The organism is Klebsiella sp. LTGPAF-6F, assembly GCF_001753185.1.
GTDB classification, from domain to species: Bacteria; Pseudomonadota; Gammaproteobacteria; order Enterobacterales; family Enterobacteriaceae; genus Klebsiella; species Klebsiella michiganensis.
In genome coordinates this window covers 2,471,824-3,390,927 of sequence record NZ_CP017450.1, presented here as the reverse complement: position 1 = coordinate 3,390,927, position 919,104 = coordinate 2,471,824, and the positions used below count along the sequence as shown (strand labels likewise).

The 919,104-nt window shown below is 56.5% G+C and carries 864 protein-coding genes, 28 pseudogenes, 4 riboswitches and 1 other annotated feature (1 of these 897 only partly in view); of the genes and pseudogenes, 408 read left to right on the top strand and 484 right to left on the bottom strand.

The window, feature by feature from the left end:
• Positions 1–264 precede the first annotated feature (264 nt).
• The gene (mqo, locus tag BJF97_RS15855) at positions 265–1,875 is read left to right on the top strand and encodes a malate dehydrogenase (quinone) (protein ID WP_236945569.1); all 1,611 of its coding nucleotides are present in this window, start codon (positions 265–267) and stop codon (positions 1,873–1,875) included.
• A gap of 214 nt (positions 1,876–2,089) precedes the next feature.
• Complete coding sequence (locus BJF97_RS15850) at positions 2,090–3,016, top strand: LysR family transcriptional regulator (protein WP_004135593.1); 927 nt, start codon at positions 2,090–2,092, stop codon at positions 3,014–3,016.
• Here BJF97_RS15850 and mdcH read toward each other — a convergent pair.
• The 9 genes from mdcH to BJF97_RS15805 form a co-directional block, all read right to left on the bottom strand.
• Entirely contained in the window at positions 3,006–3,908 is a 903-nt protein-coding gene (gene mdcH, locus BJF97_RS15845) for a malonate decarboxylase subunit epsilon (RefSeq protein ID WP_032694463.1), read from the bottom strand. The two genes, BJF97_RS15850 and mdcH, sit on opposite strands and share 11 nt — an antisense overlap.
• Positions 3,905–4,525, bottom strand: coding sequence for a malonate decarboxylase holo-ACP synthase (locus BJF97_RS15840; RefSeq protein WP_014838633.1), 621 nt, complete (start codon positions 4,523–4,525; stop codon positions 3,905–3,907). Before BJF97_RS15840 ends, mdcH begins: the two co-directional genes overlap by 4 nt.
• A gap of 2 nt (positions 4,526–4,527) precedes the next feature.
• On the bottom strand, positions 4,528–5,487 hold the full coding sequence (locus BJF97_RS15835; protein WP_004851304.1) for an AEC family transporter: 960 nt from the start codon (positions 5,485–5,487) through the stop codon (positions 4,528–4,530).
• Positions 5,488–5,616: 129 nt separating this feature from the next.
• Positions 5,617–6,417, bottom strand: coding sequence for a biotin-independent malonate decarboxylase subunit gamma (gene mdcE, locus BJF97_RS15830; RefSeq protein ID WP_014838632.1), 801 nt, complete (start codon positions 6,415–6,417; stop codon positions 5,617–5,619).
• Positions 6,417–7,250: a biotin-independent malonate decarboxylase subunit beta gene (locus tag BJF97_RS15825; protein ID WP_004851300.1), complete on the bottom strand. Its 834-nt coding sequence runs from the start codon at positions 7,248–7,250 to the stop codon at positions 6,417–6,419. Before BJF97_RS15825 ends, mdcE begins: the two co-directional genes overlap by 1 nt.
• Positions 7,243–7,542, bottom strand: a complete 300-nt coding sequence (mdcC, locus tag BJF97_RS15820) for a malonate decarboxylase acyl carrier protein (protein ID WP_014838631.1) — start codon at positions 7,540–7,542, stop codon at positions 7,243–7,245. The genes BJF97_RS15825 and mdcC overlap by 8 nt, the downstream gene beginning before the upstream one ends.
• Before the next feature lie 17 nt (positions 7,543–7,559).
• Positions 7,560–8,402: a triphosphoribosyl-dephospho-CoA synthase gene (locus BJF97_RS15815; RefSeq protein ID WP_014838630.1), complete on the bottom strand. Its 843-nt coding sequence runs from the start codon at positions 8,400–8,402 to the stop codon at positions 7,560–7,562.
• Complete coding sequence (mdcA, locus tag BJF97_RS15810) at positions 8,402–10,057, bottom strand: malonate decarboxylase subunit alpha (protein ID WP_014229541.1); 1,656 nt, start codon at positions 10,055–10,057, stop codon at positions 8,402–8,404. Before mdcA ends, BJF97_RS15815 begins: the two co-directional genes overlap by 1 nt.
• Before the next feature lie 436 nt (positions 10,058–10,493).
• The gene (locus BJF97_RS15805; protein WP_004119683.1) at positions 10,494–11,528 is read right to left on the bottom strand and encodes an AI-2E family transporter; all 1,035 of its coding nucleotides are present in this window, start codon (positions 11,526–11,528) and stop codon (positions 10,494–10,496) included.
• 525 nt (positions 11,529–12,053) lie between these two features.
• Here BJF97_RS15805 and mdtJ point away from each other — a divergent pair.
• From mdtJ to BJF97_RS15790, 3 genes are all read left to right on the top strand, one after another.
• Complete coding sequence (gene mdtJ, locus BJF97_RS15800) at positions 12,054–12,416, top strand: multidrug/spermidine efflux SMR transporter subunit MdtJ (RefSeq protein WP_004851286.1); 363 nt, start codon at positions 12,054–12,056, stop codon at positions 12,414–12,416.
• Positions 12,403–12,732, top strand: a complete 330-nt coding sequence (gene mdtI / locus BJF97_RS15795; protein WP_004851284.1) for a multidrug/spermidine efflux SMR transporter subunit MdtI — start codon at positions 12,403–12,405, stop codon at positions 12,730–12,732. Before mdtJ ends, mdtI begins: the two co-directional genes overlap by 14 nt.
• A gap of 105 nt (positions 12,733–12,837) precedes the next feature.
• The gene (locus BJF97_RS15790; protein WP_014229540.1) at positions 12,838–14,994 is read left to right on the top strand and encodes a putative bifunctional diguanylate cyclase/phosphodiesterase; all 2,157 of its coding nucleotides are present in this window, start codon (positions 12,838–12,840) and stop codon (positions 14,992–14,994) included.
• Between the two features lie 4 nt (positions 14,995–14,998).
• Here the strand turns inward: BJF97_RS15790 and BJF97_RS15785 are convergent, their stop codons facing one another.
• Positions 14,999–15,811, bottom strand: coding sequence for a trypsin-like serine peptidase (locus BJF97_RS15785; RefSeq protein ID WP_032694464.1), 813 nt, complete (start codon positions 15,809–15,811; stop codon positions 14,999–15,001).
• A 763-nt stretch (positions 15,812–16,574) separates the two neighbouring features.
• Here BJF97_RS15785 and BJF97_RS32660 point away from each other — a divergent pair.
• Positions 16,575–16,910 carry a hypothetical protein gene (locus BJF97_RS32660; protein ID WP_223240654.1) on the top strand — a complete coding sequence of 112 codons (336 nt, stop codon included), beginning with the start codon at positions 16,575–16,577 and terminating at the stop codon, positions 16,908–16,910.
• A gap of 112 nt (positions 16,911–17,022) precedes the next feature.
• Here BJF97_RS32660 and asr read toward each other — a convergent pair whose 3' ends face one another.
• A complete protein-coding gene (gene asr / locus BJF97_RS32655) occupies positions 17,023–17,448 on the bottom strand; it encodes an acid resistance repetitive basic protein Asr (RefSeq protein WP_009654716.1) in 426 nt (141 codons plus the stop codon).
• Between the two features lie 174 nt (positions 17,449–17,622).
• Complete coding sequence (locus BJF97_RS15775; RefSeq protein ID WP_032694465.1) at positions 17,623–19,110, bottom strand: carboxypeptidase M32; 1,488 nt, start codon at positions 19,108–19,110, stop codon at positions 17,623–17,625.
• A gap of 301 nt (positions 19,111–19,411) precedes the next feature.
• On the opposite strand from BJF97_RS15775, the gene BJF97_RS34920 reads away from it, so the two are divergent.
• Positions 19,412–19,504: a KPN_01571 family protein gene (locus BJF97_RS34920; RefSeq protein WP_004851273.1), complete on the top strand. Its 93-nt coding sequence runs from the start codon at positions 19,412–19,414 to the stop codon at positions 19,502–19,504.
• A gap of 35 nt (positions 19,505–19,539) precedes the next feature.
• On the opposite strand, the gene BJF97_RS15770 is transcribed toward BJF97_RS34920, so the two are convergent.
• Positions 19,540–20,790 carry an MFS transporter gene (locus BJF97_RS15770; protein ID WP_014229535.1) on the bottom strand — a complete coding sequence of 417 codons (1,251 nt, stop codon included), beginning with the start codon at positions 20,788–20,790 and terminating at the stop codon, positions 19,540–19,542.
• Between the two features lie 118 nt (positions 20,791–20,908).
• Here BJF97_RS15770 and BJF97_RS15765 point away from each other — a divergent pair, with 118 nt between their 5' ends.
• The 3 genes from BJF97_RS15765 to bioD all read left to right on the top strand — a co-directional run bounded on the left by BJF97_RS15765 (position 20,909) and on the right by bioD (position 23,979).
• Positions 20,909–21,802 (top strand): LysR family transcriptional regulator, encoded by an 894-nt coding sequence (locus tag BJF97_RS15765; protein WP_014229534.1) that lies wholly within the window; start codon positions 20,909–20,911, stop codon positions 21,800–21,802.
• Positions 21,803–21,935: 133 nt separating this feature from the next.
• Positions 21,936–23,156, top strand: a complete 1,221-nt coding sequence (gene mlc, locus BJF97_RS15760; RefSeq protein ID WP_014229533.1) for a sugar metabolism global transcriptional regulator Mlc — start codon at positions 21,936–21,938, stop codon at positions 23,154–23,156.
• A gap of 127 nt (positions 23,157–23,283) precedes the next feature.
• Positions 23,284–23,979: a dethiobiotin synthase gene (bioD, locus tag BJF97_RS15755; RefSeq protein WP_004851267.1), complete on the top strand. Its 696-nt coding sequence runs from the start codon at positions 23,284–23,286 to the stop codon at positions 23,977–23,979.
• Here bioD and clcB read toward each other — a convergent pair.
• From clcB to BJF97_RS15725, 6 genes and pseudogenes are all read right to left on the bottom strand, one after another.
• Positions 23,932–25,227, bottom strand: a complete 1,296-nt coding sequence (gene clcB, locus BJF97_RS15750; RefSeq protein ID WP_046876603.1) for a voltage-gated ClC-type chloride channel ClcB — start codon at positions 25,225–25,227, stop codon at positions 23,932–23,934. The genes bioD and clcB overlap by 48 nt on opposite strands.
• Positions 25,228–25,368: 141 nt before the next feature.
• Positions 25,369–25,977 carry a Tat proofreading chaperone DmsD gene (gene dmsD, locus BJF97_RS15745; RefSeq protein WP_014838620.1) on the bottom strand — a complete coding sequence of 203 codons (609 nt, stop codon included), beginning with the start codon at positions 25,975–25,977 and terminating at the stop codon, positions 25,369–25,371.
• Between the two features lie 40 nt (positions 25,978–26,017).
• Entirely contained in the window at positions 26,018–26,875 is an 858-nt protein-coding gene (locus BJF97_RS15740; protein ID WP_014229530.1) for a DmsC/YnfH family molybdoenzyme membrane anchor subunit, read from the bottom strand.
• A gap of 1 nt (position 26,876) precedes the next feature.
• Positions 26,877–27,494 carry a DMSO/selenate family reductase complex B subunit gene (locus BJF97_RS15735; RefSeq protein WP_032694466.1) on the bottom strand — a complete coding sequence of 206 codons (618 nt, stop codon included), beginning with the start codon at positions 27,492–27,494 and terminating at the stop codon, positions 26,877–26,879.
• 10 nt (positions 27,495–27,504) lie between these two features.
• Positions 27,505–29,940, bottom strand: a pseudogene (gene ynfE, locus BJF97_RS15730) (selenate/tellurate reductase subunit YnfE).
• Positions 29,941–30,088: 148 nt separating this feature from the next.
• Positions 30,089–30,340, bottom strand: a complete 252-nt coding sequence (locus tag BJF97_RS15725) for a DUF1161 domain-containing protein (protein ID WP_032694467.1) — start codon at positions 30,338–30,340, stop codon at positions 30,089–30,091.
• Between the two features lie 102 nt (positions 30,341–30,442).
• On the opposite strand from BJF97_RS15725, the gene BJF97_RS15720 reads away from it, so the two are divergent.
• Positions 30,443–31,153: a YnfC family lipoprotein gene (locus BJF97_RS15720; RefSeq protein ID WP_014229527.1), complete on the top strand. Its 711-nt coding sequence runs from the start codon at positions 30,443–30,445 to the stop codon at positions 31,151–31,153.
• Here BJF97_RS15720 and speG read toward each other — a convergent pair.
• Complete coding sequence (gene speG, locus BJF97_RS15715; RefSeq protein ID WP_004102449.1) at positions 31,147–31,707, bottom strand: spermidine N1-acetyltransferase; 561 nt, start codon at positions 31,705–31,707, stop codon at positions 31,147–31,149. The two genes, BJF97_RS15720 and speG, sit on opposite strands and share 7 nt — an antisense overlap.
• A 62-nt stretch (positions 31,708–31,769) precedes the next feature.
• Positions 31,770–32,111 (bottom strand): DUF1283 family protein, encoded by a 342-nt coding sequence (locus tag BJF97_RS15710; protein ID WP_004851259.1) that lies wholly within the window; start codon positions 32,109–32,111, stop codon positions 31,770–31,772.
• Positions 32,112–32,247: 136 nt separating this feature from the next.
• On the opposite strand from BJF97_RS15710, the gene BJF97_RS15705 reads away from it, so the two are divergent.
• The 6 genes from BJF97_RS15705 to BJF97_RS15680 all read left to right on the top strand — a co-directional run bounded on the left by BJF97_RS15705 (position 32,248) and on the right by BJF97_RS15680 (position 38,855).
• A complete protein-coding gene (locus BJF97_RS15705; RefSeq protein ID WP_014229526.1) occupies positions 32,248–32,574 on the top strand; it encodes a YnfA family protein in 327 nt (108 codons plus the stop codon).
• A 205-nt stretch (positions 32,575–32,779) separates the two neighbouring features.
• Positions 32,780–33,994, top strand: coding sequence for a starvation-sensing protein RspA (rspA, locus tag BJF97_RS15700; protein WP_004851257.1), 1,215 nt, complete (start codon positions 32,780–32,782; stop codon positions 33,992–33,994).
• A 14-nt stretch (positions 33,995–34,008) separates the two neighbouring features.
• On the top strand, positions 34,009–35,028 hold the full coding sequence (locus BJF97_RS15695) for a Zn-dependent oxidoreductase (protein WP_014838618.1): 1,020 nt from the start codon (positions 34,009–34,011) through the stop codon (positions 35,026–35,028).
• A gap of 43 nt (positions 35,029–35,071) precedes the next feature.
• On the top strand, positions 35,072–36,448 hold the full coding sequence (locus BJF97_RS15690; protein WP_029946863.1) for an MFS transporter: 1,377 nt from the start codon (positions 35,072–35,074) through the stop codon (positions 36,446–36,448).
• A gap of 234 nt (positions 36,449–36,682) precedes the next feature.
• A complete protein-coding gene (locus tag BJF97_RS15685; RefSeq protein WP_032694481.1) occupies positions 36,683–38,146 on the top strand; it encodes a mannitol dehydrogenase family protein in 1,464 nt (487 codons plus the stop codon).
• Between the two features lie 277 nt (positions 38,147–38,423).
• Positions 38,424–38,855, top strand: coding sequence for a universal stress protein (locus tag BJF97_RS15680; RefSeq protein ID WP_004851249.1), 432 nt, complete (start codon positions 38,424–38,426; stop codon positions 38,853–38,855).
• Between the two features lie 43 nt (positions 38,856–38,898).
• On the opposite strand, the gene BJF97_RS15675 is transcribed toward BJF97_RS15680, so the two are convergent.
• Complete coding sequence (locus BJF97_RS15675; protein WP_014229523.1) at positions 38,899–39,585, bottom strand: GntR family transcriptional regulator; 687 nt, start codon at positions 39,583–39,585, stop codon at positions 38,899–38,901.
• A gap of 90 nt (positions 39,586–39,675) precedes the next feature.
• Positions 39,676–40,425: a bifunctional NADP-dependent 3-hydroxy acid dehydrogenase/3-hydroxypropionate dehydrogenase YdfG gene (gene ydfG / locus BJF97_RS15670; RefSeq protein WP_004851244.1), complete on the bottom strand. Its 750-nt coding sequence runs from the start codon at positions 40,423–40,425 to the stop codon at positions 39,676–39,678.
• A 171-nt stretch (positions 40,426–40,596) separates the two neighbouring features.
• Between ydfG and dcp the strand changes: the two genes are divergently transcribed.
• Positions 40,597–42,639, top strand: coding sequence for a peptidyl-dipeptidase Dcp (gene dcp / locus BJF97_RS15665; protein ID WP_032694468.1), 2,043 nt, complete (start codon positions 40,597–40,599; stop codon positions 42,637–42,639).
• 307 nt (positions 42,640–42,946) lie between these two features.
• Complete coding sequence (locus tag BJF97_RS35680) at positions 42,947–43,138, top strand: small membrane protein (RefSeq protein WP_368856263.1); 192 nt, start codon at positions 42,947–42,949, stop codon at positions 43,136–43,138.
• On the opposite strand, the gene BJF97_RS15660 is transcribed toward BJF97_RS35680, so the two are convergent.
• The gene (locus BJF97_RS15660) at positions 43,131–43,760 is read right to left on the bottom strand and encodes a helix-turn-helix transcriptional regulator (protein WP_218187357.1); all 630 of its coding nucleotides are present in this window, start codon (positions 43,758–43,760) and stop codon (positions 43,131–43,133) included. The genes BJF97_RS35680 and BJF97_RS15660 overlap by 8 nt on opposite strands.
• A 386-nt stretch (positions 43,761–44,146) precedes the next feature.
• Between BJF97_RS15660 and BJF97_RS34195 the strand changes: the two genes are divergently transcribed.
• Complete coding sequence (locus BJF97_RS34195) at positions 44,147–44,446, top strand: hypothetical protein (RefSeq protein ID WP_142395694.1); 300 nt, start codon at positions 44,147–44,149, stop codon at positions 44,444–44,446.
• A 618-nt stretch (positions 44,447–45,064) separates the two neighbouring features.
• Here BJF97_RS34195 and BJF97_RS15650 read toward each other — a convergent pair.
• The 3 genes from BJF97_RS15650 to BJF97_RS15640 form a co-directional block, all read right to left on the bottom strand.
• Entirely contained in the window at positions 45,065–45,685 is a 621-nt protein-coding gene (locus BJF97_RS15650) for a hypothetical protein (RefSeq protein WP_032694469.1), read from the bottom strand.
• 574 nt (positions 45,686–46,259) lie between these two features.
• Positions 46,260–46,736 carry a cold-shock protein gene (locus tag BJF97_RS15645; RefSeq protein WP_004851238.1) on the bottom strand — a complete coding sequence of 159 codons (477 nt, stop codon included), beginning with the start codon at positions 46,734–46,736 and terminating at the stop codon, positions 46,260–46,262.
• Between the two features lie 114 nt (positions 46,737–46,850).
• Positions 46,851–47,390, bottom strand: a complete 540-nt coding sequence (locus BJF97_RS15640) for a DUF2058 domain-containing protein (RefSeq protein ID WP_032694470.1) — start codon at positions 47,388–47,390, stop codon at positions 46,851–46,853.
• A gap of 163 nt (positions 47,391–47,553) precedes the next feature.
• Here BJF97_RS15640 and BJF97_RS15635 point away from each other — a divergent pair, with 163 nt between their 5' ends.
• Entirely contained in the window at positions 47,554–47,865 is a 312-nt protein-coding gene (locus BJF97_RS15635; RefSeq protein WP_014229515.1) for a hypothetical protein, read from the top strand.
• A gap of 62 nt (positions 47,866–47,927) precedes the next feature.
• On the opposite strand, the gene BJF97_RS15630 is transcribed toward BJF97_RS15635, so the two are convergent.
• Entirely contained in the window at positions 47,928–48,200 is a 273-nt protein-coding gene (locus BJF97_RS15630; protein WP_004851233.1) for a DUF883 family protein, read from the bottom strand.
• A 382-nt stretch (positions 48,201–48,582) separates the two neighbouring features.
• Between BJF97_RS15630 and BJF97_RS15625 the strand changes: the two genes are divergently transcribed.
• From BJF97_RS15625 to BJF97_RS15615, 3 genes are all read left to right on the top strand, one after another.
• Complete coding sequence (locus BJF97_RS15625) at positions 48,583–48,837, top strand: hypothetical protein (protein ID WP_032694471.1); 255 nt, start codon at positions 48,583–48,585, stop codon at positions 48,835–48,837.
• Between the two features lie 28 nt (positions 48,838–48,865).
• Positions 48,866–49,126 carry a hypothetical protein gene (locus BJF97_RS15620; protein ID WP_014229513.1) on the top strand — a complete coding sequence of 87 codons (261 nt, stop codon included), beginning with the start codon at positions 48,866–48,868 and terminating at the stop codon, positions 49,124–49,126.
• A 102-nt stretch (positions 49,127–49,228) separates the two neighbouring features.
• Complete coding sequence (locus tag BJF97_RS15615) at positions 49,229–50,317, top strand: AAA family ATPase (protein WP_014838607.1); 1,089 nt, start codon at positions 49,229–49,231, stop codon at positions 50,315–50,317.
• A gap of 73 nt (positions 50,318–50,390) precedes the next feature.
• Here the strand turns inward: BJF97_RS15615 and BJF97_RS15610 are convergent, their stop codons facing one another.
• On the bottom strand, positions 50,391–51,641 hold the full coding sequence (locus tag BJF97_RS15610; protein WP_014229511.1) for an MFS transporter: 1,251 nt from the start codon (positions 51,639–51,641) through the stop codon (positions 50,391–50,393).
• A 55-nt stretch (positions 51,642–51,696) separates the two neighbouring features.
• A complete protein-coding gene (locus BJF97_RS15605; protein ID WP_032694472.1) occupies positions 51,697–54,804 on the bottom strand; it encodes a beta-galactosidase in 3,108 nt (1,035 codons plus the stop codon).
• A gap of 207 nt (positions 54,805–55,011) precedes the next feature.
• Here BJF97_RS15605 and BJF97_RS15600 point away from each other — a divergent pair, with 207 nt between their 5' ends.
• The 3 genes from BJF97_RS15600 (at position 55,012) to BJF97_RS15590 (ending at position 58,349) form a co-directional block, all read left to right on the top strand.
• Positions 55,012–56,082 (top strand): LacI family DNA-binding transcriptional regulator, encoded by a 1,071-nt coding sequence (locus BJF97_RS15600; protein WP_032694473.1) that lies wholly within the window; start codon positions 55,012–55,014, stop codon positions 56,080–56,082.
• Positions 56,083–56,468: 386 nt separating this feature from the next.
• Positions 56,469–56,903 (top strand): GNAT family N-acetyltransferase, encoded by a 435-nt coding sequence (locus tag BJF97_RS15595; protein ID WP_032694474.1) that lies wholly within the window; start codon positions 56,469–56,471, stop codon positions 56,901–56,903.
• Between the two features lie 237 nt (positions 56,904–57,140).
• Positions 57,141–58,349 (top strand): diguanylate phosphodiesterase, encoded by a 1,209-nt coding sequence (locus BJF97_RS15590; protein WP_032694475.1) that lies wholly within the window; start codon positions 57,141–57,143, stop codon positions 58,347–58,349.
• Between the two features lie 188 nt (positions 58,350–58,537).
• Here the strand turns inward: BJF97_RS15590 and iraP are convergent, their stop codons facing one another.
• Positions 58,538–58,849 (bottom strand): anti-adapter protein IraP, encoded by a 312-nt coding sequence (iraP, locus tag BJF97_RS15585; RefSeq protein WP_004851215.1) that lies wholly within the window; start codon positions 58,847–58,849, stop codon positions 58,538–58,540.
• Between the two features lie 591 nt (positions 58,850–59,440).
• Here iraP and BJF97_RS15580 point away from each other — a divergent pair.
• The gene (locus BJF97_RS15580; RefSeq protein ID WP_014229504.1) at positions 59,441–60,418 is read left to right on the top strand and encodes a DUF1852 domain-containing protein; all 978 of its coding nucleotides are present in this window, start codon (positions 59,441–59,443) and stop codon (positions 60,416–60,418) included.
• 27 nt (positions 60,419–60,445) lie between these two features.
• Positions 60,446–61,477 carry a methionine synthase gene (locus BJF97_RS15575; protein ID WP_032694476.1) on the top strand — a complete coding sequence of 344 codons (1,032 nt, stop codon included), beginning with the start codon at positions 60,446–60,448 and terminating at the stop codon, positions 61,475–61,477.
• Between the two features lie 142 nt (positions 61,478–61,619).
• On the opposite strand, the gene BJF97_RS15570 is transcribed toward BJF97_RS15575, so the two are convergent.
• The 3 genes from BJF97_RS15570 to ftrA form a co-directional block, all read right to left on the bottom strand.
• Positions 61,620–61,898, bottom strand: a complete 279-nt coding sequence (locus BJF97_RS15570; protein WP_032694477.1) for a hypothetical protein — start codon at positions 61,896–61,898, stop codon at positions 61,620–61,622.
• 218 nt (positions 61,899–62,116) lie between these two features.
• The gene (gene mgtS / locus BJF97_RS34190; protein ID WP_004102377.1) at positions 62,117–62,212 is read right to left on the bottom strand and encodes a protein MgtS; all 96 of its coding nucleotides are present in this window, start codon (positions 62,210–62,212) and stop codon (positions 62,117–62,119) included.
• Between the two features lie 135 nt (positions 62,213–62,347).
• Entirely contained in the window at positions 62,348–63,358 is a 1,011-nt protein-coding gene (gene ftrA, locus BJF97_RS15565) for a transcriptional regulator FtrA (RefSeq protein ID WP_032694478.1), read from the bottom strand.
• Between the two features lie 67 nt (positions 63,359–63,425).
• Between ftrA and BJF97_RS15560 the strand changes: the two genes are divergently transcribed.
• The 7 genes from BJF97_RS15560 to urtE all read left to right on the top strand — a co-directional run bounded on the left by BJF97_RS15560 (position 63,426) and on the right by urtE (position 70,757).
• Positions 63,426–63,818, top strand: a complete 393-nt coding sequence (locus BJF97_RS15560) for a rhodanese-like domain-containing protein (protein WP_004851202.1) — start codon at positions 63,426–63,428, stop codon at positions 63,816–63,818.
• A 149-nt stretch (positions 63,819–63,967) separates the two neighbouring features.
• Positions 63,968–65,071 (top strand): cobalamin-independent methionine synthase II family protein, encoded by a 1,104-nt coding sequence (locus tag BJF97_RS15555; protein WP_014229500.1) that lies wholly within the window; start codon positions 63,968–63,970, stop codon positions 65,069–65,071.
• A gap of 177 nt (positions 65,072–65,248) precedes the next feature.
• The gene (gene urtA / locus BJF97_RS15550; protein WP_032694479.1) at positions 65,249–66,520 is read left to right on the top strand and encodes an urea ABC transporter substrate-binding protein; all 1,272 of its coding nucleotides are present in this window, start codon (positions 65,249–65,251) and stop codon (positions 66,518–66,520) included.
• Positions 66,521–66,604: 84 nt separating this feature from the next.
• Positions 66,605–68,179: an urea ABC transporter permease subunit UrtB gene (gene urtB, locus BJF97_RS15545; protein WP_014229498.1), complete on the top strand. Its 1,575-nt coding sequence runs from the start codon at positions 66,605–66,607 to the stop codon at positions 68,177–68,179.
• The gene (gene urtC / locus BJF97_RS15540) at positions 68,179–69,252 is read left to right on the top strand and encodes an urea ABC transporter permease subunit UrtC (protein WP_014229497.1); all 1,074 of its coding nucleotides are present in this window, start codon (positions 68,179–68,181) and stop codon (positions 69,250–69,252) included. Before urtB ends, urtC begins: the two co-directional genes overlap by 1 nt.
• Entirely contained in the window at positions 69,252–70,049 is a 798-nt protein-coding gene (gene urtD / locus BJF97_RS15535; RefSeq protein ID WP_014229496.1) for an urea ABC transporter ATP-binding protein UrtD, read from the top strand. Before urtC ends, urtD begins: the two co-directional genes overlap by 1 nt.
• Before the next feature lie 9 nt (positions 70,050–70,058).
• On the top strand, positions 70,059–70,757 hold the full coding sequence (gene urtE, locus BJF97_RS15530) for an urea ABC transporter ATP-binding subunit UrtE (RefSeq protein WP_014229495.1): 699 nt from the start codon (positions 70,059–70,061) through the stop codon (positions 70,755–70,757).
• A gap of 988 nt (positions 70,758–71,745) precedes the next feature.
• Here urtE and BJF97_RS15525 read toward each other — a convergent pair.
• A complete protein-coding gene (locus BJF97_RS15525) occupies positions 71,746–72,216 on the bottom strand; it encodes a helix-turn-helix domain-containing protein (protein WP_009654748.1) in 471 nt (156 codons plus the stop codon).
• Positions 72,217–72,333: 117 nt separating this feature from the next.
• A complete protein-coding gene (gene ydeE / locus BJF97_RS15520) occupies positions 72,334–73,527 on the bottom strand; it encodes an efflux MFS transporter YdeE (protein ID WP_014838593.1) in 1,194 nt (397 codons plus the stop codon).
• A 192-nt stretch (positions 73,528–73,719) separates the two neighbouring features.
• Between ydeE and eamA the strand changes: the two genes are divergently transcribed.
• Complete coding sequence (eamA, locus tag BJF97_RS15515; protein WP_014229493.1) at positions 73,720–74,619, top strand: O-acetylserine/cysteine exporter; 900 nt, start codon at positions 73,720–73,722, stop codon at positions 74,617–74,619.
• A 32-nt stretch (positions 74,620–74,651) separates the two neighbouring features.
• Here eamA and marB read toward each other — a convergent pair whose 3' ends face one another.
• The 3 genes from marB to marR are packed head-to-tail and all read right to left on the bottom strand — an operon-like array spanning position 74,652 to position 75,733.
• The gene (marB, locus tag BJF97_RS15510) at positions 74,652–74,870 is read right to left on the bottom strand and encodes a multiple antibiotic resistance protein MarB (protein WP_004851184.1); all 219 of its coding nucleotides are present in this window, start codon (positions 74,868–74,870) and stop codon (positions 74,652–74,654) included.
• A gap of 30 nt (positions 74,871–74,900) precedes the next feature.
• The gene (gene marA, locus BJF97_RS15505) at positions 74,901–75,281 is read right to left on the bottom strand and encodes an MDR efflux pump AcrAB transcriptional activator MarA (protein WP_004102351.1); all 381 of its coding nucleotides are present in this window, start codon (positions 75,279–75,281) and stop codon (positions 74,901–74,903) included.
• A gap of 17 nt (positions 75,282–75,298) precedes the next feature.
• Complete coding sequence (marR, locus tag BJF97_RS15500) at positions 75,299–75,733, bottom strand: multiple antibiotic resistance transcriptional regulator MarR (protein WP_004102349.1); 435 nt, start codon at positions 75,731–75,733, stop codon at positions 75,299–75,301.
• A gap of 261 nt (positions 75,734–75,994) precedes the next feature.
• Between marR and BJF97_RS15495 the strand changes: the two genes are divergently transcribed.
• Positions 75,995–76,663 (top strand): MarC family NAAT transporter, encoded by a 669-nt coding sequence (locus BJF97_RS15495; RefSeq protein WP_004119839.1) that lies wholly within the window; start codon positions 75,995–75,997, stop codon positions 76,661–76,663.
• Between the two features lie 77 nt (positions 76,664–76,740).
• On the opposite strand, the gene BJF97_RS15490 is transcribed toward BJF97_RS15495, so the two are convergent.
• Positions 76,741–77,940, bottom strand: coding sequence for a sugar transporter (locus BJF97_RS15490; RefSeq protein WP_025105754.1), 1,200 nt, complete (start codon positions 77,938–77,940; stop codon positions 76,741–76,743).
• 205 nt (positions 77,941–78,145) lie between these two features.
• On the opposite strand from BJF97_RS15490, the gene BJF97_RS15485 reads away from it, so the two are divergent.
• Complete coding sequence (locus BJF97_RS15485) at positions 78,146–78,937, top strand: PhzF family phenazine biosynthesis protein (protein ID WP_032694371.1); 792 nt, start codon at positions 78,146–78,148, stop codon at positions 78,935–78,937.
• A 9-nt stretch (positions 78,938–78,946) separates the two neighbouring features.
• A complete protein-coding gene (locus BJF97_RS15480; RefSeq protein WP_014229490.1) occupies positions 78,947–79,735 on the top strand; it encodes a PhzF family phenazine biosynthesis protein in 789 nt (262 codons plus the stop codon).
• Between the two features lie 119 nt (positions 79,736–79,854).
• On the opposite strand, the gene BJF97_RS15475 is transcribed toward BJF97_RS15480, so the two are convergent.
• Positions 79,855–80,799: an L-lactate dehydrogenase gene (locus tag BJF97_RS15475; protein WP_014229489.1), complete on the bottom strand. Its 945-nt coding sequence runs from the start codon at positions 80,797–80,799 to the stop codon at positions 79,855–79,857.
• A gap of 145 nt (positions 80,800–80,944) precedes the next feature.
• Between BJF97_RS15475 and BJF97_RS15470 the strand changes: the two genes are divergently transcribed.
• Complete coding sequence (locus BJF97_RS15470) at positions 80,945–81,427, top strand: GNAT family N-acetyltransferase (RefSeq protein ID WP_014229488.1); 483 nt, start codon at positions 80,945–80,947, stop codon at positions 81,425–81,427.
• Here BJF97_RS15470 and ptrR read toward each other — a convergent pair.
• Positions 81,381–82,259, bottom strand: coding sequence for a putrescine utilization regulator PtrR (gene ptrR / locus BJF97_RS15465; RefSeq protein ID WP_004851166.1), 879 nt, complete (start codon positions 82,257–82,259; stop codon positions 81,381–81,383). The genes BJF97_RS15470 and ptrR overlap by 47 nt on opposite strands.
• Before the next feature lie 105 nt (positions 82,260–82,364).
• On the opposite strand from ptrR, the gene sad reads away from it, so the two are divergent.
• From sad to BJF97_RS15430, 7 genes are all read left to right on the top strand, one after another.
• Positions 82,365–83,750, top strand: coding sequence for a succinate-semialdehyde dehydrogenase (gene sad, locus BJF97_RS15460; RefSeq protein ID WP_032694370.1), 1,386 nt, complete (start codon positions 82,365–82,367; stop codon positions 83,748–83,750).
• Positions 83,751–83,954: 204 nt separating this feature from the next.
• Positions 83,955–84,881, top strand: coding sequence for a glutaminase B (gene glsB, locus BJF97_RS15455; RefSeq protein ID WP_014229486.1), 927 nt, complete (start codon positions 83,955–83,957; stop codon positions 84,879–84,881).
• On the top strand, positions 84,881–85,255 hold the full coding sequence (locus BJF97_RS15450) for a DUF4186 domain-containing protein (RefSeq protein ID WP_032694369.1): 375 nt from the start codon (positions 84,881–84,883) through the stop codon (positions 85,253–85,255). Before glsB ends, BJF97_RS15450 begins: the two co-directional genes overlap by 1 nt.
• Before the next feature lie 107 nt (positions 85,256–85,362).
• Positions 85,363–86,775: a GGDEF domain-containing protein gene (locus BJF97_RS15445; RefSeq protein ID WP_032694368.1), complete on the top strand. Its 1,413-nt coding sequence runs from the start codon at positions 85,363–85,365 to the stop codon at positions 86,773–86,775.
• Between the two features lie 89 nt (positions 86,776–86,864).
• Positions 86,865–87,395 (top strand): GNAT family N-acetyltransferase, encoded by a 531-nt coding sequence (locus tag BJF97_RS15440; protein ID WP_004851153.1) that lies wholly within the window; start codon positions 86,865–86,867, stop codon positions 87,393–87,395.
• Between the two features lie 111 nt (positions 87,396–87,506).
• The gene (locus BJF97_RS15435) at positions 87,507–88,958 is read left to right on the top strand and encodes a tagaturonate reductase (RefSeq protein ID WP_032694367.1); all 1,452 of its coding nucleotides are present in this window, start codon (positions 87,507–87,509) and stop codon (positions 88,956–88,958) included.
• Between the two features lie 329 nt (positions 88,959–89,287).
• Positions 89,288–89,728: a GNAT family N-acetyltransferase gene (locus tag BJF97_RS15430; protein ID WP_032694366.1), complete on the top strand. Its 441-nt coding sequence runs from the start codon at positions 89,288–89,290 to the stop codon at positions 89,726–89,728.
• A gap of 233 nt (positions 89,729–89,961) precedes the next feature.
• Here the strand turns inward: BJF97_RS15430 and tam are convergent, their stop codons facing one another.
• Positions 89,962–90,714 (bottom strand): trans-aconitate 2-methyltransferase, encoded by a 753-nt coding sequence (gene tam, locus BJF97_RS15425; protein ID WP_032694365.1) that lies wholly within the window; start codon positions 90,712–90,714, stop codon positions 89,962–89,964.
• 184 nt (positions 90,715–90,898) lie between these two features.
• Between tam and BJF97_RS15420 the strand changes: the two genes are divergently transcribed.
• From BJF97_RS15420 to BJF97_RS15390, 7 genes are all read left to right on the top strand, one after another.
• On the top strand, positions 90,899–91,699 hold the full coding sequence (locus BJF97_RS15420) for an MBL fold metallo-hydrolase (RefSeq protein WP_032694364.1): 801 nt from the start codon (positions 90,899–90,901) through the stop codon (positions 91,697–91,699).
• A 240-nt stretch (positions 91,700–91,939) separates the two neighbouring features.
• Complete coding sequence (locus BJF97_RS15415) at positions 91,940–92,359, top strand: hypothetical protein (protein WP_032694363.1); 420 nt, start codon at positions 91,940–91,942, stop codon at positions 92,357–92,359.
• A 72-nt stretch (positions 92,360–92,431) separates the two neighbouring features.
• Entirely contained in the window at positions 92,432–92,800 is a 369-nt protein-coding gene (locus BJF97_RS15410; RefSeq protein WP_032694362.1) for a copper-binding protein, read from the top strand.
• 13 nt (positions 92,801–92,813) lie between these two features.
• Positions 92,814–94,019 carry a TolC family protein gene (locus BJF97_RS15405; protein ID WP_070082934.1) on the top strand — a complete coding sequence of 402 codons (1,206 nt, stop codon included), beginning with the start codon at positions 92,814–92,816 and terminating at the stop codon, positions 94,017–94,019.
• Positions 94,019–94,294, top strand: a complete 276-nt coding sequence (locus BJF97_RS15400; protein WP_070082933.1) for a TolC family protein — start codon at positions 94,019–94,021, stop codon at positions 94,292–94,294. The genes BJF97_RS15405 and BJF97_RS15400 overlap by 1 nt, the downstream gene beginning before the upstream one ends.
• A complete protein-coding gene (locus tag BJF97_RS15395) occupies positions 94,294–95,763 on the top strand; it encodes an efflux RND transporter periplasmic adaptor subunit (protein ID WP_032694360.1) in 1,470 nt (489 codons plus the stop codon). Before BJF97_RS15400 ends, BJF97_RS15395 begins: the two co-directional genes overlap by 1 nt.
• Complete coding sequence (locus BJF97_RS15390; protein ID WP_014229476.1) at positions 95,760–98,873, top strand: efflux RND transporter permease subunit; 3,114 nt, start codon at positions 95,760–95,762, stop codon at positions 98,871–98,873. The genes BJF97_RS15395 and BJF97_RS15390 overlap by 4 nt, the downstream gene beginning before the upstream one ends.
• Before the next feature lie 35 nt (positions 98,874–98,908).
• Here the strand turns inward: BJF97_RS15390 and BJF97_RS15385 are convergent, their stop codons facing one another.
• Together BJF97_RS15385 and BJF97_RS15380 are read right to left on the bottom strand one after the other, a co-directional pair.
• The gene (locus BJF97_RS15385; RefSeq protein ID WP_009654750.1) at positions 98,909–99,199 is read right to left on the bottom strand and encodes a hypothetical protein; all 291 of its coding nucleotides are present in this window, start codon (positions 99,197–99,199) and stop codon (positions 98,909–98,911) included.
• Positions 99,200–99,391: 192 nt separating this feature from the next.
• Complete coding sequence (locus tag BJF97_RS15380; RefSeq protein ID WP_032694359.1) at positions 99,392–100,582, bottom strand: MFS transporter; 1,191 nt, start codon at positions 100,580–100,582, stop codon at positions 99,392–99,394.
• A 195-nt stretch (positions 100,583–100,777) separates the two neighbouring features.
• On the opposite strand from BJF97_RS15380, the gene BJF97_RS15375 reads away from it, so the two are divergent.
• Positions 100,778–101,224: a glyoxalase/bleomycin resistance/dioxygenase family protein gene (locus BJF97_RS15375; protein WP_009654757.1), complete on the top strand. Its 447-nt coding sequence runs from the start codon at positions 100,778–100,780 to the stop codon at positions 101,222–101,224.
• Between the two features lie 49 nt (positions 101,225–101,273).
• On the top strand, positions 101,274–101,492 hold the full coding sequence (locus BJF97_RS15370) for a DUF7661 family protein (protein WP_032694358.1): 219 nt from the start codon (positions 101,274–101,276) through the stop codon (positions 101,490–101,492).
• A 3-nt stretch (positions 101,493–101,495) separates the two neighbouring features.
• Here BJF97_RS15370 and BJF97_RS15365 read toward each other — a convergent pair whose 3' ends face one another.
• Positions 101,496–101,885 (bottom strand): VOC family protein, encoded by a 390-nt coding sequence (locus BJF97_RS15365; protein WP_032694357.1) that lies wholly within the window; start codon positions 101,883–101,885, stop codon positions 101,496–101,498.
• A gap of 156 nt (positions 101,886–102,041) precedes the next feature.
• On the opposite strand from BJF97_RS15365, the gene BJF97_RS15360 reads away from it, so the two are divergent.
• Positions 102,042–102,662, top strand: coding sequence for a LysE family translocator (locus BJF97_RS15360; RefSeq protein WP_032694356.1), 621 nt, complete (start codon positions 102,042–102,044; stop codon positions 102,660–102,662).
• Between the two features lie 207 nt (positions 102,663–102,869).
• The gene (locus tag BJF97_RS15355; RefSeq protein ID WP_032694373.1) at positions 102,870–104,057 is read left to right on the top strand and encodes a YbfB/YjiJ family MFS transporter; all 1,188 of its coding nucleotides are present in this window, start codon (positions 102,870–102,872) and stop codon (positions 104,055–104,057) included.
• On the opposite strand, the gene BJF97_RS15350 is transcribed toward BJF97_RS15355, so the two are convergent.
• Positions 104,040–104,876 (bottom strand): LysR family transcriptional regulator, encoded by an 837-nt coding sequence (locus tag BJF97_RS15350; RefSeq protein ID WP_032694355.1) that lies wholly within the window; start codon positions 104,874–104,876, stop codon positions 104,040–104,042. The two genes, BJF97_RS15355 and BJF97_RS15350, sit on opposite strands and share 18 nt — an antisense overlap.
• A 92-nt stretch (positions 104,877–104,968) precedes the next feature.
• Here BJF97_RS15350 and BJF97_RS15345 point away from each other — a divergent pair, with 92 nt between their 5' ends.
• Positions 104,969–106,015, top strand: a complete 1,047-nt coding sequence (locus BJF97_RS15345) for an NAD(P)H-dependent flavin oxidoreductase (protein ID WP_014229469.1) — start codon at positions 104,969–104,971, stop codon at positions 106,013–106,015.
• Between the two features lie 31 nt (positions 106,016–106,046).
• Here the strand turns inward: BJF97_RS15345 and BJF97_RS15340 are convergent, their stop codons facing one another.
• From BJF97_RS15340 to BJF97_RS15325, 4 genes are all read right to left on the bottom strand, one after another.
• The gene (locus BJF97_RS15340) at positions 106,047–106,706 is read right to left on the bottom strand and encodes a methionine ABC transporter permease (protein WP_009654800.1); all 660 of its coding nucleotides are present in this window, start codon (positions 106,704–106,706) and stop codon (positions 106,047–106,049) included.
• On the bottom strand, positions 106,703–107,494 hold the full coding sequence (locus BJF97_RS15335) for a methionine ABC transporter ATP-binding protein (protein WP_014229467.1): 792 nt from the start codon (positions 107,492–107,494) through the stop codon (positions 106,703–106,705). Before BJF97_RS15335 ends, BJF97_RS15340 begins: the two co-directional genes overlap by 4 nt.
• A complete protein-coding gene (locus tag BJF97_RS15330) occupies positions 107,491–108,297 on the bottom strand; it encodes a MetQ/NlpA family ABC transporter substrate-binding protein (protein WP_032694354.1) in 807 nt (268 codons plus the stop codon). The genes BJF97_RS15335 and BJF97_RS15330 overlap by 4 nt, the downstream gene beginning before the upstream one ends.
• Before the next feature lie 153 nt (positions 108,298–108,450).
• Complete coding sequence (locus tag BJF97_RS15325; RefSeq protein ID WP_004851112.1) at positions 108,451–109,479, bottom strand: isopenicillin N synthase family dioxygenase; 1,029 nt, start codon at positions 109,477–109,479, stop codon at positions 108,451–108,453.
• A 271-nt stretch (positions 109,480–109,750) separates the two neighbouring features.
• On the opposite strand from BJF97_RS15325, the gene BJF97_RS15320 reads away from it, so the two are divergent.
• A complete protein-coding gene (locus BJF97_RS15320) occupies positions 109,751–110,026 on the top strand; it encodes a VF530 family DNA-binding protein (RefSeq protein ID WP_014229464.1) in 276 nt (91 codons plus the stop codon).
• Positions 110,027–110,067: 41 nt separating this feature from the next.
• Here BJF97_RS15320 and BJF97_RS15315 read toward each other — a convergent pair whose 3' ends face one another.
• A complete protein-coding gene (locus BJF97_RS15315; RefSeq protein WP_004134116.1) occupies positions 110,068–110,256 on the bottom strand; it encodes a hypothetical protein in 189 nt (62 codons plus the stop codon).
• A gap of 196 nt (positions 110,257–110,452) precedes the next feature.
• Complete coding sequence (locus tag BJF97_RS15310; RefSeq protein ID WP_032694932.1) at positions 110,453–110,662, bottom strand: YdgH/BhsA/McbA-like domain containing protein; 210 nt, start codon at positions 110,660–110,662, stop codon at positions 110,453–110,455.
• A gap of 333 nt (positions 110,663–110,995) precedes the next feature.
• Here BJF97_RS15310 and BJF97_RS15305 point away from each other — a divergent pair, with 333 nt between their 5' ends.
• The 7 genes and pseudogenes from BJF97_RS15305 to BJF97_RS15275 all read left to right on the top strand — a co-directional run bounded on the left by BJF97_RS15305 (position 110,996) and on the right by BJF97_RS15275 (position 116,124).
• Positions 110,996–111,736, top strand: a complete 741-nt coding sequence (locus BJF97_RS15305) for an amino acid ABC transporter ATP-binding protein (RefSeq protein WP_032695038.1) — start codon at positions 110,996–110,998, stop codon at positions 111,734–111,736.
• Between the two features lie 8 nt (positions 111,737–111,744).
• Complete coding sequence (locus BJF97_RS15300) at positions 111,745–112,443, top strand: amino acid ABC transporter permease (protein WP_032695039.1); 699 nt, start codon at positions 111,745–111,747, stop codon at positions 112,441–112,443.
• A 9-nt stretch (positions 112,444–112,452) separates the two neighbouring features.
• Positions 112,453–113,199: pseudogene (locus BJF97_RS34730) on the top strand (amino acid ABC transporter permease); the annotation flags it as partial.
• A 36-nt stretch (positions 113,200–113,235) separates the two neighbouring features.
• Positions 113,236–114,036 (top strand): transporter substrate-binding domain-containing protein, encoded by an 801-nt coding sequence (locus tag BJF97_RS34725; RefSeq protein ID WP_050595160.1) that lies wholly within the window; start codon positions 113,236–113,238, stop codon positions 114,034–114,036.
• A gap of 4 nt (positions 114,037–114,040) precedes the next feature.
• Positions 114,041–114,580 carry an L-2-amino-thiazoline-4-carboxylic acid hydrolase gene (locus tag BJF97_RS15285; RefSeq protein ID WP_032694933.1) on the top strand — a complete coding sequence of 180 codons (540 nt, stop codon included), beginning with the start codon at positions 114,041–114,043 and terminating at the stop codon, positions 114,578–114,580.
• A complete protein-coding gene (locus tag BJF97_RS15280; RefSeq protein ID WP_032694934.1) occupies positions 114,568–115,323 on the top strand; it encodes a VOC family protein in 756 nt (251 codons plus the stop codon). The genes BJF97_RS15285 and BJF97_RS15280 overlap by 13 nt, the downstream gene beginning before the upstream one ends.
• Before the next feature lie 12 nt (positions 115,324–115,335).
• A complete protein-coding gene (locus tag BJF97_RS15275; protein ID WP_032694936.1) occupies positions 115,336–116,124 on the top strand; it encodes a pyrroline-5-carboxylate reductase family protein in 789 nt (262 codons plus the stop codon).
• On the opposite strand, the gene BJF97_RS15270 is transcribed toward BJF97_RS15275, so the two are convergent.
• Positions 116,121–117,077 (bottom strand): AraC family transcriptional regulator, encoded by a 957-nt coding sequence (locus BJF97_RS15270; RefSeq protein WP_004851102.1) that lies wholly within the window; start codon positions 117,075–117,077, stop codon positions 116,121–116,123. The genes BJF97_RS15275 and BJF97_RS15270 overlap by 4 nt on opposite strands.
• 108 nt (positions 117,078–117,185) lie before the next feature.
• Here BJF97_RS15270 and BJF97_RS15265 point away from each other — a divergent pair, with 108 nt between their 5' ends.
• Positions 117,186–118,385, top strand: coding sequence for an MFS transporter (locus tag BJF97_RS15265; RefSeq protein WP_014838552.1), 1,200 nt, complete (start codon positions 117,186–117,188; stop codon positions 118,383–118,385).
• Between the two features lie 659 nt (positions 118,386–119,044).
• Here BJF97_RS15265 and BJF97_RS15260 read toward each other — a convergent pair.
• Genes BJF97_RS15260 through celB form a run of 3 tightly spaced genes read right to left on the bottom strand, consistent with a single transcriptional unit; the run spans position 119,045 to position 122,783 of the window.
• Positions 119,045–120,502 carry a leucyl aminopeptidase family protein gene (locus tag BJF97_RS15260; RefSeq protein ID WP_032694938.1) on the bottom strand — a complete coding sequence of 486 codons (1,458 nt, stop codon included), beginning with the start codon at positions 120,500–120,502 and terminating at the stop codon, positions 119,045–119,047.
• Positions 120,503–120,505: 3 nt separating this feature from the next.
• The gene (locus BJF97_RS15255) at positions 120,506–121,459 is read right to left on the bottom strand and encodes a N(4)-(beta-N-acetylglucosaminyl)-L-asparaginase (protein WP_009652191.1); all 954 of its coding nucleotides are present in this window, start codon (positions 121,457–121,459) and stop codon (positions 120,506–120,508) included.
• A 4-nt stretch (positions 121,460–121,463) separates the two neighbouring features.
• On the bottom strand, positions 121,464–122,783 hold the full coding sequence (gene celB, locus BJF97_RS15250) for a PTS cellobiose transporter subunit IIC (protein ID WP_004851095.1): 1,320 nt from the start codon (positions 122,781–122,783) through the stop codon (positions 121,464–121,466).
• 153 nt (positions 122,784–122,936) lie between these two features.
• Between celB and BJF97_RS15245 the strand changes: the two genes are divergently transcribed.
• Positions 122,937–123,758, top strand: a complete 822-nt coding sequence (locus BJF97_RS15245; protein ID WP_032694939.1) for a homeodomain-like domain protein — start codon at positions 122,937–122,939, stop codon at positions 123,756–123,758.
• A gap of 111 nt (positions 123,759–123,869) precedes the next feature.
• On the opposite strand, the gene BJF97_RS15240 is transcribed toward BJF97_RS15245, so the two are convergent.
• Positions 123,870–124,199, bottom strand: a complete 330-nt coding sequence (locus BJF97_RS15240; RefSeq protein WP_032694941.1) for an NIPSNAP family protein — start codon at positions 124,197–124,199, stop codon at positions 123,870–123,872.
• A 290-nt stretch (positions 124,200–124,489) separates the two neighbouring features.
• Here BJF97_RS15240 and BJF97_RS15235 point away from each other — a divergent pair, with 290 nt between their 5' ends.
• The 6 genes from BJF97_RS15235 to ompC (BJF97_RS15210) all read left to right on the top strand — a co-directional run bounded on the left by BJF97_RS15235 (position 124,490) and on the right by ompC (BJF97_RS15210) (position 130,813).
• Positions 124,490–125,299, top strand: a complete 810-nt coding sequence (locus BJF97_RS15235) for an ABC transporter ATP-binding protein (protein WP_014229450.1) — start codon at positions 124,490–124,492, stop codon at positions 125,297–125,299.
• Between the two features lie 24 nt (positions 125,300–125,323).
• On the top strand, positions 125,324–126,280 hold the full coding sequence (locus tag BJF97_RS15230; protein WP_032694943.1) for an ABC transporter substrate-binding protein: 957 nt from the start codon (positions 125,324–125,326) through the stop codon (positions 126,278–126,280).
• Positions 126,277–127,284 (top strand): FecCD family ABC transporter permease, encoded by a 1,008-nt coding sequence (locus BJF97_RS15225; RefSeq protein ID WP_032694944.1) that lies wholly within the window; start codon positions 126,277–126,279, stop codon positions 127,282–127,284. Before BJF97_RS15230 ends, BJF97_RS15225 begins: the two co-directional genes overlap by 4 nt.
• Before the next feature lie 430 nt (positions 127,285–127,714).
• A complete protein-coding gene (locus BJF97_RS15220) occupies positions 127,715–128,221 on the top strand; it encodes a hypothetical protein (protein ID WP_032694946.1) in 507 nt (168 codons plus the stop codon).
• A 330-nt stretch (positions 128,222–128,551) separates the two neighbouring features.
• Positions 128,552–129,028, top strand: a complete 477-nt coding sequence (locus BJF97_RS15215; protein ID WP_004851079.1) for a WbuC family cupin fold metalloprotein — start codon at positions 128,552–128,554, stop codon at positions 129,026–129,028.
• Positions 129,029–129,727: 699 nt separating this feature from the next.
• Positions 129,728–130,813: a porin OmpC gene (gene ompC, locus BJF97_RS15210; protein ID WP_032694947.1), complete on the top strand. Its 1,086-nt coding sequence runs from the start codon at positions 129,728–129,730 to the stop codon at positions 130,811–130,813.
• A 130-nt stretch (positions 130,814–130,943) separates the two neighbouring features.
• On the opposite strand, the gene BJF97_RS15205 is transcribed toward ompC (BJF97_RS15210), so the two are convergent.
• The 13 genes from BJF97_RS15205 to BJF97_RS15150 form a co-directional block, all read right to left on the bottom strand.
• Positions 130,944–132,206, bottom strand: a complete 1,263-nt coding sequence (locus BJF97_RS15205) for a PTS galactitol transporter subunit IIC (RefSeq protein ID WP_004851075.1) — start codon at positions 132,204–132,206, stop codon at positions 130,944–130,946.
• A gap of 89 nt (positions 132,207–132,295) precedes the next feature.
• A complete protein-coding gene (locus tag BJF97_RS15200; protein ID WP_014838545.1) occupies positions 132,296–133,291 on the bottom strand; it encodes a 2-hydroxyacid dehydrogenase in 996 nt (331 codons plus the stop codon).
• A gap of 16 nt (positions 133,292–133,307) precedes the next feature.
• A complete protein-coding gene (locus tag BJF97_RS15195) occupies positions 133,308–134,069 on the bottom strand; it encodes an SDR family NAD(P)-dependent oxidoreductase (protein WP_014229444.1) in 762 nt (253 codons plus the stop codon).
• A gap of 11 nt (positions 134,070–134,080) precedes the next feature.
• Complete coding sequence (locus BJF97_RS15190) at positions 134,081–135,619, bottom strand: FGGY-family carbohydrate kinase (RefSeq protein WP_032694948.1); 1,539 nt, start codon at positions 135,617–135,619, stop codon at positions 134,081–134,083.
• A 20-nt stretch (positions 135,620–135,639) separates the two neighbouring features.
• On the bottom strand, positions 135,640–136,191 hold the full coding sequence (locus BJF97_RS15185; RefSeq protein ID WP_014838543.1) for a glycerol-3-phosphate responsive antiterminator: 552 nt from the start codon (positions 136,189–136,191) through the stop codon (positions 135,640–135,642).
• A 14-nt stretch (positions 136,192–136,205) separates the two neighbouring features.
• The gene (locus BJF97_RS15180; protein WP_004851066.1) at positions 136,206–136,997 is read right to left on the bottom strand and encodes a class I fructose-bisphosphate aldolase; all 792 of its coding nucleotides are present in this window, start codon (positions 136,995–136,997) and stop codon (positions 136,206–136,208) included.
• A gap of 315 nt (positions 136,998–137,312) precedes the next feature.
• Positions 137,313–137,453 (bottom strand): hypothetical protein, encoded by a 141-nt coding sequence (locus BJF97_RS34720; protein ID WP_004851064.1) that lies wholly within the window; start codon positions 137,451–137,453, stop codon positions 137,313–137,315.
• Positions 137,454–137,692: 239 nt separating this feature from the next.
• Positions 137,693–138,613 carry a carbohydrate kinase family protein gene (locus BJF97_RS15175; RefSeq protein ID WP_032694949.1) on the bottom strand — a complete coding sequence of 307 codons (921 nt, stop codon included), beginning with the start codon at positions 138,611–138,613 and terminating at the stop codon, positions 137,693–137,695.
• Positions 138,610–139,980: a hypothetical protein gene (locus tag BJF97_RS15170; RefSeq protein WP_032694950.1), complete on the bottom strand. Its 1,371-nt coding sequence runs from the start codon at positions 139,978–139,980 to the stop codon at positions 138,610–138,612. The genes BJF97_RS15175 and BJF97_RS15170 overlap by 4 nt, the downstream gene beginning before the upstream one ends.
• A gap of 77 nt (positions 139,981–140,057) precedes the next feature.
• Positions 140,058–141,077 carry an ABC transporter permease subunit gene (locus BJF97_RS15165; protein WP_004851056.1) on the bottom strand — a complete coding sequence of 340 codons (1,020 nt, stop codon included), beginning with the start codon at positions 141,075–141,077 and terminating at the stop codon, positions 140,058–140,060.
• Positions 141,064–142,596 (bottom strand): sugar ABC transporter ATP-binding protein, encoded by a 1,533-nt coding sequence (locus BJF97_RS15160; RefSeq protein WP_032694951.1) that lies wholly within the window; start codon positions 142,594–142,596, stop codon positions 141,064–141,066. Before BJF97_RS15160 ends, BJF97_RS15165 begins: the two co-directional genes overlap by 14 nt.
• A gap of 65 nt (positions 142,597–142,661) precedes the next feature.
• A complete protein-coding gene (locus BJF97_RS15155) occupies positions 142,662–143,615 on the bottom strand; it encodes an ABC transporter substrate-binding protein (RefSeq protein ID WP_014229437.1) in 954 nt (317 codons plus the stop codon).
• A 286-nt stretch (positions 143,616–143,901) separates the two neighbouring features.
• Positions 143,902–144,921 (bottom strand): LacI family DNA-binding transcriptional regulator, encoded by a 1,020-nt coding sequence (locus BJF97_RS15150; protein ID WP_070082932.1) that lies wholly within the window; start codon positions 144,919–144,921, stop codon positions 143,902–143,904.
• A 366-nt stretch (positions 144,922–145,287) separates the two neighbouring features.
• Here BJF97_RS15150 and BJF97_RS15145 point away from each other — a divergent pair, with 366 nt between their 5' ends.
• Positions 145,288–145,914: a DUF1062 domain-containing protein gene (locus tag BJF97_RS15145; protein WP_014229435.1), complete on the top strand. Its 627-nt coding sequence runs from the start codon at positions 145,288–145,290 to the stop codon at positions 145,912–145,914.
• Between the two features lie 189 nt (positions 145,915–146,103).
• Complete coding sequence (locus tag BJF97_RS15140) at positions 146,104–146,712, top strand: DJ-1/PfpI family protein (RefSeq protein WP_014229434.1); 609 nt, start codon at positions 146,104–146,106, stop codon at positions 146,710–146,712.
• A 145-nt stretch (positions 146,713–146,857) separates the two neighbouring features.
• Here BJF97_RS15140 and BJF97_RS15135 read toward each other — a convergent pair whose 3' ends face one another.
• The 3 genes from BJF97_RS15135 to BJF97_RS15125 all read right to left on the bottom strand — a co-directional run bounded on the left by BJF97_RS15135 (position 146,858) and on the right by BJF97_RS15125 (position 148,559).
• Positions 146,858–147,250, bottom strand: coding sequence for a VOC family protein (locus BJF97_RS15135; protein ID WP_032694952.1), 393 nt, complete (start codon positions 147,248–147,250; stop codon positions 146,858–146,860).
• Positions 147,251–147,387: 137 nt separating this feature from the next.
• The gene (locus BJF97_RS15130; protein ID WP_004851043.1) at positions 147,388–147,960 is read right to left on the bottom strand and encodes a DUF1349 domain-containing protein; all 573 of its coding nucleotides are present in this window, start codon (positions 147,958–147,960) and stop codon (positions 147,388–147,390) included.
• Complete coding sequence (locus tag BJF97_RS15125; RefSeq protein WP_032694953.1) at positions 147,960–148,559, bottom strand: dienelactone hydrolase family protein; 600 nt, start codon at positions 148,557–148,559, stop codon at positions 147,960–147,962. Before BJF97_RS15125 ends, BJF97_RS15130 begins: the two co-directional genes overlap by 1 nt.
• A gap of 207 nt (positions 148,560–148,766) precedes the next feature.
• On the opposite strand from BJF97_RS15125, the gene BJF97_RS15120 reads away from it, so the two are divergent.
• The 5 genes from BJF97_RS15120 to BJF97_RS15100 all read left to right on the top strand — a co-directional run bounded on the left by BJF97_RS15120 (position 148,767) and on the right by BJF97_RS15100 (position 152,696).
• Positions 148,767–149,675, top strand: a complete 909-nt coding sequence (locus BJF97_RS15120; protein WP_032694955.1) for a LysR family transcriptional regulator — start codon at positions 148,767–148,769, stop codon at positions 149,673–149,675.
• Positions 149,676–149,773: 98 nt separating this feature from the next.
• Complete coding sequence (locus tag BJF97_RS15115; RefSeq protein ID WP_014229429.1) at positions 149,774–150,370, top strand: NAD(P)H-dependent oxidoreductase; 597 nt, start codon at positions 149,774–149,776, stop codon at positions 150,368–150,370.
• A 21-nt stretch (positions 150,371–150,391) separates the two neighbouring features.
• Positions 150,392–151,192 (top strand): carboxymuconolactone decarboxylase family protein, encoded by an 801-nt coding sequence (locus BJF97_RS15110; protein WP_014229428.1) that lies wholly within the window; start codon positions 150,392–150,394, stop codon positions 151,190–151,192.
• A gap of 4 nt (positions 151,193–151,196) precedes the next feature.
• Complete coding sequence (locus tag BJF97_RS15105) at positions 151,197–151,625, top strand: cyclophilin-like fold protein (protein WP_014229427.1); 429 nt, start codon at positions 151,197–151,199, stop codon at positions 151,623–151,625.
• 234 nt (positions 151,626–151,859) lie between these two features.
• Positions 151,860–152,696, top strand: a complete 837-nt coding sequence (locus tag BJF97_RS15100; protein ID WP_032694956.1) for an alpha/beta fold hydrolase — start codon at positions 151,860–151,862, stop codon at positions 152,694–152,696.
• 41 nt (positions 152,697–152,737) lie between these two features.
• Here the strand turns inward: BJF97_RS15100 and BJF97_RS15095 are convergent, their stop codons facing one another.
• Positions 152,738–152,956, bottom strand: coding sequence for a YdcH family protein (locus tag BJF97_RS15095; RefSeq protein ID WP_004102179.1), 219 nt, complete (start codon positions 152,954–152,956; stop codon positions 152,738–152,740).
• Between the two features lie 146 nt (positions 152,957–153,102).
• Between BJF97_RS15095 and BJF97_RS15090 the strand changes: the two genes are divergently transcribed.
• Positions 153,103–153,996 carry an oxidoreductase gene (locus tag BJF97_RS15090; RefSeq protein ID WP_032694958.1) on the top strand — a complete coding sequence of 298 codons (894 nt, stop codon included), beginning with the start codon at positions 153,103–153,105 and terminating at the stop codon, positions 153,994–153,996.
• A 36-nt stretch (positions 153,997–154,032) separates the two neighbouring features.
• On the opposite strand, the gene BJF97_RS15085 is transcribed toward BJF97_RS15090, so the two are convergent.
• Positions 154,033–154,281: a hypothetical protein gene (locus tag BJF97_RS15085; RefSeq protein ID WP_014229424.1), complete on the bottom strand. Its 249-nt coding sequence runs from the start codon at positions 154,279–154,281 to the stop codon at positions 154,033–154,035.
• 360 nt (positions 154,282–154,641) lie between these two features.
• Between BJF97_RS15085 and BJF97_RS15080 the strand changes: the two genes are divergently transcribed.
• The 7 genes from BJF97_RS15080 to BJF97_RS15050 are packed head-to-tail and all read left to right on the top strand — an operon-like array spanning position 154,642 to position 159,946.
• Positions 154,642–155,613 carry a phosphotriesterase family protein gene (locus BJF97_RS15080; protein WP_032694959.1) on the top strand — a complete coding sequence of 324 codons (972 nt, stop codon included), beginning with the start codon at positions 154,642–154,644 and terminating at the stop codon, positions 155,611–155,613.
• 9 nt (positions 155,614–155,622) lie between these two features.
• Entirely contained in the window at positions 155,623–156,363 is a 741-nt protein-coding gene (locus BJF97_RS15075; RefSeq protein WP_014229419.1) for a creatininase family protein, read from the top strand.
• The gene (locus BJF97_RS15070; protein ID WP_032694960.1) at positions 156,356–156,799 is read left to right on the top strand and encodes a PTS sugar transporter subunit IIA; all 444 of its coding nucleotides are present in this window, start codon (positions 156,356–156,358) and stop codon (positions 156,797–156,799) included. The genes BJF97_RS15075 and BJF97_RS15070 overlap by 8 nt, the downstream gene beginning before the upstream one ends.
• A gap of 25 nt (positions 156,800–156,824) precedes the next feature.
• Positions 156,825–157,112 carry a PTS sugar transporter subunit IIB gene (locus BJF97_RS15065; protein ID WP_004851015.1) on the top strand — a complete coding sequence of 96 codons (288 nt, stop codon included), beginning with the start codon at positions 156,825–156,827 and terminating at the stop codon, positions 157,110–157,112.
• Positions 157,109–158,419, top strand: coding sequence for a PTS ascorbate transporter subunit IIC (locus BJF97_RS15060; RefSeq protein ID WP_004851013.1), 1,311 nt, complete (start codon positions 157,109–157,111; stop codon positions 158,417–158,419). The genes BJF97_RS15065 and BJF97_RS15060 overlap by 4 nt, the downstream gene beginning before the upstream one ends.
• Positions 158,420–158,435: 16 nt before the next feature.
• Complete coding sequence (locus tag BJF97_RS15055) at positions 158,436–159,176, top strand: sugar isomerase domain-containing protein (RefSeq protein ID WP_014229417.1); 741 nt, start codon at positions 158,436–158,438, stop codon at positions 159,174–159,176.
• Positions 159,177–159,190: 14 nt separating this feature from the next.
• A complete protein-coding gene (locus BJF97_RS15050) occupies positions 159,191–159,946 on the top strand; it encodes a GntR family transcriptional regulator (protein WP_004851009.1) in 756 nt (251 codons plus the stop codon).
• Here BJF97_RS15050 and BJF97_RS15045 read toward each other — a convergent pair.
• Both BJF97_RS15045 and BJF97_RS15040 read right to left on the bottom strand, forming a co-directional pair.
• Complete coding sequence (locus tag BJF97_RS15045; RefSeq protein ID WP_032694962.1) at positions 159,943–160,068, bottom strand: helix-turn-helix domain-containing protein; 126 nt, start codon at positions 160,066–160,068, stop codon at positions 159,943–159,945. The two genes, BJF97_RS15050 and BJF97_RS15045, sit on opposite strands and share 4 nt — an antisense overlap.
• A 195-nt stretch (positions 160,069–160,263) precedes the next feature.
• Entirely contained in the window at positions 160,264–161,319 is a 1,056-nt protein-coding gene (locus BJF97_RS15040) for an SDR family oxidoreductase (protein ID WP_032694964.1), read from the bottom strand.
• A 97-nt stretch (positions 161,320–161,416) separates the two neighbouring features.
• Here BJF97_RS15040 and BJF97_RS15035 point away from each other — a divergent pair, with 97 nt between their 5' ends.
• Positions 161,417–162,304 (top strand): LysR family transcriptional regulator, encoded by an 888-nt coding sequence (locus tag BJF97_RS15035; protein ID WP_032694966.1) that lies wholly within the window; start codon positions 161,417–161,419, stop codon positions 162,302–162,304.
• 71 nt (positions 162,305–162,375) lie between these two features.
• Positions 162,376–163,044, top strand: coding sequence for a class I SAM-dependent methyltransferase (locus BJF97_RS15030; protein WP_014229414.1), 669 nt, complete (start codon positions 162,376–162,378; stop codon positions 163,042–163,044).
• Positions 163,045–163,149: 105 nt separating this feature from the next.
• On the opposite strand, the gene BJF97_RS15025 is transcribed toward BJF97_RS15030, so the two are convergent.
• Positions 163,150–163,380, bottom strand: a complete 231-nt coding sequence (locus tag BJF97_RS15025; protein ID WP_014229413.1) for a tautomerase family protein — start codon at positions 163,378–163,380, stop codon at positions 163,150–163,152.
• 61 nt (positions 163,381–163,441) lie between these two features.
• Here BJF97_RS15025 and BJF97_RS15020 point away from each other — a divergent pair, with 61 nt between their 5' ends.
• The 3 genes from BJF97_RS15020 to map all read left to right on the top strand — a co-directional run bounded on the left by BJF97_RS15020 (position 163,442) and on the right by map (position 165,001).
• On the top strand, positions 163,442–163,909 hold the full coding sequence (locus BJF97_RS15020; RefSeq protein ID WP_014229412.1) for a winged helix-turn-helix transcriptional regulator: 468 nt from the start codon (positions 163,442–163,444) through the stop codon (positions 163,907–163,909).
• A 113-nt stretch (positions 163,910–164,022) separates the two neighbouring features.
• Positions 164,023–164,241 (top strand): ParD-like family protein, encoded by a 219-nt coding sequence (locus BJF97_RS15015; protein ID WP_004102160.1) that lies wholly within the window; start codon positions 164,023–164,025, stop codon positions 164,239–164,241.
• The gene (map, locus tag BJF97_RS15010) at positions 164,222–165,001 is read left to right on the top strand and encodes a type I methionyl aminopeptidase (RefSeq protein WP_004850994.1); all 780 of its coding nucleotides are present in this window, start codon (positions 164,222–164,224) and stop codon (positions 164,999–165,001) included. The genes BJF97_RS15015 and map overlap by 20 nt, the downstream gene beginning before the upstream one ends.
• A gap of 49 nt (positions 165,002–165,050) precedes the next feature.
• On the opposite strand, the gene BJF97_RS15005 is transcribed toward map, so the two are convergent.
• The 4 genes from BJF97_RS15005 to ttrB all read right to left on the bottom strand — a co-directional run bounded on the left by BJF97_RS15005 (position 165,051) and on the right by ttrB (position 171,619).
• The gene (locus tag BJF97_RS15005) at positions 165,051–166,373 is read right to left on the bottom strand and encodes an NAD(P)/FAD-dependent oxidoreductase (RefSeq protein ID WP_032694968.1); all 1,323 of its coding nucleotides are present in this window, start codon (positions 166,371–166,373) and stop codon (positions 165,051–165,053) included.
• 436 nt (positions 166,374–166,809) lie between these two features.
• Positions 166,810–169,875: a tetrathionate reductase subunit TtrA gene (gene ttrA / locus BJF97_RS15000; protein WP_032694969.1), complete on the bottom strand. Its 3,066-nt coding sequence runs from the start codon at positions 169,873–169,875 to the stop codon at positions 166,810–166,812.
• Positions 169,868–170,890 carry a tetrathionate reductase subunit TtrC gene (gene ttrC, locus BJF97_RS14995; RefSeq protein WP_014229409.1) on the bottom strand — a complete coding sequence of 341 codons (1,023 nt, stop codon included), beginning with the start codon at positions 170,888–170,890 and terminating at the stop codon, positions 169,868–169,870. The genes ttrA and ttrC overlap by 8 nt, the downstream gene beginning before the upstream one ends.
• Positions 170,891–171,619: a tetrathionate reductase subunit TtrB gene (gene ttrB / locus BJF97_RS14990; RefSeq protein WP_032694970.1), complete on the bottom strand. Its 729-nt coding sequence runs from the start codon at positions 171,617–171,619 to the stop codon at positions 170,891–170,893.
• A gap of 177 nt (positions 171,620–171,796) precedes the next feature.
• Between ttrB and ttrS the strand changes: the two genes are divergently transcribed.
• From ttrS to BJF97_RS14970, 4 genes are all read left to right on the top strand, one after another.
• On the top strand, positions 171,797–173,569 hold the full coding sequence (ttrS, locus tag BJF97_RS14985) for a tetrathionate respiration histidine kinase TtrS (protein ID WP_103449122.1): 1,773 nt from the start codon (positions 171,797–171,799) through the stop codon (positions 173,567–173,569).
• Positions 173,544–174,131 carry a tetrathionate respiration response regulator TtrR gene (ttrR, locus tag BJF97_RS14980; protein WP_032694972.1) on the top strand — a complete coding sequence of 196 codons (588 nt, stop codon included), beginning with the start codon at positions 173,544–173,546 and terminating at the stop codon, positions 174,129–174,131. Before ttrS ends, ttrR begins: the two co-directional genes overlap by 26 nt.
• Positions 174,132–174,301: 170 nt before the next feature.
• The gene (gene yncE, locus BJF97_RS14975; protein ID WP_014838516.1) at positions 174,302–175,360 is read left to right on the top strand and encodes a 7-bladed beta-propeller protein YncE; all 1,059 of its coding nucleotides are present in this window, start codon (positions 174,302–174,304) and stop codon (positions 175,358–175,360) included.
• A gap of 15 nt (positions 175,361–175,375) precedes the next feature.
• The gene (locus tag BJF97_RS14970) at positions 175,376–177,367 is read left to right on the top strand and encodes a TonB-dependent receptor domain-containing protein (RefSeq protein ID WP_032694973.1); all 1,992 of its coding nucleotides are present in this window, start codon (positions 175,376–175,378) and stop codon (positions 177,365–177,367) included.
• 50 nt (positions 177,368–177,417) lie between these two features.
• On the opposite strand, the gene tolA is transcribed toward BJF97_RS14970, so the two are convergent.
• The 7 genes from tolA to BJF97_RS14935 form a co-directional block, all read right to left on the bottom strand.
• On the bottom strand, positions 177,418–177,846 hold the full coding sequence (tolA, locus tag BJF97_RS14965; RefSeq protein ID WP_014838514.1) for a cell envelope integrity protein TolA: 429 nt from the start codon (positions 177,844–177,846) through the stop codon (positions 177,418–177,420).
• Between the two features lie 144 nt (positions 177,847–177,990).
• Positions 177,991–179,103, bottom strand: coding sequence for a M20 family metallopeptidase (locus tag BJF97_RS14960; protein ID WP_032694974.1), 1,113 nt, complete (start codon positions 179,101–179,103; stop codon positions 177,991–177,993).
• Positions 179,103–179,858 (bottom strand): glutamine amidotransferase, encoded by a 756-nt coding sequence (locus BJF97_RS14955; RefSeq protein WP_014838512.1) that lies wholly within the window; start codon positions 179,856–179,858, stop codon positions 179,103–179,105. Before BJF97_RS14955 ends, BJF97_RS14960 begins: the two co-directional genes overlap by 1 nt.
• A 13-nt stretch (positions 179,859–179,871) precedes the next feature.
• Positions 179,872–180,951, bottom strand: coding sequence for a phosphotriesterase family protein (locus BJF97_RS14950; protein WP_014838511.1), 1,080 nt, complete (start codon positions 180,949–180,951; stop codon positions 179,872–179,874).
• 3 nt (positions 180,952–180,954) lie between these two features.
• Positions 180,955–181,956: an ABC transporter permease gene (locus BJF97_RS14945; RefSeq protein ID WP_014229399.1), complete on the bottom strand. Its 1,002-nt coding sequence runs from the start codon at positions 181,954–181,956 to the stop codon at positions 180,955–180,957.
• Positions 181,957–181,974: 18 nt separating this feature from the next.
• The gene (locus tag BJF97_RS14940; protein ID WP_177341168.1) at positions 181,975–182,721 is read right to left on the bottom strand and encodes an ATP-binding cassette domain-containing protein; all 747 of its coding nucleotides are present in this window, start codon (positions 182,719–182,721) and stop codon (positions 181,975–181,977) included.
• Between the two features lie 380 nt (positions 182,722–183,101).
• Positions 183,102–184,124, bottom strand: a complete 1,023-nt coding sequence (locus tag BJF97_RS14935) for a LacI family DNA-binding transcriptional regulator (RefSeq protein ID WP_014229397.1) — start codon at positions 184,122–184,124, stop codon at positions 183,102–183,104.
• Positions 184,125–184,468: 344 nt separating this feature from the next.
• Between BJF97_RS14935 and BJF97_RS14930 the strand changes: the two genes are divergently transcribed.
• Complete coding sequence (locus BJF97_RS14930) at positions 184,469–185,422, top strand: ABC transporter substrate-binding protein (RefSeq protein ID WP_032694977.1); 954 nt, start codon at positions 184,469–184,471, stop codon at positions 185,420–185,422.
• Between the two features lies 1 nt (position 185,423).
• On the opposite strand, the gene BJF97_RS14925 is transcribed toward BJF97_RS14930, so the two are convergent.
• Positions 185,424–186,296: a PfkB family carbohydrate kinase gene (locus tag BJF97_RS14925; protein WP_014229395.1), complete on the bottom strand. Its 873-nt coding sequence runs from the start codon at positions 186,294–186,296 to the stop codon at positions 185,424–185,426.
• 26 nt (positions 186,297–186,322) lie between these two features.
• On the opposite strand from BJF97_RS14925, the gene BJF97_RS14920 reads away from it, so the two are divergent.
• A complete protein-coding gene (locus BJF97_RS14920; protein WP_014229394.1) occupies positions 186,323–187,168 on the top strand; it encodes a BtpA/SgcQ family protein in 846 nt (281 codons plus the stop codon).
• A complete protein-coding gene (locus tag BJF97_RS14915; RefSeq protein WP_014229393.1) occupies positions 187,168–187,812 on the top strand; it encodes a TenA family protein in 645 nt (214 codons plus the stop codon). The genes BJF97_RS14920 and BJF97_RS14915 overlap by 1 nt, the downstream gene beginning before the upstream one ends.
• Before the next feature lie 23 nt (positions 187,813–187,835).
• On the opposite strand, the pseudogene BJF97_RS14910 reads toward BJF97_RS14915, so the two are convergent.
• Positions 187,836–188,509: pseudogene (locus BJF97_RS14910) on the bottom strand (Tn3 family transposase); the annotation flags it as partial.
• Here BJF97_RS14910 and BJF97_RS34715 point away from each other — a divergent pair.
• From BJF97_RS34715 to lysM, 6 genes and pseudogenes are all read left to right on the top strand, one after another.
• Positions 188,508–188,917: pseudogene (locus BJF97_RS34715) on the top strand (recombinase family protein); the annotation flags it as partial. The pseudogenes BJF97_RS14910 and BJF97_RS34715 overlap by 2 nt on opposite strands.
• A 58-nt stretch (positions 188,918–188,975) precedes the next feature.
• A complete protein-coding gene (locus BJF97_RS32640; protein ID WP_071993414.1) occupies positions 188,976–189,497 on the top strand; it encodes a PAAR domain-containing protein in 522 nt (173 codons plus the stop codon).
• A gap of 2 nt (positions 189,498–189,499) precedes the next feature.
• Positions 189,500–190,678, top strand: a complete 1,179-nt coding sequence (locus BJF97_RS14895) for a hypothetical protein (RefSeq protein WP_032694978.1) — start codon at positions 189,500–189,502, stop codon at positions 190,676–190,678.
• 2 nt (positions 190,679–190,680) lie between these two features.
• On the top strand, positions 190,681–191,076 hold the full coding sequence (locus tag BJF97_RS14890) for a hypothetical protein (RefSeq protein ID WP_032694979.1): 396 nt from the start codon (positions 190,681–190,683) through the stop codon (positions 191,074–191,076).
• A 198-nt stretch (positions 191,077–191,274) separates the two neighbouring features.
• Positions 191,275–191,835, top strand: a complete 561-nt coding sequence (locus tag BJF97_RS14885) for a nucleotidyltransferase family protein (protein WP_032694980.1) — start codon at positions 191,275–191,277, stop codon at positions 191,833–191,835.
• A 233-nt stretch (positions 191,836–192,068) separates the two neighbouring features.
• Positions 192,069–192,518 carry a peptidoglycan-binding protein LysM gene (gene lysM, locus BJF97_RS14880; RefSeq protein ID WP_004136991.1) on the top strand — a complete coding sequence of 150 codons (450 nt, stop codon included), beginning with the start codon at positions 192,069–192,071 and terminating at the stop codon, positions 192,516–192,518.
• A gap of 168 nt (positions 192,519–192,686) precedes the next feature.
• On the opposite strand, the gene fyuA is transcribed toward lysM, so the two are convergent.
• The 7 genes from fyuA to ybtA form a co-directional block, all read right to left on the bottom strand.
• Positions 192,687–194,708 carry a siderophore yersiniabactin receptor FyuA gene (gene fyuA / locus BJF97_RS14875; protein WP_032694981.1) on the bottom strand — a complete coding sequence of 674 codons (2,022 nt, stop codon included), beginning with the start codon at positions 194,706–194,708 and terminating at the stop codon, positions 192,687–192,689.
• A gap of 129 nt (positions 194,709–194,837) precedes the next feature.
• Positions 194,838–196,415 (bottom strand): yersiniabactin biosynthesis salycil-AMP ligase YbtE, encoded by a 1,578-nt coding sequence (gene ybtE / locus BJF97_RS14870; RefSeq protein ID WP_032694982.1) that lies wholly within the window; start codon positions 196,413–196,415, stop codon positions 194,838–194,840.
• A gap of 3 nt (positions 196,416–196,418) precedes the next feature.
• Positions 196,419–197,222, bottom strand: coding sequence for a thioesterase II family protein (locus tag BJF97_RS14865; RefSeq protein WP_032694983.1), 804 nt, complete (start codon positions 197,220–197,222; stop codon positions 196,419–196,421).
• The gene (locus BJF97_RS14860; RefSeq protein WP_032694984.1) at positions 197,219–198,316 is read right to left on the bottom strand and encodes a Gfo/Idh/MocA family oxidoreductase; all 1,098 of its coding nucleotides are present in this window, start codon (positions 198,314–198,316) and stop codon (positions 197,219–197,221) included. Before BJF97_RS14860 ends, BJF97_RS14865 begins: the two co-directional genes overlap by 4 nt.
• Entirely contained in the window at positions 198,313–207,774 is a 9,462-nt protein-coding gene (irp1, locus tag BJF97_RS14855; protein WP_070082931.1) for a yersiniabactin polyketide synthase HMWP1, read from the bottom strand. Before irp1 ends, BJF97_RS14860 begins: the two co-directional genes overlap by 4 nt.
• 86 nt (positions 207,775–207,860) lie before the next feature.
• Positions 207,861–213,959: a non-ribosomal peptide synthetase gene (locus BJF97_RS14850; protein ID WP_064388354.1), complete on the bottom strand. Its 6,099-nt coding sequence runs from the start codon at positions 213,957–213,959 to the stop codon at positions 207,861–207,863.
• 183 nt (positions 213,960–214,142) lie between these two features.
• Entirely contained in the window at positions 214,143–215,102 is a 960-nt protein-coding gene (ybtA, locus tag BJF97_RS14845) for a yersiniabactin transcriptional regulator YbtA (protein ID WP_032694987.1), read from the bottom strand.
• A gap of 256 nt (positions 215,103–215,358) precedes the next feature.
• Between ybtA and ybtP the strand changes: the two genes are divergently transcribed.
• The 4 genes from ybtP to BJF97_RS14825 are packed head-to-tail and all read left to right on the top strand — an operon-like array spanning position 215,359 to position 221,471.
• Positions 215,359–217,071 carry a yersiniabactin ABC transporter ATP-binding/permease protein YbtP gene (ybtP, locus tag BJF97_RS14840; protein ID WP_032694988.1) on the top strand — a complete coding sequence of 571 codons (1,713 nt, stop codon included), beginning with the start codon at positions 215,359–215,361 and terminating at the stop codon, positions 217,069–217,071.
• Positions 217,058–218,860, top strand: a complete 1,803-nt coding sequence (gene ybtQ, locus BJF97_RS14835; RefSeq protein ID WP_032694989.1) for a yersiniabactin ABC transporter ATP-binding/permease protein YbtQ — start codon at positions 217,058–217,060, stop codon at positions 218,858–218,860. Before ybtP ends, ybtQ begins: the two co-directional genes overlap by 14 nt.
• Complete coding sequence (gene ybtX, locus BJF97_RS14830; protein ID WP_014229379.1) at positions 218,853–220,133, top strand: yersiniabactin-associated zinc MFS transporter YbtX; 1,281 nt, start codon at positions 218,853–218,855, stop codon at positions 220,131–220,133. Before ybtQ ends, ybtX begins: the two co-directional genes overlap by 8 nt.
• Before the next feature lie 27 nt (positions 220,134–220,160).
• A complete protein-coding gene (locus tag BJF97_RS14825) occupies positions 220,161–221,471 on the top strand; it encodes a salicylate synthase (protein WP_032694990.1) in 1,311 nt (436 codons plus the stop codon).
• A 69-nt stretch (positions 221,472–221,540) separates the two neighbouring features.
• On the opposite strand, the gene pgtP is transcribed toward BJF97_RS14825, so the two are convergent.
• Positions 221,541–222,932 carry a phosphoglycerate transporter PgtP gene (pgtP, locus tag BJF97_RS14820; protein WP_009652152.1) on the bottom strand — a complete coding sequence of 464 codons (1,392 nt, stop codon included), beginning with the start codon at positions 222,930–222,932 and terminating at the stop codon, positions 221,541–221,543.
• 373 nt (positions 222,933–223,305) lie between these two features.
• Between pgtP and pgtC the strand changes: the two genes are divergently transcribed.
• The 5 genes from pgtC (at position 223,306) to BJF97_RS14795 (ending at position 230,840) form a co-directional block, all read left to right on the top strand.
• Positions 223,306–224,529, top strand: a complete 1,224-nt coding sequence (gene pgtC, locus BJF97_RS14815) for a phosphoglycerate transport regulator PgtC (RefSeq protein ID WP_103449120.1) — start codon at positions 223,306–223,308, stop codon at positions 224,527–224,529.
• A complete protein-coding gene (pgtB, locus tag BJF97_RS14810; RefSeq protein ID WP_102802915.1) occupies positions 224,529–226,535 on the top strand; it encodes a two-component system sensor histidine kinase PgtB in 2,007 nt (668 codons plus the stop codon). Before pgtC ends, pgtB begins: the two co-directional genes overlap by 1 nt.
• Complete coding sequence (pgtA, locus tag BJF97_RS14805) at positions 226,525–227,775, top strand: two-component system response regulator PgtA (protein WP_032694992.1); 1,251 nt, start codon at positions 226,525–226,527, stop codon at positions 227,773–227,775. The genes pgtB and pgtA overlap by 11 nt, the downstream gene beginning before the upstream one ends.
• Positions 227,776–228,125: 350 nt before the next feature.
• Complete coding sequence (locus tag BJF97_RS14800) at positions 228,126–229,409, top strand: HAAAP family serine/threonine permease (RefSeq protein ID WP_014229376.1); 1,284 nt, start codon at positions 228,126–228,128, stop codon at positions 229,407–229,409.
• Positions 229,410–229,472: 63 nt separating this feature from the next.
• Positions 229,473–230,840, top strand: coding sequence for an L-serine ammonia-lyase (locus BJF97_RS14795; protein WP_032694993.1), 1,368 nt, complete (start codon positions 229,473–229,475; stop codon positions 230,838–230,840).
• A 73-nt stretch (positions 230,841–230,913) separates the two neighbouring features.
• Here BJF97_RS14795 and BJF97_RS14790 read toward each other — a convergent pair whose 3' ends face one another.
• Entirely contained in the window at positions 230,914–231,354 is a 441-nt protein-coding gene (locus tag BJF97_RS14790) for a helix-turn-helix domain-containing protein (protein WP_014229374.1), read from the bottom strand.
• 337 nt (positions 231,355–231,691) lie between these two features.
• Here BJF97_RS14790 and BJF97_RS14785 point away from each other — a divergent pair, with 337 nt between their 5' ends.
• Positions 231,692–232,021: a carcinine hydrolase/isopenicillin-N N-acyltransferase family protein gene (locus BJF97_RS14785; protein WP_014838492.1), complete on the top strand. Its 330-nt coding sequence runs from the start codon at positions 231,692–231,694 to the stop codon at positions 232,019–232,021.
• 266 nt (positions 232,022–232,287) lie between these two features.
• On the opposite strand, the pseudogene BJF97_RS35675 reads toward BJF97_RS14785, so the two are convergent.
• The 6 genes and pseudogenes from BJF97_RS35675 to BJF97_RS14750 form a co-directional block, all read right to left on the bottom strand.
• A pseudogene (locus tag BJF97_RS35675) lies at positions 232,288–233,209 on the bottom strand (ISNCY family transposase); the annotation flags it as partial.
• A 330-nt stretch (positions 233,210–233,539) separates the two neighbouring features.
• Entirely contained in the window at positions 233,540–234,346 is an 807-nt protein-coding gene (locus tag BJF97_RS32625; RefSeq protein WP_016239971.1) for a hypothetical protein, read from the bottom strand.
• A gap of 123 nt (positions 234,347–234,469) precedes the next feature.
• Positions 234,470–234,802: a hypothetical protein gene (locus tag BJF97_RS14765; protein WP_228706687.1), complete on the bottom strand. Its 333-nt coding sequence runs from the start codon at positions 234,800–234,802 to the stop codon at positions 234,470–234,472.
• A 152-nt stretch (positions 234,803–234,954) separates the two neighbouring features.
• A complete protein-coding gene (locus tag BJF97_RS14760; RefSeq protein WP_070082930.1) occupies positions 234,955–236,316 on the bottom strand; it encodes an FRG domain-containing protein in 1,362 nt (453 codons plus the stop codon).
• A 13-nt stretch (positions 236,317–236,329) separates the two neighbouring features.
• Positions 236,330–237,133: a hypothetical protein gene (locus BJF97_RS14755; RefSeq protein WP_000589340.1), complete on the bottom strand. Its 804-nt coding sequence runs from the start codon at positions 237,131–237,133 to the stop codon at positions 236,330–236,332.
• 58 nt (positions 237,134–237,191) lie between these two features.
• Positions 237,192–238,538, bottom strand: coding sequence for an ISNCY-like element ISLad2 family transposase (locus BJF97_RS14750; RefSeq protein ID WP_076611902.1), 1,347 nt, complete (start codon positions 238,536–238,538; stop codon positions 237,192–237,194).
• A gap of 119 nt (positions 238,539–238,657) precedes the next feature.
• Here BJF97_RS14750 and BJF97_RS32620 point away from each other — a divergent pair.
• Positions 238,658–240,189 (top strand): IS3-like element ISKpn38 family transposase gene (locus BJF97_RS32620; RefSeq protein WP_228706686.1). Its coding sequence is split into 2 segments (ribosomal slippage): positions 238,658–239,171 and positions 239,171–240,189, totalling 1,533 coding nucleotides; the frame shifts between segments, so codons are not numbered across the junction.
• Between the two features lie 271 nt (positions 240,190–240,460).
• On the opposite strand, the gene BJF97_RS14735 is transcribed toward BJF97_RS32620, so the two are convergent.
• Positions 240,461–241,459, bottom strand: coding sequence for a helix-turn-helix transcriptional regulator (locus BJF97_RS14735; protein ID WP_032694994.1), 999 nt, complete (start codon positions 241,457–241,459; stop codon positions 240,461–240,463).
• Positions 241,460–241,859: 400 nt separating this feature from the next.
• On the opposite strand from BJF97_RS14735, the gene BJF97_RS14730 reads away from it, so the two are divergent.
• From BJF97_RS14730 to BJF97_RS14690, 9 genes are all read left to right on the top strand, one after another.
• On the top strand, positions 241,860–242,780 hold the full coding sequence (locus BJF97_RS14730) for a transporter (RefSeq protein WP_064388359.1): 921 nt from the start codon (positions 241,860–241,862) through the stop codon (positions 242,778–242,780).
• The gene (locus BJF97_RS14725; protein WP_223226793.1) at positions 242,781–243,317 is read left to right on the top strand and encodes a group I truncated hemoglobin; all 537 of its coding nucleotides are present in this window, start codon (positions 242,781–242,783) and stop codon (positions 243,315–243,317) included.
• Between the two features lie 134 nt (positions 243,318–243,451).
• Positions 243,452–244,966: an amidase gene (locus BJF97_RS14720; RefSeq protein ID WP_032694996.1), complete on the top strand. Its 1,515-nt coding sequence runs from the start codon at positions 243,452–243,454 to the stop codon at positions 244,964–244,966.
• Between the two features lie 23 nt (positions 244,967–244,989).
• Complete coding sequence (gene nthA / locus BJF97_RS14715; protein ID WP_009652266.1) at positions 244,990–245,598, top strand: nitrile hydratase subunit alpha; 609 nt, start codon at positions 244,990–244,992, stop codon at positions 245,596–245,598.
• A 15-nt stretch (positions 245,599–245,613) separates the two neighbouring features.
• Entirely contained in the window at positions 245,614–246,267 is a 654-nt protein-coding gene (gene nthB, locus BJF97_RS14710; protein ID WP_014229359.1) for a nitrile hydratase subunit beta, read from the top strand.
• Entirely contained in the window at positions 246,264–246,731 is a 468-nt protein-coding gene (locus BJF97_RS14705) for a nitrile hydratase accessory protein (RefSeq protein ID WP_014838481.1), read from the top strand. The genes nthB and BJF97_RS14705 overlap by 4 nt, the downstream gene beginning before the upstream one ends.
• On the top strand, positions 246,728–246,937 hold the full coding sequence (locus BJF97_RS14700) for a CbtB domain-containing protein (RefSeq protein WP_004850884.1): 210 nt from the start codon (positions 246,728–246,730) through the stop codon (positions 246,935–246,937). The genes BJF97_RS14705 and BJF97_RS14700 overlap by 4 nt, the downstream gene beginning before the upstream one ends.
• Before the next feature lie 10 nt (positions 246,938–246,947).
• On the top strand, positions 246,948–247,703 hold the full coding sequence (locus BJF97_RS14695) for a CbtA family protein (protein WP_032694997.1): 756 nt from the start codon (positions 246,948–246,950) through the stop codon (positions 247,701–247,703).
• A gap of 4 nt (positions 247,704–247,707) precedes the next feature.
• The gene (locus BJF97_RS14690) at positions 247,708–248,265 is read left to right on the top strand and encodes a histidine phosphatase family protein (RefSeq protein ID WP_014838479.1); all 558 of its coding nucleotides are present in this window, start codon (positions 247,708–247,710) and stop codon (positions 248,263–248,265) included.
• Between the two features lie 51 nt (positions 248,266–248,316).
• Here BJF97_RS14690 and BJF97_RS14685 read toward each other — a convergent pair whose 3' ends face one another.
• Positions 248,317–251,070 (bottom strand): LuxR C-terminal-related transcriptional regulator, encoded by a 2,754-nt coding sequence (locus BJF97_RS14685; protein WP_032694998.1) that lies wholly within the window; start codon positions 251,068–251,070, stop codon positions 248,317–248,319.
• A 253-nt stretch (positions 251,071–251,323) separates the two neighbouring features.
• Here BJF97_RS14685 and BJF97_RS14680 point away from each other — a divergent pair, with 253 nt between their 5' ends.
• The 4 genes from BJF97_RS14680 to lpdA are packed head-to-tail and all read left to right on the top strand — an operon-like array spanning position 251,324 to position 256,228.
• Positions 251,324–252,283, top strand: a complete 960-nt coding sequence (locus tag BJF97_RS14680) for a thiamine pyrophosphate-dependent dehydrogenase E1 component subunit alpha (RefSeq protein WP_162557587.1) — start codon at positions 251,324–251,326, stop codon at positions 252,281–252,283.
• Between the two features lie 11 nt (positions 252,284–252,294).
• Complete coding sequence (locus tag BJF97_RS14675) at positions 252,295–253,314, top strand: alpha-ketoacid dehydrogenase subunit beta (RefSeq protein WP_014229353.1); 1,020 nt, start codon at positions 252,295–252,297, stop codon at positions 253,312–253,314.
• A gap of 3 nt (positions 253,315–253,317) precedes the next feature.
• On the top strand, positions 253,318–254,847 hold the full coding sequence (locus tag BJF97_RS14670) for a 2-oxo acid dehydrogenase subunit E2 (protein WP_032695000.1): 1,530 nt from the start codon (positions 253,318–253,320) through the stop codon (positions 254,845–254,847).
• Positions 254,831–256,228, top strand: a complete 1,398-nt coding sequence (lpdA, locus tag BJF97_RS14665) for a dihydrolipoyl dehydrogenase (RefSeq protein ID WP_032695001.1) — start codon at positions 254,831–254,833, stop codon at positions 256,226–256,228. The genes BJF97_RS14670 and lpdA overlap by 17 nt, the downstream gene beginning before the upstream one ends.
• Positions 256,229–256,272: 44 nt before the next feature.
• Here lpdA and glgX read toward each other — a convergent pair whose 3' ends face one another.
• The 3 genes from glgX to treZ are packed head-to-tail and all read right to left on the bottom strand — an operon-like array spanning position 256,273 to position 262,675.
• Positions 256,273–258,342 carry a glycogen debranching protein GlgX gene (glgX, locus tag BJF97_RS14660; RefSeq protein WP_032695002.1) on the bottom strand — a complete coding sequence of 690 codons (2,070 nt, stop codon included), beginning with the start codon at positions 258,340–258,342 and terminating at the stop codon, positions 256,273–256,275.
• A 5-nt stretch (positions 258,343–258,347) separates the two neighbouring features.
• Complete coding sequence (gene treY, locus BJF97_RS14655) at positions 258,348–260,891, bottom strand: malto-oligosyltrehalose synthase (protein WP_032695003.1); 2,544 nt, start codon at positions 260,889–260,891, stop codon at positions 258,348–258,350.
• Positions 260,888–262,675, bottom strand: a complete 1,788-nt coding sequence (gene treZ, locus BJF97_RS14650) for a malto-oligosyltrehalose trehalohydrolase (RefSeq protein WP_032695004.1) — start codon at positions 262,673–262,675, stop codon at positions 260,888–260,890. The genes treY and treZ overlap by 4 nt, the downstream gene beginning before the upstream one ends.
• A 144-nt stretch (positions 262,676–262,819) precedes the next feature.
• On the opposite strand from treZ, the gene BJF97_RS14645 reads away from it, so the two are divergent.
• Positions 262,820–263,347, top strand: a complete 528-nt coding sequence (locus tag BJF97_RS14645; RefSeq protein ID WP_032695005.1) for a GNAT family N-acetyltransferase — start codon at positions 262,820–262,822, stop codon at positions 263,345–263,347.
• Positions 263,348–263,463: 116 nt separating this feature from the next.
• Positions 263,464–264,348, top strand: coding sequence for an SDR family oxidoreductase (locus BJF97_RS14640; RefSeq protein ID WP_004850866.1), 885 nt, complete (start codon positions 263,464–263,466; stop codon positions 264,346–264,348).
• Positions 264,349–264,401: 53 nt separating this feature from the next.
• Here BJF97_RS14640 and BJF97_RS14635 read toward each other — a convergent pair whose 3' ends face one another.
• Positions 264,402–264,632: a hypothetical protein gene (locus tag BJF97_RS14635; protein ID WP_032695006.1), complete on the bottom strand. Its 231-nt coding sequence runs from the start codon at positions 264,630–264,632 to the stop codon at positions 264,402–264,404.
• 318 nt (positions 264,633–264,950) lie between these two features.
• On the opposite strand from BJF97_RS14635, the gene BJF97_RS14630 reads away from it, so the two are divergent.
• Together BJF97_RS14630 and ivy are read left to right on the top strand one after the other, a co-directional pair.
• A complete protein-coding gene (locus tag BJF97_RS14630; protein WP_004102047.1) occupies positions 264,951–265,112 on the top strand; it encodes a YqaE/Pmp3 family membrane protein in 162 nt (53 codons plus the stop codon).
• A gap of 57 nt (positions 265,113–265,169) precedes the next feature.
• The gene (ivy, locus tag BJF97_RS14625) at positions 265,170–265,610 is read left to right on the top strand and encodes an Ivy family C-type lysozyme inhibitor (protein ID WP_032695007.1); all 441 of its coding nucleotides are present in this window, start codon (positions 265,170–265,172) and stop codon (positions 265,608–265,610) included.
• Positions 265,611–265,698: 88 nt separating this feature from the next.
• Here ivy and nqrE read toward each other — a convergent pair whose 3' ends face one another.
• On the bottom strand, positions 265,699–266,310 hold the full coding sequence (nqrE, locus tag BJF97_RS14620) for an NADH:ubiquinone reductase (Na(+)-transporting) subunit E (protein WP_009652200.1): 612 nt from the start codon (positions 266,308–266,310) through the stop codon (positions 265,699–265,701).
• A 120-nt stretch (positions 266,311–266,430) separates the two neighbouring features.
• Positions 266,431–267,966 (bottom strand): EAL domain-containing protein, encoded by a 1,536-nt coding sequence (locus BJF97_RS14615; RefSeq protein WP_032695008.1) that lies wholly within the window; start codon positions 267,964–267,966, stop codon positions 266,431–266,433.
• A 269-nt stretch (positions 267,967–268,235) separates the two neighbouring features.
• Here BJF97_RS14615 and BJF97_RS14610 point away from each other — a divergent pair, with 269 nt between their 5' ends.
• From BJF97_RS14610 to BJF97_RS14590, 5 genes are all read left to right on the top strand, one after another.
• Positions 268,236–269,564, top strand: a complete 1,329-nt coding sequence (locus BJF97_RS14610; RefSeq protein ID WP_014838470.1) for a glycoside hydrolase family 10 protein — start codon at positions 268,236–268,238, stop codon at positions 269,562–269,564.
• A gap of 51 nt (positions 269,565–269,615) precedes the next feature.
• Positions 269,616–270,068, top strand: coding sequence for a nuclear transport factor 2 family protein (locus BJF97_RS14605; RefSeq protein ID WP_032695009.1), 453 nt, complete (start codon positions 269,616–269,618; stop codon positions 270,066–270,068).
• 126 nt (positions 270,069–270,194) lie between these two features.
• The gene (locus BJF97_RS14600) at positions 270,195–270,617 is read left to right on the top strand and encodes a hypothetical protein (protein WP_032695010.1); all 423 of its coding nucleotides are present in this window, start codon (positions 270,195–270,197) and stop codon (positions 270,615–270,617) included.
• Between the two features lie 16 nt (positions 270,618–270,633).
• Positions 270,634–273,741, top strand: coding sequence for a multidrug efflux RND transporter permease subunit (locus BJF97_RS14595; RefSeq protein WP_032695011.1), 3,108 nt, complete (start codon positions 270,634–270,636; stop codon positions 273,739–273,741).
• Between the two features lie 11 nt (positions 273,742–273,752).
• Complete coding sequence (locus BJF97_RS14590; protein WP_032695012.1) at positions 273,753–274,370, top strand: TetR/AcrR family transcriptional regulator; 618 nt, start codon at positions 273,753–273,755, stop codon at positions 274,368–274,370.
• A gap of 57 nt (positions 274,371–274,427) precedes the next feature.
• Here BJF97_RS14590 and BJF97_RS14585 read toward each other — a convergent pair whose 3' ends face one another.
• The gene (locus BJF97_RS14585; RefSeq protein ID WP_014229338.1) at positions 274,428–274,988 is read right to left on the bottom strand and encodes an RNA polymerase sigma factor; all 561 of its coding nucleotides are present in this window, start codon (positions 274,986–274,988) and stop codon (positions 274,428–274,430) included.
• Between the two features lie 5 nt (positions 274,989–274,993).
• A complete protein-coding gene (locus tag BJF97_RS14580) occupies positions 274,994–275,419 on the bottom strand; it encodes a hypothetical protein (RefSeq protein ID WP_014229337.1) in 426 nt (141 codons plus the stop codon).
• Between the two features lie 200 nt (positions 275,420–275,619).
• Here BJF97_RS14580 and ykgR point away from each other — a divergent pair, with 200 nt between their 5' ends.
• Positions 275,620–275,721, top strand: a complete 102-nt coding sequence (gene ykgR / locus BJF97_RS35460; protein WP_004137159.1) for a small membrane protein YkgR — start codon at positions 275,620–275,622, stop codon at positions 275,719–275,721.
• Positions 275,722–275,781: 60 nt separating this feature from the next.
• On the opposite strand, the gene BJF97_RS14575 is transcribed toward ykgR, so the two are convergent.
• Positions 275,782–276,924 carry an alpha/beta hydrolase gene (locus BJF97_RS14575; RefSeq protein ID WP_032695013.1) on the bottom strand — a complete coding sequence of 381 codons (1,143 nt, stop codon included), beginning with the start codon at positions 276,922–276,924 and terminating at the stop codon, positions 275,782–275,784.
• Positions 276,925–277,092: 168 nt separating this feature from the next.
• On the opposite strand from BJF97_RS14575, the gene BJF97_RS14570 reads away from it, so the two are divergent.
• From BJF97_RS14570 to BJF97_RS14530, 9 genes are all read left to right on the top strand, one after another.
• Positions 277,093–278,127: a LacI family DNA-binding transcriptional regulator gene (locus tag BJF97_RS14570; protein ID WP_014229335.1), complete on the top strand. Its 1,035-nt coding sequence runs from the start codon at positions 277,093–277,095 to the stop codon at positions 278,125–278,127.
• 184 nt (positions 278,128–278,311) lie between these two features.
• Positions 278,312–279,235, top strand: a complete 924-nt coding sequence (locus BJF97_RS14565; protein ID WP_009652232.1) for a sugar phosphate isomerase/epimerase family protein — start codon at positions 278,312–278,314, stop codon at positions 279,233–279,235.
• A 14-nt stretch (positions 279,236–279,249) separates the two neighbouring features.
• Positions 279,250–280,422: a Gfo/Idh/MocA family protein gene (locus BJF97_RS14560; protein ID WP_014838466.1), complete on the top strand. Its 1,173-nt coding sequence runs from the start codon at positions 279,250–279,252 to the stop codon at positions 280,420–280,422.
• A gap of 152 nt (positions 280,423–280,574) precedes the next feature.
• Positions 280,575–280,676, top strand: a riboswitch (TPP riboswitch).
• 69 nt (positions 280,677–280,745) lie between these two features.
• Positions 280,746–281,441, top strand: a complete 696-nt coding sequence (locus BJF97_RS14555) for a TenA family protein (RefSeq protein ID WP_014838465.1) — start codon at positions 280,746–280,748, stop codon at positions 281,439–281,441.
• Entirely contained in the window at positions 281,438–282,166 is a 729-nt protein-coding gene (locus BJF97_RS14550) for an ABC transporter ATP-binding protein (protein ID WP_032695014.1), read from the top strand. Before BJF97_RS14555 ends, BJF97_RS14550 begins: the two co-directional genes overlap by 4 nt.
• Positions 282,163–282,903: an ABC transporter permease gene (locus tag BJF97_RS14545; RefSeq protein WP_004850829.1), complete on the top strand. Its 741-nt coding sequence runs from the start codon at positions 282,163–282,165 to the stop codon at positions 282,901–282,903. The genes BJF97_RS14550 and BJF97_RS14545 overlap by 4 nt, the downstream gene beginning before the upstream one ends.
• 24 nt (positions 282,904–282,927) lie before the next feature.
• A complete protein-coding gene (locus BJF97_RS14540) occupies positions 282,928–283,863 on the top strand; it encodes an ABC transporter substrate-binding protein (RefSeq protein WP_014838463.1) in 936 nt (311 codons plus the stop codon).
• Between the two features lie 307 nt (positions 283,864–284,170).
• Positions 284,171–285,556 (top strand): diaminobutyrate--2-oxoglutarate transaminase, encoded by a 1,386-nt coding sequence (locus BJF97_RS14535; RefSeq protein ID WP_032695015.1) that lies wholly within the window; start codon positions 284,171–284,173, stop codon positions 285,554–285,556.
• A gap of 9 nt (positions 285,557–285,565) precedes the next feature.
• Positions 285,566–287,047, top strand: a complete 1,482-nt coding sequence (locus BJF97_RS14530) for a pyridoxal phosphate-dependent decarboxylase family protein (RefSeq protein WP_164913907.1) — start codon at positions 285,566–285,568, stop codon at positions 287,045–287,047.
• A gap of 342 nt (positions 287,048–287,389) precedes the next feature.
• On the opposite strand, the gene BJF97_RS14525 is transcribed toward BJF97_RS14530, so the two are convergent.
• Positions 287,390–288,178, bottom strand: coding sequence for an SDR family NAD(P)-dependent oxidoreductase (locus BJF97_RS14525; RefSeq protein ID WP_032695017.1), 789 nt, complete (start codon positions 288,176–288,178; stop codon positions 287,390–287,392).
• A 116-nt stretch (positions 288,179–288,294) separates the two neighbouring features.
• Between BJF97_RS14525 and BJF97_RS14520 the strand changes: the two genes are divergently transcribed.
• The gene (locus BJF97_RS14520; protein WP_014838459.1) at positions 288,295–288,843 is read left to right on the top strand and encodes a TetR/AcrR family transcriptional regulator; all 549 of its coding nucleotides are present in this window, start codon (positions 288,295–288,297) and stop codon (positions 288,841–288,843) included.
• Between the two features lie 2 nt (positions 288,844–288,845).
• Here the strand turns inward: BJF97_RS14520 and BJF97_RS14515 are convergent, their stop codons facing one another.
• From BJF97_RS14515 to BJF97_RS14470, 10 genes are all read right to left on the bottom strand, one after another.
• On the bottom strand, positions 288,846–289,589 hold the full coding sequence (locus BJF97_RS14515; RefSeq protein ID WP_014229326.1) for a glutamine amidotransferase: 744 nt from the start codon (positions 289,587–289,589) through the stop codon (positions 288,846–288,848).
• Between the two features lie 104 nt (positions 289,590–289,693).
• Entirely contained in the window at positions 289,694–291,613 is a 1,920-nt protein-coding gene (mrdA, locus tag BJF97_RS14510) for a penicillin-binding protein 2 (protein ID WP_014838458.1), read from the bottom strand.
• Between the two features lie 185 nt (positions 291,614–291,798).
• Complete coding sequence (atzF, locus tag BJF97_RS14505) at positions 291,799–293,595, bottom strand: allophanate hydrolase (RefSeq protein ID WP_032695018.1); 1,797 nt, start codon at positions 293,593–293,595, stop codon at positions 291,799–291,801.
• On the bottom strand, positions 293,592–297,197 hold the full coding sequence (gene uca, locus BJF97_RS14500) for an urea carboxylase (protein ID WP_032695019.1): 3,606 nt from the start codon (positions 297,195–297,197) through the stop codon (positions 293,592–293,594). Before uca ends, atzF begins: the two co-directional genes overlap by 4 nt.
• A 168-nt stretch (positions 297,198–297,365) precedes the next feature.
• Entirely contained in the window at positions 297,366–298,001 is a 636-nt protein-coding gene (locus tag BJF97_RS14495; RefSeq protein WP_009652130.1) for an urea amidolyase associated protein UAAP2, read from the bottom strand.
• 10 nt (positions 298,002–298,011) lie between these two features.
• Complete coding sequence (locus BJF97_RS14490) at positions 298,012–298,740, bottom strand: urea amidolyase associated protein UAAP1 (RefSeq protein WP_032695020.1); 729 nt, start codon at positions 298,738–298,740, stop codon at positions 298,012–298,014.
• A 4-nt stretch (positions 298,741–298,744) separates the two neighbouring features.
• Positions 298,745–299,521 carry an ABC transporter ATP-binding protein gene (locus BJF97_RS14485; RefSeq protein ID WP_014838454.1) on the bottom strand — a complete coding sequence of 259 codons (777 nt, stop codon included), beginning with the start codon at positions 299,519–299,521 and terminating at the stop codon, positions 298,745–298,747.
• Positions 299,518–300,333 carry an ABC transporter permease gene (locus BJF97_RS14480; RefSeq protein WP_009652192.1) on the bottom strand — a complete coding sequence of 272 codons (816 nt, stop codon included), beginning with the start codon at positions 300,331–300,333 and terminating at the stop codon, positions 299,518–299,520. Before BJF97_RS14480 ends, BJF97_RS14485 begins: the two co-directional genes overlap by 4 nt.
• Positions 300,334–300,357: 24 nt before the next feature.
• Entirely contained in the window at positions 300,358–301,416 is a 1,059-nt protein-coding gene (locus tag BJF97_RS14475; RefSeq protein ID WP_014838452.1) for a putative urea ABC transporter substrate-binding protein, read from the bottom strand.
• Positions 301,417–301,473: 57 nt separating this feature from the next.
• A riboswitch (guanidine-I (ykkC/yxkD leader) is annotated at positions 301,474–301,572 on the bottom strand.
• 212 nt (positions 301,573–301,784) lie between these two features.
• The gene (locus BJF97_RS14470; protein WP_032695021.1) at positions 301,785–302,387 is read right to left on the bottom strand and encodes a helix-turn-helix domain-containing protein; all 603 of its coding nucleotides are present in this window, start codon (positions 302,385–302,387) and stop codon (positions 301,785–301,787) included.
• Between the two features lie 43 nt (positions 302,388–302,430).
• On the opposite strand from BJF97_RS14470, the gene BJF97_RS14465 reads away from it, so the two are divergent.
• The gene (locus BJF97_RS14465) at positions 302,431–303,123 is read left to right on the top strand and encodes a B3/B4 domain-containing protein (protein ID WP_014229318.1); all 693 of its coding nucleotides are present in this window, start codon (positions 302,431–302,433) and stop codon (positions 303,121–303,123) included.
• A 45-nt stretch (positions 303,124–303,168) separates the two neighbouring features.
• Here the strand turns inward: BJF97_RS14465 and BJF97_RS14460 are convergent, their stop codons facing one another.
• The 3 genes from BJF97_RS14460 to BJF97_RS14450 all read right to left on the bottom strand — a co-directional run bounded on the left by BJF97_RS14460 (position 303,169) and on the right by BJF97_RS14450 (position 304,863).
• Positions 303,169–303,801, bottom strand: coding sequence for a LysE family translocator (locus tag BJF97_RS14460; RefSeq protein ID WP_014229317.1), 633 nt, complete (start codon positions 303,799–303,801; stop codon positions 303,169–303,171).
• Positions 303,802–303,821: 20 nt separating this feature from the next.
• Positions 303,822–303,901: riboswitch (ZMP/ZTP riboswitch) on the bottom strand.
• Between the two features lie 50 nt (positions 303,902–303,951).
• On the bottom strand, positions 303,952–304,419 hold the full coding sequence (locus BJF97_RS14455; protein WP_025108281.1) for a DMT family transporter: 468 nt from the start codon (positions 304,417–304,419) through the stop codon (positions 303,952–303,954).
• Positions 304,420–304,428: 9 nt separating this feature from the next.
• Positions 304,429–304,863 carry a DMT family transporter gene (locus tag BJF97_RS14450; protein ID WP_004850792.1) on the bottom strand — a complete coding sequence of 145 codons (435 nt, stop codon included), beginning with the start codon at positions 304,861–304,863 and terminating at the stop codon, positions 304,429–304,431.
• Positions 304,864–304,962: 99 nt separating this feature from the next.
• On the opposite strand from BJF97_RS14450, the gene BJF97_RS14445 reads away from it, so the two are divergent.
• Together BJF97_RS14445 and katG are read left to right on the top strand one after the other, a co-directional pair.
• Positions 304,963–305,895, top strand: coding sequence for a LysR family transcriptional regulator (locus BJF97_RS14445; RefSeq protein ID WP_032695022.1), 933 nt, complete (start codon positions 304,963–304,965; stop codon positions 305,893–305,895).
• Positions 305,896–306,160: 265 nt separating this feature from the next.
• Positions 306,161–308,344, top strand: a complete 2,184-nt coding sequence (gene katG, locus BJF97_RS14440; protein WP_032695023.1) for a catalase/peroxidase HPI — start codon at positions 306,161–306,163, stop codon at positions 308,342–308,344.
• Positions 308,345–308,394: 50 nt separating this feature from the next.
• Here the strand turns inward: katG and mgtU are convergent, their stop codons facing one another.
• The 5 genes from mgtU to BJF97_RS14425 all read right to left on the bottom strand — a co-directional run bounded on the left by mgtU (position 308,395) and on the right by BJF97_RS14425 (position 313,123).
• Positions 308,395–308,481 carry a magnesium transporter protection protein MgtU gene (gene mgtU, locus BJF97_RS35420; RefSeq protein WP_251009858.1) on the bottom strand — a complete coding sequence of 29 codons (87 nt, stop codon included), beginning with the start codon at positions 308,479–308,481 and terminating at the stop codon, positions 308,395–308,397.
• 13 nt (positions 308,482–308,494) lie between these two features.
• Positions 308,495–308,587: a protein MgtR gene (mgtR, locus tag BJF97_RS34170; protein WP_014229313.1), complete on the bottom strand. Its 93-nt coding sequence runs from the start codon at positions 308,585–308,587 to the stop codon at positions 308,495–308,497.
• An 18-nt stretch (positions 308,588–308,605) separates the two neighbouring features.
• Positions 308,606–311,338, bottom strand: a complete 2,733-nt coding sequence (gene mgtA / locus BJF97_RS14435) for a magnesium-translocating P-type ATPase (RefSeq protein ID WP_032695024.1) — start codon at positions 311,336–311,338, stop codon at positions 308,606–308,608.
• 155 nt (positions 311,339–311,493) lie between these two features.
• The gene (locus BJF97_RS14430; protein WP_025108277.1) at positions 311,494–312,189 is read right to left on the bottom strand and encodes an MgtC family protein; all 696 of its coding nucleotides are present in this window, start codon (positions 312,187–312,189) and stop codon (positions 311,494–311,496) included.
• Positions 312,190–312,601: 412 nt separating this feature from the next.
• Positions 312,602–313,123, bottom strand: a complete 522-nt coding sequence (locus BJF97_RS14425) for an anti-virulence regulator CigR family protein (protein ID WP_032695025.1) — start codon at positions 313,121–313,123, stop codon at positions 312,602–312,604.
• Positions 313,124–313,411: 288 nt separating this feature from the next.
• On the opposite strand from BJF97_RS14425, the gene BJF97_RS14420 reads away from it, so the two are divergent.
• The gene (locus BJF97_RS14420; protein ID WP_009652270.1) at positions 313,412–314,821 is read left to right on the top strand and encodes an MFS transporter; all 1,410 of its coding nucleotides are present in this window, start codon (positions 313,412–313,414) and stop codon (positions 314,819–314,821) included.
• A gap of 17 nt (positions 314,822–314,838) precedes the next feature.
• Here BJF97_RS14420 and BJF97_RS14415 read toward each other — a convergent pair whose 3' ends face one another.
• Positions 314,839–316,002, bottom strand: a complete 1,164-nt coding sequence (locus BJF97_RS14415) for an MFS transporter (RefSeq protein WP_032695026.1) — start codon at positions 316,000–316,002, stop codon at positions 314,839–314,841.
• Between the two features lie 104 nt (positions 316,003–316,106).
• On the opposite strand from BJF97_RS14415, the gene BJF97_RS14410 reads away from it, so the two are divergent.
• On the top strand, positions 316,107–317,006 hold the full coding sequence (locus BJF97_RS14410) for a LysR family transcriptional regulator (RefSeq protein ID WP_014229306.1): 900 nt from the start codon (positions 316,107–316,109) through the stop codon (positions 317,004–317,006).
• On the opposite strand, the gene BJF97_RS14405 is transcribed toward BJF97_RS14410, so the two are convergent.
• On the bottom strand, positions 317,003–317,908 hold the full coding sequence (locus BJF97_RS14405; RefSeq protein ID WP_032695027.1) for a LysR family transcriptional regulator: 906 nt from the start codon (positions 317,906–317,908) through the stop codon (positions 317,003–317,005). The genes BJF97_RS14410 and BJF97_RS14405 overlap by 4 nt on opposite strands.
• 156 nt (positions 317,909–318,064) lie before the next feature.
• Between BJF97_RS14405 and BJF97_RS14400 the strand changes: the two genes are divergently transcribed.
• Together BJF97_RS14400 and BJF97_RS14395 are read left to right on the top strand one after the other, a co-directional pair.
• The gene (locus BJF97_RS14400) at positions 318,065–318,865 is read left to right on the top strand and encodes an AraC family transcriptional regulator (RefSeq protein ID WP_032695028.1); all 801 of its coding nucleotides are present in this window, start codon (positions 318,065–318,067) and stop codon (positions 318,863–318,865) included.
• Positions 318,866–318,950: 85 nt separating this feature from the next.
• Positions 318,951–319,568 (top strand): LysE family translocator, encoded by a 618-nt coding sequence (locus BJF97_RS14395; protein WP_014229303.1) that lies wholly within the window; start codon positions 318,951–318,953, stop codon positions 319,566–319,568.
• A gap of 44 nt (positions 319,569–319,612) precedes the next feature.
• On the opposite strand, the gene BJF97_RS14390 is transcribed toward BJF97_RS14395, so the two are convergent.
• The 7 genes from BJF97_RS14390 to BJF97_RS14360 all read right to left on the bottom strand — a co-directional run bounded on the left by BJF97_RS14390 (position 319,613) and on the right by BJF97_RS14360 (position 327,213).
• Positions 319,613–321,913, bottom strand: a complete 2,301-nt coding sequence (locus BJF97_RS14390) for an FdhF/YdeP family oxidoreductase (RefSeq protein ID WP_014838444.1) — start codon at positions 321,911–321,913, stop codon at positions 319,613–319,615.
• Positions 321,914–322,106: 193 nt separating this feature from the next.
• Positions 322,107–323,024, bottom strand: a complete 918-nt coding sequence (locus tag BJF97_RS14385; protein ID WP_032695029.1) for a bestrophin family protein — start codon at positions 323,022–323,024, stop codon at positions 322,107–322,109.
• Positions 323,025–323,227: 203 nt separating this feature from the next.
• Positions 323,228–324,136, bottom strand: coding sequence for a cation diffusion facilitator family transporter (locus BJF97_RS14380; protein ID WP_032695030.1), 909 nt, complete (start codon positions 324,134–324,136; stop codon positions 323,228–323,230).
• A 199-nt stretch (positions 324,137–324,335) separates the two neighbouring features.
• Positions 324,336–325,205, bottom strand: coding sequence for an oxygenase MpaB family protein (locus tag BJF97_RS14375; RefSeq protein ID WP_032695031.1), 870 nt, complete (start codon positions 325,203–325,205; stop codon positions 324,336–324,338).
• Positions 325,206–325,319: 114 nt separating this feature from the next.
• On the bottom strand, positions 325,320–325,751 hold the full coding sequence (locus BJF97_RS14370; protein WP_004138064.1) for an OsmC family protein: 432 nt from the start codon (positions 325,749–325,751) through the stop codon (positions 325,320–325,322).
• Positions 325,752–325,831: 80 nt separating this feature from the next.
• Positions 325,832–326,311, bottom strand: coding sequence for a GNAT family N-acetyltransferase (locus BJF97_RS14365; protein ID WP_032695032.1), 480 nt, complete (start codon positions 326,309–326,311; stop codon positions 325,832–325,834).
• Positions 326,311–327,213 carry a LysR family transcriptional regulator gene (locus BJF97_RS14360; RefSeq protein ID WP_025108266.1) on the bottom strand — a complete coding sequence of 301 codons (903 nt, stop codon included), beginning with the start codon at positions 327,211–327,213 and terminating at the stop codon, positions 326,311–326,313. Before BJF97_RS14360 ends, BJF97_RS14365 begins: the two co-directional genes overlap by 1 nt.
• Before the next feature lie 114 nt (positions 327,214–327,327).
• On the opposite strand from BJF97_RS14360, the gene BJF97_RS14355 reads away from it, so the two are divergent.
• The 4 genes from BJF97_RS14355 to BJF97_RS14340 all read left to right on the top strand — a co-directional run bounded on the left by BJF97_RS14355 (position 327,328) and on the right by BJF97_RS14340 (position 332,472).
• Entirely contained in the window at positions 327,328–328,179 is an 852-nt protein-coding gene (locus tag BJF97_RS14355) for a Vmh family MBL fold metallo-hydrolase (protein ID WP_032695033.1), read from the top strand.
• A 236-nt stretch (positions 328,180–328,415) separates the two neighbouring features.
• A complete protein-coding gene (gene sra / locus BJF97_RS14350; RefSeq protein WP_004101955.1) occupies positions 328,416–328,556 on the top strand; it encodes a stationary-phase-induced ribosome-associated protein in 141 nt (46 codons plus the stop codon).
• 184 nt (positions 328,557–328,740) lie between these two features.
• Positions 328,741–330,438 carry an NAD-dependent malic enzyme gene (locus tag BJF97_RS14345; RefSeq protein ID WP_032695034.1) on the top strand — a complete coding sequence of 566 codons (1,698 nt, stop codon included), beginning with the start codon at positions 328,741–328,743 and terminating at the stop codon, positions 330,436–330,438.
• A gap of 321 nt (positions 330,439–330,759) precedes the next feature.
• Entirely contained in the window at positions 330,760–332,472 is a 1,713-nt protein-coding gene (locus BJF97_RS14340; RefSeq protein ID WP_032695035.1) for an ABC-F family ATP-binding cassette domain-containing protein, read from the top strand.
• A 37-nt stretch (positions 332,473–332,509) separates the two neighbouring features.
• Here BJF97_RS14340 and BJF97_RS14335 read toward each other — a convergent pair.
• From BJF97_RS14335 to BJF97_RS14330, 4 genes and pseudogenes are all read right to left on the bottom strand, one after another.
• Positions 332,510–333,016: pseudogene (locus tag BJF97_RS14335) on the bottom strand (GNAT family N-acetyltransferase); the annotation flags it as partial.
• Positions 333,017–333,157: 141 nt separating this feature from the next.
• The gene (locus BJF97_RS35125) at positions 333,158–333,346 is read right to left on the bottom strand and encodes a hypothetical protein (protein WP_042927132.1); all 189 of its coding nucleotides are present in this window, start codon (positions 333,344–333,346) and stop codon (positions 333,158–333,160) included.
• A gap of 40 nt (positions 333,347–333,386) precedes the next feature.
• Positions 333,387–333,578, bottom strand: a pseudogene (locus BJF97_RS32610) (recombinase family protein); the annotation flags it as partial.
• A gap of 260 nt (positions 333,579–333,838) precedes the next feature.
• Entirely contained in the window at positions 333,839–334,438 is a 600-nt protein-coding gene (locus BJF97_RS14330) for an inorganic diphosphatase (protein ID WP_014229291.1), read from the bottom strand.
• Between the two features lie 256 nt (positions 334,439–334,694).
• Between BJF97_RS14330 and adhP the strand changes: the two genes are divergently transcribed.
• Positions 334,695–335,705: an alcohol dehydrogenase AdhP gene (adhP, locus tag BJF97_RS14325; protein WP_004120604.1), complete on the top strand. Its 1,011-nt coding sequence runs from the start codon at positions 334,695–334,697 to the stop codon at positions 335,703–335,705.
• Between the two features lie 42 nt (positions 335,706–335,747).
• On the opposite strand, the gene BJF97_RS14320 is transcribed toward adhP, so the two are convergent.
• On the bottom strand, positions 335,748–336,317 hold the full coding sequence (locus tag BJF97_RS14320; protein WP_014838433.1) for a hypothetical protein: 570 nt from the start codon (positions 336,315–336,317) through the stop codon (positions 335,748–335,750).
• A gap of 207 nt (positions 336,318–336,524) precedes the next feature.
• On the opposite strand from BJF97_RS14320, the gene BJF97_RS14315 reads away from it, so the two are divergent.
• Genes BJF97_RS14315 through BJF97_RS14290 form a run of 6 tightly spaced genes read left to right on the top strand, consistent with a single transcriptional unit; the run spans position 336,525 to position 343,638 of the window.
• The gene (locus BJF97_RS14315) at positions 336,525–338,147 is read left to right on the top strand and encodes a TIGR04028 family ABC transporter substrate-binding protein (protein WP_014838432.1); all 1,623 of its coding nucleotides are present in this window, start codon (positions 336,525–336,527) and stop codon (positions 338,145–338,147) included.
• A gap of 10 nt (positions 338,148–338,157) precedes the next feature.
• A complete protein-coding gene (locus BJF97_RS14310; RefSeq protein WP_014838431.1) occupies positions 338,158–339,102 on the top strand; it encodes an ABC transporter permease in 945 nt (314 codons plus the stop codon).
• Positions 339,099–339,950, top strand: coding sequence for an ABC transporter permease (locus BJF97_RS14305; RefSeq protein WP_014229287.1), 852 nt, complete (start codon positions 339,099–339,101; stop codon positions 339,948–339,950). Before BJF97_RS14310 ends, BJF97_RS14305 begins: the two co-directional genes overlap by 4 nt.
• Positions 339,947–341,551 carry a dipeptide ABC transporter ATP-binding protein gene (locus tag BJF97_RS14300; protein ID WP_014229286.1) on the top strand — a complete coding sequence of 535 codons (1,605 nt, stop codon included), beginning with the start codon at positions 339,947–339,949 and terminating at the stop codon, positions 341,549–341,551. Before BJF97_RS14305 ends, BJF97_RS14300 begins: the two co-directional genes overlap by 4 nt.
• Positions 341,548–342,537, top strand: a complete 990-nt coding sequence (locus BJF97_RS14295) for a putative FMN-dependent luciferase-like monooxygenase (protein ID WP_032695036.1) — start codon at positions 341,548–341,550, stop codon at positions 342,535–342,537. The genes BJF97_RS14300 and BJF97_RS14295 overlap by 4 nt, the downstream gene beginning before the upstream one ends.
• Positions 342,538–342,546: 9 nt before the next feature.
• Positions 342,547–343,638: an alkylhydroperoxidase domain protein gene (locus BJF97_RS14290; RefSeq protein WP_032695037.1), complete on the top strand. Its 1,092-nt coding sequence runs from the start codon at positions 342,547–342,549 to the stop codon at positions 343,636–343,638.
• A 16-nt stretch (positions 343,639–343,654) separates the two neighbouring features.
• On the opposite strand, the gene araJ is transcribed toward BJF97_RS14290, so the two are convergent.
• A complete protein-coding gene (gene araJ / locus BJF97_RS14285) occupies positions 343,655–344,806 on the bottom strand; it encodes an MFS transporter AraJ (RefSeq protein ID WP_014229283.1) in 1,152 nt (383 codons plus the stop codon).
• 355 nt (positions 344,807–345,161) lie between these two features.
• Here araJ and BJF97_RS14280 point away from each other — a divergent pair, with 355 nt between their 5' ends.
• Together BJF97_RS14280 and BJF97_RS14275 are read left to right on the top strand one after the other, a co-directional pair.
• Positions 345,162–345,350 (top strand): hypothetical protein, encoded by a 189-nt coding sequence (locus BJF97_RS14280; RefSeq protein ID WP_014229282.1) that lies wholly within the window; start codon positions 345,162–345,164, stop codon positions 345,348–345,350.
• Entirely contained in the window at positions 345,350–345,673 is a 324-nt protein-coding gene (locus BJF97_RS14275) for a CcdB family protein (RefSeq protein WP_032693483.1), read from the top strand. The genes BJF97_RS14280 and BJF97_RS14275 overlap by 1 nt, the downstream gene beginning before the upstream one ends.
• A gap of 40 nt (positions 345,674–345,713) precedes the next feature.
• Here BJF97_RS14275 and fdnI read toward each other — a convergent pair whose 3' ends face one another.
• The 3 genes from fdnI to fdnG are packed head-to-tail and all read right to left on the bottom strand — an operon-like array spanning position 345,714 to position 350,306.
• Positions 345,714–346,370: a formate dehydrogenase-N subunit gamma gene (fdnI, locus tag BJF97_RS14270; protein ID WP_004120645.1), complete on the bottom strand. Its 657-nt coding sequence runs from the start codon at positions 346,368–346,370 to the stop codon at positions 345,714–345,716.
• The gene (gene fdxH / locus BJF97_RS14265; RefSeq protein ID WP_014838425.1) at positions 346,363–347,247 is read right to left on the bottom strand and encodes a formate dehydrogenase subunit beta; all 885 of its coding nucleotides are present in this window, start codon (positions 347,245–347,247) and stop codon (positions 346,363–346,365) included. Before fdxH ends, fdnI begins: the two co-directional genes overlap by 8 nt.
• Positions 347,248–347,258: 11 nt before the next feature.
• Positions 347,259–350,306 (bottom strand): formate dehydrogenase-N subunit alpha, encoded by a 3,048-nt coding sequence (gene fdnG, locus BJF97_RS14260; protein ID WP_103787595.1) that lies wholly within the window; start codon positions 350,304–350,306, stop codon positions 347,259–347,261.
• A gap of 226 nt (positions 350,307–350,532) precedes the next feature.
• On the opposite strand from fdnG, the gene yddG reads away from it, so the two are divergent.
• On the top strand, positions 350,533–351,411 hold the full coding sequence (gene yddG / locus BJF97_RS14245; protein ID WP_004850709.1) for an aromatic amino acid DMT transporter YddG: 879 nt from the start codon (positions 350,533–350,535) through the stop codon (positions 351,409–351,411).
• Between the two features lie 120 nt (positions 351,412–351,531).
• Here the strand turns inward: yddG and BJF97_RS14240 are convergent, their stop codons facing one another.
• Positions 351,532–353,022 carry an MFS transporter gene (locus BJF97_RS14240; protein ID WP_004850706.1) on the bottom strand — a complete coding sequence of 497 codons (1,491 nt, stop codon included), beginning with the start codon at positions 353,020–353,022 and terminating at the stop codon, positions 351,532–351,534.
• A gap of 118 nt (positions 353,023–353,140) precedes the next feature.
• Here BJF97_RS14240 and BJF97_RS14235 point away from each other — a divergent pair, with 118 nt between their 5' ends.
• The 6 genes from BJF97_RS14235 (at position 353,141) to narI (ending at position 362,041) form a co-directional block, all read left to right on the top strand.
• Positions 353,141–353,716 (top strand): TetR family transcriptional regulator, encoded by a 576-nt coding sequence (locus tag BJF97_RS14235; RefSeq protein WP_014229277.1) that lies wholly within the window; start codon positions 353,141–353,143, stop codon positions 353,714–353,716.
• Positions 353,717–353,905: 189 nt separating this feature from the next.
• Positions 353,906–355,294 carry a NarK family nitrate/nitrite MFS transporter gene (locus tag BJF97_RS14230; protein WP_025108243.1) on the top strand — a complete coding sequence of 463 codons (1,389 nt, stop codon included), beginning with the start codon at positions 353,906–353,908 and terminating at the stop codon, positions 355,292–355,294.
• 93 nt (positions 355,295–355,387) lie between these two features.
• Positions 355,388–359,128, top strand: a complete 3,741-nt coding sequence (locus BJF97_RS14225; RefSeq protein ID WP_032693481.1) for a nitrate reductase subunit alpha — start codon at positions 355,388–355,390, stop codon at positions 359,126–359,128.
• On the top strand, positions 359,125–360,669 hold the full coding sequence (narH, locus tag BJF97_RS14220) for a nitrate reductase subunit beta (RefSeq protein ID WP_070082929.1): 1,545 nt from the start codon (positions 359,125–359,127) through the stop codon (positions 360,667–360,669). The genes BJF97_RS14225 and narH overlap by 4 nt, the downstream gene beginning before the upstream one ends.
• The gene (gene narW / locus BJF97_RS14215; RefSeq protein ID WP_032693480.1) at positions 360,669–361,364 is read left to right on the top strand and encodes a nitrate reductase molybdenum cofactor assembly chaperone; all 696 of its coding nucleotides are present in this window, start codon (positions 360,669–360,671) and stop codon (positions 361,362–361,364) included. Before narH ends, narW begins: the two co-directional genes overlap by 1 nt.
• The gene (gene narI, locus BJF97_RS14210; protein ID WP_014838419.1) at positions 361,361–362,041 is read left to right on the top strand and encodes a respiratory nitrate reductase subunit gamma; all 681 of its coding nucleotides are present in this window, start codon (positions 361,361–361,363) and stop codon (positions 362,039–362,041) included. The genes narW and narI overlap by 4 nt, the downstream gene beginning before the upstream one ends.
• A gap of 148 nt (positions 362,042–362,189) precedes the next feature.
• Here narI and nhoA read toward each other — a convergent pair whose 3' ends face one another.
• The 4 genes from nhoA to BJF97_RS14190 all read right to left on the bottom strand — a co-directional run bounded on the left by nhoA (position 362,190) and on the right by BJF97_RS14190 (position 366,965).
• Complete coding sequence (gene nhoA, locus BJF97_RS14205; protein ID WP_032693479.1) at positions 362,190–363,035, bottom strand: N-hydroxyarylamine O-acetyltransferase; 846 nt, start codon at positions 363,033–363,035, stop codon at positions 362,190–362,192.
• 76 nt (positions 363,036–363,111) lie between these two features.
• A complete protein-coding gene (locus BJF97_RS14200; RefSeq protein ID WP_032693478.1) occupies positions 363,112–364,767 on the bottom strand; it encodes an ABC transporter permease in 1,656 nt (551 codons plus the stop codon).
• Between the two features lie 528 nt (positions 364,768–365,295).
• On the bottom strand, positions 365,296–366,264 hold the full coding sequence (locus tag BJF97_RS14195) for an ABC transporter substrate-binding protein (RefSeq protein ID WP_032693477.1): 969 nt from the start codon (positions 366,262–366,264) through the stop codon (positions 365,296–365,298).
• Complete coding sequence (locus BJF97_RS14190; protein ID WP_160740895.1) at positions 366,261–366,965, bottom strand: ABC transporter ATP-binding protein; 705 nt, start codon at positions 366,963–366,965, stop codon at positions 366,261–366,263. Before BJF97_RS14190 ends, BJF97_RS14195 begins: the two co-directional genes overlap by 4 nt.
• Before the next feature lie 210 nt (positions 366,966–367,175).
• Here BJF97_RS14190 and BJF97_RS14185 point away from each other — a divergent pair, with 210 nt between their 5' ends.
• A complete protein-coding gene (locus BJF97_RS14185) occupies positions 367,176–367,757 on the top strand; it encodes a flavin reductase family protein (RefSeq protein ID WP_004850682.1) in 582 nt (193 codons plus the stop codon).
• A gap of 146 nt (positions 367,758–367,903) precedes the next feature.
• On the opposite strand, the gene BJF97_RS14180 is transcribed toward BJF97_RS14185, so the two are convergent.
• A complete protein-coding gene (locus BJF97_RS14180; protein ID WP_014229266.1) occupies positions 367,904–368,725 on the bottom strand; it encodes a helix-turn-helix domain-containing protein in 822 nt (273 codons plus the stop codon).
• 203 nt (positions 368,726–368,928) lie between these two features.
• On the opposite strand from BJF97_RS14180, the gene BJF97_RS14175 reads away from it, so the two are divergent.
• The 3 genes from BJF97_RS14175 to BJF97_RS14165 are packed head-to-tail and all read left to right on the top strand — an operon-like array spanning position 368,929 to position 373,558.
• Entirely contained in the window at positions 368,929–370,500 is a 1,572-nt protein-coding gene (locus BJF97_RS14175; RefSeq protein WP_032693476.1) for an alpha-L-rhamnosidase-related protein, read from the top strand.
• Positions 370,501–370,526: 26 nt separating this feature from the next.
• On the top strand, positions 370,527–371,909 hold the full coding sequence (locus BJF97_RS14170; RefSeq protein WP_014229264.1) for a glycoside-pentoside-hexuronide (GPH):cation symporter: 1,383 nt from the start codon (positions 370,527–370,529) through the stop codon (positions 371,907–371,909).
• Between the two features lie 44 nt (positions 371,910–371,953).
• Complete coding sequence (locus tag BJF97_RS14165; RefSeq protein WP_032693475.1) at positions 371,954–373,558, top strand: carbohydrate porin; 1,605 nt, start codon at positions 371,954–371,956, stop codon at positions 373,556–373,558.
• Positions 373,559–373,806: 248 nt separating this feature from the next.
• On the opposite strand, the gene nadS is transcribed toward BJF97_RS14165, so the two are convergent.
• The 5 genes from nadS to BJF97_RS14140 form a co-directional block, all read right to left on the bottom strand.
• Complete coding sequence (nadS, locus tag BJF97_RS14160; RefSeq protein ID WP_004138143.1) at positions 373,807–374,103, bottom strand: NadS family protein; 297 nt, start codon at positions 374,101–374,103, stop codon at positions 373,807–373,809.
• Between the two features lie 75 nt (positions 374,104–374,178).
• Entirely contained in the window at positions 374,179–374,496 is a 318-nt protein-coding gene (locus BJF97_RS14155; protein ID WP_014229262.1) for a type II toxin-antitoxin system RelE/ParE family toxin, read from the bottom strand.
• A gap of 249 nt (positions 374,497–374,745) precedes the next feature.
• Positions 374,746–374,973, bottom strand: a complete 228-nt coding sequence (gene pptA / locus BJF97_RS14150; protein ID WP_032693474.1) for a tautomerase PptA — start codon at positions 374,971–374,973, stop codon at positions 374,746–374,748.
• A 69-nt stretch (positions 374,974–375,042) separates the two neighbouring features.
• On the bottom strand, positions 375,043–375,660 hold the full coding sequence (locus BJF97_RS14145) for a glutathione S-transferase family protein (protein WP_032693473.1): 618 nt from the start codon (positions 375,658–375,660) through the stop codon (positions 375,043–375,045).
• A 125-nt stretch (positions 375,661–375,785) separates the two neighbouring features.
• Entirely contained in the window at positions 375,786–376,790 is a 1,005-nt protein-coding gene (locus BJF97_RS14140) for a LacI family DNA-binding transcriptional regulator (RefSeq protein ID WP_014229260.1), read from the bottom strand.
• Between the two features lie 304 nt (positions 376,791–377,094).
• Here BJF97_RS14140 and BJF97_RS14135 point away from each other — a divergent pair, with 304 nt between their 5' ends.
• Positions 377,095–378,291: an L-talarate/galactarate dehydratase gene (locus BJF97_RS14135; RefSeq protein ID WP_014229259.1), complete on the top strand. Its 1,197-nt coding sequence runs from the start codon at positions 377,095–377,097 to the stop codon at positions 378,289–378,291.
• Positions 378,292–378,416: 125 nt separating this feature from the next.
• Complete coding sequence (locus BJF97_RS14130) at positions 378,417–379,727, top strand: MFS transporter (RefSeq protein WP_032693472.1); 1,311 nt, start codon at positions 378,417–378,419, stop codon at positions 379,725–379,727.
• Between the two features lie 65 nt (positions 379,728–379,792).
• Here the strand turns inward: BJF97_RS14130 and BJF97_RS14125 are convergent, their stop codons facing one another.
• The 8 genes and pseudogenes from BJF97_RS14125 to BJF97_RS14085 all read right to left on the bottom strand — a co-directional run bounded on the left by BJF97_RS14125 (position 379,793) and on the right by BJF97_RS14085 (position 388,428).
• Positions 379,793–380,686: an ABC transporter substrate-binding protein gene (locus BJF97_RS14125; protein WP_029946963.1), complete on the bottom strand. Its 894-nt coding sequence runs from the start codon at positions 380,684–380,686 to the stop codon at positions 379,793–379,795.
• Positions 380,683–381,462 (bottom strand): amino acid ABC transporter ATP-binding protein, encoded by a 780-nt coding sequence (locus BJF97_RS14120; RefSeq protein WP_014229256.1) that lies wholly within the window; start codon positions 381,460–381,462, stop codon positions 380,683–380,685. The genes BJF97_RS14125 and BJF97_RS14120 overlap by 4 nt, the downstream gene beginning before the upstream one ends.
• Entirely contained in the window at positions 381,446–382,372 is a 927-nt protein-coding gene (locus BJF97_RS14115) for an amino acid ABC transporter permease (protein ID WP_014229255.1), read from the bottom strand. Before BJF97_RS14115 ends, BJF97_RS14120 begins: the two co-directional genes overlap by 17 nt.
• 9 nt (positions 382,373–382,381) lie before the next feature.
• Positions 382,382–382,891, bottom strand: a complete 510-nt coding sequence (locus BJF97_RS14110; protein ID WP_004120729.1) for a GNAT family N-acetyltransferase — start codon at positions 382,889–382,891, stop codon at positions 382,382–382,384.
• Positions 382,892–382,902: 11 nt separating this feature from the next.
• Positions 382,903–385,176 (bottom strand): annotated as a pseudogene (locus tag BJF97_RS35120) (NtaA/DmoA family FMN-dependent monooxygenase).
• A 30-nt stretch (positions 385,177–385,206) separates the two neighbouring features.
• A complete protein-coding gene (locus tag BJF97_RS14095) occupies positions 385,207–386,328 on the bottom strand; it encodes an amidohydrolase (protein WP_032693470.1) in 1,122 nt (373 codons plus the stop codon).
• Positions 386,325–387,326, bottom strand: coding sequence for an LLM class flavin-dependent oxidoreductase (locus BJF97_RS14090; RefSeq protein WP_014229251.1), 1,002 nt, complete (start codon positions 387,324–387,326; stop codon positions 386,325–386,327). Before BJF97_RS14090 ends, BJF97_RS14095 begins: the two co-directional genes overlap by 4 nt.
• 562 nt (positions 387,327–387,888) lie before the next feature.
• Positions 387,889–388,428 carry an AAA family ATPase gene (locus tag BJF97_RS14085; RefSeq protein ID WP_004850644.1) on the bottom strand — a complete coding sequence of 180 codons (540 nt, stop codon included), beginning with the start codon at positions 388,426–388,428 and terminating at the stop codon, positions 387,889–387,891.
• A 268-nt stretch (positions 388,429–388,696) separates the two neighbouring features.
• Here BJF97_RS14085 and ansP point away from each other — a divergent pair, with 268 nt between their 5' ends.
• Complete coding sequence (gene ansP / locus BJF97_RS14080; RefSeq protein WP_014229250.1) at positions 388,697–390,157, top strand: L-asparagine permease; 1,461 nt, start codon at positions 388,697–388,699, stop codon at positions 390,155–390,157.
• A 45-nt stretch (positions 390,158–390,202) separates the two neighbouring features.
• Here ansP and BJF97_RS14075 read toward each other — a convergent pair whose 3' ends face one another.
• Positions 390,203–390,424, bottom strand: a complete 222-nt coding sequence (locus BJF97_RS14075; protein ID WP_009652277.1) for a YgdI/YgdR family lipoprotein — start codon at positions 390,422–390,424, stop codon at positions 390,203–390,205.
• 231 nt (positions 390,425–390,655) lie between these two features.
• The gene (yncE, locus tag BJF97_RS14070) at positions 390,656–391,717 is read right to left on the bottom strand and encodes a 7-bladed beta-propeller protein YncE (protein ID WP_014229249.1); all 1,062 of its coding nucleotides are present in this window, start codon (positions 391,715–391,717) and stop codon (positions 390,656–390,658) included.
• 263 nt (positions 391,718–391,980) lie between these two features.
• Here yncE (BJF97_RS14070) and pqqU point away from each other — a divergent pair, with 263 nt between their 5' ends.
• The gene (gene pqqU, locus BJF97_RS14065; RefSeq protein ID WP_014229248.1) at positions 391,981–394,092 is read left to right on the top strand and encodes a TonB-dependent receptor PqqU; all 2,112 of its coding nucleotides are present in this window, start codon (positions 391,981–391,983) and stop codon (positions 394,090–394,092) included.
• Positions 394,093–394,165: 73 nt separating this feature from the next.
• On the opposite strand, the gene BJF97_RS14060 is transcribed toward pqqU, so the two are convergent.
• Positions 394,166–394,465 carry a DUF406 domain-containing protein gene (locus tag BJF97_RS14060; protein ID WP_025107880.1) on the bottom strand — a complete coding sequence of 100 codons (300 nt, stop codon included), beginning with the start codon at positions 394,463–394,465 and terminating at the stop codon, positions 394,166–394,168.
• A 293-nt stretch (positions 394,466–394,758) separates the two neighbouring features.
• Here BJF97_RS14060 and rihA point away from each other — a divergent pair, with 293 nt between their 5' ends.
• Positions 394,759–395,694, top strand: coding sequence for a pyrimidine-specific ribonucleoside hydrolase RihA (gene rihA, locus BJF97_RS14055; protein ID WP_032693469.1), 936 nt, complete (start codon positions 394,759–394,761; stop codon positions 395,692–395,694).
• A gap of 42 nt (positions 395,695–395,736) precedes the next feature.
• Here rihA and BJF97_RS14050 read toward each other — a convergent pair whose 3' ends face one another.
• The 3 genes from BJF97_RS14050 to BJF97_RS14040 all read right to left on the bottom strand — a co-directional run bounded on the left by BJF97_RS14050 (position 395,737) and on the right by BJF97_RS14040 (position 398,872).
• Complete coding sequence (locus tag BJF97_RS14050) at positions 395,737–396,774, bottom strand: NADP-dependent oxidoreductase (protein WP_014229245.1); 1,038 nt, start codon at positions 396,772–396,774, stop codon at positions 395,737–395,739.
• A 65-nt stretch (positions 396,775–396,839) separates the two neighbouring features.
• Positions 396,840–397,415 carry a helix-turn-helix domain-containing protein gene (locus tag BJF97_RS14045; RefSeq protein ID WP_009652267.1) on the bottom strand — a complete coding sequence of 192 codons (576 nt, stop codon included), beginning with the start codon at positions 397,413–397,415 and terminating at the stop codon, positions 396,840–396,842.
• Between the two features lie 161 nt (positions 397,416–397,576).
• Complete coding sequence (locus BJF97_RS14040; protein ID WP_032693468.1) at positions 397,577–398,872, bottom strand: porin; 1,296 nt, start codon at positions 398,870–398,872, stop codon at positions 397,577–397,579.
• A 511-nt stretch (positions 398,873–399,383) separates the two neighbouring features.
• Here BJF97_RS14040 and BJF97_RS14035 point away from each other — a divergent pair.
• Positions 399,384–399,902: a GNAT family N-acetyltransferase gene (locus BJF97_RS14035; RefSeq protein ID WP_014838395.1), complete on the top strand. Its 519-nt coding sequence runs from the start codon at positions 399,384–399,386 to the stop codon at positions 399,900–399,902.
• Positions 399,899–400,348 carry a DMT family transporter gene (locus BJF97_RS14030; RefSeq protein WP_032693467.1) on the top strand — a complete coding sequence of 150 codons (450 nt, stop codon included), beginning with the start codon at positions 399,899–399,901 and terminating at the stop codon, positions 400,346–400,348. The genes BJF97_RS14035 and BJF97_RS14030 overlap by 4 nt, the downstream gene beginning before the upstream one ends.
• A gap of 65 nt (positions 400,349–400,413) precedes the next feature.
• On the opposite strand, the gene BJF97_RS14025 is transcribed toward BJF97_RS14030, so the two are convergent.
• The 8 genes from BJF97_RS14025 to BJF97_RS13990 all read right to left on the bottom strand — a co-directional run bounded on the left by BJF97_RS14025 (position 400,414) and on the right by BJF97_RS13990 (position 406,356).
• Positions 400,414–401,139, bottom strand: a complete 726-nt coding sequence (locus tag BJF97_RS14025; protein ID WP_158657246.1) for a tyrosine-type recombinase/integrase — start codon at positions 401,137–401,139, stop codon at positions 400,414–400,416.
• 226 nt (positions 401,140–401,365) lie between these two features.
• The gene (locus tag BJF97_RS14020) at positions 401,366–401,878 is read right to left on the bottom strand and encodes a hypothetical protein (protein WP_071993368.1); all 513 of its coding nucleotides are present in this window, start codon (positions 401,876–401,878) and stop codon (positions 401,366–401,368) included.
• A gap of 202 nt (positions 401,879–402,080) precedes the next feature.
• The gene (locus BJF97_RS14015) at positions 402,081–402,398 is read right to left on the bottom strand and encodes a hypothetical protein (protein ID WP_142394551.1); all 318 of its coding nucleotides are present in this window, start codon (positions 402,396–402,398) and stop codon (positions 402,081–402,083) included.
• On the bottom strand, positions 402,395–402,700 hold the full coding sequence (locus tag BJF97_RS14010) for a hypothetical protein (RefSeq protein WP_064388369.1): 306 nt from the start codon (positions 402,698–402,700) through the stop codon (positions 402,395–402,397). Before BJF97_RS14010 ends, BJF97_RS14015 begins: the two co-directional genes overlap by 4 nt.
• An 86-nt stretch (positions 402,701–402,786) precedes the next feature.
• Positions 402,787–403,272 carry a hypothetical protein gene (locus BJF97_RS14005; RefSeq protein ID WP_032693463.1) on the bottom strand — a complete coding sequence of 162 codons (486 nt, stop codon included), beginning with the start codon at positions 403,270–403,272 and terminating at the stop codon, positions 402,787–402,789.
• Positions 403,265–403,546 carry a hypothetical protein gene (locus tag BJF97_RS14000; RefSeq protein ID WP_142394552.1) on the bottom strand — a complete coding sequence of 94 codons (282 nt, stop codon included), beginning with the start codon at positions 403,544–403,546 and terminating at the stop codon, positions 403,265–403,267. The genes BJF97_RS14005 and BJF97_RS14000 overlap by 8 nt, the downstream gene beginning before the upstream one ends.
• Positions 403,547–404,507: 961 nt before the next feature.
• Positions 404,508–404,741, bottom strand: coding sequence for a DUF2526 family protein (locus BJF97_RS13995; protein ID WP_014229241.1), 234 nt, complete (start codon positions 404,739–404,741; stop codon positions 404,508–404,510).
• A 16-nt stretch (positions 404,742–404,757) separates the two neighbouring features.
• The gene (locus BJF97_RS13990; RefSeq protein ID WP_032693461.1) at positions 404,758–406,356 is read right to left on the bottom strand and encodes an ABC transporter substrate-binding protein; all 1,599 of its coding nucleotides are present in this window, start codon (positions 406,354–406,356) and stop codon (positions 404,758–404,760) included.
• 269 nt (positions 406,357–406,625) lie between these two features.
• On the opposite strand from BJF97_RS13990, the gene BJF97_RS13985 reads away from it, so the two are divergent.
• Positions 406,626–408,059 (top strand): aldehyde dehydrogenase, encoded by a 1,434-nt coding sequence (locus BJF97_RS13985; RefSeq protein WP_014838391.1) that lies wholly within the window; start codon positions 406,626–406,628, stop codon positions 408,057–408,059.
• A 3-nt stretch (positions 408,060–408,062) separates the two neighbouring features.
• On the opposite strand, the gene BJF97_RS13980 is transcribed toward BJF97_RS13985, so the two are convergent.
• The 3 genes from BJF97_RS13980 to BJF97_RS13970 all read right to left on the bottom strand — a co-directional run bounded on the left by BJF97_RS13980 (position 408,063) and on the right by BJF97_RS13970 (position 410,415).
• A complete protein-coding gene (locus BJF97_RS13980; RefSeq protein ID WP_032693488.1) occupies positions 408,063–409,319 on the bottom strand; it encodes a putative acyl-CoA thioester hydrolase in 1,257 nt (418 codons plus the stop codon).
• A gap of 80 nt (positions 409,320–409,399) precedes the next feature.
• A complete protein-coding gene (locus tag BJF97_RS13975; RefSeq protein ID WP_032693460.1) occupies positions 409,400–410,170 on the bottom strand; it encodes an alpha/beta fold hydrolase in 771 nt (256 codons plus the stop codon).
• Between the two features lie 71 nt (positions 410,171–410,241).
• Positions 410,242–410,415 carry a GhoT/OrtT family toxin gene (locus BJF97_RS13970; RefSeq protein WP_004850604.1) on the bottom strand — a complete coding sequence of 58 codons (174 nt, stop codon included), beginning with the start codon at positions 410,413–410,415 and terminating at the stop codon, positions 410,242–410,244.
• Positions 410,416–410,612: 197 nt separating this feature from the next.
• On the opposite strand from BJF97_RS13970, the gene yncL reads away from it, so the two are divergent.
• The gene (yncL, locus tag BJF97_RS13965; RefSeq protein WP_004101822.1) at positions 410,613–410,705 is read left to right on the top strand and encodes a stress response membrane protein YncL; all 93 of its coding nucleotides are present in this window, start codon (positions 410,613–410,615) and stop codon (positions 410,703–410,705) included.
• Between the two features lie 52 nt (positions 410,706–410,757).
• On the opposite strand, the gene BJF97_RS13960 is transcribed toward yncL, so the two are convergent.
• The gene (locus tag BJF97_RS13960; RefSeq protein WP_014229236.1) at positions 410,758–411,042 is read right to left on the bottom strand and encodes a hypothetical protein; all 285 of its coding nucleotides are present in this window, start codon (positions 411,040–411,042) and stop codon (positions 410,758–410,760) included.
• A gap of 559 nt (positions 411,043–411,601) precedes the next feature.
• On the opposite strand from BJF97_RS13960, the gene BJF97_RS34160 reads away from it, so the two are divergent.
• A complete protein-coding gene (locus BJF97_RS34160; RefSeq protein ID WP_014229235.1) occupies positions 411,602–411,724 on the top strand; it encodes a small membrane protein in 123 nt (40 codons plus the stop codon).
• Positions 411,725–412,080: 356 nt separating this feature from the next.
• Here BJF97_RS34160 and patD read toward each other — a convergent pair whose 3' ends face one another.
• From patD to BJF97_RS13925, 6 genes are all read right to left on the bottom strand, one after another.
• A complete protein-coding gene (gene patD, locus BJF97_RS13955) occupies positions 412,081–413,508 on the bottom strand; it encodes an aminobutyraldehyde dehydrogenase (RefSeq protein WP_032693459.1) in 1,428 nt (475 codons plus the stop codon).
• A 22-nt stretch (positions 413,509–413,530) separates the two neighbouring features.
• Complete coding sequence (locus BJF97_RS13950) at positions 413,531–414,337, bottom strand: ABC transporter permease (protein ID WP_032693458.1); 807 nt, start codon at positions 414,335–414,337, stop codon at positions 413,531–413,533.
• A complete protein-coding gene (locus BJF97_RS13945; RefSeq protein ID WP_042945096.1) occupies positions 414,327–415,256 on the bottom strand; it encodes an ABC transporter permease in 930 nt (309 codons plus the stop codon). Before BJF97_RS13945 ends, BJF97_RS13950 begins: the two co-directional genes overlap by 11 nt.
• Before the next feature lies 1 nt (position 415,257).
• On the bottom strand, positions 415,258–416,268 hold the full coding sequence (locus BJF97_RS13940; RefSeq protein WP_014229231.1) for an ABC transporter ATP-binding protein: 1,011 nt from the start codon (positions 416,266–416,268) through the stop codon (positions 415,258–415,260).
• A gap of 19 nt (positions 416,269–416,287) precedes the next feature.
• A complete protein-coding gene (ydcS, locus tag BJF97_RS13935) occupies positions 416,288–417,433 on the bottom strand; it encodes a putative ABC transporter substrate-binding protein YdcS (RefSeq protein ID WP_014838383.1) in 1,146 nt (381 codons plus the stop codon).
• A gap of 440 nt (positions 417,434–417,873) precedes the next feature.
• A complete protein-coding gene (locus BJF97_RS13925) occupies positions 417,874–419,286 on the bottom strand; it encodes an aminotransferase-like domain-containing protein (protein ID WP_004850592.1) in 1,413 nt (470 codons plus the stop codon).
• Positions 419,287–420,070: 784 nt separating this feature from the next.
• On the opposite strand from BJF97_RS13925, the gene BJF97_RS13920 reads away from it, so the two are divergent.
• The 4 genes from BJF97_RS13920 to BJF97_RS13905 all read left to right on the top strand — a co-directional run bounded on the left by BJF97_RS13920 (position 420,071) and on the right by BJF97_RS13905 (position 423,006).
• On the top strand, positions 420,071–421,468 hold the full coding sequence (locus BJF97_RS13920) for a cytochrome ubiquinol oxidase subunit I (RefSeq protein WP_032693455.1): 1,398 nt from the start codon (positions 420,071–420,073) through the stop codon (positions 421,466–421,468).
• Positions 421,468–422,478, top strand: a complete 1,011-nt coding sequence (gene cydB, locus BJF97_RS13915; protein WP_014229227.1) for a cytochrome d ubiquinol oxidase subunit II — start codon at positions 421,468–421,470, stop codon at positions 422,476–422,478. Before BJF97_RS13920 ends, cydB begins: the two co-directional genes overlap by 1 nt.
• Positions 422,478–422,603: a DUF2474 domain-containing protein gene (locus tag BJF97_RS13910; RefSeq protein ID WP_014229226.1), complete on the top strand. Its 126-nt coding sequence runs from the start codon at positions 422,478–422,480 to the stop codon at positions 422,601–422,603. The genes cydB and BJF97_RS13910 overlap by 1 nt, the downstream gene beginning before the upstream one ends.
• A gap of 169 nt (positions 422,604–422,772) precedes the next feature.
• Positions 422,773–423,006: a DUF2554 family protein gene (locus BJF97_RS13905; RefSeq protein ID WP_014229225.1), complete on the top strand. Its 234-nt coding sequence runs from the start codon at positions 422,773–422,775 to the stop codon at positions 423,004–423,006.
• An 11-nt stretch (positions 423,007–423,017) separates the two neighbouring features.
• Here BJF97_RS13905 and BJF97_RS13900 read toward each other — a convergent pair whose 3' ends face one another.
• Positions 423,018–424,982 carry a peptidase U32 family protein gene (locus BJF97_RS13900; RefSeq protein WP_032693487.1) on the bottom strand — a complete coding sequence of 655 codons (1,965 nt, stop codon included), beginning with the start codon at positions 424,980–424,982 and terminating at the stop codon, positions 423,018–423,020.
• A gap of 166 nt (positions 424,983–425,148) precedes the next feature.
• Positions 425,149–425,761, bottom strand: a pseudogene (locus BJF97_RS13895) (helix-turn-helix domain-containing protein).
• A gap of 179 nt (positions 425,762–425,940) precedes the next feature.
• On the opposite strand from BJF97_RS13895, the gene BJF97_RS13890 reads away from it, so the two are divergent.
• Positions 425,941–427,107, top strand: coding sequence for a benzoate/H(+) symporter BenE family transporter (locus BJF97_RS13890; RefSeq protein WP_014229222.1), 1,167 nt, complete (start codon positions 425,941–425,943; stop codon positions 427,105–427,107).
• Here the strand turns inward: BJF97_RS13890 and BJF97_RS13885 are convergent.
• Positions 427,087–427,953: an AraC family transcriptional regulator gene (locus BJF97_RS13885; RefSeq protein WP_014229221.1), complete on the bottom strand. Its 867-nt coding sequence runs from the start codon at positions 427,951–427,953 to the stop codon at positions 427,087–427,089. The two genes, BJF97_RS13890 and BJF97_RS13885, sit on opposite strands and share 21 nt — an antisense overlap.
• Before the next feature lie 182 nt (positions 427,954–428,135).
• On the opposite strand from BJF97_RS13885, the gene BJF97_RS13880 reads away from it, so the two are divergent.
• The gene (locus tag BJF97_RS13880) at positions 428,136–429,053 is read left to right on the top strand and encodes a DMT family transporter (RefSeq protein WP_014229220.1); all 918 of its coding nucleotides are present in this window, start codon (positions 428,136–428,138) and stop codon (positions 429,051–429,053) included.
• A gap of 75 nt (positions 429,054–429,128) precedes the next feature.
• Here the strand turns inward: BJF97_RS13880 and BJF97_RS13875 are convergent, their stop codons facing one another.
• Both BJF97_RS13875 and BJF97_RS13870 read right to left on the bottom strand, forming a co-directional pair.
• On the bottom strand, positions 429,129–429,797 hold the full coding sequence (locus BJF97_RS13875; protein WP_070082928.1) for a DUF3313 domain-containing protein: 669 nt from the start codon (positions 429,795–429,797) through the stop codon (positions 429,129–429,131).
• A gap of 139 nt (positions 429,798–429,936) precedes the next feature.
• Positions 429,937–431,529 carry an ABC transporter substrate-binding protein gene (locus tag BJF97_RS13870; protein WP_014229218.1) on the bottom strand — a complete coding sequence of 531 codons (1,593 nt, stop codon included), beginning with the start codon at positions 431,527–431,529 and terminating at the stop codon, positions 429,937–429,939.
• A gap of 113 nt (positions 431,530–431,642) precedes the next feature.
• Between BJF97_RS13870 and pepT (BJF97_RS13865) the strand changes: the two genes are divergently transcribed.
• A complete protein-coding gene (gene pepT, locus BJF97_RS13865) occupies positions 431,643–432,872 on the top strand; it encodes a peptidase T (RefSeq protein ID WP_014229217.1) in 1,230 nt (409 codons plus the stop codon).
• Here pepT (BJF97_RS13865) and tehB read toward each other — a convergent pair.
• Positions 432,869–433,465, bottom strand: a complete 597-nt coding sequence (tehB, locus tag BJF97_RS13860; RefSeq protein WP_032693454.1) for a tellurite resistance methyltransferase TehB — start codon at positions 433,463–433,465, stop codon at positions 432,869–432,871. The genes pepT (BJF97_RS13865) and tehB overlap by 4 nt on opposite strands.
• Positions 433,466–433,467: 2 nt before the next feature.
• Entirely contained in the window at positions 433,468–434,466 is a 999-nt protein-coding gene (tehA, locus tag BJF97_RS13855) for a dicarboxylate transporter/tellurite-resistance protein TehA (RefSeq protein ID WP_032693453.1), read from the bottom strand.
• Positions 434,467–434,576: 110 nt separating this feature from the next.
• On the opposite strand from tehA, the gene ydcK reads away from it, so the two are divergent.
• On the top strand, positions 434,577–435,557 hold the full coding sequence (gene ydcK, locus BJF97_RS13850) for a YdcK family protein (protein ID WP_014838369.1): 981 nt from the start codon (positions 434,577–434,579) through the stop codon (positions 435,555–435,557).
• 122 nt (positions 435,558–435,679) lie between these two features.
• On the opposite strand, the gene rimL is transcribed toward ydcK, so the two are convergent.
• From rimL to hglS, 4 genes are all read right to left on the bottom strand, one after another.
• Positions 435,680–436,264 carry a 50S ribosomal protein L7/L12-serine acetyltransferase gene (rimL, locus tag BJF97_RS13845; RefSeq protein ID WP_032693451.1) on the bottom strand — a complete coding sequence of 195 codons (585 nt, stop codon included), beginning with the start codon at positions 436,262–436,264 and terminating at the stop codon, positions 435,680–435,682.
• 75 nt (positions 436,265–436,339) lie between these two features.
• Positions 436,340–437,995: a glucan biosynthesis protein D gene (locus tag BJF97_RS13840; RefSeq protein ID WP_004850560.1), complete on the bottom strand. Its 1,656-nt coding sequence runs from the start codon at positions 437,993–437,995 to the stop codon at positions 436,340–436,342.
• A 332-nt stretch (positions 437,996–438,327) separates the two neighbouring features.
• On the bottom strand, positions 438,328–439,836 hold the full coding sequence (locus BJF97_RS13835; RefSeq protein WP_014229212.1) for a carboxylesterase/lipase family protein: 1,509 nt from the start codon (positions 439,834–439,836) through the stop codon (positions 438,328–438,330).
• Between the two features lie 42 nt (positions 439,837–439,878).
• A complete protein-coding gene (hglS, locus tag BJF97_RS13830; protein WP_004850554.1) occupies positions 439,879–441,222 on the bottom strand; it encodes a 2-oxoadipate dioxygenase/decarboxylase HglS in 1,344 nt (447 codons plus the stop codon).
• Between the two features lie 239 nt (positions 441,223–441,461).
• On the opposite strand from hglS, the gene pcaH reads away from it, so the two are divergent.
• From pcaH to BJF97_RS13805, 5 genes are all read left to right on the top strand, one after another.
• The gene (pcaH, locus tag BJF97_RS13825; RefSeq protein WP_004850552.1) at positions 441,462–442,202 is read left to right on the top strand and encodes a protocatechuate 3,4-dioxygenase subunit beta; all 741 of its coding nucleotides are present in this window, start codon (positions 441,462–441,464) and stop codon (positions 442,200–442,202) included.
• Positions 442,199–442,819 carry a protocatechuate 3,4-dioxygenase subunit alpha gene (gene pcaG, locus BJF97_RS13820; RefSeq protein ID WP_004850549.1) on the top strand — a complete coding sequence of 207 codons (621 nt, stop codon included), beginning with the start codon at positions 442,199–442,201 and terminating at the stop codon, positions 442,817–442,819. The genes pcaH and pcaG overlap by 4 nt, the downstream gene beginning before the upstream one ends.
• A gap of 172 nt (positions 442,820–442,991) precedes the next feature.
• Positions 442,992–443,915 carry a LysR substrate-binding domain-containing protein gene (locus tag BJF97_RS13815; protein ID WP_004850547.1) on the top strand — a complete coding sequence of 308 codons (924 nt, stop codon included), beginning with the start codon at positions 442,992–442,994 and terminating at the stop codon, positions 443,913–443,915.
• A gap of 292 nt (positions 443,916–444,207) precedes the next feature.
• The gene (locus tag BJF97_RS13810; RefSeq protein ID WP_032693450.1) at positions 444,208–446,580 is read left to right on the top strand and encodes a membrane-bound PQQ-dependent dehydrogenase, glucose/quinate/shikimate family; all 2,373 of its coding nucleotides are present in this window, start codon (positions 444,208–444,210) and stop codon (positions 446,578–446,580) included.
• Positions 446,581–446,744: 164 nt separating this feature from the next.
• Complete coding sequence (locus BJF97_RS13805; RefSeq protein WP_014229210.1) at positions 446,745–447,020, top strand: hypothetical protein; 276 nt, start codon at positions 446,745–446,747, stop codon at positions 447,018–447,020.
• Between the two features lie 52 nt (positions 447,021–447,072).
• Here the strand turns inward: BJF97_RS13805 and BJF97_RS13800 are convergent, their stop codons facing one another.
• The 3 genes from BJF97_RS13800 to cybB all read right to left on the bottom strand — a co-directional run bounded on the left by BJF97_RS13800 (position 447,073) and on the right by cybB (position 449,186).
• Positions 447,073–448,191 (bottom strand): S-(hydroxymethyl)glutathione dehydrogenase/class III alcohol dehydrogenase, encoded by a 1,119-nt coding sequence (locus BJF97_RS13800; protein WP_014229209.1) that lies wholly within the window; start codon positions 448,189–448,191, stop codon positions 447,073–447,075.
• Between the two features lie 22 nt (positions 448,192–448,213).
• Positions 448,214–448,489 carry a metal/formaldehyde-sensitive transcriptional repressor gene (locus tag BJF97_RS13795; RefSeq protein ID WP_004101746.1) on the bottom strand — a complete coding sequence of 92 codons (276 nt, stop codon included), beginning with the start codon at positions 448,487–448,489 and terminating at the stop codon, positions 448,214–448,216.
• Positions 448,490–448,658: 169 nt separating this feature from the next.
• Positions 448,659–449,186 (bottom strand): cytochrome b561, encoded by a 528-nt coding sequence (cybB, locus tag BJF97_RS13790; protein ID WP_025107908.1) that lies wholly within the window; start codon positions 449,184–449,186, stop codon positions 448,659–448,661.
• Between the two features lie 225 nt (positions 449,187–449,411).
• Here cybB and BJF97_RS13785 point away from each other — a divergent pair, with 225 nt between their 5' ends.
• Together BJF97_RS13785 and BJF97_RS34710 are read left to right on the top strand one after the other, a co-directional pair.
• Positions 449,412–449,654: a DinI family protein gene (locus tag BJF97_RS13785; RefSeq protein ID WP_004101739.1), complete on the top strand. Its 243-nt coding sequence runs from the start codon at positions 449,412–449,414 to the stop codon at positions 449,652–449,654.
• A 21-nt stretch (positions 449,655–449,675) separates the two neighbouring features.
• Positions 449,676–449,840, top strand: a complete 165-nt coding sequence (locus tag BJF97_RS34710) for a hypothetical protein (protein ID WP_004850538.1) — start codon at positions 449,676–449,678, stop codon at positions 449,838–449,840.
• 120 nt (positions 449,841–449,960) lie between these two features.
• Here the strand turns inward: BJF97_RS34710 and BJF97_RS13780 are convergent, their stop codons facing one another.
• Positions 449,961–450,158 (bottom strand): hypothetical protein, encoded by a 198-nt coding sequence (locus tag BJF97_RS13780; protein WP_014838364.1) that lies wholly within the window; start codon positions 450,156–450,158, stop codon positions 449,961–449,963.
• Positions 450,159–450,450: 292 nt separating this feature from the next.
• Here BJF97_RS13780 and ydfZ point away from each other — a divergent pair, with 292 nt between their 5' ends.
• Positions 450,451–450,654: a putative selenium delivery protein YdfZ gene (gene ydfZ, locus BJF97_RS13775; protein ID WP_004850536.1), complete on the top strand. Its 204-nt coding sequence runs from the start codon at positions 450,451–450,453 to the stop codon at positions 450,652–450,654.
• A gap of 65 nt (positions 450,655–450,719) precedes the next feature.
• Here ydfZ and BJF97_RS13770 read toward each other — a convergent pair whose 3' ends face one another.
• Positions 450,720–451,691 (bottom strand): GGDEF domain-containing protein, encoded by a 972-nt coding sequence (locus BJF97_RS13770; RefSeq protein ID WP_014229205.1) that lies wholly within the window; start codon positions 451,689–451,691, stop codon positions 450,720–450,722.
• A gap of 132 nt (positions 451,692–451,823) precedes the next feature.
• Entirely contained in the window at positions 451,824–452,747 is a 924-nt protein-coding gene (locus BJF97_RS13765) for a LysR family transcriptional regulator (protein WP_162097194.1), read from the bottom strand.
• Between the two features lie 89 nt (positions 452,748–452,836).
• Here BJF97_RS13765 and BJF97_RS13760 point away from each other — a divergent pair, with 89 nt between their 5' ends.
• Both BJF97_RS13760 and gap (BJF97_RS13755) read left to right on the top strand, forming a co-directional pair.
• Positions 452,837–453,331 (top strand): GNAT family N-acetyltransferase, encoded by a 495-nt coding sequence (locus BJF97_RS13760; RefSeq protein WP_032693449.1) that lies wholly within the window; start codon positions 452,837–452,839, stop codon positions 453,329–453,331.
• A gap of 257 nt (positions 453,332–453,588) precedes the next feature.
• A complete protein-coding gene (gap, locus tag BJF97_RS13755) occupies positions 453,589–454,587 on the top strand; it encodes a type I glyceraldehyde-3-phosphate dehydrogenase (RefSeq protein WP_032693448.1) in 999 nt (332 codons plus the stop codon).
• A 168-nt stretch (positions 454,588–454,755) separates the two neighbouring features.
• On the opposite strand, the gene aldA is transcribed toward gap (BJF97_RS13755), so the two are convergent.
• The gene (aldA, locus tag BJF97_RS13750; RefSeq protein WP_032693447.1) at positions 454,756–456,195 is read right to left on the bottom strand and encodes an aldehyde dehydrogenase; all 1,440 of its coding nucleotides are present in this window, start codon (positions 456,193–456,195) and stop codon (positions 454,756–454,758) included.
• A 271-nt stretch (positions 456,196–456,466) separates the two neighbouring features.
• Positions 456,467–457,258 (bottom strand): YdcF family protein, encoded by a 792-nt coding sequence (locus BJF97_RS13745; protein ID WP_032693446.1) that lies wholly within the window; start codon positions 457,256–457,258, stop codon positions 456,467–456,469.
• A gap of 411 nt (positions 457,259–457,669) precedes the next feature.
• Between BJF97_RS13745 and BJF97_RS13740 the strand changes: the two genes are divergently transcribed.
• The 6 genes from BJF97_RS13740 (at position 457,670) to BJF97_RS13715 (ending at position 464,363) form a co-directional block, all read left to right on the top strand.
• Positions 457,670–458,944 carry a Glu/Leu/Phe/Val family dehydrogenase gene (locus BJF97_RS13740; RefSeq protein WP_032693445.1) on the top strand — a complete coding sequence of 425 codons (1,275 nt, stop codon included), beginning with the start codon at positions 457,670–457,672 and terminating at the stop codon, positions 458,942–458,944.
• 176 nt (positions 458,945–459,120) lie between these two features.
• Positions 459,121–459,552 (top strand): MarR family winged helix-turn-helix transcriptional regulator, encoded by a 432-nt coding sequence (locus BJF97_RS13735; protein ID WP_014229199.1) that lies wholly within the window; start codon positions 459,121–459,123, stop codon positions 459,550–459,552.
• The gene (locus BJF97_RS13730) at positions 459,552–461,204 is read left to right on the top strand and encodes an MFS transporter (RefSeq protein WP_014229198.1); all 1,653 of its coding nucleotides are present in this window, start codon (positions 459,552–459,554) and stop codon (positions 461,202–461,204) included. Before BJF97_RS13735 ends, BJF97_RS13730 begins: the two co-directional genes overlap by 1 nt.
• Positions 461,205–461,226: 22 nt before the next feature.
• Positions 461,227–462,312, top strand: a complete 1,086-nt coding sequence (locus BJF97_RS13725; protein WP_032693444.1) for an HlyD family secretion protein — start codon at positions 461,227–461,229, stop codon at positions 462,310–462,312.
• The gene (locus BJF97_RS13720) at positions 462,309–463,688 is read left to right on the top strand and encodes an efflux transporter outer membrane subunit (RefSeq protein ID WP_032693443.1); all 1,380 of its coding nucleotides are present in this window, start codon (positions 462,309–462,311) and stop codon (positions 463,686–463,688) included. Before BJF97_RS13725 ends, BJF97_RS13720 begins: the two co-directional genes overlap by 4 nt.
• A 15-nt stretch (positions 463,689–463,703) precedes the next feature.
• Positions 463,704–464,363: an O-methyltransferase gene (locus BJF97_RS13715; protein WP_014229195.1), complete on the top strand. Its 660-nt coding sequence runs from the start codon at positions 463,704–463,706 to the stop codon at positions 464,361–464,363.
• A 48-nt stretch (positions 464,364–464,411) separates the two neighbouring features.
• Here the strand turns inward: BJF97_RS13715 and hrpA are convergent, their stop codons facing one another.
• Positions 464,412–468,257 carry an ATP-dependent RNA helicase HrpA gene (hrpA, locus tag BJF97_RS13710; RefSeq protein ID WP_232393369.1) on the bottom strand — a complete coding sequence of 1,282 codons (3,846 nt, stop codon included), beginning with the start codon at positions 468,255–468,257 and terminating at the stop codon, positions 464,412–464,414.
• Between the two features lie 261 nt (positions 468,258–468,518).
• Between hrpA and azoR the strand changes: the two genes are divergently transcribed.
• Positions 468,519–469,124, top strand: a complete 606-nt coding sequence (azoR, locus tag BJF97_RS13705) for an FMN-dependent NADH-azoreductase (RefSeq protein WP_014229193.1) — start codon at positions 468,519–468,521, stop codon at positions 469,122–469,124.
• Between the two features lie 37 nt (positions 469,125–469,161).
• On the opposite strand, the gene BJF97_RS13700 is transcribed toward azoR, so the two are convergent.
• The 14 genes from BJF97_RS13700 to paaA all read right to left on the bottom strand — a co-directional run bounded on the left by BJF97_RS13700 (position 469,162) and on the right by paaA (position 481,669).
• Positions 469,162–469,572 (bottom strand): GFA family protein, encoded by a 411-nt coding sequence (locus tag BJF97_RS13700; protein ID WP_086074107.1) that lies wholly within the window; start codon positions 469,570–469,572, stop codon positions 469,162–469,164.
• A 7-nt stretch (positions 469,573–469,579) separates the two neighbouring features.
• Entirely contained in the window at positions 469,580–470,176 is a 597-nt protein-coding gene (paaY, locus tag BJF97_RS13695) for a phenylacetic acid degradation protein PaaY (RefSeq protein WP_014838356.1), read from the bottom strand.
• Positions 470,177–470,185: 9 nt separating this feature from the next.
• Positions 470,186–471,112, bottom strand: coding sequence for a phenylacetic acid degradation operon negative regulatory protein PaaX (gene paaX / locus BJF97_RS13690; protein ID WP_163461950.1), 927 nt, complete (start codon positions 471,110–471,112; stop codon positions 470,186–470,188).
• 1,035 nt (positions 471,113–472,147) lie between these two features.
• Entirely contained in the window at positions 472,148–473,464 is a 1,317-nt protein-coding gene (gene paaK / locus BJF97_RS13685; RefSeq protein WP_004850513.1) for a phenylacetate--CoA ligase PaaK, read from the bottom strand.
• A 28-nt stretch (positions 473,465–473,492) separates the two neighbouring features.
• Complete coding sequence (gene pcaF / locus BJF97_RS13680) at positions 473,493–474,698, bottom strand: 3-oxoadipyl-CoA thiolase (RefSeq protein WP_032693440.1); 1,206 nt, start codon at positions 474,696–474,698, stop codon at positions 473,493–473,495.
• Positions 474,698–475,120, bottom strand: a complete 423-nt coding sequence (paaI, locus tag BJF97_RS13675) for a hydroxyphenylacetyl-CoA thioesterase PaaI (RefSeq protein WP_014229187.1) — start codon at positions 475,118–475,120, stop codon at positions 474,698–474,700. The genes pcaF and paaI overlap by 1 nt, the downstream gene beginning before the upstream one ends.
• Positions 475,110–476,531, bottom strand: a complete 1,422-nt coding sequence (locus BJF97_RS13670; RefSeq protein ID WP_032693439.1) for a 3-hydroxyacyl-CoA dehydrogenase — start codon at positions 476,529–476,531, stop codon at positions 475,110–475,112. The genes paaI and BJF97_RS13670 overlap by 11 nt, the downstream gene beginning before the upstream one ends.
• A gap of 3 nt (positions 476,532–476,534) precedes the next feature.
• On the bottom strand, positions 476,535–477,323 hold the full coding sequence (gene paaG, locus BJF97_RS13665) for a 2-(1,2-epoxy-1,2-dihydrophenyl)acetyl-CoA isomerase PaaG (protein WP_032693438.1): 789 nt from the start codon (positions 477,321–477,323) through the stop codon (positions 476,535–476,537).
• A 2-nt stretch (positions 477,324–477,325) separates the two neighbouring features.
• A complete protein-coding gene (gene paaF / locus BJF97_RS13660; protein WP_032693437.1) occupies positions 477,326–478,093 on the bottom strand; it encodes a 2,3-dehydroadipyl-CoA hydratase PaaF in 768 nt (255 codons plus the stop codon).
• Positions 478,090–479,160 carry a 1,2-phenylacetyl-CoA epoxidase subunit PaaE gene (paaE, locus tag BJF97_RS13655; RefSeq protein ID WP_014838352.1) on the bottom strand — a complete coding sequence of 357 codons (1,071 nt, stop codon included), beginning with the start codon at positions 479,158–479,160 and terminating at the stop codon, positions 478,090–478,092. Before paaE ends, paaF begins: the two co-directional genes overlap by 4 nt.
• A gap of 7 nt (positions 479,161–479,167) precedes the next feature.
• Positions 479,168–479,665 carry a 1,2-phenylacetyl-CoA epoxidase subunit PaaD gene (paaD, locus tag BJF97_RS13650; protein WP_014229182.1) on the bottom strand — a complete coding sequence of 166 codons (498 nt, stop codon included), beginning with the start codon at positions 479,663–479,665 and terminating at the stop codon, positions 479,168–479,170.
• A gap of 12 nt (positions 479,666–479,677) precedes the next feature.
• On the bottom strand, positions 479,678–480,433 hold the full coding sequence (gene paaC / locus BJF97_RS13645; protein WP_032693436.1) for a 1,2-phenylacetyl-CoA epoxidase subunit PaaC: 756 nt from the start codon (positions 480,431–480,433) through the stop codon (positions 479,678–479,680).
• A 7-nt stretch (positions 480,434–480,440) separates the two neighbouring features.
• Positions 480,441–480,728, bottom strand: coding sequence for a 1,2-phenylacetyl-CoA epoxidase subunit PaaB (paaB, locus tag BJF97_RS13640; protein ID WP_004850493.1), 288 nt, complete (start codon positions 480,726–480,728; stop codon positions 480,441–480,443).
• Positions 480,729–480,739: 11 nt separating this feature from the next.
• Entirely contained in the window at positions 480,740–481,669 is a 930-nt protein-coding gene (gene paaA, locus BJF97_RS13635) for a 1,2-phenylacetyl-CoA epoxidase subunit PaaA (RefSeq protein WP_014229180.1), read from the bottom strand.
• A 286-nt stretch (positions 481,670–481,955) separates the two neighbouring features.
• Here paaA and paaZ point away from each other — a divergent pair, with 286 nt between their 5' ends.
• Together paaZ and tynA are read left to right on the top strand one after the other, a co-directional pair.
• Positions 481,956–484,001: a phenylacetic acid degradation bifunctional protein PaaZ gene (paaZ, locus tag BJF97_RS13630; protein WP_032693435.1), complete on the top strand. Its 2,046-nt coding sequence runs from the start codon at positions 481,956–481,958 to the stop codon at positions 483,999–484,001.
• Positions 484,002–484,191: 190 nt separating this feature from the next.
• A complete protein-coding gene (tynA, locus tag BJF97_RS13625; RefSeq protein ID WP_014838349.1) occupies positions 484,192–486,450 on the top strand; it encodes a primary-amine oxidase in 2,259 nt (752 codons plus the stop codon).
• 192 nt (positions 486,451–486,642) lie between these two features.
• On the opposite strand, the gene BJF97_RS32590 is transcribed toward tynA, so the two are convergent.
• Positions 486,643–487,455, bottom strand: a complete 813-nt coding sequence (locus BJF97_RS32590; RefSeq protein ID WP_050595124.1) for a hypothetical protein — start codon at positions 487,453–487,455, stop codon at positions 486,643–486,645.
• 813 nt (positions 487,456–488,268) lie between these two features.
• On the bottom strand, positions 488,269–489,132 hold the full coding sequence (locus BJF97_RS13615; protein WP_032693434.1) for an alpha/beta hydrolase family protein: 864 nt from the start codon (positions 489,130–489,132) through the stop codon (positions 488,269–488,271).
• Positions 489,133–489,440: 308 nt separating this feature from the next.
• Here BJF97_RS13615 and BJF97_RS32585 point away from each other — a divergent pair, with 308 nt between their 5' ends.
• On the top strand, positions 489,441–489,668 hold the full coding sequence (locus tag BJF97_RS32585; RefSeq protein ID WP_071993367.1) for a DUF1272 domain-containing protein: 228 nt from the start codon (positions 489,441–489,443) through the stop codon (positions 489,666–489,668).
• 47 nt (positions 489,669–489,715) lie between these two features.
• Here BJF97_RS32585 and BJF97_RS13610 read toward each other — a convergent pair.
• A pseudogene (locus BJF97_RS13610) lies at positions 489,716–490,099 on the bottom strand (LysR family transcriptional regulator substrate-binding protein); the annotation flags it as partial.
• Positions 490,096–491,085, bottom strand: a complete 990-nt coding sequence (locus BJF97_RS13605) for an NAD-dependent epimerase/dehydratase family protein (protein WP_032693433.1) — start codon at positions 491,083–491,085, stop codon at positions 490,096–490,098. The gene BJF97_RS13605 and the pseudogene BJF97_RS13610, both read right to left, overlap by 4 nt.
• A gap of 96 nt (positions 491,086–491,181) precedes the next feature.
• On the opposite strand from BJF97_RS13605, the gene BJF97_RS13600 reads away from it, so the two are divergent.
• A complete protein-coding gene (locus BJF97_RS13600; protein WP_032693432.1) occupies positions 491,182–492,093 on the top strand; it encodes a LysR family transcriptional regulator in 912 nt (303 codons plus the stop codon).
• Positions 492,094–492,359: 266 nt separating this feature from the next.
• On the opposite strand, the gene BJF97_RS13595 is transcribed toward BJF97_RS13600, so the two are convergent.
• The gene (locus tag BJF97_RS13595; RefSeq protein WP_014229171.1) at positions 492,360–492,812 is read right to left on the bottom strand and encodes a GNAT family N-acetyltransferase; all 453 of its coding nucleotides are present in this window, start codon (positions 492,810–492,812) and stop codon (positions 492,360–492,362) included.
• 310 nt (positions 492,813–493,122) lie between these two features.
• Here BJF97_RS13595 and BJF97_RS13590 point away from each other — a divergent pair, with 310 nt between their 5' ends.
• Together BJF97_RS13590 and gap (BJF97_RS13585) are read left to right on the top strand one after the other, a co-directional pair.
• A complete protein-coding gene (locus BJF97_RS13590; RefSeq protein ID WP_014229170.1) occupies positions 493,123–494,103 on the top strand; it encodes a GlxA family transcriptional regulator in 981 nt (326 codons plus the stop codon).
• A 78-nt stretch (positions 494,104–494,181) separates the two neighbouring features.
• A complete protein-coding gene (gap, locus tag BJF97_RS13585; RefSeq protein WP_032693431.1) occupies positions 494,182–495,192 on the top strand; it encodes a type I glyceraldehyde-3-phosphate dehydrogenase in 1,011 nt (336 codons plus the stop codon).
• A gap of 291 nt (positions 495,193–495,483) precedes the next feature.
• Here gap (BJF97_RS13585) and BJF97_RS13580 read toward each other — a convergent pair whose 3' ends face one another.
• Both BJF97_RS13580 and BJF97_RS13575 read right to left on the bottom strand, forming a co-directional pair.
• Positions 495,484–496,455 carry a hypothetical protein gene (locus BJF97_RS13580; RefSeq protein WP_032693430.1) on the bottom strand — a complete coding sequence of 324 codons (972 nt, stop codon included), beginning with the start codon at positions 496,453–496,455 and terminating at the stop codon, positions 495,484–495,486.
• 620 nt (positions 496,456–497,075) lie between these two features.
• On the bottom strand, positions 497,076–497,843 hold the full coding sequence (locus BJF97_RS13575; protein WP_032693429.1) for an arylamine N-acetyltransferase family protein: 768 nt from the start codon (positions 497,841–497,843) through the stop codon (positions 497,076–497,078).
• Positions 497,844–497,881: 38 nt separating this feature from the next.
• On the opposite strand from BJF97_RS13575, the gene BJF97_RS13570 reads away from it, so the two are divergent.
• Positions 497,882–499,378: an aminotransferase-like domain-containing protein gene (locus tag BJF97_RS13570; protein WP_014229166.1), complete on the top strand. Its 1,497-nt coding sequence runs from the start codon at positions 497,882–497,884 to the stop codon at positions 499,376–499,378.
• A gap of 69 nt (positions 499,379–499,447) precedes the next feature.
• Here the strand turns inward: BJF97_RS13570 and BJF97_RS35115 are convergent.
• From BJF97_RS35115 to BJF97_RS13555, 5 genes and pseudogenes are all read right to left on the bottom strand, one after another.
• Positions 499,448–499,618, bottom strand: a pseudogene (locus tag BJF97_RS35115) (RNA polymerase sigma factor); the annotation flags it as partial.
• A 22-nt stretch (positions 499,619–499,640) separates the two neighbouring features.
• A complete protein-coding gene (locus tag BJF97_RS13565) occupies positions 499,641–500,189 on the bottom strand; it encodes a tetratricopeptide repeat protein (RefSeq protein WP_014229165.1) in 549 nt (182 codons plus the stop codon).
• A gap of 111 nt (positions 500,190–500,300) precedes the next feature.
• A pseudogene (locus tag BJF97_RS35110) lies at positions 500,301–500,447 on the bottom strand (cytochrome b); the annotation flags it as partial.
• A gap of 300 nt (positions 500,448–500,747) precedes the next feature.
• Positions 500,748–501,494, bottom strand: a complete 747-nt coding sequence (locus tag BJF97_RS13560; protein ID WP_014229164.1) for an SDR family NAD(P)-dependent oxidoreductase — start codon at positions 501,492–501,494, stop codon at positions 500,748–500,750.
• Between the two features lie 70 nt (positions 501,495–501,564).
• Positions 501,565–502,254 carry a helix-turn-helix transcriptional regulator gene (locus BJF97_RS13555; protein WP_032693428.1) on the bottom strand — a complete coding sequence of 230 codons (690 nt, stop codon included), beginning with the start codon at positions 502,252–502,254 and terminating at the stop codon, positions 501,565–501,567.
• Between the two features lie 283 nt (positions 502,255–502,537).
• Here BJF97_RS13555 and BJF97_RS13550 point away from each other — a divergent pair, with 283 nt between their 5' ends.
• Together BJF97_RS13550 and BJF97_RS13545 are read left to right on the top strand one after the other, a co-directional pair.
• Positions 502,538–503,158 carry a histidine phosphatase family protein gene (locus tag BJF97_RS13550; RefSeq protein WP_014229161.1) on the top strand — a complete coding sequence of 207 codons (621 nt, stop codon included), beginning with the start codon at positions 502,538–502,540 and terminating at the stop codon, positions 503,156–503,158.
• A gap of 248 nt (positions 503,159–503,406) precedes the next feature.
• On the top strand, positions 503,407–503,886 hold the full coding sequence (locus BJF97_RS13545) for an RrF2 family transcriptional regulator (RefSeq protein ID WP_004121015.1): 480 nt from the start codon (positions 503,407–503,409) through the stop codon (positions 503,884–503,886).
• A 64-nt stretch (positions 503,887–503,950) separates the two neighbouring features.
• Here BJF97_RS13545 and oqxB read toward each other — a convergent pair whose 3' ends face one another.
• Together oqxB and BJF97_RS13535 are read right to left on the bottom strand one after the other, a co-directional pair.
• Complete coding sequence (gene oqxB, locus BJF97_RS13540; RefSeq protein WP_014229160.1) at positions 503,951–507,103, bottom strand: multidrug efflux RND transporter permease subunit OqxB; 3,153 nt, start codon at positions 507,101–507,103, stop codon at positions 503,951–503,953.
• A 24-nt stretch (positions 507,104–507,127) separates the two neighbouring features.
• Positions 507,128–508,303: an efflux RND transporter periplasmic adaptor subunit gene (locus BJF97_RS13535; RefSeq protein ID WP_014229159.1), complete on the bottom strand. Its 1,176-nt coding sequence runs from the start codon at positions 508,301–508,303 to the stop codon at positions 507,128–507,130.
• Between the two features lie 335 nt (positions 508,304–508,638).
• On the opposite strand from BJF97_RS13535, the gene BJF97_RS13530 reads away from it, so the two are divergent.
• On the top strand, positions 508,639–509,013 hold the full coding sequence (locus BJF97_RS13530) for a helix-turn-helix domain-containing protein (protein WP_014229158.1): 375 nt from the start codon (positions 508,639–508,641) through the stop codon (positions 509,011–509,013).
• A gap of 74 nt (positions 509,014–509,087) precedes the next feature.
• Here BJF97_RS13530 and BJF97_RS13525 read toward each other — a convergent pair whose 3' ends face one another.
• Entirely contained in the window at positions 509,088–509,882 is a 795-nt protein-coding gene (locus BJF97_RS13525; RefSeq protein WP_014229157.1) for an AraC family transcriptional regulator, read from the bottom strand.
• Between the two features lie 77 nt (positions 509,883–509,959).
• Here BJF97_RS13525 and BJF97_RS13520 point away from each other — a divergent pair, with 77 nt between their 5' ends.
• From BJF97_RS13520 to BJF97_RS13480, 9 genes are all read left to right on the top strand, one after another.
• Positions 509,960–511,999 (top strand): FUSC family protein, encoded by a 2,040-nt coding sequence (locus BJF97_RS13520; protein ID WP_032693427.1) that lies wholly within the window; start codon positions 509,960–509,962, stop codon positions 511,997–511,999.
• The gene (locus tag BJF97_RS13515; protein WP_014229155.1) at positions 511,989–512,204 is read left to right on the top strand and encodes a DUF1656 domain-containing protein; all 216 of its coding nucleotides are present in this window, start codon (positions 511,989–511,991) and stop codon (positions 512,202–512,204) included. The genes BJF97_RS13520 and BJF97_RS13515 overlap by 11 nt, the downstream gene beginning before the upstream one ends.
• Entirely contained in the window at positions 512,201–513,124 is a 924-nt protein-coding gene (locus tag BJF97_RS13510; protein ID WP_032693426.1) for an efflux RND transporter periplasmic adaptor subunit, read from the top strand. Before BJF97_RS13515 ends, BJF97_RS13510 begins: the two co-directional genes overlap by 4 nt.
• Positions 513,125–513,234: 110 nt before the next feature.
• Positions 513,235–514,035, top strand: coding sequence for a hypothetical protein (locus BJF97_RS13505; RefSeq protein WP_032693425.1), 801 nt, complete (start codon positions 513,235–513,237; stop codon positions 514,033–514,035).
• A gap of 440 nt (positions 514,036–514,475) precedes the next feature.
• Entirely contained in the window at positions 514,476–515,045 is a 570-nt protein-coding gene (locus BJF97_RS13500) for a helix-turn-helix domain-containing protein (protein ID WP_032693424.1), read from the top strand.
• Between the two features lie 441 nt (positions 515,046–515,486).
• Positions 515,487–515,849, top strand: coding sequence for a cupin domain-containing protein (locus BJF97_RS13495; RefSeq protein WP_014229150.1), 363 nt, complete (start codon positions 515,487–515,489; stop codon positions 515,847–515,849).
• A gap of 610 nt (positions 515,850–516,459) precedes the next feature.
• Entirely contained in the window at positions 516,460–517,578 is a 1,119-nt protein-coding gene (asd, locus tag BJF97_RS13490) for an aspartate-semialdehyde dehydrogenase (RefSeq protein ID WP_032693423.1), read from the top strand.
• Between the two features lie 72 nt (positions 517,579–517,650).
• Positions 517,651–518,163 (top strand): dihydrofolate reductase family protein, encoded by a 513-nt coding sequence (locus BJF97_RS13485; protein WP_032693422.1) that lies wholly within the window; start codon positions 517,651–517,653, stop codon positions 518,161–518,163.
• A 106-nt stretch (positions 518,164–518,269) separates the two neighbouring features.
• A complete protein-coding gene (locus BJF97_RS13480) occupies positions 518,270–518,761 on the top strand; it encodes a DinB family protein (RefSeq protein WP_014229147.1) in 492 nt (163 codons plus the stop codon).
• A 124-nt stretch (positions 518,762–518,885) separates the two neighbouring features.
• Here BJF97_RS13480 and BJF97_RS13475 read toward each other — a convergent pair whose 3' ends face one another.
• From BJF97_RS13475 to BJF97_RS13450, 6 genes are all read right to left on the bottom strand, one after another.
• A complete protein-coding gene (locus BJF97_RS13475; RefSeq protein WP_004850413.1) occupies positions 518,886–519,701 on the bottom strand; it encodes a phytanoyl-CoA dioxygenase family protein in 816 nt (271 codons plus the stop codon).
• A gap of 23 nt (positions 519,702–519,724) precedes the next feature.
• A complete protein-coding gene (gene argE, locus BJF97_RS13470) occupies positions 519,725–520,894 on the bottom strand; it encodes an acetylornithine deacetylase (RefSeq protein ID WP_032693421.1) in 1,170 nt (389 codons plus the stop codon).
• A complete protein-coding gene (locus BJF97_RS13465) occupies positions 520,887–521,561 on the bottom strand; it encodes a DUF1028 domain-containing protein (protein WP_032693420.1) in 675 nt (224 codons plus the stop codon). The genes argE and BJF97_RS13465 overlap by 8 nt, the downstream gene beginning before the upstream one ends.
• Positions 521,558–521,992, bottom strand: coding sequence for a RidA family protein (locus BJF97_RS13460; RefSeq protein ID WP_004139129.1), 435 nt, complete (start codon positions 521,990–521,992; stop codon positions 521,558–521,560). The genes BJF97_RS13465 and BJF97_RS13460 overlap by 4 nt, the downstream gene beginning before the upstream one ends.
• Before the next feature lie 23 nt (positions 521,993–522,015).
• On the bottom strand, positions 522,016–523,275 hold the full coding sequence (locus BJF97_RS13455) for a flavin-containing monooxygenase (protein ID WP_014229144.1): 1,260 nt from the start codon (positions 523,273–523,275) through the stop codon (positions 522,016–522,018).
• A gap of 169 nt (positions 523,276–523,444) precedes the next feature.
• Positions 523,445–524,362, bottom strand: coding sequence for a LysR substrate-binding domain-containing protein (locus BJF97_RS13450; RefSeq protein WP_009653045.1), 918 nt, complete (start codon positions 524,360–524,362; stop codon positions 523,445–523,447).
• Positions 524,363–524,849: 487 nt separating this feature from the next.
• On the opposite strand from BJF97_RS13450, the gene BJF97_RS13445 reads away from it, so the two are divergent.
• The 4 genes from BJF97_RS13445 to BJF97_RS13430 are packed head-to-tail and all read left to right on the top strand — an operon-like array spanning position 524,850 to position 528,860.
• Positions 524,850–526,370: an amino acid ABC transporter permease/ATP-binding protein gene (locus BJF97_RS13445; RefSeq protein WP_032693419.1), complete on the top strand. Its 1,521-nt coding sequence runs from the start codon at positions 524,850–524,852 to the stop codon at positions 526,368–526,370.
• 27 nt (positions 526,371–526,397) lie between these two features.
• Positions 526,398–527,270 (top strand): phytanoyl-CoA dioxygenase family protein, encoded by an 873-nt coding sequence (locus BJF97_RS13440; RefSeq protein WP_014229142.1) that lies wholly within the window; start codon positions 526,398–526,400, stop codon positions 527,268–527,270.
• Between the two features lie 23 nt (positions 527,271–527,293).
• The gene (locus tag BJF97_RS13435; protein WP_032693418.1) at positions 527,294–528,124 is read left to right on the top strand and encodes an ABC transporter substrate-binding protein; all 831 of its coding nucleotides are present in this window, start codon (positions 527,294–527,296) and stop codon (positions 528,122–528,124) included.
• A 4-nt stretch (positions 528,125–528,128) separates the two neighbouring features.
• On the top strand, positions 528,129–528,860 hold the full coding sequence (locus BJF97_RS13430; RefSeq protein WP_014838318.1) for a class II aldolase and adducin N-terminal domain-containing protein: 732 nt from the start codon (positions 528,129–528,131) through the stop codon (positions 528,858–528,860).
• 156 nt (positions 528,861–529,016) lie between these two features.
• On the opposite strand, the gene BJF97_RS13425 is transcribed toward BJF97_RS13430, so the two are convergent.
• Positions 529,017–530,516 (bottom strand): aldehyde dehydrogenase family protein, encoded by a 1,500-nt coding sequence (locus tag BJF97_RS13425; RefSeq protein WP_070082927.1) that lies wholly within the window; start codon positions 530,514–530,516, stop codon positions 529,017–529,019.
• 235 nt (positions 530,517–530,751) lie between these two features.
• On the opposite strand from BJF97_RS13425, the gene feaR reads away from it, so the two are divergent.
• Positions 530,752–531,660, top strand: coding sequence for a transcriptional regulator FeaR (gene feaR, locus BJF97_RS13420; protein WP_025107961.1), 909 nt, complete (start codon positions 530,752–530,754; stop codon positions 531,658–531,660).
• On the opposite strand, the gene BJF97_RS13415 is transcribed toward feaR, so the two are convergent.
• Genes BJF97_RS13415 through BJF97_RS13405 form a run of 3 tightly spaced genes read right to left on the bottom strand, consistent with a single transcriptional unit; the run spans position 531,661 to position 534,816 of the window.
• Positions 531,661–531,984 (bottom strand): YdbL family protein, encoded by a 324-nt coding sequence (locus BJF97_RS13415; protein ID WP_014838317.1) that lies wholly within the window; start codon positions 531,982–531,984, stop codon positions 531,661–531,663. It lies immediately after the preceding gene.
• Between the two features lie 7 nt (positions 531,985–531,991).
• Entirely contained in the window at positions 531,992–532,177 is a 186-nt protein-coding gene (locus BJF97_RS13410) for a YnbE family lipoprotein (protein ID WP_004121063.1), read from the bottom strand.
• Positions 532,177–534,816: a YdbH family protein gene (locus BJF97_RS13405; RefSeq protein ID WP_032693415.1), complete on the bottom strand. Its 2,640-nt coding sequence runs from the start codon at positions 534,814–534,816 to the stop codon at positions 532,177–532,179. Before BJF97_RS13405 ends, BJF97_RS13410 begins: the two co-directional genes overlap by 1 nt.
• Positions 534,817–535,011: 195 nt before the next feature.
• On the opposite strand from BJF97_RS13405, the gene BJF97_RS13400 reads away from it, so the two are divergent.
• From BJF97_RS13400 to hslJ, 3 genes are all read left to right on the top strand, one after another.
• Positions 535,012–535,509, top strand: coding sequence for a DedA family protein (locus BJF97_RS13400; RefSeq protein ID WP_032693414.1), 498 nt, complete (start codon positions 535,012–535,014; stop codon positions 535,507–535,509).
• A gap of 149 nt (positions 535,510–535,658) precedes the next feature.
• Positions 535,659–536,648 carry a 2-hydroxyacid dehydrogenase gene (locus BJF97_RS13395; protein ID WP_004112629.1) on the top strand — a complete coding sequence of 330 codons (990 nt, stop codon included), beginning with the start codon at positions 535,659–535,661 and terminating at the stop codon, positions 536,646–536,648.
• Between the two features lie 125 nt (positions 536,649–536,773).
• On the top strand, positions 536,774–537,214 hold the full coding sequence (hslJ, locus tag BJF97_RS13390) for a heat shock protein HslJ (RefSeq protein ID WP_014229134.1): 441 nt from the start codon (positions 536,774–536,776) through the stop codon (positions 537,212–537,214).
• Here hslJ and BJF97_RS13385 read toward each other — a convergent pair.
• The 7 genes from BJF97_RS13385 to BJF97_RS13360 form a co-directional block, all read right to left on the bottom strand.
• Positions 537,211–537,483: a putative hemolysin gene (locus BJF97_RS13385; protein WP_004101621.1), complete on the bottom strand. Its 273-nt coding sequence runs from the start codon at positions 537,481–537,483 to the stop codon at positions 537,211–537,213. The two genes, hslJ and BJF97_RS13385, sit on opposite strands and share 4 nt — an antisense overlap.
• A 327-nt stretch (positions 537,484–537,810) precedes the next feature.
• Positions 537,811–538,176 carry a hypothetical protein gene (locus BJF97_RS13380; protein WP_032693413.1) on the bottom strand — a complete coding sequence of 122 codons (366 nt, stop codon included), beginning with the start codon at positions 538,174–538,176 and terminating at the stop codon, positions 537,811–537,813.
• 226 nt (positions 538,177–538,402) lie between these two features.
• Positions 538,403–538,945 (bottom strand): glycoside hydrolase family 108 protein, encoded by a 543-nt coding sequence (locus BJF97_RS13375; protein WP_032693412.1) that lies wholly within the window; start codon positions 538,943–538,945, stop codon positions 538,403–538,405.
• A 7-nt stretch (positions 538,946–538,952) separates the two neighbouring features.
• A complete protein-coding gene (locus BJF97_RS32575; protein WP_032749344.1) occupies positions 538,953–539,225 on the bottom strand; it encodes a phage holin family protein in 273 nt (90 codons plus the stop codon).
• Positions 539,215–539,607 carry a phage holin family protein gene (locus tag BJF97_RS13370; RefSeq protein ID WP_009653048.1) on the bottom strand — a complete coding sequence of 131 codons (393 nt, stop codon included), beginning with the start codon at positions 539,605–539,607 and terminating at the stop codon, positions 539,215–539,217. Before BJF97_RS13370 ends, BJF97_RS32575 begins: the two co-directional genes overlap by 11 nt.
• Positions 539,608–539,683: 76 nt before the next feature.
• Positions 539,684–540,046 carry a transcriptional antitermination N peptide gene (locus BJF97_RS13365; protein ID WP_032693411.1) on the bottom strand — a complete coding sequence of 121 codons (363 nt, stop codon included), beginning with the start codon at positions 540,044–540,046 and terminating at the stop codon, positions 539,684–539,686.
• A gap of 460 nt (positions 540,047–540,506) precedes the next feature.
• Positions 540,507–541,208: a S24 family peptidase gene (locus BJF97_RS13360; protein WP_046877232.1), complete on the bottom strand. Its 702-nt coding sequence runs from the start codon at positions 541,206–541,208 to the stop codon at positions 540,507–540,509.
• Between the two features lie 469 nt (positions 541,209–541,677).
• Here BJF97_RS13360 and nifJ point away from each other — a divergent pair, with 469 nt between their 5' ends.
• From nifJ to BJF97_RS13335, 5 genes are all read left to right on the top strand, one after another.
• Positions 541,678–545,205 carry a pyruvate:ferredoxin (flavodoxin) oxidoreductase gene (gene nifJ / locus BJF97_RS13355; protein WP_014838312.1) on the top strand — a complete coding sequence of 1,176 codons (3,528 nt, stop codon included), beginning with the start codon at positions 541,678–541,680 and terminating at the stop codon, positions 545,203–545,205.
• Between the two features lie 357 nt (positions 545,206–545,562).
• Positions 545,563–546,669, top strand: a complete 1,107-nt coding sequence (ompC, locus tag BJF97_RS13350) for a porin OmpC (protein ID WP_009652979.1) — start codon at positions 545,563–545,565, stop codon at positions 546,667–546,669.
• A gap of 153 nt (positions 546,670–546,822) precedes the next feature.
• Positions 546,823–547,035 (top strand): KTSC domain-containing protein, encoded by a 213-nt coding sequence (locus tag BJF97_RS13345; protein ID WP_004850325.1) that lies wholly within the window; start codon positions 546,823–546,825, stop codon positions 547,033–547,035.
• Between the two features lie 82 nt (positions 547,036–547,117).
• A complete protein-coding gene (gene uspF / locus BJF97_RS13340) occupies positions 547,118–547,552 on the top strand; it encodes a universal stress protein UspF (protein ID WP_004850323.1) in 435 nt (144 codons plus the stop codon).
• 188 nt (positions 547,553–547,740) lie between these two features.
• A complete protein-coding gene (locus tag BJF97_RS13335; RefSeq protein ID WP_014229121.1) occupies positions 547,741–548,031 on the top strand; it encodes a Bor family protein in 291 nt (96 codons plus the stop codon).
• A gap of 378 nt (positions 548,032–548,409) precedes the next feature.
• On the opposite strand, the gene BJF97_RS13330 is transcribed toward BJF97_RS13335, so the two are convergent.
• On the bottom strand, positions 548,410–549,348 hold the full coding sequence (locus BJF97_RS13330; protein WP_014229119.1) for an omptin family outer membrane protease: 939 nt from the start codon (positions 549,346–549,348) through the stop codon (positions 548,410–548,412).
• Between the two features lie 542 nt (positions 549,349–549,890).
• Here BJF97_RS13330 and BJF97_RS35670 point away from each other — a divergent pair.
• Positions 549,891–550,111 (top strand): annotated as a pseudogene (locus tag BJF97_RS35670) (site-specific integrase); the annotation flags it as partial.
• Between the two features lie 47 nt (positions 550,112–550,158).
• On the top strand, positions 550,159–551,094 hold the full coding sequence (gene ttcA / locus BJF97_RS13325; RefSeq protein ID WP_014838310.1) for a tRNA 2-thiocytidine(32) synthetase TtcA: 936 nt from the start codon (positions 550,159–550,161) through the stop codon (positions 551,092–551,094).
• Positions 551,095–551,138: 44 nt separating this feature from the next.
• On the opposite strand, the gene dbpA is transcribed toward ttcA, so the two are convergent.
• The 4 genes and pseudogenes from dbpA to BJF97_RS13310 form a co-directional block, all read right to left on the bottom strand.
• Positions 551,139–552,512 carry an ATP-dependent RNA helicase DbpA gene (gene dbpA / locus BJF97_RS13320; protein ID WP_070082926.1) on the bottom strand — a complete coding sequence of 458 codons (1,374 nt, stop codon included), beginning with the start codon at positions 552,510–552,512 and terminating at the stop codon, positions 551,139–551,141.
• A 40-nt stretch (positions 552,513–552,552) separates the two neighbouring features.
• A pseudogene (ynaL, locus tag BJF97_RS35450) lies at positions 552,553–552,717 on the bottom strand (proline-rich small protein YnaL); the annotation flags it as partial.
• A 278-nt stretch (positions 552,718–552,995) separates the two neighbouring features.
• Positions 552,996–553,979: a zinc transporter ZntB gene (zntB, locus tag BJF97_RS13315; protein ID WP_032693676.1), complete on the bottom strand. Its 984-nt coding sequence runs from the start codon at positions 553,977–553,979 to the stop codon at positions 552,996–552,998.
• A gap of 342 nt (positions 553,980–554,321) precedes the next feature.
• Positions 554,322–554,942, bottom strand: coding sequence for a helix-turn-helix transcriptional regulator (locus tag BJF97_RS13310; RefSeq protein ID WP_032693675.1), 621 nt, complete (start codon positions 554,940–554,942; stop codon positions 554,322–554,324).
• A 616-nt stretch (positions 554,943–555,558) separates the two neighbouring features.
• Here BJF97_RS13310 and BJF97_RS13305 point away from each other — a divergent pair.
• Positions 555,559–556,302: a DeoR/GlpR family DNA-binding transcription regulator gene (locus tag BJF97_RS13305; protein WP_032693674.1), complete on the top strand. Its 744-nt coding sequence runs from the start codon at positions 555,559–555,561 to the stop codon at positions 556,300–556,302.
• Positions 556,295–557,386: an oxidoreductase gene (locus tag BJF97_RS13300; RefSeq protein ID WP_170912124.1), complete on the top strand. Its 1,092-nt coding sequence runs from the start codon at positions 556,295–556,297 to the stop codon at positions 557,384–557,386. The genes BJF97_RS13305 and BJF97_RS13300 overlap by 8 nt, the downstream gene beginning before the upstream one ends.
• Positions 557,387–557,458: 72 nt before the next feature.
• Here BJF97_RS13300 and umuC read toward each other — a convergent pair whose 3' ends face one another.
• Both umuC and umuD read right to left on the bottom strand, forming a co-directional pair.
• Positions 557,459–558,724 (bottom strand): translesion error-prone DNA polymerase V subunit UmuC, encoded by a 1,266-nt coding sequence (gene umuC / locus BJF97_RS13295; protein WP_014229114.1) that lies wholly within the window; start codon positions 558,722–558,724, stop codon positions 557,459–557,461.
• Complete coding sequence (gene umuD / locus BJF97_RS13290; protein ID WP_004850301.1) at positions 558,724–559,146, bottom strand: translesion error-prone DNA polymerase V autoproteolytic subunit; 423 nt, start codon at positions 559,144–559,146, stop codon at positions 558,724–558,726. The genes umuC and umuD overlap by 1 nt, the downstream gene beginning before the upstream one ends.
• Before the next feature lie 286 nt (positions 559,147–559,432).
• Here umuD and BJF97_RS13285 point away from each other — a divergent pair, with 286 nt between their 5' ends.
• The 3 genes from BJF97_RS13285 to BJF97_RS13275 all read left to right on the top strand — a co-directional run bounded on the left by BJF97_RS13285 (position 559,433) and on the right by BJF97_RS13275 (position 560,467).
• Complete coding sequence (locus BJF97_RS13285) at positions 559,433–559,627, top strand: hypothetical protein (protein ID WP_014229113.1); 195 nt, start codon at positions 559,433–559,435, stop codon at positions 559,625–559,627.
• Between the two features lie 156 nt (positions 559,628–559,783).
• Complete coding sequence (locus BJF97_RS13280; protein ID WP_004850297.1) at positions 559,784–559,975, top strand: hypothetical protein; 192 nt, start codon at positions 559,784–559,786, stop codon at positions 559,973–559,975.
• Between the two features lie 177 nt (positions 559,976–560,152).
• Positions 560,153–560,467: a PTS sugar transporter subunit IIB gene (locus tag BJF97_RS13275; RefSeq protein WP_032693673.1), complete on the top strand. Its 315-nt coding sequence runs from the start codon at positions 560,153–560,155 to the stop codon at positions 560,465–560,467.
• Positions 560,468–560,521: 54 nt separating this feature from the next.
• Here the strand turns inward: BJF97_RS13275 and BJF97_RS13270 are convergent, their stop codons facing one another.
• The 4 genes from BJF97_RS13270 to ymcF form a co-directional block, all read right to left on the bottom strand.
• On the bottom strand, positions 560,522–561,085 hold the full coding sequence (locus tag BJF97_RS13270) for a YagU family protein (RefSeq protein ID WP_004850292.1): 564 nt from the start codon (positions 561,083–561,085) through the stop codon (positions 560,522–560,524).
• Between the two features lie 196 nt (positions 561,086–561,281).
• Positions 561,282–561,863, bottom strand: coding sequence for an outer membrane beta-barrel protein (locus tag BJF97_RS13265; RefSeq protein WP_032693672.1), 582 nt, complete (start codon positions 561,861–561,863; stop codon positions 561,282–561,284).
• Positions 561,864–561,988: 125 nt separating this feature from the next.
• The gene (locus BJF97_RS13260; RefSeq protein ID WP_032693671.1) at positions 561,989–562,618 is read right to left on the bottom strand and encodes a winged helix-turn-helix transcriptional regulator; all 630 of its coding nucleotides are present in this window, start codon (positions 562,616–562,618) and stop codon (positions 561,989–561,991) included.
• 369 nt (positions 562,619–562,987) lie between these two features.
• Complete coding sequence (gene ymcF, locus BJF97_RS32560) at positions 562,988–563,176, bottom strand: cold shock small protein YmcF (protein ID WP_071532263.1); 189 nt, start codon at positions 563,174–563,176, stop codon at positions 562,988–562,990.
• 838 nt (positions 563,177–564,014) lie between these two features.
• Here ymcF and BJF97_RS13250 point away from each other — a divergent pair.
• On the top strand, positions 564,015–565,040 hold the full coding sequence (locus tag BJF97_RS13250) for an AraC family transcriptional regulator (RefSeq protein WP_032693678.1): 1,026 nt from the start codon (positions 564,015–564,017) through the stop codon (positions 565,038–565,040).
• A gap of 194 nt (positions 565,041–565,234) precedes the next feature.
• On the top strand, positions 565,235–566,065 hold the full coding sequence (locus tag BJF97_RS13245; protein WP_032693669.1) for an oxidoreductase: 831 nt from the start codon (positions 565,235–565,237) through the stop codon (positions 566,063–566,065).
• Positions 566,066–566,109: 44 nt separating this feature from the next.
• Here the strand turns inward: BJF97_RS13245 and BJF97_RS13240 are convergent, their stop codons facing one another.
• Positions 566,110–567,090 (bottom strand): NAD(P)H-dependent flavin oxidoreductase, encoded by a 981-nt coding sequence (locus tag BJF97_RS13240; protein ID WP_014838301.1) that lies wholly within the window; start codon positions 567,088–567,090, stop codon positions 566,110–566,112.
• Positions 567,091–567,248: 158 nt separating this feature from the next.
• Between BJF97_RS13240 and BJF97_RS13235 the strand changes: the two genes are divergently transcribed.
• A complete protein-coding gene (locus tag BJF97_RS13235; protein WP_014838300.1) occupies positions 567,249–568,133 on the top strand; it encodes a LysR family transcriptional regulator in 885 nt (294 codons plus the stop codon).
• A 113-nt stretch (positions 568,134–568,246) separates the two neighbouring features.
• Here the strand turns inward: BJF97_RS13235 and BJF97_RS13230 are convergent, their stop codons facing one another.
• Positions 568,247–569,131: a LysR family transcriptional regulator gene (locus BJF97_RS13230; RefSeq protein ID WP_014838299.1), complete on the bottom strand. Its 885-nt coding sequence runs from the start codon at positions 569,129–569,131 to the stop codon at positions 568,247–568,249.
• 171 nt (positions 569,132–569,302) lie between these two features.
• On the opposite strand from BJF97_RS13230, the gene BJF97_RS13225 reads away from it, so the two are divergent.
• From BJF97_RS13225 to BJF97_RS13175, 11 genes and pseudogenes are all read left to right on the top strand, one after another.
• Positions 569,303–570,439, top strand: coding sequence for an alpha/beta hydrolase (locus BJF97_RS13225; protein ID WP_071889103.1), 1,137 nt, complete (start codon positions 569,303–569,305; stop codon positions 570,437–570,439).
• A 142-nt stretch (positions 570,440–570,581) separates the two neighbouring features.
• Entirely contained in the window at positions 570,582–571,769 is a 1,188-nt protein-coding gene (locus tag BJF97_RS13220) for an MFS transporter (RefSeq protein ID WP_162763177.1), read from the top strand.
• Positions 571,770–571,866: 97 nt separating this feature from the next.
• Positions 571,867–572,211 carry a DUF1294 domain-containing protein gene (locus tag BJF97_RS13215; RefSeq protein ID WP_032693677.1) on the top strand — a complete coding sequence of 115 codons (345 nt, stop codon included), beginning with the start codon at positions 571,867–571,869 and terminating at the stop codon, positions 572,209–572,211.
• A gap of 101 nt (positions 572,212–572,312) precedes the next feature.
• A pseudogene (locus BJF97_RS13210) lies at positions 572,313–573,039 on the top strand (MerR family transcriptional regulator).
• A 243-nt stretch (positions 573,040–573,282) separates the two neighbouring features.
• On the top strand, positions 573,283–573,717 hold the full coding sequence (locus BJF97_RS13205) for a nuclear transport factor 2 family protein (RefSeq protein WP_014838295.1): 435 nt from the start codon (positions 573,283–573,285) through the stop codon (positions 573,715–573,717).
• The gene (locus tag BJF97_RS13200) at positions 573,714–574,433 is read left to right on the top strand and encodes an SDR family NAD(P)-dependent oxidoreductase (RefSeq protein WP_004850270.1); all 720 of its coding nucleotides are present in this window, start codon (positions 573,714–573,716) and stop codon (positions 574,431–574,433) included. The genes BJF97_RS13205 and BJF97_RS13200 overlap by 4 nt, the downstream gene beginning before the upstream one ends.
• Positions 574,430–575,689 carry an NAD(P)/FAD-dependent oxidoreductase gene (locus tag BJF97_RS13195; protein WP_032693665.1) on the top strand — a complete coding sequence of 420 codons (1,260 nt, stop codon included), beginning with the start codon at positions 574,430–574,432 and terminating at the stop codon, positions 575,687–575,689. Before BJF97_RS13200 ends, BJF97_RS13195 begins: the two co-directional genes overlap by 4 nt.
• A 1-nt stretch (position 575,690) precedes the next feature.
• A complete protein-coding gene (locus BJF97_RS13190; protein WP_032693664.1) occupies positions 575,691–576,413 on the top strand; it encodes a DUF1365 domain-containing protein in 723 nt (240 codons plus the stop codon).
• Positions 576,410–577,633 (top strand): SAM-dependent methyltransferase, encoded by a 1,224-nt coding sequence (locus BJF97_RS13185; RefSeq protein ID WP_014838292.1) that lies wholly within the window; start codon positions 576,410–576,412, stop codon positions 577,631–577,633. The genes BJF97_RS13190 and BJF97_RS13185 overlap by 4 nt, the downstream gene beginning before the upstream one ends.
• A complete protein-coding gene (locus BJF97_RS13180) occupies positions 577,630–578,163 on the top strand; it encodes a DUF3833 domain-containing protein (protein WP_032693663.1) in 534 nt (177 codons plus the stop codon). Before BJF97_RS13185 ends, BJF97_RS13180 begins: the two co-directional genes overlap by 4 nt.
• 14 nt (positions 578,164–578,177) lie before the next feature.
• Positions 578,178–579,137 (top strand): YbgA family protein, encoded by a 960-nt coding sequence (locus tag BJF97_RS13175; protein ID WP_032693662.1) that lies wholly within the window; start codon positions 578,178–578,180, stop codon positions 579,135–579,137.
• 63 nt (positions 579,138–579,200) lie between these two features.
• Here BJF97_RS13175 and BJF97_RS13170 read toward each other — a convergent pair whose 3' ends face one another.
• On the bottom strand, positions 579,201–580,583 hold the full coding sequence (locus BJF97_RS13170) for a carbohydrate porin (protein WP_014229092.1): 1,383 nt from the start codon (positions 580,581–580,583) through the stop codon (positions 579,201–579,203).
• An 896-nt stretch (positions 580,584–581,479) separates the two neighbouring features.
• Here BJF97_RS13170 and BJF97_RS13165 point away from each other — a divergent pair.
• Together BJF97_RS13165 and BJF97_RS13160 are read left to right on the top strand one after the other, a co-directional pair.
• A complete protein-coding gene (locus tag BJF97_RS13165; protein WP_038423198.1) occupies positions 581,480–582,919 on the top strand; it encodes an MFS transporter in 1,440 nt (479 codons plus the stop codon).
• Positions 582,920–582,973: 54 nt separating this feature from the next.
• Positions 582,974–584,653: a glycoside hydrolase family 43 protein gene (locus BJF97_RS13160; protein WP_014229090.1), complete on the top strand. Its 1,680-nt coding sequence runs from the start codon at positions 582,974–582,976 to the stop codon at positions 584,651–584,653.
• A gap of 161 nt (positions 584,654–584,814) precedes the next feature.
• On the opposite strand, the gene BJF97_RS13155 is transcribed toward BJF97_RS13160, so the two are convergent.
• The 19 genes and pseudogenes from BJF97_RS13155 to BJF97_RS13065 all read right to left on the bottom strand — a co-directional run.
• Positions 584,815–586,149, bottom strand: coding sequence for a VasL domain-containing protein (locus BJF97_RS13155; protein ID WP_032694511.1), 1,335 nt, complete (start codon positions 586,147–586,149; stop codon positions 584,815–584,817).
• Positions 586,150–586,172: 23 nt separating this feature from the next.
• Positions 586,173–586,628 carry a type VI secretion system baseplate subunit TssE gene (gene tssE / locus BJF97_RS13150; protein ID WP_032694510.1) on the bottom strand — a complete coding sequence of 152 codons (456 nt, stop codon included), beginning with the start codon at positions 586,626–586,628 and terminating at the stop codon, positions 586,173–586,175.
• 1 nt (position 586,629) lies between these two features.
• Entirely contained in the window at positions 586,630–587,169 is a 540-nt protein-coding gene (gene tssJ, locus BJF97_RS13145; RefSeq protein ID WP_032694509.1) for a type VI secretion system lipoprotein TssJ, read from the bottom strand.
• The gene (tssG, locus tag BJF97_RS13140; RefSeq protein WP_032694508.1) at positions 587,147–588,232 is read right to left on the bottom strand and encodes a type VI secretion system baseplate subunit TssG; all 1,086 of its coding nucleotides are present in this window, start codon (positions 588,230–588,232) and stop codon (positions 587,147–587,149) included. Before tssG ends, tssJ begins: the two co-directional genes overlap by 23 nt.
• The gene (gene tssF / locus BJF97_RS13135; protein WP_032694507.1) at positions 588,196–589,953 is read right to left on the bottom strand and encodes a type VI secretion system baseplate subunit TssF; all 1,758 of its coding nucleotides are present in this window, start codon (positions 589,951–589,953) and stop codon (positions 588,196–588,198) included. Before tssF ends, tssG begins: the two co-directional genes overlap by 37 nt.
• 18 nt (positions 589,954–589,971) lie before the next feature.
• Positions 589,972–590,244, bottom strand: a pseudogene (locus tag BJF97_RS13130) (PAAR domain-containing protein); the annotation flags it as partial.
• Positions 590,245–590,339: 95 nt separating this feature from the next.
• The gene (locus BJF97_RS13125) at positions 590,340–593,708 is read right to left on the bottom strand and encodes an ImcF-related family protein (RefSeq protein WP_032694506.1); all 3,369 of its coding nucleotides are present in this window, start codon (positions 593,706–593,708) and stop codon (positions 590,340–590,342) included.
• Between the two features lie 6 nt (positions 593,709–593,714).
• A complete protein-coding gene (locus BJF97_RS13120; protein WP_032694505.1) occupies positions 593,715–595,148 on the bottom strand; it encodes a hypothetical protein in 1,434 nt (477 codons plus the stop codon).
• Positions 595,148–595,408 carry a PAAR domain-containing protein gene (locus BJF97_RS13115; protein ID WP_014229081.1) on the bottom strand — a complete coding sequence of 87 codons (261 nt, stop codon included), beginning with the start codon at positions 595,406–595,408 and terminating at the stop codon, positions 595,148–595,150. Before BJF97_RS13115 ends, BJF97_RS13120 begins: the two co-directional genes overlap by 1 nt.
• Position 595,409: 1 nt before the next feature.
• Positions 595,410–597,377 carry a T6SS effector phospholipase Tle3 domain-containing protein gene (locus BJF97_RS13110; protein ID WP_032694504.1) on the bottom strand — a complete coding sequence of 656 codons (1,968 nt, stop codon included), beginning with the start codon at positions 597,375–597,377 and terminating at the stop codon, positions 595,410–595,412.
• 252 nt (positions 597,378–597,629) lie between these two features.
• Positions 597,630–600,125, bottom strand: a complete 2,496-nt coding sequence (locus BJF97_RS13105; protein WP_032694503.1) for a type VI secretion system Vgr family protein — start codon at positions 600,123–600,125, stop codon at positions 597,630–597,632.
• Positions 600,122–602,764: a type VI secretion system ATPase TssH gene (gene tssH, locus BJF97_RS13100; RefSeq protein WP_070082925.1), complete on the bottom strand. Its 2,643-nt coding sequence runs from the start codon at positions 602,762–602,764 to the stop codon at positions 600,122–600,124. The genes BJF97_RS13105 and tssH overlap by 4 nt, the downstream gene beginning before the upstream one ends.
• A 247-nt stretch (positions 602,765–603,011) precedes the next feature.
• On the bottom strand, positions 603,012–603,503 hold the full coding sequence (gene hcp, locus BJF97_RS13095) for a type VI secretion system effector Hcp (protein WP_014229074.1): 492 nt from the start codon (positions 603,501–603,503) through the stop codon (positions 603,012–603,014).
• A gap of 143 nt (positions 603,504–603,646) precedes the next feature.
• Positions 603,647–605,335, bottom strand: a complete 1,689-nt coding sequence (locus BJF97_RS13090) for an OmpA family protein (protein WP_032694501.1) — start codon at positions 605,333–605,335, stop codon at positions 603,647–603,649.
• Positions 605,332–605,997, bottom strand: a complete 666-nt coding sequence (tssL, locus tag BJF97_RS13085; RefSeq protein WP_014229072.1) for a type VI secretion system protein TssL, short form — start codon at positions 605,995–605,997, stop codon at positions 605,332–605,334. The genes BJF97_RS13090 and tssL overlap by 4 nt, the downstream gene beginning before the upstream one ends.
• Positions 605,994–607,337: a type VI secretion system baseplate subunit TssK gene (gene tssK, locus BJF97_RS13080; protein WP_032694500.1), complete on the bottom strand. Its 1,344-nt coding sequence runs from the start codon at positions 607,335–607,337 to the stop codon at positions 605,994–605,996. The genes tssL and tssK overlap by 4 nt, the downstream gene beginning before the upstream one ends.
• A 13-nt stretch (positions 607,338–607,350) precedes the next feature.
• On the bottom strand, positions 607,351–608,886 hold the full coding sequence (gene tssC, locus BJF97_RS13075) for a type VI secretion system contractile sheath large subunit (RefSeq protein WP_025108179.1): 1,536 nt from the start codon (positions 608,884–608,886) through the stop codon (positions 607,351–607,353).
• A gap of 40 nt (positions 608,887–608,926) precedes the next feature.
• A complete protein-coding gene (gene tssB / locus BJF97_RS13070) occupies positions 608,927–609,418 on the bottom strand; it encodes a type VI secretion system contractile sheath small subunit (RefSeq protein ID WP_014229069.1) in 492 nt (163 codons plus the stop codon).
• 611 nt (positions 609,419–610,029) lie between these two features.
• Positions 610,030–610,185, bottom strand: a pseudogene (locus BJF97_RS13065) (NmrA/HSCARG family protein); the annotation flags it as partial.
• A 66-nt stretch (positions 610,186–610,251) separates the two neighbouring features.
• Here BJF97_RS13065 and BJF97_RS13060 point away from each other — a divergent pair.
• On the top strand, positions 610,252–610,815 hold the full coding sequence (locus tag BJF97_RS13060; protein ID WP_070082924.1) for a DJ-1/PfpI family protein: 564 nt from the start codon (positions 610,252–610,254) through the stop codon (positions 610,813–610,815).
• Positions 610,816–611,050: 235 nt separating this feature from the next.
• Complete coding sequence (locus BJF97_RS13055) at positions 611,051–611,596, top strand: chorismate mutase (protein ID WP_170873306.1); 546 nt, start codon at positions 611,051–611,053, stop codon at positions 611,594–611,596.
• 369 nt (positions 611,597–611,965) lie between these two features.
• On the opposite strand, the gene BJF97_RS13050 is transcribed toward BJF97_RS13055, so the two are convergent.
• From BJF97_RS13050 to nac, 6 genes are all read right to left on the bottom strand, one after another.
• Positions 611,966–612,700, bottom strand: a complete 735-nt coding sequence (locus BJF97_RS13050) for an amino acid ABC transporter ATP-binding protein (protein ID WP_032692711.1) — start codon at positions 612,698–612,700, stop codon at positions 611,966–611,968.
• Positions 612,697–613,467 (bottom strand): amino acid ABC transporter permease, encoded by a 771-nt coding sequence (locus BJF97_RS13045; protein WP_032692713.1) that lies wholly within the window; start codon positions 613,465–613,467, stop codon positions 612,697–612,699. Before BJF97_RS13045 ends, BJF97_RS13050 begins: the two co-directional genes overlap by 4 nt.
• Before the next feature lie 5 nt (positions 613,468–613,472).
• Positions 613,473–614,168 carry an amino acid ABC transporter permease gene (locus BJF97_RS13040; protein ID WP_070082923.1) on the bottom strand — a complete coding sequence of 232 codons (696 nt, stop codon included), beginning with the start codon at positions 614,166–614,168 and terminating at the stop codon, positions 613,473–613,475.
• 22 nt (positions 614,169–614,190) lie between these two features.
• On the bottom strand, positions 614,191–614,943 hold the full coding sequence (locus tag BJF97_RS13035) for an SDR family oxidoreductase (RefSeq protein WP_032692715.1): 753 nt from the start codon (positions 614,941–614,943) through the stop codon (positions 614,191–614,193).
• A 122-nt stretch (positions 614,944–615,065) separates the two neighbouring features.
• Positions 615,066–615,527, bottom strand: coding sequence for an acetyl-CoA carboxylase biotin carboxyl carrier protein (locus BJF97_RS13030; protein ID WP_224255744.1), 462 nt, complete (start codon positions 615,525–615,527; stop codon positions 615,066–615,068).
• Positions 615,528–615,590: 63 nt separating this feature from the next.
• Positions 615,591–616,514 (bottom strand): nitrogen assimilation transcriptional regulator NAC, encoded by a 924-nt coding sequence (gene nac, locus BJF97_RS13025; protein ID WP_014838248.1) that lies wholly within the window; start codon positions 616,512–616,514, stop codon positions 615,591–615,593.
• A gap of 337 nt (positions 616,515–616,851) precedes the next feature.
• Between nac and BJF97_RS13020 the strand changes: the two genes are divergently transcribed.
• The gene (locus BJF97_RS13020; RefSeq protein ID WP_014838247.1) at positions 616,852–618,054 is read left to right on the top strand and encodes a pyridoxal phosphate-dependent aminotransferase; all 1,203 of its coding nucleotides are present in this window, start codon (positions 616,852–616,854) and stop codon (positions 618,052–618,054) included.
• A gap of 155 nt (positions 618,055–618,209) precedes the next feature.
• Here BJF97_RS13020 and BJF97_RS13015 read toward each other — a convergent pair whose 3' ends face one another.
• From BJF97_RS13015 to BJF97_RS13000, 4 genes are read right to left on the bottom strand one after another with little or no spacing between them, the layout of a single operon-like run.
• A complete protein-coding gene (locus tag BJF97_RS13015) occupies positions 618,210–618,980 on the bottom strand; it encodes a 5-oxoprolinase subunit PxpA (protein ID WP_032692769.1) in 771 nt (256 codons plus the stop codon).
• 6 nt (positions 618,981–618,986) lie between these two features.
• Positions 618,987–619,973 carry a biotin-dependent carboxyltransferase family protein gene (locus tag BJF97_RS13010; protein WP_032692719.1) on the bottom strand — a complete coding sequence of 329 codons (987 nt, stop codon included), beginning with the start codon at positions 619,971–619,973 and terminating at the stop codon, positions 618,987–618,989.
• Positions 619,970–620,659, bottom strand: a complete 690-nt coding sequence (pxpB, locus tag BJF97_RS13005; protein WP_014838244.1) for a 5-oxoprolinase subunit PxpB — start codon at positions 620,657–620,659, stop codon at positions 619,970–619,972. The genes BJF97_RS13010 and pxpB overlap by 4 nt, the downstream gene beginning before the upstream one ends.
• A 3-nt stretch (positions 620,660–620,662) precedes the next feature.
• A complete protein-coding gene (locus tag BJF97_RS13000) occupies positions 620,663–621,499 on the bottom strand; it encodes an ABC transporter substrate-binding protein (protein ID WP_032692721.1) in 837 nt (278 codons plus the stop codon).
• Positions 621,500–621,794: 295 nt separating this feature from the next.
• Here BJF97_RS13000 and BJF97_RS12995 point away from each other — a divergent pair, with 295 nt between their 5' ends.
• Positions 621,795–622,712 (top strand): DMT family transporter, encoded by a 918-nt coding sequence (locus BJF97_RS12995; RefSeq protein WP_014838242.1) that lies wholly within the window; start codon positions 621,795–621,797, stop codon positions 622,710–622,712.
• Positions 622,713–622,847: 135 nt separating this feature from the next.
• Here BJF97_RS12995 and BJF97_RS12990 read toward each other — a convergent pair whose 3' ends face one another.
• From BJF97_RS12990 to BJF97_RS12975, 4 genes are all read right to left on the bottom strand, one after another.
• Positions 622,848–624,119: a Glu/Leu/Phe/Val family dehydrogenase gene (locus BJF97_RS12990; protein WP_032692722.1), complete on the bottom strand. Its 1,272-nt coding sequence runs from the start codon at positions 624,117–624,119 to the stop codon at positions 622,848–622,850.
• 240 nt (positions 624,120–624,359) lie between these two features.
• Positions 624,360–625,709 (bottom strand): acetyl-CoA carboxylase biotin carboxylase subunit, encoded by a 1,350-nt coding sequence (accC, locus tag BJF97_RS12985; protein WP_032692723.1) that lies wholly within the window; start codon positions 625,707–625,709, stop codon positions 624,360–624,362.
• Positions 625,710–625,719: 10 nt separating this feature from the next.
• Positions 625,720–626,184, bottom strand: coding sequence for an acetyl-CoA carboxylase biotin carboxyl carrier protein (accB, locus tag BJF97_RS12980; protein ID WP_032692724.1), 465 nt, complete (start codon positions 626,182–626,184; stop codon positions 625,720–625,722).
• Between the two features lie 432 nt (positions 626,185–626,616).
• The gene (locus BJF97_RS12975) at positions 626,617–627,333 is read right to left on the bottom strand and encodes a GntR family transcriptional regulator (RefSeq protein ID WP_014838238.1); all 717 of its coding nucleotides are present in this window, start codon (positions 627,331–627,333) and stop codon (positions 626,617–626,619) included.
• A gap of 118 nt (positions 627,334–627,451) precedes the next feature.
• Here BJF97_RS12975 and BJF97_RS12970 point away from each other — a divergent pair, with 118 nt between their 5' ends.
• The 5 genes from BJF97_RS12970 to BJF97_RS35100 are packed head-to-tail and all read left to right on the top strand — an operon-like array spanning position 627,452 to position 632,381.
• Entirely contained in the window at positions 627,452–628,246 is a 795-nt protein-coding gene (locus tag BJF97_RS12970; RefSeq protein WP_050595113.1) for an ABC transporter ATP-binding protein, read from the top strand.
• A 20-nt stretch (positions 628,247–628,266) separates the two neighbouring features.
• Positions 628,267–629,262, top strand: a complete 996-nt coding sequence (locus BJF97_RS12965; protein WP_014229041.1) for an ABC transporter substrate-binding protein — start codon at positions 628,267–628,269, stop codon at positions 629,260–629,262.
• Positions 629,259–630,005: an ABC transporter permease gene (locus BJF97_RS12960; RefSeq protein ID WP_014229040.1), complete on the top strand. Its 747-nt coding sequence runs from the start codon at positions 629,259–629,261 to the stop codon at positions 630,003–630,005. The genes BJF97_RS12965 and BJF97_RS12960 overlap by 4 nt, the downstream gene beginning before the upstream one ends.
• Before the next feature lie 13 nt (positions 630,006–630,018).
• A complete protein-coding gene (locus BJF97_RS35105) occupies positions 630,019–631,044 on the top strand; it encodes a hypothetical protein (RefSeq protein WP_228706704.1) in 1,026 nt (341 codons plus the stop codon).
• Positions 630,933–632,381, top strand: a complete 1,449-nt coding sequence (locus BJF97_RS35100; RefSeq protein ID WP_228706708.1) for a DUF3604 domain-containing protein — start codon at positions 630,933–630,935, stop codon at positions 632,379–632,381. Before BJF97_RS35105 ends, BJF97_RS35100 begins: the two co-directional genes overlap by 112 nt.
• Before the next feature lie 329 nt (positions 632,382–632,710).
• Here the strand turns inward: BJF97_RS35100 and BJF97_RS12950 are convergent, their stop codons facing one another.
• From BJF97_RS12950 to BJF97_RS12920, 7 genes and pseudogenes are all read right to left on the bottom strand, one after another.
• Positions 632,711–633,934 (bottom strand): acyl-CoA dehydrogenase family protein, encoded by a 1,224-nt coding sequence (locus BJF97_RS12950; protein ID WP_014229038.1) that lies wholly within the window; start codon positions 633,932–633,934, stop codon positions 632,711–632,713.
• Positions 633,935–633,944: 10 nt separating this feature from the next.
• The gene (locus BJF97_RS12945; protein ID WP_014229037.1) at positions 633,945–635,366 is read right to left on the bottom strand and encodes an MFS transporter; all 1,422 of its coding nucleotides are present in this window, start codon (positions 635,364–635,366) and stop codon (positions 633,945–633,947) included.
• 175 nt (positions 635,367–635,541) lie between these two features.
• Positions 635,542–636,420, bottom strand: a complete 879-nt coding sequence (locus BJF97_RS12940) for a MetQ/NlpA family ABC transporter substrate-binding protein (protein ID WP_014229036.1) — start codon at positions 636,418–636,420, stop codon at positions 635,542–635,544.
• Positions 636,417–637,115 (bottom strand): methionine ABC transporter permease, encoded by a 699-nt coding sequence (locus BJF97_RS12935; RefSeq protein ID WP_014229035.1) that lies wholly within the window; start codon positions 637,113–637,115, stop codon positions 636,417–636,419. The genes BJF97_RS12940 and BJF97_RS12935 overlap by 4 nt, the downstream gene beginning before the upstream one ends.
• Positions 637,112–638,131 carry a methionine ABC transporter ATP-binding protein gene (locus tag BJF97_RS12930; RefSeq protein ID WP_014229034.1) on the bottom strand — a complete coding sequence of 340 codons (1,020 nt, stop codon included), beginning with the start codon at positions 638,129–638,131 and terminating at the stop codon, positions 637,112–637,114. The genes BJF97_RS12935 and BJF97_RS12930 overlap by 4 nt, the downstream gene beginning before the upstream one ends.
• Positions 638,128–638,613, bottom strand: a pseudogene (locus BJF97_RS12925) (coenzyme F420-dependent N5 N10-methylene tetrahydromethanopterin reductase-like protein); the annotation flags it as partial. The pseudogene BJF97_RS12925 and the gene BJF97_RS12930, both read right to left, overlap by 4 nt.
• A gap of 569 nt (positions 638,614–639,182) precedes the next feature.
• Positions 639,183–640,799 (bottom strand): peptide ABC transporter substrate-binding protein, encoded by a 1,617-nt coding sequence (locus tag BJF97_RS12920; protein ID WP_009653393.1) that lies wholly within the window; start codon positions 640,797–640,799, stop codon positions 639,183–639,185.
• A gap of 189 nt (positions 640,800–640,988) precedes the next feature.
• On the opposite strand from BJF97_RS12920, the gene mpaA reads away from it, so the two are divergent.
• On the top strand, positions 640,989–641,702 hold the full coding sequence (gene mpaA / locus BJF97_RS12915; protein WP_025106996.1) for a murein tripeptide amidase MpaA: 714 nt from the start codon (positions 640,989–640,991) through the stop codon (positions 641,700–641,702).
• On the opposite strand, the gene ycjG is transcribed toward mpaA, so the two are convergent.
• Positions 641,693–642,658, bottom strand: coding sequence for an L-Ala-D/L-Glu epimerase (gene ycjG / locus BJF97_RS12910; RefSeq protein ID WP_032692726.1), 966 nt, complete (start codon positions 642,656–642,658; stop codon positions 641,693–641,695). The genes mpaA and ycjG overlap by 10 nt on opposite strands.
• 101 nt (positions 642,659–642,759) lie before the next feature.
• Between ycjG and tpx the strand changes: the two genes are divergently transcribed.
• Positions 642,760–643,266, top strand: coding sequence for a thiol peroxidase (gene tpx, locus BJF97_RS12905; RefSeq protein ID WP_004850226.1), 507 nt, complete (start codon positions 642,760–642,762; stop codon positions 643,264–643,266).
• A gap of 45 nt (positions 643,267–643,311) precedes the next feature.
• Here tpx and BJF97_RS12900 read toward each other — a convergent pair whose 3' ends face one another.
• The 9 genes from BJF97_RS12900 to pspA form a co-directional block, all read right to left on the bottom strand.
• Positions 643,312–644,367 carry an AbrB family transcriptional regulator gene (locus tag BJF97_RS12900; protein ID WP_032692727.1) on the bottom strand — a complete coding sequence of 352 codons (1,056 nt, stop codon included), beginning with the start codon at positions 644,365–644,367 and terminating at the stop codon, positions 643,312–643,314.
• Between the two features lie 116 nt (positions 644,368–644,483).
• Positions 644,484–646,025: a transcriptional regulator TyrR gene (gene tyrR, locus BJF97_RS12895; protein WP_004850219.1), complete on the bottom strand. Its 1,542-nt coding sequence runs from the start codon at positions 646,023–646,025 to the stop codon at positions 644,484–644,486.
• A 285-nt stretch (positions 646,026–646,310) separates the two neighbouring features.
• On the bottom strand, positions 646,311–647,372 hold the full coding sequence (locus BJF97_RS12890; RefSeq protein ID WP_032692728.1) for a YcjF family protein: 1,062 nt from the start codon (positions 647,370–647,372) through the stop codon (positions 646,311–646,313).
• Entirely contained in the window at positions 647,369–648,766 is a 1,398-nt protein-coding gene (locus BJF97_RS12885; protein ID WP_014229029.1) for a YcjX family protein, read from the bottom strand. The genes BJF97_RS12890 and BJF97_RS12885 overlap by 4 nt, the downstream gene beginning before the upstream one ends.
• A gap of 88 nt (positions 648,767–648,854) precedes the next feature.
• Positions 648,855–649,169 (bottom strand): thiosulfate sulfurtransferase PspE, encoded by a 315-nt coding sequence (pspE, locus tag BJF97_RS12880; protein WP_014229028.1) that lies wholly within the window; start codon positions 649,167–649,169, stop codon positions 648,855–648,857.
• Between the two features lie 33 nt (positions 649,170–649,202).
• Positions 649,203–649,433, bottom strand: coding sequence for a phage shock protein PspD (pspD, locus tag BJF97_RS12875; protein WP_014229027.1), 231 nt, complete (start codon positions 649,431–649,433; stop codon positions 649,203–649,205).
• A gap of 19 nt (positions 649,434–649,452) precedes the next feature.
• Complete coding sequence (gene pspC, locus BJF97_RS12870; RefSeq protein WP_004850207.1) at positions 649,453–649,812, bottom strand: envelope stress response membrane protein PspC; 360 nt, start codon at positions 649,810–649,812, stop codon at positions 649,453–649,455.
• Positions 649,812–650,036 (bottom strand): envelope stress response membrane protein PspB, encoded by a 225-nt coding sequence (gene pspB / locus BJF97_RS12865; RefSeq protein ID WP_004101459.1) that lies wholly within the window; start codon positions 650,034–650,036, stop codon positions 649,812–649,814. Before pspB ends, pspC begins: the two co-directional genes overlap by 1 nt.
• A gap of 50 nt (positions 650,037–650,086) precedes the next feature.
• Positions 650,087–650,755: a phage shock protein PspA gene (gene pspA, locus BJF97_RS12860; protein ID WP_004121203.1), complete on the bottom strand. Its 669-nt coding sequence runs from the start codon at positions 650,753–650,755 to the stop codon at positions 650,087–650,089.
• A 152-nt stretch (positions 650,756–650,907) separates the two neighbouring features.
• On the opposite strand from pspA, the gene pspF reads away from it, so the two are divergent.
• On the top strand, positions 650,908–651,897 hold the full coding sequence (gene pspF, locus BJF97_RS12855) for a phage shock protein operon transcriptional activator (RefSeq protein ID WP_014838225.1): 990 nt from the start codon (positions 650,908–650,910) through the stop codon (positions 651,895–651,897).
• On the opposite strand, the gene BJF97_RS12850 is transcribed toward pspF, so the two are convergent.
• On the bottom strand, positions 651,888–653,279 hold the full coding sequence (locus tag BJF97_RS12850) for an MFS transporter (RefSeq protein ID WP_014229025.1): 1,392 nt from the start codon (positions 653,277–653,279) through the stop codon (positions 651,888–651,890). The two genes, pspF and BJF97_RS12850, sit on opposite strands and share 10 nt — an antisense overlap.
• Positions 653,280–653,304: 25 nt before the next feature.
• Positions 653,305–654,474, bottom strand: a complete 1,170-nt coding sequence (locus BJF97_RS12845) for a M20 aminoacylase family protein (RefSeq protein WP_014229024.1) — start codon at positions 654,472–654,474, stop codon at positions 653,305–653,307.
• Positions 654,475–654,643: 169 nt separating this feature from the next.
• Here BJF97_RS12845 and BJF97_RS12840 point away from each other — a divergent pair, with 169 nt between their 5' ends.
• The 13 genes and pseudogenes from BJF97_RS12840 to osmB all read left to right on the top strand — a co-directional run bounded on the left by BJF97_RS12840 (position 654,644) and on the right by osmB (position 669,133).
• A complete protein-coding gene (locus BJF97_RS12840) occupies positions 654,644–656,950 on the top strand; it encodes a helix-turn-helix domain-containing protein (protein ID WP_032692729.1) in 2,307 nt (768 codons plus the stop codon).
• 170 nt (positions 656,951–657,120) lie between these two features.
• Positions 657,121–657,405, top strand: a complete 285-nt coding sequence (locus BJF97_RS12835) for a hypothetical protein (protein WP_004850195.1) — start codon at positions 657,121–657,123, stop codon at positions 657,403–657,405.
• A gap of 363 nt (positions 657,406–657,768) precedes the next feature.
• Positions 657,769–659,434, top strand: a pseudogene (gene sapA / locus BJF97_RS33885) (ABC transporter substrate-binding protein SapA).
• The gene (sapB, locus tag BJF97_RS33880; protein WP_014229022.1) at positions 659,431–660,396 is read left to right on the top strand and encodes a putrescine export ABC transporter permease SapB; all 966 of its coding nucleotides are present in this window, start codon (positions 659,431–659,433) and stop codon (positions 660,394–660,396) included. Before sapA ends, sapB begins: the two are co-directional and overlap by 4 nt.
• Complete coding sequence (sapC, locus tag BJF97_RS12820; protein WP_004139490.1) at positions 660,383–661,273, top strand: putrescine export ABC transporter permease SapC; 891 nt, start codon at positions 660,383–660,385, stop codon at positions 661,271–661,273. The genes sapB and sapC overlap by 14 nt, the downstream gene beginning before the upstream one ends.
• Entirely contained in the window at positions 661,273–662,265 is a 993-nt protein-coding gene (sapD, locus tag BJF97_RS12815; protein WP_014229021.1) for a putrescine export ABC transporter ATP-binding protein SapD, read from the top strand. Before sapC ends, sapD begins: the two co-directional genes overlap by 1 nt.
• 1 nt (position 662,266) lies before the next feature.
• Positions 662,267–663,076, top strand: a complete 810-nt coding sequence (gene sapF, locus BJF97_RS12810) for a putrescine export ABC transporter ATP-binding protein SapF (RefSeq protein WP_004850180.1) — start codon at positions 662,267–662,269, stop codon at positions 663,074–663,076.
• 237 nt (positions 663,077–663,313) lie between these two features.
• On the top strand, positions 663,314–664,102 hold the full coding sequence (gene fabI / locus BJF97_RS12805; protein ID WP_004121225.1) for an enoyl-ACP reductase FabI: 789 nt from the start codon (positions 663,314–663,316) through the stop codon (positions 664,100–664,102).
• 182 nt (positions 664,103–664,284) lie between these two features.
• Positions 664,285–665,442: a carboxymuconolactone decarboxylase family protein gene (locus BJF97_RS12800; RefSeq protein ID WP_014229020.1), complete on the top strand. Its 1,158-nt coding sequence runs from the start codon at positions 664,285–664,287 to the stop codon at positions 665,440–665,442.
• A gap of 81 nt (positions 665,443–665,523) precedes the next feature.
• Positions 665,524–667,458, top strand: a complete 1,935-nt coding sequence (locus tag BJF97_RS12795; protein ID WP_032692730.1) for an exoribonuclease II — start codon at positions 665,524–665,526, stop codon at positions 667,456–667,458.
• A 176-nt stretch (positions 667,459–667,634) separates the two neighbouring features.
• Positions 667,635–667,817, top strand: a complete 183-nt coding sequence (locus tag BJF97_RS12790) for a YciZ family protein (protein ID WP_004121231.1) — start codon at positions 667,635–667,637, stop codon at positions 667,815–667,817.
• 70 nt (positions 667,818–667,887) lie between these two features.
• Complete coding sequence (gene yciT, locus BJF97_RS12785; RefSeq protein WP_014229018.1) at positions 667,888–668,637, top strand: DNA-binding transcriptional regulator YciT; 750 nt, start codon at positions 667,888–667,890, stop codon at positions 668,635–668,637.
• 277 nt (positions 668,638–668,914) lie between these two features.
• Complete coding sequence (gene osmB / locus BJF97_RS12780; protein ID WP_004139496.1) at positions 668,915–669,133, top strand: osmotically-inducible lipoprotein OsmB; 219 nt, start codon at positions 668,915–668,917, stop codon at positions 669,131–669,133.
• Between the two features lie 97 nt (positions 669,134–669,230).
• Here osmB and yciH read toward each other — a convergent pair whose 3' ends face one another.
• The 5 genes from yciH to pgpB form a co-directional block, all read right to left on the bottom strand.
• On the bottom strand, positions 669,231–669,557 hold the full coding sequence (gene yciH, locus BJF97_RS12775; protein ID WP_014229017.1) for a stress response translation initiation inhibitor YciH: 327 nt from the start codon (positions 669,555–669,557) through the stop codon (positions 669,231–669,233).
• The gene (gene pyrF, locus BJF97_RS12770; RefSeq protein WP_014229016.1) at positions 669,557–670,294 is read right to left on the bottom strand and encodes an orotidine-5'-phosphate decarboxylase; all 738 of its coding nucleotides are present in this window, start codon (positions 670,292–670,294) and stop codon (positions 669,557–669,559) included. The genes yciH and pyrF overlap by 1 nt, the downstream gene beginning before the upstream one ends.
• A gap of 192 nt (positions 670,295–670,486) precedes the next feature.
• Positions 670,487–671,656, bottom strand: a complete 1,170-nt coding sequence (gene lapB, locus BJF97_RS12765) for a lipopolysaccharide assembly protein LapB (protein WP_014229015.1) — start codon at positions 671,654–671,656, stop codon at positions 670,487–670,489.
• A 6-nt stretch (positions 671,657–671,662) separates the two neighbouring features.
• Positions 671,663–671,971, bottom strand: coding sequence for a LapA family protein (locus BJF97_RS12760; RefSeq protein WP_014229014.1), 309 nt, complete (start codon positions 671,969–671,971; stop codon positions 671,663–671,665).
• 135 nt (positions 671,972–672,106) lie between these two features.
• Positions 672,107–672,874 carry a phosphatidylglycerophosphatase B gene (gene pgpB, locus BJF97_RS12755; RefSeq protein WP_014229013.1) on the bottom strand — a complete coding sequence of 256 codons (768 nt, stop codon included), beginning with the start codon at positions 672,872–672,874 and terminating at the stop codon, positions 672,107–672,109.
• 162 nt (positions 672,875–673,036) lie between these two features.
• Between pgpB and ribA the strand changes: the two genes are divergently transcribed.
• A complete protein-coding gene (ribA, locus tag BJF97_RS12750) occupies positions 673,037–673,627 on the top strand; it encodes a GTP cyclohydrolase II (RefSeq protein ID WP_004121245.1) in 591 nt (196 codons plus the stop codon).
• Positions 673,628–673,684: 57 nt separating this feature from the next.
• On the opposite strand, the gene acnA is transcribed toward ribA, so the two are convergent.
• The 4 genes from acnA to topA all read right to left on the bottom strand — a co-directional run bounded on the left by acnA (position 673,685) and on the right by topA (position 681,069).
• Positions 673,685–676,357, bottom strand: a complete 2,673-nt coding sequence (gene acnA, locus BJF97_RS12745) for an aconitate hydratase AcnA (RefSeq protein WP_025106987.1) — start codon at positions 676,355–676,357, stop codon at positions 673,685–673,687.
• 395 nt (positions 676,358–676,752) lie between these two features.
• On the bottom strand, positions 676,753–676,920 hold the full coding sequence (locus BJF97_RS32545; protein ID WP_004121247.1) for a YmiA family putative membrane protein: 168 nt from the start codon (positions 676,918–676,920) through the stop codon (positions 676,753–676,755).
• Positions 676,921–677,165: 245 nt separating this feature from the next.
• Positions 677,166–678,140 carry an HTH-type transcriptional regulator CysB gene (gene cysB, locus BJF97_RS12740; protein ID WP_004121248.1) on the bottom strand — a complete coding sequence of 325 codons (975 nt, stop codon included), beginning with the start codon at positions 678,138–678,140 and terminating at the stop codon, positions 677,166–677,168.
• Between the two features lie 331 nt (positions 678,141–678,471).
• Positions 678,472–681,069 (bottom strand): type I DNA topoisomerase, encoded by a 2,598-nt coding sequence (gene topA / locus BJF97_RS12735; RefSeq protein ID WP_014229012.1) that lies wholly within the window; start codon positions 681,067–681,069, stop codon positions 678,472–678,474.
• Between the two features lie 410 nt (positions 681,070–681,479).
• Here topA and BJF97_RS12730 point away from each other — a divergent pair, with 410 nt between their 5' ends.
• A complete protein-coding gene (locus BJF97_RS12730; protein ID WP_004101388.1) occupies positions 681,480–681,731 on the top strand; it encodes a YciN family protein in 252 nt (83 codons plus the stop codon).
• Between the two features lie 55 nt (positions 681,732–681,786).
• Here the strand turns inward: BJF97_RS12730 and sohB are convergent, their stop codons facing one another.
• Positions 681,787–682,833, bottom strand: coding sequence for a protease SohB (gene sohB / locus BJF97_RS12725; RefSeq protein ID WP_004850151.1), 1,047 nt, complete (start codon positions 682,831–682,833; stop codon positions 681,787–681,789).
• 254 nt (positions 682,834–683,087) lie between these two features.
• Between sohB and BJF97_RS12720 the strand changes: the two genes are divergently transcribed.
• Together BJF97_RS12720 and cobO are read left to right on the top strand one after the other, a co-directional pair.
• Positions 683,088–683,849 carry a YciK family oxidoreductase gene (locus tag BJF97_RS12720; RefSeq protein ID WP_014229011.1) on the top strand — a complete coding sequence of 254 codons (762 nt, stop codon included), beginning with the start codon at positions 683,088–683,090 and terminating at the stop codon, positions 683,847–683,849.
• On the top strand, positions 683,846–684,436 hold the full coding sequence (gene cobO / locus BJF97_RS12715; protein ID WP_004850148.1) for a cob(I)yrinic acid a,c-diamide adenosyltransferase: 591 nt from the start codon (positions 683,846–683,848) through the stop codon (positions 684,434–684,436). The genes BJF97_RS12720 and cobO overlap by 4 nt, the downstream gene beginning before the upstream one ends.
• On the opposite strand, the gene BJF97_RS12710 is transcribed toward cobO, so the two are convergent.
• The 6 genes from BJF97_RS12710 to rnm form a co-directional block, all read right to left on the bottom strand.
• Positions 684,408–685,382, bottom strand: coding sequence for a helix-turn-helix transcriptional regulator (locus tag BJF97_RS12710; RefSeq protein WP_032692731.1), 975 nt, complete (start codon positions 685,380–685,382; stop codon positions 684,408–684,410). The genes cobO and BJF97_RS12710 overlap by 29 nt on opposite strands.
• A 13-nt stretch (positions 685,383–685,395) precedes the next feature.
• Positions 685,396–687,756 carry a beta-glucosidase family protein gene (locus BJF97_RS12705; protein ID WP_032692732.1) on the bottom strand — a complete coding sequence of 787 codons (2,361 nt, stop codon included), beginning with the start codon at positions 687,754–687,756 and terminating at the stop codon, positions 685,396–685,398.
• 18 nt (positions 687,757–687,774) lie between these two features.
• Entirely contained in the window at positions 687,775–689,139 is a 1,365-nt protein-coding gene (locus BJF97_RS12700) for an MFS transporter (protein WP_032692733.1), read from the bottom strand.
• A gap of 165 nt (positions 689,140–689,304) precedes the next feature.
• A complete protein-coding gene (rluB, locus tag BJF97_RS12695; protein WP_004121268.1) occupies positions 689,305–690,192 on the bottom strand; it encodes a 23S rRNA pseudouridine(2605) synthase RluB in 888 nt (295 codons plus the stop codon).
• Positions 690,193–690,602: 410 nt separating this feature from the next.
• Positions 690,603–691,223, bottom strand: coding sequence for an L-threonylcarbamoyladenylate synthase (locus tag BJF97_RS12690; protein ID WP_004850139.1), 621 nt, complete (start codon positions 691,221–691,223; stop codon positions 690,603–690,605).
• 9 nt (positions 691,224–691,232) lie between these two features.
• Positions 691,233–692,102 carry an RNase RNM gene (rnm, locus tag BJF97_RS12685; RefSeq protein WP_014229007.1) on the bottom strand — a complete coding sequence of 290 codons (870 nt, stop codon included), beginning with the start codon at positions 692,100–692,102 and terminating at the stop codon, positions 691,233–691,235.
• A gap of 227 nt (positions 692,103–692,329) precedes the next feature.
• Positions 692,330–692,425 (top strand) — a sequence feature (Trp leader region).
• A 35-nt stretch (positions 692,426–692,460) separates the two neighbouring features.
• Between rnm and BJF97_RS12680 the strand changes: the two genes are divergently transcribed.
• From BJF97_RS12680 to trpA, 5 genes are read left to right on the top strand one after another with little or no spacing between them, the layout of a single operon-like run.
• Positions 692,461–694,023 (top strand): anthranilate synthase component 1, encoded by a 1,563-nt coding sequence (locus BJF97_RS12680; protein ID WP_032692734.1) that lies wholly within the window; start codon positions 692,461–692,463, stop codon positions 694,021–694,023.
• Positions 694,023–695,618 carry a bifunctional anthranilate synthase glutamate amidotransferase component TrpG/anthranilate phosphoribosyltransferase TrpD gene (trpD, locus tag BJF97_RS12675; protein ID WP_004850135.1) on the top strand — a complete coding sequence of 532 codons (1,596 nt, stop codon included), beginning with the start codon at positions 694,023–694,025 and terminating at the stop codon, positions 695,616–695,618. The genes BJF97_RS12680 and trpD overlap by 1 nt, the downstream gene beginning before the upstream one ends.
• Before the next feature lie 3 nt (positions 695,619–695,621).
• Positions 695,622–696,980 (top strand): bifunctional indole-3-glycerol-phosphate synthase TrpC/phosphoribosylanthranilate isomerase TrpF, encoded by a 1,359-nt coding sequence (trpCF, locus tag BJF97_RS12670; protein WP_025106981.1) that lies wholly within the window; start codon positions 695,622–695,624, stop codon positions 696,978–696,980.
• 9 nt (positions 696,981–696,989) lie between these two features.
• A complete protein-coding gene (gene trpB, locus BJF97_RS12665; protein WP_014229004.1) occupies positions 696,990–698,183 on the top strand; it encodes a tryptophan synthase subunit beta in 1,194 nt (397 codons plus the stop codon).
• Positions 698,183–698,992: a tryptophan synthase subunit alpha gene (gene trpA, locus BJF97_RS12660; RefSeq protein WP_014229003.1), complete on the top strand. Its 810-nt coding sequence runs from the start codon at positions 698,183–698,185 to the stop codon at positions 698,990–698,992. Before trpB ends, trpA begins: the two co-directional genes overlap by 1 nt.
• A 31-nt stretch (positions 698,993–699,023) precedes the next feature.
• Here trpA and BJF97_RS12655 read toward each other — a convergent pair whose 3' ends face one another.
• Positions 699,024–699,479 (bottom strand): MarR family winged helix-turn-helix transcriptional regulator, encoded by a 456-nt coding sequence (locus tag BJF97_RS12655; RefSeq protein ID WP_014838208.1) that lies wholly within the window; start codon positions 699,477–699,479, stop codon positions 699,024–699,026.
• Positions 699,480–699,556: 77 nt separating this feature from the next.
• Here BJF97_RS12655 and BJF97_RS12650 point away from each other — a divergent pair, with 77 nt between their 5' ends.
• Positions 699,557–700,504 carry a quinone oxidoreductase family protein gene (locus BJF97_RS12650; protein ID WP_032692735.1) on the top strand — a complete coding sequence of 316 codons (948 nt, stop codon included), beginning with the start codon at positions 699,557–699,559 and terminating at the stop codon, positions 700,502–700,504.
• Positions 700,505–700,658: 154 nt separating this feature from the next.
• Here the strand turns inward: BJF97_RS12650 and BJF97_RS12645 are convergent, their stop codons facing one another.
• Complete coding sequence (locus BJF97_RS12645; protein ID WP_032692736.1) at positions 700,659–701,558, bottom strand: LysR family transcriptional regulator; 900 nt, start codon at positions 701,556–701,558, stop codon at positions 700,659–700,661.
• 121 nt (positions 701,559–701,679) lie between these two features.
• Here BJF97_RS12645 and BJF97_RS12640 point away from each other — a divergent pair, with 121 nt between their 5' ends.
• Together BJF97_RS12640 and BJF97_RS12635 are read left to right on the top strand one after the other, a co-directional pair.
• Entirely contained in the window at positions 701,680–702,384 is a 705-nt protein-coding gene (locus BJF97_RS12640) for an SDR family NAD(P)-dependent oxidoreductase (RefSeq protein ID WP_014228999.1), read from the top strand.
• Positions 702,385–702,598: 214 nt separating this feature from the next.
• The gene (locus BJF97_RS12635) at positions 702,599–702,844 is read left to right on the top strand and encodes a YmjA family protein (RefSeq protein WP_032692737.1); all 246 of its coding nucleotides are present in this window, start codon (positions 702,599–702,601) and stop codon (positions 702,842–702,844) included.
• A gap of 121 nt (positions 702,845–702,965) precedes the next feature.
• Here BJF97_RS12635 and ompW read toward each other — a convergent pair whose 3' ends face one another.
• Complete coding sequence (gene ompW / locus BJF97_RS12630; protein WP_004121296.1) at positions 702,966–703,604, bottom strand: outer membrane protein OmpW; 639 nt, start codon at positions 703,602–703,604, stop codon at positions 702,966–702,968.
• Between the two features lie 313 nt (positions 703,605–703,917).
• On the opposite strand from ompW, the gene BJF97_RS12625 reads away from it, so the two are divergent.
• The 5 genes from BJF97_RS12625 to yciA all read left to right on the top strand — a co-directional run bounded on the left by BJF97_RS12625 (position 703,918) and on the right by yciA (position 709,670).
• Positions 703,918–704,661, top strand: coding sequence for a YciC family protein (locus tag BJF97_RS12625; RefSeq protein WP_004850117.1), 744 nt, complete (start codon positions 703,918–703,920; stop codon positions 704,659–704,661).
• A gap of 52 nt (positions 704,662–704,713) precedes the next feature.
• The gene (locus BJF97_RS12620; RefSeq protein WP_004101360.1) at positions 704,714–705,253 is read left to right on the top strand and encodes a septation protein A; all 540 of its coding nucleotides are present in this window, start codon (positions 704,714–704,716) and stop codon (positions 705,251–705,253) included.
• A 99-nt stretch (positions 705,254–705,352) separates the two neighbouring features.
• Positions 705,353–705,414: riboswitch (Fluoride riboswitch) on the top strand.
• Between the two features lie 79 nt (positions 705,415–705,493).
• Entirely contained in the window at positions 705,494–706,810 is a 1,317-nt protein-coding gene (locus tag BJF97_RS12615) for a voltage-gated chloride channel family protein (protein ID WP_032692738.1), read from the top strand.
• Positions 706,811–706,992: 182 nt separating this feature from the next.
• Entirely contained in the window at positions 706,993–709,173 is a 2,181-nt protein-coding gene (locus BJF97_RS12610; RefSeq protein ID WP_032692739.1) for a TonB-dependent siderophore receptor, read from the top strand.
• A gap of 98 nt (positions 709,174–709,271) precedes the next feature.
• Positions 709,272–709,670, top strand: a complete 399-nt coding sequence (gene yciA, locus BJF97_RS12605) for an acyl-CoA thioester hydrolase YciA (RefSeq protein WP_014228992.1) — start codon at positions 709,272–709,274, stop codon at positions 709,668–709,670.
• Positions 709,671–709,702: 32 nt separating this feature from the next.
• On the opposite strand, the gene BJF97_RS12600 is transcribed toward yciA, so the two are convergent.
• Positions 709,703–710,239, bottom strand: coding sequence for a YniB family protein (locus BJF97_RS12600; RefSeq protein WP_009653426.1), 537 nt, complete (start codon positions 710,237–710,239; stop codon positions 709,703–709,705).
• Positions 710,240–710,368: 129 nt separating this feature from the next.
• On the opposite strand from BJF97_RS12600, the gene hxpB reads away from it, so the two are divergent.
• The 4 genes from hxpB (at position 710,369) to BJF97_RS12580 (ending at position 714,155) form a co-directional block, all read left to right on the top strand.
• Positions 710,369–711,037, top strand: coding sequence for a hexitol phosphatase HxpB (gene hxpB, locus BJF97_RS12595; RefSeq protein WP_032692740.1), 669 nt, complete (start codon positions 710,369–710,371; stop codon positions 711,035–711,037).
• A 148-nt stretch (positions 711,038–711,185) separates the two neighbouring features.
• Positions 711,186–711,947: a 2-dehydro-3-deoxy-D-gluconate 5-dehydrogenase KduD gene (gene kduD, locus BJF97_RS12590; protein WP_014228989.1), complete on the top strand. Its 762-nt coding sequence runs from the start codon at positions 711,186–711,188 to the stop codon at positions 711,945–711,947.
• A 91-nt stretch (positions 711,948–712,038) separates the two neighbouring features.
• Positions 712,039–712,629 carry a metal-dependent hydrolase gene (locus tag BJF97_RS12585; RefSeq protein ID WP_032692741.1) on the top strand — a complete coding sequence of 197 codons (591 nt, stop codon included), beginning with the start codon at positions 712,039–712,041 and terminating at the stop codon, positions 712,627–712,629.
• A gap of 134 nt (positions 712,630–712,763) precedes the next feature.
• Positions 712,764–714,155: an L-cystine transporter gene (locus BJF97_RS12580; RefSeq protein ID WP_014228987.1), complete on the top strand. Its 1,392-nt coding sequence runs from the start codon at positions 712,764–712,766 to the stop codon at positions 714,153–714,155.
• 75 nt (positions 714,156–714,230) lie between these two features.
• On the opposite strand, the gene cedA is transcribed toward BJF97_RS12580, so the two are convergent.
• On the bottom strand, positions 714,231–714,470 hold the full coding sequence (gene cedA / locus BJF97_RS12575; protein WP_009653410.1) for a cell division activator CedA: 240 nt from the start codon (positions 714,468–714,470) through the stop codon (positions 714,231–714,233).
• A 196-nt stretch (positions 714,471–714,666) separates the two neighbouring features.
• On the opposite strand from cedA, the gene katE reads away from it, so the two are divergent.
• Positions 714,667–716,925: a catalase HPII gene (gene katE / locus BJF97_RS12570; RefSeq protein ID WP_014228985.1), complete on the top strand. Its 2,259-nt coding sequence runs from the start codon at positions 714,667–714,669 to the stop codon at positions 716,923–716,925.
• Positions 716,926–716,967: 42 nt separating this feature from the next.
• Here katE and chbG read toward each other — a convergent pair whose 3' ends face one another.
• The 7 genes from chbG to osmE form a co-directional block, all read right to left on the bottom strand.
• The gene (chbG, locus tag BJF97_RS12565) at positions 716,968–717,726 is read right to left on the bottom strand and encodes a chitin disaccharide deacetylase (protein WP_014228984.1); all 759 of its coding nucleotides are present in this window, start codon (positions 717,724–717,726) and stop codon (positions 716,968–716,970) included.
• 12 nt (positions 717,727–717,738) lie between these two features.
• Positions 717,739–719,085, bottom strand: a complete 1,347-nt coding sequence (locus BJF97_RS12560) for a 6-phospho-beta-glucosidase (RefSeq protein WP_032692743.1) — start codon at positions 719,083–719,085, stop codon at positions 717,739–717,741.
• A 102-nt stretch (positions 719,086–719,187) separates the two neighbouring features.
• The gene (chbR, locus tag BJF97_RS12555; protein WP_004121335.1) at positions 719,188–720,012 is read right to left on the bottom strand and encodes a transcriptional regulator ChbR; all 825 of its coding nucleotides are present in this window, start codon (positions 720,010–720,012) and stop codon (positions 719,188–719,190) included.
• Between the two features lie 27 nt (positions 720,013–720,039).
• Positions 720,040–720,387 (bottom strand): PTS N,N'-diacetylchitobiose transporter subunit IIA, encoded by a 348-nt coding sequence (gene chbA / locus BJF97_RS12550; RefSeq protein ID WP_004850090.1) that lies wholly within the window; start codon positions 720,385–720,387, stop codon positions 720,040–720,042.
• A 53-nt stretch (positions 720,388–720,440) separates the two neighbouring features.
• On the bottom strand, positions 720,441–721,799 hold the full coding sequence (gene chbC, locus BJF97_RS12545; protein ID WP_004850089.1) for a PTS N,N'-diacetylchitobiose transporter subunit IIC: 1,359 nt from the start codon (positions 721,797–721,799) through the stop codon (positions 720,441–720,443).
• A 167-nt stretch (positions 721,800–721,966) separates the two neighbouring features.
• Positions 721,967–722,287 (bottom strand): PTS N,N'-diacetylchitobiose transporter subunit IIB, encoded by a 321-nt coding sequence (chbB, locus tag BJF97_RS12540; RefSeq protein ID WP_004101340.1) that lies wholly within the window; start codon positions 722,285–722,287, stop codon positions 721,967–721,969.
• Positions 722,288–722,571: 284 nt separating this feature from the next.
• The gene (osmE, locus tag BJF97_RS12535; protein WP_004850085.1) at positions 722,572–722,910 is read right to left on the bottom strand and encodes an osmotically-inducible lipoprotein OsmE; all 339 of its coding nucleotides are present in this window, start codon (positions 722,908–722,910) and stop codon (positions 722,572–722,574) included.
• A gap of 230 nt (positions 722,911–723,140) precedes the next feature.
• Here osmE and nadE point away from each other — a divergent pair, with 230 nt between their 5' ends.
• Positions 723,141–723,968 carry an ammonia-dependent NAD(+) synthetase gene (gene nadE / locus BJF97_RS12530; protein WP_004850083.1) on the top strand — a complete coding sequence of 276 codons (828 nt, stop codon included), beginning with the start codon at positions 723,141–723,143 and terminating at the stop codon, positions 723,966–723,968.
• A gap of 106 nt (positions 723,969–724,074) precedes the next feature.
• Positions 724,075–724,935: an excinuclease Cho gene (gene cho, locus BJF97_RS12525; RefSeq protein WP_004850082.1), complete on the top strand. Its 861-nt coding sequence runs from the start codon at positions 724,075–724,077 to the stop codon at positions 724,933–724,935.
• 34 nt (positions 724,936–724,969) lie between these two features.
• Here the strand turns inward: cho and BJF97_RS12520 are convergent, their stop codons facing one another.
• The 8 genes from BJF97_RS12520 to astC form a co-directional block, all read right to left on the bottom strand.
• The gene (locus BJF97_RS12520; protein ID WP_032692744.1) at positions 724,970–727,012 is read right to left on the bottom strand and encodes a DUF2207 domain-containing protein; all 2,043 of its coding nucleotides are present in this window, start codon (positions 727,010–727,012) and stop codon (positions 724,970–724,972) included.
• Positions 727,013–727,016: 4 nt separating this feature from the next.
• Positions 727,017–727,559 (bottom strand): LemA family protein, encoded by a 543-nt coding sequence (locus tag BJF97_RS12515; protein ID WP_014228982.1) that lies wholly within the window; start codon positions 727,557–727,559, stop codon positions 727,017–727,019.
• A 191-nt stretch (positions 727,560–727,750) separates the two neighbouring features.
• Positions 727,751–728,233, bottom strand: coding sequence for an ATP-independent periplasmic protein-refolding chaperone Spy (spy, locus tag BJF97_RS12510; RefSeq protein ID WP_014228981.1), 483 nt, complete (start codon positions 728,231–728,233; stop codon positions 727,751–727,753).
• A 349-nt stretch (positions 728,234–728,582) separates the two neighbouring features.
• On the bottom strand, positions 728,583–729,548 hold the full coding sequence (astE, locus tag BJF97_RS12505) for a succinylglutamate desuccinylase (RefSeq protein ID WP_014838199.1): 966 nt from the start codon (positions 729,546–729,548) through the stop codon (positions 728,583–728,585).
• 9 nt (positions 729,549–729,557) lie between these two features.
• Positions 729,558–730,883, bottom strand: a complete 1,326-nt coding sequence (gene astB / locus BJF97_RS12500; protein ID WP_032692745.1) for an N-succinylarginine dihydrolase — start codon at positions 730,881–730,883, stop codon at positions 729,558–729,560.
• A complete protein-coding gene (gene astD / locus BJF97_RS12495; RefSeq protein ID WP_014228979.1) occupies positions 730,880–732,358 on the bottom strand; it encodes a succinylglutamate-semialdehyde dehydrogenase in 1,479 nt (492 codons plus the stop codon). The genes astB and astD overlap by 4 nt, the downstream gene beginning before the upstream one ends.
• The gene (gene astA, locus BJF97_RS12490) at positions 732,355–733,389 is read right to left on the bottom strand and encodes an arginine N-succinyltransferase (protein WP_014228978.1); all 1,035 of its coding nucleotides are present in this window, start codon (positions 733,387–733,389) and stop codon (positions 732,355–732,357) included. The genes astD and astA overlap by 4 nt, the downstream gene beginning before the upstream one ends.
• Positions 733,386–734,606: a succinylornithine/acetylornithine transaminase gene (gene astC, locus BJF97_RS12485; protein WP_032692746.1), complete on the bottom strand. Its 1,221-nt coding sequence runs from the start codon at positions 734,604–734,606 to the stop codon at positions 733,386–733,388. Before astC ends, astA begins: the two co-directional genes overlap by 4 nt.
• A 444-nt stretch (positions 734,607–735,050) precedes the next feature.
• On the opposite strand from astC, the gene xthA reads away from it, so the two are divergent.
• From xthA to BJF97_RS12445, 8 genes are all read left to right on the top strand, one after another.
• A complete protein-coding gene (gene xthA, locus BJF97_RS12480) occupies positions 735,051–735,857 on the top strand; it encodes an exodeoxyribonuclease III (protein WP_032692747.1) in 807 nt (268 codons plus the stop codon).
• A gap of 210 nt (positions 735,858–736,067) precedes the next feature.
• Complete coding sequence (locus tag BJF97_RS12475; protein WP_369815896.1) at positions 736,068–736,703, top strand: TVP38/TMEM64 family protein; 636 nt, start codon at positions 736,068–736,070, stop codon at positions 736,701–736,703.
• Complete coding sequence (locus tag BJF97_RS12470; RefSeq protein WP_025106963.1) at positions 736,693–737,391, top strand: TVP38/TMEM64 family protein; 699 nt, start codon at positions 736,693–736,695, stop codon at positions 737,389–737,391. The genes BJF97_RS12475 and BJF97_RS12470 overlap by 11 nt, the downstream gene beginning before the upstream one ends.
• Positions 737,388–737,939: a carboxymuconolactone decarboxylase family protein gene (locus BJF97_RS12465; protein WP_032692749.1), complete on the top strand. Its 552-nt coding sequence runs from the start codon at positions 737,388–737,390 to the stop codon at positions 737,937–737,939. Before BJF97_RS12470 ends, BJF97_RS12465 begins: the two co-directional genes overlap by 4 nt.
• 9 nt (positions 737,940–737,948) lie before the next feature.
• The gene (locus BJF97_RS12460) at positions 737,949–739,109 is read left to right on the top strand and encodes an ABC transporter substrate-binding protein (RefSeq protein WP_070082922.1); all 1,161 of its coding nucleotides are present in this window, start codon (positions 737,949–737,951) and stop codon (positions 739,107–739,109) included.
• Positions 739,082–740,617, top strand: coding sequence for an ABC transporter permease subunit (locus tag BJF97_RS12455; RefSeq protein WP_032692751.1), 1,536 nt, complete (start codon positions 739,082–739,084; stop codon positions 740,615–740,617). The genes BJF97_RS12460 and BJF97_RS12455 overlap by 28 nt, the downstream gene beginning before the upstream one ends.
• Positions 740,617–741,249: an ATP-binding cassette domain-containing protein gene (locus BJF97_RS12450; protein WP_032692752.1), complete on the top strand. Its 633-nt coding sequence runs from the start codon at positions 740,617–740,619 to the stop codon at positions 741,247–741,249. The genes BJF97_RS12455 and BJF97_RS12450 overlap by 1 nt, the downstream gene beginning before the upstream one ends.
• Before the next feature lie 78 nt (positions 741,250–741,327).
• Positions 741,328–742,632 (top strand): rhodanese-like domain-containing protein, encoded by a 1,305-nt coding sequence (locus BJF97_RS12445; RefSeq protein WP_032692773.1) that lies wholly within the window; start codon positions 741,328–741,330, stop codon positions 742,630–742,632.
• Positions 742,633–742,766: 134 nt separating this feature from the next.
• Here BJF97_RS12445 and BJF97_RS12440 read toward each other — a convergent pair whose 3' ends face one another.
• Positions 742,767–743,384: a CDP-alcohol phosphatidyltransferase family protein gene (locus tag BJF97_RS12440; protein WP_032692753.1), complete on the bottom strand. Its 618-nt coding sequence runs from the start codon at positions 743,382–743,384 to the stop codon at positions 742,767–742,769.
• An 86-nt stretch (positions 743,385–743,470) separates the two neighbouring features.
• Here BJF97_RS12440 and BJF97_RS12435 point away from each other — a divergent pair, with 86 nt between their 5' ends.
• Together BJF97_RS12435 and gdhA are read left to right on the top strand one after the other, a co-directional pair.
• Positions 743,471–743,881 (top strand): pyrimidine (deoxy)nucleoside triphosphate diphosphatase, encoded by a 411-nt coding sequence (locus tag BJF97_RS12435; RefSeq protein ID WP_032692774.1) that lies wholly within the window; start codon positions 743,471–743,473, stop codon positions 743,879–743,881.
• Positions 743,882–744,063: 182 nt separating this feature from the next.
• Positions 744,064–745,407: an NADP-specific glutamate dehydrogenase gene (gene gdhA, locus BJF97_RS12430; RefSeq protein WP_014838187.1), complete on the top strand. Its 1,344-nt coding sequence runs from the start codon at positions 744,064–744,066 to the stop codon at positions 745,405–745,407.
• Between the two features lie 95 nt (positions 745,408–745,502).
• On the opposite strand, the pseudogene BJF97_RS12425 reads toward gdhA, so the two are convergent.
• Positions 745,503–747,435, bottom strand: a pseudogene (locus BJF97_RS12425) (DNA topoisomerase III); the annotation flags it as partial.
• Between the two features lie 4 nt (positions 747,436–747,439).
• Positions 747,440–748,483, bottom strand: a complete 1,044-nt coding sequence (gene selD, locus BJF97_RS12420) for a selenide, water dikinase SelD (RefSeq protein ID WP_014228965.1) — start codon at positions 748,481–748,483, stop codon at positions 747,440–747,442.
• Between the two features lie 227 nt (positions 748,484–748,710).
• On the opposite strand from selD, the gene phoC reads away from it, so the two are divergent.
• The gene (gene phoC / locus BJF97_RS12415) at positions 748,711–749,457 is read left to right on the top strand and encodes an acid phosphatase PhoC (RefSeq protein ID WP_032692754.1); all 747 of its coding nucleotides are present in this window, start codon (positions 748,711–748,713) and stop codon (positions 749,455–749,457) included.
• Between the two features lie 220 nt (positions 749,458–749,677).
• On the opposite strand, the gene BJF97_RS12410 is transcribed toward phoC, so the two are convergent.
• Positions 749,678–750,229, bottom strand: a complete 552-nt coding sequence (locus BJF97_RS12410) for an NAD(P)H nitroreductase (protein WP_014228963.1) — start codon at positions 750,227–750,229, stop codon at positions 749,678–749,680.
• Positions 750,230–750,395: 166 nt separating this feature from the next.
• On the opposite strand from BJF97_RS12410, the gene sppA reads away from it, so the two are divergent.
• The 3 genes from sppA to pncA all read left to right on the top strand — a co-directional run bounded on the left by sppA (position 750,396) and on the right by pncA (position 754,012).
• Positions 750,396–752,249, top strand: a complete 1,854-nt coding sequence (sppA, locus tag BJF97_RS12405) for a signal peptide peptidase SppA (protein ID WP_014228962.1) — start codon at positions 750,396–750,398, stop codon at positions 752,247–752,249.
• Between the two features lie 94 nt (positions 752,250–752,343).
• Positions 752,344–753,360 carry an asparaginase gene (ansA, locus tag BJF97_RS12400; protein WP_004850037.1) on the top strand — a complete coding sequence of 339 codons (1,017 nt, stop codon included), beginning with the start codon at positions 752,344–752,346 and terminating at the stop codon, positions 753,358–753,360.
• 10 nt (positions 753,361–753,370) lie between these two features.
• Complete coding sequence (gene pncA, locus BJF97_RS12395; RefSeq protein ID WP_032692755.1) at positions 753,371–754,012, top strand: bifunctional nicotinamidase/pyrazinamidase; 642 nt, start codon at positions 753,371–753,373, stop codon at positions 754,010–754,012.
• Between the two features lie 37 nt (positions 754,013–754,049).
• Here the strand turns inward: pncA and BJF97_RS35095 are convergent.
• Positions 754,050–754,127 (bottom strand): annotated as a pseudogene (locus BJF97_RS35095) (hypothetical protein); the annotation flags it as partial.
• A gap of 251 nt (positions 754,128–754,378) precedes the next feature.
• On the opposite strand from BJF97_RS35095, the gene BJF97_RS12390 reads away from it, so the two are divergent.
• Both BJF97_RS12390 and yajD read left to right on the top strand, forming a co-directional pair.
• The gene (locus BJF97_RS12390; protein ID WP_032692756.1) at positions 754,379–755,632 is read left to right on the top strand and encodes a glycoside hydrolase family 18 protein; all 1,254 of its coding nucleotides are present in this window, start codon (positions 754,379–754,381) and stop codon (positions 755,630–755,632) included.
• 100 nt (positions 755,633–755,732) lie between these two features.
• A complete protein-coding gene (gene yajD / locus BJF97_RS12385) occupies positions 755,733–756,077 on the top strand; it encodes an HNH nuclease YajD (RefSeq protein WP_004138290.1) in 345 nt (114 codons plus the stop codon).
• A gap of 60 nt (positions 756,078–756,137) precedes the next feature.
• On the opposite strand, the gene BJF97_RS12380 is transcribed toward yajD, so the two are convergent.
• Both BJF97_RS12380 and msrB read right to left on the bottom strand, forming a co-directional pair.
• Entirely contained in the window at positions 756,138–756,413 is a 276-nt protein-coding gene (locus BJF97_RS12380; RefSeq protein WP_004850031.1) for a YeaC family protein, read from the bottom strand.
• 42 nt (positions 756,414–756,455) lie between these two features.
• Positions 756,456–756,869 (bottom strand): peptide-methionine (R)-S-oxide reductase MsrB, encoded by a 414-nt coding sequence (msrB, locus tag BJF97_RS12375; RefSeq protein WP_004121465.1) that lies wholly within the window; start codon positions 756,867–756,869, stop codon positions 756,456–756,458.
• Positions 756,870–757,207: 338 nt separating this feature from the next.
• On the opposite strand from msrB, the gene gapA reads away from it, so the two are divergent.
• Both gapA and BJF97_RS12365 read left to right on the top strand, forming a co-directional pair.
• Positions 757,208–758,203 carry a glyceraldehyde-3-phosphate dehydrogenase gene (gene gapA, locus BJF97_RS12370; RefSeq protein ID WP_004138295.1) on the top strand — a complete coding sequence of 332 codons (996 nt, stop codon included), beginning with the start codon at positions 757,208–757,210 and terminating at the stop codon, positions 758,201–758,203.
• Positions 758,204–758,277: 74 nt separating this feature from the next.
• Complete coding sequence (locus tag BJF97_RS12365; RefSeq protein WP_014838178.1) at positions 758,278–759,162, top strand: D-hexose-6-phosphate mutarotase; 885 nt, start codon at positions 758,278–758,280, stop codon at positions 759,160–759,162.
• 98 nt (positions 759,163–759,260) lie between these two features.
• Here the strand turns inward: BJF97_RS12365 and BJF97_RS12360 are convergent, their stop codons facing one another.
• Positions 759,261–760,115 (bottom strand): aldo/keto reductase, encoded by an 855-nt coding sequence (locus tag BJF97_RS12360; RefSeq protein WP_014228950.1) that lies wholly within the window; start codon positions 760,113–760,115, stop codon positions 759,261–759,263.
• A gap of 92 nt (positions 760,116–760,207) precedes the next feature.
• Positions 760,208–760,954, bottom strand: a complete 747-nt coding sequence (locus BJF97_RS12355; RefSeq protein WP_004850021.1) for a MipA/OmpV family protein — start codon at positions 760,952–760,954, stop codon at positions 760,208–760,210.
• A gap of 427 nt (positions 760,955–761,381) precedes the next feature.
• On the opposite strand from BJF97_RS12355, the gene yeaG reads away from it, so the two are divergent.
• Together yeaG and BJF97_RS12345 are read left to right on the top strand one after the other, a co-directional pair.
• Positions 761,382–763,316: a protein kinase YeaG gene (gene yeaG / locus BJF97_RS12350; RefSeq protein ID WP_004121478.1), complete on the top strand. Its 1,935-nt coding sequence runs from the start codon at positions 761,382–761,384 to the stop codon at positions 763,314–763,316.
• A gap of 131 nt (positions 763,317–763,447) precedes the next feature.
• Positions 763,448–764,731: a YeaH/YhbH family protein gene (locus BJF97_RS12345; protein WP_032692757.1), complete on the top strand. Its 1,284-nt coding sequence runs from the start codon at positions 763,448–763,450 to the stop codon at positions 764,729–764,731.
• A gap of 48 nt (positions 764,732–764,779) precedes the next feature.
• Here BJF97_RS12345 and BJF97_RS12340 read toward each other — a convergent pair whose 3' ends face one another.
• Positions 764,780–765,937 (bottom strand): glycosyltransferase family 9 protein, encoded by a 1,158-nt coding sequence (locus BJF97_RS12340; protein WP_014228948.1) that lies wholly within the window; start codon positions 765,935–765,937, stop codon positions 764,780–764,782.
• A gap of 361 nt (positions 765,938–766,298) precedes the next feature.
• Here BJF97_RS12340 and dgcJ point away from each other — a divergent pair, with 361 nt between their 5' ends.
• The 3 genes from dgcJ (at position 766,299) to BJF97_RS12320 (ending at position 768,939) form a co-directional block, all read left to right on the top strand.
• The gene (gene dgcJ, locus BJF97_RS12330; protein ID WP_014228946.1) at positions 766,299–767,795 is read left to right on the top strand and encodes a diguanylate cyclase DgcJ; all 1,497 of its coding nucleotides are present in this window, start codon (positions 766,299–766,301) and stop codon (positions 767,793–767,795) included.
• 33 nt (positions 767,796–767,828) lie between these two features.
• Positions 767,829–768,329, top strand: coding sequence for a YbaK/prolyl-tRNA synthetase associated domain-containing protein (locus BJF97_RS12325; RefSeq protein WP_004850011.1), 501 nt, complete (start codon positions 767,829–767,831; stop codon positions 768,327–768,329).
• A gap of 163 nt (positions 768,330–768,492) precedes the next feature.
• Complete coding sequence (locus BJF97_RS12320) at positions 768,493–768,939, top strand: DUF441 domain-containing protein (protein WP_004138309.1); 447 nt, start codon at positions 768,493–768,495, stop codon at positions 768,937–768,939.
• On the opposite strand, the gene BJF97_RS12315 is transcribed toward BJF97_RS12320, so the two are convergent.
• Positions 768,923–769,717: an AraC family transcriptional regulator gene (locus BJF97_RS12315; RefSeq protein ID WP_162097192.1), complete on the bottom strand. Its 795-nt coding sequence runs from the start codon at positions 769,715–769,717 to the stop codon at positions 768,923–768,925. The genes BJF97_RS12320 and BJF97_RS12315 overlap by 17 nt on opposite strands.
• A gap of 97 nt (positions 769,718–769,814) precedes the next feature.
• Between BJF97_RS12315 and BJF97_RS12310 the strand changes: the two genes are divergently transcribed.
• Entirely contained in the window at positions 769,815–770,999 is a 1,185-nt protein-coding gene (locus BJF97_RS12310) for a CynX/NimT family MFS transporter (RefSeq protein WP_032692759.1), read from the top strand.
• 37 nt (positions 771,000–771,036) lie between these two features.
• Here the strand turns inward: BJF97_RS12310 and BJF97_RS12305 are convergent, their stop codons facing one another.
• Positions 771,037–771,729 (bottom strand): CTP synthase C-terminal region-related (seleno)protein, encoded by a 693-nt coding sequence (locus BJF97_RS12305; protein WP_014838173.1) that lies wholly within the window; start codon positions 771,727–771,729, stop codon positions 771,037–771,039.
• 162 nt (positions 771,730–771,891) lie between these two features.
• Here BJF97_RS12305 and BJF97_RS12300 point away from each other — a divergent pair, with 162 nt between their 5' ends.
• Entirely contained in the window at positions 771,892–772,401 is a 510-nt protein-coding gene (locus BJF97_RS12300) for a DUF523 domain-containing protein (protein ID WP_014228941.1), read from the top strand.
• The gene (locus BJF97_RS12295; RefSeq protein WP_014228940.1) at positions 772,388–772,732 is read left to right on the top strand and encodes a DUF488 domain-containing protein; all 345 of its coding nucleotides are present in this window, start codon (positions 772,388–772,390) and stop codon (positions 772,730–772,732) included. Before BJF97_RS12300 ends, BJF97_RS12295 begins: the two co-directional genes overlap by 14 nt.
• On the opposite strand, the gene BJF97_RS12290 is transcribed toward BJF97_RS12295, so the two are convergent.
• Entirely contained in the window at positions 772,727–772,966 is a 240-nt protein-coding gene (locus BJF97_RS12290; protein WP_014228939.1) for a putative hemolysin, read from the bottom strand. The genes BJF97_RS12295 and BJF97_RS12290 overlap by 6 nt on opposite strands.
• Before the next feature lie 296 nt (positions 772,967–773,262).
• On the opposite strand from BJF97_RS12290, the gene BJF97_RS12285 reads away from it, so the two are divergent.
• The 4 genes from BJF97_RS12285 to BJF97_RS34135 all read left to right on the top strand — a co-directional run bounded on the left by BJF97_RS12285 (position 773,263) and on the right by BJF97_RS34135 (position 774,775).
• Positions 773,263–774,276: a sensor domain-containing diguanylate cyclase gene (locus BJF97_RS12285; RefSeq protein ID WP_014838172.1), complete on the top strand. Its 1,014-nt coding sequence runs from the start codon at positions 773,263–773,265 to the stop codon at positions 774,274–774,276.
• 57 nt (positions 774,277–774,333) lie between these two features.
• Positions 774,334–774,435, top strand: coding sequence for a YoaK family small membrane protein (locus BJF97_RS34145; protein WP_004101234.1), 102 nt, complete (start codon positions 774,334–774,336; stop codon positions 774,433–774,435).
• A complete protein-coding gene (gene yoaJ, locus BJF97_RS35665) occupies positions 774,435–774,509 on the top strand; it encodes a protein YoaJ (protein WP_100248259.1) in 75 nt (24 codons plus the stop codon). Before BJF97_RS34145 ends, yoaJ begins: the two co-directional genes overlap by 1 nt.
• Positions 774,510–774,649: 140 nt before the next feature.
• On the top strand, positions 774,650–774,775 hold the full coding sequence (locus BJF97_RS34135; RefSeq protein WP_086074258.1) for a hypothetical protein: 126 nt from the start codon (positions 774,650–774,652) through the stop codon (positions 774,773–774,775).
• A gap of 48 nt (positions 774,776–774,823) precedes the next feature.
• Here BJF97_RS34135 and BJF97_RS12280 read toward each other — a convergent pair whose 3' ends face one another.
• From BJF97_RS12280 to BJF97_RS12265, 4 genes are all read right to left on the bottom strand, one after another.
• Positions 774,824–775,087, bottom strand: coding sequence for a DUF2534 family protein (locus BJF97_RS12280; protein WP_004131510.1), 264 nt, complete (start codon positions 775,085–775,087; stop codon positions 774,824–774,826).
• Between the two features lie 129 nt (positions 775,088–775,216).
• On the bottom strand, positions 775,217–775,855 hold the full coding sequence (leuE, locus tag BJF97_RS12275) for a leucine efflux protein LeuE (protein WP_014838171.1): 639 nt from the start codon (positions 775,853–775,855) through the stop codon (positions 775,217–775,219).
• Between the two features lie 90 nt (positions 775,856–775,945).
• The gene (gene lpxP, locus BJF97_RS12270) at positions 775,946–776,860 is read right to left on the bottom strand and encodes a kdo(2)-lipid IV(A) palmitoleoyltransferase (RefSeq protein WP_009653416.1); all 915 of its coding nucleotides are present in this window, start codon (positions 776,858–776,860) and stop codon (positions 775,946–775,948) included.
• A 543-nt stretch (positions 776,861–777,403) separates the two neighbouring features.
• Positions 777,404–778,192, bottom strand: a complete 789-nt coding sequence (locus BJF97_RS12265; protein WP_014228936.1) for a class I SAM-dependent methyltransferase — start codon at positions 778,190–778,192, stop codon at positions 777,404–777,406.
• 259 nt (positions 778,193–778,451) lie between these two features.
• Between BJF97_RS12265 and fecI the strand changes: the two genes are divergently transcribed.
• From fecI to fecE, 7 genes are all read left to right on the top strand, one after another.
• Positions 778,452–778,973 (top strand): ferric citrate uptake sigma factor FecI, encoded by a 522-nt coding sequence (gene fecI, locus BJF97_RS12260; RefSeq protein WP_014228935.1) that lies wholly within the window; start codon positions 778,452–778,454, stop codon positions 778,971–778,973.
• A complete protein-coding gene (fecR, locus tag BJF97_RS12255; RefSeq protein WP_014228934.1) occupies positions 778,970–779,917 on the top strand; it encodes a ferric citrate uptake sigma factor regulator FecR in 948 nt (315 codons plus the stop codon). Before fecI ends, fecR begins: the two co-directional genes overlap by 4 nt.
• Before the next feature lie 98 nt (positions 779,918–780,015).
• A complete protein-coding gene (fecA, locus tag BJF97_RS12250) occupies positions 780,016–782,352 on the top strand; it encodes a TonB-dependent Fe(3+) dicitrate receptor FecA (protein ID WP_032692760.1) in 2,337 nt (778 codons plus the stop codon).
• A gap of 58 nt (positions 782,353–782,410) precedes the next feature.
• Positions 782,411–783,313, top strand: coding sequence for a Fe(3+) dicitrate ABC transporter substrate-binding protein FecB (locus BJF97_RS12245; RefSeq protein ID WP_064388519.1), 903 nt, complete (start codon positions 782,411–782,413; stop codon positions 783,311–783,313).
• A complete protein-coding gene (gene fecC / locus BJF97_RS12240; RefSeq protein ID WP_014228931.1) occupies positions 783,310–784,308 on the top strand; it encodes an iron-dicitrate ABC transporter permease FecC in 999 nt (332 codons plus the stop codon). Before BJF97_RS12245 ends, fecC begins: the two co-directional genes overlap by 4 nt.
• Before the next feature lie 59 nt (positions 784,309–784,367).
• Positions 784,368–785,258, top strand: coding sequence for a Fe(3+) dicitrate ABC transporter permease subunit FecD (gene fecD / locus BJF97_RS12235; protein ID WP_236945197.1), 891 nt, complete (start codon positions 784,368–784,370; stop codon positions 785,256–785,258).
• Entirely contained in the window at positions 785,259–786,026 is a 768-nt protein-coding gene (gene fecE, locus BJF97_RS12230) for a Fe(3+) dicitrate ABC transporter ATP-binding protein FecE (RefSeq protein ID WP_014228929.1), read from the top strand.
• 36 nt (positions 786,027–786,062) lie between these two features.
• Here fecE and fraE read toward each other — a convergent pair.
• Positions 786,063–787,105 (bottom strand): annotated as a pseudogene (gene fraE / locus BJF97_RS12225) (fructose-asparagine asparaginase).
• Positions 787,106–787,384: 279 nt separating this feature from the next.
• Here fraE and BJF97_RS12220 point away from each other — a divergent pair.
• On the top strand, positions 787,385–788,575 hold the full coding sequence (locus BJF97_RS12220) for an HD-GYP domain-containing protein (RefSeq protein WP_014228927.1): 1,191 nt from the start codon (positions 787,385–787,387) through the stop codon (positions 788,573–788,575).
• A gap of 77 nt (positions 788,576–788,652) precedes the next feature.
• The gene (locus tag BJF97_RS12215; protein WP_032693073.1) at positions 788,653–790,437 is read left to right on the top strand and encodes a sensor domain-containing diguanylate cyclase; all 1,785 of its coding nucleotides are present in this window, start codon (positions 788,653–788,655) and stop codon (positions 790,435–790,437) included.
• A gap of 144 nt (positions 790,438–790,581) precedes the next feature.
• Here the strand turns inward: BJF97_RS12215 and BJF97_RS32515 are convergent.
• Positions 790,582–790,755 (bottom strand): annotated as a pseudogene (locus tag BJF97_RS32515) (NADP-dependent isocitrate dehydrogenase); the annotation flags it as partial.
• A 1,056-nt stretch (positions 790,756–791,811) separates the two neighbouring features.
• Here BJF97_RS32515 and BJF97_RS12210 point away from each other — a divergent pair.
• Both BJF97_RS12210 and BJF97_RS12205 read left to right on the top strand, forming a co-directional pair.
• Complete coding sequence (locus tag BJF97_RS12210; protein ID WP_064182859.1) at positions 791,812–792,249, top strand: hypothetical protein; 438 nt, start codon at positions 791,812–791,814, stop codon at positions 792,247–792,249.
• Complete coding sequence (locus tag BJF97_RS12205; RefSeq protein WP_142394557.1) at positions 792,250–792,615, top strand: hypothetical protein; 366 nt, start codon at positions 792,250–792,252, stop codon at positions 792,613–792,615.
• Positions 792,616–793,441: 826 nt separating this feature from the next.
• Here BJF97_RS12205 and BJF97_RS12195 read toward each other — a convergent pair.
• The 3 genes from BJF97_RS12195 to BJF97_RS12185 are packed head-to-tail and all read right to left on the bottom strand — an operon-like array spanning position 793,442 to position 795,557.
• Positions 793,442–793,828: a hypothetical protein gene (locus BJF97_RS12195; protein ID WP_070082919.1), complete on the bottom strand. Its 387-nt coding sequence runs from the start codon at positions 793,826–793,828 to the stop codon at positions 793,442–793,444.
• Positions 793,829–793,870: 42 nt separating this feature from the next.
• Entirely contained in the window at positions 793,871–795,136 is a 1,266-nt protein-coding gene (locus BJF97_RS12190) for a Y-family DNA polymerase (RefSeq protein ID WP_064411096.1), read from the bottom strand.
• A 1-nt stretch (position 795,137) separates the two neighbouring features.
• Positions 795,138–795,557 carry a translesion error-prone DNA polymerase V autoproteolytic subunit gene (locus BJF97_RS12185; RefSeq protein ID WP_064411097.1) on the bottom strand — a complete coding sequence of 140 codons (420 nt, stop codon included), beginning with the start codon at positions 795,555–795,557 and terminating at the stop codon, positions 795,138–795,140.
• A gap of 78 nt (positions 795,558–795,635) precedes the next feature.
• Here BJF97_RS12185 and BJF97_RS12180 point away from each other — a divergent pair, with 78 nt between their 5' ends.
• Both BJF97_RS12180 and BJF97_RS12175 read left to right on the top strand, forming a co-directional pair.
• A complete protein-coding gene (locus BJF97_RS12180) occupies positions 795,636–795,878 on the top strand; it encodes a DinI family protein (protein WP_064411098.1) in 243 nt (80 codons plus the stop codon).
• Positions 795,878–796,120 carry a hypothetical protein gene (locus BJF97_RS12175; RefSeq protein WP_064411099.1) on the top strand — a complete coding sequence of 81 codons (243 nt, stop codon included), beginning with the start codon at positions 795,878–795,880 and terminating at the stop codon, positions 796,118–796,120. Before BJF97_RS12180 ends, BJF97_RS12175 begins: the two co-directional genes overlap by 1 nt.
• A 129-nt stretch (positions 796,121–796,249) precedes the next feature.
• Here BJF97_RS12175 and BJF97_RS12170 read toward each other — a convergent pair.
• The 29 genes and pseudogenes from BJF97_RS12170 to BJF97_RS12040 all read right to left on the bottom strand — a co-directional run.
• A pseudogene (locus BJF97_RS12170) lies at positions 796,250–796,693 on the bottom strand (recombinase family protein); the annotation flags it as partial.
• 102 nt (positions 796,694–796,795) lie between these two features.
• Positions 796,796–800,878, bottom strand: a complete 4,083-nt coding sequence (locus tag BJF97_RS35085; RefSeq protein WP_064411101.1) for a hypothetical protein — start codon at positions 800,876–800,878, stop codon at positions 796,796–796,798.
• A gap of 78 nt (positions 800,879–800,956) precedes the next feature.
• Positions 800,957–804,034, bottom strand: a complete 3,078-nt coding sequence (locus BJF97_RS12160) for a host specificity factor TipJ family phage tail protein (RefSeq protein WP_070082918.1) — start codon at positions 804,032–804,034, stop codon at positions 800,957–800,959.
• Positions 804,031–804,411, bottom strand: coding sequence for a hypothetical protein (locus BJF97_RS12155; protein WP_064411103.1), 381 nt, complete (start codon positions 804,409–804,411; stop codon positions 804,031–804,033). The genes BJF97_RS12160 and BJF97_RS12155 overlap by 4 nt, the downstream gene beginning before the upstream one ends.
• A 15-nt stretch (positions 804,412–804,426) precedes the next feature.
• The gene (locus BJF97_RS12150) at positions 804,427–804,903 is read right to left on the bottom strand and encodes a DUF1833 family protein (protein ID WP_064411104.1); all 477 of its coding nucleotides are present in this window, start codon (positions 804,901–804,903) and stop codon (positions 804,427–804,429) included.
• Positions 804,900–805,364 (bottom strand): hypothetical protein, encoded by a 465-nt coding sequence (locus tag BJF97_RS12145; protein WP_064411105.1) that lies wholly within the window; start codon positions 805,362–805,364, stop codon positions 804,900–804,902. Before BJF97_RS12145 ends, BJF97_RS12150 begins: the two co-directional genes overlap by 4 nt.
• 23 nt (positions 805,365–805,387) lie before the next feature.
• Positions 805,388–808,795 (bottom strand): phage tail tape measure protein, encoded by a 3,408-nt coding sequence (locus BJF97_RS12140; protein WP_064411106.1) that lies wholly within the window; start codon positions 808,793–808,795, stop codon positions 805,388–805,390.
• A gap of 53 nt (positions 808,796–808,848) precedes the next feature.
• Positions 808,849–809,223 carry a hypothetical protein gene (locus BJF97_RS12135; RefSeq protein ID WP_070082917.1) on the bottom strand — a complete coding sequence of 125 codons (375 nt, stop codon included), beginning with the start codon at positions 809,221–809,223 and terminating at the stop codon, positions 808,849–808,851.
• 195 nt (positions 809,224–809,418) lie between these two features.
• Positions 809,419–809,934 (bottom strand): KilA-N domain-containing protein, encoded by a 516-nt coding sequence (locus BJF97_RS12130; RefSeq protein WP_064411107.1) that lies wholly within the window; start codon positions 809,932–809,934, stop codon positions 809,419–809,421.
• 192 nt (positions 809,935–810,126) lie between these two features.
• Positions 810,127–810,432, bottom strand: a complete 306-nt coding sequence (locus BJF97_RS12125) for a phage tail assembly protein T (protein ID WP_064411108.1) — start codon at positions 810,430–810,432, stop codon at positions 810,127–810,129.
• 2 nt (positions 810,433–810,434) lie between these two features.
• A complete protein-coding gene (locus tag BJF97_RS12120; protein ID WP_064411109.1) occupies positions 810,435–810,839 on the bottom strand; it encodes a phage tail assembly chaperone in 405 nt (134 codons plus the stop codon).
• 30 nt (positions 810,840–810,869) lie between these two features.
• Positions 810,870–811,580, bottom strand: a complete 711-nt coding sequence (locus BJF97_RS12115; RefSeq protein WP_015370213.1) for an immunoglobulin domain-containing protein — start codon at positions 811,578–811,580, stop codon at positions 810,870–810,872.
• 56 nt (positions 811,581–811,636) lie between these two features.
• On the bottom strand, positions 811,637–811,984 hold the full coding sequence (locus BJF97_RS12110) for a DUF3168 domain-containing protein (RefSeq protein ID WP_064411110.1): 348 nt from the start codon (positions 811,982–811,984) through the stop codon (positions 811,637–811,639).
• On the bottom strand, positions 811,981–812,430 hold the full coding sequence (locus tag BJF97_RS12105; RefSeq protein WP_014838144.1) for an HK97-gp10 family putative phage morphogenesis protein: 450 nt from the start codon (positions 812,428–812,430) through the stop codon (positions 811,981–811,983). The genes BJF97_RS12110 and BJF97_RS12105 overlap by 4 nt, the downstream gene beginning before the upstream one ends.
• Entirely contained in the window at positions 812,427–812,765 is a 339-nt protein-coding gene (locus BJF97_RS12100; RefSeq protein WP_048258044.1) for a phage head closure protein, read from the bottom strand. The genes BJF97_RS12105 and BJF97_RS12100 overlap by 4 nt, the downstream gene beginning before the upstream one ends.
• A 12-nt stretch (positions 812,766–812,777) precedes the next feature.
• Positions 812,778–813,110 carry a head-tail connector protein gene (locus BJF97_RS12095; RefSeq protein WP_032734570.1) on the bottom strand — a complete coding sequence of 111 codons (333 nt, stop codon included), beginning with the start codon at positions 813,108–813,110 and terminating at the stop codon, positions 812,778–812,780.
• Between the two features lie 5 nt (positions 813,111–813,115).
• Positions 813,116–813,370, bottom strand: coding sequence for a hypothetical protein (locus BJF97_RS12090; RefSeq protein WP_064411111.1), 255 nt, complete (start codon positions 813,368–813,370; stop codon positions 813,116–813,118).
• 45 nt (positions 813,371–813,415) lie between these two features.
• On the bottom strand, positions 813,416–814,135 hold the full coding sequence (locus BJF97_RS35660; RefSeq protein ID WP_442910104.1) for a phage major capsid protein: 720 nt from the start codon (positions 814,133–814,135) through the stop codon (positions 813,416–813,418).
• A gap of 44 nt (positions 814,136–814,179) precedes the next feature.
• Positions 814,180–814,521 carry a hypothetical protein gene (locus tag BJF97_RS35655; RefSeq protein ID WP_442910103.1) on the bottom strand — a complete coding sequence of 114 codons (342 nt, stop codon included), beginning with the start codon at positions 814,519–814,521 and terminating at the stop codon, positions 814,180–814,182.
• Entirely contained in the window at positions 814,488–814,634 is a 147-nt protein-coding gene (locus BJF97_RS35650) for a hypothetical protein (RefSeq protein WP_442910102.1), read from the bottom strand. The genes BJF97_RS35655 and BJF97_RS35650 overlap by 34 nt, the downstream gene beginning before the upstream one ends.
• A 38-nt stretch (positions 814,635–814,672) precedes the next feature.
• The gene (locus BJF97_RS12080) at positions 814,673–815,248 is read right to left on the bottom strand and encodes an HK97 family phage prohead protease (RefSeq protein ID WP_228706703.1); all 576 of its coding nucleotides are present in this window, start codon (positions 815,246–815,248) and stop codon (positions 814,673–814,675) included.
• Between the two features lie 76 nt (positions 815,249–815,324).
• Entirely contained in the window at positions 815,325–816,644 is a 1,320-nt protein-coding gene (locus BJF97_RS12075) for a phage portal protein (RefSeq protein ID WP_064411112.1), read from the bottom strand.
• Between the two features lie 6 nt (positions 816,645–816,650).
• Positions 816,651–818,321 (bottom strand): terminase large subunit, encoded by a 1,671-nt coding sequence (locus tag BJF97_RS12070; RefSeq protein ID WP_014838138.1) that lies wholly within the window; start codon positions 818,319–818,321, stop codon positions 816,651–816,653.
• 19 nt (positions 818,322–818,340) lie between these two features.
• A complete protein-coding gene (locus BJF97_RS12065; protein ID WP_014838137.1) occupies positions 818,341–818,805 on the bottom strand; it encodes a phage terminase small subunit P27 family in 465 nt (154 codons plus the stop codon).
• Between the two features lie 117 nt (positions 818,806–818,922).
• Positions 818,923–819,264, bottom strand: a complete 342-nt coding sequence (locus BJF97_RS12060; RefSeq protein WP_032734579.1) for an HNH endonuclease — start codon at positions 819,262–819,264, stop codon at positions 818,923–818,925.
• Positions 819,265–819,318: 54 nt separating this feature from the next.
• Positions 819,319–819,564 (bottom strand): DUF2560 family protein, encoded by a 246-nt coding sequence (locus BJF97_RS12055; protein ID WP_049106544.1) that lies wholly within the window; start codon positions 819,562–819,564, stop codon positions 819,319–819,321.
• Between the two features lie 64 nt (positions 819,565–819,628).
• Positions 819,629–819,829, bottom strand: a complete 201-nt coding sequence (locus BJF97_RS12050; protein ID WP_064392801.1) for a hypothetical protein — start codon at positions 819,827–819,829, stop codon at positions 819,629–819,631.
• Positions 819,830–819,978: 149 nt separating this feature from the next.
• Positions 819,979–820,173: a hypothetical protein gene (locus tag BJF97_RS12045; RefSeq protein ID WP_220138176.1), complete on the bottom strand. Its 195-nt coding sequence runs from the start codon at positions 820,171–820,173 to the stop codon at positions 819,979–819,981.
• Positions 820,174–820,288: 115 nt separating this feature from the next.
• Positions 820,289–820,582, bottom strand: a complete 294-nt coding sequence (locus tag BJF97_RS12040) for an Acb2/Tad1 domain-containing protein (RefSeq protein ID WP_025108059.1) — start codon at positions 820,580–820,582, stop codon at positions 820,289–820,291.
• A 138-nt stretch (positions 820,583–820,720) separates the two neighbouring features.
• On the opposite strand from BJF97_RS12040, the gene BJF97_RS12035 reads away from it, so the two are divergent.
• Positions 820,721–821,005 carry a hypothetical protein gene (locus BJF97_RS12035; RefSeq protein ID WP_014837907.1) on the top strand — a complete coding sequence of 95 codons (285 nt, stop codon included), beginning with the start codon at positions 820,721–820,723 and terminating at the stop codon, positions 821,003–821,005.
• Between the two features lie 90 nt (positions 821,006–821,095).
• On the opposite strand, the gene BJF97_RS35080 is transcribed toward BJF97_RS12035, so the two are convergent.
• The 5 genes and pseudogenes from BJF97_RS35080 to BJF97_RS12015 all read right to left on the bottom strand — a co-directional run bounded on the left by BJF97_RS35080 (position 821,096) and on the right by BJF97_RS12015 (position 822,806).
• Positions 821,096–821,290 (bottom strand): hypothetical protein, encoded by a 195-nt coding sequence (locus BJF97_RS35080; RefSeq protein WP_031591487.1) that lies wholly within the window; start codon positions 821,288–821,290, stop codon positions 821,096–821,098.
• Positions 821,241–821,516 (bottom strand): hypothetical protein, encoded by a 276-nt coding sequence (locus BJF97_RS12030; RefSeq protein ID WP_064404667.1) that lies wholly within the window; start codon positions 821,514–821,516, stop codon positions 821,241–821,243. Before BJF97_RS12030 ends, BJF97_RS35080 begins: the two co-directional genes overlap by 50 nt.
• 7 nt (positions 821,517–821,523) lie before the next feature.
• Complete coding sequence (locus BJF97_RS12025) at positions 821,524–822,150, bottom strand: glycoside hydrolase family 19 protein (protein WP_025108061.1); 627 nt, start codon at positions 822,148–822,150, stop codon at positions 821,524–821,526.
• Positions 822,150–822,427: pseudogene (locus tag BJF97_RS12020) on the bottom strand (phage holin family protein). The gene BJF97_RS12025 and the pseudogene BJF97_RS12020 overlap by 1 nt, the downstream one beginning before the upstream one ends.
• On the bottom strand, positions 822,417–822,806 hold the full coding sequence (locus tag BJF97_RS12015) for a phage holin family protein (protein WP_004139418.1): 390 nt from the start codon (positions 822,804–822,806) through the stop codon (positions 822,417–822,419). The pseudogene BJF97_RS12020 and the gene BJF97_RS12015 overlap by 11 nt, the downstream one beginning before the upstream one ends.
• Positions 822,807–823,048: 242 nt before the next feature.
• Here BJF97_RS12015 and BJF97_RS12010 point away from each other — a divergent pair, with 242 nt between their 5' ends.
• On the top strand, positions 823,049–823,459 hold the full coding sequence (locus tag BJF97_RS12010; protein ID WP_014228559.1) for a hypothetical protein: 411 nt from the start codon (positions 823,049–823,051) through the stop codon (positions 823,457–823,459).
• A 479-nt stretch (positions 823,460–823,938) separates the two neighbouring features.
• Here the strand turns inward: BJF97_RS12010 and BJF97_RS34130 are convergent, their stop codons facing one another.
• The 18 genes and pseudogenes from BJF97_RS34130 to BJF97_RS11930 form a co-directional block, all read right to left on the bottom strand.
• A complete protein-coding gene (locus tag BJF97_RS34130) occupies positions 823,939–824,094 on the bottom strand; it encodes a DUF3927 family protein (RefSeq protein WP_048258054.1) in 156 nt (51 codons plus the stop codon).
• A complete protein-coding gene (locus BJF97_RS12005) occupies positions 824,091–824,516 on the bottom strand; it encodes a tellurite resistance TerB family protein (RefSeq protein ID WP_015370231.1) in 426 nt (141 codons plus the stop codon). The genes BJF97_RS34130 and BJF97_RS12005 overlap by 4 nt, the downstream gene beginning before the upstream one ends.
• 131 nt (positions 824,517–824,647) lie before the next feature.
• Positions 824,648–825,148: an HNH endonuclease gene (locus tag BJF97_RS12000; protein WP_064411117.1), complete on the bottom strand. Its 501-nt coding sequence runs from the start codon at positions 825,146–825,148 to the stop codon at positions 824,648–824,650.
• Positions 825,149–825,424: 276 nt separating this feature from the next.
• A complete protein-coding gene (locus BJF97_RS11995; RefSeq protein ID WP_070082916.1) occupies positions 825,425–826,504 on the bottom strand; it encodes a DNA-methyltransferase in 1,080 nt (359 codons plus the stop codon).
• A 149-nt stretch (positions 826,505–826,653) separates the two neighbouring features.
• Positions 826,654–826,845, bottom strand: coding sequence for a hypothetical protein (locus tag BJF97_RS11990; protein WP_016809733.1), 192 nt, complete (start codon positions 826,843–826,845; stop codon positions 826,654–826,656).
• Between the two features lie 209 nt (positions 826,846–827,054).
• Positions 827,055–827,885 carry an antitermination protein Q gene (locus BJF97_RS11985; protein ID WP_049071743.1) on the bottom strand — a complete coding sequence of 277 codons (831 nt, stop codon included), beginning with the start codon at positions 827,883–827,885 and terminating at the stop codon, positions 827,055–827,057.
• A gap of 18 nt (positions 827,886–827,903) precedes the next feature.
• The gene (locus BJF97_RS11980) at positions 827,904–828,959 is read right to left on the bottom strand and encodes a DUF968 domain-containing protein (RefSeq protein WP_070082915.1); all 1,056 of its coding nucleotides are present in this window, start codon (positions 828,957–828,959) and stop codon (positions 827,904–827,906) included.
• Entirely contained in the window at positions 828,956–829,810 is an 855-nt protein-coding gene (locus BJF97_RS34915; RefSeq protein WP_222859777.1) for an antA/AntB antirepressor family protein, read from the bottom strand. The genes BJF97_RS11980 and BJF97_RS34915 overlap by 4 nt, the downstream gene beginning before the upstream one ends.
• Positions 829,811–829,899: 89 nt before the next feature.
• Positions 829,900–830,297: pseudogene (locus tag BJF97_RS32485) on the bottom strand (RusA family crossover junction endodeoxyribonuclease).
• Between the two features lie 115 nt (positions 830,298–830,412).
• Positions 830,413–830,769 (bottom strand): SOS-response repressor and protease LexA, encoded by a 357-nt coding sequence (locus BJF97_RS11970; RefSeq protein ID WP_187418273.1) that lies wholly within the window; start codon positions 830,767–830,769, stop codon positions 830,413–830,415.
• Positions 830,766–832,736, bottom strand: coding sequence for a DNA cytosine methyltransferase (locus tag BJF97_RS11965; RefSeq protein WP_070082914.1), 1,971 nt, complete (start codon positions 832,734–832,736; stop codon positions 830,766–830,768). The genes BJF97_RS11970 and BJF97_RS11965 overlap by 4 nt, the downstream gene beginning before the upstream one ends.
• A complete protein-coding gene (locus BJF97_RS11960) occupies positions 832,729–833,658 on the bottom strand; it encodes a phage N-6-adenine-methyltransferase (protein WP_369903810.1) in 930 nt (309 codons plus the stop codon). Before BJF97_RS11960 ends, BJF97_RS11965 begins: the two co-directional genes overlap by 8 nt.
• A gap of 267 nt (positions 833,659–833,925) precedes the next feature.
• Complete coding sequence (locus BJF97_RS11955; RefSeq protein ID WP_228706702.1) at positions 833,926–834,318, bottom strand: hypothetical protein; 393 nt, start codon at positions 834,316–834,318, stop codon at positions 833,926–833,928.
• Positions 834,293–835,225, bottom strand: coding sequence for a conserved phage C-terminal domain-containing protein (locus BJF97_RS11950; protein ID WP_070082912.1), 933 nt, complete (start codon positions 835,223–835,225; stop codon positions 834,293–834,295). Before BJF97_RS11950 ends, BJF97_RS11955 begins: the two co-directional genes overlap by 26 nt.
• Positions 835,215–835,394: a DUF4222 domain-containing protein gene (locus BJF97_RS11945; RefSeq protein ID WP_064349867.1), complete on the bottom strand. Its 180-nt coding sequence runs from the start codon at positions 835,392–835,394 to the stop codon at positions 835,215–835,217. The genes BJF97_RS11950 and BJF97_RS11945 overlap by 11 nt, the downstream gene beginning before the upstream one ends.
• A gap of 172 nt (positions 835,395–835,566) precedes the next feature.
• Positions 835,567–836,115, bottom strand: coding sequence for a YmfL family putative regulatory protein (locus BJF97_RS11940; protein WP_070082911.1), 549 nt, complete (start codon positions 836,113–836,115; stop codon positions 835,567–835,569).
• A gap of 42 nt (positions 836,116–836,157) precedes the next feature.
• On the bottom strand, positions 836,158–836,589 hold the full coding sequence (locus BJF97_RS34115; RefSeq protein WP_148722757.1) for a hypothetical protein: 432 nt from the start codon (positions 836,587–836,589) through the stop codon (positions 836,158–836,160).
• A 49-nt stretch (positions 836,590–836,638) separates the two neighbouring features.
• The gene (locus BJF97_RS11930; RefSeq protein ID WP_064411125.1) at positions 836,639–836,869 is read right to left on the bottom strand and encodes a helix-turn-helix domain-containing protein; all 231 of its coding nucleotides are present in this window, start codon (positions 836,867–836,869) and stop codon (positions 836,639–836,641) included.
• Positions 836,870–836,966: 97 nt separating this feature from the next.
• On the opposite strand from BJF97_RS11930, the gene BJF97_RS11925 reads away from it, so the two are divergent.
• Entirely contained in the window at positions 836,967–837,599 is a 633-nt protein-coding gene (locus BJF97_RS11925; protein WP_064147558.1) for a LexA family protein, read from the top strand.
• A gap of 246 nt (positions 837,600–837,845) precedes the next feature.
• The gene (locus BJF97_RS11920) at positions 837,846–838,079 is read left to right on the top strand and encodes a hypothetical protein (RefSeq protein ID WP_049091349.1); all 234 of its coding nucleotides are present in this window, start codon (positions 837,846–837,848) and stop codon (positions 838,077–838,079) included.
• A 233-nt stretch (positions 838,080–838,312) separates the two neighbouring features.
• Here the strand turns inward: BJF97_RS11920 and BJF97_RS11915 are convergent, their stop codons facing one another.
• Positions 838,313–838,783, bottom strand: coding sequence for a hypothetical protein (locus tag BJF97_RS11915; protein WP_224261741.1), 471 nt, complete (start codon positions 838,781–838,783; stop codon positions 838,313–838,315).
• Between the two features lie 833 nt (positions 838,784–839,616).
• On the opposite strand from BJF97_RS11915, the gene BJF97_RS11910 reads away from it, so the two are divergent.
• From BJF97_RS11910 to BJF97_RS11855, 13 genes are all read left to right on the top strand, one after another.
• Complete coding sequence (locus tag BJF97_RS11910; protein ID WP_004123001.1) at positions 839,617–839,988, top strand: hypothetical protein; 372 nt, start codon at positions 839,617–839,619, stop codon at positions 839,986–839,988.
• 56 nt (positions 839,989–840,044) lie between these two features.
• Positions 840,045–840,872: a YfdQ family protein gene (locus BJF97_RS11905; RefSeq protein WP_064411126.1), complete on the top strand. Its 828-nt coding sequence runs from the start codon at positions 840,045–840,047 to the stop codon at positions 840,870–840,872.
• Positions 840,873–841,004: 132 nt separating this feature from the next.
• Entirely contained in the window at positions 841,005–841,532 is a 528-nt protein-coding gene (locus tag BJF97_RS11900) for a hypothetical protein (protein WP_064411127.1), read from the top strand.
• On the top strand, positions 841,532–841,732 hold the full coding sequence (locus BJF97_RS11895) for a hypothetical protein (protein WP_064411128.1): 201 nt from the start codon (positions 841,532–841,534) through the stop codon (positions 841,730–841,732). The genes BJF97_RS11900 and BJF97_RS11895 overlap by 1 nt, the downstream gene beginning before the upstream one ends.
• On the top strand, positions 841,725–842,510 hold the full coding sequence (locus tag BJF97_RS11890) for a ParB/RepB/Spo0J family partition protein (protein ID WP_070082910.1): 786 nt from the start codon (positions 841,725–841,727) through the stop codon (positions 842,508–842,510). The genes BJF97_RS11895 and BJF97_RS11890 overlap by 8 nt, the downstream gene beginning before the upstream one ends.
• Positions 842,507–842,914, top strand: coding sequence for a hypothetical protein (locus BJF97_RS11885; protein ID WP_064411130.1), 408 nt, complete (start codon positions 842,507–842,509; stop codon positions 842,912–842,914). Before BJF97_RS11890 ends, BJF97_RS11885 begins: the two co-directional genes overlap by 4 nt.
• A 177-nt stretch (positions 842,915–843,091) precedes the next feature.
• Positions 843,092–843,412, top strand: a complete 321-nt coding sequence (locus tag BJF97_RS35490; protein WP_335603975.1) for a hypothetical protein — start codon at positions 843,092–843,094, stop codon at positions 843,410–843,412.
• A 58-nt stretch (positions 843,413–843,470) separates the two neighbouring features.
• Positions 843,471–844,679, top strand: coding sequence for an IS256 family transposase (locus tag BJF97_RS11875; protein ID WP_048213841.1), 1,209 nt, complete (start codon positions 843,471–843,473; stop codon positions 844,677–844,679).
• A gap of 245 nt (positions 844,680–844,924) precedes the next feature.
• The gene (locus tag BJF97_RS11870) at positions 844,925–845,257 is read left to right on the top strand and encodes a hypothetical protein (RefSeq protein WP_064411132.1); all 333 of its coding nucleotides are present in this window, start codon (positions 844,925–844,927) and stop codon (positions 845,255–845,257) included.
• The gene (locus tag BJF97_RS35075; RefSeq protein ID WP_064411133.1) at positions 845,254–845,964 is read left to right on the top strand and encodes a hypothetical protein; all 711 of its coding nucleotides are present in this window, start codon (positions 845,254–845,256) and stop codon (positions 845,962–845,964) included. The genes BJF97_RS11870 and BJF97_RS35075 overlap by 4 nt, the downstream gene beginning before the upstream one ends.
• Positions 845,957–846,190, top strand: a complete 234-nt coding sequence (locus BJF97_RS11860; protein WP_064411134.1) for a hypothetical protein — start codon at positions 845,957–845,959, stop codon at positions 846,188–846,190. Before BJF97_RS35075 ends, BJF97_RS11860 begins: the two co-directional genes overlap by 8 nt.
• 312 nt (positions 846,191–846,502) lie before the next feature.
• Positions 846,503–846,739, top strand: a complete 237-nt coding sequence (locus BJF97_RS32465) for an excisionase (protein ID WP_074192178.1) — start codon at positions 846,503–846,505, stop codon at positions 846,737–846,739.
• Complete coding sequence (locus BJF97_RS11855) at positions 846,729–847,871, top strand: site-specific integrase (protein ID WP_064411135.1); 1,143 nt, start codon at positions 846,729–846,731, stop codon at positions 847,869–847,871. The genes BJF97_RS32465 and BJF97_RS11855 overlap by 11 nt, the downstream gene beginning before the upstream one ends.
• A gap of 113 nt (positions 847,872–847,984) precedes the next feature.
• Here the strand turns inward: BJF97_RS11855 and icd are convergent, their stop codons facing one another.
• Positions 847,985–849,235 carry an NADP-dependent isocitrate dehydrogenase gene (gene icd / locus BJF97_RS11850; protein WP_070082909.1) on the bottom strand — a complete coding sequence of 417 codons (1,251 nt, stop codon included), beginning with the start codon at positions 849,233–849,235 and terminating at the stop codon, positions 847,985–847,987.
• Between the two features lie 236 nt (positions 849,236–849,471).
• Between icd and rluE the strand changes: the two genes are divergently transcribed.
• The 5 genes from rluE to purB are packed head-to-tail and all read left to right on the top strand — an operon-like array spanning position 849,472 to position 853,840.
• A complete protein-coding gene (gene rluE, locus BJF97_RS11845; RefSeq protein WP_032693070.1) occupies positions 849,472–850,134 on the top strand; it encodes a 23S rRNA pseudouridine(2457) synthase RluE in 663 nt (220 codons plus the stop codon).
• Between the two features lie 9 nt (positions 850,135–850,143).
• A complete protein-coding gene (locus BJF97_RS11840) occupies positions 850,144–850,620 on the top strand; it encodes an NUDIX hydrolase (protein ID WP_032693069.1) in 477 nt (158 codons plus the stop codon).
• Positions 850,621–850,658: 38 nt separating this feature from the next.
• Positions 850,659–851,765 carry a tRNA 2-thiouridine(34) synthase MnmA gene (gene mnmA, locus BJF97_RS11835; RefSeq protein ID WP_004849976.1) on the top strand — a complete coding sequence of 369 codons (1,107 nt, stop codon included), beginning with the start codon at positions 850,659–850,661 and terminating at the stop codon, positions 851,763–851,765.
• A gap of 59 nt (positions 851,766–851,824) precedes the next feature.
• Positions 851,825–852,466 (top strand): high frequency lysogenization protein HflD, encoded by a 642-nt coding sequence (gene hflD / locus BJF97_RS11830; RefSeq protein WP_004131471.1) that lies wholly within the window; start codon positions 851,825–851,827, stop codon positions 852,464–852,466.
• Between the two features lie 3 nt (positions 852,467–852,469).
• Positions 852,470–853,840 (top strand): adenylosuccinate lyase, encoded by a 1,371-nt coding sequence (gene purB, locus BJF97_RS11825; protein WP_014228873.1) that lies wholly within the window; start codon positions 852,470–852,472, stop codon positions 853,838–853,840.
• Positions 853,841–853,889: 49 nt separating this feature from the next.
• Here the strand turns inward: purB and BJF97_RS11820 are convergent, their stop codons facing one another.
• Positions 853,890–855,104 (bottom strand): MFS transporter, encoded by a 1,215-nt coding sequence (locus tag BJF97_RS11820; RefSeq protein ID WP_032693068.1) that lies wholly within the window; start codon positions 855,102–855,104, stop codon positions 853,890–853,892.
• A 99-nt stretch (positions 855,105–855,203) separates the two neighbouring features.
• Here BJF97_RS11820 and BJF97_RS11815 point away from each other — a divergent pair, with 99 nt between their 5' ends.
• The 4 genes from BJF97_RS11815 (at position 855,204) to BJF97_RS11800 (ending at position 859,081) form a co-directional block, all read left to right on the top strand.
• Complete coding sequence (locus BJF97_RS11815; RefSeq protein ID WP_032693067.1) at positions 855,204–855,650, top strand: winged helix-turn-helix transcriptional regulator; 447 nt, start codon at positions 855,204–855,206, stop codon at positions 855,648–855,650.
• Between the two features lie 85 nt (positions 855,651–855,735).
• A complete protein-coding gene (phoP, locus tag BJF97_RS11810) occupies positions 855,736–856,410 on the top strand; it encodes a two-component system response regulator PhoP (protein ID WP_004101181.1) in 675 nt (224 codons plus the stop codon).
• Entirely contained in the window at positions 856,407–857,873 is a 1,467-nt protein-coding gene (gene phoQ / locus BJF97_RS11805) for a two-component system sensor histidine kinase PhoQ (protein WP_004849971.1), read from the top strand. Before phoP ends, phoQ begins: the two co-directional genes overlap by 4 nt.
• Positions 857,874–857,959: 86 nt before the next feature.
• On the top strand, positions 857,960–859,081 hold the full coding sequence (locus BJF97_RS11800; protein WP_032693065.1) for a ribosomal protein uL16 3-hydroxylase: 1,122 nt from the start codon (positions 857,960–857,962) through the stop codon (positions 859,079–859,081).
• A gap of 55 nt (positions 859,082–859,136) precedes the next feature.
• On the opposite strand, the gene pepT (BJF97_RS11795) is transcribed toward BJF97_RS11800, so the two are convergent.
• The gene (gene pepT, locus BJF97_RS11795; protein ID WP_014228870.1) at positions 859,137–860,366 is read right to left on the bottom strand and encodes a peptidase T; all 1,230 of its coding nucleotides are present in this window, start codon (positions 860,364–860,366) and stop codon (positions 859,137–859,139) included.
• A 257-nt stretch (positions 860,367–860,623) separates the two neighbouring features.
• Between pepT (BJF97_RS11795) and potA the strand changes: the two genes are divergently transcribed.
• From potA to potD, 4 genes are read left to right on the top strand one after another with little or no spacing between them, the layout of a single operon-like run.
• Complete coding sequence (potA, locus tag BJF97_RS11790) at positions 860,624–861,760, top strand: spermidine/putrescine ABC transporter ATP-binding protein PotA (RefSeq protein WP_014228869.1); 1,137 nt, start codon at positions 860,624–860,626, stop codon at positions 861,758–861,760.
• The gene (gene potB / locus BJF97_RS11785; protein WP_004849963.1) at positions 861,744–862,601 is read left to right on the top strand and encodes a spermidine/putrescine ABC transporter permease PotB; all 858 of its coding nucleotides are present in this window, start codon (positions 861,744–861,746) and stop codon (positions 862,599–862,601) included. Before potA ends, potB begins: the two co-directional genes overlap by 17 nt.
• Positions 862,598–863,383 carry a spermidine/putrescine ABC transporter permease PotC gene (gene potC / locus BJF97_RS11780; RefSeq protein ID WP_004849960.1) on the top strand — a complete coding sequence of 262 codons (786 nt, stop codon included), beginning with the start codon at positions 862,598–862,600 and terminating at the stop codon, positions 863,381–863,383. Before potB ends, potC begins: the two co-directional genes overlap by 4 nt.
• Positions 863,380–864,426, top strand: coding sequence for a spermidine/putrescine ABC transporter substrate-binding protein PotD (gene potD / locus BJF97_RS11775; protein WP_032693064.1), 1,047 nt, complete (start codon positions 863,380–863,382; stop codon positions 864,424–864,426). The genes potC and potD overlap by 4 nt, the downstream gene beginning before the upstream one ends.
• Positions 864,427–864,482: 56 nt before the next feature.
• Here the strand turns inward: potD and BJF97_RS11770 are convergent, their stop codons facing one another.
• From BJF97_RS11770 to pdxA, 8 genes are all read right to left on the bottom strand, one after another.
• Entirely contained in the window at positions 864,483–864,764 is a 282-nt protein-coding gene (locus BJF97_RS11770) for a hypothetical protein (RefSeq protein WP_014228867.1), read from the bottom strand.
• A gap of 254 nt (positions 864,765–865,018) precedes the next feature.
• A complete protein-coding gene (gene tkt / locus BJF97_RS11765) occupies positions 865,019–867,022 on the bottom strand; it encodes a transketolase (RefSeq protein WP_070082908.1) in 2,004 nt (667 codons plus the stop codon).
• An 18-nt stretch (positions 867,023–867,040) separates the two neighbouring features.
• Entirely contained in the window at positions 867,041–867,991 is a 951-nt protein-coding gene (tal, locus tag BJF97_RS11760) for a transaldolase (RefSeq protein ID WP_014228865.1), read from the bottom strand.
• A gap of 30 nt (positions 867,992–868,021) precedes the next feature.
• The gene (rpiB, locus tag BJF97_RS11755) at positions 868,022–868,480 is read right to left on the bottom strand and encodes a ribose 5-phosphate isomerase B (RefSeq protein ID WP_004101165.1); all 459 of its coding nucleotides are present in this window, start codon (positions 868,478–868,480) and stop codon (positions 868,022–868,024) included.
• A 28-nt stretch (positions 868,481–868,508) separates the two neighbouring features.
• Complete coding sequence (locus BJF97_RS11750; protein WP_032693899.1) at positions 868,509–868,883, bottom strand: PTS glucitol/sorbitol transporter subunit IIA; 375 nt, start codon at positions 868,881–868,883, stop codon at positions 868,509–868,511.
• Position 868,884: 1 nt separating this feature from the next.
• Entirely contained in the window at positions 868,885–869,904 is a 1,020-nt protein-coding gene (locus BJF97_RS11745) for a 2-keto-3-deoxygluconate permease (RefSeq protein WP_014228862.1), read from the bottom strand.
• A 92-nt stretch (positions 869,905–869,996) separates the two neighbouring features.
• Positions 869,997–871,715 (bottom strand): four-carbon acid sugar kinase family protein, encoded by a 1,719-nt coding sequence (locus BJF97_RS11740; RefSeq protein WP_032693898.1) that lies wholly within the window; start codon positions 871,713–871,715, stop codon positions 869,997–869,999.
• 35 nt (positions 871,716–871,750) lie between these two features.
• The gene (pdxA, locus tag BJF97_RS11735; protein ID WP_070082907.1) at positions 871,751–872,758 is read right to left on the bottom strand and encodes a 4-hydroxythreonine-4-phosphate dehydrogenase PdxA; all 1,008 of its coding nucleotides are present in this window, start codon (positions 872,756–872,758) and stop codon (positions 871,751–871,753) included.
• Positions 872,759–873,000: 242 nt separating this feature from the next.
• On the opposite strand from pdxA, the gene BJF97_RS11730 reads away from it, so the two are divergent.
• Positions 873,001–873,795 (top strand): triose-phosphate isomerase, encoded by a 795-nt coding sequence (locus tag BJF97_RS11730; protein ID WP_032693897.1) that lies wholly within the window; start codon positions 873,001–873,003, stop codon positions 873,793–873,795.
• Between the two features lie 41 nt (positions 873,796–873,836).
• Positions 873,837–874,799, top strand: coding sequence for a sugar-binding transcriptional regulator (locus tag BJF97_RS11725; protein ID WP_004101147.1), 963 nt, complete (start codon positions 873,837–873,839; stop codon positions 874,797–874,799).
• A 296-nt stretch (positions 874,800–875,095) separates the two neighbouring features.
• On the opposite strand, the gene cobB is transcribed toward BJF97_RS11725, so the two are convergent.
• From cobB to BJF97_RS35645, 6 genes and pseudogenes are all read right to left on the bottom strand, one after another.
• Positions 875,096–875,926, bottom strand: a complete 831-nt coding sequence (gene cobB / locus BJF97_RS11720) for a Sir2 family NAD+-dependent deacetylase (protein WP_032693896.1) — start codon at positions 875,924–875,926, stop codon at positions 875,096–875,098.
• Positions 875,927–875,940: 14 nt separating this feature from the next.
• Positions 875,941–876,852, bottom strand: a complete 912-nt coding sequence (gene nagK / locus BJF97_RS11715; protein ID WP_032693895.1) for an N-acetylglucosamine kinase — start codon at positions 876,850–876,852, stop codon at positions 875,941–875,943.
• 48 nt (positions 876,853–876,900) lie between these two features.
• Positions 876,901–878,145: a lipoprotein-releasing ABC transporter permease subunit LolE gene (gene lolE, locus BJF97_RS11710; protein WP_014228856.1), complete on the bottom strand. Its 1,245-nt coding sequence runs from the start codon at positions 878,143–878,145 to the stop codon at positions 876,901–876,903.
• Positions 878,145–878,846 (bottom strand): lipoprotein-releasing ABC transporter ATP-binding protein LolD, encoded by a 702-nt coding sequence (gene lolD / locus BJF97_RS11705; protein WP_014228855.1) that lies wholly within the window; start codon positions 878,844–878,846, stop codon positions 878,145–878,147. The genes lolE and lolD overlap by 1 nt, the downstream gene beginning before the upstream one ends.
• On the bottom strand, positions 878,839–880,038 hold the full coding sequence (gene lolC / locus BJF97_RS11700; protein ID WP_004849945.1) for a lipoprotein-releasing ABC transporter permease subunit LolC: 1,200 nt from the start codon (positions 880,036–880,038) through the stop codon (positions 878,839–878,841). The genes lolD and lolC overlap by 8 nt, the downstream gene beginning before the upstream one ends.
• A 200-nt stretch (positions 880,039–880,238) precedes the next feature.
• Positions 880,239–880,304: pseudogene (locus BJF97_RS35645) on the bottom strand (hypothetical protein); the annotation flags it as partial.
• Positions 880,305–880,343: 39 nt separating this feature from the next.
• Here BJF97_RS35645 and mfd point away from each other — a divergent pair.
• Complete coding sequence (mfd, locus tag BJF97_RS11695) at positions 880,344–883,790, top strand: transcription-repair coupling factor (RefSeq protein WP_014228854.1); 3,447 nt, start codon at positions 880,344–880,346, stop codon at positions 883,788–883,790.
• Positions 883,791–883,956: 166 nt separating this feature from the next.
• The gene (gene ldtC, locus BJF97_RS11690) at positions 883,957–884,916 is read left to right on the top strand and encodes a L,D-transpeptidase LdtC (protein WP_014838097.1); all 960 of its coding nucleotides are present in this window, start codon (positions 883,957–883,959) and stop codon (positions 884,914–884,916) included.
• 222 nt (positions 884,917–885,138) lie between these two features.
• On the opposite strand, the gene bhsA is transcribed toward ldtC, so the two are convergent.
• Complete coding sequence (gene bhsA / locus BJF97_RS11685) at positions 885,139–885,396, bottom strand: multiple stress resistance protein BhsA (RefSeq protein WP_004131427.1); 258 nt, start codon at positions 885,394–885,396, stop codon at positions 885,139–885,141.
• A gap of 124 nt (positions 885,397–885,520) precedes the next feature.
• Here bhsA and BJF97_RS35070 point away from each other — a divergent pair.
• The 3 genes and pseudogenes from BJF97_RS35070 to BJF97_RS11675 all read left to right on the top strand — a co-directional run.
• A pseudogene (locus tag BJF97_RS35070) lies at positions 885,521–885,583 on the top strand (hypothetical protein); the annotation flags it as partial.
• A 62-nt stretch (positions 885,584–885,645) separates the two neighbouring features.
• On the top strand, positions 885,646–886,281 hold the full coding sequence (locus BJF97_RS11680; RefSeq protein WP_004849937.1) for a TetR/AcrR family transcriptional regulator: 636 nt from the start codon (positions 885,646–885,648) through the stop codon (positions 886,279–886,281).
• 370 nt (positions 886,282–886,651) lie between these two features.
• Positions 886,652–888,829 carry a TonB-dependent siderophore receptor gene (locus BJF97_RS11675; RefSeq protein ID WP_014228851.1) on the top strand — a complete coding sequence of 726 codons (2,178 nt, stop codon included), beginning with the start codon at positions 886,652–886,654 and terminating at the stop codon, positions 888,827–888,829.
• Positions 888,830–888,884: 55 nt separating this feature from the next.
• Here BJF97_RS11675 and BJF97_RS11670 read toward each other — a convergent pair whose 3' ends face one another.
• The 8 genes from BJF97_RS11670 to hinT all read right to left on the bottom strand — a co-directional run bounded on the left by BJF97_RS11670 (position 888,885) and on the right by hinT (position 894,994).
• Entirely contained in the window at positions 888,885–889,424 is a 540-nt protein-coding gene (locus BJF97_RS11670; protein ID WP_004131424.1) for a glycine zipper 2TM domain-containing protein, read from the bottom strand.
• A 225-nt stretch (positions 889,425–889,649) separates the two neighbouring features.
• Complete coding sequence (locus BJF97_RS11665) at positions 889,650–890,954, bottom strand: NAD(P)/FAD-dependent oxidoreductase (protein ID WP_004849932.1); 1,305 nt, start codon at positions 890,952–890,954, stop codon at positions 889,650–889,652.
• Positions 890,955–891,189: 235 nt separating this feature from the next.
• Positions 891,190–891,732 carry an alpha/beta hydrolase YcfP gene (ycfP, locus tag BJF97_RS11660; protein ID WP_004849931.1) on the bottom strand — a complete coding sequence of 181 codons (543 nt, stop codon included), beginning with the start codon at positions 891,730–891,732 and terminating at the stop codon, positions 891,190–891,192.
• 36 nt (positions 891,733–891,768) lie between these two features.
• Entirely contained in the window at positions 891,769–892,779 is a 1,011-nt protein-coding gene (gene nagZ, locus BJF97_RS11655; protein ID WP_029946910.1) for a beta-N-acetylhexosaminidase, read from the bottom strand.
• Between the two features lie 31 nt (positions 892,780–892,810).
• Positions 892,811–893,629: a thiamine kinase gene (gene thiK / locus BJF97_RS11650; protein ID WP_032693894.1), complete on the bottom strand. Its 819-nt coding sequence runs from the start codon at positions 893,627–893,629 to the stop codon at positions 892,811–892,813.
• Positions 893,610–894,245, bottom strand: a complete 636-nt coding sequence (gene lpoB, locus BJF97_RS11645; RefSeq protein ID WP_014228847.1) for a penicillin-binding protein activator LpoB — start codon at positions 894,243–894,245, stop codon at positions 893,610–893,612. Before lpoB ends, thiK begins: the two co-directional genes overlap by 20 nt.
• Before the next feature lie 12 nt (positions 894,246–894,257).
• Complete coding sequence (locus BJF97_RS11640) at positions 894,258–894,632, bottom strand: YcfL family protein (protein WP_014228846.1); 375 nt, start codon at positions 894,630–894,632, stop codon at positions 894,258–894,260.
• 5 nt (positions 894,633–894,637) lie between these two features.
• Complete coding sequence (hinT, locus tag BJF97_RS11635) at positions 894,638–894,994, bottom strand: purine nucleoside phosphoramidase (protein WP_004849924.1); 357 nt, start codon at positions 894,992–894,994, stop codon at positions 894,638–894,640.
• 353 nt (positions 894,995–895,347) lie between these two features.
• On the opposite strand from hinT, the gene fhuE reads away from it, so the two are divergent.
• A complete protein-coding gene (fhuE, locus tag BJF97_RS11630) occupies positions 895,348–897,531 on the top strand; it encodes a ferric-rhodotorulic acid/ferric-coprogen receptor FhuE (protein WP_032693893.1) in 2,184 nt (727 codons plus the stop codon).
• 99 nt (positions 897,532–897,630) lie between these two features.
• Here the strand turns inward: fhuE and ptsG are convergent, their stop codons facing one another.
• From ptsG to yceD, 15 genes are all read right to left on the bottom strand, one after another.
• Positions 897,631–899,064, bottom strand: coding sequence for a PTS glucose transporter subunit IIBC (gene ptsG / locus BJF97_RS11625; RefSeq protein WP_014228844.1), 1,434 nt, complete (start codon positions 899,062–899,064; stop codon positions 897,631–897,633).
• A gap of 297 nt (positions 899,065–899,361) precedes the next feature.
• Entirely contained in the window at positions 899,362–900,156 is a 795-nt protein-coding gene (locus tag BJF97_RS11620) for a metal-dependent hydrolase (RefSeq protein WP_032693892.1), read from the bottom strand.
• A 10-nt stretch (positions 900,157–900,166) separates the two neighbouring features.
• The gene (gene holB / locus BJF97_RS11615; RefSeq protein ID WP_032693891.1) at positions 900,167–901,171 is read right to left on the bottom strand and encodes a DNA polymerase III subunit delta'; all 1,005 of its coding nucleotides are present in this window, start codon (positions 901,169–901,171) and stop codon (positions 900,167–900,169) included.
• Positions 901,168–901,809, bottom strand: a complete 642-nt coding sequence (gene tmk / locus BJF97_RS11610; RefSeq protein WP_004849914.1) for a dTMP kinase — start codon at positions 901,807–901,809, stop codon at positions 901,168–901,170. Before tmk ends, holB begins: the two co-directional genes overlap by 4 nt.
• Positions 901,799–902,821, bottom strand: a complete 1,023-nt coding sequence (gene yceG, locus BJF97_RS11605; RefSeq protein ID WP_032693890.1) for a cell division protein YceG — start codon at positions 902,819–902,821, stop codon at positions 901,799–901,801. The genes tmk and yceG overlap by 11 nt, the downstream gene beginning before the upstream one ends.
• Before the next feature lie 2 nt (positions 902,822–902,823).
• Entirely contained in the window at positions 902,824–903,633 is an 810-nt protein-coding gene (gene pabC / locus BJF97_RS11600) for an aminodeoxychorismate lyase (RefSeq protein ID WP_032693889.1), read from the bottom strand.
• A gap of 146 nt (positions 903,634–903,779) precedes the next feature.
• Positions 903,780–904,214 (bottom strand): IS200/IS605 family transposase, encoded by a 435-nt coding sequence (gene tnpA, locus BJF97_RS11595; protein WP_014228411.1) that lies wholly within the window; start codon positions 904,212–904,214, stop codon positions 903,780–903,782.
• A 194-nt stretch (positions 904,215–904,408) separates the two neighbouring features.
• On the bottom strand, positions 904,409–905,650 hold the full coding sequence (gene fabF, locus BJF97_RS11590; RefSeq protein ID WP_071886325.1) for a beta-ketoacyl-ACP synthase II: 1,242 nt from the start codon (positions 905,648–905,650) through the stop codon (positions 904,409–904,411).
• 89 nt (positions 905,651–905,739) lie between these two features.
• Positions 905,740–905,976 carry an acyl carrier protein gene (acpP, locus tag BJF97_RS11585; protein WP_000103754.1) on the bottom strand — a complete coding sequence of 79 codons (237 nt, stop codon included), beginning with the start codon at positions 905,974–905,976 and terminating at the stop codon, positions 905,740–905,742.
• A gap of 210 nt (positions 905,977–906,186) precedes the next feature.
• Positions 906,187–906,921 carry a 3-oxoacyl-ACP reductase FabG gene (fabG, locus tag BJF97_RS11580; RefSeq protein WP_004131399.1) on the bottom strand — a complete coding sequence of 245 codons (735 nt, stop codon included), beginning with the start codon at positions 906,919–906,921 and terminating at the stop codon, positions 906,187–906,189.
• A gap of 12 nt (positions 906,922–906,933) precedes the next feature.
• Positions 906,934–907,863: an ACP S-malonyltransferase gene (gene fabD / locus BJF97_RS11575; protein ID WP_032692816.1), complete on the bottom strand. Its 930-nt coding sequence runs from the start codon at positions 907,861–907,863 to the stop codon at positions 906,934–906,936.
• A gap of 15 nt (positions 907,864–907,878) precedes the next feature.
• On the bottom strand, positions 907,879–908,832 hold the full coding sequence (locus BJF97_RS11570; protein ID WP_032692817.1) for a beta-ketoacyl-ACP synthase III: 954 nt from the start codon (positions 908,830–908,832) through the stop codon (positions 907,879–907,881).
• A gap of 53 nt (positions 908,833–908,885) precedes the next feature.
• Positions 908,886–909,983 (bottom strand): phosphate acyltransferase PlsX, encoded by a 1,098-nt coding sequence (plsX, locus tag BJF97_RS11565; protein WP_071846169.1) that lies wholly within the window; start codon positions 909,981–909,983, stop codon positions 908,886–908,888.
• 202 nt (positions 909,984–910,185) lie between these two features.
• The gene (gene rpmF / locus BJF97_RS11560) at positions 910,186–910,359 is read right to left on the bottom strand and encodes a 50S ribosomal protein L32 (RefSeq protein ID WP_004101077.1); all 174 of its coding nucleotides are present in this window, start codon (positions 910,357–910,359) and stop codon (positions 910,186–910,188) included.
• 16 nt (positions 910,360–910,375) lie between these two features.
• Positions 910,376–910,897 (bottom strand): 23S rRNA accumulation protein YceD, encoded by a 522-nt coding sequence (gene yceD, locus BJF97_RS11555; protein ID WP_004849895.1) that lies wholly within the window; start codon positions 910,895–910,897, stop codon positions 910,376–910,378.
• A gap of 141 nt (positions 910,898–911,038) precedes the next feature.
• On the opposite strand from yceD, the gene BJF97_RS11550 reads away from it, so the two are divergent.
• A complete protein-coding gene (locus BJF97_RS11550) occupies positions 911,039–911,623 on the top strand; it encodes a Maf family protein (protein WP_032692818.1) in 585 nt (194 codons plus the stop codon).
• A gap of 199 nt (positions 911,624–911,822) precedes the next feature.
• The gene (locus BJF97_RS11545) at positions 911,823–912,968 is read left to right on the top strand and encodes a dienelactone hydrolase family protein (protein WP_032692819.1); all 1,146 of its coding nucleotides are present in this window, start codon (positions 911,823–911,825) and stop codon (positions 912,966–912,968) included.
• Between the two features lie 12 nt (positions 912,969–912,980).
• Here BJF97_RS11545 and rluC read toward each other — a convergent pair whose 3' ends face one another.
• Positions 912,981–913,934: a 23S rRNA pseudouridine(955/2504/2580) synthase RluC gene (gene rluC / locus BJF97_RS11540; RefSeq protein ID WP_014228836.1), complete on the bottom strand. Its 954-nt coding sequence runs from the start codon at positions 913,932–913,934 to the stop codon at positions 912,981–912,983.
• A gap of 697 nt (positions 913,935–914,631) precedes the next feature.
• Here rluC and rne point away from each other — a divergent pair.
• Complete coding sequence (gene rne / locus BJF97_RS11535) at positions 914,632–917,895, top strand: ribonuclease E (RefSeq protein ID WP_032692820.1); 3,264 nt, start codon at positions 914,632–914,634, stop codon at positions 917,893–917,895.
• A 39-nt stretch (positions 917,896–917,934) separates the two neighbouring features.
• Here the strand turns inward: rne and BJF97_RS11530 are convergent, their stop codons facing one another.
• A complete protein-coding gene (locus BJF97_RS11530) occupies positions 917,935–918,870 on the bottom strand; it encodes a LysR family transcriptional regulator (protein WP_004849886.1) in 936 nt (311 codons plus the stop codon).
• Between the two features lie 109 nt (positions 918,871–918,979).
• On the opposite strand from BJF97_RS11530, the gene BJF97_RS11525 reads away from it, so the two are divergent.
• Positions 918,980–919,104: the start of an MFS transporter gene (locus BJF97_RS11525; RefSeq protein WP_014228834.1), read on the top strand. Its footprint extends 1,090 nt past the window's final position; the window shows 125 of its 1,215 coding nt (coding positions 1–125); its start codon is at positions 918,980–918,982; its stop codon lies beyond the right edge, outside the window.

Here is a 919,104-nt window from a genome sequence, read left to right as displayed (position 1 = left end):
TACTCTTCATCCGCTTACCCGGGTTTAATTCCCCGTTTGAAAATGGCCATCGCAAGGCGTATTTATTGCTGCTGGCGAGGCTTTTACTTTTTTAAGTTAAAAAACCAGGTTAACAATAATTAGCTATGTGTGCGGATGTGTAAATGATATTTTAAAATAAAGTAAAAGTGCGTTAATATGCACGCTCTTATTACACTTGTGCTATGTGATATTTCTATTATGCCTGCAATTAAAAATACGATTATATCTATGACCGCATTAGCGATGTTCGTCAGCTCGGCGACCTTCGCAAATGACGATACCTCGAAAAAAACCGATTTCCTGCTGATTGGCGGCGGTATTATGAGCGCGTCGCTGGGGACCTGGCTGCAGGAATTACAGCCGGACTGGAAACAGGTGATGGTTGAGAAGCTGGATGGCGTCGCGCTGGAGTCCTCTAACGGCTGGAACAACGCCGGTACCGGGCACTCCGCGAATATGGAGCTGAACTATACGCCGGAACGCCCGGACGGCACCATCGACGTCAGCAAAGCGCTGGATATTAACGAACAGTTTATGATCTCCCGCCAGTTCTGGACGGCGCAGGTCAAACGCGGCATTTTGCACGATCCGCACTCTTTTATTAACTCCACGCCGCACATGAGTTTCGTCTGGGGAGATAACGTTGATTATCTGCAAAAACGCTACGCCGCGCTGCAGCAAACGACCTTATTCCAGGGGATGAAATTCTCTACCGATCACGCGCAAATAAAACAGTGGGCGCCGCTGGTGATGGAAGGGCGCGATCCGCAGCAGCGCGTTGCGGCAACCTGGACTCCGGTGGGTACCGACGTTAACTATGGGGAAATAACCCGCCAGCTGATCGGTAGCCTGAAGAAAAATAATAACTTCACGCTGCAGACCTCTTCAGAAGTCACCGATTTTAAACGCAATACCGATAATTCCTGGCACGTGACGATTAAAAACGTTAATAGCGGTGAAGAGCAGGCGATCGATGCGAAATACGTATTTATCGGCGCCGGCGGCGGCGCGCTGAAATTACTGCAAAAAACCGGTATTCCGGAAGCGGATAACTATGCGGGTTTCCCGGTAGGCGGCTCTTTCCTGATGACCGAAAACCCGGCGGTGACCAATGCGCACCAGCAAAAAGTTTACGGTCAGGCCTCTGTAGGCGCACCGCCGATGTCGGTCCCGCATCTTGATGCCCGTTTCCTCGACGGCAAGCGCGTGGTGCTGTTTGGGCCATTCGCCACCTTCTCGACGAAATTCCTGAAAAACGGTTCGTTCTTCGACCTGCTGAGCACCACCACCACCGATAACGTCCTGCCGATGACCCACGTAGGTCTGGACAACTTCGATCTGGTGAAATACCTCATCAGCCAGGTGATGCTCAGCGACGACGACCGTTTTGCGGCGCTGAAAGAGTATTACCCTGGCGCGCGTAAAGAGGACTGGAAGCTGATCCAGGCCGGTCAGCGCGTGCAGATCATCAAAAAAGATGCAGAGAAGGGCGGCATACTGAAGCTGGGTACCGAAGTGGTGGTCGATCAGCAGAAAACCCTCTCCGCGCTGCTGGGCGCTTCGCCGGGGGCTTCTACCGCCGCGCCGATTACCCTGAACGTTCTTAAGCAGATGTTCCCTGAGCAGTTCCATTCAGCGGAATGGCAGCGCCGTATTCACGATATCGTCCCGAGCTACGGTCAGAAGCTGAACGGCAACGTCGCGCTGACCCAGCAGGTTTGGGATGACACCGCGGCGGCGCTGCAGCTGACCAAACCGCCGGTGATTGAGATGAACGCCTCCGCGCCGGTGATGACCGCCAAACCGGCGGAGCCGAAGGCGGAAACGTCGCCGCAGCACGATATGGCGCTGTAAGCCCACGTCGTTGACATTGCCCGGTGGCGGCTGACGCCTCACCGGGCCTACTGGCCTCTCTTCGCTGCCCCGGCGAAAACGTGACATTGCTCTAATCTCTCCCTCGCGCTGATATCCCCCTTCCGGCTAATCCTTCATTCATTAATTGTGGTTATACTGTCTTGAAATCACGAAACAAAATGCTAATGAAGACCGAAACGCGGAGCCCAGGGCAATGAAAGACGACATTAATCAGGACATCACTTTCCGCAAGCTGTCGGTATTTATGATGTTTATGGCGAAAGGGAACATCGCCAGAACCGCTGAGGCCATGCAGCTGAGCGGCGTCAGCGTCCACCGGGCGCTGCATACGCTGGAAGAGGGCGTCGGCTGCCCGCTGTTTATTCATAAAGGGCGCAACCTGCTGCCGCTCCCGGCGGCGTGGACGCTGCTGGAGTACTGCCAGGACGTCATGAGCCTGATGACCCGCGGCCTGGAAGCGACGCGTAAAGTAGCCGGCGTCGGGCAGGGCCGGCTGCGCATCGGCACGCTTTACTCCCTGACCCTTGAAACCGTGCCGCGCATTATTATGGGCATGAAGCTGCGTCGGCCGGAGCTGGAGCTGGATCTCACCATGGGCTCCAATCAGATGCTGCTGGATATGCTGGAAGATGACGCGCTTGATGCGATCCTGATCGCCACCAACGAAGGTGAATTTAATAATTCGGCTTTTGATGTGGTCCCGCTGTTTGAGGACGATATCTTCCTCGCCGCCCCGGCGACGGAACAGCTGGATACCACCGCTCCCGCCGAGCTGCGCGATTACGCCAGGCGCAAGTTTGTTTCGCTGGCGGAAGGGTTTGCCACCTATGCCGGATTTCAGGACGCCTTCCAGGTGGCCGGATTCGAGCCTGAAATCGTCACCCGGGTTAACGATATCTTTTCGATGATTAGCCTGGTGCAGGCGGGCGTAGGCTTTGCGCTGCTGCCGGGACGAATGAAAAAGGTGTATGAAAACGACGTACAGCTGCTGAAGCTGGCGGAGCCGTATCAGATGCGCCAGCTGATCTCCATTGTCTACTCACACCATCGTGAGCGCGACGCCGACCTGCTGGCGCTGGCGGCAGAAGGGCGGATGTACGCCCGCAGCCTCAGCCGTTAAGCCGGTTCGCCAGGTGACGGGCAACGTCGATACCGCTGCGCTCCAGCGCAATACACTCCCCCTGCCAGCCCGCCTGGCGGGTGAGACAGGTCAGTACGCCGCCGGGCGGCATCTCGATCGCCAGCCGCGCGTCCCGTTCATCAGCGGCGATCATCGCTTCCTGCCAGCGCACGGTTCGCGCCATATTCCGCGCTAAATCGTCGGCAATGCTTAACGGGTCCCATAAAACGCGCGCCGTGGAGCCGCTCAGATAGGCGCAGCGCGGGCGCTGCAGCGTGACGTCAGTGAATGCCTTTGCCAGCTTAGCCGCCGGTTCATCCAGCAGCGCGCAGTGGGAAGGTACGCTGACCTCCAGCCGCTGTGCTTTACCGGCGCCAGCCGCCAGCGCCAGCCGGGCTACGCGGGCCATCTCGTCGTCGCGTCCGGCAATGACAATCTGCGTTTCCGCGTTCAGGTTGGCAATATAGAGGTCGCTGCCGGCAATCAGCTTTTCCACGCGGTCGAGCGTCAGGCCCATAATCGCCGTCAGCCCGTAACCGTGAGGATACGCCTGCTCCATTAAATCGCCGCGCAGCGCCACCAGCCGCAGGGCGTCGGTGAAATCCAGCGCGCCGGCCATCACCGCCGCCGGGAAAGCCCCTATCGACAGGCCGCTGACCATGTCCGGATTTACTCCCTGACGCTGCAGCTCCCGCGCCCAGGCTGTGCCTGCGATCAGCAGGCACAGCTGCACCGCACGGGTATGTTTTAACGCGGCGGCGGTATCTAAATGGTCTACTTCATCGCCAAGCACGGTTCGCGCTTCAGCGAGGATATTCTGGCGGTCGGGAAGCGCGGCGAGCATATCCGGCCGCTGGTTTCCCTGACCGGGAAAGGTAAAGATAATTTTCATGCTTCCTCCCTGTTCCACGGCGCAGCGGTCAGGCGCGCGCCGCGGGACGTTTTCAGCAGGGCGCGGCCATCGCGCAGCCACTCATTTAGCGCGAAAGCCCCTGCGGGCGTTTCGACCTGGGTATCCGCCCGGCAGGGCAGCTGCGCGACGCGGGACTGCCAGGCGAGCAGCGCTTCGCGAGCGATCGGCTGCGGCGCGCGGATCAGCAGATCGAGATCGCTGGCGGCGTGAAGCACCGGAATCTCGGTGGCCAGCGCGTAGCCGGTGCTGCCGGTAATGCCCCAGCGCCACGGCCAGGGGTGTAAGGTCAGTGATATCGCCGCCTGTACCGGCGGCTGGGAGACAAACGGCGAGCGCAGGAGCTGTTGGCGATCGGCGAGGGTTTCCGGGCTGACGGTACGGACGATATTTTCCCTCTGTACCCAGCCTGCGGCCCGTTGCTCGCGCTTCATACCCCGTACGCCCACCGGAATGCGGGCGTTAGCATCAACGTCGCGTCGTACCACCACCGGCAGGCTAATACGCCAGTACTGTGCGACCCAGGACTCCTCAATCGCCTCCAGCGCGGCGGCATTATTCAACCAGACTAAATCATGAGGACGCGGCGTTGATGACATCGTTAGATTCCTGACGTTAAGGTGATAAACAGCGGCAGCGACAGAATACACAGAACCGAGCTTAACAGCAGCACCGCTTCCGCATCCGGCGACTGCACGCCAAAGCGGTTGCCGAAGACCACGCCAAAGAAACCGGCCGCCAGCGCAATCATCAGAATGGCGGTAATGGCGATAGAGCCGTGCAGCCCCAGCAGCATCACCAGACCCCAGGCGATAAACGGCTGCACCAGCAGTTTGACAATAGTGGAAGTGGCAATCAGCGCATTGAGCTGCAGCTTACGCGCCGACAGAATCACCCCGGTCAGGAACAGCGCGGCGGCGGTCGCCGCCAGGCCCAGCGGTTTGATAGAGGCCAGCAGCAGATCCGGCATTTTGATACCGATGGCCGAAAGCACGACCCCCAGCAGCGGACCCCAGACAATCGGTTTTTTCACCGAACGCCACATCAGAACCGGCAGCATTGCCAGCGTCGAGCCGCTGTTCTCTCCGGCGGCGAGCGCTTTTTCACGTTCCAGAATCAGCAGGCAGAACGGCGTCATCAGTACCGATCCGCAGGCGATGGAAACGGCGACGGAGAGGGAGGTGGAGGCGCCTTCGCCGAGCACGCTGCCCAGAATCGGCAGGCCAAGCGCGGCGTAGTTAGGCAGCGCGACGGTCAGGGTCAGCACGGCGGCATCCTGCGGCGAGCGCTTGAAGACGCGGGTCGCGAGGAAGTAGATGGCCGCATAGGTAATCCACATCGCCCCGGTCAGCACAAGCACCAGCGGCGATTGCGCGACAATACCGCTCCACGGCGTTTGCACCGTGGCGCTGAACAGCGTGGCGGGCAGGGCGAAGTCCATCACGAAGATGTTGAGTAAAGAGACGTTTTTGTTATCGACCATTTTGGCCTTGCCGGCCCAGAAGCCCAGCAGCATGATGACAAAAATCGGCGCGAGGGCATGAATAATCACATAAGTCATAAATCACCTGTAAATGAAAATAGAGTACTGGCGCGATTGTTATAATTTCTAAAAGCGGTTCCTTCCCGGAGCGCGCGATGGCGCCCCGGGCGGCCGCTTCCGGCAGGTTTTCTTCTACTTAGGGACTGACTACCAGCTGGCGCGCATGCGATCGCGCACCTGTTGGGAACTACGGCGGTTCTCCGCGCCAAGGCGGCACTTCAGCGAGACATCCCGGCGGGCGTCAGCGATGGCGTCGCGCAGGGTGTCGGTGACCAGCGTCAGATCGCGGGCGTCCGGCGCGTCAGGATTGCTGATATCCAGCAGGGCGGAGAGCAGGCCGAGCGTTGCGTAGTTGCTGACGTCATAGGCCATCGGCGGAATGGTTGCCGCCAGTTTCTCCAGCGCCTCAACGGTACGTAGCGTGATACGCGCGGCGGACGCTTTGCCCATCGCGTGCACCAGCACGCCGGCGTCGTTAAAGGCGATCAGACGATTGGCCTGGTAGCCGTGGGCGAGAAACGCCCCGGACATCGCTTTGCCGACGATCAGACCAATCACCGGATGTCCGGCAAGCCGCGCCTTCGCGTAGGCGCCCGCGGCGCCCGCCAGCGCCTGATGAATACCGAACGCTTCTTCGCGACGGCCATAGGCCTGGCTGGGGACATCGATAACCGCGATAATCGGGCGCTTCACCGCGTTATCAGCATCGGCGTCGATGGTTTCGTTGACCACTTTGGCCAGCGTCCAGCCTTCGAGCAGGCCGACTTCACCCTGAGCGGCGCGTGGATAATGGTTATTAGCATCCGGCACCACGGCGATAAAACGGGCGGTTTCACCGTTAAAATCGGCGTCGGCAACCTGCACCGATGGGCACAGACCGGTCATTAGCGGGGCGTTCGGCGCCAGCTGGTTTAGCCACAGCGCGGCGCGATTTGTGAACTGGCTCATTATTTCTCCTCCCGGGCGAATAGCTGTTTGATCTGCGCGGTATCCGCCTGCTGGCGGGTATCGAAATGGGTCAAACGGGTCAGGAAATCTTCATATTTGTCGCTGCGATGCTGCGCGGGCACGCCTTTGGCAATGGCTTCGTTCATCGCGCTTTTCACCGCGTTGATGCCATCGCCCACCAGGGCATCCACCAGCCCGCTGGCGTAGCGAATTTCGCCGCCGGTCATGCTCCAGATAAACGGACGGTCGCGGGAGTCGTACTCTTCAATCCCCGCTTCCTGTTCAATCACCTGCGGTCCGTTGAGGCCCAGACGCGCTTCACGGGTGACAATCAGGTAGCTGCACAGCGCCGCGGCGATGGACATCCCGCCGAAGCAGCCGACGGTACCGGCGACAATGCCGATTACCGGGGTGTAGCGGCGCAGGTCGACAATCGCGGCGTGAATATCGGCGATGGCGGCAAGGCCCAGATTGGCTTCCTGCAGGCGCACGCCGCCGGTTTCCAGACACAGCACCGCCTGGGTAGGAATGCCGTTGCGGTTATCTTCCGCCGCCAGCTCAAGGGCGGCGGCCATTTTCGCGCCGGAGACTTCGCCCATGCTGCCGCCCTGGAAGGTACCTTCGATGGCAATGACTACCGCCGGCTGGCCGTTAATGGTGCCTTTTGCGACGACCATACCGTCGTCGGACTGCGGGACGATGCCCTGCGCGCCGAGCCACGGGGACATAATGCCGTCAAAGGGATCCAGCAGTTCGCGATAGCTGCCGTCATCCAGCAGGGTACGGGCGCGTTCACGGGCGCGGAGTTCAATAAAGCTGCGATCGTTACGCATGTGCCACCTCCTCAAAAACCTGTTCAATACGGATCCGCGCGACGCCGGGCGTGGCGCCGAAATCGTGGATGATCAGCTGTCCGCCGGGCAGGCCGTTAATCAGGCTCAGTCGTTCGAACAGCGCGTTCCAGCGCGCCTGGCTGTTGTCCACGGAGGTGGTGATTTCGACGTTGAGCATATCGCTCTGTCCGGCGGTATAGAGCACTTCCATATCGCCGGAGCCGACAACGCCTGCCAGCGCTTTGCCGCTGAGGGCGCGGTTGGCAGGGAATGACAATTTAATCTGTTCCATAACATCCTCTGAATGCGTTAAGCGGAAACCCGGTCGAGAAACAGGGTGGCGGCAAGAAGATCCGCCGCGCCACCCGGCGAGGCGTTCTGCGCCAGCATCTGCACGTCGAGACGCGCCAGCGCGGCGCGCCCCCTGGCTGTCGCACATCCTCCTGCCGCCAGCACCTCGCCTGCGCCTTGCCGCATCGCCTCAAGGCCCGCCATTCCGGCGCGGGAGAGCACGCAGGTATCGCTAAGCGAGGTCATAATCGCCATCAGCGCGTCAAGCCGGGCCTGATCCTCGCTGGCCCCCGCGGCCCGGCTGCGCAATAGCTGCGGCAGCGCCAGGGTGGTGATGTGCGGAAAAGCGCGCTGCGCTTCTTCCCGCGCGCCGGGAACCTGCCAGCGGCGGCTGGCGCGCAGACCTTTACTGAAGGTCTTTGGCGCGCAGGCGTCCGGCAGACGGGCCAGGGCGGCGGCGGTTTCCGTAATTCTCTGTGCCTGACCCTCCCCCCCGAGCATCGCCGTCGCGCTGACCAGCAGGCCCAGCGCCCAGATAGCGCCGCGATGGGTATTGACCCCGGCGGTCGCCTGCATCATCCGCGCTTCGCCTTCGCGGCCAAGCCGGCCAACGGTTTCCCGCAGGGCAACGTCGGCCGGACGCCGCCAGCTCTGCTGAGCCAGCGCGTGAAACGTCGGCTGCAGGCTGTGGGCCGAACGCTCCATCAGGGCCAGGTTCAGGTCCTGATGCGCGCCGTTGCCGCGGCTATCCACCAGGCCCGGCTTGGGGCTGAGTCGCGCTTCGTCAACCAGGCAGGCGCTGGCGGTCTGGGCCAGCCAGCGGGCCCGGGTTTCAGCAACGTGGGGGGAGAGTTTTTTCATTACCAGCTCCGGAATTTTGCCGGTGGGTTGTACAGACCGTCGGACCACTCCACCAGATCGGCTACGCTGCCGGCGGCGAGCAGAGAGCGGGTGGCGTCACTGCGGCGGATACCGATATCTTCCGGATAGACGACTTTGCCGCTTTGGCGCAGTGCGGCCACGCGTTTGGCGTCAACGCCGAGCCCGATATCGGTGATCCCGGCCACGGCCGCCACCATTGCCCGGCGCTCTTCCAGGCTTTCCGCCCGATAGAGATAGGCGATGCCTTCTTCGGTCAGCACGTGGGTGACGTCATCGCCGTAAATCATCACCGGCGCCAGCGGCATTCCGGAGGTTTTGGCGACCTCAACGGCGTCGAGTTTTTCCACGAAGGTCGGTTTCACGCCCGCCTGGAAGGTTTCCACCATCTGAACGACCAGCTTTTTACCGCGCTGCATCGGATCCGGTTCGGTGATCATGTTGAGCCATGCCGGCGTAGCGTGGCGGCGACCGTGCGGGTCGTGGCCCATATTCGGCGCGCCGCCGAAGCCGGAGAGGCGGCCGCGGGTCACCGTCGAGGAGTTGGCGTAGCCGTCAACCTGTAAGGTCGAGCCGATAAACATATCTACCGCATACTGTCCCGCCAGCTGGCAGAACGCGCGGTTGGAGCGCATGGAGCCGTCGGCGCCGGTGAAGAAGATATCCGGACGCGCGCGAATGTACTCTTCCATTCCCAGCTCGCCGCCGAAGCAGTGCACGCTCTCGACCCAACCGCTTTCAATTGCCGGAATAAGGGTGGGGTGCGGGTTCAGCGTCCAGTGTTTACAGATTTTGCCCTTCAGGCCGAGCTGTTCGCCGTAGGTCGGCAGCAGCAGTTCGATGGCGGCGGTGTTAAAGCCGATCCCGTGGTTCAGGGATTGCACCTGATGCTCGGCGTAGATGCCTTTAATCGCCATCATCGCCATCAGGATATGTTCCTGCTTAATCAGGCGCGGATCGCGGGTAAACAGCGGCTCGATAAAGAACGGTTTATCCGCGACGACCACGAAGTCAATCCACGAACCGGGTATATCCACGCGCGGCAGATCGCACTCGTCATCGACCAGTTCGTTAACCTGCGCAATAACGATGCCGTCATGGAACGCGGCGGCTTCCACCAGCGCCGGGGTATCTTCGGTGCTCGGCCCGGTGTACAGGTTGCCCTTGCGGTCGGCTTTGTAACCGGCGATCAGCGCGACGTTTGGCGACAGGTCGACGTACAGGCGAGAGTAAAGTTCGATGTAGGTGTGGATAGCGCCGATTTCCAGCAGGCCATCTTCCAGCAGCTGCGAAATACGCAGGCTTTGGGTACCGGAGAAGGAGAAATCAAGCTTGTGGGCGATACCTTTTTCGAAGAGGTCCAGGTGCTCGCTGCGCCCGACGCTCGGCATAATCATATGCAGGTCGTGAATTTTTTGTGGGTTAACTTCCGCCAGCATCCGCGAGAGGAAATCAGCCTGTTTCTGGTTGTTACCTTCCAGCACCACCCGGTCGCCGGGGGCCAGCAGCTGCTCAAGAACGGCGACCAGCTGGTCGGTGGGGATCACTTTGCCCGAGACCTTCGCCTCGGTCAGTCGCCGCTGTTTTTCCGTACGGCGATGGTTCCAGACGCGTCCCGTCGTTTGTTCGGCACTCATTATTAACCTCCTGATTCGACGAATCGTTTTGATTGTCCTGGTGTGGAAGTAAGTGTGCGTCGCGAGGTGGCGGGCATCAATTAAGGCCGATGGCGAATCGTTAGCGTAAGAGTAATGATTGACGGGGCAGAGATGTGATGACGATCAATAATGATTGCGAATGATTGGTCTACGAGCAGGGGACGTACCGGGTTGAGGTATTGGCGCGGCTTCCCGGCTCGCACTGCGTTTAGCCGGGCTACAGGTTAAGGGCGTCTGCGGGCCGGTAGCCTGGACAGATGCGCCGCATCGCCTCCGGGGAAGTTCATCGGCTCCGCGCTCTGCTCCCGGGGGCGGCGCAAAGCGCCTGCCCGGGCTACAGGTTAAGGGTCGTCTGCGGGCCGGTAGCCCGGACAGATGCGCCAGCATCGCCTCCGGGGAAGCATACGCAATGGCGTTAGTTTTTACTCAAATCACTCAGCAGAAAGGCAATACTTTGCCCGGCCACCGTCTGTTCGAGGGCGATTTTGACGATAATCGTCAACGGTACCGAGAGTAGCATACCCACCGGGCCCAGCAGCCAGCCCCAGAAGATCAATGACAGGAAGACCACCAGCGTCGACAGCCCCAGCCCGCGGCCCATAATGCGCGGTTCAAGAATATTGCCGAACACCAGGTTAATCACCAGATAGCCTGCCAGGACCACCAGCGCTTCGTACAGACCGCCAAACACCAGCACCTGCAGGATCGGCGGGATCGCCGCGAGCACCGAACCAATGTTGGGAATGTAGTTGAGCGCAAAGGCCAGCAGTCCCCACATAAAAGCAAAGCGGACGTCCAGCAGCACCAGCATTCCCCAGACCACCAGGCCGGTCACCAGGCTGATGGCGGTTTTTAACACCAGGTAGTGGGAGACGCTATCCAGCGCGCGCTGAATCGCGCCCATTCCCTCCACCGGCCGCGACATCAGCTGCTGCAGCTTCGCGGGAAGCTGCGGCACTTCCAGCAGCATAAAGACCACCGTCAGCAGCAGCAGGAAGATAGAGGACATCGCGTTGGAAAGCTGGGTGAGCAGGCCGGTCACCAGCGTCATCACCGCGTTGGGGTCAATATACTTATTCAGCTCCACCACCGACACGGTAAAGCCGAAGCGCTGTAGCCAGGGCGCAACGGTCTGCATCGGTTCATAGAGATAATTACGGTACTGCGGCAGGGTGCGCGCAAGCTCGTTAAGCGACGTGCCGAGCGAGGCCAGCAGCACAACGGCCAGCAGGACAATCACGCCGACCAGGAGCGAAATAGCCAGCACCCGCGGTACCCGGCAGCGCACCATGAGCTGAACCAGCGGGTTTATCACCACCGCCAGAAAGATCGCCAGAACAAAAGGAACGATAATATCCGCCGCGAAGCGAATGCCTGTCAGGATGATAACCAGCATGCCGAGCATGATGACTATTTTTAAGCCGTTAAGCGTGATGATGGGTTTGGCCATACCGCTCCCTGCGAGAGAAAAAATGGGGTCTAATGTGAGTCATTGTAGACGTTGGCAAAGTCGGCGTCTCAGCGCGTCGCGTCCGCTAAAATGAAAAAAAACGACCAATTAATCAATAATGGCCGGAACGATATCATAATGGTGATTGCGATCGGAAAAAACTAATCCAAATCAAATACCAGAGGTAAAGAACTGCAAAGACTTTGAGTTAAATGTGGCGTTATGGTACAAATCTGCGTGTGTATAACTACAGAGGACAATTTTGATCCGCAAATGACGAGAAGCAATACCGCGGATAATTGTAATTTTATGGACAATCAGTTCAGGATGTATATTTCTTTTCACCCTGCAGTATCCCTCTCTCACTCCCGCTTTCTCGGCGAGCAGCACTGGCGCTCGGCGCTTTAGTCTTCTTCTCTCTGCCTGAGCTGGCGCGCTGCGCACGGCTAATTTAACGTCAGAATTTTTCCGGTTTACTTCTCTGTAAGCCGCCATGGATTATATTCTCAAGCAGGAGAAGGGATCATGTTTTATTGGATTTTATTAGCTTTAGCTATCGTTGCTGAAATTACCGGCACGTTGTCGATGAAATGGGCAAGCGTAAGCGGCGGCCATACTGGTTTTATTTTAATGCTGGTCATGATCGCGCTTTCTTATATTTTTCTGGCTTTCGCGGTGAAAAAAATCGCCCTCGGCGTGGCCTATGCCCTCTGGGAGGGGATCGGCATTTTACTGATCACTATCTTCAGCGTCCTGCTGTTTGATGAGACGCTGTCGACGATAAAAATCGCCGGCCTGGTGACCCTGGTCGCCGGGATTGTCTTGATTAAATCGGGGACGCAGAAAGCGGTGAAGCCGGGCAAGGAGAAAGCGCATGCAACAGTTTGAGTGGGTCCACGCCGCCTGGCTGGCGCTGGCGATTGCGCTGGAAATTTTGGCCAACGTTTTTCTGAAATTTTCCGACGGCTTTCGACGTAAATTCTACGGCATTATGTCGCTGGCGGCGGTCCTGGGCGCCTTTAGCGCGCTTTCGCAGGCGGTCAAAGGAATTGACCTGTCGGTGGCCTATGCGCTGTGGGGCGGTTTCGGTATCGCGGCGACCATTGCCGCCGGCTGGGTGCTGTTTGGCCAGCGGCTGAATCATAAAGGCTGGGCCGGTCTGCTTCTGCTGGTGGTCGGCATGGTGTTAATTAAACTCGCCTGATATGATGCCGCCTGTGAATGCGGGCGGTAAATTCTGCTCTCTGTATTACGCTTAAAAAAGAGCCAGTTCGGCGTATTTTGCTGCCGGCCGATATGAGGGCAGAACATGATTCATTTGCCAGGCTGGCGCAATATTCCCTCCGCCAGAACGCTGTCCATCATGATTGTCCTCGCCGGGATCGGCTTAATCGTGTCCATTGTTTCGCTCCTTTATCTCACCCAACACCTGATCGGCCTGAAAGCAAACGAAATTGATAAACATCGTTCCGTGCTATCGGTGGACGGGGCGGTGCAGACCTCGGTGAACCGCGTGCTGTCGCTGGTGATGGATAACGCTATCTGGGATGATGCGGTGCATCAGACCTATACCGATAGGCTCGATCCGCAATGGCTCTACAACTCATGGGGATCGGGTTTTAAAATCAATAATCTCTATGACGGCACTTTCGTACTCGACCAGCACTATCGGGTGCTGTGGGGATCGTTTCGCAGTGAGAGCTTTACCGAGCAGGATACCCAATTCCTCGGCAACGGTTTTCGTTCGCTTATCTCGCAGCATGCCGCCGCGCTGCGCAGCGGTAAAAGCGCTTATGCCGGCATCACGCGAACCCGCGCCGGTATTGCGTTTATTGGTATTGGCCTGATTCGCCCGACGGCAGGGCGGCTACAGGTGCATGATGATACGCGTCGCTATCTGGTGATCACCCGCCATATCAACTCGCAAATGCTTGAGCGCCTGGGCGACACGTTTCAGATTCGCAACCTGCACGTCACGCCAGGCGGCGGAGAATACAGTATTCCGCTGCGCACCCAGGCCGGGGAGATCGTGGGTTACCTGAGCTGGCAGCCGGGGCTTCCCGGCGCGGAAGCCGCGCGGGCGGCCTCCGACAGTATGCGGCTGATTGCCGCCGTGGCGGCTGGGCTGATCCTGCTGTTTATTCTCTTCAGCTACCTCGGGCTTTACAAGCTGGCGCGCGGCGAAAAGCTGGCGCGCGACAGTGCCATGACCGACTGGCTGAGCCGCCTGCCAAACCGACGGGCGCTGATCGAACGCCTTAACCAGGTGTGCGATACCTCCCAATACCAAATGCAAAGCGTGGTATTTATCGATCTCGACGGCTTTAAGGATGTTAATGATAACTACGGCCATGACGTTGGCGATGCGCTGATTATTCATATCGCTAAAGAACTTCGGGAGCGCGTTCCGCCTGAAGGGATGCTGGCGCGTATGGGCGGCGATGAGTTCGCGATGACGGTAAGCGGCGAACAGGCGGTAAATCAGGCGCTGGCTTTTGCCTGGGCGGTACTGGAACTGTTAAAAGCGCCCGTTATCCTCAACGAGCGAAAAATTTATATCAGCGCCAGTATCGGTATCGCCAGTGGCCTCCCGGCAAGCTGCTCCAGCACCGAGCTTTTTCGCCGCGCCGATATTGCCATGTACCACTCGAAAAAAACCGGCAAAGGGCGCACGACCTGGTATGACGAAGCGCTCAGCGACGCGCGGCAGTATCAGCTGAATATCGAAAATGGCATTCGTCAGGGACTGGAGAACGAAGAGTTTGATGTCTGGTATCAGCCGATCGTCAACGCCGATACGCTGGTTATGGAAGGCGTGGAAGCGCTGCTGCGCTGGCCTCGGCGTCCTCAGGGGGCGCTGCCGCCGGATGCGTTTATCGGTATCGCCGAAAGTAGCGGTTTGATCTACGCGCTTGGCCAGTTTGTGCTTGAACGCGCCTGTAGCGAACTGCAGCCACTGGACGATCTGCTGCTGTCGGTGAATATCTCCCCGGCGCAGTTCCGCGATCCGGAGTTTGAGTCGCGGGTGGTGCAGGCGCTGGGCCGCTGTCATTTCCCGGCCCGTCGGTTACAGCTCGAAGTCACGGAGAGCTACGTGCTGGAGAATCCCGAGCGGGCGAAGTCGGCCATTGAGAACTTAAGGGCGCTTGGCATCGCGGTGGCGCTCGATGATTTTGGCACCGGCTATTCCAGCATCGGCTATTTACGCAGCTTCAGCTTCGACAGTCTTAAAATCGACAAATCCCTGGCCGGGCTGGTGGATGTGGATACCCAGGCGGCGGAGCTGGTGCGCGGGACCGTCCGTATTGCCGGAGCGTTAGGCATCACGGTGGTGGCGGAGGGCGTTGAGAATCAGCAACAGCTGGCGCTGCTGCGGCGGGCGGGATGTGACAGATTGCAGGGTTTCTTCTTCAGCGAGCCGATGCCCGTCGCGTCGTTATTGCAGCTGCGCCAGCAGCAAGGCTGACCGCTTACTGGGCAGCCAGCGCTTCAAGCTTATCGCGAAAGCCGGTGACGGAGATGGCGCGGTTGTCCGCCCGCCAGCGATCTTTTGGTCCAGGCGCCGAACTCTGCACCGCAATCACCTGCCAGCCGTCGTCGGTTTTCAGCAGCAGCGGCGAGCCGCTATCCCCCGGCAGCGTATCGCACTGATGAGAGAGCACCGATGTCTGCGCCCAGCCGGTGACTACGCAATCCTGGTGGGTATAGAGATTATCCAGATGATCTTCCGGATAGCCAGACTGAGTTACTTTTCGTTCTGCGGTTTTTAGCGCGGCGGTCAGATCGGCTTTGCTGCCGCTAAAAATCGGCACCGGCGTAATGCCGGAAGGGGCGTAGCGCAGCACGATAAGGCCAAAATCCCACGGCGCCGCGGCGCTGGGAACTATCCAGCCATCGCCGTCCGCCTTAAGCCGTTTCCCCAGCGAAGGGTCTACGCGGCCTTCAATACCGTGAATTTCGTACACCCAGCCGCCTTTACGCGAGATAAAACGCAGCGCGACGGGTTTATCCGGTTTGCCTTTGGGCGGCGTGAGCAGGCAGTGCCCGGCGGTGAGCGCCAGATTGGGGGAGATAAGCGTGGCGGTACAGAGATTACCGCTGGCGGTTTCCAGTTGCCCAATCGCATCCCAGGGATCGTCCGTGGGGTTGCTGACCGGTTTTCGGTCGTCGTGACCAAAAAACAGCGTCTTAATATCTTTTGCACTCATGCCATCATCGTCGGCCTGGACCAGCGCTGGAAACAGGTAAATTGAACACAGTAATAACAGGACGTCTCTACGCATATCACTCTCTGGGGAGATAATTATGTATATTGAAAGTAGCAGCAGATTTAAGTTTATGAAAGTTAAGAATAATTTTAATTAAGCCAGGCGGCAGGCGAAATCAGCAAAAAACGCCAGTCGCTTACGGATGAATGGCGAGAATTCAATATGTTAACGCCATTTTCCTGCGGCGTTATTTCCGCAGAAAAGGGCAGCGGAAGCAACATAAATCGTGTATCCGAACGTACAACCGGCGGGGGGCGAATAAAGGATTTTCGGTTCAGCTTTTTCTCAAGGCAGTTAATGGCGAAAACGGCCAATATCACGCAAAAAAAGAGATATCTTCACAGGAAAATCGGACTTCTTTACCTGTTTATCACTTACTTTCAAAGCGAAACATTTTCTCACCGAAAACGTTGCTATTGCTATCACCTTGTTGAGCAAACAGAGATGTTATCCCGGCGATGATATCTGCAATGTCAAACACCCGATATACGGGAGGATTTATGTCTAAACAAGGTATTCGCGCATTGGTTTACGTTTCGCTGGTATCAGCAATGATTTGGGGCGCGACGGGCTATCTGCTGGTGACGGCGGTTCACGTTCTTTAATCCGCGGCCTCATCGTGGCGGAACCAGGCAGGTTTAAGCGGCGGGCTGAGCGCGCTTTGCGGCCAGCGCCGCCCGTTCCGGCGTTTGATTGATAGATAAATCCCCGGACAGGCCGCCGGTGTTCTCGTCAGCAAAATCTCCGTCCCTTACTTTTTCTCTTCCGGGCGCTAACGTTGCCGGCAATATTGCGTGAAGGTGCCGTTGCGCAGCAGGTGGCAACAAAGCGTAGCGGGGTGATAGCAGGTTTGGCGACCGCATTAAGCGACCCCAACGATATTCTCTTTTTTCCGCAGTGTATTCATATCGCCGACGGTATCGGCTGCTGTCTGGGGCTGTTGACGGCGGTGTGGGTGCGTATCGACCGGAGCGTGCTTTCGCTTGATATTCTGGCGGTTCGTCGTTGGCTAACGGCGCGTTACGTCAAACGTTTGACGACGGTCTCGGCGACAACCTGTGGCAGCAATAGGTTTAGTAAAGAAAAAAACGGCTGGCGACCAGCGCGCAGATAATCAGCAGGATCAGGATGAGCTCAAAACGATAGCGCCGCAGCATGGTGCTCTCCAGAAAAAAACGGCGCTGAAGCCAGCGCCGATATCATATCACATCGCTTAACCCGGGAGATTAAGCAGCCGGTTGTGCAGCTGGTTTAGCGGTATGATGTTTGGTGGTTTTGTGGTGTTTTTTCGCTGCCTGTGCTTTCTGAGCTACCGGTTTAGCAGCGGCTTTTTTGTGTTTCTTAGCGGCCTGAGCTTTCTGGGTGGCAGCCGGTTTAGCTTCTGCTTTTTTGTGCTTTTTAGCGGCCTGCGCTTTCTGGGTGGCAGCGGGTTTAGCGGCTGCTTTTTTGTGCTTTTTCGCAGCCTGCGCTTTCTGCTCAGCAGCTGGTTTCGCAGCGGCGGTATGGTGTTTCTTGTGGTGGGTCGCTTTAGCGGTGGTGCTGTGAGTTGCAGCAGCCGGCGCCGGAGTCGTGGTGGTGGCAGCATCGGCAGCGAAAGCAACAGAAGACAGACCCATTGCAGCGGCAACGACCAGAGCTAATACTTTTTTCATTCTGATATCCTCGAAAAGGTTTCTTGTTTCAACCCCACTGCGGGGCCGTTGAAAGAACTATATGCCTGTCTTATCGAGGTTTCCGTGAGTGTTTGGTATCGGCGTGTAACCATATGTACAACGCGCTGCTACAACGATGGGACACGGCGTCGGGCGCGGCCCGACGCCGGTGATTTACAGATAACGCGAGGTAAGGTGCTGGTGGAAATAGTCGCTGTTAAGGTCTTCTCCGGTTGCATTCTGAATCAGCTGCGAGGTGGTAAAACGGCTACCGTGCTGCCAGATATTTTGCCGCAGCCAGTCAAACAGGGCGCTGAAGTTACCGTTGGCGATATCGCTTTCCAGCTGCGGTAGCGCCCGTCTGGCGGAAGCCATCAGCTGAGCGGCGTACATCGCGCCAAGCGTGTAGGAAGGGAAATAGCCAAAACCGCCGTCGGTCCAGTGGATATCCTGCATACAGCCGTCGCGATAGTTGCCGAGGGTGGAAAGTCCCAGCCAGTGCTGCATTTTTTCATCCCACAGCGCCGGAATATCCTCGACCTCAATATCGCCATCAATCAGCGCGCGTTCAATTTCGTAGCGCAGAATAACGTGTGCCGGATAGCTCACTTCGTCAGCGTCGACGCGGATAAAGCCCGGTTTGACGCGCTGGTTCCAGGCGATGAAGTTTTCGCGGCTAAAGGCCGGCTGTTCACCAAAGTACTGGTGTACCGTTGGCAGCAGGCGCTGCAGGAAGGCGTCGCTACGGCCAAGCTGCATCTCGAAAAACAGGCTTTGCGATTCATGGATCGCCGTGGAGCGGGCGAGGGCAATGGGCTGATCGAGCCAGTTGCGCGGCAGGTTTTGTTCATAGCGCGCGTGGCCGGTTTCGTGAATGACGCCAAACAGCGCGCTGAGCAGGTCGTTTTCGTTGTAGCGCGTGGTGATACGGACGTCCTGGGGCACGCCGCCACAGAACGGGTGGGCGCTGATATCCAGGCGTCCGCCGTCAAAATCAAATCCCAGAACGCGCATCGCCTCCAGCCCCAGCTCGCGCTGGTCGGCAATCGGAAACGGCCCTTGAGGTTCGATGAGCGGCGTTTGCGCCTGCTTCTCAACCACCTTCTCCAGCAGCGAAGGAAGCCAGGATTTCAGGTCCGCGAACAGTACGTCAAGACGGGCGCTGGTCATATCGGGTTCAAAAATATCCAGCAGCGCGTCGTAGCGGGAACCGCCTTTTGCCGCAGCCCGAATCTGCGCCTCTTCGCGACTCAGTTTGACGACGTCACGCAGGTTCTCGGCAAAACCCTGCCAGTCGTTCGCCGGACGCTGGCTGCGCCAGGCGTGCTCGCAGCGGCTACCCGCCAGCGATTTCGCTTCCACCAGGCTTTCCGGCAGCAGCGCCGCCTGTTCGTACTGACGGGTCATTTCGCGCAGGTTGGCCTGTTCCACATCATTTAGCTCTTCCTGAAGCGCATTCTGCAGCCATTCACCCACTTTTTTATCGGTCAGGATCTGATGCTGCAAAACGCCAAGCTCGGCCAGCGCTTCGCCGCGGGCCGCGCTGCCGCCGGGGGGCATCATGGCGAACATATCCCAGCCGGCGATGGCGGAAAGATGCGAGAAGCGGGAGAGTCGCTGGAAGGTGCGGGTAAGCTGATGATAATTTTTATTTTCGGTCATGTTTACACTCTGACGGTGGCAAGTGAACAAAAGCTTTTTCGTGGGCCTACACTATCGCGATCCGCCGGTGGGGTCGAGGGATGCGGGCGCTTTCGACATAAATCACCCCGACGTTAATGGGAAATTGCCCACAGCGTCGGCTCGCCCGCTCGACGCAAGCATCAGCATAATGTAGTGATTAATCGATTGCGTATTTTATGTTTGGCTCGAAATAATCCAGATGTGCGTAAAAGTAGCAGACGCTTTCTCTGAACTACGGCTAAACTTAATGCAGGCACGGGCCGCCGATGCGAGGTGGATTATGAATCCGTTTACCTGGCTGTTTATAGCACTGCTTTCCGTCGATGCCGTTAGAGAACTGTTGGGAATGTCGTCGGTACTGGGGATGTGGTGAAGAGCGTGGCCCGTTTCAGGCCACGTTAATCTGCGTTATTTCAGTCGCTTGTGTAAACACGCGCCGGTGAGCAGCGCCGCCAGCAGCATCAGCGCGATAAACCCACCTACGCCGTTCCAGCCGTAGTTATGCCAGAATACGCCGCCTAACGTCCCCGCCATGCTGGAACCCAGATAGTAGCTGAATAAATAGAGCGATGACGCCTGGCCGCGGGCACGACGCGCGCGCGGGCCAATCCAGCTGCTGGCCACCGAGTGGGCCGCGAAGAAACCCGCGGAAAACAGCAGCATGCCGATAAAAATCAGCCACAGCGATGAGAACAGGGTCAGCAGCAGGCCACCGAGCATCACCGCAGTCGAGAACAGCAGCACCGGGCCGCGACCGTAGCGAACGGTCATGGCCCCGGCTTTCGGCGAACTCCAGGTACCGGTCAAATAGGCCACCGATAGCAGGCCAACGACCGCCTGGCTGAGGGACCACGGCGAAAGCATCAGGCGGTAGCCGATATAGTTAAACAGCGTCACGAATGACCCCATTAACAAGAAACCCTCAAGAAACAGCAGCGGCAGCCCGCGATCGCGCCAGTGCAGGCGGAAGTTGATCAGCAGCGATTTTGGCCGCAGCGAGGTTGGACGGAAGTGGCGCGATTCCGGCAGGATGCGCCAGAACATCAGCGCGGCCGCCAGCGCGAAGCCGCTAATGACCGCCAGCGCTATCCGCCAGCCGAAGAAATCGGTAAATACCCCCGTCAGCAGACGGCCGCTCATGCCGCCAATGGAGTTTCCGCTGATATAAAGACCCATTGAGAACGCCACCACGCTGGGGTGAATCTCTTCGCTCAGATAGGTCATGCCGACCGCCGCCACGCCGCTCAGCGACAGGCCGATCAGGGCGCGCATCATCAGGATCCCATGCCAGCTGGACATCATCGTCGACAGCAGTGAGCAGCAGGAGGCCAGCACCAGCGCGGTAACCATCACCTGTTTGCGGCCAATGGCGTCGGACAGCGGACCGGTAAACAGCAGGCCGACCGCCAGCATCGCCGTGGAAATCGACAGCGAGATACTGCTGCTGGCCGGCGAGACGCCGAATTCACTGGAAAGCACCGGGAGGATCGGCTGGACGCAATAAAGCAGCGCGAACGTCGCCAGTCCGGCAGAAAAGAGGGCGAGAGTGACGCGAATAAATTGCGGAGTACCGCGTTTGATAAACTGGTTTGGCTGAGGAGCGATGATGTCGCTGACGTCGTTTGCCGGGGCGGTGTCAACGGTAGTTGTACGACTCACGGAAAAATCCTTGCTGATATACAGAGAGTTAAGTGACCGCAATGGCCACTTATTCAGGGTATGAAAATGTAAATATTCTGTCTAATATATTAATAATCTCAAATAAGACGTTTTAAATATGAATATTGAACTGCGCCATCTGCGCTATTTTATTGCCGTGGCGGAAGAGCTCCATTTTGGCCATGCGGCGGCGCGGTTAAATATCTCTCAGCCGCCGCTTAGCCAGCAGATTCAAATCCTTGAACAGCAAATTGGCGCGCGTCTGTTTGCTCGTACTAATCGCAGCGTCAGCCTGACCGAAGCCGGAAGGCAGTTTCTCGCCGATAGCCGGCAGATCCTCTCGCAGGTCGATGATGCTGCCGCGCGCGCGGCTCGGCTTCACCACGGCGAAACCGGCGAGCTGCGCATTGGCTTTACCTCATCGGCCCCCTTTATCAAGGCGGTTTCCGACACGCTGTCGACCTTTCGCCGCCGCTATCCCGATGTGCATATTCAGACGCGGGAAACCAACACGCGCGAGCAGATTGTGCCGCTGAACGAGGGCGCGCTGGATCTGGGACTGATGCGTAATACCCAGCTGCCGGATACCCTGGCCTGGGAAAGAGTGCTGCGCGAACCGCTGCTGGCGATGGTACCCCGCGATCATCCGCTGGCCAGCCAGCCGCGCGTAAGCCTGCGGGAACTGGCGCGGGAGCCGTTCGTGTTTTTCGATCCCCATGTGGGTACCGGGCTGTATGACGACATTCTGGGCTTGATGCGCCGCTACGACCTGACGCCAGCCATCACCCAGGAGGTGGGGGAGGCAATGACGATTATCGGCCTGGTGGCCGCCGGTCTTGGCGTGTCGATTTTACCGGCGTCCTTCAGGCGGGTCCAGCTGTTGGAAATGTGCTGGCTGCCGATCGAAGAGCAGGACGCGGTGTCGGAAATGTGGCTGGTGTGGTCGAAGCATCACGAACAGGGGCAAGCGGCCCGGCGTTTTCGTGAATCGCTGCTTGCCAGCGCCACATGAGACATTTAGGACAAATAACGGCTAAAAATGTGCGGTAAATCACAAGGCTAAGCAAAAATTTGACGAGTACCGTTGAAGTGCTTCACCATAGCCATCAGTTTATTTCGAAGCGCGAAAATAAAGGGAGTCAACGGTGGTAGCGGACAGTCAGCCAGGCCATATCGATCAAATTAAGCAGACCAACGCGGGCGCGGTTTATCGCCTGATTGATCAGCTTGGCCCGGTGTCGCGCATCGACCTCTCGCGCTTCGCGCAGCTGGCCCCTGCCAGCATCACCAAAATCGTCCGCGAAATGCTGGAAGCGCATCTGGTCCAGGAGACGGAGATCCAGGAGCCAGGGAGCCGGGGAAGGCCTGCCGTTGGCTTGATGGTGGAAACCGAAGCCTGGCACTACCTCTCTATCCGCATCAGCCGCGGCGAGATCCACCTCGCGCTACGGGATTTAAGCAGCGCGCTGGTGGTGGAAGAGCAGCTGGAACTGGCGTTACAGCACGTTCAGCCCTTCGCGAGCCGGCTGCTCGATCAGGTTGACCAGTTCTTTATTCGTCACCAAAAGAAGCTGGAGCGTTTAACCGCCATCGCCGTCACCATGCCGGGGATCATCGATACCGAGCACGGAATCATCCACCGGATGCCGTTTTATGAAGACGTTAAAGACATGCCGCTGGGCGAAATCTTAGCCAATCATACCGGCGTATCGGTTTACATTCAGCACGATATCAGCGCCTGGACCATGGCCGAATCGCTGTTTGGCGCCTCCCGGGGAGCGCGAGATGTGATTCAGGTGGTGATCGACCATAACGTTGGCGCGGGCGTGATCACCGACGGTCGTCTGCTGCACGCGGGCAGCAGCAGTCTGGTCGAAATCGGCCACACCCAGGTCGATCCGTATGGTAAACGCTGCTATTGCGGTAACCATGGCTGTCTGGAAACCATTGCCAGCGTGGAGAGTGTGCTGGAACTGGCGCAGATCCGCATGGCGAAATCGATGAGCTCAATGCTGCATCAGCAGCCGCTGAGCGTTGAATGGCTATGTCAGGCCGCGCTGCAGGGGGATTTACTGGCGCGGGACATTATCAGCGGCGTCGGGAACCACGTTGGACGGATTCTGGCGATTATGGTTAACCTCTTTAACCCGCAGAAAATCCTTATCGGCTCTCCCTTCAATCTCGCCGCGGATATCCTGTTTCCGGCAATATCTGATTGTATTCGACAACAATCGTTACCAGCCTATAGCCGACATATTGCCGTGGAAAGCACCCAGTTTTCTAACCGGGGAACGATGGCTGGCGCGGCCCTGGTAAAGGATGCCCTCTATAACGGATCGCTGCTGATACGACTGTTACAGGGTTAACATTTTTTCATATTCACACCAAAAATTGCGCTATCTCAAGCTGGCTTCCGGCAGCATCGCGTAGACTTTTTCCACAGTTGATTATTTCTCTCCCGTATATTTCATCAACATAACTGTGGGGTTAGTGATGTTTAAGCGTTTCTTCATAACAGGTACTGACACCGCTGTCGGCAAGACGGTGGTTTCCCGTGCGCTGTTGCAGGCACTGGCTGCCAGCGGCAAAAGCGTCGCCGGGTACAAGCCTGTGGCGAAGGGCAGTAAAGAGACGCCGGACGGACTGCGGAACAAAGATGCGCTGGTCTTACAGAGCGTGTCATCGCTGGTGTTACCGTATGAAGCTGTCAATCCCATCGCGTTAAGCGAAGATGAAAGCAGCGTGGCGCACAGTTGCCCGATCAACTACGGACTGCTGTCGGATGGTCTCCAGCGCCTCAGCGGCCAGGTTGAACATGTGGTGGTTGAAGGTACCGGCGGCTGGCGCAGCCTGATGAACGACCTGCGTCCGCTTTCGGAATGGGTGGTGCAGGAACAGCTGCCGGTGTTAATGGTCGTCGGCATTCAGGAAGGCTGTATCAATCATGCTCTGCTGACCGCGCAGGCGATTGCCAACGACGGCCTGCCGCTGATCGGCTGGGTGGCCAACCGGATTAACCCAGGCCTGGCGCATTATGCTGAAATCATCGAGGTGCTGAGCAAAAAGCTGCCGGCGCCGCTGATCGGTGAACTGCCTTACTTACCGCGCGCGGAGCAGCGTGAACTGAGCCAGTATATCGACTTATCGATACTCGGCGAGGTGATGGCGGTAGATAGAATCCCGGCGTAACGTCCGCGACAGCACCGACGCCAGTACGCTGGCAATCAGTAAACCGGGCAGTAAAACGTATTGTCCGGTCATTTCACAAATCATCAGCGTGGACATAATCGGCGCGTGGGTGGTGGCTGCCAGAAACGCCGCCATGCCGGTTAAGCCAACCACTATCGCGATAGCCTGGTAATCAGGTAGCCACAGCCCGGTCAGGCTGGCGAACAGCATGCCGATCCCCAGCCCAACAAACAGCGTTGGGGTAAAAACGCCGCCCGGCGCGCCGGAACCGCTGCTGGCCAGCACGGCGAGCAGCTTGCAGACAAACACCACAATCATGGCGCTGAAGAGCGGCGGCGAAAGAAGATAGCTTTGCACAACGCTATAGCCATTTCCCCAGACGGCCGGCGCGAGCAGCGACAGCAGACCGACGATAAGGCCGCCCAGCGCCAGCTGCCACGGGGGCGACAGGTGCAGCCGGACAAAGCACCGGTGGCTATAGCTCATCAGCCAGATAAACAGCGGCCCGCAAAGCCCGGCCAGCAGCGCCGTCGCCAGCATCAGCGCATAGTGCGTCGCGCTCAGGGTTTCGTGGAATTCAACGTGATACAGCGGAGCCGAATCGCCGTTCAGCAGATTGGTCAGCAGCAGGGCCACCACCGCGGCAATCACCACCGGGCCAAGCGACGCCAGCATCAGGGTACCGAATAAGATCTCGGCGATAAACAGGCTCCCGGCCAGCGGAGCGTGGTAAGCGCTGGCCATCCCGGCGGCGGCGCCGCAGGCTACCCATAGCTTCCACTCTTCTTTTGGCGTAAAGCGGCGGGCGAACAGCGACGCGGCCAGCGCCGCCAGCAGGATCATCGCCCCCTCGCGACCGATGGCGCTGCCGGTCGTCACCACCAGCAGAGAGGCCAGCGATTTTACCAGGCTGGCTGGCGTATCAAACACGCCGTCGCCGGTCTCGAGCGCTTCCATATAGTCGGTTGGCGCACGGGGCCGCGCAAGGGTGCGGCGCTGCCAGAGCCAGAGCAGGGCACCAGCCGCAAGGCCGCCAAGCGCGGGCGTCAGCAACCGACGCCATGGTGGCAACGACTCGGCGGCGTTCACCAGGCTTCCGCTGTCATTGCTCAGAAACAGGCTTTCCAGACCGGTCATCGCATGGCGAAACAGGGCAACCGCGAGCGCGGCGAGGACGCCGACCAGCATGGCGATAACCATGCGGCGAAACATAACCTGAACATCAGGATAAGCGTGAAGACGATGCATCAGCGAATTCGGTTAACGGGAAATGGGGCTTATTTTTACCGGGAATAAGCATAGACGCAAAAGCGATAAGTGCGAAAGAGGCTAAAGGTGACGTTGTCACGAAATGCGTTATGCCCGGCGGGCGGGCATAACGTCAGGGCATTAGCGGTAGAGCGGCTTATCCGCGACCGCGCAGGGCAGCCGCGCCTGCCATCGCGTCAGCGTTTCTTGCGCCAGCTGACCAAGAGCCTGATAAAAAGGGTTTCCCGCCCCGGCAATAAACACGCTCAGAAAACGGCCCGACCACGGGAGAAGATGCCAGGCCAGAAGCTGGTTAAATGCCTCATCCTGACCGGATTCACAAAGCCAGGCCGCCAGCAGCAGCAGCGTACCGAAGTGGTCTTCCGGTTCAGCGCGTTGCTCAGACAAACCGATGCCGTTAGCCCGCATCCACTCGCGCAGCGCCAGCGTAGAGTCGCCAAACAGCACGCTTTCTTTATCCAGCCAGACGGAGCCCCACGGCGGCGCAGGCAGCGCCCACGGGCCGATGAACAGCCGCTGCCAGGCGTCCGCCAGCGGTTCATCGTCTTCGAGAGCGAACTGCGCCGCCAGGCCGTTCGCGACCGGCCAGGGCCACTGACTTTGCCAGCTGCCGTCGCGCAGGGCGGCAACCAGCGGAGTAGCCTGCTCGCTGCCCGGAGCATAAGAGAACAACGCCCCCAGCGTACGGGCGCTGAGTGCGACGGCATCGCGGTCTTGCGATTGCATCATATCTATTCCTTACTGCAGAGGGTACCGCGGCACCCATTCATTAACCGGCAATCGCCGTACCGACGGTCATATGTAGGCCATAAAACAGGCCTCGACCGATAAACTCGCCGAGTAATACCAGTATCAGTCCGAGCAGCAGGCTGGCGATGCGCGGGTTTTTCTTTCTTGCCAGCGGGCAGATCCAGCAGCCAAGGCCCAGCGTCAAAAATGCTAAACGCAGGATTTGTAGCCAGCCGTAGTTTGGCAGCAGGGCGCTGGCCTGCTGCACGGAACTGCGGATCTCCGCCAGTTCGCTGTTCTGCAAAATGACCACGGCCAGGCTTGCCAGCAGCGCGAGGACGCTCATCGACGCGAAGACCGTGCCGTTAAAAGGCACGTTGGCTACCCGCAGCAACAGGGCGGCGAAAAGCGGCCCGCACAGCACCATCGTCAGGAAGAAGGCGGCGGTGGTGTAGGCATTATACCAGGTCGGCACGGTATTAATTTGATAGACCAGGGTCATCTCGAGGACGAACAGGCAGCCGAGCAGCATGGTGAGCAGAAGCCAGGCCTTGGCCAGGATTGCCGGCATTTTGCCGAGAAACGTCAGCAGCCACCAGACTCCTCCGACGGCGAAAAACAGCGCGCCGCTGGCGATTTCATTACTTAACGCCGATGCGCCGACCCGGGTAAGAGAGTTAAATGCCCGCAGCGGCGAGCCGAGGTGGATAATCGACGCCAGAAAGCCAATCCCCATGACCAGCCAGATAAAAAACATGCAGCGCACCAGGCGCTGCCGGGCTTCGGAGTTATTATTCAGCGAAAGCCAGCCGAGCCCGCTGACGATAATCGCCCCTGCGACGCTTTGCCCCAGCACCGTAAACAGCACCAGCGGCCATTCATGCCATCCATTTCCCATTTTACACCTCCTTCGGATTGGCCAGATAGCCGGTGGTATCGCCGCACGGACGCGCGTTGGCGTTCGGTTTGATCGCGATACTCGGCCTGGTGAAGTGCGCAGAAGGCAGCGGGGCGACGGCGGCAAGCTGACCGTGCTTTTCACGCAGTTCTTCGATGGGGCCAAAGTCGAGCGCCCGCAGCGGGCAGGACTCGACGCAAATCGGCTTTTTACCCTCGGCGACCCGGTCATAGCAGCCGTCGCATTTGGTCATATGGCCCTTTGCCGCGTTGTACTGCGGCGCGCCGTACGGGCAGGCCATGTGGCAGTAACGACAGCCGATGCACACCGCTTCATTCACCACCACAAAGCCGTCATCGCGCTTGTGCATGGCGCCGCTGGGGCACACTTTTGTGCAGGCCGGGTCTTCGCAGTGGTTGCAGGCGATGGACAGGTAATAGGCGAAGACGTTTTGCTGCCACACGCCGTTGTCCTCCTGCCAGTCGCCGCCCGCGTATTCGTAGATGCGGCGAAAGCGCACGTCAGGCGTGAGGTTTTTATAATCCTTGCAGGCCAGCTCGCAGGTTTTACAGCCGGTGCAGCGGGCGGAATCGATAAAAAATCCATACTGAGCGCTCATGGTTTACTCCTTAAACCTTCTCGATTTCGACCAGATTGGTGTGCTGCGGATTGCCTTTAGCCAGCGGCGAAGGGCGGTGCGTCGTCAGCGTATTAATACAGGATCCGCGATCGATACGATCGCCATTCATGTTGGCGTCATGCCAGGCGCCCTGGCCCATTGCCGACACGCCGGGCATGATGCGCGGGGTCACCTTAGCCGGAATGCGCAGCTCGCCGCGGGCGTTGAATACGCGCACCATATCGCCGTTCTTAATCCCGCGCTTTTCGGCGTCCAGCGGATTTAGCCACACCTCCTGACGACAGGCCGCCTGCAGGACATCCACATTGCCGTAGCTGGAGTGGGTACGCGCTTTATAGTGGAAGCCGAACATTTGCAGCGGGAATTTCTCGCGCAGAGGATCGTCCCAGCCTTCGAAAGTAGAAGCATATACCGGTAATGGACTGATGGTTTCGTCTTTTTCCAGCTGCCATTTGGCGGCGATATCCGCCAGACGGCTGGAGTAGATCTCGATTTTACCCGACGGGGTTTTTAGCGGGTTGGCGACCGGGTCTTTGCGGAAGTCGCGGTAGGCCACAAAGTGTCCGTTGGGGTCTTTACGCTTGTAAATCCCCATCTTTTTCAGTTCATCGTAGCTCGGGAGCGCCGGGTCTTTCGCCAGCATTTTCGCGTACAAATGCTGCAGCCACTGCTCCTGGGTACGGCCTTCGGTAAACTTCTGGTGGACATCCTCGCCAAGCCGTTTTGCCACTTCGCTGAGGATCCAGTAGATAGGTTTGCGCTCGAATTTAGCGGAGGTGACCGGCTGAATAAAGATGAGATAGCCCATATTGCCGGCGTAGTCGTTGGGAATAATGTCTTCCTGCTCGACGGTCATCAGATCCGGCAGCAGGATATCGGCGTATTTGGCCGAGGAGGTCATAAAGTTTTCGATAACCACGATCGTCTCGCACTTGCTTTCGTCCTGCAGGATCTCGTGGGTCTTATTGATATCGGAGTGCTGGTTAATGATGGTATTGCCGGCGTAGTTCCAGATGAATTTAATCGGTACGTCCAGCTTCTCTTTGCCACGCACGCCGTCGCGGGTGGCGGTCATTTCCGCGCCGCGATCGATGGCGTCGGTCCAGCTAAAGCAGGAGATCTGGGTTTTCACCGGGTTTTCCGGCAGCGGCATGCGTTCGATGGTGATAGTGTAAGTTGACTCGCGAGCGCCGCTGTTGCCGCCGTTGATGCCGACGTTGCCGGTCAAAATAGGCAGCATGGCGATCGCCCGGGAGGTCAGTTCGCCGTTAGCCTGGCGCTGCGGACCCCATCCCTGGCAAATGTAAGCCGGCCTGGTGCTGCCGATTTCCCTGGCCAGCTTGATGATGCGGTCGACGGGAATGCCGGTGATCCGCGAGGCCCATTGCGGCGTTTTCGCCACGCCGTCATCGCCCTGTCCGAGAATATACGCTTTGTAATGCCCGTTCTTCGGGGCATCTGCCGGCAGCGTTTTTTCATCGTAGCCGACGCAGTACGTATCGAGGAACGCCTGATCGACCAGATTTTCATTAATCAGCACCTAGGCGATGCCCGCCACCAGCGCGGCGTCGGTGCCGGGGCGAATCGGGATCCACTCATCCTCCCGCCCGGCGGCGGTGTCCGTGTAGCGCGGGTCTATAACGATCATTCGCGCGTTAGAGCGCTCTCGCGCCTGTTCTAAATAGTAAGTGATCCCGCCGCCGCTCATGCGGGTTTCCGCCGGGTTATTGCCGAACATCACCACCAGCTTGCTGTTTTCGATATCGGAGGTGCTGTTGCCGTCGTTGCTGCCGTAGGTATAGGGCATCGCGCAGGAAATCTGCGCGGTACTGTAGGTACCGTAGTGGCTTAAAAAACCGCCGTAGCAGTTCATCAGACGCGCGACCAGCGAGGCGTAAGGGGAGGAGCGGGTGATATTGCCGCCGACAATCCCGGAGGAGTAGTTAATATAAACCGCTTCGTTGCCATACTCTTTGACGATGCGTTTGAGATTGTCGGCGATCGTATCCAGCGCCTCCTCCCAGCTAATGCGGACAAACTTGCCTTCGCCGCGTTTGCCGACGCGCTTCATGGGATAGTTAAGGCGGTCGGGATGATTAATGCGGCGGCGGATGGATCGGCCGCGCAGGCAGGCGCGCACCTGATGATCGCCATAAATATCCGCGCCGGTATTGTCGGTTTCGACCCAGACGACTTCATCGTCACGCACGTGTGAACGCAGGGCGCAGCGGCTGCCGCAGTTGACCGAACAGGCGCCCCAGACGATACGCTCCTCGCCGTGAGCGGCGTCTTGCACCGCGGCAGCGGCGTGACTCAGGCTGAAAGGCAGCGATAAACCGCCGGCGGCGAGAGCCAGCGAGCCAAGGGCGGTTGATTTGATTAGCGTTCGACGGGTAAGGCCGTCGGTATGTTCCTGGTTAGACATTGCTCACTCCATGATTTTGTTATAATGGCGTAATGCCAACGCCTTCGTAAGGTCGGCGTGGAGAGTGAGGAATGATACTTAAAATGGAGTAGAGAGATCTTATCCCTGGTCAACCGAGGGATAAGACTTCTCCAGACATTCGGCGAGGTTACTGCGCACCGCTGTCGCGGGTATAGATGATTTTAAAGGTGTCGTTGGCGCAGTGGCCGACAACCTGTGCGCCGGGCTGATCGGGCTGGTCGTTCGGGACTATCGTCAGGCTGAAGCCCGATTCCGGGACGCCGTTGTTGATGATTTTTTGCTGAATATCGTTTTTTACCCGCTCGCAGGAATCCGGCGCCGCGAAAGCAGCGGTCGAACCCAGAAGCAGAGCCGCACATAGCCAGGGTGATAGTTTCATCATAAACTCCTTATTAACGTTATCCAGACTTAAGCATAGCAGAAGTGGTGTAAACAATTGTATTTGCTAATATGATTGAACTATGCACAAAAGGAATCGCGCGTGAAAAAACGGTTGTTGCTGTTACTGGCTGTCGGGGCGCTTAGCGCCTGCGATGAAAAGGGCGCGCCGCAGGCCTTCACCCCGGAAATGGCCAGCTTTTCTAACGAATTTGAGTTCGATCCGCTGCGCGGGCCGGTGAAAGCGTTTAGCCAGACGCTGTATGACGAACACGATCAGGTGGTGAAGTGGGTTAAAGGGCGTTTATCCAGCGAAGGGTGTTTTGACCTGCTGGCATTTGAGGATCGGGAGAATAAAACCGGCGCGGCGTTGGTGCTGGACGCTAACTACTACCTGGATGCGCAAAGCCACGAAAAGCGCCTGCGTTTACAAGGCAAATGTCAGCTGGCGGAAATGCCCTCGGCGGGGGTCTCCTGGGAAACCGATGATAACGGGTTTGTCGTCACCGCTCGCGGCAAGGAGAGTACAGCGACGTACCGCTACGATAGAGAAGGCTATCCGCTGGGCAAAACCACCATAGCCAAAGGTGAACAATTTACGGTGGCCTCAACGCCGTCATCCGATCCGCGCAAAAAAATGGACTACACCGCAGTGAGCACCTTCAATGACCGCGCGCTGGGCAACGTAAGCCAGACCTGCGATTACGACAGTCACGACAACCCGGTAAGCTGCGAGCTTAAGGTTGTCGACGACAGCGTGCAGCCTGCGTTAACCCGCCACTACACCATCAAAAGCACTATTGACTATTACTGAGCCGTCGGTTTCAGCAGCGTCTGGCCCTGCGGTTTATGCTCGGCCAGATACTGGTGCTGGAACAGGCACATGCGGATGGTATTGCGGTATTCGCCGTTAATAAAGAATTCATGAATCAGCTCGCCTTCCACCATAAATCCGAGCTTGCGGTAGATGTGGATCGCTTTTTCATTTTCTTTATCGACGATGAGGTAGAGCTTATACAGGTTGAGCACCATAAAGCCGTAGTCCATCGCGAGCTTAGCGGCGCGGGTGGCCAGACCTTTTCCCTGATAATCGGGAGAGATAATGATCTGAAACTCGGCGCGGCGGTGCACGTGGTTGATTTCAACCAGCTCAACCAGTCCGGCCTTTTCGCCGTCGCATTCAATGACAAAGCGGCGTTCGCTCTGATCGTGAATGTGTTTGTCGTACAGGTCGGAAAGCTCAACAAAGGCTTCATAGGGCTCTTCAAACCAGTAGCGCATAACGCTGGCGTTGTTGTCGAGCTGGTGGACAAAGCGAAGATCTTCGCGCTCAAGCGGGCGGAGTTTGACGTGATAAGCGTCAGTCATGGGAGTACCTGTGTGTTATAGCGAAGTTTTGGTGATTGTGGCGCCCGTGCGGGCGCCATTCATTACGGGGTAATGGTGCGACCGGTGCGGCGGTCAAGGCAGCGCAGGGTGTTGGGCTCCCAGTACGCGTTGACGTTCGCGCTCTTCTGGCAGTTGTCCTGGGCGTCAAAAGCCACGTCGGCTTTATCCCACTCTTTTTCGGCGCGCTTGTTGACCTTCTGGCGTAAAGTGCGGGTGTCATTCCACTGCTCTTTTTCCATGGCGGCCTGCTGGCGGCTCTGGGCGCTGTCGCCGGATTCGATGACCAGCTTGTCCGTTTTGGCGAATGACGATGCGGTAAAGACCACCGCGCTCAGCGCCAGCAGGGCAGTCAGGCACCAGCGTTTGTTCAGTGTTGTGTTCATCACGATTTCCTTTAAGCGATTCCCTTGGATTGAGTTTACTACATCTCCTTTCGACGGCATACCCGACAAAACAGAGTAAACGACGGCCATTATTGCGTAGAATGCGTTAACGCTTGTTCAACTTACGACGCTTTGCATGTTAAAAACCACGCTGCTTTTCTTTGCTACCGCCCTGTGCGAAATCATTGGCTGCTATTTACCCTGGCTCTGGTTAAAACGCGGGGCGACGCCCTGGCTGCTGATGCCGACGGCCCTGGCGCTGGCGCTTTTTGTCTGGCTTCTGACGCTGCACCCCGAGGCAAGCGGACGGGTTTATGCCGCTTACGGTGGGGTGTACGTGTGTACTGCGCTGCTGTGGCTGCGCTTTATCGATGGCGTCAGACTCAGCCACTATGATTGGGCTGGCGCGCTGGTTGCGCTGTGCGGCATGCTGATTATTGTGGCCGGCTGGGGACGCGCATAGCCTCTTTTACTGAGTGAGCCGGGCCAGGTGATGCTGTCCCGGCCCATCTCTTCCTGCCTTCTCGCTCGCTTTCTCTGTTCACGCCGCTTTTATCCCCGATGAGATACTGTGATCTGCCGCGTCTTTTTTGATCGTTATACTTGTATGGTAGTAGGTCTGATGGTTTACTTTTACCCACTAACCGCACAGAAGTAAGGAATGAGAAATGAAGATCGTTGCCGCTGAAGTTTTCGTCACCTGTCCGGGGCGCAACTTCGTCACCCTTAAAGTCACCACTGATGACGGGATCGTCGGGTTAGGTGACGCGACGCTAAACGGTCGCGAGCTGTCCGTTGCGTCCTATCTGCGGGATCATCTCTGTCCGCAGCTGATTGGCCGCGACGCGCATCGCATCGAAGATATCTGGCAGTTTTTCTACAAGGGCGCCTACTGGCGTCGTGGTCCGGTCACGATGTCGGCGATTTCCGCTATCGATATGGCGCTCTGGGATATCAAGGCGAAAGCCGCAGGCATGCCGCTCTACCAGCTGCTGGGCGGGGCTTCGCGCGAAGGCGTGATGGTCTACTGCCACACCACGGGTCACTCCATCGATGAAGTGCTGGATGACTACGCGCGCCACAAAGAGATGGGGTTTAAAGCGATTCGCGTGCAGTGCGGCGTGCCGGGGATGAAAACCACCTACGGAATGGCGAAAGGTAAAGGGCAGGCCTACGAGCCGGCAACCAAAGGCCAATGGCCGGAAGAGCAGCTGTGGTCTACCGAGAAGTATCTCGATTTTACGCCACAGCTGTTTGCCGCGGTACGCGAAAAATTTGGCTTTAACGAGCATCTGCTGCACGACATGCATCATCGCCTGACGCCGATTGAAGCGGCGCGTTTTGGTAAGAGTATTGAAGATTACCGCCTGTTCTGGATGGAGGATCCGACCCCGGCGGAGAATCAGGCGTGTTTCCGTTTAATTCGTCAGCATACCGTCACGCCGATTGCCGTCGGAGAAGTCTTCAACAGCATCTGGGATTGTAAACAGCTGATCGAAGAGCAGCTGATTGACTATATCCGCACCACCATTACCCACGCAGGCGGGATTACGGGGATGCGTCGGATCGCCGATTTTGCCTCGCTTTATCAGGTACGCACCGGTTCACACGGGCCGTCCGATCTTTCTCCGGTCTGCATGGCGGCCGCGCTGCACTTCGACCTGTGGGTGCCGAATTTTGGCGTCCAGGAATATATGGGCTATTCCGAACAGATGCTGGAAGTCTTCCCGCACAGCTGGACGTTTGATAACGGCTATATGCATCCGGGTGAAAAACCGGGGCTGGGAATTGAGTTCGATGAAAAACTGGCCGCGAAATACCCCTATGAACCGGCCTATTTGCCTGTAGCGCGTCTGGAAGACGGCACGTTGTGGAACTGGTAAAGAAGGAAGTCAAAATGAAAAGTATCGTGATTCGCCAGCCCAACGAACTGGTGATTGAAGAGCGTCCGATCCCGCAGCCTGCCGCGGGCGAGGTGCGGGTAAAAATTAAGCTGGCGGGGATATGCGGTTCCGATAGCCATATTTATCGCGGCCACAATCCGTTTGCCAAATACCCGCGCGTTATTGGCCATGAATTTTTTGGCGTTATCGACGCCATCGGAGAAGGGGTTACCGACAAAGCCATCGGCCAGCGGGTCAGCGTTGATCCGGTCATCAGCTGCGGCCATTGCTATCCTTGCTCGGTGGGCAAACCAAACGTCTGCACCTCTTTGGTGGTGCTCGGCGTGCATCGGGATGGCGGTTTTAGCGAGTACGCGGTGGTGCCGGCGAAAAATGCCTGGCAGGTTCCGAACAACGTGACGGACAGACATGCGGTGATGATTGAGCCCTTCACTATCGCGGCCAACGTTACCGGGCACGTTTCGCCAACCGACCAGGATATCGCGCTGGTCTACGGCGCCGGGCCAATGGGCCTGACGACCATTCAGGTGCTGAAGCGGGTGTATCGCGTTAAGCAGGTCATCGTGGTCGATCGCATTGATGAACGCCTTGAGATGGCCCAGCGTAACGGCGCGGATTGGGTGATTAATAACAGCGTCGTGCCTCTGGCGGATACGCTGAAGGCGGAGGGGGTACTACCGACGCTGATTATCGATGCGGCCTGTCATCCCTCGATTCTACAAGAGGCGGTCACCCTGGCTTCTCCGGCGGCGAGAATTGTTTTAATGGGATTCTCGACGGAGCCTTCGCAGGTTGCACAGCAGGGTATTACCGGCAAGGAGCTCTCTATTTTCTCGTCGCGTCTTAACGCCAATAAATTCCCGGTGGTCATAAAGTGGCTGGAACAAGGCTTAATTAACCCGGAGGAGCTGATTACTCATCAATTTGCTTATCAACATGTTATCGATGCACTGGAGCTTTTTGAAAATGACAGGAAACGTTGCTGTAAGGTTTTATTAACCTTCAGCCAATAACAACAGGTGCGGACTCTGTATTCTACAATTAGAGATAATCATTATGACTACCGTAAAAAATGAGAGAACCACTTCCGATCTCATTCGTGCAGCCGTATCTGGTTGGTTAGGCACGGCACTGGAGTTTATGGATTTCCAACTCTATTCCCTTGGCGCAGCGCTGGTTTTCCATGAGATTTTTTTCCCGGAGCAATCCGCCGCCATGGCGCTGATTCTGGCAATGGGAACCTACGGCGCGGGCTATATTGCGCGGATCGTCGGCGCCTTTATTTTTGGTAAAATGGGCGACAGTATTGGGCGCAAGAAGGTTCTGTTTATTACCATCACCATGATGGGGATCTGTACCACGCTTATTGGCGTGCTGCCAACCTATGCCCAGGTCGGTATTTTAGCGCCGGTGTTGCTTGTGACTTTACGTATTATTCAGGGGTTGGGTGCCGGGGCCGAAATATCAGGTGCGGGTACCATGCTGGCGGAATATGCGCCGAAAGGTAAGCGTGGAATTATCTCTTCGCTGGTGGCTATGGGCACCAACTGCGGTACGCTAAGCGCCACGGCTATCTGGGCGGTGATGTTCTTCGTGCTGGACCGTGAACAGCTCGTCGCGTGGGGATGGCGTGTGCCGTTCCTGGCAAGCGTAGTGGTGATGATCTTTGCCATCTGGCTGCGTCTCAATCTGAAAGAGAGCCCGGTTTTTGAGAAAGTGAGCGAAGACAGCGTCCTGCAGAAAGAGATAGCGACCCAGGAAGGAACCTTTAGCGCCATGCTGAAAAGTAAGTCCTTCTGGCTGGCGACGGGTCTGCGCTTCGGACAGGCGGGAAATTCAGGATTGTTGCAAACTTTCCTCGCGGGCTATCTGGTTCAAACATTACTGTTTGATAAAGCTATCCCTACCGATGCGTTAATGATTAGCTCTGTTATCGGCTTTATTACTATCCCATTCCTTGGGTGGCTGTCAGATAAAGTAGGGCGTCGCTTACCCTATATTATCATTAATATTTCAGCCATTATTCTGGCGTATCCCATGCTGTCGATTATTGTGGATAAGAGCTATAGCGCGAGCACCATCATGGCGTCACTGATCGTCATTCATAATATCGCGGTATTGGGTCTGTTTGCGCTGGAAAATATCACCATGGCGGAAATGTTCGGCTCACGTAACCGCTTTACCCGCATGGCAATTTCAAAAGAGGCGGGGGGATTAGTCGCCGTAGGCTTTGGCCCGGTGCTGGCCGGTATTTTCTGCAATATGACCGGTTCCTGGATGCCCATTGTTGTGATGCTGGTGTGCTACTCCATCATTGGCTTAATTTCCGCCATTCTGATGCCTGAAGTGCGTGACCGCGATCTGAGCTTGCTGAATGACGCCGCAGACTGCGCGCCGCAGAATAAAGCGGTGGGTAACGGGCAATATATTTAAAAAACACAAACTCCGCACCGAATGATGATCGCCGTAAATAACATTATGCCGGGCCATTAGCCCGGCATTTTCACTCTTTTATTCTCAGAAATACCGAAAGTATAACTCGCCCATCTTCTTGTATGGTAGTTGATAAAAGTCAAAGATATCATACCAATTGCATGAGATGGTTTATTTCACCAGCCGGTACCCACTTACCGTGGGGATCCAGAAATCATAAATATGAGAGCCACCATGGAACATATGCTATTAACAGCGAACGCCACGCTGCCAGCTTACGATCGCAACCGTCTTATTCCACGCATCGTTCATTTGGGCTTTGGCGCATTTCATCGCGCTCACCAGGCGGTATATGCCGATATTCTGGCGACAGAACACGGCAGCGACTGGGGCTATACCGAAGTGAACCTGATCGGTGGCGAGCAGCAAATCGCCGATCTGCAACAGCAGGATTTACTTTACACCGTCGCCGAAATGTCGGCGGATGCCTGGACCGCCCGCATTGTTGGCGTGGTCAAAGAGGCGATGCATGCCCAGGTCGATGGTCTGGAAAGCGTGCTGGCAAAAATGTGCGAGCCTCAGGTCGCTATTGTGTCATTGACCATTACCGAAAAAGGCTACTGCCACTCGCCGGCCAGCGGTGAACTGCAGTTAGAACACCCGTTGATTGTTGCCGATTTGCAAAACCCTCATCAACCGAAATCCGCGCCGGGCGTGGTGGTAGAAGCGCTGGCACGCCGTAAGGCGGCAGGTCTGCCGGCCTTCAGCGTGATGTCCTGCGACAATATGCCGGAAAACGGTCACGTCATGCGTAATGTCGTCTGCGCCTATGCCCGCGCCGTGGATGCCGAATTAGCCGAGTGGATTGCGCGCAGTGTCACTTTCCCTTCTACTATGGTTGACCGCATCGTACCGGCGGTGACTGCCGAAACGCTGGAGAAAATTGAACAGCTCACCGGCGTTCGCGACCCGGCTGGCGTCGCCTGCGAACCGTTTCGTCAGTGGGTCATTGAAGACAACTTTGTCGCCGGTCGTCCGCAGTGGGAAAAAGCCGGCGCTGAGCTGGTGTCGGACGTGCTGCCCTTTGAAGAGATGAAGCTGCGCATGCTGAACGGCAGCCACTCGTTTCTTGCCTGGCTGGGCTATCTGGCGGGATACCAGCATATTAATGACTGTATGCAGGACGAAAACTACCGTCGCGCCGCGCGTGCGCTGATGCTGGAGGAGCAGGCGCCGACGCTGAACGTGCAGGGTGTGGATCTGGCACGCTATGCCGGTCTGCTGATCGAGCGCTATAGCAACCCGGCGCTGAAGCACCGCACCTGGCAGATAGCGATGGACGGCAGTCAGAAACTGCCGCAGCGGATGCTGGATTCGATTCGCTGGCACCTGGCGCATGGCGGCGACTTTACGCTGTTGGCAATGGGCGTCGCGGCCTGGATGCGCTATGTCAGCGGGGTGGATGACCAGGGGCAGGCGATTGAAATCTCCGATCCTTTACTGCCGGTGATTGCGCAAACCGTACAGAATAGCGCAGACGGCGAAGAACGCGTGCGCGCACTGCTGGGTATTGAGGCTATTTTCGGTGCCAGTCTGCCCCAGGAGAGCCGTTTCGTGAACGCGGTGGTTCGCGCTTATTTATCCCTGCAGCAGCACGGCGCAAAAGCGACCGTAGCGGCCTGGGCTCAGGCAAACTAATTTATTTCACCCGCGTGCCGCCGGTCCCGGCGGCATTGCCCTCATGCTGTATCCCTGAACGCTTTTCCCGCCAGAAATATATTTCCCGTCAGGCGCAATCTTTGATCCAGATCGTTGAATATACATAACTTTATCTAACAACAGTTAAGTATAAATAACTGATGTTTATTTTAATGAATTAAATATTTATCTGGATGATTATTCATTCTCCTGGTGAAGTAAATATGGCATGATGAGTTAACTTACTAAGTTTCCTCAGAAAAAAGGAGAACGGACTATGTACAAAAAAATTTTGCTGCCCGTAGACGTTTTTGAAATGGATTTAAGTGACAAAGCGGTTCGCCATGCTGAGTTTTTAGCATCAGCGGATGAAGGGGAGATTACGCTGCTCAACGTTCTGCCGAACAGCAGCAGCTCAATTTTACGCGGTTTTGCGGCCGATATACGTAAGTTTGAGGCCTATATGCGTGAGGAATCTGAGAAAAAGATGAAGACAATATCCCGTCTGTTCTCCATTCCCGCCGGGCGGATTCATTCCCGAGTTGTCTTTGGCAACGTGCGCGATGAAATTCTGGCGGTGAGCGGCAATGAGGATTTTGACGTTATCGTTATTGGTTCCCGCAAGCCGGGTATATCCACTCATCTTCTTGGTTCAAACGCTGAGTCGATTTTACGTCACGCTAAAATACCGGTTCTGGTTGTCAGGTAAGTCAAGCTCTCGCGGCAGATAATCTGTTCTGCCGCAACTCGTTTTATTCCTCGCTGAACCAGTCGCTGTTTTCCTGACGAACAAGCAGCACGGACTCGCTAATTTCTTGCAGATGCAGGCGCATGGCTTTTTCAACCGCATCCGGATTGCGGGCGACCAGCGGCTGGAAAATATCATAGTGCTGACGCAGCATCATATCGGGCGGGGTCACATGATCGAGGCTCATATAGCGCACCCGGTCAATGGTGGCTTTAATATTCTCGACGGTATCCCAGGCGAGCTGGCAGTCGGCGATTTGCGAGAGCTTCTGGTGAAATTCGTCATCCAGCTGGAAAAAATCCGTTAACTGCTGCCGCTCCACCGCCGTACGCTGCTGATTGAGATTTTGCTCAAGCTGGTAGAGCTGTTCATCATTCACCATTCCGGCGGCGCGTCGCACCACGGCGCATTCGATGGCCTGGCGGACAAAACAGCCGTTACGCACCTGCGAGAGCGAGATTTTATTCACATAGCTGCCGCGCTGCGGACGGATCTGAATTAAGCCATTTTCAGCCAGTTTGATAAAAGCTTCGCGTACCGGTTGCCGGGAAACGTCAAAGCGCACGGAGACTTCTTTTTCCGAAAGAGGGGTGCCTGGCGGGATCAGACAATGGACGATATCCCGACGCAGGATACGATAAATTTGCTGATTAACGGGCTGTGTCGGATTCAGGTGTGCTTCTGCGGCCATGGATGATTACTTTTATATGAGGTATTTGCGCTATTTTACGCGTTTTTTGTCTTCCAGCCCAGACCCGGCCCGCGGGCCGGGTTACAGAGCTTAGCCCTGGCGGTGCACGTTCAGTCCGGCAAAACTTTGGCTGACCGGCATGATTTCCAGGGTATTAATGTTGACATGTTTTGGCAGGGTTGCGACCCACCAGACCGCTTCGGTGACGTCTTCCGGAGTCAGGGCCTGAGTATTTTCGTAAGCTTTCTCGGCTTTAGCATCATCACCTTTAAAGCGCACGTTAGAGAATTCGGTGCCGCCGACCAGACCGGGCTCAATATCGGTCACGCGAAGGGCGGTACCGTGAAGGTCGGTACGAAGATTGAGGCTGAACTGACGCACAAACGCTTTGGTCGCGCCGTAGACGTTACCGCCAGCATAAGGCCAGGCGCCGGCGACCGAACCGATATTGATTACGTGGCCGCGATTACGCTCAACCATACCCGGCAGAACGGCGCGGGTCATATACACCAGCCCTTTGTTATTGGTGTCAATCATGTCTTCCCAGTCTTCAATGTTGGCTTTATGCGCGGGCTCCAGTCCCAGCGCCAGCCCGGCATTATTGACGAGAACATCAATCGCCTGCCAGTCTGCCGGCAGTCCGGCAATCAGCTCTTCAATGGCTGCACGGTTGCGCACGTCCAGCTGGGCGGTATAAAGGTTCTCGCCCAGCTCATCTTTAAGCGTTTTCAGGCGTTCTTCGCGACGCCCGGTGGCAATCACTTTGTGACCGTTAGCGATAAAACGGCGAGTAATGCTTTCACCAAAACCCGCTGTTGCTCCGGTAACCAGGATAATCATCTTACTGTTCCTCAACGATTTTTGTGTCTTCATACCATAGCACGCGATCCCGGCGACGGGTAATGGAAATCACCAGACCTTCCCGCCGAACGCGGCGGTGAACAGAGTAATCATTGCGGTCAATCAATGAGTTGCCTAATCTTACAGAATAATCGTGTTCAGGAGATGAAGATGTCGGAGAACAATCCTTTTTTTAGCGTCAGTCTGCTGCCTTATCAGGCGCCGCGTTTCGATTTGATTGACGTGAGTCATTACCGTCCGGCCTTCGACGAGGGCGTTCGTCGCCAGCGCGCAGAGATTGCCGCCATCGTGAATAACCCGCAGCCGGCTGATTTTGCCAACACGCTGGAAGCCCTGGAACAGAGCGGCCAGCTGCTGGCTCGGGTAACCAACGTCTTCTTCGCGATGGCGGGCGCGGAGACCAATCCGGCCATTCAGGCGCTTGATGAGCAGTTTTCCTCTGAGCTGGCGGAACTGGCGAATGATATCTGGCTCAACGATGCCCTTTTTCAGCGCGTGAAGCAGGTGTGGGAGCGGCGAGAGTCGCTCTCCCTTGACGCCGAATCCCGACGTCTGCTGGAGGTGACCTGGCAACGCTTTACCCTTGCGGGAGCCACGCTTGCGGACGATCAAAAAGCGGCGCTTCGCGCGTTGAATACCGAAGCGGCAGCGCTGCAAAGCCAGTTTCAGCAGCGCCTGCTGGCGGCGGTAAAATCTGGCGGTCTGGCGGTGGATTACGCTCATCAGCTCGCGGGGCTTAGCGACGATGAAATAAGCGCAGCGGCAGAAGCCGCGCAGGAGAAGGGATTAGGTGGTCGCTGGCTGCTGCCTTTACTCAATACAACCCAGCAGCCCGCGCTGGTTTCGCTGCAGGACCGGCAGACGCGAGAGAATCTGTTTGCAGCAGGCTGGACGCGAAATCAGAAGGGCGATGCGAATGACACTCGCGAGCTGGTACTGCGGCTAGCGGAGCTCCGCGCGCGCAAAGCGCAGCTGCTGGGCGCTGATGACTTCGCCAGCTGGTCAATGGCCGATCAGATGGCGGGCGATCCGGCAGAGGCGTTTGCCTTTATGCGGCGAATCGCTCCGGCGGCGAAGGCGCGGGCCGAGCAGGAGCTGGCGGATATTCAGCAAGTTATTGATAATGAAGGCGGTGATTTCCGCGCGGCGGCGTGGGACTGGCTCTATTACGCCGAGCAGGTGCGCAGGGCGAAATTTGCCATCGATGAAGCGCAGCTCAAGCCCTATTTTGCCCTCGACCGCGTCCTGCGCGACGGCGTGTTCTGGACGGCGACACAGCTGTTCGGTATTCGCTTTGTCGAGCGATTCGATATTCCGGTTTATCATCCGGACGTGCAGGTATGGGAAATTATCGACGCTAACGGAGAGGGAATTGCGCTGTTCTACGGCGACTACTTCTCGCGGGACAGCAAAAGCGGCGGGGCGTGGATGGGCGTATTTGTTGAACAATCCACCCTGCGTGCGCAGCATCCGGTAATTTATAACGTCTGTAACTACCAGAAACCCAAAGCCGGACATAGCGCGCTGCTTTCCTGGGATGAGGTCATCACCTTATTTCACGAATTTGGGCATACCCTGCACGGCCTGTTTGCCAGCCAGAAGTATGCCAGCCTGTCGGGAACCAATACGCCGCGCGATTTTGTTGAGTTTCCTTCACAGATTTATGAACACTGGGCCAGCGAGCCGCAGGTATTTGCCCACTATGCGCGGCATCATCAAACCGGGGAAATCATGCCGGCCGCGCTGCGCGACAGCATGTTCCGCGCGGCGAAGTTTAATAAAGGCTACGACATGAGCGAACTGCTCGCAGCGGCGCTGCTGGATATGTACTGGCATAGCGTGAGGGAGGATAAACTCCCGGACGATGTCGATGCGTTTGAAGCCGCGTCCCTGCGTGCGGAGAATATGGATCTGGCCGCCGTGCCGCCGCGCTATCGTAGCAGCTACTTTTCGCATATCTTCGGCGGCGGCTACGCGGCAGGCTATTACGCTTACCTGTGGACGCAGATGCTGGCCGATGACGGCTACCAGTGGTTTGTTGAGCAGGGTGGTTTAACCCGTGAAAACGGCCAGCGCTTCCGCGAAGCGATTTTGTCTCGCGGCAATAGCACTGATTTAGCTGAACTTTATCGCCAGTGGCGCGGACACGATCCGCAGATTGAACCGATGCTGGAAAACCGCGGGCTGAGCTAGTCGCGCGTTTTGACGAGTAGAAGAAGACCGGGCGCAGCGCCCGGTTTTTTATCCAATTTTTCCTTCTCCAAAATCTCTGCAAAACGTCTCCGCCCAATTTAGCGCCCTCGGAATGGTTTGTCCTGTTATGGTAATCCCGTGCATCGACGCGCTGGCCACTTTTGCATAAAAACATGAAGCCCGGCATAAAGTGTTTTTTAGCGAAAAATAATATTAATATATTAAATATAGCTTCCTTGTAATATTAAGAGTTTACTTACATTGTTGCATGGATTTCTTAAATTTAATAAGCGAACTTGCTCTGTGAATGTTCTTCACTCTATCATCTGTCTTATCTCTTGCATATCTTTTATTGAACGGATTAAGTATGGCTAATATATTGCTTCTGGTATTCGCGGTTTTTTTATTGCTGGTTTCACTGATTTCTGGATTTTCGTATTTTAAAGACAGAAAAAAGCAAAAGTTGAGTTTTAAAAGCAAGCGTATGAAATTCAATTAAAATAGAGAGATGTTCTTCTCATAACGATGGAAGAGAATCTGATAAGCTCCTGGTTGTTTTCTAACTGGAATTTCTTCATTATTCGCAATTTATGGGAGTATACGGTTCTGTGATCGATGCCCAGGTTTTTTGCTGTTTCATTATTGTTAAGGCCAAGATTTATGGCATTAATGATTTTTAGTTGCGAACGACTCAATGACTGATGCGGGCATTTTAAACAGCGATTCTTCTCTGTCGTTATACGTTTCTTATCGCCCGCGATAAATTCATCAAAGAGAATAGACAGGTTTTTTTTGATTGTTTCAAGGCTGTTTTTATGAAATAAAATGACAGCATTTTGAACGCATAAAGGCAGCAGGCAAGGATTAAACGTTATTTCTTTTTTGGTGAAAATTACCACCGCTGGACACTCTGATTTGTATTTTTTCATTTCCTGGCATAATAAATACTCGCCAACCTCCATCTCAGTAAAAATTATGTCTGGTTTTGTGAGGTGATCTTGTATGTTGTTTCTTTGGAAACAAAGGTCGCTTATGCCTTTGGTGCTGGAAATTTCTTGGGTAAGTTCCTCTATGGCCTTTTCTAAATAAATGTTTTTGGTAATGATGGCGATTTTTAGCATGATTTTCTTATTTTTAAAAAGACGGTGGGAAAAATTTCGACCGCCGTATGATGTTTTATTTAAGTAACGCCTGATGAGATTAGGATATTTCTTATTTAATATAATGGCAATAGGTTTAAAGAAAGAGTGGCTTTACTTTTTAATAAAAATTCGCAGCCAAATCAGTGCCTTGTGTAGGTGATTTGTTTGTTTTTCAGCATTTTTAATCGCACTAAATGCCAAGATTTGTTATGCCACTATTAATTTGCATTCACGGTTTTTATTAATTAATGGCAATCATTCAGAAAATCATTATGAATATAGCATCCAAAGCTAATCTTTAGCGGCGTCCATTGAATCATAGGGCGAGACGCTATTCGTCATTTAACGGCATGCATGCCGTTGATTTGATACTTCCACCGCGTAGCTATCCGGGACGCGTTGAGCAGGGCGGTTTAACCCACGAACAGGGCCAGCGCTTCCGCGAGGCCATTTTGTCTCGCGGCACGGGTTTTGATTTAACTGCGCTTTATTGCCAGTGGCGCGAGCGCGCTGTTAAGAGTGAACTGATGCTGGAAAACCGCGGTGTCAGGGCATGGCTAAAATGCATTCGCATTCGATTTGACCTTAGCGATAAACCTTTCTGTAAGGGACAAGCCTTCGATGATTTCCTTATCGACTACGGTAATTCCGTATTGGGCAATTAACTCCAGCAGTCCGTCATAGGTCTGTATGAGCTCCAGAAGGCTGTAGATTGTTTTGCGATCGGAAACGGAGGGCATCTCAGAGTTTGCTGAAGATTGATTAACAATCCACTCAAGATTGGCTTTGATTTTTTCTATATCAAGGTAACTATACATATTTCATGGGCTTAAATCCTCATTTCAAGATTTTTTTGAGAAAACGCGTTTCTGACTTCACAGGAAAAAGCTATTGAATAACATCCAAAAACTCTGTTCTGAGAGATGTCGATGATCAAGCCGGATGGGGACTAGCTGCAGAAGCGGTCATGTCCAAAAGCGCTGCTACTGGCGTATCCCCTAAAGAAGGGCGCGATGTGCGTAGACTTCATTATGGAACGGATCGCCGATATATCAAGAAATCAGCGGATAAAATGTGAATAAGTAAATTTTACTGCGGATAAGGCTGCTCACCTGCAAACCGTATGCAAGAGCTGCAGGTGAGCAATGTGCTATGGAGGCAGTACCATAGCGGCAAAATTTTAGCCTCGCGCTGTGGGCAAAACCAACAAAGCGTTTACCGCCGGGAACATTTTAGGACTTACCTCACTCATCACCGTGCGCAAGGCAAATGAAAACAGGGTATCAACGGGGCTCAATATGATGTCTGCCCCAGGTTCCGCGAAAATTACGATAATGGCCAAAAGAGGCGGTGAGACAAAGCATATAGCCAAATGATTCGCAGCCTTCTTCGACGACATTTTTTACCACTCTGACATATCCATCATTGAGAATTGCATGCCATAAGCCCTGCATGCCGAAGAGCCGAGAGAAGACCAGAATAGCCAACAGGCCGCTGATTAATACGCCGTACCAGGGTGTACGGGTATATTGCGCCAGCTGTGCCAGGGTTTGACGATAATGGATAAGTGGATAAATTAAGGCTAACAGGGCTGCAGTCAGCGCAAACCACAGCCAACTGCCGTGAGAAATAAGATCAAAAAGGGCGTCCAGCTCACGAATGAGCATGGCAAGGAAAAAGCCGCCAACAAGAATATGACAGTAGCGCATGGCGTTATACTGCTTCGCAAGCCGAAAATGAATAAAAACGATGGCCGTTAAAACCAGCTCCTGTACAATTTCGGTGAGTGATAATTCAGAAATATTATAATCCCAAAAGTGGATATCGACCCAAAGGCACAATACCACGAATGCGCAGGAAGAAGCCGCGCCAAGAAAGAAGAGCAAGCTTTTAAATACAGTCATTAATATCACCCATTTTGTTTACGGCTAACAGGATAAATGACGATGATGTAAATGCTGTTCACTTTGTGCGGTATATACCCGTTATACTTCAAGTTGCCTGTGCGTTGGCTTTGTTACTCGGCCTGCGGCTTCGCCCCTTCGGGGCCAGCGTAAGCGCTGTTCAAGGCACGAGTACCTTGTCCTGCAACTCGAATTATTTAGGGTAATAATAACCTTTTTAACAGCTAATGCGGATTAGCGTATTTTGCGTCATGTTTTACGGGCATAACGCGAGCGCGACTGGAATAAACCGAGAGGCAGGTGGATATTGGCTGAGGGAGGGAAAATTATCTGGTTAATAAAGGACGCAGATCCCGGCGTCCCATTGCGGATAAAGAACAGAACGGCTGGAATTACCCAACGGTGCTTCGCTTGCACGAGTCCAAAGAAATTGCGCGGCAGGTTGTGACTCTGGTATTGGCAGGCCGGGTAAGGCGTCAGTCGCCACCCGGTGAAGATCCGGGGAAGATGTTTAAACAGGTTTGTCATCACTCCCAAACCGGGCGCAGAGCCCGGTTTGTTGAGCCATACGCTTTCACACCTTAAGCAGTTTTACCGTGGCCTCAATGTCTATCTCATCTTCCGAAAAGATGAGGGTGGTTCCCTGGAAGGTGGTAATGGCCAGCTTTTTCACCGAGCGCATTTCGCCAGGCTTAGCGGTGGATTTTGGCCTGATGTTTCCCATCAACAGGCCTACGGAAAGGACCGCATTCTCTTTGTCGATGCGGGCATCGGCGGGCTCTTCCTCGCTGTACACCAGGAAAGATTTGATCGATGTAAGCTTAATCCGCTCGCCTGCAATATAGATATATTTGCTTTCCGGCAGGACTTTTACCGCATAGGCTGACAAACCCTTGTTATTGGTGGTGGGTTCGAAAGTGACTGCTGCATCTTTTTTAATGAGTTCAGGGTTGGCAACCTTAATCACATGAAAATAGCGATTATCGCCGTTTTCATCTTTGATAAATCCAAAACCTTTATCTTTAAACCACGTTGTGATCGTTCCGTTCATCGCCGTTACCGCCTGGTTAATCGTTTATCTACTCAATTTTTGCCGCGCGCAGTGTAAAGCACAACGCCTGCGCAGACCAGGCCTGAATCGCCGGTCTGCGCAGGCCCGCATTGCTTACCACATTAAATCATCGGGAACTTTAAAATCAGCATACGGATCGTCTTCGTCCTGCTCTTCCGCACTTAGCGCGCTGTTTAAGACAATGCTGCTGGCGTCGCGCTGGGCGATTTTATCGGCGACGCTGGCCGGGATAATCGCGTATTTGTTCTCGCCGTCGTTATCGCCGGCCAGACGCGCAATGGCGAGACGGCCGCTAATCAGCTGTGCCTGGGTGGGTTTATCCACGGCGATTTTTTTAATGAAGTTGTTATCCGTGAAGTTAAAATCAATATTGCCTTTTGAAATATCGATTTTATTCATTTCAATAAGCTGCTTAACCTGCGCTTTATACTCTTTCGAGAGCGCCGCCTGCTTTTGCTGCTCGCTAAGCTGCTTATCTCGCTCAAGCTGCGCTTTTTTATTCTCTTCCACTGCTTCTCTGGCTTCGCGAGCCTGAACGCGGGACTTTTTTGCCGTTCTCTGAACTTTGGCCATTTTTTTGCTGGTCACTAACCCGGCTTTAAGCATTTGTTCTTGTAAGGTGAGTTTTGTCATCTTCGTGTCTGAATCCGCTGAATAATGAGTGAGATTATACCTGCAAATGTCCGGGATGTACCAGGCGGTATGATGCGCATAAAGCAATTGCATAAAAAATCACTATTATCGCCATTTTTTTTGCTATAAATGCATCTTTATTGATTTTTTATGAGGTGTAGGGATGATTGTCAGAACCTGGCATGGTTGTGTTCCCGTTGAGTTTGGCGATGCGTTTGCGGTTCATTTGCAGGCGACAGGCGTACAGCATTCCCAGGGCATCAGCGGCAACGCGGGGGCATTTGTCAGACGGGAAACGCAGGGGGAGTGGGAACACTTCTTCCTGGCAACGTACTGGCACAATCTGGATGCGGTCATCGCCTTTGCCGGTGAAGCGTATCATGTCGCAGTGACCTATGCGGATGATGAGCAATTCCACCTGTTGTCCGACCCTTACGTTTTTCAGTTTGACGTAGCTGAAGTCGTGGCGATTTGAGTCAGCGTTAGCATAAGCGCGCCGGAGGCAAAAAATTAAGGCCCGAAGGGCCTTAGAATGGGTTATTTCCGTCCCGCCAGTAAACCAATCACCAGCCCGATAGCGCCGGCCGCCAGCAGCCCGGTCAGCGGATTTTCCCTTACGCGCTCGGAGACCTCTGAAACGGCATCCGACGCCTGAGCGGCGTACTTACGGGCCGCGCCTTTTAGCTGATGTTTAGGCGAATCAACCGCATCACCAAATTGCTGCTGGGCTTCCCCGGCGAATTCATTGACTTTGTTGCTCACTTTGTCCGCCAAATTCTGCGCGTCGTTTTCATACTCTTGTGATGACATGGGAGTCTCCTTTCGTTTGACTTATTTAAGTCTAGTGGCTAACAAGCGAAGTACAAATGCTCAGCCGTCGGCGAGCCTCACTCCAGGAATTTTCCACAACGTCCGGGATATAAACCAGGCTGCAGTTTCTGCCACAAAAGCGCTACACTCTGGCGAAAAAAAAACGTCACCAGAATGGGGGGATTGCCGTCATTTCAATTGATTAAGGTAATTCTTAGATATAAGATCCGTCGGGCGCGGGGGCAGGAAAGGCAGCAATTCATAAATAAGAACTATTGATGTTCACAATTCCTCTTTTTTCCTTCATCATTTGTCAGCTTTTACTCCTAATAATCAGCGCTTAGCTCAGCATAAGAAAGAAATTTTTTTACTCAAGGCCGGTATGAACTATAAGAAAGTACTGAAGAACACGTTGCTGCTTGCTCCCGTGGCGATCCTGAGTCTGCAAACCCCTGTCTGGGGCGCAGAAGCCACGAAAACGGCGACCTGCCAGAAGGCGTCGCCTGCGGTGGACAAAGAAGGCGTGCCGTTACCGCCCGTTGTTGGTAAAGAGGGCGCTCAGCCGGCCTCCGCTAAAGACAAGTCCGGCCACGGCGGCGCAACGGCCAACTGTCAGCCTGCGGCCATCGAAAATTAATCATTGACCTCAACCCGGGAGGGACATGGTGCACCCGTTAATTAAGGTGATGCTGGTTGGAGGGAAGGGCGACGGCCTGATGGTTAGCGTTGCCGATAACGCGACGGAGATTTCCGTGACGCCTGCGCAGTACGGCGCGAAATCCGGCCAGCCGCTGAGCTACAGAATCGTATCGCAGACTATCGACGATGAACGCTATTTTTTCGGCGTTTTCAACGAGAGCCATGAGGATACGGACAAACTCAAAAGAGTCGCGCTGACCCGCGGCATGAAAAAACTCTTCAGCTAAGCCGGAGCCGGGCGGCAAGCTGTCGTCCGGTCCGCGCCTGTTTTGTTTTCCTTTCGCCTCCGATACAGTAGCGCCAAACGCTTTTATCAGTTTCGGGAATCTATGATTAACCATATCCGGATAAAAAATTTCAGATCGGTCAGGGATATTGAGCTGGAACTCGGTGCGCTGAATATCGTTTTTGGCCCCAACGGCTGCGGTAAATCCAATATCTATAAAGCCATCCACCTGTTAACCGCCTGCGCCGACGGGAAGTTTTCCGGCTATATCAGCGATGAGGGCGGGCTGGAAAACATTATGTGGTCCGGGCCAGGCGCGCCGACCGACCGCTTTCCGCGGCGGCTGCAGATTGGCTGTCTGACCGACGAGTTTGACTACCAGCTGCAGGTGGGTTTTCCGGAAAAGCTGCCTTATCCTACCCAGTTTCAGCTGGATCCAATCGTTAAAGAGGAGTCGATCTGGCTGGCGGGATTTTCCCGACGTCCTTCATCGCGCGTGCTGGAACGTAAAAACCAGGCGGCGTTCCTGGTGGATGTGAATGGCGAAAAGAGTACTTTTACCGACGCCATTTACGAGAATGAATCGATTTTTGGCCAACTGGGCGAGCCGCACCGTTTTCCGGAGGTCTCGCGGGTCAGGGAAACCATGCGCCACTGGCGCTTTTATCACGAATTCAATATTGGCAGACTCTCACCGCTGCGACACCCGACGGTAGGCTACCGCTCGCCGGTGCTCGACAGCGATGGGCACAACCTCGCCGCCGCCTTTCAGACCATCGTGGAAATCGGCGCCGAAGAGCTGCTGCATGAGATCCTCGGCGAAGCGTTCCCGGCGTGTACCTTTTATTGTGAAAACGAAAACTCGCGTTTCTCAATGAAGATGCGCCGTAACGGCGTCTGGCGGCCTTTACTGGCGGCGGAAATGTCCGACGGTACGCTGCGCTTCCTGTGCCTGGCGGTGGCGCTATTAAGCCCGCGCCCTCCGGCATTTCTGGCCATTAACGAGCCGGAAAACAGCCTGCATCGCCAGATGTTCCCGGCGCTGGCCCGGCTGATTGTCGAAGCGTCCCGCTATAGCCAAATCTGGTTAACCAGCCACTCCGCCGAGCTGGCTGAGCTGATTTCATCGATGGCGGAAGCGCGCCTTTACGGGCTGGAAAATAGCGACGGGGAAACGCGGATCGCCGGCTAGCGGCAACTGCCTTACCCGGCGTCTTAATGGTGTATTGCCGACGCGCCGCCGGAGGGTTTCCGGCGGCCTGGCGTTATGCTGCCGCCGGGAGCAGGGTTTTGCTGCCTTTCAGGGTAAACAGCGAAATGACGGTAAAGCTCAGGGTAATACAGCCCAGGATCAGATAAGCCTGATGGAAGCCGACGGTATCATACATCCGTCCTACCCACGCCGAGAGCACAACGCCCGACAGCTGTTTCGATAAATTAAAGCCGATCAGGAATAGCGTCGCCGAAAGTTTTGGGTTAAATGCCGACGAGATATATTTAAAGGTGCCAACCAGCAGGAAAGGGATCTCAAACATATGCAGCATTTTTAATATAATCACTTCCACCGCCGAGGTCGCGAAAGAGGAGCCTAAAATTCGGACTGACATAATTACCCCGGCTATTAACAGGGCATTCTTGGCACCAATTCGGTTAATAATTGCCGGCGCGCAGAACATGATCAGCGCATTGAGTAATTCCCCACCGGTGGTCACGAAGCCAAACACTTCGGTGCCGCGCTGCGGGCTGGCGAAGAAGCCTTTAAAAAAGTTGGCGAACTGCTGGTCGAAAACGTCATAGACGCTGGCGACGCCAACGACATAAATAATAAAGCCCCAGAAGCGCGGCATCCGCAAGAGCTCGGCGGCGGTGCGCATGGAGAAAGCCTGACGGTTGGCGCCCAGGGCGTCGATAACCTCGGCGCTATTGCTGCTTTCCGGCTTCGAGACCCACAGCAGCACGCCGAGGATCAGCGCGAAGCCGGAGGCGATCCAGAAGGTAATATTGGGGTCGATACTAAACAGAATGCCGGTGATCGAGGCGCACAGCGCCCAGCCGACGCAGCCGGAGACGCGCACTTTACCGTATTCAAAACGGTTGGCGCGGCTGACGCGTTCAATATAGGCTTCTACCGCCCCGGAGCCGCTGGAGAAGACGATCCCCAGATAGATCCCGCCCACCAGCGCGCCCGCGATGATATTCATCTGCAGCAGCGGAGAGAAAACAAAAATAAAGAACGGGGCAAACAGGATTAATAAAATCGTAATCGTCCACAGCAGATGTTTGCGCAGGCCGAGCTTATCGGAAATCAGGCCAAACACCGGCTGGAAAATTATCGCGAATAGCGAAATGGAGGAGAAGACGATCCCCGTTTCGGTTTTGGTTAAATGGTTTACTTCCGCCAGCCACACTGGGAAAAAGGGGAAGTAGGCTGACATAATGAAATAGTAGAAGAAAAAGAACAGCATGAAATATATAAAATTATGCCGTTCTCGTGGCGCGAGTTCAGAGAGTTTCATTGTGAATATTCCATATTATTATGCCTGTAAGGTTGGGGGCTGGCGCCCCCGATTATTATTGGAAATGAATCGTTAACTGATATTGCCATTGTGTCTCAAGCAGCAGCCATTGCTGTAGTACGCTGGGTGTCCAGGAGTCATCGCCGCCGATGCCCATGTGTTGAGCATCGAGCGCGATCCAGACGCCGTTTTCCGGCTTCATCCTGTGCCAGTGATCGGTCTCCATTAACTGCTCGGTGCTGTAGGGCTGTACGGAGAAGTGGAAATCGCCCGCGACGTGCCAGCGCCCCCAGTCCAGCGCTTTGTTATCGCAGCGCAGGCCGTTTTCCGTCGGGAAAATGTACGGTGTGGTCATCTCTTCCAGCGGCAGCTGCCAGCGGGAGAAACAGGCGCTGGTGCGGCGGTCCGGATAGTTTTCATGCGGGCCGTAGCCGAGCCAGGAAACCGGTTGATGCTGGTCCGGAACCTGGAAATTCAGCCCGATGCGCGGCAGCGGCGGCAGGGTGCCGGCGCGTTCGCCATTGACCGCCAGATGCAGCTTGCCTTCGCCATCAAACGTCATCCGCCAGTGGCTGACAATCACCACTTCGTCGCCGCGCAGATAGTGCCAGCGGCTATCGATAACCACTTCATGGGCCAGGCGCTGGGCGTCGCACTGTACGCAGCGGGCGCTGAGGCCGTAGAGCCCGGCACTCTTCCAGCGTTCAACCCAGGCGTTGGGGTCGATGCGCTCCACTTCGCTGACGCCGATATCGTTATCCAGCGGGGCGCGCACAAACTGGTCGCGCAGCGGCGTCAGCAGCTGTTCCACACCCTCTACCTGCCAGTGGGTCAGCAGGCCGCTCTCCCGGTCGATAGTCCATTGCTGCGAGCCGCTGCGTACGGTCCAGGCCGCGTCGCTGCTCTCCAGCGCTGGCGCCGTGCCGACGGGGGAAGGCCGGCGCAGCGCCAGCGGGGCGGCGAGCGGGAACTGCTGCCAGGCGACGCGATGCCCGGCGTCGGACCAGGCGGTGGCCTGTGGCTGGACAACCTCCAGCGTCAGCCACACCGCTTCGGCGCCCACGGGCAGCGTCAGCGCATCGCACAGCGTCAGCTCGCTCTGGCCTTCAGGGCTCAGCTCAAGCTTCACTTGACCCTCGGCAAAGGTTTCTCCGGCGGCCTGGACCTGCCAGCGCAGCGCTTCGTTATCGGTGGCGCGGAACAGATATTCGCTGCTGATGCTGATACGCAGCGGGGATTGCGCAAGCAGGGTAAACTGGAAGTACTGCTGCGCGTGTTTCGCTTCAATTAATGAAGGGTGCGGGCGGCGGTCGGGGAAGACCAGGCCGTTCATACAGAACTGGCGATCGTTCGGCGTATCGCCAAAATCACCGCCGTAGGCCCAGCCGACGCTGCCGTCGTCGAAGGTTTTGCTGATGGCCTGATCCGCCCAGTCCCAGATAAACCCGCCCTGCAGGCGCGGATAGTCGCGGAAGGCCTGCCAGTAATCAGCAAAGTTGCCGAGGCTGTTGCCCATCGCGTGGGCGTATTCGCAGAGGATCAGCGGGCGCTGCTCGCCCGGCAGACTGATCCACTTTTTGATCCCCCATTTCGGCACCGTCGGAATCCGCTGATCGCGCTCAACGCGGGCGTACATCGGACAGATAATATCGGTGGTGGTGCTGTCGGCGCCTCCGCCCTCGTACTGCACCGGGCGGGAGGGATCGTTGCGCTTCAGCCAGTGATACATCGCTTCATGGTTGCCGCCGCCGCCGGATTCGTTCCCCAGCGACCAGATAATAATCGACGGGTGGTTGCGATTGCTTTGCAACATCCGGCTGACGCGGGCGCTGAAGGCCGGCAGCCAGGCCGGATCGTCGGAAAGACGATTCATCGGCACCATGCCGTGGGTTTCAATATTGGCTTCGTCAACGACGTACAGGCCATAGCGATTGCACAGCTCGTACCAGCGCGGGGTGTTTGGATAATGCGAGCAGCGCACGGCGTTAAAGTTGTTCTGCTTCATCAGCAGGATGTCCTGCACCATATCCTCTTCGGTCACCACCTGGCCGCGCTGGTGATGGTGCTCGTGACGGTTGACGCCGCGGATCAGCAGCGGTTTGCCGTTTAACAGCAGCAGGCCGTTTTTGATTTCAACCCGGCGAAAGCCGATATCCCAGGCTTCAGCCTCGATCGTTTCATCGCCGCGGCACAGGGACACCACCGCCCGATAGCAGTTTGGCGTTTCCGCGCTCCACAGCGCCGGTCGCTCTACCGGCAGACGAATCGCCGCGCGTTCGGCATAGCTTCCGCGCTCATCGATAATCGGCGAACCCGGCGACTGCTGGTGGCTGGCGACCAGACGATCGTCATCCCACAGTTCGATCTTCACCGCCAGCGCCTCCAGCAGCGCGACCGGCGCGGCGACGCTTAAATTCACCAGCAGCTCGGCATCCCGGTAGAGCGCATCAAGCTGCGGCGTAAGCTGAACGTCGCAGAGGTGGAGGGTCGGTTTGTTCAGCAGCCAGACCGAACGGAAGATGCCGCTCATGCGCCACATATCCTGGTCTTCAAGCCAGGTACCCGCGCTCCAGCGCATCACCATCACGCAGATGCGGTTATCGCCCGGCTGAAGGTAGGGCGAGAGATCGAAGGCCGCGGGCAGGCGACTGTCCTGCGAATAACCGACCCATTCGCCGTTGCACCACAGATGAAAAGCCGAATTAACGCCGTCGAAGATAATCTGCGTCTGGCCGTCGGCTCGCCAGCTCTCATCGACGCTGAACGTCAGCGAGTAGCAGCCGGTCGGATTCTCCTTAGGCACGCGCGGCGGCGTAGTGTCGATCGGGTAGCGGACGTTGGTATAGATCGGAGCGTCGTAGCCTTCCATTTGCCAGTTTGACGGCACCGGCGTACTGCGGCTGTCCGGCAGATCGTCTTCCAGCCAGCGGGCATCCACGTCAAACGGGCTGCGGGCCCAGGAGAACTGCCACTGGCCGTCAAGCCGGCGGCGGAACGCCGAGGGCTGGTTTTTCCGCGCCGCGTCGGTATCGCGCCAGCTGGCGAAAGTCGGGTGGGCCGGTAAACGGTTGAGATGGGTAATGGTCTGGTTCTGCCAGTCTTCGCGGGCGAGAATCTGATGGAACGTTGCTGCTGCGGCGGAATGAGAGTCGTGTTGTTGCATACGTATTCCTGACGGATAAGTGATAAAAATGTCATTCGCTAGACAATATAATTTTGTTATCAGTTATTTTCGCTATAGCCGCAATATTGGCGAAAATGAAACCCACTGGCGATCACGAAAAGCTGGAAAAACAGCTGATTTTTGTCGTCTTTTAAACATAAAATGTTAGCGGACGACATTGAGGTTTTAATTCAGAAGGAGTGCACTATGCAGCGTCGCCTGGCAACGCTTGACGATGTGGCCCGCGAGGCCGGCGTGTCTCAGCAGACGGTCTCCCGGGTGCTGAATAATCCGGACGTGGTGTCTGAACGAACCCGCGATAAGGTCATCCGCGCGATGCAGGCGCTGCGCTACGTACCGAACCGTTCCGCTCAGCTGCTGGCGGGGAAATCCGCGCCGTCGATTGGGCTGATCACCGCTTCGCTGACGCTGCACGCGCCTTCACAAATCGCCGCGGCGGTGAAAAGCTACGCCGGTCTGCATCAGCTTGAGGTCTCGATTGCGATGCCGGTGCAGGTCGACTATTCGTCGCTGCAGGCGCGGCTTAATGAGTTTCGCGCCCAGCATATTCGCGGCGCGATTATCAGCCTGCCGCTCGAAAGCAGCCTCGCGGAGCGGCTGGTGGTGGAAAACCCCGATATCGCCTGCATGTTTCTTGATGTTTCGCCGGAGACCGACGTGTGCTGCGTGCGTTTCGATCATCGCGACGGCTGCGGCGCGTGCGTGCGGCATCTCTGGGACGCCGGGCACCGGGAATTCGGCCTGCTGGCCGGGCCGGAGAGCTCGGTCTCCGCGCGCATGCGATTGAGCAGCTGGCGCGAGGCGCTGCATCGGCTGGGCGTCAGTAATGCGGTGACGGTGTTTGGTGACTGGAGCGCCGCCAGCGGCTGGAACAAAACGTTTGAGCTCCTTCATCACCATCCGCGCATTAGCGCCATCGTGGTGGCTAACGATCAGATGGCGCTCGGGGTACTGAGCGCGCTGGCGCAGTTGAATCGCACCGGCAGCCAGGCGATCTCGGTCACCGGTTATGACGATACCGCTGACAGCCTCTACTTCCAGCCGCCGCTGACCACTGTCGCCCAGGATTTTAACGTTCTGGGAAAAAGGGCGGTTGAGCTGCTCATCCAGCTAATGGCTGCCCCGCAGATGAAGATCCGCGAGCTGCTGCCGACGCGCCTGATTATCCGCCAATCCACCTGGCCCTGCGCGGGCGCCAGGCAGGAGGAGCAAGAGAGTCTTGTCGCGCAGATCAAAGCGCTGGTGGAAAAGCTGTAAGCAACGGTCCGTTTAGCTTTCATTGATGTTGCGCGTGATAGCTTATCGGACAAGCGTACTCAGGGGGTTATGCCCTGAACGTAAAAATGCAAAACACAATCTATCCATGCAAGCATTCATTCACCGCCAGTCACATGGCGGTTTTTTTTTGCCCGTTTTCGGTCGTTAGAATATGGCGTTATTTTATTTAATTCTGCCAGCAGGTCGATTACTCGCCGCTGTTAAGCATAAATGCGCTGTTTTCACGCCGCGGTGTCAGAAAATTTCCCCGGCTTATACTTTTTTATCCAGCATAAAATGCTGTTGACCGGGGGCGGCAGGGCGCGCTTTTTTTAGCGCCATTCGGCTATGCTGAAAGCCAAAGCAGGCGAGTGAAAGGCAACGTCATGATGATATTAAAAGATAAAGAGCACGTGGACTCGGTTGACTGGCAGACGGTGGAGGAGATTATCGCCGCCGCAGGTCTCAATCAGCGGGACGTCGCGCTGGTGGAGCGCGCGTTTCGCTATAGTACCTTTTGCTGGTTTGGCTATGAAAACGGGCAGCTTATTGCCGTTGCCCAGGCGATTAGCGACCTGACCTGGTGCAGCTATCTGGCGGATGTCGCGGTGCACCCGCGCTGTCAGGGAAAGGGGTACGGGCAGCAGCTGATGCAATCGGTTAACGATCGGCTGCGGCCGTTCGGCAAAACCTTCATCTACTCGGTGGTGGATAAAGTCGGCTTTTATCGCCGCTTTGGTTTTGAAACGCTGACCACGGGCATGGTCTGCGCCAGCGAAGAGGCGATAGCGCGTATGCGCGAGCAGGGATTTGTTGGCTAGTAAATACCGCTTAAAAAAACGCATTTACCAAACGGTTTAAATGGCTGCTGAATGAATCACTGCCATTACCCGCGCCGCTGAAGATTATTTCGCTGGCCCTTGCCGGTTGCTGCCGTAAATAATCGGATAAACTTAGTCGGCTACAGCCGGTCCAGTTAATTATGACAGATAGCCTGGGTTAAAAGGGTAAACTGTGTTACACAGTTCCATTCTCCTGGCAAACATCTGGATGGGATTATGCTGACAACTCTGATTTACAGAAGTCAGATGCATTTAACACAAGAAACCGATCTCATACTGCTGGTTGAAAAAGCGAATGCTGAGAACGCAGCACGCGGGATTACGGGCATACTTCTTTTAAAAGATAATGTTTACCTTCAGATACTTGAGGGGGATGAGTGCGTGCTTGAGCAGCTATTCAGCACGATCAAGCAAGACGATCGCCACCATCAGGTTGTCGAGCTGATGCGTGATTACGCGCCGCGCCGGCGCTTTGAAAACGTAGGGATGATGTTTTTTGACCTGAATAAACTGCAAAGCGCTGACGTCCTGACAAAGGTTCGCCAGCTTAGCCAACTGAAAGGTTATCTTTCCACCGAAGAGCGCGTCTATAAATTTATCCATACTTTTATCAGTCAAAAAAGCGCTGCCGCGCCGTCACCCTTTTTACGGCCTGACAAATGGTCGCTTCATTCGCGTAAACATGCATTTCATGCGCCGCAAGAATCGTTTTTTGCCGGTCAATGTTGTCAGTTTGCTTTCCAGCCCATTATCGAACCGTTGGCCGGGAATATCACTTCGCTTGAAGCGCTTATTCGTGATAAAGACGGCGGTAGTCCCGCCAATTTCTTTGCCTCGATTCCGCCAGAGCAACGTTATGAAGTTGATCTCAAAGCGAAATCAGTTGCCTTTGCCCTGGCGAAAGAAATCAATATTGGCGACCATAAAATATCCATTAATATCCTTCCGATGTCTCTGGTTGTTATTCCTGATGCCATTGAATACCTGTTGCAGGAAATAAAAAAACAGGGTCTTGAACCCGAACAGGTGATCGTGGAGGTGACGGAAGATGAAATGATCTCCGGTTTTAGCCAGTTCAGCAGCGCGATAAAAAAACTGCGCGTCTCTGGTATGGGGCTGGCAATTGATGACTTTGGCGCCGGTTATGCTGGACTCTCGTTGTTGACAAAAATTCAGCCTGATAAAGTTAAAATCGACCGCGAGATTATTACCGATATCCATCAGAGCGGCCCTAAACAAGCGGTGGTAAGATCGATTATCAACTGCTGCCGTGAACTTGAGATTGCGGTGGTTGCTGAAGGCATAGAGCGGATAGAGGAGTGGTGCTGGCTCGAATCTGCGGGTATTAAACGTTTCCAGGGCTTTTTATTTGCCATGCCGAAAGTCAACGGCGTCGGTGACATACGCTGGCCTGGGGAAAAGTGAAGCCTGATTTGCCTTAATGTACCGAGCGGTTTGCCTCCAACAGCAGCGCAGGCGAGTAGACATTGCGTATTCCGCCTGGAGTATCCCTATTTTTTGAAGCTGAACCGGCCAATAGTTGCTGATGGCCGGTAAGCTCATGACTAACCGCAAGCCCTGCATATTCCCAATCTATAACAGACTGACCCTTGTTAATCATCGAGCCTGTCATGACTGATTTCATCTTCGTGGGTGCTTATCAACTGCGTGAGCGCTATTTGTTCCTGAAACTTGGTCAGAAGCAGTTCTGCGTCCGTCTTCAGAACGTCTTCAGATGATTCCAGTACCGAATTTATCGCTTTCGTTACGCTGCTAACTAATTCCGCGACGCCGCCTTCCTTGCCGATAGCGAGCATCAGCGCGCTAATGAGCAAAGACTGCGCCTCGACCTGGGCAGCAAGCTGCTTACTTTCGGCATCCATGGCGGAAATTTTAGCAATTATGCTGAGAATGACATTATTCATTGTATCCCTCAAATCAATAAGTTAGAGCGGGTTGTTGATGGCTATATTCGCTGTTGATAATCCGAATTAACCATAGAACATAAATATGCCAGAAAAAATATCGGTAGCGTTAGTCAGGTTTTGGACATCACCAAAGTAAAGCATGAAAACGCGCCGGTCCCACTTCCATTTTCCTCCAACGATCGCGCCCGACAGAGCGCAAAGGAGCATGAAGAGAACGGTTGTTGAAAACAAAGACGCCAGGCTTGAGGTCGTGTTTACCCTGGCCGACCTCTGATGTTTCTTGCTTCAGCATCAACTCATACAGGCGAACAGGAAAATGTGTGGATGTTTAACCGGCAGGACAAGCTCGTTGGCAAGAGCGGCTGGATCTGTTCAACGAGATACAGCATGGGCTGATACCAGACCATGAATATGGCTCATGTTGTAATGAAATTAACTCGCTTTCACTCATCTAATGGCTCTGGCATAACATGCTGTATTCGATATAGATAATATGAAGATGAAGACTGCTTATGGAAGCCTGCGCCAGCCTGCAACCATCAGAAAGGACTGCAGTTTTTATCTCAGAACTTAGGATGCACATCTGCAATGAATCAACAATTTACCTTTACTATTAAACGCACTCTCTTTGATGAAAACTATAACCCCTCAGAAAATACGCGTATTACAACCAACTTTGCTAATTTAGCAAGAGGGGAAAATCGCCAGGAGAATCTGCGCAATACCTTAGTCATGATTGACAATCGTTTCAATACGCTGGCGCACTGGGATAACCCCAAAGGCGATCGCTATGCCGTTGTGCTGGAAATTATTTCAGCCGAAATGAATATCAGCGCCACCGGCGATACCTTTCCGGTGATTGAAATATTGCAAACCAGCATTATTGATAAAAAGACCGATGAACGTATTGCGGGTATCGTTGGCAATAATTTCTCTTCGTACGTTCGCGACTACGACTTTAGCGTATTGCTGTTAGACCATAATAAAGGACGCGCAGGTTTTAGCCTTCCGGAAGGATTCGGCGATTTGCACGGCAACATATTTAAACATTTCGTCAATTCAGCGGAGTACAAGGCCAATTTCAAAAAATCACCGGTTATTTGCCTTAGCGTCTCCAGCAAAGACACCTATCACCAGACCGGAAATCAACATCCTGTCCTGGGGCTCGAATACCGCCCAGAGGGTTCATCGTTGACTGAGCAATATTTTGGCAAAATGGGCCTGAAGGTTCGCTACTTTATGCCGAAAAACAGCGTTGCGCCTTTGGCCTTTTATTTCTCAGGGGATTTGCTGAGCGATTACACGAGCCTTGAGCTGATTAGCACCATCAGCACGATGGAGACGTTCCAGAAGATATACCGCCCGGAGATCTACAACGCCAACTCTGCCGCAGGACTCTGCTATCAGCCCGATCTGCATCATCAGGACCATTCATTAACCAAAATTGTTTACGATCGTGAAGAGCGCAGCCAGCTGGCGGTAGAGCAGGGGAAGTTTACCGAAGAGCACTTTATTAAACCGTATAAAAATATTCTGCAGCAATGGTCTGCTCATTACGCTCTTTAAGACATCGCATATATAAGGCTATCGATAATGACAAAATTATTACCCACTTCAACAGCCGGCAGCTTACCGAAACCGTCCTGGCTTGCAGAGCCTGAGAAACTGTGGTCCCCATGGAAACTGCAGAATGAAGAGTTAATTGCCGGGAAAAAAGACGCGCTGAGCCTGTCCTTATTTGACCAACTGCGCGCCGGTATCGACATCGTCAGCGATGGCGAGCAAACCCGTCAGCACTTTGTTACTACGTTTATTGAGCACCTCAGCGGCGTCGATTTTGAAAAACGCGAAGTCGTTAAAATCCGTAATCGCTATGATGCGAGCGTTCCGACCGTCGTGGGCGCCGTCGAGCGTCAAAAACCCGTTTTTGTCGAAGATGCGCGTTTTTTACGTCAGCTCACCAGCCAGCCGATTAAGTGGGCGCTGCCGGGTCCCATGACCATGATTGATACGCTCTATGACAATCACTATAAGAGCCGCGAAAAACTGGCCTGGGAGTTTGCGAAGATACTTAATCAGGAAGCCAGGGAGCTGGAGGCCGCCGGCGTCGACATTATTCAGTTTGATGAGCCAGCCTTTAATGTGTTTTTTGATGAGGTTAATGATTGGGGCATCGCGGCCTTAGAAAGAGCCGTTGAAGGGCTAAAATGCGAAACTGCGGTACATATCTGCTATGGATACGGCATCAAAGCGAATACCGACTGGAAAAAGACCCTGGGAACAGAGTGGCGACAATATGAAGAAGCGTTTCCTAAGCTGCAAACCTCCAGCATCGATATCATCTCGCTGGAATGTCATAACTCACGTGTTCCCATGGATCTGCTTGAACTGATTCGCGGAAAAAAAGTGATGGTTGGAGCCATCGACGTGGCGACCAATGCGATCGAAACGCCGGAGGAAGTCGCCGCGACCTTACGTAAAGCGCTGCAGTTTGTGGATGCCGATAAGCTTTATCCTTCAACCAACTGCGGCATGGCGCCGCTATCGCGTCCAGTGGCGAGCGGCAAGCTCAATGCGCTAAGCGCCGGGGCGGAAATTATCCGCCGGGAGCTGCAGGCTAAATAGAACCCTGGCAAAGGGCTGGAAGCCTCGCCGCAGCTGACGGATGTCCAGCGAACGGTATGTAAGGTATGCGAAATGCTTCTGGCTCAGATTTCATCATTCGCTGACCGGGCATAATCAGTACGTCGTGCCGGGCGCTCGGGCGCTACTTAAAATATTTATCGAGGGGATCGTGATGGCGGTATTTTCGGAAGAAAAACAGCCAGTAGACAAAACCCAGAGTAGCGCCCAGCCCGGCAAACTGCAGATAAAGTATTTTACGTCGGGCAAGCAGGTCCATAAATGAATACGCGCCTTTCCACATATCAATAATGCCACCGTTTATCACCAGGTCTGTAAACAGCGCAAGCCCCGGCAGAGCAACCGCGTACGCCGCCATAAGGTATAAAAGCGCCGCAATCCTCATTTTGGTATTGATGTGCATATTCTGCCTCCTTGCTCATGATGACAAAGCATAACATAGCCTATCAACGATCGGCATCGAGTGGGCTGTTGAGGGATGTTCGGACGGAGTTTCTCCTGGTGACTGATACGATAAATTATCGTGTATAAGGTGGTTCATCGATCGGCAAGCCAAAAGCAGAACGCCCCCTGGTGCATTGGCAGCAGGGGGCGTTTACGGGTGGGGATTATCGTCGTTCATCAGTCATCCCATTTGTGGCTCAGGTATGCGGCAAGAAATCCAAAGAACAGAATGGTTCCCAGAACTGCCATAAATACATGCATATTTCCCAGCATGATTAACCTCCATTAGTTTTGCTATGCGCTATGTTGTCCTCATTGAACGGGTTTACGGTTGTTGGATACATCTTAACCCGACTAATCTAAACAAACGCTTAACAAATTGCCCGGCGTGACTATTATCCATGTGAATCACTCCCCCTTTTTACCCGCCAGCGCGCTTTTCCTGTACTGCAACGGGCTAAGGGCAAACTGCTGGCGGAAGTGATGGCGCAGGGTGCTGGCATTTGAGAAACCGCAAAGCTCGGCAATCTGCTCAACGCTCAGCCGGCTGTGGGTCAAGTGCTGCGTGGCGCGCTGAAGGCGCTCGTCAAGCAGCCAGCGGGCGGGGGTTTTGCCGGTGGCGTCTTCGAAACGGCGTAAAAACGTGCGATGCCCCATGCCGGCTCTTTCCGCCAGCGAGGCCACGGTGTGGCCAGCGGCGAGATTCTGGTGCAGGAAATCAAATAATTGCCCCAGCCTCTGGCTCTCCCGCGCTTTGGCCACCGGGCGAACAATCTGCTGCGCCTGCCCGCCGTCGCGATGGGGGGAAACCACTAACCGTCGGGCGACAAGATTCGCCGCTTCGACGCCGAAGTCCTCGCGCACCAGGTGCAAACATAAATCGATACCCGCGGCGCTGCCTGCGGAGGTCATGACGCCTTCGGCGCCGACGTACAGCACGTCATCGATCACCTCAATGCGCGGAAACCGCGCCCGCAGCTGGTCGGTATAGCGCCAGTGGGTGGTCGCCTGGCGGCCGTTCAGCAGCCCGGCCGCGGCCAGAACGAAAACCCCGGAGCAGATAGAAATTATCCGGCAGCCTCGCGCATGGGCGGCGACCAGCGCCTCGCACAGCGCTGGCGGCACGGGGGAGTCAATACCGCGCCAGCCGGGCACCACGATGGTGTCCGCTTCGCCTAACAGCGCCATACCGCCGTCGGTCATGAGCCGAATTCCGCCGGTTGCCCGCAGCTCACCGTCGTCGACGGCGGCTACGGCAAAGCGATACCATCGTTCGCCCATCTCCGGGCGCGGCAGGCCGAAGATCTCTACGGCGACGCCAAATTCAAAGGTACACAGGCCATCGTAGGCGAGGGCAACAACCCGGTGGCATGACAACGTCACGGATGGGATTGTCAGGATTTCAGCGTTTTCAGTCATGGTTCTCGGCAGATGTCGCGCAGGCGGTTAATTAAAGTAGTGGTATCACAGACAAGGAGAAGATGCCATGAGTGTTGTAACCGCTATTGCCCCCGCCAGTTCTACCGACGCTGCCGCCTGGTTTCGTCATAAGCTAAGCCTCGAGACCGACTGCGCCGATGTCTACAGCGCGATGCGCGAAGGAGAAGTGGATTTTGTTCTGCTGCACGTCGTCGGCAGTGAAGAAACCTTTGCCCGTCGTCATCTCCCGGGCGCCCTGCATTTACCGCACCGACAAATTGATGAAACCAGAATGGCGCAGTGGCCTGATGACACGCTGTTTGTGGTCTACTGCGCCGGGCCGCACTGCAACGGGGCGGACGTCGCCGCCATGAAGCTGGCTCTGCTGGGACGCCCGGTAAAAATGATGCTCGGCGGCCTGACCGGCTGGGAAGATGAAGGGTTGCCTTTCGCAAAATGAATTTATTTCATGTGCCATGAAATATTGTCGTTTGCCGATGAAACCTCTGCATGCCAGTATCTGGACATATAGCCATCCAGAAGTCTATAAATTCAAATAATGAACTATCACGGTGGGTAATTAACTTTGCCCGCCGCTAAGGAGACACCATGCAACGTCATCAGGCCCCGTTCCGCGCAGATATTGTCGGCAGCTTTTTACGTCCGGACGCCATCAAACAGGCCCGTCAGCAGCTGGCCGCCGGCACCATCGACGCGCAGCAGCTGCGGCAGATAGAAAATGAGGCGATTCGCGTTCTGGTGCAGCAGCAGTGCGAGTGCGGGCTGCATGTGGTCACCGACGGTGAGTTCCGCCGCGCGTGGTGGCACTTTGATTTCTTTGACGGACTACAGGGCGTTGAGCGCTACGATTCAGAAAAGGGCATTCAGTTCAACGGGGTACAGACCAAAGCGCACGGCGTTCGCGTCACCGGTAAACTGGCCTTTGGCGATCACCCGATGCTGGAAGATTTTCGCTATCTGAAGAGCATCAGCGGCAGCGCTCAGCCGAAGATGACCATTCCCAGCCCGAGCGTGCTGCACTTCCGCGGCGGCCGGAAAGATATCGACGCGACGGTGTATCCGGATCTCGCCGACTATTTCGATGACCTGGCAACCACCTGGCGCGATGCCATTCGCGCCTTCTACGATGCGGGCTGCCGCTATTTACAGCTTGATGACACCGTCTGGGCCTACCTCTGCTCCGATGAGCAGCGACAGCAGGTGCGCGAGCGCGGCGAAGACCCGGATGAGCTGGCGCGCATTTATGCCCGCGTTCTGAATAAGGCCCTGGAAGGGAAGCCTGAGGATCTGACCGTTGGCCTGCACGTGTGTCGCGGTAACTTCCGCTCGACCTGGATCTCCGAGGGCGGCTACGAGCCGGTTGCGGAAGTGCTGTTCGGCGGCGTTAACATCGACGCGTTCTTCCTCGAATATGACAATGACCGTTCCGGCGACTTCGCGCCGCTGCGGTACATTCGCCCCGGCCATCAGCAGGTGGTACTGGGCCTGATCACCACTAAAAACGGGGAGCTGGAAAACCCGGAAGGGGTGAAGGCTCGTCTGCAGGAGGCGGCGCAGTACGTCCCGCTGGCGCAAATTTGCCTCAGCCCGCAGTGCGGTTTTGCTTCCACCGAAGAGGGTAACTCTCTGACCGAAGCCCAGCAGTGGGATAAAGTCCGCCTGGTCACCGGCATCGCCGCACAGGTCTGGTAATCTCTCCATAGCGCAGCGTTGCACTATTTTAAGGCAACGCTGTGCACCCGCCTTTATTTTCCCCGTATTCTGCCGCGCTTTCAGACGCTTTCACAACCTGGCATCGTTTTTGCCTTATCACTTCCGGTGAGTCGTTAATTCATTTTTTTGATTTTGCGCTATTCAGGAGTGACACACATGCAGCGTCGAACACTATTAAAAGCTTTTGCTCTCTCCGCCTCTGTTATTAGCATGGGCTTCTCCTTACAGGTTTATGCCGCCGACACCATTAAAGTCGGCATTATGCACTCGCTTTCCGGGACGATGGCGATTTCTGAAACCCCGCTGAAAGATGTCGCCCTGATGGCTATCGATGACATCAACGCCAAAGGCGGCGTACTGGGTAAAAAACTGGAACCGGTAGTGGTGGATCCGGCATCAAACTGGCCGCTGTTCGCCGAAAAAGCGCGTCAACTGCTGACGCAGGATAAGGTGGCGGCGGTGTTCGGCTGCTGGACCTCCGTATCGCGCAAATCGGTTCTGCCGGTATTTGAAGAGCTGAACGGTTTGCTCTTCTACCCGGTACAGTATGAAGGCGAAGAGATGTCGCCGAACGTCTTCTACACCGGCGCGGCGCCAAACCAGCAGGCGATTCCGGCGGTGGAATACCTGCTGAGCGAAGACGGCGGCGGGGCGAAACGCTTCTTCCTGCTCGGTACCGACTACGTCTACCCGCGTACCACCAACAAAATTCTCCGCGCTTTCCTGCACGCCAAAGGCATTCAGGATAAAGACATCGAAGAGGTCTATACCCCGTTCGGCTATAGCGACTATCAGACTATCGTCGCCAATATCAAGAAGTTCTCCGCCGGCGGTAAAACCGCGGTGGTCTCTACCATCAACGGTGATTCCAACGTTCCGTTCTATAAAGAGCTGGCTAATCAGGGGCTGAAAGCGACGGACGTGCCGGTGGTGGCCTTTTCCGTGGGCGAGGAGGAGCTGCGCGGGATTGATACTAAACCGCTGGTGGGCAACCTCGCGGCGTGGAACTACTTCGAGTCCGTCGATAACCCAACCAATAAACAGTTTGTTGCCGACTATCGCGCTTACGCCAAAGCCCACAAGCTGCCAAACGCCGATACCGTGGTAACCAATGACCCGATGGAAGCGACCTGGGTTGGCCTGCACATGTGGGCGCAGGCGGTGACGAAAGCAGGATCGACCGATGTCGACAAGGTGCGTGATGCCATGGCCGGCCAAACCATCAAGGCGCCGTCAGGCTTTACCCTGACCATGGATGCCACCAACCATCACCTGCACAAGCCGGTAATGATTGGCGAAATCGAAAGCAACGGCCAGTTTAACGTGGTCTGGCAGACCGAAGAGCCGGTACGCGCCCAGCCGTGGAGCCCGTGGATTGCCGGGAATGATAAAAAGCCGGATCACCCGGTTAAAACCGTCAGCAACTAAGCGTTAGACCCCGGCGCCGCGCCGGGGTGAATGATTCAGTCTTCCGGGCCCGAAGCCCGGATTTCCCCGAAAAGGAGAACGACCATGAACGCATTACGCCTCATGTGTTACTTCGCGCTGCTGATGGTCTTGATACCGTGGCGGGCGCAGGCAGCGGACGCCGACGATTTTGTGGCGGCCAATCGCAGCCAGCAGGCTCAGCTGCTGGAACAGTGGGCCGCCGCGCCCGAAGCGCCGCGTTTACCGCTGCTGCGGGCGCTGAAAAGTGAAACATTGCAATCCGATAGCGGCGGTCATGCGTTCAGCAAACAGGGCGACAGCCTGCTGGCGCTGGGCGCGGTTCCGGCGCCCGTCGGCCCAACAAAACCGGTGCGCCTGACCAATCGCCTGCGTAACCTGGCGGCAGGCGCGCTGGCGACGCATCTCCTGGTTAGTGACAACGTCACGGAAAGGGCCGCGGCGGCGAAAACCCTGCAGCGCGAAGCGACGCCTGAGATGGCGGGGCTGCTACAGCAGCGTCTGACGGCGGAAACCGACGGCGCGGTGAAGTCGCAGCTGGAAATTGCGCTGGCCCGTTTACAGCTTGTCAGTCCTCAGCCCGCACAGCGGCTGGCGGCCATCGAGCTGCTCGGCCACTCCGGTGACCCGGAAACTCAGGCGCTGCTGACGCCGTATACCGATGCCCGGCATGAGCCGGACCCGGCGATTCGCGCGGCGGCCCAGGAGAGCCTGAGTAAAATCCAGCACCGCCTGCTGCTGGGCGATCTTCTCGGCCAGGCTTTTATGGGCCTCTCCCTCGGTTCTGTCCTGCTGCTCGCCGCGCTCGGTCTGGCCATCACCTACGGTCTGCTCGGGGTGATCAATATGGCCCACGGCGAGATGCTGATGATTGGCGCCTACAGCTGCTGGCTGGTTCAGCAGGCGCTGGCGCAGCTGGCGCCGCAGTGGCTGGCCTTCTATCCGCTGATTGCGCTGCCGGTGGCGTTCCTGATCACCGGCGGTATCGGTATGGCGCTGGAACGCACCGTGATCCGTCATCTGTACGGGCGCCCGCTTGAGACGCTGCTCGCCACATGGGGGATCAGCCTGATGCTGATTCAGCTGGTGCGCATGCTGTTTGGCGCGCAGAACGTTGAGGTCGCCAATCCGGCATGGCTCTCCGGCGGCGTGCAGGTTCTGCCGAATCTCATTCTGCCGTGGAACCGTCTGGCGGTACTGGTTTTCGTGCTGCTGGTGCTGCTGTTTACCTGGCTGACGCTGAACAAGACCCGGCTAGGGATGAACGTGCGGGCGGTAACGCAAAACCGCGCGATGGCGGCCTGCTGCGGCGTGCCGACCGGACGGGTCGATATGCTGGCGTTTGGCCTCGGTTCGGGGATCGCGGGGCTGGGCGGCGTCGCGCTGTCGCAGCTCGGTAACGTCGGGCCGGAGCTGGGCCAGGGCTACATTATCGACTCCTTCCTCGTGGTGGTGCTCGGCGGCGTTGGTCAGCTGGCGGGCAGCGTGGCGGCGGCGTTTGGTCTTGGCATCTTTAACAAAATCCTTGAACCGCAGATGGGAGCCGTGCTGGGTAAGATCCTGATTCTGGTCTTGATTATCCTGTTTATCCAGAAACGTCCCCAGGGACTGTTCGCCCTCAAAGGGAGGGTTATTGACTGATGAGCCAACCTATTACCTTAACGCTGGCGCGCAAAGCGCCGCGCCCGCTGCGCTGGTTCGGCGTGCTGCTACTGCTGGGCCTGCTGAGTATGCCGTTTCTGGCGCTGCTGCCCGCCACGCATCCGCTGGCGGTCTCCACCTGGCTGCTGACGCTGACCGGCAAGATCCTCTGCTACGCCATTGTCGCCGTGGCGCTGGATTTGGTCTGGGGCTATGCCGGGATGCTTTCGCTTGGCCATGGGATCTTTTTTGCCCTCGGCGGCTACGCCATGGGCATGTACCTGATGCGCCAGGCGGCGGGCGACGGATTGCCGGCCTTTATGTCGTTTTTGTCGTGGAGCGAGCTGCCGTGGTTCTGGTGGGGCACCCAGCATTTCGCCTGGGCTATGCTACTGGTGGTGCTGGTGCCCGGCCTGCTGGCGCTGGTTTTCGGCTGGTTTGCCTTCCGCTCGAAAATCAAAGGCGTCTATTTTTCGATTATGACCCAGGCGCTCACCTACGCCGGGATGCTGCTGTTTTTCCGTAACGAAACCGGCTTTGGCGGTAACAACGGTTTTACCGGCTTTACCACGCTGCTCGGTTTCTCCGTCACCGCCATCAGCACGCGGGCGGCGCTGTTTATGGCCACGGTACTGCTGCTGTTGCTCACCCTGTGGATTGGCTATTTGCTGGCGCAAAGCAAATTTGGCCGCGTGCTGACGGCGGTGCGCGATGCTGAAAACCGCCTGATGTTCTGCGGCTACGACCCGCGCGGCTTTAAGCTGCTGGTATGGACCCTTTCAGCCGTACTGTGCGGCCTGGCGGGGGCGCTGTACGTGCCGCAGGTCGGGATCATCAACCCCAGCGAAATGTCGCCGACCAACTCTATCGAAGCGGCCATCTGGGTGGCGCTCGGCGGTCGCGGAACCTTAATCGGCCCGGTGCTCGGCGCGGGGCTGGTCAACGGCGCGAAAAGCTACTTTACCGTGGCGATGCCGGAGTACTGGCAGCTCTTTCTGGGGCTGATTTTTATTATCGTGACGCTGTTTTTACCGCGTGGCGTTATCGGCCTGCTGCGTAAAGGAGATCGCTGATGCCATTGGATGAAGAGCTATTTACCCGCCAGCTGCCGACGGACCGCTTTCGCGAGCAGACCGATCCGGTACTGCAGCTGGAAGAGATTAACGTCAACTTTGACGGTTTTCAGGCGTTGACCAACCTGTCGCTGCAGATTGGCGTGGGCGAGCTACGCTGCGTGATTGGGCCGAACGGCGCCGGTAAAACCACCCTGATGGACGTCATCACCGGCAAAACCCGGCCGCAGAGCGGCAGGGCGCTTTACGATCAGTCGGTGGACTTAACAATCCTCGATCCCATCGCCATCGCCCGCCAGGGCATCGGGCGCAAGTTTCAGAAACCGACGGTCTTTGAGGCGCTGACGGTGGCAGAGAATCTCGAACTGGCAATGAAAGGTGATAAATCGGTGTGGGCCAGCCTACGGGCGCGCCTGAACAGCGAGCAGGCCGACCGAATCAGCGAAACCCTCCGCCTGCTGCGGCTGGAGGGCGAACGCTATCGGCCGGCGGGGCTGCTGTCGCACGGGCAAAAGCAGTTTCTGGAAATCGGCATGCTGCTGGTACAGGAGCCGCATCTGCTGCTGCTGGACGAACCCGCCGCCGGGATGACCGATGCGGAGACAGAATATACCGCCGAGCTGTTCCGCACCCTTGCCGGGCAGCATTCGCTGATGGTGGTCGAGCATGATATGGGCTTTGTCGAGACCATCGCCGACAGGGTGACGGTGCTGCATCAGGGACAGGTGCTGGCGGAAGGGTCGCTGCGCGAGGTGCAGGCCAACGAACAGGTGATTGAAGTTTATCTCGGACGCTAAGGAGCGCGGATGTTACAGGTTAATCAACTACATCAATATTATGGCGGCAGCCATATCCTGCGTGGAGTGGATTTTGCCGCTCGCCAGGGCGAGATCACCTGCCTGCTCGGGCGCAACGGGGTGGGAAAAACCACCTTGCTGAAGTGTCTGATGGGGCTGATCCCGGCGCGCAGCGGCGAGGTGCTGTGGCAGGAGAAGAATATCACCCACCGTAAACCGCACCAGCGGGTGCAGTCGGGGATCGCCTACGTGCCCCAGGGGCGGGAGATTTTTCCGCGCCTGACGGTGGAGGAGAATCTGCTGATGGGGCTGTCCCGCTTTCCCGCCCGCGACGCGCGCGCGGTGCCGGAAGAGATTTATCAGCTGTTTCCGGTGCTGAAAACCATGAAGCAGCGGCGCGGGGGCGATCTTTCCGGCGGGCAGCAGCAGCAGCTGGCCATTGGCCGCGCGTTGGCCAGCCGTCCGCAGCTGTTGATTCTTGATGAACCGACGGAGGGCATTCAGCCGTCGGTGATTAAGGAGATTGGCGAGGTGATTCGTCAGCTGGCGAACCGCGGGGATATGGCGATTCTGCTGGTCGAGCAGTTTTATGATTTTGCCGCCGGTCTGGCGGATCGCTATCTGGTGATGTCGCGCGGCGCGATTATCCAGCAGGGCAACGGCGGCGATATGGAAGCCGAAGGCGTCCGCGGGATGGTCACCATTTAACTCGCTCCGGATGGCGGCCTCCCCCCGGCTCGCGCTGCGCTTAGCCGGGCTACAGGTATACAGCAGTCTGCTGGCCCGTAGCCCGGGCAAGGCGCTTGCGCCGCCCCGGGGAGCTCACCACAGGCCGCATTGGATATGGCTCCCGGATGGCGGCTGACGCCTTATCCGGGCTACCGCTCGCAGACGGCGATGAACCCGTAGCCCGGGCAAGGCGCTTTGCGCCGCCCCCGGGGAGTTCGCCACAGGGCGCATTGGATATGATTTCCCGGAGGCGATGCTGCGCATCTGTCCGGGCTACCGCTCGCAGACGGCGATGGACCCGTAGCCCGGGCAAGGCGCTTTGCGCCGCCCCGGGGAGATCGCCATAGTCCGCACTAGATATGGTTTCCCGGAGGCGATGCTGCGCATCTGTCCGGGCTACCGCTCGCAGACGGCGATGGACCCGTAGCCCGGGCAAGGCGCTTTGCGCCGCCCCCGGGGAGATCGCCATAGTCCGCACTAGATATGGTTTCCCGGAGGCGATGCTGCGCATCTGTCCGCGCTACCGCTCGCAGACGGCGATGAACCCGTAGCCCGGGCAAGGCGCTTTGCGCCGCCCCCGGGGAGATCGCCACAGGGCGCATTGGATATGATTTCCCGGAGGCGATGCTGCGCATCTGTCCGGGCTACCGCTCGCAGACGGCGATGAACCCGTAGCCCGGGCAAGGCGCTTTGCGCCGCCCCCGGGGAGATCGCAACAGGCCGCATTGGATATGGCTCCCGGAGGCGATGCTGCGCATCTGTCCGGGCTACCGCTCGCAGACGGCGATGAACCCGTAGCCCGGGCAAGGCGCTTTGCGCCGCCCCAGGGGAGATCGCCACAGGCCGCATTGGATATGGCTCCCGGAGGCGATGCTGCGCATCTGTCCGGGCTACCGCTCGCAGACGGCGATGGGCCCGTAGCCCGGGCAAGGCGCTTGCGCCGCCCCCGGGAAAAGCGCGCAGAGGGCTATTTGCGCAGCAGCCGCTGCAGGCGCGCCTGACGCCAGCGATTGATCCATTCGCCAAAAACAAACAGACGCAACCCTTTAACCACCAGCAGCGCTCCCCAGACGATCGCCACCCATGCGGACCAGTAGCTCTCTGCGCCGCTCAGCCAGTTCAGCAGCGCCAGCAGAACGCAAACGACGACGGCCACCGTCAATGAACGGTAAAAACGGCTCTCGCGTTCGACGCGCGCTTTGGCTTCCTCAATACGTAAATCCAGCGACGCTTCGTGGCCCGCCGGCGATTCGCCGCTAATCTCGGCGACGTTAACTTCAAATACCGCCGCAAGCGCGCTGAGCGTCTCGAGGCCGGGACGGTCGCCGTTCTCGATGCGCTGAATGGTGCGCACGCTGACGCCGGCCAGTTCGGCAAGCTGCTCCTGCGACCAGGCGCGCTGCAAACGTAATTGTTTAACCTGATGACTACTGTTCATTGTTTCTATCTCCGGGTGAAAACCTGAGATGGAGTATCATCGAGCGGGCTGTCGGGCACCACGATCGAAACCCGACAGGGACGCGACAGCAACCTGACAGCCGCACGGCGCCCGGCATCAGGCGCGGGCGACCGCGCTACCGTTCCACGGACGAACGTTCATGCCGCGGAAAATCATCAGCCATGCGGCGATAATCGCCAGCATCAATATCACAAACAGCGACCAGTGCGGCAGATGGGTCAGAATCGTTCCGGTCAGCATCGGGTTAAACGCCGCCCCCAGCCAGCCCAGCGACTGGGCGGAAAAGTAGCTGGCTTTCATGCCCGGCGGCGCAATGTTATCGATCAGCATATATTCCCCCGGCGCGTAGATAACCTCTCCGAGCGTAAAAATGGCGGCGGAGACGCCCCACAGCAGCAGGCTGTTATCGGAAATAACAAAACCGCCCAGCCCGAGCACAAAACAGACCGTTCCAAAGGTCATCAGCGGGCGAATATTGCGGGCGGTAAGGCGACGACCAACCGCATACTGCAGCGCCACCACCACGGCCGCGTTAACCGGCAGTACCACCGCAACCACTTTTTCGGCAAAATCGCTGTCCGCTACCACCAGCACATACTGGGAAATGCAGGAAGCGAAAGAGCCGCCGACAAAGGAGGCCAGCAGGCCGGAAAGGGTAAACCACAGCAGAGCGCGATCGCGCAGCAGCACCGACGGCGACCACTGGACCGCGTTATCCTGAGCAATCGCGGCGCTGGTGCGCTGCACAAACAGCTGAATAAATACCAGCGGAAGGGCGGCGCAGCCGGCCGCCAGCCAGAACGGCAGGTTAATACTGTGCATGACCAGCAGAGTGCCGATAGGCGGCCCAACGGTCCAGCCAATATTGAGAAAGGTGTAGTTAAGGGAAAAAATCTGCGCCTTCTTTTCCGGCGACAGCACGTCGGCAAACCACGCTTTCAGCACGGTAGAGAAGACGGAGTAAGCGCAGTTAATCAGCGCGAAGAAAAACACCACCAGCGCGACGCTATTGACCAGAGGAATAGCGATAAAGCCGCCAATAAACGCCAGCACGGCGAGCGTCATATAGCGCTTTTTGTCGAACTTATCGGCGAGAATGCCAAAACCCATGCTGAACAGCACCCCGACGATCAGCGCGCTCGACAGCGCGTAGCCGATTTTATCCACCTCCAGCTGGTACTGGCGGGTGAGGTAGATCGTCATAAAAGGTAACGTTGCGCCGCGGCCAATGGTTAACAGCAACGACGAAGCCAGCAGCGCTGCGGTTGAGCGCCTGAGAGTCGGTATCATTTTTTCCTTGCCTGATGTGATGTTATTTTTGTTGTCACGATCACAAATAGCACGCTAACCGGGGCTTGTATAGTTCCCGGGGGGGATGAAAAGCACGCCAGCGCCCTACCGAAAATAATGATCTATGCGGCGGACGAATTATTCGGTAGTTTGATTTTGTTCGCAAAAATTCCAATAACAACCGAGGCGGGTATGACGCGTAAAGACGGGCTGCTGGCATTGCTGGTGGTGGTGGTATGGGGGCTGAATTTCGTGGTGATCAAGGTGGGGCTGCATAATATGCCGCCGCTGATGCTCGCCGGACTGCGCTTTTTGCTGGTGGCTTTCCCGGCGCTGCTCTTCGTCGCGCGGCCAAAAATTCCGCTGAGCCTGCTGCTGGGCTACGGCCTGACGATTAGCTTCGGTCAGTTTGCGTTTTTGTTCTGCGCGATTAGCCTCGGCATGCCTGCCGGACTGGCATCGCTGGTGCTGCAGGCGCAGGCCTTTTTCACCATCATTCTCGGGGCGTTTATTTTCGGCGAACGTTTACAGGGGAAACAGCTGGCGGGGATCGCGCTGGCGATTTTCGGCGTACTGGTGCTGGTCGAAGCCAGCCTCGGCGGCCAGCATGTCCCGCTGGTGGGCTTTATGCTGACGCTGGCCGCGGCGCTGAGCTGGGCCTGCGGCAATATCTTCAACAAGAAAATTATGTCGCATGCGAGCCGGCCGCCGATTATGTCTTTGGTGGTATGGAGCGCGCTGATCCCGGTGCTGCCGTTTATGCTGGCGTCGTGGATCCTCGACGGCCCGCAGGTCATGGCGGAAAGCCTGCTGCATATCGACCTGCTGACGATCCTGTCGCTGCTCTATCTGGCGTTTATTGCCACCATCGTCGGCTATGGTATTTGGGGGGCGCTGCTCGGCCGCTATGAAACCTGGCGCGTGGCGCCGCTGTCGCTGCTGGTGCCGGTGGTCGGGATGGCCAGCGCGGCCTTATTGCTCGGCGAGACGCTGAATAGCCTGCAGCTGCTGGGCGCGGTACTGATTATGGCCGGGCTGTATATCAACGTATTTGGCCTGCGGATCGTGCGTCCGGGCATGGCGCGAGGGTAAAAAAAAGCCCCGGTCACGGGGCTAAAGGGATTTTACAGGCTTTGCTGGTTGTAATAGGGCACGCCAAGTTCATCTGATTTATCACTGCCAGAGGCCATGTGATTGAAATCAAAAGGCGAATCATTATGTTCGGAAGGAATAATCATCGCATCCCGGTTGTTGTGGCGAACCGGGGTGCTGGTTTGCTCCGCATAACTTTGGCTCGAGACCAGCGCCAATAGCACGATGGCGGCGGAAGCGAATAGTTTCATGATTTCCTCAATACGTCTTTTTGCAGGCGGTTAACAACAGTTATTTAATGGGAGCAGGTAGCGCGACTCGCCCGGCACGTTGGTAATACGATACTGGTGCGGCGGAACATCGAAATAGTTCTTAAAAGTTCGCGTCAGCGTTTGCTGCGATTCAAAACCATAGCGTTCGGCCAGGTATAAGATAGGCTCGTTGCTCTGCTTCAGCTTCTGCGCGATCTCGGTCAGCTTACGGCTGCGGATATACTGTCCCAGCGAGTGACCGGTCTCTTTCTTGAACATTCTTTGCAGGTGCCACTTGGAGTAACCTGAGCGCTCTGAAACCTTCTCCAGCGACAGGGGCGATTCCAGGTTATCCTCGATCCACGACAAAATACTATGGATAGTGATGGCGTCGTTATTGCGTCTGGACATCATCTTACCTCTTCTTATTACGACAGAACTTTTTTGAGTAAACACTCAAGAGTGGCCACTTCATCCGTCGACAGATTTTTTGTTAGTTCCTGGTGCAATTTCTGACCCACAACCTGATGACATTGCTCACAAAGGGCTGCGCCGTCTGGCGTTAACTGTACCAGCACGCCACGCTTGTCAGTCGGGTTGGGTAACCGTTCAATCCAGCCTTTACAGACCAGGCGGTCGAGCATGCGCGTCATTGCGCCTGGGTCGACCGAAAGCACGGTTTTCAGCTCAACGGGGGTAATACACACTTCGCAACGAATGGAACAGAGCACCCGGAACTGGGTGGAAGTAATATCCATCGGCGAGAGATAGTCGTTGAGCAGGCGATCTTTTTTCTGGTTAACCATCTGGATCAAGCGGCCAAGAGGGATCATTTCGTTAAACAGGTCGCTTGTACTTTTCACAATGGTTGCCCAGGCAATGACTTAGTTGCGGGAGATATTATTGCCTAGGCAAATATAAGTCAACCTGATGAATTATCCGATGCCACGATTTGCTAAAACGAATTGTTGTGAGGCAGGTCACTCTATTTCACGTTGTTATCTTATGATTTGAAGGAAGGGTGAATGCGTCCTGAGGAGAACGGGTACAATCTGGCAACAGACGATATACTCAGCACGCGTCATTTTTTTGATAATCCAATATTGACAGGACCTTAATTCACTATGATGGATCTTTTTAAAGCGATAGGCCTGGGACTGGTAGTGATTCTACCGCTGGCGAACCCGCTGACTACCGTGGCGCTGTTCCTTGGCCTGGCCGGGAATATGAACAACGCCGAGCGTAACCGTCAGTCGCTGATGGCCTCGGTTTATGTGTTCGCCATCCTGATGGTCGCCTGGTATGCCGGCCAGGTGGTGATGAACACCTTCGGAATTTCGATTCCCGGTCTGCGTATTGCCGGCGGCCTTATCGTCGCCTTTATCGGCTTCCGCATGCTCTTTCCCCAGCAAAAAGCCCATGACTCGATGGAAGCTAAGCTGAAATCGGAAGAGCTCGAGGATGAACCGACGGCGAATATCGCCTTCGTTCCGCTGGCGATGCCAAGCACCGCAGGGCCAGGGACAATCGCGATGATTATCAGCTCAGCGTCTACGGTAAAGCACGGGGCGAGCTTCCCGGACTGGGTTGTACTGGTTGCGCCGCCGATTATTTTTGCCCTGGTCGGGATTATCCTGTGGGGCTGTCTCCGCAGCTCCGGGGCAATCATGCGTCTGGTCGGGAAGGGCGGCATTGAGGCGATTTCCCGCCTGATGGGCTTCCTGCTGGTCTGTATGGGCGTGCAGTTTATTATTAACGGCGTGCTGGAGATTATTTCCACTTATCACGCCTGACGGTCATCGCCGTCCTGATACCAGACGTAAAAAAACCTGCCGATCTCACGACCGGCAGGTTTTTTTTAGCAGCACGATCAGGAGTGATGCGGCTGCTGATCTTCCAGCGACACCGGCCAGCGGCGGAAAATCATTACCGCCCACACTAACGCGACGACCGCAGGGATCGCCCCGACATAGCCAATGGACGCCATTGACAGATGGGTACTGACCTGGCTGCCCACCAGCGCGCCCGCGCCGATGCCGATATTAAAGATCCCCGAAAATAACGACATCGCCACGTCGGTCGCGTCCGGCGCCAGCGCCAGCACTTTGACCTGCATACCGAGACCGATAATCATGATCGCCACACCCCAGAAGACGCTCAGCAGCATCAGGTGGTTGGCGTTGTGCGAGGCGGGCAGCAGCAGCAGCAGGCACGCCAGCAGCAGGCCAATCGCCGCGTTAATTAACCCGGACGCATGCAGGTTGCCGAGCTTACCAAAGAGGATGCTGCCGACGATGCCCGCGCCGCCCAGGGTCAACAGCAGCACGGTAGCGAAGTTGCCGCTCAGGCCGGCGACCGTCTGAACAAACGGTTCAATGTAGCTGTAGGCGGTATAGTGCGCGGTCACCACAATCACCGTCAGCAAATAGATGCTCAGCAGCGCAGGGCGACGGAACAGCACCGGCAGGCTTTTCAGCGACCCTGAGTGCTCGCTCGGCAGCTTAGGCAGCAGCTTGATCAGGCAAACCATGGTAACCAGCGCGCCGAGGCCGATGACCAGGAACGTGGTGCGCCAGCCAAAGTATTGCCCGACGATACGGCCAATCGGGATACCGAAGACCATTGCCAGCGCGGTACCGGTGGCAATCAGGCTCAGCGCCTGCGCGCGTTTACCCGCAGGCGCCATTCGTATAGCCAGCGCCGAGGTGATCGACCAGAACACCGCGTGGGCAAAGGCGATACCGATACGGCTGATCACCAGCACGTTGAAGTTCCAGGCCAGGAACGACAGCACGTGGCTGGCGATAAACAGGATAAACAGGCCAACCAGCAGGCGACGGCGCTCCATCTTGCTGGTCAGCAGCATAAAGGGCAGCGACATCAGGGCGACAACCCAGGCGTAGATCGTCAGCATAATCCCAACCTGCGCCGTTTCCATGCCAAAGCTGTCGGCGATATCCGACAGCAGGCCCACGGGCGCAAATTCGGTGGTATTAAAGATAAATGCCGCAATCGCAAGCGTGACTACGCGCAGCCACGCGACCTTGCGTGAAACCGTATTTGTCATCATAAGTTCAGGGCTGGTTACAAAGAGGAAAGAAGTGGGACGATCTTAAAACGATTGCTGCTGAAAATACAATCATTTTGTGATCTACATCTCATTTTCGCTTCAGCCAGATTTTCGGCACTAACGGATTAATTTTTCTATTAAACGTGTGGATTTCTCACGTTTATGTCATGTTATCGATAAGTAAAAAAAATAGAGGGACAGAACAATGCAGGAAATTAGCTTTTATCTGGTGGATGCCTTCAGCGATCGGAGCTTTGGCGGCAACGCGGCGGCCGTTTGTCCGCTGACCGAATGGCTGCCGGACGAAACGCTGTTGAAAATGGCGCAGCAGCACAATCAGTCGGAGACCGCGTTTTTTGTGCGTACGGATGAGGGGTTTGAGCTGCGTTGGTTTACCACGCAGGATGAGATCAACCTCTGCGGCCACGCGACCCTGGCGGCCTCGCACGTCATTTTTGAATATTTTGACCACCCCTCATCGACAATCGTATTTAGTACCCGCTTTGTCGGCGAGCTTCGCGTCACGCGCAGCGGCGACTGGCTGACCCTGGATTTCCCGGCCTGGGCGACAACCTCCGTTGAGCAGCCGCCTGCGGAGCTGCTGGCCGGGCTGGGGCTGAGCGACGCGGTGGAAGTCCGCGTGGCGCGTGATTACCTGGTGGTTTTAGCCGACCGCCAGCAGGTGGAGGCGGTGCGTCCGGATATGCAGCTGCTTGAGCGCCTCGGCAAAATGATCTGTATCAGCGCCCCGGACGAAGAGTATGACTTTGTCAGCCGTTTCTTCTGTCCGGGCGAGTCGGTGGCGGAAGACCCGGTCACCGGCTCGGCGCACAGTATGCTGATTCCCTACTGGGGCGAGAAGCTCGGCAAAACGGACATGCAGGCGCGGCAGGTGTCGGCCCGCGGCGGCGACCTGCGCTGCCAGTGGCGGGGCGACCGGGTTCTGATCGGCGGTCAGGCGACCACCTACTTAATCGGCACGATTACGCTTCGTTAAGGAGGGACGGTGACGGAAATTCCTTTTTATCTGGTGGCGGCGTTCAGCGACCAGCCTTTCGCCGGCAACCCGGCTGCGGTATGCCTGCTTAAAAAGTGGCTGCCGGATGAGCTGCTGCTCAAAATGGCGCAGCAGCACAACCAGTCGGAAACCGCGTTTGTGGTACCTGAGAGCGATGGTTTTGCGCTGCGCTGGTTTACCACCCGCAATGAGGTCAATCTCTGTGGCCACGCCACGCTTGCCAGCGCGCACGTGATATTTCATCACCTGGATTATCCTGACGCGGTCATTCACTTCGCGACCGCTTCCGGTCGGCTGACCGTGAGCCGCGAGGGCGACTGGCTGACCCTGGACTTCCCGGCGGGAGAAACGGAAGAGCGCGAGCCGCCCGCGGAGATGCTCTCCGCGCTGGGGATTGAGCGCTATCTGCATGCCCGCAAGGGGCGCGCATGGCTTATCGAACTGGCCTCCCGTGAGCAGGTCGAAGCCCTGCGGCCGAATATTGCTGCGATGACGCCCGGCGAACATAAAGTGACCGTGACCGCCGCGGGCAGCGGGGAATATGACTTCGTTAGCCGCTTTTTCTCACCCGGTGAAGCGGTGTGGGAAGATCCGGTAACCGGTTCGGCGCATACTATGCTGATCCCCTACTGGAGCGCAAAGCGGGGTAAAACTCAGCTGCTGGCGCGTCAGGTTTCCGCGCGCGGCGGCGATATGCGCTGCGAGCTGAAAGGAAAACGCGTATTGATGAGCGGCCAGGCGGTGACCTATTTAAATGGCGTCATCACGCTACGCTAGCTCGCCCTTCATCATAAAACGGGATCGGCAACAGACCCGCCGATCCCGAATCCGAGTGGGTTACCCGGCAAACTTATCCTGCGCGCTATTCCTGCGTAACCTGCAGGAAAAATAGGCCATCACGGTAGACGGGCGATATTGGCTTTAATCACTTCGATAGAGTGGCGGAATTTCTCCGCTTCATCATCGGCCAGCTGCAGCTCAATAATCTGCTGCACGCCGCTTTGCGTCAGCACCGCGGGAACGCCAGCCGCCGCGCCGGTTACGCCATATTCCCCGTCAAGAATGCACGACACCGCCAGCGCGCGATGGCTGCCGGTGAAAATATTGCGGCAGATTTCGGCGATGGTTCCGGCGACGCCGTACTCCGTGCAGCCTTTGCCGGCGTAAATCTCAAACCCCAGCTTGCGCACCTTTTCGGCAATCAGCTCCCGGTCGAGAGCCTGGCCGGTATGTTTTTGGTAAACATCGGCGATGGCGGAGCCGTAAACCGCCGAGTGTGACCACACCGGAAACTGGGTATCGCCATGCTCGCCAAGAATAAAGGCGTCGATGCTTTGCGCGCCGATATCCAGCGCCTGGGCCAGTACCCGGCGTAAGCGCGTCGTGTCCAGCCAGACGCCGGTACCCAGCACCTGGCCGCGCGGCAGGCCCGAAAGCTGCCACACCTGCCAGGTGATGATGTCGCAGGGGTTGGTGGCAACCAAAAAGATGCCGTTGAAGCCGCCGCGCATCATCTGCGGGACGATGCTTTTGACGATTTTTGCCGTGTTGGTCAGTTCGTCCAGCCGGGTTTGACCCGGCTTGAGCGCGCCGCCGGAAACGGTGATGACCGCGATATCGACATCGGCGCAGTCGCTGGCTTCCCGGGTGGAAATGGTCATCATGCCCGGCATGTAGGCGGCCGCGTCGCTCAGGTCCTGAGCGTGCGCTTCGGCGCGAGAGGTATTGAGATCGACAAGGATCAGCTCCTCGCAAATATTCTGGTTTAACAGGGCGTAGGCCGCTGATGCGCCGACGTTTCCGGCCCCGATAATCATCACCTTGCGCGCTTTGGTATTCATCGTATTTTCCTGATAAAAGAGGTTATGTCGCAAAATTACTGCCTCTAACCGGGGGAGCGCAAGTCGGGTCAGAAGCTATAAGTTAATGCTATGGCGGCTCCGCGGACGCCCCGCGCTACAGTACGCTCAAAAAAGGAGCTTCTTTATGTACACTATCGCCGCGACCCCGCTAAACCACCCGGATCTGACCGCCTTAATTGCCGAGCTGGACGCATACCAGCAGACGCTCTACCCGGCGGAAAGCAATCATCTTATCGACCTGAGCGCGTTACCGGCGGCGTCGGTCATCGCGCTCATTATCCGCGATGGGCAGCACCGGGCCGTCGGCTGTGGGGCCATCGTGCTCGGCGAAGAGGGGATTGGCGAGATGAAAAGGGTGTTTATTCACCCGGCCCATCGCGGCCAGCAGCTGGGGGAAAAACTGCTGGCGGCGCTGGAGAAAGAGGCGATAAATCGCGAATGCCATACCGTACGCCTGGAAACGGGCATCCATCAGCACGCCGCCGTCGCGTTATACACGCGCAATGGCTACCAGACCCGCAGCGCCTTTGCGCCGTATCAGCCGGATCCGTTAAGCATTTTTATGGAGAAGCTGCTGCTTGTCGATCTTCGTTCAGCAGCGCTATAAACGCCTCGAGCTGGCGAGTTTTCGCCCCGCGCCGCCAGACCAGCCAGGTCGTCAGCCAGCGCCACTCTTCGGCCAGCGGCCAGGCGGATACCTGCTGATGGCCCGGCATACTCTCCAGCATGCTGCGCGGCATCAGCGCCAGTCCGGCGCCGGCAATGACGCAGGCCAGCATCCCGTGGTAGGACTCCATCTCATGGATCCGCCCCGGGGTGGCGCGATCGGCGTGGAACCAGCTCTCAAAATGACGGCGATAGGAGCAGTTGGCGCGAAACGCGTAGACGCTGGCGCCGTTCACTTCGCTGGCGCGGGCAATGGGCGGGTGGCCAAAGGGCGCGACGATCATCATCTCTTCCGGGAACACCGGTAACCCTTCCAGCCCCGGGTGCACCAGCGGACCGTCAACGAACGCCGCGCTCAGATTTCCCTCAAGTACGCCGTCGATCATGGTGCCGGAAGGACCGGTGGAGAGGGCCAGGTGAATCTTGGGATAGCGCTGATTAAAGTGCGCCAGGGTAGGGGAAATGCGCACGGCGGCGGTACTCTCCAGCGAGCCGAGCGAAAACAGCCCCTGAGGTTCATCTCCGGCGACCACCATCCTCGCTTCATCAACAAGGGCGAGGATCTGCTGGCTATAGCGTAAAAAGCTGTGCCCGGCGGGGGACAACCGCAGCCGCTGATTTTCGCGAATAAACAGTTCGACGCCGAGATCCGCCTCCAGCTGGCGGATGCGTGTAGTCAGGTTTGACGGCACGCGATGCACCTTCTGCGCGGCCTGGGTAATGCTGCCGGTGCTGGCGACGGCGTTGAACATCTCAAGCTGGGTCAGATCCATAGCGTTCTTCTTTTGTGAATAGGTTGCTTAATATTATTCATTTTTAATGAAAGGAAGGGTAAGCCAGAATAAGGTCACTTCGCAATCAACACAGAGAGAAAAACGATGAATTTATCTGCTACTCATGCGATTTCCGTGAGTCCGATCACCGGTGAAACGCTGTCGTCTCTGCCCTGGGCCAGCGAACAGCAGGTCGATGCGGCCATTGCCCTTGCGGAACAGGGATATCGTCAGTGGCGCAACGTCAGCGTGGCGGAGCGCGCGGCGACGCTGCGTAACGTCGGTAGCGCGATGCGTGCCCGTGGCGAAGCGCTGGCGCAAATGATTAGCCGCGAAATGGGTAAACCGATTGCCCAGGCGCGCGGCGAAGTGGCTAAATCCGCCAATCTTTGTGACTGGTATGCTGAACACGGCCCGGCGATGCTCAATACCGAGGCGACGCTGGTTGAAGACAATAAAGCGGTGATTGAGTACCGCCCGATGGGGGCTATCCTCGCTGTCATGCCGTGGAACTTCCCGGTGTGGCAGGTGCTGCGCGGCGCGGTGCCCATTCTGCTGGCGGGCAACAGCTATCTGCTTAAGCATGCGCCAAACGTGCTGGGCAGCGCGGCGATGATCGGCGAAATTTTTGCCGCTGCGGGCGTGCCGGACGGCGTCTTTGGCTGGGTGAACGCCACCAACGATGGCGTTTCGCAAATGATTAACGATCCGCGCATCGCCGCGGTAACCGTCACCGGCAGCGTGCGCGCCGGGAAGGCCATTGGCGCACAGGCCGGCGCGGCGTTGAAAAAATGCGTGCTGGAGCTGGGCGGCTCCGATCCCTTTATCGTGCTTAAAGATGCCGACCTTGACGAGGCGGTGAAAGCGGCGGTGATAGGTCGCTACCAGAATACCGGTCAGGTCTGCGCCGCGGCGAAGCGTTTTATCGTCGAAGCGGGCATCGCCGAGGCCTTTACGCAGAAATTTGTCGCCGCCGCTGCCGCGCTGAAAATGGGCGACCCGCGCGATGAGCAGAACTATATTGGGCCGATGGCGCGGTTCGATCTGCGCGATGAGCTGCACGAGCAGGTGCGCGCGACCTTAAAAGAGGGGGCGACCCTGCTGCTGGGGGCGGAAAAAATCGAAGGCGCCGGCAACTACTACGCGCCGACGGTGCTCGGAAACGTTACCGCGGAGATGACCGGTTTCCGCGAGGAGCTGTTTGGCCCGGTGGCGACGATTACCGAAGCCCGCGATGCCGATCACGCGCTGGCGCTGGCTAATGATAGCGAATTTGGCCTTTCAGCAACGGTTTACACCACCAGTGAAGCGCAGGCCCAGCGTTTTGCCGATGAGCTGGAGTGCGGCGGAGTGTTTATCAACGGCTACTGTGCCAGCGATGCCCGCGTGGCGTTCGGCGGCGTGAAGAAAAGCGGATTTGGCCGCGAGCTCTCCCATTTTGGTCTGCATGAATTCTGCAACGTGCAGACCGTCTGGAGAGATCGCCGCTAGCCTGCGGAAAAATCCCCGGGTTGCGGCTAACGCCTTTCCCGGGCTACCGATTCGTGCGATTTGCGGGTTTGGTAGCCCGGGCAGGCGCCCCGCTGACGAGCGAACCATCCCCCTGGCGACGCGAGGGCGAGAAAGAGGCTGTTTCTTCGCGTCCCGTGCGCCTATAATTACCGCCCGAATTTTGTTGTTGGCAAGGAGCCGCGCGTGGCGACGGTAATGAATAACGCAATGCTCGATGCCATTTTGGCTGAAGTCAGGCCGCTAATTGGTCGCGGTAAAGTGGCGGACTATATTCCGGCGCTGGCCAGCGTCAGCGGCGATAAGCTCGGCGTGGCTATCTGTACGGTCGACGGTCAGCACTACAGCGCCGGCGACGCGCACGAGCGCTTCTCTATCCAATCTATCTCGAAAGTCCTGAGCCTGGTGGTCGCGATGAACCACTATCAGGAAGAGGAGATCTGGCAGCGGGTGGGTAAAGATCCCTCCGGCCAGCCTTTCAACTCGCTGTTGCAGCTGGAAATTGAACAAGGCAAACCGCGCAACCCGTTTATTAATGCCGGGGCGCTGGTGGTCTGCGATATGCTGCAAAGTCGTCTCAGCGCGCCTCGTCAGCGGATGCTGGAAATCGTGCGTCGTCTGAGCGGTGTGGGCGATATCGCCTATGACCCGGTGGTTGCCCGTTCGGAGTTCGACCACTCGGCGCGCAATGCCGCGATAGCCTGGCTGATGAAATCCTTCGGTAATTTCCATAACGATGTCGCCACGGTGCTGCAAAACTATTTCCACTACTGTTCGCTGGAGATGAGCTGCGTAGAGCTGGCGCGCACCTTTCTGTTTCTTGCCGACCGAGGTATCGCTCCGCACCTTGAGACGCCGGTTATCGCCCCCATTCAGTCGCGGCAGGTCAACGCGCTGATGATGACCAGCGGCATGTATCAGAACGCCGGTGAATTTGCGTGGCGCGTCGGTTTACCGGCGAAATCCGGCGTCGGCGGCGGGATTGTGGCCATCGTTCCGCAGGAGATGGCGATTGCGGTCTGGAGCCCGGAGCTCGATGACGCCGGGAACTCGCTGGCCGGGATCGCTTTACTGGAAAAACTCACTCAAAAACTGGGGAGGTCGGTATTCTGATGGTGCCCATAGAAAACCTGTTTGCCCGCCTGCAGCGCTCCACTTTTCGCTCCCGTTTTCGCCTCGGCGTGAAAGAACGGCAGTATTGTTATGATAAGGGCGCGGAGGTTATCGACCAGCACGCGGCGGACTTTATCGCCAGTCGGCTGGCCCCTGCGCAAATTCCTAACGACGGTAAGCAGACCCCGATGCGCGGACATCCGGTGTTTATCGCCCAGCATGCCACCGCGACCTGCTGTCGCGGCTGTCTGGAAAAGTGGCACGCGATCCCGCGGGGGCGCGGCCTCAGCGACGAAGAGCAGCGCTACGTGGTGCAGGTGATTCACCACTGGCTGGTGATCCAGATGAATTCGCCGGACCGCAGCAGACTGTAATTCATCGGGCGGCGGTATATGCCTGATAATTATTCTCATGATATGATGAACCGCTTACTAATTATTAACATAATAATTGCCTGAAACAATTAGACGGATAATCATGAATGTCTCCACTGTCGATTCGGTCATTCACGCTGTTTCGTGAGGAACAGCCCGTGCGTGATGCGCTGGTGTTGTTCACTTTAACGCTACTACTGCATTTCTTTGGCGCGATGCTGCGTCTGGTACAAGAATTGTCGTTCTTCTGGCCGCTGAACGCGGTAATGGCGGGGATTTTTGCGCGTTATATCTGGCTAAATCGCAGCTATTTTTACGCCGTTTGTTTTGCCGCCATGCTGGTATATGACGGTTTAACATCTCGTTGGGGAATGGGGTTCGCCTCCTTTCTGATCAACTTCTCCAATATCGTTTTTATCGTCACCCTGGCGCAGCTCATTTTGTGGGATAAGCGCCGGGCTGATTCGATGCCGGGACCGATAAATGCGCTAAGCCTGTTTTGCTACTGTCTGCTGGCGGCGCTGCTCTGCGCGGCGGTCGGGGCTCTGGGTTCGGTAGATGTGGAACGCGCCACGTTTATTCCCCAACTGGCGGACTGGTTTAGCGAACAGTTTTCGACTGCCGTGCTGATCCTGCCGTTCATTTTAACCCTCACGCTCCCTTCGGCGTTCGGGCGTTTTCGCCTGCGTCAGCTGTTACCGGCGATTGCGCTGGTGCTGTCGATTGTGCTCGGCGTGGCGGTGGGCGGGGCCGGGAGCATAACCTTCCCGTTACCGGCGCTGATTTGGTGCGCGATTCGCTATCCGCTGCCGTTAACCTGCCTGTTGACCTTTATTACCGGGATTAGCGAAATTCTGCTGGTGGCGAACTCGCTTATCCATCTCTCCCCCGATACCCGGATGCAGCCGTGGCAGCTGTTCTCAACGCGCCTGGGGATTGCTGCGATGCTGATCAGCCCCATCATCGTCGCTTCCAGCGTTGAGGCGATTAATAACCTGGTCAAACAGCTGGCCCTGCGCGCTGATTTCGACTTCCAGACCCGGGTCTATTCTCGCTCCGGGTTAAGCGAAGCGTTGAAACGTCAGCCGATCGCGGAAAACGAGCTGCTCACCGTGATGGTGCTCGACATCGACGGCTTCAAGCAGGTTAACGATCGCTGGGGCCACGAGTGCGGCGATTGTATGCTGGCCCAGTTTGCGCAGCAGGTGCGGCAGCTGGTGGGTGAAGAGGGCATGGTGGCGCGTATTGGTGGGGAAGAGTTTGCCGTCGCGGCGCTGACCTCATCCGCGCGAGACGGAGTGCTGCTGGCGGAAAAAATTCGCCAGGGCATCGAGTCGCAAACCTTCACCTGGGGGCAAAACAGGATCCAGCTGACCATCAGCATGGGGCTGGAGAGCCGGGCGCCGGGTTCAGCCAGAGTAACGGATCTGTTCAACCAGCTGCTCATGGTCGCCGATGATTCTATGATTCGGGCAAAAAAAGCCGGACGCAATCGTATTTTTACGCAAGAAATGGTCTGAATCGTACATAAGAAAATACGATGGTAATTCCGCTTGTGTTAAATATAAGTTAAAAACATAGTGATGTGGTCAATTTCAAGGAGTTACCTATGACCACATCCTTTTCTCTGCGCACGCTGTCGCGTGACGATATTCTTGAACACCTTCCTGAATTAACCGACATCCTCGTCAGCTGCGTCAACGGCGGGGCCTCGGTGAGCTTTATGCTGCCTTTTTCCCCGGAAACCGCGACGGCGTTCTGGCTGCGAATGGCGCAGAGCGTCGCCGCCGGTGAGCGCATTGTTCTCGCCGCAGCGGATGCGCAGCAGCGGCTTGTTGGTACGGTACAGCTGATTACTGACCAGCCGGAAAACCAGCCGCACCGCGCCGATGTCGCCAAACTTCTGGTTCACCAAAATGCGCGGCGTCAGGGGCTGGCGAATGCGCTCATGTCCCGGCTGGAAGCCATCGCGCGCGAGCAGGGTAAGAGCGTTCTGGTGCTGGATACGGCGACGGGCAGCGGAGCAGAAAACTTTTATGTACAGTGTGGTTGGGAAAAAGCCGGGGAAATTCCACGCTATGCGCTGATGCCCGACGGCGAGCTGACGGCAACATCGCTGTTCTATAAATTTCTGTCATAAATTTTATATTGCATACAGCTTTGATCAAAACAGGGTTTCACTTGCGTAAAAACCTGATAACTTATTGGACCAATTACTCAGGTTGTATGACTACTCTATGAGGGAACCCTTGTGAAAACACTAAACCGTCGCGATTTCCCGGGCGCGCAGTACCCTGAACGTATCATTCAGTTTGGCGAAGGTAACTTCCTGCGCGCGTTTATCGACTGGCAGATCGATCTGCTGAACGAGCATACCGACCTGAATGCCGGGGTGGTGATCGTGCGTCCGATTGAGAGCTCATTCCCGCCGTCGCTCAGCACCCAGGATGGCCTCTACACCACGATTATTCGTGGCCTGAACGAGAAAGGGGAAGCGGTCAGCGATGCGCGTCTGATTCGCTCGGTAAACCGCGAAATCAGCGCCTATGCGGATTACGATGAACTGCTGCGGCTGGCGCACAACCCGGATATGCGGTTTGTGTTTTCCAATACCACCGAAGCGGGTATTAGCTACCACGCGGGGGACCGCTTCGAGGATGCGCCTGCGGTGAGCTATCCGGCAAAACTGACCCGCCTGCTGTTTGAACGCTACAGCCATTTCTCCGGCGCGGCGGATAAAGGCTGGGTCATCGTTCCCTGCGAGCTGATTGATTATAACGGTGAAGCGCTGCGGGAACTGGTGCTGCGCTATGCGCAGGAGTGGGCGCTGCCGGAAGCGTTTGTGGCATGGCTGGATGAAGCCAACGCTTTTTGCTCCACCCTGGTAGACCGTATTGTGACCGGCTATCCGCGCGATGAAGCCGCGCAGATTGAAGAGCAGCTGGGGTATAAAGACGGTTTCCTCGATACCGCCGAACATTTCTACCTGTTTGTCATTCAGGGGCCGAAATCCCTGGCCGCCGAGCTGCGCCTCGATAAGCTACCGCTTAATGTGCTGATTGTTGACGATATTAAACCGTACAAAGAGCGTAAAGTGGCCATTCTTAACGGCGCGCACACCGCGCTGGTGCCGGTCGCCTTCCAGGCAGGCCTGGATACGGTGGGCGAAGCGATGAACGATGCGGAAATCTGCTCATTCGTCGAGAAGGCGATTTATCAGGAGATTATTCCGGTTCTCGATCTGCCGCGCGATGAGCTGGCGTCCTTCGCCAGCGCGGTAACCGGTCGTTTCCGTAACCCGTACATCAAGCATCAGCTGCTGTCTATCGCGCTAAACGGCATGACTAAATATCGTACCCGCATTCTGCCGCAGCTGCTGGCGGGCCAGAAGAAAGAGGGGGCTCTCCCGACGCGCCTGACCTTTGCGCTGGCGGCGCTGATCGCCTTTTATCGCGGCGAGCGTAACGGTGAGAACTATCCGGTTCAGGATGATGCCGAATGGATGGAGAGCTATATGGCGCTATGGGCCCAGCATCGGGATGCGCAAATCACTACCGGTGAGCTGGTAAAAGCCGTACTGTCCGTTGAATCCCACTGGGAGCAGGACCTGACGAAAGTGCCGGGTCTGGTTGATCGGGTCACGCAGGATCTGGATGCTATTCTGCGCGACGGCATGCGCGCCGCCGTTAAGCCATTATGCTGATACTCTAAAGCCCGCTGACGGACGACCAGAATAGCATCGATTGTGTCGGCCGGGTAAGGCGTCAGCCGCCGCCCGGCACTCATCCGGGCACATTGCTAAAGCGATGGAGCATCACTCTCAACCCGGCAGTTGCCGGGTTAGTTTGGCATTTGCATTAGTTACAACATACTTCTGTGTTTTTTTATAAACGCAGGTCTGAAAGATTGTGCCCATTTCGTCCGGCAGCGGAAACAGGGGCAATTAAGAGAAAAAGATGAATTGTGCCCCCGGCGGTTGCACTAATTATCTGACTGGAAAATAATGGCTTATCCAAACGAGGGATGAGACCCATGGTTATTGACATTCGTGAAGTGAGCCAGCAGGACAAAGCGCAGTGGCTACAGCTATGGGAAGGCTATACCCGTTTCTACGGTAGCCCGCAGCCGTCCGACGTCACGGAATATACCTGGCAGCGGATGCTTGATTCCGCTTCTCCCATGCTGGGCCGGGTTGCCCTGGCGGATGGCAACATCGCTGGATTTGCGATTTGTGTCCTTCACGAAGGCACCTGGGTAAAGACGCCTGTTTGCTATCTGGAAGATCTGTTTGTTGCCCCGCCGATGCGCGGAAAAGGCATCGCCAGGGCGTTGATGCAGGCGCTGCAAGCGGAAGGGAAAGAGAAAGGGTGGTCGCGGCTGTACTGGCACACTCGTACTGATAATCCGGCCCGGCGTCTGTATGATGAATTTACGCCCGCCGATGACTATGTTCGTTACCGCGTGACGCTCTGAAAATCTGAGATTAAGAAGTTATTAAGATTTCCCCTGTAAAACAGGGGAAACGACTCAGGAGTAACAAAATGGAAAAACGCATAGAGACGGTTGTGAACCTCATCATGTTTCTTTCGCTGCTGGCCACCGCATGGGATCTCTCTCTGGTCCATCATCTGTCCTGGTAAACCTGGCCTACGGCGCCTGCTTCCTGCGCCGTAGCGTTCTCTCCCTCTTTTTACACTCCGATGACGCTAGCGGCGCGCGACGATAAACAGGCGCGGAAATCGCAGCAGTACCTTTCCGTTACACTGTAACGGATAGTACTGTTTCAGCCGCTCCAGATAGCGTCCGAGAAACGCCTGGCGCTGCTGTTCATCAAGCGGTTGTAAAAACGGTCGCAGGCCCGTTGACTGTAGCCATTCAATAATGGCCTGGTGCGATGCCAGCGGGTGATGGTAGGTGGTGCGCCAGATATCCACCTCGCAGCCGCTGGTGGTCAGCATATCGTAATACTCCGACACATCCGGCAGCGGCTGCCGCCCACTGGCCGGATGCCCCATCTCTTCAGCAACCTGACGCATCAGCACGTGCGAGGGCTCTTGCCAGTTCACCGGCATTTGCACCGCCAGTACGCCGTTTTTCGCAAGATTGCTGACCAGATATGGGAAAAGGCGCTGATGATCCGTGAGCCACTGCAGCGAAGCATTGGCATAAATCACGTCCGCCGGCCGCTCGGGGCGGAATGTAGCGATATCCGCCTCGACGAACCGGCAGTCCGGTAGCTGCCGGGAGGCCTCTTCCAGCATGGCCGGAGAATTATCAACGCCGATAATCGTGGCATCTGGCCAGGCATCGCGCAGCAGAGCGGTACTGTTGCCAGGTCCGCAGCCCAGATCAACGGCCAGCGTGGCGGGACGGTGGGCGATGCGGGCGAGAAGCTCGGCGGCGGGCCGCGTACGCTCAGCGCCGAATTGCAAATAAAGTGAAGGATTCCAGTCTGCCATAGCGCGCTCCGGTTAAGAGAAACTCGTTCATCAGCATAGACGGCAATGCTTATCTGGCAACTAAACAGAATCAATAAGTTACTTTATTGTGACGCTGTCACTTTTCCTTATGCAGGGTTCATCACGGCATCCCCGCCAGCGGTTGGCTACAGTAGGCGTCGCAAACCAGGGGGATGGTCATTAAATGGCGTTAATCATTAAGGTGTTACTCGAAAACCGGCTTGGCAAGGGGCAGGACAGCCTGCTGCAGGCGAAACCCGGATTAAGCCTGCTTGTGGAGGATGAAACCAGCCGGGTGCTGTTTGATACCGGGCCAGACGGCACGTTTCTTCATAATGCGCAGCGTATGGGCGTCTCTTTATCTGACCTGACCGCCACGGTGCTCTCCCATGGACATTACGATCACTGCGGCGGGGTGCCGTGGCTGCCGGACAACAGCCGTATTATTTGTCATCCGCAGATTGGACTCACCCGCTACTCGGCGTTATCTCTCGCAGGACGCAACTGGAAAGTCAAAAAGCTGTCGCGAGATATCGACTACTCCCGCCACCGCATGGAGTACAGCCGCGAGCCGGTGGCGATCGGCGAACGACTGCTGTGGTCCGGTGAGATTACGGTCGCTCACCCGCGTGCCTATGGCCTCCTGACGGGTCAATCCCAGGGTGAGGACTATATTGTCGATGAAGGCGTCCTGATCTACCGCTCGACGCGAGGGTTAGTCATTATCTGCGGCTGCGGACATCGCGGATTGATCAATACCGTTCGCCACTGCCAGAAGATCACCGGCATCCAGCAGGTATACGCCATCATCGGCGGTCTTCATCTGCGCAGCGCGCCGCCGTGGGCAATTCGTCAGCTTAGACAATTCTTGCGCCAGCAGAAGGTCGAGGAGGTGATGGCCTGCCACTGCACCGGTTCATGGGGGCGCTGGTGGCTAGCGGAGAGTAGCGCGCCGGCAACCGGCGATACGTTGGTGCTGGAATAATAATCGCGTTCACTTTTGCTAATTACATATAAATAACATTTTTGCTATTTATTAAATACATTATCTGCCGGCTATACATCTTCCCCCAAGGGGAAGGTCAAATACTGATATCCCTTTTTGGTGTAAATATTTATAGAGAAACTTCATTCTATTTAACCTGGAGTTTTCTCTTTGAAATATCGTTTAATTCTTGCAGTGAGTGTGATTTAATCCAGCGGTCGTCTAATTGCGAATATCACTATGATTCAGTCACTACAGGCATTATTTAAACAAGCAACCCGGCGCCGGCTTCGTATCCGCGCAGGGCTTGTTATTGCCTGTTGGTTACTGCTCAACCTTCAGCTCGCCGTCGCGGCGCACCATGGCGGCCAGCAGCAGCCCGCGGTGCCGCAGGTGCAGATTCACCATATTGTCGATGGCATGATGAACATGCCCGGCATGGAAAACGTCGGCCAGAAAGTTATCTGTGAGAAGCACTGCGACCCCGATACCGCGCAGCCTAACTCCTTAACCTCTCTACAGCTGAACGCGCTCCCCTCCGAAACCGCGCTACTCGTGGTTTCCCCGCAGCAGGAGACCTGCGCTGAACGTATGGACTGGCGCACGCCGCCGGTCACCGGTCCCCCGGTTGAGATACGCTTCTGCCGTTTCAGGGAATAACGCACCGTTAAAAACATCCATCAGATCTGCCCGGTCTGCGGGCGACTTTATGTTTTTTTCGGAGACTTTATTATGCGTTCGACCTCTATTTTTCTGCTTATTACCAGCGTACTGACCTTTTCCTTCAGCGCATTTACCGCCAGCGCGGAAGACGCCGCGATGCACCCTCACACCATGTCCTCCATGGCGGATATGCCGGAGATGAAGAAGGCGGATGATTCCGCCACGCTTTATTCGGCCAGCGGGGTCATTAAAGCCTGGCGCGACGATGCCGTCGTGATTGCCCACTCTCCGGTTACCGAGCTGAACTGGCCGGCGATGACCATGAGCTTTGCGCTCGCTGATAACCACGATAAAAAGCTGGCGGTGGGAGAGCAGGTCGATTTCACCTTCCGCCAGACCGACTCCGGCTACGCGATCGTTTCAATTACCGCGCGATAATTCCGGAGTCATTATGCACATCTTCAATAAGGCGGCCTGCGGGCTGCCGCTTTTACTGTCGCTGATGTCCACCAACGGCTGGGCAACGACGCTTTCTGAGGCCCTGTCGGCGGCGGAAAACTACTCCGCCGAGCTCTCCGCCAACGATCATCAGGTTAACGCTTTGAAGAATATGGCGGATTCTGCGATGCAGCTCCCCGATCCGAAGCTGAAATTTGGTATTGAAAACGTCCCGCTGGGCGGCAATAACGCCGGCCGTCTCACCCGTGAGGGGATGACCATGCAAAGAGTTGGCGTGATGCAGGACTACGTCAGCAGTACAAAACGTGAACGGAAAGCCGACTCCATTACCGCCGAGGCGCGCCAGACCGCCGCTAATGCCGATGTTATTCGTGCCCGGCTGCAGCGGGAAACCGCCCAGGCGTGGCTGGCGCTGGCGCTGGCGCAGAAGTCGCTGCGCTCGGTGCAGACGTTGATTAGCGAAACGTCCCGGCAAATCGACGTACAAAAGGCCGGCGTCAGCAGCGCCAGCGCCAGTCCCAGCAGCGTGCTGGACGTTCAGCTGGCGCTGAATGCGATGAAAAATGAGCAGGATAATGCCCGCCGCGATGTACAGATCGCCCAGGCGCGCCTGTTGCAGCTCACCGGGAAGGAGGTCCGCGATATCTCCGGCCCGCTGCCGCGCATTGAACGTCTGCCTGCCGACGAAGCCGACTTAATGGCCGGGATTAAACTTCACCCGGAAGTGATCCAGGCCGCCAGAGAAGCCGATCTGGCGAAAGCGAAATCAGGTCAGTCGGAAGTCGCGGCGATCCCCGACGTGGGCGTTGAGGTTTATTACGCCCGACGCGGTGATGATTATGACGACATGGTGGGGGTAATGTTTACCGTCGATATGCCTATTTTTCAGGGCAAACGCCAGGACAAAGACCACGCAGCGGACGTCTCCCGTACCTATGAAGCCAACGATCGGCTGACGTTATTGATGCGCGAACATCAGGCGCAGCAGTATCAGCTGATTTCGCAATATAACGCCGCGAAAGCCATTTACGATCGCCAGCAAAGCGAGGTGCTGCCGCTGCTGCGCAAGAAGGTGAGTCTCGTCAATGCCCAGTATCGGGGCGGCAGCTCCGCGCTGCCTGAGCTGCTCGCCGCCCGTCGCGATCTCCTGAGCGGAGAAATTGCCAGCAACAATGCGGAGAAAGCGCTTGCCTATTGATGCGCGAACATCAGGCGCAGCAGTATCAGCTGATTTCGCAATATAACGCCGCGAAAGCCATTTACGATCGCCAGCAAAGCGAGGTGCTGCCGCTGCTGCGCAAGAAGGTGAGTCTCGTCAATGCCCAGTATCGGGGCGGCAGCTCCGCGCTGCCTGAGCTGCTCGCCGCCCGTCGCGATCTCCTGAGCGGAGAAATTGCCAGCAACAATGCGGAGAAAGCGCTTGCCGATGCGTGGGCCGCTATTCGCTACCTTATTCCACAGGATGTTAAATAATGAAGCTTAAATCTGCTCTTACCCTTGTGGCGCTGGCCGTCGCCCTTGCCGCCGCGGGCGGCTACTGGCTGGGTTCGCGAAGCGCGCCGATGCCCGCCGCTGGCGGCGGCCAGGCGGAAACGGGTCGCAAAGTGCTGTACTGGTATGATCCAATGGCCCCCGCTACGCGCTTTGATAAACCGGGTAAATCGCCGTTTATGGATATGGATCTGGTGCCGCGTTACGCCGATGAAGGCGCGGGAGAAGACGCCGGGGGCGTGCAGATTAGTGCCCGTCAGCAGCAAAATCTTGGCGTCCGTACGGCGAACGTCTCCCGCCAGACGCTGGCGATGAAGCTCAATGCTTTTGCTACCGTGGCCATTGATGAGCGGGGCGTTGAAACGGTACCGGCGCTGGCCAGCGGTCTGATTGAGAAACTTTACGTCAACGCCTCCCAGCAGTTTGTGAAAAAGAACGAGGCGCTGGCGGAGCTGTGGATCCCGCAGTGGGCGGCGGCGCAGCAGGAGTATCTGGCGGTGAGGCGGCTGGGCGATAGCGGGCTGACCGCCGCGGCCCGCGACCGCCTGCGGCTGCAGTTTATGCCGGAAGCGGTTATCCGTAGCGTTGAGCGCAGCGGTCAACCGCAAACCCGCATGACGGTGCGCGCGCCGCACGATGGCTACGTCAGCAAGCTGGATGTGCGCACCGGCGCGCAGGTCACGACAGCCCAACCGCTGTTCGAGCTGGCCAGCCTCGATCCGGTCTGGATCGTGATTGATTACCCGCAAAGCCAGGCCAGCCTGCTGCGCGAAGGCAGTAAGGTGACAGCCACCACCGGCAGCTGGCCCGGTATGGCGTTTCAGGGAACCGTCAGCGAACTGCTTCCCGACCTCGAAGCCACCACCCGTACGTTGAAAGCCCGCGTAGTGCTGAATAATCCGCAGCATCGGCTCAAGCCGGGCATGTATTTAAACGTTGAGCTGGCTGAGGCGCAGCAGGAGAGCGCCGTTCTGGCTATTCCGGAAGAGGCATTAATTGCCACCGGCACCAGCAATCGGGTGCTGATCGCCGACGGCGAGGGGCATTTCCGTCCGGTCGAGGTGACCGCAGGGCGAACGCAGAATGGTCTGGTTGAGATTAAATCCGGCCTCGAAGCGGGCCAAAAGGTGGTGACCTCCGGGCAGTTCCTGATTGACTCCGAAGCCAGCCTGCGCAGCGCGCTGCCGCAAATGGCCGGGCAAGAGGAGGAGGCAAAAAGCTACTCAGCGCAGGGCGTTATTAAGGCCGTGAGCAATGAGGCGGTAACCATTGCACACCAGCCGGTACCGGCGCTGAAATGGCCGGCGATGATCATGGATTTTGCTATTACGCCGCAGCTGCGGGAACAGATGCGGCCCGGCGAGTCGGTGATGTTTCACTTCGTCCTGACCGATGAAGGGGCGCGAGTCACCTCAATGATGCCGCTGAACGGCGCTAAGGAGCAGCCATGATTGCCGCCGTTATCCGCTGGTCATTGCGCAACCGCCTGCTGGTATTGCTGGCGACGCTGATTATGGCCGCCTGGGGCGTCTGGTCGGTACAGCAGGCGCCGCTGGACGCGCTGCCGGATCTCTCCGATACCCAGGTGATCATTCGCGTGAGCTATCCGGGGAAAGCGCCGCAGATTGTCGAAGATCAGGTGACTTACCCGCTGACCACCACCATGCTGTCGGTGCCGGGAGCGAAAACCGTGCGCGGCTTTTCGATGTTCGGCGATGCTTATGTCTATGTGCTGTTTGATGATGGAACGGACCCATACTGGGCGCGCTCCCGCGTGCTGGAGTACCTGAGCCAGGTCCAGAGCAGCCTGCCGCCGGAAGCGAAAGCGTCGCTGGGGCCGGATGCCACCGGCGTCGGCTGGGTGTTTGAATATGTGCTTACCGACAAAAGCGGCCAGCATAGCCTCGGCGACCTGCGGGCGATTCAGGACTGGATCCTCAAATATGAGCTGAAAACCGTGCCGGATGTTTCGGAGGTGGCCAGCGTCGGCGGAATGGTCAAAGAGTATCAGGTGATCCTTAATCCTGACCGGCTGCGGGCGCTGAACGTCACCCACGAGCAGGTGATTAGCGCGATCCAGAGCGCCAACCAGGAAGGGGGCGGTTCGGTGCTCGAGCTTGGCGAAGCCGAATATATGGTGCGCACCACCGGCTACCTGAAGTCCATCGACGACTTTAACCAGGTGGTTATCGCTGCGCGCAGCGGCGTGCCGGTGCTGCTCTCCGACGTCGCCAGCGTGCGCCGGGGACCGGCGATCCGGCGCGGCGTCGCCGAACTCAACGGCCAGGGCGAGGTGGCGGGCGGAATTATCATTATGCGCTCGGGTAAAAACGCGCTCAGCACCATTAACGCGGTAAAGGCCAAACTGGCGGAAGTGCAAAAAAGCCTGCCCGCAGGCGTGGAGATTGTTCCGGTCTACGATCGTTCGCAGCTGATTAAAAACTCCGTCGAGACCCTGACCCATAAGCTCATTGAGGAGTTTATCGTCGTGGCGGTGGTCTGCTCGCTGTTTCTGTTCCACTTCCGCAGCGCGCTGGTGGCGATGATCACGCTGCCGCTGGGGATCCTTGGCGCGTTTATTGTGATGCACTATCAGGGCGTCAGCGCCAATATGATGTCGCTCGGCGGGATTGCGATCGCCATCGGGGCCATGGTCGATGCGGCAATCGTGATGATAGAAAATATGCATAAGGTGCTGGAGCAGTGGCGGCACGAGCACCCTGAACGCCAGCCGTCCTCCGCCGACTACTGGCAGATAGCCCAGCACGCGGCGTCGGAAGTGGGGCCTGCGCTGTTTTGCAGCCTGCTGATTATCACCCTGTCGTTTATTCCGGTGTTCACCCTCGAAGCGCAGGAGGGCAAGATGTTCTCGCCGCTGGCCTTCACCAAAACGTATTCGATGGCGGTGGCCGCCGGACTCGGGATCACCCTGGTGCCGGTGCTGATGGGCTACTTTATTCGCGGCAAAATTCCTGATGAAACCGCCAATCCGCTCAACCGCTGGCTGATTCGCGCCTATGAGCCGCTGCTGGATAAAGTTTTGCAGTGGCCGAAGGCGACGCTGGCGGCGGCGGGCCTGCTGCTGGTTGCCACGCTGTGGCCGCTGGCGCAGCTCGGCAGCGAATTTCTGCCGCAAATTGACGAGGGTGACCTGTTGTATATGCCCTCCACGCTGCCGGGGATCTCCAGCCGCGAAGCCGGACGCTTGCTGCAGCAGACCGACCGTCTGATCAAGACCATTCCTGAAGTGCAAAGCGTATTCGGCAAGGCCGGGCGGGCGGACAGCGCTACCGACCCGGCGCCGCTGACCATGCTGGAAACCACGATTCAGTTCAAGCCGAAAAGCGAATGGCGGCCCGGCATGACCATGGATAAGCTGATCGAGGAGCTCGACAATACGGTGAAGGTACCGGGGATAGCCAACGTCTGGGTACCGCCGATCCGTAATCGCCTGGACATGCTGGCGACCGGCATCAAAAGCCCGGTCGGCATCAAAGTGAACGGTAACAATCTGGCGGAGATCGAAAAGACCGCCGAAGAGATTGAGCGCATCGTGCGTAGCGTACCGGGGGTGACGTCGGCGCTGGCGGAACGCCTCGACGGCGGCCGCTATATCGATATCGCTATCGACCGGGTGAAAGCCGCCCGCTACGGCGTGTCGGTGAAGGAGCTGCAGTCAATCGTCGCCAGCGTCGTCGGCGGCGATAACATCGGCGAAACCATCGAGGGGCGAGAACGTTACCCGATCGGCGTCCGCTACCCGCGCGAAATGCGCGACTCGCTGCAAAAGCTGCGCGATCTGCCGGTAGTGACCAGCGGCGGGGCGCAGGTCGCGCTCTCGGAACTGGCGGACATCACCATTACCGACGGCCCGCCGATGCTGAAAAGCGAAAACGCCCGCCTGTCGGACTGGATCTACGTGGATATTCGCGGGCGCGACTTAAAATCCGCAGTTGATGAAATGCAGAGCGAGGTCGGCAAACGGGTCAGGCTGCCGGAAGGCATCTCGCTGACCTGGTCCGGGCAGTATGAGTACCTCGAGCGCGCCACCGCGAAGCTGAAAATCGTGCTGCCGTTTACCCTGATGATTATCTTTATCCTGCTTTACGTCACTTTCAGCCGCGTTAAAGACGCTCTGCTGATTATGGGAACTTTGCCGTTTTCGCTGATCGGCGGCGTCTGGCTGCTCTGGCTGCTGGGCTACAACCTGTCGGTAGCCGCCGCCGTGGGCTTTATTGCGCTTGCCGGCGTGGCGGCGGAGTTCGGGGTGATTATGGTACTCTATTTGAACCAGGCGATCGCGAAACGCCGCTCCGAGCTGAACGATCGCGCGCTCAACGAGGCTATTCATGAAGGGGCCGTGCTGCGCGTGCGCCCGAAAGTGATGACCGTGGCGACAATCATGGCCGGACTGCTGCCGATTATGTGGGGAGGGGGCACCGGATCGGAGGTGATGCAGCGTATCGCCGCGCCGATGATCGGCGGGATGATCACCGCGCCGCTGCTCTCGATGCTGGTGATCCCGGCAGTCTATCTCCTGACGCACCGTAACAAACGCTAAAGTACAACGCCCGGGCCAGGCGGCTCGGGCGTGAATCAGTCGGCGTTCTTAAGATCTTCCGCGCGTTTGGCGGTGGCGTAGACAAAATCGAGCATGGGTTCAAGGTCGGTATCGTAGCCGGCCTGAATGATTTTGCCGCGCAGCCATTCGATCTCGCTGGTAATATCCGGGTGGAATATATTGTTGTCCTGCGCTTTACGCAGCCACTTGAGCAGGAAATTATTTTTCCCGCGGATACCGCCTGATTTCTTCGATTTTGCGTGTATTTTCAGCGCCACCAGAATGCAGTAATAGAAATGAACGCGCTGATTAAAACTTTGGTGCATGTCTTTATTCCCGCCAGAATCAGGTTGCGGACGGGCATGGACCTTAAACATGCGGTCTCTGATATTCACCCGTACCACCATCGCGCCGCTTGCCGGACGCTGAGGCGATGGTGGCACGGAAGCCGAATTGCCGTCAATTATTGATTAATTTTTTACCCATATTTGCGCCGGTTATCTTTCGACGATGCTTCCTCAGGTTCGCGGTAAAGCAGCGCGTTGTTGCAGGTAAATGCGCAAAATCAAGATAAATGCCAGCGCGACCACCGCCGCCGCCAACAAATAAATAGTCTCCAGATCGTAATAACCGGCCACCCAGCCGGCGACCGGGCCGGTTAATCCCAACGCCAGATCGAGAAAGGCCGAATAGGTGCCCAGCGCGGTGCCCTGATTCTGTTCTTCAACCTGTTTCACCGCTTCCACGCCAAGCGCCGGGAAGACCAGCGAAAAGCCCGAGCCGGTGAGAAAGGCGCCCATTCCGGCCATCCACGCCGAGGAGGCCGACCAGATGATCAGCAGGCCGATACATTCGATCGCAAAACAGATTAACGATACCGGCACGCCGCCGTAGCGGGTAATGGCGTTGCCCAGGATCAGGCGGATGCAGATAAAACCGATGCTGAACAGGGAGAGGGTAAACGCCGCGCCTTGCCAGCTATGGGCGGAGAAGTAGAGGGTAATAAAGGTTGCGATAACCCCAAAACCGACGGTACCCAGCGCCAGCCCCAACCCGTAGGGCCAGATTTTGCGCGCCACCACATGAAACGGCGCTCTGATCCCCGCCGTCACGCTGACGTCCTGCCGCGTACGGGCATAGAGCAGGCCAACCGCCGCCGCCAGGATCACCACGGCGGCAAATCCGCTGATGCCAAAATAGCCGTTAAGCATGACACCCAGCGGGGCGCCGACCGCCATGGCGACGTAGGTCGCCACGCCGTTCCACGAGATCACCCGCGAAGTGTGAATCGCACCGACGGTTTTGATCCCCCACAGGGTCGCGCCGGTGGCGGTAAAACTTTCCCCGACGCCGAGGAAAATGCGCCCCACCAACAGCGCGGCAACGGCCAGCGGCGGCGAGGATTGCAGCAAGACCGCGAGCAGCGTGAAGAGACCGCTGAGCAGGCAGCAAACAATCCCCCGACTGACGACTTTTTTCGGCCCCCAGATGTCGGTGTAGCGGCCCGCATGCGGGCGGCTGATCAGGGTTGAGATGTACTGAAGGCTGATGACCACGCCGGCGATAAAGGGGCTATAGCCCAGCTGATAGTGGATATAGCCCGGCAGTACGGCGAGCGGCAGGCCAATAGAGAGATAGCAGATACAGGTAAAAACAACGATAGAAATAATACGCAGATTAAGCTGAGTGGTGCTGGCGGAAGTGGTCATAACGCGAAGTATTGCAAACCAAAGGGAGGCTAAGCATAGCGCAGCGCCGTCGGCCGCAACGAGCAGAGCATGCGTTTTCTCAATGATTCAGGTAAACGCACTAAAAATAGTCATGAGAAAAGAGGATTCTGGGAAAGTCGTGCGCGGCAGAGTATAAAATCTGTTAACGCATCACGGATAATGACAGGAGAGAGTATGGAATACGATTTAGACGGTATGGATGTGCTTTTTGTCGCCGGCTTTGGGCCGATAACGCAATCGACGCCGGCCAGCAGGGAGTTTTATGTGGCTGCGCTGGGCCTGCCGCTAAAACCGATGCCCGGTAACGAAGAGTATCTGCTGACCGAACATGACGCCATCGGCGGGGTAAAACATTTTGCCCTGTGGCCGCTGGCGCAGGCGGCGCGCTCCTGCTTTGACGCCGATCTCTGGCCTGACTATCTGCCGGTGCCGCAGGCGTGGGTCGAGTTTGAAGTGCGCGATATCAACACCGCCACCGACGCGCTGAAGGCCAGAGGCTATCGTCTGCTGGTGGACAACCGCATTGAGCCGTGGGGGCAAACCGTCACGCGGCTGCTGAGCCCGGAAGGGCTGCTGACAGGGATTACCGTGACCCCGTGGCTGCGCGAGGGCAAAGCATAATGGCATGCATGAGCCGCCCATCATCCCCTGCGATCGGCAGGGTGATGGAATGCTGATTTATGACGTATTCGGGCGCCATATTGGCGTCCAGCGCCAGGGCGAATGCTGGCTACTCTTCCGCGTCGATCTGAACGAGCGGAAATGTTCGCCGCTGCGTGGGATCATCATCCCGGACGATCTCCCGGAGGCGGAAATTCCCGGCTGGCTGGGCGATATTTTTCACGAAGCGGCAAGCCCGCGCCATCCTGACGTCCGGCTTATGGAGTAGCGCCTACGGCCAGCTTCTGTTCTGCAGCACCACGCGATAACCGTCGCCGTCGACAAAGGTTTTACCGTTCACATTCCAGTACGGATTGAACGCGCTGACCGGCGCAAAACCGGCGGTCAGCATTTTCGCACACTGTTCCCGCCATTCCGCGGCTTCCGGGTAATAAAGCACCAGCAAATCTTCCTCGCCCGGAGAGGGCTTCACCGGATGATAATGGCAGAGGGTGAATTCAAGATGCCAGCCGAGATCGCGGCGTCCGACCATCACGCCGCTAAAGCCGTCATGATCGGCAAACTGCGCGATCTGCTCCAGCCCAAGGCCAGTGCAGTACATGTGGCTACTGAGTGAAAGGTCGGTGACCGGCCTGGCGATGCGGATAGCGTTAAGCGTCATAACAGCCTGTATCAATAAAGGTTTGGTCGATTGACTGTATCCGCTTTTGCGGCGGCCATTTGTCACAAAGAGCTTTTAACGCGCCCGGCAAAGCGAATTTATTCGATTGTCTCTGCGGCGGGTTTTATCTAGAATCTTCGCTTTCGGAGAGAGAAAATGTCCGTTGCTGATTCCCTTCTTGCTTACTCTTTTGCTGCGCTGTTGCTCACCCTTACCCCAGGCCTGGATACCGCTTTAATTCTGCGAACCGCTACCGTTGAAGGCGGAAAAAAAGCCTTTCAGGCGGCGCTGGGCATTGATACGGGATGTTTTATCTGGGGGGCGGCGGTCGCCTTCGGTCTTGGGGCGCTGCTGGCGGCATCGGAGCTGGCGTATGACCTGCTCAAATGGTGCGGGGCCGCTTATTTATGCTGGCTGGGCATTCAGTTAATTCTCAAGCCGCGCGGTCATTTTGTTCATCAAGACAGGGCGGCGGCGCCGGCAAGTAACTGGTTTTTAAAAGGGATGATGGGCAATGTGCTCAATCCGAAAATGGGGATCTTTTACGTCTCTTTCCTGCCGCAGTTTATTCCGGCCGGCCACTCGCCCATCGTCTGGACGTTCCTGCTGGTCGCCATCCACGTGGCGATCGGGACGCTCTGGTCGTTAACGCTAATCCTGACCAGCCGCTCTGCCGCTCGGCTATTAAAGACGCCGCTATTTATTCGGTGGATGGACCGCGCAACCGGCGGCCTCTTTATGTTATTTGCTGCCAAACTGGCTTTTAGCCACCGTTAAATCCCTCTGGACAAGGATGTCCAGCGCCTCACTCCACATTTCGTTACTCGCCGAAGCATCCCCCGGCCGTTGCCGTAAAGTTTCTCCCCGCAGGCCGGGCGCTGCCGCATGGCGCTGCTTGCGCATCGTGGCAAGCGAAATCATAATAAATAAAGAATGATTATTATTTATGATTCTTTATTTGAGAATAATAATGGAGGGGAGTGGGTGAACGTTTTTGCAACCAGGCCGGAATGGAAGGCCTTTCTGCTGGCGCTGGCCGGTTCGGTCGTGCTGATCGTTGGCATGGGCTATGGCCGATTTGCCTATACCGGGATCCTGCCGCTGATGCTCAATGAGCAGCTGCTGACGCTGCGTGAAGGTAATCTTGCCGCTTCGGCGAACTATGCCGGCTATCTGGCCGGCGCGCTGCTGCTGGCGAAAGCCAGGCCCGCGGACGCCAGGTGGCTAAGCCTGCTTTCCGCACTGTTGACGCTGGTGTGCCTGGCCTTACTGGCGTTCCTGGTTTCCCCCCTGGCGATTATTGTGGTGCGCGGAATTGCCGGATTACTCAGCGCGGTGACGCTGATCGCCGCCTCCCTCTGGCTACTGCAGCATATGAAGCACCCTAACGGCGCGCCGGTGCTTTTTTCTGGCGTCGGAATGGGGATATTCTTGTCGGCGGAATTTATCTCCCTGGGGAAGGCGCTGGCGCTCTCCAGCCAGCAGATATGGCTGATATGTGCGATAAGCTCTGGCGTGCTTTTTGTTCTCGCGCTGCGTCTGCTGCTGAGCCCCGCCGACTACCTTATCGCTTATCAACCCGCCGCGACCGCGCACCGCGAGGAGGGCGAGGGGCGGGTGCGGGAGGCGTGGAAACTGCTGCTGATTTATGGCCTGGCCGGCTTCGGCTACATTATTACCGCCACCTATCTTCCGCTGTTTCTCAGCGGTTCGCTGAACGTTATCGATCCGGTGCAGATCTGGGCTATTTTCGGCCTCGCCGCCGTTCCCTCCTGCTTTATCTGGCACCGGCTGGTGATCAAGCTCGGCTACCGCCGCGCGTTTACCCTTAATTTGCTGATTCAGGCAATCGGCGTCATTCTCCCGGCGTTGAGCCATGCGTTACCGTTTTGCATATTAAGCGCGCTGCTGGTGGGTTGCACCTTTTTGGGCACCGTGACCATCGCGCTGTCCGAGGGGCGGCGGCTTAATCATCTGGTTTCGTTCAATATGATTGCCGCCATGACCGCGACCTACGGCATCGGGCAAATCGTCGGCCCGCTGGTTGCCGGAACGCTGTATGACCGCAGCGGGTCGTTTAATCCTTCGCTGAGCGCGGCCGCCATTGCGCTGCTGGCTGCCGCCGCGCTGGTGGCGGCAGGGGCGGGGCGAGCGTCAAAGGTCGGAGGCTGACTCCAGAAGCTGGCGCATTTTCTCGAGGGCGGGGGACGCGTAGCCTTTGCGCCAGATAAGCTGGGTGATCGCCTGGCCAACCGGCCGCAGCTGGCTGGCTTCGGGCAGCGTCAGGGTATCGAGCACGCTCTGCGGCACGATACCGGCATAGCCGCCGGAGGCGACGCAGGCGAGCATCGCGTGATAGGAGCCGACGTCCTGGATCTCGCTCTCCACCTCCTCTGATTGCGCCAGAAACGCTTCGCCCATCGCCCGGTAGGTACAGCCCTGCGCAAAGGCGGCAAAGCGAAAGCGCTGTGGGCTGGCAGGAAGCACCAGCAGCAGCTGTTCTTTAAAGATGGATACGTACTCCAGATCATCGGGCGGAGGCGTTCCCTGCGGCAGGCTCACCAGCGCGCAATCCAGCGCGGCGTCCAGCACCTGTTGGGTCAGCTGACGGGTGGGCTGGGTTTTGAGGGTGAGCGTCACCTCCGGGCACAGCGCGCGAAACCGGGGAAGCAGCGGCGGCAGGCGGCTGGCGGCGGTGGCGTCCATCGCCCCCATGCGTAAATTGCCGCCCGGCGTCGCCGGATGCAGCGCCTGTCTGGCCTCTTCGGCCAGGTTGAGGATCTTCAGCGCGTAGCCCAAAAAATGTTCACCGGCGGGGGACAGCAGCATCCTTTTATTGCCGCGGGCAAACAGCTCCACGCCCAGCTCCTCTTCCAGCTGGTGAATGCGGGTGGTGATATTGGACTGGGCGCGCCCCAGCCGCTTTGCCGCGCGGGTGACGCTGCGCTCTTGCGCCACCGTTTTAAAAATCTCTAATGTGGTGTGGTTCATATTTTTATTCTTAATTTGAAAATAATGTTGATCTTATCATCTCTAAAAGAGATTTTAATGGCCCGAACGCACAAATTTAAACAGGGCAAACCATGAGCAACAGGCTTACGCAGCAGCTTGATATTGATTACCCCATTATTCAGGCACCGATGGCCGGCGTGTCGACGCCGGAACTGGCGGCAGCGGTCAGCGGGGCCGGCGCGCTCGGCTCGCTGGGGCTGGGCTCGTCAACCGTAGAGCAGGCTGAAACGCTGATTAACCGGACCCGGCGCTTAACCACCCGTCCGTTTAACGTCAATCTGTTTTGCCACGCCCCGGCGGTAAGGGATCCGCAGCGTGAAGCCCGGTGGCTGGCGCGGCTGCGCCCGGAATTTGCGCGCTTTGGCAGCTTGCCGCCGGAGACGCTGGCGGAAATTTATCTCAGTTTTCAGCAGCAGCCGCGGATGGCCGAGCTGCTGCTCGACCTGACTCCGGCGGCGGTGAGCTTTCATTTTGGCGTGCCGGATCGTGAAACCCTTCGCCGACTGCGGGAAAAGGGGATCGTCACTCTGGCGAGCGCGACCAGCGTGGCAGAGGCGCTGCTGGCCGTAGAGCAGGGAATCGATATGGTGGTGGCGCAGGGCTACGAGGCCGGCGGCCATCGCGGCATCTTTGATCCGCTGGCGCCCGACGGGCAGATGAGCACCTTTACTCTGGTTCAGACGATAAGACGGCATACCGATATTCCGCTTATCGCCGCTGGCGGCGTGATGGACGGCGCGGGAATTAACAGCGTAATGAATCTGGGCGCAGACGGAGCGCAGCTAGGGACGGCGTTTCTGCTGTGCCCTGAATCGTCCACGGATGGCGGATACCGTGAGGCCCTTAAAAGCGCGTCTGACGGGCAAACGGTTTTAACCTCAGCCATTTCCGGACGCCCGGCGAGATGCTTGGTTAACGGCTGGCGTGAAATAAACGATCCGCCGCTGATTCCGGCTTATCCCGTGGCTTACGACGCCGGAAAGGCGCTGGCATCGGCGGCGAAAGCGCAGGGAGATCGTCAGTACGGTGCGCACTGGGCCGGGCAGGGAGTGAGCCTGATTCGCGAGCTGCCGGCAGCGGAGCTGATACGCACCCTGGTGCGCGAAAGCGGGTTTTAATCGCGGATGGCGCGCGGCCACCCGCTTATTGTTAACGACGGTGGGCGAGGCCGCGGACCAGACGGTCGCCGGCCATCTGCACGCCCTGCACCAGCGCGACCAGAATGAGCACGGTACCGAACATCACCTCGTTATTGAAGCGCTGATAGCCGTAGCGAATGGCCAGATCGCCCAGTCCGCCGCCGCCAATCACGCCCGCCATCGAAGAGAAGCCGATCAGCATAACGATGGTCAGCGTGATGCCGGCCAGCAGCGTCGGCAGCGCTTCCGGCAGCAGCGATTTAAAGATCACGTGCCAGATATTGCCGCCCATCGATAAAATCGCCTCGATACGCCCGTAATCCACTTCATCCAGCGCGTTCTCCGTCAGCCGCGCAAAGAACGGAAAGGCGCCAATGGTGACCGGAACCACCGCGGCGGTACTGCCGAGGGTGGTGCCAATAATCAGCCGGGTGAACGGGATCAGCGCGATCAGCAGCACGATAAACGGCAGCGAACGACCAAAGTTGATAATCGCGCCCAGCACGGCGTTGAGCTTCGGCATCGGCGCCAGGCCGTTGCGGCGTGAAACAAACAGCAGCACGCCGGTCGGCAGACCGAGCAGCACGGTAAACAGCGCCGCCAGGCCGACCATATAAACGGTATCTACCGTGCCCTGAAGCAGCAGCGGCCAGAGATCTTCCCAACTCATGCTACTCCGCATAATGGCCTCCCGTGAAAACCGTGGCGAGCGAGGAAATCCCGCTCAGCCTGAGGATCGTGCAGCAGCGACTGCCGTAGCCGCGACCATGGCGCCACCAGCAAATCGGCAATTCTGCCGCTTTCAATAATCTCCCCGTGCTCCAGCAGCGCCGCGTGGTCGCAGAGGGTTTTCACCACTTCCAGCTCATGGGTGATCAGCACGATGGTGAGGTTCAGCTTTTGGTTGATATCCGCCAGCAGGCTGAGCACCGAGGCCGTGGTCTCGGGGTCGAGGGCGCTGGTGGCCTCATCGCACAGCAGCACATCCGGCCGCGCGGCCAGCGCGCGGGCGATCCCCACGCGCTGTTTTTGCCCGCCGGAAAGCTGTGACGGAAAGGCGGCGGCTTTATCCGCCAGCCCGACCAGTTCCAGCAGCTCCGCCACCCGCGCCTGGCGGGCGGCTTTCGGCACTTTGGCTATCTCCAGCGGCACCGCGACATTGTCGGCGACGCTGCGGGCGTGAAGTAAATTAAAGTGCTGGAAGATCATGCCGGTACGCAGCCGGTACTCGCGCAGCGCGGTTTTATCCATCCGGGTAATATCGTTCCCGTTCACAATAATGCGGCCCGACGTGGGCCGCTCCAGCAGATTCAGGCAGCGTATCAGCGTACTTTTGCCTGCACCGCTGCGGCCGAGGATGCCGTAAACGGCTCCTCTCGGCACCTGCAGAGAGACATCGTTTAGCGCCGGTCGGCCTGTTCCGGCATAGGTTTTACTCAGCCCGACAATCTCAATCATGACTGAGGAGCAACCGGGATCACCGAGCCGTTATACTGCTTACGAATAAATTCGGCGACCTGCGGCGAGGTGAGGTCTTTGGCCAGCGCCTTGATGCGCGGATCGTTCGCCAGCGCCGGCGTTGTCACCAGAATGTTGGCGTACGGGTTGTTGGTCGCGCTCTCCAGACCCAGCGCGTCTTTGGCCGGCACCAGCCCGGCTTCCAGCGCGTAGTTGCCGTTTATCACCGCCAGGTCAACGTCATCCAGCGACCGCGGGATCTGCGGTGATTCAATCTCAAGGATTTTCAGGTGCTTCGGGTTTTCCACGATATCTTTCGGCGTCGCCAGGGTTGTCGCCGGGTCGGTAAATTTTGCCGCCAGCTTAATCAAACCCTGATTTTGCAGCAGGAACAGCGCGCGGCTCAGGTTAGTGGTGTTATTCGGTACCGCCACGCTGGCGTTCTCGGGCAGCGATTTAAAATCTTTATGCTTGCGCGAATAGATCCCCAGCGGCTCAATATGGACGGTCGCCGCGACGGCGAAGGTTTTGCCCAGCGCTTTCTCCTGATCTTTCAGATAGGGGACGTGCTGGAAGTAGTTGGCATCGACATCGCCGTTGGCCAGCAGCTCGTTGGCGTTAACGCCGCTGGTGAGTTCGACGATTTTCAGGTCGAGGCTGGGATCGATCTTCTTAATGTAGTTAAGGATCTCGGCGTGCGGCACCGGGTCCGCGGCGACGCGCAGCGCGGCGGCCTGGGCGGAACTCCATGCCAGAGAGAGAGACAGTGCAACCCCTGCCAGTTTAAATGCGGCATATTTCATCATCTTATTCCTTGTATTGTTGTTATGTTTATACCCGTCATACTTCAAATTGCATGTGCGTTGGCTGCGCGCGCTCACCCGAATCACTTACCAGAGTAAGCTCATCGGGATTCACTGACTTGCCGCCTGCCTGCAACCCGAATTATTTAGGGTCTACACGATCAATTGCTCGGCGCGTTCGCGAAAAACATCCTGGTAGTAGCGCTCGGCGACATCAGGATGCGAACGCAGACGCCCTTTCAGGTAATTCCAGCCCACCTCGCGCAGCAGCGGGTTTTGCGGGTCGCTATCCGGTCCGAGGGCTTCGCGGGCCAGCTCGTCGGGCAGCGTGTAGACGGGGACCACGGCATCCAGCTGGGCGCCGAGGAAGAAAGCGATCGACAGCCGCTGCTGGTCGGCAGGCGGCGAAACGACCCGGTGCACCGTTGCCCGCAGATAGCCGTTGGTTGCCAGCTCCAGCAGCTCGCCGATATTCACCACAAAGCTGCCCGCCAGCGGGGTCGCGTCAATCCAGCGGTCAGGGGAGACTTCGACCTGCAATCCTTTCTGCTCATCCTGCAGCAGGAAGCTGAGGAAGCCGGAATCCTTATGCGCGCCAACGCCCTGGGCGCTCTGGGTCTCCTGCTGGCCGGGATAGCGGATCAGCTTGATATGTTCATTGGGCTTATCGCCATACAGGCCATCGAAGGCATCCAGCGGCAGGCGCAGCGCTTCGGCGAAGGCGCGCAGCAGGGTGATCCCAACCTGGGTCATTTCCCGTTGCCAGGTCAGTAATGTGGGTTTGAGCGAGGGCAACGCCTCTGGCCAGAGATTCGGCCCCTGCAGGCGCTGCCAGCGCGGCGCACGTTCGCTAAGCTGCAGGGCCGGGCGCTCGGCGCCGATATCGAACTGCTCGCGCCAGTCGGGTTGACCGCGGGTTAATTCAGAAGCGGCGCGGTTGTAGCCGCGAAAATGCGGAGAGTGAATCATTGCCACCCTCTGCTTTTGATCGTCGGGCAGGGCAAAAAAGGCGCGGGATTGCTGCTGCACGGCCTGCTGCAGCGACTCATCGACGCCGTGGTTGATCAGATAAAAGAAACCGATATCGCGGGCGGCGTGGCGCAGGTCGGCGAGAAACGCCGCTTTTTCAGCGGGGTCCGCGTAGCGGGCCAGATCCAGTATCGGTAAGGTTGTCGCGTTCATTGTGTTCTCCGAAGGCGGTATTCAGGTGTTTTCGTCGATGCAGATTCAGGGTTCGGGGACAACAACAGCGCATGATCGATTCCTCAGTCGGGTGGTTGAAGCCAGCTTGCCTTAAACGAAAATAATCAACCAATAACGTTCTTTTCTAATTTATGACCGTGGAGGGTTCTGTGCTTTTGCGAATTTTGGATAAGGGGGAGGCGGGGCTGTTGCGATTGGCGTCGGGAGCCAGTATGGTGAGCGAAATTTTTAATTCAGGTAAAGAGACGCAATGCAGCACCCAAACGATCCTCTGCACGGCATCACGCTGGAAGCGCTGTTAAACGCGCTGGTCGCGCGATATGGCTGGGCCGAACTGGCGAAACGCATCAACATCAACTGCTTTAAAAGCGAGCCGAGTATTAAGTCGAGCCTGAAGTTTTTACGCCGCACGCCTTGGGCGCGTAAAGAAGTGGAAGCGTTGTATATCGATTCGTTGTCCGATACCGATACGGCAAAAGCGGAAGCGCCGGCGGATAATCCGTGGGCACACTGGCAGAAAAAGTAGGGCGCGCAGCGGATAATTCCGCGCGCGCCCTGGGCTGTGTGTTACTGAAGATTGCCTGCGGTCAGGCTCTCTTTATCAAAGGCATGGCTGACATCAATATGATTCTGATGCACGGACGTGTCGATATTTGAACCTGCCTCCGGACGCGCAAAGCTATTCTCTGCGGCCATCGCCCCGGACGAAAGTGTAGCGGCTAACAGCAGTGCGGTGACTACGCCGATATTTTTCATATTCTGTTCCTTATTTCATCGTGTTGTCGCTGTCGCCTGTGTCTTCCGGCGGCCCGGCAATATTGTTATATACCCTAAATAATTCGGGTTGCAGGAAGGCGGCAAGTCAGTGAATCCCGATGAGCTTACTCTGGTAAGTGATTCGGGTGAGCGCGCGCAGCCAACGCACATGCAACTTGAAGTATGACGGGTGAGTTTATTTCGTCAGTTCTGCGGTCATATGCACGCGGTTATTGAACTGAGCGCTGGTGATTTTGTAAGACGCGCCTTGCTCTGCGGCCTGAGCGGCAATTTTGGCTTCTGCACGGTCCAGTGTGGAAGCGCTGGCGCTGATGCTCTGCGCAAAAGTACCGAAAGAGATCGTAGAGAGTGCGGCAACTGCAACGAAAGTTTTGATGGAGTTCATGGTCGTATTCCTTAAGCGTTTTGTCAGTGTTGGAGCGTTGTTGCCCCGATGTGATAAATAATAGGTCGATGACGCGATGATTAAAATCGAAACAATTTGCTCTCATTATTCAGTAAATTTGAATAAAAAATATCGATTACCGCAATCCTGTTTTGCAAATAAGGTTTGATTACAATCAAGCCTCATTGTCATAACAAATATATAAAAAGTTATTTTTTGACTTTCGATAGATGATTTTCTTGTTTGCTATCATCTGAACGGCGGCAATATAGTTTTTGTACAGCAATAAATGCCGGTGTGCGGCAAATAATCATTATTCACGAATATCTCATTATGATAACGCTCAATAAGATCAGTAAAAGCTTCTCCGGTGAAAGAGTGCTAAAAGAGGTATCGCTCAGCATTCATTCCGGCGAGATTATTTGCATTATTGGCCCCAGCGGCTCGGGGAAAACCACGCTATTACGTACGCTTAATTTCTTAGAGCCTGCCGATAGCGGGCAAATAAGAATAGATGATGTGGCGCTGGATTGCGCAAAAGCGGGAAAAAAGGAGATTGAAAAACTACGGTCAAAAACCGCTATGGTTTTTCAATCGTGGAATCTTTTTCATAACCTCACCGCACTGCAAAATATTACCGAAGGACTGATATACGCTAAAAAGCGTCCGCGGCAGGAGGCGCTGGCTATTGCTGAACGACTCTTAAAGCAGGTGGGGTTGCTGCATAAAAAAGACCACTATCCGCACAGCCTCTCCGGCGGCCAAAAGCAGCGTATCGGTATTGCGCGGGCGCTGGCCATTAACCCCGCCGTTCTGCTGCTGGATGAGCCGACCTCAGCCCTGGATCCGGAAAAAGTCGGTGAAGTGCTGGAGCTTATTCAGACCATTGCCGCCGCGGGCCAGACGATGATCATCGTGACCCACGAAATGGCGTTCGCCCGTCAGGTCGCTTCCCGGGTGGTATTTATGGAAAACGGCGAAATCGTTGAACAGGGCCCGGCGGAACAGATATTTGGCGCGGCGCAGCAGGGCCGAACCCGGACGTTTCTTGCACAACTGCACTATCATGCCTGAGGCTGATGATGAACAATAACCCACTGTTTAGCTGGCAGGATATCGCCGGAATAGTGCCGAAGCTGCTGGAAAATTTACCCGTGACCCTCGGTATAACGCTGGCGTCGCTGCTGCTTGGTTTAACGATCGCGCTGCTGATTGTGCTGCTGCAGTTTAGCCGCTTTAGGCCGCTCAGCGCGGCGGCAAATGGGTATACCGACATTCTGCGCGGCGCGCCTCTGGCGCTGCTGATCCTGCTGTTTTTCTTCGGCGGCAAATTAATTTTGACCGCGCTGGCGCTGCCGCCGCTGTGGATTAGCGATACCACCTTTGCGGTGCTGTCTATTTCGGTCAGTATCAGTCCCTACTTTGCAGAAATGATGCGTTCAGCGTGGCGCGCGGTGGATAGTGGCCAGAAAGAGGCCATTATCAGCCTGAATATTCCCTGGCATCAGGGAATACGGCGGATTATTTTCCCCCAGGGGCTTATTATTGCTATTCCCGTCTTTGGCAATCTTTTAATTAATCTCGTGAAAATGACCTCGCTGGTCAATATTATTGGTATTGTGGATGTTTTTGGACGGGCACAAAAGATTTCGCAAAATAGCTACGGGGCTAAACAAGTCGCGGCATTTATTAGCGTTATTATCGTCTACTGGGTGCTGAATAGTATTATTCTCTATTTTACCACTCGTATTGAAAAGAAATATCAGTTCCTGCTGGAGTGATAAATTAACATGTTTAGCCTGGCGTTCATTCGCGACAATTTTACGTTTATTTTAAGCGCGCTGCCGGTCACCCTGACGATAACGTTATTATCCTTACTGTTTTCCACTTTGCTGGGCGCAGCGCTGGCGTGGGCGATTATTCGTCAGGTACCCGGCGTTCAATGGCTGGCGAGGGTATTCCTCTCCTTTGGCCGTTCGGTCCCGGTTCTGGTGATGCTGTATTTCTTTTTTTACGTCTGGCCGTGGATTGCCGCTGGACTGTTCGGCGGCCCGCAGGACACGATGTACCGCTATAAACTCTCGCCGCTGGCGGCGGCGGTCACCGCGCTGTCGCTGATCTTCAGCGCTTATTTCGCCGAAACCTTTCGCGCGGGATGGAATGCGGTTGATAAGGGGCAGCGCGAGGCCGCATGGTCAATCGGGCTAAGCGGATTCACGCAGTTCCGACGCATTATTTTTCCACAGGCGGCGGTATCCGCGCTGCCGAACTTTACCAGCGTGCTGATCGATCTGATTAAAGACACCTCGCTGGTTTACACCATCACCGTTGTTGATCTGATGGCGAAAGCCAATATCGCCGCCGCGCGCGGGTTTCATTTTGTCGAAGCCTACTGCGTCGTGCTGGTGATTTATATCGTGCTGTGCCTGGCGATTGCCAGAGCATTGCGCAGTGCAGAAAGGTTTCTGAGCGCCCGCTGGCAAGGAAACGCAGAAAAGAGTGTTTCACGGTTATCATTTTGGGGAAGGTATTTTGAAAATAAAATTTTACTGGTGAGTGCGCTGGCGTTGGCAATGGGAATGAACGCCGCGCAGGCTGTTGAAAAAAGCGCAAACGCGAAAACGGTTGAGGTTGTCGTCAATGCTAACGGTTTTCCCTTTAGCTTTGTTGACGATAACAACAATATTACCGGTTACGATGGCGACCTGTTAAAGGTGCTGGACCAGCGTTTAACCGACTATACGTTTCATTTTAATGCGGTCTCGCGCGATGCGATGATCGTCGGCCTATCGACCGGCGCCTATACCCTCGCGGCGGATCACTTTTATCTCACCAAAGAGCGGGCGGAAAAATACGACCACTCCGGCGAGCCGACCGGGATCAGCGATTTGCGCCTGATTGTGCGTAACGATGAGAACGATATACATAATCTCGGCGATCTCGCCAGCGGGAAGAAAAAGCTGGTGCCGATTCATACCTCCGACGCCCGTTATACGGTGATTGAAAACTACAATAAAAAACATCCAGGCCAACAAATTAACCTGCAGCCCAACGGCGAGCAGTCCGCCGCCGATATCTTTAAAGCGGTAGCCTCCGGGGAATACGATGCGGCGATTTACCCCATTGGCGCGCTGCTGGCGTTAAATAAGGCGCTAAATCTTAATCTGAAAGCGTCGGATTCCGTTGGCCTGTTTCCTAACGTCTATTTGTATAAAAAAAATACCGATCCGCAGCTAATCAAAGCGATTGACGCGCAGCTGGTTGCCCTGAAAAAGGACGGCACGCTCGCTGAGCTCTCGCGGAAATGGTACGCCGAAGATGTGTATGCCCTGCCGGGCGCCAGCGACGTGAAAGTGAATACCGACTGGGAATAAGCGCATGACGCAAATAAGCTCGGAACCGGCGCATAACGCCGCCACCTTAAACGATGAGGTGACCCTGGCGCTGCGCGCCATTACTGAAAAACGCGCGGCAACGATCGGTTACCTGTTGGACGAAAGCCGACAACGCCATATCGCGGATGATTCTGTCCGTGAAGCAATACGCCACTATGGCCGCGATATCGGGCATAAGCTGCGCGCGCAAATGCGCGATCGAAAAGATTTGCAGGAGTTTGCCGGGCTGTTTACCCGCGGTCTGGAATCTCAGGTTTATGAGATGGAGCCCGTTAGCGCCAGCCGGGCCGAATTTATCGTCCTGTTTCACTACTGTCCCTATGTCAACTGCTGGCGGCAGCAGGGGCGAGGCGCCAGCGAAATTGAGACGCTGTGCGATATCTGCATGGAAGGCGATCGTGCGCTAACCGATGCGTTTCCGGGGCTGCATTTAGAGGTGCAGACCGCGCTGGCTCGCGGCGATGCCGCCTGTCGGCTGCGTTTTTATCAGGCAGAGGAGCGGGAGGGCGAATGGCAACCTTAACGTGGGACCACGCGGTCCAGTTTGTTAATCAGCCGGAAGCGGCGATTCAGGCGCTGAGCGGGCAAAAGCTCAACGCGGTGGCCGGTGGGCGCCACCCGGGCTGGGGGACCAGGAATGCGCTGAGCTATTTCGGCCTGACCTATATCGAATTTCTGGCGATTGCCGATGATGCAGAGCTGCTTTCCGCCGCGGAGACGTTTTTACTCTCCCGGGATGCGTCGCGGCTGCTGCCGGATAATGAAGCGCTGTATCGGGTGGCGCTGCGTAGCGACGATATTGAGCGCACGCATGCGGAGTTGCACGAGCAGGGCCTGCGGGTTTCGCCGATCGTCAACGGCCAGCGCGACGATCCGCAGGGCAACGTTATCCGCTGGCGGATCTTCACCATTGACGGCGATTTTGACGGCCTGGTCTATCCCTTTATTCTGCAATGGGGGGAAGAGGATGACGCCCGGTTGAGCCGCCTGCAGGCACAGGGTCTCGCTGCGCCGCATCCTCTGGGGGAGATTGAACTGCAGCGCGCGGTTTTCACGGTACAGCATCCTCAGGCGGTGCGCGACCGCTGGCAGCTGCTGTTTGGCTTTGCCCCGCAAGGCGAGCAGGGGCTGGCGGTGGGCGGTCGAGAGTTTCTTTTCCGTCAGGGCGCGGCGAACCAACTGACTGAACTGGTGTTTCGCGTTGCTGACCCGGCGCTCAAAGGCCGACGCTTTCGCGTTGGCAACGGCGAATATCTTTTTGAATAAGGAGTAAGACTCATGGCCAGGGTCCATTTTATTGGCGCCGGACAGATGGCGGAGGCGATTATTCGCGCGTCATTAAGCCACGGTGCGCTGCGGGCGGACGCGATCTCGCTGGAGGATATCGACAGCGCGCGAGTCGAGGCTCTGCGCGCCCGTTATCGGCTGTCGGGCGACGGTGGCGTAAACGAAGCCGCTTTGCTGGTGCTGGGGATCCGTCCGCAGGACGATCTGGCGGGGGTGGCGAACCGCGTGCGCCCGCAGCTAAACGGCTCGACGACGGTGGTTTCTCTGATCGCGGGGGTGACCCTGGAAAAGCTGGCCTCCCTGTTTGGTGCGGCAACGCCGATTGCCAGGGCGATCCCAAATACCCTGACCGATACCGGATTTGGCTATAGCGGCGTGACCTTAAACCCCTACGCCAACGCGGCTGAGATCGAGCCGTTTCTGCGCGGCTTTGGCAAAGTGCTGTATCTGCCTGAGCGGTTGATCGATATCTTTACCGGCTTTGGCGTCGCGGGCCCTAACTATATTTACTACTTTATTGAGTCCCTTACCGATGCCGGCGTACTGGCGGGGCTGCCGCGGCCCCAGGCAACGGAGGTGGTGCTGGAAAACCTGCTCGGCGCGGTCGAGATGCTGCGCCAAAGCCAGAAGCATCCGCGCCAGCTTCTGGATATCAACAATTCCCCGGCGGGCGTCGGGATCCACGGTCTGTATGAGCTGAACAACAGCGATTTTGCCGCTGGGCTTCAGCGCAGCGTACTGGCGGCGGTCAGGCGCACCCGTGAACTGGGACAGTGCTAAAATCCTTCTTCCCGCGACAGATCGCGCAGCGCGCCCGGCGCCTTTCCGATTATGCGTTTAAAGGCGCGGCTGAAGGCGGCATGAGAACTGTACCCCAGCCTGAAGGCCACTTTTTCCAGCGCCTGACCCTCATGGGAAATGTACTGCACCGCGAGGCGCATACGCAGCTCGGTGAGATAGCGGGCGGGAGTGGTGCCGGTGGCGGAGAGGAAGCGTTCAGCAAATACCGAACGCGAAATTCCCGCCTCGCGGGCCAGATCCTCGACTTTCCAGTTAATGCCCGGCTGCTGATGCATAACGTAAATGGCTTTAGCCAGCTTAGGATCGCGCAGCACCTGTACCCAGCCGGTGGCGTTGCCGCAGCCGCACTCCACCCAGCCGCGGACAATCAGCGCGGCGACCACATCGGCCAGCCGCGCCAGAATGCCGGCGTAGCCCGCCTGTCGAGTGAGGCTTTCGCGTTCCATGGCCGCCAGCATCGGCGGGATCTCCGGACGGCTGGTCAGCAGGCTGCTGACCAGCATCACTTCGGGCATCGCTTTGACCAGCGGCTGCATACCGCCCAGCTCAAAGTCCATACAGGCGCTGAAGATAATAGCGCTGTCGCTTTTCGCGTCGTCGCAGGCGTTTTTGACGCAGCTTACCGAGTCGCAAACCGGTTCGCTGGGCAGTCTGGACACGTTAACCACCGTTGCCTGGTCATCGGAGAGCAGCACGTGACCATCGCCGTTCGGAATAAACAGCGCATCGCCGCTCTGCAGCATCAGGCGCTGACCGCTGACCATGCGCAGCAGTACCGGTCCCCGGCTGATAAAGTGGAACTGCGCTTTACCGGGTACGAAGCCGAATTCGACGCCAAAAGGGCGGGAGGTTTCGATGCGGCGGTAGTTGACGCCGGAAAGGCGCATGCCGCGCAGAAGTTCGCTGGTGAGATCGAGGGCGTGCTGAGTCATAACATCATTCCCGGACGAATTATCAATAATCAAGGAGTATGCATCATAGATCGTCCGAACAGAACCGCCTAACCTTAACGAAATGTTAATTGTTCTGGAGAGATGTTTATGAGTTCCTGCATTGCAGCTGAAGAGAGCCAGGCCAACGCCAGGCCCGCGTGGCGCGCCGTCTATGCGCTGGCGCTGGGGGTGTTTGGCCTGATTGTCGCCGAGTTTCTTCCTGCCAGTTTGTTGACGCCGATGGCGGCAAGCCTGGGCGTTAGCGAAGGCATGGCGGGGCAGGCGGTCACCGCGACGGCGCTGGTGGCGTTAGTTACCGGGCTGCTGATCACCACCGCGACGCGAAATATTGACCGCCGCTGGGTGCTGATGTTCTTCTCCGTTTTGCAAATTATCTCCAGCATGATGGTGGCCTTCGCCGGTTCGCTGGAGTTTTTGCTGCTTGGACGCCTGCTGCTGGGGATCGCCATCGGCGGCTTCTGGTCGATGTCGACCGCGACCACCATGCGTCTGGTTCCGGCGGCGATGGTGCCGAAAGCGCTGGCGATTATCTTTTCCGCCGTTTCCATCGCGACGGTGGTTGCCGCGCCGCTGGGCAGCTATTTCGGCGCGCTGATCGGCTGGCGCAACGTATTTCTTATCTGTGCGCTGCCGAGCGTGGTTGCGCTGCTCTGGCAGCTGTGGGTTCTGCCTTCCATGCGTCCGGAGAGCGTCGGCAGCTTCGCTACCCTGTTTAAGGTGCTGCGTCGGCCAGGTATGATTGGCGGCATGCTCGCGACAATCCTGATTTTCAGCGGCCACTTCGCCTTCTTTACCTATCTGCGTCCGTTCCTCGAAACCGTGGCGCAGGCCAGCGTCGAAGGGGTTTCTCTGATCCTGCTCGGTTTTGGGGTAGCGAACTTTATCGGCACCTCGATTGCCGGACATCTGTTGGCCCGAAGCCTGCGCCTGACGCTGGCGCTGGTGCCGCTGGCAATGAGCGTGCTGGCGCTGATGATGGTAACGTTCGGCCACGTCGCGCTGCTGGATGGTCTGCTGGTGGCGATGTGGGGCTTTGCTTTTGGTCTGGTGCCGGTGGGCTGGTCGACCTGGCTTGCCACCACGGTGCCGGATGAAGCTGAAAGCGCGGGCGGTCTGCTGGTGGCCTCTATTCAGCTGGCGATTAGCGCCGGTGCGGCTGGCGGCGGTGCGGTATTCGATCTCAACGGCGCGAGCGGCGTTTTTGTCGGCAGCGGCGTGCTGCTGGTCAGCGCCATGGTGATTGTGCTGTTTGCGGTAAGAGTTAAGCCAGTCGTGAGTGAGGAGTAGGGCTGCAGCACCGCAGATTGTCGATAGCCCGGGGAATATGCCGTGACGTGGTATTGCTGCGGCTTCTTCCCGGCTTGCGCTGCGCTTAGCCGGGCTACAGGGCTGCAGATTGCTGGTAACCCGTAGCCCGGGTAAGGCGTTTACGCCGCAACCCGGGGAATATTCCGCGACGTGGTATTGCTGCGGCTTCTTCCCGGTTTGCGCTGCGCTTAGCCGGGCTACAGGGCCGCAAATTGCTGGTAACCCGTAGCCCGGGTAAGGCGTTTACGCCGCAACCCGGGGAATATTCCGCGACGTGGTATTGCTGTGGCTTCTTCCCGGCTTGCGCTGCGCTTAGCCGGGCTACAAGGCCGCAGATTGCTGGTAACCCGTAGCCCGGGTAAGGCGTTTACGCCGCAACCCGGGGAATATTCCGCGACGTGGTATTGCTGTGGCTTCTTCCCGGTTTGCGCTGCGCTTAGCCGGGCTACAAGGCCGCAGATTGCTGGTAACCCGTAGCCCGGGTAAGGCGTTTACGCCGCAACCCGGGGAATATGCCGCGACGTGGTATTGCTGTGGCTTCTTCCCGGCTTGCGCTGCGCTTAGCCGGGCTACAGGGCCGCAAATTGCTGGTAATCCGTAGTCCGGACAGATGCGCAGCATCGCCTCCGGGGAGGGTGTTAACTCTCGTCGATATCGTCGAGCAGATGCTGAATCAGTAGCGGAATCGGCCGGCCGGAAGCGACGCTTTTACCGCCTTCGCGCCACAGCGCCGTGCCGCTGACGTCGAGATGGGCCCAGGGGATCTCCGGCGGGCAAAAATGGTGCAAAAGCCAGGCGGCGGAGGCGCTGATGGCCGCATTATTGCCGGGCGTATTGCACAGGTCGGCGATTGCGCTTTCGGTCTGCTTCTTCAGCCTGCTATCCAGCGGCAGCGACCAGACCTCATCCCCGCTTTTTATCCCTGCCCGGGTTAACCCCGCCCGCAGCGCGTCGCTTTGCGTCATCAAGCCGCTCAAATCGTAACCCAGCGCCTTAACCACCGCGCCGGTAAGGGTCGCAATATCAATAATATAGTGCGCCTGCGGATGCCGCTGGCTCGCCCAGGCAATGGCATCGGAAAGCACCAGACGGCCTTCAGCGTCGGTATTATTGATCTCTACCGTCAGGCCATTACAGGCCCGGGCGACGCTGCCCGGCTGCATGGCGGCGGGGCCAATCGCGTTTTCCGCCAGCGCCAGTACGCCCATTGCCCGCACCGGTAGCGCCAGCTCGGCGATGCTCAGCATCAGGCCAAGGACGTTGGCCGCGCCGCACATATCGTACTTCATGGTGTACATCCCGGCGCCTTCCTTGAGCCACAGTCCGCCGGTATCAAAGGTGACGCCTTTACCGACGTAGCAGCGAACCGGGCCCTCGCGGACGCCATCATAATGAATCGCCAGCAGGCGCGGCGGGCGTTCAGCGCCTTTACCCACCGCATGCAGCAGGCCGAGCCCTTGTTCGACGATCGCTTTTTCATCCAGAACTTCGCAGCGCAGCGTGCCGATATCCGCGCACAGACGCCGGGCTTCTTCCACCACGTACTGCGGGGTACACTGCTCCGCAGGCAGATCCGCCAGCCGCCGCGCGGCGAGCATGCCATGCGCCGTGGCCCGTTGACGATGGGCGAGGATGTCCAGCGCCGACCGCTGTTCGGGTAAGGCATAGAGGGCGAGCTGGCGCAGGCGTGGCCTGGCGGCTTTCACCTGATGCAGGCCCAAATCATCAAGCTGCCAGTCGAGGTTAAACAGTTCGCGCAGCGCTTTGGTTAACGCGCCGCTGCTCTCTTCCAGCGAAGCGTCGAGGATAAGCGTTTCGCTCACCGGCTTTTTGCATAGCGGCCGCAGCGCCTCGGCCAGGCCATCGTTCAGCGTATCCCTCCACAGGGGGAGCGGAATGAGGGTGATGCGGGCGAAGGGGGAGCAGCCGAAGCGGGTATCCGCCACCTCGCCGCGGGCGGCCTGTGCCACCATTTCCGCGAGCAGGGGAACGGCATTGAGCGGGGCCTGGGCCAGCAGCGTACTGCCGGGCCAGGTCAACAGATGCGCGCCGGTGCAGGCGCTATCCAGTTGATTAATCAGACGATAATCCAGCATGGCTTACTCCTCGATGGGGGCGCGAATGCGTGCGGCATAGGCCTGCATCCATTCGTCGTCTACCGGCCGGTAATGGGTTTTCTCCCGAACGCGCTCGGCGCAGAACACGGTCAGCGGCTGCGTCGCGCTGGCGACGACAAAGGAGAAGGTTTTGATATTGGTGGCGGCGCCGAATTCGCCGCGCCGGTTCATGCACACCACCGAAAGGTCGCCCGCGCGGCCAAAGCGCGACATCAGTTTGTCTTCCAGCTCGCAGACCACCGAGTCCGCCGCCTGCTGCGGCGTCATTCCCTGGGCCATTCGCCGGACGATTTCGTAGCTGGTGCAGCCTTTCATCAGATCTTCACCGACGCCGGTCGCCGTGGCGGCGCCGGTCTCGCTATCGCAGTAGAAACCGGAGCCGATAATCGGCGAATCGCCCAGCCGTCCGCGCTTTTTCATAAACAGGCCGCTGGTGGAGGTGGCAACGCTCATGGAACCCTGTTTATCAAGGCCAATAATGCCCACGGTATCGTGGCCGTCGTAAGGACTGAGGCCTTTATCCAGCGTTTCGCGACAGCGCTTCCGGTAATGCTGCATCGCGCGTTCGGTCAGCATCGCTTTGGCGGCGAATCCCTGGCTTATGGCCCACTCTCTGGCGCCCTGGCCGACCAGCAGACTGTTGTAGCGCTGACGGCTCAGGGCATGGGCGACTTTCACCGGGTTGGCAATATCCACCAGATTACCGACCGCGCCGAAGGCCAGGGTATCGCCATGCATAAAGGCGGCATCCAGTTCGACCTCGCCGTTTTCCGTCGGCAGGCCGCCGTAGCCCACCGATTTGTACAGCGGAAAATCTTCTACCGCCGCCACCGCATTGACCACGGCGCTGGCGGTATCAGCGCCGGATGCCAGCGCCGCCGCGGCTTCGGTTACGCCTTCCAGCGCCATTCGCCAGGTGGCAATCATTCCCCACATTGGTTTACTCCTGTTTTGCAAGCGTGTTGTCCGTTTCAGCACGGGCGGTGACTTCCGCCGCGCGATACTGCTTATCGACGATGCGCATGAAGGGCAGGTACAGCATGGCGCCAATCAGCAAATTGAGGATCTGCATCACGCTGCCGCTAAGATGCCCGGTGACGATAAAACCGCTGATCACCGGCGGCAGCGTCCAGGGGATAAAGACGCCGGTGGTGACGGCCACCGCGCCGATCTTCATCGCCGCGTACTGCACCGTGACCAGCACCAGCGGCACGAGGTTAAACGGAATCAGCATGATCGGGTTCATGATCACCGGCAGGCCAAAGAGGATGGGTTCGTTGATATTAAAAATGGAGGCACCGGCGCCGAGGCGGGCAACTTCGCGCATATTTTTGCTGCGGGCGAAAATCAGCATCGCTATCACCAGAGACAGCGTTGCGCCCGCGCCGCCCATCCAGATCATATCGAAGAACTGCTCGGTGATAATGTGCGGCGGGGTGACGCCGGCCTGGATAGCGGCGATGTTGTCGGTCTGATTTTCCATCCACAGCGGACGAATGATGCCGTTGATCATCGAACCGGAGTTAATGCCGACCGACCACAGAATGGTAATGCTGAAAACGGTCATCAGCGCGCCGAAGTAGGAGGTACCGTAATGGCGTACCGGCGAGGCGACGACCTCATAAATAAACTGGTGGATGGTGGCGTAGTGCGTGTGCGCAAACCCGATGCGAATCGCCAGGATCAGAATCATCACCAGCAGCGCCGGGATCAGCGCGGCGAAAGACTCCTGCACCGCGGGCGGAACGCCGTCCGGCATCTTAATCACCAGCTTTTTGCGTTTTAGCCAGCAGAAGAGTTCGGTCCACAGCAGCGAACCGATCATCGCGACGAATAAACCTTTGGTGCCGATCCACTCCACGGGGATCACCGTGATGCCGCCGTTTTCAGCGACCTTAATGAACGGCGTGAGGATCAGAAACCCCACCAGCGAGAGGATGCCGCAGGAGATGCGGTCATCGCCGTAGTGCTCCGCCAGACGGTAGGCCACCAGGAAGCTGATAAACAGCGACATTGTGGAAAATACCGCGTTGAACGGGATTTCGATAATTGCGCTCCAGCTCGCGCCGAAGGTGCTGGCCATAAACTGCTGGTAGCTCTGATTGGGGAACGACGAGATCACCAGCAGAATGGAACCGACAATAATAAAAGGCATGAATGAAACGTAGGCGCCGCGAATAGCGCCGAGGTGACGCTGCTGGGCGGTTTTCGCCGCCAGAGGCATCAGTTTGGCTTCAAGAAATCCCAGAACATTGTTCATTGTGAACTCCGTACAAGATCGACAGGGCTGTGTGTGTTATCTATGGCGGATTATGAGAGAAAGCGGTGGGCTGAAAGGTGAAGCGGTTCACATTGTATTCTCTGCAATATTATATATCTCATATGATTAGTTATATTTTCTGTAGAGGATCGTATGGAAATTAAGCTGCACGCTAATGCCACCACCACCCCCAGAACGCGTAAATATCTTCAGGAATCGACGAAAAGCGACCGGGAACTGGCGCAGGAACTGGGGATTTCCATTACTACGGTTCGCCGCTGGCGCAACCGCAGCCAGATTTCCGATAACCACACCACGCCGCATTTGATACACAAAGTACTGAGACAAGAGCAGGAGATCCTCATTAACGCCCTCCGGGATGCGCTGCGCGCCCCGCTGGACGAACTGCTGTTTATGGTGAATGAGGGGCTGGGCATCGCTATTTCCCGCGCCACGCTAAACCGCTATCTGCGTCCGGCCCATGAAGGACGGAAAAATGCCGCGCTGCAGGGGAAAAAAGCGTTAAAGGCGGGAATGCGCGCGGATACCCTGACGCTGCACTATCGCCAGCTGGCGCTGTCGATGGACGACGGCGGTGAACATCATCTGCTCTGGGCGCAGGAGCCGATCAGCGGTTGGTGCTTTGGCCGCATCTATTGCGGGATCTCTCCCGCGCTGGTCGATAGCTGGCTGACCGAGGCGCTGAACGCCTGTCCGGCGCGTATACAATGTCTTGAGATTTATGCTCATAAAAGCTTTCAGCCCGCGCGCGCGGATCTCTCTTGCCGGACGGTGGCGATGGCGGAGCGCGGAGCGGTACAGCTCAGCGAACGATTAGCCGACGTTATTCCGGCGCTGGATGAGCCGGACGCGACGCTGCAGCGGCTGTGCGCGCTGTGGAACCGGGGGCGGGCGCAAAAAAAGCTGGGCGACACGACGCCCCAGGGCTTTCTTGAGTCGTTGAATCAGAACTAACGGTGGCGTCGGAGGCAGGCACGGCAGCCGCGTTTTGCCCGGGCCCCAGAATCTCTGCGACAGCAAAAGAGAGCGCGTTTTTTGTTGGGCCACGCCAGCGGCCCTGGAGGGTCAGCCGTTTCGCAGGCCATCAATCGCGCTGTCGCTCAGCAGCATAACCGTTTTTACGCTGACGCTGATCCTGTCGATAATGGCCTGTCGCGGGCCTTCGCGCCAGGCGGGGCTGCTGTAGAAGTGCGTCTGGGATGCGTTTAAATGCGTCAGGTCCTCATAGGCCCGGATCAGGTAATAAGCGTCGTTGTCATCAACTGAATTGCCGAAGGAGACGATATCCATTCCGGCGGCGCGATGACAGGGGGCGCTTTGTTCCTTCATTATCCGGTGAAACTCGTTCCCGGTCCCCGGTTTAAGGGTGTAAAGCAAAAACTCTACCGTTTTCATCCTGACGTTTCCTGTTCACATTCACTGAGTTTGCTGCAAGAGAGCACTGTCCGGCTATTAGAACAACTCCCCGTGGTTTTGTCGCTTCTCTTTGGCATGACGGCAGCGCGGGTTGCATTTCTCACTCCCTTTCTGATATGTTATATCATAACATTCAATGGCATTATAAAATATGTGACTATTTACCTTTCTTTTTAAATGATAATGATTATCATCACTACCTGCCGATCAAAAATCAAAAGAGCGCGTGTTTCGCTCATCCACGCTGAAGAGAGAGGGAGCGGCGGCTAATGGAGGAGAGTTTGACCAAGAGTGGAAAAGCCGATGATCCCGTGCTTAGCGTCAATATCGCATCATTGCCGCGGCCCGGCGGCGGGGAAATGCTCTCCGGCATTCATTTCAGCGCCGGTAAAGGAGAGTGCCTAGCCGTCATTGGACCCAACGGCAGCGGGAAAACCTCTTTATTACGCGCGATAGATTGCCAACTGCCGTCGCGGGAGGGCGACGTTCGGTTATATGGCCGCTCCATTGCCGCATTAACCCGGCAGCAGCGAGCCCGGCAGATCGCGGTGCTTGCGCAGAATGATACCCCCGACCTGCGCCTGGCGCTTGAGGATTATGTCGCCCTCGGGCGGATTCCCCACGCCCGGGATATGTCGCGTCGCGAACACGACATCATCGTAACCCGCGCGATTAACGATACGGGATTGCAGAGGCTGCGCAAGCGACCGCTCTCCGCGTTATCCGGCGGTGAGAGACAACGGGCGGCGCTGGCGCGGGTACTGGCCCAGGCGCCAAAACTGCTACTGCTGGATGAGCCCACCAACCATCTTGATCCCCACGGCAGAGTGGAGCTGCTGTCATTAGTGAAAAGCCAGGGAATCACGGTCGTTGCGGTATTGCACGATCTTTCCCTGATTGACGCCTTTGCCGATCGGGTTTTGCTTTTATCGCAAGGGCGCGCCGTGGCCTGGGATGTGCCGGAGCGCGTGCTTGTTTCACAACGGCTTTACCCGGTCTTCGGCTTGACCAGCTTTACCGTACCGCATCCCATGACCGGGAAGGCGCTGCGGATTTTTGAGGTGCCAGGCTATGCCTGATAAATTACCGGAGGATAACGCAGCATGAATAAATGGTTTGCAGGGACGATGGCGTTTCTTTTTATTTCAGCGGCGAACGCGGCGGATTTTCCCGTCACGATTGACAGCTGCGGAACGCCTGTGACCTTCACTCAGGCGCCGAAAAGGGCGGTCATCCACGACCTTAATATGTCTGAAATGGCTTTTGCTCTCGGGTTGCAGGACCGCATCGTTGGCTTAACCGGCATTACCGGATGGTACAAAATGACCCCGGAATTTAAACATCAGATGGGATCAATTCCCGAGCTGGCGCCGAAATATCCCTCTCTGGAGACGCTGCTGGCGGCAAATCCTGATTTCTTTTTCGCCGGCTGGAATTACGGCATGAAGGTCGGCGGGGAGGTCACGCCTTCCGCGCTCGAAACATACGGTATCAAAACCTTTGTGCTGAGCGAGAGCTGCGTCTTTACCGCCTCTCAGAAACAAAAAGCGAGTATGGACCTGCTGTATAACGATGAGCTGACGCTGGGCAAGATTTTTGGCAAGCAGCACGAGGCCCGTACGCTGGTCGACGGCTGGAAAAAAACGCTGAATGCGCTGCCTAAGCCGCCGCAGGGCGTGCAGCCATTAAAGGTGTTTGTCTATGATTCCGGCGAAGATAAGCCCTTTACCAGCGGACGGTACGCCATGCCGACCGCGATTATCGAAGCGGCGGGAGGGAAAAACGTGATGGACGACCTGCAGATGAGCTGGGGGACCACCTCCTGGGAGAGCGTGGCGACGGCGGAACCCGATTTTATTATTCTTCTCGATTATCAGACCGGCAGCGGCGCTGATTCGCTGCGCCGTTTCCTCGAAAATCATCCGTTAATGAAACAGACGCCGGCGGTGAAGCGGCAGCGTTATCTGAAGCTGCAATATGCTGAGTTGACGCCCGGGCCGGCGAATATCAACGCGGCCGAAAAGCTGGCTCATGCGATGTATCCTGCGGCCCACCAATGAGCGGGGCTCACTGTCGCTACTACTGGGCCGCGTGGGGGGCGCTGCCGTTATTAGCCGGCTTGATGCTGCTCAGCGTGGCTAAAGGCAGCGTGCCGCTGTCGCTTACCCAGGTTCTCGGCGCCTTGCGGCTGCTGGATGTGCCGGTTTCGGAGATGATCGGACGTATTGTCATTGATTTGCGCGTGCCAAGGACGCTGCTGGCGGTACTGGCGGGCGCGGTGCTGGCCATCGTGGGCGGTCTACTACAGACCACCACGCGCAACGATCTGGCCGATCCTTTTTTATTCGGGCTTTCCTCAGGCGCATCGGCGGGAGCGGTACTGGTGATCACCCGATTCGGTGAGCGGCTTGGCGCGCTGACGCTGCCGGTGTCGGCATTCGTTGGCGGCATCTGCTCGGCGGTGGCGGTGATGCTGCTGTTTCATTTTAAAAAGCAGCGTGGCGCAGAGCACCTGGTGATCTGCGGGTTGGCGATCTCCTTTTTATTCGGCGCGCTGACCAGCTATCTGATTTTCTCGGGCGACCAGCGGGCCGCCAGCTCGGTGCTGTTCTGGTCGCTGGGTGGGCTCGGTCTGGCGCGCTGGGATAATTTACCCTACGCCCTGTTCAGTCTGCTGCTTCTCGGCGCATTCATACTCCTGCGCTGGCGCTCCCTGGATGGCTTACTGGCCGGTGAGCAGACCGCGCAGTCGCTGGGCATCAACGTTACCCGTCTGCGCATGGAGGTGTTTTTCTGCTGCGCGTTAGCAACGTCGCTGCTGGTGGCCCTGACCGGGGTGATTGGCTTTATCGGCCTGATGGTGCCGCATATGTGCCGCTATTTTTCTGGGGTAAAACATCTGCTGCTGCTTCCTTTATGCGGCCTGTGGGGCGCGGTGCTACTGTGCGGCGGTGATATCGTCAGCAGGACGCTGCTGGCTCCGCAGGAGCTGCCTATCGGGATCATTACGGCCGGCATCGGCGGACTCTTCATTATTATTCTGCTGGCCAGAAACCGTTCATAAACTGAGTCGCGCCGGGTCGCTGCCTGGCGCAGACTTAAACGAAGGGCAAACAAATGCCCGGAAGTCAGCGCGCGCATGCGCTTCGGTTCATGCGCAATTCCCTCATTGGTAGTTTTATCTTTTGATAAATTAATTTTTTCAATGTCATTCGTTAATTATCATCTCTGTCGTAGAGTGATATGCTGCTAATCTCTCTTTAACCGATGCATCGTAAGAAAAATCCTAAAGTAAGCGTGGGGATGAGTGCTGTCTCCGGGCCAGTGAAAATGCGATGGTTGACATTTCGCAGGGATTTTTCTGAAATTCACTCGTCTGGACAATAAATATTAAACAAACTTATAATTCACCCACTTCACTCATGGGTATATCCCCATGGCGCCTATTATACGCATTTCTATAAAGGATGATTGCACTTTCATGAGGGAAAGGAATGTTAACTATTTTCAGCCATAATCATTTTTTTAAGAAAGCCATGCGTCTGAAAATAAACGACATAAAAGCGGTCAGAAAGGCGAATCTGGTCGATTTGTGCTTAACAAAGTACGCATCCAGCAGCTGCGCGCAGTTTCATTTTTTGATAAATAGCTTTGAAATGAAAAAGAATTTTGTTTGTTTCCGGGTTGAAGATAATATTATTTGTTTGATAAACAAAAGGCGCACCGCACATATCGCCAGTATTATCGCCAGAGTGACTGATGGCATCCCCGTGGGAGAGGACATCACGTTAACAGAGAGAGAATTTCAGTATATTTTTATTATGAAATTTACCGTACTGGCAAAAGATTATCCGGAGCTGCTCGGCATTTCGCCCAAGGCCTACAGCAGCTATAAAAGAAGATTAATTGAGAAGTTCGGCTTTAACTCATTTCATGCGCTACTGGCGCTGTCTAATTATTTACACGCTTTTTCGCTGCTCGATAAATTTACGCCGGATTAATTGCTGCACCTGTATGCGTGACTATACCTTTATTTTCGCACTTTCATCTTATTTTTCCGTCTGCCACGACTGTTAAGGAGCGCACTCACAAAGTGACTCTTTTTCATGTCATCTATCCCATGTCTTGCCTCAAAGGGCGAGCGGGGGACAACGGAACCCCACCACGATCTGTTCTCGTCATTTCTGGCGCTTTGGGACCGCGGCATCAGCGTCTATAATCCGCACAGCGATGTGTTCCGCGAGCGGCGAAGCTAATCGTCTGTTGAAAATAGCATTAAGCCTTACGACAACCTGATTGTCGTAAGCTGCCCAACTACAATAAAGGCTTATATGAAACAAATGACGTTGAGTGACCTTCGGCAACAAAGCGAACAGGCTGCAGCTTCGCCTCGCCTACGTGCCCATCGTAACTTCCACCCTGACTTAAGCGATCCGGTGCAACGCCTGGCCGTCGCTATGGAGCCGGGTACCTATGTTCGGCCTCACCGCCACCCGCACACTTTTGAACTGCTGACATCCCTTAGCGGACGTTTTGTGGTGTTGACCTTTGATGATGCTGGCAACGTGACCGAGCGCGTGGTGTTAGGCGAAGAGTGTAAGGTGCTGGAGATGGCGGCGGGTACCTGGCATGCCGTGCTGTCGATGGATAAAGGCGGCGTAATTTTTGAGGTTAAATACGGTGGTTACCAGCCGGTTTCTGAGCAAGACGCGGCCCCGTGGGCGCCAGCTGAAAACGCGCCGGGAACCGCCGAGCTAATGAAGTGGTACGCCCGGGCGCAAGTGGGTGATGGCGGTTTTACCCTGTAATCCAGGCATTGCGCGGGGAGCAGCCCCGCGCCAGCTTCCTTTTACCCCCGATACAGATAAGCCGTTCCCGGCGCGTCAGCGGCTTATCAAACTAGTGACAAGCTCCTGGCTCTATTTATTCATAGTATTTATTCATAGTTAAACTTATCCCATGAAATAGGGCTGGCGATATCCCTTTCACGAAAGTGTTAAACACATCTTAAACCACTATGCTATAATTTTTACGGTTTTTGTAAAGAAACTTCAATAAAGAAATGTGGTCATTTCGGCACTATAATTTATCTGCGGGGAAGGATCGGAATATACTTATTAATAGCCGATCAGGGGAATCAGTGCCTTTATGAATAAACATTAATGATTGGTTGTGTAAATTATAAACTATTGATTTATATTGTTTTTAACAAATTACAATCTTTAATTTATGTAATCATTAGAATTTACTTATGATAATTTATCTATTTTAGTCAAACCTTCTGCATCTATGGGTTGCGTAAGGCGTGATTCAGAATATTTGCCAGCGGAAGCAGTGAATGATTGATGGACATCAATTAACAACCGCTGTTGTCGTCACAGTTATGGTATTTAGTCTAAAAAACTGGAACTTTTAATTTCAAGTCTCTTTGCGAATTATCGCATAATAGCCTCGCTCAGAAGGCATCTGAGATTTTATATTTTATTAATAGTTAGGGACGAAATAATATGAAAGTAAAATTACTAACAGTGGCCGTCTCTACACTTCTTGCTGCAGGAACCGTGCAGGCAGCTGAGGTGTATAACAAGGACGGAAACAAACTCGACCTCTACGGGAAAGTGACCGGCCTGCATTATTTCTCCAGCGATAAGTCAGAAGATGGCGATCAGACCTATGCCCGTCTGGGCTTCAAGGGTGAAACCCAGATCAACGACCAGCTGATCGGCTACGGCCAGTGGGAATATAACTTCAGCGCCAATAACGTTGAAGGCGACAACTCCGGCGACAAAACGCGTCTCGCGTTTGCCGGCCTCAAGTTTGGCGAATTTGGCTCTCTGGACTACGGCCGTAACTACGGCGTCGCCTATGATATCGGCGCCTGGACCGATATGCTGCCGGAGTTTGGCGGCGATACCTGGACCCAGACCGATGTCTTCGCCACCGCGCGTACCACCGGCGTTGCCACCTACCGTAACAGCGGTTTCTTCGGCCTGGTTGACGGCCTGAACGTCGCCGTACAGTACCAGGGCAAAGAAGAGGGCAACGGTCGCGATCTGGCGAAACAGCATGGCGACGGCTGGGGTCTGGCCTCGACCTATGAGTACGAAGGATTTGGCGTAGGCGCGGCCTACGCGGCATCCGATCGCACCGATGCGCAGGTCAGGGAAGGGCGCGTGAATCCTGACTTCTACGCCCGTGGCGAAAAAGCGGAAGTGTGGGCGGCCGGTCTGAAGTACGATGCTAATAACATCTACCTGGCAACCACCTATGCGGAAACCCGCAACATGACGAAGTTTGGTAAAGGCTATATCGCCAATACCGCGCAGAACTTTGAAGTTGTGGCCCAGTATCAGTTCGATTTTGGCCTGCGTCCGTCCATCGCCTACCTGAAATCAAAAGGCAAAGATCTGGGACGCTACGGCGACCAGGATCTGGTTGAATACGTTGATGTCGGCGCGACTTACTACTTCAATAAAAATATGTCTACCTATGTGGACTATAAAATCAACCTGCTGGATGACACCAGGTTCACCAAAGATGCCAGCATCAGCACCGATAACATCGTTGCCGTGGGCATAACCTACCAGTTCTAAAACAACGCCTTTTATTGAACCATGCCTGCCAGCTTACCCTCCTGGCAGGCATTTTTTGTGCTTGAACGCAGGGCGAGACGAAAAGCCCGACGCCGTTTCCCGCGCCGGGGTGGGTGAGATAAGGGGGAGTTTACGGTGCGGTACTGAAAAACTCGCCGAATTTCACCGCCAGCCAGCCCACCGGGGTGGTGGCTCCGCCCACGATATTAGTGATTTCCGCCATCCCTTCCGGCACCGGAATGTTAGAGTTGACCGCCGCCTGGGTGTATTCCCGCGAAATATCCGTCCCGACGTACAAAATACAGGTGACCACCAGCGTGCCGGTGATAAACATGCGGAACATATTGCGTTTGCAGAACGGCGTCACCATCGCCAGCAGGAACATCAGCGAGGCCAGATCGACAAACGGCAGCACGCGGTTGCCCGGCAGAATAATCGCCAGCACCACCGCCATGGGGATCAGCAGCAGTCCGGTCGCCAGCACCGAGGGTTCGCCAATAAGCAGCGCGGTATCCATGCCGATATAGAAGTCGCGGTTGGGAAATTTCGCTTTCAGCTTAGCTTCCGCGGCATCGCGCACGATAAGCAGACCCTGCACTAAAATTTCGATCATTTTCGGCAGCAGCAGCATGGCGGCGGAAACTTTAATCGCCAGCGACACCGCGGCTGCAACATCGTATCCGGCAAGGAAGGCCAGCAGCAGCCCCAGCACGAAGCCCAGGGTCAGCGGTTCACCGAAGACGCCGAATTTTTTATTAATACTTTCCGGGTCGAAATTAATTTTATTGATCAGCGGGATCTTATCAATAATATAGTTACAGGCAATACCAAACGGCACGTAGGTTATACAGGTAAGATGGGGGAATGATATCCCTTTAAGATTATAGTTTTTTTGCAAATACGGTGCGGTTAAATCCGCCGCCAGCAGGGTTAAGATAAATATGCCGAAGGTAATGCCAACGGAGAGCCAGTAGTTACCGGTGCCGGCATACACGACCGACCCCATAATCAGGAAAATCCAGTAGTTGAATATATCGATATTTACCGTCTTGGTTAATTTAAGCAGCAGCATGGCGATATTGATAACAATAAATCCCACGACCACCGGCAGCATCAGCGGCGAGCCCCAGCCGATAGTGGAGGCGGTCGGCCAGCCGGTATCGACCACCGTCAGGTGCAGACCGATGCGTTCAACCATGGCCTGCGACGCCGGGCCGAGGTTGGTCAACAGCAGGCCGATCACCAGACCCACCCCTTCAAAACCGATACCGACCAGCATCCCGGCTTTAAATGCGGTGCCAATTTTAACGCCGAAGCACAGGGCGATAATAAAGAATATTACTGGCATCATCACTGATGCCCCCAGACTAATAATGCTGTTGATAATATCCATAATATTTCCTTAAAAGGCGGCCGAATTGGGCGCGAGCGAACCCGTGCCCAATGGGCCGTAGCAAAAACCTTAAGCGGCTCTTTTAATATTTAACCGAGTTGCTTCAGCAAGATCTCAGAAAAAATCTTCGGCGAATTGCTGAAGGCATCAATAGTACTGCCGGCAATATGCGGCGTTATCGTGACGTTATTCAGCGAATAAAACGCGCTATCCTCCGGCAGCGGTTCATCATCAAAGGTGTCGAGGGCGGCGCCCATGATTTTACCGTCCCGCAGCGCGGCGATCAGATCGCCTTCATTAATTAAGCCGGAGCGTGCGGTATTGACGATAATGGCGCTCTCCTTCATTAATTCAAAATGATGTGCGTTAATCAGGTTTTCCGTTTCCGGGGTCATGCGGGCATGTAGCGAAATCACATCCGCACGGCGAACCAGCTCATCGAGAGAATCCACCTTTTCATAGCTGTCATGGCCGGGGACGTACTTATCGTAAAAGATAATCTCGCTGCCGAAACCGCGCAGGAAGCCGGCCACCAGCTGAGCGATATGCCCCAGCCCGACCAGACCCACCACTTTGCCGCCCAGTTCAGGAATGGCCCGGTGGTTTGGACTCTCTTTGCGCCAGAACTTATCGCGCAGCGCATCGTGCGAGCGGGCGATGTTGCGCATTTCCGCCAGAATCATGCCGACGGTAAACTCCGCCACGCTGCGGGCATTACGCCCCGGCGTATTCATTACCTCAACTCCGCGCGCTTTGGCCTCCGCCTGATTAACGTTTTCAATGCCGCCGCGCAGCACGCCAACGTATTTAAGCTTTGGTAGCTTGTCGAATACCGCCGCGTTAACCGGGGCGAACTGGACGATCAGGATCTCAACCTCCTCAGCGCCCTGAAGCAGGGCGGCAGGCAGCGCCACCGCTTCGGAGCCTTGCTGTTCAACCAGTAAATTATCCTCCTGCAGTTTTTCAATCGATTCGTGCGACCATTCGCGCACTTCCACTGTAATGCCTTTATCTTTCAGCGCTTTCAGACCCGCGTCCATCATCGCTGCATTGATAAACAGATCGGCAATTGCCAGACATTTCATAATGATTCTCCATAAATTAACGCATCAACATACCGCCGGTGACATCCAGAGTCGCTCCCGTCATATAGCTGGTTTTCGGAGAGACCATGAAGACGCCGATGTCGGCAATTTCGTGCGGCTGGGCTACCCGGCCCACCGGAATACGGCTGACGTAATAGTCAGGATTCTGCTCAATGTTTTTACGGATCATCGCGGTATCCATAATGCCGACGGCGATGTTGTTGACATTGATTTTCTGTTTCGCCACCTCGCGCGCCAGCGAGATAGAAAATGCCACCAGGCCCGCTTTACTGGCCGCGTAATGCGCATGACCGGTGGTCGAACCGTGGAAGGCCGCCTGAGAAGTGATATTCAGGATGCTGCCGGCCCGATCTTTCGCCAGGCAGTGGTTGACAAACAGCTGGCTCAGGTGGAAAACCGCCTTCAGGTTGACGTTCATCACGCTGTCCCACTCCTGCTGGGTGATTTCAGTGACGTAGCCGCTTAGCCAGATCCCGGCGTTGTTGACCAGAATATCGGCGTTCCCCAGCCGCTCAATGCAGGTCGCGAACAGATTCTCCCGGCTTTGCTCATCGGAAAGATCGGTTTTCACCGCAATAATCTCGACGCTGGCGCTATTTTTTACCGTATCGATCAGCTGCTCCGGGCGCTCCTCATCACGCATATAGGTGAAGCAGATGTTGACCCCTTCTCTGGCGAGGGAAAGGACAAACTCTTTGCCCAGTCCCGTTGCGCCGCCGGTGACGATAGCCGTGCGGTGGTGTAAATTCAGATCCATACTTTCCTCGCTTAATGCGTAATGTAGTTACTGCAGCTTTTCCACGGAGACTGCATTTCCGATAGCAGATTTTTGTAGAGCTGATACTTATCCTGATAGACCTTGTTATTATCCGGGTTCGGCGTGACCGTTCGCGAAACGTGAACCATCTCATTTGAGGCAACAAAGACGTCATCAAACCAGCCAGCCATGACCGCGGCGGTCATCGCGGTGCCCAGGGTGCCGTGCTCTTTCACGTCGACAATCTCCAGGGTGGACTGGAAAATATCGGCGAATATCTGCAGCCAGACCGCAGAGTTAGTGACGCCGCCCGCAATCCGAATGGTGCGGCTTAGATCAGGGTTGATGTTGCGCAGACGTTCGGTGTGATAAAGGTGGCTGAAGGCGACCCCCTCGTAGATAGCGCGCAGAAAATGCGCTTTTTTATGGAAGCTATTCAGGCCGATAAACCCCGCGGAGGCGTCCGGGATGGTGTTGGAGCCGAAGACAAACGGGAAGAACAGCAGGTGGCTCTCGGCGGGCGTTGTCGTGGAGACCAGATCATTGCACAGATCGTAGACTGACGATCCCTGCGCCGCCGCGGCGGTGCGATCGCCTTCCATAAAGTTATTGATAAACCACTCCAGATTACTGGCGGATGTGGGGCTGGCCTCGGTAATTAACCATTTGCCCTCAATCGGATAAATCGAGGTCATAAAGAGATCCCGGTCGATAACCGGATGGTCGGTCACGTATTCATTGATGCTCCAGGTGCCGGTAATGATCGCCAGCTTATCCAGCGTATTGATGCCGGAAGCGACGGATGACGCCGAGATATCAAACACGCCGCCCGAGACCGGCGTGCCGGCACACAAACCGGTTAGCTGCGCGACGTCGTCGGTAATGTAGCCGCAGCAATCGGTGGAGCGTTTAATGGGCGGAAGCTTGTCGCGCAGATCGCCGAGCCCCCACCAGGCCAGCAGCGAGGCGTCATAGTCGCGGTCGCGAACGTTGATCAGGTTAGTCCCTGAGATATCGGTAAGTTCGAGAAAGGCTTCGCCGGTCAGATAAAAACGAATCAGATCTTTGACCATGAATATGTAGCGCGCGTTGTTCAGCGCTTCAGGCTCGTTCTCTTTCAGCCAGGCGAGGAGGGCGACGGGCTGGCCTGCCCAGATGGACTGCATGGTTTTGGGTAAAATGTCGCTGACAAACGTCGGGTCGCGGTACCACTTTTCAACCCAGCCCTTAGCCCGGCTATCGGTGGAGATGATCCCGTTGCGCACCGGGGCGCCCGTTTCATCCACCATATACAGCCCGTTGCCGTGGCCGGTGACCGCCACGCTTTTGATCTGGCTGGCGTCGATCCCCGACTGCGCGAGGGCCGTTTTAATGACTTCAACGTTGGCCGCCCAGAGTTCGTTGATATCTCGCTCGGTGTGAAATTCCTTCGGGGTCAGCATTTGCGTTGACTTCGACGCGCTGGCCACCACGTTGCCGGCGCGATCGTAAATCGCCGCTTTTGTGACGGTGCCGCCGTTATCAATGCCCATGACGTAGTGTTGTTTCATTGGCGTGGACTCCTTATGCGTTACCATAAACCGGGTTCGCTGGTGGTAATGCCTTTAAATCCGGCATGGAAAATTTTATCTACAAGGTATTTCCGCTTTACAAAGCCTCCGGCGATGAATATCACGTCAAAGCCTTTTAAATTCCGGCTAATCAATTCCAGACACTGGCAGGCATATTCAGCAGGTAAGATTTCAATAGCATCTGGCGGGTTATGCTTAACAATATCGATGGAGTGATCCAGCGAACGCGAGTCGATGAGCAATACCCGGAAGATAGTTAACAATCCCTCTTTTTTGGCATAGCGTAGGGCCGAGAGATTGGACGAAATAACACCATCAACCTTGTAGTAATTTTTGAGCAGACTGATCCCCGCTTGGTCGGGTTTAAAACCACCCAGTAGCTCCAGGTGAATAAGCACTTTCTTGCCGCGCTGATGGCATTTGCCAATCAGCGATTGCAGGTTGCCGATATTTGCTTCGGATAGCAGTACGTATTCTGATGCGCAGGACAGCGCCTGTTCAAAATGTTTATATTTTCTGACGGAAGGAATGATGGTGTTATTTAAGAACATATTAATATCCGATGTTATTTAGCCATGTAGAGGCTGTAGGCATCTTCCGCTGTGGCATTTTCATGGATGATGGCGTTCAGACCTGCTACTACTTTTGCCGGCTGTGGGTCCTGAGTAATATTGCGGCCCACCGCCACGCCTTTTGCACCCACCTGCATACAGTGCTGCACAAATTTAAAATAACCGTCGATGCCGGTTTTCGGGCCGCCCAGCGCCAGTACCGGCACGCCGGCCGCTTCGACGATAAGCCGATCATCTTCGGTACCGGTAAAGCGGGTTTTGATCACGTCAGCCCCCAGTTCAACGGCGATGCGGGCCGAGGCGGCGATAACGGCCGGGTTGTTGGAGTCGTCGCTGGTCACGGGATAGCCGTACGGCAGGGATTCCACGATCAGCGGCACGTTCCAGCGATCGGCGGCCTGCGCCAGCTGCATCGCCATGATGTGCGTTTTCTCTTCATTGAACGCGCCGGGGAAGGTCATGCACACTACGCCTTCCGCAGCCACTTTCAGCGCATCCTCAATGGAAAAGACGGGAGTCGTATCGGGAACGGTATTATCAAAAATATTCACTGTGCTATCGACGCGTAATACAACGGGAACGCAATTGAAAACTTCGCGGAAATTTTTCAACATGCCATAAGTGACCAGCGCGCAGTCCAGGCCGCTTTCAACAAGGGCCGGAAGCTGATTTATCGTATTATCAATACCATTTGTTTTGCTTGAAAAATAGTAGCCATCCAGCGCCAGCGTGACCGATTTACCATCTTTTGCGAAAATGCGAGAGAGACGACGTTCTTTAGACATTTTTTGACTCCTGAGATAGAAAAAAAACAAAAAAGGCCCTCAGAGACTTTCGTCTCTGAGGGCCTTCGATTCACTTACCCTTTTGATAATCGTTCAGCAATCCAAACCATTATCAATTAATTTTTCAGCCTGGCGGGTAGGGTTTAAATGGTGTTTAATTTAAATCCGTTCCCTTGCTTGAATTAATTACTAGCATGCCTGCGTTCTTTCTGTCTAGCCGTTGTTGATAAACTGAGATGCTTATCACGAATTAAACTTGAGTTTAATCTTATCAGCGCTTGCGAATTTGAACACCAACAGCCGATTTTATTGTGCTTATGCTAAGAGTAAAAACTCTATCGTCAACTGCGCCAGCAGCAGCAGCAGGGCAATCAGCGCCAGCCATTTCGCCGGACGCAGCTTATGCTGCGGAATAGAGGTATTACGCAAACGCACGAACCATGGATTGTTTTTCATTATTGACGTCCTGTCCCTGATGCCTGTTAACGCGATCGACAGAAACTGAATGACGATCTAATTAGCTGATATTAATGGATTAGTCGGCAATAACCCATGAATAAATGAAGCTGGTTTAGCTTTCATTCAATAATTGGGACTCAAATCATATACAACATAAATCAGGATAAGGGTCCGTCAATAAACGCTGTTTCAGACCCTCATCTGGCTGTCGCTTGCTGACAGGGCGTCCGCTGTCTTCAGAGTTCATGATCCCAGGGCGGGTTAGCGCCCGGCCTGGAAACCGTCACCGCGGCGGCGCGCATCCCCAGATCCACCGCCTGGCGAACCTGCTTGCGTGACAGTGTCACTAGTTTCTCCTTCTCCAGGAGCCCGGCCTGCGAGAGGCTGGCGAGAATACCGGCATTCACCGTATCGCCCGCGCCGACGGTATCGGCCACCGCTACGCGAATAGCGGGCACATGCAGATGAAAATCAGCGGTCCAGGCATCAGCGCCGTCAGCGCCGCGGGTGACCACGATAAGCTTCGGCCCCAGCGCCAGCCAGCGGCCTATCACCTCATGCTCTTCGCCGGGTTCGGCAAACCAAGCGAGGTCCTCATCGGAAAGCTTGACGATATCCGCTAATGCAATCATGCGCCTCATGCGCGCCAGGTGTTTCTGCCGGTCCGGGATGAAAATTTCACGAATATTAGGGTCGAGGAACATCACCCGACGCGGCGCTTCCCTTACCATCAGCGCTTCATAAACGCTGCCGCACGGTTCGGCGATCAGGCTGATGCAGCCGAACAGAACGGCGGAGACGTCATCCCCGAGCGTCGGCAGGTCGTTTTCAGTCAGCATTCGACCGGCGCTATTCTCATCGTAAAAGGTATAGCGGGCCTGACCGCCTACCAGCCTGACGAAGGCGAGGGTGGTGGGCAGCGGCGCGCGGGTTGAGGGCGAATAATCCACGCCGGAGGCGTCAAGCGTGTGGCGCAGCATGTCACCCATAAAATCGTCCGATAAACCGGAAAACAGCGCGACCGCCATCCCTTGGCGACCCAGGGCGACGGCGGTATTGAACGCCGCCCCGCCAACGCAGGGAGTAAAGGCGGGGGCATTCTCGCGGCTCCGACAGGGCAGCATGTCGATGAGGGCTTCTCCGCAGCAGAGGATCATGGCTTTTCTCCCTGACTCACCGCGACCACCGGCGGGGTTTCCAGCCGATCGGCTACCTGCATCCAGTTTTCGGCAAAACGTCCGCAGGCGGTCTTGATATCGACGCCGACGGGGAGCTCCGGACACTCGTTTTCGCCGTTGCTGCCCCAGTTAACCCATCCTGACTGGCGGCGCTGGACTATCTGAAACGCGCCGGAGGGGCGGGAGGTCCACCAGATCATCGCCCGGCCGCTCGCTGAATCATACTCGACGGTTTTACTGGCCGGCCCGGGAAAGATGGTTTCATCCGCGACGGCGGAAACGTCAACGGGCGAATCGGTCAGCAGCCATTCCCGTTCGGTGAGATCGGCTCTGCGATGCGCCCGGGCGCGAACCTGGCTCAGCCGTTCGCGAATCTCGGCCTCATCGAGCACGTTCTCCCAGCGGCAGAACATCCGCCAGTAGAGATCCCAGTGGGCGGAGGCCATATCGGCGAGCTGTTCGCGGAATTCGGTAAATTTCGGGCTCTGGTTTTCCGAGGTGGTGACGGTATTGGCCACCATGGCGACCAGCTCTTCGGCATAGGGGTCGCCCGCGCGATAGCGGGTGCCGCCGTACGCCGCGAAGCGATCGAACAGCAGTTTTCCCGGACCGCTCTCAAATTCGTCGCCGACGGTGATCTTGTTGGTCACCGAACGGCCGTTAATCACCGTTGAAAAATCATCTACGCAGTAGCGCCGCTGAAACCAGGGCGTGTTCCAGCTAAATTTCCAGTCGATGGAGAAACGTTTACCGCGCAGCTCCGGTAATAATCCGTCGGGGATCGCGCCGCGCATGCGGTAGTGATGATAGACCGGACCTTCCTCGAGGATCTCAATATCAACGAGGGTATGCTCCGGCGGGTTTATCAGCCCATTTTCCGGGGTAAAAAACGGGCCGTAAAACCCGCCAATGGCGTTATTTCCGGAAGGAAGCAGCTCGACGTTGTCCTGCAGCGCGCGAAAATGGCGCAGCCCCCACTTGGATGCACCTACGCCCTGGGCGGTTCCCCGACACATTTCCAGATCGAAGCAGCCGGTATTGAGACGGACAAAACAGTCCTTTTCCCGGCCAGGCAGCCGGTGGATACCGGCGATTTCACCGACTTCAGCCGCCGTGAGCGGGCGGTCAAGCCGCATCTTGAGGGTCCCGCTGAAGCTGACCGTCGCGATAAAAGCGGTACGGCTTGCCGACGACTCCTGCTCAAGGCGCTGGCACAGGATCCGCGCATCATCGTCGGTAATCGCCCACCACAGCGGCTCCTGCAGCTTCTCCGGGAGAATAAACGTAATCGGTTCGCGATCCCGGCTACCGTTCATCGGGTCCGTCAGCGTAATGTGATATGTCATGAGGGTATACTCCATTAAAATTTAAGCGTGCGAAGACCCGCCGCCAGCGCGGCGGATAAACAAAGCGTCAGGGAAAGCTAGCGGGTACGGGCGATCTCTTTTTTCCGCCAGAAGGTAAACAGCTCCGGATGCTGTTTCAGCCCGTCAATCGCCACGGCAAGAATGATGACGATGCCTTTAATCAATAGCTGGGTGAAAAAGGGCACGCTCAGCAGAATCAGGCCGGTGCTGAGTACGCCAAGAATAATCGACCCAATCAGGGTGCCGATAATCCGCCCGCGTCCACCGGCGAGGCTGGTGCCTCCCAGCACCACCGCCGCAATGGCGTCCAGCTCATATCCCGTACCCGCCGTGGGCTGGGCGGAAATCACCCTGGCGGCGAAGATAATTCCCGCCAGACCCGCGCAGACGCCGGCAATCATGTAGACCGCCGCCAGCACGCGTTTGACCCGTACGCCAGCCAGGCGCGCGGCCTGGGCGTTGCCGCCGACGGCATAGATATGACGGCCGAACCGCGTGCGCTCAAGAATGAACCACGCCAGCAGATAAACAATCAGCATAATAATGACCGGCACGGGGATACCGGCAAGATAGCCATTTCCCAGCTCGCGGAAGCTCAGGCTGCTCGACACAATAGGCTGCCCTTCGGTAATGGTGTAGGCCATACCGCGCAGGAAGGTCATCGTGCCGAGAGTGACGATAAAGGGCGCGAGGGCGAGATAGGCGGTGAGCACGCCGTTAAGCAGACCGCACAGCGCGCCCACGCCAACGCCGGCCAGAATCGCCAGCGGCGCAGGGAGCCCGGCCATCGCCGCGACCACTGAGACTACGCCGGAAACGGCGACGATTGACCCGACGGATAAATCAATGCCGCTGGTTAAAATGACGAAGGTCATGCCCGCCGCCAGAATAGCGTTGACGGAAATCGAGCGGGCGATATTCAGCAGATTATCGACGCGGTTAAAGTTTGGCGCGAAGGTGGACATCAGGATCAGCAGCACCAGCAGAACGATTAAGATCCCCACCCGATCCCACCATTTCGCAAAATCAAACGGCGCTTTGACCGGCAGTTCCGTCACAGGTTTATTGTTGTCCATGGCATTCTCCGGATTGACTGGTAAAGGTTCCTGTTGCGTGCAGCATCACTTCTTCTTCCGTGGCTGAAAACGAGGGTAACTGATGAACGATTCGCCCGCCGCGCATGACCAGCACGCGGTCGCTAATGCCGATGGCCTCCGGTAAATCGGAGGAGATCACCAGAATGGCTTTCCCGACGCGGGCGAGCTTGTCGATCAGTTCGTAGATTTCCCTTTTGGCGCCGATATCCACGCCGCGGGTCGGTTCATCGAGAATAAGCAGCCTCGAATTGCGCAGCAGCCAGCGCGCCAGCGCCGCTTTCTGCTGGTTTCCGCCGGACAGGGCGCTGACGGGCAGTTCAACCGCATTTTCCCGCAGCCGCAGCCTGCGCATCTGCTCAAGGACGGCGGCGCGAATCGACTTGCGTTTCACCACGCCGCCGGCGACAAAGCTATCCAGCGAGCTGATATCAATGTTGTGCTCAACCGAATGCCCGAGAAACAGTCCCTGAGTTTTGCGGTCTTCGGTCACCATCCCGATACCGTCGGCGATAGCGGCGGTGGGGTCTGCCGGATTGCTCGCCCGGCCGTCAATGCGCACGCTTCCCTGGGTGCGCGGGTCGGCGCCGAAGAGCAGGCGAGCGACTTCGGTTCGCCCGGAGCCCACCAGACCGGACATGCTCACCACTTCGCCCGCGTTGACCTCAAAGGAGACCGGGCCGGTCGCACTGCCTGCCAGATCCCTGACTTCCAGCAGTACCTTGCCGGGCGTACGCGGCTCGTGCTGATAGAGATCGACGATTTGCCGGCCGACCATCATGCGGACGATATCGGTGGTTGAGACGTTGCCGAGGATTTCCGTGCCGATCCACGTGCCGTCCCTGAAGACCGTGACCCGGTTTGCCAGCTGCCATACCTCTTCCATGCGGTGCGAGATATAGACCATCCCGACGCCATCCTGACGCATCTGCTCGATCAGCCGGTATAGCTGGAGAGTCTCCGCCCGCGACAGGGCGGCGGTCGGCTCATCAAGCACCAGCACTTTGGCGTTTTCACTGACGGCGCGGGCGATCTCGACCATTTGCTGACGTCCGATGCTCAACGAGCCGAGCGGCGCCTGCGGGTCGATGTCCGCGTTAATCCGATCCAGCTTCTCTCTGGCCTCCCGGTGCATCCGTTTGCGATCGAGAATACCGGCGAAAGCGGTCGGTTCCTGGCCGAGAAACAGGTTTTCCGCCACCGTCATATCGGGAACCGTATTCAGCTCCTGGTGGATAATGGCGATGCCATATTTGCGGGCATCCCTGGGCGTGCGAATATCAATCTCCTGCCCGTCGATAAAAATAACGCCGCTATCGCGCTGCTCGTTACCGGAGAGGATCTTCATCAGCGTAGATTTGCCCGCGCCGTTTTCCCCCATCAGGGCATGGACCTCTCCGGCGAATAAATCAAAGCGTACGTTGTTCAGCGCCAGGGTCGCGCCGTAGCGTTTTGAAATCCCTTCCAGCCTGAGCAAGGGAGGTGATGTTGTATCGGCCATTGTCTTTGCCCTCCGGGATGAACCTGAGCGTCATCCCGTTTTTGCCTCTTAAAGTGACGAAGTGATTACCAGCCCGGATAGCTGTCGACGTTATCGCGGGTGACCAGTACGCTGGGGATCAGGACGGTATGAGAGGCGATCGGTTTGCCGTCGACCATATCCTGAGCAAGCGTGATGGCCTGGCGCACCATTTCGCCCGGATTTTGCGTTGCGGTACCGATAAACGGCGAACCGCTGCGCTTAAGTTCTTCAACCGCTTCCGGGCTACCGTCGACGCCGGTAACTTTGATCGCGCCCGCTTTGCCCGCCTGTTCAACGGCCAGTACCGCACCGAGCGCGGAAGGATCGTTCATGCCGAAAATACCGGCGACGTCCGGATTGGCCGTGAGCATGTCGGTGGTCACCATCAGGCCGGAAGCGCGGTCGTTGCGCGATGCCTGCTGGCCGACGATTTTGATATCCGGGTATTTTTGCGCGACGTTTTTACAGCCTTTGATGCGGTCGATAATGGTCTGAATCGGCGTGCCATCCACCAGCAGCACTTTGCCTTTGCCGCCCATCTGGCTGAACAGGTATTCGCAGGAGGTTTCCCCGGCCTGGATGGCGTTGGTCATGATCGCCGCGTCTGCGCCTTTCGCGGGCGTATCGACCGCGATAACGATAATTCCGGCGGCTTTTGCCCGCTGAATGGCCGGCTCGATCCCGGATTCATCGACGGCGGAAATAATGATGAGATCCACTTTCTGCTGAATAAACGCGTCAATCTGCGTGTTCTGGTTTGCCAGATCGACCTGCGCATCCTGTACGTTAAGGGTTGCGCCGATTTGCGCCGCGGCCTGCTTAGCGTTCCTTTCCATTGCCGAGAAGAAGGGGTTGGACATGTCCTGCACCATTAAGCCGATGCGGGAGATTTTTTTGCCATCCTGCGGCGCGGCGCTGGCTGCGGGAATAAACCCTGTCATGGTGGTGATTACCGCGCTAACCGCGACAGCCAGCCATGCTTTGCGAAGTTTGGTCATATTCTGCTCCTTTCATTATCGTGTGGTATAAGGTACGGCCAGGTGTGGGGAAGCCTCAGAAATAATCCCCTGATGTTGTTTTTCGGTAGCGACTGAAATTCAGCCGTTATTTACATCGCTAAAATGATGAGCGCGTATAGCACGCCGTAGCCCGCTTTTTTGTCGGGTGGCGCCTTACCCGGCCGACGAAAACCGCAAGCGCCATTTCTGTCGGCCCGTGCAGGGGAAGCGCCGCCGGGCAATGCCGTCCGGGCGATACGTTGTCAGCAATCTTTTTAATAGTTATTCATTTTCTACAGCCGCAGGACTGGCGAATAACCAGCTCGGCGGGAACTTTACGCTGGGTATTAATTTCTCCTTTTCCTTCCGGATTAATTAACTGGATAAGCATTTCAGCCGACTGCCTGCCAATCTCTTCGCTGTTTTCATTAAGCACCGTTAGCGGCGGATTTAATAGCGGCGCCCAGTCGAATTCATCGTAGGCGATAAGCGCCATATCGTCGGGGATGGCTATCTGGCGCCGCTGAAGCTGTTTAAGTGAACCCAGCAGAATAGGGTTGTTACCGGCAATGAGCGCGTCCGGCAGCGATGTCTGGCGGTCCAGGTATCGGCTCAGGGTGTCCGCAGCCGACTGCGCGTCGTTCTCCGTTTCGACAACTTCAAGCGTTGCGCCGCAGCGCTCTGCGGCCTCGCGAATACCGCGCTCGCGTTCAAAACGCGTGGTCCAGCGGTCCGGGTAGATAAGGAGCAGCCAGCTTTTATAGCCGTGCTGCGCCAGATGGTTCCCCACCAGCAGGCTGGCCTGATAATTGTCGGTCGTGACGCTGGGAAAGTTGTGCTCGCCGCGGGGAGGTGAGTCAACGAAGACGACCGGAATATCCCATTTCGCCAGCAGGCTCAGGCTTTCCGGCTGAAGCGTCACCGTCGAAATGATCCCGGCCATTCGCGACTCGATCAGGCGGTTAATCATGCGATCTTCCTGCGCGCGGTCGTAGGTACCGTTGACCGCGATATCGCCAAGCACTACGGTCCACTGCGACGGCTGCAGCATCTGCTGAATACCGGACATCAGGTTAAGGTAGTAAGAGTTCGAGGCATGGGCGGTAATCACCGCCACCGAGTCCCTGCTTGAGCGGCGTAGCGCCTGGGCCGCGCGGTTAGGTACGTAGCCGAGTTCTCGCGCCACTTTTAAAATCAGCTCCCGGCTGTCGTCAGCAACGCCATCGCCACCGTTTAGCGCGCGTGAAACGGTAAACATAGAAAATCCCGTCGCTTCACTCACATCCCGCATCGTTGCTTTACGCATATTTCGCTCTCTGTATTTATGAAATTACCCGCGATATAGACGGCTATTTCCTTGACCTAAACGTTTATGAGGCTAAACATAAACGTTTAGGTTTGTTTGATCAGTGAGCCGCTTCTCGTTTTGTGAACAGAAGGTAAACAACGTCGTTTGTGAATGATTTCTATGTATTTATTGATTTAATGCATATTTAGCCCGCTTGCCGCTTTGCTACTCTTGAACGCATTCATTCACGGTCAGACAGGGTCGTCGCGTTGGAAATCTTTTTTTAACCCACTGAAAAGTATTCTCTAAATATTTTTCACATCGCAAAAATCACGGTCCGTTTTCCACGGATCCGCTTTTGTATGGGTTAAAAAAAGGTTCACCATGAAAATTACATGGAACGTCAGGCCAGTCGGCTATCAGCTGATTAGCAAGCGCTGCCCCGCCTGTCATGGGCAGCAGGATTTCACCCCATCCGGTGCCTTCCGGGTCAACTCGCAAAAAAAAGTGCTCGATGTCTGGAGTATCTATAAGTGCGTGCGCTGCGCGTATACCTGGAACATCAGCCTGTTCTCGCGTTTGCCCGTCAGCAAAATCAATCCGCAGCTCTACGCGCGACTTATCGCTAACGATAAATCTGCCGTCGAGGCTTACTCTCACGATCCGGTCGTTCTGCGGCGTAATCGCGCGGCGCTATCGGGTACGCCTGACTTTGTGGTTCAGGAACGCTGGCGCATCAACCTTGTTCGCGCTTCTCAGGTGAGGGTGGATGTCAGGGTCACGCGCGCCTTTCAGACCAGCCTGCTGTCGGTCCTGAGACGAGCGCTACGGCTTAGCGGTAGCGCGATCCGTCAACGTCTTCAATCGGGAGATATCGTCGGTATTACGCTGAAAGAACTGCGGGCGCCCAGGCTGCGGCCGGAGGGATATACGCTGTACATCACGAGGGAGGTTCTCCTGGCGCGCAGGCCTATTTCATTAAACGCGGGCTCAGCGCGCGGGAGACGATAGCCATTGCCCCGGATAGTTTTCTATCCGGGGAGCTGACTCGCAAAAATCGATTCGGGTTGCCGCAAGGAGCAAAATAGCCTTGCCTTTTATACTGTGAATTTATACAGTTTTTGGCGGCGGTACGGCGATAGTGTCCATCGGTATCCCGGATGCTGCGACGGCAAATTCTGTTAATAAAAGGAGAGTGCGATGTCTATGGATACGCGTAAAGAAGTGCTGTTTGTCCTCATCCAGGAGTACGCCGACTGGGAGTTCGCGCTGCTGGCACCGGGGCTGCGCCGCGGGTTTGGCGTATGGGAACCGCGATACGAAGTCAGGACCGTGGCTGCCGATAAGGGGCCGGTGAGGTCAATTGGCGGGGTGCGCTGCCTGCCGGATTATACCTTCGAGACGATACCCGATGATTACGCCGCGCTGGTGCTGGTGGGCGGAATGAACTGGTGGGGAGAGGAGGCCCGGCGGGTTGTGCCTTTGGTAGAACAAGCGCAGGCCCGGCAGATCGTGGTAGGCGCGATATGCGACGCTTCGGCCTTCCTTGGCGCGCATGGCTTTCTCAATGATGTCGACCACACCTCGAACGGGCTGGCCTACCTGCAGAGCCGGGCGGGGTCAGCCTACAGCGGCGCCGCGCGGTACAGAAACGAGCCTTCGGTACGCGACGGTAACCTGGTGACCGCCAACGGCGTTGGCTTTGTGGATTTTACCTGCAATATGCTGTCTGCCTTAAAGGCGGCCCGCCAGCAAGAGATCGAAGCCATGAGGGAGACGTTCAGGTCGGGAATGTTTACGGAAGGCTGATGCAGACAAGGCCGCGATTTGCATGGCCATTTGCCGAAATCGAATCATCTGGCTGAGAGCATCCGTCGCTATATTGAGAGTTGCCAGGGTTGTTGCGCAGGGTTTCGCCATGCGCTAACCCTGCATTAACTTTCCGGCGTGGGGTTTAGTCTGCGTTTGCGTAATAATCAAACGCCAGCTTATTGCCGTCCGGATCTCTGACGTAGGCGCTGTGGAAACCTTCACCGTACTGCGGGCGATGTCCTGGGGCGCCTTCATCACTTCCTCCCAGGCGTAGCGCCAGCTGATGCAGCTGCTGAATATGCTCAACCGAACGTGCGTTCAGGGCCACCATAGCGCCGTTGCCCGCTGTTGCCTGCTGCTGGTTGAACGGTTTGCCAACGCACAGCCCGATGGTGCGGTTTCCGCTGAATGTCCCCCACGATGCGCCTTGCTCGCTGCGGCCGCTCCGGGGCTGCCCCAGCATCTCCATCAACGGGTCGTAAAAACGAATCGCGCGCGGCAGATCGTTAGTGCCGAGCATGATGTAGGAAAACATGACTCCTCCTCATTTTTCGCCTGAAGGTTGCTGCTGCCAATCTAGCAGCAAGGCGCGAGCACGGGCAGCCCGGGGAGCCAGAAATCATACCTCCGTCGCGATTCTTCAGCGATTTTGCCCGCGCGCGAGCCGGCTGCTCAGCTCAGATCGTGCAAATCTTTATCATTCGGCGGCAGCAGTGATATCTGGTCGAAAGTAACCCGCAGGCCGCTGCGCTGCGGCGTGCAGCACATGATGCCGACCTTCGCCGCGCCGCCCGGAAAAGGGCACAGCCGCAGCAGCGGCCACAGTTGGCCATCCGTTGAATACTGCAGGCGCAGCGCTTCTCCGCGGCGGGTCAGACGCAGCCAGAACTCACCGGGGTCGCCCGGGAAAATACCGGTTGCCCAGTCTGATGTTCCCTGCGTCAGTACGCTACCGATAGCGGGCGCGCCGTCGTTGTACTCGATACCGGCCTTAATCCAGCGCCTGGCGTCCTGCATTAACATGATCCCTGCCTGGTCATACAGCGTACTGAAATCTGCTCGCACCCTTACCTGAAAGGTGAAGTCCCCCGCGGCTTCCGTGGCGTAGATATGCCCGGAAAAACGCTCAAACCCGTACCAGGTTTCGCGCCAGAAGTCGGTTTGCGCATCGGTCACTACGCGCAGTTCGCCGTCCTCTTCTGACCATGTCGCGGGTTCGTTAATCCATTGAAATATCTGATGCATCAGGCCTCCTGTCTTTGCTGAATAAGCGTTAAAAACCGCAGCGTGTCTTCGTCCGCCTGCTGTGCAAGGCGCGCATCCCACGCCGGACTGTCGGCATCGCAAAAGCCGTGCTGCGCATTGAACATCCGGCAGGTCACGGAGGGGTATTTCTCCAGCTCGTTTTGCAGGGCGCGGGGATCGAACGCCGGTTCATGGCGGGCGAGAATCACCTGCGTTGGGCACGGAGGCGCCGCATCGCAGTACTGGCGGATCCGTGAACCGTAGTGGCAAACCGCACCGTCGCAGAGTCCGCTTCTGGCGGCCAGCCAGGCTAAGGTGGCGCCCACGCTGTAGCCGATAAGGATTAGCGTGCCGTATTTCGCTCTTAGCTCGGCCAGCAGCGACACGATGGCGGCGGTATCAAATCCGACGTTATCGGAAAAGTGGCGCCAGGCCTGCTCCTGCTGCTCATAGGCGAACGGCGCAGAGTGAGGGAAAAGCGCTGGCGTGTACGCATCGAAGCCGCGGCTGCGCCAGGTCGCGGCGGTTCGCTGAATATGCGCGTTGATGCCGTAGATTTCATGCAGCAGGACGATGGCTTTATCGCAATCAGGTAACATACATGCGCCTCTGGCGGATAAAATGGGTTTTCTCCGGTCGGAAAGTCAGTTTATCAAGGCTGACGCCTGTAGTATAAACATACCGCCCGGAAGATTGTTCGTGCATCCAGGTCTTTGATTTTCCTGGTCGGATCAACGTCACGATACGCCATCACATCAAGGTAACGTTGTTTTTCAGCTTAACTTCCATCCAGTTAGCGAGACCGTATGAATGTAACCCGTGCCGACATGGCCGATCTTGTCTATTTTTTCGCCATCTCCCGCCATCAGAGTTTTAGTAAAGCTGCCGTTGAACTTGGGGTGAGCACATCGACGCTGAGCCACGCGATCAAGGGATTTGAGGCGCGGCTGGGCGTGCGTCTGCTGAACCGCACGACCAAAAGCGTTTCCCTGACGGCGGCCGGTGAAAGTCTGATCAACGCGGTAAGCGAGCCGCTCGCTTCAATCGATGTCGCGATTGAACAGCTCAATCCGTACCGCGACTCGCCTGCGGGACATATTCGGCTCAACGTCGCCGTTGAGGCGGCCACGCTGCTGCTGGCCCCGGTCCTGCCTGTTTTTGCTGAACGTTACCCCGATATTGAGCTGGATATCGTGGCCAGCAACCGCATTGTTGATGTAACGGAAGCGCGGTTTGACGCAGGGATCCGCTATGGCGGAACCGTGCCTGAAGATATGGTGGCGCAGCGGCTGTCTGCCGATGTGCGCTGGGTGGTCGCCGCATCCCCGGAATATCTTGCCCGTTTTGGCGAGCCCCGGCATCCTCACGATCTTCAACAGCACCGCTGCGTCAGCAATCGTCTGGGAAACAACCGCATTTATAAATGGGAGTTTGAACGTGGCGAAGAGCAGCTCACCGTCAAAGTACCGCCGCTGTTAACGGTCGATCTGGCGGAGACGGGCGTGGTGGCCATTCTGCAGGGGTTTGGCCTGATGTACCTGCCGGAACCGCTGATAGCAGAGCACGTCAGCGCAGGGCGCCTGCGTCTGGTGCTGACCGACTGGGCCTCATACGGACCGGGATTCTATATCTATTACTCCAGCCGTCATCAGGTTCCCACCGGGCTGCGCCTGTTAATCTCCCTTGTGCGGGAAATGAAGCCGCTCGGTCTGTAGCCCGATTGATGAAAATAACTCACAGCCCCATTCGATAGCGAGGGCTGGCTCCTTCTTATTCCGCGCCTTACCCTGTGGCAAAAGAGAAGGAGAGCTTGATGAACTATTCGCACCGCTGTATTCCCGGTCTGTTCTGGCTTTTGGCCGTCACCGCGTTTCTGTTTAGCTTTACCTCTACCAGCCGTGCCGCAGAGGCTAATACGCTGGTTATCGTCTCTCATCCGTATCCTGAGCAATCGGTCATGACCAAAGGTCTTGAGGCCGCAGCGCAAAGCGTACCCGGCGTGACCGTACGCAATCTCGAGGCGCTTTACGGTTTTGATACCCGAAATATCAATGCCGATGAAGAGCGACGGCTCATGCGGGAACACTCGCGCATCGTTTTTATCTTCCCGACCCACTGGTTCAACATCACCCCGATGATGAAGGCCTGGCTGAACGATACCTGGGGCAGCGTAGGGCCGGGAGTATGGCAGGGCAAAGAGATGCTGATTGTCACGACGGCCGCAGGCGGTGACGCGACATACGGCGAGACCGGGCGAACGGGCGTCAGCCTGGCCGACGTCTTTACGCCAATGAAGGCCAGCGCGCTGCATGCGGGAATGACCTGGCTGCCTCCGCTGGTTTTTCAGCGTGCCAGCCGCGATCAACTGCCTGAGTACCAGCGTCAACTGGTGGAAAGGCTGAAGAATTAACGTGTCGGAAAGGTGTTCAGGATGAAAGCTTTTATTGCCGTAGCTGCAATGTCGTTAATGCTGGGCGCGCCAGCCCTGGCAGAAGAAAAAAGAGGTGAAAAAATGGTTCCACGTAGTCCATCCGTATTGTCCGCTGAGGATATTCAATCCGTCGCGCCGGCGCTTGCCCGTTTCGGCAGCGAGGTGCTGATAGGGGATCTCTGGCAGAGAACAGAACTCTCGCGTCGCGACCGCAGCATCGTGACCGTGGCGATTCTTATCGCCCGTAATCAGCCGGCGGAGCTAAAACATAACGTTGAGGTTGCTCTGGATAACGACGTCACGGCGGCTGAAATCTCAGAAATCATCACGCATCTGGCTTTTTATTCCGGCTGGCCCAACGCGATGGCCGCCGTTGCGGTGACGAAAGATATTTTTGTCGCGCGCGGCATTGGCCGCGAGCAGCTGGCTGCTGCCTCCCCGGAGCTGCTCCCTCTTAATCAGGCGGTGGAAAATCAGCGTTCAACAACCGTAGAACAGAACTTCGGCGCGATTTCCCCTGGACTGGTGAAGTTTACGACTCAACCGCTGTTTCTTGACCTGTGGCAGCGACCGGGGCTGAAGCCGCGCGACCGCAGCCTGGTCACGGTCAGCGCGTTGATTGCCGCCGGGCAAAGCGCGCAAATTGGCTACCACCTTAACCGGGCGATGGATAACGGCCTCACCGCGCAAGAGGCGGGGGAGATCGTTGCGCATGCCGCTTTCTATGCCGGCTGGCCAAATGCCTTTTCAGCGGTAGCGGTGGTGAGTGAAGTCCTGCGCGCTCGTGGCCTGGCAGAGTGAGCGGATGTTCAACTCTCTTAGCGCCACGCTATTGATTTTTATTGCTACGACGGGGGCGGCATTTGCCGCCGGGCGGGAGAACGCGGTGAAGATTCAGTTTGAGTTCAATGGCGCCACGGTTGTCGGCTCGCTGGATGAGAGCGCAGCGGCTAATGAGTTCCTGGCGCAGCTGCCGATGACGGTGAAGCTCGAGGATTATGGTTCCACGGAAAAAATCGCCTGGCTGCCGACGAAACTGCGCCACGCGGACTCTGGCGCCTCAATGACCCCACGGCGCGGCGACATCGCCTATTACGCGCCGTGGGGCAATCTGGCCATTTTTCGCGAGGATTTTCGCCACTCCCCCGGGCTGATAAGCCTCGGGCGGATAGAGGAGGGACTCGCCGCGCTCGACCAGGCGGGAGCCGAAACGGTAACCATCCGGCGTTATTAAGTTCGTGCTGCGTTAAATTTTCCTTTCTGCATGCTTAAATGGGCTGTTTACAGCCCATTTATCGGATACAAAGCGAACGCTCAGTATCGACAAAAATCATCTACACTTTTCCAGCCAGGTCATTTTCACACCTAACGAGACGCTATCGTCCGGACATAGCATCCCGCCCTAAGACCCGACCCACTGCAGGCGTCAGGCCCGCAGCCTTGTTTTCTCACGAGAGGAGTTTGTAACATGGCATTTGTGACAACCAAAGACGGCGTCAATATCTTCTTTAAAGACTGGGGCCCGAAGGAGGCGCAGCCGATCGTATTCCATCATGGCTGGCCTTTAAGCGCCGATGATTGGGATAACCAGATGCTGTTTTTCCTGGCAGAAGGGTTCCGGGTGATTGCGATTGACCGACGCGGTCATGGTCGTTCAGATCAGGTGAGTGACGGTCACGATATGGAGCATTATGCCGCCGATGCCTCAGCGGTGGCGGAGCATCTGGATCTGCATAACGCCGTACATATCGGGCATTCCACCGGCGGTGGGCAGGTTGCGCGCTACGTTGCGCAGTATGGTCAGCCGCAGGGGCGCGTGGCCAAAGCGGTGCTGATCAGCGCGGTTCCGCCATTGATGGTAAAAACGGAGAGTAATCCGGGCGGTACGCCAATCGAGGTGTTTGATGGTTTTCGCAAAGCGCTGGCCGCCAACCGCTCGCAGTTTTATCTCGACGTAGCGTCCGGGCCGTTCTACGGCTTTAACCGTGAAGGCGCGGAGGTGTCCCAGGGCACGATTCAGAACTGGTGGCGGCAGGGCATGACCGGTAGCGCAAAAGCGCACTATGAGGGGATTAAGGCGTTTTCTGAAACCGACCAGACCGAAGATTTAAAAGCCATTACGCTGCCGGTGCTGGTGATGCAGGGCGATGACGACCAGGTTGTGCCTTATCAAAACGCCGCGATACTGCAGGATAAGCTGCTGCCGAACAGCCAGCTAAAAATTTATCCCGGCTTTCCGCACGGTATGCATACCTCGCACGCCGATGTGATTAACGCCGATCTGCTGGCGTTTATTCGCTCGTAGCCTGGTGTTATAAGAAGGCCGCCATCCGGCGGCCTTATCGTTTACATCAGGCTTTCATGCTGGAGGATTTTGAGCATTTCGTCCTTCAACATAAGTTTTTCTTTCTTCATCTGTACAAGCTCGAGACTGTATCCTTTGCCATCGACTCCTTCTATGCGCGAAATGTCGTGATCGAGTGCATTATGTTTTTCGAATAGCGACTGAAAGCGCGGGTGCGTGGTTTTCAATCGAGAAATCAGCTCTCTGTATTCTGGAAACATGTACCTTCCTTGTTGATGGTGAAAAGTGTGTACGCTGACACACACATTCAGATTACCCATATGAATAAAATGGTAATGCGAACGAAGTCGCGTTTATGTTACGTACCAATGAAATCTCAGGGGCCGGAAGCGGCCTGGAGGCATAGATGACAGTTGAAGAACCCACCGTTGCGCTGATCGGTCCGGGCGCAATTGGTACCACCATCGCCGCGGCGCTGCACGAGGTTGGCCGTACGCCTCTGGTATGCGGCCGCCGCGCGCACCCGCAGCTGTCGCTGCGTTTTGATGGCGGAAATATTGTGGTGCCGGGGCCGGTCTTGACGGAACCGGCATCGGTCGCCGCGCCGTACGACCTGGTATTTGTGGCGGTAAAAGCGACACAAATTGCGGCTATTGCACCGTGGCTGCAAGCGCTGTGTCACGATCGAACGGTAGTCTGCGTGCTCCAAAACGGCGTTGAACAAAAAACGCTGTTCGCGCCGTACGTGGCGGAAGCTACCGTGCTGCCATCGGTCGTCTGGTTCCCCGCCCAGCGTGAACCTGAAGCGTCAGTCTGGCTGCGGGCGAAACCGCGCCTGACGCTGCCGGATGTTGAGGGGGCCGAGCGGGTGCGGCACGCGCTACGGGACACGCGCTGTGAAGTGGATATCAGCGCGGATTTTCTCTCCGTTGCGTGGCGTAAACTGCTGCAGAATGCGGTCGCCGGTTTGATGGTGCTGGCGGGGAGGCGGGCAGGGATGTTTGCCCGCGACGATATCACGGCGCTTGCTTTAGCCTATTTGCAGGAGGGGCTGACGGTGGCGCGCGCCGCAGGCGCCAGCCTGGACGACGGCGTGCCGCAGGAAATTCTCGCCGGTTTTCACCGTGCGCCTCCGGATTTAAGCACTTCAATACTGACGGATCGCGAGGCCGGGCTGCCGCTGGAGTGGGATATTCGCAACGGGGTCGTTCAGCGATATGGCCGTATTCACCATATCCCCACGCCGTTAAGCGATGTGATTGTGCCGCTGCTGGCCGCCGCCAGCGACGGGCCGGGCTAAAGGCGCGGGACGCCGGCGTGTTAACGTTCCCCGGGATCAGATTGATTCCGCCAGCCGGTCGACAACCACTTTGCCGCTATTATCAAACTGGGTGATGCGGTAATTCACGCAATAGGAACGGCGGGTGGTAAATTGATTGAATAACGCCACCCGGCCTTTTTTATCACCATTTTTATTCACAATAATCCATTCGGTGACGTCCGTTGAATTCTCTTTACCGCTGCTGGCGTCCTGTTGTTCGACCAGACGATCCTCTTTTTCTACCTTCAAAAAATCACGTAACATTTATTTATCTCCGCTCATCATTGTTTTTAACAATACTCTCTTTATCGATTCATTCAATTAAACATTTTAATCAAAGCTATGAATTATTAGTCAGGAATGAATTGGCTTAGTGAGTGTGTATCCCGTTGAATTTAAGTAACATAAATTTAATCACCTCACCCGGGATACGTATGTTTTTCCATGAGTAACGGTTTTTTTATCCCGAATCCATTTATGTGACAACGTCACATAAATGTTAATGTCGACCTACCTCACAGATAGAAATTTTATATGACGGATGCGAACTTGATCACTTGACTGGTCAAGTGGGGCGCACCTATGTTGAAAGCACCTTCTTATCCGTTCCGGGGAGCAAGAAACATGGGCATCATTCGAACGTTAAACGGGGATATTTCCGCTAATCAGCTGGGCGTCACCTACAGCCACGACCATATCTACTGTATTCCGCCCTATTGGGCCGAGCGTCAGGATGACGATCTGTTACTCGACGATCCGCAGGCTTCAGAGCGTGAATTAAGCGACTTCCACCGGGCGGGTGGTAACGCCATCTACGACGCCACCGCGCCGGATTATGGCCGTCAGGCCGCAGCCGTCGCCGCCATGGCGCAGCGCCAGCAGCTGCACATTATCGCCACTGCGGGTTTTAACAAAGGCTTTCTGTGGAGCAGCAAGCGGCCGGGCTCCGCGCAAACTTTCGCCGAATGGATTGCACATTCAGAGGTTGATGAACTGGTTGAACATGTCTGTCGCGAGGTCACTGAGGGGATAGAGGGCACCGAACATCGGGCCGGCGTGGTGAAGTGCGGTACCGGCTATAACGCCATTTCCCCTCTGGAACAAAAAACCATGGAGGTTATCGTTCGCGCCCAGCAGCGCACCGGGGCGCCGATGCACAGCCATACGGAAATGGGGACGATGGGACTCGAGCAGGCGCAGCTCTTTAAAAAATGGGGGCTGGATCTCTCCCGCTTATGTTTTGCTCATATGGATCGTAACCCCGATCCCTGGCTGCACCGTCAGATCGCCAACACCGGGGCGTTTCTCTCTTTCGACGGTATCAGCCGCATAAAATATCACCCAGAGCACATCCGTACCCAGGCCATCCTGGCGCTCTGCCAGCGCGGTTATCAAAAGCAGATCTTAATCGGCGGCGATTTTGCCCGTAAATCCATGAGCGCGCATTACGGCAAAGGGGGGCTGGGACTGAAATTTATCCTTAGCGACTGGCGGCCAAGATTCATTGACGAGGCCCGGGAAGCCGGGTTTGACGGCGAAGCGCTGCTGCATGATTTCTTCGTCGACAACCCGGCGCGTTACCTCGCTTTTGCCTGAGGAGATGTTATGAAGCTGCATCGTTTAAACGAAAGCGAGGCCCGGCGGGCTTTACAAAAGGCGCGGATCGCCTTATTGCCGCTCGGCGCCGTCGAGCCGCACGGCGACCACCTGCCGCTGGATACCGATAACCTGCTGGCCGAGCGGTTTTGCGCGCTGCTTGACGAGCAGCTGGGCGAGTGCGCCCTGAGCCTGCCGGTCGTTTCCTACAGCCAGGTCTGGTCCCTGCGCGGCCACGCGGGCGCGATTGATATCGGTCATGAACGGCTGACGTCGCTGCTGGTGTCGCTGGCGGAAAACATGGCCAGCTACGGTATCACCACCACGGCGGTGATTAACGCGCATTACGGCAATTTTGATGCGATGAAAGCGGCCTCCCGGCAGCTAAAAGAGCAGGGTATTACCTTGCTTAGCTATAGCTGGGCGGGGATGGAGGAGGAGGTAAAACGACGGCAAACCACCGCGGTGGCTTACCCCGGCTATATGCATGCTGATGAGGTCGAAACCTCGCTGATGCTGGCGCTGGCGCCGGAGTTCGTCACCATGACCAACGCCCGCGCGCACTATCCGACTTTCCCGAACAATTTTCGCTATCAGCCGATACCCTGGACCGAGTTTTCTGACTATGCGGTGCTGGGCGATCCAACTGCCGCCAGCGAAGAGAAAGGGCGCGCGTTCGTCCAGCGGGCGCTGGCGACCACGCTTGCCTCTATCCGTCATCACTTAACCCAAGGAGCCTCCGATGATTGAGCGTCAGGCGATACGCGTTGACTGCCCGGCCGCTACACCTGAGGAGGCCATTCGCGAGGCGGGGAACGCGCTGTGCCGCGCGGGAGCCTGTAGCCCGCAATACGTCCAGGCAATGGTCGATAGCCACCGCGAGCTGGGCCCCTATTTTGTCATTGCCCCCGGGCTGGCGCTGCCGCATGCCCGCCCGGAGCAGGGGGCGATGAAAGCGCAGATCAGCGCGGTCAGGCTGCGTGAACCGCTGGCGTTTGGTCATGCGGAAAACGACCCGGTGCAGGTGGTGCTGGGGCTTTCGGCAACCAGCAGCGATGCCCATATCCACCTTATCCAGCATATCGTGACCGTACTCAGCGATGAAAATAACCTGCATACCCTGATGCATTCGAACGATCCAGAACAACTTTATCGGCTGTTAGCCAGCGGCTCGCAGCGTTTGTAGCGTGATGAACACGGAGTGAATAGCGATGAAAATTCTGACAGTCTGTGGTTTAGGTATGGGCTCCAGCCTGATTTTAAAAATGAACGTTGAGGCAGTGTTAAAACAGCACGGGATTCAGGCCTCCGTGGAACATATGGATGTCTCTTCCGCCGCTTCGGCCAACGCCGATGTGGTGATAACCAACGCGGAGCTGGTGGACAACCTTAAGCATCTGTCCTGTCCGGTGGTGGTGGTGAACAACTATATCGATAACGCCGAAATCACCGCGGCGCTGACCCAGGCGAAAATTCTGCCCGCAGGAGAGCCGTCATGAGCGAGTTTCTTGGCGTGCTGCGCTGGATCACCATCAATATATTTGGTGAAGCGTCGATCTTAATTGGCCTGATCGTGCTGCTGGGCCTGGTGCTGCAAAAGAAATCGCTGGCGGACATTGTGTCCGGCACCCTGAAAGGCATTCTGGGCTTTCTGATCATCGGCGCGGGGGCCGGGATTATCGTCTCCGCGCTGCTGATATTTCAGCCGATCTGGACCGAAGTTTTCGGTCTCAGCTCCATGAACCTGACCAATATTATCGGCCAGGCGCGCTTCAGTGAACGCTACGGAAGCAGCGTGACCATCGCCATTGCCGGCGGATTCGCCATCAATTTGCTGCTGGCCCGGCTGACGCGCTTTAAATACATCTACCTGACAGGACATATGATGTTCTGGACGACGATGATCTTTGCCGGGGTGATGGTGAACACCGAGCCCGCTATTTCAGCGGTGCAGCTGACGCTGATGCTAACGGTGATTATGGGGCTCTACTGGACCCTACAGCCCGCGCTGGTTCAGCCCTGGGTGCGGAAAATCACCGGCAACGACAACGTGGCGCTGGGGCATACTTCCGCCTCCGTCGCGCTGCTGGGGGCGATTTTTGGCCAGATTTTCGCCCGCAACAAAATCAGCTCCGAAGATATCAAAGTCCCTAAAAAGCTGGGTTTCCTGCGCGACTCCAACGTGGTGACGGCGTTGACCATGGCGCTGCTGTTCTTTATAGGCACCTTTATTCTGCAGATTAAAGGTACGCCGAAAGCGGCGGAGATCCTGGCGCAATCCGGCGACCTGAGCTTCTACATCTATGCCCTCAAACAATCGCTGATGTTTACCGGCGGCATTGCCGTCGTGCTGCTCGGCGTACGGATGTTTATTGGCGAAATGGTGCCGGCGTTTAACGGCATCGGCTCGCGGCTGGTGCCCGGCGCAAAACCGGCGCTGGACTGCCCGATACTGTTTAACTTTGCGCCAAACGCGGTGGTGCTGGGGTTTGTCGGCGCTTTTGTCGGCTCGCTGCTGTGGCTGACCCTGATCGGCCGCTATACCGGCTACGTTTTTATTCCCAGCATGATTGTGATTTTCTTTCACGCCGGTACGGCGGGGGTCTTCGGCAATATTACCGGAGGCTATAAAGGCGCTCTGCTGGCGGGGTTTATCACCTCGACCGTGGTCGCCTGGGGGCAGTATTTCTGCGTCACCGGCTTTATCGACAATACGATCCCGGATACCGCGCTATGGGCAGGCGACAGCGATATGTTTGTCCTCGCGCCAGTCATTCATCTTTTGACCCGCCTGCTGGCGTTCTGATATCGGGAGGAAGTCTATGAGTCAGGCCCTGAAACAGTACTACAGTCAGATCCGCCAGAAGCTGGCTTTTCTTGAGCAGCGCCCCGATGAACTCACCCGGGCGGCGGAAATCATGTCCCACAGCATTATGGGGCAGCGCAACATCTTCGTCTTTGGCGCCAGCCACGCCGGGATTCTGGCGGAGGAGATGAGCTATCGCGCGGGCGGCCTGGCCATCGTCAATCCGCTTTTTACGCCTGCGCTGATGCTTAACGTCAGGCCGTTAACCCTCACCAGCGCGGTGGAAAATGTGGAGCACTTCGGTCGGGTACTGGTGGAGCAGTCGCCGCTAAGGGCTGAAGATACGCTGCTGATCCATTCGGTGTCGGGACGCAACGCGATTACCATTGATGTCGCGCTGGCGGCGAAAGCGTGCGGCGCAACGGTTATCGCGATTACCAGCCTGGCGACGGCGGCGCGCGTGACGTCGCGCCACTCCAGCGGCAAGCTGCTAGTGGATGTGGCCGATATCACCATTGATAACCACTGCGAGTATGGCGATGCGGCGGTGAGCCTGCCGGGGATGGCGCAGAAAGCCGCGCCGCTCTCCACCATCATGGGCGCGACCATCGCCAACAGCCTGGTATTACGTATTTGCGAAATCATGCTGGAAAATGCGCGCACGCCGCCCATTCTCGCCAGCGCAAACATAGACGGTAATCAGGAGATAAATCAGGATATACTTAGCGCTTACAGGAGCCAGATACACTACCTCTGAGTTGGAGCACAAGTATGTTTGAGTCGGATGGACTCCCTCTCTATTTAAGGATAAAAGACGTTATCCTGCAGCGGATCCTCTCTTTTACCTATGACGATAAACTCCCGGGCGAACTGCTGCTCGCCGGGGAGTTTAAGGTCGCGCGCGGTACCATCAAACAGGCGATAGATTCGCTGGCCAGTATTGGCATGGTGTACCGCGAACAGGGTAAAGGGACGTTTATTAACCGCGATGCGCTGCAGAAATACTACACCGACCTCCCGGACGTACTGACCACCTTTGCTCCGCCGGGGGAGATAGCCGTGGAAGTTCTGTCGCTGATTTCGACCATGGCCGACCGCCAGGTGGCGGAGCAAATGGGGCTGGATTTAGGCTGCCAGCTGATGCGTCTGGAGCGGCTGTTAGTGCAGGGCGACCGGCCGGTTGGCCATGTGCTGACCTGGCTTAATGGCCGTATCTATAACGATCTGAGCCACGTGGACGGCAGCCGATCGCTGTATAAGCAGCTGCGGGAAACGTTCGGCTACTCGCCGGCCAACGCCACGGAACGCTATACGCCGGTGTGCTGCGATAGCCGCACGGCGGGATTGCTCAATATTGAACCCGGCCAGGCTCTGTTTCGCATTGAGCGCGTCGCCCGCGATCTGGATGATGTGGTGCTTGAATACAGCGTCACGCATACCCTTGACGCCAGCCTGTCGCTGCAAATCGCCACCAGCCAGAGCAGCATGAGCCAGCAGTGGGCCTGCACGATCGAGAAAGGGCGTTAATCCGCCTCCCAGGCGAGAATATCGCCTGGCTGGCACTCCAGCGCCTGGCAGATTTTTGCCAGCGTATCGAAGCGGATACCTTTCTGTACTCTGAAATCATCAGAAGCATAAGGATGCTGCAATTTGGAGTAGTATCATCCACTACGTTTGGTATTTATACGCAGAAAATGGTTGGTAAATCATGATGCCGGGAGAACCCGGCTTTTTTACGTCCTGGAATAATCATTACCCCGGATACCAGAGCGCGCGAGGAAGAGGCGAAAAACTGAATCGTGGATTGCTCGCGCGACGCCGGCTGACGGTTAAAGCATGCTGTTTCAGGGGATAATGCGAGCGGCTCTCAGCTGTGCGAACAGGCGGAAAAACATGTCGTCGGTGGCCTGCATTTCAGTGTAGCCCGCCCGGCGCAGTTTGCTGCCATCGCCAAACATGTCGTAGTTCCAGCCAAAGACGAAATCAGCAAATTTACCGTCGCTGAGCCTTAAGATGTCCGCTTCCACCAGACTCTGCCCGGCCAGTTCGCGCCAGTACGCGCGGTAATCCACAAACAGCTGGTGAAATGACAGTCTGACCGGCGGGGCGGATGCCAGTTCAAACCAGCTCGCGATGCGCGGCCACAGCTCGCACCAGCGCCAGATGTCGCCGTTATTGACGTTGAACGCCTGGTTTTGCGCCGTTGGCGAGGTTGCAGCCCACAGCGTGGCATCAGCCAGCAACCCGGCGTCCGTATGATCGACGATGCTGTGCCAGGTTTTTTCCGAACCGGGGAAACGCAGCGGTAGATCCTGCGCTTTACATAGCGAAGCATAGATCGCGATGCTGAGTGCGAGATTCATGGCGTTGCCGGGCACCGTGCTGCCGACCACGCCCGGCCTGATCGCGTTCCAGCGCCACGTTTTTCCGCGCTGGAAATGGCTGAGCCAGGTGAGCTGAGCGGCGTTAAATTCGGCCCCGGGTACGCCGGGATCGCTTTCACGCGCCGGGGTTTTGAACGGACCAAGATGCGCGCCGTACACTTTGTATCCCTGCATCAGGCTTACCGTCCGTAGCGGTGCGGTTTGCTCGATGTTGCTGACCAGGTTGCGCAGCATGGTGACGTTCGGTTCAACCATTTCCGCCCAGTTCCCGGCGTTGGCCCATGCGCTGTAAAAAATGTGGGTGACGCCGTTGAGCGAATGCAGTTTTTGCGCGCTGTGCTGCGCATCCAGTAAATCGACGTGAATGAAGGGAATGTTTTCCGGGTGGGACGATGCATGGCGGCTGAGGCCGATAACCTCCCAGCGATTGCGTAACAGCGTTTTCACCAGCTCTCTGCCAATAATGCCGCTGGCGCCGGCGACCAGGGCGACTTTGGGTTGCGGTATCTTATTCACGTTGCTTCTCCAGGGTGGGTGACAGAGGCAGTGTGGTATATTATTTTTTTCACGCATATCCCGTAAAACTGATGGCACTTATAAGCAGAATCATTAAATGAATAATAAGCTCAACGCCATTGCCACTTTCCTGCGCGTGGTAGAAGCGGGATCCTTTTCCGCGGCAGCCCGCCAGTGCGGGATGAAACAATCCGCCGTCAGTCAGCAGATCGCGGCGCTTGAGGAGGAGCTTGGGGTGGTGCTGCTGCACCGAACCACGCGTGCGATGGCGCTGACCGAGCAGGGGGAAAGTTACCGGCGCGATATGCAGCTTTTGCTGGAAGCGATGCATGAAGCGGAAAGGCGCTTACAGCCAACCGATCGCCAGTGGCAAGGCCGGGTGCACGTGCAGCTGCCGAGCGGCCTGGGGCAGCTCTTTTTACCGCATCTGCTGGCGCTGCAGAAAATGCACCCCGAGCTGCGTCTGACCCTTTCCCTTGATGACCGCATTGCCGATCTGGTTGCTGAAAGAGTGGATGTCGCGCTGCGGTTGAGCAGTGAACCGCCGCCGGGGAGTGCGGCGCGCGTGCTGGCGCGTATTGAAACCGCGCTCTTTGCCGCCCCCGGTTTTAAAACGGTGCATGCCGTCAGCGAGCTGGCCGCCCACCCGCACGTGCGGTTCAGCGGCATCGCGCAGGACGCGCCGCTGCGGCTGGTCTCGGGTGATAAAACGGTTGATATGAAAGTGAATACCGTCTTCCGTGCCAACACCAGCGAAGCGCTGCTGCAGGCGCTAGAGTCCGGCATCGGTATCGGCGGCATGCAGTTACCCCTTGCGGCCCACGCTTTGCAGTCCGGCAGGCTGGTACCGGTATTACCCGCCTGGCGATTACCCGATCGCGTTCTCTATGCGGTCTACCCTGACGCCCGCTTTATCCCACCGCGGGTAAGAAGTATTATCGACGTGATTGAACAATTGCTGCCTGAGATGACGGAGCGTGTCTGACGGTTGGTTTTTCTCCTGCCTCTACCGCGCGTAAAGTGACGAGCGTTGCTGCTGACAAAGGCGTCTTGACTATGAACCGCTATGAAAAAGAGTATCGGCAGTTGCTGGCAAATGGCGCTATCGCCTGGGCTGGCGAAGGTTATTTCCGGGCCAAAGAACAACAGGAGCGCGTTTTTAGCTGGCTTCATTTACAGCACTATTTCCCCCAACCCGGCGCGCCTGTCCTTGAGCTGGGGTGCGGGAATGGCGCGATGGCCGCGCAGTATTTTGCGGAACGAGGCTATTCGGTGTGGGGGATAGATTGGTCCGAAACCGCGATCCGATGGGCACAAAATCGTTTTCAGCAGGCGGGTCTCCCGGCAAATTTTTTTGTCGGAGATGTCTGCCATATTCATCAGTGTCAGGATGCGACGTTTGAGCTCATTGTTGATGGCAGCTGTGTGCATTGCCTGATTGACGATGCCCGCCACCTCTGCTTTGCCGAAGTCAGAAGATTACTGAAACCCGGAGGACGGCTGGTGATCGGCTCCATGTGCGGAACCCCGCGTCATCCCGAGGATATTCTCGCGTACGATCCTATCCGCCATCATTTACTTAAAGAGGGCAAACCCTGGCGTACGTTGCGACCGCTCCAGGCCCTGCTGGACGAGATTCGGGCGGAGCAATTTACGGTTCTTGAGGTGAATATTAATGAGAACGCATGGTGGGATCATGCCACCGTGGTATGCAGAGTCGATTAACCTTCACGCCTCCCGTCCGCTCTGGCCTGGAGCGGACGGGAAGCTTATGGGTAAACGTGAACGTTCTGCCGCCAGCGACGGTGCCAGGCTCCTGACCTTGCAGGATTATTGAGCAGACGAAAATTTTGCCGCGATCGCTTCAGCCGTGGGCTGTATGCCGCCCAGACTCCACTGTTCCGGCTCATGCTCATCAATGCGAACCCAGACTGAACGGCGGAACTCGGGATCGCCTTTCCCTTCAATTTCGACAATCAGATCGGTCATGCGGCGTAAAAGCTCTTTTTTTTGCTCCGGGTTCATTATTCCTTTAATGGTTTGTACATTGACGAAGGGCATTGTATTCTCCTTGGTAAGCTAGGTCTAAAATTCATACTCAGATTAAAGAGCGAAAGCGGACATGTCAAAAAATAATTCAGTTGCCTACCTATTACCGGAGCTTTGCGGGCTTTCTGCGGCAGCGGAAATCCTGGGAGATCGGTGGGTTTTGTTGATTTTAAGAGAGGCTTTCTACGGCGTGACGCGCTTTGAAACGATCCGCTCGCATACAAAAATGCCTAAGCAGACGCTGGCAAACCGGTTAAAGAAAATGACGGAACTGGGTTTGCTGAGCAAAACGCCTTATCAGGAAGAAGGCGTGCGCGAACGTTATGAGTATATCCTTACGCCAAAAAGCCGCAGCCTGGCGCCGATCCTGTTTTCCCTGATGGCGTGGGGGCATAAAAATATCCTGCATGATGAACCGCATATTGCGCTGGTGGATAAAGAGAGCGGGGACGTCGTCCACAATGCATTTGTGACGACGAAAGGCACCGTCGTTGAACCTCGGAACATCCAGATAGTGGCTCTGAACCTTAACCAGCCGTAGCGCGGGCGACAATAACCGCAACCCCATTTTCTGCTTTCTGACGACAAACGTTGTCTGCTTGAGCGGGGAGGCGTAATATACGAACCATATATAAATTGTCACGGTACGTATAAATGGGCATTGTAAAAATTTCCGACCTGCTGCACGACGATATTCGTGACGCCAGCAAGGCGATGTCGCGTTCGGTCAACGCGCAGGCGGAGTACTGGATCCGTCTGGGTATGATGAGCGAGCTCTATCCCGAACTTAACCATCAGCAAATTAAGCTGATGATGCTCAAGTCCGGCTCTGACCGGTTGCTGGAGGTGATCAATGCTATCAATTCCCATTAAGACCGCGGACGAGCTGGCCAGACAGCGCCGCGCAGGTGAGCTGTTGGCATCGGTTTTCGACATGCTGGATACCTTTATTCAGCCCGGTATCTCCACCATGGCCATCAACAACCGGGTGGAGGATTTTATCGTCAACGATCTGCATTCGCGCCCGGCCAGCAAAGGGCAGTATGATTTCCCCTACGTGCTGAATACGTCGATCAACGAAGTGGTTTGTCACGGTATGCCAAAGGAGAGCGAGCATCTGAAATCCGGCATGATTGTGAATGTGGATATTACGCTGGAAAAAGAGGGGCTGATTGCCGATTCCAGCAAAATGTATCTGATTGGCGAGGTTTCACCGCTGGCCCGTCGGCTGGTGCAGAAAACCTACGAAGCGATGTGGAAAGGGATCAAGGTCGTCAGGCCGGGCGCGACGCTGGGCGATATCGGCCATGCGATCCAGACTTATGTCGAAGGTAACGGCTACAGCGTGGTCAGGGAGTACTGCGGCCACGGCGTCGGCAGAGAGATGCACGAAGATCCCCAGGTGCTGCATTACGGCATACCCGGCACCGGCGCCGTGCTCAAGGAGGGGATGGTGTTTACCATTGAACCGATGGTGAACCAGGGCGATAGCCGGATTAAAACCAAAAAAGATGGCTGGACGGTGGTCACCCGCGATAAAAAACTGTCCGCGCAGTGGGAGCACACCGTCGCCGTCACCGCGGATGGATTCGAGGTCCTGACCCTGCGTAAAGATGAAGCGATCCCGGAGTAGCCCAAACAACAGGTTTCACGCCCGGGCAGTGAAACCTGTCAGACAGCGATTACGCGGGCATCTCTTTGCGCCCCACATAACGCTCTTTCCATAATGCGCCCGCCACCCCGATATCGAGGAATGGCGAAGGCGGCATAACGTTCGCCTGGCCGAGCGACTGCATCGCAGCGATCAGCGGGTTGTCCTGGCCCATCGCCAGATCGGCAAGCAGCGTCCCGGCGATAGTCTGTTTGGATACGCCGGCGCCGTTACAGCCCCCGGCGGTCCAGATCTGCGGCGCAAGACGCCCCCAGACCGGCGCGCCGTTGCGGGTGACGCTGATGGTCCCGGACCAGGTTCGCTCCAGCGGCACATCCTGCAGCTGCGGATAGGCCGTATGGAACAGCGCCAGATGCTGGCGCGCGGCGCTGGCGGTCTGTCCGGCGGTAATCACTCCCCGCAATGCCGGATCGACATGCTGGCGGACCAGAAAACGATGATCGTGGGTATAGCGTAGCGTGGCGCCGGCGATCGCGTTGACCGGCGTTAATCCCCAGCTTTCCATTGCCGGCAGACGCTGGCGCTGTTCAGGCGTGAGCGGGGCGGTAATGCTGGCGTAGGTCGCCATTGACGCCTGGCGGCTCACGGTGGGCGAGAGTTCGCGGGAGAGCGCGTTGGTCGCCAGCATCGCCTGGTCGGCGCGGATCGTGCCCTGCAGCGTCGTCACCCTGACGCCGCCGTTTTCCTGACGCATAGCCAGCGCCGGGGTTTGATGGTAAACCGTGACGTTTTCCGGCAGATGATGCGCGAGGCCCGCAATCAGTTTCGCCGGGTTCACCAGAATACAGCCGGGGGTGTAAATTCCTTTGCTGTAGAGGCGGGTTCCCAGCTTCTGGTACAGCGCTTCGCCGTCCAGCAGGCTGTAAGGCTCCTGCATCAGCTGCAGGTTATCCACATACTCCTGCATAATGGCTTCGCTGGACGGATCTATCTGGCAGTGGTATTTCCCGACGTTTTCCCATTCGCAGGCAATCTGGTGCTCGGTCACCGTTTCATCGAGCAGGCGGATCCCCTCCTGGAGCAGGGCGCGGTAATCCTGCGCTTTTTTCAGCTCGGCGGTAGAGCTGCCGATATTGTGCGGCAGGCCGATGATAAAGCCGGAATTTCGCGCCGAGGAGCTGGTCGCGGCGCATTCGGCATCGATGAGCACGATGTTCAGCTGCGGATTGAGGCTGGCCAGCCTGCGGGCAAAGCTTACGCCGGCATAGCCGGAGCCGATAATCACCCAGTCGGCTTTAATGTCGCCGCATAGCTGCGGCTGTATTTGTCGATCAATCTCATTGAGCGGCCAGCCCACCTGGTTCTGATTGAAAGGTACTGATGCAAATCTCACGCTTAATCTCCCTGTGGAAAAAAAACCTGCAGGGCAGGTGTGAATGGGGTTGCCGCTCTCCGCGTTTTTGGTCTGGAGTGTGAGTCGGCAAGCGCCAGGGCAGCGTCTGAAAAATCACCACGCTGAATGATAATCACCTGGACAACAATTCAGCAGAATAACAAGGAACAGGCAAAATAACACTTCTTGCTGTAGGGGTATGCGATTTTCTCTGGCCTGCGATATCACCCTGACGGTTCACTACGGCAGCGAGTAGGGTAGCTATTGACAGGCAATACCTGTATCCCGCTCAGCAACGGCATGCGTGGCAATCTGGGACGCCCACCTCAACCGGCGCCTTCAACGGAACCGGCGTGATGATGGTGGTTTATAACTAATCATGGCCGCCTCAATACCGGTACGCTAAGGAGCACAACCCTGTACGTACCGGAGCGGCCTACACCCGCTCAATCCTTGCCGGCAGCCCCTGACGCACCGCCGCGCCGGAGACCCAGTCCAGCCAGGTATTGCTGACCTCGCGGGTTGGGTCGGCAAATCCCAAATCGTTAAGGTTAATGCCGGCTTTAATCTGCGCCGCGAACGGCATGGGCTCACCGTCGAGGGTGTGCCGCGCCGCGCCCATTTCGCGATGCCCGTAGCCGTGTTCAATCGCGATGACGCCGGGCATCACGCCACTTAACAGGCTAATGACGGCTTCAGCCTCGCCGCCGGGCGTGGAAATTCGTACGCGGTCGCCGTGCGCTAGGCCGTAGCGCTGGCCGTCCAGCGGATTCAGCGCCACCAGATTGGTCGGCTTAAGATGATGCAGGCGCGGGATCACCGTCGAGGCGCTGGCCATGGTATTGGATTTAAACGAGATCAGCTTCAGCGGCCACTGCTGTCGCGGGAAAAGCGCTTCGATAGCGCGTCCGTCGGACAATCTGGCCGGATACCATGCCGGGCAGCCGCTGTAGCGCTCGCCGGTGATGGCGTGGCGGTGGGCGGCAACCTCCGCGTTCCAGATCTGCAGCGGTTTTTCCCACAATTGACCGACGCGATTCTCCGCTCGACCGCTTGTGTCCGGCGCGAAGCGCCCGCCGCGGGAGTAGACAAAGGCTACCCGGCTCACTTCGTCCGCTTTCAGGGTCTGGTTGATAACCGGCAGAATACGCTGCACCCCGGTCAGCGTCAGATCCTCGCTAATGGCTTCGGCAACCGGCGCGTTACCCATAAATGCAATGTTCGCGGCCATGCGCAGGTAATAGTCCTCAGCCCGGTGGAGTGGATAGCGGTTACCCTGAGCATCGGTAATGGCGTTTTCGCCAAATCCTGGCAGATTAAGACGCTTCGCCACCGCAATGCAAAATGCTTCCATTGACGCTGGCTCACCGTCAGCGGTTTTTGCGGTGGCGGCAGGGACGATCGGCCAGCGGGCGGTGGTGGCCTTACTGGCGACGCCGGCCCACGGCGCGCTGAATCCCCAGCTTTCGAAATTATGCGTATCCGGAACGATATAGTCGGCCAGGGCGGTGGTTTCATTCATAAAGGCGTCAATGGCGATAAACAGCGGCAGCCGCTGCGGATCCTTTAGTTTCTCTTCCGCAACCGCGCGTAGCCCGGGCACGCCGTACAGCGGGTTGGTCATATTGGAAATCCACGCTTTCAGCGGATAGGGATAGCCTTCGAGCGCCGAGGTCAGCAGCTCGGTCAGCTGTCCGGCGACGAACGGATACCACGGGGCTCTGGCCGGGTAGGGGGAGACGCCCGCCGCCGCCTTGATGCGATACTCTTCGGAGGATTCATACGCGGTTTTGCTGCGCGCGATGCTGAGCCCTTTCGGCTTCACTTTACCGGCAAAGCTCTCCAGGTTGTAACGCGGGCCGTCTGTCGCGCCGTTGAATTTGCCGCCGCCGACAAACACGCCGCCTTCCAGGCTGAGATTACCGATTAGCGCATTAAGCAGCATGACCGCCCAGGCGCTGTAAAATCCGTTGCCGGCCATCATGCCGCCGTGAGTAATGACCGCGGCTTTACGGCCATGACGGGTAAAGGCATCCGCCAGCGCCGCGATCTTATCTTCCGCGACGCCGCACTGCTGGCTGTACTGTGCCAGGGTGAGCTTTTCAGCGGACTCTTTCAGCAGCTGGAAGCCGCTTTTGACCGTTACGCTGAGCCCGTCCGGCAGGGTTAGCTGGCGCGTTACAAAGAGCGCGCCGCGCGGGCAGCCGCTGGCGGCGACAACGTCACCGCTTTCGTTAACCACCACCGGTTCGCTGGCGCCCTCCGCATTCAGGTGAGCAAGGGTTAAATGCCGTCCGGCCAGCTCCGGCTGGTGATCGGTGATGACCAGGTGGGTCGCATTGGTCCAGCTCTTTTCGGCGGCCTGCCGCATTGCCTGCGCGCCCGGTAGCGCCAGGTAATCGGCGTTGTAGCGCCGGTTTTCGATAATCCAGCGAATCATCGCCATTGCCAGCGCCGAATCGCTCCCGGGGATCACCGGCAGCCAGTGCCCGCGATCGTCTGCCATCACCGTGGTGAGCGGCAGCGCCGGCGCGACCACCACATACTGAAAGTCATTGCGCAGGCGGGCGCTGGCGAGCTGCCTGGCCTGGCGTTTAAAGGGGTTGCCTGACTGGGCGGGCGACGTTCCCATAAACAGGGCGAACTCGACGTTATCCCAGTCGGGCTTCACGTGCGGATTTTTATCCAGATCGCCCATTAAGGCGCCGGAGCCCGCGCGATAGGCCAGCCCGCAGTAGGAACCATGTGCGCCGAAGTTTTTACTGCCGAAGCTGTTCAGCGCAAAACGGCGTAAAAAGGTATCACGCCCGTCGTCGCTGGTATTGGTGACCAGTAGCTGGTTGGTTTTTGGGCCGAATCCCGGATGCTTTGGATCGATGGGCGTTGTCGGCGCATAAATGGCGCGCAGGCCATCAACGTGCCCCTCGCCAAACAGATCGCCGCCTTCAACCACCTCTTTCACCAGTTGTTCAAAGCTGATGCGCTGCCATTTCCCTTCGCCGCGTTTACCCGCGCGCTTCATCGGCTCAAGGAGCCGCAGCGGGCTATAGAGTCCCTCGAGCAGCGTGGCGCCGCGCGCGCAGGCGGTAGCGCGGGCATCAAGTCCGCTTTCACCCGCCAGCTGCGCCATGGCGGTTGAAAAAGGAATGGAAGAGTCGAGGTGGTGCTCATGAGAAAGCGGGTGATAAGGGTTGCCGGCAATGCGCAGTACCCGGTCTTTCTCGCTATCCACCCGCACCCGAACGCCGCACTGCGTCCAGCAGCCAAAACATTGGGTCATCGAGATAACCTGCCGGGGATTTTGTAGCCAGCCGGTATTTGCATTGGCTTCCGGGATCAGCGCATTAGCGAAAATACGATCGCGGGTCACTTTACCGGATGTACCGCTGAGCAGGCCATCAATGGCGCGCTTTGCCACCTCGCGATAGCTCAGGGCGAAAGACGCCAGACCGCCTGCGGCGAGGCCGACTTTGAGCCACTGACGACGGGTTAAATTAGCCATGTTGCCTTCTCCTTGCGAGTCCGTTTACGGTTTCACGGACAATAATGAGCAGCGCAATCCACAGGCCGAAGGTGCCAAGGATAGCGAGCCAGCCGTCGGTACCGACCGGCAGGGTATAGGGATTAAACTGGGCATTAAATTTGGGGATGGTTTGCCCCTGAATCAGCAGCGTCCAGCGCATCAGCCAGCTCAGCGCCATGGCGCTGACGGCCAGCAGGGCGCGAACGGGCAGCGTCAGCGGATAACGCAGGGCAAGCGCGCAAAAGATCAATGAAATAAGCCAGCATGCCAGCCAGCCGATCGCGTAATGACGGGCTGAAGGCGAAATGACCAGCCACTGACGAATAGCCGAGCCGGAAAGGGTATCACCGCTGACCCAGATCGCCACGACGACGGCCAGCAGCATAAGCGCTGAGAGCTGCCATATCGCCAACTGCCTTTGGCATTGAAAATCATTGCGTACCGCGACAATCAGCAGGGCGAAAAAGGTTTGCAGCGCGCTAAAGAACATCGCCAGCACAAAGGCGTAGCTGAACCAGACCGGGCGGGCCTGAACCACGGAGACTTCGCGTCCGGTGTAAAGCAGCAGCCCCGTCGCGGTAAGCGCGCTGGCCAGCGCCAGCCATTTTGTGACGCTGTCACTTTTGTTACGCAGCAGACCTGACTGCCGTACCGCAAACCACAGGCCCAGAAAGAGGGTAAATAGCGGCAGAAACAGCGCCCCCCAGGGCATCCACGACCAGGGCGTGGGATAGGCGTAAAAGTGCCAGAAGCGGGCGGCTTGATGCAGGTCCGCCGTCAGCGCCAGCGGCGCGGTAATTGCGCAGGTCAGAGCAATCAGCAGCGTCAGCCGTTCCAGCTTCGCATCGTGTCTTTTGCGCCAGTGAAGCAGGCAGCCAAACAGCGCCGCGCAGGCGGCAATGCCGATGAAAAAGAAATACTGCACCGCCCACGGTAGCCAGCTCACCTCCTGCGGACGGGCCAGCACCTCCTCAATGATCATGGTTTGGCTCATTCAAACCTCCTGCCAGAGCGCGGGTTGGGCATGTCCCATCAGCGGGGTAACAAACGCCTCGTCCAGTCCGAGATAGAAAACGTGGGGGACGGTACCGTTTTCCGGCTTCAGCACCTTGATGGCGTCATGGTGCAGGGCGAGCGTCTGCGAGATACGGCTTTGACGGTCCTGGATATCGCCGACGATCCGCGCGCCGCCGACGCAGGACTCGACGCAGGCGGGGAGCAGCCCGGCTTCCAGGCGATGAACGCAGAAGGTGCACTTATCGGCGGTCTGTGTCTCATGGTTGATAAAACGCGCGTCATAGGGGCAAGCCTGGACGCAGTAGGCGCAGCCGACGCAGCGGGTGTTATCCACCACCACAATGCCATCCTGGCGCTGAAAGGTGGCCTGCACCGGGCAGACCGGCACGCAGGGCGGGTTATCACAATGGTTGCACAGCCGCGGTAGCAGGACGTTGGTGACCCGATCGCCCAACTGCACCTGATACTGATTGACGTGAGTACGAAACGCCCCCTGCGGCGTCTGATTTTCGATTGCGCAACTGACGGTGCAGGCCTGGCAGCCGATGCAGCGTCGCAGGTCAACCAGCATGGCATAGCGGTGGCGTGAGGCGCCTTCGCGGCGGGCCGGCGAAAAGGGAAATTTCGCCTCCGCCAGCGGCACCAGAGACGCGCCGGCGGTGAGAACGCCCAGCTGCGCCAGAAACTGTCGTTTACTGCTGTCCATATTTTTCCCTCGCGCAGCAATAACGAAACATTTGTCACGTCATTGTTTTGCATGTGATGAATAAACAATGTTGATGATTTACAGTGTAAAAATCGCGGCGGGGTCAGCTCTATTGTGGTTAACCACATACCCGGCGGGTTGTTGATCTAAAACAACATAATGAACAGGGATAATCGGGTGAGAGCGAAAAAGGTGCAGCGTCTGGCGCTGCTGGTGACGGCGCTCCTGCTGAACAGCAGCGGGTGGGCGGCGTCGTGGAATATCGGCGTTCTGGCCATGCGCGGCGAGGTCTTAACCCGCAGCCACTGGCAGCCGCTGGAGGTGATGCTCAATCAGCAGCTAACGGATCAGCAGTTTCATATTCAGCCGCTCGATCTGCAGCAGATGCAGGAGGCGGTCAATAACGGCTCGGTGCAGTTTGTGGTGACCAATCCGGCGCAGTTTGTCCAGCTGAATAGTCATTCTTCGCTGCGCTGGCTGGCCTCTTTGCGCTCTTCACTCGGGACAAGCAACGTTATCGGCAGCGTCATTTTGACTCGTCGCGACAGCGGTATTTCGTCGCCGGCCGACCTGATCGGCAAAACGGTAGGGGCCATCGATCCTCAGGCCTTCGGCGGCTATTTATTGGGATACAAGGCGCTGAGCGATGCCGGGCTGCGGCCGGAACGCGATCTGCATCTGCGTTTTAGCGGATTCCCCGCGGATGCGTTGATCTATCTGCTGCGTGAACGGGCAGTGCAGGCGGCGATTGTTCCGGTGTGCCTGCTGGAAAAAATGGCTGATGAGGGACTGGTAAATAAAGCCGATTTTACCGCGGTCATCGAGCGGCCGGCGGCGATACCTTGTCTAACCAGTACCCCGCTGTATCCCGACTGGTCGTTTGCCGCGCTGCCGGCGGTGAGCGACGCGCTGGCGGATCGCGTGACCCGCGTCTTGCTCAATGCCCCGGATAACGCCGTCTTTCACTGGGGCGCGCCCGCTTCGACCCGTCAGGTGGAAGCGTTGCTGAGCGAAGTTCAACAGCACCCTCAGCAGCGACGGCTGTGGCTGGAGATGAAAAGCTGGCTTATCCAGCACCGGTTAATCATGGGCGGCATCGGGCTGGCGCTGCTGTTGCTGACGCTGAATTATATCTGGGTGATGCTGCTGGTGCGGCGGCGCGGCAGGCAGCTTGAACGCAACGCTATCCGGCTGCGCGAGCAGGAGCTGGCGCTGCAAACGGCAAGACAGATGAGCGTATTGGGTGAGATGACCTCAGGCTTTGCCCACGAGTTAAATCAGCCGCTGTCGGCCATCCGCCACTATGCGCAGGGTTGTACGATCCGTTTGCAGAAACAGGATCCGCAGCATCCCTTACTGCCCGCGCTGGGCCACATCGATCAACAGGCTCAGCGCGGGGCGGAAACGCTGCGCAATCTGCGCCATTGGGTCAGCCAGGCGCACGGGGAGCCAGGACGAGCGGAGACCTGGGAACGTATCAGCGTTCGTCAGGCTATTGACCATGTCTGGCAGTGGCTGCGAATGCCGCAGCAGTTTCCCGGGCTATTGCTCAACAGCGATGTCGATCGCCCGTTAACGCTCGTCTTACCGCCGGTTCTGCTTGAACAGGTGCTGGCGAATCTGATCCTCAATGCGGCGCAGGCCGGGGCGAAGATGCTGTGGATTGATGCCGTTCGCGATGCCGGAGGCGTGAAGATCGTCCTGCAGGATAACGGCGGTGGTATCGCCGGGGCGCAGCTTGCTCAGGCATTCCAGCCGTTTGTGACCAGTCGACAAGAGGGGATGGGGCTTGGGCTGGTTATCTGTCAGCGGCTGGTCCGCTATGTCCGGGGGGAAATAAGCCTGGCAAATCAAACGGCGCCCGATGGACGACCCGGTGTCACCGTGGTACTGACATTCATGCAACAAGGAGCGCGGAGCGGCAATGGCGATAATTCATCTACTGGATGACGACCTGGCGGTGACCCAGGCATGTGCTTTTTTACTGGAAAGCCTGGGCTACGAGGTGATGTGCTGGGCAGAGGGGGACGTCTTCCTCGCGCAGGCCGATCTCTTCCGGACCGGCGTTGTCCTGCTGGATATGCGGATGCCGGCGCTGGACGGTCAGGCAGTACATGAGGCGCTGCGTCAGCGCGGCAGCACCCTGGCGGTGGTTTTTCTGACCGGACATGGCGACGTACCTATGGCGGTAGAACAGATGAAACGCGGCGCGGTGGATTTTCTGCAAAAGCCGGTGTCGGTGAAGCCGCTACAAACGGCGCTGGAACGCGGCCTGGCGGCCTCAGGCGAGCGGTTTGCGCGGCAAAAGAACGTGGACTGCTATCAGCAGCTAACGCCCAAAGAGCGGGAGCTTGCGCTGCTGGTGGTGAAAGGGCTGATGAATCGGGAGATTGCGGAGATAATGAACATTGCCGTACGCACCGTGGAGGTCCATCGGGCGAGGGTGATGGAAAAGATGCAGGCGGGGAGTCTGGCGGAGTTAGTCAGCATCTTACAGCCGATTATCGCGTGATTTTAATGATTCCGATGAATGAAGCGTGGAGAGCTCCCGGCGGGAACAAAAAACGGCGGTTAATATCAGAACACAAAAATTGGTAGGGAAGATGGAGATGAATGCAATTGCAAATGATATTTATTTTCATTAGTGTTTGCATTCCGTAAGCTACTGTAAAGAAAAATTACATGTCTACCGCATCCCTGAAGCAGGCCGCGCGCCTCGCGCTGGTCATTTCGTTTTCCCTGCATGCTCTCTCCGCCTCGGCTAAGGATTTCACCGAGCGGGACTTCCGCGCTCAGGCTCTCGGCCACGGCGTTTACGAGCTGGCCTATGATAACGGCCAGAAGACGCTCTACGCTGCCTCCGCGCCCTCGTTTGATAAAGATAAAACCGCGGGACTGGTCTTTCGACTGGCGGCGGATTCTCTGCGGATTGATGAGAAAATCGTTACCGAACGCCGCGCCTTCGCGCTCTCCCTGGATGAAGAAAATCACATCCTGTATTTGGGTAACGCGCTGGATGGCTCGCTAACGCTTCTGGATACGCTGACCAATAAGGTGATTAACACTATTCAGCTCAGCGATGATTCAGATCCTGCGAAACAGGCCCACGTCCGCGAAGTGGTGCTGGATAAACTAAACCAGCGTTTGTATGTGTCAGGGATCGGGCGCAAAGGCCAGGGCCTGCTCTGGGTGGTCGATACCCGCAAGCAGCAGCTGATTGACACGCTGAAGAACATCGACCCCGTAGGGTTTGCCGTTGATGCATCGGGCGAAAAAGTCTATGCGGTCACCGGCAACGGGGAGTTGGCTACCCTTGACGGCAAAACGTCGACGTTAATTTCCCGCGTGAAGGTCGATCCGGCTGACGCTGAGCACTATTTCCTCAATATCGCCCTGAACAGCGCCGCCGGAGTCGGATATATCGCCGATACCAACACCCGCGATGTGCTGGTGGTGCGGCTGGACTCCGGCAAGCTGGTCGATCGTATCGCTTCGCCAAACTCGGTCGCTGTGCTCTATAACGCCAAGCGTGAAGAAATCTACGTGACCCATCGCAACGATCGCTCGATTAGCGTCATCGATGCGCGAACCCATCGTCTCAAGCACACCCTCAAAACGGCGGCGATGCCCAACAGCCTGGTCCTTTCTGCGGATGGCGGAACGCTTTACGCCAGCGTCAAACAGGACGAAAAAAGCGATCGGCCTGACTACGTTCTCAAGATCGATCTCACTCAATTCTAAGGACTTTTTGTGGCGATGAAGACACGCATAGACGTGGCGATGGCGCTCGCCTTCGTCAATCTGCCCGCGGCAGCCTACGCCGCTGATGGCGCAGGGATAAATGAAGAACAGATGGTAGTGACCGCCACGGGATTCAGCCAGGAGAGGCGCGAGGCGCCGGCGACGATCTCGGTGCTCGATGAGAAGGCGCTGAATACCCGTTCCAATCAGAACGTCACGGAAGCGTTGCGCGAGATGCCGGGCGTGCTGGTGGGCAACGGCCACGGCAGCCTGGCGACCGGCGATGTACAGATGCGCGGTATGGATTCGACCTATACCTCGTTTATGGTGAACGGTATCAAGCAGTCTACCCGCGAATCGCGACCTTATGGGCATCACATTGGGTCTGAAGCCGCTTTTATGCCGCCGCTGGCCGCCATTGAGCGGGTGGAGGTGATTCGCGGGCCTATGTCATCGCTGTACGGCTCTGACTCTATCGGCGGTGTGGTCAACGTCATCACCAAAAAGGCGTATAACCTCGAAAAATGGACGGGGGTGCTGGAGGATAATTACTTCCTGCAGGAGAAAAGCGAATACGGCAATACTAACCAGACAAACGCCTTCTTTATGGGGCCCGTCGTACCGGGCAAACTCGGCGTCAGCGTGGGGGCTGACTATCTTGACCGTCGCGATGATGACAGCCCGACCCAGGAACGTTTTGTTAAGCATCAGGCGGGGAATCTGGACGCCACAATTTCTCTTTCGCCAACCGATACCCAGCTCTGGGATCTGAACGCCTCCAAAGGCAATCAGGAGAAAACCCATAACGATAAAGCGTGGTACTGGGGCTTTGACCGCGATGCGGTCTCGCTGTCACAGCATGCCTGGTACGGTGATGACCTGGTGGAGGTGAAGAACTTTATCAGCTACGAAAAGGCCCGTACGGAGTACCGCGTGCCCGGCATGGACTCGCAGTTTATCAAGCAGAATAATTTTGAGGCCAATAGCGCAAACACCTTTACACTGGCCGATCACAAGCTGACGCTAGGCGTAAACTTCACGCGCAATGAGCTGAATGACACCTTTGGTATTGCGGACAAGCAGGCGCCCGGGGTCACCCCGGTGAGTAAAATCACCCGTCACGGCTGGGCGGTTTTTGCTGAAGACGCGTGGATGATTGTACCGGACTTCACGTTGACCACTTCTGCGCGCCTGGATCATGACAGCTATTTTGGCTATCACGTTACGCCTAAGCTCTACGGCAACTGGACCATTGACGAAAGCTGGGCGCTGAAAGGTGGCGTATCCGCCGGCTATAAAAAACCGGACCTGCGCCAGAACAACGCCGGCTTTACCAGCGTCTACGGCGCTTATCCCTATTCTGAGATTGGTATCGGCAACGACGATCTCAAACCGGAGCAGAGCATCAACACCGAGCTGGGCGTGTACTGGCAGCAGGATGCGCTGGCGCTCGACGCCACGCTTTTTCATACCAAATTTAAAGACAAAATCAGCGACCATACCATCTGTACCGCCTCGGCTACCCGGCAATGCCAATACAACGGCTATACCGCGGATAGCGTGTCGCAATACATTAACGTCGGGGATGCGGAGATCTACGGACTGGAGCTGAACGGCGACTGGCAGGTGACCGCAGCGCTGAAAGCGAACGCCAACTATACCTATACCCACAGTGAACAAAAAAGCGGTGAGTATAAGGGTTATGCGCTAAGCGATTTCCCCAGCAGTATGGCCAACGTTTCGCTGACGTGGAACACCGCTTCCGATCTTGAACTGTGGACCAAGGCGAGCTGGCGCAGCAGATCGCCGGATATCGGCAAATCCAGCTCAACGGATGCCTATGCGCTGGTAGATCTAGGCGTGCGTTATCGCCTGAGTAAGCACGTCACGCTGATGAGCGGTATCTACAATCTGTTTGATGTGAACCCGGTTTACACTACCGCTTACCGGCAGAAGGCGATGCTGGAAGGGCGACGCTATAATTTCGGCGGCCGCGTGGAGTTCTGAAAATCGTGCAGGGGCCGAATAGCCCCTGCGATAACATGCAAAAATAGCTCTCAGGGCCTGAAGTCCAGAACCACATGACTGAATGTCTGATAGGTTTTTTCATCCGGCGCGGGCGGAATTTTGGCTTCTTTCAGCGCGGACATTACCGCCGCGCATAACGCCGGATCGCCGCTCTCGACCGCTGGATTATGCACCGTCCCGTCACGCTGTAGCGTTAAGCGCACCGAGCATTTTTGCCCCTGCCAGGACGCCGGCTGGTCTATTTTCGCGAAGATAGCCCTCTGGACCTGCGTCAGATAGCGTGAGACGTTGGCCTGCGGTGATTGATCTGAACCCGTTTGATAATCGCGAAACATCTTATCCACTTCTGCCGATACCTTCGCGTCTTCGGCGCTATCCGGCGCAGAAGCACTACCCGAGCAGGCGGAAAGAAGTAAAGAGAGAGTGCAAATGAGCACCGGGCGGATTTTCACGGACATGGTAATGCCTCCTTGCTGGTGATGATGCGTTTCTGACGCGAGACGGTTATCCTCTGTTATTGCGCGATATTATTCAAACGCCGATCGCCTGGTATGCGCTTTAAAGTGACACTGTCACTCATTCTTTGCCTTCGCTGCGGGCGGCTACGCCATCCAGTCGCGGATAATGTCTCCGTATAGCTGCTCAGCCTCCTCCAGCCGGCTGAGCAGGCAGTACTCGTCGGTCTGATGGGCCATAGACGGCTCGCCGGGACCGAGAATAATACAGGGTGGATCGGCCAACGCAGGCAGCAGCAGCGAGGCGTCGGTAAAGTAGGGCACCACGCGCGGTTCAATCGGCTTAGCGTGCAGCGGCTGGCAGCGCTGATAAACCTGCTTAATCCACGCATGATCCTCCCGGCTCAGTACGGCGGGCAGGTCGACCAGCGTGGATACCGTGACGCTTTCGCCAAGCAGCGTGGTCAAGCGCTGCCGGATAGTGGCGTGCTGTAAATTGGGCGCGCTGCGGATATCGACATCAAAACGCGTGCGGTCCGGCACGGAATTAATATTGAGTCCGCCTTCGATGCGTCCGACGTTGAGGGTGGGCTGCTTCATCAGCGGGTGCGCCGCGCCAGGGGAAAAATGCTGAATCTTACCCAGCGCATCCGCCGCAAGATAGATAGCATTTATCCCCAGCTCCGGCATCGCGCCGTGGGCGGTTTTTCCCCGCGTTTCGCAGCGTAGCCAGAGCGCGCCTTTATGGCCGATCGCCGGATAGTTGGCGGTGGGCTCACCGACGATCAGCGCGCCCACGTCCGGCAACGTCGCGGAGGCGATCAGCGCCCGTGCGCCGTCGCAGCCGGTCTCTTCTCCGCCGGTAATCAGCAATACCGCGCCGCATCCGGCGAGGATCGTTTCCCGCTGATGAACGCAGGCGACGGCAAACGCCGCTATCGCCGCTTTCATATCGCTGGACCCGCGGCCATAAAGACGCCCGTCTTCTATCTGCGAGCCGAAAGGATCGTACTGCCACCGGGCATTTCCCAGCGGCACGGTATCCAGATGACCGGTAAAGGCCAGCGATTTACCGGTCTTTGCCCCGGGCAGCCTGGCGATAAGATTGCAGCGTCCCTCGCCGAACGACGACAGCGAAACCGCAAAACCGCGATCGTTAAGCCAGTCGGCAAAGAACCGCATGCAGTCTGCTTCGCTGCCCGGCGGGTTGATGGTGTTAAAGCCCAGCAGCTGCCGGGCGAGCTCAAGGGTGGCGGCCATCAGCGACGTTCCGTCAGCCAGTCAAGGCAGTTAATCCACAGCTGGCGATAGCCGGGCCATTGAGCAAACTCTTCCGGCAGCCAGTGTGCCGACATATCGCTGGTCCACACCAGCGAGCGACCCTGCTGATATTCGCGAATGGCCAGCAGCGGATGACCGGTACCGGCCACGGTCGCCAGCAGTTTGCCTTCCGGATGCATTTCTACTTCGTTATAGCCCAGCAGCCACGGCCATTCGCCCGGAATATCGTTGAACAGGGCGTGGGATTCCGTCACTTCGGCATAGCAACCCTCCGGGGTTTCAATGCGATCGTCCCACGCCAGACAGCGGACCGGCAGAACTTTCTCCACCGCGGTATGGCGATAGCGCGCGCCGCCGTTAATCCCCTGGAAACTGTAATAGCCGCCAATCATCATCAGCGAGCCGCCGCCGGCCACGTAGTCATGCAGTAGCGTCAGACGGTTGGCGGTTCGGCGGCTTTTCAGCCAGGTGTCCGGATGCAGCAGCAGCGTATTGGCGCCAATATCCGAAAGAATAATCGCATCCCACTGCTGCAGCGCTTCCAGCGTCAGCGGAAAGTCTGTCGCCGCCGCGTGGGCGGGCATATAGGTAATGGCGTAGGCACTGTCCGCGAGCGCGGCCAGAAAATCCGTTGCGCCGGTGTGCCAGGTGGCGGTGGCAAACTGGTCGAAGCCTTTAACGTGCGTTGAGGTGCTGGTCCAGGATTCACCGACCAGTAAGATTTTTTTCTGCATTATGACTTTCCTTTTATCCGCCAAAAACCCGTTGGGGATTTCCAATCATCAAGGTTTCAAGCTGTTCGCCGCTGACGCCGTGGCGCCGCAGGCGGGGAACAAAATGCTTGAGTATGTAGCCGTAACCGTGGCCGCCGTAGCGGGTGAGCATGGTTTTCAGGAAGACGTCCTGCGACAGCAGTATTTGCTGGATATAGCCGTCGTCAATCAGTTCGCGAATCGCGCGGGCGTTCTCCTCGTCGGAGGGCGACTGCGCCGACTCGTCGGCGTAGTAATAGCTCATGCCGATCATGTCGTATTCGAGAAACGCCCCGCGCTGCGCCAGCTCCCGCTGGTAGCGCTTATCGGCAAAGCTGGGATTCATATGGCACAGGACGGTATGGCGTAAATCGGCGCCTTCCTGTTCGAGAATATCCAGCACCCGATGACCCAGCCGCTCCCAGCCGGGCAGATGGACCTCGATCGGCACGCCGGTCGCGGCGCTGGCCCGGCCCGCAGCGCGCAGCGATTTCTCCTCATCCGGCGTAAAGCGGCTCGAGATACCGATTTCGCCGATGAGCCCGGCGAGCACCTCCGGTTTCTCCTCCGCGCCGCCCAGATCGTAAATCAGCCGTTCGGTCAACTGTTCGACGCTGCTGGTTCTTACCCACTCGGGGTGCGAAGGTTCCAGATAGAGGCCGGTGCCCATAATAATGTTCAGACCGGTCAGGCGCGCGATGCGCGCCAGCGCGTTGGGATCGCGGCCGATACCGATATTGGTCGGGTCGACCACCGTTTCTCCGCCAAGGGCGCGATATTTCGTCAGCTCTTCAATCGCGACGTCGACGTCAAACAGCTGGCAGTTATCGCGGCTCATCAGCGGATTCAGCGACAGTTCGCCGAGGTTTTCCATTTTCACCGGCATTTCGGCAAGATGGCGATCGCTACAGCAGCAGGGCGGTACCCATTTGCCGGAGGCATCCAGCAGAATATGCTCATGCATCAGAGTAACCCCCATTTCGCTAATCGGCAGCGGGCCAAGCACCGTCATCACGTAACCGCTGCTGACGCCAAGCGGCAGCGGGGTGGGGTGGCGAAAAATTGATCCTTTCATCAGCTATCCTTTTGCCGCGGAGCGCGTGGGGTTGAGAATGCGGGTGTTCAGCCAGATCGCCAGCAGGATAATGGTGCCGGTGGCTATCTGGGTGTAAAACGGCGAAATATGCGACAGGATCAGCCCGTTCTGAATGACCGCAATCGACAGCGCGCCCAGCAGCGTACCGATAATGGTACCGAAGCCGCCAAACAGGCTGGTACTGCCAAGCACAACGGCAGCAATAACCTGCAGTTCAAAGCCTTCGCCCTGGTTGGAGGAGCCGCTGCCGAGGCGCGCGGTAATGATCATCCCCGCCAGCGCGGCGGCCATCCCGCTGATGATATAGACCTTCATGGTGACCGCTTTGGTATTAATGCCGCTGCGTCGCGCGCCTTCGGCGTTAGCGCCGATAGCGGTCACATAGCGGCCAAAGCGCATATGATTGAGAACAATATGCCCGATAACCAGAATCATAATGCCGATCAGCGCGGGCATGGGGATACCGACTACCCACGCGCGTCCTATAAAAGTAAACAGGCTGTCAGCCGGAACCGGAATCGAGTAGCCCTGGGTGACCAGCAGCGCGATGCCGCGAACCACGGCCAGGGTGGCGAGGGTGACGATAAACGCCGGAATGCCTTCATAGGCGATAAAGAAGCCGTTGATGGCGCCCACCAATCCGCCGAGCAGCAGGCCGCCGAGCAGTACCACCGGCCACGGCAGCCCCCAGTTATTCAGGGCGATAGCGGAAAGCGCGCCGACCAGCGCCAGGGTGGAGCCCACCGACAGATCGATACCCCCGGTGGTAATGACCAGGGTCATCGCCGTCGCGACAATCAGCAGCGGGGCGCTCTGACGGATGATGTTGAGCCAGTTGGTACCGGTGAGAAAGTTGCTGGTGATCAGCGAAAACACCACGCAGCAGAAGACGAAAAAGAGCGCGATGCTGACTACGCCGGAGTGGTTATGCAGCAGGCGGCGCGGCAGCGAATGCTGGATCATGCGGGAGCTGCTTAAGTTCATGATACTCATCCTGTTACCTCAATGTGCAGCCGCAGAGCGGGCGGTGAATTTTTCGCCCACAATCAGGTTAACGATATCGCTCAGGCTGGTGTCGGCCACCCGTCTGTCGGCGACGTTGGTACCTTCATACATCACCATGATCCGGTCACAGACCAGGAACAGGTCCTGCAGGCGGTGGGTAATCAGAATCACGCTCACCCCGCGAGCGGAAACGCGGCGAATAAGCTCCAGCACCGCTTCGACTTCCGCGACGGCCAGCGCGGCGGTGGGTTCATCCATAATCAGCACCTTCGGGTCAAAGGCCGTCGCGCGGGCGATGGCAATGGCCTGGCGCTGGCCGCCGGAGAGATTTCGCACCAGCAGCCGGGTATCGGGAATGGAGATCCCAAGCCCTTTTAGCATCTCCCTGGCATCGGAGTGCATTCTTGCCTCATCGAGGAAGGGGATACCGAGGCGTGATTTCATCGGCTCGCGGCCCATAAACAGATTGCCCGCGACGTCGACCGTGTCGCAGAGCGACAGATCCTGATACACCATCTCGATATGGCAGCGGCGCGAATCGGCCGGATTAGTAAACTGCTGCTGTTCACCGTCGATACGAATCGTGCCGCTGGAGGGGATCACCGCGCCAGAGAGCACTTTGGTCAGGGTCGATTTCCCCGCGCCGTTATCGCCCACTAAGCCCAGCACCTCGCCCGGAGCCAGCTCAAGGTTGACTCCGCGCAATGAACGTATCGACCCGTAGGTCTTGGTGATATTGATCATCTCCACCCTTGGCGGGGTAGTTTGTGGCTGCTGCATCTGATAACTCCCATCGCTGTTGCCGGGAAAATGTTCGCCATCCTGCGGGAGAGATGCTATCCGACACGGTTTACATGCTAGTAAACCGGTTTACCTGCGGAATAGAGCACTCGCCAGCACAGTCAGGACAAACGCTATGTAAGATATTTGTTCGCCAGTAAGAACATTGCAGCATCCGTGCCAGGGCAGGAACAACACAGCAGCCCTGTGATTTAACCTTATGTAATAAATAGAGTTTATTCATTACGCTCCGGTAAACCGGTTTACTGATTATAGTGAATAAAATGTTAATTGATCGTTTTTTGCGCCAAAAGTGGGCGCTTTTGCGCCATTTTGGGACGTGCTTAACAGATCTTGATCGAGTCGCGGCCAATCCACTCTACCGGCAGGCGGGTTTCCGCCGGGATATCCCGATCGTCGTTCAGCAGACGCATCATGATGTTCACCGCGGTGCGGCCCAGTTCCCGGGCGGGCTGGCGGATAGTGGAAATCCGCGGCTGGGTAAAATCGGCATAGTTGGCGTCATCGAAGCCGACTAACGATAGCGCCTCCGGCGCCTGGAGCCCGCTGGCGCGCAGACCGTCGAGCAGGCCGAGCACCAGATAGTCGCTGGCGGCGAAGACGGCGGTCGGGCGAACCGGCTGGCTGAACAGGGTCCGCAGCGCTTGCTGGCCAAACTCGCGCTGGTAGTCACCGTACATCACCCATTCGGGCGGCCAGCTCAGGCCGGCCTGCTCCATCGCGGTGCAGAAGCCCTGATAGCGCTCGCGTACGCTCATCAGCTTGTCCGGGCCGCCGACGAAAGCGATATGGCGATGCCCGGCGGCGATCAGTTTTTCGGTGGCGATCCGCCCGCCCTGGACGTTATCGGCAAACACTTTCGGCACCTTACTGCCGGGAATATCTTCATCCAGCAGGACAATGCGTTCGTGACGCTGGACTTCTTTGCGCAGCAGGCCGTTATCGGGGCGGTTGGTGGTGAACAGCAGGCCGTCGACCTGGCAGGTATCCAGCCAGCGGATAAACTGGCACTCTTTTTCCGGGTTGTTGCGGGTGATACACAGCACCAGGCTGTAACCGCTGACAGAAGCGGCCTCTTCGGCGGCATCGGCCAGTTCGGCAAAGAAGGGGTTGGTAATATCGGGGAGCACCAGGCCGAGCGTTTCGCTGCCGCCTTTGCTAAGACGGCGTGCAAGGCTATTGCCGCGATAGTCCAGTTCGCGAATGGCGGTTTCGATGCGATCGATGGTGTCCTGCGGTAGCACAATACTGTTGTTCATATAGCGCGACAGGGTTGCCTTCGACAGCCCCGCCAGCTTTGCCACATCGGATAACAATACGCGTTTTATACTCATTTCCTGCGCCATTTCTGCCAGAATCGGCTATCTGTAACATAGTTAAGCGCGGTGGATACAGCAATTTCTCTGCTAACAATAACCGGAAATAAATGCTTGACAAAATTTAATCTGCGGAGAATTGTATAGGCAGTTTACCGCATCATCCGGGAAGTCATTCCCAAACCCGTTTAACTCATTCCAGTCGCGCACCGACACGGACCGGTTGCCGGAATGAAATTAAGCAGGTATCCGCCGAACGGTCGATGATTGTTCTGGCCATATAGACGATATTTGCCCGCCAAAAAATAATCCTTCTGCGTTCGCATGCGGCGCGGAACTCTGCTGGCTATCAACTATTCCCGACGAGGATACTGATGATGTTATTTCACACCGGAAAACTGCGTTTACTTGCTGTTGCCACCACGATGCTGGCATCCATGAGTTTTATTTCTGCCGCCGGCGCCGCCGGTCCGACTTATGCGCTGGTACAAATCAATCAGCAGGCCCTGTTCTTTAATCTGATGAATAAAGGCGCGCAGGATGCAGCCAAAGCCAGCGGCAAGGATTTAGTTATTTTTAACTCTAACGATAATCCCGTGGCGCAAAACGACGCGATAGAAAACTATATTCAGCAAGGCGTTAAAGGCATTCTGGTTGCCGCTATCGACGTTAACGGAATTATGCCCGCGGTAAAAGAAGCGGCCGCCGCTAACATTCCAGTGATTGCGATTGATGCCGTATTACCGGCCGGGCCGCAGGCGGCTCAGGTCGGCGTTGATAATATCGAAGGTGGCAGAATTATTGGTCAATACTTCGTGGACTACGTGCAGAAAGAGATGGGCGGCCAGGCGCGGCTGGGTATTGTCGGCGCGCTGAACTCGGCCATTCAGAACCAGCGGCAGAAAGGGTTTGAAGAGACGCTGAAAAGCAATCCGAAAATTACCATCGCTAACGTCGTCGACGGCCAGAACGTACAGGATAAAGCAATGACCGCGGCGGAGAACCTGATTACCGGCAACCCCGATCTGACGGCGATCTATGCCACTGGCGAACCCGCTCTGCTGGGTGCTATCGCCGCCGTGGAAAACCAGGGGCGCCAGAAAGATATTAAAGTCTTTGGCTGGGATCTGACGGCGAAGGCGATTTCCGGTATTGACGGCGGCTACGTCACCGCCATTCTGCAGCAGGACCCGGAAAAGATGGGGGCCGAAGCCCTGAATGCGCTGAACGCTATCACTGCAGGTAAAACCGTGCCGAAAACCATTCTGGTTCCGGCCACGGTGGTAACCAAAGCGAACGTCGATACCTATCGTTCGCTGTTCAAGTAGGTCAGCGCGCGCCGTTCACGGCTAACAGAGCGGTGAGTTCGTGGCCGTCGGGAAACGCGCTGAGCGTCCCCCGACGGCTAACGGTAATGGCGGCAGCGCGGCTGGCGTGCGCCAGCGCCAGCGCATCCGGCGCGACGCCGCGCAGAATCGCGGACGCCAGCATCACCGCGAGGAACGTGTCGCCAGCGCCGGTGGTGTCTAGCGCCTCGGCGGGAACGGCGGGGCAAAACTGGCGCTGACCCGCCTGAACCAGCCAGGCGCCTGCCGCGCCCTGGGTTACCACTAAGGTTTTCACGCCGTAAGGCTTAAGCTGCTCGGCCTCGGATTCATTGACCACCGCGATGTCGATGAGCGGCCACAGATGGCAAAAGTCAGGATTGACAGGCGAGGGGTTGAATACCGTTGTCATACCGCGGGCTTTGGCGTACTGGAACAGCGCCCGGGTTTTATCCAGGGAGAAATTGCCCTGCTGTAGCAGAATATCGCCCGCAGCGGCCTCCGCCATATGCGGAATAATATCATCAAGGCTGAACGTATCGGCTGCGGCCGTCGTGGTAATGATGGCATTGTCGCCATCAGCGCTATTTAAAATAATCGAGGTGTCGCTATGTTGATTGAAATGGGCGTCGGGTAGTAGCGTCAGTGGTTCATTTTTTATCTGCTGACGGATCCACTCGCCGTTGCTGTCATTTCCCGTGGCGGCAATTAATCGCGTGTCGATTCCGCAGCGGGATAATATAATCGCCTGATTCGCGCCTTTACCGCCGATATCCTGCGAAACTTTAATGCCGTGAATGGACACGCCTTTTTTCGGTATATCCGGAATGGACCAGGTTTCATCTACGGTAATATTACCAGTAACGTAAACACGCATAGTGTTCCCTTAACAGGATGGATAAGATGGTTGCTATCTCAGCAGAAAAAACGAATGCAATACAAGCTATTTTTTCACGTAATAAAGTTGTTATTGGTGTTATTCATTGCGATCCTTTTCCCGGTACGCCGAAATATCGAGGCAAATCAGTCCCCGGTATTGTTGAGCGTGCACTTCGCGATGCCGAAAATTATATTTCTGGCGGCGTTCACGGCCTGATTATTGAAAACCATGGTGATATTCCTTTTTCCAAACCTGAGGATATCGGTCATGAAACCTCTGCGCTGATGGCGGTGATTACCGAGAAAGTTCGCGAGCGTTTTGGTGTGCCGCTGGGCATTAATGTCCTGGCGAACGCGGCGATCCCGGCGATGGCGATCGCCCTGGCGGGCGGGGCCGATTTCGTCCGCGTAAACCAGTGGGCCAACGCCTATATCGCCAACGAAGGATTTATTGAAGGGGCGGCCGCTAAGGCGCTGCGCTATCGCAGCATGCTGCGCGCTGAACATATTCGCGTCTTTGCCGATAGCCACGTCAAGCACGGTAGCCACGCCATCGTTGCCGATCGTTCGATTCAGGAGCTCACGCGCGACGTGGATTTCTTCGAGGCCGACGCGGTAATTGCGACCGGCCAGCGCACGGGCGATAGCGCAACGATGGAGGAAATTGACGAGATCCGCGCGGCGACGGAGCTACCGCTACTGGTGGGCTCCGGGGTGACGCCCGCCAACGTGAGTCAGATCCTCGGGCGGACCCAGGGGGTCATTGTGGCCAGTACGATGAAGGTCGATGGCGTCTGGTGGAACGATGTTGAGCTGGCCCGGGTGAAGCATTTTATGTCGGTCGCTCAGGCCGCGCTGGAGGAAGCATAATGGAAGCGTTTAGCGAACGCCTGCTGCGCGAACATCAACCGGCGTGGCAGGCGATGCAGCAGCACCGTTTTGTGACTGATATCGAACAGGATCGTCTGCCGACAGCCGTCTTTAACCGCTATCTGGTGTTTGAGGGCAACTTTGTCGCGACGGCAATCGCGATTTTTGCTCTCGGGGTTAGCAAGGCGCCGGGTATTCATCAGCAGCGCTGGCTTATTGGCGTCCTGAATGCCCTGGTTGACACGCAGATTGCATGGTTTGAACAGGTGTTATCAGAACGGCGGATAACTCCCGCTGATTATCCGGACGATCTGCCCGGCGTGCGGCGCTTTCGCGACGGCATGCTGCGGACGGCCCGGCAGGGAAGCTATGAGCAGATTGTTACCCTGATGTTCGGTGCGGAGTGGATGTATTATTTCTGGTGCCGACGGGCGAGCGAACATCACCAGAGCGATGCGGACGTGCGCCGCTGGGTGGAAATGCACGCGGAGGACGAATTTTATCAGCAGGCGCTCTGGCTGAAGAACGAACTCGACCGCTGCGCCATGGCGCTGAGTGAAAGCGAAAAGCAGGCGCTGTCGGCGCTTTACGGCGATGTGCTGCAGTGGGAAATTGATTTCCATCACGCTGCGTACGAGGCGTAGCCGCGAGGTGAATAAGGAGTCATTTCGTGGTACAGCAAGCCATCTAGCACATGGGTTGAATCCCTGACCCGACTGATTATACAGGTGTAAAACGGGCTGTATTGATCCGATATATGGGTATAAAACTGACGTCCAGGCTCCTGCCCATATTTCGGGTTAACCTGCCCTGCGTAGCTGCCTGAGCTGCTTGTTCTGAAATTCTGTCCATCTGATGATGACGTTGTCCCGTCTCCCCGGAATGCCGCCAGTGGTCTTTACCCCTGCGCGTTTACCAGCTCTGCAAGGGCGGCTGAATAGGTTTCGTCGCGGATGTACCATGGCTGGATATCTTCCAGTGATGATTTGGTGCTTCCGGGGCTTTTGGTCAGACCAATATTGACGCCATTCGCAAGGATGGTGGTGAGGAGCAGGCGGGTATCGGGATGGGTAATGTCATTTTTTATATGCGAAAAATGTCGGGTAAACGTCGTCCAGCTGTTTACCTCATCGAGAATTTCCGTGATTTTAGGGTGCGGTAGCATACTGTAAACCAGCTCTGGCAGCTGTGAAACCTGCACCGGGACGCAGTTATCCAGCGGGGAGACTTTTACCCCCCCTTGTCAGATATTTCCATATCGGGCAGCTCACCAAGGGCAGCCATGGCATTGACCTCTTCAAGTCTGGACTGAAGCAGGGGCATACGGCTGGTAATGTACTGGATGAGGCTGAAAAAGCAGATCGAGCAACACGTGCTGCGGATTGTCAGCCTGGATGTGCCCACCTCATAGCAGGCTCTGTCAGATAAGGAGCCTTCGCAGGCTGACCCAATAACCCGCGCCGTGATAACCGACATCAATGACATACTTATCGACCTGATGGCCGCGATGTCGCATAAGGACTGGCTGGGCCGCCGCCAGCGACAAAAGCAGGGTATTGAACGGGCGCATACACTGGGTAAATACCGGTGAAAACAGGCCGATCAGGACGGCATCAGAAAGTCCTGTACTACCGGCAGGTCAAGAAACTGAGCATCCGTGAAACGGCAGATGCGACAGGGTACTGCCCCTCCCAGATATGCCGCATTCAGGCACTGTACCGGCAACCAGAAGCCGAAGATTTTGGTTAAGTTGTGATTGTTGTATGATGCCGGTGAGTATAACCGCTTATATATTGAGGGATTAATAATGGCAAGAGCACTGGCCTGTTTGGGTGATAAAACGAGTTACGGAGAAATCATTTCAGCGACTGCGTCCTGGTTTGAAGGAAGTAATGCAATAGCCCGGACCGGCGACAAGGCATCATGCAGTAAATGTAACGGGTATTTTGAAATTCTGGCCTCCGCGCAGGACTGGGCAGAAGAAGGCAAAGCGTATGCGGCCACAGGTGACAGAGTGCTGTGCCGTTGCCCAGATCACTACGTGTACGGTTCAGCCACGCAGTATACCAGCACAGACACCGGCTCTCTGACCTCCCGCAATACCAGTCAGTCCTCTGTCCCGGCGCAACAGGCACAGGATTCCGGTGCCCGGAACTGTATTCGCTTTCAGTGCGCCGGTGACGATGGCCAGCTAATGGCTGGTTGCCGCTACACTCTGATGTTCCCGGACGGACGTTCTGAAGCTGGTGTTACCGATGAACACGGGGTTACCGGATGGCATTATGCTGAATCTGCTGAAAATATTAACCTGCATATATTAATGGATTAATTATGGCTGTTTACTATCTCAGTACCCGTATTAACTCTAATGTCCCGGCTGATGCTTTGTTATATGACCTGTGCATTTATCGCATGGACTCCAGCAGGAATAAATCGCCCCTTGTGGATGTGAAGCAACAGCCGTTTCTGGGAAATTATGAAACACAGAGTCACATGACCGGAAATATAAATGAGTCACTCTCGACAATTTATATTATGGAAATGAATCTTTACCGAAAAACCATGTTGCATACGCACTGCGTAACGCCTGTTCCGTTCACTAAGATGTACACGCTGGAAGAATTTGCGTCGGGCAAAGCCTGGTCTCCGGTGAAGCGGGAGAACCCCTGTTATTTTGAGTCAAAAGGGACAATGAAACCTGAGAGTCAGGGGGGCGAAACAAAGCAGATTAAAATCACCATCCCGGAACGTCCATTTATTGCAAAGGAATACCCCATTGGCAATCCCAGAGACCCTTTTGATAAAAATTTAATAGAACGTCAAATAGATGAAAGATTTAACGGATTTGATTTCCCTAATCAAATAGCAGCAAGTGTATGTGGGCCTGCTGCATTTTTTTACTGTTTGCAAAAGGATCGCCCCGATGTGTATGCGCAAGCTGCCCGTGAACTTTGGCGGTACGGGAAAACTAAAATAGGTGACTTAATCATCTCACCTGGTGAAGGCTGTCGTCACCCTACAGGTGCATTTTACTATGATGATGGCAGGCCAAAGATAGCCGGTACTGACTGGATGACACTAGCTGGGCTCAGGGATTCAGAGAATACCATGCTGAGCTTTGATGCTCTTGATTCGCCAGTGGCTGGCATCACAATGTGGCAAACACTGACTGAATGGTTTGAAAAGGCCGGTTATGAAAAGGTGTTCAGTAATGTAGGGATCACGCAGGCAGGTGTCCAGGGAATCAGAGATTTAAATCAATATATTGAGCGAGGCTATAAAGTCGTTACGTTAATAAACGATGGAGTTCTTGTAAATAGTACAAATAAAACAATTTTACCTACACACTGGGTTGTCTGGAATGGTTCAGTCACACAAGATCCCAACGGATATATTAGTTTGGAATTGTTTTCTTGGGGAAAACAAAGAAATTGGATAAAACCTAAAAAAGATTTGCAATTTTTTATCAAGAGATTTTTTGGAGGGATGGTTTTTAAACCATTAAAATAAACATGGGGAAGATATTTTTTGTTTTATCTTTACTTTTACTTTCCGCCTGTTCGTTACAGGCAGAATTTACTCCAGAAGGGGAGATTCTTAATGATGCAATTGTTGGTACTCCCTACTATAACCAAATAAATATATTTGGCGGAATAGTTCTTTCTTATGATATTTATGGTAAGCAGGTCATTGCAGGAGATATTCATCCAGATAATTTAGGTCTCCACCTACAGTATTGTGATGATGATGAATTCAATAATTGCATCCAGATTAGAGGGATACCAACAAAAGCAGGTATAGTTAAAGTACGAGTACATGGCGGCTTAGGTGGCGGAATGCTTTCAAAATCAGGCGATTTCGACAAAACCTACACTATCACGATCAAAGATTCAGAAGGATCTTCTTAAGATCGTTTGAGAGGAGCTATTAGCATCGCTCATCGGGATACGAAAATCCGCTCAGAGAGCGGTTTTCTCACATCTAAGTGGTTAAAACATAAAATAATTTTCGATATCCAAACTGACCCCAATAACAGGGGGCGCCTGAAGCGGCGCCTCCTGAACGCTGATACACTTAGCGGACCGATCGCCGTTTACAGGGAAACCATGAAATATCAGGACCTTTTACAAAGCGTGTTGTTAAACGACCCGGTAAGAATGAACGCGCTGTACGCCGTTCAGGCGCTGGAACTCAGCGATGGCTGGATTGGCGCCGGCTTTGTCAGGGATGCGGTCTGGGATCATCTGCACGGCTACGGGCAAAGGCCAGTTTCGGGTGATGTGGATGTTGTCTGGTTCGACGCGAAAAGCGGCAGCGCCGCCGACGATAGGGTGCTGGAAGAGAGGCTGAGCCAGCAATCATCCGCCTTTAACTGGTCGGTGAAGAATCAGGCCAGAATGCATCAACGTAACGGTAATAAACCTTATCACTCCACGGAGAATGCGTTGCTGTACTGGCCTGAAACGGCGACGGCTATCGCGGTCAGAATGGGACGTTCAGGGCTTATTGAGGTTATTGCGCCCTACGGGCTGGACGATCTGTTTGCACTCCGTCTGCGGCCCACGCCGGTATTTGCGCAGCATAAGCTGGCTATTTTCCGCCAGCGCGTCGCGGAAAAACGCTGGCTGCAGCGCTATCCAGGCCTGCAGCTGATTGTCCCGACCTGAGCCGTTTTCGCCATCACTGCGGGTTAACGCCTGATTTTATGTCATGCCCACTGGGCAGAGTGCCGATTTTCCTGCCGTATCCGGGCAAATATCCTGCACGTTGACGCTTATTGATTATACTTTGATGGCAGGTTGTGCTGGCCGCTATGGGGTAGCAGAACCGACATCCTGGAAATGGGCTTAATCGGTCTGATGAATATTTGATCGTGAAACAGTAATGGAGGTATGGAACGATGGGATTATTAAATTTTGTCAAAGAAGCGGGCGAGAAAATATGGGACGCCGTCTCCGGCGGCAGCAAGGAAGATAAGGCCGACAAGCTGAAAAAACATATTGATGGTCTTAATCTGCCTGGTGCCGAAAAGGTCAATATTGATGTTGCGGACGACGGCACCGCGACGGTTACCGGCGATGTCGGTTCGCAAGAAGATAAGGAAAAAATTCTGGTGGCGGTAGGTAACGTCACCGGCGTTGGTCAGGTTAATGACAGCGTGAAGGTGACGCAAAGCGGGGCGGAAAGTCGCTATTATACGGTGAAATCCGGCGACACCCTGAGCGCCATCTCTAAAGCGATGTATGGCTCCGCCAATGAGTATCAACGTATTTTTGAAGCCAACAAACCGATGCTGACGCATCCCGATAAAATCTATCCGGGCCAGGTGCTGATTATTCCGGCGAAGTAAGCGCTGAATTCCTTCGGCAGCAGCAGGCCGATGGAATTATCTTCAAGGCCGGCCAGTGACAATATAGGTTTTGTTGCTGGCTGGGGTTGTCCCTGGCGTTTTCCGGACGTCAACGAGTTAAATTCGGTGATGACAGGGATGCGATTATTGCATCCCTGGATCGTTGGATCAGAAGAAATCAATTCGCGTATTGATACCGACGGTGCGACCCATATTAACCTGCGCGACGGCGCTGCTGCCGTTCATATATCCATAGGTACGGTAACGACGGTCGAACAGGTTATCGACATAGACGGAAATATTCATCCGTTCCGTCGCCTGCCAGCCAATGCTGCTGTCCAGGGTGGCGTAGGCGCCTTGCCGCAGCTGGTTGTCGCCATCGAAATAGTGCGGCCCCACCAGATTAACCGCCAGCCGGGGCATCAGTGCGCCATAGCGCGTATCAATCACGCCATTCACGCTGCTTCCCGCGCCGTAACGCGGTACGAACGGCACCCGGTTGCCGTGGTACAGCTCGCTGTCGTTGGTGAATTCGGAACGGATCATGTTGCCATTGATATCCCATGACCAGCCGGGGGCAAACCGCCATTTCGCTTCCAGCTCAACGCCGGTGGCGTCGGCTCTCCCCGCATTGCTTAAGGTCTGCATTCCGACCGGGCCAGAGTAGAGCTGCATATCTTTGGTGTGGGTATAAAAGGTGGCGGCTTGCAGCGTGACATCGGCGGTTTCGTAACGGGTGCCAATTTCATAGTTGATGGATTTTTCCGCGTTGAACGGTTTGGCATCAAGACCTGCGGTAGGCACGATATTGTATCCGGAAGGTTTATATCCCTGGGCGACGCGGGTATATACCCGCCAGTCGTCGGTCAGCAGATAGCCTGCGGAGAGCTGTCCGAGCACCCGGTCGTCATTGCTTTTACCCTGGTCGCCAAATGGGTTTCCCAGCATGCTGCCGTGATACTGCGTGCTGGCTTTATCATGCGAGAAACGCACGCCGCCGCCGATGTCAAAACGTTCGGTTAAATGCCAGGTCAGATCGCTGTAGGCGGCAAGGGTTTCAGCGGTGGTATAGCTGGTGCTGCTTAAATAGGGCATCGTCGGCATATCGTAGGAGGAATTTAGCTTTTCGCGGGTGTTCTGCCGGTACAACCCAAATACCATATCCACGGTACGCGTATCGCCGAGGGTGGCGGCGCGTAGCTCCTGCACATCCTGGTTCCAGCGCTGAGGCATATTGACGATCAACGAGCCGGAAGGGAAGGTCCGGGAATAATTCTGCTGCTGCCAGGCGCCGATCAGATTGAAAACCCAGTCATCGGTAGCGTATTTACCGCTTAGCGTCTGGCTGTCAGTACAGCGCCGTAGGTACGGGTCCGGTGAACCCTCGCCGAGAGACAGCGTACGGCTCTTGAGATCATTCCATGCCACGTAGGCATCCTGTGTAGCGCGAGTGCATTCGCGCGAGGCGGAAAACCCCATTTCCCAGGGCTGGTCGTCCGGCGCCAGACGCAGTTTCACATTCCCGATACTGGCGCGGGTACCGCCTAAATCATCGCTACCGGTCGAGGGGTTAATCATCTCGCCGTCATCAACCTGGCGTAAAAGGGTCACGCTGCCGTATAACAGGCCATCCTGAATCGGGCCGCTCAGGTTGAGTTTGCTTCGATAACTGTCACGACTGCTGACGCCGCCTTCAATATAGCCGCGCGGCGTGCTGTCCGGCTGCTGGGTGACGATGTTAATGATCCCGCCCTGGGCGCTTTTGCCATATAAGGTGCCCTGCGGTCCTCGCAGCAGCTCCACGCTTTGCACATCGGTCAGCGCCTGGATGGTGTTGGTCGAAAGCTGCGGGACGCCATCGACATACAGGGTAACGGCGGGGTTATAAAAGTCCTGGGCCGAAGAGATGCCGCGTAGCGAGATCGTTGAAAAAAGCATGTTGCCGCTATTTTCAATATTCAGCCCTGGCAACACTCTGGGGAGTTTGTCACTGGCGGTAACGCCCGCGTCGCTTAACTCCGTCGCGCTGATAACGGTAGAAGAGACATTATTGGCTGATGCCGAGCGGGAAGACTGTTTACTGGCGGTGACCACCAACGTGCTTTCATCTTGCTGTGAGGTTTGGCTATGAGCAGCGGCCGGGAGTAAAAATCCCCCCAGAACCAGAGGATAAAACCGTGTCATTTTCATTGTTATGAATCCCTGAAAAACGGCGAGACGCCAAAATACCGATAATGGTGAATTGAAAATGATAACTATTTCTAATTGCACTGCTACCCGAAACGGGTTTATTTCCACCTGTTTCGGGTAGCGGGGCGCTTATTGGGCTGAATGGCGATAACGCTCAATGGCGAGCGCCGTCAGGCGCTTTTTATCTACCTTGCCGACGGCGGTGAGCGGCCAGTGGGTCAGAAACTCAATTTGATCGGGAATCTTCCACGCGCTGATCCCCATTCGGACCAGCTTTTGACGCAGCTGTTGATAGTCAGAGGGAGTGCGTTGCGCGATGATAAACGCGCATATCCGCTCGCCAAGCAGCGTGTCCGGCGCGGCGACCACGGCGCAATCCTTTACGTCTTCCAGACGCATCAGCACCGATTCCACTTCCGCAGCGGCTATTTTCTCTCCGGCGCGGTTGATCTGCTCTTTTATACGCCCCTCAACGTACAGATTTCCCGCCTCATCGAGCCTGACATTGTCGCCCGTACGGTAAAATCCTTGCGCGGTAAAGGCCCGGGCATTGTGCTCGGGAGCGCGATAATAGCCCGTAATAGTATAAGGACCGCGCGTTAATAACTGTCCCGTTTCGCCGGGCGCAACGTCGTTCTCCTCTTCGTCAACGACGTGAATTTCATCCAGGGGAGACATAGGGCGCCCCTGGCTGTGGAGAACGGTGGCCAGAGGATCGTCCAACCGGGTAAAGCAGAGCAGGCCTTCCGCCATACCGAATACCTGTTGCAGGGGACAATCAAACGTCGAGATAACCTGCTCAGCAAGCGTTGGGTCAAGCCGGGCGCCGCCCACCTGAATGACGCGTAGCGAAGAGAGATCGCTGTCTTCCCACTCTCTGGCCTGCACCCAGAGCTGCGCCAGCGCCGGTACCAGGGCGACGTGGGTCACGCCTTGTTCAGCGATTAAAGGCATCACCTCATCGCAGCTGGCGCTGTCGGTCAATACCACCTTTCCGCCGCAGGCAAGGGTTCCCAGAATACCGGGGCAGGCCAGCGGAAAGTTATGCGCCACGGGGAGGACGGCGAGATACACGCTCTGTGGCTTAAGGCCGCACAGTTCGGCGGAGGCGCTGAAGTTATAGCTATAGTCAGCGTGCCGTCGCGGGATAAGCTTTGGCGTCCCGGTGGTGCCGCCTGAGAGCAGCAGCAGCGCGGTGCCGGCAGCATCGGGCTGCGGCCACGCCTGCCGTTCGCCGCGCAGCGAGAAGAGCGGCGTAAAATCGTCGCCTTCGGTCTCACCTGCGACCAGAACTTGCCGCAGGCAGGCGTGTTTGCACGCCATCTGGCGGGCCAGGTCCGCGTGGCTTTCTCCATGAATCACATAAGCGGCCGGTTGCGCCAGCGCGATCAGCGCGTCAATATCCAGCGCCCGCTGCGAGGGCATCGCCAGAACAGGGATAACGCCCAGTCTTAACAGCGCGAACAGCAGGATCACAAATGCGTTGCCGTTGGGGAGTTGGATAAGCACATGTTCTCCCGGACGCAAACCCAGCGAGTATAACCCTGCAGCAAGCTCATCGACCCGAAGATCGAGCGCGCTGTAGGTCAGCGAGCCTTTGGCATCAACGACAGCAATTCGCGAGGGATCGCGAGCCGCCCAGTGGCGCAGCTGTTCAGCAATGGGGAAGGGATACTGTTTTATTAGAGAATCAAAAGAAGAGTGCATGCGTCACCTTTCTGAAGTGCAGGACCGATTTTGCAAAGCGGTCGTCGCAGAAAATACGTGGGGAAAATGGTGAATAATCTGCGTAAAAAAGGCCCTGGATTGTTGCAGCAGATAAAAATGGTCGCCGTCAATCACCACCTCGCCTGCGATATGGTTCAGCCACGGACGCCAGGCCTCCATCTCCGGCCAGGAGGCTTCACGATCGCGGCTGCCGCACACGAGCAAAGCAGGCGTGCGCAGCGGCGGAAAATCGTCGAGCGAGTCGTAGTGATAGTGCTCAGTAGCGTAAAAATCAGCGCGCAGAAGAGGAAGAAATAGCGACAGTAGCTCCTTGTTTTCCTGTAGTTCAGGCGAACATCCGCCGATATCGATCAGTTCAGCGATAAAGTCGGCATCATCGCGGTCGCTGAGCCTGCGCCGGGAATGCAGATGAGGGGCATGGCAGCCGGAAATAATCAGCCCTTGCGGGGGAAGCCCCCGTTGTTCCAGAAGCCGGCAGGTTTCAAACGCCACCTGCGCGCCCATGCTGTGCCCGGCAAGTAAAAGCGGGGCGTCAGGCGATACGCTCTCTTCCAGTTCGTCCGCCAGCAGCGACGCCAGTTGCGTAATGCTGCTGAGCGGCGCCAGATGGCGCAGGCGATCGCGCCCCGGCCAGGTCACCAGGGAAAGCGCGATCTCCGCCATGGGGTGGTCTCGCCAGCGGCGAAACGCGCTACTGCTGCCGCCCGCGAAGGGGCACATCACCAGATGCGCCGTACTGGCGTTGCGGGCGGGCCATAACGGTATACACATGGCAGATTGCATCACCAGGACTCCTCATCGTGGCGGTAGAAAGCCGTTAACCGGTCGTGACGTGGCGGCTTCAGGTGTCGGATCTCGGCATTGCCGGTCGCGCGTAAAATCTGCTGCCATAACTGTGATAACGCGAGCTGATGAGCGGAGTGGCAGGCCGCCGGCAGATTTCCGCCCGCCAGATGGCAGCGCAGCTGCTGTAGCAACCTGCCGACCCCCTCCGGTCCGGCGGTTTCACAGCAATCACGCCAGCTCAGGGGAGCCGCACTGCGCGTCTGACCCGGCGGGTCGCGCAGGATCTCCGGCCTGCGGTAGAGACTACGAACATTCGCCTGATGTTCTGCGACAAACAGGCTGGATGACCAGACCACGGGGCCGTAGCTTGCCTCCAGCGAAAGATGACCTTCCGGCCAGCCCAGCAGCAAACGGTGCATAATCAGGCTGTGCATATCAGGATCGTCAGGATCGAGATAGCGCTGAAGTAGCAGACAGGCTTCTCCCGCCGGCCAGAAAAGTCTCAGACAGTGAAAGTCGCTAAAGCTACCGACCACTTCGCACGCCACGCTGGCGGCATCAACCTCTAGAGCCAGCAACAACAAATCCAGCGTGGAGTAGAGCAACTGTCGGCTGGTGGTTGCGTGAGCAACCGACGGCGCCTGAGCCAGGCTGCGACGTAACCGCTGCGCATCCCCGAGCCAGGCGCGACCCGCACGCGCGTGCGGATAAAACGTGTTGACCCAATAGCAGCGGCCCCGTTCCTGCGCCAGCGCTTGTAAAGAACGGACGTCATCCGGGTGGAGGGGATGTTCCTGAATCACATGCACGCCGCGGGTCAAAAAGTGCCGGGCAAGCTGGGTTCCGCTCCCGCCGGCGACGGTTGAGCGCACGACTATACAGGCGATATCCGGCATCTCGGCGATCTGTTCCGGCGAGGTATACAGCGGGATTCCAAACGCACAGGCCAGCTCTCTCGATCGCGCGCTTCCCTGGGACAGAAGACCAACCAGTTCCAGCCCCTCCTGGGGCTGCATAAAGGCGTTGAGGTACATTTCGCCAAATTTAGCGCCCACAATCAGTACGCGTTGCTTAGGGGCGGCGGACGGCATCATAACGTGTTCTCCGGTTGCGTTGAGGTTGCGCCGAGCCAGCGCTTGATATGCTGCGCACAGGTCTGAACGTGGGGGGGATCCAGCATGATTTGCCAATGGCTGGCTTTAATCGCATAGCTGTCGGCGCGGTCTATCCAGGTTTGCCATTCGGTTTCCGCTGGCGTCCAGCGCGCGGGTCTCATCGCGGCATGCACGATGAGACAGGGGAGCGGAACGGTTTCGTCCGGCGTATGCTCGGTCAGTAAGCGCAGCAGATGCGCGATGTTGTCGATCCACGCTTCCGCCGCCTGTAGCGTCAGGTTTTGCGCCATCATTCCGGCCGTTCTGGCAAGGTCGATAAAATCGGCAAGCTGGCGGTCGGGCGTCAGCCGATCGAAATGTTCCGGCAGCGCCAGCGGCGTATCGCCTTCGGCTAACAGCCGCAGCAGGGCCGTCCGGTTTGCGCAACGAAAATCCTGTCGACACACGGGATCGATTAACGCCAGCCGTACCTGCTCGCCTTTGGCATCCAGGCGCTGCGCGGCGCCCGCCGCAAGAAAAGCGCCATACGACCAGCCCGCCAGAACATAAGGGCCGTGCGGCTGCTGGCGGCGGATACTCGCGACATACTCATCGATCATCCGATCAAGCGTGGCAAAACGCTGCGGCGATTTTGCCTGCAGGCCAAAAACGGGCATATTCAGCGCGCTGGCGAGCGGCAGCCAGGCGCTGATATCGCCGTCTGAAGCATGGAAAACAAACAACGTTTCGTCGCCACCGCCCTGGCAAATGGGCACAGGATTCTCCTCTGCCGACGAACAGGCCTGCAGATGGGCGCAGAAGTCGCTGAGCGTTGAATGGGTGAACAGATCCTGAAGGCTGGCGCTGGCAATCCCTCTGCGGTTCAACTGCGCGACCATCCTTGTCGCCATCAGGCTATCGCCGCCCAGCGCGAAAAAGTCGTGATGTCTGGCCACGGGGCGAGACAGCAGCGTTTGCCAGAGTTCAGCGACCTGTTTTTCCAGCGCCGGATCTCCCCCGGAGCTCGGTGTCGATTCGGCTGACGCAATCTGTGCGTCAGGCGGGGCCGATAGCGGAGTAAATAACGTTTCTCGCTGCCGGATCTGCAACGCGGGCAGGGTGGCGCCAAAACGCTGCTGCAGATAGCGACTCACGGCTGCTTTATCCGGGCGATTCACCCCAGGCGAACGTGCGACCAGCAGATGCTGGCGCAGCGGCGACGATTCCTGCGGCGGCCAGGCCAGTTCGTTGGCAAAACCGGCCTGCACAAGCACTTCCTGCCATGCCGAACGGGTGAGCATAGGTTTTTCATCCCGGCGGCGGAAATCGCGGTATCCGCTTAACCCTTCGATAAAGCCGACGCTCGCCAGCTGGAATACGCTGTTTCGTTCCGTCGCTTCCACGATCAGCAGACGTCCGCCGGCTTTCAGCAACCGCTTTAATCGGCGCAACGACTGTACGACATGGCTGGCGTCGTGAAGCACGTTGACGGCAATAATCAGGTCGTAACCCGCCTCGGGGTGGGCGGTAAAATCCAGCGGCTGGTTGATATCGAATAAGGCGTAAGACACCCGCGATTCATCGTGGAAACGAGTTCGGGCGTCGTTGAGGAACTGCGCGGAGACATCCGTGAAGTGGTATGACAGCCGCGTGTTTCGCGTGGCCTTCAGCACCGGTTCCGCGGTGGCTGCGGTTCCGGCGCCCACCTCAAGGATCCGTTCTGCGCCGCAAAGGGCGGCAATCTGCGCGGTATAGCGATTCAGACAAGCGCTGGCGGGGTTTTCGCGATACAGCGCGTCGGTTACGCGCAACGACTCGTTGAACAGCAGTTCCAGCGGCGAACACTGCCCGGAGAAGAGGTCGTCGTGCCGGGCGATGCAGGCGTCCAGATACTGCGCCAGCGCCTGGCTCCAGTGGGTTTGCGGGCAAGCTTCGTGAGGCTCGGGAATTTCGCTGAGCGGAATGCGGCAGCGCCAGCTATCCCCCTCGCGCACTAACCATTCTCTTTCCGCCAGACACTGCAGCCACTGGCGTAGCAGGCGCCGGTGTGACGCTTGCGCGCTCAGCGCCTGTACTATTTCGCCAAATGGGTGGGCAACCTCCGGGGTGATGAACAGACGGTGGCGATGTAGCGTGGCGGCAATCCCCTGCAGCGCACGCGCCTCCAGCCAGCGCCAGGTCGCTTCCAGCTCGTCAAGTTGCGTCTGTTCAGGCAACGGCAGCGCCAGTGAGGCGAGATCGTGCTCATCATGTAACGGCGCTGAGGGCGGTGGATCCTCGGTCACAACAATATCCAGGGTTAACGCGCCATTTTCGCTTAATTCCGCTCTGGCCTGTAGGATGCCGGGGTATTCCTGCGCCGCTTGCTCAATATCCCGCAGATCGTAGTCTGTCTGCGCGTTCAGCGGCCAGCGGCGGCGGGGAATGTGTTCGGCAATGCTGCTGTCCATGGTCTTCAGGCCTTCAGGGTTGGCAATAGCGGCCTGCAGGATGGCGCAGTAGTCATTAAACATCGCTTCAGCCGCGCCCGGTTCCAGCACGTTGTCCATGCAGTACCAGCTAAACGTCAACGCGCCATCGCTCTCCATCACCTGATGATCCAGCCAGACCTGCGGCGTTTGCGTAAAGACATAGCAGGGTTCGCCGAACAGATGACTCATTGCCCGGTCGATAGCCATTCCTTCCAGCGTCATCCCCAGCATGCTGGTAAACACCACCGGCATCAACGGTTGACGCTGGGATCCGCGCTGGCGCCCCAGCTCGCGGATCGCCTCAACGCCGTTCACTTCGCTGTGCGCCATGTTTTGCCAGAGGCGCTGCTGGGTTCGTTGCATCTGCTCCTGCAGCGTTAGTGGCGTTGAGAAGTTAAAATCAACCAGCGTGACGGAGGTAAAATCCCCGATCAACTGATTGATTTGCGGGTGGATCGGCTGGCGATTGAAGAACGTCAGATTCAGCGTAAATGCCGTGGTACGGCTCCAGCGCTCGAGGGTGGCGGCAAACAGCGTGAGCAGCGCGGCGGAGGGGGTGAGGCCCTGCTGCTGCCAGCGTTGTTTCGCCGCCTGCCACTCTTGCCTGTCAAGCGTCGAAGTGAACGTGGTGAAGTGCGGGGTTTCCGGCGGTGTCTCCACCACCGGCAGTTCCGGCGCTGAAGGCAGTTGCGGCAGTTTTTCTTGCCAGTAATCCCAGGCATCGTGCCATGCTGTTGTTTGTCGGCGCGCCTGTTCAGCCATCACGTAATCGCGGAAGGTGATATTGAGCGGCGGCAGGGTTTCTCCGCGCCAGACCAGGGCCAAATCGTCCATCATGACTTTAAAGCTCTGCACATCGAACTGCAGAAGATCGAGGTTCATGTGCAGGCGGTAGCGGCAATCGTCGATTTCGCTGACCACCAGCTCAAAGAGCGGCCACCGGTCGGCAGGTAAAACGCGATAGCTCAGTTCATGGCGCCGTTTTTCCAGCGCCTGGCGCTGCTCTTGCGGGGAAAGCGCGCGCAGATCGTCGCGCGGGATACGATACGTCGGGGTTGTCGCCAGAACGCGCTGTTGTCCATCTGCATCCACCACCATCCGCAGCATATCGTGGCGGGCAATGAGCTGGTTCCATGCTTTCTCCAGTACGGCGAGATCGAACTCATCGTGGCGTTTATCCCACTCAAACAGCACGTGACAGGCAACGCCGCCATAGCCAATAAGATGGGTTCTGCCCAACCAGTAGGCATGCTGAATCGGCGTCAACGGGAAGGGCGCGTAACGCTCAGCGGCATCGTGCTGCAACGCTTCCGGCGCCGTCTCTGCCTGAGAACAGATAAGCTGTGTGAGCCCGTGCGGCGAGAGATCCTGCCACGCCCGTTCCGCGTTGATGCGTACACCCAGGTCATGTTGAATATCGCTGCTGAGTTCAAGAAAGAGCAGCGAGTCCATTCCCAGCTGTAACAGATCCTGATCTGCGTTCAGCGAAGCAGGATCGTTCAGTCTTAGCTGCACCGCAATGCGATTTTTCAGCCATGTCATCACCGCCGCTTTATCGCTGATGCTACCGTGAAAAGCATGGTTATCAGCGGGAGTCGCGGCCGGAATCGCGGCGTGTTCTGTTGCTGCGGCGTTAAACAGAGCCTGCTGCAGCGGGGGCATTTTGTCGGAGAAAACGCGCATGGCCAGTCGCCAGGCGGCGCCGCGCATCACCGCTTGTTCAAGGTGCCAGCGCCCCTCGGCATCGCTTAACGCGCCCATGCCACGATCGGCAAGGGTCGTCAGCATCTCCGTCGTAGCCGCCCGGCCGCTTTCTCCCCATGCGCCCCAGGCGATGGAGAGCACTTTCGGCGTATCAAGGGAGGAGAACTGCCGGGCGAGCCCGTCAAGATACCCGCAGGCCAGCGCATGGGCGCTCTGGCCTGGCGCGCCGAGGGCAGCGGCAGCGGACGAATAGAGAATCAGATAACGGGCGTCGTGGTTGCCCAGCGTTTGTAATAGCTGGCTTGCCGCCTGCGCTTTGACCGCGAAAACGGCGGCCAGCTGGTGGTCATCAAGTTCCTGCAAGGGCCCATCAGCCAATACGCCAGCGGTATGAATCGCTCCGGCAATGCCGCCGCTGGTCGCCAGCTCATCAAGAACGCGGGCCAGCTTTCCGGCATCACCCACATCACAACGGCAGACGCGAATCTCCACGTCCGCTGTGTCGCCTGGCCATGACGCATCCACGCGCGGCGCCAGTAGCGCGATGCGGCGCGCCCCTTTTTCTCTGAGCCAGTTCACGGCAAGGCGGCCCAGTCCGCCAAACGCCCCGGTCACCAGATGCCAGCGGTTATCGCCGGCAAACACCTTCGCCGGTAATTCGGCGGCGCATCCCGCATTGGGCGCCAGCGAAGGGAGCCAGAAGCCGTTATCCCGGGCTGCAAGCCAGCGTTGTGACAATGAAACAGCGCTTAATCCTTGACGCAGCGTTTCCCACGAGGCGTTTTCAGCCATATCGATAGCGGCGATTAACCGTTCCGGCTGTTCGTTGGCCGCGACGCGAAGCATAGCCCACAGCGCGTGATGGGCCGCTGATAGCGCCTCGTTTTCCTCGATTCGCCACGCGCGGCGGGTGACGACAATCAAGCCGCCTGGGCTGGCGGTGAGCGCCTCTTTCACCTGTGTCGCTAACGCCAGCGTCTCCTCGCTCTCGTCGACAATCATCAGGACAGAAGGGGCCTGCGGATCGTGAAGAATGCCGTATTGCGCCAGCGCCTCTTCGTAGGCAAGGGTACCGGCGCTGAAGCGGAATACCAGCGGGCGGCTATTACTGTCGATGCAAAGGGGCCTCCAGCGCCAATGATAATGCGTCTGCGGCGCAGGAAGAGGCGCGTCGGGCGCCAGCGGCAGCCACTTGCCGTCTGGATGACGGGCTTCCACGCGCATCTCGCCGCGGGAAAAGGCTGCGTTTCGCCAGCTTAAGCGCACCTCCCCCAGCCATTGCGGGGCGGTAACGAGGGGCGGTTTCACGGGGGAATCGTCGCCGTGCCGCGCGGAGAGGCGCCGCCAGGCCTCCTGCCAGCGGGCGGTAAACCGTTCCGGCTGACCTGCGCAATCGGACCAGTCGGCGAGATAATCAGGGTTATCCGGCAACGTCTGTTCCAGCGCGGATTCTGATGACGTGGACATCTCCTGGCCGGGCAGGGTGGCGAGAATGATATGTTCGCTCATACCGGCGGTCGGGCTGTCGTCCTGCGGTAGCCACGCTATTTTGCAGAATCCGGCGCGGCGGCACTGCTGCTGCCACTGATGGGGGGTGAGGAAGAGCTCGCCTTCGCGGGCATCGATATCCTGTAGCGGGAGGACCAGCGGGCCGAAAACGAAATCAAACAGACGCATTGGCTGGGTGATTTCGCGCATCAGCAGGCGCCCGCCCGGCTTGAGCAAGGGACGCAAATTATCGAGGGTTCGACCGATATGGCGCGTGGCATGGATCACATTAGCCGCGACGATAAGATCGTAAGACTGCGCCGCAAAGCCCTGAGACTGCGCCTCTTGTTCGAGATCCAGCTCGTCGTAATGCACAAAGTCATAGTCGGCGAATTTCTGCTGCGCACGGCGGGTGAACAGTGCGGAGATATCGGTGAAGTGGTACTCCAGCGCCGGTACGTCTTTGAGTTCAGGCAGCAGCCATGCGGTGGTGCCGCCGGTTCCGCCGCCGACTTCAAGAATGCGCAGCGGCTGATGGGGCTGACGCGCCTGGACGATACCCCGTATTACCCCGGCGGCAATCTGGTTGAAATAGCGGCCAAAGCTGAATTCCTGATATAGCACCTCTACGCCGTCGGAAGCGCCTTGCGGGAAGATAATCGCCACCGGCTCTTCCGCGCCGCTCATCATGTCGTATAACCGATCGCCGGCACGGGCGATGGTATCGGGGATAGCCTGATAACCTTCACAATAATCGGCGAGTTCCGTCAGCAGAATTTCCCGCTGCTGATGTTCAATGGGGCGGGCGCGGTAGTAGCGCCCCTCAGCGCAGCGGTAGTCGCCGTCGACCACGCAGTTATTTAGCAGGCGCTGAAGCAGCTGCTGGTAGCGGGGCATCAGTCGTCCATGGCGCATAATGGTGATGGCGTCCACGCCGTTATCTATCGCATCGCCCGTACAGCGTTGTACCAGCCGATCGACATAGATGGCGTGCAGTCGCGTGGCGCACTGTTTAAGCGCCTCCAGACGTGGGAGTTCGAGCGCTGTCGCGGCGCTGTTGGCCACCTCTAATCCAGCGGCAAGCACAGCATCGGCAGGCTCGCAGGCGGAGGTGGCGCGTTCTTTCCAGTAACGCTCGGTCGCAAACGGATAGCATGGCGCGGAGATACGCTGCCCATCGCCTGCCAGAAGATCGGCCCACGGTAAGGTGACGCCGGCCGCGTATAGCTGGAGAAGCGCCTGATTCAGGACAGCGCTCGCCTCCTGTTTACGCCGGGCGCTGGCTATCCAGTAAGCGTCATCGCGGTATTCGCGCTGTCCGGAGGCAATCAGCTGGGCGTCGGGCCCCATTTCAACAAAAACGCGGGCACCGAGCTTGCGCGCCGCCTGAATACTCTGAATAAAACGTACCGGCTGGCGCATATGGCGGCGCCAGTAATCCGCCTGGTTGAGCGTCGCCTCGTCAATGAGTTCGGCGGTAAGCGTGGAAATCAGCGGTATTTGCCCCGGCTCGGCGAGCAGACCCGCGCAGGCCTCCTGGAAGCGATCGAGTATTGGTTCAAGTAAAGCGGAGTGCGCCGCGCCGGTTACGCTCAGGCGACGATAGTCGATCTCGTGTTGCGAAAGCGCGGCGCAAAACTCCGCGATACGGGCTTCCGGCCCGGAAAAGACCGTATGCCGGGTGCCATTGTTGGCGGCGAGATCCAGCTCGAACTGACGGGCCAACGGCATCAGCGCCTCTTCTTGCGCAAATACCGCCACCATCGCGCCGCTTGCGCACAGCTGCATCAGCGCGCCGCGCCGACACACCAGCGGCATGACCTGCTCAATGGTATAGTGTCCGCAGACAACGGCAGCGGCAAATTCGCCGACGGAGTGACCCATGGCGAAGTCGGCCTTCAGTCCTTCAGCGCGCCAGTGGGCCGCCATCGCGATTTCGAACGCGACAATCGCCGGCTGGGCCCAGGCCATATTGTCAAGCTGCGCTGAATCGGGATTAAACATCGCTTCCCGTAGCGAAGGCGTGAGCATGTCGCGACAGGCGGCAAAACAGCGCTCCAGCGTATCGGCAAACGCCGTTGAGTGCTGGTACAGAGACTGGCCCATAGTGCGCCAGTGCGAACCCTGCCCGGTAAACAGCCACACCTGTTTGCCGCTGGCGCCGTGGCCGCTATAGACCGGCGAAGTCGATTTCGCGCCAGCCCAGGTGCTGAGCGCGGCGGCGGTGTCATGATTTAATGGCGCCGCCAGGCGGAAGGGAAGATCGAGACGGCGCGCGCGTAACGCCGTGAAGGCCAGATTGTTGGCATTCGCGTTCTCCCTCAGCGCCGCGGCATAGTCCGCTGCCAGCTGCCGCAACGCGGTGTCGCTGGCGGCGCTGAGCAACAGCGCGGAACTCTTGCTGCCGTCATCCGCGGCGGGGTAGCTTATGTTGAGTTCGTCGGGCAGCGAAGCGACGATCATATGGCAGTTGGTGCCGCCAATACCGAAGGAGGAGACGCCCGCGTAGCGCACTTCGTCCTGCCACTCCTGCGCCGTCACCGGCACGGTAAAGGGGCTTTCCTCGAGCTTAAGCGCCGGGTTTGGCGTGTGAAAATTCAGCATTGGCGGAATTTTTCCGCGACTGACCGCCAGAACGGTTTTCAGCAGTCCGGCAATGCCCGCCGCGGTATCCAGGTGACCAACGTTGCTCTTCACGGAACCCAGCGCGCAGCGCTGTTGCGGCGGGCGGGGAGCGTAGACGTTGCGCAGGGCTTCTATTTCAATCGCGTCTCCCAGCGGCGTGCCGGTACCGTGGGTTTCAATGTAGCCGATCTGCCTGTCGTCGATGGCCGCCAGCATTAACGCCTCTTCGATGACCGCTTGCTGTCCTGCCACCGACGGCGCGGTATAACCCACTTTTCTGTTTCCGTCGTTGTTGACCGCGCTGGAGAGGATCACCGCGATAATCGGATCGCCTGACAGCAGCGCGTCCTTCAGGCGACGCAGCACCACGCAGCCGAGACCGTTGCCGGCCCAGGTGCCCTCTGCCGAGGCGTCAAAAGGGCGACAGTGGCCGTCGGGAGAGAAAATCATCCCGGGCTGGTAGCGGTAACCCGCCTGCTGGGGGAAGGAAAGCGCCACTCCGCCGGCTACCGCCATATCGGATTCGCCTGCGCGCAGGCTTTCGCAGGCCAGATGGACCGCAACCAGCGAACTGGAGCAGGCGGTCTGTACCGATAACGCCGGGCCGTGCAGATTGAGTTTGTAGGCCGCGCGGGTGGCTATATAGTCCTTGTCATTGCCCATCAGAGACTGCAGGCCCTTGACCTGTGCGACCTCTGTCACGTTCAGGGCTTCGCGGCCGGGATAGGTGCTCATCCGCGAAGAGGCGAAAACGCCGGTCTTATGGGGGACGGCGCCCGGGGCGTAACCTGCATGCTCCAGCGCATGCCAGACCGCCTGTAAAAACAGGCGCTGCTGGGGATCTATCGACTCCGCTTCCTGCCGCGAATAGCCAAACAGGGTGGCATCGAAGCAGTCAGCGTTGTCTAAAACCGTTCCAATATTGACGTAACAAGGATCGTCAATAATGGCGGTATCCAGCCCGGCGGCCAGAAGCGCTTCGCGCGTAAAGCGTCGGCTGCATTCGCGGCCTTCCAGCAGATTTCGCCAGAAGGTTTCGCCATCCGGCGCTTCAGGAAAATGGCAGGCGTAGCCGATGACTGCGACAGGTTCGCAGTCCGGGTAGCGTTGAGCGATCGATGCATCAATGGAATCTGCTGTTGGCGCAGAAGAGAAGCGCAAGTTATCCATAATCGGTCCCGTTTCCTAAAATTGACAAAGTCAGTGGCGCGCCATGCGTTAGCGATGGCGTCCGGGAAAAGTCAGTTTGTTTCGCGTCAAATGCGCCGCTGACGACGGCGAACCGGCCGCACGCGTTTGGTTTTCTCCTCCAGGGCTACGCCGGCGAGATAATTGGCCAGCGCGACAGGAGAAGGGTGAGTGAACAGGTCAAGCAGCGTCAGGGTGGCGAATTCGTGACGTTGTAACAAGACGTGCAGCTGCACCAGATTCAGCGACGTGGCGCCCGCCTCAAAAAAGTTCTCTGCGGGTGCGACAGGCTCGCCAACCACCTCGCGAAAGGCGTCGCAAATCAGGCTGACGCTGCTCTTGTCCGCCGCGATCCGCGGCTGAGCGCGCTCAGGGCGCAGCCGGCGGGCGCGTCGCTCCGTGACCTTAAGCGGGGGAACCAGGTCGGCGAGCGGCAGCTGCCAGCTGCTGTCATCCTCCGCCATTCGGTTAAGCAACGCGCAATACTGTGCAAACTGGCGCTCCACCTGCCCGTCAGGAAACAGGGCGGCGACAAAATCCCAGTTAAAGCGCAGTTCCCCTTCGGATTCATAAACCTGGTGATCGAGCCAGACCTGCGGCGTCTGGGATATACCCCACACCGGTTTGAGCAGATTGCGCCGGGCAAGGAAGTTATCCTGCTCAAAGCCCAGCGCGCTGGTAAAGACGACAGGCATTGGGACAGCCGGTACGTTTTGCCGCCGCGCCAGTTGCCGCATCACGCGGATTGCCGACACATCGCGGTGGTTGAGGCTCTCGCTTAGTCGCTGCTGTAATAACCGCGCGCTTTGCAGCCAGCTCTCGCCGGGATGCCAGCTCAGCAGCATCAGCGAAGTAAAGTCGCCCAGGATCTGGTTGATTTGCGGGTGCAGCGGTCGTCTGTCGAAAAGCGTAAGGTTAAGCGTGAAATCGGGCTGTGCGCTCCATGCAGCAAGAACCGTTGACCACACGGATAACAGTACGGCCGACGGGGTGAGATGAGCATCAGCCGCCCGCTGTTTCAGGCGACGCCAGCGCGCGCTGTCCATTGCCCCATAGAGCCGTGCGAAGCGCGGCGTCTCAACGTCCTGAGGCAAGCAGCATAGCGGTAACGCAGGCGCCGGAGGAATATCATCAAGCTGCGTTTGCCACCATGCCAGAGAGTCGGGATTGGGCGTCCGCAGCGCGGGTTGCTGCAGATAATCCCTGAAGGTAACGGGAAGCGGCGGCGGCAGCTGCTGCGGATAGCGATAGCCGTGTTCCAGCTCTGACAACAGGATCTGCATGCTCAACCCGTCAAGCAACAGGTTATCCAGACACAGCCACAGGCGGGCGGGCATCCCGTCGACGAACCCGACCTGGAGATCGAATACCGGCCATACTTCAGGGTTGAGAACCTGATGCGCCAGTCTGTCGCGTACCTGCAGCGCCTCTTCGGGGCTGTGCAGGATGTGCGCGGGTATCACCCACGGGGGAGTCTGTTCGAGAACCCGCTGTTGTCCATCCCGCACCACGGCGCGCAGCATATCGTGGCGGGCGATTAACCGGTTCCAGACCTTCTCCAGCCGGTGAATATCCAGATCGGCAATTTCAAATTCAACAAAGAAGTGTGAGCCTACGCCGCCAAGGGCAAAGCCCGGCTGACGCCCGACCAGGTAAGCCTGCTGCACATCAGTCAGCGCGAAAGGCCGGTAGCGTTCTTCAGGGGAGTGGACAAAGGGTTGTTCAACAGGGAGGTCGGTTTTACGCAGCGTGGCGGCAAAATCAGCCAGCCGGGGGTGATTAAACAGGTCGCTTAATCGTGCTTCATAACCCGCCTGGTGGAGCTGTCCGATCAGCCTGGTGGCTAGCAGGCTATCACCGCCATGCTGGAAGAAGTCGGTTTCTCTGCTGACGGCGCCCATCGACAAGAGCGGCTGCCAGATGACGGCAACCTGCTTCTCAATATCGTCCAGGGGTAAATCCGCTTCAGTCCGGTTTTCAGCTTCCGGGGTATGACAGCGCTTTAGCGTCTGATAGTCAATTTTGCCGTTCGCCGTCAGCGGTAAGGCGTCAAGTAAGAAGATCCGTTTCGGTACCATCCACCCCGGCAGACGTTCGGCGAGAGCGGACTGCAGCTGACGAGGATCGCGGCGAACCTGGCTAACGGGGCATTGTACGAGGAAGCGCTGCAATCCCTCGACTTCATCGCCGTGCTGGCAGTTGAAAGCGGCGGCGGTAAATATCGCCCCCCAGTCAGCGCTATTGTGAAGTAAGGCTTCGGGCTGACCATCGGTTAACAGAAGCGTGCTGAGCAGGGCGGAGGGCGTTAACTGACGAAACTCCAACACATAGAGCAGCGCGCCTGGAACGGCCAGCTGCTGTAATGCCGCGAGGAGCCCGGGCTCTTCCGGCAGCAGACGATGCAGGGCGTTATTCAGCCAGATAATGTCCGCCGAATGAGCATGCGCCGCCAGCGTGTCTGCACTCCAGAGGGCCAGACGGGCGTCAGACCACGGTGCAAGCCGCTGTCGGGCGCTCAGCAGCAGCTCCTGGCTGTGCTCAAGCCCGACATACTCAATCTCGTCAGCGCTGAGCCGGGTTAGCAGGCACTCTGCGGCGCGGGCGGTGCGGACACCCACCTCTAGCAGGCGTACCGGGCGCTGTAAACGCCGGGAAAGCTGTTGACAGATTGTCGCCAGTTCCTCGATATACAGGGCGCTGGCCGGATGGTCGAAAGCCAGACTTTCCGGCGACCACCGCGCATCGTTCAGTAATGACAGTTCGTGGCGAGCGCCGCGAAGGATCTGCGTTAAGGTGAGGTCATGCCCGCTGAAAGAAGGAGGGTCATTCTCCGGCGCTTCCCCCGCACAAACCTGATAACCCTCAGCGGCGGGCTGCAGCCGCTGTTGGGTCACGAGAAAGGCTAACCAGCGTTCCACCACGGCCCGCCAGCGAGGCTGGATAGCGAGAGCATTCATCAGGGGAAGAGGATCGGCGCCAGGAGTTTGACCCGGTTTCAGTTTTAACAGGCGATGCTGAAGAAAATCAGCGACCTGGCCGGCGGAGATTTCCGGGGGGCAGACACAGCAGGGCAGCGTTCCGGCAAGCCCGCGCCACGCCTGGGGCAGCGCCGGGTCCCGATGATGGGTAACACAGAAAGCCGAACCCTGAGGCACAACCCAGGCCGCCAGGGTCTTTTCTTTTTCGCCGATCGCCACAACGGTTGACTGTTTCACTCCAGCCAGCTGGCTGAGCGCGCTTTCGATTTCACCCAGCTCGATGCGATATCCCCCGACTTTGACCTGCTTATCGCGACGACCGAGGAACTCTAACGTACCGTCTGGCCAGTAGCACCCGAGATCGCCGGTGCGATACCAGCGCGCGTTCGATTGCGTTACAAACTGCTGCTCGCTGCGTACAGGATCGTTAAAGTAGCCTTCCGCGACCCCGATACCGCCAATCCACAATTCGCCCGGTACCCAGTCCGGGCAGTCCCGGCCCAGTTCATCCACCACCCGGTAACGTTGGTTGGCCAGCGGAAAACCATAAGGGATGGCGCGCCAGTGGTCGGGGACCCGGTTAATTTCACAGGCGTTAGACCAGATAGACGCCTCGGTGGCGCCGCCCATGGCGATAAACTGTCCCTGGGGGCGGAAGGCGTGATAGCGGGCAGGAAGATCGAGGCCGATCCAGTCGCCGGAAAGCATGACCGCCCGCAGTTTCTCCGGCGCGGCGTCGGCGAAACCTTCACACCAGGTCAACAGCATATCGAACAGCGCCGGGACGCTGTTCCAGAGCGTAACATGATGACGCTGGATCAATTCGCACCATGCGCGGGGATCGCGCCGTTGATTTTCCATAACGATAACCAGCGAGCCGCCGGCGCTCAGAACGCCAAAAATGTCGTAAACCGATAAATCAAAATGCAGGGCGGAGAGGGCCAGCACTCTGTCTCCGGGACCCACCTGGTAACGGCTATTGATATCGCAGCAGGTATTCAGCGCTGCACGGTGAGAAATGACCACGCCTTTCGGCGTGCCGGTCGACCCGGAGGTATAGATAATGTAGGCCGGCTGCGTCGGCGCGCGCGCCGCCTGGTCGGCTAGCGGCTCCGCCTCAATGGCCTGCTGCCAGGTCAGGTGGGGAATATCGTCTGACCAGGCGCTGGCGTCGTGCTGGCTGGTGAGCACCAGCCGGACGTTGGCGTCAGCGTAGATTTTCCCGCGCCGCGCGGCGGGCTGGTCGAGCGAAACCGGAACGTACACAGCCCCGGACAGCAGCACGGCGAGGACCGCAACCAGCTGTCCCGCGCCTTTCGACATTGTAATAGCGACATTGTCGCCGGGCTGAACCCCGCACGCGATTAACCTGCCAGCGCAGCGGCGCGCGTTCTCGGTCAGCTCACGATAATTCCACTGATAATGCGCGTCCGTTACCGCCAGCGCCTGCGGTTGCCGGAGGGCGATGCGGAAAATGCCTTCATGCAGCAAGCCCTGAGGAACGGGAGCGTCGGTTGCGTTAACCCGTTGACGTATCTCCCGCTGGCTTTGGGGCATCCTGTCCGCGAACGACTTCTTCCAGGCGCTTTCATCATCGCAGAGTTGGTTAATCAGCTGGCAGTAGGCGTTGAACAACGTCTCGACCAGCGCCGGAGGGAACAACGCGTCATTGCTATCCCATTGTAGCCAGACCTCGCCCCGATGCTCGAACGCCAGATGATCTATCCAGACCTGCGGCGTCTGCGAGATGCCCCATTCCGGTTCGCCCAGCGGCGACTCGGCGCGGCTGCTGTACAGGGAGCGCCCCAGATTGCTGGTAAATACCACCGGGGCGCCGTGGGGATGGCTTTGCTGGCGTTTGAGTTCACGAAGGAGCTCGACGCCGGACCAGTGGCGATGCTCCCAGTCCTCAGTAAACGTGAGCTGGTTTTTACGCGCCAGGTTGCTGACGGTATCGCCATCGCAGGCGGTATCCAGCAGAAGAATATTGGTGAAGTCGGCAAGCATTTCGTCAACCGCCGGGTGCAGCGGCTGGCGGTCAAATAACGTGATATTGAGCAGCAGCCGCGTCAGGCCGCCCCAGCGCCCCAGAACGGCAGCAAAACAGGTCGCCAGCGCCATTGTCGGCGTCACGCCATTCTCACCGGCCCGTTGGCTAAAGGCGTTCCAGCGTGTTGTCGGGACAATCATGCGGCGTCGGGTATTACGGACTTCACGCAGCGTGGCGGGTTCGCAGGCTAGCGGTAAAACCGGCGCGGGTGGCAGCATTGATGCTTTCGCCAGCCAGTACGCGCGCGCTTTGTCGAGCAGCGGCTGATTGATCTTCTGCTGGTGCAGCAGATAAGCGCGGAAATCATAGCGGGGGTCACCGGGCGGCAGCGACTCTCCGGCCAGCAGGGCGTTAAGTTCATCGAAAAACAGCGTAAAGCTGGAAGCATCCATAATCAGCAGGTCGATATTGACATGGAGGCGGTGGCGATTGTCCGGCAAGAGCGTCAACTGAAAATCAAAGGTTTCGCCCATTTCCACGCGTAAAAGACGGTGGCTCAGGCGCTGGCGCAATGTTTCCAGATAGGCCTGGCGGCTTGCCTCGTCGGTCTGGCGTAAATCATGAACGGTGACGCCGTTCCAGTATGGCTGCGGTAGCCAGACCTGCTGCCCGTCGGCGTGAAAGGCGATATGCAGCATCGGGTGGCGTTGCAGTAAGATCGTGATAGCCTGCTCCAGCTTTGGCGCCGTCAGATAATGGCCGGCAAACTCCTGATACAGATGGCAACCGACGCCGCCCAGCGTCTGTCCGGGCATTCGGCCCGTCAGATAGGCATGCTGTACCGGCGTCAGCGGGAAGGGGGTACCCTCGCTCATGACTGGCCACGCCGCCTCCGCCAGGGAGCTTGCATCATCCGGTTTTTCACCCGAACGGCTGCGCATCAGCTGGCGCCATGCTGCCAACGTGGGGGCGGCATACAGCTCGCGAAGGGTGAGGCGGTAGCCCTTTTTACGAAACCAGTGTAACCATCTCATTAATCTTATGGAGTCCAGGCCCGCCTGGATCAGATTGCTCTCTTCCTGTAACTGCTGCGGCGCTACATTCAGTTCCTGTATTAACAGTTCGCGTAATTGTTGATAATCGGCCGCTTCGCCGTTGTCCGATAACAGCGGATCCTGAGAGGGGGCGCCAGAAATCATTCTTCCTCCTGATGGCACGTCATACCAAAAGCATTGCTTATATGAGAATAATTATTATTAACAATTGAGCGCTACCCGAATCGGGTTTATTTGTGCCCGTTTCGGTTTACGGTCGGCAAAAAACAAGGCCCGGATGGCGAATCCGGGCCTTGTTAACGGAGGAGTTTCTGGGGTAAGCCCTGGTTAGATCAGACGTTTGAAGGTCGACGGGGTGACGCCAAACTGCTTCTGAAATGCGGCGGAGAAATGGCTGGCGTTGGCATAGCCTAGATCCGCCGCCACCGTCATAACGGAAGTATTGCCATTGGCCAGCCGTCTTCTTGCCTCCTGCATGCGTTCAGCCTGAAAAAGACCATAGACGCTGTTGTTGAACAGAACGCGAAATCCCCGCTTAATTTTAAGCACGCTTAAACCGGACTCTCTGGCGAGTTCGGTGACCCCCGGCGCCTGCGTCAAATCGGCCAGCAGCAGATCCTTTGCCCGCAGCAGTTTCTGGCGCTCCATCGGATTGAAGTGGCAGGAGGAACAGCTGGCGTCCTCGCGATGTTCATCCAGCACCAGGCTGAGCATCACCAGACTTTGTCCCTGTAGCCATAACGTCGACGGTTTTTGTTCATGACTGAAGCCGCCGTGCATCCGCATCAGCGCGTGCCGCAGGGCCTGAGCCGTTAGGTGAGTTTCGGCATTACAACGCTGCTGCTGGCAACAGCAGTGGGAGTCGATCTTATTTTTAATGACCGAGCTAATATCCGGCACCCACAGCGCGAGGGCTTCAGGGCTGAAAGAGAGCGTAATGCTCTCGAACCGGCCGCAGTAGGAGGCGCTGCCGCGGCAGTCTGGCGTATGGGTAATGTAATGACGATCGCGCGCGAGTTCCCAGTCGGTGTGGCGGCTGAGTCCCTGGATCGCAAAGCGCGATGTGCCTTCCAGAATGCAAGAGAAGTTAATCCTGCCCAGGTCATCGTGCAGCTGCAACGTCTCGGGCTGAGCAAAGTGGCCCCGCCAGAGCAAAATATCCATACCTTCCTGCAACGAGCAGCGCAGCAGCTCACACTGGGCAGGAATAGTGCCGTCGTTCGCGGGTTTTCCAACCACTAGCTGGTGAATAGAGATTGCAGATTGCGTTTGTGGTGACTCCGTCATGACCGGGTTATCTCCCTGTGGCTTAGACCAATGCGGGTATAAATAGAACCGAATGGGGTAGATGAGTAATTGATAATGGTTATTATTCACATTAATTCCCGGAACGCCACCTTGAAATAGTGTTTTTGGCGTCCATAAAAATTCATCAGGAAAATCAGTCGCTCCCATGTCATCTCACTCATCCAACACTGAATCGCTGTCCCGATTTCCTCTTTGGCAGGTGATTACCCCGGTTCGCCGGAAGGTGCTCCTGGCTATGGCGCTGGCGGGGCTGGCGGCCTTCACCAGCCTGGGGGCGCTGCTTTTTCTGGCATGGTGCCTGCGCGATCTGCGCGGGGCGCCTGACATCATCCCCGTCTGGCCGCTGAGCGGCGTAGTCGGCTGCGTGATAGCGACCTTTATCCTGCGTCTGCAGGCGTTCAATACCTCTCATTATGCGGCTTTCCATCTGGAGAATATTCTGCGCAGCAGATTAGCTCGAAAGACCCTACAGCTTGCGCCGGGCGCGTTACAGCAAATGGGCAGCGGATCGGTGGCGAAAGTAATGCTGGATGATGTGAAGTCGTTACATATTTTTGTTGCTGACAGCACGCCGCTCTATGCCCGCGCCATAATCATGCCGCTGGCGACTGTTGTTCTCGTATTCTGGCTGGACTGGCGACTGGCCATCGCGACGCTGGGGGTACTGGCGTTTGGTTCGGTGGTGCTGGTACTCGCCCGTCAGCGCTCGGAAAACATGGCTCAGCGTTATCATCAGGCGCGTGAACGGGTCAGCGCCGCGGTGATTGAGTTCGTACAGGCCATGCCGGTGGTGAGGACCTTTGATAGCGGCAGTACCAGCTTTTTGCGCTATCAACATGCCCTCGAAGAGTGGGTCGATGTGCTCAAAAGCTGGTATCGACAGGCCGGATTTTCAGCGCGCTTTTCATTCTCAATTCTGAACCCGCTGCCGACCATATTCGTTCTTATCTGGTGCGGATACGGCCTGCTGCACGCTGGCAGTCTCGATTTTATCGCCTGGGTAGCCGTTTTACTGATAGCCAGCGGAATGGCCGAAGCGGTAATGCCGATGATGATGCTTAATAACCTGGTCGCGCAAACGCGTTTAAGCGTTCAGCGTATCTATCAGGTTCTCGCGATGCCGGAACTCTCGCGGCCGCGAGCCGATCGACAGCCGGAAGAGGCGAGTATCACCTTTGAGCAGGTAAGCTTTCATTATCCGCAAGCGCGGAGTGGCGCCGCGTTGCAGGAGGTGAGCTTTCATGTGCCTGTCGGGCAAATTGTGGCGCTGGTAGGGCCAAGCGGCGCCGGGAAAAGCACCGTGGCGCGGCTGCTGCTGCGTTACGCCGATCCCGACAAAGGCCATATTCGTATTGGCGGCGTGGATCTGCGCGATATGCGGATAGAGACCCTGATGAAGCAAATCTCGTTTGTGTTTCAGGACAACTTTCTTTTTGCCGACACGATCGCCAATAACATCCGTCTGGGCGCGCCGGATACGCCGCTGGAATCGGTGATAGCGGCGGCCAGAGTGGCGCAGGCGCATGAGTTTATAAGCGCGTTGCCGGAGGGTTACAGCACGCGGGTCGGGGAACGAGGGGTATTTCTCTCCGGCGGGCAGCGGCAGCGCATCACCATCGCCCGGGCGCTTTTGCAGGATCGTCCCATTCTGGTGCTTGATGAAGCGACGGCGTTTGCCGATCCGGAAGGTGAAGCGGCACTTATCAAAGCCCTCGCGGCGGCCATGCGCGGCCGGACGGTCATCATGGTCGCGCATCGTCTCTCCATGGTGACTCAGGCCGATGTGATATTGCTGTTTTCCGACGGTCAGCTCCGGGAAAGCGGGAGCCACGGGCAGCTGTTGGCGCAGGGTGGCCTGTATCAACGGCTATGGCAACGCTATCAGCAGGCGCAGCAGTGGGCGCCGGGTGGAACGCAGGAAGAGGCGGTGCAAAATGAAAGACACTAACCCGGCGGATAATCTGGCCTGGCGCGCGATCTGGCGCCAGCTTATCTCCAGCGTGGGCAGTCAGGCGGGAACGCTGCGGCGCAGTCTGGTTGCTCTGCTGCTGGCGGCATTGATGCAGGGGATCGCCTTCGCCTGTCTCTATCCGATCGTTGATGCGCTGCTACGGAATGAAGCATCGCGGCTTCTTCACTGGGCTTTGGCCTTCAGCATTGCGGCGTTGGTGACGCTGGCGCTCCGCTGGTATGGGCTGGGCTTTGAATACCGCGGGCACCTGGCGCAGGCCACCCATGAGCTGCGCCTGCGCCTGGGCGAACAATTACGCCGCGTGCCGCTGGAGAGGCTCCAGCGCGGCAGAGCGGGCGAAACGAACGCCTTGTTGCTGGGCTCCGTGGATGAAAACCTCAATTATGTGATTGCGATAGCCAATATTTTACTGCTGACCATCGTCACGCCGCTGACGGCGTCGCTGGCGACATTGTGGATCGACTGGCGGCTGGGGCTGGTGATGCTGCTGATCTTCCCTTTGCTGGCGCCGTTTTATTACTGGCGCCGCCCGGCGATGCGGCGACAAATGCAGACCCTGGGCGAAGCGCATCAGCGGCTGAGCGGGGATATTGTTGAATTTGCGCAGGGGATGATGGTATTGCGTGCCTGCGGTAGCGATGCCGATAAAAGCCGGGCGCTGCGGGATCATTTTGATGCTCTGGAAAACTTACAGACCCGCACTCACCGCCAGAGCGCGGGCGCGACGATGCTGATCGCCGGCGTTGTGGAGCTGGGACTACAGGTGGTGGTGTTGTGCGGAATTATCTGGGTGGTCACGGGCACATTGAACCTCGCCTTTCTGATTGCCGCCGCCGCGATGATTATGCGTTTCGCTGAACCGATGGCCATGTTTATCAGCTACACCTCGGTGGTGGAACTGATTGCCAGCGCCTTACAGCGTATTGAGCAATTTATGGCGATCGCGCCGCTTCCCGTTGCCGAACGCGGGGAGATGCCGGAACGTTACGATATCCGCTTTGACAATATTCATTACCGCTATGACGACAGCGGCGATCCCGCGCTCAATGACCTCTCTTTGACCTTTCCGGCGGCCAGTATGAGCGCGCTGGTGGGCGCTTCCGGCGCAGGTAAAACCACGGTCAGCAAACTGTTAATGCGCTATGCCGATCCGCAGCAAGGGCGGATTTCTATCGGCGGCATCGATATTCGTCGCCTGACGGCGGAGCAGCTCAACAGCCTGATTTCCGTCGTTTTCCAGGATGTCTGGCTGTTTGATGACACATTGCTGGCGAACATCCTGATTGCGCGCCCGCAGGCGACCCAGCAGGAAGTGGAAGAGGCCGCCCGAGCGGCGCAGTGTCTTGAATTCATTACCCGCCTTCCTCAAGGCTGGCTGACGCCAATGGGCGAGATGGGCGGACAGCTATCGGGCGGCGAGCGCCAGCGGATTTCCATTGCCAGGGCTTTATTGAAAGATGCGCCAATCGTCATTCTTGATGAGCCGACCGCCGCGCTGGATATCGATAGCGAGCTGGCGGTACAGAAAGCTATCGATAACCTGGTTCACAACCGGACGGTGATTATTATCGCCCATCGCCTGTCTACCATCGTCGGGGCCGGAAACATCCTGGTGATGGAGGAGGGCAAAGTGGTTGAACAGGGCACCCATGCGCAGCTGCTCTCTCTTCATGGGCGCTACCAGGCGCTGTGGCACGCGCAAATGGCCGCCCGCGTCTGGCGCGCCGAAGGGGGTTCCACATCAGAGGAGGTGGCGCATGAGTGACGTTCCGTCGAATGTGAAACCGCTGACGTTAACCACCGGGCGGGTGATTTTCGCCATTGCCGGCATCTATGTGACACAGAGTCTGGTATCGGCGCTCTCGATGCAGTCCTTGCCCGCGCTGGTGCGCGCTGCTGGCGGATCGCTTGCGCTTGCCGGGGCGACAACCCTGTTCATGCTGCCCTGGGCGCTGAAGTTTATTTGGGCGCCGTGGGTCGAGCGCTGGCGGCTACCTCCTGGCAGCCCGCAGCGCCGTTCCCGCATGCTGATCCTGCGCGGGCAGGCTGCGCTCGCGGCGATCCTGGCGATTGCCGCCGCGATTGGCGGGACAGGGCGAGAAGGCGGATTGCCCGAAACGCTAGTCGTCGCGCTATTTGCGCTGTTTATGGTGGCAGGTACGGTCGCCTCCACTATTGATATCGCCAGCGACGGTTTTTGCGTCGATCAGCTGACCCGCGCAGGGTACGGTTGGGGAAACAGCGTGCAGGTCGGCGGCAGCTATCTGGGAATGATGTGCGGAGGCGGGGTGTTTCTGATGCTGTCGGCGACCGTCGGCTGGCCTGCGGCCATGCTGATGATGGCGGCGCTGATCCTGGTCTTATCCGTACCCCTGTGGCGCATTGCCGAACCAACGCGCGCAGCATCTGTTCCGCATGTTCCGGCACTGGGTTATGCGCTTAGAAGGCGACAGGCTCGTCTGGGCTTAATGCTGGTATTGATGCTGAATTCCGGCATGCGGTTTGTGCTGCCTCTTCTGGCGCCGCTGCTGTTGGATCATGGTCTGAGCATGTCAGCGCTCGGCGCGCTGTTCAGCGGCGGTAATATTGCGGCGGGCATAGCCGGAACGCTGGCGGGTGGATTGCTGATGAAATACCTCTCACCCGGCAGAGCGCTGTTTGCGGCTTATGGCGTGCAGGGCATCGCGCTGCTGGCGGTAGTGATGACGCTGCTGATAGCGCCGGGTCCTCTACTGCTGCCGATTCTCCAGGGGTTGATCGTTGTTCAATCTGTTTCGCTGGCCTGCGCGTTGGTCTGTCTTTACGCCACGCTGATGGCGCTTTCTTCGCCTTTGCAGGCCGGTGTCGATTTTACGCTCTTTCAATGTACTGACGCCGCCATCGCCATTCTGGCCGGCGTAGTCGGCGGCGTTGTCGCGCAGCGCTTTGGCTATGCGGCCTGCTTCCTGTTTGCCGGCGTATTCACGTTGCTGGCGGCGTGGATTGTTTCTATCCGACTGCGTTCGGCAGAAGAACTGATGACAAGCTCAATTGATTGATCCGGGAATAACACAGAGAGGTAAGGGATGAAAATCAGTGAATTTTTACACCTGGCGTTACCAGAGGAGCAATGGCTGCCGATGATTTCTGGCGTCTTACGTCAGTTCGGAGATGAAGAGTGCTATGTCTATGAGCGCCAACCTTGCTGGTACATAGGTAGAGGATGCCAGGCGCAACTGCAGATTAATGCCGACGGCACCCAGGCGACATTCATTGATGATGCCGGAGAACAAAAGTGGGCGGTAGATTCGATTACCGACTGCGCGCGTCGTTTTATGACGCATCCGCGGGTGAGAGGATGCCGGGTATATGGCCAGGTTGGGTTCAACTTTGCGGCCCACGCGCGGGGAATGGCCTTTGATGCCGGCGAGTGGCCGCTGCTAACGTTAACCGCTCCCCGTGAAGAACTTATTTTTGAAAAAGGAAATGTTACCGTTTACGCGGACTCCGCCGACGGATGCCGCCGTCTGTGCGAGTGGGTAAAAGAGGTCGATACGGCGACACCATGCGGGCCAATGGTTGTGGATACCGCCCTGGACGGTGAAGCGTATAAACAGCAGGTTGCGCGCGCCGTTTCGGCGATCCGCCGCGGCGATTACGTTAAAGTCATCGTCTCACGCGCGATTCCTCTGCCAGCGCGAATTGATATGCCCGCTACGCTGCTATATGGACGACAGGCCAACACACCCACCCGTACGTTTATGTTTCGCCAGCAAGGACGCGAGGCGCTGGGTTTTAGTCCGGAACTGGTGATGTCGGTGACGGGAAAGAAAGTGGTCACTGAACCGCTGGCGGGCACCCGCGATCGCATGGGCGATACGGCGCATAATCAGGCAAATGAGAGGGAGCTGCTGCACGACGGTAAAGAGGTGCTTGAGCATATCCTCTCGGTCAAAGAAGCCATTGCCGAACTGGAGGCGGTTTGCCAGCCCGGCAGCGTGGTGGTCGAGGATTTGATGTCGGTTCGCCAGCGCGGCAGCGTCCAGCATCTGGGGTCTGGCGTCAGCGGCCAGCTCGCGGAAGATAAGGATGCCTGGGATGCGTTTACCGTGCTGTTTCCGTCAATTACCGCGTCAGGTATCCCTAAAAAAGCGGCCCTCAACGCGATCATGCAAATTGAAAAAACGCCGCGGGAGCTCTATTCAGGCGCAATCCTGCTGCTGGAAGATACGCGCTTCGATGCGGCGTTAGTACTGCGTTCCGTGTTTCAGGATAGCCAGCGCTGCTGGATACAGGCGGGGGCGGGTATCATCGAGCAATCTACGCCGGAACGCGAACTGACGGAAACCCAGGAGAAATTAGCGAGCATTGCGCCCTATTTAAAGGTGCCCGCGTGACGGTTATCGACCCAGTTTAAGGTTAAAAGTGCCAGCAGGCTGGCACTCTCTTTTGCCGGGTTCAGGCGCTTATTGTGCGTCGGCCAGCGCCAGTTCGGCTTCTTGCTGTTGCGTGTTCTTACGCTGTTGCTCAAGCTCCAGCGCGCCGCGATGAGAGAGGTAGCAGAACAGAATGCAGCAGACGATCCCGCCCATCAGCAGATAGAACCCGCCGTGCCAGCCCATTTTATCCACCATCACGCCAAACAGGCTGGTGCCTAACGATGCGCCAAAGATGTAGCTCATAAATCCGCGCAGTCCCACGGCGGAGCCGACGGCAAAGCTGGGAACAATTTCCATGGTCTGCACGGAGGCCAGAAACTGCGGCACGTAGATCAGGCAGCCCACGATCGCCGCGAATACCGTCACCATCAGCAGGGATTCGCTTTTCCAGTAGCCGATCAGGCAGACAAAAATCAGCGCCATACAGATCATGGCAAGCGGCATGCGCCGTCCTTTGAACAGCTTGTCGGAGAGCCAACCCGCCAGCAGGGTCGACGGAATCGCCGCCCATTCAAAGAACAGGAACGCGACGCTCATCTGCTCTTTGGAAAAATGTTTCACCGTCAGCAGATAGATAGGCAGCCAGCTGATCATGCCGAAACGCACCATATAGACAAACACGTCCACAAGGGAGACATACCAGGCGTTTTTGTTGCGCAGAACGTAGGTGCAGAAGATCTGGAATGCGCTCATATTTTCCGGCGCTTTTACCGCGTGTTTAGCGTTAAGCACGACCTTTTCTTCCGGCATCATCTCTTCCAGCGCAGGCAGGCCTTCCTCGCGCGGCGAACCTTTACCCAGCGCCAGTACGCTGATGGCGAACACCACCGCCACGCAGGCCGGGACAATGTAGCTGGCGCTCTGCCAGTGCTCGGTACCGAGAATCGCAAACGCGGCGCCGACGATCGGGGCGACAATCCCGCCGCCGACGTTATGGGAAATGTTCCAGAAAGCCCCCACGCGACCGCGCTCCCGGCGAGGGAACCAGTTAGCGATGGTGATAAAAGAGGGGCCGACGCCCATCCCCTGAAACAGACCGTTCAGAACGACCAGCGCAGCGAAGATCCAGAATGCGGTGCTGAACCCCAATCCGACGTTGACGATCGCGCACAGCACCAGGCCGCAGGCCATAAAGACTTTCGGGCTGGCTTTATCCGCCAGGCTGCTCATAACGCCTTTGCTGATCCCGTACGCAATGAGCATACAGCTGCTGAGCAAACCGATCTGGGTGGCGCTCAGATCTAACTGCTCTTTCAGATAAGGCGTGGATAAGGTGAAATTGTTGCGCACAATATAGTACGCCAGATAACCCAAAAATACGCTTAGCAGCGCCTGCATGCGGTAGCGGCCATAAGTTGCCTGAATTTTCTCAGCCGGCACTTTATTTGCCGACGGCCCTTTTTTTAATATTGATAACATGTCGTCACCTGTATTTTATATTGATATGAACATCAGGAGTATTCGGCATGAAGAGTGAAATAAGTGGTCAGAAAACTCAAATCGTCAAAATGGGTCAAAATTGACTCAAATTGATGAATTCAGGGGTTATTTTTAACGCATTGAACATCAATGAAATAGCGAATAATTAATTTTCCGCTGATTTTATGTCAGGCATGTGCGGATATTAACAAATTCCACATTCATTATCTGGTAATGTTTGCTGATATTCCCGGAGGCCAGCGCGGCTATTTCGAGGCTAGCGGTGATTAATCCGCCAGGCGTCATAAACGGGTAAGTTTTGTCTCAACGCTCTTTTTTCGGTATTTCAATATTTATGAACGGGATCACAAACATGACGCTCGCGTTGCTGCTGCTGGCCGCCGGATTCAGCTCCTGTGCGGCGCAGGGGAACGAACTGGTGATGGCGACAACATTTTCCCCCAGCGCCACCGCGTGGATTATCGCACGCTGGCAAACGGAGCCGGGGTCGGTGATGATTCGCACCCTCAACCGCACCAGCGCCTCGCTGGAACAGCTGCTTGATACGGCAAATGCGGAGAACGTTGATCTGGTCCTGACCTCGTCACCGATGCTGCTGCAGCATCTTCAGGAGCATCAAAAGCTGGCGCCGTTCAGCGGCGCGCCGGCGGCCAGTCAACGCCTGGTGCCGGAATCCATCCGCGCCACCTCCGTTGCCGTGGCGATGTCGGGGTTTGGCTTGCTGATTAACCGCTCGGCGCTGGCGACGCGGCATCTGCCTGCGCCAGCGGACTGGGACGATCTCACCGATCCCCGATATCAGGGGGCGCTGCTGATGAGCAGCCCGTCGCGCTCGGACACCAATCATCTGATGGTGGAGTCGCTGCTGCAACAAAAAGGCTGGCTTAAGGGATGGCAAACGCTGCTGGCAAGCGCGGGAAATCTGGTGACGATTTCATCCCGCAGCTTTGGCGTGGCGGATAAGATCAAAAGCGGGCTGGGCGTAGCCGGTCCGGTGATTGATAACTACGCCAATCTGTTGCTGAACGATCCGCACCTTGCTTTTATCTATTTTCCGCAGTCGGCGGTGTCGCCTACCTACGTCGCGGTGCTCAAAAATAGCCAGCACGCCAGCGAGGCGCGGCGGTTTATTCGCTATCTGCTGAGCCCGGAAGGCCAGCGGATCCTCGCCGACGCGAATACCGGGAAATACCCGGTGACGCCGCTGACGGCAGGCAATCCACGGGCGGCGCAGCAGGCGGTGCTGATGAATCAACCGCCGCTGAACTATCGCCTGATCCTTAAGCGTCAGCGTCTGGTTCAGCGGATGTTTGATACGGCGATCAGCTTTCGTCTCGCCCAGCTGAAAGATGCCTGGCGAGCGCTGCACAGCGCGGAGGCTCGCCTTAAGCGTCCGCTGCCCGAGATACGCGCGCTGCTAACCGGCGTCCCGGTCGATCCGGCAAGCAGCGAGGATGAAGCCTGGCTGGCTAAGTTTGATAATAAGAGCTTTGCCGAGCAGCAAATGATGGAGTGGCAGCTCTGGTTTCTCAACAACCAGCGGCAGGCGATCAATAAACTGGAAGAGCTGAAATGATGGCCCGTTCCATACTGCAACGTCTGCGGCAAATCAGTATCAGCAGCAGCCTGCGCGGGGCCTTTCTGATGGGCGCGCTGCTGACGCTGATTGTCAGCAGCGTCAGCCTCTATTCATGGCATGAGCAAAGCTCGCAGATACGCTATTCGCTGGACGAGTATTTTCCCCGCATCCACTCTGCTTTTCTGATTGAAGGCAATCTCAATCTGGTGGTCGATCAGCTGAATGAATTTCTTCTGGCGCCGAATACCACGGTGCGCCTGCAGCTGCGTAACCAGATTATTCAGCATCTGGATAAAATCGAGCGGCTGAGTCAGGGATTGTCGCCCGCGGAACGCCAGCAGCTGGCGGTGATTTTACAGGACAGCCGCGCGCTGCTGTCGGAGCTGGATCGCGTGCTCTACAACATGTTTCTGGTACGCGAAAAGGTAGGGGAGCTCTCGGCGCGTATCGACTGGCTGCACGATGATTTTACCACTGAGCTGAATTCACTGGTGCAGGACTTTACCTGGCAGCAGGGAACGCTGCTCGATCAGATTGAAGCCCGCCAGGGCGACGCGGCGCAGTACCTGAAGCGTTCCAGAGAGGTCCAGAATGAACAGCAGCAGGTCTATACGCTGGCCCGCATTGAGAATCAAATCGTTGACGACCTGCGCGACAGGCTTAATGAACTGAAATCCGGAAATGATGACGGCATGCTGGTGGAGACGCATATCCGCTATCTCGAAAACCTGAAGAAAACGTCGGATGAAAATATTCGCGCGCTGGACGACTGGCCGAGCACGATCACGCTGCGACAAACGATTGATGAGCTGCTGGAAATCGGCATGGTGAAAAATAAGATGCCGGATACCATGCGCGACTACGTTACGGCACAAAAAGCGTTAGTGGACGCCAGTCGCGCCAGAGAAGCCACGCTGGGGCGCTTCAGGACGCTGCTTGAAGCCCAGCTTGGCAGCAGTCATCAGCAAATGCAGATGTTTAATCAGCGTATGGGACAGATTGTCCGCGTGAGCGGCGGGTTGATTCTGGTGGCGACGCTGCTGGCGCTGCTGCTGGCGTGGGTGCTGAATCATTATTTCATCCGATCGCGGCTGGTGAAACGCTTTACCGCGCTGAACCAGGCGGTGGTGCAGATTGGTTTAGGCCGGACGGATGCCACCATTCCGGTTTATGGCCGGGATGAGCTGGGGCGTATTGCCGGTTTGCTTCGCCATACGCTGGGTCAGCTTAACGCGCAAAAACAGCAGCTTGAACAGGAGATTGGCGAGCGAAAAACGATTGAGGCCGATCTTCGCGCCACCCAGGACGAGCTGATCCAGACCGCTAAACTGGCGGTGGTGGGGCAGACGATGACCACCCTGGCGCATGAGATCAACCAGCCGCTGAACGCGCTGTCGATGTATCTGTTTACGGCAGGACGGGCGATTGAGCAGGGACAGACGGCGCAGGCGCGGGCGACGTTAAGTAAAGCGGAAGGGTTGATTAACCGCATTGACGCAATTATCCGCTCGCTGCGTCAGTTTACCCGCCGCGCTGAACTGGAAACGCCGCTGCATCCGGTTGATTTGCGTCAGACGTTTACGGTGGCGTGGGAACTGCTGGCGATGCGCCATAAGCCGCAGCAGGGGACGCTGGAGATACCGGATGAAACCGTCTGGATCCGCGGCGATGAAGTGCGGGTTCATCAGGTGCTGGTCAACGTACTGTCGAATGCGCTCGACGCCTGTCCGAACGCGGCGAAAATAACGGTGAGCTGGCAAATCCACGGCGACACCCTGTGCGTGTTGATTGCCGATAACGGTCCCGGCTGGCCTGCGGCCTTGCTACCGTCACTGCTGAAGCCGTTCACCACCAGCAAAGATGTGGGGCTGGGGATTGGGCTGTCGATTTCTGTTTCGCTGATGACGCAAATGGAAGGGACGCTGCGCCTGGCGTCGACGTTAACGCGCAATGCCTGCGTGGTGCTGCAATTTAATTTAACGGATGTAAATGATGTTGAGTAATGAGTGTTCGATTCTGCTGATTGATGATGATCGCGATGTGCTGGATGCCTATACGCAGCTGCTTGAGCAAGCGGGTTATCACGTCCACGCCTGCGATAACCCCTTTGATGCGCGGGCGTGGGTGCAGAAGGACTGGCCCGGCATTGTGCTGAGCGATGTCTGCATGCCCGGCTGCTCCGGCATCGATTTGATGACGCTGTTTCATCAGGATGACGAGCAGCTGCCGATTCTGCTTATCACCGGTCATGGCGACGTACCGATGGCGGTGGATGCGGTGAAAAAGGGGGCCTGGGATTTTCTGCAAAAGCCGGTCGATCCGGGTAAGCTGCTCTCGCTGGTGGACGCCGCGTTGCGCCAGCGGCAAGCGGTGATCGCGCGTCGCCAGTACGGCCAGCAAAAATTACGGGTTGAGCTGATCGGGCGCAGCCAATGGACGGAACAGTATCGCCAGCGTTTACAGCAGCTGGCAGAGACGGATATTGCGGTCTGGCTTTACGGCGAAGCGGGAACCGGGCGTATGACCGGCGCACGTTACCTGCACCAGCTGGGGCGTAACGCCGAAGGCCCTTTTGTCTACTGCGAACTGACTGCGGCCAACGCCCATAAGCTGAATGACGCGATCGCGCAGGCGCAGGGCGGAACGCTGGTATTAAGCCGTCCGGAGCACCTGACTCATGAGCAACAACATCTGCTGGTACAGGCGCAGAGCCATGAGAAGCGGCCTTTTCGCCTGATTGGTATCGGCAGCGCGTCGCTAGTGGCGCTGGCGGGCAGTAGCCAGATCGTGGCGGAGCTCTATTACTGCTTCGCGATGACGCAAATTGCCTGCCTGCCGCTGTCAAGGCGGCCTGATGATATCGAGCCGCTGTTCCACCACTATTTGCAAAAAACCTGTCAGCGACTGAATCATCCCGTCCCGGAGGTGGATCGCCATCTGTTAAAAGGGATGATACGTCGGGCGTGGCCGAACAACGTCCGCGAACTGGCGAACGCTGCCGAACTGTATGCGGTGGGGGTATTACCGCTCGCGGATACGGTGAATCCGCTGATGCACGTCGGCGAGCCAACGCCGCTCGATCGACGGGTTGAGGACGTAGAGAGGCAGATCATCACCGAAGCGCTGAATCTCCATCAGGGGCGCATTAATGAAGTAGCGGAGTATCTGCTTATTCCGCGTAAAAAACTCTATCTCAGAATGAAGAAATATGGCCTGAGTAAAGAGCACTACAAGAGCTTTTAGCGAAAATTGAGGGGGAGGGCGTTTATTTCCTTGCCCCTGATTTTTTGCGTTTTATTAATCGTATGACAAATAGTGGTTGTTTTCTCTGCACGTGAATTATATAAATATCCAGCAAGTTAAGCACACCCATATAAATAATAACGTATTAAAAATGATACTTTAAAAAATAATAAGATTTCAGTACTAATTTTGATGCGTTAAAAGGTGCCACTATAAATCAGGTTATGTGATCGCTGTTAGTGAATCAGCATAGTTGCATTTTATAAAATAGCCAAACAAACACAGCGTTTTTATTACCTGAATCAGAGTCAAATTAATTTGACCCTACTCTATATTACTGAGGCCATATTATGGAAACCGTTCAAAATACCCTCGTTGCTCGCGAGAGCAGCGGCTGGAGAAAAAGTGATACCGTGTGGATGCTGGGCCTGTACGGTACCGCAATTGGTGCAGGAGTGCTTTTCCTGCCAATTAACGCCGGGGTCGGCGGTTTAATTCCGTTAATCATCATGGCCATTCTTGCCTTCCCGATGACCTTTTTTGCCCACCGCGGTTTAACCCGTTTTGTCCTGTCGGGCAAAAATCCGGGAGAAGATATTACCGAAGTGGTGGAAGAACATTTCGGCACCGGTGCTGGTAAGCTTATCACGCTGCTTTATTTCTTCGCTATTTATCCGATTCTGCTGGTTTATAGCGTTGCTATTACCAACACCGTCGACAGCTTTATTACTCACCAGCTTGGTCTGGTGTCTCCGCCGCGCGCTATTTTGTCGCTGATTTTAATTGTCGGCATGATGGGGATTGTCCGTTTTGGCGAAAAAATGATTGTTAAGGCCATGAGCGTGCTGGTGTTTCCGTTCGTGTTCGCGTTGATGATATTGGCGCTGTATTTGATCCCGCAATGGAACGGCGCGGTACTGGATACGCTGTCGCTGAGCAGCGCTTCGGCAACGGGAAATGGTCTGTGGATGACCCTGTGGCTGGCCATCCCGGTCATGGTCTTCTCCTTCAACCATTCGCCGATTATCTCCTCTTTTGCGGTGGCTAAACGTGAAGAATATGGCCAGGACGCCGAGCGCAAATGCTCCCGTATTCTGGGCTTCGCCCACATCATGATGGTGCTGACGGTGATGTTCTTTGTGTTCAGCTGCGTACTGAGCCTCTCCCCGGAAAACCTGGCGGAAGCGAAAGCGCAGAACATCTCCATCCTCTCATATCTGGCGAACCACTTTAACGCGCCGGTGATAGCCTGGATGGCGCCGATCATCGCGATGATTGCGATTACTAAATCCTTCCTCGGCCACTACCTCGGCGCGCGTGAAGGCTTCAACGGCATGGTGATTAAGTCACTGCGCGGAAAAGGGAAATCGATCGAAATCAACAAACTGAACAAGATCACCGCGCTGTTCATGCTGGTGACCACCTGGATTGTTGCCACCCTGAACCCCAGCATCCTGGGGATGATTGAAACGCTGGGCGGCCCGGTCATCGCGATGATCCTGTTCCTGATGCCAATGTATGCCATCAACAAAGTACCGGCCATGCGCAAGTACAGCGGCCACATCAGCAACGCGTTTGTGGTGGTGATGGGACTGATTGCCATCTCCGCTATTTTCTTCTCTCTGTTCAGCTAAGTTTTCAGCGCCGCCTGTCACCGGCGGCGCATCCGTTTTGCTATGTAACCGCGTGGGTGCCATATGATTAGCGTTTTCGATATTTTCAAAATCAGCATCGGGCCGTCCAGCTCACATACCGTTGGGCCGATGAAAGCGGGAAAACAGTTTGTTGATACCCTGCAGGAAAAAGGCCTGCTGCATAAAGTGACTCGGCTGGTGGTGGATGTGTATGGTTCCCTCTCATTGACGGGTAAAGGTCACCATACCGATATCGCCATTATTCTTGGTCTGTCAGGGTATCTACCGGATACCGTTGATATCGATGCCATTCCGGGCATTATTCGCGATGTCAACACCATGCATCGTCTGTTTATTGAAGAAGGCCAGCGCGAGATACAGTTCCCGGTGGCGGAGTGCATGCGCTTTCACAATGAGTTTCTGCCGCTGCACGAAAACGGGATGAGCATTACGGCGTTTTGCGATGGCAAAATCGTCCACTTCCAGACTTACTATTCCATCGGCGGCGGTTTTATCGTCACGGAAGAAAACTTTGGTAAGAACCTGGAGGCGGAGGTTGATATTCCGTTCCCGTTCTATTCTGCCCGCAACCTGCTGGCGCACTGCCAGAACAACTGCCTGTCAATTTCCGCCGTGATGATGAAAAACGAGATCGCCCGCCACGGCCGGGAGAGCGTTGAGCAAAATATGGCGAAAATCTGGGAGACCATGAGAAACGCCATTAACCGGGGGATGAATACGGAAGGTATTTTACCGGGGCCGCTGAAAGTGCCGCGCCGTGCTTCTGCGCTGCACCGCGTGCTGGCGCCGCAGAGCCAGTCGATTACGCCACTGAGCGCGATGGATTGGGTCAATATGTTCGCCATGGCGGTGGGGGAAGAGAACGCGTCGGGCGGGCGAGTAGTAACCGCGCCGACCAACGGCGCCTGCGGCATTGTTCCTGCGGTACTGGCCTATTACGATCGTTTTATCAAAGAGGTGACGCCGGAAATCTATATGCGCTATTTCCTGACGGCGGGCGCGATAGGCATTCTGTACAAGATGAATGCCTCCATTTCCGGGGCAGAGGTCGGTTGCCAGGGCGAAGTGGGCGTGGCCTGCTCGATGGCGTCTGCCGGACTGGCCGAGCTGCTGGGTGGCAGTCCGGAGAAGGTGTGCATCGCCGCGGAGATCGGCATGGAGCATAACCTCGGCCTGACCTGCGATCCGGTGGCCGGCCAGGTGCAGGTGCCGTGCATCGAGCGTAACGCGATTGCGGCAGTGAAGGCGATAAACTCGGCCAGTATGGCGATGTACCGTACCAGCGATCCGAAAGTCTCCCTGGATAAAGTTATCGAAACGATGTTTGAGACGGGCAAAGATATGAACGCCAAGTACCGTGAAACCGCCCGGGGCGGTCTGGCGATTAAAGTCGCGGTGTGTGAATCCTGAGTCTCCTAAAAACCGCCTGCCTGAGCCGCAGGCGGTTTTCTCTTCCCTGGTCTTTAAAATCGCCTGAAGCCTGTTAGCTTTTTTTCTCTCCGTCGGACGGCGTAAAAGACCACACCACGCTGTTAGAAGCCGATGAGGTGTACCATTCGTTAATCGTGGCATCAGCCTCGTTGGTCTGGGCAGCGGCGGGCAATTTCTCTTTTGGCTGATGCGTTTTTTTCCGAATACGGATACGGGAAGGGGTTCCGGCATTGAGCTGTGCCTTAAATGTACGCATGTGCGAGTCAAATAAAATCGACTCCAGCTGATGCAGCCGATCGAGACCGCGCAAAATACCAATCAGCGTACTGAGGGTAACGGATTCGCCTAATTCAACGCGTTTAATGGTTGCCGCGCCGACCTGAGCGCGTTCGGCCAGCTCAATCTGTGACAGGCCCAGCTGTATACGCGTTTCTTTAATTCTTCGGCACAGTTCAGAAATAATTTCACTGTCGGGCATGGTACTGAAACGCATCTTAATTCCTCTACTGCGTAATAAAACCTGACTAATTATTTAGCAAGCCAATTTATAAATAAAGCGAATAATTTCTCTTTTGCGATAGCGGCGACAATGTTTTTTGCTAATACCATCAAAGAGTTGGGTATAGGGTCGTTCCTGCGAATCCCGCGGTTTCAGGCGCCGAATAAAGAGGCTTCGGATCATTCGCCTGGGGCGATACTCCGTGGCGCAGAGATGAGCCTCCGTCTCTGCCATAATGCAATTACGGCGAATTATGGTTATATATATCCCTTTCTGCGGCCCGGTTTCGCCGCAGCCACTCTTACGGATGATAACGATACGCCATGAATCCGTGACGACGGTAACCGGGCATGCCAACCATCTGGTGCATGCGGCACTGGCTGGCGTTGAGCAGATCGTTACCGACAGTTCAGCTTCGCGGCAGTTACGCTTCGTGCAGTGGCGGGAAACGCAACCTCCGTTTGACGCCGCGGCGGCAAAAGCCATTCTCTCAGATACCCATGACGCCAAACTGCCAATTTACCGGCTGGCTGCCGACGATCCGGATGAGGAGAACACCCTCGCCACGGCAGTTTTCACCCTCGATGCCAACCACGTCAGGTGGCAAATTTTCGACATTAACCGCGACGATGCTAAATTTCAGGGAGAAGTGCGTGGGTGAGATAGCCGGTCGTCAGTCATAAAGGGCAGGGTAGTACCGTTGCCCCGGCGTTCAATAGAACCGTCCGGATACTGCCCGCTATCGGCGTCTTGAGCGATGTCCTGAAGCGCGGCGTCCGGAATATTCAGGTTTGTGTCTCTATACGATTCGGGCCATCGCCGTTTCTCATTTTGGTGTTGTTGTTGACAGGGAAACTTATAATATTTAAAGATTCTATTTATTAGATTATTTCTGATAATTAGTGCATTATAATTCTGTCGATACGCTGTCCCGTTAAGCCTGAGCTCCTTTCTCCCATCAGGATAGTGCCAGACTTCGATATATTTCCCGATAGCCCTTCGGCTTAATTCAGTATCTTCAATCAGATATAACGCTTTGTCATATTGCACCGTCAGGAATTTTGAAACTGGGTATAGCCGTCGCCACCGGTGGCGTTTTTATTGTTGATTCTGAAGACGCTGGCTTTGTCGCTGTAGAATGCCAGAGGCTTACCGTAGCGCTCCAGATATCCCCGGGTGGCTTCAAAATAGGTGAACGTGGACTCCGAACTGACGAAGAGAAGCTGCATCTGGTCAGAGACGGACATCTCAATTTAGCTGCTACAATCTTTGTCAAAGCTCACTGGTTATCGCTGTACAGCGCCAGGGGGTTGCCATGCTTCTCCAGATAGCCCCGCGTGGCTTTAAAATAGGTGAAAGTCGATTCCGATTTCACGAAACGGAGTTGCATCAGGCGGCTCGTCGCATCATCAACGTAGACCAGGGCAGTACAGGCAGGCGCACGGTTCTCGAACCAGTGATGGTCGCAACCATCAATCTGGATCAGTTCGCCGCAGCAAGCCCGGCGATAGCGTGGCTGCTGAATTTTTGGCGCACGATGCTTGCGGGGAACCCAGAGCCCGGTTTTTATCATAAGCCGTCTGAGTGTTTCCTTACCAAGAACAATACCGTGATTTTCAGCGAGCTTTTCCCGCGCCAGTGTGGGACCAAAATCGGCATAGCGTTCACGGATGATATTCAGGGCCTGATCAGTCAATGATGCGGGAAGCAGGCGATTTCCGGTGCGACCACGACTCTGGTTATTCATGCCCAGTGGCCCGGACTGACGGTTGCGGTCGATGACATCCTGAAGGATTTTGAGGCGGTTGATTTCTTTCACGGTGAACATCCCGGTGTCATGTATAGCCACAGAAAACTCCTCATCAAGAAAAGTGAGTTGTTGACTAGGCATATAGGTCTGAGAACTTTAGCCTGGACATTCCTAATGAGCCACAAATGACATTATCATTGAGCCCCTACAATCTTTGTCAAAGCAAGTTTAAAATGTCACCTCTTTGTGCAAGATAGAAAGGGCACTTTCAGCCTATGTAATCATATTAATGTGACTGCTGCGTTATCCCACTCAACCAATTAATAAAGCAAAAGTTAAATATGAAAGACTGGAATAAAAATATAACGAAAACATCTTAATATGGAAATATCTGTGTCAACGGGATCTTTAGTTATTGAATATCTGGTTCTAAATAGGTTCTACATTCAACGGGAAGGGAAACCAAATATCTATATGTTTTTTATAAATACCATTACGTGGCAAACAACAATCTGCATATTTTTTTAAAGAATCTCCACATGGACAAATATTTTCTGGCGATAATACTCCATCATGTTCTTTCGCCTTAAATCTCCAGGTCGTAATATTGAAAATTTGATGTGGGGATTGTATGTATTTGACAACACTAATTAAAGTTGAATAGTTATAATGATCACCATCATTGGAGAAAAAAACACTACATTTGTTAACGGGATTACTAACTATGTCATAAGTAATTAATTCAAAATCGATCACTTCATCAAAGCAAAGAACTCCATTATAAAGTTTATTTTTAACATGACCACAATCATTAATAAAACTACGGGTTGTATTACATACTGAACATTTCACTTCTTTTATTATTTCACGAGAACTACCGAAGATTTTATATGGGAATAACGCCTGCCAATTACATACCATTCTCGCTAAGAAGTTAACACCATAGAAATTAACCTCAGGCAGAAACTCATTATTTTCTTTAATATGTATTAAATCTATTTCTATCCTTTCAAGTTCTACCCATGCTTCATAAAAATCACCTCTTGTAAGTAAATTAATGACTTGAATATATTTTAAATGGGCTAGTAAAATTGTTTTGTATAAAAACAATCTGTTTGATTCATTATTCAAGCTCAAGGATTGAGCTTTTTTTAACTCAGCATTAAGATAATCAAGAATAGCACTATCTTCTTGAGTAATACACATCCAACGCTTTAACTTTTCGTGAATATTCATAATATCTATATAGATTTTTATTTGATTTTGTTAATTACTTTTAAAACATCGTCTACTTTTCCAGAAACAGTGTATTTCACATGTTTTCCTGATTTATTTTTTTAATTATAGAGACTTTAACGTCTATATCTCTAGTTCCAAAGTTATCAATTTTTTCTGAATATAATTTGAAACAAGATTTACTAAAAAAGGTATCATTACTGATGTGGCAAAGAAAGTGCCTAACGCTAACGTTATACTGTTTAATTGCAGGTACGAAACACCATTAGAATCTCCGTACACTTTAACATTAGAATGTGATTGCTTGGTGAACTGGAAAAAATCCAGTGCATTACCTCCAGTAATTTTTGAACTATCAAAAACGATCGCAATCTCATCATCTTGAGGTTCATATGAAGAAATGATTTTTACCTCTTCATCTTCATCACTCATTTCACTCAAAGTAATGGGGTTCATTCTCAACTCCTTGTTTTATATTTTTACATTCAAATTTTACTATACGACTGGTTAATTGCTCCTGTCCAACACACACCAGAGTTCATATGCTTAGCATACAAGGGACCAATGCCAGTAGCGACAGGCTAGTGTGTCAAAAAACCACATGAAGATCAATCTCCTGCGGAAAATTTGGCCGCAATTAGTTTCATTGTCCTTTCCATGCCTTGATAAACTGTCGCATCTGTAATGTTTAACCTTGCGAGTTCCTTAAGTATTCTAGCTTTGTTTCTGATCACTATTTTTTCTACTTTAAACTCTTGCATAGCATCATCAGGGTTTGAAACTAAATCGGGATAAACAGCATTATTCCCAAATAATAAGAATGCACCTGACAGTGATGACATCCTTTCATTATTATTTCTTCCTTTAACGAAAATTAACCTTTCCAAATCTGATGGTATAATTACATCTTTAAAATAAGGTTTTTCATCTTTAATGTAATGTATGAGTTTTTGACAAGCTTCAGTTTTATTGAAAGCCTCCTTGTCCATTTTACAATCCAGCTGATCTTTCAGTGTTTGACTTAGCATTGATATATTTGATATGCAACTTACTGTATCAGAGTCAAAGAATTTTATACGATCCCTTTTTGTTTTGAAAATAATAACATGTCCATCAACCTCATTTGTATTTTCATTATTACTAATGTCGCAACAAGCGAAATACAGAGCGATTAGTGGATTTGATGTTATATCCAACAAACGAGTTGGTAGTCCGTAGTGTTGCATCCTTACTAACTTGTCTAGCATTGTTTTATCATCAACAAACTCAGTTGGCCTTGCTGTTAGGGCTTCACGGACTAAATTTGATTCACTGTGCAAATGCTTGAAGTTACCTTTTTTGTTTTTCCTGAAAACTGATGGAGCCAACTCGTAAGATACATCAGAATGTCCACGATAAAATATTTCTGCATCTTCTTCATGATCTTGTTCTAAAACACGCGCCATGAAACTTTGAACATTATCTATTATTGGGTAGTTATCAACTTCATCAGGAAGTGCTTCAGTAGGAGGAAGTGGTGTACTTCTTGTCGTTATATTTAGAAGTGCTAATGTTTGATTTAAATCACGTGCTTTTATTCCCCAGTGAGTCCGTTTCAGCCCATATGCACCTAATTCTAAAGCTGTTTGATATAACTCTTTGTTTATCACTACGACATCATCTTGTGAGTGAGTGATTCTGAAATCAAACTCAACATTTTTGTTAACTGTTCGTAGATTTGAAATTACACCAAGTCGCAAAGTAATGTATTCAACATTGTCTCGGGAATAAAGTTCTGACATAAAAAGCGTAGGTAATTTCTCAATATAAGATAATGCTTTATCATTCAAAGGCGTTAACTTCAACCGGATGTCATCAGAGGTGCCTTCTAACATACGTGATATAGGAAAATCACAACTCCCACTAACCCGTTCATACATGGGCCAATGTTCAAAATAGTCAGGTTCTCCGCCCATAATTAGATTAAACATTAAAACTAAATCCTTATATTTTACTTAATGAATTATTTACAATCCAATCAATTGCGCCAGAGGTGCGAATCCAAGGCTTTATATTATGATTCACATAATAAATGGCTTCATCCATTCCACCTAACGTGATATATCCACTGTTAGACTTGATCTGTAATCTGCACTTCGATAACAAGCCGGGGATGTGTCTATTAGAATCAATCGCAGCTTTAGCGATATCATCGGCATCCGGGGATGACTGTCGGTAGGCGAGTAGGGCGCGTGTATACTGAAAAAACGAACGCATATCCCCAGGATAATCGTCCAGTAGCAAGGCCAGATCATCCACCATTTCAAGCTCAAGGTAATAGTTCGCTAATAAATGACGAATCCCCTGGTTATCGTTCGGGTTGAGCTTCAGCATTTCGCGGCTATGAGCCATAGCCGGATAAAAATTACCAGACTCCCATAAGGCCTCAGCCAAAGCTGCTTTTGCTCTCATATATGGACGTGTTTCGACAAATCCCCAGAAACGTCCTGCGAACTCCTGAAAATCCTCGCCAAGTGCAATGCTGGCTGCGTACAAAGCAGTCTCCAGCTTCCCGATTTTTGACTCAGGAGGTTCTTGAGATATCTCGCAGTAGAATGAGTATGCGTCAGCACAGAGCGGGGATTTCTTGATAGCTTTTCTGATGAGTTTCAGCACAACTTCCAGGTCATCATTTTCCCAGGCATCGAACATGAACTCCTGAGCCGCAACCAGATCTAGATGTAATTGCTCAGAGCTGACAGCAGTTTTATACAAATCAACGCGCTTTGTAGTCGGGAATTTAATCATCTCAAGTATCCTTTTGGGGACTCACTGTTCCGGTACTTTGCAGCACTGATGGTCGATTCTATCGCTTTGAACTTGCCACAAACAAGCTCGGGTCTGCCAGAACGGGATTGATAGCCCGGAGCTGTTCCTGGATGCGCACCTGAGCCTTACGGCTGGGCGATTTTTTGCTTCGTTCCCGTTTGCCTTCGCTTTCCCGCTCATCCTGTTTTACCTGAGCCAGTCGGAGTACAGTCCCGAGACGTTTGTTATCAACAATCTGCCCCTGGTCGACACAGGCCAGCTTATCAAATGCCTGGCACTTAAGGCTCCGGTGCCCATAGAGGAAGGCGAGGGTGCCATCGGGATAATCCAGTACTTTAATTTTTTCACCGGCAAGACGGCTATTTTCTTCTGTGGTGTCCATGAGATAAAGGATCTTATCGTACTGGAAGGTCAGTGATTTCGACACGGTACGAACATCATGCCAGGCAAAGATGTCTCTTAATTCATCGGGGCTTTCCTGCACCGGACGATGCAAATCTTTGGGGAACTTAGCCGGTCGTGAAAACCGGCTGTTAAAGTCAGCGATGAAAGTGGCAAGCCAGGCATTTGCGGCCTCAATGCCGGTTATACCTTCCAGACGCATTTCTTTGATCAGCCGATCCTGAAGTGTCTGATTCGCACGTTCCACGCGGCCTTTAGCTTCAGAGCTGTTGGCACAAATAAGCTCGATTGCCAGGTCATAAAGCACACGTCCGAACTGGGTAACGGTGGTATTGCGTTTCTCCGGACCACTGACGCGAAATATTGCGTGTTTGTCACTGTACAGCGATACCGGCTTCCCATGCTGCTCGATGTATTCCCGGGTTGCCAGCATGTAGTCAAAGGCTGTTTCTGACTCGCTGAACCGCAAATGCATCAGACGCCCGGTGGCATCATCGATAAAGACCAGCAGGCAGCATTTTGGCGCACGGCCTTCAAACCAGTCATGGTGGGAGCCGTCGATCTGGATAAGTTCACCCAGACAATCACGCCGATGTCGGGGTTGATAAACCCGTGACTTACGGCGAGCATGCGGGACCCAGAGTCCGTCAGACGTCATCCAGTTGCGGACGGTCTCGATTGAAAGCCGGATATTATGGCGCTCTCTGAGTTTTTCTGCGGCCAGTGTGGGCCCAAAGTCACTGTAGTTTTCACGTATCAGCGTGAGTACTCGTAGTTTGAGAGATTCGGTCAACCGGCGGTTGCTGGGCTGGCCGCGTTTGCGGCTGACAAGTCCTTCAGCACCAGAAACTCGGTAACGATTGATAAGTCGTTGCGCCTGACGTTCTGAAATGCCAAGCTGTGATGCTGCATCACGACGGCGTAGACGCTTTTCACAAACTGCCTGTATCACCGGTAGGCGGTGGATCTCTTTATCTGACATGGTCACCAACATGCGTTGAGTCCCTTAGAATTGCATTCAGTTTAGCTTACTCTAAGGTGACGTTTCTATCTGGATAAAAGGAAGTGCGGACAAATTCCTGGACCTTCAGGAGTTAATTTATGCATTCATACGAGGACCGGATTCGGGCCGTCGAACTCTATTACCGGTACGGAAAGAAAGCCTCCGTTGTCGTCATGGAGCTGGGATATCCTTCCACAAAACAGCTGGGCCGTTGGGTTCGGATTTATGAAGAGAAGGGCGATTTACCCAGGGAATTAAAACCAAGAGAACGCTATTCACGTACACAGAAAATTGCTGCTGTTGAGCATTATCTTACTCACGGTGGTTGCCTGTCGTACACTCGCCGAGCCATCGGCTACCCCAGTAACGAAATTCTAAAGCGCTGGATTGAAGAGTTTTACCCAAATGCGCGTCCCCTGGTCATTCGCTCAGGCACAAGCAAATGCTTCAGCCCGCAAGAGAGGTCTCAGGCCGTCCGGGAGCTCTGTAACCGACGTGGAACCGCGCGTAAAGTTGCACAAAGCATAGGCGTCAGCGTCCCGGTCCTGTACAAATGGAAGAAAGACCTTATCAGTGACGAGGCTTATCAATCCATGCGCAAACGAAAGGCAGCCCTCAGGATAAAAATCAGGATGCTTTACTCGGTGAAATCCAGCATCTCAGGAAGCAGGTTCATCAGCTGCAGCTCGAACGTGACATACTGACAAAGGCGAATGAACTGATAAAAAAAGATCTGGGCATCAGCTTTCTGAAACTGAAAAACAGGGAGAAAACCCTGATAGTTGATGCCCTTAAGAAAAAGTACCCCGTTGCTGAGTTGCTAAGCGTTCTGCAACTTGCCCGCAGCTGTTATTTTTACCACAAAGCCAGCAAACGTCTGTACGATAAGTATGCGGAAATACGCGTGATCATGGCCGATATCTTTGAGGAGAATTACCGCTGTTACGGCTACCGGCGCCTTCACGCGATGCTTCGCAGTAACAACAGGGTTATTTCTGAAAAGGTTGTCCGCAGACTGATGGCAGAAGAGCAGCTCGTTGTTAAGCGCACCAGGCGACGACGATATAACTCTTACTGTGGCGAAATCGGTCCGGCACCGGAAAATTTACTCGCCCGGGATTTTAGTTCCTGCAGGCCAAATGAGAAGTGGCTGACCGATATTACGGAGTTCCAGCTTCCGGCTGGAAAAGTCTATCTGTCGCCGGTTATCGACTGCTTTGATGGCCAGGTTGTAAGCTGGTCGATAGGAACACGCCCGGACGCGACGCTGGTGAATACGATGCTCGATGACGCACTCGATACGCTCAACGAACATGATAAACCGGTGATACACAGCGATCGTGGTGGCCATTACCGGTGGCCGGGCTGGCTCGAGCGTATCAACACCTCCGGACTTATAAGGTCCATGTCGCGCAAAGGATGCTCGTCGGATAATGCTGCGTGTGAAGGCTTCTTCGGGCGTATCAAAAACGAAATGTTCTATGGCAGAGACTGGGCGGGTATCACGCTGGAAAAATTTATCTGCTTCCTGGACAGGTACATACGCTGGTATAACGAGAAACGTATCAAGCTATCATTAGGTGCAATGAGTCCTGTGAAGTACCGGCAGCATCTTGGGATCACAACATAACAGTCCAGGAAAACATCCGCAGCCCCAAAAGTGACATTACTAAATGGTTCTAACAATCTTGGTGCGCATAATGTATATTATGTTAAATGCTATTAAAGAAGCCGAGTCTGCCGCAATGCGCCCCCATACCCTTACCTTACCCCGCGCTAAGCCGGGATATTCAAATCATTTCCAGTCGCTAAAACACTAACGCCATCGTGTCATCCACCTGCCGCCGCAACGCCTGGGAGCGCCTTCCGTCACGCGCAGCTCGCACTCATACCGCGCAGACTCAGGAGTCTGACCCGGTGTGCCTGTTCGATGGCATCGCTCCCTGCTGCTCTTTGGGCAATAATGAGCGAGGCGAGATGCCAAAGGCTTTGCGGAAGGCGTGGCTGAAATGAGAGAAATCAGAGAAGCCGAAATCCAGCGCCGCCTGGGACACGCTACTGACTCGTCCGCGTTCGAGGGCCTCTCGGCTCGCTCGCAGCCTCTCCTGCCAAATCACGGCCATCGGCGTTTTTTTATGGCGGGCGAAAGCACGCGTGACGGTGCGAATGGAAACATGGTGCGCCCGAGCCAGGCTCTCAATGTTCAAATCTGGATCGACAAGCTGCCGCCGAATGTAAATCATCATCCTGGCGTACAGATCGCGCTCAGCACTCACGTTATCCAGATCCTGCAATTCCAGACTCAGCACCAGCAGATCCAGCATCGTCTGGGAGAAACGGCCAGAAATATCTGGGTTGTCCAGACACGCGGGCATCGCTGTCGCCTGACGCAGCATTTCACGCAGTGGAATCACGCCGGGCCGACTGTCGTCCAGTACCATAGCGGTGAGCGTTTCAATCCTCGGCAAACGACAACTCAGCAGATGCCGCGGGATCCGCACCAGGTGGTTATCGCCCCCACCCAGGCTGAAACTGAACGTCTGCGCGGCGTCGTATAACACCAGACTATCCGCCGCCAGCGCCGCCTTGCGCCCTCCCTGTTCAAGCTGGCCGTACCCGCCTTGCATATAGCCCAGCCACAGATCGTCGTCTGGCCCCTGCCTCAGATAACGTGCGGTGCGTTCCCAGCGGTGCAACGGCGCGGACAACGAACAGATATCCACCATCCCCACCCCGCGTACCGCAAGCCGGGCGTCAAAGTCGACCCCAGCCATGGGCACGCTGGCGGCCGGAATGCAGTGACGCAACACCACGTCGTTCCAATACTCGAAGCGGCGCGACTCGGCAACGCCAATGGTCGAATAGTGGGAGCAGACCGCAGACGGCATGATGCTATTCATAATTGCTCACCTCGCACCTTAATTCCCGCATCGATAACAGACACGGGTTCACAGACAGCAACTATCGTGCCAGCACTCAGATGTCCCTCCAGCTCGCACTCGCATCCGCGCTAAGGCAGAGGAAATATCGCTGACGCTCCGTCGATGCGCCAGGCGTCCCACGTCGCGAATGGCGTCGAAAAAGCGAGAACCGCACTCAAGGTGTGCACATCTGCGCTATGACGGAGCATCACGCTATGGGCCTTTTCAGCCTGCCCGCCCGTTGTCCCTGCCAGCCAAACGACTGTCCTTATGAAACAAGTACGCAGCAAATTTCTCCCTAATATCTGTAACCGTAAGGTCTTCCGGCCACGTTGGTACCGGGAAATAAACAAGAGATATCAGACATGAGGGTAACGTTATGACTGTTAGTGGCACCACATCTCGTATCAGCCTGGTCGCCTGCACACTCTGGCTGGCGACGATCCCGGCCCATGCGGTCGATCTCAACTCACAGGATCTCATTCCGGCTCCTGCCGGTACCGATGCCATTCCGGCTCCTGCCGGTACCGATGCCATTCTGGCGTATTTCACCTACGCCACGCGAGACAGCTTTACCCCCACAGGTGGCGACGAAATTAAGCAAGGCACCGGGATGGACTCCTTCGTCAGCATCTTACGTTACGTCCACTATATGGATGTGGGGGGCTTCACGGTCGCGCCGCAGGTGCTGATGCCCTACGGACGTCTTTATAACGGCTCCCTGGGCGGTGCCCGCCTCGATTCCGCCAGCGGCCTGGGCGACCCCATTCTGGCCGCCCCGGTCTGGCTGGTGAACAACCCCAGCACCACCTTCGCCCTCGTGCCCTACCTGTACGTCCCTGCCGGTTCCTACGATGCCGGGCGCACGCTCAACGTCGGTGAGAACCGCTGGAAGTTCGATCTGCAGCTTGGCGGCGTGCAGCAGCTTGGTAACGGTTTTGCCACGCAGCTGTCCGCTGATGCGATGTGGTATGGCGACAACGACGATGCCACGGGCATCGGTACCGGCCGCCTCAAACAAGACAACACCTATCAATTTCAGGGCTGGGTAAGCTGGACGCCGCCCGCAGACAACACCTGGACCGTCTCCGCCGGTTACGCCAAATTGTGGGGCGGTAAGCAGCAGATCGACGGCGTCGAGAACGGACAAGCGACGCGTTCGGATCAGGTAAGGCTGGAATTGTCGAAATTCATCACCCCCACGGTGCAAGTGCAGGGCTTGCTCCAACGCGACATCAACGTCGATGGCGGTTTTAAGGAAGATCTCCACACCACCCTGCGCGTGATGAAACTGTTCTGATTGAACAGAGACCTGTGCACCCCCTTCCACTCACATGTTACGGAGAAATCCACCATGAGCGAACAGCAGCAAAAGCCGTCTCTCTATGAACGTCTCGGCGGATATGACGCCGTCTACGCCTTCGCAGGCGAAGTGTTGAAGACCTGTATGAAGCATCCCGACATCGGCCATATCTGGGCGCACGTGTCCGAGTCTTCATTTCAGAAAGAGCATATCAACTTCGTTGATTTCTTGTGCAAGCACTGGGGTGGCAACACCGTCTATCGGGGACGAGATATGGTGACCGCGCACCGCGGCATGGGGCTGACCGAAGTGCACTGGAAAGCCGTATTCGAGTCTATCGACGAGTGTTACGAAAACTTCAATGTGCCGCAGGATATTCGTGAAGAGGTCACCGCTTTCCTGACTCAATTCAAGCCCGCGGTCATCGGCAGTCCTTCGTATCGCGACGTGGTGCTCTCACATCCGGACATGGACGTGACCAAAGGCATGAAAAGTGTCGGTATCCACTGGCCTAAAGCCGATAAGCCGTCTTAACACCTTACGGACACCCACCGGCTGCGCGGGTGTCCATTTCAGCCAAACGACTGACCCGGATAACCAAGTCAGGATGGCATTCCGGGCTTATGTTCAAGACAGGCGCATGAGCAAACACAGAAAAAGGAAACAACATGGCTATTCAACGTCCCACTGCCGAACAACTCCAGGAACTTGCCAGTCGGCTGCATATCAGCCTGACGCCGGCGCAGGCCGAGGAATATCTGGCGGTGATGCAGGCTAACTTCGACGCTTACGATCTGATCGACTCCCTTCCCGACGATATCCCGGAGGTCCGCTATCCGCGCGCCGCCGGCTATCGTCCGACTGGCGAGGAAAATCCGCTCAATGCCTGGTATTACAAAACGGAGGTAAAAGGTGCAGCGACTGGCGCGCTGGCCGGGCGGACCATCGCTCTGAAAGACAATGTCTCGCTCGCCGGCGTACCGATGATGAACGGCGCCTCCACGCTAGAAGGTTTCGTCCCATCCTACGACGCGACCGTGGCCACCCGCCTGCTGGATGCCGGGGCGACGATTCTCGGCAAAGCCACCTGCGAGCACTTCTGCCTCTCCGGCGGCAGCCACACTTCCGACCCGGCCCCGGTGCACAATCCCCATCGTCATGGTTATTCCTCCGGCGGTTCGTCCTCCGGCAGCGCCGCACTGGTGGCGGCTGGCGAAGTGGACATGGCGATAGGCTGCGATCAGGGTGGTTCTATCCGTATCCCTTCCGCCTTCTGTGGTACCTACGGCATGAAACCGACCCACGGTCTGGTGCCTTACACGGGCATCATGCCGATTGAGGCGACCATCGACCACGCCGGTCCCATCACCGCCAACGTGCGCGACAACGCGCTGATGCTGGAAACCATCGCCGGGAGTGACGGGCTTGACCCGCGTCAGTACGCGCCCGTTGTAGAGAGCTATACCGCCGCCCTCGGAAAAGGTGTGCGCGGCCTGAAAATCGGCATTCTGACCGAGGGATTCCAGTTGCCGAATATGGACCCGCAGGTAGAAACGAAGGTGCGGGACGCCATCGCCCGCCTGCAAGCACTGGGCGCCATCGTTAGCGAAATTTCCGTGCCGGAACACAATCTGGCGGGCGCGCTTTGGTCGCCTATCGGCTGCGAAGGTCTGACCGCCCAGATGATGCACGGCAACGGCATGGGTTTTAACTGGGAAGGCCAGTACGACGTCAGCCTGCTGGACAAACACGCGCAATGGCACGACAGCGCGGATGCCCTCTCCCCGTCGCTCAAAGTTTGCATGTTCGTCGGCCAGTATGGGCTGGAGCGCTATAACGGTCGCTACTACGCCAGAGCGCAGAATATCGCGCGTCGGGCCCGCGCCGGCTACGACCGGGCCCTGAGCGATTTCGATCTGCTGGTGATGCCTACCGTGCCTGTGCTCGCTCAGCCAATACCAGGCCCGGACTGCTCCATCACCGAATACATCTCGCGCGCTTTCGAAATGATCGGTAACACCGCTGCGCAGGACATCACCGGTCACCCGGCCATGTCTATCCCCTGTGGCATGGTCGACGGACTCCCGGTTGGCATGATGCTGGTAGGACGTCATTACGCTGAAAGCACGCTCTATCAGGCCGCCGCCGCTTTCGAAGCCTGCGGTGACTGGCGGACGTTTTAACCTTAACTCTCGGAAAGCCTAAAATGAGCCATAAACACGACCACGACCATACCCAACCCCCCGTTGATATCGAGCTACGCGTCCGCGCACTGGAATCCCTGCTGCAGGAAAAAGGCCTGATCGACCCGGCTGCGCTGGATGAGCTGATTGACACCTACGAGCACAAAGTCGGCCCCCGAAACGGCGCACAGGTTGTCGCCAGAGCGTGGAGCGACCCGGAATACAAACGTCGACTGATGGAAAACGCCACTGCCGCTATTGCTGAACTGGGTTTCTCCGGAATACAGGGCGAAGACATGCTGGTCGTGGAGAACACGCCGGACGTGCACAACGTCACCGTTTGTACGCTCTGTTCCTGCTACCCCTGGCCGGTGCTGGGTCTGCCGCCGGTGTGGTACAAATCAGCGCCCTATCGTTCGCGTATCGTCATCGACCCGCGCGGCGTTCTCGCCGAGTTCGGGTTACACATACCAGAAAACAAAGAGATTCGCGTCTGGGACAGCAGCGCCGAGCTGCGCTATCTGGTCCTGCCAGAACGTCCGGCAGGCACGGAAGGCTGGAGCGAAGCGCAGTTGAGCGAACTCATCACGCGCGATTCGATGATTGGCACCGGTGTGGTTAGCGCACCATAACGAAAGGAGAAAACCATGAACGGGATACATGATCTGGGGGGGATGCACGGCCTTGGCCCGATCCCTACCGAGGAAAACGAGCCCTATTTCCATCATGAGTGGGAACGCCGGGTATTTCCTCTGTTCGCCTCGTTGTTCGTCGGCGGACACTTTAACGTCGATGAATTTCGCCACGCCATCGAACGTATGGCGCCGACCGAATATTTGCAGTCAAGTTACTACGAGCACTGGCTGCATGCATTCGAAACGCTGCTGCTGGCAAAGGGGACGATCACCGTTGAAGAACTGTGGGGTGGCGCGAAGCCTGCCCCCTGCAAGCCTGGTACACCTGTGCTGACGCAGGAGATGGTGTCGATGGTTGTCAGCACCGGCGGGTCTGCTCGGGTCAGTCACGATGTTGCGCCCCGCTTCCGGGTGGGCGATTGGGTACGAACGAAAAATTTCAACCCGACCACCCATACCCGCCTGCCACGCTACGCACGCGATAAAGTCGGTCGCATAGAGATCGCTCACGGTGTGTTTATCACGCCAGATACTGCGGCGCACGGGCTGGGCGAACATCCCCAGCATGTTTACAGCGTCAGTTTCACCGCGCAGGCGCTGTGGGGAGAGCCGCGCCCTGACAAAGTGTTCATCGATCTGTGGGACGACTATCTGGAGGAAGCATGAATACGGTAACACAACACGATTACGCCGCCCTCGGGTTACCGCGCGATGAGGAAGGGCCGGTGTTCGATAAGCCCTGGCAGGCAAAAGCGTTCTCCCTGATAGTCCATCTCCACCGGGCCGGGCTGTTCCCGTGGGCAGAATGGGTACAGACATTCAGTAAAGAGATCAACGCGGCGCCGGCGCAACCGGGTGAAAGCGCGAATGATGCCTACTATCGTCAGTGGACGGCGGCGATGGAAAACATGATGACGGCACTCAACCTGACGGTGCCGGATGAAATCAGCCGACGGACGCAGGAGTGGCGCAAAGCGTATCTCAACACGCCCCACGGCCAGCCGATTGTACTGGCGAACGCCAGTTGCCCGCCGGCACATAGCCATCATCACCTTTCGCCGGGCGTGCCGGTCACGGTGAGTCCGGCACTCTCTATCAACAGCAAAATCGATAATGGAGTTACACCATGAGTGATATCACCCTTAATGCCCACACCCCGGCTGCTCCCATTCCTGTCGCGAAACTGTTGCCCTGGGCGCTGTTCACCGCCCTGCTGGCGCTGCTGGCCATCTATTTCGTTGGCGCAGAACAAGGCGCAACGTCGATGTTTTCCGGCACGCAGGTGCATGAATTCTTCCACGACGCACGTCATCTGCTGGGCTTTCCCTGCCACTGAGGAGGCGGAAATGATTGGCAAACTGTTATTTAAAGGGATGATGGCCGGCGTTCTGGCCGGGATGGTGGCATTTGCCTTTGCGCACCATTTCGGCGAGCCGCAGGTCGATCGCGCGATTGGCCTGGAAAAAAGCATGTCAGCTCACGCTCACCATCACGGCGCGTCAGCAGACGGCGAAGAAGAAGAGGTGTTTAGCCGACAGACCCAGTCCGGGGTCGGCCTGATGACCGGCATGGCGCTGTTTGGCGCCGCGCTGGGCGGCGGTCTGGCGCTGGCGTGGGCCTTTAGCTACCAGCGCTTTGGGCCATCGGACCCGCGTGTGCTGGCGTTGTGCCTGGCGCTGGCCGGCTTCCTGGCAATGAGCCTGATGCCAGGTCTGAAATACCCGCCCAATCCGCCCGCAGTCGGCAACCCGGAGACCATCGGCTATCGTACCGGGCTCTATTTCGTCATGATGTTGCTTTCTATCGGCATCGTCATCGCGGCCGCGTGGTTATCGCATCAGCTCACGCCGCGCCTCGGCAGAGGGAATGCGATGATGTGGGCAACGCTGTTCGCCGTGGCGCTGATGCTCGTGGTTTGCGCCCTGATGCCGACAGTGAACGAAGTCTCCGACCACTTCCCGGCGGACCTGCTATGGCGTTTCCGCATAAGTTCCTTCGGCACGCATCTGGTGCTCTGGGGCGTCATCGGCGTGGCTTTCGGTGCTTTAGCCGAACGCACGCCGACGACACGCGAACATCGCCCGGCCTTCCGGCGCGGTTAACAACATGAGAGCGTCGCTAACGCTGATTTGTCAGGGAGAAACGGCAGCCTCCAGAGGTTCACACTTTCCTTGTGATGACCCTCTGGAGGCGCGGGAGTGGCAACGGGCGCGCCAGCTACAAAGCAGTGTCGCCCGTTATCACCGCGTCTGGTTCGCCCCGGACGCCGCCGCCAGGCAAACCGCCGCCGCGCTCTCTTTACAGGGTACGCCAGTGACGGAACTGGCGGAGCCCGACTACGGCATCTGGGCCGGTCGGCCAGTGCGTGAGGTGATGATGCAAGACGCCGAAGCGTTCCAGGCCTGGCTGGAGGGTGCCGCTCCCCCGGGCGGAGAGTCACGTGCTCAGCTGCTGGCGCGCTGTGGCAGCTGGCTGGCTAAACACGTCGATATTCGAGGTCGCCACTGTGCCATTGCGCCTGCCGCCGCAATCCGCGCCACGATCGTCGACGTTCTCGGCGCCCCGCTTCACTCATTTGCGCGTATCGACATCCACCCGCTGAGCATCACCGAGTTGCGCAGCGACGGACGGCGCTGGAATTTGTGTTTATTAAAGGGCCAATAGATGCTACTGACATATTCACTTATGGATTATATTCGCACATCACTGACATTATTAATCCAGTAACTTCATTTCCAGAGCCCGACTCATGGCTTGCGTACGACTATTGACTTTGAGCTTGGCGTAGATGTTCTTGATGTGCCATTTCACCGTCTCAGTAGAGATAGTCAGGGAGCGAGCGATTTCTTTGTTCATCTGACCGTCAGCAATGAGCTGTAATATCTGCAGCTCTCGCTCACTGAGCTCCTGGTTAACATCAAGGTTTTCATGCTCAATCCGCTTGCCTTCAGACAGGCTCCCTTTCCCGGGCCAAGGGTCATCCCCTTCGCTGGCTGCCGAGGTTTCGCGTACACGGACAAGCAGAGGCTGCAAGGCATCGCCAGCATCAAGAAAAATACGTTTGAGATGCTGTTGTGCCGCTAATTGCAGGACGGGCTGCAATGCAGCCACGGCAGCCGCGTTTTCGCCACTATTCCACAAGGATAATGACCATAGCGTACGAAGACGCGCTGCGGAGAGCCGATCGCCCCGACGCTCCTGCTCAGTCACGAGTTCGCCCAGCAAAAGGCTGGCTTGTGGCGCCTGGCCTGACGCCAGAAGCAGGCGGCTGCGGCTGACATTGGCATGCTGAGCTATTGCGCGTTGACAGGGGTTTTCGGCATCAATTGTGGCACGGGCCGCCAGTTGTTCGAGTTGCCGATGCAGCTGCTCCGCGCCTGGATAATTCGCGCGCTGCAGGCGCACTCTCGCCTGCTCTGCTAACAATAAAGCCTGCGGCCGTTGCCATCCGCGAGACACCGCTAGTCGCTGCGCGTGTTCCAGCAGCCGTTCTGCCTCATGCGGCATATCGTCATTCAAGGCCTGACGCGCAAGATAGGTATAGCAGCGACTCAGGGCGTCGGGTGGACCAAACCGATCGATGAATTCGAGTCTATCTGCTAACAGCGTATTTAATGAGTCCAGGTTCATTCGTTCGTAAGCCATTTCCGCCAGCAGCGGCGCAAGCGTCGCGCCGCTGGTCGACTGAGGGCCGGTATAACGCTCAGCCTGGCGCAATGCATTCTCTGCATGCCCCCAGGCGTTCTCCAGGTCACCCTGACCAAGATGGCACTGAGTGATGATAAAAGCGCGATAAACCGAGACAAATAGATTGTCTAATGGGCTTTCCGGGCAAGGCATATGCCGTTGAACCTCAAGAGCGTCGCTATAGCGCTGGTTAACCACGTGGCAGTAGCTCAGAATATTGCAAATGAGACCATCGACCCAGGTGTCTCCGCAGGGCACTTTAGCCAGCAACGGCTCAACAATCGCCAGGCTTTCCGGGATTTTCTCGGCAAAAGCTTCGCAAATTGCGCGCACGACACGTAATTTGAGCCAGGCGTTGGGGGTTATATCATCACGATGATTAACGACCATTTGGTCAAGATTATCAAGTAACTGCCTCGATTCATCGAAGCGAAAATAGTGCGCCAGCGCCCAGGCCAGATTGATTTGCAGGTCAATGCGCGAAGGGTCAGTACTCGCAGGTAAGTGATGCATCCAGGAAACCAGGGTATCTATATCCCCTTCTTCCGCCAGCGACTGCGCGCCCGCGCCATCCTGCCCGGGGTTATGGATCGGCTTGCCCGCTGCCAGTGCGTGGCGTACCGCCTCGGACCACAATCTCTGTTCAACGAACCAATGACTGGCTAATTCATGTAAGTGCTTGAGGTTGATATCGTTGTTCTGCTGCAATATCGTTCGCAGGGTTTCCTGCAAAAGAGGATGGTAGCGAAACCAGCAGCCTTGTTCGTCCAGGGCTGACAAAAAAAGATTGTGCCGCTCAATCCATGCCAGTATCGCTTCACTATCATCACGCTCTGTAACCCCGTTACATAACCCGGCATTTAAACGATTAAGAAACGATGTTTTGACCAGAAAATCAAAAACTTCCTGTGGCAATGGATCAAGTACCACCTCTTTCAGATAACGGGCGATAGCGCGGGTTCCACCACGAATATTGCGCAGCAGATGTTCTGGATCATTGAGCAATTCTGGGGATAACGAAGCGATTTTCATACCGGCGATCCACCCCTCTGTCGCGGAAAGTAGCCGCTGTACATGCTGATTACTGAGTGGTATGTCAATCGTCTGGCTGAAATAGTGTCTGGTTTCTTCAAGCGTAAATTGCAGGTCTCGATCGTAGATTTCCACCAGCTGGTCCTGTGCCTGAAGCAGGCTCAGGGACAGACTGGGGTGGAAACGGCTGCCAATGATCAGGTGCAAGGCGGCAGGAGCATGCTTGAGCAAATATCCCAGGGCTTCATATACACCAGCATCATTAATCATATGGAAGTCATCAACGATCAGATACAGGTCGTGCGGACAGTAATGTAGTTGGTTAATCAACCCGGCCAGCAGCTGTTGCGAACTGGAGGGCGTCTGTTCTTCTATGTTGCGCCAAAAGTCGGCGTCCCAATCGCCATAGAGCGGCCGCAATGCTTGCAGCAGATAAGGAATGAACTGCCATACGCCATCATCATCCTCATCGAGGCTAAGCCAGGCAACGCGTTCACCCTGGGCAATCATTTGCTGATACCACTGCGCCAACAGCGTGGTTTTGCCAAATCCAGCACCCGCGCAAACGACGCCCAGACGGCGTCGCTGCATGCGATCGAGGAGGAGCAGAAGCCGTGAGCGCTGTAGCAGCCGTATCGAAGAGCGTGGTGGAACGAATTTGGTCAGGATTAGCGGCAAATCTCTCGTCAGCCGCAATGGCCCGGAGACCAGTGAAGTTGCCTGGCGACTTTTCAAATCCGATGGCTTCATCCGTAGTTATCTACTCGTATTATTTTTTTATCAATTGTACGCCAGAGCCCGGGATGGCATGGAGCCACCCCTCTCGATAGATACATAAAATTTATAAAGTTTGACCTCAAGCATGAAAACCCCCTCCTACCCCCCCATGAAGGTGGCTTCGCACCTCCTCGTCGCACTCGTAGATTCATTGCATCGGCGTGGTTAAGGGGCTTCCAGCCTGTCAAACCCCCGCCTGACGACCTTTACTGAGGAGAATTAAGTGATGCTTAACAAACAGGCTTTACTCCAGGCTTACCGTAAGATGCGCGAAATCCGGACGTTTGAGGAGCGTTTGCATCAGGAAAACACCAGCGGTGATATTCCGGGCTTCATTCACCTTTATACCGGTGAGGAAGCCATTGCGGTGGGGGTCTGCGAAAATCTCACTAACGCTGATTTCATTGGGTCCACGCACCGTGGGCATGGCCACTGTATTGCCAAAGGCTGCGATATTCACGGCATGATGGCTGAAATATTCGGTAAGGACAGCGGATTATGCCGGGGCAAGGGAGGCTCTATGCATATTGCCGATCTGTCGAAAGGTATGCTGGGTGCGAACGCTATCGTGGGTGGCGCCCCTCCGTTAGCCATCGGCGCTGCTCTGACGGCCAAAACCCTCAAGACCGGTAACGTTGGGGTCTCTTTTACCGGTGACGGCGGTTCTAATCAGGGCCTGGTATTTGAAGCCATCAACATGGCAGTGGTGCTGCAACTCCCTGCCATCTTTATTTTCGAGAACAACGGTTATGGCGAAGGAACGGGTCATGACTACGCCGTCGGTGGTCGTGATATCGCCGGGCGCGCCGCGGGCTTCGGTTTACCGGCAGTGACGGTTGATGGCACAGATTTCTTTGCCGTTTACGATGCCACCTCAGAGGCCGTCAAGCGCGCCCGAGAAGGTGGAGGCCCAAGCGTGATTGAGGCCAAAGCTTTCCGCTGGCACGGTCACTTTGAGGGCGATCCGGCGCTTTACCGCGCTGAGGGCGAAGTTCAACGTCTGCGTGAACAACATGACCCGCTGAAGATTTTCACCGCCAGGGTCAAGCAACACATCTCCCTTGAGGAACTGGCGGCGATCGACGCGGCGGTTGAAGCACTTGTCGATGATGCTGTATTCAAAGCGCGCGCCGCTGCCTATCCGGCTCCGGAAGACCTGCTTACAGACGTTTACGTCTCATACTGAGGGTGATAACAATGCCTATAAAAACCTATCGAGAAGCGGTCAAGGAAGCCCTGGCCCAGGAAATGGAGCACGACGAACGCGTCGTTCTGATTGGTGAAGACTTGCGCGGCGGTCACGGCGGAAATGCGCCCGAAGAAGCAAGGATAGAGGCCTTTGGAGGCGTGCTCGGAGTCACTAAAGGGCTGTGGACGCAGTTCGGCTCCGACCGGGTGATCGACACCCCCATTACGGAGTCGGCGATCGTCGGCATGGCTGCCGGCGCCGCTGCAACGGGTCTGCGGCCGGTGGCGGAGCTGATGTTTATGGATTTTTTCGGTGTTAGCCATGATGCGCTGTACAACCAGGCGGCAAAGTTTCGCTATATGTTTGGTGGCAAGGCCAAGGCGCCGCTGGTGATGCGGGGCATGATCGGTGCTGGTTTTTCTGCAGCAGCCCAGCATTCGCAGTCACCCTATAATATTTTTGCTACCACACCGGGGCTTAAGGTGGTCGTGCCATCGACGCCTTATGATGTCAAAGGACTGCTGATCCAGTCGATTCGCGACGACGATCCGGTGGTGTTCTGCGAGCATAAAATGCTTTATGACCTCAAGGGCGAGGTACCGGACGAGATTTATACCCTCCCCCTGGGCGTCGCCAACTATACCCGTGAAGGTGAGGATGTCACCATCATCGCGTTGTCTGCAATGGTACATAAAGCAAACCAGGTCGCCGACAAACTGGCCAGGGAGGGGATCTCGGTGGAGGTGGTCGATCCACGTACAATCTCGCCTCTGGACGAAGAAGGTATTCTGGAATCAGTGGCTTCTACCGGCCGCGTGGTCATTGTCGACGAGTCAGCCGCGCGTTTTGGCTTTGCTCATGATGTCGCAGCGCTGATTGCTTCCCAGGCATTCCATTTCCTCAAAGCGCCTGTTGTTCTGGTGACACCACCACACACCCCGGTACCGTTCTCCCCTGCTCTCGAAAAACTCTGGATCCCTGGCGTTGAACGTATCGAAGCTGCCGTCCGTCAAGTACTGGAGGATTAAGCTATGAGCGATATCAGGACACTTGAAATGCCGAAGTGGGGCCTTTCAATGGAGGAAGGCGTGCTCGCGCGGTGGGCCATCCAGGAGGGTGACCGCTTTGCCAAAGGGCAGGAAATCTGTGAAATTGAGACCAGCAAAATCGTCAATGTTCTGGAGGCCCCCTTCGCCGGTACGCTACGGAGGATAATCGCCCGGGTGGGAGATACCCTCCCGGTCGGCGCTGTTTTGGCGCTGGTAGCTGACTCTTCGGTAAGCGATGCTGAACTGGATGCCTTTGCCGCCAGCCTGGCCGCGGTGCAGCCAGCAGCGCCTGTCACGCAGACTACCGAGCCTGCTGTAGCGGCCGTCGCGCCCTCCGTTGTACCGGCCCCCGCCAATAAGCCTGCGGCATCCATTGGGCAGACCGAGGTACCCACCAGCCTGCAAGGCATAACCGATCCGACTCAGGTGAATGCCACTCCCCATGCGTTACGTCAGTCTGCGCGGTTGGGCGTTGACTTGAAAAAGGTCCAGGGTAGCGGGCGCGGCGAGCGTATCTCTGTCGCTGACCTGGAGAGCGCGATCGTTGCCGCAGGCGGCCGTATCGCCTCTCCGCCGCCGCCCGTTCGTTCCGGCAAAGCGCCGCGATCGCATACCGATGATAGCCAGGTATCGGCAACCCCCTTGGCGCGCCGTCTGGCCAACAAACTGGGGATCAACCTGCACGACTGCCGCAAAAGCGGTTCACTCGGACGGGTGAGCCGTGATGATGTGCTGGCGGCCGCTTTGCTGCTTGATGGGCTACCCCAGGCCGGGGCTCCACAAGCCACGTCAGCGACAGCCTTTGAGACGTTGCCGATGTCCAGCATGCGGCGAGCGATCGCTGGCCGTTTGCAAATGTCCAAGCAACATGCACCTCATTTCCGTTTGACCGTCGATCTCGATCTGGAGCGACTCTTAGCATTGCGTAAGGAAATCAACAGCGAAGTACCCGGCGTCAAGATTTCGGTTAACGATATGCTGGTTAAGGCCTGCGCCATGGCGCTGATAGCCGTGCCGGACGTCAACATACAGTTTGATGAGGCTACCCAGAGCATCCGCCGTTTTGCCGATGCCGACATTTCCGTGGCCGTTGCGCTGCCAGACGGGTTAATTACCCCTATCGTACGTTCGGCCAACAGCAGGTCGATAAGCGACATATCAAACGAAATTCATTCTCTGATAACCAAAGCCCGGGCGGGCATGCTCAAGCCCGAAGAATTCCAGGGCGGCACCTTTAGCGTGTCAAACCTGGGCATGCTCGGAGTACGGCAGTTTGACGCCATCATAAACCCACCCCAGGGCGCGATCCTTGCGATTGGCGCAGGCGAGCCCCGAGCGGTAGTTCGCGACGGACAGATCGTCGTCCGCCATCAACTGACCGTATCGCTGTCCTGCGATCACCGGGTCATCGATGGGGCGTCAGGCGCGGCTTTTCTCCGGGCGCTCAAGCGGCTGGTTGAAACACCGACGCTGTTGTTTATCGAGGAGACGAGCTATGCACGACAAATATGATGTACTGATAATAGGTGGCGGGCCTGGGGGGTATGTCGCCGCCATTCGTGCCGGCCAGCTAGGGCTTCGTACAGCATTGGTGGAAAAGCAGCATTTAGGGGGGATCTGCCTGAACTGGGGATGCATTCCAACCAAGGCGCTGCTGCATGGTGCAGAGGTGGCGCACAGTATTGCGCATGCCGATCGGCTGGGTTTTAGTCTCAGAGAGGTGAGTTTCGATGTGCAGAAACTGGTGCAGTTTAGCCGCGCCGTGTCGCAACAGCTGACCGGAGGTGTCGAGTACCTGCTGAAGAAAAATGGCGTTACGGTCATTACCGGCACCGCCCGGCTGCGTGGTAAGGGGCAAGTCACGGTCGCCGATCCCCGAGGAGAAGAGCGAGACTATCGCGCGGGTCATGTGATCCTTGCGACTGGTGCCCGGCCGCGAGCGTTGCCAGGAGTAGAGCCAGATGGTGAGCGAATCTGGACCTATTTTGAGGCCCTGCAGCCTGAGCGCTTACCGGAGTCTCTATTAATCATCGGATCAGGGGCCATCGGAGTCGAGTTCGCCAGCCTTTATAACGATCTTGGCAGCAAAGTGACGCTGGTCGAACAAGCCGCGCAGATTCTGCCCGTTGAAGACGCCGAAGTCTCCGCTACCGTGCGTAAATCATTCGAACGACGCGGTATACACGTCCATTGCCAAACGCTGCTGACGCAGGTACAGCGCACCGATACGGGCGTGCGCTGCACCTTGAAAACCACCGGCGCCGAACAGACCCTGGAAGTCGAACGTGTGCTGTTGGCAGCGGGCGTACAGCCTAATGTAGAAGGCCTGGGGCTGGAAGCGCTGGGAGTCGAGTTGGACCGCGGATTTATCAAGACGGATGCAGCTTGCCGAACCAACGTATTTGGGCTCTATGCTATCGGCGATGTGGCCGGCCCGCCGTGTCTGGCGCACAAAGCCAGCCACGAAGGCGCGATCTGCGTCGAGACGCTGGCCGGCGTCAAAGGCGTACGCCCTCTTAACCGCGACTATGTGCCCGGTTGTACCTATGCCCGGCCACAGGTTGCCAGCCTGGGCTTGACAGAGGCGAAGGCTCGCGAGACGGGACGGCCAATCAAGATCGGTAAGTTCGCATATCAGGGGAATGGTAAGGCGCTGGCCAGCGGGGAGACGGAGGGTTTTGTAAAGACTGTTTTCGACGCCGAAACCGGCGAACTGCTGGGCGCGCATATGGTTGGTGAGCAGGTCACTGAACAGATCCAGGGTTTTGGTATCGCGCATCATCTGGAGGCCACAGATGAGAGTCTCTTATCGATGATCTTTGCTCATCCAACGCTTTCTGAAGCCATGCATGAATCCATCCTTGCCGCCAGTGGTCAGCCGCTGCATCAATAATGACAATATAAACCCGGCATTCAGCGCCGGGTTTGTCTGAGGCTTTAAGGCCGTCTGAAAAGGGCAATGCTGCGCCCGGCCAGAACAAAATCAATTGTCTCGGTAATGATGACGCCGTCCGTTTTTTCTTCAGCGGTCGACAGCTCAAGAACCCAGCCGCCTTCGCCAAACTGCGGGATCTGGAAAGGAACATCGCCCTCAAAGGGATTGAACAGCATCAGCACGTCATGCCAGATGCCCTCCTCCTGTTCAAGGTCGGGTCGGCTGATGGCGAGACCTAACGTCGAACCTTCATCCCATTGTTCAGATTGCTGCAGACCGCCGCCGGCGTTAAACCAGCGTATCTCGAGCCCGTCACGCCAGCTTTCGCGGCGTAAAAGCGGTTGCTCCGCACGCAGCGCTATCAGACGCTGGGTGAAATGGCGCAACGCATGGTCCTGCTCGGACTGTGCTTCCCAGTTAACCCATGAAATCTCGCTGTCCTGGCAGTAGCCGTTATTATTGCCCTGCTGAGAACGGCCAAACTCATCGCCGGCCAGCAGCATCGGCGTACCGTGGGAGAATAATAACGTGGTCAGGAAATTCCGCTTCTGGCGTTCGCGGACGGCGACGATATCCTGGTTTTCCGTCGGGCCTTCTTCGCCATAATTGCAGGAGCGGTTGTCATTATGCCCGTCGTTATTGTCCTCACCGTTGGCTTCATTATGCTTCTCGTTATACGAAACCAGATCGTTCAACGTAAAGCCGTCATGGGCGGTAATAAAATTGACGCTGGACCACGGACGACGGCCGCGTAAATCGTACAGATCGCCGGAGCCCAGTAAACGGGCGGCAAAGTCGTTGGAAACATTATCCCCCTTCCAGTATTCCCGCACCGTATCACGATATTTATCGTTCCACTCGCCCCAGCCAGGCGGAAAACCGCCGACCTGATAACCCCCGGGACCGATATCCCAGGGCTCACCAATCAGTTTAAGCTTCGATAAAACCGGATCCTGGGTTACCGCATCGAAGAACCCGCCTCGCGGATCGAAGCCCTCGGGTTCGCGTCCGAGAATGGTCCCCAGATCAAAACGAAAGCCGTCGACGTGCATGGCTTGAGCCCAGTAACGTAGCGAATCCATGACCATCTGCAGCACCCGGGGATGCGAGGTATTCACCGTGTTCCCCGTCCCGGTATCATTTATGTAATAGCGATGCTGATCCGGCATCGTCCGGTAGTAGGAAAAATTATCGATGCCTTTAAATGAGAGCGTCGGTCCCAGTTCATTGCCTTCCGCGGTGTGGTTGTAAACCACGTCAAGGATCACTTCGATACCGGCATCATGAAATGCGCGCACCATGTCGCGGAAGCCCGCGATACCCGCGGGTCCGTAGTAACGGGACGCGGGAGCGAAGAAGCCCAGCGTATTGTAACCCCAGAAGTTTTTTAGCCCTCTGTCGAGCAGATGCTGATCGTCCGGAAACCAGTGTACGGGAAGCAGCTCAACGGAAGTGATGCCCAGGCTCTTGATATAATCGACGGAAGCCTGATGCCCAAGCCCCTCAAATGTGCCGCGCAGCTCCGGGGGAAGCGCCTGATTGCGCTGGGTAAAACCCTTCACATGCGTTTCGTAGATAACCGCATGCGGCCAGGGGACGTCGGGGCGATTTTCCCCCTGCCAGTCGAAGGCATCCGGGTCGACAACCTTGCATTTTGGCGTAAAAGGCGCGCTATCGCGGGTATCAAAGCTCAGATCTTTCTCCTCATGGCCCATCTCGTAGCCGAAATGCGCATCGTTCCATTCAATATCGCCTTCCAGCTCCCGCGCGTAGGGATCGATAAGCAATTTATGTGGATTAAAGCGATGGCCGTTTTCCGGATCGTACGGCCCATAAACCCGATAACCGTATAAGGCTCCGGGCTGCAGACCGGGTACGTAGCCGTGCCAGATTTCGTGTGTATATTCAGGTAGTTCAAGCCGGGCTATTTCCGTTTTTCCGCAAGGATCGAATAAGCACAGCTCAACCCGCTCAGCGTGCGCTGAAAACAGCGCGAAGTTCACGCCCTTTCCGTCAAAATTAGCCCCCAGCTGCTGGCCGTCCCCGGGCTCTATTGCAAACGTTTCTTTCATTGACACTATTCCTCTCTACTTTTCTTTTCACTAATAAGCGTTACTAACCACCCCGTTGCTGACGCCAGATCGAGCGCCTCTTCGACAAGACGGTTTTCGCCGGTTAACGCATCGCGATAATGTCGTCCTGCCAGATCTTCGGGTATGGCTACCGCAGTGTTGCCCCACAGCCTGGCCGGGGAATCAGCCAACCCGTGCGCCGCGACGTCAAAGGCCAGGCGAGGAACCACCACGATAAGGGCCTCCTCGTCGTTGATGCGCGCGTAGGCGATAAGATTCTCTTCCCTGTCACCGGTGACCTTTAATGGTACCCAGTCACCATAATGGAAGAGCGCGGAATGTCTCTGCCTTAACCTGAGAAACGACGCGGTGACGTACTGCTTCAGCTGCCCGTCTCGCCATGCGTTTTCGTTATCAAATAACTCTGGGCCTTCGCTATCGAGGTTATGCGCCAGGACGGCGAAGTCAGGTTCACGTCGGTTATCCGGATCGACAAGGCTGAAGTTCAGCGCCTCGCTCCCCTGATAAATATCCGGTACGCCGGGCGCGGTCAGTTTGATGACCGTCTGGCTGAGGCTGTTCACCAGGCCGGCACGGATAAAAGGCTGCAGGGCGGTGTGAAAATCGTTGAGAAAGAGCGAATTATCCGCAGCGAACAGCTGTTGCGCATAGTTCAGCACAACGCTTTCATAGCTCTCATTGCTGTCGATCCAGTCGGTTCTTTGCTTGGCCTCGCGCAGCGCTTTTTCCATAAAAGCAAGAAAACGCGTCTCGAGTGCTTTCAGCCCTGCGGTATCGTCGGGCAGCAGCGTTGCAGGCCACACGCCGGCGAGCGCCTGATAGATCATCCACGTATCCGCCGCGTTCGGCGCCGTACCGTCGTTCAAAAAACGCACCTGGGTTTGATTCATCTGACGCCAGCGCGCAAGGTTTTCCGCCCACAGCTGCGGGGCTTCCGTCAGGGTGTAAAGCCGGGCGCGCGCATCTTCCCCGCGTTTAGTATCGTGCGTCGACGTTCCCAGCAGCGCGTCGGGCTGGCGGGCAAGACGAATGCGCATCTCCTGGTGAAAACGAGAGAGAGAAAATGCGCGAGGAGTAGGATCGGCCCCGACTTCGTTCAATGCCAGGTCGAGGTTATGGCGAAAGAACAGCGTATCCTCGACCGATTTAGCCATCAACGGCCCCGTCAGCTGCTGAAAGCGGGTTCTGAAGAGTGACGCGGTTTCGAGGCTACTTTCGTGCAGATTGCCGGTCAGGATGGCGATAATGACCTCAAGCGCCCTGGCATCGGGTTTGTCTTCCCTGGCGTTCACCTGGTCAACCACCCGGTTTAACAGCGTAATATCGCCTGCGGTCAGCCCTTCGGCGGTGCCGTAGGTACGATAGACCGGGAAGGCCAGCAGCAGTTCACGCAAGGCATGGCGCAGCGCGTCGCTCTCAACCGCCATGCTATTACGCTCCGCCAGCTCGGTGGCCAGCCGCAATAAGGTGGTAAATTCACCCTCAAAATTGCGATCCACCATCAGTCCTTTCGCCTCGCGCAGCGCGGTATGGCGATCTATCGCTCCGCCGAGCGCTTCATCATGAACCTGCTGCAGCTGATCGAGGTTATTGTCATCCACCAGCACTTCCGCCAGCGAAGCGATAAACTCATATCCTGTGGTGCCGGAGACGGGCCAGTCGGCGGGCAGCTGCTCGCCTTTGGCGAGGATTTTTTCCACCGTAATGTAGCACTCTGGCCCGGCTGCCTGGCGCAGGCGCTGCAAATACCCCAGCGGGTCGGCAAGGCCATCGATATGGTCAATGCGCAGACCATCAACGATGCCAGAATGCACCAGTTCAAGGATAAGCCGGTGGGTGTCGTCAAACACCGCCGGGTCTTCAACCCTGACGCCAATCAGGCCGGTAATTTCAAAAAAACGCCGCCAGGAGAGCTGCCTGGGCGCCTCCCGCCAGGACATCAGCCGCCAGCTTTGCGCCTCGTGCAGCGCCAGAATGGCGTCGCGATCCGGGGATGTTAGTAGTTGCTCACCTGTCGCCAGGGTTTGAGGATTCAGGGGCCAGGCCTGGTCATAGTAGACGAACGCCGGCTTCCCGGTTTCCGGATCGCGTTTTAGCGCGAGCGCCCCGCTCTCCAGCTCTGCCTCAAAGGTATCCCCCAGAAACGGCAGCGTAACGGGACGCGTCCAGTCAATATCGAAATAATGGGCCCAGGCGCTGTTTTTGCCCTGCTCGATGACGTCCCGCCACCAGCGATTCTCCAGCGAGGTCGCCATATGGTTGGGAACAATATCCAGAATCAGGCCAATTTGCGCGTTTCGCAGCGCCTTGACCATCCGGTCAAACCCTTCGCGGCCCCCGATGGCCGGGTCGATCTCGTTAGGATCGGTAATATCATAGCCATGGGTTGACCCGCTGGTTGCCGTAAAAATCGGCGAAGCGTAAAGATGGCTGATTCCCAGGTCTTTGAGATACGGCGCCAGCGCCGCCGCGCGATCGAAGGTCATGCCGTTACGGAACTGAATACGATAGGTTGCGGAAGGGATCATGATGAGGCTTCTCCATGTGCAAAACGGACAACAATACTGTTTGGCGATAACGCCTCCTGCCGCTCCGGCCAGCTAAAAATGACCTCGCCCGGTATTTCCGGCATCGCGGCCCGCTCCTCGCCGATATTCAGCGCCACGGAGAGCGTGCCGCCGGAGAATTGCCAGCTCACCGCCATCGCCTGCGCCGCCGCGTGCAGGATCATGCCCTCCGCGGCCCCTCTCGCCGCGAGCAGCGGGACGATGTAGCGATGGCGCAGCTGGATAAGGTGACGAGTGAAGCGCAGCCAGGCTTTCCCCTCCTCGCTTGCCGCCTTCTGCCAGTCGAGCTTAGAACGGATAAAGGTTTGGGGATCGTTCGGGTCAGGGACTGATGCATCGTGTCCCGCGTGCCCGGCAAACTCTTTAGCCCGCCCTTCCCGCACCGCCTTCGCGAGGTCGCCATGAAAATCGGTAAAGAACAGAAAGGGGTTCGTCTCCGCAAACTCTTCGCCCATAAACAGCAAAGGAATGTGGGGCGACAGAAGCAATGCGGCGAGCAGAACGCGCGTTTTCCCGGCGCCGGCAAGAGAAATCAGCCTTTCCCCCTGCGCACGGTTCCCGGTCTGATCGTGATTCTGAATAAAGTCGACAAAAAACTGCGGCGGCTGAGCGGCGCAGGCCACGCCGCGTGGTTTTCCGGTTTGCGCAGAAAGCTCACCCTGGTAGACAAACCCTTCGGCCAGCGCCCTTGCGACATTCTTTGCCGGCTGATGCGCAAAATCCTGATAATAGGCATGCGTTTCGCCGGTCGCGAAAACGTGGGCGGCGTTATGAAAGTCATCGTTCCACTCGGCGGTAAAGAGCGGCGTCTGTCCGTTCTCATCGCGCGGATGGAGGAAAATCACGTTCCGGCTGTCTTCGGTGGTGAGGTGGATATGGCGGTCGGGAATCGCGGCGCGGATATTTTCGGCTATTTCTATCAGTACATGCCTGGCGGAGCGATCTTCAATCTGATCGATAGCATCAAAGCGCAGCCCATCGAGCTGGTATTCGGTCAGCCAGAACAGCGGCGCCTCGGTAATATACTGCCGCACGGCCTCGGTTTCATAGGCGATAGCGTTACCCCACGGGGTCATCCGGTCCTGATGAAAAAAGCCCGGTGACAGCAGAGAGAGATAGTTGCCTTCCGGGCCAAAATGGTTCAGTACGATATCGAGAACCACCGATAGCCCTAACCCGTGGGCAGCATCAATAAAGGCGTGAAAATCCTCAGGTGCGCCATACGCTGCGTGCGGCGCATAGAGTAATACGCCGTCGTAACCCCAGCCGCGGGAACCGCCAAACTGGGCAACGGGCATGACCTCTATCTGGGTGATCCCCAGCTCTGCCAGATAAGGCAGCTTTTCGATGGCGGCCAGAAAGGTGCCTTCCGGCGTAAAGGTGCCCGGATGAAGTTCATATATCACGGTTTCTTCCCACGGACGCCCTTTCCAGCCAGCGTTAACCGGCTGAAAACGCCTGGGGTCGATGACCACCGAGGGGCCGTTAACATCATCGCGTTGCGCGCGCGACGCCGGGTCCGGAATGCGCGTGCCGTCGGCTAAACGGAGCATATATTCATCACCATGCTTTACGCCGGGGACGTCAATCTGAAACCAGCCCTCTCCCGCGGCGTCCATCGGAATATCCCGCCCCGTCAGGCTCAGCGTCATCGTTTTTTGACCTTCGGCCCAGACGCGAAAGCGGACTGTGTCCGCGGCAATGAACTCCGCCCCCCAATGTTTTTTAAATACTCTGGATTCCATTAAATATCCTCAAATGACCTGTGGAAAATGCGGCATGAATATAAGATTAGACCAGGTTTAAACGCGTGCGCTGTTGCTGGCGAGGCTGATATTTTTAAAGGCGTTGTCTATGATTAATAAATCGCTTAAAAAACAAGGAATGCTATGCAGATTCGTAAAGGATTAAATTCCGACCTGGCTCGTCTGGAATATTGTGATTTTTCCTTCACCGTCAGCCAGATTGCCACCGGCCCCTTTGTCAATAATGATCTGAAAATTGAAACACTTCCCAGCACTTATAATAAAACCTATGAACTGGATATCCAGACGCTGGAAAACCACTGCGTTAATCCGGATGCTATATTTTTAATCGCGGAAACCGACGCGTGGCAAGTGGCCGGATTTATCACCGCTTCCTTGATCTGGAACAAGTTTATTTCCGTGGATTATATCGCCATCGAGCGCTCACAGCGCAGAACGGGCGCGGCCAACAAGCTCATGGCGGCAGCCCATATATGGGCTCGGAGCATGAGCGCGGCGGGATTAAAGCTGGAAACCCAGAACGTCAACGTTCCCGCCTGCCTTTTCTACCGAAATTATGGCTTTACCCTGGGCGGATACGATCGTTATCTCTACAGCGCGTTACCGGAAAAAGATGAAATTGCGTTGTTCTGGTATTACATGTTGACTTAAAAGCCAGGTAAATAATTCCTGGTTTTACGATGTTAATTATTCCTGGTTTGCGCTTTTTTTATCGCCCAAACGCAGTCATTGACTAATCTTAAATTTCATTTATTAAGGAGGCCGGTATGACAACAGGAAATAACCCAACGCTACACTATCCACTTCCGCCGTTTGTCGAGCAGCCGCAGCAGCCCCCGGGGCTGGCATCCGAAATGAAGCCCCTTCCCGATCACGGAGAGACCAGCTATACCGGTTCCGGAAAGCTGGCGGGGAAAAAAGCGCTGATTACCGGCGGTGATTCGGGAATTGGTCGGGCTGTCGCGATTGCCTACGCGCGGGAAGGCGCGGATGTCGCTATCGGCTACCTGCCGGAGGAGGAGTCCGACGCGGCTGCCGTTATCGCGCTGATCCAGGCCGAGGGAAGAAAAGCCGTCGCCATTCCCGGCGATATTCGGATTGAGTCATTTTGCGATACCCTGGTTGAAAAAGCGGTCGCTGAGCTGGGCGGGCTGGATATTCTGGTCAACAACGCCGGCAGGCAGCAGTATTGTGAATCCATTGAGGCGTTAACGACCGCCGCGTTTGACGCCACGTTTAAAACCAACGTTTATGCGCCCTTCTGGATAACCAAAGCCGCGCTTCGTCATCTCTCTCAGGGGGCGGCGATCATTAACACCTCTTCCGTGCAGGCGTTTAAACCCAGTGAGATCCTGCTGGATTATGCCCAGACCAAAGCCTGCAACGTGGCGTTTACCAAATCGCTGGCTAAGCAGCTTGGTCCGCGCGGTATCCGCGTTAACGCCGTGGCGCCCGGCCCGTACTGGACTCCGCTGCAGTCAAGCGGCGGCCAGCCGCAAGAGAAAGTTCAGCAGTTTGGTGAGGATACGCCGCTCGGCAGGCCGGGACAGCCGGTCGAGATTGCGCCCCTTTACGTTCTCCTCGCCTCAGATGCCTGCTCGTACGCTTCCGGTCAGGTCTGGTGCTCAGACGGCGGTACCGGCGTCGCATAAAAGAAGCGTTCGCCGCTGTCGCGCGCTGTTCCAGCTCGCCGCAGCGGCGAACGCTAGCCGCAGAGAAGAAACTGGATGAGGGTAATCAACAAATAAAAACCGCAGACGATTTGCAAAACTCTCCAGCCCCACCTGAAATAACGCCACTGATAACGCTCCCTGGCATTCGCCTGCGCAATAGCGGGTTCCAGGACCTGCTTTTTCTGCTTCCTTCTAACCATGCTCCAGCCCCACCCGACAATGGTCAGGATGACGATAACTTTATAAAGGATATTGTTGTCCATGCCGCCGCCATTTCATGATGGGATAAATCTCCCCGCCAGTGTAGCGCACTTCCCGCCTCGTTACCTGCATTCCTTATTTACGTTTAAATGCGTTTACGATGGAACACTCTTGCTTTGTCAGCGTTGCTGACGCAAGCCTCACCCTGGAATAATCTTATATATGTCAGAAAGGTGAATTGGGACTTTTCTATTTATTAAATATGTAGTATCGAGGCGCGGGTAATATTAGCAGTCTTATTATTCAAAAAGTTAAAATTTGCAAAAACAGGCGCAACCGCTAAAATAATTATGAGCTAACTCACTAAACAGGGAGATATTATGGGTTTTTGGCGAATTGTGTTGACGATTATTCTACCCCCGCTTGGCGTACTGCTGGGTAAAGGCTTTGGTTGGGCGTTTATCCTCAATATTATTTTAACGATCCTCGGCTATATTCCAGGCCTTATCCACGCTTTTTGGGTTCAGACCAAAAACAGCTAATCAGAGCCATTATCACCGGCCATCAAACGGAATCAGAGAGTTCGCAGGAGCAATTTTATGCTTAAACACTTAACCGCTATCGCTTTTCTGGCTGCATCCACCCACGCCATGGCGCAAACCGATATGACGCTGGACGGTCTGGCCAAAAAGGAACCGGCAGCCTTTAGCCAGATGGTTAAAGGGCATACCCTGCCCGCCTGGATAAAGTCCGGCGGCACGGGCTCGCCTGCCCGGACGGTGAAGCTTGGCGCCGAGGTCTATCAGGTATTCAGCGTCTGCAAGCCCCACGACTGCGCAGCGGAGCGCTTCGCCGTGCTGTGGTCGGAAAAATCCGGAGAGATGTCCGGGCTTTATTCCGCCGTTGACGAAAAAACCGCCCAGGAGACACTGACCTGGCTGAATGTTAGCGATGAACGCTCTATCGATGGCAAGACGGTGCTCTTTGCCGCCCTGAGCGGCAGCCTGGAGAACCATCCGGATGCGTTTAACTACCCGTAGTAAAACGCTGAGGCAATAACTTCGCGCCTTCTGCCGTACAACCCAAGGGTCTGGACGGCAGAATCACTCCCCCGACGTTCAGCGCAGCCTACAGCGAGATGCCGGCGAACGACATAAACCCCAGCGACATTAAGCCGGCGGTAATAAATACGCTGCCTAAACCGCGTAAGCCTTTCGGCATATTGGCATATTTCAGCTTTTCACGAATGCCGGCCAGCGCCACAATCGCCAGCGCCCAGCCAATACCGCATCCGGTGCCATAAGTCAGTGATTCAAGGAAGCTGTATTCACGCTGCACCATAAAAATCGTCGCGCCGAAAATGGCGCAGTGGATAGTTAACAGCGGCAGGAATGGCCCCAGAGCATGGTTTAACGCGTGGAAATATTTGTCGATCACCATTTCGAGGATCTGCACCAGCGCCGCAAGAACGCCGATAAACGTGATGAAATCGAGGAAGCTCAGGTCAACCCCTTCGATCAGGGCGTTCTCTTTCAGCAGATAATGGTAAATCAGGTTGTTAATCGGCGTCGCAATGGCCAGCAGCGCCGTCACGGTTACCCCGAGGCGAAATGCGACATCGATTTTTTTGGAGATAGCGAGAAAAGTACACATCCCGAGGAAAAAATTGAGCGCCATATTTTCAACGAAAACCGCGCGGATAAAAATATTGAGATGAGATTCAAACAAGACAACCTCCATGTTGTTGAGTTGTTTCTCAATAATGTCAAATTTTCAGCTTGAACGGGTCATTATTACTCGGTTTTGCCGAGTCGATCACCTTTTAATTTCCTGTGTTTTGCGTGGGCAAGAGCGTCGCCTTTAGGGCCTTCCTGACTCGCTAAACGAGCGAGGAAGCATCTGAATAAACGCATCGACCGGCACCGGTTTAGAAAAGTAATAGCCCTGATAGAGGGTAATCCCCATATTTTTGAGCATCGTGAGCTGCTCCTTATCCTCGATGCCCTCAGCAATAATCTGGCAATGAAACTTCCTGGCCAGATTAACCATATTCTTCACCACCAGCGCGGAAGCCGTGTTGGTCACAATGTTGAGGGTAAAGACCTTATCGATTTTGATAATCTCAGGATTAAATTGCTGGATGTAGCTGTAGTTTGCGTAGCCGGTACCAAAATCATCCAGCGAAAACTGGACGCCGATACGCCTGAGTTTGTCCGTCACCGCTGATGTTTGCCGGGTATTCTCGATCGACTCGCGCTCGGTTATCTCCAGAACAAGGCGGACTTGCGCCTCTTTCATCTGCTGGATAAACGTCTGGCACAGGGTCACTATTTCGTCGTCCTGAAAGTTTACCGAACTGGTGTTAAAGCAAATAAACACCCCTCCAGGGATAACGGATTGATGGCGCCGAAGCTGACGGATCACCTCGGCAAAGCAAATCGCCGTCACGTCTTTAATCAAGCCGGTCTGCTCTGCCACGGAAATAAATTTATCCGGCGCAATAAATCCCTGCTTCGGATGTTCCCAGCGCACCAGCACCTCACCGCCGATAACCGCTCCGCTGTCATTGTTGATAATCGGCTGAATATAGGGCTTGAGCTGCTTCAGTTCGATAGCCTTTCTGAGCTGATACTCAATCGTATTCCGGTAGCGGAGGTAGTTTCTGAATAAAAAGGTGAGCAGCAAGGAGGCCAGAATAATGGCGATAAGCGTGTGTTGCTCATAGCGGATAAACGCCCCGACGCCAGAGGCGTAGCCGCGGTCGGCAATAACCGAATAGGTAAACAGCTCAGAGGCCAGGCGCACGGGAACCTTGATATCCGGCGTCGCCGTCACTTCCCCTTTGCGGGTCATTATCCGATCGCCAACCTGAAGATAGAGATGCGCATCGCCATCAAGAACGGTCAAAATGTTGTATAAATAATAGCCGTCAACGCCAACCAGAATCGTATTTCCCCGCTCATCCTGTTCGCTGTAAACCATCAAGGGATGAAACGGCGTGATTTCGCTGCCGCTCAGCAGGCGCAGAGCGCCATGCGTATACTGGCGACGATCGAACTGAAATTTACGCCCGCCAAAAACCGAGGTGCAGTATATTTCGTTATCCTTACCTAAATTCACCGTGCGCACATCGGGAATGGTGGCCACCAGCGTACGCAGCTCCGTCAGGACATTCTCGCTACAGCTTTTACCATAAAAAGGCTCAGCCCGATCGGCTGCCTGCTCCGCATGGGAGACGGTCACATCAAGGCTGGCTATCGCCTGCTGCAGGCGCGAATGGATATCTTGATTCACCTTTTTTTGCATTTGCCAGTAGCAAAGCCCGGTGCCCAGGCTCAGTAGCGCAATCAGAAACAGGAGTATCCACAGACGATGGCGTGATGATGAGTAGTTCATTGTGCTAATCCAGTTTGACTCGCCGGAAAAGGCCAAAGGTCAATTGTTTGGCCAAATTTTAATAAGTCCTGTTTATACTCGCCCTGAACCGATCAAGTTTTAATGCATATCAATGATATATCATGGCAAACCATTGCGCGGCGCAGGAGGCGTTTTCTGCGTCTGAGGTTTGCGTGCTTATGCCGCCGCATCTGTAGCTAAATGATTGACTTAAAGCCGAATAATACGAAAATGACTCTTTTGTGCGATGACCAGAAAAGCTGGCAAATATGATGACGATCCGCTCTCGTAAGTTTATTCTGAACAAGGTGAAAATATCCGCGGTAGCTATAGCTGCCGCGCTGCTGTTGGCTCACTGCGGTAGCAAACCGCCCGTTTCTCTTGTCACGCCCATGCCGCCCGCGACCCGCCAGCCGACGTTGCCCAAAAGCCAGGAGCCGGTGCGCGGCGTCTGGCTGACGACCGTGTCGCGCCTCGACTGGCCGCCGCTGGAATCCGTCAATGGCGGCATTAGCGCCGAACGCCGCATCGCCCTGCAGCAGCAGGCGCTGGTTGCCAAGCTGGATAATTTAAAAAGCCTCGGCATTAACACCGTCTTCTTCCAGGTGAAACCGGATGGCACCGCGCTCTGGCCATCGAAGATTCTGCCGTGGTCCGATATGCTGACCGGCAAAATCGGTGAGGATCCGGGCTACGATCCGCTCAAGTTTATGCTGGATGAAGCCCACAAGCGCGGCATGCGCGTTCATGCCTGGTTTAACCCCTATCGCGTCTCGGTCAATACGCGGCCGAAAACCGTCACCGAACTGAACAGCACGCTGTCGCAGGTTCCCGCCAGCGTATACGTCCTGCACCCTGAGTGGATTCGCACCTCCGGCGATCGCTTCGTGCTCGATCCGGGCATTCCGGAAGTCCGCGACTGGATCACCAGCATCGTGGCCGAGGTTGTGGAGCATTACCCGGTTGACGGCGTCCAGTTCGACGATTACTTCTACACCGAATCACCGGGATCGGCCCTTAACGACAACCGGACGTTCCAGCAGTACGGCCAGGGCTTTGCCGCGAAAGCGGACTGGCGGCGGCACAACACGCAGCTGCTGATTGAGCAGGTTTCCCGCACCATCAAGCAGCTGAATCCCGATGTTGAATTTGGCGTCAGTCCGGCAGGCGTCTGGCGCAACCGCTCCCACGATCCGGCGGGTTCGGATACCCGCGGCGCAGCGGCCTACGATGAGTCGTATGCGGATACCCGCCTCTGGGTCCAGCAGGGATGGCTGGACTACATCGCGCCGCAGATTTACTGGCCTTTCGCCCGCGACGCGGCCCGCTACGATGTGCTGGCAAAGTGGTGGGCTGACGTGGTGAAACCCACCCATACCCGCCTCTATATCGGCGTGGCGCTGTACAAAGTTGGCGAGCCATCGAAGAACGAACCTGACTGGATGATTAGCGGCGGCGTGCCGGAGCTGAAAAAGCAGCTTGATCTGAATGAATCCATGCCGCAAATTCAGGGCACGATTTTATTCAGAGAGAATTACCTCAATCAGCCGCAAACCCAGCAGGCCGTTAACTACCTGAAAAGCCGCTGGGGAAGCTGATGCACTCACCTGACAGGCCAGGAGCCTGGTATCAACCCCACCGGAGGATGTATGTTGAAAAAATCGATCGTCGCCTTTTCCTTGTTCTGCGCTCTGACGCCCGCCGTTTTTGCGGGCAACAGTGAAAATGAACAGCTGAATAAAAAGAATGTTATTGATTTTTATAATAAAGCGTTAAATGACAAAGACTTTGCCGCCGCCAGACCCTATCTGGGAGACCACTACGTACAGCATAACCCGATGGCGAAAGACGGCGTTGCAGGCTTTGAGCAATTTATCGCCTTCCTGAAGAACACATATCCCGACTCGCACAGCGAAATTAAGCAGGCGTTTGTCGACGGCGATCATGTGATCCTGCACGTTGAGGTCACCGGTCGCGAGCCGGGCGTGACGCGGGCGATTATCGATATCTTCCGCGTCGACGAGCAGCATAAAATCGTTGAACACTGGGACGTGACCCAGAACGTTCCGCAAAAAACCGCCAGCGGCAACGGCATGTTTTAAATCCTGAGCAGGCGTATCCTGCTCATCCCCCCTCGCTTTCCCCGTTTACTCTTCGTACAGATGAACGCTTGTTTAAACAGTTTATTTACTTTACTGTAAAGTAAATAAACTGGCGGAGTGAATCTGATGATTAACAAAGAAAAATGGGGAAAGCTTTTTTATTTCATTGCATTAGCCATTTTCCCCTGCGCGATGAACGCCGCTTTACCCAGCCTGCCCGCGCAGGGCGCCCCGCTCTATGACGCCTGCTCGCACCTACAAGAACCGTCCGAGGCCTGGCGCTGTCGCGCCCTGCGCATGAGCCAGCTGGCGGAGCAGCGCCAGCGCTATCTGCGCTTTTTGCTGCAGCAGAATATTTTCAGTATTCAGACCTACGACTATCTGTGGAGTGAGTACCAGCGTACGACGTCATGTTCTGAGATCGGCGCCTTCTTGATGAGCAAAGTCCACGATGAGGCATTCCATGGGCTGCCCTTTACCCCAATTCCGCCCGACGATGCGACAAACGCGCCGCCCGCCGTGTTTGCTCTGCAAGCATCCCTTAACTGACCGAAGGTGCACCACGATGCTGGCTCGCTTTTTTGTGTTTCGCCCGGTTTTCGCCGTCGTCATCGCCATCTGTATTATGGCGGCCGGCGCCATTGCCCTGCTGACCCTGCCGGTTGAACAGTATCCGGATATCGCCCCGCCCGGCGTCAACGTCACGGCAAACTACCCCGGCGCCTCGGCTGAAACCGTGGAAGACAGCGTGACGCAGGTGCTGGAGCAGCAGATTAAAGGCATCGACGGCCTGCTTTATTTTTCCTCCAGCAGCAGTTCAGCGGGCCAGGCGCGCATTAGCCTCAGTTTTGATCAGCGCATTAACCCTGACATGGCGCAGGTACAGGTGCAAAACGCCGTCAATCAGGCTATCACGCGCTTACCGCAGGAGGTGCAGCAGCAAGGGATCGCGGTGACCAAATCACAGGGAGACAGCCTGATGGTGGTGGCCCTGTATGACCAAAGCCGGTCGTTAACCAGCCTCGATATTAGCGACTTTCTCGTCAGTTCCCTGCAGGAGCCGCTGAGCCGGGTTGAAGGCGTCGGAGAAACCACCGTTTTCGGCGCCCAGTATGCAATGCGCATCTGGCTCAATCCGCTGCAGCTGACCAGCTACGGTCTGATGCCCTCCGACGTGCAGGCCGCCATCGAGGCGCAGAATTCGCAGGTCACCAGCGGTGAAATCGGTTCGCTGCCCACGCTGGAGGGGCAGTATCTGAACGCAACGGTCACCACCCAGTCCCGCCTTGAGCGTCCGGAACAGTTCGAAAATATTATCCTGCGTACCCACAGCGACGGCTCGGTGGTCTATCTGCGCGATGTCGCCCGGGTGGAGATCGGCGCGGAAAACTATCAAAACCAAACCACGCTCAACGGTTTCCCCTCCGCCGGGATCTCAATTCAGCTGGCATCGGGGGCTAACGCGCTGGCGACGGCGGAGAAGATCCGGGCGGAGGTCGAACGCCTGACGCCGCGCTTTCCGCAAGGCGTTGTCGCCGCTTACCCGCGCGACAGCACGCCGTTCGTGACGGTCTCTATTGAAAGCGTGGTGCGTACGCTGATTGAGGCGATTCTTTTTGTGGTGGCCGTCATGTACCTCTTTCTTCAGAGCTGGCGGGCTACGCTGATCCCGACGCTCACGGTGCCGGTGGTTCTGCTCGGCACCTTCGGCATCCTCAGCCTGCTGGGCTACAGCATTAATACCCTCACCCTGTTTGCGATGGTTCTGGCAATCGGTTTACTGGTTGATGACGCCATCGTGGTGGTGGAGAACGTTGAACGCCTGATGGCGGAGGAGGATCTTACCCCGCCTGAAGCCACCCTGCGCTCGATGAATGAGATCACCGGCGCGCTGATTGGCATCGCGCTGGTTCTCTCTGCGGTATTTATCCCGATGGCGTTTTTCGGCGGCTCGGTGGGAATTATCTACCGCCAGTTCAGCGTCACCATCGTCTCGGCAATGGCGCTCTCTGCGCTGGTGGCGTTAACCCTGACGCCGACGCTGTGCGCCCATCTGCTTAAACCCGGGCACCTTAAAAAAGGGCGATTCTTCACCTGTTTCAACCGCGGCGTCGCCGCCAGCCGGAACCGTTACCTCGCCATACTCCGGCGGATAATCGTTCGCCCGCTCCGCTTTGTGCTGCTGGCCCTGACGCTGACGCTTTTGATGCTCTGGCAGTATCAGAAGCTGGCCAGCGGCTTTCTGCCCGAAGAGGATCAGGGCGCGGTGATGGTTCAGTTTACGCTCCCATCCGGTTCGCCGATGGCGATGACCGAGGCGGTCGGCGCGGACATTACCCGCTATTTCATGGCCGAGGAGGAGGATAACCTCAACGTCATCTTTATGGTCACCGGCAGAAACAACGCCGGCAGCGGGCAGAACGTCGGGATGGCCTTCGCCGAACTAAAGCACTGGGACGCGCGCCCCGGGGAACAGAACAGCGCGCAGGCGATTATCGCGCGGGCGAACCGGTACTTTTTAAAAAACGCCCGGCTGGCCACCATCAGCGTCATGTCGCCGCCTACCGTACGCGGACTCGGGCAGTCGAGCGGCTTTGAACTCTGGCTGCAGGACAGCGCGGAAAACGGCCGCCAGGCGCTCATCGAGGCGCAAACCACCCTCCTCACTGCCGCCAGGCAAACCCCGACGCTGGACGCCGTGCGAATTAACAGTCTGGAGGAGAAAGCGCAGCTGCAGGTGGATATCGACAGACAAAAAGCCCAGGCCCAGGGGCTGGATCAGGCCGCCATCAATAGCACCCTCTCTGCGGCCTGGGGCGGCGTGTACATCAACGATTTTATCGACCGCGGGCGCGTCAAGCGCGTGTATATGCAGGGGGATGCGGCCTGGCGTTCGACGCCGGATAATTTATCCGCCTGGTTTGTCCGCGGCGACAGCAACAACATGGCCTCCTTCGACAGCTTCTCATCATTCCGCTGGACCACCGGGCCGCAAATGCTCCAGCGGTTTAACGGACTGTCGGCCGTGCAGTTTCAGGGAAACGCGGCGCCGGGAGTCAGTTCCGGTGCGGCGATGGCGACGATGTCCGAACTGGTGGGCGAGCTGAGCGGGTTTGAAAGGCAATGGAGCGGTTTATCCTGGCAGGAGCAGACCTCCTCAGTGCAGACGTTATGGGTATACCTGGCGTCGCTGGCCTTTATGTTTTTGTGTCTCGCCGCCTTATATGAAAGCTGGTCGATTCCTGTCGCCGTACTGCTGATCGTCCCGTTAGGCATTCTTGGGGCCGTGAGCGCTTCGTTGCTCGCCGGATACGAAAACGATATCTACTTTCAGGTCGGTATGCTGACGACCATGGGGCTTTCCGCCAAAAACGCGATTCTGATCGTTGAGTTCGCCCTGGCGCGGTTTCAGCAAGGTAAAACGCTGGCCGACGCGGCGCTGGAGGGCGCTCGCCTGCGCTTGCGCCCCATCGTGATGACCTCACTTGCATTTGTTGTCGGCGTTATCCCTCTGGTACTCTCTACCGGCGCCGGCGCTTCCAGCCAGCGTGAGATTGGCGCCGCGGTGATCGGCGGTATGCTCACCGGGACGCTGCTGACCTTGCTCTTCGTTCCACTCTTTTTCCTGCTGGTACAGCAAGGAATGATGCGCCTTAAAGGGCGCAAACGGTAAGGACTCAATTGATGGGAAATCAACGCGGGCGGCCAATGAAAGCCCGCCCACGCATTTTACAAACCGCCCGTGAGCTGTTTCTCAGCCACGGGCTTGATGTGTCGCTGGATACCATTGCCGCCGAAGCGGGTACCACACGCCCGACGCTGTACAGCCATTTTCCCGGCGGTAAAGACGCGCTGCTGCTGGAGACGTTCGCGTTTCTCAATGACACCATGCAGCCGCCCCTGCTCCAGCTTTTGCAGGATCGTCAGCAGGATCTTCCCGCGCTGCTGCGCGGGTTTGCGAAAGTGGTGCAACAACACTTTTATGCGCCGGAGAATATTCACTTTCAGCGCCTGCTGATCCAGGTGCTGGTGCAAAAGCCCGAGCTTTACGTCACGCTCGAACAGCGCCCCTCAGGCCGCGTATTGCAGGCGCTGAGCGATATCCTGGCGCAGAAACAAGACGAAGGTCTGCTGACCCTCAGCGACCCGGAGCTAGAGGCGACGGCGTTTCTCGGCGCGATTATGGGCTATCTGCTGCCGGGGGCCTTAATTGCGCAAAAAGCGGTGGCGCCAGAGAGGCTGGAGCAGCTCGCCGAATGCGCGATTAGCGCCTTCCTCACGGCCTGGGGCTACAGGCAATAATTCAATCAGCGGCTTAAACGCACCTCTCCGGCCCCTGCAGCAGGGGCCGGAGAATGCCTAACTGGCCAGCAGTTCATCGTACAGCGCGCGCAGGCGGGTACGAAGGTAGAGTACCGCTTTATGCTTACGTGAGAGCAGCGCCTGTTCGCTGACGCCGGACTCCTCTGCCAGCTCCCGGTAGCTGTAGCCATGCAGTTCGGTTTTCTCAAAGGCTTCACGCTGGGCGGGCGGCAGCTCCGAGAGCGCCTGACTTAATTCCTCCCAGAGCAGCGCTTTCAGATACTCATCCTCCGGCGTTTGCGCAACGCCAAACAGCGTTTCGGCCAGCTCATCCTCGGGAAAATCGCCCTCCTCCTCGTCGCTGAAACCGCCCGCCAGCGGCAGCTCGCGCTTTTTTCTCGCCCTGTCGGTCATCTCGTTACGCGCCGCCCGGAACAACCAGGCGGCGATATTCTCCACCGGCTGCTCGACGCGAATGAGCTGATACGTCACTTCCTGCAGGATATCGTCCGCCTCATCGCGTAGCGGGGTCCGTCCGCGAATAAAAGCCTTCAGCCGCGACCGGCAGGCATCGAGGGCGGAAACAAGCCGTGATGGCGCCACGATCCTGTTTTTCATTGTGCTCACTCGGGATCCGCGCTTTTAGCCGAACTCTCCTGCTGCGGAGCATGCTCGCTGCGGCGGTCGCGCCAGCCGCAGCGGCCGCGATGCCCGCGGTGGCCAAAGCGCTGCACAAACTCATCGCGCTGCTCCGGGCTCATGTTCATCCAGCGTTCATGCATCCGACGCCGCGCGTTACCGATGCCGAACATTCCCGGGCGAAAGCCGAGGCCGCCGAACAGGATCCGCGACAGCGCCAGCACACCTAACGCCTGCCAGAAGCCAATGCTCTTCACCCCAAGGATGGCCGGCAGCAGCGCATTCCACAGCGACATCACCAGCAGCCCAAGTATGGCGATTAGCGCCACGCCGATAAGAAGCGGCTTCGCCATTCTGTGGCGGCCAAAGCGGTGATGGTGGTGCTGACCGTGCATATCGATATCTCTCATCGTCTGTTTACCTCATTACGCTATTGAATAATTACCCTGTGCGGAGGTAGACGAATGAGCGGACAAAATATTGCTGAGAATAGTAAAAAAATTGACACACTTTATTTGTGTGACAAATATTTTTTATGTGATCTCTATCACCTACATGCAGGCGCGACGGCGCTAACGTTACCCGGTGATTCATTGAAAAAGAGGAACTTATGAACGCGGTAAAATCACTAAAAGCCGACTGGGCAATTATTACGCTGATGATTGTTGTCGCCGTCGTTATGTATGGCTATCTGATCCCCAAATACTGGTAATCGACGCCATACCTGTACTGAACCGCCCCTTGCTCAGGGCGGCTCATCATCCCTTCGCCGCTACCGCTTATCGTTGAGCGTCTTAATCAAAAACGGCACCGAGTCGCGTAAAGACGGGTTAACCGTACCGCTATGATCCAGCCCCTCATAAATATGCACGTCCGCACGGGTTCCCGCGCTTTTCACCGCGTCCGCAAAGCGTTTTTGCATTGCCGTCGGCACGTTAATATCCGCGCTACCAATACCGATAAACACCGGGTGATCGATTTTCAGCGTCGGGTAGAGCATGGCGCCCACGCTGGCGTTTAACAGCGAATCCACCCCCGGCTTCAGGGCGTTAGCCGCATTCAGACCGGCCTTCATCACTTCATCGTTGAGCGGCGTAATGCATAAATTGCTCGCCTCTTTCAGCAGCGGCAACGCTTTATCCTGGAAATAATCAGCCGGATTGAGCTGCGGGTTGCTATCGGCAGCCGAGAGGTAAATATAGAAAATATAGGGTATTTTCGGGTCGCCGCCGCTCGGCGCTTTGCCGCCTGCCGGCGGAAGAATGTCGGCTGCGGTGGTCCCCTTCTCAAAATACGGCGTTCCGGTCAGCACCGTTGCGCGAACATTCAGCTCCGGCGCGTAGTGGGGTTGATATCCGGCGCTGGCGAACGCGGCGTGCGCGCCCTGCGACTGTCCGACCAGAATGAGTTCATTTTTCAGCGGGAACTGTTTCAGGGCGGCGCGAACGCTATCAAGCACGCTCCACGCTTCGCCGCGGGCATTAAGATAGTGGTGCAGGCCAGACGAACCCAGACCGGCATAATCCGGCGCGACCACCGCGTAGCCCAGCGACAGCCAGGTGTTCAGGTACTGCTTATCGCGATCGCTGCGCGGGTTTAACGACGGCGCGCAGTGATTAGCCACGCCCACGGTACCGTGGGCCCAGACCACGACCGGCCATCCCCCTTCCGGTGTGGCGCCAAACGGAATAAAGACCGCGGCGGTATCTTCGCGGGCGGTTTTGTCGTCCACGCCGCTGCGGGAGTGATAGCGCAGGAGATACTGCTTTGCCGCTTCGCTTAAGCCATTTCCGGCGCTGAGCGGAGAGACCGCGTCGCTATTATCGGCGGCGGCGCTGGCCGGGACCGCGCTCATGGAGAGCAGTAGCAGCGCAGAGGTGGCGGCGAGGAATTTTTTTGAGAGGGAATACGTCATAACATCCTGTTCCTGAGTGGGGATGCACTTAGTGTAGACCCTGGCGGTTGAATATCAGGTCAATGAAGCCAGCGCGGCGAAATGATTTTCCTGAAGTCTGACCCGCCTCGCTGTTTGCCTGTCACAATAATGATAGCTTTTTATCATTACCCTCAAAGGAAGAGAATCATGTCAGCAAAAAAAGTCACCATGGCGGATATCGCCAAAGAGGCCAGAGTCGGTATCGCGACGGTGGACAGGGTCCTCAATAAACGCACGCCCGTGAAAGAGAGCACCGAACGTAAAGTGCTGGAATCCGCGCGGCGCTTAGGCTTCGCGCTGGAGCAATCCCGCTATCGGCTGGCGGCGGATCGGCCGGCGGTAGCCCTCAGAATGGGCTTCATTCTGCTACAGCAGTCACACTCGTTTTACCATCAGCTGGCGCAGGCGCTGGAGCAGGCGGCGTTACCGTGGCATAGCCCGGCGCAGGCCCCCGCTTTTCTGCATTACGATATTAACGCCATCGACGATATGGCCGCCGCGATCGCCCGTCTGAGCGATACGGTCGACGTTATCGGTATTGTCGCGCTGGATAATCCGCTTATCCGCCATGCGGTCGTGCAGGCCATCGAGAAAGGCGTCCGCGTCTTCACCCTGCTCTCCGATATGAGTATCCCGCAGCGTACCGGCTATATCGGGCTGGATAACCAGAAAGCGGGCCGCACCGCCGGTTGGGCGGTGGACAGGCTGTGCCACGACGACGGCGAAATTGGCATTATCGTCGGCGATAACCGGTTTATTTGTCAGGAAAGCTGCGAGATAAGTTTCCGCTCCTACCTGCGTGAACAGGGCAAAGGCGATCGGGTGCTTGAACCGGTGCGCAGCCACGAACGCGCCGATGTCGCGCGCCAGGTCACGGAAGAGATGCTGCAACAGTACCCCGATCTGAAGGCCATTTACGCGCCCTGCGGCGGCGTGGAAGGGATTGTCGCCGCCCTGCGCGCGCGCCAGCGCCAGCATCAGGTCACCCTGATTTGTCATGGCCCGGTGGATAGCGGCGAGCTGGCGCTAATTGACGGCACTATCGATCTCATGCTTACCCATCGGCTTGATGAATTTGCCGCCGCCACCATCAACGCGTTTGTCCACGCCGCCAGCCAGCCGCAGGCGGCGTTTATCAACGCTCTGCAGCCGTTTGACCTCCTCACTAAAGAAAACCTCTGATTGCCGCAGGCGCGGGTAAAGTCGCCGCGCCCCGCTTCAGTGCTGCATTTGATAAAAAACTATCATTTACGCTATCAAAATAAACCTTGAATCCCATCAAAGAATTTAAATTTCATCATTGTTGGATATGAAATTTTCATTCAATACTGGTCATGTTTTCTCCTCATCTGAAAAGGAAGCCATCATGACCATACATATTGCCAACGCGCCGTGCAGCTGGGGCGTCGATGATCCCAAAAATCCTTATCTGCCGCCGTGGTCCAAGGTACTGGAAGAAGCGGCGACCGCCGGTTATAAAAGCATTGAACTGGGCCCGTGGAGCTATCTGCCGACCCGGGCCGATGAACTCAGCGCAGCGCTGAATAAACAGGGGCTGTCGCTGGTTGCCGGAACGATCTTCGACGATCTGGTCAGCGAAGAGAACTTCGCGAATATTGTCGAACTGACGCATAACCTCTGCCGCAACCTGTCGCAGGTGCCGTCGGCGGAAAAGACGCCGGGCAACCCCTTCCAGCCGCCTTATCTGGTCATTATTGATTTCGGCAATCCGCAGCGGGCGAAATATGCCGGGCGCGGCGAGCTGGCTCCCCGCCTGTCACCCGCCGACTGGCAGCGGATGGTCGACCACATTGTGACCATCAGCCGACTGGCGTGGCAGGAGTACGGCGTTCGCCCGGTTATCCATCCTCACGCCGGCGGCTGCATTGAGTTTGCCGATGAAATCGATCTGCTGGCGGCGCAAATCCCCCATGACGTAGCCGGTTTATGTCTCGACACCGGCCATCTCTTCTATTCGGGCATGGACCCCATCAGCTGGCTGGATCGCCATTTTGACCGCCTTGACTACCTGCACTTTAAAGATGTCGACCCGCAGGTATTCAGGAGCGTGATTTCCCGCGGCATCGACTTCTTCTCCGCCTGCGCGGAGGGGGTGATGTGCCCGCTCGGCAGCGGCGCCATTGATTATCCGGCGGTGCGCGCCTTTCTCGACAAGCGGGGCTATCAGGGCTGGATCACCATTGAGCAAGAGCGCGATCCGCGCAACGTCGAGGGCAGCCTGCAGGCGGTCACGGAAAGCCTGCGCTACCTGCGCTCGGTTGGTTTTTAATCGGGAGAAAACACATGATTAACGGTATTAAACCTGTTGGCCGCTCCTTGCGCTGGGGCATGGTGGGCGGCGGCGGAAGCAGCCAGATTGGCTATATTCACCGCTCTGCGGCGCTGCGTGACGGATCGTTTACCCTGCTGGCCGGAGCCTTTGATATTGACCCCCAGCGCGGGCGCGAGTTTGGCCAGCAGCTGGGCGTGGAGGCCGGGCGCTGTTACCCCGACTACCAAACGTTGTTTCGCGAAGAGGCGGCGCGGGAAGACGGCATTGAAGCGATCTCCATCGCCACGCCAAACAACACCCACTACGCTATTTGCCGCGCGGCGCTGGAGGCCGGACTGCATGTGGTCTGCGAAAAACCGCTCTGTTTTACCGGCGAAGAGGCCGATGCGCTGGTGGCCCTGAGCGAAAAACAGCGCAAAATCATCGGCGTCACCTACGGCTACGCCGGGCATCAGCTGATTCTGCAGGCGCGGCAGATGATTGAACAGGGGCTGCTGGGCGAGATCCGCATCATCAATATGCAGTTCGCCCACGGTTTCCATAACCAGCCGGTAGAGCAGGATAACCCCAGCACCCGCTGGCGGGTGGACCCGAAATTTGTCGGCCCCAGCTACGTGCTGGGCGATCTGGCCACCCACCCGCTGTTCCTGGCGGAGACCATGGCGCCGAAGCTCAATATCACTCGCCTGATGTGCTCCCGCCAGAGCTTTGTCAAAAGCCGCGCGCCGCTGGAGGATAACGCGCATGTGCTGATGGAGTACGACAACGGCGCCGTAGGGTCGATGTGGTGCTCGGCGGTCAACAGCGGCTCAATGCACGGACAGAAAGTCCGCATCGTCGGGGAGAAAGCCAGCCTGGAGTGGTGGGATGAACAGCCGAACCAGCTGCGCTACGAAATTCAGGGCGAGCCGGTGCGCATCCTCGAACGCGGAATGTCCTATCTCGATCCGCTGGCCCTGCAGGACGACCGGATCGGCGGCGGCCATCCCGAAGGGCTGTTTGAGGCCTGGTCGAATCTGTATCGCCGCTTTGCCATCGCCATGGATGCAACCGACCGTCGCGACGCGGCTTTGCTGGAAAACTTCTGGTATCCGGATGCCAAAGCCGGGGCGCTCGGCGTGCACTGGGTCGAGAAGTGCGTACGTTCAGCAGACAGCGGCGCCAGCTGGGTAGAATTTCACTGATCCTTTGATAATACGCGCCCGGCAAGGCATCAGCCGCCGCCGGGCTGCCACGATGCAAAAAGCCCTTACTCGCGACTCTCACACGTGACAACGTCACCTTTCATCATAAAATTCACAGCATTGTAATCAAAAAGGGAATGTCGTATAACAGGGGCCAAACCGAGGGGTGTCCCGTGAGGGCTGAGATGGCGTAAGCCGAACCCTTTGAACCTGATCTGGGTCATGCCAGCGAAGGGACGGGTCGGCATTTCCGCCAGTTTTGCGCCATTGCCTGTTCACACTTCTTTCAGCACGCCCGGATCTCCCTTTTTTCAGGAGGTCCTGTGATTCTTCCCGCGTTTACCCAGGGTATTTATGGTCGTCTGCGTCAGCAGGCCGGCGCCGACTGGCAGCACTACGTCGCCCACCCCTTCCTCCGCCAGCTCGCCAACGGTACCCTCCCCGAGCCCGCTTTTCGCCGCTATCTGACGCAGGACTATCTGTTTCTGATCCACTTCGCCCGCAGCTACGCCCTGCTGGTCAGCAAGCTGCGCACCCTGGCGGAAATGCGCGCTGCCGCCGCGTCGATGAACGCCATTCTCGACGAACTGCCGCTCCACGTTGGCTACTGCCGGGAATGGGGGCTGGATGAAGCGACGATGGCCGCCGAAACGGAAGCCGCGGAAACCGTCAACTACACCCGCTACGTACTGGACATCGGCCACTCCGGCGACGCCCTGGATCTGCTGGCGGCGCTGATGCCCTGCGTGGCCGGCTACGCGGAAATCGGCCTCAGCCTGCTGCACGATCCGGCGACCCGACTGACCGCCAATCCTTATGCCTCCTGGATCCGCAACTACGGCGATGAGGGCTACCTGAATAGCGTCAATAACGCCATCGGCCTGCTGGAAACCCTCTGGCGGCAGCGCGGCGGCGAGGCGCGTTTCGCTGAACTCAGCGCTATTTTCACCACCGCCACGCGTCTGGAGGCTAACTTCTGGCAGATGGGCCTTAACGCCGTCGCGGAGCGCCCGGCGTGACGGCTCCCGGAATTGAGGTGCGCGGCCTGGGCCTGCGCTTTGGCTCGCGGCAGATCTTCGACAATCTGACGTTCACTATCCCCGGCGGCCAGTGGGTATCGCTGCTCGGGGCCAGCGGCGCCGGAAAGACCAGCCTGCTGCGTATTATCGCCGGGCTGGCAAAAGCCACCGCCGGTGAGGTTCGCGCCAGCGACGGGCAGCCAATAGACAAGCGGCTGGCGTGGATGGGGCAAAAAGATCTGCTTTATCCGTGGTTAAGCGTGCGCGACAACGTCTCGCTTGGCGCGCGTCTGCGCGGGGAGCGCGTAGACCATCGGCGGGTTGCTGCGCTGTTACAGCAGGTTGGCCTTGAACACTGCGCCGGCGACCGCCCGGCCGCCCTCTCAGGCGGCATGCGCCAGCGTGCGGCGCTGGCGCGTACGCTCTACGAAGACCGGCCCATCGTGCTGATGGACGAGCCCTTTTCCGCGCTCGACACGATTACCCGCACGCGCATTCAGACCCTGGCCGCCGGGCTGCTGGTAAACCGCACCGTCGTGCTGATCACCCACGACCCGATGGAAGCCTGCCGCCTGAGCCACCGTCTGCTGGTCCTTTCCCCCGCTCCCGGCGGGATTGACGACGGGCATCACCTCTCCGGCATGCCGCCGCGCGCGCCGGACGACCCGGCGCTGTTGGCCAGCCAGGCGGAGCTGCTGCAACAGCTCATAAGGGCTAACGGATGAGCGCAAAACTGTTTCGCGCCGCCGTGGTGTTCTGCGGCCTGCTGCTGCTCTGGTGGCTGGCGACCCGCAGCGGCATTCCCGCTTTCCTGCTGCCTTCCCCCTCGGCGGTGGCAAGCGCTCTGTGGGTCAACCGCGCGTACCTCGGCGAACACACGCTGATCACATTAAGCGAGATCCTCAGCGGCCTCGCGCTCGGCGTTCTGCTCGGCGTGATCCTGGCGCTGTGCATGATTGTCTCGCCTCGCCTTCAGCGCTGGCTGATGCCGCTGGTGCTGACCAGTCAGGCGATCCCGGTTTTCGCCCTTGCCCCGCTGCTGGTGCTGTGGTTCGGTTTCGGCATGAGCGCCAAGGTCATGATGGCGGTGCTGGTGATTTTCTTTCCCGTCACCTCGGCGTTTTTTGACGGTCTGCGCCGGGTTAACCACGACTATCTCGATCTGGCGCGCACGATGGGGGCCTCTTTTGGCGCGCAGCTGCGCCACGTTCGCCTGATGGCTGCCCTTCCGGCACTCGGTTCCGGCCTGCGGATGGCGGCCGCCGTCGCCCCCATCGGGGCGATCATCGGCGAATGGGTCGGTTCAGCCGAAGGATTGGGCTACGTGATGCTTAACGCCAACGCCCGTCTGCAAACCGATATCTGCTTTGCGGCCCTGTTTATTCTGGTGCTACTGACCGTCCTGCTCTGGCTGGCGGTGGATGCTTTCTTACACCGGCTGATTAACTGGACGCCGGAATAACGCTCTTAAATAAAAGGACTAACCATGCGTAAACGTATTTATGCCGGTATGACGCTTGCCGCGCTGTTCAGCGGTCAGGCGCTGGCCAACGAGAAACTCACCCTGGTGCTGGACTGGTATATCAATCCCGACCACGCGCCGATCCTGGTGGCCGAACAGATTGGCGCCTTTAAAGACGCGGGGCTGGACGTCGACATTGTGCCGCCGTCCGACCCGGCGCTGCCGCCGCGGCTGGTTGCCGCCCGCCAGGCGGACCTGGCGATTACCTACCAGCCGCAGGTGCATTTTTTTGCTGATGAAGGGCTGCCGCTGGTCCGCGTCGGCACGCTGATTAATTCGCCGCTGAATACGGTGATCGCGCTGGATAAAAGCATAAAATCTCCCGCCGATCTGCAGGGCAAAAAAGTAGGATATTCGGTGAGCGGCATCGAACAGGCGACGCTGGCCACCATGGCGCAGCATGCGAAAATCGATCCCAAAAGCATCAAGCTCATCAATGTTAACTTCCAGCTGACCAGCGCCCTGCTGGCCGGACAGGTCGACGCGGTCATTGGCGGCTATCGTAATATCGAAGCGCTGGAGCTGAAGCTGCAGGGGAAAGATCCGCAGGTGATGAACGTTGAGGATTACGGCGTACCGGCCTACGACGAGCTGGTGATTGTCGCCAACCGGGATGAAGTCCACGCGGCGAAAATCAGGGCCTTCCTCAAGGCGCTGCAAAAAGGCGTCGCTTACCTGCGAGCTCACCCGCAGGAGACCTGGCAGGCGTTTGCCGCCGCGCATCCCGAGCTCAACACCGAACTGAACAAGCAGGCATGGCTGAAAACCCTTCCTCTGTTTGCCAGCGATCCGGCGGCGCTGGATAAACCACGGTATGAAGCTTATGAACAGTTTTTATATAACAATAAGTTGGTGAAAAAAGTCACACCTTTAACAAATTATGCGGTTGAGCTGCATTGAGTCATGCCATTGCTGGCGGAAACTTTTCGCCAGCAATGCCCGCCCGGCAGTATTAAAAAACGAGAAACTTCCTCACTAATAATTACAATTTTAAAGGTCTTTTATCCTTTAAAACACCTGATTTAAATCAAATGGTTACGTTGGTTTTTGCCTGTGTAAAAATAACGTAAATATACCTTAATCAATAAAACGTTGAATGCGTATCTAAAAAGCCATATATTGTGCCCGCTTTAATGCATGGCGATTCAATTTCTTACACCAATTTATTCAACCAGCGCTCAACCGTAACGCTGGTTGTGGGAGTGATATGATGACGGATAAAGTCCGTATTGATACTTTAGGCGCAGATTTATTAGATGCAAACAACGATACCTTTTTGGCCCGTCAGGCTGAATTCGAATCGAATGTCAGGAGCTACCCGCGCAAGCTGCCCCTTGCGATTACCAAAGCGGAAGGCGTCTGGCTGACCGATGCGGATAATAAACAGTATCTGGACTGCCTTGCCGGCGCAGGTACTCTGGCACTCGGCCACAACCACCCTGATGTGCTGCAGAGCATCCAAAGTGTCATTACCAGCGGCTTGCCGTTACATACTCTCGATCTGACCACTCCGTTAAAAGATCGCTTCTCTGAATACCTCCTTTCCCTGCTGCCGGGCGAAGGCAAAGAATACTGTCTGCAGTTCACCGGCCCGTCCGGCGCTGACGCCGTGGAAGCGGCGCTGAAGCTGGCGAAAAAATACACCGGCCGTTCTTCCGTGATCAGCTTCTCCGGCGGCTACCATGGGATGACCCACGGCGCGCTGTCCGTCACCGGCAACCTGTCGCCAAAAGCGGCGGTTAACGGCATGATGCCGGAAGTGCAGTTTATGCCTTACCCGCACCAGTACCGCTGCCCGCTGGGTATCGGCGGTGAAGCCGGCGTGAAAGCGCTGACTTACTACTTCGAAAACCTGATCAATGACGTCGAAAGCGGCGTGCGTAAACCGGCGGCGGTGATCCTGGAAGCCGTTCAGGGTGAAGGCGGCGTGAACCCTGCTCCGGTCGAGTGGCTGCAGCGCATCCGTAAAGTGACTCAGGAACACGGCATTGTGCTGATCATCGATGAAGTTCAGGCAGGCTTTGCGCGTACCGGTAAATTCTTCGCCTTCGAACACGCGGGCATCGAGCCGGACATTATCGTGATGTCGAAAGCCGTTGGCGGCGGTCTGCCGCTGGCCGTTCTCGGTATCAAAAAGCAGTTCGACGCCTGGGAACCGGGTCACCATACCGGCACCTTCCGCGGCAACCAGCTGGCGATGGCCACCGGCCTGACTACCCTGCGCCACCTGAAAGACAATAACATTGCGGATAAAACCGCCGCTCAGGGCGAATGGCTGAAAGGCAAGCTGGCCGAGATGCAGAAACGCTATCCGGTTATCGGCCACGTTCGCGGTCTGGGCCTGATGATCGGCATCGAGATCGTTAAACCGAACGAAGCGCCGGACCACATGGGCTGCTACCCGGCGGATGGCGAACTCTCCGCGCTGCTGCAGAAGAAATGCTTCGAAGCGGGTCTGATCCTCGAGCGCGGCGGCCGCCACGGCTGCGTGCTGCGTCTGCTGCCGTCCCTGCTGATCAGCAACGCTGAGCTGGAAATTTTCTTCGACAAATTTGAACAGGCCCTGCTGGCCGCCGGCGTAAAACCGGTCTGAGTGGAGTAAGTGACCGCAATGTCCAAGTTGAATCCGATTCTTGCTGGTTCCGCGCAAAGTATTGATGCCTACCAGCAAGCGATCGCCCAGACCAGCCAGGCGGTAGCGCAGTGGCTGCAGCAGCCTGAAATGTATCAGGGGAAAAGCGTTGACGAACTGCGTGAGCGCATCACCCTTGATTTCAACGAACAGGGTCTGGGCAACCAGGCGGCGATTGAACGTGCGATCGAGTACTTCCTGAAAGACAGCCTGTCGGTACATCACCCGCAGTGCGTGGCGCATCTGCACTGCCCGAGCCTGGTGATTAGCCAGGCGGCGGAAGTGCTGATTAACGCCACCAACCAGAGCATGGACTCCTGGGACCAAAGCCCGTCAGCCACCATCATCGAGATCAAGCTGATTGAATGGCTGCGCGCTCAGGTCGGCTACGGCGCCGGCGATGCGGGCGTTTTCACCAGCGGCGGCACCCAGAGCAACATGATGGGCCTGATGCTGGCGCGCGATGCCTTCTTTGCCCGCCGGGGTCATTCCATCCAGCAGGATGGTTTGCCGGGCGATATTCGTCAGTACAAAGTGCTGTGTTCAGAAAACGCCCACTTCTCGGTGCAGAAGAACATGGCGCTGATGGGCCTCGGCTACCGTTCCGTAACGCTGGTGAAAACCGACGAATTCGCGCGGATGGACGTGGCGGATCTGAAAGCGAAAATCGCCGAGGGGCAGGCTAACGGCGAACAGATTATGGCCATCGTCGCCACCGCCGGCACCACCGACGCGGGGGCAATCGACCCGCTGCGCGAGATTGCGGCCGTCGCGGCTGAGCACCAGATCTGGCTGCACGTTGACGCGGCCTGGGGCGGCGCGCTGCTGATGTCCGAGAAGTATCGCGATCGTCTGGACGGCATTGACTTAGTGGACTCCATCACCCTGGATTTCCACAAGCAGTTCTTCCAGACCATCAGCTGCGGCGCGTTTCTGTTAAAAGAAGCCCGTCACTATGAGCTGATGCGCTATCAGGCGGCCTATCTGAACTCTGAGTTCGATGAAGAGCACGGCGTACCGAACCTGGTATCCAAATCGCTGCAGACCACCCGCCGCTTCGACGCGCTGAAGCTGTGGATGGGCCTGGAGGCGCTGGGCCAGAAGCAGTACGCGGAAATCATCGATCACGGCGTGACGATGGCGCTGAACGTGGCGGATTACGTCAAAACGCAGCCGACGCTGGAGCTGGTCATGCAGCCGCAGCTGGCGAGCGTGCTGTTCCGTTCCCGTCCGCAGCAGATGGCGGGCAGCGACGATGCCGCGGTCGCCCTGCTCAACCAGCGGGTTGGCGATGCGCTGCTGGCTTCCGGTCGCGCTAACGTCGGCGTGACCGAGCACAACGGCGTCACCTGTCTGAAGCTGACGCTGCTGAACCCGATCGTGACGTTAGAGGACGTGAAGGTGCTGCTGAGTCTGGTAGAGCGTACCGCCCAGGAGCTGCTGGCGCAGTAAATTTGTTTTCGCATTAACCTTGAAAGCCGATAACTCACCTTATCGGCTTTTTTAATGGTTTTTTGCCCTGAATTTGTGACGTTGTCACGATATTGAGGCTACCGGCCTGAAGATGGCTGTGAACCTGTAGCCCAGACAGGTGCGCAGCACCGCCTCCGGGTATTCTGCCACTCAGCGCTCTTCTCCCGGGGGCGGCGCAAAGCGCCTGCCCGGGCTACCGGCCCGATGATGGCTGTGCGCAGCACTGCCTTCCAGAGGCGTTGTATCCGTGCCGGGCGTGACATGGCGGGATGTTGTCGCACCGTGTATCGACTCTCCTTTCCGATACACGGTGCGACAAACTCACGATCGCGACAGGTAACGGGCCGCGGGTTCAGATTGCGCAAAGCCGGGGAGCATGGCCTGACGCGTCGTGTTCAGCGCCTGCCACTGCGTTTCATCATGCAGCGGCGGTATGGTCACCGATTCGCGGCGGTCGAACCCCACCAGGGCGGCATCCACCAGTTTATCCACCTCCATGAGGCCGGGAATGGTATCCACGTCTTTGCCGCTGTGCTGCCAAATCTCGGTGCGCGTTGCCGCCGGCAGTACCGCCTGAACGTATACGCCTTTCGCGCTCAGCTCAACGTCGAGCCCCTGCGAGAGAAACAGCACAAAGGCTTTCGCGGCGCCGTAGACGGTCAACCCCATTTCCGGACCCAGCCCAACGACCGACGCAATGTTGACAATCGCCCCCTCTCCGGCCTCGGCCAGACGCGGCGCGATCGCGTTCGCCAGGCGAGCCACAGAGGTCACGTTGAGGGTAATCAGGCGAGTGATATCGTCACTGCTCTGGTGGAGGAAATCACCGGGAATCGAGGTGCCGGCATTGTTGACCAGAATCCTGATACGCGCGTCTTCCCGCAGCCGCTGCTCCACGGCGGCGATGTCGCTATCCTGGGTTAAGTCGGCCTGCAGGATGTCGACCTGAACGCCGGTTTCGTCGCGCAGCCGCTCGGCCAGCGCCGTCAGCCGCTCGTGATTACGCGCGACCAGCACCAGGTCGTGGCCGCGGCGGGCAAAACGTTCGGCATAGACTGCGCCAATTCCGGTCGATGCGCCGGTTACCAGCACCGCTGATTCACTGCTCATAGGTGTACTCCTCAATTTATACATGATGGTCGTCATGTATAATGGCACGGGCTGGGTATGCTGTAAATAATGTTATATGATGGTCATCATAAATAATTTCGCAGCAGGACGACGCCATGAGAGTGAGCAGAAAACAGGTTGAAGAGAATAAGCAGACAATCCTGACCGCCGCCGGACGGTTGTTTCGCGAGCGGGGTTTTGACGCGGTCACGGTCACCGATATTATGAAATCAGCCGGTCTGACCCACGGCGGATTCTACGGCTACTTCAAATCGAAGGATGACCTGATCGCCCAAACCCTCGCGGAACTGAAGATAGAGAACGACGCGGCGAAAAACGACGTCGTCGCGCAAATCGAGCGTTATCTTTCCCCCGAACATCGGGATAATTTTGCCAGCGGCTGCCCGCTGGCGGCGCTGGCGGCGGAAACCATCCGCCAGTCCGAGCCCGCGCGTGACGAAATGAGCGCACGGCTGCAGCAGCAGATAGCGCAGCTCAGTGAAGCGATGGATGATCGGGACGCTGAAGCCAGCCGCCGCGCGGCGATTGGCAGCTGGTCGGCCATGGTCGGCGCGTTAATTCTGGCGCGGATGACCGCGGATTCAGCGTTTTCCGACGAAATCCTCGGTGAAACGGCGGCCTGGCTCGCGGAAAAACAGCGCTGAGGTTAAGCCGGGTTCAGGTCTGGCTGCAGGTAGCCTGCGACAAAGCGGGTCAGAATCGCCGAGGCCACCGGGCTCTCCACAACGTCACGACTCAGCCTGTCCGGGTCAACCCCCTCGTTGCGCAGCGCCGCCTGGCGGAACGCGATCAGCGAGCGGGCAATCGCCGGGGTGATCTCCGGATGAAACTGCGTAGAAACGGCATGCGCGCCGTAGCGTACAATCTGGTGAGGGTCGTGCTGCGACGAAGCCAGCACCTTTGCCCCTGGCGGTAATCGGGTGACCGTTTGCATATGCGTGAGGTGCGCGCTGAACGGCGCCGGGTGGTCAGCCAGCAGACGATCCGCCAGGCCGTGTGCGGACAGCGAAATGGTTTTACTCCCGGCTTCGCGTCCGGCTGGATGGTAGTCCACCTCACCCCCCAGGGCGTGCGCCATCAGCTGATGCCCGTAGCAGACGCCAAACAGCGGCATCTCTATCGCCATCGCCTCGCGGATCCAGGCCGCGGTCATTTCACTCCACGGCAGGCGTTCGGTCACCATATCCCAGGAGCCGGTAATCACCGCGATGGTCGCGTTATCCGGCGCGGGAAGCGGCTCTCCGGCATAGACGCGCGCCACGCTGATTTTATTGCGCCACGGCGCCAGTAAATTGCCAAACCAGAGGGGAAGATCGCCGTGGTCGGAGACGATTTCATCCGGCGGAGTCCCGGTTTGTACAAGAAGAAGCGTATTTCGGCTTAACGACATCAGAGCGCCTTTTTTCACAGCAACACAGAACGCTACTATGAGCAAAAGCGCCGGCGGCGGCAAATAACCAATCCGCTAACGCTTATGCTCAGAGTGAATAACGTTTACTGCGCGTCGGCGCTCTCCACCTGCGGCACCGTCGACGTCGCGCCCTGTTCCGCCGGCGCGTTGGCCGGGTCGAAGATATGGTCGAGGATGGCGCGCGCCGTCGGTCCCGCAACCACGCCATCGCCGCCGCCGTTCTCCAGAATCAGCGCCATCGCCACCTTCGGATGCTGATAGGGGGCAAACAGGGTATAGAAGATATGGTCGCGCAGGCGCACCGGGATCATCTTCGCGTTGTAGGTCTGGTTCTCCTTCAGGCTGAAGACCTGGGACGTCCCGGATTTTGCGGCGATCTGGTACGGCGCGGTATGGAACAGCTTATAGCCGGTGCCGTTTGGCAGGTTCGCCATGCCGTACATGCCGTTGCGCACCACGCCCCAGTACGGCGAATGCGGATCGCCAACCTGCGGCAGATCCTGCGGCGGCTGATAGCGCTCGACCTTATTACCCTGCTTCATGGAGTAAAGCAGATGCGGATTTTGCACTTTGCCGTTGTTAATCAGGGTCGTCAGCGCCTTGACCATCTGGATCGGCGTGGCAATCCAGTAGCCCTGACCGATACCGACGGAAATGGTATCCCCCTGATACCACGGTTTTTTATGCACCCGCTGTTTCCACTCCCGGCTCGGCAGCACCCCGGCATACTCTTCGTTAAGATCGATGCCGGTAGACTGACCGTAGCCAAACTTGCTTAGCCACTCGTGAATGCGGTCGATACCCATCTCAAACGCCACCTGATAGAAGAAGGTATCCGCCGATTCTTCTATCGCTTTGGTGACGTTAAGCATGCCGTGGCCGCTCTTCAGCCAGTCGCGGTAGCGGCGCTGGGTCCCCGGCAGCGTCCAGGTCGGCGCGCCGAAGAAGGAGGTGGTTGGCGTGATTACGCCCGCCGACAGCGCCGACAGCGCCATGTAGGGCTTCACCGTCGATGCGGGCGGATAGAGACCCTGGGTGACCCGGTTAATCAGCGGCCGGTCCGGGTTATCGAGCAGCGAACGGTAGGCCTGATAGCCGATGCCCCTGACAAAGGGATTGGGATCGTAGCTGGGGCTCGACACCATGGCCAGCACGCCGCCATCGCGCGGATCGACGGCCACTACCGCCGCGCGCTGCCCCTTCAGCACCGATTCGATATACTGCTGCAGGTGCAGATCCAGCGTCAGGTAGATGTTCTTCCCGGCCACCGGCGGGACCTCTTTTAGCAGACGCACGACCCGCCCGTGGTTATCCACTTCCACTTCCTGATAGCCGGTGGTGCCGTGCAGCGCTTTCTCGTAGTAGCCTTCAATGCCCTGCTTGCCGATATTGTGGTCGGCGGCGTAGTTCTCTTCTTCCCCGGCTTTGGCCAGCTTTTGCAGATCGCTGTCGTTGATCTTCGAGACATAGCCAACCACGTGCGCCAGTTCGGCGCCGTAGGGGTAAGCGCGCTGCTGATAGCTCTCCACCGTGACGCCAGGGAAGTGAAACTCATTGACCGCAAAACGCGCTACTTCAACATCGCTCAGGTCCGATTTTAACGTCACCTCTTTGTAGCGGCTGTTGTGGTGCATATCGTCGCGGAAGTCGGCGATATCCTGCGGGGTTAAATCAACGATCGGCGTCAGCTGCTGCAGCAGCGCCGTCATATCGGCGATTTTGCTCGGGATCACCTGCAAACGGTAGAGGGTAATATTTTGTACCAGCGGGATGCCGTTGCGGTCGAAAATTAGCCCCCGGCTCGGCGCGATGGGCAGCATTTTAATGTCGTTCTGGTTTGAACGCGTCTGATAAAAGTCGTGCTGATCCACCTGCAGGCGGTAAAGATTAAGGATCAGGATGGCGAAGCAAATCACCACCAGTAGAAACGCAATGACGGCACGGCGGACAAATAGCATCTTTTCCGCTGAATGGTCGCGAATTTCATCTCTCATTAGGGACATTAGCGGTCATTTACCTGGGTTACAAAGTGCCTGAAAAGGGAAAAGCGGGGAAGAATAGCGTTATCGCAGCGGGAGCCCTACCGAAAGGTTGCTAATGATCTGGCAGAAATGTTTCAGCATGTTAGAAATTTAAGGTGACAGTGTCACCAATCCCCTCCATCAAAAAGCGATGGAGGGGTTGTAGTTTAACGTGCCAGCCAGGCGCGCCAGCCGCCGTAGGCGGTAATCTCCGTGGCTTCGCCTAATCCATTGGCTTCGCAGATAAAGCCCGCTAACCGGCGTCCGTCGGCAAGCTCAACTTTTCCCAGGCCCAGCGGCGCGGGGATGGCCGCCAGCAGCGAACCGACCTCCGCGCTGGGTAGCTCCCACACTTCAACCGCGATCGACGCCCCGCCGCTATCGGCGCGAACCATCGCCGGGCGTTTGCCGTCCGCGAGAGCGTATAAACGATAGTGTGGCGCGCTGCGGGTCGCCTGCAGCAGCCGACCGCCCCGCGCCAGCAGCTGGCCGTTAAGCGGCAGGCCAGAGAGATGAGCGCCGCAAACAACCAGCGCCATTCGGTCATGGCCGGCGACGCGTTCAGGCGGCGGGGTCTCCAGCCGCGCTCCGCCCGCCAGCGGCAGCCGCTCAGCGCGCTGAAACGCATCGGCCAGGCCCAGTAAATACTGGTCGGTAAAGGCCCGGCCAAACAGCGTGACGCCCGAAGGCAATCCGTCCGGCATAAATCCGCATGGCACGCTCACCGCGGCATAGTCCAGCAGGTTCATAAAGTTGGTGTAGTACCCGAGATCGGCGTTGCGCGCGATCGGCTCCGCCTCCAGCTCGTCAAGCGTCACCGGGCGCGGATAGGTTGGCGTCAGCACGCAGTCCAGGGTCTCGAGTATCGCGTCGCACCGGGCTTTGTACTGCTGTAGCTGATAGATCGCCGTAAAGGTCGCCGTGGCGTCGGTGCCCGGCGCTTTTGCCAGCACGTCGCGAATAACCGGCAGTACCGCCTCCGGCTGCCGCGCCATCAGCGGACCGACCACCGCGTAGCGTTCGGCGACCCACGGCCCGTCATACAGCAGCCGGGCTGCCGCCAGAAACGGCGTGAAATCAATCTCAACTGCCACCCCGCCCAGCGCCGTCAGCCGTTGCCGGGCCTGGGAAAACAGGCGTTCGCTTGCGCGGCAGCCGAGGAAATTGAGCTCGCGCGGAACGCCAAAACGAAACCCCGCGGACGGCCTGCCGAACGCCTGACGGCTGTTCCACTGAGGATTACGACGGCTCCAGGCGTCCTGCGGATCGCACTGTGCGACGAGCGCCAGCAGCTGGCTGGCCTCGTCGGCGGTGGGGCTGAAAAAGGTCACGCAGTCTAACGTACGACAGGCGGGGACCACCCCTGCGGTGGATATCAGCCCTTTACTGGCCTTCAGACCCACCAGGTTATTCAGCCCTGCCGGGACGCGGCCGCTACCGGCGGTATCCGTGCCCAACGAGAAGCTGGCAACGCCCAGCGCCACCGCCAGCGCGGAACCGGCGCTGGAACCGCCGGAGGGATACTCCGCATGATAGCTATTGCGGCAGCGACCGTACGGCGATCGGGTACCGTTCAGGCCGGTAGCGAACTGATCGAGATTGGTTTTACCGACCGGCACGGCGCCCAGCGCAATCAGCTGAGCGACAATCGTCGCACTCTGCTCCGCCCGATACGCAAACGCCGGACAGGCCGCGGTGGTGACAATCTCCGCCAGATCGATATTGTCTTTGATGGCGAACGGCACGCCGTACAGCGGCAGCGCGGCCGGCGAGAGGTCATCCAGCGCCGCCAGAAACGGCTCCTGCTCCTCTTCGCTCAGAATATGGATAAACAGCCTGAACTCGGGGTTAAGCGCCTGCGCCCGCTGGCGGATGTCCGCCAGCACGCTGCGCGGCGTGGTTTTACCGGTGCGGTAACGCTCCGCCAGGGTTGCCAGGCGTAAATCAAACGTCTGCTGCATCATGCCTTCTCCTCAATAATCACCGCCACCCGCTGCCCGGCGCGTACCGCGCTGCCCGGCTGCACGTGAACCTGTTGAATAACGCCATCGCAGGGGGCCAGCAGCGGGATCTCCATCTTCATCGACTCCAGCACGACCAGCACATCCCCCGCGCGGACCCGGCTGCCTGCCGCCGTTTGTACTTGCCACAGGTTTCCGGAAATCGGGCTTTCCACCCCCTGTTCACCCTGCCGCAGCGGCGCGTCTCCGCCCTCATCCACGGCGCTCTCCTGGCTGTCAAAATGGGCCTGCCCGCTGGCTATCCAGCGATCGCGTTCGGCGTTAAACGCCTGCTGCTGATGCTCGCGAAACGCGCCGATGCTGTGCGCTTCACGGCGGAGAAACTGCTGGTATTCCGCCAGCCGCAGCGTGCTGTGCTCAATGCGCAGCGGGTAGCGTCCGAGCGGGAAATCGCGGCGAATTTGCAGCAGCTCTTCGGCCGAAACCGGATAGAAACGCAGTTGGTCGAAGAAACGCAGCAGCCAGGGTTTGCCGGCAAAATCCGCTACCTCACGATAGCGATTCCACATCTGCAGGGTCCGGCCAACGAACTGATAGCCGCCGGGCCCCTCCATGCCGTAGACGCACAGATAGGCCCCGCCGATGCCGACCGAGTTTTCCGCCGTCCAGGTGCGCGCCGGGTTGTACTTGGTGGTAACCAGGCGATGGCGCGGGTCAAGCGGCGTCGCCACCGGCGCGCCGAGATAAACATCGCCCAGCCCCATCACCAGATAGCTGGCGTCAAATACCGTATTCCATACCGCCTGTTCATCGGGCAGATCGTTGATGCGACGGATAAATTCCAGATTACTCGGGCACCAGGGCGCGTCCTGGCGCACGGTGGTCATATATTTATCGATTGCCCTGCGGCAGGCCGGATCGTCCCAGGAGAGCGGCAGATGCACCACGCGCGTCGGCACCTGCAGATCGTCGCTCAGGCAGACCGTGGACCACTCGCTGCGCACCCACGCCAGCAGCGTCTCAAGGGGCAACGTTTCCGGCTGAAAATGGATTTGCAGCGAGCGAATCCCCGGGGTGATATCGATCGCGCCGTCTCTTGATTGCGCTTCCAGGGCCTGCATCAGGGCGTGAATGCGGAAACGCAGAACCAGATCCAGCTCCGGCTCCCCGGCTTCCAGCAGCAGATGCGTATCGCCGGAGAGTCGCGCCACCAGGCGTTTGTCCGCCTCGCCGCAGGTCATCACGACAGGCGACGTCAGCGGCGCGGGCTGCCAGGCTATCGCCTGGTGACTTAGGGTCGCCAGCTCGGCGCGCCGCCCTTCCGCCAGCCGCCGGGCGGTGGGTAAATCCACCGCCACGAAACGCACCTTATCCCCGGCCTTGAGCTGGCCTAACTGCCAGAGGTCGGCTTCAATCACCGTGACCGGGCAGACAAAACCGCCGAGGCTCGGCCCGTCCGGTCCAAGGATCACCGGCATATCGCCGGTAAAATCGACCGCGCCCACCGCGTAAGGGTTATCGTGAATATTCGACGGATGCAGCCCCGCTTCGCCGCCGCTGTCGCGGGCCCACAGCGGCTTGGGGCCAATCAGGCGCACGCCGGTGCGGCTGGAGTTAAAGTGGACCGCCCACTCCGTGGCGAAGAACGTCGCAATATATTCCGGCGCAAAGAATTCCGGCGCGCCGTGGGGGCCGTAAATCACCCGCAGCGTCCGCACCTCAGCCAGCGCGGTGCGTAGCGCGGCGGGCAGTTGATCCCCGCTTCTGGCGGCGGCGTGCGGCGCCAGATGCAGCACGTCGCCTCCGCGCAGCGCCCGTCCGCCGTGGCCGCCAAACTGGCCGAGGGTAAAGGTGCTTTTACTCCCCAGATAGTCTGGTACCTGAATGCCGCCGCTCAGGCAGAGATAGCTTCTGACCCCCGCGCCGCTTATCGCGCCCAGCTTCAGGGTCGCCCCCGCCGGAATAGTCAATACGCAGTCCAGCGGCTGGTCTACGCCATCGAGCGTCACCGCCAATGGCGCGCCGCACACCACCGCCTGAACGTCGGTATTAAATTTCAGGGTCGGCCCGTTGAGGGTGATTTCCAGCGCGGCCGCTCCCTCGGCATTGCCCAGCAGGCGGTTGCCGAGACGCAGGGCGCGATCGTCCATCGGCCCCGACGGCGGTACGCCCACCGCCCAGTACCCCAAACGTCCCGGATAGTCCTGCACGCTGGTCTGGGTTCCGGCGCTCAGCACCTCCACGGTCGCCGCGCGGTAGCGCAGCTGCTCAAGGCAGCGGGTCCAGGGCTCGCCTTCGGTAAAGGGCGCAAAGCCAAGAATTTGTTGCAGGTACACGCGGTTAGTTTCTACGCCGTACAGGCGGGTCTCCGCCAGCGCCTGCGCCAGGCCGGCGATAGCCTCATCGCGGCTGGGGCGCCAGGCGATCGCTTTTGCCAGCATCGGGTCGAAGAACGGCGGGACTTCGCACCCGGCCTCCACCCAGCGGTCAATACGCAGGGCTGCGCCGTCCGCCGGCGGAAAGAAGACGTCCGTTAACAGTCCGGGAGAAGGCTGGAATTGCCGCCCCGGATCTTCGGCGTAAATTCGCGCCTGGATAGCGTGGCCCTGGGGCCGTAACCCGGCGGCCAGCTCAGGTAGCGGAGGCAGTGCCCCCGCCGCCAGCTCAATCATCCAGCGCACCAGGTCAACGCCCCACACCTGCTCCGTGACGCCGTGTTCGACCTGAAGCCGGGTATTTACCTCGAGGAAATAAAACTGCCGCGCCGCGCTGTCGTAGACAAACTCCACCGTCCCGGCGCTGCGGTAGCTCACCGCTTTACCCAACGCGATAGCCGCCGCGCATAGCGCCTGCGCCATCCCGTCAGGCAGATTCGGCGCGGGCGTCTCTTCAATCACTTTCTGGTTACGTCGCTGGACTGAACAGTCGCGCACGCCGAGCGCGATGACCTCTCCCCGCCCGTCGCCGAAGATTTGTACCTCCAGATGGCGGGCGCGTTCGATATATTTTTCGAGAAATACCCCGCCGTCGCTGAAGTTGTTTTGTCCCAGCCGCTGCACCGCGGCAAACGCCTCAATCAGCTCACGGGCGTCGCGACAGACGCGCATGCCAATCCCGCCGCCGCCGGCGGTGCTTTTGAGCATGACCGGATAGCCCACCGCCTCAGCCGCCCGGCAGGCTTCGCCGCTGTCGGCCAGCAGCTCGCTGCCTTCCAGCAGCGGCACGCCCTCGGCTTTGGCTAAGGCCCGAGCGGTATGCTTCAGGCCGAAGGTGCGCAGCTGTTGCGGAGTGGGGCCGACAAACGCCACCCCCGCCGCCTCGCAGGCCTCAGCGAAGGCCGCGTTTTCAGACAGAAAGCCGTAGCCGGGGTGGATCGCTTTGGCGCCGCTCTGCTGCGCGGCAGCGAGGATCTTCTCCGTCACCAGATAGGTTTGCGCCGCCGGGCCGTCGCCGAGGCTTAACGCTTCATCCGCGTCGCGGATATGCAGACTACTCAGGTCAGCTTCGGAATAGACGGCGACGCCTTTCACCTGCATCGCGCGCAGGGTGCGCAGAATGCGGCAGGCGATGGCGCCGCGGTTGGCAATCAGTAAGGTATCAAACATAAGCGCAACTCACAGGGTCGCGGGTCGTCCCGCAAAAAGTCGATGTTCCCCTGAGGTCGTCCCCGGGGTGAACCGGCGCTTAAGGTTTGCGCGTCGGCGTACTGTTCAGGCGGTCGGCGCGGACGGCGAAGAGCCGAAAGGCCAGCAGACGCCAGCGCTGCCAGCGGGTCAGTTCCATACCAGCACCTCGGCGGGCGTGGGGTTCCAGCCATTGCAGGGATTATTTAACTGCGGACAGTTGGAAATCAGCACCACGGCGTTGCACTCGGCGCGCAGCTCAACGTATTTCCCCGCCGCCGATATCCCGTCCTCAAAGGTCAGACCGCCTTCCGGCGTCACCGGGACGTTCATAAAAAAGTTAATGTTGGCGCCGATATCGCGCTTATGCAGGCGGCCATCGTGCAGGCAGGCGCAGAGGAAATTATCCCGACAGCTGTGCATATAGCGTTTATCCTGGGCGTAGCGCACGGTGTTGCTCTCCTGGGCACAGGCGCCGCCGAGGGTATCGTGGCGACCGCAGGTGTCGGCAACGATGGTCAGCAGCGGATTGCCCAGATTGGAATAGAGTACGCTGCCGGTAGTCAGGTAGGCATTGCCCTGGCGGCGCAGCGTGCGCTGCGGATCGTAGCGTTCTCGGGGGTTATCGGCGTTGTAAAACAGGGTATCAATGGCCTGGTTGCCTTCGAGGTCAAGCAGGCGCAGGGTTTGCCCTTTTTGTACCTCAAACAGCCAGGGTTCCCCTGCCGGGATCACATGGCGATAGACGGCATCTTCGGGACGACGGTTACTGGCGATCAGGGTCATCGCAGCCTCCTTACAGGGCAAAAAGTTGGGTGTTGAGGAACGCGCGCTGGTTTTCATCGCGGGTAAAGAGCGCTTCCGCGGCCGCCTGCGCATCGTCAGCCTGGTACCAGCTCAGCTGGATCGGCCGCGGAGCGTACTCAGCGGCAGGGTCCTGAGGATGCGGCAGCGCGGTCAGCACCATGAGGACATCCATCGGCGCAAACAGCTCAACGTAATCTCCGGCGCGGCTGTTGGCGGAAATAAACTGAAAACGGCCATCCTCATCGACCGTGACTTTGCTGAAGAAGTTAACCACCATCAGCAGATCCTCCAGGCCCAGATCCCATTTACCCATTTCAACCAGCAGGTTATCGACGCCGTTGCGGTAGAAGCCGTTGCGCAGCTCCTGGTAGCGTCCTGCGCCATATTTTTCACGCGTCTCGTTGGCGTTGAGTATGCCGCCGAACGGGTCGTGCCAGCCGCAGCTGTCGGCAACAATCCCGGCCAGAACGCGCCCCATATCGGAGTAGAAACAGTGCCCGGCGGTCAGGCGCGCGGTGTGCTGGCCCTTGAGGGTATCCGGCAGATTCAGGCGCTCACTCTTCTCATGGGGATTCAGCATCATCATGCTGACGTTGGCCCCGCCGTCGATATCGGTCAGGCGCAGGATCTGCCCTTTGCGCAAAATCAATGAGGTGTGCGCCCCGCCGGGTAGCCGCTCTTCGCGCAGGCTGGGGGATGAGTGAAAAAGTGCGGTCATCAAACTATCTCCTTAATGCGTAAACGTTATTGTCGCTGCCGGTGGTCATCTGCGACATCCGCGCTTCATTGAGCGGAATATCGTAGGTAACGCGCGCACCCCAGGCGTTGGGCGCCTGCGGATCGATGCGCACTTTGTCGAAAACCAGCAGCCGGGTGCCAAGGTTGAAGCCCTCCGCGAGGTCGTGGGTGACCATAAAAACCGTCATCCGCGTTTCGCTCCACAGCTGGAGCAGCAGCCCGTGCATATCCTTGCGAATACCGGGATCCAGCGCGCCGAAGGGTTCATCAAGCAGCAGTACGCGCGGCTGCATGACGAAAGCCTGGGCGATCGCCAGCCGCTGCTGCATCCCGCCGGAGAGCTGCGCCGGATATTTATTCAGCGCGTGCCCCAGCCCGACTTTCTCCAGCATCCGCTGCGCCCGTTCGCGCGCGTCGCGTTTCCTGCCGGCAAACAGCCGGCCAAACAGCGGTGACGCCGGGAGTTCGAGGCCAATGGCGACGTTATCCAGCACGTTGAGGTGCGGGAAAACCGAATAACGCTGAAACACCACGCCGCGGCTGCGGTCCGGCTCCGCCGCCAGCGGCTGGCCGTCGAGGGTGATTTCCCCGCGAGTCGGCTTTTCCTGGCCGAGCAGCAGGCGTAAAAACGTCGACTTTCCGCAGCCGGACGCGCCGACCATCGAACAGAACTCGCCCTCTTTCACCTGCAAATTGATGCGCTCCAGCACCACGTGGTCGCCGTACTCCTGCCAGATATTTTTGATGTCGATAAAGCTCATGCCCGGCCTCCTTCCGCCCACGGGAAACAGGCTTTGTGCAGCTGGCGCAGAGCCAGATCCATCAGCCACGCCAGCAGGGTTATCCAGATGACGTAAGGAATAATCACGTCCATCGCCATATAGCGGCGGACGAGGAATATGCGATAGCCGAGACCGGCGGTGGCGGAAATGGCCTCGGCGGAGATCAAAAACAGCCATGCGGAGCCCAGCAGCAGGCGCAGGGAGGTTATCAGCCGCGACAGCAGCTGCGGCAGCACTACCCGCAGCACCACCGTCCAGCTATTGGCGCCGAGGGTTTGCGCTTTGATAAACAGCTCCGCCGGGATTTCCCGCGCCCGCTGTTCAAGGTCGCGCGCCAGCATCGGCGTAATGCCAATAACGATAAGCATCACTTTTGATAGCTCATCCAGGCCGAAGACGATAAACAGCACCGGTAGGATCGCCAGCGGCGGGATCATCGACACCACGGTCATCAGCGGCGACAGCGCCGCGCGGTACATCGGGAACACGCCGGCGGCGATGCCGATGCCCAGGCCAATCAGCGACGAGAGCGCCAGACCAATCAGCAGGCGGCTCATACTAATCAGCGTGTCGGCCCACAGCAGATACTCGCCGCTGCGTTTATCCGGGGTGAAGGCCATCCGATCGATGGCCGCGATCATCTGCGACAGGCCGGGCAGCAGCTTATCCTGCGGGTTGGCTTCCAGCCGCACCGCCGAACCGATAAACCAGGCGGCGATCATCAGGACGAAGGGCAATAGCATCAGCGTCAGACGCATACCCTGCCGGGGATAGCGGTTAATGTGGCGCATGGCGTGGACTCCCAAGGTCAATCATTACAGCTGCCCCGCCGCCGCCAGCTTCAGATAGCTGTCGTCAAAGCGCAGTTTGCTGTTGGCGGTATCGCCGACGGTGACGCCGCCGGGGAAGGTCATGCCGATAAAGTCAGCGCTCTGCGCCCCCTCTCCCAGCAGCCCTTTATCAAAAGAGAACTGCGCCACCCGCTGCATGGTTTTTGCCAGCGCCGGCGAGGAGATAAACGTCAGGGTATCGGCAGGCGTCCAGAAGAGATGGGTTGTTTTGAGCTGCGCCCGGTAGCCCGCGAGGTCGGTGCCGGAATCGGCGGCCATTGCGCTTAGCGCCTGCGTGTCTCCGGCCTGCATTTTGGCCATCATCTCGAACCAGGCGCCGGTCAGGGCTTTACCCAGCGCCGGGTTATCTTTCAGAGTCTGAGTATTCACCACCATCATGTCGATCAGCTCGCCGGGAACCTGCGAAGAGCTAAAGACCTCCGTGGTTTGCGGCGTCTTTTTGATAACCGAAAGCTGCGGATTCCAGGCCACCGCCGCGCGTACGCCGCTGGTGCCAAAAGCCGAGACGATATCCGCATCCGAGGTATTGACCACTTTGACGTCTTTTTCCTGCAGCCCGGCTTTTTCCAGACCGCGAACCAGCAGATAGTGCGATACCGAAAGCTCCGGGAGATACACCGCCATGCCTTTCAGATCGCTGAGCTTTTTATCCGCCCCCTTCAGCACCACGCCGTCGTTGCCGTCGGAGTAGCTGCCGGTAATGAGCGCCGTGGTATCAACGCCCCCCGCCGCCGGAATGGTCAGGGCATCCATGTTGGTCATGGTGCAACCGTCAAACTGGCCCGCGGTGTACTGGTTAATGGATTCGATGTAGTCGTTCAGCTGAACGATATTGATTTTGATGCCGTATTTGCTGGCCCATTTATCGATGATCTTTTCGTTGCTGATGGTGCCCCAGGGCATCCATCCGGCATAGATAGTCCAGCAGATGTTGAACTCTTTTTTGACGGCGGCAAACGAGGGGACGCTGGCCAGCAGCGCCAGCGACAGGATAAGAGAGCGGAGGATCGGCGGTGTCTTCATGGTGGACCTCTGGTTAGCACGAGAAACGGGGGCAGCGCGACACCCAACGGTGCTGCTGTCTCCCGGGCTTTTGTCCCGCCGTGTAACCTCGCAGAGGTCGCCAGCTCTCGGACCAGACGTTCACCTGAGTGAACCGGAACCCTAGCCAGCTATTGTGTTATCTCAATTGTCTGTTGCGCTGCCTTCTGAACAGGAGTGTGCAAGGTCTATGCCAGGCGCGCAGCGCGCGTAAAATCAGCCCTACGACGGCAGGCGCCGCCGCGGCTCCCAAAAATGGGGAGTGATGATGGGGCATTGCATGGATTTGGTGCGTATGGCGTGAAGGCGGCGAGCGGTCGGGACGATAGCCGCTCGCCGGGAAACGCTTGCTAGCGCGCTTTTTCGCTCACCGTCATGGTGAATCGCGCGATCTTATCCCCGGCGTTAGCGTAGCTATGCGGGGCGTCGGTACGCGCGACGGCGGAATCCCCCTCTCGAATCAGATAGACCCCGTCGTTAACCGTCAGGGTTAAGGCGCCCTCGGTCACGAAAAGCAGCTCAGTCGTCCCCTCCCCGTGCCCCGGCGATGTGAACCTTTCTCCCGGATTGAGGCTCCACTGCCAAAGCTCAACCATATCCGGACCGCTGGTACCAGCAAGGAGCCGCGCCTTGCCGCCCTGCTCGCCCTGCCACAGCGTGGGAATCTCGCCTTCTGCAATCACCTTTACCGGCGGCGCGGTGGCGACATTGACAAAATCGGCCACGGAAACGCCCAGCGCCGAGGCCAGACGGCACAACAGCGCAATGCTGGGATTGGCCCTGCAGGCTTCAATGTCTACCAGCATACCTTTGCTGACGCCCGCGCGTCGCGACAGCTCATCCAGGGAGATCTTCTTTTCCGCCCGGTAGCGCTTAATGCGCGCCGCAACGGCTTCATTAATCATGGCGGCATCGGCGCCCGCGTCGGTCGTTATATTGACTTTATTGGTCATCGGTCGATATTATGCTTTAAAATGGTCGTTACAGGATTATCCAATGAATAGCGTATTACCGTCAATCAGCCCGCAGGTCTCCGCGCTGGCCCCCGGCTTTCGCGCCCTGAGCATTGATGTCGTTTCCGCCGCCGTACGCGCCCCCCTGGTCGGGTCCGATGCGCTCCGCTCCGCCTGCCAGGCGGTTATCGCCGGCGAGCCGCAGTGGGCGGAGGCGCATCTGCAGGCCTGGAACGAGGTATTCCGCGCCTTTGGCGCAAAACCCAAGCGGACGCCCTGCTCGGCGGAAGCCTTGCGCCGGCGGGTGCTGCGCGATGGCGAGATGGCTGCGATCGATCCCATCGTCGATCTCTATAATGCGGTGAGCCTGCGCTACGCCGTGCCGGTCGGCGGCGAAAACCTGGCGGCTTACGTTGGCGCCCCGCACCTCAAGCTCGCGGACGGCAGCGAACCGTTCGATACCGTCAAAGAGGGGCAGATCGTTCACGAATATCCCGACGCGGGAGAAGTGGTCTGGGGCGACGATCGCGGCGTGACCTGCCGACGCTGGAACTGGCGACAGGGAGTACGCACTCGTCTGAGCGTGGAGAGTCCGCGGATGTGGTTTATTCTTGAAAGCCTGCCGGAAATGCCGCTTAGCGCGCTGCAGGAGGCGGGAGAGATGCTGAGCAACGGCCTGCTGGAGATGATGCCGGAGGCGACGATCCGCTCACAGCTGATAGGGCCAGGGGCCTAAAGCCATTCCTTGCGCCCGGCAGCGTAGCGCCGCCGGGCGCAGCGATTACTTCCGCGCCTCGAAGGCAATTTTCACCGCCATCCCCGCCAGCACCGTCGCCATCAGCCAGCGCTGAAACTGCTGCCATAACGGGCGCCCCGCGAGAAACAGCGACACCTGCCCGGCCATCACCACAATCAGCGCATTAACCGCTACGCTAATGAGCGCCTGCGTCCCTCCCAGCACCAGCGACTGCGCAAGGATGCTGCCGTGTCCGGGCGAGATAAACTGCGGCAGCAGGGAGAGATACATGATGGCGATTTTAGGGTTCGCCAGGTTAGTAATAAAGCCCATCATAAACAGCTTACGGCCGCTATCGGCAGGCAGGTCGCGCACCGCAAAGACCGAGCGCCCGCCGGGCTTCACCGCCTGCCAGGCCAGATAAAGCAGATAGACCACGCCGCTGATGCGCAACGCGTCGTAAGCGTAGGGAACGGCGAAGATCAGTGCGGTAATACCGAACGCGGCGCACAGCATATAAAACACAAACCCCAGCGCTACCCCGCCGAGGGAGACCAGTCCGGCCCTTCTTCCCTGGCAAATCGAGCGTGAAATCAGATAGATCATATTCGGCCCCGGGGTCAATACCAGGCCAAGGGCAACAAGCGCGAAGGTCAGCAGCGACGGTATCTCAGGCATAGCGTATCTCCGGTAAAGTGATGTGATGCCCAGGCGCGCGGCGGCGATACCCATGCTCCCCGACAGTAACCTGTCTAAAGCGCCAGTCACAGGGTGACGAACAGTATGACCGCGGTTGGCGATGCGCGACAACTCACCTGAACAGGTGGGCTAACTCTCCTTATCTTCAGCTTTTGCCGCCGCGCTGGAGCGGTAAATAAAGAACAGCGCCAGCCCCAGACAGACGATGGCCCCCAGCCGCCCCGCTGAAAAGGCAATGGCGTCGTTACCCAGCCAGCCAAAATTATCGATCAGCAGACTCATGGCCAGTTGGCCAAAAATCACCGCCACCGTGGCCGTCGCGGTACCGATACGCTGCACCGCCACCACCATAATTACGATATAGGGAACCCCGCAAAATGCGCCCAGCAGCTGCCATTTCGGCACATCCAGCAGCGTTGTCGACTGATGGGGGGCAAAATAAAAAATCAGCAGCGCCGTGATCAAAGCGCCCACCGCAAACGTGAGAAACGCGCTACGAAATACGCCCACCTGGCTGCCCAAACGGCCGTTAATCGCCGCCTGCATACTCAGCATCGCGCCGCCGACCAGCGCCAGCAAAATCATTATGCTACTCATGTTAACTCCTCAGCTTGTGGCGATCAGAATCAGGGCGACGATGATAAACAGCAGCGCGATAACCCGCCGTCCATCGATTTTACGTTTTGCCGAACCAAACAGGCCGTAATGGTCAATCAGCAGGCTTTTGCATACCTGACCGGCCAGAATGCCGATCATCGTCATGGCGATACCGATAACCGGTACGGCGATGGTTAAGATGACGACGTAAATGGGCCCCAGTACGCCCCCGGTAAGCTGCCAGCCCGGTAAGGAGAAGAACGAGGGGCCCTGCCTGGGGCCAAACAGCAGCATCAGCAGAAAGGTTAGCGCGCTCCCGACGCTAAAAATGCTGAATGTGGCCCACAGGTCCCCTACCTGACCGGCAAGCGGCCCGAGTAGTCCGGCTTCCACGGATAACCCCATGCCGCCGGCAATCACAAGAAAAATAAGTAATAACTGCATCGTTGATATCCGATTATTGATTGGGTGGCAGAGCATAAAGCAGCGAAGTAATGTGAAAAACGATACAATCAGGGAAACACTTTTGCGGATATTGCATTAATGAGCGATGCGGGTAATGTGAATTTTCGGGCGCTACAGCTGTTTATCGCCGTCTATGACAGCCAGAGTTTCTCCGTGGTGGCGAGGCGGGAAGGCGTTTCGCCCTCGATGGTGTCGCGCGTCATTCACCAGCTTGAGGATGCGCTCGGCCAGCAGCTCTTTTATCGTAATACCCGGGCGGTGGTTCCCACCGAAGCGGGACGCCTGTTTGCCGAACATGCCAGAGGGCTCGGCGAACGGTTCAGCGTTGCCAGGCGCGACCTGCAGGACCGTCGTCTTGAGCCGGGTGGACTGGTGCGGATCAACGCCCCGGTCTATTTTGGCCAGCGCCATATCGCGCCGTGGCTGCCGGGGCTGACGCAGCGCTATCCACAGATGCAAATTGCGCTGGCGCTGACCGATGACTTTATCGATCCGCACCGCGAAGCGACCGACCTGATTTTCCGCATCGGCAGCCTGCCGGACTCCAGCGTTCATGCCAGAGTACTGGGTATGCAGCATCACTATCTGGTTGCGGCTCCGGACTATCTGCAGCGCTGCGGCACGCCGGAGAAACCGGAAGATCTTCGCCATCACAGCACGCTGGTCTACAGCGGTTCAAATGGACCTAACCGCTGGCTGTTCCGCCTCGGGGAGGGAGAATGGGTTCACTATCCGCAAACGCCGCGGCTGGCATCAAATAACGCCGATGCGCTGCTGACCGCTGCGCTGGGAGGCATGGGGGTGGTGCTCTTTCCCGACTGGATGGTCAATGAAGCCATGGGGGCTGGAAGGCTGGTTCAGCTGATGCCTCACTACAGCGCGGCGATCGGCAGCAGCCCCTCGCCGGTGTCGGCGATCTACCCTCACGCCCGCCATCCTTCGTTAAACGTACGTGCGGTAATTGACTATTTTATCGACGTTTTTGGTACGCCTTTATACTGGCAGCGCTAAGCCGTTTTACGCACTAAAATTGTCGTAACTCAAACAATCGCTCTTCGCTGGCGGGGATGATGTCTTAACGATTCCTTTACGCGTATGTTACGACTATTGTGGTTGAGTCAATACTGAACAATCAATCATTGAACAATGATATATGTTCGGTTTTTACAAAGGCATTGAACGGAAATAACTATTAAATCCGTAGACTCATTCAAATATCGCTTATTGGTAGCAGTGTATATCGTAATGGCATTCACAAAAGCAAACGGAGCCTGATATGAGCACGTCAAACGATCCTTCGAATACCCCGTCGGCAGGGAAATGCCCTTTCCACGCCGAGACGGCGACGCCCACCCAGAGCGCGGGCGGTGGCACCGGCAACCGCGACTGGTGGCCAAATCAACTACGGGTGGATCTGCTGAATCAGCACTCCAATCGTTCAAACCCGCTGGGCGAACACTTTAACTACCGCGAAGAGTTTAAGAAGCTCGACTACTCGGCCCTGAAGGCCGATCTGCGCGCCCTGCTCACCGATTCTCAGGAGTGGTGGCCAGCGGACTGGGGTAGCTATATCGGGCTGTTTATTCGTATGGCGTGGCACGGCGCCGGTACCTATCGTACCGTTGACGGGCGCGGCGGCGCGGGCCGCGGTCAGCAGCGTTTCGCACCGCTCAACTCCTGGCCGGATAACGTCAGCCTCGACAAAGCCCGTCGCCTGCTGTGGCCGGTAAAACAAAAATACGGGCAAAAAATCTCCTGGGCCGACCTCTATATGCTGGCAGGCAACGTGGCGCTGGAAAATGCCGGTTTCCGTACGTTTGGCTTCGGTGCCGGTCGTGAAGACGTTTGGGAACCGGATCTGGACGTCGACTGGGGTAACGAAACCGAATGGCTGGCCCATCGTCATCCGGAAAGCCTGAATCAGCAGGCCATTGGCGCGACTGAAATGGGGCTGATTTACGTCAACCCTGAAGGCCCCAACGCCAGCGGCGACCCGCTCTCCGCCGCCTCCGCGATTCGCGCGACCTTCGGCAATATGGCAATGAATGATGAAGAGATCGTCGCGCTGATCGCCGGCGGTCATACGCTGGGCAAAACCCACGGTTCCGCGGTGACCAGCCACGTTGGCGCAGAGCCGGAAGCGGCGCCGATTGAAGCGCAGGGACTCGGCTGGGCGAACAGCTACGGCAGCGGCGCGGGCGCCGACGCGATCACCTCCGGTCTGGAAGTAGTCTGGACGCAAACGCCGACCCAGTGGAGCAACTACTTCTTCGAAAACCTGTACAAATATGAGTGGGTGCAAACCCGCAGCCCGGCAGGCGCGATTCAGTTCGAAGCGAAAGATGCGCCGGAGATCATCCCTGACCCGTTTAATCCGGAGAAAAAACGCAAGCCGACCATGCTGGTCACCGACCTGACGCTGCGCTTCGACCCGGAGTTCGACAAGATTTCCCGCCGCTTCCTTAACGACCCGCAGGCCTTTAACGAAGCCTTTGCCCGCGCGTGGTTTAAACTTATCCACCGCGATATGGGGCCGAAGTCCCGCTACATGGGCCCGGAAGTGCCGAAAGAAGATCTGATCTGGCAAGATCCGCTACCGGCGGCGGTCCACACCCCAACCGCAGAGGATATCGCGACGCTGAAAACCGCCATTGCCGACGCCGGCCTCTCGGTCAGCGAGCTGGTTTCCGTTGCCTGGGCATCGGCCTCCACCTTCCGCGGCGGCGATAAACGCGGCGGCGCCAACGGCGCGCGTCTGGCGCTGGAACCGCAGAAATCCTGGCCGGTAAACGCCATCGCGTCCCGCGTGCTGCCGACCCTGCAGGGGATTCAGCAGGCATCCGGTAAAGCGTCGCTGGCCGATATTATCGTTCTGGCCGGCGTGGTGGGCATTGAGCAGGCTGCCGCGGCGGCGGGCGTTCAGGTTAGCGTTCCCTTCGCCCCTGGCCGCGTCGATGCGCGTCAGGATCAGACCGATGTGGAAGCGATGGATCTGCTGCAGCCGCTGGCCGATGGTTTCCGCAACTATCGTCGCGTTGGCGGCGGCATCTCCACCGAAACGCTGCTGATTGATAAAGCGCAGCAGTTAACGCTGACGGCACCGGAAATGACGGTACTGGTGGGCGGTCTGCGCGTGCTGGGCGCGAACTTCGACGGCAGCCGACACGGGGTGTTTACCGACCGCGTGGGGGTGTTGAGCAATGATTTCTTCGCTAACCTGCTCGATATGGGGACCGTCTGGAAAGCCGCTGACGAGCACGCTGAGCTGTTTATCGGCCGCGACCGTAAGAGCGGCGAAGAGAAATATACCGCGACCCGCGTTGACCTGGTGTTTGGCTCCAACTCCGTCCTGCGCGCCCTGGCTGAAGTGTATGCCTGCAGCGATGCGCGGCAGAAGTTCGTGAATGACTTCGTTGCCGCATGGACCAAGGTGATGAACCTCGACCGCTTCGATCTGTAATCCTTTCCCCAGCAGAAATGCTAAACCCGGGCCAATGGCCCGGGCTCCTCTTATCTAATCCAGATTGTCAGCAGAATAATGATGGCCGCAATAATCGCCACCTGAATAAAGACTTTATCCAGCGATCCTCTGCGCATCGCGCCCCCTTTTTCAGAACAGGATTTGCCAGATAGCCAGCAACAGCACCAGCAGACCCACCAGGAAAAATATCAGCGCGATGAGGGTGTCCGGAGAACGATTCATCTCTGCGCCTCCTTATCATCAGAACCACTGACCAAAGCGTTTGATATAGAAACGCTTCATGCCCTGCGCGACCAGGCAGTAGCTGAGCAGCGTCGCGATCAGCCACGGGAAGTAGCTCAGCGGCAGCGGCTCCAGCCCGACCATCGCCCCCAGCGGCGAGAACGGAATGTAGATGCCCATCGCCATAATGACCGCGGTGGTGAGCAGCACCGGCAACGTCGCCCGACTCTGGATAAACGGAATTTTCTGCGTTCTCAGCATATGCACCACCAGCGTTTGCGACAGCAGCCCTTCAATAAACCACCCGGACTGGAACAGCGCCTGGGCTTCGACGTGATTCGCCGCAAACACGTACCACATCAGCGCGAAGGTGGTGATATCAAAAATGGACGACGTCGGGCCAATCCACAGCATAAACCGGCCGATATTTTTCGCATCCCACTTGCGCGGCTTACGCAAGAATTCCTTATCCATCTTGTCCCACGGCAGCGAGAGCTGAGAGAGATCGTACATCAGGTTCTGGATCAGCAGATGAATCGCCAGCATCGGCAGAAACGGAATAAACGCGCTGGCCACCAGTACCGAGAAGACGTTGCCGAAGTTAGAGCTGGCGGTCATATTCAGGTACTTAATGATATTGCCAAAGGTCTCACGCCCTTTGATCACCCCTTCTTCCAGCACCATCAAATCCTTTTCCAGCAGGATGATATCGGATGCCTCTTTGGCGATATCCGCCGCGCTGTCGACCGAAATTCCGACGTCCGCATCGCGCAGCGCCGGCGCATCGTTGATGCCATCGCCGAGGAAGCCGACGGTGTGGCCGTTTTTCTGCAGCGTTTTCAGGATGCGCGACTTCTGCAGCGGCGTCAGTTTGGCGAATACCGAACGCGTTTCCACTTCGCGCTGCAGTTCGTTATCCGTCATCGCTTCAATCTGTGCGCCGGTCAGGATACCGTGGGCATCAATCCCCACTTCCAGGCAAATACGCGCCGTGACCACCGGGTTATCGCCGGTCAACACTTTGACCGCCACGCCGTTATCGCGCAGCGCGGTAATCGCTTTTCCCGCGCTCTCCTTCGGCGGATCGAGGAAGGTCAGCATCCCTTCGACCGTCAGCCCCTGCTCATCCGCGGCGCACAGCGGGGTTGTCAGGGCGGAGTCATCCAGCTTGCGGGTCGCGACCAGCAGCACGCGGAAACCCTGGGCGTTGTAATCCTGCGTTTTGGCTAACAGCAGATCGCGGCGGGTTTCATCCAGCGCAACCACGCGGTCGCCTTCGCGCAGATGCGTGGCCACCATCAGCATCTCTTCGACCGCGCCTTTGCAGATCAGGCTTTTTTCGCCGTGGCGGACATCTTCCACCGACACCGAGACCCGACGGCGGACAAAATCAAACGGCAGTTCATCAAGCTTTACGAAGCGCTCTTTGGTCGCTGGCGCAATCCGCCCCTCGCCAAAGCGCAGCACCGCCCGGTCCATCAGGTTGCGCGCCCCGCTCTGGCTGCTGCTGTTGAGCCACGCCATCGTCAGCACCCGGTCGCTCTCGCTGCCGCTGACGTCAAGATGATGCTCAAGAATGATATTGTCCTGCGTCAGCGTGCCGGTTTTATCGGTGCACAGCACGTCCATGGCGCCAAAGTTCTGAATGGCGTTCAGCCGCTTGACGATCACTTTGCGCCGCGACATGGCGATAGCGCCTTTCGCCAGGTTTGAGCTGACGATCATCGGCAGCATTTCCGGCGTCAGGCCCACCGCGACCGCCAGGGCAAACAGCGATGCCTCAACCCAGTCTCCTTTGCTGAAGCCGTTAATCAGCAGCACAATCGGCACCATCACCAGCATAAAACGGATCAGCAGCCAGCTGACGCTGTTTACCCCACGGTCGAACGCCGTCTGGGTGCGCGTACCGACAATGGACTTCGCCAGCGAACCAAACCAGGTGCGGTTTCCGGTGGCCACCACCACCGCCTGCGCCCTGCCGCTGGTCACGTTGGTGCCCATCAGACAGATATTGCCCATCTCCAGCAGGCTTTTATCTTTGTTCGGTTCGGGAAGCCTGTCGCACCCTTTGCCGGACACGCTGGCCAGAACATCATACTTTTCCACCGGTAGCGATTCGCCGCTAAGTATCGACTGGCTAACGAACAGATCCCGGGACTCCAGCAGGCGGACATCCGCCGGAACCAGATCCCCCGCCGCCAGGAAGATGATGTCACCGGGCACCAGTTCCTCAATGGCAATCTCCTCCTGCGCCGGCCCCATGTTACCAGGACCGCGACGCAGCACCGTCGCCGTGGTGCGAACCATGGATTTCAGCGCCTGCGCCGCTTTGTTGGTGCGAAACTCCTGCCAGAAACGCAATAACCCGCTCAGGCTGACCATCGTGACGATAATAATAATCCCGGTCAGATCGGTCTCTTCGCCGTTACGCAGCGGTAGCCAGTAATCGGTCACGAAGCTGACGGCGGCCAGCGCCATCAGGACATAGATAAACGGGTTATTGAATGCCTGCAAAAGCTGGATTAGCGCCGGCGGCGCCTGCTCGTGCGCGACTTCATTGCGGCCATATTCATTCAGCCGTTCAAGGGCATCTTCGGTGGTGAGCCCCTGACGGCTGCTGTTGAGCCGCGCCAGCGTATGATCCGGGCTGTTAAATGCCTCGGTTTCAATGGCGAAGCTTTTTTTATGCTGCTTATCATTTTCTGACGCAGACCGGTTTATTTTCCGGTTTTCTATTTTCATGTCAGTCATGATTATTCCTCAAATTTAAGACGTCGTTATCCCTGCATAATTGACTTATGCATAATTCATTTTTACGTTATTAAACGCTTATTACTTTAATTGCCTGGGAATATCCATCATTCCCTCCTTAGACAAATCATTGCCAGAGTAGAATATCAGGGAGGCTAACTCCCCTCGACGCACCAGCGCACTGACGTAATGTTTTCGTCACCGCCAATTCTTGACATAATAAGATCTCGCGCTTTGCGGGAGTCGGTATTACCAACCAGTTCGATGCGGATTTCTTTATGTCCTTGTTCTTTTGCTGCTATCGACACCAGCCCCTGCAAGCTGAGCGTCATCTCTTTACTGATATTAAGCAATAGCTGACGAATCGCGTTTTCATGTTCGCTATGACAGATAATATTCAGGACGTAGCATTTTTCTTCTTCTGTCGCGCCGGGGATCTGATTAATTCTCTGCGCCGCTTCGCGCAGTAGAATATTGGCGCACAGGATGATCAGCGTTGCCGCCGCCGCTTGCCAGAACTGGCCTAAGCCACACAGGACGCCAATCGCCGCAGAGCACCACAGGGTTGCCGCGGTATTCAGGCCGCGCACGTTCATGCCTTCCCGCATGATGACCCCGGCGCCGAGAAAACCAATTCCGGAAACCACCTGCGCGGCAATACGTCCCGGACTATCCGGCGATGTGGAGATCGAGCTCAGAATAAAAACCGCCGCGCCGGTGGCGACCAGCGCATTGGTGCGCAGGCCAGCCATCCGCTGACGCCACTGTCTTTCGGCGCCAATCAGCGCGCCCAACAGCATCGCGGCGAGTAAATTTGCGATATAAGGAAACATCAACATAGCTTCCTCCATTTTTGCTGGAAGAATTAACTACGTGCTTTATTAAGCACACGACAAATTGTCGCCAGAGAGGCGATTAACGTCGCGTTGACGGTGGAGGGAATAATGTATTTTTAAACATGAACATGACGATTATCCTCGCAGCCATGCTGCGTTATTTTTTATGGGATGCAATCGTCTGGATGAGGAGATTGCTGCCCGCCGGTTGGCAAGCAGCGCAGAAAAAATAGCGTCAGCTTGCCTTGATGTTTAAGTAAGGGTGACTGTCCAACATATTTCTCCTGTGTGAATTTGTGCTCATTATAGTCATTCAATTATTTGAGTAAAGTTAAAATCTCGCTTTAGTGACGATTTGTTTAGAATGACCTTAATGCGCTAAGCCTGCCCGTCAGGATTAACCCCGGCGCGAACCGGGGTTAATTCACTAGTCAAAGACGCCATTAATTATCGACGTCACGATCGCCGTACTCAGCGCGATCAGCACTAAATCCTGGCCCACCACGCGCCATTCATAGCCAGGATAGTAAGGCAGTTCGTTGAGCATCGATGCCGGAACCGCTTTTTTCGCAATTCCCGGAGGTAAGGGTTTACCGCGAGCCAGATTTTTGGCGATTCCCGGCGGCAGCGACTGATAGCCGGTTAAACCGTAGTTTACCGCCAGCGATCGCGCTCTGGAGAAGCTGATATCGGCAGAGACATTATCGGGTTTGCCGTAGTTTTTTCTCTGCCCCGGGTTTCCTTCTTTATGACCCTGGTTGCCCTTATCAACGTTGTTTTTACCGCTATTGCCCTTGTTACCGTTGTTACCGTTATTGCCATGGTTACCGCTATTACCATGATTACCGCCGCCGTTGCCATTACCCGGGTTGGCGAAAACCGGCGTGGCCATCATTGACAGCGAAAGCGCCGCCGCCAGCGCTGCTTGTAAAATTTTCTTGCTAGACATGATTATTTTCCTGAGTGGGAGTACTCGCTTTGAATGTAGGTGAATAACCTGAGCGCAACAATCTCTCGTTATCTTAAATTTATTTCAGGTCAAACTTTGCGGCCCGATGGTGAATTCCTTCACTCCGCGGCCGGGCCACAGGCGAAAACCAGCATACAACGCCAGCCAAACCACATTGGCATTATTTTATTCTGCAAATCTCTCTCCCCCGATGCGATTAAAAATTTAAAACCATTAACAATCAAATAACATTAGCAGGCAAACATTTTATCTGAGGAAAATAATAATATGTCTACCACCCAGGTTCTGGGCGACGCCGCGTTCGCCTCCCCAGGACATCCCCACTCCAGCCTGACCGCTCGCATCGATGCGCTGCCCGCCTCCGTTGGCCTGTGGTCTTTTATCACCCTCCTGGCGCTGGGCGGCTTCTTCGAGCTGTACGATCTTTTTCAGACCGGCTATATCAGCACCGGGCTGCTGGCAGAGGATATTTTCCATACCGGCGAGCAAGGTATCTTCGGTATCTCCGACCAGGCCGCCTTCGCGTCGTCCACCTTTATGGGGCTGTTTATTGGCGCCAGCCTGCTTGCGCCGCTGGCGGATAAACTGGGCCGCCGCCTGACGTTTATGTTTGCCCTCGCCTGGTACGGCGTATTTTCGCTGATGATGGCCCTGCAAAGCAGCGCTGAAGGGGTTATCTTCTGCCGCTTTCTGGTCGGCGTCGGTCTCGGCATTGAGCTGGTGACCATCGACACCTATTTAAGCGAATGGGTGCCGACGCATCTGCGCAATAAAGCCTTCGCTTTCGCCTTCTTTATTCAGTTTTTATCGGTCCCCGCCGTGGCGCTGATGTCGTGGCTGCTGGTGCCGATTACCCTTTTCGGCCTGACCGGCTGGCGCTGGGTGATTATCTTCGGCGCGCTCTGTTCGCTGATTATCTGGGTTATCCGCAAGAAGCTGCCGGAGTCGGCGCGCTGGCTGGATGAAAAAGGCCGCCACGAGGAAGCCCATAAGGTGATGTGCGAAATGGAACAGCGCTGCGGCGTTTCTCCCTCGCCGCGCCACCAGGTTGAGACGCAGGATAACCCGCGCAGGCTGGGAAGCTTTAAAGCGATCTGGGCGCCGCAGTACCGCAAACGTACGATCATGCTGATGGTAATGAACTTCTTCCAGGCCATCGGCTTCTTTGGCTTCGGCAACTGGCTACCGGCCCTGCTTTCCGGCCAGGGGGCGAGCATCACCCACAGCCTGCTGTACGCGTTCTTTATTACCCTCGCCTATCCGATTGGCTGTCTGTTCTGCACCCGCTTCGTTCATCGTTTTGAAAACAAATGGCAAATTGTGCTTTCCGCGCTGATGACGGTGGTGTTTGGCACCCTGTTTGCCCTGCAGAACAGCCCGGTGCTGCTGGTGATCTGCGGGTTTATGATCACCTGGTCAAACGCCTGGCTGACCATTAGCTATCACGCCTACCAGGCCGAAGTTTTCCCGACCCATATTCGCGCGCGGGCGGTCGGCTTCTGCTACTCCTTCAGCCGGCTGTCGACGGCGATCACCAGCATTTTGATCGGCATTATTTTGCAATACGCCGGTACCCCAGGCGTGATTAGCTTTATCGTCGCCAGTATGCTGATGGTGATGCTGTCGGTGGGCATCTTTGGTCCGAAAACCCGCGGGATCAGCCTGGAGAATATTTGACGGTAGCCGCCGCCGGGCTAGCCGGCGGCGCGCGTGGCTAATCTTTTCTCCTGAACCCGCAGCAGCCACGGCAGCGGCAATGCGCTCAGGGCGCAGAGCAGCAATATCCCCTGCATCGCCCGCTCGCCGTTGCCGTCAACCGAGAGCACCCACGATGAAAGCAGAAAGGCCGCCGCCGTACTTAATGACATCAGGGTATTCTGTAAAAGCGTAAACCCGGACCTGGCGCTATCCGCTGGAAAACGCATTGCCACAGCCGATGAGGCCACCAGACGACAGTAGGCGGCGGCCAGAAACAGCACCATAAACAGTGCGCCGCCGCGGTTGCAGGTAAAAGCGATGCTCAGGCTCAGTATAAATAGCAGACTGGCCAGCAGGCTGATGCGGTAGCCGCTGTAATGCTGGCATAGCTTGCCGGTGAGTTTAGTTGCGCATAGTCCGGCCGCGCCTCCGCCGAAAAAGAGCCACGGCAATTCATCGCCGCTGGCCCCCATTTTCACCGTCAGTAACGGTACCAGCAGCGGAATGATTAACATCGGACTGAACTGCGCGAGCGCGTTGCCGGAGGCGTAAAACAGCACCGATGACGACCAGCGCAAACCCGCCTGACGGCTCGCCTCGATGGGTTGCTCCGGCAGCGCCAGTTTTATCAGCGGTAACGCGATTAAGCAGAGTCCGCCGATCGTCGCGGGGGCTATCTGCCAGCCGATTTTTGCACTGAGAAATAGCATCGTCGGCATACCGACAATACTGACCAGCGAGAATGCGGCAATCGTGGAGGCCAATGCCCGCGGGCGCAGGTGCGGCGGCATAATGTTGATTAACAGACTGCTGCCCACGCCCATTGTGGTCCCGCCAACCAGACCGGCAAGAAAACGCCAGAACAACAATCCGTCAAACCGGGTGGTGGTCAGCGTCATCATCGTTAATCCCCCCAACAGGGCCATATTGCAGAGCAAAAAGCGCCGCGGTTTAACGTTACCGACCCATCGCCAGACGCTTACCCCAGCAATGACGGAAGCCAGCGTATAAACGCCGGTGACGTAACCCGCCTGGCTTACCGGCACCTGAAACGTCGGCGCCATCCAGGTAAATAAGGGATTAAAAATCATATATTCGAGGGCGTTGATGAATTGAACAAAGGCCATGATCAACGTTATTCGTACCAGATATCCGGGCATGTAAGACTCCTGACTATGTAATGCGGAGAGTCTAGCGTCTGGCAAAACCGGGCATAAGACGGTAAAAATGACGTTGTTAATTATCAAAATCGGGATAATCGAGAGTGAAAAAATTGGATCTCAACGCCCTGCGGGTGTTCGTCACCGTGGCGGAAAATGGCTCCTTTCGCGCCGGAGCAAAAGCGCTGCAGATGCCCTCATCGAACGTGAGCCGACAGATTTCGCAGCTTGAGGAGAGCCTTCAGCTGCGCCTGATACAGCGCAGTACCCGGCACATGAAGCTGACCCCTGCCGGTCAGACGCTGCTCGCCAGTATGCGACCGGTGCTGGAGCAACTTGCCGCTACGGAAGCTGAACTGACGCAGCAGCAGGCCGAACCCGAAGGGCCGCTACGCTTGTGTCTTCCGAACGAAATTGGCCCCTCGCTGTTTGCGCCGCTGATGGCGCAATTTGCCATGCGCTATCCAAAAATAATCGTCAGCTGTACCACGAATCTGGCGGGAACGGAGGTGTTAAAAGAGGATGTGGATATTGCGGTGATTATCACCCGCGGCAAAATGGAAGACGCCAGCGTCATTGCGCGCCCGCTCTTTTCGTTTCCCTGCTGCGTGGTCGCTTCTCCGCAGCTGATTGCCAGAACGGGTATGCCGACACACAGCGAGCAATTAACCGCGCAGCCCTGCATTACCACCGTCAGCGCCCTCGCGGGGCAAGCCTGGCAATTTGCCGCGGCGGACGGTAGCTTTAAAAAGGTTAACGTCAACGGGCACTATCGCGTCAACAGCGGCGAAATGGCGCTGCATGCCGCGCTTGCCGGCGTTGGCTTCGCTATTCTGGGGGAGAAACCCTGCCGCCCGTTTATCGATCGCGGTGAACTCCAGGAAGTCACGCTGGAGCTGCCGCCGGCGCCGTTACAGCTCTCCGCCCTCTATCGGGAGCGCCACTTTATGCCCGCCAGAACGCGCGTCTGGCTTGAATTTATCCAGTCGCAGATGGCCAGCTAAGCGCCGTCAGCCGACTGGCGTTCGCTAAAAATCACCTGCGCATCGGCGAAGCATTTTTCCGCCAGCGACGACACTGGCTCTTTGTTGCGCATGATCAGCGCCAGCATCGAGTCGACCTCCGTCTCGGGGATCGGCCTGATTTCCAGATTATCGCTTAGCGCTTCGAGGCCGTTGTTCAGCGGCATAATCGCGCAGCAGATCCCGGCCTGCACCGCCTGGATGATCTGAAACGTGGAGTCGCTTTCAAAAACGTATTTTGGCGCCAGCCCCTTGGCCTTAAAGCTCATCTCAATCGATTCACGGTAGTACATGCCCTTGGTCAGAAAGCCCAGCGGCAGCGCGGCCAGGGTATCCCACTCAGGCGTCGCGTCGGCAAACTGATAATGACGCCTATCGTGCAGCAGCCCCATGCGGGTATTCGGCAGCCAGACCACGTTGAACAGTTGGCTATCGACGTGGTGCAGATAGCAGATCCCCAGATCCAGCTGGTTGCGGCTAACGCCGTCGATAATCTGTTCCGAGGTCATGGACAGCAGACTGAACTGCAGCTCCGGGTATGTATCCGCCAGCGGCTTGATCAGCTGCATCGGATTCAGGCTGGCTAAAGGCACCATCCCGACTCTTAGCTGGCCGACCATCTGCCCGCGACAGATAGCCGCCTCCGCCTCCAGCCCGTCGTGCGCCGCCAGCAGCGCTCGCGCCCAGGCCAGAATACGCTCGCCCTCTGGGGTAAACCCTTCAAACCTCTGCCCGCGCTGAATCAGCGTCAGATTAAGTTCTTCTTCAAGATTGCGGATACGCATCGATAGCGTGGGCTGGGTGATATGGCAGGCCGCCGCGGCCTGGCCGAAATGTCGTGTTCTGTCGAGCGCAATCAGGTACTTAAGCTGTTTAATATCCATTATCATCCACTGTTTGCGCAATCTGCTGGCAGCGCAGCAGGCAAAATGTTAGCTAAATGTTATGTTCTGCGTTGATGAAATTCAAGCGCCGGTGGACCGTTGCTCGTCCCGCGTGCCTGAGGCTACACTCATGCTATGCCCCGGCAGGAGAAACCGTTGAAAACTCGCCTTCATCACGTTCAGCAGCACCGGCTCGCCATGCCGGGACTGGAAGCCATGTCGTTAGTCACGGAACAGAGTTTTCCGCGCCATGCCCACGACCAGTTCGGCATCGGGATTTTCACTCAGGGCGCGCAGCGTTCGTGGAGCCATCTGGGCAAAATTGAGGCCGCCGCCGGAAATATCATTATGGTTAATCCGGGGGAGATGCACGACGGTATCCCGCTGAATGGCCCGCGCAGCTGGCAGATGATCTATCTCGATCCCGAGCGGGTTGCCGCTGAATTTCAGGGGGCGATAAAAGCCGAAGATATTCTCCTGCGCCCGGTGGTCGAGGACCCGCAGCTGCGCGGACTGATGCTGCGGCTGTTTAGCGAGATTGTCGCCAGCGCCCCCGAGGATACCGCCGTGGAAGAGGCGCTACTGCTCTGCCTGATGCGGGTGAGCCGATACCATCTCTGCGCACGGCGGCCTGATAAAAGCGGTACCCCCTCCATCGCGCTGGCCAGGCAATATCTCGATGATGCCCCCGAAGAGAAAATCTCTCTCGAGGTGCTTGCTACCCTCTGCGGCCTCAGCCGCTTTCAGCTGATCCGCGGCTTCGCTCGCGAAACCGGCATCACGCCGCACGCTTATCTGGTACAGGCCCGCCTGCGCCTGGCGCGCCGCCTGCTCGCCGAAGGTCACTCCCCCGCCGATACCGCCTTCATGGCCGGCTTTGCCGATCAAAGCCATCTGACCCGCGCGTTTCAAAGGCAGTTCGCCATGACCCCAGGCAGCTATCAGGCGAGCCGCTAGCCGACGTTGTGCAATTTTGTTCAATACCGGCGCGCGGCTTTGCGAAATACTCAGGGCCTCGATTCTCTGCAACAGGAATGACATCATGGCGTTCATCACCCCTGAGTTTCTTTTGACTTCGCTGATTGTGGTCATCGCCCCCGGCACCGGGACGCTTTACACCATTGCCACCGGCCTGGCGGCGGGCAGAGGCATGAGTTTTGCCGCGGCCTTCGGCTGCACGCTGGGCATTATTCCGCATATGCTGGCGGCGATAACCGGGCTGGCGGCCATCCTCCACAGCACCCCCGGCGCCTTCGAGCTGGTGAAGTACGCCGGCGTCGCCTGGCTGCTGTACCTCGCATGGGCCACCCTGACCCAGCGCGGCAGCCTGAACGTGGAGGGCGTCGAACAACGCAACCCGCGCCAGGTCATCAGCCACGCGATTCTGATTAATTTGCTTAACCCCAAGCTGCCGCTCTTCTTTCTCGCCTTTCTGCCGCAGTTTATCCAGCGCGGCTCGGCTTCGCCGATCGGGGAAATGCTGATCCTGAGCGCCGTTTTTATGCTGATGACGCTGCTGGTTTTTATGCTCTATGGCGCCTTTTCGGCGGCGATGCGCGGATACGTGCTGTCGCGTCCGCGGGTGTTACAGGGGCTGAGAGCCTGCTTTGCCGCCGGTTTTGTCGGGCTGGGGATTAAGCTGATTCTGGCGCAGAGGTAGCGATTTTGCCCACGACGCGACGATCGCCGCGGGCAAACGGCGCTTTAGCGAAGCCCCGCCAGCGCGCGGATCTCTTTCGAGCGCAGCGTTAAACGGACGGGCGCCGATTTATACGACGGCGTGCCGCTCTCTTTATCGAGATAATCCAGAGGGACCAGCACGTTGGCTTCGGGGTAATAGGCGGCAACGGTGCCCGGCGCGATGCTGTACGCGACCAGGGTGATATCTTCCAGCCGCTGATGGTGGCCCGGCAGCGCGGAGCTGATATCCACCCGATCGCCGTGTTCGAATCCCTGCTCAGCCATATCCTGCTCGTTCATAAACAACACGTCGCGACGGCCAAACACGCCGCGGTAGCGGTCGTCCATGGCGTAAATGGTGGTGTTGTACTGATCGTGGCTGCGCAGCGTCACCAGGCGCATCACGTCATGCCCTGCTACCTGCTGGTTTTCGTGCACCCCGTGAAAAACGGAAAACATCGCTTTGCCGGTCGGCGTCGGCCAGATACGCTCCGTCGGCGGCAGCGGCATGCGAAAACCGCCGGGATGGCGAATACGCTGGTTGTACTGGTCAAAGCCGGGAATGGTCTGCTCGATCAGATCGCGAATGCGATCGTAGTCGGCGACCAGCGACAGCCAGTCAACGCTGCTTTCCGGCAGCGTCGCCATGGCCATCGCCGCGACAATCGCCGGCTCCGATCGCAGCTCTGGCGAACCGGGTTTCAGCTTGCCCGACGACGCGTGCACCATCGACATCGAATCTTCCACGGTGATCGACTGGCGTCCCGTCTCCTGAATATCGAGTTCGGTTCGGCCAAGGCACGGCAGGATAAAGGTCTCATTGGCCACCAGAAGATGCGAGCGATTCAGCTTGGTGCCAATATGCACGCTCAGATCCAGCCCCCGCATCGCCGGAAAAGCCCGTTCGCTATCCGGCATAGCCACCGCGAAGTTCCCGCCAAGGCAGAGCAGCGCTTTCGATTCGCCGTCGATCATCGCCTGTAGCGCTTTTACCGCATCGTGACCATGCTCCTGCGGCGGCGTAAAACCAAACACCCGCTGCAGGTTGGCGAGAAACTGGGGGCTCGGCTTTTCCGTGATGCCGACGGTACGGTTGCCCTGTACGTTGGAGTGTCCGCGCAGCGGGCAGATCCCGGCCCCCGGCTTGCCGATATTCCCGCGCATCAGCAGCAGGTCGGCTATCAGGCGTACATTAGAGGTGCCCTTATTGTGCTGGGTGATGCCCATGCCGTAGGTGATAATCGTGGCGTTAGATTTAGCGTAAGCCGCCGCCACCCGTTCAAGATCGCCGCGCGTCAGGCCGGACTCCCGTTCAATATCCGGCCACGGCGTCGCGTCCACATCCTGCGCAAACTCGGTAAAGCCCAGCGTATGCTCATCGATAAACGCCCGATCCAGCACATCGCCCTGCTCTGCTTCCAGCCGGAGCAGCGCCTTCGCGATACCCTTAAGCGCCGCCGCGTCGCCGCCCGCTTTGACCTGGAAATAGGTCGACGCGATGTTGGTTGAGCCGTAGGTCGCCATCTCAATGACGTTCTGCGGATCGGCGAAACGCTCCAGCGCCCGCTCTTTTAGCGGGTTGAAGACGATAATCGGCACCCCCCGGCGCGCCAGTTCGTGCAGCGTACCCATCATGCGCGGATGGTTGGTTCCGGGATTGTGGCCGATAGAGATAACCAGCTCGGTCTTATCAAAGTCATCGAGGGAGACCGTCCCTTTACCGATGCCGATGGACTGCGGCAGGCCGACGCTGGTCGACTCGTGGCACATATTGGAGCAGTCCGGAAAGTTGTTGGTGCCATATTCGCGGGCAAACAGCTGGAACAGGAAGGCCACTTCGTTAGAGGCGCGCCCGGAGGTATAAAACTCGACTTCATTGGGCTGCAGCGTACGAAGAATGGCGCCGATGCGGGTAAACGCCGCGTCCCATGAGACCGGACGCAGGGTATCGCTGGCCTTATCGTAGGCCAGGGGCTGGGTTAAGCGCCCGTAGCCTTCGAGCTCAAAATCGCTGCGCGCCAGCAGCGACGTCACGGTGTTAGCCGCGAGAAACTCAGCCGTGACCCGTTTACTGGTGGCTTCCCAGGTCACCGCTTTGGCGCCGTTTTCGCAGAACTGAAACGTCGATTTATGCTCTTTGTCGGGCCAGGCGCAGCCGGGACAATCAAAGCCATCCGGCTGATTGGTCCGCAGCAGCGTGGCGGGGGCATCGAGCGCATCCATTTGCGTACGAACGGCGATAGCGGTGGCTTTTAAGGCACCCCAGCCGCCCGCCGGACCATCATAGGGATGGACGCCGGGAACGACGCGTCTTCTGTTACTCATGTTCACTCCTGATGCGCTTTCGGCGGCGTATGGCAGGTGAAACGCCGCACGATCTCTTATCACCCGTTACCAGCCAGGGTAACGGGCGTTTTTTGTTAACGAAAGCATAACAATCAGGGCGGTGACTGTATAATCAATGTTATCTATCACGCGTTAGATTTAACTTATTTAACGAATAATAAACATACAAAAATCAGGTCAGATTGTAGTGGCGGTCCGGCGCCAGTATCTCCGGTAAGGGATGCTGGCCGGTCATATCCAGCAGGTTGCGCTCAATGGTGTTACACATCGCGTTCAGCGGCAAATCGTTGGCTGCGGTACCGAACGGGTCCTCCAGCTCTTCCGCCAGCGAATCCCACGACAGAAAGGTGTAGGAGATAAACACCGACACGAACGGCGTCATATAGTGAAGATCGCCGACCAGCGCAAACGGCAGCAGCGTACAGAACAGATACACGGTGCGCTGCAAAATGAGCGTGTAGGCAAAGGGCACCGGGGTGCTGGCGAGGCGCTCACAGCCGCCCAGGGCGTGCCCCAGCTCATCAAGCTTATTGTCCATCAGGCTGAAGGTGACATCGCCGATCTTCCCTTCTGCGCGCAGGCGCCCAAGCTCATCGCCTGCCAGCAGCAGAATGCGGTTGGTTGGCATCGAACTGGCGAGAATTTCCGCCACGCTTTGCGCCGGCAGCAGACGCGCTAAATCGGCGCTCGGATCCGTCTTGCGCAGCTGATGCTTCAGGCTCCAGCTAAACGCCACCAGGAAGCTCACCAGGCGTTGATGGGCTGCGCTTTCGGCCGGCAGGAGATTCTTCAGCTGGCGCACCAGCGTTCTCTGGGCAATCAGCACCGTTCCCCATAAGTTGCGCGCTTCAACAAAGCGGTTGTATCCGGCGCTATTGCGAAAGCCAAGAAAAATGGCAATGGCGATCCCCAACAGGCTAAACGGCGCGACGGTAAGATGGATACCCAGCTGCTCGTACCATTGATAGCTGATGATCGCGATAATCGACATCATCAGGTTAAGCAGCAGGCGAAAGACGATTTTTGACAGCACGGAGCCGTGCCAGTCAAACAAGCGAAGGAACCAGTGTTGTTCTGGCCGGATAATCATTGTTTTACTTCCTGAAGTTTCGAACGAATAATAGATACTTTCTATTAAGCGATTGCATTTTTATATTGTTTAAAAACACGACACGGCGTCAGCCGGCTATTTATCAGCGATGAAAGAATAGCCGCTGGATTATGGTCCTTTTTTATTTCACAGGCAATATTATCCGCAGGCTGACATAGCCCTTAAGCGTTAAGGGGAATAACCTAAGCGATAATCGCGTCGCTATCCGCGCGGCAAGGGTCAATATGAATCATCATATGCAGTACGTTTTGGCTGTTTAGCACCCGCGCGCGGGCCAACAGCGCAATATCGTGCCCTTCCGCCACCGATAACTCTCCCGGCACCTCGATATGTACATCGACCAGGATCCCATCGCCGGCGCGTCGGGTTTTCAGGTCATGCAGCGCCACGACGCCGGGCGTTGCCAGAATAGTGGTGATTATCTGCTGCTCGCTGTCGCTATCCACTGACCGATCCATCAAGTCATGGAGGGCGTCATACGAAAAGGTATAGCCCATGCGGGTGACCAGCGCGCCGACGGCCAGCGCGGCCACCGGATCGAGCCAGGCGAAGCCGGCCAGGTTACCGATGATGCCGACCGCGACCACCACCGACGACGCGGCATCCGAGCGGGCGTGCCAGGCGTTGGCAATCAACATGGACGACTGAATTTGTTTAGCCGCCCTGAGCATATAGCGGAATAACATCTCTTTGGCGGTCAGCGCGGCGAGCGCCACCCACAGAGCGGTAATATGCACGCTCGGGATAGACGCCGGATGCAGCAGTTTGCCGCAGGCGGACCACAGCATACCCGCGCCAACCAGTAACAGCAGCGCGCCAATCACCAGTGAAGCGCCGTTTTCATAGCGCCGGTGTCCGTAGTGATGATCGCTATCCGAGGGTTTGCCGCTTTTTTTATTGGCCAACAGCACGACGAAATCAGCGACTAAATCGGAAAGAGAATGAATACCATCGGCAATTAATCCCTGCGAACCGGAAAAAACGCCCGCCAGAACCTGGGCGCTGGATAAAAAAAGATTGACCACCACGCTGACCAGCGTCGTTTTACGCGCAACCTGGGCGCGCTGACCATCGTCAGTCATTTTCGCCATGATGACTTCCCCGTAAAAAAAGAAATAACGTACGCGATTTGGCTTAATTTTTTCTGAATAATTCGCCGCCGTTAAGAGAATATTTACTTATTTTTATTGCTGTCAAATATATAAATGAGAATAGTTTGTTTTTAAGAAATATAGCCATGACAATAATAGCCATGGCTATATTTTTGGCGTAAAAACGCAGCCGGAATAATTAAAACTGATTCATCCGGCGCATCGCGCAATGATACGCGCCGTTACGCACCGACGCGCGCAGTACGCGGGCGACGCCGTGTACCGCAATTCGTGCGCTATGCCGCTGCAGCGCGCTCATCGGCAAATTGAGCATCGCCTGCGCCCACGGCGGCAGGAGGTCAATCCCGGCGCGCATCATCATTCGCCCGATGGGCTGACTCAGGCGCCCCGGCAGGCGGGTCGATAGCAGGACGTCGGCAACCTCCTGCGTTCGCTCATCGCAGCGCAGCGTTGGGCGCATATCCTGCAGGTAGTCGGCAACCTGCCGCGGCGTTACCGGGATATCCCGAGCGCCAAGGCGGCGGGCAATTTCGGCGGCCTCCTGATAATACTGCTCCTGGCGGGCGGCGCTGACCACGGTCCGCTTGTAGCGCAGGTGCGAGGCCATAAAGCTGCTGCATTCGGCGACATGAACCCAGGTGAGCAGCGCCGGGTCGCTGGCCTGATAGGGCGTGCCGTCTTTATCCTTGCCGCTCACCCGCAGGTGGATCCCCTGCACTTTTGCGATCAGCCGTTCGGCGTCGGCGGTGGTACCAAAGGTGGTGGCGGAAATAAACTGGCTGGTACGGCGCAGGCGGCCAAAGATATCTTCGCGGAAGTTTGAGTGATCCCAGACGCCCGCCAGCGCCAGAGGATGCAGCATCTGTAACAGCAGCGCGCTGACGCCGCCGCAGAGCATGGAGGTAAAATCGCCATGAACCTGCCAGATGGCCGACTGCGGGCCAAATAGCCCCGGTTCGCCTTTGGGGTGTTCAAAATCGATCTCTTTTAGCGCCATGCCGGTTAAGCCCAGAACCTGAGCTTCAATCATTCCGCGTATGCTGGTCATTACCCACCTGCTCTGATCCGTGAGCGAGAAAGATAGCATTTATTAACGCCGGGGGCATTTGCCAACGATGGCTTTTAGGGCAGGAGCGCCCGCCGATAGCGGGCGCCAGCGAGCTTATGGATTGAGCTGGTAGTCGAGGCTTATCTCCGCGTTCAGCACCTGCGATACCGGGCAACCGGCTTTGGCTTTTTGAATGATGCCGTCAAACGCATCGGCCTCGATGCCTGGCAGCACAATTTTACTCTGCAGCGCGATTTGGGTGATGGCAAAGCCGCCGCCGGATTTATCCAGCGTCACCACCGCCACGGTATCAATGGAGGTGGCGGTGTAGCCCTCTTCGCTCAGCATCAGCGAGAGCGCCATGGAGAAACAGGCGGCATGGGCGGCACCGATAAGCTCTTCCGGGTTGGTGCCCTTGACGCCTTCGAAACGGGTGTTAAAACCATAAGGCTGCTGGTTCAGCGCGCCGCTCTCGGTCGAGACGGTTCCTTTTCCGCTTTTCAGATCCCCTTCCCAGTGCGCCTGACCTTTCTTATGGATTGCCATAATATCGCTCCTTTTTTGATATGAAAGGGTTAAGTATAGAACCCCCTAAGGCATTTGGGCGGCGCGCGGCGTTTTTCAGATCAATCCGTCGGGATATTTTTACTCATATTAACGCCGGTAACGCGGAAACCCGCGGCGTCGTAGAGATGGCGCGCGCGCTGATTATCCCCGGCGACGCGCAGTTTAATTTGGCCGATCCCCTGGCTTTTCAGCGCATGCTCAAAAGCCGCCATCGCTTGTTTACCCAGGCCCTGTCCCTGAAACGCCGGATAAATATAAAAATCGCAGATAAAGGCGGAGCGCATTTCTTCGTCAGGCTTGTACCAGAGATAGCCGACCCGCTTTTCTGCGCCGTCACTGTCATCGAATAAGCAGCATAAAACCTGGCCGCGAGTATTGACGCCGTCGGGCAGATCCGCGGCGATTTCGCGCTGCGCCTGGGCTAACGCGGCCGCCGGCGAGAGCGCGTAATTGGCGGAGATTTCCGCCGCGTAGTCGGGGATAAAGTAGTCGAGATACGCGGGGTACTCCGTAGCGCGCATTGGGCGAAGCACTATCATTAAAGGGTTCCTTTTATATCGTGAGTTTGCGCCAGTTTCTGCTGAATCTCACCGAGAAACAGCGGCAGCGCGCTTGGCTGATAGTCCCGAGAAAGGTAAATACCATATACGCTTAGCGCTTTTGGCCGCCAGGCCGGTAAAACCTGTTTCAGCGCCCCGCTGTTGAGCGCCCGCTGCGCCTCCAGCTCCGGCAGCATCGCGATGCCGCAGCCGGCGACCGCCGCCTCCATCAGCAGCGAGGAGATCCCGGCGCTAAGGTTGCCGGAAACCGCCACCGCCACGTTTTCGCCGCTGGCGTCGCTAAACTGCCAGGTCTGGCTGGCAAAATGGCTGTAATGCAGGCAGTTGTGACGAGTGAGATCTTCCGGCGTTTGCAGCGGACCGTTCTGCTGAAGCCAGCGCGGCGACGCGCACAGCACCGAACGACACACGCCGAGGCGGCGGGCGATAGCCCCGGGCTCCGGATTGTCGGTGATGCGAATCGCCACGTCGATCCGTTCGCCGATCAGGCTGACCGGGTGATTATTGATATCCAGCTCAAGGCGCAGCTGCGGATAACGGGCGAGAAAATCGGGTAGCAGCGGCGAAATCAGCTGCATCGCCGTAAAGTGAGCGCAGGCGACGCGCAGCGTCCCGCTGGGGATCGCACGCTCGCTTTGCCCGGCGATCTCATCCGACAGCTGCGTCAGGGTGCGCGTTTTTTGCAGCACCTTTTCCCCCGCAGCCGTGAGCGTCAGTTTGCGAGTTGAGCGATGGACCAGCCGGGTTCCCGCCCACTGCTCCATCTGTTCCAGATAGCGGCTGACCATCGGACGCGACATCCCCAGCGCGCGGGCGGCGGCGCTTAAGCTCCCCAGTTCACAAATGCGCATATACACCTGCGCGGCAATAACCCGATCCATAACTGATTTCCATCTGCACGTTTTATGAAACTCAGCATCTCTTTTTTCAGGAATTTTCGCAAATCATGAAATCCGTACAATAGCGCTCATTCACCTGACCAAGAGAAAACGAATATGAAATTATCTGCCCTTGCTATCGCGACCACGCTTTTCAGCACGTCAGTTCTGGCCGCGCCCCTAACGCTGCAAACCTACAACCCGCAGGAGAACGGCATTTTCGCGGTTAACTCCACCCTCGCCTCCGGCCCGCATGAAGCGGTGCTGTTTGACGCTCAATTCAGCGTCAAAGATGGCGAGAAGCTGGTTGAAATGATTAAGAAAAGCGGTAAAAAACTGACCCGCATCGTGATTACCTCCGGCGATCCGGACTTCTATTTCGGCCTCGAGCCGCTGGTGAAGGCTTTCCCGGATGTCAACGTGGTGGCGACCGCGGAAGTGGTTAAACACATTAACGCCACCAAAGCGGCCAAACTGGCCTACTGGGGCCCGCAGATGAAGGACGGCGCGCCGAAGCAGGTTTACGTCCCGCAAGCGCTGACGGCAAACACCTTCACCATAGACGGCGAAAAGGTTGAGATCCGCCAGCCGCAAAATTATGCCGCCTATGTCTGGATCCCGGCGAATAAAGCCATTCTTGGCGGGACCGGCGTGGCGTGGGGCATGCACGTCTGGACGGCGGACACCCAGAGCGTCGAAAGCCGCCAGCAGTGGATAAGTACGCTCGACGAGATGGCCGCGTTGCATCCGCAGCAGGTGATCCCCGGCCATTACCTGGGGACTCCGCCCGCAGGCGACCGCGCGATTACCTTTACCCGCGATTATCTGACCCAGTTCGAGCAGGCGCTCAACGCGCACAAAGATTCCGCCGGCGTTATCAAAGCGATGAAACAGCGCTGGCCGGGACTCGCGGAAGAGAGTTCGCTGGATCTGAGCGCCAAAGTGAATACCGGCGAAATGAAGTGGTAAGACTGGCTAACGTGCGGGTCTTTGTGCCGGATGGCGGGTGACCTCCTGTCCGGCCGACGAACCGGGGTCCGCTAAAAAGACTGTTCTTAATCTGCCGACTCAACGTTGCTAATCCCGGCAAAATGGGCCACGATGATTATCGCCGCGCTAAAAATGCGCGGCGTACTTAAGGGTTAAATTTCGTCCGACACCCGTCGGGCTTGTCCTTGAAACCGACACAGGATAAAGGAGTAAGAATGAAATCGAACCAACAGGCACGTCATCTTCTTGGTCTGAACTACAAGCTTTCTCAGCAGAAAAAAGTGCTGCTGGAAGGCGATGCGGAAACCACGGTTAACCATGTTCGCGCCACCGGCCGCAAGCGCCGCGGTGGCTAACTTTTCAGCTGAATGATGATAAAAACACCGTCCTCTCCCCGGGATGGTGTTTTTTTAAGACTATCGGCCTCATGTTTACCCTCCTTTGATGTCTTCTGCTTTATACTCTGCCCGCTGCCATTCCCTGCCAGCCCCCCGCCTGTCGCCGCGCCCGGGCTGAAGCGATTATCAAGGAGTTAGTGCGATGCAATTCACTCATAAGAAAAACCGCTCTCTATACATCCCTTACGCCGGCCCCGTGCTGCTTGAATTTCCGCTGCTCAATAAAGGCAGCGCCTTCAGCATGGAAGAGCGCAGCAGCTTCAACCTGCTGGGCCTGCTGCCGGAAGTGGTCGAAACCATCGAAGAACAGGCCGAACGCGCGTGGATCCAGTACCAGGGATTTAAAACCGAGATCGACAAGCACATCTACCTGCGCAATATCCAGGATACCAACGAAACGCTGTTCTACCGCCTGGTCGGCAACCACCTTGACGAAATGATGCCGGTTATCTACACCCCAACCGTCGGCGCCGCCTGTGAACGCTTCTCTGAGATCTATCGTCGCGCCCGCGGCGTGTTTATCTCTTATCAGAACCGCAATAACCTCGACGATATTCTGCAAAACGTACCGAACCACAACGTCAAGGTTATCGTGATGACCGACGGCGAACGTATTCTCGGCCTCGGTGACCAGGGTATCGGCGGGATGGGCATTCCTATCGGCAAACTGTCGCTGTATACCACCTGCGGCGGTGTCAGCCCGGCCTACACGCTGCCGGTGGTGCTGGACGTCGGTACTAACAACCAGCAGCTGCTGGACGATCCGCTGTATATGGGCTGGCGCCACCCGCGCATCACCGACGACGAGTACTATCAGTTTGTCGACGACGTTATCCAGGCGATTAAAGCCCGCTGGCCGGACGTACTGCTGCAGTTCGAAGACTTCGCGCAGAAAAACGCCATGCCCCTGCTCAACCGCTATCGCCACGAAGTGTGCTCCTTTAACGATGATATCCAGGGAACCGCTTCGGTCACCGTCGGTACGCTGATCGCCGCCAGCCGCGGCGCGGGCAGCCAGCTGAGCGAGCAGAAAATTGTCTTCCTCGGCGCCGGCTCCGCGGGCTGCGGTATCGCAGAGCAGATCGTCGCGCAAATCCAGCGCGAAGGGTTAAGCGAAGAGGAAGCCCGTAAACGTGTCTTTATGGTTGACCGTTTCGGTCTGCTGACCGACGCCATGCCGAACCTGCTGCCGTTCCAGAGCAAACTGGTGCAAAAGCGTGAGCACCTGCAAGCGTGGGACACCACGAATGATGTGCTGTCGCTGCTCGACGTGGTGCGCAACGTCAAACCGGATATCCTGATCGGCGTTTCCGGGCAGCCGGGGCTGTTCACCGAAGAGATTATCCGCGAGATGCACAAGCACTGCCCGCGGCCAATCGTGATGCCGCTGTCCAACCCGACCTCCCGGGTGGAAGCCACGCCGCAGAATATCCTCAGCTGGACCGACGGCGCGGCGCTGGTCGCCACCGGCAGCCCGTTTGCCCCGGTCACCCTCAAAGGCAAACAGTACGTTATCGCCCAGTGCAATAACTCCTATATCTTCCCGGGAATTGGCCTCGGCGTTATCGCTTCGGGCGCATCGCGCGTGACCGATGAGATGCTGATGGCCGCCAGCGAAACCCTGGCGAAACATTCGCCGCTGGTGAATAACGGTGAAGGCCCGGTTCTGCCGGAGCTGAAGGATATTCAGAGCGTTTCACGCGCTATCGCGTTTGCGGTGGGCAAAATCGCCCAGGAACAGGGCGTGGCGGTGAAAACCTCCGCCGAAGCGTTGCTGCAGGCGATCGCCGATAACTTCTGGCAGCCGGAGTACCGGAACTACCGCCGCACGTCGATTTAACCGGTAGATGAGTCATACAGGGGGCCTGCTTTGCAGGCCTTTTTTTATTCTCATCTGGTCAAAACCGCTTTCTCCCTCTACACTGCCAGCACCCATCAACTCACTGAATAAAAAAGGAGGATCCCATGTCGTACTGTGAAATGTTTTTTTCACGTGCATTTGGCGATCGCACCTGCTCAAGCGTTATCGGTATCGTGCTGCGATAACTTCAGCTTGAGCGAAGAAACCATAGACTAACTCCCTTCCCTCGGGCTTACCGGGTTATCGTCAGCGATGTTTGACGAGGCATTCATATGCCTGTAACTCTTGAGTAAGTTCACAATGAGCACATTACTAACTGCACAATCTCTTCATGTTGATACGGCGTTTGGCCCGCTGTTCACAAACCTCTCCTTTACCCTGAAAAAAGGCGACCGTATTGGCCTGATTGGCTATAACGGCTGCGGAAAAAGTACCCTGCTACAGGTGCTGGACGGCACGATCGTGCCCAGTTCGGGCTGCGTGGCGCTGGCCAGTCACTGTCTGATGGCGCGTGTGGAACAGCATCTACCCGATGCGCTGTTAGCGCAGCCCCTGCTGCAGGTAGTACTGGCGAAACTTCCCGCCCCTGAGCGTGAGAGTCAGCGCTGGCAAGCGGAGAGGCTATTGGCAGAGATGGGCTTTACGCCAGATGAGGCCGCGCAGCGGGCGTCAACCCTGAGCGGCGGTCAGCATACCCGGCTGCTGCTTGCCAGGGCGCTGATTCAGCAGCCGGATCTCCTGCTGCTGGATGAGCCGGGAAACCACCTCGACCTGCCGACCCTCCTGTGGCTGGAAAGCTTCCTGCAAACCTGGCAGGGGAGCTTCGTTCTGGTGTCGCATGATAATATCTTATTGGATGCTGTAACTAATTCCAGTTGGATCCTGCGCGACAGAACGCTGCACGCCTTCTCCCTGCCCTGCAGCGCCGCCCGCCGGGCGCTGGAAGAGCAGGACGCCAGCGATGCGCAGCGCCATAAAGCCGAGCAAAAGGAGATCGACCGGGTCGCCGCCAGCGCCAAACGGCTGGCTATCTGGGGTCGGACCTATGACAACGAAGATCTCTCCCGCAAAGCCAAGCAGATGGAGAAGCAGGTTCAACGCCTGAAGGAGAGCCAAACCGAGCTGACCATGGGCACCCCCTGGCGGCTGGCGCTCCACGGCGACATGCTGCGGGCTGACCGACTGCTGGAGATGGAACAGCTCCCCGTTCCCCCCGCGCCCGGTCTGCCGGCCCTGTTTACCGCGGGCCTGGCTCGCCTGAAAAGCGGCGATCGGGTGGCGGTGATGGGCCGTAACGGCGGCGGCAAGTCTTCGCTGCTGCGTCTGCTGTGGCGGCAAATGCAGCAGGAAACGGCGGAGAGCGGTTTGCGCCTGCATCCGCGGCTGAAGCCGGGTTATTACGACCAGACCCTGCATCAGCTGGCGGATGACGATACCCTTCTCGACGCGCTGGAGCCCTTTGAACCAGGTCCGGATGCGCGCAGGCGGGCGCTGATTTCCGCCGGATTCAGCTGGCCGCGTCACGGGCAAAAGGTCGCCACCTTAAGCGGCGGCGAGCGTTCGCGCCTGCTGTTCGTCGGCCTCTCTCTGGCCCGCTATAGCCTGCTGCTGCTGGATGAGCCCACCAACCATTTAGATATGGATGGCAAAACGGCGCTGGCGGCTACGCTGCGCGACTATCCCGGCGGCCTGCTGCTGGTGAGCCACGATCGCGAGCTCATTAACCGCAGCTGCAATCGCTTCTGGCTTATCGACGAGCGCGGGCTGAGCGAATGGCACAGCAGCGAAGAGGTGTATGAGATTTTGCGCACCGCCGTTCGTCGTCCGGCGACGCAGGCCGTGACGGTGAACAGTAGCGAACCGGAGGAGGACCAGGATGCGCTGCTGGAGCGGTTAGTCACGCTTGAGCAGCTGCTGGCCGACGATCTGGCGCGCAAGCCAAAACATCAAAAACCGCAGCTGCAGGCGCAGTGGCGTAAGGAGATAACAACGATTGCGACGTTATTAGGCTAACAGGCGCTCTCCCGGCGCGGCGATCCGCGCCGGGAGATTATTCCGCGCCGGCAGGCGCAACGGGTTTGACCCGACTAAACTGCTGCTCGGTCATCATCCGCCCCCACTGATCCCCCTGCCACGCTTTATCCAGCGTAAAGCCGAAGGATTCATACAGCCTGCGGGCGGCGTTCAGCCCGCTGAAGGTCCACAGCCGCACCGCGGCGAAGTTCTGGCTATCGCAAAAGGCCATCGCTTCATTCAGCAGACGTCGGCCAACGCCGCTTCCCCGGCAGCTATCGTCGAGGATAAACCAGCGCAGATGCGCTTCATTATTACCAAGATCCTCGCCGTCAATCGCCACCGATCCGACAATCTGCTCACCCTGAACGGCAAGCCAAACCCGGTTGCACGGTTTCTCAAGACGACCGGAAAACTCCGCTAGCCCGCTGGCCACTTTGCTCTCGAAAAAGTGACCAAATTCATAATGCTTCGCATAGTACTCGCCGTGCATCTGCGTAATGCGGCCAATCATTCCCGGACGATAGCCGGTAACGATATCAATCCTGGCGGTTAAGTCGATCATTTTATCTCCTCGTCAGAGCCAAGGGAGGCAATGGCCTCCCTTGGTACCATGTGCGGGTGTAGACATAGCATTTCCTTATAAATAAATTTCAAACAATGCTAAATTTTGATGTTTTGATGATTACCATTTCACGTATCGATAAAAAACAACGATCACAAAAATGCAGAATATGGGGACAGGCCATATTGGTCCATCAGGGAAAATTTGAAAAAGGACAATTGCAAATAAAAGTGTCAATAAGGCAGGACCGTACATCGATATCAATGACCTGAATATCCGTCTGAAAAACCTTTTAATAAGACTCATCATTATTATCGAATCATCCTGGTGATGATGTCTGCAATCTCATCATCCTGTTGCCCAGCGCCAGCTTCACGCCACGGGCCTGAAGGGCATCAGCAATATCTCTTGCATCCGGAACTGAACGGGCCAGCCTGTCCAGTTTCGGTACGACCAGCGTGTCTCCCTGGCGAACTGCCGCCTGAGCCAGATCCTGGCGGTCAGTTGAACATCGGGCATAGCCAATGCGTATTTCTGTCATAAATATGTACGTATAAGGACCGTGAAAGAGATTTATATCGTACCAGTGATATGAGACAACGTCAGCAGTGAGATTGACCTGGACTTATTACCCGTGAAAAAAGCAATTTCGAGCGCATCGTCGCCACGCTGGGGCTGAAGAAAAGGACGCAGGGTAACGGAAATTTCGGCGGTTCCGGCGTAGTCCCCCGTATTACCTCGCTCTGCGGAGAATAAGGCGAAGAAAAAGCGACAGGCACCGGGCGATGCCTGTTTTTCCGCTTATTGCGGATTTTTCTCTTTCCAGGCATCCCATGCCGCTTTAATTTCCTGCTTCGCGGCGGCGGCATCGTTAAAGCCGTTCAGCTCCACTTTTTTACGCCCTTCCGGCAGCTGTTTGTAAACGCGGAAGAAAGCCTGCAAACGCTCCTGCTCGATTTTCGGCAGATCGCCGATGGTGTTGATGTCATCGTAGGTTGGGTCGATTTTGCTTGCCGGAACGGCAATGATTTTGTCGTCCTTCTCGCCGCCATCAATCATCTTGAGCACGCCAATCGCGCGCAGCTTAATCAGCGTTCCCGGCGCCATCGGCGCGCGGGTGTAAAACACCACGTCCAGCGGATCGCCATCCCCTGCCAGGGATTGCGTCAGCGAACCGTAGTTAGCCGGATAGGCCACCGGCATTGACTGGAAACGATCGGCGATCAAAAAGCCGGTTTTGGCGTCGGTTTCATATTTGATAATGCCGCCCGCGGGAATTTCGGTCACGGCATAAAACTCTTCAGGATTGTTTTTCGGCTGCGGGAAATCCAGTACGTTCTGCGCCTGAACGGTAGCGGAAAGCAGAAGGCCTGAGGCAAGGAGTGTTTTTACCAGATGCATTGTCGTGTCGCTCTATCGTTATAAGAAATTGAAAAGCAGAACGATAGAGGCCGCAAATGAAGCGTGTATGACGTAACGATGACAGTAATGTGACGCGAATTTCATTAATAATTCTGATTAAAAAATCGGCACACCAAGCTCACCCCGGCAAGGAATATCTATTATTCCCTTGGTTTAATGAAGATTTAAGCTAAACCTTAGCATGCGTAAAAAACAAAATTGTGTTAATACGCTTATGTTCAATAAGGAGAACAGAATGAAAGCTGCTGTCGTCACGCAAGATCATCAGGTCAATGTTACGGAAAAAACGCTTCGTCCCCTGCAACATGGCGAAGCCCTTTTAAAAATGGATTGCTGCGGCGTATGTCACACCGACCTGCACGTTAAGAACGGCGACTTTGGCGATAAAACCGGGGTCATTCTGGGCCATGAAGGCGTGGGCGTTGTGCAGCAGGTCGGCCCGGGCGTTCATTCTCTGAAGCCGGGCGATCGCGCCAGCGTGGCGTGGTTCTTCGAAGGCTGCGGGCATTGTGAATATTGTAACAGCGGCAACGAAACGCTGTGTCGCTCGGTGAAAAATGCCGGCTATACCGTGGATGGCGGTATGGCGGAAGAGTGTATCGTCATGGCCGATTATGCGGTCAAAGTGCCGGACGGGCTCGATTCTGCGGCGGCCAGCAGCATCACCTGCGCGGGCGTCACCACCTATAAAGCGGTCAAAGTCTCACATATCAAACCCGGCCAGTGGATTGCCATTTATGGCCTCGGCGGCCTCGGCAATCTGGCGCTGCAGTATGCCAAAAACGTGTTTAACGCCAAAGTCATCGCCCTTGACGTTAATGATGAACAGCTGAAGCTGGCCGCGGAAATGGGCGCGGACCTGACCATCAACTCCCGCAGCGAAGACGCGGCCAAAATTATTCATGAGAAAACCGGCGGCGCGCATGCCGCGGTGGTAACCGCCGTCGCCAAAGCGGCGTTTAACTCAGCGGTGGATGCGGTTCGCGCGGGTGGACGCGTGGTGGCGGTAGGCCTGCCTCCGGAAGCGATGAGCCTGGACATTCCGCGTCTGGTCCTCGACGGTATCGAAGTGGTGGGTTCGCTGGTCGGTACCCGTCAGGACCTGACCGAAGCCTTCCAGTTTGCCGCGGAAGGGAAAGTCGTACCGAAAGTGACCCTGCGTCCGCTGGGCGATATCAACGCCATCTTCAAAGAGATGGAACAGGGACAGATTCGCGGCCGTATGGTCATTGATTTCCGCCGCTAATCTTCGGACCTCTCCCGCTACGGGAGAGGTTTAATTGTCCCTTTACACGCACGGCCCCGTTGCGCAACCGTACATCATCACCAGCGGAAATAGCGGCACCAGCGGGATCAGGGCGATCTCTCCCAGAGGGCTAATGGTCTGCGTTTTATCGTTAATTGACACGACGACGGGTCTGGCAAGCCGATAAGCGTCATCCAGCTCATTGGGATCAACGGTTGACCAGAAACCGGTCGCTTTAAACAGTACGCCAAGATGGTCGTTGTCCAGCGCGGTCGCGTGATACTGGCTGGTTAACAGACTTAGCTGACTGGCATCCAGCCTGCGCTTGTCGAGCACCACCAGATATTCCGCAACAACCTCATGCTGTTTCACGACAAAATTCACCCGTACGCCGGATGCGACCTTATTGAAGCGTTCGTAGAAAGTATTATAACGCTGGTACTCCTGCGGCACCCCTTTACGGAAGAATCGATAGCTGTATTTGTTTGAATTGGCAATGATGCCCGACTCAATAGGTTTAACCTTAACAATGGTATCGGTAGAGGGCAAATTGGGTGCGCTGGTACAGCCCGCCAGCACCGTCATCGCCAACATCAGTAAATACTTCAGCATCGTCGCTCTCCCTTTATTACGCTGACTATCTCTCAGTCATTAAATTATCCAGCATGAGTTTCAGCTGAAAGGCATGTAAATACCAGCCCCTAAAAATCGAGCCGGGTATAAATGCTTTTTATGCAAATGCTTAGCGCAAATCCTTACTTCCTTTGTTAAAACGCGCGCCCGATGATGGCCAAACAAGAGATAACAAAGGAATTCACCATGCACACCCGTTTTCGCCTGCCCGCGCTGGCGGCATTTTTTTTGAGCGGCGCGTTTTCCGCGTGGGCCGCCGACGCGCCGGTTAAAGGCGGCACGTTAATTTATCTGGAGCAGCAGCCGCATACCAATCTTTATCCCCCGGCCGGAGGCTTTTACCCTAACGGCGGTATTCTTAATCAAATAACCGATAAGCTGACCTGGCAAAATCCAAAAACCTTACAAGTCGAACCGTGGATAGCCGAAAGCTGGAGCGCCAACGCGGATAAAACCGAATATACCTTTAAGATTCGCCCTGACGTCACCTTTTCTGATGGCACCCCGCTTGACGCCAATGCGGTTGCCAAAAACTTTGATACCTACGGCCTCGGTAATAAAGCGCACCGCCTGCCGGTGTCCGAGGTGATTAATAACTACGATCGCAGCGAAGTCATCGATCCGCTGACGGTTAAGTTCTACTTTAAAAAGCCCTCGCCGGGATTTCTGCAGGGCACCGCGACCATCGGCTCCGGGCTGGTTTCCCTGAGCACCCTGGCGCGAAATTTTGAAGAGCTGGGCGACGCCCGCCATATTATTGGCTCCGGGCCTTTTACGGTTAAAGATGAAAAGCCGGGACGTGAACTCGCTCTGGTCGCACGTCAGGATTATCAATGGGGGCCGAAAAGTCTCGCCCAGCAGGGGCCAGCGAATCTCGACGGCATAACCTATATCGTCACCCCGGAAGATGGCGTACGCGTTGGCGCGCTGCTGGCAGGCCAGGCCGATTTTATTCGCCAGGTGCAGGCCTATGATGAAAAGCAGGCAACCGATCGGGGCTTTAAAATCTATGCCGCCCCGACGCGCGGCGTTAACGACAGCCTGAGCTTCCGCCCGGATAATCCGCTGGTTGCCGACCTGCGCGTTCGTCAGGCGCTGCTGCACGCCACCGACGCCAGACAGGTGGTTGAAACCCTGTTCTCCGCCAACTATCCGCAGGCGACCTCCGTCGTCGCCAGCACCGCGGCCGGATACGTTAACCTCAGCGATAAGCTGGTTTTCGATCCGGCCAAAGCGAAACAGCTGCTTGATGAGGCGGGCTGGAAACCGGCCGCCGACGGTATACGGGTCAAAGATGGCCAGCGCCTGGCATTAACCGTCTATGAATCCCTGCCCCAGCCGCAAAACAAAGAGGTACTCCAGCTTGTCGCCCAGCAGTGGCGCCAGGTCGGCGTTGCGCTGGCGGTCAAAGCCGGTGATGCCGGCAGCCGTACGCTGGACAGCCTCGACCCGTTGAAAACGCCGCTTACCGTGTCGGAAGTGGGCCGCGCCGACCCTGACGTGGTGAAAAGCATGTTCTTCCCCGCTAACCGCGACGCGCTGCTGCAAAAAGGCGGTTCCAGCGACAAAGTCCAACGCTTCCGTGACGATAAGCTCAACGCGCTGCTGACCGCGATCTCAGCCGAAGTCGAGCCGCAAAAACGCCTCCAGCTCACCGGCGACGCCCAGCGCTACCTGCTGGACAACGCCTACGTGATCCCGATATTTGAAGAGCCGCAGGTCTTTGCCGGCGCGCCGTGGGTGAAAGGCGTCAGTTTTGAAGCGGTAGGCCGCCCGTCGTTCTACGGCGCGTGGCTGGAAAAGCACTAAGGAGCCCGCGATGAGCCACTATCTTCTGCGGCGGTCCGGTCAGGGTTTACTGGTGCTGTGGGCCGCGTTTACCCTCTCCTTCATCCTGTTACAGGTGCTACCCGGCGATGCGGTACTGATCAAGTTTCAGAATCCGGATCTGGGGCTCAGCCCTGAGCAGATCGCCGAAATGCGCCTCGCCTACGGGGCCGATAGCCCGCTGTGGAGACAGTACTTCCATACGCTGATGGCCATGCTGCGTGGCGATTTTGGCTATTCGCTGCAGGCCGGGCTGCCGGTCAGCGCGCTTATCGCCAGCAACCTGCCGGAAACATTAAGCCTGGCGCTGCCCGCCTTTGCTCTGGCGGTGGCGCTGGCCTTCGCCCTCGCCTTCGCCTCACGGCTGCCGGGCCTGCGCTGGCTCAGCAACGCGCTGCAATCCCTGCCGGCGCTGTTTATCTCGCTGCCGACGTTCTGGCTCGGCATCGCCCTGATTCAGATTTTCTCCTTTCAACTGCGCTGGATCCCGGTGATCAATCCCGGGCCGATTGAGGGGCTGATTTTGCCCATTATTGCCGTCGCGGTGCCGATTTCCGCTCCGCTGGCGCAAATCCTGATGCGCAGTCTGGATCAGGTCGCCGCGCAGCCGTTTGTCGCCGTTGCCCGCGCCAAAGGCCTGAGCGAAACCGGCGCCCTGTGGCGGCACGTTACCGGCAACGCCCTGCTGCCGGTGCTCAATATCGCCGGTCTGCTGCTGGGGGAACTGATCGCCGGCGCGCTGATTACCGAAACCGTGTTTGGCCGCGGCGGTCTGGGGCTGCTGACGCAGCAGGCCGTCAATAATCAGGATATCGCGGTACTGCAGGCGGTGGTGATGATCTCTGCCCTCGGTTTCGTGCTGATTAACCTGCTGGTCGACCTGCTCATGCCGCTGTTCGACCCGCGCCTGAAAACCGTTATCGGAGGTGCCGTATGAGCCTGGTGGATTACGCAACCGCCGCGCGCCGCCGCACGTCAAACTGGCGTACACGGCGCGTCCAGCCCGGTCTGCTGCTGGCCTGGGCGGTAATGATCGTTGCCGCGCTGATGGCTATCGCTCCGCAGCTGTTTACCGACTATAGCCCGCTGGAAGGGTTCCCCGGCGCCCAGCGGCTGGCCCCGCAGGCCGGCCACTGGCTGGGAACCGACCAGCTGGGCCGCGATCTGTGGAGCCGCATCGTCTTCGGCGCCGTTCATTCGCTTTCCGCCGCGCTGGCGGCGGTGGCGATCGGCCTGTTTATCGGTACCGCGCTGGGCACGCTGGCCGGCGCGCTGGCGGGACGCGTGGAGTCGGCGATTATGCGCCTGGTCGACGTGCTGCTGGCGATCCCCTCTTTATTGCTGTCGCTGACGGTCATCATTCTGCTCGGTTTCGGCACGCTCAACGCCGCCGTCGCGGTAGGCGCGGCGGCCGTCGCCAGCTTTGCCCGCCTGGCGCGAGCGGAGGTGGTCCGCGTACGCCACAGCGACTTCGTCGAAGCGGCCTACGGCAGCGGCGGCACCTTTTTCGCCGTTTTCTGGCGGCATATTCTGCCCAACTCGCTCACCGCGGTGCTGGCCTTTGCCACCCTCCAGTTCGGCCAGGCCATTCTGGCGCTCTCGACCCTGAGTTTTCTCGGCTACGGCACGCCGCCGCCGGTCCCGGAGTGGGGTCTGCTGATCGCCGAAGGCCGCAACTATCTCTCCACCGCCTGGTGGCTGACCACCCTGCCCGGTATTGCGGTGATTGCGGTCGTGCTCGCCGCCAACCGTATTAGCCGTCAATTTAGCGGAGAACGCCGATGAATGTTTTAAGCGTAGAGCATCTGCGCATCAGCTATCGTTCACAGCGTGAATGGCGCGAGGTCGTGCACGACGTGAGTTTTCAGGTCAAACGCGGCGAAATGCTGGCGTTTGTCGGTGAATCCGGCTCGGGTAAAACCACCACCGCGCAGGCGATTATTGGCCTGCTGGCGGATAACGCGCGCCGGGACAGCGGGCGTATCTTGATTAATGGCGAAGATATCAGCGGCTGGTCCGCTAAACGCCTCGACGGCCTGCGCGGCGCGCGGATTAGCCTGGTTCCTCAGGATCCGGGCAACTCCCTGAATCCGGTGAAAACCATCGGCGCGCAGGTGGGCGAAATCCTGCGTCTGCATCAAAAAAGCAGCGCCGCGGCGCGTAAAGCGCAGGTGCTGGCGCTGCTGACCAAAGTTGGGCTGAGCCACCCGGAACAGCGCATCGATCAATATCCCCACCAGCTTTCAGGCGGTATGAAGCAGCGGGTGCTGATTGCTATCGCAATCGCCCTGAAACCCGACTTAATCATTGCCGATGAGCCCACCAGCGCCCTCGACGTGACGGTACAGAAGCGGATCCTCGACCTGCTGGATACGCTGCGCCGGGAGTCCGGCACGGCGGTACTGTTCGTCACCCACGATCTGGCGCTGGCGGCGGAACGCGCCGACCGTCTGCTGGTCTTTCGCCACGGCGAGATTCAGGAACAGGGCGCGACCGGCGACGTCATACGTACGCCGCAGCATACCTATACCCGCCAGCTGCTGAGCGATCTCCAGGGTTCGACGCTGACCATTGCCCCGGCCAGCGGGCGCGTACTGGCGACCCCGGCGATCCGCGTGGAGGGCATCAGCAAGCGCTTCTCATTAGGCCGCGCGCATTTGCAGGCGCTGGACGCCGTGAGCTTCGAGGTGAAGCGCGGCAGCACCCACGCGCTGGTCGGCGAGTCCGGCTCCGGCAAAACGACCCTTGCGCGGATCCTGCTGGGATTCGAAAAGGCCGATAGCGGCCATATCGCTATCGACGGTATCGATGCCGGGCATCTCAGCCGCGAGGCGCTCCGCCAGCTGCGGCGTAAAATTCAGTTCGTTTACCAGAATCCTTTTGCCTCGCTTGACCCGCGGCAAACGCTGTTTGAGATTATCGAAGAGCCGTTAAAAAACTTCGACCGCCTCAACGCCGAAGTGCGGCGCCAGCGCGTCGAAACGGTCGCCGCCCGCGTGGCGCTCGCTCCGGAGCTGCTGTCTCGAACCGCCCGTGAGCTTTCCGGCGGCCAGCGGCAGCGGGTGGCCATCGCCCGCGCCTTAATCCTTGAACCGACGATCCTTGTCCTCGATGAAGCGACTTCGGCGCTGGACGTCACGGTGCAGGCGCAAATTCTCGCGCTGCTGCAGCAGCTTCAGCAGCAGCTGGGGCTGAGCTATCTGTTTATCACTCACGATTTGGCGACGGTGCGCCGTATCGCCCACAGCGTGACGGTGCTGCGGGCGGGCCAGGTGGTTGAACACGGCGACGTCAGCCGACTGTTCAGCGCCCCGCAGCATGACTATACCCGCGAGCTTATCGCCGCGATTCCCCATTTTTCATCCCCGAGCAAGGAGGTTGCATGACGCGTAAACGACTGGGCTTTTTCACCCGTCTGCTGGACCACGCCACGCCTAAAGAGCGCTACCGGCTGGCCACCGAGCAAATTCGCCACGCGGAACGCCTGGGATTCGACAGCGCGTGGATCGCTCAGCACCATTTTCATGAGCACGAAGGCGGCCTGCCGTCGCCGCTGGTCTTTCTCGCCCACGCCGCGGCGCACACCGAGCGCATTCGTCTTGGCACCGCCATTATCACCCTGCCCATGGAAAACCCGCTGCGGGTGGCGGAGGATGCGGCGGTGCTGGATCTGCTCGCCGATGGACGGCTGGAGGTGGGCTTCGGCTCCGGCGGCACCCCCACTTCGTTTTTACCCTTCGGGCTGACGATGGACCAGCGCAGCGCGGTGTTTGCTGAACACCTGCATCTGATTCAAAGCGCCTGGCGCGGGGATTCGCTCTCGCACCCGGATAATCATCTGTACCCTCAGGCGCCGCAGCTGGCGGAGCGCATCTGGATTGCCACCTTTTCCATTGAGGGGGCGGTTCGCGCGGCTCAGGCCGGGCACGGGCTGATGCTCTCGCGCACGCAGCCGCGTCCGGCTGGACAGCCCACGCTGCCGCTGAACGCTATCCAGAATCCGATTATTGACGCCTATCTCGCCGCGCTGCCGGCGGGCGTCGAGCCAAGGATCCTCGCCTCGCGGACGGCCTTTGTCGCCGATAGCCAGCAGTATGCGCTGCAGGTCGCTGAACCCGGCCTGCGCCAGCAGGCTGCCCAGCATCGCGCCGCAGGTCATGATATTATTGGTGACACTGTCACTGATTTTTTGCCGCAGCTTGACGCGCACGTTGGCGACCCGCAGCACGTCGCCGCTTCGCTGGCCCGCGATAGCGTCCTGCGGCGGGTAACCGATATTTCGTTTCAGGTGCACTCCGTTGAACCCTCGCACCGCGACACGCTTCGTTCCATTGAGCTGATCGCTCAGCATATTGCCCCGCAGATACGATAAGGAGTCACCATGACGCTCAGTCAGGATATATTGGCCGAACTGGCAGAAATTGCCCCCGATTCCGCCTTAGCGGCGGCGCGAGCCGTGCGCGAGGCGGCCACCCGCCATGCTCAGGGAAGTTATGAAACGCTGTTTGGTCAGCAGGATAACGACTTTCCGCTCGACGAGCGTTTTGCCGTGGCCGCGAGGGTGGCGAAGCTGCATGAGAGCGATGCGCTGGCCGCCCACTACGCCGGCTTTGGCATTGCCGACCCCACATCGCCGCGGCTGGCGCCGGCGCTGGCCTTTGCCCGGCTGTTGACCTTTACGCCCGTGGAGGCCACGCCGTCGGCGCTTGAGGCCTTAATCCGCGCCGGATGGAGCCTGCGCGGCATCGTCACCCTCGCCCAGCTTATCGCGTTTGTCAGCTTCCAGAGCCGGCTGGTCGTCGGGCTGCGCCTGCTTAATGGCAAAAATATCCACGTCGCACAAACCCCGACGGTGGCGGGATTCTGGCATACCTCGCCGCAAACCATCAGCGGTAAGAAGGCGCCGGTGCACTTCACCCGCGATGAACTGCACTGGGAGCCCTGGCTGACGGCTAAACCACTGGCGGAATTCACCCCCGACGAGCAGGCGCTGCTGGCGAAATTTGGCCACAGCGATTCGCCCTACTTCCGCCTGCTGGCGCGCAACCTGCCGCTCCTCGAGCAGCGTACGTTAACCGACAAAGGGATCTTTTATACTCCCGGCGGCCTGCCGCGCGCCGAGCGCGAGCTGGCGGCAACGGTGGCGAGCAAAATCAACGGCTGTATTTATTGCGCCTCGGTGCATGCGCGCAAAGCGGCGCAGCTGGCTAAAGATGAAACGGCGATAGAGACGCTGCTGGCGGTGACGCCGGGAGAGCAGTTAAGCGACGGGCAGACGCCGGGATGGCAGGCGCAGATCGATTTCGCCGCCGCGATTTCCGTTACCCCTCCCGCTCTGTCCGTTGACCACCTTGCCGCCGTCGAGCAACAGGGGCTGGATACCCTCGCCCAACTGGATTTACTGCAATCGGCGGCTTTCTTTGCCTGGGCCAACCGGTTAATGCTGACCCTCGGCGAGCCGTGGCAGGAATAGGCGCCAGCGGGCTTAATCAGGCCAGACGCCGCTGATGGCGGGCATAAATCAGCAGCGAACTGAGCGCAAGAAACGAAAGCAGCGCGGCCGGTAAGGCAACGAAACGCCAGCCAGGACCGGCCGTAATCATCATCCCGCCGAATAGCGCCCCAATGGCGCTGCCGAGATTAAAGGCGATCTGGCCGCCCGCCGCGCCCAGCATCTCGCCGCCCTTCGCATTTTGCAGCAGCAGAATTTGCAGCGGTGCCGACAGGGCAAACAGGGCCGCGCAGCAAATAAACGCGAGGGTTAATGCGGCGGCTTTATTCTCACCCAGCAGGAACAGAAGTAATAAGGTCACGACAATCACGCCATCCGTCACGGCGGCAATGCGTAACGGGCTATAACGGACGGAGACTTTACCGCTAAATAAATTCCCCAGAACCATCCCCAGCCCCGCCAGCAGCATAATGGCTATGATGGCGCTCTCACCAAAACCAGAGACGTTAATCATAAACGGCTTAATATAGCTAAACCACGCGAATACGCCGGCATTGCCGAACATCGTCGCGGCAAAAATTAACCACGGTGCGGGCGATGTTAAAAAATGAAACTGCGAGCGCAAGCGCGTCGTCGGTTTATCAAACAGCGTGGGCACCCACCAGGCGATGGCGACCAGCACGGCGATGTCAAACACCGCAATCGCCAGAAAGGTATAGCGCCAGCTAAACTGATGGCCAAGCCAGGTTCCGGCGGGAACCCCCAGCAAATTAGCGACCGTCATTCCGGCAATCATTCCCGCCACCGCGGCGGTGACCTTCCCCGGCGGCGCAATTTTCGACAGAACGATCGCCCCCACGCCAAAGAAGGCGCCGTGCGGGAAACCGGAGATCAGGCGCCCCAGCGCCAGCATCGAATAGCTGGAAGATAACGTAAAGATGGCATTGCCGATAACGCACAGCGCCACGAGGAACAGCATCACCGCTTTTAACGAAAAGCGGCTGGAGAACAGCGCCATCACCGGCGCGCCGATGACGACGCCAAGCGCATACCAGGAGATCATATTGCCCGCGGCGGGAATAGATATCCCGACGTCATGGGCAATTTCAGGTAATACGCCCATGATGCCAAATTCCGCCATTCCGAGACCAAAAGTGCCAAGCGCTAACGAAAAAATAGTCTTTTTCATACAACTAATCACTTGTTATAAAACATACCGCCGGCATTATTGTGCATTATTAAACGGCAGACCAGATAAAAACGCCGGGTGGCATATTTATCCATAAAACGGCGTGATTATTTCATAGGCTTATTTGCAGATTAAAAAAACCAATAAAGCCATTTCGTGCCCCGCCGCTGCCCGGTCGCCAGCAACGGCATAGCGATAACAATTCACAACCGCGGTTCCATAAAAATTTCATCATTTCATGCCGTTGCTTTTCAATGGAACCTGTCTCGCAAATGCGACTTAACCAGGACAATCTGTATTGTTTTTTTAAGTAGTAGGTTGATAATGGCGACATTAACCACACGGAGGCAGGATAATGAAAGAGTACACAGCGGATGATAGCTTCCAGCAGGCGATATCAACGAGCAAAAAGCACCGTTTATCCTCGATACCCACAGCTGAAAGTCAGTCAATTCATCCCAGTAACGAGTTGATCCGGTTAATGAATGAATTCGTCGACGAGCATGGGTCCATCACCGAAGATGAATACTTCAGGGTGCTCTGATGCTTAAACAATTCGACGTGTATCGGAACCCTTCTTCGCAAACGAAGCACTCTCTACCCTATTTTATGATTGTGCAAAATGATTTTTATGAAGACCTACCCACCAGGGTAATTATTCCCCTGATGCGTAATGCTCATCTGCCACTATGGCAGCATCCTTTAGTTCCTGAGGTAAATATTGAATTTGAAACGTTTATGCTTTGTTCGCCGATGATGACAAACCTTAATAATAAGCCGATCAAGCGCGAAGATTTTATCTGTAACTTAAAAAGCGCCAGAGGCGAAGTTATTTCCGCCATTGACGCCCTTGTTACCAATACCTGATCCGCTCCGGCTTCAGCCAGAGCGGGTTGCTCAGTTACGCTTACTTCAGCCCTTCACAGCTCTCTTTCTTCGCTTCCTGACGCTCCACCTCGCGATACCAGCGCGGATGATGCTTCTTCGCCCAGCGGCGACTCACCTTCCCTTCGATCATGCCTTTAATCGATCCCTTCACCCAAAACGCCATATACATGTGGATCAGAATCGCATGAATAAGAATAATCGCCGAGGTCGCGTGAATCAGCAGGCTATAGCGAATAACCTGAATCGGGAAATAGTGGGCAAACCAGGGCCGCCAGATAATCACGCCGGTCACCAGCAGCACAAAAATCATGCTCATGATGGTCCAGAACATCATTTTCTGCCCCGCGTTATATTTCCCTACCCGCGCCACTTTATGCTCGTTGCCTTTCAGTACCTCAATAATGCCCTTGAGCCAGGGGATATCCTGCTTGTCGGGAATATTGTGATGGACAAAACGCACAAACATAAACATCAGGGCCACGAAAATCAGTACCCCGAAGAACGGATGCAGAATACGACCCATCTGCGGCGTACCGAAGGTTTCGGTCAGCCACTGCAGCGTCGGGAAGAAAAACGAGATCCCCGATAGCGCCACCAGGAAAAAGCAGATGACCACCGTCCAGTGACAGGCGCGGTCAATAAACTTCGTGCGCACAATCATTTTCGATTTACTCATCATGCTCCTCCTCATCGTCATCCGCTTCTTTATTCGGCCCAATCCCGATGTAGTGATAAATCAGCCCGGCAAAGGTGGCGATAAACCCGACCGCCGAGAGCGGCTTCAGCGCGCCTTTCCACAGGTTGATCGACGTATCGATCTGCGGCTCTTTCGGCAGGTTGTGGTACAGCTCCGGCTGGTCCGCATGATGCAGCACGTACATCACGTGGGTGCCGCCAACGCCCGGCGGGTTATACACCCCGGCATGGGGATAGCCGCGTTTCTTCAGCTTTTCCACGCGCTCGTTGGCCACTTCCAGCATCTCTTTCTTGCTGCCGAAGTGAATCGCGCCGGTTGGGCAGGTTTTCACGCAGGCCGGTTCCTGGCCTACGCTGACCCGGTCAACGCACAGGGTGCACTTATAGACCCGGTTATCCTCTTTATTGAGGCGCGGGACGTTAAAGGGGCACCCGGCGATGCAGTAGCCGCAGCCGATGCAGTTCTCCTGCTGAAAGTCGACGATGCCGTTAGCGTACTGAATAATCGCCCCGGCGGACGGGCACGCCTTCAGGCAGCCCGGGTCCTCGCAGTGCATGCAGCCGTCTTTGCGTATCAGCCACTCCAGCTTGCCGTTCTGTTCGGTTTCGCTAAAGCGCATTACCGTCCAGGATTTGGCGCTCAGATCGGCGGGGTTGTCGTACACCCCGACGCAGTGCCCAACCTCATCGCGGATATCGTTCCACTCGGAACAGGCCACCTGACAGGCTTTACAGCCTACGCAGGAGGAGACATCGATCAGCTTCGCCACTTCCGCCTTAAAATCCCGCGCGCGCGGCGCGGGCGTGATCGGGTTTGTGGCGGAGCGTTTGATAATGTCCTGGGTTTCCATCGCCATGCATTCGCTCCTTACGCTTTCTCGATGTTGACCAGAAACGCCTTGTACTCCGGCGTTTGCGAGTTGGAATCCCCGACGTTTGGCGTCAGGGTATTGGCGATGTAACCTTTGCGGGCTACCCCTTCAAAACCCCAGTGCAGCGGGATCCCGACGGTTTCAACCTGCTGGCCGTTAACGTTGAGCGTTTGCAGACGACGCGTCACCACCGCTACCGCGCGAATAAAGCCGCGCTTGCTGCTGACCGTCACCCGATCGCCGTTGGCAATCCCCTTCGCTTTCGCCAGACCTTCGCTGATTTCGACAAACTGTTCCGGCTGCGCAATCGCATTGAGCCGCGCATGCTTGGTCCAGGTATGAAAATGCTCGGTCAGGCGATAGGTGGTGCCGACGTACGGGAATTTATCCTTCTTACCTAAACGAAGGGCATCCTCTTCATACAGGCGCACCACCGGGCTGGAGACCACGTTCGGGTGCAGCGGGTTGGTGCCAAGCGGCGTTTCCATCGGCTCGTAGTGTTCCGGGAACGGACCTTCCGCCAGCTTATTCAGGGCAAACAGGCGCCCCAGTCCTTCCGGCTGCATAATAAACGGCCCGGTTTTGCTGCCCGGCGGCGCGGTATTGAAGTCCGGAATATCGTTGCCAACCCACTTGCTGCCGTTCCACTGGATCAGCATCCGCTTCGCATCCCACGGCTTGCCGTTAATATCCGCCGACGCGCGGTTGTACAGCACGCGCCGGTTGAGCGGCCACGCCCATGCCCAGCCGAGCGTGTTGCCAAGGCCTGACGGATCGGCGTTATCGCGGTTGGCCATCTGGTTGCCCTGCTCGGTCCAGCTGCCGGTATAGATCCAGCAGGACGACGCGGTGGTACCGTCATCGCGCAGCAGCGCGAAGCTGTTCAACAGCTGGCCCTTCTTCGCCAGCGGCGCGCCGTTAGCGTCGAAGAGATCCGCCAGCGCGTAGCCGTTGTTCTCTTTCGCGACCTCTTCTGATTCCGGACGATCCGGCTGCTTGTAGTGCCACCCCATCTTCAGCAGCGGCTCGACGCCTTTGCCGCCCTCGCTGCGATACATCTCGCGCAGACGGTGGTAAATGCCGGCCAGAATTTCGCCGTCGTTGCGCGCTTCGCCCGGCGCGTCCTGGCCTTTCCAGTGCCACTGCAGCCAGCGCCCGGAGTTAGCGATGGAACCATCCTCTTCGGCGAAGCAGGTGGACGGCAGGCGGAAGACCTCGGTCTGAATCGCTGCCGGGTCAACATCGTTCGACTCGCCGTGGTTTTGCCAGAAGGTCGAGGTTTCGGTCACCAGCGGGTCGATAACCACCATGTACTTCAGCTTGCTCAGGCTGCGGACCACCTTGTTTTTGTCCGGGAAGGACGCCACCGGATTGAAGCCCTGGCAGATATAGCCCGTGACGTTGCCGTTATCCATCATATTGAAATACTTGATAACGTCATAAGCCTGGTCCCATTTCGGCAGCCAGTGGAAGCCCCAGTCGTTCTCTTTTTGCGCCGCGTCGCCGTAGAACGATTTCATCAGGCTGACGAAGAACTTCGGATAGTTGCTCCAGTAGTTCACCTGTTCGGCCAGCGTCGCCTTCGGCGTATTGGCGGCGAGATAGCTTTGCAGATCCGTCTGCTGTTCCGACGGCAGCGTCAGGTAGCCCGGCAGGCTGGTCGAGAGCAGGCCTAAATCGGTTAGCCCCTGAATATTGGAGTGCCCGCGCAGCGCGTTGACGCCGCCGCCCGCCATCCCCATATTGCCGAGCAGCAGCTGAATCATCGCCATGGTACGGATGTTCTGCGCCCCGACGGTATGCTGCGTCCAGCCCAGCGCGTAAAGGAAGGTGGTGGTCCGGTCCGCCGCGCTGGTTGACGCCAGCACTTCGCACACTTTAAGGAAGTCCGCCTTTGGCGTACCGCAGATATTCTCCACCACCTCCGGCGTATAGCGCGAAACGTGCTGCTTCAGCAGGTTCCAGACGCAGCGCGGATGCTGCAGCGTCTCGTCGCGCATGGCGTAGCCGTTTTCGTCGAACTGATAGTTCCACGACGATTTATCGTACTGACGCTTTTCGGCATCGTAGCCGCTGAACAGGCCATCTTCGAAGGCAAAATCGTCGCGCACCAGCAGGTTAGCGTTGGTGTAGTGTTTAACGTACTCGGCATTGATTTTGTTATTTTCGATCAGGTACAGCAGCACGCCCGACAGGAAGGTAATGTCGGTACCGGAACGGATCGGCGCATAAATATCGGCCACCGACGCCGTGCGCGTAAAGCGCGGGTCGACGACAATCAGCGTCGCATCGTTGTTGTTTTTCGCCTCCATCGCCCAGCGGAATCCCACCGGATGGGCTTCGGCGGCGTTACCGCCCATCACCACCACGACGTTAGCGTTTTTGATATCAACCCAGTGGTTGGTCATCGCACCGCGACCAAATGTTGGAGCAAGACTTGCTACCGTTGGTCCGTGTCAGACGCGCGCCTGGTTGTCTACCGCCAGCATGCCGAGGGAGCGCACAAATTTTTGCGTCAGCATGCCGGTTTCATTACTGGCCGCAGAGGCACATAACATCCCGGTGGACAGCCAGCGGTTAACCGTCACGCCCTGTTCGTTCTTTTCAATAAAATTGGCGTCGCGGTCGGCTTTCATCAGTTTGGCGATGCGGGTAAACGCGTCATCCCAGGAGATGCGCTGCCATGTATCCGAACCCGGCGCGCGGTACTGCGGATAGCGCAGGCGGTTGTCGCTATGAACATAGTCAAGCAGCCCCGCGCCTTTCGGGCACAGCGCGCCGCGGCTCACCGGATGATCCGGGTCGCCTTCAATGTGGTAAATCGCTTCTTTCGCGTTTTTCGCGCCGTCGCCCAGGCTATACATTAATAGCCCGCAGCCCACGGAGCAGTATGTGCAGGTGTTGCGGATCTCTTTGGCGCGCAGCAATTTGTAATTACGCGCCTGAGCCAGGGCCATTTTGGGCGCAAAACCCAATGCAGCGGCTGTTGTTCCGGCCATACCGCCTGCGCAGATTTTAAAAAACTTTCTGCGGCTGACGTCCATTGTTCCCCTCCATGCGGGATGTTTATTCATTGCGGGAGTGGAAATTAACAGCAATAACCCTGTTTTATTTGCGTCAAATCAATGTCCTGAACCCATGACCCCTTAATAGTCAGCCGCCTTAAATTTCGTTACTCCATTAGGATTAAGCGCGGAGGAAAATATCCCCCGAAAGCGAAAAAAAAGTGTTATAAAACCCGACTGCGTTTGAACCAACATCAGGTTAAATATGGAGAAGAAGAGAGCCACGCTCATTGGATTGGCCGCTATCGTCTTGTGGAGCACCATGGTCGGGCTGATTCGTGGCGTAAGCGAAGGGCTTGGTCCGGTGGGCGGCGCGGCGATGATCTACAGCCTGAGCGGCCTTTTGCTGATCTTTACCGTCGGCTTCCCGCAAATACGCCAGATCCCTCGCCCCTATTTACTGGCAGGAAGCCTGCTGTTCGTCAGCTATGAAATTTGCCTGGCGCTGTCGGTCGGATTAGCCGGTAGCCGCCAGCAGGCTATTGAAGTGGGCATGGTTAATTATCTGTGGCCCAGCCTGACGATTTTATTCGCCATTCTGTTTAACGGCCAAAAAAGCAGCTGGTTGGTTATCCCGGGGTTATTTCTCGCTTTATTCGGCGTCACCTGGGTATTAGGCGGTGAGCATGGTCTGAATGTAGATGAAATTACCCGCAACGTGGTTTCCAGCCCGCTGAGCTATATTCTGGCGTTCATCGGCGCGTTTATCTGGGCGGCCTACTGCACGGTCACCGCTAAATACGCGAAGGGCAAAAACGGGATTACCCTTTTTGTTCTGCTTACCGCCCTGACCCTGTGGCTAAAGTTCCTGTTCAGCGAACAGCCGCCCATGGTCTTTAGCTGGCCGGTGATAGCCAAACTGATCGCGCTGTCCGTTGCTCTGGGATTAGGCTACGCGGCGTGGAACGTCGGGATCCTGCACGGCAACGTCAGCCTGCTGGCCGCCGCCTCCTACTTTACGCCGGTGCTCTCCTCGGCGCTGGCGGCGGCACTGCTCAGCGCCGCGCTGTCGTGGTCGTTCTGGCAGGGCGCCGGAATGGTGTGCGCCGGCTCCCTGCTTTGCTGGCAGGCGACCCGGCGCTAAAACGGCGGCGGCCGACGCCTTAACGGCCTACAAGATCCGTGACTGACTTCAGCCCATCCCTGATGGCAATTCCCGGGATGGGCACGTCTTCAATCATCTGGCAGTCGGCTGTCTAAAGGGTTAATTCAGCTCAGGCGCTTTTGCCAGACTACGCCAGATGCCGGCCGCCAGCAGCAGAAGCAGGACGCCAGCCGTCGCCAGCACGATGCTGTGCGAATGAATAAACGCCGCCTTCGCCGCTTCAAGCAGGCTTTGCGCCGGTATGGCGGGCAGCGACTGCGCCAGCTTAATCGCCTCGCTGATGGAGGATGACGCCTGCTCCGCCGCCGCGCCCTCGATTCCACCCGGCAGAACAATTGACGAGGTGTAGCTGCGGGTCAGGATCAGGCCAAACAGGGCAATCCCCAGTCCCGCGCCCAGCTCATAGGCCATGGTTTCGATGGCCCCTGCCGCCGCCGCTTTTTCCTTCGGCGCGGCGGCCATGATCGCCGAGCTGGAGGCCAACAGCGCGCTGGCGACGCTGAAGCCCAGCAGCGTCATCAGTCCCCAGGCCTGCCACTGCTGAGTACTGAAATCGGTCATCGACAGGCCGAGGAAGCTCAGGGCGCTGAGCAGCATTCCGCCGGTGGCGACCTCGCGCAGCCCCAGCCGCGATACCAGCATGCCGGCAATGGGCCCGCTGAAACCGCTCGCCACCATCACCGGCAGCATAAACAGCCCGGCTTCAAAAGGCGTTTTGCTGTGCACAAACTGCAGCTCCTGGGCCATCAGCAGTTCAAAACCCACCAGCGTAATCAGCGCGGTCATCGCCATCATCACGCCGCTTAAAATAATGCGATGGGTAAACAGGCGCATATCGACCATGGGACGCGATGCCGAGAGCTGTTTGCGCACGAACCAGAACAGCATCGCGGCGCCAGATAGTGCCACCAGCCCGGTTAACCACAGCGCCATTTGCCCTTTGAGCGCCGTTTTGGCACTAAAGACCAGCATCAAAATGGCGGCGATCAGGATTAGCGCCTGGAAAAGATTCAGCGGCTGCTCGCGCCGCGCGGGCTGACGCGGCACCACTTTGGCATTAATCGCTATCACCAGCAGGACGATCGGCACGTTGATCAGGAAAACCGATCCCCAGTAAAAATGCTCCAGCAGCATGCCGCCAACCAGCGGACCGAACGCCGCGCCGCCGGAACCGACCGCTGCCCACAGACCAAGCGCCATATTACGCTGGTGCGCCTGCGAAAAGGTGCTGCGGATCCCGGCCAGGGTCGCAGGCACGATCATTGCCGCCCCCACCGCCAGCAGCGCGCGGGAGGCAATCAGCGTCTCTGCCGTGGGCGAAAACGCCGCCGCCAGCGACGCGGTGCCAAAAATACCGCTGCCGAGCAGCAGCAGCCGTTTAAAGCCGATTTTATCGCCCAATGCGCCCATAGGCAGCACCATACCGGCCATTACCAGCGAATAAATATCAATAATCCACAGCAGCTCGTTACCGCTGGTCCCCAGCGCTACGCTGAGCGTTGGCGCAGCCACGTGGAGAACAGTGGCGTCAATCGCCACCGGAATATAAACCAACAAAATCGCCATCAGCGTCAACCATTGCCGAGACATACTACTTTCCCTCAACGTTAAAACTGGACAAGCGTCCAGAAAACGGATCCTGCCGGATTGTTGAACGAGTGTCCAACTTTTTGTTACTATCGCCAAAAAAACCGGGGTCACTAACGTTATGGGCTACTTAAATCGCGATGCGCGTCGGGAAGTTATTGTGCTGGCAGCCATGCGCGTAGCGCTTCGGGGCGGGTTTAGCGCTATGACCGTCCGCCAGATTGCCGCCGAAGCCGGCGTCTCCGCCGGTCAGCTGCACCATCATTTCACCTCCGCGGGCGAGCTAAAAGCCCATGCCTTCATACGGTTGATCCGCGAAATGATGGATATGCCGCTGGTCGCCGACGACGCCACGTGGCGTGAACGCCTGTTTTCTATGGTGGGCAGCGACGACGGCAGGCTTGAGCCATACATTCGCCTGTGGCGCGAAGCGCAGCTGCTGGCCGATAGCGACAGCGATATCAAAGGGGCCTATCTGCTCACCATGAACATGTGGCATGAAGAGACCCTGAAGATCATCCGCCAGGGAACCGCTGCCGGTGAGTTTAAGCCAGGGGACGATATGGAAAGCATTGCCTGGCGGCTCATTGCTCTCGTCTGCGGCCTCGACGGTATTTATGCGCTGGGAATGCAGGAAATAGATGACGCCGCCTTCAATCGGCATATCAATTATTCTATCTCGATGGAACTTTTTTAATTTTAAGTTACATTTAGTAACAAATAATCCTGAGCTAATATTCGCGCGTCCTCTTTCGGCGCGCTTTTCTTATCTATTCTTCATTTATTACAACAGATACATCCCCATCCCTGATTTTATTTCTTTTATTAATTTGCTGTTTTACCAGTTTATTCTTTTTTGACGGGTTACTGTTCATTCGAGGGCAATATGCTGAGCAAAAATGAGAAAAAGAATCATTATCTTTTAAAAGAGTGGAAACCAGAAAATGCGGCGTTTTGGGAGAATAAGGGAAAGCAAATAGCGCGCAGAAATCTTTGCATTTCCGTAGGTTGTTTGCTACTCGCCTTTTGCGTCTGGATGCTATTCAGCGCCGTCGCCGTCAATCTCAATAAAGTCGGATTTAATTTCACCACCGATCAGCTCTTTTTATTAACCGCTCTGCCCTCGCTTTCCGGCGCAATATTACGCGTCCCCTACTCCTTTATGGTACCTATATTTGGCGGGCGCTACTGGACGGTATTAAGCACGATTATTCTGGTGGTGCCCTGTATCTGGCTGGGTATCGCCATTCAAAACCCCGCTACTCCATTCTGGGTATTTATCACCATTGCCCTGCTGTGCGGTTTTGCCGGTGCGAACTTTGCTTCCAGCATGGGAAATATCAGTTTTTTCTTTCCCAAAGCGAAACAGGGCAGCGCGCTGGGTATCAACGGCGGCCTCGGCAATCTCGGCGTCAGCGTGATGCAGATGATCGCGCCGGCGGCGATTTTTCTGCCCATCTTCGCTTTTCTTGGCATCCATGGCGTGCCTCAGGAGGATGGCTCTCTTCTCGCGCTGAGCAACGCCGCCCTCGTCTGGGTTCCGCTGCTGGTGATAGCCACCTTCGCCGCCTGGGTAGGAATGAACGACATCGCCAGCTCAAAGGCTTCGATTCGCGAGCAACTGCCGGTGCTGAAACGCCCGCATATGTGGCTGCTGAGCCTGCTCTATCTGGCCACCTTTGGCTCGTTTATCGGCTTCTCCGCCGGTTTCGCCATGCTGGCGAAAACGCAGTTCCCTGATGTTAACATCCTTAAGCTGGCCTTCTTCGGGCCGTTTATCGGCGCGCTGGCGCGTTCTTTCGGCGGGATTATATCCGACCGTCTCGGCGGCGTACGGGTCACGCTGGTGAACTTTGTGCTGATGGCGCTGTTCACCGGCCTGCTGTTTCTCACCCTCCCCGGCAGCGGCTCAGGCAGTTTTCTCGCCTTTTACGTGGTGTTTATGGGGCTGTTCCTGACCGCCGGTCTCGGCAGCGGTTCCACCTTCCAGATGATCGCCGTGATCTTTCGCCAAATCACCCTCGACAGCGTGAAGAAACGCGGCGGCAGCGACGAACAGGCCCAGCACGAAGCGGTGACCGACACCGCGGCGGCGCTCGGCTTTATCTCCGCCATCGGCGCGATTGGTGGCTTCTTTATCCCTAAAGCCTTCGGTACCTCGCTGGCGATGACCGGCTCCCCGGTCGGGGCGATGAAGGTCTTCCTGGTTTTCTACGTGGTTTGCGTGCTGGTGACCTGGCTGGTCTACGGCCGTCGTAAACCGGCAAAACAATAACGGCATATTCATCGGGTGGCGGCTGACGCCCTATCCGGCCTGGGGATCGTACGGTCTTTTCAGGCCGGACATTATCGGAGCAGGAGGAAGGTCATGAGTAAACTACTGGATCGCTTTCGCTACTTTAAGCAGAAAGGCGAGAGCTTTGCCAACGGCCACGGTCAGGTGTACAACACCAACCGCGACTGGGAAGACAGCTACCGTCAGCGCTGGCAGTTCGACAAAATCGTCCGCTCAACGCACGGCGTGAACTGCACAGGCTCCTGCAGCTGGAAAATTTACGTCAAAAACGGGCTGGTCACCTGGGAAACTCAGCAAACGGACTACCCCCGCACCCGCCCGGACCTGCCCAACCACGAACCCCGCGGCTGCCCGCGCGGCGCAAGCTACTCCTGGTACCTCTACAGCGCTAACCGCCTGAAGTATCCGCTGGCGCGCAAGCGGCTGATTGCCCTATGGCGCGAAGCGCTGGCTCAGCACCCGGACCCGGTGCAGGCGTGGGACAGCATCATGCAGGACCCGGTCAAAACCCTCAGCTACAAGCAGGTACGCGGCAAAGGCGGATTTATCCGTTCAAGCTGGAAGGAGCTGAACCAGCTGATTGCCGCCGCCAACGTCTGGACCATCAAAAACTACGGCCCGGACCGCGTGGCGGGCTTTTCGCCGATCCCGGCGATGTCGATGGTCTCTTACGCCGCCGGCACCCGGTATCTGTCGCTGCTCGGCGGCACCTGCCTGAGCTTCTACGACTGGTACTGCGACCTTCCCCCCGCCTCGCCAATGACCTGGGGCGAGCAGACCGACGTTCCCGAGTCCGCCGACTGGTACAACTCCAGCTATATTATCGCCTGGGGCTCCAATGTCCCGCAGACCCGAACCCCGGACGCCCACTTCTTTACGGAAGTGCGCTACAAGGGCACCAAAACCATCGCGATTACCCCGGACTTTTCGGAGGTAGCCAAGCTCAGCGACCAGTGGCTGGCGCCGAAACAGGGTACCGACAGCGCGCTGGCCATGGCGATGGGCCACGTGATCCTCAAAACGTTTCACCTTGATAACCCGAGCGATTATTTCCTCAACTACTGCCGCACCTACACCGATATGCCGATGCTGGTGATGCTTGAGCGTCGCGAGGAGGGTTTCTACGTTCCCGGCAGGATGGTCCGCGCCGCCGATCTGGTTGACGATTTGGGCGAAAGCAATAACCCGGAGTGGAAAACCGTCGCCTATAACAGCGCTGGTGAACTGGTGGCGCCCAACGGTTCGATTGGCTTCCGGTGGGGAGAGAAAGGCAAATGGAACCTTGAACAGCAGGCCGCCGGGCAAGCCATTGAACTCAAACTATCGCTGCTGGATAGCCGTGACGACGCGGTGACGGTGGGCTTTCCCTACTTCGGCGGCAACGAAAACCCGCACTTTCGCAGCATCAAGCAGGATCCGGTGACGCTGCATCAGCTGCCGGTTAAGCAGCTCCCGCTGGCCAACGGTGAATCCGGCCTGGTGGTTAGCGTCTACGATCTGATTCTCGCCAACTACGGACTCGATCGCGGTTTAGACGATCCCAACGCCGCGCAGGACTTCAGTGAGATGAAAGCCTATACCCCGGCGTGGGCCGAACAGATTACCGGCGTCCCGCGCCAGCACATCGAGCAGATCGCCCGTGAATTTGCCGATACCGCGCATAAAACCCACGGACGGTCGATGATTATCCTCGGCGCCGGCGTCAACCACTGGTACCACATGGATATGAACTACCGGGGGATGATCAATATGCTGGTGTTCTGCGGCTGCGTCGGCCAGAGCGGCGGCGGCTGGTCGCACTATGTCGGCCAGGAGAAGCTGCGTCCGCAAACCGGCTGGCTGCCGCTGGCGTTCGCCCTTGACTGGAATCGTCCGCCGCGCCAGATGAACAGCACCTCCTTTTTTTACAATCACGCCAGCCAGTGGCGCTATGAAAAGCTGACCGCCCGGGAGCTGCTGTCGCCGCTGGCCGATGCCAGCCAATTCAGCGGCCATCTGATCGACTTTAACGTTCGCGCCGAGCGCATGGGCTGGCTGCCCTCCGCGCCGCAGCTGGGCGTCAACCCGCTGACCATCAAAGCGCAGGCCGCCGCGGCCGGACTGACTCCCGCCGACTACACCGCCCGGGCGCTGAAGTCCGGCGAGATCCGCTTCGCCTGCGAACAGCCGGATAACGGCAAAAATCATCCGCGTAATCTGTTTATCTGGCGCTCCAACCTGCTGGGCTCTTCCGGCAAGGGCCACGAGTATATGCTCAAATATCTGCTGGGCACCGACAGCGGTATTCAGGGCGATGAGCTGGGCGCCAGCGATGACGTGAAGCCCGAAGAGGTGGAGTGGCAGACCGCGGCCATCGAAGGCAAGCTCGACCTGCTGGTGACGCTCGATTTCCGCATGTCCAGTACCTGCCTGTTCTCCGATATCGTTCTGCCGACCGCCACCTGGTATGAAAAAGATGATATGAACACCTCGGATATGCATCCGTTTATCCACCCGCTCTCCGCCGCCGTTGACCCGGCTTGGGAGGCGAAAAGCGACTGGGAAATTTACAAAGATATCGCCAAAACCTTCTCCGAGGTCTGCGTCGGCCACCTCGATAAAGAGACCGACGTTGTGCTGGTGCCGCTGCAGCACGACTCCCCGGCGGAGCTGTCGCAGCCCTTCGACGTGCTGGACTGGCGGAAAGGAGAATGCGAGCTGACGCCGGGTAAAACCGCGCCGTCGATTGCCGTCGTTGAGCGCGATTATCCGGCGACGTATGAGCGCTTTACCTCCCTCGGGCCGCTGCTCGACAAACTGGGCAACGGCGGTAAAGGCATCACCTGGAACACCCAGAACGAGGTCGACTTCCTCGGCAAGCTTAACTACGTCAAGCTGGACGGCCCGGCCAAAGGTCGCCCGCGCATCGACAGCGCCATTGACGCCTCGGAAGTGATCCTCGCCCTCGCCCCGGAAACCAACGGCCAGGTGGCGGTCAAAGCCTGGCAAGCGCTCGGCGAGTTTACCGGCCGCGAGCATACGCACCTGGCGCTGAATAAAGAGGATGAAAAAATTCGCTTCCGCGATATTCAGGCCCAGCCGCGCAAAATTATCTCCAGCCCGACCTGGTCCGGCCTCGAGAGCGAGCATGTTTCCTACAACGCCGGCTATACCAACGTCCACGAGCTGATCCCCTGGCGCACCCTCTCCGGCCGCCAGCAGCTATATCAGGATCACCCCTGGATGCGCGCCTTTGGCGAAAGCCTGGTGGTTTATCGTCCGCCCATTGACACCCGCAGCGTCAGCCAGATGAAAGCGATTCCGCCTAACGGCTTCCCGGAAAAAGCACTCAACTTTCTGACGCCGCACCAGAAATGGGGCATCCACTCCACCTACAGCGAAAACCTGCTGATGCTGACCCTGTCGCGCGGCGGGCCGATCGTGTGGATCAGCGAAACCGACGCTCGCGAGCTGGGTATTGAAGATAACGACTGGATCGAGGCCTTCAACGCCAACGGCGCGCTCACCGCCCGCGCGGTGGTCAGCCAGCGCGTACCGCCGGGGATGACCATGATGTACCACGCGCAGGAGCGCCTGATGAATATTCCGGGCTCGGAAGTCACCGGACGGCGCGGCGGGATCCATAACTCGGTCACCCGCGTGTGCCCGAAACCGACCCATATGATTGGCGGCTACGCCCAGCTGGCTTACGGTTTCAACTACTACGGCACCGTCGGCTCCAACCGCGACGAGTTCATCATGATCCGCAAAATGAAAAATATTGACTGGCTGGATGACGAAGGTCGCGATGGGGTACAGGAGGCGAAAAAATGAAAATACGTTCACAGGTCGGTATGGTTCTCAATCTCGATAAATGCATCGGCTGCCACACCTGCTCCGTCACCTGTAAAAACGTCTGGACCGGACGCGAAGGGATGGAATACGCCTGGTTTAACAACGTCGAAACCAAACCGGGCATTGGCTATCCGAAAAACTGGGAAGATCAGGAGGTGTGGGAAGGCGGCTGGGTGCGCGATGTTAATGGCAAAATACGCCCGCGTCTGGGCGGCAAAATGGGCGTCATCACCAAAATTTTCGCCAATCCGGTGATACCGCAGATCGACGACTACTATGAACCCTTTACCTATGATTACCAGCATCTGCACAACGCGCCGGAGGGAAAACACCTGCCCACCGCCCGTCCGCGTTCGCTTATCGACGGCAAGCGGATGGATAAAATCATCTGGGGCCCCAACTGGGAAGAGCTGCTCGGCGGCGAGTTTGAAAAGCGCGCCCGCGACCGAAACTTCGACAAGATTCAGAAGGAGATGTACGGCCAGTTTGAAAATACCTTCATGATGTATCTGCCGCGCCTGTGCGAGCACTGCCTGAACCCGAGCTGCGTCGCCACCTGCCCCAGCGGCGCCATCTACAAGCGTGAAGAAGACGGCATCGTGCTGATCGACCAGGACAAATGCCGCGGCTGGCGTCTGTGCATCAGCGGCTGCCCGTACAAGAAAATCTACTTCAACTGGAAAAGCGGCAAATCGGAGAAGTGCATCTTCTGCTACCCGCGTATCGAGTCCGGACAGCCCACCGTCTGTTCAGAAACCTGCGTGGGACGTATCCGCTACCTCGGCGTGCTGTTGTACGACGCAGACCGCATTGAAGAGGCCGCCAGCACCGAGCGCGAAACCGACCTCTACGAGCGGCAGTGCGAGGTGTTCCTCAACCCCCACGACCCGGCGGTGATTGAAGAAGCGCTGAAACAGGGGATTCCACAAAACGTGATTGATGCCGCCCAGCGCTCGCCGGTGTACAAAATGGCGATGGACTGGAAGCTGGCGCTGCCGCTGCATCCGGAATACCGCACCCTGCCAATGGTCTGGTACGTGCCGCCGCTGTCGCCGATTCAGTCCTACGCCGACGCCGGCGGTCTGCCGAAAAGCGACGGCGTGCTTCCGGCCATCGAAAGCCTGCGCATTCCGGTGCAGTATCTCGCCAATATGCTCAGCGCGGGCGATACCGGCCCGGTACTGCGCGCGCTGAAGCGCATGATGGCGATGCGTCACTACATGCGCTCGCAAACGGTGGAAGGCGTCACCGATACTCGCGCCATCGAGGAGGTGGGCCTGAGCGTTGAGCAGGTCGAGGAGATGTACCGTTATCTGGCGATCGCCAACTACGAGGACCGCTTCGTGATCCCGACCAGCCACCGCGAAATGGCGCGCGACGCCTTCCCCGAGCGCAACGGCTGCGGCTTTACCTTCGGCGACGGCTGCCACGGCTCCGACACCAAATTCAACCTGTTCAACAGTAGCCGCATTGACGCCATCAACATCACCGAAGTACGCGATAAAGCGGAGGGGGAATAATGCAAATCCTCAAAGCGATCGGTCTGCTGATGGAGTACCCGGATGAGTTTCTTTGGCAGTGCAAGGACGAGGTGCTGAGCATGGTGCGTCACGACGCCCCTGTGCTCAACGACTTCGCCGCGGAGATGCTGAATGCCCCGCTGCTGGACAAGCAGGCCGAATGGTGCGAAGTGTTCGACCGGGGCCGCGCTACGTCGCTGCTGCTGTTTGAACACGTGCACGCCGAGTCTCGCGACCGCGGTCAGGCAATGGTCGACCTGCTCGCTCAGTATGAAAAGGCGGGCCTGGTGCTCAACTGTCGCGAACTTCCCGACCACCTGCCGCTGTATCTGGAATACCTCAGCATCCTGCCGGAAAACGACGCGCGCGAAGGTCTGCACAACGTCGCGCCGATTCTGGCGCTGCTGGGCGGGCGGCTGAAGCAGCGCGGTGTCCCCTGGTATCAGCTGTTTGACGCCCTGCTCAGCCTCGGCGGGATCCCGCTATCAAGTGACAGTGTCACGCAGCAGGTCAACAACGAGCCCCGCGATGACACCCGGCAGGCGCTGGATGCGGTCTGGGAAGAAGAACAGGTGAAATTTATCGAAGACAACGCCACGGCCTGTGACAGCTCACCGTTACAGCAATATCAACGACGCTTTAGCCAGGACGTGGCGCCGCAGTACGTCGACGTCAGCGCGGGAGGCCCGAAATGATACAGTATCTGAACGTCTTTTTTTACGACATCTACCCCTACATCTGCGCGACGGTCTTTTTTCTCGGCAGCTGGCTGCGCTATGACTACGGCCAGTACACCTGGCGCGCCTCCTCCAGCCAGATGCTGGATAAACGCGGGATGGTGATCTGGTCGAATCTGTTCCATATCGGCATACTCGGCATTTTCTTTGGCCATCTGTTCGGCATGTTAACGCCGCACTGGATGTATGCCTGGTTTTTACCCATTGCGGTCAAGCAGCAGATGGCGATGGTGCTCGGCGGCGTCTGCGGCGTCCTGACGCTGATTGGCGGCGCCGGTTTGCTCTGGCGTCGTTTGACCAACCAGCGCGTTCGCGCCACCTCGACCGCGCCGGATATCATCATCATGAGCATTCTGCTGATTCAGTGCCTGCTCGGGCTGAGCACCATCCCTTTCTCGGCGCAGTATCCGGACGGCAGTGAAATGATGAAGCTGGTGGGCTGGGCGCAGGGCATCGTCACCTTCCGCGGCGGCTCGTCAGAAATGCTCAGCGGCGTGGCCTTTGTTTTCCGCGTGCATCTGGTGCTGGGGATGACGATTTTCCTGCTGTTCCCGTTCACCCGGCTGGTTCACGTCTGGAGCGCGCCGTTTGAATATTTCACCCGCCGCTACCAGGTGGTACGTTCAAGACGCTGAGCAAAATCCGCAATCATCCCGGGTCGCGGCAAAAACGCCTAACCCGGGCGACAGGAGCGCCCCGTAGCCCGGCTAAGCGTAGCGCAAGCCGGGTAACATCGCCGTTTGACAGTCATCCCTTATCCAGCCAACGGTTCCTGTACGATATTTATTTTCCGGCCTCGGGATGGGTATCAAACGCCGCCATCACCGCCGCCAGCTCCGCTTCGCTAAAGCCGTATTTGGCATCATCCACGCCGAGGCCAAAACGCGTTTGCAGCGCCTCATACAGCGCCGGAACGTCCGCTAAATCGAGCTTTTCGACAACGTGGTTTTTATCCCAATGGGTAAAGTGGAAATTGGTCAGCGTCATTTTGCCGCCGTCCGGCAAGTGGCGGCACATCAGCAGATGATGGCGGAAGTGCGACTGCGGCCAGTGCGCCGACCAGAAGTTGCCCATCACATAGTCGGAAGCGTACTGGCGACCTAAATCAAAATGGTACATCGACTGCCAGTGCCCGTGATGGCTGAACTGCAGCGCCCACTCTTCCCCTTCGTAAATCAGGCGATATTCGCCGTGCGGGGTGGATTGTTCTATATCCGCCAGCAGCTTAATCGGCGCGGTCAAGGTCTGGCCGCCGAAACCAACGTCGGCAATCCAGCGTTCCCCCTCCACCTCCACCAGCAGCAGCCGATGGGTACGCGGCGGCATATGCGGCGGATTGGCCAGCACCACGCGCCCCAGAAGGCTGCGCACGGGAAAGCCGATCTCGCGCAGCGCTCTCTCCAGCAGGCCGTTTTGCTCGAAGCAGTAGCCGCCGCGACGACCGTGAATCAGCTTCTCTTCGAGGGTGCGATCGTCGAGATGTATCTCTCTGGGCAGCAGCACATCCAGATTTTCAAAGGGGATCGCGCCGTTATGGTGAATATGCAGTTCGCGCAGGGTGTGAAGTGAAACGTCCGGGGTGCCCGTCCAGCCCAGACGAGAAAAATAGGCGCTTAAAAAGGGACTCATCAATGCCTCCAGCAATCGGTGTCCGACATTTATAGCCTGTTTTTCTCGCCTGACCAGCTATTTTGTGCGATCGTATTTATCCGCGCGTGCCCCGCTGCATCAGCGCCAGCGCGCAGAGCATCAGCCCCAGACCGGTAAAGAGCGTCAGCGATGCCATTGCCATTCCCTCTCCCGCCGAGCCCTGCTCAAACTGGCGCCAGATAAACACCGAGACGGTTTGCGTCCCGGCCGGCGCAAGCAGCAACGAGGTCACCAGCTCGCGGGAGGCAACGGCGAACACCATCAGCATCGCCGCCAGCAGCGCCGGAAAGACCAGCGGCAGAACGATCAGACGCAGCGCCTGCAGGGCCGTTGCGCCGTGCACCCGCGCCGCGGGTTCGAGATTATTGCCAAGCTGACGCAGCGCGCTGCTGACGTAGCGCACCGGCCAGGGCAGCAGCAGACAGCAGTAGGAAAGCAGCAGCATAAACCAGGTGTTGTAGGGGGACACCGGCCAGAACGGCTGGTTCCACAGCAGAATCAGCCCGACGCCCACCACCACGCCCGGCAGCGCCGCCGGCAGCAGCGATAGCGCATCAACAAAGGCGCTCCCCTTCATTTTTTGCACCACAACAAGCCAGGCGGCGAGCAGCCCCACCAGGCCGACAACCCCTGCCGAAGCAAGCGCCAGCGAAAGGCTGGTTGCCAGTGCCGACAGCGCGTCGCCCTGCTGAGCAAACAGCGCGGCAAAATGGCGAAGGGTAACATTGTCAGCGTGGATACCGCCCGACAGCGTGCTCATCAGGCTGGTCAGCACCATCGACGCGCCCGGCATCACCACCGCCAGCCCCCCGACGCCCGCCATCACTAGCACCGTCGGAAGCGTCAGCCAGCCCAACTCCGCCCCGCGATTCTCTCCCGGCTTGCCGGTGACGCTGGTGACCTCTTTATCGCCGGTCAGCCGTTTTTGCAGCCACCAGGCCAGCAGCGCCACCGCGATCAGCAGCAGCGAAAGCAGCGACGCGCCGGGCAGATCGACAGGCCAGTCGGCGAGCTTTTTCTCAATGCCTACGGTTAGCATGACCAGCCCTGCCCGCGCCCCCAGGGCCGCCGGAACGCCGTACTCTTCAATGGCCAGGGTAAACGCCAGCAGCATCCCCGCCGCCAGAGCCGGAGAAAGCATCGGCAGCGTGATGTGCCAGAACGCTCGCCAGGCGCTGGCGCCGTGCACCCGGGCGACAATCGCCAGCCGCTGACCGCTGGCCAACAGGCTGCGCGAGACGGCAAAGTAGACCACCGGAAAGATATTGAGGGTCATCACCAGCACGATCCCGATGCGGCTAAAAAGCAGATCGTTAAGATCCCAGCCGGTCAGCTGCTGGAGATAGCCATGACTTTGCAGCGTCAGCATCCACGACAGCGCGGCAATATAGGGCGGCGTCAGAAACGGGATCAGAAAGAGCAGATCCCACAGCCGCGGCAGCGGGATAGTAAACAATCCGCGCAAGACGCCCAGCGGTAGACCGATGACCACGCTCATCAGCGCCACGCCGCAGGCCACCCACAGGGTACCGCCGAGCATTGTCGGCAGCTGCGGGTCGGCAATCAGCGTTGATACGCCGCTAAACGCGCCGCCCAGCGAACCGGCGCTAAACTGGGGAAAAATTGCCTGGAGGACAATAAACAGCAGCGGCAATGCCACCAGCACCAGCAGCACCGCCAGCGTGCCCGCTGAAATAAGTCTCTGTTTCACGGTATTTTCCTGGATACGATCTTACCCGGCTCGCGCTGCGCTTAGCCGGGCTACCGGGCACAGCCGTCTGCGGTCCGGTAGCCCGGACAGACGCGCCAGCGCCGCCTCCGGGGAATGTGCCCGGGCTGATGCCCAGGCGTTGCGTCTTCCCGGCTCGCGCTACGCTTAGCCGGGCTACGAGGTCACAGCCGTCTGCGGTCCGGTAGCCCGGACAGGCGCGCCAGCGCCGCCTCCGGGGAATGTGCCCGGGCTGATGCCCAGGCGTTGCGTCTTCCCGGCTCGCGCTGCGCTTAGCCGGGCTGCGGGGTCACAGCCGTCTGCGGTCCGGTAGCCCGGACAGGCGCGTCGCGCCGCCTCCGGGAATGTGCCCGGGCTGATGCCCAGGCGTTGCGTCTTCCCGGCTCGCGCTGCGCTTAGCCGGGCTACGGGGTCACAGCCGTCTGCGGTCCGGTAGCCCGGACAGGCGCGCCAGCGCCGCCTCCGGGAATGTGCCCGAGCCAACTTTCGAAGCCCGGGGGAAAAGTCGGTTTACTGGGCGAAAAGCGTGTTAAAGCGGGAAAGTACCGCGCTACGTTCGCTAGTGCCCTCGCCTGCGGTCGGCAATATTTTCAGCTCGTTGAGCAGCGGGCGCTTCGCCGAAACATCGCTGCGGGCGGGCATAAGCCAGGCGTCGGCGACCAGCGCCTGGCCTTCCGGCGACAGCACATAATCAACGAAGGCTTTTGCGTCGTCAGCATGCTGGCTGGTTTTGAGGATCATCATCGGCCGCGGTGCAATGACCGTGCCGCTGGCCGGGAAAATCACCTTTAGCGATTCGCCCTGATGGATATTGCCGTAAGAGACATAATCAACCGCGCCGAATACCGCCGCTTTCGCCCCCTGCATCACCGGCGTTACCGCCTGGGCGTTCGGCCCGCTGACCACCATGCCATTCTTCTTTAACGCATCAAACAGCGCCCAGGCTTTATCGCCCATGCCATTCTGTAACCCGATCAGCAAATCCAGCGACGCGCCGGAAAGCGCCGGGTCCGGCGTCGTCACTTTGTCTTTGAACGCCGCTTCGGTCAGGTCGCGCCACTCTTTCGGCTCCGGGGTGCCGCTTTTGGTATTCCAGACGATCCCCAGGGCCGAAATACCCTGAGCAACGTAATCGGCGGATTTCAGGTTCGCCGGGACTTTATCGGCATTGGCGCTCTGATACGGCAGCAGCCAGCCGCGGTGATGCAAATCTTCCGCCGTATCCCACGAGGCGGAAATCAGCACATCCGCCTGCGGGTTAGCCTGCTCGGCCTCGAGACGCGCCATCACCTTACCGGTGGTGGCCTGGAAAATATTCACCTTAACGCCGGTTTTCTTCTCATAGCCGCTGGCAAGGCTTTTCGCCAGCGAGCCCGGCCCGGCGGTGTAGACGGTGAGCGCCTGGGCGCTGGAGATCGTGGTGGCGGACAACATCATCGCGAACGCGGCTCCTTTGGTAACGGTGATAACGGTTTTCATACGGATTCCCCTGAGGTTGAAGTCACGGCGCGGACGGCGGCAATGCAGCCCGCAGATAAATGAATAATCTTGTCGGCCAGCAGCTCGGCTTCGCGACGGTCGTGGGTGACGTAGACGGCAGTGATGCCCAGCTGGCGCAGCAGGCGGCTCATTTCGAGGCACAGCGACTCGCGCAGCTCGCTGTCGAGATTGGAGAGCGGCTCATCGAACAGCAGCACGCGCGGTTCTGCGACGATGGCGCGGGCCAGCGCAACGCGCTGCTGCTGACCGCCGGAAAGGCCCGACGGTTTGCGGTCGGCGAAGCCGCTGAGACCGACCATCGCCAGCGCCTCCTCGACCCGTTGCTGTCGCTGCTGGCGCCCGACGCCGCGCATACGCAGCGGGAAAGCCACGTTCTGCGCCGCCGTCATGTGTGGCCACAGGGCGTAATCCTGAAAGACCATGCCGAGATCGCGCTGCTCCGGCGGCAAGCCCCAGCCGGTTTTCGCCACCAGGCGATCGCCAAAGTGAATGCTGCCGCTGGCGGGTACGGTTAATCCGGCGAGCAGACGCAGCAGCGTGCTTTTACCGCAGCCAGAAGGCCCCAGCAGCGCAACAATGCTGCCCGCATCGATATGCAGATCGATCTGATTAAGCACGGTGTGGGCGCCGAAGGCGAAAGAAACGCCGTCGAGTTTAATGCTGGTAAGCGCGCGCATTATCGCCCTCCCGTTGGGAAAGCGAGACTCTGCCCGCGGTCAACATCCGCCGGCGCGCGCTCACCTGAGACAAATTCAGGGGAGCTAACATATTGTTATCCTCTTTGGGACTTAGTGACGCCGACTATAGGGACCCTCGATGACGTATTGATTACATTTTCATTGCGGATTAACGTGTTGTCTGGCATCAGACCCATTTACCAAGGAACGCATATGAGCCGTTTTCGCCACGTGGAACTTCAGTACGCCAGTCGCCTGCTCAACCATGGCCCAACAATTTTGATAACCAGCTATGACGCCCACTCTCAACGCCGCAACGTCATGGCCGCCGCGTGGTCGATGCCGGTGGAGTTCGCTCCGCCGAGGCTGGCCATCGTGGTAGATAAAAGCGCCTGGACGCGGGAAATTATTGAGCGCAACGGCGCATTTGGCATCGTCGTTCCCGGCGTCGAGGCCGCCAGTTGGACCTACGCGGTCGGCAGCATCAGCGGACGCGATGAGGATAAATTTAACGCTTACGGCATCCCGGTCGTGCAAGGTCCAGAGCTGGGCTTGCCGCTGATTGAAGAGAAGTGTCTTGCATGGATGGAGTGCCGACTGCTGCCGGCAACCGCTGCTCAGGAGCAGTACGATACGCTGTTTGGCGAAGTGGTTTCCGCCGCCGCCGATGAGCGCGCGTTCGTCAGCGGACGCTGGCAGTTCGACGACGATAAGATCAATACCCTCCATCATCTCGGCACCGGCAACTTTGTTGCCAGCGGCCGCCACGTCCGCGCCAATACCCCGGAAGAATAGCCCCCGCTCGCCTCCGGGGCAATTCTTCACCACCCTGCGCGTCTCTCCCGGGGGCGGCGCACAGCGCCTTGCCCGGGCTACCGGACCGCAGACCGCTGAGGGCGCGTAGCCCGGACAGATGCGCAGCATCGCCTCCGGGAGGTGAACTAGCGCAGCAAACGCCGCCGATCTTCGCTGGGCGTCAGGCCAAAGACCTTTTTATATAAGGTGGTAAAGTGGTTGCTGTTGGCAAAACCGCATAAATAAGCCACTTCGGTAATCGTCATATCGGTCTCGCGTAATTTGACGCGCGCCGAAACTAAGCGCAGACGCTTTAAATAATTATCCGGCGTCAATCCCGTCGCCTCTTTAATATGGCGAAAAGCGGTCCGCGTGGTCAGGTGGAATTTCTCCGCCAGCTGCGGCCAGTTATGTTCTTCAAAACAGTGCTCCTGTAGCCAGGTCAGCAATTTATGCAGCTTATATTTGGTGGTGCTATATTCGGCTTCGGTTTCCGCATGCAGAATCGTCGTCACCAGCTGGAAAAAGGCGGCTTCGCGCAGGGCAATATTTTGCCCCCGCCGCAGCTCGGCAGAAAATATTTTATCTACCAATTCCTTGCAGATATGGCGGGTATCCGGCGCCAGCCAGCCGTAGCAGGAAGCCTTTCGTGCGGAGAACGTCTGCAATAAGGTGTCGAGAGGCTGTAAATAATGAAATTCTACCAGTGGGTTAATTAATACGTTAATTAACTTAAGCGTTCCCAGCTCATCATAATAGTGAACATCTCCCGGCTGAACGTAAAAAACGTCGCCCTGCTGAATATATAATGGCCGGCCATTAATAACGTGTAAGCCGTGCCCTTCTTCAACGATCACCAGTTCAGCAAACTCGTGACTATGTTCATGGCTATTATCTTCCGGATCGCTGGCGTACATTCCCAGCTTATCCTGCGGATGGGTGAAATAATACTCAACGGTTAGCATCATCGATCGGGTCCAAAACGGCATACGGCGCAGGGGCAAGATAATGCATTTAACCGGCCGCCACGAGCAAGATTTATGGAATTGTGATCGGCGATCCGTTCATCTCATTATCAGTGCCATTTTGCCAGATGCATTGGCATTGCCAGAGTGGTTGCCGCGGGCGGCGGCGTCTTATGCTGCGGACAAATCAACACAGAGGACGCAGTATGTCACAGGCAATTCAGCATAATTCTCAGGTCATGATGACCCGCCACCCGAATTTTTTACGTACCGCCGAGGCGCTCCGGCCCGCGCTGAGTCGTCAGGCACACCCGCCGATCGCGGTAGTCGAAGCCCACGCCGACGCCGCGGCGCTCTTCGGCTGGCGCGCCGAGCCGGTGAGCACCCTGGCCGCGTTTTACCAGCGCGAGCTGAGCAGCGGCGATAGCGTCATTATTGATTTTGGCAGCCACTACGTTGGCTACCTGCATTTTCTCTGCCAGAGCGCCGGGAGTCCGCCGGACGCTCCGGCCCATCTGCAGTTGACCTTCGGCGAAACGCTGAGCGAAGTGTGCGAACCGTTCAGCGATTATCAGGGTTGGCTCAGCAGTAGCTGGCTGCAGCAGCAGGATCTGTGGCTTGATGTCCTGCCCGCCGAAATTGACCTGCCGCGCCGCTACTGCTTCCGCTATCTGAAGGTGGAGGTCAAAGCCGTTTCGCGCAAGTTTCGCCTGCAGTTCACGCAGATTGAGGTTAACGCGGTCACCTCGGCCAGCGGCGCATGCCCGGCGGCGACAACCTCCGACCCGCAGCTCCAGGCTATCGATAACGTTGCCGTGCTGACCCTGCAAAACTGCATGCAGGAAGTGTTTGAAGATGGCCCCAAACGCGACCGCCGCCTGTGGCTCGGCGATTTACGTCTGCAGGCGCTGGTCAACGATGTCACCTTCGCACGCCACGATCTGGTGCGCCGCTGCCTGTACCTTTTTGCCGGGCATACTCGCGAGGACGGCATGGTATCGGCCAACGTGTTCGTGCAGCCGGATGTCATTGCGGACGATACCTTTCTTTTTGATTATTCATTGTTTTTTGTCGACGTCCTCTACAACTATCTGCAAAGCGCGGAGGATATGGCCACCGCCCGCGAGCTGTGGCCCACGGCGCGTCGTCAGGTAGAACTGGCGCTGACCCGCTGCGACGCCTCCGGCATTGTGCGCGATAGCGACGACTGGTGGGTGTTTATCGACTGGCAGGCGTCGCTGAATAAACAGGCGGCGGCGCAGGGGGTACTGATTTACTGCCTGCAGCGCGCCGTCTGGCTGGCGGAGCGTTTCGAACCTGAACAGGCCGCAAGCTATCACCAGCGTTTACAGCAGCTCAAAGCGGCGGCCCTCGATGCGTTATGGGACCCGCAGCAGGGCTTTTACGTCAGCGGCGCCCGGCGGCAGGTCTCCTGGGCATCGCAAATCTGGCTGGTGCTGGCGGAAGTCGGCACGCCGCAGCAGCGCCGGGAGATCATGCGCAACCTGGAGAAAAATCCCCCCGCGGTCGCCATGAACACACCCTACCTGCGTCATCACTATATCGCCGCCCTTCTGCAGTGCGGGCTGCGCGACGAGGCAATTTCGCAGATCAAAGCCTACTGGGGAGCCATGGTCGACTACGGCGCCGATACCTTCTGGGAAATCTTCGACCCGGCGCATCCTGATTTTTCCCCTTATGGCAGCAAACTGATAAACAGTTATTGCCATGCGTGGAGCTGCACCCCGGCCTGGTTTATTCGCCAGTACGGACTTTAACAACAACGATAAGCGAGTGTATTTTTATGGCAGAAACAACCTTTACCCTGTGGCGGCAGCGCCTTGGCTATGGCATCGCCGACCTCTCCTGCAACCTCGTGTGGCAGATGATCTCTCTTTATCTGATGTTCTTTTACACCGACGTGATGGGCCTGCCCGCCTATTACGTTGGCCTGATGTTTCTCGTGACGCGTCTGGTGGACGGCGTTGCCGACGTGCTGATGGGGCTGGTAATCGACAATACCGCCACCCGCTGGGGACGCTGTCGTCCGTATCTGCTTATTGGCGCGATCCCCTTCGGATTGCTGTGTATTCTGGCCTTCTACGTGCCAGATTTCGGCACCACCGGTAAGCTGATCTACGCTTTTGTCACCTATCTGTGCCTGTCGTTTCTCTATACCATCGTCAACATTCCGTTCTGCGCCATGCTGCCGTTTCTGACGAACGACTCGCGGGAACGCACCACGCTGTCGGCGGTGCGTATTCTGCTCGGCTCGCTCGGCGCGACCATCGTCGCGGTCGCCACTCTGCCGCTGGTTGGCGCGCTGGGGAAAGGCAATCAGCAGCACGGCTTCTTCTACACGGCGGTGGTTTTCGGCGTTATTGCCACCTTCTTCCTGCTGGTGAGCTTCCGGAACGTTAAGGAAAATATCAGCATTACGCAGGAGCGCATGACCTTAAAACGCGCCTGGGTCAGCCTGCGCGCCAACCGGCCGTGGTTCGTCTTCGCCATCAATATTTTCCTGATGTGGGGCGCGTTTTTCTTCCAGACCGGGGCGCTGGTCTACTTTTTCCATTATTACGTCGGCAATAACGATCTCACGGCGATCGTCGCCGGGATCTCCACCTTCGTTCCTCTGCTGGGTACCCTCACCGTGCCGCTGCTCGCCAGCCGGATGAAAAAGCGCCACGTTTATCTGGTCGCCAGCGCGATCAACCTGGTCGGCATGGGCATGATGATGGCGGCAGGCGTTAACAGCTGGGGCCTGGTTGCCGGTGCGGTGGTGCTATCGCTTGGCGCCGGACAGCGCACGGCAATTTACTTCTCCATGCAGGCCGATCCGGTGGATTACGGGGTGTGGAAAACCGGCATCAATACCGCCGGCATTTTGACCTCTATCAACGGCTTTCTTGGCAAGGTGGCTATGGCGGGCGCGGGCGCTATTACCGGGGTACTGCTCTCATCCGGCGGCTATATCGCCAACCAGGCCCAAAGCGACGGCGCGATGCTGGCGATAAAAGCCTGCTACCTCTATATCCCGGCGCTGCTGATTGTCGCCTCAATGCTGTGGATTGGCCGCTTCTATCGCCTCGACGACCAGTATGAACAGATCCGCGCCGACCTTGATGCCGGACGCCGCGCGCCGTCGGACGCGTCGTCAGTCGCCGGAGAAAACCACGCCCTGTAAGGCGCAGCACACCCTTCATACCTCTGAAAAAAATAAGGATTAATATGCGTATCTCTTTGATTAGCGCGGCGGTTTGCTGCGCCCTTTTTTCGGCTTACGGCGCAAATGCGGCCCCGCTCACCGTCGAACAACGGCTGGCGCTGCTGGAGGCCCGGCTTAATCATGCGGAGCAGGAGGCCGGAGAGGCTAAACGTCGGGCGCAGCAGGCGGAGCTGCGCACCAGCGCGGCAGAACAGCGTGCGGCGGCGGCGGAAAAACAGGTGCAGACGTTAAGCCAGCGCACCGATGCCACGGAGCAAAAGCAGCAGGCTGCCGACAAACAGCTGGCGAAAACCCGCCTTACCGACGGTTTTGAATTTAACGCCTACGCCCGCTCCGGAATGCTGGTCAACAGCCACGGCAAAGGCGCGCGCGGCGGTCCGGGGATCTCGCCGGCCAGTTCGCTCAACGGTGACGCCCACGTTGGCCGTCTCGGCAATGAGAAAGATAACTACGTGGAGCTCAGCTTCGGCAAAAAAATGACCTTCAGCGACGGGTCGTGGGCGCACTTTAAAACCATGCTTGCCGACGGCGCGACCAACCCGGATCCGTGGGTGCAGGATAACGACAGTCACCATCTGAACGTGCGTCAGCTGTACGTCGAGATGGGTAATTTCGCCGATTTTTCCGGGCCGTTCAGGAGCGCCTCCATCTGGGCGGGCAAGCGTTTCGACCGCGATAACTTCGATATCCACTTTACCGATAGCGATATTATGTTCCTCGGCGGTACCGGCGGCGGGATCAATGACGTCAACTGGAACAGCACGCTGCGCGGCGATTACTCGGTCTATGCGCGCAGCTTTGGCGATTTGGGCAGCGATAACTATCAGGATAACGATATACAGAACCTGATGTTTACCGCCAACCACTTCTGGAACAACTGGCAGCTGATGACCACGGCGATGACCGCCCAGGGTAACGATGACCTGAAAGATACGACGTCGACGACCGGCAGCTACGCCCTGCGCAGCGATAATACGGCGAAAAACGGCTACTACGCGATGCTGGCGTATCACGACAAACAGCAATTCTATGGCCTCGCGCCGGGCGTATCGGAGAGCGCCCTGCAGTACGGCGGCGGGCTGGGCGCCGAAGCGCGGCAGCCGGGCAGCGACGGCGATCTTACCGAAAACGCCAAATCTCTGCGCTTTGCGTCATACGGTATTTTGCCGCTGGGGAAAAACTGGCAGCTTGCGCCATCGGTTATCGCCCAGCATAGCGAAGACCGCTATCGCGACGGGGACCGCTACGATTGGGCAACCTTCAACCTGCGGGTTTCTCAGGGGATCACCCGCAACTTCGCCCTGCTGTACGAGGCGTCCTGGCAATATATGGACCTGAATCCCAACGGACGAACCTATCGCTACGACAGCGGCGTGCATCAATACCAGGCGGTGAGCGGCGATTTTTACAAGCTGACCTTCGCCCCGACGTTTAAAGTGGGCGATGTATTGGATATTAAAGCGCGGCCGGAGATACGTTTCTTTGTTACGTGGATGAACTGGGATAAAGATCTGGATCGCTACGCGATCAACGATGATTTCGGCAGTAAAGGCTTTACCGCCGGGGGGAACTGGAACTTCGGCGTGCAGACGGAGATTTGGTTTTAATAAAATAGCCCGTCCGGGGTAAACGCCTGGACGGGTTTATTTAAATACACGTTCTTACTTTGTCACTATGCTAGTTCAGTATAAAGTACATTAAACTAATAAAATAAAAACCATAAAATATGAGCGCTGTATTTCTCGACTTCTGTCAAAATAGAATCATTGGTTTCCATACGTAATACTCTCCTTTTTAAAGGCCCTGGTTACGAAATGGGGCAAACTCTGTCATTTTCCTTGCGAAGAATAACGTTTCAAATAACCTTCAACAAGTTGATAATCAATGGATTGCCCTGAAGCAATAAAAGCAGCTTTCTGGATGCACCGGTTGGATGACGTCGTTTCGTTTCCCAGCTTTTAACCAGCTCATAGCTAACGCCAACGGCGGCGGCGAAGTCCTGCTGTTTTAAACCTGTGGCTTCGCGTATCGCTTTCACATCAACTTCGCTGAAGGTATGAACGTGGTGCACCTTCGGCGTTTGTTCACCCTTCTCAATCCTGACCATTTCTTCTGCACTAGCCAGCAGATCGGCAAACAATTCGTCTTTCATACACACCTCAGTTGGCTCTCTGGCGCTATCAATGTATCGATCATTAATAGCTCAGCCTCACTTCATGTTTATTGGCTAGTTTAATAACTCAGCAACCTGCCTTAACATCTTTTTCTGCTCCTGGCTTAACTCATCCTGTTCATTTTTAGGATAGATGAGCGCCAGGTAGATTCTTCCCTTTATCGTTACATTATAGTAAATCACCCGCACGCCGCCGCGCTTTCCCGTTCCGGGACGACTCCAGCGGATTTTACGAAAACCTCCGGTTCCCGAAATGGTGTCACCTGCCTCAGGATCATTGATCAGGATTTCCTGGAAGGCCCGAAATTCATCATCCGGTAACAGCGCCTGGCGTCGTTTACTGAAACCTTGTAGTTCAATAAAAGTAAACATCTCATTCCCTGATGTCCTTACGACTTATCAGACAAAATACATGTACAGGGTACATTAATCAAGGAATTTTATGTACCTTGTACATGGTGACGCGTTTACCCATGACAAGATGTATCGCGCATGACTTCGCTTCAGTGCCCCCTCGCCCGGGGGCGGCGCAGAGCGCCTGCCCGGGCTACCGGACCGCAAACCGCCGGGAACGCGTAGTCCGGACAGATGCGCAGCATCGCCTCCGGGAAAGAAACCGGGTTACATGCTATAGCCCGGTTTCTTAATCAACTGTTCCATCTGCGGGGCGATTTCGTTGTCCCACACCTGCTGCCAGTCGCTCGGCTCAACCTGCTTCAGGGCCACGCTCACTGAACTCTCTTTGCTGTTGAGATGGCGAATCAACACCTCGGTAATATCGGCGGCCAGCGCCGCTTTTTGTTCATCATTCAGGTCGCGGGGAAAACATTTAATATCAACGTGCGGCATAGCAGGCTCCTTTATTGTCTGGACGATAAAACTAGCATAACCCGCGTCATCCGGATCGCTTTTTGTGCTTTAAATCAGCTCGTTGCGGCGCAGAACGGCTTCGAGTTTGGGATGGCGATACACCGCATCCGCCACGGCGACGAATTTTGGCGTCTGCGCCGCAAACCACTCCCGGCGCGGGCCCCAGGCGCACATCGCCGCAATATAGCAGTCCAGCAGGGTTATTTCCGTCCCCAGCGCATACGGCGCGGCGGCAAGCTGCTCCTCCAGCCATAGATAGAGCGATTTGCGATAGCTGATGCAGCTTTCCCGCAGCTGGTCTGGCGCATCGGCGGCCCAGCGCTCCGGGTAATCCGCAAAGGTAAAGGTGGGATAGACGTTCGCCACCAGCCAGATGAGCAGACGCTGAAAGGCATGCCGCTGCGGCGATCCCGGCGCCGGAGCCAGATCCGGTCGAACGTCGAGGATCATCAGGGCAATCGCCGCGGTTTCGGTCATCACGCTGCCGTCTGCAAGCGTCAGGGTCGGCACCTGACACAGCGGGTTTATCTTTTTGAGGCGGTCGCGCTGCGGGCCCGGCTGGTCAAAGCCCTCAACGTTAACAAAATGGTACGGGAGATCGGCCAGCGTCAGCATCAGTTCGCTAATTGTTGAGCCCCAGCCGGGTACGCCATAGACGGTGATCATATTCTGCGCCCTCGATGAATTTGCCGCTCAGGAACAGAGCGGCGACGGGTTTAGCAATTTTGCAGTATAGATTTGATTACGCCATGCCGCTATTGAGGCCCCCTCGCACATGCGAAACGGCAGAGCTACGCCGACTCGCGCGCCACCAGGTGAAAGCCGATATCAATAATCGCTTCCCGCTCTTCTCCGCCTTCTATGCGGTCGGCAAGCAGCGTGGCCGCCTGCTCGCCGATGGCATGCCGGTCGACGCTGACGGTGGTGATGGCCGGACGGTTGCTGGCGGCGAAGTCCAGATCGCCAAAACCGATCACCGCCAGATCCTGCGGCACGCGCAGCCCCCGGCTTTCGGCTTCCATAATCGCCCCCTGGGCAAGGGTATCGGAGCTGCAGACGATAACGTCAAACTCGCCGCCGGCGAGCAGCTCGGCCAGCCCGCGACGCCCCAGCGCCAGCGATGCCGGAAGCGGCACCTCGACCTGCGGCGCATCGTCAATGCCGTTTTTGGCCAGCCGGGCGCGGAGCCCCTGCTTTCGTAACGTCGCGCGCGCATCGCCGGCCCACAGCAGACCCGGGCGGCGGTAGCCTTTTTCCAGCAGGTACTCGCCAATGGTTTCGCCGACTTTTTCATGCGAAAAACCGACCAGCATATCCAGCGGCGTCGGGGTGAGATCCCAGATTTCCACCACCGGCGTGGCGGCGTTGAGGATCGTCTTCTTCAGCGCCGGGGCGTGCTGAATGCCGGTCAATACCACGCCATCCGGACGCCGGGAGAGTAAGGTTGCTACCAGCTCGGCTTCGGTCTGCCGGCTGTAGCCCGCCACGCACAGCAGCATATGGTAGCCGCGCGCCGCCAGGGTATCGCTCAGCGCCTGGATGGTATCGACAAACATATTGTTATTGATTTGCGGCACCACCACGGCCACCAGCTTGCTGCGCCTGGAGGCCAGGCCGCCGGCCAGCGCGTTAGGGATATAGCCCGTTGCCTGCACCGCCTGCATCACTTTCTCGACCGTTTTTGGCCTCACCAGCTGCGGCGTATTCAGCGCCCGGCTGACCGTCATCGACGACAATCCGGCGCTACGGGCTACGTCATCCAGCGTCGGCGCGCGCGTCGGTTTTCTGCTTTTCACGACTAAGCCCCTGTGTTGAGTCGTTTTCTGTGGCCATTATTGATGATGGCCCGCGCAATTGCCAGCGCTCACCTCGACATCCCCAATAGAATCAAATACCTGAAACACAAAATGTTATCGCTATCATTTTTATTTGTGATTTTTCACAAACCTTTTTGGATCGTGACCTGCGCTGCATAATTTTACCCTTTATAACCGCTAATTGTGATCGTTTGTACAAATTAAAATCACTGTCGTAGCGCCAGGACAATTTCAGGATTAAAAATGTTAGCGCAAACATTTTATCACTAAAAAGGAACTGACTATGACCTCGAGCGCTAATTCCGAGTCCGTGACCTACGCCAAAGCTTCCGGCGTCAAAACCGCCGCTGAAACCGGCGACCGCATTGAACACGTCAAACTGTCGCTGGCCTTTCTGCCGCTGGCGACCCCCGTTAGCGATGCAAAGGTTCTGACCGGTCGGCAAAAACCGCTTACCGAAGTGGCGATCATCATCGCGGAAATCCGCTCCCGGGACGGCTTTGAAGGCGTTGGCTTCAGCTATTCCAAGCGTGCGGGCGGCCAGGGCATTTACGCCCACGCCAAAGAGATCGCCGATAATCTGCTCGGCGAAGATCCGAACGATATCGACAAGATCTACACCAAACTACTGTGGGCCGGCGCATCCGTTGGCCGCAGCGGTATGGCGGTACAGGCCATCTCCCCTCTTGATATTGCGCTGTGGGATATGAAAGCCAAACGCGCCGGACTACCGCTGGCGAAACTGCTGGGCTCGCACCGCGATTCCGTTCAGTGCTACAACACCTCCGGCGGCTTCCTGCATACGCCGCTGGATCAGGTGTTAAAAAACGTGGCTATCTCCCGTGAGAACGGGATTGGCGGGATTAAGCTGAAGGTTGGTCAGCCGAATACCGCCGAAGATATTCGTCGCCTGACGGCGGTGCGTGAGGTGCTGGGCGATGACTTCCCGCTGATGGTGGACGCCAACCAGCAGTGGGATCGCGAAACCGCTATCCGCATGGGGCGCAAAATGGAGCAGTTCAATCTGATCTGGATTGAAGAGCCCCTTGACGCCTACGATGTTGAAGGCCACGCGCAGCTCGCCGCCGCGCTGGATACGCCGATTGCCACCGGCGAGATGCTGACCAGCTTCCGCGAACATGAGCAGCTTATCCTCGGCAACGCCAGCGACTTTGTCCAGCCGGATGCGCCGCGCGTCGGCGGGATCTCCCCGTTCCTGAAGATTATGGATCTAGCGGCGAAGCACGGTCGCAAGCTGGCCCCGCACTTTGCGATGGAGGTACACCTGCATCTCGCCGCCGCCTACCCGCTCGAGCCGTGGCTGGAGCACTTCGAGTGGCTGAACCCGCTGTTTAACGAACAGCTGGAGCTGCGCGACGGGCGGATGTGGGTTTCCGAACGCCACGGTCTGGGCTTTACCCTGAGCGAACAGGCCCGCCGCTGGACCCAGCAAAGCTGCGAGTTTGGTAAACGCCCTTAACCGAATTCCCCGGATGGCGGCGTAAGGGCTACCGGTCCGCAGATGACTGAAAACCTGTAGCCCTGCCGGGGAAATACCTCTTATTGACTGTACCCACAATAAACAACCCTGCAAAGGAGTTGAAGATGACTACCCCCTTAAAACGCAGCAACGTGCGTTACGGCATATTACTGTTTTTATTTCTGGCTACCGTATTTAATTATGCCGACCGGGCAACGCTGTCCGTCGTCGCGCCTATTATGAGCAAAGAGTTAGGCTTTGATCCCGAGGCGATGGGGCTGGCCTTTTCAGTTTTTGGTATCTCCTACGTCATTATGCAAATACCCGGCGGCTGGCTGCTGGATAAATATGGTTCGCGGCTGGTTTACGGCTGCGCGCTGATTGGCTGGTCGATCGTCACCATGTTTCAGGGAACAATCTATCTGTTCGCCAGCCCATTGATCGTACTGGTGATTCTGCGTCTGATGATGGGCGCGATTGAAGCGCCCGCCTTCCCCGCTAACAGCCGTCTCAGCGTACAGTGGTTTCCCAATAAAGAGCGTGGATTCGTCACCTCGGTCTATCAGGCCGCGCAGTATATTTCCCTGGGAATTATTACGCCGCTAATGACGATTATTCTGCATAATTTAAGCTGGCACTACGTATTTTATTATATTGGCGCTATCGGCGTGGTGCTGGGGATATTCTGGCTGGTAAAAGTAAGAGATCCCTCTTACCATCCCAAAATTAACCAACAGGAGCTCGACTATATTCGCCAAGGCGGCGGCGAGCCGGAATTAGGTACGAAAAAAACGCAGCAGAAATTAACCCTCGCGCAGATTAAAAGCGTCTGCGTTAATCGCATGATGATCGGCGTGTATATCGGCCAGTTCTACGTAACGTCCATTACCTGGTTCTTCCTGACGTGGTTTCCCACCTATCTCTACCAGGCCAAAGGTATGTCGATCCTCAAGGTCGGTTTTGTCGCCAGCATCCCGGCCATTGCCGGATTTATCGGCGGACTGCTCGGTGGGGTATTCTCAGACTGGCTGCTCAAACGCGGCTACAGCCTGACGACCGCCCGCAAGCTGCCGGTGATCTGCGGCATGCTGCTCTCCTGCGTGATTGTCGTCGCCAACTACACCACCTCAGAAGTGGTGGCGATCGCCGCCATGAGCCTGGCCTTCTTTGCTAAAGGTTTCGGTAACCTCGGCTGGTGCGTGCTGAGCGACACCTCGCCGAAGGAAATGCTGGGAATTGCCGGCGGGGTGTTCAACATGTGCGGCAACCTGGCGAGTATTATCACGCCTCTGGTTATCGGCGTGATCCTCGCTAATACTCACTCCTTCGATTACGCCATCCTGTACGTCGGTTCCATGGGCGTGCTGGGCCTGTTCTCCTATCTGTTTATCGTCGGGCCGCTGGATCGTTTGACGCTGACCCCGCGCGCCGCCTGATTTAAAACCCTGGCGAGCATTCGCCTCCGCTGTTTCGCATCACACTCCTGCGAAACAGCGGTTTTTTAGTAGGTTATCCCCGGCGGATTCACTTCCGATTGCGTCACCTCTTCGCCCTGCTCTCCCCAGCGCGCCAGCACTTTCTGATACTCGCCGCGAGCAATCGCGCCGTTCAGCGCCGCCTGCAGCGCCGGAGCCAGACCGTTGCCCTTTTTGGTCGTGGTGGCAACGTACGCTTTTTTCGGCCCCAGGCCGACGACTTTGGTTTTGCCGCTGAGCGCCGCTTTATAGGCCGCCACCGACTGCGGCCCAAAGAACACGTCCGCGCGACCGGACTGAATATAGAGGTTGCCCGAGGCGTCATCGGTCAGGTAGACCGGCAGCGCGGGTTGCCGCCCGGCGGCTTCGTTTTCGGCGTTCCAGCCGAGCAAAATCCGTTCCTGGTTAGTCCCGGACCCGACGATCACTTTTTTACCCGCGAGATCCGCCGGACCGCTCACGCGGGCGATATCGCTGGTTGATTTCACGGAAAAGGCCAGAGAGTCAACGCGATAGGTGGCAAAATCAAACTTCTCCTTCCGCTGCTCGGTCACCGCAATATTGACCAGCGCGACGTCGTAGCGTCCGGAAGTAATCCCCAGCGGCCAGTCCTCCCAGGCGGTGGGCACCAGCTTTAGCTTCAGCCCGAGGCTGCCGGCCAGCAGCCGGGCAATATCCGGGTCGCTGCCGATACGCGTGCGATTATCGCTGGCCAACAGCGCCAGCGGCGGCGAATTGAGCGCCGAAATCGCCACCGTTAAGGTACCCGGCTCTACGAAGGCGTAATTTGCCGGGATCTTCGCGATCGCCTGCTCATCGCGGGTCACCGGCAGCGGCTGCTCGTTGGCGCGCAGGTCGATAGCCGCCTGCGATGCCGCAGATAAAGAGAGTAGTGTCAGGGCCAAAAGTCCGTTTCTCATGCCGCTAATACCCTCGATAAGAACTGCCGCGTACGCGGATGCTGCGGTTGGTTCAGCACCGCGTCGCTGCTGCCCTGCTCGACTATCTTGCCGTCGACCATAAACACCACCCGGTCCGCCACCTCTTTCGCAAAACCGATTTCATGGGTGACCACCACCAGCGTGGTGCCGGAGCGCGCCAGCTTTTTAATCACGTCCAGCACTTCCCCCACCAGCTCAGGGTCGAGCGCGGAGGTCGGTTCATCGAAAAGCATCACCCGCGGGTTAAGCGCCAGCGCCCGGGCAATAGCGATGCGCTGCTGCTGGCCGCCGGACAGGTGCCGCGACCAGGCGTCGGCTTTATTGCGCAGTCCGACCACGTCCAGCAGTTCATACGCCCGCGCGATCGCCTCTTTGCGGGTCGCCTGCTTATGGGCGATGGGGGCTTCAATCAGATTTTCCAGCACCGTCAGATGCGGGAACAGGTTGAAGTTCTGAAATACGTAGCCGACGTTAACCCGCTGGCGGAGGATCTCTTTCTCTTTCAGCTCGTAGAGCTTGTCGCCTTTACGGCGATAGCCGATATAGTCGCCATCGATCTGAATAAAGCCTTCATCCACGCGCTCCAGATGATTAATCGCCCGCAGCAGCGTCGATTTTCCCGAACCGGACGGCCCGAGGATCACCGTCACCGTGCCGGGTTCGATTTCCAGCGATACGTCATCAAGCGCTTTATGGCGGCCAAAATATTTGCTGACGCCGGTGATGGAGATATGGCCGTTACGAGAGTTGGGCATGGGCGGACTCCTGGGGTTGTGGGCGACGAATGGACTCAACGCGACGGCTGCTGCGTGCGCTATTGACCGCCGAGCGGCGTTCGCTGCGGGCCAGTCCGCGCTCGACCAGATACTGGATCAGCGACAGCACGCTGGTGATCGCCAGATACCAGGCGGCGCCGACCATCAGCAGCGGGATCACTTCCTGGGTGCGGTTATAGATCATCTGGATGGTGTAAAACAGCTCCGGCATCGCCAGCACGTAAACCATCGCCGTCCCCTTGGCGAGGCTGATAATTTCGTTAAAGCCCGCCGGTAAAATGGTGCGCAGCGCCTGCGGCAGAATAATGCGCAGGGTCCGACGGCTGGCCGGAAGCCCCAGCGCCGCCGCCGCTTCATACTGCCCGTGATCGACCCCGAGAAAGCCGCCGCGGATAATTTCGGCGGTGTAGGCGCTTTGCACCAGGGTCAGCCCGACAACGGCGGTAGAAAACTGCCCCAGTACGTTGATGGTCTCAAAGCTGGCCCAGCGAATCGCGGTGAACGGAATGCCTATCGCTAGCGTGTCGTAAAGATAGGAGAAGTTGTAGAGAATAATCAGCACCACGATCAGCGGCAGCGAGCGGAACAGCCAGATATAGCCCCAAGCCAGGCTGCTCAGCAGCCATGAACTGGAGAGCCGGGCCAGCGCCAGCAGGCCGCCGAGAATAACGCTCAGCGCCGTCGCCAACAGGGTCAGCAGCAGCGTCTGCCCGAGACCTTCAAGGATCACCGGGTCAAAGAACCAGCGGGCAAAGACGCGCCACTCCCAGCGCGGGTTAAAGGCGACCGATTGAATCACCACCGCCAGCACCAGCAGCGCCAGCAGCGCACCTACCGCCCGCAGCGGATAGCGCGCGGGGACAACCTTAATCGTTTCCTGGGTATGCATATTGGCTCCTTAAGCGCTCTGGCTCAGCGCGCTGACCGCCAGCGCTTTCGTAAAGCGCAGTCGACCATCGAACGGCGGCAGGCTGTACTCTTCCGGATCGCGGCTGAGGTCAAACTGCGCCTCGTAGCCCTGGCTCAGGTAGAGCCGCACCGCTTCCGGCTGCCGAAAACCGGTGGTCAGATAGATATGGCTGTAGCCCGCGAGCAGCGCCCGTCGCTCCAGCTCCTGCACCACTTTCGCCGCCAGCCCCTGCTGGCGCAGACGACGATGGGTCCAGATACGTTTGATTTCTGCCGTATGGGCATCTTTCGGTTTGTACGCGCCGGTGGCGATAATTTCCCCTTCGCGCTCCAGCACGATAAACAGCCCCTGCGGCGCCAGATACCATTCAGTCAGCTCGACTTCGGCATCGCGGGAGAAATAGTCGCCGTAGCGCGCGGCGTACTCGCCGAACAGGCCCTCAATAATCGGCTGCAGCTCCGGCGCTTCCGGAGAGACATCGCGGAATAGATCGCTCATCATGCCTCCTGTTAGTCGCCGAGTCCGGCCGGGTTGATTTCCGATTGCGGAATGCTCTCCACGCCTTCCCCCCAGCGGTTCAGCACCTTCGCGTAGTCGCCGCTGCGGATTGCGCCGTTCAGCGCCGTCTGTACCGGTTCTACCAGACCGCTGCCTTTTTTCACCGTCACGGCAATATGCGCCGCCTTCGGCCAGCCGCCGTCAACGCTGCCTACCAGCTTGGTTTTGCCGGTCAGCGCCGCTTTCCACGCGCCGATCACGTTGGGGCCGAAGAAGGCGTCGGCGCGCCCGGACTGCAGCGCCAGGGTCTGGGCGGCGTCGTCTTTGGTGTAGACCGGCGTAAACGGCTTCAGCCCCTTCTTGAGATTCTCGGCGTTCCACGCCAGCAAAATGGCTTCCTGATTGGTGCCGGAGCCGACGATAATCCGCAGCCCGGCAATATCTTCCGCTTTTTCAATTTTGCTCAGCGGACTGGTGCTCTTGACGTAAAAACCCAGCGAATCTTTGCGGTAGGTGGCGAAATCAAACTTCTCTTTGCGCTCTTTGGTCACGGTGATATTGCTGACCGCCGCATCATATTTGCCGGAAGCAACGCCGAGCGGCCAGTCCTCCCACGAGGTGGGTACCACATTCAGCTCCAGCCCGAGGCTGTCGGCCACCAGGCGGGCGATATCCACCTCGCTGCCGAGCAGGGTTTTGTTATCGTCAGAAAACACGGTCAGCGGCGGTGAGTTCAGCGCGGCGACCGCGACCGTCAGCTTACCCGGCACCGCCAGGTGGAGACCTTTCGGCAGCTGCGCGATAGCCTGCGGGTTTTTCGCCGTATGAATCGGCGTTTTGTTGGCTTCGAGGCTCACGCCGGTGCCGTTGATCGTGACGTTCTGCGCCCAGGATGACGCGCTAACGGCCAGCGCCAGCGCCAGTAATAGCGATTTTTTCTGCGTTTTCTGCATAGCGGGTGTTCTCTATTATTGTTTTTGGAATTGATTCACGGGCTCTGCCAGCCCTAAGCTTTCGCGCAGCGTGGTGCCGGGATATTCCCGGCGGAATAGTCCGCGCTTCTGAAGAATCGGTACCACCTGATCCACAAAGCGCGGGAAGGTATCCGGCGTACCGCCCTGGATAATAAAACCGTCCGCCGCGCGCTGTTCAAACCACTGCTGCAGACCATCCGCCACCTCTTCGGCGGTTCCGGCAAAGCGCGGTCGCGGGCTGGCCGCCTCCAGCGCCACCTGGCGCAGCGTCAGGCCGCGTTCGCGGGCATTGCGTTTTATCTCGTCGGTGGTGCTGCGAAAGCTGTTCTGCCCGAGGTCGCCGATATCCGGGAACGCCTCATCCAGCGGATACTGAGCAAAGTCGTGATGTTCAAAATAGCGGCCGAGATAATTCAGCGCGTCCTCAATCGATACCAGCGCAGCGGTGGTCTGGTATTGCTGCTCCACATCGTCGGCGCTGTCGCCAACGATGACGCTGACGCCCTGGAAGATATGCAGTTCGCTCTCCCGGCGGCCGTGCGCTGCAAGCTGGCTTTTAACGTCGCGATAAAAGGCCTGCGCCTCCGCCAGCGACTCCTGATGGGTAAAAATAGCGTCAGCGTGGCTGGCGGCTAACTTTTTACCGTCATCGGAGGCGCCCGCCTGAAAGATAATGGGTCGGCCCTGCGGCGTGCGGGCAATATTTAGCGGACCGGCTACTTTAAAGAAATCGCCGTGATGATTAAGCGTGTGCAGCTTGTTTTTATCAAAGAACTGGCCGCTCTCTTTATTACGAATAAACGCGTCCTGCTCCCAGGAGTCCCACAGGCCTTTGACAACCTGCAGATATTCATCGGCAATACGGTAGCGCAGCGCATGATCGGGATGCTGGGCGCGGGAGAAGTTTTTTGCTGAGCCTTCCAGCGGCGAGGTGACCACGTTCCAGCCCGCGCGGCCGCCGCTCAGATGATCGAGGCTGGCGAACTGGCGGGCGGTGGTAAAGGGTTCGCTGTAGGAGGTCGACAGGGTACCGACCAGGCCTAAACGCGAAGTTACCGCCGCAAGGGTGGATAATACGGTGAGCGGTTCAAAACGATTTAAAAAATGCGGGATCGATTTTTCATTAATATATAAGCCATCGGCAACAAAAATAAAATCGAGCTTGCCCTCTTCCGCTTTTAACGCCGTCTGCTTGACGAACTCAAAGTTAATACTGGCGTCGGCCAGCGCGGCCGGATGACGCCAGGCCGACATATTTCCCGATGCGCCGTGTAATATAGTACCAATGCGCAGCTGCCGTTGTTCAGACATCGTTAATCCTTAGTCAATGACCCTGAATAATTAAAGTGCTTGTAATGCCTGCTCTGCCAGATCGGCAAAGTAGTGCGCCGCCGGGGCGATTAAACGCTCATCCGGGTTAAACGCCGGATGGTGAAGACCAAATTCGCTGGCGCTGCCGATGCTGACGAACGCGCCGGGAATATGCTGAAGATAAACGGCAAAATCCTCCCCGCCGAGATGGAGATCCGCATGGTGCGTGCGGTAGCCAGACTTATCGGCCACGTCGCTGGCGAAAGCGGCCCAGCGCTCATCATTAACCAGCGCGGTCGGTCCGGCGTACCAGAAGACATCGATCTGCGCGCCAAAGGCGCTGGCGAAGCCGGCGGCAATCTCGCTCACCCGCGCTTTCACCCGCTGCTGGACTGCGCTGTTGTGGGTGCGCAGCGTACCTTCCAGCTCGACGCTTTCCGGCAGGACGTTCCAGGTATTGCCGCCCTGAATCCGCGTGACGCTAAGCACCACGGAATCGAGGGTATTCACTTCGCGGCTGGCGACGCTTTGCAGCAGGGTCACCAGCTGGCTGGCCAGCAGAATGGCGTCCTTCCCTTCATGAGGCCGGGCGGCGTGAGCGCCTTTGCCGGTCACCTTAAACACAAAGCGATCGACGTTGGCGTAAAACGCGCCGCCTCGGGTGGCGAATTCGCCCACCGGCAGCCCGGGTTCATTATGCATACCGAAAATGGCGGAAACGCCCTCCAGCACGCCGGCGCGAATCAGGGTTTTCGCGCCGCCGAAGCTCTCCTCCGCCGGCTGGAACAGAATACGGACGCGTCCCGCCAGCTGCGCTTCGCGTTGTTTCAGCAGTAAGGCCGCGCCAAGGATCACGCTGGTATGAATATCATGCCCGCAGGCGTGCATCACGCCGGCATTCAACGAGCGAAACGGCACGCTGGCCGCCTCTTCGATAGGCAGCGCATCGATATCGGCACGCAGGGCTATCACCTTATCGCCGCTGCCCACTTCGGCAACCGCGCCGGTTTTCAGTTCATAAGGCAGCAGGCTGATGCCGCCGCTCTGCAGCCAGTCGCGAATACGTGCGGTGGTGTCGACCTCCTGCAGCGAGAGCTCCGGGTACTGGTGCAGTTCGCGCCGCCAGCGAATTAACTGTTCGGAAAGGCTCATGGCTGCACCTCCGCGCTCAAATGCGCCCGGGCCAGCAGACGCAGGGAGTTAAGGCGCGCCGCGCCATCGCTAATGGGCGTGTCGATAATAAATTCGTCGATGTTCCAGGCCGACTGCAGGGCATCCAGCTGCGCTTTCACCTGTTCCGGGGTGCCGAACAGCACCGCCGATTCCCGCCGGGCGATGCGCGTCGGCCTGCTGCCCGCCTGACGGGCAAAGGCGGCCGCCTGCGCTTCGCTGCCGACGGTGACCCGCTGGCCGTTTTCCAGCTCAACGCCCCACGTTTCGACGGATTTTGCCAGCTCCGCCGCCGTCGCGGCCTCTTCGGCCACGATGACCTGGACGGCAATAATCGCGTCGCGACGGCTCAGTTCGCGCCAGCGGGTTAACACCTCGCGCAGCAGCTGCTTATCGCCGTTGAGATGGGCGGCGAAGACGAAGTTCCAGTCCAGCTGCGCCGCCAGCTGCGCGCTCTCCAGGCTGGCGCCGAGCAGAAAGCCGTCGGCGCGACGCGGCGGGATCGGCGTTGCGCGGACGCTCTCCTCACCGTCGGTTTCGGTCAGCGACAGCCAGTTGTCGAGCTGCGCCAGCTGGTCGGCAAAACGCCCCTTTTGCTGGGGGTTAAGCCCCTGCTGCAACGCGCGAGTGGAGAGCGGCAGTCCGCCGGGGGCTTTGCCCACGCCCAGATCCACGCGGCCCGGGGCGAGGGAAGCCAGCATATTGAAGTTTTCCGCCACTTTATACGGGCTGTAGTGCTGCAGCATGACGCCGCCGGAGCCAACGCGAATCCTGCGGGTCTGGCCGAGGATCCAGGCAATGGCCAGCTCTGGCGACGGACTGGCGAGCTGGTCAGTATTGTGGTGTTCGGCTATCCAGAAGCGATGATAGCCCCAGGCTTCCGCCTGTTGCGCAAGCGTTAATGTACGCGCCAGCGCCTGGGCAGCCGTTTCTCCGGCTGCCAGCGGGCTTTTATCCAGGATACTGATTCGATAAGACATTTCGCAGGCTCATGTGGATTAACATGACTGCATTATTAGAAGCGCCCGCGGCTGGTGAGAAACAATTTATTTACATGTGCTCTGCCGGAAATTAGATATGCGGTGAGGTAACTGCCCCGGAGGCGATGCTGCGCATCTGTCCGGGCTACGCGTCCTCAGCAATCTGTGGCCCGGTAGCCCGGGCAGGAGCTGTGCAAGCCGGGAAGAAGCCGCAGCAATGCCAAGTTACGGCATATTCCCCGGGTTGCGGCGTAAACGCCTTACCCGGGCTACGGGTTACCAGCAATCTGTGGCCCTGTAGCCCGGCTAAGCGCAGCGCAAGCCGGGAAGAAGCCGCAGCAATGCCACGTCACGGCATATTCCCCGGGTTGCGGCGTAAACGCCTTACCCGGGCTACGGGTTACCAGCAATCTGCGGTTCGGTAGCCCGGCTAAGCGCAGCGCAAGCCGGGAAGAAGCCGCAGCATATTCCCCGGGTTGCGGCGTAAACGCCTTACCCGGGCTACGGGTTACCGACAATCTGCGGTCCGGTAGTCCGGCTAAGCGCAGCGCGAGCCGGGGGATTATCGGCTATTCTGCCGAAGCTCGCGCACCAGCGCCTCGGTCTGCTGCTGGTCGCGTAAACGAACAAAGCGAATGTGTTGATACTGCGGGTCCTGCATATCCGCCAGGTAACGCCGGCGATTGTTGCGCCAGGTTTTCAACGTCCAGAGAATAATAGAGTCCCGGCTAAAGAAAGAGCGGCGGAAGGTTTCGCAATTGCCGGTGCCGGGCCACAGCTCCTGCCGTCGGCTTGCGCGTGAAGCCGCGCGACGGACCGCCTGGCGGATCGTGCGCCAGAAGCTGTAGTCCACCCACACCACCAGATCCACATCGCGCCATTTTACCGGGCGGCTGCGGTTATAGTTGCCGTCCAGCACCCAGCCGGGCGCGGCGAGCGCGGCGGCGAGTTTGGCGTAGAACTCATCGTCCGGCGTCCCTTGCCACTCGGGCAGCCAGTAGAGCACATCCATTTCAATATAAGGCAGTGACAGTTCCTGAGCCAGCCGACGCGCGAGGGTGGATTTGCCGACGCCGCTGGTCCCTACTACGTTGATTTTCATCGTGGTCTCTCGGGCAAAACGCGGGCGGAGAATAATAGCGCAATAACGATAAAACGATGAGCAAAATTTCCCCGTCATGCGCGAACACCGAAAAGCTTCCGATCTCATTGATATTTAAGCAAGTGCTGTCCGCAAATCTTTTGCGTGCGTCCATTTTCCGATACGTGTAGGATTCTCCGCCATGCTCGCTTATCTCATTCCTCAGAATGATGAGAGAGCCAGCAGCACGAACCACTTCATGGACATTGACAGGAAAATAGCGACATCAATGAATACAAAACACTCTAGCGTGGCGGAGCAGCACGCTGCCAAACGCCACTGGCTGAACTCGCAGGAGTCGGGCTACCACAAGGCGATGGGCAACCGTCAGGTGCAGATGATTGCCATCGGCGGCGCGATTGGTACCGGCCTGTTCCTCGGCGCGGGCGCGCGCCTGCAGATGGCCGGACCGGCCCTGGCGCTGGTTTATCTGGTCTGCGGCCTCTTCTCGTTCTTTATCTTACGCGCGCTGGGCGAGCTGGTGCTTCATCGCCCCTCCAGCGGCAGCTTCGTCTCCTACGCCCGCGAGTTCCTCGGCGAAAAAGCGGCTTACGTTGCGGGCTGGATGTACTTTATCAACTGGGCGATGACCGGGATCGTCGATATCACCGCCGTCGCGCTGTATATGCACTACTGGGGCGCGTTTGGCGACGTTCCGCAGTGGGTCTTCGCCCTCGGCGCGCTGGCGATTGTCGGCACCATGAACATGATCGGCGTGAAATGGTTCGCCGAGATGGAGTTCTGGTTCGCGCTGGTGAAAGTTCTGGCGATCGTCGCGTTTCTGGTGGTCGGGACTATTTTTCTTGGCAGCGGAAAGCCTCTGGATGGCAATGCCACCGGTTTCCACCTGATTACCGATAACGGCGGCCTGTTCCCGCACGGCCTGCTGCCGGCGCTGGTGCTGGTACAGGGGGTGGTGTTCGCCTTCGCCTCTATCGAACTGGTGGGTACCGCCGCTGGCGAGTGTAAAGACCCGCAGACCATGGTGCCGCGCGCCATTAACAGCGTTATCTGGCGTATTGGTCTGTTCTACGTTGGCTCCGTGCTGCTGCTGGTGCTGCTGCTGCCGTGGAATGCCTATCAGGCCGGGCAGAGCCCGTTCGTCACCTTCTTCTCGAAGCTGGGCGTGCCATATATCGGCAGCGTGATGAATATCGTGGTGTTAACCGCCGCGCTCTCCAGCCTCAACTCCGGCCTCTACTGCACCGGGCGTATTCTGCGCTCCATGTCGATGGGCGGTTCGGCGCCGAAGTTTATGTCGAAAATGAGCCGCCACCACGTGCCCTACGCCGGGATTCTGGCGACGCTGGGCGTCTATGTCGTTGGGGTATTCCTCAACTACCTGGTGCCTTCGCAGGTATTTGAAATTGTCCTTAACGTCGCGTCGCTGGGGATTATCGCTTCATGGGGCTTTATTGTGGTGTGCCAGATGCGCCTGCGTAAGGCGATCAAGGAAGGCAAAGCGGCGGACGTTAGCTTCAAGATGCCGGGTGCGCCCTTCACCTCCTGGCTGACCCTGCTGTTCCTGCTTAGCGTGCTGGTATTAATGGCTTTCGATTACCCGAATGGGACTTATACCATCGGTTCGCTTCCGCTGATTGCCGTTTTGCTGGTCGCCGGCTGGTTTGGCGTGCGCAAGCGCGTGCATGACATTCATAGCACCGCGCCGAATATTGAAAAACAGCAATAAATCACGTTGCGGTTTGCCTCACCGGGCAAACCGCAAAGGCACAACTTAATTATCCTCCACCAGCTGAGCCACATCGCTGCTGTTAATCTGGCGCTTATTGCCCGACTCATCAGTATAGCTGGTCATTCCGGTATCTTTATCCAGCTTCGGCTTGCCCTGCGTTACGATAGTCTGCCCGCTTTTTGTCGTCATGACATAGTTTGAGCTACAGCCCGCCAGAAGAGCCAGCATCGCGCCGGCGCAAACAACCATTAATGATTTTTTCATCTTTTCTCCAGGATTAATGCCACCGTCCCGCTTGCGCAGGAAAGTTGTAAGTTTATAGCCATTACATTTATCAGGCTAATAAGTGTTTGTAACAGAGGGTGATATCTGGATGGGTGCGGTTTTCGGGCAGACAGAAACAGTGCATTTTGTAGGCCGGGTGAGGCGTAAGCCGCCACCCGGCTGCAGTGCGAGCACACTGATGGCGGGAGAGGTTGCCCCCTCCCGTCAGAATCACAGCGCGATGCGGATAACGTCATCCGGCTGGGTCGCCTCTTTCTGACGCGTCGACTCCTGCTTCACGCTGACGTACAGCGTTTTACCATCGGCGGAGAGCGTCAGGCTGTTCGGATGAGTCGGCGTTTTGAAGGTCTTGACCACTTTATAGGTCTTACCATCGATCACGCTCACTTCTCCGGCTTTACGGTGCGTCACGTAGGCTTCATTGCGGGTCGGGTTAAACAGCACGGCCAGGGACTCCGGCGCGGCGATTTTCTCCAGCACTTTGCCATCGCGAATATCGACCACCAGCACTTCCGGCTGTTTACCGTCGGTGATAAAGGCGCGATGTCCGGCGGTATCCAGGCTCAGGTTGAGATAGAAGTGCTCTTTGCCATCATCCTGCAGCTTTTTACGCGACAGGATTTTGTTGCTGGTGCTGTCGATAGTCACCAGTTCCCCGTCGGCATTGGTGGTATAGATACGGTTCGCTTCCGCGTCCAGCGCCAGGCCGGTCGCCATTGCGCCAGTATTGGCGATGGTGTCTTTCAGCGTTAGCTTGTCGCCATCCACCACCCAAATCACGCTCTCTTTACCCAGCCCGGTGATGTAGACGGTGTTGGTTTTCTCGTTGACCGCCAGCTCGCGCGGGGCCAGCGGACGTACGGTTTCGCTGCGCTGGCGGGCGTCAAGCACCAGACGCCCTTTCACTTTCCCGGTTTTAGCATCAATGGCGGTGACGGTGCTGTCGGTGGTGTTGCCAAACCACAGGGTCTGAGTGGCGTTATCGATCGTCGCGCCGAAGGGTTTCAGATCGTTATGAATAATCTGCGTGACTTCGAGAGTCGTCGGATCGAGACGGTAAACGATACCGCCTTTATCCAGCGAACGGCTTTGCGAGGTGGCCACCCACAGCGCATTCTCCTGCTGGCTATAGGCCATTTCGTATGCGCCCTTGCCGACGGCTTTGCGCAGCATTTCTTCCGCCGCGTGGGCGCTAAAGCTCCCCGCCAGCAGTAACGAAGTTAACAACAGTGAACGGCGCAGACGCGGCGCGGACAGATGACGTAATGACATGACGACTCCCTTTGATAAAACAAATATATGCCTGCTCGACAGTGCTTCCGGGGCGCAAAATCATCGCTTTGCGCCCTTCTTTGGAATGCGAATAGTAATCATTATTTATCGCAATGTGGAGCGTTAATTACCCGTAGCGCTCTCGGCATCACGCAATTCTTGCTATTTGTTAACTCAAATTCCGTTAAGTCTTTTCAAAAAATTTACAAAAGAGCTAACATATATACATATGTTCCGTTTGGTTCGTTTTGTGAGTAACTTTGATGAAAATCCTTTCCGTGCGCGCCGCCGCGCTCCCCGCTCTGCTTTTGCCACTGGTCTCCGCAGGGCCAACCGCTCTCGCCGCTGAACAGACCATGGTGGTTACCGCCGCGCCGTCGGCGGTTTCTGAACTCGATACCCCCGCCGCCGTTAGCGTGGTTAACGGCGATGAGATGCGCCAGGCCGCGCCGCGGGTAAACCTCTCCGAGTCGCTGGGCGCGGTACCGGGACTGCAGGTGCAAAACCGCCAGAACTACGCGCAGGATCTGCAGCTTTCGATTCGCGGCTTCGGGTCCCGCTCCACCTACGGCGTGCGCGGGCTGCGTATTTACGTCGACGGTATCCCGGCCACCATGCCCGATGGCCAGGGGCAAACCTCGAATATTGATATTGGCAGCCTCGATTCGCTCGAGGTGCTGCGCGGGCCTTTTTCCGCCCTGTACGGTAACTCCTCCGGCGGGGTGATCAACGCCACCAGCCAGACCGGAAGCCAGCCGCCCACTATCGAAGCCAGCAGCTACTACGGCAGCTTTGGCACCTGGCATTACGGTATGAAAGCGACCGGCGCGGTGGGCGACGGCAGCCACGCGGGCGACGTCGACTACGTGGTTTCCACCAACCGCTTCACCACCCACGGCTCCCGCGACCATAGCGGCGCGCGTAAGAATCTCGCCAACGCGAAGCTCGGCGTGCGTATCAATGACGTCAGTAAGCTGACCCTGCTGTTTAACAGCGTGGATATTAAAGCTAATGACGCGGGCGGCCTGAGCTACGACGAATGGCAAAATAATCCGCGCCAGTCGCCAAGAGGCGATGAGTACAATACCCGCAAAACCATCAAACAGACCCAGGCCGGTTTACGCTACGAGCGACAGCTGAGCGAGCAGGACGATCTGAGCGTGATGATGTACGCCGGCGAACGTGAGACCACCCAGTATCAATCGATTCCTCGCGCGCCGCAGCTCAAACCCACCCATGCTGGCGGCGTTATCGACCTGACGCGTCACTACCAGGGGATTGATACCCGCTGGACCCACCGCGGCGAGCTGCTGGTGCCGGTCACCTTTACCACCGGTCTTGATTACGAAACCATGAGCGAGCGCCGCAAAGGTTACGAAAACTTTGTTATGAGCAACGGCGCGCCGCAGTACGGTGAAAAGGGAGACCTTCGCCGCAACGAGCGTAACCTGATGTGGAACGTCGATCCCTATCTGCAAACCCAGTGGCAGCTCACCGAGAAACTCTCTCTGGACGCGGGCGTGCGCTACAGCTCGGTTTGGTTCGATTCCAACGATTATTACATTACGCCGGGCAACGGCGATGACAGCGGCGAGGCCAGCTATCATAAATGGCTGCCGGCAGGATCGCTGAAATATGCGGTAACCGACGCGTGGAACGTCTACGTCTCCGCCGGCCGTGGTTTCGAAACGCCGACCATTAATGAGCTTTCCTATCGCTCCGGCGACCAGGGCGGGCTGAACTTTGGCCTGCAGCCGTCCACCAACGAAACCGTTGAAATTGGCAGCAAGGCGCGTATCGGCAACGGCCTGTTGACCGCCGCGCTATTCCAGACCGACACCGACAATGAGATTGTCGTCGACGCCAGCAGCGGCGGGCGTACCAGCTACAAAAACGCCGGGAAAACCCGTCGCCAGGGGATGGAGCTGGGGCTGGATCAGCAGTTCGGCGAGAGCTGGCGTTTAAAAGCGGCCTGGACCTGGCTGGATGCGACCTATCGTACCAACGTCTGTGATGACACCAGCTGTAAAGGCAATCGCATTCCGGGGATCGCCCGCAACATGGGCTATGCCTCCTTTGGCTACCAGCCCGAAAAAGGCTGGTACGCGGGCAGCGATATTCGCTATATGAGCGATATTATGGCTAACGATGAGAACACCGCCAAAGCCCCATCCTGGACGGTGGTCGGCCTGACGACCGGCTATAAATGGAGCTACGGCAAAATGGATATGGATCTGTTTGGCCGCGTCGATAACCTGTTCGACCGCAGCTACGCGGGCTCGGTTATCGTTAACGAATCCAACGGCCGCTACTACGAACCGGCGCCGGGCCGTAATTACGGTATCGGTCTAAATCTGGCATGGCGGTTTGAGTAACGCTTAATTGCGGGACCTCAACGGGATCGCTCGCAGGATCCTGTTGAGGGCTAGCCGTGGATGCTCGATGGCGTTAAATCACGTTTCTTAACGACAATTCGAAAATGATCTTTTCCGCCTGGCAGGAGAAGGCAATCGAAGCCTCAAGCTTTGCCTCATCGCCGGCGGCCACGATGGTATAGTCGACCTGCGGCGGCTCGCTGGCGGGCGCGGCGGCCAGGGCACGTTCGCGGACGGCCGCGATGGTGGACTCGGCCTCTTCGCGGCTGGCGAAGTTTTTCTCTACCCGCCAGACGCAGTCCTCATTATCAATAATCGAGCCCACGTCAATGGCGCAGCCTTTGGTACTGCATTTATCTACAACATCTTTCATTGCGGTTACCTCTTGAAGTTTTCTTTAGAATAAGAATCCGTTGGCGGAAAGCAAACCATGAATATTTGTATGGTTGAGTCGTTTTATCATTATAGGCCTCCGCGAGAAGCGACTTTTTGCGCCACCGCATGGCTACCCCCTGATTGCGCAAGGATCAGGCAGATAGATTGGCAGGGCGTCGCGCGATATCGGCGCTCAATCGTGCACGTCATCACACTATCCTGCGTTAAGCCTCGTCTATACCGCTTTACGGCGTTACCCTTGTCACAAAATAACGCCAACAAGGAGCTGCTATGGCACTGCCAGTGATTATCGATTGCGATCCGGGTCATGATGACGCGATTGCCCTCGTTCTTGCCCTCGCCTCACCCGAACTCAATGTTAAAGCCGTCACCTCCTCCGCGGGAAATCAGACCCCGGACAAAACCCTGCGCAACGTCCTGCGGATGCTCACCCTGCTTAAGCGCCCGGATATTCCGGTAGCCGGCGGCGCGCTCAAGCCGTTGATGCGGGAGCTGATTATCGCCGATAACGTGCATGGCGAGAGCGGTCTTGACGGTCCGGCGCTGCCGGAACCGGGCTTTGCCGCCCAGGCGTGCACCGCCGTCGAGCTGATGGCCAAAACCCTGCGCGACAGCGCCGAGCCGGTCACCATCGTCGCAACCGGCCCGCAAACCAACGTCGCCCTGCTGCTCAACAGCCACCCTGAACTGCATGCCAAAATTGCCCGCATCGTGATAATGGGCGGTGCGATGGTGCTGGGTAACTGGCAGCCGGCGGTCGAGTTTAATATCTACGTCGACCCGGAAGCGGCGGAGATCGTTTTCCAGTCCGGCATTCCGGTGGTGATGGCCGGGTTAGACGTCACCCATAAAGCGCAAATTCACGTTGAGGATATTGAGCGCTTCCGCCGCATTGGCAACCCGATATCCACCATCGTCGCCGAACTGCTCGACTTCTTCCTTGAGTACCACAAGGATGAGAAATGGGGCTTTGTCGGCGCGCCGCTGCACGACCCGTGCACCATTGCCTGGCTGCTGAAGCCGGAGATGTTTACCACCATTGAACGCTGGGTCGGCGTGGAAACGCAGGGGAAATATACCCAGGGAATGACCGTGGTCGATTTCTACAATCTGACCGGCAGGAAGCCGAACGCAACGGTGATGCTCGATGTCGATCGCCAGGCGTTTGTTGACCTGCTGGCGGAGCGGCTGGCCTTTTACGCGTAAATCATCATAAAACCGGCAGGCGCGATGCCTGCCGGGAAAAAGCTACTCGTCAGGAGAGACGCGAACCACCACTTTACCGAAGTTCTCGCCCTTCAGCAGACCGATGAGCGCCTGCGGCGCGTTCTCCAGGCCGTCAACCACCTGCTCGCGGTATTTGATTTTCCCTGCCTGCACCCAGCGCCCCATCTCCTGCTGGAACTCGGCAATCCGGTGCCCGTAATCCTGGCCGATAATAAAGCCCTGCATACGGATGCGTTTTTTGAGGATTGTCGCCATCAGCAGCGGTAAACGATCCGGGCCGTCGGGCAGCGCGGTGGCGTTGTAGCCGCTGACCAGGCCGCAAACCGGCACGCGAGCCGAGGTGTTCAGCAGCGGCAGCACTTCATCAAACACTTTCCCACCGACGTTCTCATAGTAGATATCGATCCCCTGCGGGCAGGCTTCAAGCAGTTTGACGGCGAAATCGGGCGCGCGGTGATCGATGCAGGCGTCGAAGCCGAGGGTTTCTACCGCATAGCGGCACTTCTCGCTGCCGCCAGCGATGCCCACCGTACGGCAGCCTTTCAGCTTAGCAATCTGTCCGACCGTTGCGCCAACCGGCCCGGTGGCGGCGGCGACCACCAGCGTTTCACCCGCTTTCGGCTGACCAATATCCAGCAGCCCCATATAGGCGGTAAAGCCCGGCATGCCGAGGATCCCCAGCGCCCAGGAAGGGTGTTCCGGGCTCTCGCCTAACTTCACCAGCCCGCTGCCGTCGGAGAGTTCATAATCCTGCCAGCCGCCGTAGCCCAGCACCCAGTCGCCGGGCTGATAATCATCATGGTTCGATGTCACGACGCGGCTCACGGTGCCGCCCACCATCACCGCGCCAACGGCGACCGGCGGCGAATAGGAAGGCGCGTCGCTCATCCGCCCGCGCATATAGGGATCTAAAGACAGAAAGACGGTGCGCAGCAGTAGCTGTCCCGGCCCGGGAGAAGCGACCTCACCCTCTTCCAGGCGGAAGTTTTCCCCGGTCGGCTCGCCGTGCGGACGGGATGCCAGCACCCAACGGCGGTGGCGTTGCGGATTGAAAGCCATAACAAACTCCTCTTTTGACAAGTCTGTATTGAGGCTAGCTGCTTTCCCGGCAACGCGCATTGACATTATGAGGCAGATTGATTGAGCCGGACCACCAGATAGACGCAGGGCTGCGTGGTTTCATTAATAAAGCGGCAGTCGTTCGGCGGCCCGAGCTCCAGGCAATCCCCCGCCTGCATTTCGTGGCGCGCGTTGCCTTCGAGAAAGACCAGTTCGCCCTGCTGTAGCCAGATGAGCTGCCGGGCCAGCGCATAGGATGACGCGGGCATAGGAACGTCGCTGCCAGCCGGAAGTTCCACCTGCACCAGATCGATAGGCAGGTCGCTACGCGGAGAAACGTGACGCCGAAGATAGTGGCTCTGCGGATCGTGCCACACCGGCTGATGAGCAAAACGCAGCAGCTTGCCTTCCTGCATCTCCGCCCTGGCGATCAGCGTCGACATGCTAATGCCGAAGGCGCCGGAAAGCCGTCCAAGCATCGACGCCGTCGGGCTGCTTTCGCCGCGCTCGATCTTGTGGATCATCGCCCGCGATGCCCCAGCCCGTTCGGCGAGTTCGCTGAGCGACCAGCCGCGGGATTCCCGCTCGATTCGGATGCGTGCGCTGATGCGCTGGTTGAGGTTGTCTTCTATAGTATTCATAACGTGACACTATAGTGTAGCCCTACTGTTTCTACAACCAGACGCCGATAGCGGCGATTATCGTGAAAAGGCCCGGCGTAATACACCACCGGGCAAGGCAGAAAAGGATGCAATCCGTTAACTAAACTCCCTCAAGACCATAAATGAAAAGAAAACGCCCGTCAGATAAAGACGCGCAGCCCCACTGCGCCAAGATTGTCGTCAATATTCCACGCTTCGTTATCGTTGCCCCAGGCTTTTTCGTAGCCGTATTCAAGATAGGTCACCGCGTTTTTCCCCAGCCAGTAATCGGTGCCCAATACCGTCGACTGGAAGTGCTGCCCATCCATCGCATCGCCTCCCTGCGACCAGTTAAAATCAACGTACACGCCCCAGGCCGGGGTGATTTTAAACTGTGAATCATATTCCAGGCCAAGCACCGTTTCCTGGTCATCACCCTGCTGGTTATTATGTTCGTAATGGCCGCTGGTCGCCGCTGTAACATCATTCACTTTATTGAGGTAATAAGTCACTTCCGCACCGTTATACCAGGCATGATCGCCAACGCTTGTCGTATATTTCGCGTTCATGCCCATGCTATAAGTATTGCCGTCATAGGCATCGCCGTTATTATCGGTGTAATTAAAACAGTGTCCGTTCGGGCCAAAATTCTGGCAGCCGCTGACTGACCCGCTATTTACCGTGTAATTGTTATACGCCACCGCGCTGGAGACGGAGAAGCCGTTATCCCAACGGTACTGCGCGGCAACCGCGGCGCCGCCGTGAACGGTGGCTGAACCATCGCGGTAAGCGTCATGCAGATTCGGCCCATCGCCGTAGGCCGCAAAGCCGATGCTGTCGACGTTGTCATTGCCTTGCCCCATGACGCCAATCGTCATATTTTTATCATTGTAATAATAGATTGCCGCGGAATTAATAATATCCGTCGACATTCCGGCGGTATCATGTTTCGCTTTACCGCCCCAGGCATAAGTCGTATCAATACCCAGCCCCCAGTCCGTGGGAGCATACTGTTTGCCGAAGGTCACCACGCCATAGCGGTCGTTGCCAATACCGGCATAAGCCTGCCGGGTATAAACATCATTGCCCTGGTCATCGGTGGCGGAATCTAAACCATGAACGCCGGTCTCATAATAACCGACGGCATAATTACTCAGGCCGTTCAGGTCAAAATTATGCCGCACGGCACCCCCCAGCCGCGAGTCATTATTCTGTATATTATGTTCCTGAGTATGATTAGAGTCCGTTTTGGCCATTAAACGTACGGATCCTAAAATACCGATTGCCGTATCGTCATTGCTCCACAGCGTCTCCCCTTTAGTCTGCGTCGCGGTATAAGCCGGTGCCGCCTGTAGCGCGGTGGTTTCAGCCGCCATAGCGGAATTACCCAATATAGCCCCCATGGCCATTGCCAATATTGACGGCATTAATTTCTTCATATTTTGTGTACGCGCCATTGCTTCACCCTTGTTAGCAAAATCATTCCCTGCGTATAAATACGCATAATAGTGTAAACAGAATATCGTTATATAAAATCCAACAGAGCCATATCGAATAACTTCTCGACATGCGCTCTGCTTAACCGAAATATATCTTCAGGGGTTAGACTAGTTCTATTGGGTGAAAATAAAAAGCGGACTGCCATCACAATGATTTACATCATCACCAATATAATCAATGAGTTATGATTAAATTAATTTCTTTTCTGCATGTCAGGAAAATCCAAATCCGGTAAATAAAAATGTAAAATATGACGGCAAATTAACAGTAATATATTTAATAAATTCTCTAATCATGAAATATAAATACAAATGATGTTTCTGCGCAGGCAACCCAGGGTCGCGCAGTCATCGCACACAACGGACCTGGTCAGCCAGAGGAAAAATTTATGCCTAAACCAGGTGACAGCCTTGCGTACATTATTGTAATAATACTGTACTACTATAGTGTACAAGCTTTGAGGACACCATGAGCATCCGCCATGCCAGCAAAGACGATTGCGCGGCAATCGCTGAAATCTACAACCATGCGGTCGTCCATACCGCCGCCATCTGGAACGACAAAACCGTCGATACCGACAACCGTATTGCCTGGTTCGAAGCCCGGCAGATAGCCGGTTATCCCGTGCTGGTGAGCGAAGAAAACGGCGTGATTACCGGTTACTCCTCCTTCGGCGACTGGCGCGCCTTTGACGGCTTTCGCCACACCGTCGAACATTCCGTCTATGTCCACCCCGATCATCAGGGGAAAGGGCTGGGCCGCAGCCTGCTCGTCGCCCTCATCGCCGAGGCGAAACGGCTGAATAAGCACGTCATGGTCGCCGGCATTGAAGCGCAAAATGAGGCTTCATTGCATCTGCATGAAACGCTGGGCTTTATCACCACCGGGCAGATGCCGCAGGTCGGCACGAAATTTGGCCGCTGGCTGGATCTGACCTTTATGCAGCTGCAGCTTGACGATCGCCGCGATCCGGACGGCAGCGCATGAATCAAACGCTGACCCTGGCCTGTTTAATCGCCGCTGGCGTCGGGCTGGTGCTGCAAAACACGCTGATGGTGCGCATTACCCAGTCCGCATCGACCATCCTGATCGCCATGCTGCTTAACTCGCTGGTCGGCATCGTGATTTTCGTGACAATACTGCTGCTTAAGCACGGCGCGGCGGGGTTTCAGGAGCTGGCGGTCAGCGTAAAGTGGTGGACGCTTATTCCCGGTCTGCTGGGCTCGTTCTTTGTCTTTGCCAGCATCAGCGGCTATCAGAACGTCGGGGCGGCAACCACGATTGCGGTATTGATTGCCAGCCAGCTGGTTGGGGGCTTAGTGCTAGATCTGATTCGCGCGCACCACGTCCCGCTACGCGCGCTGGTTGGCCCGCTCTGCGGGGCGGTGATGCTGGTTATCGGCGCCTGGCTGGTGGCCAGGCGTTCATTTTAATAACCCTATGATTAATTTAGGGATATTTTCACCCCCCAAAATATCCCCAAAACATCCCACCAAAATCATAGAGAAATTACCTGCCAATTGTCGGCGCGATCATCCAGATACAGCTCCGACATTTTCTCAGTTTTGTGACCCCACAACATTTGAACATCCAGACCATGGGCCTTATAGAGACGCCCGGAAAGAGATCGCTGCTCATAGAATGTCGGTAATTCGCGTTCGTCATCTGCGGCTATCCCGGCCAAGTCTCTAGCCTTGGCGAACTTTCGACCGAGACTATGAACAGTTACAGGGTCACCAGCCTTGATTTTAGCCACCGTTTTTGTGTGATGGATAAGGTACTTGCTTAACACCCTGTCCCTGCAGATGGCGACAGCTTCACGCAAATTCATGTCAATTTCCACGCATCTTAACTCTAATGGTATTGCGATTTTTGCACCGGTTTTGCTCTGTTTTATGTATAGAAGATCGTCTTTAATATCGGTGAATTTCATGTTGACGATATCGCCAGGTCGCTGACCGGTGATTAACGCCAGCAGCATCGCAGACTTAATATAATGGGCATCGGCCATATCATAGATCTGCCTCCATTCATCCAATGAAAGACGCCGGCGCTTAACCTTAGCAATGGGCTTACGGGTGGCTTCTGCAGGGTTGCAGCCATGCGGAACTTTGCCGTCGTATTGCGCCTCTCTATACAGGTCGATCCATGACTCACGAAGCCCCTTAGCACGCCTTATCTTATCGTCGTCTATGTACTCGGCGAGAATGGCCGATATCTCCATGGAAGAGATCTCCGTAAGGGCTGAGGTTGGGAGTCTTGCCAGTAGAACCTTCGCATCCTGCATTCTACCCTGACGCGTTCTCGGCCTAATCTCTCCTCTTTCCACTCTCCGCTGAAGAACCACGGAATAACGCTCAATTCATTCTTTCAGCGTAGCTGAGGTATACCCACAATGAACCATTGCAAACACAAAAAATCCCCCGAAGGGGATTGATTTTCATTTGTGCTTACGTTCCTTGGCTAATCATTTTATCCACCTTGGCCCGGCTTACTTTCCCTGAATCCACCCTCCTATCAATCTCTCCTTTACACATACCCTCCACCATACTCAAAACATCAGGCGGTAGCTTTTCTCCCCTCTCACCTTTGGCGCAGCTAACCAGGTCTTTCAGTGAATCGGATCTTAGCTCCTTCTGCATTTCCGGGGAGCTCAGTTTCTCCTGTATCATCCTGTGGCGCTCTAGCTCCTGCGCTTTCTCCTGAGCCTGCTCCTGCTGTTGAAGCTGGGCTTGTTGCTGGGCCTGGTATTGAACCAAATCAAACATTTCCTCACAGCGCTCGTATTGGCGCTCATCCATATCTGCCTTGAGCTGATCTACATACCTTCCCGTCAGAGCTGCGCCAAATTGAGATCCAGCAGCACCCGCCTTAAGACTCTGGCACTGTGGATGATTTGCCTTACCCACACACCCAGAAAGCAACATCACTGCAACCGGCAGAATCAGCAGCTTATTGCTCATAAGAACAATACCCTCCCTTATGATGACTCCCCGTTCCGCCGTGCGGGTGCTCGCCTTTAGGGCAAGCGAACGCCGAAGATGAGACAACCAGAACCAGACCGACAATCGAAAACAGCAATTTAATTTTCATTAGATTTTCCTTAGCCAATAAAAAACCCGCACATATTGCGCGGGTTATTGATTTATGTTTGGTTCCTTAGTGCTAATCAGGTATGCCGATTCCGGCGACCTCCAGAGCACCTCTGAGCCTGGCTATTTCTGTCTTGGCCTCCTGCTGCTGCTGCCACAGGCTTAGAATGATGGTTTGCGATTGCTGGATTTTGGTGCATTCACTATGGATCAGCTTACCCACCTCACCCAGGCTCGCAGGCACGTTGATTTTAGTTACCTGGTACAGCGCTGGAGCGCTGGCCGTTAGCTCGTTCTGCGTGCTGGCACTGCTCGTCCGGCGCGGTGCCTGCTGCGACCTCTCCAGGGCGTCAACACTGGCTGCAGCCTTCTTTTCTGCGGTATTCATCATTGCCCCGTCTGCACAATTTTAAAATTAATACCGGCGGGAATATCCCCCTGCCCGGATATCTCCAGGCGGTACCCGTGGCTTTCGCCCTCTGCGCACCAGGTGGTAAGGCGCTGCGCTGACAGGGTAACTGTCTGCTTTTCCCATGTATAACCGGCGTCGGGGTTGTCGGCCCGACCAATACTGAGAGTAATATCGTTTTGACCCCTGCCATTTAAATAGACCTCGGAGATCATCTCTCGATAGCCGGTGTTAAAGTCCAGGCCGCGGCGCTCGACGTAGCACTGCAGGTCCTGGGTTGTCATGGCGTAAACACCTCCGCTGTACTTGTTGCGCGCCTCTGTCGCCCCGTAGTTGAGGTAATAGACCCCACCAGCTGCACACGCTCCTATCACGGTTCCCTGGGCGGTTTTAACACTGTCAGTATCCCAAACGGTGTTATCGCTATCCCATGTAATATCCATGCTATCCCATGTTCGCGGGTATGACGGGGGGCAAGGGGCGCAAAGGCCGTATCGTTAATATATGGGAGGGTTTTTCGGCTCCAGGTCTCTTTCAGGTAATTGTAGGTAAGGGCGATGGTCTTGCTATAGTCTCCACTGGCCTGGTCGGTACCGTAAATCATGATCCAAATTTCTGACAGTTCAGGAAAAACCAGCATACGACACATGCCAGTTTCATGGTCGTTCATATAAGCAGCAAGCCAGTCTCTAACTTTACCATCGGCTACACTCACGCGGGATACGCTGTCATGCCGTATTACATCGGACCCGGTGAATACGTAGTTACGCTCCTTGCCCTGCGAGACAACCATTGCAGCAAGCCGGCGAACACGATCGCGGTACTCACGGGTAGTGAACTCTGGACGCTCACTCATGCTTTACGCCCTTCATGATGTCGCGCTCAAGCTGGTCAAGCTCATGATCAGTAAGATGGGCGTCAACATGCGAGCCAAGGTCAGTACGCGACTTATCCGCAAGCGTTGGTGCCAGCGACAGAAGGCGAGTTGCAGTTGTGGCTAGATTGGCGAATGCCGTGGATTTGATGCCCGGTGACTGCATCTTGTCGAACAGCGTGGACATAAGACCGCCACGCTGCAGGAACACGGGCACCTCGCCCTGCAGCGCGATTAGCCATTGCCTGAGTTTCAAGGTAGGCCGCGTAACGCTCAAAGTGCTTTTGAGTTACGTTGCCTTTGCGGGGAGCAAACCCAAGCTTGCGCATCTCACGAATAAGAGACTTACTCTCTTCGCTGATTGCCTGCTTGCGATCTGCTTTGAGCTGCTCAGTCTTTAGCTGTTTGTCAGCCTGAGACTTTCGAGCATGTGATGGTTTGGTGGTCACTCATTGCAACCTCCCGACGGGCTTCATGCCTCTGGGCTTTCGCCCTTCACTAAAAAAAATATTCTGACGCAGTGTCCGACGCTGCCGTACTGGGTATCGCGACCCTGAGCAACGGGGCGAGGCACAGAAAGGACAAAGGTTTAGCCATTTTCAGGGAAAACCAATGTCCTCTCGTTCTGGGTGCGTCCCTCGGAGTTTCCGTACGCTCGTCCCAGCCGCTCGAAGTGTAGCAACCCACCCCGAAACGGTACCCCAACGTTGGCCTCATCTGCTCTGGCTCGCGTGGTGTGGGGCTATGCCGCCGTACTTCCCGCAACTCAATGCGCGAACGGCCCGACACAATAACAAGTCACCACCCCGGCTGCGCGTTCACGATGACCGGGTTTACTTACTGTACCTCGCCAACCTGGCTGGACTGCCTCAACGGGGATACAGCTCTACGGCGACCACGCCCGGAGGCGCTGAACTACCGCAGCAATCGCAAGTGCGATCGGCGCGGATTTTAACCCCATTTTAGTTGTGGTTGTCAAATAGTATGTTCGATATTTTTTGCTGTCCGGCATTGATTGGGAGTCAATTGCGCATCGAAAAATGTACGATTTCCCTTCCCCAAAACTTTTTTTATTTTACTGAAAAATAAGGATTATTTTTTTCGCTGCCATAAGAAAATAACCCCCACTTAATGGGGGTTATCTTTTTGAAATATATGAAGATTGTTAGTGTGAAAAATGACTGTCTGGTGGCCAGACGCCAGTTCTAGCGGCGTAACTAGTGAATCTCGCCGCCGCGGGTCAGCTGCTCCCGGCGAGCTTCCTGCTCCTCGTGCTGCTGGCGGCCGTGGTGGGCGATGGCGTTACGCAAACGCTGCTGCTGAACGTAGCGCTCTTCCCGCCCCAGCCCCGCGTCATCGCTCAGCGCGATCAGCAGTTCATTCATATGGCTAATAACGCTTTCGGCAATCGCGGCGTCCACGCGCGCGACGACCTCATCCAGATGCGACATGCTTCTCTCCTCCGGCTTAATTGAGTTTAACTTTGGAAAAATCGCTGCCCATCAGGCTCACGCTGTAGCCGCTCACGTTGCTGCGCGTCGCGTAGAAGGTATTACCGGTCGCCAGGGTGATCCAGGGGGCCTGCTGCTGAAAAATCTCCTGCGCCTGAGCGTAGAGTCCGGCGCGCGCCTGCGGGTCGCTGACCAGGATAGCCTTTTTCACCAGCGCATCGTAGGTCTTATCGCACCAGCGGGCAACGTTAGAGCCGGTTTTAATGTTATCGCAGCTTAACAGGGTGCCGGCGAAGTTATCCGGATCGCCATTATCAGACATCCAGCCAAACAGCGCGCTGTCGTGCTCGCCTTTGCGCATGCCGGCGAGGTATTCACCCCATTCATAAGTAACGATTTTGGCTTTGATCCCAACCTTGCTCCAGTCATTTTGAATCATCTCGGCAATACGTCGGGAATTGGGGTTATACGGCCGCTGCACCGGCATCGACCACAGGGTGACTTCGGCCCCTTTTTCCAGCCCGGCCTGCTTGAGGAGATCTTTCGCTTTTTGCGGATCGTAGTCGTAATCAGGCAGATCTTTCTTATAGCCCAGCATATTGGCGGGGATCGGCGATTTCGCGACGCTGCCGGAGTCCAGGAAGACCGCTTTCACGATTGCCTGCTTGTCGGTAGCGTAGTTCAGCGCCTGGCGCACCAGTACGTTATCAAACGGCTTTTTCTCGGTATTAAAGGCCAGATAGCCTACGTTGAGCGCCTCAACCGCATGCAGCGCCAGATCTTTATTGCCCTTAATCACCGGGAACTGTACCGGCGACGGCGCGGGGATAATCTGGCATTCATTGGTTTGCAGCTTCGCCAGACGCGTCTCAACGTTCGGTGTGATCGAGAAAATCAGGTGTTTGGTCGGCACGTCACCGTCCCAGTAGTGCGGGTTGGCGACATAGCGGATCAGCGAATCCGCTTTATATTGCTGCAGCGCGTAGGGTCCGGTACCAATAGGCCAGGTATCGACATACTCCGGGGTGCCTTTTTTCAGCATCGCATCGGCATATTCGGCAGACAGAATCGACGCAAAATCCATTCCCCAGTCGGCGAGGAACGCCGCGTTCGGCTCGTTCAGCACAAACTGCACGTGATAATCATCGATTTTTTTGACGTCTTTGATCAGCTTATCCAGCCCAACGTCGTGGAAGTATTCGTAATGTCCCTGGGAAACATTATGGTACGGATGGCTGGCATCTTTCTGCCGCAGCACCGAGAACAGCACGTCATCGGCGTTGAAATCACGGGTCGGCTTGAAGTATTTGTTGCTGTTGAACTGCACGCCCTTACGCAGGGTGAAAGTCCAGGTTTTACCGTCCGGGGAGACGCGCCATTCGGTGGCCAGCGAGGGAATCGGCGTATTTTTGACCGGGTCAAAGTTTATCAGGCGGTTATAAAGCACCTGGGAACTGGCGACGAAAGACGGGCCCGAGCTGGCAATCTGCGGGTTGAAAGATTCCGGCGAAGCTTCGGAACAATAGACCAGCGTATCGTTGCCCGCTGCCCAGGCGCCTGCCGCCGGCAGTAGCGCGCTCAACGCCAGCGCAAGAAACGTTTTCCCTGTAGACATGGTTATAAGCCTTATGAATTTGTTATAAGTCCTTTAATAACAGCACAGGAGAATTCAACCGGCAAATAATCAATTGCTATCAGGTTATGCTAAAAACCGCGTTTTCGCCGATAAATTCAACATCCTCTCGATTGGCGTCATCGAACGTCTTCATAAATGTGAACCCTGCGCAAAGTTACGAAAAAAGCGGGCGATAACCGCCCGACCGCCAGCGCGCGGCGGCGCAACCCGGTACACTCGGCAAATCGTAACGCCAGGAGAAGCCAATAATGACAATAACCTGCAATCTGTACACCAACGGCCAGTGGCATGATGCTGAAGGTCATGCCACCTTTACCCGCGATAATCCGCTCACGCACGAACGCGCCTCCGTTGCCAGCGCCGCCAGCCTGGCGGACGCCCGCCGCTGCGCCGCTGCCGCCGGCGCGGCGTTCCCGCAGTGGCGCGATACGGTACCCGCCGAGCGCCGACGTCTCCTGCTGGAGGCCGCGGAAGAGATGCTGCGCCGTGAGGCAAAATTTATCGCCGCGATGGCGGCGGAAACGGGAGCCACCGCGCACTGGGCCGGTTTTAACGTTCATCTGGCCGCCGATATCCTGCGCGAAGCCGCCGCCCTGACCACACAAATTGAGGGCCAGGTGATCCCTTCCAACGTGCCGGGAAATCTGGCGTTGGGCATCCGCCAGGGCGCAGGCGTGGTGCTTGGCATGGCGCCGTGGAACGCGCCATTAATCCTCGCGACCCGCGCTATCGCCACGCCGCTGGCCTGTGGAAATACGGTTATCCTCAAAGGCGCGGAGCTTTCACCGGCGACGCAGGGGCTGATTATCGATGCCCTGGCGGCGGCAGGCTTTCCCGCGGGCGTGGTCAATTATCTGACCTGCGCCCCCGCCGACGCGCCTGCGCTGGTGGAGTTACTGATTGCCCACCCCGCCGTACGCCGCATCAATTTCACCGGCTCCACGCCGGTGGGGCGGATAATCGCCCGCACCTGCGGCGAACATCTGAAACCCGCGGTGCTGGAGCTCGGCGGCAAAGCACCGCTGCTGGTGCTGGATGACGCCGATCTCGAACAGGCCGCCGCAGGCGCAATTTTTGGCGCATTTGCCAACGCCGGACAAATCTGCATGTCCACCGAGCGCATCATCGTCGACGCGACAGTCGCGGAAGCGTTTGTGGCGCAGCTGGCCAGACGCGCCGCCGCCCTGCCCGCCAGCCTGCTCGGCCCGGTGGTGGACATGAAGACCGTCACCCGCTGCAATGCCTTGATAGAGGACGCGCTGGCGAAGGGGGCGCGCCTGCTGGCCGGCGGCCTATCCGATTCGACGCAAATGCGCGCCACCCTGCTTGATGGCGTCACCCGGGAAATGCGCATCTGGCATGAGGAGTCGTTCGGTCCGGTGAAATCGATTATTCGCGTTAAGGACGAAGCTGAAGCGCTGGCCGTCGCCAATGAAAGCGAATATGGCCTCTCGTCGGCGATATACAGCCGGGACAGCGCCAGGGCGTGGAACCTGGCGCAAAATCTGCAAACCGGCATTTGCCACATCAACGGCCCCACCGTACATGACGAAGCGCAAATGCCGTTTGGCGGCTGCAAATCGTCAGGCTACGGCCGCTTTGGCGGACGCGCGGGAATTGCCGAGTTTACCGAGCTACGCTGGGTAACGCTGCAAACGGTCCCGCGCGAGCTCCCGTTTTAAGCCTCAGGGCTGCCAGTGGTTATTGAATTCCCACAGGCGATTGAAGGCAACATCATCAAGCTGCCGTTCTGCGGAAGTGTTGCCGCGGAACGGCCGGGCGGTGGTGGCCGCAGCGTCCCAGGGGGAAAGCCGATCGTAGCTTTGATCGATAATACTGTTGGCAATAAGCACCTGCCCGTTAGCGGTTTTACCCGCTAAATAACCGGTCTTCCCCGCCCCCTGATCCCAGGCGCGGCCCAGCTTCGCCTTGAAGCTGCCCTGATAGCCGCCGTCGCCGGTAAAGCGGCTATTCTTCACCAGAAAGCCGTATGGATTATCCGGCAACGTATTCGGCGCAAGCACGTATGCCTCAGGCGAGCGGCGCGTTGAGACGGTGTGAAAATGGACGTTATCAAAAACGGCGTTCGCCCGGCCAAAGACGTAGTCCACATCCCCTTCGACGTAGCTGTCTTTCACGTATACCCGGCTGATACGGTCGGTTACCGCCTCATTGCGCCGATTGCTGGTATTTACGTAGAGCGTGTCCTGACGTCCGAGCAGGCGGACGTTCTCCAGCTGCACGCGATCGCCGTCCGTCCGCAGCGCCACGCCCTGATGCGTCCCACCGTCGACGGTATCCAGCAGGCTATTGGCTACGCTGAGATTCAGCAGCTGAAAATCCGCACTTTGCGACCAGACCACCGCCGCGCAGTTGGTGCCTATCGTCTTGCTGGTTCGCCCGGCGCACAGCGCATACTGATACCATGCCGGATCGCCTTCGCGGTATTGCTGTTGGCTATTTACCCGCTGGCGATAGCGCGCTACCGAGAACTGCGAGTCTATTGCCAGCTCAATTTTCACCTCTTCAGGACTATCTCCGGCGCCGTAGAGGGTTATCGGCGGCGCGCCTTCAGGGATATAGACCGTCTCCCGATAGATGCCCGGTTCGATGCGGATATAGATGCGCGCCTCCTGCGCCCCATGCTGGCCTATTGCCGCGTTAACCGCCTGCTGAATGCGGGTGAACGGCGCTCCCGACGGCGCCACGCGCCACGCGCTCTCGGTTTGCGGGAGGTGAACCGGCGATGGCGACCAGGGGCCATCGGGGGCACTTAACGCGCCGCCTTGCGCAAAATAACGCTCAATGGTGAAGGTTGCCGCTTCTGCCGCCGTAAGCTGCGGACGGGAGGTCGTCCCGCGCGGAGTTTGCGTCGCGCACCCTTGCAGAAGCAGCGGTGTAAAGAGTAAAGCCGAGATACCCAGGATAGTGATTTTTCGCATTTCACGCTCGCCATGAATAAAAGAAACCATATATCAAAATAAATAAAATATAGTTTCTTTTTATACGCAGCGATCACGAATCAGACTTCTGCCTCAATGGCGGAGTAAAAATCGGCCAGCGTACGGGCCAGCGCCGATGGGTTTTCCCACGCCATTGAGTGCCCGGCCTGGGGTATCACCAGCAGCGGGATCCCGGCGGCTTCGCTATCCGTCGCTTCCCGGGCCGGTAGCGAATCTTCACCGTATATCAGAGCCTTAGGACAGGATAAGTGGATAAAGCGGCTAAACCAGGAGGGATTAACGCCCTTCACCAGGCTGGTCGCGCCGCGCCACACCGCCCAGGGGGCGCTGTTTTGCAGACAGCCGGCCCAAGGCGAAGCGTCGGCGGACAGCATGTCGGCGTAGCCGCGAGCAATAAAGCGTTCTTCAGTCTGTTCGGCGATACGTCTACTGTACATGCCGCCCCCGGGATAGAGATTAGGCTCGGCCACCAGCAGCGCCCGCACCCGTCCGGCGAGCCGCTCGGCCGCTTCAATCGCGACGCTGCCCCCCATGCTGTGGCCATATAGATAGCAGCGCTCAAGCCCTAAGCGGTCCAGCAGCTCAACCACCACCCCGGCCTGATCGCCAATACGGTAGCCGAAGGACTCGGGTTTATCGCTGTAGCCGAAACCGGGTAAATCGACAAGAATCATTCGCCGCCCGGCCAGCGCCGGGTCGGCGGCAACGCGCGGATAGTCATAGGTAGAGGCGCAGCCCAGGCCGTGGATAAAAACAACAGGGTCGCCGCGACCGGGCAGATCGAGCCAGCGCACTATAGCGCCAGCCTGTGAAGAGTAAAAACTAAGCATCGAAAAGGCTCCGTGAGTGATGACTGTTTTTTTATACAGTCATAACCAAGAGTGAGCCATCAATTTTTCCTTCAAAACAGGGAGACCAGCAGCGCCATGGGAAAACTGAACGGCCATGTCGCACCAATCAACAGCGCCGCCAGCAGGCGGATCCAGCGGCTCTCTTTCGTTAAGAACCAGCTGATTACCGCGCAGATGAAGCCCATAACTCCGTAAAAAATCAGCATTTTCTGGTATAACGTCATTTTTCTTCTTCCTTCCCTGACAAGCATTTTCGCCGACCGCGATGCCTTTTCGCACCCCCAGAGTGCGTCAGAGATTATGGTATTTTAAAACAGGTAACAGGGTTAATTTCAGAAAAACGCCCGATTCGTCTTTGTCCGATAGCGCAAACTTTGAGCTCGTACTATAAATGTAGAGGCTTATTTATAAAGGTGGCGTTATGGATGTTTCCAGCAAAACCGTTCTTCTGATAAATGTCGGCGCGGCACTTGCGCTTATCGGCCTGTTATCCGTTCGTTTTGGTTGGTTTTAGCGATTTTACTCAGCAATGAAACCTAAAAAAGCAGCCCATGAAGGCTGCTTTTTTACGATTTGAAAGACCCCGGCTCCGCAGCAGACAGGGTCTTTTGCGCGGTAATCAGCTTCTGGACGTCGGGATTCCAGGCCGGCAAAAGATCGACTTTTTCACTATCCCATGCGGCCGCCATGCAGACCGGTTCCGCGACGCCCTGCTCTTCACAGCCCATAATCTGTTTGGCCGGAAAATTCCCGTAAAGCATCGCCGTGGCGCAGGCCACAAAAAGGAAACACGCTATTTTTTTCAAAACAATATCAACTTCGAAGCAACAAATTGCGCCGAATGTTCGCATGAGCGGCTATAGAAAGTCAAACCTGCGTCCTTTCTCTTATCAACGTCCTGGATATGCGTAATATTTAACATAAATATTACAATTACGCAGAATCTAAAGATTATCGCGCGCGAATAAATATCACCGGATTTATATTACCGATCGCAGGCATAATAATTTCATCTGCCGCGCCCAATAACATGATTATTAATAGGGTTAATGCCGGGCCTCAATATCATCCCGGCACGACCGCCAACGCTTAACGGTATAGTTAAAAACAAAGGCGCTTTTCATACCGGTGGGGAATTGTTTACTGTTCTTTATACTCGCCTGGACGCGATGCCGGTATGCGATCATCATTATTAGCAGGTTCCAGGGCAGCCAGGATTGCAGTAGAATGACCCCACAATTAGAAATTATTTATACATCAATAGATTACAACGGCAGCAGACAGCCAGACATCCCCGCCAGGTTTTAAATGATAAGAAATATCATTTGCGTTATTTAGCACAAAATCATACATTCATAATCACAAGTTATGCGAAGCTTGTTTTTTACTCATTTATTTTTGAGGTGGTACATGTCAGGAATCGCCCTTCTCATTGTGGCGCTTATTTTACTCATTGCTGCAATTTATAATCTTTTTTCCTATGTTCGCGAACGTCGCCAGGCGAATTTACCGAGCAAAAAAACAAAACGTTAGTCTGATAATCATTTTCGAAAAACCAGATGACCTGATACGTAATAAATTGATGACGCTACGATATCAGGCGCACTCGCAGTAACAAACCCGCAGCGACCGTACAACAAAAAGCCCCTGCATATCATGCAGGGGCTTACGAATCATTATCAATCGTTGCAGTGTCCCGTTAAGGGTGCATCCTGCACCCTGGGGGGTACCAGCCCCATCCGGCGCTTATCTCCGGCACTCATCATGGCTTAGCTCTTGAAGGGGCATGAGAATATTCTCATAAAGCAGCGCTTCCGTTTTAGCTTTTTTTGCTATAACTAACTATTAGCAGGGTAATCAGTCCGCTTCGCGATTATCACGAACGCGTCCTATCCGTGCTTAATCATGACGTGCCGGATCGTGGTGTAATCCTCCAGACCGTACATCGACATATCCTTGCCGTAGCCCGAAAGCTTCTGCCCGCCGTGCGGCATTTCGCTCACCAGCATGAAATGGGTGTTAACCCAGGTGCAGCCATACTGCAGACGCGCGCTCAGGCGATGCGCCCTGCCGACGTCCCTGGTCCAGACCGACGAAGCCAGACCATACTGCGAATCGTTGGCCCAGCTCAGCGCCTGCTCTTCGTCATGAAATGAGGTAATACTGACAACCGGGCCGAAGACCTCGCGCTGGACAATCGCATCTTCCTGCTTCGCTCCCGCCAGCAGCGTCGGCTGATAGTAGTAACCGTTGCCTGGCGCTTTGCTGCCGCCGGTGACCACCTGAATATGCGGTAGCGCGCGGGCGGCATCGACGGCGGCGCAGACTCTGTCCAGATGCGCCTGCGAGCTCAGCGGCCCCAGCTCGGTCGTTTCGTCTTCCGGCGGGCCCATCTTCAGGCTGGCGACCGCGGCGCCGAGTTTTTCCACCAGCTGGTCATAAACTCCGGCCTGGGCGTAAATCCGGCAGGCGGCGGTACAGTCCTGGCCTGCGTTATAGAATCCAAAGGTCCGTACGCCCTCCACCACCGCGTCGATATCCGCGTCATCAAAGACGATAACCGGCGCTTTCCCGCCCAGTTCCATATGCGTACGTTTAATCGACGATGCGGTATGGCCGATGATATGCGCGCCGGTGGCGATCGAACCGGTCAACGACACCATGCGGACCTTCGCGTGAGCGGTCAGCGGATCGCCGACCGTTGCGCCGCGGCCAAACAGCACGTTAAGCACCCCGGCCGGGAAAACGTCTTTTGCCAGCTCACCCAGTTTGAGTGCCGTTAAAGGGGTGATCTCCGAGGGTTTGATCACCACGCAGTTGCCTGCCGCCAGCGCCGGGGCCAGCTTCCATGCCGCCATCATCAGCGGGTAGTTCCAGGGCGCGATGGAGGCCACCACGCCAACCGGGTCGCGGCGAATCATGGAGGTGTGGCCTTCGAGATACTCACCCGCCGCCATGCCCGGCAGACAGCGGGCCGCGCCGGCAAAGAAGCGGAAGACATCGGCGACCGCCGGTAGCTCATCGTTGACCACGCAGTGCAGCGGCTTACCGCAGTTGAGCGATTCAAGCTCAGCCAGCGCCTGCGCATGTTCAGTAATCACGTCCGCCAGCGACAACAGACATTCGGCGCGGAACTTCGGCGTGGTCTGACTCCAGCTAACAAAGGCCCGATCCGCGGCCTCAACCGCAGCGTCTACCTGCGCCGCCGTGGCCTCAGCAATCGACAGGATCTCGTCACCGGTGGCGGGATTAAACACCGGCACGGTCTCGCCTTCTCCAGCCACTAACTTACCGTTAATCAAAAGGTTATTTTGCATAGCATTATCCTGTATCGATATTTTATTTTCCGTTTTCAGCGCTGACGTCGCCGTCACGGGTGAGCCACCAGGCCCCCAGAATCGGCATCATCGTCACCAGCATCACCAGCAGCGCAACCACGTTGGTCACCGGGACATCGCGCGGGCGTCCGAGCTGATTGAGCAGCCAGAGCGGCAGCGTGCGCTCGTGCCCGGCGGTGAACGTGGTGACGATAATTTCATCAAACGACAGGGCAAACGCCAGCATACCTCCCGCCAGCAGCGCCGACCCCAAATTGGGCAACACCACATAGCGAAAGGTTTGCCAGCCCGTAGCGCCTAAGTCCATCGACGCCTCTACCAGGCTCCAGGAGGTCCGGCGAAAGCGGGCAATGACGTTGTTAAACACCACAACGACGCAGAACGTCGCATGCCCCACGACGATCGTCAGCAACCCGGGTTCCAGATTGACGGCCTTGAAGGCAGTGAGCAGCGCCAGTCCGGTGATAATGCCGGGCAGTGCTATCGGCAACAGCAGCAGTAGCGAGACGGCGTTCTTGCCAAAAAACGTGCTGCGCCATAGCGCACCTGCAGCCAGCGTGCCAAGTAGCAGAGCGATAGCGGTGGAGAGCGCGGCGATTTTAAGTGACAACGTCACGGCATCGATAATATCCCCGCGCTCCGCCGCTTCGCTAAACCAGCGCAGCGTCAGGCCCTGTGGCGGAAAGCTGAAGGCGGCGTCTTCGGTATTAAACGCATAGAGCGCGATAATCAGCAGCGGGAAATGGAGAAAGATCACCCCTCCCCAGGTTGCCACTTTCAGGAGCAGCGGTGCGCGTTCAGAGTGCATCAAACGCTCCCAGACGTTTCACAAACGCCAGATAAAGGGCAATCAGCACGATGGGCACCAGGGTAAACGCCGCCGCCATGGGCATATTGCCAATCGCCCCCTGCTGGGAATAGACCATATTGCCGATAAAGAACCCCGGCGGCCCCACCAGCTGCGGAACGATAAAATCGCCAAGCGTCAGGGAGAAGGTAAAAATCGAACCTGCGGCAATGCCGGGAATCGCCAGCGGCAGCACCACGTAGCGGAAGGTCTGGCGCGGACGAGCGCCCAGATCGGCGGAGGCCTGAAGCAATGATGGCGGCAGGCGTTCCAGCGCGGCCTGCACCGGCAGGATCATAAACGGCAGCCAGATATAGACGAACACCAGGAAGCGCCCCAGTCCGGACGTCGATAGCGTATTGCCGCCGACCGCCGGGATCGTCAGCACCATGCTCAGTACGCTTTCCAGGCCAAGATGGCGCAGGAACCACTGCGCAACGCCATCTTTCGCCAACAGCAGCGTCCATGCATAGGCTTTGACGATATAGCTTGCCCACATCGGCAGCATCACGGCGATGTAGAAAAACGCCTTCATCTTGCCCCGGGTATAGCGGGCCATGTACCAGGCCATAGGCAAGGCCAGAATCGCGCTGGCGACGGTCACCGACAGCGCCATCGTCAGGGTACGGATAATGATGTCGTAGTTCGCCGGGTTAAACAGCGCCTGCAGATTGGCCAGCGTCAGGTCGTGAGTGACCGACATGGTGAAATCGTCGAAGGTGTAAAAGCTTTGCCATAGCAGGGTCAGCAACGATCCCAGATAGACAATGCCAAACCACATGAGCGGGCCAAGCAGAAGCAAAAACAGGGCCAGCGAGGGTTTACGCCAGAACAGCGCGGATACGCGCCCGGTGGTGGCGGACGGAATCGCCATCGTCATATCAGCCTCCGCTCTCCAGCGGCACCATCGCCGCTCGCGACCACGAAGCCAGCACCGTTTGCCCTACCGGCGGCGCGTTTAGCGCGGCATGGCCATCACTATTCGCCTGGCTCACCAACAGCTTCTCGCCATTCGCCAGCTTGAGTTCGACGCGGGTCGCGGCCCCCTGATACTGCACCGCCTGCACAACGCCCTCCGTCTGGATCTCCCCGGCAACGTTCAGCCGGATATGTTCCGGGCGCAGCGACCACGTTCCCGCCATCGCGCACAGCTTGTGCGCCTGCTCGCTGCTGAATACGTTGGCGGTGCCGACAAAGCCGGCCACAAACGCCGTTTTAGGCCGCAAATAGAGGTCCTGGGGCGCATCAACCTGTTCGATTCGCCCATTATTAAACACCGCCACGCGATCGGACATCGACAGGGCTTCGCCCTGATCGTGGGTCACAAAAATAAAGGTAATGCCCAGCGCCTGCTGCAGTTTCTTTAGCTCCAGCTGCATCTGTTCACGCAGTTTTAAATCCAGCGCCCCGAGCGGCTCATCCAGCAGCAGGACGCGCGGCTGATTCACCAGCGCGCGGGCGATCGCCACCCGCTGGCGCTGGCCGCCGGAAAGCTGCGATGGCCTGCGCGCGTGGACAAACGCGAGCGCGACCTTCTCCAGCGCCTCCAGCGCGCGGGCATGCCGCGCTTTCTTACCGACGCCTTTGACCATCAGCCCGTAGGCGACGTTATCGAGGACCGACATATGAGGAAACAGCGCGTAATCCTGGAACACCGTATTCACGTCGCGCTGCCACGGCGGCAGTTCGCTGGCCGCTTTACCAAAAATGCGAATGGCGCCGCCCGAAAGCTGTTCAAACCCGGCAATCAGGCGCAGGCAGGTGGTTTTGCCGGAGCCGGAGGGCCCCAGCATGGAGAAAAATTCGCCATCGCGAATGGCGATGCTGACGCCGTCCACCGCCCGCACGTCGCCGTACAGCCGCGAAACATTATCGAACTCTACCGCGTGCATGTTCTTCGCCTCCGGCGACTTAACGACCGCCCATAATCGCAATGTAATCCTGAGTCCAGCGGCTATAGGGAACAAATTTCCCGCCTTCCGCTACCGGCGTTTTCCAGAACGCGATTTTGGCAAATTCGTTGTAACCATTGGTCTCGCAGCCTTTGTCCCCCAGCAGCGCGCTGGCTTTGCACCCCTCGGGTACCACCGGTAGCGAACCAAACCAGGCCGCGACATCCCCCTGCACTTTCGGCGTCAGCGACCAGTTCATCCATTTATAGGCGCAAACCGGGTGTTTCGCGTCGCTATGCAGCATGGTGGTATCCGCCCAGCCGGTGACGCCCTCTTTCGGGAAAACGGTCGCAATCGGCTGACCTTCCGCCTTCAGACCGTTGGCCTGATAGGGCCAGGCGCTGGAGGCCACGACGCCTTCGTTTTTAAAATCGCTCATCTGTACGGTGGTATCGTGCCAGTAGCGATGAATCAGGGCGTGCTGATCGCGCAGCACCTTGAGTACCGCCTGATATTGCGCTTCGGTAAGCTGATAGGGGTCACTGATGCCCAGCTGCGGCTGGGTGGCTTTGACGAACAGCGCGGCATCGGCAATATAAATCGGCCCGTCATAGGCCTGCACGCGGCCAAGGTTGGTTTTACCGTCCGGCAGGTTTTGTTTGACGAACACCACGCTCCAGCTGTCCGGCGGCGTCGGGAAGGTTTTCGTGTTGTACATTAGCAGGTTCGGCCCCCACTGGTAGGGAGTGCCGTAAACCTTACCGTTGACGTTGAACCACGCGCCATTTTCCACGCGCGGGTCGAGGGACTTCCAGTTAGCGATCAGCGCGGTGTCAATCGGCTGCACGCGCTTGCCCATAATCAGGCGCAGCGAGGCGTCGCCGGACGCGGTGACCAGGTCATAACCGCCTTTCGCCATCAGGCTGACCATCTCGTCGGACGTGGCGGCGGTTTTGACGTTGACCTGACAGCCGGATTCTTTTTCAAACTGAGTTACCCAGTCGTAGCTTTTATCGGTCTGTCCCCGTTCGATATATCCCGGCCAGGCGATAATATCGAGACGGCCTTCGCCTTTATCGAGAGATGTCGGCGGCTCGGCGGCCTGCGCCGTCAGGCAAACCATACCCAGCACGCAAAGGCTGCCACGGGCAATTTTTTTGCTCATCGGGTCTTACTCCTGTCACAAGAAAATGAGCGGCAGCCATGCCGTAAAAATATCTCCCTTAATAACAGTAGACGGCGCGCTATGGCCTCCCGGGGAAATTTATTCAGGTTGTGACAAGGGGCGCATTACGCACAAAACGTGCGACACGGGCTAACTTTGCGGATTATAGACAAGCGGTTAGCGAGTTAATATGACTATGCAAATTTCATATGGTTTACCGCGGAACAATAATAACGGGCATGATATTCAGCCTGCGTCAGCGACATATTTTTAAGGAAAGGGATAACCGCTGGATATAAAAAAACCGGATAAATGAAAAAACCGTTTTCTCTGCCGCCGCGCTTTTTTGCCGGGTGGCGGCCGGACCGGTCAGGGATATTCTGCGCTTGCCCGGGCGCCACTAAGCTTCCCCTGCCCGGGCAAGCGGACCGCCATCCCAGCTACGCCAGCATCTCGCGAATCAGTTCGCCCAGCCGCTTAACCCCCTGCTCCTCTCTTTCTCCCCAGCCCCACGCGGTATTAAAGCGAAAAAATGCGGTCCAGCTGGCGGAGGTGGAGAACATTTTCCCCGGCGCAATGCTGATATTATACGCCAGCGCGCGGGCGCTCAGCTCCCCCGCGTCGCTCCCGGCGGGAAGCTCGAGCCAGAGAAAATAGCCGCTGTCGCTATGATGGATTTTCACCTCCGCGGGCAGATGGCGCAGCAGCGCCTGCCAGGCCAGCTGCTTGCGCTCGGCAAGCTGGCGGCGCAAACGCCGCAAATGGGCGTCATAGCGCTTGGTCGAAAGGTAATCCACCAGCGCCAGCTGCATGGGTGAACTGGTTGAGAGCGTGCTCATCAGCTGTAGCTGCTGAATGCGTCGGGCGTGCCTGCCCGCCGCCACCCAGCCAATGCGGAACCCGGGGACCAGGCACTTGGAAAAAGAGCTGCAGTGCAGCGTCATATCGTCGCGATCCCAGTACTTTGCCGGCAGCGGTTTCTCGCGGCCGAAATAGAGCTCGCTGTAAACATCATCTTCAATCAGCATCACCTTGTAGCGCGCCAGCAGCGCGACCAGCTGCGTTTTTTTCTCCGCGCTGAGGGTAAAGCCGAGCGGGTTTTGCCCGTTGGTCATCAGCCAGCAGGCTTTAACCGGGTAATTCTGCAACGCCTGCTCCAGCGCGTCGAGGTCAATGCCCTCTTTGACATCGGTCGCCACCGACAGCGCCTTCAGGCGCAGCCTCTCCAGCGCCTGCAGCGCCCCGTAGAAGCAGGGGTTTTCCACAACGACCCAATCGCCCGGTTCAGTAACGGCCTGCAGGCTAAGGTTCAACGCCTCCAGCGCTCCGGCGGTGATGACGATTTCATCCGGCGAGATATTCATTCCCTGCAGCGCGTAGCGGCGGGCAATGGCATGGCGGAGTTCATCATTCCCCGGCGGCAGGTTTTCAATCACGCTCATGGCGGTGGCGGTTTTGCTGACCTGCGCCAGAGAGCGGTTAAGCTGCGGCAGTGGAAACAGGCGCGGATCGGGAAAAGCGGAGGCAAAGGGCAGCATGGACGCCTGACGGCTGGCCTGCAGCACCTCGAAAATGTAGGTGTTGATATCAACGGACTCATCGCGCGTCACTTGGGCGGGCGGCTCAGGCTGGCGCTGTTTGATCGGCTGCGGCGCGACATAATAGCCGGACTGCGGGCGGGCAATGATCCGGCCCTGGCTTTCCAGCAGCTGGTAGGCGTGACTGACGGTCATGAAACTCATCCCGCTGCTGACCACCTGTTCCCGCAGTGAGGGCAGCCGGTCGCCGGGTAACCACACCCCAAGGCCAATCTGTTCGGTAATCTGCTGCGCCAGCTGCTGGTACTTTTTCATATAACAATCCGCAAGAAAATGTCAGCACAATTGTATATCAGTTTATAAAATAGGCCAGTATTTATATACTGACCTATTTACAAAGATTGGCATTGGCGATAGCACGAATTACTTACAGCTAAGCCATTCGTTTATTGCTCATATATCCACCTGATGCAGAATAAACTCAAGTGATTAAACGATAAGCTATTATTTAAAATAGCATAACCATCCCACTAACAACCAGTATCCAGAAAAAAGTCATAATTAACAAAACAGTACACAAGCTACGAAGTCCATTAGTCGACACAATCACATCCTCTGTAAAATATAATCAATAAATACACTATCCAATAACAACCCATAAGATTACGGGTATGTATTAAACATATCCTTAACTCAGCGCTCAAATCACGCTGAGTTAAAATCCCAGATTAAAATCCACAGCACACGAAACCAGCGTTAATGAAGGCGTACGTGCGCGCGGTAAAAACGGTCAATTATTTTATTATAGGATTGATACACAACTTATGAATTATTCAGGATATTTATACTTAAATTTAAAATATAAATATCGCTTACCCAAAGGAACGTTTAATTACTGGCTTGCAGCGCTAACGTCAAATTAAAATAACATACTATCTGCGGGTGTGAAATAGCTTGATTTTAGAAAAATAGGATTTATCACAAAAAACAGAAGCTCAAATCGACAACTGTTATAGATAAAAACAGGGTTTCTGTTCCTGCTATCCGCCATGGTGGAGGCCTAGAATTGCGCTGAATCAATTTTATTGCGGAGTTTTGCATGTTCGGTCTTGATGCATTCCACCTGGCGCGGATCCAGTTCGCCTTCACCGTGTCATTTCATATCATCTTCCCCGCCATCACCATCGGGTTAGCCAGCTACCTTGCGGTTCTCGAAGGCTTATGGTTAAAAACCAAAAACCCGACCTGGCGCTCGCTCTACCACTTCTGGTCGAAGATCTTCGCCGTCAACTTCGGCATGGGGGTGGTCTCAGGTCTGGTCATGGCCTATCAGTTTGGTACCAACTGGAGCGGATTCTCCGAGTTTGCCGGGAGCATTACCGGCCCGCTGCTGACCTACGAAGTTCTGACCGCCTTCTTCCTTGAAGCCGGATTCCTCGGCGTCATGCTGTTCGGCTGGAACCGCGTCGGGCCGGGCCTGCACTTCTTCGCCACCTGCATGGTGGCGCTGGGGACGATAATCTCCACCTTCTGGATCCTCGCGTCCAATAGCTGGATGCAAACGCCGCAGGGGTTTGAGATCGTCAATGGCCAGGTGGTGCCGGTGGACTGGTTCGCGGTTATCTTTAACCCGTCGTTTCCCTACCGCCTGCTGCATATGTCGGTGGCGGCCTTTCTCAGCAGCGCGCTGTTCGTCGGCGCATCGGCAGCCTGGCACCTGCTGCGCGGCAACAACACGCCCGCCGTTCGCGCGATGTTCTCCATGGCCCTGTGGATGACGCTGATTGTCGCCCCGGTTCAGGCCATGATTGGCGATATGCACGGGCTGAATACGCTCAAGCACCAGCCGGCGAAAATCGCCGCTATCGAGGGTCACTGGGAGAATATCCCCGGAGAACCCACCCCGCTGCTGCTGTTCGGCTGGCCGGATATGCAGCAGGAACGGACGCGCTATGGTCTGGAAATCCCGGCCCTCGGCAGCCTGATCCTCACCCACAGCCTGGATAAACAGGTTCCCGCGCTGAAAGAGTTCGCGGCGGAAGATCGCCCTAACGCCACCATCGTGTTCTGGTCCTTCCGTCTGATGGCCGGCCTCGGCATGCTGATGATCCTGCTCGGCGCGCTGGCCCTGTGGCTGCGCTATCGCGGTCGCCTCTATCACTCCCGACCCTTTTTACGCTTTGCGCTATGGATGGGGCCATCGGGGCTTATCGCTATCCTCGCGGGCTGGATGACCACCGAGGTGGGCCGCCAGCCGTGGGTCGTCTACGGCGTACAGCGTACCGCAGATGCCGTCTCCGCTCACGGTGACCTGCATATGTCCATCAGTCTGCTGACGTTTATCGTCGTCTACGCTTCGGTATTCGGCGTCGGTTATAGCTATATGCTGCGTCTGATTCGCAAAGGGCCGCAGGACGCTCAGCCGCCTGGCGCCGGTACGCCTGCCCGCCCGCTTTCCGCCGCAACGGACCATGTACAGCAGAAGGAGTCCTGGTAATGGGTATCGATTTATCGGTTATTTGGTTTGTCATCATCGTCTTCGCCACCCTGATGTATATCGTGATGGACGGCTTCGACCTGGGCATTGGCATTTTATTCAGTACCACGCGGGACGCGGCGGATCGCGACGTCATGGTGAACAGCGTCGCGCCGGTCTGGGATGGCAACGAGACCTGGCTGGTGCTCGGCGGCGCGGGGCTGTTTGGCGCTTTTCCACTGGCCTATGCGGTAATTATCGATGCGCTGGCGATCCCCCTCACCCTGATGCTGATCGGGCTTATTTTCCGCGGCGTCGCTTTTGAATTCCGCTTTAACGCGACGCCATCGCACCGCCCGTTCTGGGATCGCGCCTTTATGGGCGGTTCGATTCTGGCCACCTTCACCCAGGGGATGGTTGTCGGCGCGGTGATCAACGGCTTCGCGGTCAGCGGCCGCAGTTTCAGCGGCGGGGTGTTTGACTGGTTTACGCCGTTTACCCTGTTCTGCGGCCTGGGACTGTGCATTGCGTATGCGCTGCTGGGCGCCAGCTGGCTGGTGATGAAGAGCGAGAATGCGCTCCACCGCAATATGCGCGTGACCGCGCGCGGTTTGCTGCTGGCGCTGCTGGCGGTAATTGTCGCCATCAGCATCTGGACCCCGCTGGCGCAGACGGCCATCGCCGAGCGCTGGTTTAGCTTGCCAAATCTCTTCTTCCTGCTGCCGGTACCGCTGCTGGTCGCGGCGATAAGCGCCTGGCTGTGGCGAGCGCTGCGCAACAGCACCAGCCACCTGCTGCCGTTTGTCCTCACGCTGGGGCTGATCTTTCTCGGCTTTAGCGGGCTGGGAATCAGTATCTGGCCGTATATTATTCCACCGGGCATCACCCTCTGGCAGGCCGCCGCGCCGCCGCAAAGCCAGGGCTTTATGCTGGTTGGCGCGCTGCTTATTCTGCCGGTGATCCTCGGCTACACCTTCTGGAGCTACTACGTTTTTCGCGGCAAAGTTCAACACGGCGAGGGGTATCACTGATGCAACGAGTATGGCTTAAGCGCACGTTATGGATGATGGTCCTGTGGGGAGGCAGCGTGCTGGCGCTGGCGGCGGTAAGCATGGGATTTCGGCTGCTGATGACGGCCGCCGGGCTGAAGGCCTGATCCGCCCGTCACGTTATGTTATTCGGCCCGATGGCGACACCATCGGGCTTTTTTTCGCCATCCGTCAGGCGATGCTGACAAAGCCTTTTCTCTTCTTTGACAACCGACGTAATAAGCTCACCCAGCCCCTGGCATAGTAGCCTCATTCGCCGATAGCATGGAAAAAGAGATGTTCAGAAGAAGCATTTCAACATTACTGCTGGCGTGCGCCCTGTTTTCCGGGCACGTGCTGGCCCGCCAGCACGGACACGATTTCTTCCCGGTACAGAGTCTCGAACAGCAGTTACAGCACGAAGCCGATAGCGACGAGCTGCGCAGCCAGGCGGAAGACGCCGCCTCCGACCTGCGCGAGCAGCACCACTGGCAGAATGCGCGGAAACCAAAAATGCATCACTACCAGTAGCGATTTCGTTATCAGGCGCCCTTGCGTTTCGGTAGGGTTTTCATCAGCTCATCGGGACTCACGGACGCCACGATGCTGCCCGGCAGCGGCATTTTCAGGATATGGTTTTTTATCTTACCGACCACGTGCATTTCGCATGGGCGGCAGTCAAATTTCAGCGTCAGCACTTCATCGCCGTGGATCAGCTGCATTGGCGTCGCTTTCCAGCTTTTAATCGAACCTTTGGCCTGTTTCGGACACAGGTTGAAGGCAAAGCGCAGGCAGTGCTTGGTAATCATGACCGGCACGTCGCCCTTCTCTTCATGAGCTTCATAGGCGGCGTCGATCAGCTGCACGCCGTAGCGTTGATAAAACTCGCGCGCTTTGTGGTTGTAGACGTTAGCCAGAAACGACAGATGCGTTTCCGGATAGACCGGCGGCGGCACCGAAACCGGCTTGCGGCTGCCGCGCACCACGGCCTTCAGACGCGCATCATCAAGCATTTCCGCTGTTTCACGGCGCAGCTGGTTCAGCAGGCTGTTTGGCACGAACAGCGCGCCGGGCAGGTTAATCTCAACGTTGCGCGAATAGTAAAGGGTCTGGCCGAGCTTCGCCACGCCATCGCGCAGGTTCGCCAGCGCTTTCTCCGCCTGGGTCGCCTCGGCAAACTCGCCGTCCAGCGTGTGGGTGACGCTCACGCCCTCTTCGCTGGTCATCGTCAGGACCAGCTGCTCCTGCCAGCCGCTCAGTTCGATATCGACGGCGATGCGGCGCTCGCTGGAGGTTTTCAGCAGCGCCTGCTGCCAGTTATGATCGAGGTTGCGGTTTAACGGCTGGTGCGGACGCACTTTGTGTAAATCCGCGGGCATCTCGTTCGGCCATACGCGATAGCGGTTTTCGCCGGTTTTTTCCACCGTGTTGGCGCGAAAGCCGACGATTTCACGTTTGATCATCACGTTGAGGCCGTCGCCGTTGGTCAGCGTTTCGCTCACCTCAACGTCGAGAAAGTCTTTACCGACTTTCAGGACTTCCCCCACCGGCAGACCAATAAACTTTGGCGAGTCAAACGCGCCAATATCACCTTTGCGCGCGTTGACAAAATAGTCGGTGCTGCCGCGATGGAAGGTCTTATCCGTTGACGGAACAAAGAAGTGTTCGGTACGCCCCGCCGAGGCGCGGGCCAGGTCGCCGCGATCGTCAATAATGGCGTCGAGCATCTGGCGATAGTGCGCGGTGATGTTCTTCACATAGCTCATATCTTTGTAGCGGCCTTCAATCTTGAAGGAACGAACCCCGGCATCGATCAGCGCGGCCAGGTTGGCGGTCTGATCGTTGTCTTTCATCGACAGCAGGTGCTTTTCATACGCCACCACGCGGCCCTGGTCATCTTTCAGGGTATAGGGCAGACGGCAGGCCTGCGAGCAGTCGCCGCGGTTGGCGCTGCGCCCGGTCTGAGCATGGGAAATATTGCACTGGCCGGAATAGGCCACGCACAGCGCGCCGTGGATGAAGAACTCAATGGTCGCGTCGGTGTTATCGTAAATCGCTTTGATCTGCTGAAGATTCAGCTCGCGGGCGAGCACGATTTGGCTGAAGCCGACGTCGGAGAGAAATTTCGCTTTCTCAACGCTGCGGATATCGCACTGGGTGCTGGCGTGCAGCTCAATCGGCGGAATATCCAGCTCCATGACCCCCATATCCTGGACAATCAGCGCGTCGACGCCGGTTTCATACAGGTCGGTTATCAGGCGCTGCGCCGGTTCCAGCTCATCATCATGAAGAATGGTGTTCAGGGTCACGAACACTTTCGCGCCGTAGCGATGGGCAAACGGTACCAGACCGGCGATATCGCTCAGGCTGTTGCTGGCGTTGTGGCGCGCGCCAAAGCCCGGCCCGCCGATGTAGACCGCATCCGCGCCGTGTAAAATCGCTTCACGGGCGATCCCGGCATCGCGGGCAGGACTCAGTAGTTCAAGATGATGGTTTTGCAGGCGCATACGCTCGTCGTTATCCATTATAGGGGGTCGAAATGGCGGCTATTGTAGTCAGAACCTGGCGCAGACCAAAACATTTTCCATCGCCGCCGCGGAAGGAATTTGCAGTTTTTAGCAAAGCATTGAAGGAAAAGATATTTCCCAGAAAAAGTGCCTGAGGATAGAGTCATCACGTATTCCGGATTTTCCTCGTCACGTTGTGATTTGTTGTCTCAGTCATTTGCCTGGCCGCGAGTTTACTCGCGGCTTTTTTATTTCGGGTAGTGGATCAGCGAATGAAAATGGGCAGTCTGCCCACCGCTATTGCGATAGGCGTGCGCTAAATCGCCGGCGAAACGCCGCCCTTCCCCTGGCTGCAGCGATTGCCAGCTGTCCTGCAGGCAAAGATCCAGCACGCCGCTAATCACCACCACATGTTCGATAACCCCTTGCTCATGCGGCGTTGACTCACTCAGCGCGCCCGGGGCCAGGGTGATGGAGAAGTGATCGAAGCGCAGCACCGGGTCCCAAGGGAATAGCGGCGTGACCACCATGGCCTGCTGCTGGGGATCAAATGCCGTCGGTTCACCGGCCTCATCGGCAACGATAAAGGCGGAAAACGGCACGTTAAGCCCGGTGGCGATTTTCCATAACGTCGCTACCGTCGGGCTGGATTCGTTGCGTTCAATCTGGCCCAGCATGGCCTTCGACACGCCGGTCTCTTCCGCCAGGCGCGACAGGCTCCAGCCGCGCTGCTGGCGCAGCGTTTTTAACGTTGCCGACAGGTGTTGCGCAATATCCATTCAACCTCCCAATAATATCTGAAGGAATTATACGCACATTCACCTGATTCTACAGGGAATTGACGAATAGCGCTCGCCCGGGCTCCGCTATCCGGGTCTGGCGTTGCCGAAAAGCCAGTTGTGCGCTATAACGCACAATGCTACATTATACCGACCGTTATAACGCACAAGGCACTCCCATGCGCTCTTTCACTCTCCCTTTTCCGAGTCTGCTCGCCGGCTTCGTCGCCGTGCTGGTCGGCTATGCCAGCTCTGCCGCCATTATCTGGCAGGCAGCGGCGGCGGCAGGCGCCGATGCTGCGCAAATCGCCGGCTGGATGACCGCCTTAGGTCTGGGAATGGGCATCAGCACCCTGGCCCTCACCGTATGGCGAAAGGTGCCCATCCTGACGGCCTGGTCAACGCCCGGCGCGGCGCTGCTGGTCAGCGGCCTGCAGGGGGTCACGCTCTCCCAGGCGGTTGGCGTCTTTATTTTTGCCAATGCCTTAATCGTGCTTTGCGGCATCACTGGCATATTTGCCCGGCTGATGAAGATTATTCCCCATTCGCTGGCGGCGGCGATGCTGGCCGGCATATTGCTGCGCTTTGGCATGCAGGCTTTCGCCAGCCTGCAGGCTAATCTGCTGTTATGCGGCAGTATGTTAGCCGTATGGTTACTGTGCAAAGCCTGGCTTCCCCGCTTCGCGGTTGTCGCCGCCCTGCTGACAGGAAGCGCGGTGGCCGGATTGAGCGGAGAAGTGACAACGTCACAAATAAGCTTCAGCGTTGTCGCCCCTTCCTGGATCGCCCCTGAATTTACGCCAGCGCTGTTGATCAGCGTCGGTATACCGTTTTTCCTCGTCACCATGGCGTCGCAAAACGCCCCCGGCTTCGCCACCCTCCAGGCCTCGGGCTATCGGGTCCCCGCTTCAACGCTTATTGTCGCCACCGGCGGCCTGGCGCTGCTGCTGTCGCCTTTCGGGGTCTACTCGATCTGCATCGCCGCCATTACGGCCGCGATTTGCCAGAGCCCGGAAGCCCATCCGGACCCGCAAAAACGCTGGCTCGCGGCGGCGGCGGCGGGCGTGTTTTATCTGCTGGCGGGGATATTTGGCGGCTCAATCACCTCGTTGATGTCGGCGCTGCCGATAGCGTGGGTCCAGATGCTTGCCGGGCTGGCGCTGCTCGGTACCATCGGCGGCAGCCTGTTTCAGGCATTGAATCATGAGAGTGAGCGCGATGCGGCGGTAGTAACGTTTCTGGTCACCGCCAGCGGCGTGACGCTGGCCGGTATCGGCTCAGCGTTTTGGGGGCTGGTTCTCGGCGGCGTCAGCTACGTTTTGCTGTCAACGCTGCGCCGCGCGTAGCTGCGAGGGCGTCAGGCCGGTGGCGCTTTTCACCCGGTTGCTGAAGTGGCTGGCGCTGCTAAAACCGCAGGCCATGGCGATATCGGTTAACGGCAGCCGACTCTGGCTAATCAGCGCCTGCGCTTTAACCATCCGGCGCTGCATAACGTACTGATGCGGCGCCATCTTCATCGACTGGCGAAACATCCGCGCAAAATGGTATTCGCTTAACGCCGCTTCCTGCGCCAGATCGGCAAGAGTGAGCGGCTGGTCGAGGTTCTCCTCAATCCATGCCAGCAGATTGCGCAAGACGTGCGGCGCCAGCCCGCCGGTCACGGTCGGTAAACGCCACTGAACGTTCGAATAGTGCTGAATCAGGTGGGTGAGCAGCAGCGTGCTGGCCGAACTCAACGTCAGCTGATTCGCCTGCTGCTGCCAGTCGTTGTCGAGGAGAAACTGGCGGTAGACGGCGGTGATTTTGTCATCGCTGGAAAACGTTTTCTCCTGCAGCGTGAACGAGGCCGGGCTGCGGTCCCAAATCTGCTCGCCTACCCGGCGCAGGTGTTCATCGGTGCAGTAAAGATGCACAAAAGAGAGATCGCCGCGGATATCCCAGGTGCTCTCATCGCCTTTCGGCATCAGGCAAAAACGATCCGGCCCGCCGCCGTTTTTCCAGCCGTGGGGGGTTTTTTGGTAGCTTTCGTAGCCATCGGCAATATAGAGGCTCAGGGTATGGTGGTCGCTTTGTACCGTGATGGTATCAAGATTGTTATACCACGCCGCCAGCTGAATACCGGAGTTGAGGTTCACCGTCCCCCGCAGCACGGCATTTTTTTGACGCAATGTTTCGAAAGTCCCGTAAGCCATAGCCTTCACAGTTCAGATTCCGCAGATCGCTAGTCTAAGAAGAGTCGCCGGCAGATACCAGCATTCCCCCGCCGCTAATGAAAAATAAGCGCAAGAATTTGCAAGTCGGCGACAAGCTGATGACAGCGCCGAATTCGCCCAGGCCGCACAATGACCGGTACAACACTCACAGGAGAGACATTTTGAACGCATTACTCTACGGGTTGGTCGTGGTTATCTGGGGCACCACCTGGATTGCTATCTTTTTGCAGCAGGGGCCGGTTGCCGCGCCGGTGTCTATTTTCTGGCGCTTCGCCGTCGCCAGCGTCGCGATGTTGACCATTCTGCTGGTTACCCGCCGCCTGCGCCCGCTGGCCGCGCGCGACCATCTCTTTTGCCTGCTACAGGGCTGCTGCGTTTTCTGCTTTAATTTCTGGTGTTTCTATACCGCCGCCGCGTATATCAATACCGGGCTGGAGTCGGTGATCTTCTCCATGGCGGTGTTGTTTAACGCGATCAATAGCTTTCTCTTCTATCGCCAGCAGCCTCCGGGCCGTTTCTGGCTGGCCGCCGCGCTGGGGCTGGCGGGGATCGTGACGCTATTCTGGGATGATTTATGGGCCAGCGGCCTGAACGCCTCGCTCCTGCTGGGTATTGCCCTCAGCGCATTGGGCACCTTTGGATTTTCGCTCGGCAATATGCTCAGCATCCGCCACCAGCGCCGCGGTCTGGAGACGTTGACCACCAACAGCTGGGCCATGCTTTACGGCACCCTGGTCATGGGCGCGATCGCGCTGGTTCGCGGTGATAATTTCGCGCCGCAGTGGACCCTCAGCTATATGGGCGCGCTACTGTATCTCGCCGTGTTTGGCTCGGTGATTGCCTTTGGCGCCTATTTTACGCTGGTGGGGCGAATCGGCGCGGGTAAAGCGGCATACAGCACCCTGCTGTTTCCACTCGTCGCGCTGACTATTTCGACTTTTTATGAAGGTTACGTCTGGCACAGTAGCGCCGTGGCCGGACTGGCGCTGATCCTGGTCGGAAATCTGGTGATGTTCGCTCGCCCGGAGCAGTGGCTGCTGCGGCGCAGGCTGGCCTGGGTTCGCTCGGATCGCTGCTGACGCTCGCGCTACCGTCGAGGGGAAATGAAAAAGGCGCTATCAACCACTAGCGCCTTGATTAACAGATACGCCTGATTAACGGTTATTGGGGTCGAATTTCACCGCGTCAATCGCCATATCATCAATGACCTGCTTCAGGGTCTCGACGGTGAGCGGCGTATTTTCGTTGGACAGGTTTTTACCTTCGCCCTTACGGACCACTTTGATAACCGGCTTTTTGGTCGCCGCATCAATCAGCTCCCCTTCAAAAAACAGGTTGGTGTCCATGGTACGGTGGCCCGTTGCCGCCTGCGTACCGGCAATAATCATCGCGACCGGAATCACTTCGTAGAACTGCAGCCCTTCTTTGCTGGAATCCACGCCGGTGATGGCGCCGCGGAAGATCAGGCTGCGCTTGCCCGGGGTGGTTGCCAGCGGTTTACGCTCGGAAATAGCCTGTTTCATCTCTTTATTGGTGTAATTCAGGATATCCCTGAGCGCCTTCTCGCCCACCTGGGTGGTGGGTTTTAGTACCGGGTAATAGGTGATCGGGTTATAGACGATATTGTCATAGTTGCTCGGATTGTAATCCGGCGAAATCCAGCGCAGTTCCGGTTTGCCGGACGCCGAGGTGGTTTCTTTTAAGTTAGAGTAATCTTTTAAAAATCCCGAATATTGTTCCGGCTTAGCGATTTTGGATGAGCAACCGGCCAATGCTAACAGGCCAGCAAGCGCAGCGACTTTAAAAAATAACGGAGTACGCATATAGGTTAATCCCTGTGAATACCATTTATCGGCAAGAGTTATAGCAAATAACAGGGGTAAGTTTTGTGGCAAAAGCGGTGCTACGTCAAGTAGCTGGAAAAAATAAACCCGCCGTTGCCGGCGGGCCGTGATTGGCTGTTTATCTGATATCAACCTGATAAAAAATATGCTTGCCAAAGGGGTCTATTTCGTAGCCTGACACGTTTTTACGCACCGGTTCAAATATTGTCGAGTGGGCAATCATGACTGCCGGCATCTGGTCATGCATCATCTGCTGCGCCTGGCGATAGAGCGCTTCGCGTTTTTGGCGATCGGTTATCGATTTTGCCTCGGCGATAATTTTATCAAACGGCTGATAGCACCATTTTGCAGAGTTTGACCCGCCGTTCGCCGACTGGCAGGTAAAGAGTGGGCCGAAGAAGTTATCCGGGTCGCCGGTCGCGGTCGTCCAGCCCATCAGTGCCGCCTGATGTTCGCCATCCTTCACCCGCTTTAAGTATTCACCCCACTCATAGGTTGTGATTTTCGTTTGCACGCCAATTTTCGCCCAGTCGGCCTGGATCATTTCGGCCATGCGTTTGGCGTTCGGGTTATAGGGTCGCTGCACCGGCATCGCCCACAGATCGATGGTAATTGGCCCCGCAACCCCCGATTCCGCCAGCAGCGCTTTGGCTTTCTGCGGGTCGTAGTCATAATCCTTCAGCTGGCTATCCGCGCTCCATACGCCCGGCGGCAGCAGGTTTTTCGCCGCCGTACCGGTACCGTGGAACACCGCTTCAATGATCGCCGGTTTATTGATCGCCATCGCTAAGGCCTGACGCACCTTAACGTTGTCCAGCGGCGCTTTTTGGGTGTTAAACGCCAGGAAACCGGTGTTAAGGCCCGCTTTGCTCATCAGGTTGATCGCGTTGTTCTCTTTCATTCGCGGCAGGTCGGCCGGATTGGGGAACGGCATCACCTGGCACTCGTTTTTCTCCAGTTTGGCGTAGCGCACCGAGGCGTCCGGCGTGATACTAAAAATGAGACGATCGATATGCGCCTTCCCCTGCCAGTATTCCGGGAACGCGGTGAAAAGAATTCGGGAATCTTTTTGATATTGCGCGAGTTTGAAAGGTCCGGTACCAATCGGGTCCATATCCACGCGCTCTGGCGTGCCGGCTTTTAGCATCGCATCGGCATATTCCGCCGATAAAATAGAAGCGAAATACCAGGCAAGATCGGCCACAAAGGGCGCTTCGGCATGGGCCAGCGTGAAACGCACCGTATATTCATCAGGCTTATCAATCGCGGTAATTAACTGGCCAAATTCGAGGCTTTCAAAATTGGAGTAATTGCCGCTGGAGATATTATGATAAGGATGGTGAGGATCTTTTTGCCGCATAAACGAAAAAATAACGTCGTCGGCATTAAAATCGCGGCTGGGTTTAAAATATTTATTACTCTGGAATTTAACGCCTTTGCGTAAATGAAAAGTATAAACTTTCCCATCTTCGCTGACTTCCCAGCTTTCGGCGAGGCTCGGCACCAGTTCTGTGGTGCCGGCTTTGAAATCGACCAGTCGGTTATAGACCGGCACCGCGCTGGCGTCCACGCTGGTCCCGGAGGTGTAGAGTTGCGGGTTAAAGTTTTCCGGCGATCCTTCTGAACAGTAGACCAGCGTTTTTGCGCTAATGGCCGAGCTGGCCGTCAGGGCCGCTAACGCCAGAGCAAGCGTCGTGAATCTGCGTTGCATAGGTTTTCCTTTTTAATTTGTCAGCTAATGAATAGCTTGTTGTTTTCCCTTTCATACATAACACTAAAGCCTGATTGCAAACACCTGAAAACTCGAATAAAGAAGGAATCACTATGTCATCAGCCCTGGCCAGTCAATTAACCCAACGCTTCTTTCGCTACCTGGCGATAACCAGCCAAAGCGACCCGCGAGCCACGACGCTGCCTACCACCGCCGGGCAACACGCGATGGCGCAGGCCCTTGCGGATGAGCTACGCCAGCTGGGGCTGGATGAGATTGTGATTGACGAGCACGCCACCGTCACGGCGGTGAAAAAAGGCAACGTCGCAGGCGCGCCGCGGATTGGCTTTATTACCCACATCGATACCGTTGACGTCGGTTTGTCGCCGGATATTCATCCACAAATTCTGCGTTTTACTGGTGAAGATCTCTGTTTGAACAGGGATAAAGATATCTGGCTGCGCGTTGCGGAACATCCGGAAATCCTCGCTTATCCCAATGAAGAGATTATTTTCAGCGACGGCACCAGCGTGCTCGGGGCGGATAACAAGTCCGCCGTTACGGTGGTGATGACGGTGCTGGAAAACCTGACGGCGGAACACCGCCACGGCGACATCGTGGTCGCGTTTGTGCCGGATGAAGAAGTGGGCCTGCGCGGCGCGAAGGCGCTGGATCTCGCGCGCTTTGCCGTCGATTTTGCCTGGACCATCGACTGCTGCGAGCTCGGCGAAATCGTCTATGAAAACTTTAACGCCGCCGCGGCGGAGATTCGCTTTACCGGCGTGACCGCTCACCCCATGTCATCAAAGGGCGTGCTGGTGAACCCGCTGCTGATGGCCACCGATTACATGAGCCATTTCGATCGCCAGCAAACGCCGGAGCATACCGCCGGACGCGAGGGCTACGTTTGGTTTAACGGTATCCAGGGCGATCAGAACAGCACCCTGCTGCAGGCCAGCATTCGCGATTTCGACCTCGAAAGTTTTCATCGCCGTAAGCAGCAAATTAGCGAGGTGGCGCAGAAAATCGCCGCGCAGTATCCGACCGGTAAGGTGGAATTTCACATCAGCGACACCTATAGCAACATCAGCAATGCCATCGGCGAAGACCGCCGCGCCGTTGATCTGATGTTCGAAGCGATGGAAAGCTTAGGCATTACGCCGAAACCGACGCCGATGCGCGGCGGCACCGACGGCGCGGCCCTGTCGGCAAAAGGCGTATTAACGCCCAACTTCTTTACCGGCGCGCACAACTTCCACTCGAAATTTGAGTTTCTGCCGCTGCGCGCCTTTGAGGCCTCTTATCAGACCGCATTACAGCTCTGCCTGTTAGCGGCGCGTTAAGCCGGTTTGCGCGCCAGCATCGTGGCGAAACGCAGCTTAATCCGGTTCCCGCTGGCGTCGGTGCGGTGGAGTTCACCGACGTCTTCGTTATATTTGAGTAACGTCCAGCCTTCATAATCATTGCGCAGCTCTCCCGGTTTAAACGCGAACGGGAAGCCGACGCTGCACGGATAATCGTCGGTATCCATAGCCGCAACAATCAGATTGTAGCCGCCGGGTCTGGTGCAGCGCTGCATGTTAGCAATCAGACCCGGGATGGTCTTCGCGTCGAGGAACATCATCACCACGGTCGAAAGAATAAAGTCATACTCGCCGTCAAAGCTGAGGGCGTTAAGGTCCTTAATCGCCGTCCGCAGATTCTCCAGCCCTTCCGCCTGACGAATGCGCTCAAGATTTCCGATGCTGGCCGGATTTTTATCCCACGCGGTGACATCAAACCCGTTGGCCGCCAGATAGAGGCTATTGCGCCCGTTGCCGCAGCCCAGATCCAGCGCCTTGCCCGGCGCGATCAGCGTGGCGGCGTGCAGCACCTCAGAGTGGGTGCGGGTCATGCCGTATTTATCGGTAAAGTAGTTTTCGTCACGAAGCGTCATGATTAATCCTTATTTTTTAATAATGCGTCGCGTTCAACGCGAATAAGCAGTTTACCGCGCACCAGCAGCAAGAAGGTACGAACCAGCAGCAGGCCGACGATCAGATTGGTAAACAGAAACAGCGGGAACGCCAGAGTATGGAAAAAGCCGTCCGGATGCTGATGACCGAGATGCAGGCCGGTGGTCGCCAGCGCGGAGATGCCGAACGAGAAGCTCCAGAACGAGGCGTTAAACGGCTGGCGCAGGTACCACGGCATCAGGCGCAGCATAAACAGCAGCTGCAGCAGACCATAGCCGAACAGCAGCTTAGCGAAGGTATCCGCCTCGCCGCCGTTCACGCTCAGCCAGGCGCTGCACGCCACCAGCGCCGGCGCCAGCTGAATGCCGAGGGCGGTGCGCATGGCCATCGGCAGTTCGCCGTCGCTGCGCAGGCGCTGCAGAATCACCGGTTCAAGGCTAAGCCAGGAGAATAAGCCGGCGCCAAGAAACACCAGTCCGGCGTCGGTAAAGCCCAGCGCGCCGCAGGCCATGGCGCTGATAAAGTTATTCGCCACCGTCGGCAGATAGAGACCCGGGGTGGTCGCCTCATTGGGATGCTTCCCCCGCCATAGCCCGGCGCTCTGCCAGGCCGCATAGCTTAGCTGCAGCACTACGCCAATCGCGAATAACACCAGCGAGAGCGGCCGCAGCCAGGGAACAAAGCCGATGGCCACCAGCATGGTCGTCGCCGGAAACAGGCTGACAAAACTGCTGGCCACCGGATGGCGCATCTCCTGCAGTACGCTGTGCGGGAAACGGACTGCACGGCTGATAAACGCCAGCGCCAGCAGCGCCCAGACGAGGGTGGCCACGATAACCAGACCGTCGCCGATTGTCCGGCTCACCGGCCAGATCGTGCTGGCGTAGCGCCAGGCGAAGCCCATGCCGATAATGCCCAGAACCATACCAAAATAGCCCGCCGGGAGATTCAGCACCCGGCTCACGCGCTGCTCTTTATTCATTTTGTTTAAATTTTCAATTTATCTTAAGTTGCATTCTAAAGGAACCTTCAAAAACACGCTACGGCGTTTTTTGCTATGTTTATGTTAACCATATGTAATGAGAAAGGCAGATGCGCAAATATTACCTCAGTGAGAAGGTTCGCCAGTTTCACTATGAAGCCGACGGAAACAAACATAGTGTCAATCTGCGGCAAATTGTCGCCTTACGCGATTTCGCTGACGTGAAGCGCGGCGATGAAGGCGGCTGGCTGGACAATGAAGCAGCCCTGAGCCACGAAGGCGAGTGCTGGATTTATGACCCGAATAGCGCGGTGTTTGCCGGTGCGAAAATCGAGGGCAATGCCCGCTTAACCGGCGAGTGCATTATCAGCCATGGCGCCATCGTCAGCGATAACGCGCGACTGGACAGCGTGCAGGCAAGCCACTGCGCGCGCATAAGTGACAACGTCACCGTTTCGCATTCGCAGATTCGGGGTTATTGTCACCTGGCCGACAATGCGCAGATCCTCCCCCACTCGCTTATTATCGCCGCCCAGGGTCTGACCGCCGACAGCGACAAAATCCTGCGCATTTATCAGCGGGCAACGGTCAGCGCTTCGCGCATCGTTCACCAGGCACAAGTTTACGGCGACGCGTTTGTCGAACACGCGTTTGTTGAGCATCGGGCGGAAATCTTCGATTGCGCGCGGCTGGAGGGTAACGACGAAAACGACGTCTGGGTCTGCGATAACGCGCGAGTTTATGGCCACGCGAGGATTATCGCCGGGCGGGAAGAGGACGCCATCCCCACCCTGCGCTACAGCTCGCAGGTGGCGGAGCACGCGGTGGTCGAAGGCAACTGCCTGCTGAAGCATCGGGTGATGGTCGGCGGGCATGCGCACCTGCGCGGCGGGCCGATTCTGCTGGACGATAGCGTGTTAATTGAAGGGCATGCGGTGATTTGCGGCGATGTGGTGATTGAACATCAGGTGACGATCGGCGACAGGGCGCGAATTGAAGCCAGCGCGGGCGACGCCATTTCTATCAGAGGGGAGAAAGTGATAAACGGCGACGAACTTTTTACCCGCACGCCCATTGTCGGCTTTCTATAACCTTTGCTCCCGACCGCGTGGTTTATCAGCTTCAGGCCCCTGCGCGCTGTTCCCCGGGGGGCGGCGCTCAACGCGCCTTGCCCGAGCTACATCTCAGCGCGGCCCGTAGCCCGGGCAAGGCGTCAGCCGCGAGCCGGGAATTGCCCGGTGTCACAATCAATAATGCGCCCGTAGATATTCTGGTCATCGTACGAACCGTTCAGATACTCGGCCTGCTTCAGGCACCCTTCGAGGGTGAAACCGTTACGCAGGGCGACCTGATTGCTTCTCTGGTTTGCTACCCGACATTTAATCACGAAGCGGCGAACCGTCCCGCTGCGGGCAAAAGCGTCCATCAGCGCCTGCAGCGCCTGAGAAAGTAGCCCCTGCCCCTGGTGGCTTTCATCAATCCAGTAGCCGATGTATGCGGTCTTATTGATCGGCTCAATCTGGTTAAACGACAGCACGCCGACGATCTCTTCTCGCAGAAAGAGCAAAAACATTTTGGCGTAACCGCGCTGGTGCAGCATCACGTTGCCCTGCACGTGGCGGCGGGTTTCGTCTTCGTGACTGACTTCAGCGGGCCAGCTCAGCGATTGCTGGAGCCAGCGCTGGTTCTTGATCACCAGCTGATGCAGCTCAGCGACGTGGCTTTCATCCACAGCGCGCAGAGAAAGCGACTCGGTGACGGGGATAGTTTCTCTCGCAGGCGCGTTTTCGTCAGTCATAATGGACTCTGATTAATAGTCTGATTAAAAAACAAACGCCCGCTAAGTGACCTTAGCGGGCGAAATAAAGGGCAATTATTTCATTACCCGATCGTCAACATAGTTACGCTTGTCTGGCGCTGGCGGGAAGTACTGATAGAGCCAGGTTTCGCTGATCGCTTCCCCCTGGCAGCGCAGGAACATGCGCATTTCGACCGGGTCGGTCGAATCCGAGGTCGGGTACCAGTCAAACTGGATGCGATAGCCATCAAACGGTTCCACGTAGAGAATTTCTATCTGCTTCGCTTCGCCGCTCGACAGGGTAATCACCGGCTCAATGCCTCTTGGCGCCGCGGCCTTCAGGTCGCCACCGACAAAATCGATAGCAAAACGACGGGTCCATTTATCCGGGTAGTGCTCACCCGGCGCCCAGCCTTCCGGGAAACCGCCCATTCCGGTACGCGTGGCCAATACCCGCGCCAGCGGCGAACGGACCGGCGGCTGCGCGCTCCAGTAGAGTCGATAGCGGAAGTCCAGCTCATCCCCTGCTTTAACCGGCTTCTCGGGCTGCCAGAAGCAAACGATATTGTCCAGCGTTTCACCGGTCGTCGGGATCTCCATCAGGTTGACGGCCCCTTTACCCCACTGGTTGCGCGGCTCCACCCACAGGCTCGGGCGTTTGTTATACCAGCCCATGATGTCCTGATAGTGGGAGAAGTCGCGATCCAGCTGCAGCAGGCCAAAACCGCGCGGATTTTTATCCTGGAAAGCGTTGAACTGCAGCTTCTGCGGGTTGTTCAGCGGGCGGCACACCCACTCGCCGTTGCCCAGCCACATCGACAGGCGGTCGGAGTCGTGGATCTGCGGATGGATAGTGTCGCACATCCGCCGTTCGTTATTGCCGCAGCTGAACATACTGGTCATCGGCGCGATGCCCAGCTGTTTGATGTCTTTACGCGCGTAGATGTGGTTTTCCACATCCATAATCACCTGCGTCTCCTGACAGTTAACCACGAACTTATAGGCGCCGGTGACGCTTGGGCTGTCGAGCAGCGCATAGACGGTAAATACCGTAGCCCCCGGTTTCACGGTCTCAAACCAGAAAGAGGTGAAGTCCGGGAACTCTTCCGGCGTATCGGTAAAGGTATCGATCGCCAGGCCGCGGGCGGAGAGTCCGTATTGATAAGTGCTGTCTACCGCGCGGAAGTAGCTCGCGCCGAGGAAGGCGACGATATCGCGGCGCGCCAGCTCCGGCGCCTTAAACACGCGGAACCCGGCAAAGCCGAGATCGCTCTGGCCTTCCAGCTGTTTGGTGTCGACGCCGGCGTCATTATATTTAAACAGCTCGGGACGGAAGTGAATTTCCCGCGCCTGCTGGGTTTGTGAATCCAGGGAGAACATCCGTACGCGGCGGCGGAACCCCATCCCGACGTGGAAGAACTGAATATCCAGCTTGCGCTCTTCGATATTACTCCACAGGGAGTGCGCAGCATCGTACTGAATGCTGTTGTAGGCCTGCGGGGTCAGGTTTGCCAGGGTTGGCGGCAGATCGCGCGGCGCGCCGCCCCAGGGCTGACGCGCAAGATCGTGGGCCATCGACTGAAGTACGGAATAGTCAAAGCGACGGGTCTGGCCGTCGGCAATTCCCGAGTCCTCGGCGAAGGCCGCTTTCGAGAATAGAGAGGCAACTCCTGACGTTCCGCATACGGCGGCAACAGCCATGGAAGATTTGAGAAAACGTCTGCGGTTCATGCCTGAGAGAGCATCCTTCTTCATATGTGAATTGAGACGCGACGTAACAAACCCATGCGTCGTGAATGTCGCTCACTCTAGACAAAAATGATTGATAATCCAATTGTTGACGGCAGAAATGCGTGAAAAAAATATGTCCACCGGACCAGACCGAATTACCGATATCCGGGGGGGGCGGCGATGATTTCACCAACCGGCGGCGTTTCATGCTAAATACCGCGGCGGCAAAGCAAAACAGGAAGCGGCCAGACGAACGCTGGCCGCGCAGGCGATTATTTTTGCTGCAGAAGGTTAAAAACGTCCCGCGGCAGACGGAGATCTTCCGGACAGCGTTAATCCAGCGTCACATGGTGCTTCATCACCCGCCGAAACAGCGCCAGACGCGCGCGCATAAAGCGGTTTTCCACTTTAAAACCGGCCCGCTTGTGCAAACCGATGCGCAACAGACGGTCCCGTCCGCGCACGCTGGCGGGCCAGCGCACCGGCCCGGAGAGCTCGTGGCAGCCGTTACCCGCTACACGGGCAAAGCTAGCCCAATAGTCGGCAACCCGGGCGGCAAAGGTCCGGTCGCGATCGTTCGCATACTGTCGCACCGGCTCGGCAAGGTCCAGATTGTCAAAAACGTACGCCACTTCATTACCGTGCCACGCGCCGTGCGGATAGGTTTGGTGTTCCGCCTCGGCAACGTAGTCAAACCAGTAGCGCCAGCACGGTTGCCCTACCCGCTGCTGCGCCTGCATCACCACGTAACCCAGGGTGGTAAAGGCCATATCGCGGCAAACTTCACGCCCTAATGCTTCATCGCCCTTGACGCCGGGATAGAGCAGCTTAATCAAACCGAGACCAAAACGGCGTTCGCGGCGAAGCTTCTGGATCTGCCCGGCGATATCGACGCCAAACACCGCCATGACGCTGGCCTCATCGCTGTTCGAGCCAATCATCACCGGCAGCGGGTGCTGACGCCCGCTAAAAAAAGTCTCCAGCATCGGCTGCGGCAGTACGGCATCGCCAACAATGGGCGCCGGGCCGATGGTAAGCGGTGCGGTCAGCGACCAGAACGCGTCCGCCGGAATCGCCCGCAGCTGTTCGGCGCTGGCCTGCGGTAAAGAGAAGTGCTCCGCGATGAGCTGCCCTTTGGCCAGCGCCTTTTCCCGCGGCAGATCCGGCAAGGTATAGCCGCTCTGAATAATCGCCTTATGGAACAGCCCTCTTGATTTTGGCGAAACCATGAGCGACAGCACGCTGCGCGCCCCGGCGGACTCGCCGAACAGCGTCACGTTGGCCGCATCGCCGCCGAAGGCATGAATGTTTTCCTGAACCCACTGCAGGGCGGCGATCTGATCGAGCAGCGCGAAATTATAGATGCGCTCCCCCTCTTCTTCCTCCAGCGCCGGATGGGCAAAAAAGCCCAGATGCCCCAGCCGGTAGTTAACCGTCACCACCACCACGTCACGGGACGCTAAGGCTTTACCGTCATAGGGCGGTAAGCTTCCCGCGCCGATGGTATAGCCGCCGCCGTGCAGCCAGACCATCACCGGCAGCGGCTGCGCGCGCGAAGCGGGCGACCAGACGTTAAGGTAGAGGCAATCCTCGGAAAAGCGGCCGGGATCGCCGCCGCCGAGCTCACGACAGTACTCAATATCCTGCCAGCTGGAGGCTGAGAAACTCTCCGCCCGGCGCACGCCCTGCCAGCGGGCGGCAGGCTGCGGCGCGCGCCAGCGGAGATCGCCGACGGGCGGCGCGGCATAGGGTATACCGCGCCAGATATGCATGTTCTCTTCAGCGGTGCCGGATAGGGTGCCCTGCCGGGTTTTCACCAGCGGGGTAGACGGATTCTGCATGGCCTGCTTCCTTTAACAACTCATGCCAGCAGAGTACTGATTTTACAGCAGACCGCAACGTCGTTTACTGCGCTCTTCCGCCTGTTGATAAAGGGCAAACTCATCATAGACCGGACAGCCCAGCGCCTCCTCAAAGGCCTGGCGGCTGGCGTTGCCGTGGCTGCGGGTCTGTATCTCGTTGCCCAGGTTAGACTGAAAAATCCCGGCGGCGCTGACCGGCAAAAAGTCTTCATAAATAATCGGTTGTGCGATGACCCAGCCGCGTTCAATCAGCGGCTGCGGATCGTCGCCCGGACGAAACGCCTGACGGTGCGCTTCGCCGGCGGGCGTCAGGCGATAGCGAAAGTACGCCAGCCCCTGCTGACGCAGCAGGAATTCGCTGTCCGGGAACGGGCTAAACACCTCCTGCAGATGACGCTGATGGGTGAGATTATCTTTGCCCACCCCCGCCTCGCCAAGCAGTCGGTCGTACAGGGCGCGGCCCTTCGGCGTTAAGGCGATACCGCGCTGCTCGATTTCGCCAAAGCGAGCCGTATGCGTGCCTCTATGCTCTCCGGCAAACATCACCGGTTCCTCAAGGGCCTTAAAGCTGGTCTGGCGCAGTAAAATGGGCACATCGCGGCGCGGCGGCCCTTCTATCAACGCTTTTGGCGCGATACCGCACTCGGGCATTAACGCCTGCACCCGGTCAATATCCAGGGTGCGCGGCGTCAGATGATTAATGTGGCAGCCGGGGAAACAGACCACATCGGCAATCAGCCGGTGCTCTTCATGCAGCGCGTGATAGGTTTCCTCATCGACGGTGGCGTGTCGATGCCAGCGAAAGGTTTCCAGCGCCTGTTGCACAAACTCGCGCGCCTCTGCGGCGGTAAACTCCCCTTTCTGTTCATGTAACGCGATCAGTTCACGACAGCGCGGCGTGAAGATATCGCGTCGGGAAAGGATATCCGCCGCCCGCTGACGCAAAGCTTCATTGGCGATAAGTTCAAGTCGCAGAAGCGAGGTAAAAACGCGAAACGGATTGCGCGCCAGCGCGGCGTCATCAATGGGGCGAAACGCGGTGGAGTGAACCGGTACGCCGGCCTGCGACAGATCGTAATAGCTGACGGGATACATTCCCATAATGGCAAACATGCGACGCAAGGTCGCCAGTTCCTCCGCCGTACCGACGCGGATCGCGCCGTGGCGTTCAACGTTCAGCCGCGCCAGTTCATCGGCGTTGGCCAGTTGTTCGTGCAGCGTCGGGTTATTCTCCAGTATGGCCAGGTTAACGTCGGCCACCAGCTCCAGTAGCGTCCCGTACTGCGGAACTTCCTGCTGGTACATCGCCGACATCGCCTGCGAAAAGCTTTCCCGAATCTCATCAGCCGTGATGGTGTTCGCCATGATGTCTTACCTCCAGTGAATTCTCCCTGGAGTGTAGGAAAGCTCTCTGCAGACGGCGGGAAGAATTTACAAACTGTGATGCCGGTAGCTGGCCGGTTTATTTTCAACCGCTCACTTCATAACCGCCGGTTATGTTAAACACCCTTTAATTTCACTTTAAATTAACAAAACATTTACACACACTGCGAGTGGCGACATTACAACAACATGCCTCTCTACCGATAATATGGAGTACCCTCATGAACGACAAATGGTCACCGCGCGAGGTCCTGCACCGCGACTACAGCAGCCATCCTCCCGCTTACGCCCCGGGCTATAAAACCAGCGTGCTGCGCTCGCCGCGCAATGCGCTCATTTCCCTGCAGAATTCCCTTTCTGAAATCACCGGACCGGTGTTCAGCAGCGACGATCTCGGCGCGCTCGATAACGACCTGATCCTCAACTACGCCAAAGACGGCCTGCCGATTGGCGAAAGGATAATCGTCCACGGCTACGTTCGCGATGGATTTGGCCGACCAATGAAAAATACGCTGGTCGAAGTCTGGCAGGCCAACGCGGGCGGACGCTACCGGCATAAGAAAGATCAATACCTGGCGCCTATCGACCCGAACTTTGGCGGCTGCGGACGGGTGCTGACCGACGAAAACGGCTACTATTGTTTCCGCACTATCAAGCCCGGCCCCTATCCGTGGCGCAACCAGGTAAGCGACTGGCGTCCGGCGCATATTCACTTTTCGCTCTCCGGCGACGCCTGGGCACAGCGCCTGATCACGCAGATGTATTTCGAAGGCGATCCGCTGATTAAACAGTGTCCTATTGTTAAAACCATCAATAACGATGATGCCATCAGGACATTAATCGCCGAGCTGGATACCCATGCCGCCGTACCGCTGGACTCTCTGGCTTACCGTTTTGATCTCGTGCTGCGCGGCCATCGCGCAACGCTGTTTGAAAACCGCACGCAGGGGGCCGCCCGATGAAAGATTATTTACCTGAAACCGCGTCACAAACCGCCGGCCCTTATGTGCATATCGGCCTCGCGCCGGACGCCGCCGGTTTCCATATCTTTGAGAAAAATTTTGGCCCGACGCTGACAACGGCAGACACCGAGGGCGAACGCATTACTATCGAAGGCAGAGTCATCGACGGCTCCGGCACGCCGGTGCGCGATGTGCTGCTGGAAATCTGGCAGGCCAACGCCGCCGGGCGCTATAACCATCCCGACGACCGACAGCAGGGCAAGAAGCTGGATGCGGCGTTTCGCGGCTGGGGACGCAGCTGCTCGGACTTCACCAGCGGCGTCTGGCGCTTCGAAACCATTAAACCCGGGGCCGTGGTAGGTCGCGATGGGCGCACCATGGCGCCGCACGTTAATCTGTGGGTGGTCGCCCGCGGGATTAATATTGGCCTCAACACCCGGATGTACTTTTCCGACGAGCAGGATGCCAACCAGGTCGACCCGGTGCTGAATCTGATTGAATGGGAAGTGCGTCGCCAGACCCTCATCGCGCAGCGCGAGGTCCGCGGCGCGGAGATCGTATATCGCTTCGATATTCACCTGCAGGGCGAAAACGAAACCGTCTTCTTCGATATCTGAGTTTTTTCTTCCTTTTTCCGCCCCTGCCGGTCAGGGGCGACGCTATATGGCAAACTCAATAAAATCAACTTGTAAAATAATAATATAAAATGTTAATAATATTTTGCTATGAAGTTAACAATTTTAATCGCCCTTACTTGTCACTGGGACGCCTCTGTTTTTAACATTGATTATGCAAAAAAATGGTCTTTTCAGTCAGCGCATTCGCTTGCGCCATCTACATACTTTCGTGGCCGTCGCTCAACAGGGAACTCTTGGGCGTGCGGCTGAAACCTTAAATCTGAGTCAACCGGCTTTATCTAAAACGCTAAACGAACTGGAGCAGCTGACCGGTACCCGGCTGTTTGAGCGTGGACGCCTCGGCGCGCAGCTCACGCTGGTCGGCGAACAGTTTCTCACCCACGCGGTTAAAGTGCTCGACGCGCTCAATACCGCGGGACAGGCGCTAAACCGTAAAGAAGGCCTCAACAGCGATATCGTGCGCATCGGGGCGCTCCCCACCGCCGCGCTGGGGATCCTGCCCTCGGTGATCGGCCAGTTCCATCAGCAGCAAAAAGATATCACCCTGCAGGTGGCGACCATGAATAACACCATGCTGCTGGCCGGACTCAAATCGGGAGAAATCGATATCGGTATCGGACGGATGTCCGATCCGGAGTTGATGAGCGGGTTGAACTATGAACTGCTGTTTCTCGAATCCCTGAAGCTGGTGGTTCGTCCGGGGCATCCGCTGCTGCAGGAAACGGTTACGCTGAGTCGGGTCATGGAGTGGCCGGTGGTGGTTTCGCCCAAAGGTACGCTGCCGCGACAGAACGCCGAAACCCTGCTGCAAAGCCAGGGCTGCAAAATTCCGTCTGGCTGCATCGAGACGCTGTCGGCTTCCCTGTCGCGCCAGCTCACCGTCGATTACGACTACGTCTGGTTTGTCCCCTCCGGTGCGGTCAAAGACGACCTGCGCCGTGGGCTGCTGGCCGCGCTGCCGGTGCCCACCCAGGGCGCGGGCGAACCGATAGGTATTCTCACCCGAGTGGACGCCACGCTCACCGCGGGAACACAAACCCTGCTGAGCGCCATTCGTAAATCGATGCCCGTCTGATCGCCCTCTCCCCGACAGTTACCCGCGTCGGGGAGATCTGACCGCCTGATTTCCTTTTCGCACCCACCATATTCACCACAATAATCAATTAGTGCGAAATCATTCATTAACAATTGCGTAAATTTCTTTAACAGATCTATCATAGCCACGATTTCACCAAATGGTTCACTCGAAATCAATAACAGTAAAAAACCTGCTTTTATGAAGGTCAACATCGCTTCATTCAAAAGCCTTCACTTGAGAAATTGATTCATCTGGTTCACGCCTGTTCAGGTGTGGTTAAGGAGAAAAAATGGCAACTGGCAACGCGCCGCGAGGATTCCCCCGGGTCCTGCAGTGGCTTCTCGCCGGGCTGATGCTGATCATCGGCCTGGCTATCGGTATTCTTGGTGCAAAGCTCGCCTCCGTTGGCGGGACCTTCTATTTTGCGATTATGGGCCTGGTGATGGTTATCGCCGCGGTGCTCATTTTCCGCAGCCGTCGCGGCGGTATCATACTGTACGCGATAGCGTTTATCGCCTCGATCGTCTGGGCCATTAGCGATGCCGGCTGGACCTACTGGCCGCTGTTCTCGCGCCTGTTCGCGCTCGGCGTACTGGCCTTCCTTGCCGCGCTGGTCTGGCCGTTTCTGTCCCGGCAGCCGGCGAAAAAAGGGCCGGCGTTTGGCCTGGCAGCGGTGCTGGCGGTGGTACTGTTGGTCAGTTTCGGCTGGATGTTTAAATCCCAGCCGCTGGTCAGCGCCAGCGAGGCGGTGCCGGTTAAACCGGTCGCCGCGGGCGAGCAGCAGAAAAACTGGGCGCACTGGGGCAACACCACCCACGGCGACCGTTTCGCCGCCCTCGACCAGATTAACAAACAGAACGTTGACCAGCTGCAGGTTGCCTGGGTCGCCCACACCGGGGATATCCCGCAGAGCAACGGCTCCGGCGCGGAAGACCAGAATACGCCGCTGCAGATTGGCGATACGCTTTACGTCTGTACGCCCTACAGCAAGGTGCTGGCGCTGGATGTCGATAGCGGTAAAGAGAAATGGCGCTATGATTCAAAAGCCACCGCGCCGAACTGGCAGCGCTGCCGCGGCTTAGGCTATTACGAAGAGAGCCAGGCCCAGGCTTCCCCTGCCGCCGACACGCAGCCGGCCGCCTGCTCCCGCCGCCTGTTCCTGCCAACCACCGACGCCCGTCTGATCGCTATTGATGCCGATAACGGTAAACTGTGCGACGCCTTCGGCGACCACGGTATTGTGGACCTGAGCGTTGGCATGGGGGAAATCAAAGCGGGTTACTACCAGCAGACCTCCACGCCGCTGGTGGCGGGTAACGTGGTCGTGGTTGGCGGTCGCGTGGCGGATAACTTCTCCACCGGCGAGCCCCCGGGCGTCGTTCGCGCCTATGATGTTCATACCGGCAAACTGGCGTGGGCATGGGATCCGGGCAACCCGAACCTGACCGGCGAACCGCCGGCCGGACAGACCTACACCCGCGGTACGCCGAACGTCTGGTCGGCCATGTCCTATGACGCGAAGCTGAATCTGATTTATCTGCCGACCGGTAACGCAACGCCGGACTTCTTTGGCGGCGAACGTACCGCGCTGGACGATAAATACAGTTCCTCCATCGTGGCCGTTGACGCCACGACCGGCCAGGTACGCTGGCATTATCAGACCACCCATCACGATCTCTGGGATTTCGACCTGCCTTCCCAGCCGCTGCTGTACGATCTGCCTGACGGTAAAGGCGGCACCACGCCGGTGCTGGTGCAAACCAGCAAGCAGGGCATGATCTTTATGCTGAACCGCGCCACCGGTGAACCGGTCGCCAAGGTTGAGGAACGTCCAGTCCCCGCGGGCAACGTCAAGGGCGAGCGCTACTCGCCGACCCAGCCCTACTCCGTCGGCATGCCAATGATCGGCAACGAGACGCTGACCGAGTCGGATATGTGGGGCGCGACGCCTGTCGACCTGCTGCTGTGCCGCATCCAGTTTAAAGAGATGCGTCACCAGGGCGTCTTCACCCCGCCGGGCGAGGATCGTTCGCTGCAGTATCCCGGCTCGCTGGGCGGGATGAACTGGGGCAGCGTGTCGGTTGACCCGAACAACAGCCTGATGTTCGTCAATGATATGCGCCTTGGCCTCGCCAACTATATGGTGCCGCGCGCCAAAGTGGCGAAGGACGCCAGCGGTATCGAAATGGGGATTGTGCCGATGGAGGGCACGCCGTTCGGCGCCATGCGCGAACGTTTCCTGTCGCCGCTGGGCATTCCGTGCCAGAAACCACCGTTCGGCACTATGTCAGCGGTTGATTTGAAAACCGGCAAACTGGTGTGGCAGGTTCCGGTGGGCACCGTTGAGGACACAGGCCCGCTGGGGATCCGCATGCATATGCCAATCCCTATCGGTATGCCGACGCTGGGCGCCTCGTTATCAACCCAGTCCGGCCTGCTGTTCTTCGCGGGCACCCAGGACTTCTACCTGCGCGCGTTTGATACCGCCAACGGGAGAGAGATCTGGAAATCGCGTCTGCCGGTCGGCAGCCAGTCCGGCCCGATGACCTACGTATCGCCGAAAACCGGCAAACAGTACATCATCATCAACGCGGGCGGCGCTCGCCAGTCGCCGGACCGCGGCGATTATATTATCGCCTACGCGCTTCCGCAGCAGAAGTAACCGTCAGGGCCCCAAACGGGGCCCTTTTTGCGGCCCGGGAACCGCCCGGTGGCGGCTGGCGCGAAAGCAAAATCATCTTCAGCCCCCCTAGGCAAGCCATTTTCATTCAGCTATGTTACTATTGCGAATGGTTATCAATAATAACAACTGAACAAGGATAATGGATGAAAAGTTCACCCTGCCGCCTGCTCGCAGGCACCTTCATGTTAGCCGCCGCCTCGGCTCAGGCGTTAAAAGCCCCGGAAGTGGACCTGCGCGATCCGACGATTTGGGAAGAGAAAGCGGCGTCTCCGCTCACCGCCAACCCACAGCCCTGCGAGGTGTTCAGCGGCCCGCACTGCGCGGTGTGGGAAGATGAGAAATCGGATATTCAACGTGAACGGGAGCGGCGGGAACAGCGGCGATGGCAGAATGGTTATGAAAACCTGCGGCGGGAGTAATCCCTCTTAAACGATAACCCGGGCATGCCCGGGTTATTTTTCACCAGGAAAATCAATTCTCGCCGAAATGAATGACGGTACGAATGGATTTACCTTCATGCATCAGATCAAACGCTTCGTTGATTTGATCCAGCGGCATACGGTGGGTAATAAACGGATCGAGGCGAATTTTCCCCGCCATCGCCTCTTCAACCATTCCCGGCAGTTGGGTACGCCCTTTCACGCCGCCGAACGCGGAGCCGCGCCAGACGCGCCCGGTGACCAGCTGGAATGGGCGGGTTTTAATCTCCTGGCCCGCGCCGGCAACGCCGATGATGACGCTTTCGCCCCAGCCTTTGTGGCAGCACTCCAGCGCCGCGCGCATCACGTTGACGTTACCGATACACTCGAAGCTAAAGTCGACGCCGCCGTCGGTGAGTTCAACAATCACATCCTGAACCGGCTTATCGTAATCATTCGGGTTGATAAAGTCGGTCGCGCCCATCTCTTTCGCGAGAGTGAATTTTTCCGGGTTGGTATCCACCGCCAGAATGCGCCCGGCTTTCGCCTGTACCGCGCCCTGGATCACCGCCAGGCCGATCCCGCCGAGGCCGAAGACGGCGACGGTATCGCCCTCTTTTACTTTCGCCGTATTGTGCACCGCGCCGATACCGGTAGTGACGCCGCAGCCCAGCAGGCAGACTTTATCCAGCGGCGCCTGCGGGTTAACTTTTGCCAGCGAAATTTCGGCCACTACGGTGTATTCGCTGAAGGTGCTGGTCCCCATATAGTGATAAATCGGTTCACCGTTGTAGGAGAAACGGGTGGTGCCGTCCGGCATCAGGCCTTTACCCTGAGTGGCGCGCACCGCCTGGCAGAGGTTAGTTTTGCCGGATTTACAGAACTTACACTCGCGGCATTCGGCGGTATACAGAGGAATAACGTGGTCACCCGGCTGCAGGCTGGTCACGCCTTCCCCCACTTCGACGACAATCCCGCCGCCTTCATGGCCCAGTACCGCCGGGAAAACGCCTTCCGGATCGTCGCCTGAGAGGGTAAAGGCATCGGTGTGGCATACGCCGGTATGGGTGATTTTGACCAGCACTTCGCCTTTTTTCGGCGGCGCGACGTCAATCTCAACGATTGAAAGCGGCTGGCCTGGGCCAAACGCGACGGCTGCACGTGATTTCATATCTCTCTTCCTCGTGGTGATTTTATTTTAAATAGGACCGTAGCAGATGCCCGACTTCCGCCATTCTGGCGGCGCGCTGGTCTGGCGTCGTTTCGCCGCTGACCAGTTCATCCTGCAGGTGAATTTCAACCATCTCTCCCATCAGGCCGTTGGCGGCGCCGCGAATTGAGGCGATTTGTTGCAGAATGGTCATACAGGGTTCGCCGGATTCCAGCGCCCGCTCGAGCGCTTCAACCTGGCCACGGATGCGCCTTACCCGACTGAGGGCACGCTTTTTATCTTCAGGTGAATGTGGCATGGTGACGCCCTCCATATCATATAGGGGGGTATACTATATTTATTGTTGCCATGAGGCAAATGGCTTCGCCGCTTTAACCGTAGCATAGCGGCGAGAATTTGCGCTTAGCGGAAGTTGAGGCCCCCGAAGAATGAGACAAAAAAACCCGCCGAAGCGGGTTTATCGAGGTTTAACGCCTGCGAGGCATCATCCTCAGCAGCGTGTTATCTTTCCAGAAGTAGTGGTGCAACAGCGCCGCCAGCGCGTGCAGGCCAATGATAAAGTAGCCGGTATTGGCCAGCAGCTCGTGCCACGCTTTCAGGGTATCCACCAGTTCAAAGTTGCTTTCCGCCGCGTGCGGCATGGTCAGGCCAAACGCGAACCACGGGTTACCGCGGTAGTACATCATGACCATGCCGATGGCCGGCAGCGCGATAAACAGCAGATAGATAACCAGATGCCCCAGATGCGCGAAGCCGGTCATCATCGGCGACGGCTTAGGCACAATTGGCGGCGCCGGGGATTTGAGACGCACCAACAGGCGCACCACCATCAGAACAAAAATAGAAATCCCGCAGGAGACGTGAATCATATTGATGACGGGCCGCGCGCTGCGGGGGAAAAAGCCCCGCAGCTCCATCGCCGCGTAAGCGCCTATCACTAAAAGAAACACCAGCCAGTGGATGCCAATTTGCAGGCCAGAATATTTATCGCGCATGAGAAACCCTTAATAAAACGGTGATATCGCCAACATAAACACCTTTTATTAAAAATTCATTAACTTTTACGTACTTATAAAAAAACAATTGTCGGTTTCGCGCATTTAATGCAAAAGCGGCGAGTTATCCCCGGCGCAGGAATACGGGGAACGTATACCTCGGCCTTGACGCTGTATATAATCACAGTACAATACTTCCTGCTATTATCATCAACGGGATAAAAAATGTTCGTAGAGCTGATTTATGACAAGAGAAATTTCGAGGGATTGGCCGGCGCTAAAGAGATCATTCTTAATGAACTGACGAAGCGAGTGCATCGCATTTTTCCCGATGCCGACGTCCGCGTTAAGCCGATGATGACCCTGGCTTCCATCAATACTGACGCCAGCAAGCACGAGAAGGAGCAGATCAGCCGCGCCGTGCAGGAGATGTTCGAAGAAGCCGATATGTGGATGCAGGAAGATTAACGGGCGAGTTTTGAGGAAACGATGAACACTTTCAGCATAATAGCCATCCCCCTCTTTGCCGCAGCGGTGGTAATGTTGACGTTGGGGGCGACCCGGAAAAACCGTGCCTGCGCTATCGTCGGCGGCGTTTTGATGGCCGCGACCGTGGTTAACGCGGTGACCGGCATGGCGCTACAGGGCGGGTAACAGAATGAGCTTTGTCTGGTACATGGCGCTGATATGCATTGTGATAGCGTATCTTATGATGACCTTCCTCCCCGTTTAATCCCGGGTTTTCGCCTACCCGGGCTTCTTCTACCGGCGGGATTATACCCCCTTGCGCACCAGCGTTGCCGCCTGCATAAAAATCTCGTCCTCGATGCCATCCCCCTTCTGTCTACCCAGTCTCACCAGTTCTTCAACAATGCTTTCCCGGTTAATTGGCTTCTGGCCAGAGACCAGGCCAATAACCGCCGCGCCAATGGCAAGACCAATCAGCCCCGTTTGCTCTTCTTTGTTCTTCATCGTTCCGCTCCGTTATGCCCGAAAAAAGTTTAGCAGCCGCATCAGCGACTGCAACCCGGGCCTCCACGAGGGTTGATACCCGCGGAATCGTCTTCAAAAGCAGTACGGATTCCGGGTCAGGCAAAGCCTGTCTCCGGCTCGTTAGCCCGTTGAGAGACGCTAAAAAGTGTGAAGTTGATCAAAAACAACAAAATGACGGGCCGAGAGGCGTATTGGTATTACGTCCGCGCCGGGGGCAAGCCCGGCGCAAGAAGCGATTGTTACCACCCGATGATTAAAAGGAGAAATCAGCATGATCACTTACGATCGTAACCGCAATCCTATTACTAACGGCAGCCAGGTGATGATTAACGGGACGGGTAAAACCGGTAAAATTATCGCTATCCACGCGACGGGCTTAACGCCAGCCCAGCTGCGCCGTAATAAGACAGTCGAAGTGGAAGGGACGGAAGGTAAGTTCGAGCCCGTTGAACTGATCCGCCTTGGTCTCCACTAAGGAAGCGCAAGCCGCCGCGGCATCAGCCAGACGCCGAATATCGGCTGGCGACGCCGGGCGGTTCCCTACCGGCGCTCGGCGCCATGGCTGGTCTTCGCCTGATACATGCGCCGGTCCGCCACCGCAACGATCTCATTGAGGCTATGATGCGTTGCAGGGTCGTATTCAACGCAGCCCCAGGAAAAGGCCAGCTGCCACGGATTGCCCGCCTGTTGATTATATTCAGCAACGTTATTGCTTAGCTGCGCCATCGCGATGCCCGCCGCCTGCTGGGCAGTATTAGCAAGCAGGATAATAAACTCATCTCCGCCCTGCCTGGCAATGATATCCGACTCCCGGAAGGTGGCTTTCATCAAATCAGCCATCGCCGTCAGGGCTTTATCCCCCTGTTCATGACCCCAGGTATCGTTAATCAGCTTAAAGCGATCGAGATCGATAAATACGAGGCTCGCCGGTTCATTGCGCCGCCTGGCCGTCAGCAGCGCGTACTCCGCTAACGACATAAAACCCCGGCGGTTGAACAGCCCCGTCAGCTCATCGGCGGTCGCCGCGTCGAGCACCTTGAATTCATCTTCAACGATGGCGGCCAGGTCGCTTAATATTTGTATCTCATGCACGGAAAAGGCGCGCGGCTTGTGGTCCATCAGGCAGAACGCGCCGACCGTCGCGCCGTCAGGCAGCTGTACCGGGTATCCGGCATAAAAGCGGATAAAAGGCGCTTCCGTGACCAGCGGGTTATCGTGAAAGCGCAGATCCTGCTGCAGGTCATTAACGATTAAAGGGTCGGTCTGCAGAATAGTATGCGCGCAGAACGTGATATCCCTCGGCAGGGTATCGACTTCAAGTCCGGCGCAGGATTTAACATGCAGGGTATTTTCTCCCACGAGGCTAACCGACGCCACCGGCAGATCGTAGAGCGTACGCGCAAGCCGGGTCAGGCGATCGAAACGCTCTTCTTTTCCGCTATTAAGTAATCCGGATGCCCGCAGCGATTGCAGGCGACGCAGTTCATCGGGATGGAGTCCGGCTAATTTCAATTTTTCTCTCTTACGTTATCAGGATAGATGACGCTGCGCTTACCATTGAAGCGCACATCAGGCTGTTAACAGACGATTCACATTTGTTGTCTCATGAGTTAAGCATATATCGCTGACTCGTCAAACGAGACATCAGGTTCGTTCCGTCGCGGCCCACTCCCTCAGCCTCTCTTTCAGCCACTGGCTCGCGCCGCGCTGCCCGCTCCGCTTGTGGGAATAGATTTTCACTTCAAACGGCGGAACCTCAAACGGTAATTCAAAGACCTTCAGCGTCGCCGCGTCAGTCATTTTTGCCGCGGCAGAGCGCGGTATCGCCATAAGCAGTTCACTTTGCGCAATAATAGCTGGCGCGCTCAGCATAGAGGGGGTTTTGATGGTGATATGCCGCGAGAAGCCCATTTTCGCAAGCTGCACGTCGAGAACGCCCTGGCTTTCATTCCACGGGGTGACTACCAGATGCCGTGCTGCCAGGTAGTCCGCCAGCGTGAGCCGGGATCGCCTGGCGCTGCTTATCGCAACATAATCATCTTTCAGCCAGCAAATCTCATCCAGCTCCGGATGCTCTGCTTCATCCAGCGCGCTAAATCCCAGCGCTAAATCCACCTCGCCGGCCAGCAGTTCCGTCAGCGCCGGGCTGTGCGGCAGATAGCGCAGTTCGAAACGCAGGCCTGGCGCCTGCTGCTGTAGCCTGGGCATCAGCGTCGGGAAAACGCACTGCGCGGTGAAGTCCGTGATCGCTATCTGTAGGCAGTCGGTACTGGCTGAGGCCACAAACTTCGGCTGCGGAGTAAGCTCCTGATCTAAAAACTTGAGCGCCGAAGCGATGGAAGGCGCGAGCTGGGTGGCGTAAACGCTGGGGCACATACGATGACCTTCGCGATAGAAAAGCGGGTCGTTGAGCGCGGCGCGCAGTCTGGATAGCGCGTGGCTTAACGCTGATGTGCTCATCGCCAGCTCTTCCGCCGCCAGGCGGACCGAACGATAGCGGTAGACCGCCTCAAATACCGGCAGCAGATTCAAATCAAGACGGCGAAGCGCAGGATGCATAATATTCATCATTGGGTGATTTCATTGCACTTAATTCTTCTAACCTTAACGTTTATGCTTGGCGGTATCAAACTCACGATGGCACAACAGGTACTCCAATGAATATGACCATTCGTCAGGCCCGCCCGGCGGACGCAAAAGCAATTTATGACATGATTTACGAGCTTGCGGTTTATGAAAAAGCGCCGGAGCAGGTGGTCACCACGGTAGATGAAATCCAGGCATCGCTTTTCGCCAGCGACAGCAAAACGGAAGCGCTAATCTGCGAGATTGACAATAAGGTTGCCGGGTACGCGGTGTTCTTCACCAGCTATTCCACCTGGCTCGGTCGAAACGGCATCTATATGGAAGATCTGTACGTCACTCCCGAATTTCGCGGCCGCGGCGCTGGAAAAGCGCTATTGCGAACCATCGCTCAGCTGACGGTAAAAAGAGAGTGCGGTCGCCTGGAGTGGAGCGTGCTCGACTGGAACCAGCCGGCCATTGATTTTTATCTGAGCATTGGCGCCGTTGCGCAAAGTGAGTGGGTTCGCTATCGCCTTGACGGCGCCGCGCTTGCCGCTTTTGCTGAACGGGGCGGGAACGCCGAATAATCGGCCACCCGGCGGGCCCTTCCAGGGCCCACCTTTTCAATCCCTTGCCAATATGCCCGCGGCGTATAAAGCTGAAACAAAAAATTATTAACCCTTAACGCCCCGCCCACAACCCGCCGAATTTATTCACTTTTTCCGTACGCGTTTTTATCAGCATTTAACGGCGCCGGAAAAATCGTTGGTTGCCCTATCCCCGCCAGCTGAACTAAGCCTGGAGAAGTTTTCACCTGACAGTTCAACTGACCTGGAGATTCTTCATGAGTAAACTCGGGATTAATGGATTTGGGCGTATTGGACGTTTAGTACTGCGCCGATTACTGGAGGTTAATAGTCCTTTAGAGGTCGTCGCCATCAACGACCTCACCTCCCCTAAGGTACTGGCCTACCTGCTTAAGCATGATTCTAACTACGGGCCTTTCCCGTGGAGCATCGATTTTACTGAAGATGCGCTTATCGTTGACGGCAAAAAAATTACCGTTTATGCCGAAAAAGAGGCTCAGCATATTCCGTGGAAAGCGGTCGGTGCCGAGCTGATCGTCGAGTGTACGGGTTTTTATACCTCCGCGGAAAAAGCGCAAGCTCATCTGACCGCCGGCGCTAAAAAAGTGCTTATCTCCGCGCCCGCTGGCGATATGAAAACCATTGTCTATAACGTTAACGACGACACGCTGGAGGCAAACGATACGATTATTTCCGTGGCCTCCTGCACCACCAACTGCCTGGCGCCGATGGCGAAAGTGCTGAATGACGCCTTTGGTATTAAGGTGGGGACCATGACTACGATTCACGCCTATACCGGTACGCAATCGCTGGTTGACGGCCCCCGCGGCAAAGATCTACGCGCTTCCCGCGCGGCGGCGGAAAATATCATTCCGCATACAACCGGGGCGGCGAAAGCCATCGGGCTGGTTATTCCAGCGCTTAGCGGCAAGCTGAAGGGCCACGCCCAGCGCGTACCGACGAAAACCGGGTCGGTGACTGAGCTGGTGTCGGTGCTGGAGAAAAAGGTCTCCGCTGAAGAAGTCAATCAGGCGATGAAAAACGCGGCGACGAACAACGAATCATTCGGTTACACCGAAGAGGAGATCGTCTCGTCGGACGTGATTGGCAGCCATTTCGGTTCCATTTATGACGCCACGCAGCTGGAGATTGCCGAGGTTGGCGATCTCCAGCTGGTGAAAACCGTCTCCTGGTACGATAACGAGTATGGCTTCGTTACCCAGCTTATCCGCGTGCTGGATAAGTTCGCCAAATAAACCCCGGGGGCGGCGCAACGCGCCTTGCCCGGGCTACAGGTACGTGCGGCCTGCGTTTGGGTAGCCCGGGTAAGGCGTCAGCCGCGACCCGGGAGGCGGTCTGCGGGCTGGGTAGCCCGGACAGATGCGCAGCATCGCCTCCGGGAAGCCCACCGGTTCTCTGCTGACTCAGGCCTGCAGATAGACCACCTGGGTTTGCAGATACTCATTCAGACCATGACGCCCGTCGGCGCCGCCGATGCCCGATTTACGCCATCCGGCATGGAAACCCTGCATCGCTTCGAAATTCTCGCGATTAATATAGGTTTCACCAAACTTCAACCCTTTGATCGCCTTCATCGCGACGTTCAAATCGCGGGTATAGATTGACGACGTCAGCCCGTAATCGCTGTCGTTGGCCATCGCCAGCGCTTCTTCAAGGGTATCAAACGCCACCACCGGCAGCACCGGGCCGAACGTCTCTTCATGCACGATATCCATCTCCTGGCGCACGTCCAGCAGCAGCGTCGGCGGATAGAAATAGCCCTTACCCGTCACCGCTTTCCCACCCAGGACAACGCGCGCGCCCTGGGCCACCGCTTTCGCCACCTTCTGCTCCACGCGCTCCAGCGCGGCGGCGTTAATCAACGGTCCCATTGCGATATCGTCGCGAGACGCCGGATCGCCAAACTGCACCGCCTTCAGCGCTTCACCCAGACGGTTAACGAAGCGATCGTAAATGCCCTTTTGCACATAGACGCGCTCAACGCAGTTACACACCTGCCCGCTATTAATGACGCGAGAATCCACCACTGCCTTAACCGCCAGCTCAAGATCCGCATCGTCCATCACGATAGCGGGCGCTTTACCGCCCAGCTCCAGACACACTTTGGTGATGTTTTTCGCCGCCGCGGCCATAATCTTCTCGCCCGCGGCGACGCTGCCGGTCATGCTGACCATCGCCACTTTCGGATTGCTCGCCAGCTCCTGGCCCACGGTTTCGCCGCGCCCCAGCACCAGGTTAAAGACCCCTTTCGGCAGGCCGATATCATGGACGATTTGCGCAAAAGCGATGGCGTTATTCGGCGTAAATTCACTCGGTTTAATCACGATGGTATTACCGGTAATGAGCGCCGGCGCCAGCTTGCGGGCAATCAGGAAGAACGGAAAATTCCACGGCAGAATGCCGGTGGTCACGCCCAGCGCGCGCTTGAATACCAGAATATTTTCCCCCGGCCGGTCGCTCTGTACAATTTCACCTTCATAACGGCGCGCCCATTCGGCCATATAATCCAGATAATCGGCGGTAAAGGAGACCTCCACCGCGGCCAGCTGCTGTATTTTTCCGCCCTCGGCGACGATCAGCGCGGCGATCTCCTCGGCCCGCTCGCGGATACCGGCAGCGATTTTGCGCAGCCACCCCGCTCGCTCAATCGCCGGCAGGGCTTCCCAGCCCGGCTGCGCGCGCTCAGCGGCCAGAATCGCGCGCCGGGCATCTTCCGCGCTGCCGTCGGGAATACGCGAAAGCAGCGCTTCCGTCGCCGGATTGATCACATCAATCCATGCATCACCGCGGCCGGGTTCAAACTGGCCGTCAATATACATAGGGTGTTGAACGGGTGCTGTCATGGTCTGCTCCTCAGGATTATTGTTTTTAACAGGTGAACTAGATGTTAAAAATTATCGTCCATCAGGCAAAGGGACAGCATGAGCGCTTGTTTTTGTGAGATATTTCATAAAAACAGAGCAACCCGGGGCATAAAAAATCACAATTCAATAACAGATGATGCCCGTTTGCGATATCGCCAACGCAAACGGGCAAGATGAGAGTTACCGGCTAATAGGTCCTGCGTTCGAAGGGGAAACGCGGGCTGGCTATCATGGCATGCCGCGCCATCTTCTAAGCCAGCTGACGCGCGCTTAGCGCATCGGAGAGCAGGCGGTCGTCGCGCAGCGTCTGCCACGCCTGAGCGATGTACGGCGGAATATCCACATGAGCGATAAATCCCTTACCCTGGGGGCCGTAGCCCTGCGGGTTATCCGCCAGCCGCGGCAGTTCACCGAGGATCAGCGCCAGATAGCGCCCCACCGGCCACAGACCCGCCTCTTTCCCGCTGAACGTGACGCCGTCACGCCCGTTACACAACACCGGTGAACAGCCCGGCGCGCTGTACCACGTCGGCGCACGCGGGTCGTCTTGCCAGACGCGGGCAAATGTCGCCATCGTTCGCCGCTGCATGGTCGGATCCTGAACCACCACCCCCGTACGGTGCGCAATGCCCTTCTGCTCCAGCATCTGCCGGGTAAAACGCGCGTTCTCGCCGCAGTTGGTGGAGCGGTCTTCCACCACGATTCGTTGGCGCGGAATCGCCCAGAACTGATGGGCAATGTCGGCCAGAATATGCGCCTCGGCGCGATCGTCTACCGGAATGGTGCGATAGCGCGGGTCATTCAGCACCGACTGGTATAAAAACGAGGTGGAGTGGCCGATACCGCCGCTGATCAGCAGAGGAACGGCGTGATGCGCCGCCAGCCGGCAGGCGAAATCAATGGTCGGGATCACCGCATTGCCTGCCAGCACCACCAGCTCTATTTGCGGATCCTGCGGTAAATCATCCTGCGCCAGCCAGGCCCCCAGCTGGTTCGCCGCGGCCAGTACCGCCTCCGGCAGCGATGGAAAATGCTCTGACATGTTCTCTCCTTTTAGCGTTCTTAGCCTGACATTACCGGCCACCATCTTAGACGGTACAGCGTACTTTGGGGTAATAAAGTGCGAACAGAACACCCACGCCTGTTAAGCAACAAAGTCAACACATATACATAGCGTTTTATTCACTTTTTGAAGAGGGTCAAGATTCTGATAAATAGAGATAAAGGGTCACAACTACGGCTTTAATGCACAAAGATGCATATTCATCCATTGATGACCTTGTTTTCCGTTTTTTTATTCATAAAAAGCCGAACCCCAGCCGCAACGACAGCATATTCTGCATTTTTGCCAAATACCGTCCCATTAAATTGGTGATAACATTCTCGTTACAGAGTTTATAGCTGTACCTTTCCACGGTTAACAAAATAATTATCACTGCGAAACAGGACTCTTATGGAAAAGTTATCTTACGCTTCTGAAAGTAGTACATCTCCATGGACCACCTACCTGCGTCAAATCGATCGCGTTGCGCCCTATCTCGGCGATCTCGCCTACTGGATTGAAACCCTGCGCCATCCGAAACGCGCGCTGATCGTTGATATTCCGGTACAAATGGATGATGGCACTATCCGCCACTTCGAAGGCTACCGCGTCCAGCACAACCTCTCGCGTGGACCGGGTAAAGGCGGCGTGCGCTACCATCCGGATGTCGATTTGAATGAAGTGATGGCGCTTTCAGCCTGGATGACCATCAAGTGTGCGGCAGTCAATATTCCCTACGGCGGCGCCAAGGGCGGTATCCGCGTCGACCCGTTCTCACTATCAGAGGGTGAACTGGAACGTTTGACCCGTCGTTATACCAGCGAGATCGGCATTATCATCGGGCCGCAAAAAGATATTCCGGCGCCGGACGTTGGTACCAACGGTAAAGTGATGGCCTGGATGATGGATACTTACTCCATGAACCACGGCACCACCATCACCGGCGTGGTTACCGGCAAGCCTATTCACCTCGGCGGTTCGCTGGGCCGTGAAAAAGCCACCGGCCGCGGCGTATTCGTCACCGGTCGCGAAGTGGCTCGCCGCAGCGGTATCGAAATCGAGGGTGCCAAAGTCGCGCTGCAGGGTTTTGGTAACGTGGGCAGCGAAGCGGCCCGCCTGTTCGCAGGCGTCGGCGCGCGGATTGTGGTGATTCAGGACCACACCGCCACGCTGTATAACGAGGGCGGCATTGATATGGCCGCGCTGACCGCATGGCAGGCGGAGAACAAGCAAATTGCCGGCTTCCCGGGCGCCCGCGAAATTGACAAAGAAGCGTTCTGGACGACGCCGATGGATATTCTGATCCCGGCGGCGCTGGAAGGTCAGATTACGCGCGAGCGCGCGGAAACCCTCAGCTGCAAACTGGTGCTTGAAGGCGCTAACGGCCCGACCTATCCGGAAGCGGACGACGTGCTGGCCGAGCGCGGCATCGTGGTGGTGCCGGACGTTATTTGTAATGCCGGCGGCGTCACCGTGAGCTACTTCGAATGGGTGCAGGATATGGCCAGCTTCTTCTGGAGCGAAGAAGAGATCAACGCCAAAATGGACCGTATCATGACCGATGCGATCGTTCACGTTTACGAAAAAGCGGTGGGAAAAGCGTGCTCTTTGCGTACCGCCGCCTATATCGTGGCCTGTGAGCGAATTCTGATGGCGCGTAAAGATCGCGGTATTTATCCGGGATAAAATCCCCCTTCTCAGCCCGGTTAATGCCGGGCTGAGACCAGAACTCTCTTCCCCCTCCCAAAGCTTCTTCCACAATAAACGCACATACCGTTAACCTGTTTTTATCAATCAGGCTTGAATTCTCGTTCTGGTCAGGCAAAAATCATTAGAGCTCTAACGATATTGCAGACTGACCTATGGATAACCGACAGCTTAACTTTTCCCATCTTTTATATCTGACCGCCCACCACTGGCGCCTGGCGGTCAACCGTCGGCTCAAGGACCTTGGCATGAGCCAGGCCAGCTGGGTCGCCGTTTCCGCCATCGCGCGTAACGAAAAGCCGCTATCGCAAAGCGAGCTGGCCCAGGAGCTCGGCGTCGAAAGCGCAACCCTCGTACCGCTGCTCAACCGGCTGGTCGATCTCGGTCTGGTCGAGCGGGTGAAAACCGAACGCGACAAGCGTAAACGACTGCTGATCGCTACCGCCAAAGGCCTTGAGGTGTATCAGCAGGTGAAAACGGTGGCCGATGATTTGCGGGAGGAGATCCTTACCGCCATTACCCCCGAAGAGCAGCGGCAGACGCAGCGGGTACTGGAGAAACTGCTGCGCGAGGTTGAGAAAAAATAATGCCGCGTCGTCACGCTAATCCCTATGTTCCTCACGACTGGGCCCCGCACGAAAAACCGGCGATCCTCGGCTCGCCGTCGACCCCCATTCACAGTACGCCAAAACGTATTGCCTACGGGATCGTCGGGCTGCTGGTCTGCCTGACGGGCGCGCTCGGCAACGCGGTGGTAACCGCCAATCTGCAGCTGTTGCAGGGTACTTTTGCCGCCTGGTCAACTGAGATTGCCTGGCTCCCGGCGGTCTACGTGATGACCAACGTCTCCATCAACCTGCTGCTGGTGAAGTTTCGCCAGCAGTTCGGCCTGCGCGCTTTTACCGAGGGTTTTCTCGTTCTCTACGTGCTGGTGACCTTTTTCCACCTGTTCGTTAACGACCTCAGTTCAGCGCTGATGGTGCGCGCCGCCCACGGAATGGTAGCCGCAGCGCTAAGCTCGCTGGGGATTTATTATCAGGTGCAGGCCTGGCCCGCCCGCCATCGGCTCAAAGCGCTGACCATCGGCATCACCGGTTCATCCCTGGCGATCCCGCTGGCGCGCCTGTTCTCAACCGAGCTGCTGCAAATCGACGAGTGGCGCGGGCTGTACTTCTTTGAGCTGGGGCTGGCGCTGGTGTCGCTGGCCTGCGTGATCGCCCTCAAGCTGCCGCCAAGCGATCGTAAAAAGGTGTTTGAGAAGAAAGACTTCATCACCTTCTTCCTGCTGGCGCCGGGGATGGCGCTGGTCACCGCGGTGCTGTCGCTGGGACGACTGGACTGGTGGTTTGAAGCGCCGTGGATCGGCTGGGCGCTGGCGGGCGCGGTGGTGCTGATTGTCTCCGCGATTGCCTTTGAGCATAACCGCAGCAATCCGCTGCTCAATATCAAATGGCTCTCCAGCGGCAGTATTCTGCGTCTCGGGCTGATTATGCTGCTGATCCGCATCGTGCTGGCGGAGCAGAATACCGGCGTTATCGGCTGGCTGCAGTACGTCGGTTTGCAGAATGAACAGATGACCAACCTGGCATGGTCAATTTTTGCCGGGATCGTCTGCGGCATCGTCGCCAGCTGCCTGACGCTCAACCCGCAGCGCCTCTACTGGCCCACCGCCACGGCGCTGGCGTTGATTATGGTTGCCTCGCTGCTCGACAGCCAGTCGACGATCCTCACGCGACCGGAGCAGCTGATGTTCAGCCAGTTTCTGCTGGGCTTCGGCAGCGCCTTTTTCCTCGCCCCGGCGATGCTGGCGGGGATTGGCGGCGTCATTGCCGACCAGCGCAACCTGGTGAGCTTCTCGGTGCTGTTCGGCATGAGCCAGAATATCGGCGGCCTGCTGGGTTCCGCTATTCTCGGCACCTTTCAGACCTGGCGGGAGAAGTTTCACTCCAGCCAGCTCGCCGACCAGCTCACCACGCTCAATCCGCTGATTACCGAGCGTTTGCAGCAGTACAGTCAGATGTATCAAAGCCAGATTGGCGACAGCACGTTGCTCAACGTTCAGGCCACCACGCTGCTGCAAAACGCCGCCACCCTGCAGGCCAATATTCTCGCTTACAATGATACCTATCTGCTGACGGCGGCGATTTCAGCCGCCACGCTGGTATGGGTTTTCTGGCGCTTAATAAGATTACGTATTACCGCTCGTATCGCGCTGAAGCGCGCGACGGGAAGCAAATAAAAATTTTCACTCTGGAGTTATTATGAGTCAGCAGGATGCGGCCAAACAGCAGGCCAATACCCGAAATAATATTCGCATCGTCTCTATTTTTACCGCCGCCGCCATTGGCATCGTTGGCGTACTGGTTATTCTCTACGCCTGGCAGCTGCCGCCGTTTACCCGAGAAAGCCAGTTTACCGATAACGCCTACGTTCGCGGGCAAACCACGTTTATCAGCCCGCAGGTCAACGGTTATATCACCGAGGTTAAGGTCCAGGATTTTAATCAGGTAAAAGCCGGCGACGTGCTGTTTCAAATCGACGACCGCATCTATAAGCAGCGCGTCCATCAGGCGGAAGCTCAGCTGGCAATGAAAGAGGCGGCGCTGAAGAACAATCAGCAGCAGCGTAAAAGCGCCGAAGCGGTCATCACCCGTAACGAAGCGGCGCTGCAAAACGCCCGCGCGCAGAATCTGAAAACCCAGGCGGATTTAAAACGCGTTCAGGAGCTGACCGCCGACGGCTCGTTATCGATTCGCGAACGCGATTCCGCCCGCGCCAGCGCGGCGCAGGGCACCGCGGATATCGAGCAGGCCAAAGCAACGCTGGAGATGTCGCGCCAGGATTTGCAATCAACCATCGTTAATCGTGACTCGCTGCTCGCCGACGTCGCCAATGCGAAAGCCGCGCTGGAGCTGGCGCAGATAGACCTGCAAAACACCCGTATTATCGCGCCGACGGACGGTCAGCTTGGGCAAATCTCCGTTCGCCTTGGCGCATACGTGACCGCCGGGACGCATTTGACCTCGCTGGTGCCGCCGCAGCACTGGCTGATCGCTAACCTGAAAGAGACCCAGCTGGCCCAGGTGCGCGTCGGACAGCCGGTGACCTTTACCGTGGATGCGCTGAACAGCGAGAAATTCACCGGTACGGTGCAGAGCATCTCCCCGGCGACCGGCGTGGAGTTCAGCGCTATTTCGCCGGATAACGCCACCGGTAACTTTGTCAAAATCGCCCAGCGCATTCCGGTACGCATCGCCGTTGATGAGGGGCAGAAAAACCGCCAGCGCCTGCGGCCGGGCATGTCGGTGCAGGTTACCATCGATACCCGCGCGGAGGAGCAGCAATGATCCGTCCGCTCGCTCTCGCCGTTATGCTTGCGCTGGCCGGCTGCCAGTCCGCCGACGTTCAACGGGCCGCGCCCGGGCTGCAGATCCCCGCCGCCTGGCGGGCGGATGTCGGCCCCTCCAGCCCGGTTGAGGGCGTGTGGTGGCGCAACTTCCACGACAGTACGCTCAATCTCTACGTTGACCAGGCGCTGCGCTACAACAGCGACGTGCTGATAGCCCGCGAACGGGTCAACGAGTACCAGGCGCGGGCTTACGCCGCCGATAGCAGCCTGTTTCCCTCCCTTGACGCCGGATTGACCGGCACCCGCGCGCGGTCCCAGTCGGCCGCTACCGGCCTGCCTGTCCACAGTACGGTGTATAAAGGCGCGCTAACCGCCAGCTACGATGTTGATCTCTGGGGCGCAAACCGCAGCGCCGCCAGCGCGGCGCAAGCCAGCCTGGAGGCGCAAAAGGCGGCTGCCGCAGCGGCGAATCTGACCGTCGCCTCTTCGGTGGCGGCCGGCTATATCACCCTGCTCTCGCTGGATGAACAGCTGCGGGTGACGCAGCAAACGTTAAAATCGCGCGAAGATGCCTTCAACCTGGCGAAGCGCCAGTTTGAGACGGGCTATACCTCACGCCTGGAGCTGATGCAGGCGGACTCCGAACTGCGCTCCACGCGCGCGCAAATTCCGCCGCTGCGCCACCAAATCGCCCAGCAGGAAAATGCGCTCAACCTTCTGCTCGGCGCCAATCCGGACGCCGTTAAGCGCAACGCGTTCGCGCAGCTGTCGCCGCTATCGCTACCTTCCCAGCTGCCGTCAACCCTGCTCAACCGCCGACCGGATATCGTTCAGGCCCAGCGTCAGCTGGTGGCCGCCGACGCTACCCTGGCGTCATCGCAGGCGCAGCTGCTGCCGTCCATTAACCTTACCGCCACCGGCAGCCTGCAGGATCGCACCCTGCCCGACCTGCTGGATAATCCGCTACGCTTATGGAGCCTCGGCGGCAGCATTCTGGCGCCGCTGCTCAACCGCCAGGCGCTGAATGCCCAGGTGGACGTTTCGATGGCCCAGCGCAATCAGGCGCTGTTTAGCTATGAGAAAACGGTACGCGGCGCGTTTAAAGAGGTGAATGACAGTCTCGATGCCATCGGCCGCTACGGCGAGCAGCTGGCGGAGCTGCAGGCGCAGGAGAAGGTGGCCCAAGAGACGCTGCGCATCGCGCAAAACCGCTATCGCAACGGCTACTCCTCCTATCTGGACGTGCTGGACGCCCAGCGCACGCTGTTTTCCACCCAGCTCAGCGTGGTACAGGTGAAAAACAACCTGCTGCTGGCGCAAGTTGATTTGTACCGGTCGCTGGGAGGCGGCTGGTCTGATTCATCAGGGATGTAATACGGGAAATCTGACATGCAACAACAGTGGTCGGCAGTAGATAATTATCTCGTGACAGCGTTAATCCCCACCGATCCACTACTCAGCCAGGTTCTGGAGAATAACCAGCGCGCCGGGCTTCCGGCTATCGACGTTGCCGCTAATCAGGGGCAGTTTCTGGCCCTGCTGGTGCGCATGACGGGCGCCAGACGCATCCTCGAGATTGGCACGCTCGGCGGCTACAGCACCATCTGGATGGCCAGAGAATTGCCCGCCGATGGCGAATTACTTACCCTGGAGGCCGACGCGCACCATGCCGCCGTCGCCCGCGAGAACCTGCGCCTGGCGGGCGTGGACGATCGCGTTGCGGTGCTGGAAGGTCCGGCGCTGGCCAGCCTCGAAACGCTGGGAGAGCGCCCGCCGTTCGATCTCATTTTTATCGATGCGGATAAGCCCAATAATCCCCACTATCTGCGCTGGGCGTTACGCTATTCCCGTCCGGGGACAGTGATTGTGGGCGATAACGTGGTGCGCGATGGCGAAGTGACGAATCCGGATAGCGCGGATGAGCGGGTGCAGGGTGTCAGAGCGTTTATCGACATGATGGGCAGCGACCCGCGACTGACGGTCACGGCCCTGCAAACCGTGGGCAGCAAAGGCTGGGATGGGTTCACCCTCGCGTGGGTGAACGCCTGACGCTATCCACCTTCCCCGGCAGCCTGCGCCACCGGGGAAAGCGGCGGCCTAGGCCGTAATCTGCTCCATTGCCTGCAGTACCCGCTTGTCGGAAATCGGATACGGCGTGCCGAGCTGCTGGGCGAACAGGCTGACGCGCAGCTCTTCAATCATCCAGCGGATCTCCTGCACGTCGTCATCCTGACGGCGCTGAGGCGGCAGCTTATTCAGCCACTGCTGCCACGCCTGCTGGATGCTCTCCACTTTAAGCATCTGCGCGCGGTCGCGGTGCGGATCGATGGCCATTTTCTCCAGCCGTTTTTCAATCGCCTGCAGATAGCGCAGCGTGTCTCCAAGGCGGCGGAAGCCGTTACCGGTGACGAAACCGCGATACACCAGCCCGCTCATCTGCGATTTGATATCCGACAGCCCCAGCGCCATGGTCATATCCACGCGCCCTTTCAGGCGTTTGTTGACGTTAAAGACCGCGGTCAGGATCTGCTCGACCTGTTTGGCAATGTCCACTACCGTCTCGTTCAGCTCGGCGCGCACCTTTTCATGCAGCGCGGCAAAGCCCTCTTCGCTCCATACCGGGCCGCCCGCTTCGTCAATCAGCTTATCCACGCCGCAGGCGATGCAGTCATCGATCAGATCCAGCACTTTACCGTAGGGGTTGAAATAGAGCCCCAGCTTGGCTTTATTCGGCAGCTTTTCGTGCAGATACTTTATCGGCGACGGGATATTCAGCAGCAGCAGGCGGCGCAGGCCGCGCCACATCTCCTGCTGCTGCTCCAGCGGATTATCAAACAGCTTGATGGCCACGCTGTCGCGTTCGTCCACCAGCGCCGGCCAGGCCTTAACTTTGTAGTTGCCGCGCTTCTGCTCGTAGCTCTCCGGAAGCTGGCCAAAGCTCCAGATATGCAGCCCGCTCTGCTCGATACCGTCATCGGCGACCGCGGACAGCGTCTCCTGCACCTTACCTTTCAGCGCATCTTTCAGATCCTGCAGCGAACGCCCTTCCTGCAGCTTCTTGTTTTTCTCGTCCACCACCCGGAAAGTGATTTTCAGGTGATCGGGCACCTGATCCCATTGCCAGGCCTCGCGGTCGATAGTCACGCCGGTCATCCGCCGCAGCTCGCGCTCCAGTGAATCCAGCAGCGGCAGCTCCAGCGGCGTCGCGCGGCCGAGAAACGCTTCCGCGTAGTTTGGCGCCGGGACAAAATTGCGGCGCACCGGCTTCGGCAGCGATTTAATCAGGGCGATAACCAGCTCCCGGCGCAGCCCCGGGATCTGCCACTCAAACCCGGCCTCTTCCACCTGGTTGAGCAGCGGCAGCGGAATATGCACCGTCACGCCGTCGGCGTCGGCGCCCGGCTCGAACTGATAGGTCAGACGCAGCTTGAGGTTGCCCTGATGCCAGAAGTTCGGATAGTCGAGCTTGCTGACCTGCTCCGCGCCTTCCTTAATCAGCATGCTCTTTTCAAAGTTGAGCAGATCCGGCGTCTCGCGGCTGGCCTGCTTCCACCATTTATCAAAGTGGCGCGCGGAGATGACGTCATGGCTGATGCGCTGGTCGTAGAACTCAAACAGCGTTTCGTCATCGACGAGAATGTCGCGACGGCGCGATTTATGCTCCAGCTCTTCAATTTCGTTGCGCAGCTTCAGGTTTTCGCGGAAGAAAGCGTGGCGAGTCTGCCAGTCGCCCTCCACCAGCGCGTGACGAATAAACAGCTCGCGGCATAGCGCCGGGTCAATCTGGCTGTAGTTGACCTTGCGGGCAGCGACAATCGGCAGACCGTAAACGGTCACCTTCTCCGTCGCCATCACCGCGCCCTGCCCGCGCTCCCAGTGGGGTTCGCTGTACGAGCGTTTGATCAGATGCTGCGCCACCGGCTCGACCCACTCCGGCTCAATGCGCGCGGCGATGCGCCCCCACAGGCGGCTGGTTTCCACCAGTTCGGCGACCATCGTCCATTTCGGCGGCTTTTTAAACAGCCCCGATCCGGGGAAGATGGAGAAGCGGGCGTTGCGCGCGCCGGTAAACTCCTGCTTGTCGGCGTCTTTCATACCGATGTGCGACAGCAGACCGGTCAGCAGCGCGGTGTGAATTTCACGATACTCCGCCGGCTCGCTATTGACCGGCAGGCCGAGCTCTTTGACCACCTGACGCAGCTGGGTGTAGATATCCTGCCACTCGCGCACGCGCAGGTAGTTGAGAAAATCAACCCGACACTGGCGGCGGAACTGGTTCGAGGAGAGCGCTTTTTGCTGCTCGCCCAGGTAGTTCCACAGGTTGACGAACGCCAGAAAGTCGGACTCTTTGTCGTGGAAGCGGCGGTGTTTCTCGTCGGACGCCTGCTGCTTGTCCATTGGCCGCTCGCGCGGATCCTGAATAGAGAGCGCCGAGGTGATAATCATCGCCTCGCGCACGCAGCCGTGTTTTTGCGCTTCCAGCACCATGCGCGCCAGACGCGGGTCCACCGGTAGCTGGCTCAGCTGGCGGCCCATCGGCGTCAGCTTATAGGCGGTCTGCTGTTCGTCAGTGGTAATCGCTCCCAGCTCTTCCAGCAGGCGCACGCCGTCCTGAATATTGCGTTTGTCCGGCGCTTCAACGAACGGGAACGCGGCAATATCGCCGAGCCCGAGCGCGGTCATTTGCAGAATAACCGACGCCAGGTTGGTGCGCAGAATCTCCGGGTCGGTAAACTCCGGACGCGACAGGAAGTCGTCTTCAGAATAAAGACGAATACAGATCCCTTCGGAGACGCGGCCGCAGCGGCCCTTACGCTGGTTAGCCGACGCCTGGGAAACCGGCTCAATCGGCAGGCGCTGTACTTTAGTCCGGAAGCTGTAGCGGCTGATACGCGCGGTGCCTGGATCGATAACGTACTTGATGCCCGGCACGGTCAGCGAAGTTTCCGCGACGTTGGTGGCCAGCACGATCCGCCGCCCGCTGTGGGCCTGGAACACGCGATTCTGTTCGCTGTTGGACAGTCGCGCATACAGCGGCAGTACTTCGGTATGGCGCAGATTCAGCTTATTGAGCGCATCGGCGGTATCGCGAATTTCGCGCTCGCCGCTCATAAAAATGAGGATATCGCCGGGGCTTTCACGCCCGAGCTCATCAACGGCGTCGAAAATCGCCTGCAGCTGATCGCGCTCGGTGTCGTCGGCGTCTTCAACGATGGGTCGATAGCGCACTTCTACCGGGTAGGTGCGCCCGGACACTTCGATAATCGGCGCGTTGTTAAAGTGGCGCGAGAAGCGTTCCGGATCGATGGTCGCCGAGGTGATAATAATTTTCAGATCCGGGCGACGGGGCAGCAGTTCCCGCAAATAACCCAGCAGGAAGTCGATATTGAGGCTGCGTTCGTGCGCTTCATCGATGATGATGGTGTCATACTGCATCAGCAGCCGGTCCTGCTGGATTTCCGCCAGCAGAATACCGTCGGTCATCAGCTTAACCATGGTGTTATCGCTGACGTGGTCGCTAAAGCGAACTTTATAGCCGATGCAGCCGCCCGGCTCCGTTTGCAGCTCTTCGGCGATGCGGTTGGCGACGGTACGCGCGGCCAGGCGACGCGGCTGCGTATGGCCAATTAAGCCTTTAACGCCGCGCCCCAGCTCCATACAAATTTTTGGCAGCTGGGTGGTTTTCCCCGACCCGGTTTCCCCCGCCACAATCACCACCTGGTGATCGCGAACGGCTTCGAGAATCTCCTGTTTTTTCTGGCTAACCGGCAGGTTTTCCGGATAAGCGATCGCCGGCCGCGCGGCTTCGCGCAGCAGGACTCTCCCTGCCGCCTGTTCAATTTCTTGCGCCATCTCCTGAAGAATGGCCTGTTGGGCATCAGGATTTTTAACCTTCTTCACGCCGTGCAGGCGACGGGAGAAGCGCGACTTATCGCGCAGCATCAGGCCATCAAGCCGTTCAAAGAGCGATGAGAAGGTTATTTTTTGTTGTTCTGTCATAGCGTTATCGGGCAGCGCACTGCCGGGAAAAATCTCTTTTGAAGTATTGCGTTAGAGTACCACATCCGCGCATTTCGTGCCTTGTTCAAAAAAACTGAATACAGAGTTCGATTTATTGCGCTTTCTCTGTGGCATGATTGTGAATAGAGTGTCAACAAGCACCAGGGCATCGGCCCGTCAATCACATTAAAAAAGGAAACACCCATGAGCAAAGTATTAGTTCTGAAATCCAGTATTCTGGCAGGGTACTCGCAATCTGGTCAGCTGTCCGACTATTTTGTTGAACAATGGCGTGAAAAGCACGCGGAAGACGTTATCACCGTGCGCGACCTGGCTGCAAACCCAATTCCGGTACTGGACGGTGAGCTGGTTGGCGCTCTGCGTCCGAGCGACGCGCCGCTGACGCCGCGTCAGCAGGAAGCGCTGGCGCTTTCTGACGAACTGATCGCTGAACTGCAGGCGAACGATGTGATTGTTATCGCGGCGCCGATGTACAACTTCAACATCCCGACCCAGCTGAAAAACTACTTCGACCTGGTGGCGCGCGCTGGCGTGACCTTCCGCTACACCGAGAAAGGGCCGGAAGGTCTGGTGAAAGGTAAACGTGCGGTTGTCGTCACCAGCCGCGGCGGTATCCATAAAGATACCCCGACCGATCTGGTGACCCCTTACCTCTCCACCTTCCTCGGCTTTATCGGCATTACCGATGTGAACTTCGTGTTTGCTGAAGGCATCGCCTACGGCCCGGAAGTCGCAGCGAAAGCGCAGTCTGATGCAAAAGCCGCTATCGACAGCGTTGTAGCCGCATAAGAGTTGACTCCTCCCGCTTCCCGGCGGGAGGAGAGTTTCACTTTTTCTCGTAGCGCAAATACCCCACCACGCCACCGCCGCCATCTTTCGGATGATTCACGCCGTCGTTGACCTCCACGCAGGGAAAATCGAAGGGTGACACGCCGTCAATACAGGCCACATTCACGCCGTACTGCTGCGGGTTTGAACGCCGCTGATGAAAAGTGTAAATCCCGCATACCGAGCAGAAAAAGTGCACGGCTTGACCGGTATTAAAACGATACTCCGTGAGCTTATCCCGTCCGCGCACCACCTCTATTCCTGAAAGCGGCGCGGAGACCGCAACCGCCCCACGCATCCGGCAATATGAACAGTTACAGCGGCGAACGGTGTTGAAGCCATCGCTAAGCTCAACGGTAAACGCCACCGCGCCGCAGTGGCACTGAGCGGATAATTTCTCTGCCATGATTTTCCCCTCAGGATGATGATTTCGGCCGCAAATTCTCGTCAAAGATCAGCCGCTTTCTGTCCGACTCTGCTTCTTTGAGCGGTTCCACCTGATGCAGCGTCTGTTTGCAGCGCTCCACCAGCACCTGATACTCCCGCGTCCCCTGCTTCTTCCAGGCCAGCTCCTGTTCACTTAATGTACGAATGGCTTTTGCCGGACTGCCGACAATCAGATGGTTGGCGGGCATTTCAGCGTTGGCTTTCACAAAGGCCGAAGCGCCGACGATGCTGTTTTCCCCAATCCTGGCCCCGTCAATAATCACCGCGCTCATCCCCACCAGCGCGTTGCGGCCGATGGTGCAGCCGTGCAGAATCGCGCCGTGGCCGATATGTCCCTCTTCTTCCACCACCGTGTCCTGGCCGGGAAAACCGTGCATCACGCAGTTATCCTGGATGTTAGCGCCATCTTTCACCACGATACGGCCAAAATCGCCGCGCAGGCTGGCGTTAGGGCCGACGTAGACCCCTTTGCCGAGGATCACGTCGCCAATCAGCACGGCGGTGGGATGAACATAGCTTTCGTCCGGTACAACCGGCGTCATACCGTCAATCTGATAAATGGGCATGGTGCCTCCTTATACGCCCGACAGCCCGCCGAAGCGCTGGAAATAGAGCGGCCCCGGCGCGGGAAGTTCCCCCACCGAGCTTTCGCCCTTCTCGCCGACAAACGCCAGCGCGCCGGGCGCAACGCGTTGATAAATATTGATGCACAGCTGGCGCGCGGTTTGTCCGGCCCAGTGCGCGGGGAGCAGTTCTTCGGGCAGCAGCGGATCTTTCAGCACCACCCGGCGATAGAAGTGAATCAGCAGGAGCTGAATTTGAAAGCAGCGTTCAGGCGTCAGCTCCGCGGGCTCGCAGTCGCGAAGCAGCGGCAGCAGCGGTCGAAACAGGGTGATAAACGCGTCATACATCGCGTTCTGCTCGGTGAGATGCCAACACTCTTCAACGCGAGCGCGCAGCGCCGCCCGGGAGAGCGCCAGCGGGGAATGCGCTTCGAAGCAGATAACATTCTCCGCTACGCCCGCTTCGTGCAGCAGAGATTGCACGTCCGCCAGCTTCTGCGATGGCGAAGCCAGCAGACTCGGCGCCAGCGCGCCAAATCCCTGCCACAGCAGCTGTTTTTTGACTTCCGCCAGAGTGCTCTTCTCCAGCCCTTCCGACAGCAGCAGCAGCCAGGTACCGTCCCACTCCGGGGCGCTGGCGCGATAGATTTTATGCTCCGCCCGGCGGGTCAGGCGCAGGCCTTTGTCGCTGAGGCGGTAGAAGCTGCGGCGGCCAATGCGCACCACATCGAGCCACTCTTCTTTATTCAGGCGGAACAGCGCGGTACGCACGAATCGTTCGCCAAATCCGAGCCCTTCCAGCAGCGCCGCCACGCTGCCGAGCCAGACCTCTCCGCCGCGCTGGAGCAAGGCGTCGCCGTATAAAGAAGCAATAAGCGAGGTCCCGCTAATGGGCATCGCGGCGACGGCCTGTTGAATAAAGGTGTCGAGTTTACTCATCTGATTCATTCTGTTGTGATTTTTGTCCTTTTTGAATCATAGCACAGGAAATCCCGGAGGCGGTGCTGCGCACCTGTCCGGGCTACCGCCCCGCAGACGACGGTGAATACGTAGCCCGGCTAAGCGCAGCGCGAGCCGGGAAGAGGCCGAGCTGATACATCAACCCCGGCACACTCCCCGGGTCGCGGCGTAAACGCCTTACCCGGGCTACCGCCCCGCAGACGACGGTGAATACGTAGCCCGGCTAAGCGCAGCGCGAGCCGGGAAGAGGCAGAGCTGATACATCAACCCCGGCACACTCCCCGGGTCGCGGCGTAAACGCCTTACCCGGGCTACCGGCCCGCAGACGGCGGTGAATACGTAGCCCGGCTAAGCGCAGCGCGAGCCGGGAAGAAGCTGAGCTGATATATCAGCCCCGGCACACTCTCCGGGTCGCGGCGTAAACGCCTTACCCGGGCTACCGGCTCGCAGACGACGGTGAATTCGTAGCCCGGCTAAGCGCAGCGCGACCCGGGAAGAGGCAGAGCTGATACATCAGCCCCGGCACACTCCCCGGGTCGCGGCGTAAACGCCTTGCCCGGGCTACCGGCCCGCAGACGGCGGTGAATACGTAGCCCGGCTAAGCGCAGCGCGAGCCGGGAAGAGGCCGAGCTGATACATCAACCCCTGCACACTCCCCGGGTCGCGGCGTAAACGCCTTACCCGGGCTACCAGCCCGCAGACGACGGTGAACACGTAGCCCGGCTAAGCGCAGCGCGAGCCGGGAAGAAGCTGAGCTGATACATCAGCCCCGGCACACTCCCCGGGTCGCGGCGTAAACGCCTTACCCGGGCTACCCGCCCGCAGACAACGGTGAATTCGTAGCCCGGCTAAGCGCAGCGCGAGCCGGGAAGAAGCAGAGCTGATATATCAACCCCGGCACACTCCCCGGGTCGCGGCGTAAACGCCTTACCCGGGCTACCACTGTCCAGGCTACGGGAGTTACGGCATCGGGTAGCCCGGACAGGCGCAATGCGCCGCCTCCGGGAGAATGCGTTATCCGTTAGCGGCCACCTTGCGCAGATCGAACACGCGGCAGGCCTTACCCTCGGAGCGCGGAATGCTGCCGCAGTTAACAATGCTGATATCGGTCGAAATCCCCACCATCGACTTGATCCGGTGGCGCAGCTGGTGGCAAATCTGACAGCGCTGCTCGTGGTTCAGCGCCAGACCGCTCTCTTTTAGCTCCACGCGCACCGAAAGTGAATCAAGATGGCCCCGGCGGTTAACTTCCAGCTGATAGTGCGGCGCCAGATGTTCGAACTTGAGGATCTCCTCTTCCAGCTGCGACGGGAAGACGTTCACGCCGCGGATAATCAGCATATCGTCGCTGCGCCCGCTGATGCGATCCATCCGGCGCATGGTGCGGGCGGTGCCCGGCAGCAGGCGCGTCAGGTCGCGGGTGCGGTAGCGGATCACCGGCAGCGCTTCTTTGGTCAGGGTGGTGAACAGCAGCTCGCCGTGTTCGCCGTCCGCCAGCGGCGTACCGGTGTCCGGATTCACTACTTCAGGGTAGAAGTGATCCTCCCAGATCGTCGGACCGTCGGCGGTTTCCAGACACTCCATCGCCACCCCCGGCCCCATAACCTCCGACAGGCCGTAGATATCCAGCGCCGAAATCCCCAGACGACGCTCGATTTCCGCCCGCATCGCATGGGTCCACGGCTCCGCGCCGAACACGCCCACCCGCAGGGAGCAGCCGCTGGCGTCGCCGCCCATCTGGCGCTCCAGCTCTTCGATCAGGTTCAGACAGTAGGACGGCGTCACCATAATCATATCCGGCTTGAAATCGCGGATCAGCTGCGCCTGTTTTTCAGTCTGCCCGCCGGACATGGGAATGACCGTCGCGCCTAAACGCTCCGCGCCGTAGTGGGCGCCCAGCCCGCCGGTAAACAGGCCATAGCCGTAGGCGACATGAATTTTGTCTTTTGCCGTCCCGCCCGCCGCGCGCAGGGAGCGGGCGACAATATTGGCCCAGTTATCAATATCGTTTTGCGTATAGCCCACCACCGTCGGCTTGCCGGTGGTGCCCGAAGACGCGTGGATACGCACCACCTGCTCCATCGGCACCGCAAAGGTATCAAAGGGGTAGTTGTCGCGCAGATCCTGCTTGGTGGTGCAGGGAAACTTGCTCAGATCGCTCAGTTCGTGAAAATCGTCAGGATGAATGCCCGCCGCGTCAAATTTACGGCGATACATCGGCACGTTCTCATACGCATGCTTAAGGGTCCACTTCAGACGCTGGGTTTGCAGGGCCTGTAGCTCGTCGCGCGATGCGGTTTCAATCGGGTCTAATTGAGTTATCGTTGTCATTTTGTAGGGTACTCGCAGGTAGATTCGCTCACACTCGCTCAAGGATCATGGCAATGCCCTGACCCACGCCAATACACATCGTACACAGCGCATAGCGCCCGCCGCGGCGCTGCAGCTCCAGGCTGGCGCTTAATGCCAGCCGGGCGCCGCTCATTCCCAACGGATGGCCTAAGGCGATGGCGCCGCCGTTGGGGTTAACATGCGGGGCATCATCCGCCAGCCCCAGCTGTCTGAGCACGCCCAGCGCCTGGGCGGCGAAGGCTTCATTCAGCTCAATCAGATCCATATCGTTTATACTCAGCCCGGCGCGCTCCAGCACTTTACGTACCGCCGGTACCGGTCCAAGCCCCATCAGCTTCGGCTCGACGCCCGCCGTCGCCATCGCCACAATACGCGCCCGGGGCGTCAGCCCCTGGACGATGGCCTGCTGCGAGCTGGCGATAATCAGCGCCGCGGCGCCGTCGTTGACGCCGGAGGCATTTCCCGCGGTCACTACGCCACCCTGACGGAACGGCGTTTTTAGCCGCGAAAGCTGTTCAATGGTGGTGTCCGCCCGCGGATGCTCGTCGTCGCGCACGACGTTTACCGCTCCTTTCCTGTCGACAACGTTTACCGGTACGATCTCCTGCGCCAGAATGCCGTCGCGCTGGGCCTGAGCCGTACGCTGCTGGCTGCGGAAAGCGAAAGCGTCCTGATCGGCGCGGCTGATATTTAACAATTCAGCTACATTCTCCGCCGTTTCCGGCATGCTGTCAGTGCCAAATCGCTGCTGCATGAGCGGGTTCACAAAACGCCAGCCGATGGTGGTATCAAACAGCTCGGCCTGGCGCTGCCAGGGGGCGCTGGCTTTGGCCATCACAAACGGCGCCCGCGACATGGACTCGACGCCGCCGGCGATCATCAGATCCGCCTCTCCGGCTTTGATGGCGCGTGCGGCGAAGCCGATAGCGTCGAGACCGGAGCCGCACAGACGGTTAATGGTGGTGCCGGGTACGGTGTGCGGATAGCCCGCCAGCAGCGTCGCCATATGGGCCACGTTGCGGTTGTCTTCGCCGGCCTGGTTGGCGCAGCCGAGAATCACATCATCGATCGATGCCGGATCGAACTTCGGGTTACGGCTCAGCAGTTCGCGCAGCGGGATGGCGGCGAGGTCGTCGGCGCGCACGCTGGCCAGCGCCCCGCCGTAGCGGCCAATCGGCGTGCGGATCCCGTCACAAATAAAGGCGTCGCGCATCAGACTTCTCCTGTGATTGTGCCGCCGATGCGGTGCGATTTACCGCGGAACAGAGCGACAACTTTTTGCTGTTGGTTAACAATTTCTATGTCATAGACCCCGGTCAGCTTGCCCTGATGCTTAACTCTCGCCGTCGCGGTCAGCAGCTCGCCGACAAAGGCCGGACGCAGAAAATCGATGCTCGCCGCCGACGCGACCGCCGCCAGCCCCTGGCTGTTGCAGGCGTAGGCGAAGGCGGTATCGGCGAGCGAAAACAGCTGTCCGCCGTGGCAGGTATGGTGGCCGTTGAGCATGTTCGGGGCGATCGCCATGGTCATCTGCGCGTAGCCCTGGTCCATCGCGATAATTTCAATTCCCAGCGCTTTCGCACAGTTATCGTTCTCGTACATCGCGCGGGCGTTGTGCCAGGCTTCATTGCTCATGATGTCTCTCCATCAGCGCCTTCTGGCGCAGCAGGGAACAGGGGCGATAGCGCTCTTCGCCGTAGTGCTGCTGCAGGTTTTCCAGCAGCCGCAGCACCCGGCCCCAGCCTAGTGATTCACCCCACGCCAGCGGGCCGTGCGGGTAGTTGACGCCCAGACGCATGGCGGTATCGATATCCTCCGCGCTGGCAACGCCCTTCTGCAGCGCGTCCAGCGCTTCGTTAACCAGCATCGCCACCGTCCGCCACACCAGCAGGCCGGGATAGTCGGCGATCTGCAGCACCTTTTTGCCCTGCTGCTGAAAATAGAAAGTCGCTTTATCGATCGCCGCCTGAGAGGTGGTTTCCGCGCTGGCCAGCACCACCGTATCGCCTGCGCTATGGTCGTAGACCACCACCGGGCGGCCGTGCTGAAGGCTTAACGCCAGGGCGGTTTCACCGGTCGTTTCCAGCAGCAGCACCTCGTCCAGCTCGGTGACAACGTCACGTTTTATACGCTTTGCTGCGCGTTCTGCCGATACGGCGGCCAGCTCCAGCTCAGGCTGTGCCTCAGCAGGCCAGCAGTAGACTCCCTGCCCGCTCTTTTTACCCAGCCGTCCGGCCAGCGCCAGCTCCTGCTGCAGCAGCGACGGCAGATAGCGGCGGTCCTGCCAGAAGGCGTTAAATACCGAACAGGTCACCGCAAAGTTGACGTCCTGGCCAATCAGGTCGGTCAGCGCCAGCGGCCCCATGGGAAAACCGCCGCCGTCGCGCAGGGCGGCGTCAATCACCTCCGGCGCGGCGACCTGCTCCTCCAGCGCTCGCCACGCTTCGGCATAAAAAGGCCGCGCCACGCGGTTGACGATAAAGCCGGGCGTTGAGCGGCAGCGAACCGGCTGTTTTCCCCAGTCGCTGACCCGCAGGCAGAGCTGTTCAACGACTTCCGCCGAGGTGGCCAGGCCGCTGACCACTTCCACCAGCTTCATTACCGGGGCCGGGTTAAAGAAGTGCAGCCCGGCGACCCGCTCCGGGTGTTTTATTCCCGCGGCGATGGCGGTGATCGATATCGACGACGTGTTGCTGACCAGCAGCGTCGACGGGGAGCAGATTTCGGCCAGCTGTCTGAACAGCGCTTTTTTCACGTCCAGGCGCTCGGAGGCGGCTTCAATAACCAACTCCGCATGGGCTAAAGCGCTCAGATCCTCAGCCGGTGCCAGACGCGACAGCAGCGCCCCGGCCTGTTCCGCCGCCAGCTTGCCGCGGCTGACGCGGGAGGCCAGCCGCTGGCGAATCCCGCCGATGGCGCGAACCACCGCCTCAGGGGCGATGTCGTAAATCAGTACCGGATGCCCGGCGGCGGCGGCAACTTCGGCAATGCCGGCGCCCATGGTGCCGCTGCCTATCACCGCGACGGTAGGTAACGTTGTGCTCATCGGCTATTTCCCGCTGAAGTGAGGTGGACGCTTCGCCAGAAAAGCGCTGACGCCTTCGCGATAGTCGGCGCTGCGTCCGGCCAGGCGCTGGTAGTCGCGCTCCAGGTCAAGCTGCTGGTCCAGGGTCTGGGTTTCCGCCAGCCGCAGCGCGTTTTTAATCAGCCCGAGGCCATAGGTCGGCTGGGCGGCCAGGTGCCGGGCCAGCGCCAGGCCGGTGTCTTTCAGCTCGGCATCGTCCACCACCTGCCAGATCATCCCCCACTGCGCCGCCTGCTCCGCGCTCAGGCTATCGCCCAGCAGCGCCAGCCCCATCGCCCGCGCGCGCCCCGCCACGCGCGGCAGAAACCAGCTGCCGCCGCAGTCCGGCACCAGACCAAGCTTGCTGAACGCCATGACGAACTTCGCTGAACGCGCCGCCAGCACGATATCGCAGCCCATCGCCAGCGTAGCCCCCGCGCCCGCCGCGACGCCGTTCACCGCGCAAATCACCGGTTTCGGCAGCGCCGCCAGACGGCGCACCAGGGGGTTGTAGAAACGCTCGACCGATAAACCGAGATCCGGCGCCGGCCCGCTGGGGTCAACGTTGCGGTCATTTAAATCCTGCCCGGCGCAAAAGCCGCGCCCGGCGCCGGTCAGCAGTAAACAGCGCACGCTGTCGTCGCGTTCGGCCTGTTTCAGGCACGTCGCCAGCTGCAGGTGCATCAGGTCGTTAAAACTGTTCAGACGGTCCGGGCGATTAAGGGTAATCGTCATCACGCCCTGTTCCACTTCGCTGAGAATGAAAGCTTCCACGATTAGCGTCCTTTAAATTCCGCAGTGCGTTTATGTAAAAAGGCGTCGATGCCTTCGCGGCGATCTTCGGTCGCGCTCAGCAAAGTAAACAGCTGGCGCTCCTGCTGAAGCCCGGCCTGCAGGCTCACCTCCTGCGACAACCGCAAAGCCTGCTTAGCCGCGCGCAGCGCCAGCGGCGAGTGGCGAGCCACGGTTGCCGCCAAAGCGAGTGCATATTCATCGGTGAGCGCTGGCGGATAAACCTCGCATACCAGCCCCGCCCGCTGCGCCTGATGGGCATCAATGCTTTCGCCGCTCAAGACCATCCGGCTGGCCAGCGCCTTACCGACGGAGCGGATCAGGCGCTGGGTCCCGCCCGCGCCCGGCATCATGCCGAGGGTGATTTCCGGCAGGCCGAAGCGGGCGTTATCGCCGGCGACGATCAGATCGCAGAGCAGCGCCAGCTCGCATCCGGCGCCGAGGGCATAGCCGTTAACCGAAGCGATCAGCGGTTTACTGAAGGCGTCGATACGCGCCCACAGCCGCGGGCGAATATCATCGAGCGTGGCGGGCAGATCTTTTTCCGCCATTTCGTTCAGGTCAGCCCCTGCGGCAAAGAAGCGTTCGTTACCGCTGATGACGCAGACGCCGACCGACGGGTCCAGCGCCGCCGCGTCGAGCACGTCGGCGATCTGCGTCAGCAGCGCGTTATTCAAAGCGTTGCGCGCCTGCGGGCGATTTAGCGTCAGCTGCAGTACGCGCGCGTGACGAGCAATGAACAGTTCGCTCATGCCATCCCCCGCGCGTCAAAGTCGACAACCACATCGTCGCTGGTGGGCAGCGCCTGACAGCTCAGCACGTAGCCCGCCGCCAGTTCGTCGGCTTCAAGGCTGTAGTTAGCGGCCATCGCAACCTCACCGCGCAGCACTTTGCATTTACAGGTGGCGCAGACGCCCCCCTTGCAGGCAAACGGCAGGTCCGCCCCCTGGCGCAGCGCGGCGTCAAGAATGCTGTCATCCTCCGCGCTCAGGGCAATGGTTCGGTCGCGGCCGTCCTGACGAATCGTGACCGCGCGGCCCTCCGCCTGGACGCCGGTAGCCCGCCTGGCGCGGCTGTCCGGGGTATTAAAACGTTCCAGATGAATCGCGTCCTCCGGTACGCCCAGCTCGCGCAGGGCGATCTCCGCTTCATCCATCATCGCCGCCGGGCCGCAGATAAAGGCGTGCTCGAAGCGGCTGAAGTCCAGCAGATGGGCGGCCAGTTCGCGCAGCTTGTCGCCGTTGATGCGCCCCTGCAGCAGATCGCTGTCCATCGACTCCTGGCTGAACAGGTGCACCACCTGCAGACGCTGCGGATAGCGGTCTTTCAGGTCGGCCAGCGCCTGACGGAACATCATGCTGTGGCTGCTGCGGTTGCCGTAAACCAGCGTGAAGCGGCTGTCGACTTCGGTGGCGAGGGTGGCGTCGATAATCGCCATCATCGGCGTAATGCCGGAACCGGCGGCAATCGCCAGGTACTCAGCGCAACGCCCGACCTGCGGCTGGTAGCCGAAGTGGCCCTGCGGCACCATCACGTCCAGCGCCATGCCTTGCTGAATGTCGCTCTGGGCATAGCGCGAGAAGCGCCCGCCGTCGATGGCCTTCACCGCCACGCTGATTTCACCCGGCGAGCGGCTGCGGCAAATGGAGTAGCAGCGCCTGAGCTCTTCCCCGCCAAGGCGCGCTTTCAGGGTCAGATGCTGGCCCGGACGGAAGGCGTATGCATTACGCAGCGCGTCGGGAATGGCAAAGGTGATGGTGACCGCATCGCGGGTTTCCGGCTCCACTTTCGCCACGGTAAGCGAATGAAATGTCGTCATCGCAACCTCAAATACATTTAAAGTAATCAAAGGGTTCCCGGCAGCTGTCGCAGCGATACAGCGCTTTGCAGGCCGTGGAACCGAATTCGCTAATCAGCGAGGTGTGGCGGCTGCCGCAGCGCGGGCAGACCACGTCCTCCGGCATGTGGGCATGGCAGGCATGGCCCTGCGGCGGACTGATGCCGTACTGGCGCAGGCGTTCACGCGCGTCCGGCCCCATCCAGTCGGTGGTCCACGGCGGGTCAAGCTGCAGCACGATATGCACCGGCGCGTAGCCGTTTTCCGTCATTGCCGCGCGGATTTCTCCCAGCAGATGTTCGGTGGCCGGGCAGCCCGAATAGGTTGGCGTGAAGCCAATCACCCAGCCATCGCCGCGGCGCTCCACGCTCCGCACCAGGCCGAGGTCGGTAATGGTCAGCACCGGCACTTCCGGATCGGCAATGGCGCCTAACAGATCCCAGACGGCGTGGACCTCCGGGGGCGCGATATCAACCAGACGTTGCATAATCCCCTCCTGCTACCACTGCTGGCCGGGATAGGCGCGCTGTAAATACTGCATCTCCGCCAGCAGCGGCCCGAGATGTTCGCTGTGCAGCCCCTGCTTACCGCCGCTGCGGAAAGCCGCTTCTTGCGGGATCTGCAAACCGGCGTCGATCAGCGCCGTGTGCACCGCGTTCTGCCATTCGGCCTGCAGTTCGCGCGGGTCGACGGCGATGCCCTGCGCACTCAGCTCAATTTCCAGCTCATCGGCCTGGAACAGCTCGCCGGTAAAGCGCCACAGGTTATCCACCGCGCTCTGCATTCTCTGGGCGGAAAGCGCCGTGCCGTTGCCCAGGCGCTCCAGCCAGCCGCGGCTAAAGCGCTGGTGGTAGCGCACCTCTTTCAGCGCCCTGGCGGCGATGGCGGCAAGCTGCGCATCGCGACTGCCGACCAGGCGGCTGAACAGCGCCACGTGCCAGACATCGATGAAAAACTGGCGAGCGAGGGTGTCGGCGAAGTTGCCGTTTGGCTGCTCCGCCAGCAGTAAATTGCAAAACTGGCGCTCATCGCGGCCAAAGGCCAGGGTATCTTCATCGCCGCTGCCGGTCAGTTCGGCGGCGTAGCTGAGGAAATGGCGCGCCTGCCCCAGCAGGTCGAGGCCGATATTGGCCAGCGCCAGATCGATCTCCAGCTCCGGCGCGTGGCCGCACCACTCGCCCAGACGCTGGGCCAGCACCAGGCCGTTATCGCCGAGGCGCAGGGCATAAGCGGCAACGGGGTTGTCGTTTTTCATCGCGGCCTCACATATGTTCCATGCCGTCGGGCACGGTGTAGAAGGTGGGATGACGATAGACTTTGCTCTCCGCCGGGTCGAAAAATGCGCCGCGCTCTTCGGGCTGCGAGGCGACGATTTCGCTGGCCTTCACCACCCAAATCGAGCAGCCCTCACTGCGGCGGGTATAGGCATCGCGGGCGTTTTCCAGCGCCATCTGGTCATCGGCGGCGTGCAGGCTGCCGACGTGGCGGTGCGACAGTCCCTGTTTGCTGCGAACGAACACTTCATATAACGGCCAGTAGTTTTTGCTCATCTTCATTCTCCTTACGCGGCGTCGCGAGCCTGCTGTTTTTGCGCATGCGCCAGCGCGGCTTCCCGCACCCACGCGCCCTCTTCCCATGCCTTGCGTTTAGCGCCCAGGCGTTCGTGGTTGCAGATCCCGCGTCCGGCAATCACTTCATTAAATTCCTGCCAGTCGATGGCGCCAAAGCGGTAGTGGCCGCTGGTTTCATCCAGCCGCAAATCCGGGTCGGGTACGGTCATGCCGAGGATTTCCACCTGCGGAATGGTGTTATCGATAAAGCGCTGGCGCAGTTCGTCGTTCGAATGGAGCTTGATTTTCCACGCCATGCTGCGGGCGCTGTTTGGCGAGTTATCGTCGCCCGGGCCGAACATCATCAGCGCCGGCCACCAGAAACGGTTGATGGCGTCCTGCAGCATCTGCCGCTGCGCGTCGCTGCCCTGCGCCAGCGCCATGCAGGCTTCAAACCCCTGGCGCTGGTGAAAGCTCTCCTCTTTGCAGATCTTGACCATTGCCCGGGCGTAGGGTCCGTAGGAGGTACGGCACAGCGCCACCTGATTGACGATGGCCGCGCCGTCCACCAGCCAGCCAATCACGCCGATATCCGCCCAGCTCAGGGTCGGGTAGTTAAAAATGGAGGAGTACTTCATCTTGCCGTCGAGCATCTTCTGATACAGGTCTTCGCGGGCGCAGCCGAGGGTTTCCGCCGCGCTGTAGAGGTACAGACCGTGCCCGGCTTCATCCTGTACTTTCGCCAGCAGAATCGCTTTGCGCCTAAGGGTCGGCGCGCGAGTGATCCAGTTGCCTTCCGGCAGCATGCCGACGATTTCCGAGTGCGCGTGCTGACCAATCTGGCGGATCAGCGTTTTGCGGTAGGCTTCCGGCATCCAGTCCTGCGGTTCGATGGCCGTCTCCTGCGCGATGCGCTGGTCAAAGCGTTGTTCTTCTGTCACGTCATCACCTTTATGATTCCAATAAATTCGATTAAAAATAATTTTCGAATCACTTTGTTTTATAAAAGTTACATTCAGGTTAAATAAAACCACAAATTTTGTTTGTTCTTTTTGTGATAGCGACCGCAAAAGCTTTTGTAAAAACCCTTATTAACAAGATATTAAGTGCATAACGCAGATCATCACCGATCACAATGTTAATAAATTATTAAATGCGAGCTTGATTTTTATGATTCACCAAAGAACTATTTATAGATATTTCACGTAACACATCTGGAGATGAACCATGCAGCAGTTAGCCAGCTACTTGTCCGGCGCGTGGCAGACCGGCCGGGGCCACGCGCGTACCATCCATCACGCCATCAGCGGCGAAGCGCTATGGGAAGTCACCAGCGCGGGTCTGGATATGGCGCAGGCGCGACGCTTCGCGATTGAGCGCGGCGGCAAAGCGCTGGGGGCGATGACCTTTATTGAGCGCAGCGCGATGCTGAAGGCGCTCGCCAGATATTTGCTGGAGCAGAAGGCAGAGCTGTACGCGATCTCCGCCGAAACCGGCGCCACCCGCGCCGATAGCTGGGTAGATATCGAAGGGGGCATTGGCACCCTTTTCACCTACGCCGGTCTCGGCAGCCGCGAGCTGCCGGACGATACCCTGTGGCCGGAAGATGAGCTGATTCCGCTGTCAAAACAGGGAGGCTTCGCCGCCCGCCACGTGCTCACGTCAAAATCCGGCGTAGCGGTACATATCAACGCCTTTAACTTCCCCTGCTGGGGCATGCTGGAAAAGCTGGCGCCCACCTGGCTTGCCGGTATGCCGGCCATCGTCAAACCGGCTACCGCTACCGCGCAGCTGACGCAGGCGATGGTCAAAATGATTGTTGATAGCGGGCTGGTGCCGGAGGGGGCAATCAGCCTGATCTGCGGCGGCGCGGGCGATCTGCTCGACCATCTCGATAGCCAGGACGTGGTCACCTTTACCGGCTCGGCCCGTACCGGACAGCAGCTGCGGGTGCATCCCAACCTGGTCACGAAGTCCATCCCCTTCACCATGGAAGCGGATTCGCTGAACTGCTGCGTACTCGGTGACGACGTCACGCCGGCGCAGCCGGAGTTCGCGCTATTTATTCGCGAAGTGGTACGAGAGATGACGGCGAAGGCCGGGCAAAAGTGCACCGCCATCCGGCGTATTATCGTGCCGCAGGCGCAGGTGAAAGCGGTGAGCGACGCGCTGATTGCGCGCCTGCAAAAAGTGGTGGTCGGCGACCCGACGCAGGAAGGCGTGAAGATGGGCGCGCTGGTGAACCACGAACAGCGTCAGGACGTGCAGGATAACGTCAACCGTCTGGTGGCCGCTGGATGTGACGTGCTGCTGGGGGGCCAGGCCGATTTCAGCGCCGCTGGCGCCTTCTTCCCGCCAACGCTGCTGTACTGCCCGCAGCCGGACGAGACCCCGGCGGTACACGCTATTGAAGCGTTTGGTCCCGTCGCCACCCTGATGCCGTATCAGAACGTTGAGCACGCCATGACCCTGGCGCGGGCCGGCGAAGGTAGCCTGGCCGGAACCCTGGTGACCGCCAGCGGCGAACTGGCGCGGGCGTTTATTCTCGGCGCCGCCCGCGCCCACGGGCGTATTCAGATACTGAACGAAGAGTCTTCCGCAGAGTCCACCGGCCACGGCTCCCCGCTGCCGCAGCTGGTACACGGCGGCCCGGGGCGCGCCGGCGGCGGCGAAGAGCTGGGCGGCCTGCGGGCGGTGAAGCACTATATGCAGCGCACCGCGGTTCAGGGCAGCCCGACGATGCTCGCCGCCATTGGGCAGCAGTGGGTGCGCGGCGCCCAGGTAGTGGAAGACCGCATTCACCCTTTCCGTAAATATTTCGAGGAGATCCAGCCGGGCGACAGCCTGCTGACGCCGCGCCGCACCCTGGCCGAGGCGGATATCGTCAACTTCGCCTGTCTGAGCGGCGATCACTTTTACGCTCATATGGATAAGATTGCCGCCGCGGAGTCGATTTTCGGCGAGCGCGTGGTGCACGGCTATTTCCTGATTTCCGCCGCTGCCGGGCTATTTGTTGACGCCGGGGTCGGCCCGGTGATCGCCAACTACGGAATGGAAAATCTGCGCTTTATCGAGCCGGTGAAGCCGGGGGATACCATCCAGGTACGCCTGACCTGCAAACGCAAAACGGTGAAACGCCAGCGCAGCGCGGAGGAGAAAGCGACCGGCGTCGTCGAGTGGGCGGTAGAGATTTTTAACCAGCACCAGCAGGCGGTCGCGCTCTACTCCATCCTGACCCTGGTGGCCCGCCAGCAGGGGGATTTTGCGGAGTAAATATTAGAAATTCGCCCATCTTTATCGCCATCTTCATGCCTCTGCGGAGGCATTTTTTATAACTGGCAAAACTGACAAACAACCTGGCATAAGCAGGCAAACGCCCCGGCGCTGACCGCTGTTAGGTTAACGATACACAAGCCGACATTCGCAGCGGCACTGCACAACACAACAATAAGGTGAGGTCTCAATGGCGATTCTTTCTCCCCGCAAAACGGCTCTGGCGTTGGCTGTCGCTCTGTCTTGCGCCTGGCAAAGCCCGGCGTTCGCCCACGGCGGCGAAGCCCATATGGTCCCGATGGACAAAACCCTGCAGGATTTTGGCGCGGACGTTCAGTGGGATGACTACGCGCAGATGTTTACCCTGATTAAAGACGGCGCTTACGTAAAGGTAAAACCGGGGGCGAAAACGGCCATCGTCAATGGTAAAACCCTGGAGCTGCAGGTGCCGGTAGTGATGAAAGACGGCAAAGCGTGGGTTTCTGACACCTTTATCAACGACGTGTTTCAGTCCGGTCTTGACCAGACCTTCCAGGTGGAAAAACGCCCGCATCCGCTGAACTCGCTGTCAGCGGCGGAAATCAGCGCAGCGGTCGCTATCGTTAAAGCCGCGGCGGATTTCAAACCCAATACCCGATTCACCGAGATCTCCCTGCGCGAGCCGGATAAAAAAGCGGTGTGGGATTTTGCCCTCAACGGTACGCCGGTCAACGCCCCGCGCGCTGCCGACGTGATCATGCTCGACGGCAAGCACGTTATTGAGGCGGTGGTGGATTTACAGAATAAAAAAGTGCTTTCATGGACGCCGATTAAAGACGCCCACGGCATGGTGCTGCTGGATGATTTCGCCAGCGTGCAGAACATCATCAACGCCAGCAGCGAATTTGCCGAAGTGTTAAAAAAACACGGCATCGACGACCCGAGCAAGGTGATTACCACCCCGCTAACCGTCGGCTACTTCGACGGCAAAGATGGCCTCAAGCAGGACGCGCGGCTGCTGAAAGTGGTCAGCTATCTTGACGTTGGCGACGGTAACTACTGGGCACACCCGATTGAAAACCTGGTAGCAGTGGTCGACCTTGAGCAGAAGAAGATCATCAAAATCGAAGAGGGGCCGACGATCCCGGTGCCGATGGCGGCCCGCCCCTATGATGGTCGCGACCGCGTTGCGCCAAAGATTAAACCGCTGGATATCATTGAGCCAGAGGGCAAAAACTACACCATTACCGGCGATATGATCCACTGGCAAAACTGGGATTTCCACCTGCGCATGAACTCCCGCGTTGGGCCGATTCTCTCCACCGTGACATATAACGATAACGGCAAGAAACGTCAGGTGATGTATGAAGGTTCGCTGGGCGGGATGATCGTGCCCTACGGCGACCCGGACGTGGGTTGGTATTTTAAAGCCTATCTGGACTCCGGCGACTACGGCATGGGCACCCTGACATCGCCTATCGTGCGCGGCAAGGACGCGCCGTCCAACGCGGTCCTGCTGGATGAAACCATCGCCGACTATACCGGCACGCCCACGACCATCCCGCGCGCAATCGCCATCTTCGAACGCTACGCCGGGCCGGAGTATAAGCATCAGGAGATGGGCAAGCCAAACGTCAGTACCGAGCGCCGCGAGCTGGTGGTGCGCTGGATCAGCACCGTCGGCAACTACGACTATATTTTTGACTGGGTATTCCACGAAAACGGCACCATCGGCATTGATGCCGGGGCAACCGGCATCGAAGCGGTGAAAGGCGTGCAGGCGAAGACCATGCACGATCCGAGCGCCAAAGAGGACACCCGCTACGGCACGCTGATTGACCATAATATTGTCGGCACCACCCACCAGCATATTTATAACTTCCGCCTCGATCTTGACGTTGACGGCGAGAACAACACGCTGGTGGCCATGGACCCGGAAGTGAAGCCGAATACCGCCGGCGGTCCGCGTACCAGCACCATGCAGATCAATCAGTACACGATTGATAGCGAGCAGAAAGCAGCGCAGAAATTTGACCCGGGCACCATCCGTCTGCTGAGCAATACCACGAAAGAAAACCGGATGGGCAACCCGGTGTCGTATCAGATTATCCCCTACGCGGGCGGCACGCATCCGGTCGCCACCGGGGCAAAATTTGCCCCTGATGAGTGGATTTATCATCGTCTGAGCTTTATGGATAAGCAGCTGTGGGTCACCCGCTATCATCCCACCGAGCGCTTCCCGGAAGGCAAGTACCCTAACCGTTCGATTCACGACACCGGCCTCGGCCAGTACGCGAAAGATGACGAGTCGCTGGACAACCATGATGACGTGGTGTGGATCACCACCGGCACCACCCACGTGGCCCGCGCCGAGGAGTGGCCGATTATGCCGACCGAGTGGGCGCACGCGCTGCTGAAACCGTGGAACTTCTTTGACGAGACGCCGACGCTGGGCGAGAAGAAGGAGTAAGGTGGCTTAGACGCTAAACGGCGATAAACTGGGTTTGGAGTTATCGCCGTTTTTTATTTGGATAGACCAGACTGTAAAATGGATATTAGTGTTCTTCGAGTCAAAAGAGTATTAAATAAACATGCCTATGTGCAAAGAACGAATTAAGACTTATATAGTCCTGGACAATAAGCAATATAATATCCATTACAGCTAATCAATCACACTTGTCTCTTGTTGATTCTTATAAATTAACTTCCCATCTACTAAGCTAAAACACCCAGAATGAATCGCTAACCAAAACTGTAAAGTTAACATGTAAGGATGAATTAAAAATCTGCAAACTAATTTTCGAAGCTGAGATTGCATAGAGAGTTTTTCATGCTCAGCTTGATAAATTAAAAAATGACGATACTCCCCAAGCCTGAATCTCCAATACCCTGAAATTTCATATTTTGCTTGTTCTATTGCATTGCAATTCCATAAAATACCCCAACGCTGTTCCCACTTATCGTTCAGTAACCAATTCTGCGAAAGATGTACTGGTATTGAATCAAAAGGCGGACACTGGTATCCGTCTATGTGGGTTACTATACACTGGATGAAACGTATCTTATTTATAGTAAAAAATATACCTGCCTCGGATGCCTCAATCAAATCCTGCCTAGGAATTTGATCTAAATGAACAATTACTAAATCTTGATCTAAGTTTATTAACTCAATTTTTTGCAGGTAACGAATACCACTTCCTGAAGCTTCAAAGAATAGTGTCACATTTTTAAGCATTCCTTTCGCAGCACGAAAAGCCACTTTTGATTTAAGCGATTCGTGATCGGCTGCATTAGCCAATCTTATTGAATACTCGAGATCATCACCTAACTTTTCCCAACGTGAACCCAGCCTTAGATCTTTTAGTTTGTATTCATGGGGTTTTTTATAAGTTTTAAACAACCAAAAAATAGTAATCTTATTCCAAACCCACTTCAGCATCATACCTATCAAACTAAAAGGTGTTGGTATATTCATTAGCACTCTCCATTTTTATTTTGAGCATAACATTGAAAGTCAGCACATCATAAAACCTTTGCAGATCCTTACAGTTGTCTTTCCTGTGATAATAGTTGGCGCCAATAATTATTGTTCTCAATTCTATTCACTCAGTTTATACTTCAAAGACTCATTGCCGCTATTCCCCCCTCCAATATATCCTCTTGAATGAAAAAACGCTTTTACAAATATATAGCAGCATAAATACAACCCCTAATTTTCGGCTTTACCATTAACTACCTTTCATTTCTGCGAGCCGCCTGCCAGCAAACGGTATTACCCGGCGCGGGTAAGCGTTGTATCGTATTGTTGCACCTGCAAAATCAGGTGCCAGGATTGGAACCCTGTCTAACTTCATCGGCGACTTAACGCGCGTTAGCACTTTTTTTATGTCGTGCGCACGGTCACATCTCAATGGTGGGCCAGGTGGGGGCATTGAAAGATGCGTCGGTGTCGATGAGGCCGGTAGTTCCAACCCCGTCTGGTTCCGCCACCAACGAGATTGGAACCTCAGGTGGCGGTCATAACCCCATATTCATCGGAGTCTGCCCTATGGCAACGACTCTCATCCCTGACGTAGTACCTAATAATTGTGTGGTGCGGACTCTCAGCTGAACTGAGGTTATAAGACGCGGGTAACGCCAATCCTCTGAAGCCCACTTCTTGCTATTCAACCGCGCTCTGAAAGTCCGCTCCTCCCCGTGACTCCTGCAGCAGTCAGTTCCGTGCCAGAAGCACAGGAGTCAGACATTAACCGAACTCCCCGGAGCATCTTTCTGGCCATAAGGATAATTACCCATAATGTTGACACTGTCTCTCCAGCCAGCGACCGACTTCAGGCCATATTTTTTCCGCACATCGGGTACGGAAAAAGCCCATGTGGCCGACGGCCGGAATACCATAATCCGCGTGCCGGATCTCGCGGCGTTCAATTTTTGCGTTTTCCACCGGCGCCATCAGGCGCGTAATCGCTGCAGAATTAGCCCAGGGATCGTCATCAAAACCGAGTACCAGAAGGGGTAACGTGACTTCGCTTGCCCGTCGGCGCGCATCCCAGGCGCGATCGTCATAAAAATAGTCGGGCATGGCACTCCAGCGCCCCCATTGCAGCATGACGGGCGCGGGTAAATCTTCCCCCAGCCCGAGGCGTCTGGCAGGCATATAGCCAAAGGTACGACACAGAACCGGCGCCAGAATACGTAATAAAAACCAGACTCTGAGCTTTTCCTGCGTTTGTTTAATTGTGCGGGTGACGCCAGCGTGCGAAGCAACAAGAACCGCCGCATGCAGCGACCGGGTGGCCGTCGAAAGCAGAATAGCGTGCCCACCAACGCTGTGCCCTACCGCCATCAGCAGAAGATTGGGGAAACGCAGCTTTGCCCACGCGGTGACGCAGCCGACATCCTGCTCGATCCAGTCAGACATTGAGACATGACAGTGTTGCAGCGTGCCTGACCTGGAATGACCTATCCCCCGATAGTCGTAGGTCAGAACATTGAATCCCATTGCGTAAAGATACTCAGCGAAGTCCTTGTAAAACGCCTGTGATACCGCGGTGGCAGGATGGAGAATCACCAGCGCTTTAGCATCGCTTCTCTCCCATACTGTGGCAGCCAGAACATCCCCCTGCTTTACAGGGATTGTTATCAGGTTCATAAAAGATATCCGCCCATGTGGTCATACCAGTTAAATAATTTTAACTGTAGCCGCCACGGGCAAATCTGGCGATGTTTTTATTCCTCTATTAACGTCCTCTTCTCGCGCTGCACAGGCTCAGCGGTCTTTTCCCCCAACCACCAGCGCCAGAAGCGGTTGGTACTGATAAGCCACTCAATCTCTTGCTTTTTTTCGACCTGTCGATCATGCTCATCTCGTGCAGATTAAGCGCAGCGGTTCGAATACGGGACAGGCAGATGCCCCTCGCGCGCTCATGACGCCCCTTTATTTAATAGCAGGAGATCACCATGCTTGAACTTCGCCCTAATTGTGAATGCTGTGATAACGATCTGCCGCCAGAATCAACAAGCGCGTACATCTGTTCATTCGAATGCACCTTTTGCGTTAACTGCGTGACTCAGCAGCTGCAAGGCCGGTGCCCGAACTGTGGGGGAGAGCTGGTGCGCCGCCCAATACGCCCCGAATCAGCCCTCCTTCGGCATCCCGCCTCCAGCCTGCGCCGATATAAACAATAAGCCGGTTTGTCGCTTATCGCTGACGATCCGGTTCGCCGCATGCCCGCTCATCCTCGTTTACGTAGCGCGTTAAGTAGCGCCTGCGTTGCGCCGGAAGACGTTCCGGATGACGAACAGACCAGCCGAAACTCACGGTGTATGGCAGGCGTCACTGGCACCACGCACAGATTGCGCAACGCCTCTGGCAGGGCTAATTCAGGCACAATGGCGACGCCCATCCCTTCCGCGACCAGCTTACAGGCGCTAATCCAGTCGCGTACCGTCACGCGTATATCAACAAGTTGCAGACCCGCCTTTTCCATCAGGCTTTTGCCATTAACGGCGCATCCGCCTGTCGCCAGAATAAAGGGCTGGTCTGCCAGCGCCTTTAGCGTTATGCCACACGTCCTGGCATGGTGTGCCAGCCGATGAGTGGCTGGCAGTACCGCTACCTTGTTATACGAGGCATCTCGGTACGATCAATGCAGCCCAGGCCCTGTAATGTCGCATGGACAGCTTCATCAAGAGGGGTGTGAGGCTCGGCACCTAAAAAATTCACCAGTTTCGTATTGTCCAGGCGAACCGGCTGGCGCCACAGGTACCGCATCTCCAGAAGTTCGCGTAAGGTTGCGTTGAAAGGTGCTGCCAGGTACATCAACCACCACGGAAATGATTGTATTTTGGCCATGCCGCCATAGCGTGCTGCAGTGCGTTGAATCGCGCTGACCATTTCGCTGCCGTCGGCATCCCAGTGACCTTGCATATGAAAACGTGCAAAGGGCTCAAGCTCCTCGCGTCGTGCCAGCAGCGCAGCTATCGTTTCCGCGACATCAGGTAAGTAAGCCCACTGGTGACCGGTTGCAAACGAAGCTGGATTGGTAATGACGCCAGGCAGCTTGCCGGGCTTAATCAGACCTTGAGAAAACCAGTTATTACCGGCGCGCGGACCAAAAAAATCCCCCGCGCGGACGATCAATACCCGTCCGCCACGCTGCGAATAGGCCGCCAGTTCTTTCTCCATTTGTACCCTGATAGCTCCCTTCCTGGTGACCGGCGTCTGCTGAGCGTCTTCCCGTAATAGCGGAAAAGCGTCAGGACCATAGTTGTAAACGGTCCCGGGAAGCACGATCAAGGCGCCGGTTCGTTCTGCTGCGCCAATCGTGTTGCGCAGCATAGGCAGCACCAGATGCTTCCAGTTTCTGTAGCCGGGCGGATTGACGGCGTGAACGATCGCGCTACAGTCTGCTGCCGCAGCGGCGACCTGCTCCGGGTCGAGAGCGTCGCCCCCTACCCACTGGATGTCACCACGTCGTTCACTGCCATGAAGTCCTCGTTTTAGTGCACGAACGTCCCATTTGTTCTGAATGAGCCGGCGCGCCGTTTCACCACCGATTCCGCCGGTTGCGCCAAGTATCAGGACCTTGCCTCGGGTTTCCATATTGTCTGCCTCTTTGCTGATTTGACCTTGACAGCGTACGTACAGGCAGAGCTAAATTGAATTGCATATCTTTATAGGGCAGCTATACAAATTTGTATGAATACATCTATCCCATGGGAGTGGTACCGAACATTTCTGGCTGTGCTCAGGGAAGGCTCGCTTTCCGGCGCATCACGCAGGCTTTCGATTACGCAGCCTACGGCGGGACGGCATATCGCTGCGCTCGAGTCCGCTCTGGGCCAGGTGTTGTTCACGCGGTCGCAGACGGGCTTGCTGGCGACTGAAACGGCGCTGGCGCTGAGGGTGCATGCCGAAGCGATGGAGAGCACCGCGAATACGCTAGCGCGCACAGCCTCCAACTTCAGTCATAACAACGCGTCCATTCATGGCGTCGTCCGCGTCTCCGCGAGTGACGTTATCGGCGTTGAAGTTCTGCCGCCGCTTATTGCCAGGCTCAGGGAGTCTCACCCACAAATAACGATTGAATTAGTTCTGTCGAACCGGGTTCAGGATTTACTGCACAGGGAAGCCGATATTGCTGTACGCATGACGACGCCAGTACAGGAACAGCTTATTGCGCGTCGCGTTGGCTGCATTGAACTCGGTCTCCACGCATCGACGTCCTATCTTGCACGACATGGCACGCCTGAAAATAGCGAAGATCTGCTGAAACATGCGCTGGTTGGCTTTGATCAGGATACGCCTTTCATCCGTAAGGCCCTGGAAAAATTCCCTCAGCTAAGCCGGAATGCATTTTCCATGCGCACCGACAGCGACGTGGCTCAGCTGAATCTTATTCGCGCCGGTGCCGGCATTGGCATATGCCAGGTGCAGTTGGCCAATGGCTATGTTCCACTGCGGAGATTACTGCCGAATTTCTTTTCTTTCTATCTTGATACCTGGATCGTCATGCACGAAGACCTGCGCAATAGTCTGTGCTGCAAATTGGTTTTCGATGTCCTGGCAAAGGGATTAGAGGAATATATCGGCCAGAGACAGGCACAGTGAATCGCCATGGAAAAATGCTCCCTTTAAGGTGCCTGTATACTCCGCACGTTTTCTCCGGAGGAGTCCCCTCCTCGATCATGCCGGCTGCTCCGTTTCGATGCAGAAACCGCGATGACCATGGTTCTGCATGAGCGCAACACACGATCCTGCGCATTATCGTTATCTGTCTTTATTCTCACAGCCTTAACGCTATAGCTAAACGGGCATTGGTGGAGTTTGGTAGACAGCGTTGTGCCTGGAGCGGAAAGCAGGTCCAATTAATACAATCAGCGCAATGCTTTTGAGAAACACACGGCTTCTGTCCTACCGACATAGGGGCCGTAATTTTCAATACGAATATATCCATTTTTCTCGTAGAAATTTACTGCCCGATGGTTGATGTGTCGGGTTTCCAGTCTGAGTTCGCTATAACCCATATCTTTTGCAGATGTTTCCAGAAAAGTGAGTAAAGCTCCCCCAACTCCTGGCACGCTTCGGTCTGAAAACATTCTTTTAAGCTCGGCTATATTTTGCGTTATCGGCCGAATAGCGCCGCATCCTATTGCTTCGCCATGAGTATTCTTTGCCAATACCCACAAGGCTTTGTCATCATTCATTGCTTCAACGGTGAAATTGCTTTTGCCACTATCCCCCGTAATAGCGGCAAGTTCAGCTGATAGCATTTCGATTAAGCGATGGGATTCTGAAGAAAATGGATCGGATTTCTCTACAGTTATCATGGTCGTATCCTATAAATGAGAGTAACCAGCATAAAGTATCCTGTCCCAAAAAGCATGAACCGAAACTGATGCTGGAAGAGTATCCTTTCCCAAACTATCCCGGGGATGTTATGTCTGCTATTAGCTCATAGCGGAGATTCGGTACTATTTTTCCAGTCCAGTTTGTGCGAGACCTACCTCAGCAGGCAACCCCATCCCGTCGACGTCACACCATCAGCGAGCGAGACGAGAGCGTCGCTGCGGTGGCAGAAACTCCCCCTCCCCCGTCTGTTCTGTTGACTTATTCTGTAAAAAGATTACTTTTCAGGACATGAAGAAGATACTTATTATTGTCCCGGATGGCGGCATGCTGTTTGAATCCGCCGGTATTGCCGACATTCTGATGCAGGCCAACCGTCTGCACCCGGAAGGCGCCGGGGAGCTCTGCTACCAGGTCCAGCTAGCGACCACCCAGCCGCATCAGGTGATCCATGGTCAGTCCGGTTTAAATCTGCTGGCCGATCATCGCCTGCATGAGATAGACCCTCGCGAGCCGCTCGATACCATCATGATTACCGGCAGAGGTCAAAACCCGCAGGAAGGGGTTGCGGTGGTTGACTGGCTGCGCCTTGCGGCTCCCCATGCCCGCCGCATTGCTTCCATTTGCGGCGGAGCCCTGCTGCTGGCGCAAACCGGGCTGCTGGACGGCAGGCGAGCCACTACCCACTGGAAGCTACTGGATACCCTGCAGGCGGAATTTCCTCAGGTACGCGTCGAAGGCGGTCCGCTCTATATTCAGGACGAACACATATGGACCTCTGGCGGGGTCAGTTCCGGCTTCGATCTCACCCTGGCGCTGGTTGAAGAGGACTACGGCTTCAGCCTGGCGCGCGATATTGCCCAGGATTTCGTCATGTACCTGCGTCGTCCCGGCGGCCAGCTGCAGTTTAGCCGCTACAACCTTCAGCAGACCAGCACCCTGGGCCCTATTAACGATCTGCTGGCGTGGTTGCTCGCAAACCTCACCGCCGATCTCAGCGTCGATAAACTGGCGGAAAGGGTCGCCATGAGTCCAAGGAATTTCACCCGCGTATTTACCCGGGAAACCGGTGCTTCGCCGGCGCGCTACGTCGCCGAAGCCCGTCTGGCCGCCGCGCGGCAGCGTCTGGAGCAAACTAACGAGACGCTGGATCGTATCGCCGAACAAACGGGATTTGGCAGCAGCATTAACCTGCGACGGCTGTTTGAAAAACAGCTTCACCTCACACCCGGGGAATATCGCCAGCGATTTCACTGTCGCAAAATGGCGTAAAGTGATCCTTTTTTGTCATTTACGCCAAAGCCTGCCCGGCCTACTCTGACGCCAGAGACAATGGATAAGGAGTTAATCATGGTAAAGGTCGGTATTAACGGTTTTGGCCGTATCGGACGCAACGTACTACGCGCTGCACTGGGTCATCCGGATATTCAGATTGTGGCGATCAACGATTTGACGGACAGCAAAACGCTGGCGCATCTGCTGAAATACGACTCGCTGCTCGGTAAGCTCGACGCCGACGTCACCGCCGGTGAAGGGCAGCTTGTGGTTGACGGTAAACCCATAACCGTATTCAGCGAACGCGACCCGGCCAATATCCCGTGGCATCAGCGTGAAGTCGATATCGTCATTGAAGCCACCGGATTCTTCACCGATCGCGACAAGGCGGCGGTGCATATTCACAGCGGTGGCGCAAAGCGCGTGATTATCTCCGCCCCCGGCAAAAACGATGATTTAACCATCGTGATGGGCGTTAACGATGGCCTCTACTCCCCGGATAAACACTACGTGGTCAGCAACGGTAGCTGCACCACCAACGGTCTGGCGCCTGCCGCGCAGGTTCTGCACCAGCATTTCGGTATTAAGCACGGTTTGATGAACACCACCCACGCCTACACCAACAGCCAGGCCCTGCACGATGAGCCGGAAAAAGATCTGCGCGGCGCTCGCGCCGCCGCTCTGTCGATAGTGCCTTACTCCAGCGGCGCAGCGAAGGCGCTGGGCAAAGTTATTCCTGAGCTGGATGGCCGCTTAACGGGATACTCGCTGCGCGTCCCGGTACCGGTAGTGTCTATTGTCGACCTGACCGTGACGCTGGCGCGAGAGGTGACGGCCGATGAGGTGAACAATGCCTTTCGTGAAGCCGCCGCGGCGGGGCCGCTAAAAGGGATCCTCGGCTATAGCGATGAACCGCTTGTCTCCAGCGACTACCAGGGTGACCCGCGCTCGTCGATTATCGACGGTCTGTCAACGCTGGTGATTGGCGGCAATATGGTTAAAATTCTGGCGTGGTACGACAATGAATGGGGCTTCTCTAACCGCCTCGTTGACCTGGCGCTAATGATGGCAAGGCGTGAGTGTTAATTCACTGCGGGTGTTATTGATAGTTGACATCACCCTGTCGCGGAGAGCTTCCCTGGTGACGCGCAGCAGGCTCCTCTGAGCGCCTGATAAAAAGCATAAATGCCCTCGAAGGGCATTTATGCTTTAGCGGTAATGTGCGAGGGTCAGTATTTTCTTAACCACGATTCCTGCGGGGCCGGAAAATAGTCAGTGCACAAATAGCGCGATTAAAATAATGATAGGAATTGGCACACCCAGAAAGAAAAGCAATATTGAACGCATAGGTTCCTCCCGTATAATGAGTATTAGACGTTATAAATCACGCTGACGGCCGCCATAGGTGGCACAGAGACTGGCAACAAAAGCGCCAATTAACAGAGAAATAAATGACCACAGAGTGACGTAGCTGGTGGTTTTTCTGGCGGCGTCTGCGGCCTGCTGCGCTTTATCTTTTGCCTCTTTCAAATTAGCCTGGGCTTTATCATAAACCGCCTGTACCCGCTGTTCGGCCTCTTGCTGACTGATGCCGGTATTCTGAGAAACCAGCTGCGCCACATAGGTCAGATCATCCTTGGGAAGCGCGCCAGAATAAATACTGTTAGCAAAAATGCCCGTCACCTCGGCTAATTGAGCGGGTGACTCCGCCTTTGGCGGCGCCGGTTGATTCATGGCCATGACATCATTGCCCGGTGAGTTGCTGTTACCTGCCGGAGTGGAGCCGCTCGCCCTGAACAGCGAGCGGGTAAAATATTCCATCGATGACTTCGATAACATCGAGGATCCCTCCCCCGCGTTATTCACGGCGGTTGCCGTCGCGCCCCCGGCAACGGAACCAATGACTTTTGCGCTGCCGCCGATGAGTGAACTGATGGTGGTGGTTAAAAGAACGGCTGATACCAGCAGCGCCACCGCCCATGTCAGAAAGCCATGCGCCGTATCGCGGAAATAGATTTCATTGGTATGCGTATCAACCCATTTAGTCCGAAGCCGTCCGGCCAGATATCCCCCCATTCCTGACGCCACAATTTGGGTAAACGTCAGCCAGGCGATGGCGGCAATACCGACGGTACCCGCCGCAAGACCTTGGTTTTCCCAGGGAGAGATTGAAGTGAGGCCTAATCCGGCGCCAAGCATGAGCAGCATAAGCGCCAGCGAGGCGGCAGCGGCGGCGCCTGCAAATATCGCCCCCCATGAAACCGCGCTCGCGCTGTTTACAGCAGCCGCAGGCAAGTGCCTGGCTGCTTCCTGACTGCTTATATTGGTAGAGTCGTAGATATTCGTCATTTACGTTGTCCTTTGAAATAACTCAATTAGCCCGGTGTCGTTTTACACAAACGTCCAGAGCAGGAATTTACCTGCCAGACCCAGGGCAATATCGAGCGGGATAATTATCGTCAGCAGCTATCACCCGCTGCTTAAATTTTGGGCATTCGACACAAAGCCAATTATCTAAATTAATACGAACGAGCATTGTATGAATTTAATCAACAATTTGATTTTAGTAGATGATTTTATTTTAACCATTTTTTATCGCCAAAATATTGCCGCGCAGCTGTAACTACTTGTTAGCAATGAATTTCCAGGCGCAGGGGGTTGTGTGGCGGAAATATGTACTACGGATACAGATTGGCCAGCTCAGATAGAATTATCTTATTTTTGTAGTGGTAATTAACTGAATAGCCTTGTTTATTAAAAGTGGCGTTAGTTTTTTATTTGCATTATCTGCTATTTCATATACCCGCCGGCAACGTAAATAATCACCCGCTGCTGATGTCGCAGCAGATGAACAGATTGAGAGGGGCACGGGGAAGCGGTCACTCCCACCTCATGGCGATCGCGATGGCTCCCCCGGCATCCCTGCTTCGTGCCCGTTCCGCCCCGGACTCATTGGCCCCTTTGATTAATTAGCGGGCAGACAACGCAAAGCGCTGCTCAAGTACATGCGCAATTTCATCGTCTTCCAGCCGCTGCTTTTCTACCCGATCCGCGGTAATGCTCTTGAGCGTATTGCCCAGCAGAATAAAGCGCCCCTCGGGCTGATGCTGTATAACCAGCAGCTTTTGTACAAAGACCGCGTCGGGGTGCGTGGAGTTAAGGAAATTGGCCGGAGCAAAATCAATCCATTCCTGAGGTGACAGGTCAAAACCATATTGATTGGCCCAGCTTCCCTCAACTTTTGCCTGCAGCAGATAGTCGCCGTGCGCATCGCGGCTAAGCCGGAACGTATCGAAATCCTGGATAATGTCCGTATCAAGTTCATCCAGGGCCAGCGGCGCGCGAATACCGTAGCTCCCAAAGCCAAGGTCGCAAAGCCACTGACGGCCCTCGACTTCCGCGACGACCGCCATATGGGTTTTAGGCCGGCGCGCGGGATAGAACATGGGCCGCGCCGCGACAAACCGCCAGGCAATGCCCAGCGCTTCCAGCACCATGGTAAACAGCCCGTTGAGTTCATAACAGTAGCCGCCCCGTCTCTGCCGTAAGAGCTTGTTGGCAATATCATCGGGCTCCATCGACACGATTTTACCTGCCTGTACGTCCAGATTTTCGAAGGGGATGGCAAAGAGCTGGTGACGCATGAGCGCGTGTAGCGTTGCGGTATCCGCTGCCGCAGGCCCGCTATAGCCTATGCGGCGGAAGTAAAGTGAAAGGTCAAAACTGTCGCTGTGCATATGATTTCCCCGGCTGGTTGGTGTGGAACACACTATAGATGGCGCCCCGCTTCGCCTGTATAGTCAGATTTATCAAAAAGCAGACTATACAGATGACGATGTCCGAAATATCCCCGCCGACGCCCCGCTACCGCCGTATAGCCGATATGCTGCGGCTGACGCTTGCTTCAGGCGTTTTACGGGCTGGCGATCGCATTATCTCCGCGCGTAAACTGGCCGAACGCGAACAGGTCAGCCTCCCCACGGCCCTGGAAGCACTGCGTTATCTTGAGGCGGAGGGTCTGATTATCGCGCGACCGCGTTCAGGCTATTTTGTCCGCCAGCCAGCCGCCTCCGGAAACGAACAGCGCGCTGCCTCTTTGCCCGGGCCGGTGCCGGTGACTATGTCCGCCATTGCCCGGTCGCTGTTCGGTAGCGCTGAAGCGCGTCTGGTGCCGCTTGGCGCCGCGCTACCCGATCCCGCCTGGCTTCCCGTGGATGCACTACAGCGGGCGCTGCACACCGCCGGTCGTCGGCTTGATGCGCGCGGGCAGAGCTACAGCCTGCCCCCGGGAAGAGCGGACCTGCGCAGAAAGATTGCCGCACGCGCTGCGCAGTGGGGCGCTCTTTTTGGCGCGGATGACCTTATCATTACGGCAGGCGCAACCCAGGCGCTACGTCTGGCGCTCCGCGCGGTATGCCAGCCTGGCGATGCTGTCGCGATAGAGCAGCCCGCCTACTTCGGCACGCTTCTGCTGCTGGAAGATCTGGGTCTGAAGGCGTTACAGATCCCCACAGACCCGATTGAAGGCTTATTGTTGGCGCCCCTTGAAGAGGCTATCCAGCGCCACCGCCCTGCGGCCGTGCTTGCCTCACCCACGGTGCAAAATCCGCTGGGTGCCAGCATGCCCGTGGCGCGCAAACAGGCGCTGGTGGCGCTGCTCGCCGATAAGGGCATCCCGCTCATTGAGGACGATGTGTATGGCGATCTGGCCGGTGGCGCTCAGCGTCCGCCCGCGTGTAAAGCCTTCGACAGGGACGGAAATGTGATTTATTGCAGTTCGCTGTCGAAAACCCTGGCGCCGGGCTGGCGAATTGGCTGGATTGCTGCCGGACGCTACCACTCCGCGGTATTGCAGGCCCGCATGGCCGGAGAATGGGCAGGCGCGCCGCTGATTGAAGCCGCGGCAAACGAGATCCTCGCCAGCGGCGATTACGACAGGCACCTGCGGCACCTGAAGCTGCGGATTGCGGAAGGTATGCGCGCCATCATCACCCGAGTTGAAGCCTGCTTCCCACCGGGCACGCGCGTCGCGGCTCCGGAAGCCGGCTTTTTGATTTGGGTACAACTCCCCTCCAGGATAGATGCGCTGGAGGTACATCGTCGCGCACTCGCCCTGGGCATTGGCGTCAGTCCGGGGCCGCTGTTTTCCCCGGGCGCGGCGGAACTGCAAAACTACCTGCGCCTGAACGGTGCGAATGAACCCACCCCCGCGCTTTTGCATGCCGTAGAACAGCTCGGTATCGTATGCCACGAATTGGCCAGGGAACATTGACAGCGGCTATTGCCCGGGGCCGGTCAATTGGAGATAAAACCAGGATAGGGTAACCAATCGGGACGGGCAACGTGTCGGCCGCCTCCTCGGGGTGAACCGCGCGCTTTTTTCAAGCGCGCGGACACAGGCAGACTGAACCCGCTCTTCGACAACCTCTCGGTTACGCGACAGAACCAACCCATAGCGCCACAGGCGTGTCAGATGTGCAGCAAGATGCTGACGGACGCCGCTGGTCGTAATTTTTTTATCCTCATACTCTTATTCAGGACTCAGGATGACCGTCGATCGCTGCCTGAAGATCCCGGTACTCCTCGCAGCTATAGCCGCACAGCGTGGCGATAGTTTTCAATTGCTCTTTTGCCAGGTCAGGACGGCCTTTCGCCAGCCATGCTTCACCAAGGTATTCACGTACTTTGGCATAGGTCGGATCGAGCGCGATTGAACGCTGATAGTAGCCAATGCCCTCATCGGTACGGCCCAGCTTACGCGTGGCATAGCCCCGGTAATTCCAGGCTTCCGCGGTATCGCCATTTTTCAGGGTGTTGAGCAGGTCCAGGGCCGCCTGGTACTCCCCTTTTTTGGCCAGATGATAGGCATAACGCGTTTTATCTTCATCGCTGAGCTGGCTTGTTTTTTCAGGTACGCACTGTTTTTTCGTGCTGTCATACACCTGACCGCTGGGGCAGTCCGGCGTTTTGCTATTGGTACTATTGTCACCTGCGGCCAAAACCGGCGTGGTCAGCAGAGCAAACACCACTGGCAGCAGCAGACGTTGATTAATGGCGGAATGTAAAAACGACAACGTGTTCATAGTGAACTCCGGGTTAACGAAAAGAACGGCAAGGCAGCATACGACGCGGCATGCTGTCCCGTAGCAGATAGTGAGGGAAAAGCGCGCAGCAAATATGACCGGCCCGCCGCTTTTTTTCAGGGGCGTTCCCCGCTCCAGCGGCTCCCGGATATGTGCGCTTGCAAACAGGAAAATGACATTGGCTGCGGTGACCCAATGCCGTGCCAGGGTAAAACTATCGTGGCACTGTTGTGTTAGCGGTTGCGTTGTTGCAGTCATAAATGATGACTCCATCAGTACGTTGATGATGAGTTAACGCCACAACCTTTTAATCTATTCGATAAAAAATACGTTTTTTCGTTTTTTATCGCCGGGCTCAGGTACGATCCTTCTTCGCGCCCTCGTATGAGTATATATCCCCGTTTATTCCTTCACATTTCTGGCGACGCCGCGAAGAGGTGTATCTGGTCGCCAAATATCAGTGATAGACAGCGCCGGGCTGACGTTGACGGAACGGCCCGGCATGCCCCTGGCCTCTGACGCGGCAAAACGGAGGCTTTAAAAAACCTAACGGGAATGTTACTCAGCTAAAAAACCACCATCAATGGGATAAACGCCTCCGGTACAGAACGCTGATTTATCTGACAACAAAAACAATATGAAGTCTGCGATTTCCTGCATTTTTGCCATCCTTTTCATAGGGTGGCTATTTGCGAAACTGCGTACGATATTTTCAGGGAATTCGCTTATTCGTGGGGTTTGGACATAGCCCGGAGCGACGGCATTGATGCGAATGCCTTGACATGCAAACTCCAGCGCTGCGGTTTGGGTTAAACCAATTATACCATGCTTAGCGGCGGTGTAAGGCGCCAGCCCAGGAATGCCAACCAGACCATTTACTGCAGATAAATTAACGATAGCGCCCCCCATCTTCATCATCTGAAGTATCTCGTATTTTAGGCAGTAAAAAACGCTGCTCAATGAGGTGGCAATGACCTTATCCCAGTTTTCAACTGTCTGCTCTGTTATCTTTTTACCATGCTCACCTGTTATGCCTGCATTATTGACAGCATAATCAAGCCTGCCAAAATAGTTGATAACGTCATCTATCATTTGCCGTACTTGTTCGGGCTGTGACACATCGCATCCGATCCCCATTGCTGGTTGTCCCTGTGAAGACAATTGTTTCGCTTTTTGTTTCGCCTCCTCTGACGAGCGGGACACAATGACGACCTTCGCGCCATGTTTGTGTAATTGCTCTGCGACTGCCTCGCCTATACCTGCAGTGCTGCCGGTGATAACAGCCACTTTATTTTGAAAATTCATAATCCCCCCTATGACGTAGCATTGAGTCTTACATCTGAGGAAGTATACAAATTCGCAGTGACAGTTTTTGTCAGTACTCTTTCTCCAGGCCGATCCCCTCTTTCATTCTCCATTTATTCAATAAAACTAACCTGCTTTCACTATACCTGGAATCCAGCGGCACAATGCCTTGTATTTTGTCCGTTCTAAAATGACGGAAATCCTTTCTCATTTCACACCATGCAACCAAAAGCCAGCATGACTCCATATATACCAATGCGATGGGCCATATGACTCGAGAAGAGTTAACATTGCTCTTATCACAATACTTTATTTTGATTCTCTTTCGTTTTTTAATCGCATCACGCAAGTCTTCAAAAAACACCTCATTCTTTTCTGTGGGACCGGTCAGATAGGATTGACTCTCAATAAGATTTTTTAATTCACCGGGAATAACGGCATGTATTTTAGCAAGCGCATTCCTTGCGGTTTTTTTGAAATCATGATCCGTATTATGAGAAACCCAATTTAGCCCAAGTATAATAGCATTAATTTCTTCATGAGAAAGATTTAAAGGCGGCAAATGAAAGTCAGACTTAACGATATAACCAATTCCAGCCCCCCCTTCAATGCACACACCTTGCTGCTGTAGCGTTTTTATATCTCTGTAAAGGGAGCGAACGCTTATTTCTAATCTTTCTGAGAGAGCGGAAGCCGTGATCGGATATCTTTGCGCCCTTAATATCTGTAGTAATTCGAGAAGCCTTTCTGTTCTGGTCATGCTGATAAATCCATCTTGATCCTGAGACGATATCTTAACGCCTATGTTGGATAAATATCTTAGTATAAAGCAAACGTACATGCTTAAGCTGAGTGGCTCCCCGTTGTTTAATACACCGCGACAGGACATGGGGTGAGTTTGGTAGGCAGCGCTTTGTGCCAGAAGCGGACATTATCGCTGGATAATATCCAGAAACCGGCTTCAAACGTTCACCATGCTACACTTTCGCCCTGAATCAGATAAACAAACGGGTATTCACATTGGATAACGGATCTCAAATACGATGAAAGTGATATGGGTGAGGCACGCAGAAACCGAGTGGAATCATAGAGGGATTATTCAGGGGCATCGCGACAGCTTCGTAACCCACCGCGGTATGCAAGAAACAGCGGCGTTACTGACAGCGCTGACGAAAGAGGCATATCCAATAGAATGTGTTTACAGCTCCCCGCTTGGGCGCGCCTTGCACATGGGGCTGAAGCTGTCTGAAGGTCTTGGCTGCCCGTTAAAAGTTGAAGAATCTCTTAAGGAACAGTCGTTTGGTTGCTTTGAAGGGATATCTTTCGAGCACTTCAGGCGAAACAATCCGCGTGATGCCGATGCGTTGCTCTTCCTTGATGCAGCCTATTGTCCCCCGGAGGGAGAGTCGTTAGCCCAGGCGACTCGACGCGTGATAAATTTCTTACAACACCTGCAAAATACCAGTGCACATCAGATCGTCTGTGTTGTTTCTCACGGGCATGTCAGTCAGGGCGTGCTGGCGATACTTAAAGAGGGGGCTCTCGATAACTTCTCTCGCTATGCTCACCCCAATGCGAGTTACTCTGTTTTCGATTTTACGGACGGCAAATGCGCCGCACTCAGATGGGGGATGGCTACCCACCTCATTCAACTTCAACGGTAAACGCCCATTAAGACCCCGGGGGTCCTGTGTGCCCGAGCGGGTATTAAATGCTGATACCTTTTTCATCAGTGCCTCACGCCATGGCGTGAAGCGTCGGCTGGCCCCGCTCTCACTTACGCTTTTTTACCTGGTGGGAAAAGCGCAGATTGCTTCAAAAAAATTACCGTATTTGGTATATTGTTGTTTATTGCTTACTCACCTCTGCGGTGCCAAAAAGAACAAGATTCACCGCTACCCAGGATAAGAAAATGTTAGATTACCGCTTCCCGACAGCTTTGCAGATGGTTCTCAGCGTAGCAATGGCGGAGCAGTTGGGTGAACGTTCGACGAGCGCGATTCTGGCCTACGGCCTGGAAGCGAACCCGAGCTTTATCCGCAAACTCATGGTTCCTCTCACGCGTGACGGCATAATTGTCTCAACGCTTGGCCGCAACGGCTCTATTCATCTCGGCCGCCCGGCGGAAGAGATCACCCTGCGCGATATCTACGTCTCCGTTATCGAAGATAAAAAACTGTGGGCGTCGCGCCCTGACGTCCCCGCCCGCTGCGTGGTCAGCGCGAACGCGTGCTGGTACTTCAAATCTATCGCCGATGAAGCGGAGCAGGCTTCGCTACAGGTACTGGCACGCCACACCGTGGCAAGCGCGCTGGAAGAAGTGAAAAAAGCCGATACCAGCGGGTGCGATCCGGTGCCTGAACTTATCGCCAAATATAAAGAAGCCCATTAATTTTCCTTGAGCGCAAAAAAAACCGCCTTCACAGTGAAGGCGGTTTTTTGTTATCTGCCGCACCCTACGCCGGCGAAACGTCCTCAGCAGGTTTACCGCGCGTCACGAATTTACGCAGCGTCACGTAAAACACCGGGGTCAGGAACAGACCAAACAGCGTCACCCCCAGCATCCCGGAGAACACCGTGATCCCGGTAACGCCGCGCACTTCCGCGCCCGCGCCGTGGCCGAGGATCAGCGGGATGGTCCCGGCAATAAAGGCGATAGAGGTCATCACAATCGGACGTAAACGCAGGCGACACGCCTCCAGCGCCGCTTCCATGATCCCTTTCCCCTGAATTTCCAGCTCGCGGGCAAACTCCACGATCAGAATCGCGTTTTTACAGGCCAGCCCCATCAGCACCACCAGCCCCACCTGTACGAACACGTTGTTATCGCCGCCGGTCAGCCAGACGCCAAACAGCGCGGAGAGCATCGTCATCGGCACGATAAGAATCACCGCCAGCGGCAGCGTCCAGCTTTCATACAGCGCCGCCAGCACCAGGAACGCCAGCAGCACCGCCACCGGGAAGACGATCAGCGCCGTATTGCCCTGCGTGGCCTGCTGGAAGCTCAGATCCGTCCATTCGATATTCATCCCGTTCGGCAATATCTGGCCGGACATTTTCTCCAGCTGCGTCATCGCCTGCGAGGAAGAGAGTACGCGCGGATCGGCATCGCCAATCAAATCCGCCGCCGGATAGCCATTGTAGCGAATCACCGGATCCGGCCCGTAGGTGGTGCTGATATTCACCATACTGCCGATTGGCACCATTTCGCCCTGATTATTCCGCGTGCGCAAATTGGCAATATCCTCCACGCTTTCGCGGAACGGGCCGTCGGCCTGCGCCATCACGCGCCAGGTCCGGCCGAACTGGTTAAAATCATTGACGTAAGACGATCCCAGATAGGTTTGCAGCGTACCAAACAGATCGGTGAGCGACACGCCCTGCGCTTTCGCCTTATCACGATCGACCTGGACATCCAGCTGCGGCACGTTAGCCTGGTAGGTGGAGATCGGGAAGTGCATCCCCGGCGTCTGCATAATGGTACCGGACATCGCGTTTACCGCGCTTTGCAGCGCACCATAGCCAAGACCTGCCCGGTCCTGAATATAGAGCGAATAGCCGGAACCCTGGCCGAGCCCTAAAATCGGCGGAGGCAAAATAGAGAAGCCAAAGCCCTGCTGGATTTGCGCGATTTTCGCGTTGATCTCAGCGTTAATTTCCGCCGCCGAATGTTTACGCTGGTCGAACGGCTTCAGGCCAAAGAAGACCGTTCCGGTATTCGGCGTATTGGTGAACTGCAGCGCGTTAAGCCCCGGAAACGCGACCGCGTAATCCACGCCTTCGGTATTCATCCCGATTTCGCTCATTTTGCGGATCACCGCATCGGTGCGCGCCAGCGAAGAACCTTCCGGCATTTTCACGCCGCCGATTAAATACAGTTTATCCTGCGTCGGTATAAATCCGCCGGGTACCGCTTTAAACATGACGCCCGCCGCGCAGAGCAGCAGCACATAGACCACAAACACCGCCCCGCGTCGTCCGAGCGTTTTTCCCACCAGCCCCTGATAGCCGTTCGAGCTGCGGTGGAAAAAGCGGTTAAACGGACGAAAAATCCAGCCGAAAAGACGGTCGATAAGCCGGGTCGGGAAGTCTTTCGGCGCACCGTGCGGTTTTAGCAGCAGCGCGGCCAGCGCCGGAGAGAGCGTCAGTGAGTTGATGGCGGAGATCACCGTGGAGATGGCGATCGTCACCGCAAACTGCTTGTAGAACTGGCCGGTCACGCCCGAGAGAAACGCCATCGGCACAAACACCGCGCACAGCACCAGCGCAATGGCGATAATCGGGCCGGACACCTCACGCATCGCCTGATGCGCCGCGGCGAGCGGAGCCAGCCCTTCCTCGATATTTCGCTCGACGTTTTCCACCACCACGATGGCATCATCCACCACGATGCCGATGGCCAGCACCAGCCCGAACAAGCTCAGGGTATTCAGCGAGAAGCCCAGCAGGTAGAGAATGCTGAAGGTACCCACAACCGAAACCGGCACCGCGATCAGCGGAATAATCGACGCGCGCCAGGTTTGCAGGAACAGGATCACCACCAGCACAACCAGCACCACCGCTTCCAGCAGCGTTTGCACTACCGCGCGAATGGAATCGCGAACAAATACCGTCGGATCGTAAGGCGCCGCCCATTTCATATCCTGCGGGAAACGCTTCGACAGCTCGTCCATTTTGGCGCGCACCGCATTAGACAAATCGATGGCGTTCGCCCCCGGCGACTGGAAGATACCAATTCCGACCGCGTCTTTATTGTTCAGCTGGGAACGCAGCGCATAGCTGCCGGAGCCCATTTCGATACGCGCCACGTCGCGCAGGCGGACGACCGTACCGTCCTGCGTTGTTTTCAGGACAATATTGCCAAACTCTTCTTCGGTATGCAGGCGCCCCTGGGCGTTAATGGAGATCAGGAAGTCGCTCTCTTTCGGCAGCGGCTCGGCGCCAAGCTGCCCGGCGGAAACCTGGACGTTCTGCTCCTGCATCGCCGTGACCACATCCGACGCGGTTAACCCGCGCGCCGCCACCTTGTTGGGATCGAGCCAGACGCGCATCGCGTATTCGCCCGAGCCAAAAATCTGAATTTGGCCGACGCCGGGCAGGCGCGCCAGTTCATCCTTCACCTTCAGCGTGGCGTAGTTACGCATATACAGGGAATCATATTTACCGCCGGGCGAAAACAGATGCACCACCAGCGTCAGCGTCGGCGACTGTTTCTGGGTGGTGATCCCCAAACGCCGCACATCTTCCGGCAGACGCGCTTCGGCCTGCGATACCCGGTTTTGCACCTGAACCTGCGCCTGATCGGGATCGGTACCCGGACGGAAGGTTACGGTGGTCACCAGTACGCCGTCAGAACCGGCGACGGATTTCATGTACATCATATTTTCAACGCCGTTGATCGCCTCTTCCAGCGGCGTCGCCACGGTCTCGGCAATCACTTTCGGGTTGGCGCCCGGATACTCCGCGCGCACCTGCACGCTGGGCGGTACGACGTCAGGATATTCGCTCACCGGCAGCAGCGGGATGGCGATTAATCCGGTGATAAAAATCAGAATCGACAGAACGGCGGCAAAAATCGGCCTGTCGATGAAAAAACGGGAAAAGTCCATGGGTTGGATTCTCAGGTCAAGGGATCAGTGGAGGGCGGTGCTGGCGGTCATGGCCACGGTTTTCGCGTTAACCGGCATGCCCGGCATAAACACTTTCTGTAGACCATCGACAATGACTCTGTCGCCCGGCTTCAGCCCCTGCTGCACGATGCGCAAACCGTCGGCCAGACGGCCCGGCGTAATATCACGGCGCTGCGCTTTACCCTCTTTATCAACGACATAAACATATTTGCGATCCTGATCGGTCAACACCGCTTTATCATCGATAAGCGTGGCGTTGAATTCCGCGCTGCCAGGCAGGCGGACGCGGGCAAAGAGACCCGGCGTGAACTGACGCTGCGCGTTATCCAGCAGCGCGCGCATCCGGATGGTGCCGGTGCTCGGCGTTAACTGATTATCCAGAAAATCCACTTTGCCCTGATGGGGGTAGCCCTCTTCGCCAACCAGGCCAATCTCCACCGGCAGCGCCAGGTGATTGCTGGACGCGCCCTGCCCGCTGCGGGCGAGATTTTGATAATGGAGGTAGGTCGACTCGTCCACGTCAAAGTAGACGTAAACCGTCTTCTGCGACACCAGCGTGGTGAGCACGCTGGCGCTGTCGCCGGCGGTGACGAGGTTACCGCTGGTGATCAATGCCCGGCTGGCGCGGCCATCGATAGGCGCGGTCACTTTGGTGAAGTCCAGGTTAAGCTGCGCGGCGTCGACTGCCGCCTGCGCGGCGCGAATGTCGGCCTGCGCCTGAGTGGCCGCGGCGCGGCGCTGCTCCCACTCTTCGCGGGAGACCAGGTTGGTATTGACTAATTTATCGGTACGGTTAGCCTCGCTTCGCGCCAGGCTGGCCTGCGTTTTGGCTCGCGCCAGCGTCGCCTGCGCCTGTTCCAGCGCGGCGCGATAGGTTCTGTCATCGATAGTGAACAGCACCTCCCCCTTTTTCACCTCCTGGCCGTCGGTGTAATTCACTTTGTCAATGTAGCCGGAGACGCGGGGTCGCAGCTGGACGCTTTCCACCGCTTCAATCCGACCGTTAAAGCTGTCCCACTGACTAATGGATTTGACGACCACATCAGCGGCGCTGACGGCGGGCGCCTGCGGCGCGGCGTTTTGCGCGACGCCCTCATCGCATCCAACGAGGAGCGCCGAGAGCAGCATCACGCCCGGCACAGTCAGATGAAAGTTACCCCAGTATTTTTGCAGGCTCATTATTTTTATTCCGGTATTGGTAGCCGCCGGGCAAGACGCAGCGGAAGACACCGCGCCACTTCCTTTGTCCGGGCTGGCTTAAGGCCATTTGTGTCGTTCATCGCCACAAAACTGTAACAGTTGCGAATACACTATCGCGGCGATTGTAGGAAGGCGCTAAATTTAGTGCAAGAATAATTGTTGCACTTTATGTGCTATTCCTGGCGCCTAAAAATGGCGCGTTTCCGACATGGATTTAAATGCAACAATAAAACTTGCAATTAGTGCAAAAACGGGCCACCTTTAAATGCAACAGATAAAGATGCTTTTTTAGACGCTGCGTAGAGGTACATCAGATGAACACTGGCGCATTCATTCACGATTTACTCGACTGGATCGACAACAATCTTGATAGCCGTCTGGACATTGGCACCGTCGCCAGGCGAGCCGGCTATTCGAAATGGCATCTGCAGCGGCTATTTAAGGAGCATACCGGTTATCCTCTCGCCGAGTATATTCGCGCGCAAAAGCTACAAAAATCGGTCGAGCGCTTAGCCCACAGCGACGAACCGATTTTGAACGTGGCGATCGCCCTGGGCTTTGACTCCCAGCAGTCCTTCAACCGCAGCTTCAAGCGTCAGTTCGGCCAGGCCCCCGGCGCATGGCGCCGCAGCATCGGCAACCCGGATACGACTGGATTAAGCCAGCCGACCCCGCCCTTCTCTGACTAAATTTTGCGCTCGCCGCGACGCTGTGGCCGCGGCGGATATTAAGCGCCTCACTCCGCATCCAGCCTGCGCGCCGCTCAGGGATCTGCCGTTCTTCGACCGGCAAAGTAGTGCGCGGGCGTGCTCCCCATCGTTTTTCTGAACATGGTGATAAACGCGTTGACCGACTCATACCCCAGATTAGCCGCCACGTTTTGCACCGATACCCCGCTTGCCAGCTCCCGCAGGGCAATAATCAAATGCAGCTGCTGACGCCATCGCCCGAAGGTCAGGCCGGTTTCGCGCAGCATCAGGCGCGCTAATGAGCGCTCGCTGAGCGCCAGCCGTTTCGCCCAAACTTTAAAGGTGCTGCGATCCTCCGGGTGGCTGACCAGCGCATCCGCCATGGCGCGGATCTTAGGATGCGCCGAAACCGGCAGGCTCAGTTTCTGCTGCGGCATGGTGGCCAGCTCATCGAGCGTCACTCTGGTCAGCCTGCCGACATGGCTCTCCGCGGCGTAATCGACGTCCGCATTCGTTAAGCGGTCAACTAACGCTTTAATCAGCGGCGAAATCGCCAGCGTGCAGCATTTATCCGGCAGCGCGGCGGCGCCGGGTTCAATAAACAAATAGTTGAGATGCGCATTCCAGGTCGCTTTGGCGCTGTGCGGGATCCCGCCGGGGATCCACACCGCGCAGTCTGGCGGCACTATCCAGATATCGTTTTCCGCACGACAAATCACCGCCCCATAGAGGGCAACGATCAGTTGTCCCTTGCGGTGGGTATGAACCGGCACTTCTGCCGCGTAATCAACGAAATCAATATGCCGCGCGACGGCAGGGCTCGGCGTGCTATCGGGATCAAACAGGGTATGGGCAAGTCTGGATGGCATCTCATTGGCAACATTTAGGTATTTTTTGACAGAATAGAGTATTTAAGGAGACGCGCAAAGCGGGAATAATTCCCGGCATGAGCACATTAACTTCCCATCACAGCCGTTTTTTACACGCGATAAGCCGTTGGTCAGGCCGCATAGCCTCTCCCTCGCTGCTGAGCGACGCCCATGCCCTGCTCTATTCCGTCAGGAGTTTTGCCGCCGCGATGCTCGCCTATTACGTTGCCCTGGCGATTGGCCTTGAACGGCCCTCATGGGCCATCATCACCGTCTACATCGTGTCGCAAACCTCGGTGGGCGCGTCCCTGAGCAGAAGCCTTTATCGCCTGGCCGGTACCGTGGCCGGCGCGGGGGCCACGGTATTGATTGTGCCGACGTTTGTGAATACGCCAATTCTCTGTAGCGTGATTCTGGCAGGCTGGATCGCCTTCTGCCTCTATTTATCCCTGCTTGAACGCACGCCCCGCGCCTATGCCTTTGTGCTGGCCGGTTATACCGCAAGCCTGATTGGTTTTCCCGCCGTCGCCGATCCCGGCACGGTGTTTAACATCGCCCTCATCCGGGTACAGGAAATCGCTATCGGTATCGTCTGCGCCGCGCTGATTCACCGCTACATTTTACCTGCCCGGATATCAGGGCTGTTCAACAGCAAATTAGCCCAGACGCTGCACGCCGCGCGCCAGCGGATTGCCGACACCCTGGCAGGCAAGGCCGACGCGCAGTCAGAGCCGCTGCATCTGGCGCTGGCGCTACAGTTTCTGCAGGGCATCAGCCACCATATCCCGTATGATTTTGCCCTTTCGGTTCCGGCCCGCCAGGCCAGGAAAGCGCTCCATGACAGGCTGGCGCGGTTGGTGATTGTCAACGGCGAAGTACGCGATCGTTTGCAGACCATCGCCGGGATGCCCGCCGCGATGCAGACTCTACTGAATGACGTGCAGGCCTGGCTGACCTGCGACGATACCGGCCAACGCAAAAACGCCGCAGAAGCGCTGCAACAGCGCAGCGCGCAGTTAGCGCAGCGGCTCGCGGCGCAGGCGCTGACCTTTGAAGATGCGCTGCGGGTAAATTTCTTACGCTACATCGCTGAGTTGATTACCCTCCTGCAGCAGTGTGAGCGGCTTTCGGAGGCCATTCATCACGCCAGACCTGCGCCAGCGCAGGTGGAAGATCGTGCGGCGACAGGATACGTTTTCCATCGCGATCCCCTGAGCGCCGCCCGCACGGCGCTGGGCGCTTTTGTCATCATTCTGAGCGGCTGTCTGCTATGGATTTACTCTGCCTGGCCCGATGGCGGCACGGCGGTGTCGATTCTCGGGGTTTGCTGCACGCTGTTTGGCAGTTTCGACACGCCGGCCCCGCATATTGTGAAATATATTATCGGCTCTGTCTGGGGCGTAGTGATAAGCCTTATCTATAGCTTCGCCCTGCTTCCTCCGCTCAGCGATTTCCCCGTGCTGGTGGCGGTGCTTGCCCCGGTCTATCTGCTTGCCGGCTCGCTGCAGGCGCGGCCCCCCACGACCTTTATGGCCATGGGGATCACCCTGACGCTGCCGGTACTGTGCGAGCTGGGCGCGCGCTACAGCGGCGACTTCGCCGACGCGGCCAACACCGCGATCGCCCTGTTTTTCGCGACCGGCTTTGCGGTTATCGGCATGAGTCTGCTGCAAACCGTACAGGCGGACGCGGCGATAAAGCGTCTGCTGAAACTGTGCCAACGCGATATTCGCCGCAGCGTGAGCGGCGTATTTAAAGGCGATGAAACGCACTGGACCAATCTGATGATCGACCGGGCCGCCCTGCTGCTGCCACGCTTGCCGCGCAGCGGGCAGTCCTCCGCCCGGGCGCTCGATCGCCTGGTGCACTTTCTGCGCATAGGCCTCTGCGTTATGCGCCTGCGCCGTTGCGAAACGCCCGCCGGCAGCGATATCCACGAGGTGCTTTCTCGTCTTACCCACACAACGGAGACCGAAGCCTTACGCGAGCGCATTGCCGCCATGGCGAACCGCTGCTTGCCCGCGAGGGAGGAAAAATCATGCCAGTTTGTCGACCGACTGGTCGATCTGCACTGCGCGTTACGGACGCAGAACGAGGAACCCACCCATGATAAATGACATCAATATCGGGGGCGTTTTTATCCCCGGACTGCTGCTGACCGCGCTCATTGCCCTGGTCTGTACGCTGTTACTCGTACCGCTTTTCTCCTGCAGCAGGCTTTACCGCCGCTTGCCCTTACGCCCGCTGCTTGATGTTTCAACCTATATCGTGACCTTTTTCCTGCTTTTGCAGGGCCTGACCACACTGGGGTTATTCGCATGAAATCTTTTTTCTCTTTGCTGGGCCGTTACGCGCTGACGTTAATCGCAGTAGCGGTAGCGGCCTGCGTGGCGTTTATTTTCTGGAAACAGTATGCGCAGACGCCCTGGACGCGCGATGGCCGGGTTCGGGCAGATGTGGTGCAGATTGCGCCGGATGTTTCCGGGCCGGTGAGCAGCGTGGCGGTGCGGGATAATCAGTGGGTTAACCGCGGCGATGTGCTTTATGCCATCGACCCGCGCTGGCTGAAGCTGGCGGTGCTCAGCGCGCAGGCCGACGTCGAAGCAAAACGTCATGAAATGCTGATGCGCCAGGATGCCGCCCGGCGACGCGCGCTCATCAAAGGGGTCATTTCCGGCGAGGATATCCAGCAAACAGGCAGCGCAGCGCGCGTCGCGGCGGCCAATTATCAGGGGGCGCTGGCTGCGCTGGAACTGGCGCAGCTGAACTTATCCCATGCAACGGTGCGCGCCCCCGTTACCGGCTACGTGACGCATCTTCGGCTCCGCCCCGGCGACTACGCCGCGGCGGGAGAAACAAAGGTCGCCGTGGTCGATGCGCACAGTTTCTGGGTGGTGGGCTATTTTGAAGAGACTAAGCTGCGTCATATTCGCATCGGGAGTACCGCACACATTTCGCTGATGGGGTTTGACCCGCTCATCACCGGGCACGTGGAGAGTATCGGCCGGGGGATCGATGATAGCAATGACGAGACCGGCGGGCTGGGGCTGCCGGATGTCAATCCCACCTTCAGCTGGGTGCGACTTGCGCAGCGAGTCCCCGTTCGTATTCAGCTAGATAAGATACCGGAAGGGATTGAACTGGTGGCGGGGCTATCCGCCAGCGTTTCCATCCTGCCTGAAAGCCCTGACGGCGGGCGTAGCGGAGGATCGGGCTACGTGGCTCAGGCTATCCACCCATAGTGGACCCGAGACTCAATGAGGAAACGACGCTTCCTGCAAAAATATCTGGCCCGAATACACCGAACTCGATATTCTGTAATGCTTTGTATTTTTTGTGAACAGGAAAAAGTATGCTTAGTACGTTACCCGATTTACACAGAAGTTTTGCAGAGCAACTCAAGCTTAACGTTCAGTCTGACGCCCGGATTCACTCCCTGCTCGGGGGCGGATCGCTTATTCATGGCGGATTTGATCAATACTCCGATTTGGATTTTGTCGTTGTGGTAGACCCTCTCTACTATGATGAAATCATGGCGCAGCGTGTGGCGTTCGCCGGAACAGCAGGCAACCTGCTGCATGCGTTCACCGGGGAACATGTCGGAGAGCCTCGCCTGCTGATATGCCTGTATGGCCCTGAACTCCTCCATGTCGATCTGAAATTTGTCACCCTGGACATGCTCACTCAACGCGTTGAGGAGCCGGTAGTGTTATTTTCTCGCGATCGCCATGCCCTGGAGCGACATCTGGCACAATTTCGTGCCCAGTGGCCTGACATGACGCCGGAGTGGTTTGAGTCCCGAGCCTGGATCTGGCTTCATTATGCGGTGGTTAAACTGGGAAGGGGCGAACTTTTCGAAGCGATGGGTATGCTGTCATTCTTCCGGGAGCAAGTGCTGGGACCGATGCTGTACCGCCGCGCCAATCTACCGCAGCGTGGGGTTCGCCGCATTGAATGCCACAATATCGATCCTGAGGGCCTGCTGACCTCCACGCTGGCCACGCACGATCGTGACTCCGTCAGCATCTCCATCAGCAAGGCGGTTGACGCTTATATCAATCTCCGCGCTGATGCGCTGCCTGAAAATATCGCGGACGATGCGGCACGACGGGCGCTCCTTGCCATGCTGAAAGCGTATTCTGAACGGGTTTAAACGATACTTCCGGCCGCTTACAGGGCCGGAATGTAAAACTATCGTGGAAGATGCCGCCAATACTCAAATCCCAGGACAAACACCGCTATCCGGGAAACCACTCGCGACCAATGGAACTCTCGTCAGAGAGTCTGATACAAATCATTGAAGACCGGCTCATCGTTCAAAGCAGCCCATCAAATTCTGAGCGCTAAAATTTTACTTGATGTGCAATATTTCCCTTTTTTCAGGCGGCCCCTCATGAGTCTGTAAACCCCAGGGGGGGTCATCTGAATGGATAAATAGAGTATCCAGGCATTGCGGGCGCGTGATAAATTGCTGCCTGTTGATGCAGCTATGATATATCAGGCCGGCGACAGCATCGTCATGTCCTTACCGCGATCACAACTGGGCGGGCATTTATTCATATGAGAAAGCCACACTCGGGGAGGGTCGCAATAATGGCTGATTCAGGACACGATAAACCTGCTGCGTTGTCATTAAATATCGGCAATAAAATAAGACGACTGCGGCAGTCACGGGGGATTTCGTTAAACGACCTGTCTAAATTGTCAGGGGTTTCAAAGGGGGCATTATCCAAACTGGAGTCAGGATTTTCCAGCCCCCGTGTCGATACGTTGGACGCTATCGCCACTGCATTACGTTTACCGGTTGGCGATTTACTGAGCGGCGGCAGCAGGATATATCCCTGTTTTGATAAGCATCGTCCCGCGCCGGGCGAATATTCACAAATGATGAAATTCCGCATCGGCCCCGGCAATACCTCCGAGATATGGTTGCTGCAAATGGAGCCGCAGGTCACCATCCACAGTCCCGGGCATTCAGACGGGTCGCATGAACATATTCTGGTTCACAGCGGTACCCTGCATCTGCGCTTTAGTCAGTACGAAGTCATCACATTAGAACCCGGGGATTTTTACGCTTTCTCCGCGCAGGTTGCGCACACATACAGCTCAAGAGAGACGGCGATTAGCGCAACGGTGGTGATGACTCACCTCGAGCCAGGTTAACTCCTCTACGCGATTATCTGGCCAGGAGCCCTCTGATAAAATGCCGAAGAGCGAGCATGTGTTCACTTAAAGAAACAAAAACGCTCTCCTGAATGCCAGGCGGAAAATTCTTTTATAAATAAAATGAAGTAAATTCAGCCGATTGATTTTGTATTGATAAATTATTGCGCCCGTAACCGGGAAACCCATTGTTCTGCATGCGGGCTGACTGTATTGTTATTTCGAACAACAGCACCGGCTTCCCTACGCTGTATTTTCCGCAATGCGAAGCAGTTGTTAGCGCCAGAAAGCTGGCCATGTTACGGCCAATTTATCTTTGGTCCGCCGGAGTTTTTTTAGCAATGAATATCAACCTTCCGGTAGCGCACCGCGCTACCATTGTCGGTTCTTTTACTATGCCAAATAAATCCATCTGGATTATATATGTGACGGAGAAGATGAGTGCATAAAGTTAATTTAAAAGAAAGTTTTGCTCTGTTCAGCGAATGCTGGAGCCCCAAAATTGTCGGCGAAATTAATAACGAGTATGTCAAACTGGCTAAGTTAGCCGGAAAGTTTGACTGGCATCATCATGAGCATGAGGACGAGCTTTTTCTTGTTATCAGCGGCCGCTTGCGAATGGGGTTAAGAACGGGCGATATCGTGCTTGAAGCGGGTGAGTTTATCATTGTGCCGAAAGGAACCGAGCATTGTCCTGAAGCGTTAACTGAAGAGTGCTGCGTCGTTTTACTTGAGCCAAAAACGACGCTGAATACGGGCAATATCGTCAATGAACGTACTGTACATGAGCTGGATAGACTATAGTCGCGCCTCCTGACGTCTCAGAACGTTCTGAACGGAGAGATTTCCTTCCCCGTCAGGTTTGGCGGGGCGTGAGAATCTGTTTTATCAGGAGTCAGTCACCATTACTCCCCTACCGCCGCGAGTTTCGGCGGCGGCAATCATTGCTGGCTGAACTGACTTCATTATTTGCTAACCTTCATTTATTACTTATTCATTAACTATCAGGGACAGAAAAGATCATAGAGCGGCTTTTCCCTATAACCTCAAATAAAAATCGATTCCACTATATTAACTGAACGAAGCACGGCTCTTGCTGCCAGATATTTACCATGACAAGGCGCGGTAAACCAGCGTCCGCTCCCCGCTCATTGCAAACCCTGGCTTTGTTCAGTCTGGCTGTTGTGTGCCAGAAGCGGGTGTCTTAAGCCTGTTCTTGCCTTTAAATACAAATGCCGCAGGTCAACAGGTTATAATTTTTTAGCTGTGAAAGAGATAAAAATCGCTGATGCCAGATGAAAGATTTTAATAATGATGGAATCGGATGTTGTTCGTAATGACCTTTAATTTGGAATGAGATATAACGTGCTCCGAAGAAAATTAACATTCTCATAACGTAATCAGGATTAAGCAAATGAAGCAGGTTGGCATTGTTGGTTGGCGAGGAATGGTCGGTTCTGTTTTGCTACAGCGAATGATCGAAGAGAACGACTTCGACAATATATCAGCGCATTTTTTCAGCACCTCCAGTGCAGGAGCCGCCGGTCCTGTCATTGATGGCGTCAGCTACACACTTAAAGATGCTAATTCCGTAAGTGCGCTGGCCGAAATGGACATCATCATCACCTGCCAGGGCGGGGATTATACCAAAGCAATATACCCTGCTTTGCTTAACCATGACTGGGAAGGCTACTGGATTGACGCGGCCTCAGCGCTGCGGATGGATGAGAAAGCCTGCATTATTCTCGACCCCGTCAACCGCAACAATATCGATCGTGCAATTAAAGAAGGTATTAAACTTTTTGTCGGCGGCAACTGTTCCATTACGCTGAGTCTTATGGGGCTGGCTGGGTTGATAAAGGCTGACTTGATCGAATGGATGAGTGTGATGACCTACCAGTCCGCATCGGGTGCTGGTGCACAGTATGTACGGGAACTCATTGCGCAAAGTGCTTACATAAGCCGCCATTTATCTCCGGATGAGCTGGCATCCTCAGGTTCAGTGCTTCCGTTAGTTAATAAGGTCAGTGAATTGATTAACAGCGCTGATATGCCGACCCAGAACTTCGGTGCACCTTTGATGGGCAGCATCATTCCCTGGATTGACAGCGATTTAGGCGATGGCAATAGCCGTGAAGAATGGAAAGGTGAGGCGGAAACCAACAAAATTTTAGGCCTTTCTCCCGGTACGATCCCGGTAAACGGCTTATGCATACGCGTCGGCGTGATCCGCTGCCACAGCGCTGCTATAACCCTTAAGCTCAAACGTGAAGTCAACGAAGAGGAATTTGCCGAATTAGTGATGAATTCCCACCCCTGGGTTAACTATGTGCCCAATAACAAGGAAGAGAGTGTCAGTACCCTGACACCGGCCTGTATCAGCGGTTCGCTTAAGGTGGGTATTGGTCGTTACAAGAAAATGTCGCTAAACAATGAACCGATCTACTCGGTCCTGACGGTCGGCGATCAGCTATTGTGGGGAGCAGCGGAACCATTGCGCCGCATGTTGAATATTTTGGCTGGAAAAGCTTGAATCATATTATGTGGACAAAACACCTCCCCCTAAACTCAACGGCATAAATATAAGCTGTATACGGAGCACTTGATGGTCACCACACATGTTTTTATCGCCCGACAGGATGGCGATATCGACTGGCTGTTGCAGCGCGATGACCCAACAGAAGATCATGGCTATGCCGCATTCATCGCGGACAAAGATTGGATCGTTATGGGCCGGGGGAGCTATGAGAAAGCGCTGACTTTTGACCAATGGCCTTACGATCGACCCGTGCTGGTTCTCTCCCGACAGCTAACCGATACCGCCATTCCCGAGGCGCTGAAGGGCAAAGTGCAGCTCTCAAGCCGCACGCCGGGGGAAGTGCTTGCTGACCTGGCGGCGCAAAACGCGCATCGCGTCTATCTGGATGGCGGGCAGGTAATACAGTCGTTCCTGCGTGAAGGTCTGGTCGCCGATATCGTTATCACGACCGTTCCTGTCCTGCTCGGTTCGGGAAAACCATTGTTCGGATCCCTGACCAGGGATATCGATTTGACGCTGTTATCAAGCCGCAGCTTCCCTTCGGGACTGGTGCAGTCGCACTATCGGCTGACGTCATAAACGGCATATAAACCTGACGGCGGCCTACGCTAAAGCAACAGTACCGCCCTGCCAGCGGTACTGAATGTTACTGATATAATCACAAAATAGATAAAAGAGGTGACGCATGGGTACTGACAAAATAGCTACGCTGTTTAGATACAAACGCTGGATAGATATTGAAACGCTACAAGCGATTAAAAAAATTGATGCGTCTGCGAATGCAGAAAAACGCCATCTGACGCTCAGATTAATGAATCACATACATGTGGTTGATATGATCTTCCGCGCTAACATTACCGGCCAGAAGCACTCCTACACCGCACTGAACACGCCAGAGACGCCCTCTGCAGATGAACTTCTGAGAACAATGACTGAATGTACAGACTGGTATATTCAATACGTCAATGCTATGTCCCCCGTTGACCTTGCTGAAACCATTAAATTCCAGTTTGTCGATGGCGGACCGGGTGAGATGAAGGCGGTTGATATGCTCAATCATGTGCTGTTTCACGGAACATATCATCGCGGCGCTGTAGGTTGGCTACTTTCAGAAAGTGGTGTAACCCCACCCAAGGACGTACTGACCGTCTTTCTAAGAGATCATAACCACGAGTAACCGAGTCATATCAATTTCCCCCCTTAGCCCTTAAAGCAAAAAATTAAGGAGCTTCAATCCCCTCAGTCAGTGAGTGAAAACCTTTCGCCGCAAGATGGGCGGGTCTTCGCCCGCCCTGCCGCCGCTACCGCGGCCAGACCTGCGGAAACTCATCGGCGACAAGCGGCTCTCCGTCGCGAAGCTTAAGCCCCGGAAACGGCGGCGACGTCACGCCGCCGCGGTCCGCGAATGTCGCATCATCCCCTACCCAACGGGCGGAAAATACCCGCCGCGCGCGGGCGGTTGAATTGCCCTTTGCCCCATGCAGCGTGCGGAAATGAAAAGCGACCGCATCGCCCGGCTCCAGCGCCCAGCTGACGATATCGTAATCCTCCTGATGGGCATCAATGTCCGGCAGCTCTTTAAAGCGCGAATGGGAATAGAGCTTTGAACCGTTAAACCGCGTTGGGCTGAACTCATCGTCCCAGCGATGGGAACCGCGAATGCAGCGCAGCGAAATCGCCTCCGCTACCGGATCGAGCGGGATCCACAGGCTGACATTCTGCCGCCCCTCCACGCAGTAATAGGGCTGATCGTGGTGCCATGGCGTTACCGTACTGCCGCCGGGCTGTTTCACCAGCGTGTGCTCGTGGAAAAACTTCGCCGTCTGCGACCCCATCAGCGCCGCGGCGATCTCCGCCGCCGGCGACTGAAAAACAAAATCGCGAAATTCCGGGATTCGTTGCCAGTTGCAATAGTCCTGAAAAAACGGCGCCGAGCCGTCCTCGGGGATCACCGTTCGCGCGTGACCGTACTCGCTGGGGTTCGCCATCAGCGCGGCGACGCCGCGCGACAGGCTCTCGATCCACGGCGTGAACACGCCTTTAAGTAGCACGACGCCGTCGGCCTGCCAGCGGTCGACGGTCTGTTGATCAATAAGCGGGGAGTTCGGGTTTTGCATAGTCGCCATCCTGTGTTGATAAATCAGCGAAGAGAATCGGAGGGATCGGCGCGCATCCAGGCGCAAAGGTTTTCCAGCATCGCCATACAGCGTTCGGTCTGGGGGATACTGATATATTCGTCCGCCTTGTGGCCCTGCGCCATGCTGCCCGGCCCGCAGATCAGCGTCGCGACGCCCGCCTCATCGAACAGGCCGCCTTCGGTGCCGTAGGCGACGGTGGTGAAATCGTCGCTGCCGCACCACTGCGCCAGCCAGCGGGCGAACTCTGACTGCGGGTCGCTCAGCAGCCCCGGATAGTGGCTCAGCGTCTGGAAATGAATATCGCTGCGCTGCGCCACCTTGCGCATCGCCGGAAGCAGCTGCTCGCGGGCATAATCGCCCAGGGCGTCGGTCACGGCCTGCGGGCGCGTGCCGGGTAAATAGCGAATTTCAAAGTCGAACCAGCAGGATTGCGGAACGATATTCAGCGCCGCGCCGCCGTGAATCGTCCCCACCTGCAGCGTGCCCGAGGGCGGCGAAAACCGGCTATCCTGCTGCTGCGCAACGCTTTCACCCAGCGCGTCCAGCCGGGAAATCAGCCTGGCCGCGTAGCTGATCGCGTTAACTCCTTCCGGGGCGTAGGCCGAGTGGCAGGCGTGCCCTTCCACGCGGCAGCGCACCGCGAGCTTGCCTTTATGGCCGTAGACCGGGCGCATGTCGGTCGGCTCGCCGATAATGCACAGCGCCGGTTTCCCGGCGGAGGCGCGGAGAAAATCCACCAGACTGCGCACGCCCAGGCAGCCAACCTCCTCATCATAAGAGAACCCCAGGTGCAGCGGCATCCGCAGCGGCGCGGCAAGAAACGCCTCCAGCGACGCCAGCACGCAGGCGATAAACCCTTTCATATCCGCGCTGCCGCGACCGTAGTAGCGCCCGTCGCGTTCGGTAAGGGCGAACGGCGGCACCGTCCACGCCTGACCATCCACCGGCACCACGTCGGTATGGCCGGAGAGCATCACCCCGCCGGGGCCGGTTGGCCCAAGGCGGGCATAGAGGTTTGCCTTGCGCCCTTCGTCGTCATAAAACAGCTGCGACGTCACGCCGCGCGCGCGCAGAAAGTCGCCGATCCAGGCAATCAGCGCCAGATTCGACTCGCGGCTGGTGGTATCAAACGCCAGCAGCGCGCCGAGGATCTCACGCACGCGGTTATTCATCGCCCGGCACCCCGTAGGTCGGCGCTTCGCGCGGGTCAAGCGCGCGGGTGATATACGCTTCCATCTGCGGCTCGTAGGCCAGCCACAGCGCTTCCAGCGCCGCTACCGGGCGTTCTTCCGCCCAGTCGACGCGTAAATCCACCACTGGCCAGGCGTAATCCTCCACGACTTTAAGCGCCGCCGAGTGCTCCGGCCCGGCTTCGCCGCCCGCATCGATACCCGCCTGCAGAGCCGCAATCAGGCGGCTGGCCAGTTCGCCGCTGGCGGCTTCGAACGCCGCCGTCATGGCGGTAATCACCTGCGGGTTGGCCAGCATATTCCCCGCCGCCACGCAGTTCTCGCCCTGCGCCAGCTGCCAGATGCCGAGCGTATGTTCGCCGCCGAACACGGCGCTCTCGCCGCTGGCGTCGATGACCGCCACCTGGCGATAATCGCTAAACCGGTCTTCGCCCAGCGCCTGCGTCAGGGCCTGCTGCGGCGTGAGCCCCGCCTCAAGCCCGGCAAGGATCTGCGGTCCGAGCGCGGGCAGCGTGATGTTCTGGCTGGACACCGCGCCAACGCCCGCCAGCAGCCACGGGCAGCGGGCGCCAACGGCAATGCTGGATGAGCTAATCGCAATGCCCAGTTGACCTGACTCCGGGCACAGGGCGGAAATAGAGAGGGTCATGGTGCCTCCTGCGCATGCCAGTCGTCAGGGATCACCGCCGTGACGTCAATTTCCATCAGCCACTGCGGCTGCGCGAGAGCCGATACCACCACGCCGGTCGAAATGGGAAACACGCCTTTGAGCCATTTCCCCACCTCCTGGTACACCGGTTCGCGGTAGCGCGGGTCGATCAGATAGGTCGTCGTTTTCACGATATGCGTCAGATCGCTGCCGGCCTCTTCCAGCAGCTGTTTAACGTTCTTCATCGCCTGTTCTGCCTGGGCGCGCGGGTCGCCCAGGCCGATCAAATTGCCGTCAAAATCGGTACCCACCTGACCGCGAACGTACACGGTATTTCCCGCGCGCACCGCCTGGCACAGATCGTTATTGAGCGTCTGATTGGGATAGGTTTCTTTGGTGTTAAACATCCGAATACGGGTATGGGTTGGCATAGGTTGCGTCCTCAAATCAGGCATTAGCAGGAAGGTTGATAGCGTTGATACTGGCGCTGAATGGCAATCTGGTCGGCGATATATTTCGCATCGTGCCAGACGCCCCAGATAAAGGTTGAGCCACGGCGGGAGAGCCACGGCAGACCGAGGAAATAGACCCCCGGTTCGCTGGCGACGCCGCGGTGGTGCTGCGGGCGCTGCTGTTCATTAAAGGCGTTGACCTTCAGCCAGCGGTAATCGGTGGTATAGCCGGTAGCCCAGATAATGCAGCTCACCCCCGCGGCTGCCAGGTCGAGCTCGGTGAGGGGCTGGGTCAGGCAATCGGGGTCGGGCAGGAAAAAGCGCGCTTCCGGCTCTTCCGGCAGCGACAGCCCGTTGCGGGCGATATACTCATCCGCGGCGTCGAGCAGCGCCAGATAGGAGGCGTCGCCAAGACGAATGTTGTCCGCCAGATCGGCACGGAAAACGGCTTTGCCCTCGGTAAAGCCGTGCGTCTGTCCGACCAGGGTAATTCCCTGGTGCGCCAGTTGGCGAAAATCAACGGTATGACCGCCGCGCGCGCCGCTGACCGCAATCGTCACGTGCTCTTTGCCGGGCTGATTGGCCGCCGCATCCCACAGCCCTAACACCCCCAGCCACCAGCAAAAATCGCGCTGGCGGTAGCGGCGCGGCGGGCGATCGTGCGCGCCAACGGAGAGCCATACCGCGCGCCCCGCCCGGCGGAGCTCATCGGCGATTTGCACGCCGGACGACCCCGCGCCAACCACCAGCACGCCGCCTTCCGGAAGCTGCTGCGGGTTGAAATAGTGTGCGGAATGAATCTGCTGTACAGCGCTATCCTGCGGCGCGATGGCCGGTATCACCGGGCGCTGGAACGGCCCGGTGGCGGCGACGATACGCTGCGCCTCAATCACGCCCAGTGACGTTTCCACGCGAAACCCCGGACGGCCGTTTAAACGCTCGGCGCTAAAGACCTCAACGCCGGTTTTGATCGGTGCATTAAAGGTTTTGGCATACGCGGCGAAGTAGTCGGCGATCTGCTCTTTGGCGACAAAGCTGTCGGCGTCGCAGCCGGGAAAGGTCATGCCGGGAAACCGATCGTGCCAGGCCGGGCCGTTGGCCACCAGCGAATCCCAGCGGCCGCTGCGCCAGGCCTCAGCGATGCGCTTTTTTTCCAGCACCAGATGCGGAATGCCGTGATGCGTCAGATGCTCGCTCATGGCGACGCCCGCCTGCCCCGCGCCTACCACCAGGGTATCGATCTCTGTAATCTGCTCTGTCATATCTGTGTCCTTCAAGCACGGTTGTCCGGCTTATCCGCCGGGATTGACAGAACTCAGGTTAAGTAAGTGTGATGAAATGGTAAATTATTATAAAACGATCGTCTGAATAGAAATTTACGAGGCTGAATAACGCGACAAGAAAATAACGCTTGCGGTCGCGTTAATTAAATTACGCGTGCTGATGCGGCGTTAATTCTATGCTGCGGCAATAATCCATAAATAGCTGCGTCGGACGCGTGGGTTCATTATTGGCAAGATGCGCCATAATTAATGTCGATGCGGGCATTTCGTCGGCAATATCCAGCTGCACCAGCTTTTCGCCGTCATAGGTCATATCGCACAGCGGACGGGTAACCAGTACCGAAAAGCCTAATCCCTGCCCGACCATACAGCGCACCATTTCTATGGACGGCGAACTGTAGGCCACTTCCGGGTGATAACCTTTCTCTTTAAATATCGAGACAAAATAGTTTTTGCTGGGGACCGCATCGAGCAAAATCATCGGTTCCCGGCTTAATTCCTGGAGCGTGACGCATTTTTTCTGCGCCAGCGGATGAGAAGCGGGCAGCAAAGCATAGGGTTTATGCGGGGCGTTCAGCAGCTCTTTATGAATGGAGTGACCCAGTTCCAGGTCGTAGACCAGCGCCAGATCGAAGCGTCCGCGGTGCAGACCGTGCATCAGTTCATGCTGTTCGCCGTCGTAGAGCTGGAGAGTAATTTCGGGATACATTTTTTTAAATCCCGCTACCAGTTTTGGCATATACAGCGGCGCGACGGATTCAAAGCAGCCGACGGAAATCGTCCCGGATACCAGCTCTTTATCCGCCCGCGAGTTCTGCTCAAACTCATAGGACAGCCGCAGCAGCTCTTTGGCTTTATCGTAGAAGCGCCGCCCGCTTGAGGTCAGGGATACGCCCTGCGCGTGGTGACGAATAAACAGCTGCTGGTCGAAGGTACTTTCGAGGTTTTTAATCGCAATAGAGATCGACGGCTGGGCAATGTGCAGCTGACGGGAAGCCTCAGCGATACTCTCCGTTTCCACCACCGTCACGAAATATTTAAGCTGTTTGAGGGTAAATCGGTTCATCGCTTCACCATTGATAAAATATTGTCTTATTACGAACGGGCTTAGTTTTACGATAAGCAGCCTGCAAGCATCGTGCCATGCCGTTTGCGCTTTACCTCGTCGGTAAATAACCGCCGTTTCTATTTAATAACCCGCCCTCTTTTTTTGCCTGATTTCGCGTATTGCACCATAAAGCATCGCCCTGCACCTTATTCGCCCGCGGCGCGCCCCAATATTGCACAAATTGTCATTTTACGAAAAATCAGGTTTAAAAATAAGGGTGATTGTTTTTAAGTTGTTTCAATGCTGTTTCTCATTAATTGCGTTAAATTCCCTGAGGTTAATATAGCTGTATAGTTTTTTTAAACTTAAAGGCCAAAAATTTACTAATTGCCACCGGTCGAAGAGTGCCAGCATAGTGTCATGGCAAGATGAACGCCGGCGGCTCCCCATATTAGAACAGGGGAATCGCCTTAATTTCCGTTAATTATGGCGAGTGAAATAGCCCATGACGTTTAACTGGAACTATATGTTAAGCCTGCTCAGCGATGTCGATTTCTGGCAGGCCACCTGGACCGTCATCAAATTAAGTTTGCTGACCTGGGCTTTCAGTATTGTGCTGGGGTTTATTCTGGCGCTGGCCAAACAGTCGCCGCGCAAGCTGTTTAACGCGCCTGCCCGCCTCTATATCTGGCTGTTTCGCAGCATGCCGCTGCTGGTGCTGCTGATTTTTGTCTACAACATGCCGCAGGCGCTACCCTCCTTCGCCCCGGTGCTGAACGACCCGTTCTGGGCCGGACTGCTGGCGATGGTGCTGAGCGAAGCCGCCTATATTGCTGAAATTCATCGCGGCGGACTGCTGTCGATTCCCAAAGGACAGAGCGAAGCCGCCCGCGCGCTCGGGCTGCGCTATGCCGGCACCCAGTGGCGTGTGGTGATCCCGCAGGCGCTGCGCGTCGCCCTGCCGGCGCTGGCTAATGAGTATATCGCCATCGTCAAGCTCAGCTCGCTGGTGTCGGTTATCTCCCTGACCGAGATCTTAATGGTCGGCCAGCGCCTCTATTCGCAGAATTTCCTCGTCATGGAGACCATGGCGGCGGTGGCGTTTTACTACATCCTGATCGTCACGGTGTTTGATTTCCTGCTTAAGCGCCTCGAGACCTGGCTCGACGTCACCCAGCGTAAGACCACGCGACCGGTGGATGAAGAAATGCAGCAGCTGGCCACCGCGCGGCGTCCGGCAACGGCCCGCAGCGTTAGCGTCGCGCAGGAACCGGCGCTACAGGCGTCAAAGCTGCATAAAGCCTATAACAATGTCGAAGTGCTGGGCGCCGTCAGCCTGCAAATTCAGCCCGGCGAAGTGGTCTCCGTCATCGGCCCGTCCGGCTCCGGTAAAACCACGCTGATCCGCCTGCTGAACGGCCTTGAGCAGATTGATAACGGCGAGATCAAAATCAACGGCCAGCCCTTTATTCACCTTGACCGGCAGGGGCAGCAGAAGCCGCGTTTTATGGAGAACAGCGAGCATCGCCAGAATATCGGCATGGTCTTCCAGAGCTTCAACCTGTTCCCCCACCTGACCGTACTCGGCAACCTGCTGCTGGCGCCGCGCTATCACCATCTGGCCAGCGAAGACGAGCTGAAGCAGCACGCCTGCGAACTGCTACATAAAGTCGGCATGCTGGAACACGCGTGGAAATATCCGCATCAGCTTTCCGGCGGCCAGCAGCAGCGGGTAGCGATTGCCCGCGCCCTGATGATGCGCCCACAAATTATGCTGTTCGATGAGCCCACCTCGGCGCTGGATCCGGTAAAAGTTAACGAGGTTCTGCAGGTTATCGAATCGCTGGCCCATGAAGGCATCACCATGGTGATCGTCACCCATGAAATGAACTTCGCCTTTAAGGTTTCCGACCGAATTGTGTTTATGGAAAAAGGGCGCGTGGTCTGCGACGACACGCCTCAGGCAATGCGCGACGGCCAGCATCCGCGCGTGGACGCCTTCCTGAAAGATGTCTCTTTGGCTTAACGCCTCCGTTCCCGAAAGGAGAAAAATATGATCGCGCAGTGGCAAATCGAACAGTTTCATCAGCAGGGTTTTCTGGTTGTCGAAGAGGTGTTTTCCGCCGAGGAAATCGCGCTGCTGCAGGCCGATTTCGACACCTGGGTCGAAGAGAGCCGACAGCATAGCGAAGTGTGGGGCGAAACCCTGGACGGTCGGCCGCGTTTCGATCTCGAAAGCGACCACGCGCCCCATCATCCGTCGCTGCGCCGGGTGAGTTCCCCCACGGAGATTTCCGCCGCCTACCGCCAGGCCGCGCTTGATTCGAGAATGGCGGCGATTGCCGGCCAGCTGATCGGCGGCAGCGGGACCCGCTTCCATCACAGCAAAATCAACTCCAAGCTGCCGCACACCGCCACGCAGGTGAAGTGGCACCAGGATTTTCTGTTTACCCCTCACAGCAACGACGACATCATCACCGCCCTGCTGATGGTCAGCGAAGTGACGCCGGAGAACGGCCCGCTCAACGTGGTGCCGGGAAGCCATCGGGGACCGCTGTGGTCCCACTGGCAAAACGATCGTTTTACCGGCGCCGTGGATCGGGAGGTTGAAGCGACCCACTGCCAGCAGCCGCAGGCCTGTTTTGGCCCGGCGGGATCGGTGTGCTTTATGCATACTCGTCTGCTCCACGCCTCCAGCCCCAATGAAACCGACCTGCCGCGGACGCTGTTTATCAGCGTCTACGCGGCGGAAGATGCCCTGCCGTACGGCGAAAATCCGCTGCCCAGCGCGCACGCCGGGCAGATGGTTGCCGGGGAAGAGAGCGGCCTGGTGCGCAGTACCGTGAATCATTTACGCCTGCCGCAAAAACCGCGCGGCGCATCCTTTTTCGTCCAGCAGGCCGGTACCGATCGCGCCAGCATGTAATTTGCCCACTCTCTGGAGGTTGTATGAAACGTTTTAAAGCTTTCCGCCCTGCTGCCCTGCTCCTTTGCACCGCTGGCGCCCTGTCGTCCTTTAGCACTCAGGCCTTCCAGCAGCCGGGGAAAATCACCGCCGGTTCGGATATGACCTTTTTCCCGTATGAATATATGGAAAACAACAAGCCCGCAGGGTTCGATATCGAGTTTCTTGCCGGGCTGGCGAAAGCTATGGGCCGCGAGGCGGTGAATATTGATACCCGGTTTCCGAATTTGATTCCGGGCTTGCAGGGGGGACGCTTCGATATCACCAACTCGTCGATGTACATCACCGCCGAGCGTCTGAAGGTTATCGATATGGTGCCCTATCTGAAAAGCGGCGAAGCGATCCTCGCGCTGAAAGGCAGCGACTATCAGCCGAAAACGCCGGAAGCGTTTTGCGGCCACAAAATTGGTTCAATGGGGGCGACGTCATGGCTGGCGCAGCTGCAAAAGCTCTCCGCTGACTACTGCGTGAAAAAGGGCCTGAAGCCGATAGCGCTCAGTGAATACACCACCGACCCGCAAACCACCCAGGCGCTGCTCTCGCGGGCGGTTGAGGCGCAAATCACCGATGCGGCGGTGGCGCGCGGCGTGATCGACAAGCTTGGCGATCGGGTGACCATCTCTTCCGAAACCTTGATCTATCCGGTGCTCAACGGCTTTGGGGTGAAAAAAGGCAATAGCGAAGTGAAAACCGCGCTGGAGGAAGGGCTGAAGAAATACAGCGCGACGCCGGAATACGCCGCGCTGCTGAAGAAATATAACTTCCAGGCGCCGACGCCAGAGGATCTGCAGACTCTGATGCCGAAAGCGGAGTAATCATATGGCCCGCTCTTATGAAGAACAGACGCGTATCGACCTGGCGGCGACCTTTCGCATCATCGCCCATCTCGGGATGCACGAAGCGGTGGCCAACCACTTTAGCGCGGCCATCTCGGCGGACGGCAAAAAATTCCTGCTGAATCCGAAGTGGAAACACTTTTCGCGCATCCGCGCCAGCGACCTGCTGCTGCTGGACGCCGATGATGAAGCCTGCGCCCGGCGAGCGGACGTGGACGCCACGGCGTGGGCGATTCACGGGCAGATCCACCAGCGCCTGCCGGAGGTGCGGGTGGTGCTGCACCTGCATCCGGTGTATACCACCAGCGTTGCTTGCCTCGAGACGCCGCATATCCCGCCGATCGATCAGAACACGGCGCGCTATTTCAATCGGGTAGCCGTCGATAGGTTATACGGCGGCATGGCGGACACCACGGCGGAAGGCGCGCGTCTGGCGTCGCTGCTGGCCGACAAGCGCCGGCTGCTGATGGGCAACCACGGCGTACTGGTGACCGCACCGTCAATTGGCGAGGCTTTCGATGATATCTGGACTCTGGAGCGCGCCTGCCAGATTCTGGTGACCGCCTGGTCAACGGGGCAGCCGCTGAAAGTGCTCTCCGCTGCGGTGGCGGAGAAAACCGCGCAGGACTGGGAGGGGATCGCCGACTTTTCACGCCAGCATTTTGCAGAGATGAAGGAGATGATGATCGACGCCGACCCGTCCTTGCTGGAGTGACGGTTTACTCCCGGAGAAAGGCGCCACCGGGCATACGGAGATGAGCCGGATTTGAGGTATCGAGGCGCGGATTTTGCCGCAGGACTGGCGACAGAATCCGCAAGTTACTCGCTTGTAGCCCCGGTAAGGCGCCAGCCGCCACCGGGGAAAAGGCGGCTAGTAGCGCACGCAAACCGACTTTGTTTCGCACCAGTCGTCCAGCCAGTCGGGGCCGAAATCGCGGCCGGTACCGGACTGCTTCATGCCGCCGAACGGCAGGTTGGCGTCGATCAGCGTATGGCTGTTAACCCACACCGTCCCCGCCTGCAGGCGATCGGTATAGCTCAGCGCCTGGCTCAGGTCGCGGGTCCAGACGCTGGCGGTCAGGCCAAAATCGCTGTCGTTGGCCAGGCGCAGCGCCTCTTCCCCGTCGGCCACGCGTACCAGGTTCACCACCGGACCGAAAACCTCTTCCCGGCTAAGGCGCAGCCCGGCGTCGGGATTAACCACCAGCGTTGGCGCAATATAGTAGCCCTGCGCATTCGGCCCCACGTTACCGCTAATCAGCTCTGCCTTCTGCTGACGGGCTTCATCAAGATAGGCCGCCACTTTTGCGCAGTGCGCCTGCGACACTACCGGGTTAATCTGGCTGCTCTCAAGCATACCGGGCCCGACCTGTAGCGACTTCACCGCCTGCTCAAAGCCGCTCACCAGCGTATCGAACAGCGGCGTTTCGATATAAATTCGCGAACTGGCGGCGCACACCTGCCCCTGATTCAGAAAGCTACCGGTCATTAATCCCTCAATAACCCACTGCGGATCGGCATCTTTCAGCACGATGGCCGGGTTCTTGCCGCCCAGCTCCAGCGTGACCCGGGTAAGGCGCTCAGTGGCCACGCGGGCAATCTGTTTACCGGTAGCGGTCGATCCGGTAAAGCTCACCTTGGCGACCTGAGGATGCGAGGTCAGCGCCGCGCCGCACCCGGCGCCGCTGCCGGTCACCACGTTAAAAACGCCGTCCGGTACGCCGGCCTCGGTTGCCAGTTCCGCTACCCGCAGCAGGGTCAGCGGCGTGGTTTCCGACGGCTTAATGACGATCGAGCAGCCAGCCGCCAGCGCGGGCATCACTTTCCACATGCCGATCATCAACGGGAAATTCCACGGCACGATCCCGGCCACCACGCCCACCGGCTCTTTTTTGGTCCACGCCTGATAGCGTGCGCCCTGCGGGAAGGGGATCGATACGTCGAGGGTGCGGCCGCTGATTTTAGTGGTCAGTCCGGCGGTATAGCGCATCCAGTTCAGTGTGCAGCCCACTTCAAAGGCGCGGGAAATGTTAATCGATTTCCCCTGTTCAAGGGTCTCCAGCTGCGCCAGCTCCTCGCCGTGCTGCTCCACCAGGTCGGCGAAGCGCAGCAGGATCCGCTCGCGGTCGGCGGGCGTCCGCCCTGCCCAGCTGCGGGAAACGAAAGCGCGCCAGGCGGACATCACCGCCCGATCGACATCCGCGGCGTTAGCATCCGCGGTGCTGGCGATAGCCTGACCGGTGGCCGGATCCCAGACGGTTAAGCGCTTTTCGCTCTCTGCCGCCTGCTGCGCACCGTCGAGATACAACCCATGCTGTCTGTCTAAAAACTGCTGCACGCTGGCGAGTAGCGCGACCTGTGATGTGGACATACCCCTTCCTTATTGTTCACGGATAGTGGTTTCAGTTTATGCCGGGGTCGCGATTCACGCTTTTTTCTCTGTGACATTCGCTGTTGCCGCTGTGACAGGCGCCGCAATTAAGTCGATGAGGCGGACAGAAAATGTGCAGCAGGTAATAGTTCTTTCATATACTCCGCCGTTGACCCTTGCCTCCGGCATCATAAGTGCAACAATGCAAAAACATTATTATTACAAGGGATGTGCGATGAGTACGGCAAATCGTGGGCAGAACTACCAGCACTGGTTAGCAAAAATCAATCAGGTCTGCGGGCAGTTTGCCGCCCGTCCGCTGGCTGATAATTTCCACGGTGAGATCGACGCCAGCTATGCCGGCGACCTGAAAGTCAGCACGGTGACCGCCTGCGGCATTAATCTTTACCGCACCCGACAAGAGATCCAGCGCGATAACGACGCCTGGTTTTATACCGTCTTCCAGCTCGCGGGCCAGGCGACGATCGAGCAGGATGGCCGCCAGGCGATGCTGGAAAGCGGCGATATCACCCTGATCGACGCGTCTCGTCCCTGTTCAATTATCTGGCAGCAAACCTCGCGTCAGGCCTCCCTGCTGCTGCCAAGATCGCTGCTGGAGCAACAGCTGCGCGGCAGTGAAATCAGCATCGCTACCCGGCTGGCGAAAAGCCTGCCGATGGTCCAGCTCAGCCAGCGCCTGCTGCATGAAAGCATGAACAGCCCTGAACTCTCGGCCAGCGAAAGCAAAGCGGCGCTGGAGGCCATCGTCTGCCTGCTGCGCCCGATGCTGCATCATCAGGAGGCCCAGCCGTCCCGGCGCGATAAGCAGTTTCAGAAAATCATGGCGTTAATCGATGAGTCGATTCAGGCGGAACATCTGCGCCCGGAGTGGCTGGCCAGCGAAACCGGCATGTCGGTGCGCAGCCTCTATCGGCTGTTTGCGGAAAAGGGGCTGGTGGTGGCGCAATATATCAAGAATCGTCGGCTCGATTTGTGCGCCCGCGCGCTGCAAAGCGCCCATGATGACGAAAAGCTGGCGGGGATCGGCTACAGCTGGGGCTTCAGCGATCATAGCCATTTTTCCACCGCCTTTAAGCAGCGCTTCGGCGTCTCGCCGGGGGAGTATCGCAAGCGCTGCCGATAGCTATTTTTTCAGCCATTTGCCGTTAAGGCCCTTCACGTACTCGCCCGGCTGCGCCCTGGCGACCAGCTTCTGACCGGCCATTTTCGCCACCTGATCCACCGGTAGATTATTGTCATCCGCCAGCTGCTGATAGCTGTCGCTGCGGGCGGCGTTGATCTGCTTCACCAGCTCAAGGGTTTCTTTATCCTGACGCAGCGGTTCAAGATAGCCGTTGAGGGTTTCGCCGACCCGCCCCTGCTGGCGAGCCTCATTCAGGGTCAGGGCCTGCGCCTGAGCGCTGAACAGCACCAGCGCCAGCGCGGCGGTTATCAGTCGTATTCTCATCATCGCCTCAGAACAGATCGCTACGGGATTTGAGCAGATTCTCAACGTCTTTATCCAGCTTGATATGAATTTCATGCTCAATTTTGACGTTCATATTGATGGTGATCGGCTCTTTCGATGCCGCGATTTCAATACGCGGCGTACAGCCCGCCAGCAGCGCGGTGGCCAGAAAGGCGGCGAATAGTTTGATCATTATTGTTGTTCCTTACAGGTATGACTGTCCTGACAGCGCGGCGCGGGCAGCCTGGCGTTCTGCTCCAGCCACGCCTGCAGATTGTCGCCGAAACGCAAGCTGCGCCACAGGTCAAAGATATTCTCTTCATGGGAGTAGTTTAAGTGCACCGTATTGCTTTTGCCTTCTACCCGGCTGGTGCCGCTAATCGTCGCCTTCAGCGTCAGCACGCCGAGGTTATCGAGGTTGATCCGCGTCCACGAGGTGGCCACTTCCATATAGCGCAGCCAGTTAATGGCCGCCCCGGCGGAGACGTTGTCAGCCACCAGCGCGTCTGCCGTGTCTTTATCAAGACGCATCGTCATCGGCCCCGGATTGCTGAACCAGCCGTCCTTGATAATCCATTTATCGTTATCCAGCCACAGCGGCAGCGCACCGTTAAACGGGCCGGACACGGCGAACTGCTTCACTTTAATCGCGCTAATTAACTCGCTGCTGGAGATATTTTGCAGACGCAGCAGCGCCGGATCGTGCTGCGGCATCCGCAGCTGCTGCATGGTCAGCTTGCCGCCGAGAATATCGACGCTGACGTTGCTCAACTGTAAAGGTGCGTCTTCACTCCAGGGATATGCGCCCTGGAGATCCGCCGTCAGATTGCGCGCGGTGAACTGGTTGACGACTTCGCCGATGCGCAGCGATACCGGATGGCGGGTGCCAAGCTGCCAGGTGGCGTCGCTAAAGCGGAACGGCAGCACAAAATCGACGCCGTTGATCTGGTTATCCGGCATCCAGGCGCTGCCGTCTTTGAGCACACCGTGACCGCCCGCCTCGAAGCCCTGTTCGGCGGCGGCAGAGAATGCCACCTGCGCGTAGAGCGTTCCCTCACGCAGGTTCATCTTCCACTCCGGCGGCACCAACGGCTGGAAAACGGTCAGCGACTGTTTTGGCCACCACGCCTCACCGCGCAGACGTTCGCCGTCCCAGCGCCCGGTAACGCGCACGGGGCCAATTTTTTGCGCATGCAGGGAGCCGCTGAACCGGAACCAGGTCGGATCGCGGCCATCAATGTTGAACTTAAGCGTTGACGGCGGCAGTTCGCTGCCGCCGCTGAAGGTGGTTTTCCCGGCATCCAGCGACAGCGCGCCGGTCAGTTTGGGATGCTGCTCATCGCGCAGCCAGTGGATCGGTTTTTCCAGCGTCAGGCGCGGGGTACTCACCAGCATGGATCCATACTGCAGCTTATCGAAACCGGTCGACAGGCTGTTGAGTACAATGGCGCTATCAACCCATTCGCCCGCGCCTTTAACATCCCAGCGCGCCTGCATCGGGGTGAAATGGCCATCGCCCCAGTAGCGCCACTGCCAGCGGCCGCGGTCGGGCATAAAGTTGTCGGCCTGGCCATCAAGATGCAGGATAAAATCCCCCATCTCCTGCTCATGGGCGCGCAGAATAGCCTGCAGGCGGCCATCAACGCCCTGTTGCGTCACTTTGACGCCCGCCAGAGGCCAGCGGATTTCATCGATATTCAACGAATCGATGACCCGCCCGCGCGAACGCAGCAGCGCGCCGGGGTGAAAATTGAGCACCGGCGCGGTAAGCGGCCCGCTCAGCTGCGCGGGCAGTCGGGCATAAAAAATCAGATCGCCGAGCTTGGCCTCGCCGGTCAGCTGTAGCGGCATGTCGCTGCTGTCCATGCTCAGCTTACCGGGGCCGATATTCAGCACGGCGTTGCCCTTCCCGGCCTGGCCCTGAGTGAGCACGTTAAGACGCCCGCTGACCTGCATCTGCTCGGTGCCCTGCTGCCAGTTGCCCAGCGAAAGCGCAACCCGGCCGCTCAACGCGTTGCCCGCGTATTCGGTGTGCCAGCGGCCATCGCTGATGACGATACGATCCGGGGTGATTTCCCACGGCAGGTCAAGCATCGGCTCCACTTCACCGCGCGGCGTGACCAGCAGCTGCCCGCGGTTCTTCTGCCACTCCAGCTCGGCATCGACAAGACCGGGAGTTTGTGGAAATTCAAAGGTGCTGAACAGGTGGCCGTCGACCGGCAAACCGTCCGGCACCAGCGGCATCTGAAACTCGCCCACCAGCTTCACCGGCGCCTGATCTTCCACCAGACGCGCGGAAAAATCGCTGACCGTCAGCGCCTGGCCGCGCAGCCGCGCCTGGAGGGTAACCTCTTTACCGGCATAGCCGATATCCTGCTGCTGCGGCGTCAGCGACATCACCAGCCGCCCCTGCCATTTCTCCCACGGCGACAGGCGCAGATTGTCAATCGTCAGCCAGCTGTAAGGGAGCATTGATTGCCATTCGGCGAGGGTTTTCGGCGCCCCCGGCGCGGCTTCGCTTTCCGGGAGCTTGTTCAGGCAGGCGCTGTTTATATCCAGCTCGCTGATATGTAAACGCCAGCGGCTGGGACGCGAGAGCGAGGCATTGGCGACGCGCGCGATTTCGCAGTCGCCGACCAGGTAGCGCAGATCCGGAATACGCAGCGCGGAGCGCGTCAGTCGCGGGCTTTCATTTAGTGAGATTCGGGTTCCCGCCGGTAGCCAGATACCTGCCAGCGTGGGCACCCAGTGGGTGAGCGTTAATAGCAAAGCCAGCGGTAGCAGCACGAGGGCTAATAATAGCGCGATGGCGGCTTTATATTTACCCTTCATGGGCAGCTAATATCCTGATTCGAAATAAGTAAAAGCCGAGAGGCCGCTATTGTGGCACGTTCGACCTGTGAGTTAAAGTTTCCATCCCGTTTAAGCGTAGTCGCCGCCATGTGATTCACCAGCCGGCTATTTAACCGGGGTTTAGTTTTCGCCTGCGACACTGGTCCACACCTGCGAACGTAAACGGATGGTGCTGTGGACTTAATTATCTCGCTGATGGAATACGCTCAGAGCCGCTATTCATTGGTATTGCTGATGGTTTTCCTGCTGACGTTCACGAAATCTTGCGCCGTTATCTCGCTGCTGATTCCCGGCACCTCCGGACTGCTGCTGTTCGGCACCCTGGCATCGGCCAGCGTCGGCCATTTTTTGTTAATGTGGATGAGCGCCAGCCTCGGCGCCATCGGCGGATTCTGGCTCTCGTGGCTGACGGGCTACCGCTACCGGCACCATCTGCATCGTATACGCTGGCTTAATGCCGAACGCCTCGCTCGCGGCCAGCTGTTCCTGCGCCGCCACGGCGCGTGGGCGGTCTTTTTTAGCCGCTTTCTCTCTCCGCTGCGCGCCACCGTACCGCTGGTCACCGGCGCCAGCGGGACCTCTCTCTGGCAGTTTCAGCTCGCTAACGTCAGTTCAGGTTTACTCTGGCCTCTGATCCTGCTGGCGCCAGGGGCGCTGAGCCTCAACTTTTAATGAAACGTATTGTCTTTTAAAGAGATTTCTTAACTCTACGATATGCTCTAGAATTAATACTATAACCTGCTGATTAAACTAGTTTTTAACATTTGTAAGATTATTTTAATTATGCTACCGTGACGGTATTATCACTGGAGAAAAGTCTTATGAAAATCGCTGTATACAGTACGAAACAGTACGACAAGAAGTATCTGCAGCACGTCAATGATGCATACGGCTTTGAACTGGAATTTTTTGACTTCCTGCTAACCGAAAAGACCGCCAAAACCGCCAACGGCTGTGAAGCGGTGTGCATCTTCGTAAACGATGACGGTAGCCGCCCGGTACTCGAAGAACTGAAAGCCCACGGCGTGAAGTACATCGCGCTGCGCTGCGCGGGCTTCAACAACGTTGATCTCGATGCCGCGAAAGAGCTGGGCCTGCGCGTGGTGCGCGTCCCGGCCTACTCGCCGGAAGCGGTCGCAGAGCACGCGATCGGCATGATGATGTCGCTGAACCGCCGTATTCATCGCGCCTATCAGCGCACCCGCGACGCGAACTTCTCCCTTGAAGGACTAACCGGTTTCACCATGCACGGTAAAACCGCCGGCGTTATCGGCACCGGTAAAATCGGCGTCGCCGCGCTGCGCATTCTGAAAGGCTTCGGTATGCGTCTGCTGGCGTTTGATCCCTACCCAAGCGCCGCCGCGCTGGATATGGGCGTGGAGTATGTCGATCTTGAAACCCTGTACCGGGAGTCTGACGTTATCTCCCTGCACTGCCCGCTGACCGATGAAAACTACCATTTGTTGAACCATGCCGCGTTCGATCGCATGAAAGACGGGGTGATGATCATCAACACCAGCCGCGGCGCGCTCATCGATTCGCAGGCAGCAATCGACGCCCTGAAGCATCAGAAAATTGGCGCGCTGGGGATGGACGTGTATGAGAACGAACGCGATCTGTTCTTTGAAGATAAGTCTAATGACGTGATTCAGGATGATGTGTTCCGCCGTCTCTCTGCCTGCCATAACGTCCTGTTTACCGGTCACCAGGCGTTTCTGACCGCGGAAGCGCTGATCAGCATTTCACAAACCACCCTCGACAACCTGCGTCAGGTGGATGCTGGCGAAACCTGCCCTAACGCGCTGGTCTGATATTCCTTTCCCTTTTGTGCTCCTCCTCTGCGGGGGGCACATTCAGATAATCCCCACAGTAATCGCCTGCGATAAAGTTACAATTCCCTTCATTTATTAATACGATAAATATTTATGGAGACTAAATGAACAAGTTTGCTGCGCTGCTGGCGGCGGGAATGTTGCTATCGGGCTGCGTTTATAACAGCAAGGTGTCAACCAGAGCGGAACAGCTTCAGCATCACCGTTTTGTGCTGACCAGCGTTAACGGGCAGCCGCTTAATGCCGCGGATAAGCCGCAGGAGCTGAGCTTCGGCGAAAAAATGCCCATTACGGGCAAGATGTCTGTTTCAGGTAATATGTGCAACCGCTTCAGCGGCACGGGCAAAGTCTCTGACGGCGAGCTGAAGGTTGAAGAGCTGGCGATGACCCGCATGCTCTGCACGGACTCGCAGCTGAACGCGCTGGACGCCACGCTGAGCAAAATGCTGCGCGAAGGCGCGCAGGTCGACCTGACGGAAACGCAGCTGACGCTGGCGACCGCCGACCAGACGCTGGTGTATAAGCTCGCCGACCTGATGAATTAATAGTTACCGCAGCTTCCGCCTGCCAGCGCCTGCTCGCTGCAGCGCTTGCCGTTCGGCAATGCGCACATGCCGATAGCGGAGCCATCAAGCTGGCGGGCGACCGATAACGAGCCGCCAACCATGGCGCAGTTTGCCTGGCCGGAGCTGCTCATCGCGGCACGCATTCCCGGCGACACGTGCGCCGCCGTTGCCTGCTGAACAGGTTCATCATTGCTACTACACGCCGACAGTAACAGCGCAGCACATCCCACTAAAAACGCAGCTCGCATCTTCTCTCCCCTCAGATACATCTTAAAATGGACAAGCCTAAGGATAATAGGCAGCTCAGCGCGCCGCGTCGAGAGGCGAAGTACGTATTTATGCGCTGTATTAACATTTATTAGCAAATTTTTTCGCGTCAGAAGCCTCTCAGCATGAGCACATTAATCTCTGTACGACTGAGAAGCATCATAATGAGGCGATTGAGTCGCTGCAGGAAACGATATAATTATTTGTTCTGTAATAATATTTTCCACAGGGGAGCCGTTTTCTAATTCTGTCATTCAGTAAAAATGCCCGGCTAAGGGGCTGTGCCGACTTAGCCGGGCGGAGGGGCATTAATTTGGTACAACTCCAGAATAGAATGTTCCGGCCAGATATTGCGTATCTGTTACCGCATAGACTTGTGTCATCACGCTTGAATCGACATCTTCAAACGGATGATGGAAATATGCATCGTACTCAGATTTTACTTTATCAAAAAACATCGCACGCCCGGCAAAATAAAGAACTCCATCCTCAAGATTGCGAAATACTATCTGAAACACCGGTGTAATACTAACACGATCTGAGCCTTCGTTAGAGGGATCCCAGAGATTAATGAAATGTCCTGCCACACGGACATATTTCCCTTCAACAACCTCACCATTTTTTGCTCTGTAAATAGCCTGCAAAGTTGCCCACGGCAGTGTTATGAATTGCATATTTTCATCCTTAATTAAATTTAATAACATGGTTTTCTTGATAGATTAATCATCGAACAGATTAACCCTCGACTTTATCAAAACTTTGCGATATGTTATCAGCACATCTGCTATAAAAAATTTGGACTTAGCATGCCCTCCATTTGCTGTAGTATAAAAATGGTCCTTTCAGGAAATTCCTGTAAAAGGAGATGTTCTGCTTTGGATTAGCAGATTTTATTGCCAGTCAACTCATTACTCGAGCCCTTAACCAACCATATATAAATGATTTATTAGCCTCACTTTTTTCTGCTAACTTCAGATAATACTGCCCCTGGCTACAGTTTAATGCCCGGAGCAGTACAAGCTCCCCTTCACTGCCTCTTCGAATAACATAATGGCTCAAGGCATTTAAGGTCCTGGGGCCAATAACACCATCGGTTATAAGATCCGGATAAAGTACTCCACGATGATTAAAAGCGTTTAACCAGCGTTGAAGCCACTTACCCGGCAGAACAGGCCCCATATTGACCCCGGCGTCACACAGTTTTTCAGCGATCGCGGTAGATATTTCAGCAACATGATCGAACCGGGGCGCAATCCAGTAGTCAGCGTTGAGAATATCCAGCGCCTGTTGGCGCGTCAGTTTTTGCATATCGCCATCATAACCATGAGCCCGTGCGGTGACTTGAGTAATCCCCCAGTTTGTCGGACCTCCTTTATCATCAGGATGATTTACATAACCGCCCTCCTTTTCCAGAATGGCATTAAAAATCTCATCTTTATTCATTTATTCCTCATTTATCGATTAAATGCGCAATATTCCCCCTCACCAGGAACACGGCAATAAAGACAAAAAAATTCACGGTAACAACCAACCAGTGGGTCGACGTATACAAGCCGAAGAGATAACGAAACGGTATGCTGGCATAAGTGATTACCAGCAAATAAGCCGTATACGATATCCATGGTCGATACCTTCTGTACCGGGCGCGCCGATAAAACATTAAGGTTAGGGTGATCAAAGCACAGAGAACGGCATTAAGCAGCGCGGGAAGTTCATTTCCCATTCGGGCGCCCACTATTGTTGCGGGTTAGTATTTTGTAGAGGTCGGTTAGTTCTTGATTATTCAGGAACGTGAGTATCTTAATAATCAGCGCGGATATCAGCACGGCGCCTAACGCGTCTAAAGGCCGTTCATTGTATCCGGTCCAGATAGCCAGCTTCGTACCAATTAACCCGGAACCCAAAACGCCGACAATAAAAGAAGTCATAAAATAGGCAGCGAGTCTAAAACGCGTGATATTAACCGCTGTCGCAACATAAAATACCGCGCCGGCAAAAGCCCCAAAAACAACGCCATAATCAATACCTGTCACCAGGCCAAACATACCAGCGCCCATTAATCCACCAGCAACAATTATCGACGTACCGGAAACAGGATCGGACATATACCCTCCCTTCTTTCACTATGAGTTATGATGGTAAATAACGAAGCGCAGGGTCATTTTGCCTGGCACTAAGGCGTTACCTCGCCGTTATTTTCTTTCTTTTTTGCAAACCAAGCGCATAAATTGCCCTCTGGAAGAGCCAGGTTCCTGGCTGCGCATACTGGTGTGCAAATTCTTGCTGATAAATGATGGTCGCTCGCTCAATTTGCCGTTTATATTCCTCGCGCTGCCAAAAAATATCCTGTGCCACAAATTTAATCGGCAATGCGTCCTCAATACGTTCAGGCGTATGGTGCTTCCCTTTTGCCTGAATCTGAGCGCGGGACGGAGTGGGCCGGTGGATAAGATCTGAGCTGAGCGTTTGCGGATTTTGTAAGTGGGAACGCTGCGCGCGACGTCGACCCGCAGCGGAGCCATTAAACGCGGTTTTACGGGACATTGCGGTCTCCTTTAATGGGCTTTGGCGGAATGTCATCGGCAATCGGATCCTTGCCAATGGCTTCCCCCCAAAGCGCACTGCGCCATGGCGCTGGCTTTTCAGCCACGTAGATTCAGTTATGAATCGTTGTATTTCATCATCCGGATAGTGCTGTCTATCAAGCTGATGACAAAAGAATACCTCAGGGTTATTTAAAAATAAATACCTATAGGTATACTTTATGAAGAAAATACATTAAACACTTGAAAATATTGAAAATATTTTTGAAAAAAAGTGGTATGCCGCGTAAAAACAGCTGAAAAGGTCCGAGGCGGGTAGTGTTGAACAGCGTGTCCCTGGATTGGGGTGAGAAGCCGCAGGTATGCCCGGCGTACAGGTGGCATACCCGGGTAATGCTTATGGTTGAGCTCAGGGTTTATGACAGAAACAGGATGGCGAAGCTGCGCGGCAATGAACGCCTTTAAACAAAGCGTTTAACGCTGTGGCTATAAATCACGCGACCAATGATCTTCAGATACTGTTCATGGCTTTCGCCAATCGTCCAGTCCGCATATTTGCTGTTATCCGAGTGAACGAGCAGCCCATCCGCCGTGAACTGAAGACGTTTCACCAGCACCGCGCCCTTAAAAGAAAAAACATAAATGCCGTCACCTTCAAAGTAGTCTTTCGAGACATCGACAAAAATATAGTCACCGGTCTCAATGGTGCCGGACATGCTATCGCCGGAGACCGTGATCACCTTGATATGCTCTGCGGGCCGGTTACCAAAAAGCCGCAGCGCGCCGGCAGAGTCATAGGTGATGCTATTCACCGTTTCATCAACCTCACTGGAGACAATGCAGCCCGGCCCTGCGCTGGCCTGGGCATCCAGAACCTCAATGACATATGGCATCTGCGGCGAATCCTCTACCGGTTCTCGCTCGATATCAATATTACCGGTGATACCGTCCATCCATCCGCGGGGCAGATTGAACGAAGATTCAATAAGTTCGACCATCTCGTCAGCTATCCTTTTCTTTTGCTTTTTGCCTTCGGGGTAGAGCATCCTTGAGACGTAAGAAGGCTCCCGTCCAAGGGTTCGGGCCACATCAACAGCCTTACCGCCGCATAAATTATCACGGATATAGAGCAAGCGCTGTCGTCTGATTTCGTATTTATCCATCGCAATGATTCTAACGCCATTTACCATCAGGTATCTAAAATATAGCAAAACTCGAATAAATTACCTACAGGTAATTAAGGCAGTGTTGTCGGTCAGGAGGCTTTGACTGGCGGAATTCGCCACACTGCTACTTATGGAAAAATGACGCCACTGATTTTGGTGTAGGGTGTCGTTCATACGTAGGCACCTATGTAATACCTTGAATTAATTTATCTGAACTATGGATTTTGTCGCTACTGGAGATCAAAAAATCATGTTCCTCCGGGGTCTATACTTAAACAGTGATTCACAAACCCGGTCACCCTGCCCGTAGCGATGCAGGTAACGCAACCCCGTTACCAGGCAGGTGAGAGACGAACTTATCCGCTACCGGTGGAATCGCGCCGATAGCGGTTTCGCAGAAGAGCTCAGCGTGTATCAATGGGCATAAAAACTTTTTTATCAAAAATTTAGCAATGTGAGTATTGATATGATCACTATCGACGGTAATGGCGCGGTTGCTTCAGTCGCGTTTCGCACCAGTGAAGTTATCGCCATCTACCCGATCACGCCCAGCTCCACGATGGCGGAGCAGGCGGACGCCTGGGCGGGCAACGGGCTGAAAAACGTCTGGGGCGATGTTCCCCGCGTCGTCGAAATGCAGTCGGAAGCCGGGGCAATCGGCGCCGTACACGGCGCGCTGCAAACCGGCGCCCTTTCGACCTCTTTTACTTCATCGCAGGGTTTACTGCTGATGATCCCGACGCTGTACAAACTGGCCGGCCAGCTGATGCCGTTTGTTCTGCACGTCGCCGCCCGCACCGTGGCAACCCACGCGCTCTCCATATTCGGCGATCACTCGGACGTCATGGCAGTGCGTCAGACCGGCTGCGCGATGCTCTGCGCCAGCAGCGTCCAGGAAGCCCAGGATTTTGCGCTGATTTCGCATATCGCCACGCTGCAAAGCCGGGTGCCATTTATTCATTTCTTTGATGGTTTCCGCACCTCGCACGAAATCAACAAAATCGCCCCTCTGGCGGACGATACCCTTCTCAGCCTGCTGCCGCAGGATAAAATCGATGAACATCGCCAGCGCGCCCTGAACCCCGAACATCCGGTAATCCGCGGCACCTCAGCGAATCCGGATACCTACTTCCAGTCACGTGAAGCAACTAACCCGTGGTACGACGCGGTTTACGCGCACGTTGAAACGGCGATGAACGATTTTGCCGCCGCCACCGGGCGTCAGTACAAACCGTTTGAGTTCTACGGCCATCCACAGGCCGAGCGCGTTATCGTGATTATGGGCTCCGCAATCGGCACCTGTGAGGAAGTAGTTGATGAACTGCTGAGCCGCGGTGAAAAAGTCGGTGTACTGAAAGTTCGTCTTTACCGCCCCTTCTCCGCTGCCCACCTGCTGGAAGCGCTGCCGGTAAGCGCCCGCGCCGTAGCGGTGCTTGACCGCACCAAGGAACCGGGCGCCCAGGCTGAGCCGCTGTATCTCGACGTGATGACCGCGCTGGCGGAAGCCTTCAACCGCGGCGAGCGAGAAACCCTGCCGCGTACCATTGGCGGCCGCTACGGTCTCTCTTCAAAAGAGTTCGGGCCGGAGTGCGTTCTGGCGATATTCAACGAACTGAGCGCCGCTAAACCCAAGCCGCGCTTTACCGTCGGCATCTACGATGACGTCACCAATCTTTCGCTGCCGCTGGTAGAAAACACGCTGCCGTCGGAGGCGAAGCTGGAAGCCCTGTTTTACGGGCTCGGCAGCGACGGTAGCGTCTCGGCCACCAAAAACAATATCAAGATTATCGGTAACTCGACGCCGTGGTTCTCGCAGGGCTATTTCGTCTATGATTCGAAAAAGGCCGGCGGCCTGACGGTTTCCCATCTGCGCGTTAGCGAGAAGCCGATTCGTTCTTCCTATCTGATTTCGCAGGCCGATTTCGTCGGCTGCCACCAGCTGCAGTTTATCGACAAGTATCAGATGGTTGAACGCCTGAAGCCCGGCGGTATTTTCCTGCTCAACACGCCTTACGGCGCCGAAGAGGTCTGGTCGCGTCTGCCGCAGGAAGTCCAGGCCACGCTGAATCAGAAAAAAGCGCGGTTTTATATCGTTAACGCGGCAAAAATCGCCCGCGAGTGTAGCCTTGGAGCGCGCATCAACACCGTCATGCAGATGGCCTTTTTCCATCTGACGCAGATCCTGCCGGGCGATAGCGCGCTGGCGGAGCTGCAGGGGGCGATTGCTAAAAGCTACAGCAGCAAAGGTCAGGAGCTGGTCGAACGCAACTGGCAGGCGCTGGCCCTGGCCCGCGAGTCGCTGGCGGAAGTGCCGCTGCAGCAGGTCGATGCCAACAGCCCGAACCGCCCGCCGGTCGTCTCCGACGCCGCGCCGGATTTCGTCAAAACCGTGACCGCCGCCATGCTGGCCGGGCTCGGCGATGCGCTTCCGGTCTCCGCCCTGCCGCCGGACGGTACCTGGCCGATGGGCACCACCCGCTGGGAAAAACGCAATATCGCCGAAGAGATCCCTATCTGGAAGGAAGAACTTTGCACCCAGTGTAACCACTGCGTGGCCGCCTGCCCGCACTCGGCAATCCGCGCGAAAGTGGTCTCCCCGGACGCGATGGAAAATGCCCCGGCCAGCCTGCATTCTCTGGACGTTAAATCCCGCGATATGCGCGGCCAGAAGTACGTTCTGCAGGTCGCGCCTGAAGATTGCACAGGCTGTAATCTCTGCGTCGAGGTTTGTCCGGCCAAAGACAGGCAGAACCCGGAAATCAAGGCCATCAATATGATGTCGCGCCTTGAACACGTTGAAGAAGAGAAAGTGAACTATGACTACTTCCTCAATCTGCCGGAAATGGACCGCAGCAAACTGGAACGTATCGATATCCGCACCTCGCAGCTGATCAGCCCGCTGTTCGAATACTCCGGCGCCTGCTCCGGCTGCGGCGAAACGCCGTATATCAAGCTGCTGACTCAGCTCTACGGCGACCGGATGCTGATTGCCAACGCCACCGGCTGTTCATCGATTTACGGCGGCAACCTGCCTTCCACGCCCTACACCACCGATGCCAACGGCCGCGGGCCGGCGTGGGCTAACTCGCTGTTCGAGGATAACGCCGAGTTTGGTCTCGGTTTCCGCCTCACCGTCGATCAGCACCGTCAGCGCGTAATGCGTCTGCTGTCGCAGTTCGCCGATAAACTTCCGCCCGCGCTTAACGACGCGCTGCACGCGGAAGCAACGCCTGAAGTACGCCGCGAACAGGTGGCCGAGCTGCGTAAGGTTCTGGCAAATGAAGCCGACGCGAAAGAACTGCTAACCGACGCCGACGCGCTGGTCGAGAAATCGATCTGGCTAATCGGTGGCGATGGCTGGGCCTACGATATCGGCTTCGGCGGTCTTGACCACGTGCTGAGCCTGAGCGAAAACGTCAATATTCTGGTGCTCGATACCCAATGCTATTCCAACACCGGCGGCCAGGCATCAAAAGCCACCCCGCTTGGGGCGGTCACCAAGTTTGGCGAACACGGTAAGCGCAAGGCGCGCAAAGACCTCGGCGTCAGCATGATGATGTACGGCCACGTTTACGTCGCGCAGATTTCCCTTGGCGCGCAGCTGAACCAGACGGTAAAAGCGATTCAGGAAGCGGAAGCGTATCCGGGTCCGTCGCTGATTATTGCCTACAGCCCTTGCGAAGAACACGGTTACGATCTGGCGCTGAGCCACGATCAGATGCGTCAGCTGACCGCGACCGGATTCTGGCCGCTGTATCGCTTTGACCCACGTCGCGCCGATGAAGGTAAACTTCCGCTGGCGCTGGACTCCCGTCCGCCGTCAGACGCGCTGGCAGAAACGCTCCTGAACGAGCAGCGCTTCCGCCGCCTTAACGCGCAGCAGCCGGAAGTCGCGGAACAGCTGTGGAAGGATGCGACGGCGGATTTACAAAAACGCTATGACTTCCTTGCCCAGCTGGCCGGTAAGGTGGAAAAACCGGCAACCGAAAGCTAATTTACTGACGTTTTTTTAGTCACCCATAAAAAAAGCCCGAATATTCATTCGGGCTTGTCATTTTACCGCTCAATAAAAACCATTCTCAGGAACGGAGGGCAACATAAATTCTTAGATGACAATAAAAGGCATATAACGGGCGGATAATACGATATTAAAATCACCGTGTATAATTTTTATTTTGTATGTATTTCACAAAATCATTCATTATAATTATCACCATTTCAGTTGAATTATTTATTTTAGATTTTACTCATATCGTAACAATTGATATTTACCATATCTTAATTTGCTCATTTAGCATGAGTTCACTTCCCAGGAGGAAGCTAAAACAAAAACCGTTAAAGGATTGTCTAAATGAAAAGAAAAGTACTGGCCCTCGTTATCCCGGCATTGTTAGCTGCTGGCGCTGCTCACTCTGCTGAGATTTATAATAAAGACGGAAATAAACTGGACCTCTATGGCAAGGTAGATGGTCTGCATTATTTCTCCGATGATTCCTCTAAAGATGGCGATCAATCCTACGTCCGTCTTGGCTTCAAAGGCGAAACTCAGATTAACGATCAGCTGACCGGCTACGGTCAGTGGGAATATAACGTTCAGGCGAACAACACCGAAGGCGCCGACAACCAGTCCTGGACCCGTCTGGCGTTTGCGGGTCTGAAATTCGCTAACTACGGTTCATTCGACTATGGCCGTAACTACGGCGTACTGTACGACGTAGAAGGCTGGACCGATATGCTGCCAGAGTTCGGCGGCGACTCCTACACCCAGGCCGATAACTTTATGACCGGCCGCGCTAACGGCGTAGCGACCTACCGTAACAATGACTTCTTCGGTCTGGTTAACGGCCTGAACTTCGCCCTGCAGTATCAGGGTAAAAATGAAAACGCCGGCAGCGGCGAAGGCACCAACAACGGCGATCGCAGCGTACGTAACGCCAACGGCGACGGTTTTGGTCTGTCAACTTCTTATGATTTCGGTATGGGTATCAGCGCTGCCGCTGCCTACACCTCTTCTGACCGTACCAACGATCAGATGACCCGAACTACCGCACAGGGCGATAAAGCGGAAGCCTGGACTACCGGCCTGAAATACGATGCCAACAATATTTACCTGGCAACCATGTATTCCGAAACCCGCAACATGACGCCATACGGTAACGGCAACGGCGTCGCCAATAAAACCCAGAACTTTGAAGTAACTGCGCAGTATCAGTTCGACTTTGGTCTGCGTCCGGCGGTCTCTTTCCTGATGTCTAAAGGTAAAGATTTGAGCAAAACCGATGGTGACAAAGATCTGGTTAAATATGCTGACATTGGTGCGACTTATTACTTCAACCGTAATATGTCCACCTACGTTGATTACAAAATCAACCTGCTGGACGAAGACGATAGCTTCTATTCCAACAACGGCATCTCTACCGATGACGTGGTTGCTTTAGGCCTGGTTTACCAGTTCTAATCTGCGGGCCCGCTGGCAACGGCGGGCTTTCTCTTCCCCTCCCGGCCATCGACTTCATTCAAAGCAAAACAATATATCAATTGCTTTAAAATAATCGACCGATGAATGTTATATTGCTACCAGGAACCGCCGTAGCCGTAGAGGACGCCCGCCATGCACCATCATCCCGTGAAATCATCCCGTATCCATTCCATCGCCTACGATGAGTCCTCCGGTATTCTTGAAATTCGTTTTCGCGATAACAAAACCCTACAGTATCTCGGCGTCCCGCCGCGCATTTTCCGCGACTTTCTCCAGGTGGTTTCTAAAGGCCGTTTTTACGACGGCGTGATCAAAGGTAAATTTACTGAACGCCGCCGTGCCTGATGGCGAAAGTGTGATTGCGCTCAATGTACAATAATCAACTGGATGGCCTACACTTTAAGTGGTTACTTAAACAGGAGGTTTTATGAACAGAATGATTCTTGTGCCCATCGATATTTCCGATACAGAATTAACCGATCGCGTTATCAAGCATGTTGAAGCTGAAGCCAGAATCGATGATGCCGAGGTGCATTTCCTGACCGTCATTCCCTCCCTTCCCTATTACGCTTCGCTGGGAATGGCTTACACCGCAGAGCTGCCGGCGATGGATGACCTCAAAGCCGAATCGGAATCGCGGCTGAAAGAGATTGTGAAAAAGTTTACTATTCCGGAAGACCGTATCCATTTACACGTTTCCGAGGGTTCGCCAAAAGATAAAATCCTTGCTATGGCGAAGTCTCTCCCCGCGGATCTGGTGATCATTTCTTCGCACCGTCCCGATATCACCACCTATCTGCTGGGCTCTAACGCCGCCGCCGTTGTCCGCCATGCGGAATGTTCGGTGCTGGTCGTGCGGTAAACCTACTCTGCCCGCCGCTGTGCGGGCTTTTTTTCCGCAATCTGAGCACTGGGCCGTACCCGCAGCATCGCAGATAGGGGAATCATTTACCTGGTACTATTAAAATTAGTACGTTGTGTCTTTTTCATTTTGCTGTATAAAACCTTTGCCCGAACATGGGTATGTTTTACAACAATTATAGGGATGAAATGAAAAAGTTAATTATGGTAGTTTTCGCCGCAGCCGCTATTTCTGGTTGCGCCCAGCAGAGCTTCTCGGTAAATCCTGGCGTCACCGTTCAACCTCAGCAGGTCACCACTCACCACTTCTTTGTCAGCGGCATTGGCCAGTCGAAGCAAATTGATGCTGCCAAAGTCTGCGGCGGCGCCGACAAAGTTGTCCGTACTGAAGTGCAGCAGACTTTTGTTAACGGCCTGCTGGGTTTTGTCACCCTGGGTATTTATACTCCGCGTGAAGCGCGCGTCTATTGCGCTAAATAATTGCCGGCGGCAGGCATCATCATTGCCTGCCCATTTCCCTTTCGGTTCAATCGCCTTCTCTTCGCCCGGACAAACTCATCTTTTCGCGCCCCTACCTGAAGGTTACCTGATGCATTCGTGAATCGTATCTTTGTTCGTGGCGGATTTTGCGCCACAGGTAGAGCATACGAGGAGATAAATGAAATGCCGGCACACGAGGCTAAGCGCCTTGCATTTACCTCCGGTTTTTAGCAATTCCTGGGCGATCCCTTTGCGCTTGCCACAATCCATCCTGTCCGTGGATAATGGCGTGCCCCCAGAGCGGGAGACACTCCATACTGATTAAGCGCGCTCCGGGATTAGCGAATTTTGCTGGCTATATCCACGGGCGGTAATGATTTAGAATCGATATTGAAGACCGGCTGTGATGGTATAGTTTTTATTCGCAATGCCGGCAGCATCTCCTCCAATTGAAGCTGATTCACCGCTATAGGTGTCAATAATCTGAGTGCCTCCCTTGCCCTCTTCATATTTGCTATAGGTGAATTCAGCAAAAACTTTGGCATGAGGCGTGACGTAATACCCGGCATCAACTGATGTACCATAATAACGCGAATTAGTTGATTTCTCGCGAAAGGTCAGTTCACGCATATAGTGTTCGTCGTTATCATGAGCTCTGACCCAATCACTGAATTTAAACAAGGCATTAAACTCAAAGTCATTGATACGATATTGACCCGCGAGACCGATATAGGGCATGGAGAATCTCTGGCTGTATCCTATCCCACGCTCACCGGTCGGAAAATTGCCAGTCGTCGCACCGTTATCATAATTGTAAGAACCTCCGGTAGCCGTCCAGCTGAAACGCGTTTCCTGATAACCCGCAATTACGCCCGCTTTATAATTGTCGTCCTGGAAAAGCCAGCCCTGCACGCTGAGATCGTATTCATTGGCATAATTGACATTGGTGCTGGGATGAGATGAATGATCTGTCCAACCGGACTGGTTATCGTTCATCCAGTCATAGTCATCCATATGTCCTGAGCCTGAAGCCAACGACGTCCAGCCTCGGGCGGTCAGCGTCAAAAAGGAGTAGGCATCCCATGAGATATCACCTTTCACAATGGCGACATTCTTTATTTTCCAGTCAAGTTGACTGACCTTTCGCCCCGTATCCGCGTCATAAACTCTCTCCTGTGATTTCCCACTCAGCATCCCTGCAGACGTCGATACAGTAAAACTTTCCGCAGAAAAGTTTGGACTTAGCTGCATTGACTCGGCATAAGCTGATCCTGAAAAAATCGCTATCATCATTACTGCAACGGTACTTTTTTTCATTTTTATTCCCATAATCAAAGTTAATCCATAAGTTGCAGTGAAAGTTTAAATCTCATAAAAATATCAGGCAACTGTCAATTTTTGTAATTGCCTTATTCATAATCCGAGAAATTCGAATGTGGACTGGATAAGCGCTTCGTTTTGCAAGGAAAAACCCCATTGAGTAGGCACATATTCAGATTATTATCAGGAAAAAACCCAACTGCTCTGGCGTTGTAGGGAATCAGTCTGTAGCAGGTTATTTTTACTCAAACTTTACCGCTGTTATTCACCTGTGCCAAATACCTTCGCTGTGTAATTATCAGGATGCAAATAATTATATCGCGATCCTGGCGGATTATGGCAAAAGCAGGAACAAGGCCCCTGCTTTAAAAAAACCGAGGTACCTTGCCAACGCTTTTTGATTATCGCGAACAATAAATTCTCGCACCCTTTTACCAGATACCGTCCATCACCGGGTATGTGACGCTGGCGTGCCTATAAACGACGTTTTTTTCTGCCCGGAAGGGGGATTGAGGCCAAAACTTCGCCGCACTATCGTTAGCAGATGGAAAGCCGCCGTAAAACGCGCTGGCATTCGTCGTCGGAATCCGTACCATACGCGACATACTTTTGCCTGCTGGCTGCTGTAAGCCGGTGCTAACCATTGTTAACCAGATGGGGCATGAAAACGCAATAAATGGTGTTCAAAGTCGACAGTACAGGGATGGATGAAATGAACGGCGATCGGCTATCAATGCCTGACGCCAGGCTTGCACCGTGATGTTAACTTTGCCCCTTACATGCCTTTTCGTTTCAGAGAACGTTATAATGCTTGATAATCAGCAAGTTACAAAGAAAGAAAAATACAATATCGACAAATTGCAGAAGCGCCTGCGCCGTAACGTCGGCGAGGCGATCGCTGATTTTAATATGATTGAAGAAGGCGACCGCATCATGGTTTGCCTCTCCGGCGGTAAAGACAGCTACACCATGCTGGAGATTTTGCGCAACTTGCAGAAAAGCGCGCCAATTTCCTTCTCCCTGGTGGCGGTCAACCTTGATCAAAAACAGCCGGGCTTCCCCGAGCATATCCTGCCGGAATATCTTGAGCAGCTGGGCGTTGAATACAAGATTGTTGAAGAAAATACCTACGGCATTGTTAAAGAAAAAATCCCGGAAGGTAAAACCACCTGCTCGCTCTGCTCACGTCTGCGCCGCGGCATTCTTTACCGCACCGCTTCTGAGCTGGGCGCGACCAAAATCGCCCTCGGCCACCACCGCGACGACATCCTGCAGACTCTGTTTCTGAATATGTTCTACGGCGGGAAGATGAAAGGGATGCCGCCGAAGCTGATGAGCGATGACGGTAAACATATCGTGATTCGCCCGCTGGCCTACTGCCGGGAAAAAGATATTGAGCGTTTCTCCCAGGCGAAAGGTTTTCCGATTATTCCGTGCAACCTGTGCGGCTCGCAGCCCAACCTCCAGCGCCAGGTCATTGCCGACATGCTGCGTGACTGGGACAAACGCTATCCAGGGCGCATCGAAACGATGTTTAGCGCGATGCAGAACGTGGTGCCTTCCCATCTCAGCGACGTTAACCTGTTCGACTTTAAAAGCATTCAGCACGGCTCTGCGGTCGTTGACGGCGGCGATCTGGCGTTCGATCGTGAAGAGATTCCGATGCAGCCGGCCGGCTGGCAGCCGGAAGAAGATGACGCGCAGCTGGATGAGCTGCGCCTGAACGTTGTGGAAGTAAAATAACGTATTTGCGTCTCAGGCAGGTGCCTGAGACGCCTTTTCCGCGCTTATTTCAGCAAACGAACCCGGCAGGCTTTACCTTTAATTTTCCCGTTTTGTAGCTGCTTAAACGCTTTATGCGCGACGCCCTGACGCACGGCAACGTAGACATGCGCCGGATGAACGGCGATCTTACCGATATCTGCACCCTCAAGACCGATATCACCGGTCAACGCCCCCAGCACATCGCCCGCGCGCATCTTCGCTTTTTTGCCGCCATCAATGCATAGCGTGGCCATCTCTGCCTGCAGTGGCACAACGCTGCTATTCGTCGGCCCACTCATCCAGTTGAGCTTCATTTGCAGCATTTCGGCAAGGATATTTGCGCGCTGCGCCTCTTCCGGCGCGCAGAGGCTAATCGCCAGGCCGCTTTCACCGGCGCGGGCGGTACGGCCAATACGGTGTACGTGAACCTCCGGATCCCAGGCCAGTTCATAGTTCACCACCAGCTCAAGCGACTTGATATCTAACCCGCGCGCAGCAACATCGGTCGCCACCAGCACGCGCGCGCTCCCGTTAGCAAAGCGCACCAGCGTCTGGTCGCGATCGCGCTGTTCAAGGTCGCCATGCAGCGATAGCGCGCTTTGCCCGGCGGCGTTTAGCGAGTCGCAGACGGCCTGACAATCCTTTTTGGTGTTGCAGAACACCACGCAGGAGGCGGGCTGATGCTGGCTCAACAGCTTTTGCAGCAGCGCGATTTTGCCGTGTTGCGAGGTTTCAAAAAACTGCTGCTCGATAGCCGGCAGTGCATCAACGGCGTCAATTTCAATAGTCTGCGGGTTGTTTTGTACGCGGCCGCTGATTGCCGCTATCGCTTCCGGCCAGGTGGCGGAAAACAGCAGCGTCTGGCGCGAAGCCGGCGCAAAGCGGATCACTTCATCAATGGCATCGCTAAAGCCCATATCCAGCATGCGGTCCGCTTCGTCCATCACCAGCGTTTGTAGGGCATCTAACGATACAGTGCCCTTTTGCAGGTGATCGAGCAACCGCCCCGGCGTAGCGACGATAATATGCGGCGCATGCTGTATCGAATCGCGCTGGGCGCCAAAGGGCTGGCCGCCGCAGAGGGTTAAAATTTTGATATTCGCCATGAAGCGCGCCAGCCGACGCAGCTCGCCGGCGACCTGATCCGCCAGCTCGCGGGTCGGACACAGCACCAGCGACTGCGTCTGGAACAGCGAGGCGTCAACGTGCTGAAGTAGCCCGAGGCCGAATGCCGCCGTTTTACCGCTGCCGGTTTTTGCCTGCACGCGGACATCTTTACCCGCAAGAATCGCCGGCAAAGCCGCGGCCTGAACCGGGGTCATCGAAAGATACCCCAGTTCATTCAGGTTAGTTAGCTGGGCGGCGGGCAAAACATTCAGAGTTGAAAAAGCGGTCACAATTATTTCTCGCATTACATTTAGGGGCGGACAATCTGCTGGCGCGTATCGTCGCAGATCTCCGCTCCCGATGCGACAATTTAATCGGCTCATCGTCAGGCGGCGGGTCGGGTAACGGGCGCGGGCGAGGTTTGGGATCGTGGACCGGTACCGGATCGTTAGGTTCCGGCGGAATGGGAATTGAGTTCAGCTGTTCATTACGCATATTGACTCCCGGTTGTGGGCGGGTACACCCGTTAAGCGTAGAAGCTGAGAAACAGAGCGCAAAAAAAAAGCCGACTCATTAAAGTCGGCGTCGTACGAATCAATTGTGCTATGCAGTAATTCAAAAAAGGAAGTAAGACAATATGGAGCGCAACGCCCATCGCTTGACGTTGCATTCACCTGCGAGAGAGATATTGCCCTGAATGGGTAGATGGTTTATTGATTTCGCTCAAACATTGCCGGGTTTTCACCATCATCATCGCGACAAAAGACGATTCTTTACAGCCATTTACTACGATGCAACCACCATGTAACACCCCCAATGAGAACGACTAACATTAGGCAGAAAATGGCAAAACCCATATGCCAGCTGTTGCCGGGAATGCCGCCGAGGTTGACGCCAAAGAGACCGGTTAAAAAGGTACTGGGCAGAAAAACCATGGCCATCAACGACATCGTATAGGTTCTTCGCGATAGCGACTCCTGCATAATCTGCGCGATCTCATCGCTCATAATCGCCGTGCGGGCGATGCAGCTATCAATCTCATCCAGACCTCGCCCCAGACGTTCGGCAATGTCCTGCATCCGGCGCCGGTGATCGTCCGTCATCCACGGCAGACGCTCGCTGGCTAATCTGGCATACACATCGCGCTGCGGCGCCATATAGCGGCGCATGACGATAAGCTGTTTACGCAACAGCGCCAGGATACCGCGCGGCGGAACCTGCTGATCCAATAAATCATCTTCCAGATCGATAATCCGGTCGTGAAGCTGCTCGATAAACTCGCTGGCGTGATCGGTCAGCGCATCGCAGACCTCCACCAGCCAGCCGCCGCCGTCAACCGGACCGTTGCCCTCGCGCAAATCGCCGAGTACATCGTCGAGCGCCAGGACTTTGCGCTGCCGGGTGGAGACAATCAAGCGCTCATCCATATAAAGACGCATCGCGACCAGCTGGTCCGGGCGCTCATCGGTACTGCCATTGATGCAGCGCAGCGTGATTAACGCCCCATCGCCAATCCTCGTCACTCGCGGACGAGTGCTCTCCCCGGCCAACGCGTCACGCACGTTATTGGGCAGCAGCGGCGTCGATGCCAGCCATTCCGCGCTATCCACATGGGTATAGTTGAGATGCAGCCAACAAGGATGCTCTTTATCAATGGTGTCACTATCGACCAACGGCTTTACGCCGCCCTGCCCGTCGAACACCCATGCAAAAACGGCATCCGGCACGTTCAGTTCCGATCCCTTAATGGCGTCCACTGGACCTCCGTTAACTCATGCACATTTCCGTAGTCTAGCCTTACGCGACGGTTACGCAAGAGCTAATCAGGGCATGCTGCTGAATTCACTGGCGAAAAGCGGGAGGGCTGAAAAAAAGAACCCGCCGGCGGCGGGTTGCTGATGAACTTTGCAATACGGTGTCTAACCTGCATTATCACCTGCCGCCAGACGCTGGGCTGACGGGAAGGCAGGCTAGCAGGAGCCGTTCATTTTTTCTCTTCTGCGTATTGACGAGCGTTGTCATGCAAATTGGTACACATTGCTTTTTCCTCCATTTTAGTAAGCAAAATAAGAATAGAGCGATCTTGCCGGTTTGCAAGTTTAAGAATTATCTTTCGCAACCCAGCGTGCGTTATCCAGATGACGCAGCAATAGTACGAGGTCTAAATCATTGCGTAGATCAAATTTAGACATAATGAGACGCTTGTGGGCAAAAACCGTTTTATTGCAAAGCGATAGCTTTCTGGCAATCGTGTTCACCGTTAACCCCTGATAAATTGCCGCCGCGATGATTCTCTGCTGCGGGGAAAGCGTCCTCTGCGGGCAACTATCGCACCGAAGCGCCAGCTTTTCTTTTGCTGACGGAGGCGTCAGAACCCATGAAAGTTTAATTTTCGCAATAACCTGAGAGAGCTTCTCATCGCGCCCAACAAAAACTATCTCCTTCAAGCAGAGCGGCAAAACGCCTTTCCCTCGATGATTTAGCCTGGCAACCACGCCGATCAGCAATCCCGGTTTACGGTTTAACAACTCTGGATGACATACGAACTCTTCCCCGCGGCATAAATCCAGTACGACGACATCTGCATCACGCACGAGCCGTTCGTTAAGCGATGCGGTGACCTGTGTAGAGAATGAGTATTCCGGGAAGAGCGCCTGCAATAAAAAATGAAATCCCAAATTAAAGAACTGATTATTATTTTTAATAACAATATTAAACATCGATTTAGCCTGCTGACGAAAGTAAATCAAGTATTATCCAGATAGCTAACGATACGCACAGTACAGCTATCGTCGTTTTAAAAAACACGATATACATAAACATTATTTTTTGACCTGAGAACGGGCACTCAACGAACTTTAAGTAAAATAGCTATCTGGCGTGACGGGCATTCCCCTCACCGATTAACTTCGAGGTGCCCCATCCGGGATTAATATTTTCAGCATTCAACCCAAACGGAAATAGTGAGAAAACGTCATGCCATCCATATGAATTATATTTCTGCCAACCGGACCGTCGCCAGCAAGTCCAGCTCACGACGAAGCGCTAGCAAAAACCAGCGCTATCGCTGCTGATAGTGAATTTTGATATAAACACACTCATTAACTCAAGTTATTTCTCGGTATCATTTTAGACTATTCATCGCTTGTCTTTTTCTGCAATCCCGACTTATCGCCTCCACGCCTCGTGGATTCAAACGGTGATTTCAGCCCTTGATCGAGCCATCCCGTATAAAAGTCTTCGTTAACTCATCCCCGCGCCGCGCGTTGTGAAGATTTCTTTTTCCGCAAAATGCTGTATTATGCAAGTTATTGCAGTATTTTGCGGGTTCAAACGATGCATAAAACGGCCAGGCAAAAATATCTCATTGATATACTTAGTGAAAAAGGCCAGATCACGATCAGTGAGCTGGTAGACAGACTGCAGGTTTCTGCAGATACGCTGCGCCGCGATCTTAGCGACCTCGAAAAACAGGGGCTCGCCCAGAAAAACCACGGCGGCGCTATCGCGCTCAATCTCTCCGCCATGAATCGGCAGAACAGGAATACCCTGCTACCGGATACCAAGAAGCGCTTAGGTAAAATGGTGGCGGAGAAGATCCCCGGCGGATCCACGCTGTTTCTTGACGCCGGGAGCACCGTGCTGGCCGTCGCCACCCAGATACAGGGTCCAATGACGGTCATTACCCCCTCTTTAGATATTGCCCAGCACTTCAGCACCCGTGCGGATATTCAGCTTATTTTGCTGGGGGGGAAATGGGATATGCAGCAGCGCCTGTTTGCCGGTAACGCTACGGTTTCGCTGCTGGAACGCTATCGGGCGGATATCGCTGTTCTCGGCACCTGCGCGCTCCACGCCGACCTCGGCCTCAGCGCCAGTCAGGAGGCGGATGCTGAAGTCAAGCGCGCCATGCTGGCGGCCAGCGCGGAACATTGGCTGGTTGCCGATCATATGAAACTGAATCACTGCGAGCCCTGGCTGGTTGCCGGACTCGCCGACATCCATCAGCTCTTCCTCGATCGCCCCTGGGACGAACTGAAGGATAACGACTCAATACAGCTCCATATCGCTGATGCTTAATAACGCGGAGATGCTTATGACTACCGGTAAGAACATTAATATTGCCCTGATTGGCTACGGCTTCGTCGGCAAAACTTTCCACGCCCCGCTGATCCAGTCCGTCGACGGCCTGAATCTGGCGATTGTCGCCTCGCGTGATGAAGAGAAAGTGAAACGTGACCTGCCAGACGTCACCGTCATCGCATCGCCTGAAGAGGCCATCCAGCATCCGGATGTCGATCTGGTGGTTATCGCCTCTCCTAACGCAACCCATGCTCCGCTTGCGCGCCTGGCTTTACACGCCGGCAAGCACGTCGTCGTCGACAAACCCTTTACCCTCGATATGCAGGAGGCTCGTGAACTGATTGCCCTCGCGGAAGAGAAACAGCGTGTACTGTCGGTATTCCATAACCGCCGCTGGGACAGCGATTATCTGGGCGTGAAGCAGGTTATCGAACAGGGGCTCATCGGCAAAGTTAAACATTTTGAATCCCATTTCGACCGATTCCGCCCGGAAGTGCGCGTCCGCTGGCGGGAGCAGAACGTACCGGGCAGCGGCCTGTGGTTTGATTTAGGTCCACATCTGATCGACCAGACGCTGCAGCTGTTCGGCCTGCCGCAGTCGGTGCAGGGGAATATCGCCACCCTGCGTGAAGGCGCGGAAATCAACGACTGGGCGCACGTGGTGCTGAACTATCCGCAGCACAAAGTGGTTCTGCACTGCAGCATGCTGGTCGCGGGCGGCGTATCCCGCTTTACCGTCCATGGTGATAAAGGTAGCGTCGTCAAACAACGCGCTGACCAGCAGGAGAGCCAACTGCTGGCGGGCGTGGTCCCGGGCAGCGAAAGCTGGGGCGAAGATGACGATAGCCTGGTGGTGTTTGATGCCAACCTGCGCGCCAGTGAAATCAGCGCGCCACGAGGCGATCAGCGGCAGTACTATATTCACGTCCGCGATGCGCTGACCGGCAAAATCAGCAACCCGGTATCGCCCTTAGAAGCGCTCGCCGTCATGGCGGTACTGGAAGCCGCAGCGCAGTCTGCCGAAAGCGGAACAACGCAAACTTTAGCGCTGACCGCCGATGAACTGGCGGGCCTGCAATAAGCGCTGCGCGATATGTTTGACGGTTTGTCGTCCGGAGCGCCGCTCCGGATAACCACTCCCTTTCATACCAGCCTACAGTTTCACCCGCAGCAAATCGCTGAATCGGGTGGTGTAGGCTGGCGACAGCATATGCCGTTTCATCTCCCAGCTGCGCTCGATTCCCTGCCCGGCAAACCAGAGCTGGCCTTTTTCACGTCGGTTAACTAAATCAAGCACCGTCATCAGCTGTTCGCTATTCGCTCGCGGCTGATAGTCGTCAAACAGGCCTAACTGCGCCACCCCCTGGCTAAAGAAATCGCCCAGCATCACGCCGCACTTTTGATATCGGCATCCCTCCCGCCAGATAGTATCCAGGCATTTTAGCGCCGCAGCGACGATATCCCGGCTATCCTGCGTCGGGATGTGGATTTTCGTGCCGGCGTCTTTGCTGTAATAGACTTCATGACCGGCGAACGGACTGGTCTTCACAAAGACCGAAACATAGCGGCAGTACTGGTGCTCCGCGCGCAGCTTCTCAGCGGCGCGGACCGCATGGCTGCAGACGGCTTCGCGCATCGCCCCGTATTCAATTACCTTCTGACTAAAGGAACGCGAGCAGATAATTTGCTGTTTAGTCGGCATATACTCTTCCAGTTCAAGGCACGACTCGCCTCTCAGCTCCCGCACGGTGCGCTCCATTACAACGCTGAAATGTTTTCTGATCAGAGAAGCGGGCGTCTCGGCCAGCTGAAGAGCCGTCGTAATCCCCATGTCATTGAGCTTTTTCGCAATGCGTCGCCCCACTCCCCAGATTTCACCGACGGCAACCTTCTCCAGCAGTTTTCTCTGCCTGGCCGGCAATGAGAGATCGACAACGCCCTCGAATTTTGGCCACCTTTTGGCCGCATAATTCGCCAGCTTGGCCAGGGTTTTCGTCGGCCCGATCCCCACCCCTACCGTCAAGCCGGTACTCTGGAGTAATGTACTACGCACGTGGCGACCAAACGCCTCAAGCTCCTCAGAACGATGGATCCCGGTCAAATTTACGAACGCTTCATCAATGGAATATTGATACACCGCGGGCGCCAGTTCTTCGAGAATCGTCATGACGCGATGGGACATATCGCCATAAAGGGCATAGTTGCTGCTAAACACCGCTACCTGATGACGTTCAAACTGTGATTTCACTTTGAAATACGGCGCGCCCATTGGAATTTCCAGCAGTTTCGCCTCATGGTTTCTGGCGATGACGCAGCCATCGTTATTGCTTAACACCACCACCGGACGCCCGCGTAAGTCAGGGCGAAAGGCTATTTCACAGCTGGCGTAAAATGAATTCACATCGACCAGGGCAAACATCAGCGGAGCCTGTTGATGCTGAAAGTGACAACGCCAAAAATCTCCAGCGCTTCACCGTCGTTGCGCAGCACAATTGGCGGAAAATCCGGGTTCATCGGCAAGAGCTGCATGATGGGGTGCGTACAAAGACGCTTAACCGTGTATTCACCGTCGACTGAGGCAATGATGATATCCCCATGCTTCGCTTTCAGGCCGCGATCCACCACCAGCAGCGTACCTTCATAAATACCGGCATCCACCATTGAGGTGCCTGTCGCCATGACAAAATAGGTTGCCGCGGGATGGCTGATACAAAGCTCATTGAGATCGATTCCCTTCTCAATATAATCCTGCGCAGGGCTGGGAAAACCGCATGGGACAAGGTCGCTAAACAGCGGAATCGACACGATCTGACGCAACTCAACCGGTTTATAGAACAACATAATAGACTCACCGTTATAATACTGTGTTTTTATACAGTATCGATAGTTCATCTGAGTTTTTCAAGTCGCCTGTCGGAGATTGGCGTGAAGCCGTTGAAGTTGCGCTGAATTTTGCGTAAGGCGTTGCATAGCACGGGGCTGGAGAATGCCTCCCCCTACGTATTCCAGATGGTTTTGTACGGCATGCTGGAAATTTCCGCGAATTGGGAGGAGGATAGAATCCGTTGATGCGTGCTTTGCTCATCGCTTGTTGTTGTCCACCCGACATACTGAACCGGAGATTCATATGTATTACACGTTAGGAGACAAAACTCTCCACTTTTATCGTTATCAGTGCCGTTTTTATGTCGCTCATTGGGACGGAGGTCATGTGATGACGGAGAAGTTCAAGCCGTTTATTGCCTCCATCACCGAGAAAACGGGCATTGAGGCAAAGAACGTTGAGGCGGCGGCGCGGGACTACTTCAATAACGTCGACTGAGATTGAACCCCGGACCATCGCTATCGGCTTATCCATAGCGATGGCAACGGCTGGCGAACGGCAGAAAGCGCAAATAATAAGCCGTGTCACGCGATCGTAAAACAAAGCCTGTAAGATAGCCCCCGGACGCCACCAGCGCTAAAACGAGGTGAAGAGATGGGAACAGTAAAAGCCAGCAATCTGGAACAGGCAAAGCAGCTTCTGCAGTCCGGCGACGCCATTAAACTCGAACTGGATTTCGAGCTCGACTCTGATGAGTTTTTTAATTTTGCTATCGAGTACTGTACAAATGGAACGAAGCTCACGCGAGCCGGCGATCGCTTCCTGATTTCACGTAAAAAAAGGTAGCCTGAGAGTCATCCCTGCCATTCACAGCATCACAGAGGCATACGTTTTTCGCATCTGTGATGCTCTCCGTCATAATAAAAATATCCGCAGAAATTAACCTCAAATATTGATACATCGCGCATTTTCGTGAGTAAAGGAGGAATAGTGTAGCTTCGCTATCTCACCGAGGGTTAAATCGTGAAAAAACTATTAATATGCTGTCTGTTTGGCGAAACGGCAGGGATTATTGCCCGCAAAATGCAAAAAATTGCTGACGATCGCCAATTAGATTTATTAATCAGCGCCGTTGGGGTTGAAAATTTCTTTAGCGTCGTGCCTGCCTATGATGGCGTACTGGTTGCGCCGCATATCCAGTATAAGGTTGAACAATTTATTAGCGCACTGCATTTACCACAAGAAATTGCCGTGATTGAAAGCTTGCCCTATGCCTCATTTGATGGCGAGAAGATCCTCAACTTCGCGCTGAATACAATGCCTTCATCTCTGTCCTGATCTCTACGTCCCGCCCCACACAACCCGCGAGATCGCGGGCTCTGTGGGGATTAATTATCTGAACGGCGCGTCAAGAGGCACTTCAGCGTCCGGTTCGTGGGTGATGCGGTTGCGAAGATCGCGACGAATCATCTCAATGGCCCAGAACCAAAAAATATGCCCCACCAGTTCCGAAATATATTCATCGGCAGGAATATTCAATAAAGAGGGGGTCAGGCCCAGTAACGGAAAGGAAATCCAGTGAACGGCGATGGTTGCGACAATCCCGGCCCATGCCCCCTGCCATAATTTAACTTTCGGAAAGACCTCCGCGACGACACAATAGCCAACGGCAAATACCAATGAGAATATAATATGCGTAACCATCACCGGATTGATGATGTGTTCGGAAAAAGTATAAACCGTATGCGTCGGGTCAATGCCCAGATAGTCGCGTAAGAAAAGATAAGGTGGGTTAAATTCATCTCTGCCACCGGAGAAAGTACGCGGCGGTAAAGGAACTTCAGCGCCCCATTTAACAAATGCCGACATAATCCCTGCCACTACCCCGACAAATAACGCTACGCCATAACGACGGCGTCCAGGTGTGGTCTGTTTAAAAAAATCCTTAATTGCCATAAAATCACCATTAATATATTACATTTATTTTCCCTGTATCATATTTAAAGGCATTGGCGATTATCAATGTTGATCACGATCACACTTTATCGGGTCCTGTGGCTACCAGTTCTATACTGTAATTATGACCATAGGTATACCATTAGCAGATAAAGAGCCCCTTTTATTCAAAGGAGACTCTTCCCGTACGATGCGTTTATTGCCCAAAGCGGTAACTAATGCCGGCCATCACGGAGCTCACATCGCTGCTCACGCCAATTTGGTTTTCGTTACCCACATTGTTGACCCACTGGTACTCCAGGCGCCCCGACCATCTGTCATTAAAGGCATATTCGGTACCGAAAGCCAGCACCGGACGCACGCCCGTATCAAATCGATTTTTTCCATTCACATCGGATTCCGCACGGTAGCCCATCAGGCCGGCCCGGCCGTACAGATCCCAGTCGCTGGTCAGGCTGTAGCTGGCCTTCAACGAAAGCTGTAGCCCCTGACTTTTCATTTGCGAACCGACTGCGCCATGGCGACCATTGATGCCCATATTCCCTAAATAGTCATATCCACCTTCAACCGCCAGCCAGGGGTTAATCTGATAGCCGGTAAACACACCGCCGCCGACGTTATCGCGGTCAACATCGACTTGCCGATCGGTGCTGGAGTCGCCGTAATGCGACCAGCCAAATTTAGACCCCGCGTACCAGGTTCCAGTCTCCGCAGCAGCAAAAGCGGCAGTCGCCGTAAAAGTATGAGCAATAATTAACGTAATAAGCGTCTTCTTCATAATCATCCCATTGTCGACCCGTTGTCGAATAAATGTCATCGTCAAAAGTTAAGTGGGCCTACAATAGAATATTAGCGTCGCGCTGATAATCGTTTTATTATTTAATTTTGGACAAACTGCCAGCGCTAAAAACGCTCGGGTAATTTATTCACCCCCGTCAAATACCCTCCCCGTTTAAAAGCAATATAATTACCACTTTTTAACGCCGACAACACGTTTAATACACTGCTGCGAGATAAGTGCGTACGTTCCTGGATATAATCCAGGATAGATACCCGCATCCGGGTCTCTTCGGGTAGCTGGCCCATTTCCTGCAAATGATTGCGGATAACGGCGTAGGTTCGCTGCTGTACGACGAGCGCGTCGCGATAGAAAAGATAAGCCGTGTGGTACGACAACAGTGAGGCGACGTCTTCCCAAACGCCGTGCTGGCGAAAGGCTTCCATCGCTTTTTGCGCATCAACGCGCAGTATTGTCGATTCGGTTTCCGCACGCAGCTGATGGCCGCGTACCGGCTGGATCATCTCGGCAATACCAAACAGGTGTGGGTGGTAAACCGTGACAATCAACAGACCGTCCGAGGCCCGGAGTATGGAGAGCTCGCCGTCAAGGAAAAGGAACAACTGCGGTTGATTTTTATGCGTCCAGGTCATGCGTTCCCGCGGCACAACGACCATTTTTTCAGCAATTGGCGTCAGGAGCGCCGTTAAGCGCTGGATACTCTCTTCCGGACGGACGGGCGGTAGGATATGCATAGAAATACCTGATTAGTTCTGGTTTAAGAATTATAGAACGCAACAAGATTTCCGTAAGAATTGCGTAGCTGCGCATTGACGCACATCGGCAAAGAGAAGAAAAGTACGGCGTGATTTAAATTTAAACAAACTAAAAAGCTGCCCGCAGGCAGCCCGATCAAAATGGTAATAATGCTTACTATACCCGTCATACTTCAAGCGGCTTATGTGTTGGCTTTGTTACTCGGTTCATCCATGAGTCTCGCCCTTACGGGCCGCCTGGATAAGGTGTTATCTATGCTTCTTGAAGCTCACGTCCTGGCCGCCTTTAAGCAACTCGAATTATTTAGGGTATTTGCAGATATCAAAGGCCCTTTTCGGGGCCTTTTCTTACTTCCGTAACGCCAGCGATGCCGAGTTTCTGGAAATATGCGGTGCGATGTTATCAAATGTAATCATTGCGGATTTACAAAAAATGCATTTCGCGCCAAACGGATTTTTTTCAGAAACATCGTAGGTGGATGTTCTGTACTGTGACCCATGACAGCATGGGCATCTGAAATGAATGTGGTCAATCATGATGTTAGCCTCTTTTTGCTACAACATTCTCTACCGCAGGGACATTTAGCCATATTTCACAGAAAACGCCTTCCCGGCTTTTCTGTCACAGCGTAAAAACGCTGCTCTGAATGGTTGAGAATAACAATGACATCATTGTCATTACTTCTTATAGAAACATCTGAAGCGCACTTCAGACTGAACTCTATTACTGCACCAGCGATTTTTTAATGTTGTTAATTTCTTAGTTTGCCCGAGGGCACGTAATGTTCGGTAGATTTCAATAAAATAATCGTGTGCTTTGGGATAACGCTATCTCTTATGCACTTTTCACGCTAAACGGGAGATACAAGGGCTTTCCTTCACTATCACCGTTTGCGCCAGCTTCTGAGCCTGTCTACTCGGGTTTAGACCGTCATCGTTGTCGCAGGTTCAAAAAACTTTAACATTATTCGCGTCACAGAGCTTAATTAATCACGATAAGGAGAGTCTAAAGAAGGATTATCTGTGGATAACGCTTGAGATGAGAACTGCTTCGCTAAACCGTTTATTACCGCATCTGTGTAGTAAATCAACTTGCTATTGATCACACAGATGGCGATTGATAGCAAGCTTTATTTTCACACCACGATGCTCGCCAGCTGGCGCGCAGGTAGCGTGAATGAATCCAGGGCCCAGGCTGGAGAGGCCGCCCATGGATGACTCAATGATTCCGGGAAGGTGTACAGCCGCCTCTCATTTGGCGTGATTTGCCACAATTGTGGCGCTTTATGAATGTTACCGCCAGGATTGAAACGTTATGCTCTTCTCCGGGAAAAGAATCGCACCCGGACAACACTCATCCAGCGGAAACCTGACAATGGCACATAACCGTACTATCTCTCTCAATATCGGCTGGAAGGCGCTGCTAAAAGATGCCGGTTTAGAGCCTCAACACCTACTGCGCAAAGCAGGATTGCCCGACGACACGTTTTCGAGGACAGAGCGCGGCCTTAATATTGAGGAGTATATTCGTTTTTGGCGCGCCCTTGAGGTAGAAACAAACGATCCTGCTTTTCCCTTACCCCTGGTAGAAAGAGTCTCTGCTGAAGTCTTTGATCCCCCGCTTTTCGCCGCACTATGCAGCACCAATATGATGCAGGCAGTTCAGCGACTGGCCAGATATAAGCAACTCATCGCCCCAATGGTTCTGGAAATAGTCGTAGAACACAGCGGCATCCTTACCGTTTCACCGCGCTGGCTGTCAGCGATAAACATTCCTTCGTCCCTGCAGATAGCAGAACTTGCTTTCTTACTGCGGCTGCTAAAACTTGCCACTCGCGAACCGGTCACAGCAGTGAAAGTCACGCTCCCTCAGCTTCCCGCCAGAATACAGGACGGCCACCTTACCCGCTTTTTCGGTACTGCCGTAGCGCATGGAGAAAAACCGGCCATCAGCTTTTCCGCCGCTGATGCCCTCCGCCCGTTTTTAACGGTGAACGAAGGAATGTGGCAAATATTTGAACCAGAGCTGCGCCGCCGTCTCAGCACGTTAGATGAAATGGCCTCAACAACTGAACGCGTACAGGCGGTACTTCTTGAGCTTCTTCCCGGTAACGAAGCCACCATTGAGAAAACGGCGGAGCGTCTCGGTATGAGCAAACGTACGCTTCAGCGCAGACTTGAAAGTGAGGGAGGAAATTTTCGTACATTGGTCAATCTTTGCCGGGAGAACCTGGCGCGGCACTATCTGAGTCATACCCATCTCTCCGGCTATGAGATTGCATTCCTGCTTGGCTTTGAAGATCCAAACTCCTTCTATCGCGCATTTATGGCCTGGACCGGACAGACGCCGGAAACCGTCAGAGGGAGCATGCGTCTTAATGGAAAGAGCTCATCAGGTTAAACAAACGAGATGACGCGGTTGTTAAGCACCGACTTGCCATAAGAATCGCGTTACCTCCTGTCGTTTCCACAGAAGGCGGCTTCCTTTCTGATCTGAAGCGAATGGCGCCGTTAGCAAGCGTACTGGCGCATAAGGCCAGATGAAAAGAGTCTGTCTGCAGGCAAACTGTAGCCAGTCCATGAAACGAGGTCCTTATGTTCGCTCCGGAAAAGAAAACCGCGCTGGTCACCGGCGCATCGTCAGGGATGGGTAAAGCTATTGCCCGTCGCCTGATTCAGGATGGTTACCAGGTATATGTTGCCGCCCGTAGCATCGATAAAATGGCCGATCTGGCCGAACTTGGCGCACAGCCGTTACGGATGGATATAGCCAGGGATGAGGAGATTGTCTCCTGTGTAAACGCCATTCTGTCGCAAACCGGGGGAGTGGATGTCCTGATCAATAATGCAGGCTTTGGCCTGTATGGACCCGTAGAAGAGATCGGTATTGATGAAGCACGCTATCAATTTGAGGTTAACCTCTTTGGTGCCGCACGGCTGACGCAGCTACTGCTCCCTGCAATGCGGGCCAGACGTAGCGGGCATATTGTCAACATCTCCTCGATGGGAGGGAAGATGTACAGCATCCTTGGCGCCTGGTATCACGCCACAAAACACGCGCTCGAAGGATGGTCAGACTGCCTGCGCCTGGAGGTCGCCGGATTTGGGATTAAGGTCACGATCGTCGAGCCGGGGGTGATAGAGACAGGCTTCGGTGATGCTGCCAGCGAAAGCATCGTCAAACGTTCACATAGTGGCCCCTATGGCCAACTGGTGAAAATGGTGGCCGCGTCGATCAAAAAAACTTACGGGCACGGGACAGGCAGCGATCCGAAGGTTATCGCGGATGTCGTTTCAAGCGCCATTAACAGTAAGAACCCACGTACGCGCTATGCCGCGGGTAGGTTTGCAAAAATGCTTATCTGTCTGCGCGTCTGGCTGGGAGACCGTCTATTCGACCGTATTATTCTCAGTCAGACACGCTAACAAGCGGATGATTTAGCTGAACGGCCTGCGTCTCTTGGGGAGCGCTAACTCACGGTTAACGCGTCGACCACTTCCGCTACGCTTTTGACGCTGCGGATGCTGCCGATACCCGTGCCGAGCGCGATATAGCCCTCATCGGCATTGCCTTCCAGCATGCCGACGCGCAGGCCGCGTAATCCCCCCATTGCTTCACCGAGCGCCTCGTTGCTGGCGCCGGCTTTATCCATCGCCACCAGTTTTTCGGCCAGTCTGCCCGGCAGAGAGCGATAGTAATGGGGCAGCGTGCGGAAAAGCAGCAAATCCAGGCCACTGGCGGCAATAATTTTATTTTTGACCGACCGCGGCACTCTGCTTTCTTCCGTCGCGATAAAAACCGAACCGGCAAATATCCCTTCAGCGCCGAGCGCGTGCGCCGCTCTGGCGGTGCGCTTGTCGGTAATACCGCCCGCGGCCATCACCGGAACACGCTTCACCGCATCGGCGATCAGCGGCACGATAGAAAAGGTTCCCAGCGCGGTCCCCGGCAATGTACCTCCCTCATCAAAGCCGGTCGCGACGATGATATCGGCGCCCGCTTCTTCAGCAAGGCGGGTATTTTCAGGCGTCGGGTTAATATCGCGATAGATGATAGCAATGCCCGCCTCTTTTAATTCGTTGAACAGCGCAGGTATGAGCGCTCCTTCACCGTAGCCGGTATACACCACGGCTCTGACGCTCTCTTCTTTTATCACCTGCAAAATAGGCGGGGTCCAGATATCGTTTTCAGCCGCGGGGATCAGGTTCACGCCGAAAGGTTTTTCGGTCAGCCGTTTGGTTTTGCGAATCTCTTCACGCATTTTTTCGGCGGTTTCTTCCGGCGTGGACACCGCGGTCTCAGCGGTTAAACCGGCATTCGGTCCCAGCACACCAAGCCCGCCGGCATTGCTGACAGCGGCGACTAAACGGGCATCGGTCAACCACGATAACGGCCCCTGAATAACAGGTTTTTCTATATTCAGGATCTGGCAGATTCGGTTATTTTTCATGGGGTAATATCCTTCACAATAGCGCTATGGAGCGGTTCAGTTTCATGATGGAAGGAGTGTAGGACGTTATATTATTTAGAAAAATAGCCGAAAAAGTGCATCACTATTATAAAATCAGTAACAATATGATATCCCGATCCCGGTAAAAGAAGCCCGCTATGCAAATAAACCTCTTTGAATCGATACGCATTTTTATTGAAATTGTCGAGTCCGGTAGCTTTACTCAGGCAGCGGAGAACCTGCAAATTCATCGTCCTGCCGTCACTAAGGCATTGCAGCTGCTTGAGCAGCACTGCGGCACGCGTTTGATGCAGCGAACAACGCGGCGCATCAACCTGACGCCTGACGGCGAAGCGTTTTATCGGCAGAGTAAACCTTTACTGGCCCAGGCAGATGCGCTGCTGGAGTCGTTTGGGAGCGATAGCGTATTGCGCGGCCAGCTTCACGTGGATATGCCCGTCGCTTTTGCGACGTTATTGGTCGTCCCCCATCTGCCTGATTTTTATCGCCAGCACCCTGGCGTCGAAATCATCCTCAGTAGCTCAGACCTCCGCCGGGATATGCTGCGCGATGGTCTTGATTGCTTACTGCGGGTGGGGGAACTGGACGACGGGGACTATATCGCCCGTAAGTTAGGCAATATTAAAATGACGACCTGCGCCAGCCCGTCCTATATTGCCAGCCACGGTGTGCCGCAAACGCTGGAGGATCTACAGCAGCATCAGGCCATCAACTGGATTAACAGCAGCAGCCGACAAATTATGCCGTGGACGTTTTCTACGCCAGAAGGAACAGTTGAAATGACGCTTCCCGGCAAGCTGGTCATCGATAACTCTGAAACCTATTTATCGGCAGGCCTGGCAGGGCTGGGATTAGTCCAGGGAATGAACGTTTTTTTACAGCCTTATCTCGATCGCGGCCTGTTAGTGGAAGTCTTACCTGACAACCCTACCCCCGATCGCAAATTGTCACTCCTGTATCCGCACCGCCATCTCTCACGCAAAGTGCGGGTATTTACCGAGTGGTTAGAAAGCTTATTGTGAAAAACGGGATTAAGGCACTCATCCCCGCGCAAAACCACAATGATTGATAAATGCATGCGGTTACTGCCTTAAACCCGGTCAACGATCCGCGCCCGACTCTGGGTCCTGCTTGCTCAGATTCTCAGCGTGTCTATCACCGCCCGCAGCGCGGGCGACACATTACGATGGGGATAATAGAGAAAAGAGCCTTCCAGCCGCTGGCTGTAACGCTGCAGGACTCTGATAAGCGCGCCTCGCTCTAAGTCATCGGCAACCAGTTCCTGCGGGACATAGGCCAGCCCCAACCCCAGCCGGGCGGCCTTCGCTTCCATATAGCTGTCGGCAAAGGCCCACTGTCCCTGCGGCCGGTGGGTGATTTTTTTACCGTCCTGATTGAGTTCCCAGGCATAAATAGTCCCGTCGCCAAACTGGTACGCGATACAGGGATGAACCACCAGGTCCGCCGGCGTTTGCGGAAAACCGTAGCGGCGAAAATGCTCGGGCGTGCCGACAACGACCATCTCCATATCGGGTGAAATGCGCACCGCGACCATACCGCCGCCGACTTCCGGCCCCAGACGCACCCCGGCATCAAATCGCTCCGCGATAATATCGACAAACCGGCTTTCACTGATGAGTTCCAGCCGGATATCGGGATAGCGTTGTTTGAACACCGAAAGCTTTGGCAGAAGCACTTTATCAATGGCGTGCTGGCTGGCATTGATGCGGACGGTACCGGTGGGGGTGTTGCGATAATACGCCAGAGTCGAAAGCCCCGAATCTAACGCATCAAAGCCGGATTCAACGGTTCGATAGAGCTGCTCGCCGGCCTGGGTGAGCGAGAGTTTACGGGTGGTACGCACCAGAAGCTGTACCCCCAGCCTTTCTTCAAGTTCACGTACCGCACGGCTGACGCCGGATTGCGCCAGCCCAAGCCGCTGCGCCGCGGCGGTAAAACTGCCCTCCCGCACCACCAGCATAAACAGGTACAGATCGTTATAGTTTTCCCGTTTTGCCATGATTCCTCCCGCGCCTGCGCCTTAATTTATAACAATATGATATGAATCTTAGCACTTTTCACCCGCTAATCAGCACTCTGACTGCTAACTATAATCAGCGCATTGCAACAAAGCACCGCAGCGTTGTCCGTATGAAACCTGTATCTGGAAGCTGTTTTAGGGGAATGATTAATGAAAGCGTTTACCAGAAAACTGACGGCCGCCATGCCTGCCATGCTGCTATGCGCGTCACTTAGTGGAGTCACCACCATGAGCTATGCCGAAACAACCAATCCAAACGCGCCCGTTTCGCTGGTCGAAAAATGGGACAAAACCTTCGCGGAAAGCGCGAAAGTCACTCACCGTAAGGTGACCTTCCAGAACCGCTATGGGATCACCCTGGTCGGCGATCTCTACATTCCGAAAGATCGCGGCGAGCGCAAGCTTGCGGCGATTGCCGTCAGCGGCCCCTTCGGCGCGGTGAAAGAGCAGTCCAGCGGTCTGTATGCACAGACCCTGGCGGAACAGGGCTTTGTCACCCTCGCCTTCGATCCTTCTTATACGGGGGAAAGCGGCGGCCATCCGCGTAACGTCGCCTCTCCGGATATCAACACCGAGGATTTCAGCGCGGCGGTGGATTTCTTAGGATTGCAAAACGAGGTGGACCGCAACCGAATTGGCCTGCTCGGCATCTGCGGCTGGGGCGGTATGGCGCTGAATGACGCCGCGATGGATACCCGGGTGAAAGCGGTGGCCACCAGCGTCATGTACGACATGAGCCGCGCGATGGGCCACGGCGTTGGCGACGGTAAAGACCGCTATACCACCGCCGATCGCCGCGCCGTCTTGCAGTATCTGAACGCGCAGCGCTGGAAGGATGCGGAAAGCGGCACCTTCGCGCCGGGCGGGCATGATATTTATGTCGATCAGAAAGGTCACGTCAGCGCAGGCGATCGTATTCTGCCGGAAACCTTGCCGGCCAACCCGAACCCGGTTTTGAAAGAGTTTTTTGACTATTACCGGATGCCGCGCGGTTTCCACGCCCGCTCCGTGAACTCAACCGGCGCGTGGAATGCAACCATGCCGCTGTCGTTTATGAATATGCCGCTGCTGAGCTATGCCAGTGAAGTCACTATCCCGACGCTGATCGTGACCGGAGAAAAAGCCCACTCACGCTATTTTGCCGAAGACGCCTTTAAGGCCATCGGTAGCAAAGAGAAAGAGCTGGTGATTGTCCCCGGCGCGAACCATGTCGATCTCTATGATAATGCGGCCGGTAAAATCCCGTTTGCCAGATTTGAACAGTTTTTCAAAACCAACCTGAGATAACGGCCGGAAGCCGCCCGATCGTCGCGGGCGGCTTGCCCTCGCCCGCGCATGACGTTTACCCACGTTTTAGTCGTTATTCAAGAATAGCGTCCGCTCCGGCCGCACCCGAATCTGGCCGGAAAAATAAAGAGATACCCCTATCATGTCCACACTGAGTCGTCATACACCACCCCCTCAACCGCACGCCCATTGGGGCGGCGTCTTTGCCATGACGCTGTGCGTTTTTGTCCTCATCGCTTCCGAGTTTCTGCCGGTCAGCCTGCTGACGCCGATCGCCGGAGAGCTAAACATCACCGAGGGGCTGGCAGGCCAGGGCATTGCGATTTCCGGCGCCCTGGCGGTGCTGACCAGCCTGACTATCTCTAACCTTGCCGGAAGTCTGAATCGTAAACACCTTCTGCTGGGGCTGACGGTTCTGATGGCGGTCTCGGGAATGATTGTCGCGCTGGCCCACAGCTATGCGATCTATATGGCGGGAAGAGCCCTGATTGGCATCGTTATCGGGGGATTCTGGTCGATGTCGGCGGCCACCGCCATCAGGCTGGTCCCCACGCACCAGGTTCCCCGCGCGCTGGCGATTTTCAACGGCGGCAACGCGCTGGCGACCGTCGTGGCCGCGCCGCTTGGCAGCTATCTGGGGGCCACCGTCGGCTGGCGCGGCGCCTTTTTCTGCCTCGTGCCGCTGGCGATAGTCGCGTTCATCTGGCAATGCTTCAGCCTGCCTGCGATGGAAAGCGATAAAGCGAGCCGGCCGCGCGGCTCCGTGCTTCGCCTGCTCAGACATTCCATCGTCGCAATCGGTCTGCTGGCCTGCGGACTCTTCTTTATGGGGCAGTTTGCCTTATTTACCTACGTGCGGCCGTTTCTGGAAGCGGTGACCGGCGTCAGCGCCTCTGGCCTGTCCCTGATTTTGCTCGCTATCGGCGTCGCGGGTTTTATCGGCACCCTGGGCGTTTCAACACTCCTCAACGCCCGGTTTTATCAGACCTTAATGACCATCCCTTTATTGATGGCCCTCATCGCCGGCACGTTGCTTCTGGTAGGACACCACGCCTGGACCGTTGCCGTGCTGTTAAGCCTGTGGGGGATGCTGGCGACCGCGGCGCCAACCGGCTGGTGGACATGGATCGCGCGGACGCTGCCCGACAACGCCGAAGCGGGAGGCGGTCTGATGGTTGCCGTTATTCAGCTGTCGATCGCGCTGGGTTCGACGACGGGCGGTTTGGTATTTGACCGCCTGGGGTGGCAAAGCGCGTTTGGCTTAAGCGGCATACTGCTTCTTGCCGCGGTCGGGATGACGTTGTACACCAGCCGGCAAATGACGCAATAAGCTGACGCCATCCGAAGCGGGTAGCGGATTTTTCTCGCCGCGGGTAATGCGTATAATGCGGCTTCGATACACGCTGAAAATAACCGCGGCTCATATGATAAATCTCAATCGATGTTGTTATTTGCTCCTGATTTTCGCAGCGGTCGGCAGCATTTTTACCGCCTGGCCCTTTGCTACCTGGCTCCTGCTGGTCAACGCGCTGACCCTGGCGCTCTACGGCGTGGATAAAATGGCGGCGCGCAGGGCCTGGCGCAGAGTACCGGAAGCCACATTGCTGGCGTTCGGGGTGCTGGGCGGCTGGGCTGGCGCGATAGCCGGCCAACAGCTGTTCCGCCACAAAACGCAAAAGCAGCCGTTCAGAACCCGATTCATCATCAGCACGATCGTCAGCCTCTCAGGGATGGTGGCGATTTATTTGTTCTCTCCTTTTTCTTTTCACTAAGTTCCGGCAGAGGCTACAGTTTGCAAACGCGTGGAATGCACTCAACCCGCCGCTATTCGTAGTATATTATTGAGAGTATTGTTGATTATCAGGTGTACCTTATGACCTACTCCATCGGAGAATTTGCGCAGCTTTGCGGCATAAACGCGACGACGCTCCGCGCCTGGCAGCGTCGCTACGGCCTGCTTAAACCACAGCGTACCGATGGCGGCCATCGCCTGTATAACGATGACGATATCCAGCAGGCGCTTAAAATCCTCGACTGGGTAAAAAAAGGGGTACCTGTCAGCCAGGTAAAGCCCCTGCTGGCGCGCCCTGGCGCACGGCGGACGAATAACTGGATCACCTTGCAGGAGAGCATGCTCCAGCGGCTTAAAGAGGGGAAAATCGAATCCCTGCGCCAGCTGATTTACGACGCCGGTCGTGAATCCCCCCGCCCCGAGCTGGTCACCGAAGTGCTGCGCCCGCTGCGTAGCCAGGTTTCCGCCAACGTACCCGCCATCATGACGCTGCGCGAAATCCTCGACGGCATCATTATCGCCTACACCTCTTTTTGCCTCGAAGGGGACAAAAAGGCGCCCGGCGATAACTATCTGATCACCGGCTGGCACCTGACGGACGCCTGCGAAATCTGGCTCGAAGCGCTCAAACGCACCGGTCAGGGCCACCGCATCGACATCCTTCCCTCTCCCCCCCGCGACCCTGGCGCCGGAGATCCTGCCGGATCGCAAATGGCTGCTGGTGACGACCGGTAAACTCTCTGCAGCCCGCCAGAAACAGGTTGAACGCTGGCAGCAGGTTGTCTCTCTGGAGATTGTTGCGCTGTAATTGCGTGCGCCACCGCTCCGTGGCGCAACGAGCAGGTCCCTCAGAATTGCCCCTCTTCTTTTTTCGCACAAGCCCGCTGACTCTTCTTTTCTCTCCAACCCCCCACAAAAGCATGCTTCAGAGACACGTTATTAACCAACTGATAATCAATGAAAATAAAAAATATTTTAGTCCAAACTTGGACAAATAATATTAATTGTGTAAGTTTTAACTATGCCATATTGTTTACTCAGGAAGTGACCTATGAGTCCCTCGTCGTCCGCCATCAGTCGTTTTAGCGCGTACTACGCCGCGCTGGATACCCAGCCGCCTTCGGCGCTGGCCGCGCTGTACCACACGAATGCGGTGCTGATCGATCCTTTTGGCCAACACCAGGGGCTGTCCGCGATCCAGGATTATCTTTCGCACCTGCTGGCCAACGTCGATCATTGCCGTTTCACCCTCGATGCCCCACTCTGCGAAGGTCAACGTTTTGCCGTCGCCTGGACCATGCACTGGTCGCATCCGCGACTTGCCGGGGGGAAGGCGCTACAGCTTGCGGGCTGCTCGGTGGTCACCGTTGAAGACGAACGAATTATTCACCAGCGTGACTACTACGACGCCGGGGAGATGCTGTACGAACACCTTCCCCTGCTGGGATGGGCGGTGCGCGGCGCTAAACGGAGGGTGCGGTCATGATGACGGTGCTCATCACCGGCGCCAGCTCCGGCATTGGCGCCGGGCTCGCCAGGTCCTTCGCTGCGGACGGCCACCGGGTTATCGCCTGCGGCCGCGATCCGTCGCGTCTGTCGGCGCTACAGCAGCACAGTCCCCACATCAGCGTCCGCTCTTTCGATATGACGGACAGGGATGCCTGTCGCCAGACGCTCGCTGATTGCCGCGCCGATCTGATCATTCTCTGCGCCGGGACCTGCGAATATCTCGATCACGGAACGGTGGATGCCGGGCTGGTTGAAAGGGTCATCACCACTAATTTTCTCGGGCCGGTGAACTGCCTGGCGGCGCTTCAATCGCAGCTGTCAGCCGGGAATCGCGTGGTGCTGGTGAGCTCGATGGCGCACTGGCTACCCTTTCCTCGGGCCGAAGCCTATGGCGCCTCGAAAGCGGCGCTGACCTGGTTTGCCAACAGTCTGCGCCTGGACTGGGAGCCAAGAGGGATCGCCGTCACGGTCGTTTCGCCGGGGTTTGTTGACACTCCGCTGACGCGTAAAAACGATTTTTCTATGCCCGGCCAGGTGAGCGTGGAGCAGGCGGTTAAAGCGATTCGCCGCGGCCTGGCGAAAGGGCACGATCGTATCGCCTTCCCGACGGGCTTTTGCCTGCTTCTGCGCCTGCTGGCCGGGCTTCCTGAAGGACTTCAGCGCAGGCTATTGCGCAGGATGGTGCGCCCATGAAAATCGCGATTATTGGCAGTGGCATTGCCGGGCTGACCTGCGCCTGGCGCCTTGCCGGGCAACACGAAGTGACCCTGTTCGAAGCGGCGTCCACGCCGGGGGGGCATACCGCCACGGTGGATATCGCCACGCCGCAGGGTACCTGGGCCATCGATACCGGATTCATCGTGTATAACGATCGCACCTATCCGCGCTTTATGGGCCTGCTTAACGAGCTTGGGCTGAGCGGTCAAAAAACGCAGATGAGCTTTTCGGTCCACAATCCGCAAAGCGGGCTGGAGTATAACGGCCACAGCCTGAGCTCGCTTTTCGCCCAGCGGCGCAATCTGCTAAAGCCGGCCTTCTGGGGGTTGCTGACGGAGATCGTCCGCTTTAATCGCCTGGCGAAGCAGGCTCTGGCGGGAGCGTTCGACCCGGGCGCCACGCTGCAGACCTTCCTTGAGCGGCACCGTTTTAGCCCCTTTTTCGCACGCCACTATATCCTGCCGATGGGGGCCGCTATCTGGTCTTCGTCGCTGCAGGAGATGCGCCGCTTCCCGCTGGCGCTGTTCTTGCGCTTCTTTGATAATCACGGCCTGCTGGATATCCGCCAGCGCCCGCAGTGGTACGTGGTGCCCGGCGGCTCGCGCGAATACGTGCGCGCCCTGCTTGCCCGGTCCGGCGATCGCCTGCGCCTGCGCCTCAATGCGCCGGTGCAGAACGTGATCCGTCATCAGGATAGCGTCACGCTCCAGCTGGCATCGGGGGAGCAGCACTTCGATCAGGCGATCTTCGCCTGCCACTCTGCCGAAGCGCTGGCCATGCTGGCGGACCCGACGCTCGCCGAACGCGAAATACTGGGGGATATCGGCTGGCAGCGAAACGAGGTGGTCCTGCACAGCGATCCCCGCTGGCTGCCGGTGCGCAAGCGCGCCTGGGCCTGCTGGAACTATCGCCTGAGCGAACAGGATCAGGCCAGCGCCTGCGTCACCTATAACATGAATATTCTCCAGGGCCTGCCTGCCGACGCCCCGCTGTTCTGCGTCACCCTCAATCCGCCAGCGCCGGTGGACCCGCGCTTCGTCTGGAAGCGTATGGTCTATGAACACCCGCTATTTAATCCCCAAAGCTGGTCCGCCCAGATGCGGCGCGAGGAGATTAACGGCCGCCAGCGAAGCTGGTTCTGCGGCGCGTACTGGTACAACGGTTTTCATGAAGATGGCGTGCGCAGCGCCCTCGATGTGGTCAACGGCATCATCGCGGCGGAGAACCTCTGACATGAACAGCTGCCTCTATCAGGGCGTATTACGCCACCGCCGTCTTCAGCCGAAAGCGCACCACTTTCGCTATCGCATCTTTATGGCCTGGCTCGATCTGGATGAGCTGGATCGGCTCGGCGAAGCGGGTATCCGCCGCAATCGCTTTGCTGCCGCCTCTTTTTACGATGCGGATTATCCGCTGGGCACGCCGCTGAAAGCGCAGGTTCTGAACCGGCTGGAAAGCCTGACCGGCGCGCGCCCGGATGGCCGCGTCATGCTGCTGACCCAACTGCGCTACCTGGGCTTTCATTTTAACCCGGTCAACTTTTACTACTGCTACGACGGCGCCGGTACCCTGCGCTGGGTGCTGGCCGAAGTGCGCAACACGCCGTGGAATGAGCGCCATTACTACGCGGTAGACGGTCAACGGGCGCGTCCGCTGGCGAAAGCCTTTCACGTCTCGCCGTTTAACCCGATGGATATGGTCTACCTCTGGCGCTTTAACAGTCCCGGTAAAACGCTGCACATGCATATCGAGAACCATCAGGCCGCGAAAGTCTTCGACGCCACGCTGGCCCTGAGCCGCGCGCCTTTAACGCGGGCCAGCCTGCGCGAGCTGCTGCTGCGCATTCCGCTGATGACGCTGAAAACCGTCCTCGCGATCTACTGGCAGGCGCTGCGGCTATGGCTCAAGCGCGTGCCGCTGTACAACCATCCTGTCAGCAGGAGTGAACGCTCATGACCGATCCTGTCTTTGCGCTTGAACCCGATATCCCGCGCAACGTGCGTATCGCGCGCTGGTTGCTCTTTCGTCTGTTGAGCGGCATTCGCGAAGGGGCGCTCACCGTACGCGAAGGGGCGCAGACCTTTCATTTTGGCGACCCCGCCGCCGCGCTGCGCGCCGAGGTGCACGTGCTCTCCTCGGGCGTCTACCGGCGTTTACTGACCGGAGGCAGCCTCGCCGCCGCGGAGGCCTGGATGGACGGCGAATGGGAGAGCCAGCAGTTGACGCCGCTGCTGCAGATCCTGGCGCGTAACGGCCAGGTACTGGGGCGGCTGGAGCGCGGCTTCCGGCTGCTGGGCAAGCCCGTCGAGCGGCTGCGCCACTGGACGCGCCGCAACTCGCGCGCGCAGGCGAAGGCAAATATCGCCGCCCATTACGATCTGGGCAACGACTTTTACGCCCACTTCCTTGACGACGAGCTGCTTTACTCCAGCGCGCTGTTTACCGACGACGGCCAGGATCTCACCCAGGCCCAGCGGGCCAAAATGGCGCGCCTTTGCGAGCGTCTGGCGCTTACGCCCGGCGATCATCTCCTGGAGATTGGCACCGGCTGGGGGGCGATGGCCGAATACGCCGCCCGCCACTACGGCTGCCGGGTCACCACCACCACCCTGTCGCAGGAACAGTTCCAGTGGGCCAACGCGCGAATTGCCCGCGCCGGGCTGCAGGATCGCGTCGAGGTACTGCTCTGCGATTACCGCGATCTGACCGGCCAGTACGACAAGCTGCTGTCGGTGGAGATGATTGAAGCCGTGGGGCAACGCTATCTGCCGGCTTTCTTTCGCACCTGCCAGGCGCGGCTGCGCCCGGGCGGCAGAATGGCGATCCAGGCAATTACCATCCAGGATCAGCGCTATCGCGGCTACAGCAAAAACGTGGATTTTATTCAGCGCTACATCTTCCCCGGCGGATTTTTGCCCAGCATCACGGCGATGAACGAGCTGATGACGCGGCACACCGATTTTGTGGTGCGCGATCTGTTCGATATGGGGCCGGACTACGCCCGCACCCTGGCCCACTGGCGGCAGCGATTTATCCACGCCTGGCAGGATATTGAGAAGCTCGGCTTTGACGATCGCTTCCGCCGCATGTGGCTCTACTACTTCGGCTACTGCGAAGCCGGGTTTAACGCCCGCACCATCAGCGTTGTGCAGCTTACCGCGGAGCGAACATCATGAAACGCATTCTGACCCTTGGCCTCGCGCTGCTGATGCTGGCGCTGGCGGGCTGCAGCGCCGAAGTGGCCGACTACCGGCAGCAGCAGCCGGCGCTGGACATTTTCCACTACTTTCAGGGCAAAACGGAAGCCTGGGGGATGGTTCAGGATCGCAACGGCAAACAGCTGCGCCGCTTCCATGTCGCCATTGACGGCGACGTTGTTGGCGACACGCTGACGCTCCACGAACGCTTTATTTACGATGATGGCGAAAAGCAGCAGCGGGTATGGCGCATTCGCCGCACCGGCGACCACCGTTATGAAGGCACCGCGGGCGACATTGCCGGCGTGGCGACCGGCCAGGCGGCGGGCAACGCTTTTCACTGGCGCTACAGCATGAACGTGACGGCCAGCGGTAGCACCTGGCTCCTGCACTTCGACGACTGGATGTTCCTGCAGGACGACGCGCATCTGTTCAACAAAACCGAGATGGAGAAATTCGGCATTACCGTCGCCATCGTGACCCTTTTCTTCACCCGAACCGCACAATAAAAGAGGACTACGCCATGAACACACAACCCGTCATTGGGATCAGCGGATGTTTGACCGGTTCTGCCGTACGATTCGACGGCGGGCATAAGCGCATGGGCTTCGTGATGGACGAGCTGGCGCAGTGGGTGGCGTTTAAACCCGTCTGCCCGGAGATGGCTATCGGCCTCCCCGTCCCGCGCCCGGCGCTGCGGCTGGTGCAAACGACCGAAGGGGAAATCCGCATGCGCTTCACGCATGCACCGCACGACGACGTGACGGAGAAGATGGCCGATTTCGCCAGCGCCCACCTCTCGACCCTGGGCGCACTATCGGGATTTATCGTCTGCGCCAAATCGCCCAGCTGCGGCATGGAACGCGTGCGGCTGTACGATGAAAAGGGCAATCGCGGGCGAAAAGAAGGCACAGGGTTGTTTACCGCCGCGCTGATGGAGAAATATCCGTGGCTGCCGGTGGAAGAAGATGGCCGCCTGCACGATCCGGTGCTGCGTGAAAATTTTGTCGAACGGGTCTTCGCCCTGCACGAGCTTAACTGTCTGCACAAAAATGGCCTGACGCGCCGCGCGCTGCTGGATTTCCATAGCCGCTATAAACTGCAGCTGCTGGCCCACCATCAGGCGGGATACCGCGAGATTGGCCCATTCGTTGCCTCGCTCCACGAATGGCAGGATCTGGAGGCTTTCTTTGCGATCTACCGCGAAAAACTGATGACGATCCTGAAACAGCCCGCCTCGCGTAAAAACCACACCAACGTGCTGATGCATATTCAGGGCTACTTTCGTAACCAGCTAAACAGCCGCCAGCGCGGCGAGCTGCGGGAGGTGATCCTTAACTATCGCTCCGGGCTGCTGCCTATTCTTGCGCCGTTAACGCTGCTTAAGCACTATCTGGCCGAATACCCGGATCGCTATCTGCAGGCGCAGAACTACTTTGATCCCTACCCGCAGGACCTGGCCCTCCGCCTGACGGTGCATTGAGATAGCTGAACGCGCGAAGAGGCTGGCGCACGCCAGCCTCTTCGTTGTTGGATCCATTGGCTTCTAGAACCACGCCTCAAACATACCGCCAAGGTTTAACGAATCCAGCTGCTCGTCTTTGGTGCCGTTAACCTTCGCGGTGCGCTTGTTATCCACCTGGCCGCCGGTCACGTAGAAGCGCAGCATCGGGCGGAACTCCGGCCCCATACCGATGGCGATATTCTGCGACAGCGTCAGCTTCCAGCCGTGGTTATCGCCGCCCTGGTCGTAATCGACGCGCTGGTAGCCCGCTTCCAGCCAGGTGGAGTGCACATCGTTCCAGAAGTACATCGGACGGACAATGGCGCCGTAGTTTTTACGGTTATCGGTGTTGTCCTTGCCGTTGTCATAGTCGTGGAAGGCCAGCAGATATTCGATCTGCGCCTGCCGGGTAAATTTATGCAGCCCTTCAAAGCTGGCGTAAATCGCGGTCAGGTCATCGGTTTTGTTGTAGACGCTGTTATCCGAGTTATCGGAGTAGCGCAGGATCACTTTATTGACGCCGCTGTCGTTGGTGTGGCTCAGCACCAGCCCGCCCTGCCAGGCGTCGAGACGTTCGTCGCTGTCCACCGCTTTCGAATCGAAACCGTAGTTGGCGTACACCTCAACGTCGATCGGCCCGGCCTTGATGTTGTGGGTTTTGGTGGTCAGGGCGTAGTGGCCGTTATCGCCGGTACCGGAGCCGCCGGTACAGGTGATGCGCGACGGGTTGGCCTCGTCCGCCATCACTTCCGGGCTACAGGACTCCACCTGCGACACTCCCGCCACGTCAAACTGCACGCCGCCGATATCAAAGTTCTTCACCCCGGCGCCCTGGCCGTCGTGGTTCATCCAGAAGTAGTCGTTGATCCCCTGCTGCGGGCGCTGATGGAAGTCGCGGCCGGCCCAGATATAGGCGTTGGGGTTAGACTCGAGCACGTTGGTGACGCCGACGTAGGCTTTTTTCAGGTTAACTTCATCGCTCCAGTGGTCAAACATGACGTTGATATCCCAGATAGCGCCTTTACTGCTCCTGAAGGCTTTGGTTATCTGGAATTCGCCGCCGTTGCCTTCGTTGCCTAAACGGCCGATCGCCGAGGCGCCGTTATAGGAGCCATCGACGCCGACAAACTTCTGATCGCCGGTCTGGAACTGCGCGCCGTAGCGGGCGTAGCCGCTGAACTTCAGGCCGAAGGGGATCGCCATATCCGGCGTGGCCGCGGTGGTCTGCGGGTTGGTGATAACATCCACTTTTTTATCAGCCGCGGCGTCGATTTTCGCCTGGCGTTCGGCCAGGGCTTTATCGACGGCTTTCGCCACAATGGCGTCGATCTGTTCCTGAGTGAACTCTTGGGCGACTGCAGAGGTAAATGGGAAAAGCGCGGCGATAACCGCCATGGGTAATGGAAGTTTTTTTATCATTGTCATAATTATCTCAATATAGGTTAATTTTATTCAGATAATAACAATCCCATTCTGGGCAATCAGAATATGTCGCTATCATAAGAACGATTTAATTTTTATTTTGTACGTCAACAGAGGCTTTACACTATTAGGGCTATCCGATCTCCATAGTTATTGTTTAAGTATTAGCGCAGCCCGGGTGAATTATCACTTTGGATAGTTCCCCCGGCCAGCAGTGAATTCGTTGAATGCGCTGGGGCATACGCCGAAATTAACGCCGTGGTTTAAAACGATGGCGACGTCCTCCCTACTCACAGCATCACGTTTTGCCCCCCAGACGCTGGGTAGCGTTCAGGGCGCTAACGCTTTGCCCTGCATCCCCGGGACACAGGGTCCGGCCGCCGCCAGCCGCCGCCCCGGCACCGTCGCATGGATGAGTCAAACCGTTGGCAGCGCCCCGCTCAGCACAAGATGGCATGATGAATCCCATAATTTATGAAGCGAAAAATTAACAACTGTGACACATCCTGTATTCTCCTGGCCGGTTGCTCAATTACGTTATTTCACTCCGTGATTAAGAAAATGCTCAAACGTGAGCCATCTCGCAAATATTCGCGCCATTTACTCAGCGCGCGGATAACCCTGTAGAGTACATTTCCTGGAGTGGCCAGAGTAAAAAAAACAATAAAACAAAATGCCGGTTTTGCGGCGTTTTAAATCTACCGGGGTATAGCTTGTAAAGCGTTAATCAACAAGTGAAATGGAGGGTCTGGAGGAGGCTTTGCTTCGATGATCACAGAAGTAAAAAAACATAATAAATTAATTTAAAAACGTAATAGATTCTTCGAGATCATTTATGTCAGAAATTGTTACACATCCACACAACACACCGGAGTCTGCTCAGAATGAGTAAAAACATAATGCAAAGCCGCCATGATGAATATCATAAATTAACGCGTGGAGAACGTATTGGTTATGGTATGGGCGACTTCGCTCAAAACCTGGTTTTTGGCACAATAGGCGGCTTTCTGGCTCTTCACATGCTGACGGTTAATACCATCAGCACGGCAACGGCAGGGTTTATATTTCTTTTTGTCCGAATCATCAATGTCTTTTGGGATCCGATGGTCGGCACGTATGTTGACAAAAGAACGTCAAAAGCAGGTAAATATCGCCCCTGGCTGTTAAGAGCCGGCGTACCGCTGGTGATCCTTTCCGCTTTACTTTTTGCTCCCATTCCTGGGGTCAGAGGTTCGGTACCTTTTGCCTTCATCGTTTATTTGGCTCTGGATTTAGTTTATTCCGTAGTGAATATTCCTTATGGTTCGCTTAATGCGTCCCTGACCCGGGATCCGGAATCGATTGATAAACTCACCAGTACCCGAATGATGCTGGCCAATAGCGCCAATCTTCTTGTTTATACCCTGTTCCCGATGTTTGTACAGATGGCTTCACCAAAAGATCGCAGCCTTAAGGACACCGGTTTTTTCGGCATTGAGCTCAATCTGGGAAACTATACCGATCCATCAGCCAACTACGCCTGGTTCGGCGTCTACTCCGTGTATATGCTCATCGGCGCGGTGGCGCTTTTCATCTGCTATAAATTTACGAAAGAACGCGTTGTCGCGACGGCAGAACAGACCGCCAACGTCAAAACGACCGATCTGTTCCTTGAACTCAAACATAACCGCCCGCTGGTTATTCTCGGGCTGTTTTTCATGCTGGCCTTCACGTTCATGTTTTTCATGAACACGGTTAACGGCTTTTTCAATCAGTACGTTGTCGGTCATTCAGAATGGATGGGCGCCGTAGGCCTTGTCGCCTCCATACCGGGCATCGCATTCCCTATTTTTTGGCCCAAACTCAAGAAAATTTTTGGTAAAAAAGGCTTCTTCCATATTTTTCTGGCCATGTTTATTGTCGGCGAGCTACTGACTTACGTCTGGTCACGCGAGGGCATGCACGATGCGCTTTGGCTTGCTTACATCGCCACCTTCATTAAACAATGGGGCTTAACGTCCGCGACCGGCTTTATGTGGGCGCTGGTTCCTGAAGTGATTGCGTATGGCGAATTAAAATCCGGCAAGCGAAATGCGGCGATCATTAATGCGATTATGGGCCTCTTTTTCAAAATCGGCTTTACCATCGGCGGCGCGATTCCCCTGTGGTTACTGGCCGTTTATGGCTTTAATGAAACCGGCGCCCGGCAAAGCGCCAGCGCTATCGACGGGATCATTATGACCGCGGTGTGGATCCCTATCGCGTTAGCCATCATATCGATGATCATCATGCAGGTTTATCCCATCTCTGACAAAAACGTGACCGATATTAACCGTCAGCTTGATGAAGTCCGCGTGTAGTTAAAAATATAAATTAAATGCATTTGGAACATTTAAATAAAAAGGTGTAATGATATGTCACTTATTCAAAACCCTATTTTACGTGGGTTTAATGCCGACCCCAGTATTATCCGTGTCGAGGACACCTACTATATCGCCAACTCTACGTTTGAGTGGTTCCCTGGCGTTCGTTTACATGAGTCAAAAGACCTGGAGCACTGGAATCTTCTCCCTTCGCCCCTGTCAACCACCACCCTGCTGGATATGAAAGGCAATCCTTCATCAGGCGGCATTTGGGCGCCGGCGCTCTCTTATGCCGACGGTCAATTCTGGCTAGTGTATACCGACGTCAAAGTCACCGAAGGCGCCTTTAAAGACATGACAAACTATCTGACCACCGCAGCCGATATCCGTGGCCCGTGGTCAGATCCCATTAAGCTTAACGGCGTAGGTTTTGATGCTTCTCTCTTCCACGACGATGATGGCCGGAAATATATCGTGCAGCAAACCTGGGACCATCGCGAATATCACCATCCCTTTGACGGCATCACGTTAACTGAACTGGATACAAAAACCCTGAAATTAATGCCAGAGACCGCGCGTACCCTTTATCGGGGGACCGCCGTTGGGCTCGTTGAAGGGCCGCATCTCTATAAACTGAACGGATATTATTATCTTTTTGCCGCCCAGGGGGGCACCGTATTTACGCACCAGGAAGTGGTTGCGCGTTCTAAAACCTTAGACGCCAACAGCTTTGAAACGGAGCCAGGTGAGGTCTTCTTAACCAACGTCGATACGCCAGACAGCTACATCCAAAAGCAAGGGCACGGCGCGTTGGTTTCCACCCCCGGCGGCGAATGGTACTACGCCTCGCTCTGCGCGCGTCCGTGGAATCGCCCGGGTGAGTCAGTCTACGATCCTCGCGGCTGGTCAACGCTGGGCAGAGAAACGGCTATCCAGAAGGTGTACTGGGATGAAGGCGGCTGGCCGCGTATTGAAGGCGGTCACGGCGGAAAGACGTTTGTCGAAGGCCCGAAAGATGCCATTGATACCGAAAGTCCGGAAGACCGTAGCCAGCACGACGAATTTACAACGGCGACACTCGATGGTAACTGGAACACCCTGCGGGTGCCGTTTACAGAAAAAATGGGTACCACCGGCGATGGCAAGTTAACGTTAATTGGCCAGGGATCTTTAGCGAATACCCATGACCTGTCGCTGATTGCCCGACGCTGGCAAGCCTTTTATTTTGATGCGAAAGTTAAAGTTAAATTTAATCCATTTAACTACCAGCAAATGGCCGGATTAACGAATTACTATAACGATCGTCACTGGAGTTTTGTGTTCATTACCTGGAATGAAATTAACGGTAAGGTCATTGAAATAGGTGAGAATAACCGAGGGCGGTATACATCATATTTAAAAGATGAAGCCATCAAGGTCCCGGAGCACGTTGAATATGTCTGGTTCCGGACGAAAGTCAGGAAGGAAACGTATAGCTATGAATATAGCTTTGATGGGGTTGAGTTCACTGAAATCCCTGTGAAGCTAGATGCTGCGATCCTTTCGGATGATTATGTCCTGCAAAGCTATGGCGGATTCTTTACCGGAGCGTTTGTTGGCCTTGCGGCAGTCGACTACTCCGGTTATGGCGCCCGCGCTGAGTTTTATCATTTCGATTATCAGGAGCTTGGCGACACGTTAATCGCCAGGGACGCGTATAGCTGGGAAGCCAGTGAATTACGGCGTTATTAGATAGCCCTGTCTGGGGAGATTAAACGCTGAAAGGAGGCACCGGCGCGACAGGCGCGCCGGTGCCGGGTGTGGCAGGGTTGTTGCATCTGGCCAGCGACCGGCCGTTCCGATAGCGAAAGTCATGCTTCAAGCTGATAACCCGTGCGGGTGCTATTGCAGGGTTATTCCGCCGTTTTTTGTTTTAGCGCAGCATAGCGGGCAATCAGTTGTTGCAGATGCTGCTCCGTCTGGTTCTGCTGCGCCGCAGACCCTGGCTGATTGCGCGGCTGTGCGGAGAGTTGTCGCAGCTGCTCTTCCGCCGGAACGGTACGGCTGAACGACTGCGTTATGGCAAACACCGCTGACTTCAGCTCACTCACCGTGATATACCGCCCCTTCTGTTCATCCAGTGCGTTAAGCCGGTTCGTCAACTGCTGTAGCTGCGTCATTCCCTGGTGCCAGCCGCTGAGATTCTCCACGGGAAGCGCGGCGGCGCTGACCTGCTGTTGCCATTGCCGCGCCAGCGGTTTCGCCTGTTCTGGCCATAGCGTCAGCGCCTGCTGCGCCAGATGAGTACCATAACTCAAAGCCCAGTCCGGTTTTAGCTGTAAAAGCTGCGCCAGCTGCTGCTGAGTCTGTTTTATCCCCGGCTCCGCCGAGGGGGATTGTTGTCGTAGCGTCTGTAACTGCTCAGCGGAAAGCACCGTAGGCAATGGAGAGAACCGGGCGGGAAACCGCATCTGCCCCGAATCGGACGGGTGCGTTGCCCGCCATCCTCCCGCCGCGGCCCCGGCCAGCGCCAGCATAGTCAGCATCCCGGCGACAAACGGCTTCCAGGGCTTCGCGGGCGCCGGGAATGCCGTCACAACGTCAGCATTCGGCCGCGATGCCGGTTCGGCGACATAGACCCATTTCACCTGCGCGGTCGGTTCAGGGAGGCTGGAAGGGGCAGGATCAGGCGCGGCCGCTTGCGGCGCGGTCTCCTCTTTATTTTCGCTGCTCTCCAGCCGCACCGCCGCGTTGTGCAGCAGGATAGACAGGGCATCAAGCTGGCCGGCATGTTTGAGTTCCAGACGCTGCAGTACGTCATCCAGCGCCGTCAGATGCGCTTCTGCCTGGTAAAGCTGGCTCAGGTCGATATCGGTCAGCGACAGCGTGCGCATCGCCTGCTGCAGCCGTTGACTGAGCGAACTGAGTATTTTGATTCGCGCAGTCGTCGGCTGCGGCCACATATTGCCCCACTGCCGGGAGACCAGCGCGACCAGTATCGCCAGCCCTTCATTCATGCCGTATAGCCCCGCCAGATGCATGCGGACAAGCGTATACCAGGCGGCAGTCTGTAGCTCCACGCCGTTGTGCTCAAACAGCGACAGGCAGAGTTTTTCCGCGAGCCGCCAGTTGACATCCGGGCGCGCCGGATGGGTCAGTTTGTTCATTTCATCGCGAAGGCGCGCGTAATCCGCAAGCGTACGCGGGTCGCCGCCGGTTTTCAGGCAACATTCAGAAGGGGTCGTCATGATGGTTTCAGCCAGAATAAAAACTAGATTGAGGAGCGGACTTCCAGGTACTGCTGCTGTTTGAGGTGGCGGATAAGCACCCTGCCCTCGGGCATAAATTCGGTGCCGTAGCGCACCAGGCCTACGCCCTTCAGCTCCGCGTCAATGGCGTAACGCAGCTCGCCGGGAATAGCCTGCTCGAGCAGAACCACGTCAATTTTCTTCAGCCGCGGTTCATATTTAAGCAATACGGCCGACAGGATGCCCATCAGCTCATGAGCCGTACCCGGCATCCCCTGGAGGATTTTAGTCATATCCGGCAGGCCGTAATCGGGCTGGTGCGCCAGCGTCCCGGCGCGACAGTTGAGGACGCGCTGCATATTATCCAGCACCGACAGAATAACCTGGTTTTCCTCACTGACCTGATGCAGGTCGAGTCCGCCGGTAAAGTTGCCGTACAGCATTTCATACAGCGAGGGGGCATTATGGCGTGTGGGCATCTCAGTCATCCTTCAGGGGTTTCAGCGTCAGGCGGTTATGGCTGGCTTCAATAATGCGCGGTTTGTCGGGATCGAGATCGTCGCGCCTCAGCACCAGCTTCCAGTCATTCTTCACCATATCCGGCGCCCGGAATAACCCCACCACCGCGATAAACTGCGCCTTCTCGTCCATCGGCATATCCAGGCTGACGTCAGCGCCGGGTTTTACCACCAGGCTACGGCTGGCAAGCCGTTCGTCTCCGGCGGCCTCCTCGCTTTCCGTGACCAACTGCTGATAGACCCGTTTATCGAACGTCTTGCGGTCACTGAGCTGGTAGACCCACACCATCACCGGCTGGGAGAGCGAGGTGTTCTCCCGCTCATCGGTGTTCAGTTCCGCCCGGGCGGTAACGTCCAGATGCAGGACGTTTACCTGCTTATAAAACACCGATTTCACCGCCGATGAGGTGCTGTCGCTAATTTTCTGCGTCAGGCCACAGCCTGTCAGCAGTAAAGGCATAAGAAGTAAACTCCATCGTTTAATCAAAGTGGTATGCAACACGCTGGTTTCCTTGTTGTAAAGTTGCAGACGGCATTCCGCAATAGCCGCCAGGCTCAATAGTAAAGGTGGCGGGGATATCGGGCGGGATCTCCTCTCCCTCCACGCCCAGTATCCCCGTCATGCCGAGCATAAAGGGGGTTTCGCCCAGCACCGGCGCAGGCAGTAACCGGGCAGGAACGGTCAGCTGTATACGCGCTTTATAGCGCCAGCCGAGATAGACCCGCAGCAGGACCAGAAAGTCCTGATATATCTGCCCTTCCGGTAACCACCCCTGCGCCTCGGCAATATCGTCCGTGTACAGCGCAATCAATAGCTGGCTGCTGACCTCTGTCGTTTCGTCGCCCAGCACGTTATAGCCATCGAGCAGAAAATCGTCATTGCCGTAAAAACCCAGTGGATTGTTGATGAAAAACGTGCGCGGGCAGTGCGGCGTGACGGTGGTCCGCGTGCGGGGAGCCAGCAGACGTACCAGCGCCTGAATCCCCTCTTCGGTACGCGCAGGCAGGCGCATGATGCCGAGCAGCGCCAGAAAACGCGATATCGGGGTGGCGATATGCTTATCGGTACCCGGCATTCCCAGACCGATAAGGCCCAGCAGGCTCTGCGAGGTGCTGTCCCTGCCCCCCGCTTCAAACGTCGCCGGGTAGGAATATTTTCGCCAGATGCGGTAAAACTGCGTCAGAATGCGGTGGTTAAAGATATCGAGAAACGCCTCCTGCGCTTCGTGCCCTTCCCGCTGCTGGGCGATCTCGTCGAGCCACGCGGTGGGCAGCGGCGAGTCGACGCCGTAGAGCCCCATAAACGTCGTGCGCACCGTCGGCGGCGCATCCGGATGGTCTTCATCATATTCCACCGTTTTCAGCTCGCTGACCGGGAAGCCCATTCCCGGATGCGGGCGAAACCGTACCGGATCGTCCGCCGGATTCAGGGTGCTGCCCAACGGCGATGCGCCCGGACGACGCTTTTCCAGTAACTGGCAGAAGCGGTAGAAGTTGATACGATAGATTTCCCGCTCAAGCCGGGGGCTTAGCCGGGAATGCGGCGGTTGTGGTTCTCCTGCCATTCGAGGCGCTCTCCCCCAGGTTGTAGTATCAGAATCAGATGGTTGAACAGGTGAATATCGGTATACAGCGCGAAGAAGCGGTTCAGCATCTCGCCGAACAGGCAGATATCGCCGTGCCCGGCGAAGCCGCTGCTGTCGAGGGTCACCTCAATCTGCACGCCGCGCAGAAAATGGCCCTGTGCAAAACGTTCCACCTCGCGATGCCTGACGTCGACAATCGCTTCCAGGCGGCGGTTCATCTCGTTATCGGTCCAGTCATAGAGGGCCAGCGCGCCGCGCAGCACGTCGGCGTTATCCATCATCCACAGGAAACTGCTGCCGAGATGGCTCAGCACCCGCCAGTGAAAACGATCGCGGTCCGGCGGGTAGCACGGCAGCGTCGGGGCGCAGAGGTTACGCACCTGAATGCGCGCGGTGGTGGATTTCACCACCGTGTCCAGCAGCGTACTCTGCAGCGCCCGGCGCGGCAGCTGGCCGTTGGTGCCGGTCAGGCTGAGCGACAGTTTTTCATTCTCCGGTACGGTGTGGTTATCAAACGCCTCGCCGCCGAGCGTCAGCCAGGTGTCGTGCAGCCCTGAAGGACCGGACTTTACCCGCGTATGGTAATAATATTCCGGCGCATCATGGCGCAGCATTCCTCCCTTGTGACGGAAGCTGGTGAACGGCACATACGTCTGGTGACCGGAGTGGCGCGAGGAGGTGACCGAATCCACGGAATAAATCTCGGTATGACCGTCCTGGACACGCATCGGGCGCAGCAGGTATTCGGTCTGTAACGAGTCCAGATGCAGCGGATCGGACTCCAGCGGAAAGAGATTAATCACCGGCGTGCAGTGCAGGCGCAGATGTTTCTCCGACAGCGCATATTCATGCGGCCACTGTCTCTCCAGCACGATATCGATTTCAAACCACGCCAGTTCTTCCGGGAAATCCACATTTTCCAGGCCGCGTAGCGTCACCGACATAAACTTTTCACGGAAGGTAAAATACTCCAGCAGCAGCTGATAACCGCTGAAACTGCCGCACTCCGGCAGCAGCGCCTCCTCCCTACTGAAACCGCAGACGGCAAAACGGGCGTCCAGCGGTCTGCGGTCAGCATCGCCGGGAAAGCGGATACCCGTTTTCGCCACCCGGAGCGTCAGCGCCTCATGCAAGGCGCAGGCCAGCGGCGCGTCGCCATTCAGGTACAGCGGGATGCGGCTTAAATCGATGCGGCTCCAGTCTGCCAGCGGGCTGCACTCAAAGCGCAGGCGGAGAAGCGAGCGCCCATCCGGTTCCGTCGAGATCCCCGCCCGGGCTAGCGACAGGGGCTGCAGGGTCAGCGGCTGCGTCGTGGTGTAATGACAGCGGGTGCGCTTTTCACCAATGGGCTGAGAAAGAATTCCAAAGCCTTTTTCAATGCGGACAGGTTCTTTCAGTTCACGCCAGTCCGCGGTGAACTCAACAATGGAGAGCGATGGAATGGTACGCAGGTAGTGTGGCCAGATCATGCTCACCAGTCCGCCGGTCAGCTCCGGCAGATCGTCGTCGAGCTTTTCGCGCAGGCGACCCATCAGAAAGGCGAAGCCTTCAAACAGGCGCTCGACATAGGGGTCGCGCGCGCCCGCTTTGTCGAGATTTAAGGCCGCCGCCCGGTCAGGATGGGCGCGGGCGAACTCTTCGCCCGCTTCACGCAGGTAACGCATTTCGGCGTCAAAATAACGCAGGGTTAAGTCGTCCATAGTTTTCGGTTATCAACTTTCGTAATTGTCATTCATCATGGAAGGGATAAACCTCGCCTGGCACGGGCAGGTACTGTGACTATCCTGCGTTCCCGCCATTTTTCGCCCGTTCACCATGTCATTCGCCATACCACCTGCGATGTAGTAAATGCCGGAATGTCTGCCGCAGGTCACTTTATCTCCCTCGCGTGCCGCCGCTTTACCCAGTATCGTCTGCGTGGCATCACCTTCAGTAATCACCCCGCCACAGGTGGTTTTATCTCCCACCACTAAATAGTTACCCGCCCCCATACAAATCACCTTTTTGTTGATTTAATGACACAATACCGCCGCCCATGCTGGATCGAGGGCTGTCAGCCCGCCCATCAGAGTATTAACAGAGGCCATTATTCACTCCCTTCCACAACGTCAGATTCATATTCATCCGTGCGGCCTGGCGCCGGGACACCGACGCTGAATATCTGCGACGGCAGACTGAAGTTTCGCAGCTTCAGCAGCGCCAGCGGTCCGTCGCCCAGTTCCGTACGCAGCAGCCACTGAAGCTGTCGCCTGTCCGGCGCGGTGACGCTCAGCCGGTACAGCCCGTCCCCCGCTTTCTGCCGCTGCATCTGCTCCAGCATCCGGATAACGCCCCACGGACCACTGTGGTTTGTATACAGACGGGTTCCCGCCGCCGTCGACGTCCAGGTCAGCATCGCCCCCGGTTTATTGATTACCCCCGGCCAGCGGAAGCTCTGCCAGTCGGCAACCTGGTTAAAATAGTGGAGTTTCTGCCCGTCAAGCGTCAGCTGTGTTTCCACCACTTCCGGCATCGCCACCCCCTGCAGTTCAAAGCTGATACCCTGGCTGCCGTCGGTAAACAGGATGTCGGACAGCTGGCTGAGCTGGTTCACCGCGTTCAGGAAGGCCGGGCTGAACGTCAACCCCTGGCTGTGGGTTCTGTCCGCCACCCAGGTGCTGCCCTCCCGGTGCAGAACGCCGCCCAGCTGCGTGCTGAGGAAACGGTCAATACGTCCGGTATCGCGGCGGATGAACGCCGCCAGCATCGGCAGCGAGGCGTCGCTCTTCGCGGCAGCAAAGGGATAACGCCCCTTAAACGCTGAATTCCAGTTCGCGACAACTGAGCGCTGCCACGCTTCGTTCAGGCTGGCCGCCGACGGCTGAAGCACCGTCTCCCAGGCCTGGGTCAGCGGCTGAACAAACATCGTCTGCCCGAAACCGCTCCACTCTTCACCGAGGCTTGCCGCCACCAGGCTGCCGTACTCCTGCGTGTCGGTCAGGTCAACGCTCCTGCCCTGGAAGACCGTCTGCGCCAGCTGCTGCATCATCGCCTGCGGGTCGGCGGCGTTTGCCACCTGCTGGAGCCTGAGGCGCACGCGGGTCAGACGCGTCAGGTAAGTCTGTAAACTGAGCGAACTGTCCGCCGCCATCACGCTCTGCGCGCTGTTTTTACCCATAAGCTGCAGCAGCGGCCCGAAGGTGCTGTCCAGCGGCCCTGCCGGTCCGGCGGCCTGCTGGTCAATCACCGGCCGGTCATCACCGCCCAGCAGGTTTTTCGCCGATTTCACCAGCGATGCGGAAATGGCCTCTTTCTGCTGCCCGGTCTGCCCCTGGTAAGCCAGGGTGTTCATCAGGGCAATCAGCGGCGACTGGCGCACGTCCCCGGCCAGCGTTAACTGGTCGGTGACGTCGGCAATATTGTGCGCCGGGTTCAGCCGGATACTGTTGAGGAAGTTCAGCCAGGCACCGGCAAAATCGGTGAAGTAGCGCGCCGTCAGGCGCTGCTTCAGCGCCTCCGGGGAGACGTCGCCGGGCAGCGTTTTACGGCTATCGCTCAGCACCCAGTCGATTTCATCGCGCCGGGACGCCACGGCGTTATCAATGGCTTCCTGAACCCCGCCCTCCCACGCCTGGCGGGTGAACATCCCCGGCACCGACTCCGGCGTGCTGAACAGGCGACCGGCGTCGGTCTGCGGCGTCATGTCCTCCAGCGTCATGTCCGCGTAGCTGCGGCGCACCCGGGTGAGCATGTTCTCATACAGCGTACTTTCCGCGTTGCGCCGGCCAATCTGCTCCAGCAGCACCTGACGTACCCGGGTGACCAGCTGCCTGTCCGGCGTGATTTTCCAGGCTGGCTGCGACGGCAGGCTCTGCATGTAAAAGGCGTGAAGGTCCGGGGCGATACTCTGCCACAGCGCCGGGGAGAGTCCCGGACGGGATGGCGCGGTGGTTGTCATCACCTGCGCGTACAGGGCAGCGTCGGCTTTGTCCGGGCGCGCCATCATCAGGTATGCTTTCAGCTGGTCGTAGCCCGCTTTAGCTGACGTGGCGCGCTGCGGGCTGCGCGGCGGCAGGTTCGCCAGGACGGTCAGTTTCTGCGTCAGCGCCTGCATGGCCGCATCGCGTATCAGGCGGTTACTGGCCCGGCCGTACCAGGGCATCAGGGCGGCAGAGAGCGGCGCATTGTGGTCCAGCCCGAAGCGCTGGTACCAGGGAGCGCCATTCGCCTGTTGCGTCTGCAGACGCCCGATATCGTTACGCAGGGCCTGCAGCGCCATCAGCTGCGGGTCGTTAACCTCGGGATGATTCACCAGCTGCTGCGCCCGCGCCGCCGCGCTGACGATATGGTGGCGGTTAACGGCAAAGGAGACCACGCTGCCCGCCCCCCACAGGGCAATCAGCGCCAGCAGGGTGACGCCCGGCGTTCGCTGCCACGGTATCCCTACCCGCACGCCCCGCGCCTGAGCGCAGTCCGCCGTCACGCCCTGCCAGACCGCCGGAGCGGACCAGCGGTGTTCATGGCCCGCGGCATTATCCTCAGGGGCCAGCGACGGGCTGAACATCAGGCCGCGCAGCGGAACACGCTTCAGGTGCTCCGTCAGCCACGGCGTCAGCAGCGTTTTCCAGTGGGATATTCCCTGTTTCTCCAGCTGCCGGCCGAAACGTAACAGGAAATCGTGCGACGGCCCGGCGCACAGCTGCTGCATTCCCCTTTCGCGCAGGGATGGCAGGATAGCGCGGAGCTGACGTTCCACCCCCGCTGGCGTGGCGCGGGCCGGGAAAAGCGCCCCTACCGTCTGGGTGACGCGCGCATCCTGCGACCAGTCGCTGTCAGTCACCTGCCACAGGTACACCGGCGGCTGCCAGCGCAGCGCCCCCCCGACCTGCTCCAGGGTGCGAAGATGGTTGTCCAGCGTACCGGCGGTGGTCTGTCTCTCATCCAGCGCCAGCACGATGCCGTCCAGCGGACGGCTGCGGCGCAGCTTACGCAGGGCGGTCAGGCGCCCGGTATCCGGCGCCGATGACAGGCTGCCGCCGTAAATCAGCACCGTGCGGAGGCCTTCAAGCCACTGTTTTTCGGCAAGGCCGGGGGCGATGGCGGCGATATGTTCGGGTTCGCCACAGACCAGCAGCAGGCGGACCTTACTGCGCCAGAAAAGGTTGTAGCGACGGCGGAGGTGCTTTTTTAGCGAAGAAAGGGAGATATCCCGTTCCTGTGTACCAGCCCCCTCGCCTGCCGGGCGACTGTACTGCGGAGTCAGCGGGGTGTCGTTTTTTTGGAAAGGGATAAGAAAAAAAATCAGCACGCTCAACAGACTGGTCAGAAAAACCGCACCCAACAGCGAAATCCAGAATACGCGTTCCTCCGTCCATTCAAAAAAAAGATGAGTTGTCTGGGCCAGAATAAACAACAGCGCCAACAAAACAACCAGGACACAGAGACCCGCTCCCAGGATGTATAAAAACCTTTTCATATTGGATTATTCCTTGCGGGCAAGTCCGGCAGTCTGAACAAAGTGGGGGCGTTGCAGAGCAGTGAGGGCGCGGCGCAGCAGGAAAACAGCACCGGGTAGAGTGACTGCCAGCGACAGTAACATACTGAGCACGCCGCACCAGGAGAACAGCCAGTCCGGAAAAAAACGGGCAACGCCCCCAAAAGCCGCCACGTTGAGCAATACGGCAAGGCAGAGTGAACCCGCCGGATAAGGCAACGGGAGTATGTTCACATCTTCATCGCAGATAACCGGCAGATTATTGCCGACGACCATTGCGCCGGCCCGTTTGTCATCCGCCTGTAGCAGCCAGTGGCTTCCCGGACCGTAATTGACCATCTCTGCTGCTGCAGCTACCATCAGCCATCCCGCCAGATGCCCGTAGTCTGCGCTGATTTTCGCAAAATCGATAATGCCACCGGCTGCGATATCAGTATGCAGGTGCAGAGGTAAATCATTAACCACCCGTCCCAGCGCCTGTGCGGACGACGTAGATAACCCGCTGTGCCAGACCAGATGTTTTACACCAGAAGGCTGCTGCGCCATATCGCGCAATTCAGCCAGCTCGCGGGGCAATGCACCAGTATTCAGCGGCATGGCGCGAAATACTCGCACTGCATCGCGCTGTTCTGACGATTTAAGCATCGCTTCAGGCAACAGCAACAACGCACAGGCAAATTCCGCTAAGGCTTCCTCCGGCTGGCGGTAATGCAGTGCCAGTACAAGCAATGGATAACGAGCAGTAGACAGGAATTTATTCCAATTATTAAAAACTGACGAATTGGATAAGGCATGAATATCTGGCATCCATGGCAATTTTTCATCTTCCCAGAGAAGGGAAAAATACTGAATTTCCTGTTTTTTATCAGGAGCAGATGTCTGTATTATCACCGTTAACGGACCTGAAGGATAGGCCTGAGAAAGTATTGTTTTAATCTGGTTTATTAATAAACGACAAAGTTGTTCAAAGCGTGAAATACCAGGAATAAAAGCTTCTTCGGGAAGCAATGTTAATAAAGATGTTTCGTCGCTGCTTTCAGACGCAACACCCGCTAGTCGAGAAAGCAATTGTGGGTCTGCGGTTAATACCACATGCCTGGTCACGCATAAATGCAGGTGTGCTTGACGCTGCCAGGCCAGGTGCATATTTCGTCGCCAGTTATTCCAGTTACGGACGCGGAAAGTCTGTATTTCCCACCATAACAAATAAAAGGTTACGGTAATTGTAACACCCACCAAAGTATATCCGGTCAGTGGTAGCCAGTAGCCGCTTGCGAGCGTTGGTAAACTACCGGAGGGTGAATGCAGTACGACCCGAACTAACGCGATAAATACACCGGCGAAAGTAATTGATAGGCATACCCAGGGCGACCAGGGTTGCGTATCTGGCCTCGCGGGAACCTCCGGTAATGACCAGCCCATCAACCTATCTCCACATCCGGCAAACTAGCGAAGATCACGGAACCACAGGCGCTCTTACAACCATGCGCCACAATTCCCCTACCGTTTTCCTCATAACTCATATCGCATTCCACTATCGGATTAGAACCGTGTTCCGGACAGGACACCGAATCATTCAGCAGTGCAACATTTTTACCTTCAATTTCAAAAGTAGATGATACAGAGACTACTTTACCTCCATGCGAGGTAGCATCGCCAAGAACAACTATTTTCTTTCCCATATCAATATCCGTATTCTTTGGTCTTCACACGAATCATTTCTTCCAATGCTGTTTCTTTGCTGATTATTTCTGGTTCAGTAACATTGTTTGGAATTCCGGTTTTTAAATATGTATCCAGTCCCTGAGTCCAGTCTGCCCGACGGCGTAGATCAGTGATAAAAGCCCTATCCCAACCCGATTCACAGTAACCAATGGGTAAATCATAAGCAACGACTCGTGCCATAAAATTTAAATTACTGGGTAAGGTACTGTGATCTGTAGGTTGTGCGACATATGAACGTATCCTGCGATCTTTTTCGTCAAACGTCTCCTTACGGGTTACTGGGGTTACGCTACCGTAAGTACCATATTCCGATTGTTTTTTGACACCAATAACGATATCCTGATCGGGATACAAATTAATGAAATTATCGTAAGTATCGTCATTCTTATAACCAGTTTTAGGATCACTCTCCCCCCAACCGTTTTTTTCCTGTGGGCCATGCTCAGCACCAACTCTTGTTTTATCGAAATCACTTAGTTCATTTTCCTTAATTGGCTCAGGGACTTCCTCGGCATTAATAAATACAGTTTGCCAGTGAGGTGGATCTGGGTACACAAAACCACTGCTCTGGTATTCATCTCCTTCATCATCCCAAAAGGGTTTACCATCTGGCAATCGACCAAATGGAGTTTTTGACTCGGGAGCTATACCACAAGGTGTATTTCTGGCAAGCATTCGCTGGAATAAATACCCCTTATGCTGGGTGATAAGTGGATGAGGATTGCCTTTTTCATCATTTGGGAAACCTTGCCACCCTATCGAACGCAGAGGGAGGGAACCCATAACTCTGTCATGTGGATTGAAATAAACATAAGTCCTCCCGTGATTATCTCTTTCCTGGATATTTCTCGTTTCATTTTTGTCAGGAGCTACAAGAGTTATATCTGGCTTCCAGTTTTTATTATCCTGTGATTGACCTACACACAACCCCTCATAGCCTAACGAAGATAAATGTGTTGATTGAAGTGCAACTTTATCAATTATTGCTGACAGAGTACTTTCTCGACCAGATGGAGAAATACATTCTTCAGGAGGCATTGAAAAGGCATTCAATTGACTATTATGAAGGGCATAAGGTGAATTCATTATAAATAGAGCATCAGGTGCTTTATTTGCCAGTGCAGTAGCAGCCATTGAAACCATAGTTCCTTGACTATGTGAAATTATGGTAACTGTATCCTTAGGATATTTCTCTCGAATAAGATCCAATAAATCAGCTAACCGCTTCGCGGCATGAGCATAATAGTTTCGTGGTGGTGCTGTGGTTAGTAAGCGATCTTTGTCTTCATTACCATATTGAACTTTTGCACCAGGTATATTGGCTAAATCTTCATTGAATCCTTTTTTACTCCAAAGTGAATGAAGATTATTCGTGCCATTTTGAAAAGGACCGCCGCCCCATATATAAGGACCTTTTTTCAAAATATCATACAATGGGACGCCATCTCGCTTCATCTGATGATAGTCATCACCCTTAATACTTACCAAAGGAATAACAAACTTATCTTCGTCACCTAATGGTGATGAATAGCCCCAATAAAATCGAATTACAGGTGACCGGCCATTGTCAGTAACTAATTTCCTTTCTACTAATGGAGACATTGGAGTTCTTTTTTCGGCGCCTTTCTCATCTAATTCTATCTTGTCATCCCCACTATATATGTTAGCCTTTAACTCAAAATTAGTGCCTTCAAGTCCAAGGCGTTTATTCAATCCTGCACATAATGCAGACTCTGCTTTTTGATACCATTCACCTGTGGAGTTAACACCATGGACAAGTATTACAAGTCCAGGCAGATGAGGTGGCACATCGCAAGCTCCACGAACCTGAACATTCTTATGCGATGGAAAAGAACACCAAGAAGGATGGCCATTATCATCATATTTAATCTCTAACTCTCTAACTGGCTCAGTCTTATATACCATACTACCTCCTGTTTTGAAAACATAGCATTATCGTATGAGACCAAATTCAGTAAATTGCAGAGCATACAAAGCAACAAACGCCACACAGATACACACAAACCAAATCAGCAATATGATACGCAAACCATGAACTCTCTTACAACAAAGCCATGCAACTAATGTAAGCAAACTCCCTGCGATTAGCGCATAAATTATTAACAAAGAATAAATCATCAGTAACATTTCGCTCCCCCATAAATAAAGACTGAGATCTTACCTACCTTTAATAAGAGTGATAGTCATATCATCAATGACATCCGAGGCATTTAATGATGTAGAACCATTTAAATCTGTCACCCCTGAAACAATCCTTCCATCCGGCATGGTTATTGAATATGCCTTATTGGCTAAAGGTTCTTTGGTCAGAGAATTTCGAATGACAAACTTCTCATCAAAACTTCCCGACTCAAACGACTTCATTACTCCCTGCATACTACCCGAACCTGCTTTCTTAATACCGGTGTTTTTTATCAGCAACTTTCCAGGGCCGCCAATTTCAACATTCCCACCTTTGATTTTGATATATCCGCCCCCGCATATCAGCGTCAGTTCATCCTGTGCCGTTATTACCAGTTTCTTGCCACTCGAAATATGCGTGTCCTGCGTTGACCAAGTGGTGATATGTCCGCCCTGCGCCTGAATATCAATATCCCCCCGCGACGCAAACCACTTCGCCCCATTCTGACTCCAGAGACTGAGTTGTTTACCCGCCGCCAGTGTGAAGTCCTTCTGCGCCCCCATATCCAGCTGCTGACCTGCAATCAGCGTCAGATTCTTCTGCGCCGACAGCAGCATATCGTCACCGCTTGCCAGCGCCACACCCTGCGGGGCCGTTCCCAGGAGTACTTCCTTCTGAAGCTGCTCTATCTTCTGTTGCAGCAACGTCTGCTGACGTCCAACATCAGCAGCCAGCGCCTGTGCCTGCTGTGCGCTGGCAGCCAGTGACTGCATTTCCACTAGTGCCGCTGAAAGCCGCGACAGCGCCGGTTCCATCGCCAATTGCTGTCCCTGCGCCTTCGATTGTGCATCAGCAGTAATGAATATTCCCTTCCCGGCCCGTATCGCTCCGTAGCTGTCCGTCCGCAGCTCAAACCCCTCCCCGCGTGGCTGTTTTTCGCTGTCCACCAGATGCCCCAGGTTCAGCTGGCTCTTGCCGCCGTACTCCGTGCTGACCTTGATGTGCTCTTTGCCACGCGCGTCGTCGAGGCGGATTTTGTTGTTCGCCGGGGTCCGCAGGACGTTGCGCTTATAGTTCCGGATGGTGACAGGATCCGGGTGCGCCGAGTCGTGCAGGACACCGGCAATATACGGACGGTCCGGGTCCCCGTGCTCAAAAGCGATGGCCACTTCCGTCCCCGCCAGCAGCGGCAGGTGCAGGCCGTATGTGTCCCCGGCATAGGGGCGCGCCTGACGTACCCACAGACTCTCTTCCCCCGGCTGCCAGTGGTCGCGGTCGAACAGCAGGTTGACCTTATAACGGCCGTCGCGGTCGATATGGCCGTAGATATCGTTGGTTTTTGTGCTGGTCACCCGCGCCGGCAGCGTGCCGGCCATGACCAGCCTGTCGCCCGGTTGCGGACGGAAGCCGTAATTTTCCGAGAACGGGATGGCCGTAAACGCCACCTCATAGCTGCGGTCGCGACGGGCGCGGCTGTGGATGCCGGTAATCACCACGCCCTGGCGGAAAACCTCCGTCACCTCAACGCCTCCGGTGACCTTCAGCTCCCGGCCCGGCGCCAGCGCCGCGCTGCTGGTCCTGCCGCTCAGCCGGGTCTGGTCGTTCAGGTAGCGCTCGTGGCGCAGACGGGCATAAAACGCCCCGCTCTCCGGCTCCGGGTTGCGCTGGCCGTCGCTGCCCGGCGCCAGGTAGTTATCCGCCCAGTGATACGCCTCGCCGTAGGTGGTGACGTCGCCGGACGTCACGTCCGCGCTCTGGCTCATCTCCTCCGGCGCGTTGCGGTAGTTGTAGTCCCGGGTGAACACCGACTGCTGCACCACGTTATGCTGGCTTTTCAGCGCCCACACCGACTCGGTACCGCCGTCGTGCTGGCCGGAGGGCGGCACCGACGGCAGAACCAGCCCCTGCTCGTAGTGCCGCTGGTCATCGTAAAACTCCACCACGTCAATGTTCAGCCGGGTGTCGGCGGTGAAGCGGAACCAGATACCGACCTCGCCCAGCAGGCGGGTGATAAAGCGCAGGTCGTCCTCGCCGTACTGCATCACCTGCTCGCGACGCGGATACGCCTGTGCCAGGGTGAAAACAAAGTCCTCCCCGCGCATGGCGTGGCGGGTACGCAGGATATGCTCCACGATATCCGGCACCGACATATCCTGGTAAATCCGGTTCTGGTGGCTCCGGGAAAGCAGCGCCAGACGAGGCTGCAGGGTCAGGGAATAGTGCGTTTCGTCGCGGGATGCGGAAAGGCGCTCAAACGCCGTCACCACGCCCTGAATCGTGCGCACCGGCTGCTGAATGTTAATCCCGAAACCCTGGTCCGCCGGCGCCTGCAGGGTGAAGGTCGCGTCCTGCATCAGCATCTGCTGCGGCGTGATGGTTTTGTCGGCGCTGGTGAACTCAATTACGTATCTGAACGGTTCGCTCAGGGCCTCCTCACCTTCAAAGCTCAGCACGTCCAGAAGGGCGCTGCAGCCGCGCACCGTTAACAGATGGTGGCTGTGGCTGAACAACAGGGATTTTATCTCGCTCATACGCCCGCCCCTGCGCCAAACTCCATCACAATCCCCCCCTCTTCATCACGGCCCAGTATCAGGTGCTGCGGCTTCTGCCCCGCCGCCTGATGGCTTAACAGCTGCAGGCTCAACGCCGGCAGTATCTGCTGATTGAGCAGGCTGTCCACGTTGCGCGCCCCGGTATCCGGCAGCAGGCAGGCATCCGTCAGAGCGTCGTACAGGCTGTCGCTGATGGTAGTGGTCATGCCGTAGTGGCGACTGAGGCGTTTGCTCACCTGGCTGAGCTTCATACCGACAATCGTGCGCATCGCGTCCCGCGTGAGCGGGCGGTAGATCACCGTCTGGAAGCGCGCCAGCAGCGCGGGCTGGAAGTGGTCGCGCAGCAGCGGACGCAGCAGTTCATGCAGGTCAGATTCCGTGGCCTCCGACCGTTCGTCCAGCATCTGCATGATGTGGTCGCTGCCGAGGTTGGAGGTCATCAGAATAACCGTGTTGCGAAAGTCGATCTCCCGCCCCTCGCCGTCGCGCATAAAACCCCGGTCAAACACCTGGTAGAACAGGTTCATCACGTCCCGATGGGCCTTCTCCACTTCGTCCAGCAGCACCACGCTGTACGGACGCTTTCTGACCGCTTCAGTGAGGATCCCGCCCTGGCCGTAGCCGACGTACCCCGGAGGAGAGCCTTTCAACTGGGAGACGGTATGCGGCTCCTGGTATTCGGAGAGGTTGATAGTGATTAAGGATTTCTCACCGCCAAACAGCGCGTCAGCAAGGGCAAGCGCGGTTTCAGTCTTGCCGGTGCCGCTCGGCCCGGTCAGCAGGAACACGCCCTGTGGGCCGTTCTCCGACGTCAGCCCGGTTTTGCTGGCACGGAGACGCTGCGCGATGGCGTTCAGCGCAGCATCCTGGCCCACCACGCGTCTACCGAGCTGCTGTTCCAGGCTCAGCAGCTCCGTCTGCTCATCCTTCATCAGAGACGAGAGCGGCACGCCGGTCCAGTCGGCGATGACCGTGGCAACGGTGCGCGCGTCCACGTCCAGCCCCAGCAGCGGGTTCCCCTGCTGCACGGCACTAAGCTGGTTTTGCAGGTCCGCGATTTCCGCGTGGCGGGAGATATCGGCGCGGCAGGCGAGCAGGTTTTCCGTGAGCTTCAGCTCCTGGCCATACTGCGTTTCCAGCTCGTCGAGCTGCAGGATAATACGGACTTCGTCCTGTTCGATGGCCGCCAGGCGTTCGCCGTGGGTGTGGTTGCCCGCCGCGATATCTTCCAGCAGCGCCTGCTTTTCCATCGCCAGGGCGGTGAGCTGCGCCTTCAGGCGGGTCAGCGGCGCCGGCACCGTATCCAGGCTCATGCGGATGCGGGCGGAGGCGGTGTCGAGTAAATCCACCGCCTTGTCCGGCAGCTGGCGTCCGGTCAGATAGCGTCTGGAGAGGGTGACGGCGGCGCGCACCGCCTCATCGGTGATGTGCACCCCGTGATGCTCCGCGTAGCGGGACTTCAGGCCCCTGAGCATCAGGCAGGCGGTGTCGTCGTCCGGCTCATCGACTTTGATCATCTGGAAGCGCCGCTCCAGCGCCGCATCGCGCTCAAAATACTGTTTGTACTCGCTCCAGGTTGTGGCGGCGATAGTTCTGAGTTCGCCCCGGGCAAGGGCCGGTTTCAGCAGGTTAGCCGCATCGGCGCCGCCCGCCTGGTTACCCGCGCCGATAAGGGTGTGGGCCTCATCAATAAACAGAAGCACAGGCAGCGGCGACTGCTGCACCGCGTCGATAATGTTTTTCAGCCGCTGCTCGAATTCTCCCTTCACCCCCGCTCCGGCCTGCAACAGGCCGAGGTCAAGGGTGCGCACGCTTACCGGTTTCAGCGCGTCCGGGACGTTGCCCTCGGCGATTCTGATCGCCAGACCTTCCACCAGCGCGGTCTTGCCGACGCCCGGCTCGCCCACCAGTATCGGGTTGTTCTTGCGGCGTCGGGAAAGAATGTCCACCATCTGGCGGATTTCATTATCACGGCCGAACACCGGGTCGATTTTGCCGTCCCGGGCGCGGGCGGTCACGTCGAGGGTGAACTTATCCAGCGCATTCTGCAGGGCCGGATTCAGATCCCCTTCTTTTACGCCCGCATTAACCGGACGGCCGACAAACGCCACCTCGTCGCCCTGCGCCAGCTCTGCTTCCTGCTGCACCTCCGGGCGTTCCTCGGACTGCGCGTCCAGCAGCGGACGCAGGCGCGCCAGCTGGCTCTGCGCCAGGGTCAGCAGCGGCCACAGGCCGTCGCAGCGCACCAGACTCTGTTTATCCACCAGCGCCATCAGCAGGTGGATACTACGGATATGCTCCTCCCCGGCCAGCGAAGCGCTTAGCCATGCCTCCTGCATCAGAGTCTGAATAGCGTCTGAAAGCTGCGGGCGGCCGCGCACCGAACGGGGGAGCTTATCCATAAAGGTCAGCAAATCCTGCCATATCGCGTCCATATCCCATTCGTAGCGCCGCGCCAGCACCGTCAGGTCGCCCTCGCCCTGCTCCAGCAGTTTCAGCAGCCAGTGCTCGGGCAGGATTTCCGCGTGCGCCCGGGGCTGGCACAGGGTGGCAGCGCCTTCCATCGCACGGGCGCAGTAAGGGTTAAGTCGGCGTAACAAAATGGCGGGATTTTCCATGAGCTTTTCTCTTTATCAGTTTCGGACACGCTACCGCCCGTCGCTGTTCCCTGTTATTCAGGAACCCAAAGCGCATCAGGTCAGGCAGGCAGATTGTTTTTTTTGCTGAGCGCCCGTCAGTTCAGGCGCTCAGCAAAAACGGGCAGCGGAAACTGCCCATCAGGGGATGACTCTAAATAGTTCACGCTGTAGCAAGACGACAAGCGAACGCAGCCAACGCCGCTACAGCGTGAAATATGGCGAGTCATCAGGCGGTGGCGCGTTCGTTCCAGCTGTCGGAATGAATGATGTTGCCGTCCTTGTAGGTCCAGGTGATTTTTTCGTAACGCAGCTCAATCTGCTCGAGGTGGTTATGCTTCTCGTAGGACGGGTCCTTGACGTCGTGCATCAGCGGGTTGACCTTCACCACCTTCACGTTCTCAAGCTTCGTGTTGAAGTACTCCACTTCCTGACCGGCGTCGTTGATTTTGTACCAGCGGAACTCCGCCGACTTCAGCGTCTGGCCGGTTGTTACCGCCTTGTACAGGTACGGGCTGGAGGCGTCGATTTCCTTAGTGAACAGGAACGGCGTGTGGATTCGCGTGCCGGTCAGCTTCCCGGTGTTGTTGTCGGTCGGGATGTACAGGTTATGCTCCTGCGCCACCACCTCGATGCTGCCCTCACGGTCCTTCACGTCCACGGAACCTTTGATGTCCGCGCCGCCGTCGTCCTTCAGCCACAGATAGACTGGAATTGCCATATTACTTCTCCATTTATACACGTCGTCCTTCAGGCTGCCTCTTTGTTGGCTGCCTTCATTTGCCCCGGTCACATAGTGAACTATGCTCCCGGGGACGCATCAGTTGCCGCCGCGAGGCAGCCCGAATGACTGTGTGTATCATTTTAAAAAGCGCCATCATCCTGCGATGGCGCGGGGGTCATGCCCGGTGGCTGGCAGGCATTCGCCTGCGGCACCAGACTGATTTCGACACGGCGGTTAAGCGCCCGGCCTTCGGCCGTGTCGTTGGGGGCAACGGGTCGGCTCTCGCCGTAGCCCTGCACCGCAAAACAGCTCTCCGGCACGTCGCCGGTGTCGCGCATCCAGTCGCGCACCGATTCGGCACGCTTAAGCGAAAGTATCTGGTTGGATTTATCGTCGCCGGTGCTGTCGGTATGGCCCGCCACCACAATCAGCCAGCCGGGCTTCGCTTTGATGCCCACCAGTGAGTTCACCAGCAGCTTTGTCGAGCCGGGCTTCAGCGCCCACCTGCCGGTGTCGAACAGCGACATGCTGTCGAGGCGGATGATTTTCGGCGCGGTTTTCTCGGCAGGCTTCAGTGGCGGAGGCGCCGGGACATAGGAACGAATGGCGTCCAGCACCGGCATGCGCAAATGCTCCCCGTGATACAGGCCGAGCCCCATTTCCAGCGGTTCACCGTGGCGCGCCCACCGATCCAGCTGCAGCGCATCCCCGCGCAGGATCTGCACGGCGCGGGCTTTCGGGGCGTAGTCATCCATCGCAATCTGCGCGTAATGCTGAATATCGAACCCCACCCGCTGCAGCAGCTGGCGGTTGTTCCACGCGCTGGCGCACAGTGCGATGATGGCGGCAAGGGTGAACAGGCAGAATGCCCGCCGTAAAGTTCTGCTGAGCGGCGTCACGCCAGCGCCCAGTGGCAACAGCGGCAGAATAAAATTCGGCAGCGTGACATCCGCTGATGAGGGTTCGGGCTGCCAGCCGGGCAGCGAATTCAGGGCAGTATGTTGAGACAACCAGCGCTGCCACAGGCTATCAGCCAGAACCGGCGCCCCCGAAGGCGTCATGTGATATACCACCATCGCCGGGTCCGCCGGAGGCATATCGTCCGACGCCGCCGTCAGCGCGGCCATCATTGTTTGTTCAGTCAGGCGAACCAGCGTATTCATCCTCACCTGCGCAGCCAGGCGGTCCGTCCCGTCCTTTTGCGCCAGCCATGTCCCGGTGCTGCACGGCACATCGTCCGCCAGCCATACCTGCATGGCCTCCCCGGCCTGCGCTGTCTGCCACAGCGGTTGTGGAACAGACGCCCCCGCCACCTTACTGTTCAACAGTAAAGGCACCGCCCGGCGGCAATCGCTCCGCACCTGGCTCAGCTGCCAGCGCAGCTCATAAAGCCCGGCCGCCAGCGCCGCCTCATCACGATGCAGCTGCGGACAGACGCTGACCATCACCGCCAGCTGCGATACGAGGTCCGGGCGTTTCCACAGAAGAATACGTACCGTCTGCTGCAGTTCAGCCGTCGGGACGTTTAACCAGCAGCCCCGTGCCGTGCGGTAAACTGGCCCGCTCTCCGGCCACCCGGCGATATCACCGCAGACCAGCACCACCGGCAGGCGATACGGCGCGTCCGGTATCTCATCCAGCCAGGCGTTATCTACCAGCGGATCTTCCCGCCTGCGCCCGGCGAAAATCAGCCCGGCGATAACGGCGGCCAGTATCAGCGCAGCGGCCAGAATCCGCCCGCCGGAGGCCAGCGGCAGAAACAGCAGGCAGAGCAGCAGCGCCAGGATCCCGCCCCAGAGCCATAACAGGCGCAAATAGCGCACGTTCATTTCCCGGCCCCCGGCAGCAGGGTTGCAATCAGGGAATCAAGCCAGTGGTTCAGACCCCACCACAGCGCGGCGATCGCTACCAGCGACAGCCCGATGCAAACCGGCCAGCGACGTAACCCGTCCGCCAGGCCGCTGCGCCCGGAGATACCCGCCAGTACGGGACGGCTCTGGTCCGTTTCAAACGGCGGCACGCGCTCGGTCAGTACCCGAACAAGCTGGTCACGAGCCGGCTCATTCAGGGCATAACACCCTTTAAAGCCGAGCATCAGCACCCGGTGGAAACAGGTCAGCACCGCCATATCCGGCGCGGGCTCGCGCAGAACCTGACGCATCCGTTCATACAACGCGTCTCCGGCGTCCAGAGCACCAAAGTATTTCGCCTGCAGCGGACGGTCATACCAGACGATGCAGGCATCATCCTCGCCTTCGCGTCCTTTGGCGGTCTCATCCAGCAGCGCACACCAGGCGTAGAGAATATGCCGACGGCTCGCCTCGCTGACGTCCGCAGCCTCGAGCTTCGCCATCACCTGTTCAATATGATCTACACAATGTCGCCACAGGCGGTCGCCCTCCCCGTCGGCCAGTCTTGCGCCGAACCGCAGTTCCGTCACCGTCAGCCACGCGTCCGCCATCAGGGCGTCGATATTTATGTCCTGTTTCATGAGCGCAGCACCGCAAACAGTTCAAGTTCCGGATCGCCCAGCAGACCGGGGACGTAAAAGACACAACTGCCTTCCAGCAGCATCGCCCGCGCCGCCGGATGGGCCATATCAAGGGTGAAATACTGGTTTTCCAGGCGCAGCGGGATAGCCGCAGGGACGTGGCTCATCGCGCGCAAAGGAATGCCGGGCTGCGAACCGTTGACCACCCTGTCGACTTCATCCGGGCTACCCGCTTTGCACTGAAGCGGAAACTGCTCCAGCAGTTGCGCTACCGGCAGCGGCGAGCGTACCGAGAGATAAAAATCCGCCTCTTCACGCAGTCTCGGATCGTGGAGACGGGCGTGCCAGCGCTTGCGCCGTTCATCGCGGACCATGTCAATCGCCACGACCCGCGACGGCAGGCTGGCTTCCAGCAGCACACCCAGCAGGTCAAACAACGGCGGGAAGACCGCCGTTAGCTGCTCATGACGATAGGCCGGAATATCGGCGGTGGTGTGATCAAGAGAAAACGTCAGCAGGCTGCCTGCAAGACCGGCCAGCGCCTGATAAAGCCGCTCCGGGTGTACCTGCGGATAGCGCACAAAATGGCTGAGCACCGGCTCAGCGCTGTTGAGCGCATTCAGCAGCCAGAACAGCGACACGTCCGCCACCGCGAAGTCGGCCATCCGTTCGTTGCTCTCCCGGCGCATAGACATCAGGCGCTGCAGGCGCGCGCGTAGCTGACCCGTCAGATATTCGGTCTGCTCCGTTAGCCAGCGGCTGGCCTGCACGTTCAGCAGCGGCGGGATAAACGACGCGTCCTGCGACCAGTCTCCCTGGCTGTCGCGCTTAAGACGGGCCACGGCGACGGTCTGGTAATTGCCGTTGTCGTTATCGTCTGTACGCAGCGTCAGCTCCGGCTGCATTACCGCAATCTGGCGGCTGTCATCCCCATAGCGGTTACGCACCTCCCGCCAGGCCAGACGCCAGCGCACAGGACGCTCCGCTTTCTGCTCCGGTTGCAGACAGTTGCCGCCGTTTTCATACTCATGGGGCAGCGCCAAAACCACCGTCAGTTCGTGGCTTTCTGTTTCCGGTAAGGTCATCACGGGCGGCAACGCATCGGCGTTATCGCTATCAGTGAGCGTTCCGTCAGCGAAACGCACGCACAGGTGGTCGGCCTTCAGCTTCCCCTGTTTCAACAGCGCGGCGTCAAAAGCCGTCCGCGCAACCCCCCAGGGATGTATTGCTCCCAGTCGGGCGACACACTCGGTGTGCCAGGCCGCTTGCGCGGCCTCCTGCTGAAAATGTTGAGGGGAAACCATCTGGCCCCGCCCCCACAGCGGTCGTACTGTTTTCATCCCTGCCCCCGCCTTACGCTTTCGCTTTCGGCATCTGGCTGACCAGAGACAGGTTCACGTCCATCCCTTCCACCTGGAAGTGCGGCACCGCGTACAGCTTCACCCGGAAGAAGCCCGGATTGTCCTCGATATCTTCCACCACCACCTTCGCGTCGCGCAGCGGGTGTGAGGCCTGCAGCTCGTCGCCCGGGTCGGTCATCTCCGTCACCAGACCGCGCACCCAGGTGTTGAGCTCCAGCTCCAGCAGGCGGCGATCCTTGGTGGTGCCGATGTTTTCACGCTGAACGAGCTTCAGGTAGTGCGCAATACGCGACAGCAGGAAGATATACGGCAGACGGGCGTTGATGCGGCTGTTGGCGGTGGCGTCGGCGGTGTCGTACAGCGCCGGCTTCTGGGCGGAGTTGGCCGAGAAGAAGCAGGCGTAGTCGCGGTTTTTGTAGTACGACAGCGGGATAAAGCCGAGGCTGGCGAACTCAAACTCGCGGGTTTCCGGGATCATCACCTCCGACGGGATCTTCACCTGGTTGCCGGTGCCCAGATCGTAGAGGTGGATCGGCAGATCTTTCACCGCACCGCCCGCCTGCGGGCCACGGATCTGCACGCACCAGCCGTTATTAATAAAGCTTTTCACCATGTTGGACGCGAAGGAGAACGAGGCGCTGGTCCACAGGTATTTCTCATGGTCCGGGCCTTTCACCTGCTCGACGTAGTTGAAGCTGCGCACCGGCACGGTGTCCGGTCCATACGGCAGGCGGCCCAGCACGCGCGGCATCACCAGGCCGATATAGCGCGCGTCGTCGGTGTCGCGAAAGGATTTCCATTTGATGTACTCGGCGCGGTCGAAGTAGTTGCCGATATCCTTGATGGCGGCAACCTCTTCCATGGACTCTTTCAGAAAGAAGGCCGGGCCGACGGCGCCGATAAACGGCATATGGGCCGCGGCGGAGACGCCGGAGATGTTGCGCAGCAGCGCCACGTCCTGCGGGCTGGCGTCGAACTCATACGCGGAGATCACCGAGCCAATCGGCTCGCCGCCCGGGGTGTCGTACTCGGCGGTGTAGGTGTGCCAGTAGAGGCCGCTCTGAATCAGCTCCGGCGCGTCTTCGAAGTCCTGGCGCAGGTCGTCTTTGGAGACGTCCAGAATTTCGGTTTTGACGTTCTGGCGGTAGTCGGTGCTGTCCACCAGCTGCTTCAGGCCGCGCCACAGGGATTCCACCTTCTGGAACTCAGGATGGTGCATCACCGCGTCCAGCTGGCGGCTGATTTGATAGTCCAGTTCAGCGATATGGTGGTCAATCAGGGTCTTGTCGAGCTTCTCCACGGTCTTTCCGGACTGACGGATGCAGTCCATAAACACCTGCATCGCCGCCGTCAGTCGTTCGCCCGCCGGGGCGTCGGACAGCGCGGCATCATCCAGAAAGTCGTTAATATCGCCCAGGCGGGAAGCCGGGGTCAGGTTGATTTTGTCAAACAGGGAGGCGTAAACGCTCTCTTTTTCCAGTACAGCGGTCTGCCCCTGCGCGGGGGCGGTTTCAGTATTTACAGACATCAGCATATTCCCGGTTAATCCATTAAATAACGCACGCCGTTTATTTCGGGGCCAGCGCGCTCATTTCGTCGCGTAATTCCTGCGTCAGCGCCGGGTCTTTCAGGATTTTCTCAAGCTCTTTTCTGAAAGTGGCGTTATCAAGGAGGTTGGATTTGAGGTCGCGTAATAAATTCCGCATCGCCAGCATGGCGCGGAGCTGGGGGATCTGGCGGGCCACCTGCTCCGGTTCGAAATCTTTCATATCGGCGAAGCGGAGCTGAATATTTTCTTCGGCGCTATCGCCGGCCAGCGTGTTCTGTACCGTGAGGCTGATTTCCGGGCTGAATTCCGAAAGTACGCTGTTGAAGTTATTTTTATTGACGTTTATTTTTGCTCTTTCCGATAATGGCCGGTCTTCTTTGCCATTACTGAAATCACCGATGGTGAGGAGTTTCAGCGGCAGCTCGACTTTCTTCTGCGCGCCTCCTGTGTGCAGAGCCAGCTTTAAATTAATGCGTGCCTTGGGCACCTCATTCTGGAACGTATCAGCCATAGCAGTCCCTTCCCGTGAGGAATAATGTGTTAAAGATAACGGTGTGTGAAGACCCGGATATAGTAGAGCAAAGCGCCAAAAAATATCAACCTGCCGGTTGCAAAGTCCATTATAAGACTTTCCTCAGGCATCTTAAGGCAAATGTAAAAATGAAACGCATGAGACAAACAAAGCTGGTATGTAATAACAACTCTTTTCTTACAATAAAGGCAGGATGTATACCTGACAGAGGAATGTGAATTAAATTCATATCTGAATAGGCAACGTTGATTGATGCAAATCAATATGTAACGCAAATACTGGTCGTTCCGGATACTGAAACGCGCGCGAACAGGGGCGTAAGAAATAAATTATTTTTTATCCTTTACCGGCCATAAAAAAGTCCAGTAGTGGATTTTAATATGGCTATAATTAATGGCTGACAGGATTAATATAAAACTTACAAATAATACTTGCCAAATATCCGGTATCGATGGTTAAACCGGACAACGTATAGAGTCGCGCTGAGCGTAAAAGAAATAGCGGCATTTCATTCAGCAGATATATTAAAACAGAGCTTACAATAATACCTCTCGCTCATTAATTCCTGCCTGGCGCCGGGTAAAGCGGGTTTACCGCTTAAAGGCCCGGCCGGCAGAGATTGCCAGCGCCCGTTCGAAAGCGACGCGTCCTGTTCCCGCCAGCCAGGACTCAATGGATTGCAGCTGCGGATTCATTTGCCGCATCGCCGCCAGATCGGCATGCCCCGCCAGCCGTCCCTCATCCACAGGTTCGCATTCCCTCTCCCGCCAGGCTATATCTTAGACACCTTTCTTCATACAGGAGTGAATAAGATGGGCAAAAAGATTCTGATGCTGGTGGGCGATTACGCCGAAGATTACGAAACTATGGTGCCGTTTCAGGCATTACAAATGATCGGTCATCAGGTTGATGCGGTCTGTCCAGATAAAACAAAAGGCGACTTCATTATGACCGCGATCCATGATTTTGACGGCGCCCAGACCTACAGCGAGAAACCCGGGCACCGCTTTGTTCTCAACGCCGATTTTACAACGGTGAAAGAACAGGATTACGACGCGCTGTTAATCCCCGGCGGCCGGGCGCCAGAATATCTGCGCCTGAATGCGCAAGTGCTTAAACTGGTGCAGGCATTTGACGCAGCGCGTAAACCTATTGCTGCCGTTTGCCACGGCCCTCAGCTGTTGGCAGCTGCGGGGGTATTAAAAGGCCGCACCTGCAGCGCCTATCCGGCCTGCGCGCCGGAAGTGCGGCTCAGCGGCGGACATTTTGCCGACATCGATATCGATCAGGCGCATGTGGATGGCAATCTGGTGACCGCCCCCGCCTGGCCCGCTCATCCGCAATGGCTGGCGAAATTTGCCGAATTGTTGCAGTAGCAAACCTGACAAATATAAAAGGCCGGAACGGATCATCGGGGACTACCGTCTGAAGGCGATGCTGGCGCTAAATTTTTAACCCCGCTGTAAAAGAGAACCGTAAGCCCGGATCGGGTTTACGGTTTTTTTATCATCACAAGACTGTAAAATGCGCTAGCTACGCTTTCTGCGAAATGTTTCTTCAACTGACCGGGAACGCCTTTACAGACTTCCTGTTTATCGACGTCGGAGATTTATGATGCCGTACAAGCTCTATACAGCCGTGTTGCTTCTCGCTGCCGCAAGTTTCTCTGCAACGGCAATTTCTGCTTCAACCCCTTCGATTGGCAATTTGATCAATGAACGTTTGTCCTTGATGAAAGACGTTGCCGGATATAAAGCGCAACATCACCAGGCGATTGAAGATCTACAGCAAGAGAAGAAGGTTCTGGAGAGCGCCACTGCTGATGCTGATTCGCTGGGATTAAAAGGCGAGAGCGTAAGGCCATTTATTCAGGCGCAGATGGACGCCGCCAAGGCGATTCAGTACCGCTATCGCGCCGACTGGTTGGCCGCGCCGGAAACTGACTGGCAGCCTCGCCCGCTTCAGGATGTCCGGACGCAAATCGGCCAACTTAGCCATCGTATTCTGCAAAGTGTGGCGGCACGATTAAAGTCCGGGCAACCTCTGACGGAACAGGGCCAGGAGGCATTTATGCACGCCGTGCAGCAGAAGAATTTACACGAGCAGGATAAGCATAGAATCTGGGAAACAATGAAAGGGATTTCGTTGAAAGATTAAGTAAAAAGCCCCGCCCATTACTGAGGAATCCCCATTCATGGGCGGGTGAAAAAAACAAGCATAGCGTTTTGTGCTCTACTGATTGTGCAACCAATTCAATGAGATCACCTCTATGCTTGCTTGCATCACCGTATCGGTTTATGGGCATTCTCGACAGGACGAATGCCTATCTGGTTTGACGAGGAGATAGCCGATCAGCATGGGCAAATCTCCAGCTCAAACAGACACAGAATCATATTCGAATGAAGCCGACGCTGGCTCACCATGATCAGCAACATAACTGCCTTTGCCGCGAATCCCGCTTTGCCACCCCGTTACACATGTTTTTCCAGCAGGCGGCAGCCCGCCTGCCAGGACTCCGCAATGCCTTCAATTCAGTAAATCGCTAAGGAAACGCCGTGCTCGCGGATGCTGCGGTGCGCTAAAGAATTGCTTCGGCGTTGTTTTCTCCAGAATTTTCCCCTGATCCATAAACCAGATGGTATCGGCCACATCGCGGGCAAAATGCATTTCATGGGTCACGCACATCATCGTCATCCCCTCCTGGGCCAGCGAGCGCATGACGCTTAAGACCTCCCCCACCATTTCAGGATCCAGCGCCGACGTCGGTTCATCGAACAGCATCACCGGCGGCTTCATCGCCAGCGCACGGGCGATAGCGACGCGCTGCTGTTGCCCGCCAGAGAGCTGGGCCGGATAGGCATTAGCTTTATGCGACAATCCCACTCGCTCCAGCAGTTCCCCGGCGTGTTTACGCGCCTCAGAACGTTTGGTGCCCAGCACTTTTACTGGCGACATCATGATGTTTTCCATCACCGACACGTGGGGAAACAGATTGAAGTTCTGAAAGACGAAACCGATACGGGTGCGCAACTGGTTCAGACGCATGCTGCTGCCGTGGATATCTATACCATCAAACAGAATCTGCCCCTGCTCGATAGGCTCCAGGCGGTTCACCGTGCGAATCAGCGTTGATTTCCCGGAGCCTGAGGGGCCGCAAACCACCACCACCTCCCCCGCTTTGACTTCGGCACTGAGGTCAGTCAGGGCGTGGTAATCGCCATACCATTTATTGACCTGATTAAACAAAATCATCGGGATCATGATGTTTCCTTATTAAGTTTGCGGTTGGCAAAGAAAAGAGGATCGTTCTGCTCTTCTCCCTGCTGCGGCCGCGCATTGAGCCGTTTGTTGGCAATCCAGCTTTCTAGCCTGTTTGCCAGCCATGTCAGGCTGAAACAGATGATGTAGTAGCTCAGGGCCACGATGGCGAAGACCTGAAACGGCTTGGTCAGGAGCTGGTTGCTGACCTGGTTTGCCGCATAGGTCAGTTCCGGCACGTTAATCACATAGCCCAGGGTACTGTCCTTGATGATCGACACCAGCTGGCTCACCAGGCTTGGCAATGCGTTGAACAATGCCTGCGGTAAGATCACCAGTCGCAGGGTTTTCAGATAACTCATCCCCAGCGCGCGTGATGCTTCATATTGCCCCTGCGGTAACGCCTGAATGCCGCCGCGGACAATCTCGGCGATGTAAGCGCTTTCGTAGATAACCAGCGTGCAGAGCATGGTGGAAAAACCGCTGATATTCTGCCCAATCAGCAAGGGCACGCAGAAGTAGGTCCAGAACACTACCATCATCAGCGGGATACCGCGCAGGGTGTAGACCCAGCAGGCCGCCGCCCAGCGCAGCCCGCGCCACGGAGACAACCTCGCCAGCCCAACCAGCACGCCCAGCGGGAAAGAGAGCACGACCGCCAGCAGTGAAATTAACAGCGTGCAAAGAACGCCCCCGAGCGGCCCGTTCGGATACTGCCCCATCAGGAACAGCATGCCGTGGTCCTGCAAAATGGTAAAAACGTCAAACATGGTGTTTACCTCGCGTACACGCGTTGAAAATGACGGCCTAACAGCGCACCCAGCCCCATCAGTAGCAGCGAAAACGCCAGATAGCCCAACGTGCCAATGGCATAGGCCTCAAAAGTGCGGAAGGTCTGATTCTCAAGATCGCGCGTCACATAGGTTAACTCGGTCACCCCGATGACCATCGCAAGGCTGGTGTTTTTAAACAGCAGCACGGTGTGGTTAATCAGTGCAGGCAAGGCATTGCGGATCCCCTGCGGCAGGATCACCGAGCCCATTGCCCGCATATAGTTCATGCCCAGCGCACGCGCCGCCTCGTTTTGCCCGTCAGGAATGGCACGCAGGCCGCTGCGAATATCTTCGGAAAAGTAAGCCGCCTGGCATAATCCCAGGGCGAACATCGAGCAGAGGAACTCGGCGTTGAAATCGTTAATCCACATCTGTACCGATTCCGGCAGCAGCGTCGGAATGGCGAAATACCACATCATCAACTGAATCAGCGTGGGCACATTGCGGTGATACGAGACGTAAGCTGCCACCAGACGCACAGCGATGCGGTTTTCCGACAGGCGGATAACCAGCAGCAGCAGTGCGATAAACATAGCCAGCAGCCAGGCGCCCAACGCCAGTTCCAGCGTGACGGTCGCGCCCTTCACGATCATCTCGCCATAGTGGCCTGTTAAAATGGTACTAAAATCAAGCGCCATAATGAGCCTCCTGTTAACCTGCTTAGACTGCGCTTTCGCCTGGACGCATCGTAGAAAGCCCGCCGGGTACCTGCAGCGTCGGCGTTATTTCAATATTGCCGATGTTCACTGCTATCGGGGCACTAACGGCAAAGGCCACGCAATCGGCAATGTCTTTGGCCTCCGGCAGCTCAAAACCATCGATAAAACGCTTGCGCGCATCTTCATGATCGCCAGAAACATTGCCGAAAATATCGGTCGCCACGCGTCCCGGACAGATTTCGGTAATTCGCACGCGCTTGCCGTAGCAGTCAACGCGTAGCTGGCGTGAAAGCGCATGAACGCCCGCTTTGGTGGCGTGATAAACGGAGTTGCCGTTGAAGTTGTAAATCGCGGCAATCGACGTGATGTTGATAACGTGACCGCGGTCGCGCGCCATCATCCCTGGCACCAGCAAACGACACAGATGCAAAACCGCGCGCAGGTTGACGTTGAGCTGAGTTTCAATCACCTCTTCACTGGCATTGAGAATTGAACCGGGATGCGATACACCGGCGTTATTAACCAGAATGTCCACTTGCAGATCGCTGCATAAACGCGTCAGCGCGTCGAGGTTGGCCACGTCTACGGCATGGGGAATACAGCCAGTCCGCTCCGCCAGTGTGGCTAATTGTTCCCGACGGCGCGCCACGGCGTGCACCGTAATCCCTTCCCGGCATAAACGCTCGACAATGGCTTCGCCCATACCGGCGGATGCACCGGTGACCAGGGCGACTTTATAATCTGAAAATGGCATATTGCCTCTCCTGTCATCACGGCATTTCTGAGATGCCGCATCGTATTTATTGTGTATTTTGACTCTATTCAGTTATGCCTCAGCGGTATAAGACATAAATGATTTGAGGCAATAAGGGGGACTTATAATCCTGAGAGAAATGAGTCATCTGATTGAATTTTCGCGATTTCCTGACCAAACTCCACGGCATCTCCCTCACTCACATGAAAGGAAACAAGCCGCCCGGCAACCGGGCTGCGTACGGGTAAATAGAGTGCACCCACTTTGACCAGTGCCAGTAAATCATGCTGTTTGATCGGACTACCCGGAGCGGCGAAATTCTCTGCAAGCAGAGGATGGCGCAGTAGTACCCGCCCAGGTGCCGGAGAACACATTAGCGTAAAACGCGGCAGTACATCCGCCGCAGGAAGGGGAGCAATAGACGGCGTAGTGGTGATATACACGGACCACGCCCTGCCCTTTAGCACAAGGTGAGAAATTGACGTGGCGCGCAGGCTTTGTGTGAGCTGCGTCAGCGCCTCAAGAGTAACTGTTTTTTCCATAGCGACCCGGTACTGGCTGTTGTCTTCAGTGAATGCTTTCACTCTATCCCGCACACGTGACTGGCCAGTAAGAGGGTTTCGCTTTACGGCAATAAGGGAGACTTATTAGCTCACCAGCGTCAGGGGGCGGTTATCCGGTGTGCGGTTCGAGACCAGTGACAGCAGGATCGATTTCACCGCTTCGGCAGGTTCAGACAGCGGCAGATGATCCGAAATACAGAACGACAGTGACGCATGGACATCCGGTTCAATGATTTTTGCCATCCAGGCATCAGAGGCTTTCAACATCGCGCGGGCGGCCGATTCCGGCATGACCGTGCATCCCAGTCCGGCAGCCAGCGCCGCATTGAGGGTGGTTTGCGATTCAATTTCACAGGCGACCCGGTAATCCAGGCCCTCTTTGACGAAGGCGTCATCCACCACTTTACGCATGATGTTGTAAATGCGGGGCAGAAACAGGTCGTAACGCGCCACATCAGCCAGCGCGATCTCTTTAATGGGCTTATCAAGCGCATTGGGGCAAACAAAGCACAGGTGCTCTTTCATCAATGGAATAAAACGCAGTCCGTGGATCGCGCGGTTATCGTAAATCACCGCCATATCCATCCGCCCGTTCATGATGAGCTCACTTAAAGTGGTGCCGAAGTTTTCATTGAAATAAAGCACGACGCCAGGATGCTGACGCTGTACCTCCTGCATCAGCGGAATGGCAAGCTGTTGCGCCGCGGTTCCGGGGGCGAGCCCCACAGAGACATTGCCACACAGCTCCATGCCTGAGCGGTCAATGGCGCTCTGCGCCTGCGCGCACTGGCGTAAAATCGCCTGCGCATGGGTATACAGGATTTTACCTGCGGTGGTTGGCGTCACGCCACGCTTGGTGCGAATCAACAGTTGCTGATTGACTTCCCCTTCCAGCGTCGCGAGCTGCTGGCTAAGCGCGGGCTGAGCAATATGCAGGATATCCGCCGCCTGGGTTAAACTTCCCACATCGACAATCTTGATGAAATATTTCAGGCGACGCAGATTCATAGCTTTTCTCCAGAGATGGCTTTTCCATCAATAAAGCAATGGCTGTGCCAGTTCTGATGATTGCGTATCCACACAGTCTGCTTATGTCTTTATGGCGGCAAACGCTCGCTGCCATCGCCCCGACCCGCATTCTGCCATCCGTTCCCCGCACTCCCACGGTGCAAAAGGGCACGGGCTTGCATCATTGCGGTATCTTTCCTGTTGTTCAGTCATTGTTTTGCATTATGTCCCCACAACAAAGCAGTATTATCCGCTCGCCAGGCCTGTTCCCTATTCTCAGATTTCATCCACCGCGCGCGAGCGCGGTTCCCGCTGAATCAACTGGAACACCTGTGATATGCCTGATATTGCCGATCGACTTAAAAACATAGCTATTTCAGCGTCCGTTGCGATGACGCAAAAAGCGCGCGATCTCGCCGCGCAGGGGATTGACGTGGTGGGGCTTTCCACCGGCGAGCCGGATTTCCCAACCCCACCGCACGCCATTGAAGCCGCCTACGCCGCTGCGCTGGCTGGCGATACGCGTTATCCGCCAACGGACGGAACGCCCGCGTTACGCGCCGCCATTCAGCGCAAGTTCAGGCGTGATAACGGGCTGGATTATGATGTCAGCCAGATAATCACCACTGGCGGCGCGCGGCAGATGATCTTCAACGCCATGCTGGCCACGTTAAACCCTGGCGACGAAGTGGTGATCCCGTCGCCATCATGGATCAGCTATGCTGATATCGTGAAATTTGCGGGCGCGACGCCCGTTCCGGTGCCGTGCTACGAAGAAAACGGCTTTAAACCGCTACCTGGCGATATCGCCGCGGCCATCACGGGAAAAACTAAATGGCTGCTGCTGAACTACCCGAGCAACCCCACCGGGTCCGTCGCCAGCCGCGAAGAGCTGCAGGGGATTGCCGATGTGATGCTGGATAATCCGCATGTCTGGATCCTGACTGACGATATTTATGAACACCTGATTTATGACGGCTGCGTCTTCCTGACCATCGCGCAGGTTGAACCCCGTCTATATGACCGGGTGCTGACGGTGAATGGCGTGTCGAAGGCTTACTCGATGACCGGCTGGCGTCTCGGGTTCTGCGGAGGACCGGCTCCGCTGATTAAAGCGATGAGCAATGTGAACACGCAGAACGCCGGGGGGATCGCCACGCTGGCACAGGCAGCGGCAATTGCGGTGCTGGATGGCCCACAGGATCTGTTGAAAGAGCGTGCGGCTATCTATCGCGAGCGGCGCGATTTCGTGCTGGAGAAACTGGCGGCAATCCCCGGACTGGTGTGCCACAAGCCGCAGGGCGCGTTCTATCTGTTCGTCAATATCGCGGCATTTATAGGGAAAGCCAGCGCGGGCGGACGGCAAATTAACAACGACGCGGATTTTGTGATGGCGCTGATTGAAGAGCAACACGTGGTGACCGTTCAGGGGGCGGCATACGGTATGAGTCCGTATATTCGCCTCTCTTACGCCACCAGCATGGAGCGGCTGCAAACCGGCTGCGAGCGTCTCGCCGCGTTTTGCGAGGGATGCCAATAAGCATTAACCCCGGCTGGCGCTTCGCTTAGCCGGGATTTTCGCTGTAACACCTGGCCTGATACTCACCCCCCGATCCCGATATTCACATTCCTCGCCATAAAAAAAAGCCCGACGGCGTTGACGCCTGTCAGGCTTAAAACACACCGCAATCAACGCTACTGCTGTAACACTTCCGCCGCCGGAGCCACGATGCCGCCACAGGCTTCAATCTCGCTGCGTACAATCTTCGCCAGCGCTAATGAACCCGGCGTGTCGCTGTGTACCAGAATCGAGCGGGCGCGTACGGCAAGAGGATACCCTTCAATGGTGGTCACCGTCCCTTCCTGCAAAAACTGGCGAACCCGCCCTCGCACGACACCTTCTTCTTTGATTACCGCACCTGGCTTGCCGCGCGGCACCAGACGCCCGGCGGCATCATAGGCCCGGTCAGCCAGAAACAGCGTTAACCCCGGTAAACCGACACTTTTCGCCGCCTGCTCAATAAGGGTGTCTGGCTGGGAAAAAACGATCAGGCTCGGGTCGAGGCGATAAATCGCCTGCATCACCTGACGCGCCAGTGCTTCATCGCGGTTAATCATATTGCCCATTGCCGCATGGAAACTCACATGCGACACCGTCGCCCCTTCATGCTTCGCAATCGCCTGCAGCGCGCCAATCTGGTACACCACCTGCTGGCAAATCTCATCCGGGCTAAAGGCCATCTCTTTACGTCCAAATCCTGACCTGTCCGGCAGCCCCGGATGCGCGCCAATTCCAACACCCCGAAGCTTCGCCAGGCGTACCATTTGCGTCATGATGGCCGGATCCCCCGCATGAAAACCGCAGGCGATATTGGCCGAAGAGACGACCTGCATCAGGGCTTCATCGTCACAGAGTTGATAAACACCAAAGCCCTCTCCCATATCGGAGTTCACATCTATTTTCATCATTGTCTATTTCCCATTCACGCTGATAAGCGAACGCGAAAAATCGCGCAACCGTGCCAGCCAGCGTTCAGTCGCCTGCCGCGCCACGATAGCCTGCTTCGCATCACTCTGGATTAACTGAATCGACTGTCCGGCCTGTAGCTGGCCGAGCCGCCAAAGATCTTCTTCAATCACGCAGGCAATTTTGGGATAACCGCCTGCGGTATTCGCATCGCTTAACTGTATGATCGGCTCCCCTGCTGGCGGCACCTGCACAATGCCCGGAATCAGCCCATAAGAACGCATCTCAACCGTACGGGAGGGGAAAATCGGTTCACCGGCAAGGCGATAACCGGTGCGGTTGCTTTGGCGGGAAATCTGCCAGGGTTGCTGCCAGAAACGCAGATGATCCGCCGCGAATAACGCATACTCGCCGGATGGAATCGCCCGCACCGGCACAATTCCCTTCACCGGGGCGGCAAAAACATCACGTAGCGCCAGTTCCGGCGGCTCAATACCCACACCGCCTTCAGGCAACGGCTTGTACGTTGCCGGGCCAGGGGGTAGTCGATCTCCTGCCTCCAGCGGACGCCCCTCAACGCCGCCAAAGCCGCCTCGCAGCGCGGTGCTGCGCGAACCTAACACCTCGGGCACATTGATGCCGCCGGCCACACAGAGATACCCCCGGCTACCGGAACGAGGATAACGCATCTCCAGTACCTGGCCTTTTTTAACCTGGCAGCCCCACCAGGGTGGCAGATCGGTATCATCCAGACGCGCCCGGCAGTCAGCCCCTGTCAACGCAATGGTTACTGCTTCATGAAAGCGCACACGAAATGGAAACATCTGCACTTCAATGACGGCAGCGTTGTCATCGTTGCCCAACAGCGCGTTACCCGCCCGCAAGGCCAGCGGGTCCATGACGCCGCTGACTGACACGCCAAGGTGGCGGAAACCAAAACGCCCCAAATCCTGCACGGTGTTTAGCGAGCCCGTGCGTTCGATTTCGATCACAGTTCTATCCTTTCGGGTAAAAAACGGATGCTGTCACCAGGGGCCATCAACGCGGGGTTAGCCGCATGCGGATCAAACACCTCCAGTTCGGCAAAACCAATCGCGTTCCAGCCATTCGGCCCGGTCAATACCGACACGCCCGTTTGCGCACCACCAATGGTCACTGTCCCTTTGAGCATATTGAGCGAGGGCACCTTTTTACGCGGCGTCGCCAGCAAAGGATCCAGACCATGCAAATAACCAAACCCCGGCGCGCTGCCCAACGCCACCACGGTGTATTCCCCCTGATAGTGGCGGCGGATCACCTCTTTTTCCGTAAAACCGGTGTGGCGGCACACCGATGCAAGATCGCTTGCCAGCTCGCCGCCATAGTGCACCGGGATCTCAATCAATTGCCCCTGCGGCTGCACCTCCCGCGCTTCTCGCCAGTATTCACGTAGCCGATGCGGGAATGCGTCCTCCTCTTCCGGCGTCTGTCTGAGCAACACCAGTAAATTGGTGACGCCGGGAATCAGCGTTTCGACGTCATCACATTGAGAGAGCCTTTGCGCCAGGGACCAGATTCGCCGTTGCGCGGCCAGGCTAAATTCCCCCGGCGCTTCCACCAGCCAGGCACGACTCCCCATAGTCGAGAGCGTGATCTCCGCCGCTAAAGAAACAGACGCGTGTTGCTCTAACCAGGCCATAACTTATTCCAGCGGTTCAAATTTCAGGTTCGACAGTGGCTGTACGCGCTCTTCGCGCACCATCTTGTACTCGGTATTTGGCCCAATCCAGCGGTCCCAGATTTTGTCGATGGTGCCATCGCTGTCCATGGTTTTCAGGCTGGTATTAACCGCGTTGAGCAGCGCGGGTTCGTCACGTTTCATGCCCACGCCAATCGGCTCCAGTGCCATAGGTTCTTTGATCATCGCAAGCTCAGCACCGTCTTTTTTCGCCTGGGAGATCATCTTAATGCCGGTCATGGTGTTGGTCACAAAGCCGACCACCTTGTTTTGTTCCAGTGCGAGGAAAGCGGATGCCGCATCCTGGAATGTCACGGCCTTGCCGCCTTTAATATGGATCGACTGCTCAGAGGTGGTGCCTTTGGTGGCGCTGATACGTTTGCCTTTAAAATCGGCGAGGGTTTTATCCGCATTCTCTTTTTTCACCAGCAGCATCTCTTTGGCGACATAGTACGGGTCGCTGAACTGGATCTGATTGCCACGCGTTTTGGTGTAGGCAAGGTTAGCAATCAGTACATCGGCACGGCCCGTTGCGATAACCGCAATGCGTGCCTCAACAGAGGTCGGCACCAGCGTTAATTTCAGCCCCATTTTCTCTGCCAGCGCCGTGCAAAGATCAACGTCCATGCCCACCAGTTGACGCGTTTTGACATCCGGCGATGAAAATGGCGGTACGTCGGAGTAGACCGCACATTTCAGATCGCCATGCGCAGTAATATCCGAGAGCAGATCAGCACTGGCCCCAATGCTGGTCAGTAAAAGTGGCAATGCCAGAGCGGCAGATAATTTCTTTGCTGTCATGATGTTTTCCCCAAAGTGCTAACTCGTTGAATACACGCCGTTGTATTACCAGATTTCATTCGGTATGGCAGACCGTATACCCTGGAATATACGGGCTTTATTTTCGACGGTATAAGAGGGAAACCCTGTCGCGGGATACACAATTTATATGACGGATACCATGCGAAAACGCGCCGTTACGGTAATAAGAAAAGGTTATTCAGACAGAGGCAAATTATCTTATCAGCGCACTTTCCCGACGTTCTAAGGTTGGGTTTCATCCACATCTGTACGTTGTCAAATCAAAGGTAAGATAATGAATGCCAAACTCGGGATGTTGCTGAAAATAATGTCAGCACTGTGCGCGACATTAATGCTGGCCTGCGTCAAAGGGCTCAACGGCGCCATCCCCACCGGAGAAGTGATTTTTTTCCGTTCATTTGTCGCATTATTCCCGCTGCTACTGTGGCTAAAGCTGCAGGGCAACGTCATGAAAAGCCTCAAAACCCGCAATATTTTCGGCCATTTTATTCGCGGTTTTTCCGGGACCGGTGGCATGTATTTTAACTACCTGGCGCTGGTCTATATTTCGCTGGCTGATGCCACCGCCATCAGCTATGCCGCTCCGCTCTTTACCGTGCTGATGGCGGCACTCCTGCTGAAAGAAAATGTCCGTTTTTCCCGCTGGCTGGCGGTAGTTGTTGGCTTTAGCGGCATCGTCATTATGCTGTCGTCAAACCTGACGCTGGGCCACGCTTTGCGCTCATCGGGGCTTACTCTTGACGGCGCAGCCTTAGGGGCGGTGTTCGCGCTGCTGGCGGCAGTCTGTTCGGCAACCTCCAGTGTACAAATTCGCTTTTTAAATGGTATCGAGACGCCAGGCGCCATCGTCTTCTATTTTTCATTAATGACGACGCTAATTGGCCTGTCGTCTGCGCTATTTGGCTGGTCACGTCCAACAGGCTGGCAGTGGGCGCTGCTATTTGGCTGTGGTTTTTTTGGCGGTGTGGCACAAATTCTGGTGACACTCAGCCTGCGCTATGCCGATGCATCGCTGCTGGCACCGTTTGATTACACCACGCTGGTGTGGTCGATGGTGATTGGCTATCTGTTTCTCGACAGTCTGCCCGGACACGCCACACTGATTGGGGCCGCTATCGTTGCTGTCGCCGGGATCTTCACTATCTGGTGCGATAGGCGTCAGCGCAAAGGGCAAATCATGCGTTCCTCATAATCCTGAACCGCCATTCATGAATATCCCCGGTGGCGCCTCGCTTATCGGGGCTCCAACCGTGCAGGCAAGTAGCCCGGATAAAGCGTTCGCGCCGTCATCCGGGAGCATTCCATGGCGGCGCGAACCGATCGAATATTACGGATATAATCCTCTGTCTTTACGCGCCAACAGGATACGTTCGCAGGCCACGGCATAAGCGGCGGTACGCAGGGTTATATTCAGTGTCTGCGCTTTATTCCACACGGTTTCCAGCGCACTTTGCATAATGGTATCCAGCCGTTTGTCGATCTCCTCTTCACTCCAGAAAAAGCTGGAAAAATCCTGTACCCATTCGAAGTAGCTGACGGTGACGCCACCCGCGTTGGCGATAACATCCGGTACGACCACCACGCCCCGCGCCTGCAAAATATCATCGGCTTCCGGCAGTGTCGGGCCATTAGCCCCTTCCAGCACCAGCTTGCAGGATAAAGCGGCAGCGCGTTCTGCGGTAATTTGCCCTTCCAGCGCCGCCGGGATCAGTATGTCGTGATCCCGCGTCCAGAACGTTTCATCCGCCACAGTATCAGCGCCAGGAAAACCGAGGATCTTGCCATGCGCCTTTTGCCAGGCAATCAGCGCCGGTATATCAATGCCGTCTGGGTGATAGAGCGTGCAGAACTGATCCTGTACCGCGACAACACGTGCGCCGTGCTGATGGAACAGCCCGGCGCTGACGCTGCCAACGTTGCCAAAGCCCTGCACCGCCACACGGCTTTGCGCCACGTCGATACCCAGCGCCTGCGCCGCCTGGCAGCCCGTCACATACACGCCGCGTCCGGTTGCTTTAACGCGCCCCAGCGAACCGCCCAGATGGACCGGTTTACCGGTGACCACGCCCGTGGAGGGCTTGCCAACGTTCATCGACCAGGTATCCATCATCCACGCCATGATTTGCGCATTGGTACCGACATCCGGTGCCGGAATATCCTGCTGTGGCCCGATAAAAATACCGATTTCGCTGGTATAGCGCCGGGTCAGGCGCTCCAGTTCTTTATGTGACAGCGTAACGGGGTCGACGCGCACGCCGCCTTTCGCGCCGCCGAAGGGCAAATTCAGCGCCGCGCATTTGACGGTCATCCAGGCGGAGAGCGCCATCACCTCTTCCAGAGTGACATCAGGATGAAAACGCACCCCGCCCTTGCCCGGCCCGCGCGATAAATTGTGCTGGACCCGATAGCCCTCGAAATGGCGTACGCTGCCGTCATCCATTTCCAGCGGAATATCGACGATTAACGCGCGGCGCGGATGACGCAGGGTATCGGCCCAGTGGCTCAGCTCCCCCAACAAGGGCAGGACACGTTCCACTTGCGCCAGATAGATGGACCACGCCGAGTGACGCGCACCGGACACATAAGACAGTTCAGACAAAACACACCTCCGTAAGTCACAGAATAGAAACCGTTTTAACCGACTTCAGGTTACTCCTGGCGAAGGGGTGTAGCTTTTACAAGATTGCTATAACGTCATACGGGAAATTTATTACCAGGAAAATTAAAAGCAGTTCAACTCACCGTGATTGCGAATAAGTCCAGCAGTAAAAACTGGAAATATGAAGGGAATGAACAATTCCCTCTCCATGCAGGAGAGGGAGAAGCTTGCGGGAAGGAATTATTTCTCGTGCAAGCCAAGTTTCTTTTCCAGATAGTGGATATTGGTGCCACCGTTCTGGAAATTTTCGTCGTTCATGATGCGGGTCTGCAACTCCACGTTGGTTTTGATACCGTCGATAATCAGCTCCTGCAACGCATTCTTCATGCGCGCAATCGCCACGTCGCGGCTCTCACCGTAGCAGATCAGTTTGCCGATCATGGAATCGTAATACGGCGGCACGGTATAGCCGGCGTAAATGTGCGATTCCCAGCGAACGCCAAAACCACCCGGTGCGTGGAAGCGCGTGATTTTACCCGGGCTCGGCAGGAAGGTGTTCGAATCTTCGGCGTTGATACGACATTCCACCGCATGGCCCCTGACCACCACTTTATCCTGCTTGATAGACAGTGGCTGACCGGCTGCAATACACAGTTGCTCTTTGATCAGGTCAACACCGGTGATCATCTCGGTTACCGGGTGTTCTACCTGAATACGGGTGTTCATTTCAATAAAGTAGAACTCGCCGTTTTCGAACAGGAACTCGAAAGTACCCGCCCCGCGATAGCCGATATCCACACAGGCTTTCGAGCAACGCTCGCCGATATAGCGACGCAATTCCAGGGTGATACCCGGCGCCGGTGCTTCTTCCACCACTTTCTGGTGGCGGCGCTGCATGGAGCAGTCGCGCTCGGCCAGATAGATGGCGTTACCCTGGCCGTCTGCCAGCACCTGGATCTCGATGTGACGGGGATTTTCCAGGTATTTCTCCATGTACACCATGTCGTTGTTGAAAGCGGCTTTCGCTTCCGCACGGGTCATGGTGATGGAGTGCGCCAGGTCGGCATCTTTATGCACGACGCGCATGCCGCGACCGCCGCCGCCGCCGGAGGCTTTGATAATCACCGGGTAACCGATGCGTTTGGCATGTGCGCGGTTCACGTCAATATCATCGCCAAGCGGACCGTCAGAGCCCGGAACGGTCGGCACGCCGGCTTTCTTCATGGCGGTAATCGCGGACACTTTGTCGCCCATCAGGCGAATAGTGTCGGCCTTCGGGCCGATAAAGATAAAGCCCGAGCGTTCAACCTGTTCGGCAAAGTTGGCGTTCTCAGAAAGAAAGCCGTAGCCCGGGTGGATCGCCACGGCGCCGGTGATTTCGGCAGCAGAGATGATCGCCGGGATGTTAAGATAGCTTTTCACGGACGGTGCCGGACCGATAGAGACCGTTTCGTCCGCCAGCAGTACGTGTTTTAAATCGCGATCCGCGGTGGAGTGCACGGCGACGGTCCTGATGCCCAGTTCCTGACAGGCACGAAGAATACGCAGTGCGATCTCGCCGCGGTTAGCGATAACAATTTTATCCAGCATGTGCGCCTCATTACTCGATGACGACCAGCGGCTCGTCAAATTCAACCGGTTGACCACTTTCCACCAGAATGGCTTTCACCACGCCTGCTTTATCCGCTTCGATCTGGTTCATCATTTTCATGGCTTCAACGATGCACAGGGTGTCGCCCGCGTTAACTTTCTGCCCCATTTCGATGAAGGCTTTCACGTCCGGGCTCGGGGTGCGGTAGAAAGTACCAACCATTGGGGAACGTACGATGTGGCCACTGATTTCCGCTGCGGCAGCCGGTGCTTCCGTAGCGGTTACGGCTGGTACGACAGCGGCTACCGAAGGCTGGGCTATCGGCGCAGCATAAGCCTGCTGCATCATTGGGTAGCCGACATTCGGCGCGGTGCGGCTGATGCGAACAGACTCTTCGCCTTCAGAAATTTCCAGTTCGGAGATGCCTGACGCTTCGACCAGTTCGATCAATTTTGTGATTTTATCAATATCCATAGGTGTCTCTGTGCTGAATATCGCGCAAGGGCAACGATGTTAATACGCTGTGTATAGAAGAGGTTATAGCAAAGCGCAGCGATAAACAGGACATACAGAGATCAGGTGGTGTCATAACAAAACACGAAGTATCAGGGAGTGCCCTGTTGACTCGCATGTGGGCCTGACAAGAAACATGCCTTCACTTTCCGGGGGGACGTTCCTGAAACCAAATTCTTAAACGCGTATGCTGAATCCATGTATCCCCCTGTCAGCGCTCATTCAATAGTAGCTACGATGATTTACGAAGAAGATTAAGGGTTAATGACATTCACCGCATATACTGATAACAGAATGATGAACATCATCCAGATCGCGAGGTTCATGACCGGATCGCCAATACTCTGAATACCCAGTCAAATTAAATCACCGGTGAGAATCAGCCCCCCTACTTCAGCTGTTGCTCAAAATAAACTCGTAGCGTTCCGGACGAATGAAAAAGCGAGAGTTCTCAGCGCACTGCCCGTTTTCAAACCAGGATGTTCGCTCCAGTAAAAATAGCGGCGCGTTTTTATCGGTTCCCAGCACGTCAACGAGTCCCTTATCCGCGAAGGCCAGCCGGATGGCAATATCGGAGCGACTGATGTGATGTTGCGTGGCTTTTTCTAACAGGACCCAGGTCGGTTCCTTCTCGGTCTCTTCCCAGCTCAGCTCATGAGGAAATGCAGGGAAATGACTGTAACCCACCGCAATGGGATCATTATCCACCAGATGCAGCCGTGAAATAAACGTCAGCGTCCGGGACATTTGAAACAGCGATTGCAGCGACTCTGGCGTTGGCACCTCCTCTTTGACCAGCAAACGCATTGTGGCATTCAGCCCCTGCTGCTTTAGCGACTCATGAAAGCTACGCATGACGTTGATGCCATGTGCAACCTTCTTGCCCGATATGTAGGTTCCCTTTCCCTGCTTGCGCTCGACAATCCCCTGCTCTGTCAGATGCTTCAGCGCGAGCCGTACCGTCACCCTGCTGACCGCAAAGCGCTGTTCAAGCGCAGCTTCAGAGGGCAGTTTTCCGCCAGGTTGAAAATGTCCGGCGGCAATTTCCTGCCGCAGGGTATCGGCAATCTGCCGGTAGAGCGATGTGATGTTTTCACGCACCAGTGTCATTCAGGTTCCGTCTCTCGTATTCCGTTCGGATCTAGTTTAGTCAGAAGCGATCTTAGATCAACTTGTATTAATACGTATTATAACCACATCTCATTATTTCTTATACGTGACGCTCAGCATGACCAATTCTCAACCATACGCACTGGCGGTAGACAATATCACTTTTCGCTATCCCGGCGGCGCGTCGGTATTCAGCCATTTCAGTTTTCATGCCCGCCAGGGAGAGTTTGTGGTGTTGCTGGGCCCCTCGGGGTGCGGTAAGAGCACGTTACTCAATCTGCTGGCCGGTTTCACAGAACCAGAGCGGGGAGCCGTGCGGATTGGCGGTGAGCGTACCACGCCGGAAAACCATCGGCTTGGCTATGTTTTTCAGCAGCCACAGCTCTTTGGCTGGCTGACCGCGCTGGAGAATGTCCGGTTCGGATTGCGGATGCAAAGGCGCGAGGACGTGGCCTCTCAGCGCCGACGCGCTATGACATATCTGCAACGTGTGGGCCTGGTACATGCCGCACATCAGTTGCCGCACCAGATGTCCGGGGGCATGCAGCAGCGCGTGTCACTGGCTCGCGCGCTGGCGCTGGAGCCGGATGTTCTGTTAATGGACGAACCATTTGCTGCGCTCGATGCCATCACCCGTGGGGACATGAACGAGGAGACACTACGTCTCTGGTCCGCCATTGGGCAGACAACGGTCTTCATCACCCACGATATTGAAGAGGCTGTGTTTCTTGCTGACCGCGTCATCGTTCTGAATCGTGCACCCGGTGGCGTACACAGCGAATTGTCTATCGCCTTACCGCGCCCGCGAAGCAATCTGGAGACGCGACAGCTTCCGGCTTTTGCCATGTACCGTAATGAATTACTGAAGCGCATTACCGATGTGATGCAGCAGTCCGACAACCACTCACTCTAACAAAACGGAACATCAATCAAATGGGTAAATCATTTCTTGCTGTGCTGATATCAGGGGTTTTATTCAATGCTGCTGACGCTGCGGATTCCCAGCCGCTGCGTATTGGCTGGGTCTATGCGCTGGCCAACGCGCCTGCACTTATCGCCGAGAAAGAGGGTTTTTATCAGCAGGAAGGGCTGACCGTCGAGCTTAAATCCTTTGGTGATGGTCCCGTCATCAGTCAGGCGCTGGCGGCGCATGAACTTGATGCAGCCTATATGGGTGCGACACCGGTATTCCAGTGGTTTTCGCGCGGGCTCAAGGGGCAAATTATCGCTAAGGTGAACAGCGGACAGGCCGCGCTGATCGTTCCCGCACAGAGTGCTATTTCCCGGTTGGCTGACCTAAAAGGCAAACGCATCGCTGGCGTCAAAAAAGGGAGCGGAATGGATGTTCTGCTGCGCGGTGTGGTGCTGCAACAGCAGGCAGGTCTGGTTGCTGACAAAGATGCTCAGATCCTGAGTATGCCCGCCGGTAACATGCCCGCTGCGCTGCAGCAGGGCGTTGTGGATGCAGCCTTCACCTGGGAGCCCTTTGTCAGCGAAGCACTGCTGCGCGGCGACGCCAGACTGCTGCTCGATGTAAACAAAGTCCAACCGGGTTATCCGTGGTATGTACTGATGGCGTTACCGGAGACCCTGAAGGACCGCCCGGACGATGTAGTGAAGCTTATCCGTGCGCATCAGAAAGCAGTGGATTTTATCAATCAGCATCCTGCAGAAGCCGATCGGATCATGGCCGATGCGTTTAAGCTGCGGGCCATTAAAACCGCTGACGGTAAAACGCTGCCGCCGGAGGCGCTGGTTCAGGAAGCCCGTAAACGTATTGAGTGGTCTGTGTCACTGACGAAGAAAGATGGCGCCTTTTTTGAGCAGCTGATGAAGGACTCACAGACGCTGGGCTACATGCAAAAGGCGCCAGAGCTGAATGAATTTGTTGATACGCAGTGGCTGACAAAAGCAGGGATAACGCAGTGAAGTTCAAACCAAACTGGGGCTGGGCTTCCCTGCCCGCGTTACTCATGGTCTGGGTTATCGTTGCGAGTCACTATCCCTCTTATGTGTTGCCGCAACCCTGGGACGTATGGCGGGAAGCCATACGCTGGTTCAGTGATGGTTCCATCTGGGGTCAGCTACAGGCCAGCCTGCTGGAAGAATTCACCGGCTTTTTGACTGCCGTGCTGCTGGCACTGATTCTTGGCGTCAGCGCCGGACTTTCCGATCGCGTCAGGGAGTTCCTTACGCCACTGAACAGCCTGTTTATGGCTATCCCGCCCATCGCATGGGCACCGCTGATGCTGCTGATCTTCGGCCTGGGATTCGTTTCCATCGTGGTGGTGATTGTCATCGCTGCGCTGTTCCCGATGTGTCTGGCCATTCAGGAGGGGATCCGCGGCATCCGTGGCGGTGAAGTGCGTGCAGCACGCACGCTGGGAGCTCGACCGTTTCAACTGCTTCTTCATGTCTATCTGCCCAGTTCCCTGCCATTTATCACCGCCGCACTGCGCATCGGATTCAGCCAGGCATGGCGTGCGCTGGTGGCAGCGGAAATGCTCGGCGCCTCTCAGGGCATAGGCTGGATGGTTGCCATGGGCGGACAGACGGGTAACAGCAGTCAGGTACTACTGGGAATTTGCCTTATCGGGCTTATCGCCTGGTTAATGGAAAATCTTGTTTTTCGCCGCATTGAACAGCGCTATCAGCGCTGGCGCGCCCAATAATTGTGAGGTTAATGTGAGTCAGTTCGATATCCGTGATGCAGGCGATTACATCGCTCCGAAGGGCTTGTATGAGCAGAATAAAGCCCGGCCGTTTCTGGGCAGTGTGGCCTGCTCGCATACTCAGTTGACTGCCGGTGCGTGGGAAGAGATCCAACTGGTATATACCGTGGGCGCCAGCGGGCTTGCTGACGGCGCATGGCTGAAGCTCGCCTTTAAATTTTACTCGGACTGGGCGCTGTTTCAGACCAGCGATCCCTCGGCAGCCAACTATGTCAGCGCCGAGTATCAGGCAGGCCCGCTAGTGCCAGGACAGAGCCCTGCCACGGTCCAGCATTTGAAGGTGCGTTTTGATCAGAAGGGGCACGAGCGTCCGTTCCAGAAAGCCATTCTGATCGACATTATTGATGGCTACATCAATCCGGGAGACAAAATCATTATCCGCCTGGGCGATCGGCGCCATGGCGGGGGCGGTACGCGTGTACAGAGTTTCGTTGAGAAAGCTTTCCGCTTCCGCCTGTTTGTTGATCCGCTGGGGAGCTCAAAATTTGCTGAGGTACCCGGCGATACGCTGCTGGATATCGTGCCCGGTGAGCCCGCTTCTCTTGCCGCGATCGCGCCAAGGTTGCTGACACCTGAAACGCCTTTCTCCGTTATCGTCCGGCTGGATGACCGCTGGGGGAATACCTGCCGGAGCCTGCCGCTGGCAGGACGCCTGACGCTGACCTCATCGGGAGGTGAAACAGAGCATCATGATTTCCGGCTGGCCGAAGAGGGCTGGGCGATTGCGCGTATCAGCGATTTGCATCTCTGCGCAGGAGAATGGTCGTTCAGCGCCGCACTGGGCACGCTGCCCTTGCTGGAAGGCAAAGGATGGATAACGGTGGAGGAAACCCCACAGGTCTGCGCCCGCTCTATGCCGATCTTCATGTGCATTCTGATGACACGGTTGGTACCAACGACACGCTGTATAACCTCAGCTACGGGCGTGATGTCGCCGGTCTCGATATTCTTGGCTATACCGCCAACGATTTTAACGTGACTGAAGCGCGCTGGAAGCAGGCGGTAAAGCTGATTAATGCGCTGAACCAGCCAGACAGTTTTGTCTGCTATTCCGGTACCGAGTGGTGCGGTAATACCTGCGCCGGTGGCGATCATAATGTGGTGTTCCTTGAAGATGATGAACCTCAGTTCCCGTTTGATAATCAGGGGCGGCTGGTGCGTTCATTCGAGTGGAATGAGTTCACTGCCGGAACCATCAAACCGGGTGCATGGCCACTTGATGAACTTTATGCGGCCTACGCACGCGAACCGCACAAACATCTGTTAATCCCGCATGTTGGCGGGCGTCGCTGCAACCTGGACTGGCATCACCCGGAGCTGGAGCGCTTGATAGAAGTCGGTTCCGCCTGGGGGCAGTTTCACTGGGTCTATGCCGAGGCGCTCGAACGGGGCTATCGTCTGGGCGCGACCGCCAACAGCGATGAACATCAGGGGCGATGTGGTGGTGGCGTGCCTGCGACAGCCGTCTTCGGATCCCGTGGAGGCCTGACTGGCGTACTTGCTGAACAATTCGACAGAAAAGGTGTGGCTGCAGCGCTTCGTGCCCGCCACACCTATGCCACAACAGGTGAACGAAGCTATGCCGAGTTGCGTGCGGGCGATGCGCTGATGGGAGATGTAGCGGAATTCAGTTCAGCAGATGTACTGCGTTATCGTCTGTTAGGCGATGCGGGCTGGGAAGCGGTAACGCTTTACGATGGAGAAAGAGAGGTATGGCATCGCGATTTGCACGCGGAATTTGGGCGCTCTAAATATCAGTTCCGGGTGCGTCTGGGGGGTGCACGCATTAAGGACCGCTATCGGGGTGCTTACTGGACGGGACATATTGAGGTCACAGGGACACCAATCAATGCGTTTTCCCTCTCGGGCGCAGATCACCCGGAGCAGACCGTCTGGCGTAAAAGTCATACACAGATTGGCTTGCGGACCGACACCAATGGTGACAGCGACACAGTTACTGTCAGTACCGGTGGGCTGGCCGGAGCAAAAATACACGTTCATCTGGACATCAGTAGCTATATCAAAGTGGGCGATCCGCTTTTGCCACAACCACATGCCTGGGCGCCGGTTTTTGAAACGGATATTGATGGTCAAACGCTTCTGATTGCAGGCAAAGAGACTTTTACGCTTCCAGGCACCGAACTTCAGGTAGATATTGAACTGGTTACCGAACAGCCGCTTCCACGTGATATCAGCGGCGAAATTCCACTTTCTGAACTTATCCTGTCAGAAAAACGGGAACATCCGTTCTTCATCAGTGCCAGGCAAAAGGACCAGTCCCGGATTTGGACCTCAGCCATCTTCTTAACACGTTAAAGAGTGGCATGCGGCAATTTCTTGCCGCATTTTCGGTAGCTATTTGTTGTTTAAGAGTCAGACCGTATTGCAATATCTGCGAAAAGGTCGCCGTCCTGCACCAGCGTCTCCAGCGCACCGCTGCCCTGATGTCGTTTTCCCTTACGTACAATGTTGATGAAGGAAGTGTAGCCCCGTTACTTTATCCGTACCCAATATACTGGGGTGTTAGCCAGCCAAACCCGGCATGATTACTGCCCCCAGTCGTCCATGATCCGGGGGATGCTCCCTCGCTCAATCGTGATGGGAGTGCCAACGATCCTTACGGAGAGGCTCCTTCGCCGTGTTTCTCAGCCCTGCGATTTCTCGCCGTCGCCAATCTGCCAGATAAATGTTGGCGCTTCGCCGTTAACCAACCAGTTACCGATATTTCGCGCCTTATAAATCACCGGATTGTGCGATGCCACGGTGCGCGCGTTGCGCCAGTGCCGATCCAGGGCCTTACTCACTCGCGTATCCGACGCGCCGAGGGCGTTGAACAGCTCGGTGGCCGCACGCGGGATCCAGTCGCTGGCAATCACCTGCGCCTGCGCCGCTTCGACTTCAGCCAGGCGATTGCGCTGTTCAATGAGCGCTTCGTCGCCGCTGGCATGCGCAAGGTAGGCCTGATGCAACGATTCCGCCGCCTGCAATACCGCCGCCCGCGTCGCCCAACTCCAGCTACTGATTTGTCCCACAACCTGGAGTACCTGCGCATCGTCGCGCGGCACGGCGGCATTGCCGTGGCTGTACATCCGGGTCCGCTTTTTCACGCCTTCGGCGACGTCACGCTCAACTGCCAGGCCAATTCCCGCCAGCGTCGCCAGCAGGATATGCTGATAAAACGCGGTCTGATAACGAAAGCGCTGCGCAAAGTCGTAGACGTGATCCTGCTCCACCTGCGCCTGTTTGAAGCGGGTCGTGCCGCTGCCGGTCAGACGCTGACCGAAGCCGTCCCAGTCATCCTCGCGTTCAACGCCGGCCTGGCTCGTGCTGACCAGCGCAATCACATCGCCCTGGTTGTCGCTGCGCCGGGCGAAAACATCTATCCAGTCGGCAAACAGCGTACCTGTGCTATAGAATTTCTCACCGTCCAGCCGCCAGCCGCCTTCAACGGGCGTTACGCGGGTGAAAACCTCCCCCAGCCTGACCGCGCCGATTTCGGTCCAGCCGCTGCCCACCAGCTCGCCGTCGAGGAAGCGACGGAACCAGCGATCGCGCGCCGGCGAGTCAGGTTGATTGAGGCGGTCTTCAACGAAGGCGAAATGCGCCCGCAGCGCCTGCGGCAGGTTGGAGTCGGCGTGAGCCAGCTCAATAAGCAGCGCAATTAATTGCGGCAACGACGCGCCCCAGCCGCCCTTTTCCCGCGGAATGCGTACCGTGCCAAATCCGGCCTCTTTCAGCCAGCGGATCTGCTCATCGGGCAGGATGCGGTTTTGTTCGCGCGCCGCCGCCCCCTGCGCGATACGAGCAAAAATCGGTCGGAAGGTCGCCGCCAGCTGTTCATAGTCGGTGCCGGTAGAGAGTAAAGTCATTTTCTGTTCCTCAATGGTGGCTGTCGTCAATGTCATATTGGGTAGGCTCATGGCGTACCGCGAGCAGGAAGAAAATTGGGATAATGGCGGCCAGCGATACGACCCAGAACATTTGCGTACCGAGCGATGCCTGCAGCAGCGGCAGCACAAACAGCGCCAGCGCGCTGCCAATACCGGAAAGCGCGCGGCTGAAGCCGACCCCGGTGGCGCGAATCGCGGTTGGGTATGAAAGCGCCGGATAGATCATCAACTGCGCGCCGGGACCAAAGCCCTCGGCAAACAGCCACAGCCCCAGCATCGCAATCGCCAGCGCTACACCCAGCGCGGCCTGCGGCTGCCCCACCAGCGCGAGGACGATCAGGGCGATAAACTGCAGTGCGAACCCGGCGATCGCGACGTGTCGCGACGGGTATTTCCATGCCAGGTGCATCCCCAGCAGCCCTCCGGTAAAGGCGAACAGCGCATTGAGTCCCAGCGAAGCGGAGATGGTTTCGAACACGCCAGCGCCAAGGAATTGGGCGAGAATGGACGGCAGGAAAAAGGCGATCGCCGTATACTCAAATGAGATACAGACGTTCATCACTCCGGCGACAATAGTGCGTTCGCGGTACGGTTTTGCAAATAGCACGCGAAAGCTCACTTTAGGCGGTGGAGCAGGACGTTCTGGCGGTGCTTCGTGAGCGTTGATCCCGTAAGAGTCGCGCAGAATACGCACAGCCGAGGTCAAATCGCCCTGGTTGGCCGCCCATAACGGCGATTCATTCATGAATTTGCTGCGCACGGCAATAATCAGCAGCGCCGGAACCGCGCCGAACAGCAGCGATGCGCGCCACAGCCAGTCCAGATGTTCTTTTGGCAACAGGAAATAGAGCCCAAAGATGATTAAAAAACAGACCGTCGAGGCGGCGTACCACATCGGACACCAGGCCGCGAGCCGCGCGGCCTTATTACCCTTCCCGCTAAAGCGGGAAAACTCGGCCAGATAAGACATGGCGACCGGGAGATCGATCCCGACGCCAATCCCCATCAGAAACCGAGCGCCGATTAATACCCAGACATTCGGCGCCAGTCCCGCCGCAATCGCCGATACCACAAAAAATAGCATATCGGCCATAAACACCGAATAACGGCCATATTTATCCGTCAGCCAGCCGCCGATTAAATTACCGATAATCGTGCCGACCATTATTGACGAGGTGACAATGCCGGTTAAAAACGGCGAGAGCTGGAATTCCCGCACCACATCATCAATACCGTAAGAGAGCGTGGTTAAATCATAAGCGTCGAGGAATACACCGCCGAGCGCGAGGAATACAATCATCCGCGCATATTTACTCTGCTCCCTGCCGGAATTAATTAATCGCGCCACATCCCCGACGCTACTCACCGGCGCCGAAACGGCGCCAGCATTATCAACAGACAGAGTACTCATATTATTTACCTTATATAATTGTGCAGGTGACTCTGGTTATAAGCCGGGCTTTAGCATATTAAAAACAATAAATAATCATATAATTATCAATATATTCAATAAGTTAATAAATAATAACGCCAGTAACCGGGCGAGCAAACGCCCGTCCGGTTATTATCGTTTCATCAATGATGCCTTAGTTTGCTGAGACCGGAACCAGTACGTCTTTGACCAGCGGATCGTCAGTGGTCTTTAACCACGTCTGAATACGCGGATCGGAAAAAGCCTGTTTTAATTTAACAATATTCTCCTGCGATAAATACGGTGTACCGATGACTAACTGCGAGGCAAACGTTTTAGGCGCAGGCGGGAATAATATGCCTTTTTCCCGCGGGACTTTTCCGGCATCAAATTGTGAAACATAACCAATAGCGGCATCCACCGAATTCAGCGCACGCGGCATGGTTAATAAATCCAGCTCTTTAAAATTGAACTTGTGCGGGTTGCCGACAATATTTTTCAGTTTCGCCGTGCGCGGCTCAACCGCCGGATCGAGTGAGATTAACCCTATCCTTTGCAGCAACCATAATGCCTGCCCCTGGTTAGCGCCATCATCCGGCACGACGAGGGTCGCCCCGACGGGCAAATCCTGTACCGATTTATAGCGGTCGGAATAGATCCCGAAGGCCCACTGAAAAACCGGTACGGTCGTCGAAAGCGCAAAACCGTTGGCGTCCACCACCTGCTTAAGCCACCACTGATGTTGATAGATAGTGCCGGCATACTGCCCCTCCGCCACGGCTCTGTCCGCCTGTACCGGATCCTGTACGCCCACCGCCTCCAGCTTCAGGCCATAATCGGGCGCAATATGCTGACTGATGTACTCAATAATTCGCTGCTCGCCCGCCATCGCCGGTTCGTAGTGAATTTTTAACGTCGTACCGAAAACGACCTGCGGCGCCTGCGCGTATCCGCGCCACCACCAGAACGCGACGGCCAGCGCCGCGATCGCTGCCAGCGCCGCCAGCCATGGCCAGCGGCGGGCTTTACGGAGTTCAAACTGTTCTGTTGTCATGAAGAAATCCCCTGAGTGTGGCGAAGCTTATTGACCAGACGGTCGCCAAAGAATTGAATGATCTGAATCGTGGCGATCAGCACGACAATGGTGGCGATCATGATGTGATTGTCGAAACGCTGATAGCCGTACACGACCGCCAGATAGCCGATCCCACCCGCACCGATAGTGCCGGCAATCGCCGAATATTCGATCATCGACACCAGGTTAAGCGTGACCGCCGCCACCAGCGCAGGCAGCGCCTCGCTGAGCTGCGCGTGGCGGATTATCTGCCAGCGCGAACCGCCGCACACCAGCCCCACCGCGGTAACCTCCGCCGGGAGTTCGCGCAGGGCGTTTTCCACCAGACGGCCAAAAAATGGCACGCCAGCGGCAATCATCGGTACCACCGCGGCAGGGATGCCGATAGTGGTGCCCGTAAGCCAGAACGTAAACGGGATAATCGCCGCCATTAACACCAGAAAGGGCAGAGAGCGCCCCATGTTGACGCCCCAGTTAAGCACCTGGTAAAGCGCGGGACGCGGAAATAATCCTCGCGGCGAGGCGTTGAATAACACCACGCCCACCACGCCGCCAAGGGTCACCACAAACAGCATCACAATGGCAACCATCAGCCAGGTTTCACCATAAGCAGGCAGCAGCAATGTGTGGATTTCATGCCACGGCGTATCCTGGCTTATCACTGTCGGTTTCATACCGCCTCCTGTAGCTCGGGGGCATGAGCAAGGATTTCCGCCGCAATGCCCAGCTGCGCTAAAAGCGCGATCGTTCGATCCGCTGACAGTCGTTGTCCCTGAAATCGGACGCCGACCTGTAAACGCCCCGCCAGTTGACCGTTGATCACTTCCACATGGCCGCCTAGCAAATCTATCTGTAGCGCATGCTGGTGGCTCAGACGGCTGATCCAGTCAGTCGCCACCGGCACATCCCAGCGATAACTCAGGCGCAGCAGCAGATCGCTGTTAACAGCGATGGGCGACAGCGGCAATAGCTGCTGACCAAGCAGGGAATCCGGACGGGCCAGCAGCTCTTTCACCTGCCCGTACTGGACTATCGCGCCATCGCGGATTTCCGCCACCGCATCCGCCGCGGAGCGTACCGCATCCATTTCATGAGTAATCAGGACTATCGCCAGCCGGTACTCATCACGTAGCTGTCGGAGCAAACCCAGCACCGTGGCGGTCGCCTGGGGATCCAGCCCAGACGTGGCCTCGTCCGCCAGCAGTACCGACGGACGTAATGCCAGCGCGCGAGCGATACCAATGCGCTGACGCTGTCCGCCGGAAAGCTGGGACGGATAGGCCTCCGCTTTGTGACTCAGCCCTACGCTCTCCAGTAGTTCACCGACCCGCGCCTTAATGTCGCGTTCCACCACGCCCAGATACTCCAGCGGCACCGCGATGTTTTGCCACGCCGTTTTGCGATTCAGCAGCGCTGAGGATTGAAAAACGGTGCCGATCGCGCGCCGTTCACGCCGCAGCGCCTCCCCTGACAGTAATGACAAATCTTTGCCGTTAACCTTGATACTGCCGCTATCGGGGCGTTCCAGCAGGCTGATGCAGCGCGCCAGGGTCGATTTCCCCGCGCCGCTCGGCCCTACCACCGCGGTAATGGAGCTGGCGGGCACCCTGAGCGATAATCCCTTCAGAACCTCGCTGACGCGGCCATCCGCCGTGCGGTAGCGTTTATGCAGATTATCGATATCAATCATGCCGCCGTCTCCTTCGCCCCGACATCGTTTCGCACGCCGCGACGGTAGTCTGCCCCCGGATGCGGCGCGGTCAGGCGCGGCCCGGCGCCGAACAGTTTTTCACGCAGCGTGCCTTCCCGGTAATCCTGCTTAAAGACGCCGCGTGTTTGCAGCTCTGGTATTAATAGCTCCACCACGTCGCGGAAGGTTTCATGCGTCACGGCGTAGGCCAGATTGAAGCCATCGACATCGGTTTCCTCGACCCAGGATTGCAGTTCATCGGCCACCGTTTCCGCACTGCCGACGAGCAGCGGGCCAAAGCCGCCGATGCCCACCCAGTCCGCCAGCGCTTCCACCGTCCATTGACGATTCGGGTCGGCGGTGGAAAACGCCTCAACCGCCGACTGGATGGCGTTGGTATGCAGGTATTTCAGCACCTGGTCCGGCCGATACTGACCGAAGTCAATACCGGTCCAGCCGGAGATCAGCGCCAGCGTTGCCTGCCGATAGTCGCCCGGCCATTCCTCGCTTTCTCCGCTAAGGTTGCTCTGCGAGAGCAACCTACGGCGAGAGAACGCCAATATGTTGATATTTTCGTCAGCTTTCTGCGTCATTATCCATTTCCTATATAACCATATTCGATATTTATCGAAGAGTTATTTTAATTTTGTTATATGGGTGTTAGCGATAATCATGCCAAAGGCTGCGCATTATTTAATTCATGTTAATCAATGGCTTTAATAAATTGGCTTGCGCAAGAGCTGTTGCGAATGCGCCAACTGATGCACACCGCCTGTTGTATTAGCAACAGCCGGGCAAGGCGTGCCTCTGGTTGCTGGTGCCAGTACTATTACGTTGCGACGCCTGCAACGCGCGCGAGCTAAAGTTGTTCACTGAGTTGACGGGCTCTGCTTTAATCCCGAACGAATAACAGCATCGGAAAGTGGGAATTTGGAGCTGAAACGACCTGGGTGAAGATACTCGGAATGCGAAAGGAGAAACTGGCGCTGTAAACCGCGCCAGTTATGGGTTTAGCGATGGTTGTCTGATGTTAGCAGGAGGTCAGTACGCATCAGTGCTTCACGATATACATTGTGCGGCTATAGGCCACGTCCTCCGGATTGGCTATCGGATACCCTTTCAGCCACGGTTTAATCAGACGCCCGTTGGTGTACTGATAAATCGGCGCGATGGGCGCTTTCGCCATAATGATTTTTTCCGCCGCGTTGTAATCGTCATTGCGCGCCTTTTCCGATGTTTCCAGCGCCGCCTGGGTCAGAATTTTGTCGTAGGCCGGATCGTTGAAACGGGAGATATTACCGCTGTGGGTCGAGGTGAGCAGCGACAGGAACGTCGACGGCTCGTTGTAGTCCCCGACCCATGAGGCGCGAATCACATCGAAGTTGCCGGTATTGCGGCTGTCGATATAAGTTTTCCACTCCTGATTTTGCAGCTTCACGTCGACGCCCAGATTTTTCTTCCACATGGAAGCCACCGCAATCGCGATTTTCTGGTGGTTCTCCGAGGTGTTGTACAGCAGCGTCAGCTTCAGCGGACGGTTCGGACCGTAGCCCGCCGCCTGCAGCAGCGCTTTGGCCTGGGCATTCAGCTCGGCCTGGCTCATGCTCTCGATTTGCGTCGGCTGCGGGGTAAAGCCTGCGGTCACGTCCGGGGTAAAGCGCCAGGCCGGTTTTTCGCCGGTACCCAGAATTTTCTCCGCCATCAGACGGCGATCGATAGTCATGCTGAGCGCCAGGCGGACGCGCTCATCGGCGGTTGGCCCTTTCTGCGTGTTAAACGCGTAATAATAAGTGCCCAGCTGCGGCGGGGTATAGACCTGCCCCGGAATATCCTTCAGCAGCTTCTGGTACAGATTTTTCGGGAACGACTCGGTGATATCGATATCGCCGGCCAGATAGCGTTTGGTGGCCGCCGATTCCTGGTTAATGGGCGTAAATGTGACCTGCTGGATCACCGTTTTGCCGTTATCCCAGTAGTGCGTATTGGGAACCACCACCAGCTTTTCATTCACCACGCGATCTTTTAAGACATACGCGCCGTTGCCAATCAGGCTTCCCGGACGCGTCCAGTTGTCGCCGCTCTCCACGTTAGCCTTCTGCACCGGATAGAAAGCAAAGCTCGCCGTCAGATTGCTGAACCACGGCAGCGGTTTATCCAGCTGCACGCGCAAGGTACGCGCGTCCACGGCGGTGACGCCGAGGGTATCCGGCGCGGCTTTACCATCAATAATATTTTGCGCATTGGCGATTCCGGCCAGCGCAGCAAACCAGGCAAACGGGGAGGTGGTTTTAGGATCAACCAGCCGCCGCCAGCTATAGACGAAATCCTCCGCCGTTACCGGCGTTCCGTCGGACCAGCGGGCGTTATCGCGCAGGGTAAATGTCCAGACGCGATTATCATTGCTCTGCCAGCGAGTCGCCACGCCTGGGATCAGATTGCCTTTCTCGTCCTGATTGACTAAACCTTCAAAAAGATCGCGGATAACCTGAATTTCAGGCAGACCGACGGCTTTGGCGGGATCTAAGGAGGCGGGTTCATCTTTAATGTGCCGCACCAGCACCTGTTTTTCGGCTAATACGGTGCCCGGCGGGACATCGGCCGCCCAGGCAAGAGAAGAGACGCTGGCTAACCACAGCGCGCCGCATGTCAATGTGACAGGATACTTCATAAGATCCCCTTTAAAATAAAAAAACCAGAGCTGGCAGTGCGATAATTATTTGTTTCATCACCTGAAATTGCAAACGGCTTGTGAAAGAAAGTTGACATATATGCTGATTTCGTCCTCGCTGGAAACTATTTGATTCCGGGACGGTTTTACACAACACTGCTGAAAAATAACCTGACAACAGGATGCCCTATGCCCGTTTCTCGTCCTCGCCCTCAGCGCGGTGATTTTCCGCCCGGCACACAACGCTATGGCCAGTCTCACCTCGGCGCACCGCTGCTGTGGTTCCCTGCACCGCTGGCCGATAGCCGCAGCGGCCTGATCCTTGCCGGTACCCACGGCGATGAAAACGCATCGATTGTCACCCTCTCCTGCGCGCTACGTACGCTCAAACCCGAGCTGCGCCGCCATCATGTCGTGCTGGCGGTCAACCCGGACGGTTGCCAGCTGGGGCTGCGCGCCAACGCGCGCGGCATCGACCTGAACCGGAATTTTCCGGCGGCAAACTGGAAAGAAGGCGAAACGGTCTATCGCTGGAACAGCGCGGCGGAACAGCGCGATGTGGTTCTGCTCACCGGCGAAAAACCTGGTTCAGAACCGGAAACCCAGGCGCTGTGCCAGCTGATCCACCAGATCCATCCCGCGTGGGTGGTCTCGTTTCACGATCCGCTGGCCTGTATTGAAGACCCCGGCCACAGCGCGCTGGGGCTGTGGCTTGCCGGGGCGTTCAGCCTGCCGCTGGTGGGCAGCGTCGGCTATGAAACGCCCGGCTCCTTCGGCAGCTGGTGCGCGGATATCGGCCTGCCCTGCATCACCGCCGAATTCCCGCCGATATCCGCCGACGAGGCGACGGATAAATACCTTCAGGCGATGACGGACCTACTGCACTGGCATCCTCAAAGATGAAGCACGCCGGTGCTAAAATGCAGCGCCGGCTCAACGTCCACCGCCAGCCAGGTCGGGCCATCGAGGTCAGCAAAACGGGCCAGCGGCGCCAGCGGCAGCGCCGCGCTGATGGCTCTTGAGGTACACAGCATGCAGCCCAGCATCCGCGCAAATCCCAGGCGCTCCGCCTCCTCAGCCAATAGCAGCGCTTCGGTCAGACCGCCGGTCTTATCCAGTTTGATATTGACCATCTCATAGCGGCCGCGCAGCGCCGCCAGGCTGTCGCGCGTATGACAGCTCTCATCGGCGCAAATGGGCAGCGGGTGGATAAAATTCTCCAGCGCTTCATCGGCCCCAGCCGGAAGCGGCTGTTCCAGCATCGCCACGCCGATATCCGCCAGCAGCTGACAGCGCTCGGCCAGGCCATCGCTGCGCCAGGCTTCGTTGGCATCCACGATGAGCGTTGCCTGCGGAACCGCTTCACGAATGGCAATCAATCGCTCGCTAATCAGATGATCGTCGAGCTTCACTTTTAGCAACGTGGCCCCTTTTTCCCACAGCGCCGCCGCGCTCGCCGCCATCTGGTCCGGCGTGCCGATAACCACCGTTTGCGCCGTAACCACCCGGTTGGGCAGCGTCACGTCCAACAGCTGCGCGATGCTCTTACCCGCGCTGCGCGCCTGACAGTCCCAGAGCGCGCAGTCCACGGCGTTACGCGCGGCCCCGGGGGGCAGCAGGTGCTGAATCTGCTCACGAGAGACGCCGCGTTCAATCTGTTCGCCAATCGCCATAATCTGCGCCATCACCGAGGCTATACTCTCTCCGTAACGAGGATAGGGCGTGCACTCACCTGTCCCCTTGACGCCATTCTCTTCAATCTCCACCACCACGACTTTTGCCTCGCTGCGGCTGCCGCGGGCGATCACAAACGGAGTATGTAACGGCCAGGCTTCTTCATAGACTCGCAGATTTCGCATTCCCTGAACCTCGCAGGTAAGTATTAAAAGGATTTGCCGTGCTGATGACGGATGTCATACACTAGCCGCGACGTTAACTATATGTAAACAGGAAGATAACCATGTCACAAACCGTGCATTTCCAGGGCAACCCCGTTTCTGTTCAAGGCACCATTCCGCAGGCAGGCGCTAAAGCGCAGCCGTTTACGCTGGTGGCCAAAGATCTCTCTGACGTCGCGCTGAGCCAGTTCGCCGGCTCCCGTAAAGTGCTGAACATTTTCCCAAGCATCGATACCGGCGTTTGCGCGGCATCGGTACGTAAATTTAACCAGCTGGCGTCTGAACTGGACAACACCGTCGTGCTGTGCATTTCCGCTGACCTGCCGTTCGCGCAGTCTCGCTTCTGCGGCGCTGAAGGCCTGAACAACGTTGTCACTCTGTCTACCCTGCGCGGCGCGCAGTTCCTGGCCGACTACGGCGTCGCTATCTCCGCGGGCCCGCTGGCCGGTCTGGCGGCGCGTGCTGTGGTCGTCATTGATGAAAATGACCAGGTTGTTTACAGCCAGCTGGTGAATGAAATCACCGAAGAGCCGGACTACGACGCAGCCCTGGCCGCGCTGAAAGCGTAATATCCTCGCTGAGTTACGTAAGCCCTCGTTAAACGGGGGCTTTTTTTATTGCCGCGCCGCATAGCGGGAGATGAAGCGCGCAATCGCCGGGCCGGTCAATAAGATGGTGAACAGGCGCAGCGTCTGCATTGCCATAATAAACGACATATCCGCCCGCGTACCGGCGGCGATAATCGCCACCGTGTCCAGTCCGCCCGGACTGGTTGCCAGATAGGCGGTCATAAAGTCCAGCGGCAAAACCTGCGTCAGCCCATAAGCCATCAGCGCGCACAGCAGGATCAGGCCGATAATCGATGCCAGGATCTGCGGCAGGGTTTTCAGCGCCAGCAGGAAAATCTGTTTATTAAACTTTAGACCAACGCTCCAGCCGACGGCGGCATAGGCCAGCGCCAGCAGCCATTCGGGAAGTTCGAGCAGCAGCCAGCCTTCTCCCTGCACCAGCGCGCCAATCAGCATCGGGAAGAGCATCGCCCCGGAAGGAAAGCGCAGCCGCAGCCCAAGCCACCCCGCCGCCGCCGTCAACAGCAGCGTAAGCGGCAGCTGCCGGCTGATCGGCGGAAACCAGGCGACCTGCTGAGTCATCTCCTGCGCTTCACCGCCGAGCGCGACGCGCACCACCAGCGCCGCGGCGCCGGCAACAAACAGCACCCGCAGATACTGCATCAGCGCGACCAGCCGGACATCGGCGCCGTACTCCTGGGCCATAATCACCATCGCCGAGGCGCCGCCCGGCGAACTCCCCCACGCCCCGGTGGCGCCGGGCAGATCGCTGTAGCGCACCAGCAGCCATCCCGCCAGCGCGCTGATAGCGAGCGTGGAAAAGAGAATCAGCAGCACCAGCGCCCAGTTTGCCAGCAGAACGCCGAAAATGGAGGGCGTCAGGCTGCGGGCAATCATGCAGCCGATAATCGCCTGGGCGGCAATAAAAAAGGGACGGGGTACGCGAATTTCCGCACCGCGCAGGCTCAGGCTGATGCCGGCAATCATCGGCCCCAGCAGCAGCGCGGCGGGAAGGTGAAACCAGAACAGCACAAAAGAGATCGCGCTGGAGAGCGCCAGCAGTTTCATCCATTGAAAAAAATGACTACGCCAGATCCACATGCGTATGCCTGCCATAAAGAGGGTAAAAACGCAGTATATACCGATTCATTTGACGCCAGCCCCCCTCCCTTTTCTGGAAATGCCGGCCGGCGGCGCAGGCAGTCGGCCGACGGGCATTACTCATCGCCCTTTTTCTGGCTCAGGCCATATTCACGCAGCTTGTTGGCGATGGCGGTATGCGAGACGCCAAGACGCTTGGCCAGCTTACGCGTGCTGGGGAAGCTGCGATAAAGCTGGGTGAGCACCGAGCGTTCGAAACGACGGGTAATATCATCCAGCGAGCCTTCCATCGCTTCTTCGCCTACCGCCAGCGAGGAGACGTCGTGATCCGGCAGCAGAATATCCTGAGGGCGCAGCTCGAAACCGTCCAGCTGCGTCAGCGCGCGATAGATCGCATTTTTGAGCTGGCGCACGTTGCCCGGCCAGCTGTAGCGCATCAAAACGCTGTTCAAATCAGCGGAGAGTTTCGGCCGCGGGATGCCCTGCTCATCGGCAAAACGCGCCACGAACAGCTCGGTCAGCGGCATGATGTCCTGCGGGCAATCGCGCAGCGGCGGCAGATACAGGGTCAGGACGTTAAGACGATAGTAGAGGTCCTCGCGGAACAGCCCTTTTTGCACCAGCTCCACCAGGTTTTTCTGGGTAGCGCAGATCACCCGGACATCAACGTGGACTTCATGATCTTCACCAACGCGGCGGAAAGTTCCATCGTTAAGGAAGCGCAGCAGCTTGGTCTGCATGCGCGGCGACATTTCGCCAATTTCATCCAGCAAAACCGAGCCGCCGTTAGCCTGCTCGAAGAAGCCTTTCTTGCCCTGAACGGCGTCGCCGAACAGCTCGCTCTCCACAGCGTCTTCCGGGATGGAGCCGCAGTTCAGCGCCAGATAAGGTTTCCCCGCGCGCGGGCTGGCCAGATGGCAGGCGTGGGCCAGCAAATCTTTCCCTGTACCGGTATCACCGACGATCAGCAGCGGCGCGCTGAGCATGGCCAGCTTACGGGCCTGCTCGACAACGTGGCGCATTTTCGGCCCAACGGCGAGGATCTGGCTAAAGGCGCTGGTGTCCTGAATGGTCATCGTTTGCAGCTGGCGCCCCATACGGACCGTCGAACGCAGCATCGCTACCGCGCCGGTCAGTACCTTCTCGCCGTGTTCGCCTTCGAGATAAACCGGAGTGATCTCCAGCAGGAAGTTCTGCCCGTTGACCACCACGTGCTCGGCGTGGGACTCCTGCGGACTGTTTTCCAGCCAGCGCTGGACGTTAAAATCGGTAATCAGCTGCGCGACCGGGTGGCTGCGCAGCTTCTCCTGACTCTGGCCAAACAGCTGGCAGCTGGCCGGGTTAGCCAGTTCGACTTTTCCTTTGGTGTCGAGAGACAGCACCGGCTCAGGCATCGCCACCAGCAGCGCGCTGAGCGCCAGATGTTCGCGCTCTGACGGCATCCACGCCACGGTGCGCACGTCGGTGACGCCGGCGATACGACGAATTTCCGCCATCAGGCTGCTGAAGCTGGCGAAATCCAGCTCGGCGAAGTTGAGATAAATTCGGCCAATAGGGTCAATATCGATGCCCCGCAGGTCGATACCGCGCAGCACCAGTAAATCGAGCAATTCACGAGTCAGACCAAGACGGTCTTCACAAAAGACTTCAAGACGCATAGGCGTTTTCACCCTAAAGAGGCCAATAACCGATGAATAATAGGACAGTTATTTGCTGGCGTGAAGATAGCTGTCAACAATTATTGACAGTATGGCGGAAAAATGGCCTTTCTGCCGTAAAGTTATGCGCTCAGAGGAAAAATGACGATGAGATAAGCGGCTATCATCGCTTCTGCTTTTCTCCCCGGCTTGCGCTGCGCGTAGCCGGGCTACAGGTTACAGCCTTCTGTGAAACGGTAGCCCGGCTAAGGCGTTCACGCCGCAAGCCGGGAATGCTTAAGCGACTTATTTTTCCGCGCCGCTTTTGCTCTTCTGCAACGTCTCTTTTAGCTGGCCGATCAGCTCGCGGCGAAAATCCCCCAGCCTCGGTTTATCGTCGGCGATCCACGGCAGCGGACGGCACAGCTCCATCGCCTTAATACCCAGCCGCGCCGTCAGCAGACCGGCGCCAATTCCCTGCGCCGCGCGCGCCGATAGCCTGGCCGCGAGATCCTGCGACATCCAGTCCATCCCGACTTCCCGCACCAGCTCGCTGGCGCCGGCAAAAGCGATATTCAGCAGCACCAGGCGGAACAGGCGCAGGCGGCTGTAGTAGCCCAGTTCAATACCGTACAGAGTGGCGATGCGGTTGATCAGACGTAAATTACGCCAGGCGATAAACGCCATATCCACCAGCGCCAGCGGGCTGACTGCAATCATCAGCGTCGATTCCGCCGCCGAACGGCTAATCTCACGCCGCGCCTGCGCATCCAGTACCGGCTGCACGATCTGCGCGTACAGGCTCACCACTTCACGATCGTTCTGCGTTTCATGGATCGCCGCATACCAGCGCTGCAGCGCCGGGTGCGAGTGATCCAGCCCCGCCTGCTGGGCCAGCTTTTCGCAAAAGGCGCGCCCTTTGCCAACCGCATGGCTGTGCATCAGGTCCCGCGCCTCATCGCGCTCGTGGGCGCGCTGGCGTAGTCGCCACAGCCGGCGCCATTCGGTCGCCACCGAACCGACGCCCGCCCCGACGATCAGCGCGCCGGCTGCGCAGCCGCCAAGGGCGATCCAGTCCTGCGTTTGCCAGGCGGTCATCGTCCACTGCACGCCCTGCGCCACGACGCTGACGCCAAAAATAGCCAGCCCGGCGCTGACCATCTTTCGCCACAGGCTGCGCTTAGGTCGCAGCACCGATTCCACCACCGCTTCCGCCGCGCCCTCTTCTTCTTCCGGCGCGTCGAGCCGCGCTGGAGCGAACTTCTCCGCATCGGCGCCGTCAAAAGCGCGCGCGGATTTCAGAATTTGCGCCTTTTCCACCTCCAGCGGGCCATCGAAATCGATACGCGGTTTTAAAGGTTCGGTCATCGCAATTTATCTCCGATCAAAAATTCCAGCGCCGCGTCGAGGCGAATATGCGGCAGCGGTTTATCAACGTCCATCACCTGCGGGCGAAAGTTTTCAAACTGAAAGCCCTGCTGCTCCCAGAAGGCCTGACCCGGCAGGCGCGCGGGCACTTCGCCGGGATAGACGGTCAGCGGCTGTCCGTCGCTTAGCCGATGCCCCCGCAGCGCAGGGATCTTCTCGCCGTTCACCTCGATAAGGCCGCTCTGCGTCGCCTGAATCGACGCCAGCCCCAGACAATCCATGCTGATGCCTTCAAACGCCGCGTTCTGCCAGGCATCCTGAATCAGCTGCTGCAGCAGCGACACCATATTGCTGTGCTGATCGACGGTGACGTGATCGGCTTTGGTCGCGGCGAACAGCAGCTTATCGATAACCGGTGAGAACAGGCGACGAAACAGCGTGCGCTGCCCGTAGTGGAAGCTTTGCATCAGCTGCGTCAGCGCGAGACGCATGTCGTTAAACGCCTGCGGCCCGCTATTAAGCGGCTGCAGGCAATCTACCAGCACGATCTGCCGATCGAAGCGCAGGAAATGATCTTTGTAGAAGCCCTTAACCACTTTCTCGCAGTAGTATTTAAAACGCTCGCGCAGCATTCCGGCATTGGTCTGTTTGTCCGCCTGCGCCAGCTTAGCTTCACCGGCGGCATCAACGTCCGGCCAGGGGAAAAACTGCAGCGCCGGCGCGCCGGCCATTTCGCCGGGCAGCACAAAGCGCCCCGGCTGAATGAAGTGCATCCCTTCGCGCTTACAGGTATGCAGATAGTCGGTCCACGCCGCGGCGATCTCCGCCAGACGGGTTTCATCGGCGGGCGCCAGCGGATCCAGTCCTTCGCATAGCTGACGCCAGCGCGCTGACCACTCCGCCCTCTGCCCCTGCAGTAATCCGGTCATCTGCCGTGACCAGGTCAGATAGTCCTGGGCCAGCATCGGCAGATCCAGCAGCCACTCGCCGGGATAGTCGACAATCTCCAGGTAGAGGGTCGAGGTCTCTTTAAAATGGCGCAGCAGCGAATCGTTGGAGCGATAGCGCAGAGCGAGGCGGATTTCGCTGACGCCGCGGGTGGGCGTTGGCCAGACCGGCGGCTGACCGTACAGCTGGGCCAGCCCTTCGTCATAGGTAAAACGCGGAATGCCGAAATCCCGCTGCGGGACGCGCTTGACGCCCAGCAGGCGTTCTTCACGCGCTGCGCTGAGCAGCGGCAGCCGCGCCCCGGCGTGAATATTGAGCAGTTGATTTACCAGCGCGGTGATAAAGGCGGTCTTGCCGCTGCGGCTAAGGCCAGTGACGGCCAGGCGGAGATGCCGGTCAACCCCACGATTCACCAGCGCATTAAATTCTGTTTTGAGTCGCTTCATCGCCATCCTGTTGAGCCTGAAGAACGAGGGAAATAGACATGAGGGCTAATCATAAAGTGCAATAGCCCCGCTGCGACGGGGCTGAAGATTATTTGCTGGCGCTTTTCGGCCTGGCGATCTGACTGAGGCCGCCGGCATTCACCACCTGCGTGTAGCCCATTTCGCTCAGCATCTGCTGAGCCTGGCCAGATTGCCGGCCAACGTTGCAATAGACGTGAATGGTATCGTTTTTATCCGGTACTTCAGCCGCAATCCGCGTTTTTAAGTCCGCCAGCGGAATATTCACCGCCCCGTCGACGTGTTCTTTTTGATACTGCTGCGGAACGCGGACGTCAATCCAGTGCTCCGCCGCGAAGACGGGTAAGGCCATGGCCAGCGCTAAACCCAGAAGCAGTTTTCGCATTTTATCATCCTGATAGAGTGAGTTTTTAGGCACTCATAACATACGCCATCCGCGACGTTTAGAAAACCGCTGCGCCGCCCGGCTGAGCATCGGTTCCAGAACAAGCATCAGCAGCATTTTCAGCGGCCGACGCGCGACGGATTTTACCGCCCAGCCTGCGACGCCCGCCGGGCCGTAGCGCAGCGCGGTGAGCAGCACCAGCTTGCCTGCGATTTTCAGACCCGGTTTGACTTTTTGCCCGGCCTGCTGCCATTTTATGTTCATCATTAACCTCAACTTTCAGTTATAGCTGGCGAAAACGACTGCGTAGCGAAAAGGTGTCGGAAGTGACGTAGCGTTCCATTTCACGCAGACGACGCTCCCCTGCTGCCAGCTCCTTATCCGCGGCGGCCAACAGCTCTCCGCTGCTCGGCGTTTTTTCACCATACAGCTCGCTTTCCGGCATAGGATCCAGCGCAAACGAGAGAATGATGTAGGCCACCACCACAAACAGGAACAGGCCAAAAATCATTGCCAGTACGGTAATCAGGCGCACCAGCTTAACCGGCACGTCCAGGTACTGCGCGATGCCGGCGCAAACCCCTTTCACCATGCCCTGCTGCGGAATGCGCCACAGTTTTTTACTCAGATCCAGTCCGCTCATTATTTCTCTCTCCAGTTCGGATGCTCAGCGTCAAGAATCGCCTCCAGCGCCTGAATACGCTCGCGCATGCGCTTCGCGTCATCGGTCAGCTGCAGCAGGCGCTGCTGTTCGTTCTGCGATAGGCTGCCGCTGGCGGTGCGGTTGTTGTAATGCAGCCAGAGCCAGACCGGCAAAACAAACAGCACAAACAACGTCAAAGGGATGGCGAGAAAAAGCATGCTCATGTGAACTCCTTGCTGATGGCGGCGGCACGTCTTGGTGCCGCCCGAAGACATTACTGGTTATTTTGATTCATTTTGGCTTTCAACGCCGCCAGCTGCTCGCTGATTTCATCGTCCGCTTTCAGATCGGCGAACTGCTGATCCAGCGATTTATCTTTACCGAAGCGGTGGCTTTCGGCTTCGGCTTCCATATGATCGATACGGCGTTCAAACGATTCAAAACGCGCCATCGCCTCGTCAATCTTACCGCTGTCCAGCTGACGGCGAACGTCGCGGGAGGAGCTTGCGGCCTGATGACGCAGCATCAGCGCCTGCTGACGGGCGCGGGTTTCGCTGAGTTTGTTTTCCAGCTCGCCAATCTCTTTTTTCATCCGCGCCAGCGTTTCATCAACCAGCTGCGCTTCGTTTTCCAGGCTGCCGATAAGGTCGGTCAGCTTCTGCTTTTCGATCAGCGCCGCACGGGCCAGATCCTCTTTCTCTTTACGCAGCGCCAGCTCGGCTTTTTCCTGCCATTCCGCCTGCTGGGCAACGGCCTGTTCAATACGACGGCTCAGCTGTTTCTTTTCAGCCAACGCCCGCGCCGAGGTCGAACGGACTTCAACCAGCGTGTCTTCCATCTCCTGGATCATCAGCCGAACCAGCTTCTGCGGATCTTCCGCTTTCTCCAGCAGAGAGTTAATGTTGGCGTTCACGATGTCGGCAAAACGAGAAAAAATACCCATAATTTCAATCCTCATAGTTCTGGTATCAGGCACCGGCCTGTGCCATGACTAATACAAATGCCGTGCCAAGTTTTTATCTTATTGATTTTAATGGAAGTGGTTGTTATCCGGCCAGCGCATTGCTAAAGTGACCTGGTGAATCACACTACTAAATGGCGAAATTCATCATGGCGGATTACAAGGACAACCTGCTCGGCGAGGCCAATAGCTTTCTTGAGGTGCTGGAGCAGGTCTCAAGACTGGCGCCGCTCGATAAACCAGTGCTGGTGATTGGCGAGCGCGGAACCGGCAAGGAGCTGATCGCCAGCCGTCTGCACTTCCTCTCTTCCCGCTGGCAGGGGCCGTTTATCTCCCTGAACTGCGCGGCGCTCAATGAAAATCTGCTCGATTCGGAGCTGTTCGGTCATGAGGCCGGCGCCTTTACGGGGGCCAGTAAACGTCACCCGGGGCGCTTCGAGCGCGCCGACGGCGGTACCCTGTTTCTCGATGAGCTGGCCACCGCGCCGATGCTGGTACAGGAAAAACTGCTGCGCGTGATTGAATATGGCGAACTGGAGCGCGTCGGCGGCAGCCAGCCGCTACAGGTTAACGTCCGCCTGGTGTGCGCGACCAACGCCGACCTGCCGCAAATGGTGGAAGACGGACTTTTTCGCGCCGACCTTCTCGACCGTCTGGCCTTTGATGTGGTGCAGCTGCCGCCGCTGCGCGAGCGCCAGAGCGATATCATGCTGCTCGCCACCCAGTTTGCTATCCAGATGTGCCGCGAGCTCGGACTGCCGCTGTTTCCCGGCTTTAGCGAACGCGCCGCCATGACGCTGCAGAACTACCGCTGGCCGGGGAATATCCGTGAATTAAAAAACGTGGTTGAACGCTCGGTCTACCGTCACGGCAGCAGCGAGCGCGAGCTGGATAATATTATTATTAACCCCTTCCGCCAGCAGCACGCGGCGACGCCCGTCGAAGTGGAGAAGACGCCAGGCCCCACGCTGCCGCTCGATTTACGCGCTTTCCAGCAGGAGCAAGAAAAAAGCCTGCTCGAGAGAAGCCTCGAACAGGCGAAGTACAATCAAAAGCAGGCGGCCGAACTGCTGGGGCTAACCTACCACCAGCTGCGGGCGCTGCTGAAAAAACATCAGCTTTGACCTGTACGCGGAAGCAGCAGCGCGCTCACCGCCATTGAACCCAGGCAGAGCGCGGCGTTAAACCACAGCGCATACTGCGCCGCGCTGGCCATGCCGAGCGGTAAAAACAGCGCAAAAAGTGACGCTGTCACCGCAATGCCCATCGCTCCGCCGAGCGAACTGCCCATCTTATAGATCCCCGAGGCCACGCCTACCTTATTCTCAGGAGCGTTAACCACCGCGGTGTCCGTTGACGGGGTGGCGTAGCAGCCCAGGCCGAAGCCAAACAGCACGTTGCTGAAAAAGACCGTGACGATATAGGTCGATTTATCGAGAAAGGTGCAGGAGATAAGAAGAATACCGACCGCGGTAAAGACCGGGCCGCTCATCATCGGCAAACGCGCGCCGTAGCTTTGCAGCAGCTTCTCGCCCACCCGAATCATCGCCAGCACGGTAACCAGATAGCCGAGCGTCATCATTCCGCTCTCCAGCGGGCTCAGATGATGCCCCTGCTGGAGCCAGATGCTGGCAATCATCATCGTACCGATAGCGCCGTTGAGCATAAAGTTCGACAACACCGCGGCGCTGTAGGCCCGGTTGCGAAACAGCGCGAAATCAATCAGCGCCGCGTCGCCCTTACGCTGGCCGCTGCGGATAAAAAACAGCCCCGAAGCCAGCGCGCCGGCCAGCATCGCCAGCGAGGTTGCGCTGGTCCAGCCCCAGCCGTGGCCTTTGCTGATAAACAGATTTAGCAGCACCAGCGCAAGGATCAGGCTGAGCAGGCCGCTGATATCCAGCTTATGCTGCTGCGCGCTGGCGCTGCGGCTTTCCGGCGTACCGCGCAGCAAAAACAGCGCCGCCAGCGCTACCGCGATGGAGAAAACAAAGATCCAGCGCCAGCCCAGACCGGTGGCGATCGCCCCGCCGACAAACGAGCACAGACCGCTGCCGCCCCACGAGCCGATGACCCAGAAGCTGACCGCCCGCTGGCGCGCTTTGCCTTCATACCAGGTTTTAATTAACGCCAGCGTCGCCGGCATGATGCAGGCGGCCGACAGCCCCTGTAAAACGCGCCCGGCCAGGAACAGCGCGGGTCCCTGAGAGAACACCAGCATTGCGCTACCGACAATGCTGAGGATCAGGCCCAGGGTAGTCATGCGCATGCGGCCGAATTTATCCGCCAGCCCGCCGCTGGCGACCACGAAGCAGCCGCTGAATAAGGCGCTCAGGCTCACCGCCAGGGTCAGGGTTTCCAGCGAAATATCGAGGCTGCTCTTCATCGCCGGAACCACGTTAATCACCGACTGGGCAAACAGCCAGAAGGTCAGAACGCTCAATACAATACCCGCCAGCAGACGATCGGTGCCGACGAACTGCGCTTCGCTTAGCGATACAGAACTCATAGCAGGGTCCTCTTCGTTGCGGACATTAACGCAAATAGTGTTCCGTCAGGGCGCACCACAGCGCGGCGCCTTTCAGCAACAGCGCATCGTTGAAGTCGTATCCCGGGTTATGCACCATGCAGCGATCCGCTTCGTCCCCGGCCCCGATGGTGAAATAGCAGCCGTTCGGATTACGCTCGAGCATAAAAGCAAAATCTTCGCTGCCCATAAACGGCTTCACCTCGCCGACCTGCGCCGCGCCAAACAGCGCGGTCGCCACCGTGCGGACCATCTCATTGGCAGCCGGATCGTTCCTTAAAACCGGGCTGCCGTTAACGTGGGATAAGGCGGCGCTGGCGTTAAAGCTCTCGGCCTGAGCAACGGCGATATCGTGAATGCGCTGCAGGACGGTCTCGCGAACCTGTTCGTTTAAGGTGCGCACCGTGAGCTTCATTAACACCTTGTCGTTGATAATGTTCGGGGCGTGCCCGGCCTGAATACTGCCCACGGTCACGACCGCTGGTTCAAACGGCGTGATGTTTCGGGAAACAATGGATTGCAGCGCCAGGGTGATATGACAGGCAACCAGCGTGGCGTCGACGGTATGCTCCGGTACCGCGCCGTGTCCGCCCACCCCTTTGACTTCAATATGGAGAGTATCCGAGGAGGCCATCATCGCCCCATCGCGCAGGCCGATTCTGCCTAACGGCTGCCCCGGCATATTATGCAGGCCAAAAATGGCATCGCAGGGGAACTGGTCAAACAGGCCGTCTTCCAGCATGACCCGACCGCCGTAGAGCAACTCCTCAGCAGGCTGAAAAATAAGCTGCAGGGTGCCGTTAAACTGCCGGGTGCGCGCCAGATATTCCGCGGCGTACAATAGCGTGGTGGTATGGCCGTCGTGGCCGCAGCCGTGAAAACGACCGTCGACCCGGCTGGCCCACGCTTTGCCGCTCATCTCCTGCATCGGCAGCGCGTCCATATCCGCCCGTAGCCCCAACCGTTTTTTACCCTCGCCGACGCGTAAAGTACCGACCACGCCGGTGCCCGCCAGACCGCGGTGAACCTGATAGCCCCATTCGCCGAGCAGGCGGGCAACCTCTTCGCTGGTTTTATGCTCTTCAAAACCAATTTCCGGCTGCTGATGGAAACGGCGGCGAAGCGCGACAAACTGCGCCTCGTTAACCTGTAATGCCTCAATAATCGGGTGTGTCATTTTTATTATTCCTGTGTTGTGTTTGCACGACACTTTCGAGTTTATGCATCCCTGTCGGCTTTAAAATGCGCTTTTTTGTTTTATAGTGACGGATTATTAATGAGTGTTTTTCATACAAAACGGTTATGACAAAAAATGACGTGCTGTTTTTTGTCTTCAGGAGGCGACGGTGGAGCATCATTCAGGCGACTTTCAGGTTGTGGTTCGCGATATCCGGCAGCTGAGCCAGCAGGAAAACGATGCTCTGACGCTGCTATGGCTGCTTGAGGGCAGCGTCGAACTCCGCGATGGCGAGACGGGTCGGTACCTGCAGGCCGATGAACTGGCGATAGTGAATCGTCATCGCCGCTGGAGCCTGCACAGCAAGACGGCGAACGTCGTGATGGCGCTGTCGCTGAACGCCGGATGGCTGACCCGCCTCGACGGCGATTTTTTTGCCTCCGTCTACCAGAGCAGCAGCGAAACGCGCGATGCCGAAGACACCCTGCGCTACCTGATGCGCCAGCTGCTGGTCCTCGGTCTGGTCAATCCGCAGGCCCACTACCGGCTGGAGGCCAACCGCTGGCTTAGCGAAATTGCTCTCCTGCTGGCGTCACGCTTCAGCCGTCCCCTCACCGCCCAGGCGCCTCGCGGAGCCGAACGCTGGAGCCAGCGAATTAACAGAGTGGTAGCGCGAATCGACGCCAACTATCAACGGCGCCTGTCGCTGCAGGAGATAGCCGCCGCGGAGTTTGTTTCTGAGGCCTGGCTCTCGCGTCTGTTCCGCAAAGAGGTGGGCGTCAGCTTTATGCAGTACATCACCGGGCTGCGCCTGCGCGAAGCCGCGGAGCAGCTGACGACGACGCGTCAATCGATACAGCAGATCGCTCAGCAGCAGGGCTTTGCCAGCAGCCGGGTGATGAGCGACCTGTTTAAACGCGAGCACGGCCTGACGCCGCGCCAGTTCCGCCAGCAGCACCCGCAGACGGCGGTCGAATCTCTCCGCCCGCACCTACAGCAGACCGAGCGATGGCAGCCGGTGTCAATCGATCGGCTGTACGCCCGGCTCAACGCGCCGCAAACCTACGGTCTGGATAGCCCGCCGCTGCGGCTCAGCCCCCAACAAACCCGCCATCTCGATGTTCGCGAACTCCCGGCGCGCGCCGCGCCGCTGCGTCACACCCGAATGGTGATTACCGTTCGCGAACTGGACGACCTGCTGCGCGAGGATGTCCGCCGCGAACTGGAACAGCTGCACGACGCGCTGCCGATATTCGCCATCGATATTCACGATCCGTTTCTCAGCAGCCGCCTGTTCGGCACCGGCTGGGACGATCCGCAAATGGCCGGGTATGCCTGCTGGTATAACCTGCAGCGCATTTTTAGCTGGCTGGCGACCCTTGGCTGGGCGGTGATACTGCATACCGGGCTCACCACCCGCGGCGACCTGCTGCAACGTTTCCTCTCTCTGTCCGCTAACCATTTTCCGCCGGCAACCCTCGCCAGCTGGCACTTCGTCTGGCACTGGTCCCCTCAGGCCAGCGACGAGGCCCGCCAGCACGCCTGGCGGCAACAAAAGGCGATCCTGCAGAGGCTATCGCCGCAGTCGGCGCTGGGGATCTGGCACCGTTTTCCTCAACAGGTGGAGGACGATCCCCTTCTGCGTTCACCGCTGCTGGTCGAGGCGGATTTTCTGGCCTGCCAGGCCGATGCTAATGAACTACTGGATCTCGCGCAGGTGGATAGCCAGAAACTGGCCGCCAGCGAAAACTATCCGGTACACAAATTGCGCAAACTTCATAGCGCGCTGCGCCAGCGGCAGCTCCTGCTGCCGCTTTGGCTGCTCTCGTGGAATACCCTCACCGGCGATACCCGCGATACCAACGGCCGTTTCTTTCGCGGCGCGCTGCTGATGGATAATCTGCTGGGACTGGCGGATCAGGTTTGGCTCGCGGGGTTCTGGCTGAATTCAGGGCTGCAGGGGGAAGCCCGCGCCAACGGCAAGCTGGATACTTCCAGCCTGGCGCTGCACTATCTCCACGGTCTGCCGCGACCGGTCTACTGGGTGCTATGGCTGTGGCGCAGGCTGCGGGGCGAGGTGGTGATCAACGACAAGAACTTGCTGCTGCTGCGCCATAACGGCCATTATCAGCTACTGCTGCGCAATACGGTGGTTTTCAATCCCTGGCTTTCCAGCGAGGAGGCGTTTATCCAGCGCTTTAGTCAGCCCTGGAGCGTGCGCCTGCTCGGCCTTGAAGGACGCTGGCGAATCAAACATCATCTGTTCGATCGGCACCATGGCGCGCTCTTCCCGCTGTTTGAGGCCTTTCGCAGCCAAAGCGGCCCGGACGATGAGGACTATCGCTGGCTGATGCACAGAGCGCGTCCGGCGCTGCGCGTCAGTGAAGAGACGCCGGATAGCGACCGCTGGCAGCTTGTCGATTCGCTGGAGAGCAATGCGCTGGCGCTTTATGAATTCACGCCGCTCGGCGATTGAAAAGTGACAGTGTCACTACCCTGCTTCTTTCTGCAAGCGGTCTGTGCCGTGAAAAATAGCTTTTGCTTGCGCGGCAGCACGTTCGCAATCGGTTAAAAAATTGTAACTAGCAAGATATCCTCATGTGAACTATCATCAGCGCATCATGACTCAATGGACTGAAAATAAAGATGATTCCGGTTAATCCTTCAACGCTCGGCCGCTATGCGGCGCACGTCAGCCTGGTCCATACCATGAAAAGCCACCGCGCGCCGGCGCTCTCGGTCATGATGATCTTTTCGGACCTGCTTATCCGCTCAACCGAAGATGCATATCGTCAACAGGGCTGGACAATTACGCCGCAAAACAGCGGCCTGGTACTGCGTACTTATGTTGCCCACCATCACGATGGCGAAAAGCTGGAAATTAATCCCAAAGATTATATCGCCCGCTATAACCGGCTCCTTCCCCTGTAGCGCCTCGACCGCCAGCCAGCCTTACAGCCACGGCTGGCTGGAGAAACCGCCAATAAAAAGATACCATGTGGCGGATATCGGGGCTTCGACGCAAATAAGCGCCATGCTCAATACCCATAGCTTGCTCAAGCCGTGCGGCAGATGAATCGAAAATACGCTTTGCTCAACCCCTCGCTTGCCTGATGACAAACGTCGGATGATTTACGAGGTATACTCGAAGTTAATAAGCGGTATGAATTTGAATCAGTTGGTCAAATAACCGACGCAGCCCTCGCTTATATTATCTCCATGAGCAATAAGGTGGTGGTAAATGTTATTTAATATTAATAAGATAGAGCCTTGCTCTATAATCAAAAAGAAACTATGCGCCTGAAATTGTCTTCTCTCCTGGCAGCGGTATGTATGCTGTACGGGCAAGCTTTTGCCGCGCCAGCGCTGCCTGCGCACGCGGATATTCGCGATAGCGGCTTCGTTTATTGCGTGAGCGGTCAGGTCAACACCTTCAACCCGCAAAAGGTCAGCAGCGGCCTGATTGTCGATACCCTGGCCGCCCAGCTCTACGACCGGTTGCTTGACGTCGATCCCTATACTTATCGCCTGGTTCCCGAACTGGCAGAAAGCTGGGAGGTGCTGGACAACGGCGCAACCTACCGCTTCCACCTGCGCAACAATGTGCCTTTTCAGACCACCGCCTGGTTCAAACCGACCCGCAATTTTAATGCCGATGACGTCATTTTCACCTTTGGCCGCATTTTTAATCGCGACCACCCGTGGCACAACGTTAACGGCAGCAGCTTTCCCTATTTCGATAGCTTACAGTTTGCCGACAGCGTGGAAAGCGTGCGTAAGCTGGATAGTCATACCGTCGAGTTTCGCCTCAAACGCCCGGACGCCTCGTTCCTGTGGCACCTGGCCACCCACTACGCCTCGGTGATGTCGGCAGAGTATGCCGCGAAGCTGGCGCAGAACGATCGCCAGGAACTGATCGACCGGCAACCGGTCGGCACCGGTCCGTTCCAGCTGGAGGAGTATCGCAGCGGTCAGTACATTCGCCTGCAGCGCCATCCGGCCTACTGGCGCGGTAAACCGCTGATGCCGCAGGTGGTGGTCGATCTCGGCTCCGGCGGCACCGGCCGCTTGTCAAAACTGCTGACCGGCGAGTGCGACGTGCTGGCCTGGCCCGCCGCAAGCCAGCTCTCTATTCTGCGTGACGACCCGCGTCTGCGCCTGACCCTGCGCCCGGGAATGAACATCGCCTGGCTGGCGTTTAACACCGCTAAGCCGCCGCTCGATAATCCTGAGGTACGCCATGCGCTGGCGCTGGCCATCAATAATCAGCGCCTGATGCAGTCGATCTACTACGGCACGGCGGAAACCGCCGCGTCTATGCTGCCTCGCGCCTCCTGGGCCTACGATAACGACGCCAGGATCACCGAATATAACCCCACGGAAGCCCGCGCCCGGCTGAAAGCCCTGGGGCTGGAAAATCTAACGCTTAAGCTGTGGGTGCCAACCAGCTCGCAGGCCTGGAACCCCAGCCCTCTGAAAACCGCCGAGCTTATTCAGGCGGATATGGCGCAAATTGGCGTGAAGGTGATTATTGTGCCGGTCGAAGGCCGGTTCCAGGAGGCCAGATTAATGGATATGAGTCATGACCTGACGCTGTCCGGCTGGGCAACGGACAGTAACGATCCGGACAGCTTTTTCCGTCCGCTATTGAGCTGCGCGGCGATTACCTCACAAACCAACTATGCTCACTGGTGTCATCGCGAATTCGACGAGGTGCTGCAAAAGGCGCTCACTTCCCAGCAGCTGGCCTCGCGTATTGAGGCCTATAAAGAGGCGCAGCGCATTCTTGCCAATGAACTGCCGGTGCTGCCGCTGGCCTCCTCCCTGCGCTTGCAGGCCTATCGTTACGACATGAAAGGCCTATCGTTACGACATGAAAGGCCTGGTGCTGAGCCCGTTTGGCAACGCCTCATTCGCAGGCGTCTCGCGGGAAAAAGAAGACGAGGTGAAAAAACCATGATTATTTTTACCCTGCGTCGCCTGCTGCTGCTGCTGATTACCCTCTTCCTGCTGACCTTTGTCGGTTTTAGCCTGAGCTATTTTACGCCCCACGCGCCGCTGCAGGGCGCCTCGCTGTGGAACGCCTGGCTATTCTGGTTTGAGGGCGTGCTGCACTGGGATTTCGGCGTTTCCAGCATCAACGGTCAGCTGATTTCCGAGCAGCTTAAAGAGGTCTTTCCCGCCACCATGGAGCTCTGTATCCTCGCCTTCGGCTTCGCGCTGGTGATCGGGATCCCCGTCGGTATGCTGGCGGGCATTATGCGCAACAAATGGCAAGATACCCTGATCAGCGCCCTGGCGCTGCTGGGCTTTTCGATTCCCGTCTTCTGGCTGGCGCTGCTGCTGACCCTGTTTTTCTCCCTTACCCTGGGCTGGTTTCCGGTCTCCGGGCGCTTCGATCTGCTGTATGAAGTGAAATCGGTCACCGGCTTTGCGCTGATCGACGCATGGCTATCCGACTCCCCGTGGCGCCATGAAATGATCGTCAGCGCGGCGCGCCACATGGTGCTGCCGGTGCTAACCCTGGCGGTAGCGCCGACGACGGAAGTGATCCGTTTGATGCGTATCAGCACCAGCGAAGTATACGACACCAACTATGTCAAAGCCGCCGCCACCCGCGGCGTATCGCGGCGGACGATTTTACACCGCCACGTCCTGCACAACGCCCTGCCGCCGGTGATCCCGCGCCTGGGACTCCAGTTTTCCACCATGCTAACGCTGGCGATGATTACCGAAATGGTCTTTAGCTGGCCGGGGCTGGGCCGCTGGCTGATTAACGCGATTCGCCAACAGGACTACGCCGCGATTTCCGCGGGCGTGATGGTCATCGGCGCGCTGGTAATTATTGTGAACGTGATATCCGATATTCTGGGTGCTATGGCTAACCCACTGAAACATAAGGAATGGTATGCCCTACGATAGCGTCTATCTGGAGAAGCGCCCGCCGGGTGCGCTACGCACCGTATGGCGAAAATTCTACGGCGATACGACCGCTATGATCGGCCTGTACGGCTGTGCGGCGCTGGCGCTGCTGTGCGTTTTCGGCGGCTGGTTCGCTCCTTACGGCATCGACCAGCAGTTTCTCGGCTACCAGCTGCTGCCGCCGTCCTGGTCGCGGTACGGCGAAGTGTCGTTCTTTCTCGGTACCGACGATCTCGGTCGCGACGTCCTGAGCCGCCTGCTGAGCGGCGCGGCGCCGACGGTCGGCGGCGCGTTTGTGGTGACGCTGGGCGCCGCCCTGCTGGGACTGGTGCTTGGCGTGATTGCCGGTTCTACCCACGGCCTGCGGTCGGCGGTGATGAACCATATTCTTGACACGCTGCTGTCGATCCCGTCCCTGCTGCTGGCCATTATCGTGGTCGCCTTCGCCGGGCCGCACCTCAGCCACGCGATGTTCGCCGTCTGGCTGGCGCTTCTGCCGCGGATGGTGCGTTCGGTCTACAGCATGGTGCATGACGAACTGGAAAAAGAGTACGTTATCGCCGCCCGCCTTGACGGGGCCTCGACGCTGAATATTTTATGGTTCGCGGTGCTGCCGAATATTACCTCAGGCCTGGTCACCGAGATCACCCGCGCGCTGTCGATGGCGATCCTGGATATCGCTGCGCTGGGCTTCCTCGATCTCGGCGCTCAACTGCCTTCCCCCGAATGGGGAGCGATGCTCGGCGACGCGCTGGAGCTGATTTACGTGGCGCCGTGGACGGTGATGCTGCCGGGTGCGGCAATCATGATAAGCGTCCTGCTGGTTAATCTGCTGGGCGACGGGATCCGCCGCGCCATCATCGCCGGGGTGGAATAATGCCGTTACTCGACATCCGTAATTTAACCATTGAATTCAAGACCAACGAAGGCTGGGTAAAAGCCGTCGATCGCGTCAGCCTGACACTCGCCGAGGGGGAAATACGCGGCCTCGTCGGGGAGTCCGGCTCCGGCAAAAGCTTAATAGCTAAAGCGATATGCGGCGTCACCAAGGACAACTGGCGGGTAACCGCCGACCGCATGCGCTTCGACGACATCGACCTGCTGCGTCTGTCGGTGCGCGAGCGGCGTAAGCTGGTGGGCCACAACGTCTCAATGATTTTTCAGGAGCCGCAATCCTGTCTCGACCCTTCCGAACGGATCGGCCAGCAATTAACGCAGAATATCCCCGGCTGGACCTTTAAAGGACGCTGGTGGCAGCGCCTGGGCTGGCGCAAGCGGCGCGCCATCGAGCTCCTGCACCGCGTCGGGATCAAAGATCATAAAGATGCGATGCGCAGCTTCCCCTACGAGCTGACGGACGGAGAGTGCCAGAAGGTCATGATCGCCATCGCGCTGGCTAACCAGCCGCGGCTGCTGATCGCCGATGAGCCGACTAACGCCATGGAGCCGACAACGCAGGCGCAAATCATCCGCCTGCTGACGCGGCTGAACCAAAACAACAACACCACTATTTTGCTGATCAGCCACGATATGCAGATGCTCAGTAAATGGGCGGACAAAATCAACGTGATGTACTGCGGGCAGACGGTGGAAACCGCGCCGAGCGAAGAGCTGGTGACGATTCCTCATCACCCTTACACGCAGGCGCTGATTCGGGCGATTCCCGATTTCGGCAGCGCCATGCCGCACAAGAGTCGGCTCAACACCTTGCCGGGGGCGATCCCTTTGCTCGAACAGCTGCCCATCGGCTGCCGGCTCGGGCCGCGCTGCCCCTATGCCCAGCGCGAATGTATCGAAACGCCCCGGCTGGTGGGCGCCCGTAACCACCTCTATGCCTGTCATTTCCCGCTGAACATGGAGAAAGAGTGAAATGGTCGAAACATTGCTTGAAGTGCGCAATCTGAGTAAGACCTTTCGCTACCGCACCGGCTGGTTTCATCGGCAAACGGTGGAAGCGGTTAAGCCGTTAAGCTTTACCCTGCGCGAGCGCCAGACGCTGGCGATTATCGGCGAGAACGGCTCCGGCAAGTCAACGCTGGCAAAAATGCTCGCTGGAATGGTCGAACCCAGCACCGGCGAACTGCTGATTGACGATCGCCCGCTGGCGTTTGGCGATTACTCTTTCCGCAGCCAGAAGATTCGTATGATCTTTCAGGATCCGTCGACCTCGCTCAATCCGCGGCAGCGTATTTCGCAAATCCTCGATTTTCCGCTGCGCCTGAATACCGACCTCGAACCCGAAGCGCGGCAGAAGCAGATTATCGAAACGTTGCGAATGGTTGGCCTGCTGCCGGACCACGTCAGCTACTACCCGCATATGCTGGCGCCGGGACAGAAACAGCGTCTGGGCCTGGCGCGCGCGCTGATCCTGCGTCCGAAGGTCATCGTCTGCGATGAAGCGCTGGCGTCGCTGGATATGTCAATGCGCTCGCAGCTGATAAACCTGATGCTGGAGCTGCAGGAAAAACAGGGTATCTCCTACATTTACGTGACTCAGCATCTGGGCATGATGAAGCACATCAGCGATCAGGTGCTGGTGATGCATCAGGGCGAAGTGGTCGAACGCGGCAGCACCGCCGACGTTCTGGCGTCTCCGCTGCACGAGCTGACAAAACGCCTGATTGCCGGCCATTTCGGCGAGGCGCTGACTGCCGATGCCTGGCGTAAAGACGGTAAATAAACCGAGGCGTAAATTGCACGGCGCTAGCGCCAGGTCGCCGTCATATCCGATGGTATACTCTTGTATACACGGTAGCCAAAGCGCGATATGACGTGGCGAATGGCAGAAAAATATCGTGACACAAGGGGTCGTCAGTGAGATATAATTCCCGGCTAAATTTGAGTTATTTCGAAATAACAATGCTAACCAAATGATTGTTAAAGTAAAAATACGCAATAACGATAAGGATTAAAAGCTATGGGTTTTCTTTCCGGTAAGCGCATTCTGTTGACTGGCCTTGCCAGCAAACTGTCCATCGCCTACGGCATCGCGCAAGCCATGCATCGTGAAGGGGCTGAACTGGCGTTCACCTATCAGAACGAAAAACTGAAAGGTCGTGTGGAAGAATTTGCCGCCGCGCTGGGCTCTAATATCGTCCTGCCGTGCGATGTCGCGGAAGATGAGAGCATCGAGTCTCTGTTCACCGAGCTGGCAAAAGTGTGGCCGAAGTTCGACGGTTTCGTCCACTCTATCGGCTTTGCGCCGGCAGACCAGCTGGACGGCGACTACGTTAACGCGGTCACTCGTGAAGGTTTCAAAATCGCTCACGATATCAGCGCCTACAGCTTTGTGGCGATGGCGAAAGCCTGCCGCGGTATGCTGAACCCGGGCTCCGCGCTGCTGACGCTCTCCTACCTGGGCGCAGAGCGCGCCATCCCGAACTACAACGTGATGGGTCTGGCGAAAGCCTCTCTTGAAGCTAACGTGCGCTACATGGCGAACGCCATGGGCCCGGAAGGCGTTCGCGTTAACGCCATCTCTGCCGGTCCGATCCGTACCCTGGCGGCTTCCGGTATTAAAGATTTCCGTAAGATGCTGGCGCACTGCGAAGCGGTCACCCCGATCCGTCGCACCGTCACCACTGAAGACGTGGGCAACAGCGCAGCATTCCTGTGCTCCGACCTGTCTGCCGGCATCTCCGGCGAAGTCGTTCACGTTGACGGCGGCTTCAGCATCGCCGCCATGAACGAGCTGGAACTGAAATAAGTTCGTTACCCTCCTCGCGCCCGCGAGGAGGGGTATTTCCCCCGCGCTTTCCTTCTGTTATTCCAATCCGCTATTTGTTAGCACGGATCAATATTTTCTCCCGCTCCAGGGTTAAGCCAGGATAGTTCCGCATAGCATGACCGCGAAACGGCGGTTTGCCACATACCGAACAAGGAACGCCCATGGAGCAACGCCGCGTTAACGGCAAAAACCACTGGTATCATGAGACCCAGTCAACAATCTGCCCGGTGGATGTATTGCCGCTCGTCCCTGAAGCCGCCCATGTCGAAGATCGTTTTCTACTCGATCTGACTCTCCCCCGGGAGCTGCTCGAGGCGCATGCGCGCTGGCTTACGCCCGCCCGTCGGCTGGCAGATGCCCTCTTTCCCGCGTCAGTGACGGTTAACCGTCTACAGACATTTAGCGCCTATGACCGGCTAAGTACGGCGCTGACCGTCGCCCAGGTTTATGGCGTACAGCGCCTGTGTAATCACTACGCCGCTCGCCTGGCGCCGCTTCCCGGCCCGGACTCCTCGCGTGAGAGCAACCGTCGTCTGGCGCAAATTACCCAGTATGCGCGTCAGCTCGCGAGCTCTCCTTCGCTGATCAACGCGCTCGCCCGCAGCCAGCTGGACGAAGTCGGCCTGACCAGTCGCGATATTATCCTTATCAATCAGATTATTGGCTTTATCAGCTTCCAGGCCCGCGCTATCGCCGCCTTCCATGCCGCGCTGGGTTACCCGGTGCGCTGGATCCCCGGCATGCCGCAGCAGGAAGATGCCCCGGAAGCGCTTTTCGTCGCGAGGGAGAGTGACTGGCAGCCAGGACTTGACGACGCGGACTTACGCTATGCCGACGATGAGCGCCAGTCTCTTTTAGCGAACTGGCGAAAACATCCGGGCCTGTTTGAACTTGCCCCGCTGCTGGCGGCTCAGGAACCTCCTCTGGCTCTGCAGGAACAGCTTCTGACCCACCTCAGCGATCGACAACCGTTCGCCGCGCAGGTGGCGCTGATCGCTGCGCGGATTAATGGCAGCATCAGCTGCTTTAACGCGTGGGCCTCGCGATGTCCAGATTTAGCCGATCTCACGGACGCTTTGCGTGGTAATGAATCCGGCGTCCAGCCATGGGGAGACAACCCGTCAATGGAACGCCAGCTTCTACAATCCGTACAGCTTTTGACCCGCGCGCCCGACCGCTTCAGCGCCGCCCAGCTAACTCCCCTCACAGATTACGGGCTTTCCCGTAGCGCGGCTATCGATCTACTCGCCTGGTGCGGGCTGTGCGGTTGGATGAATCGGCTGAAAATCGCCCTCGGGAATGTACGTCAGGAGACGTAAAATGCTGAAACAGCGCTTGCTGCGGCAGGCATATTCGCGTAAAAATGTCAGCCGCTCTTTTAGCCACGAAAATACGAAATTATGTTTCAGGACAACCCGCTGCTAGCGCAGCTTAAACAGCAACTGCATTCCCAGACTCCGCGCGTTGAAGGGGTCGTTAAGGGGACGGAAAAAGGATTTGGCTTCCTCGAAGTCGACTCGCAGAAAAGCTATTTCATTCCGCCGCCGCAAATGAAAAAAGTGATGCATGGCGATCGTATTATCGCCGTGGTCAATACTGAAAAGGAACGCGAAAGCGCTGAGCCTGAAGAACTGGTTGAGCCGTTCCTGACGCGTTTTGTCGGCAAAGTTCATAAGAAAGACGATCGTCTTTCCATCGTTCCTGACCATCCGCTGCTGAAAGATGCCATTCCTTGCCGCGCCGCGCGCGGCGTAGAGCATGATTTTAAAGAGGGTGACTGGGCCGTTGCCGAAATGCGCCGTCATCCGCTGAAAGGCGACCGCGGTTTCTACGCTGAGCTCACCCAGTACATTACCTACGGCGACGATCATTTCGTTCCATGGTGGGTCACCCTGGCGCGTCATAATCTGGAAAAAGAAGCGCCGGACGGCGTGGCGACCGAGATGCTTGATGAAGGTCTGGAACGCCGTGATTTAACGGCCCTGGCTTTCGTGACCATCGACAGCGCCAGCACCGAAGATATGGACGATGCGCTGTACGTTGAGCAAACCGCTGACGGCAAGCTGCATCTGACCGTCGCTATCGCCGATCCGACCGCGTGGATTGCCGAAGGCAGCAAGCTGGACAACACGGCGAAAATTCGCGCCTTTACCAACTATCTGCCGGGCTTCAACATTCCGATGCTGCCGCGCGAGCTCTCGGACGACCTCTGCTCTCTGCGCCCCAACGAGGTTCGCCCGGTTCTGGCCTGCCGCATGATCCTCGCGGATGACGGCGCCATCGAAGATGATATTCAGTTCTTCGCGGCGACCATCGAGTCAAAAGCGAAGCTGGCCTACGATGATGTTTCCGACTGGCTGGAAAATAACGGTGGCTGGCAGCCGGGAAGCGAGACTATCGCCCAGCAAATTAAGCTGCTGCAGGAGGCCTGCCTGCGTCGTAGCGAATGGCGTAAAAACCACGCGCTGGTATTCAAGGACCGCCCGGATTACCGCTTTGTGCTTGGCGACAAGGGTGAAGTGCTGGATATCGTCGCCGAACCGCGTCGTATCGCCAACCGCATCGTTGAAGAGTCAATGATTGCCGCCAACATCTGTGCCGCCCGCGTGCTGCGCGACAAACTCGGTTTCGGCGTTTATAACGTCCACACCGGTTTCGATCCGGCCAACACCGAGCAGCTCGCGGCCTTACTGAAGACTCACGATGTGCACGTTGACCCGGTGGAAGTGCTGACGCTGGAAGGCTTCTGCAAGCTGCGTCGCGAGCTGGACGCGCAGCCGTCTGGTTTCCTCGATAGCCGTATTCGTCGCTTCCAGTCGTTTGCGGAAATCAGCACCGAGCCGGGCCCGCACTTCGGCCTGGGTCTTGAGGCCTATGCGACCTGGACTTCCCCGATCCGTAAGTACGGCGATATGATTAACCATCGTCTGCTGAAAGCGATTATCAAAGGGGAAGCGATCTCCCGCCCGCAGGATGACGTTGCGATCCAAATGGCTGAACGCCGTCGCCTCAACCGCATGGCGGAGCGCGATGTTGGAGACTGGCTGTACGCCCGCTATCTGAATCCGCAGGCCGGCACCAATACCCGTTTTGCAGCTGAGATTATCGATGTCAGCCGCGGCGGCATGCGCGTGCGTTTGGTTGATAACGGCGCGGTTGCCTTTATCCCGGCGCCGTTCCTTCACGCCGTGCGCGATGAACTGGTGTGCAGCCAGGAAAACGGCACCGTGCAGATCAAAGGCGAAGTCGTCTACAAAGTCACGGATGTTATCGACGTCACGATTGCCGAAGTGCGCATGGAAACCCGTAGCGTGATTGCGCGTCCAGCCGCCTGATAGTTCACCTGTGCGGCTCCCTTATATGGAGCCGCATTTTAGCCCTTCCCGTTGTTTTTCTGCGCGTTGCCCACGAATCATTGTAGATGAGTTAGTTTGTGCGTTTTTTTCGCTTCTCTTTTTCATCCGTTTTTAGCATCATTGATTTTATTCACATTTGTAACCAGGATAACGCCATGTCAGATCTGAATGCCCGCCTGCTCGCCCAACGAATCGATACCGTGCTGGATATTCTGGTTGCCGGGGATTATCACTCCGCAATCCATAATCTGGAAATTCTGAAAGCTGAACTGCAGGCGCTTTCCAGCGACGAGCAGGAAAATAAACCCGGTCAGCCTAAAGCGCCGTGGGAAATTTGATAATCTTCATCGTCGCCATCGGCCATCCAGGGCCGATCGCGCCCAAATAGCCCTTAACTGCGAAGTTGCTATGAACGCCCGACAACAAAGTATTTTGCAAATGGTCATCGATAAAGGCCGTATGAGCGTGGCCGATCTCGCGAAGATGACCGGTGTCTCTGAAGTCACCATTCGCCAGGATCTGAATTCACTCGAGAAACAGAGCTACCTGCGGCGTACCCACGGCTTCGCCGTTCCGCTGGATAGTGAAGATGTGGAAACCCGCATGATGACCAACTTCGCGATTAAGCGAGAGCTGGCTGCGCGGGCCGCTACGCTCGTTTCGTCCGGGGAAACGGTGTTTATCGAAAACGGGAGCTGCAACGCCCTGCTCGCCCGTACGCTTGCCGAGCGCGGCGATATCACTATCATCACCGTCAGCAGCTATATTGCGCATCTGCTGAAAGAGACGCCTGGAGAAGTCATCCTGCTGGGCGGGATCTATCAAAAGCGCAGTGAAAGTATGGTGGGTCCGCTAACCCGTCAGTTTATTCAGCAGGTCCACTTCAGCAAGGCCTTTATTGGCATTGACGGCTGGCAGGCTGAAACCGGATTTACCGGACGGGATATGATGCGTGCTGACGTGGTCAACGCGGTGCTTGAAAAGGGCTGTGAAGCGATTGTGCTCAGCGATAGCTCGAAATTCAACGTGGTTCATCCCTATCCGCTCGGCCCGATAGGGCGCTTCAACCGCATTATCACCGATGATAATCTCAATGATGCCGTGCGCAACCAGTTAACCCAGTGCGGTTTAGCCGTCGATATTGTTAACCATCCCTGATCCTTATTTCTGCCTTGTCGCCGCTTTGCCGGGCTCTCCCCGGCATCGCCCTGGTCTGAGACTTTTCTGACACCTGAATTCAGACTTTTTACCTGCCTGAAAAATTTATAGAAAGTAGAATTAATGTTAGCGATATAACAGGAAGTAACTATCACCTGCGTGAATAGAGCAACACCTGCGCAACTAAAGCTTCATGGAATACCCCCCGGGCTGGCGTAACAAGCTATGCTTAAGGGAAGTTGTATCCATGAATAGATTATTCAGGAGAAAAAAAATGATGACTTCAATGAACAAAAAAATGGCCGCTGTGGTTCTGGCCGTCACTGTTGCAATGTCTCTGAGCGCTTGTTCTAACTGGTCTAAACGCGACCGTAACACCGCTATCGGCGCAGGTGCCGGTGCACTGGGCGGTGCGGTATTAACGGACGGCAGCACCCTGGGTACCCTCGGCGGCGCGGCAGTCGGCGGGATTATCGGCCACCAGGTGGGTAAATAATATTAACCACGAACAATAAAATGAAAGTTTATATTTGCTGACCAGTACACCAGCACAAAAATAAAGGCCACGATATTTATCGTGGCCTTATTATTAATCAACCGCCAGCCAGCTTAACCTTCATGCCTTTGGCTTCCAGAAGCGATTTGAGCAAGTCACGCTTATCGCCCTGAATCTCAATCACGCCATCTTTTACCGCCCCGCCGCAGCCGCATTTCTTTTTCAGCTCGGCAGCCAGCTTAGCCAGCGCGTCGTCACTTTCATCTATTCCGCTAATCAGACACACGCCCTTCCCCTTGCGTCCGCTGGTCTGGCGCTGGATACGTACGATACCGTCCCCTTTCGGACGCGCCTGTACCGCTTTGGGCTCATCAATACGACCGCTGTCCGTTGAATAAACCAGACGACTGTTGGAATCGCTCATCATACCCCCTTATTCAACGATGCGTTGATACCGCGCAGAGTGGCGGCCGGATCGGCAGACTGCGTTACCGGACGACCAATCACCATGTAATCTACCCCCGCCGCCTGCGCCTGTTCCGGCGTCATAATGCGCCGCTGGTCACCCGCGTCGCTACCTTGCGGACGAATGCCAGGCGTCACCAGCTTGAACGCCTGGCCCAGCTCTTGTTTAAAGCGAACCGCCTCCTGCGCCGAACAGACAACGCCATCCAGCCCGCAGCGCTGGGTCAGCGCCGCCAGCTTCGCGGCGTGGTCCGCCGGAGATAGCGTAATGCCCAGATCCTGCAGATCGCTGGCTTCCATGCTGGTTAACACCGTTACCGCAATTAATAGCGGCGCATCTTTTCCGAAGGGCAGCAGGGCCTCACGTGCGGCAGTCATCATACGCGCGCCGCCGGAGGCATGAACGTTAACCATCCAGACGCCAAGCTCTGCCGCTGCGGCGACCGCACGCGCCGTGGTATTCGGGATATCGTGAAATTTTAGATCGAGGAAAATCTCAAAACCGCGCTGGTGCAGGTCGCGAACAAACTGCGGCCCCAGCAGGGTAAACATCTCTTTACCAACCTTGAGCCGGCAGTCGCGCGGGTCGATACGGTCGACAAACGCCAGCGCTTTATCACGGTTATCATAATCGAGAGCAACGACGATGGGAGAGGATGTGACAACGCGGGAAGAAGATGTAGCAGTAGACGTCATGACCGGACCTTAATTGTTGATGAGCGCCGGTTCGGCGCAAAAAAGGTAAACGGGCAGCATTCTACCTGCGATAAGCCGAAAATAACAGGCTGCATTTCCCTCCCTGCCGGACGCCTTAATAGCCGTAGCCGGAGGAGACGGACATAATAATCCATAAGTATGTTGTAACTAAAGTGCGGCTTTTTTTTAAAATTACTGCCCGTCGAGTCCGCGAATGGGCTTAATGGTTGACCACGACCGGCAGGATGGACAGTGCCAGTACAGCGTATGGGCGGTAAAGCCGCATTTCTGGCAGCGGTAGCGCGGCTTGCTGCGGACCTGCTCGCCCACCATCTGGCGCAGCACGCCCAGGCTCTCCTTCGCACGCCCCTCTTCGGCTTCATTAATGTGGTAATCGATGAGCTTATGGAAAACGCGCATCGTCGGATGGCGCTCCAGCTGGCGAGTCACGTAGTTTTGCGCGGCGTCAACCCCTTCCCGCTGTTCGAGGATCTGCGCCAGCATCAGATCGGCCGTCGCGCCGGTATTTTCCTCCGCGCAGCGGCGCAAAAATGCTTCCCACTCGTCGGTTTTCCCTAACTGCTGGTAACAGGTTTGCAGCATCTCCAGGGTTTCACCCACCAGTTCTTTATCCTGCTCAATCACCCGCTCCAGGCTCTCTACCGCTTTGGCATAGTCGCCCTTCTCCATCCATACCCGACCCATCATGATGGAGACGCGAGCGCTGTTGCGATCCGCCGCGGCGCCTTTTTTCAGCAGCGCCATCGCCTTATCCAGATCGTTGCCCGCCATTTGCTGCAGCGCCAGTTCACACCAGAAATTGGCGATTTCGCCGCGATGTTTCTCTTTCCCCAGCTTAACCAGACGCTCGGCCACTTCTATCGCCGACTGCCAGTCGCTGGTTGCCTGATAAATTTGCAGCAGCTGCTGCAGGGCGCTCAGGCGAAAATCCGTTTCATCCACCAGCTGTTTGAACATCCCCTCCGCCCGATCGTAGAGCCCGGCGGCCATATAATCGCGCCCCAGCTGCTGAACCGCCAGCAGGCGCTGGTCGTAAGTCAGCGAGGCGCTTTCCATTAAGCTCTGGTGGATGCGGATAGCGCGGTCAACTTCACCGCGCGAGCGGAACAGGTTGCCCAGCGTCAGATGGGCTTCGACGGTGCCGGTATCCTCTTTCAGCATATCGAGGAACAGATCGACGGCTTTATCCTGCTGATTGCTCAGCAGGAAGTTGACCCCTGTAACGTAGTCACGCGACAGACGGCTCGCATCGTCCTGTTTGGACTGTTGTGCACTTCTGCGCCCCATGTACCAGCCATACGCTGCGGCAACGGGCAAAAGCAGAAACAACAACTCCAGCATAAATGATTATTCCTTCACCGCAGGAACACCGGCTTCTGCAGGCGTAGCGCTGGCTGGCGCGATCTGATGCTCCAGACGCTTAATTTTACGCTCAGCGCGCGCCAGAGAGACGCGAACGCGCAGCCAGAAAAGACCGCAGATCAGCCAGCCGATAGCAAAACCGGCAGCAAAAAGCACGGCCAGCAGCGTCGAAATACGGAACTCACCCTGCGCGAGGAGATAGTTGAACGTGACCACCTGGTCATTCTGCGCGCCCAGCGTCACTGAAATGACGAAGATGGCTAACACCAGTAAGAAAATAAGAAAATATTTCACATGACTTCCCGTTCTGTGGGTTGCGCGAAAAAATCCCGCGTTCAGCCCTATAAAGTACCATTTTCGCCGCAGCGGTGAAATGGAAATGCATGACACCAGTACAGGATATGCGGCCTGATAGGGGTAATATCAACATTATTCCGGCGCTGCCGCCCTTTTTTTAATATCCTGCGCCTCTTCTCCCGGCGGCGATAGCGGGCCGCAGAACCGCTGGGCAAGCCAGGTCGCCAGGGTCACCAGCAGCCAGGAAATCAGCGTTGCGACGATCAGATCCTGCGGCCAGTGCATGCCCAGCGCCAGGCGGCTGCCCATCACCGCCGTCGCCCACGTTAGCAGCAGCGCCAGGGTGACCCAGCGACGCCGCGGCCACAGCAAACCAACGCCGAGCAGCGCCCAGCTGGCAGCGAACATCGTATGGCCAGACGGGAAAGCGAAGCCGGTCTCTTTTTGCCAGTGCTTGCGCAAAAATTCGGGGATTTGCTGCTCTTGCGCCAGCTGCTCATGCACCAGTTTAGCGCGTTCTTTGCGTTTCAACGCGTAGAATTGCGTGACCGGCACCTGCTGCGTCTGCTCCAGCCAGATGACAAAGGGACGAGGCTCCTGAACGCGGCCTTTAATCCACGTCTTCATTCCCTGCCCAACCAGTATCGCTGCGGCCAGAATGAGGAACAGCATTATCGCCGCTCGCAGACGAAAACGCAGGCACCACAGAAACCAGGCGCATAAGATAACGTGCGTAATGATGCCCCATGGCTGCGTCACCGTCTCGGTCACCCAGTACAGCAGCTTCATCGTCCCTGCCGACAGCCCGGGATGCCATTTCCAGCCCGAAATCCAGATCGCAGCAGGCATGATTAATAACAGGGCCGCGCCAACGGCGGTTCGTCTGGCAATCAACAGCATCTCATCTCCTTATTCATTAACCTCAATATCATAACGGAAAGTAGTTCGTTTGTGCGCTTTGCGCGCAGGTAACCCGACGCAATTAGGAGAACGTCGCGCCATTGTGGCAAAATAGCGGCAAACAGAAGCACAGTCAGGTGCTGATAGAATCTGGAGAATCACATGCAGCTTAAACGTGTGGCAGAAGCCAAACTGCCAACCCCATGGGGCGATTTTCTCATGGTGGGTTTTGAAGAACTGGCAACCGGGCAGGATCACGTCGCGCTGGTATTTGGCGATATTTCGGGGCAATCCCCGGTTCTGGCTCGCGTACACTCTGAGTGTTTAACGGGCGACGCCCTTTTTAGCCTGCGCTGTGATTGCGGATTTCAACTGGAAGCGGCGTTGTCGCATATTGCCGAAGAGGGGCGCGGCATTCTGCTGTATCACCGCCAGGAAGGGCGCAATATCGGTCTGCTGAACAAAATCCGCGCCTACGCGTTACAGGATCAAGGCTATGACACCGTGGAAGCCAACCATCAGCTGGGTTTTGCCGCCGATGAACGCGACTTCACGCTGTGCGCAGATATGTTTAAGCTGCTCAACGTCGACCAGGTACGCCTGTTGACCAACAACCCGAAGAAGGTCGAAATCCTGACTGAAGCGGGAATTAACATTGTGGAACGCGTGCCGCTGATTGTGGGACGCAACCCGAAAAATGCCCACTATCTGGATACTAAGGCTGCCAAAATGGGGCACCTGCTGAGCAAGTAATTCCGTTGAAAAATGAAGGGCCAGCCTGTGCTGGCCCTTTTTATATCAGACGCGGGTTTACAGCATATTGCGGATCACATAGTGCAAAATACCGTCGTTCTGATAGTAGGTCAGCTCAGTCGCGGTATCGATGCGGCAGCGGCATTCAATCACTTCCTGCCGGCCATCCGCGCGCGTCAGCGTGACCGGCACCGTCATACCGGGCTGCAGAGCCTGCAGGTTGCTGATATCTATCCGCTCCTCGCCGCTCAGTCCCAGCGTTTTACGCGTCACCCCCTGCGGGAATTCCAGCGGTAAGATCCCCATTCCAATCAGGTTGGAGCGGTGGATACGCTCGAAAGACTCGGCAATCACCACCCTGACGCCGAGCAAACGCGGTCCTTTAGCCGCCCAGTCGCGGCTGGAGCCGGAACCGTACTCTTTGCCTGCGATCACCGCCAGCGGCGTGCCCTCCGCTTTGTAGAGCATAGCGGCATCGTAAATAGCGATAGGTTGACTATCCGGAAGATGACGGGTCATCCCCCCCTCCACGCCGGGGACCATTTCGTTACGAATACGAATATTGGCAAACGTCCCGCGCATCATCACCTCATGGTTGCCGCGACGGGAGCCGTAGGAGTTAAAATCAATGCGTTCGACGCCGTGATTTTGCAGATAACGGCCCGCGGGGCTGTCGGCTTTAATGCTGCCCGCCGGGGAGATATGGTCGGTGGTAACCGAGTCGCCCAACATGGCCAGAATGCGCGCGCCGTGAATATCCTCTACCGGTTTAGGCTCAACGCCCATCTCATCAAAGAACGGCGACAGGCGAATGTAGGTGGAATCATCCTGCCAGTCGTAGGTATCAGAGCGATCCACTTTAATCGCCTTCCACTCGGCTGTCCCTTCAAACACTTCGGCGTACTCTTTACGGAACATCTCCGTTGAGACTTGCTCAACCGCCTGCGCGACTTCGATTCCGCTCGGCCAGATATCCTTCAGATACACCGGCTGACCATCTTTACCCGTCCCTAACGGCTCACGGGTCAGGTCGAGATTCATATTCCCCGCCAGGGCGTAGGCGACCACCAGCGGCGGCGACGCCAGCCAGTTGGTTTTTACCAGCGGATGAATACGTCCTTCAAAGTTGCGGTTGCCGGAGAGCACAGCCCCGACGGTCAGATCGCCCTGCTTGATTGCGCGCTCGATCGGGTCCGGCAGCGGTCCGGAGTTACCGATACAGGTGGTACAGCCATAGCCGACCAGATTGAAGCCCAGTTCATCAAGATACGGCGTCAGCTTTGCGTGGGCCAGATAGTCGGAAACGACCTTCGACCCGGGAGCCAGCGACGCTTTAACCCACGGCTGCGGTTTCAGCCCCCGCTCAACGGCTTTTTTGGCCAGCAAGCCGGCGGCCATCAGGACGCTGGGGTTCGACGTGTTAGTACAGGAGGTAATGGCGGCAATCACCACCGCGCCGTCAGGCAGCGAATACTGCTGTCCGTTCAGCGTGTAGTCGATTGGCCGTTTATCTTTCTGCGCGTGATTAACTTCCAGCTCGGTGCTGGCGGCAAAGGCCTGGGGCACATCGCCGAGCGCTACGCGATCCTGCGGGCGTTTCGGCCCGGCCAGGCTGGCTTCAACGGTTCCCATATCCAGCGCCAGCGTGCTGGTGAATACCGGTTCATCTCCAGGCTGACGCCACATGCCCTGCGCTTTCGCATAGGCTTCTACCAATGCCACCTGCTCTTCGCTGCGGCCGGTCAGGCGCATATAGTCAAGCGTTACCGCATCGATCGGGAAAAAGCCGCAGGTCGCGCCATACTCCGGGGACATATTGGCAATCGTCGCGCGGTCCGCCAGCGGCAGAGAATCGAGGCCATCGCCGTAGAATTCAACAAACTTACCCACAACGCCGTGTTTACGCAGCATTTGGGTGACCGTCAGGACCAGGTCCGTCGCGGTAATGCCTTCACGCAGCTTGCCGCTCAGCTTGAAGCCAACAACGTCCGGGATCAGCATGGAAACCGGCTGACCGAGCATGGCGGCTTCCGCTTCGATACCGCCGACGCCCCAGCCCAGAACGCCTAAACCGTTAATCATCGTGGTATGGGAATCGGTGCCGACCAGGGTGTCGGGGAAAGCCACCCACTCGCCGTTTTGCTGTTCGCTCCACACCGCCCGGCCAAGGTATTCGAGGTTTACCTGGTGGCAAATACCGGTACCCGGCGGTACTACGCTGAAGCGGCTGAATGCCTGCTGCCCCCAGCGCAAAAAGACGTAGCGCTCATGGTTGCGCTCCATCTCAAGCCGGACGTTCTCTTCAAAAGCATCATCGTCACCAAAACGGTCTACGGTGACCGAGTGGTCAATCACCAGGTCGACGGGCGAAAGCGGGTTCACTTTGGCGGTATCGCCGCCCAGGCGTTTGACCGCTTCGCGCATCGCCGCCAGGTCCACCACGGCAGGAACCCCGGTAAAGTCCTGCATCAGGACGCGCGCCGGACGGTAGGCAATCTCCCTGTCGGCATGGGCATGCTTCAGCCATCCGGCCAGGGCATGAATATCTTCGGCGGTCACGGAATCGCCGTCCTGCCAGCGCAGCAGGTTTTCCAGTAGCACTTTGAGCGATTTGGGCAAGCGCGAGAGATCGCCCAGTTGTTTAGCGGCCAGCGGTAAGCTGTAGTAATGCCAGGTTTTATCTTTAACCTGGAGCGTATCCTTACTGGCTGCTCGTAGGGTTGACGACATAGCTCCTCCTTTACCTTAGGGATAGCATCCCCTGATCCTCCTCAGGGTCATTATTAAAGATAACACATCTTTGATGTAACATTTTGATAACAACTCAAATTGCTAAAATAGGCGTAACGCATTAAGACAGGAAATTTGAATAATGAGGGCGGATATATTGAGAAGGATTGAAGAAGTCAGGTTTGCGTCGGCGAGCGCGTCGTATTAGTACACGAGTACAAAGAAAGACTAATCGCCATTATTCTGGCGATTAGTCCAATAGAGAAAATTTATCGAGCGAGTCTAAAAAGGGAAAAATTATATCCTCCTTATTACCGCTATTTTATCAGATAGAAATAATTCTCAATAATTCACTTGTCATAAAACTGACATAACCGCTGTGACTGGAAGGTGCTCTAGCTTAGTAACCAAACGTTGCAGACAACCAGAGCAATGACGCTCCAGAACATCGCAAGCCCAAGGATAACGGCGCTCCAGGCCTTACTTCTCAAAACTGGATCTATCTCAGTCTTGTCACGTTCCTGTGACATCGCAAACTTCATATAATCGATATCACTAATCATTTTTTCACCACCAATCGCTAAGAATTACTAACCACAGATAAATCTTAATTATGCATTGCCTATTAATCCAGTGAATTCGCTTTTCAGCAGATATCTTTCATCATTAATTTGATCGCGGCAGGTATATTTGCAAATGTGGTACGAGGAGTTAACGAAAATTGTGATTCAGACGAGGTTTAGATATTCCATTTCAGGCCATTATAGGCTTTGGCATCCCCGAGAGGATGCCATTATTTTTTCTGTGGTTATTTTTCCGGTAATTTAATATCTTTGAACATCGCTTCAATATCTTCATTTGAGCGCAAAGCAACGGCGGTATCGACCACATCCCGGGTCAGATGCGGCGCAAATCGCTGAATAAAATCATACATATAGCTTCGCAAGAAGGTACTGCGACGGAAACCTATTTTCGTGGTGCTGTGGCTGAAAATACCATTGGCGTCCAGCTTCACCAGGTCCGGATCGGAAACCGGATCCACCGCCATACTGGCAATTACCCCTACCCCAAGGCCCAGACGCACGTAGGTTTTAATCACATCGGCGTCGGTGGCGGTGAAAACGATGCGCGGCGTTAAGCCGGCGCGATTAAAGGCGGTATCCAGCTCGGAGCGGCCGGTGAAGCCGAAGGTGTAAGTCACCAGCGGATACTGCGCCAGCTCCTCAATCGATACCGACTCTCGCGACGCCAGCGGATGCTCTGGCGTGACGACCACGGAGCGGTTCCAGTGGTAGCACGGCAGCATCACCAAATCATCATAAAGATGAAGCGCTTCGGTCGCGATAGCGAAGTCAGCATTGCCTTTCGACACCGCCTCGGCGATTTGCGTTGGCGACCCCTGATGCATGTGCAAGGAGACGCGGGGATAGCGTTCGATAAAGCCTTTGATAACGCCCGGTAGCGCGTAGCGGGCCTGGGTGTGGGTAGTTGCTACGTACAGCGACCCCTTATCAGGCCAGGTATGCTCACCCGCTACCGATTTGATCGCATCGACCTTCGACAGGACCTCGCGAGCGATGCGTATGATCTCCTGGCCTGCGGGAGTGACCTGGGTCAAATGTTTGCCGCTGCGGGCGAAAATCTGAATTCCCAGCTCATCCTCCAGCATGCGAACCTGCTTGCTGATGCCCGGCTGTGAGGTGTACAGGCCTTCGGCCGTGGAGGAGACGTTCAGATTATGGTTAACAACCTCAACGATATAGCGGAGCTGCTGTAGTTTCATGGCTGATATCCGATAGCACGTAAAATAAACCCGCTTAATACATTTTACGCTCAGGTCATTTGGCGGTGGACGGGCTAGCCCGAACCTCCCTGCGACTCGCCGCGTTGGCGCCACAACGTATCCTGATGACGGTGATGTATAAGACGATAAGATAATAAAAAAGGGATTAGCTATAACCACTATATCATTTATATCTACAGTGTATAGATACTAACAAAAAATAATAAGGCGGTTATAAGGAGAGAGGAGGAACAGAGTAATATCTTGGATATCAACAACATGTGATGTCAAAAAAGGGCCGCGGCGCGGCCCTTTTATCAGATGATAGCAGTTACTTCTTTGCTTCAGTCCATTTGCCATCTATATAGAAAGCTGACCAGCCGGTGGCTTTGCCGTCTTTCTCTGAGGCAACGTACTGCTGCTTAGTTTTGCGGCTAAAACGCACCATCGTTTTGTTGCCTTCCGGATCCTGCTGCGGCGCATCGGCCAGATAGCGCAGCTTCTCCGCCAGGCGGTCGCGGAAGCGGTAGAGCTCTTCCACGAGCGGCGCGCGGGTTTCGCGCGATTTCGGGAAGGTGTTGGCGGCCAGGAAGACGCCCGCCGCGCCATCGCGCAGAACAAAGTAAGCGTCCGATTTCTCGCACGGCAGCTCCGGCAGCGGCACCGGATCTTCTTTCGGCGGCGCCACTTCCCCGTTACGCAGGATCTTACGGGTGTTTTTACACTCGTCGTTGGTGCAGGCCATATACTTACCAAAACGCCCCATCTTCAGGTGCATTTCGGAGCCACATTTTTCACACTCAACGATCGGGCCGTCATAGCCCTTGATGCGGAACTCGCCCTCTTCGATTTCGTAGCCATCGCAGGTCGGGTTATTACCGCAGACGTGCAGCTTGCGCTTCGGATCGATGAGGTAGCTGTCCATCGCCGTGCCGCATTTTTTACAGCGGCGTTTAGCGCGCAGCGCGTTGGTTTCAGCGTCATCGCCTTCCAGCACGTTGAGCACTTCGTTTTCCGGCACCAGGTTAATGGTGGTTTTACAGCGCTCTTTTGGCGACAGCGCGTAGCCCGAGCAGCCGAGGAATACGCCGGTGCTGGCGGTACGGATCCCCATCTTGCGCCCGCAGGTTGGGCAGTCGATGGTGGTCAGCACCATTGGGTTCGGCTGCATGCCGCCCTCTTCCGGATCTTTCTCTGCCGTCTGCAGCTGCGAGGTAAAGTCTCCGAAGAAGCTGTCGAGGACCTGCTTCCACTCGGCCTGATGGTTAGCCACCTGGTCGAGGCGGTCTTCCATCTGCGCGGTGAAATCATAGTTCATCAGATCGCGGAAGTTCTCTTCCAGACGATCGGTGACGATTTCGCCCATCTTTTCCGCATAGAAGCGGCGGTTTTCCACCCGCACGTAGCCGCGATCCTGAATGGTCGAAATGATCGACGCATAGGTGGACGGACGACCGATGCCGCGTTTTTCCAGCTCTTTAACCAGCGAGGCTTCGCTAAAACGCGCCGGCGGCTTGGTAAAGTGCTGCGCAGGGGTAAGCTCGACCAGGCTCAGGCTGTCGCCCTTATTGACCATCGGTAAAGTACGGTCTTCATCGCCTTTACGCAGGGCTGGCATTACTTTGGTCCAGCCGTCAAAGCGCAGCGTACGGCCGCGGGCTTTCAGTTTGAAATCGCCGGCTTTCACCGTCAGCGTGGTGGAGTCGTACTGCGCAGGCGTCATCTGACAGGCGACAAACTGGCGCCAGATCAGCTGATACAGTTTCTGCGCATCAGATTCCATATCTTTTAACGTTTCGGCCAGCACGTTGACGTCGGATGGACGAATCGCCTCGTGCGCTTCCTGCGAGTTTTCTTTGCTGGCGTACTGATTCGCGCTCTCCGGCAGATATTTCTTACCGAAGTTGTCGCCAATGTAGCCGCGCACCATGCTCAGCGCGTCCTGGCTCAGGTTCGTCGAGTCGGTACGCATATAGGTAATGTGGCCCGCTTCGTAGAGACGCTGCGCCATCATCATGGTTTTCTTCACGCCGAAGCCAAGACGCGTGCTGGCGGCCTGCTGCAGCGTGGAGGTGATAAACGGCGCGCCCGGCTTGCTGCTGGTCGGCTTATCTTCACGCTCCAGCACGCTGTAGCTGGCTTTCTCAAGCAGCGCGACCGCCGCCATGGTTTCATCACGGTTTACCGGACGGAACGGCTTATCGCCGTTATGCGTGACCTGCAGCGGTAACGCATCGCCGCCAGGGGTCGTGGTGCTGGCGTCAACTTCCCAGTACTCTTCCGGAACGAACGCTTTAATTTCGCGCTCGCGCTCGACCACCAGACGCACCGCAACCGACTGGACGCGGCCTGCTGACAGACCGCGGGCAATTTTTTTCCACAGCAGTGGAGAGACCATGTAGCCCACCACGCGATCCATAAAACGGCGCGCCTGCTGAGCGTTGACACGGTCAATATTCAGTTCGCCCGGCTTTTCGAAAGCCTGACGAATCGCATTCTTCGTGATCTCGTTGAACACCACGCGGCTATAGCGCTGTTCATCACCGCCGATAACTTCCCGCAGGTGCCATGCGATGGCTTCCCCTTCGCGGTCAAGGTCGGTTGCGAGATAGATGTGGTCAGCTTTTTCCGCCAGCTGTTTGAGTTCAGAAACGACCTTTTCTTTACCCGGGAGTATTTCATAGTGCGCATTCCAGTCATGCCACGGGTCCACGCCCATACGGTTGACCAGAGCGCCGCGTTCATCCTTCTTAGGCTTTTTAGCCCCTTTGGTGGAGGTAGAGTCGGCGCTCTTTTTGGAAGCTGAGCCACTGGTCGGCAAATCGCGGATATGACCGACGCTGGACTTAACCACGTAGTCATTACCCAGATACTTATTGATCGTTTTGGCTTTTGCCGGGGACTCAACGATAACGAGAGCTTTACCCATATTCACCTTTACCTAATTTGATTCATCCAGGAATACATCGCACATTGATTCACCATCCACTGGCGACACGTCACAACCTATGTTGCGTCGTTATCGATGGATATCAACCCCTTGCACCGGTTTCGCATCCATAAAACCAGATAGCTGAGTTTGCTGGCGTTTTCTCGCCAGGCGACATAGCACGAATAATTTTTGGCCGAATGTCAAGCAAATCTGTTGCCAGATCGCTGAAAGCGTCACACTGTACCTGATAAAATTCGTTACGCAACTTTATTAGCATGCAAAAGCAAATCCCGCCACTAAACTGATGTTTATTAGGCTTCTGCGATTACCCCTGCAAGATCAATGGAAAATTTGCCCCTCGCCGCCGCGCGGCGTAGACTAGCCGCGAAGAAACACAGGAGGCATTTATGCAAGGTACAACCCAACCCATCGATCGCCAGACGCTTCTGGAAAAAGCCAACAAACTCATTCGCGAACATGAAGATACGTTAGCCGGGATCGAGGCCACCGACGTCGTTCAGCGTAACGGCGTGCTGGTGTTCAGCGGCGAGTTCTATCTTGACGAGCAGGGTCTGCCAACGGCGAAGAGTACGGCGGTATTTAATATGTTTAAATACCTCGCACACGAGCTGTCTGATAAGTACCACCTGGCGGATTAACCGCTGCCTGCAGGGCCATGACAACAACGCGAGGCCGAAGCCTCGCGTTGTTTGTTTACATCAGCGGCTTTTGCCCGCGCTGCCACCAGCGCAGCAGAAGTTTATCGGCGCTTTCCGCCGCGCTGCCGGTAAACCGCTCGAGCATTTTCTTACGCTGCTGATAGCGCACGCTGATAACCTCGTGCTTATCCATCAGCCCCAGCAGAAGTTCATCGCTGGTTTCCACCGCGTCCACAAGGCCTTTTTCCAGCGCCTGAACGCCGTACCAGTGTTCACCCGTCGCTACCTGCTCGATATCCAGCCCGGGGCGCATCTGGTGGACAAAATCTTTGAACAGCCGATGAGTATCGTTGAGGTCTTCGCGAAATTTCTGCCGCCCTTCTTCGGTATTTTCACCCAGCATCGTCAGGGTGCGTTTGTACTGCCCGGCCGTATGTAGCTCAATGTCGATATCTTTATTTTTCAGGAAGCGATTGATGTTGGGAATTTGCGCCACAACGCCAATAGAGCCCAGGATAGCAAAGGGTGCACTGACGATTCTGTTCGCCACGCAGGCCATCATATAGCCGCCGCTGGCCGCGACTTTATCGACCGCGACCGTTAGCGGGATCTGCTTGTCGCGCAGGCGCTGCAGCTGCGAAGCCGCCAGGCCGTAACCGTGAACCACGCCGCCTGGGCTTTCAAGGCGAATGACGACCTGGTCGCGCGCTTTTGCCGCCGCCAGAACGGCGGTGATTTCTTCGCGCAGGCTGCTGACTTCATGGGCATCCATACTGCCTTTAAAATCCAGCACCCAGACGCGCGGTTTGACGTCCGGCTCTGGTGTGCCGAGCTTCGCCCGCGCCTTTGACGCCTTTGCTTCCTGCTTGAGCTTTTTCTTTTGCGCTTTATGCCACAGCTTCTGCTGCGGCCCATCGAGCAACGAAACCGCCAGCTCTTCCTTCATCTCCTTATATTGCTCGCTAAGATTGGTGACCCGCAGCTCGCCGCGCTGTTTTTTGCGCTGAGTCAGGTTAACAATAATGGCGACGATAACCGCAATTGCGACAACGATGGTCGCGATTTTGGCCAAAAACAGGCCATATTGAGCAAGTAATTCCACGTTTTCACCTTGTGTAAACCGCTGACGTTGGCGCACAGTGTACATCAGCCGTCGGCGAGAAGTCTTTGTGCTTTGTGTCGCACGCGAGGCGCCTTCCTGTTTTTTTCAGCGACGATGAAATCGTTGCAAGATATTAATTCCGCGAAGAGTTTCCGCTTCGCCGATTGCAATAGCGGGCGCTTTCAGGCATAAAGCGCAAAAGTGAGATACCGAACAGCAAGCGCGATCGTCAGCAGATCGCCCGAGGAGTCGCCGTGCACTATCAACCGCAACGTCACCTGTTACAGGACCGCATCATCCTGGTTACCGGCGCCAGCGACGGCATTGGCCGTGAAGCCGCCCTGACCTATTCCCGCTATAGCGCCAGCGTTATCCTGGTCGGCCGCAATGAAGAAAAGCTGCGCAGCGTCGCGCACGAAATACAGCAGGCGGGCGGCATTCCCGCCCGCTGGTTTACTCTCGACCTGTTAACCTGCACGCCGCAGGAGTGCCAGCAGCTGGCGCAGAAGATAGCCATCCACTACCCGCGCCTCGACGGGGTGCTGCACAACGCGGGTCTGTTGGGCGACGTGTGCCCGATGGATCAACAAAAGCCGGAAGTATGGCAGCAGGTGATGCAGGTGAACGTGAACGGCACCTTTATGCTCACCCAGGCGCTGCTTCCTTTATTACTTAAATCCGAATCGGGTTCGCTGGTCTTTACCTCTTCCAGCGTCGGCCGCCAGGGACGCGCGAACTGGGGCGCTTACGCCGCGTCGAAATTCGCCACTGAGGGCATGATGCAGGTGCTGGCCGAGGAGTATCAGAACCGTCATCTGCGGGTCAACTGCATTAACCCAGGCGGCACCCGCACCAAAATGCGCGCCAATGCGTTCCCGACGGAAGATCCGCAAAAATTGAAAACCCCCGCTGATATCATGCCGGTTTACCTGTGGCTGATGGGCGACGACAGTCGTCGCAAAACGGGAATGACCTTTGACGCCCAGCCGGGCCGCAAACCAGGAATCGCACAATGAGTGATGAACGCCACCGCGAACGCCAGCAGCGGGTAAAAGATAAAGTTGACGCTCGCGTCGCCGCCGCGCAGGAAGAGCGCGGCATCGTGATCGTCTTTACCGGCAACGGTAAAGGCAAAACCACCGCCGCTTTTGGCACCGTCACCCGCGCCGTCGGGCACGGTAAAAAAGCCGCCGTCGTACAGTTTATTAAAGGTACCTGGCCAAACGGCGAGCGCAACCTGCTTGAGCCGCACGGCGTTGAGTTTCAGGTGATGGCGACCGGTTTTACCTGGAATACGCAGGATCGCGAAAGCGACACCGCCGCCTGCCTCGCGGTCTGGGAGCACGGGCGCCGCATGCTGGCTGATGAAAGCCTCGACCTCGTTTTGCTGGACGAGCTAACCTACATGGTGGCTTATGATTACCTGCCGCTGGAAGAGGTGCTTACCGCGCTGCGCAACCGCCCGGCGCACCAGACGGTGATTATTACCGGCCGCGGCTGCCACCGTGAGATTACCGAACTGGCCGATACCGTCAGCGAGCTGCGTCCGGTGAAGCACGCCTTTGACGCCGGAATCAAAGCGCAGATGGGGATCGACTACTAGCCGCCAGCCGCTCGAGCAGCGCATGATTCAGCGGCAGGCACAGGCAATCCTCCCCCAGCGCCAGTTCGCTTTCGCGCATATTTTGCCGCGAGACGAAGCGCTTGCGGTATTCGGTTGGCGTGACGCCGCAGTATTTATTAAAGGCGGCGATCAGATACTTGTGTTCCTGAAAGCCGCAGCTGTGGCTAATCTCCGTGATGGGAGTGCGGGTATCGCGCAGCAGGGTGCGGGCTTTATTTAGCCGCACCAGCGTCAGATACTCTTTAAAATTATACCGGCTCACCTTTTTGAACAGCCGCGAGAACCAGGAGTAGCTCATCCCGCTATGGCAGGCGACCTCGCTCAGCGTCAGCGGCTGATCAAAGTGTTGATTGATAAAATCAATGCCTTTTTTGATCATCGCCTCGTCGCGCAGCGAGCTTTCGGCGCGCCGCGTCGGCTTGCCGGCGGAGACGACCGCATCCAGCAGCAGATAAATCGCTGCGATACGCTGAAATGGCGCGTGGTTATCGATCAGCTGTTCCAGTAGCCTCGCCAGCCGCTGGCGTACCTCGCTGTCTGCCGGAGAGTAAGGTCGTCCGCAGGTACTCCAGTCCAGCTGCGGCGAGGGATGAAGTTCATCAAACAGGCCGGGGGAAAACTGTACGGTGAGCAGCTGGCTGCCCGCCTCCTCGGCGCTCAGCGAATGGACCTCTTCGGCATTGATATACAGCATGTCTCCCTGCGCCAGCTCCAGGCTTTGCTGGCCGACGACAAGGGTAAATCGCCCCGCCAGCACGGTAATCAGCTCCGGAGCCGGATGCCAGTGAGGCTCGCAGTAGCGAACCTCCGCGGCAAACACGTTCAGCTTCTCCGCGTCAAAGGCAATCAGCTCGTAGCCGCTGTTCGCCGTTTGTCGTCCGCTCTGGGTGACCGAACGAGGGTGAGTCACTGAAAAAGGAAACATGCGCACTCTCCTGTCATTGGCAATGATGAGCGCCGGCCAGCACGGCGTTAAGCTCGTCGCGTTCGATATCCAGCGCCAGGAATTCGGTCAGCGCAATCAGCAGCCCGCAGAACAGATCCGGCGCCAGGCGAATCAGTTTTTCACGCACCTGCTCCGCCGGCATCTGGCTCTTATCGGCAATCAGCTTCACTACGCGGGCAAAGGCCTCCGGCTGCTGGATCAGCTGTTGTAGAGAGTTATCATCGCGCAGCGGGACGTACCGCTGCGGACAATCTACCTCAATCTCCGCGATCAACGGCAGATCCCTGGATGAGGCGCCGACGCGAACCTGCCAGATGCCCGGCGTCACGACCCAATCACCCAGGCCCGGATGATAGCAGGCCAGCTCGCCAATGGGCAGCTGCAGGCTCACGCGACGGGTCTCTCCGGCGGCCAGCGCCACTTTGCTGAACGCTTTTAATGACTGCACTTCGCGAATCAGCTCCCCCTTCGGCGCGCTAACGTACAGCTGGACGATCTCTTTGCCCGCATACTCTCCGCAGTTGGTCAGGTCGAACGACACGGTAAGCGTCTCGCCTGCGCCTGCACGGCAGGCTGACAGCGCGATATTATCGTACGCAAACCGGGTATAGCTTAAGCCAAAGCCAAACGGAAACTGCGGCGTCATACGACGTTTATCATAATAGCGATAGCCGACAAAAAGCCCTTCTCCGTAATGATGACGCAGGTTTTCGCCCGGATAGTGCAGCCAGGCCGGCGTTTCCTCCAGGGAATTAGGCACCGTTACCGTCAGTTTGCCGCAGGGGTTACGCTGGCCGAAGAGGATTTCCGCCACCGCGCGCCCCATCCCTTGCCCGGCAAAGAACGTTTCCAGCAGCGCTTTGCACTCGCCGAGCCACGGCATCACCACCGCATCGCTATTCGCCAGCACCACCACGATATTCGGCTGGACCGTCGCCACTTCGCGAATTAACCGTTCGTGCACCGGCAGAATATGCAGATCCTGACGATCGCCGTTTTCGCCATCTTCACCTACGGCGGTGCTGACGAAGATCACCGCCACGTCGGCCTCCTGCGCGACGCGGCAGGCCTGCGCCAGCGCCTGTTCATCGCAGCGCAGATCGTCCGGCGCGCCCACGGCCCAAGAGACGCTGAAGTCGTCGCCGGCGAGGTCGAAAATTTCATCCAGCGGCCGATCGAGCAGATACGGCACCGTGGTCGCGCATCCGGACCCCTGGATCACCGGCTCCTGAGCCGGTTTACCCAGCACCGCGACGCGCGGCGTTTTCTCCGGACGCAGCGGCAGCAGATTATCTTCATTTTTCAGCAAGACAATGGATTCACCGGCAAGCCGCTGCGCCAGCGCGTGGTGCGCCGTAAAATCGGCTCGCGTTTGCGGGCGGCGATGGCGCTGGACCTTGTCGAGCAGTTCCAGCATGCGGAGACAGGCGCGGTCCACCACCTCCATCGGCACCTCTCCGGCTTCAATCGCCGCCAGCAGAGTTTGTTTATCGCGGCGGGTTTCGGGCATCGCCAGATCGTTACCCGCCATCAGCGATGCGGGGCGATCTTTAATACCGTACCAGTCGGACATCACCAGCCCTTCATATCCCCACTCATCGCGCAAAACCTGAGTGAGCAAAAACGGATCCTGGGAGGTTTGCACGCCGTTAAGACGATTGTAGGAAGACATCACCGTCCACGGCCGGGATTTCGCAATCGCGCGCTGGAAACCCGCCAGATAGATTTCCCGCAGCGCCCGTTCTTCAATAATCGAATCCATTTCCGTGCGGCGGTACTCCGAGTTGTTCGCCGCAAAGTGTTTCAGGCTGGCGCCAACCCCCTCCTGCTGCAGGCCGTTGATCAGCGCAGCGGCAATATCGCCGCTGACCACCGGGTCTTCGGCGTAATATTCATATCCTCGCCCGGCCAGCGGCGTACGGCGAATGTTAATCCCCGGCCCGAGCAGGATCCCGACGCCCATTTGCTGACACTCCCGCCCCAGCGCTTCCCCCATCTGATGCACCAGCTCCACGTCCCAGCTGCAGGCCAGGCTGGAACCATTAGGAAAGCAGGTCGCCGGTAGCGAAGTGCTGAATAGCGCTTCACTCCCCCCTTTCGCGGCGGGCTCTTCCGCGCTGGCCTGATCTGCGGTTTGGGTGATGACTGAGATAAAATCATCCATGCTCCACTTTTCCCGGCCATCAATCTGCGCGCTGCTGTAGCGCACGCCGTAGGTGCCGTCGGTCATAATGATATCTTCGATACCGTGCTGCGGCAGCGAGGCCGTCCGCCACAGGCCGCTGCCGGTCAGCAGCGCCACTTTTTCTTCCGCGCTCATCGCGGCGAGGGTGGTGTTAAAATCGTTATTCATCTCTCTGGCTCCCTGAGGTTAAAGCGCGTTCTGTTTGCGCAGGCTGATTTTTTGCACAATATCGCGATAGGTTTTTTCATCCAGCGAATAGCAGGCGACAAACAGTGCGCTGAGGGCAAACATCGCGCCGGGAAATAGCGTCATCAGTACGTTAATGCCGTTAATTGCGCTGGCGGTAATGTTGCCCGCGTCATAGTGGTAATAGTCCAGCATCCAGCCCGCGCAGCCGCCGCCGATGGCCATCGCTATTTTGGTAATGAAATTAAAGAAACCGTAAATTGCGCCTTCGGTGCGCACCCCATGGTGCCACTCGGCATATTCCACGGTATCGGCAATCATTGACCACATTGAAACAAAACCCATCCCCAGCGTAATACTGTACAGACACACGCCGGTCATGATCAGCCAGATATTGTCGCCAGCGATAAAATATTGCATCAGTACGCCCGCAACGCCGATCGACAGCGCCACCAGCGTCATTTTCTTTTTACCAATCAGCGCAATGATTTTTTCCGAAATAACGGTACCGACAATATAAGCCGCCGACTGAATCATAAAGAAGGTGGAAGTAAAACCTTCGCTACCAATTATATATTTGATAAAGTAAATAGCGATCGCCATCCACACGGTATAGGCAATATAAAAAAAGACGGTGAACATGGAGAGGTTAATTAGCGGCGCGTTGCCTGCCACCGCCTTCAACATTTCCCGCAGCGTTGGCGCCGGAGTATCTTCCTCTTCTTCACCAACGCGCTCTTTGGTCATCCCGAAGCAGGCAAGGAACAAAAACGTCGCCAGCAGCGCAAAGCAAGAGACGGCGAAGACGTATCCCAGCTGCTTATCGCTAAACGGGGAAATCAGCCTGTCCGCGGTAGTGGACACAATCAGATAGCCAACAATCGCCAGGACAAACCGGTATACCGACAGCGATGAGCGGGAGGCTTCATGCTGGGTTAAACGGTTGGTCAGCGCCGAATAAGGCGTATTTACCGCCGTATAGGCCAGGCAATAAATAGTATAGGAAATCAGTGCGAAGTAGAATTTCGCCTCACCGCCGAAAGGCACAAAGCAGAGCACCGTTAAGAAGCCGAGCGGAATTGAACCATACAACAACCAGGGACGAAGCTTACCGTAGCGGCTGTGGGTTTTGTCGATGGCAAAACCAATCAGAATATTAAAGGCCGCATCAACCACGCGGGCAATAACAAAGATCAGGCTCGCCTGTACGGCGCTAATGCCGTAAATATTGGTATAGAAAAAAAGTAAAAACAGAGAAACGAAGCCGAAGGATAAATTAGAAGCGAAATCGCCAAAACCATACCCTATTTTTTCTTTAACGCCGATAACCACATAGCTTGCCGAAAGTTTTCCTGCTGTTTCCATTTTAGGCTACCTGTTAATGTAATCAGTGGCCTCAGTATATGGCGTCGCCTGGCGCACCGCTTTGCGTTATTTGTCCGGGCATTTCCTGTTTTTTGTCTTTATGCAGAAGTGTGAAAGGAGTCACAGGAGGGAGAATTCCGGCGGTGACCGCCGGAACTGGAATAATTAACCGTTACCGTTATTACGGCTGCTGGAACGACGGTTGTTATTATTATTGCTCACCTGGCTGTGGCGCTTAACCGCGCGGCGAATCTGATTTGCCTTCATGCGACGGCGATCTTTTTCGACGGCGACCTTAGAGGTGGTTTCCGGCGTAAGCTCAACCAGTTCGCGTAGGTAGTTGGTTTGCGCCAGGTCCAGCTCGGTGTAGCCGCCGCGCGGCAGGCCTTTCGGCAGCAGAATATCGCCGTAGCGCACGCGGATCAGGCGGCTGACCTGTACGCCAACGGCTTCCCACAGGCGGCGAACTTCGCGGTTACGGCCTTCGGTCAGCGTGACGTTGTACCACTGGTTAATCCCTTCGCCACCGGTAAACTTGATGGTTTTGAACGCCGCCGGGCCGTCTTCCAGCTGCACGCCGCGAGAGAGCTGGCGCAGCTTGTCATCATCTATCTGGCCAAATACGCGCACCGCGTATTCACGTTCCACTTCGCGGCTCGGGTGCATCAGGCGGTTCGCCAGTTCACCGTCGGTGGTAAACAGCAGCAGGCCGCAGGTGTTGACGTCAAGACGACCGACGGCAATCCAGCGCGCGCCGCGCAGCTTTGGCAGACGATCGAACACCGTCGGTCGCCCTTCCGGGTCGTTACGGGTACAGAGTTCGCCTTCCGGCTTGTAGTAAGCCAGCACGCGACAAATCTGTTCCGCAGACTCTTTCACCGAAATCAGATGACCGTCGATGCGAATTTTTAAACCCGGGACAATTTCAACGCGATCGCCAAGCGTGGCGATTTTGCCATCGACGCTGACGCGGCCAGCTTCGATTTTGGCTTCGATTTCACGGCGGGAGCCGTGGCCAGCGCGGGCCAGCACTTTTTGTAATTTCTCGCTCATTGAGCTTCCTTAAGGTGTCGCCTTCCCAGGCGTCTGGTATACTTCGAAAAACAGGGCGCGAGGCAAAATGAAACCTAACACCCTGTTCTGTAAAATTTTTTTGCATCAGCGCGTGCCGTTATCTATGTTGCTACAGCAGACATAACAGAGACACGCCTTCTCGCGTGGGCGAACATGGTACACGAACTTTAAGATGAATGCTTCTTTGCGTTACGAGCATAGCACAACTTACCGCGCACCTCCGTCCGGGCGCATGGCGCGCTGATGGAAGCCAGGTAGCACAATAGGGTCTTTTGCAGAGGATGAACCATCAAAAGGCGCGCGGCATTGCGCCGCGTTGAACGGCGGCAAATAAAAGCGGCGAGCGGGTATTCATTACATGACGATTCCTTCCATGGAAACAGACGTCATTACAGGAACGGCGTTACGTCCCCCACGCCTTCACGCACCACAACCGGCGCATCTTCAGTGAGGTCGATAACCGTGGTCGGCTGCTGGCCCAGATAGCCGCCGTGAATAATCAGGTCAACCTGCTTCTCCAGACGATCTTTGATCTCTTCCGGGTCGGATTCGGTAAAGTCGCTTCCCGGCAGCATCAACGAAGTGGAGAGCATCGGCTCGCCCAACGTTTCCAGCAGCATTTGCGCAATCGGGTTGGACGGCACGCGCATACCGATGGTCTTACGCTTATCCTGCAGCAGACGGCGCGGAACTTCTTTGGTGCCCTTGAGGATAAACGTGTAGTTACCCGGGGTATTGTTTTTAATCAGACGAAAGGCCACGTTATCAACGAATGAATAGGTCGACAGTTCGGACAAATCGCGGCACATCAGGGTGAAGTTGTGGCCGTTTGGCAGATTACGGATCCGGCAAATCCTCTCCATCGCGCCTTTATCTTCAATTTTGCAGCCTAACGCGTAGCCGGAGTCGGTCGGATAGACGATGACCCCGCCTTTACGCACAATGTCCACCGCCTGGTTAATTAACCGCGCCTGTGGATTTTCCGGATGGATATAAAAAAACTGGCTCATACTTCCCTCTCAATTTTGTTCTACGGCCACTTCCCAACTGCGCCAGATCCCTTCCACGCCCGCGGGTAGCCAAAGTTTGCGGCCCAGTTCGATCCACGGGCAGGGCTGATGAAAATCAGACCCCTGCGAGGCATCCAGGCCATACTGCACGGCGTAAGCGGCAAGCTGTGCGCGCTCGTGAGGCGCCTGCTGACACTGCGCCACCTCCATCGCATCGCCCCCCTGCTCGCTAAAATGGGCCAACAGCCGTTTTAACCACTTGGCGGAGAGATCGTAGCGCCCGGGATGGGCAATGACCGCTTTACCGCCAGAATGATGAATGACATCAATCGCTTGTTTTATTGTACACCACTGAGGCGGAACGTAACCGGTTTTCCCGCGCGCCAGATACTTCTTAAATACGTCAGCCATATTGTTGGCATAGCCGGCCTCCACCAGAAAACGGGCAAAATGGCCGCGCGTCACCGCACCGCCGTCCGCCAGCTTCAGCGCCCCTTCCCAGGCGCCAGGGATCCGCGCTTTTTCCAGCCGCTCGGCGATCTGCTGACCCCGCATCTGGCGACGCGCTTTCTGTTCATCGAGCAGCGCGGTCATCGCCGGATGGTGGATATCGATATTCAGCCCGACAATATGAATTTCATGATTTTCCCACAGCGTGGAAATTTCCACCCCGGTAATCAGCGCCAACGGTAAACCGGCACGTTCAATTTCACGCTGAGCCGCGGGAATTGCCGCCACGGTATCGTGGTCGGTAATCGCCAGGGTGCCGACGCGCATCTGGTGGGCGCGATGGACAAGTTCTTCTGGAGTCAGACGCCCGTCAGAGGCGATGGTATGGCTGTGCAGGTCGTAAATCACTGCGTAATTGGTGTTGCTCAAGATGACTCCTGCTGGACATGAACCGGTACCCGTCATACTTTAAGTCACAGGCAGATTGACTGTGGTTCTGCAGCTTAAGTGATTAAGGATAGTAATAAGCGCATTATCATACCGACTGATAGAGAAAATCTGCAAACAGGGGTTGACTTTAATCCCTCGGACTAGTTAACTAGTACGCAAGTTCACATGAAGGGGTATCAACAATGAAAACGCAATTCATCACTCTGCACGGCTGGTGGCGCACCTCCTGTTATCGGGCGGCGTGATCGCGTTTTGCACTCAGCATACAGATACCCGGCCCGCCAATGAGCGGGCTTTTTATTGGACAAATTATTATAGCGAACAGGCGACAACAATAATGCAAACATCAAAACCGGCACTCGAGCTTCTCACCAGCGACGCCATCTATCGGGAAAACCCCACGGCGCTGTTCCACCAGCTATGCGGCGCGCGTCCAGCCACCCTGCTGCTGGAATCCGCGGATATCGACAGTAAGGATGATTTAAAGAGCCTGCTGCTGGTGGATAGCGCGCTGCGCATTACCGCACTAGGTGACGCTGTCACTATTCACGCATTTTCCGCCAACGGTACGGCGTTACTCGAACTGCTGGATAGCGCGCTGCCATCCGGCATCGATAACCAGCGTCAGCCAAATAGCCGGGTATTAACCTTCCCACCGGTCAGCGCGCTGTTGGATGAAGATGCTCGCCTGTGTTCACTTTCGGTATTCGACGCTTTTCGCCTGCTGCAGGATCTGATAACCGTCCCGCAGGAGGAGCGCGAAGCGATGTTCTTCGGCGGCCTGTTCGCCTATGACCTGGTCGCTGGCTTTGAAGACCTGCCGCCGCTGGAGAGCGATACCGCCTGCCCGGATTACTGCTTCTATCTGGCGGAAACGCTGCTGGTTATCGACCATCAGACCAAAAACACCCGTATCCAGGCGAGCCTGTTCACGCCGCTGGAAAGCGAAAAACAGCGTCTGCTACAGCGGCTCGCTCAGCTTCGTCAGCAGCTAAACGAGCCGCCGGCGCCGCTGCCGGTGACCACGGTTGCCGAAATGAGCTGCGACTGCGATCAGAGCGACGAAGAGTACGGCGCCGTCGTGCGTAAAATGCAGCGCGCCATCCGCGCGGGCGAGATTTTTCAGGTCGTGCCGTCGCGCCGCTTCTCGCTGCCCTGCCCGTCGCCGCTGGCCGCTTATGATGTGCTGAAGAAGAGCAACCCGAGCCCGTACATGTTCTTTATGCAGGACAACGATTTCACCCTCTTCGGCGCGTCGCCGGAGAGTTCTCTCAAGTACGATGCCACCAATCGCCAGATTGAAATCTATCCCATTGCCGGTACCCGCCCGCGCGGCCGCCGCGCGGATGGTTCGCTGGATCGCGATCTCGACAGCCGCATTGAGCTGGAGATGCGCACCGACCATAAAGAGCTCTCCGAGCATCTGATGCTGGTCGACCTTGCGCGTAACGACCTCGCGCGCATCTGTACCCCGGGTAGCCGCTACGTCGCCGACCTGACCAAAGTCGACCGCTACTCCTTTGTGATGCACCTCGTCTCCCGCGTGGTTGGCGAGCTGCGCCGCGACCTTGACGTGCTGCATGCCTACCGCGCCTGTATGAATATGGGCACCCTCAGCGGGGCGCCGAAAGTGCGCGCCATGCAGCTAATCGCCGCCGCTGAAGGCAAACGCCGCGGCAGCTACGGCGGCGCGGTGGGCTACTTTACCGCCCACGGCGACCTCGATACCTGCATCGTGATCCGTTCCGCCTACGTGCAGGATGGCGTCGCCACGGTGCAGGCCGGCGCCGGTATCGTGCTCGACTCCGTTCCCCAGTCAGAAGCGGATGAAACCCGTAATAAAGCTCGCGCGGTGCTGCGCGCTATCGCCCAGGCCCACCACGCGAAGGAGATTTTCTAATGGCCGACATTCTGCTGCTCGATAATATCGACTCTTTTACCTATAACCTGGCAGACCAGCTGCGTTCGAACGGCCATAACGTGGTGATTTACCGCAACTCCGTCCCGGCGCAGGCGCTGATTGAGCGCATCGGCACCATGAAAAACCCGGTACTGATGCTTTCTCCGGGGCCGGGGACGCCGAGCGAAGCGGGCTGCATGCCGGAGCTGCTGACCCGCATGCGCGGCAAGCTGCCGATTATCGGTATCTGCCTCGGCCATCAGGCGATTGTCGAAGCCTACGGCGGCTACGTCGGTCAGGCCGGTGAAATTCTTCACGGGAAGGCATCAAGCATTGAGCACGATGGCCAGGCGATGTTTGCCGGACTGAGCAATCCGCTGCCGGTCGCCCGCTACCACTCGCTGGTGGGCAGCAATATCCCGGCCGGACTCACCATCAACGCCCACTTCAACGGTATGGTGATGGCGGTGCGTCACGATGCGGATCGCGTCTGCGGCTTCCAGTTCCACCCTGAGTCAATTCTGACCACCCAAGGGGCACGCCTGCTGGAGCAAACCCTGGCCTGGGCGCTGCAGAAGCTGGAGCAGACCAACACCCTCCAGCCGATTCTGGAAAAACTGTACCAGGCCGAAACCCTGAGCCAGCAGGAGAGCCATCAGCTGTTCTCTGCGGTGGTGCGCGGTGAAGTCAAACCCGAGCAGCTGGCCGCCGCGCTGGTGAGTATGAAAGTACGCGGTGAGCATCCGCAGGAAATCGCCGGCGCCGCCACCGCGCTGCTGGAAAACGCCGCGCCGTTCCCGCGGCCGGATTATCCGTTTGCCGACATCGTCGGTACCGGCGGCGACGGCAGCAACAGTATCAATATTTCGACCGCCAGCGCGTTTGTGGCCGCCGCCTGCGGCCTGAAGGTCGCGAAGCACGGTAACCGCAGCGTATCGAGTAAATCCGGTTCCTCCGACCTGCTGGCGGCGTTCGGTATCAATCTGGATATGAATGCCGATAAATCTCGCCAGGCGCTGGATGAACTGGGCGTTTGCTTCCTGTTCGCACCGAAGTACCACACCGGTTTCCGCCACGCGATGCCGGTCCGTCAGCAGCTTAAAACCCGCACCCTGTTTAACGTGCTTGGGCCGCTGATCAACCCGGCTCATCCGCCGCTGGCGCTGATTGGCGTCTATAGCCCGGAACTGGTGCTGCCGATTGCGGAAACCCTGCGCGTGCTGGGCTACCAGCGCGCCGCGGTGGTGCATAGCGGCGGTATGGATGAAGTGTCGCTGCACGCGCCGACGGTGGTCGCGGAACTGAACCATGGCGAAATCAAGAGCTACCAGCTCACCGCCGCCGACTTTGGCCTGACGCCTTACCATCAGGAGCAGCTGGCAGGCGGCACGCCGGAAGAAAACCGTGACATTCTTACGCGCTTGCTACAAGGTAAAGGTGAAGCCGCTCACGAAGCCGCCGTTGCCGCCAACGTCGCCATGTTGATGCGTTTACATGGACACGAAGACCTGAAGGCCAACGCGCAGCAAGTCATCGATGTGCTGCATAGCGGAGCGGCCTATGACAGAGTGACCGCATTAGCGGCAAGAGGGTAAAAAATGCAGACCGTTTTAGCAAAAATCGTGGCCGACAAAGCGATTTGGGTAGAAGCCCGCAAACAACAACAACCGTTAGCCAGTTTTCAAAATGAAGTGGTACCGACGCAGCGCAATTTTTACGATGCCCTCGCCGGAACCCGCACCGCGTTTATTCTCGAGTGCAAAAAGGCCTCGCCATCAAAAGGCCTGATTCGCGAAGATTTTGACCCGGCGGCCATCGCTGGCGTCTACAAGCACTACGCCTCGGCTATCTCGGTGCTGTGCGATGAGAAATATTTCCAGGGCAGCTTCGATTTCCTGCCGATGGTCAGTAAGGTCGCGCCGCAGCCGATTCTCTGTAAGGACTTCACCATCGATCCTTATCAGATTTACCTGGCGCGCTACTACCAGGCCGACGCCTGTCTGCTGATGCTTTCAGTGCTGGATGATGAGCAGTATCGCCAGCTCTCCGCCGTCGCGCACAGCCTGAACATGGGCGTGCTGACCGAAGTGAGTAATGAAGAGGAGCTGGAGCGCGCGATTGCGCTGAAGGCGAAAGTGGTCGGCATCAACAACCGCGATCTGCGCGATATGTCGATTGATCTCAACCGTACCCGTACCCTGGCGCCTAAGCTCGGTCACGATGTCACGGTGATCAGCGAGTCCGGCATCCATACCTACGCGGAAGTGCGCGAACTGAGCCACTTCGCCAACGGTTTCCTGATTGGCTCGGCGCTGATGGAGCACGCCGATCTCAACGCCGCCGTGAAGCGCGTGCTGCTCGGCGAGAATAAGGTCTGCGGCCTGACCCGCCCCCAGGATGCCCAGGTGGCGTATGAATCCGGCGCGGTCTACGGCGGCCTGATTTTTGTCCCGACGTCGCCGCGCGCGGTGAACGAGGCGCAGGCGCAAGCGGTGATCGCCAGCGCGCCTCTGAGCTATGTCGGCGTATTCCGCAATACCCCGGTGGCGGAAGTGATCGCCCGGGCGGAAAACCTCGACTTAGCCGCCGTACAGCTGCACGGCAGCGAAGACCAGACCTATATTGATACCCTGCGCGCCGAACTTCCGCCGAAGGTGCAAATCTGGAAAGCCCTCAGCGTAGGTGAAACGCTACCGCCGCGCGATCTGCGCCATGTCGATAAATACGTTCTCGACAACGGTCAGGGCGGCACCGGCCAGCGTTTCGACTGGTCCCTGCTGCAGGGCCAGGACCTGCATAACGTCATGCTGGCAGGCGGCCTCGGCGCCGATAACTGCGTAGAAGCCGCCAAAAGCGGCTGTGCCGGACTCGATTTTAATTCAGGCGTAGAGTCGCAGCCGGGTATTAAAGATGCCGACAAGCTGTCCTCTGTGTTTCAAACGCTGCGCGCATATTAAGGAGCAATAATGAGTACTTTACTGAACCCCTACTTTGGCGAATTCGGCGGGATGTACGTTCCGCAGATCCTGATGCCCGCCCTGCGCCAGCTGGAAGAAGCCTTCGTCAGCGCGCAAAAAGATCCGGCATTCCAGGCCGAATTTACCGACCTGCTGAAAAACTACGCCGGTCGTCCGACGGCGCTGACCAAATGCCGCAACCTTACCGAAGGCACCCGCACGACGCTGTATCTGAAACGTGAAGACCTGCTGCACGGCGGTGCGCATAAAACTAACCAGGTGCTCGGCCAGGCTCTGCTGGCGAAACGGATGGGTAAAACGGAAATTATCGCCGAAACCGGCGCCGGTCAGCACGGCGTGGCCTCTGCCCTCGCCAGCGCCCTGCTCGGCCTGAAGTGCCGCATCTATATGGGCGCGAAGGATATCGAACGCCAGTCGCCGAACGTTTTCCGCATGCGCCTGATGGGGGCGGAAGTGATCCCGGTTCATAGCGGCTCTTCTACGCTAAAAGATGCCTGCAACGAGGCCCTGCGCGACTGGTCCGGCAGCTACGAAAAAGCCCACTATATGCTCGGCACCGCCGCGGGCCCGCACCCGTTCCCGACCATCGTGCGTGAATTCCAGCGCATGATTGGCGAAGAGACCAAAGCGCAGATCCTCGAGAAAGAAGGTCGCCTGCCGGATGCGGTTATTGCCTGCGTCGGCGGCGGATCGAACGCTATCGGCATGTTCGCCGATTTTATCGACGAAACCGCTGTTGGCCTGATTGGCGTGGAGCCGGCAGGTCACGGTATTGAGTCCGGCGAGCACGGCGCGCCGCTTAAGCACGGTCGTGTGGGCATCTACTTCGGTATGAAATCGCCGATGATGCAAACCGAAGAAGGCCAGATTGAGGAGTCCTACTCCATCTCCGCCGGGCTCGATTTCCCGTCAGTCGGCCCGCAGCATGCTTATTTAAACAGCATTGGCCGCGCCGATTACGTGTCGATTACCGATGACGAAGCGCTGGAGGCCTTTAAAGAGCTATCACGCCATGAAGGGATTATCCCGGCGCTGGAATCCTCCCACGCCCTGGCGCACGCGCTGAAAATGATGCGTGAAAACCCGGAAAAAGAGCAGCTGCTGGTGGTTAACCTCTCCGGCCGCGGCGATAAAGACATCTTCACCGTACATGATATTTTAAAAGCGCGAGGGGAAATCTGATGGAACGTTATGAGACGCTGTTTGCACAACTGAAAGCTCGCCGGGAAGGCGCGTTTGTTCCCTTCGTCACCCTCGGCGATCCGAATCCGGAACAGTCGCTGAAAATTATCGATACGCTGATTGAAGCCGGTGCCGACGCGCTGGAGCTGGGCATTCCTTTCTCCGACCCGCTGGCGGATGGCCCGACCATTCAGGACGCCACCCTGCGCGCTTTTGCCGCCGGGGTGACCCCCGCGCAGTGCTTCGAAATGCTGACGGCGATTCGCCAGAAACACCCTACCATTCCTATCGGCCTGCTGATGTACGCCAACCTGGTGTTCAGCCCCGGCATCGATGAATTCTACGCCGCGTGCGAACGCGCGGGCGTCGATTCCGTGCTGGTTGCCGATGTTCCCGTGGAAGAGTCCGCGCCGTTCCGCCAGGCCGCGCTGCGCCACAATATCGCGCCGATTTTCATCTGCCCGCCCAATGCCGATGACGATCTGCTGCGCCAGATAGCCTCTTACGGTCGCGGTTATACCTACCTGCTGTCGCGGGCGGGCGTGACCGGCGCGGAAAACCGCGCCGCGCTGCCGCTGCATCATCTGATTGAAAAGCTGGCCGAGTACCACGCCGCGCCGCCGCTGCAGGGCTTTGGCATCTCGGCGCCGGAGCAGGTTACCGCCGCGATTGAGGCCGGCGCGGCCGGCGCGATTTCCGGCTCAGCCATCGTCAAAATCATCGAGCGGAACGTGAACGACCCGCAGGCCATGCTGGCGGAACTCAAGGCTTTCGCCCGAAGCCTGAAAGCCGCCACTAAAGCGGCTTAACGTACCTACCGTCCGGCCCCGGGCCGGGCGGTTATTTCAGCTGTAAGCTGTCGGCGTATTTACGCGTCAGGCGAAACAGCGCCATCACCTCTTCTTGCGTCCATCCGGCCAGCACCTCATTCATCAGCCGCGTTCTTGCTCCCGCGATACGATCGATCATCGCCTGCCCCGCTTCGCTGAGCGTCACCTCGCTAATCCGGCGATCTTTTGCATTGGGCTGCTTGAGTACCAGCTGCTGCGCTTCCAGCTTCTTCACCTGCCTGCTGACGGTGGTGTAATCGCGACCGAGGCTATCCGCCAGTTCAACGACCCCAACGGGTCCCCTGCGCCCTATTGCCACCAGCAGCGGGAAGAGGATCCGATCGAGCTGGACCCCAGCCGCCTGCAGTATCTGCTCGTCGCGCATTGGCTGGTTCATCACGCTGATGATATCGAGCAGCGCGCCGTGAAAGCCGGTGATGTCGTAATTATTATGTGCATCTTGCATATATTAGTTAACCGGGTATAGTGCCGTTATCAGATACGTGCATTTTACACATAACTATCCCACAGGGGGAGAAGACAATGAAAGCAGCCGTGGTTTTTGACCTGCAGCAGGGTCCGGTGTGGTCCGATTTTCGCGATCCGCAGCCCGGTGAGCATCAGGCGTTAGTCGAGGTTCGGGCCGCCGCCATCAGTCATGTAGTGAAAGGCCGGGCCTCCGGTAAGCATTATAGTTTCGATGGCCGCCTGCCTTTTGTCCCGGGTATTGACGGCACCGGTATCTTACCCGGCGGAGAGCGCGTCTATTTCGCCTTCCCCGTCGCGCCCTGGGGCAGCATGGCGCAACGGACTCCCGTCGCCTTAAACCACTGTCTGCCGCTGTCGGATGCGCTGGACGATATCACCGCCGCGGCAATGGCTAATCCGGGGATGTCGGCCTGGGCGGCGCTGGTCAAACGCGCCGGGATGAAAGCGGGGGAAACGGTACTGATCAACGGCGCCACCGGCAGCGCCGGGCAGCTGGCGGTACAAATCGCCCGTTTTCTCGGCGCCAGAAAAGTGATCGCCTGCGGGCGAAACGTGGAGAAGCTGGCCGCCCTCGGCGCTGATGAAACCGTTAACTTAAGTCAGGATGAGGCGGACTTACGGACGCAGTTTGCCGGGCTGGCGGCGCAGCAGATTGATGTCGTCGTCGATTATCTGTGGGGACGTAGCGCTGAACTTTTGCTGCCAGCGCTGGCAAAACACAGCCCAGGAAATGCGCCGGTACGTTTTATTCAGGTCGGTTCCCTTTCCGCCGCCGATATCTCTCTCAATGGCGCGGTGCTACGATCCTCGCCGCTGCAGCTGATGGGCAGCGGAATTGGCAGCCTTTCTGTGCCCCAGCTGCTGGCCGCCACCGGGGAGATGCTGCAAGCCGCCGTCGCCGGCGGATTGACTATCGCCACGACTCCCAGGCCGCTTCGCGAGGTCGCCACGGCGTGGCCGCAGGACGACAGCCAGAAACGCACCGTCTTTGTCGTCGATTAAAAAAATCGCTTCTGCACAAAAGTTGGGGTTGATATCTTAAATGAGAAATATTATCTTTCTCATTACTGAATAGTTGAGCAAACAGCTCAGGTATTCGGTACGACATTGCTCACATTGCTTCCAGTATTTTTGCCCGCACTTGTGCGGGCTTTTTTTATGGTTGTCGACACACTCTGCGCACCAGCTGCCTTAGCCAGCGATGTGCTAATTCATGCTCGTGGCGAGGATGCCACATTTGTGACACCGTTATCTCCGGCGTACTCACCGGGAGAGGAAAAGCGACCATCTCTTTTCCCGCCGCGCTCTGCAGGCAGGAGGCCGGGACAACGGCGATGAGCTGAGAATCCCGGGCCACGGCCAGCGCGGCGGAAAAACCAGGCACCACCGCGGCAATCCTGCGGCGCATGCCACACGCCGCCAGCGCGTCATCAACCGGCCCGCGTATCAACCCGCGACGGGAGGTAATGACGTGCCCCACGGAAACAAATTGTTCTCGCGACATGTCGGCAAAGGCGGCCAGCGGATGGTTTTTGGCCAGCGCGACGACAAAACGATCGCGAAACAGCGCCTGCAGGCGGATCTCCGGCCCCATATTTTTCAGTACGCCAATTTCCAGGTCCACCCGCCCCTCGCGTAAAAATCGGGCATCTTTCTCCGGCTTAGCGACAAACTCCAGCGTCACGCCCGGTGCTTCCCGCGCGGCCGCGTTCACCAGCGCCGGGCCAAAAGTGTCTATAAATCCCTCATTGGTACGCAAAGTAAATCGCTTCTCGAGGGTCGATAAACTCAGCGGCGCAGGCGAAGCCTCGAGCACCGCGCGCATCTCGGAGACAACGTTTTTTGCCCGCGCCTGCAGACTTTCTGCGTGCGGAGTCAGCACCATGTTTCGCCCGGCTCTGACCAGTAGCGGGTCGCCGGTGACCTGCCGTAGGCGCGTCAGCGTGCGGCTCATCGCCGAAGCGCTGAGCTCAAGCCGTTTAGCCGCCCCGGCAACGCTTTTCTCGCTCAACAATACATCCAGCGCCGCCAGTAAATTGAAATCAGGATCGGTCATCTTTTCTCCACTCCAGGATAAGGCGTCTGATGCACTTTATTATTGCAAATGCTGCGCCTTCCGCCTGCTACAGCACCAGCCTATATTTACCCCATCATGTATTTACTCAGGAGTTATGCCCATGGTCACTTCCCCTAAAACAGTATTGATCGCAGGCGCGTCACGCGGGCTTGGGCACGCCATGGCTGAACAGTTTCTGCTGCATGGCTGGCAGGTCATCGGCACCGTACGCGATCTCTCACAAACGACGCCGCTGCACCATCTGGCCGAGGCTTATCCTGGACGGGTGCGCATTGAGGCGCTGGATATTTGTGATAGCGACGGGATCGCGGCGCTGCGCAATGCGCTTGCCGATAGCGTGCTGGATATGCTGTTCGTCAACGCGGGCACCACCAACCGCGATCCCACACAAACCATCGGCGAGATCGCGACGGAAGAGTTTATTCACGTCATGCTGACCAACGCGCTCGCGCCGATGCGGGTCATAGAAAATCTGCAGGCGCTGGTGCTGCCGCAGGGGCTGATTGGCGTTATGTCTTCAGGACAAGGCAGTTTGAGCAATAATACCGGCGGGCAGCGCGAGCTGTATCGCGGGAGCAAAGCCGCGCTGAATATGTTTATGCGCAGCTTTGCCGCCCGCCCTGCCAGCGTATCGCATCCGATGGTGGTCATGGCGCCGGGGTGGATCCGCACGGCTCTTGGCGGCGAGAGCGCCCCGCTCACCATGGCGGAGACCATCCCCTCGCTGGTGAACGTGCTGCTGGAAAAACAAAATCGTCCCGGATTAGAGTATCTGGATTATCGCGGATGTCGCGTGCCGTGGTGATAAGTCTATGCGTATTAATGGCCTGCAGACGGGTTCATGGCAGTCAATTTTCGCTTTTTACGCTATTACACCCCGATGATGGAGAGTTTCTGGACCCGTTGCGCATGGCGTGGGCTAGTCATACGTTTTTCTGGGCGTTCCTGAGCTAAAGCCAGGCAGGGGTGATATTATTCAAGCCAGAAAATGCAGGCACAACGTCAACCGGGAGCGATTTATGCACGAGGAAGTACCACTGAAATATTACGACATTGCGGATGAGTATTCGACGGAGTCCGCCGAGCCCGTCAGCGAGTCAGAACGTGAGCCCCTGGCGCGCTATTTTCAACTGCTGATTACGCGGCTGATGAATAACGAAGAAATCAGCGAGGAGGCGCAGGGAGAGATGGCCATACAAGCGGGCATCGATCGGCAGCGCATCGATGATATCGCGGAATTCCTGAATAAATGGGGTAATGAGTAGAGGTTGACGCGGACGTTCCGGGGAGTGCTTGCGGCACATGACGCATCGGCAATCGCAGCAGCGGACTTCGCGTCGGGACGTGCAATAAAGCTGGTCATTGCGACCAGCTTTACCTGAGACCTTAGAACCGGTATCCCGCAGAGAACATAAACACCCACGGATCCAGACGAATACTGTCGTGCTGCTGCGCGCCCGCCAGCTTATAGTTGGCGGTGGTGTCGATATCCATGTACCACACCGACATGTTAATCAGCCAGTCGCGGTTAATCAGATAGTCCATCCCCACCTGTCCTGCCGCCCCCCAGGAGTCTTTCAGGCTCAGATCGGATATGCCGGTCTTTTTACCTGTATCGTTCACGCTTTCATCGAAGAAGGTCGTGTAGTTGATACCCGCGCCAATGTATGGACGCAGCTTGCTGCTGGAGTCGCCAAAATACCACTGCGCCATGAGCGTCGGCGGTAAATGGTGAACGGTCGCAATATTGCCGGTTGCCGCGGTCCCGACTTTATGGCGGAACGGCGTGGCGGCCAGCAGTTCAACGCCGATGTTATCCGTTGCCATATAGGTGAACGTCAAACCCAGTTGCGTATTATTGCTGACGTTAAAGCCCCCCAGGCTGCCTAACGTGCCGCCCGCGCCTTCGGTCGGTCTGACCGTTGCCGAACCCGCGCGAATAAAAAATTCACCGGCTTCATGCGCCCAGACGCTGCTGCCGGAAAGACTGCTCAGAATAACAACCGCCGCTGCTAACTTTTTCATACCCACTTCCTCATTATGGTTATTCAGCGCCAGAATATACCTACATTGAAGTATGTTTGATCCAACCTAGATCACATTAAGTGGGCCAATTTAACATTTATTGATCCAGATTAATTTTCACTTTCTCAATACAATCAGTGAGAAGCGTGTCGTATCAAATTTCTTCCTTTATGACACTCAAGGCAGCGCGTCGCTGATTTCCTCTTCTATTTACAAAGATATACTTAGCGTGCAGGAGCAGAGACTGCTACCCAGCCGCGATTTGCGGTACAATCGCCGGCTAGTTAACACCTGCAATACTCAAGGAGAATGCATGTCTATCACGGCGAAGTCCGTCTACCGTGACACCGGGAACTTTTTCCGCAATCAGTTCGTTACTATCCTGCTGATTGCGCTGCTATGCGCGTTCATTACGGTAGTACTTGGCCATGCCTTTTCACCCAGTGAAGAGCAGCTGTCAATACTGAGCCAGGGCGATAGCCTGGCGGGTAGCGGCGGGCTGTTCGAACTGGTCCAGAGCATGACGCCGGAGCAGCAGCAAATCCTGCTGCGCGCGTCTGCGGCCTCCACCTTCTCAGGGCTGGTAGGTAACGCCATTCTTGCCGGCGGCGTTCTGCTCATGATTCAGATGGTCTCCGCCGGCCAGCGAGTCAGCGCCCTGCGCGCGATCGGCGCTTCTGCGCCGGTGCTGCCAAAGCTGCTGCTGCTGATCCTGCTGACGACGTTTATCGTGCAGATGGGAATGATGCTGGTGGTGGTGCCGGGCGTCCTGCTGGCTATCGTGCTCTCTTTCGCACCGGTTATGCTGGTGCAGGATAAAATGGGGATTTTCAGCGCCATGCGTAGCAGTATGCGTCTGGCCTGGGCCAACGTACGTCTGGTGGCGCCGGCCATTATCGGCTGGCTGCTGGCGAAAACGCTGCTGCTGCTGTTTGCCTCCAGCTTCGCGGTCCTGACGCCAAACGTTGGCGCGGTGGTAATAAATACCCTCAGCAATCTTATCTCCGCATTGTTGCTGATCTATTTATTTCGCTTGTATATGCTCATTCGTAACTAACCTAATCCGGGGCGGGTGCTCCCTGCCCCAACCTGAACGACGGAATCGATGTATGAAGCAGTTTCTGGATTTTTTACCGCTGGTAGTCTTCTTCGCATTCTACAAGCTTTATGATATCTACGCCGCGACGACCGCGCTGATTATCGCTACCGCCATCGTGCTGATTTACAGCTGGGTGCGCTATCGTAAAGTCGAGAAAATGGCGCTGATTACCTTTGTGCTGGTGGCCGTATTTGGCGGCTTAACCATCTTCTTCCATAACGATGAGTTTATTAAATGGAAGGTGACGGTTATCTACGTGCTGTTTGCCAGCGCGCTGCTGTTTAGCCAGTGGGTGATGAAGAAGCCGCTGATCCAGCGCATGCTGGGTAAAGAGCTGACGCTGCCGCAGCAGGTATGGTCGCGTCTGAATCTTGCCTGGGCGGTGTTTTTCATCCTTTGCGGACTGGCGAATATCTATATCGCTTTCTGGCTGCCGCAGAATATCTGGGTCAACTTCAAGGTCTTTGGTTTGACCGCCCTGACGCTGGTATTCACCCTGCTGAGCGGCGTGTATATCTATCGCCATATGCCGCAGGACGACAACCACTAAGCTGGCTTTCCCACGGCACGCCGGACGGCGTGCCGCGTTCTTCGCTTTTCCCCTCTCCGCATAAATCGCTTCAGCTGAAACGATTCGTAATGTAAGCTATTTCTCACAGGAGATGGCATTCCTCCTTGAACCGCCATGTGGCTAATGATGCCTGCTTTTTATTCCCGGACCGGGAATGGGCAGGCATATCTGAATTGCAGGCACCGCGTCCGGGAAGGTTAATCTTCTAAGGAACTGACGATGCGTGCAAACCGCTTTTCATCACTCTCTCTGCTTTTCTTCCTCGGAAAATGGCTGCTCCTCGCCTTTATCATCGCGGTGCTGGCGGGTACGGCATCGGCGTTTTTTCTTTTCTCACTGCAGTGGGCCACGGCAACGCGTGAAGCTCACCGCTGGCTTATCGGGCTCCTGCCGTTGGCCGTTTTTGCCGTCGGCTGGATCTACCTGCGCTACGGCACCCGCGTGGAGGCCGGCAATAACCTGATTCTGGAAGAGATTCACGACCCTCAGCGCGTCATTCCCTTGCGCATGGCGCCGCTGGTCTTTTTTGGTACCGTTGTTTCTCATCTGTTTGGCGCCTCCGTCGGGCGTGAAGGCACGGCAGTGCAGATGGGTGCCTCGATTGCCGACCGTTTTACGGCCCTTTTCCGCCTTAACGACGATGCCCGGCGAATGATACTGATGGCCGGGATCAGCGCCGGTTTCTCTTCGGTTTTCGGTACCCCGCTCGCCGGAGCGCTATTCGGGCTCGAGGTCCTGGCTATCGGACGGATGGACTACAGCGCCATTCTTCCCTGTCTGTTTGCCGCGATTATCGCCGATCGGGTCGGCATCATGTGGGGCGTGCAGCATACGTACTACTTTATTACCGGCTTTCCCACGCTGACGCTCTGGACGCTGCTGGCCATCATTATCGCCGGCTGCTGCTTTGGCCTCGCGGCGCGCATTTTCGCCGACAGCGCGCATGCGGTCGGCGCCTTCATGAAAAAACGGATTCACTACGCGCCGCTGCGGCCGTTTATTGGCGGACTGGCGATTGCCGGCGCCGTCTGGCTGCTGCACGGAGAGCGCTATATTGGCCTGGGCATACCGGTGATAGTGGACGCTTTCCAGCATCCGCTGGCGCCGTGGGATTGCTTCGGCAAACTGATCTTCACCGTTGTCTCTTTAGGCAGCGGATTTAAAGGTGGCGAAGTCACCCCGCTGTTTTACGTCGGCGCGACGCTGGGCAATGCGCTGGCGCCGCTGCTGCATATGCCGCCAGGTTTTCTGGCCGGGATAGGTTTTGTCGCCGTCTTTGCCGGCGCGGCGAATACCCCCATCGCCTCGACGCTGATGGCGATTGAGCTATTTGGCGCGGAAATCGGTGTTTACGCGGCGCTGGCCTGCGTGGTGGCATGGCTGGTCTCGGGCTATACCGGTATTTATCGTTCCCAGCGCATAGCCTGCCTGAAACAAAGCTATGTCCCGACCGGCATCAGACTGGCTGAGCTCCCGGCGTGGTACCAATCGCAAACACGCCGTCAAAAAACCGACAACGAAACCCCCACCTCCTGACGAACGCGCCCGGAAACCGGAGGGTGCAGGCTCGCCGGTTTCTTCATGATATCTACCACATGCCGGAAAGTTGCGGCAATTGTGAGGATTTAATGGAGATTAGCATCGCTTTATTGAAACGATAATGATTATCATTGATATTCTCGATCTCAATTTTTCATGATTTGATATGGATATTTATAATGAGAACGCAGAAAAATCACATAGCAACGCCCCTGGCCCTGGCCATTGCAGGCTTACTCAGCCCAGGGGTCTTCGCCGAAGAGGTGGAACAGGATACGGAGACCATGGTGGTTCATGGCACCGCCGAAGAGGCGCTGAAGCAGCAGCCGGGCGTCTCGATCATCACTGCGGAAGATATTGCTAAAGATCCCCCGGTTAACGATCTCTCAGAAATCATCCGTAAAATGCCCGGCGTCAACCTGACCGGCAACAGCGCCAGCGGCAGCCGCGGCAACAACCGTCAGATCGACATTCGCGGAATGGGACCGGAAAACACGCTGATTCTTATCGACGGCGTGCCCGTCACCTCCCGCAATTCAGTGCGCTATAGCTGGCGCGGCGAGCGCGATACCCGCGGCGACAGCAACTGGGTACCGCCGGAAATGGTGGAACGCATTGAAGTTCTGCGCGGCCCTGCCGCAGCGCGCTACGGCTCAGGCGCCGCGGGCGGCGTTGTCAATATCATCACCAAACGCCCCACCAACGACTGGCACGGCTCGCTTTCGCTGTATACCAATCAGCCGGAAAATAATAAAGAAGGCGCCACCAACCGAGCTAACTTCAGCCTCAACGGACCGCTGGCGGGAGATGCCCTGACCATGCGTTTGTACGGCAACATTAACAAAACGGAGCCCGATGCCTGGGATATTAACCGCGCGCAAAATGGCTCTTACGCGGCGGGCCGCGAAGGGGTACGCAACAAAGATATTAACGCCCTGCTGTCGTGGAAAGTTACGCCGCAGCAGATCCTGGATTTTAGCTACGCCTATAGCCGCCAGGGCAATATTTATGCCGGCGATACGCAGTACAGCAACAGCAATATGAGCCCAAATGGCCTGGTGGATACGCTGTACGGTCAGGAAACCAACCGGCTATATCGGCAGACCTGGGGCCTGACCTACAACGGGATCTGGGACTGGGGCCAGTCGAAGGCGGGCGTCTACTACGAAAAAACCAACAATACCCGCCTGCAGGAGGGCACCACCGGCCGCGTTGAAGGGATGATCAATAGCGATGTCTATGACACCAGCCGCCTGGAGTCGTGGCGCTCAACCGCAGAGGTGAATCTCCCCTTCAACTGGCTCGCTGAACAGACCCTGACTCTGGGCATGGAATGGAATCGCGATGAGCTAAACGATCCGGCGTCCATGCAGGCCACCACGACGACGGAAACACTGCCGGGGATGTCCGGCGATCCTTCGCAACGCAGCCCTAAAAACAGCGCCACCCTGACCGGTATTTATCTGGAAGACAATATCGAAGCGACGCCGGGCACCAATATTATCCCGGGTCTGCGCTTCGACTATCATAACGACTTCGGCAGCAACTGGAGCCCGAGCCTGAACCTGTCGCAGGATCTGGGCGATATGTTTAAGGTCAAAGCGGGCATCGCCCGGGTATTTAAAGCGCCGAACCTGTATCAGTCGAGCGAAGGCTATCTGCTTTCGACGCGGGGTAACGGCTGCCCGATAAGTATTGCCGATGGCAACTGCTATCTGTTGGGTAACCCGGACCTCGATCCGGAAATCAGCATCAACAAGGAGATCGGCCTTGAGTTTAACCTGAACGGTTACAACGCCGGCGTCACCTGGTTTCGCAACGACTACAAAAACAAGATCGTCTCCGGTACCGAGATACTGGGTAATACCGCGACCGGAGCGAATATCCTGCAGTGGGAGAACGGTGGGAAAGCGGTCGTCGAAGGCCTTGAAGGCACGCTGCTGGTTCCGGTCATTGTCGATACGCTCAGCTGGCGCACCAATGCCACTTATATGATCAAATCGGAAAACAAAGATACCGGAAACCCGCTGTCCGTTATTCCGAAATACACCATCAATACCCTGCTCGACTGGCAGGTGACCAGCAAGTTTTCGGCGAACGTCAACTGGACTCTGTACGGTCGGCAGAAACCGCGGGAATATGCGGAAATTCGTACTGAAAACGGCGTGCTGGCCACAAATGAAGTGGGCTCCTATTCCGTGGTTGGTATCGGCGGCAACTATCAGCTAATGAAAGACCTGCGCCTGAACGCCGGGATCAGTAACCTGTTCGATAAGCAAATTTATCGTGAAAACGAAGGGGCTTCGACCTATAACGAACCGGGTCGCGCCTATTACGCTGGCGTCACGATCTCCTTCTAACCCCTCACGCCCGCTATCGCGGGCGTATTCCCTATTCTCTCAGCGTCATTTTCATAGTAGCATCCGCCTGATCATCTTTGACTAGTACAGAGTATAGAATGACAACAACAGATCTTACGCCGAAGGGCGAATTGGTATTACGCACCCTGGCGATGCCGGCGGACACCAACGCTAACGGCGATATTTTCGGCGGCTGGCTGATGTCGCAGATGGATATTGGCGGGGCGATTATGGCCAAAGAGATTGCCCACGGTCGCGTCGTGACCGTGCGCGTCGACGGCATGACTTTTTTACGCCCGGTCGCGGTCGGCGACGTGGTGTGCTGCTACGCCAACTGCGTGAAGCGCGGCAATACGTCGATAACCATCAATATGGAAGTGTGGGTCAAAAAGGTGTCGTCTGAACCCATCGGCCAGCGCTACAAAGCAACCGAAGCGCTGTTTATCTACGTCGCGGTAGATAATGAGGGTAAACCGCGCGCCCTTCCCGCCCAGTAATTCTGCCGGCCCGGCGCTTCCGGGCCGGTCTTTTACAGAAAGCCTAGTAAAGAGAAGAAGAAGTAGCCCAGCACAATAATAATAACCGGCAGGACGTATAGCGGAAAATACTGCACCAGGATGGTATGGCGCGGCACCACAACGCGTTCAGAGATTTGTTCGCGCGTCAGCCCTTCGGCCCCTTTCGCCTGCTCCAGAATCAGCTGATCCTCAACGCCCTCGCGCAGAAACTTCGCCTGGCGCCCCATCCGCGCCCCGGAGGCCTGTAGCGCCATGCCGACGAACACCAGAATATAGATAACCCAGAAGCCGATATTCATACCGTGCTTAAAGTCCGGCAGCGGCGAGTTGTACCAGAAGAAATTCAGGAACGGCGTATTGAAACGCATCATCTCAATCATCACATGAGCAAAGTCCATCATCACCGCGTCAATGCCCGGTTTTTTCTCACTGTGCTCGTACATAAACTTCAGCACGGAGATCAGCGTCGAGATAACCGCCGGGATAAATACCACCCACCCCAAAATACGTTTAAGTACTGCAACGCGTCCAGCTTGTTGATACGTCATGGGTTCCCCTTGTTAAGACGCCTGTCTACCCTAAGTCTACCTTCGTCGGCGAATTTCGCCCAATAATGCGCGGTATGATATACCATGAGTGCCGATTCGTTATCTACTTACGCTACAGGAGAGGGACTTATGTCAGCCAGGCGCCAGATTCACGCCGCGATTTTTGATATGGATGGTTTACTGATTGATTCTGAGCCGCTGTGGGATAAAGCGGAGCTGGAGGTGATGGCAAGCCTCGGGGTGGATATCAGCCGCCGCCATGAAATGCCCGATATCCTGGGGCTGCGCATCGATTTAGTCGTCGATCTGTGGTTTGCCCAGCAGCCGTGGAAAGGCCCGGATCGTGCCGAAGTCACCGCGCGGATCATCAACCGCGCCATCCAGCTGGTGGAAGAAGCGCGTCCGCTCCTCCCCGGTGCGCGGGAAGCGGTGGCGATGTGCAAAGCCCAGGGGTTGAAAATCGGCCTGGCGTCGGCTTCGCCGCTGCGGATGCTGGAAAAAGTCCTCACCATGTTTGAACTGCGCGATCAATTTGACGTCCTCGCTTCCGCCGAAGGGCTGCCGTTCAGCAAACCGCACCCGCAGGTCTATCTGGACTGCGCCGCCAGACTCGGCGTCAGCCCGATGCACTGCGTGGCGCTGGAAGACTCGGTTAACGGCATGATTGCCAGCAAAGCGGCCCGAATGCGATCTATCGTCGTACCGGAAGCGGAAAACAGCCGCGATCCGCGCTTCGTGCTGGCGGACGTGAAGCTTGCCACCCTTGAATCCCTCACCCTGAGCGACCTGCTCGGTTAATCCTGCCGCTGATGATGAGATAGCGGCACCGTCTCATCATCACAAAATTAAAACAGCGTTTCATTTTTATTTGTTTTTTCTTCTCCCGCCCTCTATGCTTGTCTCAACGGCGTTATTTAACGCGTGAAATCAGCATACAGAGGTGCATATGGTACTGAACGCCTTTGACCTTACAGGCAAGGTCGCTATCGTGACGGGTTGTGATACCGGGCTGGGCCAGGGAATGACGCTGGGCCTTGCGCAGGCCGGGTGCGATATCGTCGGCGTGAATCGCCGGATCCCCCATGAAACCGCAGAGAAGGTTCAGGCGCTGGGCCGACGCTTTACCGCTATTCAGGCCGATCTGAGCCGGCAGGATGAGATTGAAACCATTGTCGATCGGGCCGTGGCCGCCATGGGCCGGGTAGATATTCTGGTCAACAATGCGGGAACCATCCGCCGCGCCGATGCGCTCTCCTTTAGCGAAAAAGACTGGGACGAGGTGATTAACCTGAATCTGAAGTCGGTGTTCTTTCTTTCACAGGCGGTCGCCAGACAGTTTATTCAGCAGGGTGATGGCGGGAAAATCGTTAACATTGCCTCAATGCTCTCCTTTCAGGGGGGGATTCGGGTACCCTCCTACACCGCGTCAAAAAGCGGCGTACTGGGCATTACCCGCCTAATGGCCAACGAATGGGCGGGGCATCGCATCAACGTTAACGCCATTGCCCCGGGATACATGGCTACCAACAATACTCAGCAGCTGCGTGAAGACGCCGAGCGCAGCAAAGCGATTCTCGATCGTATTCCGGCCGGGCGCTGGGGCGTGCCGGATGACCTTCAGGGGCCGGTGGTTTTTCTCGCCTCCCGGGCGGCGGATTACATTAGCGGCTTTACGCTGGCGGTAGATGGCGGCTGGCTGGCACGCTGATGTTTTTGTGACAAAGAGTTACACCGTCACCTCTTCCGCACACTGTATAAAAACCCTATACTGTATGAATTGACAGTTTAGGGTGTTTATCATGACGGCGGAAGGCCACCTCCTCTTCTCTATCGCCTGTGCGGTATTTGCGAAAAACGCGGAATTGACCCCCGTGCTGGCTCAGGGCGACTGGTGGCACATCGTTCCTTCCGCCATCCTGACCTGTCTGCTGCCGGATATCGATCACCCTAAGTCGTTTCTCGGTCAGCGATTAAGCTGGATATCAAAACCGATAGCGCGCGCCTTTGGCCATCGCGGCTTCACCCATAGCCTGCTGGTAGTCTTTGGCGCGGTCGCGATTTTCTCATTGAAAGTACCGGAAAGCTGGATAGTGCCGGCAGATGCGGTTCAGGGCCTGGTTCTTGGCTACCTCAGCCATATTCTCGCCGACATGCTCACCCCGGCAGGCGTTCCGCTGCTCTGGCCCTGCCGCTGGCGTTTTCGCCTGCCCCTGCTTGCACCGCGCAAGGGTAACCAGCTGGAGCGCGCGCTGTGTATGGCGCTGTTTATCTATGCCGTATGGATGCCGCAAAACCTTGCCGAAAACAGCGCCATTCGCTGGTCATCGGACATGATTAATTCTTTGCAAACCACCTTTAATCGCTTAATTAGCCACCAGGTTGGACGATAAACCAGCGAATTATTCAATTTGTTATAATCAATTCCATTTGAATATAAGTAACGAATAACGCCTTCTGCTACCCTTGCCGTCATAAGAGTTGGTTATTGACCAACCCGGTAATAAAAGATATCAGGAGAACGGGGATGAACTTTCCATTAATAGCGAACGTAGTCGTGTTCGCGGTTTTACTGTTGGCGCTGGCCCAAACCCGCCATAAACAGTGGAGCCTCGCTAAAAAAGTGCTGGTCGGTCTGGCGATCGGCGTTGTCTTCGGCCTGGCGCTACAGCTTATCTATGGTTCCGACAGCCCGGTGCTGAAGGATTCTATCCAGTGGTTCAATATCGTCGGTAACGGCTATGTTCAACTGCTGCAAATGATCGTCATGCCGCTGGTTTTCGCCTCCATTCTGAGCGCGGTCGCCCGTCTGCATAATGCCTCGCAGCTGGGTAAAATCAGCTTCCTCAGTATTGGAACCCTGCTGTTCACCACGCTGATTGCGGCGCTGGTCGGGGTGCTGGTCACTAATATGTTTGGCCTGACCGCCGAAGGGCTGGTTCAGGGCAGCGCGGAGACCGCCCGCCTCAACGCCATTCAGAGCAATTACGCCGGTAAAGTCGCGGACCTGAGCGTCCCGCAGTTGATCCTCTCTTTCGTACCGAAAAACCCGTTTGCCGATCTGACCGGCGCGAACCCAACGTCGATTATCAGCGTGGTTATCTTCGCCGCGTTCCTCGGCGTCGCGGCGCTGAAATTGCTGAAAGATGACGTCGCCAAAGGCCAGCGCGTACTCACCGCCATCGACACGCTGCAGAGTTGGGTAATGAAGCTGGTGCGCCTGGTGATGCAGTTAACGCCGTACGGCGTGCTGGCGCTGATGACCAAGGTGGTCGCGGGCTCTAACCTGCAGGACATCATCAAGCTCGGCAGCTTCGTTATCGCCTCCTATATTGGTCTGGGCATCATGTTCGTGGTGCACGGTCTGCTGCTGGCGGTCAACGGCGTGAGTCCTCTGAAGTACTTCCGTAAAGTCTGGCCGGTATTGACCTTCGCCTTTACCAGCCGCTCCAGCGCGGCGTCTATTCCGCTGAACGTGGAAGCGCAAACGCGTCGCCTGGGCGTGCCGGAGTCTATCGCCAGCTTCTCCGCATCGTTCGGCGCCACGATCGGGCAGAACGGCTGCGCGGGCCTCTATCCGGCGATGCTCGCCGTGATGGTCGCCCCTACCGTCGGTATTAACCCGCTCGATCCGCTGTGGATTGCGACGCTGGTGGGCATCGTGACCGTTAGTTCCGCCGGGGTCGCGGGCGTGGGCGGCGGCGCGACCTTTGCCGCCCTGATCGTCCTGCCGGCGATGGGCCTGCCGGTCACGCTGGTGGCGCTGCTGATCTCGGTTGAGCCGCTGATTGATATGGGCCGTACCGCGCTGAACGTAAGCGGTTCCATGACTGCCGGTACCCTGACCAGCCAGTGGCTGCGTCAAACCGATAAAGCTATTCTCGATAGCGAAGAGGACGCGGAGCTCGCGCACCGCTAAGCGGGCCCGCACTTCAGGTTGTTAAAAACAAAAAACCGCTGATTTTCAGCGGTTTTTTTATTGTGCCCGGCACATTCAGGCGTCGATTTCACCTTCCTGCCTCATTTGCGTCGCCCAGCGCTGCGCCGCTTCCGGCACGTTAAACGGCGGGGAGCGACGAAAATGTTCGTCTATCAGCACAAAAGCAACGTATTTACCCCGCAAAACCCAGACGTCGCGAAAACCATCCATTTTGACGGCGTGTTCCGGCGGCGCAGGCTCGACTCGCGGCACGTAGCTAATGACCTGACGATTTTGTTGGCGAAGTGGTTTCATCACAAATAGATTCACTAAACACAGCGGGAAACAGAAACCCCTATCATAGCCGAAAAAGCCCCCTTTCGTCGCCCCCAGCTTGCGGCCCTTTAGTAGTAAAACTCTTATAAAAATATATTCTTGAAATGATGTTCTACAATTAGAAGGGTTTTGGTTTAGCAACGACCATTTTCAGCAATGAAAGCAGGAGCGAGCAATGTCTGATAAACACCATAACCCGCAACCCCATCAATCACCGGTTCACGACGACCGGGAAGCAAAACCAGGTCTGGATGCCTTAGCCCCCGAAGATCAGAACTGGCGGCCCACGCCGCATCCCACCGCCCCAGGTGAAGAGCCGACCGCCCCGGGCAGTATGAAAGCCCCGGATACGCGCAGCGAAAAGCTCGATGCCCTTGAAAAACAGCGTAAAGGCGGCGAGGATTTTGCGCTCACCACCAATCAGGGCGTACGCATCGCAGACGACCAGAACTCGCTGCGCGCGGGCAAACGCGGCCCCACGCTGCTGGAAGATTTTATCCTGCGCGAAAAAATCACCCATTTTGACCACGAGCGCATTCCTGAGAGGATCGTCCATGCCCGCGGCTCCGCTGCGCACGGCTATTTCCAGGCGTACAGCGATTTAAGCGATATCACCAAAGCGGCTTTCCTCTGCGATCCGCAGAAAAAAACGCCGGTCTTCGTCCGGTTTTCCACCGTTCAGGGCGGCGCAGGCTCCGCCGATACGGTGCGCGACATCCGCGGCTTTGCCACCAAGTTTTATACCGACGAGGGCATCTTTGACCTGGTCGGCAACAACACGCCGATCTTTTTTATTCAGGACGCGATCAAGTTCCCTGATTTCGTCCACGCGGTCAAACCCGAGCCGCACTGGGCCGTCCCGCAGGGGCAAAGCGCGCACGACACGTTCTGGGATTACGTCTCACTGCAGCCCGAAACGCTGCATAACGTGATGTGGGCGATGTCCGACCGCGGACTGCCCCGCAGCTACCGCACGATGGAAGGGTTCGGCATCCACACCTTCCGCCTGATTAACGCGGAAGGTAAAGCCACCTTCGTACGTTTTCACTGGAAGCCGGTCGCGGGCAAAGCCTCCCTGGTATGGGACGAGTCGCAAAAGCTGACCGGTCGCGATCCCGATTTCCACCGCCGTGATTTATGGGAAGCGATTGAAGCCGGCGATTATCCTGAGTACGAGCTGGGCTTACAGCTGATCCCGGAAGAGGACGAGTTTGCTTTTGATTTCGATCTGCTGGATCCCACCAAGCTGATTCCGGAAGCGCTGGTCCCGGTGCAGCGCGTCGGTAAGATGGTCCTCAATCGCAACCCGGACAACTTCTTTGCCGAAAACGAACAGGCGGCCTTCCATCCAGGGCATATCGTTCCGGGGATAGACTTCAGCAACGATCCGCTGCTGCAGGGCCGACTCTTCTCCTATACCGATACGCAGATCAGCCGCCTCGGCGGGCCGAATTTCCATGAAATTCCGATCAATAAACCCACCTGCCCGTACCATAATTTCCAGCGTGACGGCATGCACCGGATGGATATTGATACCAACCCGGCAAACTATGAACCTAACTCCATCAACGATAACTGGCCGCGGGAGACGCCGCCGGCCGCTAAACGCGGCGGCTTTGAATCCTATGCCGAGCGGGTTGACGGGGAAAAGATTCGCCAGCGCAGTCCGTCGTTTGGCGAATATTACTCGCAGCCCCTGCTGTTCTGGCGTAGCCAGACGCCTATTGAGCAGCAGCATATTATCGACGGATTCAGCTTCGAGCTGAGCAAGGTCGTCAGGGAGTGGATCCGCGAGCGGGTGGTCGATCAGCTGGCGCATATCGACCTGCAGCTGGCTCAGGCGGTGGGTAAAAATCTGGGTATTGAGCTCACCGACGAACAGCGCAGCATCACGCCGCCGCCGGATGTTAACGGTCTGAAAAAGGATCCTACGTTAAGCCTGTACGCTATTCCCAGCGGTGACGTAAAAGGCCGGGTGGTAGCGGTACTGCTTAACGATCGTCCGGTCGCCAAAGAGCTCCTGACGCTGCTCAAGGCGCTCAAAGCGCACGGGGTGCATGCCAAACTACTCTATTCCCGAATGGGGAAAGTGCAGGCCGATGACGGTACCGAGCTGCCGGTGGCCGGGACCTTTGCCGGGTCGCCATCGCTTACCGTGGACGCGGTCATTGTTCCCGGCGGCGATCTGCAAAGCCTGAGCAACAACGGTGATTTCCACTACTACCTGCTGGAAGCCTATAAACACCTGAAGCCGATTCTGCTGGCAGGCGATGCCCGGCAGTGCAAAGCGCCGCTGCAGGTTGCCAGTCAGGGGGAAGAAGGCATCGTTGAGACGGACGCCATCGATAATGCGTCGGTGGATGCGCTGATTACCCTGATGGCGGCGCATCGGGTGTGGTCGAGAAGCGCCAAAATCTCCGCGATCCCGGCGTAAAAAAAGCCCGGCATTTCTGCCGGGCTTCTCACTTCTCTTTACTTACACATCGCGATAGGTGCCGAGCCGGTAGCCGCGCTCGGCAATCGCATACTTCAGCGACTCGGCGGTGAGCACGTCCAGTTCGGTCAGGCGCGGGTAGCAATAGGCGCTACCCATAATCGTGTTATCAACGAACGCCGGGTGGCACATCACCTCCAGCGATCGCTCATCACGCTGGATAGAGGCATCCAGGGTTTGCAGAAACAGCGCTTCCGAAACCCCTTCCCCGTAAAACTCGCTGGTAAACCCGTCGCTGCTGCGCGCCGCATCCTGTGCTAAACCTGACAGCGTCGCCAGTTGCCGATCGATCCGCAGCGCCACCCCCTTCTCGCGCGCAAAGGCCGCGACGATGGGGTAAATCTGCGCAATCATATGCACATGGTGATGGCTGTCGATATGCGTCGGCTCATGGCCAAACAGCTCGACAAAGCGCCGGTACTGGCACTCCAGCTCGTGCGCGATCTCATCCAGCGGCAGGCTATCCTCTTCCGCCATCTGCCAAATCCACTTACCGAGACGACCTTCGCGGGTTAAGCCCGGCATCGCCGACAGCGGTTCGCCCAGCGTCAGGACAAAGTGCATCCCCACCGCCAGCTCAGGGACGCAGCGGCTAAGCTGGGCAGCGTGGCCGATCGCTGCGCCGTTGACCAGCGCCGTCGTGGAGGTGACCAGACCGTTCTTGCAGGCTTCGATAATGCCGTAGTTTTGCCCTTTGCTGAGGCCAAAGTCATCGGCATTGACGATTAACACGCGTTCCATAAGCCGCTCCCGTTACTGTTTCAGTTTTTCGATAGTCGCCGCAAAGTTTGGCAGCCACTGCTCGTGCGCAAGGATCATCTCACGCGCCAGCTGTTCTGCGTCACGATCGGAGTGGATCAGCGGGCTCAGGTTAAGCGCCAGCAGCACGTCATCCAGTTTACCGCTGATTGCCGCTTCGCTGGCCGCGACTTCAAAGCCTTTAATGGTGTAAATCAGCCCCAGCACTTTTTCGTCGAAATGCGTGATGCGCGGCGTCGGTTTCGCACCGTCGCGACCCAGCGTACAGGTCATCTCGACCGCCCAGTCGGCCGGGATGTTATTCACGTGGCCATGGTGCGGCACGTTCACGTAATGTTCGGCCTGCTTATCATTGTAAATGGCGTTAATCACTTCACAGGCCGCGTCGGAGTAATACGCCCCGCCGCGCTGTTCCAGCTCTTTTGGTTTAACGTTCAGATCCGGATCTTTGTACAGCTCAAACAGCTGTTTCTCAACCTTCTGCACCACCTGCGCGCGGGCGCCGCCTTTGTAGTACTCGCCCATTTCAATCGCCAGCATCTCTTTTGGCTTAAAGTAGTAGAGCAGATAGGAACAAGGGATCAGGCGCAGCGAACGGAGCAGCCCTTCGCTAAACGGCAAATCAAAGATATTTTTCACCGAGTTTGCGCTCAATCGACCCGACGCCACGCCGTCAAGCAGCTCGTCAAAGCGCGAAACGCCGTTGACCAGCACATCCCGCACGAACACCAGATGATTCAGACCAAACAGATCGATATTGAGCTCATCGCTCGGGCTCAGCTTCAGCACATCGGTGATAAACATCTTCATGCCGATAGGAATATTGCACACGCCGATAAAGCGCTTAAAGCCGGTATGACGATAAACCGCTTCGGTCACCATACCCGCCGGGTTGGTAAAGTTAATCACCCAGGCGTTCGGACAGACTTCCTGCACATCTTTCACAATGTCAAAAATGACCGGAATGGTGCGCAGACCTTTAAACAGTCCGCCCGCGCCGTTGGTTTCCTGGCCTAAATAGCCGTGGCTCAGCGGAATACGCTCATCCTTTTCGCGCGCCTTAAGCTGGCCGACGCGCAGCTGGGTGGTGACGAAATCTGCGCCTTCCAGCGCCGCGCGGCGATCGAGGGTCTTGTAGACTTTCATCGGGACGCCGGCTTTTTCCACCATGCGCTGGCACAGCGCGTGGATAATATCGAGCTTTTCCTGCCCTTCCGCGACGTCCACCAGCCACAGTTCGCTAATCGGCAGTTCATGATAACGCTTCAGGAATCCTTCCAGTAATTCCGGGGTATAGCTGCTGCCGCCGCCGATAGTCACTACCTTCAATTTCTGGCTCATCTTTTTCTCCCTTGCGGATAGCGCGTATGCGGCACCCGCTCTCCGTTTAAATACGGACAGTTAATTTGAATATTTAGACCGCGCGGACTATTCCGCGCCCGGTTAATTAATACTGGTGAGGTGTTTCCGATAGCTGCTGGGGGTAAAAGAAGTCAGCTTCTTGAATGTTTTAATAAACAGACTTGGGCTACTGTACCCCGACTCATAGGCGATATCGGTCACCGAGTAGTTGGTTATCTCCAGCTGTTTTTTGGCGAAGTTGATGCGAATATCGTTAATCATCTGCATCGGCGTTTTGGCGTAATAACGCTGGGTCGCCCGGGTTAAGTATTCCTGAGTTTTCCCGGAAAGCTCGACCATATTTTCCAGCGCCCCCTCGCCAAATTTAAGCTTATCGTGCATACCCTCAACGGTATTTTTTAACCATTGCGGAATAACGTCTTCCGTAGGTTCTTCACGATAATGCCGCAAACGATTCAGGGTGTAAAAAGACACCAGCTCGATAAATTCGTCGAATTCAGTTTCACGAAAATTCAGTGATGCAATAACCGACTCAATATAACTGAGAAAAGTACTTTTAACGGCATAGACCTGTGAGGCGACCAGACCAAACGGCAGCAGCGGCAGATAGTGTTTCTCAAAGAAACTTTTGCTGATGCCAACGTTAAGAATGCGCGTCGCACCAAATTCATAAAAACTCTGGTGATGCGACCCCATTGGGATGAAGACAAAATCCCCGCGCTCCAGCAGCACCCGCTTGCCATTAATAACCTGATAATAGCGCCCGGTTAAAACGATGGTGTACTCGTAGTAATCATGCTGGTGAAGCCCACTTACGCTCTCCGTTTTGTTATAGATGACCACATGAAAGTTCTTGCCGTTAAAGAGTTGTTGCTCCCGGGCGGTACTGATTTCAGTGGTCATCATCTTTGGCTGCCTCATCGTGTCGATGACCTATTGTACCTTCTCGTGCAGCTCAATCAATTCGGCAACCAGCTCACGAGCCAGCATTGAGGTCATCAGATGATCCTGCGCATGAACCAGCACCAGGCTCACCTTCATTTTGCCTTCCCCCTCATCGCTCTCAATCAGCTGCGTCTGCACAAGGTGCGCTTCGCTCAGCGCCATGCGCGACTGTTCCATCATCGTTTTCGCCGCCTCGAAATCGCCCTGCTTTGCCTGCTTCAGCGCGGCATAAGCCAGGCTGCGCGCTTGACCGGAGTTGATAATCAGCCCCATCACCACCTCTTCGAGGTCGTTTACCGCGGTCTCTTCTGCTGCGATGTTATCCAGATCAAACATAATGACTCCCTTATTTCCAGGACGGTACGGGAAATCTTCCGTACCGCTCAATATTAGAATTTCAGTGCGTTAGCGATATCTTCTTCGCTCTCTTCCTGCTCAATGACGCCCTGCGCTTTGTTGGAAATCACCACAAACGGCAGGTAGACCAGGGTGGACACGGCAAGGTTGAACAGGGCCAGCAGCAGAGCGGCTACGCTACCGTTGGTGTTAAAGAAGGCGCCTAAACCGGTTGGCATGGTCCACGGCGCGATATTGGTAATCGGCGGGATGATGCCCAGGGTATAAGCCGTCATGGTGATAGCCGCCAGCAGAGGCTGAATCAGAATGAAGGGGATAAACATCACCGGGTTCATAATGATCGGCAGACCGAACAGGATTGGCTCGTTAATCTGGAAGATGCCTGACGGCAGCGCCAGTTTCGCCACCTGACGATGATCCTCACGACGTGAAGCGATAAAGATGGCGATAATTAAGCCCAGAGTCGCGCCGGTACCGCCAAGGAAGATGTAGGAATCCAGCATCGGCTTGGCCCACATATGGAAGCTCTTACCCGCGGCCAACGCGGCCTCGACGGAACCGTACTGCTGGTAGGTTGCAATGTTTTCCAGCGCCCACGGCGTCATGATTCCGCTATCCAGCGCTGACAGCGCCAGCGACCCGTGTACGCCGAAGAACCACAGCAGCGAGGTGAAAATGACGTATGCCCAGCCTACGACGGCGCCCATTGAAGCCAGCGGCGTGGAGATAGTGTCCATGATGATCTGGTGGAAGTTAGTCCCCCAGTGGGTCAACGCCCAGGAGATAATCCCCATAATCGAGAGGATGATAAAGGCCGGAATAACCGCAGAGAATGAACGGGAAACCGAAGCCGGCACGCTGGACGGCAGCGTAATCACCCAGTTGCGATGAACGATAAAGGTGAACATCTCGGCAACGACCAGACCGATGACAATACCAGAAATGATATTGGCGCCGCCTAACCAGTTCGCGCCCACGGCGTAGGCTTCACCGACGCTATAAGGCGTGACGGTCATAAATGCCGCAACGGCCAGTAAACCGGCGGCCATCGGGTCTACTCTCCGCTCCTCAGCTAAAGCGGAGCCAATAAAGAAAGGCGCCATCAGCGACATAATGCCAAGCGTACCGTTATAAACGTTACCGCCGATAGCTTTAAAACCGTTAAGCGTTTCTATTGTAGACGCATCCAGACGGATGCCCATTGAATAAAAGAATGAGCCGTCGCCAAAGCTCAAAAATACGTTGTTAATTAAAACAAACATCGCCCCGGCTAGCGTCAATGGCATTAACTTAATAAAGCCGTTTTTAATTGCATTGACGTGGGGCTGCCTTCCTATTTTGACGGCAAAAGGCAGGAGTACTTTTTCAAGCGAGTCAATCACTTTACTCATAATAAATACCCTTTAAGGCCGCAATATAGTCACTGCGGCAATGATAGATGAAATTACTCTTTGACGGGAAAATAAACTCTGGGTATTTCGGACAGCGAGCAGCTAAAACACACCCTCACGAAATTCTAACCGCTGCTATCCGAAATATGTCGAGTTTTAAAATAAAATTATTGTGCAGCAGCTTTCTTAATGGCCGCAACGGCCGCTTTCAGAACACCTAAACCATCGATCTTACCGTACAAAACAGAATCAATGACTTCTACGGGTTTATTTGGCAGTAAACGCTGAATGTCCGGCAGCATATAGGAAATTTGTGGGCCTAATAATACGACATCCGCATCAGGTCCTTTTTCACCGGCTAAGGTCTCCGGAAATGCTTCAATAATCACCGGCACTTCATACTTCTCGGCCTGGGCACGCATTTTCGATACCAGCAGTGATGTCGACATCCCAGCAGAACAGAACAGGTAGATATGTTTCTTTTCCATGAACGCTTCCTCAATTTGTGTGACCCGGTCCTCTCTGCAGCATTGATGCCTGAGAGGCGGTAAGAGATGTTTCTTTGAATTAGTATTGTTTATGCATTGAGTATACGGCATCGATCGACAGCAGGATAATTCCTCCTTGAACAGAATTGTCTCTCATTGACCTCGCGTTTTGACTGCCTTCACATTTCCCTCAAATAATTCGCGCAATTAAATAAGCATCAGAACTCATAAAAAAACCCGACCACTGGTCGGGCTTTCGTAGGAATCAGCACTATGGCGGGGCGTTACTTACTGTTGCGTGGGTCGGTATCGTACTCGGCGCAGGTCTGATAACCAGAATTCATCACGCGGCCGGTTTCATCCAGCGCAACGAAGTAGGTTTCAATTTTACCATCGCGTTGACCCAGGATATATGTCTGGCAGGTACCGCGCGCGTGGATCATGGTGACTTCTGATGAAGGTTTACCGGCAATTTGCGCAACCTGCGCGCGGGTCATGCCTTTCTTAACGTCTTTAACCACGGGTTGAGTGAACTGATCTTTCGTACGGTCGTAGGCCGTACACCCTGCCAGCAGGGTCAATACTGCTGCTGCGCCCAGAAATCCTGCAAAATGCTTGTTCATATACCATCCTCTTTTTTTTGGCGTGTTAATAAGCCTGGAATAAATATCGTTATTTTTCAAGCCGAAGGTGGAAATGAAGCGAAATTAAGAGCTTTCCAATAATAAATCCCCTCTTGTTGAGGTTGCCTGCTTTTGCTTCACTCAAAATTGTGATCCTTGTCGTTTTACCGGCAAAGAGGTAGGTTAAACCACTGCTTATTGGCAAACAGATTCACTTCCCGGAGGGCGCAATGACGCTACAACAAGAGATTATTCAGGCGCTGGGCGCAAAACCCCAGATCGATGTCGAAGCCGAGATACGCCGCAGCGTAGACTTTTTGAAGGCCTATCTTCAGAGATACCCTTTTATTAAATCACTGGTCCTCGGCATCAGCGGCGGCCAGGATTCAACGCTAACCGGTAAATTGTGTCAGTTAGCCATCAACGAACTGCGTGCCGAAACCGGTGACAGCAGCCTGCAGTTTATTGCCGTGCGCCTGCCCTACGGCGTGCAGGCGGATGAGCAGGACTGCCAGGACGCTATCGCTTTTATTCAGCCGGATCGCGTATTAACGGTCAATATCAAAGGCGCCGTGCTGGCCAGCGAACAGGCGCTGCGCGAGGCCGGGATTGAACTTAGCGACTTTGTTCGCGGTAACGAAAAAGCCCGCGAACGCATGAAGGCTCAGTACAGCATCGCCGGAATGACCCACGGCGTCGTGGTGGGTACCGACCATGCGGCGGAAGCCATTACCGGATTCTTCACCAAATACGGTGATGGCGGTACGGATATTAACCCTATCTTTCGCCTTAACAAACGCCAGGGCAAACAGCTGCTGGCCCAGCTAGGCTGCCCGGAGCATCTGTATAAAAAGCTGCCGACCGCCGATCTTGAGGACGACCGCCCCTCCCTGCCGGACGAAGTGGCGCTGGGCGTGACCTACGAAAATATCGATGATTATCTGGAAGGCAAAGCGCTGGATGAGAAAATTGCGAAAACGATTGAAGGCTGGTATTTGAAAACCGAGCATAAACGCCGACCGCCGATTACGGTCTTCGACGACTTCTGGAAAAAGTAATTCGCCTCTCCCCCTCCGCCCCGACCCGGTTCGGGGCGATTTTTTATCCTTTTCGCCTCTTCCTTCGACTGCTATACTGGATAAATAACCAGCACCAGGAGCAAAAGTGGCAAGAAGGCAATCCGCCCCGCGTCTCGAATTTGAAGCGGCGGCAATTTATGAGTATCCCGAACATCTGCGTCCGTGGCTTGAGGCTTTGCCCAGGCAGCCGGGAGTGTATCTGTTCCACGGCGAAAGCGATACCCTACCGCTCTATATCGGGAAAAGCGTGAATATCCGCAGCCGGGTGTTGTCGCATCTGCGCACGCCCGACGAAGCGGCGATGCTGCGCCAGTCCCGGCGCATTACCTGGCAACGAACGGCGGGAGAGCTGGGCGCACTCTTATTAGAGGCACAGCTCATTAAAGAACAGCAGCCGCTATTCAATAAGCGTCTGCGGCAAAACCGACAGCTATGTTCATTACGCCTGGCTGACGCCCGTCCGCAGGTGGTGTACGCCAGCGAGCTGGATTTTTCCCTGCAAAGCGATCTCTATGGTCTTTTTGCCAACCGCCGCGCGGCGCTGCAGGCGCTGCAAAAAATTGCCGACGAGCATCGCCTGTGCTACGGATTAATGGGCCTCGAGCCGCTCAACCGCGGGCGGGCCTGCTTTCGTTCGGCGCTCGGCCGCTGCGCGGGCGCCTGTTGCGGAAAAGAGAGCGTTGAAGCACACCAGCAGCGTCTGGTCGACAATATGCAAAAGATGCAGCTGGTATGCTGGCCCTGGGCCGGGGCGATCGCGCTGGAAGAGAGCAGCGAGGATATGACCCAATACCACATTATTCAAAACTGGCTTTGGCTCGGCGCGGTAGAGTCTCTGTCGCAGGCGTCATCACTCACGCGCCTGTCGGCCAAATTTGACCATGACGGTTATAAAATATTGTGTAAGCCGCTGCTCAGCGGCCGCTATAAGCTCCATCCTCTGTGAGGCGAATGTCAGCCCCGATGCGCTATCGGGGCAATTACCAGCCGCCCCCGCCGCCCCCGCCAGAGCCGCCTCCGGATGAACCGCCTCCGGAGGAACCGGAGCCGCTGTAACCGGAACCTGATGATGAACCGTTCCCTGAACCGCTATCCGGCGTTGACATAGAGGCGGTTCGGCAGGCTTCGCTGAAGTGGTGGACGCTTCCCCAGTCGGCGCCGGCAAACGCATGCGACACGGCGCCTGTACTACTCAGGTAGTGGGCAAAGGTATTTGCCCATGTTTTCCCTACGCCAAGCGCCAGGGCAACCGGCAGCAGCGCTTCAAAATGGGAAATCATCTGCTCGGGCGGATAGATAATCTGATAACGATGCTTTTCGGCGGTGCCCAGATAGCGCATCAATCCTTTCGCGATAGCCAGTTCATCAAGCCCGCGCTGCGTATAGCGAGGCGTTTTCCAGGCCACGAAAACGCAGAGCACCAGCGCGGCCATAAGCGCGCCAATGTATCCTGACGGAAGCTGGGTGATGGGCAGTATACCAAAGAGAAAAATCCCGCCTCCCAGCGTCGCGAAGGGGCCGAAGATCGCCAAAAAAAAGAGCGGCACCGGCCCCCAGGCACGCCACATTTCCCGCGGGCGGCATATAAAGCGCAGCAAACAGGCGAGCATCGCTCCGCCAATCAGCATAAAAACCGCGGCCGGTATCGTCAGCAGCGCGGCCTCCGTATTAACCCAAAGACCGCAGGCCACCGGCACCAACAGCGCAATGTAGATGCAGCGCCGCAGCGGCTGCCCCCATTTGCGAAATAATTTATCCCGCTGCGCTTCACAACGCTTTTCCTGCTCTTCACGCGCTGTCTGCATCGATCGCTGATGGGCCTTGCTGAGATCGATATTTTTTTGTTTACCCTTAAAAAGCGTACTTAATAGCTGCCTGTCATCATAGTTTAATTGCCGGTTTCCCTCGACGGGCAAACGGGTCAGCCGCTGTTTTACGCCGGCGTTCGCAAGCCACGGGTTAGGGGTGTGTTGACTGTCCCCGCTGACCGCCATTCCGCGTTTAGCCACCAGCGCTAATAAATCGCTACTAAAAGCCACATCATCATATTTACGCCGGGTGATAAAACGCAGGTAGCCCGGAGACATGCCGGGAGGAGGCGAATAAAGCGCAACGACCGGCGGCATTTTTAGCCCGGCTTTGGTGACGTTTTTTCGCCACCACATCAGGTAATAAGCGGCCATCAGCAGCAGAGGTAGCCAGACCACGCCGGTTTTTAGGGTGGGGATAAGGAGATGCACCAGCGGCAAAGCGGCCTCCGGCGCCGGAGCATCGGCAAGGATCGACCGAGGCCAGGTATAGACAACGGTCAGCCCCTCCCCCCGCGCCAGAGGCCGCAGGGTGCGGACGCTACCGTCAGGAAGCACCTGCGCGTTGTGTTCTTTCGCCCCTGCGACGCCGGTATAAACATCAAGCGATCGCACTCTGGCGTCCTTAGCGTCGGCGTTGAGATTTCCGGCGGCGTCCGGCAGTTCAAGACGAAAGCTGGCCTTGCTGATAGGCCACGCCCAGTCATTGCCCGTCACGTTCCAGTAAAGCTCATCCCATTCGGGGAAGCGGCTGAAATGGTTGCTGATTTGATAGCGAATCTCGTAGTTATAGATCCCTGGTTTCAGGAGCCGTTCGCCGCTGCCAATGCGTACCGTCAGGTTTTTTTCCGCTTCATCAAGGCTAAACGGCTCAGGCACGCCATCGCGCGACACCGACTCGATCGCGTAATACACGCGAAAGATCTTGCCGTCCTGGCGGTTCCAGGTCAGGGGCAGCGTACGGAAAATTCCCCGCCGAATCTGCCTGCCCAGAGAAAGTACTTTGATATTTTCCCGCATCTCCATGCTACCGTCCGGGTTAAAGCGCGCCCGGGCATCGAAAGAGAGGATATGTTCATACGCTGGAATAGCGCCAGCGGGAAGCTGGGAAGCATCCTTGATGATGATCATGTCGCCGGCGGCAAAAGCCGCGCTGATGTTCAGAAGCAGCAGCAGGACGAGGGTGCGCAGCCCCCGAAAAAGTAAATTCGCCATTTAATCACGCCATCCGCGGTGATTTAGCTTCTTCTGGTGAGTCCAGCTCGAAGAACACTTCCGTTTGAAAATTAAACAGTCGCGCCAGCAGCAGGCTGGGGAAAGACTCGACCAGGATATTGAAATCGCGCACCGTACCGTTGAAGTAGCGGCGAGCCATCTGCAGCTGCTCTTCTATTTCGCTGAGAGATTGCTGTAAGGCAAGGTAGTTTTCGCTGGCTTTAAGTTCCGGGTACGCTTCGCCAAGCGCGAAAACGCGCCCTAGCGTACCCGAGTACTGGCGTTCGCTGTCGGCGATCTGTCGGGTGCTTCCGACCAGTTCGCCGCGCTGGCGGGAGATCTCTTCCAGCAGTTCTTTTTCATGCTGCGCATAGCGTTTCACCAGGCTCAGCAGATTCGGCGCCAGGTCGTGGCGGCGCTTAAGCTGTACGGCAATGCCGCTCCAGGCTTCGTCTTTGAAACGTCGCAGGGAGATAAAGCGGTTATAGGTCATCACGACCCAGATGAGGACGACAACGAGGACGGCGAGGCCGATATACATTTCCATATGCAAGATCCATGAGCAGAGTAGGCTTTAGACCAGGACACCAGAGTCCGTGGCGATGGCACTCATACTGGCACATTCGTCCCTGCCGGGTAAATCAGCTTGTCGCTACAGATAAAGAAAAACCGCCGGTCCTGCCCAAAGCCTGTTGGCGTTATTGGGCAAGACCGGCGGTCTTAAGTCAGCGCGCTGAGTTATTCAGCAGGTGCAGGCATTTTACCTTCCGGCGCTTTACGATCTGTCAGATGCTTCTCAAAATTGGCATTGAACTGCTTTTTCTGTTCCGGCGTCAGAATGTTGTAAATCTTATTCTGGGTTTCCAGACGAGCCAGCGCCATCTCTTTATGCTGGGCTTCCATCTTATCAATCTGCGCTTCCGCTTTTGCCTTATCGAAGGTATCGCTGGCTACCAGCTCATGCATCGCGCGGCGCTCATCCAGGGACGGACGCTTCATGTTGTCGCGCTGGCTCTTCATAATGTCGCGGATTTGCGTTTTCTGCGCATCGGTCAGGTTCAGCCCTTTAAACATCATTTCATGTGGGCCCGCAGGTCCGCGCTTATGATGCATCATCGGCGCGTTATCGGTTGGGGTTGCAGTAGCGTCAGCCGCGTGGGCCAGGTTAGCCGCGCCCAGAGCCAGAGTAGAGGCAACAAACAGTGCAGTAATCTTCTTCATAGTTCAATCCTTACTTTGCGTTATTCTTACGGCGCGTTGCCGTGTTGACGAGATTAACTTTACGACGTTTATCGTCAATTAATCAGAGCAAGCGTAAAACATTGAAAGTGTAAAAAACATTTTCTCGCCAATTATGGAGAAAATAAGGAAAATGAGGGAACAAATGCAATAGAAAATAAATAAGCAACTGTTTTAGTGGGAAATTATGAAGATTATAAATCAGCGGAGATTAAAAACAAAGCATTTAACCAGGAATAATCTGCAATCAATGGACAGAGCACGAAAAAATAAGATGACTGCGGAAAAATAAACGCTGAAATAAATGCCGCCGCCCGGACGGGCGACGGATTCACCGGAAGCGCTCCAGCATGAGCCCGGCGCGCTGGCCGAAGGCGACGCTGGGGTTGGGAAACAAAACGTACTCTTGATCCTTTTCCACTATGTAGCGGGTATCGCCATCCTCAGCAAGCAGCGTCCCGGCGGCAAACGGCGTAAAGTTCAGCGTCTGCGCCGACATATGCAGCCGGAAACTGTCGCTGCTGCGGGTAATTTGCTGTACCACCCTGTAGCGCAGCGGCGCGTGCGCCTCTTCCGCCGCCACTTCTCCCGCCAGCAGCAGCGACAGCGCGCGTTGAGTCGTCGCGAACAAGCGCAGATCGTTTTCGCCAAAAGGTAGCGCCTTGCCGAGCTCCAGCGTGCAGGAGCGCGCGCCGAAGCGTTCGCAGCTGAAATGGGTAAAAGTCCCGCCAGGCTGCTGATGAAACACCAGCGCCTCCAGCCCTGCCGCCCCTAACCAGCGCAAAAACGCTTCATCCCACGGCGTATCCCGCGCCGGCAGGACACCAAAGCGGGTATGCAGCGAACCGCGTATGGCGGTATGTAAATCCAGGTGCCAGCGCTCGCCGGGCGTCCCGGCATAAAATCGCGCCAGCGCATGCTCCAGCTGCCGGGCGCGAACGGTTTCATCGCTGACGCTAAAAGCGCGCCATCGCTCGCCGAACATCCGGTTGATATCGCTGTGCATATAGCGCTTGTTGGCCCGCAGCGCCGGAGGGTTACCAAAGATCGCCAGCAGCCGCCAGCGGAGCGGTATTTCCCCACGAAACAGCTGCCGCAGCAGTAAATCGGTGATTTCGACCGGCGCGGTTTCATTGCCGTGAAGCCCGGATGACAAAACCAATGACCGATCGCAGGGTTCATGAGGAATGAGCTGCAGAATACCGCAGTCAATCCAGTGCCAGCGGAAATGCGCGGTTTGACCATGGAAATGGTGGGGCAGACGCCCCGCCAGAGTAAGTGCCAGAAAGTCGTCCACGACGCCTCCTTATTGCTGAAACGGATACACTGAGCCCAGGCGCAGGATTTGCGTTAAGCGGTCGAGCGCCTCGCGGCCTTCGCGCAGCAGCTGCGGATCCGCGAGATCGACCTGGGTCAGGCGATCGCGATAGTAGCGGTCTACCCAGTCATTCAGGGTGGCGAACAGCGTATCGTTCATTATGACCGCCGGATTCACCGCCTGTCGCTCGTCCTCCGTCAGCACCACCCGCAGCCTCAGGCAGGCCGGGCCGCCGCCGTTAGCCATGCTTTCACGCAGATCGTAAACCTGTAGCTCATCGATGGGGTTATCGCCCTCCACCAGCCGGTTCAGGTAGCGCCAGACGCCCGGGTGTTCCTGCGCTTCCAGCGGCAAAATCAGCCGCATCCCGCCTTCTTCTTTGCTTAGCAGCTGGCTGTTGAACAGATAGGTCGCCACCGCCTCTTCCACCGAAACCTGACTCGCCGGCACCACCAGCGGCGTAAAGCCGGAGACCTGCTGCGCCAGCTGCTGCAGGAGCTGCGGCTGGTCAACAAACGCCTGCTCGTGGCAAAACAGCACCTGCTGATTGCTTACCGCAATCACATCGTTATGAAACACGCCCTTATCAATCACCGCCGGATTTTGTCGGGCGAAAATCACCTGCCGGGGATTGACCTGATTCAGGCGGGCGACGGCCTGGCTGGCCTCGAGCGTCTGCCGCGCCGGGTAGCGCAGCGGATTATCTTCGCCCCCCTGCTGGCGGCCGTAAATAAACAGCTGCACGCCGGGCGCGCCATAGTCGCCGCCGAGGCGGTTGTGGTTTGCCGCCCCTTCATCGCCGAACAGCGATACCTGGGGCAGCGCGCCGTGTACGGCAAACCGCTGCTCATCGGGGAAAATCGCCCGCAGCAGCGCTTCGGTGGTCGGCGCTTCGCTGGCGCGATGGAATTTATCGTTCAGGTTGGCGACGGTCAGATGCACCCGGCCATCCAGCGAATCGGCCGAGGGCGAGACCGTGGCGGCGTTAGCCACCCACATCGATGACGCGGAGCTGACCGCCGAGAGCAGTTCCGGCGCCTGGCGCGCCGCCTTTTCCAGCACCTGCTCATCGCTACCGCTAAAACCGATCTGCCGCAACAGCGGAATGTTTGGCCGCTCCTGCGGCGGGATCAGCGCCTGCGGATAGCCAGCATCCGCCAGCGCTTTCATTTTTTTCAGCCCCTGCTTTGCCGCCAGCTGCGGGTTCGACACCCGATAGCGGTGCTTCGTCGAGGCTTCGTTGCCGAAAGATAAACCCGCATAGTGGTGGGTCAGGCCCGGCAGCCCGTCAAAGTTCACTTCCCGGGCTTTCATTGTGATGTCTCCTTACGGAAATTCAGCCCGGGGCTGAGGGTTGCCGGCAGCGCCAGCTCCGGTGATTCGAGACTGGCCATCGGCCAGGCGCAATAGTCTGCGGCGTACCACGCCCCCGGCCGGTGGTTACCGGAAGCGCCGGTACCGCCGAACGGCGCGGTGCTGGCGGCGCCGGTTAAGGGTTTGTTCCAGTTAACGATCCCGGCCCGCGCCTCCAGCAGCAGCTGGTCGAATTTGTCGCGTTCGGCGGAGATCAGCCCGCAGGAAAGCCCGAAACGGGTCGCGTTAGCGAGGGCAATCGCCTCATCGAAATGGTCATAGCGCCAGACGCAGAGCAGCGGCCCGAAGACCTCTTCGTCGGCCACCTGCGCCACCGCGCTCATCTCGATAATACCCGGCGTCAGCAGCGAGGTTCCGGCCTGCAGCAGGCGCGGCTCCAGCAGGGTTTTTCCGCCGCTGGCCACGTGGGCCAGCCAGGCCTGATGTACCTTTTGCGCGGCCTGCGCTGAAATTAACCCGCCGAGGAACGGCTGAGGTTCGGCGTCCCACGCGTCGGGAATCAGCGTTTGTGACACCGTCACAAGCCGCTGAAGAAACGCATCGCCGATCTGGCCGCGTTTTACCAGCAGCCGCCGCGCGCAGGTACAGCGCTGTCCGGCAGTAATAAACGCCGACTGAATGGTCAGATGGACCGCGGCGTCGATATCCTGTGGGTCATCGACGATCAGCGGGTTGTTGCCGCCCATCTCGAGAGCGAGAATTTTTTCCGGCTGCCCGGCAAGCTGGCGATGAAGTTGAAAACCCGTCGCAGAGCTGCCGGTAAATAGCAGGCCGTCGATGTCCGCCTGGCCGCTCAGCGCTTCGCCGGTTTCCCGCCCGCCCTGGAGCAGGTTAAGCACGCCCGGCGGCAGGCCGGCTTCGGCCCATAGCTTCACCACCGCCTCTCCGCTTTGAGGCGTCAGCTCGCTGGGTTTGAATACCACGGTATTTCCCGCCAGCAGCGCCGGAACGATATGCCCGTTAGGCAGGTGTCCGGGAAAATTGTAGGGGCCAAAGACCGCCAGCACGCCGTGCGGCCGATGGCGCAGCGTCGCCTCTCCGTCCGCCATCGCGGTCTGCGCTTCCCCCGTACGGCTATGATACGCGTTCACCGAAATGGCGATTTTGTTGATCATCGCGGTAATTTCCGTTGCCGCTTCCCAGCGCGGTTTGCCGGTCTCCTGGGCGATAATCCGGGTTAATTCGCCTTTGTTCGCTTCCAGTAACGAAGCAAACTTTTCCGCTATCGCTTTCCGGGCGGCAAACGGTTGACGCGCCCACGCGGGAAACGCCGCGCGCGCCGCGGTGACCGCCAGCGCCACCTGCCCGGCATCGGCATCGTTGCCCTGCCACAGCAGCGCCTGGCTTACCGGGTTATGTTTACTACGGGCCGGGCCGCGACCGCTTTGCCAGTCGCCGTTAATCCATAAACTCATGATTTTTTCTCCTCAGGGCACAAACGAACCAGGCGAATCTGGTCGCCGGGGTGGCATTTCAGGGCATCCAGCTCGCGCGCGCTTAGCACCAGGCGGTCGCTCTCCGGGTCGGCGTGAACCAGCATGGCGCGAAACTGCTGGTACTGCTCATTAGCAACCAGACAGGCCGGCCACTCGCCCGGCGCGGGCTGGCCTTCAACGACGGTGACCAGCCGGCTTTTGCGAATGGCCCGCACCCGGTCAATTTCGCACTCCAGCGTCGGGCCGCCGTCGAAGATATCGACGTAGTTGAGATAGCGAAATCCCTCTTTCTCCAGCACCGCGCGTGCCGGCGCGGTTTGCGGATGGACCTCGCCGATGACCGCTCGCGCTTCGTCGCTTAAAAAGTCGATATACAGCGGGTGCTTCGGCATCAGCGCGGCGATAAACGCCTTCTGCCCGGTGCCGCACAGGTAGTCGGCGCGGGAGAACTCCATCGCGAAGAAGCGTTTCCCGAGACTCTCCCAGAACGGCGAGTAGCCGTGTTCGTCAATGACGCCGCGCATTTCCGCCACGACCTTATCGTTGAAACGTTCGCGAAAGGCGGCCATAAACAGAAAACGCGATTTCGACAGCAGATAGCCGTTGCCCTCTTTACGCCATTTTGGGTCCAGGAACAGCGTACACAGTTCGCTGCTGCCGGTATGGTCGTTACTGAGAAACAGCGTCGGCAGGGCGTTGTAGACGTTAAGCTCTTTCGATGCGTGCACCTGGGTACCGACGCGATAGTTGTACCAGGGGTCGTTAAGCCCCACGGCCACCTCAATGGCGCAAATTCCCGCTACCGCGCCGCTGGCGCAGTCCTCAAGAACGAACACATAACCCTGCTCGCTTTTCGGCAGCTCGCCGCGCCAGGTCATCTGCGAGCGTTCAATGCGCGCGGCCAGCGTGGCTTCATCGGCCGGCAGCGACGTCAGGCCGCCGCCGGTCTCGCCCGCCAGGGTCATTAGCCCCGGCAGATCGCCTTTTTCTACAGGACGGATCACCATCATGATGAGACCCCCGCGAGAAAACGTTTGCAGGCCAGTTCGAAGCGATCCAGCCCGGCGTTGATCTCTTCTTCGCTGATAATCAGTGCCGGAGCGAAACGCACCACGTTGGCGCCGGCGATCAGCATCATCAGCCCCTCTTCCGCCGCCTCATTACTGATGGTCTTCGCCTTGCCGGCATATTCATCCTTCAGCACGCAGCCGATAAGCAGCCCCAGGCCGCGAATCTCTTTAAACAGGCCGTAACGCGCGTTAATCGCGTTGAGCCGTTCGCAGAACCATTGATGGCGCTGCTTAACGCCGCTGAGCACTTCGCGGGTGTTGACGATGGAAAACACTTCTCCCGCCACCGCGCAGGCCAGCGGGTTGCCGCCGTAGGTCGTGCCGTGGGTGCCGACGGTCATCACGCTGGCGCAGCGCTCCGATGCCAGCAGCGCGCCGATCGGGAAACCGCCGCCCAGCGCTTTCGCGGTGGAAAGCACGTCCGGCGTCACGCCGTAGTGCATATAGGCGTACAGCTCCCCGGTACGGCCGACGCCGGTCTGGACTTCGTCGAAAATCAGCAGCGCGTTGTGCGCATCGCACAGTTCACGCAGGCCGCGCAGGAAGTCCGCATCCGCAGGCACGACGCCGCCTTCACCCTGCATCGGTTCAACGATCACCGCGCTGGTATTGTCGTCGATCAGCGCCTTTGCCGAGTCGAGGTCGTTATAGATGGCGTGCTGAATCTGCGGCGGCAGCGGCGCAAAATCCTGCGAATAGGCCGGCTGGCCGCCCGCGGAAACGGTAAACAGCGTGCGGCCGTGGAAGGCATTCTTGAACGCCACGATGCCGCTTTTCTCGCTGCCGAAACGATCGTGGGCATATTTGCGCGCCAGTTTTAGCGCCGCTTCGTTGGCTTCGGCCCCGGAGTTACAGAAAAAGACCCGGTCGGCAAAAGTGGCGTCAATCAGCTGCTTAGCCAGACGCAATACCGGCTCATTGGTATAGCCGTTACCGGTATGCCAGAACTTTTCCGCCTGCCCGGTCAGCGCTTTAACCAGCCGAGGATGAGCGTGGCCGAGGGCGTTCACCGCAATGCCGCCGGCAAAATCGATATACTCTTTTCCCTGCTGATCCCACAGGCGTGACCCCTCGCCGCGTACCGGAATAAAAGCCGCTGGCGCGTATACAGGCATCATCCATTCATCAAAGTTGCTACGCGTAATTGACTGAGACATATCGACCTCTTCCGGTAAATAAAAAGTTTAAATAATGTTAATGAATATGGTTATTACGCTGTAAATGTAGATTGCACGGTTCGTGCCAGCCAGAGGTAAAAATGCATAAATCGAGGTCGTCAACGAAATATCAATAAGTTACGAAAGACCGTTATTCACATAAAATGCATAAAAAGTGAATAAAAATACTAAAAGAGGCTTTTGCAGTGGAATAAAAAGAAAGATTATGCAGGAGTAAGATATAATTCTGTAATTGTGATCCTTGACGAAATTTATCGGCAATAATCGCCCTTTTTTGGCGCAGCGCGTTCCAGAATGGTGCACAGTTTGTGCAAACAGGCTACCAACCGCTGCAATCGGCAGAATAAAGCGCCTTTGCGCAGCCAGCCCGGCGAATTTCTGCTACCATCCCTGCACTATTCACCTTGCACAGTGGCAGCGACTATGAAATTTGTCTCTTTTAATATCAACGGCCTGCGTGCCCGCCCGCATCAGCTGGCCGCCATCATCGATAAACACCAGCCCGACGTCATCGGCCTACAGGAAACCAAAGTTCACGACGATATGTTTCCTCTCGAAGAGGTGGCAAAGCTGGGCTATAACGTCTTTTATCACGGGCAGAAAGGCCATTACGGCGTCGCGCTGCTGACCAAAGAGACGCCGATCTCCGTGCGTCGCGGTTTCCCAAACGATGGTGAAGAGGCCCAGCGCCGCATCATCATGGCGGAAATCCCTTCCCCGTTTGGCAACGTGACGGTGATTAACGGCTATTTCCCGCAGGGCGAAAGTCGCGATCATGAAACCAAATTCCCGGCGAAGGCGGCGTTTTATCAGAACCTGCAAAACTACCTTGATACCGAACTGAATAAAGAGAATCCGGTACTGATCATGGGCGACATGAATATCAGCCCGACCGATCTCGATATCGGCATCGGTGAAGAGAACCGCAAGCGCTGGCTGCGTACCGGCAAGTGTTCCTTCCTGCCGGAAGAGCGCGAATGGATGGAGCGCCTGCTGGGCTGGGGCCTGGTGGATACTTACCGCCATGCGAATCCGCAGGATAACGAACACTTCTCGTGGTTCGACTATCGCTCTAAGGGCTTTGACGATAACCGCGGGCTGCGTATCGATCTGCTGCTGGCAAGCACCCCGCTGGCGCAGCGCTGCAGCGAAACCGGCATCGACTACGAAATTCGCGCAATGGAAAAGCCGTCCGACCACGCGCCGGTATGGGCGACCTTTAAAGTCTAAATATTCCCTCCGTCAGGCTCTCCCGTCCGGAGAGCCTGAGCCATATCAAAAAAGCCGCCGTCAGAGATTGTGAACGGCGGCAAACTATTATACTGTCGCGCGCACTTCAGACCGCCCGCGCCATACAGGAGAACCCAATGCAAAAGAAGCCGTCATAAAGCAGAATATAAGCTGCTTTTTGTTGTGGTGATATTGAGCATTGTCGCCTGTATTATTCAGCAATCGGGTTTTGCCGGGCTGGTTACCCATTTTGATCGTCTGCGCGAAATGATCCGCCAGAGCGGCGCCTTCGGCTATACGCTCTATATTCTGCTGTTTATCGTCGCCACCCTTTTTTTGCTACCGGGCACTCTTTTAGTGATTGCCGGCGGGGTGATTTTCGGTCCGCTGGCGGGAACCTTGCTATCGCTGCTGGCGGCGACGCTCGCCTCCTCCGCGTCGTTTCTGTTCGCCCGCTGGCTGGGCCGCGAGCTGCTGCTTAAATACGTCGGGCAGACGGCGATTTTTCAGGCCATTGAAAAAGGCATCGCCCGTAGCGGCACCGATTTTTTAATTCTGACCCGGCTCATCCCGCTGTTTCCCTATAATGTACAGAACTACGCCTATGGCCTGACGGCGATTCCATTCTGGACGTTTACCTTTATTTCCGCCCTCACCACCTTGCCCGGCATATTTATCTATACGCTGATGGCCAGCGAGCTTATCCGCGAGGGTATCACCCCCCTGTTTATACTGAAGCTGACCCTCGCGGGGCTGGCTTTATTTGTCCTGATTCAGGCGGCGAAAAGATATGCCCGCTATCGGCGAATCGAGACATCACGGATACAGGCTCACGATGAAAAATAGCAACGCGCGCTACCGGATAGCCATCGGCATGACGCTGTTTGCGCTTCTGCTGGCATGGTGGCTGATACCCGGCGTCAATGAGTTTATGCAGCGCAGCCTCGCCGCTTTTGCCACGCTCGATCAGCAGGCTATTGAACGCTTTATCGACTCCTGGGGCCCGCAGGCGGCGCTGGTCTCCTTCGCCCTGATGATTTTGCAGGCGATTATCGCCCCGCTTCCCGCCTTCCTGATCACCTTCGCTAACGCTTCCCTGTTCGGCGCCTTCTGGGGCGGCGCGCTGTCGTGGGTGAGCGCGATGGCCGGCGCGGCGCTGTGCTTTTTTATCGCCAGAGCGCTCGGCCGCGACGCGGTGGAAAAGCTCACCGGCAAGAGCGTACTGCAGAGTATGGATGGCTTTTTTACCCGCTACGGCAAACACACCATATTAATCTGCCGTCTGCTCCCTTTCGTTCCCTTCGACCCGGTGAGCTACGCCGCCGGGCTGACGTCAATGCGCTTTCGCCACTTTATGCTGGCCACCGGTCTCGGCCAGCTGCCCGCGACGATAGTCTATTCGTGGACCGGCAGCCTGCTGACCGGCGGCACATTCTGGCTGGTGACCGGTTTATCGATCCTGTTTGCGCTGGCGATTGTGGTGGTCGTCGCGAAAGCACTCTATCTTGAACAACAAAAGAGGCGTTCACGATGAGCTTACCCCCTCTGAAGTCTATTCCGCTGATTCTTCGCCCGCAGGCCTGGCTGCATCGTCGCCACTACGGCGAGGTGCTCAGCCCTATCCGCTGGTGGGGCCGTATTCCGCTGGTGTTTTACCTGGTGTCGATGTTCGTCGGCTATCTGGAACGCAAGCGTTCGCCCCTCGATCCGGTGCTGAGATCGCTGGTCAGCGCCCGCGTCGCGCAGCTGTGCCTGTGCGAGTTTTGCATTGATATCACCAATATGAAGCTGGCGGAACGCAGCGGCGGCAGCGCTAAGCTGCTGGCGGTCGCCGAATGGCGGAACAGCGCGCTGTTCAGCGACCGCGAGCGGCTGGCGCTGGAGTATGCCGAGGCGGCCAGCATGACGCCGCCGGTGGTCGACGATGCGCTGCGCGACAGGCTGGCAGGCCAGTTTGACGCCCGCGCGCTCACCGAACTCACGGCGCTGATCGGTTTACAAAACCTGTCGGCGCGCTTTAATTCGGCCATGGAGATCCCCGCCCAGGGATTGTGCCGGATCCCAACCGATTCAAAACCATAAGGAGTGGTTATGCGCAGTGTGCTGGTCTTCGCTTTGCTGTTGCTCTCCCCGCTGGCCGCCAGCGCCGGCTGGCAATCCCTACAACAAGAAGCCCGCGGCCAGACGGTGTGGTTTAACGCCTGGGGCGGCGATCCGGCGGTGAACCGCTATCTCGACTGGGTCAGCGGTGAGGTAAAGCGCGACTACGCTATCGACCTGCGCATCGTGCATATTGCGGATGCCGCCGACGCGGTGAAGCGCATCCAGACCGAAGCCCGCGCCGGACGCAGTAAAGGCGGTTCCATCGATCTGCTGTGGGTCAACGGCGAAAACTTCCGCACCCTGAAAAACGCCAGGCTGCTGCAAACCCGGTGGGCGGAAACCCTGCCCAACTGGCGCTTTGTCGATACGCAAAAGCCGGTGCGCGAGGATTTCTCTATCCCCACCGACGGCGCCGAGTTGCCGTGGGGCGGCGCGCAGCTCACTTTTATCGCCCGCCGCTCACAAACGCCCGACGGGCCCACCACTCCGCAGGCGCTGCTGGCTTTCGCCGCCGCGCATCCCGGCAGCGTCACCTACCCGCGTCCGCCGGATTTTACCGGTACCGCGTTTCTTGAACAGCTGCTGCTGACGCTGACTCCGCGGCCCGACGCGCTACGCCAGCCGCCTGAGGAGGCCACCTTCGCCGCCGTGACCGCGCCGCTGTGGCACTATCTTGATCGGCTTCACCCTCTGCTGTGGCGCCAGGGCCGCGACTTCCCGGCTTCGCCCGCCCGCATGGATGCCATGCTTAAAAATGGGACCCTCAGGCTGTCCATCACCTTTAACCCGCTGCACGCGCAGCAAAAAGCGGTCAGCGGCGAGCTGCCGAAAGACAGCTACGGTTTCGGCTTCCGCGAGGGGATGCTTGGCAACGTCCACTTTGTGGCGATCCCGTCCAATGCCCGGGCGACGGCGGGGGCGAAAGTGGTCGCGAATTTCCTGCTCTCGCCGCAGGCCCAGCTGCGCAAGGCCGACCCGACTGTGTGGGGCGACCCCAGCGTGCTGGATCCGGCGAAATTAACCGAGACTGAGCGGCAGGCCTTTAACGCCGTTGTGCCGCAGAATATGCCGCCGATGCTGGGTGAACCGCACGCGGCCTGGGTTGACGCGCTGGAGCAGGAATGGCTGCGCCGCTACGGCACGCACTAAGGCTGCTGGCCTGGGCCGCCGTCGCGCTGATCTATCTGCCGCTGCTGCCGGCCGCTGCGCTGATGGCGCTTCCGGCGCTCCGCCGCGCGCGCTGGCTGTCGCTGTTTGCCGACCCGCAATTCAGCCAGGCGCTGGCGGCGACTCTCGTCTCAACCCTGCTATCGGTTGGCGGCGCGCTGATCATCACGCTCACCGTCGTGGCCGCACTCTGGCCGTCGGGCGGCTGGCGGCGGCTGGCCGCAAGGCTCCCTCTGCTGCTGGCGGTACCTCACGTGGCCTTCGCCACCGCAGCCCTGCTGCTCTTCGCCGATGGCGGCTGGCTCCCGCGCCTGTTGCCCTTTTTTACCCCGCCGGTTGACCGCTACGGCATTGGACTGGGCCTGACGATGGCGCTCAAAGAGAGCGCGTTTCTGCTGTGGGTGGTTTATGGCCTGTTAGGCGAGAAACGCCTGGCCGGACAGGCGACGGTATTAAAAAGCCTCGGCTACGGACGCTGGCAGTGCCTGAAATGGTTAGTCTTGCCCACGCTGCTTCCGGCGCTGTCGATAGCGCTGCTGGCCACCGCCGCCTGGAGCCTTTCGGCGGTCGACGTCGCTCTGGTGATTGGCCCGGGTAACCCGCCGACGCTGGCGGTGCTGGCCTGGCAATGGTTAAGCCAGGGCGATGAGATCCAGCAAGCGAAAGGCGCCCTCACCAGCCTGGTACTGCTGCTGACGCTGGCCATCATGGCGCTGGCGGCGTGGGGAGTCTGGCGTCTCTGGCGACGGCGGATCCCGCAGGTTCAGGGGATCCGCCACCCGCAGCCGCGGGCGCTCACCGGGAAAAGCTTCGCCCTTCTTCTGCCGCTGTGCGGCGTGGCCTGCGCCCTGCTGCTTGCCGCGGCGGCGCAGAATAGCCAGCCGGTCAGCGATAGCGTCGGCAACAGCCTGTGGCTTGGACTCTGCTCAGCGTCGCTCGGCGCGATTATCTGCCTGCTGTGGCTGGCGTCTGGCCCTTCCCGTTTCGACGGATGGATCTGGCTGCCGCTGATTTTACCGGCGCTGCCGCTGGTAGACGGCCAATATCAGCTGGCGCTGTATACGTGGCTGGACGGTGAGTGGGTCGCCGTTTTATGGGGGCACCTGCTGTGGGTCGTGCCGTGGATGCTGTTTATTCTGCGTCCCGCGTGGCGCGCTCGCGACCCGCGCATGGAGCTGCTCGCCCGCACCCTCGGCTGGCAACGAGGCCGCATCTTCTGGCTGGTTACCTTACCCGCCCTGACGCGTCCTCTGCTGACCGCGCTGGCGGTGGGCTTTTCGGTAAGCATCGCGCAATACCTGCCGACGTTATGGCTGGGGGGCGGACGGTTCCCGACGCTCACCAGCGAAGCCGTCGCGCTGAGCAGCGGCGGCGAGACGTCCACTCTGGCCGCGCAGGCGCTATGGCAGCTACTGCTGCCGGCGCTGTTTTTTGCCGCCACCGCGCTGCTGGCCTGGCTGACCGGCCGCTATCGACAAGGATTACGCTAATGTTGATCGTCAAAAACCTGACTCTCAGCCTCAACGGAGAGCCGCTGCTGCGCAACGTCGACTTTTCCGTTGCTCCCGGCGAGATACTGACCCTGATGGGCCCCTCGGGCAGCGGTAAATCAACCCTGTTCGCCTGGATGGTCGGCGCGCTGGCGGAGAATTTTCGCGCCGCCGGCGAGCTGTGGCTGGATAACCAGCGCTGCGACAGTTTACCCACCGAGCGACGGCGCATCGGCATCCTGTTCCAGGACGCGCTGCTGTTCGACCACTTCAGCGTCGGGCAAAATTTACTGCTGGCGCTTGCCGCTGACGTCCGCGGCCCCCAGCGCAAAACCCAGGTCGAACAGGCGCTGGAGCGCGCCGGTCTGGCGGGGTTTTATACGCGCGATCCGGCCACCCTTTCCGGCGGCCAGCGGGCGCGGGTCAGCCTGCTGCGCGCCCTGCTGGCCCGACCGCGGGCGCTGCTGTTGGATGAGCCGTTTAACCGCCTCGACGTTGCGCTGCGCGCCGATTTTCGCCGCTGGGTGTTCAATGAACTGGCGCGGCAGGCGATCCCCGCGGTGCTGGTCACGCATGATGACCAGGATACGCCCGCCGGCGGACGCTGTTTGCATATGGGGCTCTGGCAATGAAAGCCTGCGCTATCGCAAAGAATTCTCCGCGTTGTTCGCGGAGAATTGCCGCTCAATTTTCTACTGCCGGGCATTTCGATGAAACGTGTTTCTCAATTGACCGCACTCGCCCTGCTGATGGGGCTTGCTGCTTCCACCTCCGCCGCTGACACCATGCCAACGCTAACGCTTTCCACGCTGCAACAGCGCAACGGCGTCGCTATTGACACGCGCCTTAGCGCTTTCTATAACGGTTGGCCGCAAGGCGCCAACGGCCCTCAGGGCCATGAACCGCAGGCGCTCAACCTCGCCGCCAGCTGGCTTGGCTCGCTGAACGATGAACAGCTGAGCGCCTGGGCTAAGCTGCACAATCTGCAGGCCTCTACGCCGATTGCGCTGTACGGCAACGCCGACGACAACGCGAAAGTCGCGGCGCGCCTTAAGGCGGCAGGTTTCACTCACCTCAGCTCGCTCGGCGACGCCCTGAGCCAGGCGGACCGCCTGCAGAAGCTGCCGCATTTTGAACAGCTGGTGTATCCGCAGTGGCTGCACGACCTCCAGCAGGGTAAACCGGTCACCGCCGCGCCTGCCGGGCACTGGAAGGTGTTCGAGGCCGCCTGGGGCGCGCCGAAGTTTTATCTGCTGAGCCATATTCCGGGCGCCGGGTATATCGATACCAACGAGGTGGAGAGCGAGCCGCTATGGAACAAAGTCTCCGACGCGCAGCTTAAAGCGATGCTGGCAAAACACGGTATTCGCCATGACACCGCGGTGATTTTGTACGGTCGCGACGTGTATGCCGCCGCCCGCGTGGCGCAGATCATGCTCTACGCCGGGGTTAAGGATGTACGCCTGCTCGACGGCGGCTGGAAAACCTGGTCCGACGCCGGGCTGCCGGTCGAGCGCGGAACGCCGCCGAAGCAGAAGCCCGAGCCGGAGTTCGGCGCGCCGATCCCGGGTCAGCCGCAGCTGATGCTCAATACCGAGCAGGCTCGCGCCCTGCTGCACCGTCAGGACGCCTCGCTGGTAAGCATTCGTTCCTGGCCGGAGTTTATCGGCACCACCAGCGGCTACAGCTATATCAAGCCGATGGGGGAGATTGCCGGGGCCCGCTGGGGCCATGCCGGAAGCGACTCCACCCATATGGAGGATTTCCATAATCCGGACGGCACCATGCGTAGCGCAGATGATATCGCCGCGATGTGGAAATCATGGAATATTCTGCCGAACCAGCAGGTCTCTTTTTACTGCGGTACCGGCTGGCGCGCCTCAGAAACCTTTATGTACGCCCGGGCGATGGGCTGGAACAACGTCTCGGTCTACGACGGCGGCTGGTACGAGTGGAGCAGCAACCCGAAAAACCCGGTCTCGCGCGGGGAACGCGGCCCGGAAAGCAGTATGTAATTCGCCTGTTGGCCATATGCACCGCCGGGAAGCATCCTTCCCGGCGCATTTCCCGAAGACGGCGCTGGCGCACCGGACCGCTGACGACTGTGGCCCCGTAGCCCGGCTAAGCGCAACCGGGAAAAACCCGCCCATCAATCTCTTACCTGCTTCAGGGTCAGGTATCCGCTCCACACCCGCGTAAAGGTCGTCAGCCAGCACAGTGCGCCAAACATCCACGCCAGCCACGCAAACCACGCCGGAAACAGGCAGCTTAGCACAAACAGCGCGATAGTTTCCGTCCCTTCCGTCAGCCCGCCGAGATAATAAAACGATTTGTGGGCGTAGCCCGGATTATCGATTTGTTGCTTAGCCGCCAGCGCGGCAAAGGCGAGAAAGCTGCTGCCGGTACCGATAAACGCGAACAGCAGCCAGCCGCCCGCCAGCGCGTTGTGCGCCGGATCGGCAAGAATAAAGCCAAACGGCACCAGGGCGTAAAACAGGAAATCGAGCGAAATATCGAGAAAACCGCCCGCATCGGTTAATCCGCGTCGCCGGGCCAGCGCGCCGTCCAGGCCATCCAGCAGTCGGTTGAGCACGATCGCCGCCAGCGCCGCCGGATACCAGCCCAGGGCTAAAAACGGCAGCGCCAGCACGCCAATCGCAAAGCCAAAGAGCGTCAGGCCATCGGGAGAGATAGCCGGACGATCCAGCAGGGCGGCGGCGGCGTTGAGGACAGGTTTCAGGCGGGGATGCAAATGACGGTCAAGCACAAAGTCTCTCCAGCGAATTCAGGGTTGTTTGACGGGGACAAGGACGGTGATAATAGGCCATTATCCCGTACAGAACGATGATTCACATGCTAAAAACCCTTGATGTTGTTGCCGCCATTATCGAACGCAACGGGCAAATTCTGCTGGCGCAGCGGCCGCCCCACGCGGATCAGCCGGGAATGTGGGAGCTGGCCGGCGGTAAAGTCGAACCCGGCGAAACCCAGGCCCAGGCGCTGGCGCGCGAGCTCCGGGAGGAGCTCGCGATCGACGCCCGGCCGGAATGCTACATCGCCAGCCACCAGCGCGAAGTGTCCGCTCGCCTGATACATCTTCACGCCTGGTGGGTTCCGCATTTTAACGGCGAACCCATCGCCCGCTACCACAGTCAGCTGCGCTGGTGTTCACCGCAGGAGGCGTTAACCTTCCCTCTTGCGCCAGCCGATATTCCCCTGCTCGAAGCCTTTATCGCCCAGCGCGCCGCTCTCCATTCCCGCTAATTTTATCGAGTGGTTGTCATCGTTTTTGATTATGACCACCGCCTGATTATAAATTTTGCTTTCTGAACAATTTTTCCTTGCTTAACTAACGATTTCCGATGGTATAGTCGGAAAATCGGCTTTTTCAAGGGCCGAATCATAATAAATAGACGCAACCACAACCATAAGGGGAACTTATATCTATGGATCAGACGTGCACTCTGGAAGGTTTTCTCGCCCGCGTTCAACAGCGCGATCCAAATCAAACTGAATTTGCTCAGGCGGTCCGCGAGGTGATGACCACCCTGTGGCCATTCCTTGAGGAAAATCCGCGCTATCGTCAGATGAATTTGCTGGAACGTCTGGTTGAACCGGAGCGTGCTATCCAGTTCCGCGTCGTTTGGGTTGATGACCGCAATCAGGTTCAGGTTAACCGCGCCTGGCGCGTGCAGTTCAACTCCGCCATCGGCCCGTATAAGGGCGGTATGCGTTTCCATCCCTCTGTAAACCTGTCGATTCTGAAATTCCTCGGCTTTGAACAAACCTTCAAAAACGCTCTCACCACCCTGCCTATGGGCGGCGGTAAAGGCGGCAGCGACTTCGATCCTAAAGGAAAAAGCGATGGCGAAGTGATGCGTTTCTGCCAGTCGCTGATGACTGAGCTGTATCGCCACCTCGGTCCGGATACCGACGTGCCGGCCGGTGATATCGGCGTGGGCGGTCGTGAAGTGGGCTTTATGGCCGGAATGATGCGTAAGCTCTCCAACAACAGCGCCTGCGTCTTCACCGGTAAAGGCCTCTCCTTCGGCGGCAGCCTGATTCGTCCGGAAGCCACCGGTTACGGACTGATTTACTTCACCGAAGCGATGCTTAAGCGCCACGGTTTGGGCTTTGAAGGGGCTCGCGTCGCGGTGTCCGGGTCGGGCAACGTGGCGCAGTACGCGATTGAGAAAGCCATGGAGCTCGGCGCCCGGGTGATTACGGCTTCCGACTCCAACGGTACCGTGGTTGACGAGTCTGGCTTTACCAAAGAAAAACTGGCGCGCCTGATCGACATTAAAGAGCGCAGCCACGGCCGCGTGGCGGATTACGCGCGCGAGTTCGGCCTGACCTACCTTGAAGGCAAGCAGCCGTGGTCCGTGCCGGTGGATATCGCTCTGCCGTGCGCCACGCAGAACGAGCTGGACGTCGACGCTGCCCGCCAGCTCATTGCCAACGGCGTGAAGGCCGTCGCGGAAGGCGCCAACATGCCAACCACTATCGCGGCGACCGATCTGTTCCTCGAAGCGGGCGTGCTATTCGCGCCGGGTAAAGCGGCCAACGCCGGCGGCGTCGCCACTTCAGGTCTGGAAATGGCGCAGAACGCCGCGCGTATGGGCTGGAAAGCGGAGAAAGTGGATGCCCGTTTGCACCATATCATGCTGGATATCCACCACGCCTGCGTTGAGTACGGCGGTGAAGCGAAGCAGACCAACTACGTACGCGGCGCGAATATCGCCGGTTTCGTGAAGGTCGCCGACGCAATGCTGGCGCAGGGTGTTATTTAAGTCCACTCGCTGAATGAACCCCTGTATATGGGTTCGGAACATAATTGAAAAACCCCGGTTTCCCGGGGTTTTTTATTGCGGACTTTCCGCCGCAGGGCCGGCGGCGCTTTTTTTATCTTTCGCTTTGGCTCTGCCTTTCCCCTTGCTAAAGCTCTTCTTGCCGTCGCCCGGGGCCACAATTCCGCGGAAGCGGCGTACCGGCGTGCTCCTGGCCTGGTCGATAAGCTGGAACAGGGTACCGACCAGCGGCTGCATAAAGTCCTGATAGCGGCACTGTTTCTCGCTGATTTGCGTCAGAATCGATTCCCAGTGGGCGGTCATATCCGGGCGCGTCGCCATTTCAGGCAAAGAGTGGAACAGCGCCTTCCCGGCGTCGGTGGAGTGGATATAGCGCCCTTTCTTGGTTAAGAAGCCGCGTTTGAACAACAGTTCGATAATCCCGGCGCGGGTTGCCTCCGTACCGAGGCCATCCGTTGCGCGCAGGATTTTCTTCAGGTCTTTATCCTGCACAAAGCGGGCAATACCGGTCATCGCCGATAGCAGCGTCGCATCGGTAAAATGACGCGGCGGCTGGGTCTGACGCTCCACCACTTCGCCTTTTTCGCACAGCAGCTCGTCATCCTTTGCCACCACCGGCAGCGGCATGCCGTCGTTCTCTTCATCGCGCTCTTTATTGCCCAGCAGGGTTCGCCAGCCCGCTTCCGCCAGAAAACGCGCTTTGGCAACGAACTTGCCGTTGGCGATATCGAGATCGATCTGGCATTTGCGGAACACCGCATCCGGGCAGAACTGCATCAGATACTGGCGGGCAATCAGGCCGTAAACCTTTTCTTCGTTGTCGCTGAGTTTTACCTGCGAACTGCGGGCGGTCGGAATAATCGCGTGGTGGGCATCGACCTTTTTATCGTCCCAGCAGCGGTTACGGATCTCCGGATCCACCACCGGCTGCGGCAGCAGATCCGCCGCGTGCACGCCGATCGCGTTCAGCACCGCATGGCGCCCGGCAAAATGCTCCTCCGGCAGATAGCGGCTATCCGAACGCGGATAGGTAATCAGCTTATGGGTTTCGTACAGCTTCTGGCAGATATCCAGCACGTTCTGCGCGCTAAAGCCGAAGCGCTTCGCGGCTTCAATCTGCAGCGCCGAGAGGGAGAATGGCAGCGGCGCTGGCTCAGAGTCCCGCTTATCGTTATAAGCGGTGACCGTCGCCGGCTGCCCCTCAATGCGCTTGACGACGTGCTCGGCAAGCGAGCGATGCAGCAGTCGCCCCTCTTCATCCTGGTACGGTTCACAGGCCTCGCTGGGCACCCAGGTGGCGACAAAACGCTCATCCTTGGGGGTAACGATATGCGCCTTGACGTCGAAGAAGTCTTTAGCGACGAAGTTTTCAATCTCTTCATCGCGGCGTACCACCAGGCCAAGCACCGGCGTTTGCACGCGCCCGACCGAGAGTACCCCCTGGTAACCCGCGTTACGGCCAAGGATGGTGTACGCGCGGGTCATATTGATCCCGTATAGCCAGTCGGCGCGGGCGCGGGCCAGCGCGGAGACGCACAGCGGAACAAATTCGCTGTTGGCGCGCAGGCGGTTAATCGCCCGCTCCACCGCCTGCGGGTTAAGATCGTTAATCAGACAGCGCTGCACCTGCTGACGCTTTTCCGGCGCCAGCTGCAGGTAGTCAAGTACCTCATCCACCAGCAGCTGCCCCTCTCTGTCCGGGTCACCCGCATGAATGACTTCCTGCGCATCGCCGAGCAGACGCTTAATCACGTTAAGCTGTTTGGTCACCGACGGTTTAGGCTGCAGCTGCCACTTTTCCGGCACGATAGGCAAGTCGAGCAGGTTCCAGCGCGCATAGCGCGCATCGTAGACGTCGGGCTGGGCCTGCTCCAGCAGGTGGCCGATGCACCACGTGACCACCTGCCCGTTACCGCACTCAATGTAGCCGTCGCCTTTGCGATGCGGTTTTGGCAGCACATCGGCGATGGCGCGACCGAGACTCGGTTTTTCTGCAATAAACAGCCGCATGAAATCAACGGATCTCGATCATGGGGCGTCCGCCGCGGGCGGTAACCAGCTCGCCGATAGCGGTAAGCGTGATACCAAACTCAGCGGCGGCAGCCTGCACCTCAGCCTCGGCTTCCGGCGTTACCGCCAGCAGCAGACCGCCGGAGGTTTGCGGATCGCACAGCAGATCGCGCCACGCTGGCGGCATGTCGCCCATCAAATGGCCGTAGCTGGCAAAGTTACGCCCGGTACCGCCCGGCACCGCACCCGCCGCGATGTAGGCTTCGACGCCGGGCAATTTCGGGATATCCGCATAGGTAAGCTGCGCCTGTACGCCCGCGCCGCGGCACACTTCGCTCAGGTGGCCCAGAAGCCCGAAGCCGGTGACGTCGGTCATCGCTTTCACGCCGTCAATGTTGGCGAACGCCGAGCCGACGAGGTTCATCTGGCACATGGTTTCCGTCGCCAGCCCCTGGTGCTCAGGCTTCAGCAGCGACTTTTTCTCCGCGGTGGTCAGCACGCCAATACCCAGCGGTTTAGTGAGATACAGCTTGCAGCCGGCCTGCGCGGTGCTGTTTTTCTTCACCCGCTCGGTCGGGACGACGCCGGTCACGGCAAGCCCGAAGATGGGTTCCGGAGCGTCAATGGAGTGGCCGCCGGCAAGCGCGATCCCCGCCTGCTGGCAGGCAAAGCGCCCGCCCTCAACCACCTGACGGGCAATTTCCGGCGCCAGGGTATTGATGGGCCAGCCGAGAATAGCGATCGCCATAATCGGCTTACCGCCCATGGCGAAAATATCGCTGATGGCGTTGGTCGCCGCAATGCGCCCAAAGTCGAACGGGTTGTCGACGATCGGCATAAAAAAATCGGTAGTACTGACGATCGACGTGCCGTTACCGAGATCGTAGACCGCGGCATCATCGCTGGTTTCGTTGCCCACCAGCAGATTTGGGTCAATAAACTTGGCCTGGTCGCTTTGCAGGATAGTTTCCAGCACCTTAGGGGAAATTTTACACCCGCAACCGGCTCCGTGGCTGTATTGCGTTAAACGAATGGCTTGCTCGCTCATGGACATCTCCTGTCATTGCAATCCCGATATGGTAGCGCCCAAATGGCGGAGTGGTAAGTGCGACAGTCCGAAATCGCGTATGGTTGCTCATTAAGCAGACAAAAAACCGATTTTGCGATGCGGTCCCGCTTTTTCAACGTGATTTTACCCTTTACTAAAAAATGACAGAAATATGACAAGCATAAATTCTGTTTTCTCTGGACATATAACAACGTAAGGAAGTTTTCATGAAAAAGCGTATTCTCGCCGTTTGCCTGGCCAGTCTCTTCTCCCTTAACGCTTTCGCCCTGGTTCCCGCCGGTAACGACGTCACCACAAAACCCGATCTCTACTACCTGACCAACGCCCAGGCCATCGACAGCCTGACGCTGCTGCCGCCGCCGCCGGAAGTGGGCAGTATCGCGTTTTTAAACGATCAGGCAATGTATGAGAAAGGCCGTCTGCTGCGCGGCACCGAGCGCGGTAAGCTGGCGGTTGAAGACGCCAACCTGAGCGGCGGCGGCGTCGCCAACGCCTTCTCCGGCGCCTTCGGCTCGCCCATTACCGCCAAAGATGCGCCGGAGCTGCACAAGCTGCTCACCAACATGATTGAAGATGCCGGCGACCTGGCGACGCGAGGAGCGAAGGAGAAGTACATGCGCATTCGCCCATTTGCGTTTTATGGCGTCGCCACCTGTAACACCAAGGAACAGGATACGCTGTCGAAAAACGGCTCCTACCCCTCCGGCCACACCTCTATCGGCTGGGCCACCGCGCTGGTACTGGCTGAGATTAATCCCCAGCGGCAAAATGAAATCCTTAAGCGCGGCTTTGAGCTCGGCGAGAGCCGGGTGATCTGCGGCTATCACTGGCAGAGCGACGTAGACGCGGCGCGTATCGTCGGTTCGGCGGTCGTCGCCACGCTGCATACCAATCCGGCCTTCCAGCAGCAGCTTCAGAAAGCGAAAGACGAATTCGCGAAGCGACAGAAGTAACATCGTCGCCGTTGAATGCCCGGAGGTGGCGTCTGAAACGCCTTGTCTGGGCGAAGGGTTCCAGGCCGTCCGCGGTTTGGTAGCCCGGACAGGTGCCTCCGGGAAAAGTGTCAAGTCTGATAGACTGGCACTGCTTCCACCCGGCTCGCACTGCCCTTAGCCGGGCTACTCCCCCGGAGGAGCCGGTGAGCCGGGCCCGCCCGGCATAACGAGAACGGACTCAGAAGCGCGTCACGAACGGTGCGGTATCCGGCAAAGCGATGGTGGTTGACGCTTTGAGCTGCGGGGTCCCCAGATAGAGAAAGCCCACGATCTTATCCTGCTCGCGGCAGGCAAACCCTTCGCGTACAACCGGGCTTTCGGTTAACGCGCCGCTGCGCCAGATGCCGTTAAACCCCTGCGCCACGGCCGCCATCTGCATGGCCATCACCGCACAGCCCGCCGACATCTCTTGCTCCCACTTTGGCACCTTCGGATGATCTTCACAGCGCGCCACCACCGCAATGATCAGCGGCGCGCGAAACGGCGCGCTGCGCGCTTTTTCAATCGCTTTTTCATCTCCCCCTGCCGCCACCGCGCCTTTTTCCAGCAGCTGGCTGAAGCGCTCGCGCCCTTCATCGACAATAATGAAGAAGCGCCACGGCTGCAGCGTCCCGTGGTCCGGCGCGCGCAGGCCAGCGCGAAGGATGTTTTCCAGCTGTTCGCCCGCCGGAGCCGGGTCGGTCAGACGTGAAGCGCTGCGGCGATTAACCAGTAGTTCGAGAGCATCCATCTGTATAACTCCTGTGATGTGATTTTTCATAAAATTAACATGCGCAAGGATTTTGTTACAGCCCAACGGGTGATTCCTGCTGACAACCGACGGCACTCTCATTAGGATAGCCAGACGCGGCAGCCCCTGCGGCTCGCCCATTTTTGATTATGGTTAGGGAGAATACATGCGAACTCTTTGGCGACTGCTCGCCGGATTTTTTAAATGGACATGGCGCGTGCTAAATTTCATTCGCCAGCTCGCACTGAACGTGGTTTTCCTGGTGCTGGTGCTGGCCTGCGTCGGCATCTGGGCCCAGTTCAGTAGTACAACGACAGAGCACGCTACCCGCGGCGCGCTGCTGCTGGATATCACCGGCGTGGTGGTCGATAAACCCTCGGCCAGCAGCAAGCTTGGCGTGATTGGCCGCCAGCTGTTTGGCGCCAGTTCCGATCGCCTGCAGGAAAACTCGCTGTTCGACATTGTGCAGACAATTCGCCAGGCGAAAGACGACCGCAATATCACCGGTATCGTGCTGGATCTGAAGGACTTTGCCGGCGGCGATCAGCCGTCGATGCAGTATATCGGTAAAGCGCTGCGCGAATTCCGCGATAGCGGCAAGCCGGTATATGCCATCGGCAGCAGCTACAGCCAGGGCCAGTACTATCTGGCCAGCTTCGCCAATAAGATCTGGCTCTCGCCGCAGGGCGAAGTGGACCTGCACGGCTTCGCGACCAACGGCCTGTACTACAAATCGCTGCTCGACAAGCTCAAAGTGTCGACCCACGTTTTCCGCGTCGGCACCTATAAGTCAGCGGTAGAGCCGTTTATCCGCGATGATATGTCCCCGGCGGCGCGCGAGGCGGACAGCCGCTGGATTGGCGAGCTGTGGCAAAACTACCTCAATACCATTGCCGCCAACCGCCAGATCACCGCTCAGCAGCTGTTCCCCGGCGCTCAGGGCGTGATTGACGGCCTGCGTAAAGTCGATGGCGACACGGCAAAATACGCGCTGGATAACAAGCTGGTTGATGCGCTGGGCACCTCTACCGAGGTGGAAAAAGCGCTGACTAAACAGTTTGGCTGGAGTAAAGAGGACAACAACTACAGCGCGATCAGCTACTACGATTACACGCTGAAAACGCCTGCCGACCAGGGTTCCGCAATAGCGGTTATCTTTGCTAACGGCGCGATTATGGATGGCGAAGAAACGCCGGGTAACGTCGGCGGCGACACCACCGCCGCGCAGATCCGCGACGCGCGCCTCGATCCGAAAGTGAAAGCGATCGTGCTGCGGGTTAACAGCCCGGGCGGCAGCGTCAGCGCCTCCGAGATGATTCGCGAAGAGCTGGCGGCGGCAAAAGCGGCCGGTAAACCGGTGGTGGTCTCAATGGGCGGCATGGCAGCCTCCGGCGGCTACTGGATCTCCACCCCGGCGGATTATATCGTCGCCAACCCCAGCACCCTTACCGGCTCTATCGGTATCTTTGGGGTGATCAATACCGTCGAAGATACCCTCGGCTCAATTGGCGTCCATACCGACGGCGTGGCCACCTCGCCGCTGGCTGATGTCTCAACCACCAAAGCGCTGCCTCCGGAAGTGCAACAGCTGATGCAGCTCAGCATCGAAAACGGCTACAAGCGTTTTATCACCCTGGTGGCGAACGCGCGTAAGAGCACGCCGGAGAAAATTGACCAAATCGCTCAGGGCCACGTCTGGACCGGTGAAGATGCAAAAGCGAACGGCCTGGTCGATAGCCTTGGCGACTTTGACGACGCGGTGGCAAAAGCCGCCGAACTGGCGAAGCTGAAACAGTGGCATATCAACTACTATCAGGAAGAACCGACCTTCTTTTCGATGGTGGTGGATAGCCTGACGGGTTCCGTTCGCGCGGCGCTGCCGGCAGCGGTCCAGGCGTATCTGCCCGCACCGGTCGCCGCGGCGGCCAATGCGGTGAAAACCGAGAGCGATAAGCTGGCGGCATTCAACGATCCGCAGAACCGCTACGCGTTCTGCTTAACCTGCGCCAATATTCGTTAATCCTCTGCCGCCCCATCCCGTGGGGCGGCATTTACTTTATTTTTTCTTCCGCCCCTCTATACTGCGCCTGTCTACGTTTAACCTAAGCGATGCTATGCAGAAGAAATCTATTTACGTTGCCTATACCGGCGGCACCATTGGTATGCAGCGTTCTGAACACGGCTATATCCCCGTTTCCGGCCATTTACAGCGCCAGCTGGCGTTGATGCCCGAGTTTCACCGCCCGGAGATGCCGGACTTCACCATTCATGAATACGCCCCGTTAATGGACTCTTCCGATATGACGCCGGAAGACTGGCAGCATATCGCCGACGATATTCGCGACCATTATGACCAGTACGATGGTTTCGTGATCCTCCACGGCACGGACACCATGGCGTTTACCGCCTCGGCGCTCTCCTTCATGCTGGAGAATCTGGGAAAACCGGTCATTGTGACAGGGTCACAAATCCCGCTTGCCGAACTGCGCTCTGATGGCCAGATTAACCTGCTCAACGCGCTGTACGTCGCCGCCAACTATCCGATTAACGAAGTGTCGCTGTTCTTCAATAATCGCCTCTACCGCGGCAACCGCACGACGAAGGCCCATGCCGACGGCTTTAACGCCTTCGCCTCGCCCAACCTGGCGCCGCTGCTGGAAGCCGGCATCCATATTCGCCGGCTCGGCACGCCTCCCGCGCCGCACGGCAGCGGCGAGCTGGTGGTTCACCCTATCACGCCGCAGCCGATTGGCGTGGTGACGATTTATCCCGGCATTTCCGCCGACGTGGTGCGCAACTTCCTGCGCCAGCCGGTCAAAGCGCTGATCCTGCGCTCCTATGGCGTCGGTAACGCGCCGCAGAACGGCGAGTTTATTCAGGTCCTGGCCGAAGCCAGCCAGCGCGGTATCGTGGTGATTAATTTGACCCAGTGTATGTCCGGCAAGGTCAACATGGGCGGCTACGCCACCGGCAACGCGCTGGCGCAGGCTGGCGTGATTAGCGGATTTGATATGACCGTCGAGGCCACGCTGACCAAGCTACACTATTTGCTGAGCCAGGATCTGGACGTGGCGGCCATCCGTCACGCCATGCAGGAGAATCTGCGCGGCGAACTGACACCCGATGAGTAAGGAGAAGCACATGACCCAGCGCGCGCTGCTACTGGTCGATTTACAAAATGATTTCTGCGCCGGCGGCGCGCTAGCCGTCCCGCAGGGCGACAGCACGGTGGACGTCGCCAACCAGCTTATCGCCTGGAGCCTGGCGCGGGGCGAAACGGTAGTTGCCAGCCAGGACTGGCACCCGGCGAACCACGGCAGCTTTGCCAGTCAGCATCAGGTCGAACCCTATGCCCAGGGCGAGCTTGATGGCCTGGCGCAGACGTTCTGGCCGGATCACTGCGTGCAGAATAGCGAAGGCGCGGCGCTGCATCCGCTGCTCAAACAGCAGGATATTGCCGCCGTGTTCCACAAAGGGGAAAATCCGGCCATTGACAGCTACAGCGCCTTTTTCGACAACGGCCACCGGCAGAAAACGCAGCTCGATGCATGGCTGCGCGAGCGCGGCATTAGCGAGCTAACGGTGCTGGGGCTCGCCACCGACTACTGCGTCAAGTTTACCGTGCTTGACGCCCTCAATCTGGGCTACACCGTCAACGTGATTACCGACGGCTGCCGCGGGGTGAATATTCAGCCGCAGGATAGCAATCTGGCGTTTATGGAGATGGCCGCCGCGGGCGCAACTCTCTATACCCTTGACGACTGGCTGGAAACCCACGCATGAAATACGCCGACAGGCATTGTCCTGTCGGCGCGTTATCTCAGGCCAGAGCGGAAATCTCTTCCAGCGACGCGTTGCGCGTTTCGATGCCAAAACAAAACAGAATCAGCGCGCAAAGCGCCGCATCACGCCTGGATGATAAAGCCCCTAATCGGGTCATTGTTAGTCTCATTTTGCGTCATGGTCTGCATCCTGGCGTTTACTCCGAAGTGAACCTCATCGCACCACCGCTTCGCTAATACAGCCGTGAACCGCTTCGCATTTTTGCGCAGCGGAAGATGCTAGGCTGCACGAGCTGTTTTTTTCGCCACGCCATTTCCGTGGCGTGTTTGCTTTTCAATGTCACTTTTAAGTCAAAGAGGATCCGCTATGAAACTTTTGCCTTTACTGGCAGCTTTACCCCTGCTCTGCGCGAGCGTTGTTTCCGCTAACTCGCTGATGTCCGTCGGCTACTTTAACGGCGGCGGCGACGTCACTGCCGGTCCCGGCGGCGATATTGATAAACTGGACGTACGCCAGATTACCCATCTCAACTACTCGTTTGGTCTGATTTACAACGATGAAAAAGACGAAACCAACGCCGCCCTGAAAGATCCAGGCAAGCTGCATCAAATTTGGCTGTCGCCGAAAGTGCAGGCTGATTTACAGAAAATCCCCAGCTTGCGCCAGCAGAACCCGAACCTGAAAGTCTTGCTTTCCGTCGGCGGCTGGGGAGCGCGCGGATTCTCCGGCGCGGCGGCGACGAAGGAAACCCGGGCGGTGTTTATTCAGTCCGCTCAGGCGATTATTGAAAAATACGGTCTCGATGGGATCGATCTGGACTGGGAGTATCCGGTCAACGGCGCGTGGGGGCTGGTCGCCAGCCAACCGGCCGATCGCGATAATTTTACCGCCCTGCTGAAAGAGCTGCGCGCGGCGGTAGGTAATAAAAAACTGGTGACCATCGCCGTAGGCGCCAACGCGGAGAGCCCAAAAAGCTGGGTGGACGTCAAAGCCATTGCGCCATCGCTCGACTACATCAACCTGATGACCTACGACCTGGCCTACGGTACCCAGTACTTCAATTCCAACCTGTATGATTCAACCCGCTGGCCGACGGTCGCCGAAGCGGATAAGTACAGCGCGGACTTTATAGTGAACAACTACCTTGCCGCCGGTCTAAAGGCGAGCCAGATGAACCTGGGGATTGGTTTCTATGGCCGGATACCCAAACGCGCCGTCGAGCCGGGTATTGACTGGAGCAAGCCGGACGCGCAGAAAAACCCGGCCACCCGCCCCTACTTTGCGGCTCAACAGATTGAACTGTTCGAATCGCTGGGCGTCGATCTGACCAAAGATACCTATGTGAAATATAACGATATCGTGGCGAAGTTAATCAACGATCCGCAGAAGCGCTTTACTCAGCATTGGGATGATGAAGCGAAGGTACCGTGGCTGTCGGTGCAGTCCGCCGACGGTCAAGCCCTCTTTGCGCTTTCGTATGAGAACCCGCGCTCGGTGGCCATCAAGGCTGACTACATCAAGAGCAAGGGGCTGGGTGGCGCGATGTTCTGGGAGTACGGCGCCGATGACCAGAATCAGTTAGCGAAACAGCTGGCCGAGTCATTGGGGATCAAACGCTGATCTGCGCGGTGTCAGCGCCAGCACAATAGGTTATGATAACACCATTCCGCTGCACCGGCTCCGGCGCAGCTTTTCATTTGCAACAAAAGGCATGGGTATTATGGCTTATATCCCGAAAAACTACGCCCGTCTGGAAGTCGGTTACCGCGAAAAAGCGCTGAAGCTCTTCCCCTGGGTCTGCGGACGCTGCTCGCGAGAGTTTGTCTATTCAAACCTGCGTGAACTGACGGTACACCATATTGACCACGACCACTCCAATAACCCGGAAGATGGTAGCAACTGGGAGATGCTGTGCCTGTACTGTCACGATCATGAGCACTCAAAATACACCGAAGCCGATCTGTATGGCTCGACGGTGGTTGCTGGCGAAGATGCGCAGAAAAGCGTCGGCGAAGCGAAATATAACCCCTTCGCCGATCTTAAAGCGATGATGAACAAGAAGTAACGTTGTGATGCTTCAGAGCCCGGCGCGGAGTTAGCCGGGCTGACGCAGGCCTTTTCAGTCTCAGGATTTAAAGGTCGCGATAGGCTGCGGCGTAATGCCGAAGTCAACTTTCAGCTGCTGTTTACTCTTCATCACCATCTGCCCGTTGGTATCGATGGTCATATGCTGCGCGTCAACGTTGTATCGCGCCTGCCAGAGCATCACCAGCTGCAGACAGTTCTCTTTCTGTTCGTCAGTCAACGCCACGCCGTCCGGCCATTTACCCAGCTCAACCGCCGTCGCCAGGCGCTGATAAACTTCCGGCGTCATACCGTCAATAATCCGCTCAATTTCCATCTTCCGCCAACCCCGTTTGGAATAATTTGCTGAATCGTTTTTTCAACCCTTAATTTGCTCACCGTTTTCATCATTGGTGAAGCTTAATGAGGCCGAATTAACACAAAAACGCTCTCCGGTAGGCTGTGGACCATCCGGGAATACGTGCCCAAGGTGAGCATCGCAGTTTCCGCAGCGAATTTCCGTGCGCTGCATACCGTGGGAGTAATCATTAAGGTAGCGGATAGCGTCATCGCTGACGGGCTCATAAAAGCTTGGCCAGCCGCAGCCGGAATCATACTTGGTTTGCGAGTGAAACAGCGCGGCATCGCACACCAGGCAGTGGTAGACGCCATCGCGTTTGTTGTGGAGCAACCGCCCGGTGAACGGCGGTTCAGTACCGTGATTCTGCGTCACGTAAAACTGCATCTCGCTCAAATTTTTTTTGAGCTCGTCCGAAGAGGGTTTATTCGACATTGGCTTGCTTCTCGCTGTGAAAGGACAACTTTTCACGTCAATTCTAACAAAATATTAACAATGAAGCGTGCACTTTTGTTCTAAACTTAGGCGACGCCAAAAGGCAGCCACACAATTGTGATGAATATCACATTTTTATCTTCAGTGACCTTTAAAATTCCGGGCGCAGCCCCCATATGGAATTGGGCTCAAAGGGAAAGTGGGATAAATCGACCGCGCAAAGGCATGCTCTGGATTGATTTGTCGCAATGATTGACACGATTCCGCTTGACGCTGCGTAAGGTTTTTGTAATTTTACAGGCAACCTTTTATTCACTAACAAATAGCTGGTGGAATATATGACTATCAAAGTAGGTATCAACGGTTTTGGCCGTATCGGTCGCATTGTTTTCCGTGCTGCTCAGGAACGTTCTGACATCGAGATCGTTGCAATCAACGACCTGTTAGACGCTGACTACATGGCTTACATGCTGAAGTATGACTCCACTCACGGCCGTTTCAACGGTACCGTTGAAGTGAAAGACGGTCATCTGATCGTTAACGGTAAAAAAATCCGTGTTACCGCTGAGCGTGACCCGGCTAACCTGAAGTGGGACGAAGTGGGTGTTGACGTTGTTGCTGAAGCAACCGGTATCTTCCTGACCGACGAAACCGCTCGTAAACACATCACCGCTGGCGCGAAAAAAGTCGTACTGACTGGCCCGTCCAAAGACAACACTCCGATGTTTGTTAAAGGCGCTAACTTTGACAAATACGAAGGCCAGGACATCGTTTCCAACGCATCCTGCACCACCAACTGCCTGGCTCCGCTGGCAAAAGTTATCAACGACAACTTCGGCATCATCGAAGGTCTGATGACTACCGTTCACGCAACCACCGCGACTCAGAAAACCGTTGATGGCCCGTCTCACAAAGACTGGCGCGGCGGCCGCGGCGCAGCTCAGAACATCATCCCGTCCTCTACCGGCGCTGCTAAAGCTGTAGGTAAAGTTCTGCCAGAACTGAATGGCAAACTGACCGGTATGGCGTTCCGCGTTCCGACTCCGAACGTATCCGTTGTTGACCTGACCGTTCGTCTGGAAAAAGCTGCTTCTTATGAAGAAATTAAGAAAGCAATCAAAGCTGCTTCCGAAGGCGCAATGAAAGGCGTTCTGGGCTACACCGAAGACGACGTGGTATCCACCGATTTCAACGGTGAAATCTGCACTTCCGTATTCGACGCCAAAGCGGGTATCGCTCTGAACGACAACTTTGTGAAACTGGTTTCCTGGTACGATAACGAAACTGGTTACTCCAACAAGGTTCTGGACCTGATTGCTCACATCTCCAAATAAGTTGGGATGAGACAGTAATCTGTAAGAGCGACTTCGGTCGCTCTTTTTTTTGTCTGAAGATAAAGGATTGCGTAATGATTAATAAAATTTTTGCCCTCCCGGTTATCGAACAGCTTACCCCTGTACTTTCCCGCCGCCAGCTTGATGACCTGGAGCTGATCGTCGTTGACCATCCGCAGGTGAAAGCGTCCGTGGCTTTCCAGGGCGCTCACCTGCTCTCCTGGAAGCCCGCTGGCGAAGAAGAAGTCCTGTGGCTCAGCGGCAACACCCCATTTAAAAACGGCGTTGCCCTGCGCGGCGGCGTGCCGATTTGCTGGCCGTGGTTTGGTCCTTCTGCTCAGCAGGGTCTGCCCTCCCACGGCTTCGCCCGCAACCTGCCGTGGGCCCTGAAAGGGCACGATGAAGACGACAACGGCGTGGTGCTGACCTTTGCACTGAAAAGCAGCGACGCCACCCGCCAGTACTGGCCGCACGAGTTCACCCTGCTGGCGCGCTTTAAGCTGGGCAAAACCTGCGAAATTGAGCTGGAGGCGCACGGCGAATTTGAAACCACGTCTGCCCTGCATACCTATTTCAACGTCGGCGACATTGCGGCAGTGAAGGTCAGCGGTCTGGGCGACCGTTATATTGATAAAGTGAAAAATGCGGAAGAAGGCGTATTAAGCAACGGCACAGAGACTTTTCCCGACCGTACCGACCGCGTCTATCTGAATGCCGAAACCTGCAGCGTGATTCATGACGATGCGCTGAACCGCAACATCGACGTTACGCATCATCATAACAGCAACGTTGTGGCCTGGAACCCGGGCCCGGCGCTTTCCGTCAGCATGGGCGACATGCCGGATGATGGTTACAAGACCTTCGTTTGTGTAGAAACCTGCTGCGTGACCGAAACGCAGAAGGCCAGCGAAGAGAAACCTTCGCGCCTGACGCAAACCCTCCGCGTGGTGAAACGCTAACGCCAGGAAGCTTGGCCCACGGGTTAACCGCGTGTGCGCCATATCTGCCGGATGACGGCTGAAGCCCCGCGAAGTCGGGGCTTTTCTTAAACGCTTGTTCAGACCATATCCAGTGGCGTTTTTCTGGCCGGCGCCGGGTAGGCGTTATCCAGAAGCGCAAGCTCCTCATCGTTCAGCACAATATCCAGCACCGCGGCATTTTGCCTGACATGCTCAATGCTTGACGCTTTCGGGATCGCTATTACGCCCCGGTGGCTAATCACCCACGCCAGCAGAATCTGCGCCGCGGTTACGCCCCGCTCCTGCGCAATATTTTTCACAACGGTATGATTTAAAAGTCCATTGCGCAGTCGACCGGCCTGAGCCAGCGGACAATATGCCATCACCGGCAGCCGCTGCTGCTGGCACCACGGCAGGAGGTCATATTCAATACCGCGGGAGGCCAGATGGTAGAGCACCTGATTGGTCGCGCACTGTTCGCCGCCGTTCGCCTGCCAGAGTTCCTGCATATCATCGTAATCGAGGTTTGATACGCCCCAGCGACGAATTTTCCCCTGCGCAACGAGCGCGTCCATGCCCGCAACCGTCTCCTGCAATGAATAGTCCCCGCGCCAGTGCAGCAGATAGAGATCCAGATAGTCGGTATTGAGGCGGCGCAGGCTCTCCTCGCAGGCGCTGGCTATTTTGCGACCGCCAGCGTTCCACGGATAGACTTTAGACACCAGCACCACGCGCTCGCGCTGCCCGCGAATGGCCTCGCCGACAACCTCTTCGGCGCCGCCGTCGGCGTACATTTCCGCCGTATCGATCACCGTCAGGCCAAGATCGATGCCCGCGCGTAGTGCAGCAGACTCCTGCGCGCGCAGAGCCGGGTTTTCGCCCATGAACCAGGTCCCCTGCCCTATGAGCGGAACCGCTGAATGCTCGCCAAAACGGATTGTCCTTTCTGCCATGACATGCTCCTGTGTTTGATTGCACCACCGTAATGCAAAACAGGGCTTTACGCCCTGTTTTGATGCACAAATTGCACTGTAATAACGCACTATCAGAAGGAGTAAGTGATCCCGGTTGAAATCAGCCCGCTCCAGGATTTGTCCACCATCGGGCTATCGGTAATTTCGTCAGACAGGCGGGTATAGCGCGCCACGCCGTATACGCTCCAGTCGCCGAGGAAACGATAGTTAGCCGACAGCTCAAGGTACGGGTTCCAGCTGCTGTCCGGATCGTAGCTGCGCATGCCGCTGCGATTCGACTCATGCTTCGAAACACCGTAGTAGTACTCGTTCTGGTTGTCGCTGTTCCACTCCACGCCAATACCCGGCGTAAGCGTCAGGTTGCCGTTGGTATAGCGATACAGCCAGGCCAGATCCCACACGATACCGTTGCTGTTATCGAGGGTGTCCCCCGACAGCGCGGTGCGCAGGAAACCGTACTGCGTATAGTGTTCGTAGGAAAGCCCTGCCATCACCGTGGACTTACGTTTATCCAGACGGCGCATCTGCTCGCTATCGCTGTCGCCTGGCTTAAAGTACATCGGCGACCAGTAGGCGGTCACGGAGAGCTTATCGTTGGTATCATTCCACAGGTAGAGACCACCGCCCAGGCCGCGGAACCAGAAGTTATCGCTCTCGTAATTAATCACCGGCACCGGGTAAACATCAGCATCATATTGCTTGTACGGATGTTCAACGACGCCTACACCCGCCCCTAAAGTGAACTTCCCTTCAGCGTGTACGGCGGATGCTGAAGTCGCAATCAACACACCAAGTGCCAGAAGTTTGATTTTAGTCACGATCCATATTCCTGTTGTCAAATTATTAGCGCAGGCAGTTTAACGTTGTATACGTCATGCCTCAAATTCTTTACCAGTCATTACACTGAATTCACCAGATTCTCATCATCAGATGACCACCCGCTGACAGCTGAATGACAGCGTCATGACGCGGCGAAACCCGAAGTGGGAATGAGACGCTGCTTTTCCGGATGAGTTGTTGATAAGTCATTGAAATTGATTTTCTGCGCCATGCAAGTTTTCCAAATGCATCTACGCTTTAATTTAGAAGAAGTAAATGCGGGGCACGTTATCCCGAGACTTCGCCAACCTGGCATAAGGGTTGCTGGAGATTCAGAGAGCGCTGTGCAGCTTACCTCTTCCGGGAGCTCCCACTATTCATATGAACGGCTCTCAACCTGTGCTAAAAACGAAAGGACGGCATGCCATGAATATATTCGATCACTATCGCCAGCGCTATGAAGCTGCCAAGGACGAAGAGTTCACACTGCAGGAGTTTCTTACCATCTGTCGGCAAGATCGCAGTGCTTATGCTAACGCAGCAGAAAGATTGCTGATGGCCATCGGTGAGCCGGTCATGGTCGATACGGCCCTCGAACCCAGGCTATCCCGTCTCTTTTCAAACCGGGTCGTCGCGCGCTACCCGGCCTTTGAAGAGTTTTACGGTATGGAAGATGCCATCGAGCAAATTGTTTCTTACTTAAAACACGCCGCTCAGGGGCTGGAAGAGAAGAAACAGATTCTGTATCTGCTGGGCCCCGTGGGCGGCGGTAAATCATCGCTTGCCGAACGCCTGAAGTCCTTGATGCAGCGCGTCCCTATCTATGTGCTCAGCGCAAACGGTGAGCGCAGCCCGGTCAACGACCATCCGCTGTGTCTGTTTAACCCGCAGGAGGATGCGCAAATCCTCGAAAAAGAGTACGGCATTCCAAACCGCTATCTGGGGACGATTATGTCGCCGTGGGCGGCCAAGCGTCTGCATGAATTCGGCGGCGACATCACGAAATTCCGCGTGGTGAAAGTGTGGCCGTCAATCCTGGCGCAGATTGCCATCGCCAAAACCGAGCCCGGTGACGAAAACAACCAGGACATCTCGGCGCTGGTCGGTAAAGTCGATATCCGTAAACTGGAACACTACGCGCAGAATGACCCGGACGCCTACGGCTACTCCGGCGCTCTGTGCCGCGCCAACCAGGGGCTGATGGAGTTCGTCGAGATGTTTAAAGCGCCTATCAAGGTGCTGCATCCGCTGCTGACCGCGACGCAGGAAGGTAACTATAACGGTACCGAAGGGATCTCCGCCCTGCCGTTCAACGGGATTATCCTCGCCCACTCCAACGAATCGGAATGGGTGACCTTCCGTAATAACAAAAACAATGAGGCCTTCCTCGACCGCGTGTATATCGTCAAGGTGCCTTATTGCCTGCGTATCTCGGAAGAGATCCGTATCTATGAAAAACTGCTTAACAACAGCGAGCTGACCCATGCGCCGTGCGCGCCGGGCACGCTGGAAACGCTGTCGCGCTTCTCCATTCTGTCGCGCCTGAAAGAGCCGGAAAACTCGAGCATTTATTCAAAAATGCGCGTCTATGACGGCGAAAGCCTGAAAGACACCGACCCGAAAGCGAAATCCTATCAGGAGTATCGCGATTATGCCGGCGTTGATGAAGGGATGAACGGCCTGTCTACCCGCTTCGCGTTCAAAATCCTGTCGCGGGTATTTAACTTTGACCATGCCGAAGTCGCCGCCAACCCGGTGCATCTGTTCTACGTCCTCGAGCAGCAGATCGAGCGCGAGCAGTTCCCGCAGGAGCAGTCCGAGCGTTACCTTGAGTTCCTCAAAGGCTATCTGATCCCGAAATACGCCGAGTTTATCGGGAAAGAGATCCAGACCGCCTACCTTGAGTCCTACTCGGAGTACGGGCAGAACATTTTTGACCGTTATGTCACCTACGCTGACTTCTGGATTCAGGATCAGGAGTATCGCGACCCGGATACCGGCCAGCTGTTTGACCGCGAGTCGCTGAATGCGGAACTGGAGAAAATCGAGAAGCCCGCCGGGATCAGCAACCCGAAAGACTTCCGTAACGAAATAGTCAACTTCGTGCTGCGCGCCAGAGCGCACAACAGCGGGCGTAATCCAAACTGGACCAGCTACGAGAAACTGCGCACGGTTATCGAGAAGAAAATGTTCTCCAATACCGAAGAGCTGTTGCCGGTGATTTCCTTCAACACCAAAACGTCAACCGATGAGCAGAAAAAACACGATGACTTTGTCGACCGCATGATGGAAAAAGGCTATACCCGCAAGCAGGTTCGCCTGCTGTGCGAATGGTATCTGCGGGTACGTAAATCATCCTGATAGACCAGCCCGGCAGGCAGCGGCTGCCGGGCTAATAATAACTGCGAAGACCCAATGACATTCAGCGCCAGGCATATTTCGGCGCCTGAATGGCCGGGGCATAAGTTGGCAAATGCAGTACAGGAGGGCATATGACCTGGTTCATAGACCGACGCCTGAACGGGAAAAATAAAAGCGCCGTCAACCGGCAGCGCTTTCTGCGCCGCTATAAAGCGCAGATAAAACAGTCGATCTCCGAGGCCATAAACAAGCGCTCGGTAACCGATATTCAGAGCGGAGAGTCCGTCTCCATCCCAACGGACGATATTAACGAACCGATGTTTCATCAGGGGCGCGGCGGCCTGCGCAATCGCGTACACCCGGGTAACGATCACTTCGTACAGAATGACCGCATTGAGCGCCCTCAGGGCGGCGGAGGCGGTGGAGGCAGCGGTCAGGGCCAGGCCAGCGCCGACGGAGAAGGTCAGGATGAGTTTGTTTTTCAGATTTCGAAAGACGAATATCTCGATCTGCTCTTTGAAGATCTCGCCCTGCCGAACCTGAAGAAAAACCAGCAGCGTCAGCTGACGGAATATAAAACCCATCGCGCGGGCTATACCGCTAACGGTGTGCCCGCTAACATCAGCGTCGTTCGCTCGCTGCAAAACTCGCTGGCGCGCCGCACGGCGATGACCGCCGGTAAACGCCGGGAACTGCACGCGCTGGAAGAAGACCTGGACACCATTAGCAAAAGCGAACCGGCGCAGCTGCTGGAAGAGGAGCGGCTGCGTAAAGAGATAGCCGAACTGCGGGCGAAAATTGACCGCGTGCCGTTCATTGACACTTTCGATCTGCGTTACAAGAACTACGAAAAACGGCCAGAACCGTCAAGTCAGGCGGTGATGTTCTGCCTGATGGACGTTTCCGGCTCCATGGACCAGGCGACAAAGGACATGGCAAAACGCTTTTACATCCTGCTGTATCTGTTCCTCAGCCGGACCTATAAAAACGTTGATGTGGTTTATATCCGCCACCATACGCAGGCGAAAGAGGTCGACGAACACGAATTCTTCTATTCGCAGGAAACCGGCGGCACCATTGTCTCCAGCGCCCTGAAGCTGATGGATGAAGTGGTCAAAGAGCGCTATGACCCGGCGCAGTGGAATATCTACGCCGCGCAGGCTTCGGATGGCGATAACTGGGCGGACGATTCACCGCTGTGTAACGAACTGCTGGCGAAGAAAATCCTGCCCGTGGTGCGCTACTATAGTTATATCGAGATAACCCGGCGCGCGCACCAGACGCTGTGGCGGGAATATGAACACCTGCAGTCAACCTTCGAAAACTTTGCTATGCAGCATATTCGCGACCCGGAAGATATTTATCCGGTGTTCCGTGAACTGTTTCACAAGCAAACCTCAAAAGCGGACGGTTAAGCCTTTCCGGACAGCCAGCACAGACGCTGGCTGTTTTTTTACCCCACCTTACCCGGCTCGCGCCTGTTGCAGAGTGACGGGATCAATCTCCGCCATTATCAGGTCGGGCAAGCTCTCCAGCTGGTATACCTTGCCGCATTTAACGATAATCTGCCGCGCGTTGTCGTACCCCGGCGCCCAGAGTCGATTATTCATCCGCACATCTTTGTAGACCGCGATAAGCGGTTTTTTCCACGCCGCCGCCATATGGACCACCGAGGTATCCGGCGAGATAACTAAGTCGGCCTCGGCGATAAGCGCCATGCAGTGGTGCAGCGTTTTGAACGGATTCACGCAGACCTTCTCCGGCAGGGGAATCCGGATTTCATTGCGATGATCGAGCAATATGATATTGACGTCCGGATAATCCTCGCACAGCCTGGCGATAAGCGTTGCCAGCTGCGCCTGCGACATACTGCGGTCCTGATGCCCGGCAAAAATATTAATCACCACGTTACGCCCGTTGAGCGCCGCCAGATAATCACGAACCTGCTGGCTGATATCCTGCGGAATATGCAGATCATAAGATTGCAGAGATTTTTTATCCAGCTGGAGATAATCAGCGATGAAAGAAAAGGTCTTACTGACGTGCCAGTTTTCACAGTCAAAATCAAAAGACTTGCTGTAGTGTTTAATAGAAGGCCACTTATTGAAACCCAGTACCGCTCTGGGCTTTATCTGTCGTAACAGCAGCATCCTGTGTACCGGAATATCAAACAACGACGGGTCGATTACAATATCGTACTTATTATTCGCAAGCTCAGTAATAACTGACTGAGGAACGTTATGGGTAAATTTGTGCAAATAATCCGCCGAGTCGACATTCTCGGCTTCATAGATATGGCGAATGCGAGGATTATACCGCATGACCTGACTATTGGATTTGGTCAACAGAAAGTCAACGGTCATTCCCGCCTCGTGAAGGCATTTAACCAGCGCTGAATCAACAACTACATCGCCGATCGCACCTTCATTACGCATTAACAGCACCGTTTTCGCGGAGGTTAAATCAGCTTCGCGGCGCGCGCGACTATCCCAGAACGCTTTAGCGATATAGACTCGCAAATCATTGCGTATTTTCTTAAAAAAATAATTTCGACGCCTGTTTAGCGCCCTTATTTTTTTAAACTTTCGAGGGGATCCCTGCACCGCTGCGTTTTCCATCATCATAACCTCATTGCCGCTTTCAATAGTACTGCCTGTAACCCTGCTAAGGACTGGTAAAAATAAGAAAAGTTCGCTTGATAATTAACATTATTTCATTTTTATCTGCACCAGGATAGCCATAGCAGCGTCATTGCAGCATATTTCATTGAGGATAAAATGAGTGAAAAATGGATTTTGCAGGATATTTACGACAGCAATATTCATTAGCGCCCTCATATTTAATAAACTATTTATTTCCATTGCCGCGCGATGCTGACCGAGTCCGGCACTGGATAAATAAACAGTCTGTCTGCCACCGAACGTGGCGTCCCTGCGCCGCACATGGTAGAATTGTCTTAATTGTGCTGGCGAAATTATCATCATGAAATTACAGAATAAATTACTCCGTCATTTCATTTCTGCGGGGGTGGTTGTCCTGACATCTTCATTTCTGGTGTATGAATTAGTCGCCAGCCATCGGGATATGTCGGAATACATGCGCTACATCGTCGAGAAGGGCGAATCCGCCTTTCTGTACGATAAATATCAAAATCAGCTGGTTATCTCCCAGGTCTCGCGAAAGCTGGATACGCATCCCGCGGCCGAAAAGGCCCGACAGGCCTGCGCTGGCGTGCAGACCAATGGCAACGTATACGGGCTCAATATCGCCGGGCATACCTTCCCCGGGCTTCACGGTACGCTCAGCACCACCCAGCCTTCGTGCGAGCCGTGGATTAACGATCTCCCGGCGCTGCAGGCTTTTGATGCCGCGATAGCCCAAAGCGATATTATCGCCGCGCTGAATTCGGCAACGTTCAAATCAGATAAACGCTTCCGCTATTACCTCGATTTAGACAATAAATACGCGTATTTCTATTCGCCGATTGAGATAGATAGCAGCCCCGTTGATAACTGGAACTTTCTTCACGACAGTAAACTGGGCATCACTCAGTTCAGTCTTAACGGTTTACTTCGCGGGCGTACGCTAATTTCCAGCATCTATGCTGACGCGCTAACCGGACAGAATATTTTGTCGTTCTTAACCCCGGTCTATTATCGGGATCGGCTGAAGGGTATTGTGATGGTGGACGTCACTCGTCACGATATTGAGAAGCTGCTCTATACCACCGACCGCCCCCTGGTCTGGCGCTATCTCGACATCACCTTAACGGACTCGGACTCAACGTCTGAAATCCGCGTTCACCGCAGCAAGACGCATTTTTTCAGCTACGCCCACCATAGCCAGCAGGTGGCGGAAAACCTGCACATTTCGCTGTCGCTGGATATGTCCTATTTTCTGCTGAGCTCCTGGAAGCTATTTTTGTTTTACCTGATATCTACCGGCGTTCTGCTGCACCTGGTACGCATGCACTTTCGCCTGTATACCGACGTTTTTAAAGAAAACATTAGTGATTCCTTAACCGGTCTGTACAACCGAAAAATTCTCTCCTCGCTGCTGGAATCGCGTATGCAAAAGCTCACCGAGCAAGGTGTAAATATCGTGTTTATGGCGCTGGACTGCGACCGGCTAAAATACCTTAATGACACCTGGGGGCACGATGAAGGCGACCGCGCCATCGTGCTGCTCGCCCAGTCCATTTCCGCCGCCATACGTAAAAGCGATTACGGTATCCGGCTGGGCGGCGATGAGTTCTTCCTGATACTGATCGATTATGAGGAACAGGAGGCGAAAAATATACCCGAGCGCATTCGCCAGCACCTGAAGGAAATTGACATTAACCAGCGCGTTAATTTTTCATGGGGGGCCTGCAGCATGGCGCCGGGGGACAGCCTGGCCGACGTCATGAAAATCGCGGATGCCCGGCTGTACGAAAATAAAAAGCAAAAAAAACACGCTTACCCGGGGCGAGAGGATTAATCTTGAGGTTTTATTTTTAAGGAAAAAAACGACATGAACGCGCCAGTAAAAGTGAGTATTCATCAGCAGCTGTTGGCGCTGCTTAACCGCGACCACGCCCGTTACCGGGTCGTGGAACATGAAGCCGTCGGAAAGTGTGAAGCCGTGTCGAAGATCCGCGGCACCGCGCTGGGTCAGGGAGCGAAAGCGCTGGTATGTAAAATTAAAGGACATGGGGTTAATCAGCACGTTCTGGCTATCCTTGCCGCCGATCTGCAGGCGGATTTAGCCCGTCTGGCCGAATACGTCGGCGGCAGCAAAGCCTCTCTGGCCAGTCCGGCGGAAGTTGACGCCCTGACCGCCTGCGTCTTTGGCGCCATTCCCCCTTTCAGCTTCCACCCCTCTTTACGCCTGGTCGCCGACCCGCTGCTGTTTGAGCGCTTCCCGGAAATCGCCTTCAACGCCGGGCAGCTTGATAAGTCCATCATCCTTGATACCGCCGACTATCTGCGTATTGCCCGTCCGGAACTGATCGCGTTTCATCGCGAAGCCTGATTGTTCCCTCTCCTGCGCCAGGGCGCGGATTGTGCCGCGGGTGAAAATCGATCGTGCAGATGCCTCAAATCGCGAGTCTGCGATAAAAAACCTGTTTACTTACGCGATTATGCGTAGAGTAAACGGGCTGTTCTTTTTTATATTCTGGCAAGGACCTCTGCACATGCTCGACACCACCCTGTTAATACTGCTGGGCCTGGCGGCGCTCGGCTTTATTAGCCATAACACCACCGTAGCTATTTCAATCCTGGTATTAATTATCGTCCGCGTCACCCCGCTCAACGCCTTCTTTCCGTGGATTGAAAAGCAAGGGCTGACCATCGGTATTATTATTCTCACCATCGGCGTGATGGCGCCCATTGCCAGCGGCACGCTACCGCCCTCTACGCTGCTGCACTCCTTCGTGAACTGGAAATCGTTGCTGGCGATTGCCGTGGGGGTTTTTGTTTCCTGGCTCGGCGGGCGCGGCGTGGCGCTGATGGGCTCGCAGCCGCAGCTGGTAGCCGGACTGCTGGTCGGCACCGTGCTCGGCGTCGCCCTCTTCCGCGGCGTCCCGGTCGGCCCGCTGATCGCCGCCGGGATCATTTCGCTGTTTATTGGGAAGTCGTAGCCAGGCTGGCAAGATAGCGCCCCGGGGTTTGCCCGAGGCCCTTTTTAAACATGGTAATAAAGGCGGTGGTCGAGTCATAGCCCAGGCTCTGCGCCGTCTGCTGTACCGTCTGCCCGCGGATCAGCATCTGCAGGGAGAGGATCAGCTGCAGCTGATGTCGCCAGCGGCGAAAGCTTAAGCCCGTCTCACGCACCACCAGCCGCGCCAGATTGCGTTCGCTCATGGCAAACTCCGCCGCCCACTGCGCCAGCGTTTGCCAGCGGGCCGGGTCGACGGCCATCATGTCCACCATCTGACGAATTTTTGGATGCCCGGAGACCGGGAGCTGCAGGTGCTCCTGCGGCTGCTGCGGGAGTTCATCGAACAGCACCTGCACCAGGCGGTTCATTGCCGGTTTAGCGAGTTCGGCCCTGCCGCGCTCGGCCATAACGAGGATAAGCTCGCGCACCAGCGGCGAAATCTTTAGCGTGCAGCAGAAATCCGGCATCGGCGCCGCGTGGGGTTCAATAAATAAAAAGCAGACCTGCGCCTCCGGCGTCGCGCGATTGCTGTGCGGCACCTGTCCCGGTACCCACACCGCGTACTGCGGAGGCACCATCCACATCGCGTTCTCCACTTCGCAGGTCAGCGCACCGTGCAGCGCCAGGATGAGCTGACCTTTACGGTGCTGATGGCGCGGAATGTACTGCTCGTCCGCGACCACCTGAATACGAAAAGCCGCCGCCGCTTCGTGGCCGCTGTCCGGGTCGTAGCCGTCCAGGCCGAGTCCGATCATGATATTGTCCGATTTTAGCGATAATCTGTCATTTTAGCTTGATTTAAACAGGCGGCAAACAGGCTATGGTAAGCGCCACGTATTCTTGTTTGAGATAGCCATGAATTCTGTTTCACCTTCTGCCGGCCGCCGTAATCTGCTATTGATTGCCGGTATTCTGCTTATCGCCACCACCTTGCGGGTCACCTTTACCGGCGCCGCGCCGCTGCTTGATGCCATTCGCAGCGAATATGGCCTTACCACCGCGCAAACCGGTCTGTTAACCACCCTGCCGCTGCTGGCCTTTGGCCTGGTCTCGCCGCTGGCGGCAGGTGTCGCCCGCCGATTCGGCATTGAACGTAGCCTGCTGCTGGCGATGATCCTGATTTGCCTCGGCGTGGGTCTGCGCTCCCTGCCCTTCGTCTCGCTGCTGTTTATCGGAACCGCGATTATCGGCTGCGGCATCGCCCTGGGCAACGTTCTGCTGCCCGGACTGATCAAACGTGACTTCTCGCAGCACGTCGCCAAAATGACCGGCGCTTACTCTCTCACCATGGGGGGCGCGGCGGCGCTGGGTTCGGCAATGGTCGTTCCGCTGGCGCTCGCCGGACTGGGCTGGCGCGGCGCGCTGTTGATGCTGATGGCATTTCCGCTGCTGGCGCTGTTTATCTGGCTACCGCAGGCGCGCAGGCAAGTCACCGCGCCGCTGACGGGGTCGGGCGCCATCCACAACCGCGGGATCTGGCGCTCGGCGCTGGCCTGGCAGGTGACGCTGTTTCTCGGGATTAACTCGCTGGTCTACTACGTCATCATCGGCTGGCTGCCCGCCATTTTGCAAAGCATAGGCTACAGCGAAGCGCAGGCGGGCTCCCTGCACGGGCTGCTCCAGTTGGCCACCGCGGCGCCGGGGCTGGCGATCCCGTTAATACTGCATCGGCTGAAAGATCAGCGCGGCATTGCGGTGCTGGTCGCCCTGATGTGCGCAGTCAGCGCGCTCGGTTTATGGTTTTTACCCGCTCAGGCGGTGCTGTGGACGCTTATCTTTGGCTTCGGTTCCGGCGCGACCATGATTCTGGGATTGACCTTTATCGGGCTGCGCGCCAGCTCGGCGCACCAGGCCGCCGCGCTGTCGGGAATGGCGCAGGCGGTGGGCTATCTGCTGGCTGCCTGCGGACCGCCGGTGATGGGAAAAATTCATGATGCCAACGGCGACTGGCATATCCCGCTGATCGCCGTGGCGCTGATTTCCGTTGCGATGGCGGTATTTGGCGCGCTGGCCGGCCGCGATCGGGAGATCAACGGCTAGCGATATCGACGCCCGGCAACCGCCGCCGGGCGTTCGCTCACTGACTTGCCGCGCGTAAAAACGCGTGAACCAGCGGCGCAGGTCTGCCTTCCAGCGCATTGCGCTCGTGCTGAAATAGCGTGGCGACAAAGAACGGATGCGTCACCAGTTCTACCGCCCGAATCTCACCGTCATCATCCCAGCCCGTAACCCGCAGGTCGCCCTGCTCCAGCTCGCGGGCAAAATCGGCGGCAATCCCGTAGCTGCAGTGGTAACCCTCTTCAATACTGTCGCGGCCATAGGCTCGAGAGATCAGCGTATTGGCCCGCAGTTCAATGTTGTCCGACTTTTCTACCAGCGAGCAGCTAAGCGGCGCGATAACCATCCGGCCTTCGGTATCGGTTTCCGCATGTGCGGCATCCCGCCAGCCCATAACGTTGCGCGCGTATTCGATAATCGCGTGCTGGAATCCTCCGCAGGTGCCAAGGAACGGAATGCTGTTTTCCCGCGCGTGGCGTATAGCGATAAACGCGCCTTCGGCGTTTTTATAGGGGCTGGCGGGAACCACCCAGATAGCATCGTAATCAGCGAGATCGTCAGCGGACTTTATTTCGCTGGTAGCCAGCCAGTCATAACGCAGCGGCAGCTCCAGTACGGCGGCGGCATCATCAATCGCCAGGGGAATCGCTTTATGGGCAACTACATCAGGGTTGTAATCACCAACCAGGGCAATACGCAGGAGGGAGTTCATAGCAGGATCCTTATGTCAGAGCGAATATCAGGCAACACAAGGAGCCTCAGGTTAGCGATCTCAACGGCAGAACACAATCCTTATTTTGTCTGCTTCTGAACGCGGGTAATTTAGTCTGACTGGCGCTATGGTATAGGGCAGACAAATCGCTATGGATGCATGATGAAGGACAAAATTTTGGTTAGCGCCTGCCTGATGGGCTTTCAGGTTCGCTATAACGGTAGCCACAAAGCCCGGCTGGCTAACGCGCTGTCTCGCTGGCAGAGCGAGGGGCGGCTGGTCACCCACTGCCCGGAGCTGGCTGCCGGATTGCCCATCCCCAGGCTACCGGCGGAAATCCTTGGCGCGCAGGGAGCGGATGTCATGCAAAACCGTGCGAAAATTGTTGAAAGTGACGGCCAGGACGTCACTGCGCGCTATCAGCTGGCCGCCTGGCTGGCGCTAAAAGCAGCGCAGGAGGAAGGCTGTACCGCAGCATTGCTCACCGACGGCAGCCCAACCTGCGGCAGTCAGTTTATCTATGATGGTACCTTTAACGGACAGCGCAAACCCGGTGCCGGCGTTGCCGCCGCCCTGCTTCGCGAATACGGGATAACGGTATTTTCCGAGCAGCAGTTGCCGCAGCTGCTTGCCTGGATGGAACAGAGGGAGAGTGACGATGATTCAATGTAAACGGGTTTATGACCCGCAGGAAGCGAGCGACGGCTACCGGATACTGGTAGACCGCCTGTGGCCGCGCGGAATAAAAAAAGAGGCGCTGAATTACGATGAGTGGTGCAAAATCCTGGCGCCATCGACTGATTTGCGTAAGGCTTTTCACGGCGAGACGCTTGATTTTGCCCACTTTAGCCAGCGCTATCGCCAGGAGCTGGAAGCCCACCGCGATGAAGGCGAGCGCCTGGCCGCGCTTGCCAGGCAGCAGCCGCTGACGCTGCTCTACGCGGCGAAAAACACCCGGCAAAACCATGCCCAGGTGCTGGCTGACTGGCTGAAAGCGCTATGACTTAGCCGGATGATCGCGGCGCCAGAGCGCCCATTCATCTAACGTTTCACCACTGGGTAACTTGCACTCGGTGCGCACGCCCTGCGGGCTTTGAACAGGAACCTGTTTCCCTCCCAGCTGCTGGCAGTATACCGAAGCCGGGTTAGCCATCCCTATCGGGTGTGCTTGCTGCGTCGGCTGACTCTGCGCGCATCCGGCAAGCGCCAGAGGCAGCATGACTATCATCCCCTTCATTTCCCCTCCTTAATCGTTTAAAACGGTCTTTCACCCTGAATCTCCACGGTTTCTCCATTTTAGCTGCACTTTTGCATCGTAGAGTAGCCCTGTTCTCGAATTGACCAGAGAACAGATCATTCCATAATCAATGAGTTTTCCCCGTCGCCCCCGACGGGGCTTTTTTTCCCGCCGCGGATGCAGGTATTCTCCCCCCAGATGTGTTAAATTTTGTGTATCTCTGTTAATTCTGCGCTGATTGTTTTTTAGCATCATTTGCTGGTAGTGACGATTAGCATTCGGGAGCCGTATTTCTCATGTCCGATTTTATTCTCGCTCGCGTGTCGCAAACGCTCGCTAATGAACACTCCCTCGAAACCCTGGTGCGACAGCTGCTTGAGATGCTGGAGCTGGTTACCCGAATGGAATCTACCTACCTGACTCGTATCGACTTCGACGCGCAGCGCCAGCATATTATGTACGCGCACAACAGCAGCGAAATGCAGATCCCCGAAGGGTTCTCCGTCCCGTGGAACGACTCGCTGTGCAAACGCGCGCTGGACGACCGCTGCATTTTTAGCAACGATGTTGCCGAGCGCTGGCGTTCGTGTCTCGCCGCCCAGGATTTGGGGATCGCCACCTTTTTCAGCATTCCCGTGCGCCTGACCGACGGCTCATTATTCGGCACGCTGTGCGCCACCAGCCGGGCAAGACAGCCCTATAACATTGAGGGTGAGCAGGTGATGAATCTGTTTGCCAACCTCATCTCCCATTACGTTGAGAAAGAGACGCTGGTACAGCAGCTTCGGGCGGCTAACGTCGCGCTGGAGATGCATTCGTATACCGACGAGCTTACGGGTTTGCCGAATCGCCGCTCGCTGTTTAAGCATCTTGCCGCGCAGTTTTCGCAGGCCCGGGAACAGCAGCTCAGCGTGCTGCTGATTTTTATCGATCTCGATGATTTCAAAGCAATCAACGATCGATTCGGCCACCCGTGCGGCGACAGCTTTTTGATTCAGATCGGAGAACGCCTGGCCGCCCGCGTGCGCAGCGGCGATATTGTAGGTCGTCTCGGCGGCGATGAGTTTTTAATTGTCGGTACGGGTCCCGATTCAGCCGACCAGCAGGAGTATATCGCCGCGTTACGTCAAGCGCTGGCGGGGATCTATTTCCTTGGCGAACACCGGATTAACTACCCCGGCGCCAGTTTTGGGGTGATTGAAGCCGACCCCTGGCAGATCGACGTTGAACTGGCGCTGCGCGCCGCCGATGAGGCGATGTATCAGGATAAGCAGTCTCGCCGTCAGGGGCGTTTTTTTCATATTGACTAATCTACGGTGAAATCCCGTATCATAGTCGACACGACTCGCACTTACAGGGGCTCAATAATGAGACTGGGTATTCTATTTCCGGTGGCTATTTTTATCGTCGCCGTGGTTTTTCTGGGCTGGTTTTTTGTCGGCGGCTATGCGGCACCAGGCGGAGCGTAATGAAAAAAAGCACCATAATTATGCTTATTGTCGCCATCGTCGCCGTGGCGGGTACGCAATTGGGCTGGTGGTAATTCCAGGATTATTCGCGCGTCTTTCCGGCAAGGATTGCAGAATTATCTCATCTACTCAATAAGTTAAAAGCATACACTCACCTCATCAGCCGATGGCGCATGCCCGTTTTTGCGCACGGATTTAACTGGAGAAGTGAGAAATGAAAAAACCGATCGTGTTGCCGTTGATTCTCGCGCTTTGCACGCTGTTATCGGGATGTATTGTCGACCCAGGCTATCACCATCAACACCGCCACCATCATCATGACGACAGAGACTGGCGATAGCCGTGGAAACATAATAAGGCGAACTTCGGTTCGCCTTATTGCATGAAATTAGTCCCGGCGGTCGGAACCTAAAAAGAGGAAACCCAGCGGGATGGAAAACAGCAGCGTAAACACAATGCTGTAAACCGTGACCATCGCCCCCTGCAGGAAGAACATTGACGTCGTCCATTCTGAATACGGCATATTGTATTCACTCACCACGCCGCCAAAGGTGGCGCGCCCAACCACGATAAGCGCGATGGCAAAGATCGCCGCGATCGACAAAAAGAACTTCTTGCTGTTTTTATTGCTGGTGAGTTTCTGCAGAATCATCCGGGTTCCCTTTTTTCTGAGCGATAATCGGCTGTATATGTAACACCAATGCAATCAAAATTGAAGGGATTTTGTTACGAGGCAGTGACAGTCACGATAGGGCCGGTCCCGCGTACCGGCCCCCAACGATTACGACTGGAGCGTCGCCAGACGGGCGGCAAAACCGACAAACACAAGGCCTATCAGACTGTTGCCGATTTTCGCCAGCTTCTTTTTCGTCTTCACGTAACGCGTGACGAAAGAGCCGGAGAGGATCAAAAAGCTCATATAGATGAAGCTGATTATCTCCAGGGTCAGCGCCAGAATAAAGAACGCCAGCCCGGGCGTTTTGGCGCCGACGTCAATAAACTGCACGAAGAATGAGACATAAAAAAGAATCGCTTTTGGATTCGTCAGGCTAAGGGTCAGCGAACGTTTGAGAATCGCGCTGCCCGGCTCGGAATCAGCAGACGAATGACCATCACGCTGGGTTAACACCGCGTAGAGCATCTTGCCGCCCATCCACAGCAGATAAATCGCCCCCAGGTAACGCACGATATTGAACAGCACCGGCGTAGTCTTGATGAGCGTCGCGACGCCGGCAAAAGCCAGAAACATCAGCACCGCATCGCCAATAAACACGCCTGCCGCCGCCAGATACCCTTTCTTAACGCCGTGGGCGATGCCGGTCTTGAGGACAAAAAAGGTATTCGGGCCGGGAACCAGGATGATAAAGATAGCGCCGACCAGATAGGTCAGGTAATTCAATACACCAAACTCAGCGAACACAACGCACTCCTTCGCTTACAACAAAAAATATGATCCCGCGCACGTTAACGCAACCGGGACCATTTTGAAAGCGCCGCGAGTGCGGAGAGCTTAATAGAGCGAAGTTTCGCCAAGCGGACGGGTTTTAAAGCGGCGGTGAACCCACAGGTATTGCTCCGGCGCGCGCAGGATCTCTTTCTCTATAACCTTGTTGATATAGCTTGCCGCATCCTGTTTATCTTCGCCAGGATAGTCGCTCATGACGTCGCTGATGTGCAGGCTATAACCTCTGCGGTCCGCTTTACGCACCATGCTGATGGTGAGCATTTTCGCGCCCGACAAACGAGAGAGTACGTAGGTACCGTTGGTCGTTGCTGCCTGCTGTACCGAGAAGAACGGAGCAAATACGCTCCCCTTCGGGCCGTAGTCCTGATCCGGCGCAAACCACACCGCTTCACCCGACTTTAAGGCATGTACCAGACCGGATAAATTACGACGGTCAATCATCGCCTTGTTCGAGCGCAAACGACCTCGCGTCTGCACCCACTCCATTAACGGGCTATTGTGCGGACGGTAGGTCGCCATCATCGGACGACACAGCCCCATCGTACGGCCACCCAGTTCAAGCGACATAAAGTGGACGCCAACGACCATCACGCCTTTTTGCTCGCTCAGGGCATTATTGAGATTGACCATGCCTTCCACGTCAAACCATTTCTTAACGCGCTCATCGCTCCAGAACCATGCCATCCCCGTTTCAATCAGACCCATCCCTAGCGACATGAAGTTCTGTTCGATAAGCTTTTCGCGCGCCGCGGGCGACATGGTGGGAAAGCAAAGTTCGAGATTGCGTCTGGCGATATGCTCACGGCGTTTCAGGAAGCGCCGGGATGCGCGACCGGCGCTGGTACCGATAAGATGCAAGACGGGATAAGGAAGCTGGACGATGAGCCAGAGCACGCTCAGGCCAAACCAGGTCCCCCAATTACGGGGATGAAGAAGTTTTTTATTAAAAGCGCAAGACATGTTTTTTCCTGTAAACATTAGAACATGAGGTAACGCTTAAGGAAAAAACGAGTCCCTTCATCTGTCATTAGGCGGTACGTGTAGCAGTTCAGACAATAATAATCCTGGTAAATTCACTCCGGCAAGTAAAAAAAGAGGCCAACAGAAAAAAACACAATACCAGCACACCTGTAACAAAATGTAAATAAAAAAGTGAATAATAAACCTCAAATATCCACCACAAGAATGATTAACGCGCTAATCATTCAACATAAAGTATGCGTCTTTTCCAACCAGAACGTCGCTGTGGTAACCCGCAGGCCGCAGCTGAAGCCGCGTCGAGGTACGACTGCATCCAGATGAGATCGGGATAGCCTCTGCTTTCTGTTATCCTTTTCACAACGTTTGCGGACAGGCTATTCCTTTATCTTCCATAAGCCTCACTGACATAAAATAGAAATATTAAAAATGAGTGTCAGCGAAATGACTAAAATAAGAATCAGCTTATTTTACTTTCCTGACAATAATTAATATTTATCGACAATTATCCATATCGCCGGTGGGCTATTTCAGACTTTTTACCTCCGTTGCTTTAACAGAACAGCAGGCAATAAAGTTCAAATGCCTTTTATGACGTTGAAAAAAACGCAACATAGATAAAAATCTCGGACGATTCTCGCGCTTCAACAAGCCATTGCCGACAATTTTTAGCGCCTGTTTAAAACCTTCATCTTTCATCAACCCTCGCGGCGACATCAGCGACATCGGTCCATGATGAATGCTTACGGCATCAAAGCCGGTCCGTTGGAAAAGCGTCTGCCAGGCGGCGGCGCTCAGCGGGCTGACGTGGGATTTCACCACCCCCTGCAGCTGCCGCCGGGTGTCCTCTCCCAGCGCATCCTGCGTATACATGATATCGTGCGTCAGCAAACGACCGCCGGGCTTAAGAACGCGAAAATATTCCGCCACCAGTTTCTCTTTGGCTTTATCCGCATACATGGTGAGCATCGCTTCATTTATCACCATATCAAACGTTGCATCGGCAAATGGCAGCCGAGCGGCATTCGCCTCCATCACTATCACCCGATGATCCACACCTTCGCGAACGATATTTTGCCGGGCTTTCGCCAGCGCGTCTTTATCCATATCGATGGCGTAAACGCTGCAGTGAAAACGCTGCGCCAGCTCAATAGAGGTTGTCCCCATATTACAGGCTACCTCCAGAACTTTACTGTCGGCGGTAAAACCCGCCTGCTGAAATAGCCACTCTGTGGCTTCAATGCCGCCGGGGCGTAAGCGGGTTTTCCCCAGGCTTGCCAAAAACGTATGTCCGGCTTTTTCGCTTGCGTTCATTTGTCTCTCCTCACTCCCTATAAGATGCATTATAAATACAACATTAAGGTTAAGGAGGGAATAATGATAATGAATTTTATTTTCATTAAGAAGAAAGGGAAAGAAATGATGCAATGAGGGGAAAAATCTATTCAATATTTAACAATAACTTATCGTTACTATGGGTCTGTATGGCCCTTATCCCTGTCGCGCTTTATTGAAATGATAACCATTCTCATATTAACATATACCGTATTGATCAACTCTCCTGAACCTGGCTATGTCACCTTCTTCCGCCATCGCCTCTCCGCTGACGCTTGCCTCGCTCTATAGCGACCATCATGGCTGGCTGAAAAAATGGCTTACCCATAAGCTGCAATCCGCATATGACGCCGACGACGTAGCGCAGGACACCTTTGTCCGAATTATGGCCGGCGAGTCGCTGTTGACGATTCGCGATCCAAAATCTTTTCTCTGCACGATTGCCAAACGGGTGATGATCGACCTGTTCCGCCGCAACGCCCTGGAGCGCGCCTGGCTCGACATGCTCTCTCAGCTACCGCCAGAGCTCTCTCCCTCACCGGAGCTACGGCAGAGCCAGCTCGAACTGTTACAGCAGATTGATGCCATGCTGGACGGGCTTAACACAAAAGCCCGGGAAGCGTTTTTGCTCTCGCAGCTTGAAGGGCTGACCTACGCCGATATCGCCAGTCGCCTGGCGGTTTCCGTCAGTTCGGTTAAGAAATATATCGCGAAAGCCACCGAGCACTGCCTGCTGTTCCGTCTGGAGAATGGCCTGTGAAACCGACGCTAAGCGAATCCCGTCGTCAGGCGCTGCGTTCCGCCTCGCACTGGTACGCGGTCCTCAGCGATGGGCGCGTCAGTCCGCAGCAGGAGGCCCGCTGGCAGCAGTGGTATGAGCAAAACAACGAAAATCAGTGGGCGTGGCAGCAGGTAGAAAACCTGCGTCAGCAGATGGGGCAACTGCCGGGCGGGCTGGCCAGCCGTGCTCTTCACGATAGCCGTCTGGCGCGTCGCCACGTGCTGAAAGGGCTGATGCTTTTGCTGGCGGCCGGAGGCAGCTGGCGGCTCTGGGAGTCCGAGCTGGCGGAGGGCCTCCGCGCCGACTACCGGACGGCGAAAGGGATACCGCGCCCGCAGCGGCTTGCCGACGGTTCGCTGCTGACGCTGAATAGCGAAAGTGCCGCCGACGTCCGTTTTGACGCGCGGCAGCGCATGGTTCATTTACGCTACGGCGAAATCGCCATCAGGACCGCTCACGACAGCCGGCAGCGGCCTTTCCGGGTCCAAACGCGGGAAGGCACTCTCACCGCGCTCGGGACCGAATTCACCGTCCGTCAGTTTGCCGGCGGCACCCGGCTGGCGGTACAGCAGCATGCCGTAGAAGTGGTTTTACCGTCCGGCAGCGCCCAACGCGTTAACGCCGGGGAAAGCCTGTGGTTTACCCGCGATCGCTTCGCCGCCCTGGTTAAGCTCAACGGCGACGAGGATAGCTGGATCCGGGGCGTGCTGACCTTCCGCGACGCCCCGCTGAGCGAAGTGGTCGAAACCCTCGCCCGCTATCGCTCCGGGGTGCTGCGCTGCGATCCCGCCGTGGCCGATTTACGCCTGAGCGGCACCTTTCCGCTGGGCGATCCTGATGCCATTCTGCAGGTTATCGCGCAAACGCTGCCGATTACATTGCGGTCTGTCACCCGCTACTGGGTCACGCTCGTTCCGGCCTGAGAAAAAAAATCGAAAAAATTCTCATTCTCTATTGTCCCTTTTCCCCTGCTCGTTCGACTTATCTGATGAATATAACCAAAAACGATGGTGGAGAAGAGATGACGCCTTTACGCGTTTTACGCAAACCGATGCCTCTGGTGATGGCAATCCGTTTAAGCCTGCTGCCGCTAGCGGGGCTGGCTGCCGCGCCGGTATTCGCCGCCGCGCAGTATGATATTGCCGCCGGGGAGTTAGACCACGCCCTGAACCAATATGCCGCCCGCAGCGGTATCACGCTTTCCGCCGACGCCAGCCTGACGCGCGGCAAGCATAGCCCGGGCCTGCACGGCAGCTTTGAAACCGAAGAGGGTTTACGCAGGCTGCTGAACGGCAGCGGATTACGGCTCAAGCCGCTGGGCAAGAACGTCTGGACCCTGCAGCTGGATCCCGCGCCCGTCATTGCAGAATCCACCCTCACCGTCGTCGGGGACTGGCTTGGCGACGCGCGCGAAAATGATGTCTTTGAGCACGCCGGCGCCCGCGACGTGATCCGTCGGGAGGATTTCGCCAAAACCGGCGCCGCCACGATGCGCGAAGTGCTGAACCGGATCCCTGGCGTCAACGCGCCGGAAAATACCGGCACCGGCAGTCACGACCTGGCGATGAACTTCGGTATTCGTGGCCTCAACCCGCGGCTTGCCAGCCGTTCCACGGTGCTGATGGACGGTATCCCGGTTCCCTTTGCCCCCTACGGCCAGCCGCAGCTTTCGCTGGCGCCGGTCTCGCTCGGCAATATGGACGCCATCGATGTCGTGCGCGGCGGCGGCGCGGTGCGCTACGGGCCGCAGAGCGTCGGCGGCGTGGTGAACTTCGTCACCCGCGCCATCCCCGAGGATTTTGGCATTCAGGGCGGCATTGAAGGGCAGCTCAGCCCCACCTCTTCGCAAAACAACCCGAAAGAGACGCATAACCTCGCGATCGGCGGCACGGCGGACAACGGTTTCGGATCCGCCCTGCTTTACTCCGGCACCCGGGGCAGCGACTGGCGCGAACACAGCGCCACGCGGATTGATGATGTGATGCTGAAAAGCAAATACGCGCCCAACGAAGTCCATACCTTTAACAGCCTGCTGCAATACTATGACGGCGAAGCCGATATGCCCGGCGGCCTCTCCCGCGCCGACTACAACGCCGACCGCTGGCAGTCCACGCGTCCTTATGACCGCTTTTGGGGGCGCCGCCAGCTCGCCAGCCTCGGCTACCAGTACCAGCCGGATGCGCAGCATAAATTTAATATTCAGGGGTTCTATACCCATACCCTGCGCAGCGGCTACCTGGAACAGGGTAAGCGCATTACCCTCTCCCCGCGCGAATATTGGGTCCGCGGCATCGAGCCGCGCTACAGCCAAAGCTTTATGATCGGCCCATCCGCCCACGAAGTCGGCGTCGGCTATCGCTACGTCAACGAATCGACCCACGAGATGCGTTACTACACCGCGACCACCAGCGGCGAGCTGCCCAGCACCGCCAGCCCGTACGATCGCGATACCCGTTCCGGCACCGAAGCCCACGCCTGGTATATCGACGATCGCGTGGATATCGGCAACTGGACGATTACGCCAGGTATGCGCTTTGAGCACATTGAGTCTTATCAGGACAATAATCTGCTGGGCACCCGCGAACGGGTCAGCTATAACGCCCCGCTCCCGGCGCTGAATGTTCTTTATCACCTCACCGACAGCTGGAATCTTTATGCCAACACAGAAGGCTCATTCGGCACCGTACAGTACAGCCAGATTGGCAAGGCTGTGCAAAGCGGCAATGTGGAACCGGAAAAAGCGCGAACCTGGGAAGTCGGCACCCGCTACGACGACGGCGCGCTGACCGCAGAGATGGGGCTGTTCCTGATTAACTTCAACAATCAGTACGATTCCAACCAGACCAATGACACGGTCACCGCCCGGGGTAAAACGCGTCATAGCGGCCTGGAAGCGCAAACCCGTTACGCCCTCGGCGAGCTTTCACCCGCGCTTGATAATCTCTCTGTCTACGCCAGCTATGCGTACGTCAATGCTGAAATCCGCGAGAAAGGCGACACCTACGGTAACCAGGTTCCCTTCTCGCCGAAGCACAAAGGCACCTTTGGCGTCGATTACAAGCCCGGCAGCTGGACGTTTAACCTCAACGGCGACTTCCAGTCGAGCCAGTTTGCCGATAACGCCAATACCGTTGCCGAAAGCGCCGATGGCAGCACCGGCCGCATTCCCGGCTATATGCTGTGGGGCGCTCGCGTGGCCTATGACTTTGGCCCGCAGATGGCCAATCTCAACCTCGCGCTGGGGGTGAAAAACATCTTCGACCATGCGTATTACACCCGCTCGTACGACGATAACAACAAAGGGCTTTACGCCGGTCAGCCGCGCACGCTGTACCTGCAAGGATCAATGAAGTTCTGATGATAGAGCGTTGCCGGACAGCGCTATTCGCGCCCTGTCCGGCAAGCTGGAGTGAATAATGTTTAGCCTTGTTCGTCTGTGTATTTTCAGCCTGCTGTTTCTGGCGGGCCCGCTCTTTGCCGCCACCGTACAGGATGAGCGCGGTCGCTTTACGCTTGATAAAACGCCGCAGCGCATCGTCGTGCTTGAACTCTCCTTTGTCGACGCGCTGGCGGCGGTTGACGTTAGCCCGACAGGCGTGGCCGATGACAACGATCCGTCGCGTATTCTGGCGGACGTACGCGCACGTCTGAAGCCCTGGCAGTCGGTGGGCACCCGCGCCCAGCCTTCACTGGAGGCCATCAGCGCGCTGCATCCCGATCTGATCGTCGCCGATAGCAGTCGCCATGCCGGAATTTACGCCGCCCTGAGGCAGATTGCCCCGGTGCTGCTGTTGAAATCGCGCAATGAAACCTGGGAGGAGAACCTGCAGTCAGCGGCGATTATCGGCAAAGTAGTGGGTAAGGATAAGGAGATGCAGCAGCGTCTGGCGCTGCATCGGCAAAAAATGGCGGCGTTTTCCCGACAGCTGCCGGCTGGCGCCAGCGTGCTGTTTGGCACCTCCCGCGAACAGCAGTTTAATCTTCACTCAACGCAAACTTATACCGGCAGCGTGCTGACGGCGCTTGGCCTGAAAGTTCCGCCGCCGATCGGCGGCGCGCCGATGGCGGCGATAAATTTCGAACAGCTGCTGGCCGTGAATCCGCAATGGCTGCTGGTCGCTCATTACCGTAGTGAAAGTATCGTGAAAAAATGGCAGCAGGACCCCCTGTGGCCAATGCTGCAGGCCGAGCAGAAAGGGCAGGTCGCCGCCGTCGACAGCAACAGCTGGGCGCGGATGCGCGGGATCTTCGCCGCCGAGCGTATTGCCAGCGATATGGTTAAAATTGTCCACCACCGGGCGGTTGATATCACGCCATGAAACCGTTCCGTCGCGCGTTTTTTATCTGGGGATGGCCGCTGCTGGCCCTCAGCGGCCTGTTCTGGCTGAGCCTGTTCTGCTATTCGCCCATCCCGATTTCGCCGCTCAACGCCCTTCACGCCCTGCTGGCGCCTGAGTCTCCTTCGCTTGCGGAGGCGCTGGTGCTTAATCTGCGCCTGCCCCGCAGCCTGGTGGCGGTAATGCTCGGCGCCTCGCTGGCAATGTCGGGGGCGTTATTACAAACGCTTACCCATAACCCGCTGGCATCGCCTTCACTGCTCGGCATTAATAGCGGCGCGGCGCTGGCGATGGCGCTGACCAGCGCATTCAGTCCGGCACCGCTGGCGGGCTTTTCGCTGGCGCTGATTGCCGCCTGCGGCGGCGGAATAAGCTGGCTGCTGGTGATGAGCGCCGGCGGCGGCTGGCGTCAACAGCAGGATCGCCAACGGTTGATCCTCGCCGGTATTGCTCTCTCGGCGCTATGCATGGCGTTGACCAGAATGACCCTGCTGCTGGCGGAAGATCGCGCCTGGGGCATTCTTACCTGGCTTGCGGGCGGCGTTTCCCACGTGCGCTGGGCCGAGTTCTGGCAGCTTTTCCCTTTTGTCGCGCTGATTACCCCCGGCGTATTCCTGCTGGCCAACGCGCTTAATCTGCTTAACGTCAGCGATACCGCCGCCCATTCGCTGGGGGTGAATTTGCCGCGCCTGCGCCTGCTTATCAACGCGGCCGTGTTGCTGCTTACCGGCGCCAGCGTCAGCGTCGCCGGACCGATTGCCTTTGTTGGCCTGCTGGTCCCGCATCTGGCGCGTTTTTGGGCGGGTCACGATCATCGTACTTTTTTGCCGGTCAGCGCCCTGCTGGGCGCCCTGTTTATGCTGCTGGCGGATATGCTCGCCAGAGCGTTGGCCTGGCCGGGTGAACTGCCCGCGGGCGCGGTGCTGGCGCTGGCGGGCGGGCCCTGTTTTGTCTGGCTGGTCAGGAGACGCGGGTGAAACAACGCATCGTGTTTTTATGGCTCGCGCTCACGCTGTTAACCCTGTTCTCGCTGCGGATGGGGGCGATCCCGCTGCCGTGGCGAGCGCTGCTCAGCGGATGGCATGCGGACAGCGAGTATCACTACGTCCTTATGCAATATCGCCTGCCGCGCGTGGTGCTGGCGCTGATTATCGGCGCCGCGCTGGCGGTTTCCGGGGCGCTGGTTCAGGGTATTGTGCATAATCCGCTGGCCTCGCCGGACATTCTGGGCATTAACCACGGGGCGAGCCTGACCTCGGTGGCGGCACTGTGGTTTTTACCGTCCCTGCCCCTGCCGTGGCTGCCGCTGCTGGCCTTTATCGGCGGAATGGTGGCGATGGTGATACCGCTCGCCCTTGCCGGTTTTTCTCGCCCAATGCGCCTGGCGCTGACCGGCATCGCGCTGTCGGCCTGCTGGGCCAGCGTGACCGACTACCTCTTACTGTCGCGGCCGCAGGAGATCAATAACGCGCTGCTGTGGCTGACCGGAAGCCTGTGGGCCAGAGACGGCGCATTCGTCATCATCGTCCTGCCCCTGCTGGCGATTTTGCTGCCCTTAAGCTTCGCCCTCAGTCGCGATCTCGACCTGCTGGCGCTAGGCCATGAGCGCGCGGGAACGCTCGGCGTCAACGTGCGCTGGCTTAACGGCTACGGCTTAACGCTGGCGGTGGCCCTCGCGTCGATCGGCGTCGCGGTCTGCGGTCCTGTCGCCTTTATCAGCCTTGTGGTGCCGCATCTTGTGCGTCGCCTCTTCGGCGGCCGCCATCGCCGTTTATTGCCGCTCTCTGCGCTCACGGGCGGACTGGTTCTGCTGCTCGCCGATCTGCTGGCGCGAACGCTGCATCCGCCGCTTGAGCTGCCGGCAGGCGTGCTGACGGCGATTATCGGCGCCCCCTGGTTTATCTGGCTTCTTGTGAGAATGCGTTAAATGGAACTGCGAATAGAAAAGCTAACCGCTGGCTATGGCGGCAAGCGCGTTATCAACAATCTCGATCTGACGCTACCGGGCGGGAAAATTACCGCGCTGCTGGGGCCAAACGGTTGCGGTAAATCAACGCTGCTGAAGTGTTTCTCTCGCCTCCTGACGCCCATCGCCGGCGAGGTCTGGCTCGATGATGTCCCCTTAAACCGCCTCTCCGCCCGACAGCTGGCGCGGCGACTGGCGCTGCTGCCGCAGCAGCATCACGTTCCGGAAGGCATCACCGTACGCGAGTTGGTCGGCTACGGCCGGAGTCCGTGGCTACCGCTGTGGGGGCGGCTTTCCGCGCAGGATCGACAGCAGGTCGACAGCGCGCTACAACGAACCGGCATCGCTGCGCTGGCGGAACGACCGCTGACCGCCCTTTCCGGCGGCCAGCGGCAGCGGGCTTTTCTGGCGCTGCTGCTGGCGCAGGATACGCCGCTGGTGCTGCTCGATGAGCCAACGACCTGGCTGGATATTCATCATCAGGTGGCGCTAATGACGCTGATGCGCGAGCTGCAGACGATGGGCAAGACCGTGGTCACCGTACTGCACGACCTGAACCAGGCCAGCCGCTACTGCGACCATCTGGTGGTGCTTGAAGGGGGCCAGGTGCAGGCTCAGGGCCTGGCGGAAACGGTACTGACGCCGGAGATGCTACGGGAGATTTTTCACCTGGAGGCGGAGATTCACCCGGAGCCGGTGTCGCAGCGCCCGATGTGCGTGGTGAAATAACCCGGGTAAGGCGCGCTGCGCCCTACCCGAAGTTGATCAGTAGGTGTGGAAGTACTGCTGGATCACCTGCGGATTTTTCGTTTGCGTCAGCGCCGTCATCAGCAGGATGCGCGCTTTTGCCGGGTTGAGCGAGTCGGCTACCAGCCCAGGCTGGCCGTCATCAACCGGCACGACGCCGCTGCCGGTACGCGAGGCGCGAACCACCACGATTCCGGCTTTTTCCGCCTTTTCGATCCCCGCCGCGCTGCGTACGGAGACCGACCCCGCGCCGGTGCCCGCATAGATAATCCCGTCGGCATGGTGCGCGATCGCCGCGTCATACATATATTCAGGGTCATCCTGATAGCCATAAATAATGACCACTTTCGGTAGCGCGTTAAGATTGCGGACGTCAAAAACCGAACGCACGGTGTGAATTTTATCCACGCGAGTTTCGAACTGCGGTTTGCCGCTCACGATAACGCCCAGATAGCCCTCTTCCGGCGCCTTGAAGGTATCCAGCGTCGTGGCGTTGGTCTTAGTGACAAAACGCGCCGCGCCGATGCGGTCATTAAGCACTACCATTACGCCGCGGCCCTTCGCTTCCGGATCGGCCGCCACGGTCACCGCTTCCAGCAGATTCATCGGACCGTCGGCGCTGATGGCCGTGGCTGGACGCATTGCCGCCGTGAAAACGATCGGCTTATTGCTTTTTACCGTCAGGTTGAGGAAATAAGGCGTCTCGTCCAGGGTGTCGGTACCATGGGTAATCACTACGCCGTCCACATCATCGCGGCCAGCAGTTCATTGACGCGCTTTGACAGTTTAAGAATGATGTCGCTGGTCATATTTTCGCTGCCGATATTAGCGACCTGCTCGCCGTCAACGCGCGCGACCTTGCTCATCTCAGGCACGGCATTAATCAGCGTCTGTACGCCAATCGCGCCGGCTTTGTACCCGGTAGTCTGGGTATTGCTGGCCGCTGAACCGGCAATCGTCCCTCCGGTCGCGAGGATTACGATATGCGGCAGACGCGTCTCACTCGAGGCGAAAGCGCTTATCGCCAGTAACGTAATTGCCAGTAATGCTCTAAAATTCATCATGACTCATCCCAAAATAGATATTAAATAAATTCGCGCAGAGAGAATGCAAACGGCTTGCCAGGATTTAATGTATTTTACTCGGTAAAAATGATTAACTATCGGACAAAAAAGGATTTTTACTTCGCCCGGAGCGCTACTTTGGTGCAGGCACGCGCTAAAAATGGGCAGGATAAAAATGCGAAACCCGAATGGACTTATTCAATCTATTTTGTCATGTCGGCATCGCTATCAACGAAATAGAGCAAAACGGTGCGGGTAATGCGATGGAGAAAAACGATGCATAATATCGCCTTAAAATCAGCATTGATGCTTACCACCCGCGTCATACAAATTATTAACCCTGAATTACACCTGCATATGCAACGAACGGCGCTGATCGCGCTGGAGCTTGCGCAGGCGTCAGGGCTCTCGCGTCAGCAGCAGCAGACGATCTTTTGCGCCGCGCTGCTGCACGACATTGGCGTTCTGGGCGATAAACGAGTGTTCTCCTCGCTGAACGCCATCGATAACCTCAACGATCCGCATCAGCACCGGGGAGCAGAAATGCTGGCCGGGTTAGCGACCCTGGCCCCCATCCTGCCGATTATCCGCGATCACCATTTTAGCCCACACCACAAAGGCAGCCTCGAACAGCATATCGTCTATTTCGCCGACGTGTTTGAACGCCTGCTTGCTGGCGATAAGCACGCGACAACCTTTCAAACCGATATGATTATTGGTAAATTTCGCGCGCTTTACCAGGCGATAGATCCGCCGCTGTGCCAGACTTTGTGCCAGCTCGCACAAAAAGAGCATTTTTGGCTGCACCTCAATCCCGGACATATTCAGCGAATGCTGGAGATCATCGGCCCTATCAACCATGTTTATATCGATATCGACGGTCTGAAAGATATCTGCCTGTTAATTGCCAAAATCGTCGATACCTACAGCAGCTTCACCGCCAGCCATAGTCTGAAGGTCGGGCGAATTTCGCGCACCCTCGCCGCTTATATGAATCTGCCGGAGATGGAGTGTAAGAAAATTGAGATTGCCGGCTATTTACACGATATTGGCAAAGTACACATTCCGCTGAAAATCCTGGAGAAACAGGGCGAACTGAATGACGAAGAGCTGCTTCAGGTGCGGGAACATAGCTATATGACCGGCGAAATTCTTAGCACCTTCAGCGAACTCGGCGAAATAATTAACTGGGCCGCGAATCATCATGAAAAGCTGGATGGCAGCGGCTATCCGCTTCATCTCAATGAGCATTACCTGCAGCTCCCGGATCGGATTATCGCCATCGCGGATATTTTCACCGCGCTTACCGAAGACCGCCCCTATCGCCCCGGAATGAGCCGTCAGCAAGCGTTACAGCTGATAGAGAGTGATGTTATAAATGGCGCGCTGGATAAAGACGTGTACCGCATTTTGCATCACCATGCCGAAGCGCTGCACGCTATTATTACTCACACGCTGCACCCGTAATCACCGCTTTTTTTCCGGTGAAGCCGGAGTGTGACGATAAAAAAATAATTAATTCATCTGCACGCAAGGAATATCCGGTGAGAATCGCCACCATGACTAACTGGGCCTACGGGATCACCGTCGCCCTGACCCTCGCCTCAGGCATCGCCATGCTGATGGCCTCAAGTGCGGATAATGCCGAACGCCGCGCCGTCGAACAACGCCAGGCGTTTGACCAGCTAAGCGAAGAAGTAGAAAGCGGCGCCTGGGAGCTTTCCGATCTCGCGCGACTTTACATCATTCAAAAAAATCAGGATGTGCTGCAGGAGTACCGGCAGCAAGCCCAGGCCACCGCCGCCATTGAACATCGTCTGGAAAAGCTGAAAGACAGTGGCGCAACCGCTGAAGAGCTGGCGCTGCTGCGCGAGGGTTTACAGATAGCCGATGAACTTCAGGATGAACAGCAAACGGCGCTGGCGCAGGTTGCCAGGGGAGAAGAAAAAGCGGCGGTCAGCCTGCTTTACGGCGCTGCCTATGAGCAGGAGCTCGAGCGGGTCCAGACGCAGCTCGATCACTTTCGCCTGATGCTCGAAGGCCGGGTGAATAAAACCATTGCCGAGGCTACGGAGAAGTCACGGATCTGGCGTACGCTTTCTGAGATCATGGTTGGGCTCACCGCGCTAATGTTCCTGTTTGTGCTGGGGTTTATTCTTAAGCGGCGGGTGCTCTATCCCGTCGTTCGCCTGAGCGACGTGGTGCAGCGGCTGGCATCGCAGGATTATGCGGTTGAGACGCCGCAGTTTACCCAGATTGATGAAATTGGCGATATGGCCCAGGCCATTCGTATCTTTCGCGAGAACGGGCTGGCGCGGCAGCGGCTGGAACAAGAGCGCGATGCGGACTGGGCGGTCCGGGAGCTGCTGGCGAGGATGACCCAGCGCTTGCAGGGCTGCGAATCGTTCGAGGATGTGATCAAGGTTGCCGAACTGTTCGCGCCAAATATCGCCCCGGAGATCCCGGGCCGGCTGTATATTCTCGATACCGATCCCTGGCAGATGCGCTGCGTGGCGCAGTGGCTTTCTCCGCCGCTTGAAGCCGACGTCTTCCATCCGGATAACTGCTGGGCCGTGCGGCGCGGGCTGAGCCATCCGCCGGTCAACGGTGAGCCGGATATCGCCTGCTATCACCTGTCGGAATCGCAGGCTCAACGGTCGCTATGCGTGCCGCTGATTGCGCAAGGAGAAGCGATTGGTCTGCTCTCCTTCAGCAACGTCACCTCCGCGACCGCCCCGTCCCGCGCCTATCTTGAACTGATGGCCGAAGCCCTGGGTCTGGCGCTGGCGAACCAGCGTTTACGCAACGCGCTGCTGGAAAAGGCGCTGTTTGATTCATTAACCGGCCTGCGTAACCGCCACCACCTGGATGACGCTCTGCATACTCAAATGAGTCTGGCGGTACGCAACGGTACGCCGCTGAGCTGCCTGATGATCGATATCGATCACTTTAAGGCGATTAATGATAGTTATGGTCACGAAGCGGGCGATCTGGTCATTAAAAACGTCGCGGCGATTATTCAACGTGCGGTGCGCGATATTGGGATGGCCTTCCGCTATGGCGGCGAAGAGTTCCTGGTATTGCTGGGCGGAACCGATGAAGAGGCCGCGATGGCCTGCGCGACCGACATCTATCACAGCGTCCAACTGCTGACGCTACGCTATGGCCTGGCTGAAATTGGTCAGATCGATGTTTCCATCGGCATCGCCAGCTACCCGCAGCATACGCAAAGCGATAGCCTGCTGCGCGCGGCTGACGCAGCGCTCTACCGGGCAAAAGAGCTGGGGCGGTCGAGAATTGTGAGCTTTGGGATGTTGAAGGCGGATTGAGTCGACAGTCACACCACCGCGTAAAACTGGACGAGAGACCGCTATACCCCTCCTTTTAGACCCGCGTAACGGACGCGATTCCCCCCGGAGAATAAAAAAACGGGAACCCATCGGCTCCCGTTTTTGTTTAACCCAGAGACTGGATTACATGTTCGCGATAATCGCGTCGCCAAACTCTGAACATTTCAGCAGCTTAGCGCCTTCCATCAGACGTTCAAAGTCATAGGTCACGGTCTTAGCGGCGATTGCGCCTTCGGTGCCTTTAACGATCAGGTCTGCCGCTTCGAACCACTGCATGTGGCGCAGCAGTACATGACTAACTGATATTTATCCCTATGAAAAATCTAATAAAAAATTATAATAATGACATTTTCCCAGCCTCAAACCGCACCATCTAACCAACTGATTTTCCAATAATTGTTTATAGTTTTGGGGAAAATATCCACAATTTAATGAGCTGGTTGGCCCTCAGGCATGTGTCTCAACTAATTCCGCAACTTTCGTCATCTTCTATGCTTTCAGTCTGACAGCTGTAGGTAACTATGTGTGGACATTTGCTCAATCAAAAACTCGTGAGGAATAACCTCGTCTACGTTTTCGAACAGGCGAGCGTGATTTCGTCTTTTCCCCTGATATGATAGGAACCACGCAAATATTCAGCGTTTCTATTCAATGAATATTTTTATACTAGCGTGATATCCATATATTTTTACGCTGATTTATGTTCAATTTTTGAATGCCCTTGAAACTTCACTTTAATTTTGTCATTAGTAAAAACTCGCTCCATTATTTAAATTATTGATCACCATACCTTTCATATTAAGTTCACCCGCGAATACGAGCATACACATTTTAATTAAAAATATTTTGAATTCTCCCTGCAGTTCATTTAAAACCACCTTTGATAAGGTTGGATTTTATGCAGGCCTTTTACGATGAACTCCTTCACCTCCATCCTGCTCAGGCTTAATCAACACACTAACATATTGTTTTATAATAAAAAAATAAAAGTCAAATCAATCATCTTAAAATTTCAATTGAAATGAATTAGATTTAATGATAAAAACACATTAAATAAAATTTAATACAAGTTATTTAACCATGGTTTTATTTTAAACCATTTATCAATGCACACAGAGGTTTTGTATGGTACACGTTTTTACGTATCAACTCGCAATTTTTTTCACTAACACCATTACTAGACCAGATCAATTTCTATCAAAGTTAAACGAATCCTCAGGTAACATTTTCGATTCGATGCCTCAGATTATACCCTTACCACCTGAAATCCCTCCAGAAATTCCTCGAGTTAGTTCAACGAGTGCATCAGGTATTTATAGCATCAACATTTCACTATCAAGAATGGATATAACCATGAATATGGTTGACTCACCTCTAAAGGAAGGCGATGCTATTTCCGATTTCATTCTAAAAGCTAAGTTAATCATCAAAAACATACCTAGTGATGTTCAATTAAATAGAATTGGCATTATAGGTAGCTATTTTGAGTTGGATAAAAACCCAGCGATAACACTCTCACGTAAACTAGCCAAAAAAGATTTGGGCAATGTCTCAGAATTCAATTTAAGATATAACAAGCCATCATCTGATTTCGGCTACACATTTAACAACATTTATTCAATCAACAACGCGCAGATCGATACTCGTTCCATTTCTTCAAATGGAGTCTTCATTCAAAAAGATATAAATAACATGCCTAGCGAGACCCCGATGAGTAAAGATTTGCTCATTGAAATCCTCACTAAAAAAATAAAGGAATTAGCAACAAGCTCTATCGAGGGGATCTTGTAAATGGCTAAAATAAATCCATTTTCATCGTCAAGCTCAGCCTTTGGTTCTTCAGCTAACATGTCATCTTCATCAACTTTACAACTTGATGCAGCATGGAATGCTTTTGAGAGAATGATAGAGGAAAGGTTAGAAGCTATAAAACCTAAATCCGCAGCTCAAATTAAAGCTATTGGTGATAGTAGAAACAAGACAATAATATTTTCCGCAATGACAATAATCTTAGCGATATGTATTTTATCAATTGCAATCATGTATGCACTAGACTCAGTAAAAGGAAGTGAGTTTACGTCAAAAATAATGCCAGTTATAACCGCGATTATTGGAGGTACATTCGGATATTTATCTGGGGAGAAGTCTTCTAAATAGAGTTGTTTTAAAAAATGAATATATAGATAAATAATTATACTTCCTAATTATTTAATACTTTCATATCAGTTGTCTGTCACCGAGGGAGCTCAGCCTTCTTCGTCCTCGTTCCATTAACTCCGGTGTAATGGGGTGTCGGGGGTCGGAGGTTCAAATCCTCTCGTGCCGACCAATAATCCCTAAAAAACCAGACTTTTAAGGCTGGTTTTTTATGTCGGTTTTTTGTACGGGGAGTTAATGGGGAGAAACTCCCGTCAATGACAACCTTTCCGGGGCTATTTTCCTCCCAAATAGATCGAGAACTTTCCGTTCGAACGAGGGGATGAAGCCGAGGGATCTTTGATTGTGACCGCGACTGCGGATCAGTGGCTGGTCGACATCCTCGACCAGCCGGCCGCTCGTTCTGGTTCCTTTAGCCGTAGATGAATGGATGTAACGGAGTATCGAGGGTAAAGAGGCAGAAGAGAACGGCGCAAATGGAACTGTGTCTGTCAACCATTTCATCTGGTACCCTGCATCCCAAGGAGTCGGCAACATTACACATCAATTGAGTTACCTAATAAATAACATTACTATTTGATACCGATTAATACGGCTACAGATATAAGAAAGAATATGTAAAAAAGAGCTTGCAAAACTAAACATACACTTTGATAAACTACACATTTTACAGCACTTCTGTTGCCATGAAGTTTGTCCTGACTCATTTTGTCGAATGTCTTTTTTATCTTCTTCCTCAAAAAATCACTTGGGTATAATTTGATGTAGTCGTTAATAAACTCATTCACATCTACATTTTTTTTACTAACGTATGATATTTCCTGCCCTACCTCATCTCGGGCCTTACAGTTTTCCTCGTATTTTTTAACTCCTCAGTCGAGATCTGAGCCATTCGAATGCTAACAGCAACAGACGAGTGCACTACTATAGAAAAATATTTAGATAAAAAACCAAATACTGCAGACATACACAAAAACAAAACAATACATTTAAATCCTATAATACCAGTATATGGAGTTATTTTATCAATATTCGCAATAATTAATGCAGCAGTACCACCAACGCCAACTAATAACCACATGCTAAATTTATCTAAGATAGAGGTTGTCTCACTTGTGGCCAAGCTAGCTCCATTTATCATTCCTTTGTGAAAATTCTCATGTATTACTGCATCCCATTCTTCAATGGCTTTTTTTAGTTTTTCTTCTTGCATATATTCCTCACAAATTAATATATAATTTCTTGATGTAACATCTTACCGTACTGAAATAATATCTGAAAACCGAGTTGTATACCTCGGGGAAAGCATCTCTCGTTTCATCTGCCAACCGGCCTGTATGCCCTGCCCTGCAAAGTACAACGCCCCTCTCCCATTTTTGGCATTGAGATGATCCAGGACCTCCATTAACTTTTCGCTGTTCTGCCGCGGAGCGTTGTCATCGAACAGGTTTAATTGGGCGACGCCCTGGCTGTAGAAGTCACCAAGCATCACGCCGGCTTTCTGATACCTATGCCCATCTTTCCAGACAGCATCCAGGCACCTGGTCGCCGCGGCGATTATATCCCGGCTGTCCTGGGTCGGGGTCAGCAGCTTGACCGATGCGCTGTTGCCGTAATACGGCTCGTTCAGCGCAAACGGGCTCGTTTTGACAAATGCGGAGATAAACCGGCAATACTGGTGCTCACCACGAAGTTTCTCAGCTGCGCGCGAAGCGTAACTGCATATCGCCTGCCTCATCTCATGGTATTCCGTGATACGCCCACCGAACGACCGACTGCAGACAATTTCCTGTTTTACCGGCGCGAACTCCTCCAGACCGAGGCAAGGTTCCCCGCGTAGCTCCCGCACGGTTCGCTCCAGCACCACATTAAAATGCTTCCTGATAAAACGGATATCAGTATCAGCCAGCTGCAGCACGGTTTTGATGCCCATAGCTTCCAGCTTTTTACTGATGCGGCGCCCGACGCCCCAAACCTCATTCACTGGCAGTGCGGCCATCAACTTACGTTGTTTGTCGATATTTGACAGGTCAACCACCCCGCCGGTTTGCCGCTGCCACCTCTTTGCCGCATGATTAGCCAGCTTCGCGAGTGTTTTTGTTTGGGCGATTCCCACACCTACGGTTAGGTGTGTCCTGCGTAACACTGTCTCACGTATCTCCCGGCCAAAATCGGTAAGGTCCCGGCAGTTACGAACGCCGGTGAGATCACAAAAGGCTTCATCGATACTGTAAATTTCGCACCGCGGTGAAAGCTCTTCTAACGTTGTCATCACCCGGTTCGACATGTCCGCATAAAGCTCGTAATTACTGCTGAAGCAGATCACGCCCTGCCGGCGGAACTGATCTTTTTGTTTAAAGTACGGCTCTCCCATCTTCACGAACGGCTTTGCTTCCGCAGAGCGCGCAATCACACAACCGTCGTTATTCGACAGGACGACCACCGGCCGCCCTTTCAAGTCGGGCCGAAACACGGTCTCGCAGCTCGCATAAAATGAGTTCACATCACAGAGCGCGAACATCTCAGCCCGCCGCTTTAATTATGTAGGTAACGACGCCAAAAATATCGAGCGTGTCTTCACTCCCGACGACGATCGGGGAATAAGCGCTGTTCATAGGGTTAAGCTGAACTGTCGGTCGCAGCTGCAATTTTTTAACGGTGAAATCCCCCTCGACAGAAGCAATCACGATATCGCCATGCTCAGCCTTACGCGAGCTATCGACGACTAGGAGATCGCCCTCACTGATACCGCCCTCGATCATGCTGTCTCCGGCGGCCTTAACGAAATATGTAGCGCTGGGGTGATTAATCAACAACTCGTTGAGATCAATTCGCTGTTCAACATAATCCTGAGCCGGGCTGGGAAATCCGCACTGCACCGGGTCACTGAATAGCGGTATAAATAGGACCTCTCGGAGCTCAGTTGGTGTGTAAAACTTCATAACGCACTTCCTCATGTTGACACTGTTCATGCATACAGTATATATACTGTAATTATACCCAGTAAATAGGAGCGCGAAATGTTTGTGGAACTGATTTACGACAAGAGAAACTTTGAGGGGATGGCCGGTGCAAGGGAGACAATTACGGCTGAATTAACTAAGCGAGTCCACAGGATTTTTCCCGATGCCGAGGTCCGTGTAAAGCCGATGATGACTTTGCCGGCGATCAATACCGATGCCAGTAAGCACGAAAAAGAGCAAATCAGCCGGGTTGTCCAGGAGATGTTTGAAGAGGCGGATATGTGGATGATGGAGGAGTGATGGAAATTGCGAATGTGATTGTCTCCGGGGTGCGCATCTACCTCCCTCCGGATAACATTTTACCCAGGCCTTCAACTGATATGCTGACCTTTGCCGTCGTTAAGGACCCAGGCCTTATCTCTGACTACATTCTGATGGTGCATAAGAATGGTCGCTGGGAACTGGCCACACCAAATTTTTACAAGGAAACCGAACAGGCCATCATGGCAGCTGTGAAAATCGGTGAAAAAGTTTGGCAGTAGTTTCCACATTTAAGAGCTTTCCGGGCTACGTCAGTAAACGAAGCGCGAGTAAAATATCAAATGCTGTTCACTGCCTATGCAGCCTTGATCACCTACGCGCTCTTGCATACGGCGCGCAGGTGATCATCCTCACCGTGCAGGTAAATATTTGTAGATCGTCTTCACCCCTACCCCTATCACGTCGGCCACCTGCTGCCGGGTCGCGCCAGCGATTAACAATTCTTCCGCCCGGTTGACGATAGCGCGGGTCATGATTTTACGACGACCGCCGATCCTGACACGTTCGCGAGCTGCGGCCAGACCTGCGCGAGTACGTTCGATGTTTAGCTCTCTCTCCATTTCAGCTAATGCACCCATAACATGGAAGACAAACCGGCCAGCTGGCGTTCCGGTATCAAAACTGTCTGTGAGACTACGAAAGTAAATTCCCTTCTCCTGCAGTTCCCCCACCAGCTTAATCAGGTCCCACATTCGACGGCCAAGTCTGTCTAGTTTCCAGACCACCAGCGTATCCCCTTTTTTGAGGCGTTTTAACGCCCTCTTTAAACCCGGCCGCTTCGTGTTCTGGGCTGAGAAAAATTTAAGCCAGATGTAACCTGACAGATACCTGTATAAATAACCGGTAACTGTCAGATCAGGTCTGAGCTAATACAATTTATGCCAGCAGCAAAGTGATTAAAGACTCGCTTTCCAGCAGTACAGACCGCCGTGATCGTATGTCGATGCACCGTTACCCAGACCTTCATACAAATCGGAACGGTCAAAGGAAAGCATGAAAAGCTCTGTTTCATCTCCATTGGTGAACGGGACCAGCGTGCACCATGGCCCGGTTGTGTTCGGAGCCAGATACACATCCTGCACAAATTCACCCAGGAACGTCAGACCTGCCTCATACTTGCGCAGATGCATCCGGTTGGCCGTTCCCCCGCTTGTCAGATAGACAGTTTCTCCGAAATGCACAAACTGGTTGCCTGTATCGCGCACGCCAGCAGGGACTTCGGCTGTCGTATATTCCTGCACAATACCGTCGTACAGCGTCGGGCTCCGGAAGGTTTTGCATCCGCTGGAAATGGTGTTTCCCGTCATCACCCACTGGCTGCTCGAAGCTTCATAGTAGAAATCGATATCCTCCACGTAGCTTGCCCCGATCCCGAAAAAACTGCCGTTCGCGTTCTTCATCTGCACAGAGTTTCTGACGATGATCACGCCGCCCTGCAGCAAGTCCTGTTTCGTCTCAAAGTACAGTTTTGGCCGGTTGTTATCGGCCAGCCCTTTCCCCTGATAGTCCATACCGCACGAGATGCCCTTCCAGCTCTGACTGTTCCGGTCATACACCGCCTTGATACTGTCATCACCCAGCACGACATCCTCATCGGTTCCGTCAGTCCGCACCTGGAAAATCGCGCCAATCATCTGGACTTCACCGCTGTTGAAGTTGATACGGACTATCTGGGTGTACAGGTCGGAGATAGTGGTCCCTGTTCCCTCAACGAGAAAATAAAGCCAGTTACCGCGCTGAATAAACGTTCCGTCTTCATAGGTCAGAAAGCGAATGGAGACGGAATTCGCCCCGCTGGCAATTCGGTTTGAAAAACCACTAAAGACAGCAACATCACTGGCCGAATATGCATCCGTTTGTGCGAACACGTACGTTTTCCACGTATCCAGGTATTCCAGCTTGCGGGCATCAAAGATGGCATAGTGCTCATAGCGACCAATCCATTTCCACGTTCCGTCAGCGTTCACTTTCTTCAGCAGCAGTGACACCCCGGTATTTTGCACCTGAAGCACTGCGCCGGTCATATCCGAACCGGCGAACGTGGTGGTATCAAGCAGACTCCCTGCGGCATAGATTTCACAGATAACCTGGCTGTTCGAGACGCGGACCGAAACACTGTTCTGCTGGTCAACATCCGCGAACATTATCCCCATCGTGGCATTGCCTGCCAGCCTGTCGATCGCGATCTCACTGGTTGCAAAGGGCATATAGCGATCCGCGAACATCACCACCCGGCCATTTGCTGTCGGGTTACGGAAAGAGACCTTTCCTGTTGACCAGGAATAAGCAAACACATTCCCGGCGGTGATATCGTAAATATTGCTCTGCAGATTCCAGGGATTGTTTTCCAGGTCCATGAAAGAGAGCATGAACGAGTCAGCGGCATTGTAAAAATCGCGACGCGCCCACTGCTTAGTGAAAGTGTATTCCAGAGGGTTGCTGAAACTGTCGAAATCAGGCGTCTTTTCAGGCAGCCCGGATAAATCGACATGGTAAGGCGCGTTAAAAACTTTTGCTTTTGCCTGACTGCTCCGTGTGGACTGCTCAATCATGGCGGACACGTCATTGACTCTGGCGACCTGATTGGGATAAATCTTCCTGACGGCGTATACGGGATCGGTTGTTTTTCTGACGCGCACCGCAACGTAACCGTCCTGTGTGGCCACTCCGCGATACGTTGCCGTCACATATCCGCCGCCCGATTTGAAGGTGAAGAGGTCCGACACCCATCCCTTGTCCGCGTCACATTGCATGATATAGGCGATAAGTTCTCCGACGGTGGCGGAGCCGTACTGCCCGTACATCTCGACAGAATCGCCTTTCCGCACCGGGATGTAATACATCCGCCAGGCACTGTAAGCAGAGCCGGAGACGATATTACCGCCGCTGTACATCACTGAGTTATCAGCAATGACTGATGCCACGCTGGTATAGTCGACAGTTTTTACCGACCCTCTCAGGTCTGATGCAAGGGCTTTATCCTGAGACGTCCGTGTTATGGTTGCCGCGGGTGTGGTGACGCGTACGCGCACGTAAACGAAACCATCCTGGGTTGCCACGCCGGACATTACGCCATTGCTGGTGACACCCGGTGACGTATAAGTAGCAAGATTAGCCACCACTGCCATTGCCGCATCCAGCTGAATGATATAAGCAATAACCTCGCCTGCCGTGCCGGAGCCGATTTGCCCGAAATAGCGCACGATATCCCCCGCGCGAACAGGAACATACGCTGCTTTCCAGTTCTCACCTGCGGTGTCAGAAATCAGCCCGCCGGAGTATATAACCCGCCCCGGGATAGTGTATGTATCCGGTGCACTGGTCACGTCAAGGGTTGTTCTGTTAGCCGCAGCAATATCGGCCGGGTTCATTACAGCGTATACGTTGCCGGGCAGGGAAAACAGTTGCGTTGTCTTTGTAATGGTTGCTGCAGGATCAGTCAAACGCACCCGGACATAAACAAAACCATCCTGTGTGGCGACACCAGTCATAACACCAGCGCTGGACGAGCCGGGCGAAGTATAGGTGGCGAGTGGCGCCACAAATTTCATCGCACTGTCGAGCTGGATGATATAAGCCAGTACCTGGCCAGAAGTGCCGGAGCCGATTTGGCCGTGATACTGAATAACCTCTCCTGCTTTCACGGGCAGATAAGCTGCTTTCCAGCTATCTCCTGCGTTGTCCACCACCGAACCATCCGCTGACATGACACGCCCGATAATATATGTGGTGGTTGAAGCATTCGTGACATCCGTAGTCACGCGGTTGGCCGCATTCACAGACGTTACAGTTTTGACGCCGAATACATCTGCGCCGGGTGTGAACCGCTCTCTGCTCTGATAAATCGCCGCTTCCGGCGTGGTCACCCGTACACGGAAGTAAGCGAAACCGTCCTGGGTTGCCACGCCCGCTAAAACACCTGTCTTTTGGACTCCTTCCGACGAATAAGTCGCCAGATTCCCCACCACATTAAGGCTGGCGTCGAGCTGAATTATGTACGCCATCAGCTCGCCGGGTGTGGCGCTGCCAATCTCACCGTGATATTCGAGAACATCCCCCTTTTTTACGGGAACGTAAGCAGCACGCCATGACTCTCCGGCCGCATCTGTGCGGGTACCATCGGCATAAATCACCCGCCCGGTCACCCATGCAGTACTCTGAGATGAAGTAATATCGACAAGCGGTTTATTCGCCAGCACGTTCTGATAGCTGGCATAGCTCGCCACACCACCACTGAAGTCAATATCGGATTCAACCAGAATCGTTTTTTTGCGCTGCGTCAGAGTGAATGCTGCCGTATCCCTCACCCGGACGTAAATATACCCGTCCTGAGTCGCAACTGCTGACAACGTGGCTTTATCCGTTACGTTCCCGGTTGATGTCCACTCAGCCAGAGATGCCACGAATGCTTTGTTGGCGTCCAGCTGGATAAGATACGCCATCTGTTCGCCGGCAATGTTAGAGCCCACTGTTCCGCTATAGGTGACGCTCTCGCCCGCCCTGACTTTCAGATACCAGGCATTCCACGTAGGGCTCGATGCAGTAGAGCCATCAGCATATATCACCAGCCCGGCAACAATTTCCGCATCGCTTTTAGCATCCCCTGTAATGTATCCCGTTTTCAGAGCGCTCATCGACGGCATAGCTCTGCCCGTAGCCGCCAGCGTGCCACCGTTATTAATATACTCATCCGCCAGTGTGCCGCCATCAGGGCTGCGTACATAGGTTGTTGAGCCATCCGGGATATTAACAATATCAGCCTGAGCCGCTTCAATCGTCATGTACTGCTTACTCAATGGCACAAGGTTCTGACGAATCTCATCATTTTTCGCCATCATCTGGCGCCACGTATCCAGCGGTTCACCGCCGCGGTCGTTAACCGTACCTGCCGGACCGTTAACCAGCTCGTCAGCGCGCTTGACGTTATCCAGGAATATTTCAGGCGTCGTCGTTCCCAGTGGCGGGTTAAGTTCGGCCATGTTTTTTGCTCCAAAAAAGGCGTTCGCACAAACGAGGGTTTGAGCGAAAGAAAAGTTGAAAGGGATTTTTATGGGGTATTACGCGACGTCGCCGGGGTATGTGGCGTCGTCGTATGCGTAGAAAATTTCTTTATATTCCGGGGCGGTCACCTGACAGGTGCCGTCATCCGAGGGGACTATTTCCTGAATAATTCCGTGTCGTGCACCCTTCTCGCTGTCGCAAAACAGCAGGCGCGGTAATTCAATATCCGGGTCATCCATCGTCCAGTCTTCAGGATGCAGATCGGCGTTGTACGGTATTGAAAGAGTAAAGTCATCGACGCGCGTCGGGGTTAATAAGCGGGTTGATGGCCGACCGTCCTGAAACTGTATCCAGCAGCGCGGGTTAGCGTAGCTCCAGTCCAGAGGCTCAGTGACCGTTAAGGTGATAACTTCATCATCGAATGCCATGGCCTCGATCAGGCAGCTGATTGTTTTACCAGTAGGAATATCATCAGAGAGAATGATGTGATCGCCAAACTCATGACACCAACCCAGCATTTCGGTCGTCGTCGTGTAGGTCCGGCGTTGATGCAGATATTTCATGAGACGGCGCATACCAATGCGGTATGCCCTGTCTGCGCTCATCACCACATCGATTTTGTAGGATTCGACCTTGCGCGGGTAAGGATTACCGGGCGCGCGACATTGCACGGTTTCCTCCGCCCAAGTTGTGGGGTTGATGTATTTCACGTCCACACCGTCAAAATCATCGTCAGTCAGAGCACGGAACGCCGTCTGCATTTCTTCAACCGTATCCTGTGGCGTGATAATACCGGTCCAGTTTTTGACGCCTTCCCTACCGACAGATAGCATCCCATCTGAAAGCAGGAAATAGCCCATGCCGGCCTCAGCTATCTTGTCGAAAATATCTTTCGCCGACGTGCTGTCGAGGTATGCCTGATGATCGAAATACTCACCTCGCGGAGTCCAGTAGGTGGACTCCAGCATATTGATGGTAGCCATGTCGATCTGATCGTCCCGATAGCCCAGACTATGAGCAAGATGATAAAACGCACCGCTGATAGTCCGGTCGCCTCCGCCGTCATAGTTCCGTGTTGCCACCACGCTGACGCGCTTATCTGACTGGGCAGCCAGCTGGCCGCCGGTTTCTACCGTGATACCGATCGTAGAGATGCCCGCATAAGAGGTGGGGCGCGCCAGTAACCGCCCGGAGAGTGATTGCCAGAACATGGCATCACGGGCATTGTTCGAACCCTGCTCGTTACGGCGGCGGCAGCGAACCTCTACCAGTCCCGGCGCGTCAAGGTTAAATCTTTCAGTGAAGCCCAACCCGTTGACGTTCTGCAGGGCATAGACCCCCTGCTTACTCGCCCAGCCGGAGCCTGAGCCATATACGCGGTACTGGATTTCCCATTCAACGTGACGAATGCGTTTACCACCTTTGTTGTTGAAGCCGCATATCCCGTTTGGAAACGAAAAATTCACCTCGAAAGCATCGATCACTTCGTTTTGAGGGCAGGCCAAAAATGGCCCCATCCACGTATTGTTGTCGTTAATACCCGATGCCGAAAAATCAACGACGGTACGTGTCGCAAATCCAGGCCAGGTATTATCGACCGCTCCGTTAACAAAGCGCTGAACAGATGCAGTTGGACCATCAACCGATGAAATTCTGTATTCATTGCCGCGGTGGGCCAGAGCTATTCTCAGGATCCCGTCTGGAAGACCGGAGAATGATGTCCCCGACTCATACGCCAGTGTTACGCTGGCCGTAATCGCAGGCGTACCGCCGCTGGACGCCGTGCCGGCAGTAAATTCTGGCGAATCACCAAAAACGGAAAACGGGAGCGGTGAAGCAGTGATGGAACCACCGCGCCACGGACTCGATAACTCAACGATACGCACCACTCCGCCGTCATCGTGGGCGATTAACCCTGACCCGGTCAGTCCTCCGTTAATCGCCGTGAGCAACCCCGACATAGTGCCGTAATCAGCCACCAGCGAAACGGTATACGTAGTCCCCTGCCAGGTCACGGTAAACGTCTGCCCGACAGTGGAAAAATCATATGTGGTCGGCGCCGCATTCCCGCGCAACACCGCGGCAGTTCCACCAACGCCCGGAACGGCATTCTGTTGCGGCGTAAACGATGCAATCTGCAGGTCATAATCAACACCGCTGAAGTTCAACGTCACGGGCATACCGACATACGGGGCACTCTCAGCCAGCATGTCGCTGGCCAGCACGTTCGCGCCGGCAACGGTTGATACCTGAATATTGAGCGGAGCCAGCAATGTAACAATTGCCCCTTCAACCCAGGATGGAGGCAACTTGTTTGCATCATTGTTACTGTCATTATCGTCATCAACGTCAAGGCCAATAAACGAAACAGAACTACCGGATACTGTCATTGCGTCAGCGATAATATCGCTGGTTTCTGGTGCTGTCTGGGCCATATCCAACCCAGATCCGCTCGATGTACCGCCCACTTCAGTAGAATTAAACCAGCATTCACTACGATGATCGCCAGCAACGTTTTCGCCAGGCCCATAACCTGTGAAGCTGAAACCATCACCCAGTGTAAGCGCCGGGGTTTCCCCCACCCGAAAATCACCACCAGCATAAGAAAACCGGCCATAGCCCAGGCAAACAAACATCTCCACGCGCATTATGGTCGGGTCGTTCGGGTCAAAGCGGGTCATGGGTTGTACCAGATAATCCGCGTAAATCCTGTTGCGACCGAACGCCTCTCTGATTGGGTCGCCAAGCTTTGCCGTGTTCGCTTTTGCCGGGTTCAGGTCAAGTGAGGTGCCATTGTTAGATGAAAACCCGCCCAGCTCGGGTTTTGGAGCGAAAAACAGCGCATAGGCTGTCGATGCTATCGAGACAGCGATCGATACCCACACCGCGATTTCCAGCCCGGTACCGTACGGGACAGGGTATATCCTGACGTCACTGTCTGGCTGCAGGTAACATAATGGCCATTCATTCGGCGGTAAAATCTGACCGCTGAGCTCTACAGTGATCGGGTGCACTTTTTCCAGCGAATAACTCGGGACGTTTTTCGACATCCATTCGTGCAAAGTCAGGGGGCCGTGTTCGTGCCGCTCCAGCGGCTCCCCCGGAAGTCGGGAGGGGAAAATCCTGATTGTCATTGCCAGAACTCCACGCGGTTAAATCGTCGAACGAAGCGCGCCAGCGGCAAAAAAGTGACGTGCGTTCCCGGGTTGCATTCCGCGACCTGCAGCTGGTTATCCAACTGCACTACAATCCCCACGTGTGTGACAGTAGATCCCGAATAGCAGGCCACACCGGCGCCTAAGCATGGTTCGCAGCACGTGAGCGATTTCATGAATTTCCGGGCTTCGCGGTCGAGGCCTCCTTCGTCTTTCGTGACGCCAGCGAAGTCTGGCCATAATGGCAGGTCGAGATCTTTACGAATTTCATTAATGATTCCGAAACAGTCGAGTTGCGGGTATACGCGACCGCCTTTCAGCCAGGTGACTGAACGGTATTTTTCAGGGCTAAACATAGGGGAAACCTCAAATCAGTAGCGTAAGCCAGGATGCTCGGCGAGGTTGTATCGGTTACGCGGCCACGCCGTTTTAAGGATGTTCATATACCCCGCAGTGACCTGAACGGATGTTTGTGTCCAGGAGCCGGACTTTACATCAAGGGTATAAGGCGCAGCGGCAGGGGCTGATAAATCGGTTGAGATATACCGGCGAAACGTCAACGTTGCTGACTTCATTTCATCGAGCAGATTATCGATGGCGCCAGATACTTCACCGTCGATATTGCTGATCGCAAATTTTAAATCCTGAGTTCCATCGGCATTGCGGGCGGGTAACGCGATGTCAATCGCACATCCCTCAAACGTCGCCGTTTGACCATTTTCGAGAGTAACGGAAACATTATCCCAGCCGCTGGTCAGCCAGTAATTTTGATCACCGGCTGCAATTTGCAGCGTATCGTGAATGACTTCCAATCCGCTGCTGGCATAGAGTCTTTCGAGTATGGTCATGCTTTCGGCCACTCTTTGTTCAGTGCGATATCCAGCAGTGATTGTGCAGCCAGCCATTCCGGGTAATTCCCCCAGCCCACCGGCGGCAATGGTCGCTCCCAAAGCTCCAGGGTCGCACTGTATTGCCAGTATTTTGGAGCGACGAGCGTCGGTCCATCGTAGATATCAACAAATCTGGCTTTGTAAGGTTTCACTCCGATCGGGGTCTGCAACCTTATGTAAAACCAGGACTGTCCATCTTTCAGCGCATCCCGGAAAAACGCCTCAAACACCTGCGCCAGCGCGTCAGTCTGGAAAATCCATTTAACTGAGGCCTGGGTCGGTGTTGAGGTGTAAAGACGCCGCTGGCGTGCGCGGCCAGACGTCATTTCCGTGCGTTTAAGTGGCGATATCGGTTTAAACCCGTAACCGTCCATGAGAGGCATGGGCAGGTAATCGTCCGGGTAGATAATATCTGCCATGAATATTCCCTCCGGGCAGGTAATCAGGTGGGCTTTTTGGCTTGCAGATTCGAGTAAATCGCGCGCCCGAACTTCTTCTGTGGACTGTTAATTTCAGCGGTAAGGGTGTTAATGATCCGCTGCTCGAGTGCATCATTTCTTCGTTCAACGGCCAGCATCGTTGCGTCGTCCGGCTGTCCGGTAAAGGTGCTTCTGGCGTCAACGCTGACGGCGATCCGAGGTTGAGCCTCGATCTGCCTCGCCGCATCCTGAACCGCCGGCGACTGACGACCTACCGCGCGAACACCCAGGGAACCATCAGCACCACGGGTTAGCGGCATGATGGCTTCCGGGCCAGCCTCGGCAAACACGCCAGCCCCTTTTGCAAACGCAAAATACTGCGGAGTGCTGTATACGCCGCCGCTGTATGCAGAAAGAGAAGGAGAATCGTAGACGCCGCCCAGGGCGTTAAACGAGAAATTCGCGCCAGCGCTCTGGATAGCTGTTCCGCTGCTGGCCGCTCCGCTAGCCCCACCGAACAGGCTCCCGAACAGCCCACCAGCCCCACCGCCAACCATCGACAGGATCGCTTTCGTGATCAGTGCTTGCGTGGCTACCTGAATCAGCGTCTTAATAATGGTTTCACCCATAGACGTGAAAACGTTCGAGATGCCTTCCTTGAATGACACAGCCCCAGTAAGAACGTCGGTCATATTGTTGGAAATAGAGTTAGTGGCGTTATTGAGAATTTCGCTCGTCGCTGATGCCGCCATTGAACTAAGGTCACTGGCCTGATCCACATAATTCATCAGTGAATCGCTGATCCCCGTGCGCCAGTCTGACTGCTGTTCATCGGTCTTTTTGTAGTAGTCCTCCTGAATCGCTAACCGTTCAGCAAGCGCCGCCTGCAGCGCTTCCGTTTGCTGTTTGTACTGGTCTTCAGAAATTTGCTTCTTGTTAAAGTCACGCTGAAGCTCATCCTGCTGCTTACGGAAGTCAGTGCGAATATCCGCCATTTCCTTCATGCGGTCGCGGGCCTTATGCCCCATCCCGGCACCAAGAAAATCAATATCCCCCCGATCACGCGCAGCAGCGTTGCTGTCAGCGAGCCCCTCACGGAACGTTTTTAACTGTTCAGCAATGTTTTTCTGATCGATAAGCGCAGCATTGTGCAGAAGGGTTTCTTTTTTAGCTTGATCGAGTGAAGCTAACTCCCCCTGAACTATCTGATATTTTATTTTTGCCAGTTCATTGCTTTGTCCGGCGAGTGCAATCTGTTCTTCTTGTTGTTTAACAATGCGGGTATACGCATCTTCATTTTTTTCTACCTCTGACTTTCCACGAGTTTTTTTTTGCGATTCGTTAAGTTTAAAGTCTGTAGCAGCATTACCTTGAATAGCTGCGATCTGCTCATCCTGCCCCGGTAAAATATTACCTTTATTATCAGTTCTAACCGCTCCCTGTTTGATGGCATCCTGAAGCGCTTTAAGCTTGGCCCGCTCAACACCTTCTTTTTGAGAGAGGGCTATGCTCTCCTTCTGTTGCTTTATAAAATTATCATAAGCTGTGTTGGTCTGGGCTGTTGGAGACTGGCCATTCCCAGAACGTTTTTTTAATTCGTCCATGAATTGAATGGTAACTGACAACGAAGTTGCCATTGCTTCATTAACGTTCAGCGCACCAATTATCGAATTTTTGATTTTGTCAAAAGCGACTGCCGATGCCTGAACTTTTGAGGCTAATTCAGTTTGTAACTTATTTTGCGCATCTACAGCATTGTTTAATTGAGATGTAGTGTCAGCAATATCTCGGGATATTTTATTATATTCCCTCTGATATTTAGCGGCATTCTGCAAATGACCGTTATTTTCAATGTTCTGAACACCCATTTGCCGTGCCAGTGTGGTGTATTCCTGAACCTTTGCAGCCGCTTCTGCCTGTGCGTCTCTCAAGTCTTCCAGTTTATCTTTCAGCGCATCAATAGAGTCACCGGAATCCGCTACTGAACCACGCAGTTGGATCGCGCTCATCTCCTTCGATTTTTCAACAACTTCATCAAGGGTTGAAGCATACCGTATAGCTGACTGACGTGCCTGCTCCTGATTCTGATACCATGTATACCATGCGCCTGCCCCTAGCATTAAAATCCCTGGAATGCCACCAAATAAGGAGGATACTCCAGCCCATGCCGTTCTTGTAACAGAGGTTAGCGCATTCAACCTCTGGTTTGCCATTGATAGCTCATTAACGGTCGCGGTCTCGGCTTTGTTAGCCTTTACCATATCCATTGAGTTTTTGGCCAGAAGTGTTCTGATAGTCGCACGTTGTTTTTCAGTCTGCGCCAATTCTAATTGAGCCACGAGCGATCGTTGATTTGAAAGGAGAAGTGATTTTTCTGATTCGATCTGTGCAAGAGAAGCATTTGCCCCCTCAATTTTGGCCGCTGTGCTCGAAATCTCTGCGCCTCTGGCCCGTATAAGCTCTTCGGTGTGCGACTTTAATTGCAACGTCCAGTTACCGAGAAAACGGGTCACGCCCACAGCAGTTAACGCTCCCGCAGCCATTGCTACTGTATCAATGTTCTCAGCCAGTGAATCAAGCCCACCAGCAAGCGCAGCGGAGGCACCATAAGCATCGTTTGTTCCACCAACCCAAGCCAGAAAAGCATTCTCAACCTTTTGGGTGGAGCCTGAGACTGTTTTTGGTATAGATTCAAATTCAGCCTGCATTAATCTTAATTGGCTTGTAACAGCTGGAACCACTTTGTCTATCGTAAGCAGCCCATTGTCAGCCATGGCTTTCAAATCTTTTCGTGCAACGCCCAAACCAGCAGCCAACGCGCGAATTATACGATCACCATTTTCATTAACAGAGTTGAATTCTTCGCCGCGTAACACTCCTTGTGCCAGAGCTTGGCTAAACTGAGTAATAACCGATCCAGCCTCTGCTGTATTTGCACCAGATAGTTTCAAGCCCGTGCTGATAGCTTCAGTTACTTTCAGTACATCTCCTGACGAATAACCGAATTCACGCATTGATGCTGCCGAACGCGCAAATAAGCTGGCGTTGTCACTAAAAGCAGTACCTGTTTTCTGGCTGATATCCATCAATAATCGTTGGGAATTGGAAAAATCATCAGTTGAAGTTGACGCCTGCTTTAACCGTGCATTAACAGAACTCCACTCATCAGCAAGTGCAATAAGATGTCCAGTAGCAAAAAACCCAGCAAACGCACCAGCCATACCCATGGCTGCGCTTTTAGTTTCTGACAGTTGGGCTGATACTTCGGCAAGCGCCTGTCTTGTTTCGCGTGCGGATGCAGCAGCCTGCCGCCCTCCTCTCTGCATTGTTTTGTAATAATCCGACCCCATGCGAGAGGCGCGCGCGATCTCTGTCTGGAAGGATTGGGAGTTAGCAGAAACTTTAATAATTAATTCGCGAAGGGTTGCCATTTACAAACCTCATAAAAAAGCCCCGCAATGCGGGGCTTTCGATTAAATTATATTCACGAGCATGTTTTCATATAGTAATTAATTTCGCCAGGCGAAGGGTCGTTATATATATTTTTCAGGGAGACAGAATATTCCACACCCTTTGAAAAAAAGCCTTTTGATTTCATGGATAGGTTAATCAAAAATGGTTTGTATCCTGTGTAGGCGCCATATCCATTTTTAGCGTTATACTCTCCGCATACAGTTCCATTTACATAATCATTATCATCATTTCCTTTGATATATTTTACGTTCCTAAATTTCACACTCTCTGGGTCCTTCATCACTGATGAAATTTCCCTTTGAGCTATTTCCGTAGCTTTTTCATCGCCGGGCTTACATCCGGCCAGCACTAAAATGGATAATGTCAAAACTATTAATTTTTTCACACAGCGCCCCTGTTGGTAAAGATATGAGTAAATCCTACCATTGGTTAAGAAAGACTTCAGCTATCGTTGTTTAATTCAAGCTGATGCTGCAAACAAATCGGCCTCTAAGGCTGCAAAAGGATCGCTGTAGTTAGTCGCCGTGTATCGATGAAAGCCCACGCCGTGCGCTATTCAAAAACCACGGATTTGTGTTTTTCACGCCTCAAAACCAGGCAGGTACATTTGAACCTCATCAACCACACGGGCGCGAGCTGCCAAAAGCAGGCGTTTGCGACCACCAGCTCCCCATTTTCCCATACGGCTTGCGCATTGACTCACTTCCTTGGTTTCGGTGTTTATCACATGGTCAATTTTATTTAAGCGAGCCATAGCATCAAAGCCATTACGGATCAGCATCTGGAATGTCTCGTATACCTTAATCTCGAATAATGGGTTAAGCCACGCAGCATAACGGATGGCAATTAGTTCGAGTCCCCATGACCCCTGAAGCGGACCACCTTTGATGGTTAATACCGATGCGATTTTCTTCGCATCGCTCAGGGCCTGTACAAACCGTCTTACTTGCTTTGTTTTGAGGAATTCACCAGGCCGCTGTGATTCGGTGGCTTTGCCTTCCGCCACAGCCGCTGCATGAAGATCGTTGAGATTGTAGCGACCTTCACCGTCAACACGAACGGAAACGCCGTTTACTGATACGGTTGGATATTTCATCGTATTTACCTTTCTGTGGTGCGAGCCTGTTCGCGTAGACATGGGCAGCCAAGAGCGGAACGATGAAATCCACCGCCCTGTCTCAGACTCACACTACGGAAAGCTCTTGCTGGAAGATGCGCACGCGAATGCGCTTTAAATTGCAGATAAAAAAAAGCCCCGCGTTGAAGCGAGGCTGGAGACGATTCAATTTTATTCCGATGCTGCGAGCAAAGCGGCCTCTAAGCCTGCAAAAGGATCGTCGCTGTCGTTTACTTCGTCCTCTTCTGTACTCCACTTAAGTCGAGCATCTTCAATGGTGACTTTACCGCCCTGCGCCCCGTACATCGCTGAAACCAGCTGAGCATTGAGGATATCGCCACGGATATCACCGATCGGGCTGATACGGTCGAATTCAGCCCACATCCTGAATTCGCCGACCGTCATGGTTTGTCGCAGTTCGCCCAGCGTGCGGCCCATCCGGAGCGCCAGTGCCATCAGGAACTGCATGCCAGGCATTTTTACTTTGCTTTGGCATCATCCGCATCACGAATGAGATCAAGCGCCTGTTTCAGCAACCGGGAATGGACAGGCCCATAAATTGCTTCAACCTGTTCGGTATCATCGACGGTGAAAACGTACTGCAGGTCGGTATCCAGCAGAATATCAATGAAGAGTGTGACATCTGCCCGCATCGTGCGGAACGCGCGTTCTGAAGGGGTCAGTTCTGGCACCTCTGGCGCTTCCTGCCCTTCCGGTGGTTTTGGTTGTTCCGGACTGGCAATCCCCTGCCAGCGAATCCAGGCTTCAGCCGATGGTTCACGAATGATAACTTTGGCGTTTTCCCACTCCGGAACGGTGACTTCTTTTTTACGGAAACCCGCCATCGGGGCCAGAGCCAGCGCTTTAAGATTCTGTTTTGACATTAAGTTTATCGCCGGTTTCCCGGCGCTCCATTAACTGATGGTGACGGTGCAGTCAGATGAGGTGATAACGTTCGCCGGAGTGGCCGAGTCAGTGACTACACAGGAGTAAACACCGGCATCTCCAGAAACGGCACTGGCCTTATTAAACGTTGCGCTGGTCTGCCCGCTGACGGTTGACGAACCTTTTTTCCAGACGTAGGTATAAGGTGCAGTGCCACCCTGGATGACCACACCCATTGTCAGGGCGCTTCCTGCCGCTACTGATAGCGAAGGTGAAAGATCGTTGATGAATGACAGAATACCTGTCGAATCAATATTGCTGGGCTTACCTTTCAGACGCAGAGAGAACGTTGCAGCAACAACACCGTTGGTCTGTGAATCCCAGGTATGCTGACGAACTTCGGCGCGGAACAGGAAGCCATTCCCGGAAGGGAACACAACCTTAAAGCCGTATACGCCGTCATTATCGTAAGCAGTACGCAGCGTATCCTGCGCCGGGTTGCGGTAGAAGTTACCGGAGAGAGACATCTCAGACGGTGCCGGGAGTCCGTTGATATTCTCCGTTTCTTCTGAGCATAGCGTTGTCACGTCAATATCGTTTTTCTGACCAGCGGTAAAGCTGGCCTGTTTAATGGTACAACTCAGGTTGAGCCAGGTCGCCGATGCCAGCTCTTCCGCAGTGACCGGCACTGATGTAATCATTACTACCGTTTTTTGGGCGCGTTCGTACAATGCTGACATTGCAGCCTCCATAAATGAAAAAACCGCCAGCGGCGGTCAGATTGGATTGGTTCCTGTCAGGCAATGACCGTTATTTCAAGCGTTGCCCGATGCAAGTGGGTTGTAGTGTCATAACCAGGGATTTTGGTCACTTCGGTAGGTGAAAGCACTTCCAGCCGGGAAAGGGCCTCAAGCCGCAACGCCCTGGCCTCATCGTTAGTTTCTGCCCACACGTCTATCTGAATGTGCAGCGTCGATTCGGCCTGCCCACAGAAAACATCCCCGGCAACATCAGTCGGTATCGAGAAAATAATGTAAGGAGCGGCCACTGCGGGTAAATCGTCGCTGCCAAGCGGCACCACATACGGATAAACCCGCCCGTCTGCCAGCGGCGACAGCAGGGTATAGATATCATCCTCTGTCATTTCGCCAGCACCTCATCGATCGCCTTGTTCATTCTCTCCATCGCTACCTTTGCAGCCTCTTCCTGTCGGGTATCAAAAGCGGGGCGAACAAAAGGATGTGCCGGGGCCGTAGATGTTCCCAGCTCCACGAAGCGCCAGTAGAAAGCATTCCGCTTGTTGCTGGCCTTCATGGTGTTGTCGCTGTTCCCCGTTCGCGGATTAACGCCACGAATATGCACCCCCGACGCGATTTCCCCACGGCGACGGCTTTTCTGGGTGACGACAACAACGTTTTTCTTCAGTTTTCCACTTTGCTCAGGAGCCCGATCAATCACTTCCTGCCGGAGGACTTCAGCCCCGGCCCGAGTAGAGTCCCGGAGGACTTTGTTGTTTTCGGCTTTGCTGAGGATTTGCAGGTCTCGGGCGATATCCTCTAAGCCGGAAAAATCCAGATTCACATCAATCATTTTTCGGTCCCCTGTTTGCAGAGAATTTCCAGCCGGGTACCTTTGCTATCTGGCACCGGAGGCCCGGTGACATTCAATGTCACTCCTTTGTAGGGGCCGTTCAGGACAAGAAGCCGCGATGATGCCGAAATATCTTTGCGATATCGAACCCAGACACGAACTGTAGCATCTGCCCTTTCTGCTCCTGCTGTCAGGTTCTCTCGTCCACTGATTCCCTTTACCTCTGCCCAGATAGTGGCGCCGTCAGACCACTCTTCTGTTGGCTGACCACTCGGTGTTCGCGTAGTAATAAAATTTCGGATGGTGATCCGATGCCGCATTGGTCCAATTTTCATCATCCCCTCCGGCTAAACACCCATTTGAATTCGCCAGGGATTCAGCAACCAGCGTGCGGGTCCTGGGATATCAGGACTCAGATCATCCCCGCGGTTTTCATACAACCAGCCCACTATAAGAAGAACCGCGCTCTGAATGGAGGGCGTGATGATAAGCGGACGATCGCCGGCACTTTCATTCTCAACAGCACTATCCAGAGCAGCCTGGTCAGCAAAAAAGCGACGGTTAAGAAACTGCATAGCAGCATCCTCCGCAGCGGCAAGATACCCCTCCACCATCGTTTTATCGATTTCATCATCCAGCCTGAGATGTTCCATGGCTGTTTCAGTGTTGATTACCGTCATAACCATTACCCTTTGGTTTCGGGGGCGCGGTTCATTTTGTTATCAGGGACTTCACCAACTATCGTCACCAGCCCGTTACCTTTGAGCTCGGCAGCACGTAAGCGAGAGACATGAAAAGGATCATCGGCGGGCGTCCTGAAAATATCGCCATCCATAAAACGCCGGACAGGCTGAACCTGAATAGTCCCGGCATCAGTGGGTTCTGGCGCCGCATTTTTACCGTCGGATACAGACGGTTCATCCACATTTTTTCTGGCCATCACAATCTCCTCAGAAAGAGAGGGCCGCTAAGCGGCCCTGAATTGTCAGCCGCCAGAAGCGGTTACATTACCGGTGACAAATGCTTCCGGACGATAAACTGCTAACGCCAGACGCTCTTCCGCACGAATGGTGACCATGTTTTTAATAAAGTCATCTTCGTTCTCAGTGGAGAGCAGCACTTCGATATCCATGCGATCGAAGATTTGCGCAGCCATGTTGAAGGCTCCAGTCAGGAAGTTGTTCTGCGCCATAGCCTGAGTTTCCACAACAGGAAGACCCCAGATCCGTGGAACACCACCATTGACCGGCTGCGCAATGATGTAGCGGCCTTCGTTATCTTTGGTTAACTCGATGCCTGCCCAGTCAATAGGGTTCAGTACAAAACCAGACGCCGGATATTCTGCAAGAACGGCCTGCAGAACAGCCAGGCGAAGACGGTCGATCGGCGTGGCGTTGGACAGGGTAAGCGCTGGAGCAAATTCTGTTGCCTGCGGCAGAATACCGAGGATATTCGCGCCGGTGCCATCGCCGCTCAGCAACTGCTGCTCCTCTTTAAAGCGAAGACCATACTGAGCACGGCCATCGATATAACTGGCCAGACCGGGCGCATCGTCCAGGATCTGACGGGACGCTTTAAAATAATGCGCAATGGTACGAACCGGCGCACTTTTCAACTCAAACTTAATGTCTGATTTTGGCTTCAGAGCACCTTCCGCCACAGCTGCAGCATTATTGGTAAACCCCGTTTCCTGAACGAATTCAATACCGTTAGATGCGGTATTACCGGGGATAAGCAGATTACGGATGGTCAGAGTGCGTTCCGGCGGGCGATAATGCCCTGAACACGATCGGAGACCACCAGACTGTTGGTTGTGCTCACGCCAGTGCCCGTAGTCGCCGGCACGTTCATAATATCTTTCTGTTCCAGCTTGACGCGGATGCTCTTACGGGCCGAACTGTCCATGCCTTTGAACTCTTCACTTTCGACCACCAGCTCACCGAGCGATTTTCGCTGTGCAGGTGCATCGTTCGGGCGGCGTGCACCTTTTTGCTCCAGCTCAGTGAGACGTTCTTTCAGCTCGTTCATCTGATTAATGCTTTCGTCCGTTCTTTGTTTCAGTTCCAGCGAAACGGTTTCTCCTGCCTCCATTTTCTCTTCACGTCTTCGCCGAAGTTTTTGACCTGATCAATCACCATGGTGAGCTGGGAGGAGATTTCGCCAATACTTTGTGGCTGATCGTCAGCCGATTTTTTCTGGTACATATAAATCCCTTAGAGAATTTTTGGGAGAGAAAACTGGCTCAGTTGCTGGCGCATCGCCGCAATAGCCGCTTTGGTTTCGCCGTCTTCGCCCCGGACTCACTCCGGTCAAGCAGATAGGACAGTCCGCGGGAGGCGACCGCGGCGGACTGACTTTTCGAGAAACCTGCCTCTCGCAGGAACTTCTCAAATTCAGGTAAGGAAGGAAGATCACCGTGTGACAGCTTCGACTTAATGACGTCAATACGCGCATCATCATTGGCCGGCACGGTAACAATGGAGATTTCAACCAGGTCGAGCTTCGTTAAGGTGCGGATCCGGGTTTTCTCATCGTAATTTGACTCACGGACGTAATAGCCAATGGAAAGGCCTGTAATGGCACGGGTTTTCATGCCCCGCCAGGCGGTTTTCGCGTAGGCCGCGTCTTCAAGCCACAGGGCCCCTTCACCAAAAAGCCCATGTTTATCTTCTTTCAGGGTCGAGATGTCCCAGTTCCCGATGGGTTCGCCGGTGCGATGCTGCCAGAGAACCGGGAACGTTCTCCCCTTCGCCCGTGTTTCCTCGATGCTTTCGAGGAACGCACCCGGCGCCACGACTTCGTTGTAGCTATCCACCACATCGAAGACAGAACCGTACCCAGAAAAAGGCCGTCATCGTTGACGGCCTTAATGTCGAAGTCGAATGCCTTTACTTTCATGGCTGCGTTTTTCCGGTACATTCCGGCGTCTCCTCTGATTTAATGCCAAGCCATTCCCGCAATGCGTTTTTGGCCGATTCACTGTCGCCGGACTTGCCAAGCTGATCTATCGGCAGCAGGTTGGATTGAACGGTTAGTTGGTCAGCGCCAGGTTTTGGCTGAAGGTTTTCTTTTTGCCGTGCTTCATTGCGGGTCATCAGACCGTTCTGGGTCATCGTTGAGTAAAAAGCGGCACGGGCGGCGCTGTCGGCACGTAAGAGACCTTCGATGGAAAACTCCGCGAAGTACTTATTTCTTTCTCCCGGAGCCAGGAGACTTTTACGAATCGCCTGCTCAATACGGGTCAGCCATGGACGAAGTGAAAACGTTAAAAAGCCAATCAGCATCTGTTCGACGCCACTTCCCCACATCGTCTGCCCCTGGGCGCTGTGTCCAATCAATCCCGGCCATACTCTGAACCACCGACAAATCTCTTCGATATTGAATGCTCTGGACTGCAGCATCTGGGCGTCTTCCGGGTTGAGGTCAACAGGATGAAACTTCATTCCCGCCTCAAGAACCATCATTTTCCCGGTATTCATGGATCCAGAAAATTGTTCGACCATGCTTTCACGTACTTCATTGCGCTGCTCTTTTTTCAGGATCTGATCCATTGAGAGAACGCCGCTGGGCCGCATACCGTTTTTAAAAACTTTGGCGCTGGCTTCATCTGTTGCCATTGCCAGACCAAGTGTCTGTCGGGCATAACTGACAGGTGACAGGCCCATGACACCATTGGTGCTGAACGCACGGATGTGCATGATGTCCCGTTCATCAATGTTTCGGGATGTACCTGAAGGCCAGTCACGGTAGGTATAAATTGGATCTCCGCTCTTGCTTAAATCAACCTTCATCCTTTCTGGCCTGAGCGGTACAAGCGAGGTAATACGCTTCCCGGTACGGTCGATTTCCGCGTAAGCATTCCCCCATAAAAGAAGGCTGGCCATGATCATTTCCCAGAACTCCACAGCGGTCATGTCAGCATTCGGCTGATTATGTAGGAGCTCATAAAGCGGGTGATCATTTGCACTCTGGCGACCATCAGCTGTTTTTTCGTAAAAACCAACAGGCAACGTCGCGATGGTTTCGGATAACAGCCTTACGCATGACCACACTGCCGATAACTGCAGGGCTTTATCAACCGTAACGGATTTGCCTGCTGCGGACTGCCCACCAGCATAAGCAGCCCAGAATTCACCGTCTGTAAGTGAGATGGGTACGCCGAGCCACCGGCGAACGGCGCTTTTTATCCGGCCTGGCTTCTTATCTTTATTCATGGTGACTCACACAATGATGGGATTACTGAAAAAGTCGTCGATATCGCCAGAATCATCCTCATAGCCTTCGGAGGCACCGATTGCCATAGCGCCCGCTACAATGCCGTCGATACGCCCGGTACTTTTTTTCTTGGCAAAAATTCGGTTTTCTTTCTGATCAGCCTCCGTCACTGCTGAAGCCGCATTCCAGCGAAGACAAGGGTTCGTCCTGATGATAATGACGCTGTCATCAAGCAACTCTTCAAACAATTCGATGGAGTGAGGCATCCACAGCCCGGAATCTTTCGCTTTGTAATACCCTTGCCCATGAGGGATTAAGGGAACAGAAACAGATGCTTCCTCAAGCTCCGGCTCAAGATATTTAATGCGATACTGGTCGAAGGCGATGGCCTTGATATCAAACTTCTGAGTCAGATCTGCAATGCGCTGGGCAACAAAGCCGTATTTCACTGCTTTGCCAGGTGTGGTGTGGATGTGACCATCTCGCTCCCAGGCGTCATAAGGTACCCGGTCCGTTTTGGCCCGTTCCAGTAACGTATCTTTCGGGGTCCAGAACTCCACCAGCAACTTACGTTGTTTTGGAAAAAACAACGCCAGTGCCGTCAAATCACGCGATCCGGACAGGTCTAAACCGCCATAGCATTCCTCACCTTCCAGTTCATCTGGATCAAAGCTCTCCTCACAACCCATCCAGACATCACTGCTCATCCACGGATTAGCCGCGTCAACCCACTGACAGAAGTTAAGACGTCTGACGATGCTCTCTTTCGAAGGCATCCCGCGGGCCTGAGTCACCTGCTCACGAAGATAGCTTTCTTCAAAGGTGTGACCCAGCGAAGGGTTAGCTTTTTTCCAGCAGGACTCATCCTTGAAAGGATCGTCTCCTTCATCCAGAGAACAAATGAAGGCAAAAAAGCTGTCATCTTCTATCGAACCGGCAGAAACCTTTCGGCCGTATTCGTGATAGTCATAGCAGACGCTCGTTTTATCGTGCCCACTGTTGGTGATCATGAAAATCAGCGCCTGCCGACGACCTTTGGTACCGGCACGCATCATTTCAACAACCTGATTGCTTTTATGCTCGTGAACTTCATCAATAAGAGCACAATGCGGTCGCGGGCCGGACTGTCCGTCATCTGAACTGATTGGACGAAAGAAGGAACCAGACTGAAGAAAAGCCAGGTTCCATTCCTTCCCGGCACCACCTGATTTCTGAATACGTGCGGAAAGAGCTGGAGACTGATCGACCATCGCCACCGCATCACGGAAAAGGACCATTGCCTGGTCTTTCTTCGTGGCAGCGGCATAAACTTCAGCGCGTGCTTCTTTATCCGCAGTGAGACAGTAAAGCCCTATACCCGCAGACAGAGGGGATTTACCGGATCCCTTCCCGGACTCCACATAGACCATTCGGAACCGGCGAAAACCTCTGGCGTTTTTCCAGCCAAAAATCGAACCGACGATGAAGCACTGCCATGGCAGCAACACGAAAGGCTCGCCTTCGAAATCACCACCATTGAGCTTCAGAACTTTCGCAAAATAGTCAATCGAGCGTTGCGCCGCCTCAACATCCCAGTGCAGACCACGGGCATGACATGACTGCAGATCGTTAAGGTGGCGCTGGCATGAGTTACGTATGTCAGGACCAGCCAGTTCTTTGCCCGAGGTTACATCCATCGCATATTGGGTTGCAGGATCAACCGAAGAACTTGTCGAGCGTGTCCTCTTCGGGGTCTTCGCCATTCACTTTCACCTTCGTCCTTGCCGCTGGCGTCAGACCGAATTCAACCAGGTAACTTTTAAAACGGCGGTCGGCATCGGCCAACATCGAAACGGCCGGGTTAGCTTTGATAAGAAAACCACCCTCGGTCTGGACGGTATAGGTTCTTCCCTCTACTGCGATGGTGTCGCGCAACTGAAGAATATCAGCGTAAATATCGCATAGCCGTTCAAGGGCTAAGGTGTCGGCAACCGTTAAAACCCCCATCCCGTCAAGGAGAACAGTCAACCTTCCCCAGGCAACCTTTCCCCAGTCGGTCAGGTGCGCCGGCGGGCTTGGAATTTCTCGCGCCGGAGTCGGTTCTTTATCGTTGAGTTTACGTTTGCCCGGGTTGCCTGAGACCACTTTGAGGTGGGTCGGTTTCGGGCGTCGTCCTGCCATCGGAACCTCCCGGAAAAAAACTTTTCATTTCGCGGTTGTGCACAAAAAGGATGGGCGGCGGTCATTTCGGGTCAGACTTCTGAACTTTTGACCCGCCCCTCCCCTATGGAATTGACGTCATCTGAACCAGTGAGAATTTGGATCAAGCGGAATACCGTTTTCATCGCAGCCGATAACGGTGCCGCGCTTCTCCATTCGCTGCTTCGTTGAGTCATGGTGCTGCTTACACAGCCCTTGCCAGTTCTTCCGGCTCCAGAAAAGCTTTTGCGCTTTCGCTATTGCCTGGCTGTCACCAGAACGCAGAGCCTCTTTCAGTTTGTGCGGGATGATGTGGTCAACCACCGTGGCCGCTGTCACCCTGCCTTGCTCGTGGCACATGACGCATAAGGGGTGCGCACGAAGGAATAGAAGACGCTCACGGTCCCATTTGCTGCCATATATGCGCGGTTCTTTATTCATGTTTTCGTTCCTAGAGCATTATCACAGGCACTCAGTGAATGCCTGCTGTAATGCCTAGCTGGACTGCTCAGCGCTCGTATCGAAGAGCGGCAGCGCTTCAGTTGCTTCCTGTACTGCTTTCATCGTCTTTGCTACCACTTCGGTTTCTGTCGTGACGCGGCTGTATTGCTGGATGAATAACTGGTACTTAAGCGGACTATCCTGAACAAACTCTACAGCGACTTTTGCGGCGGCAGTGTCATAGTTCAGGGTGGATAGCAGGTTCAGGCGAATCTGCTGGGCGTCGGTGATTTCGACCATGTCTTACCTCTAAGCGATGTGGGGAGCATTATCGAAGCCCTTCGCTGAAGAGCTTCCGTAATGCCTACTGTCGTTCCAGGTGTTCGTAACGTGAAATGGTCTTGCCGTTTGCGTTCATCACGTAGGCCACTTCTCCCTGCTTCAGGAATACGTTCTGGTCCATTCCCGATACGGCAATACTCTGCTGGTTGGGGTTGAAACCAACGCTCAGTCCACAATGAATTTCTTCGCCGCCACTAGGCGACATCACTTTTACTGTTAACATGCTTCTTCTCCTACTTCTGGCAATAAAAAGGCCGCCATTGGCGACCTGGGTTCAAATTATGTGTTTCAGGGCATATGACACGAGTAACCGCAGTAATAGCCACCGTTGGATTGCGGGTTGACTTTCTGCATATTCTCTGCAACCTACATTTAAGTATAGATCGAACCAGCAGTCCCGATTATCGCAGCAAGCAGAAAGAAGGTGACGGCAGTTCTACGCATTTGCACGCCATAAAATGACAGAGCCAACCCGACGAAAGCAACAATTAAAACTGTCCACATATCCAGTAAGAGGAAGAGATATCCCTCGAAAGCACTGTCAATCAGTACGTCCACATCGCGCATTCCTTTTAATAGATAAACTCCGCTGAAATACTATCACGATAGCGTTAGCAGACTATCTGCTAATCATCAAGCATCGACTGACTTATTTTCGGTGGATTTCTTTTCGCAAGTTGTGTTAGCAATCAGCGTCAGGGCGAGCCACCGCGCGGCATGCCCACATACAGGCTTCCTGCATTTTGGTGCGAGCGATTGCCAGACAGCGCAAAGCTTCATCAATCTCCCGAGCCTGCTCAGCGCTTAACATTGCCGGGCCATTACGGACAGCCAACAATTCACCTCGATCGGTATCAAGCAAACTACAGAAGTGGCGGCTGACGCCTTTAAGGCGGTTCATTCGCTCAATGTCGCCAGCGGTTAATGTGCGGTAGCCTTTTACAGTGCTGCCGTCCTGCGGTTTTGCTTCACTCATTGGTTTTTCTCTTTTGGTTGGATATGGAAATTTACCCGCTATTGCGAGGCATCACGATTAAAGTCTGCTACAGGGTGGCGGACAACATTTCTCCTCTATACTGTTAAATCGCCTAACTCAACAGAACAGGGAGAAAATATGATCGATCATTACTACGTAACTCACGCTCAAATCCTGGCGCTGAGAAACGTTGTTGCTTTTATCGTGCAAACGATGCCCGAAGAACAAAAAGAAAATGTCCTTCAGGTTTTGAGAAAATTTGCTGAAATAGAATTAATGGATGGTATCGACGCGCCGCCTACGAGTGATATCACCCCGAAAACAGTTGAGAAGTTAAATAAAGCCTACAAGGCTATCTTCAATGACATTATCGATCTTTCAACTCCTGGCAGGGAATCTGCTTCAGCACGCTACCTGCAATAGTTCTCGACCTTATCTCCATGATGGCCAGAACCTTCTTGTCTGGCCCTTTCTCAAGTTTGCTCAGCCGAAATTCAATATTCTTTGTCTTGGTCATCGTGTAACCCTGTCTGTTGATTGCGGGCAGTTGGCCTGCACGGATTTGTTGTGCGCCAGAATGTCGCGCTTCGTCTGTTTATCCATCACGTCTATGTCGTGGTCAGTCAGGTAGATGATCCGCACCCAGTTGCAGGCGGTATCAACCACCACCGGGGCGGGTAAAGTTTTCGCGCAGCTCGCGATCAACATCGTCATCAGGCATACGCTTAACGCTCTCTTCAACATCGCTGGCCCCTTTCGTTGCATCAGCCCGCCGTTCTACCGCGGCGACGGTAGCAGCGGCGTTCTCTTCGGCTCGCTGCTGATCGGCTTTGGCTTCTGCCTTGTTGGTCCCACGCGCATGGCCTAACCCAAATGCGCCAGCGACAATGGCCAGCAACGCAGTTGCCAGACCAATAATCATTTCAATGCCCATGAGGACCTCATACCAGAACAGATTTAGCTTTCAGGAAGCGGGCGCGTCGGTCATCAATGCCGTTCTGCCCTCCGTTGATAATCTGGGTCACGCGCACTAAATCTCCGTGGTATTTCAAACATCCGTTTGAGGTGTAAAACCAGGCTGCGCTGCGGGCCGCATTAATATCTTTCTCCAACAACTCAGGGTTGCTGACTAAATCCAGTTTCAGTGCATTACCGCACTTCATATAATTTTCGAGGAAGGTGATCCCGATAATTCCACGCCCTCGGTATTTCCAGCCATCGCCCGCAGCCTTATTGCCAAAACGATTGTTGTAGACGAGATTAGCGATCGCTCGTTGACGTTCGAGCGGTAAAACCTTTTCGTAAGTTTTACGCCCCAGGGTGTTCGCCTGGTCCTGCGTGATGCGCTTTGCCTTCACAAAACCAGCCAGGCCGGCAACGCTATAGTTAAAACTTTCGACCATCTGGGTAAATGATGTGCTTTCGTGTCCACACTGCGCTATGAACATCGCTCGATCGAGTGGACTAGTAATGCTGAATTCGTTCATTGCAGTATCAATGTGCGGAAACCAGCGCGCAGCTAACCCGGCGCTAATACCAGCCGCCCTTTGAAATTGTGATTGGTTCATCAGTGCCTCAGTGCATCAACCAGTCGCGCCACATTCCCCTGAACCAGAGAACCGCGCCGCAGATAAGAATGTTAGCCAGCACCACCAGCCAGTGGGATGACTCGTACAGGCCAAACAGGAAACGGAAAGGGATACTGGCATAAACCAGCACCATGAGATAAGCCAGAACGGATATGCCCGGACGGTGTCTCGCACTACCTCGTTGGTAGAACATCAATGCCAGCACAATGACGGCGCAAATGACTGCATTAGCCAGCGCTGAAGGATCATTTACCACTTGAACCTCCTCCCCGGAACCGGGTCAGCATATTGAACAAGCTATTTAGATCCTGGCTGTTGAGAAACGTCAGAACTTTGATGATAAGCGCTGATATTAATACGGCTCCCAACGCATCAAGCGGACGGTCGCTGTAGCCAGTCCAGCTTGAAAGCTTGGAACCCACCAGACCGGCGCCCAGAACACCAACAATGAATGACGTCATAAAGTATGCCACCAGCTTACCGCGCGATATGTTAGCTGCCGTGGCCACGTAAAAAACCGCCCCGGCGAACGCACCAAATACCACGCCGTAATCTATTCCGGTAGCCAGACCGAACATGCTAGCCCCCATCAGGCCGCCGGCCGCAACTGAAGTACCAGAGACAGGATCGGACATTTAGCCCCCTCTATTGCTGTGGATCCTCTCAGAACGAGGGGAAAATAGGATGGCCGCCAGGTGACAGCCACCAAAAATCACTGTAAAAATATCAGGATTCACCACCCTCTCAGACGGATTTATTCTTCTTGTTCAGTCTCGTCCGCGTACGAAGCCAAGGATGTATCCAAGACCAAAACAAGAAAAACCGAATCCCACCAAGGGTAATACTGAATAAATAAAATCAGGCATAGGGAAATCTCATGGAAATTATTTCAGTAATCGGAGTGATACTGACACTGCTAGGGCTCTTTATTCCGTCACTAATCAGTAACCATTCGTCACGTAAGGCAGAGTTCAGGAAGCATTCCGCACCACTGCGGGGAAAGTTGCTAAGCGAAATTGAGGCTATTGAAGGAGGCTCTTATCCATTCAGGCTTATCAGCGATGCTGATTTCAACCAGTTGCTACCTTACGCCCCGAGGCGCAGGAAAAACGCTCTCCTTGATGCTTACACCAGTTATCTCGACGCTCATACGATGGCCGCCACGAAGCACTGGCACGATGAACATCCATCCGATGGAATGCTATTTTTCCCGACGGGTTTCTCAGTCACTAATTCAGATGAGGTACTGAAGAAAATGCAACCTCTGAAAAAAGAACTCAGCAGATAGTCCTTTAGGATGGCCGCCAGATGGATTAACGACAAAGCACAGAGTGAATGATGCTCTGGTGGCACAAATAAAAAAGCCATGCAAATGCATGGCCTTGTGGTTTGAATCCGTTATTTACAAAATGTATTCGAGACAGTATCTTTCGACTTCCGGACAAAAAAACATATACCGGGACAAAATCTAAATGTAACTGCCTTGCCTGCATGAAACCATGCGGGCTTTTTTTTTGGCCAAAGAAAAAGCCCACCGAAGTGGGCCTTACAGCTATCATCATTTTTTATTAGGTGTGGTGCCGGGTGCCTCCCGGTAAGTCGCCGCCAGTCCACAGACGACTCGCAATGCGCAAAAAAACATATCAGACTGGCAATGCCCCTCCGCATAGGGGGATTCACCACACGGATAATTTAGGATGTAGTCATAGGCGGCGTCAATAACTGACACTCTGTCAAAGGCATCATTACGATGCCTTTTGCACAGTGCTAATCACTGGATCTAATAAGGGGCCAGAGCAAAGCGATTACCCCGGCTACCAGCACGCCATCAGCCAGGATTGACATCATTTTGCTGGTGAAGTCGATAGCAACCACCAGAAACAAAAGCACCCCGGCTGCGGCCCAGCGAAGTTTACCGATCACAGGTACTGGTCCAGAGGAAGTTGCAGAGCCTGGGCAATTTTCTTCAGCTGTTTCTCTTCTTCTTCCCCGATGCCGTCGTTATCAGCTACATCAAGACACAGGCAAAGAACATCGACAGCGTCATCCGTCCCGGCAACGTCAGCCAGTTCGCGCAACGCCTGAGCGTTGGCTGAACGTGGTGATGCTTCATAGCGAGCGCGAATATTCGAACTCATCTGGGCAATTTCACCAGCAAATGGCGCAAATGCAGGGAGGGCCGAAATAGTCTTCTCAAGCACTGCAATCTCTTTTGCATCGCAGGTGCCATCGGCGTATGCAATCGAGTACGCTCCCCAGACCGTGGCTTCTACGGCATCGCGGTTTTCCATTTTTTTCACTTCAACAACGGCTTTACGGGCTTTCTTTTTAAAAATACCGAACATAATTACGTCTCTCTTTAGTGGTGAGCCAACGCTCAGGGATGGTAACCACAAGGCGACGTAATACCGTCCCTCCTGGCTCACCCTGAAAAGTTGTGGTTTTGATTTTTCCGCCGAGCGAGGCGGCTATGAGCTTAAATAGATGAAAAATCACCATGGTACTGCCTGGAAGCAGCTACATACGCCCTGTGCGCTTCTTCTTTAGTGTGGAAGCGACCAAGTCGAATTTTTTTCTTTGCAATACTTATTTGCGCAATCCATTTTTTTCTATTGCGGGGGGAATCGTTGAAATAGACCCCTTTAAGTCCAGCTGCGTTATTGCTGTGTATCCGTCGATTGCGAGTGTTCTGGTTTTGTGTGCAGAGCCTGAGATTTGTAATACGGTTATTCAACTTGTCGCCATCAATATGATCAACAACAAGGGTTGACGGAATTTCACCGTATTTCAAGACACAAATTATTCGGTGCACACGTATATTCTTTCCATTGAAGAATACCCTTAAATACCCAGTATCAGTCTTGACGCCAAGAGTGTCGCCAGGACTTTTACTCCCAAAAGGTGACTTGCAATAAAGGATGCCCGTAGTTTCATCGTATGAAAAAAAGGTCCTAACCGTTTCAAGAGATAGATTCATGCCTACTCCTGGTAAGGGTCCTGTGGTTAAATAACGCCGAGCGTGGCGCAGATACGAAAAAGGCCCGCGAATGCGAGCCTGATGGATCCGCTTACTGATACGGAGCTACCAACCTAAGTTGTCGCAGATTCAAATTGTGGCCCTGCCTTTAAGTCACTTTGCGCACAGCTGGGACATGTAGTTTTCGCATCGTGATCGGGATTCGCTTCAGACGCTGGCCCCGCAGCCATTTAAGTGCCGGTTACGTTTATCCGGCGGCTTACGCCCGGTTAAGCCCTAAGGTAAGGGATTTGGCTGTGGTGGCTGGTGCTCCAGCAAATTACGCATTTCACTGACCGTCTGTTCAAACCGCTCGGTTTCCAGTTCAACACCGATTCCACTCCGCCCGAGCAGAGCAGCTTGCTTTATTGTGGAACCCGAACCAGCAAAGAAATCAGCTACGACATCCCCTGGCCGACTGCTTGCAGTAATGATCTGCTGAAGCATATCGGCAGGTTTTTCGCATGGGTGCTTACCTGGATAAAACTGAACCGGCTTATGTGTCCAGACGTCGGTATATGGCACCGTGACCGACACGCTAAATGGGCGCCGTAACCGGTAATACTCCTGCTGAAGTTCAGAATACTTCCGGTTAAGTGATTGCCAGGTAGCGACAAGCTGGTGGTGAGGTTTTCCCAGTTCGTTGCGTGAGTGCTTATCCATGGCGATTTTTTGAAACAGAGCCTGCAACTTCAAATAATCGGCTTCATTCGGCAGTTGCCACTGGCTAAGGCCAAACCAGTGGGAAACCATATTTTTTTTACCCGTGGCTTCTGCAATCTGGGCCGACGTCACGCCAAGAGATTCCCGGGCATCCCGGAAGTAAGAAATTAAAGGCGTCATGACGTGTTGCTTTAACTCATTACACTTTGCGGCATATCCATCGTCTTTGGGCCTGTATGGCCCCTGATAATGGTCGGCAAAAATGATACGCTCAGTGGCCGGGAAATAAGCGCGTAAACTCTCCTTATTGCAGCCGTTCCATCGCCCTGATGGTTTAGCCCAGATGATATGGTTGAGCAGGTTAAACCGCTCTCTCACCAACAGCTCAATATCCGCTGCCAGGCGGTGCCCACAGAACAGATACATGCTGCCGGCAGGTTTTAACACTCGCCAGAACTGTGCCAGACAGCTATCCAGCCAACGTAAATAGTCCTCGTCCCCCTTCCATTGGTTATCCCAGCCGTTTGGCTTCACCTTAAAATAAGGCGGATCGGTAACAATAAGATCAATGGAGTTATCGGGTAGCGATGGGAGGTATTGCAGGCAATCAGCATTGATTAATTCAATACTGGATATTTTTACAGTATTTTTCATAGATCAGTAAGCGTAACTCTGATAGGCTCACTTTGCTTTTGCGCTAAAGCAGTGGGCCGTGGTTAGCTTGTGACCTGAAAGCATGAGCTGATGGCTGGTCGGGTGCTACAACACCCACCAGCCGCCCATTTTCACAGCAAAAGCCCCCATTACTGGAGGCGCTTATAACATCCGAACTGATAATCAGATAACCCCGCCATTACCAGCTGCGTAAGTATGAGCTGGCAGCGTTCGCGGCTCAGGTGAGTATTCTGAGCAATCTCCCCAGCCGTAGCCGGTTTGTCACTCAACTCATCAAAAACAGCCTTGGCTGTTTCCGTCATATCTTGCTGATTTAGCATGTCTTTTACCTCAAATAAGTGGTGTGACATACAGATAACTCTGGTGACGGTATCCAGCAAGAACTAATTGAAAGAGAAGAAGATTTTATCGATTTTAGCCCATAAAAAAACCCGCTGCTGGCGGGTTAATCAACGTTGAACATACAAAGCCCATCGTTATAGATAAAATTACACAAAAGCGGCAACTTTGCAAGTAACGCGTCGCTAAATTATGCGATATTTATCAAATCAGACACCTTTGTCACACGTTTAAGTTGTGAGTCGGTATAACTCTCTTCCTCAAAGCATTTTGTAACCAGACTTTCATAGAAAGGTTTCCAGCTGTATCGCCAGGTACGTTCTGGCAGACCAGGCAGCTCAGAGAGCATACCTCTGTAAGCATTTGAAGACTTAGGACGACTATAACCGCGGCCTTCACAACGTTTACATACTTTGTAGACAGGCACTCCCTGTAGCTCTGACTCTTTACGGTCCAGGGTTTTTCCCGTACCGCCACACTGGCATCGCTTGCTGATTTTCCCGGTGCCGCCGCATTTGAAGCAGAGAACATGGTCAATCTCTTCCACCTGACGTTTTACTTCAAAATCCGAAGGTGACTGCCCGAGGTCTTTTGCCCATTGCGGTAATCTCATTTTGTAGTGGCTTTTTTCCACCATTGAGGTTTTTTTTATGAAGCCTGAACCAGAACACTTCCTGCAATCTACGCTGTCAGCTGCAGACGAGGCATAGTCGTTATAAGCGAACCGAGCTATTATCAGCATACACAGCGGGAACTTCTTCCCTGCTGCTTTTCTTATCGATCGAGGCGCTTTTGATTTTGCATATTCAGCCAACCAACTGACGGATGCCTTTCTGTCATGTTCGCTGATTCCAGCTTTACCCAAAAACATCGACAGGCCTATTCCTGCCTCTGCCTGTGTCATCCCCAGAGCCGCCATTACATCTGTCACAGTAAGTTGCTCGCTGGCGGTTGCACGGCCGCTATCAGAAATATGCATTCCTTTGGGAGCGAAAAATTTGGGAATTGATTCAATATTCATGCTCAGTACTCCATACACTCAAGCTTTTACAATGACGCCGATACCCATTACCCGATCCAGAAAACGAGCCCACAGCTCTAACTGAGTGCCATATTTCCTTTCGAACTCTGATGTATTGGCGTGTAATTCATCGTGATGCACTCTGCACAGTGGTATCACGAAGAGATCATGGGCCTTGGTGCCAGTTCCCCCCAGACCATTCCCTATTATATGGTGTGGATCGTCTGATGGTTGCCTACAGCATTCACATGGCTGAGTTTTAACCCAACGAGTGTAAACTTCGCAGGTCCAGCGCCGGCGCTTTGGGCGGCGCATAAATGATTCGGGGCTGTTCGGATCGACACTAAGCCTCAGAATGGGTTTACTTTCAATCTGAGGTTGCTCAATGAGTACGCTGGCGTCCGCCAGGTCAATGCCCTCAACAAGATCCTGAAGGATTTCACCTGCAGCAAATGACGGGACAATATCGCTATCCTTATAAACGGACAGGAAAGGTTCCTCAGGCAGTCTTAAGGCCTGCTGCGCCATCGTCTCGGTTATTGCGTCAGCAATGCCGGATTTCACAGCCCACCAGCAGAGCTCCGCCATCGATAATTCGCGCTCCTTATTGTATCCAAGGCTGATCAGCACCCTTTCAATCACCCAATGCACCAGATTCTGATAAGCCAGCTCTGACAACATTTCGGTGGTCTGCTCACGTAATTCATTATCACAATGCCAGCAGACAACCATGGCGCCAGGCGGATGCCGCATAGTCACTAATTCATGGTGGTGATAATGGGAATGCGGGTACTGGCACTCTCTGACATGTCGTAGAAGCCAGGCCTCAAGAGCGTTTATTCCACCCGCTGCGTTAATAACCCTCTCATCCCTCATGAAAAAACGCAGAATGTCCATTTCTGCAAGAGGCTGACGTGCATCGGCGATCCGCCCAGTGGGCAGTGTTTTCATCTTCTCTGGCTGACGCTCTATCAGGACACGGCCGCCGGTAAAGAGAGGCATCAATTCACGACCGGGTTTGAAAAGAACAACACCGAGACGAGACACGACTTCAGGGGTCAGTAATGCTCTCACTGAATGCCCCCAGAAAGCTCTTTATCGTGGGTATATTCCCCATTCCAGGATCGCTTCATCGGCAGTTGTCCCTTCAGATACTTACGATAAAGCCAAACAGCCCCATCGCGCAGGAGGACGGGCTGGTATGTTGTGAAACTGGCGGCGGCGCTCGGTGAAACTTTTGTGCTCTTCTCGGTGAGATACTTATCCCTGACCTGAGATCTGACACGCCATTGAGCGTGATTGCCGTTAGGATTGTCATCGTAAAGCCAGTTAGAGCTCTGTAGGAAGGCGCTGACTTTACTAACGTTGACACCATTCAGACGTTTGCAGAACTGCACTGGGGATAAGCCGTCGGTAAACAGGTTTTCAAGATGATCGATATATTGAGCCTGCCGGTGACTTAAAGCCTCAATCCTCTGCCTGGCTTCATACTCATCAGCCCACGCCCTGGCAGCTAGCGCCGGGTTGGAAAAATCAGGATGCGTATGGCTTATCGCTGATTTTGCCTGCTGCTCGCAACTAATGAAATAACGCCTTACCTGACGACCTTTTTCATTGCGTTCTACCATCGCTAACTCTTTACCCATATCGATGGTGACCATGTAATCCACTGCCGGGCGCCCGCCGAGTGGGTTTTCGCCAGAACTGGCGATAACTGTATAATCGATGTTTTCAGCAAAACCGTACTGGCTAATACGAGACTTTATCCAGTTGCTGAAGTCACGACCGACCCCAAGAAAATTATGCAGTCGCCTGGCGCTGACCAACGAAGCTCTCTGATCGCCCATTGTGCCCTGCATTACCGGAATTACCTGATGCAATTGATTATCGACAGGCGTAGCTACGCCCATAACATGGTTAGCCATATTTATCTCCATACACTCTGAAGTGACGAAAGGGCCTGCACGCCCGTTTCGTTTGCACCATTCGACATTACTGCCAACTCGCAAATCTTTCAACCCACAGCTGTACATACATCCACCACTTTTTGATAGCAGACTATGGTGATTTCTACCCTGCCTCCTTTGACGATTTCACCCCATTCAATAGCCATACGCTTAACCTGGTTGTCGTCCTCCCAGATACCGGCATAAGTCAAAGCATCAAGAAGTGCCTTGTTGTAATTGTCCAGGTCACGCCGGCGATAGTCTGGCGGATAGAGAATAATTTCTACAGTTGCTGCCGCGGTAGATGGTTTTGGTATTGCACGCAGTTGCTCAATGATCGCTGAACGTACTGCATGTTTGAATTTACGGCCGGCTGCGCTGACAAGGTGTTTACCTTTTGCGGGCCCTTATTTGGGGACCGCCAGTAGGTGTTCACGCTGGGTGGGAATGGAAGAATAAATTTCATTCTGCCTCCAGCACTATTTTCAACTCAAACGGAACATCTCCTCCGCAATAGCAGAGCGGGCCAAGGTCAGACATGAGGCTCCACAAGGTCATTGACGTATAGCCATTTTCGTCTGTTATCGGGGGCGAAAAGTCCCGAAGAGCCTCGGGTGCTGGATTCGATTCTGCTCGTGTTGTTTTTCCAAATGTCTGAGGGAGACTTCATTGAGTTTCACTTTTACGATGCTGTTGAGATTGACCGATATTTCTCTGGCCAGCAGCGCAGGGGTGATGCTGATACCGCGAGAAACCCCGCGGCTGATTGTGATAACACCCTTTTTCTCTAACGCCTTGAGGTGCGTTGCTGCTGCATTGGGGGACCGGCACCCCAGCATGCCGGTCAGTTCGTAAGTTGTAGGCGGAAAACCATGTTTACGCTGATATTCGATCAGGAGGTCAAGGACCTCCTGCTGCCTTAAGGTCAAGGAAGTCATGCTGCCTGCTCCTCTCTGTTCACGCACATTTCGGGTAAGTTAGCGCGTACCAGCGCTTCGGCGAACGGCGGCGGGACGGCATTTCCACAGCGCGCAACCTGCTTATCTTTCGCGTATTTCACGCCGCGGTAATCCTGGTCAATGATGTACCACTCGGGGAAGCCCTGCGCCCGGTAAAGTTCGTGTGGCTGCAGCATGCGCATGCCGATATCAACGATGCGGTAAGTCACTCCGCCGATTTCCACCAGCCCGGTGCATTCCTCTCCGCAGTATTCCTGCAGGAACGACAGCACCTGCTGCGCTCGCTCTTCGTCATAGTCCTCGACTGCCAGAGTCGTTTTAACCTCGCCTACGTGCTGGCCACCAGCAGTGATAGTCGGCATCGGCTCGTCAGTGCGCTGGCCATCGCGGCATGTACCACGGAGCTTGATCAGATGAGACGTAACCATTGCGGCATCAGCCTTTGTCGTCATGGTTTGCAATGGCTCGCTAACGTCACGTGGCCTGCTCTGCCCAGCGCGACCGCCAACACCAACAATCTGAGCAGTAACCAGCGCATGATGATCGACGGTAGTAACTGAATGAGCTGGTTCATCCAAGTCAATACCGGCGCCCTGATAATTCCCGCCATAGTGTTTCGCCAGGAATGCGGATACCAGTTGCGATTTACCGCCGCCGCCCGCGGTGATTGTTGCGCTAGGTTCGTCGGCACGGTGTCCGATGCTGGCGCCGAACTGCCGGGCGATAACCGGAGCGACGACACAGGCGCGCGATTCTTTCATGATGGTGTGAGCGGGTTTATCGAGCGGGCGTGGTTTAGCCTGGTACTCGCTGCCGCCATTGCCAGCCAGGAACGGAGCCAGCTCTGCTTCAACAATACCCATAGCGTGACCATTCCCGCCAGGGCGTTTTGCGGTACCGGCCGTCACCGTCGGCAACGGATCGGTGACTTCCTGCCCGGTAGCTCCGGTTCGGAATTTTGTCAGATGAGGTACCGCAATTGCGTAGCCGTGGGTTTTCGTAATCGTCTGTAGCGGATCGTCCAGCGCCTGTCCCCGGAAACAGTCGTATTTGCCACGTGTCGTTGTGTGATTGCACTTCACAATGAATGGCGAAGCACTTTCGATAACAAAGCGCTGAATGCCGCGGGCAATCCGTTTTAGCGTATTCTCTGCCAGTGACTTCTTGCGACCGAAGATGCTCGGCGCGGGGATTGACCAGTCTATGCATTCCGCAGCTGTACGCCACGGTTCCAGCTGGCCCGCCAGCACGGCGGAAGACTTCGGATCCCCGTGCGTGGCTTCCGGCCAGACTATCGGTTTCCCGTCCCGGCGCATCACCATGAAGAACCGCTTACGGATGGTCGGCGCGCCATAATCGCAGGCGCGCAGCTCGCGAAAATCGACGACATAACCCAGCCCGGCAATTAAGCGCTTGGCCTGCTCGCTATCCGGTGAAAACTCCAGAAACTCGCAACACTCCCCCAGTGCAGGATGATCTGCTGGAATACCGGTGGTAAGCATCCCGACAAATGCATTGAAAGTTTCACCGATGCGTGTCGGATCCGGTCGCATTTCTGCCGCGAGTAACGGACCCCACGTTTTAAACTCTTCGACGTTTTCCAGCATCATGACTCGCGGGCCAACATCCAGCGCCCAACGAATGACGATCCATGCCAGCCCTCGAATAGCTTTCTCTACTGGTTTAGCTCCTTTCGCTTTAGAAAAGTGACGACAGTCAGGCGAGAACCATGCCAGGCCGACAGGCTTGCCACTGGTAGCGGCTAATGGGGATACATCAAACACACTTTCGCAATAGTGAAGCGTGTCGGGATGGTTAGTGCGGTGCATAGCAACGGCGTTAACATCGTGGTTAATCGCGATATCAACGCTACGCCCTATCGCCAGCTCAATACCTGTACTGGCGCCACCGCCACCAGCAAAATTATCGACAATAATCTCACGCATGAGCGGTCCCCCTCATGCTGCCGACCAGCCCACCTGCAACGGTGATGATTTCGCTGGTGGGCACGCGCTCCAGCCACAACTGGTTAATGTGGGCCTTCAGCTTGTTCTGCTGGGAGAGCTCCAGATCCTCTGCGCCTTGTACCTGTCCAAAGACGAGTCCAACTTCCAGTGGCCAGATCCGGGATTCAGGCTCAGCCAATGATGCAACAGCATCGGGGATGATCACTTCAGGAGACTGAACTGACGAAACTGGTGACAGGAATTTTCCTGCAGCAAACTCAGCCAGCGCCATACTTGCGCGCCCTTTTGCTTCCAGCTCAACGCGATCGATATAGCTAAAATGTTCACCGCGCCAGGTCTTATCAAATACCGCAATGGCCCCGGCAAAGAATGCGCTGGTGGGCTTCTGCTTTTCGTCGGCCGGCACAAACCACGTTGGGAGATCGAATCCAATACGACCACGAATAAACATGATGTGATCGGCATATTCCGGCCACCATGTTTCACTTGTTGCTGACTTCACGAGGTAAATGTAACGACCACCCTTTTCACGCTGCTCGGCGGTATAGTTCATAATATGAGTCATGCCAGTGATGGCTTGTTTTTCATGGTACTGCGAACGGCTGTACGGCGGATTAGCAAAGGCCGCTCCTCCGAGTTCTACCAAACGACCAGACCAGTCCTGCGTCAGCGCATTATCTTCAGCGGTATACCATGCCGGACATTTTGTATTGCTGTCGTCTGCAAACAGGTCCAGTACCAGCGGGCCAAACATAGCGTTAACGCCCCAGAACAGCAGATCAGGGGTACGCCATTGATCCCCGACTTCTTTCAAATAATGCGCACTACGCTGGCGTTGTTCCTCAAGTGCCAGGCAATAAGGGCTGATGGTTTTTGTTAAAGTTTGCTCTTCTGCGGTCATTGCTTCTTGTACTTCCTGACTCATAGTTTTCCCCTGCGCTGATCAGCATCAACAAGTGCTCTCAGTAACCAGTAACGGCGATCAAAGCTGAAAAGGTCATCTCTGAGGAGTGCATATTTTCTGCGAAAAATAACGTCGTGCTGCCACCAGTAACGCCAGTGATGCAAACGCACAAGGCGCCGGAGACTTATCAAAATCTTCTTCAATCGGAGCACAAGTCACCTCCGCAGTAATTTCCAGCCAGATAGCATGACCCGGCAGAATCATTCATGTTTCTGGCGTTTCGAACAGAAGCATTCTTAAGACGCAGGTATCGCTCTCTTGCTTTAGCCGTACAGTTGCTGTCACAAAGTTGCTGCCATACCGTCGCCGCACGGCGGTAATAGCGTTTCTCTTCCAGCTTTTTGGCTGTCGCTTCAAGGGCAAGAATCTCCCCGAAAGCCCACCAGGCAGGTACTCTTCAATATCGATGGATCCCGCTACGAAGTAGATAAACCCACCAGTAACTTCAACGCTGGCAAGTTCCCCGTCGTAGTAAAGGCGATGAACAGCGCTCTTCACTGTTACCGGTTTGGTTTCAGGAAATGCCGCAGTGATATCGCGCAGCATTTTGCCTGGATTCTTCTCAATAAATTCAAAGATCGACTTGGCTATGTTCATCCCCGGAACCCCGTGGAATCGTGGTTTGTACTGGACTAATTGAATTAACATCCCGCGGTCTGGTTTTGTCCCACGACTCCCTTGGCGGGCGGCCTTTAGCATTCCAACGGATAGCGCTTTGCAGATATCCCTCGAATTTTTTAGGGCCGAAAAGTGTCTCGGGTCGCATGTACTGGTATTGCTCGTCGTTGCCATGCCAGTGCTCATGCTTGACGTCAATTACCAGTTTCAAGTCGCTAACGGTATGACCTTCGCGGAGGCGGGCGCGAATGTTCTCCAGCGAGGTCTTAGATTTCTGGTAACGGGAACCGCTGACCAGATTCAGGTGTGCCAGAACTTCGATCGCGTTATCGGTAATAACAACTTCAGGATCCGGCTTATCGTCGGGTTCCGCAGGAGCCCGACAAGAAGGTTTTTTAGATGACGGATCTAATGACGGATCTAATGACGGATCGCCTTCAACCATTGAGGGGTCCTCCCGCAATATTTGAGGGGGTACAGACCCATTATTTGAGGCATCAGAATTTGACCCCTCAAATTTTGAACCCTCAAATTCTGAGGCATCAAATTTTGATTGTTCACGTGGCGTTGCGTAGAAAATTTTTGCTTCAGCTGCTGCACGTTCCAGCATGTCAACATTGAGTTTATAAACGTTCGAATTATTCTTTCCGCCCACGCGCCGTTCCTGCTTCTTCAGCCAGCCTTTAGCCTGAAGCTTTTTGATAGCGCTGCGGACAGTATTCTCGCTCTTGGCGCCGATCTGTCGCTGAATAGTGGTAACCGCTGGCCATGACACCCCTTCGTCATTACTGAAGTCTGCCAGGCGAGCCATGACCGCTATTTCAGAGATTATCAGCCCTTTGAAAGCGCATGCTTCCCATACGAGGCCGTGTAATTTACTGCTCATGGCTGCCCTCTACTTCCCTGAACTTGCGTTGAAACTGATCGAGTGGGCTAAAGCACTCGTGGGAATAGCCTTCCCGCAGGTAGATGACGCGACGTGTCTCAGGCTCCCAGCGGATAACTCTGACTGGATTGCCATAGTGGTCTTTGAACTTCCGGTTAACTTCTCGCATAGCGCTTTAGCCCTCCGGTTAAAGACCCCCACAACTCCGCGTGCCCGACTGTGGTTACACTCGACCCATTTACCGCATACCATGCGCTCATACCGAAACGACGAAACGCCCGGGATCGGGTACATCCGTAGTTGCGGTAATTGAAGATTTACGATTAAATTGCTCATGCGGATTATTTCTCCATACACAAAGATTTATTCGCCACGACGCCCGGAGCTGCACACTCGCGGGCGTCACTCTTTTCTGGCAGACAATAAACACGAGAAATCAGGTTGAGAAACGTCATCAACGTGACCCGGAACTGGTAGGCGATATCATTCAGGCTTTGCCACTCGCCATGTGTAACCACCCCATCATCGATATATTCCCGATAGGCGCTGACCAACTCGCCAAGCTGACCCACCAGCTCCGCAAGCTTCAAACCAATCTCTTCGTTCTCGTCTTCATGAGCAGCGCCAGATACATGGATTCCGTTGTCGGTTTCACGCGAAAAAACATCGGCGATGTAGCTAACACCTGCGGCCTTCTGCAAGACCATTGCCCAGCCCATAGGGAATATCTGATCTCCACCAGTACGCAGTCGGTTAAAGATCGCGTCCTGGGTGGTATCCAGAATCTCAGCGGCTTCGATATAGCCACCAGGTAACGCGGCTATAGTTTTACGGATCGCCGCCACCAGCCATGCTGGCTGCTTTTCGACTTTCCAGTGTTGTTCAATCATTGCTCTATACCTCTGTTGGTGTATGATTTCTAAATCAATGACCTATCGAAAAAAACGGGATAAAAAATGCAGAACCCGCTCGCCAAACTTTCCCTGGATTACTGGTACAAAGTTATGATCCTGATAGGCGCTTTTATTTTTCTTCTCAACGGTGCCGGACTCCTTCCCGCGTACCCCACAGCAGTCACAGGCTTCATATCCTCTGGACTTTTCTTTTGGGGTCTTGGCGAATGGATGAATCACCCTTATCAGGAGGTGTTGACCTTGGATCCCTTTAACCGCCCGACTGGCAAGATATCTGGGCATCCACGGAACGCCTGTCTTATTGGGAATATCTTTGATTTGATTGGATTCGTACTGATCATCACAGGGCTGATTAAACTCTTCTAAATGCCAGCCAATCAGAGTAACCGTTCGGCCATCATGACTATGCTTTACCGAACCGGGTGCAAGATTTTCCAGCACTTGAAACATATTCTTAAGCTTGTCCCCCACTGCTTACCCCCTACGTCTGTGGTTTCTGTTACACCCCTGAAGCGCTATCGTTCTCATTAGCACCCTCGCCATAGAGCAACCAATGAGGATCGCAATGCAGGGCTGAAGACAATTCAATGATGTAACGGGGCCTCTTTGTTAAACCCGCCTCGATCGCTTGTAATGACTGCTGGGTCATTCCGACCAATTCAGCCAATTGCGCTTGTGAGAGATTCATCTCTTCACGTTTATTCTTTAATCTTTGAGAAATTGATCCCATAACACCTCCACAGTTTTATCTGTATTTTTGAACAGATACTACTGTTTGTCAATCACAGTTTAAACTGTGACCATGAGGCCATGGGAATGGAGGAGCTATGAGCCTTGCAGAACGCGTAAAACAAAAAAGAATCGAACTTGGTCTTACTCAAGAGCAAGCAGCTGAAAAGGCAGGAATAAGGCAACAATCATGGGCCAGCATTGAGGATGGAAAAACTAAAAAGCCTCGCAACATAGTAGGAATAAGCAAAGCACTTAAGTGCGACCCAACATGGTTGATGAACGGTGGGCCTTTCATGGCTCTGGCCGATGTGAATTCAAGGAAAGTACCTTTGATCAGTTACGTCCAGGCTGGGGCGTTAGCAGAAAAACACCCTATTGATGCATTTGATGGTAGCTTCGAATACATCATGACTGACCTTGATATTTCTGAGTTTACTTTTGCACTAAGGATAGAAGGTGATTCAATGGAGCCTGACTTTAAAGAAGGCGACATTATCATTGTTGATCCCGAGTTAGAGCCCGTTCCGGGCGAGTTTGTTGTTGCTAAAAATGGTGAAAATGAGGCTACTTTTAAAAAGTACCGTCCTACATTTACCGATATTTCAGGCCGCCAGCAATATGAACTGGTCCCCCTTAATGACGACTACCCCACCATTAATAGCTCTGAACGCCCGTTGAAAATTATCGGCGTAATGGTCGAACATAGAATTTACAGGCGAAAAAGGTAAATCCTTCCTCACATGAACCGGCCGGCGCCGGTTTTTTTACGTCTTTAGTTTCATAAAAAACAATAAATTACAGTTTTTTTAGTATAGTTCATCACTCAATACAGTTTTGACTGTTGACTCATTAACAGTTTTATCTGTATTATTAATCCATCAACAGCGAATAGGCAGGACGCCCACGAAGTAGCCGCCCGGGGCATATGAAGACCGGGATGATTCGCTAACAGATAAACCAAATAGGAACAGATCATGGCGAGCAAAGGCATTGAAAACCTTATCAAGGACGCACTAGCAAACGGCTGTCATGTAGTCCGTAAAGCGCATCGCTTCGAGGTAAGCAAGAAAGGCCAAAAATCAATCACTCTTATTATTTGTGAAGATGGCACAGCTTACCGCGGGGATATTGATCTGACGATAGCCATAGCTATTCGCACTCAGAAAGAAATGCGCAGCATCCTCGGCCTGCCGGCCAAGGCAAGTTAATGACCACAGGTATCTTCGGGAGGGGTTGCGGGGCTGGATTGACCACCAGCAACAGAAACTCACCCGACACACAGCAGCCGTTTAGCCCACGGCGTCGGGGGTCCAGTATTCCTGGATTAATACTGTAGGGGTTGAGCCGGTTGGTCGCCGGCGCCCCGCCCGAAGATACTTGATGCAACAAAAAAGCGCCCCATAGGACGCTTCGCTCTTTAACAATCTGGATATCTTTAACATCAGTAACTGGCTGGAGGTGCAGAGTCTGTATCAAACACATTCTGACAGGAGGGACATCTGCTTTGATTGAAACTCGCATACATACTCACCTGTTGAGGTTGCAGTATGGATACTTTATTTGCAGCAAAACAATGTGGACAAAGATGCACGGTTATTTCCGTATCACCCACAATCTGCTTCTTGGAATACACCAGAGAACCAGAATCAAACTTATTCAGAACATAGCCTTCGGTTTGGCTTTTGAAGTCTTCAAACTCTGCAATTTTTGCTTTGAGAAGCATTACCTTCTCGTCACGAGAACGGATGGCATCACCAAGAGAGAAACATTCAGCTTGGAGGGTGATTAGTTTGTTCTGAAGCTCAATAGTTGCAGCTTTAACTTCAGCATCAGTTTTCGCGTCATTAATGACTTTTGCAAGACCCGCAGTCTCCTTTATCGCGGTCATAGCCGCGGATAGTTCAGCTATCACTATGAATACTCATCATGTTGTTGGGGATATCCAGATTAACCGAATCCTTGTTGTTGGGGAATAACCAGGATCCACCTCGCCTGATGTGGGTAAAAGCAGGCACACAACATGAAAGCGCATTCCATCTTCCATCGGTCGTGGGGACTGGTTTGTAACTGAAGGAGTGCGCTTCCAGTTGTGAACGGCAATATTCGCAACCGTTGTATGGCACATGCAGCGTTAGCGGCCTGAGAGTTCCCTTGATCCATGCGCTCTCAGAACAACCGGAAATGTGCAAGCTAAGTGTTTCAGGCACGACGTGCGCCCCACCAGCGCGGCGAAAAGGTGTGACGCCCGGGAAGAGTCCGGGACACAACGATGAGGGCATTGACGAGCAAGGCACAGAGTCTGGTTCGATTCCAGACGCCAGGATAGTTCTATATCTGGTGATGGGCAGGGAAAAGGTCCGTTCGATTCGGGCACCGGCAGTGCTCTCTTCGTTGTGGTAATTGCGGCTATGCGCACGTGGCGAGCCAACCCGTTCATGGAATGCGTTTCCGGGCAGTGTACGTCGCCGGTTATGGCTTAACCCGGCAGGTGGAGGCACCACCGCCACAACCTAGTTAACTGTGCTGTGTGTAGTCTTGGCGGTTATCCGTTTTCCACTATCCAAAGGAGGAAGAGGATAACGTTCTGATGGATAACCGCCCTTTTTACACAATACACAAGAGCATCACCGGGCGACGGGCTCATTACCCAATCCACCCGGGCGGCGTCCTAACCGCAGGTGCTCTTCTGTGTTGTGTACGGAGAAATTCCCGGCGGTGGCAGCCGCCTTTCGAGAGGGTAAAACCATGAGTAATGATCGCATGACAGTCGTGCCTGATTTCCTGGGCGAACTGGACGCCGGCGTATTCATGAACAAGATTGCGGCGGCTCTTAATACCACCGCACTCGGCGTTCTGAATAACGGCAACAAAGGCAAGGTAGTCCTCACCTTTGATTTTGAGCGTATGGGCAACTCTGTTGAAGAGAAGCGCGTCAAGATTAAGCACAAGCTGAACTACAGCACCCCTACTCCCCGCGGCAAAGCGTCGGAAGAGGACACCACCGAAACACCAATGTGGGTTAACAAAGGCGGCAAGCTCACTATCCTGCAGGAGGATCAGGGGCAACTCTTCGGTATCACCGGCACGGTGGACGGAAAGCTTAAAGCGGCTCAGTGATCCGCCCGCACAAATTCACTGATACCACTTCGCTAATCAGTTAATAAGGAATTTTTATGTCTCAGTTAGACAGCGGTACTTTTCAGCAAGTCAAAGACCTGGTGCTTTCCGGTTATCACCTGAACGATATCCCCGGCCTGGCCTGCCCAACCGCCCTGTTACCTCAAAATACAAGCGTTGAAAGCCTGGAGCGTTTTGCTTTTGAGCGCTTTCGTTTCCGTGGCGCCATGGACACAACCAGCATTGATGATTTCGTTCGCTATTCTGTCGCCTATGCCCAGGAAGAAGAAAAAGCACGTTGCTTTATTGATGCCGATAACATGCTGGCTCGTTCTATCTTCAATATCGGCACGTTGGACAACCCAGGCCACGCTGATAACGTCGCCTCGATCAAGCTTAAGAAGACAGCGCCCTTCCGCGCGTTACTGTCGATCAACGGCGATCACCTTAATCAGAAGAAAATCGCCGAATGGCTCGAAGACTGGAGCGACTATCTCACTGCGTTCGATGCTGACGGACAGACAATGAAAATTGCACAGGCAGCGCAGGCGGTTCGCCGTGTCACTATCCAGCAAACTAATGCCGCCGATCATGAAGACGGTGATTTCAGCGGCAAAAAATCGCTGATGCAAAGTATCGAAGCCAGCAGTAAAGATGTTATGCCGGTCGCGTTTGAGTTTAAGTGTGTACCCTATGAAGGCCTGGGCGAACGTCGTTTCAGTCTGCGCAACAGTCTGCTGAAAAGTAGCGACCCGGTTTTCGTTCTGCGTATTGTCCAACTGGAGGCCCAGGAAGAAGCGATCGCCAATGAGTTCCGTGATCTGCTGGTTGGCAAGTTCGACGGCAAGCCGGTAGAAACCTTTATCGGCAACTTCAAAGCCTGATTGCTCTCCATTAAATCCCCGTCGTTGCGGGGATTTATTAAAGCGTAATCCTGCAATTAATCGCCACCTGGCGAGGGATTCCTACACCCAAAAATCAGCGCTGTGCAGAGCGCAATTAAATGGAGAAATACGATGAGCTTTATACAAACGTTCACAGGCAAGCACTTTAACTATCTCGCTATCCAGCTGGATGCCATTGAGATCGAAGATATCGCTAACGCGCTCTCGAATATTTGCCGCTTTGCTGGCCATCTTCCGGAGTTCTACAGCGTCGGTCAGCACAGCGTGTTAACCAGCCACCTGGTACCACAGGAGTTTGCACTTCAAGCACTGCTGCACGATGCCGCAGAGGCTTATTTGCAGGATATTCCAGCACCGCTTAAACGCCTGCTCCCGGACTACCGCGCCATTGAGGATCGGGTTGATGCTGCTATCCGTCAAAAATTTGGCCTTCCATCTGAGCAGCACCCGACCGTGAAGTATGCCGACCTTGTGATGCTGGCCAGCGAACGTCGCGACTTTGAAATCGACGACGGCACCCACTGGCCGATGCTCGAAGGCATTATTCCCACCGACCAATTTGTGATTAATCCCGTCCGCCCTGGTCAATCTTACGGCATGTTCATGAACCGCTTTAACCAACTGATGGAGCGGCGCTAATGCCACACGTGAAAGTGAAAGAATTGGTTGCTGCAGCGTACGCTACGGCACCTGACCTACCACCAGCAGCAGCCCAATTAATGCAAGACATAGCGTCAAGGCTGGATGTGACCTTTGTCGCCCTTACAGAGGCAATGGACCAGAACACCGCTATGGCCGCGATGATAGCGAACCTGAGCGAGGAAAACAGAAATGGCTAAAAACTCGATCGATGCTTATGGCGCCAGCGGCAAGACAAACGTTCTGATGTTCGAGCCGGAAAATCTGCATATTGTCACTGACAGGGCTCACCCGCTTTACGATGAACGTATTCACTTACCTCTCAGTGAAGCCATGGTGCTGAACATCATAGACCAGGGTGTTCTGGAGCCGATTATTGTCTGGAAAGACCCGGAAACTGGATACTCCTGCGTGGTTGATGGCCGTCAGCGTGTCCGTCATACCCTGGAGGCTAACAGACGCCTGGCCAAAGAGGGTAAAACTCCGCTGCTGGTTCCGGCTGTCACTAAACGCGGTTCTGCTGTTCGCATGGCACAGGCAATGGTCAGCGCAAACGAAATCCGCCAGGCCGACACACCGCTGGGCAGGGCCAAAAAGATGGCTGATGCGCTGGAGCGCGGGCATGACGAGGAAGACCTCGCGCTGATGTTCGGCGTCAGTGTCCCCACTGTACGCGCTACGCTATCCCTTCTGGATGCCACTCAGGCAGTCAAAGACGCGGTAGAGTCCGGCGCAGTGACCGTTACCCAGGCACGGCAACTGGCATCACTGAAACCCGAAGAACAGCGGGAAAAGGTAGCCGAAGTCGAAGCGGCGACCGCTGGCACTACCGGTCATGAAAAAGCGCGTCGTCAGCGCCAGGTCCTCGGCGATAAGAAACCGCGCCTTAAAACTCGCAAAGAAATCACAAAAGCCCTCGAAGCTGCCAACGGTGAATACGCTGATGCTCTGCGCTGGGTACTCGGGGAGGCTGTATGAGCAACGACGGATTAACACTTAACCAACTGGCAGAGCGTAACGCAGTATTGGTCGCTGAGGTCGAGAAATTACGTGCTGAGCGTGATCAGCTGGCTGCGGAGAATGCGGGGCTGAAGCAGTTAATCGCCGAGAACTGGAATATGCGTGACCTGCTTCGTCAGTTAATGGCTGGACGCCCGGGCGGGGTATATTTCAACAAATGGGAGAAGCTAATCATTGGGGTGCTGAACGAAACCCACGCAACCGATCGCATCGTAGCCGGGATTAAGGCTGATGGGGTGGAGGAGTTCGTATCCAACACCGTGCATAAGATTTTTGATGAAAGCGAAGTAGTGTCAGCTTTGGCTTACCTTTCCCTGGCTAATTCACACGTGAAGCAGCTGCGCGAGGGGAACGACAAATGAGCAAACTAAACACGAAGCAACTCGAGATTCTTTCAGTAATAGCTTCCGGTGAGCGTCCCTACGCAACCTGGCGGCAATCACTCAAAGCGCTACAGAGAAGGGGGCTGATTACCCTCACTAGCTGCGGATACTCAATTACGACAGCAGGTTTGTCAGCGCTAAAGCAGGAGGTGCCGCATGACAACTGATATCACCGAACTTGCGCAGCGCAACGAACTGCTGATTGCAAACGGGCAGCAGACAGCCGACCTGCTACGCCACCTGGCAGATAACGAAATTGATTCTGACTATTTTGCCGTTGTGTCGGAGTGCGAAAGCTACGGGAAAGAAACTGACGCTGAGTTATCGATCACGGAGTTTGCCCTCCGTGCCGCTGGCTATGTTGATGCGCTGGTAGAGGCACTGGAGAAGGCGCAGGCAGGCGAGAAGCAATGGCGCGAAGTTGTCGATGCGTTCTGCACTGATGACGCCGACTGGCACAATCGAGCCTGTACATAAATTTGTGTAATTGCCTGATTTTGATATGTTCAATTCAACATCAAAGGCAGGTTACTTTATGGACGAAAAACAGTTGCAGGCTCTGGCTAATGAACTGGCCAAAAATCTCAAAACTCCCGACGATCTTAGCCAGTTCGATCGTCTGCTGAAGAAAATCAGCGTTGAGGCGGCTCTCAATGCTGAGATGTCTCACCATCTGGGGTACGATAAAAATCAGCCTAAACCGGGCTCCAATACCCGCAACGGCTACTCAACAAAGACCGTAGCGACTGCGGATGGTCCACTTGAACTGCGTACTCCCCGGGATCGCGAAGCCACCTTTGAGCCTCAGTTGCTGAAGAAAAACCAGACCCGCATCACCGGGATGGATAATCAGATTTTATCCCTGTACGCCAAAGGGATGACCACCCGCGAGATAGCGACTGCATTCAAAGAGATGTACGACGCGGATGTCTCGCCAGCGCTGGTCTCAAAAGTCACTGACGCCGTCATGGAGCAGGTTGTTGAGTGGCAAAACCGGCCACTGGATGCAATCTATCCTATTGTTTACCTTGACTGTATTGTCCTTAAGGTCCGGCAGGACAGTCGCGTCATCAATAAATCCGTGTTCCTGGCGTTGGGCATCAACATCGAAGGCCAGAAGGAACTGCTGGGTATGTGGCTGGCCGAAAATGAAGGCGCGAAGTTCTGGCTGAATGTGCTGACAGAACTGAAGAATCGCGGCCTGAACGACATCCTCATCGCCTGTGTCGACGGACTGAAAGGCTTCCCGGACGCCATAAACGCGGTATATCCGGAGGCCCGCATCCAGCTGTGCATCGTACATATGGTGCGCAACAGCCTGCGGTTCGTCTCCTGGAAAGATTACAAGGCCGTTACCCGCGATTTGAAGGCGATTTACCAGGCGCCGACGGAAGAAGCAGGTCTGCAGGCGCTGGAAGCGTTCGCCAGCGCCTGGGACAGCCGCTATCCGCAGATAAGCCGGAGCTGGACGGCAAACTGGGTGAACCTTGCGACGTTCTTCGCCTACCCGGCAGATATCCGCAAAGTCATCTACACGACCAACGCCATTGAGTCACTGAACAGCGTGATCAGGCATGCGATCAAAAAGCGCAAGGTGTTCCCGACGGATGAGTCAGTGAAAAAGGTCGTGTGGCTGGCAATCCAGGCCGCCTCACAAAAATGGACGATGCCGCTGAGGGACTGGCGCATGGCAATGAGCCGTTTTATCATCGAGTTCGGTGACCGCCTGAGCGGTCACTTCTGAGAAAAGGCATTTACACAGAATGGTGTACAGGCTCGCACAATCTGACTAACTCAAACAATGAGCTGATTGCTCTTTTGTCTCAGGCCTTGTGCAAGCAAGCAGACCGCATCGCCGAGCTGAAGTCCCGCACTGTGAAGTTGCCGCGCCCTGGGTTCATCACCATCTCAGGTGAGCGCATGGCCGTTTATTTGAAAGGTGATGTTGATGCAGCAATGTTGGCTGCAGGCATTGAGGAGGCTGAGTAGATGGATAAGCCACTTAACAAGCGCGAACGCGAATATATCAAACCGGCTGTAATTTATGACTGGGAAATTCATCTTTGGCCAGGCCGCAAAGATGGTGTCTGGGATGGCGATAAGATACTGCCAGTAAAGGTTGGTGCTATGGCTGAATCACTGATTAAAAGGGGATATCTGGAGAGGCTTGGGAGTGTAATTCGTGCCACCGAAAAGACGAAGGCGCTGAAGTGCCGCGCAGGTAACTGTTTATATGGTCGCCTTTATGACGATAACGATGTTGATTCGGGGAAGTGCCCTGATTGCGATGGCGGCATGATGTTTGAAGGAGCCAACCAATGACAAATAATCAGTTAACCAGAGAACGGCTGGAAAAAATTAAATCATGGCGTGAAACCTACGGTGCTGGAAGCAACGTAATGCTGCCAGCGGAAGAGGCTGAGGAACTGGCCCGCATGGCGCTGGCCGCAATGGACAGCGAGCCAGTGGGGTGGCGTTGGCGCTGGTCTGACGATGCCGAAGGCTATTGGCGATACACGGAAGAACAACGCGAGACTCGCGGCAGCGTAACCGCCCAGCCGCTCTATCGCCACGCGCAGCAGCCGGTAGTGCCAGAGGAAAAACCAATGCCAAATACACTGAGCATGTACGCCGTTGATGCAGTAGCTGCCATCGCCGAGGTGAAGGGCTGGAACGCCTGCCGCGCCGCCATGCTCAACCATCCATCAAGCATTCAGCCCAACACTGACGCAGCTCCCGGCTCTGAAATCAAACACCCGTCAAGCAACTCTCCGGTAATTCCAGAGGGGTACGTGATGGTGCCGATGAGGCTAACCGCTGAGAACGGTGCAAAAGCAGCGCTTCTCGGGGAATTCAATCTTGAATATACGCTGACATGCCATGAGTGTTTTGGTGAAGGGTGCGACGACTGCAGCGGCGAGGGAACCTGGACGAGCACCATGCCGATTGACTGGACCACCATCAAAGAAATCTGGGATAAGGCCATTAATCACTTCGCAGCCGCCCAGCGGGAGGTGAAAAGTGAGTAAAGCCGAATTATTTCAAAGGCTTCAGGCTCTCACTACAGATTTTCATACTCTGGCATGTGAGCTTGATATCGGTGACAAGCGCACAGAAGTTTTCGAAATTTACGAAGTTCTGCGCCGAGCTCAGCGTCGCGGTGCAGCTGGTGAAATGTTGGCTGCAACTAATCCGCTGCTTAGTCCTGGCATTCCTGATGATATGGAATGGACGAATTTCGAAAATGAGGATTAAGACTGATGCCCAGCAAACTTAAACGCCGGCGTTGGCGCAGTATGCGTGAGGATCTAGCCTGGTATAAAGCAGAGGCAGATGACTGGAAAGCCATAGCCCTTGAACATGCAATCGAACTGTCAGTTCTACGCAGACATTCGCTTCATGTTCCGTTACCAGTGCTTATTCCTGTGGAAATTATCCACCAACTAAATACAGGTAAACATAAAGATCACCCGTTATGTAAAACCTGTATTGACGGGCTACGCAGTGGTTGTTCGTCATGTGCTTATAATATTCGATAACCGGGTGCAGCCGGTGTATGGAGAAAAAATGTCACGTATGGTCTCTTTACTCGAATGGGCGAAAGATGAATTCGGTAGTGAAGCCCCTAGCGAGCGAGTATTAAAAAAATACGCTAAAGGTCAAATGATAGCGCCACCACCAATGCGAGTTGGACGGCGCTGGATGGTTGACAGAGAAGCTCGTTTTATAGGTGTAGTTGCTGAACCTCAACTTCCAATAAATGTAAACCCAAAATTGAGACGGATAATTAACGATGGCAGCTAGACCGCGCACTCATAAAATCTCTATCCCAAACCTGTACTGCAAGCTTGATAAACGCACCGGTAAGGTTTACTGGCAATACAAACACCCTATTTCTGGGCGTTTTCATAGCCTCGGCACAGATGAAGCTGAGGCAAAGCAGGTGGCAAGTGAAGCAAACACGATCATTGCAGAGCAGCGAACTAGGCAGATCCTTAGTATTAACGAGCGTCTGTCGCGTATGAAAGGAAACCGCGCGGACATTACAGTGACAGCATGGCTTGATAAATATGAATCCGTGCAGGAGGAAAGGTTGAAACACAACGAACTTCGACCAAATTCTTTTAGGCAAAAAGCTAAACCTATCCGGCTTTTTCGTGAGCATTGCGGCATGCAATATCTGAAAGACATTTCAGCACTAGATATTTCTGAAATAACAGATGCGGTTAAGGCAGAGGGTCATAATAGAATGGCTCAAATTGTTCGCATGGTATTAATTGATGTATTTAAAGAGGCACAGCATGCTGGACATGTTCCGCCAGGTTATAACCCTGCCCAGGCCACGAAGCAACCTCGAAACAAAATTACTAGACAACGTTTATCACTGGAGGAATGGAAGACTATTTATGAATGCGCTGAGCATCAACAGCCATATTTGCAGTGCGGAATGTTACTCGCAATAGTAACCGGCCAGCGCATAGGTGATATTTGTAATATGAAATTCACCGATATTTGGGATGATATGTTACATATTGTGCAGGAAAAAACAGGTACTCGTCTTGCCATTCCGCTCTCACTAAGAAATGAAGTACTAGATATTTCGCTACGCGATGTTGTTTCAAAATGTAGAGATGCGGTGGTTAGTAAATATCTGGTCCACTTCAGATATACCACCTCTCAGGCTAACCGTGGTGATCAAGTATCCACGAAAACTCTGACTTCAACATTTAAAAAAGCTCGGGACAAAAGTTGTCTTGCATGGGATGAAGGAAGCGCCCCAACCTTCCACGAACAGAGATCTCTTTCAGAACGGTTATACCGGGAGCAGGGCCTAGATACTCAGAAGTTACTGGGCCACAAATCGAAAAAGATGACGGATAAATACAACGATGACCGGGGTAAAGACTGGCTCGTTGTAGGTCAAAAAGCAGTATGATTTTAAGCCAGTTTTGGGGAGGAATTTTGGGGAAAGTTTTGGGGAAAGATTTTGAACGATCGTAAAAAAGGGAGCCACTTGGCTCCCTTCTGTCTTCAATCAGTGATCGCTGATTACATATTCGCGATAATCGCGTCGCCAAACTCTGAACATTTCAGCAGCTTAGCGCCTTCCATCAGACGTTCAAAGTCATAGGTCACGGTCTTGGCGGCGATAGCGCCTTCGGTACCTTTAACGATCAGGTCTGCCGCTTCGAACCACTGCATGTGGCGCAGCATCATCTCAGCGGACAGGATGATGGAACCTGGGTTCACTTTGTCCTGGCCGGCATATTTCGGCGCAGTACCGTGGGTGGCTTCAAACAGCGCGCACTCGTCACCGATGTTCGCACCCGGGGCAATACCGATACCGCCAACCTGCGCCGCCAGGGCGTCAGAGATATAGTCACCGTTCAGGTTCATACAGGCGATAACATCGTATTCCGCCGGACGCAGCAGGATCTGCTGCAGGAAGGCGTCGGCGATAACGTCTTTAACGACGATCTCTTTCCCGGTGTTCGGGTTTTTAATCTTCAGCCACGGGCCGCCGTCAATCAGCTCACCGCCGAACTCTTCGCGTGCCAGCTGGTAGCCCCAGTCTTTGAACGCGCCTTCGGTGAATTTCATGATGTTGCCTTTGTGCACCAGGGTCAGAGAATCGCGATCGTTGGTGATAGCGTATTCGATGGCGGCGCGAACCAGGCGTTTAGTGCCTTCTTCAGAGCACGGCTTGATGCCGATACCGCAATGTTCCGGGAAGCGAATTTTCTTCACGCCCATTTCATCGCGCAGGAATTTGATCACTTTATCTGCTTCAGCAGAATCGGCTTTCCACTCGATACCGGCGTAGATGTCTTCAGAGTTTTCGCGGAAGATAACCATATCGGTCAGTTTAGGATGCTTAACCGGGCTCGGGGTACCCTGATAATAACGAACCGGGCGCAGGCAAACGTAGAGGTCCAGTTCCTGACGCAGAGCAACGTTCAGAGAACGGATACCGCCGCCGACTGGGGTGGTCAGAGGGCCTTTGATAGCAACACGATATTCACGAATCAGATCAAGAGTTTCGGCAGGCAGCCAGACATCCTGGCCATAAACCTGGGTCGATTTTTCACCGGTGTAAACTTCCATCCAGGAAATTTTACGCTCGCCCTTATAGGCTTTCTCAACGGCAGCATCAACCACTTTCAGCATCGCCGGAGTCACGTCAACGCCGATACCATCACCTTCGATGAACGGGATAATCGGGTTATTAGGGACGTTCAGCTTGCCGTTTTGCAGGGTGATTTTTTGACCTTCCGCCGGAACTACTACTTTGCTTTCCATTAACCTCTCCTTCGAGCGCTTCTGGTTCTGCTCTTCCCTCTTCACGCTAGCCGGGCGCTGGCTTTACTCGCCCACTCCCGTCATCGGAATATCCCGCTAACCGGAGATTTCGCGTCCGTGTCGCCTTCCTGTAATGCGAATCGGTTTGAGCAACCTTTTTGTTAATAAGTTGTAATGAGCATGTCAATACTACCTGAATGTTTGCATCCATGAAAGGCATTCGTAATTAGGCTATAATGCGGCAATTGATTGAGTCTGAAAATACCATGCAAAAAACTTCATTTAGAAAACATCGCGTTGAGCGATTCAGCACGCAACAAGTCACCAGACAACGCAAAGAACGCCAGCCAAAAACTGTGATCTTGTTCAATAAACCATACGATGTATTGCCGCAATTTACCGATGAAGCCGGACGCAGCACGCTAAAAGATTTTATTCCGGTTGCCGGCGTCTACGCTGCCGGTCGGTTGGATCGCGATAGCGAAGGCCTGCTGGTACTGACCAACGACGGCGCGCTGCAGGCGGCGCTCACTCAACCGGGTAAGCGCACCGGTAAAATTTATTATGTTCAGGTGGAAGGTGAACCCACGGCGGACGCGCTGGCCGCGCTCCGCGACGGCGTCACGCTTAATGACGGCCCTACTCTGCCCGCCGGCGTTGAGCGGGTTGCGGAACCAGAGTGGCTGTGGCCGCGGAATCCGCCCATCCGCGAGCGCAAATCTATCCCCACCAGCTGGCTGAAAATCACCCTCTATGAGGGACGCAACCGCCAGGTACGGCGGATGACCGCCCACGTCGGCTTTCCGACGCTGCGCCTGATTCGCTACGCGATGGGCGGCTATACGCTGGATGGCCTGGCCAACGGCGAATGGCGTAAAACCGACTCACCGCATCCATAAGGAAAACCAATGTTTAAGCCGCACGTCACCGTCGCCTGCGTGGTTCACGCGAAAGGCAAATTCCTGGTAGTTGAAGAAACGATCAACGGAAAAGCGCTGTGGAACCAGCCTGCAGGTCACCTCGAAGCCGACGAAACCCTGGTTCAGGCCGCAGAGCGCGAGCTCTGGGAAGAGACCGGCATTCGCGCGACGCCGCAGCACTTTCTTCGCCTGCATCAGTGGATAGCCCCGGATCGCACCCCGTTTTTGCGCTTCCTCTTTACTATCGAGCTTAACGATACGTGCGCCACCGAGCCCCATGATAGCGATATCGATCGCTGCCTGTGGCTTAGTGCCGAGGAAATTCTTAACGCAACAAACCTGCGTTCTCAACTGGTTGCCGAGAGCATTCGCAGCTATCAGCAGGATCCGCGCTACCCGCTGTCGCTCATCGGCGAATTTAACTGGCCGTTTACAGGGGGTGCCTCGGCGGATGACGCGTGCTAGAATACGCCGCCTCGAAGTTCAATGTAGTGAGTATTCCAATGTCAGAAAGCCAGAAAAAAGTGATCGTCGGCATGTCCGGCGGGGTTGATTCCTCAGTTTCCGCTTACCTGCTGCTCCAGCAAGGGTATAAGGTGGAAGGCCTGTTCATGAAGAACTGGGAAGAGGACGACGGCGAGGAATACTGCACCGCAGCGGCGGATCTTGCCGACGCGCAGGCCGTTTGCGATAAGCTGGGAATTGAACTTCACACCGTCAACTTTGCCGCAGAATACTGGGACAACGTATTCGAATTGTTCCTTGAAGAATATAAAGCCGGCCGCACGCCGAACCCGGATATTCTGTGCAATAAAGAAATTAAATTTAAAGCCTTCCTCGAATTTGCCGCAGAAGACCTCGGCGCTGACTACATCGCCACCGGGCACTACGTGCGCCGCGCCGACGTTAACGGCAAGAGCCAGCTGCTGCGCGGCCTCGACGGTAACAAAGACCAGAGCTACTTCCTTTATACTCTCAGCCACGAACAGATCGCGCAAAGCCTGTTCCCGGTAGGAGAGCTGGAAAAGCCGCAGGTGCGTAAAATCGCCGAAGAGCTGGATCTCATCACCGCGAAGAAAAAAGACTCGACCGGTATCTGTTTTATCGGCGAACGTAAATTCCGTGAATTCCTTGGCCGCTACCTGCCCGCCCAGCCGGGTAAAATTATCAGCGTTGACGGCGACGAAGTTGGCGAGCACCAGGGCCTGATGTACCACACGCTGGGTCAGCGTAAAGGCCTGGGCATCGGCGGCATCAAAGACGGCGGCGAAGACCCGTGGTACGTGGTCGACAAAGACGTCGAAAACAATATTCTGATTGTCGCCCAGGGCCACGACCATCCGCGTCTGATGTCCGTGGGGTTGATTGCTCAACAGCTGCACTGGGTAGACCGCGAGCCGCTGACCGGCACGCTGCGCTGCACGGTGAAAACCCGCTACCGCCAGACCGATATCCCCTGCAGCGTAAAAGCGCTGGATGACGACCGCATTGAAGTGATCTTTGATGAGCCGGTTGCCGCCGTCACGCCTGGCCAGTCTGCGGTCTTTTACCGCGACGAAGTCTGCCTCGGCGGTGGGATTATCGAACAGCGCTTGCCGCTGCAGGCTTGACAGACATATTAGCCGCGGAATGCCTCAACCGGGTATTCGGCGGTTTACAAGGAGAATGTGTGGCGAAGAATTATTATGACATTACGCTGGCGCTGGCCGGCGTTTGCCAGGCCGCGCGTCTGGTTCAGGAACTGGCGCACCAGGGGCACTGCGATAGCGACGCCCTGCATGTGTCGCTGAACAGCATCATCGACCTCGACCCGGATTCAACGCTGGCGGTGTTCGGTGGTAGTGAAGCCAATCTTCGTCTCGGGCTGGAAACTCTCATTGGCGTGCTGAATACCAGCAGTCGCCAGGGACTGAACGCCGAACTCACCCGCTATACTCTAAGCCTGATGGTGCTCGAGCGTAAGCTTGCCGCCAGCAAAGGGGCCATGGATACCCTCGGCAACCGTATCGGTGGCCTGCGCCGTCAGCTTGAACATTTCGATCTGCAATCCGAGACCCTGCTCAGCGCAATGGCCGGCATCTATGTTGATGTCATTAGCCCGCTGGGCCCGCGGATTCAGGTGACCGGCTCTCCAGCCGTGCTGCAAAGCCCTCAGGTTCAGGCGAAGGTTCGCTCTGCCCTGCTGGCAGGTATTCGCTCCGCGGTGCTCTGGCACCAGGTCGGCGGCGGACGTCTGCAGCTGATGTTTTCCCGTAATCGTCTGGTTAACCAGGCAAAACAAATTCTTGCTCATTTAACCCCGGAGTTGTGATCTATGGAATTATCCTCACTGACCGCCGTTTCCCCAGTCGACGGCCGCTACGGCGACAAAGTCAGCGCGCTGCGCGGTATCTTCAGCGAATTCGGTTTGCTGAAATTCCGCGTTCAGGTAGAAGTGCGTTGGTTGCAAAAACTGGCCGCGCACGCAGCGATCAAGGAAGTTCCTGCTTTTGCTGCCGACGCAAACGGTTACCTTGATAAAATCGTCGCCGATTTTAGCGTAGAAGATGCAGAGCGCATCAAAACGATCGAGCGCACCACCAACCACGACGTCAAAGCGGTTGAGTATTTCCTCAAGGAAAAAGTCGCCGACGTGGCAGAACTGCACGCGGTCTCCGAGTTTATCCACTTCGCCTGCACCTCCGAGGACATCAACAATCTGTCCCACGCGCTGATGCTGAAAACCGCCCGCGACGAAGTGATCCTGCCATACTGGCGCAAGCTGATCGACGCGGTTAAGGAGCTGGCGGTACAGTATCGCGATATCCCGCTGCTTTCCCGCACCCACGGCCAGCCGGCCACGCCGTCCACCATGGGTAAAGAGATGGCGAACGTCGCTTACCGTATGGAGCGCCAGTATCGTCAGCTGAATCAGATTGAAATTCTTGGCAAAATCAACGGTGCGGTGGGGAACTATAACGCCCACATCGCCGCCTACCCGGAAGTCGACTGGCACCAGTTCAGCGAAGAGTTCGTCACCTCGCTGGGTATCCAGTGGAACCCGTACACCACCCAGATTGAACCGCACGACTATATCGCCGAGCTGTTTGACTGCGTCGCCCGCTTCAACACCATCCTGATTGATTTCGATCGTGACGTGTGGGGCTATATCGCGCTCAACCATTTCAAGCAGAAGACCATTGCCGGCGAAATCGGCTCTTCCACCATGCCGCATAAAGTGAACCCGATCGACTTCGAGAACTCCGAAGGCAACCTCGGTCTGGCCAATGCGGTGATGCAGCATCTGGCAAGCAAACTGCCGGTTTCCCGCTGGCAGCGCGACCTGACCGACTCCACCGTCCTGCGTAACCTCGGCGTGGGCATCGGCTACGCGCTGATCGCGTATCAATCCACCCTGAAAGGCGTGAGCAAGCTGGAGCTGAATCAGGACCGCCTGCTGGATGAACTGGACCACAACTGGGAAGTTCTGGCCGAGCCGATTCAGACCGTCATGCGTCGCTACGGCATCGAGAAGCCGTACGAGAAGCTGAAAGAGCTGACCCGCGGCAAGCGCGTTGATGCCGAAGGCATGCAGCAGTTCATCGACAGCCTGGCGCTGCCGGAAGCGGAAAAAGTTCGCCTGAAGGCCATGACCCCGGCTAACTATATCGGCCGCGCGACCACCATGGTTGACGAACTGAAGTAAACCTTTCCACCCTCTTTCCGCCGGGAAAGAGGGTTATTTTTCCTCCCCCTCATCTGCTCGTCGTCATCCCCCGGGTTATTAACCAGAACAGCAGCGCCAGCAGACTGACCGAAGCCCCCAGCAGGCAAACGCCCTGCCATCCCGCGCGCGCATATACCGCTGTCGTACTCACCGCGCCCAAACCGCTGCCAAGCGCATAAAACAGCATATACAAACCGACCAGCCTGCTGTGCGCTTCGGGACGGGTACGGAAAATCATGCTTTGATTGGTGACATGCAGCGCCTGACCGCCGAGATCCAGCAGTACAATGCCAACCAACAGCGCCGCGGGCGACCATGCCATCAGCGACAGCGGCCACCAGGCTATCAGCAACATCGCCAGGGCCGCGGCGCTGGTACGCTGCCCATATCCGCGATCGGCCCATTTACCGGCACGCCCCGCTGCCAGAGCGCCGATGACCCCGACCAGGCCCAGGGCGCCAATCTCAGTATGGGAAAAGCGAAAGGGCGGAGCGCTTAATGGCAAAACCAGCGCACTCCAGAAGATATTGAAAGCGGCAAACATCAGTAATGCCAGCACGCCGCGCACCTGAAGCACTTTTTCCTGGCGCAGCAGAGCCAGCATGGATATCAACAGCCGCGGATAGCTCAGAGGGTTCGGCGCAGCCGCCAATACCGGCAGCCGACGCCACAGCGGAAGCGCAATGCCCAGCATCAGTAAAGCGGCCAAGATGTACACCCCGCGCCAGCCGAAGAGATCGCTAATCGACCCGGAGAATACCCGCGCCAGCAGCAGCCCGATAAATACTCCGCTTTGCGCAGCGCCCACCACGCGTCCCTGTTCATGGGGCGCGGCGGCGCTGGCGGCATACGCGATTAGCCCCTGGGTCATCGCGGTACCCAGCAGGCCAACGGCAAGCATACAGCCCAATAGCATCACGGCGGTGGAAGCCATACTCACCGCCGCCAGGGCAGCGATCAGTAAAATCACCTGCGTCGCCATCAGGCGGCGGCGATTCACCCTGTCGCCCAGCGGCACCAGCAGTAGCAACGCCAATGCGCAGCCAATCTGGGTCGCCGCAATCACCCCGCCAATCGCGGCGTCGCCGATCGCAAAATCTCGCGCTAGCGCGTCGAGCAGCGGTTGCGCGTAATACACGTTTGCCACGCTCAGGCCGCTGGCGATAGCAAACAGCCAGACCAGGCTGCGAGGCATAACCGTTTGCGGATCGCTTAGCACTGGAGATATCAGTGTCGCTTTCATGATGCCCACCTTGGTTATATGGTTTCAAAATAAAACCAGTTGAAGGCTAAAACATCAAGTTTTAAAATGCAACTACTTACCAGGCCGTTCGGAGAGCCCATGCCAGCGCGTGAAAAAATGAAAAACGAAACCTGCCCCGTCGCCCGAAGCGTGGATATTATCGGCGATCGCTGGTCCTTGTTGATTGTACGCGACGCCTTTGATGGCATACGCCGCTTCAGCGATTTTCAGCGAAGCCTCGGTATGGCGCGTAATATTCTCTCTGACCGTCTGCACAAATTGGTAAACTCAGGTATTCTCACTATGCAATCCGCCTCGGATGGCACGGCTTATCAGGAATACATACTGACGGCAAAAGGAGAGCGTTTGTTCCCCGTTGTCGTTGCGCTACGCCAGTGGGGAGAGCTGCATCTGTTTGCCCATGGGGAACCCCATTCCGTACTGATCGATAAACGTACGCTGCGCCCGATACCGATGATGTCGCCCGCGGCCGAAGATGGACTCGTCCTCACCGCCCAAGAGACCGAGGTACAAAAAATCGAATAAAATTCTTTATTTAACAGCTGTTTATATTAAAGGTGTATAATAAACGCTAAACTGTTCAATATCATAAATAAAATGGAGAACTGGCATGCGCGTACTCGTGGTTGAGGATAACGCTCTGCTGCGCCACCACCTGAAAGTTCAGCTGCAGGAGCTGGGACATCAGGTCGATGCGGCGGAAGACGCAAAGGAAGCGGATTACTATCTGGGTGAGCACGTTCCGGACATCGCCATCGTCGATCTTGGCCTGCCGGATGAAGACGGCCTTTCGCTGATTCGTCGCTGGCGCAGCCACGACGTGTCGGTACCGGTGCTGGTGCTGACCGCCCGCGAAGGCTGGCAGGATAAGGTTGAGGTCCTGAGCGCCGGAGCGGATGATTACGTCACTAAGCCGTTCCATATCGAAGAGGTTGCCGCCCGCATGCAGGCGCTTCTGCGGCGTAATAGCGGCCTGGCATCACAGGTTATCTCCATTCCGCCTTTCCAGGTGGATCTGTCGCGTCGCGAGCTGTCGGTCAACGACCAGCCCATCAAGCTGACGGCATTTGAATACACCATTATGGAAACCCTGATCCGCAACCGGGGCAAAGTGGTCAGCAAAGATTCGCTGATGCTGCAGCTCTATCCCGACGCCGAGCTGCGCGAAAGCCATACCATCGATGTGCTGATGGGACGATTGCGCAAAAAAATACAGGCTGAGTATCCGCAGGATGTGATTACTACCGTGCGCGGTCAGGGCTATCTGTTCGAACTGCGCGGATGAAAGGGGTGCTGCGGCATATTCTGCCGCTGTCGTTACGCGTTCGCTTTCTGCTGGCGACGGCCGCCGTGGTGCTGGTGCTGTCACTCTCCTATGGCATGGTCGCGCTGGTGGGGTATAGCGTCAGTTTCGATAAAACCACCTTCCGCCTGCTGCGCGGCGAGAGCAATCTGTTCTATATGCTGGCGAAATGGGAAAACAACACCATCGATGTTGATATCCCCGAAAACCTGAATATGCAAAGCCCCACGGTGACGCTCATTTACGACGCCCGCGGCCAGCTGCTGTGGGCACAGCGCGACGTACCCTGGCTGGTAAAACGTATTCAACCGGACTGGCTCAAAAACAACGGCTTTCACGAAATTGAGGCCGACGTTGACAGCAGCAGTATGCTGCAGCACAACAACCATGAGATTCAACAACAGCTGGACGCCATTCGGCAAGAGGACGATGGCTCCGAAATGACCCACTCGGTGGCGATCAATATCTATCCGGCCACCAGCACCATGCCGCAGCTCAGTATCGTGGTTGTCGACACCATTCCGGTAGAGCTTAAGCGCTCCTACATGGTGTGGAGCTGGTTTATCTATGTCCTCGCGGCTAACCTGCTGCTGGTGATCCCGCTACTGTGGGTCGCGGCATGGTGGAGCTTGCGCCCTATCGAATCGCTGGCCAAAGAGGTGCGCGAACTGGAGGAGCATCACCGCGAGATGCTCAATCCGAATACCACCCGCGAGCTGACGCGGCTGGTCAGCAATCTCAACCGCCTGCTGAAAAGCGAACGCGAACGCTATGATAAATACCGCACGACGCTGACCGACCTCACCCACAGTCTGAAAACCCCGCTCGCGGTGATGCAGAGCACGCTGCGTTCCATGCGCGGTGAGAAAATGAGCGTCAATGAAGCAGAGCCGGTGATGCTGGAGCAGATTAGCCGCATCTCGCAGCAGATTGGCTACTATCTGCATCGCGCCAGCATGCGCAGCGGCGGTTCGCTGCTCAGTCGCGAGCTGCATCCCATCGCTCCGCTCCTCGATAGCCTGACCTCGGCGCTGAATAAGGTCTATCAACGTAAAGGCGTGAACATTACCCTGGATATCTCGCCGGAAATCAGTTTTGTCGGTGAAAAGAATGATTTTATGGAGGTTATGGGCAATGTGCTCGATAACGCCTGTAAATACTGCCTTGAGTTTGTGGAAGTCTCCGTCCGACAGACCAACGACAACCATCTGCATATTCTGGTTGAAGATGATGGCCCGGGGATCCCTGCCGCGATGCGCAGCGCGGTGTTCGACCGCGGCCAGCGCGCAGATACGCTGCGCCCCGGACAGGGCGTCGGTCTCTCGGTTGCCCGCGATATCGTAGCCCAGTACGATGGCCGCATCCTCGCCGAAGAGAGCCTGCTCGGCGGCGCCTGCATGGAAGTTATTTTTGGTCGCCAGGCCCTGGAAGATAAAGAGAGCTAAAACAGTCGGTTTTTTAACGGCGCCTGCATCATGCTGGTGCCGCATCCGTTATAATCCCTAACAGACACCTGCTGTGGAATATAAATATGGATTATCAATTAACGCTTAACTGGCCCGACTTTATCGAACGCTACTGGCAAAAACGCCCGGTGGTGCTGAAACGGGGCTTTGCTAATTTCGTCGATCCGTTAAGCCCGGACGAACTGGCCGGACTGGCTATGGAGAGCGAAGTCGACAGCCGCCTGGTCAGTCATCAGGACGGTAAATGGCAGGTCAGCCACGGCCCCTTTGAGAGCTACGATCACCTGAGCGAGAATAACTGGTCGCTGCTGGTACAGGCAGTCAATAACTGGCATCAGCCAACGGCGGCGCTCATGCATCCGTTCCGCGCCCTGCCCGACTGGCGCATCGACGATCTGATGATCTCGTTTTCCGTCCCTGGCGGCGGCGTCGGTCCGCATCTCGACCAGTACGATGTGTTTATCATTCAGGGTACCGGCCGCCGCCGCTGGCGCGTGGGTGAAAAAATGCCGATGAAACAGCACTGCCCGCACCCGGACCTGCTGCAGGTCGACCCGTTTGAAGCCATTATTGATGAAGAGATGGAGCCGGGCGATATTCTGTATATTCCGCCGGGGTTCCCGCACGAAGGCTACTCGCTGGAAAACTCGCTCAACTATTCAGTTGGCTATCGCGCGCCTAACGCGCGTGAGCTGTTCAGCGGCTTTGCTGATTATATTTTGCAGCGTGAACTGGGCAGCCAGCGTTACGCCGACCCGGACGTACCGTCTCGCGAGCACCCTGCGGATATTCTGCCCGCGGAGCTGGATCGCCTGCGCGATATGATGCTGGGGCTGATTAATCAGCCGGAGCACTTTAAGCAGTGGTTCGGCGAATTTATCACCCAGTCCCGGCACGAGCTGGACGTGGCGCCGCCGGAGCCACCGTACCAGCCGGATGAAATTTACGATGCCCTGCAGCAGGGAGATAAGCTGACGCGTCTTGGGGGCCTGCGCGTGCTGCGGATTGATGGCGAGGTATTCGTCAACGGCGAGAAGATCAACTCTCCGCATCGTCCGGCGCTGGATGCTCTGGCAACCCACCTGACGCTAAACGCTGAGCATCTCGGCGATGCGCTGGAAGATCCCTCCTTCCTCGCCCTGCTGGCCGCGCTGGTCAACAGCGGCTACTGGTTCTTTGAGGACTGAGTCTTCGACTGCCCGGTGACGGCTGACGCCTCACCGGGCCCGTAGCTTATAGCCTTCATGCGCCTCGTTTCGCCGTCAGCTCCGCAATGCGTACAATCACCTGCACCGCCTTCTCCATGCCTTCAAGCGTCACAAACTCATGCTTGCCGTGGTAGTTATAGCCGCCGGTAAACAGATTCGGGCACGGCAGACCCATAAAGGAGAGCTGCGCGCCGTCGGTACCGCCGCGAATCGGCTTCATCTGCGGATCGATCTGGCAATCCACCATCGCCTGGCGGGCAATCTCCACCACGTGCGGGTGCGCCATCACCTTTTCATGCATATTGTAATAGCTGTCTTCGATGACCAGCTCAATATAGCAATCCGGATGCAGCCCCTTGCCGACCTTTTTGGCGATCTCCATCATTTTGCGCTTGCGGGCCTCAAACTGCTTGCGGTCAAAATCGCGGATGATGTAGTGCATATCGGCCCGATCGACCGTGCCTTTGATGCTGGCCAGATGGTAGAAGCCCTCATAGCCTTCGGTGGTTTCCGGCGCTTCGTCCGCTGGGACTTCGGCATGAATGCGCGCCGCCAGCGACAGCGCGTTGACCATCACCCCTTTCGCCGTACCGGGATGAACATTGTTGCCAACGATCTTAATCGTCACCGACGCGGCGTTAAAGTTCTCGAACTCCAGCTCACCCACGCCGCCACCGTCGACGGTATAGGCCCAGCAGGCGTCAAACGCGGCAACATCGAAATGCTTCGCCCCTTTGCCCACCTCTTCATCTGGGGTAAAGGCCACGCGAATATCGCCGTGAGGAATATTCTTCGCCTTTAGCGTCGCCAGCGCGGTCATGATCTCTGCGATACCGGCTTTATCATCGGCGCCGAGGAGCGTTTTACCATCGGTGGTGATCAGCGTCTGCCCGAGCAGCTGGTGCAGTATCGGGAACATCACCGGCGAGAGGACCTCATCGCCAATACCAAGCGCGATATCGCCGCCGCGATAGTTTTCTACGATCTGCGGATTCACGTTCTTGCCGCTGAAGTCAGGCGACGTATCGACATGAGAAATAAAGCCAATGGCCGGAATATCACCCTCAACGTTAGCTGGCAGGGTGCCCATGATCGTCCCTTTCTCACTCAGCGTTACATTCACCAGTCCCATTTCTTGCAGCTGCGCCTGAAGCAGACGTAGCAGCTTCCACTGACCTTCCGTGCTCGGTACCTGACGCACGCCCGGTTTCGACTGCGTGTCTAAAGAAACGTACTGCAAAAAACGCTCAAGCAATTTATCCATGTAGCCACCCTCTTCTTTTGTGACAACATTATTGATAAGCCGGAAAAACCAAATATTGCGTCAGGTCATTTTTAGCCCGGCAAATGAGAATTTAATACATTTCACACGATAATGTTGTAAAGGTAGTTCATCATGGCGCATCAATCATTGGCGATTACAATCGTTTGCCGTAGAATGCTCGGCCTTATTATTTTATGTGCAAAACCAAAGGTGGTTAACCACAAACCCCGCATCGGTAAGCTTTCCGCTGCGTCTACATGGGACAGAGTCGAAAATTGAATACACAACCGCGTTCGCGTTCTCCGCTGGTTCAGCTGGCGGGAATTCGCAAAAGCTTTGATGGTAAAACGGTTATCTCCGACCTCAATCTGACCATCAACAACGGTGAGTTTCTCACCCTGCTTGGCCCCTCTGGCTGCGGTAAAACAACCGTTCTTCGTCTTATCGCCGGACTGGAAAGCGTCGATAGCGGCCAAATCCATCTCGAAGATCACGATATCACCCATATCCCGGCGGAAAACCGCCACGTGAACACCGTCTTTCAAAGCTATGCGCTGTTTCCGCACATGACGGTGTTTGAAAACGTCGCCTTCGGCCTGCGTATGCAGAAAACCCCGACGGCGGACATCGCTCCCCGCGTCCACGATGCCCTGCGCATGGTGCAGCTTGAAGCGTTTGCTCAACGTAAACCGCATCAGCTCTCCGGTGGCCAGCAGCAGCGCGTGGCGATTGCCCGCGCGGTGGTGAACAAACCGCGCCTGCTGCTGCTTGATGAATCCCTCTCCGCCCTTGATTATAAACTGCGCAAGCAGATGCAGAACGAACTGAAGGCGCTGCAGCGTAAGCTCGGCATCACCTTCGTCTTCGTGACCCACGATCAGGAAGAAGCGCTGACCATGTCCGACCGTATCGTGGTGATGCGCGAGGGTAAAATCGAGCAGGACGGTACGCCGCGCGAAATCTACGAAGAACCGAAAAACCTGTTCGTCGCCAGCTTTATCGGCGAAATCAACATTTTCAGCGCCACGGTCATTGAACGGATTGACGATCGGCGGGTGCGCGCCAGCGTCGAAGGCCGCGAGTGCAATATCTACGTCAACTTCGCCGTTGAAAAAGGCCAGCGGCTTAACGTTCTGCTGCGCCCGGAAGACCTGCGCGTGGACGAGATCCACGACAGTAATGACGCCGATGGCCTGATAGGCTATATCCGCGAACGCAACTATAAAGGCATGACGCTGGAATCGGTGGTTGAACTGGAAAACGGTAAAATGGTGATGGTCAGCGAATTCTTTAATGAAGACGATCCTGATTTTGACCACTCTCTCGACCAGAAAATGGCCATTAACTGGGTAGAAAGCTGGGAGGTTGTGCTGGCCGATGAAGAACACCAGTAAATTCCAGAATGTGGCGATCGCCACCATCGTGGGCTGGCTTGTGCTGTTTGTCTTTCTGCCCAACCTGATGATCATCGCCACCAGCTTTCTGACCCGCGACGACACCAACTTCGTCAAGCTGGTCTTTACGCTGGACAACTACGCGCGCCTGCTCGACCCGCTCTACTACGACGTGCTGCTGCATTCGTTGAATATGGCGCTGCTGGCGACGCTGGCCTGCCTGGCGCTCGGCTACCCTTTCGCCTGGTTCCTGGCCAGGCTACCGGAGAAGGTGCGCCCGCTGATGCTGTTTCTGCTGATCGTGCCGTTCTGGACCAATTCGCTGATTCGTATCTACGGCCTGAAGATTTTCCTCAGCACCAAGGGCTACCTTAATGAATTTTTGCTGTGGCTGGGTATCATCGATACGCCGCTGCGCATCATGTACACCCCCTCGGCGGTGATTATCGGCCTGGTCTATATTCTGCTGCCGTTTATGGTGATGCCGCTCTACTCGAGCATCGAGAAGCTCGACCGCCCGCTGCTGGAAGCGGCAAAAGACCTTGGCGCCGGTAAGCTACAAACCTTTATCCGTATCATCATTCCGCTGACCATGCCGGGGATTATCGCCGGCTGCCTGCTGGTGATGCTTCCGGCTATGGGGCTGTTCTACGTTTCCGACCTGATGGGCGGCGCGAAGAACCTGCTGATTGGTAACGTGATTAAGAGCCAGTTCCTCAACATCCGCGACTGGCCGTTTGGCGCGGCGACCAGCATCACGCTTACGCTGGTGATGGGCCTGATGCTGCTGATTTACTGGCGCGCGGCGCGTTTACTGAATAAAAAGGTGGAACTGGAATGATCGGTCGACTGCTGCGCGGCGGCTTTATGACCGCTATTTACGCGTATCTCTATATTCCCATTATTATTCTGATCGTTAACTCGTTTAACAGTTCACGCTTTGGCATTAACTGGCAGGGTTTTACCACCAACTGGTATAGCCTGCTGATGAATAACGACAGCCTGCTGCAGGCGGCGCAGCACTCGCTGACCATGGCGGTGCTCTCGGCGACCTTTGCTACGCTTATCGGCTCGCTGACCGCCGTGGCGCTGTACCGCTATCGCTTTCGCGGCAAGCCGTTCGTCAGCGGGATGCTGTTCGTGGTGATGATGTCGCCGGATATCGTGATGGCGATTTCGCTGCTGGTGCTGTTTATGCTGATCGGTATTCAGCTGGGATTCTGGTCGCTGCTGTTTTCCCACATCACCTTTTGCCTGCCCTTCGTGGTGGTCACGGTATTTTCGCGCCTGAAAGGTTTTGACGTGCGGATGCTGGAAGCAGCGAAAGATCTCGGCGCCAGCGAACTGACCATTCTGCGAAAGATCATTTTGCCGCTGGCGCTGCCCGCGGTGGCCGCAGGGTGGCTGCTGAGCTTTACCCTGTCGATGGATGATGTGGTGGTCTCTTCATTCGTCACCGGGCCGGGTTATGAGATCCTGCCGCTGAAGATCTATTCGATGGTTAAAGTTGGGGTATCGCCGGAGGTTAATGCGCTGGCGACCATTCTGTTGGTTCTGTCGCTGGTGATGGTTATTGCCAGCCAGATAATTGCACGTGATAAAACTCAGGGGACGTTAAAATGAAAAAATGGTCACGCCACCTGCTCGCTGCGGGCGCTCTGGCAGTCGGTATAAGCGCCGCGCACGCGGACGATAGCAAAACGCTCTATTTCTACAACTGGACCGAGTATGTCCCGCCGGGGCTGCTGGAGCAGTTCACCAAAGAGACCGGCATCAAGGTGATCTATTCGACCTACGAGTCGAACGAAACCATGTACGCCAAGCTCAAAACCTATAAAGACGGCGCCTACGACCTGGTCGTGCCTTCCACCTACTTCGTCGACAAAATGCGTAAAGAGGGCATGCTGCAGAAGATCGACAAGAGCAAACTGAGCAACTTCAGCAATCTTGACCCTGAAATGCTCAACAAACCGTTCGACCCCAACAACGACTACTCCATTCCGTACATCTGGGGCGCGACGGCCATTGGGGTGAATAGCGAAGAGATCGATCCGAAGACCGTCACCAGCTGGGCGGATCTGTGGAAACCCGAGTATAAGAGCAGCCTGCTGCTGACCGACGACGCGCGCGAAGTGTTCCAGGTCGCGCTGCGTAAACTGGGCTACTCCGGTAATACCACCGATCCGAAAGAGATTGAAGCGGCCTATAACGAGCTGAAAAAACTGATGCCGAACGTCGCGGCGTTCAACTCCGATAACCCGGCGAACCCGTATATGGAAGGCGAGGTCAACCTTGGCATGGTATGGAACGGCTCCGCGTGGGTTGCGCGTCAGGCCGGTACGCCGCTGGAAGTGGTGTGGCCGAAAGAAGGCGGCATCTTCTGGATGGATAGCCTGTCGATTCCGGCAAACGCCAAAAACGTCGATGGCGCGCTGAAGCTGATCAACTTCCTGCTGCGCCCGGAAGTGGCCAAACAGGTCGCGGAAACCATCGGCTACCCGACGCCAAACCTTGCCGCGCGGAAGATGCTAAGCCCGGAAGTCGCTAACGATAAATCGCTCTACCCGGACGCCGCAACGATTCAGAAAGGCGAATGGCAGAACGATGTCGGCAGCGCCAGTACGCTTTATGAAGAGTATTATCAGAAGCTGAAAGCGGGTCGTTAATCACCTCACAGGTCGGGTAGCATGGTGCTTACCCGACCGCTTCAGGAAGTGCGTTTCTAGCTTCTCAACGGATGAATTCTTGATTTAACCAGCGCGTCTTCAACGTCAAAATCGGCCAGCGGGTAGTTGGTCGCCACCAGATAAAATCGCCCATCCTGCGCCGGATATTCATGGACATTGTAGTTCACCATTTTTGGCTGCTCGGCAGAGGTATCTCCCCGGACGGAACAGGCGGCGTATTTCGAACGGACCCGGAGAGAGTGGCTTTTAATATCCCTGTGGATTTCGCCGTGATGCTCGTCGCCGAGGATCAGGTAGTCAACATATTCAGTGGCCATGGTGTTATTCCTTCTCTGTTGTCCGAGTGAAGAAACATGCCACAAATGTCTGTCTGATACTGTTTTGTTAATCACAGCGTTACATATATGTGAAATGCAAAATCAAAATATTAACGGCCAAAATAATACCAGCGCTGCCGCTCTGGCAACGGTGTGAGGCACGGCGAAGACAGGCTTTTCCCCCGGAGGCGGTGCTGCGCGCCTGTCCGGGCTACCCGACCGCGCTGGCCCGTAGCCCGGAGGCGGTAAAAGAACTACAGCAGCGCTTTCGCTTTCGCGACCACGTTGTCCACGGTGAAGCCAAACTCTTCAAACAGCTGCTCCGCCGGCGCAGACTCACCGAAGCTGGTCATGCCAACGATCGCGCCATTCAGGCCCACGTATTTGAACCAGTAGTCGGCGATACCCGCTTCGATGGCCACGCGCGCAGAGACGGCTTTCGGCAGCACGGCTTCACGGTAAGCGGCATCCTGCTTGTCGAACGCGTCGGTGGACGGCATGGAAACCACGCGCGCCTTCACGCCTTCGGCAGTCAGTTTTTCGTAAGCGCCAACCGCCAGCTCCACTTCAGAACCGGTGGCGATGAAGATCAGCTCCGGCTGTCCCGCGCAGTCTTTCAGCACGTAGCCGCCGCGGGCGACGTTCGCCAGCTGCTCTTCGGTACGCTCCTGCTGCGCCAGGTTCTGACGGGAGAGGATCAGCGCGGTCGGGCCGTCCTGACGCTCCACGCCGTATTTCCACGCGATGGCGGATTCCACCTGGTCGCACGGACGCCATGTTGACATGTTCGGAGTGACGCGCAGGGAAGCCACCTGCTCAACAGGCTGGTGCGTCGGGCCGTCTTCGCCCAGACCGATGGAGTCGTGGGTGTAGACCATCACCTGACGCTGCTTCATCAGCGCCGCCATACGTACCGCGTTACGCGCGTACTCGACGAACATCAGGAAGGTGGAGGTGTACGGCAGGAAACCGCCGTGCAGGGCGATGCCGTTGGCAATCGCGGTCATACCGAATTCGCGCACGCCGTAGTGGATATAGTTACCGGCAGCGTCTTCGTTGATGGCCTTAGAGCCGGACCACAGGGTCAGGTTACTTGGCGCCAGGTCAGCGGAGCCGCCGAGGAACTCAGGCAGCAGCGGGCCGAAGGCTTCAATGGCGTTCTGGGACGCTTTACGGCTGGCGATTTTCGCCGGGTTAGCCTGCAGCTTCGCGATGAATTCGTTCGCTTTCGCGTCTAAATCAGCCGGCATCTCACCTTTCATACGGCGGGTAAACTCGGCGGCTTCCTGCGGGAAGGCTCTGGCGTAGGCGGCGAATTTCTCGTTCCACGCGGACTCTTTCGCCTGGCCGGCTTCTTTGGCATCCCACCGGGCATAGATTTCAGACGGGATTTCAAACGCCGGGTGTTTCCAGCCGAGCGCTTCGCGGGTCAGCGCGATTTCCGCGTCGCCCAGCGGCGCGCCGTGGGAGTCGTGGGTACCGGCTTTGTTCGGCGAACCGAAACCGATGATGGTTTTGCACATCAGCAGGGACGGTTTGTCGGTAACCGCACGCGCTTCTTCTACCGCGCGTTTAATCGAGTCAGCATCGTGACCGTCAACGCCGCGCACCACGTGCCAGCCGTAGGCTTCAAAACGCTTCGCGGTGTCATCGGTGAACCAGCCTTCCACGTGACCGTCGATAGAGATGCCGTTGTCGTCATAGAACGCCACCAGCTTGCCCAGTTTCAGGGTACCGGCCAGGGAGCATACCTCGTGAGAGATACCTTCCATCATGCAGCCGTCGCCCATGAACGCGTAGGTGAAGTGGTCAACAATGTCGTGGCCCGGGCGGTTGAACTGCGCCGCCAGAGTTTTCTCCGCGATGGCCATACCAACCGCATTCGCAATACCCTGCCCCAGCGGACCGGTGGTGGTTTCCACGCCCGCGGTGTAGCTGACTTCCGGGTGACCCGGGGTTTTAGAGTGCAGCTGACGGAAGTTCTTCAGCTCTTCAATCGGCAGATCATAACCGGTGAGGTGCAGCAGGCTGTAAATCAGCATGGAACCGTGGCCGTTGGACAGGACAAAACGGTCGCGGTCGGCCCATGACGGGTTCTGCGGGTTATGATTCAGGAAATCACGCCACAGGACTTCGGCAATGTCAGCCATACCCATCGGGGCACCCGGGTGACCGGATTTGGCTTTCTGTACTGCGTCCATGCTCAGCGCTCGCAGCGCGTTGGCGCACAGGCTGCGGGTGGTTTTTGTGGTATTCATAAGTCTCTTTTCCTGCCCTTACAGCATCTGCTGAATCTGATTTTCCAGTTTGACCTGATCGACCGCGAACAGGCGGATACCTTCCGCCAGTTTTTCCACCGCCATCGGATCCTGATGATGCTGCCAGAGGAACTCCGCCTGAGTCATCGGGCTGGGGCGGGTTTCCGTCACGCAGCCGGGCGCCAGCTGGCGACTCAGCGCGCCTTCGCTGGCGGCCAGTTCATCAAGCAGCGCCGGGGAGATAGTCAGGCGATCGCAACCCGCCAGCGCCTGGATCTGCTCGATACGGCGGAAGCTGGCCCCCATCACCACGGTGTCGTAGCCGTGAGATTTGTAGTACTGATAAATCTGGCGCACGGAAACCACGCCCGGATCGCTGTCGACCTGATACTCCGACTGCGGTTGGTTTTTCTGATACCAGTCGTAAATACGCCCCACGAACGGCGAGATTAAAAAGACGCCCGCTTCGGCGCAGGCCCGCGCCTGGGCAAAGGAGAACAGCAGGGTCAGGTTACAGTTGATACCGCTTTGTTCCAGCTCCTCTGCGGCGCGAATCCCCTCCCAGGTGGCGGCAAGTTTGATAAGGATGCGTTCCGGCCCGATGCCGTTCTTTTCATACATCTGAATAAGCTTGCGCGCCTTCGACACGCACATCCCGCGATCCCAGGCAAAACGGGCATCGACTTCGGTAGAAATACGCCCCGGCACATGACGCAGTACCTCGGTACCGATATCCACCGCCACCTGATCGCAGGCGTTTATCAGCTGCGTTTCCGGGCTGCCGCCCTGCCGACGCGCCTTGCCGATTGCGTCGGCAATCAGCGCCTGATACTGCGGGAGCTGCGCGGCCTTCAGCACCAGTGAAGGGTTGGTGGTCGCATCCTGCGGGGCAAATTTTTTAATCGATTCGATATCGCCGGTGTCGGCAACCACCGTGGTGTATTTTTTCAGTTCGTCTAACTGGCTCATAGTCTGTTCCTTATATTACGACTGCGGATATTAATCTCTGGCGTGCTGGTGTTCGTAATAGTCGATACGCTCCACTTTCGACGCGGAGCCGCCGCCTTCATATTCGGATTCAAGCCAGGCCTGAATAATTTTTTTGCCCAACTCCGGGCCAATCACGCGCGCGCCAAGAGTGATAATCTGCGCGTTATTACTTTTGCGCGCCCGCTCGGCGGAGAAAGTATCGTGGCATTGGGCGGCTCGTATCCCCGGCACTTTATTCGCCACAATGCTCATTCCAATGCCGGTGCCGCAAATCAGGATGCCGCGATCGTGCTCGCCCTGCTTTATTGACATTGCCACCGCGTGGGCAACATCCGGGTAGACCATGCTGCCCTGGCGTTTATCGCTGCTGTAATCCGCGACCTTAATTCCCTGCCCATTCAGATAAGCGACGATAGCGTCGCGAAAAGCATAGGCGGCATCATCCGCACCAATAGCGATTGTTTTCATGATAATTTCCTTAATTTAGCTGTACGTCTTAATTTAGTTCCGGATAGAAAAAGATTTGGTCGCCGCGCTGAATATTCTGGGGGACGTCACCATTGAGATGCACCATCCCCGGTAATTCAGCGGTGGCAGCGCCATCAAATTTTAAAGTGATATGGCCAAGCTGTTTTAAATTTGCCGTTGCAACACAACCTACCGCCGTGACTCGATAAATAGTCTCATTTATTTTCATTATCTGCCCGGGTGACAATTCAGCTGTCAGCTCACTGCTCTGATGTACGGCGCAATACATCGCAATATCGTCAGGAACGGATTCAGAAAATAAAATCAGCTGATGCTCCTGTAGAGAGTTTTTGACATATTCCCCGACAGCCGTGATAAGTAATGAATACAACGGCGCGATCATATTATTTGTTCCCTTTGGTGGCAGGCGAAGATAATGTCACTTTCTCTTCACTGGTTTCTTCTTTTACTGGTTCAACCCTCGGCGCGCGCTTTTTCAGACGTTTATCAAACCAGGCCACCAGTATCGGCGCGGTAATCATGGTGATGATGCTCGCCGTCGCCAGCTGCGCGGTCGCGGCATCCACGTACATCGCCAGCGAGGGGTCGGCCTGAGCCACCATTGCCGGCGTCAGCGCAGAGCTGGCGGCGGTTGTCCCCAGCGCGGCGCCCAGCGCGGTTTTCTTCTTCAGGAACAGGTTGTAGATAAAATAGAACACAATGCCGGTTAGCGCAGAGATAATGCCAAGCAGGATCCCGGACAGTCCGGCGGTAAAGACCGTGTTAATGCTGGAATTGGCGCCGATGGCAAACGACATAATAATGATAATCAGCGGCTGAGCGGCGGCGCACAGCTGTTTGAAACGATCATCAAGGTTGCCCCATAGCATACCAATCAGCAGCGGGATCAGCATCGATAGCAGCGCGGCGAAAGGAATATTGGCCAGGCCGCTGACCCCCAGCACCATCATGGTAACAAAGGGCCCATCCTTGACGCAGAAGACGGAGATCGCCCCGGCGTCGCTGGCATCGCCGTAGTTGCTGCACAGCGCGATATATAGCGAGCTGTTGGAGCTGGTTAAACAGGCAATCAGTGCCAGGGTCGAAATACCGAGGAAACCGTTGGGGCCAAACATCGCTCCGGCCACCCATACGGCCAGCGCGCCGGCGAGGCATTTCAGGAACAACAGCACCGCGCCTTTATAGAGCGGCAGGCCGGCCTGGCGGATATTGATCGAGGTACCGCAAATCAGCAGAAAAATCCCCATCATTGCGCTGGAACCAACCTTGAATAATGCGGTCGTCGGGCCGCCGATGCCCAGGACTTCCGGTGCAAAGGTATTAATAAGAATCGCCGCGAGCAACGGAATAATAATTAAACCGCCTGGCACCTTATTCATCTTCTCTAATATATTTATGTTCATAGGGTAACTCATAAATTATGATTTAACAGAGATAACGACGCAATACTACCCGGACGACCATTACGTCGTTTTTTATTTATATGACCGGTGGGTTATAGCTGCGCTTCTTTATAAATTCTTTCAACAATAGTACTAATAATATCTTCTGGTCCGGTTAAACCGCCTTTACCGACGCAAATCAATCCCGCATAATCGCCGCCGATAATACGCACCATATCGGTTTGCGGTATCACGTAGTCAATCATTTCAATCCCGGTAGCGCCGAGCTCTTTAAGAACATTCACCATCGTATCGCCACCGGTCATATACAGGCCTTTAATTTCTCCGGCTGCGCAGTTAAGCACGTCACGAACAATATTCCCCAGTCCCTGGTTAATATTTTCCGCAGCCTGTCCGTGGGCCAGCCCAAAGCGCTGCTCTTCTTCCTGAAGATTCAGCAGCCGCCCGGTTAACGCGGATTCAAAAACGAAGATGGCGTTCTGCTGTGCCGGCACGCACTGCCGGGCATGCTGCACCACGCGATTCACTTCGATTTCAGCGGCGTTTTTCCTGTCAACCAGCAGTTCGGCATCAACAGGAATGTGACATACTCTTTCGTCATTAGCGATCAGATGCTGAAGCTGCTTTTTAGTCACCGGCGTGGCGCTACCGGCAACCACCAGAATCGAACCGCGCGGGTTTTCCGCCCCTGACGACGCTGTCGCGCTGCTGCGCGCTTCCCGCATCAGGCCACGACGGACCGCAAGCCGCTCGGTAAAAGGCCCCGGGTCGACCGCCAGCACGTTCCAGTTCAGCGCCACCACCGCCCCGGCAATCGCATCGACATCGTCAACGGTAATTGCATCGACGACGATCACCCGCACGCCGCGCTGCTGCTGTTCCTGGAGATCCCGCTGCAGTTGCTCCTCGCCTTTCATCACCGAGGCCAGCGCGATATGTCCGACCTGATGATGGGTCTGTGCCTCCAGCAATCCCGGCACCCAGGATTCAGTAACCGGGGTACGCACATCGCGTGCGACATCGGTTCGCGAAAGCGCGACGGAGTCAATTACCGAATAGCCGCCAACCAGAATACGCCGCGACTGCGGCATCGCCGGCACGACTACGGCAACCGTTTCCAGCGGCAACTGTTCCAGCATGGCATCAATTTCAAAGCCGATGCCGCCGCGCAGCGTGGTATCAATACGCTTGGTAAAGTAGTGCGCGCCGCGCGCCTGCAGCTGCTTCACCGCGGCGCTGACCTGCTGCTGGGCTTCCGCTTTCGGCAAAGGACGGCTGTCGCTGCTAACGACCATCGCCGGATACTCCACCTCATTGCGGGCGAAGGATTCAGTATCGAAGAACGCGGCGGTTTTTAACCCGCTACGCGCCAGCAGCACCCCGACGGTGGTCGCGCCGGTCAGATCGTCGGCCACGATCCCCAGCTTACCGCCTTCCCCCTGCGGCCAGATCATTTCAATACAGGCAGGCGTCACGCCGGAGACGTAGATCCCTTCATGAATAAACTCCGCCAGCGGGCCACTTTTACCGGTGGGATGGAGGTTAATCGTCGGAATACCGCGTTTGGGATAGAGACCGCAGCGTAGCGTGCCGCCGCAGTCGATAACCATCAGGCCGATCTCCTCTTCCGGCGGCTCGCCATTTTTAAATACGTCGACGGAAGGCCAGCCGGTCAGTTCGCTCAGGCGCTCAACAACCGGGGGACAAATCCCCCCGGTGATATAAGCAATCTTTTTCGCCTGGCTAATATTAATGGTCAGCGGCCCGCCCCAGCCCTTACAGCCTTTGCTAATTAACAGATGTTTTTCCATTTCTCTGCCCTTTTGCTTCGCATTAACCTCAGCGATTAGTGGTTTTTCATTTTCCAGTAGCTCACCGCGGCCATCGTGGGCTCCAGCATACTGACGGTGCCCGCTTTACCGGTGCCGGCAATATCAAACGCCGTGCCGTGGTCTACCGAGCTACGCATAAACGGCAGGCCAAAGGTAATGGTCACGGAACGCTCAAAATCGAGGGTTTTACAGGCGATATGCCCCTGATCGTGGTAAAGCGAGAGGATGGCGTCATAGCGCCCCTGTTTACCCAGATGGAAGACGGAATCTGCCGGCACCGGGCCGATGGCGTTAATCCCCATTTCCTGCGCCGCTTTGACTGCCGGGATGAGGTTATCGGCTTCTTCGTGGCCAAACAGGCCGTTGTCTGAACCATGCGGATTCAGCGCAGCTACCGCAATGCGCGGATTTTTGATATTTAGCGCGGTGAACTCATGGTGGATCTGCTGCACGCAGGCCAGAACGCGCTCTTTATTGGCGTAATCGCAGGCGTCTTTAAGCGCCATATGACGGCTCACGAAGAAGACCCGCAGGTTATGAACGTGGAACATGGTCAGGCCATAATCGGATTGCGTTTCAACCTGATAGATCTCGGTATGACCCGGAAGTTTACACCCCGCCAGCTTGATTGCTTCTTTATGAATCGGCGCGGTAGAGACCACATCGATCAGGCCGGCTTTCCCCAGTTCGATAGATTTCAGCACATAGTCCAGCGACATCTGCCCCGCCAGCTTCTGCACTTTGCCCCATTCAATGCTCTCGCAGTCATAATCATCGGTTTCCAGCACGTCCAGCGTACCCCAGCTGAAGCGAGCTTCCTGCGGATGGCTAATTTTGTTAATCGGAAAATCACAGCCCATGATTTTCATTGCTCTGGCGATAATCGGCGCTGAGCCAATCAAAAAAGGTTTGCACTCGTCGTAGACGCTTTTCTCCATCATCGTCGCGACTGAAATCTCCGGACCAATCCCGGCAGGATCGCCAATGGTAAGTGCGACAACGGGCTTTTTCTCTTGTGACATCGTGGACCTCTCGTAGTGAAAATCGGCTTGTTCATATGTTCAACAGTGAATCATATGCTCAAAACATTACCTGATGATTGAGAGGTTATTGGTGATTTAGATCACATAAAAAAATCCATAGATTTATTTTATAAAAAAATGTGATCTAACATATGTTCATTGAGTGATAAAAAGTTCAATCTCACTCATAAGCGAAAGCCATTTCACGACAAGCTATTGATTTACCTATTACGGAGAACAAGATGGAACAAATCTGGTTAGGAACCAGCTGGAAGATGAACAAACCGTTATCGCAAGCCATGGCCTTTTGTGAAACGCTGGCGCAGCGGTTACCGCAGGTGAGGCATCCGAAAATCCAGCCGTTTATTATTCCCCCTTTCACCGCCATTTATCCCGTCAGCCAGTATCTACAGCAGCATCAGATCCCCTGCCTGACCGGCGCGCAGAATATGCATGAAGCGGAAGACGGCGCCTGGACCGGTGAAATATCCGCCGCCATGCTGGCTGAAACCGGCGCCGCCCTGGTCGAGCTTGGTCACTCCGAGCGTCGCGGCGCGTTCAATGAATCCGACGCCGCCATTAACCAAAAAGTGCATCGCGCCCTGCGTCACGGCCTCCGGCCTCTGATCTGTATCGGCGACAGCGCCGATGAAAAACGCTGGCAGGTCTCACGGGAAACGGTAGTGCGGCAGATGAAAATCGCGCTTTATGGCCTGAATGAACAGCAGGTTTTACACACTCTGGTTGCCTATGAGCCCATATGGGCTATCGGCGAACACGGCACGCCGGCGACGCCGGAGCAGGCCGCAGAGATCCACCGGGCGCTGCGTCAGGCGTTATGCGAGACCTTCGGCGAAGAAATCGGACGGCGCATTCCCCTGCTGTACGGCGGTAGCGTCAATCGGCAAAATGCCGTAGAACTCCTTCAGCAGGATGACATTAACGGACTGTTTATTGGCCGCGCGGCATGGGATGCCAACGGCTATTGCGACATTGTTCAACGCGTTACAGAGGAATTTATTCTTCAGGCGCAGTAGTATTAGGGAGACATCAAAGATGGAAACACCAGGCGATAACTATGACTGAACAAGACTCAGATTATGCGCTGCTGACAGAAATTGCCGTGGCCTATTACGATCAGGAGCAAACCCAGGAAGAGATTGCAAAACGCTTTGGGATCTCACGCATTAAGGTCGGTCGGCTGCTGAAAAAAGCTCGCCACGAAGGAATTGTCGAGATCAGCGTGAAATACCACCCGGTCTTCAGCTCCCAGATTGAGCAGCAGTTTATTTCCCATTTCGGCATCAAGCGCGCGCTTATCGCCCTGGACCATCACGACGAGGATGAACAGCGCCAGCAGGTCGCGGCGCTGGTCAGCAACTATCTCGCCGGGATCCTCAAAAGCGATATGACGGTGACCGTCGGGCAGGGTCGCAACGTCGCCGCCGTGGCCAACCACGTGGGGATTTTTCCGGAGCGCAACTGTCGCTTTATTTGCGGTATCGGCGGCACCAAGCGCGACAACCAGCTGATCGATGCCGATCACATCAGTCGAAACCTGGCGCGTAAATTCAACGGTTTTAGCGAAACGCTGTACGCCCCGGCCTATGTCGAAACGCCGGAACTGCGCTCGGCGTTTATGCAAAACCGGCTGATTAAAGCCACGCTCGAACAGGCCAGCAAGGCGGATGTCGCCATCATTGGCCTTGGCGATATGAATGAAAATAGCTTTATGGTGCAACTCGGCTGGTTCTCCCCACAGGAGATTGCGACCGCGCGCCAGGAACAGGGCGTAGTGGGCGATCTCGCCGGCTATAGTTTTTTCAATATCCAGGGTAAACCGGTTGATACGGTGATGAACGATCGGGTTATCGGCCTGAGCCTTGAACAGCTCCGCGCCATCCCGTGCGTGATCGCCATTGCTTCGGAAAGCACCAAGGCAACGGCGATTCTCGGCGCGCTGCGCACCGGCGTGATTGACGTGCTGGCCACCAGCGCATCCAATGCCCGGGCGGTGATTAATATGCAGAAGGCGCTATGAATAAAGGGCGCCGCGGCGTCCTGAATTTCATGAGCGACCTGCCCTGGCGATTGTCGTACGCTTTTTCTCGGGCGGTGGCAAAAGCGTGGATTATTTCTTGTCCTGGTTTTCGTTAAGACAGCAGCAAGCTTTCCCGCAACATAATTCAGCGGCTTCCACAACGCGCTCAGCACGATAAGCGGGCCGAACCACGCCGAACCGCCCCTACTGCGGCCAAAAATATCGCGGCAGATATTGCTAATGGGCTATCCATAGCCACTCCTGTTTTCCGTAACGCTGTAGTGATGAGGTTGCGTTTATCCTGCCAGCTGTTTAAGCAGCTTTTCCACAAAGAGCGGCACCACTTCGCTTGCCAGGCCATAGTGCTTTTCGGCAAATTCGCTGCCCACCTGGCTTGGCTCGAGGTTGAGCTCTACCGTATGGGCGCCCTGCAGCCGCGCTTCGTGAACAAAGCCTGCCGCCGGATAAACGTGCCCGGAAGTGCCGATGGCGATAAAGATATCGCACTCGGCCAGCGCAAGGTAGATCTCATCCATATCCAGCGGCATCTCGCCGAACCACACCACGTGCGGGCGCAGCGGCGCGGGGAACTGGCAGCAGTGGCATTTGTCTTCCGTCGTCACATCGCCGGTCCACGCCAGCACCTGGCCGCTCCACGAGCAGCGCACCTTCAGCAGCTCGCCGTGCATATGAATCACCCGGCGATTGCCCGCGCGCTCGTGCAGATTATCGATATTCTGGGTGACCAGCAGAAAACGATCGCCCAGCGCCTCTTCCAGCCGCGCCAGCGCCTGATGCGCCGCGTTGGGCACGATGTCCGGTCCTTGCAGCTGGCGGCGGCGGTCATTGTAAAACGCCTGCACCAGCGCCGGATCGCGGGCGAAGCCTTCCGGCGTCGCCACGTCTTCCACCCTATGCTCTTCCCACAGGCCATCGGCGGCGCGGAAGGTTTTAATTCCCGACTCTGCCGAAATACCCGCGCCGGTTAGCACCACGACTCTTGGTTTTTCCATCGTTTCAGGGGTCTCCTTATCTTCGCCGAAGAAAATCCGCTGACGCAAACGGTCTCGTAACCGACGCTTATTGCGGCGAAATCGGCTTAATCGATGTAAGCGGCGCGACTGCATAGCTACCTCTGTCGTTATTGAGTCAGATGAAGGAAGGCCGCACCGCGCATGCCTCCGGCATCGCCATGACGCGCGCGCTCAATGCGCGGCACGCTGGCAACGGGAAGCAGATGTCGCGGCAGGCGCTGCGCCAGCCCTTCGGTTATTGCTGTAAAGTTAGACAATCCACCGCCAAGCACCAGCAGATCCGGGTCGACAATCGTTAAAATATTGCCCAGGCATACCGCCAGTAAATCGAGATAGCGCTCGACGTGCTCGCGCGCCTTCGCGTCGCCCTGCTGCCATAGCGCGACGATCTCGGGCGAGGTTAAAGCGTGTTGGTAAAAATGTTCATACAGCCAGGCGAAGCCGCGTCCGGAAAGGTAGTTTTCAATGCAGCCCAGCTGGCCGCAGCCGCAGCGCGTAAGCGGAAAATCGCGCCCCACCACCTCCAGCGCATCCACCGGCAGGCGGATATGGCCGAATTCGCCGGTAATATAGCGATGCCCGGTAATCGATTTTCCGTTGAGCACCAGCCCCCCGCCAACCCCGGTGCCGAGGATCATCCCCATCACCAGCGGATATTGGGTGAACTCGTCATCCCACGCTTCGGAGAGGGCAAAACAGTTGGCGTCGTTATCAAGCCGCACATCGCGGCCCAGACGTTCGCTCAGATCGGCCCGCAGCCGCCTGCCGCTGGCGGCGGGCACGTTGGCGGCGTAGAGCGTGCCGTCTTCCGTCTCCGGCATGCCCGGAATACCGATGCCCACCGAGCCCTGGCAGCCGAAGCGCTGGTCGGCTTCTTCAACCAGCTCCTCTACCGCCTGCAAAAATGCTTCGTAGCTCTCTTTCGGCGTGGCGACGCGTTTTTCCCACTGCAGCCGCCGCGATTTATCAAATACGCCCAGCGCTATCTTGCTGCCGCCAATGTCAAATCCATAGTACATTTCAGCAATTCCTCTTTACTGGTCAGCAAAGCCGACCATGACGATAAATTACTGGCCACTCAGCACCCTCGCCGGGTCAATGCGGCTGGCGCGGCGGGCGGGATACCAGCTGGCCAGCAAACTCAGCAACAGTGCCGTCACCAGCACGTAAACGACGTCCAGCCAGTGCAGTTCAGACGGCAGGAAGTCAATAAAATAGATGTCGCCGGAGAGGAATTTATGCCCGATCAGGTTCTCAATACCGTTAATGATTGCGGTCAGCTTAAAGGCGCAGATAACGCCAATCGCCACCCCAATCAGGCTCCCTACCGAACCGGCAAGTAAACCATACCATACGAAAATCGCGCGGATCAGCCCGTCTTTTGCGCCAAGCGTGCGCAGCACCGCAATATCGCCGCTTTTATCTTTCACCGCCATCACCAGGGTCGAGACGATGTTAAAGCAGGCCACGCCAATCACCAGCACCATCGCCAGGTACATAATGGCGCGGATCATCTGAATGTCCCGGTACATATAGCCGTAGGTGCCTATCCAGCTCTTGATATAAACGTAGCTATTGGTCACCTGGCCCGCATCGCGTACCAGGGTGTTGGCATGAAACACGTCGGTCACTTTGATGGCGATCCCCGTCACGCTGCTGCCCATATCAAGGTACTGCTGCGCATCCTGCATGGGAATCATGGCAAAACTATGATCGAGCTGACCGCTGAGCTGCAAAATACCGGCGACGTGAAGCCTGACGCGCTTTGGCTGCAGCAGCTGATGCTCGGCATCGGAGTTAGGGATCATAATTGACACCCAGTCCCCCTGCTTAACGTGCAGGGCATCGGCGACGCCTTTACCGAGGATCACCTGCTGTTCGCCGGCTTTAAAGCTGGCCCACGCATTGTTCTGCACAAAGTTGGGCAGCGAACTGAGACGGCTCTCCTGCTGCGGGTCAACGCCTTTCACCTGGATGGCGCGCATATTGCTGCCGCTCTCCACCAGCCCGGTGAAGTTAATATATGGCGCCGCGGCAACGATGCCTTTGACCTTCTCAACCTTCGCCAGCGCCTCGTTCCAGTTGTTCCACGGCTGGTTCACCGGTTCAATCTCACCGTGCGGGACCACCGCCAGAATGCGGTTGTTGAGCTCGCGTTCGAAGCCGTTCATCGCGCTCAGGCCAACGATCAACACCGCCACGCCCAGCGCGATACCGATCGTCGAAATAACCGAAATCAGCGACACCATCCCACCGCGCCGCCGTCCACGGCTGAAGCGCAGGGCAATCAATAACGATAACGGAGAAGCCATTACTCAGCCCCCATCAGGGAGAGTTCGGCTGTCAGGCGCCCGTCGCGCATCTCCAGCTGGCGGCTCATGCGTTTTGCCAGCTGCAGGTCGTGGGTCACCACCAGGAAGGCGGTACGCTGCGCCACGTTCAGCTCGCCAAGCAGCTGAAAAATGCTGTCGGCGTTGCGGGCGTCAAGGTTACCGGTGGGCTCGTCCGCCAGCACCAGGCGCGGTTTATTGACCAGCGCACGGGCAATCGCAACGCGCTGACGCTCGCCGCCGGAGAGCTCCGACGGACGGTGGTCGCTGCGGTGCTCAAGCCCGACGGCGCGCAGCATCGCTTTCGCCTGCCGCTCGATATCCGCCGCCTTCTGCTTACCAATCAGCAGCGGCATCGCCACGTTTTCCAGCGCGGTAAAATCTGGTAAGAGGTGGTGAAACTGATAGATAAAGCCCAGTTCGCGGTTGCGCAGATCGGCGCGGGCGGCGGCGGAGAGCTGGCTCATCGGCTGGCCGGAAAAGATAACGTCGCCGGAGGTCGGCGTATCCAGCCCGCCAAGCAGATGCAGCAGCGTACTTTTGCCGGAACCGGAGGTACCGACAATCGCCATCATCTCACCCTCCTCAATGCTGAAGCTGACATCATGCAACACGTCGGTTTGCACGGTGCCTTCCTGATAGCGTTTGCACAGGTTGTCGCATTGCAGCAGGATCTTATTCATAACGTAAAGCCTCAGCGGGTTGAGTGGCGGCAGCGCGCCATGAAGGATACAACGTAGAGAGTAATGCCAGCACCATTGCCACCAGGGCAATCACAATGACCTGCAGCGGCTCAATGGCCACCGGCAGCGCGGCGCCGTCGAGGAACGCGCCGATAATCGGCATCAAATTATTCAGCTGGCTGGCCAGCAGCGCGCCCAGCCCGGCGCCAAGCAGCGCGCCGACGATCCCGGCGCTCGCGCCCTGGACCATAAAGACCAGCATGATCTGCCGCGGCGTCAGGCCGAGGGTCTGGAGAATCGCCACCTCGCCCTGCTTTTCCATCACCATCATTCCCAGAGAGGTAATGATGTTAAAGGCGGCGACGGCGACGATCAGGCTCAGCAGCAGGCCCATCATATTTTTTTCCATCCGCACGGCCTGGAACAGCTCGCCTTTACGCTCGCGCCAGTCCTGCCATTTGGTCCCTTCCGGCAGCGTCTGCTGGCTGAGGGTATCCACCTGTAAAGGCTGATTCAGCCACAGCCGCCAGCCGGTAATATTTCCCTGCGGGTAGCGCATCAGGCGCGAGGCGTCGTCGATGTTGGTCAACATTTGATAACCATCGACTTCACTGCTGGCGGCAAAGGTACCGATTACGTTAAACAGGCGCTGGCTGGGAAGCCGCCCCATCGGGGTAAACTGGCTGGCGGAAGGCACCATCACGCGGATTTGATCGCCGCGATTGACGCCCAGCTGTCCTGCCAGCTGTTCGCCCAGGATGACGTTATACTTGCCGGCCTGCAGATCGCTCTGCTTGACGTTAACCAGGTAGGGCGTCAGGGGATCTTTTTGCGCCGGGTCGATGCCGAGCATCACGCCGACCGCCACGCTGCGGGCGCTTTGCAGCACCACATCGCCGGTGGTCAGCGGCGCCACGCGGGTGACTCCCTGTAATCTGGCCGCGCTTTCCGGCAGCTGTTGCGGGTTTACAGACCCCTGCTTGGCGCTAAGGATGGCCTGCGGCATCAGCCCCAGGATGTTGTTTTGCAGCTCGCGTTCAAAGCCGTTCATCACCGAAAGAACGGTCACCAGCGCCATCACGCCAAGCGTAATGCCGATGGTCGAAAGCCAGGAGACGAAACGACCGAAGCGGTCGGCTGCGCGCCCACGCATATAGCGAAGGCCGATAAAGAGTGCGGCAGGTTGATACATGTAATCCATCTGATTGCTGATAGCCGATGCCCGAGTATATAAGCGATTATGGGCAGCGTAAATGACTGATACCTGTAGATTTTATTGACAAAAATAGCAAAACATCAATATAAACAACAAGATAGACAGGTAAGTCATTATTTAACTTTACGCTTATCGGAGTTCGTTACATTTTTGGCCACGACAGGATGTTTGCGATACGGGTTGGCGAATCCGGGTCGATCGCGGATAATCTCACTATTGAATATCAGCGAGTTGCCCTCCATATCGGCAGAGCGAATACCCAAGAGATCATGATACCGTCTATGCCTGAACAATACCGATACTCTCTGCCGGTTAAAGCCGGCGATCAGCGCCAGATTGGCGAACTGACCGGCGCGGCCTGCGCCACTCTGGTGGCGGAAATGGCCGAGCGCCACGGCGGACCGGTGGTACTGATTGCCCCCGATATGCAAAACGCCCTGCGTCTGAATGATGAAATCAGGCAGTTTACCGATAGCATGGTGGCGGGCCTGGCGGATTGGGAAACCCTCCCCTACGATAGCTTTTCCCCGCACCAGGACATTATCTCTTCCCGTCTCGCCACCCTGTACCAGCTCCCGACCATGGAACGCGGCGTACTGATTATCCCGGTCAGCACCCTGATGCAGCGCGTCTGTCCGCATAATTTCCTCCACGGCCACGCGCTGGTGATGAAAAAAGGCCAGCGCCTGTCGCGGGATGCGCTGCGCTCCCAGCTGGATAGCGCCGGCTATCGTCACGTCGACCAGGTGATGGAGCACGGCGAGTACGCCACGCGCGGCGCATTGCTTGACCTTTTTCCTATGGGCAGCGAGCAGCCCTACCGTCTCGATTTTTTTGATGATGAGATAGACAGCCTGCGTCTGTTCGACGTCGACAGCCAGCGTACGCTGGAGGAAGTCGCCAGCATTAACCTGCTTCCGGCGCACGAATTCCCGACGGACCAGGCCGCTATCGAGCTATTCCGCAGCCAGTGGCGCGACCGCTTTGAGGTCAAACGCGACGCCGAGCATATTTATCAGCAGGTCAGTAAAGGCACGCTGCCCGCGGGAATCGAATACTGGCAGCCGCTGTTCTTTAACGAGCCGCTGCCGCCGCTGTTCAGCTATTTCCCGGCGAAAACGCTGATCGTTAATACCGGCGATCTGGAGGCCAGCGCCGAACGCTTCCAGAACGAAACCCGCGCCCGCTTTGAAAACCGCGGCGTCGACCCGATGCGCCCGCTTTTGCCGCCGGAACAGCTGTGGCTGCGCAGCGATGAGCTGTTTAGCGAGCTCAAAAAATGGCCGCGCGTCCAGCTCAAAACCGAGCGTCTGGCGGAAAAAGCCGCCAACACCAATCTCGGTTATCAGAAATTACCCGAGCTGGCGATCCAGGCGCAGAACAAAGCGCCGCTGGATAACCTGCGCCGATTCCTCGAGTCCTTCAGCGGGCCGGTGATTTTTTCGGTCGAGAGCGAGGGGCGTCGAGAGGCGCTTGGCGAAATGCTGGCGCGTATTAAAATCGCGCCAAAGCATATCCTGCGTCTTGAAGAGGCGACGGGTAATGGCCGCTATCTGATGATCGGCGCCGCCGAGCATGGTTTCGTCGATAGCCAGCGTAATCTGGCGCTGATTTGCGAAAGCGACCTGCTGGGCGAGCGCGTCGCGCGCCGTCGTCAGGACTCTCGCCGCACCATCAATCCCGATACGTTGATTCGTAACCTGGCGGAGCTGCATATCGGCCAACCGGTGGTGCATCTTGAGCATGGAGTTGGGCGCTACGCCGGAATGACCACCCTTGAAGCGGGCGGCATCAACGGCGAATACCTGATGCTGACCTACGCCAACGATGCCAAACTGTACGTGCCGGTGTCGTCGCTGCATCTGATTAGCCGCTATGCGGGCGGCGCGGAAGAGAATGCGCCGCTGCATAAACTGGGCGGCGACGTCTGGGCGCGGGCGCGGCAGAAAGCGGCCGAGAAAGTGCGCGACGTGGCCGCCGAACTGCTGGATATCTACGCTCAGCGTGCGGCGAAAGCGGGCTACGCGTTTAAACATGATAAAGAGCAATATCAGCTGTTCTGCGACGGCTTCCCGTTCGAGACCACGCCCGATCAGGCGCAGGCTATTAACGCCGTACTAAGCGATATGTGTCAGCCGCTGGCGATGGACCGTCTGGTGTGCGGCGATGTCGGCTTCGGCAAAACGGAAGTGGCGATGCGCGCCGCGTTTCTGGCGGTTGAAAACCATAAGCAGGTGGCGGTGCTGGTGCCGACCACCCTGCTCGCCCAGCAGCACTTCGATAACTTTCGCGATCGCTTCGCCAACTGGCCGGTGCGCATCGAGATGCTCTCGCGCTTTCGTAGCGCCAAAGAGCAGGCGCAGATCCTCGAGCAGGTCGCGGAAGGGAAAGTCGATATTCTTATCGGCACCCATAAACTGCTGCAGCCGGACGTTAAGCTGCGCGATCTCGGCCTGCTGATTGTTGATGAAGAGCACCGCTTCGGCGTGCGCCATAAAGAGCGCATCAAGGCGATGCGCGCCGACGTCGATATCCTGACCCTGACCGCCACGCCTATTCCGCGTACGCTGAATATGGCGATGAGCGGTATGCGCGATCTGTCGATCATCGCCACCCCGCCCGCCCGCCGTCTGGCGGTCAAAACCTTCGTCCGCGAATATGACGCGCTGGTGGTCCGCGAGGCGATCCTGCGTGAGGTACTGCGCGGCGGCCAGGTTTACTACCTCTATAATGACGTGGAAAACATCCAGAAAGCCGCCGAGAGGCTGGCGGAGCTGGTGCCGGAAGCGCGCATTACCATCGGTCACGGCCAGATGCGCGAGCGCGAACTCGAACGGGTGATGAACGATTTCCATCACCAGCGCTTTAACGTGCTGGTGTGCACCACCATTATCGAAACCGGGATCGACATTCCAACGGCGAACACCATTATTATCGAGCGCGCCGATCACTTCGGTCTCGCACAGCTGCACCAGCTACGCGGTCGCGTCGGTCGTTCGCACCATCAGGCCTATGCCTGGCTGCTGACCCCGCATCCGAAGGCGATGACCACCGATGCGCAAAAACGCCTTGAGGCGATTGCATCGCTGGAAGATCTCGGCGCTGGTTTCGCGCTGGCAACGCATGACCTCGAAATTCGCGGCGCGGGTGAACTGTTGGGCGAGGATCAGAGCGGTTCCATGGAAACCATCGGCTTCTCCCTCTATATGGAGCTGCTGGAAAATGCCGTTGACGCGCTGAAAGCAGGCCGCGAACCCTCGCTGGAGGATCTTACCAGTCAGCAGACCGAAGTTGAGCTACGGATGCCGTCGCTGCTCCCGGACGACTTTATCCCGGATGTGAATACGCGCCTGTCGTTCTACAAACGCATTGCCAGCGCGAAGAACGAGAATGAGCTGGAGGAGATCAAAGTCGAGCTTATCGATCGCTTTGGCCTGCTGCCCGACCCGGCAAGAAACCTGCTCGATATCGCCCGACTGCGCCAGCAGGCGCAGAAGCTGGGGATCCGCAAGCTGGAGAGCAACGAAAAGGGCGGCACCATTGAGTTTAACGAGAAGAATAACGTGAATCCGATGTGGCTGATTGGCCTGTTGCAAAAGCAGCCTCAGCACTATCGCCTGGATGGCCCAACGCGCCTCAAGTTTACGCAGGACCTTGCCGAGCGTAAAACGCGGATGGAGTGGGTGCGCCAGTTTATGCGCCAGCTCGAAGAGAACGCCGCCGCCTGATAGCAGGCGGGATGCGGCCTGTGCGTCGTATCCCGCCCCTCCCCACTTGTTCGGCAAAATTTACAAACATTTTGCAATCCCTCTGAACTTCCAGACACTCGCTTCGCCATAATCTCAGGGACTTTTCGTATAAAAATAACCACTTACTTATTATGGGATTAGGGTGATGAAAAGCTTTACGCGAATTTCTCTCTGGCTGGGGATGATAGCTATCGCCGCCGCGCTGGCGCTGCCCGCTCGCGCCAATACCTGGCCCCTGCCGCCTCCGGGCAGCCGTCTGGTCGGGCAAAACCAGTTTCATGTCGTCGAGAATAACGGCGGCTCGCTCGAAGCGATCGCCAAAAAGTACAACGTCGGTTTTCTGGCCCTGCTCCAGGCTAACCCCGGGGTGGATCCGTATGTTCCACGAGCCGGTAGCGTGCTGACGATTCCGCTGCAAACCCTGCTGCCCGACGCGCCGCGCGAAGGATTAGTCCTTAACCTGGCCGAACTTCGCCTCTATTACTACCCGCCAGGAAGAAGTGAAGTGACCGTTTATCCTATCGGCATTGGTCAGCTCGGCGGCGACACCATCACGCCGACAATGGTCACCACCGTCTCCGACAAACGCGCCAACCCGACCTGGACGCCGACGGCCAATATTCGCGCCCGCTATAAAGCAATGGGCATTGACCTGCCCGCCGTCATGCCCGCTGGCCCGGATAACCCCATGGGGCACCACGCTATTCGCCTGGCGGCGTACGGCGGCGTGTATCTGCTGCACGGCACCAACGCCGACTTCGGCATAGGCATGCGCGTCAGCTCCGGCTGTATTCGCCTGCGCGATGACGACATCAAAGCGTTGTACAACGAAATCACCCCTGGCACCAGGGTGACGATTATCAATACGCCAATCAAGGTGTCCGTGGAGCCGAACGGCACCCGTCTGGTGGAGGTCCATCAGCCGCTGTCAAAACATATTGATGACGACCCGCAGACGCTGCCCATTACCCTTACCGACAGCATGCAGGCGTTTAAGCAGGCACAGTTAACCGACACCGAGGTAATGGAACGCGCGATGATGCTGCGTTCGGGCATGCCGATTGACGTCACCCGCCACCATCGCGTAACGGAGCAGTCGCTCTAGTTCGCTAAACTGCCGACGAAAAAAAACCGCCTTCAGTTCACTGAGGCGGTTTTTTTTATGGCAATAATCAAACAGGGTCCTGCTTTTCTGCGGGTTGCGGCGCCATATAAGGGGTGGGCACCGCCTCTCGTCAGAGAACAACGTACTTCTTACTTTACGCGGACTGCTGAAGGGGGTCAGATCCGCGCGTGGTCAGTGGCATAACAGGGGTAGTTCAAAAAATTATTTGTAGATAACCGCAGTCCCGTGAAGGGTGTTAGGACCGGTTACGGACGTAATACGGTAAGAGGTTGCGCCCATCTCTTCCGCTTTTTGCGCCAGCTGATCTTCCAGCGAACCCAGGTTGGTCCCGGCTGAAGCGGAAACGGTACCGATTTTATGCTGACCCGCCGGCGTTGACTGAACTTCTACAGCGGCGAAGCTGGCGAAAGAGAGTGAGCTAAGAACAGCGGCGATAGCGAGTGTTTTAACGTTTTTCATGATTGTTATACCTGTGCAGATGAATGTTTTTGTAGGGGCGAACGCATTTAATTAACGATCGATAGGGAAATGATAATGTGATCCACATCACACGTCAAACTATTTTTATAACGACCGTTTAACTATTTATAAACAGCTTAAAATTCATACATATATGAATTATTTATTTTTAGAGCAACATCGCTGGTAGCACGTAAGGTTTATTTTTATAATGCCCTTTCAACAAACCAACACAGGTACAGCGGCATCATGACAACTGACGTTCAAAGTTGCACAAAAAAAAGCCGTGGCCGACCTAAAGTGTTCGACAGGGAAGCGGCGCTGGATAAGGCCATGACACTCTTCTGGCAGCACGGCTATGAAGCGACCTCTCTCGCCGATTTAGTGGAGGCGACGGGCGCAAAAGCGCCTACGCTCTACGCGGAATTTGTGAATAAAGAGGGGTTGTTTCGCGCGGTGCTGGATCGCTACATCGCGCGTTTTGCCGCCAGGCACGAAGCGCTCCTCTTTGACGAAGAGAAAAGCGTCGATCGAGCATTACGCGACTACTTCACCGCCGTCGCGACTTGCTTTACCAGCAAAGAAACGCCGGCAGGCTGCTTTATGATTAATACCTCCGCAGCGCTGGCGGCGGCGTCCACCGATATCGCCAATACCGTTAAGTCCCGGCACGCGATGCAGGAACAAACGCTAACGCAGTTTCTCCAGCAGCGGCAGCTGCGCGGCGAGCTGCCGCCAGACGGCGACGTACGTCAGCTGGCGCAGTTCCTTAACTGCATATTACAAGGCATGTCGATCAGCGCCCGCGAAGGCGCCGACTTCACTAAAATCATGCAAATCGCCGAGACCACGCTGCGTCTGTGGCCCCAGGTTCTTCAGCGCTAACACCTCGCTTACCGGTGGGCTCCCCACCGGTTCCCCTCCCCTTTATCCCTACATAACGCAATGTTTTCAGTCATTTATTTTGTTCATTTCGCGAGAATGATATTGATAACAATAATCAATACGGGCAAAATTCGGTCTTAAACGTTTCTGTATATTTCACTGTGTAACAACCGGTACGCCCGTACCGAATAACGAAAACAACGATATCGTAAGCCCTAAATAATTCGAGTTGCAGGACATGGCACTTGTGCCTTGATCTGCGCTAGCGCTGGCCCCGTAGGGGCGAGGCCCATGGATGGGCCGAATAATCCGCAGTCAACACACCTGCAACTTGAAGAATGACGGGCATAAACTCATAAAAGGAATGAGCATGAACAAGCGTCTCTGGGTGCTTAACCCACTGCTGCTGGCAACCGCCCTGCCCGCCTGGGCCGCTGATGACAGCATGATCGTCAGCGCAAACCGAACGCACCGCACCGTCGCTGAAATGGCCCAGACCACCTGGGTTATCGAAGGCCAGGAAATTGAACAGCAAGTTCAGGGCGGAAAAGAATTTAAAGACGTGCTGGCGCAGCTGATCCCCGGCATCGACGTCAGCAGCCAGGGACGCACCAACTACGGCATGAATATGCGCGGCCGCGCGATCGTCGTGCTGATTGACGGCGTTCGCCTTAACTCCTCCCGTACCGACAGCCGCCAGCTGGATTCTATCGATCCGTTTAACATTGAGCATATCGAGGTGATCTCCGGCGCCACATCGTTGTACGGCGGCGGTAGTACCGGCGGCCTTATTAATATCGTCACCAAAAAGGGCCAGCAGGAGCGCCAGGTTGACCTGGAGCTGGGGAGCAAAACCGGCTTTGCCAACAGCAACGATCATGATGAACGCGTGGCGGCAGCGGTCAGCGGCGGTACCGACCACGCTTCCGGCCGTTTATCGGTCGCCTATCAGCGTTTTGGCGGCTGGTATGATGGCAATAATGATGCGCTGATCCTTGATAATACCCAGACCGGGCTTCAGCATTCCGACCGCCTGGATGTGATGGGAACGGGAACCATTGAGATTGACGAGAACCGTCAGCTGCAGCTGGTAACCCAGTACTATAAAAGCCAGGGCGACGATTACGGTCTGTACCTCGGGAAAAATATGTCGGCGGTGACCGGCGACGGCAAAGCCTTTACCACCGATGGCCTGAACTCCGACCGCGTCCCCGGCACCGAACGTCACCTGATAAGCCTGCAGTATTCCGATGCCGATTTCCTCGGCCAGAATCTGGTTAGCCAGGTCTATTATCGTGATGAATCCCTGACTTTTTACCCTTTCCCTACGCTTAGCAAAGGCCAGGTCAGCAGCTTCTCCTCTTCAAAGCAGGATACCGATCAGTACGGCGCGAAGATCACCCTGAATAGCCAGCCGCTGGATGGCTGGGATCTGACCTGGGGAGTGGACGCCGACCACGAAACCTTCAACGCCAATCAGATGTTCTTCGATTTGGGCCAGTCTATGTCTTCCGGCGGTCTGAATAACCAGGCTATCTACACCACCGGCCGTTATCCCGGCTACAGCATTACCAACCTGGCGCCGTTCCTGCAGTCCAGCTATGACCTGAACGACATCTTCACTATCAGCGGCGGCGTACGTTATCAGTGGACGGAAAACCGGGTCGATGATTTTGTCGGCTATGCCCAGCAGCAGGATGTCGCCAGCGGCAAGGTCAGCTCAGCGGATGCCATTCCGGGCGGAAAAACCGATTACGACAACTTCCTGTTTAACGCCGGGATTGTCGCCCATCTCACCGATCGCCAGCAGACCTGGTTTAACTTCTCTCAGGGCGTTGAGCTGCCGGATCCGGGCAAATACTACGGCATCGGAAAGTACGGCGCGGCGGTCAACGGCCATCTTCCGCTTATCTCAAGCGTGAACGTTGGCGATTCGCCGCTGCAGGGAATTAAAGTTAACTCGTACGAACTGGGCTGGCGCTACACCGGTGATAATCTGCGCACTCAGCTGGCGGCTTACTATTCGACCTCCGATAAAACGATCGTCGTTAACCGTACCGATATGACCATCGATGTGCAGTCCGATAAACGCCGTATTTATGGCGTAGAGGGCGCGGTGGACTACTACTTCCCGAACAGCGACTGGAGCGCCGGAGCTAACTTTAACGTGCTGAAATCGCAGGTGAAAAGCGACGGTAGCTGGCAGAAGTGGGACGTCACTCTCGCCTCGCCGTCAAAAGCCACCGCGTGGGTTGGTTGGGCGCCGGAACCGTGGTCGCTGCGGGTGCAGAGCCAGCAGGTGTTTGATATCAGCGATGCCAGCGGCAACAAGCTCGACGGCTACAATACGGTAGACTTTATCGGCAGCTACGCGCTCCCCCTCGGCAAGCTGACCTTCAGCATTGAGAACCTGCTCAATGAAGATTATGTCACCGTCTGGGGCCAGCGCGCGCCGCTGCTGTATAGCCCGACCTACGGCAGCAGCTCTCTCTACGAGTATAAAGGTCGCGGACGCACCTTCGGCCTGAACTACGCTTTGAGCTTCTGATAAAAAAGCCCCTCAGCCAGAGAGCCTGAGGGGCGAATAAAGATACACATCTTTTTTACGCTTTGTTAGTCAGAATCAGTTGGCCATTGCTGTCCAGCGGGATTTGCGTACCAGGGTCGCGATCCATACGGATTTTGCCCTGCTGGTCGCCGATTTTGTAAGTGACATCGTAGCCGAGCATTTTTTCTGATTTATCGTACACCGTTTTGCAGCGCTGCTGCGTCGTGGTGTAGGTATCCCCTTCCTGCATTGAGCCCTGAATCTGGTTACCGGCATAGCCGCCGCCCAGCGCGCCCACGACGGTGGCAACGTCGCGGCCGCGTCCGCCGCCGAACTGATGGCCAATAACCCCGCCGGCTACCGCGCCCAGCACGGATCCGGCGATGCGGTTTTCATCCTGCACCGGTCGACGATGGGTCACGGTGACGTTCCGGCACTCCTGGCGCGGGGTTTTGACGCTCTCTTTTATCGGCGTACTGGACACTACCTGTGCATACTGCGGGCCGCGATCTAACACGTTAAGACCGGCAACGGCTGCGACACCCAGCGCGGCAGCCACGCCAATTCCTATACCCGCCAACATTGATTTATTCACGGGACTTCCTCCTTCGTTGCTATTGCCCGTAATTTTGCAATCCAGGCATCAGGCTTGCAAATAAGAAAGCGGATGAAAAGTGCGTGAACGTGTGGCAAATCAACGGGATTCGGAGGAATCTGAGAGGGTTTCCCGGCAAGGAAAGGAGGATATTCTGGCTATGAGTCTCTTAATGCGAAAAGCAAACGGGCGGACAAAACCTTCTGGCTTTGCCGCCCAGAGACATTAATGCAGCTTCAGGCGCGGACGAATAATGCGGTTGATACGTCCTACCAGCATCATCAGGCCGGTTTTAAAGTAGCCGTGCAGCGCAATCTGGTGCATGCGATACAGAGAGATATAGACGAAGCGCGCAATGCGACCTTCGATCATCATTGAACCGCGCATCAGGTTGCCCATCAGGCTGCCCACGGTGGAATAGTTAGAGAGCGACACCAGCGAACCGTGATCTTTATAGGTATAAGCTTTCAGCGGCTTACCTTTCATCTGCGCCAGAATATTGTGCAGGGCGCAGGTCGCCATCTGGTGCGCAGCCTGAGCGCGCGGCGGGACAAAACCGCCTTCCGGGCGGGCGCAGGACGCGCAGTCGCCGATGGCGTAAATATCCGCATCGCGCGTCGTTTGCAGCGTCGGTTCGACCACCAGCTGGTTAATACGGTTAGTCTCCAGACCGCCAATCTCTTTCATAAAGTCCGGCGCCTTAATCCCGGCCGCCCAGACCATCAGGTCAGCGTTGATAAATTCGCCTTCTTTCGTGTGCAGACCGTTTGCATCGGCGCTGGTGACCATGGTTTTGGTCAATACGCGGACGCCAAGCTTGGTCAGCTCGCTGTGCGCGGCGCCGGAAATGCGCGGCGGCAGCGCGGGCAGAATACGCTCGCCAGCTTCAACCAGCGTCACGTTCAAAGCTTCGTTAGTCAGACCTTTGTAGCCGTAGCTGTGCAGCTGTTTCACCGCATTGTGCAGCTCGGCCGACAGCTCAACGCCGGTCGCGCCGCCGCCGACGATGGCGATATTCACCTTGCCGTTCGCCCCGAGGTTCGCCGAATACTTGAGGAACAGATCCAGCATTTCCTGATGGAAACGACGCGCCTGATGCGGATTATCGAGGAAGATGCAGTTCTCTTTCACGCCAGGCGTGTTGAAGTCGTTCGACGTACTTCCCAGCGCCATGACCAGCGTGTCGTAAGGCAGCTTACGCTCGGGCACCAGCAGCTCGCCCTTCTCGTTATGCAGCTCGGCGAGGGTGATCGTTTTGGTTTCACGGTTAATATCCACCACCGATCCCAGCTGGAACTGGAAGTCGTGGTTACGGGCGTGAGCAAGATAGCTCAGCGCGTCTACACCTTCATCAAGTGAACCGGTCGCCACTTCATGCAGCAGCGGTTTCCACAGGTGGCTGTGGTTACGATCAACCAGCGTGATTTTGGCCTTTTTATTACGGCCCAGCTTTTTACCCAACTGGGTAGCCAGCTCCAGCCCACCGGCACCACCACCCACAATCACTATTTTTTTCAATGGCGTAGTCACGCGACCCCCTAAAATTATTAACCAATTGTTAATTAAAAGTTATACATATAACCTTTAATTAACAACAGGTTACGGCAGTGAAACCATTCAGCGAGATCGAGAATAACATGAACGGTGCATTGGTCATACCAAAATTGATATGCATCAAGTTTTACCGCATATTTTTTGAGCGCAGAATCGCAAAAATGAATAAAAAAAAGCCCGCGATGTTTTCACATTGCGGGCCGGCGCGCGTTTAGCCGAGGGTTTTGAAGGCTTTTATGCGCTGGAGATGCGGGGAGATATTCTTGAACTTGTGGGTCTGCTCTTCATCCCAGATTATCTCATAGTAATGGTGCAGCAGGTCCGCCGAACGCTGGCTATTCAGCGCTTCGTCCTGACGAGATAGCACCACCAGGCAGCGATCGCGGTTTTTTTCGCGGAAATTATTCACGCATTTGGTGGCAATATCCGCATACTCTTCCGGCCGATCAATTTTCCCTTCCATGTTTTCATTGGGAAACAGGTTCGGGTTAAAAATGGCCTGGCGGATATCGCAAAGAAAGCCAATTCGCTCCGCCCAGAAGCCGCCGAGACCCACGCCGCAAATCAGCGGCCGATCGTCGGCGCTCAGCTGCAGCATCTTATCGACCTCTTTTAATAAGTGCTGCATATCATGTTTGGGATGCCGCGTGCTGTAGCTAATCAACCGAACATCGGGGTCAATAAACTGAAGCTGAAGCACCTTCTCATGGTTACCGGGGCTGTTTGAGTCAAAACCATGTAAATAGATAATCATCGCATCCTCACCAGACAACAACGCCTTTCAGGTTTATTACGCGGATTTCGCCTCTTGCCAACGCGCGTGAAGCTGCTCAAGCTGCGCGCTGATCGTCTTCCAGCGGGCGGAATCCCTTAACGCCTGACGGCTAAAGGAACCTTTATGATACAATTTCGTAACACGTTCTGCTTTGATCGGCGACAGGTTATCCAGCACGCTGACCGCACCCTTACGATTATTGCAGACAAGGATCATATCGCAACCCGCATCCAGCGATGCCTGGCCGCGCTCGGCGTAGCTGCCCATAATCGCCGCCCCTTCCATCGACAGATCGTCAGAGAAAATCACCCCTTCAAATCCCAGCTCACCGCGCAGAACCGTTTTTAGCCAGTGCGCAGATCCGCTGGCCGGACGCGGGTCAACGTCGCTGTAGATGACGTGGGCGGGCATGATCGCATCAAGCCGCTGCTCGCCAATCAGCGTACGGAAGATGGCCATATCTCTGGCGCGAATTTCCGCTTCCGCGCGCGGATCGCGCGGCGTCTCTTTATGGGAATCGGCCGTCACCGCGCCGTGTCCGGGAAAGTGCTTACCGGTGGTTTTCATTCCCGCGGCGTGCATGCCGTCAATAAAATGACGAGCTATCGCCAGGGCTTTGTCGGGATCGTCGTGATAGGATCGCTCGCCAATAGCGGCGCTGATATGCCCAACGTCCAGAACCGGCGCAAAGCTGATATCAATATCCATGGCGATCATTTCGCTGGCCATGAGCCAGCCGGCCTCTGCGGCCAGCTTACCGCCCTCCTCCATGCCGAGCAGCGCGGCGAAAGATTGCGCCGCGGGAAGGCGGGTAAAGCCCTCGCGGAAACGCTGTACGCGCCCGCCTTCCTGATCTACCGCTACCACCAGATGGTTGCGCGAGGCCTCGCGGATCTGGCGGACCAGCTCACGCAGCTGCGCCGGATCGTGATAGTTGCGGGTAAACAGGATCAGCCCGCCAACCAAAGGATGCGCCAGAATCTCACGCTCTTCCGCATCCAGTTCAAAACCTTCGACATCCAACATTACCGGGCCCACATCCACCTCTCTTATCCTTTTACTTTTTGTCTAACTGGCGCCATACCTCATCCGCCAGCACAATAAACTGTCGGTCGCCGGTTTGCTGCCAGCGTCGCTCGTACCAGCCCGCCATCAGCAGCTGCACCCACGGACGCCAGCGCTGAATTTGCCGCCAGAGCTGAAGCTCATCGATGCTCGCCCGTCTCGCGTATTCTGCGGCTAGCCGACGATGCGCGGCGGGCTCGATCCACACCGCCGCCAGCTCCAGCGCAACATCGCCATCGCCCGCATATTCCCAGTCAATCAGCCGCAGTCCCGCCTCGCCGTGAACGATGTTGCCCGCATGGACATCCATATGTAACGGGGCGAGACGCAGCGGCCGGGGCTCGCCGCGACGCAGCAGCCGTTTGTGCCAGCGTAGCCACCGCGGTGTGCGCCGCGCGGGGCTGCACTGTTGCCAGTACCGCTCAAGCAGCGGCCGCAGCGCGATACGCCAGCCAAAGCGCGGCTGCTGGTGCAGATGATACAGTAACCCTGCGAGCGCCGGACACTCCGGTAATGCGTTAACCACATCGCCTGAGCAATATTCCACCACCATCCAGGCGGGAGAATAAAACACCGGCGCGGGCGCTAACGAATCGGGAAGGCGTGACAGAACGTGATATTGACGGCGAAAGTCGCAGGCCGGCGCATGCGGATCGTGCGGCTGGCGCAGCACCCGCTTTTGCCGACCATCGCTGAGAATGCAGCTGCCGCCGCTCAGCCCGTTTTGGAGCGGCGCGGCGACAGGCGTATAGCGCGGGAAAAAGCGCGACAGCACTTCGTCGCGCGTGAGCTTATTGTTGCTGAACAGCACCTTTGCCTGACCAGATAATTTCGCCGGTCTGGACCAGCATTAGCTGCATTTTCAGCTCAGGGGAATTAACGTTGCCGGTCGCGTTGGAATAGAGCACGTACTGTGCGCCAACGGTACGCGCAATGCCCATCGCTTTACTGCGGCTGCCAAGGCTATCCTGCGGCGACAGGCCAAGCTGCTGTTTGGCTACGCCCAGCTGCTGCTGCGAGACCAGGGTGAATTTTCCATTGCCTTCCAGCGCGTTGCGCAGCGCCGTGGTGGCCTCTCCCGCATTCAACGTGCCGTTGGTGCGGTTATTGACGCTGTCGACCAGCAAAATGCTGCCCGCATTTACGCCGCTGGCCTGCAGCATCTGCCCAATCATCGGCTGCACCGCGGAATTCCAGTCAAAATGACGCACGCGCGGCGCCGGCTGCGCTGGCTGCTCGCCGTGTTCAATCGGACCCGGCTGCGTAGGTATCACGGGAATAGTCGGCACAGTCGGCTGCGGCTGAACGGGCTGCTGCGGCTTCGGCTGCGCTTCCTCAACGGGAGCGGGTTCCTGACGTTGACCCACGCATCCGGCAAGGAATATCGCCAGTGCGGTAACTAATGCATAGCGACATAGTTTAATCATTACGATTACCTCTTACAGATAAAGATAAAGTCGGGCCTTGTGCGCCCCCAGAATATTGGCGCTGCCATAAAGCGTAACGGAAGAGTGCGCAGGCACCGTTATGCTGCGCGCGGACTCCAGCGGATGCATTTCCAGCCCTCTGGCGTCATACCAGAAAAAGCGATAATGCACGGTCACCGGTACCTGGCGTTCATTGAACAATCGGGTGGTCGCCGTCGCCTGAATCTCGGATGCGGTCACCGTCGGTACTTCAGCGCTGATGCCCGCTGCCAGTACGTTTGATTCCATCACCAGACTTTGCTGATCGCTGACCGGAATTTCCGGATGCGAACTGCACCCGGCCAGTAACGTCACGGCCAGAAGTGCGCCGAAGTGAGCTGCGCGCATGAATGTTAACCTTTATGAGCCAGCATCGGGCCTAACGGACGGCCGCCCAACAGGTGCATATGGACATGGTAGACCTCCTGGCCCCCGTGGCGATTGCAGTTGACGATCAGGCGATAGCCATCGTCGGCAAGCCCCTCATCGCGGGCGATTTTCGCCGCGACGGTCATCATGCGTCCCAGGGCAAGCTCGTGCTCTGCGGTCACATCGTTGACGGTGGGAATCAGGATATTGGGAACGATCAGAATATGGGTTGGCGCCTGCGGAGAGATGTCGCGAAAAGCGGTCACGAGCTCATCCTGATAAACCACATCCGACGGGATCTCCCGGCGAATGATTTTGCTGAAAATCGTTTCTTCTGCCATGACTGATTCCTTAATAATTTTTATACCGTGCTCTGGCCTGCCTCTGCAGGTAAACGCGGATGCACAGGATTCCCCTAAGAGTATGAGCGAGTTACTCCCCCTCTTTCAACCTGAATGCGTTTTTTCTTACGCGAGCAAGCGCTTAGCTGCTGACGGATTAAGCGTTTCTTCGCTGTATGCCCCCCGGTACCAGTCAATAAGACCCGGGCATAGCCGTTTTCCCGCTTGTTTACACATTAAATATTAATGCGTATATTTCTCATTTGCATTCAAAGAAAATGCAGCGCACTGACGATCTGCCGCGGCCATCGCGCCGCAGCAAATAACAACAATCACACGATCAAGGGTTTATGATGTCTCTCTCCACCAACTTTCGGGATGGGCGTAACGCGCCGTCCCTGCTTGCTATGGGTATCGCGCTGGCGATCTTTCCCAACCTCAGTCAGGCAGCCGGCACGTCCGAAGACACTATTATTGTAGAAGGTTCCGCAGATAGCGCCTCGGAGACACAAGAGCAGGACTACAGCGTCAGAACCACCTCAGCCGGGACTAAAATGGAGATGGCCCAGCGCGATATCCCGCAATCGGTCAGTATCATTACCGAACAGCGGATGCGGGATCAGCAGCTGCAAACGCTGGGCGACGTCATGGACCATACCATGGGGATCAGCAGCAGCCAGGCGGACTCAGACCGCACCAGCTATTATTCCCGCGGTTTTGAGATCGACAATTATATGGTCGATGGCATTCCGACCTGGTTTGAATCCCGCTGGAATCTGGGCGACGCGCTTTCCGATATGGCCCTCTTCGAACGGGTTGAGGTCGTACGCGGCGCCAACGGCTTGCTGACCGGTACCGGCAACCCTGCCGCGTCGGTCAATATGATCCGCAAGCACGCGACCAGCCGGGAGTTCAAGGGAAACGTCTCTGCGGAGTACGGCAGCTGGAATAAGCAGCGCTATGTTGCTGATATGCAAAGCCCGCTGACTGACGATGGCAGCGTACGGGCGCGCATTATCGCCGGTTATCAAAATAATGACTCGTGGCTGGATCGCTATAACAGCGAAAAAACGTTCTTCTCCGGCATTCTTGATGCCGATCTCGGTACGTCGTCCGCTTTATCCGCTGGCTACGAGTATCAGCGTATCGACGTGAATAGCCCGACATGGGGTGGCCTGCCTCGCTGGAATACCGATGGCAGCAAGAACCACTATGACCGCGCCCACAGCACCGCGCCCGACTGGGCCTATAACGACAAAGAGATCAACAAGGTCTTCGTCACGCTGAAACAGCGCTTTGCCGATACCTGGCAGGCAACGATGAATGCCACCCATTCTGAGATCACGTTCGACAGCAAGATGATGTACGTGGACGCGTATGTCAACAAAGCGACCGGAATGCTGGTGGGCCCCTATAGCAGCTACGGCCCGGGCTATGATTACGTCGGCGGTACCGGCTGGAATAGCGGCAAACGTAAAGTCGACGCCGTTGACCTGTTCGCCGACGGCGGCTACGACCTGTTTGGTCGCCAGCACAACCTGATGATCGGCACCAGCTACAGTAAACAAAACAACCGCTATTTCAGTTCGTGGGCAAACGTCTTCCCCGATGAAGTTGGTAACTTCTATAGCTTCAATAGCGCGACATTCCCGGAAACCAGCTGGGGCCCGCAGAGCCTGGCGCAGGACGATACCACGCGAATGAAGTCGCTGTACGCGGCGACGCGTTTTTCCCTGCTTGACCCGCTGCATCTGATTCTTGGCGTCCGCTATAACAACTGGAGCATCGAGACGCTGACCTACACGATGGAGAAAAACCATACCACCCCGTACGCCGGGCTGGTTTACGACATCAACGACAGCTGGTCGGCCTACACCAGCTATACCTCGGTCTTCCAGCCGCAGAATAAGCGCGATAGTTCCGGTAAATACCTGACCCCGGTTACCGGAAACAACTATGAAGTGGGCCTGAAGTCGGACTGGATGGACAGCCGGTTAACGACGACGCTCGCCCTATTCCGCATCGAGCAGGATAACCTCGGCCAGGCGACCGGCGGGCAAATCCCCGGCAGTAACGGCGAAGCAGCCTATAAAACCGTCGACGGTACCGTAAGCAAAGGGGTGGAGTTCGAAATCAACGGGGCGATTACCGATAACTGGCAGATGACCTTTGGGGCGACGCGTTTTGTCGCTGAAGACAATGAAGGCAATGCGGTGAATCCCAACCTGCCGCGTACCAGCGTCAAGCTGTTCACCCGCTACCGTCTGCCGGTAATGCCTGAACTGACCGTCGGCGGCGGCGTTAACTGGCAGAACCGGGTGTATAAAGATACCGCGACGCCGTACGGGACGTTCCGTGCGGAACAAGGCAGCTACGCGCTGGTGGATGTGTTCACTCGCTACCAGGTCACTAAAAATCTTGCTGTGCAGGGTAACGTCAATAACCTGTTCGACAAAACCTACGACACCAACGTCGATGGTTCCATCGTCTACGGCGAACCGCGCAACGTCAGCATTACGGCCAGCTATCAGTTCTGATCTCTGCTTAACGTGACGAAAGCCGCGGGCGCGCTTTTAACGCCTGCGGCCATTAAAAAAGGCAGCCCGTAGGCTGCCTTAGTCTCCCCATATCACAACTTAGCTGTTGCGGATGTATTCATCCATTTCAGTTTTCAGGTTATCGGATTTGGTACCGAAAATAGCCTGAACGCCTGAACCTGCAACAACCACGCCTGCGGCACCCAGTTTTTTCAGGCCAGCCTGATCAACTTTCGCCACATCCGCCACGCTCACGCGCAGACGAGTGATACATGCGTCGAGGTTAGTAATGTTCTCTTTACCGCCGAACGCGGCAATCAGAGCCGGAGCCATTTCGCTGGTCGCGCCAGCTTTGCTGTCTTCGGTGGCGTCTTCACGACCTGGGGTTTTCAGATCCAGCGCTTTGATCAGCACGCGGAACACCACGTAGTAAACAATCGCATAGCAGATACCGACGATCGGGAACAGCCACAGCTTGCTGCTGTTGCCAGACAGAACGATGAAGTCGATCAGGCCGTGAGAGAACGACGTACCGTCACGCATACCCAGCAGGATACAGATCGGGAAGGCCAGACCTGCCAGAATCGCGTGGATGATGTACAGGATCGGCGCAACGAACATGAACGAGAACTCGATCGGCTCGGTAATACCGGTCAGGAACGAGGTCAGCGCTGCGGAGATCATGATACCGCCCACTTTCGCGCGGTTTTCTGGTTTAGCAGAGTGCCAGATAGCGATAGCGGCGGCCGGCAGACCGTACATTTTGAACAGGAAGCCGCCGGACAGTTTGCCCGCAGTCGGGTCGCCTGCCATATAGCGCGGAATATCACCGTGGAAGACCTGACCTGCTGCGTTGGTGTATTCACCAATCTGCATCTGGAAAGGAACGTTCCAGATGTGGTGCAGACCAAACGGCACCAGGCAGCGCTCAATGAAGCCGTAGATACCGAACGCAACAACCGGGTTCTGGTAAGCGGCCCACTGGGAGAAAGTCTGGATTGCGGTACCGATCGGCGGCCAGATAAAGGACAGGATCACGCCAGTGAAGATCGCTGCCAGGCCGGAGATAATTGGCACAAAACGCTTGCCCGCAAAGAAGCCCAGATACTCAGGCAGCTTAATGCGATAGAAGCGGTTGAACATGTAGGCTGCGATGGCACCGGAGATGATACCGCCGAGGACGCCGGTATCCGCCAGGTGTTTAGCCGCAATCTCTTCAGCAGGTAAATGCAGAACCAGAGGTGCAACCACGGCCATGGTTTTCACCATGATGCCGTAAGCGACGACCGATGCCAGAGCGGATACGCCGTCGTTATTGGTGAAGCCAAGTGCGACACCGATAGCAAAAATCAGCGGCATGTTAGCGAAGACCGAACCGCCCGCTTCCGCCATGACGTGGGAAACTACGGCTGGCAGCCAGCTGAAGTTTGCGGAACCGACGCCCAGCAGGATACCTGCGATAGGCAGTACGGATACCGGCAGCATCAGCGATTTACCGACCTTCTGCAGGTTAGCAAATGCATTCTTAAACATAATTGAGAGTGCTCCTGAGTATTTGGTGCTTTTTTACGTTTTCACGCATTGGCCCGGGGGGAGAACCGCGCCGTGGACAGGACATCTAAGCGCCCTTTATTTATTACACAGAGTAAAATAATTACCGGGATGATTGTTTGACGGCTATCACGTTTCAATCAGACACCCATTAAAAACTGACATTGATTTACATAACTCGTGTCTGAATGTTGCCCAAAAACCTTCACCGCCCCATTTGTGGCGGTGAACTTTACTCGCTTTAGCTATTAATTACGAGCCTTAAAATAATAAGCAATATCAGAGAGGTTGCAGCCGGGAGGGGTCAATATGAAAAAGCGTCGCGAAATTTTCAGTCGTCTGTTGTGCCAGCTGCTCCAGCAATACGCCCTTGAGGACCGCCATATACTCGGCGACGTCCCGGACCATCGCCGGCTGGTTCTCTTTGCCGCGATGCGGTACCGGCGCCAGATACGGCGAATCGGTCTCCACCAGCAGGCGATCGAGAGGTACATAGCGCGCAGCATCGCGAAGCTGCTCCGCATTACGGAACGTCACAATGCCGGAAAACGAGATATAGAACCCCATATCCAGCAGCTTACCCGCTGTCTCCCTATCCTCAGTGAAACAGTGTAGTACGCCACCGCAATCCGTCACTTTTTCTTCGCGTAAAATTTCCAGCGTATCGGCGCGGGCATCGCGGGTGTGAACAATAACCGGCTTATTCAGCTCCCGGCCTATACGGATATGATCGCGAAACGACGCCTGCTGACGCGCTTTTGTTTCCGGCGTGTAGAAATAATCGAGCCCGGTCTCGCCCATCGCGACGACGCCGTCCTCTGCTGCGAGTTTGCGCAGCTCTTCAACGTCATACTCTTCATCCTGGTTTAACGGATGGACGCCGCAGGAAAAAACGACGTCGTGACGCTGCCCCACCAGCTCGCGCATACCGCGGTATCCCGGCAGCGTCGTCGCCACGGCCAGGCAAAATTTCACATCGCGCGCGGAAGCCTTTGCCAGTACATCGTCTACATCTTTATGCAGCGTTTGATAATCCAGGCCATCGAGATGGCAATGGGAGTCGACTAAAAACATGATGTCTCTCTCAGAGGTGGGATACGGGAAGAACCGCCCCGGGTTGCAGGTAATGTTCCCAGCGCAGAAGGCGCTCGGTTAGCAGCAGTTCGCGATTAATGCCGACAACGCTCAACAGCTGTTCGCGGCAGGCGCTGACGTCACGCGCAATCGCCTGCAGGCGCGCCGCCGGCAGCGCAGCGGCCAGCTGATTGACCAGTGGCCAGGCGTCCGGATTGCTGATAAGCGTAATCCCCTGCTGCCTTTTTTGCGCATCGACCAGCAGCGATGCCAGCCAGTGCAGGCGAATCGCTGCCTGTTCATGGTTCAAAATCGGCAACAGCATCAGCCAGTCGCCGTGAGTTAAAATATTACCCAGGATCTGACAAAGCTGCTGGCGCGGTGCCCAGTGAGAATCCTGCAGCAGATCCAGCGCTGCCGCTGGCGCGTTGGCGCTCAGCCGCAGCGCCGCGAGCAGCGCGTCTTGTGACATCGTCACTTCCCGCTCTAACCACGCCAGCGCGTAGCGTTCTGAAGGCGGAGCAAGGTGATACAAACGACAGCGGCTGCGCAGCGTTGCCAGCAGGCGCGCTGGCTCCTGACAGGCCAGGAAGAACCAGGTATTCTCCGGCGGCTCCTCCAGCGTTTTCAGCAGCGCGTTTGCCGCCGCATCCGTCAGCATAGCGGCATCGCCTATCCACACCACCTTCGCGCCGCCAAGCCGGGCGTGCTCATAAAGCTTTTCGCTCACCTCGCGCACGGCATCGATCCCGAGCGAGCTCTTCCCCTTTTCCGGGGTCAACGCATAATAATCAGGATGGGTACCGGCCTGCATCAGCTGACAGCTGTGGCAATGACCGCAGCTTTTATGCCCTTCCGGCTGGCGACACATCAGAAAGCGACAAAGCGCGTAAATCAGCGCATCGCTCCCCATGCCCGGCAGCGCCTGGACCATCAGCGCATGGTGGCCCCGTCCCGCCTGATAGCTGGCAACCAGCTGTTCAAAGGGCGGGCGTAACCACGGGTACCATTTCATGGGAGTTGCTCCGCAACCCACTGATTGACCACCGCACGGATGTCGCGCTCGACGGCCTCCAGCGGCTGGGTGGCGTCAACGGTACGGATGGTGGGATCCTGCGCCGCCAGTTCAAGGTAGCGCGCGCGAGTTCGATTAAAGAAATCCAGCGACTCCTGCTCAATTCGGTCAAGTTCGCCGCGGGCGCGGGCGCGCTTCAGGCCCACCTCCGGAGTCACATCAAGATAAAGCGTCAGATGGGGACGAAAGTCTCCCAGTACCGCGTCACGCAGGGTCGCCAGCATCGTCTGGTCGATACCGCGACCGCCGCCCTGATAGGCCTGGGTCGAGAGATCGTGACGATCGCCAATGACCCATTGACCGCGCGCCAGAGCGGGTTTAATCACCGTCTCTACCAGCTGTACGCGCGCCGCGTAAAACATCAGCACTTCCGCTTTATCATTAATCACTTCATCGCCGGTGGACTGAATATCCAGCACCAGGCTGCGCAGCTTCTCGGCCAGAATGGTGCCGCCCGGTTCGCGGGTAAACACCATATCGCTAACGCCCAGCTGTTTTAGCGTCTCTACCACACATTCACGCGCGGTGGTTTTCCCTGCGCCCTCCAGGCCCTCGATGACGATATAGTTACTGCGCATTTTTTTCCTTAAGTACTTTCAAATAATCCTGAACCGAGCGGTTATGGCTGGCCAGGTTGGTATTAAACGTATGCCCGCCCTTGCCGTCCGCGACAAAATAAAGATACGGCGTTTTCGCCGGATGCGCGGCGGCGTTCAGCGAGGCCTCGCCCGGTGCGGCGATGGGTCCGGGCGGCATACCGTTAATGGCATAGGTATTGTAAGCGGTCGGCGTTTCCAGGTCTTTACGCGTCAATTTGCCATTATAACTCTCCCCCATCCCGTAAATCACGGTGGGATCGGTTTGCAGACGCATGCCGATACGTAAACGATTAATAAATACCGATGCGACGCGGTCGCGCTCTTCCGGCAGCGCCGTCTCTTTTTCAATGATAGAGGCCATCGTCAGCAGCTGATTCTTATCATGATACGGCAGATTCTCCATCCGCCCTTCCCAGGCTTTATCGACCGCGGCAACCATCTTCTGATGCGCGCGCTTAAGGATCGCCACATCGCTGGTATTGGCGGTATACATCCAGGTATCCGGCCAGAACCAGCCTTCGACCCAATCGGGATGTTCCAGATCAAGGGCCTTCGCCACGGTTTCATAGCTGTCATCCGCCAGCGTATGCTTGACGTAAGGCGCATCGCGCAGCTGACGCAGGTAGTCACTCACCCGCATACCTTCAACGAAGCGCAGCGGAAACTGCGCCTCTTTACCGCTGGCGAGCAGCTGCAGCATCTGGCGTACCGTCATATCAGGCGTGAAGCGATAGGTCCCGGCTTTAAAGTGGGACAGCTCAGGCTTGATGCGCAGCAGCCACTGGAACACCCGAGGGCGGTTAATGACTTTATCGCTATATAGCTGTTGCCCAAGCGCCAGGCGCCCCGTCCCGGCCTCAAGGGTAAAGATGGTCTCTTCTTTAATCAGTAACTTACTGTCCGCCAGCTGGCGAACTTTCCACATACCGATGCCCGCGGCGATGCCCAGCACCACCACCAACAGCAGAATGAAACGTAACATTTTCTTCATGGCTAATCAGACAGCTCACACAAGGGGGCTAAAAAATGATAAAGCTCGCGCGTGGACCAACGTTTATCGTTCCAGCGGCGAACAGGCACCAGCGGCATTAATGCGTTACAGACAAGGACCTCGTCGGCTTCGCGTAACGCCTCGGGGCGCATGGTGGCTTCGACAACGCGAAACGGCGATGGTGCCAGCTTAGCGAGAATGTACTGGCGCATAATACCGTTGACCCCCGCCCGATCGAGGCGCGGGGTAAAGACGTCGGATCCTTTACGCCAGAATAAGTTCGCGGCACAGCATTCCGTAAGCCACCCGTCGCTGTCAAGGACCAGCGCTTCATCGGCGTCCGTCTGCTCAAGATGAGAACGAATCAGCACCTGCTCCAGCCGATTAAGGTGTTTGAGGCCGGCGAGCGAGGGATTGCGTCCCAGCCTGACAGGGCTCAACGTCACGGAGATCCCCTCCTCGCGCCAGCGAAGATAGTGCTCCGGCCAGGGCGATACGCTGAGGATTCTCATGGGATTCACGCAGCCGGCAGCGCTGTATCCGCGCCCCCCCGCCCCGCGCGTGATGATGACCTTCAGCACGCCATCCTGATGGGGCTGCGCCAGATGCGCCATCTCGTGCGCTAATAGCGCCCAGTCGTCGTAGGGGATAAAGAGCTGTTCACAGGCCTTCTGCAGGCGGGCCAGATGGGCTGACAGCAGCTGAACCCGGCCTCTGACGATGCGCGCCGTGGTAAAGCAGCCATCGCCGAACTGAACGCTGCGATCGTTCACCGCAAGCGTTTCACTTTCAGCGCCATTTATCAAATACATAAAAGTCTCCTTATCGCTGGCCGGTTAGTTTCGCAGGAGGAGATACATTGAACAAGCGGAGAAAACTGAATGTAAAAGACCACCTTCTGAGAAGGTGGCTTTTGAGAATGCCCCCTGTAAGGGGGGCTATTGTCACCTTCCGCTGATTACTCTAGCAATTCCATCTGCTGTTCATACGTTTGTTCCGTTTTCTCCTGATGCCTCACATATCGTCTGATAATTTCTTCATTCACTCCCACCGTATCGACAAAGTAGCCTCGCGACCAAAAATGATTCCCCCATAGCTTCTTCCTGATATGTGGAAAACGGTTATAAAGCCTGATGGCACTGCGTCCTTTTAGATGGCCCATCAGAGTTGATATCGAGATCTTTGGTGGAATGATGACGACCAGATGTACATGATCGGGCTGAACATTTAGCTCCAGAACCTCACAATCCTTTATTCCACAGAGGATATAGATCGTCCTGTACAGCTCCTTACCCAGCTTATCTTTCAGGATCCTGAATCGGTACTTGGGTGTCCAGACTATGTGGTATTTGCAACGCCAATATACATGTGATGAACTCCTGTAAAGTCCCATGTCGGTTTGTCTCCTTTTACTTGTGGTGAGTAAGCAGAGATATTCCGACATGGGCATTCTTCAGGCTATAGCCTTACAGGAGCAATCACCACCTCCCTAGGAGGTGGTTTAGGGATGACAAAAAAAAGGCCCGACGAGCGGGCCAGTTTTTCGATGAGCATTGACGTCAGCAAAGACGTGGCGTCAGGCGCGCATCACACCCTTTTAAAGATTAGCGAGCCGTTAGTGCCGCCGAAGCCGAAGGAGTTACACAGGGTATACTCCAGATCGCTAACCTGACGCGCTTCGTGCGGAACGAAGTCCAGATCGCAACCGTCATCCGGGTTATCCAGGTTGATGGTTGGCGGAACGGCGCCATCGCGCAGCGCGAGGATGGAGTAGATAGACTCTACTGCGCCCGCGGCGCCCAGCAGGTGGCCGGTCATTGACTTAGTCGAGCTGACCATGACGCGGCTGGCAGCGTCACCGAAGACGGATTTCACCGCCTGCGCTTCTGCTTTATCGCCTGCCGGCGTAGAGGTGCCGTGGGCGTTGACGTAGCCAATCTGGCTAGCTTCAATGCCAGCATCGCGAATGGCGTTCACCATCGCCAGCGCGGCTCCAGCACCATCTTCCGGTGGCGAAGTCATATGGTAGGCATCGCTGCTCATACCAAAGCCGACGATTTCCGCATAGATTTTCGCGCCGCGTTTTTTCGCGTGCTCATACTCTTCCAGCACGACCATGCCGGCGCCGTCGCCGAGCACGAAACCGTCACGCTCTTTATCCCATGGACGGCTTGCCGCCTGCGGGTTGTCATTGCGCGTGGACAGCGCGCGCGCTGCACCAAAGCCGCCTACGCCCAGCGGGGTACTGGCTTTTTCCGCACCACCGGCGACCATTGCGTCAGCATCGCCATAGGCGATAACGCGCGCGGCGTGACCAATGTTGTGTACGCCAGACGTGCAGGCGGTTGCGATGGAAATGCTTGGTCCACGCAGACCAAACATGATGGTCAGATGCCCGGCCACCATGTTAACGATTGTGGAAGGAACAAAGAACGGGCTGATCTTACGCGGTCCGCCTTTTACCAGCGAACTGTGGTTTTCTTCGATCAGGCCAAGCCCGCCAATACCGGAACCAATAGCGGCACCGATGCGGGTAGCATTCTCTTCCGTCACTTCAAGGCCAGAATCCTGCATGGCCTGAATGCCAGCGACAATTCCATATTGAATGAAGGCGTCCATCTTGCGCTGTTCTTTGCGCGAGATGAAGTCATCACAGTTAAAATCCTTTACTAAGCCAGCAAATTTCGTTGCATAGGCGCTAGTATCGAAATGGTCGATCAGGCTGATGCCACTCTGACCGGCAAGGAGAGCTTTCCAGGTAGACTCTACGGTATTGCCGACAGGAGACAACATGCCCAGTCCGGTCACAACTACACGACGCTTAGACACGGTTGTCCTCCAGGGAGGGAAAATAGATTCTTGTGGGACAAAATATAGATAAAACTCAGGCGGTCGAATGACCGCCTGGAGATGTTCACTTACGCCTGGTGGCCGTTGATGTAATCAATGGCAGCCTGAACAGTAGTGATTTTCTCAGCTTCTTCGTCCGGAATCTCAGTATCAAACTCTTCTTCCAGAGCCATTACCAGCTCAACGGTGTCAAGAGAATCAGCGCCCAGGTCTTCAACGAAGGAAGCATTGTTGGTAACTTCTTCCTGCTTAACGCCCAGCTGTTCGCCGATAATTTTCTTAACGCGTTCTTCGATAGTGCTCATACTCTTAAATTTCCTATCAAAACTCGCTTTCGCGATGGTTTTCGTAGTGTATAAAATGTTGAAAAATTTGCAACTAAATCCCGGCAGGTCTTACCACGATTTTACGCTATTTTGCGGCTGTTTGCCCTCATAACGCAAATCATTTTGTACAAAACATTACGGTGAACCGCACAGACTGCGCGGTTCCTGAGCGTTTTGCACAAATCTCGGTCAGACCATATACATTCCGCCGTTGACGTGCAGAGTTTCACCGGTGATGTAACTCGCTTCGTCAGAGGCTAAAAATGCCACCGCGCTGGCGATTTCATTTGGAGAGCCTAAGCGCCCCGCAGGAACTGCCGCCAGCGTACCCGCACGCTGCTCATCGGTCAGCGCACGCGTCATGTCCGTTTCAATAAAGCCCGGAGCAACAACGTTTACAGTAATACCGCGGGACGCAACTTCGCGAGCCAGTGATTTACTGAAGCCAATCAGACCCGCTTTCGCCGCAGCGTAGTTGGCCTGACCCGCATTTCCCATGGTACCAACCACAGAACCGATAGTGATAATACGTCCATGACGCTTTTTCATCATAGCGCGCATTACCGCTTTTGACAGACGGAAAACAGATGACAGGTTGGTTTCGATAATATCGTTCCACTCATCATCTTTCATGCGCATTAACAGGTTATCACGAGTAATCCCGGCATTGTTCACCAGGATATCAACTTCACCAAATTCTGCGCGAATATTTCCCAGAACAGATTCGATAGATGCAGGATCGGTCACATTCAGCAGCAGACCTTTACCGTTAGCACCTAAATAATCGCTGATCGCCTGCGCGCCGCTCTCGCTGGTCGCAGTACCGATAACTTTCGCGCCACGGGCAACGAGCGTTTCAGCGATTGCGCGGCCAATCCCGCGACTTGCACCGGTAACCAGCGCGATTTTTCCTTCAAAACTCATGGTTTTCCTCTTTTATTGCTCAAGCGCCGCAGACATCGCCGCCGGCTCGTTAAGCGCGGAAGCGGTCAGGGTGTCAACAATACGTTTAGTCAGACCGGTGAGGACTTTACCCGGACCAACTTCATACAGATGCTCTACGCCCTGTGATGCCATAAACTCAACGGTTTTGGTCCACTGAACCGGACTATACAGCTGGCGAACCAGGGCATCACGGATAGCATCAGGCGCCGTTTCACTTTTCACGTCGACGTTGTTTACCACCGCAATCGTCGGCGCGTTAAAGGTGATTTTCTGCAGCTCAACCGCCAGTTTTTCCGCCGCCGGCTTCATCAGCGCGCAGTGGGACGGTACGCTGACCGGCAGCGGCAGCGCACGTTTCGCACCCGCAGCCTTACAGGCGGCTCCCGCGCGCTCGACGGCCTCTTTGTTACCCGCAATAACCACCTGTCCTGGCGAGTTAAAGTTTACCGGAGAAACCACCTGCCCTTCAGCAGATTCTTCGCAGGCTTTGGCAATCGCAGCATCGTCAAGCCCGATGATCGCGGACATCGCGCCGGTACCTTCCGGTACCGCTTCCTGCATAAACCTGCCGCGCATCTCAACCAGGCGGACGGCATCAGCAAAATCGATAACGCCTGCGCATACCAGCGCAGAGTATTCGCCGAGGCTGTGGCCCGCCAGCAAAGCGGGCGCTTTACCGCCCCGCTGCTGCCAGACGCGATACAGCGCTACGGAGGCGGTCAGCAGAGCCGGCTGCGTCTGCCAGGTTTTGTTCAACTCTTCCGCCGGGCCCTGCTGTGCAAGCGCCCACAGATCGTAACCCAACGCCGCAGAGGCTTCACGGAACGTCTCTTCAATGACCGGGTAAGCGGCCGCCATATCTGACAGCATCCCGACACTCTGAGAGCCCTGTCCCGGGAACACAAAAGCAAATTGCGTCATGTTTAAATCCTTATCCTAAAAACGAACCAGCGCGGAACCCCAGGTGAAACCACCACCGAAGGCTTCCAGCAGAATAAGCTGACCACGTTGAATGCGGCCATCGCGAACGGCTTCATCCAGCGCACAGGGAACAGATGCCGCCGACGTATTGCCGTGTCTGTCGAGCGTGACGACCACGTTGTCCATCGACATGCCCAGCTTCTTCGCCGTGGCGCTGATAATACGCAGGTTGGCCTGATGCGGCACCAGCCAGTCAAGCGCAGAGCGCTCGAGGTTGTTCGCAGCTAAAGTCTCGTCCACGATGTGCGCCAGCTCGGTTACCGCCACCTTAAAGACTTCATTACCCGCCATCGTCAGATAGATGGGGTTTTCCGGTTCGACGCGATCGGCGTTCGGCAGCGTCAGCAGCGAGCCGTAGCTGCCATCCGCGTGCAGATGGGTGGAGATGATGCCCGGCTTTTCAGAAGCACCCAGCACCACGGCGCCGGCGCCATCGCCAAAAATAATAATGGTTCCGCGATCGGCAGGATCGCAGGTGCGCGCCAGCACGTCAGCGCCGATCACCAGCGCGTAATCCACCGCACCGTTTTTTACGTATTGATCGGCAACGCTAAGCGCGTAGGTGAACCCCGCGCAGGCCGCAGCGACGTCAAACGCCGGGCAGCCTTTAATACCCAACATTGATTGAATCTGGCATGCCGAGCTAGGAAACGCATGGGTACCGGAGGTGGTCGCAACAATAATCAGACCAATTTGCTCCGGCTTGACGCCCGCCATGTCCAGCGCATTCTTAGCGGCTTCAAGGCCCATCGTAGCAACTGTTTCATTCGGTGCGGCAATACGACGCTCGCGGATACCGGTACGAGTAACAATCCACTCGTCAGACGTATCGACCATATTTTCCAGTTCAGCGTTCGTACGCACGTGCTCAGGCAGATAGCTGCCGGTACCAATAATCTTCGTATACATGTACGCTCAGTCACTCTTGGGTAATATACCGGGTTAACTCAAACTGCGAGGCGTCAGTCGTTGCCGGTCATCCGGGTTTGAGGCCGGGAATTTCCGCTTCTGCCGCCTTCAGGCAATTCGAAACCTGCAGGGTATAAAGATTCCAGGCGAGCGGCAATTCGCTGAGGAACCTGCCGCTGCACAGCCTGCACTGCCTGCTCTATCGCGACGCAAAAAGCGCGCTGATTGGCAGCCCCATGACTTTTAATCACGGAACCGCGTAATCCTAACAGACAGGCACCATTATACTGGTCGGGGTTGAGGTGACTGAATCGCCTCGACAGGCTTTTTTGTAACCAACGCTTTAATAAAAGCAGCCACCACGACCTTTTTTTCCCCTCTCCCTGTGATTTCAACAGTGAAAGGAACATTCTGACAACACCTTCCATCGTTTTTAATGTGACGTTGCCCGTGAATCCATCACAAACCAAAACATCCGTCTTACCCGTCAACAATTCGTTGGCTTCCAGATACCCAATATAGTTGAGGGTTGGCAGGGTCTTCAAAACCGCCGCCGCGTCGCGAATGCTGCTGAGACCTTTCATCTCTTCTTCGCCGATATTCAGAAGCGCAACGCGGGGATCCTTAATACCGATCGCTTCTTCGGCAAGAACCGCCCCCATGATGGCAAACTGCACCAGCATTGTGCTATCGCAATCCACGTTAGCGCCTAAATCCAGCACCACCGTTTTGCCCTTCAGCTGATGCGGCAACATAGTAACCAGCGCAGGGCGCTCAATCCCCTCAATGGGCTTAAGCAGCAGCTTCGCCAGCCCCATTAGCGCTCCGGTATTACCCGCACTGACGCAGGCCTCCGCCCGCCCTTCTTTCACTAACTCAAGCGCAATGCGCATTGAGCTACCGCGACTGGCGCGAATCGCTTGCGCGGGTCGAGCATCACTGGCAATAACTGACTGCGCAGGGATAACCTGCAGACGTGAACGTTGTTCAAAATCAGCTTTGGCAAGTAATGGCGCGATAGTGTCGGGATCGCCGACTAAAAGAAGTGTGAGTTGTGAATTAGAGTTCAGTGCCTGCAATGCTGCAGGCACTGTCACGGAAGGGCCAAAATCCCCGCCCATGACATCTAACGCCAGGGTTAGACGTGTCAAGGTATCGTCGCTGCTCGGTTCGGTTATTCCCCAGTTACCCGGGGAGATCCTCACTAAGCTTCATCACGCTTTTACTCTTCGTCTTTCACGCGGCAAGTGCGTTGACTGCGCTCGTTCACACCAGTCACATAGTGAGCTATGCTCCTGGTGCTTCTCTCGCTTGCGTCTTCTTGCAACGCGAAATCCATGGAGTAATGCGTGATTACTTAGCGATAACCTTGCGACCGCGGTAGAAACCGTCGGCAGTGATGTGGTGACGCAGGTGTTTTTCACCAGAAGCTTTGTCTACAGACAGGCTGGTGACTGCGGTCAGCGCGTCATGGGAACGACGCATGCCACGTTTGGAACGGGTTGGTTTATTCTGTTGTACGGCCATGGACCTTACTCCTCAATTACTTATGCTTTAAGCTGGCTAATACGGCAAATGGATTTGGTTTTTGTGCCTCTTCAGGCAGTTCACCAAAGACCATGTCCGCGTCGGACACTTCACAGTGTTCAGAATCATGCACCGGAACTACGGGCAAGGCGAGGATGATTTCATCTTCAACCAGCGCCAGCAGATCGATTTCACCGAATTCGTTAACCTCAATCGGCTCATACGCTTCCGGCAGTGCTTCGGCCTGTTCGTCATTTCTGACGGGGCTGAAACAATACGTTGTGTGAACATGATGGGGGAACGGTTTCCCGCAACGCTGACATTCGAGGGTTACCGACACTGTCGCATCGCCGCTTAAAACGGCAAGACGCTGGTTATCGATAGCGAACGACATGCTGCATTCCACATCGCTGTCCACGCTGACAACAGAATCAGCGACACGCACAGCCTGATCACGGGTATAGATACCTTGGTAATCTAAGCGTTTTTGAGCCGTGCGAACCGGATCGAGAGTCAGGGGTAATTTTACCTTTTGCATAGGGCGCGCATATTAACTTTGTAACGTCATAGAGTCAAAGAAAAAGGCAGCCTCAGGTTGCCTTTTGCCATTTATTCGCACACATTGCGGCGCATAGTTTAAAATGATGCTCTGCGAAGCGCTATATGTGGATGAAAAAATATGTCTGAACTAATCCTCGCGTCAACCTCGCCGTGGCGGCGAATGCTGCTGGAAAAACTGTCGGTGCCTTTTGAATGCGCTGCGCCGAACGTTGATGAAACCCCGCTGCCCGGCGAACCTGCCCGCCAGCTGGTGATACGTCTGGCGCAGGCAAAGGCGCAGGCCCTTGCCGCACGCTACCCAAAGCACCTCATTATAGGCTCCGATCAGGTTTGTGTCCTGGACGGTGAAATTACCGGCAAACCGCATACGGAAGAAAACGCCCATCGCCAGCTGAGAAAGGCCAGCGGCACCATCGTCACGTTCTATACCGGCCTGGCGCTGTACAATTCCGCCAACGGTCATCTACAAACGGAATGCGAACCTTTCGACGTTCATTTCCGCCGTTTAAGCGACCAGGAAATTGAGAGCTATATCCGCAAGGAAAACCCGCTGCAGTGCGCCGGAAGCTTTAAAAGCGAAGGTTTAGGCATCACGCTATTCGAACGGCTTGAGGGGCGCGATCCCAACGCGCTGGTCGGTTTGCCGCTCATTGCCCTGTGCCAGATGCTGCGCCGGGAAGCGTTGAATCCCCTGCTCACGTAAACATGATAAAGGCCTCCCGATCCCACGCGGTCTCTTCCTGAGGCCGCGTGCCGCCGCTTTACAACGCGTTTTACCCGCTGCCCAACGGAGCAGAGCAGGTTTACCCCAACTTAATTAATGCATCGCCTGTCACAGTTTATTTTACCCGCGCCATTAGAATCCATTATGAAACGTTGTTTTATTTTTAAATGGAGCCACTATGCCAACCCGCGCTACGCTTTTGACCCTCACCCTGCTGGCCGCCGCCGGCGTTAATGCCCATGACTGGCAGCGCCAGGGCATCGTAGAGGGCAATCTCCCCGCCTCCTGGCAGCAGCTGAAAGCGCAGATGACCTACCCGGACTCGTGGCTCTCTGGCCACTACCGTGATTTTGAGCAATGGCGACAGCAGGCCCGTACGCTGCTTCGGCAGTCTCTGCTAACCCCGGCGTCGACACTCCCCTTCGCGCCGCAAACGCTGATGAGAGAAAATCGAGGCGCGTATACCGCCGAGAAGCTGGCCTTCAACGTAACCGACGATAACAGGATTGCCGCGCTGATGTTGACGCCAAATTCCCCCGGCCCTCACCCGGCAATTGTTCTGCTGCACGACCATGGCTCAAAGTTTGATATCGGTAAGGAGAAGCTAATCCGTCCGTGGAACGACGCCGCACGGCTGGCCAGCGCCGAGGCGTGGGCGGATAAATTTTTCAGCGGTCGGTTTATCGGCGATGAACTGGCGCAGCGCGGCTATGTCGTCATCGCCATTGATAGCCCGGGTTGGGGGGACCGAGGGCCGATGGTCTACGTGCAGCAGCAGGCCCTCGCCAGCAACTACTTTAACCTGGGGCGCTCGCTGGCAGGTGAAGTTGCCTATGAAGATCTGCGTACCGTCGATTTCCTCAGCACTTTAAAAACGGTTGATAGTCAACGCATTGGGGTCGTGGGTTTCTCAATGGGCGGTTTTCGCGCCTGGCAGCTGGCCGCCCTGTCTGACAAAGTCGCCGCGACTGCGGTTATCTCCTGGTTTGGAACCTGGAACGGCCTGATGCAGCCTGGCAACAACGTTTTGCGCGGCCAGTCGGCGTTTTATATGCTTCACCCTGGCTTATCCGGACGCCTCGATATTCCCGATATCGCCAGCATTGCCGCGCCAAAACCGATGCTTATTTACAGCGGCGGACAAGATAAGCTCTTCCCGGCGGAAGCCGTTAACGACGCCTTCGCAAAAGTGCATAAAGTGTGGGCGTCGCAAAACGCGCAGGATAAGCTGGAAACAAAAACGTGGCCGGAACTGGGCCACGTTTTTAATCAACAACAGCAGGATGAAGTTTTCCCCTGGCTTGCCAGGTGGCTCAAACCCTGAGCCTGAGCGCGGTCATTTCGCGTTACGCAAGACCTGCAGGCAGCGCTTAAGCTGATTATCTAAGGGGGCTTCAATGCGCATAATCTCCCCGCTACCCGGATGGGTAAACTTCAGCGCCGCCGCATGCAGAAACAGCCGGTTAAGGCCGGTGCCCGCCAGCTGCTTATCAAATTCACGGTCGCCGTAGCGGTCGTCAAAAGCAATAGGGTGGCCGGCGTATTGCGTATGCACGCGGATTTGATGCGTACGACCGGTCACCGGACTGCAGCGCACCAGCGTCGCATGGGTATAACGCTCTTCAACTTTAAAGCGCGTCTCCGAGGGTTTCCCCTCCTGGTTAACCCGCACAATGCGCTCACCGCTCTGCAGAATATTTTTCAGCAGCGGCGCCTGCACCACTTTAGTATGCGACTGCCACTGCCCGCGCACCAGCGCCAGGTAATCCTTCTGCATTCCTTTGTCGCGCAGCTGCTCGTGCAGGGAACGCAGCGCGGAGCGCTTTTTGGCGACCAGCAGCACGCCGGAGGTGTCGCGATCCAGGCGATGCACCAGCTCCAGGAAACGCGCTTCCGGACGCAGCGCGCGCAGACCTTCAATTACGCCAAAGCTCAATCCGCTGCCGCCGTGTACCGCCGTTCCGGAAGGCTTGTTAAGCACCAGGATATGATCGTCTTCATATAAAATCACATCGGCCAGCGCGGCCACTTTTTGCAGGTGTGGAGAGACCGCCTCTTCTTCCTTCTCAGAGACGCGAACCGGCGGGATGCGCACTTCGTCGCCGGCTTCCAGCTTATATTCCGGCTTCACGCGCTTTTTGTTAACCCGCACCTCGCCTTTACGCAAGATGCGATAAATCATGCTCTTCGGTACGCCCTTCAGCTGCGTACGCAAAAAGTTGTCGATACGTTGCCCGGCTTCATCATCAGCAATGGCAACCATTTTTACGCTTGGGATCTCAGTTTTCATGGTGCGCGATTCTAAATAGCCCGACGCATTAGCGCCACTCATTTTTATATGCTTATATTTATCATCATCCGGATTTCACAGTACGCTTCATCATCGTTTTGTTTGTTATTAGAACAATCTGTATACGCGGGTGAAAAAACTGTGAGTAACCGGGTGATAAAAGGTGAAAGTCAACTTGCTATAACGAGCTTAGCAATGGAATAATGATGCAGTATTCCGTGCTGAAACTTGTTAGAACAAGAAATTAGCGGAATGACCAATTTTGTCTGACCGATCATCAACGCAGCAATGGCGTAAGACGTATTGATCTTTCAGACAGTTAGCGGGCTGCGGGTTGCAGTCCTTACCGGTACAGGCTCTATGGATTTCACGTCGCAGGAAGGCGTTCACACTGGGATATCCCGGCGCTCATCTGGATCAAATGATTAAGATGAGCAGGTTAAGCCGCCACGCCTGCTGCATGAAAAACGATGGGTATAAATGGAATCTTCTCTGGTGATACATCCCAGGCAGTTCCCCTGATAAGTGCGCTGTGTTTCCGTTTGAAATACAGGCGACCGACACTCTGCGCCTCTTAAGCGCGCGACAGCCGTGAGGTTGGCGACGTGAAACAGACACGAGGCCATCGGTTTTCCCCGGTAAGGCGTTACTCTGCCCGTAGCTTAGTCGTCAATGTAAGAATAATGAGTAAGTTACGATGAAAAGAATGTTAATCAACGCAACTCAGCAGGAAGAGTTGCGCGTCGCCCTTGTTGATGGGCAGCGCCTGTACGACCTGGATATCGAAAGCCCCGGGCACGAACAGAAAAAAGCGAACATCTACAAAGGCAAAATCACTCGTATTGAACCTAGCCTCGAAGCCGCATTTGTTGATTATGGTGCCGAGCGTCATGGTTTCCTCCCTCTCAAAGAAATTGCCCGCGAATACTTCCCTGCCAACTACAATTCTCACGGTCGTCCAAACATCAAGGACGTGCTGCGTGAAGGCCAGGAAGTGATTGTCCAGATCGATAAAGAAGAGCGTGGCAATAAAGGCGCCGCGCTGACCACCTTTATCAGCCTGGCGGGTAGCTATCTGGTGCTGATGCCGAATAACCCACGCGCTGGCGGTATTTCACGCCGCATCGAGGGTGACGATCGCACCGAACTCAAAGAAGCGCTGGCCAGCCTTGAGCTGCCGGACGGCATGGGACTTATCGTCCGCACCGCTGGCGTCGGCAAATCCGCCGAAGCGCTGCAGTGGGACTTAAGCTTCCGCCTGAAGCACTGGGAAGCCATCCAGAAAGCCGCAGACAGCCGCCCTGCACCCTTCCTGATCCATCAGGAAAGCAACGTCATCGTGCGCGCTTTCCGCGACTATCTGCGTCAGGATATCGGCGAAATCCTTATCGACAACCCGAAGGTGCTTGAGCTGGCTCGCCAGCACATTGCGGCGCTGGGTCGTCCTGATTTCAGCAGCAAAATCAAACTGTACACCGGGGAAATCCCGCTGTTCAGCCACTATCAAATCGAATCGCAGATTGAGTCCGCTTTCCAGCGTGAAGTGCGTCTGCCTTCCGGCGGTTCTATCGTTATCGACAGTACCGAAGCGCTGACCGCTATCGATATCAACTCCGCACGCGCCACCCGCGGCGGCGACATCGAAGAAACGGCGTTTAATACCAACCTTGAAGCAGCCGATGAAATCGCTCGTCAGCTGCGTCTGCGCGACCTTGGCGGCCTGATCGTTATCGACTTCATCGATATGACCCCGGTTCGCCACCAGCGTGCGGTAGAAAACCGCCTGCGCGAAGCCGTCCGTCAGGACAGAGCGCGCATCCAGATCAGCCATATTTCCCGCTTTGGACTGCTGGAGATGTCGCGTCAGCGCCTGAGCCCGTCGCTCGGGGAGTCCAGCCATCACGTCTGCCCGCGCTGTAGCGGAACGGGTACCGTGCGCGATAACGAATCGCTGTCGCTTTCTATTCTGCGTTTGATCGAAGAAGAAGCGCTGAAAGAGAACACCAAAGAAGTTCACGCTATCGTACCGGTGCCGATTGCCTCTTACCTGCTGAACGAAAAACGTGCCGCGGTAAGCGCGATTGAAACCCGTCAGGCCGATGTGCGCGTTATTATCGTGCCAAACGACCAGATGGAAACGCCGCACTACTCTGTTCTGCGCGTGCGTAAAGGCGAAGAGACCTCCACGCTGAGCTATCTGCTGCCGAAACTGCACGAAGAAGAGATGGCCATGCCTTCTGATGAAGAGCCGGCCGAGCGTAAACTCCCGGAACAACCGGCGCTGGCTGCTTTTGTCATGCCTGACGCGCCTCCGGCTCCGGCCCAGGAAGAGCCGGCCAGAGCCGCGGCTACCGTTGCGCCTGCCGCATCCGCACCGAAGGCGGCAGCGCCGGCGCAGCCTGGCCTGGTTGCCCGCTTCTTCAGCGCGCTGAAAAAAGTGTTCTCCAGCGAGGAAGAGACTAAACCGGCGGAAGTTCAGGTTGAGAAAAAAGCGGAAGAGAAATCCGAGCGTCAGCAGGAGCGTCGTAAACCGCGTTCCAACAACCGCCGCGATCGCAATGACCGCCGCGACAACCGGGATAATCGCGATAGCCGCGAGAACCGCGAGAACCGCGATAGTCGTGCCGAGAACAGCGAAGGCCGCGAGTCTCGTGAAGAAAACCGCCGCAACCGTCGTGAGAAGCAGCAGCAGAACGCTGAGCCGCGCGAAATCCGCCAGACAACGGTCGAAGATAGCGAAAAAGGCAAAGCGCGCGACGAGCAGCAGCCGCGCCGCGAACGTAATCGCCGTCGTAACGATGATAAACGTCAGGTTCAGCAGGAAGCCAAAGCGCAAACCCGCGAAGAGCCGGTTGTTCAGGAGAGCGAGCAGGAAGAGCGCGTGCAGACGATGCCGCGTCGTAAACCTCGCCAGCTGGCGCAGAAGGTGCGTATTGAATCTGCTGCCGCTGAACAGGTTGTCGAGCCGGTAGCCGCGCCTCAGGTCGCCGAAGCGCCGGTCGTCCAGCCGGAAGCCGCAGCGCCGCGCACTGAACTGGCGAAAGTCGACCTGCCGGCGGTTGTTGAAACCACTGCGGAACATGATGAGAACGGTGAAGCCCGCGAATCTAACGGTATGCCGCGTCGTTCACGTCGTTCCCCTCGTCACCTGCGCGTCAGCGGCCAGCGCCGTCGTCGCTACCGTGATGAGCGTTACCCGACGCAATCCCCGATGCCGCTGACCGTAGCCTGCGCATCGCCGGAAATGGCGTCTGGTAAAGTGTGGATCCGCTACCCGGTCGTTCGCCCTCAGGACCAGCAGCAGGAAGACGTGCAGGTTCAGGAGTTCTCGACCACTGCGGCTGAGCCCGTCGTCGCGCCAGTGGCTGCCGCTGAGCCGGTTGTCTCTGAAGTGATTGCCCCGGCTGTCGCCGCAGAAAGCGCAGTCGAGCCAGTGGCCACTTCCGAGCCTGTGGCGGTGATTAGCGAACCTGAAGTTCCGGTCGTAGAAACCACGCATCCGGAGGCTATCGCCGCCCCGGTTGATGAACAGCCGCAGCTGATTGCCGAAGCCGATGAAGCCGTGGCCGAAGAAGTTGTCGCAGAAGCCGTTGACGTCGTTGCGCAAGAAGCTGTCGAACCGGAAGCTGCGGTCGCTGAACCTGTTGCGGTTGAAGAGACGGCGGTGGTTGTTGAGGAAGCGCCTGTTGTTTCCGAACCGGTGGTTGAACCTGCACCAGAGGCGGAGCCGGTCGTTGCGACTCAACCTGTTGTCACGGCTGCGCCGGTCGTTAAGGTCGCCAATCGTCACGCCACGGCGCCGATGACCCGCGCCCCAGCGCCAGACTACGTACCTGAAGCGCCTCGTCAAAGCGAGTGGGTTCGCCCGAACTTTGATTTTGACGGTAAAGGTTCTGCTGGCGGTCATAGCGCCACGCACAAAGCCGCTGCCGGACCTACCCGTCCGCAGCCCGTAGAGTAACGTCACCTCGACAAGACCGGCCCCCGCGCCGGTCTTTTTTTATTCCCCTTCCGGACGCTGCATCCCCGCAATCTGCGGCATGACCTCACGCATCAGATCGAGAAACTTACGCAACCGCGTCGGATAGTAGCGCGCCCAGGGATACACCAGGTGTACCGGCAGCGGTGAGGCTCGCCACTGCGGGAACAGCTCCACCAGCCGCCCGGCGGCAATATCGTCCGCTACCGCCCAGCTCGACACAATCGCCGCGCCCAGCCCCGCCAGCGCGGTATTACGCGCCACATGCACGCTATCGGTACTCAGACACGGCGCGATGGCAAAGGTAATAAGCTGCTCATCCACCTGCGACTGCAGCCTCACCTCATGCTGATAGAACGTGCTGATGGCTATCCACGGCAGCAACGACATCTCCTGCGGCGCGCTTAACGGCGGCAAGTTCGCCAGCAGCGATGGGGATGCCACCACGCTGCGGGGAACCTCGGCCAGCAGTACCGATACCGTAGCCGGATCCACCTCAGCCCCCACGCGAATCGCGCAGTCGATACCATCGCTCAGAAAATCGACCGTCTTATCGTTCAGCATCCATTCAACCGCCAGCTGGGGATAGCGCTGCAAAAAATCCACCAGCGGCCCCAGCAGCTGTTGCTGACCAAACGCATGCGGGGCCCGCACCCTTAAAATCCCCACCGGCCGGTCATCGGTGATCCGCAGGTCGTCCTCCAGCGCCAGCCAGGCATCGACGACCTGGCGGGCATGCTGATAACAGCGCTCACCGTCATCGGTCAGCTTCATCGCGTGGGTCGTGCGCAGAATCAGCTTTGCGCCAAGCAGCCCCTCCAGAGACTGAAGCCGTCGACTTACCGTCGCCTGGGTCGTATTCATCTGTACCGCGGCGGCGGAGAGAGAGCCGGCCTCCACGATACGAATGAACGTACGCATCAGTTCGATACGATCTATACGCTCTTGCTTCTTCATTTATATTTTGCCTATACGTTTAGCGTATAACCGTTTTACCACCGGGCTATCTACCGCGCCAGCCGGATTACGGGAAAAATAGCGCCATCGCTTCTAAGAGGAATCCACCATGACACCAACTCCACTCACCTCCCGCGCCGCCGGGTGGGTCATTTTCATCCTTGCGCTGGGCGCGGGCTTCAGCGTCGCCTCAATCTATTACGCGCAACCGCTGCTGCCGCTGATGGGGGCTAA

Bases quoted from the DNA above. Each gene is read 5' to 3' on its own strand.
- mqo (WP_236945569.1), top strand. From the start codon at position 265: ATGTTCGTCAGCTCGGCGACCTTCGCAAATGACGATACCTCGAAAAAA.
- BJF97_RS15850 (WP_004135593.1), top strand. From the start codon at position 2,090: ATGAAAGACGACATTAATCAGGACATCACTTTCCGCAAGCTGTCGGTA.
- mdcH (WP_032694463.1), bottom strand. From the start codon at position 3,908: ATGAAAATTATCTTTACCTTTCCCGGTCAGGGAAACCAGCGGCCGGAT.
- BJF97_RS15840 (WP_014838633.1), bottom strand. From the start codon at position 4,525: ATGTCATCAACGCCGCGTCCTCATGATTTAGTCTGGTTGAATAATGCC.
- BJF97_RS15835 (WP_004851304.1), bottom strand. From the start codon at position 5,487: ATGACTTATGTGATTATTCATGCCCTCGCGCCGATTTTTGTCATCATG.
- mdcE (WP_014838632.1), bottom strand. From the start codon at position 6,417: ATGAGCCAGTTCACAAATCGCGCCGCGCTGTGGCTAAACCAGCTGGCG.
- BJF97_RS15825 (WP_004851300.1), bottom strand. From the start codon at position 7,250: ATGCGTAACGATCGCAGCTTTATTGAACTCCGCGCCCGTGAACGCGCC.
- mdcC (WP_014838631.1), bottom strand. From the start codon at position 7,542: ATGGAACAGATTAAATTGTCATTCCCTGCCAACCGCGCCCTCAGCGGC.
- BJF97_RS15815 (WP_014838630.1), bottom strand. From the start codon at position 8,402: ATGAAAAAACTCTCCCCCCACGTTGCTGAAACCCGGGCCCGCTGGCTG.
- mdcA (WP_014229541.1), bottom strand. From the start codon at position 10,057: ATGAGTGCCGAACAAACGACGGGACGCGTCTGGAACCATCGCCGTACG.
- BJF97_RS15805 (WP_004119683.1), bottom strand. From the start codon at position 11,528: ATGGCCAAACCCATCATCACGCTTAACGGCTTAAAAATAGTCATCATG.
- mdtJ (WP_004851286.1), top strand. From the start codon at position 12,054: ATGTTTTATTGGATTTTATTAGCTTTAGCTATCGTTGCTGAAATTACC.
- mdtI (WP_004851284.1), top strand. From the start codon at position 12,403: ATGCAACAGTTTGAGTGGGTCCACGCCGCCTGGCTGGCGCTGGCGATT.
- BJF97_RS15790 (WP_014229540.1), top strand. From the start codon at position 12,838: ATGATTCATTTGCCAGGCTGGCGCAATATTCCCTCCGCCAGAACGCTG.
- BJF97_RS15785 (WP_032694464.1), bottom strand. From the start codon at position 15,811: ATGCGTAGAGACGTCCTGTTATTACTGTGTTCAATTTACCTGTTTCCA.
- asr (WP_009654716.1), bottom strand. From the start codon at position 17,448: ATGAAAAAAGTATTAGCTCTGGTCGTTGCCGCTGCAATGGGTCTGTCT.
- BJF97_RS15775 (WP_032694465.1), bottom strand. From the start codon at position 19,110: ATGACCGAAAATAAAAATTATCATCAGCTTACCCGCACCTTCCAGCGA.
- BJF97_RS34920 (WP_004851273.1), top strand. From the start codon at position 19,412: ATGAATCCGTTTACCTGGCTGTTTATAGCACTGCTTTCCGTCGATGCC.
- BJF97_RS15765 (WP_014229534.1), top strand. From the start codon at position 20,909: ATGAATATTGAACTGCGCCATCTGCGCTATTTTATTGCCGTGGCGGAA.
- bioD (WP_004851267.1), top strand. From the start codon at position 23,284: ATGTTTAAGCGTTTCTTCATAACAGGTACTGACACCGCTGTCGGCAAG.
- clcB (WP_046876603.1), bottom strand. From the start codon at position 25,227: ATGCATCGTCTTCACGCTTATCCTGATGTTCAGGTTATGTTTCGCCGC.
- dmsD (WP_014838620.1), bottom strand. From the start codon at position 25,977: ATGATGCAATCGCAAGACCGCGATGCCGTCGCACTCAGCGCCCGTACG.
- BJF97_RS15740 (WP_014229530.1), bottom strand. From the start codon at position 26,875: ATGGGAAATGGATGGCATGAATGGCCGCTGGTGCTGTTTACGGTGCTG.
- BJF97_RS15735 (WP_032694466.1), bottom strand. From the start codon at position 27,494: ATGAGCGCTCAGTATGGATTTTTTATCGATTCCGCCCGCTGCACCGGC.
- BJF97_RS15725 (WP_032694467.1), bottom strand. From the start codon at position 30,340: ATGAAACTATCACCCTGGCTATGTGCGGCTCTGCTTCTGGGTTCGACC.
- speG (WP_004102449.1), bottom strand. From the start codon at position 31,707: ATGACTGACGCTTATCACGTCAAACTCCGCCCGCTTGAGCGCGAAGAT.
- BJF97_RS15710 (WP_004851259.1), bottom strand. From the start codon at position 32,111: ATGAACACAACACTGAACAAACGCTGGTGCCTGACTGCCCTGCTGGCG.
- BJF97_RS15705 (WP_014229526.1), top strand. From the start codon at position 32,248: ATGTTAAAAACCACGCTGCTTTTCTTTGCTACCGCCCTGTGCGAAATC.
- rspA (WP_004851257.1), top strand. From the start codon at position 32,780: ATGAAGATCGTTGCCGCTGAAGTTTTCGTCACCTGTCCGGGGCGCAAC.
- BJF97_RS15695 (WP_014838618.1), top strand. From the start codon at position 34,009: ATGAAAAGTATCGTGATTCGCCAGCCCAACGAACTGGTGATTGAAGAG.
- BJF97_RS15690 (WP_029946863.1), top strand. From the start codon at position 35,072: ATGACTACCGTAAAAAATGAGAGAACCACTTCCGATCTCATTCGTGCA.
- BJF97_RS15685 (WP_032694481.1), top strand. From the start codon at position 36,683: ATGGAACATATGCTATTAACAGCGAACGCCACGCTGCCAGCTTACGAT.
- BJF97_RS15680 (WP_004851249.1), top strand. From the start codon at position 38,424: ATGTACAAAAAAATTTTGCTGCCCGTAGACGTTTTTGAAATGGATTTA.
- BJF97_RS15675 (WP_014229523.1), bottom strand. From the start codon at position 39,585: ATGGCCGCAGAAGCACACCTGAATCCGACACAGCCCGTTAATCAGCAA.
- ydfG (WP_004851244.1), bottom strand. From the start codon at position 40,425: ATGATTATCCTGGTTACCGGAGCAACAGCGGGTTTTGGTGAAAGCATT.
- dcp (WP_032694468.1), top strand. From the start codon at position 40,597: ATGTCGGAGAACAATCCTTTTTTTAGCGTCAGTCTGCTGCCTTATCAG.
- BJF97_RS35680 (WP_368856263.1), top strand. From the start codon at position 42,947: ATGTTCTTCACTCTATCATCTGTCTTATCTCTTGCATATCTTTTATTG.
- BJF97_RS15660 (WP_218187357.1), bottom strand. From the start codon at position 43,760: ATGCTAAAAATCGCCATCATTACCAAAAACATTTATTTAGAAAAGGCC.
- BJF97_RS15650 (WP_032694469.1), bottom strand. From the start codon at position 45,685: ATGACTGTATTTAAAAGCTTGCTCTTCTTTCTTGGCGCGGCTTCTTCC.
- BJF97_RS15645 (WP_004851238.1), bottom strand. From the start codon at position 46,736: ATGAACGGAACGATCACAACGTGGTTTAAAGATAAAGGTTTTGGATTT.
- BJF97_RS15640 (WP_032694470.1), bottom strand. From the start codon at position 47,390: ATGACAAAACTCACCTTACAAGAACAAATGCTTAAAGCCGGGTTAGTG.
- BJF97_RS15635 (WP_014229515.1), top strand. From the start codon at position 47,554: ATGATTGTCAGAACCTGGCATGGTTGTGTTCCCGTTGAGTTTGGCGAT.
- BJF97_RS15630 (WP_004851233.1), bottom strand. From the start codon at position 48,200: ATGTCATCACAAGAGTATGAAAACGACGCGCAGAATTTGGCGGACAAA.
- BJF97_RS15625 (WP_032694471.1), top strand. From the start codon at position 48,583: ATGAACTATAAGAAAGTACTGAAGAACACGTTGCTGCTTGCTCCCGTG.
- BJF97_RS15615 (WP_014838607.1), top strand. From the start codon at position 49,229: ATGATTAACCATATCCGGATAAAAAATTTCAGATCGGTCAGGGATATT.
- BJF97_RS15610 (WP_014229511.1), bottom strand. From the start codon at position 51,641: ATGAAACTCTCTGAACTCGCGCCACGAGAACGGCATAATTTTATATAT.
- BJF97_RS15605 (WP_032694472.1), bottom strand. From the start codon at position 54,804: ATGCAACAACACGACTCTCATTCCGCCGCAGCAGCAACGTTCCATCAG.
- BJF97_RS15600 (WP_032694473.1), top strand. From the start codon at position 55,012: ATGCAGCGTCGCCTGGCAACGCTTGACGATGTGGCCCGCGAGGCCGGC.
- BJF97_RS15595 (WP_032694474.1), top strand. From the start codon at position 56,469: ATGATGATATTAAAAGATAAAGAGCACGTGGACTCGGTTGACTGGCAG.
- BJF97_RS15590 (WP_032694475.1), top strand. From the start codon at position 57,141: ATGCTGACAACTCTGATTTACAGAAGTCAGATGCATTTAACACAAGAA.
- iraP (WP_004851215.1), bottom strand. From the start codon at position 58,849: ATGAATAATGTCATTCTCAGCATAATTGCTAAAATTTCCGCCATGGAT.
- BJF97_RS15580 (WP_014229504.1), top strand. From the start codon at position 59,441: ATGAATCAACAATTTACCTTTACTATTAAACGCACTCTCTTTGATGAA.
- BJF97_RS15575 (WP_032694476.1), top strand. From the start codon at position 60,446: ATGACAAAATTATTACCCACTTCAACAGCCGGCAGCTTACCGAAACCG.
- BJF97_RS15570 (WP_032694477.1), bottom strand. From the start codon at position 61,898: ATGCACATCAATACCAAAATGAGGATTGCGGCGCTTTTATACCTTATG.
- mgtS (WP_004102377.1), bottom strand. From the start codon at position 62,212: ATGCTGGGAAATATGCATGTATTTATGGCAGTTCTGGGAACCATTCTG.
- ftrA (WP_032694478.1), bottom strand. From the start codon at position 63,358: ATGACTGAAAACGCTGAAATCCTGACAATCCCATCCGTGACGTTGTCA.
- BJF97_RS15560 (WP_004851202.1), top strand. From the start codon at position 63,426: ATGAGTGTTGTAACCGCTATTGCCCCCGCCAGTTCTACCGACGCTGCC.
- BJF97_RS15555 (WP_014229500.1), top strand. From the start codon at position 63,968: ATGCAACGTCATCAGGCCCCGTTCCGCGCAGATATTGTCGGCAGCTTT.
- urtA (WP_032694479.1), top strand. From the start codon at position 65,249: ATGCAGCGTCGAACACTATTAAAAGCTTTTGCTCTCTCCGCCTCTGTT.
- urtB (WP_014229498.1), top strand. From the start codon at position 66,605: ATGAACGCATTACGCCTCATGTGTTACTTCGCGCTGCTGATGGTCTTG.
- urtC (WP_014229497.1), top strand. From the start codon at position 68,179: ATGAGCCAACCTATTACCTTAACGCTGGCGCGCAAAGCGCCGCGCCCG.
- urtD (WP_014229496.1), top strand. From the start codon at position 69,252: ATGCCATTGGATGAAGAGCTATTTACCCGCCAGCTGCCGACGGACCGC.
- urtE (WP_014229495.1), top strand. From the start codon at position 70,059: ATGTTACAGGTTAATCAACTACATCAATATTATGGCGGCAGCCATATC.
- BJF97_RS15525 (WP_009654748.1), bottom strand. From the start codon at position 72,216: ATGAACAGTAGTCATCAGGTTAAACAATTACGTTTGCAGCGCGCCTGG.
- ydeE (WP_014838593.1), bottom strand. From the start codon at position 73,527: ATGATACCGACTCTCAGGCGCTCAACCGCAGCGCTGCTGGCTTCGTCG.
- eamA (WP_014229493.1), top strand. From the start codon at position 73,720: ATGACGCGTAAAGACGGGCTGCTGGCATTGCTGGTGGTGGTGGTATGG.
- marB (WP_004851184.1), bottom strand. From the start codon at position 74,870: ATGAAACTATTCGCTTCCGCCGCCATCGTGCTATTGGCGCTGGTCTCG.
- marA (WP_004102351.1), bottom strand. From the start codon at position 75,281: ATGTCCAGACGCAATAACGACGCCATCACTATCCATAGTATTTTGTCG.
- BJF97_RS15495 (WP_004119839.1), top strand. From the start codon at position 75,995: ATGATGGATCTTTTTAAAGCGATAGGCCTGGGACTGGTAGTGATTCTA.
- BJF97_RS15490 (WP_025105754.1), bottom strand. From the start codon at position 77,940: ATGATGACAAATACGGTTTCACGCAAGGTCGCGTGGCTGCGCGTAGTC.
- BJF97_RS15485 (WP_032694371.1), top strand. From the start codon at position 78,146: ATGCAGGAAATTAGCTTTTATCTGGTGGATGCCTTCAGCGATCGGAGC.
- BJF97_RS15475 (WP_014229489.1), bottom strand. From the start codon at position 80,799: ATGAATACCAAAGCGCGCAAGGTGATGATTATCGGGGCCGGAAACGTC.
- BJF97_RS15470 (WP_014229488.1), top strand. From the start codon at position 80,945: ATGTACACTATCGCCGCGACCCCGCTAAACCACCCGGATCTGACCGCC.
- ptrR (WP_004851166.1), bottom strand. From the start codon at position 82,259: ATGGATCTGACCCAGCTTGAGATGTTCAACGCCGTCGCCAGCACCGGC.
- sad (WP_032694370.1), top strand. From the start codon at position 82,365: ATGAATTTATCTGCTACTCATGCGATTTCCGTGAGTCCGATCACCGGT.
- BJF97_RS15450 (WP_032694369.1), top strand. From the start codon at position 84,881: ATGGTGCCCATAGAAAACCTGTTTGCCCGCCTGCAGCGCTCCACTTTT.
- BJF97_RS15445 (WP_032694368.1), top strand. From the start codon at position 85,363: ATGTCTCCACTGTCGATTCGGTCATTCACGCTGTTTCGTGAGGAACAG.
- BJF97_RS15440 (WP_004851153.1), top strand. From the start codon at position 86,865: ATGACCACATCCTTTTCTCTGCGCACGCTGTCGCGTGACGATATTCTT.
- BJF97_RS15430 (WP_032694366.1), top strand. From the start codon at position 89,288: ATGGTTATTGACATTCGTGAAGTGAGCCAGCAGGACAAAGCGCAGTGG.
- tam (WP_032694365.1), bottom strand. From the start codon at position 90,714: ATGGCAGACTGGAATCCTTCACTTTATTTGCAATTCGGCGCTGAGCGT.
- BJF97_RS15420 (WP_032694364.1), top strand. From the start codon at position 90,899: ATGGCGTTAATCATTAAGGTGTTACTCGAAAACCGGCTTGGCAAGGGG.
- BJF97_RS15415 (WP_032694363.1), top strand. From the start codon at position 91,940: ATGATTCAGTCACTACAGGCATTATTTAAACAAGCAACCCGGCGCCGG.
- BJF97_RS15410 (WP_032694362.1), top strand. From the start codon at position 92,432: ATGCGTTCGACCTCTATTTTTCTGCTTATTACCAGCGTACTGACCTTT.
- BJF97_RS15405 (WP_070082934.1), top strand. From the start codon at position 92,814: ATGCACATCTTCAATAAGGCGGCCTGCGGGCTGCCGCTTTTACTGTCG.
- BJF97_RS15400 (WP_070082933.1), top strand. From the start codon at position 94,019: ATGCGCGAACATCAGGCGCAGCAGTATCAGCTGATTTCGCAATATAAC.
- BJF97_RS15395 (WP_032694360.1), top strand. From the start codon at position 94,294: ATGAAGCTTAAATCTGCTCTTACCCTTGTGGCGCTGGCCGTCGCCCTT.
- BJF97_RS15390 (WP_014229476.1), top strand. From the start codon at position 95,760: ATGATTGCCGCCGTTATCCGCTGGTCATTGCGCAACCGCCTGCTGGTA.
- BJF97_RS15385 (WP_009654750.1), bottom strand. From the start codon at position 99,199: ATGCACCAAAGTTTTAATCAGCGCGTTCATTTCTATTACTGCATTCTG.
- BJF97_RS15380 (WP_032694359.1), bottom strand. From the start codon at position 100,582: ATGACCACTTCCGCCAGCACCACTCAGCTTAATCTGCGTATTATTTCT.
- BJF97_RS15375 (WP_009654757.1), top strand. From the start codon at position 100,778: ATGGAATACGATTTAGACGGTATGGATGTGCTTTTTGTCGCCGGCTTT.
- BJF97_RS15370 (WP_032694358.1), top strand. From the start codon at position 101,274: ATGCTGATTTATGACGTATTCGGGCGCCATATTGGCGTCCAGCGCCAG.
- BJF97_RS15365 (WP_032694357.1), bottom strand. From the start codon at position 101,885: ATGACGCTTAACGCTATCCGCATCGCCAGGCCGGTCACCGACCTTTCA.
- BJF97_RS15360 (WP_032694356.1), top strand. From the start codon at position 102,042: ATGTCCGTTGCTGATTCCCTTCTTGCTTACTCTTTTGCTGCGCTGTTG.
- BJF97_RS15350 (WP_032694355.1), bottom strand. From the start codon at position 104,876: ATGAACCACACCACATTAGAGATTTTTAAAACGGTGGCGCAAGAGCGC.
- BJF97_RS15345 (WP_014229469.1), top strand. From the start codon at position 104,969: ATGAGCAACAGGCTTACGCAGCAGCTTGATATTGATTACCCCATTATT.
- BJF97_RS15340 (WP_009654800.1), bottom strand. From the start codon at position 106,706: ATGAGTTGGGAAGATCTCTGGCCGCTGCTGCTTCAGGGCACGGTAGAT.
- BJF97_RS15335 (WP_014229467.1), bottom strand. From the start codon at position 107,494: ATGATTGAGATTGTCGGGCTGAGTAAAACCTATGCCGGAACAGGCCGA.
- BJF97_RS15330 (WP_032694354.1), bottom strand. From the start codon at position 108,297: ATGAAATATGCCGCATTTAAACTGGCAGGGGTTGCACTGTCTCTCTCT.
- BJF97_RS15325 (WP_004851112.1), bottom strand. From the start codon at position 109,479: ATGAACGCGACAACCTTACCGATACTGGATCTGGCCCGCTACGCGGAC.
- BJF97_RS15320 (WP_014229464.1), top strand. From the start codon at position 109,751: ATGCAGCACCCAAACGATCCTCTGCACGGCATCACGCTGGAAGCGCTG.
- BJF97_RS15315 (WP_004134116.1), bottom strand. From the start codon at position 110,256: ATGAAAAATATCGGCGTAGTCACCGCACTGCTGTTAGCCGCTACACTT.
- BJF97_RS15310 (WP_032694932.1), bottom strand. From the start codon at position 110,662: ATGAACTCCATCAAAACTTTCGTTGCAGTTGCCGCACTCTCTACGATC.
- BJF97_RS15305 (WP_032695038.1), top strand. From the start codon at position 110,996: ATGATAACGCTCAATAAGATCAGTAAAAGCTTCTCCGGTGAAAGAGTG.
- BJF97_RS15300 (WP_032695039.1), top strand. From the start codon at position 111,745: ATGAACAATAACCCACTGTTTAGCTGGCAGGATATCGCCGGAATAGTG.
- BJF97_RS34725 (WP_050595160.1), top strand. From the start codon at position 113,236: ATGGGAATGAACGCCGCGCAGGCTGTTGAAAAAAGCGCAAACGCGAAA.
- BJF97_RS15285 (WP_032694933.1), top strand. From the start codon at position 114,041: ATGACGCAAATAAGCTCGGAACCGGCGCATAACGCCGCCACCTTAAAC.
- BJF97_RS15280 (WP_032694934.1), top strand. From the start codon at position 114,568: ATGGCAACCTTAACGTGGGACCACGCGGTCCAGTTTGTTAATCAGCCG.
- BJF97_RS15275 (WP_032694936.1), top strand. From the start codon at position 115,336: ATGGCCAGGGTCCATTTTATTGGCGCCGGACAGATGGCGGAGGCGATT.
- BJF97_RS15270 (WP_004851102.1), bottom strand. From the start codon at position 117,077: ATGACTCAGCACGCCCTCGATCTCACCAGCGAACTTCTGCGCGGCATG.
- BJF97_RS15265 (WP_014838552.1), top strand. From the start codon at position 117,186: ATGAGTTCCTGCATTGCAGCTGAAGAGAGCCAGGCCAACGCCAGGCCC.
- BJF97_RS15260 (WP_032694938.1), bottom strand. From the start codon at position 120,502: ATGCTGGATTATCGTCTGATTAATCAACTGGATAGCGCCTGCACCGGC.
- BJF97_RS15255 (WP_009652191.1), bottom strand. From the start codon at position 121,459: ATGTGGGGAATGATTGCCACCTGGCGAATGGCGCTGGAAGGCGTAACC.
- celB (WP_004851095.1), bottom strand. From the start codon at position 122,783: ATGAACAATGTTCTGGGATTTCTTGAAGCCAAACTGATGCCTCTGGCG.
- BJF97_RS15245 (WP_032694939.1), top strand. From the start codon at position 122,937: ATGGAAATTAAGCTGCACGCTAATGCCACCACCACCCCCAGAACGCGT.
- BJF97_RS15240 (WP_032694941.1), bottom strand. From the start codon at position 124,199: ATGAAAACGGTAGAGTTTTTGCTTTACACCCTTAAACCGGGGACCGGG.
- BJF97_RS15235 (WP_014229450.1), top strand. From the start codon at position 124,490: ATGGAGGAGAGTTTGACCAAGAGTGGAAAAGCCGATGATCCCGTGCTT.
- BJF97_RS15230 (WP_032694943.1), top strand. From the start codon at position 125,324: ATGAATAAATGGTTTGCAGGGACGATGGCGTTTCTTTTTATTTCAGCG.
- BJF97_RS15225 (WP_032694944.1), top strand. From the start codon at position 126,277: ATGAGCGGGGCTCACTGTCGCTACTACTGGGCCGCGTGGGGGGCGCTG.
- BJF97_RS15220 (WP_032694946.1), top strand. From the start codon at position 127,715: ATGTTAACTATTTTCAGCCATAATCATTTTTTTAAGAAAGCCATGCGT.
- BJF97_RS15215 (WP_004851079.1), top strand. From the start codon at position 128,552: ATGAAACAAATGACGTTGAGTGACCTTCGGCAACAAAGCGAACAGGCT.
- ompC (WP_032694947.1), top strand. From the start codon at position 129,728: ATGAAAGTAAAATTACTAACAGTGGCCGTCTCTACACTTCTTGCTGCA.
- BJF97_RS15205 (WP_004851075.1), bottom strand. From the start codon at position 132,206: ATGGATATTATCAACAGCATTATTAGTCTGGGGGCATCAGTGATGATG.
- BJF97_RS15200 (WP_014838545.1), bottom strand. From the start codon at position 133,291: ATGAAATGTCTGGCAATTGCCGATCTGTTTATCAATGCAGCGATGATG.
- BJF97_RS15195 (WP_014229444.1), bottom strand. From the start codon at position 134,069: ATGGATCTGAATTTACACCACCGCACGGCTATCGTCACCGGCGGCGCA.
- BJF97_RS15190 (WP_032694948.1), bottom strand. From the start codon at position 135,619: ATGAAACAACACTACGTCATGGGCATTGATAACGGCGGCACCGTCACA.
- BJF97_RS15185 (WP_014838543.1), bottom strand. From the start codon at position 136,191: ATGTTCTTAAATAACACCATCATTCCTTCCGTCAGAAAATATAAACAT.
- BJF97_RS15180 (WP_004851066.1), bottom strand. From the start codon at position 136,997: ATGTCTAAAGAACGTCGTCTCTCTCGCATTTTCGCAAAAGATGGTAAA.
- BJF97_RS34720 (WP_004851064.1), bottom strand. From the start codon at position 137,453: ATGAAAAACAATCCATGGTTCGTGCGTTTGCGTAATACCTCTATTCCG.
- BJF97_RS15175 (WP_032694949.1), bottom strand. From the start codon at position 138,613: ATGATCCTCTGCTGCGGAGAAGCCCTCATCGACATGCTGCCCTGTCGG.
- BJF97_RS15170 (WP_032694950.1), bottom strand. From the start codon at position 139,980: ATGACATATCACATTACGCTGACGGACCCGATGAACGGTAGCCGGGAT.
- BJF97_RS15165 (WP_004851056.1), bottom strand. From the start codon at position 141,077: ATGGACAACAATAAACCTGTGACGGAACTGCCGGTCAAAGCGCCGTTT.
- BJF97_RS15160 (WP_032694951.1), bottom strand. From the start codon at position 142,596: ATGGCCGATACAACATCACCTCCCTTGCTCAGGCTGGAAGGGATTTCA.
- BJF97_RS15155 (WP_014229437.1), bottom strand. From the start codon at position 143,615: ATGACCAAACTTCGCAAAGCATGGCTGGCTGTCGCGGTTAGCGCGGTA.
- BJF97_RS15150 (WP_070082932.1), bottom strand. From the start codon at position 144,921: ATGCGTAAAGCAACGATGCGGGATGTGAGTGAAGCGACGGGATTTTCT.
- BJF97_RS15145 (WP_014229435.1), top strand. From the start codon at position 145,288: ATGAAAATTACATGGAACGTCAGGCCAGTCGGCTATCAGCTGATTAGC.
- BJF97_RS15140 (WP_014229434.1), top strand. From the start codon at position 146,104: ATGTCTATGGATACGCGTAAAGAAGTGCTGTTTGTCCTCATCCAGGAG.
- BJF97_RS15135 (WP_032694952.1), bottom strand. From the start codon at position 147,250: ATGTTTTCCTACATCATGCTCGGCACTAACGATCTGCCGCGCGCGATT.
- BJF97_RS15130 (WP_004851043.1), bottom strand. From the start codon at position 147,960: ATGCATCAGATATTTCAATGGATTAACGAACCCGCGACATGGTCAGAA.
- BJF97_RS15125 (WP_032694953.1), bottom strand. From the start codon at position 148,559: ATGTTACCTGATTGCGATAAAGCCATCGTCCTGCTGCATGAAATCTAC.
- BJF97_RS15120 (WP_032694955.1), top strand. From the start codon at position 148,767: ATGAATGTAACCCGTGCCGACATGGCCGATCTTGTCTATTTTTTCGCC.
- BJF97_RS15115 (WP_014229429.1), top strand. From the start codon at position 149,774: ATGAACTATTCGCACCGCTGTATTCCCGGTCTGTTCTGGCTTTTGGCC.
- BJF97_RS15110 (WP_014229428.1), top strand. From the start codon at position 150,392: ATGAAAGCTTTTATTGCCGTAGCTGCAATGTCGTTAATGCTGGGCGCG.
- BJF97_RS15105 (WP_014229427.1), top strand. From the start codon at position 151,197: ATGTTCAACTCTCTTAGCGCCACGCTATTGATTTTTATTGCTACGACG.
- BJF97_RS15100 (WP_032694956.1), top strand. From the start codon at position 151,860: ATGGCATTTGTGACAACCAAAGACGGCGTCAATATCTTCTTTAAAGAC.
- BJF97_RS15095 (WP_004102179.1), bottom strand. From the start codon at position 152,956: ATGTTTCCAGAATACAGAGAGCTGATTTCTCGATTGAAAACCACGCAC.
- BJF97_RS15090 (WP_032694958.1), top strand. From the start codon at position 153,103: ATGACAGTTGAAGAACCCACCGTTGCGCTGATCGGTCCGGGCGCAATT.
- BJF97_RS15085 (WP_014229424.1), bottom strand. From the start codon at position 154,281: ATGTTACGTGATTTTTTGAAGGTAGAAAAAGAGGATCGTCTGGTCGAA.
- BJF97_RS15080 (WP_032694959.1), top strand. From the start codon at position 154,642: ATGGGCATCATTCGAACGTTAAACGGGGATATTTCCGCTAATCAGCTG.
- BJF97_RS15075 (WP_014229419.1), top strand. From the start codon at position 155,623: ATGAAGCTGCATCGTTTAAACGAAAGCGAGGCCCGGCGGGCTTTACAA.
- BJF97_RS15070 (WP_032694960.1), top strand. From the start codon at position 156,356: ATGATTGAGCGTCAGGCGATACGCGTTGACTGCCCGGCCGCTACACCT.
- BJF97_RS15065 (WP_004851015.1), top strand. From the start codon at position 156,825: ATGAAAATTCTGACAGTCTGTGGTTTAGGTATGGGCTCCAGCCTGATT.
- BJF97_RS15060 (WP_004851013.1), top strand. From the start codon at position 157,109: ATGAGCGAGTTTCTTGGCGTGCTGCGCTGGATCACCATCAATATATTT.
- BJF97_RS15055 (WP_014229417.1), top strand. From the start codon at position 158,436: ATGAGTCAGGCCCTGAAACAGTACTACAGTCAGATCCGCCAGAAGCTG.
- BJF97_RS15050 (WP_004851009.1), top strand. From the start codon at position 159,191: ATGTTTGAGTCGGATGGACTCCCTCTCTATTTAAGGATAAAAGACGTT.
- BJF97_RS15035 (WP_032694966.1), top strand. From the start codon at position 161,417: ATGAATAATAAGCTCAACGCCATTGCCACTTTCCTGCGCGTGGTAGAA.
- BJF97_RS15030 (WP_014229414.1), top strand. From the start codon at position 162,376: ATGAACCGCTATGAAAAAGAGTATCGGCAGTTGCTGGCAAATGGCGCT.
- BJF97_RS15025 (WP_014229413.1), bottom strand. From the start codon at position 163,380: ATGCCCTTCGTCAATGTACAAACCATTAAAGGAATAATGAACCCGGAG.
- BJF97_RS15020 (WP_014229412.1), top strand. From the start codon at position 163,442: ATGTCAAAAAATAATTCAGTTGCCTACCTATTACCGGAGCTTTGCGGG.
- BJF97_RS15015 (WP_004102160.1), top strand. From the start codon at position 164,023: ATGGGCATTGTAAAAATTTCCGACCTGCTGCACGACGATATTCGTGAC.
- map (WP_004850994.1), top strand. From the start codon at position 164,222: ATGCTATCAATTCCCATTAAGACCGCGGACGAGCTGGCCAGACAGCGC.
- ttrA (WP_032694969.1), bottom strand. From the start codon at position 169,875: ATGGCTAATTTAACCCGTCGTCAGTGGCTCAAAGTCGGCCTCGCCGCA.
- ttrC (WP_014229409.1), bottom strand. From the start codon at position 170,890: ATGAGCCAAACCATGATCATTGAGGAGGTGCTGGCCCGTCCGCAGGAG.
- ttrB (WP_032694970.1), bottom strand. From the start codon at position 171,619: ATGGACAGCAGTAAACGACAGTTTCTGGCGCAGCTGGGCGTTCTCACC.
- ttrR (WP_032694972.1), top strand. From the start codon at position 173,544: ATGGCGATAATTCATCTACTGGATGACGACCTGGCGGTGACCCAGGCA.
- yncE (WP_014838516.1), top strand. From the start codon at position 174,302: ATGTCTACCGCATCCCTGAAGCAGGCCGCGCGCCTCGCGCTGGTCATT.
- BJF97_RS14970 (WP_032694973.1), top strand. From the start codon at position 175,376: ATGAAGACACGCATAGACGTGGCGATGGCGCTCGCCTTCGTCAATCTG.
- tolA (WP_014838514.1), bottom strand. From the start codon at position 177,846: ATGTCCGTGAAAATCCGCCCGGTGCTCATTTGCACTCTCTCTTTACTT.
- BJF97_RS14960 (WP_032694974.1), bottom strand. From the start codon at position 179,103: ATGGCCGCCACCCTTGAGCTCGCCCGGCAGCTGCTGGGCTTTAACACC.
- BJF97_RS14955 (WP_014838512.1), bottom strand. From the start codon at position 179,858: ATGCAGAAAAAAATCTTACTGGTCGGTGAATCCTGGACCAGCACCTCA.
- BJF97_RS14950 (WP_014838511.1), bottom strand. From the start codon at position 180,951: ATGAAAGGATCAATTTTTCGCCACCCCACCCCGCTGCCGCTTGGCGTC.
- BJF97_RS14945 (WP_014229399.1), bottom strand. From the start codon at position 181,956: ATGAACTTAAGCAGCTCCCGCATGATCCAGCATTCGCTGCCGCGCCGC.
- BJF97_RS14940 (WP_177341168.1), bottom strand. From the start codon at position 182,721: ATGATCAATATCACCAAGACCTACGGGTCGATACGTTCATTGCGCGGA.
- BJF97_RS14935 (WP_014229397.1), bottom strand. From the start codon at position 184,124: ATGGCGCAGGAAATGAGTATAAAACGCGTATTGTTATCCGATGTGGCA.
- BJF97_RS14930 (WP_032694977.1), top strand. From the start codon at position 184,469: ATGATGTTATTTCACACCGGAAAACTGCGTTTACTTGCTGTTGCCACC.
- BJF97_RS14925 (WP_014229395.1), bottom strand. From the start codon at position 186,296: ATGCGTGTTTACGTTACTGGTAATATTACCGTAGATGAAACCTGGTCC.
- BJF97_RS14920 (WP_014229394.1), top strand. From the start codon at position 186,323: ATGGTTGCTATCTCAGCAGAAAAAACGAATGCAATACAAGCTATTTTT.
- BJF97_RS14915 (WP_014229393.1), top strand. From the start codon at position 187,168: ATGGAAGCGTTTAGCGAACGCCTGCTGCGCGAACATCAACCGGCGTGG.
- BJF97_RS32640 (WP_071993414.1), top strand. From the start codon at position 188,976: ATGGCAAGAGCACTGGCCTGTTTGGGTGATAAAACGAGTTACGGAGAA.
- BJF97_RS14895 (WP_032694978.1), top strand. From the start codon at position 189,500: ATGGCTGTTTACTATCTCAGTACCCGTATTAACTCTAATGTCCCGGCT.
- BJF97_RS14890 (WP_032694979.1), top strand. From the start codon at position 190,681: ATGGGGAAGATATTTTTTGTTTTATCTTTACTTTTACTTTCCGCCTGT.
- BJF97_RS14885 (WP_032694980.1), top strand. From the start codon at position 191,275: ATGAAATATCAGGACCTTTTACAAAGCGTGTTGTTAAACGACCCGGTA.
- lysM (WP_004136991.1), top strand. From the start codon at position 192,069: ATGGGATTATTAAATTTTGTCAAAGAAGCGGGCGAGAAAATATGGGAC.
- fyuA (WP_032694981.1), bottom strand. From the start codon at position 194,708: ATGAAAATGACACGGTTTTATCCTCTGGTTCTGGGGGGATTTTTACTC.
- ybtE (WP_032694982.1), bottom strand. From the start codon at position 196,415: ATGCACTCTTCTTTTGATTCTCTAATAAAACAGTATCCCTTCCCCATT.
- BJF97_RS14860 (WP_032694984.1), bottom strand. From the start codon at position 198,316: ATGATGCCGTCCGCCGCCCCTAAGCAACGCGTACTGATTGTGGGCGCT.
- irp1 (WP_070082931.1), bottom strand. From the start codon at position 207,774: ATGGATAACTTGCGCTTCTCTTCTGCGCCAACAGCAGATTCCATTGAT.
- BJF97_RS14850 (WP_064388354.1), bottom strand. From the start codon at position 213,959: ATGATTTCTGGCGCCCCCTCTCAGGATCCGCTGTTATCGGACAACGGC.
- ybtA (WP_032694987.1), bottom strand. From the start codon at position 215,102: ATGACGGAGTCACCACAAACGCAATCTGCAATCTCTATTCACCAGCTA.
- ybtP (WP_032694988.1), top strand. From the start codon at position 215,359: ATGGCGCTGGCGGGGCTGGCGGCCTTCACCAGCCTGGGGGCGCTGCTT.
- ybtQ (WP_032694989.1), top strand. From the start codon at position 217,058: ATGAAAGACACTAACCCGGCGGATAATCTGGCCTGGCGCGCGATCTGG.
- ybtX (WP_014229379.1), top strand. From the start codon at position 218,853: ATGAGTGACGTTCCGTCGAATGTGAAACCGCTGACGTTAACCACCGGG.
- BJF97_RS14825 (WP_032694990.1), top strand. From the start codon at position 220,161: ATGAAAATCAGTGAATTTTTACACCTGGCGTTACCAGAGGAGCAATGG.
- pgtP (WP_009652152.1), bottom strand. From the start codon at position 222,932: ATGTTATCAATATTAAAAAAAGGGCCGTCGGCAAATAAAGTGCCGGCT.
- pgtC (WP_103449120.1), top strand. From the start codon at position 223,306: ATGACGCTCGCGTTGCTGCTGCTGGCCGCCGGATTCAGCTCCTGTGCG.
- pgtB (WP_102802915.1), top strand. From the start codon at position 224,529: ATGGCCCGTTCCATACTGCAACGTCTGCGGCAAATCAGTATCAGCAGC.
- pgtA (WP_032694992.1), top strand. From the start codon at position 226,525: ATGTTGAGTAATGAGTGTTCGATTCTGCTGATTGATGATGATCGCGAT.
- BJF97_RS14800 (WP_014229376.1), top strand. From the start codon at position 228,126: ATGGAAACCGTTCAAAATACCCTCGTTGCTCGCGAGAGCAGCGGCTGG.
- BJF97_RS14795 (WP_032694993.1), top strand. From the start codon at position 229,473: ATGATTAGCGTTTTCGATATTTTCAAAATCAGCATCGGGCCGTCCAGC.
- BJF97_RS14790 (WP_014229374.1), bottom strand. From the start codon at position 231,354: ATGCGTTTCAGTACCATGCCCGACAGTGAAATTATTTCTGAACTGTGC.
- BJF97_RS32625 (WP_016239971.1), bottom strand. From the start codon at position 234,346: ATGAATATTCACGAAAAGTTAAAGCGTTGGATGTGTATTACTCAAGAA.
- BJF97_RS14765 (WP_228706687.1), bottom strand. From the start codon at position 234,802: ATGAACCCCATTACTTTGAGTGAAATGAGTGATGAAGATGAAGAGGTA.
- BJF97_RS14760 (WP_070082930.1), bottom strand. From the start codon at position 236,316: ATGTTTAATCTAATTATGGGCGGAGAACCTGACTATTTTGAACATTGG.
- BJF97_RS14755 (WP_000589340.1), bottom strand. From the start codon at position 237,133: ATGATTAAATTCCCGACTACAAAGCGCGTTGATTTGTATAAAACTGCT.
- BJF97_RS14750 (WP_076611902.1), bottom strand. From the start codon at position 238,538: ATGTCAGATAAAGAGATCCACCGCCTACCGGTGATACAGGCAGTTTGT.
- BJF97_RS14735 (WP_032694994.1), bottom strand. From the start codon at position 241,459: ATGAATAGCATCATGCCGTCTGCGGTCTGCTCCCACTATTCGACCATT.
- BJF97_RS14730 (WP_064388359.1), top strand. From the start codon at position 241,860: ATGACTGTTAGTGGCACCACATCTCGTATCAGCCTGGTCGCCTGCACA.
- BJF97_RS14720 (WP_032694996.1), top strand. From the start codon at position 243,452: ATGGCTATTCAACGTCCCACTGCCGAACAACTCCAGGAACTTGCCAGT.
- nthA (WP_009652266.1), top strand. From the start codon at position 244,990: ATGAGCCATAAACACGACCACGACCATACCCAACCCCCCGTTGATATC.
- nthB (WP_014229359.1), top strand. From the start codon at position 245,614: ATGAACGGGATACATGATCTGGGGGGGATGCACGGCCTTGGCCCGATC.
- BJF97_RS14705 (WP_014838481.1), top strand. From the start codon at position 246,264: ATGAATACGGTAACACAACACGATTACGCCGCCCTCGGGTTACCGCGC.
- BJF97_RS14700 (WP_004850884.1), top strand. From the start codon at position 246,728: ATGAGTGATATCACCCTTAATGCCCACACCCCGGCTGCTCCCATTCCT.
- BJF97_RS14695 (WP_032694997.1), top strand. From the start codon at position 246,948: ATGATTGGCAAACTGTTATTTAAAGGGATGATGGCCGGCGTTCTGGCC.
- BJF97_RS14690 (WP_014838479.1), top strand. From the start codon at position 247,708: ATGAGAGCGTCGCTAACGCTGATTTGTCAGGGAGAAACGGCAGCCTCC.
- BJF97_RS14685 (WP_032694998.1), bottom strand. From the start codon at position 251,070: ATGAAGCCATCGGATTTGAAAAGTCGCCAGGCAACTTCACTGGTCTCC.
- BJF97_RS14680 (WP_162557587.1), top strand. From the start codon at position 251,324: ATGCTTAACAAACAGGCTTTACTCCAGGCTTACCGTAAGATGCGCGAA.
- BJF97_RS14675 (WP_014229353.1), top strand. From the start codon at position 252,295: ATGCCTATAAAAACCTATCGAGAAGCGGTCAAGGAAGCCCTGGCCCAG.
- BJF97_RS14670 (WP_032695000.1), top strand. From the start codon at position 253,318: ATGAGCGATATCAGGACACTTGAAATGCCGAAGTGGGGCCTTTCAATG.
- lpdA (WP_032695001.1), top strand. From the start codon at position 254,831: ATGCACGACAAATATGATGTACTGATAATAGGTGGCGGGCCTGGGGGG.
- glgX (WP_032695002.1), bottom strand. From the start codon at position 258,342: ATGAAAGAAACGTTTGCAATAGAGCCCGGGGACGGCCAGCAGCTGGGG.
- treY (WP_032695003.1), bottom strand. From the start codon at position 260,891: ATGATCCCTTCCGCAACCTATCGTATTCAGTTCCGTAACGGCATGACC.
- treZ (WP_032695004.1), bottom strand. From the start codon at position 262,675: ATGGAATCCAGAGTATTTAAAAAACATTGGGGGGCGGAGTTCATTGCC.
- BJF97_RS14645 (WP_032695005.1), top strand. From the start codon at position 262,820: ATGCAGATTCGTAAAGGATTAAATTCCGACCTGGCTCGTCTGGAATAT.
- BJF97_RS14640 (WP_004850866.1), top strand. From the start codon at position 263,464: ATGACAACAGGAAATAACCCAACGCTACACTATCCACTTCCGCCGTTT.
- BJF97_RS14635 (WP_032695006.1), bottom strand. From the start codon at position 264,632: ATGGACAACAATATCCTTTATAAAGTTATCGTCATCCTGACCATTGTC.
- BJF97_RS14630 (WP_004102047.1), top strand. From the start codon at position 264,951: ATGGGTTTTTGGCGAATTGTGTTGACGATTATTCTACCCCCGCTTGGC.
- ivy (WP_032695007.1), top strand. From the start codon at position 265,170: ATGCTTAAACACTTAACCGCTATCGCTTTTCTGGCTGCATCCACCCAC.
- nqrE (WP_009652200.1), bottom strand. From the start codon at position 266,310: ATGGAGGTTGTCTTGTTTGAATCTCATCTCAATATTTTTATCCGCGCG.
- BJF97_RS14615 (WP_032695008.1), bottom strand. From the start codon at position 267,966: ATGAACTACTCATCATCACGCCATCGTCTGTGGATACTCCTGTTTCTG.
- BJF97_RS14610 (WP_014838470.1), top strand. From the start codon at position 268,236: ATGATGACGATCCGCTCTCGTAAGTTTATTCTGAACAAGGTGAAAATA.
- BJF97_RS14605 (WP_032695009.1), top strand. From the start codon at position 269,616: ATGTTGAAAAAATCGATCGTCGCCTTTTCCTTGTTCTGCGCTCTGACG.
- BJF97_RS14600 (WP_032695010.1), top strand. From the start codon at position 270,195: ATGATTAACAAAGAAAAATGGGGAAAGCTTTTTTATTTCATTGCATTA.
- BJF97_RS14595 (WP_032695011.1), top strand. From the start codon at position 270,634: ATGCTGGCTCGCTTTTTTGTGTTTCGCCCGGTTTTCGCCGTCGTCATC.
- BJF97_RS14590 (WP_032695012.1), top strand. From the start codon at position 273,753: ATGGGAAATCAACGCGGGCGGCCAATGAAAGCCCGCCCACGCATTTTA.
- BJF97_RS14585 (WP_014229338.1), bottom strand. From the start codon at position 274,988: ATGAAAAACAGGATCGTGGCGCCATCACGGCTTGTTTCCGCCCTCGAT.
- BJF97_RS14580 (WP_014229337.1), bottom strand. From the start codon at position 275,419: ATGAGAGATATCGATATGCACGGTCAGCACCACCATCACCGCTTTGGC.
- ykgR (WP_004137159.1), top strand. From the start codon at position 275,620: ATGAACGCGGTAAAATCACTAAAAGCCGACTGGGCAATTATTACGCTG.
- BJF97_RS14575 (WP_032695013.1), bottom strand. From the start codon at position 276,924: ATGACGTATTCCCTCTCAAAAAAATTCCTCGCCGCCACCTCTGCGCTG.
- BJF97_RS14570 (WP_014229335.1), top strand. From the start codon at position 277,093: ATGTCAGCAAAAAAAGTCACCATGGCGGATATCGCCAAAGAGGCCAGA.
- BJF97_RS14565 (WP_009652232.1), top strand. From the start codon at position 278,312: ATGACCATACATATTGCCAACGCGCCGTGCAGCTGGGGCGTCGATGAT.
- BJF97_RS14560 (WP_014838466.1), top strand. From the start codon at position 279,250: ATGATTAACGGTATTAAACCTGTTGGCCGCTCCTTGCGCTGGGGCATG.
- BJF97_RS14545 (WP_004850829.1), top strand. From the start codon at position 282,163: ATGAGCGCAAAACTGTTTCGCGCCGCCGTGGTGTTCTGCGGCCTGCTG.
- BJF97_RS14540 (WP_014838463.1), top strand. From the start codon at position 282,928: ATGCGTAAACGTATTTATGCCGGTATGACGCTTGCCGCGCTGTTCAGC.
- BJF97_RS14535 (WP_032695015.1), top strand. From the start codon at position 284,171: ATGATGACGGATAAAGTCCGTATTGATACTTTAGGCGCAGATTTATTA.
- BJF97_RS14525 (WP_032695017.1), bottom strand. From the start codon at position 288,178: ATGAGCAGTGAATCAGCGGTGCTGGTAACCGGCGCATCGACCGGAATT.
- BJF97_RS14520 (WP_014838459.1), top strand. From the start codon at position 288,295: ATGAGAGTGAGCAGAAAACAGGTTGAAGAGAATAAGCAGACAATCCTG.
- BJF97_RS14515 (WP_014229326.1), bottom strand. From the start codon at position 289,589: ATGTCGTTAAGCCGAAATACGCTTCTTCTTGTACAAACCGGGACTCCG.
- mrdA (WP_014838458.1), bottom strand. From the start codon at position 291,613: ATGTCCCTAATGAGAGATGAAATTCGCGACCATTCAGCGGAAAAGATG.
- atzF (WP_032695018.1), bottom strand. From the start codon at position 293,595: ATGATGCAGCAGACGTTTGATTTACGCCTGGCAACCCTGGCGGAGCGT.
- uca (WP_032695019.1), bottom strand. From the start codon at position 297,197: ATGTTTGATACCTTACTGATTGCCAACCGCGGCGCCATCGCCTGCCGC.
- BJF97_RS14495 (WP_009652130.1), bottom strand. From the start codon at position 298,001: ATGACCCTGATCGCCAGTAACCGTCGTCCCGAAGATGCCGTCTATCGC.
- BJF97_RS14490 (WP_032695020.1), bottom strand. From the start codon at position 298,740: ATGACCGCACTTTTTCACTCATCCCCCAGCCTGCGCGAAGAGCGGCTA.
- BJF97_RS14485 (WP_014838454.1), bottom strand. From the start codon at position 299,521: ATGAGCTTTATCGACATCAAAAATATCTGGCAGGAGTACGGCGACCAC.
- BJF97_RS14480 (WP_009652192.1), bottom strand. From the start codon at position 300,333: ATGCGCCACATTAACCGCTATCCCCGGCAGGGTATGCGTCTGACGCTG.
- BJF97_RS14475 (WP_014838452.1), bottom strand. From the start codon at position 301,416: ATGAAGACACCGCCGATCCTCCGCTCTCTTATCCTGTCGCTGGCGCTG.
- BJF97_RS14470 (WP_032695021.1), bottom strand. From the start codon at position 302,387: ATGACCAATAAAGTCAATATAACGACCGACGCGGGCGCCGATGCCGCC.
- BJF97_RS14465 (WP_014229318.1), top strand. From the start codon at position 302,431: ATGAATAGCGTATTACCGTCAATCAGCCCGCAGGTCTCCGCGCTGGCC.
- BJF97_RS14460 (WP_014229317.1), bottom strand. From the start codon at position 303,801: ATGCCTGAGATACCGTCGCTGCTGACCTTCGCGCTTGTTGCCCTTGGC.
- BJF97_RS14455 (WP_025108281.1), bottom strand. From the start codon at position 304,419: ATGAGTAGCATAATGATTTTGCTGGCGCTGGTCGGCGGCGCGATGCTG.
- BJF97_RS14450 (WP_004850792.1), bottom strand. From the start codon at position 304,863: ATGCAGTTATTACTTATTTTTCTTGTGATTGCCGGCGGCATGGGGTTA.
- BJF97_RS14445 (WP_032695022.1), top strand. From the start codon at position 304,963: ATGAGCGATGCGGGTAATGTGAATTTTCGGGCGCTACAGCTGTTTATC.
- katG (WP_032695023.1), top strand. From the start codon at position 306,161: ATGAGCACGTCAAACGATCCTTCGAATACCCCGTCGGCAGGGAAATGC.
- mgtU (WP_251009858.1), bottom strand. From the start codon at position 308,481: ATGCGCAGAGGATCGCTGGATAAAGTCTTTATTCAGGTGGCGATTATT.
- mgtR (WP_014229313.1), bottom strand. From the start codon at position 308,587: ATGAATCGTTCTCCGGACACCCTCATCGCGCTGATATTTTTCCTGGTG.
- mgtA (WP_032695024.1), bottom strand. From the start codon at position 311,338: ATGACTGACATGAAAATAGAAAACCGGAAAATAAACCGGTCTGCGTCA.
- BJF97_RS14430 (WP_025108277.1), bottom strand. From the start codon at position 312,189: ATGGAGGAAGCTATGTTGATGTTTCCTTATATCGCAAATTTACTCGCC.
- BJF97_RS14425 (WP_032695025.1), bottom strand. From the start codon at position 313,123: ATGTCTAGCAAGAAAATTTTACAAGCAGCGCTGGCGGCGGCGCTTTCG.
- BJF97_RS14420 (WP_009652270.1), top strand. From the start codon at position 313,412: ATGTCTACCACCCAGGTTCTGGGCGACGCCGCGTTCGCCTCCCCAGGA.
- BJF97_RS14415 (WP_032695026.1), bottom strand. From the start codon at position 316,002: ATGCCCGGATATCTGGTACGAATAACGTTGATCATGGCCTTTGTTCAA.
- BJF97_RS14405 (WP_032695027.1), bottom strand. From the start codon at position 317,908: ATGGATATTAAACAGCTTAAGTACCTGATTGCGCTCGACAGAACACGA.
- BJF97_RS14395 (WP_014229303.1), top strand. From the start codon at position 318,951: ATGGCGTTCATCACCCCTGAGTTTCTTTTGACTTCGCTGATTGTGGTC.
- BJF97_RS14390 (WP_014838444.1), bottom strand. From the start codon at position 321,913: ATGAGTAACAGAAGACGCGTCGTTCCCGGCGTCCATCCCTATGATGGT.
- BJF97_RS14385 (WP_032695029.1), bottom strand. From the start codon at position 323,024: ATGATTATCCGGCCAGAACAACACTGGTTCCTTCGCTTGTTTGACTGG.
- BJF97_RS14380 (WP_032695030.1), bottom strand. From the start codon at position 324,136: ATGGCGAAAATGACTGACGATGGTCAGCGCGCCCAGGTTGCGCGTAAA.
- BJF97_RS14375 (WP_032695031.1), bottom strand. From the start codon at position 325,205: ATGACCAGCATACGCGGAATGATTGAAGCTCAGGTTCTGGGCTTAACC.
- BJF97_RS14370 (WP_004138064.1), bottom strand. From the start codon at position 325,751: ATGGCAATCCATAAGAAAGGTCAGGCGCACTGGGAAGGGGATCTGAAA.
- BJF97_RS14365 (WP_032695032.1), bottom strand. From the start codon at position 326,311: ATGATAGTGCTTCGCCCAATGCGCGCTACGGAGTACCCCGCGTATCTC.
- BJF97_RS14360 (WP_025108266.1), bottom strand. From the start codon at position 327,213: ATGGATCGGGTTATTGCCGCGCAGGTGTATATGCGCATTTGTGAACTG.
- BJF97_RS14355 (WP_032695033.1), top strand. From the start codon at position 327,328: ATGAAATTATCTGCCCTTGCTATCGCGACCACGCTTTTCAGCACGTCA.
- sra (WP_004101955.1), top strand. From the start codon at position 328,416: ATGAAATCGAACCAACAGGCACGTCATCTTCTTGGTCTGAACTACAAG.
- BJF97_RS14345 (WP_032695034.1), top strand. From the start codon at position 328,741: ATGCAATTCACTCATAAGAAAAACCGCTCTCTATACATCCCTTACGCC.
- BJF97_RS14340 (WP_032695035.1), top strand. From the start codon at position 330,760: ATGAGCACATTACTAACTGCACAATCTCTTCATGTTGATACGGCGTTT.
- BJF97_RS35125 (WP_042927132.1), bottom strand. From the start codon at position 333,346: ATGATGAGTCTTATTAAAAGGTTTTTCAGACGGATATTCAGGTCATTG.
- BJF97_RS14330 (WP_014229291.1), bottom strand. From the start codon at position 334,438: ATGCATCTGGTAAAAACACTCCTTGCCTCAGGCCTTCTGCTTTCCGCT.
- adhP (WP_004120604.1), top strand. From the start codon at position 334,695: ATGAAAGCTGCTGTCGTCACGCAAGATCATCAGGTCAATGTTACGGAA.
- BJF97_RS14320 (WP_014838433.1), bottom strand. From the start codon at position 336,317: ATGCTGAAGTATTTACTGATGTTGGCGATGACGGTGCTGGCGGGCTGT.
- BJF97_RS14315 (WP_014838432.1), top strand. From the start codon at position 336,525: ATGCACACCCGTTTTCGCCTGCCCGCGCTGGCGGCATTTTTTTTGAGC.
- BJF97_RS14310 (WP_014838431.1), top strand. From the start codon at position 338,158: ATGAGCCACTATCTTCTGCGGCGGTCCGGTCAGGGTTTACTGGTGCTG.
- BJF97_RS14305 (WP_014229287.1), top strand. From the start codon at position 339,099: ATGAGCCTGGTGGATTACGCAACCGCCGCGCGCCGCCGCACGTCAAAC.
- BJF97_RS14300 (WP_014229286.1), top strand. From the start codon at position 339,947: ATGAATGTTTTAAGCGTAGAGCATCTGCGCATCAGCTATCGTTCACAG.
- BJF97_RS14295 (WP_032695036.1), top strand. From the start codon at position 341,548: ATGACGCGTAAACGACTGGGCTTTTTCACCCGTCTGCTGGACCACGCC.
- BJF97_RS14290 (WP_032695037.1), top strand. From the start codon at position 342,547: ATGACGCTCAGTCAGGATATATTGGCCGAACTGGCAGAAATTGCCCCC.
- araJ (WP_014229283.1), bottom strand. From the start codon at position 344,806: ATGAAAAAGACTATTTTTTCGTTAGCGCTTGGCACTTTTGGTCTCGGA.
- BJF97_RS14280 (WP_014229282.1), top strand. From the start codon at position 345,162: ATGAAAGAGTACACAGCGGATGATAGCTTCCAGCAGGCGATATCAACG.
- BJF97_RS14275 (WP_032693483.1), top strand. From the start codon at position 345,350: ATGCTTAAACAATTCGACGTGTATCGGAACCCTTCTTCGCAAACGAAG.
- fdnI (WP_004120645.1), bottom strand. From the start codon at position 346,370: ATGAGTAAATCGAAAATGATTGTGCGCACGAAGTTTATTGACCGCGCC.
- fdxH (WP_014838425.1), bottom strand. From the start codon at position 347,247: ATGGCGATGGAAACCCAGGACATTATCAAACGCTCCGCCACAAACCCG.
- yddG (WP_004850709.1), top strand. From the start codon at position 350,533: ATGGAGAAGAAGAGAGCCACGCTCATTGGATTGGCCGCTATCGTCTTG.
- BJF97_RS14240 (WP_004850706.1), bottom strand. From the start codon at position 353,022: ATGTCTCGGCAATGGTTGACGCTGATGGCGATTTTGTTGGTTTATATT.
- BJF97_RS14235 (WP_014229277.1), top strand. From the start codon at position 353,141: ATGGGCTACTTAAATCGCGATGCGCGTCGGGAAGTTATTGTGCTGGCA.
- BJF97_RS14230 (WP_025108243.1), top strand. From the start codon at position 353,906: ATGCTGAGCAAAAATGAGAAAAAGAATCATTATCTTTTAAAAGAGTGG.
- BJF97_RS14225 (WP_032693481.1), top strand. From the start codon at position 355,388: ATGAGTAAACTACTGGATCGCTTTCGCTACTTTAAGCAGAAAGGCGAG.
- narH (WP_070082929.1), top strand. From the start codon at position 359,125: ATGAAAATACGTTCACAGGTCGGTATGGTTCTCAATCTCGATAAATGC.
- narW (WP_032693480.1), top strand. From the start codon at position 360,669: ATGCAAATCCTCAAAGCGATCGGTCTGCTGATGGAGTACCCGGATGAG.
- narI (WP_014838419.1), top strand. From the start codon at position 361,361: ATGATACAGTATCTGAACGTCTTTTTTTACGACATCTACCCCTACATC.
- nhoA (WP_032693479.1), bottom strand. From the start codon at position 363,035: ATGAGTCCCTTTTTAAGCGCCTATTTTTCTCGTCTGGGCTGGACGGGC.
- BJF97_RS14195 (WP_032693477.1), bottom strand. From the start codon at position 366,264: ATGAAAACCGTTATCACCGTTACCAAAGGAGCCGCGTTCGCGATGATG.
- BJF97_RS14185 (WP_004850682.1), top strand. From the start codon at position 367,176: ATGAGCCGTTTTCGCCACGTGGAACTTCAGTACGCCAGTCGCCTGCTC.
- BJF97_RS14180 (WP_014229266.1), bottom strand. From the start codon at position 368,725: ATGATGCTAACCGTTGAGTATTATTTCACCCATCCGCAGGATAAGCTG.
- BJF97_RS14175 (WP_032693476.1), top strand. From the start codon at position 368,929: ATGTCACAGGCAATTCAGCATAATTCTCAGGTCATGATGACCCGCCAC.
- BJF97_RS14170 (WP_014229264.1), top strand. From the start codon at position 370,527: ATGGCAGAAACAACCTTTACCCTGTGGCGGCAGCGCCTTGGCTATGGC.
- BJF97_RS14165 (WP_032693475.1), top strand. From the start codon at position 371,954: ATGCGTATCTCTTTGATTAGCGCGGCGGTTTGCTGCGCCCTTTTTTCG.
- nadS (WP_004138143.1), bottom strand. From the start codon at position 374,103: ATGAAAGACGAATTGTTTGCCGATCTGCTGGCTAGTGCAGAAGAAATG.
- BJF97_RS14155 (WP_014229262.1), bottom strand. From the start codon at position 374,496: ATGTTTACTTTTATTGAACTACAAGGTTTCAGTAAACGACGCCAGGCG.
- pptA (WP_032693474.1), bottom strand. From the start codon at position 374,973: ATGCCGCACGTTGATATTAAATGTTTTCCCCGCGACCTGAATGATGAA.
- BJF97_RS14145 (WP_032693473.1), bottom strand. From the start codon at position 375,660: ATGATCACCGTCTATGGCGTACCCGGCTGGGGCTCAACAATTAGCGAA.
- BJF97_RS14135 (WP_014229259.1), top strand. From the start codon at position 377,095: ATGACCTCGAGCGCTAATTCCGAGTCCGTGACCTACGCCAAAGCTTCC.
- BJF97_RS14130 (WP_032693472.1), top strand. From the start codon at position 378,417: ATGACTACCCCCTTAAAACGCAGCAACGTGCGTTACGGCATATTACTG.
- BJF97_RS14125 (WP_029946963.1), bottom strand. From the start codon at position 380,686: ATGAGAAACGGACTTTTGGCCCTGACACTACTCTCTTTATCTGCGGCA.
- BJF97_RS14120 (WP_014229256.1), bottom strand. From the start codon at position 381,462: ATGCCCAACTCTCGTAACGGCCATATCTCCATCACCGGCGTCAGCAAA.
- BJF97_RS14115 (WP_014229255.1), bottom strand. From the start codon at position 382,372: ATGCATACCCAGGAAACGATTAAGGTTGTCCCCGCGCGCTATCCGCTG.
- BJF97_RS14110 (WP_004120729.1), bottom strand. From the start codon at position 382,891: ATGAGCGATCTATTCCGCGATGTCTCTCCGGAAGCGCCGGAGCTGCAG.
- BJF97_RS14095 (WP_032693470.1), bottom strand. From the start codon at position 386,328: ATGAGCCTTTCCGAACAGTTAATTCGCTGGCGGCGCGAACTGCACCAG.
- BJF97_RS14090 (WP_014229251.1), bottom strand. From the start codon at position 387,326: ATGTCTTATCGAATCAGTATCCTGGATAAAAGCCCGCTGGCAGCCGGA.
- BJF97_RS14085 (WP_004850644.1), bottom strand. From the start codon at position 388,428: ATGAAAATCAACGTAGTAGGGACCAGCGGCGTCGGCAAATCCACCCTC.
- ansP (WP_014229250.1), top strand. From the start codon at position 388,697: ATGAATACAAAACACTCTAGCGTGGCGGAGCAGCACGCTGCCAAACGC.
- BJF97_RS14075 (WP_009652277.1), bottom strand. From the start codon at position 390,424: ATGAAAAAATCATTAATGGTTGTTTGCGCCGGCGCGATGCTGGCTCTT.
- yncE (WP_014229249.1), bottom strand. From the start codon at position 391,717: ATGTCATTACGTCATCTGTCCGCGCCGCGTCTGCGCCGTTCACTGTTG.
- pqqU (WP_014229248.1), top strand. From the start codon at position 391,981: ATGAAAATCCTTTCCGTGCGCGCCGCCGCGCTCCCCGCTCTGCTTTTG.
- BJF97_RS14060 (WP_025107880.1), bottom strand. From the start codon at position 394,465: ATGAAAGATGTTGTAGATAAATGCAGTACCAAAGGCTGCGCCATTGAC.
- rihA (WP_032693469.1), top strand. From the start codon at position 394,759: ATGGCACTGCCAGTGATTATCGATTGCGATCCGGGTCATGATGACGCG.
- BJF97_RS14050 (WP_014229245.1), bottom strand. From the start codon at position 396,774: ATGGCTTTCAATCCGCAACGCCACCGCCGTTGGGTGCTGGCATCCCGT.
- BJF97_RS14045 (WP_009652267.1), bottom strand. From the start codon at position 397,415: ATGAATACTATAGAAGACAACCTCAACCAGCGCATCAGCGCACGCATC.
- BJF97_RS14040 (WP_032693468.1), bottom strand. From the start codon at position 398,872: ATGGCGCGTACACAAAATATGAAGAAATTAATGCCGTCAATATTGGCA.
- BJF97_RS14035 (WP_014838395.1), top strand. From the start codon at position 399,384: ATGAGCATCCGCCATGCCAGCAAAGACGATTGCGCGGCAATCGCTGAA.
- BJF97_RS14030 (WP_032693467.1), top strand. From the start codon at position 399,899: ATGAATCAAACGCTGACCCTGGCCTGTTTAATCGCCGCTGGCGTCGGG.
- BJF97_RS14025 (WP_158657246.1), bottom strand. From the start codon at position 401,139: ATGGAGATATCGGCCATTCTCGCCGAGTACATAGACGACGATAAGATA.
- BJF97_RS14020 (WP_071993368.1), bottom strand. From the start codon at position 401,878: ATGAGCAATAAGCTGCTGATTCTGCCGGTTGCAGTGATGTTGCTTTCT.
- BJF97_RS14015 (WP_142394551.1), bottom strand. From the start codon at position 402,398: ATGATGAATACCGCAGAAAAGAAGGCTGCAGCCAGTGTTGACGCCCTG.
- BJF97_RS14010 (WP_064388369.1), bottom strand. From the start codon at position 402,700: ATGACAACCCAGGACCTGCAGTGCTACGTCGAGCGCCGCGGCCTGGAC.
- BJF97_RS14005 (WP_032693463.1), bottom strand. From the start codon at position 403,272: ATGAGTGAGCGTCCAGAGTTCACTACCCGTGAGTACCGCGATCGTGTT.
- BJF97_RS13995 (WP_014229241.1), bottom strand. From the start codon at position 404,741: ATGTCGCATCTGGATGAGGTCGTCGCGCGCGTGGACGCCGCGATTGCC.
- BJF97_RS13990 (WP_032693461.1), bottom strand. From the start codon at position 406,356: ATGTCTACAGGGAAAACGTTTCTTGCGCTGGCGTTGAGCGCGCTACTG.
- BJF97_RS13985 (WP_014838391.1), top strand. From the start codon at position 406,626: ATGACAATAACCTGCAATCTGTACACCAACGGCCAGTGGCATGATGCT.
- BJF97_RS13980 (WP_032693488.1), bottom strand. From the start codon at position 409,319: ATGCGAAAAATCACTATCCTGGGTATCTCGGCTTTACTCTTTACACCG.
- BJF97_RS13975 (WP_032693460.1), bottom strand. From the start codon at position 410,170: ATGCTTAGTTTTTACTCTTCACAGGCTGGCGCTATAGTGCGCTGGCTC.
- BJF97_RS13970 (WP_004850604.1), bottom strand. From the start codon at position 410,415: ATGACGTTATACCAGAAAATGCTGATTTTTTACGGAGTTATGGGCTTC.
- yncL (WP_004101822.1), top strand. From the start codon at position 410,613: ATGGATGTTTCCAGCAAAACCGTTCTTCTGATAAATGTCGGCGCGGCA.
- BJF97_RS13960 (WP_014229236.1), bottom strand. From the start codon at position 411,042: ATGCGAACATTCGGCGCAATTTGTTGCTTCGAAGTTGATATTGTTTTG.
- BJF97_RS34160 (WP_014229235.1), top strand. From the start codon at position 411,602: ATGTCAGGAATCGCCCTTCTCATTGTGGCGCTTATTTTACTCATTGCT.
- patD (WP_032693459.1), bottom strand. From the start codon at position 413,508: ATGCAAAATAACCTTTTGATTAACGGTAAGTTAGTGGCTGGAGAAGGC.
- BJF97_RS13950 (WP_032693458.1), bottom strand. From the start codon at position 414,337: ATGCACTCTGAACGCGCACCGCTGCTCCTGAAAGTGGCAACCTGGGGA.
- BJF97_RS13945 (WP_042945096.1), bottom strand. From the start codon at position 415,256: ATGACGATGGCGATTCCGTCCGCCACCACCGGGCGCGTATCCGCGCTG.
- BJF97_RS13940 (WP_014229231.1), bottom strand. From the start codon at position 416,268: ATGCACGCGGTAGAGTTCGATAATGTTTCGCGGCTGTACGGCGACGTG.
- ydcS (WP_014838383.1), bottom strand. From the start codon at position 417,433: ATGAGCAAAAAAATTGCCCGTGGCAGCCTTTGCGTGCTGGGTATGGTT.
- BJF97_RS13925 (WP_004850592.1), bottom strand. From the start codon at position 419,286: ATGAAAAAGTACCAGCAGCTGGCGCAGCAGATTACCGAACAGATTGGC.
- BJF97_RS13920 (WP_032693455.1), top strand. From the start codon at position 420,071: ATGTTCGGTCTTGATGCATTCCACCTGGCGCGGATCCAGTTCGCCTTC.
- cydB (WP_014229227.1), top strand. From the start codon at position 421,468: ATGGGTATCGATTTATCGGTTATTTGGTTTGTCATCATCGTCTTCGCC.
- BJF97_RS13910 (WP_014229226.1), top strand. From the start codon at position 422,478: ATGCAACGAGTATGGCTTAAGCGCACGTTATGGATGATGGTCCTGTGG.
- BJF97_RS13905 (WP_014229225.1), top strand. From the start codon at position 422,773: ATGTTCAGAAGAAGCATTTCAACATTACTGCTGGCGTGCGCCCTGTTT.
- BJF97_RS13900 (WP_032693487.1), bottom strand. From the start codon at position 424,982: ATGCGCCTGCAAAACCATCATCTTGAACTACTGAGTCCTGCCCGCGAT.
- BJF97_RS13890 (WP_014229222.1), top strand. From the start codon at position 425,941: ATGCGCTCTTTCACTCTCCCTTTTCCGAGTCTGCTCGCCGGCTTCGTC.
- BJF97_RS13885 (WP_014229221.1), bottom strand. From the start codon at position 427,953: ATGGCTTACGGGACTTTCGAAACATTGCGTCAAAAAAATGCCGTGCTG.
- BJF97_RS13875 (WP_070082928.1), bottom strand. From the start codon at position 429,797: ATGCGTACTCCGTTATTTTTTAAAGTCGCTGCGCTTGCTGGCCTGTTA.
- BJF97_RS13870 (WP_014229218.1), bottom strand. From the start codon at position 431,529: ATGCAACGCAGATTCACGACGCTTGCTCTGGCGTTAGCGGCCCTGACG.
- pepT (WP_014229217.1), top strand. From the start codon at position 431,643: ATGTCATCAGCCCTGGCCAGTCAATTAACCCAACGCTTCTTTCGCTAC.
- tehB (WP_032693454.1), bottom strand. From the start codon at position 433,465: ATGACGCTTCGTGACGAAAACTACTTTACCGATAAATACGGCATGACC.
- tehA (WP_032693453.1), bottom strand. From the start codon at position 434,466: ATGAATAAAGAGCAGCGCGTGAGCCGGGTGCTGAATCTCCCGGCGGGC.
- ydcK (WP_014838369.1), top strand. From the start codon at position 434,577: ATGCGCAAATATTACCTCAGTGAGAAGGTTCGCCAGTTTCACTATGAA.
- rimL (WP_032693451.1), bottom strand. From the start codon at position 436,264: ATGACTGACGAAAACGCGCCTGCGAGAGAAACTATCCCCGTCACCGAG.
- BJF97_RS13840 (WP_004850560.1), bottom strand. From the start codon at position 437,995: ATGAACCGCAGACGTTTTCTCAAATCTTCCATGGCTGTTGCCGCCGTA.
- BJF97_RS13835 (WP_014229212.1), bottom strand. From the start codon at position 439,836: ATGCAGAATCCGTCTACCCCGCTGGTGAAAACCCGGCAGGGCACCCTA.
- hglS (WP_004850554.1), bottom strand. From the start codon at position 441,222: ATGGCGAACACCATCACGGCTGATGAGATTCGGGAAAGCTTTTCGCAG.
- pcaH (WP_004850552.1), top strand. From the start codon at position 441,462: ATGAACGACAAATGGTCACCGCGCGAGGTCCTGCACCGCGACTACAGC.
- pcaG (WP_004850549.1), top strand. From the start codon at position 442,199: ATGAAAGATTATTTACCTGAAACCGCGTCACAAACCGCCGGCCCTTAT.
- BJF97_RS13815 (WP_004850547.1), top strand. From the start codon at position 442,992: ATGCAAAAAAATGGTCTTTTCAGTCAGCGCATTCGCTTGCGCCATCTA.
- BJF97_RS13810 (WP_032693450.1), top strand. From the start codon at position 444,208: ATGGCAACTGGCAACGCGCCGCGAGGATTCCCCCGGGTCCTGCAGTGG.
- BJF97_RS13805 (WP_014229210.1), top strand. From the start codon at position 446,745: ATGAAAAGTTCACCCTGCCGCCTGCTCGCAGGCACCTTCATGTTAGCC.
- BJF97_RS13800 (WP_014229209.1), bottom strand. From the start codon at position 448,191: ATGAAATCACGTGCAGCCGTCGCGTTTGGCCCAGGCCAGCCGCTTTCA.
- BJF97_RS13795 (WP_004101746.1), bottom strand. From the start codon at position 448,489: ATGCCACATTCACCTGAAGATAAAAAGCGTGCCCTCAGTCGGGTAAGG.
- cybB (WP_025107908.1), bottom strand. From the start codon at position 449,186: ATGCGCGATAAATATTCTGGCCTGCAAATTGGCATCCACTGGCTGGTG.
- BJF97_RS13785 (WP_004101739.1), top strand. From the start codon at position 449,412: ATGTTCGTAGAGCTGATTTATGACAAGAGAAATTTCGAGGGATTGGCC.
- BJF97_RS34710 (WP_004850538.1), top strand. From the start codon at position 449,676: ATGAACACTTTCAGCATAATAGCCATCCCCCTCTTTGCCGCAGCGGTG.
- BJF97_RS13780 (WP_014838364.1), bottom strand. From the start codon at position 450,158: ATGAAGAACAAAGAAGAGCAAACGGGGCTGATTGGTCTTGCCATTGGC.
- ydfZ (WP_004850536.1), top strand. From the start codon at position 450,451: ATGATCACTTACGATCGTAACCGCAATCCTATTACTAACGGCAGCCAG.
- BJF97_RS13765 (WP_162097194.1), bottom strand. From the start codon at position 452,747: ATGAATATTATGCATCCTGCGCTTCGCCGTCTTGATTTGAATCTGCTG.
- BJF97_RS13760 (WP_032693449.1), top strand. From the start codon at position 452,837: ATGAATATGACCATTCGTCAGGCCCGCCCGGCGGACGCAAAAGCAATT.
- gap (WP_032693448.1), top strand. From the start codon at position 453,589: ATGAGTAAACTCGGGATTAATGGATTTGGGCGTATTGGACGTTTAGTA.
- aldA (WP_032693447.1), bottom strand. From the start codon at position 456,195: ATGACAGCACCCGTTCAACACCCTATGTATATTGACGGCCAGTTTGAA.
- BJF97_RS13745 (WP_032693446.1), bottom strand. From the start codon at position 457,258: ATGTCAGAGCATTTTCCATCGCTGCCGGAGGCGGTACTGGCCGCGGCG.
- BJF97_RS13740 (WP_032693445.1), top strand. From the start codon at position 457,670: ATGGAAAAGTTATCTTACGCTTCTGAAAGTAGTACATCTCCATGGACC.
- BJF97_RS13735 (WP_014229199.1), top strand. From the start codon at position 459,121: ATGGATAACCGACAGCTTAACTTTTCCCATCTTTTATATCTGACCGCC.
- BJF97_RS13730 (WP_014229198.1), top strand. From the start codon at position 459,552: ATGCCGCGTCGTCACGCTAATCCCTATGTTCCTCACGACTGGGCCCCG.
- BJF97_RS13725 (WP_032693444.1), top strand. From the start codon at position 461,227: ATGAGTCAGCAGGATGCGGCCAAACAGCAGGCCAATACCCGAAATAAT.
- BJF97_RS13720 (WP_032693443.1), top strand. From the start codon at position 462,309: ATGATCCGTCCGCTCGCTCTCGCCGTTATGCTTGCGCTGGCCGGCTGC.
- BJF97_RS13715 (WP_014229195.1), top strand. From the start codon at position 463,704: ATGCAACAACAGTGGTCGGCAGTAGATAATTATCTCGTGACAGCGTTA.
- hrpA (WP_232393369.1), bottom strand. From the start codon at position 468,257: ATGCTGCGCGATAAGTCGCGCTTCTCCCGTCGCCTGCACGGCGTGAAG.
- azoR (WP_014229193.1), top strand. From the start codon at position 468,519: ATGAGCAAAGTATTAGTTCTGAAATCCAGTATTCTGGCAGGGTACTCG.
- paaY (WP_014838356.1), bottom strand. From the start codon at position 470,176: ATGCCCATTTATCAGATTGACGGTATGACGCCGGTTGTACCGGACGAA.
- paaX (WP_163461950.1), bottom strand. From the start codon at position 471,112: ATGAGTAAACTCGACACCTTTATTCAACAGGCCGTCGCCGCGATGCCC.
- paaK (WP_004850513.1), bottom strand. From the start codon at position 473,464: ATGACAACGATAACTCAATTAGACCCGATTGAAACCGCATCGCGCGAC.
- pcaF (WP_032693440.1), bottom strand. From the start codon at position 474,698: ATGCGCGACGCCTTTATTTGTGACGGGATCCGCACGCCGATTGGCCGC.
- paaI (WP_014229187.1), bottom strand. From the start codon at position 475,120: ATGAGCAATGAAGCCTGGCACAACGCCCGCGCGATGTACGAGAACGAT.
- BJF97_RS13670 (WP_032693439.1), bottom strand. From the start codon at position 476,531: ATGAGCACAACGTTACCTACCGTCGCGGTGATAGGCAGCGGCACCATG.
- paaF (WP_032693437.1), bottom strand. From the start codon at position 478,093: ATGAGCGAACTGTTCATTGCTCGTCACGCGCGCGTACTGCAGCTGACG.
- paaE (WP_014838352.1), bottom strand. From the start codon at position 479,160: ATGACGACATTTCATTCGCTTACCGTGGCGAAAGTGGAGCCGGAAACC.
- paaD (WP_014229182.1), bottom strand. From the start codon at position 479,665: ATGCAACGTCTGGTTGATATCGCGCCCCCGGAGGTCCACGCCGTCTGG.
- paaC (WP_032693436.1), bottom strand. From the start codon at position 480,433: ATGAAAAACGACAACCCCGTTGCCGCTTATGCCCTGCGCCTCGGCGAT.
- paaB (WP_004850493.1), bottom strand. From the start codon at position 480,728: ATGAGCAAAAACTACTGGCCGTTATATGAAGTGTTCGTTCGCAGCAAA.
- paaZ (WP_032693435.1), top strand. From the start codon at position 481,956: ATGCAGCAGTTAGCCAGCTACTTGTCCGGCGCGTGGCAGACCGGCCGG.
- tynA (WP_014838349.1), top strand. From the start codon at position 484,192: ATGGCGATTCTTTCTCCCCGCAAAACGGCTCTGGCGTTGGCTGTCGCT.
- BJF97_RS32590 (WP_050595124.1), bottom strand. From the start codon at position 487,455: ATGAATATACCAACACCTTTTAGTTTGATAGGTATGATGCTGAAGTGG.
- BJF97_RS13615 (WP_032693434.1), bottom strand. From the start codon at position 489,132: ATGAACCTGATAACAATCCCTGTAAAGCAGGGGGATGTTCTGGCTGCC.
- BJF97_RS32585 (WP_071993367.1), top strand. From the start codon at position 489,441: ATGCTTGAACTTCGCCCTAATTGTGAATGCTGTGATAACGATCTGCCG.
- BJF97_RS13605 (WP_032693433.1), bottom strand. From the start codon at position 491,085: ATGGAAACCCGAGGCAAGGTCCTGATACTTGGCGCAACCGGCGGAATC.
- BJF97_RS13600 (WP_032693432.1), top strand. From the start codon at position 491,182: ATGAATACATCTATCCCATGGGAGTGGTACCGAACATTTCTGGCTGTG.
- BJF97_RS13595 (WP_014229171.1), bottom strand. From the start codon at position 492,812: ATGATAACTGTAGAGAAATCCGATCCATTTTCTTCAGAATCCCATCGC.
- BJF97_RS13590 (WP_014229170.1), top strand. From the start codon at position 493,123: ATGAAGAAGATACTTATTATTGTCCCGGATGGCGGCATGCTGTTTGAA.
- gap (WP_032693431.1), top strand. From the start codon at position 494,182: ATGGTAAAGGTCGGTATTAACGGTTTTGGCCGTATCGGACGCAACGTA.
- BJF97_RS13580 (WP_032693430.1), bottom strand. From the start codon at position 496,455: ATGACGAATATCTACGACTCTACCAATATAAGCAGTCAGGAAGCAGCC.
- BJF97_RS13575 (WP_032693429.1), bottom strand. From the start codon at position 497,843: ATGCACAGCGACAGTTTTGACCTTTCACTTTACTTCCGCCGCATAGGC.
- BJF97_RS13570 (WP_014229166.1), top strand. From the start codon at position 497,882: ATGGCGCCCCGCTTCGCCTGTATAGTCAGATTTATCAAAAAGCAGACT.
- BJF97_RS13565 (WP_014229165.1), bottom strand. From the start codon at position 500,189: ATGAACACGTTGTCGTTTTTACATTCCGCCATTAATCAACGTCTGCTG.
- BJF97_RS13560 (WP_014229164.1), bottom strand. From the start codon at position 501,494: ATGAATTTTCAAAATAAAGTGGCTGTTATCACCGGCAGCACTGCAGGT.
- BJF97_RS13555 (WP_032693428.1), bottom strand. From the start codon at position 502,254: ATGACCAGAACAGAAAGGCTTCTCGAATTACTACAGATATTAAGGGCG.
- BJF97_RS13550 (WP_014229161.1), top strand. From the start codon at position 502,538: ATGAAAGTGATATGGGTGAGGCACGCAGAAACCGAGTGGAATCATAGA.
- BJF97_RS13545 (WP_004121015.1), top strand. From the start codon at position 503,407: ATGTTAGATTACCGCTTCCCGACAGCTTTGCAGATGGTTCTCAGCGTA.
- oqxB (WP_014229160.1), bottom strand. From the start codon at position 507,103: ATGGACTTTTCCCGTTTTTTCATCGACAGGCCGATTTTTGCCGCCGTT.
- BJF97_RS13535 (WP_014229159.1), bottom strand. From the start codon at position 508,303: ATGAGCCTGCAAAAATACTGGGGTAACTTTCATCTGACTGTGCCGGGC.
- BJF97_RS13530 (WP_014229158.1), top strand. From the start codon at position 508,639: ATGAACACTGGCGCATTCATTCACGATTTACTCGACTGGATCGACAAC.
- BJF97_RS13525 (WP_014229157.1), bottom strand. From the start codon at position 509,882: ATGCCATCCAGACTTGCCCATACCCTGTTTGATCCCGATAGCACGCCG.
- BJF97_RS13520 (WP_032693427.1), top strand. From the start codon at position 509,960: ATGAGCACATTAACTTCCCATCACAGCCGTTTTTTACACGCGATAAGC.
- BJF97_RS13515 (WP_014229155.1), top strand. From the start codon at position 511,989: ATGATAAATGACATCAATATCGGGGGCGTTTTTATCCCCGGACTGCTG.
- BJF97_RS13510 (WP_032693426.1), top strand. From the start codon at position 512,201: ATGAAATCTTTTTTCTCTTTGCTGGGCCGTTACGCGCTGACGTTAATC.
- BJF97_RS13505 (WP_032693425.1), top strand. From the start codon at position 513,235: ATGCTTAGTACGTTACCCGATTTACACAGAAGTTTTGCAGAGCAACTC.
- BJF97_RS13500 (WP_032693424.1), top strand. From the start codon at position 514,476: ATGGCTGATTCAGGACACGATAAACCTGCTGCGTTGTCATTAAATATC.
- asd (WP_032693423.1), top strand. From the start codon at position 516,460: ATGAAGCAGGTTGGCATTGTTGGTTGGCGAGGAATGGTCGGTTCTGTT.
- BJF97_RS13485 (WP_032693422.1), top strand. From the start codon at position 517,651: ATGGTCACCACACATGTTTTTATCGCCCGACAGGATGGCGATATCGAC.
- BJF97_RS13480 (WP_014229147.1), top strand. From the start codon at position 518,270: ATGGGTACTGACAAAATAGCTACGCTGTTTAGATACAAACGCTGGATA.
- BJF97_RS13475 (WP_004850413.1), bottom strand. From the start codon at position 519,701: ATGCAAAACCCGAACTCCCCGCTTATTGATCAACAGACCGTCGACCGC.
- argE (WP_032693421.1), bottom strand. From the start codon at position 520,894: ATGAATAACCGCGTGCGTGAGATCCTCGGCGCGCTGCTGGCGTTTGAT.
- BJF97_RS13465 (WP_032693420.1), bottom strand. From the start codon at position 521,561: ATGACCCTCTCTATTTCCGCCCTGTGCCCGGAGTCAGGTCAACTGGGC.
- BJF97_RS13460 (WP_004139129.1), bottom strand. From the start codon at position 521,992: ATGCCAACCCATACCCGTATTCGGATGTTTAACACCAAAGAAACCTAT.
- BJF97_RS13455 (WP_014229144.1), bottom strand. From the start codon at position 523,275: ATGACAGAGCAGATTACAGAGATCGATACCCTGGTGGTAGGCGCGGGG.
- BJF97_RS13450 (WP_009653045.1), bottom strand. From the start codon at position 524,362: ATGAACCGATTTACCCTCAAACAGCTTAAATATTTCGTGACGGTGGTG.
- BJF97_RS13445 (WP_032693419.1), top strand. From the start codon at position 524,850: ATGACGTTTAACTGGAACTATATGTTAAGCCTGCTCAGCGATGTCGAT.
- BJF97_RS13440 (WP_014229142.1), top strand. From the start codon at position 526,398: ATGATCGCGCAGTGGCAAATCGAACAGTTTCATCAGCAGGGTTTTCTG.
- BJF97_RS13435 (WP_032693418.1), top strand. From the start codon at position 527,294: ATGAAACGTTTTAAAGCTTTCCGCCCTGCTGCCCTGCTCCTTTGCACC.
- BJF97_RS13430 (WP_014838318.1), top strand. From the start codon at position 528,129: ATGGCCCGCTCTTATGAAGAACAGACGCGTATCGACCTGGCGGCGACC.
- BJF97_RS13425 (WP_070082927.1), bottom strand. From the start codon at position 530,516: ATGTCCACATCACAGGTCGCGCTACTCGCCAGCGTGCAGCAGTTTTTA.
- feaR (WP_025107961.1), top strand. From the start codon at position 530,752: ATGAGTACGGCAAATCGTGGGCAGAACTACCAGCACTGGTTAGCAAAA.
- BJF97_RS13415 (WP_014838317.1), bottom strand. From the start codon at position 531,984: ATGAGAATACGACTGATAACCGCCGCGCTGGCGCTGGTGCTGTTCAGC.
- BJF97_RS13410 (WP_004121063.1), bottom strand. From the start codon at position 532,177: ATGATCAAACTATTCGCCGCCTTTCTGGCCACCGCGCTGCTGGCGGGC.
- BJF97_RS13405 (WP_032693415.1), bottom strand. From the start codon at position 534,816: ATGAAGGGTAAATATAAAGCCGCCATCGCGCTATTATTAGCCCTCGTG.
- BJF97_RS13395 (WP_004112629.1), top strand. From the start codon at position 535,659: ATGAAAATCGCTGTATACAGTACGAAACAGTACGACAAGAAGTATCTG.
- hslJ (WP_014229134.1), top strand. From the start codon at position 536,774: ATGAACAAGTTTGCTGCGCTGCTGGCGGCGGGAATGTTGCTATCGGGC.
- BJF97_RS13385 (WP_004101621.1), bottom strand. From the start codon at position 537,483: ATGCGAGCTGCGTTTTTAGTGGGATGTGCTGCGCTGTTACTGTCGGCG.
- BJF97_RS13380 (WP_032693413.1), bottom strand. From the start codon at position 538,176: ATGCAATTCATAACACTGCCGTGGGCAACTTTGCAGGCTATTTACAGA.
- BJF97_RS13375 (WP_032693412.1), bottom strand. From the start codon at position 538,945: ATGAATAAAGATGAGATTTTTAATGCCATTCTGGAAAAGGAGGGCGGT.
- BJF97_RS32575 (WP_032749344.1), bottom strand. From the start codon at position 539,225: ATGGGAAATGAACTTCCCGCGCTGCTTAATGCCGTTCTCTGTGCTTTG.
- BJF97_RS13370 (WP_009653048.1), bottom strand. From the start codon at position 539,607: ATGTCCGATCCTGTTTCCGGTACGTCGATAATTGTTGCTGGTGGATTA.
- BJF97_RS13365 (WP_032693411.1), bottom strand. From the start codon at position 540,046: ATGTCCCGTAAAACCGCGTTTAATGGCTCCGCTGCGGGTCGACGTCGC.
- BJF97_RS13360 (WP_046877232.1), bottom strand. From the start codon at position 541,208: ATGGATAAATACGAAATCAGACGACAGCGCTTGCTCTATATCCGTGAT.
- nifJ (WP_014838312.1), top strand. From the start codon at position 541,678: ATGATCACTATCGACGGTAATGGCGCGGTTGCTTCAGTCGCGTTTCGC.
- ompC (WP_009652979.1), top strand. From the start codon at position 545,563: ATGAAAAGAAAAGTACTGGCCCTCGTTATCCCGGCATTGTTAGCTGCT.
- BJF97_RS13345 (WP_004850325.1), top strand. From the start codon at position 546,823: ATGCACCATCATCCCGTGAAATCATCCCGTATCCATTCCATCGCCTAC.
- uspF (WP_004850323.1), top strand. From the start codon at position 547,118: ATGAACAGAATGATTCTTGTGCCCATCGATATTTCCGATACAGAATTA.
- BJF97_RS13335 (WP_014229121.1), top strand. From the start codon at position 547,741: ATGAAAAAGTTAATTATGGTAGTTTTCGCCGCAGCCGCTATTTCTGGT.
- BJF97_RS13330 (WP_014229119.1), bottom strand. From the start codon at position 549,348: ATGAAAAAAAGTACCGTTGCAGTAATGATGATAGCGATTTTTTCAGGA.
- ttcA (WP_014838310.1), top strand. From the start codon at position 550,159: ATGCTTGATAATCAGCAAGTTACAAAGAAAGAAAAATACAATATCGAC.
- BJF97_RS13310 (WP_032693675.1), bottom strand. From the start codon at position 554,942: ATGTTTAATATTGTTATTAAAAATAATAATCAGTTCTTTAATTTGGGA.
- BJF97_RS13305 (WP_032693674.1), top strand. From the start codon at position 555,559: ATGCATAAAACGGCCAGGCAAAAATATCTCATTGATATACTTAGTGAA.
- BJF97_RS13300 (WP_170912124.1), top strand. From the start codon at position 556,295: ATGCTTAATAACGCGGAGATGCTTATGACTACCGGTAAGAACATTAAT.
- umuC (WP_014229114.1), bottom strand. From the start codon at position 558,724: ATGTTTGCCCTGGTCGATGTGAATTCATTTTACGCCAGCTGTGAAATA.
- umuD (WP_004850301.1), bottom strand. From the start codon at position 559,146: ATGTTGTTCTATAAACCGGTTGAGTTGCGTCAGATCGTGTCGATTCCG.
- BJF97_RS13285 (WP_014229113.1), top strand. From the start codon at position 559,433: ATGTATTACACGTTAGGAGACAAAACTCTCCACTTTTATCGTTATCAG.
- BJF97_RS13280 (WP_004850297.1), top strand. From the start codon at position 559,784: ATGGGAACAGTAAAAGCCAGCAATCTGGAACAGGCAAAGCAGCTTCTG.
- BJF97_RS13270 (WP_004850292.1), bottom strand. From the start codon at position 561,085: ATGGCAATTAAGGATTTTTTTAAACAGACCACACCTGGACGCCGTCGT.
- BJF97_RS13265 (WP_032693672.1), bottom strand. From the start codon at position 561,863: ATGAAGAAGACGCTTATTACGTTAATTATTGCTCATACTTTTACGGCG.
- BJF97_RS13260 (WP_032693671.1), bottom strand. From the start codon at position 562,618: ATGCATATCCTACCGCCCGTCCGTCCGGAAGAGAGTATCCAGCGCTTA.
- ymcF (WP_071532263.1), bottom strand. From the start codon at position 563,176: ATGATTGACCACATTCATTTCAGATGCCCATGCTGTCATGGGTCACAG.
- BJF97_RS13250 (WP_032693678.1), top strand. From the start codon at position 564,015: ATGGCACATAACCGTACTATCTCTCTCAATATCGGCTGGAAGGCGCTG.
- BJF97_RS13245 (WP_032693669.1), top strand. From the start codon at position 565,235: ATGTTCGCTCCGGAAAAGAAAACCGCGCTGGTCACCGGCGCATCGTCA.
- BJF97_RS13240 (WP_014838301.1), bottom strand. From the start codon at position 567,090: ATGAAAAATAACCGAATCTGCCAGATCCTGAATATAGAAAAACCTGTT.
- BJF97_RS13235 (WP_014838300.1), top strand. From the start codon at position 567,249: ATGCAAATAAACCTCTTTGAATCGATACGCATTTTTATTGAAATTGTC.
- BJF97_RS13230 (WP_014838299.1), bottom strand. From the start codon at position 569,131: ATGGCAAAACGGGAAAACTATAACGATCTGTACCTGTTTATGCTGGTG.
- BJF97_RS13225 (WP_071889103.1), top strand. From the start codon at position 569,303: ATGAAAGCGTTTACCAGAAAACTGACGGCCGCCATGCCTGCCATGCTG.
- BJF97_RS13220 (WP_162763177.1), top strand. From the start codon at position 570,582: ATGTCCACACTGAGTCGTCATACACCACCCCCTCAACCGCACGCCCAT.
- BJF97_RS13205 (WP_014838295.1), top strand. From the start codon at position 573,283: ATGAGTCCCTCGTCGTCCGCCATCAGTCGTTTTAGCGCGTACTACGCC.
- BJF97_RS13200 (WP_004850270.1), top strand. From the start codon at position 573,714: ATGATGACGGTGCTCATCACCGGCGCCAGCTCCGGCATTGGCGCCGGG.
- BJF97_RS13195 (WP_032693665.1), top strand. From the start codon at position 574,430: ATGAAAATCGCGATTATTGGCAGTGGCATTGCCGGGCTGACCTGCGCC.
- BJF97_RS13190 (WP_032693664.1), top strand. From the start codon at position 575,691: ATGAACAGCTGCCTCTATCAGGGCGTATTACGCCACCGCCGTCTTCAG.
- BJF97_RS13185 (WP_014838292.1), top strand. From the start codon at position 576,410: ATGACCGATCCTGTCTTTGCGCTTGAACCCGATATCCCGCGCAACGTG.
- BJF97_RS13180 (WP_032693663.1), top strand. From the start codon at position 577,630: ATGAAACGCATTCTGACCCTTGGCCTCGCGCTGCTGATGCTGGCGCTG.
- BJF97_RS13175 (WP_032693662.1), top strand. From the start codon at position 578,178: ATGAACACACAACCCGTCATTGGGATCAGCGGATGTTTGACCGGTTCT.
- BJF97_RS13170 (WP_014229092.1), bottom strand. From the start codon at position 580,583: ATGACAATGATAAAAAAACTTCCATTACCCATGGCGGTTATCGCCGCG.
- BJF97_RS13165 (WP_038423198.1), top strand. From the start codon at position 581,480: ATGCAAAGCCGCCATGATGAATATCATAAATTAACGCGTGGAGAACGT.
- BJF97_RS13160 (WP_014229090.1), top strand. From the start codon at position 582,974: ATGTCACTTATTCAAAACCCTATTTTACGTGGGTTTAATGCCGACCCC.
- BJF97_RS13155 (WP_032694511.1), bottom strand. From the start codon at position 586,149: ATGACGACCCCTTCTGAATGTTGCCTGAAAACCGGCGGCGACCCGCGT.
- tssE (WP_032694510.1), bottom strand. From the start codon at position 586,628: ATGCCCACACGCCATAATGCCCCCTCGCTGTATGAAATGCTGTACGGC.
- tssG (WP_032694508.1), bottom strand. From the start codon at position 588,232: ATGGCAGGAGAACCACAACCGCCGCATTCCCGGCTAAGCCCCCGGCTT.
- tssF (WP_032694507.1), bottom strand. From the start codon at position 589,953: ATGGACGACTTAACCCTGCGTTATTTTGACGCCGAAATGCGTTACCTG.
- BJF97_RS13125 (WP_032694506.1), bottom strand. From the start codon at position 593,708: ATGAAAAGGTTTTTATACATCCTGGGAGCGGGTCTCTGTGTCCTGGTT.
- BJF97_RS13120 (WP_032694505.1), bottom strand. From the start codon at position 595,148: ATGGGCTGGTCATTACCGGAGGTTCCCGCGAGGCCAGATACGCAACCC.
- BJF97_RS13115 (WP_014229081.1), bottom strand. From the start codon at position 595,408: ATGGGAAAGAAAATAGTTGTTCTTGGCGATGCTACCTCGCATGGAGGT.
- BJF97_RS13110 (WP_032694504.1), bottom strand. From the start codon at position 597,377: ATGGTATATAAGACTGAGCCAGTTAGAGAGTTAGAGATTAAATATGAT.
- BJF97_RS13105 (WP_032694503.1), bottom strand. From the start codon at position 600,125: ATGAGCGAGATAAAATCCCTGTTGTTCAGCCACAGCCACCATCTGTTA.
- tssH (WP_070082925.1), bottom strand. From the start codon at position 602,764: ATGGAAAATCCCGCCATTTTGTTACGCCGACTTAACCCTTACTGCGCC.
- hcp (WP_014229074.1), bottom strand. From the start codon at position 603,503: ATGGCAATTCCAGTCTATCTGTGGCTGAAGGACGACGGCGGCGCGGAC.
- BJF97_RS13090 (WP_032694501.1), bottom strand. From the start codon at position 605,335: ATGAACGTGCGCTATTTGCGCCTGTTATGGCTCTGGGGCGGGATCCTG.
- tssL (WP_014229072.1), bottom strand. From the start codon at position 605,997: ATGAAACAGGACATAAATATCGACGCCCTGATGGCGGACGCGTGGCTG.
- tssK (WP_032694500.1), bottom strand. From the start codon at position 607,337: ATGAAAACAGTACGACCGCTGTGGGGGCGGGGCCAGATGGTTTCCCCT.
- tssC (WP_025108179.1), bottom strand. From the start codon at position 608,886: ATGTCTGTAAATACTGAAACCGCCCCCGCGCAGGGGCAGACCGCTGTA.
- tssB (WP_014229069.1), bottom strand. From the start codon at position 609,418: ATGGCTGATACGTTCCAGAATGAGGTGCCCAAGGCACGCATTAATTTA.
- BJF97_RS13060 (WP_070082924.1), top strand. From the start codon at position 610,252: ATGGGCAAAAAGATTCTGATGCTGGTGGGCGATTACGCCGAAGATTAC.
- BJF97_RS13055 (WP_170873306.1), top strand. From the start codon at position 611,051: ATGATGCCGTACAAGCTCTATACAGCCGTGTTGCTTCTCGCTGCCGCA.
- BJF97_RS13050 (WP_032692711.1), bottom strand. From the start codon at position 612,700: ATGATCCCGATGATTTTGTTTAATCAGGTCAATAAATGGTATGGCGAT.
- BJF97_RS13045 (WP_032692713.1), bottom strand. From the start codon at position 613,467: ATGTTTGACGTTTTTACCATTTTGCAGGACCACGGCATGCTGTTCCTG.
- BJF97_RS13040 (WP_070082923.1), bottom strand. From the start codon at position 614,168: ATGGCGCTTGATTTTAGTACCATTTTAACAGGCCACTATGGCGAGATG.
- BJF97_RS13035 (WP_032692715.1), bottom strand. From the start codon at position 614,943: ATGCCATTTTCAGATTATAAAGTCGCCCTGGTCACCGGTGCATCCGCC.
- nac (WP_014838248.1), bottom strand. From the start codon at position 616,514: ATGAATCTGCGTCGCCTGAAATATTTCATCAAGATTGTCGATGTGGGA.
- BJF97_RS13020 (WP_014838247.1), top strand. From the start codon at position 616,852: ATGCCTGATATTGCCGATCGACTTAAAAACATAGCTATTTCAGCGTCC.
- BJF97_RS13015 (WP_032692769.1), bottom strand. From the start codon at position 618,980: ATGAAAATAGATGTGAACTCCGATATGGGAGAGGGCTTTGGTGTTTAT.
- pxpB (WP_014838244.1), bottom strand. From the start codon at position 620,659: ATGGCCTGGTTAGAGCAACACGCGTCTGTTTCTTTAGCGGCGGAGATC.
- BJF97_RS13000 (WP_032692721.1), bottom strand. From the start codon at position 621,499: ATGACAGCAAAGAAATTATCTGCCGCTCTGGCATTGCCACTTTTACTG.
- BJF97_RS12995 (WP_014838242.1), top strand. From the start codon at position 621,795: ATGAATGCCAAACTCGGGATGTTGCTGAAAATAATGTCAGCACTGTGC.
- accC (WP_032692723.1), bottom strand. From the start codon at position 625,709: ATGCTGGATAAAATTGTTATCGCTAACCGCGGCGAGATCGCACTGCGT.
- accB (WP_032692724.1), bottom strand. From the start codon at position 626,184: ATGGATATTGATAAAATCACAAAATTGATCGAACTGGTCGAAGCGTCA.
- BJF97_RS12975 (WP_014838238.1), bottom strand. From the start codon at position 627,333: ATGACACTGGTGCGTGAAAACATCACATCGCTCTACCGGCAGATTGCC.
- BJF97_RS12970 (WP_050595113.1), top strand. From the start codon at position 627,452: ATGACCAATTCTCAACCATACGCACTGGCGGTAGACAATATCACTTTT.
- BJF97_RS12965 (WP_014229041.1), top strand. From the start codon at position 628,267: ATGGGTAAATCATTTCTTGCTGTGCTGATATCAGGGGTTTTATTCAAT.
- BJF97_RS12950 (WP_014229038.1), bottom strand. From the start codon at position 633,934: ATGACTTTACTCTCTACCGGCACCGACTATGAACAGCTGGCGGCGACC.
- BJF97_RS12945 (WP_014229037.1), bottom strand. From the start codon at position 635,366: ATGAGTACTCTGTCTGTTGATAATGCTGGCGCCGTTTCGGCGCCGGTG.
- BJF97_RS12940 (WP_014229036.1), bottom strand. From the start codon at position 636,420: ATGACAACAGAACAGTTTGAACTCCGTAAAGCCCGCCGCTGGCCATGG.
- BJF97_RS12935 (WP_014229035.1), bottom strand. From the start codon at position 637,115: ATGAAACCGACAGTGATAAGCCAGGATACGCCGTGGCATGAAATCCAC.
- BJF97_RS12930 (WP_014229034.1), bottom strand. From the start codon at position 638,131: ATGATTGATATCGATAATCTGCATAAACGCTACCGCACGGCGGATGGC.
- BJF97_RS12920 (WP_009653393.1), bottom strand. From the start codon at position 640,799: ATGAAGTATCCTGTCACATTGACATGCGGCGCGCTGTGGTTAGCCAGC.
- mpaA (WP_025106996.1), top strand. From the start codon at position 640,989: ATGCCCGTTTCTCGTCCTCGCCCTCAGCGCGGTGATTTTCCGCCCGGC.
- ycjG (WP_032692726.1), bottom strand. From the start codon at position 642,658: ATGCGAAATCTGCGAGTCTATGAAGAAGCCTGGCCGTTACATACTCCG.
- tpx (WP_004850226.1), top strand. From the start codon at position 642,760: ATGTCACAAACCGTGCATTTCCAGGGCAACCCCGTTTCTGTTCAAGGC.
- BJF97_RS12900 (WP_032692727.1), bottom strand. From the start codon at position 644,367: ATGTGGATCTGGCGTAGTCATTTTTTTCAATGGATGAAACTGCTGGCG.
- tyrR (WP_004850219.1), bottom strand. From the start codon at position 646,025: ATGCGTCTTGAAGTCTTTTGTGAAGACCGTCTTGGTCTGACTCGTGAA.
- BJF97_RS12890 (WP_032692728.1), bottom strand. From the start codon at position 647,372: ATGACCGAACCTTTAAAACCGCGTATCGATTTCGATGGCCCGCTGGAG.
- BJF97_RS12885 (WP_014229029.1), bottom strand. From the start codon at position 648,766: ATGAAGCGACTCAAAACAGAATTTAATGCGCTGGTGAATCGTGGGGTT.
- pspE (WP_014229028.1), bottom strand. From the start codon at position 649,169: ATGCGAAAACTGCTTCTGGGTTTAGCGCTGGCCATGGCCTTACCCGTC.
- pspD (WP_014229027.1), bottom strand. From the start codon at position 649,433: ATGAACATAAAATGGCAGCAGGCCGGGCAAAAAGTCAAACCGGGTCTG.
- pspC (WP_004850207.1), bottom strand. From the start codon at position 649,812: ATGAGCGGACTGGATCTGAGTAAAAAACTGTGGCGCATTCCGCAGCAG.
- pspB (WP_004101459.1), bottom strand. From the start codon at position 650,036: ATGAGCATGCTTTTTCTCGCCATCCCTTTGACGTTGTTTGTGCTGTTT.
- pspA (WP_004121203.1), bottom strand. From the start codon at position 650,755: ATGGGTATTTTTTCTCGTTTTGCCGACATCGTGAACGCCAACATTAAC.
- pspF (WP_014838225.1), top strand. From the start codon at position 650,908: ATGGCGAAATTCATCATGGCGGATTACAAGGACAACCTGCTCGGCGAG.
- BJF97_RS12850 (WP_014229025.1), bottom strand. From the start codon at position 653,279: ATGAGTTCTGTATCGCTAAGCGAAGCGCAGTTCGTCGGCACCGATCGT.
- BJF97_RS12845 (WP_014229024.1), bottom strand. From the start codon at position 654,474: ATGACACACCCGATTATTGAGGCATTACAGGTTAACGAGGCGCAGTTT.
- BJF97_RS12835 (WP_004850195.1), top strand. From the start codon at position 657,121: ATGATTCCGGTTAATCCTTCAACGCTCGGCCGCTATGCGGCGCACGTC.
- sapB (WP_014229022.1), top strand. From the start codon at position 659,431: ATGATTATTTTTACCCTGCGTCGCCTGCTGCTGCTGCTGATTACCCTC.
- sapC (WP_004139490.1), top strand. From the start codon at position 660,383: ATGCCCTACGATAGCGTCTATCTGGAGAAGCGCCCGCCGGGTGCGCTA.
- sapD (WP_014229021.1), top strand. From the start codon at position 661,273: ATGCCGTTACTCGACATCCGTAATTTAACCATTGAATTCAAGACCAAC.
- sapF (WP_004850180.1), top strand. From the start codon at position 662,267: ATGGTCGAAACATTGCTTGAAGTGCGCAATCTGAGTAAGACCTTTCGC.
- fabI (WP_004121225.1), top strand. From the start codon at position 663,314: ATGGGTTTTCTTTCCGGTAAGCGCATTCTGTTGACTGGCCTTGCCAGC.
- BJF97_RS12800 (WP_014229020.1), top strand. From the start codon at position 664,285: ATGGAGCAACGCCGCGTTAACGGCAAAAACCACTGGTATCATGAGACC.
- BJF97_RS12795 (WP_032692730.1), top strand. From the start codon at position 665,524: ATGTTTCAGGACAACCCGCTGCTAGCGCAGCTTAAACAGCAACTGCAT.
- BJF97_RS12790 (WP_004121231.1), top strand. From the start codon at position 667,635: ATGTCAGATCTGAATGCCCGCCTGCTCGCCCAACGAATCGATACCGTG.
- yciT (WP_014229018.1), top strand. From the start codon at position 667,888: ATGAACGCCCGACAACAAAGTATTTTGCAAATGGTCATCGATAAAGGC.
- osmB (WP_004139496.1), top strand. From the start codon at position 668,915: ATGACTTCAATGAACAAAAAAATGGCCGCTGTGGTTCTGGCCGTCACT.
- yciH (WP_014229017.1), bottom strand. From the start codon at position 669,557: ATGAGCGATTCCAACAGTCGTCTGGTTTATTCAACGGACAGCGGTCGT.
- pyrF (WP_014229016.1), bottom strand. From the start codon at position 670,294: ATGACGTCTACTGCTACATCTTCTTCCCGCGTTGTCACATCCTCTCCC.
- lapB (WP_014229015.1), bottom strand. From the start codon at position 671,656: ATGCTGGAGTTGTTGTTTCTGCTTTTGCCCGTTGCCGCAGCGTATGGC.
- pgpB (WP_014229013.1), bottom strand. From the start codon at position 672,874: ATGCTGTTGATTGCCAGACGAACCGCCGTTGGCGCGGCCCTGTTATTA.
- ribA (WP_004121245.1), top strand. From the start codon at position 673,037: ATGCAGCTTAAACGTGTGGCAGAAGCCAAACTGCCAACCCCATGGGGC.
- acnA (WP_025106987.1), bottom strand. From the start codon at position 676,357: ATGTCGTCAACCCTACGAGCAGCCAGTAAGGATACGCTCCAGGTTAAA.
- BJF97_RS32545 (WP_004121247.1), bottom strand. From the start codon at position 676,920: ATGATTAGTGATATCGATTATATGAAGTTTGCGATGTCACAGGAACGT.
- cysB (WP_004121248.1), bottom strand. From the start codon at position 678,140: ATGAAACTACAGCAGCTCCGCTATATCGTTGAGGTTGTTAACCATAAT.
- topA (WP_014229012.1), bottom strand. From the start codon at position 681,069: ATGGGTAAAGCTCTCGTTATCGTTGAGTCCCCGGCAAAAGCCAAAACG.
- BJF97_RS12730 (WP_004101388.1), top strand. From the start codon at position 681,480: ATGCAAGGTACAACCCAACCCATCGATCGCCAGACGCTTCTGGAAAAA.
- cobO (WP_004850148.1), top strand. From the start codon at position 683,846: ATGAGTGATGAACGCCACCGCGAACGCCAGCAGCGGGTAAAAGATAAA.
- BJF97_RS12710 (WP_032692731.1), bottom strand. From the start codon at position 685,382: ATGTTTCCTTTTTCAGTGACTCACCCTCGTTCGGTCACCCAGAGCGGA.
- BJF97_RS12705 (WP_032692732.1), bottom strand. From the start codon at position 687,756: ATGAATAACGATTTTAACACCACCCTCGCCGCGATGAGCGCGGAAGAA.
- BJF97_RS12700 (WP_032692733.1), bottom strand. From the start codon at position 689,139: ATGGAAACAGCAGGAAAACTTTCGGCAAGCTATGTGGTTATCGGCGTT.
- rluB (WP_004121268.1), bottom strand. From the start codon at position 690,192: ATGAGCGAGAAATTACAAAAAGTGCTGGCCCGCGCTGGCCACGGCTCC.
- BJF97_RS12690 (WP_004850139.1), bottom strand. From the start codon at position 691,223: ATGAGCCAGTTTTTTTATATCCATCCGGAAAATCCACAGGCGCGGTTA.
- BJF97_RS12680 (WP_032692734.1), top strand. From the start codon at position 692,461: ATGCAAACATCAAAACCGGCACTCGAGCTTCTCACCAGCGACGCCATC.
- trpD (WP_004850135.1), top strand. From the start codon at position 694,023: ATGGCCGACATTCTGCTGCTCGATAATATCGACTCTTTTACCTATAAC.
- trpCF (WP_025106981.1), top strand. From the start codon at position 695,622: ATGCAGACCGTTTTAGCAAAAATCGTGGCCGACAAAGCGATTTGGGTA.
- trpB (WP_014229004.1), top strand. From the start codon at position 696,990: ATGAGTACTTTACTGAACCCCTACTTTGGCGAATTCGGCGGGATGTAC.
- trpA (WP_014229003.1), top strand. From the start codon at position 698,183: ATGGAACGTTATGAGACGCTGTTTGCACAACTGAAAGCTCGCCGGGAA.
- BJF97_RS12655 (WP_014838208.1), bottom strand. From the start codon at position 699,479: ATGCAAGATGCACATAATAATTACGACATCACCGGCTTTCACGGCGCG.
- BJF97_RS12650 (WP_032692735.1), top strand. From the start codon at position 699,557: ATGAAAGCAGCCGTGGTTTTTGACCTGCAGCAGGGTCCGGTGTGGTCC.
- BJF97_RS12645 (WP_032692736.1), bottom strand. From the start codon at position 701,558: ATGACCGATCCTGATTTCAATTTACTGGCGGCGCTGGATGTATTGTTG.
- BJF97_RS12640 (WP_014228999.1), top strand. From the start codon at position 701,680: ATGGTCACTTCCCCTAAAACAGTATTGATCGCAGGCGCGTCACGCGGG.
- BJF97_RS12635 (WP_032692737.1), top strand. From the start codon at position 702,599: ATGCACGAGGAAGTACCACTGAAATATTACGACATTGCGGATGAGTAT.
- ompW (WP_004121296.1), bottom strand. From the start codon at position 703,604: ATGAAAAAGTTAGCAGCGGCGGTTGTTATTCTGAGCAGTCTTTCCGGC.
- BJF97_RS12625 (WP_004850117.1), top strand. From the start codon at position 703,918: ATGTCTATCACGGCGAAGTCCGTCTACCGTGACACCGGGAACTTTTTC.
- BJF97_RS12620 (WP_004101360.1), top strand. From the start codon at position 704,714: ATGAAGCAGTTTCTGGATTTTTTACCGCTGGTAGTCTTCTTCGCATTC.
- BJF97_RS12615 (WP_032692738.1), top strand. From the start codon at position 705,494: ATGCGTGCAAACCGCTTTTCATCACTCTCTCTGCTTTTCTTCCTCGGA.
- BJF97_RS12610 (WP_032692739.1), top strand. From the start codon at position 706,993: ATGAGAACGCAGAAAAATCACATAGCAACGCCCCTGGCCCTGGCCATT.
- yciA (WP_014228992.1), top strand. From the start codon at position 709,272: ATGACAACAACAGATCTTACGCCGAAGGGCGAATTGGTATTACGCACC.
- BJF97_RS12600 (WP_009653426.1), bottom strand. From the start codon at position 710,239: ATGACGTATCAACAAGCTGGACGCGTTGCAGTACTTAAACGTATTTTG.
- hxpB (WP_032692740.1), top strand. From the start codon at position 710,369: ATGTCAGCCAGGCGCCAGATTCACGCCGCGATTTTTGATATGGATGGT.
- kduD (WP_014228989.1), top strand. From the start codon at position 711,186: ATGGTACTGAACGCCTTTGACCTTACAGGCAAGGTCGCTATCGTGACG.
- BJF97_RS12585 (WP_032692741.1), top strand. From the start codon at position 712,039: ATGACGGCGGAAGGCCACCTCCTCTTCTCTATCGCCTGTGCGGTATTT.
- BJF97_RS12580 (WP_014228987.1), top strand. From the start codon at position 712,764: ATGAACTTTCCATTAATAGCGAACGTAGTCGTGTTCGCGGTTTTACTG.
- cedA (WP_009653410.1), bottom strand. From the start codon at position 714,470: ATGAAACCACTTCGCCAACAAAATCGTCAGGTCATTAGCTACGTGCCG.
- katE (WP_014228985.1), top strand. From the start codon at position 714,667: ATGTCTGATAAACACCATAACCCGCAACCCCATCAATCACCGGTTCAC.
- chbG (WP_014228984.1), bottom strand. From the start codon at position 717,726: ATGGAACGCGTGTTAATCGTCAATGCCGATGACTTTGGCCTCAGCAAA.
- BJF97_RS12560 (WP_032692743.1), bottom strand. From the start codon at position 719,085: ATGAGCCAGAAATTGAAGGTAGTGACTATCGGCGGCGGCAGCAGCTAT.
- chbR (WP_004121335.1), bottom strand. From the start codon at position 720,012: ATGATGACCACTGAAATCAGTACCGCCCGGGAGCAACAACTCTTTAAC.
- chbA (WP_004850090.1), bottom strand. From the start codon at position 720,387: ATGTTTGATCTGGATAACATCGCAGCAGAAGAGACCGCGGTAAACGAC.
- chbC (WP_004850089.1), bottom strand. From the start codon at position 721,799: ATGAGTAAAGTGATTGACTCGCTTGAAAAAGTACTCCTGCCTTTTGCC.
- chbB (WP_004101340.1), bottom strand. From the start codon at position 722,287: ATGGAAAAGAAACATATCTACCTGTTCTGTTCTGCTGGGATGTCGACA.
- osmE (WP_004850085.1), bottom strand. From the start codon at position 722,910: ATGAACAAGCATTTTGCAGGATTTCTGGGCGCAGCAGCAGTATTGACC.
- nadE (WP_004850083.1), top strand. From the start codon at position 723,141: ATGACGCTACAACAAGAGATTATTCAGGCGCTGGGCGCAAAACCCCAG.
- BJF97_RS12520 (WP_032692744.1), bottom strand. From the start codon at position 727,012: ATGGCGAATTTACTTTTTCGGGGGCTGCGCACCCTCGTCCTGCTGCTG.
- BJF97_RS12515 (WP_014228982.1), bottom strand. From the start codon at position 727,559: ATGGAAATGTATATCGGCCTCGCCGTCCTCGTTGTCGTCCTCATCTGG.
- spy (WP_014228981.1), bottom strand. From the start codon at position 728,233: ATGAAGAAGATTACTGCACTGTTTGTTGCCTCTACTCTGGCTCTGGGC.
- astB (WP_032692745.1), bottom strand. From the start codon at position 730,883: ATGAAAGCCCGGGAAGTGAACTTTGACGGGCTGCCGGGCCTGACCCAC.
- astD (WP_014228979.1), bottom strand. From the start codon at position 732,358: ATGAGTTTATGGATTAACGGCGACTGGCAAAGCGGTCGCGGCCCGGCC.
- astA (WP_014228978.1), bottom strand. From the start codon at position 733,389: ATGATGGTGATCCGTCCTGTAGAAAAAGGCGATCTGCCGGGGCTAATG.
- astC (WP_032692746.1), bottom strand. From the start codon at position 734,606: ATGTCTCAGTCAATTACGCGTAGCAACTTTGATGAATGGATGATGCCT.
- xthA (WP_032692747.1), top strand. From the start codon at position 735,051: ATGAAATTTGTCTCTTTTAATATCAACGGCCTGCGTGCCCGCCCGCAT.
- BJF97_RS12470 (WP_025106963.1), top strand. From the start codon at position 736,693: ATGAAAAATAGCAACGCGCGCTACCGGATAGCCATCGGCATGACGCTG.
- BJF97_RS12465 (WP_032692749.1), top strand. From the start codon at position 737,388: ATGAGCTTACCCCCTCTGAAGTCTATTCCGCTGATTCTTCGCCCGCAG.
- BJF97_RS12460 (WP_070082922.1), top strand. From the start codon at position 737,949: ATGCGCAGTGTGCTGGTCTTCGCTTTGCTGTTGCTCTCCCCGCTGGCC.
- BJF97_RS12455 (WP_032692751.1), top strand. From the start codon at position 739,082: ATGGCTGCGCCGCTACGGCACGCACTAAGGCTGCTGGCCTGGGCCGCC.
- BJF97_RS12450 (WP_032692752.1), top strand. From the start codon at position 740,617: ATGTTGATCGTCAAAAACCTGACTCTCAGCCTCAACGGAGAGCCGCTG.
- BJF97_RS12445 (WP_032692773.1), top strand. From the start codon at position 741,328: ATGAAACGTGTTTCTCAATTGACCGCACTCGCCCTGCTGATGGGGCTT.
- BJF97_RS12435 (WP_032692774.1), top strand. From the start codon at position 743,471: ATGCTAAAAACCCTTGATGTTGTTGCCGCCATTATCGAACGCAACGGG.
- gdhA (WP_014838187.1), top strand. From the start codon at position 744,064: ATGGATCAGACGTGCACTCTGGAAGGTTTTCTCGCCCGCGTTCAACAG.
- selD (WP_014228965.1), bottom strand. From the start codon at position 748,483: ATGAGCGAGCAAGCCATTCGTTTAACGCAATACAGCCACGGAGCCGGT.
- phoC (WP_032692754.1), top strand. From the start codon at position 748,711: ATGAAAAAGCGTATTCTCGCCGTTTGCCTGGCCAGTCTCTTCTCCCTT.
- BJF97_RS12410 (WP_014228963.1), bottom strand. From the start codon at position 750,229: ATGGATGCTCTCGAACTACTGGTTAATCGCCGCAGCGCTTCACGTCTG.
- sppA (WP_014228962.1), top strand. From the start codon at position 750,396: ATGCGAACTCTTTGGCGACTGCTCGCCGGATTTTTTAAATGGACATGG.
- ansA (WP_004850037.1), top strand. From the start codon at position 752,344: ATGCAGAAGAAATCTATTTACGTTGCCTATACCGGCGGCACCATTGGT.
- pncA (WP_032692755.1), top strand. From the start codon at position 753,371: ATGACCCAGCGCGCGCTGCTACTGGTCGATTTACAAAATGATTTCTGC.
- BJF97_RS12390 (WP_032692756.1), top strand. From the start codon at position 754,379: ATGAAACTTTTGCCTTTACTGGCAGCTTTACCCCTGCTCTGCGCGAGC.
- yajD (WP_004138290.1), top strand. From the start codon at position 755,733: ATGGCTTATATCCCGAAAAACTACGCCCGTCTGGAAGTCGGTTACCGC.
- BJF97_RS12380 (WP_004850031.1), bottom strand. From the start codon at position 756,413: ATGGAAATTGAGCGGATTATTGACGGTATGACGCCGGAAGTTTATCAG.
- msrB (WP_004121465.1), bottom strand. From the start codon at position 756,869: ATGTCGAATAAACCCTCTTCGGACGAGCTCAAAAAAAATTTGAGCGAG.
- gapA (WP_004138295.1), top strand. From the start codon at position 757,208: ATGACTATCAAAGTAGGTATCAACGGTTTTGGCCGTATCGGTCGCATT.
- BJF97_RS12365 (WP_014838178.1), top strand. From the start codon at position 758,278: ATGATTAATAAAATTTTTGCCCTCCCGGTTATCGAACAGCTTACCCCT.
- BJF97_RS12360 (WP_014228950.1), bottom strand. From the start codon at position 760,115: ATGGCAGAAAGGACAATCCGTTTTGGCGAGCATTCAGCGGTTCCGCTC.
- yeaG (WP_004121478.1), top strand. From the start codon at position 761,382: ATGAATATATTCGATCACTATCGCCAGCGCTATGAAGCTGCCAAGGAC.
- BJF97_RS12345 (WP_032692757.1), top strand. From the start codon at position 763,448: ATGACCTGGTTCATAGACCGACGCCTGAACGGGAAAAATAAAAGCGCC.
- BJF97_RS12340 (WP_014228948.1), bottom strand. From the start codon at position 765,937: ATGATGGAAAACGCAGCGGTGCAGGGATCCCCTCGAAAGTTTAAAAAA.
- dgcJ (WP_014228946.1), top strand. From the start codon at position 766,299: ATGAAATTACAGAATAAATTACTCCGTCATTTCATTTCTGCGGGGGTG.
- BJF97_RS12325 (WP_004850011.1), top strand. From the start codon at position 767,829: ATGAACGCGCCAGTAAAAGTGAGTATTCATCAGCAGCTGTTGGCGCTG.
- BJF97_RS12320 (WP_004138309.1), top strand. From the start codon at position 768,493: ATGCTCGACACCACCCTGTTAATACTGCTGGGCCTGGCGGCGCTCGGC.
- BJF97_RS12310 (WP_032692759.1), top strand. From the start codon at position 769,815: ATGAATTCTGTTTCACCTTCTGCCGGCCGCCGTAATCTGCTATTGATT.
- BJF97_RS12305 (WP_014838173.1), bottom strand. From the start codon at position 771,729: ATGAACTCCCTCCTGCGTATTGCCCTGGTTGGTGATTACAACCCTGAT.
- BJF97_RS12300 (WP_014228941.1), top strand. From the start codon at position 771,892: ATGAAGGACAAAATTTTGGTTAGCGCCTGCCTGATGGGCTTTCAGGTT.
- BJF97_RS12295 (WP_014228940.1), top strand. From the start codon at position 772,388: ATGATTCAATGTAAACGGGTTTATGACCCGCAGGAAGCGAGCGACGGC.
- BJF97_RS12290 (WP_014228939.1), bottom strand. From the start codon at position 772,966: ATGAAGGGGATGATAGTCATGCTGCCTCTGGCGCTTGCCGGATGCGCG.
- BJF97_RS12285 (WP_014838172.1), top strand. From the start codon at position 773,263: ATGTCCGATTTTATTCTCGCTCGCGTGTCGCAAACGCTCGCTAATGAA.
- BJF97_RS34145 (WP_004101234.1), top strand. From the start codon at position 774,334: ATGAGACTGGGTATTCTATTTCCGGTGGCTATTTTTATCGTCGCCGTG.
- BJF97_RS34135 (WP_086074258.1), top strand. From the start codon at position 774,650: ATGAAAAAACCGATCGTGTTGCCGTTGATTCTCGCGCTTTGCACGCTG.
- BJF97_RS12280 (WP_004131510.1), bottom strand. From the start codon at position 775,087: ATGATTCTGCAGAAACTCACCAGCAATAAAAACAGCAAGAAGTTCTTT.
- lpxP (WP_009653416.1), bottom strand. From the start codon at position 776,860: ATGTCTTGCGCTTTTAATAAAAAACTTCTTCATCCCCGTAATTGGGGG.
- BJF97_RS12265 (WP_014228936.1), bottom strand. From the start codon at position 778,192: ATGAACGCAAGCGAAAAAGCCGGACATACGTTTTTGGCAAGCCTGGGG.
- fecI (WP_014228935.1), top strand. From the start codon at position 778,452: ATGTCACCTTCTTCCGCCATCGCCTCTCCGCTGACGCTTGCCTCGCTC.
- fecA (WP_032692760.1), top strand. From the start codon at position 780,016: ATGACGCCTTTACGCGTTTTACGCAAACCGATGCCTCTGGTGATGGCA.
- BJF97_RS12245 (WP_064388519.1), top strand. From the start codon at position 782,411: ATGTTTAGCCTTGTTCGTCTGTGTATTTTCAGCCTGCTGTTTCTGGCG.
- fecC (WP_014228931.1), top strand. From the start codon at position 783,310: ATGAAACCGTTCCGTCGCGCGTTTTTTATCTGGGGATGGCCGCTGCTG.
- fecD (WP_236945197.1), top strand. From the start codon at position 784,368: ATGGGGGCGATCCCGCTGCCGTGGCGAGCGCTGCTCAGCGGATGGCAT.
- fecE (WP_014228929.1), top strand. From the start codon at position 785,259: ATGGAACTGCGAATAGAAAAGCTAACCGCTGGCTATGGCGGCAAGCGC.
- BJF97_RS12220 (WP_014228927.1), top strand. From the start codon at position 787,385: ATGCATAATATCGCCTTAAAATCAGCATTGATGCTTACCACCCGCGTC.
- BJF97_RS12210 (WP_064182859.1), top strand. From the start codon at position 791,812: ATGAATATGGTTGACTCACCTCTAAAGGAAGGCGATGCTATTTCCGAT.
- BJF97_RS12205 (WP_142394557.1), top strand. From the start codon at position 792,250: ATGGCTAAAATAAATCCATTTTCATCGTCAAGCTCAGCCTTTGGTTCT.
- BJF97_RS12195 (WP_070082919.1), bottom strand. From the start codon at position 793,828: ATGCAAGAAGAAAAACTAAAAAAAGCCATTGAAGAATGGGATGCAGTA.
- BJF97_RS12190 (WP_064411096.1), bottom strand. From the start codon at position 795,136: ATGTTCGCGCTCTGTGATGTGAACTCATTTTATGCGAGCTGCGAGACC.
- BJF97_RS12185 (WP_064411097.1), bottom strand. From the start codon at position 795,557: ATGAAGTTTTACACACCAACTGAGCTCCGAGAGGTCCTATTTATACCG.
- BJF97_RS12180 (WP_064411098.1), top strand. From the start codon at position 795,636: ATGTTTGTGGAACTGATTTACGACAAGAGAAACTTTGAGGGGATGGCC.
- BJF97_RS12175 (WP_064411099.1), top strand. From the start codon at position 795,878: ATGGAAATTGCGAATGTGATTGTCTCCGGGGTGCGCATCTACCTCCCT.
- BJF97_RS35085 (WP_064411101.1), bottom strand. From the start codon at position 800,878: ATGGCCGAACTTAACCCGCCACTGGGAACGACGACGCCTGAAATATTC.
- BJF97_RS12160 (WP_070082918.1), bottom strand. From the start codon at position 804,034: ATGACAATCAGGATTTTCCCCTCCCGACTTCCGGGGGAGCCGCTGGAG.
- BJF97_RS12155 (WP_064411103.1), bottom strand. From the start codon at position 804,411: ATGTTTAGCCCTGAAAAATACCGTTCAGTCACCTGGCTGAAAGGCGGT.
- BJF97_RS12150 (WP_064411104.1), bottom strand. From the start codon at position 804,903: ATGACCATACTCGAAAGACTCTATGCCAGCAGCGGATTGGAAGTCATT.
- BJF97_RS12145 (WP_064411105.1), bottom strand. From the start codon at position 805,364: ATGGCAGATATTATCTACCCGGACGATTACCTGCCCATGCCTCTCATG.
- BJF97_RS12140 (WP_064411106.1), bottom strand. From the start codon at position 808,795: ATGGCAACCCTTCGCGAATTAATTATTAAAGTTTCTGCTAACTCCCAA.
- BJF97_RS12130 (WP_064411107.1), bottom strand. From the start codon at position 809,934: ATGAAATATCCAACCGTATCAGTAAACGGCGTTTCCGTTCGTGTTGAC.
- BJF97_RS12125 (WP_064411108.1), bottom strand. From the start codon at position 810,432: ATGCCTGGCATGCAGTTCCTGATGGCACTGGCGCTCCGGATGGGCCGC.
- BJF97_RS12120 (WP_064411109.1), bottom strand. From the start codon at position 810,839: ATGTCAAAACAGAATCTTAAAGCGCTGGCTCTGGCCCCGATGGCGGGT.
- BJF97_RS12115 (WP_015370213.1), bottom strand. From the start codon at position 811,580: ATGTCAGCATTGTACGAACGCGCCCAAAAAACGGTAGTAATGATTACA.
- BJF97_RS12110 (WP_064411110.1), bottom strand. From the start codon at position 811,984: ATGACAGAGGATGATATCTATACCCTGCTGTCGCCGCTGGCAGACGGG.
- BJF97_RS12105 (WP_014838144.1), bottom strand. From the start codon at position 812,430: ATGATTGATGTGAATCTGGATTTTTCCGGCTTAGAGGATATCGCCCGA.
- BJF97_RS12100 (WP_048258044.1), bottom strand. From the start codon at position 812,765: ATGAAAATTGGACCAATGCGGCATCGGATCACCATCCGAAATTTTATT.
- BJF97_RS12095 (WP_032734570.1), bottom strand. From the start codon at position 813,110: ATGACGGTAATCAACACTGAAACAGCCATGGAACATCTCAGGCTGGAT.
- BJF97_RS12090 (WP_064411111.1), bottom strand. From the start codon at position 813,370: ATGGCCAGAAAAAATGTGGATGAACCGTCTGTATCCGACGGTAAAAAT.
- BJF97_RS35655 (WP_442910103.1), bottom strand. From the start codon at position 814,521: ATGGAGGCAGGAGAAACCGTTTCGCTGGAACTGAAACAAAGAACGGAC.
- BJF97_RS35650 (WP_442910102.1), bottom strand. From the start codon at position 814,634: ATGTACCAGAAAAAATCGGCTGACGATCAGCCACAAAGTATTGGCGAA.
- BJF97_RS12075 (WP_064411112.1), bottom strand. From the start codon at position 816,644: ATGAATAAAGATAAGAAGCCAGGCCGGATAAAAAGCGCCGTTCGCCGG.
- BJF97_RS12070 (WP_014838138.1), bottom strand. From the start codon at position 818,321: ATGGATGTAACCTCGGGCAAAGAACTGGCTGGTCCTGACATACGTAAC.
- BJF97_RS12065 (WP_014838137.1), bottom strand. From the start codon at position 818,805: ATGGCAGGACGACGCCCGAAACCGACCCACCTCAAAGTGGTCTCAGGC.
- BJF97_RS12060 (WP_032734579.1), bottom strand. From the start codon at position 819,264: ATGAATAAAGAACCGCGCATATATGGCAGCAAATGGGACCGTGAGCGT.
- BJF97_RS12055 (WP_049106544.1), bottom strand. From the start codon at position 819,564: ATGGTCGAAATCACCGACGCCCAGCAGATTCGCCTGAACCTGCTATCC.
- BJF97_RS12050 (WP_064392801.1), bottom strand. From the start codon at position 819,829: ATGTTAACAGTAAAAGTGATGTCGCCTAGTGGCGGCGAAGAAATTCAT.
- BJF97_RS12045 (WP_220138176.1), bottom strand. From the start codon at position 820,173: ATGCGCGATGTGGACGTACTGATTGACAGTGCTTTCGAGGGATATCTC.
- BJF97_RS12040 (WP_025108059.1), bottom strand. From the start codon at position 820,582: ATGAGTGAAGCAAAACCGCAGGACGGCAGCACTGTAAAAGGCTACCGC.
- BJF97_RS12035 (WP_014837907.1), top strand. From the start codon at position 820,721: ATGATCGATCATTACTACGTAACTCACGCTCAAATCCTGGCGCTGAGA.
- BJF97_RS35080 (WP_031591487.1), bottom strand. From the start codon at position 821,290: ATGTTGATCGCGAGCTGCGCGAAAACTTTACCCGCCCCGGTGGTGGTT.
- BJF97_RS12030 (WP_064404667.1), bottom strand. From the start codon at position 821,516: ATGGGCATTGAAATGATTATTGGTCTGGCAACTGCGTTGCTGGCCATT.
- BJF97_RS12025 (WP_025108061.1), bottom strand. From the start codon at position 822,150: ATGAACCAATCACAATTTCAAAGGGCGGCTGGTATTAGCGCCGGGTTA.
- BJF97_RS12015 (WP_004139418.1), bottom strand. From the start codon at position 822,806: ATGTCCGATCCTGTCTCTGGTACTTCAGTTGCGGCCGGCGGCCTGATG.
- BJF97_RS12010 (WP_014228559.1), top strand. From the start codon at position 823,049: ATGGAAATTATTTCAGTAATCGGAGTGATACTGACACTGCTAGGGCTC.
- BJF97_RS12005 (WP_015370231.1), bottom strand. From the start codon at position 824,516: ATGTTCGGTATTTTTAAAAAGAAAGCCCGTAAAGCCGTTGTTGAAGTG.
- BJF97_RS12000 (WP_064411117.1), bottom strand. From the start codon at position 825,148: ATGAATCTATCTCTTGAAACGGTTAGGACCTTTTTTTCATACGATGAA.
- BJF97_RS11995 (WP_070082916.1), bottom strand. From the start codon at position 826,504: ATGAAAAATACTGTAAAAATATCCAGTATTGAATTAATCAATGCTGAT.
- BJF97_RS11990 (WP_016809733.1), bottom strand. From the start codon at position 826,845: ATGCTAAATCAGCAAGATATGACGGAAACAGCCAAGGCTGTTTTTGAT.
- BJF97_RS11985 (WP_049071743.1), bottom strand. From the start codon at position 827,885: ATGAATATTGAATCAATTCCCAAATTTTTCGCTCCCAAAGGAATGCAT.
- BJF97_RS34915 (WP_222859777.1), bottom strand. From the start codon at position 829,810: ATGGCTAACCATGTTATGGGCGTAGCTACGCCTGTCGATAATCAATTG.
- BJF97_RS11970 (WP_187418273.1), bottom strand. From the start codon at position 830,769: ATGACTTCCTTGACCTTAAGGCAGCAGGAGGTCCTTGACCTCCTGATC.
- BJF97_RS11965 (WP_070082914.1), bottom strand. From the start codon at position 832,736: ATGCGTGAGATTATTGTCGATAATTTTGCTGGTGGCGGTGGCGCCAGT.
- BJF97_RS11960 (WP_369903810.1), bottom strand. From the start codon at position 833,658: ATGACCGCAGAAGAGCAAACTTTAACAAAAACCATCAGCCCTTATTGC.
- BJF97_RS11955 (WP_228706702.1), bottom strand. From the start codon at position 834,318: ATGAACATAGCCAAGTCGATCTTTGAATTTATTGAGAAGAATCCAGGC.
- BJF97_RS11950 (WP_070082912.1), bottom strand. From the start codon at position 835,225: ATGAGCAGTAAATTACACGGCCTCGTATGGGAAGCATGCGCTTTCAAA.
- BJF97_RS11945 (WP_064349867.1), bottom strand. From the start codon at position 835,394: ATGCGAGAAGTTAACCGGAAGTTCAAAGACCACTATGGCAATCCAGTC.
- BJF97_RS11940 (WP_070082911.1), bottom strand. From the start codon at position 836,115: ATGATTGAACAACACTGGAAAGTCGAAAAGCAGCCAGCATGGCTGGTG.
- BJF97_RS34115 (WP_148722757.1), bottom strand. From the start codon at position 836,589: ATGTTTCAAGTGCTGGAAAATCTTGCACCCGGTTCGGTAAAGCATAGT.
- BJF97_RS11930 (WP_064411125.1), bottom strand. From the start codon at position 836,869: ATGGGATCAATTTCTCAAAGATTAAAGAATAAACGTGAAGAGATGAAT.
- BJF97_RS11925 (WP_064147558.1), top strand. From the start codon at position 836,967: ATGAGCCTTGCAGAACGCGTAAAACAAAAAAGAATCGAACTTGGTCTT.
- BJF97_RS11920 (WP_049091349.1), top strand. From the start codon at position 837,846: ATGGCGAGCAAAGGCATTGAAAACCTTATCAAGGACGCACTAGCAAAC.
- BJF97_RS11910 (WP_004123001.1), top strand. From the start codon at position 839,617: ATGAGTAATGATCGCATGACAGTCGTGCCTGATTTCCTGGGCGAACTG.
- BJF97_RS11905 (WP_064411126.1), top strand. From the start codon at position 840,045: ATGTCTCAGTTAGACAGCGGTACTTTTCAGCAAGTCAAAGACCTGGTG.
- BJF97_RS11900 (WP_064411127.1), top strand. From the start codon at position 841,005: ATGAGCTTTATACAAACGTTCACAGGCAAGCACTTTAACTATCTCGCT.
- BJF97_RS11895 (WP_064411128.1), top strand. From the start codon at position 841,532: ATGCCACACGTGAAAGTGAAAGAATTGGTTGCTGCAGCGTACGCTACG.
- BJF97_RS11890 (WP_070082910.1), top strand. From the start codon at position 841,725: ATGGCTAAAAACTCGATCGATGCTTATGGCGCCAGCGGCAAGACAAAC.
- BJF97_RS11885 (WP_064411130.1), top strand. From the start codon at position 842,507: ATGAGCAACGACGGATTAACACTTAACCAACTGGCAGAGCGTAACGCA.
- BJF97_RS35490 (WP_335603975.1), top strand. From the start codon at position 843,092: ATGACAACTGATATCACCGAACTTGCGCAGCGCAACGAACTGCTGATT.
- BJF97_RS11875 (WP_048213841.1), top strand. From the start codon at position 843,471: ATGGACGAAAAACAGTTGCAGGCTCTGGCTAATGAACTGGCCAAAAAT.
- BJF97_RS11870 (WP_064411132.1), top strand. From the start codon at position 844,925: ATGGATAAGCCACTTAACAAGCGCGAACGCGAATATATCAAACCGGCT.
- BJF97_RS35075 (WP_064411133.1), top strand. From the start codon at position 845,254: ATGACAAATAATCAGTTAACCAGAGAACGGCTGGAAAAAATTAAATCA.
- BJF97_RS32465 (WP_074192178.1), top strand. From the start codon at position 846,503: ATGTCACGTATGGTCTCTTTACTCGAATGGGCGAAAGATGAATTCGGT.
- BJF97_RS11855 (WP_064411135.1), top strand. From the start codon at position 846,729: ATGGCAGCTAGACCGCGCACTCATAAAATCTCTATCCCAAACCTGTAC.
- icd (WP_070082909.1), bottom strand. From the start codon at position 849,235: ATGGAAAGCAAAGTAGTAGTTCCGGCGGAAGGTCAAAAAATCACCCTG.
- rluE (WP_032693070.1), top strand. From the start codon at position 849,472: ATGCGGCAATTGATTGAGTCTGAAAATACCATGCAAAAAACTTCATTT.
- BJF97_RS11840 (WP_032693069.1), top strand. From the start codon at position 850,144: ATGTTTAAGCCGCACGTCACCGTCGCCTGCGTGGTTCACGCGAAAGGC.
- mnmA (WP_004849976.1), top strand. From the start codon at position 850,659: ATGTCAGAAAGCCAGAAAAAAGTGATCGTCGGCATGTCCGGCGGGGTT.
- purB (WP_014228873.1), top strand. From the start codon at position 852,470: ATGGAATTATCCTCACTGACCGCCGTTTCCCCAGTCGACGGCCGCTAC.
- BJF97_RS11820 (WP_032693068.1), bottom strand. From the start codon at position 855,104: ATGAAAGCGACACTGATATCTCCAGTGCTAAGCGATCCGCAAACGGTT.
- BJF97_RS11815 (WP_032693067.1), top strand. From the start codon at position 855,204: ATGCCAGCGCGTGAAAAAATGAAAAACGAAACCTGCCCCGTCGCCCGA.
- phoP (WP_004101181.1), top strand. From the start codon at position 855,736: ATGCGCGTACTCGTGGTTGAGGATAACGCTCTGCTGCGCCACCACCTG.
- phoQ (WP_004849971.1), top strand. From the start codon at position 856,407: ATGAAAGGGGTGCTGCGGCATATTCTGCCGCTGTCGTTACGCGTTCGC.
- BJF97_RS11800 (WP_032693065.1), top strand. From the start codon at position 857,960: ATGGATTATCAATTAACGCTTAACTGGCCCGACTTTATCGAACGCTAC.
- pepT (WP_014228870.1), bottom strand. From the start codon at position 860,366: ATGGATAAATTGCTTGAGCGTTTTTTGCAGTACGTTTCTTTAGACACG.
- potA (WP_014228869.1), top strand. From the start codon at position 860,624: ATGGGACAGAGTCGAAAATTGAATACACAACCGCGTTCGCGTTCTCCG.
- potB (WP_004849963.1), top strand. From the start codon at position 861,744: ATGAAGAACACCAGTAAATTCCAGAATGTGGCGATCGCCACCATCGTG.
- potC (WP_004849960.1), top strand. From the start codon at position 862,598: ATGATCGGTCGACTGCTGCGCGGCGGCTTTATGACCGCTATTTACGCG.
- potD (WP_032693064.1), top strand. From the start codon at position 863,380: ATGAAAAAATGGTCACGCCACCTGCTCGCTGCGGGCGCTCTGGCAGTC.
- BJF97_RS11770 (WP_014228867.1), bottom strand. From the start codon at position 864,764: ATGGCCACTGAATATGTTGACTACCTGATCCTCGGCGACGAGCATCAC.
- tkt (WP_070082908.1), bottom strand. From the start codon at position 867,022: ATGAATACCACAAAAACCACCCGCAGCCTGTGCGCCAACGCGCTGCGA.
- tal (WP_014228865.1), bottom strand. From the start codon at position 867,991: ATGAGCCAGTTAGACGAACTGAAAAAATACACCACGGTGGTTGCCGAC.
- rpiB (WP_004101165.1), bottom strand. From the start codon at position 868,480: ATGAAAACAATCGCTATTGGTGCGGATGATGCCGCCTATGCTTTTCGC.
- BJF97_RS11750 (WP_032693899.1), bottom strand. From the start codon at position 868,883: ATGATCGCGCCGTTGTATTCATTACTTATCACGGCTGTCGGGGAATAT.
- BJF97_RS11745 (WP_014228862.1), bottom strand. From the start codon at position 869,904: ATGAACATAAATATATTAGAGAAGATGAATAAGGTGCCAGGCGGTTTA.
- BJF97_RS11740 (WP_032693898.1), bottom strand. From the start codon at position 871,715: ATGGAAAAACATCTGTTAATTAGCAAAGGCTGTAAGGGCTGGGGCGGG.
- pdxA (WP_070082907.1), bottom strand. From the start codon at position 872,758: ATGTCACAAGAGAAAAAGCCCGTTGTCGCACTTACCATTGGCGATCCT.
- BJF97_RS11730 (WP_032693897.1), top strand. From the start codon at position 873,001: ATGGAACAAATCTGGTTAGGAACCAGCTGGAAGATGAACAAACCGTTA.
- BJF97_RS11725 (WP_004101147.1), top strand. From the start codon at position 873,837: ATGACTGAACAAGACTCAGATTATGCGCTGCTGACAGAAATTGCCGTG.
- cobB (WP_032693896.1), bottom strand. From the start codon at position 875,926: ATGCAGTCGCGCCGCTTACATCGATTAAGCCGATTTCGCCGCAATAAG.
- nagK (WP_032693895.1), bottom strand. From the start codon at position 876,852: ATGTACTATGGATTTGACATTGGCGGCAGCAAGATAGCGCTGGGCGTA.
- lolE (WP_014228856.1), bottom strand. From the start codon at position 878,145: ATGGCTTCTCCGTTATCGTTATTGATTGCCCTGCGCTTCAGCCGTGGA.
- lolD (WP_014228855.1), bottom strand. From the start codon at position 878,846: ATGAATAAGATCCTGCTGCAATGCGACAACCTGTGCAAACGCTATCAG.
- lolC (WP_004849945.1), bottom strand. From the start codon at position 880,038: ATGTATCAACCTGCCGCACTCTTTATCGGCCTTCGCTATATGCGTGGG.
- mfd (WP_014228854.1), top strand. From the start codon at position 880,344: ATGCCTGAACAATACCGATACTCTCTGCCGGTTAAAGCCGGCGATCAG.
- ldtC (WP_014838097.1), top strand. From the start codon at position 883,957: ATGAAAAGCTTTACGCGAATTTCTCTCTGGCTGGGGATGATAGCTATC.
- bhsA (WP_004131427.1), bottom strand. From the start codon at position 885,396: ATGAAAAACGTTAAAACACTCGCTATCGCCGCTGTTCTTAGCTCACTC.
- BJF97_RS11680 (WP_004849937.1), top strand. From the start codon at position 885,646: ATGACAACTGACGTTCAAAGTTGCACAAAAAAAAGCCGTGGCCGACCT.
- BJF97_RS11675 (WP_014228851.1), top strand. From the start codon at position 886,652: ATGAACAAGCGTCTCTGGGTGCTTAACCCACTGCTGCTGGCAACCGCC.
- ycfP (WP_004849931.1), bottom strand. From the start codon at position 891,732: ATGATTATCTATTTACATGGTTTTGACTCAAACAGCCCCGGTAACCAT.
- nagZ (WP_029946910.1), bottom strand. From the start codon at position 892,779: ATGTTGGATGTCGAAGGTTTTGAACTGGATGCGGAAGAGCGTGAGATT.
- lpoB (WP_014228847.1), bottom strand. From the start codon at position 894,245: ATGATTAAACTATGTCGCTATGCATTAGTTACCGCACTGGCGATATTC.
- BJF97_RS11640 (WP_014228846.1), bottom strand. From the start codon at position 894,632: ATGCGCGCAGCTCACTTCGGCGCACTTCTGGCCGTGACGTTACTGGCC.
- hinT (WP_004849924.1), bottom strand. From the start codon at position 894,994: ATGGCAGAAGAAACGATTTTCAGCAAAATCATTCGCCGGGAGATCCCG.
- fhuE (WP_032693893.1), top strand. From the start codon at position 895,348: ATGTCTCTCTCCACCAACTTTCGGGATGGGCGTAACGCGCCGTCCCTG.
- ptsG (WP_014228844.1), bottom strand. From the start codon at position 899,064: ATGTTTAAGAATGCATTTGCTAACCTGCAGAAGGTCGGTAAATCGCTG.
- BJF97_RS11620 (WP_032693892.1), bottom strand. From the start codon at position 900,156: ATGTTTTTAGTCGACTCCCATTGCCATCTCGATGGCCTGGATTATCAA.
- holB (WP_032693891.1), bottom strand. From the start codon at position 901,171: ATGAAATGGTACCCGTGGTTACGCCCGCCCTTTGAACAGCTGGTTGCC.
- tmk (WP_004849914.1), bottom strand. From the start codon at position 901,809: ATGCGCAGTAACTATATCGTCATCGAGGGCCTGGAGGGCGCAGGGAAA.
- yceG (WP_032693890.1), bottom strand. From the start codon at position 902,821: ATGAAGAAAATGTTACGTTTCATTCTGCTGTTGGTGGTGGTGCTGGGC.
- pabC (WP_032693889.1), bottom strand. From the start codon at position 903,633: ATGTATTTGATAAATGGCGCTGAAAGTGAAACGCTTGCGGTGAACGAT.
- tnpA (WP_014228411.1), bottom strand. From the start codon at position 904,214: ATGGGACTTTACAGGAGTTCATCACATGTATATTGGCGTTGCAAATAC.
- acpP (WP_000103754.1), bottom strand. From the start codon at position 905,976: ATGAGCACTATCGAAGAACGCGTTAAGAAAATTATCGGCGAACAGCTG.
- fabG (WP_004131399.1), bottom strand. From the start codon at position 906,921: ATGAGTTTTGAAGGAAAAATCGCGCTGGTTACCGGTGCAAGTCGCGGG.
- fabD (WP_032692816.1), bottom strand. From the start codon at position 907,863: ATGACGCAATTTGCTTTTGTGTTCCCGGGACAGGGCTCTCAGAGTGTC.
- BJF97_RS11570 (WP_032692817.1), bottom strand. From the start codon at position 908,832: ATGTATACGAAGATTATTGGTACCGGCAGCTATCTGCCTGAGCACGTG.
- rpmF (WP_004101077.1), bottom strand. From the start codon at position 910,359: ATGGCCGTACAACAGAATAAACCAACCCGTTCCAAACGTGGCATGCGT.
- yceD (WP_004849895.1), bottom strand. From the start codon at position 910,897: ATGCAAAAGGTAAAATTACCCCTGACTCTCGATCCGGTTCGCACGGCT.
- BJF97_RS11550 (WP_032692818.1), top strand. From the start codon at position 911,039: ATGTCTGAACTAATCCTCGCGTCAACCTCGCCGTGGCGGCGAATGCTG.
- BJF97_RS11545 (WP_032692819.1), top strand. From the start codon at position 911,823: ATGCCAACCCGCGCTACGCTTTTGACCCTCACCCTGCTGGCCGCCGCC.
- rluC (WP_014228836.1), bottom strand. From the start codon at position 913,934: ATGAAAACTGAGATCCCAAGCGTAAAAATGGTTGCCATTGCTGATGAT.
- rne (WP_032692820.1), top strand. From the start codon at position 914,632: ATGAAAAGAATGTTAATCAACGCAACTCAGCAGGAAGAGTTGCGCGTC.
- BJF97_RS11530 (WP_004849886.1), bottom strand. From the start codon at position 918,870: ATGAAGAAGCAAGAGCGTATAGATCGTATCGAACTGATGCGTACGTTC.